Annotated in this window: 930 protein-coding genes, 27 tRNA genes, 1 other RNA gene, 2 pseudogenes and 9 riboswitches (1 of these 969 only partly in view); of the genes and pseudogenes, 364 read left to right on the forward strand and 596 right to left on the reverse strand. The window is 38.9% G+C overall.

Annotated features, from left to right (window positions below; all coding sequences use genetic code 11):
- The coding region (locus tag PGH07_RS00005; protein ID WP_289411836.1) for a hypothetical protein at positions 1–203 on the reverse strand (203 nt) is incomplete at its 3' end.
- A 128-nt stretch (positions 204–331) separates the two neighbouring features.
- Here PGH07_RS00005 and PGH07_RS00010 point away from each other — a divergent pair.
- A complete protein-coding gene (locus PGH07_RS00010; RefSeq protein WP_289411837.1) occupies positions 332–1,570 on the forward strand; it encodes a BaiN/RdsA family NAD(P)/FAD-dependent oxidoreductase in 1,239 nt (412 codons plus the stop codon).
- A 20-nt stretch (positions 1,571–1,590) separates the two neighbouring features.
- Here PGH07_RS00010 and murU read toward each other — a convergent pair whose 3' ends face one another.
- The 3 genes from murU to PGH07_RS00025 all read right to left on the reverse strand — a co-directional run bounded on the left by murU (position 1,591) and on the right by PGH07_RS00025 (position 4,427).
- Positions 1,591–2,259, reverse strand: a complete 669-nt coding sequence (gene murU, locus PGH07_RS00015; protein WP_289411838.1) for an N-acetylmuramate alpha-1-phosphate uridylyltransferase MurU — start codon at positions 2,257–2,259, stop codon at positions 1,591–1,593.
- Positions 2,260–2,318: 59 nt separating this feature from the next.
- Positions 2,319–3,254: an aminoglycoside phosphotransferase family protein gene (locus PGH07_RS00020; RefSeq protein WP_289411839.1), complete on the reverse strand. Its 936-nt coding sequence runs from the start codon at positions 3,252–3,254 to the stop codon at positions 2,319–2,321.
- Positions 3,255–3,353: 99 nt separating this feature from the next.
- Positions 3,354–4,427 carry an anhydro-N-acetylmuramic acid kinase gene (locus PGH07_RS00025; RefSeq protein WP_289411840.1) on the reverse strand — a complete coding sequence of 358 codons (1,074 nt, stop codon included), beginning with the start codon at positions 4,425–4,427 and terminating at the stop codon, positions 3,354–3,356.
- Between the two features lie 146 nt (positions 4,428–4,573).
- Between PGH07_RS00025 and PGH07_RS00030 the strand changes: the two genes are divergently transcribed.
- The gene (locus PGH07_RS00030; protein ID WP_289411841.1) at positions 4,574–5,020 is read left to right on the forward strand and encodes a cupin domain-containing protein; all 447 of its coding nucleotides are present in this window, start codon (positions 4,574–4,576) and stop codon (positions 5,018–5,020) included.
- Between the two features lie 11 nt (positions 5,021–5,031).
- On the opposite strand, the gene PGH07_RS00035 is transcribed toward PGH07_RS00030, so the two are convergent.
- The 7 genes from PGH07_RS00035 to PGH07_RS00065 all read right to left on the reverse strand — a co-directional run bounded on the left by PGH07_RS00035 (position 5,032) and on the right by PGH07_RS00065 (position 9,172).
- A complete protein-coding gene (locus tag PGH07_RS00035) occupies positions 5,032–5,676 on the reverse strand; it encodes an HAD family hydrolase (RefSeq protein ID WP_289411842.1) in 645 nt (214 codons plus the stop codon).
- A 4-nt stretch (positions 5,677–5,680) separates the two neighbouring features.
- Positions 5,681–6,448 (reverse strand): TIGR01458 family HAD-type hydrolase, encoded by a 768-nt coding sequence (locus PGH07_RS00040; RefSeq protein ID WP_289411843.1) that lies wholly within the window; start codon positions 6,446–6,448, stop codon positions 5,681–5,683.
- Positions 6,448–6,789, reverse strand: a complete 342-nt coding sequence (locus PGH07_RS00045; RefSeq protein WP_289411844.1) for a zinc ribbon domain-containing protein YjdM — start codon at positions 6,787–6,789, stop codon at positions 6,448–6,450. The genes PGH07_RS00040 and PGH07_RS00045 overlap by 1 nt, the downstream gene beginning before the upstream one ends.
- A gap of 15 nt (positions 6,790–6,804) precedes the next feature.
- Positions 6,805–7,425 (reverse strand): DUF2238 domain-containing protein, encoded by a 621-nt coding sequence (locus PGH07_RS00050; protein ID WP_289411845.1) that lies wholly within the window; start codon positions 7,423–7,425, stop codon positions 6,805–6,807.
- 92 nt (positions 7,426–7,517) lie between these two features.
- A complete protein-coding gene (locus tag PGH07_RS00055; protein ID WP_289411846.1) occupies positions 7,518–7,859 on the reverse strand; it encodes a hypothetical protein in 342 nt (113 codons plus the stop codon).
- A 97-nt stretch (positions 7,860–7,956) separates the two neighbouring features.
- Positions 7,957–8,349, reverse strand: a complete 393-nt coding sequence (locus tag PGH07_RS00060; protein WP_289411847.1) for a NifB/NifX family molybdenum-iron cluster-binding protein — start codon at positions 8,347–8,349, stop codon at positions 7,957–7,959.
- A gap of 94 nt (positions 8,350–8,443) precedes the next feature.
- Positions 8,444–9,172, reverse strand: a complete 729-nt coding sequence (locus tag PGH07_RS00065; protein ID WP_289411848.1) for a hypothetical protein — start codon at positions 9,170–9,172, stop codon at positions 8,444–8,446.
- Positions 9,173–9,458: 286 nt separating this feature from the next.
- On the opposite strand from PGH07_RS00065, the gene PGH07_RS00070 reads away from it, so the two are divergent.
- Positions 9,459–10,325 (forward strand): TIGR01777 family oxidoreductase, encoded by an 867-nt coding sequence (locus PGH07_RS00070; protein WP_289411849.1) that lies wholly within the window; start codon positions 9,459–9,461, stop codon positions 10,323–10,325.
- Between the two features lie 18 nt (positions 10,326–10,343).
- Here the strand turns inward: PGH07_RS00070 and PGH07_RS00075 are convergent, their stop codons facing one another.
- Positions 10,344–11,429, reverse strand: coding sequence for a PQQ-dependent sugar dehydrogenase (locus PGH07_RS00075; protein WP_289411850.1), 1,086 nt, complete (start codon positions 11,427–11,429; stop codon positions 10,344–10,346).
- Positions 11,430–11,473: 44 nt separating this feature from the next.
- Positions 11,474–11,722, reverse strand: a complete 249-nt coding sequence (locus PGH07_RS00080; protein WP_289411851.1) for a hypothetical protein — start codon at positions 11,720–11,722, stop codon at positions 11,474–11,476.
- A 224-nt stretch (positions 11,723–11,946) separates the two neighbouring features.
- On the opposite strand from PGH07_RS00080, the gene PGH07_RS00085 reads away from it, so the two are divergent.
- The gene (locus PGH07_RS00085; RefSeq protein ID WP_289411852.1) at positions 11,947–12,222 is read left to right on the forward strand and encodes a DUF4389 domain-containing protein; all 276 of its coding nucleotides are present in this window, start codon (positions 11,947–11,949) and stop codon (positions 12,220–12,222) included.
- Between the two features lie 45 nt (positions 12,223–12,267).
- On the opposite strand, the gene PGH07_RS00090 is transcribed toward PGH07_RS00085, so the two are convergent.
- Positions 12,268–13,719 carry a substrate-binding periplasmic protein gene (locus tag PGH07_RS00090; RefSeq protein ID WP_289411853.1) on the reverse strand — a complete coding sequence of 484 codons (1,452 nt, stop codon included), beginning with the start codon at positions 13,717–13,719 and terminating at the stop codon, positions 12,268–12,270.
- 316 nt (positions 13,720–14,035) lie between these two features.
- On the opposite strand from PGH07_RS00090, the gene PGH07_RS00095 reads away from it, so the two are divergent.
- A complete protein-coding gene (locus PGH07_RS00095) occupies positions 14,036–14,323 on the forward strand; it encodes an iron oxidase oxidoreductase (protein WP_289411854.1) in 288 nt (95 codons plus the stop codon).
- Between the two features lie 247 nt (positions 14,324–14,570).
- Here the strand turns inward: PGH07_RS00095 and PGH07_RS00100 are convergent, their stop codons facing one another.
- From PGH07_RS00100 to PGH07_RS00175, 16 genes are all read right to left on the reverse strand, one after another.
- Positions 14,571–15,236, reverse strand: a complete 666-nt coding sequence (locus PGH07_RS00100) for a GDSL-type esterase/lipase family protein (RefSeq protein ID WP_289411855.1) — start codon at positions 15,234–15,236, stop codon at positions 14,571–14,573.
- A 183-nt stretch (positions 15,237–15,419) separates the two neighbouring features.
- Positions 15,420–16,631 carry an ArsS family sensor histidine kinase gene (locus PGH07_RS00105; protein ID WP_289411856.1) on the reverse strand — a complete coding sequence of 404 codons (1,212 nt, stop codon included), beginning with the start codon at positions 16,629–16,631 and terminating at the stop codon, positions 15,420–15,422.
- Positions 16,632–16,633: 2 nt separating this feature from the next.
- On the reverse strand, positions 16,634–17,293 hold the full coding sequence (locus PGH07_RS00110; RefSeq protein WP_289411857.1) for a response regulator transcription factor: 660 nt from the start codon (positions 17,291–17,293) through the stop codon (positions 16,634–16,636).
- The gene (locus PGH07_RS00115) at positions 17,290–17,673 is read right to left on the reverse strand and encodes a Spy/CpxP family protein refolding chaperone (protein WP_289411858.1); all 384 of its coding nucleotides are present in this window, start codon (positions 17,671–17,673) and stop codon (positions 17,290–17,292) included. The genes PGH07_RS00110 and PGH07_RS00115 overlap by 4 nt, the downstream gene beginning before the upstream one ends.
- A gap of 3 nt (positions 17,674–17,676) precedes the next feature.
- Positions 17,677–18,837: a cytochrome b/b6 domain-containing protein gene (locus PGH07_RS00120; RefSeq protein WP_289411859.1), complete on the reverse strand. Its 1,161-nt coding sequence runs from the start codon at positions 18,835–18,837 to the stop codon at positions 17,677–17,679.
- Positions 18,791–19,318 carry a diheme cytochrome c gene (locus tag PGH07_RS00125; RefSeq protein ID WP_289411860.1) on the reverse strand — a complete coding sequence of 176 codons (528 nt, stop codon included), beginning with the start codon at positions 19,316–19,318 and terminating at the stop codon, positions 18,791–18,793. The genes PGH07_RS00120 and PGH07_RS00125 overlap by 47 nt, the downstream gene beginning before the upstream one ends.
- A gap of 9 nt (positions 19,319–19,327) precedes the next feature.
- Complete coding sequence (locus tag PGH07_RS00130) at positions 19,328–19,741, reverse strand: DUF1924 domain-containing protein (protein WP_289411861.1); 414 nt, start codon at positions 19,739–19,741, stop codon at positions 19,328–19,330.
- Between the two features lie 221 nt (positions 19,742–19,962).
- The gene (acs, locus tag PGH07_RS00135; RefSeq protein ID WP_289411862.1) at positions 19,963–21,918 is read right to left on the reverse strand and encodes an acetate--CoA ligase; all 1,956 of its coding nucleotides are present in this window, start codon (positions 21,916–21,918) and stop codon (positions 19,963–19,965) included.
- A gap of 32 nt (positions 21,919–21,950) precedes the next feature.
- Positions 21,951–22,562, reverse strand: a complete 612-nt coding sequence (locus PGH07_RS00140) for a 3'-5' exonuclease (protein ID WP_289411863.1) — start codon at positions 22,560–22,562, stop codon at positions 21,951–21,953.
- Positions 22,563–22,575: 13 nt separating this feature from the next.
- A complete protein-coding gene (locus PGH07_RS00145) occupies positions 22,576–24,402 on the reverse strand; it encodes a putative nucleotidyltransferase substrate binding domain-containing protein (RefSeq protein ID WP_289411864.1) in 1,827 nt (608 codons plus the stop codon).
- 45 nt (positions 24,403–24,447) lie between these two features.
- On the reverse strand, positions 24,448–26,109 hold the full coding sequence (locus tag PGH07_RS00150; protein WP_289411865.1) for a cation acetate symporter: 1,662 nt from the start codon (positions 26,107–26,109) through the stop codon (positions 24,448–24,450).
- The gene (locus PGH07_RS00155) at positions 26,109–26,426 is read right to left on the reverse strand and encodes a DUF485 domain-containing protein (protein ID WP_289411866.1); all 318 of its coding nucleotides are present in this window, start codon (positions 26,424–26,426) and stop codon (positions 26,109–26,111) included. Before PGH07_RS00155 ends, PGH07_RS00150 begins: the two co-directional genes overlap by 1 nt.
- A gap of 64 nt (positions 26,427–26,490) precedes the next feature.
- On the reverse strand, positions 26,491–27,825 hold the full coding sequence (locus tag PGH07_RS00160) for an OprD family outer membrane porin (RefSeq protein ID WP_289411867.1): 1,335 nt from the start codon (positions 27,823–27,825) through the stop codon (positions 26,491–26,493).
- 310 nt (positions 27,826–28,135) lie between these two features.
- Positions 28,136–28,795 carry a response regulator transcription factor gene (locus PGH07_RS00165; protein ID WP_289411868.1) on the reverse strand — a complete coding sequence of 220 codons (660 nt, stop codon included), beginning with the start codon at positions 28,793–28,795 and terminating at the stop codon, positions 28,136–28,138.
- Positions 28,776–30,392: a sensor histidine kinase gene (locus PGH07_RS00170; RefSeq protein WP_289411869.1), complete on the reverse strand. Its 1,617-nt coding sequence runs from the start codon at positions 30,390–30,392 to the stop codon at positions 28,776–28,778. Before PGH07_RS00170 ends, PGH07_RS00165 begins: the two co-directional genes overlap by 20 nt.
- Positions 30,393–30,411: 19 nt before the next feature.
- On the reverse strand, positions 30,412–31,443 hold the full coding sequence (locus tag PGH07_RS00175; protein ID WP_289411870.1) for a bifunctional 3,4-dihydroxy-2-butanone 4-phosphate synthase/GTP cyclohydrolase II: 1,032 nt from the start codon (positions 31,441–31,443) through the stop codon (positions 30,412–30,414).
- Positions 31,444–31,645: 202 nt separating this feature from the next.
- On the opposite strand from PGH07_RS00175, the gene PGH07_RS00180 reads away from it, so the two are divergent.
- From PGH07_RS00180 to PGH07_RS00200, 5 genes are all read left to right on the forward strand, one after another.
- Positions 31,646–31,720 (forward strand) — tRNA-Gln (locus PGH07_RS00180).
- Positions 31,721–31,754: 34 nt separating this feature from the next.
- A tRNA-Met gene (locus PGH07_RS00185) sits at positions 31,755–31,831 on the forward strand.
- Positions 31,832–31,876: 45 nt separating this feature from the next.
- A tRNA-Met gene (locus PGH07_RS00190) sits at positions 31,877–31,953 on the forward strand.
- 45 nt (positions 31,954–31,998) lie between these two features.
- A tRNA-Met gene (locus PGH07_RS00195) sits at positions 31,999–32,075 on the forward strand.
- 45 nt (positions 32,076–32,120) lie between these two features.
- Positions 32,121–32,197, forward strand: a tRNA-Met gene (locus PGH07_RS00200).
- Between the two features lie 8 nt (positions 32,198–32,205).
- Here PGH07_RS00200 and PGH07_RS00205 read toward each other — a convergent pair.
- Positions 32,206–32,514 carry a hypothetical protein gene (locus PGH07_RS00205; RefSeq protein WP_289411871.1) on the reverse strand — a complete coding sequence of 103 codons (309 nt, stop codon included), beginning with the start codon at positions 32,512–32,514 and terminating at the stop codon, positions 32,206–32,208.
- Between the two features lie 131 nt (positions 32,515–32,645).
- Here PGH07_RS00205 and PGH07_RS00210 point away from each other — a divergent pair, with 131 nt between their 5' ends.
- Entirely contained in the window at positions 32,646–33,326 is a 681-nt protein-coding gene (locus tag PGH07_RS00210) for a YbhB/YbcL family Raf kinase inhibitor-like protein (protein ID WP_289411872.1), read from the forward strand.
- A gap of 112 nt (positions 33,327–33,438) precedes the next feature.
- On the opposite strand, the gene PGH07_RS00215 is transcribed toward PGH07_RS00210, so the two are convergent.
- Positions 33,439–33,693 carry a DUF3862 domain-containing protein gene (locus PGH07_RS00215; RefSeq protein ID WP_289411873.1) on the reverse strand — a complete coding sequence of 85 codons (255 nt, stop codon included), beginning with the start codon at positions 33,691–33,693 and terminating at the stop codon, positions 33,439–33,441.
- A 212-nt stretch (positions 33,694–33,905) separates the two neighbouring features.
- On the opposite strand from PGH07_RS00215, the gene PGH07_RS00220 reads away from it, so the two are divergent.
- Complete coding sequence (locus PGH07_RS00220) at positions 33,906–34,652, forward strand: methyltransferase domain-containing protein (RefSeq protein ID WP_289411874.1); 747 nt, start codon at positions 33,906–33,908, stop codon at positions 34,650–34,652.
- Positions 34,653–34,709: 57 nt separating this feature from the next.
- On the opposite strand, the gene PGH07_RS00225 is transcribed toward PGH07_RS00220, so the two are convergent.
- The 8 genes from PGH07_RS00225 to PGH07_RS00260 all read right to left on the reverse strand — a co-directional run bounded on the left by PGH07_RS00225 (position 34,710) and on the right by PGH07_RS00260 (position 46,762).
- Positions 34,710–36,845 (reverse strand): alpha/beta fold hydrolase, encoded by a 2,136-nt coding sequence (locus tag PGH07_RS00225; RefSeq protein WP_289411875.1) that lies wholly within the window; start codon positions 36,843–36,845, stop codon positions 34,710–34,712.
- Positions 36,839–39,004 carry an acyl-CoA dehydrogenase gene (locus PGH07_RS00230; protein WP_289411876.1) on the reverse strand — a complete coding sequence of 722 codons (2,166 nt, stop codon included), beginning with the start codon at positions 39,002–39,004 and terminating at the stop codon, positions 36,839–36,841. Before PGH07_RS00230 ends, PGH07_RS00225 begins: the two co-directional genes overlap by 7 nt.
- On the reverse strand, positions 39,004–41,118 hold the full coding sequence (locus PGH07_RS00235) for a 3-hydroxyacyl-CoA dehydrogenase NAD-binding domain-containing protein (protein WP_289411877.1): 2,115 nt from the start codon (positions 41,116–41,118) through the stop codon (positions 39,004–39,006). Before PGH07_RS00235 ends, PGH07_RS00230 begins: the two co-directional genes overlap by 1 nt.
- On the reverse strand, positions 41,118–42,410 hold the full coding sequence (locus tag PGH07_RS00240; RefSeq protein ID WP_289411878.1) for a thiolase family protein: 1,293 nt from the start codon (positions 42,408–42,410) through the stop codon (positions 41,118–41,120). Before PGH07_RS00240 ends, PGH07_RS00235 begins: the two co-directional genes overlap by 1 nt.
- Complete coding sequence (locus PGH07_RS00245) at positions 42,407–44,158, reverse strand: AMP-dependent synthetase/ligase (protein ID WP_289411879.1); 1,752 nt, start codon at positions 44,156–44,158, stop codon at positions 42,407–42,409. The genes PGH07_RS00240 and PGH07_RS00245 overlap by 4 nt, the downstream gene beginning before the upstream one ends.
- Before the next feature lie 3 nt (positions 44,159–44,161).
- Positions 44,162–45,364, reverse strand: coding sequence for an NAD(P)/FAD-dependent oxidoreductase (locus tag PGH07_RS00250; RefSeq protein WP_289411880.1), 1,203 nt, complete (start codon positions 45,362–45,364; stop codon positions 44,162–44,164).
- Positions 45,365–45,819: 455 nt separating this feature from the next.
- Positions 45,820–46,401: a cytochrome b/b6 domain-containing protein gene (locus tag PGH07_RS00255; protein ID WP_289411881.1), complete on the reverse strand. Its 582-nt coding sequence runs from the start codon at positions 46,399–46,401 to the stop codon at positions 45,820–45,822.
- Between the two features lie 106 nt (positions 46,402–46,507).
- Positions 46,508–46,762 carry a hypothetical protein gene (locus tag PGH07_RS00260; RefSeq protein WP_289411882.1) on the reverse strand — a complete coding sequence of 85 codons (255 nt, stop codon included), beginning with the start codon at positions 46,760–46,762 and terminating at the stop codon, positions 46,508–46,510.
- Positions 46,763–46,871: 109 nt separating this feature from the next.
- Here PGH07_RS00260 and PGH07_RS00265 point away from each other — a divergent pair, with 109 nt between their 5' ends.
- Together PGH07_RS00265 and PGH07_RS00270 are read left to right on the forward strand one after the other, a co-directional pair.
- The gene (locus tag PGH07_RS00265) at positions 46,872–47,771 is read left to right on the forward strand and encodes an AEC family transporter (RefSeq protein WP_289411883.1); all 900 of its coding nucleotides are present in this window, start codon (positions 46,872–46,874) and stop codon (positions 47,769–47,771) included.
- 143 nt (positions 47,772–47,914) lie between these two features.
- A complete protein-coding gene (locus PGH07_RS00270) occupies positions 47,915–48,304 on the forward strand; it encodes a hypothetical protein (RefSeq protein ID WP_289411884.1) in 390 nt (129 codons plus the stop codon).
- Between the two features lie 17 nt (positions 48,305–48,321).
- On the opposite strand, the gene PGH07_RS00275 is transcribed toward PGH07_RS00270, so the two are convergent.
- From PGH07_RS00275 to PGH07_RS00285, 3 genes are read right to left on the reverse strand one after another with little or no spacing between them, the layout of a single operon-like run.
- Entirely contained in the window at positions 48,322–49,911 is a 1,590-nt protein-coding gene (locus PGH07_RS00275; RefSeq protein ID WP_289411885.1) for a ferredoxin-like domain-containing protein, read from the reverse strand.
- Positions 49,886–51,163 (reverse strand): uroporphyrinogen-III C-methyltransferase, encoded by a 1,278-nt coding sequence (gene cobA / locus PGH07_RS00280; protein ID WP_289411886.1) that lies wholly within the window; start codon positions 51,161–51,163, stop codon positions 49,886–49,888. The genes PGH07_RS00275 and cobA overlap by 26 nt, the downstream gene beginning before the upstream one ends.
- A complete protein-coding gene (locus PGH07_RS00285; protein ID WP_289411887.1) occupies positions 51,156–53,144 on the reverse strand; it encodes a molybdopterin oxidoreductase family protein in 1,989 nt (662 codons plus the stop codon). The genes cobA and PGH07_RS00285 overlap by 8 nt, the downstream gene beginning before the upstream one ends.
- A 164-nt stretch (positions 53,145–53,308) precedes the next feature.
- Between PGH07_RS00285 and PGH07_RS00290 the strand changes: the two genes are divergently transcribed.
- From PGH07_RS00290 to PGH07_RS00305, 4 genes are all read left to right on the forward strand, one after another.
- Entirely contained in the window at positions 53,309–54,688 is a 1,380-nt protein-coding gene (locus tag PGH07_RS00290; RefSeq protein ID WP_289411888.1) for a CmpA/NrtA family ABC transporter substrate-binding protein, read from the forward strand.
- Positions 54,689–54,842: 154 nt separating this feature from the next.
- Positions 54,843–55,658 (forward strand): nitrate ABC transporter permease, encoded by an 816-nt coding sequence (gene ntrB / locus PGH07_RS00295; RefSeq protein ID WP_289411889.1) that lies wholly within the window; start codon positions 54,843–54,845, stop codon positions 55,656–55,658.
- Positions 55,658–56,455, forward strand: coding sequence for an ABC transporter ATP-binding protein (locus tag PGH07_RS00300; protein WP_289411890.1), 798 nt, complete (start codon positions 55,658–55,660; stop codon positions 56,453–56,455). Before ntrB ends, PGH07_RS00300 begins: the two co-directional genes overlap by 1 nt.
- 73 nt (positions 56,456–56,528) lie before the next feature.
- Entirely contained in the window at positions 56,529–57,770 is a 1,242-nt protein-coding gene (locus tag PGH07_RS00305; protein WP_289411891.1) for an alginate export family protein, read from the forward strand.
- Positions 57,771–57,835: 65 nt separating this feature from the next.
- Here the strand turns inward: PGH07_RS00305 and mrdA are convergent, their stop codons facing one another.
- From mrdA to PGH07_RS00360, 11 genes are all read right to left on the reverse strand, one after another.
- Positions 57,836–59,638 (reverse strand): penicillin-binding protein 2, encoded by a 1,803-nt coding sequence (gene mrdA, locus PGH07_RS00310; protein WP_289411892.1) that lies wholly within the window; start codon positions 59,636–59,638, stop codon positions 57,836–57,838.
- A complete protein-coding gene (locus tag PGH07_RS00315; protein WP_289411893.1) occupies positions 59,635–60,093 on the reverse strand; it encodes a hypothetical protein in 459 nt (152 codons plus the stop codon). The genes mrdA and PGH07_RS00315 overlap by 4 nt, the downstream gene beginning before the upstream one ends.
- The gene (locus tag PGH07_RS00320; protein WP_289411894.1) at positions 60,086–60,568 is read right to left on the reverse strand and encodes an N-acetyltransferase; all 483 of its coding nucleotides are present in this window, start codon (positions 60,566–60,568) and stop codon (positions 60,086–60,088) included. Before PGH07_RS00320 ends, PGH07_RS00315 begins: the two co-directional genes overlap by 8 nt.
- Positions 60,565–61,188, reverse strand: coding sequence for a ribosome biogenesis GTP-binding protein YihA/YsxC (gene yihA / locus PGH07_RS00325; protein ID WP_289411895.1), 624 nt, complete (start codon positions 61,186–61,188; stop codon positions 60,565–60,567). Before yihA ends, PGH07_RS00320 begins: the two co-directional genes overlap by 4 nt.
- A 22-nt stretch (positions 61,189–61,210) precedes the next feature.
- Positions 61,211–61,675 (reverse strand): lipopolysaccharide transport periplasmic protein LptA, encoded by a 465-nt coding sequence (gene lptA, locus PGH07_RS00330; RefSeq protein WP_289411896.1) that lies wholly within the window; start codon positions 61,673–61,675, stop codon positions 61,211–61,213.
- 31 nt (positions 61,676–61,706) lie between these two features.
- Entirely contained in the window at positions 61,707–62,219 is a 513-nt protein-coding gene (lptC, locus tag PGH07_RS00335) for an LPS export ABC transporter periplasmic protein LptC (RefSeq protein ID WP_289411897.1), read from the reverse strand.
- Positions 62,210–62,707, reverse strand: coding sequence for a KdsC family phosphatase (locus tag PGH07_RS00340; protein WP_289411898.1), 498 nt, complete (start codon positions 62,705–62,707; stop codon positions 62,210–62,212). The genes lptC and PGH07_RS00340 overlap by 10 nt, the downstream gene beginning before the upstream one ends.
- The gene (hisB, locus tag PGH07_RS00345; protein ID WP_289411899.1) at positions 62,704–63,276 is read right to left on the reverse strand and encodes an imidazoleglycerol-phosphate dehydratase HisB; all 573 of its coding nucleotides are present in this window, start codon (positions 63,274–63,276) and stop codon (positions 62,704–62,706) included. Before hisB ends, PGH07_RS00340 begins: the two co-directional genes overlap by 4 nt.
- Positions 63,277–63,298: 22 nt before the next feature.
- Positions 63,299–64,081 carry a septal ring lytic transglycosylase RlpA family protein gene (locus tag PGH07_RS00350; protein ID WP_289411900.1) on the reverse strand — a complete coding sequence of 261 codons (783 nt, stop codon included), beginning with the start codon at positions 64,079–64,081 and terminating at the stop codon, positions 63,299–63,301.
- An 87-nt stretch (positions 64,082–64,168) separates the two neighbouring features.
- A complete protein-coding gene (locus tag PGH07_RS00355; RefSeq protein WP_289411901.1) occupies positions 64,169–65,263 on the reverse strand; it encodes a lytic transglycosylase domain-containing protein in 1,095 nt (364 codons plus the stop codon).
- Between the two features lies 1 nt (position 65,264).
- On the reverse strand, positions 65,265–66,035 hold the full coding sequence (locus tag PGH07_RS00360; protein WP_289411902.1) for a TatD family hydrolase: 771 nt from the start codon (positions 66,033–66,035) through the stop codon (positions 65,265–65,267).
- A 194-nt stretch (positions 66,036–66,229) separates the two neighbouring features.
- Here PGH07_RS00360 and PGH07_RS00365 point away from each other — a divergent pair, with 194 nt between their 5' ends.
- Positions 66,230–66,448, forward strand: a complete 219-nt coding sequence (locus tag PGH07_RS00365; protein ID WP_289411903.1) for a cold-shock protein — start codon at positions 66,230–66,232, stop codon at positions 66,446–66,448.
- A gap of 28 nt (positions 66,449–66,476) precedes the next feature.
- On the opposite strand, the gene PGH07_RS00370 is transcribed toward PGH07_RS00365, so the two are convergent.
- The 3 genes from PGH07_RS00370 to PGH07_RS00380 all read right to left on the reverse strand — a co-directional run bounded on the left by PGH07_RS00370 (position 66,477) and on the right by PGH07_RS00380 (position 69,485).
- Positions 66,477–68,513: an ATP-dependent helicase gene (locus tag PGH07_RS00370; protein WP_289411904.1), complete on the reverse strand. Its 2,037-nt coding sequence runs from the start codon at positions 68,511–68,513 to the stop codon at positions 66,477–66,479.
- A gap of 6 nt (positions 68,514–68,519) precedes the next feature.
- Positions 68,520–68,858, reverse strand: coding sequence for a hypothetical protein (locus PGH07_RS00375; RefSeq protein WP_289411905.1), 339 nt, complete (start codon positions 68,856–68,858; stop codon positions 68,520–68,522).
- Positions 68,859–68,933: 75 nt separating this feature from the next.
- Positions 68,934–69,485, reverse strand: a complete 552-nt coding sequence (locus tag PGH07_RS00380; RefSeq protein ID WP_289411906.1) for a hypothetical protein — start codon at positions 69,483–69,485, stop codon at positions 68,934–68,936.
- A gap of 239 nt (positions 69,486–69,724) precedes the next feature.
- On the opposite strand from PGH07_RS00380, the gene murA reads away from it, so the two are divergent.
- On the forward strand, positions 69,725–70,993 hold the full coding sequence (gene murA, locus PGH07_RS00385) for a UDP-N-acetylglucosamine 1-carboxyvinyltransferase (protein ID WP_289411907.1): 1,269 nt from the start codon (positions 69,725–69,727) through the stop codon (positions 70,991–70,993).
- 178 nt (positions 70,994–71,171) lie between these two features.
- Positions 71,172–71,633 (forward strand): CZB domain-containing protein, encoded by a 462-nt coding sequence (locus PGH07_RS00390; protein WP_289411908.1) that lies wholly within the window; start codon positions 71,172–71,174, stop codon positions 71,631–71,633.
- Between the two features lie 28 nt (positions 71,634–71,661).
- Here PGH07_RS00390 and truD read toward each other — a convergent pair whose 3' ends face one another.
- A complete protein-coding gene (truD, locus tag PGH07_RS00395) occupies positions 71,662–72,735 on the reverse strand; it encodes a tRNA pseudouridine(13) synthase TruD (RefSeq protein WP_289411909.1) in 1,074 nt (357 codons plus the stop codon).
- Positions 72,736–72,926: 191 nt separating this feature from the next.
- Between truD and PGH07_RS00400 the strand changes: the two genes are divergently transcribed.
- Positions 72,927–73,844 carry a sensor domain-containing diguanylate cyclase gene (locus tag PGH07_RS00400; RefSeq protein WP_289411910.1) on the forward strand — a complete coding sequence of 306 codons (918 nt, stop codon included), beginning with the start codon at positions 72,927–72,929 and terminating at the stop codon, positions 73,842–73,844.
- On the opposite strand, the gene PGH07_RS00405 is transcribed toward PGH07_RS00400, so the two are convergent.
- The 7 genes from PGH07_RS00405 to PGH07_RS00435 all read right to left on the reverse strand — a co-directional run bounded on the left by PGH07_RS00405 (position 73,835) and on the right by PGH07_RS00435 (position 80,426).
- Positions 73,835–74,575, reverse strand: a complete 741-nt coding sequence (locus PGH07_RS00405) for an endonuclease/exonuclease/phosphatase family protein (RefSeq protein ID WP_289411911.1) — start codon at positions 74,573–74,575, stop codon at positions 73,835–73,837. The two genes, PGH07_RS00400 and PGH07_RS00405, sit on opposite strands and share 10 nt — an antisense overlap.
- A gap of 163 nt (positions 74,576–74,738) precedes the next feature.
- Complete coding sequence (locus tag PGH07_RS00410; protein ID WP_289411912.1) at positions 74,739–74,912, reverse strand: hypothetical protein; 174 nt, start codon at positions 74,910–74,912, stop codon at positions 74,739–74,741.
- A complete protein-coding gene (locus PGH07_RS00415) occupies positions 74,902–76,056 on the reverse strand; it encodes an OmpA family protein (protein ID WP_289411913.1) in 1,155 nt (384 codons plus the stop codon). The genes PGH07_RS00410 and PGH07_RS00415 overlap by 11 nt, the downstream gene beginning before the upstream one ends.
- Positions 76,057–76,062: 6 nt before the next feature.
- Positions 76,063–77,163: a MotA/TolQ/ExbB proton channel family protein gene (locus PGH07_RS00420; RefSeq protein WP_289411914.1), complete on the reverse strand. Its 1,101-nt coding sequence runs from the start codon at positions 77,161–77,163 to the stop codon at positions 76,063–76,065.
- 153 nt (positions 77,164–77,316) lie between these two features.
- On the reverse strand, positions 77,317–78,318 hold the full coding sequence (gene pstS, locus PGH07_RS00425; protein WP_289411915.1) for a phosphate ABC transporter substrate-binding protein PstS: 1,002 nt from the start codon (positions 78,316–78,318) through the stop codon (positions 77,317–77,319).
- Between the two features lie 96 nt (positions 78,319–78,414).
- Positions 78,415–79,611, reverse strand: coding sequence for a vWA domain-containing protein (locus PGH07_RS00430; protein ID WP_289411916.1), 1,197 nt, complete (start codon positions 79,609–79,611; stop codon positions 78,415–78,417).
- The gene (locus PGH07_RS00435; protein ID WP_289411917.1) at positions 79,611–80,426 is read right to left on the reverse strand and encodes a L,D-transpeptidase family protein; all 816 of its coding nucleotides are present in this window, start codon (positions 80,424–80,426) and stop codon (positions 79,611–79,613) included. Before PGH07_RS00435 ends, PGH07_RS00430 begins: the two co-directional genes overlap by 1 nt.
- 50 nt (positions 80,427–80,476) lie before the next feature.
- On the opposite strand from PGH07_RS00435, the gene PGH07_RS00440 reads away from it, so the two are divergent.
- The 8 genes from PGH07_RS00440 (at position 80,477) to PGH07_RS00475 (ending at position 88,869) form a co-directional block, all read left to right on the forward strand.
- A complete protein-coding gene (locus PGH07_RS00440) occupies positions 80,477–81,823 on the forward strand; it encodes a Na+/H+ antiporter NhaC family protein (RefSeq protein ID WP_289411918.1) in 1,347 nt (448 codons plus the stop codon).
- Between the two features lie 104 nt (positions 81,824–81,927).
- Positions 81,928–82,635: an SIMPL domain-containing protein gene (locus tag PGH07_RS00445; RefSeq protein WP_289411919.1), complete on the forward strand. Its 708-nt coding sequence runs from the start codon at positions 81,928–81,930 to the stop codon at positions 82,633–82,635.
- Positions 82,636–82,709: 74 nt separating this feature from the next.
- The gene (gene metK, locus PGH07_RS00450) at positions 82,710–83,915 is read left to right on the forward strand and encodes a methionine adenosyltransferase (protein WP_289411920.1); all 1,206 of its coding nucleotides are present in this window, start codon (positions 82,710–82,712) and stop codon (positions 83,913–83,915) included.
- Between the two features lie 113 nt (positions 83,916–84,028).
- Entirely contained in the window at positions 84,029–84,283 is a 255-nt protein-coding gene (locus tag PGH07_RS00455; protein ID WP_289411921.1) for a nitrilase-related carbon-nitrogen hydrolase, read from the forward strand.
- Positions 84,284–84,414: 131 nt separating this feature from the next.
- Complete coding sequence (locus PGH07_RS00460; protein WP_289411922.1) at positions 84,415–85,716, forward strand: APC family permease; 1,302 nt, start codon at positions 84,415–84,417, stop codon at positions 85,714–85,716.
- A gap of 155 nt (positions 85,717–85,871) precedes the next feature.
- Positions 85,872–86,918 (forward strand): lipid-A-disaccharide synthase, encoded by a 1,047-nt coding sequence (lpxB, locus tag PGH07_RS00465; RefSeq protein WP_289413060.1) that lies wholly within the window; start codon positions 85,872–85,874, stop codon positions 86,916–86,918.
- Positions 86,919–86,985: 67 nt separating this feature from the next.
- On the forward strand, positions 86,986–88,068 hold the full coding sequence (locus PGH07_RS00470) for an epoxyqueuosine reductase QueH (protein ID WP_289411923.1): 1,083 nt from the start codon (positions 86,986–86,988) through the stop codon (positions 88,066–88,068).
- A 48-nt stretch (positions 88,069–88,116) separates the two neighbouring features.
- A complete protein-coding gene (locus PGH07_RS00475) occupies positions 88,117–88,869 on the forward strand; it encodes a peptidoglycan-binding protein (RefSeq protein ID WP_289411924.1) in 753 nt (250 codons plus the stop codon).
- A gap of 36 nt (positions 88,870–88,905) precedes the next feature.
- Here PGH07_RS00475 and PGH07_RS00480 read toward each other — a convergent pair whose 3' ends face one another.
- Positions 88,906–89,913: a hypothetical protein gene (locus PGH07_RS00480; RefSeq protein ID WP_289411925.1), complete on the reverse strand. Its 1,008-nt coding sequence runs from the start codon at positions 89,911–89,913 to the stop codon at positions 88,906–88,908.
- Positions 89,914–89,970: 57 nt separating this feature from the next.
- On the opposite strand from PGH07_RS00480, the gene PGH07_RS00485 reads away from it, so the two are divergent.
- Genes PGH07_RS00485 through PGH07_RS00505 form a run of 5 tightly spaced genes read left to right on the forward strand, consistent with a single transcriptional unit; the run spans position 89,971 to position 95,328 of the window.
- Positions 89,971–90,903: a vWA domain-containing protein gene (locus tag PGH07_RS00485; RefSeq protein ID WP_289411926.1), complete on the forward strand. Its 933-nt coding sequence runs from the start codon at positions 89,971–89,973 to the stop codon at positions 90,901–90,903.
- A complete protein-coding gene (locus tag PGH07_RS00490) occupies positions 90,900–92,444 on the forward strand; it encodes a VWA domain-containing protein (RefSeq protein WP_289411927.1) in 1,545 nt (514 codons plus the stop codon). Before PGH07_RS00485 ends, PGH07_RS00490 begins: the two co-directional genes overlap by 4 nt.
- Positions 92,425–93,561 carry a hypothetical protein gene (locus PGH07_RS00495; protein ID WP_289411928.1) on the forward strand — a complete coding sequence of 379 codons (1,137 nt, stop codon included), beginning with the start codon at positions 92,425–92,427 and terminating at the stop codon, positions 93,559–93,561. Before PGH07_RS00490 ends, PGH07_RS00495 begins: the two co-directional genes overlap by 20 nt.
- Positions 93,554–94,501, forward strand: a complete 948-nt coding sequence (locus PGH07_RS00500) for an AAA family ATPase (protein ID WP_289411929.1) — start codon at positions 93,554–93,556, stop codon at positions 94,499–94,501. The genes PGH07_RS00495 and PGH07_RS00500 overlap by 8 nt, the downstream gene beginning before the upstream one ends.
- Positions 94,501–95,328 carry a DUF58 domain-containing protein gene (locus tag PGH07_RS00505; protein ID WP_289411930.1) on the forward strand — a complete coding sequence of 276 codons (828 nt, stop codon included), beginning with the start codon at positions 94,501–94,503 and terminating at the stop codon, positions 95,326–95,328. Before PGH07_RS00500 ends, PGH07_RS00505 begins: the two co-directional genes overlap by 1 nt.
- 149 nt (positions 95,329–95,477) lie before the next feature.
- Here the strand turns inward: PGH07_RS00505 and PGH07_RS00510 are convergent, their stop codons facing one another.
- The 3 genes from PGH07_RS00510 to PGH07_RS00520 all read right to left on the reverse strand — a co-directional run bounded on the left by PGH07_RS00510 (position 95,478) and on the right by PGH07_RS00520 (position 98,224).
- Positions 95,478–96,350: a DUF4382 domain-containing protein gene (locus tag PGH07_RS00510; RefSeq protein ID WP_289411931.1), complete on the reverse strand. Its 873-nt coding sequence runs from the start codon at positions 96,348–96,350 to the stop codon at positions 95,478–95,480.
- Positions 96,351–96,504: 154 nt separating this feature from the next.
- Positions 96,505–96,579, reverse strand: a riboswitch (cyclic di-GMP riboswitch).
- Between the two features lie 70 nt (positions 96,580–96,649).
- Positions 96,650–96,724, reverse strand: a riboswitch (cyclic di-GMP riboswitch).
- A 145-nt stretch (positions 96,725–96,869) separates the two neighbouring features.
- Entirely contained in the window at positions 96,870–97,760 is an 891-nt protein-coding gene (locus PGH07_RS00515; RefSeq protein WP_289411932.1) for a 5'-nucleotidase, read from the reverse strand.
- Positions 97,760–98,224 carry a hypothetical protein gene (locus PGH07_RS00520; protein ID WP_289411933.1) on the reverse strand — a complete coding sequence of 155 codons (465 nt, stop codon included), beginning with the start codon at positions 98,222–98,224 and terminating at the stop codon, positions 97,760–97,762. Before PGH07_RS00520 ends, PGH07_RS00515 begins: the two co-directional genes overlap by 1 nt.
- 167 nt (positions 98,225–98,391) lie before the next feature.
- Between PGH07_RS00520 and PGH07_RS00525 the strand changes: the two genes are divergently transcribed.
- The 5 genes from PGH07_RS00525 to PGH07_RS00545 all read left to right on the forward strand — a co-directional run bounded on the left by PGH07_RS00525 (position 98,392) and on the right by PGH07_RS00545 (position 103,239).
- Positions 98,392–98,955, forward strand: coding sequence for a PAS domain-containing protein (locus PGH07_RS00525; RefSeq protein WP_289411934.1), 564 nt, complete (start codon positions 98,392–98,394; stop codon positions 98,953–98,955).
- Positions 98,956–99,013: 58 nt separating this feature from the next.
- On the forward strand, positions 99,014–99,577 hold the full coding sequence (locus tag PGH07_RS00530) for a LemA family protein (RefSeq protein WP_289411935.1): 564 nt from the start codon (positions 99,014–99,016) through the stop codon (positions 99,575–99,577).
- 5 nt (positions 99,578–99,582) lie between these two features.
- Positions 99,583–101,454 (forward strand): DUF2207 domain-containing protein, encoded by a 1,872-nt coding sequence (locus PGH07_RS00535; protein ID WP_289411936.1) that lies wholly within the window; start codon positions 99,583–99,585, stop codon positions 101,452–101,454.
- A gap of 91 nt (positions 101,455–101,545) precedes the next feature.
- Positions 101,546–101,884, forward strand: coding sequence for a hypothetical protein (locus PGH07_RS00540; RefSeq protein WP_289411937.1), 339 nt, complete (start codon positions 101,546–101,548; stop codon positions 101,882–101,884).
- Positions 101,885–102,159: 275 nt separating this feature from the next.
- Positions 102,160–103,239 (forward strand): type IV pilus twitching motility protein PilT, encoded by a 1,080-nt coding sequence (locus tag PGH07_RS00545; RefSeq protein WP_289411938.1) that lies wholly within the window; start codon positions 102,160–102,162, stop codon positions 103,237–103,239.
- 50 nt (positions 103,240–103,289) lie between these two features.
- Here the strand turns inward: PGH07_RS00545 and PGH07_RS00550 are convergent, their stop codons facing one another.
- Entirely contained in the window at positions 103,290–105,863 is a 2,574-nt protein-coding gene (locus PGH07_RS00550) for an ATP-dependent Clp protease ATP-binding subunit (protein ID WP_289411939.1), read from the reverse strand.
- Positions 105,864–106,045: 182 nt separating this feature from the next.
- Here PGH07_RS00550 and PGH07_RS00555 point away from each other — a divergent pair, with 182 nt between their 5' ends.
- From PGH07_RS00555 to PGH07_RS00590, 8 genes are read left to right on the forward strand one after another with little or no spacing between them, the layout of a single operon-like run.
- A complete protein-coding gene (locus PGH07_RS00555) occupies positions 106,046–107,395 on the forward strand; it encodes a S41 family peptidase (protein WP_289411940.1) in 1,350 nt (449 codons plus the stop codon).
- Positions 107,396–107,397: 2 nt separating this feature from the next.
- Complete coding sequence (gene purC / locus PGH07_RS00560) at positions 107,398–108,111, forward strand: phosphoribosylaminoimidazolesuccinocarboxamide synthase (protein ID WP_289411941.1); 714 nt, start codon at positions 107,398–107,400, stop codon at positions 108,109–108,111.
- 11 nt (positions 108,112–108,122) lie between these two features.
- Entirely contained in the window at positions 108,123–108,362 is a 240-nt protein-coding gene (gene purS, locus PGH07_RS00565) for a phosphoribosylformylglycinamidine synthase subunit PurS (protein ID WP_289411942.1), read from the forward strand.
- Positions 108,362–109,033: a phosphoribosylformylglycinamidine synthase subunit PurQ gene (purQ, locus tag PGH07_RS00570; RefSeq protein WP_289411943.1), complete on the forward strand. Its 672-nt coding sequence runs from the start codon at positions 108,362–108,364 to the stop codon at positions 109,031–109,033. Before purS ends, purQ begins: the two co-directional genes overlap by 1 nt.
- The gene (locus PGH07_RS00575) at positions 109,033–110,079 is read left to right on the forward strand and encodes a hypothetical protein (protein WP_289411944.1); all 1,047 of its coding nucleotides are present in this window, start codon (positions 109,033–109,035) and stop codon (positions 110,077–110,079) included. The genes purQ and PGH07_RS00575 overlap by 1 nt, the downstream gene beginning before the upstream one ends.
- Before the next feature lie 46 nt (positions 110,080–110,125).
- Entirely contained in the window at positions 110,126–110,767 is a 642-nt protein-coding gene (locus PGH07_RS00580; protein WP_289411945.1) for a lysophospholipid acyltransferase family protein, read from the forward strand.
- Complete coding sequence (gene crcB, locus PGH07_RS00585; RefSeq protein WP_289411946.1) at positions 110,736–111,122, forward strand: fluoride efflux transporter CrcB; 387 nt, start codon at positions 110,736–110,738, stop codon at positions 111,120–111,122. Before PGH07_RS00580 ends, crcB begins: the two co-directional genes overlap by 32 nt.
- A gap of 7 nt (positions 111,123–111,129) precedes the next feature.
- Positions 111,130–111,396, forward strand: a complete 267-nt coding sequence (locus tag PGH07_RS00590) for a hypothetical protein (protein ID WP_289411947.1) — start codon at positions 111,130–111,132, stop codon at positions 111,394–111,396.
- A gap of 11 nt (positions 111,397–111,407) precedes the next feature.
- On the opposite strand, the gene PGH07_RS00595 is transcribed toward PGH07_RS00590, so the two are convergent.
- The 13 genes from PGH07_RS00595 to serB form a co-directional block, all read right to left on the reverse strand.
- Positions 111,408–112,616, reverse strand: coding sequence for a cation:proton antiporter (locus PGH07_RS00595; protein WP_289411948.1), 1,209 nt, complete (start codon positions 112,614–112,616; stop codon positions 111,408–111,410).
- A 103-nt stretch (positions 112,617–112,719) separates the two neighbouring features.
- Positions 112,720–114,039, reverse strand: a complete 1,320-nt coding sequence (locus tag PGH07_RS00600) for a DEAD/DEAH box helicase (RefSeq protein ID WP_289411949.1) — start codon at positions 114,037–114,039, stop codon at positions 112,720–112,722.
- Positions 114,040–114,043: 4 nt separating this feature from the next.
- On the reverse strand, positions 114,044–115,102 hold the full coding sequence (locus PGH07_RS00605) for a CNNM domain-containing protein (RefSeq protein WP_289411950.1): 1,059 nt from the start codon (positions 115,100–115,102) through the stop codon (positions 114,044–114,046).
- A 16-nt stretch (positions 115,103–115,118) separates the two neighbouring features.
- A complete protein-coding gene (gene mgtE / locus PGH07_RS00610; RefSeq protein ID WP_289411951.1) occupies positions 115,119–116,447 on the reverse strand; it encodes a magnesium transporter in 1,329 nt (442 codons plus the stop codon).
- A gap of 125 nt (positions 116,448–116,572) precedes the next feature.
- The gene (locus PGH07_RS00615; RefSeq protein ID WP_289411952.1) at positions 116,573–116,764 is read right to left on the reverse strand and encodes a YgaP-like transmembrane domain; all 192 of its coding nucleotides are present in this window, start codon (positions 116,762–116,764) and stop codon (positions 116,573–116,575) included.
- A 101-nt stretch (positions 116,765–116,865) separates the two neighbouring features.
- Positions 116,866–118,458, reverse strand: coding sequence for a phosphoenolpyruvate carboxykinase (ATP) (gene pckA / locus PGH07_RS00620; RefSeq protein WP_289411953.1), 1,593 nt, complete (start codon positions 118,456–118,458; stop codon positions 116,866–116,868).
- Positions 118,459–118,481: 23 nt separating this feature from the next.
- Complete coding sequence (locus PGH07_RS00625) at positions 118,482–119,816, reverse strand: sodium ion-translocating decarboxylase subunit beta (protein WP_289411954.1); 1,335 nt, start codon at positions 119,814–119,816, stop codon at positions 118,482–118,484.
- A 2-nt stretch (positions 119,817–119,818) separates the two neighbouring features.
- Positions 119,819–121,612, reverse strand: a complete 1,794-nt coding sequence (locus PGH07_RS00630) for a biotin/lipoyl-containing protein (RefSeq protein ID WP_289411955.1) — start codon at positions 121,610–121,612, stop codon at positions 119,819–119,821.
- Between the two features lie 29 nt (positions 121,613–121,641).
- Entirely contained in the window at positions 121,642–121,890 is a 249-nt protein-coding gene (locus PGH07_RS00635; RefSeq protein ID WP_289411956.1) for an OadG family protein, read from the reverse strand.
- Positions 121,891–121,961: 71 nt separating this feature from the next.
- Positions 121,962–123,344 (reverse strand): DEAD/DEAH box helicase, encoded by a 1,383-nt coding sequence (locus tag PGH07_RS00640; protein WP_289411957.1) that lies wholly within the window; start codon positions 123,342–123,344, stop codon positions 121,962–121,964.
- Positions 123,345–123,417: 73 nt separating this feature from the next.
- Entirely contained in the window at positions 123,418–124,182 is a 765-nt protein-coding gene (locus PGH07_RS00645) for an undecaprenyl-diphosphate phosphatase (RefSeq protein WP_289411958.1), read from the reverse strand.
- A gap of 9 nt (positions 124,183–124,191) precedes the next feature.
- Positions 124,192–125,958: an ABC transporter ATP-binding protein gene (locus PGH07_RS00650; RefSeq protein WP_289411959.1), complete on the reverse strand. Its 1,767-nt coding sequence runs from the start codon at positions 125,956–125,958 to the stop codon at positions 124,192–124,194.
- Positions 125,958–126,590, reverse strand: coding sequence for a phosphoserine phosphatase SerB (gene serB / locus PGH07_RS00655; RefSeq protein WP_289411960.1), 633 nt, complete (start codon positions 126,588–126,590; stop codon positions 125,958–125,960). The genes PGH07_RS00650 and serB overlap by 1 nt, the downstream gene beginning before the upstream one ends.
- A gap of 170 nt (positions 126,591–126,760) precedes the next feature.
- Between serB and PGH07_RS00660 the strand changes: the two genes are divergently transcribed.
- The 3 genes from PGH07_RS00660 (at position 126,761) to PGH07_RS00670 (ending at position 128,640) form a co-directional block, all read left to right on the forward strand.
- Positions 126,761–127,678: a methylenetetrahydrofolate reductase gene (locus PGH07_RS00660; protein ID WP_289411961.1), complete on the forward strand. Its 918-nt coding sequence runs from the start codon at positions 126,761–126,763 to the stop codon at positions 127,676–127,678.
- A 26-nt stretch (positions 127,679–127,704) separates the two neighbouring features.
- Positions 127,705–128,241, forward strand: coding sequence for a DsrE family protein (locus tag PGH07_RS00665; RefSeq protein ID WP_289411962.1), 537 nt, complete (start codon positions 127,705–127,707; stop codon positions 128,239–128,241).
- A gap of 93 nt (positions 128,242–128,334) precedes the next feature.
- A complete protein-coding gene (locus PGH07_RS00670; RefSeq protein ID WP_289411963.1) occupies positions 128,335–128,640 on the forward strand; it encodes a DUF3817 domain-containing protein in 306 nt (101 codons plus the stop codon).
- Here the strand turns inward: PGH07_RS00670 and PGH07_RS00675 are convergent.
- The 4 genes from PGH07_RS00675 to greA form a co-directional block, all read right to left on the reverse strand.
- Positions 128,630–129,043, reverse strand: coding sequence for a YqaA family protein (locus tag PGH07_RS00675; protein ID WP_289411964.1), 414 nt, complete (start codon positions 129,041–129,043; stop codon positions 128,630–128,632). The genes PGH07_RS00670 and PGH07_RS00675 overlap by 11 nt on opposite strands.
- Positions 129,043–129,732 carry a UDP-2,3-diacylglucosamine diphosphatase gene (locus tag PGH07_RS00680; RefSeq protein ID WP_289411965.1) on the reverse strand — a complete coding sequence of 230 codons (690 nt, stop codon included), beginning with the start codon at positions 129,730–129,732 and terminating at the stop codon, positions 129,043–129,045. The genes PGH07_RS00675 and PGH07_RS00680 overlap by 1 nt, the downstream gene beginning before the upstream one ends.
- 169 nt (positions 129,733–129,901) lie before the next feature.
- Positions 129,902–130,909 carry an N-acetyl-gamma-glutamyl-phosphate reductase gene (argC, locus tag PGH07_RS00685; protein WP_289411966.1) on the reverse strand — a complete coding sequence of 336 codons (1,008 nt, stop codon included), beginning with the start codon at positions 130,907–130,909 and terminating at the stop codon, positions 129,902–129,904.
- Positions 130,910–130,919: 10 nt separating this feature from the next.
- Complete coding sequence (gene greA / locus PGH07_RS00690) at positions 130,920–131,408, reverse strand: transcription elongation factor GreA (protein ID WP_289411967.1); 489 nt, start codon at positions 131,406–131,408, stop codon at positions 130,920–130,922.
- Between the two features lie 86 nt (positions 131,409–131,494).
- On the opposite strand from greA, the gene surE reads away from it, so the two are divergent.
- The 3 genes from surE to PGH07_RS00705 are packed head-to-tail and all read left to right on the forward strand — an operon-like array spanning position 131,495 to position 133,393.
- Positions 131,495–132,274: a 5'/3'-nucleotidase SurE gene (gene surE / locus PGH07_RS00695; RefSeq protein WP_289411968.1), complete on the forward strand. Its 780-nt coding sequence runs from the start codon at positions 131,495–131,497 to the stop codon at positions 132,272–132,274.
- On the forward strand, positions 132,271–132,906 hold the full coding sequence (locus PGH07_RS00700; protein ID WP_289411969.1) for a tRNA threonylcarbamoyladenosine dehydratase: 636 nt from the start codon (positions 132,271–132,273) through the stop codon (positions 132,904–132,906). The genes surE and PGH07_RS00700 overlap by 4 nt, the downstream gene beginning before the upstream one ends.
- Before the next feature lie 10 nt (positions 132,907–132,916).
- Positions 132,917–133,393 carry a NanQ anomerase/TabA/YiaL family protein gene (locus PGH07_RS00705; RefSeq protein ID WP_289411970.1) on the forward strand — a complete coding sequence of 159 codons (477 nt, stop codon included), beginning with the start codon at positions 132,917–132,919 and terminating at the stop codon, positions 133,391–133,393.
- Between the two features lie 48 nt (positions 133,394–133,441).
- Here PGH07_RS00705 and mscL read toward each other — a convergent pair whose 3' ends face one another.
- Genes mscL through PGH07_RS00720 form a run of 3 tightly spaced genes read right to left on the reverse strand, consistent with a single transcriptional unit; the run spans position 133,442 to position 134,288 of the window.
- A complete protein-coding gene (gene mscL / locus PGH07_RS00710; protein WP_289413061.1) occupies positions 133,442–133,879 on the reverse strand; it encodes a large conductance mechanosensitive channel protein MscL in 438 nt (145 codons plus the stop codon).
- A gap of 8 nt (positions 133,880–133,887) precedes the next feature.
- Positions 133,888–134,094, reverse strand: a complete 207-nt coding sequence (locus tag PGH07_RS00715; RefSeq protein WP_289411971.1) for a hypothetical protein — start codon at positions 134,092–134,094, stop codon at positions 133,888–133,890.
- A complete protein-coding gene (locus PGH07_RS00720) occupies positions 134,094–134,288 on the reverse strand; it encodes a hypothetical protein (protein WP_289411972.1) in 195 nt (64 codons plus the stop codon). The genes PGH07_RS00715 and PGH07_RS00720 overlap by 1 nt, the downstream gene beginning before the upstream one ends.
- Positions 134,289–134,401: 113 nt before the next feature.
- Here PGH07_RS00720 and nhaA point away from each other — a divergent pair, with 113 nt between their 5' ends.
- The 3 genes from nhaA (at position 134,402) to PGH07_RS00735 (ending at position 139,049) form a co-directional block, all read left to right on the forward strand.
- Positions 134,402–135,577 (forward strand): Na+/H+ antiporter NhaA, encoded by a 1,176-nt coding sequence (gene nhaA / locus PGH07_RS00725; protein WP_289411973.1) that lies wholly within the window; start codon positions 134,402–134,404, stop codon positions 135,575–135,577.
- Between the two features lie 94 nt (positions 135,578–135,671).
- Positions 135,672–138,302: a valine--tRNA ligase gene (locus PGH07_RS00730; RefSeq protein WP_289411974.1), complete on the forward strand. Its 2,631-nt coding sequence runs from the start codon at positions 135,672–135,674 to the stop codon at positions 138,300–138,302.
- 162 nt (positions 138,303–138,464) lie between these two features.
- Positions 138,465–139,049: a tetratricopeptide repeat protein gene (locus PGH07_RS00735; RefSeq protein WP_289411975.1), complete on the forward strand. Its 585-nt coding sequence runs from the start codon at positions 138,465–138,467 to the stop codon at positions 139,047–139,049.
- Between the two features lie 208 nt (positions 139,050–139,257).
- Here PGH07_RS00735 and PGH07_RS00740 read toward each other — a convergent pair whose 3' ends face one another.
- Complete coding sequence (locus PGH07_RS00740; RefSeq protein WP_289411976.1) at positions 139,258–139,692, reverse strand: Hsp20/alpha crystallin family protein; 435 nt, start codon at positions 139,690–139,692, stop codon at positions 139,258–139,260.
- Between the two features lie 184 nt (positions 139,693–139,876).
- On the opposite strand from PGH07_RS00740, the gene PGH07_RS00745 reads away from it, so the two are divergent.
- The 4 genes from PGH07_RS00745 (at position 139,877) to PGH07_RS00760 (ending at position 145,296) form a co-directional block, all read left to right on the forward strand.
- Entirely contained in the window at positions 139,877–142,291 is a 2,415-nt protein-coding gene (locus tag PGH07_RS00745; protein ID WP_289411977.1) for a hydrogenase small subunit, read from the forward strand.
- Between the two features lie 2 nt (positions 142,292–142,293).
- Positions 142,294–143,961, forward strand: coding sequence for a nickel-dependent hydrogenase large subunit (locus PGH07_RS00750; RefSeq protein WP_289411978.1), 1,668 nt, complete (start codon positions 142,294–142,296; stop codon positions 143,959–143,961).
- 27 nt (positions 143,962–143,988) lie between these two features.
- On the forward strand, positions 143,989–144,516 hold the full coding sequence (locus tag PGH07_RS00755) for a HyaD/HybD family hydrogenase maturation endopeptidase (RefSeq protein WP_289411979.1): 528 nt from the start codon (positions 143,989–143,991) through the stop codon (positions 144,514–144,516).
- Positions 144,517–144,636: 120 nt separating this feature from the next.
- Entirely contained in the window at positions 144,637–145,296 is a 660-nt protein-coding gene (locus PGH07_RS00760) for a uracil-DNA glycosylase (RefSeq protein WP_289411980.1), read from the forward strand.
- A 36-nt stretch (positions 145,297–145,332) separates the two neighbouring features.
- Here the strand turns inward: PGH07_RS00760 and acs (PGH07_RS00765) are convergent, their stop codons facing one another.
- Positions 145,333–147,282 carry an acetate--CoA ligase gene (acs, locus tag PGH07_RS00765; RefSeq protein ID WP_289411981.1) on the reverse strand — a complete coding sequence of 650 codons (1,950 nt, stop codon included), beginning with the start codon at positions 147,280–147,282 and terminating at the stop codon, positions 145,333–145,335.
- A gap of 209 nt (positions 147,283–147,491) precedes the next feature.
- On the opposite strand from acs (PGH07_RS00765), the gene amrS reads away from it, so the two are divergent.
- The 11 genes from amrS to lepB all read left to right on the forward strand — a co-directional run bounded on the left by amrS (position 147,492) and on the right by lepB (position 156,714).
- Positions 147,492–148,484: an AmmeMemoRadiSam system radical SAM enzyme gene (amrS, locus tag PGH07_RS00770; RefSeq protein WP_289411982.1), complete on the forward strand. Its 993-nt coding sequence runs from the start codon at positions 147,492–147,494 to the stop codon at positions 148,482–148,484.
- Positions 148,481–149,290 carry an AmmeMemoRadiSam system protein B gene (gene amrB / locus PGH07_RS00775; RefSeq protein WP_289411983.1) on the forward strand — a complete coding sequence of 270 codons (810 nt, stop codon included), beginning with the start codon at positions 148,481–148,483 and terminating at the stop codon, positions 149,288–149,290. Before amrS ends, amrB begins: the two co-directional genes overlap by 4 nt.
- Positions 149,287–149,847, forward strand: coding sequence for an AmmeMemoRadiSam system protein A (gene amrA, locus PGH07_RS00780; RefSeq protein ID WP_289411984.1), 561 nt, complete (start codon positions 149,287–149,289; stop codon positions 149,845–149,847). Before amrB ends, amrA begins: the two co-directional genes overlap by 4 nt.
- A gap of 25 nt (positions 149,848–149,872) precedes the next feature.
- Positions 149,873–150,487 (forward strand): protein-L-isoaspartate O-methyltransferase, encoded by a 615-nt coding sequence (pcm, locus tag PGH07_RS00785; RefSeq protein ID WP_289411985.1) that lies wholly within the window; start codon positions 149,873–149,875, stop codon positions 150,485–150,487.
- Between the two features lie 54 nt (positions 150,488–150,541).
- Positions 150,542–151,018 carry a nucleoside deaminase gene (locus tag PGH07_RS00790; RefSeq protein ID WP_289411986.1) on the forward strand — a complete coding sequence of 159 codons (477 nt, stop codon included), beginning with the start codon at positions 150,542–150,544 and terminating at the stop codon, positions 151,016–151,018.
- 237 nt (positions 151,019–151,255) lie between these two features.
- On the forward strand, positions 151,256–151,954 hold the full coding sequence (locus PGH07_RS00795; RefSeq protein ID WP_289411987.1) for a hypothetical protein: 699 nt from the start codon (positions 151,256–151,258) through the stop codon (positions 151,952–151,954).
- Positions 151,955–152,044: 90 nt separating this feature from the next.
- The gene (locus PGH07_RS00800; protein ID WP_289411988.1) at positions 152,045–152,476 is read left to right on the forward strand and encodes a hypothetical protein; all 432 of its coding nucleotides are present in this window, start codon (positions 152,045–152,047) and stop codon (positions 152,474–152,476) included.
- Positions 152,477–152,703: 227 nt separating this feature from the next.
- A complete protein-coding gene (locus PGH07_RS00805; protein WP_289411989.1) occupies positions 152,704–153,564 on the forward strand; it encodes a hypothetical protein in 861 nt (286 codons plus the stop codon).
- A gap of 54 nt (positions 153,565–153,618) precedes the next feature.
- Positions 153,619–155,040, forward strand: a complete 1,422-nt coding sequence (locus PGH07_RS00810; RefSeq protein ID WP_289411990.1) for a glutamate-cysteine ligase family protein — start codon at positions 153,619–153,621, stop codon at positions 155,038–155,040.
- Positions 155,040–156,065 carry a M14 family metallopeptidase gene (locus PGH07_RS00815; RefSeq protein ID WP_289411991.1) on the forward strand — a complete coding sequence of 342 codons (1,026 nt, stop codon included), beginning with the start codon at positions 155,040–155,042 and terminating at the stop codon, positions 156,063–156,065. Before PGH07_RS00810 ends, PGH07_RS00815 begins: the two co-directional genes overlap by 1 nt.
- On the forward strand, positions 156,049–156,714 hold the full coding sequence (lepB, locus tag PGH07_RS00820) for a signal peptidase I (RefSeq protein ID WP_289411992.1): 666 nt from the start codon (positions 156,049–156,051) through the stop codon (positions 156,712–156,714). The genes PGH07_RS00815 and lepB overlap by 17 nt, the downstream gene beginning before the upstream one ends.
- 116 nt (positions 156,715–156,830) lie before the next feature.
- On the opposite strand, the gene hemL is transcribed toward lepB, so the two are convergent.
- Positions 156,831–158,123 carry a glutamate-1-semialdehyde 2,1-aminomutase gene (gene hemL / locus PGH07_RS00825; protein WP_289411993.1) on the reverse strand — a complete coding sequence of 431 codons (1,293 nt, stop codon included), beginning with the start codon at positions 158,121–158,123 and terminating at the stop codon, positions 156,831–156,833.
- A 187-nt stretch (positions 158,124–158,310) separates the two neighbouring features.
- Here hemL and PGH07_RS00830 point away from each other — a divergent pair, with 187 nt between their 5' ends.
- Positions 158,311–159,120: an energy transducer TonB gene (locus PGH07_RS00830; RefSeq protein WP_289411994.1), complete on the forward strand. Its 810-nt coding sequence runs from the start codon at positions 158,311–158,313 to the stop codon at positions 159,118–159,120.
- Positions 159,121–159,319: 199 nt separating this feature from the next.
- Positions 159,320–159,946 (forward strand): LysR substrate-binding domain-containing protein, encoded by a 627-nt coding sequence (locus tag PGH07_RS00835; RefSeq protein ID WP_289411995.1) that lies wholly within the window; start codon positions 159,320–159,322, stop codon positions 159,944–159,946.
- 7 nt (positions 159,947–159,953) lie between these two features.
- Here PGH07_RS00835 and PGH07_RS00840 read toward each other — a convergent pair whose 3' ends face one another.
- A complete protein-coding gene (locus PGH07_RS00840; RefSeq protein WP_289411996.1) occupies positions 159,954–160,562 on the reverse strand; it encodes a fumarylacetoacetate hydrolase family protein in 609 nt (202 codons plus the stop codon).
- Between the two features lie 123 nt (positions 160,563–160,685).
- On the opposite strand from PGH07_RS00840, the gene PGH07_RS00845 reads away from it, so the two are divergent.
- Both PGH07_RS00845 and PGH07_RS00850 read left to right on the forward strand, forming a co-directional pair.
- On the forward strand, positions 160,686–161,204 hold the full coding sequence (locus tag PGH07_RS00845; RefSeq protein WP_289411997.1) for a hypothetical protein: 519 nt from the start codon (positions 160,686–160,688) through the stop codon (positions 161,202–161,204).
- Between the two features lie 187 nt (positions 161,205–161,391).
- Complete coding sequence (locus PGH07_RS00850; RefSeq protein ID WP_289411998.1) at positions 161,392–161,784, forward strand: hypothetical protein; 393 nt, start codon at positions 161,392–161,394, stop codon at positions 161,782–161,784.
- Here the strand turns inward: PGH07_RS00850 and PGH07_RS00855 are convergent.
- From PGH07_RS00855 to PGH07_RS00880, 6 genes are all read right to left on the reverse strand, one after another.
- Entirely contained in the window at positions 161,781–163,304 is a 1,524-nt protein-coding gene (locus tag PGH07_RS00855) for a sodium:solute symporter (protein ID WP_289411999.1), read from the reverse strand. The two genes, PGH07_RS00850 and PGH07_RS00855, sit on opposite strands and share 4 nt — an antisense overlap.
- Entirely contained in the window at positions 163,301–164,008 is a 708-nt protein-coding gene (locus tag PGH07_RS00860) for an N-acetylmuramoyl-L-alanine amidase (protein WP_289412000.1), read from the reverse strand. The genes PGH07_RS00855 and PGH07_RS00860 overlap by 4 nt, the downstream gene beginning before the upstream one ends.
- A gap of 25 nt (positions 164,009–164,033) precedes the next feature.
- Positions 164,034–164,585: a hypothetical protein gene (locus PGH07_RS00865; RefSeq protein WP_289412001.1), complete on the reverse strand. Its 552-nt coding sequence runs from the start codon at positions 164,583–164,585 to the stop codon at positions 164,034–164,036.
- Positions 164,572–164,880, reverse strand: a complete 309-nt coding sequence (locus tag PGH07_RS00870; protein ID WP_289412002.1) for an AtpZ/AtpI family protein — start codon at positions 164,878–164,880, stop codon at positions 164,572–164,574. The genes PGH07_RS00865 and PGH07_RS00870 overlap by 14 nt, the downstream gene beginning before the upstream one ends.
- An 83-nt stretch (positions 164,881–164,963) precedes the next feature.
- Complete coding sequence (locus PGH07_RS00875; protein WP_289412003.1) at positions 164,964–165,875, reverse strand: histone deacetylase family protein; 912 nt, start codon at positions 165,873–165,875, stop codon at positions 164,964–164,966.
- A gap of 7 nt (positions 165,876–165,882) precedes the next feature.
- Positions 165,883–166,164, reverse strand: coding sequence for a hypothetical protein (locus PGH07_RS00880; RefSeq protein WP_289412004.1), 282 nt, complete (start codon positions 166,162–166,164; stop codon positions 165,883–165,885).
- Positions 166,165–166,251: 87 nt separating this feature from the next.
- Here PGH07_RS00880 and PGH07_RS00885 point away from each other — a divergent pair, with 87 nt between their 5' ends.
- Complete coding sequence (locus PGH07_RS00885) at positions 166,252–166,806, forward strand: lipid-binding SYLF domain-containing protein (protein WP_289412005.1); 555 nt, start codon at positions 166,252–166,254, stop codon at positions 166,804–166,806.
- Between the two features lie 178 nt (positions 166,807–166,984).
- On the opposite strand, the gene PGH07_RS00890 is transcribed toward PGH07_RS00885, so the two are convergent.
- The 6 genes from PGH07_RS00890 to PGH07_RS00915 all read right to left on the reverse strand — a co-directional run bounded on the left by PGH07_RS00890 (position 166,985) and on the right by PGH07_RS00915 (position 172,472).
- Positions 166,985–167,854, reverse strand: a complete 870-nt coding sequence (locus PGH07_RS00890) for a radical SAM/SPASM domain-containing protein (protein WP_289412006.1) — start codon at positions 167,852–167,854, stop codon at positions 166,985–166,987.
- 4 nt (positions 167,855–167,858) lie between these two features.
- Positions 167,859–168,881, reverse strand: coding sequence for a hypothetical protein (locus PGH07_RS00895; protein WP_289412007.1), 1,023 nt, complete (start codon positions 168,879–168,881; stop codon positions 167,859–167,861).
- Between the two features lie 192 nt (positions 168,882–169,073).
- On the reverse strand, positions 169,074–169,625 hold the full coding sequence (locus PGH07_RS00900; RefSeq protein ID WP_289412008.1) for a PqiC family protein: 552 nt from the start codon (positions 169,623–169,625) through the stop codon (positions 169,074–169,076).
- Positions 169,625–171,238 (reverse strand): PqiB family protein, encoded by a 1,614-nt coding sequence (locus PGH07_RS00905; RefSeq protein ID WP_289412009.1) that lies wholly within the window; start codon positions 171,236–171,238, stop codon positions 169,625–169,627. Before PGH07_RS00905 ends, PGH07_RS00900 begins: the two co-directional genes overlap by 1 nt.
- Entirely contained in the window at positions 171,238–171,837 is a 600-nt protein-coding gene (locus PGH07_RS00910; protein ID WP_289412010.1) for a paraquat-inducible protein A, read from the reverse strand. The genes PGH07_RS00905 and PGH07_RS00910 overlap by 1 nt, the downstream gene beginning before the upstream one ends.
- Positions 171,837–172,472, reverse strand: coding sequence for a paraquat-inducible protein A (locus PGH07_RS00915; protein ID WP_289412011.1), 636 nt, complete (start codon positions 172,470–172,472; stop codon positions 171,837–171,839). The genes PGH07_RS00910 and PGH07_RS00915 overlap by 1 nt, the downstream gene beginning before the upstream one ends.
- Before the next feature lie 81 nt (positions 172,473–172,553).
- Here PGH07_RS00915 and PGH07_RS00920 point away from each other — a divergent pair, with 81 nt between their 5' ends.
- From PGH07_RS00920 to PGH07_RS00935, 4 genes are all read left to right on the forward strand, one after another.
- On the forward strand, positions 172,554–173,243 hold the full coding sequence (locus PGH07_RS00920) for a diacylglycerol kinase family protein (protein WP_289412012.1): 690 nt from the start codon (positions 172,554–172,556) through the stop codon (positions 173,241–173,243).
- 72 nt (positions 173,244–173,315) lie between these two features.
- Positions 173,316–173,942: a class I SAM-dependent methyltransferase gene (locus PGH07_RS00925; protein ID WP_289412013.1), complete on the forward strand. Its 627-nt coding sequence runs from the start codon at positions 173,316–173,318 to the stop codon at positions 173,940–173,942.
- Positions 173,943–174,053: 111 nt separating this feature from the next.
- Complete coding sequence (locus PGH07_RS00930) at positions 174,054–174,422, forward strand: hypothetical protein (protein WP_289412014.1); 369 nt, start codon at positions 174,054–174,056, stop codon at positions 174,420–174,422.
- 139 nt (positions 174,423–174,561) lie between these two features.
- Entirely contained in the window at positions 174,562–175,263 is a 702-nt protein-coding gene (locus tag PGH07_RS00935) for a glycerophosphodiester phosphodiesterase (RefSeq protein WP_289412015.1), read from the forward strand.
- A 20-nt stretch (positions 175,264–175,283) separates the two neighbouring features.
- On the opposite strand, the gene PGH07_RS00940 is transcribed toward PGH07_RS00935, so the two are convergent.
- From PGH07_RS00940 to PGH07_RS00955, 4 genes are all read right to left on the reverse strand, one after another.
- On the reverse strand, positions 175,284–176,564 hold the full coding sequence (locus PGH07_RS00940) for an ATP-dependent DNA helicase (protein WP_289412016.1): 1,281 nt from the start codon (positions 176,562–176,564) through the stop codon (positions 175,284–175,286).
- A gap of 7 nt (positions 176,565–176,571) precedes the next feature.
- Positions 176,572–177,519: a ribonuclease T2 family protein gene (locus PGH07_RS00945; protein WP_289412017.1), complete on the reverse strand. Its 948-nt coding sequence runs from the start codon at positions 177,517–177,519 to the stop codon at positions 176,572–176,574.
- 159 nt (positions 177,520–177,678) lie between these two features.
- Positions 177,679–178,290 (reverse strand): hypothetical protein, encoded by a 612-nt coding sequence (locus tag PGH07_RS00950; protein ID WP_289412018.1) that lies wholly within the window; start codon positions 178,288–178,290, stop codon positions 177,679–177,681.
- Positions 178,291–178,333: 43 nt separating this feature from the next.
- Complete coding sequence (locus PGH07_RS00955; RefSeq protein WP_289412019.1) at positions 178,334–178,834, reverse strand: YgjP-like metallopeptidase domain-containing protein; 501 nt, start codon at positions 178,832–178,834, stop codon at positions 178,334–178,336.
- Between the two features lie 67 nt (positions 178,835–178,901).
- Between PGH07_RS00955 and PGH07_RS00960 the strand changes: the two genes are divergently transcribed.
- Positions 178,902–179,831, forward strand: a complete 930-nt coding sequence (locus PGH07_RS00960; protein WP_289412020.1) for an HpcH/HpaI aldolase/citrate lyase family protein — start codon at positions 178,902–178,904, stop codon at positions 179,829–179,831.
- The gene (locus PGH07_RS00965; RefSeq protein ID WP_289412021.1) at positions 179,831–180,841 is read left to right on the forward strand and encodes a lytic murein transglycosylase; all 1,011 of its coding nucleotides are present in this window, start codon (positions 179,831–179,833) and stop codon (positions 180,839–180,841) included. Before PGH07_RS00960 ends, PGH07_RS00965 begins: the two co-directional genes overlap by 1 nt.
- Here PGH07_RS00965 and PGH07_RS00970 read toward each other — a convergent pair.
- The 6 genes from PGH07_RS00970 to PGH07_RS00995 form a co-directional block, all read right to left on the reverse strand.
- Positions 180,801–182,651, reverse strand: a complete 1,851-nt coding sequence (locus PGH07_RS00970; RefSeq protein WP_289412022.1) for a putative bifunctional diguanylate cyclase/phosphodiesterase — start codon at positions 182,649–182,651, stop codon at positions 180,801–180,803. The genes PGH07_RS00965 and PGH07_RS00970 overlap by 41 nt on opposite strands.
- Before the next feature lie 40 nt (positions 182,652–182,691).
- Entirely contained in the window at positions 182,692–183,471 is a 780-nt protein-coding gene (locus PGH07_RS00975; RefSeq protein ID WP_289412023.1) for a TOBE domain-containing protein, read from the reverse strand.
- A gap of 130 nt (positions 183,472–183,601) precedes the next feature.
- Positions 183,602–184,642 (reverse strand): peptidase M42, encoded by a 1,041-nt coding sequence (locus tag PGH07_RS00980; RefSeq protein ID WP_289412024.1) that lies wholly within the window; start codon positions 184,640–184,642, stop codon positions 183,602–183,604.
- Positions 184,643–185,692, reverse strand: coding sequence for a succinylglutamate desuccinylase/aspartoacylase family protein (locus tag PGH07_RS00985; RefSeq protein WP_289412025.1), 1,050 nt, complete (start codon positions 185,690–185,692; stop codon positions 184,643–184,645).
- Positions 185,693–186,625 carry a 30S ribosomal protein S6--L-glutamate ligase gene (rimK, locus tag PGH07_RS00990; RefSeq protein WP_289412026.1) on the reverse strand — a complete coding sequence of 311 codons (933 nt, stop codon included), beginning with the start codon at positions 186,623–186,625 and terminating at the stop codon, positions 185,693–185,695.
- A gap of 96 nt (positions 186,626–186,721) precedes the next feature.
- Positions 186,722–187,141 (reverse strand): ATP-dependent zinc protease family protein, encoded by a 420-nt coding sequence (locus PGH07_RS00995; protein WP_289412027.1) that lies wholly within the window; start codon positions 187,139–187,141, stop codon positions 186,722–186,724.
- A 171-nt stretch (positions 187,142–187,312) separates the two neighbouring features.
- Here PGH07_RS00995 and PGH07_RS01000 point away from each other — a divergent pair, with 171 nt between their 5' ends.
- Positions 187,313–187,693, forward strand: a complete 381-nt coding sequence (locus PGH07_RS01000) for a YbgC/FadM family acyl-CoA thioesterase (protein ID WP_289412028.1) — start codon at positions 187,313–187,315, stop codon at positions 187,691–187,693.
- Between the two features lie 144 nt (positions 187,694–187,837).
- Here the strand turns inward: PGH07_RS01000 and PGH07_RS01005 are convergent, their stop codons facing one another.
- Positions 187,838–190,411: a bifunctional aconitate hydratase 2/2-methylisocitrate dehydratase gene (locus PGH07_RS01005; protein ID WP_289412029.1), complete on the reverse strand. Its 2,574-nt coding sequence runs from the start codon at positions 190,409–190,411 to the stop codon at positions 187,838–187,840.
- A 130-nt stretch (positions 190,412–190,541) separates the two neighbouring features.
- Positions 190,542–192,803, reverse strand: a complete 2,262-nt coding sequence (locus PGH07_RS01010) for an FtsK/SpoIIIE family DNA translocase (RefSeq protein WP_289412030.1) — start codon at positions 192,801–192,803, stop codon at positions 190,542–190,544.
- Positions 192,804–193,049: 246 nt separating this feature from the next.
- On the opposite strand from PGH07_RS01010, the gene PGH07_RS01015 reads away from it, so the two are divergent.
- From PGH07_RS01015 to hisS, 8 genes are all read left to right on the forward strand, one after another.
- A tRNA-Leu gene (locus tag PGH07_RS01015) sits at positions 193,050–193,134 on the forward strand.
- 131 nt (positions 193,135–193,265) lie between these two features.
- Positions 193,266–193,342: transfer RNA gene (locus PGH07_RS01020), tRNA-Gly, on the forward strand.
- Between the two features lie 99 nt (positions 193,343–193,441).
- Positions 193,442–193,516: transfer RNA gene (locus tag PGH07_RS01025), tRNA-Gly, on the forward strand.
- A 59-nt stretch (positions 193,517–193,575) separates the two neighbouring features.
- Positions 193,576–194,343 (forward strand): hypothetical protein, encoded by a 768-nt coding sequence (locus tag PGH07_RS01030; RefSeq protein ID WP_289412031.1) that lies wholly within the window; start codon positions 193,576–193,578, stop codon positions 194,341–194,343.
- Positions 194,344–194,394: 51 nt separating this feature from the next.
- Positions 194,395–194,916, forward strand: coding sequence for a UbiX family flavin prenyltransferase (locus PGH07_RS01035; protein WP_289412032.1), 522 nt, complete (start codon positions 194,395–194,397; stop codon positions 194,914–194,916).
- A 1-nt stretch (position 194,917) separates the two neighbouring features.
- Positions 194,918–195,400 carry a pantetheine-phosphate adenylyltransferase gene (coaD, locus tag PGH07_RS01040; RefSeq protein WP_289412033.1) on the forward strand — a complete coding sequence of 161 codons (483 nt, stop codon included), beginning with the start codon at positions 194,918–194,920 and terminating at the stop codon, positions 195,398–195,400.
- Positions 195,400–195,975: a dTMP kinase gene (gene tmk, locus PGH07_RS01045; protein ID WP_289412034.1), complete on the forward strand. Its 576-nt coding sequence runs from the start codon at positions 195,400–195,402 to the stop codon at positions 195,973–195,975. The genes coaD and tmk overlap by 1 nt, the downstream gene beginning before the upstream one ends.
- 143 nt (positions 195,976–196,118) lie before the next feature.
- A complete protein-coding gene (gene hisS / locus PGH07_RS01050) occupies positions 196,119–197,330 on the forward strand; it encodes a histidine--tRNA ligase (RefSeq protein WP_289412035.1) in 1,212 nt (403 codons plus the stop codon).
- A gap of 44 nt (positions 197,331–197,374) precedes the next feature.
- On the opposite strand, the gene PGH07_RS01055 is transcribed toward hisS, so the two are convergent.
- The 5 genes from PGH07_RS01055 to PGH07_RS01075 all read right to left on the reverse strand — a co-directional run bounded on the left by PGH07_RS01055 (position 197,375) and on the right by PGH07_RS01075 (position 201,561).
- Complete coding sequence (locus tag PGH07_RS01055) at positions 197,375–197,977, reverse strand: porin family protein (protein WP_289412036.1); 603 nt, start codon at positions 197,975–197,977, stop codon at positions 197,375–197,377.
- Positions 197,978–198,236: 259 nt separating this feature from the next.
- Positions 198,237–198,812 carry an ABC-type transport auxiliary lipoprotein family protein gene (locus PGH07_RS01060; RefSeq protein ID WP_289412037.1) on the reverse strand — a complete coding sequence of 192 codons (576 nt, stop codon included), beginning with the start codon at positions 198,810–198,812 and terminating at the stop codon, positions 198,237–198,239.
- Between the two features lies 1 nt (position 198,813).
- Entirely contained in the window at positions 198,814–199,725 is a 912-nt protein-coding gene (locus PGH07_RS01065) for an MlaD family protein (RefSeq protein WP_289412038.1), read from the reverse strand.
- Positions 199,718–200,488 carry an ABC transporter ATP-binding protein gene (locus tag PGH07_RS01070; RefSeq protein ID WP_289412039.1) on the reverse strand — a complete coding sequence of 257 codons (771 nt, stop codon included), beginning with the start codon at positions 200,486–200,488 and terminating at the stop codon, positions 199,718–199,720. The genes PGH07_RS01065 and PGH07_RS01070 overlap by 8 nt, the downstream gene beginning before the upstream one ends.
- On the reverse strand, positions 200,485–201,561 hold the full coding sequence (locus tag PGH07_RS01075) for an ABC transporter permease (protein WP_289412040.1): 1,077 nt from the start codon (positions 201,559–201,561) through the stop codon (positions 200,485–200,487). The genes PGH07_RS01070 and PGH07_RS01075 overlap by 4 nt, the downstream gene beginning before the upstream one ends.
- A 94-nt stretch (positions 201,562–201,655) precedes the next feature.
- Here PGH07_RS01075 and speA point away from each other — a divergent pair, with 94 nt between their 5' ends.
- The 3 genes from speA (at position 201,656) to PGH07_RS01090 (ending at position 205,609) form a co-directional block, all read left to right on the forward strand.
- Positions 201,656–203,521: a biosynthetic arginine decarboxylase gene (gene speA / locus PGH07_RS01080; RefSeq protein WP_289412041.1), complete on the forward strand. Its 1,866-nt coding sequence runs from the start codon at positions 201,656–201,658 to the stop codon at positions 203,519–203,521.
- A gap of 91 nt (positions 203,522–203,612) precedes the next feature.
- Positions 203,613–204,314, forward strand: coding sequence for a serine O-acetyltransferase (gene cysE / locus PGH07_RS01085; RefSeq protein ID WP_289412042.1), 702 nt, complete (start codon positions 203,613–203,615; stop codon positions 204,312–204,314).
- A gap of 125 nt (positions 204,315–204,439) precedes the next feature.
- Entirely contained in the window at positions 204,440–205,609 is a 1,170-nt protein-coding gene (locus tag PGH07_RS01090) for a pyridoxal phosphate-dependent aminotransferase (protein ID WP_289412043.1), read from the forward strand.
- A 78-nt stretch (positions 205,610–205,687) separates the two neighbouring features.
- Here the strand turns inward: PGH07_RS01090 and PGH07_RS01095 are convergent, their stop codons facing one another.
- Complete coding sequence (locus tag PGH07_RS01095; RefSeq protein WP_289412044.1) at positions 205,688–206,245, reverse strand: DedA family protein; 558 nt, start codon at positions 206,243–206,245, stop codon at positions 205,688–205,690.
- A gap of 273 nt (positions 206,246–206,518) precedes the next feature.
- On the opposite strand from PGH07_RS01095, the gene PGH07_RS01100 reads away from it, so the two are divergent.
- From PGH07_RS01100 to PGH07_RS01110, 3 genes are read left to right on the forward strand one after another with little or no spacing between them, the layout of a single operon-like run.
- Positions 206,519–207,433, forward strand: coding sequence for an AEC family transporter (locus PGH07_RS01100; RefSeq protein WP_289412045.1), 915 nt, complete (start codon positions 206,519–206,521; stop codon positions 207,431–207,433).
- A 31-nt stretch (positions 207,434–207,464) separates the two neighbouring features.
- Positions 207,465–208,685, forward strand: coding sequence for a saccharopine dehydrogenase family protein (locus PGH07_RS01105; protein WP_289412046.1), 1,221 nt, complete (start codon positions 207,465–207,467; stop codon positions 208,683–208,685).
- Positions 208,685–209,389 carry a TIGR02453 family protein gene (locus PGH07_RS01110; protein ID WP_289412047.1) on the forward strand — a complete coding sequence of 235 codons (705 nt, stop codon included), beginning with the start codon at positions 208,685–208,687 and terminating at the stop codon, positions 209,387–209,389. Before PGH07_RS01105 ends, PGH07_RS01110 begins: the two co-directional genes overlap by 1 nt.
- On the opposite strand, the gene pgeF is transcribed toward PGH07_RS01110, so the two are convergent.
- Positions 209,379–210,140: a peptidoglycan editing factor PgeF gene (gene pgeF / locus PGH07_RS01115; protein WP_289412048.1), complete on the reverse strand. Its 762-nt coding sequence runs from the start codon at positions 210,138–210,140 to the stop codon at positions 209,379–209,381. The two genes, PGH07_RS01110 and pgeF, sit on opposite strands and share 11 nt — an antisense overlap.
- Positions 210,141–210,191: 51 nt before the next feature.
- On the opposite strand from pgeF, the gene PGH07_RS01120 reads away from it, so the two are divergent.
- Together PGH07_RS01120 and PGH07_RS01125 are read left to right on the forward strand one after the other, a co-directional pair.
- Positions 210,192–211,331, forward strand: a complete 1,140-nt coding sequence (locus PGH07_RS01120; protein ID WP_289412049.1) for an FtsW/RodA/SpoVE family cell cycle protein — start codon at positions 210,192–210,194, stop codon at positions 211,329–211,331.
- 4 nt (positions 211,332–211,335) lie between these two features.
- Positions 211,336–211,412: transfer RNA gene (locus PGH07_RS01125), tRNA-Ile, on the forward strand.
- Between the two features lie 276 nt (positions 211,413–211,688).
- On the opposite strand, the gene PGH07_RS01130 is transcribed toward PGH07_RS01125, so the two are convergent.
- Together PGH07_RS01130 and PGH07_RS01135 are read right to left on the reverse strand one after the other, a co-directional pair.
- A complete protein-coding gene (locus tag PGH07_RS01130; RefSeq protein WP_289412050.1) occupies positions 211,689–213,581 on the reverse strand; it encodes a UvrD-helicase domain-containing protein in 1,893 nt (630 codons plus the stop codon).
- 1 nt (position 213,582) lies between these two features.
- On the reverse strand, positions 213,583–215,682 hold the full coding sequence (locus PGH07_RS01135; RefSeq protein WP_289412051.1) for an ATP-dependent nuclease: 2,100 nt from the start codon (positions 215,680–215,682) through the stop codon (positions 213,583–213,585).
- 133 nt (positions 215,683–215,815) lie between these two features.
- On the opposite strand from PGH07_RS01135, the gene PGH07_RS01140 reads away from it, so the two are divergent.
- Positions 215,816–216,901, forward strand: a complete 1,086-nt coding sequence (locus PGH07_RS01140; protein WP_289412052.1) for a hypothetical protein — start codon at positions 215,816–215,818, stop codon at positions 216,899–216,901.
- A 303-nt stretch (positions 216,902–217,204) separates the two neighbouring features.
- Here PGH07_RS01140 and PGH07_RS01145 read toward each other — a convergent pair whose 3' ends face one another.
- Positions 217,205–218,203 carry a hypothetical protein gene (locus tag PGH07_RS01145; protein ID WP_289412053.1) on the reverse strand — a complete coding sequence of 333 codons (999 nt, stop codon included), beginning with the start codon at positions 218,201–218,203 and terminating at the stop codon, positions 217,205–217,207.
- A gap of 228 nt (positions 218,204–218,431) precedes the next feature.
- Between PGH07_RS01145 and PGH07_RS01150 the strand changes: the two genes are divergently transcribed.
- Both PGH07_RS01150 and PGH07_RS01155 read left to right on the forward strand, forming a co-directional pair.
- Positions 218,432–218,569 carry a hypothetical protein gene (locus PGH07_RS01150; RefSeq protein ID WP_289412054.1) on the forward strand — a complete coding sequence of 46 codons (138 nt, stop codon included), beginning with the start codon at positions 218,432–218,434 and terminating at the stop codon, positions 218,567–218,569.
- 646 nt (positions 218,570–219,215) lie between these two features.
- Positions 219,216–220,136, forward strand: coding sequence for a site-specific integrase (locus tag PGH07_RS01155; RefSeq protein ID WP_289412055.1), 921 nt, complete (start codon positions 219,216–219,218; stop codon positions 220,134–220,136).
- 4 nt (positions 220,137–220,140) lie between these two features.
- Here PGH07_RS01155 and PGH07_RS01160 read toward each other — a convergent pair whose 3' ends face one another.
- From PGH07_RS01160 to PGH07_RS01170, 3 genes are read right to left on the reverse strand one after another with little or no spacing between them, the layout of a single operon-like run.
- Positions 220,141–221,379 carry a DNA-processing protein DprA gene (locus tag PGH07_RS01160; RefSeq protein WP_289412056.1) on the reverse strand — a complete coding sequence of 413 codons (1,239 nt, stop codon included), beginning with the start codon at positions 221,377–221,379 and terminating at the stop codon, positions 220,141–220,143.
- A 3-nt stretch (positions 221,380–221,382) separates the two neighbouring features.
- Positions 221,383–223,473, reverse strand: a complete 2,091-nt coding sequence (locus tag PGH07_RS01165; protein WP_289412057.1) for a RecQ family ATP-dependent DNA helicase — start codon at positions 223,471–223,473, stop codon at positions 221,383–221,385.
- A 21-nt stretch (positions 223,474–223,494) separates the two neighbouring features.
- Positions 223,495–224,253 carry a hypothetical protein gene (locus tag PGH07_RS01170; protein ID WP_289412058.1) on the reverse strand — a complete coding sequence of 253 codons (759 nt, stop codon included), beginning with the start codon at positions 224,251–224,253 and terminating at the stop codon, positions 223,495–223,497.
- 345 nt (positions 224,254–224,598) lie between these two features.
- On the opposite strand from PGH07_RS01170, the gene PGH07_RS01175 reads away from it, so the two are divergent.
- The 3 genes from PGH07_RS01175 to PGH07_RS01185 all read left to right on the forward strand — a co-directional run bounded on the left by PGH07_RS01175 (position 224,599) and on the right by PGH07_RS01185 (position 226,706).
- A complete protein-coding gene (locus tag PGH07_RS01175) occupies positions 224,599–224,871 on the forward strand; it encodes a hypothetical protein (protein ID WP_289412059.1) in 273 nt (90 codons plus the stop codon).
- A gap of 11 nt (positions 224,872–224,882) precedes the next feature.
- The gene (locus PGH07_RS01180; RefSeq protein WP_289412060.1) at positions 224,883–225,494 is read left to right on the forward strand and encodes a hypothetical protein; all 612 of its coding nucleotides are present in this window, start codon (positions 224,883–224,885) and stop codon (positions 225,492–225,494) included.
- 135 nt (positions 225,495–225,629) lie between these two features.
- Positions 225,630–226,706: a toxin-antitoxin system TumE family protein gene (locus tag PGH07_RS01185; protein ID WP_289412061.1), complete on the forward strand. Its 1,077-nt coding sequence runs from the start codon at positions 225,630–225,632 to the stop codon at positions 226,704–226,706.
- 48 nt (positions 226,707–226,754) lie between these two features.
- On the opposite strand, the gene PGH07_RS01190 is transcribed toward PGH07_RS01185, so the two are convergent.
- The 6 genes from PGH07_RS01190 to PGH07_RS01215 all read right to left on the reverse strand — a co-directional run bounded on the left by PGH07_RS01190 (position 226,755) and on the right by PGH07_RS01215 (position 236,050).
- Positions 226,755–227,219, reverse strand: a complete 465-nt coding sequence (locus PGH07_RS01190; protein WP_289412062.1) for a hypothetical protein — start codon at positions 227,217–227,219, stop codon at positions 226,755–226,757.
- Positions 227,216–227,704 carry a hypothetical protein gene (locus PGH07_RS01195; RefSeq protein ID WP_289412063.1) on the reverse strand — a complete coding sequence of 163 codons (489 nt, stop codon included), beginning with the start codon at positions 227,702–227,704 and terminating at the stop codon, positions 227,216–227,218. Before PGH07_RS01195 ends, PGH07_RS01190 begins: the two co-directional genes overlap by 4 nt.
- Before the next feature lie 241 nt (positions 227,705–227,945).
- Entirely contained in the window at positions 227,946–229,268 is a 1,323-nt protein-coding gene (locus PGH07_RS01200; protein ID WP_289412064.1) for an McrC family protein, read from the reverse strand.
- Positions 229,234–231,867, reverse strand: a complete 2,634-nt coding sequence (locus tag PGH07_RS01205) for an McrB family protein (RefSeq protein ID WP_289412065.1) — start codon at positions 231,865–231,867, stop codon at positions 229,234–229,236. Before PGH07_RS01205 ends, PGH07_RS01200 begins: the two co-directional genes overlap by 35 nt.
- Before the next feature lie 41 nt (positions 231,868–231,908).
- On the reverse strand, positions 231,909–233,339 hold the full coding sequence (locus PGH07_RS01210) for a restriction endonuclease subunit S (RefSeq protein ID WP_289412066.1): 1,431 nt from the start codon (positions 233,337–233,339) through the stop codon (positions 231,909–231,911).
- Positions 233,330–236,050, reverse strand: coding sequence for a type I restriction-modification system subunit M (locus PGH07_RS01215; RefSeq protein WP_289412067.1), 2,721 nt, complete (start codon positions 236,048–236,050; stop codon positions 233,330–233,332). The genes PGH07_RS01210 and PGH07_RS01215 overlap by 10 nt, the downstream gene beginning before the upstream one ends.
- A gap of 437 nt (positions 236,051–236,487) precedes the next feature.
- On the opposite strand from PGH07_RS01215, the gene PGH07_RS01220 reads away from it, so the two are divergent.
- Complete coding sequence (locus PGH07_RS01220; protein ID WP_289412068.1) at positions 236,488–236,682, forward strand: MerR family transcriptional regulator; 195 nt, start codon at positions 236,488–236,490, stop codon at positions 236,680–236,682.
- A gap of 80 nt (positions 236,683–236,762) precedes the next feature.
- On the forward strand, positions 236,763–237,545 hold the full coding sequence (locus PGH07_RS01225; protein ID WP_289412069.1) for a hypothetical protein: 783 nt from the start codon (positions 236,763–236,765) through the stop codon (positions 237,543–237,545).
- A gap of 184 nt (positions 237,546–237,729) precedes the next feature.
- Here PGH07_RS01225 and PGH07_RS01230 read toward each other — a convergent pair whose 3' ends face one another.
- Together PGH07_RS01230 and PGH07_RS01235 are read right to left on the reverse strand one after the other, a co-directional pair.
- Positions 237,730–237,999: a hypothetical protein gene (locus PGH07_RS01230; RefSeq protein ID WP_289412070.1), complete on the reverse strand. Its 270-nt coding sequence runs from the start codon at positions 237,997–237,999 to the stop codon at positions 237,730–237,732.
- A gap of 329 nt (positions 238,000–238,328) precedes the next feature.
- Positions 238,329–239,405, reverse strand: coding sequence for a tyrosine-type recombinase/integrase (locus PGH07_RS01235; protein ID WP_289412071.1), 1,077 nt, complete (start codon positions 239,403–239,405; stop codon positions 238,329–238,331).
- Positions 239,406–239,898: 493 nt separating this feature from the next.
- Between PGH07_RS01235 and PGH07_RS01240 the strand changes: the two genes are divergently transcribed.
- The 8 genes from PGH07_RS01240 (at position 239,899) to PGH07_RS01275 (ending at position 248,858) form a co-directional block, all read left to right on the forward strand.
- Positions 239,899–240,048 carry a hypothetical protein gene (locus PGH07_RS01240; protein WP_289412072.1) on the forward strand — a complete coding sequence of 50 codons (150 nt, stop codon included), beginning with the start codon at positions 239,899–239,901 and terminating at the stop codon, positions 240,046–240,048.
- A 56-nt stretch (positions 240,049–240,104) separates the two neighbouring features.
- Positions 240,105–241,382: a TolC family protein gene (locus PGH07_RS01245; RefSeq protein ID WP_289412073.1), complete on the forward strand. Its 1,278-nt coding sequence runs from the start codon at positions 240,105–240,107 to the stop codon at positions 241,380–241,382.
- Positions 241,379–242,467, forward strand: coding sequence for an efflux RND transporter periplasmic adaptor subunit (locus tag PGH07_RS01250; RefSeq protein WP_289412074.1), 1,089 nt, complete (start codon positions 241,379–241,381; stop codon positions 242,465–242,467). The genes PGH07_RS01245 and PGH07_RS01250 overlap by 4 nt, the downstream gene beginning before the upstream one ends.
- Before the next feature lie 4 nt (positions 242,468–242,471).
- On the forward strand, positions 242,472–245,558 hold the full coding sequence (locus PGH07_RS01255) for an efflux RND transporter permease subunit (protein WP_289412075.1): 3,087 nt from the start codon (positions 242,472–242,474) through the stop codon (positions 245,556–245,558).
- Positions 245,559–245,804: 246 nt separating this feature from the next.
- Positions 245,805–246,779 carry an endonuclease/exonuclease/phosphatase family protein gene (locus PGH07_RS01260; RefSeq protein ID WP_289412076.1) on the forward strand — a complete coding sequence of 325 codons (975 nt, stop codon included), beginning with the start codon at positions 245,805–245,807 and terminating at the stop codon, positions 246,777–246,779.
- Between the two features lie 25 nt (positions 246,780–246,804).
- Positions 246,805–247,473 (forward strand): DUF998 domain-containing protein, encoded by a 669-nt coding sequence (locus PGH07_RS01265; RefSeq protein ID WP_289412077.1) that lies wholly within the window; start codon positions 246,805–246,807, stop codon positions 247,471–247,473.
- A gap of 467 nt (positions 247,474–247,940) precedes the next feature.
- Positions 247,941–248,543 carry a hypothetical protein gene (locus tag PGH07_RS01270; protein WP_289412078.1) on the forward strand — a complete coding sequence of 201 codons (603 nt, stop codon included), beginning with the start codon at positions 247,941–247,943 and terminating at the stop codon, positions 248,541–248,543.
- Between the two features lie 24 nt (positions 248,544–248,567).
- On the forward strand, positions 248,568–248,858 hold the full coding sequence (locus PGH07_RS01275) for a hypothetical protein (RefSeq protein WP_289412079.1): 291 nt from the start codon (positions 248,568–248,570) through the stop codon (positions 248,856–248,858).
- Between the two features lie 168 nt (positions 248,859–249,026).
- Here the strand turns inward: PGH07_RS01275 and dtd are convergent, their stop codons facing one another.
- Positions 249,027–249,476, reverse strand: a complete 450-nt coding sequence (gene dtd, locus PGH07_RS01280) for a D-aminoacyl-tRNA deacylase (protein WP_289412080.1) — start codon at positions 249,474–249,476, stop codon at positions 249,027–249,029.
- Between the two features lie 130 nt (positions 249,477–249,606).
- Here dtd and PGH07_RS01285 point away from each other — a divergent pair, with 130 nt between their 5' ends.
- From PGH07_RS01285 to PGH07_RS01295, 3 genes are all read left to right on the forward strand, one after another.
- Entirely contained in the window at positions 249,607–250,119 is a 513-nt protein-coding gene (locus PGH07_RS01285; RefSeq protein WP_289412081.1) for a DJ-1/PfpI/YhbO family deglycase/protease, read from the forward strand.
- A gap of 9 nt (positions 250,120–250,128) precedes the next feature.
- Positions 250,129–252,117: a ribonucleotide reductase barrel domain-containing protein gene (locus tag PGH07_RS01290; protein ID WP_289412082.1), complete on the forward strand. Its 1,989-nt coding sequence runs from the start codon at positions 250,129–250,131 to the stop codon at positions 252,115–252,117.
- A gap of 80 nt (positions 252,118–252,197) precedes the next feature.
- Positions 252,198–252,497 carry a hypothetical protein gene (locus PGH07_RS01295; protein WP_289412083.1) on the forward strand — a complete coding sequence of 100 codons (300 nt, stop codon included), beginning with the start codon at positions 252,198–252,200 and terminating at the stop codon, positions 252,495–252,497.
- Here PGH07_RS01295 and PGH07_RS01300 read toward each other — a convergent pair.
- Genes PGH07_RS01300 through PGH07_RS01350 form a run of 11 tightly spaced genes read right to left on the reverse strand, consistent with a single transcriptional unit; the run spans position 252,450 to position 259,982 of the window.
- A complete protein-coding gene (locus PGH07_RS01300) occupies positions 252,450–252,878 on the reverse strand; it encodes an ArsC/Spx/MgsR family protein (protein WP_289412084.1) in 429 nt (142 codons plus the stop codon). The two genes, PGH07_RS01295 and PGH07_RS01300, sit on opposite strands and share 48 nt — an antisense overlap.
- Positions 252,875–253,135: a hypothetical protein gene (locus PGH07_RS01305; RefSeq protein WP_289412085.1), complete on the reverse strand. Its 261-nt coding sequence runs from the start codon at positions 253,133–253,135 to the stop codon at positions 252,875–252,877. Before PGH07_RS01305 ends, PGH07_RS01300 begins: the two co-directional genes overlap by 4 nt.
- Positions 253,136–253,138: 3 nt before the next feature.
- On the reverse strand, positions 253,139–253,834 hold the full coding sequence (locus PGH07_RS01310; RefSeq protein WP_289412086.1) for a hypothetical protein: 696 nt from the start codon (positions 253,832–253,834) through the stop codon (positions 253,139–253,141).
- 11 nt (positions 253,835–253,845) lie between these two features.
- Entirely contained in the window at positions 253,846–255,006 is a 1,161-nt protein-coding gene (locus PGH07_RS01315; RefSeq protein ID WP_289412087.1) for a vWA domain-containing protein, read from the reverse strand.
- Positions 254,987–255,997 (reverse strand): ATP-binding protein, encoded by a 1,011-nt coding sequence (locus PGH07_RS01320; RefSeq protein WP_289412088.1) that lies wholly within the window; start codon positions 255,995–255,997, stop codon positions 254,987–254,989. Before PGH07_RS01320 ends, PGH07_RS01315 begins: the two co-directional genes overlap by 20 nt.
- On the reverse strand, positions 255,994–256,326 hold the full coding sequence (locus tag PGH07_RS01325; RefSeq protein ID WP_289412089.1) for a nitrogen fixation protein NifQ: 333 nt from the start codon (positions 256,324–256,326) through the stop codon (positions 255,994–255,996). Before PGH07_RS01325 ends, PGH07_RS01320 begins: the two co-directional genes overlap by 4 nt.
- Positions 256,323–257,552 carry an FprA family A-type flavoprotein gene (locus tag PGH07_RS01330; protein WP_289412090.1) on the reverse strand — a complete coding sequence of 410 codons (1,230 nt, stop codon included), beginning with the start codon at positions 257,550–257,552 and terminating at the stop codon, positions 256,323–256,325. Before PGH07_RS01330 ends, PGH07_RS01325 begins: the two co-directional genes overlap by 4 nt.
- Positions 257,546–257,845, reverse strand: coding sequence for a 2Fe-2S iron-sulfur cluster-binding protein (locus PGH07_RS01335; RefSeq protein WP_289412091.1), 300 nt, complete (start codon positions 257,843–257,845; stop codon positions 257,546–257,548). The genes PGH07_RS01330 and PGH07_RS01335 overlap by 7 nt, the downstream gene beginning before the upstream one ends.
- A gap of 44 nt (positions 257,846–257,889) precedes the next feature.
- Entirely contained in the window at positions 257,890–258,192 is a 303-nt protein-coding gene (locus PGH07_RS01340) for a hypothetical protein (protein ID WP_289412092.1), read from the reverse strand.
- 2 nt (positions 258,193–258,194) lie between these two features.
- Positions 258,195–259,424, reverse strand: a complete 1,230-nt coding sequence (locus PGH07_RS01345; RefSeq protein WP_289412093.1) for a nitroreductase family protein — start codon at positions 259,422–259,424, stop codon at positions 258,195–258,197.
- Positions 259,425–259,433: 9 nt separating this feature from the next.
- Complete coding sequence (locus PGH07_RS01350; protein WP_289412094.1) at positions 259,434–259,982, reverse strand: redoxin family protein; 549 nt, start codon at positions 259,980–259,982, stop codon at positions 259,434–259,436.
- Positions 259,983–260,131: 149 nt separating this feature from the next.
- Between PGH07_RS01350 and PGH07_RS01355 the strand changes: the two genes are divergently transcribed.
- Complete coding sequence (locus PGH07_RS01355) at positions 260,132–261,757, forward strand: sigma-54-dependent Fis family transcriptional regulator (RefSeq protein ID WP_289412095.1); 1,626 nt, start codon at positions 260,132–260,134, stop codon at positions 261,755–261,757.
- A 203-nt stretch (positions 261,758–261,960) separates the two neighbouring features.
- Here PGH07_RS01355 and nifT read toward each other — a convergent pair whose 3' ends face one another.
- Genes nifT through PGH07_RS01375 form a run of 4 tightly spaced genes read right to left on the reverse strand, consistent with a single transcriptional unit; the run spans position 261,961 to position 265,932 of the window.
- Positions 261,961–262,182, reverse strand: coding sequence for a putative nitrogen fixation protein NifT (gene nifT, locus PGH07_RS01360; RefSeq protein ID WP_289412096.1), 222 nt, complete (start codon positions 262,180–262,182; stop codon positions 261,961–261,963).
- A gap of 3 nt (positions 262,183–262,185) precedes the next feature.
- The gene (locus PGH07_RS01365; RefSeq protein WP_289412097.1) at positions 262,186–263,850 is read right to left on the reverse strand and encodes an L-aspartate oxidase; all 1,665 of its coding nucleotides are present in this window, start codon (positions 263,848–263,850) and stop codon (positions 262,186–262,188) included.
- Positions 263,840–264,961, reverse strand: a complete 1,122-nt coding sequence (locus tag PGH07_RS01370) for an aldo/keto reductase (protein WP_289412098.1) — start codon at positions 264,959–264,961, stop codon at positions 263,840–263,842. The genes PGH07_RS01365 and PGH07_RS01370 overlap by 11 nt, the downstream gene beginning before the upstream one ends.
- A complete protein-coding gene (locus PGH07_RS01375; RefSeq protein ID WP_289412099.1) occupies positions 264,961–265,932 on the reverse strand; it encodes an iron-sulfur cluster assembly scaffold protein in 972 nt (323 codons plus the stop codon). Before PGH07_RS01375 ends, PGH07_RS01370 begins: the two co-directional genes overlap by 1 nt.
- Before the next feature lie 195 nt (positions 265,933–266,127).
- On the opposite strand from PGH07_RS01375, the gene PGH07_RS01380 reads away from it, so the two are divergent.
- The 3 genes from PGH07_RS01380 to PGH07_RS01390 all read left to right on the forward strand — a co-directional run bounded on the left by PGH07_RS01380 (position 266,128) and on the right by PGH07_RS01390 (position 268,356).
- Positions 266,128–266,514 (forward strand): P-II family nitrogen regulator, encoded by a 387-nt coding sequence (locus PGH07_RS01380; RefSeq protein ID WP_289412100.1) that lies wholly within the window; start codon positions 266,128–266,130, stop codon positions 266,512–266,514.
- Positions 266,515–266,721: 207 nt separating this feature from the next.
- Positions 266,722–267,783: a glycosyltransferase family protein gene (locus PGH07_RS01385; protein ID WP_289412101.1), complete on the forward strand. Its 1,062-nt coding sequence runs from the start codon at positions 266,722–266,724 to the stop codon at positions 267,781–267,783.
- Positions 267,784–267,909: 126 nt separating this feature from the next.
- Positions 267,910–268,356 carry a cytochrome c gene (locus PGH07_RS01390; RefSeq protein ID WP_289412102.1) on the forward strand — a complete coding sequence of 149 codons (447 nt, stop codon included), beginning with the start codon at positions 267,910–267,912 and terminating at the stop codon, positions 268,354–268,356.
- A 96-nt stretch (positions 268,357–268,452) separates the two neighbouring features.
- Here PGH07_RS01390 and PGH07_RS01395 read toward each other — a convergent pair whose 3' ends face one another.
- From PGH07_RS01395 to nifE, 11 genes are all read right to left on the reverse strand, one after another.
- Positions 268,453–270,492, reverse strand: a complete 2,040-nt coding sequence (locus tag PGH07_RS01395; protein ID WP_289412103.1) for an Ig-like domain-containing protein — start codon at positions 270,490–270,492, stop codon at positions 268,453–268,455.
- A gap of 12 nt (positions 270,493–270,504) precedes the next feature.
- Positions 270,505–271,113 (reverse strand): porin family protein, encoded by a 609-nt coding sequence (locus tag PGH07_RS01400; RefSeq protein ID WP_289412104.1) that lies wholly within the window; start codon positions 271,111–271,113, stop codon positions 270,505–270,507.
- Positions 271,114–271,146: 33 nt separating this feature from the next.
- A riboswitch (cyclic di-GMP riboswitch) is annotated at positions 271,147–271,245 on the reverse strand.
- A 114-nt stretch (positions 271,246–271,359) separates the two neighbouring features.
- Entirely contained in the window at positions 271,360–272,634 is a 1,275-nt protein-coding gene (gene rpoN / locus PGH07_RS01405; protein WP_289412105.1) for an RNA polymerase factor sigma-54, read from the reverse strand.
- A 173-nt stretch (positions 272,635–272,807) separates the two neighbouring features.
- Complete coding sequence (locus tag PGH07_RS01410) at positions 272,808–273,098, reverse strand: 2Fe-2S iron-sulfur cluster-binding protein (protein WP_289412106.1); 291 nt, start codon at positions 273,096–273,098, stop codon at positions 272,808–272,810.
- 73 nt (positions 273,099–273,171) lie between these two features.
- Positions 273,172–273,606: a nitrogen fixation protein NifZ gene (locus tag PGH07_RS01415; RefSeq protein ID WP_289412107.1), complete on the reverse strand. Its 435-nt coding sequence runs from the start codon at positions 273,604–273,606 to the stop codon at positions 273,172–273,174.
- Positions 273,560–273,937 (reverse strand): nitrogenase-stabilizing/protective protein NifW, encoded by a 378-nt coding sequence (locus PGH07_RS01420; protein ID WP_289412108.1) that lies wholly within the window; start codon positions 273,935–273,937, stop codon positions 273,560–273,562. Before PGH07_RS01420 ends, PGH07_RS01415 begins: the two co-directional genes overlap by 47 nt.
- A gap of 90 nt (positions 273,938–274,027) precedes the next feature.
- Positions 274,028–274,546, reverse strand: a complete 519-nt coding sequence (locus tag PGH07_RS01425) for a flavodoxin (RefSeq protein ID WP_289412109.1) — start codon at positions 274,544–274,546, stop codon at positions 274,028–274,030.
- Positions 274,547–274,999, reverse strand: a complete 453-nt coding sequence (locus PGH07_RS01430) for a NifX-associated nitrogen fixation protein (RefSeq protein ID WP_289412110.1) — start codon at positions 274,997–274,999, stop codon at positions 274,547–274,549.
- A gap of 88 nt (positions 275,000–275,087) precedes the next feature.
- Positions 275,088–275,543, reverse strand: coding sequence for a nitrogen fixation protein NifX (nifX, locus tag PGH07_RS01435; RefSeq protein ID WP_289412111.1), 456 nt, complete (start codon positions 275,541–275,543; stop codon positions 275,088–275,090).
- A complete protein-coding gene (gene nifN, locus PGH07_RS01440) occupies positions 275,536–276,849 on the reverse strand; it encodes a nitrogenase iron-molybdenum cofactor biosynthesis protein NifN (protein ID WP_289412112.1) in 1,314 nt (437 codons plus the stop codon). Before nifN ends, nifX begins: the two co-directional genes overlap by 8 nt.
- Positions 276,849–278,225 (reverse strand): nitrogenase iron-molybdenum cofactor biosynthesis protein NifE, encoded by a 1,377-nt coding sequence (gene nifE, locus PGH07_RS01445; protein ID WP_289412113.1) that lies wholly within the window; start codon positions 278,223–278,225, stop codon positions 276,849–276,851. Before nifE ends, nifN begins: the two co-directional genes overlap by 1 nt.
- A 183-nt stretch (positions 278,226–278,408) precedes the next feature.
- Between nifE and PGH07_RS01450 the strand changes: the two genes are divergently transcribed.
- The 4 genes from PGH07_RS01450 (at position 278,409) to PGH07_RS01465 (ending at position 280,619) form a co-directional block, all read left to right on the forward strand.
- Entirely contained in the window at positions 278,409–279,128 is a 720-nt protein-coding gene (locus PGH07_RS01450; RefSeq protein WP_289412114.1) for a pseudouridine synthase, read from the forward strand.
- Positions 279,125–279,439, forward strand: a complete 315-nt coding sequence (locus PGH07_RS01455) for an MGMT family protein (protein WP_289412115.1) — start codon at positions 279,125–279,127, stop codon at positions 279,437–279,439. The genes PGH07_RS01450 and PGH07_RS01455 overlap by 4 nt, the downstream gene beginning before the upstream one ends.
- Positions 279,440–279,766: 327 nt before the next feature.
- Positions 279,767–280,003 (forward strand): hypothetical protein, encoded by a 237-nt coding sequence (locus PGH07_RS01460; protein ID WP_289412116.1) that lies wholly within the window; start codon positions 279,767–279,769, stop codon positions 280,001–280,003.
- Between the two features lie 118 nt (positions 280,004–280,121).
- Positions 280,122–280,619 (forward strand): nucleoside 2-deoxyribosyltransferase, encoded by a 498-nt coding sequence (locus PGH07_RS01465; RefSeq protein WP_289412117.1) that lies wholly within the window; start codon positions 280,122–280,124, stop codon positions 280,617–280,619.
- Between the two features lie 54 nt (positions 280,620–280,673).
- Here PGH07_RS01465 and PGH07_RS01470 read toward each other — a convergent pair whose 3' ends face one another.
- Positions 280,674–281,084 (reverse strand): hypothetical protein, encoded by a 411-nt coding sequence (locus PGH07_RS01470; protein ID WP_289412118.1) that lies wholly within the window; start codon positions 281,082–281,084, stop codon positions 280,674–280,676.
- Positions 281,085–281,241: 157 nt separating this feature from the next.
- Between PGH07_RS01470 and PGH07_RS01475 the strand changes: the two genes are divergently transcribed.
- Together PGH07_RS01475 and PGH07_RS01480 are read left to right on the forward strand one after the other, a co-directional pair.
- Positions 281,242–281,622, forward strand: coding sequence for a bacteriohemerythrin (locus PGH07_RS01475; protein ID WP_289412119.1), 381 nt, complete (start codon positions 281,242–281,244; stop codon positions 281,620–281,622).
- A gap of 9 nt (positions 281,623–281,631) precedes the next feature.
- Positions 281,632–282,459 (forward strand): aldo/keto reductase family protein, encoded by an 828-nt coding sequence (locus PGH07_RS01480; protein ID WP_289412120.1) that lies wholly within the window; start codon positions 281,632–281,634, stop codon positions 282,457–282,459.
- A gap of 233 nt (positions 282,460–282,692) precedes the next feature.
- Here PGH07_RS01480 and PGH07_RS01485 read toward each other — a convergent pair whose 3' ends face one another.
- The 5 genes from PGH07_RS01485 to PGH07_RS01505 form a co-directional block, all read right to left on the reverse strand.
- Positions 282,693–283,064: a YkvA family protein gene (locus PGH07_RS01485; RefSeq protein ID WP_289412121.1), complete on the reverse strand. Its 372-nt coding sequence runs from the start codon at positions 283,062–283,064 to the stop codon at positions 282,693–282,695.
- Positions 283,065–283,151: 87 nt separating this feature from the next.
- Positions 283,152–283,634 (reverse strand): rhodanese-like domain-containing protein, encoded by a 483-nt coding sequence (locus PGH07_RS01490; protein ID WP_289412122.1) that lies wholly within the window; start codon positions 283,632–283,634, stop codon positions 283,152–283,154.
- A gap of 289 nt (positions 283,635–283,923) precedes the next feature.
- Positions 283,924–284,709: a 4,5-DOPA-extradiol-dioxygenase gene (ygiD, locus tag PGH07_RS01495; protein ID WP_289412123.1), complete on the reverse strand. Its 786-nt coding sequence runs from the start codon at positions 284,707–284,709 to the stop codon at positions 283,924–283,926.
- A gap of 71 nt (positions 284,710–284,780) precedes the next feature.
- Positions 284,781–285,350 (reverse strand): YceI family protein, encoded by a 570-nt coding sequence (locus tag PGH07_RS01500; RefSeq protein ID WP_289412124.1) that lies wholly within the window; start codon positions 285,348–285,350, stop codon positions 284,781–284,783.
- Positions 285,351–285,398: 48 nt separating this feature from the next.
- Positions 285,399–285,851 (reverse strand): MarR family winged helix-turn-helix transcriptional regulator, encoded by a 453-nt coding sequence (locus PGH07_RS01505; RefSeq protein WP_289412125.1) that lies wholly within the window; start codon positions 285,849–285,851, stop codon positions 285,399–285,401.
- A gap of 219 nt (positions 285,852–286,070) precedes the next feature.
- Here PGH07_RS01505 and PGH07_RS01510 point away from each other — a divergent pair, with 219 nt between their 5' ends.
- Both PGH07_RS01510 and PGH07_RS01515 read left to right on the forward strand, forming a co-directional pair.
- Positions 286,071–286,604, forward strand: coding sequence for a hypothetical protein (locus PGH07_RS01510; protein WP_289412126.1), 534 nt, complete (start codon positions 286,071–286,073; stop codon positions 286,602–286,604).
- A gap of 74 nt (positions 286,605–286,678) precedes the next feature.
- Positions 286,679–287,182 (forward strand): NADPH-dependent FMN reductase, encoded by a 504-nt coding sequence (locus tag PGH07_RS01515; RefSeq protein WP_289412127.1) that lies wholly within the window; start codon positions 286,679–286,681, stop codon positions 287,180–287,182.
- A gap of 97 nt (positions 287,183–287,279) precedes the next feature.
- On the opposite strand, the gene PGH07_RS01520 is transcribed toward PGH07_RS01515, so the two are convergent.
- Positions 287,280–287,465 (reverse strand): hypothetical protein, encoded by a 186-nt coding sequence (locus PGH07_RS01520; RefSeq protein ID WP_289412128.1) that lies wholly within the window; start codon positions 287,463–287,465, stop codon positions 287,280–287,282.
- A gap of 92 nt (positions 287,466–287,557) precedes the next feature.
- Here PGH07_RS01520 and PGH07_RS01525 point away from each other — a divergent pair, with 92 nt between their 5' ends.
- The 4 genes from PGH07_RS01525 to PGH07_RS01540 all read left to right on the forward strand — a co-directional run bounded on the left by PGH07_RS01525 (position 287,558) and on the right by PGH07_RS01540 (position 291,086).
- Entirely contained in the window at positions 287,558–287,995 is a 438-nt protein-coding gene (locus PGH07_RS01525; RefSeq protein WP_289412129.1) for an ankyrin repeat domain-containing protein, read from the forward strand.
- Positions 287,996–288,063: 68 nt separating this feature from the next.
- A complete protein-coding gene (locus PGH07_RS01530) occupies positions 288,064–289,065 on the forward strand; it encodes an AAA family ATPase (RefSeq protein WP_289412130.1) in 1,002 nt (333 codons plus the stop codon).
- The gene (locus PGH07_RS01535) at positions 289,065–290,228 is read left to right on the forward strand and encodes a vWA domain-containing protein (protein ID WP_289412131.1); all 1,164 of its coding nucleotides are present in this window, start codon (positions 289,065–289,067) and stop codon (positions 290,226–290,228) included. The genes PGH07_RS01530 and PGH07_RS01535 overlap by 1 nt, the downstream gene beginning before the upstream one ends.
- A 105-nt stretch (positions 290,229–290,333) precedes the next feature.
- Positions 290,334–291,086: a TIGR01458 family HAD-type hydrolase gene (locus tag PGH07_RS01540; protein ID WP_289412132.1), complete on the forward strand. Its 753-nt coding sequence runs from the start codon at positions 290,334–290,336 to the stop codon at positions 291,084–291,086.
- Positions 291,087–291,272: 186 nt separating this feature from the next.
- On the opposite strand, the gene PGH07_RS01545 is transcribed toward PGH07_RS01540, so the two are convergent.
- Positions 291,273–291,428 (reverse strand): hypothetical protein, encoded by a 156-nt coding sequence (locus tag PGH07_RS01545; RefSeq protein WP_289412133.1) that lies wholly within the window; start codon positions 291,426–291,428, stop codon positions 291,273–291,275.
- Between the two features lie 404 nt (positions 291,429–291,832).
- Between PGH07_RS01545 and PGH07_RS01550 the strand changes: the two genes are divergently transcribed.
- Positions 291,833–292,471: a GNAT family N-acetyltransferase gene (locus PGH07_RS01550; protein ID WP_289412134.1), complete on the forward strand. Its 639-nt coding sequence runs from the start codon at positions 291,833–291,835 to the stop codon at positions 292,469–292,471.
- A gap of 28 nt (positions 292,472–292,499) precedes the next feature.
- Here the strand turns inward: PGH07_RS01550 and PGH07_RS01555 are convergent, their stop codons facing one another.
- From PGH07_RS01555 to nifH, 10 genes are all read right to left on the reverse strand, one after another.
- Positions 292,500–292,730, reverse strand: a complete 231-nt coding sequence (locus PGH07_RS01555) for a hypothetical protein (RefSeq protein WP_289412135.1) — start codon at positions 292,728–292,730, stop codon at positions 292,500–292,502.
- Complete coding sequence (locus PGH07_RS01560; RefSeq protein WP_289412136.1) at positions 292,730–292,915, reverse strand: hypothetical protein; 186 nt, start codon at positions 292,913–292,915, stop codon at positions 292,730–292,732. The genes PGH07_RS01555 and PGH07_RS01560 overlap by 1 nt, the downstream gene beginning before the upstream one ends.
- 102 nt (positions 292,916–293,017) lie before the next feature.
- Positions 293,018–294,112, reverse strand: a complete 1,095-nt coding sequence (gene ald, locus PGH07_RS01565; protein ID WP_289412137.1) for an alanine dehydrogenase — start codon at positions 294,110–294,112, stop codon at positions 293,018–293,020.
- A 105-nt stretch (positions 294,113–294,217) separates the two neighbouring features.
- Positions 294,218–294,430, reverse strand: a complete 213-nt coding sequence (locus PGH07_RS01570) for a hypothetical protein (RefSeq protein WP_289412138.1) — start codon at positions 294,428–294,430, stop codon at positions 294,218–294,220.
- A gap of 239 nt (positions 294,431–294,669) precedes the next feature.
- Positions 294,670–294,855, reverse strand: coding sequence for a hypothetical protein (locus PGH07_RS01575; RefSeq protein WP_289412139.1), 186 nt, complete (start codon positions 294,853–294,855; stop codon positions 294,670–294,672).
- Between the two features lie 38 nt (positions 294,856–294,893).
- The gene (locus PGH07_RS01580) at positions 294,894–295,484 is read right to left on the reverse strand and encodes a PAS domain-containing protein (protein WP_289412140.1); all 591 of its coding nucleotides are present in this window, start codon (positions 295,482–295,484) and stop codon (positions 294,894–294,896) included.
- A gap of 188 nt (positions 295,485–295,672) precedes the next feature.
- Complete coding sequence (gene nifK, locus PGH07_RS01585) at positions 295,673–297,220, reverse strand: nitrogenase molybdenum-iron protein subunit beta (RefSeq protein ID WP_289412141.1); 1,548 nt, start codon at positions 297,218–297,220, stop codon at positions 295,673–295,675.
- Complete coding sequence (gene nifD / locus PGH07_RS01590; RefSeq protein ID WP_289412142.1) at positions 297,220–298,692, reverse strand: nitrogenase molybdenum-iron protein alpha chain; 1,473 nt, start codon at positions 298,690–298,692, stop codon at positions 297,220–297,222. Before nifD ends, nifK begins: the two co-directional genes overlap by 1 nt.
- A 26-nt stretch (positions 298,693–298,718) precedes the next feature.
- On the reverse strand, positions 298,719–299,096 hold the full coding sequence (locus PGH07_RS01595) for a hypothetical protein (protein ID WP_289412143.1): 378 nt from the start codon (positions 299,094–299,096) through the stop codon (positions 298,719–298,721).
- Between the two features lie 173 nt (positions 299,097–299,269).
- The gene (nifH, locus tag PGH07_RS01600; RefSeq protein WP_289412144.1) at positions 299,270–300,175 is read right to left on the reverse strand and encodes a nitrogenase iron protein; all 906 of its coding nucleotides are present in this window, start codon (positions 300,173–300,175) and stop codon (positions 299,270–299,272) included.
- Positions 300,176–300,199: 24 nt separating this feature from the next.
- Here nifH and PGH07_RS01605 point away from each other — a divergent pair, with 24 nt between their 5' ends.
- Complete coding sequence (locus PGH07_RS01605) at positions 300,200–300,484, forward strand: hypothetical protein (protein ID WP_289412145.1); 285 nt, start codon at positions 300,200–300,202, stop codon at positions 300,482–300,484.
- A 160-nt stretch (positions 300,485–300,644) separates the two neighbouring features.
- Here PGH07_RS01605 and PGH07_RS01610 read toward each other — a convergent pair whose 3' ends face one another.
- The gene (locus tag PGH07_RS01610) at positions 300,645–300,923 is read right to left on the reverse strand and encodes a SemiSWEET family sugar transporter (RefSeq protein WP_289412146.1); all 279 of its coding nucleotides are present in this window, start codon (positions 300,921–300,923) and stop codon (positions 300,645–300,647) included.
- A gap of 88 nt (positions 300,924–301,011) precedes the next feature.
- The gene (locus tag PGH07_RS01615; RefSeq protein ID WP_289412147.1) at positions 301,012–302,622 is read right to left on the reverse strand and encodes a cation:proton antiporter domain-containing protein; all 1,611 of its coding nucleotides are present in this window, start codon (positions 302,620–302,622) and stop codon (positions 301,012–301,014) included.
- Between the two features lie 354 nt (positions 302,623–302,976).
- Between PGH07_RS01615 and PGH07_RS01620 the strand changes: the two genes are divergently transcribed.
- On the forward strand, positions 302,977–303,786 hold the full coding sequence (locus tag PGH07_RS01620; RefSeq protein WP_289412148.1) for a formylglycine-generating enzyme family protein: 810 nt from the start codon (positions 302,977–302,979) through the stop codon (positions 303,784–303,786).
- A gap of 83 nt (positions 303,787–303,869) precedes the next feature.
- Here PGH07_RS01620 and PGH07_RS01625 read toward each other — a convergent pair whose 3' ends face one another.
- From PGH07_RS01625 to nifB, 7 genes are all read right to left on the reverse strand, one after another.
- Positions 303,870–305,369, reverse strand: a complete 1,500-nt coding sequence (locus PGH07_RS01625) for a GNAT family N-acetyltransferase (RefSeq protein ID WP_289412149.1) — start codon at positions 305,367–305,369, stop codon at positions 303,870–303,872.
- Position 305,370: 1 nt separating this feature from the next.
- Positions 305,371–305,637 carry a hypothetical protein gene (locus PGH07_RS01630; RefSeq protein WP_289412150.1) on the reverse strand — a complete coding sequence of 89 codons (267 nt, stop codon included), beginning with the start codon at positions 305,635–305,637 and terminating at the stop codon, positions 305,371–305,373.
- Between the two features lie 63 nt (positions 305,638–305,700).
- A complete protein-coding gene (locus PGH07_RS01635; RefSeq protein ID WP_289412151.1) occupies positions 305,701–305,895 on the reverse strand; it encodes a CCE_0567 family metalloprotein in 195 nt (64 codons plus the stop codon).
- Between the two features lie 130 nt (positions 305,896–306,025).
- Positions 306,026–306,253 (reverse strand): FeoA family protein, encoded by a 228-nt coding sequence (locus tag PGH07_RS01640; protein WP_289412152.1) that lies wholly within the window; start codon positions 306,251–306,253, stop codon positions 306,026–306,028.
- A 210-nt stretch (positions 306,254–306,463) separates the two neighbouring features.
- Positions 306,464–307,288, reverse strand: a complete 825-nt coding sequence (locus PGH07_RS01645; protein ID WP_289412153.1) for a GNAT family N-acetyltransferase — start codon at positions 307,286–307,288, stop codon at positions 306,464–306,466.
- Positions 307,279–308,394: a hydroxymethylglutaryl-CoA lyase-like TIM-barrel protein gene (locus PGH07_RS01650; RefSeq protein ID WP_289412154.1), complete on the reverse strand. Its 1,116-nt coding sequence runs from the start codon at positions 308,392–308,394 to the stop codon at positions 307,279–307,281. Before PGH07_RS01650 ends, PGH07_RS01645 begins: the two co-directional genes overlap by 10 nt.
- A 107-nt stretch (positions 308,395–308,501) precedes the next feature.
- Complete coding sequence (gene nifB, locus PGH07_RS01655; RefSeq protein WP_289412155.1) at positions 308,502–309,920, reverse strand: nitrogenase cofactor biosynthesis protein NifB; 1,419 nt, start codon at positions 309,918–309,920, stop codon at positions 308,502–308,504.
- 256 nt (positions 309,921–310,176) lie between these two features.
- Between nifB and PGH07_RS01660 the strand changes: the two genes are divergently transcribed.
- The 6 genes and pseudogenes from PGH07_RS01660 to PGH07_RS01685 all read left to right on the forward strand — a co-directional run bounded on the left by PGH07_RS01660 (position 310,177) and on the right by PGH07_RS01685 (position 315,263).
- Complete coding sequence (locus PGH07_RS01660) at positions 310,177–310,614, forward strand: hypothetical protein (RefSeq protein ID WP_289412156.1); 438 nt, start codon at positions 310,177–310,179, stop codon at positions 310,612–310,614.
- Positions 310,615–310,624: 10 nt separating this feature from the next.
- On the forward strand, positions 310,625–311,092 hold the full coding sequence (locus tag PGH07_RS01665; RefSeq protein WP_289412157.1) for a hypothetical protein: 468 nt from the start codon (positions 310,625–310,627) through the stop codon (positions 311,090–311,092).
- Positions 311,092–311,937, forward strand: a complete 846-nt coding sequence (locus tag PGH07_RS01670) for an SIR2 family protein (protein ID WP_289412158.1) — start codon at positions 311,092–311,094, stop codon at positions 311,935–311,937. Before PGH07_RS01665 ends, PGH07_RS01670 begins: the two co-directional genes overlap by 1 nt.
- 103 nt (positions 311,938–312,040) lie before the next feature.
- Positions 312,041–312,643, forward strand: a pseudogene (locus PGH07_RS01675) (ClpP family protease); the annotation flags it as partial.
- Positions 312,640–313,857, forward strand: a complete 1,218-nt coding sequence (gene clpX, locus PGH07_RS01680) for an ATP-dependent Clp protease ATP-binding subunit ClpX (protein WP_289412159.1) — start codon at positions 312,640–312,642, stop codon at positions 313,855–313,857. The pseudogene PGH07_RS01675 and the gene clpX, both read left to right, overlap by 4 nt.
- Before the next feature lie 221 nt (positions 313,858–314,078).
- A complete protein-coding gene (locus PGH07_RS01685; RefSeq protein ID WP_289412160.1) occupies positions 314,079–315,263 on the forward strand; it encodes a NifS family cysteine desulfurase in 1,185 nt (394 codons plus the stop codon).
- Here the strand turns inward: PGH07_RS01685 and PGH07_RS01690 are convergent.
- Positions 315,236–315,517 carry a hypothetical protein gene (locus PGH07_RS01690; RefSeq protein ID WP_289412161.1) on the reverse strand — a complete coding sequence of 94 codons (282 nt, stop codon included), beginning with the start codon at positions 315,515–315,517 and terminating at the stop codon, positions 315,236–315,238. The genes PGH07_RS01685 and PGH07_RS01690 overlap by 28 nt on opposite strands.
- Positions 315,518–315,626: 109 nt before the next feature.
- On the opposite strand from PGH07_RS01690, the gene PGH07_RS01695 reads away from it, so the two are divergent.
- Entirely contained in the window at positions 315,627–315,830 is a 204-nt protein-coding gene (locus PGH07_RS01695) for a hypothetical protein (RefSeq protein ID WP_289412162.1), read from the forward strand.
- Positions 315,831–315,882: 52 nt separating this feature from the next.
- Entirely contained in the window at positions 315,883–316,446 is a 564-nt protein-coding gene (locus PGH07_RS01700) for a hypothetical protein (RefSeq protein ID WP_289412163.1), read from the forward strand.
- A 42-nt stretch (positions 316,447–316,488) separates the two neighbouring features.
- Here PGH07_RS01700 and PGH07_RS01705 read toward each other — a convergent pair whose 3' ends face one another.
- Positions 316,489–317,103 (reverse strand): LysE family translocator, encoded by a 615-nt coding sequence (locus PGH07_RS01705; RefSeq protein ID WP_289412164.1) that lies wholly within the window; start codon positions 317,101–317,103, stop codon positions 316,489–316,491.
- Positions 317,104–317,304: 201 nt separating this feature from the next.
- On the opposite strand from PGH07_RS01705, the gene PGH07_RS01710 reads away from it, so the two are divergent.
- Positions 317,305–317,676, forward strand: a complete 372-nt coding sequence (locus tag PGH07_RS01710; RefSeq protein ID WP_289412165.1) for a 4-fold beta flower protein — start codon at positions 317,305–317,307, stop codon at positions 317,674–317,676.
- Between the two features lie 106 nt (positions 317,677–317,782).
- Here the strand turns inward: PGH07_RS01710 and PGH07_RS01715 are convergent, their stop codons facing one another.
- From PGH07_RS01715 to PGH07_RS01740, 6 genes are all read right to left on the reverse strand, one after another.
- Positions 317,783–318,118, reverse strand: coding sequence for a hypothetical protein (locus tag PGH07_RS01715; RefSeq protein ID WP_289412166.1), 336 nt, complete (start codon positions 318,116–318,118; stop codon positions 317,783–317,785).
- On the reverse strand, positions 318,119–318,514 hold the full coding sequence (locus PGH07_RS01720; RefSeq protein WP_289412167.1) for a 4Fe-4S dicluster domain-containing protein: 396 nt from the start codon (positions 318,512–318,514) through the stop codon (positions 318,119–318,121).
- A gap of 112 nt (positions 318,515–318,626) precedes the next feature.
- The gene (locus PGH07_RS01725) at positions 318,627–319,019 is read right to left on the reverse strand and encodes a 4Fe-4S dicluster domain-containing protein (RefSeq protein WP_289412168.1); all 393 of its coding nucleotides are present in this window, start codon (positions 319,017–319,019) and stop codon (positions 318,627–318,629) included.
- A 1-nt stretch (position 319,020) separates the two neighbouring features.
- Positions 319,021–319,398, reverse strand: coding sequence for a NifB/NifX family molybdenum-iron cluster-binding protein (locus PGH07_RS01730; RefSeq protein WP_289412169.1), 378 nt, complete (start codon positions 319,396–319,398; stop codon positions 319,021–319,023).
- A 9-nt stretch (positions 319,399–319,407) separates the two neighbouring features.
- Positions 319,408–319,800: a 4Fe-4S dicluster domain-containing protein gene (locus PGH07_RS01735; protein WP_289412170.1), complete on the reverse strand. Its 393-nt coding sequence runs from the start codon at positions 319,798–319,800 to the stop codon at positions 319,408–319,410.
- A 63-nt stretch (positions 319,801–319,863) separates the two neighbouring features.
- Positions 319,864–320,592 (reverse strand): NifU family protein, encoded by a 729-nt coding sequence (locus tag PGH07_RS01740; protein WP_289412171.1) that lies wholly within the window; start codon positions 320,590–320,592, stop codon positions 319,864–319,866.
- A gap of 120 nt (positions 320,593–320,712) precedes the next feature.
- Here PGH07_RS01740 and PGH07_RS01745 point away from each other — a divergent pair, with 120 nt between their 5' ends.
- The 4 genes from PGH07_RS01745 to PGH07_RS01760 are packed head-to-tail and all read left to right on the forward strand — an operon-like array spanning position 320,713 to position 322,475.
- Positions 320,713–321,108: a NifB/NifX family molybdenum-iron cluster-binding protein gene (locus PGH07_RS01745; RefSeq protein WP_289412172.1), complete on the forward strand. Its 396-nt coding sequence runs from the start codon at positions 320,713–320,715 to the stop codon at positions 321,106–321,108.
- Positions 321,101–321,331 carry a hypothetical protein gene (locus PGH07_RS01750; protein ID WP_289412173.1) on the forward strand — a complete coding sequence of 77 codons (231 nt, stop codon included), beginning with the start codon at positions 321,101–321,103 and terminating at the stop codon, positions 321,329–321,331. The genes PGH07_RS01745 and PGH07_RS01750 overlap by 8 nt, the downstream gene beginning before the upstream one ends.
- An 8-nt stretch (positions 321,332–321,339) precedes the next feature.
- A complete protein-coding gene (locus tag PGH07_RS01755; RefSeq protein WP_289412174.1) occupies positions 321,340–321,939 on the forward strand; it encodes a hypothetical protein in 600 nt (199 codons plus the stop codon).
- 23 nt (positions 321,940–321,962) lie between these two features.
- Positions 321,963–322,475, forward strand: a complete 513-nt coding sequence (locus PGH07_RS01760) for a hypothetical protein (protein ID WP_289412175.1) — start codon at positions 321,963–321,965, stop codon at positions 322,473–322,475.
- A 75-nt stretch (positions 322,476–322,550) separates the two neighbouring features.
- On the opposite strand, the gene PGH07_RS01765 is transcribed toward PGH07_RS01760, so the two are convergent.
- The 3 genes from PGH07_RS01765 to PGH07_RS01775 form a co-directional block, all read right to left on the reverse strand.
- Positions 322,551–323,648, reverse strand: coding sequence for an NADH:flavin oxidoreductase/NADH oxidase (locus PGH07_RS01765; protein ID WP_289412176.1), 1,098 nt, complete (start codon positions 323,646–323,648; stop codon positions 322,551–322,553).
- A 126-nt stretch (positions 323,649–323,774) separates the two neighbouring features.
- The gene (locus tag PGH07_RS01770; RefSeq protein ID WP_289412177.1) at positions 323,775–325,280 is read right to left on the reverse strand and encodes a cache domain-containing protein; all 1,506 of its coding nucleotides are present in this window, start codon (positions 325,278–325,280) and stop codon (positions 323,775–323,777) included.
- Between the two features lie 82 nt (positions 325,281–325,362).
- Positions 325,363–325,611: a hypothetical protein gene (locus tag PGH07_RS01775; protein ID WP_289412178.1), complete on the reverse strand. Its 249-nt coding sequence runs from the start codon at positions 325,609–325,611 to the stop codon at positions 325,363–325,365.
- A gap of 181 nt (positions 325,612–325,792) precedes the next feature.
- Between PGH07_RS01775 and PGH07_RS01780 the strand changes: the two genes are divergently transcribed.
- The 3 genes from PGH07_RS01780 to PGH07_RS01790 all read left to right on the forward strand — a co-directional run bounded on the left by PGH07_RS01780 (position 325,793) and on the right by PGH07_RS01790 (position 327,408).
- Complete coding sequence (locus PGH07_RS01780) at positions 325,793–326,344, forward strand: ferritin-like domain-containing protein (RefSeq protein WP_289412179.1); 552 nt, start codon at positions 325,793–325,795, stop codon at positions 326,342–326,344.
- A gap of 20 nt (positions 326,345–326,364) precedes the next feature.
- Positions 326,365–326,778 carry a hypothetical protein gene (locus PGH07_RS01785; RefSeq protein WP_289412180.1) on the forward strand — a complete coding sequence of 138 codons (414 nt, stop codon included), beginning with the start codon at positions 326,365–326,367 and terminating at the stop codon, positions 326,776–326,778.
- 72 nt (positions 326,779–326,850) lie between these two features.
- Positions 326,851–327,408 carry a manganese efflux pump MntP gene (locus PGH07_RS01790; RefSeq protein WP_289412181.1) on the forward strand — a complete coding sequence of 186 codons (558 nt, stop codon included), beginning with the start codon at positions 326,851–326,853 and terminating at the stop codon, positions 327,406–327,408.
- An 86-nt stretch (positions 327,409–327,494) separates the two neighbouring features.
- Here PGH07_RS01790 and PGH07_RS01795 read toward each other — a convergent pair whose 3' ends face one another.
- Positions 327,495–328,340 carry a DUF1444 family protein gene (locus PGH07_RS01795; protein WP_289412182.1) on the reverse strand — a complete coding sequence of 282 codons (846 nt, stop codon included), beginning with the start codon at positions 328,338–328,340 and terminating at the stop codon, positions 327,495–327,497.
- A 704-nt stretch (positions 328,341–329,044) separates the two neighbouring features.
- Between PGH07_RS01795 and PGH07_RS01800 the strand changes: the two genes are divergently transcribed.
- The 6 genes from PGH07_RS01800 to PGH07_RS01825 all read left to right on the forward strand — a co-directional run bounded on the left by PGH07_RS01800 (position 329,045) and on the right by PGH07_RS01825 (position 334,726).
- Entirely contained in the window at positions 329,045–329,689 is a 645-nt protein-coding gene (locus PGH07_RS01800; RefSeq protein ID WP_289412183.1) for a DUF6928 family protein, read from the forward strand.
- A 154-nt stretch (positions 329,690–329,843) separates the two neighbouring features.
- Positions 329,844–330,791, forward strand: a complete 948-nt coding sequence (locus PGH07_RS01805; protein ID WP_289412184.1) for a YbgA family protein — start codon at positions 329,844–329,846, stop codon at positions 330,789–330,791.
- Positions 330,792–330,997: 206 nt separating this feature from the next.
- On the forward strand, positions 330,998–331,636 hold the full coding sequence (gene pdxH / locus PGH07_RS01810) for a pyridoxamine 5'-phosphate oxidase (RefSeq protein ID WP_289412185.1): 639 nt from the start codon (positions 330,998–331,000) through the stop codon (positions 331,634–331,636).
- A 30-nt stretch (positions 331,637–331,666) separates the two neighbouring features.
- Entirely contained in the window at positions 331,667–332,842 is a 1,176-nt protein-coding gene (locus tag PGH07_RS01815) for a L,D-transpeptidase family protein (protein ID WP_289412186.1), read from the forward strand.
- 83 nt (positions 332,843–332,925) lie between these two features.
- Positions 332,926–334,353: an SDR family oxidoreductase gene (locus PGH07_RS01820; RefSeq protein WP_289412187.1), complete on the forward strand. Its 1,428-nt coding sequence runs from the start codon at positions 332,926–332,928 to the stop codon at positions 334,351–334,353.
- Between the two features lies 1 nt (position 334,354).
- Positions 334,355–334,726: a DCC1-like thiol-disulfide oxidoreductase family protein gene (locus PGH07_RS01825; protein WP_289412188.1), complete on the forward strand. Its 372-nt coding sequence runs from the start codon at positions 334,355–334,357 to the stop codon at positions 334,724–334,726.
- Positions 334,727–334,745: 19 nt separating this feature from the next.
- Here PGH07_RS01825 and PGH07_RS01830 read toward each other — a convergent pair whose 3' ends face one another.
- The 3 genes from PGH07_RS01830 to PGH07_RS01840 all read right to left on the reverse strand — a co-directional run bounded on the left by PGH07_RS01830 (position 334,746) and on the right by PGH07_RS01840 (position 336,995).
- Positions 334,746–335,663, reverse strand: a complete 918-nt coding sequence (locus tag PGH07_RS01830; protein WP_289412189.1) for a uroporphyrinogen-III synthase — start codon at positions 335,661–335,663, stop codon at positions 334,746–334,748.
- 185 nt (positions 335,664–335,848) lie between these two features.
- The gene (locus tag PGH07_RS01835; protein ID WP_289412190.1) at positions 335,849–336,562 is read right to left on the reverse strand and encodes an SDR family NAD(P)-dependent oxidoreductase; all 714 of its coding nucleotides are present in this window, start codon (positions 336,560–336,562) and stop codon (positions 335,849–335,851) included.
- Complete coding sequence (locus PGH07_RS01840) at positions 336,552–336,995, reverse strand: MarR family winged helix-turn-helix transcriptional regulator (protein ID WP_289412191.1); 444 nt, start codon at positions 336,993–336,995, stop codon at positions 336,552–336,554. The genes PGH07_RS01835 and PGH07_RS01840 overlap by 11 nt, the downstream gene beginning before the upstream one ends.
- A gap of 163 nt (positions 336,996–337,158) precedes the next feature.
- Between PGH07_RS01840 and PGH07_RS01845 the strand changes: the two genes are divergently transcribed.
- The 11 genes from PGH07_RS01845 (at position 337,159) to PGH07_RS01895 (ending at position 349,523) form a co-directional block, all read left to right on the forward strand.
- Positions 337,159–337,665 carry a lipocalin family protein gene (locus PGH07_RS01845; protein ID WP_289412192.1) on the forward strand — a complete coding sequence of 169 codons (507 nt, stop codon included), beginning with the start codon at positions 337,159–337,161 and terminating at the stop codon, positions 337,663–337,665.
- 164 nt (positions 337,666–337,829) lie between these two features.
- Positions 337,830–338,162: a flavin reductase gene (locus tag PGH07_RS01850; RefSeq protein WP_289412193.1), complete on the forward strand. Its 333-nt coding sequence runs from the start codon at positions 337,830–337,832 to the stop codon at positions 338,160–338,162.
- A gap of 203 nt (positions 338,163–338,365) precedes the next feature.
- On the forward strand, positions 338,366–338,665 hold the full coding sequence (locus PGH07_RS01855; protein WP_289412194.1) for a nuclear transport factor 2 family protein: 300 nt from the start codon (positions 338,366–338,368) through the stop codon (positions 338,663–338,665).
- A gap of 273 nt (positions 338,666–338,938) precedes the next feature.
- Positions 338,939–339,421, forward strand: coding sequence for a glutathione peroxidase (locus PGH07_RS01860; RefSeq protein ID WP_289413062.1), 483 nt, complete (start codon positions 338,939–338,941; stop codon positions 339,419–339,421).
- Positions 339,422–339,562: 141 nt separating this feature from the next.
- Positions 339,563–340,162, forward strand: coding sequence for a TetR/AcrR family transcriptional regulator (locus tag PGH07_RS01865; RefSeq protein WP_289412195.1), 600 nt, complete (start codon positions 339,563–339,565; stop codon positions 340,160–340,162).
- Positions 340,159–341,406 carry a TolC family protein gene (locus PGH07_RS01870; RefSeq protein WP_289412196.1) on the forward strand — a complete coding sequence of 416 codons (1,248 nt, stop codon included), beginning with the start codon at positions 340,159–340,161 and terminating at the stop codon, positions 341,404–341,406. Before PGH07_RS01865 ends, PGH07_RS01870 begins: the two co-directional genes overlap by 4 nt.
- Complete coding sequence (locus tag PGH07_RS01875) at positions 341,403–342,110, forward strand: efflux RND transporter periplasmic adaptor subunit (RefSeq protein WP_289412197.1); 708 nt, start codon at positions 341,403–341,405, stop codon at positions 342,108–342,110. The genes PGH07_RS01870 and PGH07_RS01875 overlap by 4 nt, the downstream gene beginning before the upstream one ends.
- A gap of 29 nt (positions 342,111–342,139) precedes the next feature.
- A complete protein-coding gene (locus tag PGH07_RS01880; RefSeq protein ID WP_289412198.1) occupies positions 342,140–345,178 on the forward strand; it encodes an efflux RND transporter permease subunit in 3,039 nt (1,012 codons plus the stop codon).
- Between the two features lies 1 nt (position 345,179).
- On the forward strand, positions 345,180–346,046 hold the full coding sequence (locus PGH07_RS01885; protein ID WP_289412199.1) for a patatin-like phospholipase family protein: 867 nt from the start codon (positions 345,180–345,182) through the stop codon (positions 346,044–346,046).
- Positions 346,047–346,200: 154 nt separating this feature from the next.
- Complete coding sequence (locus tag PGH07_RS01890; protein ID WP_289412200.1) at positions 346,201–348,672, forward strand: 2-oxoacid:acceptor oxidoreductase subunit alpha; 2,472 nt, start codon at positions 346,201–346,203, stop codon at positions 348,670–348,672.
- Positions 348,672–349,523: a thiamine pyrophosphate-dependent enzyme gene (locus tag PGH07_RS01895; protein ID WP_289412201.1), complete on the forward strand. Its 852-nt coding sequence runs from the start codon at positions 348,672–348,674 to the stop codon at positions 349,521–349,523. The genes PGH07_RS01890 and PGH07_RS01895 overlap by 1 nt, the downstream gene beginning before the upstream one ends.
- Positions 349,524–349,562: 39 nt before the next feature.
- Here PGH07_RS01895 and PGH07_RS01900 read toward each other — a convergent pair whose 3' ends face one another.
- The 3 genes from PGH07_RS01900 to PGH07_RS01910 all read right to left on the reverse strand — a co-directional run bounded on the left by PGH07_RS01900 (position 349,563) and on the right by PGH07_RS01910 (position 351,299).
- A complete protein-coding gene (locus PGH07_RS01900; protein WP_289412202.1) occupies positions 349,563–349,934 on the reverse strand; it encodes a heat shock protein transcriptional repressor HspR in 372 nt (123 codons plus the stop codon).
- A gap of 20 nt (positions 349,935–349,954) precedes the next feature.
- Positions 349,955–350,812 carry a DnaJ C-terminal domain-containing protein gene (locus PGH07_RS01905; RefSeq protein WP_289412203.1) on the reverse strand — a complete coding sequence of 286 codons (858 nt, stop codon included), beginning with the start codon at positions 350,810–350,812 and terminating at the stop codon, positions 349,955–349,957.
- An 85-nt stretch (positions 350,813–350,897) separates the two neighbouring features.
- Positions 350,898–351,299 carry a rhodanese-like domain-containing protein gene (locus tag PGH07_RS01910; RefSeq protein WP_289412204.1) on the reverse strand — a complete coding sequence of 134 codons (402 nt, stop codon included), beginning with the start codon at positions 351,297–351,299 and terminating at the stop codon, positions 350,898–350,900.
- 65 nt (positions 351,300–351,364) lie between these two features.
- Between PGH07_RS01910 and PGH07_RS01915 the strand changes: the two genes are divergently transcribed.
- Positions 351,365–352,138, forward strand: a complete 774-nt coding sequence (locus PGH07_RS01915) for a TrmH family RNA methyltransferase (RefSeq protein ID WP_289412205.1) — start codon at positions 351,365–351,367, stop codon at positions 352,136–352,138.
- 31 nt (positions 352,139–352,169) lie between these two features.
- The gene (locus PGH07_RS01920) at positions 352,170–352,862 is read left to right on the forward strand and encodes a hypothetical protein (RefSeq protein WP_289412206.1); all 693 of its coding nucleotides are present in this window, start codon (positions 352,170–352,172) and stop codon (positions 352,860–352,862) included.
- Between the two features lie 49 nt (positions 352,863–352,911).
- On the opposite strand, the gene PGH07_RS01925 is transcribed toward PGH07_RS01920, so the two are convergent.
- The 3 genes from PGH07_RS01925 to purL all read right to left on the reverse strand — a co-directional run bounded on the left by PGH07_RS01925 (position 352,912) and on the right by purL (position 357,508).
- On the reverse strand, positions 352,912–353,247 hold the full coding sequence (locus tag PGH07_RS01925; protein ID WP_289412207.1) for a DsrE family protein: 336 nt from the start codon (positions 353,245–353,247) through the stop codon (positions 352,912–352,914).
- Between the two features lie 57 nt (positions 353,248–353,304).
- Positions 353,305–354,840, reverse strand: a complete 1,536-nt coding sequence (gene purH, locus PGH07_RS01930; RefSeq protein ID WP_289412208.1) for a bifunctional phosphoribosylaminoimidazolecarboxamide formyltransferase/IMP cyclohydrolase — start codon at positions 354,838–354,840, stop codon at positions 353,305–353,307.
- Positions 354,841–355,285: 445 nt separating this feature from the next.
- A complete protein-coding gene (gene purL, locus PGH07_RS01935; protein WP_289412209.1) occupies positions 355,286–357,508 on the reverse strand; it encodes a phosphoribosylformylglycinamidine synthase subunit PurL in 2,223 nt (740 codons plus the stop codon).
- 106 nt (positions 357,509–357,614) lie between these two features.
- On the opposite strand from purL, the gene PGH07_RS01940 reads away from it, so the two are divergent.
- Positions 357,615–358,295 (forward strand): dUTP diphosphatase, encoded by a 681-nt coding sequence (locus PGH07_RS01940; protein ID WP_289412210.1) that lies wholly within the window; start codon positions 357,615–357,617, stop codon positions 358,293–358,295.
- Positions 358,296–358,309: 14 nt separating this feature from the next.
- On the opposite strand, the gene PGH07_RS01945 is transcribed toward PGH07_RS01940, so the two are convergent.
- The 8 genes from PGH07_RS01945 to PGH07_RS01980 form a co-directional block, all read right to left on the reverse strand.
- Positions 358,310–358,951, reverse strand: coding sequence for a carboxypeptidase regulatory-like domain-containing protein (locus PGH07_RS01945; protein ID WP_289412211.1), 642 nt, complete (start codon positions 358,949–358,951; stop codon positions 358,310–358,312).
- 71 nt (positions 358,952–359,022) lie between these two features.
- Positions 359,023–359,379 (reverse strand): SEL1-like repeat protein, encoded by a 357-nt coding sequence (locus PGH07_RS01950; RefSeq protein ID WP_289412212.1) that lies wholly within the window; start codon positions 359,377–359,379, stop codon positions 359,023–359,025.
- 1 nt (position 359,380) lies between these two features.
- Positions 359,381–360,721, reverse strand: coding sequence for a tRNA uridine-5-carboxymethylaminomethyl(34) synthesis GTPase MnmE (mnmE, locus tag PGH07_RS01955; protein ID WP_289412213.1), 1,341 nt, complete (start codon positions 360,719–360,721; stop codon positions 359,381–359,383).
- A 5-nt stretch (positions 360,722–360,726) separates the two neighbouring features.
- Positions 360,727–361,557, reverse strand: a complete 831-nt coding sequence (locus PGH07_RS01960; protein WP_289412214.1) for a Jag N-terminal domain-containing protein — start codon at positions 361,555–361,557, stop codon at positions 360,727–360,729.
- Positions 361,558–361,565: 8 nt separating this feature from the next.
- The gene (yidC, locus tag PGH07_RS01965; RefSeq protein ID WP_289412215.1) at positions 361,566–363,170 is read right to left on the reverse strand and encodes a membrane protein insertase YidC; all 1,605 of its coding nucleotides are present in this window, start codon (positions 363,168–363,170) and stop codon (positions 361,566–361,568) included.
- Between the two features lie 47 nt (positions 363,171–363,217).
- Positions 363,218–363,556 carry a ribonuclease P protein component gene (gene rnpA / locus PGH07_RS01970; protein ID WP_353049830.1) on the reverse strand — a complete coding sequence of 113 codons (339 nt, stop codon included), beginning with the start codon at positions 363,554–363,556 and terminating at the stop codon, positions 363,218–363,220.
- 18 nt (positions 363,557–363,574) lie between these two features.
- Entirely contained in the window at positions 363,575–363,709 is a 135-nt protein-coding gene (gene rpmH / locus PGH07_RS01975) for a 50S ribosomal protein L34 (RefSeq protein ID WP_229936432.1), read from the reverse strand.
- A gap of 102 nt (positions 363,710–363,811) precedes the next feature.
- Positions 363,812–364,291, reverse strand: coding sequence for a hypothetical protein (locus PGH07_RS01980; RefSeq protein WP_289412216.1), 480 nt, complete (start codon positions 364,289–364,291; stop codon positions 363,812–363,814).
- 60 nt (positions 364,292–364,351) lie between these two features.
- Between PGH07_RS01980 and nspC the strand changes: the two genes are divergently transcribed.
- On the forward strand, positions 364,352–365,497 hold the full coding sequence (nspC, locus tag PGH07_RS01985; protein ID WP_289412217.1) for a carboxynorspermidine decarboxylase: 1,146 nt from the start codon (positions 364,352–364,354) through the stop codon (positions 365,495–365,497).
- 31 nt (positions 365,498–365,528) lie between these two features.
- On the opposite strand, the gene PGH07_RS01990 is transcribed toward nspC, so the two are convergent.
- The 46 genes from PGH07_RS01990 to gyrA form a co-directional block, all read right to left on the reverse strand.
- Positions 365,529–368,159 carry a hybrid sensor histidine kinase/response regulator gene (locus tag PGH07_RS01990; RefSeq protein ID WP_289412218.1) on the reverse strand — a complete coding sequence of 877 codons (2,631 nt, stop codon included), beginning with the start codon at positions 368,157–368,159 and terminating at the stop codon, positions 365,529–365,531.
- Between the two features lie 135 nt (positions 368,160–368,294).
- Positions 368,295–368,375, reverse strand: a riboswitch (cyclic di-GMP riboswitch).
- A gap of 74 nt (positions 368,376–368,449) precedes the next feature.
- Complete coding sequence (locus tag PGH07_RS01995) at positions 368,450–371,566, reverse strand: translocation/assembly module TamB domain-containing protein (protein WP_289412219.1); 3,117 nt, start codon at positions 371,564–371,566, stop codon at positions 368,450–368,452.
- The gene (locus tag PGH07_RS02000; RefSeq protein WP_289412220.1) at positions 371,563–373,317 is read right to left on the reverse strand and encodes an autotransporter assembly complex protein TamA; all 1,755 of its coding nucleotides are present in this window, start codon (positions 373,315–373,317) and stop codon (positions 371,563–371,565) included. The genes PGH07_RS01995 and PGH07_RS02000 overlap by 4 nt, the downstream gene beginning before the upstream one ends.
- A gap of 72 nt (positions 373,318–373,389) precedes the next feature.
- A complete protein-coding gene (locus PGH07_RS02005; protein WP_289412221.1) occupies positions 373,390–374,277 on the reverse strand; it encodes an NAD(P)H-dependent glycerol-3-phosphate dehydrogenase in 888 nt (295 codons plus the stop codon).
- On the reverse strand, positions 374,278–375,927 hold the full coding sequence (locus PGH07_RS02010; protein WP_289412222.1) for an NAD-binding protein: 1,650 nt from the start codon (positions 375,925–375,927) through the stop codon (positions 374,278–374,280). It abuts the gene before it with no gap.
- 44 nt (positions 375,928–375,971) lie between these two features.
- A complete protein-coding gene (gene gatB, locus PGH07_RS02015; protein WP_289412223.1) occupies positions 375,972–377,402 on the reverse strand; it encodes an Asp-tRNA(Asn)/Glu-tRNA(Gln) amidotransferase subunit GatB in 1,431 nt (476 codons plus the stop codon).
- Positions 377,403–377,510: 108 nt separating this feature from the next.
- A complete protein-coding gene (gene sppA, locus PGH07_RS02020) occupies positions 377,511–378,422 on the reverse strand; it encodes a signal peptide peptidase SppA (protein WP_289412224.1) in 912 nt (303 codons plus the stop codon).
- A 15-nt stretch (positions 378,423–378,437) separates the two neighbouring features.
- The gene (locus PGH07_RS02025) at positions 378,438–378,977 is read right to left on the reverse strand and encodes a thiamine phosphate synthase (RefSeq protein ID WP_289412225.1); all 540 of its coding nucleotides are present in this window, start codon (positions 378,975–378,977) and stop codon (positions 378,438–378,440) included.
- A 2-nt stretch (positions 378,978–378,979) separates the two neighbouring features.
- Positions 378,980–379,264, reverse strand: coding sequence for a hypothetical protein (locus PGH07_RS02030; RefSeq protein ID WP_289412226.1), 285 nt, complete (start codon positions 379,262–379,264; stop codon positions 378,980–378,982).
- Positions 379,265–379,273: 9 nt separating this feature from the next.
- Positions 379,274–379,993 (reverse strand): F0F1 ATP synthase subunit A, encoded by a 720-nt coding sequence (locus PGH07_RS02035; RefSeq protein WP_289412227.1) that lies wholly within the window; start codon positions 379,991–379,993, stop codon positions 379,274–379,276.
- A gap of 184 nt (positions 379,994–380,177) precedes the next feature.
- On the reverse strand, positions 380,178–380,930 hold the full coding sequence (locus PGH07_RS02040) for a TIGR02757 family protein (RefSeq protein WP_289412228.1): 753 nt from the start codon (positions 380,928–380,930) through the stop codon (positions 380,178–380,180).
- Positions 380,927–381,649, reverse strand: coding sequence for an LPS export ABC transporter ATP-binding protein (gene lptB / locus PGH07_RS02045; protein WP_289412229.1), 723 nt, complete (start codon positions 381,647–381,649; stop codon positions 380,927–380,929). The genes PGH07_RS02040 and lptB overlap by 4 nt, the downstream gene beginning before the upstream one ends.
- Complete coding sequence (gene tsaE, locus PGH07_RS02050) at positions 381,649–382,065, reverse strand: tRNA (adenosine(37)-N6)-threonylcarbamoyltransferase complex ATPase subunit type 1 TsaE (RefSeq protein WP_289412230.1); 417 nt, start codon at positions 382,063–382,065, stop codon at positions 381,649–381,651. The genes lptB and tsaE overlap by 1 nt, the downstream gene beginning before the upstream one ends.
- A 3-nt stretch (positions 382,066–382,068) precedes the next feature.
- On the reverse strand, positions 382,069–383,052 hold the full coding sequence (gene trpD, locus PGH07_RS02055) for an anthranilate phosphoribosyltransferase (RefSeq protein ID WP_289412231.1): 984 nt from the start codon (positions 383,050–383,052) through the stop codon (positions 382,069–382,071).
- Entirely contained in the window at positions 383,049–383,297 is a 249-nt protein-coding gene (locus tag PGH07_RS02060) for an RNA-binding S4 domain-containing protein (protein ID WP_289412232.1), read from the reverse strand. The genes trpD and PGH07_RS02060 overlap by 4 nt, the downstream gene beginning before the upstream one ends.
- Complete coding sequence (locus tag PGH07_RS02065; protein WP_289412233.1) at positions 383,294–383,533, reverse strand: hypothetical protein; 240 nt, start codon at positions 383,531–383,533, stop codon at positions 383,294–383,296. Before PGH07_RS02065 ends, PGH07_RS02060 begins: the two co-directional genes overlap by 4 nt.
- 85 nt (positions 383,534–383,618) lie before the next feature.
- Positions 383,619–384,812: a tetrahydrodipicolinate N-succinyltransferase N-terminal domain-containing protein gene (locus PGH07_RS02070; RefSeq protein WP_289412234.1), complete on the reverse strand. Its 1,194-nt coding sequence runs from the start codon at positions 384,810–384,812 to the stop codon at positions 383,619–383,621.
- Positions 384,813–384,861: 49 nt separating this feature from the next.
- Entirely contained in the window at positions 384,862–385,299 is a 438-nt protein-coding gene (locus tag PGH07_RS02075) for a hypothetical protein (protein WP_289412235.1), read from the reverse strand.
- Positions 385,289–386,014: an ElyC/SanA/YdcF family protein gene (locus PGH07_RS02080; RefSeq protein ID WP_289412236.1), complete on the reverse strand. Its 726-nt coding sequence runs from the start codon at positions 386,012–386,014 to the stop codon at positions 385,289–385,291. Before PGH07_RS02080 ends, PGH07_RS02075 begins: the two co-directional genes overlap by 11 nt.
- Positions 385,999–386,667, reverse strand: coding sequence for a hypothetical protein (locus PGH07_RS02085; RefSeq protein ID WP_289412238.1), 669 nt, complete (start codon positions 386,665–386,667; stop codon positions 385,999–386,001). The genes PGH07_RS02080 and PGH07_RS02085 overlap by 16 nt, the downstream gene beginning before the upstream one ends.
- 2 nt (positions 386,668–386,669) lie before the next feature.
- The gene (locus tag PGH07_RS02090) at positions 386,670–387,233 is read right to left on the reverse strand and encodes a hypothetical protein (protein WP_289412240.1); all 564 of its coding nucleotides are present in this window, start codon (positions 387,231–387,233) and stop codon (positions 386,670–386,672) included.
- A 39-nt stretch (positions 387,234–387,272) separates the two neighbouring features.
- Positions 387,273–389,093, reverse strand: coding sequence for a TonB-dependent receptor plug domain-containing protein (locus PGH07_RS02095; protein WP_289412242.1), 1,821 nt, complete (start codon positions 389,091–389,093; stop codon positions 387,273–387,275).
- Positions 389,094–389,346: 253 nt separating this feature from the next.
- The gene (locus tag PGH07_RS02100) at positions 389,347–390,267 is read right to left on the reverse strand and encodes a glycosyltransferase family 4 protein (protein ID WP_289412243.1); all 921 of its coding nucleotides are present in this window, start codon (positions 390,265–390,267) and stop codon (positions 389,347–389,349) included.
- A 90-nt stretch (positions 390,268–390,357) separates the two neighbouring features.
- Positions 390,358–391,116: a polysaccharide biosynthesis/export family protein gene (locus tag PGH07_RS02105; RefSeq protein ID WP_289412245.1), complete on the reverse strand. Its 759-nt coding sequence runs from the start codon at positions 391,114–391,116 to the stop codon at positions 390,358–390,360.
- A gap of 74 nt (positions 391,117–391,190) precedes the next feature.
- Positions 391,191–391,928, reverse strand: a complete 738-nt coding sequence (locus tag PGH07_RS02110) for a tyrosine-protein phosphatase (protein WP_289412246.1) — start codon at positions 391,926–391,928, stop codon at positions 391,191–391,193.
- Complete coding sequence (locus PGH07_RS02115) at positions 391,925–394,237, reverse strand: GumC family protein (RefSeq protein ID WP_289412247.1); 2,313 nt, start codon at positions 394,235–394,237, stop codon at positions 391,925–391,927. The genes PGH07_RS02110 and PGH07_RS02115 overlap by 4 nt, the downstream gene beginning before the upstream one ends.
- Before the next feature lie 141 nt (positions 394,238–394,378).
- Entirely contained in the window at positions 394,379–394,996 is a 618-nt protein-coding gene (locus PGH07_RS02120; RefSeq protein ID WP_289412249.1) for an outer membrane protein, read from the reverse strand.
- Positions 394,997–395,066: 70 nt separating this feature from the next.
- Entirely contained in the window at positions 395,067–396,143 is a 1,077-nt protein-coding gene (locus PGH07_RS02125; protein WP_289412250.1) for an NAD-dependent epimerase, read from the reverse strand.
- A 12-nt stretch (positions 396,144–396,155) separates the two neighbouring features.
- Complete coding sequence (locus PGH07_RS02130; RefSeq protein ID WP_289412251.1) at positions 396,156–397,343, reverse strand: nucleotide sugar dehydrogenase; 1,188 nt, start codon at positions 397,341–397,343, stop codon at positions 396,156–396,158.
- An 84-nt stretch (positions 397,344–397,427) separates the two neighbouring features.
- Positions 397,428–398,576: a hypothetical protein gene (locus PGH07_RS02135; RefSeq protein WP_289412252.1), complete on the reverse strand. Its 1,149-nt coding sequence runs from the start codon at positions 398,574–398,576 to the stop codon at positions 397,428–397,430.
- A complete protein-coding gene (locus tag PGH07_RS02140) occupies positions 398,560–399,231 on the reverse strand; it encodes an ABC transporter ATP-binding protein (RefSeq protein ID WP_289412253.1) in 672 nt (223 codons plus the stop codon). The genes PGH07_RS02135 and PGH07_RS02140 overlap by 17 nt, the downstream gene beginning before the upstream one ends.
- Positions 399,232–400,458: an ABC transporter permease gene (locus PGH07_RS02145; protein WP_289412254.1), complete on the reverse strand. Its 1,227-nt coding sequence runs from the start codon at positions 400,456–400,458 to the stop codon at positions 399,232–399,234.
- Positions 400,451–401,668 (reverse strand): ABC transporter permease, encoded by a 1,218-nt coding sequence (locus tag PGH07_RS02150; RefSeq protein WP_289412255.1) that lies wholly within the window; start codon positions 401,666–401,668, stop codon positions 400,451–400,453. The genes PGH07_RS02145 and PGH07_RS02150 overlap by 8 nt, the downstream gene beginning before the upstream one ends.
- Before the next feature lie 8 nt (positions 401,669–401,676).
- Complete coding sequence (locus PGH07_RS02155; protein WP_289412257.1) at positions 401,677–402,411, reverse strand: outer membrane lipoprotein-sorting protein; 735 nt, start codon at positions 402,409–402,411, stop codon at positions 401,677–401,679.
- 61 nt (positions 402,412–402,472) lie between these two features.
- Positions 402,473–405,391 (reverse strand): sensor domain-containing protein, encoded by a 2,919-nt coding sequence (locus PGH07_RS02160; RefSeq protein ID WP_289412258.1) that lies wholly within the window; start codon positions 405,389–405,391, stop codon positions 402,473–402,475.
- A complete protein-coding gene (locus tag PGH07_RS02165; protein WP_289412259.1) occupies positions 405,392–406,447 on the reverse strand; it encodes an FIST signal transduction protein in 1,056 nt (351 codons plus the stop codon).
- A 201-nt stretch (positions 406,448–406,648) separates the two neighbouring features.
- Positions 406,649–406,723 (reverse strand) — tRNA-Asn (locus PGH07_RS02170).
- A 37-nt stretch (positions 406,724–406,760) separates the two neighbouring features.
- Positions 406,761–406,835 (reverse strand) — tRNA-Asn (locus PGH07_RS02175).
- A 37-nt stretch (positions 406,836–406,872) separates the two neighbouring features.
- Positions 406,873–406,947: transfer RNA gene (locus PGH07_RS02180), tRNA-Asn, on the reverse strand.
- A gap of 37 nt (positions 406,948–406,984) precedes the next feature.
- Positions 406,985–407,059: transfer RNA gene (locus PGH07_RS02185), tRNA-Asn, on the reverse strand.
- A 70-nt stretch (positions 407,060–407,129) separates the two neighbouring features.
- The gene (locus PGH07_RS02190; protein WP_289412260.1) at positions 407,130–408,044 is read right to left on the reverse strand and encodes a radical SAM protein; all 915 of its coding nucleotides are present in this window, start codon (positions 408,042–408,044) and stop codon (positions 407,130–407,132) included.
- A 3-nt stretch (positions 408,045–408,047) separates the two neighbouring features.
- Entirely contained in the window at positions 408,048–409,415 is a 1,368-nt protein-coding gene (locus tag PGH07_RS02195; protein ID WP_289412261.1) for a hypothetical protein, read from the reverse strand.
- 14 nt (positions 409,416–409,429) lie between these two features.
- Positions 409,430–410,479, reverse strand: coding sequence for a uroporphyrinogen decarboxylase (gene hemE, locus PGH07_RS02200; RefSeq protein WP_289412262.1), 1,050 nt, complete (start codon positions 410,477–410,479; stop codon positions 409,430–409,432).
- A gap of 227 nt (positions 410,480–410,706) precedes the next feature.
- Entirely contained in the window at positions 410,707–411,240 is a 534-nt protein-coding gene (locus PGH07_RS02205) for a YqhA family protein (RefSeq protein WP_289412263.1), read from the reverse strand.
- Position 411,241: 1 nt separating this feature from the next.
- Positions 411,242–412,282 (reverse strand): aspartate-semialdehyde dehydrogenase, encoded by a 1,041-nt coding sequence (locus PGH07_RS02210; protein ID WP_289412264.1) that lies wholly within the window; start codon positions 412,280–412,282, stop codon positions 411,242–411,244.
- Position 412,283: 1 nt separating this feature from the next.
- Positions 412,284–414,794 (reverse strand): DNA gyrase subunit A, encoded by a 2,511-nt coding sequence (gene gyrA, locus PGH07_RS02215; RefSeq protein WP_289412265.1) that lies wholly within the window; start codon positions 414,792–414,794, stop codon positions 412,284–412,286.
- 255 nt (positions 414,795–415,049) lie between these two features.
- On the opposite strand from gyrA, the gene exbB reads away from it, so the two are divergent.
- Positions 415,050–415,496: a TonB-system energizer ExbB gene (gene exbB, locus PGH07_RS02220; protein WP_289412266.1), complete on the forward strand. Its 447-nt coding sequence runs from the start codon at positions 415,050–415,052 to the stop codon at positions 415,494–415,496.
- A 96-nt stretch (positions 415,497–415,592) separates the two neighbouring features.
- Positions 415,593–415,970 carry an ExbD/TolR family protein gene (locus tag PGH07_RS02225; protein WP_289412267.1) on the forward strand — a complete coding sequence of 126 codons (378 nt, stop codon included), beginning with the start codon at positions 415,593–415,595 and terminating at the stop codon, positions 415,968–415,970.
- Between the two features lie 318 nt (positions 415,971–416,288).
- Here the strand turns inward: PGH07_RS02225 and PGH07_RS02230 are convergent, their stop codons facing one another.
- Complete coding sequence (locus PGH07_RS02230) at positions 416,289–416,606, reverse strand: thioredoxin family protein (protein ID WP_289412269.1); 318 nt, start codon at positions 416,604–416,606, stop codon at positions 416,289–416,291.
- Positions 416,607–416,642: 36 nt separating this feature from the next.
- Entirely contained in the window at positions 416,643–418,094 is a 1,452-nt protein-coding gene (locus PGH07_RS02235) for a protein adenylyltransferase SelO (RefSeq protein WP_289412270.1), read from the reverse strand.
- An 88-nt stretch (positions 418,095–418,182) separates the two neighbouring features.
- On the opposite strand from PGH07_RS02235, the gene PGH07_RS02240 reads away from it, so the two are divergent.
- Together PGH07_RS02240 and PGH07_RS02245 are read left to right on the forward strand one after the other, a co-directional pair.
- Positions 418,183–418,923, forward strand: coding sequence for a YebC/PmpR family DNA-binding transcriptional regulator (locus PGH07_RS02240; RefSeq protein ID WP_289412271.1), 741 nt, complete (start codon positions 418,183–418,185; stop codon positions 418,921–418,923).
- A 207-nt stretch (positions 418,924–419,130) separates the two neighbouring features.
- Positions 419,131–419,508: a hypothetical protein gene (locus PGH07_RS02245; RefSeq protein ID WP_289412272.1), complete on the forward strand. Its 378-nt coding sequence runs from the start codon at positions 419,131–419,133 to the stop codon at positions 419,506–419,508.
- A gap of 374 nt (positions 419,509–419,882) precedes the next feature.
- On the opposite strand, the gene PGH07_RS02250 is transcribed toward PGH07_RS02245, so the two are convergent.
- From PGH07_RS02250 to lolA, 6 genes are all read right to left on the reverse strand, one after another.
- Entirely contained in the window at positions 419,883–420,020 is a 138-nt protein-coding gene (locus PGH07_RS02250; protein ID WP_289412273.1) for a hypothetical protein, read from the reverse strand.
- A gap of 124 nt (positions 420,021–420,144) precedes the next feature.
- Positions 420,145–421,740 carry an ABC-F family ATP-binding cassette domain-containing protein gene (locus tag PGH07_RS02255; protein ID WP_289412274.1) on the reverse strand — a complete coding sequence of 532 codons (1,596 nt, stop codon included), beginning with the start codon at positions 421,738–421,740 and terminating at the stop codon, positions 420,145–420,147.
- 49 nt (positions 421,741–421,789) lie between these two features.
- Entirely contained in the window at positions 421,790–422,140 is a 351-nt protein-coding gene (gene arsC, locus PGH07_RS02260) for an arsenate reductase (glutaredoxin) (RefSeq protein WP_289412275.1), read from the reverse strand.
- 27 nt (positions 422,141–422,167) lie between these two features.
- The gene (ppk2, locus tag PGH07_RS02265; protein ID WP_289412276.1) at positions 422,168–422,980 is read right to left on the reverse strand and encodes a polyphosphate kinase 2; all 813 of its coding nucleotides are present in this window, start codon (positions 422,978–422,980) and stop codon (positions 422,168–422,170) included.
- Complete coding sequence (locus tag PGH07_RS02270; protein WP_289412277.1) at positions 422,977–424,524, reverse strand: DNA recombination protein RmuC; 1,548 nt, start codon at positions 424,522–424,524, stop codon at positions 422,977–422,979. The genes ppk2 (PGH07_RS02265) and PGH07_RS02270 overlap by 4 nt, the downstream gene beginning before the upstream one ends.
- Positions 424,525–424,526: 2 nt before the next feature.
- On the reverse strand, positions 424,527–425,057 hold the full coding sequence (lolA, locus tag PGH07_RS02275; protein WP_289412278.1) for a LolA-like outer membrane lipoprotein chaperone: 531 nt from the start codon (positions 425,055–425,057) through the stop codon (positions 424,527–424,529).
- A gap of 172 nt (positions 425,058–425,229) precedes the next feature.
- Between lolA and secA the strand changes: the two genes are divergently transcribed.
- A complete protein-coding gene (gene secA, locus PGH07_RS02280; protein WP_289412279.1) occupies positions 425,230–427,857 on the forward strand; it encodes a preprotein translocase subunit SecA in 2,628 nt (875 codons plus the stop codon).
- Between the two features lie 57 nt (positions 427,858–427,914).
- The gene (locus PGH07_RS02285) at positions 427,915–429,117 is read left to right on the forward strand and encodes an ABC transporter permease (protein ID WP_289412280.1); all 1,203 of its coding nucleotides are present in this window, start codon (positions 427,915–427,917) and stop codon (positions 429,115–429,117) included.
- Between the two features lie 45 nt (positions 429,118–429,162).
- Here the strand turns inward: PGH07_RS02285 and PGH07_RS02290 are convergent, their stop codons facing one another.
- Positions 429,163–431,853: a YhdP family protein gene (locus tag PGH07_RS02290; RefSeq protein WP_289412282.1), complete on the reverse strand. Its 2,691-nt coding sequence runs from the start codon at positions 431,851–431,853 to the stop codon at positions 429,163–429,165.
- Here PGH07_RS02290 and mltG point away from each other — a divergent pair.
- On the forward strand, positions 431,813–432,751 hold the full coding sequence (mltG, locus tag PGH07_RS02295; RefSeq protein WP_353049828.1) for an endolytic transglycosylase MltG: 939 nt from the start codon (positions 431,813–431,815) through the stop codon (positions 432,749–432,751). The genes PGH07_RS02290 and mltG overlap by 41 nt on opposite strands.
- A 1-nt stretch (position 432,752) precedes the next feature.
- Here mltG and PGH07_RS02300 read toward each other — a convergent pair whose 3' ends face one another.
- Positions 432,753–433,652 carry a DUF234 domain-containing protein gene (locus PGH07_RS02300; protein ID WP_289412283.1) on the reverse strand — a complete coding sequence of 300 codons (900 nt, stop codon included), beginning with the start codon at positions 433,650–433,652 and terminating at the stop codon, positions 432,753–432,755.
- Positions 433,653–433,751: 99 nt separating this feature from the next.
- Between PGH07_RS02300 and PGH07_RS02305 the strand changes: the two genes are divergently transcribed.
- The 7 genes from PGH07_RS02305 (at position 433,752) to PGH07_RS02335 (ending at position 439,407) form a co-directional block, all read left to right on the forward strand.
- Complete coding sequence (locus PGH07_RS02305) at positions 433,752–434,495, forward strand: helix-turn-helix domain-containing protein (RefSeq protein ID WP_289412284.1); 744 nt, start codon at positions 433,752–433,754, stop codon at positions 434,493–434,495.
- Positions 434,495–435,187, forward strand: coding sequence for a hypothetical protein (locus PGH07_RS02310; RefSeq protein ID WP_289412285.1), 693 nt, complete (start codon positions 434,495–434,497; stop codon positions 435,185–435,187). The genes PGH07_RS02305 and PGH07_RS02310 overlap by 1 nt, the downstream gene beginning before the upstream one ends.
- A gap of 107 nt (positions 435,188–435,294) precedes the next feature.
- Positions 435,295–436,602 carry an ammonium transporter gene (locus tag PGH07_RS02315; RefSeq protein ID WP_289412286.1) on the forward strand — a complete coding sequence of 436 codons (1,308 nt, stop codon included), beginning with the start codon at positions 435,295–435,297 and terminating at the stop codon, positions 436,600–436,602.
- Positions 436,603–436,640: 38 nt separating this feature from the next.
- Positions 436,641–436,982: a P-II family nitrogen regulator gene (locus tag PGH07_RS02320; RefSeq protein ID WP_289412287.1), complete on the forward strand. Its 342-nt coding sequence runs from the start codon at positions 436,641–436,643 to the stop codon at positions 436,980–436,982.
- 164 nt (positions 436,983–437,146) lie between these two features.
- The gene (locus tag PGH07_RS02325) at positions 437,147–438,319 is read left to right on the forward strand and encodes an ammonium transporter family protein (protein WP_289412289.1); all 1,173 of its coding nucleotides are present in this window, start codon (positions 437,147–437,149) and stop codon (positions 438,317–438,319) included.
- Positions 438,320–438,400: 81 nt separating this feature from the next.
- Positions 438,401–438,742 (forward strand): P-II family nitrogen regulator, encoded by a 342-nt coding sequence (locus tag PGH07_RS02330; protein ID WP_289412290.1) that lies wholly within the window; start codon positions 438,401–438,403, stop codon positions 438,740–438,742.
- Between the two features lie 224 nt (positions 438,743–438,966).
- Positions 438,967–439,407, forward strand: coding sequence for a hypothetical protein (locus PGH07_RS02335; RefSeq protein ID WP_289412291.1), 441 nt, complete (start codon positions 438,967–438,969; stop codon positions 439,405–439,407).
- 73 nt (positions 439,408–439,480) lie between these two features.
- Here PGH07_RS02335 and PGH07_RS02340 read toward each other — a convergent pair whose 3' ends face one another.
- Both PGH07_RS02340 and hemH read right to left on the reverse strand, forming a co-directional pair.
- Positions 439,481–440,035, reverse strand: a complete 555-nt coding sequence (locus PGH07_RS02340) for an IMPACT family protein (RefSeq protein ID WP_289412293.1) — start codon at positions 440,033–440,035, stop codon at positions 439,481–439,483.
- Positions 440,016–440,969, reverse strand: coding sequence for a ferrochelatase (gene hemH, locus PGH07_RS02345; protein WP_289412295.1), 954 nt, complete (start codon positions 440,967–440,969; stop codon positions 440,016–440,018). The genes PGH07_RS02340 and hemH overlap by 20 nt, the downstream gene beginning before the upstream one ends.
- Before the next feature lie 79 nt (positions 440,970–441,048).
- Between hemH and kdsB the strand changes: the two genes are divergently transcribed.
- Positions 441,049–441,768, forward strand: coding sequence for a 3-deoxy-manno-octulosonate cytidylyltransferase (kdsB, locus tag PGH07_RS02350; protein ID WP_289412297.1), 720 nt, complete (start codon positions 441,049–441,051; stop codon positions 441,766–441,768).
- A 41-nt stretch (positions 441,769–441,809) separates the two neighbouring features.
- Here the strand turns inward: kdsB and PGH07_RS02355 are convergent, their stop codons facing one another.
- The 12 genes from PGH07_RS02355 to rplI form a co-directional block, all read right to left on the reverse strand.
- Positions 441,810–443,030, reverse strand: coding sequence for a type II secretion system F family protein (locus PGH07_RS02355; RefSeq protein ID WP_289412298.1), 1,221 nt, complete (start codon positions 443,028–443,030; stop codon positions 441,810–441,812).
- 23 nt (positions 443,031–443,053) lie between these two features.
- The gene (locus tag PGH07_RS02360) at positions 443,054–444,787 is read right to left on the reverse strand and encodes a GspE/PulE family protein (RefSeq protein WP_289412300.1); all 1,734 of its coding nucleotides are present in this window, start codon (positions 444,785–444,787) and stop codon (positions 443,054–443,056) included.
- A gap of 65 nt (positions 444,788–444,852) precedes the next feature.
- Positions 444,853–445,605 carry a CDC27 family protein gene (locus PGH07_RS02365; protein WP_289412302.1) on the reverse strand — a complete coding sequence of 251 codons (753 nt, stop codon included), beginning with the start codon at positions 445,603–445,605 and terminating at the stop codon, positions 444,853–444,855.
- Positions 445,598–446,329: an ATP-binding protein gene (locus PGH07_RS02370; RefSeq protein ID WP_289412303.1), complete on the reverse strand. Its 732-nt coding sequence runs from the start codon at positions 446,327–446,329 to the stop codon at positions 445,598–445,600. The genes PGH07_RS02365 and PGH07_RS02370 overlap by 8 nt, the downstream gene beginning before the upstream one ends.
- Before the next feature lie 70 nt (positions 446,330–446,399).
- A complete protein-coding gene (locus PGH07_RS02375; RefSeq protein ID WP_289412304.1) occupies positions 446,400–448,001 on the reverse strand; it encodes a pilus (MSHA type) biogenesis protein MshL in 1,602 nt (533 codons plus the stop codon).
- A gap of 1 nt (position 448,002) precedes the next feature.
- Entirely contained in the window at positions 448,003–448,416 is a 414-nt protein-coding gene (locus tag PGH07_RS02380) for a hypothetical protein (RefSeq protein WP_289412305.1), read from the reverse strand.
- Positions 448,416–449,069 (reverse strand): hypothetical protein, encoded by a 654-nt coding sequence (locus PGH07_RS02385; RefSeq protein ID WP_289412307.1) that lies wholly within the window; start codon positions 449,067–449,069, stop codon positions 448,416–448,418. Before PGH07_RS02385 ends, PGH07_RS02380 begins: the two co-directional genes overlap by 1 nt.
- Positions 449,066–450,598, reverse strand: coding sequence for a hypothetical protein (locus PGH07_RS02390; RefSeq protein WP_289412308.1), 1,533 nt, complete (start codon positions 450,596–450,598; stop codon positions 449,066–449,068). Before PGH07_RS02390 ends, PGH07_RS02385 begins: the two co-directional genes overlap by 4 nt.
- Positions 450,599–450,701: 103 nt before the next feature.
- The gene (gene era / locus PGH07_RS02395) at positions 450,702–451,598 is read right to left on the reverse strand and encodes a GTPase Era (RefSeq protein ID WP_289412309.1); all 897 of its coding nucleotides are present in this window, start codon (positions 451,596–451,598) and stop codon (positions 450,702–450,704) included.
- 37 nt (positions 451,599–451,635) lie between these two features.
- Positions 451,636–452,964, reverse strand: coding sequence for an ATP-dependent protease ATPase subunit HslU (hslU, locus tag PGH07_RS02400; RefSeq protein ID WP_289412311.1), 1,329 nt, complete (start codon positions 452,962–452,964; stop codon positions 451,636–451,638).
- A gap of 11 nt (positions 452,965–452,975) precedes the next feature.
- Entirely contained in the window at positions 452,976–453,506 is a 531-nt protein-coding gene (gene hslV / locus PGH07_RS02405) for an ATP-dependent protease subunit HslV (RefSeq protein ID WP_289412313.1), read from the reverse strand.
- On the reverse strand, positions 453,507–453,950 hold the full coding sequence (gene rplI, locus PGH07_RS02410) for a 50S ribosomal protein L9 (protein ID WP_289412314.1): 444 nt from the start codon (positions 453,948–453,950) through the stop codon (positions 453,507–453,509). It abuts the gene before it with no gap.
- A 97-nt stretch (positions 453,951–454,047) separates the two neighbouring features.
- On the opposite strand from rplI, the gene PGH07_RS02415 reads away from it, so the two are divergent.
- On the forward strand, positions 454,048–455,997 hold the full coding sequence (locus PGH07_RS02415) for a M3 family metallopeptidase (RefSeq protein ID WP_289412315.1): 1,950 nt from the start codon (positions 454,048–454,050) through the stop codon (positions 455,995–455,997).
- A gap of 9 nt (positions 455,998–456,006) precedes the next feature.
- Positions 456,007–456,528, forward strand: coding sequence for a hypothetical protein (locus tag PGH07_RS02420; RefSeq protein ID WP_289412316.1), 522 nt, complete (start codon positions 456,007–456,009; stop codon positions 456,526–456,528).
- Between the two features lie 39 nt (positions 456,529–456,567).
- Here the strand turns inward: PGH07_RS02420 and PGH07_RS02425 are convergent, their stop codons facing one another.
- Both PGH07_RS02425 and PGH07_RS02430 read right to left on the reverse strand, forming a co-directional pair.
- Positions 456,568–456,936, reverse strand: coding sequence for a hypothetical protein (locus PGH07_RS02425; RefSeq protein ID WP_289412318.1), 369 nt, complete (start codon positions 456,934–456,936; stop codon positions 456,568–456,570).
- A 122-nt stretch (positions 456,937–457,058) separates the two neighbouring features.
- Positions 457,059–458,333 (reverse strand): argininosuccinate synthase, encoded by a 1,275-nt coding sequence (locus PGH07_RS02430; protein ID WP_289412319.1) that lies wholly within the window; start codon positions 458,331–458,333, stop codon positions 457,059–457,061.
- A gap of 276 nt (positions 458,334–458,609) precedes the next feature.
- Here PGH07_RS02430 and PGH07_RS02435 point away from each other — a divergent pair, with 276 nt between their 5' ends.
- Positions 458,610–460,259, forward strand: coding sequence for a Na/Pi cotransporter family protein (locus PGH07_RS02435; protein WP_289412320.1), 1,650 nt, complete (start codon positions 458,610–458,612; stop codon positions 460,257–460,259).
- On the opposite strand, the gene PGH07_RS02440 is transcribed toward PGH07_RS02435, so the two are convergent.
- Complete coding sequence (locus tag PGH07_RS02440; protein WP_289412322.1) at positions 460,249–460,590, reverse strand: thioredoxin family protein; 342 nt, start codon at positions 460,588–460,590, stop codon at positions 460,249–460,251. The genes PGH07_RS02435 and PGH07_RS02440 overlap by 11 nt on opposite strands.
- 95 nt (positions 460,591–460,685) lie before the next feature.
- Between PGH07_RS02440 and PGH07_RS02445 the strand changes: the two genes are divergently transcribed.
- From PGH07_RS02445 to PGH07_RS02460, 4 genes are read left to right on the forward strand one after another with little or no spacing between them, the layout of a single operon-like run.
- On the forward strand, positions 460,686–461,468 hold the full coding sequence (locus PGH07_RS02445; protein WP_289412323.1) for a pyridoxine 5'-phosphate synthase: 783 nt from the start codon (positions 460,686–460,688) through the stop codon (positions 461,466–461,468).
- A gap of 19 nt (positions 461,469–461,487) precedes the next feature.
- The gene (pdxA, locus tag PGH07_RS02450; protein WP_289412325.1) at positions 461,488–462,420 is read left to right on the forward strand and encodes a 4-hydroxythreonine-4-phosphate dehydrogenase; all 933 of its coding nucleotides are present in this window, start codon (positions 461,488–461,490) and stop codon (positions 462,418–462,420) included.
- Positions 462,410–463,411: a M23 family metallopeptidase gene (locus tag PGH07_RS02455; RefSeq protein WP_289412326.1), complete on the forward strand. Its 1,002-nt coding sequence runs from the start codon at positions 462,410–462,412 to the stop codon at positions 463,409–463,411. Before pdxA ends, PGH07_RS02455 begins: the two co-directional genes overlap by 11 nt.
- On the forward strand, positions 463,392–463,937 hold the full coding sequence (locus PGH07_RS02460) for a polymer-forming cytoskeletal protein (RefSeq protein ID WP_289412328.1): 546 nt from the start codon (positions 463,392–463,394) through the stop codon (positions 463,935–463,937). Before PGH07_RS02455 ends, PGH07_RS02460 begins: the two co-directional genes overlap by 20 nt.
- A 25-nt stretch (positions 463,938–463,962) precedes the next feature.
- On the opposite strand, the gene PGH07_RS02465 is transcribed toward PGH07_RS02460, so the two are convergent.
- The 3 genes from PGH07_RS02465 to PGH07_RS02475 all read right to left on the reverse strand — a co-directional run bounded on the left by PGH07_RS02465 (position 463,963) and on the right by PGH07_RS02475 (position 465,425).
- Positions 463,963–464,190, reverse strand: coding sequence for a hypothetical protein (locus PGH07_RS02465; RefSeq protein WP_289412330.1), 228 nt, complete (start codon positions 464,188–464,190; stop codon positions 463,963–463,965).
- A 2-nt stretch (positions 464,191–464,192) separates the two neighbouring features.
- Complete coding sequence (locus tag PGH07_RS02470; RefSeq protein ID WP_289412332.1) at positions 464,193–464,828, reverse strand: tetratricopeptide repeat protein; 636 nt, start codon at positions 464,826–464,828, stop codon at positions 464,193–464,195.
- 291 nt (positions 464,829–465,119) lie between these two features.
- Positions 465,120–465,425, reverse strand: coding sequence for a phosphomannomutase (locus PGH07_RS02475; protein ID WP_289412334.1), 306 nt, complete (start codon positions 465,423–465,425; stop codon positions 465,120–465,122).
- An 11-nt stretch (positions 465,426–465,436) separates the two neighbouring features.
- Between PGH07_RS02475 and PGH07_RS02480 the strand changes: the two genes are divergently transcribed.
- Positions 465,437–465,880: a GatB/YqeY domain-containing protein gene (locus PGH07_RS02480; protein ID WP_289412335.1), complete on the forward strand. Its 444-nt coding sequence runs from the start codon at positions 465,437–465,439 to the stop codon at positions 465,878–465,880.
- A gap of 80 nt (positions 465,881–465,960) precedes the next feature.
- On the opposite strand, the gene PGH07_RS02485 is transcribed toward PGH07_RS02480, so the two are convergent.
- The 5 genes from PGH07_RS02485 to PGH07_RS02505 form a co-directional block, all read right to left on the reverse strand.
- A complete protein-coding gene (locus PGH07_RS02485; protein WP_289412338.1) occupies positions 465,961–467,715 on the reverse strand; it encodes a S8 family peptidase in 1,755 nt (584 codons plus the stop codon).
- Between the two features lie 247 nt (positions 467,716–467,962).
- Complete coding sequence (gene trpC, locus PGH07_RS02490) at positions 467,963–468,769, reverse strand: indole-3-glycerol phosphate synthase TrpC (RefSeq protein ID WP_289412339.1); 807 nt, start codon at positions 468,767–468,769, stop codon at positions 467,963–467,965.
- A gap of 44 nt (positions 468,770–468,813) precedes the next feature.
- The gene (locus PGH07_RS02495; RefSeq protein ID WP_289412340.1) at positions 468,814–470,028 is read right to left on the reverse strand and encodes a tetratricopeptide repeat protein; all 1,215 of its coding nucleotides are present in this window, start codon (positions 470,026–470,028) and stop codon (positions 468,814–468,816) included.
- 26 nt (positions 470,029–470,054) lie between these two features.
- Positions 470,055–470,432 carry a YkgJ family cysteine cluster protein gene (locus PGH07_RS02500; RefSeq protein WP_289412341.1) on the reverse strand — a complete coding sequence of 126 codons (378 nt, stop codon included), beginning with the start codon at positions 470,430–470,432 and terminating at the stop codon, positions 470,055–470,057.
- A gap of 4 nt (positions 470,433–470,436) precedes the next feature.
- Complete coding sequence (locus PGH07_RS02505) at positions 470,437–471,153, reverse strand: tRNA1(Val) (adenine(37)-N6)-methyltransferase (RefSeq protein WP_289412342.1); 717 nt, start codon at positions 471,151–471,153, stop codon at positions 470,437–470,439.
- A gap of 145 nt (positions 471,154–471,298) precedes the next feature.
- Here PGH07_RS02505 and PGH07_RS02510 point away from each other — a divergent pair, with 145 nt between their 5' ends.
- The gene (locus PGH07_RS02510; RefSeq protein WP_289412343.1) at positions 471,299–472,063 is read left to right on the forward strand and encodes an arginyltransferase; all 765 of its coding nucleotides are present in this window, start codon (positions 471,299–471,301) and stop codon (positions 472,061–472,063) included.
- Here PGH07_RS02510 and mnmC1 read toward each other — a convergent pair.
- From mnmC1 to PGH07_RS02560, 10 genes are all read right to left on the reverse strand, one after another.
- Positions 472,055–473,179, reverse strand: coding sequence for an FAD-dependent 5-carboxymethylaminomethyl-2-thiouridine(34) oxidoreductase MnmC1 (gene mnmC1, locus PGH07_RS02515; protein ID WP_289412344.1), 1,125 nt, complete (start codon positions 473,177–473,179; stop codon positions 472,055–472,057). The two genes, PGH07_RS02510 and mnmC1, sit on opposite strands and share 9 nt — an antisense overlap.
- A gap of 4 nt (positions 473,180–473,183) precedes the next feature.
- Entirely contained in the window at positions 473,184–475,232 is a 2,049-nt protein-coding gene (glyS, locus tag PGH07_RS02520) for a glycine--tRNA ligase subunit beta (protein WP_289412345.1), read from the reverse strand.
- 68 nt (positions 475,233–475,300) lie between these two features.
- Complete coding sequence (locus PGH07_RS02525) at positions 475,301–476,416, reverse strand: ABC transporter permease (protein ID WP_289412346.1); 1,116 nt, start codon at positions 476,414–476,416, stop codon at positions 475,301–475,303.
- Positions 476,406–477,308, reverse strand: a complete 903-nt coding sequence (locus PGH07_RS02530) for an ABC transporter ATP-binding protein (RefSeq protein WP_289412347.1) — start codon at positions 477,306–477,308, stop codon at positions 476,406–476,408. The genes PGH07_RS02525 and PGH07_RS02530 overlap by 11 nt, the downstream gene beginning before the upstream one ends.
- Positions 477,289–478,248, reverse strand: a complete 960-nt coding sequence (locus tag PGH07_RS02535; RefSeq protein ID WP_289412348.1) for an HlyD family secretion protein — start codon at positions 478,246–478,248, stop codon at positions 477,289–477,291. The genes PGH07_RS02530 and PGH07_RS02535 overlap by 20 nt, the downstream gene beginning before the upstream one ends.
- Before the next feature lie 211 nt (positions 478,249–478,459).
- Positions 478,460–478,615, reverse strand: coding sequence for a hypothetical protein (locus tag PGH07_RS02540; RefSeq protein ID WP_289412350.1), 156 nt, complete (start codon positions 478,613–478,615; stop codon positions 478,460–478,462).
- Positions 478,615–479,109 (reverse strand): tRNA (cytidine(34)-2'-O)-methyltransferase, encoded by a 495-nt coding sequence (locus tag PGH07_RS02545; protein ID WP_289412352.1) that lies wholly within the window; start codon positions 479,107–479,109, stop codon positions 478,615–478,617. The genes PGH07_RS02540 and PGH07_RS02545 overlap by 1 nt, the downstream gene beginning before the upstream one ends.
- A gap of 2 nt (positions 479,110–479,111) precedes the next feature.
- A complete protein-coding gene (gene purU / locus PGH07_RS02550; protein ID WP_289412353.1) occupies positions 479,112–479,948 on the reverse strand; it encodes a formyltetrahydrofolate deformylase in 837 nt (278 codons plus the stop codon).
- A gap of 180 nt (positions 479,949–480,128) precedes the next feature.
- A complete protein-coding gene (leuB, locus tag PGH07_RS02555) occupies positions 480,129–481,199 on the reverse strand; it encodes a 3-isopropylmalate dehydrogenase (protein WP_289412354.1) in 1,071 nt (356 codons plus the stop codon).
- A gap of 15 nt (positions 481,200–481,214) precedes the next feature.
- Positions 481,215–481,709: a 3-isopropylmalate dehydratase small subunit gene (locus PGH07_RS02560; RefSeq protein WP_289412356.1), complete on the reverse strand. Its 495-nt coding sequence runs from the start codon at positions 481,707–481,709 to the stop codon at positions 481,215–481,217.
- A 165-nt stretch (positions 481,710–481,874) separates the two neighbouring features.
- On the opposite strand from PGH07_RS02560, the gene rpoD reads away from it, so the two are divergent.
- Positions 481,875–483,737 carry an RNA polymerase sigma factor RpoD gene (gene rpoD / locus PGH07_RS02565; protein WP_289412357.1) on the forward strand — a complete coding sequence of 621 codons (1,863 nt, stop codon included), beginning with the start codon at positions 481,875–481,877 and terminating at the stop codon, positions 483,735–483,737.
- 48 nt (positions 483,738–483,785) lie between these two features.
- Here the strand turns inward: rpoD and PGH07_RS02570 are convergent, their stop codons facing one another.
- On the reverse strand, positions 483,786–484,001 hold the full coding sequence (locus PGH07_RS02570; RefSeq protein ID WP_289412358.1) for a YMGG-like glycine zipper-containing protein: 216 nt from the start codon (positions 483,999–484,001) through the stop codon (positions 483,786–483,788).
- A 370-nt stretch (positions 484,002–484,371) separates the two neighbouring features.
- On the opposite strand from PGH07_RS02570, the gene PGH07_RS02575 reads away from it, so the two are divergent.
- From PGH07_RS02575 to PGH07_RS02590, 4 genes are all read left to right on the forward strand, one after another.
- Positions 484,372–485,127, forward strand: a complete 756-nt coding sequence (locus tag PGH07_RS02575; RefSeq protein WP_289412359.1) for a competence/damage-inducible protein A — start codon at positions 484,372–484,374, stop codon at positions 485,125–485,127.
- Positions 485,128–486,321, forward strand: coding sequence for an MFS transporter (locus tag PGH07_RS02580; RefSeq protein ID WP_289412360.1), 1,194 nt, complete (start codon positions 485,128–485,130; stop codon positions 486,319–486,321).
- Between the two features lie 125 nt (positions 486,322–486,446).
- Positions 486,447–486,965, forward strand: a complete 519-nt coding sequence (ppa, locus tag PGH07_RS02585; RefSeq protein WP_289412361.1) for an inorganic diphosphatase — start codon at positions 486,447–486,449, stop codon at positions 486,963–486,965.
- A gap of 227 nt (positions 486,966–487,192) precedes the next feature.
- Complete coding sequence (locus PGH07_RS02590) at positions 487,193–487,537, forward strand: hypothetical protein (protein ID WP_289412363.1); 345 nt, start codon at positions 487,193–487,195, stop codon at positions 487,535–487,537.
- Positions 487,538–487,541: 4 nt separating this feature from the next.
- Here the strand turns inward: PGH07_RS02590 and PGH07_RS02595 are convergent, their stop codons facing one another.
- The 22 genes from PGH07_RS02595 to PGH07_RS02700 form a co-directional block, all read right to left on the reverse strand.
- The gene (locus PGH07_RS02595) at positions 487,542–488,306 is read right to left on the reverse strand and encodes an N-acetylmuramoyl-L-alanine amidase family protein (protein ID WP_289412364.1); all 765 of its coding nucleotides are present in this window, start codon (positions 488,304–488,306) and stop codon (positions 487,542–487,544) included.
- A gap of 41 nt (positions 488,307–488,347) precedes the next feature.
- The gene (locus PGH07_RS02600) at positions 488,348–489,421 is read right to left on the reverse strand and encodes an N-acetylmuramoyl-L-alanine amidase (RefSeq protein ID WP_289412365.1); all 1,074 of its coding nucleotides are present in this window, start codon (positions 489,419–489,421) and stop codon (positions 488,348–488,350) included.
- Positions 489,422–489,508: 87 nt separating this feature from the next.
- Positions 489,509–490,618: a nitronate monooxygenase gene (locus tag PGH07_RS02605; protein ID WP_289412366.1), complete on the reverse strand. Its 1,110-nt coding sequence runs from the start codon at positions 490,616–490,618 to the stop codon at positions 489,509–489,511.
- Positions 490,619–491,818 (reverse strand): tyrosine--tRNA ligase, encoded by a 1,200-nt coding sequence (gene tyrS / locus PGH07_RS02610; protein ID WP_289412368.1) that lies wholly within the window; start codon positions 491,816–491,818, stop codon positions 490,619–490,621. It abuts the gene before it with no gap.
- Between the two features lie 12 nt (positions 491,819–491,830).
- Entirely contained in the window at positions 491,831–493,984 is a 2,154-nt protein-coding gene (locus PGH07_RS02615) for a RelA/SpoT family protein (RefSeq protein ID WP_289412369.1), read from the reverse strand.
- A 5-nt stretch (positions 493,985–493,989) separates the two neighbouring features.
- Positions 493,990–494,196 (reverse strand): DNA-directed RNA polymerase subunit omega, encoded by a 207-nt coding sequence (locus PGH07_RS02620; RefSeq protein WP_289412370.1) that lies wholly within the window; start codon positions 494,194–494,196, stop codon positions 493,990–493,992.
- Between the two features lie 77 nt (positions 494,197–494,273).
- A complete protein-coding gene (gene pyrH / locus PGH07_RS02625) occupies positions 494,274–494,981 on the reverse strand; it encodes a UMP kinase (protein WP_289412371.1) in 708 nt (235 codons plus the stop codon).
- A 96-nt stretch (positions 494,982–495,077) separates the two neighbouring features.
- Positions 495,078–496,436 carry a murein hydrolase activator EnvC family protein gene (locus PGH07_RS02630; protein ID WP_289412372.1) on the reverse strand — a complete coding sequence of 453 codons (1,359 nt, stop codon included), beginning with the start codon at positions 496,434–496,436 and terminating at the stop codon, positions 495,078–495,080.
- Complete coding sequence (locus tag PGH07_RS02635) at positions 496,436–497,248, reverse strand: cell division protein FtsX (protein WP_289412373.1); 813 nt, start codon at positions 497,246–497,248, stop codon at positions 496,436–496,438. Before PGH07_RS02635 ends, PGH07_RS02630 begins: the two co-directional genes overlap by 1 nt.
- Positions 497,235–497,909 (reverse strand): cell division ATP-binding protein FtsE, encoded by a 675-nt coding sequence (locus PGH07_RS02640; protein WP_289412374.1) that lies wholly within the window; start codon positions 497,907–497,909, stop codon positions 497,235–497,237. Before PGH07_RS02640 ends, PGH07_RS02635 begins: the two co-directional genes overlap by 14 nt.
- Entirely contained in the window at positions 497,902–499,098 is a 1,197-nt protein-coding gene (gene trmB / locus PGH07_RS02645; protein WP_289412375.1) for a tRNA (guanosine(46)-N7)-methyltransferase TrmB, read from the reverse strand. The genes PGH07_RS02640 and trmB overlap by 8 nt, the downstream gene beginning before the upstream one ends.
- 12 nt (positions 499,099–499,110) lie before the next feature.
- Complete coding sequence (locus tag PGH07_RS02650) at positions 499,111–499,767, reverse strand: fibronectin type III domain-containing protein (protein WP_289412376.1); 657 nt, start codon at positions 499,765–499,767, stop codon at positions 499,111–499,113.
- Positions 499,718–500,677 (reverse strand): RluA family pseudouridine synthase, encoded by a 960-nt coding sequence (locus PGH07_RS02655; RefSeq protein WP_289413068.1) that lies wholly within the window; start codon positions 500,675–500,677, stop codon positions 499,718–499,720. Before PGH07_RS02655 ends, PGH07_RS02650 begins: the two co-directional genes overlap by 50 nt.
- A 5-nt stretch (positions 500,678–500,682) precedes the next feature.
- Positions 500,683–501,450, reverse strand: a complete 768-nt coding sequence (locus PGH07_RS02660) for a tRNA lysidine(34) synthetase (protein WP_434481299.1) — start codon at positions 501,448–501,450, stop codon at positions 500,683–500,685.
- Positions 501,451–501,491: 41 nt separating this feature from the next.
- Complete coding sequence (locus PGH07_RS02665) at positions 501,492–502,229, reverse strand: 5'-methylthioadenosine/adenosylhomocysteine nucleosidase (protein WP_289412378.1); 738 nt, start codon at positions 502,227–502,229, stop codon at positions 501,492–501,494.
- A gap of 13 nt (positions 502,230–502,242) precedes the next feature.
- On the reverse strand, positions 502,243–503,190 hold the full coding sequence (fabD, locus tag PGH07_RS02670) for an ACP S-malonyltransferase (protein ID WP_289412380.1): 948 nt from the start codon (positions 503,188–503,190) through the stop codon (positions 502,243–502,245).
- A 237-nt stretch (positions 503,191–503,427) separates the two neighbouring features.
- Complete coding sequence (locus PGH07_RS02675; protein ID WP_289412381.1) at positions 503,428–503,943, reverse strand: FKBP-type peptidyl-prolyl cis-trans isomerase; 516 nt, start codon at positions 503,941–503,943, stop codon at positions 503,428–503,430.
- A 103-nt stretch (positions 503,944–504,046) separates the two neighbouring features.
- Positions 504,047–504,652, reverse strand: coding sequence for a L,D-transpeptidase (locus PGH07_RS02680; protein WP_289412383.1), 606 nt, complete (start codon positions 504,650–504,652; stop codon positions 504,047–504,049).
- A gap of 9 nt (positions 504,653–504,661) precedes the next feature.
- Positions 504,662–505,492, reverse strand: a complete 831-nt coding sequence (locus tag PGH07_RS02685; protein WP_289412385.1) for a tetratricopeptide repeat protein — start codon at positions 505,490–505,492, stop codon at positions 504,662–504,664.
- 3 nt (positions 505,493–505,495) lie between these two features.
- On the reverse strand, positions 505,496–506,011 hold the full coding sequence (locus PGH07_RS02690; RefSeq protein ID WP_289412387.1) for an OmpA family protein: 516 nt from the start codon (positions 506,009–506,011) through the stop codon (positions 505,496–505,498).
- 11 nt (positions 506,012–506,022) lie between these two features.
- Positions 506,023–507,270 carry a Tol-Pal system protein TolB gene (gene tolB / locus PGH07_RS02695; RefSeq protein ID WP_289412389.1) on the reverse strand — a complete coding sequence of 416 codons (1,248 nt, stop codon included), beginning with the start codon at positions 507,268–507,270 and terminating at the stop codon, positions 506,023–506,025.
- Between the two features lie 166 nt (positions 507,271–507,436).
- Positions 507,437–508,291, reverse strand: coding sequence for a prephenate dehydratase (locus tag PGH07_RS02700; RefSeq protein WP_289412390.1), 855 nt, complete (start codon positions 508,289–508,291; stop codon positions 507,437–507,439).
- A 188-nt stretch (positions 508,292–508,479) separates the two neighbouring features.
- Here PGH07_RS02700 and PGH07_RS02705 point away from each other — a divergent pair, with 188 nt between their 5' ends.
- From PGH07_RS02705 to PGH07_RS02720, 4 genes are all read left to right on the forward strand, one after another.
- Positions 508,480–508,728, forward strand: a complete 249-nt coding sequence (locus PGH07_RS02705) for a hypothetical protein (RefSeq protein ID WP_289412391.1) — start codon at positions 508,480–508,482, stop codon at positions 508,726–508,728.
- 25 nt (positions 508,729–508,753) lie between these two features.
- Positions 508,754–509,098: a TraR/DksA family transcriptional regulator gene (locus tag PGH07_RS02710; RefSeq protein WP_289412393.1), complete on the forward strand. Its 345-nt coding sequence runs from the start codon at positions 508,754–508,756 to the stop codon at positions 509,096–509,098.
- 1 nt (position 509,099) lies between these two features.
- Entirely contained in the window at positions 509,100–510,233 is a 1,134-nt protein-coding gene (gene ald, locus PGH07_RS02715) for an alanine dehydrogenase (protein WP_289412395.1), read from the forward strand.
- 88 nt (positions 510,234–510,321) lie between these two features.
- Positions 510,322–510,798 carry a L,D-transpeptidase family protein gene (locus PGH07_RS02720; protein ID WP_289412396.1) on the forward strand — a complete coding sequence of 159 codons (477 nt, stop codon included), beginning with the start codon at positions 510,322–510,324 and terminating at the stop codon, positions 510,796–510,798.
- Positions 510,799–510,822: 24 nt separating this feature from the next.
- Here the strand turns inward: PGH07_RS02720 and PGH07_RS02725 are convergent, their stop codons facing one another.
- From PGH07_RS02725 to ileS, 30 genes are all read right to left on the reverse strand, one after another.
- Positions 510,823–511,089: a hypothetical protein gene (locus PGH07_RS02725; protein ID WP_289412397.1), complete on the reverse strand. Its 267-nt coding sequence runs from the start codon at positions 511,087–511,089 to the stop codon at positions 510,823–510,825.
- A 176-nt stretch (positions 511,090–511,265) separates the two neighbouring features.
- Complete coding sequence (locus tag PGH07_RS02730) at positions 511,266–512,102, reverse strand: hypothetical protein (protein ID WP_289412398.1); 837 nt, start codon at positions 512,100–512,102, stop codon at positions 511,266–511,268.
- On the reverse strand, positions 512,099–512,485 hold the full coding sequence (locus tag PGH07_RS02735) for a biopolymer transporter ExbD (RefSeq protein WP_289412399.1): 387 nt from the start codon (positions 512,483–512,485) through the stop codon (positions 512,099–512,101). Before PGH07_RS02735 ends, PGH07_RS02730 begins: the two co-directional genes overlap by 4 nt.
- Entirely contained in the window at positions 512,486–512,950 is a 465-nt protein-coding gene (locus PGH07_RS02740) for a MotA/TolQ/ExbB proton channel family protein (protein WP_289412400.1), read from the reverse strand.
- Between the two features lie 115 nt (positions 512,951–513,065).
- Positions 513,066–513,452: an ATP synthase F1 subunit epsilon gene (gene atpC / locus PGH07_RS02745; protein ID WP_289412401.1), complete on the reverse strand. Its 387-nt coding sequence runs from the start codon at positions 513,450–513,452 to the stop codon at positions 513,066–513,068.
- Positions 513,453–513,482: 30 nt separating this feature from the next.
- Positions 513,483–514,883: a F0F1 ATP synthase subunit beta gene (gene atpD / locus PGH07_RS02750; RefSeq protein ID WP_289412403.1), complete on the reverse strand. Its 1,401-nt coding sequence runs from the start codon at positions 514,881–514,883 to the stop codon at positions 513,483–513,485.
- Between the two features lie 18 nt (positions 514,884–514,901).
- Positions 514,902–515,789 (reverse strand): ATP synthase F1 subunit gamma, encoded by an 888-nt coding sequence (atpG, locus tag PGH07_RS02755; RefSeq protein WP_289412404.1) that lies wholly within the window; start codon positions 515,787–515,789, stop codon positions 514,902–514,904.
- Positions 515,790–515,801: 12 nt separating this feature from the next.
- Positions 515,802–517,316: a F0F1 ATP synthase subunit alpha gene (atpA, locus tag PGH07_RS02760; RefSeq protein WP_289412406.1), complete on the reverse strand. Its 1,515-nt coding sequence runs from the start codon at positions 517,314–517,316 to the stop codon at positions 515,802–515,804.
- Positions 517,317–517,339: 23 nt separating this feature from the next.
- Positions 517,340–517,867: a F0F1 ATP synthase subunit delta gene (locus tag PGH07_RS02765; protein ID WP_289412407.1), complete on the reverse strand. Its 528-nt coding sequence runs from the start codon at positions 517,865–517,867 to the stop codon at positions 517,340–517,342.
- Positions 517,867–518,412, reverse strand: coding sequence for a F0F1 ATP synthase subunit B family protein (locus PGH07_RS02770; RefSeq protein ID WP_289412409.1), 546 nt, complete (start codon positions 518,410–518,412; stop codon positions 517,867–517,869). Before PGH07_RS02770 ends, PGH07_RS02765 begins: the two co-directional genes overlap by 1 nt.
- Before the next feature lie 15 nt (positions 518,413–518,427).
- A complete protein-coding gene (locus tag PGH07_RS02775; RefSeq protein ID WP_289412410.1) occupies positions 518,428–518,850 on the reverse strand; it encodes a FoF1 ATP synthase subunit B' in 423 nt (140 codons plus the stop codon).
- Between the two features lie 62 nt (positions 518,851–518,912).
- Entirely contained in the window at positions 518,913–519,782 is an 870-nt protein-coding gene (locus PGH07_RS02780) for a ParB/RepB/Spo0J family partition protein (protein WP_289412411.1), read from the reverse strand.
- Between the two features lie 2 nt (positions 519,783–519,784).
- Positions 519,785–520,570, reverse strand: coding sequence for a ParA family protein (locus tag PGH07_RS02785; protein ID WP_289412412.1), 786 nt, complete (start codon positions 520,568–520,570; stop codon positions 519,785–519,787).
- The gene (locus PGH07_RS02790; RefSeq protein ID WP_289412413.1) at positions 520,567–521,202 is read right to left on the reverse strand and encodes a biotin--[acetyl-CoA-carboxylase] ligase; all 636 of its coding nucleotides are present in this window, start codon (positions 521,200–521,202) and stop codon (positions 520,567–520,569) included. The genes PGH07_RS02785 and PGH07_RS02790 overlap by 4 nt, the downstream gene beginning before the upstream one ends.
- Positions 521,183–522,097 (reverse strand): methionyl-tRNA formyltransferase, encoded by a 915-nt coding sequence (gene fmt / locus PGH07_RS02795; protein ID WP_289412414.1) that lies wholly within the window; start codon positions 522,095–522,097, stop codon positions 521,183–521,185. The genes PGH07_RS02790 and fmt overlap by 20 nt, the downstream gene beginning before the upstream one ends.
- 8 nt (positions 522,098–522,105) lie before the next feature.
- Entirely contained in the window at positions 522,106–522,873 is a 768-nt protein-coding gene (gene proB, locus PGH07_RS02800; protein ID WP_289412416.1) for a glutamate 5-kinase, read from the reverse strand.
- Entirely contained in the window at positions 522,873–523,991 is a 1,119-nt protein-coding gene (gene obgE, locus PGH07_RS02805; RefSeq protein WP_289412417.1) for a GTPase ObgE, read from the reverse strand. Before obgE ends, proB begins: the two co-directional genes overlap by 1 nt.
- Positions 523,992–524,223: 232 nt before the next feature.
- Complete coding sequence (gene rpmA / locus PGH07_RS02810; RefSeq protein ID WP_289412418.1) at positions 524,224–524,478, reverse strand: 50S ribosomal protein L27; 255 nt, start codon at positions 524,476–524,478, stop codon at positions 524,224–524,226.
- Between the two features lie 21 nt (positions 524,479–524,499).
- Positions 524,500–524,805, reverse strand: a complete 306-nt coding sequence (gene rplU, locus PGH07_RS02815; RefSeq protein ID WP_289412420.1) for a 50S ribosomal protein L21 — start codon at positions 524,803–524,805, stop codon at positions 524,500–524,502.
- A gap of 86 nt (positions 524,806–524,891) precedes the next feature.
- A complete protein-coding gene (locus PGH07_RS02820; RefSeq protein WP_289412421.1) occupies positions 524,892–525,281 on the reverse strand; it encodes a RidA family protein in 390 nt (129 codons plus the stop codon).
- Between the two features lie 23 nt (positions 525,282–525,304).
- On the reverse strand, positions 525,305–525,646 hold the full coding sequence (locus tag PGH07_RS02825) for a hypothetical protein (RefSeq protein WP_289412422.1): 342 nt from the start codon (positions 525,644–525,646) through the stop codon (positions 525,305–525,307).
- A gap of 34 nt (positions 525,647–525,680) precedes the next feature.
- On the reverse strand, positions 525,681–526,370 hold the full coding sequence (locus tag PGH07_RS02830; RefSeq protein WP_289412423.1) for a HesA/MoeB/ThiF family protein: 690 nt from the start codon (positions 526,368–526,370) through the stop codon (positions 525,681–525,683).
- A complete protein-coding gene (locus PGH07_RS02835; RefSeq protein WP_289412424.1) occupies positions 526,367–527,173 on the reverse strand; it encodes a carbon-nitrogen hydrolase family protein in 807 nt (268 codons plus the stop codon). Before PGH07_RS02835 ends, PGH07_RS02830 begins: the two co-directional genes overlap by 4 nt.
- Positions 527,166–527,372 (reverse strand): exodeoxyribonuclease VII small subunit, encoded by a 207-nt coding sequence (gene xseB, locus PGH07_RS02840; RefSeq protein WP_289412426.1) that lies wholly within the window; start codon positions 527,370–527,372, stop codon positions 527,166–527,168. Before xseB ends, PGH07_RS02835 begins: the two co-directional genes overlap by 8 nt.
- The gene (gene metX, locus PGH07_RS02845; RefSeq protein WP_289412427.1) at positions 527,369–528,463 is read right to left on the reverse strand and encodes a homoserine O-acetyltransferase MetX; all 1,095 of its coding nucleotides are present in this window, start codon (positions 528,461–528,463) and stop codon (positions 527,369–527,371) included. The genes xseB and metX overlap by 4 nt, the downstream gene beginning before the upstream one ends.
- Before the next feature lie 102 nt (positions 528,464–528,565).
- The gene (locus PGH07_RS02850) at positions 528,566–529,825 is read right to left on the reverse strand and encodes an O-acetylhomoserine aminocarboxypropyltransferase/cysteine synthase family protein (protein ID WP_289412428.1); all 1,260 of its coding nucleotides are present in this window, start codon (positions 529,823–529,825) and stop codon (positions 528,566–528,568) included.
- Positions 529,826–529,974: 149 nt separating this feature from the next.
- Positions 529,975–531,420 (reverse strand): IMP dehydrogenase, encoded by a 1,446-nt coding sequence (gene guaB / locus PGH07_RS02855; RefSeq protein ID WP_289412430.1) that lies wholly within the window; start codon positions 531,418–531,420, stop codon positions 529,975–529,977.
- A 17-nt stretch (positions 531,421–531,437) separates the two neighbouring features.
- Positions 531,438–532,781: an Asp-tRNA(Asn)/Glu-tRNA(Gln) amidotransferase subunit GatA gene (gene gatA / locus PGH07_RS02860; protein WP_289412431.1), complete on the reverse strand. Its 1,344-nt coding sequence runs from the start codon at positions 532,779–532,781 to the stop codon at positions 531,438–531,440.
- Positions 532,782–532,791: 10 nt separating this feature from the next.
- Positions 532,792–532,914, reverse strand: coding sequence for a hypothetical protein (locus PGH07_RS02865; RefSeq protein WP_289412433.1), 123 nt, complete (start codon positions 532,912–532,914; stop codon positions 532,792–532,794).
- Positions 532,914–535,661 carry an isoleucine--tRNA ligase gene (gene ileS, locus PGH07_RS02870; RefSeq protein ID WP_289412435.1) on the reverse strand — a complete coding sequence of 916 codons (2,748 nt, stop codon included), beginning with the start codon at positions 535,659–535,661 and terminating at the stop codon, positions 532,914–532,916. Before ileS ends, PGH07_RS02865 begins: the two co-directional genes overlap by 1 nt.
- A 116-nt stretch (positions 535,662–535,777) precedes the next feature.
- On the opposite strand from ileS, the gene PGH07_RS02875 reads away from it, so the two are divergent.
- From PGH07_RS02875 to PGH07_RS02925, 11 genes are all read left to right on the forward strand, one after another.
- Positions 535,778–536,260 carry a CinA family protein gene (locus tag PGH07_RS02875; RefSeq protein WP_289412436.1) on the forward strand — a complete coding sequence of 161 codons (483 nt, stop codon included), beginning with the start codon at positions 535,778–535,780 and terminating at the stop codon, positions 536,258–536,260.
- Between the two features lie 84 nt (positions 536,261–536,344).
- Positions 536,345–536,420 (forward strand) — tRNA-Lys (locus PGH07_RS02880).
- 28 nt (positions 536,421–536,448) lie between these two features.
- Positions 536,449–536,524 (forward strand) — tRNA-Glu (locus PGH07_RS02885).
- 14 nt (positions 536,525–536,538) lie between these two features.
- Positions 536,539–536,614: transfer RNA gene (locus PGH07_RS02890), tRNA-Val, on the forward strand.
- Between the two features lie 71 nt (positions 536,615–536,685).
- A tRNA-Asp gene (locus tag PGH07_RS02895) sits at positions 536,686–536,762 on the forward strand.
- Positions 536,763–536,772: 10 nt separating this feature from the next.
- Positions 536,773–536,848 (forward strand) — tRNA-Lys (locus tag PGH07_RS02900).
- 20 nt (positions 536,849–536,868) lie between these two features.
- Positions 536,869–536,944, forward strand: a tRNA-Val gene (locus PGH07_RS02905).
- Positions 536,945–536,955: 11 nt separating this feature from the next.
- A tRNA-Asp gene (locus PGH07_RS02910) sits at positions 536,956–537,032 on the forward strand.
- Between the two features lie 10 nt (positions 537,033–537,042).
- Positions 537,043–537,118, forward strand: a tRNA-Lys gene (locus tag PGH07_RS02915).
- A gap of 20 nt (positions 537,119–537,138) precedes the next feature.
- A tRNA-Val gene (locus PGH07_RS02920) sits at positions 537,139–537,214 on the forward strand.
- 11 nt (positions 537,215–537,225) lie between these two features.
- Positions 537,226–537,302 (forward strand) — tRNA-Asp (locus PGH07_RS02925).
- A 23-nt stretch (positions 537,303–537,325) separates the two neighbouring features.
- Here PGH07_RS02925 and PGH07_RS02930 read toward each other — a convergent pair.
- The 7 genes from PGH07_RS02930 to PGH07_RS02960 form a co-directional block, all read right to left on the reverse strand.
- A complete protein-coding gene (locus tag PGH07_RS02930) occupies positions 537,326–537,718 on the reverse strand; it encodes a hypothetical protein (protein ID WP_289412437.1) in 393 nt (130 codons plus the stop codon).
- A gap of 11 nt (positions 537,719–537,729) precedes the next feature.
- Positions 537,730–537,987 carry a hypothetical protein gene (locus tag PGH07_RS02935; protein WP_289412438.1) on the reverse strand — a complete coding sequence of 86 codons (258 nt, stop codon included), beginning with the start codon at positions 537,985–537,987 and terminating at the stop codon, positions 537,730–537,732.
- Positions 537,988–538,126: 139 nt separating this feature from the next.
- Positions 538,127–539,419, reverse strand: a complete 1,293-nt coding sequence (gene hisD / locus PGH07_RS02940) for a histidinol dehydrogenase (RefSeq protein ID WP_289412439.1) — start codon at positions 539,417–539,419, stop codon at positions 538,127–538,129.
- The gene (locus PGH07_RS02945; protein ID WP_289412441.1) at positions 539,416–540,294 is read right to left on the reverse strand and encodes a 1-aminocyclopropane-1-carboxylate deaminase/D-cysteine desulfhydrase; all 879 of its coding nucleotides are present in this window, start codon (positions 540,292–540,294) and stop codon (positions 539,416–539,418) included. Before PGH07_RS02945 ends, hisD begins: the two co-directional genes overlap by 4 nt.
- On the reverse strand, positions 540,276–541,349 hold the full coding sequence (gene fbaA / locus PGH07_RS02950) for a class II fructose-bisphosphate aldolase (protein WP_289412442.1): 1,074 nt from the start codon (positions 541,347–541,349) through the stop codon (positions 540,276–540,278). Before fbaA ends, PGH07_RS02945 begins: the two co-directional genes overlap by 19 nt.
- Positions 541,350–541,411: 62 nt before the next feature.
- Entirely contained in the window at positions 541,412–542,023 is a 612-nt protein-coding gene (locus PGH07_RS02955; RefSeq protein WP_289412443.1) for a hypothetical protein, read from the reverse strand.
- Between the two features lie 15 nt (positions 542,024–542,038).
- A complete protein-coding gene (locus PGH07_RS02960; protein WP_289412444.1) occupies positions 542,039–542,878 on the reverse strand; it encodes a peptidylprolyl isomerase in 840 nt (279 codons plus the stop codon).
- 138 nt (positions 542,879–543,016) lie between these two features.
- On the opposite strand from PGH07_RS02960, the gene nth reads away from it, so the two are divergent.
- The 3 genes from nth to PGH07_RS02975 all read left to right on the forward strand — a co-directional run bounded on the left by nth (position 543,017) and on the right by PGH07_RS02975 (position 544,696).
- Entirely contained in the window at positions 543,017–543,667 is a 651-nt protein-coding gene (gene nth / locus PGH07_RS02965) for an endonuclease III (protein ID WP_289412445.1), read from the forward strand.
- A gap of 169 nt (positions 543,668–543,836) precedes the next feature.
- Entirely contained in the window at positions 543,837–544,121 is a 285-nt protein-coding gene (locus tag PGH07_RS02970) for a hypothetical protein (RefSeq protein ID WP_289412446.1), read from the forward strand.
- Between the two features lie 11 nt (positions 544,122–544,132).
- Positions 544,133–544,696: a hypothetical protein gene (locus PGH07_RS02975; protein WP_289412447.1), complete on the forward strand. Its 564-nt coding sequence runs from the start codon at positions 544,133–544,135 to the stop codon at positions 544,694–544,696.
- Positions 544,697–544,863: 167 nt separating this feature from the next.
- Here the strand turns inward: PGH07_RS02975 and PGH07_RS02980 are convergent, their stop codons facing one another.
- The gene (locus PGH07_RS02980; RefSeq protein WP_289412448.1) at positions 544,864–546,138 is read right to left on the reverse strand and encodes a M20/M25/M40 family metallo-hydrolase; all 1,275 of its coding nucleotides are present in this window, start codon (positions 546,136–546,138) and stop codon (positions 544,864–544,866) included.
- Between the two features lie 231 nt (positions 546,139–546,369).
- Between PGH07_RS02980 and PGH07_RS02985 the strand changes: the two genes are divergently transcribed.
- Both PGH07_RS02985 and PGH07_RS02990 read left to right on the forward strand, forming a co-directional pair.
- Positions 546,370–546,591, forward strand: a complete 222-nt coding sequence (locus PGH07_RS02985) for a hypothetical protein (RefSeq protein WP_289412449.1) — start codon at positions 546,370–546,372, stop codon at positions 546,589–546,591.
- Complete coding sequence (locus PGH07_RS02990; RefSeq protein WP_289412450.1) at positions 546,591–546,773, forward strand: CPXCG motif-containing cysteine-rich protein; 183 nt, start codon at positions 546,591–546,593, stop codon at positions 546,771–546,773. Before PGH07_RS02985 ends, PGH07_RS02990 begins: the two co-directional genes overlap by 1 nt.
- On the opposite strand, the gene PGH07_RS02995 is transcribed toward PGH07_RS02990, so the two are convergent.
- The gene (locus PGH07_RS02995) at positions 546,770–546,982 is read right to left on the reverse strand and encodes a DUF1653 domain-containing protein (RefSeq protein WP_289412451.1); all 213 of its coding nucleotides are present in this window, start codon (positions 546,980–546,982) and stop codon (positions 546,770–546,772) included. The genes PGH07_RS02990 and PGH07_RS02995 overlap by 4 nt on opposite strands.
- A 126-nt stretch (positions 546,983–547,108) precedes the next feature.
- Between PGH07_RS02995 and hypF the strand changes: the two genes are divergently transcribed.
- The 12 genes from hypF (at position 547,109) to hypA (ending at position 559,508) form a co-directional block, all read left to right on the forward strand.
- A complete protein-coding gene (gene hypF, locus PGH07_RS03000; RefSeq protein WP_289412452.1) occupies positions 547,109–549,349 on the forward strand; it encodes a carbamoyltransferase HypF in 2,241 nt (746 codons plus the stop codon).
- Between the two features lie 72 nt (positions 549,350–549,421).
- Positions 549,422–550,570 (forward strand): hydrogenase small subunit, encoded by a 1,149-nt coding sequence (locus PGH07_RS03005; RefSeq protein ID WP_289412453.1) that lies wholly within the window; start codon positions 549,422–549,424, stop codon positions 550,568–550,570.
- Positions 550,560–552,278, forward strand: a complete 1,719-nt coding sequence (locus tag PGH07_RS03010) for a nickel-dependent hydrogenase large subunit (protein ID WP_289412454.1) — start codon at positions 550,560–550,562, stop codon at positions 552,276–552,278. The genes PGH07_RS03005 and PGH07_RS03010 overlap by 11 nt, the downstream gene beginning before the upstream one ends.
- A 10-nt stretch (positions 552,279–552,288) precedes the next feature.
- Positions 552,289–552,978, forward strand: a complete 690-nt coding sequence (gene cybH / locus PGH07_RS03015; protein WP_289412455.1) for a Ni/Fe-hydrogenase, b-type cytochrome subunit — start codon at positions 552,289–552,291, stop codon at positions 552,976–552,978.
- Positions 552,979–552,983: 5 nt separating this feature from the next.
- Positions 552,984–553,532, forward strand: coding sequence for a HyaD/HybD family hydrogenase maturation endopeptidase (locus PGH07_RS03020; RefSeq protein WP_289412457.1), 549 nt, complete (start codon positions 552,984–552,986; stop codon positions 553,530–553,532).
- Positions 553,516–555,321: a Kae1-like domain-containing protein gene (locus tag PGH07_RS03025; RefSeq protein WP_289412458.1), complete on the forward strand. Its 1,806-nt coding sequence runs from the start codon at positions 553,516–553,518 to the stop codon at positions 555,319–555,321. The genes PGH07_RS03020 and PGH07_RS03025 overlap by 17 nt, the downstream gene beginning before the upstream one ends.
- Before the next feature lie 2 nt (positions 555,322–555,323).
- Positions 555,324–555,962: a hypothetical protein gene (locus PGH07_RS03030; protein ID WP_289412459.1), complete on the forward strand. Its 639-nt coding sequence runs from the start codon at positions 555,324–555,326 to the stop codon at positions 555,960–555,962.
- A 51-nt stretch (positions 555,963–556,013) separates the two neighbouring features.
- Entirely contained in the window at positions 556,014–556,757 is a 744-nt protein-coding gene (gene hypB / locus PGH07_RS03035; RefSeq protein ID WP_289412460.1) for a hydrogenase nickel incorporation protein HypB, read from the forward strand.
- A gap of 6 nt (positions 556,758–556,763) precedes the next feature.
- The gene (locus tag PGH07_RS03040; RefSeq protein ID WP_289412461.1) at positions 556,764–557,048 is read left to right on the forward strand and encodes a HypC/HybG/HupF family hydrogenase formation chaperone; all 285 of its coding nucleotides are present in this window, start codon (positions 556,764–556,766) and stop codon (positions 557,046–557,048) included.
- Positions 557,045–558,166 carry a hydrogenase formation protein HypD gene (gene hypD, locus PGH07_RS03045; RefSeq protein WP_289412462.1) on the forward strand — a complete coding sequence of 374 codons (1,122 nt, stop codon included), beginning with the start codon at positions 557,045–557,047 and terminating at the stop codon, positions 558,164–558,166. The genes PGH07_RS03040 and hypD overlap by 4 nt, the downstream gene beginning before the upstream one ends.
- Complete coding sequence (gene hypE / locus PGH07_RS03050) at positions 558,166–559,167, forward strand: hydrogenase expression/formation protein HypE (RefSeq protein WP_289412463.1); 1,002 nt, start codon at positions 558,166–558,168, stop codon at positions 559,165–559,167. Before hypD ends, hypE begins: the two co-directional genes overlap by 1 nt.
- The gene (hypA, locus tag PGH07_RS03055; protein ID WP_289412464.1) at positions 559,167–559,508 is read left to right on the forward strand and encodes a hydrogenase maturation nickel metallochaperone HypA; all 342 of its coding nucleotides are present in this window, start codon (positions 559,167–559,169) and stop codon (positions 559,506–559,508) included. The genes hypE and hypA overlap by 1 nt, the downstream gene beginning before the upstream one ends.
- 171 nt (positions 559,509–559,679) lie before the next feature.
- Here the strand turns inward: hypA and PGH07_RS03060 are convergent, their stop codons facing one another.
- The 3 genes from PGH07_RS03060 to metH form a co-directional block, all read right to left on the reverse strand.
- Positions 559,680–560,078: a hypothetical protein gene (locus tag PGH07_RS03060; RefSeq protein ID WP_289412465.1), complete on the reverse strand. Its 399-nt coding sequence runs from the start codon at positions 560,076–560,078 to the stop codon at positions 559,680–559,682.
- A gap of 120 nt (positions 560,079–560,198) precedes the next feature.
- Positions 560,199–560,981: a DUF3050 domain-containing protein gene (locus PGH07_RS03065; protein WP_289412466.1), complete on the reverse strand. Its 783-nt coding sequence runs from the start codon at positions 560,979–560,981 to the stop codon at positions 560,199–560,201.
- Positions 560,982–561,334: 353 nt separating this feature from the next.
- Positions 561,335–564,841, reverse strand: coding sequence for a methionine synthase (gene metH, locus PGH07_RS03070; protein WP_289412467.1), 3,507 nt, complete (start codon positions 564,839–564,841; stop codon positions 561,335–561,337).
- Between the two features lie 293 nt (positions 564,842–565,134).
- On the opposite strand from metH, the gene PGH07_RS03075 reads away from it, so the two are divergent.
- Positions 565,135–565,584, forward strand: a complete 450-nt coding sequence (locus PGH07_RS03075) for a PAS domain-containing protein (protein WP_289412468.1) — start codon at positions 565,135–565,137, stop codon at positions 565,582–565,584.
- A 36-nt stretch (positions 565,585–565,620) separates the two neighbouring features.
- On the opposite strand, the gene PGH07_RS03080 is transcribed toward PGH07_RS03075, so the two are convergent.
- The 6 genes from PGH07_RS03080 to ilvA form a co-directional block, all read right to left on the reverse strand.
- Positions 565,621–565,851: a hypothetical protein gene (locus PGH07_RS03080; protein ID WP_289412469.1), complete on the reverse strand. Its 231-nt coding sequence runs from the start codon at positions 565,849–565,851 to the stop codon at positions 565,621–565,623.
- 35 nt (positions 565,852–565,886) lie between these two features.
- Complete coding sequence (gene lpxD, locus PGH07_RS03085; RefSeq protein WP_289412470.1) at positions 565,887–566,843, reverse strand: UDP-3-O-(3-hydroxymyristoyl)glucosamine N-acyltransferase; 957 nt, start codon at positions 566,841–566,843, stop codon at positions 565,887–565,889.
- A gap of 77 nt (positions 566,844–566,920) precedes the next feature.
- On the reverse strand, positions 566,921–567,397 hold the full coding sequence (ilvN, locus tag PGH07_RS03090; protein ID WP_289412471.1) for an acetolactate synthase small subunit: 477 nt from the start codon (positions 567,395–567,397) through the stop codon (positions 566,921–566,923).
- Entirely contained in the window at positions 567,397–569,106 is a 1,710-nt protein-coding gene (locus PGH07_RS03095) for an acetolactate synthase large subunit (protein ID WP_289413074.1), read from the reverse strand. Before PGH07_RS03095 ends, ilvN begins: the two co-directional genes overlap by 1 nt.
- Before the next feature lie 96 nt (positions 569,107–569,202).
- On the reverse strand, positions 569,203–570,105 hold the full coding sequence (locus PGH07_RS03100; protein ID WP_289412472.1) for a Ppx/GppA phosphatase family protein: 903 nt from the start codon (positions 570,103–570,105) through the stop codon (positions 569,203–569,205).
- Positions 570,106–570,147: 42 nt separating this feature from the next.
- Positions 570,148–571,359: a threonine ammonia-lyase gene (ilvA, locus tag PGH07_RS03105; RefSeq protein WP_289412473.1), complete on the reverse strand. Its 1,212-nt coding sequence runs from the start codon at positions 571,357–571,359 to the stop codon at positions 570,148–570,150.
- A 51-nt stretch (positions 571,360–571,410) separates the two neighbouring features.
- Between ilvA and PGH07_RS03110 the strand changes: the two genes are divergently transcribed.
- Positions 571,411–571,857, forward strand: a complete 447-nt coding sequence (locus tag PGH07_RS03110; RefSeq protein ID WP_289412474.1) for a CoA-binding protein — start codon at positions 571,411–571,413, stop codon at positions 571,855–571,857.
- A gap of 82 nt (positions 571,858–571,939) precedes the next feature.
- On the opposite strand, the gene trmA is transcribed toward PGH07_RS03110, so the two are convergent.
- The gene (gene trmA, locus PGH07_RS03115) at positions 571,940–573,055 is read right to left on the reverse strand and encodes a tRNA (uridine(54)-C5)-methyltransferase TrmA (protein ID WP_289412475.1); all 1,116 of its coding nucleotides are present in this window, start codon (positions 573,053–573,055) and stop codon (positions 571,940–571,942) included.
- Between the two features lie 77 nt (positions 573,056–573,132).
- Here trmA and glmU point away from each other — a divergent pair, with 77 nt between their 5' ends.
- Genes glmU through PGH07_RS03150 form a run of 7 tightly spaced genes read left to right on the forward strand, consistent with a single transcriptional unit; the run spans position 573,133 to position 579,239 of the window.
- Entirely contained in the window at positions 573,133–574,425 is a 1,293-nt protein-coding gene (gene glmU, locus PGH07_RS03120; protein WP_289412476.1) for a bifunctional UDP-N-acetylglucosamine diphosphorylase/glucosamine-1-phosphate N-acetyltransferase GlmU, read from the forward strand.
- Complete coding sequence (gene coaBC / locus PGH07_RS03125; protein ID WP_289412477.1) at positions 574,425–575,693, forward strand: bifunctional phosphopantothenoylcysteine decarboxylase/phosphopantothenate--cysteine ligase CoaBC; 1,269 nt, start codon at positions 574,425–574,427, stop codon at positions 575,691–575,693. Before glmU ends, coaBC begins: the two co-directional genes overlap by 1 nt.
- Positions 575,686–576,372 carry a polyprenyl diphosphate synthase gene (uppS, locus tag PGH07_RS03130; RefSeq protein ID WP_289412478.1) on the forward strand — a complete coding sequence of 229 codons (687 nt, stop codon included), beginning with the start codon at positions 575,686–575,688 and terminating at the stop codon, positions 576,370–576,372. The genes coaBC and uppS overlap by 8 nt, the downstream gene beginning before the upstream one ends.
- Positions 576,373–577,107 carry a prepilin peptidase gene (locus tag PGH07_RS03135; protein ID WP_289412479.1) on the forward strand — a complete coding sequence of 245 codons (735 nt, stop codon included), beginning with the start codon at positions 576,373–576,375 and terminating at the stop codon, positions 577,105–577,107.
- Entirely contained in the window at positions 577,100–578,119 is a 1,020-nt protein-coding gene (locus tag PGH07_RS03140; RefSeq protein WP_289412481.1) for an LptF/LptG family permease, read from the forward strand. Before PGH07_RS03135 ends, PGH07_RS03140 begins: the two co-directional genes overlap by 8 nt.
- Positions 578,119–578,841, forward strand: a complete 723-nt coding sequence (gene truA / locus PGH07_RS03145) for a tRNA pseudouridine(38-40) synthase TruA (RefSeq protein WP_289412482.1) — start codon at positions 578,119–578,121, stop codon at positions 578,839–578,841. The genes PGH07_RS03140 and truA overlap by 1 nt, the downstream gene beginning before the upstream one ends.
- Positions 578,842–578,876: 35 nt before the next feature.
- On the forward strand, positions 578,877–579,239 hold the full coding sequence (locus PGH07_RS03150) for a c-type cytochrome (protein WP_289412483.1): 363 nt from the start codon (positions 578,877–578,879) through the stop codon (positions 579,237–579,239).
- A gap of 9 nt (positions 579,240–579,248) precedes the next feature.
- On the opposite strand, the gene PGH07_RS03155 is transcribed toward PGH07_RS03150, so the two are convergent.
- The 5 genes from PGH07_RS03155 to PGH07_RS03175 all read right to left on the reverse strand — a co-directional run bounded on the left by PGH07_RS03155 (position 579,249) and on the right by PGH07_RS03175 (position 583,383).
- A complete protein-coding gene (locus tag PGH07_RS03155; RefSeq protein ID WP_289412484.1) occupies positions 579,249–579,914 on the reverse strand; it encodes a DUF2231 domain-containing protein in 666 nt (221 codons plus the stop codon).
- A gap of 63 nt (positions 579,915–579,977) precedes the next feature.
- Complete coding sequence (gene hemJ / locus PGH07_RS03160; RefSeq protein ID WP_289412485.1) at positions 579,978–580,412, reverse strand: protoporphyrinogen oxidase HemJ; 435 nt, start codon at positions 580,410–580,412, stop codon at positions 579,978–579,980.
- Entirely contained in the window at positions 580,412–581,956 is a 1,545-nt protein-coding gene (locus tag PGH07_RS03165) for an endonuclease/exonuclease/phosphatase family protein (protein WP_289412486.1), read from the reverse strand. Before PGH07_RS03165 ends, hemJ begins: the two co-directional genes overlap by 1 nt.
- A gap of 106 nt (positions 581,957–582,062) precedes the next feature.
- Complete coding sequence (locus PGH07_RS03170) at positions 582,063–582,500, reverse strand: YidB family protein (protein WP_289413076.1); 438 nt, start codon at positions 582,498–582,500, stop codon at positions 582,063–582,065.
- A gap of 10 nt (positions 582,501–582,510) precedes the next feature.
- Positions 582,511–583,383 carry a CvfB family protein gene (locus tag PGH07_RS03175; RefSeq protein WP_289412487.1) on the reverse strand — a complete coding sequence of 291 codons (873 nt, stop codon included), beginning with the start codon at positions 583,381–583,383 and terminating at the stop codon, positions 582,511–582,513.
- A gap of 113 nt (positions 583,384–583,496) precedes the next feature.
- Here PGH07_RS03175 and PGH07_RS03180 point away from each other — a divergent pair, with 113 nt between their 5' ends.
- Positions 583,497–583,955, forward strand: a complete 459-nt coding sequence (locus PGH07_RS03180; protein WP_289412488.1) for a DUF6524 family protein — start codon at positions 583,497–583,499, stop codon at positions 583,953–583,955.
- A gap of 58 nt (positions 583,956–584,013) precedes the next feature.
- On the forward strand, positions 584,014–584,778 hold the full coding sequence (locus PGH07_RS03185; protein WP_289412490.1) for an RMD1 family protein: 765 nt from the start codon (positions 584,014–584,016) through the stop codon (positions 584,776–584,778).
- 370 nt (positions 584,779–585,148) lie between these two features.
- Here PGH07_RS03185 and PGH07_RS03190 read toward each other — a convergent pair whose 3' ends face one another.
- Together PGH07_RS03190 and dsbD are read right to left on the reverse strand one after the other, a co-directional pair.
- A complete protein-coding gene (locus PGH07_RS03190; RefSeq protein ID WP_289412492.1) occupies positions 585,149–585,460 on the reverse strand; it encodes a hypothetical protein in 312 nt (103 codons plus the stop codon).
- A 261-nt stretch (positions 585,461–585,721) separates the two neighbouring features.
- The gene (gene dsbD / locus PGH07_RS03195) at positions 585,722–587,503 is read right to left on the reverse strand and encodes a protein-disulfide reductase DsbD (protein ID WP_289412493.1); all 1,782 of its coding nucleotides are present in this window, start codon (positions 587,501–587,503) and stop codon (positions 585,722–585,724) included.
- Positions 587,504–587,637: 134 nt separating this feature from the next.
- Between dsbD and PGH07_RS03200 the strand changes: the two genes are divergently transcribed.
- The 5 genes from PGH07_RS03200 to PGH07_RS03220 all read left to right on the forward strand — a co-directional run bounded on the left by PGH07_RS03200 (position 587,638) and on the right by PGH07_RS03220 (position 592,213).
- Positions 587,638–589,572 (forward strand): thioredoxin domain-containing protein, encoded by a 1,935-nt coding sequence (locus PGH07_RS03200; RefSeq protein ID WP_289412494.1) that lies wholly within the window; start codon positions 587,638–587,640, stop codon positions 589,570–589,572.
- A 68-nt stretch (positions 589,573–589,640) separates the two neighbouring features.
- Positions 589,641–589,853 carry a YgaP family membrane protein gene (locus PGH07_RS03205; protein WP_289412495.1) on the forward strand — a complete coding sequence of 71 codons (213 nt, stop codon included), beginning with the start codon at positions 589,641–589,643 and terminating at the stop codon, positions 589,851–589,853.
- A gap of 91 nt (positions 589,854–589,944) precedes the next feature.
- The gene (locus PGH07_RS03210) at positions 589,945–591,465 is read left to right on the forward strand and encodes a DUF1538 domain-containing protein (RefSeq protein WP_289412496.1); all 1,521 of its coding nucleotides are present in this window, start codon (positions 589,945–589,947) and stop codon (positions 591,463–591,465) included.
- Positions 591,462–591,827 carry a transcriptional regulator gene (locus tag PGH07_RS03215; RefSeq protein WP_289412497.1) on the forward strand — a complete coding sequence of 122 codons (366 nt, stop codon included), beginning with the start codon at positions 591,462–591,464 and terminating at the stop codon, positions 591,825–591,827. The genes PGH07_RS03210 and PGH07_RS03215 overlap by 4 nt, the downstream gene beginning before the upstream one ends.
- Positions 591,821–592,213 carry a CBS domain-containing protein gene (locus PGH07_RS03220; protein WP_289412498.1) on the forward strand — a complete coding sequence of 131 codons (393 nt, stop codon included), beginning with the start codon at positions 591,821–591,823 and terminating at the stop codon, positions 592,211–592,213. Before PGH07_RS03215 ends, PGH07_RS03220 begins: the two co-directional genes overlap by 7 nt.
- On the opposite strand, the gene PGH07_RS03225 is transcribed toward PGH07_RS03220, so the two are convergent.
- On the reverse strand, positions 592,185–593,417 hold the full coding sequence (locus tag PGH07_RS03225; RefSeq protein ID WP_289412499.1) for a sensor histidine kinase: 1,233 nt from the start codon (positions 593,415–593,417) through the stop codon (positions 592,185–592,187). The two genes, PGH07_RS03220 and PGH07_RS03225, sit on opposite strands and share 29 nt — an antisense overlap.
- Positions 593,374–594,033, reverse strand: a complete 660-nt coding sequence (locus PGH07_RS03230; protein WP_289412500.1) for a response regulator transcription factor — start codon at positions 594,031–594,033, stop codon at positions 593,374–593,376. The genes PGH07_RS03225 and PGH07_RS03230 overlap by 44 nt, the downstream gene beginning before the upstream one ends.
- 102 nt (positions 594,034–594,135) lie before the next feature.
- Here PGH07_RS03230 and PGH07_RS03235 point away from each other — a divergent pair, with 102 nt between their 5' ends.
- A complete protein-coding gene (locus tag PGH07_RS03235) occupies positions 594,136–594,285 on the forward strand; it encodes a DUF6726 family protein (RefSeq protein ID WP_289412501.1) in 150 nt (49 codons plus the stop codon).
- A gap of 61 nt (positions 594,286–594,346) precedes the next feature.
- Here the strand turns inward: PGH07_RS03235 and PGH07_RS03240 are convergent, their stop codons facing one another.
- The 6 genes from PGH07_RS03240 to rpsO all read right to left on the reverse strand — a co-directional run bounded on the left by PGH07_RS03240 (position 594,347) and on the right by rpsO (position 599,163).
- Positions 594,347–594,637 (reverse strand): hypothetical protein, encoded by a 291-nt coding sequence (locus PGH07_RS03240; protein ID WP_289412502.1) that lies wholly within the window; start codon positions 594,635–594,637, stop codon positions 594,347–594,349.
- A 154-nt stretch (positions 594,638–594,791) separates the two neighbouring features.
- Complete coding sequence (locus tag PGH07_RS03245; protein ID WP_289412503.1) at positions 594,792–595,091, reverse strand: chorismate mutase; 300 nt, start codon at positions 595,089–595,091, stop codon at positions 594,792–594,794.
- 71 nt (positions 595,092–595,162) lie between these two features.
- Positions 595,163–595,780, reverse strand: a complete 618-nt coding sequence (locus PGH07_RS03250) for a class I SAM-dependent methyltransferase (protein ID WP_289412504.1) — start codon at positions 595,778–595,780, stop codon at positions 595,163–595,165.
- Between the two features lie 270 nt (positions 595,781–596,050).
- Positions 596,051–597,925: a molecular chaperone DnaK gene (gene dnaK, locus PGH07_RS03255; protein WP_289412505.1), complete on the reverse strand. Its 1,875-nt coding sequence runs from the start codon at positions 597,923–597,925 to the stop codon at positions 596,051–596,053.
- Between the two features lie 117 nt (positions 597,926–598,042).
- Positions 598,043–598,600, reverse strand: coding sequence for a nucleotide exchange factor GrpE (gene grpE, locus PGH07_RS03260; RefSeq protein WP_289412506.1), 558 nt, complete (start codon positions 598,598–598,600; stop codon positions 598,043–598,045).
- A 293-nt stretch (positions 598,601–598,893) separates the two neighbouring features.
- On the reverse strand, positions 598,894–599,163 hold the full coding sequence (gene rpsO, locus PGH07_RS03265) for a 30S ribosomal protein S15 (RefSeq protein ID WP_289412507.1): 270 nt from the start codon (positions 599,161–599,163) through the stop codon (positions 598,894–598,896).
- Positions 599,164–599,348: 185 nt separating this feature from the next.
- On the opposite strand from rpsO, the gene PGH07_RS03270 reads away from it, so the two are divergent.
- Together PGH07_RS03270 and PGH07_RS03275 are read left to right on the forward strand one after the other, a co-directional pair.
- Positions 599,349–599,747 carry an RrF2 family transcriptional regulator gene (locus PGH07_RS03270; RefSeq protein ID WP_289412508.1) on the forward strand — a complete coding sequence of 133 codons (399 nt, stop codon included), beginning with the start codon at positions 599,349–599,351 and terminating at the stop codon, positions 599,745–599,747.
- 2 nt (positions 599,748–599,749) lie between these two features.
- Complete coding sequence (locus PGH07_RS03275) at positions 599,750–600,805, forward strand: DHH family phosphoesterase (protein ID WP_289412509.1); 1,056 nt, start codon at positions 599,750–599,752, stop codon at positions 600,803–600,805.
- 1 nt (position 600,806) lies between these two features.
- Here PGH07_RS03275 and recR read toward each other — a convergent pair whose 3' ends face one another.
- Together recR and PGH07_RS03285 are read right to left on the reverse strand one after the other, a co-directional pair.
- Positions 600,807–601,376, reverse strand: coding sequence for a recombination mediator RecR (recR, locus tag PGH07_RS03280; protein WP_289412510.1), 570 nt, complete (start codon positions 601,374–601,376; stop codon positions 600,807–600,809).
- Positions 601,376–601,669, reverse strand: a complete 294-nt coding sequence (locus PGH07_RS03285; protein ID WP_289412511.1) for a Dabb family protein — start codon at positions 601,667–601,669, stop codon at positions 601,376–601,378. Before PGH07_RS03285 ends, recR begins: the two co-directional genes overlap by 1 nt.
- Positions 601,670–601,756: 87 nt before the next feature.
- Between PGH07_RS03285 and dnaJ the strand changes: the two genes are divergently transcribed.
- On the forward strand, positions 601,757–602,896 hold the full coding sequence (dnaJ, locus tag PGH07_RS03290) for a molecular chaperone DnaJ (protein WP_289412512.1): 1,140 nt from the start codon (positions 601,757–601,759) through the stop codon (positions 602,894–602,896).
- Between the two features lie 3 nt (positions 602,897–602,899).
- On the opposite strand, the gene PGH07_RS03295 is transcribed toward dnaJ, so the two are convergent.
- Positions 602,900–603,589, reverse strand: coding sequence for a hypothetical protein (locus PGH07_RS03295; RefSeq protein ID WP_289412513.1), 690 nt, complete (start codon positions 603,587–603,589; stop codon positions 602,900–602,902).
- A gap of 141 nt (positions 603,590–603,730) precedes the next feature.
- Between PGH07_RS03295 and PGH07_RS03300 the strand changes: the two genes are divergently transcribed.
- Entirely contained in the window at positions 603,731–604,243 is a 513-nt protein-coding gene (locus tag PGH07_RS03300) for a ferritin-like domain-containing protein (protein WP_289412514.1), read from the forward strand.
- Between the two features lie 10 nt (positions 604,244–604,253).
- Positions 604,254–605,078: a zinc transporter ZupT gene (gene zupT / locus PGH07_RS03305; RefSeq protein ID WP_289412515.1), complete on the forward strand. Its 825-nt coding sequence runs from the start codon at positions 604,254–604,256 to the stop codon at positions 605,076–605,078.
- Here the strand turns inward: zupT and PGH07_RS03310 are convergent.
- A complete protein-coding gene (locus PGH07_RS03310) occupies positions 605,075–605,680 on the reverse strand; it encodes a hypothetical protein (RefSeq protein WP_289412517.1) in 606 nt (201 codons plus the stop codon). The two genes, zupT and PGH07_RS03310, sit on opposite strands and share 4 nt — an antisense overlap.
- A 24-nt stretch (positions 605,681–605,704) precedes the next feature.
- Positions 605,705–606,502 (reverse strand): DUF5718 family protein, encoded by a 798-nt coding sequence (locus PGH07_RS03315; protein ID WP_289412518.1) that lies wholly within the window; start codon positions 606,500–606,502, stop codon positions 605,705–605,707.
- 108 nt (positions 606,503–606,610) lie between these two features.
- Between PGH07_RS03315 and PGH07_RS03320 the strand changes: the two genes are divergently transcribed.
- Positions 606,611–606,769 (forward strand): hypothetical protein, encoded by a 159-nt coding sequence (locus PGH07_RS03320; protein ID WP_289412520.1) that lies wholly within the window; start codon positions 606,611–606,613, stop codon positions 606,767–606,769.
- Positions 606,770–607,207: 438 nt separating this feature from the next.
- On the opposite strand, the gene PGH07_RS03325 is transcribed toward PGH07_RS03320, so the two are convergent.
- The 5 genes from PGH07_RS03325 to PGH07_RS03345 form a co-directional block, all read right to left on the reverse strand.
- Positions 607,208–609,565, reverse strand: a complete 2,358-nt coding sequence (locus PGH07_RS03325) for an AAA family ATPase (RefSeq protein ID WP_289412521.1) — start codon at positions 609,563–609,565, stop codon at positions 607,208–607,210.
- Positions 609,566–610,021: 456 nt separating this feature from the next.
- On the reverse strand, positions 610,022–610,651 hold the full coding sequence (locus PGH07_RS03330) for a hypothetical protein (RefSeq protein WP_289412523.1): 630 nt from the start codon (positions 610,649–610,651) through the stop codon (positions 610,022–610,024).
- Entirely contained in the window at positions 610,632–611,441 is an 810-nt protein-coding gene (locus PGH07_RS03335; RefSeq protein WP_289412524.1) for a hypothetical protein, read from the reverse strand. Before PGH07_RS03335 ends, PGH07_RS03330 begins: the two co-directional genes overlap by 20 nt.
- A gap of 21 nt (positions 611,442–611,462) precedes the next feature.
- On the reverse strand, positions 611,463–612,317 hold the full coding sequence (locus PGH07_RS03340; protein ID WP_289412525.1) for a hypothetical protein: 855 nt from the start codon (positions 612,315–612,317) through the stop codon (positions 611,463–611,465).
- Positions 612,307–617,016 carry a P-loop domain-containing protein gene (locus PGH07_RS03345; RefSeq protein WP_289412526.1) on the reverse strand — a complete coding sequence of 1,570 codons (4,710 nt, stop codon included), beginning with the start codon at positions 617,014–617,016 and terminating at the stop codon, positions 612,307–612,309. The genes PGH07_RS03340 and PGH07_RS03345 overlap by 11 nt, the downstream gene beginning before the upstream one ends.
- Positions 617,017–617,301: 285 nt before the next feature.
- On the opposite strand from PGH07_RS03345, the gene PGH07_RS03350 reads away from it, so the two are divergent.
- Genes PGH07_RS03350 through PGH07_RS03370 form a run of 5 tightly spaced genes read left to right on the forward strand, consistent with a single transcriptional unit; the run spans position 617,302 to position 623,545 of the window.
- Positions 617,302–617,928 carry a hypothetical protein gene (locus PGH07_RS03350; protein ID WP_289412527.1) on the forward strand — a complete coding sequence of 209 codons (627 nt, stop codon included), beginning with the start codon at positions 617,302–617,304 and terminating at the stop codon, positions 617,926–617,928.
- Between the two features lie 23 nt (positions 617,929–617,951).
- Positions 617,952–619,121 carry a tyrosine-type recombinase/integrase gene (locus PGH07_RS03355; protein ID WP_289412528.1) on the forward strand — a complete coding sequence of 390 codons (1,170 nt, stop codon included), beginning with the start codon at positions 617,952–617,954 and terminating at the stop codon, positions 619,119–619,121.
- Positions 619,114–621,534: a tyrosine-type recombinase/integrase gene (locus PGH07_RS03360; RefSeq protein WP_289412529.1), complete on the forward strand. Its 2,421-nt coding sequence runs from the start codon at positions 619,114–619,116 to the stop codon at positions 621,532–621,534. Before PGH07_RS03355 ends, PGH07_RS03360 begins: the two co-directional genes overlap by 8 nt.
- Complete coding sequence (locus PGH07_RS03365; RefSeq protein WP_289412530.1) at positions 621,522–623,057, forward strand: hypothetical protein; 1,536 nt, start codon at positions 621,522–621,524, stop codon at positions 623,055–623,057. Before PGH07_RS03360 ends, PGH07_RS03365 begins: the two co-directional genes overlap by 13 nt.
- On the forward strand, positions 623,057–623,545 hold the full coding sequence (locus tag PGH07_RS03370; protein ID WP_289412531.1) for a hypothetical protein: 489 nt from the start codon (positions 623,057–623,059) through the stop codon (positions 623,543–623,545). The genes PGH07_RS03365 and PGH07_RS03370 overlap by 1 nt, the downstream gene beginning before the upstream one ends.
- An 80-nt stretch (positions 623,546–623,625) precedes the next feature.
- On the opposite strand, the gene PGH07_RS03375 is transcribed toward PGH07_RS03370, so the two are convergent.
- The 14 genes from PGH07_RS03375 to htpG form a co-directional block, all read right to left on the reverse strand.
- A complete protein-coding gene (locus PGH07_RS03375; protein WP_289412532.1) occupies positions 623,626–623,907 on the reverse strand; it encodes an HU family DNA-binding protein in 282 nt (93 codons plus the stop codon).
- 300 nt (positions 623,908–624,207) lie between these two features.
- A complete protein-coding gene (locus PGH07_RS03380) occupies positions 624,208–625,089 on the reverse strand; it encodes a diguanylate cyclase (RefSeq protein WP_289412534.1) in 882 nt (293 codons plus the stop codon).
- 240 nt (positions 625,090–625,329) lie between these two features.
- Positions 625,330–625,414 (reverse strand) — tRNA-Leu (locus PGH07_RS03385).
- A 60-nt stretch (positions 625,415–625,474) separates the two neighbouring features.
- On the reverse strand, positions 625,475–625,777 hold the full coding sequence (locus PGH07_RS03390; protein WP_289412535.1) for a F0F1 ATP synthase subunit C: 303 nt from the start codon (positions 625,775–625,777) through the stop codon (positions 625,475–625,477).
- Between the two features lie 178 nt (positions 625,778–625,955).
- Entirely contained in the window at positions 625,956–628,133 is a 2,178-nt protein-coding gene (locus PGH07_RS03395) for a polyribonucleotide nucleotidyltransferase (RefSeq protein ID WP_289412538.1), read from the reverse strand.
- A gap of 3 nt (positions 628,134–628,136) precedes the next feature.
- On the reverse strand, positions 628,137–628,844 hold the full coding sequence (locus tag PGH07_RS03400; protein ID WP_289412539.1) for a phosphoribosyltransferase: 708 nt from the start codon (positions 628,842–628,844) through the stop codon (positions 628,137–628,139).
- Positions 628,822–629,091 carry a DnaJ domain-containing protein gene (locus tag PGH07_RS03405; protein ID WP_289412540.1) on the reverse strand — a complete coding sequence of 90 codons (270 nt, stop codon included), beginning with the start codon at positions 629,089–629,091 and terminating at the stop codon, positions 628,822–628,824. The genes PGH07_RS03400 and PGH07_RS03405 overlap by 23 nt, the downstream gene beginning before the upstream one ends.
- The gene (locus tag PGH07_RS03410) at positions 629,075–631,174 is read right to left on the reverse strand and encodes an LPS-assembly protein LptD (protein ID WP_289412541.1); all 2,100 of its coding nucleotides are present in this window, start codon (positions 631,172–631,174) and stop codon (positions 629,075–629,077) included. Before PGH07_RS03410 ends, PGH07_RS03405 begins: the two co-directional genes overlap by 17 nt.
- Positions 631,167–631,634 (reverse strand): RDD family protein, encoded by a 468-nt coding sequence (locus tag PGH07_RS03415; protein WP_289412542.1) that lies wholly within the window; start codon positions 631,632–631,634, stop codon positions 631,167–631,169. The genes PGH07_RS03410 and PGH07_RS03415 overlap by 8 nt, the downstream gene beginning before the upstream one ends.
- Positions 631,635–631,642: 8 nt before the next feature.
- Positions 631,643–632,911 (reverse strand): phosphoribosylamine--glycine ligase, encoded by a 1,269-nt coding sequence (gene purD, locus PGH07_RS03420; protein ID WP_289412544.1) that lies wholly within the window; start codon positions 632,909–632,911, stop codon positions 631,643–631,645.
- A 394-nt stretch (positions 632,912–633,305) separates the two neighbouring features.
- On the reverse strand, positions 633,306–633,950 hold the full coding sequence (locus PGH07_RS03425; protein ID WP_289412546.1) for a uroporphyrinogen-III synthase: 645 nt from the start codon (positions 633,948–633,950) through the stop codon (positions 633,306–633,308).
- A gap of 7 nt (positions 633,951–633,957) precedes the next feature.
- Entirely contained in the window at positions 633,958–634,890 is a 933-nt protein-coding gene (locus tag PGH07_RS03430; protein ID WP_491630901.1) for a cation diffusion facilitator family transporter, read from the reverse strand.
- A gap of 128 nt (positions 634,891–635,018) precedes the next feature.
- On the reverse strand, positions 635,019–635,699 hold the full coding sequence (ung, locus tag PGH07_RS03435; RefSeq protein ID WP_289412548.1) for a uracil-DNA glycosylase: 681 nt from the start codon (positions 635,697–635,699) through the stop codon (positions 635,019–635,021).
- Between the two features lie 94 nt (positions 635,700–635,793).
- Positions 635,794–637,656 (reverse strand): molecular chaperone HtpG, encoded by a 1,863-nt coding sequence (gene htpG / locus PGH07_RS03440; RefSeq protein ID WP_289412550.1) that lies wholly within the window; start codon positions 637,654–637,656, stop codon positions 635,794–635,796.
- 137 nt (positions 637,657–637,793) lie between these two features.
- Between htpG and PGH07_RS03445 the strand changes: the two genes are divergently transcribed.
- The gene (locus tag PGH07_RS03445; protein ID WP_289412551.1) at positions 637,794–638,285 is read left to right on the forward strand and encodes a SixA phosphatase family protein; all 492 of its coding nucleotides are present in this window, start codon (positions 637,794–637,796) and stop codon (positions 638,283–638,285) included.
- 23 nt (positions 638,286–638,308) lie between these two features.
- On the opposite strand, the gene PGH07_RS03450 is transcribed toward PGH07_RS03445, so the two are convergent.
- From PGH07_RS03450 to nadB, 4 genes are all read right to left on the reverse strand, one after another.
- Entirely contained in the window at positions 638,309–638,908 is a 600-nt protein-coding gene (locus PGH07_RS03450; protein ID WP_289412552.1) for a transglutaminase-like domain-containing protein, read from the reverse strand.
- 141 nt (positions 638,909–639,049) lie between these two features.
- Positions 639,050–640,591, reverse strand: a complete 1,542-nt coding sequence (guaA, locus tag PGH07_RS03455) for a glutamine-hydrolyzing GMP synthase (protein ID WP_289412554.1) — start codon at positions 640,589–640,591, stop codon at positions 639,050–639,052.
- A gap of 126 nt (positions 640,592–640,717) precedes the next feature.
- Positions 640,718–642,070: a sodium:proton antiporter NhaD gene (gene nhaD, locus PGH07_RS03460; RefSeq protein ID WP_289412556.1), complete on the reverse strand. Its 1,353-nt coding sequence runs from the start codon at positions 642,068–642,070 to the stop codon at positions 640,718–640,720.
- 61 nt (positions 642,071–642,131) lie between these two features.
- Positions 642,132–643,583: an L-aspartate oxidase gene (gene nadB / locus PGH07_RS03465; protein WP_289413079.1), complete on the reverse strand. Its 1,452-nt coding sequence runs from the start codon at positions 643,581–643,583 to the stop codon at positions 642,132–642,134.
- A 52-nt stretch (positions 643,584–643,635) separates the two neighbouring features.
- Here nadB and PGH07_RS03470 point away from each other — a divergent pair, with 52 nt between their 5' ends.
- The 6 genes from PGH07_RS03470 to PGH07_RS03495 all read left to right on the forward strand — a co-directional run bounded on the left by PGH07_RS03470 (position 643,636) and on the right by PGH07_RS03495 (position 651,448).
- The gene (locus PGH07_RS03470) at positions 643,636–644,133 is read left to right on the forward strand and encodes a DciA family protein (RefSeq protein ID WP_289412557.1); all 498 of its coding nucleotides are present in this window, start codon (positions 643,636–643,638) and stop codon (positions 644,131–644,133) included.
- Complete coding sequence (uvrC, locus tag PGH07_RS03475) at positions 644,130–645,926, forward strand: excinuclease ABC subunit UvrC (protein ID WP_289412558.1); 1,797 nt, start codon at positions 644,130–644,132, stop codon at positions 645,924–645,926. The genes PGH07_RS03470 and uvrC overlap by 4 nt, the downstream gene beginning before the upstream one ends.
- Positions 645,927–646,117: 191 nt before the next feature.
- The gene (locus PGH07_RS03480; protein WP_289412560.1) at positions 646,118–646,531 is read left to right on the forward strand and encodes a PAS domain-containing protein; all 414 of its coding nucleotides are present in this window, start codon (positions 646,118–646,120) and stop codon (positions 646,529–646,531) included.
- A gap of 15 nt (positions 646,532–646,546) precedes the next feature.
- A complete protein-coding gene (locus PGH07_RS03485; RefSeq protein WP_289412561.1) occupies positions 646,547–647,914 on the forward strand; it encodes a hypothetical protein in 1,368 nt (455 codons plus the stop codon).
- A gap of 10 nt (positions 647,915–647,924) precedes the next feature.
- On the forward strand, positions 647,925–651,077 hold the full coding sequence (locus PGH07_RS03490; protein ID WP_289412563.1) for a hybrid sensor histidine kinase/response regulator: 3,153 nt from the start codon (positions 647,925–647,927) through the stop codon (positions 651,075–651,077).
- A gap of 5 nt (positions 651,078–651,082) precedes the next feature.
- Positions 651,083–651,448, forward strand: a complete 366-nt coding sequence (locus PGH07_RS03495) for a response regulator (RefSeq protein ID WP_289412564.1) — start codon at positions 651,083–651,085, stop codon at positions 651,446–651,448.
- A 65-nt stretch (positions 651,449–651,513) separates the two neighbouring features.
- Here PGH07_RS03495 and lon read toward each other — a convergent pair whose 3' ends face one another.
- Both lon and PGH07_RS03505 read right to left on the reverse strand, forming a co-directional pair.
- Positions 651,514–653,934, reverse strand: a complete 2,421-nt coding sequence (gene lon, locus PGH07_RS03500; protein WP_289412565.1) for an endopeptidase La — start codon at positions 653,932–653,934, stop codon at positions 651,514–651,516.
- A gap of 136 nt (positions 653,935–654,070) precedes the next feature.
- On the reverse strand, positions 654,071–654,724 hold the full coding sequence (locus PGH07_RS03505) for an outer membrane protein assembly factor BamD (RefSeq protein ID WP_289412566.1): 654 nt from the start codon (positions 654,722–654,724) through the stop codon (positions 654,071–654,073).
- Between the two features lie 135 nt (positions 654,725–654,859).
- Positions 654,860–654,934, forward strand: a riboswitch (cyclic di-GMP riboswitch).
- Positions 654,935–655,043: 109 nt separating this feature from the next.
- On the opposite strand from PGH07_RS03505, the gene PGH07_RS03510 reads away from it, so the two are divergent.
- The 6 genes from PGH07_RS03510 (at position 655,044) to hpf (ending at position 662,199) form a co-directional block, all read left to right on the forward strand.
- Positions 655,044–658,676: a DUF6701 domain-containing protein gene (locus PGH07_RS03510; RefSeq protein ID WP_289412567.1), complete on the forward strand. Its 3,633-nt coding sequence runs from the start codon at positions 655,044–655,046 to the stop codon at positions 658,674–658,676.
- A gap of 11 nt (positions 658,677–658,687) precedes the next feature.
- Positions 658,688–659,419, forward strand: coding sequence for a type II secretion system protein (locus PGH07_RS03515; RefSeq protein ID WP_289412568.1), 732 nt, complete (start codon positions 658,688–658,690; stop codon positions 659,417–659,419).
- Complete coding sequence (locus PGH07_RS03520) at positions 659,416–660,342, forward strand: prepilin-type N-terminal cleavage/methylation domain-containing protein (protein ID WP_289412569.1); 927 nt, start codon at positions 659,416–659,418, stop codon at positions 660,340–660,342. The genes PGH07_RS03515 and PGH07_RS03520 overlap by 4 nt, the downstream gene beginning before the upstream one ends.
- The gene (locus PGH07_RS03525) at positions 660,339–660,827 is read left to right on the forward strand and encodes a type II secretion system protein (RefSeq protein ID WP_289412570.1); all 489 of its coding nucleotides are present in this window, start codon (positions 660,339–660,341) and stop codon (positions 660,825–660,827) included. Before PGH07_RS03520 ends, PGH07_RS03525 begins: the two co-directional genes overlap by 4 nt.
- A complete protein-coding gene (locus PGH07_RS03530) occupies positions 660,824–661,498 on the forward strand; it encodes a prepilin-type N-terminal cleavage/methylation domain-containing protein (protein WP_289412571.1) in 675 nt (224 codons plus the stop codon). The genes PGH07_RS03525 and PGH07_RS03530 overlap by 4 nt, the downstream gene beginning before the upstream one ends.
- 167 nt (positions 661,499–661,665) lie before the next feature.
- Positions 661,666–662,199, forward strand: coding sequence for a ribosome hibernation-promoting factor, HPF/YfiA family (gene hpf, locus PGH07_RS03535; RefSeq protein ID WP_289412572.1), 534 nt, complete (start codon positions 661,666–661,668; stop codon positions 662,197–662,199).
- A 108-nt stretch (positions 662,200–662,307) separates the two neighbouring features.
- Here the strand turns inward: hpf and recG are convergent, their stop codons facing one another.
- The 8 genes from recG to ppk2 (PGH07_RS03575) all read right to left on the reverse strand — a co-directional run bounded on the left by recG (position 662,308) and on the right by ppk2 (PGH07_RS03575) (position 670,386).
- Positions 662,308–664,110: an ATP-dependent DNA helicase RecG gene (gene recG, locus PGH07_RS03540; protein WP_434481295.1), complete on the reverse strand. Its 1,803-nt coding sequence runs from the start codon at positions 664,108–664,110 to the stop codon at positions 662,308–662,310.
- A 73-nt stretch (positions 664,111–664,183) separates the two neighbouring features.
- Positions 664,184–665,482 carry a M16 family metallopeptidase gene (locus PGH07_RS03545; RefSeq protein WP_289412576.1) on the reverse strand — a complete coding sequence of 433 codons (1,299 nt, stop codon included), beginning with the start codon at positions 665,480–665,482 and terminating at the stop codon, positions 664,184–664,186.
- A 35-nt stretch (positions 665,483–665,517) separates the two neighbouring features.
- Positions 665,518–666,582 carry a dehypoxanthine futalosine cyclase gene (locus PGH07_RS03550; protein ID WP_434481296.1) on the reverse strand — a complete coding sequence of 355 codons (1,065 nt, stop codon included), beginning with the start codon at positions 666,580–666,582 and terminating at the stop codon, positions 665,518–665,520.
- A gap of 1 nt (position 666,583) precedes the next feature.
- Positions 666,584–666,976, reverse strand: a complete 393-nt coding sequence (gene nusB, locus PGH07_RS03555; RefSeq protein ID WP_289412579.1) for a transcription antitermination factor NusB — start codon at positions 666,974–666,976, stop codon at positions 666,584–666,586.
- Between the two features lie 123 nt (positions 666,977–667,099).
- Positions 667,100–667,570 carry a 6,7-dimethyl-8-ribityllumazine synthase gene (gene ribH / locus PGH07_RS03560; protein ID WP_289412581.1) on the reverse strand — a complete coding sequence of 157 codons (471 nt, stop codon included), beginning with the start codon at positions 667,568–667,570 and terminating at the stop codon, positions 667,100–667,102.
- 73 nt (positions 667,571–667,643) lie between these two features.
- Positions 667,644–668,444: a 3-deoxy-8-phosphooctulonate synthase gene (gene kdsA, locus PGH07_RS03565; protein WP_289412583.1), complete on the reverse strand. Its 801-nt coding sequence runs from the start codon at positions 668,442–668,444 to the stop codon at positions 667,644–667,646.
- A gap of 115 nt (positions 668,445–668,559) precedes the next feature.
- On the reverse strand, positions 668,560–669,456 hold the full coding sequence (locus PGH07_RS03570) for a DMT family transporter (RefSeq protein ID WP_289412585.1): 897 nt from the start codon (positions 669,454–669,456) through the stop codon (positions 668,560–668,562).
- A gap of 60 nt (positions 669,457–669,516) precedes the next feature.
- Positions 669,517–670,386 (reverse strand): polyphosphate kinase 2, encoded by an 870-nt coding sequence (gene ppk2 / locus PGH07_RS03575; protein ID WP_289412587.1) that lies wholly within the window; start codon positions 670,384–670,386, stop codon positions 669,517–669,519.
- A gap of 418 nt (positions 670,387–670,804) precedes the next feature.
- Here ppk2 (PGH07_RS03575) and PGH07_RS03580 point away from each other — a divergent pair, with 418 nt between their 5' ends.
- Positions 670,805–671,056 (forward strand): hypothetical protein, encoded by a 252-nt coding sequence (locus PGH07_RS03580; protein WP_289412589.1) that lies wholly within the window; start codon positions 670,805–670,807, stop codon positions 671,054–671,056.
- A gap of 77 nt (positions 671,057–671,133) precedes the next feature.
- Positions 671,134–671,388 (forward strand): hypothetical protein, encoded by a 255-nt coding sequence (locus tag PGH07_RS03585; RefSeq protein ID WP_289412590.1) that lies wholly within the window; start codon positions 671,134–671,136, stop codon positions 671,386–671,388.
- A 105-nt stretch (positions 671,389–671,493) separates the two neighbouring features.
- Here PGH07_RS03585 and PGH07_RS03590 read toward each other — a convergent pair whose 3' ends face one another.
- A complete protein-coding gene (locus PGH07_RS03590; RefSeq protein WP_289412591.1) occupies positions 671,494–672,231 on the reverse strand; it encodes a DUF3108 domain-containing protein in 738 nt (245 codons plus the stop codon).
- Between the two features lie 75 nt (positions 672,232–672,306).
- On the opposite strand from PGH07_RS03590, the gene PGH07_RS03595 reads away from it, so the two are divergent.
- The 3 genes from PGH07_RS03595 to trpS all read left to right on the forward strand — a co-directional run bounded on the left by PGH07_RS03595 (position 672,307) and on the right by trpS (position 676,086).
- Positions 672,307–673,485, forward strand: a complete 1,179-nt coding sequence (locus PGH07_RS03595; protein ID WP_289412592.1) for a mechanosensitive ion channel family protein — start codon at positions 672,307–672,309, stop codon at positions 673,483–673,485.
- Between the two features lie 110 nt (positions 673,486–673,595).
- Positions 673,596–674,996 (forward strand): ribosome biogenesis GTPase Der, encoded by a 1,401-nt coding sequence (der, locus tag PGH07_RS03600; RefSeq protein WP_289412593.1) that lies wholly within the window; start codon positions 673,596–673,598, stop codon positions 674,994–674,996.
- Between the two features lie 130 nt (positions 674,997–675,126).
- Positions 675,127–676,086, forward strand: coding sequence for a tryptophan--tRNA ligase (gene trpS, locus PGH07_RS03605; protein ID WP_289412594.1), 960 nt, complete (start codon positions 675,127–675,129; stop codon positions 676,084–676,086).
- Between the two features lie 3 nt (positions 676,087–676,089).
- On the opposite strand, the gene PGH07_RS03610 is transcribed toward trpS, so the two are convergent.
- The 7 genes from PGH07_RS03610 to PGH07_RS03640 form a co-directional block, all read right to left on the reverse strand.
- Complete coding sequence (locus PGH07_RS03610; protein WP_289412596.1) at positions 676,090–676,662, reverse strand: hypothetical protein; 573 nt, start codon at positions 676,660–676,662, stop codon at positions 676,090–676,092.
- Between the two features lie 11 nt (positions 676,663–676,673).
- Positions 676,674–677,291, reverse strand: coding sequence for a rhodanese-like domain-containing protein (locus PGH07_RS03615; RefSeq protein ID WP_289412599.1), 618 nt, complete (start codon positions 677,289–677,291; stop codon positions 676,674–676,676).
- Complete coding sequence (locus PGH07_RS03620; protein ID WP_289412601.1) at positions 677,291–677,911, reverse strand: rhodanese-like domain-containing protein; 621 nt, start codon at positions 677,909–677,911, stop codon at positions 677,291–677,293. The genes PGH07_RS03615 and PGH07_RS03620 overlap by 1 nt, the downstream gene beginning before the upstream one ends.
- A 271-nt stretch (positions 677,912–678,182) precedes the next feature.
- Positions 678,183–678,926: a glutamate racemase gene (gene murI / locus PGH07_RS03625; RefSeq protein WP_289412602.1), complete on the reverse strand. Its 744-nt coding sequence runs from the start codon at positions 678,924–678,926 to the stop codon at positions 678,183–678,185.
- A gap of 2 nt (positions 678,927–678,928) precedes the next feature.
- Complete coding sequence (locus tag PGH07_RS03630; RefSeq protein WP_289412603.1) at positions 678,929–679,057, reverse strand: hypothetical protein; 129 nt, start codon at positions 679,055–679,057, stop codon at positions 678,929–678,931.
- 1 nt (position 679,058) lies between these two features.
- Positions 679,059–680,405: a transcription termination factor Rho gene (gene rho / locus PGH07_RS03635; RefSeq protein WP_289412604.1), complete on the reverse strand. Its 1,347-nt coding sequence runs from the start codon at positions 680,403–680,405 to the stop codon at positions 679,059–679,061.
- Between the two features lie 107 nt (positions 680,406–680,512).
- Positions 680,513–680,902, reverse strand: a complete 390-nt coding sequence (locus tag PGH07_RS03640; protein WP_289412606.1) for a hypothetical protein — start codon at positions 680,900–680,902, stop codon at positions 680,513–680,515.
- 58 nt (positions 680,903–680,960) lie between these two features.
- Between PGH07_RS03640 and PGH07_RS03645 the strand changes: the two genes are divergently transcribed.
- From PGH07_RS03645 to PGH07_RS03695, 11 genes are read left to right on the forward strand one after another with little or no spacing between them, the layout of a single operon-like run.
- Positions 680,961–683,378, forward strand: a complete 2,418-nt coding sequence (locus PGH07_RS03645) for a heavy metal translocating P-type ATPase (RefSeq protein WP_289412607.1) — start codon at positions 680,961–680,963, stop codon at positions 683,376–683,378.
- A complete protein-coding gene (gene ccoS, locus PGH07_RS03650) occupies positions 683,379–683,618 on the forward strand; it encodes a cbb3-type cytochrome oxidase assembly protein CcoS (protein WP_289412609.1) in 240 nt (79 codons plus the stop codon).
- Positions 683,619–683,674: 56 nt separating this feature from the next.
- Complete coding sequence (locus PGH07_RS03655) at positions 683,675–684,238, forward strand: YfaZ family outer membrane protein (protein ID WP_289412611.1); 564 nt, start codon at positions 683,675–683,677, stop codon at positions 684,236–684,238.
- A gap of 29 nt (positions 684,239–684,267) precedes the next feature.
- Complete coding sequence (gene galE, locus PGH07_RS03660; protein WP_289412612.1) at positions 684,268–685,281, forward strand: UDP-glucose 4-epimerase GalE; 1,014 nt, start codon at positions 684,268–684,270, stop codon at positions 685,279–685,281.
- A 2-nt stretch (positions 685,282–685,283) separates the two neighbouring features.
- Complete coding sequence (locus tag PGH07_RS03665; protein WP_289412613.1) at positions 685,284–686,657, forward strand: phosphomannomutase/phosphoglucomutase; 1,374 nt, start codon at positions 685,284–685,286, stop codon at positions 686,655–686,657.
- On the forward strand, positions 686,654–687,877 hold the full coding sequence (locus tag PGH07_RS03670) for a glucose-6-phosphate isomerase (protein ID WP_289412614.1): 1,224 nt from the start codon (positions 686,654–686,656) through the stop codon (positions 687,875–687,877). Before PGH07_RS03665 ends, PGH07_RS03670 begins: the two co-directional genes overlap by 4 nt.
- Positions 687,878–687,927: 50 nt before the next feature.
- Positions 687,928–688,752 carry a UTP--glucose-1-phosphate uridylyltransferase GalU gene (galU, locus tag PGH07_RS03675; RefSeq protein WP_289412617.1) on the forward strand — a complete coding sequence of 275 codons (825 nt, stop codon included), beginning with the start codon at positions 687,928–687,930 and terminating at the stop codon, positions 688,750–688,752.
- A gap of 11 nt (positions 688,753–688,763) precedes the next feature.
- The gene (locus tag PGH07_RS03680) at positions 688,764–689,675 is read left to right on the forward strand and encodes a lipid A biosynthesis lauroyl acyltransferase (RefSeq protein ID WP_289412618.1); all 912 of its coding nucleotides are present in this window, start codon (positions 688,764–688,766) and stop codon (positions 689,673–689,675) included.
- Entirely contained in the window at positions 689,672–690,808 is a 1,137-nt protein-coding gene (locus PGH07_RS03685) for a capsular polysaccharide export protein, LipB/KpsS family (protein WP_289412619.1), read from the forward strand. Before PGH07_RS03680 ends, PGH07_RS03685 begins: the two co-directional genes overlap by 4 nt.
- A 49-nt stretch (positions 690,809–690,857) precedes the next feature.
- Positions 690,858–691,736 (forward strand): glycosyltransferase family 2 protein, encoded by an 879-nt coding sequence (locus PGH07_RS03690; protein ID WP_289412620.1) that lies wholly within the window; start codon positions 690,858–690,860, stop codon positions 691,734–691,736.
- 40 nt (positions 691,737–691,776) lie between these two features.
- A complete protein-coding gene (locus tag PGH07_RS03695; RefSeq protein ID WP_289412621.1) occupies positions 691,777–692,700 on the forward strand; it encodes a glycosyltransferase family 2 protein in 924 nt (307 codons plus the stop codon).
- 69 nt (positions 692,701–692,769) lie between these two features.
- Here the strand turns inward: PGH07_RS03695 and PGH07_RS03700 are convergent, their stop codons facing one another.
- Complete coding sequence (locus tag PGH07_RS03700) at positions 692,770–693,663, reverse strand: glycosyltransferase family 2 protein (protein ID WP_289412622.1); 894 nt, start codon at positions 693,661–693,663, stop codon at positions 692,770–692,772.
- 157 nt (positions 693,664–693,820) lie between these two features.
- On the opposite strand from PGH07_RS03700, the gene hisH reads away from it, so the two are divergent.
- The 7 genes from hisH (at position 693,821) to PGH07_RS03735 (ending at position 702,422) form a co-directional block, all read left to right on the forward strand.
- Positions 693,821–694,432: an imidazole glycerol phosphate synthase subunit HisH gene (gene hisH / locus PGH07_RS03705; RefSeq protein WP_289412623.1), complete on the forward strand. Its 612-nt coding sequence runs from the start codon at positions 693,821–693,823 to the stop codon at positions 694,430–694,432.
- An 8-nt stretch (positions 694,433–694,440) separates the two neighbouring features.
- Entirely contained in the window at positions 694,441–695,154 is a 714-nt protein-coding gene (gene hisA / locus PGH07_RS03710) for a 1-(5-phosphoribosyl)-5-[(5-phosphoribosylamino)methylideneamino]imidazole-4-carboxamide isomerase (RefSeq protein WP_289412624.1), read from the forward strand.
- Positions 695,154–695,966: a 50S ribosomal protein L11 methyltransferase gene (locus tag PGH07_RS03715; RefSeq protein WP_289412625.1), complete on the forward strand. Its 813-nt coding sequence runs from the start codon at positions 695,154–695,156 to the stop codon at positions 695,964–695,966. Before hisA ends, PGH07_RS03715 begins: the two co-directional genes overlap by 1 nt.
- Complete coding sequence (gene ftsH / locus PGH07_RS03720; protein WP_289412626.1) at positions 695,959–697,944, forward strand: ATP-dependent zinc metalloprotease FtsH; 1,986 nt, start codon at positions 695,959–695,961, stop codon at positions 697,942–697,944. Before PGH07_RS03715 ends, ftsH begins: the two co-directional genes overlap by 8 nt.
- 274 nt (positions 697,945–698,218) lie before the next feature.
- Positions 698,219–699,778, forward strand: coding sequence for a 2-isopropylmalate synthase (locus PGH07_RS03725; RefSeq protein WP_289412627.1), 1,560 nt, complete (start codon positions 698,219–698,221; stop codon positions 699,776–699,778).
- 378 nt (positions 699,779–700,156) lie between these two features.
- The gene (locus PGH07_RS03730) at positions 700,157–700,396 is read left to right on the forward strand and encodes a hypothetical protein (protein WP_289412628.1); all 240 of its coding nucleotides are present in this window, start codon (positions 700,157–700,159) and stop codon (positions 700,394–700,396) included.
- 439 nt (positions 700,397–700,835) lie between these two features.
- On the forward strand, positions 700,836–702,422 hold the full coding sequence (locus PGH07_RS03735; RefSeq protein WP_289412630.1) for a hypothetical protein: 1,587 nt from the start codon (positions 700,836–700,838) through the stop codon (positions 702,420–702,422).
- Positions 702,423–702,518: 96 nt separating this feature from the next.
- Here PGH07_RS03735 and serS read toward each other — a convergent pair whose 3' ends face one another.
- From serS to PGH07_RS03760, 5 genes are all read right to left on the reverse strand, one after another.
- A complete protein-coding gene (gene serS, locus PGH07_RS03740) occupies positions 702,519–703,763 on the reverse strand; it encodes a serine--tRNA ligase (protein ID WP_289412631.1) in 1,245 nt (414 codons plus the stop codon).
- Positions 703,764–703,866: 103 nt separating this feature from the next.
- Positions 703,867–708,456 (reverse strand): hypothetical protein, encoded by a 4,590-nt coding sequence (locus tag PGH07_RS03745; protein ID WP_289412633.1) that lies wholly within the window; start codon positions 708,454–708,456, stop codon positions 703,867–703,869.
- A 21-nt stretch (positions 708,457–708,477) separates the two neighbouring features.
- Entirely contained in the window at positions 708,478–709,005 is a 528-nt protein-coding gene (locus tag PGH07_RS03750) for an outer membrane beta-barrel protein (protein ID WP_289412635.1), read from the reverse strand.
- Positions 709,006–709,366: 361 nt separating this feature from the next.
- Positions 709,367–709,443, reverse strand: a tRNA-Met gene (locus PGH07_RS03755).
- Positions 709,444–709,506: 63 nt separating this feature from the next.
- Positions 709,507–709,758, reverse strand: coding sequence for a glutaredoxin family protein (locus PGH07_RS03760; RefSeq protein WP_289412637.1), 252 nt, complete (start codon positions 709,756–709,758; stop codon positions 709,507–709,509).
- A 164-nt stretch (positions 709,759–709,922) separates the two neighbouring features.
- On the opposite strand from PGH07_RS03760, the gene groES reads away from it, so the two are divergent.
- Both groES and groL read left to right on the forward strand, forming a co-directional pair.
- The gene (gene groES, locus PGH07_RS03765; RefSeq protein WP_289412638.1) at positions 709,923–710,183 is read left to right on the forward strand and encodes a co-chaperone GroES; all 261 of its coding nucleotides are present in this window, start codon (positions 709,923–709,925) and stop codon (positions 710,181–710,183) included.
- A gap of 46 nt (positions 710,184–710,229) precedes the next feature.
- Positions 710,230–711,858, forward strand: coding sequence for a chaperonin GroEL (gene groL, locus PGH07_RS03770; protein ID WP_289412640.1), 1,629 nt, complete (start codon positions 710,230–710,232; stop codon positions 711,856–711,858).
- 252 nt (positions 711,859–712,110) lie between these two features.
- On the opposite strand, the gene PGH07_RS03775 is transcribed toward groL, so the two are convergent.
- The 15 genes from PGH07_RS03775 to nadA form a co-directional block, all read right to left on the reverse strand.
- Positions 712,111–713,916 carry a putative bifunctional diguanylate cyclase/phosphodiesterase gene (locus tag PGH07_RS03775; protein ID WP_289412642.1) on the reverse strand — a complete coding sequence of 602 codons (1,806 nt, stop codon included), beginning with the start codon at positions 713,914–713,916 and terminating at the stop codon, positions 712,111–712,113.
- A gap of 141 nt (positions 713,917–714,057) precedes the next feature.
- A complete protein-coding gene (gene xseA / locus PGH07_RS03780; RefSeq protein WP_289412644.1) occupies positions 714,058–715,320 on the reverse strand; it encodes an exodeoxyribonuclease VII large subunit in 1,263 nt (420 codons plus the stop codon).
- Positions 715,321–715,338: 18 nt separating this feature from the next.
- Positions 715,339–716,076 carry a bifunctional demethylmenaquinone methyltransferase/2-methoxy-6-polyprenyl-1,4-benzoquinol methylase UbiE gene (gene ubiE / locus PGH07_RS03785; protein WP_289412645.1) on the reverse strand — a complete coding sequence of 246 codons (738 nt, stop codon included), beginning with the start codon at positions 716,074–716,076 and terminating at the stop codon, positions 715,339–715,341.
- Positions 716,066–717,061, reverse strand: coding sequence for a bifunctional diaminohydroxyphosphoribosylaminopyrimidine deaminase/5-amino-6-(5-phosphoribosylamino)uracil reductase RibD (gene ribD / locus PGH07_RS03790; RefSeq protein WP_289412646.1), 996 nt, complete (start codon positions 717,059–717,061; stop codon positions 716,066–716,068). Before ribD ends, ubiE begins: the two co-directional genes overlap by 11 nt.
- 24 nt (positions 717,062–717,085) lie before the next feature.
- Positions 717,086–717,517, reverse strand: coding sequence for a ribosome maturation factor RimP (rimP, locus tag PGH07_RS03795; RefSeq protein WP_289412647.1), 432 nt, complete (start codon positions 717,515–717,517; stop codon positions 717,086–717,088).
- The gene (gene rbfA / locus PGH07_RS03800; RefSeq protein WP_289412648.1) at positions 717,510–717,878 is read right to left on the reverse strand and encodes a 30S ribosome-binding factor RbfA; all 369 of its coding nucleotides are present in this window, start codon (positions 717,876–717,878) and stop codon (positions 717,510–717,512) included. Before rbfA ends, rimP begins: the two co-directional genes overlap by 8 nt.
- Positions 717,878–720,523 (reverse strand): translation initiation factor IF-2, encoded by a 2,646-nt coding sequence (gene infB / locus PGH07_RS03805; protein ID WP_289412650.1) that lies wholly within the window; start codon positions 720,521–720,523, stop codon positions 717,878–717,880. Before infB ends, rbfA begins: the two co-directional genes overlap by 1 nt.
- Positions 720,516–720,758: a DUF448 domain-containing protein gene (locus PGH07_RS03810; RefSeq protein ID WP_353049829.1), complete on the reverse strand. Its 243-nt coding sequence runs from the start codon at positions 720,756–720,758 to the stop codon at positions 720,516–720,518. Before PGH07_RS03810 ends, infB begins: the two co-directional genes overlap by 8 nt.
- Before the next feature lie 33 nt (positions 720,759–720,791).
- A complete protein-coding gene (gene thrB, locus PGH07_RS03815) occupies positions 720,792–721,673 on the reverse strand; it encodes a homoserine kinase (RefSeq protein ID WP_289412651.1) in 882 nt (293 codons plus the stop codon).
- Positions 721,674–721,689: 16 nt separating this feature from the next.
- The gene (locus tag PGH07_RS03820; RefSeq protein WP_289412653.1) at positions 721,690–722,157 is read right to left on the reverse strand and encodes a hypothetical protein; all 468 of its coding nucleotides are present in this window, start codon (positions 722,155–722,157) and stop codon (positions 721,690–721,692) included.
- The gene (gene lpxC / locus PGH07_RS03825; RefSeq protein ID WP_289412655.1) at positions 722,138–723,022 is read right to left on the reverse strand and encodes a UDP-3-O-acyl-N-acetylglucosamine deacetylase; all 885 of its coding nucleotides are present in this window, start codon (positions 723,020–723,022) and stop codon (positions 722,138–722,140) included. The genes PGH07_RS03820 and lpxC overlap by 20 nt, the downstream gene beginning before the upstream one ends.
- Before the next feature lie 101 nt (positions 723,023–723,123).
- On the reverse strand, positions 723,124–724,506 hold the full coding sequence (pgp6, locus tag PGH07_RS03830) for a peptidoglycan metallopeptidase Pgp6 (protein WP_289412656.1): 1,383 nt from the start codon (positions 724,504–724,506) through the stop codon (positions 723,124–723,126).
- Between the two features lie 74 nt (positions 724,507–724,580).
- The gene (locus PGH07_RS03835) at positions 724,581–725,564 is read right to left on the reverse strand and encodes a DHH family phosphoesterase (RefSeq protein WP_289412659.1); all 984 of its coding nucleotides are present in this window, start codon (positions 725,562–725,564) and stop codon (positions 724,581–724,583) included.
- Position 725,565: 1 nt separating this feature from the next.
- Positions 725,566–726,384: a carboxylating nicotinate-nucleotide diphosphorylase gene (gene nadC / locus PGH07_RS03840; protein ID WP_289412662.1), complete on the reverse strand. Its 819-nt coding sequence runs from the start codon at positions 726,382–726,384 to the stop codon at positions 725,566–725,568.
- Positions 726,385–726,388: 4 nt separating this feature from the next.
- Positions 726,389–727,384, reverse strand: coding sequence for a quinolinate synthase NadA (gene nadA, locus PGH07_RS03845; protein ID WP_289412663.1), 996 nt, complete (start codon positions 727,382–727,384; stop codon positions 726,389–726,391).
- Between the two features lie 108 nt (positions 727,385–727,492).
- Here nadA and plsY point away from each other — a divergent pair, with 108 nt between their 5' ends.
- From plsY to PGH07_RS03870, 5 genes are all read left to right on the forward strand, one after another.
- Positions 727,493–728,116 (forward strand): glycerol-3-phosphate 1-O-acyltransferase PlsY, encoded by a 624-nt coding sequence (plsY, locus tag PGH07_RS03850; protein WP_289412665.1) that lies wholly within the window; start codon positions 727,493–727,495, stop codon positions 728,114–728,116.
- Positions 728,116–728,445 carry a dihydroneopterin aldolase gene (locus tag PGH07_RS03855; protein WP_289412666.1) on the forward strand — a complete coding sequence of 110 codons (330 nt, stop codon included), beginning with the start codon at positions 728,116–728,118 and terminating at the stop codon, positions 728,443–728,445. The genes plsY and PGH07_RS03855 overlap by 1 nt, the downstream gene beginning before the upstream one ends.
- A 148-nt stretch (positions 728,446–728,593) precedes the next feature.
- Complete coding sequence (gene hsrA / locus PGH07_RS03860; protein WP_289412668.1) at positions 728,594–729,268, forward strand: homeostatic response regulator transcription factor HsrA; 675 nt, start codon at positions 728,594–728,596, stop codon at positions 729,266–729,268.
- A 156-nt stretch (positions 729,269–729,424) separates the two neighbouring features.
- A complete protein-coding gene (locus PGH07_RS03865; protein WP_289412669.1) occupies positions 729,425–729,679 on the forward strand; it encodes a YfhL family 4Fe-4S dicluster ferredoxin in 255 nt (84 codons plus the stop codon).
- A gap of 3 nt (positions 729,680–729,682) precedes the next feature.
- Positions 729,683–731,197 carry a Ppx/GppA phosphatase family protein gene (locus PGH07_RS03870; RefSeq protein WP_289412670.1) on the forward strand — a complete coding sequence of 505 codons (1,515 nt, stop codon included), beginning with the start codon at positions 729,683–729,685 and terminating at the stop codon, positions 731,195–731,197.
- 74 nt (positions 731,198–731,271) lie between these two features.
- On the opposite strand, the gene bamA is transcribed toward PGH07_RS03870, so the two are convergent.
- Positions 731,272–733,635 carry an outer membrane protein assembly factor BamA gene (bamA, locus tag PGH07_RS03875; RefSeq protein ID WP_289412671.1) on the reverse strand — a complete coding sequence of 788 codons (2,364 nt, stop codon included), beginning with the start codon at positions 733,633–733,635 and terminating at the stop codon, positions 731,272–731,274.
- Between the two features lie 165 nt (positions 733,636–733,800).
- On the opposite strand from bamA, the gene PGH07_RS03880 reads away from it, so the two are divergent.
- Positions 733,801–734,640, forward strand: a complete 840-nt coding sequence (locus PGH07_RS03880) for a prephenate dehydrogenase (protein ID WP_434481297.1) — start codon at positions 733,801–733,803, stop codon at positions 734,638–734,640.
- Here PGH07_RS03880 and PGH07_RS03885 read toward each other — a convergent pair.
- The 10 genes from PGH07_RS03885 to PGH07_RS03930 form a co-directional block, all read right to left on the reverse strand.
- On the reverse strand, positions 734,635–736,527 hold the full coding sequence (locus PGH07_RS03885) for a TIGR00341 family protein (RefSeq protein ID WP_289412673.1): 1,893 nt from the start codon (positions 736,525–736,527) through the stop codon (positions 734,635–734,637). The two genes, PGH07_RS03880 and PGH07_RS03885, sit on opposite strands and share 6 nt — an antisense overlap.
- 41 nt (positions 736,528–736,568) lie before the next feature.
- Positions 736,569–738,062 (reverse strand): BatD family protein, encoded by a 1,494-nt coding sequence (locus PGH07_RS03890; RefSeq protein WP_289412676.1) that lies wholly within the window; start codon positions 738,060–738,062, stop codon positions 736,569–736,571.
- Positions 738,046–738,981 (reverse strand): tetratricopeptide repeat protein, encoded by a 936-nt coding sequence (locus PGH07_RS03895; RefSeq protein WP_289412677.1) that lies wholly within the window; start codon positions 738,979–738,981, stop codon positions 738,046–738,048. Before PGH07_RS03895 ends, PGH07_RS03890 begins: the two co-directional genes overlap by 17 nt.
- A complete protein-coding gene (locus tag PGH07_RS03900; protein WP_289412678.1) occupies positions 738,978–739,946 on the reverse strand; it encodes a VWA domain-containing protein in 969 nt (322 codons plus the stop codon). Before PGH07_RS03900 ends, PGH07_RS03895 begins: the two co-directional genes overlap by 4 nt.
- A gap of 1 nt (position 739,947) precedes the next feature.
- A complete protein-coding gene (locus PGH07_RS03905) occupies positions 739,948–740,871 on the reverse strand; it encodes a vWA domain-containing protein (RefSeq protein WP_289412681.1) in 924 nt (307 codons plus the stop codon).
- Positions 740,858–741,274, reverse strand: coding sequence for a hypothetical protein (locus PGH07_RS03910; RefSeq protein ID WP_289412682.1), 417 nt, complete (start codon positions 741,272–741,274; stop codon positions 740,858–740,860). Before PGH07_RS03910 ends, PGH07_RS03905 begins: the two co-directional genes overlap by 14 nt.
- The gene (locus PGH07_RS03915) at positions 741,274–742,107 is read right to left on the reverse strand and encodes a DUF58 domain-containing protein (protein ID WP_289412683.1); all 834 of its coding nucleotides are present in this window, start codon (positions 742,105–742,107) and stop codon (positions 741,274–741,276) included. Before PGH07_RS03915 ends, PGH07_RS03910 begins: the two co-directional genes overlap by 1 nt.
- Before the next feature lie 10 nt (positions 742,108–742,117).
- Entirely contained in the window at positions 742,118–743,065 is a 948-nt protein-coding gene (locus PGH07_RS03920) for an AAA family ATPase (RefSeq protein WP_289412684.1), read from the reverse strand.
- Positions 743,066–743,214: 149 nt separating this feature from the next.
- Entirely contained in the window at positions 743,215–743,880 is a 666-nt protein-coding gene (locus tag PGH07_RS03925; protein ID WP_289412685.1) for an outer membrane beta-barrel protein, read from the reverse strand.
- Between the two features lies 1 nt (position 743,881).
- Positions 743,882–753,370 carry an Ig-like domain-containing protein gene (locus tag PGH07_RS03930; RefSeq protein ID WP_289412687.1) on the reverse strand — a complete coding sequence of 3,163 codons (9,489 nt, stop codon included), beginning with the start codon at positions 753,368–753,370 and terminating at the stop codon, positions 743,882–743,884.
- Between the two features lie 31 nt (positions 753,371–753,401).
- Positions 753,402–753,508: riboswitch (cyclic di-GMP riboswitch) on the reverse strand.
- A 159-nt stretch (positions 753,509–753,667) separates the two neighbouring features.
- Between PGH07_RS03930 and PGH07_RS03935 the strand changes: the two genes are divergently transcribed.
- Entirely contained in the window at positions 753,668–757,012 is a 3,345-nt protein-coding gene (locus tag PGH07_RS03935; RefSeq protein ID WP_289412688.1) for an ABC transporter substrate-binding protein, read from the forward strand.
- 2 nt (positions 757,013–757,014) lie between these two features.
- Here PGH07_RS03935 and PGH07_RS03940 read toward each other — a convergent pair whose 3' ends face one another.
- The 6 genes from PGH07_RS03940 to ypfJ all read right to left on the reverse strand — a co-directional run bounded on the left by PGH07_RS03940 (position 757,015) and on the right by ypfJ (position 765,973).
- A complete protein-coding gene (locus tag PGH07_RS03940; protein ID WP_289412689.1) occupies positions 757,015–757,752 on the reverse strand; it encodes a response regulator transcription factor in 738 nt (245 codons plus the stop codon).
- 87 nt (positions 757,753–757,839) lie between these two features.
- Positions 757,840–760,824, reverse strand: coding sequence for a transcription-repair coupling factor (mfd, locus tag PGH07_RS03945; protein WP_289412690.1), 2,985 nt, complete (start codon positions 760,822–760,824; stop codon positions 757,840–757,842).
- Complete coding sequence (locus PGH07_RS03950; RefSeq protein ID WP_289412692.1) at positions 760,811–761,977, reverse strand: bifunctional folylpolyglutamate synthase/dihydrofolate synthase; 1,167 nt, start codon at positions 761,975–761,977, stop codon at positions 760,811–760,813. The genes mfd and PGH07_RS03950 overlap by 14 nt, the downstream gene beginning before the upstream one ends.
- Before the next feature lie 3 nt (positions 761,978–761,980).
- Positions 761,981–762,532, reverse strand: coding sequence for an LPS assembly lipoprotein LptE (gene lptE / locus PGH07_RS03955; RefSeq protein WP_289412693.1), 552 nt, complete (start codon positions 762,530–762,532; stop codon positions 761,981–761,983).
- 24 nt (positions 762,533–762,556) lie between these two features.
- A complete protein-coding gene (gene leuS / locus PGH07_RS03960) occupies positions 762,557–764,998 on the reverse strand; it encodes a leucine--tRNA ligase (protein ID WP_289412695.1) in 2,442 nt (813 codons plus the stop codon).
- A gap of 108 nt (positions 764,999–765,106) precedes the next feature.
- Entirely contained in the window at positions 765,107–765,973 is an 867-nt protein-coding gene (gene ypfJ, locus PGH07_RS03965; protein WP_289412697.1) for a KPN_02809 family neutral zinc metallopeptidase, read from the reverse strand.
- 93 nt (positions 765,974–766,066) lie between these two features.
- Between ypfJ and PGH07_RS03970 the strand changes: the two genes are divergently transcribed.
- Positions 766,067–767,947, forward strand: a complete 1,881-nt coding sequence (locus PGH07_RS03970) for a DNA polymerase III subunit gamma/tau (protein ID WP_289412699.1) — start codon at positions 766,067–766,069, stop codon at positions 767,945–767,947.
- A gap of 1 nt (position 767,948) precedes the next feature.
- Here the strand turns inward: PGH07_RS03970 and PGH07_RS03975 are convergent, their stop codons facing one another.
- The 21 genes and pseudogenes from PGH07_RS03975 to PGH07_RS04075 all read right to left on the reverse strand — a co-directional run bounded on the left by PGH07_RS03975 (position 767,949) and on the right by PGH07_RS04075 (position 787,184).
- Positions 767,949–768,758 (reverse strand): TIGR00282 family metallophosphoesterase, encoded by an 810-nt coding sequence (locus PGH07_RS03975; protein ID WP_289412701.1) that lies wholly within the window; start codon positions 768,756–768,758, stop codon positions 767,949–767,951.
- Positions 768,759–768,762: 4 nt separating this feature from the next.
- Positions 768,763–769,773, reverse strand: coding sequence for a beta-ketoacyl-ACP synthase III (locus PGH07_RS03980; RefSeq protein ID WP_289412703.1), 1,011 nt, complete (start codon positions 769,771–769,773; stop codon positions 768,763–768,765).
- A gap of 116 nt (positions 769,774–769,889) precedes the next feature.
- A complete protein-coding gene (gene plsX, locus PGH07_RS03985; RefSeq protein WP_289412705.1) occupies positions 769,890–770,879 on the reverse strand; it encodes a phosphate acyltransferase PlsX in 990 nt (329 codons plus the stop codon).
- 5 nt (positions 770,880–770,884) lie between these two features.
- The gene (gene rpmF, locus PGH07_RS03990; RefSeq protein ID WP_289412706.1) at positions 770,885–771,046 is read right to left on the reverse strand and encodes a 50S ribosomal protein L32; all 162 of its coding nucleotides are present in this window, start codon (positions 771,044–771,046) and stop codon (positions 770,885–770,887) included.
- A 10-nt stretch (positions 771,047–771,056) separates the two neighbouring features.
- The gene (locus tag PGH07_RS03995; RefSeq protein ID WP_289412708.1) at positions 771,057–771,431 is read right to left on the reverse strand and encodes a YceD family protein; all 375 of its coding nucleotides are present in this window, start codon (positions 771,429–771,431) and stop codon (positions 771,057–771,059) included.
- 38 nt (positions 771,432–771,469) lie between these two features.
- A complete protein-coding gene (ndk, locus tag PGH07_RS04000) occupies positions 771,470–771,883 on the reverse strand; it encodes a nucleoside-diphosphate kinase (RefSeq protein WP_289412709.1) in 414 nt (137 codons plus the stop codon).
- Positions 771,884–772,196: 313 nt separating this feature from the next.
- Positions 772,197–772,401, reverse strand: a pseudogene (locus PGH07_RS04005) (4Fe-4S dicluster domain-containing protein); the annotation flags it as partial.
- Between the two features lie 209 nt (positions 772,402–772,610).
- Positions 772,611–773,768 (reverse strand): methionine adenosyltransferase, encoded by a 1,158-nt coding sequence (gene metK, locus PGH07_RS04010; RefSeq protein ID WP_289412712.1) that lies wholly within the window; start codon positions 773,766–773,768, stop codon positions 772,611–772,613.
- A gap of 108 nt (positions 773,769–773,876) precedes the next feature.
- Complete coding sequence (dxs, locus tag PGH07_RS04015; RefSeq protein WP_289412714.1) at positions 773,877–775,697, reverse strand: 1-deoxy-D-xylulose-5-phosphate synthase; 1,821 nt, start codon at positions 775,695–775,697, stop codon at positions 773,877–773,879.
- Position 775,698: 1 nt separating this feature from the next.
- Positions 775,699–775,908 (reverse strand): hypothetical protein, encoded by a 210-nt coding sequence (locus PGH07_RS04020; RefSeq protein ID WP_289412716.1) that lies wholly within the window; start codon positions 775,906–775,908, stop codon positions 775,699–775,701.
- Position 775,909: 1 nt separating this feature from the next.
- Positions 775,910–777,004 (reverse strand): histidinol-phosphate transaminase, encoded by a 1,095-nt coding sequence (gene hisC, locus PGH07_RS04025; protein ID WP_289413088.1) that lies wholly within the window; start codon positions 777,002–777,004, stop codon positions 775,910–775,912.
- Between the two features lie 28 nt (positions 777,005–777,032).
- On the reverse strand, positions 777,033–778,091 hold the full coding sequence (pheA, locus tag PGH07_RS04030; RefSeq protein WP_289412717.1) for a chorismate mutase: 1,059 nt from the start codon (positions 778,089–778,091) through the stop codon (positions 777,033–777,035).
- A 26-nt stretch (positions 778,092–778,117) separates the two neighbouring features.
- Positions 778,118–779,338: a diaminopimelate decarboxylase gene (gene lysA, locus PGH07_RS04035; RefSeq protein ID WP_289412719.1), complete on the reverse strand. Its 1,221-nt coding sequence runs from the start codon at positions 779,336–779,338 to the stop codon at positions 778,118–778,120.
- A 99-nt stretch (positions 779,339–779,437) separates the two neighbouring features.
- Positions 779,438–780,523, reverse strand: a complete 1,086-nt coding sequence (locus tag PGH07_RS04040) for an LptF/LptG family permease (protein ID WP_289412722.1) — start codon at positions 780,521–780,523, stop codon at positions 779,438–779,440.
- Positions 780,520–781,092 (reverse strand): aminoacyl-tRNA hydrolase, encoded by a 573-nt coding sequence (gene pth, locus PGH07_RS04045; protein ID WP_289412724.1) that lies wholly within the window; start codon positions 781,090–781,092, stop codon positions 780,520–780,522. The genes PGH07_RS04040 and pth overlap by 4 nt, the downstream gene beginning before the upstream one ends.
- A gap of 24 nt (positions 781,093–781,116) precedes the next feature.
- The gene (locus PGH07_RS04050; RefSeq protein ID WP_289412725.1) at positions 781,117–781,653 is read right to left on the reverse strand and encodes a 50S ribosomal protein L25/general stress protein Ctc; all 537 of its coding nucleotides are present in this window, start codon (positions 781,651–781,653) and stop codon (positions 781,117–781,119) included.
- A gap of 149 nt (positions 781,654–781,802) precedes the next feature.
- Positions 781,803–782,936 (reverse strand): type IV pilus twitching motility protein PilT, encoded by a 1,134-nt coding sequence (locus tag PGH07_RS04055; protein ID WP_289412727.1) that lies wholly within the window; start codon positions 782,934–782,936, stop codon positions 781,803–781,805.
- A 25-nt stretch (positions 782,937–782,961) separates the two neighbouring features.
- Positions 782,962–783,945: a transaldolase gene (locus PGH07_RS04060; RefSeq protein ID WP_289412728.1), complete on the reverse strand. Its 984-nt coding sequence runs from the start codon at positions 783,943–783,945 to the stop codon at positions 782,962–782,964.
- Positions 783,946–783,957: 12 nt separating this feature from the next.
- Positions 783,958–784,692, reverse strand: a complete 735-nt coding sequence (aat, locus tag PGH07_RS04065; protein WP_289412730.1) for a leucyl/phenylalanyl-tRNA--protein transferase — start codon at positions 784,690–784,692, stop codon at positions 783,958–783,960.
- A complete protein-coding gene (gene clpA, locus PGH07_RS04070; RefSeq protein WP_289412734.1) occupies positions 784,693–786,882 on the reverse strand; it encodes an ATP-dependent Clp protease ATP-binding subunit ClpA in 2,190 nt (729 codons plus the stop codon).
- 2 nt (positions 786,883–786,884) lie between these two features.
- Entirely contained in the window at positions 786,885–787,184 is a 300-nt protein-coding gene (locus PGH07_RS04075; protein WP_289412735.1) for an ATP-dependent Clp protease adaptor ClpS, read from the reverse strand.
- Between the two features lie 163 nt (positions 787,185–787,347).
- Between PGH07_RS04075 and bioD the strand changes: the two genes are divergently transcribed.
- The 3 genes from bioD (at position 787,348) to PGH07_RS04090 (ending at position 790,054) form a co-directional block, all read left to right on the forward strand.
- Positions 787,348–787,983: a dethiobiotin synthase gene (bioD, locus tag PGH07_RS04080; RefSeq protein WP_289412736.1), complete on the forward strand. Its 636-nt coding sequence runs from the start codon at positions 787,348–787,350 to the stop codon at positions 787,981–787,983.
- A gap of 67 nt (positions 787,984–788,050) precedes the next feature.
- Positions 788,051–788,929 (forward strand): aspartate carbamoyltransferase catalytic subunit, encoded by an 879-nt coding sequence (locus PGH07_RS04085; RefSeq protein ID WP_289412737.1) that lies wholly within the window; start codon positions 788,051–788,053, stop codon positions 788,927–788,929.
- A gap of 156 nt (positions 788,930–789,085) precedes the next feature.
- Positions 789,086–790,054, forward strand: a complete 969-nt coding sequence (locus tag PGH07_RS04090; protein ID WP_289412738.1) for an aminodeoxychorismate synthase component I — start codon at positions 789,086–789,088, stop codon at positions 790,052–790,054.
- A 36-nt stretch (positions 790,055–790,090) separates the two neighbouring features.
- Here the strand turns inward: PGH07_RS04090 and PGH07_RS04095 are convergent, their stop codons facing one another.
- The 7 genes from PGH07_RS04095 to PGH07_RS04125 form a co-directional block, all read right to left on the reverse strand.
- Positions 790,091–790,546 (reverse strand): hypothetical protein, encoded by a 456-nt coding sequence (locus PGH07_RS04095; protein ID WP_289412740.1) that lies wholly within the window; start codon positions 790,544–790,546, stop codon positions 790,091–790,093.
- A 55-nt stretch (positions 790,547–790,601) separates the two neighbouring features.
- Positions 790,602–791,051, reverse strand: coding sequence for a hypothetical protein (locus PGH07_RS04100; RefSeq protein ID WP_289412742.1), 450 nt, complete (start codon positions 791,049–791,051; stop codon positions 790,602–790,604).
- A gap of 76 nt (positions 791,052–791,127) precedes the next feature.
- The gene (locus PGH07_RS04105; protein ID WP_289412744.1) at positions 791,128–791,805 is read right to left on the reverse strand and encodes a rhomboid family intramembrane serine protease; all 678 of its coding nucleotides are present in this window, start codon (positions 791,803–791,805) and stop codon (positions 791,128–791,130) included.
- The gene (locus PGH07_RS04110; RefSeq protein ID WP_289412746.1) at positions 791,806–792,186 is read right to left on the reverse strand and encodes a hypothetical protein; all 381 of its coding nucleotides are present in this window, start codon (positions 792,184–792,186) and stop codon (positions 791,806–791,808) included.
- Positions 792,187–792,262: 76 nt separating this feature from the next.
- Positions 792,263–792,484 carry a PP0621 family protein gene (locus PGH07_RS04115; RefSeq protein WP_289412748.1) on the reverse strand — a complete coding sequence of 74 codons (222 nt, stop codon included), beginning with the start codon at positions 792,482–792,484 and terminating at the stop codon, positions 792,263–792,265.
- Positions 792,481–793,071, reverse strand: a complete 591-nt coding sequence (rsmG, locus tag PGH07_RS04120) for a 16S rRNA (guanine(527)-N(7))-methyltransferase RsmG (protein ID WP_289412750.1) — start codon at positions 793,069–793,071, stop codon at positions 792,481–792,483. The genes PGH07_RS04115 and rsmG overlap by 4 nt, the downstream gene beginning before the upstream one ends.
- Entirely contained in the window at positions 793,068–793,346 is a 279-nt protein-coding gene (locus PGH07_RS04125) for a PqqD family protein (protein WP_289412751.1), read from the reverse strand. The genes rsmG and PGH07_RS04125 overlap by 4 nt, the downstream gene beginning before the upstream one ends.
- A gap of 90 nt (positions 793,347–793,436) precedes the next feature.
- Between PGH07_RS04125 and PGH07_RS04130 the strand changes: the two genes are divergently transcribed.
- Positions 793,437–795,248, forward strand: coding sequence for an asparagine synthase-related protein (locus tag PGH07_RS04130; RefSeq protein ID WP_289412753.1), 1,812 nt, complete (start codon positions 793,437–793,439; stop codon positions 795,246–795,248).
- 26 nt (positions 795,249–795,274) lie between these two features.
- Here PGH07_RS04130 and PGH07_RS04135 read toward each other — a convergent pair whose 3' ends face one another.
- The 6 genes from PGH07_RS04135 to ribA all read right to left on the reverse strand — a co-directional run bounded on the left by PGH07_RS04135 (position 795,275) and on the right by ribA (position 799,880).
- A complete protein-coding gene (locus PGH07_RS04135; RefSeq protein WP_289412754.1) occupies positions 795,275–795,439 on the reverse strand; it encodes a hypothetical protein in 165 nt (54 codons plus the stop codon).
- An 18-nt stretch (positions 795,440–795,457) separates the two neighbouring features.
- Positions 795,458–795,538: riboswitch (cyclic di-GMP riboswitch) on the reverse strand.
- Positions 795,539–795,583: 45 nt separating this feature from the next.
- Complete coding sequence (locus tag PGH07_RS04140) at positions 795,584–796,462, reverse strand: hypothetical protein (RefSeq protein ID WP_289412756.1); 879 nt, start codon at positions 796,460–796,462, stop codon at positions 795,584–795,586.
- Positions 796,459–796,914: a lasso peptide biosynthesis B2 protein gene (locus tag PGH07_RS04145; RefSeq protein WP_289412757.1), complete on the reverse strand. Its 456-nt coding sequence runs from the start codon at positions 796,912–796,914 to the stop codon at positions 796,459–796,461. The genes PGH07_RS04140 and PGH07_RS04145 overlap by 4 nt, the downstream gene beginning before the upstream one ends.
- Positions 796,907–798,673 (reverse strand): ABC transporter ATP-binding protein, encoded by a 1,767-nt coding sequence (locus tag PGH07_RS04150; protein WP_289412758.1) that lies wholly within the window; start codon positions 798,671–798,673, stop codon positions 796,907–796,909. Before PGH07_RS04150 ends, PGH07_RS04145 begins: the two co-directional genes overlap by 8 nt.
- Positions 798,670–799,023 carry a hypothetical protein gene (locus PGH07_RS04155; protein WP_289412760.1) on the reverse strand — a complete coding sequence of 118 codons (354 nt, stop codon included), beginning with the start codon at positions 799,021–799,023 and terminating at the stop codon, positions 798,670–798,672. The genes PGH07_RS04150 and PGH07_RS04155 overlap by 4 nt, the downstream gene beginning before the upstream one ends.
- Positions 799,024–799,042: 19 nt before the next feature.
- A riboswitch (cyclic di-GMP riboswitch) is annotated at positions 799,043–799,123 on the reverse strand.
- A gap of 187 nt (positions 799,124–799,310) precedes the next feature.
- Positions 799,311–799,880: a GTP cyclohydrolase II gene (gene ribA, locus PGH07_RS04160; protein ID WP_289412762.1), complete on the reverse strand. Its 570-nt coding sequence runs from the start codon at positions 799,878–799,880 to the stop codon at positions 799,311–799,313.
- 111 nt (positions 799,881–799,991) lie between these two features.
- Between ribA and hemB the strand changes: the two genes are divergently transcribed.
- The 3 genes from hemB (at position 799,992) to PGH07_RS04175 (ending at position 803,493) form a co-directional block, all read left to right on the forward strand.
- On the forward strand, positions 799,992–800,963 hold the full coding sequence (hemB, locus tag PGH07_RS04165; RefSeq protein ID WP_289412764.1) for a porphobilinogen synthase: 972 nt from the start codon (positions 799,992–799,994) through the stop codon (positions 800,961–800,963).
- Positions 800,964–801,083: 120 nt separating this feature from the next.
- Entirely contained in the window at positions 801,084–802,007 is a 924-nt protein-coding gene (argF, locus tag PGH07_RS04170) for an ornithine carbamoyltransferase (protein WP_289412765.1), read from the forward strand.
- Between the two features lie 184 nt (positions 802,008–802,191).
- Entirely contained in the window at positions 802,192–803,493 is a 1,302-nt protein-coding gene (locus PGH07_RS04175) for a (Fe-S)-binding protein (RefSeq protein WP_289412766.1), read from the forward strand.
- Between the two features lie 18 nt (positions 803,494–803,511).
- Here PGH07_RS04175 and PGH07_RS04180 read toward each other — a convergent pair whose 3' ends face one another.
- The 5 genes from PGH07_RS04180 to panB form a co-directional block, all read right to left on the reverse strand.
- Complete coding sequence (locus PGH07_RS04180; RefSeq protein ID WP_289412769.1) at positions 803,512–804,756, reverse strand: ArsS family sensor histidine kinase; 1,245 nt, start codon at positions 804,754–804,756, stop codon at positions 803,512–803,514.
- 14 nt (positions 804,757–804,770) lie between these two features.
- Positions 804,771–805,460, reverse strand: a complete 690-nt coding sequence (locus tag PGH07_RS04185) for a response regulator transcription factor (RefSeq protein WP_289412771.1) — start codon at positions 805,458–805,460, stop codon at positions 804,771–804,773.
- The gene (locus PGH07_RS04190; RefSeq protein ID WP_289412773.1) at positions 805,453–806,505 is read right to left on the reverse strand and encodes an AI-2E family transporter; all 1,053 of its coding nucleotides are present in this window, start codon (positions 806,503–806,505) and stop codon (positions 805,453–805,455) included. Before PGH07_RS04190 ends, PGH07_RS04185 begins: the two co-directional genes overlap by 8 nt.
- A gap of 99 nt (positions 806,506–806,604) precedes the next feature.
- Positions 806,605–807,612: a Holliday junction branch migration DNA helicase RuvB gene (gene ruvB / locus PGH07_RS04195; protein ID WP_289412775.1), complete on the reverse strand. Its 1,008-nt coding sequence runs from the start codon at positions 807,610–807,612 to the stop codon at positions 806,605–806,607.
- Positions 807,612–808,424: a 3-methyl-2-oxobutanoate hydroxymethyltransferase gene (panB, locus tag PGH07_RS04200; RefSeq protein WP_289412776.1), complete on the reverse strand. Its 813-nt coding sequence runs from the start codon at positions 808,422–808,424 to the stop codon at positions 807,612–807,614. The genes ruvB and panB overlap by 1 nt, the downstream gene beginning before the upstream one ends.
- Before the next feature lie 86 nt (positions 808,425–808,510).
- On the opposite strand from panB, the gene trpA reads away from it, so the two are divergent.
- From trpA to PGH07_RS04220, 4 genes are all read left to right on the forward strand, one after another.
- Positions 808,511–809,251, forward strand: a complete 741-nt coding sequence (trpA, locus tag PGH07_RS04205) for a tryptophan synthase subunit alpha (protein ID WP_289412777.1) — start codon at positions 808,511–808,513, stop codon at positions 809,249–809,251.
- A gap of 198 nt (positions 809,252–809,449) precedes the next feature.
- Positions 809,450–810,241: a prolipoprotein diacylglyceryl transferase gene (gene lgt, locus PGH07_RS04210; protein ID WP_289412778.1), complete on the forward strand. Its 792-nt coding sequence runs from the start codon at positions 809,450–809,452 to the stop codon at positions 810,239–810,241.
- Positions 810,242–810,277: 36 nt separating this feature from the next.
- Positions 810,278–813,664, forward strand: a complete 3,387-nt coding sequence (locus tag PGH07_RS04215; protein ID WP_289412779.1) for a BadF/BadG/BcrA/BcrD ATPase family protein — start codon at positions 810,278–810,280, stop codon at positions 813,662–813,664.
- A complete protein-coding gene (locus PGH07_RS04220) occupies positions 813,661–815,166 on the forward strand; it encodes a hypothetical protein (RefSeq protein WP_289412780.1) in 1,506 nt (501 codons plus the stop codon). Before PGH07_RS04215 ends, PGH07_RS04220 begins: the two co-directional genes overlap by 4 nt.
- On the opposite strand, the gene PGH07_RS04225 is transcribed toward PGH07_RS04220, so the two are convergent.
- The 12 genes from PGH07_RS04225 to PGH07_RS04280 form a co-directional block, all read right to left on the reverse strand.
- Positions 815,150–815,941, reverse strand: a complete 792-nt coding sequence (locus PGH07_RS04225; protein ID WP_289412781.1) for a methyltransferase domain-containing protein — start codon at positions 815,939–815,941, stop codon at positions 815,150–815,152. The two genes, PGH07_RS04220 and PGH07_RS04225, sit on opposite strands and share 17 nt — an antisense overlap.
- A 9-nt stretch (positions 815,942–815,950) precedes the next feature.
- Complete coding sequence (locus PGH07_RS04230) at positions 815,951–817,282, reverse strand: dicarboxylate/amino acid:cation symporter (protein ID WP_289412782.1); 1,332 nt, start codon at positions 817,280–817,282, stop codon at positions 815,951–815,953.
- Between the two features lie 149 nt (positions 817,283–817,431).
- On the reverse strand, positions 817,432–818,277 hold the full coding sequence (gene modD, locus PGH07_RS04235; RefSeq protein WP_289412783.1) for a ModD protein: 846 nt from the start codon (positions 818,275–818,277) through the stop codon (positions 817,432–817,434).
- A 12-nt stretch (positions 818,278–818,289) separates the two neighbouring features.
- The gene (modB, locus tag PGH07_RS04240; RefSeq protein ID WP_289412784.1) at positions 818,290–818,964 is read right to left on the reverse strand and encodes a molybdate ABC transporter permease subunit; all 675 of its coding nucleotides are present in this window, start codon (positions 818,962–818,964) and stop codon (positions 818,290–818,292) included.
- Positions 818,965–819,666, reverse strand: a complete 702-nt coding sequence (modA, locus tag PGH07_RS04245) for a molybdate ABC transporter substrate-binding protein (protein ID WP_289412785.1) — start codon at positions 819,664–819,666, stop codon at positions 818,965–818,967. It lies immediately after the preceding gene.
- A gap of 12 nt (positions 819,667–819,678) precedes the next feature.
- Positions 819,679–820,977 (reverse strand): alginate export family protein, encoded by a 1,299-nt coding sequence (locus tag PGH07_RS04250; protein ID WP_289412786.1) that lies wholly within the window; start codon positions 820,975–820,977, stop codon positions 819,679–819,681.
- Between the two features lie 132 nt (positions 820,978–821,109).
- A complete protein-coding gene (locus PGH07_RS04255) occupies positions 821,110–821,964 on the reverse strand; it encodes an ABC transporter ATP-binding protein (protein ID WP_289412787.1) in 855 nt (284 codons plus the stop codon).
- A complete protein-coding gene (gene modB / locus PGH07_RS04260) occupies positions 821,964–822,659 on the reverse strand; it encodes a molybdate ABC transporter permease subunit (protein ID WP_289412790.1) in 696 nt (231 codons plus the stop codon). The genes PGH07_RS04255 and modB (PGH07_RS04260) overlap by 1 nt, the downstream gene beginning before the upstream one ends.
- Entirely contained in the window at positions 822,656–823,054 is a 399-nt protein-coding gene (locus tag PGH07_RS04265; protein ID WP_289412791.1) for a TOBE domain-containing protein, read from the reverse strand. Before PGH07_RS04265 ends, modB (PGH07_RS04260) begins: the two co-directional genes overlap by 4 nt.
- Entirely contained in the window at positions 823,051–823,797 is a 747-nt protein-coding gene (modA, locus tag PGH07_RS04270; protein WP_289412794.1) for a molybdate ABC transporter substrate-binding protein, read from the reverse strand. Before modA (PGH07_RS04270) ends, PGH07_RS04265 begins: the two co-directional genes overlap by 4 nt.
- 19 nt (positions 823,798–823,816) lie before the next feature.
- A complete protein-coding gene (locus tag PGH07_RS04275) occupies positions 823,817–824,236 on the reverse strand; it encodes a TOBE domain-containing protein (protein WP_289412795.1) in 420 nt (139 codons plus the stop codon).
- 20 nt (positions 824,237–824,256) lie between these two features.
- The gene (locus PGH07_RS04280) at positions 824,257–825,696 is read right to left on the reverse strand and encodes an OprD family outer membrane porin (RefSeq protein WP_289412797.1); all 1,440 of its coding nucleotides are present in this window, start codon (positions 825,694–825,696) and stop codon (positions 824,257–824,259) included.
- 339 nt (positions 825,697–826,035) lie between these two features.
- On the opposite strand from PGH07_RS04280, the gene ssrA reads away from it, so the two are divergent.
- Positions 826,036–826,409: a transfer-messenger RNA gene (ssrA, locus tag PGH07_RS04285) on the forward strand.
- Between the two features lie 528 nt (positions 826,410–826,937).
- Here ssrA and PGH07_RS04290 read toward each other — a convergent pair.
- On the reverse strand, positions 826,938–827,621 hold the full coding sequence (locus PGH07_RS04290) for a TetR/AcrR family transcriptional regulator (protein ID WP_289412800.1): 684 nt from the start codon (positions 827,619–827,621) through the stop codon (positions 826,938–826,940).
- Positions 827,622–827,757: 136 nt separating this feature from the next.
- On the opposite strand from PGH07_RS04290, the gene PGH07_RS04295 reads away from it, so the two are divergent.
- The 9 genes from PGH07_RS04295 (at position 827,758) to PGH07_RS04335 (ending at position 838,061) form a co-directional block, all read left to right on the forward strand.
- Positions 827,758–828,507, forward strand: a complete 750-nt coding sequence (locus tag PGH07_RS04295; RefSeq protein WP_289412801.1) for an outer membrane lipoprotein-sorting protein — start codon at positions 827,758–827,760, stop codon at positions 828,505–828,507.
- Positions 828,504–829,670: a hypothetical protein gene (locus tag PGH07_RS04300; RefSeq protein ID WP_289412804.1), complete on the forward strand. Its 1,167-nt coding sequence runs from the start codon at positions 828,504–828,506 to the stop codon at positions 829,668–829,670. Before PGH07_RS04295 ends, PGH07_RS04300 begins: the two co-directional genes overlap by 4 nt.
- Before the next feature lie 16 nt (positions 829,671–829,686).
- Positions 829,687–831,954 carry an efflux RND transporter permease subunit gene (locus PGH07_RS04305; protein WP_289412806.1) on the forward strand — a complete coding sequence of 756 codons (2,268 nt, stop codon included), beginning with the start codon at positions 829,687–829,689 and terminating at the stop codon, positions 831,952–831,954.
- Positions 831,944–832,372, forward strand: a complete 429-nt coding sequence (locus tag PGH07_RS04310) for a PaaI family thioesterase (protein WP_289412808.1) — start codon at positions 831,944–831,946, stop codon at positions 832,370–832,372. The genes PGH07_RS04305 and PGH07_RS04310 overlap by 11 nt, the downstream gene beginning before the upstream one ends.
- 122 nt (positions 832,373–832,494) lie before the next feature.
- Complete coding sequence (locus PGH07_RS04315) at positions 832,495–834,204, forward strand: DUF1800 domain-containing protein (protein WP_289412809.1); 1,710 nt, start codon at positions 832,495–832,497, stop codon at positions 834,202–834,204.
- A gap of 3 nt (positions 834,205–834,207) precedes the next feature.
- Positions 834,208–835,578 (forward strand): DUF1501 domain-containing protein, encoded by a 1,371-nt coding sequence (locus tag PGH07_RS04320; RefSeq protein WP_289412811.1) that lies wholly within the window; start codon positions 834,208–834,210, stop codon positions 835,576–835,578.
- 111 nt (positions 835,579–835,689) lie between these two features.
- Positions 835,690–836,337 carry an outer membrane protein gene (locus tag PGH07_RS04325; RefSeq protein ID WP_289412813.1) on the forward strand — a complete coding sequence of 216 codons (648 nt, stop codon included), beginning with the start codon at positions 835,690–835,692 and terminating at the stop codon, positions 836,335–836,337.
- Positions 836,338–836,490: 153 nt separating this feature from the next.
- A complete protein-coding gene (locus PGH07_RS04330; RefSeq protein ID WP_289412815.1) occupies positions 836,491–837,135 on the forward strand; it encodes a porin family protein in 645 nt (214 codons plus the stop codon).
- 149 nt (positions 837,136–837,284) lie between these two features.
- On the forward strand, positions 837,285–838,061 hold the full coding sequence (locus tag PGH07_RS04335) for an outer membrane protein (protein ID WP_289412816.1): 777 nt from the start codon (positions 837,285–837,287) through the stop codon (positions 838,059–838,061).
- A 64-nt stretch (positions 838,062–838,125) separates the two neighbouring features.
- Here PGH07_RS04335 and PGH07_RS04340 read toward each other — a convergent pair whose 3' ends face one another.
- The 3 genes from PGH07_RS04340 to PGH07_RS04350 all read right to left on the reverse strand — a co-directional run bounded on the left by PGH07_RS04340 (position 838,126) and on the right by PGH07_RS04350 (position 841,535).
- Positions 838,126–839,475, reverse strand: a complete 1,350-nt coding sequence (locus tag PGH07_RS04340) for a GNAT family N-acetyltransferase (protein ID WP_289412818.1) — start codon at positions 839,473–839,475, stop codon at positions 838,126–838,128.
- 2 nt (positions 839,476–839,477) lie between these two features.
- A complete protein-coding gene (locus tag PGH07_RS04345) occupies positions 839,478–840,467 on the reverse strand; it encodes an ATP-grasp domain-containing protein (RefSeq protein ID WP_289412820.1) in 990 nt (329 codons plus the stop codon).
- Positions 840,468–840,563: 96 nt separating this feature from the next.
- Complete coding sequence (locus PGH07_RS04350; protein ID WP_289412821.1) at positions 840,564–841,535, reverse strand: ATP-grasp domain-containing protein; 972 nt, start codon at positions 841,533–841,535, stop codon at positions 840,564–840,566.
- Positions 841,536–841,834: 299 nt separating this feature from the next.
- On the opposite strand from PGH07_RS04350, the gene PGH07_RS04355 reads away from it, so the two are divergent.
- Entirely contained in the window at positions 841,835–842,542 is a 708-nt protein-coding gene (locus tag PGH07_RS04355; RefSeq protein WP_289412822.1) for an outer membrane protein, read from the forward strand.
- A gap of 71 nt (positions 842,543–842,613) precedes the next feature.
- Here PGH07_RS04355 and PGH07_RS04360 read toward each other — a convergent pair whose 3' ends face one another.
- From PGH07_RS04360 to PGH07_RS04385, 6 genes are read right to left on the reverse strand one after another with little or no spacing between them, the layout of a single operon-like run.
- Positions 842,614–843,504, reverse strand: coding sequence for a TauD/TfdA family dioxygenase (locus tag PGH07_RS04360; protein WP_289412824.1), 891 nt, complete (start codon positions 843,502–843,504; stop codon positions 842,614–842,616).
- A gap of 22 nt (positions 843,505–843,526) precedes the next feature.
- Entirely contained in the window at positions 843,527–844,723 is a 1,197-nt protein-coding gene (locus PGH07_RS04365; protein WP_289412825.1) for a cytochrome P450, read from the reverse strand.
- Complete coding sequence (locus PGH07_RS04370) at positions 844,720–845,184, reverse strand: hypothetical protein (protein ID WP_289412826.1); 465 nt, start codon at positions 845,182–845,184, stop codon at positions 844,720–844,722. The genes PGH07_RS04365 and PGH07_RS04370 overlap by 4 nt, the downstream gene beginning before the upstream one ends.
- A 29-nt stretch (positions 845,185–845,213) precedes the next feature.
- Positions 845,214–846,209 (reverse strand): ATP-grasp domain-containing protein, encoded by a 996-nt coding sequence (locus tag PGH07_RS04375; protein ID WP_289412827.1) that lies wholly within the window; start codon positions 846,207–846,209, stop codon positions 845,214–845,216.
- A gap of 29 nt (positions 846,210–846,238) precedes the next feature.
- Positions 846,239–847,276 (reverse strand): glutamate-cysteine ligase family protein, encoded by a 1,038-nt coding sequence (locus PGH07_RS04380; protein WP_289412829.1) that lies wholly within the window; start codon positions 847,274–847,276, stop codon positions 846,239–846,241.
- A 2-nt stretch (positions 847,277–847,278) separates the two neighbouring features.
- Positions 847,279–848,259 (reverse strand): ATP-grasp domain-containing protein, encoded by a 981-nt coding sequence (locus tag PGH07_RS04385; protein WP_289412832.1) that lies wholly within the window; start codon positions 848,257–848,259, stop codon positions 847,279–847,281.
- 224 nt (positions 848,260–848,483) lie between these two features.
- On the opposite strand from PGH07_RS04385, the gene PGH07_RS04390 reads away from it, so the two are divergent.
- Entirely contained in the window at positions 848,484–848,696 is a 213-nt protein-coding gene (locus tag PGH07_RS04390; RefSeq protein WP_289412833.1) for a hypothetical protein, read from the forward strand.
- 49 nt (positions 848,697–848,745) lie between these two features.
- On the opposite strand, the gene PGH07_RS04395 is transcribed toward PGH07_RS04390, so the two are convergent.
- Complete coding sequence (locus tag PGH07_RS04395) at positions 848,746–849,750, reverse strand: alanine racemase (RefSeq protein WP_289412835.1); 1,005 nt, start codon at positions 849,748–849,750, stop codon at positions 848,746–848,748.
- A gap of 52 nt (positions 849,751–849,802) precedes the next feature.
- Between PGH07_RS04395 and PGH07_RS04400 the strand changes: the two genes are divergently transcribed.
- Both PGH07_RS04400 and PGH07_RS04405 read left to right on the forward strand, forming a co-directional pair.
- Positions 849,803–849,940 carry a hypothetical protein gene (locus PGH07_RS04400; protein WP_289412836.1) on the forward strand — a complete coding sequence of 46 codons (138 nt, stop codon included), beginning with the start codon at positions 849,803–849,805 and terminating at the stop codon, positions 849,938–849,940.
- Positions 849,940–850,953, forward strand: a complete 1,014-nt coding sequence (locus PGH07_RS04405) for an agmatine deiminase family protein (protein WP_289412837.1) — start codon at positions 849,940–849,942, stop codon at positions 850,951–850,953. Before PGH07_RS04400 ends, PGH07_RS04405 begins: the two co-directional genes overlap by 1 nt.
- A gap of 2 nt (positions 850,954–850,955) precedes the next feature.
- Here PGH07_RS04405 and PGH07_RS04410 read toward each other — a convergent pair whose 3' ends face one another.
- Positions 850,956–851,579, reverse strand: coding sequence for a CAP domain-containing protein (locus PGH07_RS04410; RefSeq protein WP_289412838.1), 624 nt, complete (start codon positions 851,577–851,579; stop codon positions 850,956–850,958).
- Between the two features lie 59 nt (positions 851,580–851,638).
- Positions 851,639–851,717, reverse strand: a riboswitch (cyclic di-GMP riboswitch).
- A 64-nt stretch (positions 851,718–851,781) separates the two neighbouring features.
- Here PGH07_RS04410 and PGH07_RS04415 point away from each other — a divergent pair.
- The gene (locus tag PGH07_RS04415) at positions 851,782–852,657 is read left to right on the forward strand and encodes a carbon-nitrogen hydrolase (RefSeq protein ID WP_289412841.1); all 876 of its coding nucleotides are present in this window, start codon (positions 851,782–851,784) and stop codon (positions 852,655–852,657) included.
- A 57-nt stretch (positions 852,658–852,714) separates the two neighbouring features.
- Positions 852,715–853,200 carry a globin domain-containing protein gene (locus PGH07_RS04420; RefSeq protein WP_289412842.1) on the forward strand — a complete coding sequence of 162 codons (486 nt, stop codon included), beginning with the start codon at positions 852,715–852,717 and terminating at the stop codon, positions 853,198–853,200.
- Positions 853,201–853,237: 37 nt separating this feature from the next.
- Here the strand turns inward: PGH07_RS04420 and PGH07_RS04425 are convergent, their stop codons facing one another.
- Together PGH07_RS04425 and PGH07_RS04430 are read right to left on the reverse strand one after the other, a co-directional pair.
- Positions 853,238–853,813, reverse strand: coding sequence for an NUDIX hydrolase (locus PGH07_RS04425; RefSeq protein WP_289412843.1), 576 nt, complete (start codon positions 853,811–853,813; stop codon positions 853,238–853,240).
- 3 nt (positions 853,814–853,816) lie between these two features.
- Positions 853,817–855,031 (reverse strand): peptidoglycan DD-metalloendopeptidase family protein, encoded by a 1,215-nt coding sequence (locus tag PGH07_RS04430; RefSeq protein ID WP_289412844.1) that lies wholly within the window; start codon positions 855,029–855,031, stop codon positions 853,817–853,819.
- Between the two features lie 171 nt (positions 855,032–855,202).
- Here PGH07_RS04430 and PGH07_RS04435 point away from each other — a divergent pair, with 171 nt between their 5' ends.
- From PGH07_RS04435 to PGH07_RS04445, 3 genes are all read left to right on the forward strand, one after another.
- Positions 855,203–855,889 carry a plasminogen-binding N-terminal domain-containing protein gene (locus PGH07_RS04435; protein ID WP_289412846.1) on the forward strand — a complete coding sequence of 229 codons (687 nt, stop codon included), beginning with the start codon at positions 855,203–855,205 and terminating at the stop codon, positions 855,887–855,889.
- A gap of 81 nt (positions 855,890–855,970) precedes the next feature.
- The gene (locus PGH07_RS04440; protein WP_289412847.1) at positions 855,971–857,356 is read left to right on the forward strand and encodes an FAD-binding oxidoreductase; all 1,386 of its coding nucleotides are present in this window, start codon (positions 855,971–855,973) and stop codon (positions 857,354–857,356) included.
- A gap of 100 nt (positions 857,357–857,456) precedes the next feature.
- On the forward strand, positions 857,457–858,278 hold the full coding sequence (locus PGH07_RS04445; RefSeq protein WP_289412848.1) for a YihY family inner membrane protein: 822 nt from the start codon (positions 857,457–857,459) through the stop codon (positions 858,276–858,278).
- Here the strand turns inward: PGH07_RS04445 and PGH07_RS04450 are convergent.
- From PGH07_RS04450 to PGH07_RS04495, 10 genes are all read right to left on the reverse strand, one after another.
- Positions 858,275–859,543 carry a ComEC/Rec2 family competence protein gene (locus PGH07_RS04450; protein WP_289412850.1) on the reverse strand — a complete coding sequence of 423 codons (1,269 nt, stop codon included), beginning with the start codon at positions 859,541–859,543 and terminating at the stop codon, positions 858,275–858,277. The two genes, PGH07_RS04445 and PGH07_RS04450, sit on opposite strands and share 4 nt — an antisense overlap.
- 35 nt (positions 859,544–859,578) lie before the next feature.
- Positions 859,579–861,009, reverse strand: coding sequence for a replicative DNA helicase (locus tag PGH07_RS04455; protein ID WP_289412851.1), 1,431 nt, complete (start codon positions 861,007–861,009; stop codon positions 859,579–859,581).
- Positions 861,009–862,070, reverse strand: a complete 1,062-nt coding sequence (gene ispG / locus PGH07_RS04460) for a flavodoxin-dependent (E)-4-hydroxy-3-methylbut-2-enyl-diphosphate synthase (RefSeq protein ID WP_289412852.1) — start codon at positions 862,068–862,070, stop codon at positions 861,009–861,011. Before ispG ends, PGH07_RS04455 begins: the two co-directional genes overlap by 1 nt.
- Positions 862,071–862,118: 48 nt before the next feature.
- Positions 862,119–863,918 (reverse strand): primosomal protein N', encoded by a 1,800-nt coding sequence (locus PGH07_RS04465; RefSeq protein WP_434481298.1) that lies wholly within the window; start codon positions 863,916–863,918, stop codon positions 862,119–862,121.
- Between the two features lie 46 nt (positions 863,919–863,964).
- Positions 863,965–864,441 (reverse strand): type II secretion system protein, encoded by a 477-nt coding sequence (locus tag PGH07_RS04470; RefSeq protein ID WP_289412855.1) that lies wholly within the window; start codon positions 864,439–864,441, stop codon positions 863,965–863,967.
- A gap of 109 nt (positions 864,442–864,550) precedes the next feature.
- Complete coding sequence (locus PGH07_RS04475; protein WP_289412857.1) at positions 864,551–865,069, reverse strand: type II secretion system protein; 519 nt, start codon at positions 865,067–865,069, stop codon at positions 864,551–864,553.
- A 147-nt stretch (positions 865,070–865,216) separates the two neighbouring features.
- Positions 865,217–865,741: a type II secretion system protein gene (locus tag PGH07_RS04480; RefSeq protein WP_289412859.1), complete on the reverse strand. Its 525-nt coding sequence runs from the start codon at positions 865,739–865,741 to the stop codon at positions 865,217–865,219.
- Between the two features lie 171 nt (positions 865,742–865,912).
- Positions 865,913–866,425 (reverse strand): type II secretion system protein, encoded by a 513-nt coding sequence (locus PGH07_RS04485; protein ID WP_289412861.1) that lies wholly within the window; start codon positions 866,423–866,425, stop codon positions 865,913–865,915.
- Positions 866,426–866,587: 162 nt separating this feature from the next.
- Entirely contained in the window at positions 866,588–866,812 is a 225-nt protein-coding gene (locus PGH07_RS04490) for a hypothetical protein (RefSeq protein ID WP_289412864.1), read from the reverse strand.
- Positions 866,813–866,837: 25 nt separating this feature from the next.
- Complete coding sequence (locus PGH07_RS04495) at positions 866,838–867,056, reverse strand: hypothetical protein (RefSeq protein WP_289412866.1); 219 nt, start codon at positions 867,054–867,056, stop codon at positions 866,838–866,840.
- Positions 867,057–867,133: 77 nt separating this feature from the next.
- Between PGH07_RS04495 and uvrB the strand changes: the two genes are divergently transcribed.
- From uvrB to PGH07_RS04515, 4 genes are all read left to right on the forward strand, one after another.
- Positions 867,134–869,107, forward strand: coding sequence for an excinuclease ABC subunit UvrB (uvrB, locus tag PGH07_RS04500; RefSeq protein ID WP_289412868.1), 1,974 nt, complete (start codon positions 867,134–867,136; stop codon positions 869,105–869,107).
- A 126-nt stretch (positions 869,108–869,233) separates the two neighbouring features.
- Complete coding sequence (locus PGH07_RS04505; protein WP_289413091.1) at positions 869,234–871,315, forward strand: RNA degradosome polyphosphate kinase; 2,082 nt, start codon at positions 869,234–869,236, stop codon at positions 871,313–871,315.
- 90 nt (positions 871,316–871,405) lie between these two features.
- A complete protein-coding gene (locus PGH07_RS04510) occupies positions 871,406–871,930 on the forward strand; it encodes a gamma carbonic anhydrase family protein (RefSeq protein ID WP_289412870.1) in 525 nt (174 codons plus the stop codon).
- Positions 871,930–872,595, forward strand: coding sequence for an EI24 domain-containing protein (locus PGH07_RS04515; protein WP_289412873.1), 666 nt, complete (start codon positions 871,930–871,932; stop codon positions 872,593–872,595). The genes PGH07_RS04510 and PGH07_RS04515 overlap by 1 nt, the downstream gene beginning before the upstream one ends.
- On the opposite strand, the gene PGH07_RS04520 is transcribed toward PGH07_RS04515, so the two are convergent.
- From PGH07_RS04520 to rpe, 3 genes are read right to left on the reverse strand one after another with little or no spacing between them, the layout of a single operon-like run.
- Complete coding sequence (locus tag PGH07_RS04520) at positions 872,596–873,405, reverse strand: 3'-5' exonuclease (RefSeq protein WP_289412874.1); 810 nt, start codon at positions 873,403–873,405, stop codon at positions 872,596–872,598. It lies immediately after the preceding gene.
- Complete coding sequence (locus PGH07_RS04525; RefSeq protein WP_289412876.1) at positions 873,389–873,994, reverse strand: phosphoribosylanthranilate isomerase; 606 nt, start codon at positions 873,992–873,994, stop codon at positions 873,389–873,391. Before PGH07_RS04525 ends, PGH07_RS04520 begins: the two co-directional genes overlap by 17 nt.
- Positions 873,995–874,018: 24 nt before the next feature.
- Positions 874,019–874,660: a ribulose-phosphate 3-epimerase gene (gene rpe, locus PGH07_RS04530; protein WP_289412878.1), complete on the reverse strand. Its 642-nt coding sequence runs from the start codon at positions 874,658–874,660 to the stop codon at positions 874,019–874,021.
- A 236-nt stretch (positions 874,661–874,896) separates the two neighbouring features.
- Between rpe and rpmB the strand changes: the two genes are divergently transcribed.
- The 5 genes from rpmB (at position 874,897) to dbpA (ending at position 879,340) form a co-directional block, all read left to right on the forward strand.
- Complete coding sequence (rpmB, locus tag PGH07_RS04535) at positions 874,897–875,103, forward strand: 50S ribosomal protein L28 (RefSeq protein ID WP_289412880.1); 207 nt, start codon at positions 874,897–874,899, stop codon at positions 875,101–875,103.
- A gap of 27 nt (positions 875,104–875,130) precedes the next feature.
- On the forward strand, positions 875,131–876,261 hold the full coding sequence (locus tag PGH07_RS04540; RefSeq protein WP_289412882.1) for a potassium channel family protein: 1,131 nt from the start codon (positions 875,131–875,133) through the stop codon (positions 876,259–876,261).
- A 60-nt stretch (positions 876,262–876,321) separates the two neighbouring features.
- Entirely contained in the window at positions 876,322–877,512 is a 1,191-nt protein-coding gene (argJ, locus tag PGH07_RS04545) for a bifunctional glutamate N-acetyltransferase/amino-acid acetyltransferase ArgJ (RefSeq protein WP_289412884.1), read from the forward strand.
- Positions 877,513–877,656: 144 nt separating this feature from the next.
- Positions 877,657–877,890, forward strand: a complete 234-nt coding sequence (locus PGH07_RS04550; protein ID WP_289412885.1) for an HP1242/YdcH family protein — start codon at positions 877,657–877,659, stop codon at positions 877,888–877,890.
- 88 nt (positions 877,891–877,978) lie between these two features.
- A complete protein-coding gene (dbpA, locus tag PGH07_RS04555; RefSeq protein WP_289412886.1) occupies positions 877,979–879,340 on the forward strand; it encodes an ATP-dependent RNA helicase DbpA in 1,362 nt (453 codons plus the stop codon).
- Here the strand turns inward: dbpA and PGH07_RS04560 are convergent.
- The 18 genes from PGH07_RS04560 to gpmI all read right to left on the reverse strand — a co-directional run bounded on the left by PGH07_RS04560 (position 879,337) and on the right by gpmI (position 895,068).
- On the reverse strand, positions 879,337–879,954 hold the full coding sequence (locus PGH07_RS04560; RefSeq protein ID WP_289412889.1) for a DedA family protein: 618 nt from the start codon (positions 879,952–879,954) through the stop codon (positions 879,337–879,339). The two genes, dbpA and PGH07_RS04560, sit on opposite strands and share 4 nt — an antisense overlap.
- 159 nt (positions 879,955–880,113) lie before the next feature.
- On the reverse strand, positions 880,114–881,049 hold the full coding sequence (accA, locus tag PGH07_RS04565; protein ID WP_289412890.1) for an acetyl-CoA carboxylase carboxyl transferase subunit alpha: 936 nt from the start codon (positions 881,047–881,049) through the stop codon (positions 880,114–880,116).
- A gap of 9 nt (positions 881,050–881,058) precedes the next feature.
- Positions 881,059–882,276 carry a beta-ketoacyl-ACP synthase II gene (locus PGH07_RS04570; RefSeq protein WP_289412893.1) on the reverse strand — a complete coding sequence of 406 codons (1,218 nt, stop codon included), beginning with the start codon at positions 882,274–882,276 and terminating at the stop codon, positions 881,059–881,061.
- A 95-nt stretch (positions 882,277–882,371) separates the two neighbouring features.
- Entirely contained in the window at positions 882,372–882,602 is a 231-nt protein-coding gene (acpP, locus tag PGH07_RS04575; RefSeq protein WP_289412895.1) for an acyl carrier protein, read from the reverse strand.
- Positions 882,603–882,739: 137 nt separating this feature from the next.
- A complete protein-coding gene (locus tag PGH07_RS04580; protein WP_289412898.1) occupies positions 882,740–883,246 on the reverse strand; it encodes a hypothetical protein in 507 nt (168 codons plus the stop codon).
- A complete protein-coding gene (locus PGH07_RS04585) occupies positions 883,243–884,208 on the reverse strand; it encodes a hypothetical protein (RefSeq protein WP_289412901.1) in 966 nt (321 codons plus the stop codon). The genes PGH07_RS04580 and PGH07_RS04585 overlap by 4 nt, the downstream gene beginning before the upstream one ends.
- On the reverse strand, positions 884,201–884,878 hold the full coding sequence (locus PGH07_RS04590) for an ABC transporter ATP-binding protein (RefSeq protein ID WP_289412903.1): 678 nt from the start codon (positions 884,876–884,878) through the stop codon (positions 884,201–884,203). The genes PGH07_RS04585 and PGH07_RS04590 overlap by 8 nt, the downstream gene beginning before the upstream one ends.
- Positions 884,875–886,056: an ABC transporter permease gene (locus PGH07_RS04595; RefSeq protein WP_289412904.1), complete on the reverse strand. Its 1,182-nt coding sequence runs from the start codon at positions 886,054–886,056 to the stop codon at positions 884,875–884,877. Before PGH07_RS04595 ends, PGH07_RS04590 begins: the two co-directional genes overlap by 4 nt.
- A complete protein-coding gene (locus PGH07_RS04600; RefSeq protein WP_289412905.1) occupies positions 886,046–886,324 on the reverse strand; it encodes a hypothetical protein in 279 nt (92 codons plus the stop codon). Before PGH07_RS04600 ends, PGH07_RS04595 begins: the two co-directional genes overlap by 11 nt.
- Positions 886,314–886,988 carry a nitrous oxide reductase accessory protein NosL gene (locus tag PGH07_RS04605; protein ID WP_289412906.1) on the reverse strand — a complete coding sequence of 225 codons (675 nt, stop codon included), beginning with the start codon at positions 886,986–886,988 and terminating at the stop codon, positions 886,314–886,316. The genes PGH07_RS04600 and PGH07_RS04605 overlap by 11 nt, the downstream gene beginning before the upstream one ends.
- A 61-nt stretch (positions 886,989–887,049) precedes the next feature.
- Positions 887,050–887,784, reverse strand: coding sequence for a nitrous oxide reductase accessory protein NosL (locus PGH07_RS04610; protein ID WP_289412907.1), 735 nt, complete (start codon positions 887,782–887,784; stop codon positions 887,050–887,052).
- Positions 887,785–887,792: 8 nt separating this feature from the next.
- Positions 887,793–889,799, reverse strand: a complete 2,007-nt coding sequence (locus PGH07_RS04615; RefSeq protein WP_289412908.1) for a TonB-dependent receptor — start codon at positions 889,797–889,799, stop codon at positions 887,793–887,795.
- A gap of 110 nt (positions 889,800–889,909) precedes the next feature.
- Entirely contained in the window at positions 889,910–890,605 is a 696-nt protein-coding gene (locus PGH07_RS04620) for an energy transducer TonB (protein ID WP_289412909.1), read from the reverse strand.
- Between the two features lie 132 nt (positions 890,606–890,737).
- A complete protein-coding gene (locus PGH07_RS04625) occupies positions 890,738–891,577 on the reverse strand; it encodes a sensor histidine kinase (RefSeq protein WP_289412911.1) in 840 nt (279 codons plus the stop codon).
- The gene (locus PGH07_RS04630; protein ID WP_289412913.1) at positions 891,570–892,232 is read right to left on the reverse strand and encodes a response regulator transcription factor; all 663 of its coding nucleotides are present in this window, start codon (positions 892,230–892,232) and stop codon (positions 891,570–891,572) included. Before PGH07_RS04630 ends, PGH07_RS04625 begins: the two co-directional genes overlap by 8 nt.
- Before the next feature lie 30 nt (positions 892,233–892,262).
- Positions 892,263–893,006 carry a 3-oxoacyl-ACP reductase FabG gene (gene fabG / locus PGH07_RS04635; protein WP_289412915.1) on the reverse strand — a complete coding sequence of 248 codons (744 nt, stop codon included), beginning with the start codon at positions 893,004–893,006 and terminating at the stop codon, positions 892,263–892,265.
- Between the two features lie 42 nt (positions 893,007–893,048).
- Entirely contained in the window at positions 893,049–893,390 is a 342-nt protein-coding gene (locus PGH07_RS04640; protein WP_289412918.1) for a TerB family tellurite resistance protein, read from the reverse strand.
- Between the two features lie 196 nt (positions 893,391–893,586).
- Positions 893,587–895,068: a 2,3-bisphosphoglycerate-independent phosphoglycerate mutase gene (gene gpmI, locus PGH07_RS04645; RefSeq protein WP_289412920.1), complete on the reverse strand. Its 1,482-nt coding sequence runs from the start codon at positions 895,066–895,068 to the stop codon at positions 893,587–893,589.
- Positions 895,069–895,155: 87 nt separating this feature from the next.
- Between gpmI and mraY the strand changes: the two genes are divergently transcribed.
- From mraY to PGH07_RS04680, 7 genes are all read left to right on the forward strand, one after another.
- On the forward strand, positions 895,156–896,214 hold the full coding sequence (gene mraY / locus PGH07_RS04650) for a phospho-N-acetylmuramoyl-pentapeptide-transferase (RefSeq protein ID WP_289412922.1): 1,059 nt from the start codon (positions 895,156–895,158) through the stop codon (positions 896,212–896,214).
- A gap of 109 nt (positions 896,215–896,323) precedes the next feature.
- The gene (murD, locus tag PGH07_RS04655; protein ID WP_289412923.1) at positions 896,324–897,526 is read left to right on the forward strand and encodes a UDP-N-acetylmuramoyl-L-alanine--D-glutamate ligase; all 1,203 of its coding nucleotides are present in this window, start codon (positions 896,324–896,326) and stop codon (positions 897,524–897,526) included.
- Positions 897,527–897,598: 72 nt separating this feature from the next.
- Complete coding sequence (locus PGH07_RS04660; protein ID WP_289412924.1) at positions 897,599–898,411, forward strand: hypothetical protein; 813 nt, start codon at positions 897,599–897,601, stop codon at positions 898,409–898,411.
- Positions 898,411–899,040, forward strand: coding sequence for a guanylate kinase (gene gmk, locus PGH07_RS04665; protein WP_289412925.1), 630 nt, complete (start codon positions 898,411–898,413; stop codon positions 899,038–899,040). The genes PGH07_RS04660 and gmk overlap by 1 nt, the downstream gene beginning before the upstream one ends.
- 70 nt (positions 899,041–899,110) lie before the next feature.
- On the forward strand, positions 899,111–899,338 hold the full coding sequence (locus PGH07_RS04670) for a Sec-independent protein translocase subunit TatA/TatB (protein ID WP_289412926.1): 228 nt from the start codon (positions 899,111–899,113) through the stop codon (positions 899,336–899,338).
- Between the two features lie 112 nt (positions 899,339–899,450).
- Complete coding sequence (gene argS, locus PGH07_RS04675) at positions 899,451–901,148, forward strand: arginine--tRNA ligase (protein ID WP_289412927.1); 1,698 nt, start codon at positions 899,451–899,453, stop codon at positions 901,146–901,148.
- A gap of 31 nt (positions 901,149–901,179) precedes the next feature.
- Positions 901,180–901,515, forward strand: a complete 336-nt coding sequence (locus PGH07_RS04680; RefSeq protein ID WP_289412928.1) for a hypothetical protein — start codon at positions 901,180–901,182, stop codon at positions 901,513–901,515.
- Here PGH07_RS04680 and rsfS read toward each other — a convergent pair.
- On the reverse strand, positions 901,512–901,859 hold the full coding sequence (gene rsfS / locus PGH07_RS04685) for a ribosome silencing factor (RefSeq protein WP_289412929.1): 348 nt from the start codon (positions 901,857–901,859) through the stop codon (positions 901,512–901,514). The two genes, PGH07_RS04680 and rsfS, sit on opposite strands and share 4 nt — an antisense overlap.
- Positions 901,860–901,865: 6 nt before the next feature.
- Positions 901,866–902,444, reverse strand: a complete 579-nt coding sequence (gene nadD, locus PGH07_RS04690) for a nicotinate (nicotinamide) nucleotide adenylyltransferase (protein ID WP_289412930.1) — start codon at positions 902,442–902,444, stop codon at positions 901,866–901,868.
- Positions 902,445–902,503: 59 nt separating this feature from the next.
- Here nadD and gap point away from each other — a divergent pair, with 59 nt between their 5' ends.
- From gap to PGH07_RS04705, 3 genes are all read left to right on the forward strand, one after another.
- Entirely contained in the window at positions 902,504–903,496 is a 993-nt protein-coding gene (gene gap, locus PGH07_RS04695) for a type I glyceraldehyde-3-phosphate dehydrogenase (protein WP_289412931.1), read from the forward strand.
- 107 nt (positions 903,497–903,603) lie between these two features.
- Positions 903,604–904,794: a phosphoglycerate kinase gene (locus tag PGH07_RS04700; protein ID WP_289412932.1), complete on the forward strand. Its 1,191-nt coding sequence runs from the start codon at positions 903,604–903,606 to the stop codon at positions 904,792–904,794.
- 1 nt (position 904,795) lies between these two features.
- The gene (locus tag PGH07_RS04705; protein WP_289412933.1) at positions 904,796–905,485 is read left to right on the forward strand and encodes a triose-phosphate isomerase; all 690 of its coding nucleotides are present in this window, start codon (positions 904,796–904,798) and stop codon (positions 905,483–905,485) included.
- Between the two features lie 59 nt (positions 905,486–905,544).
- On the opposite strand, the gene nusA is transcribed toward PGH07_RS04705, so the two are convergent.
- Positions 905,545–906,708: a transcription termination factor NusA gene (gene nusA / locus PGH07_RS04710; protein WP_289412934.1), complete on the reverse strand. Its 1,164-nt coding sequence runs from the start codon at positions 906,706–906,708 to the stop codon at positions 905,545–905,547.
- Positions 906,709–906,917: 209 nt separating this feature from the next.
- Between nusA and PGH07_RS04715 the strand changes: the two genes are divergently transcribed.
- From PGH07_RS04715 to PGH07_RS04730, 4 genes are read left to right on the forward strand one after another with little or no spacing between them, the layout of a single operon-like run.
- On the forward strand, positions 906,918–907,157 hold the full coding sequence (locus tag PGH07_RS04715) for an HP0268 family nuclease (RefSeq protein WP_289412935.1): 240 nt from the start codon (positions 906,918–906,920) through the stop codon (positions 907,155–907,157).
- A gap of 32 nt (positions 907,158–907,189) precedes the next feature.
- Entirely contained in the window at positions 907,190–908,491 is a 1,302-nt protein-coding gene (gene miaB / locus PGH07_RS04720) for a tRNA (N6-isopentenyl adenosine(37)-C2)-methylthiotransferase MiaB (RefSeq protein ID WP_289412936.1), read from the forward strand.
- An 11-nt stretch (positions 908,492–908,502) separates the two neighbouring features.
- The gene (locus PGH07_RS04725; RefSeq protein ID WP_289412938.1) at positions 908,503–909,132 is read left to right on the forward strand and encodes a lysophospholipid acyltransferase family protein; all 630 of its coding nucleotides are present in this window, start codon (positions 908,503–908,505) and stop codon (positions 909,130–909,132) included.
- Positions 909,133–909,990, forward strand: coding sequence for a tyrosine-type recombinase/integrase (locus PGH07_RS04730; protein ID WP_289412939.1), 858 nt, complete (start codon positions 909,133–909,135; stop codon positions 909,988–909,990).
- Here the strand turns inward: PGH07_RS04730 and tilS are convergent.
- The 8 genes from tilS to PGH07_RS04770 all read right to left on the reverse strand — a co-directional run bounded on the left by tilS (position 909,967) and on the right by PGH07_RS04770 (position 915,953).
- Positions 909,967–910,953, reverse strand: a complete 987-nt coding sequence (gene tilS, locus PGH07_RS04735) for a tRNA lysidine(34) synthetase TilS (protein WP_289412940.1) — start codon at positions 910,951–910,953, stop codon at positions 909,967–909,969. The two genes, PGH07_RS04730 and tilS, sit on opposite strands and share 24 nt — an antisense overlap.
- Positions 910,950–912,263, reverse strand: coding sequence for a 30S ribosomal protein S12 methylthiotransferase RimO (rimO, locus tag PGH07_RS04740; protein WP_289412941.1), 1,314 nt, complete (start codon positions 912,261–912,263; stop codon positions 910,950–910,952). The genes tilS and rimO overlap by 4 nt, the downstream gene beginning before the upstream one ends.
- 142 nt (positions 912,264–912,405) lie before the next feature.
- The gene (locus PGH07_RS04745) at positions 912,406–913,629 is read right to left on the reverse strand and encodes a hypothetical protein (RefSeq protein ID WP_289412942.1); all 1,224 of its coding nucleotides are present in this window, start codon (positions 913,627–913,629) and stop codon (positions 912,406–912,408) included.
- Positions 913,630–913,888: 259 nt separating this feature from the next.
- Positions 913,889–913,964: transfer RNA gene (locus tag PGH07_RS04750), tRNA-Phe, on the reverse strand.
- 72 nt (positions 913,965–914,036) lie between these two features.
- Positions 914,037–914,113: transfer RNA gene (locus PGH07_RS04755), tRNA-Arg, on the reverse strand.
- A gap of 63 nt (positions 914,114–914,176) precedes the next feature.
- Positions 914,177–914,530, reverse strand: coding sequence for a sigma-70 family RNA polymerase sigma factor (locus PGH07_RS04760; RefSeq protein ID WP_289412943.1), 354 nt, complete (start codon positions 914,528–914,530; stop codon positions 914,177–914,179).
- On the reverse strand, positions 914,531–915,376 hold the full coding sequence (mqnP, locus tag PGH07_RS04765; RefSeq protein ID WP_289412944.1) for a menaquinone biosynthesis prenyltransferase MqnP: 846 nt from the start codon (positions 915,374–915,376) through the stop codon (positions 914,531–914,533).
- Positions 915,377–915,395: 19 nt separating this feature from the next.
- Positions 915,396–915,953: a CDP-alcohol phosphatidyltransferase family protein gene (locus PGH07_RS04770; protein WP_289412945.1), complete on the reverse strand. Its 558-nt coding sequence runs from the start codon at positions 915,951–915,953 to the stop codon at positions 915,396–915,398.
- 49 nt (positions 915,954–916,002) lie between these two features.
- Between PGH07_RS04770 and miaA the strand changes: the two genes are divergently transcribed.
- Positions 916,003–916,914, forward strand: coding sequence for a tRNA (adenosine(37)-N6)-dimethylallyltransferase MiaA (miaA, locus tag PGH07_RS04775; RefSeq protein WP_289412946.1), 912 nt, complete (start codon positions 916,003–916,005; stop codon positions 916,912–916,914).
- Positions 916,915–917,002: 88 nt separating this feature from the next.
- Here miaA and nuoN read toward each other — a convergent pair whose 3' ends face one another.
- The 5 genes in view from nuoN to PGH07_RS04800 are tightly spaced (at most 11 nt apart) and all read right to left on the reverse strand, a layout consistent with a single transcriptional unit that may run on beyond the window.
- Complete coding sequence (nuoN, locus tag PGH07_RS04780) at positions 917,003–918,493, reverse strand: NADH-quinone oxidoreductase subunit NuoN (protein ID WP_289412947.1); 1,491 nt, start codon at positions 918,491–918,493, stop codon at positions 917,003–917,005.
- Positions 918,493–920,019 (reverse strand): NADH-quinone oxidoreductase subunit M, encoded by a 1,527-nt coding sequence (locus PGH07_RS04785; protein ID WP_289412949.1) that lies wholly within the window; start codon positions 920,017–920,019, stop codon positions 918,493–918,495. The genes nuoN and PGH07_RS04785 overlap by 1 nt, the downstream gene beginning before the upstream one ends.
- 11 nt (positions 920,020–920,030) lie before the next feature.
- Complete coding sequence (gene nuoL, locus PGH07_RS04790; protein ID WP_289412952.1) at positions 920,031–921,926, reverse strand: NADH-quinone oxidoreductase subunit L; 1,896 nt, start codon at positions 921,924–921,926, stop codon at positions 920,031–920,033.
- 2 nt (positions 921,927–921,928) lie between these two features.
- A complete protein-coding gene (gene nuoK / locus PGH07_RS04795) occupies positions 921,929–922,231 on the reverse strand; it encodes an NADH-quinone oxidoreductase subunit NuoK (RefSeq protein ID WP_289412954.1) in 303 nt (100 codons plus the stop codon).
- Positions 922,228–922,746: the 3' portion of an NADH-quinone oxidoreductase subunit J gene (locus tag PGH07_RS04800; RefSeq protein WP_289412956.1), read on the reverse strand. 81 nt of this gene lie beyond the right edge of the window; 519 of the gene's 600 nt are visible here — the last part of the coding sequence; the start codon falls outside the window, past its right edge; the stop codon is at positions 922,228–922,230. The genes nuoK and PGH07_RS04800 overlap by 4 nt, the downstream gene beginning before the upstream one ends.

A 922,746-nucleotide genomic window follows, 5' to 3' on the forward strand; every position in this document is an offset into this window, starting at 1 on the left:
TGAGGCATCTGCATCATTCTATTGGGTCTCATCTGTCCCTTTCCCATCATTCCAGACCCTTTATACTGTTGTCGTTCTTGAGGTGTCATTGTCTGCATGCGCTTTTGCATTTCCTGAGCGAGTTCTTCTGTTGAGACCTGAGAGAGGTCAGCACTAAAACTGCTGGACACTAAAAGTGACGTGATCATGATAAACTTTTTCATTGTATGCTCCTTTTTTATGTTATTAAAATAATTATAGTTGCTTATCACTTAAAGGTCAGTCTGCTAAAGAGTCCCATTTATAACTTTTCGGTATCATTCCGGTAATACTTTTTAAAAGGATCTGCATCGTGCCAAACACTTACGATCTTATCGTTATCGGTTCTGGTGCAGCAGGTATGATCGCTGCGATTACCGCTGCACGTGATGGGAAAAAGGTCTTGCTCTTAGAGAAGCTTTCTCAGATTGGTGCAAAACTTAAGGCAACAGGCGGTGGACGCTGCAACCTGACCAATACATTGGATAATGAAACCTTTATGCACCGTTTTGGTCGGGATGGACGTTTCATGATACCGGCTTTAGAGCACTTTGATCACTACGCTTTAATTGATTTTTTTAAAGAGATAGGCGTAGAGAGCCATGCACCTGATGGCTTTAGAGTCTTCCCTGTTACCCACAGTTCTACGACCATTATCAATGCACTAAAAAATGAAATGGAGAAAGTCGGCGTAGAAGTGAAGTGTTCACAAAAGGTTGAGACACTTGAGCACGATGGAGAGAAGGTAACCGGGGTTCATACAGATGATTCAATATATTTTGCCACACATGTGATCGTAGCGACAGGTGGTATGGGATATCCTATGCTGGGTGCTGAGGGTGACGGTTATGTGCTAGCCGAGTCTATCGGACATAGCGTAACAGAGCTTTTCCCGGCGATGATGCCGCTAAAAACCAAAGAGACATGGGTTACTAACTGTAGAGCGGATACCATCGCTAAAGTACATATGCATGTAGATATGAAAAAGTATAAAAAACTTAAAGCCATGGGTGACCTGATTTTTACGAAGAACGGTATAAGAGGTCCGGTAGTGCTGGACTTCTCACGTGAGATCACTCCTCTTTTACAAAAGTTTGAGGAAGTACCGCTTTTGATGAACCTTACTAAAGGGATGAATGAAGAGCAGATACGAGAGCATTTTAAAAAAGAGCTTGAGAAAAATCCTCATCAAAATACATTGGATCTTGTTAAAACACTTCTTCCTGAGTCTGTAAGTCAGGAACTATGTAAAATGGCTGGTATCATTTCAGATATTGCTCTTTCCAAACAGCAAGGAACAGCAAGAGATAAACTCTTTAAATTCATGGCCTGGACACCACTTACTGTAACAGGCCATGACGGTTTTAAGATGGCGATGATCACGCGCGGGGGTGTGAGTCTCAAAGAGATCGACCCATATACAATGCAGAGCCGTAAACTACATGGACTTTACTTCTGCGGTGAAGTCATGAACTTGGATGGTCCATGCGGAGGATATAATCTCCAATGGTCATTTTCGAGTGGTTATTTGGCAGGGAAGTTATTAGGATAAAAGTTCGGATCATCGCTTTCTCAGCTTCTACTGAAAAGCTCGGCATTCAAAAGTTCAAGACGTTCAGGTGTACCGATGTCCAGCCACTCTCCTTCATAGAGCTCTCCCGTAACTTTACCTTCTTTCATTGCTTTCCTCAATATCGGAGCAAGTGCTGTTTTACCGTAAGGAAGCCCTTCAAATAGTTTGGGAGAATAGTACCCTATTCCTGAAAATGTATACTGTTTTGCATCTACCACTTTCATCCCGTTAAGTGCAAAGTCTCCTTCTGGGTTGTGTTCCGGATTGGGTACAAGGATGAGATGGGCCAGTGTATTCTCAGCTAAACTGATAATATGGTCAAACTCGTAATCACACCAGATATCTCCATTGACTACCAAAAAAGGTTCATCACCAAGAAGTGGCAACGCCTTGATGATACCCCCTGCACTTTCAAGAGGTCCTTCATCCTGTTCATCAGAGTAAGTGATATTGGCTCCCCACTCGCTTCCATCACCCAATGCTTCAGGGATCATGTAACCTAAGTGAGCGATATTGATAACGATATCAGTGATGCCTTCATGTACCAGACGTTCGATATGCCATACGATAAGAGGTATACCACCCACTTCAAGCAGTGGTTTGGGGGTTTTATCCGTAAGTGGACGCATTCGGGTACCTAACCCTGCTGCAAGGATCATTGCCTTCATATATTTCTCACTCCTATAATAGTCTCTAATTCGTTTTTTATCATTACCGGTACATTATGTTATGAATTAACAGAGAGTATATCTACAAGCCCTTTTGTCTCACCATATTTACTTGCAATATCAAGTACATATTTCAATGTCAGAGGTATATCTTTGAGATATCCTTCTTTCCCGTCACGAAGATAGAGACGGCTGAAAATACCTAAAACCTTGATATGTCGTTGTAATCCCATGAGATCAAACCATCGCATGAAAGTTTCATCATCGACATTCAATCCCCGTTTATCACGGAAACTAAGTGCTAATTGTTCTATCGTTTGAGGATCAAAGAAAACATAGCAGTCACGAAGTAGTGAGACTAGATCGTAAGTTACTGCACCTATCCTTGCATCCTGAAAATCAATTACGATGATCTCATCATGCGGACTAAGCATGATATTGCGTGAATGAAAGTCTCTATGTACGAAATAGCCCTGAGGTTGAGACAAGACACCATTTGTAATATTATTTAATATCTTATTAAGGATTTCCTGCTCTTCTTCATTTAAGGTTTTACCTAAATATTTCTCGAGATACCATTCTCGCATCAAGTTCATTTCCGCACGCAGGAAAGCCGCATCATATTCTGGTAGCCCTTCTGTCTGGGCACCTTGCATTCTGACGATCGTATCAATTGCTTTATCATAAAAATGTATGAAGTTAGTTTCATCGATGGTTTCAAGCAGATGAGTACTTCCCATATCCTCAAGCATCAGAAAGCCTTCTTCTCTGTTTTGTACAAGTATTTTGGGAACAGTGACCTTCACGTCTCTCAGACGAAAAGCAATATCTATAAAGGGTTCAAGAGACTCTTTTTGAAGTGATGCGTCCATAATAATACTGCTTTGAATCCCATCGTTTAAACGGTAGTATTTTCGGAAGCTTGCATCACTAGATGCAGGTTCAAGTTTTCCCTCACAGTAGATATCTTCTAACCATGCTTCTATTTTTTCCATTCTAATTATTCCCTTTATATGTATTCCCAAGATAGCGGGGTGCTATGATTGGGGCAGTATGCCACGTTTTGATACCCCTGTCAAGCATAGAGATGATAATCATCTATAGACTCCGCCAAGGATTCCATTTTCTTTTGCCCCGGTAACATCTTTGAGATTGATATGTTCATTATGGATACGTTTGTAAGCAAGCCAAGCCATCATCATTGCTTCTAACATATCTGCATTCTCTGCAATGATGACAGTGATATTGGGCATCACTGCCTTGATCCGCTCCAAAAGAAAGCTGTTCTTTGCTCCGCCTCCACTAAGAACTGCTATATCTCTTTGAAATTTTAGCAGTTCATTACAGATCGTAAATGCAGTAAGTTCAAGAAGTGTACGTTGTACATCTTCACTTTTGAGTGTCTTTTTTTCTATAAAGTGGTTGATCCATGCTTCATTGAATTTTTCTCTACCTGTACTTTTGGGATGGGGTTGGTGAAAGTAACTATCTTCGAGCATTTTTTCAAGTAGGGAGAAATTTACCTCTCCTTCTCTCGCCCATAACCCGTCTTTGTCATAGGTTTTCCCTGTATGCTTATGACACCAAAGGTCCATCAGTACATTACCAGGTCCTGTATCATACCCTATCAGTTGTTTATCCGGTATTGTGATATTGGCCATGCCTCCGATATTGACTACTGCAATACTTTCACTGAGCTCTTGAAACAAAAATTGGTGAAACGAAGGTGCTAGAGGTGCCCCCTGCCCGCCTAAAGCGATGTCTTTGGCTCTGAAGTCTGCTACTACGGGGATACGTGTACGGGTTGTAAGTGTACTGGGATCCCCAAGCTGTATACTGAAAGGATACTCAGCATTAGGTTCATGCCAAAGTGTCTGGCCATGTGAGCCGATGGCTATCACTGTTTTTGGGTCAATCTGATAAGTGCTTAGTAGAGAATTGACCGCATCAGCAAAGAGTTCCGACAGCTGGATATGCAGTTTTCCTATTTGAGCCAATGTGGTATTGCCGTTGATCGTTTGAAGGAGTTCATCTTTTAGGATAGCAGGGAAAGGATATTCTGTAGCATGGATCAAATGACATTCATGCTTATTGATTTGGCAAAGTACCACGTCAATGCCGTCCATCGAGGTTCCTGACATGATACCGATATAGTGTTCTTTTTTCATTGGCAATACTTGTATATTGAAGTTGATTATTATAACGTAAAGGGATGTAACCTTTGCAAATAACTTGACAGTTACACACTATCTACACAGATAATTAGTATAGATATAAAGATGAGAGTACAATCCCTGTAAGGAGTGATATTACGTTGAGAAAAACATTTTTGAATTTAATAACTTCTGCACTCGTGCTGGTAAGTGCGGGAGCTACGGATGAATCTGCCCTTGCCATTTCTTATAATGATGATTTAAAATGGGGACCATGTCCTACTTTTATCGGTGAAGGATGTCAGATAGCCGTATTACACGGTGATCCTGCCAAAGAGAATCTTGACATCTTTTTTAAAGTTCCGGCAGATTATCCGATCCCGCATCATTGGCATACTTCAGCAGAACGTATGATACTGGTTTCAGGCAAATTGACGGTAACTTACGATAACCAGGAGAGTGAAGTACTCACAAAAGGAATGTATGCCTATGGCCCTTCCAAATTACCGCATACTGCTTACTGTGAAAAAGGAGATGAACCCTGTGTCATATTTATCGCATTTGAAGAACCTATCGATGCGTTTGAAGTAGTTAAAGAAACACCTTAAAAATGAGTCTATTAGTGTGCATATCCCTCTAGTAATGTGATAAGTTCCTCTAGGTTTTGAATACGGTACGTGGCACTGCTGAAGTCATGGTCAGTCGTAAAGTGATTATCAACAATCGCACACTCTATCCCCGCATTGACCGCTGAACGCAGTCCTCGCTCAGAGTCTTCGATTACAAGTGCTTCCTGTTTTTCCCCGTCAAAAAGAGAAAGCCCTTTTAGATACGGGTCTGGATGAGGCTTACTTCGTACATACTCTCCACTGCAAAGTACGAACTCCATATGATCCACAATGCCTCTTCCTTCATGAATCAATTCAAAATCTTCTCGACGTGCAGAGGTAATGATACCCATGCGGTATTTCTCTTTTAAAATGGACAGAACATCATGAACACTGGGTATAGCGATATCTTCCGTACGCAGGTAATGCTGGTAAAGTTCATTACGTTTAGCACGCTCATTCTCTACCCTCTCTTTAGTATAGCCCTGCTCTTCAGCCAACAACAGGGCACTTTGTCCATTGATCATAATCTCTTTGTAGCGTTCTTCTTCCAGTGTGATATTCAAAGCCTTGAGTATCTCGTAATTGGCTCTAAAGTACCATTGTTCAGTCTCTACCAGTACACCGTCATTATCAAATAGAAGATACTTTTTCATACGATCAGTCCAATAATTGCTCTACAAGATCAGTAAAACTATCACAGATAATATCAGGTTTTATATCACTGTGAAGATCACTCTCTTTAAACTTTCCTGTTTTAACCAGAGCTGTTTTAAAACCGGCTTTCTGAGCACCACCGATATCCGAGATGATGTCATCACCTACCATGAGTATTTCACTGGGGTTCATTCCCAATGATTCAGCTACAAGGTGAAAAAATGATGCACTTGGTTTACCGATAATGGTTGCTTCTTTCCCGCTGGCAAATTCAAGTGCAGCGATCCAGCTTCCCGTACCCATTGTAAGTTTGCCGTCACTATCTTTAAAATAACGGCTTTTGGCAGCACCGATCAGTTCAGCTCCCTCTTCAATATGTCTAAATGCCTGGTTCATCGTATCAAAATGAAAATTTTTATGGGCATCGGCAACCACTACACAGTCTACCTGATCATTACTACGTAACTCTGCAAAATAGACATTGGCTTCATCAGTGAGGAGTGTATAGGCTTTGTATTTTTTTGCACGTACATAGTCTCTCGTTGCAGCAAGAGCAGTATACATCTCACTTTCATCGATCGTAAAGCCTAGTTTTTGAAGATGTTTAACAATTTGAAACGGAGTAGATCGCGTGGTATTGCTGATTAGTCTTAAAGGATAGCGTGAACGAAGAGTGTTCAACGCTTTGGGTGCACCTTGTATCGGCTCGCTGCCTACATAGAGTACACCCCCGATATCGGTCATGATGCCCTTGATATCTTTGAGTAGCATTATGCCTTTTTCACAAACTCTTGTTTAAGTTTGATTGCTCCGACACCAGGAACTTTACAGTCAATATTGTGTCCATCATTCCCCTCAACAAGGCGGATACCCTTGATCTTAGTCCCTACTTTGATCCCATCGCTGCTTCCTTTGACCTTAAGGTCTTTTATGACAGTAACAGTATCGCCATCCTGAAGAATGTTGCCATTGGCATCTTTAACGATTAATCCTTCCTCTCCAGCTGCTTCATTTTTGCTCCATTCGTGTGCACATTCAGGGCAAATGTAAAGCTCTCCATCCTCATACGTATATTGGCTTCCACACATTGGACAGTTTGGTAGTTGTTCCATGATTATTCCTTTCGTTCAGTTCTTATGGTCTTTTGGGATCGTGATTATAGCCAAAAAGCCAAAAAGTATCGCGCCGCACATATCCAAGAGCATATCTTTTTGGGCATCCCATACATCTCCCTGCGAGCCTAAAAAGAGTGATCCTGAGGTACCTCCCTCTATGACGGCATAGTACATTTCTATGATTTCATAGCTCGCAGCCCAGAACCCTATCGCAAATATCGCAAACAATAATGCTACAAAACGGTTGTTTACCAAAGAGCTTCTTACTAAAAACTCTACGATCGGATAAGCAAATACCCCTACAAAAAAGTGACCCACCCTATCAAAGTTGTTACGTCCCTCAGGAAAGATAAAATCAAGCCCGAATGATGAGATCAGTTGGTTACCGTAGTCAAAGGGTACCCTTTCAAAGCTCCAGTGCCCGCCTAAAGTGTGATAAGAGAGAAATGCCCACATCAAGATGTAAGCTGTATTGGAAAAAACAAAACTTCTATGCCAAAGAGCCAGTATACTTACAGCGATAAGTACAGGAATATTTTCTACAAGCCAGGTTGCCCGATCATAGGGTTCAATCGCCAGTACACTGAAGAGGATGATATATAAAACAAGTAGTATCTTTGGAAGATGTCGCATTACAGCTCTTTATAGATTGGTATTTTCGAAAGTATTATAACATGAAGAAGAGATTCCCGCTTCAGCAGATAGTAAAACGGGAAGAGTAGCAATTAAGCTTTAGGATCCTTTAGGAAAGCCAGAGTCAATGTGTCTTTGCCTTCTATGACTTTTTTTCCAACGAATAGTCTCACACTATGGAACAAGAAAAGTTCTCCTGAGTAATTGACACCAAGAATAAAAGTATATTCACCAAATGCAAATCTTCTCAAGCCCATTGCTTCAGGTTGTTTACTTGGGTTCTCGATAGCGAAACAGACTTCATTTGGAAAGTCACTTGTACGACGATCGTCACTTACAAGGTGTACTTCACCAAGATCCGATGTAACTTGTACAGAGAGTTTATTTTCGAGTGAATGTACTCTTAGCTTATAGTCGCCAAATGTAAAATGCATTCATAATTCCTTTTAAGATTATTCTAAGTGAGACATTATACCTTGAATTTATAAATCAATTTATTACACTTTTGCACAATTTTTGAACTTCTATCCTCTATACAAATTCTGTTGAGAGTTCCTGTAAAATCTGTTTTGCTTCAATCGCCGTACCATTGTACTTTTTGATTTTAATATCATGATCTGCCATAGCTTTTGCCGTATTTTTACACGCACGTCTTACTGCCAGGTAATCACAGTCATCAAGAATATCTCCCATCTTTAGGTGTTCTTTTACATGTGCTTCATCATTTTCATCATGCGAACATTGGTGACCTTCATCATGTTCATGCTCATCCAAATCAGTTCTTGGATTTTTTCTTACCTCTTCAAGATCAAATGACTTGAACATACCGTTACCCTTGAGCGTAAATACTGCAAAGTACGGTGTATGTCCTGCATTGCCGAAAAACTGTAAATTTTTATCTTTTACCGGTACAGCTATTTTCATAATTACTCCTTTTGAATCAATAACCATGATCTGCTATTAAACAGAGATGTTTGAGTCATTATAGCGTAGAGATCTATGAATTTGAAATGATTTCTTAATTGCTGTTTCTTTCTGATTCTTTTTCTTCTGTTTCTTTTGTTACAGTCTCTACTTTTTCTTTGATCGTTTCGGGATCAATTTTGAGTGTTGGAGAAAAAGGTGTTACTTTATCCTTTTTTTGTTTTCCTGCATTTTTCAGAATATTATTGATCTCAACAAGCCCAGTATCATAGTTACATAGTCTGTCATACTTTTCAAGGTCTTTAGCGAGCATAGGAAGTGTAAAGCTTTCGATTAGTCTGTATCTGTTTGAAAGAAGCTTGCGTGCGTAACGTTCCCGTGCGATCTCAACACCGCGTTTGATCTCAGGAGAAAGCGCCCTTTTATATGCAAGTTTTGTTTCGTAAGAAACATCTTCATTTCTTCTATAGAGCTCTTTTGCCGTATCGGTAAGTGGTTTCACACCAAAGACCTCGCTGACAGTATCAAAAAGTGCTATATACAACCCGGTATTTGATTGTGAAAACGATGTACTTGTGATTGATCTATCCAGATATTGACTACACTGGATATCTGATTTTTGGATGAACTCTTCTAGATAAGCATTACGCATCTCTTTAGTGGGTGAAGACAAATCAATTGTAGCCATAAAATAAGTTCTGTCAGTATGAAATCCTTGTGCAGTCTTATTCATTGTATCTGGTTGAGGCTCCTGTGAACCACAGCCGGTCATGAACAACATGAATGATGACATTAGAAAAACAGTTGAAAATGTTTTTATCATTATTGATCTCTCTTATATGTTTTTTAAAATTTATATTGCTTTGATAAGTATTTTTTTAGCGGAATTATATCTATTTTTTTGAAGTGTTTTAAGATAATTTTGCATCAAAAATTCAACGTATTTTTAATACAAAGATATGGACAAAAACAAGATTAGTTATTGGTGTATTAAAGTCAAATATTGCGATATTTTTACACATACTTTACATAGTTTGTCTGTATGATAAATAAAAATGTATATATTGAAAAATAGTTATAGATGTAATCTTGGAAAGTAGGACAAATAAATGAAGAAAATAGCAATTACAGGCGCAAGTGGATTTATAGGAACATATATGCAATCTTTTTTCAAGGATAAAGGTTATGAAGTACTTCCTGTTAGTAGAAAGGATATTGATAAAGATACTACAGAGATCGCTAAAATACTAGAGCAAACAGACATTGTTATTAATCTTGCCGGTGCACCAATTATACACAGATGGAGTGAGTCCTATAAAGAAGTTCTATATAACAGCAGGATACTTACTACACGAAAAATTGTTGAAGCTATGAAACTGATGAATAACAAACCAGAACTTTTCATCTCTACATCCGCAATAGGTATATATGCAACTAATGGCCCGATGAGTGAGGCAAACTATACATATGGTGATAACTTTCTGTCTAAAATCTGTAAAGATTGGGAAGCAGAAGCGAATGAAGCGAATGAGGTAATGAGGGTTGTTATTTTTCGGTTTGGTGTAGTGCTGAGTAAAGGCGGTGGAGCACTTTCTAAAATGTTACCGGCTTTTAGACTGGGAATTGCCGGAACGATAGGAGATGGTAGTGAACCTTTTAGCTGGGTACATATAGATGATCTTATGGCAGCTTATCTTTTTGTAATCAATAACGAGAATCAGAAAGGCACATTTAATCTATGTGCACCTAATCCTGTAACAAATAAAGAGCTAACCAAAACATTGGGTAAAGTCCTGCATAGACCAACTGTAATACCGTTGCCTAAATTCGTATTGAGAGTTCTTTTCTCTGAAGGTGCAACCGTACTGACTGAAGGTCAAAGAGTTATTCCTGAACGGCTGTTGGAGAATCATTTTACATTTAAATATCCAACTATTGAAGAGGCGTTGCGAGAGGTGTTGGATAAGCCAAAATAAAAACATGAACGTAAACCATCATGCAGGTGAAAGTTTAAATATATCTCCGCTGTCTGTGGAAAAATAAATATAACCCTTTTTATCTTGAGTAATACACCTTATCCTTTCTCCTAGATTCTCAACTATTCTCTCCTCACTTGCAAGATTACCATTATTATCAATACCAATGATGTTGATATGTTTTTGTACTAATGCACCAGTAAATAGCTTGTCTTTCCATCGTGGAAAGAGATTACCATTATATATCATCAAGGAACTTGGAGCGATAGATGGAATATAGACTTTTTGGGGTTGCATCATCCCTTTTTTATGTGTCCCTTCTCCTACCGGCAGTAAAGGGTTCCAGTACTCTGTACCATATGAGATAACCGGCCAGCCGTAATTGTGCCCCTTTTTTATCAGATTGATCTCATCTCCACCCCGTGGACCATGTTCAATAGCCCATAGCCTGTTGGTAACGTTGTCATAGTAGATACCTTGTGGATTTCTGTGTCCGTAAGAGTATATCTCATCCTGAGCAGTGGGGTTGCTTACAAAAGGATTGTCTTTAGGCACTGAGCCGTCAAGATTTAGTCTCAGAATAGTGCCTGCATGGTTTCTCAAGTTCTGTGCATTGTCTCTTATTCCTCTATCACCTATGGTCAAGAAGAGATGTCCTCTCTTATCAAATGCTATCCTACTACCAAAATGTATGTTTTGTGATGATGTAGATTTTGTGACGATAATATCTTGCCACTTTTCCAAACGATCATGATCCAGCTTTGCTCGTGCGAGTGTCGTAGCACCTTCTGAACCTACCTCTTTAACATAGGTAAAATATATCCATCCGTCATTTATAAAGTTTGGTGAGAGAGTCACATCGAGTAACCCACCCTGGCCTTTTGCCCTGATCTTAGGAAGGCCTTTGAGCATCTTGGTCTTTCGAGTATCAACTGATAGTATACCTGCCTTTCCTTCTCTCTGAGTGAAAAGAAGTTTTCCATCGTCGATAAAGACCATTCCCCATATCACGCCATGGCCACTTGCCAGTTTTTCAAGCTTGTACTCTGTATCAGCAGTAAGGAATGAGACAAACAGAATGACCCAAAAAAAGTATACTTTCATATGATTCCCTTCAATGGAATATGGTGTTTATGTTACTATTTATACTACTCTAATTCCATAATGATATTTTCATCTTTATCATGTTCTTCCATTTCGATGATAGTACCTTTTGCATCAGGATTATCGGAAAGTTTGATGATTTCATCAAGATCGATACCCTTCTCATGTAGAGCATTCATTGCATGTTGCGGAATAAGCTTAGAAGCTGTTTTCAATACACTTCCCGGAATTGTTACGGTAGTTGCCGGATCAGATGAATGATGTTTATAAATTCTAATCTTCAAATCAGACACAATCATTTCTCCTTTACTCTATTGTATATGAATGGACTAAAGTCATACTTTTATTATAGTGTTTTTATGAAGTGAAGAGAAATTAAGAATTAAAGACTGATTTGAATTATCGATATTGTGGCTATAAGTTTTGGTACTGTCAGCATTATTACATTGGAAATTTTTATAGACCAAGTTATCATTTAGTGATGCAAAAGTGTTATAATTTAAAAAAAGGAGTTAACATGGAAGAAGCGAAAAATAATGCTAAAAAAGCAAGTGGTGAAAGGTTACTTTATACGATCTTTTATGTGGTGATTGCAAATATTGTGTGGGGGATAGTATGTGTAGTTGTAATAGCACAGTTCCTCTACAGCTGGATCGGTAACAGTCTCAATGATAAACTACTCTCTTTCTCCGCTTCATTATCAGAGTATGCCAAAGAATTGATCGCCTATATCTCTTTTAATAGTGATGAGAAGCCCTGGCCTATGGGTGACTGGCCTCACCAAAACCTATAAGTGTTTTGAGAAGGCAAATTTCGCTTAGATCTGTGATCCTGTCCTCTATGGTGCCATAAGATCGTCCAGTTCTGCATCGGGCAGGTAGTTGTGATAGATCTCTTTGAACGTACCCTCCTGCTTTAGCGTATTGAGTGCGGCTACCCATTCCTGATAGACCTCTTCGGAAGTATCCTTGGAGATGGCGATATAGAAATAGGTTTGAGTGACCGTAAAGAGGGGTTCTAGATCCTCCATGCTGTAACCGGCACTGTGCACGATCTCCGATACCGTAAGATCGGTAAAGATGGAGAGGTTCGCCTCACCGTTGATCAGCTGGCGAACGTTTTCCTCGGGAGATACTGAGCTGATCAGGTTGGTAAATCCATGCTGCTGGAGGTACTGCTCGGTAAACCAATCCGTTGTTGTAGCGATCGCTTCCATCTGCTTTGCATCTTCCAGTGAGTTGATCACGATACCCGATCCTTTTTTGGCATAAAAGATGACGTTGTTTTTCCCAACAGGGCCGACCCAACGGAAAAGTGCTTCGCGTTTTGCCGTCCGTTCCGCACTAAACAGAATGACATTGGGATAAAGCAGTGCCATATTGTAGGCATTTTTCCATGAGGTCAGACGGATATTATCCGGAATATCCAGCCGTGAGACGATCTCACGTACCATGTCCGTCACAAATCCTGCCGGCTTTCCCTCTTTCATAAAGGTAATCGGTGGGTACTCCTCCGTCATCAGCTGGAATATTCCCGGAGGCATCTCTCCTGGAAGCCATCTAGCATAGATAGCGTCAAAACGCCCGTCACGTTTCATCGTATCCAGTGCTGTCTGCCATTGTGCCACAAGCGTAGAGGGTGTACTCGGAGAAAAAGCGATATAAGCCAGATCGGTCGATACCGTAAAAAGGTTCTCTACCTCTTCGTTCAGATCACCGGCACGGTGCAAAAGTGCAGGCATGGCGATATTGGTACTGATGTAGAGTTGCACTTCACCGTTATAGAGTTTTTGCAGAGCAGCCTGATCATCCTGACAGCTTACCAGATTGGCAAACCCTTCCTCTTTGAGCATCTCTTCCGTATAGTGCCCCCTCACAGTGGCAATAGAGGCAGCATTTTTGGCATCTTCTAGCGTTTTGATCACGATAACCGATCCCTTTAATGCATAAAAATTGGTATCAAGCGCTGTCACAGGCCCTACCCATTGCAGATGTTTTTTGCGTTCTGGGGTCATGACTGTTGTAAAGAGCGCCGTGTTTGACTCTGTCAGAACCCTTTTATACCCTTCCTCCCATGGGACGACATCCATGGTCGCTTCGTTATGTGTTATTTTGAGCAGCTCCTCCACCACTTCTGTCACCTGTCCGGTAAAATTCCCTTCCTGTGTAAAGTTCAGCGGTGCATACTCTTCGCTTAATATGGTTAAATGATTATTGGTGTTTTTCTTACTATTACATCCTGTAATCATCAATATGACTAATACCAAAAAATATGCTATTTTCTTCACCATACTTTGATCCCCCTTCTTTTGGAAATCCATATGAAATCATTATAGCCCCAGAGACCTTAATAAAGTGTATGGGGTCACATTGTGCCAATTACTCGTTCTCAAGCTCTACTTTATAGTTGGATTGGAGGTATCTCAATAAAAAACTGCTCTCTTTCTCCGCTTCATTATTAGAGTATGCCAAACAGTTGATAGTTTATGTCTTTTTGACCAATGACCACAATACCTCTTTTATTGTTTTTTATACATAAGATTTCATATTGACTACACAAATGTGATATACAATTAATGAATTTCTCTAATTCCAAAGGAGGCTTTGATGAAACAGGATTATTCGAGAAGAGATTTTATCAAATATATGACGGTGCTGGGACTTACTAGCTTTATAAGCACGCCTCTATATGCAAAAACAACTAAAGAAATTGTTAAATATCAAAACAGCCCACATGATGGAAACATATGCAAAGATTGTATGCACTTTATTCCCGAAACAAATGAGTGTAAATTGGTAGAAGGTTCGATAGATCCGGATGGATGGTGTAGTTTATTTTTTAAAAACCCAAATTTGAACACACCTGACAAAAATAATTCTGAGAGTATCTCTTAATTCTGAACCATTTTTCTCGTTGCTACGTTGTACGTGGTAACAACCCTAACATATTTGTCTATTTTTTTGTATCGCGCTTCAGATACCGCTTACTTTCACCTCCTCTATTTTAGGCTAACTCATTGGCTGCTACCCTTTTATTTTTGGTAGCTTCTTTTAGCTTATTGGGTTTGATATCATTTAAACCTGTGCATCTGTAGGTACAACTAACCTTAAAATAATTAACCTCTTAAATAATTTGTTCGGATTAATATATATGACTATAAACTTCTTCTGCTATCATTTGAGCACCTTCCGCATTGGGATGTACATCATCGGGGAATAAGTATTCTTTATCGTACAGGATACTATAGTTATCGATGATAGGTACATTATTGATGGATGCTATATCGTCGATCATAGGGATTAATTCTAAAGGAATATTTTCACTAGGATAACCTTGCGCATCATTATATACCGGTGGTGGATAACATATATAAACAGCAGGCTGAGATGAGAGTGTTTTATAACTTTCAATCAAGTCGGTATAATCGCTTATGAATTGATCCTTATATACCCAGTTGCTAGGCTTTAGGTCATTAGTACCGAACATAATAACAACAATATCGGGATTATAATCGTGAGAAGAAATAAATTTACTTGAATTCCAGTACGATTGAGAAGTATCTTTCAGTGCTGTTGTCCCTGATACACCGAAGTTTTCTACTGCCCATTCTTCCCCAAGTAGTGTTGAAAGTTGTGAAGGATAACTCTGCGTACTAGGAAGATTGGCACCATATGTTATGCTGTCGCCAATACAGGCTACCCGGATTTTGTTTTCACTATCCGATATAGTTCCTCCACCTCCACCACAAGCAATGAAAAGTGCTGAAGAAACAATTGACAGTATTAAAACTATATATCTAATCTTCATGTTAGAGAAGTTCTCCTTTTTTAGAATAGTTTAACACTAAACACCTTGCTAAAATATCTTTATACTTAAAGTATAAAGATATTTTTTGTATTTGATCTTACAATCGATCTGATTTGATTATAAGGTTGGACTTTAATCGGTTCTCTTCAAACTTATTTAACTTAATATACTATAACCATTTGATTATACGAAATAAATTATGAATTTATTATAAGGTTCTTCATATTGATATTCTAATTGAAAATTATGATGTTCTAAAACCCTTTTTACTATATTGAGACCGAGACCATAACCCGGCTTGGTTCTGGAGCTTTCTTCTTGGGTAAATGTGCCTGTATAGTACTCAAGATGATGAGAAAGCGGTTTGCCTATATTGGCTATTTCGATACTTTCATTTTCGATCTTTATCTTAACTTTTCCGCTCTCTTTATATTTGATGGCATTATCTATGAGATTTTTTATAGCAATGGCAAGATAATTGAGATCTGCATTACAAGAGAATCTCTCTTTCATCTCAACCTCTATCTCATCTTCATCAATGATCATCTTTGAAAAAACTTCAGCCAAGATCGTATCGATTGAATAGTATTTAAAATCAAGTTTCAAATTCTCGGAATTGAGTTTCTCCAATTCAAGCAGTTCATTGGTCAGTTCATCCATTTGTGCTATCGCTTTTTTGAGTATCTCCCTGTATTTACTGTCATCGATCATCTCAAGCGTTATTTTTGCTTTGGCGATAGGTGTTCTAAGCTCATGGCTGATATCGCTGAGAAACTGTGTCCGGGATACGATCAATTTTTCAAGGTTTTCTGCCATACTGTTGAAACTGGCGATCATTTCAGATATCTCGTCCTTTCGTTGCAGCGGTTTGAGCCTGTATGAATAATTGCCGCTTCCGAATTTCTTGATACCTTTGGAGATCGTTTTCAGAGGGGAAAGGATTTTCAAAATGATAAAAAGCATGATAAACAGTACAAAAATGTCTGCTATGATGAGATTATTTAATTGCTGCTGCTGTTCTTGCTCTTCATTTTGGGATTTATCAAAATAGAGAAGTTCATCATCGAGATATTGCATATAAAGAAGATAAATATCATTTTTTTTATAGATTTTTATTGATCCAAAGGAGACTTTATCTTCATAGATCACTTGTGAGTCTTTATCCAGCAGGGAGATATCCACTCTTTCATAATCGAGCTCTTTGGTTTTCGCATCCATTTTCGTAGTATCATCATTGATGAGATAGTCGAAGATCTCCTTGGAAGCTTGTATATATTTTTGCGTATGGATGAGTTCTATTTTTTCATCGGTCAGAGTGTTTGTCTTCATGGATAGATAGAACATCAAAGTGATGCTAACCAGAAACAGAAAAATGACTTTATTTAGAATAGACATGATTATCCTATGAACTTATATCCTATGCCCCAGATAGATTTAATGTATTTGGGTGCTTTGGGATCATCAAATATTTTATTTCTTATATTGCTTATATGCATATCTATGGCTCGGTCTGTATGTTCATTTCCAAGATGTTGCGCTATGCTTTCTCTGGATAGTACTTTATTGGGATTGTCTAGCAAGAAGAGGAATATCTCATACTCTATTTTCGTAAGGGAGAGTACATGATCTTCCTGGGATATCTCCATCTTGTCTTCATCGATTTCAAATTCACCGATTCTTTTTTTTGAGATTTGTTTTGAAGTTCTTCTGAGTATAGCATTGATCCTGATGATCAGTTCTTTGGGTTCATAGGGCTTTGCAAGGTAATCATCAGCTCCATATTCAAATGCAGCCACTTTGTCCCCTAGATTTCCTCTGGCACTAGAGATAATGATAGGAATGTTGCTGATAGCCCTTATCCTTTTACATACTTCAAAGCCGTCGATTCGCGGTAACATAAGATCGAGTACTACCATATCATAATTATTGTTTTCTGTTAGTTCCTGCAATGCCTGTATAGGATTGTCATATGCAAATACAAAAAAATTATAGTTTTTCAGATAATCTTTCAGGAGTTCTTGTATATCAAGATCATCTTCGATTAACAATATGTTCATTCTATTTCCCATTCATCGATATGTTTGATAAAAAGTTTTCTTTGCTCTTTTGTCAGTATCGTATGGATATTGGTTAAAAAGTTAGCTTCTATCTGTGCTGCTTTTTGTGCCAGTTTGATATCCAGAGTGATAAGCGCATTTTGGTCGAAACGCTCTTGTTCAAACAATTTTTGCTTTGAGCCTATAGTATTCTCCTTAAGCTCTCTGTACATTTTGAGTTCTTTTCGGTACTCTTTGAGTACTTTTTTGATGCTCCTTTGCTGTTCATGGCTTAAATTCAGATAGGTTAAGTCTTTACTGTAGTAGTGATGGTGTTCTTCTTTATGATCATCAGCAAATAAAAAGGTAAATAGCAATAGTACGATCCAAAGATATTTCATCTGCTATCCTTTCTTTTGAGGGACTTTTATGAGAGTATTCTCTATAAGCCCATATTCGATATTTTGATGGCAGGCAGTGCAATTTGCTTTGCTTTTTACTTCCTGGCTCGAAAAGATCTCATTATTGATATGCTTGTGTCGGCCTTTCCAATATGGTGTTTTGGTTATTGCTATTGTACTATTATTCTCTTTTAGACTTTTTAGTATCTTGAAAGCAGCTTCATGGGTCGAGTTCTCTGCACTGTTCTCTTTGAGAAATGCCAATATTGAAAGATTGGTTTTTGCATCTATGCTCGCATCGTCTCCAAAATGGTTTTCAAGATCCTGCATCATCTTTACCCATGACTGCCTGGGGAGCAGATAAGGTGGGTAGGTCATATGGCAGCTTCCACATTCATTTGCAAACTCCGGATGTATCCTGGAATAGTCTTGTTTTTGATATGCACTGGCGATCATGATGTTATCATTCTTTGTCGATATCATATAGTAAAAAGCATAGACAAAGAGTATCAAACTTACGATGGTAAATATTTTTTGAAAGATATTCATCCTTATCTCTATGTTTGATGAGAGTTTTTTGTAACCGCTTATCATTGAGTCTATCGCATCGCCTTTTTTGATAAACCTGTCTATCAAACTTCCGGCAACATGGATAGCTATCATTCCGAGCAGCATATTGGCAGCTATTTCATGCAGTTCCTCAAAAAGCTCCATCTGTTTGAAGTAATCACTATGCAGAAATGATAAGATCCCATGGTTCTTTTCTATACCATAAGCGAGCATTCCCGTCAGTGCAGTGAACAGACTGAGTATCATCATAGCAATGATCGCAAAACTCGATGCCGGATTGTGTCCAATATACTCTTTTGTATGTTGGAATGGTGAAAGAAGATATTCTTTCAGATCATTTTTGTTGAAATTAAAATCTTTGAACTTCGAGTATTTTGGCCCGATAAAACCCCAAATGATCCTGATCACAAACAAAAGGGCGAAAAGTATCCCAAATATCGCATGATAATCCAGAAGATTATCCATATCGCCCAGTATAAAACTGATACTGAAAAAAGCTATCAGTGCTATATGGAGTACTCTGTTGAAAAGAGGCCATATATAACTTTTAGTCATCCCATCTACCGTAGTTTGGTATTTTGATTGCTCTTTCACTGTATACTCCTTTGGATGCAGTAGTGTGACATGCAGTACAATTACTTAGTGTTATTACCTCTTCCTGCATAATTACTTTTTTCGGTATGCGTCTATGTTCTCTTACAAAGTATGGAACGTCTGTTATCTTGTCTGGCGTTGATTCAGCTGGAATGGATTTTAGAATCTTTCGGCTTCTTTTATATTCCGTTGCATTATCAGCAGCATTATCTGTCAGATATACTAACAGAGCCTTATGATCTTCCGGTTCAAGTGTAGCATCACTTCCGAAATGATCTGCGAGGTTGTTCATCATCTTTGTCCATGATCTTTCAGGTAAAAGACCCGGTTGGAAGGCAAAGTGACAGCTTCCACATTCTTTGAGATAGAGCTCATTTTCAACAGCTTTCACGCCACTTTTACTTTTTTTAGTGAAAAATGAGTGATCATCTGCGAACACTATCGAAGATAGCAGTAATATCGAGAGTAGTAATTTTTTCATTTTGTCTCCTTATTTTGTATTGATGTAGTAAAGTACATCACCTTTTTGTATCGCATTGCCTTCTTTCAAGTAAACGTCTTTGAAGTTTCTTCTCAGCCATTTTTCCACCTCTTTGACCGAGATAAGACGCTCTTTATTTGCCGTTGGCGATAGAGGTTTGATCACTTTATTTGTAAAAACATTTTTTCCCTCTTGCGTCAGATCTAGATTGTGACAGCTGGTACAGGATATCTCTTGACCTTTTTTGCCGATATGTTTTGAAGTAAATATCTCTTCACCTCTTTTGCTGTCAAAATCATTGAAATTTGGATCGATATTTTTTGCTTCGACCTTTAACTGATCAATGTAGATTTGAATCTGATCATTAAAGTTATTCGCGAAAACAGACAGTGGTATTAACGATACAAGTATAAACTTTTTCATAGTTTCTCCTTTATTTGATAATATAATCGTATAGGAAGTTTGTAAAGTTAGAAAATACATCTCTTTACAATTTCTTTACAATTTAGATAGTGAAAAAGGAGAAAGATAAATAGGAAGTATTTGTGATATAGTAAGGTGGTTTTTGATATTTAAATGGTTATAGAAGAAAGGTCGTTATAAAAATCCTCGGGCTATGAGCCCAAAGATTATGGGAATGATGATTACACCCCTTTTACCATATTTTCGATCTTCTCTACTACCGAAGGATCTTCAAGTGTTGAAATATCTTGAGTAATAGGTTCGCCTTTTGCGATGGAACGGAGGATACGTCTCATGATCTTACCTGAACGTGTTTTTGGAAGACCAGGTGCAAATACCATATCATCACATACAGCGATGTTCCCGATCTCTTTTTTGATGATGTTGTTGATCGCTTTCACCTCTTCTACTTCATCAGCTACACCTTCATCTGATTTGAGTACGATATAAGCAAAGATTCCCTCACCTTTGATCTCGTGCGGTTTACCGACAACTGCTACTTCTGCGACGTTCCAATGTTTTTTGATCGCCGCTTCTACTTCTGCTGTACCCATACGGTGTCCTGATACGTTGATGACATCATCCGTACGACCAGTGATCGTGATATATCCATTTTCACCGTACACTGCACCGTCACCCGTAAAGTAAACAGCTTTACCGTCTTTTTTAACATCACCGAAGTATGACTTGATGAATCTTTCCGGATCACCCCATACACCACGGATCATCGATGGCCAAGGACGTGTTACACACATATAACCGCTCTCACCTGCTCCAACTTTTCTACCTGTCTCTGGATCAAGGATCTCACCTATGATACCCGGTAGCGGAAGAGTAGCACATGCCGGTTTGATAGGTGTTGCACCTGGAAGCGGAGATACGATATGACCACCTGTCTCAGTCTGCCAGTAGGTATCAACGATCGCACATTTGCTCTGTCCTACTTCTTCGTAGTACCATTTCCATGCCGGTGGATCGATAGGTTCACCAACTGTTCCTAGTACCTTGAGTGATGAGATATCGTATTTAGCAGGCTCATTTTCACCTGTTTTGTGAAGTACACGGATAGCTGTTGGAGCTGTATAGAATTGGTTGATCTTATACTCTTCTACCATCTTCCATGGACGTCCTGCATCAGGGTAAGTGATAACACCCTCGAACATAACTGTCGTTGCACCCATTGCCAACGGTCCGTATACGATATATGTATGTCCTGTGATCCAACCGATATCAGCTGTACACCAGTAAGTATCGTTTTCTTTAACGTCAAATACCCATTCCATCGTCATCTGTGCCCAAAGGATATATCCTGCTTGGTTGTGCTGAACTCCTTTAGGTTTACCTGTACTTCCTGAAGTGTAAAGAAGGAAAAGAGGGTCTTCACTATCCATTGGTTCTGCCGGACACTCTGGAGATTTGTCCTTGATGAGTTCATTGTATGAGTAGTCACGTCCGGCTACCCACTCCAGATCTTCATTGTTGCGCTCAACAACAAGTACTTTTTCTACCGGACTGTTGCCTTCTGCAAGTGCTTCATCAACCACAGGTTTAAGCATATACGGTTTGGTCTTTCTATATGCACCATCAGCAGTGATAACCACTTTTGCCTCTGCATCATTGATACGGTCTCTAAGTGCTTCAGCTGAGAACCCGCCAAATACGATAGAGTGGATCGCACCGATTCTTGCACATGCAAGCATCGCATAGGCTGCTTCAGGGATCATTGGCATATAGATAACAACTCTATCACCTTTTTTGACACCAAAATCCTCTTTAAGAAGATTGGCAAACTTGTTTACTTGGTAATAGAGCTCAAGATAAGTGATGATCTGCTTATCTCCCCTGTCACCTTCAAAGATAATTGCTGCTTTGTTCTTACGAGACTCGATATGACGGTCGATACATTGATGTGCTACGTTAAGTTTACCACCTTCAAACCATTTTACAAACGGCGCATTGGTCTCATTCAGTACATTTGTGAAAGGTTCGAACCAGTCGATCTTTTCGTTGGCAAATGCACCCCAGAATCCCTCATAGTCTTCGTTTGCTGCATCAACAAGTTCGTTATATTCACACATATTTTTGATTCTTGCATTTTTTGCAAATTCTTTATTTGGTTGATATAGTTCTTGTAACATTTTTACTCCTGTTTATTTTAATTTAATTGTCACTATAGTTTTTTAATATTTTTTAATTTTAAATACATCATTGCCGTCATTACCGCATCGTTCAGTGCATCGTGTGCATGAAGCCGCGGTAGAGACAACTCTTTCAAGATAGTATTAAACCTCAAGTCGATATTCCCTTGCGGAATAGTTTGAATTTTCTTGTTATAGTATATCGAAGAGATTTCCACTTGGGAATTAGGTAATGTAATGCCTAACATCTCTTTCGTATACTTGTTTATCATAGCTACATCAAATTCCAGATAATATCCTGCAAGTGTTTTGTTGCCGATAAAATAAAGAAATCTTTCTATTGCTTCACGAAGCGGAATTGCTCCGTCCAGATCGCAATTACGTATCTGGTGAATCGTAATACTTTTGTGATCGATCTCCTTTTCTTGTTTGATGTAGAGATGCAATGCATCATTTAAAAAGATCTTATTGTTTTTGATCTTCACCGCTCCTATAGAGATGATATCGTCCTGCTTAGGATCCAAGCCTGTCGTTTCGCAATCAAAAACAACGATTTCATCGTCATTTCCTTCATCAAATAAGAATGTAAAACGATCATCGGACAGCTTTTTCTTGTTCCAATTGTTTATCAAGGATTTAAACATCATAACCACCTGTTTATCCGACCATAGAGAGATGAAAATGGTAGCTAACCGTTTTTTTGAATCGGTTTACTGTCTTTAGAGCCTCTTTTAAAAGGTCACGTTCGAGTTTACCGATTTTATTTATGGAGATATAGTTGTCTAACTTCTCTCCCACGGCCAATTGTTCAAGCTGAGAATGAAGTCTAAGCGTATGCAGGACTTCAAGCGCCTCCATCATCTCTGTCGCATCTTCTTTATTCAAAAAACCGACATTGTTAAGCTCTTTGATACGTAGAGAAGTATTGGTTGCTCTAATTCCATATTCCAGAGCCAATGCACGTACACCATGTATCATTGCGAAAAGTGCACCTTTTTTGATATCGATCTCACCTTTATGCCCTTTATCATGGACAAACTGGGAAAAGAGCCCTAATGGTGATTCGAATGTCTCTATCGCTCTTGCAAAGTGCATAAGGATTTGTTGTTTCTCATTGACTTTTTCAAGAAGGTATGTAATCAGCTTCTCATGAAGTTCTGTTTTCCCGGCTACGGCAGTCGAGTCAAAGAAGATTGCCATATCCATAAATTTTTCATAACTCGGCTCTTCAATCCATCGATATATATCTTCTTTATAGGCATCGACGCTCTTACACCACTTAGGATTGATCATCATGATACCGCCTTCACAGCGAGGGAAACCTATCTTATCAAGTACAGAGATAAACTTTTGCGTTATTTCTCCGATATTGTCTGGCATGAAGCCTTCTTCAAATACCAATGCATTATCCTGGTCTGTACGAAGGATCTGTGATGCACGCCCTTCACTTCCAAGCAAAATTAAAGCACAATGATCATGCCATGACTGGGGAATGATCATCTCAAAGAGTTTTATATACATTTTTTTGTTGATCTCTGAGACCAGTTTCGCGATATATCTACTCTTTACACCTTTGGCGTGTAGTGCTCCTACCATAATATCCAAACGTTTAGCCGCATCTACGACATTATCAATACTTTTGGCTTTTTCCATCTGAATAGTGATCAGGTGTGACTGGTTGGAAAAGAAGCTAACAATATCTACTACCTCAAGTGTACCAAGTATACTGCCATCTTCATCAAAGACAGGTAGATGTTTGATAGAGTGTTCTGTCATCATGAGCAGAATATTAAACAGAAGTGCTCCACGCTCAATAGAGTGTATCGGAAACGTCTGTATCTGTGAGATCGTCTCCAGGTTTTCATCATGTTTGTGGAGGATATAATATCTGAAGTCTGCATCTGTGACAATACCGTATCCATCATCATTTTTTACAAGTATACAGGTTGCACCCTCTTTTTCCATCTGTTTCAATGCATCGACAATAGAGCTATTTGGAGTAACAACGCATGCCTTGTGCAGGATGGACTCATCCAGTTTTGCGACCATGATATCACTCATTGTTGCATACTCTCTTTTTTCTTTGAGCATATCGATACGTTCTACAATGTTAGAAAAAAAGTAGTTTTTGAATCTTTGGTTTTTTTCACAGAGATCTAAAAATGTCTCCTGCGGAATTTCAAAACATATCAATTCCTCAGTTACAATGTACTTGTAGTGAGAAGGTTGAGTTTCTATGAGTTCTATACCGCCAAAACAATCATGTGTATGATAGATATCGATATGTTCATCATTATCATCAAGTACATCAACGGTCCCTTTAATGATGATAAAAAACTTTCGTGGAACTTCAGCCTGGTTGATAATAATCGTATTCTGTGGATAGTATGCTATTAGGGCATCTTTCTGAATACGTTCAGACTCATGTTGATTTAAGAGGGTAAATGGGTGATGTGTTATTAGATTCTCAAGTAGCGCTATCAATTCACGATCCTTAAATCAAGGTCCGAAGACCTTGAAATAAAATTATTAGTGAGCAACTGCTCCCTCTGATCCAATACCGGTTTGACATCTGACATCTTGTGCATCAAACTCATCGATACATCTTTGTGCATCTTCACTTTTATCAGTGATAGAGAAGAACCAAATCGCCAGGAATGCTAATGGCACCGAGAATACTGCAGGAAACTTGTAAGGTACGATCGCTGCTCCATTACCAAGGATCTCAGTCCAAACAACCGGACCAAGGATTACAAGTACAAGTGCAGAAATAAGCCCTACATATCCACCTAGCACGGCTCCCCTGGTTGTGAGTTTTTTCCAGTAGATAGACATAAACAGAACCGGGAAGTTAGCTGATGCAGCGATAGTAAATGCCAGTGCAACAACGAATGCAATATTTTGCTTTTCAAAAGCGATACCAAAGATGATCGCGGCAATACCGATTCCGATTGTAGCAATCTTAGAAACTCTGATCTCTTTTTTCTCATCAACATTTCCCGTACTGAATGCGTTCGCATAAAGGTCATGAGAGATAGCTGATGCACCTGCAAGCGTAAGACCTGATACAACCGCAAGGATCGTAGCAAATGCAACTGCAGATATAAATCCAAGGAAGTAGTCACCACCAACAGCGTGAGCCAACCATACAGCTGCCATATTGTTCATTCCTTTGAGCGTGTTTGTTGCAGTATCCCAATAGATATTACCTTCAGCACCAAGAACCAATACAATCGCACCGAATCCCATGATAAATGTAAGTACATAGAAGTATCCGATCAATCCTGTCGCAACAAATACTGATTTTCTAGCTTCTTTTGCGTCAGCAACCGTAAAGAATCTCATCAAGATATGCGGAAGACCTGCTGTACCGAACATCAATGCAATACCAAGTGAAATAGCAGAGATAGGATCAGATACAAGACCACCCGGAGTCATAATCGCATCACCTAGTGGATGCACTTTTGTCGCTGCTGTAAATAGTTCTTCAAAGCTAAATCCGAATTTAGCCATAACCATGATAGACATGAAAGTAGTACCTGCAAGAAGCAATACCGCTTTGATGATCTGTACCCAAGTTGTAGCAAGCATTCCACCGAATGCAACGTACAATACCATCAATGCACCAACAAGTATAACTGCAAACTCATAGTCAAGACCAAAAAGAATCTCGATCAATTTACCAGAACCTACCATCTGAGCGATCAGGTAAAGAATAACAACAGAGATTGAACCAAGTGCGGAAAGGATTCTTACCGGTTTTTGCTTGAGTCTGTATGCAGTAACATCGGCAAATGTATATTTTCCAAGGTTTCTAAGCTGCTCTGAGAGCATAAAAAGGATAATAGGCCAGCCTACAAGGAATCCGATAGAGAAGATCAGACCGTCATACCCTTTGAGGTATACCATACCAGTAATACCAAGAAATGATGCTGCTGACATATAGTCACCTGCGATCGCCGTACCGTTTTGAACACCGGTGATACCGCCGCCAGCAGTATAGAAGTCTTTTGCAGATTTTGTTCTTTTTGCCGCCCAGTAAGTGATACCGAGTGTCGCTGCAACGAAAATAAAGAACATTACAACTGCCGGGACGTTCAATTCGTCAGCTTTTGTTCCACCTGCCATATCTCCTGCAGCAAAAAGTGCAGCAGTAGCCAATGTCAATAGAGATAAAACCTTACCTATCATTATTTCATCTCCTTTTCAAGATCTTTTTTAACTTCTCTAAGCAAATCATCAAATTCGCCATTTGCTCTTTTTACATAGATTCCGGTCATCGCAAAAGCAAAAATGATAATTGCAATACCGATCGGTATACCGATTGTAGTGATTCCACCACTCATACTTTCACCAAGTGTTTCCGGGCTAAATGCAATAAACAGGATAAATGCATAATAGACTACTAACATGATAATTGTCAGTGTCCAGGCAAACTTACTTCTTTTGCTAACAAGTTCCTGATACTTCGGGTTGTGCTTTATTTGTTCAGCTTGTTCATGTGTCATTGTTTTTCCTTCACTTAATGATGTATGGTTTAAAAATTAAACCATACAATAAAAGAACTTATTTTTAAAAATTATAGTTTACTATAAGTCTATATTCATCCCAGTCATAAGTTGGACCAAAGTCATTTGGGAAGTTTCCTCTAAATCTGTATTGAAGATTTTTAGTTGCTTGATAGATGATGTCAAAACCGCTCTCTGTCGTATCTAACCCAGGAGCGTATGTTGCGCTGTCACCTACATTAAATGATGCATAATATACAGTTGCATTCACATTAAGGTCACTGAAGTTATATGTAGCAGCAATTTTGTATGTATCAGTATCTGAGAAGAACTGATGTCTTGTTACCATTCCCTGAGTAAATGCAGGCATTCCACCCCATGGAGTGATGATTCCTCCATTTTCTGCACCGTCACTGTCAGAAGTCTGAGAGTATGCAACATATGCACTGAAGTTGCCATATTTAGCACCAAGTTTTGCACCCCAGTAGTTACTATCTACCTTGCCTGCAAGTGCATCACCTACATCACTCTCATTGATATACTGGAGTGAAGCATTCATTTTTACTTCATCGTTCAGCATACAGTTCCAACCCATATCAGCTTGTAGATAAAGTGCGTTGAGGATATCATGAGCATAGTAGTCCCATGCTTGAAGTGTTACACTATCGATACCTTTATAGATAGCCGCCAGGGCTGTAACACCTGCAGTATCAGTTCCTGCACCAAGTGCGATCTCGCCCATATCAGCAAAGTCACCGTTCGTACCAAGCTTGTAACCTAGACCGTAACCACTTTGAAGTGCAAGAGAACCAACTGGATAAACGTTACCGAAAGTCCCAACGCTCTCTCTTGTGATATGTCCAGCGATCAATGTTGTATCTTTAATATCAGTATTTGTTACAATTGCCGCTTCAAAAAGGTTTGGAAGCTCTCTTGCATCATCTGCACCTGCAAGTGGTGTATCAAGTCTTTGACGACCGATTTTTACATTTGTGTTTTCATATTTATAGTTTAGATATGCTTCACCGATGTACATGTAGTTCTTGAACCCGTCACCATAAAGTGATGGATCATAACTTGAGCTACCTGCTACCTCTGCATCTGTAGAGTGAATATCAAATCCATATACACCATAAAGTACAACTGCAGCAGTTAATCCATTGTATTCAGGTGTTTTATAACCAATATATCCACCTGTAACCAAAGAGTTACGGTTGTTCTCTATAGAACCTTTGTAAGTTCTGTCGATGTAGAAAGTACGTGATTGTCCGAACACTGTACCGTAGTCTACTTCTGCTTCCGCTGCTGGAGAAGCTTCTTCAACAGGTGCAATGTTACCACCTGCCATTGCTATACTTGCTGCAAGTGCAGCAGCAAGACTCATCTTGATCAGTTTCATAATTCTCCTTATTTGGAACCCTTTGCATGACCTTCAAATACATCATGTTCGCAAAGGTAAAATTTTGCAAGAGGGTTTTTGCTTCATCCAACACTTAGTTGAAATATTAATGTATGTTAAAGGTCATACAAAGGGTTCCTAGTTTCTTACTCTCACATGATAAAAATGCAACATAGCATTAACATAGCATACTACTTTTTAAAGAAAAAATGGAACAAAAAAGTAGCATATGTATAAAAAAGTTACATAAATGTAGGATGTCTAGAAAATAAAATTTGATTAACGAATAAAAGTTATAAATATGTGTAGATTATTGTTTAGTCAGTTTGTAACCGATTCCCTTGATACTCACGATCAAATCCTCTTTGAGTGCCTGGCGTACTCTATGCATCTCTGCGCGGATAGTTGCTGCATCCACGTGGATATCATCCCATACATAGTATCTAAGCATATCAAAGTCCACAATCCTCTCTACATTGGAAGCAAGCAGATGCATGATCTGTTGATGTTTGGGTTTGAGTTCCTGTTCAACATTGTCAAATAGCAATCTGTTTTTTTCCAGATCATAGCTGTACATTCGGCTTAGTTTTACCATGCTTTTTGACTGGATATCAGCCATTTTGAGAAGTCTTTCTATATGTAATGTAAGTTCTTTGAGATGAAACGGCTTTTTGAGGTAGTCATAACATCCCAGCTCATATGCTTTGGAAATCTGTTCGATCTGGGTGATCGCAGAGATAAATATTGTAGGGATATGGATCTTCTCTTTTTGGAGTTTTTCAAGTAGACTCAGACCATCAATCGATGGAGTGTTAATGTCGAAGACAAAAAGGTCATACGATGTTTTTTTGATCTGTTCATAGGCCTCTTCCCCATCTTCAAAGGCATCAACAATATAACCGGTTGAAGTAAGATACTCTGCAATCGCACTTTGAAGCATCAATTCATCTTCAAGCAACAGTACTCTCATCGGTTTTTCCTTTTTTAAATCTATAACTGAAGATCGTTAATTTCTCATTGGATTCTACTTCGATCTCAATATTTTCTTTTTGACAGATCTCTCCTACGATCTCAAGCCCCAGTCCAAACCCTTGCTTCATATCATCTTCTCTATGGAAAGCTTCAAAGATCTTCTGCGTATCTGCAATCTTTTTTGAATATGTGATAAACCGCATCACAACACTTTCTTCTTCTCTATCTAGCTCTACCGTGATATCCGTATCTCTCTTCGCATATTTAATAGCATTGGAGAGGTTGTTATCAATGATACGCTGCAATTCCAGATCATTGATCCATAGTTTACCACACTCTTCAAGTTTTGGTACTATCTTGTGCGCATTACCCTCGGCAATCTCTTCAAAGAATTCGATACGTGAAAGCAGGTATTCTTTGATATCAATCCATTCCTTTTCATAAACAAGTCTGTCTTTTTTCACGATATAGCTTAGATCATCATAGATTGTAGAGATCATTTTAGAAGCTGCTTCTATCTTACTTAGGTATTTGTTGTCTCCATATTTCATCTTGTATATATCAATATGTGTCATGATGACGGCAAGAGGCGTATTGATCTCATGTATAGAACGTTTGATAAACCGGTCTTGTGAAATAACCAGCTGTTCGTTGTACTGCATCTGTTTTTGAAGTTTTGCCGTTTTGCTGAGTACCTTTTCTTCCAAAGAAAGATTCAATTCCTTAAGTTCGTCATTTCTTTGATGGATTGCCCTTACCATTTCATTGACATAATCTACGAGTACTTGGAACTCACCGATCCTGATCTCTTCTTTATCGATGATGATATTCTCAGTCACTGCTTTTTGAAAAAAATTTCTTAGAGTTACCATCTCATTTTTTATCATGTTGTTGATAAACCGGATCACAAAGGTTGCGATAAAAAATAAGATAAACGAAAGAGTTAAGATCTCAAGTATATAGATAAAAAGCTTGTCTTCATACCTCTGTTTATTCTCTTTTATGATTTGTTCTATCTCATCAAGATAAATACCGGTTCCGATCATCCAGTTCCACTTTTTAAAGACAACGGCATAAGAGATTTTTGCTGAGGGCTTCCTACTGAGAGGGTTATCCCACAGATATTCTACATACCCTCCTCCGTTTTTTGCTTTTTCAATGAGTTCTTTGATCACATATTTACCGTTAAGATCTTGAAATCCCATCATGTTTTTACCACGGTTATAGGGTTTGTTGGGGTCAGAGACATTGATCCCTTCTGTTGTATAGATGAAGATGTAACTACTTCCGTTCTTTCTGTCAAAAAGCTTTTCAATCGACCTGATGATACTCTCTTTGAGTTTTTCTTCACTCATCTGATCTTTCATGGAGTCGGTAAAATAGTACAGATAGTCTAAAACACGTAATGTTTCATCTTTGGCTTTAAGTTTTTGGGCTTCAAAATAGCTCTTTCGAAGTTCAGCCGATTCAACCTCGAAATTTCTGTACTCCTGGTATATCACAAGAAGTGTAAATATCATAGCAAAGATAAATAGAACGATATTTCCAAAACGGTTGATAGAGTTAAGACTAAAGTTCTTAATGTATTTTTTCATCAACCCTTCTTTTGATTCCTTAAATAACGATCTTCTCTGCAACATCCAGCCCAAATCCAGCCAATCCGACAAACTCAGTATCTTTATGCGTAGTTAGCAGGTTGATATTTTTGATGCCAAGGTCTTTAAGTATCTGCGCACCTACACCAAACTCTTTGGCCTGTTCATGGGAGATCACCTTGCTGTCAAGAAAGACAAGGACTCCTCCGTTTTTCTTAAGATACTCAATGGCGTTGTTGAGTGTTTGATAACGTTTGTCATCCAGAACAAGATCGATATCTGAGCCGATATTATGAAACTTTACGTTAGCAGTTTCATGTGCTTTATAGAACTGGATGACTGTATGTGTACGGCCAAGGTGATCACTATAAGTGATCTTCTCTACCTTCATACCTCTAAGTATTGACTCTTCTTCTAGGACACGTTTCACAAGTTTTTCATTTGCTAGACGGTACTCTACGATATCCGAGATATAGACTATCGCCATATTATGTTTTTTTGAGAAGAGTTCCAGATCATCCATACGCGCCATCGTACCGTCATCCTTGATGATCTCACAGATAACTGCAGCAGGTGCCAGTCCAGCCAGTTTACATAGGTCTACAGACCCTTCAGTATGCCCAGTACGTACAAGTGTTCCTCCGTCTTTAGCGATCAAAGGAAAGATATGTCCTGGACGTACAAAGTCCTCAGGTACCGTAAGTGGATTGGCCAATTTGCTGATACAGTCATCTCTCTCAGCTGCAGAGATACCTGTTGAAGCCGTAGCTGAATCTATCGAGATGGTAAATGCAGTTTCATGAGCAGAGATATTTTTATCTACCATCGGTACAAGGTTCAGTTTTGCTGCGATCTCATTGGTTACAGGTGTACAGATAAGACCTCTTGCCTCCTTTGCCATGAAGTTTACAAGCTCCGGTGTTGAAAAAGTAGCGGCATAGACAAGGTCTCCTTCGTTTTCTCTATCCTCATCATCCATCATAATGACCATTTTCCCGCTTTTGATCTCTTTGATCGCTTTTTCTACTCTTGCTATCGCTTCAGCTGACATTACATCTCCCATCTGTTCTACATTATATAGTTCTATCAATTTAAGTAACTGTATTATACCTTTTCCTACTTCATCTATCAACTCGCAGTAAAATAAATTTTAAGAAATTTTAAAGAAAATCCTAAATAACCCTTGACAACATCTCTGTTTTGGGCTATAATGCCGTCCACATAAGCAATACAGCCTTATGAGAAACAACTGTTGGGGTATCGCCAAGCGGTAAGGCCTCGGTTTTTGGTACCGATATTCGGGGGTTCGAATCCCTCTACCCCATCCACCAGGATCTTAAAAAATCCTTTCTTTTTAACTGTCGCGGGATAGAGCAGCTTGGTAGCTCGTCGGGCTCATAACCCGAAGGTCGTTGGTTCAAATCCTTCTCCCGCAACCAATCTACAATATATAATTTTTAATCATTTTATATACTTTTAACTGTCGCGGAATAGAGCAGCTTGGTAGCTCGTCGGGCTCATAACCCGAAGGTCGTTGGTTCAAATCCTTCTCCCGCAACCAATCTACAATATATAATTTTTAATCATTTTATATACTTTTAACTGTCGCGGAATAGAGCAGCTTGGTAGCTCGTCGGGCTCATAACCCGAAGGTCGTTGGTTCAAATCCTTCTCCCGCAACCAATCTACAATATATAATTTTTAATCATTTTATATACTTTTAACTGTCGCGGAATAGAGCAGCTTGGTAGCTCGTCGGGCTCATAACCCGAAGGTCATTGGTTCAAATCCTTTTTCCGCAACCAAATCAATTTTAACTTAATCTTTTACTTGTAACTTCATCATATTCAATATCACATTTCATCAAATTTTGACCACATTTATCACATATGTATGTTCTGAATGGATTAGCTACACCATCTTTTGTTATAAATACTTCTTTATTACATTTAGTACACTTAATAAATGAACCCAAAACACCCCAAATCAAAATACTTGAAAAGGCTATTATTGTTTCTTCTGCAGATATAGATTTTAATTGTGAAACAATAAATATATGTGTTACTATAGCCACTGTAATCAAAAGATATTTCAAGTAAGATGACAAACATATTTTTTTCATTCTGATTTTCCCCTTTATTAGTATACATTATAACAAAAAGTTGAATCTGATAGCTCACAACCCTACTTTCAAGACTATTACGAAAAATACGCTAAAATGATCTATTACCACATCTGAATCAAGAGATTTGAGTGGATGGAAAGGCGTATGACCTACATCGTGGATCTTCTACTGCTAAAGCGAGGTCTACAAAACGACGTTCTGAGATGGCAACAGCCAAAACAGAGTGTAGATGGAGGCAAACCATGAAGAAACGATTGATGAGATCCATTTTGGCTATGATGGTAATGATAGTCGGCATTATGGCTGCCGAACCTACTCAGAAGGAGGAGAACATGGCACTAACACTTACATCTGATGCCTTCACTGAAGGTGGTGAGATCCCGGCAAAATATACCTGTGAAGGAGCGGATATCTCGCCGCCGCTCTTTTGGCAAGGTATCCCTGAGGGTACCAAGAGCCTTGTTTTGATCGTCGATGATCCTGATGCCCCTGATCCCGAGGCTCCCAAGATGACATGGGTCCACTGGGTCCTTTACAATCTTCCGCCCTCCGATGGAGAGCTTCCAGAGGGCACACGCACTGCAGAGCTTCCTACAGGAACTCTGGAAGGTGTCAACGACTGGAAACGTACGGGATTTGGAGGGCCATGTCCACCGATTGGACGGCACCGCTACTACCACAAACTATACGCTCTTGATATAGTGCTGCCTGATCTAGGCAACCCTGTTAAAGAAGATGTTGAAGCAGCAATGCAAGGACACATCATCGCACAAAGCACTCTAATGGGGACCTACAAAAAGGCTAAATAGCAATCTAGAGGAAGATGAGGAAACTTTCTTTCACTACGAAGTAGAAATTTCGTAGTGTATAGTGACTTTTTTATGAATGTCTTACTATATACACTCTCAATTGGAATTGTTCTTATTTAAGACCTTCGGCAGTTACGACCGTCACTTGATCTGAAACAAACATGATAACAATTTTGGCTTCGTCGTTTTTCCATGTACAGCTACTTATTCCAAGTGCTTTGGAACAATTTTCCGGTTTACCTAAAAGCTTTAAAACTTCCTCATATGACATACCACTCTCAATCTTGTCATAATTTTCTTTCGTAACTTTGCTACATCCACTTAATAATAGGATCAAAGCAGCTATGAGTAAATATCGTTTTTTCAAGTGATTCCTTTTTTATAATGTATAAATTTTCTTCTTAATGTTTTGATGATGGGAAATTATAACAAAATGATACAACTAATTAGCTCATAATTCTGAGCACATAGGTTCAATTTTTTCAATTGAATCACTTAAAATACAACTTGACAAATACTAAATTAATACTATACCATGTGTGGAAAATTTAGTAGTATTGCTATATACAAGGATTGATTATGGCTGCAACAGAATGTGCAACACAGAGCGTTATTGACTTATATACAGAATTGGCTCTTAACCCGGAAAAAGATTTTGGTTGGGAAAAGGGATTTGATAATGCAAAAGCCCATGGCTATAAAGATAAATGGCTTGATGCCATTCCCTTGGATATTTGGGATTATTGTGCTGCTGTCGGCAATCCTTTTTCTCTAGGTGATTTTCCGGAAGGATCGACCGTTTTGGATTTGGGATGTGGAGCGGGTATCGATGTATGTGTTGCAGCACTACACGTGGGAAAAAGAGGAAAAGTCATTGGTGTCGATTTGACCCCGATGATGGTGCAAACAGCTCGCCGACACGCATCTGAAGCAGGTTTTGATAATATTGAAGTCATTGAAGGTAACCTTGAAGCTCTTCCTGTTAAAACTGAAAGCATTGATATCGTCATTTCTAACGGTGCTATTAATCTAACCACCTCTAAGCCAAAAGTATTTGCCGAGATTTTTCGTGTTCTTAAACCACAAGGAAAACTCTATTTTGCAGATATGATTGATATCTCTGAAGGGACATGTAAAACATCATGTTGCTCGCAGAGCTCTACCGGTGATTGGGCAAACTGTGTTGAAGGAACACTCAAAAAAGAAGAACTCATTGAGATAATGAATGAAGCGGGGTTTGTAGATGTTAAGTGTAAAGGAACCAACCATTACATGACATCACCTACCACTATTGGGGCTACATTTAGTGCAACTAAAGGTGAATGAATCGAATATAATTAAAATGACTACATTACGTTATTTTCGTAAACGTGCGCATTGATATTAACTGGAAACTGATCTCATAATGTACTCATAAATGTTTTCGAAAAGTTCGTAAGGATCAGTTTTGCCAGGAGTGAGGATATTATGATACGTACTAGGGGTAAATTCCAGCTCTTTTTTTTGTGAACCGACACTTTCATAGATCATATTTGCACTTTTAGCATTAACCACAGGATCATGATCCCCCTGTACAATCAAAATAGGATCTTTTACCTGTGAAAGTAATTTGCGGGTTTTATCCATCAGTTTCTCCAGTTCTGCAACGGATGAAAGAGGGTGTTTTGGATAATTTATATGAGAAAGTTCACTGTGATTATCTATCCACTCTTTGATACCGTGTGCATGCAGATATTCAATCATTTCATTAAAGGCATTCAGCGTTGTAATGACATACTCTACTCGTAAGTTATTAAGTTTAAGGGCCGTGTTCACCACAATAACACCATCTACCTGATATTTTGCAGCATGTAAAAGCGCCAAAAGCCCTCCTGTTGAAAATCCTCCGACAAAGACCTTATCACATACTTGCCTCATTGCAGCGAAAGCCCGTTCAAAATCACTCTTCCACTCATCAAGTTTTATCTCCTTGAGTGCTTTTGGATCCGTACCGTGTCCACTTAGTCTCAACAGATAGATATTGATCCCTTTTTCGAAAAGATACTTTGCCATCTCTTCAAGCGCAGCGGGAGCAGAAAGATATCCATGAGCAAAGACAAGTCCAACCGTATTTTTCTGATCAAAATAGACTTGTGGGGCGCCGATACTATCTTTTGGCGGCGGCAGATACTGATAATAGATATACTCTTCTTCATAATCCTTCCAATCAACTGATCTAAGATATTCAAAATTATCCAGTCTCAGTGCTTGTTCACTCAATGTAGCATGTTCTGCAGCTGCATTGCAAATTTTTTCCTGCCATTTGATCTCATTGAGAATAACTTGCATAGTATTTTTAACACGAATTTTATGAAAATCGTAATCTTTCTCCAACAGGCTTTTGTCAAAAAGATAATCCCCGTCACTATCTTGATAGAGGATATTCTGTGCCTCTGCTATTTTCAGGGCAGAATTAAAGGGTTCATAGTTATTATCAAGGATCAATCTAAATAAATGTGTTTGAAGTTCCGGATGCAGGTTCAAACCCGGCATGTCATGTACTTCTCGGATATTTTTATATATGAGCGTTTTAAGATAGCTTGGACAAACTTTTAATGTTGGCATCGTCACAAGACTCAGAATGAATATATGATCGAAGTTGATCTGCATATTGCCATACACTTCTCTCATGATATCGGTGGTCAGTACCTTTCTTTGGCTATCTATCAGGCGATCCATAAGATCATCATCTTCAATGGTACCGCTATGTTCAGCTATATATGCATCAATATACTCTTTCACAACGATCGGTTTGCCAAAATGAAGATGCATATTGGCTTTCATTAGCAGGTTGATCTCTATCTCTAATTCTTCAAACAACCGTGTACCACGAAGGTTTAAAAACTTATCGATAAACAAAAGCAATTGATTTTCACCCGGACGAATAGGATAATAAGTGATCGAAAGCGGCATAATATGGAGATGTACGCTTTCATCAAGTTTGGATCGATCCACATGATGGGCTTTGCAAAAACGTTTGATCGCCGCTTCATCATCCATATTTTTGATGCGTTCACGCATGATCTCTGATTTTAGTGCAAGTACGGCGGAACCTGTATGTACATGCCCACTGTAACTTTTTGTATGGATGCAGAACTCGCCGTTCTCAAGAGTAACTTGTTTGTTTTTGACCATACTTCCTTCAGGATAGATGATCCAACACGCATTTCCCGAAATCAGATCATCCAGTATGATGCAGTCGCGTTCTTTATTTTTATTTGAGATAGCACCTGCCAATCGCATGTACTCTCCCAACCATCCTACAAAGATCGTATCATCGGCCAAGGAACGTGAAATTTGCTTATGCTTGCGGAAAAGCAGATATGGTATGACAAACGTTTCAAAACGTGTAAAGTGATTTGCCAAAAACATTACTGGTGCTTCTGGTATATCTTCTCCACTCGTCGTTATGTTGGCACCGCTGAGTTTTTTAATCAAATATATAATGAAATATGATATCCATAGTATCAGCTTCAGCATCTAAAATAATCCTCATTGGTATATGAATCTACAGCTATGATATTCTGCTGTAATGCATCTGTTTTTTCCAAAATCTTTTTTTCTTCTACACTCAGAGTGTTTTCACCCAATTTTTTCCGTTTTCTGATCACGTCACGAGCTTCGAACATCATTTCTACTGCTTCATTCAATTCTTCGATCCTGCCTCCCCTGTACATATTGCTAAAAACACGGTTACGTACGTTTTCATCTGAAGCAAGAAGCATTGCCACAGCATGCAGATCACGGTCATTTACTGCCCTACCCATCGGGTTGATCCTTCCGCAGTAGCCTTTGAAACGAAATAGCATACCAATAAGTCCGCCAGAGAGGTTCTGATGTATCCCTAAAAAGGCTTCATCTATCTTACGAAATCCCTCTTCCATCCCCACTTTTAAGAACACTTCATCTGCGGGAAGACTCCCCTCAGCTTCAAAACGTTTCAGTGTCGCACTCAAAAGATACATCTGAGACAACACATCTGCAAAGCGACCCGAGACTGATTCTCTTTTTTTCATCCCTGAACCCATGAGTCCTAGGGCTATATCACTCATACAGGCAAATTTTGCCGAACACCATGCCAGCTTCTGTTCATACCTTGCAGTAATACCACGGTTTTGTGGCTTATGGAGGTGCCCTCTTGAAATCCCGAGTATGCAGGCACGAAACATATTGCGTATGATATGTGATAAATGTTCGAAAAAATACGTATCAAAGGCATCAATATCTTCTTTTTCAATTGCTTCGATCTCAGCATACGCATAGGGGTGACAGCGGATCATTCCCTGTCCGAATTGGATCAGTGTACGTGTTATGATATTGGCACCCTCTACCGTAATGGCTATCGGTGCACCATAATACGCATGGGCGAGAAGGTTTTTAGGCCCCATAATGATCGCAGCTCCACCCTGTATATCCATCGCATCCATAATATTTTTCCGAAATTTTTCAGTACTGTGATATTTCATGATCGCATTGGCAACGGCAGGTTTTTCTCCGTCATCAATCGCACCCAGTGTGAAACGCTTTGCTGCATCCAAAACATAGACTTCCGCACCCAGCCGTCCGATTACTTCGGCGACACCTTCAAATTTTCCGATCGCTATACCGAACTGATAACGTACGACACTGTATGTAGAAGCGACAAATGCTGCTAACTTACTCCCGCCGGTACTGGTAGACGGGAGTGAAATTCCGCGCCCTACTGCAAGAGACTCCATGAGCATCTGCCACCCTTTACCGATCCCTTCTAGCCCACCGATCACGTCATCTAGATTTATAATGACATCTTTGCCGATCAAGGGTGCATTGATAAACGGTACTCCCATAGGATCATGTCGTCTGGACTGGTCAATGCCATTTTTGTCTGCAGTCACAAGTGCACAGGTAATACCGAGATCTACACCCCTGCCAAGCAGGTTTTCAGGGTCTTTACAGACAAAAGCAAGACCGATGACTGTGGCTACTGCACCCAGCGTTATGTAGCGTTTTTCAAATTGCAGCTTGATCTTGAGATTGCCATCTGTATCTTTGAAAATAGTACCATGTGAACGGATCGCTGCGGCATCACTTCCTGCTTCAGGCTCTGTCAAAGCAAAACAGGGTATTTCACTTCCATTGGCCAGACGCGGAAGATAATACTTTTTTTGATTCTCCTCTCCATAACGCAGCAGCAGTTCTGCAGGGCCAAGAGAATTTGGTACCATTACGGTTATCGCGAGCACCTGAGAGCATGTGGCGAGCTTTTCGATCACACAGCTATGTCCGTAAGCACTAAATCCAAGTCCGCCGTGTTCTTTTGGTATGATCATGCCAAAAAAGGATTTATCTTTGAGATACTTCCACACTTGTTCAGGCAGATCTCTGGTATAGAAGACTTCCCAGTCATCCGTCATTGCACAGACCTCTTCGACTTCATTGTCCAAAAATGCCTGCTCCTCTTTTGATAGCGTTGGATAATTATAAGAAAAGATCCTCTCGAAATCAGGCTTTCCGCTGAAGAGTTCTCCCTCAATCCATACGCTACCTGCCCTTAATGCTGTTTTTTCAGTATCGGAAATAGAAGGCAACAATCCCTTGCGTTTCAGGGTCTTAAAAAGCGGTTTGGTAACATAATTTGTTCTGAGCGTTTTAAAAGACATTATTGTCCTCCGTAAAATGTTTCGTTATTTTGTACCATAGTAATCATCAGTGATGAAGGCTCAAACCGGTTGCCGTAGGTCATACTGAATCGTTTTAAAGTTTCGACGATTATCGGGATACCGATAGTATCTGCATATCGCATCAAACCGCCACGGAACGGTGGGAATCCGATACCCATGACCATGGCCATATCCAGATATGCTACATCCTCAATGACGCCCTCTTCAAGACATCTTGATGCTTCGTTGATCATAATATAAAATGTTCGTTCTATAACCGTCTGTTCATCGAACCTATCGTTACCTTCTTGTAATGAGTTGATATGCGGATTGATCGATAGAGATTTTTGTCCATGATTATAAAACCCGGTACCGCTCTTTTTGCCAAGCCACCCATTTTTTACCATTTCTTCAAGTACGTTGCTCATTGCCATACGTTCACCGTATGCTTGATTCAGGACTTTGGCAACTTCCATACCGATATCCACACCTACTTCATCAATCAGTAAAAAGGCGCCCATAGGCATCCCAAAATCTTTGAGTATCCGATCGATCTTCTCGATCTCTTCACCTTCTTCAAACATCAAAGTTGCCTCTTTGAGGTAAGGCAGTAAAACCCTGTTCACCAGAAATCCAGGGCTATCTTTAACTTTTACAGGTGTTTTTCCAATCCTTTTGGCAAGATTGATGACTGTTGCGATCGTTGTTTCATTACTTAACTCGCCGGGTATCACTTCAACCAGAGGCATTCGTTCAACAGGATTAAAAAAATGCATCCCTATAAAACGATCCGGATGTTTGAGCCCTTTGGCCAAATCGCTGATAGATATGGAAGAGGTATTGGTCGCGATGACTGCCGTTGGGTCCATAAGTGCTTCAAACTCTTTATAAACTGATTTTTTAACATCGATATCTTCATTCACTGCCTCGATCAGAAAGTCGCTTCGTGAAAACCCTTCATCATTGACAGCATAGGTGATCCTGTCCATATTGAGTTGTATATGGCGTGTATCTATTTTACGGCGTTTCTGCATTGTTTCATACACTTTTCGTATCTTCATGATCGCTTTGGCTGCACTTGAGATGCTACGTACTTTCAGACGCACATCGATCTTCTGATTATCCAGTGCCCATGCAATACTGCTCCCCATCGTACCGGTACCTACTACAGCAGCATGTAAGATCGTTTTGGGAGCTTCTGTACTGAACATCTCATGTCTGAGCCTCTCTGAGATCAAAAAGAGTTTGACCAGATTTTTGGATTCTGGACTGAGTGCAAGTTTGGTCACTGCAGCTCTTTCTATGGAAAGACCTTCCTCCATGGGTTTACCAAAACTCTCTTGCATTACATTGATCAAAGCCAATGGTGCCGGATAGTGCCCCTGTGTCTTTTCTAATACTTTTTTTAATGCTATTTTATTGATCAAGCTACGTAGTATTGTAAAATGCTCATACCATCTGATCCCTTTACGTAGAGGCATGATCTTATTTTTTAGAGTATGGTTTAAAATCTCATGTATCAATCCATCTTTTTTAAATCCTAAATAACCTCTCGGTACGCTTGCATCGATAATACCTGCTTGGAGTGCTTCATCACCAGACAGCTGTTTTGCACCCAGAATGTATTCCATTGCATTACGATATCCTATCAGCCGATAGAGCCTTTGTGTACCGCCAAATCCGGGTATAATCCCTAGCTTGATCTCCGGAAGCCCTATACGGGTATGAGGGTGGGATGTAGCTATACGGTAGTTGCATGCAAGGGACATCTCAAGTCCGCCTCCCAGACACGCACCGTCTATGATAGCAACAGTTACAAACGGCAGTTTTTCGAGTTTATTAAAGATCTCTTGTCCTTTTTTCACAAGGGCTTCAACACTTGAGGCATCTTCTGCTAACCTAATCTCATGAATATCTGCTCCGGCAATGAAGATATCCTCTTTGGCACTTTCGATAAAAAGGATTTTTAGCGTATTCTCTTGCGCCAATACATCTAAATAGTGTTCAAATGCTTCAAGTGCCGATATCGAGAAAACGTTGGCTTGGCTGTCAGGTGTATCAAAATAGAGTGTTGCGACCTGATCATTGTGTTTTTCCAGTCTAAAATAGTCCATTATTCCACCTCCAGCAGCAATGCTGCGCCCTGTCCACCGCCGACACATAACGTTGCCAATCCCCGTTGAAGATTACGGTTTCTCAATTCATGCAGCAGTGTCAGTACCATACGTGTACCAGTCATTCCCACAGGATGTCCCAATGCTACTGCACCGCCATTGACATTAAGTATCTCAGGATCGATTGCCCCGACAGCTTTGCTTTCATTGAAATGCATTTTTGAAAATGCATTAGAATCAAATGATTGCAGGCAGGCTAAAACCTGAGCAGCAAAAGCTTCATTGATCTCGACAAGTTCGATATCTTTCATACTCAATTTTGTCCGCTTGAAAAGTTTATGGGTAGAGATGACCGGACCTAAACCCATACGTTTGGGATCAAGCCCTGCATATACATAATCACTGACATATCCTAACGGTGTCAAACCTCTCTGTTTAGCTTCTTTCTCCCCCATTACAATGACTGCTGCAGCGGCGTCTGTGATCTGAGAAGAATTTCCCGCAGTAACTGTTCCGTTCTTTCGATCAAAATAAGGCCTTAGTGCTGCGAGTGCTTCTATGGATTGTCCATCACGTATGCCATCATCATAATCAAGTATACTGCCGTTTTGTTCATCATAGATGATCGGCATCATTTCTTGTGCGAACCTGCCGCTTTCTTTTGCTAATTGTGCCTTTTGATGGCTCTCAAGGGAAAATTGATCCTGTGCTTCACGGCTAATATGGAAATCCCGTGCCAGTACTTCTGCTGTTGACCCCATCATCAATCCGCTGACAGGATCTGTCAGACCCGAGATCAATCCTATGATCGGTTTTAAAAAACCCGGACGGAATGTTATCAGTGTATGCAGTCGATCCATAATAGTCTTAGATTTTGCCAGGTTATAAAACAATGCAGCCATTTTTTTATTGTAGACCAAAGGGATATTACTCATAGACTCCACCCCGCCGCACAGATAGATCTTCCCTTCTCCAGCACGGATACGGTCAGCAGCTGATGTGATCGACTGCATACCTGAAGCACAGTTCCTATGTACTGTAAAGGCTGGCGTTTCCCGAGGAAACCCTGCTCGTAGCGCAATAACCCTTGCGATATTTGCTGCATGGATCGGTTGAGCGACATTACCGACGATCACCTCGTCAAACTCCTCGAACCTGATAGGTGAACGCATCACAGTTTCACGTACGATCCTGCTCCCCAAGGTATCAGCCTGCAGGTGTTGAAATTTCCCGCCTGCTTTTGCCATTGGTGTCCGTAGTCCTGAAATAATCGCAATTCTTTCTCTTTTCATATATGACCTCCATACATCTGTTCAATCTCTTTATGAAAGTGTTGTTGGAGATGTTCCCTGGCAATTTTCATAGATGGGGTAATGTCACCATTTTCGATCTTTAATTGTTCTGTGACAAGATAATAGCTTCGGATCTTCTCCCAATGGTTAAGGTTGGTATTAACCTTTTCTATATAGTCGTCGATCTGATTAGTGAATTTTTTTGATGATGCAGCCTCTTCAATCGATTTAAATCCATTTTTTTGCGCATAGTCACTTATCATATTTTGATCAATCATCAGCAGTGCTACAACAAAAGGTCGGTTATTCCCTATGATCATTACATAGTCAAACCATCCGATTGCTGTCAGAAGCTGTTCAATATAGTTTACGGAGATATATTCTCCGGTCGAGGTTTTAGCAAGGTCTTTTTTCCTGCCTGTGATGGTAATATATCCGTCCTGATCAATAGAAGCAAGATCACCGGTATGAAGCCATCCCTCATCATCCAGTGCTTCTTTGCTAGCTTCAATATTGTTGATATAACCTTTCATAATGCCCGGGCCGCGTGCTAAAAGTTCATTCTCTTGGGTGAGTTTGACTTCCGTATGAGCATAGTGTTTACCACAAGTACCTATTTTATTGAATCCAGGAGCATTGGCACAGATCACGGGACTTGCTTCAGTAAGTCCATATCCTTGATAAAGAGGGATGCCTATATTGGTGAAAAAACAATTGAGCTCTTCAGTAAGAGGCGCTCCACCGGAGATCATCATACGGAAATTTCCACCAAAAGAGGCACGTAGTTTTTTATGAACTAGTAGATCGAAGATCCTATCGAGCAGCCTTGAAGTACCGTCAGGTATTTTTACTTTTGCATGTCTGAAAGCTGCAGTTGCAATGATCCGTTTAAAGAATGAATTTTCGAGTGCTTTTTGATGCATACGAAAGTAGACCTTTTCAAGCAGTCGGGGTACCACGGTCATCAGTGTCGGTTGAACATCCTGCATGATCGTTACAATATTTTTCACATTATCGACAAAATAGACGCTAATCCCCTGACTCAGATAAAAGTGCATGACCATTCGCTCAAAAATATGGGCCAAAGGCAGAACACTAAGTGCCTTATCTGATTCAAGATAAAGCGGATACTTGAGTTCCGTATCAAGGAGCTGTGAAATAAGATTGGCATGGGTAAGCAGTGCCCCTTTGGGCAATCCTGAGGTACCGGAGGTATAAACAATTGTTAAAGGGGTTTGTGGTGTGACCTTTGACATAAGGCGATCAAACTTAGATCTATCTACCGCATCAATCGTTTTACCTTCCGTAACTAGCATCTCGAAGGATTGACATGACCGGTCAGCTGGAGTAAAATGGATACATGTAATACTGACATCAGCAAGATGAATTGCATTTTTCTGTTCATCCGTCTGCATGAATACCGTATGTACTTCAGCATTTTCGATCTCATAATGAAGGTTTTTGGTAGAAATAGTAGTAAAAAGAGGTACACTGATAGCCCCGCACAGCATCAGTGCATAGTCAACCATCAGCCAGTAAGAGGAAGGAGAGACCGCTATGGCGATCTTTTTGTCACGCCAACCTCTGGCATCGAATGCCAGTGTAAGATAACGTACCGTTTCAAGAAATTCCGATTTGGAAAAGGTCTTCCATTTACCCTCCTCCAAATGGTTTAAGAATGTTTCATTTTCCGGCAATTTCTTCAAATAGTCGTAAAGAGATGAAAAAGTATTTATATCTTGCAACATCTTCTATCCTTGTATATCACACTCTTTTTTCATGCCTAGTCTGCAACGTATCCAAAGCGGCCATTTATAAAAATTTTCGACCAATTTCTTGACGTAATGTGCAACCTTACCGCTCATTCTGAACGTACCAATACTCAAAATCGCATAATCTCCCCCCATTGCAATGGCCAATCCAAGTATCTTGATATTTGCAGCTACAGGATCCTTCCCATTTAAAAGCAGATTGATATTTTTAGCCGCATGGATACCGCTTTCGATTGCCGCTTGTGCAGTATCTGGAATGCGTTTTCCATGAATATCCATAATCTCGGCAGCATCACCGACAGCAAAAACTTCAGGGTGACCAGGGATTTGCAAGGTCGGATCTACGATAATCTGTCCCAGTTTATTGTGTTCAACCTCTACTGACTTGACCATGGACGTAGCTGTAATACCGCCAGTAAAAAGCATAAAATCAAAACGGATCAGTTCACCATTCTCCAGATAGGCTTTATTGGGTTCAACCTTGGAGATATGTGATCCGCAATGTAAGATCACACCGAGCTTTTCCAGGTGTTTCGTTGCATCGTCAATGATATTCGGATGCATTCCTTTGAGCACGGTTTCTGAGCCTGATATAAGGTGAATGGCGATTTTGTCACAGGCAAGTGTATTGCTCTTGTAGTAGCGGTTAAAATAGTGCTGCATTTCAGCAGCGATCTCCACCCCTGTAAGTCCCGCACCGCCTATAACTATACTGAAGTGCTCTTTGGCATGCTTATGATTTTCCATTCTCGCAAAGAGTTCCTGCTCGAAGAACTGCTTCATATGAAAGGCACCCCGAAGATTTTTAATTCCAAAACTGCAGTTTTGTAATCCTCCAATAGAGTCCATAAAGCGTGTTACACTTCCTGTCGCTATGATCAGATAATCATAAAATATCTGCTCTTTTTTCTCTATCAAGACACACTTCATATCCAAATCTATATTTGAAACACCGTTATGTACGAAAGATACATTTTCACCGTAGCTATGACATAGAGAATATAAATTAACAATTGTTTTATCAAAAGGCAGCGTACCGGCTATCAATGAATAACCTTCAGTTTGTAAAAAATGGTAAGGATGCTGATCTATCAACGTGATATTGATATCTTTCCTTCCCGCCAGTTTTTTTAATGCCGCAATCCCGCCATATCCACCACCTAAAATCAATACTTCTTTCATCTATAACTCTTTTTATGTTGTTATAATTCATTATAATGTAAGCTGTATAGAGTATGTGTGTAGTATAAAAATCTTTTCAAACCAAAAAAGGTTTTATTTCAGAATGTTAAACAAAAAAATACAAACCCATCCTGGTTTCTTCAGTACCGCAAAAACCATCAACGTGGATCAAGACAGGAAATGGGAAAAGCATATCGTAAAAAAATAACATACTTTATTTTGAAAGCTTGGCAGAAGCTGCCAATGTACTGGTGTACTAATTGAATTCTTTGAAGATAAGCCCTACTTCTCTCAAGTATACATGTTCTTCACGAGTTCCTTTAATCGGTGGAGATATTACCCTGAGAGTTCATTGGATTGACAGATCGGTGAGTTTTGCAGCAGGTTGAGCCGTTACTATACCTTTGGATATAGTAACGCGTTCATGTAATAAACGAAGATATACCTGTTATTTTCTATTTCTTTCCACCATTAATCATATCCGAGGTAATTCCATTTTCATCGCGGTTTTCTGCAATCAAAATACCAATGATATGTAGTGGAACAAAGATGAGTATAAAATTATAAAGAAATTCATGAACCTCTTTAAGCATTTCAGCTGTTTTATCAGAAATGCCCAGTGCATCATCAAAATGTATCAATAATCCGCTCACAGCCATTATAATAAGAACACCATAAGTAGCAAGGTACCCTGCTTTTACAATCTTTTTATGAAGATTATCTTCTTTGAAATTTTTATAGTTTTGTTTACCGCTTTCAGTAAAGAAAAGCAAAATCCTCCAGACCAATAATGCAGCTAATGCATATCCAAGAATAATATGCCATTCCCACATAGGCGCCCGTATAGCTCTTGCTAGCGATTTTGCCTGATCTGCTGTGACTTCCAGATTCATTGCTGAAAGTTTCTGCGTGAGGATTTCGCTATTCGTTCTCCAGCTTAAAAATGTTTTTCTTAAAAATACAGTGCCTAGTAATCCTAATACTACTGCTGCATGTACCCAATGCCAAACTATAAAATCTAAACGCCATTTTTTCATAGATAGTTCCTTCTGATGGGGGGAAGTGTAATTACTTGAATAAGTATTCAATTAGCAAGTAAAATTACTTGCTAACTTAAGAAGTATTATATACAATTTTTCCTGATTAACGGTTACCTCTGCCACCGCCCATACCCATGCTCATACCTGAGCCAAACATACTTCCCATATTCGGATTTGTTCCCTGATAAGAGTATTCATTTTTATTCTCGTATTGATTCTTATACTGATTTTTAGCTTGTGCTTCCTGCTTTTTCTGATATTCATAAGAGTACTGATTTTTCTTTTGATTTCCTTCTGCCATTACTGCTGAAGTAAGTCCGAAACTTGCCAACAAAACACTTAATACGATTTTTTTCATAATTGATCCTTTTTTAATAAATATTGGAAATTATAAAATGAGATTGTTACCTGGCTGTTACTTGAAAACATCTATTTAGTTTTAAACATTTTTGGCTAATATCCGACCTATGGAACATTTATCGATCATATTCATCGCTATCATTATTGGTATTGTATTTAAAAGATTTTCGTTTTTCCCGGTAGATACTGCGACTACGCTGAATCTGTTTGTTATCTATGTTTCTCTGCCAGCAATGATATTGCTCCAGATACCCAAACTGACCTTTAATGAAGAGATACTCATCCCAGCTTTAGTACCGTGGGGAGTCATGGCTCTCAGTGCACTCATGGTACTTGCTTTGAACAGAGTATTTCAATGGAAAAGAGAGGTTGTCGGTTCATTACTGCTTGTCGCAGTACTTGGAAATACCTCATTTGTAGGTATACCTATGGTCACGGCATATTTCGGAGATAAGTTTGTTCCCTATGCCCTGATCTATGATCAGACCGCTACATTTATCGCACTGGCTGTCTATGGTTCCATTATCACTGCTGTATACGGAGAGAGCGGAAAATTACGGTTTAAAAATATACTTATAAAGATTTTGACATTTCCACCGTTTATCACCTTGGTTTTAGGCCTGATGCTCAATGGTATAGTTTATCCTGAATGGATCACCAAGGTGCTCGAGGGATTTGCATTAACACTTATCCCGCTGGCATTGGTTGCAGTCGGTTTTCAACTGGTGATCAAACTCCCTAAAGAAGAGTTCTCACCATTTCTTAGTGCACTGGCAATCAAATTGATCTGGTCTCCTTTTGTTGCATGGGGACTAATCGCCTTGTTTGCTGGAGGCGGAATGATCGCCCAAGTGACTATGTTTGAAGCAGGTATGGGCCCGATGATCACTGCGGGTGTGATGGCTACACTTGCAGGGTTGGCACCTAGACTCACATCAGCTATTGTGGGCTTAGGAACTTTGATCGCTTTTATAACACTCCCCGTATTGCATAGCTTGATTCACTGATCAGTAGATTCTCAATTTGAAGCTTTGGTACTATCGTAAACTAAAATCATTGGAAATTACACCAATAATTATTTCTCTTTTATCCTCATCTTGAAAAAATATTTCTATTTTCTGTATTATAATAAGAAGAATAGGAAGGAACAATGAAAAAGTTTTTATTTAATATTACTCTTTTATTTTCAGCAAAACTGTTGGCAGAACTCCCTCCATATGTGTATGAAGAGCTTCAGAAAAATGCACCCGAATTACTGCTTATTAAAATAAATAGTGTAGAAACTAATGTATCTTTATTTACAGAGACACGTGTAAATGTAGTCGCTGAAGTACTAGAAGTAAGACGGTCAAAAAGTGGCTTGAAGAAAAATGATCGAATTACTATTGTTTATACGACTTTTACATCAAGGCCAAGGGGATGGGTAGGCCCCTCACCTGTTCCTCTTCTGGAAAAGGATAAAACTTACAGTGCATTTCTAAGAAAAAGTGAGGAAGTTAACATATATATGCCTGCAGCAAAAGGTAAAAGCTTTCAATAACGTAAAAGATAACTATATTACTTATCTAACATTTCCACTATCTCTTCTATGCTCAGACTGCTAAGTACTCTGCTATCAAATGACTCGAAGCTTTCTCCGTTTTCTCTTTTGGCTTTGTAAAGTTCCATAAGCTTTTTTACTTTGAATTTGGCTTCCTTTAACGGAACAGATTTATAAAGAACACGTGCTTCTTTTGCCTCACGCGTTGCCTTTCCCCCAAGAAAAATATGAACACCGTCTACTTTTTCACCCGTACTGTCTTTGGTAATGCAGCCTTCAAAACCTATATCAGCTACTCCATGTATCCCGCAACCTTTTGGACAGGCACTCCAGTACATTCGTACCTTTCCACCGGGAATAGGTACTTCCTTTTGTAGAAAATTTGCCATCTCAATGGCATCCGGCTTGTTCTCTATGACACCAAATGCACATGTCGCTGTTCCTGCACATGCGATCTGATGGTTGAAGTAGGTGTTATGATATCGTTGATAGATATTAAATAAAAGTGATTCTTTGATCGTAGTGACCTTTTCTGTTCCGGTAATAATGTACAGACTTTGTTCTACACTTAACCTTATCTCGCCATCAGCCTGTGCTGCAATGTTAGCAACTTCAATAAGGCTTTCTCCGGTAAAGATACCGCTTGGTATACTTATATGTACCGCAGAAGTCCCTTGGCCAAGATCTAATACCCCGCTCTCATCCAGCATAAACTCCTCAGTGGCCAATATTTTGCCGCTACTTTCAAAGAGAAGACCGCTTTGGGTTTTAATTGCATCAACAAATGCATCCATACCGACTGCTTCTAGTAGAAAATGCAGTCTATTTTTGTTACGGTTGTCCCTGAAACCATACTCTTTAAAGAGATGGATCACCGCATTAAAGACAGCCTTCACCTCATTTTGTTTAATAAAAAGACCTGTATCACTTGCCTGAACACCTACTCTTCCCCCTAAATAAAGATTAAAACCGATATCATCATCTTTTTGTGCAAGTATAAAACAGCAGTCATGTCCATAGATATTACAGTCATTCATTGGTATGCCGAGCATGGCAGTATTGAACTTACGTGGTAACGTACCTATCCATTCTTCTTCTTTTAAAAAGATGGATTGAAGCTCATCAATGAACGGCTTAGTCTTGATGATATTAAGATCCCCTAACCCGTCAAATGAGCTTGTTACGATATTTCTAAAGTTATCTACACCGGTTTGAAAAGTAGATATTCCCACCTCTTCAAGCTCCTTGATGACCGTATATAGGTTTTCCAGTTTGATATATCGAAGTTCTATCTGCTGTCTGGTTGTAATATCGATATAGTCTTCACCGTATACCTTGGAAAGCTCTCCAATCTTTGTCGCCTGTTCTATGTTGAGTTGCCCTGCAGGGATACGTACCCTGAGCATAAATTTTCCATCCTTCTTTAAAAAGGCTCCAAAACATTTCAGGAAAAAACTTGAATCTTCTTCTTTTAGATACTCCAATCCTGACGATGAGATACTATTTAAGCGATTATAGATGCTCATCGGTGTTTTGAGTTCTTTTATCTTTTCGATCTTATTGATTTTGTTATTTCGTTCGTTAAAAGCTTGCTGCAATTTGCTCATTTTCTACTCCTGTAAGTTGTGTTTTAAATGTAACTACATCACCAAATACTATAATCGCCGGTCTTGGCATATCTTCTGCATCTCTTTGTAAATGTTCTATTGTTGTTGTGAGGATCTTTTGATCAGGTCTGCTGGCATTAGAGATCACAGCACATGGCTTATGGGAAGATATACCCAATTTGATTGCTTCATCGACAATCTCCTTGATACGACTTAAGCCCATTAAGACAACAACAGTATGGTTCTCTTTGGCCAAAAGGTCAATCCAATCAAGATTGATACGATTACCTCTAAGATGGGCTGAAACAACTGTAAATCCGCTTGCATAGCCTCTCGCAGTTACAGGGATATTTCCCATTAAAGGTGCAGATATAGATGAACTGATACCCGGTATCACCTCAGTATCGATATGCTGTTGCGTCAGTACCATGAGTTCTTCTGCCCCTCGTCCGAAAACAAAAGGATCGCCGCTTTTTAGCCTTGCTATTTTTTTTCCTTGACTTGCATAATGCAAAATAAGTGCATTGATCTCATCTTGTGACTTGGAGTGATATCCTTTTTGTTTACCGACAAATACTTTTAAAGTGTGTTTAGGTACCAATGCCATGATATCATTGCTGATGAGATGATCATACAAAACCACATCGACATTTTGTATGATTTTATATGCTTTGAGGGTAAGAAGTTCCGGATCTCCGATACCACAGCCTACAAGATAGACCTTTGAACTTTTGAACTTTAGTTCCTTGATAGTATCTTGTATGCATATAAGTCCATGATCGCGTTCTTTTTGTTTTTGTACGAGATAGGCAGTAATATCCTCTGGTATCATTGCTTCGCACTGATCACGGAAATATTTGGCTGCAGTCGGACTTGCACCATTGCTCGATACTGCAATCTGCAGAGGCCTGTTCTTGGTAAGTGCCATAAAATAAAAATCACAGTATTTTGGTTGATCGACAACATTGAGCAGTATTTGATGTTTCTTTTTATATTTTAAAAGTTTTTTTGTAACCTTCGGATTTCCCGTTGCATCAATGATAATATACTCTTCACCGATATCTTTGAGCTTGAACTCTTTTTGGATAAGTTTATCGGTCAATTTTTCAATGGCACTGTTGATCTCTTGTGAGATGACTCTAAATTTGATTTCATTATCGGCAAGTACTTCAGCTTTTTGAAGTGCAACATTTCCTCCGCCAATCAAGAGTACCTTTTGATCTTTTAACAAAATGGGAAGTGTACTAGGCATGATCTATCCTTTCTATTTTTACTGCATTATGGTTGTAATCCGGTTGCAAAGATTCTCTATCTAGCAAATCATTTGTCAGATAGTTGATCTCACGGTTACTGATAGGAATGAAGATACATTTTTCATGGATGTTCTCAGTCAACATAGCTTTTGTAATAAGCTCTCCTCTTTTAGAAACAACCTTGATGGTGTCGCCACCATTAATCCCAAGGTTCTTTGCATCATTAGGATGTATCTCGCAGAAGTTCAACGGTTTGTGTTTTAGCAAGGTCTGCGGTAGATTTGTCTTGGTACCGCTATGCCACTGATCCCTTGTTCTACCTGTCATGAGCAGAAAAGGAAACTCTAAACTGGTCTTTTCACTCAATAACTTGTTTTCTACAAAGAAAAGATTTCCTTTTTTATCCGATGTTAAAAAATGTTTGATCTTTTCTCCCCATATAAACGGTCTATGCGTGATCTCATCATAGTCTGCCTCTGAGATGTCCATATAATCATTGAGCTTTGTCATTCTCTGATACTCTTCAAATATTTCTTTTGGTGTTTCAAACTTAAATGCTCTACCATATCCTAGCTCCTGTGCTATCAGCTGAAAGATCTCCCAGTCAGGTTTACAGTCTATGGATGTACGGGTGAGACGTTCTTGTTTGGTGATCGTACGGTCAAGATTTGTTTGTGTACCCTCTTTTTCTCCCCAGGGAGCTGCAGGAAGTCTGATATGTGCGTATTTGGCAGTTTCAGAATTATCATAGGCATTGATCTCTATGACCAGAGGGATCTTGGCGATCTGTTCTTCCACTCTTTTTCTATTAGGTAGATGATAGATAGGGTCTGTGTGACAGATGATAATAACCTCAAGGTCTTCTTCCAACATTTGCGTAGCGGTCAATCCCGGTTTGTTGTCTATCTTATCAGTCTTCCAAAACTTTGATACCTTTTTGATACTCTCATCATCAAAACCGAGATGTACTGCCAACATAGTAGAGAGTCCGCCTACTTCTCTCCCTCCCATAGCGTTAGGTTGTCCGGTCAGACTGAGTGGTCCACATCCATCTTTAAATATTTTTCCTGTAAGTAAATGCGTATTAAGCAGTGCCAGATTTTTATCTACCCCTTGTACAGACTGATTTAAGCCCATTGTCCAAGCGGTGATAATGTTATTGCTTTCTATGTAAAGTTGCCAGAAAGCATCAAATTCTTCAGAGGTCAATCCTGTACGTTTGAGCATCTTGGTGACAGGTACACGTTTGAACTTGTTTTTAAGTAGCTCAAAGTTATTTATATGTTGGTCTACAAACTCCTTATCGTATCTTTCTTCATCTATTAAACGTTTTGATACAAGGTTGAAAAAGTCTATATCACTTCCCGGTTTGATCGGTAGATATAGGTCCGCTATGTTTGCTGTATCTGTTTTTCTTGGATCGATTACAACTACTTTGAGTCCATTTTTTTTAGCTTTTTTGATCCTGTTATGAAATACAACATGTGCTTCTGCCGTATTAGCTCCGGTTAATATGAGTAGATCAGATTTGAAGATGTCATTCATACGTACCGGTACAAAGTCTGCTCCTATAGCCTTTTTATAGGCAACAACTGCACTTGCCATACAGGTACGGCTGTTGGTATCTACATTATTTGTACCTATAAAACCTTTTGCAAGTTTATTTGCTATATAGTAGTCTTCTGTTAATAACTGTCCTGAGAGGTAAAATCCGATTTTATCTTTATTGGTATTATTGATACGATCAGCGATTACCGATATTGCATCTTTCCAATCAGTTAATTCAAATGTATCTTCTATACTTGATCTCATATATGGTCTTAGCAATCTTGTAGGCGTTTGCATACTAACCAGTTCAGAAATTCCTTTTGAACAGAGATTCCCTTGATTTGTTGGGTAGGCAATATTACCTATAAGTTGTTTTTCATCATATTCCAATCCACAACCTACACCACAATATCCGCATACTGACTTAATCATATTCATTACCTTGTAACTTTTTCTTCTCCCCATTATAGACCCATATTAATGTAAAATTAAGATTCTTATGATTAAAAAATAATCAATTGTTTGGTTATTTAGTACATATTAGTATGTTACTATTTTCACATCAAAGCAATTTAATGTAAATTTAAGGAGTAAAAATGTTAAGAAAAGTTTTGAAAATAGGCTTGGGCCTATCTTTAGTTACCTCTACTCTACTCGCAGAGATAGAAAAGAAAGATCTTAAAATTGGATTTATCGCATTAACTGACTGTGCACCGATCGTTATTGCAAAAGAAAAAGGATTTTTTAGCAAATATGGTTTGAATGTAGACGTAGAAAAAGAAGGTGGCGGCTGGCCTGGTATACAACAAAAAGTAATCAACGGTGAATATGATTTTTCTCATGCTCTTGCAGGCATGCCGATTGCAGCAACACTCGGAATCAATGGCAATGCCCATCTACAGGCTGTACTATCATTGGACTATAATGGAAACGGTATTACATACGGGAACAAGATCATTAAAGAAATGAAAAAATACGGTATGGATGACAAAAAACGTCCGCTTGGTTCAGAAGCACTTAAAATGTACATTGATGCGAAACATAAAGCTGAAGGAGACAAGTATCAGCCACTCAACTTCGGTATGGTACACCCGGTATCTACACACAACTATGAGCTCAGATACTGGATGGCAACTTCCGGGATCAAACCGGATGAAGATACAACGATCAAACCTTTTCCGCCACCTACTATGCCATCTAACCTTATTGCAGGAAATATCGAGGGATATTGCGTAGGTGAGCCATGGAATGAACGTATCGTCATGACTAATAAAGGTTCTACATTGGTTACAAACTATGATATCTGGAACAACAATCCTGAAAAAGTACTCCAAACACGTGCAGACTTTGTAGATAAATACCCGGAGACCACTAAAGCAGTTATAAAAGCGATTATAGAAGCACAGATGTGGCTGGATGCATCATGGGAAAACAGAAAAGAGGCAGCAAAGATTCTCAGCAAACCTAACTATGTGAAAGCACCGGTAAATGTTCTTGAAAAATCGATGATCGGAACATTTCAGTATCTAAAAGGACAAGAGTCTGAGCCAAATCCTATGTTTAACGTTTTTGCCAACTACTATGCATCTTACCCATTTTACAGCCATGGTATGTGGTTTATCACACAAATGTATAGATGGGGACAAATTGATAAAGCAGTCAATATGAAGGAAGTGATCGAAAAGGTCTATAGACCTGACTTGTTCGCTGAGGCTGCAAAAGAGGTAGGCTATTCACTTCCACCGAGTCCATGGAAAATAGACGGTATTGATGAGTATAACAAATTCATGGATGGTAAAGTTTATGATCCAAACAAGGCTATCGACTATATCTACAGTTTTGAAGTCACAAACCCTAAAGTAAGCAAAGAGGATCTTCTTAAAGAAAACAACTGGACAGTTGAAACAAAACAACCGGAATATGTATGTCCATATGGACCTGCTGGATGTGCTGATCCAAAATTTGTCACAAAATAATAAGAAATACAAAGCACTATGCTTTGTATTTATACGTGCCTGAAGGGAAGAATCTCCTATTTCCTCGATGAAGATCACATGTAACATTGACTCTTCAGGTACTTGTAAATACAACATAGTGTTTAGCAATAGTTAATTAATAAAAAGGAATAAAATGAAAAATGAACTCGCAAAAAAGATCATACTGCCCTTCATCGTGTTTTTTGCGTTGATAGCTGTGTGGTCATGGATCGCTACAATGGTTGAAGAGTTCCCTACTCCAAGTGATACCTATGTCGCTGCCTTTGGAGGAGTTACGGCAGACGGCAATGAGATGAAAGGAGTTCTTAATGACCCGTTTTATATAGAAAATGAAGATGATAAAGGGATTTTCTGGCAGATCATCGCATCACTTGAGAGAGTTTTTTCAGGATTTGCTCTGGCTATTATCGTTGGTGTACCTCTTGGACTAATGATCGGTATGAGTAAAAGTGCACAGTACGCTTTTGATCCGTTTATACAGATCTTTAAACCGGTTTCACCTCTTGCATGGTTGCCGTTGTTGCTATTTATCTTTCAGGATATCAATATGACGGCTATCTCTACTATATTCGTCACTTCCATCTGGCCGATCATTATCAACACGGCACTTGGAGTACGTAATGTCAGCCCAGATTATATGAACGTTGCTAAAGTGTTACAGTTCACTCCTATGGAAAAGATCAGAAAGATCATTCTACCTGTTGCTGTTCCGTTTATCTTTACCGGGATGAGACTCTCATTGGGGATTGCATGGCTAGTAATCGTTGCTGCAGAAATGCTTACAGGTGGTATCGGTATAGGATTTTGGATCTGGGATGAGTATAACAACCTGAACTACTACAACATCATCATTGGTATTATCATCGTTGGTTTGGTTGGATTTTTACTCGATCTTATCATGGGAAAAATAGCAGACTTTTTTGACTATAGAAAGAAAGGAAGAGCATAATGGGTGCACAAAAGTTTTTACATTTAGAAAATATTGAGAAAAGGTTTCCTATTCCAGGGAAAAAGGATTATATCGCTGTTACAGATGTAAATCTTGAGATCAAACAAAATGAGATTATCTCGATCATTGGCCATAGTGGCTGCGGTAAGTCCACTCTGCTTAACATGATCTCAGGACTTGATGCTCAGACAGACGGATATATCTATCTTCTTGGTAAAGAGGTCAAAGGACCAGGACCTGATCGTGCAGTAGTGTTCCAAAATCACTCATTACTCCCTTGGCTGACAGTGTATCAAAACATCGAAATGGCAGTTAAAAAAGTCATGCCAGAGTTGAACAAGCAAGAACTCAAAGAGAGAGTGGAGAAGTTTGTAACGATGGTAAACCTGGATCATGCCAAAGACAAATTGCCAGACGAGATCAGTGGTGGTATGAAACAACGTGTAGGTATCGCAAGGGCATTAGCCATCAAACCTAAAGTACTATTGATGGATGAACCTTTCGGTGCATTGGATTCACTCACTCGTGCCAATCTGCAGGAACACTTGATGCGTATACAGCAAAATGTACAAAACACGGTCATTATCATCACGCATGACGTAGATGAAGCAGTACTGCTCAGTGACAGAGTCATCATGATGACCAATGGCCCTGAAGCGACAATCGGTGAGATACTGGAAGTGAATTTACCACGTCCAAGAAATCGTGTCGAGCTTCAAACAGACCCGGAATATACCAGATGCCGTGAAGCGATCCTCAGCTTCCTATATGAAAAATTTGCGAAGGAGGATGAGTAAGATAATACAAAAGCATTCTATAACCAATAAACAAAGAGATTTCATTGAACAAAATAATAAAAGGAGTAAATAAATGAAAAATAAAATTTTGCTGTCTATAGCCGCATCTGTTATGGTAATGGCTGGAGGAGATATCACACCACAGGAATCTGTAAAGGTTGAACAAGAGAAGGGAACTGATATAGGGATCTTTACAGACGTAAAATACAGTGGTGAACTTCGTACACGTTATGAATATGCAGATGATAGTATAAATGATGAAGCCAATGCGATCACTACACGTTTTGCACTCTCAGTAGGTGCAGATATTGGTGCTATTGAGGGTCTTAGTGCATTTGGTCAGATCATGGCTGTAACAAACTTCGGATATGATGAGTATGCACCGGAAAAGTCAGGATATGCAGTGATCGCAGATCCACAAAATGAACGCGTCACACAGGCTTACCTGGATTATAAAACGGGGGGAACACTTATTCGTGTGGGTCGTCAGATGGTTAACCTTGATGACCAGAGATTTGTAGGTGCCGTAGGCTGGAGACAAATGCCTCAAACATTTATGGGCTATACCGTAACAAATAATTCTATAGAAAACCTCAATCTAATGGCATCCTATGTAACAGATCGTTATGGTGTTACAGATGCATTATCTAGTGGAACTGAAACCGTGCTTCTTCATGCAGATTTTAAGGCAATGCCTGAAATGAAACTCTCTGCATATGGATATCTGATAGGTTCAAGCAGTAACACCTACGGCCTGATGGCATCGGGAAAAGTCGGTATGTTTAATTATATTGCAGAAGTAGCTACACAACAAGATGCAAGCCTTGAGTACAAAAATGCAGGAGAACCTGCAGTGGATGCAATGTATTTTAGAGGGGATATCAGTACGAATTACAATGGATTTATCCTAGGTGCTGCCTATGAGTCGATAGGAGATGCGGACGGACATGACCACGGTTTTACGACCCCGCTTGCTACACTGCATAAATGGCAAGGATTTGCTGATGTATTCTTAGGATATACGGCAGGAAGCAACACCTATGGTTTGAATGATTTCTATGCAAAAATAGGTTATGCCGATCCTCAATACGGAACGATCCTGGCATTCTATCATAACTTCACTGCGCAGGAGACAGATGGTATGCTTAGTGACGATGCAGGTAGCGAGATAGATATAGCATATAGCTATAAAATCTCCAATGATCTAGATTTCTTGGCTAAAGCAGCTTTCTTCTCGGGCGAATCTAACTCTGTGATCAGTGCTGCACTAAATGATGTAACTAAGTACTGGGTACAGCTTGATTATAGATTCTAGGCCATAACAAGCATGACCATTCTTTCTATGAAAAGAATGGTCTATCAATTATCTACTTCCAATACTTAGAACTCATCCATCATGGATTTATTAAAATAACCCTTATTATAAAGCCATTTATAGATATCTGCTGCAATCGGCCCAGCACTACTTCCCCCATGTCCACCATGCTCAACTAGTACAATGACTACATATTGAGGATCTTTATACGGTGCATAGGTGGTAATCCAAGCATGTGACCTATGGTAATACTCCAATTCCTCTTCTTTCAGACGTTTTACCGTGGATTGCGGAATAGAAGTAACTTGCGATGTACCTGTTTTCCCGGCCACTACGATAGGAAGATTACTGAGCGTACTGTATGCTGTACCTTTCCGAGTGTTACACACTTCATACATTCCCTCTCTGATAGTCTGCAGATAACGATTTTGCACGGTGATAGGCTTACTCTCTTTTTCTACGGCATTGCCGTCAATGACTTGTGCAAGTTTAGGTGTTACAAGATTTCCTGTAGCAAGTAAAGCTGTATAACGTGCAACTTGTAAAGGCGTTACAAGATCATACCCCTGGCCTATCGATGCAATGACAGTTTCACCCATATACCACGGTTGTTTATAACGTTTTTGCTTCCAATCTTTATCCGGAATCACACCAGCATACTCTTGAGGCAAATCAATACCTGTTTTTACTCCCAATCCGAACTCCCTGAGGTTATTTGCAATAGCATTGATCCCTACTTTGAGACTTTTGTTATAAAAATAAACGTCACAGCTCTCTCTAATCGCTTTTTTGAGATCTACTTTTCCATGCCCCCAGTGTGACCAGCATCTGAACTTGTGATTACTCTTACCTAAAGTGATATATCCTGAACAGTACTCATCACTTTCCAATATGCCTTCTTTGGATTGTCCAAATGCAAGTGCCATTCCCATTTTGATCGTGGATCCCGGAGGATAAGCACCGTGTATGATCTTATTGGTAAATGGTTTGTCCACATTTTCCTGTAATGCCTGCCAGTCTTTATGGCTGATCCCTCCAACAAAAAGGTTTGGATCGTAAGAAGGATAACTTACAGCAGCAAGGATATCTCCGTTTGTCCTCATAACAATTGCCACACCGGCATCATCTCCGAAACGGTCATGTATCATCTTTTGGAGGTTGATATCGATGTTAAGTTTAATGTTTTTATTATCCTTAGGCGGTACTTTCTCAAGTTCTTCAATCGCTTTGTTGGTTGCTGTTACTTTGCTGACCAGATATCCCAACTCACCTTGCAATACACTGTTGTATTGACTTTCCAGACCACTTTTCCCGATCTTTCCTATCTCTTTTACAACAGCATCCCTGTCATTCTCTTTTTTATTTGATTTCCCTGTATAACCGACGATGTGTGCAGAATACTGTCCATAAGGGTAATAGCGTTTTGTTTCTGCTTCAATTTTGATCTCAGGGTGTAGGCTCAACGATGGATATGCTCCCATCATATCGGCATAATGGATAAAGTCTACCACCTTGATGTATTCATGGTTGTAAGGAGAGTCATACTTGTTGTAGACTTTCATCATCACTGTTTTATTGAGGTCAGGAAAAGTATCTACAATCTTATCAACAATATTCTCCAGCTTTTCGGGTTTTCTTTTCAAGTGAGGAAGGATGGAGACTGAAAACCCCATTTGATTCATCGCTAACAAATTTCCGTGTCGATCAGTGATCTCCCCTCTTACCGGTTTGATAAACTGTTTACGTTCGATATTTTCTTGAGCCAGCTCTTCATAGTAGTAGTTTGACTTGATACTGAGATGATAGAGTCTAGCTATCATGATCCCCCATATCGTCATGAAAATCAATAAGACAAACTTGTATTTCACAGTATCACCACCACAAGCAGATCTATCACTAAAGAATAAAGAAGTATATTATCCAACATAATCGTAGTCTCTTGAAAGATGAAATCATAGGTTAAAAGAGAACCAAGATAGAAAAAATCTAAAAGTATCACAGTGATGATCGGCGTACACAATTTACATTTTCTAAGGTGCAGTAAAGAATGAAAAAAGAGTACATACACAACCAATGAGGTAATGATCGTCAAGAAATACGGTAGAGAAAGGTTTATCTCTAGATTTATAAAGTAGACCAGTGATGCGAAAATATACGATTTTTTCTCATTTTCTATACCAAGCATCAAAAGGTACCCCATTACACCGATTAAGAGAGGCAAAAAAACATAAATAGAGATGAGCATTGGGTAGAAAACAATAAATATGACCGTAAGGGTCCATAGTAGAAATGGGAGTTTGATTGACGGTTTATGCTTACGCATCATTCTCCCATTTTGAGAGTTTATATACCAAAGCAACCTCATTACATACCGGGAAGTGGATACACTTGATACAGTCAGCCCATATTTTATGTTCCGGGATCACCTCTTTGTTGATCTCTTTGAAGCCAAGTTTTTCAAAGAAGACCGGTTTATAGGTTAATACCAGTACATCTTCCTGTACTTCAAGCATTTTTGCTTCATCGAGTGTATACTCAACCATTTTCTTCCCGATATGCTGACCTCTATAGGCTTCATCAACGATAAGGCTTCTTATCTCTGCAAGTCTTCTGGAGTGAATATGCAGAGCAGTATACCCTACCACTTTCTCTCCATCTTTTGCCAGCACATAAGATCGGATATTTGTTGCTACTTCATCTTCGGTTCTATTTAGGATAGTCCCTTCTTTAACCTCTTTTGCAACAAGTGACTGCATTTGAGGTATATCACTAAGCTTGGCTTTGACAAGTTCTATCACGACTCATCTCCTGGCTCTTTGATATCAAAGATTGTAGTTAATATCTCTTTATGCACTCTATCCTGCCCGCTTTTTTTGAGATTAGAGATAGTAATCGCTCCAGGAAAATCCTTTTTGAGCTTGCTTTTCTCTTTTTGGTTGAGTTTATCTATCTTTGTAAATACCGTAAGATATCGCTGATCAGGACGTATAAACTCAGTGATATATGCTTCTACGTCATCATCAATCTTTGCATGTGGATGTCTTGCATCCCTTAGATGTATAAAGAGACGTATCGATACCCTCTCCTTAATAAACTCTACAAGGTTTTTCTGCCAAACCTGTTTGAGCGATTTTGAGACTTTGGCGTATCCAAATCCAGGAAGGTCTACAAATCGTACAGGATAGCGTTCTTCCCCATATTTGTAGGTTGTCTCAAAGAAATTGATCAACTGTGTTTTTCCCGGTGTAGCAGAACTTTTTGCAAGGTTTTTACGATTGGTCAGCAAGTTCAATGTAGAACTTTTACCTACATTCGAACGTCCAAGGAAAACCACTTCACTCATGTCCTCAGGAAGAGAATCCTGTATGCTTTGTGCTGATTTTATAAATTCTGCTTCAATAATTCTAGGTGATTCCACAGGCTCTCTATCCTTTTATTTACTATTTTGTATCTTCTGTTTCAAAAATGAACTTCACGGGATCTTGTTTATTCCCTATTACACTCGCCAAACCTGAAGTAAGATCGAGTTTTATATGCTCCCCGTTGATATGACGTTTATTGATCATATCTTCTATCTTGGCATTTCCTCTGAGGATATATTGGGAATCCAAGGGTGCATAGATCACTCTATTCGCACTGCCTTTATAGAAATGGTTGTCTTTTTTGAACTCAAAAGTTACTCTGCCGATAGCTTCATATCTTTTAGTCTGGTTATTATCATCAAAATACACGATCATCCGATCTCCGTGTATCCAGCTTTTAAGCTGGGTTATCTTGACATTGCCGATAAAATGTACTTCTTTTTTCATCTCTTCAGCCTGCATTGCATCGGAAGTGATCTCAACTTTGTCAGCGAAAAGAGCTACAGAGAAAATAAAAAAAAGAATGAATTTTATCTTTACCATGAGACCGCCTTTAAAGTTTTGTTATTATACATTATTTTTCCAACGTGAAGACTACCGCTTTGATCTTTTGAGCTGTGATCTTCTTTTCTTTCATATTGTAGACCAGGTTAATTCCCGAAATTATATTCTTATTCATATGTGCTTCAAAAGGAGATTCTATCGAGAGTACTTCGCTCTTTTGATTATAAGCAGCCTTTTGTGCCGTATAGTCAAATCCGTTTTTTTGATTTAACGTTACATTGCCTTCCAAAAAAAGGTAGTCACCTTTATAGATACCTTTTTGTGCTTGCAAAAGATTAACCGTATCAGTATGATAGATAATATCACTCAAAATTAAAGTTTTATTTTCATATACACCATAACGGCTATGTGCCAAACCCAAAATTTTTTGAGTATCAACTTCGATCAATCTTGTATCTGAAAATGCCAACTGTTTGGTACTTTCATTTTTTTGCCGAGATTTTTGTTCTATATTGATAAGAAAAAAACTTACAAATATCAATGCAACGATAATAGAAATGATATATTCTAATCTTAAACCCATAGCTGCAGATACTTCTCTTCAAGCCCTTCTTGTATGATCAGGCGCTCTATCATTTCACGTACAGCACCGTCTCCGCCTTTTTTACTTAGTACTACATCGGCCTCTTTATCTACATATCTTGATGCATCGCTAGGTACAAATGAAAGCTGAACCGCTTTTAACATTCTGAGGTCATTGAGATCATCACCGATTGCCGCAACGTTTTCCATCTTCAGATCCAGTTTCTCTAACAATGACTCTAACACTACTCTTTTGTCTTTTACCCCTTGATAAAAGTGTTCTATGTGGAGCTCTTTAGCACGTCTTTCAACGATTTTGGAACTTCTTCCTGTAATGATCGCTACTTGTTTACCCAACTTACGCCATGAAGCGATAGCAAGTCCATCCTTTACATTGAAAGACTTGATCTCATCACCTGCTTCACTGTATGTGATACGGCTGTCGGTCATAGTACCGTCAACATCCAACACGATCAGTTCAATACTCATAGAACACCCTTGGTACTTGGGATACCTGCATTTTCATTGACCGTTACTGCTCTGCGCAATGCAACAGCCAATGCTTTAAAGGCACCTTCAATGATATGGTGTTTATTTTTACCGCGATTATATATCAGGTGCAGTGTCAAAGGTACATTGAATGTAAAGGCTCTGAAAAACTCTTCTACAAGCTCTACATCAAAGTTCCCTACCTTACCGCCTATCGGTAGCTCAAAGACCAAAAAACCCCTGTTAGAGATATCCAGATCACAAGTAATGCTAGCCTCATCCATTACCACTGTTGCATTACCGTAACGCTCAATGTTTTGAACAGGATAAATTGCTTTATGTAATGCCTGACCGATAGCTATACCAACATCTTCTACTGAGTGGTGGTCATCAATATGCGTATCACCCGTACACTTCACTTCAAGGTCTATATAAGAGTGTTTTGCAAATGCTTCAAGCATGTGATCAAGGAAGCCGACCCCAGTATCTATCTTAGCTTCTCCCTTACCGTAAAGATTCAACTTGACAGTAATCTGTGTCTCTTTAGTTTCTCTATTTACTTCAATCATTATTACTCCTCAAATTACAGACCTATTGTCTGATGATAAATGCACCTGAAAGATGGAATTTATCAATAAAATCTCTTGCTTCTTCTTCAGACCTGAAACCCATGATCCAAACTCTATAAAGCGGTGCACCATCTACATCATCAAAACGCTTGATGAGAGGTTGGTAACGTTTATCCAATGATCCGTACTGTCCCTTGTAGATCTGTGCACCTTGATAACGTCGGAAAGCACCCACTTGTACACCAAAATCCGAGATCATCACACGCTCTTGTGTATGTGTTTTTTGCTGTTTGGCAATGATTTCCTGCGGTGTGACCTTACCGGCAAATCCTACAACCTGAATCTCAACACGGGCAATCCCCATACGGTCCAGCCCTAGTTGTTTACCTGCAGTATAACTACAGTCAATGATACGTCCTTTCACGAACGGACCTCTATCATTGATACGGACAATGGTACTTTTACCGTTTTCAAGGTTTGTTACTTTCACCATGGTATCCATCGGCCAGGTTTTGTGTGCAGCGGTTTGTCCGTTCATATCGTAGCATTCACCGTTACTTGTCTGCTTTCCATGGAAGTTAGGACCATACCAGCTGGAGATTCCCTTCATCTTGTCTCCAACTTCCACAAACGTCGGATGATAACGTTTTCCAAGTACCGTGTAGTCACGCATCGTTGCTTTTTGTCGTGCTAAACTGGTATATTTTGTTGCCTTACAGGTACCGCTTTTTTGGGAACATCCTGTAAAAATGAAGCTCAGTGACAATAATACAAAAATCGATAAAAAAGAGATGGTTTTCCGCATAGTAGTCCCGCTGCCAAATAGTAGCTAATATTATCTCTTTATTTGACTTTATCTAAGCTTTTCACTTTATAAAAAGTAGGTTTCGGATCAATGATGGCTTACCGTGGATTCGAACTGTTCTTTTGTAACAGGAATGATCAATAGGCTATCTTGTGACAAATTTGTGTTCTTCAGTTTATTCGCCAGTTTGATCTCGGAAACACTCGTATGATATTTCTCGGCAATGATCTTCAATGTTTCACCTGCACTGATAAAGTGTGAGATAAAATGATCTTTAGGTTTATTGACATTTGTAACAGCATGATAATTGAGATAAAAAAGTATCAGCTTTTCGTAGGGAATCGTGATCTTGTAGCGTTCTGAATCACGTGGCAATATCTCATTCTTATAATGACTGTTCAGCTCTATCAGCTGTGTCGGTTCCATGTTCAACAGTAATGCGATATCCTTAAGATCACTACCTCCATTTACCTCTACCTGTACAACTCCTTGCTGCTGTCCTGATCCAAATGTTCCAAAATCGATTGATTCATTCTCACCGATCATAGCGACCAAAAGAAAACGTTTGATATATTCTCTTGTCTCTTTAGGGAGATATTTGGCCCTGTCATCTATCAACACAGACAGTTCATCAGAACCTGCTTTTTTGATAGCACGGGTAACTCTTCCCTCTCCACAGTTATAGGCCATGACAGCCAGGTACCATTTTCCGAATTTCCTATAAAGACTTTGTAGATGAAGTATCGCAGCCGTTGTTGCATTGACAGGATCACATCTCTCATCATAACTATAACAGACTGTAAGGTTGTATTCTTTGGCAGTCGAGGGTATAAACTGCCATAAACCTTTTGCTTTTTTGGGAGATTGTATATCAGTATGAAATCCTGATTCTATCATAGGCAGGTACGCTAAAAGATCAGACATTTCTGCTTCGACAAGCTGTCTTTGCACCATTGGTATCAAAAACTCTCCCCTTTTAACCGATTGAGTATAGAGTTGTCTGAATTGAGTATCATGATCCTGTACATAGCTTTCAAAGTCCCGGTCATATGCATAAAATTCATCAATATCAAACTCTGAAAGAACGTAAGCATAAGAAGGGTATTTGTCCGGGATTGTTGCAGCATATAGAGATAGAGTAGCGAACAAGAAGTAGACAAGAAAAAGTACTGCTCTTTTCATATTACAAAGAAAAGAGCCTTAAACTATTATCAGTAGTGAGCTTTTCTATCTCTTTTCTAGAAATACCTGAGAGTTCTGACATCTTATCGGCAACCAGTGTAGTATAAGAAGGCTCGTTTCTCTCACCCCGGTGCGGATGCGGCGTAAGATAAGGTGCATCCGTTTCGATAAGGAGTCTATCCGTTGGAATTTTAGGATAGACATTGATTAGTTTGCGTGCATTTTTGAATGTAAGCACTCCTCCGATACCGTAATAGAAGTTATTCTTTGCAAGTTTAAGTAACTGCTCATCCGCATTGTAACAGTGTAGTACTCCTCCCCTGTCACCTGCATATTTTTCAAGAAGTTCCAAGGAGTCAGCATTAGCCTCACGGATATGTACGATGAGAGGTTTATCAAGTTCTTTAGCCCATTCAATCTGATCGATAAAGACCTCTTTTTGCAGTTTTTTTTCAGCTACTATCTCTTCCTCAGACTCAGGTAGCCGATAATAATCCAATCCACATTCACCTATTGCTACACATTTTGGATGATGAACATACGGTTCTAAAACAGCCCTGTCATACTCAGCTGCATCATAAGGATGCACACCAACGGCAAAATAGACATCATCATACTTTTCCGCTATCTCCACTGCCCTAGGAAGACTTTTAGGATCTGCACCGGGGATAATAAACTTTTCTACACCCTTAGACTTAGCATTGGCAAGCACAATATCCAGGTCTTTATTGTATCGTTCATCATCCAGATGACAATGTGTGTCAATGATCATAAATGCTCCATAGGGTTAAATTTACTTATAATTGTATCAAAATAACGTTAGCGAAAGGAAAAGTAGCTACAATGTCTATTGATGAAAGATGAGGATAGAGATCATTTTTCGTGTTTATGTGTTACGTTAGACTATGCTAGACCCCGAAAGACTCCACCTGTTTTGATTCATATATAAATAAAAGGAATTACACTATGGCAGAATTAGTCAAAGGTACAGTAAAATGGTTTAACGATGAAAAAGGTTATGGATTCATAGCACAAGAGAACGGAGGTCCTGATGTATTCGTACACTTCCGTCAAGTTAATAACACAAGCGGTGGTCGTGTATCACTTCAAGAAGGACAAGCAGTTACTTTTGAGATCGGTCAAGGACAAAAAGGTCCTCAGGCAGAAAATGTAACTCCTCTATAAGAGGTTTAGACCGGTTTACCCGGTCGGACTATTTCTTCTCCTCCACAAACTCCCCTTTTATCAGACCCGCTTCATGTAAGAACTGAGAAGGTTTATAATCAATTTTTTTCATTTTGTCATATTTTGCCAAAGAGAGATAAAGTTTATCTTTAGCACGCGTTACCGCCACATAGAAAAGTCTTCGCTCCTCTTCTATAGAACTCATCATTTTTCTGTTGGGGAAACGGCCGTCTACCAGGTCAACGACATATACTTCAGGGAATTCCAGTCCTTTACTAGCATGAACAGTGAGAAGATTAACGCCATCCCCTTCACTAAGCTCATTACCGCCTAGTATCATAGCATTCACAAAGCGGCTCAGTTCCTTATATTGTCTACCCAGTTCCCAAAGCAGTCTTGCCTTACGTTCGATGCGTTCTTTAGCCTGCGTCTTTTTGTCAGGGTCTACCTCACCGGACTTAAGTCTTGCTCTTTGGTTAGAAAGAATATCAACGACCTTTTCATAGAGCTTTGAACGCATTGCAGTACTGAGTATCTGCGCAGGATTATCCATCGCTTCAACAGCGAGGATATAACGGTAAAACTCCTGAAAGAACTTAACCCCTTCTTGAGTGAGTTTTGGATGCTTGAGCAAAGGGTGTGCCATAATCTCTTTATCCAAGCCCAAATGAGTGAATCTAGCAGCACTTCCTATCTCAAGGTCATCATCAAAAAGACCCAATTGTACATTTTTGTTGGGTTTGAAATTTGGCAGCTCAAATATCCTTGGATGTAAAACACCCTGCATAAGACTGCCATGTCCAAAATGTATGAAACATTGAAATATTTCTTTGGAAAGTGCAGAACCTACACCTGCAGCATACTCAAAGATATGGATAAATGCCATCATATCTTTTGGGTTTAGCTGTAAGGAGAGAAGATCCAGCAGAAACTTTACCTCTTTGGTCTCAAAGAAACTTGTGCCACCTTTTCTTTTACAAGTAATACCATACTCACGAAGACTTGCTTCTATCCCGTCTGCACTGGAGTTATTACGAAAGATAACCGCGATCTGGTTATTAGGAACATGTGTTGTCTTGATAGAGTGCGCAATAGACTGGTACTGTTCAAAAAGATCATTGTACATCAACAATCTAGGCGGATGTGTTTTACCTTTCCGCCCTACTTCAAGTTTTTTAGGATAGATACGCTCATTTCGTTCTATCACACGGTTTGCCAGTGAAAGGATAGGCGCAGTAGAACGGTAGTTGGTTTTAAGTGTATAAACCTGTGAGTCTTTATAACGTTTGGAAAATGTCGCGATATTTTCAATATTTGCACCGTTAAAGGCATAAATACTCTGATCGTAATCGCCTACACAGAAGAGTGATTTTGGTTTAAGTTCATCGATGAGTGCACTTTGCAGGGTGTTGGTATCCTGATATTCATCTACAAGTACCTCCTCAAAACCAAGGTTATTGGTCTTAAGGTGTTCCCGCATCCTTAGAAGAAGATCGTTAAAGGAGGCAAAACCATACTCAATTTTTTCTCTTTCAAACTCCTCAGTGATATCTACATAAGCATCCATAAGTGTTTCATGTTCCGGATATTTTTCCAAAAACCATGTATCAAAACTTTCCAAAGATGCATTTTGATAAAGACTGTACATCTCATAAAGGTAGCTTGCAGAAAACGGCTGTGTAGAGATATTCATACGGGCAAAATTACGCTTCTCATAGATACTTCTAAAAAGTGTCTTAAGTTCACCCGGCTGTTTTAGCGCTAAGTTGGGATATAACGTTTTAAGCCACCTGTAACTTACAGCATGAAATGTACCGGATTCAACTTTGGATACAACACTTTTGGGAAAGTATTGCTCAAGGCGTGAAAGCATTTCCCCCGCTGCTTTATTGGTAAAAGTTAAAAGGAGTATTTTTGACGGATCTATATCCGATTTAAGAAGATGTCCGATTCTTCCTACAATAGTAGATGTTTTTCCTGTTCCTGCGGATGCAATGATGAGGTTGTGTCCCAGCGGTGCAGTTGCAGCACTGAGCTGCTCATCATTGAGTGTACTAAATGGCATCTAATATTACTTGTGACCAAGAATATAATAAGTATGTTTATCCTCTACTTTTTCAAGTTCAATACTATGTTTATCTGCCCAATGTTCTACCATATCTGTAAATGCAGAGAGATTGTCAGCACTCGGATCTTCATCACACTTGATTTTAAAATAGTCTTTTGAATTCGACATAGCAACATAGCCTTTTTCTACAGCAAGCGCATCATTAAAAGTGATCAAATGTTTCGAAATATGTTCAAAATTACCGGTATTCGCAATAATCTTATTGATCTGGTCTATAGTGTGTTCATTTTGGGAATAACCTAGTTGTCCCAGTAGTGCTTCAGGCGTCAAATCTAAATGCATTTTTGTATGAATCCTTTCAGTTTTTAAGAAACGGATTGTAACAAATTTTAAATTATAAAAACGCCTTGTTTTGCATTAGAATAGTGTATCTGAAGACTTTACTTTGGCAATTAGGTACTTATAATGCTCTACGTTTTGGAATGCTTTTTCATATCTCCATCTTAAGACGAACTCTATAATATTATTTTTTCTATCAGCTTCCAATGCTTCAGCTTTACCGAAATACCCAAGAGAGATATTCTTTGCTTTTTTCTTCCCGTTTTTATCAGGCTCATAGGTAATAGCAATAATCTGGATATATTTTCCTTCACGCACCTCACCAAAGTCTTCTTCTTTAAGTCCAATACCACTCAAATTCATTGCTTTATAGACAAAGATCTTATCAAAGTCGGGTGACTTTTCAAAAATTCCCAACATATTATACAGCGCTTTAAGACGTATGATATTTTCTTCACGTACGGAGTCATTGGCAATGGTCTGTACTGGTGTTGCAGTATCTTTTTTTTCTGTAGCTTTCTTACTGGTTTCAACAGTATCGTGCTTGACATCAACAGCAGTATTTTTTTCACGATTTTTTTCTTCCAACTTATTGCTTAATGCTTTAAGTCTGTCCAAACTGTTTGACATTTATTCCCTCCCATGGAAATATCTTGCTTGTACTTTCCCCAGTCCCATATATTAACTAATATCTTATCTCATATTAGTTAATACGGAGATTAAATTATAGTTATAAATATTAATTTTTTCAAAAATAATTATCATCAATTATATATTATTTAATATGTATACTTTATATTTGATATGTCTTGAGTAGGATTTAACCTAATTTTGGCTAAGATAACATAAATTTAAATGGAAGATAAATTATGGATTATTTGGAAATCAAAGGTGGGAAAAAACTGTCAGGGGAAGTCACTATTAGCGGAGCTAAAAATGCGGCTTTACCGATTATTGCAGCTACAATTCTCAGTGAAAAAGAAGTAACACTAACAAATTTACCTAATGTGGTAGATATAAGAACTCTACTTAAACTCCTCACAATGCTGGGCGGGACTGTTGAGTATCATGATAATGTGGCTAAAATCAATAACGGTTCGATCTCTTCAACAAAAGCAGTCTATGAAATTGTCTCAAAAATGAGAGCATCAATTTTAGTACTTGGCCCTCTTTTAGCACGTTTTGGAGAATGTGATGTGTCTTTACCCGGAGGATGTGCTATCGGGCAACGTCCTATAGATTTACACCTGAAAGCCCTTGAAGCGATGGGTGCCCACATTGAGATCAGAGGTGGATATGTACATGCAGAAGCACCAAATGGATTGAAAGGTGCTAAGATCATTTTTGACAAGATCACTGTTGGTGGTACAGAAAATATCGTTATGGCTGCTGCTTTGGCACACGGGACTACAACGATCGTCAATGCTGCAAGAGAACCTGAGATTGAGCAACTTTGTGAAATGATCTCCAGGGCAGGAGTCAAAATTGAGGGTATTGGAAGTGATGAACTGATCATTGAAGGAACCGGCGGTAAATTGCTTGAGTTTGAAGAGACTGAGATAATACCTGACCGTATCGAGGCCGGGACCTATCTATGTGCAGCAGCGATCACATATTCCAGCATTACACTCAATAAGGTCAATCCTGGACATATCAGAACCTCTATTGATAAACTTGAATCCATGGGATGTACTTTTGATGTGCAAGATGATCAGATCACTATCCATCCTGCTGAAGTATTAAAACCGGTGAACCTAACAACTTTGGAGTATCCTGGCTTCCCTACTGATATGCAAGCACAGTTTATGGCTGTAACGGTATTTGCAAAAGGTGAAAGCATCATTGAAGAGCGTCTCTTTGAAAACCGATTTATGCATGTAAGTGAGTTAAACCGTTTAGGCGCGGATATCTGGCTTAAAGGTAATATCGCGGCAGTAAAAGGTGTAGAGCGCCTTAACGGAGCTGATGTAATGGCAACAGACCTAAGAGCGAGCTCTGCACTCGTACTTGCAGGACTTGTGGCTGAAGGTACAACAAATGTGCACCGTATCTACCACCTCGACAGGGGATATGATAATCTTGAAGGAAAGCTTTCTGCTTTAGGAGCAGATATTACAAGAAAAAAAGAGCAAAACTAGTCTACCGTTTTGCTTTTCTTAATATTCTTTAAAAAACTTTTTATATCTATTTAAGATAATTTTTGTCTCTTTTTACACACTTCATGCACTTCATATTCTTTTAGAAAAAATTAGTACATACTTTTAAGTTAATTGATAATATCATATAACAAGTTTTTATATTTAAGGAATGAAAAAAATGCAAAAAAATGAAGTTTTAGAACAACTTCGTGCAGCAAAAGCAGCACATATTAACTGGGTACAACGTGCAAAGTTACTTATCTCAGGATTTCAAGTTGATGAGAGTTCAATACCTGTAAACTCTACTCAGTGCCAGTTTGGAAAATGGTTCTATTCAGATGCCCAAAAACTAAACGCAATGCAAAATAACCCTATGGAGTGTATGAGTTCCATTGAGCAACTTCACTTTGATTTGCATGATATTTATCTCAATATCTATAAGATCTACTATGAAACAGAGTCTAAAGGTTTTTTCGAGAAAATTTTCGGGAAAAAGAAGAAAATCACAGATGAAGCTAAAACACTTGCAAAAGAGTACTTTAACAATATGGAAGAAGTTTCAAAAAAATTGGTTGCCGAGATCAATCGCATGGAAAGAAGAATCGTAGCAATCTCTGAAAAAGAGTTTGAAGCACTCTAATCGTCTCAACTAATCTAAAGAGGCAACTTTAGTATTCTAAAGCGCTGCCTCGCAATACATCAAGCACATTCGTAGCATAAGATCCTTTGGGAAGTGTAAAACTCAACTCATAATGTGCCTTCTCTTCGACATATTTTCCTTTGATCTCACTCACTTGTATCCATGCATACCTTCTGGCACCATAAAGTTTCATCTCTTCATCAAATTGCGATTCAATCATTCTGGCAACACCTGAAGCCCTTTTTGTCTTACTACCGGGAACCAGACCTGTCGGAGCAATATCTTTGCTCATAAAACGTTCTGCCTCTTCTTGTATATCCTCTACTTCAAAAAGCCGTCCATAAGGATAATGCATCATTAAATCCCCTTGAAGCAGTTTATAGAACTGTGGCTGTTTCTTGCTTCCTTTTAAAGATCCTTGAGGAAGGCTCATAAAGGTTTCTGTCTCCTCTTCAGAGAACTTTTCAAGCATAAGGTTCAGCTCCATACGTTTAGAGAGCCACTGGTTAAAAAGATATGATTGGTATGAACCGATCAAAAATTCATGTGTTTTTTTGTCTCTGATCTTAAGTGTACCTTCGAGGATCTTTTTTCCGTCGATCCAGTTGGTACCGTCTGTACCGAAACGTTGATTTCCAAAATAATTCGGTACACCATTTGCCTTGATCCACTTTAGACCTGAATCCAATTTATCTTTTTGCAATCCCAATACCTTTTTTAGACGTATCTGGAAACGGTTCCCCTTAAGATGCCCTACCCTGATCTTGTTGTTGTGCTTTGTTACCTCAAGAATTTTGATCTGGGGATGTTCAAAAGCAGCGATCTTCTCTTCAAATTTTGCAGGTAAAGAGATGGACTGGATCGTCATCGCATGTTTATCTTTAAGACCAGCATATCCGATCTCTTTACGTTTGATCCCAACATAACCGGATATGATATCTATCATCTCCCAGGTGGTCAGTTCTTTTTTTCGAACTTTCAGTATAAGGTGTTCTCCTTCTCCTGTAAACTCGTACAATGGAATCTCTTCTACAGTAAAGTCTCTTGGTGATGAGTTGAATACAAATTCATTTTGAATATTAAGCGGATATATAAGTTTCATGCTACTCTTTTTGGTAAATATACGAAATGATAACCTAACCTTCCTCACAACCCGTTTTTATCTCTGTATACACACTACTTTTCATAAAATACTTTGTTATATAAAATGAAATTATGTTATATTACATGTAATGGTTTTAAGTTGGGTTGAGAGAACTCTCGGCAATGCAAGGGAACTAAAGGGAGAACAAGTTGGAAGAAGAGTTAGCATTATGTTATCAGATATTGGATGCTTCAGATGAACAAATTGCGGTAATCGATACTAAATATCACTATATTTTCGCAAATGAAGCCTATCTAAGTGCGCATCAGAAGCATAGAGAAGAGATCAAGAATACTCATCTTCAAGATACCATTGGGGCAGATACTTTTAACAATAAGCTAAAACAGCAACTCAATGATTGTTATATAGGCAAAGAAGTATCCTATGAAGGCTGGATTAAGTTTCAGGAAAAAGGTTTCAAATTTATGCGTGTACGATATACGGCTTTACGTAATACACAAAATCAAGTGAAAGCTATTTCTATCTCCTATCGTGATCTTACTGAACAAAAGCAATGTGAAGTATCACTCTCGGAAAGTAAACAGATCATTGAACAGATAAGTATTACTGACTGGGTCACTGAACTGCATAGTAAAATCTATTTTGATGAAGTTTTTCCTAAAGTGATCAATATCTCGAAAAGAAATGACCAGATACTTTCTTTTGGTTTAATCAATATCGACAACTTTAAAGAGTACAACGAAACACACGGTGGGAATGCAGGTGATGAGGCGTTAAAAAAGATTGCCAAGTCATTAAAAAACTCTTTTAAACGACCTAATGATTATACGTTTCGGCTTGATAAAGATACCTTTGCGATGTTGTTTAATGTTACAAAATACAAAGATGTCGAATATTTATGTGAAAAGATTCGACAGTGCATTGAATCACTGAGAATAGAACATTCAAACTCTTCAGAAATGCTTGGTTTGACTGTTTCCATGGGCGTCAGTATTTTAAAACCGGACCAAAATGAGAGTGCCGATATGATTTATAGAAATACGCAACAACTGTTAAAGCATGCAAAAAAAGAGGGCAAAAATAAAATATACTATTCTCAGAGTTGAAAGCGCGCCACTAAAGGGTTGTGATCGGAGATCGTATCTTCTTCTATGACTTCATACTCTAAAAGCTTTAAATCTCTAAAAAAAATAAAATCTAGATGGTGCCCCATAAATGATTTTATTTTATCATCTTGACTAAAAGGTACTCTCTGCAATCCCAATCCCTTACACAATAAGTAAAGTTTTTGCATACGTAACTTATTCCACGTATTGAAGTCCCCTGCAATGATCATGGGCCCTTTATGGTCTTTGACTCTCAAAAGAAAATGTTCAAGCTCTCTATCATAATGTCTGCTTTCACGAAAATTGATCGCATGTACATTCAGTATCAATAATTCCCTTCCATCACTTAAGGGATAATAACTGACAAGAAGACTTTTATGTGGACCAAACAGGCTCTCTCTACCCTCAGAGAGATAGGCATTGGCACATCGGGAAGCAACAAGACTTGCTGTGAGTACACCATAAAAACCTCCGTTCACTTCAATATTCGCTGCTGCATCATAGGTACAGTGTTCAAGTGCAAACCTTTCCTGGTCACTAAACGCAGCCTCTTGCATAATACAGATATCTATTGATTTTTCTTGATGCAGTGTATGCAGATAATGCTTGAAATGAAAATGTTTTTTATTCTGTTTATAGACATTCCAGCATAATACCCCGAAAGTATCGGGAAGTGCAGTTTGGCACTCTATCTCACAGGATCGATGATGAAGTTGAGAAGGTATAAACATGTTATAACACCCAGAGACATTCTTTGCTATTGTTTGAGTTTTATGATCTTAGATTAGTCCAAAACCAACTATAAGCACTGCCAAGCCAATACTCTTTATATCAGCTCTTCCTTTTCTTATTGTACCTAAATCTGCTTTCTTTACTTATACGTATAGAAACGATCTATTTAAACCATCCCAGAAGCTTCTCCAAGAAGCTTTTTTTCTTAAAATTTTTTTTCTTTACTTCAAAATAATCTTGAAAATCAAGCGTCTCTTTAAGATGTTGGTCCAACACTTTTTGGGCCTTCTCTATTGCTACTGGCTCAAAACTCTCTATGTGAAACTTACTGTGCATCCAACACCTTCTCTATTTCTTCCATAGCATCCTGGTTTTTTAGTCTGAACTTGATCTCTATACGTCTTGAAGCTTCTTTATCCTCTTTACCGTCTATTACTATTGGATCAAGGTATGCACGGCCTGAGGCGATCATCAATGGTTTTACATTATACTTTTCTGCAAAATCAAGTGTTAGCAAAAAATTCATGACAGCAAATGCACGTTTTTGGGAAAGGTCAAGGTTATATAGGTATCCACCGTCGCTATCGGTATGTCCCTCGATAATCACTTTATCCAGATAAGGCTTTATCTTTGGACTTGTCACAAGAGTCCCTACATACTCTTCAAATGCTTTTTTAAGTTCAGCTTCAGCCTCTTTTTTTAGAGTATAACTACCCCTGTCAAACAGTATATTGGATGCTAATTTCAATGATCCACTGTTCTTGTCGATATTTACTTTATCACCCAACTCCTCTTTAAGCGCAGCAATCACTTTGATCTTTAAACCAGTAAGGGATTTGATCCTTGCTTTTTGCTCCTGAAGTTTTGCCACAAGTGCATCATAATTTGTCTCTTTTTCATCTAAAGCATTTAAGAGTGCCAAGATCTTTTCATCTTTTTGTGTAGCATTTTTATCAGCTTGAGTCAGTTGATTGGAAAGTATCAACACTTTTCCTTCATACTCTTCCAGACGTTTACTTTGTTTTTGAATATCATCTTCTTTTTGGGCCAAGAGATTTTGAACGATAATTACTTTATCATTGAGACTGTCTCTTAGTGTATTGGCTTCAAGCAGCATTTGATTGAGTTTCTTGATCTCTTCTGCACTTAACTGGAGTTTTTGCTCTTGTGTAATGATTTGATTTTGCTGTTTATCCAATATCTTCTTATTATGAGACAGGAGTGCTTCTTTTTCATCCAAAATAGACTCGTATTTTGCAAGCACTACCTTAATATCTTCAAGTTTTCCCTCTTTATCTTCAAGGTTCTTAGAAACTTGGCTGAGTTTCTCTTCTTTGTCATGAAGGTTGCTTTTTAAAATCATAGATTTTGAGACGATCGCACCTATAAGCAGTATAAAGACAAAGAGCAAACCTGCCATAAGGTCGGCATAGGATATCCAGAAGTTAGATCCCTCATCTGTCGCTTTTTTTCTAAACACCGCTTTTTACTCCTTATCTTCGATTGGCATTTTTTTCAAAATGAGTTGATTTTGTTCACTGATCGCCTGTCCGAAAGTAGATAGTTTTTCAATTGCTTTACCCATTTCACTGTCTATTTTTTCAAAAGTATGGTCAACAGTACCGTCAAAGAGTTCAAGTGATTTTTGAAGGTTCTGTGCAGTTTCATTAAAAGCTTCAATGTTTGACTTCATTACCGATTCTGCATTGATACTTTCCTTTTGTATACGTATCTTTTCCAAAGTAGTATTGAGGTGTTCTGAAGCACTCAGCATATGTGTAGTCACTTCAGTGAAGTTTTTACTGGTCTCTTCAAGCACTTTTGTAAAATTTCTGAGATATTGCTCATTCAAATCTTTGATAAAGTTCATGTTGAATGTTTCATGCAGTGTCTTGATAAGCTCCTGGTCTTTGAGTTCACTTTGCATATGTCGGTGCTTGATCAGTTCACTCTCTTTCCATACACGTCCATCATAGAGCTTTTCAAGATCAAAGATATTCTTATCGACTTTAGCGTTGCCTCTTTTTTCAAAATACATCCAAAGAAGTGAAAGGAAAATACCGTAAATAGATGCATAGAAAGCTGTACCGATCCCTGAAAGCAGTATAGAGATCTCCTGATCAAGTGCAGTAAGGTCTTGTACTGTGAAATCAGGCATAGACATAGCAATCGCAATAAACGTACCTAAAATACCCAACATCGGAAAGACAGATGGTGCAACACGTGCAAAGTTATCATTGAGCATCTCTTTATAAAACTCTTTGAAGAAATCTTCGATATTGAGGGTAGATTTGGTCTTATCCATAATGGTGAGTGAATTGTTATGTAATGCTGATTGAAGCTCCTCTTCCATATATCTAAAACTACCGCGCATATGACATGCCGAATAGTTAGCATTATGCTTGATAAAACTGCTGAATACAACAAAAATAAATGCAACGATTACTAAGGTATGTAACTCTACTTTCAAAGGGATAATTCCCATATATCCCAATCCTAAGCCCACTAAAAGTAAAAAAGGCAGGAATAGTATTACTAAAAACTGCATAGCACATGAACTTTTACGGCGTTCTTCTAATTGTAACATCGATCAATCCTGAAAAAATATTTTAGTGATTATACATATATATTGGTAAATATTAGTAAACAGTAGTATTAAGTGATTTTTAGTTTATTAAATAGATGATGCGATAGATAAAAAATATAGTTTTATACCGCAAGTGCAGTATAAACTTTGATATTAGAGTATATTCTCTGACCAATAGGATTTGATATCACGGATAGTCTTTTCAGGTAACATCGCAAAACCGTGTTTGTTGGCAATGTACTCGCCGTTATTGAATGCCCAATCAAAGAACTTGATAATCTCTTTATTTTTCTCTTTATTCTCTGTTGGCAACAATATGAACGAGGTTGCAATGATCGGATAGGAGCTTTTACCTTCCTGATAGGCAATGACACCAAAGAAGTCCTTCTTTTTGTCCAAATTCGCATATTTCGCACCAATGGTAGCAGATTGTAATGAAGGGAGTACCCATTTCCCCTCTTTGTTTTCTACCGTTGCACAGTGAAGATTGTATTTTTTCTTATTTGAGTAATCGACATATCCTATACAATAAGGTGTATCTTTAATCAGTTTTGAAACACCGCTGCTTCCCTTAGCCCCGATTGTATTCGCTTCCCAATCATACAGTTTATCAGCCTTTTTAAAATGCTTATAGTCGATCTTTCTAAGATAGTAGGTTAAGTTATAGGTTGTACCTGAACCATCTGTCCGTACTACGACCGTTATGGGTTCATGCGGTAACTTTAAACCTTTGTTGTGTTTGGATATACTTGGATCATCCCAAAACTTGGCACGTCCCGAAAAGATCGCACCGATAGCTTCTTCACTAAGTTTAAGTTCATTGTCCCCTACACCGGGAATATTATAAGTGAGTACGATACTTCCTACAATAGCAGGGAACATCTTTAGATCATATCTTTTCAGTTTCCATGGTTGTAAAGGTTTATCTGTTCCTGAAAAGTCAGCAGTTCTTTGAACCGCTGATACGATCCCATCCCCTGAACCGGTAGGCTCATAAATAATACGTGTGCCGGTTTCTGCTTCATAGGCTTCGATCCACTCTGCATAGACAGCTTTTGGAAATGAAGCACCCCTAGCATCAATCTCCACACTACTGGAAGCATTTGCAACGATCATGATGGCTGCCAATGTTAATATAACTTCAAATAATTTCATATATCACTCCCTCAAATAAATAGTATGAAATGGTAGCTAGGAGTGATAACAGAAGGGTAACAAAAAGTTAAGATTAAATTAAGTTAAAAAAATGTCCTATTCTTGAAGTAACAACACCTCTCCTAATGGTACATCGACCACTTCTGGCATAATCCACATGACATCGAAATTTACGTCATTATTAGGATAAATCCCCTGACCGTCTGTAAAGAATAACAGTGCTGTTGGATGATCTATATTCTGATCAATATATTCAAAAACCGGACGAAAGTCTGTTCCACCTCCTCCACTTATCTCGTATTCCAATGGTTCACCTGGAAGATAGGTCTTATGAGAATGTACCTTCGTATCTGCAGTGATGATATCGATCTCAAAATTAGGATAAACTTCCATAATCGACTCGACTTCACCTAAAAATATGCCCAAAAGTTCTTTATCCACAGAACCTGAAGTGTCAATGGCAATAATGATACGAAGCAGATCTGAGGTCAGACTAGGCAGATAGATACCACGGTAAAGGTACTTCATATTCGGAGGCATAAAACTGTAACTGCTTTTAGCATAGGAAGCGATAAATCCTGCAAGTACTTCACGCCAGTCCACCTTGTGCGAAAAATACTCCGGTACGACAAACTTCAGATCTTTTGGCAAAGCATCCTGACGTTTTAATTTGTTGAATATCTGCTCAAAATGCTCTTTAAGCTCTTCTGCAAGTGTATCTAGTTCCTTTTGACTGAGCTGCTGTTCTTGTACAGACTCTACTTTTGCTTCTTCATTTTTTGGTTTTGGCGTTTCTTCTTTTGGTTCATCTTTGCTGCCTGATTGGTGATCGGGAGATTCCTCCTGGTCTTGTGCATCACCACTAGATTCATGATTGGTCTCAGGAGCATACTTCATCTCGTCTTTAAGCTGTGAGTAGATCTCTTCAGCATACATCCCTTCAAATTGAGGCTGGTAATTAACATACCCTGGTGCCTGCAAACCGTTTTTGACCAGCATCGCATTGACCGCAAAATCACAAGCTTCCTGCCAGAGCCACTTATCTCTGCCTCCGCGTCTCTCCATATGCCCCAGTACTGCATGCATCGCTCCATTGGAGAGGATGAACTCCACTTCAGAGACATTGAGCTTATCCACATACTCTTCATTCAGACGTACCGTATTACCGTCACTTTTAAAGGTCAGCTGATCAGGGTCAGACTCGATCTTGAGTGCTGAAGCGAGTGTCCCAAAATACGGGTGTTCAAGCATCAGTTTGGCTTTAGCTTTGGTCAGTTTTTCTTGATAGGTCATTATCTGATCCGCTCGTTTTTCATTAATTCTTTCATTAATTCTTTCACTATTTCTTCAGTCCCCTGAACCAGCAGAGGATTTTTCTTTGCATCCAACCACTTGATGATATCTTTGATCTCTTCTTCATTCATCACTGTACATCCAGCAGTTGCGATCGGTTTAATATGGATAAAGATACATGATCCAGCACCCCTGATAGATTTTTCTCCTTGCATGATGCCGTTATGGTCTACGACGATACCGTACTTGTAGTAGTCTTCAGGGAATTTCATCCTCTCATAGCTTTTATAGTCCATCTTTATTTTCGTGCTGTCTACAATCTTATTATAATACTTTGAATTTATATCATCGACACAATGATCTGTCTCTTTATAGACTTCAAACGGATAATCAATTTGAAAGGGTTCATACCCAAATGCCTGTTTTAGTTCAAATATCCCTGCAGGAGACTTGCCGTCCCCCTCTTTTTTTATTATCTTGGCATTATTTGGGATAGTATGCAATCCTCTTCCCCACCCCAGACCGTTTCTTCCAAGCTTGATATCTATAGCCTTTCCTACCTTTTCCCACGTTGTATCGATACGTTCAAATCTTTGTAGTTTACCTTCCGGTGCCGACCACTTTTCAGTCGTCACAACGATCAGCTGCTTACTAAAAATATCGTCAGCATTTATAATATTTATTGAAAGAATTATAAAAAGTATGATGCGACCAGTCGCATGAGCCAACTGCTGAAGTTGTCTCAGTGACAACGTAGTCTTTTGGACTTTGTTCAAAAGGCGTCCGATAATATTTAGCGTTATTAATATCTTCATTTGGTTATAATCCTTGTATGGAATATGGAATCATCTCAATAGCAATTCCCTTGCTGACTATTTTTCTGGCTATTATAACAAAAGATGTAATCGTTTCTCTGCTAGGCGGTATCTTTGCAGGTTTTCTCGTACTCAACGGTTACAACCCTGCCAAAGCGTTCACCGCTCTATGGGATGGTGTGATCGCGATTTTTGCAGAAGGCTGGATCGTCAAAACCCTGCTTTTTATGCTCTTTATCGGTGCGATCATACGGCTTCTTACGATTTCAGGCTCTGTAGAGCGTTTTGTAGTGTATCTCTCTGAAAAATCCAATCGTATCGATTCACCAACCGGTGCGATGTTGCTGGCATACTTCATCGGCGTGGTGATCTTTATCGAATCATCGATCACCTCTTTAGTAGCCGGTACCGTAGCAAAACCGCTTTGTGACAAGAACGGTGTGAGTCGTGAAAAGCTGGCTTACATCTGTGATTCTACCTCTGCACCGATCTGTTCGTTGATTCCACTCAATGCCTGGGGAGCCCTGCTTTTGGGACTTATTATCACGGCTATTGAATCAAATGTTATTACAGGAGATCCAATCTCTTTACTGGTCTACTCTATCCCTTATAACTTCTATTCTATCTTTACACTACTGATCGTACTTGCTGTAATATTTTTAAATATTAATATCGGTCCTATGAGTGATGCTACCCCAAAAACTTATCATCTGCCCGAAAACCACTACGATATAAAACCTTCACTATACGGTATGGTTCTGCCGGTAGTAGTAATGGTTGCAATGGTACCTGTAGGCCTTTATATCACAGGTGATGGAGATATCTTCAAAGGCTCGGGTTCTACCTCGGTTTACTATGCGGTTATCACTACCCTGCTCTTCATGTACCTGCTCTTTGTACCAAATAAAACGATCTCACATAAAAAATATTTTGAAGGACTCTTTGATGGGATGGCCCATATGCTTCCGGTAACGACCATCCTTGTATTTGCACTACTCATCGGAAAAGTGATTGGTGATCTGGGTACAGCCAAATATCTTGCAACTCTCTTACATGGCAATATCTCTGCCATCCTCGTGCCTTTACTGATATTTTTAGTCTCTTCTATCACTGCTTTTTCTACTGGTACGAGCTGGGGGACTTTCTCGATCATGATGCCTATCGGGCTGGCATTGGGTGCGACGCTTGATCTTTATATCCCCTTAGTGATCGCTGCAGTGATCAGCGGAGGGATATTCGGTGATCATGCTTCTCCTATCTCCGATACCACTATCATCTCATCGATGGCAGCAGACTGCAACCATATCGATCATGTACGTACACAACTGCCATATGCCCTGCTCGGCGGTGGATTAGCAAGTATCGCCTTTTTGATTGCCGGGTGGGTAACGATATAATTGATAAAGTGAAAATAAATACATTAGAGTACAATAGTATATTCTCTTCTTTTACAATGGGGTTTTAGAAAGAGGAAGTTATAAGCTAAATAAGGGGAATTTTTATGAAAAATGTTTTCATTTCAATCATAGTATCTATAGCTATCGCTGCTTCTGGATACTTTATCGGTCAAACAATGTATAACGCAAAAGTTGCTATAAACACTGCAGAAGTAAAGGGGCTGGCAGAACGGAAAGTGAAAGCTGATTTAGTAAATTGGCGTTTAAACTTCAAGGTTGCTTCCAATAATAAAGAGGATCTCTCCAAGCTATATAGTGATGCTGAAAAAATACAAGAGGATATCATAACACTGCTACTTCAAAGTGGGCTAAAAAAAGAAGAAATTAATATCGGTGTTATAAGCTATAGCCCTATAGAATTTAGAGACAGGGATCAAAAACTGGTAGACCAGCAACATCAGTTAAGTAACGATATTGAGATACAAACCAAAAAAGTAGACCTTATCTCATCGGTTAGATCAAGTATGAATAAACTTATTGCAAAGGGAATAGATATCAATAATTTTGAACCTGAATATAGATTTACAAGTTTAAATGATATCAAACCTGATATGTTGAAAGAAGCTACCCAAAATGCCAGAGTTGCTGCCAATGAATTTGCCCAAAATGCCGGGATAAAAGTGGGTAGTATCAGAAGTGCAATACAGGGAAATTTCGTTATAAGAGATGTTGGTGAAGACTACAGTGATACGAAAAAAATAGACAAGTACGTCAGAGTAGTAACTTCAATTACTTTCTATCTCACTGACTAAACTTTTCTTGTTTACAGATCAAAACTGATGATGTATAACGTTAAAATATTTTGTGAGAATTTTTAGGAGACTAAATGTATCTTTTTACTTCAGAAACCGTTTCGGCAGGACATCCTGATAAGTGTGCCGATATTATCGCAGACACTATCGTAGATACACTTCTTCAAAGTGATCCCAAGTCAAAAGTAGCAACGGAAACCTTTTTGAGCGGCAACCATATCATCATCGGTGGAGAGGTAAAGACGACGGCTGCAACGAGTGAAGCGTTTTATAAAGATATCGCCAGAAAAGCACTTCACAATATCGGTTATCCTGAAAGAGAAGGCTTTGGGCGTGGAGATACACTCTATCCTGATGAAGCAGACATCCATGTCTATATCTCCGAGCAATCGCCTGATATTACCATAGGTGTAGAAAAGGCAGATGAAGAGATCGGTGCTGGTGATCAAGGGATCATGTTCGGCTATGCAACCAGTGAACGTGATGACTATATGCCGACAGCTTTGGCCTATGCCAGAGAGATAAGGGATGTACTGTATGCATATGCACTGCAACACCCTGAAACATTTGGTGTAGACCTCAAAACACAGGTGACTATAGACTACGGCAGCAAAGAGAATTTTGATAATTGTAATCCCATAAGGGTCGCACAGATCGTCGTAGCAATATCTCATAGTGAAAAGACCACACAAAAAGAGGTTCAGCAGCTGGTCAAAAAACTGATCATCGAAAACGTAAAGTTCAAAGAGGGACATTTTGATGAAGAACATGTCGTGTTCTATATCAATAACACGGGAAGATTTGTCCGCCACTCCCCTATCGCTGACTCCGGATTGACAGGGAGAAAAGTCGTATGTGATACTTATGGCGGATATGCACCTATAGGCGGTGGTTCGCAAAGCTCAAAAGATTACAGTAAAGTGGACCGCTCTGCACTCTATGCAGCCAGATGGGTCGCCAAACATATTGTTGCAGCCGGTCTTGCAAAAAAAGCACTGGTTCAACTGGCTTACGTCATCGCTGAGCCAATACCTATCTCAGTGACAGTGGATACACAGCATACAGCACTAACTGACATCAAAGACGAAGAGCTTTCAATAAAGATTGCTGCTCAGTTTCCCCTCACTCCAAAATGGATCACTGAAAAGTTCGGACTTGATCGTCCAAGTAAAGAACACTTCCTCTATGCAGAAGTAGCAGCCAAAGGTCAAGTCGGATATAGTGAATATCCATGGGAACAGTTGGATGCATTGGATTGGTTTAAAAAACTGAAACAGTGATGCCATGCACGATCAAAGATAAAAATCGTTTCTTTTTATGCACTAGTGTTATAATAAAGTAAACGCGTTGGCGAATTTCGTCTTATCTCTTACATATGAAAAAGGAGATAGTTATGGATGAAAGTATTTTCAAAGTAGCTGCAGTGCAGGCAGTTCCTGTTTTTTTTGATCGTGAATCTACTGTCGAGAAAGCATGCAGGCTGATCAAAGAAGCTTCTCAGAATGGTGCTCGTCTTATCGTTTTTCCTGAAGTGTTTGTCCCGGGTTACCCGGACTGGGTGTGGAATGGACCTGCAAGCCAGATCTCTTTAAACCAGGAACTTTACGGCTTATACAGTTTGAAAAAACGGTTGAAGAATATAATGTAGTTCAAAAAGAAGCATAAAGTGAAACAACCCATCTTTTGCATTTCTAAAAAATACAAAAACGCATTTGGTTGTTAAAGAAAATATAGATAAATTAACTGTGATATATGTTGCCATTACCAGGAGAATAAACGATGAAAAGATCAAACTCCAGAAGAACAATAACACTACTTGGAGCTATCTCTATAGGAATTGGCGGTATGGTAGGCGGAGGTATCTTTGCTGTATTGGGTGAAGCTGTATCATTAGCCCATGGAGCTACAATGGTGGCATTTTTGGTAGCGGGTATTGTAGCCGTGTTGTCAGCATATTCCTATGCAAAACTATCTGTACACTATCAGAACCGTGGAGGTACAGTTGTTTTCGTGAACCATGCCTTTGGCTTCAACCTTCTCTCCGGTAGTCTCAATCTTTTGCTATGGCTCAGTTATCTGGTGACGATATCTCTCTATGCCGTAGCATTTGCATCATATGGTGCAACCTTTTTCCCACAACCCTCTGAATCATGGTTGCGGCATCTACTCATCAGTATAGCTATTGTTTTACCTACAGCGATCAATCTGATCAGTGCCTCGTTTGTAAGCAGATCAGAATCTTTGATAGTATTTATCAAAGTGATATTATTGTTGTTGATTATCGTTTCAGGGAGCGGTTATATAGAAGTAGAGAGACTTTCTCCTGTGGAGTGGGGAACACCGTTTTCGATCTTTATTGCGGGTATGATCATATTTGTAGCTTATGAAGGATTTGAGCTAATTGCCAATGCTTCAGAAGATATCGAAAACCCTGAATCCAATCTACCTAAAGCTTTTTTTATCTCGGTGATCTCTGTTATTGTACTTTATATCCTTATTGCTATTATCACGGTGGGGACTGTTTCAAGCGATACACTTCTTAAAGCCAAGGATTATGCACTTGCCGTTGCTGCCGAACCTGCTCTGGGTAAGACAGGTTTCACAATTGTTACGATAGCAGCACTACTAGCAACCTTTTCTGCGATCAATGCCACTATCTATGGAAATGCCAGACTCAGTTATACCCTGGCCAAAGAAGGAGAGCTTCCTGAAGAGCTGGAAAATGAAAGAGAAGATATTCCGTTTGTAGGGGTTTTGATCACGACACTGTTGAGTTTGATATTAGCTAACACCATTGATCTCAGAGAGATTGCCATTATCGGGAGTGCCGGTTTTTTACTGATCTTTACCCTGATCAATCTCAGTGCGTTTAAACTTTCCAAACATATCCATGCAAGTACTATGGTTACACTGATTTCCACTTCAGCCAGCTTTATTTCTCTACTGACGCTATTGATCCATACCTCAAAGGATACACCACAAGCTCTTTGGGTATTTATCTCATTTATCATATTTTCGATTCTCTTTGAATGGGGATACGGAAAATTTTTCAGGGGTCATTTTTTCAACCAGCCGTACTAATATCCATCTCGTGGCATTCTCCTCTTAATTGATGCCAATGTAAAAGGTATAAAATAAGTTCAATAAGGATCATCACCAGAAGATCGTAAAGAGTATCAATGGATCAAACAACAAACTATGATACAATACCCCTAAAAAATCAGGATTCATTCCCTATGAAACTACTCGTCTCAGCCCTTGAGCCATCAGCGAATCTCCATCTAAAAGAGGTACTTAAACATACTCAGGATGTAGAGCTTATGGGTATATTTGAAAAAAGTATATCTCACGGTACACCGCTATATGATATCTCTGAAATGGCGATTATGGGATTTGTAGATGCGATTAAAAAAATTCGTTGGTTTTTCAAAGTAGCTGATGAGATGGTGGAGCTGGCAGCAGATGCTGACAAAGTACTTTTAATGGACTCCTCAGGTTTTAACCTGCCTCTTTCAAAAAAGTTGAAAGAGAAATATCCAGATAAAGAGATCATCTACTATATCCTTCCACAGGTATGGGCAAGTCGTCCTAAGCGTGTGGAAAAGCTGGAGAAATACTGTGACAGGCTACTAGGGATCCTGCCGTTTGAGACCGAATACTATCCAAGCGGGAAAGCAGAGTATGTGGGACATCCTCTGTTAGATGAGATCGATGTAGTTCGCAATGATACAAGAGTTAAAGGAGTTGTTGCATTTCTTCCCGGTAGCCGCGTAAGTGAGATCACTAAGCTCATGCCTATCTATCTTGAAGTAAGACGCAAACTGGGTAATGATATCCACCCTCTTTTGGTGATCCCGCCCTCTTTTAGTAAACAAAAGATAGCCAAACTCTACAATGGCAACAGAGAGTTTGAGATCGTACGTGATACCCATAAAGCGCTGAGCCGATCAGAATTCGCATTTATCTGTTCGGGAACAGCGACACTGGAAGCTGCTTTGATCGGTACACCTTTTACCCTGGCCTATATCGCTAAAAAGATCGATTACTTTATAGGTAGAAAGCTATTCAATATCACACAGGTAGGATTGGCAAATATCATTCTTACACGTTTTAATGGTACAACCTTGCACAATGAACTGCTTCAAGAGGATGTCACGGTAGAAAACCTGCTTGTAGAATACAGAGATACCGACCAAACAATATTTGCCAAAAAAGCTAAAGAACTTAGAGAGTACTTGTCACATGGCAGCAGCAAAAACGTAGCAGAAATTATAATGGAATAACAATGACGATAAAGATACCTGATATTAGACTATCAAAACAAAAAACTCATCTCTTAAGGAGATATCCGTGTTAGTACATATTTGCTGTTCGGTTGACAGCCATTATTTCCTTCAAAAACTCCGTGAAGACTATCCAAATGAAAAGCTGACCGGATTCTTTTACGATCCAAACATCCATCCATACAGCGAATACCGTCTTAGACTGCTCGATGTAAAGCGTAGCTGCAAGATGCTCGGTATTGACCTGATAGAAGGAGAGTATGATACGGAAGGCTGGCTAAAAGCGGTCAGAGGACTTGAAAAAGAACCTGAGAAAGGTGCAAGATGTTCAGTCTGCTTTGATAACCGTTTTGAAGTAACTGCAAAACAAGCAGTAAGTATGCTGGAAGAGAACTTTACTTCTACTTTGCTTACCAGTCCCAAGAAGTCTCTTGTACAGCTCAAACGTGCCGGTGATGCCCTGGCAAACAAGTTTGGACTTAAGTTTCATGCGCCAGATTATAGAAAAGCTTCAGGGACACAGGAACAAAACCAGATGGCAAAAGAAGATGCACTCTACCGCCAAGACTATTGCGGATGTATCTTCGGACTTACAATGCAGCGTGAGCAGCAAGATAAACTTGCAGATGAACTCTTTACCCCTATTTCAAACCAGATTCAACCGGAATCTATCGATGCCAGACTTGAAATGTATGAAAAACGTCTAGACCTTGAAGAGCAAGGGAAAAAATATCAAATTATCAAAGAACGTTTTTTGAATTGGCGATTGCTCTCAGGCCTTTTAAGGGTGCGTAAAGAGGTCGTTCCTGCACATTTCTTGCCGTATTCAACACTCAAAGGTACCTATACAAGAGGTAAAATGGAATACAGTGTAAAAGAAGTACACCATATGAACCGTGATGAGGTCCGTTTTATTACTCTTGATTACTATAACAGCTTGGCAGGCACAGCATATAAGAATATCACTGAACTCATCTTCAATCCGCCTTCTTTTGATGCGGAGATGGATATACGTGCCAAGATCGTACATTCCCATTTTGATATGGGAGCGATTCTTGTAGTTGAAGAGATACCGGACAAAAAGCTGGAGATCATCTGTGAATCCAAAACTTACAGTGATGTTAAGGAGTCATTAATAGTGCTTGACTAAAACCTTTTATTTGCATAAAATAAAATATGTCATTAAAAGGAGAAGATGATGAAAAAAGTCAAACAGTTATCAGTTCTTGTTTCCAGTGCGTTATTGGTCAGTAATGTCGCTTATGCAGACTTTGGTGATGCCGTAGTCGGTGGTGTAGTTGGTGGTGCTGTCGGTTCAGTTATCACTAATGAAGTCTATAATAAAAATAAACAACAATCTACCCAACCCCAGCAAAGAAAATCTTCTGCTCCAAGTCAGAAGTATTATGCCCCTCAAATGACCGATGAAAAAAGGATTCAAAGATCACTTTCCAGCCTAGGATTTTATAGAGGGCGTATTGATGGTCAGGTCAATTCCTATGAAACCCGTGCAGCAATCAAAGAGATGAATATGGCCTATGAGATCAGCAACAATGCTTCACTTAAACCTGAAGCAAAAGATACACTTATTTTTCTTGGTACACTTTTTGAGTTTGACAGATATCTGAATGCTCAAAGCAGTGATAGAGATACACAAAATAGAAAGATTCAGGCAGCATTGAAGCTTCATGGTTACTATCATGGTACCATTGACGGTGCTTTAGGTAGCGGAAGTAGAAATGCTATCAGTCAATACAAAGCAGATAACGGCATGGGTTATGGCGGTTCACTTGACTTTGAACAAGAATATCAGCTTATCAATAGTGCCAAAGAAAAAAATGATAAAAATATTGAAGAGTCAATTGCTTCCCTTAAAGCACTGGGAAGACCTGCGTTACAACAAAACAAAGTGATTGATGTACAACAGTCCTCACAACTTTCTACACACTAATCCATATTTTATAAAGGCCGGTATTTCCGGTCTTTTCTACTGACCAAAAAATATCTCAAGTGAAACAAGTATCAGATAGTTTGCTTCAAAGTCATACAGTTTTTCCCACTCTACTCTTGGTTCCACTTCATAGTAAAGCCATTTTCTATAGATATTTTGTTTATAAATTCCATACAAACTATACTTGGTGATCTCGTTTTCTGGTTTTGTCTGCCCTTCAGTTGAAACACCTATTTGATATCCCTTATTGAATTTGGTTGTTTTATTGTAGGAAATAGTTGAGTAGTATCCCATTCCTTCAACCTCTTGTTTGGTATTTCTTCCCAGATGTATCCTGAACATCGCATTATCATCGGTGAACCTGTCAAAATATAAGTTGGTTTCCTCTTCAAAATGATACTTATTCGAGTATTTAAAGGACTGGCTAACCCTATTTCTCCATTTTCCTACGTTATAAGGAACCCACACATGGGTCAAGAGATAAGGGTTGTCAAATCCATGTATTCCCACAGAGACAAAAGAATGGATATAGTTTTTTGCAGGCAACGTATACCTTAGCCCGATACTTCCTTCTGTACCGTCTCTATAATCATTCATGCCTATTGTCTCTTCGTTATCACTTTCGATGTAGAGATTCAGTCTATTTTTCGTCTTAGGTAATGCTAAAGAAACTTTGAATGAAGTTGAAGGTGTAAATTTTTTGGCTTTATAGTCATACTTTAGCGTATTTCTCCATAAAGCATACGTTTTGGTATAGGCCTCATCAAAGATTTCATCTTTAAAAAAAGAGGAGAACCAGTCATTGATCGCAGGTTCTGTTTCATCTTCAGTAGTATCATCTTTTTTATAAAGTGTAGTTGCATTGGTTTCAATCAAGTAATCATATGTAGAAAGCTTTTCATCGAGATGATGAGAAAAAATGTGAAGTTTTTTGGTCAAAAAACGGTGATAAGTATCTGTCCATGTTTCTTCTTCTACAGTAGCATTCTGCTCTGCCCATGTAACGCTACTAAGCATAAAGAGTATAAAAATAATACGTACCATTTCTCATTTTACAAGAAATTATATTAAAACATAACACTTTATGCTACAATCCACCCTATGAACTTTTCATTTGGTGCACCATGGTTTTTACTGTTATTATTGTTGATCCCGTGTTTTATATGGTGTAAAGTACATACAAAGCACTTTTATTTTACAAAAATAGCATGGGTACGTACTCAAATTCCCCTCTTCTCTCTGCTGCTTTGGCTAAAAATCACTATATTTGCTTTAATGGTTGTGGCTTTGGCTGAACCATATATCTATGATCCAACTTCCAACAGTACCAAACGGGGACGTGATCTAGCACTTGTACTTGATGCAAGCGGTTCCATGGCACAAAGCGGGTTTCATACCAAAAACCGTTTTAAAAACCGCTATGAAGTCAGTATCGATCTTGCAAAAGACTTCGTAAAAAAACGTCTGGATGATAACATTGCTGTAGTGGTCTTCGGTACCTTTGCCTATACAGCTTCACCGTTAACATATGACCTGAGCGGAGTATCATATCTGCTGGATATGACCAATGTAGGAGTAGCGGGTGAAAGTACTGCGATTGGTGATGCACTCATGCAGGCAATGCATACTTTGAGCTTTGGAGATGCTGAAAACAAGGTCATTGTTTTACTTACAGACGGCCAACACAATGCAGGCAGTACCTCACCGCGTCAGGCAGTTGAAAAAGCTAAGAAAACAGGTATTAAGATCTATACCATCGGTATCGGACAAAAAAATGAATATGATGCAGTATTGCTGGAAACTGTATCCAAGGAGACAGGTGCAAAAAGCTACTCAGCCATAGATGCAGACGAATTGGCCAAGGTTTATGAACAGATAGAAAGCCTTGAACCTAGTCCTATACGTTCGGAAAACTATCTTGATCGAAACTCCTTGGCATTTTATCCTTTGATATTTGCAACACTCTTGCTCCTTGGATGGGTACTGTCCAAACATGGGATTTTTACTCCTTGGACATCTAGGGAGGCAATATGAGTATCCTCTATCCTTATTTGCTTTGGTTATTGATCCCAATTGGCGTACTATTTTATTATCGTTCCAAACAGATAACAGATACGATACATTTGATAATTCTCACTCTTCTTGTAATAGCGCTTAGTAGGCCCGCACTAGACAAAGGTCCTCAAGAGCGAAAGGTTGACGCGAAAGAGATCATTATCGCTCTGGATGTCTCTTATTCTATGCGCGCAAACGACATTGAACCTAACCGTTACGAGTTTGCTGTACAGACCATAGAATCATTGTTAAAGAAAAATCTCAGTGACAACATCACTCTTATTGCATTTACGACCAACCCTCTCCTACTTTCACCGCCGACTACTGATCATCAGTTAATTTCACTGGCACTAAAAAGTTTGAGACTGGAAAATATCCTCACACACGGAACCTCACTTGAAAAACTTTTAACTAAGGTTTCTGATCTTCCTATCAATGATAAGAATCTCATACTCATTACTGACGGTGGAGATGAAAAAGATGAACTTATATTAAATAGTATTATTGAGGATAACGCTATCCATCCAATTATCCTAGCTATGGGTACAACATCTGGTTCAACGATCTCAAAGCCTGATGGAAGTTTTCTCAAAGACGATGAAGGAAACCTTGTAGTCTCACGGATCAATCCGTTGCTTGAAGTACTTTCTTCACAAAATAGCGGTACTTACATGACACCTAAGAGTTCTCCTGAAGCTACAGCTAATGAGCTACAAGATGCTCTTGATACATTAAATACAGAAGAACAGCAAATAAGTAAGATGAGTCATTCTTACCTTGAACTCTATCCTATTCCCCTATTTTTAGCTCTTATTCTTTTTTTACTCGTACATACACGAGGGGTCAAGTACCTTCTTGTCTTGAGTTCATTGTTAGGTTCTCAGGCTCAGGCATCAATCTTTGACGTGATTACACTTGACAATGCGTATCATTCCTATACACAAGAGGATTATAATCGTTCCAAAGAGATGCTTAGCCACCTGTCAACAAAAACACTTCAAAGCCAAGTAGCACTAGCAAACAGCTATTATAAACTTGGAGAGTACAAACAAGCGATCAAGATCTATACAAGTATTCGTTCTACCTCTCTTCATGTAAAACAGATGCTCTTTTACAATATCGCTAATGCCTATACCAAACTTGAGTCATATGATAAAGCCAGAAAATATTATACTCAGGCATTACAGCTTGGAGAGGATGATGATGCCAGTGCCAATTTGGCCTTGATCGCCCTGCTTCAAGAGAAAAAAGCATCTCTTGGTATTGCCCATCCACAATCACAAAACAACTCCAGTTCCAAATCTGAAGATCAAGAGCAAGAGCAAGATGATGGAAAAGAAACACGTAGCGAAGACCAACCGAGCTCAGGTTCAGGGAGTGGCGGTAGTGAACAGAAGCGTAAGAACAAAGAGAAGATGAAATTGATTGAGGATCAACAAAGCAAACAAGAACAACCAATCAGTTCAAAAATTTATGAAATGATCAACAAGGGATATATCCATGAAAAACAGCCTTGGTAAAAGCGTAATAACTTTTATTATATTTTCTAGTATTAGCCTATTATATGGAGAAGGCTTTACATCTAAAGCATTATTAAACAAAGAAAGTGCCTATATTAAAGAACCTGTATTACTTACCTTTGATATCAAGCAGACTGACTACTCAAAAGTAATGTTCTTTGAATTCACTCTTACTGAAAACGAAGCATATGAATTTTATCGTTTAGATGCAAAAGTGGAGGATAGATACCAAAATGCACAGATACACTATACCTATCTTCTCTATCCGCTTAAAAGCGGTGTGATAGACATAGGTTTTGAACTGGTCAAAAAAGTGACAACAAAAGAAGATGTCGCATACAGCTTTTCAGGGGATAGAGATAATGTTAAAAGAATGACCACGACGGATAGCATTATCAAGCTGGAGCCTTTGAAGCTGACGGTCAAGCCGATTCCGGAAGGTACACTGCTTGTAGGCGACTTTACATTGACACACCAAGTCAAAACGCATGAAGCCAGTGCACATGAACCCATTCCGTTTTCTGTAGAGATCAAGGGTACAGGTTATCCTCCGATACTTAATAATATCTTTCTTTCAACAGATGACTACATCCTCTTTAAAGAAGAGCCTCAAGTCAATACGATACGTAGTGCAAAACATACCTATAATACTGTTGTCTATCCGATGGCGATGAGTTCAGCAAAAAGTTTTACGTTTAATGAAGTGAAAATCAAATCATTTAACCCAAAGACACAAAAAAGTTATATGCTTACAATACCTGCTCAAGCCTTTAATATCAAACCTGTTGCACAATCTTCACTGATAGACAAAGTTGACTCTCCAGCACCGATCAAAGTCACAGACTGGTCATGGATAGGTACATTTTTAGGTTACATTGTCGTCTTTATCTCAGGTTTTTTCACAGCGAAGAGTGTACAATGGCATAAAAAAGAGAAGATCAAGAACGATCCGTTTATCGAACAGATAAACCAAACAAGCGATCCTAAAACACTACTAAGACTGTTGATAGCAGAGGATAGCAAAAAGTTTGCACCGGCAATAGAAAAGATTGAAGCACATATCTACCAAAATAAACCGCTTGATCTCAAAGCGATAAAAAAGGAACTCAATGCATAAAAAAATAGATGCACTCAAAAAAGAACTTTCTAAAGCTGTCATCGGTCAAGAACAGATGATAAACGGTCTGTTGATCGGACTTCTGAGTGATGGACATATCCTTGTTGAAGGGGTCCCCGGTCTTGCAAAAACAACAACGATCAATGCGCTTTCCAAAGCCCTTGGACTTGATAGTAAACGTATACAGTTCACCCCTGACCTGCTTCCTTCAGATATCATCGGTGCACAGATCTACAATCCGCAGACCAATGACTTTGGTATCAAAAAAGGTCCGCTCTTTACTAACTTACTGCTGGCAGATGAGATCAACCGTGCCCCTTCAAAAGTACAGTCAGCTTTACTTGAAGTAATGCAGGAGCGTCAGGTAACTATCGGTGATGAGACCTTCAAGATCGAACCTCCTTTCCTTGTCATGGCAACACAGAACCCTATCGAACAAGAAGGAGTTTACGCTCTGCCTGAAGCACAACTGGATAGATTTATGATGAAGTTGCTGGTAACACACAACAGTGAAGAAGATGAACTTACCATCATGCGTAAAGCTGCCACTAAAAGCTTTGAAAAAGTAGAATCTGTACTCAATAAAGAAGATCTTCAAACACTGAGAGAAGAAGTCAATAACGTGTACGTTGATGCAGAAGTTGAGCGTTATATCGTACAGCTGATTACCGCAACGAGAGAACCAGAGAGGTTTGGTCTTGAGAGTATCAAAGCTGATCTTATGTATGGTGCCAGTCCAAGGGCTTCTATAGACCTCTATAAAGCTGCTAAAGCCAAAGCATTCCTCAGAGGTAATGACCACGTTACCCCGGCAGATATCGGTTTTGTAGTACATGATGTACTTCGTCACCGTATAGTGCTTAGCTATGAAGCCCGAGCAAAAGGGATCAACCCTGATGAGATCATCTCAAAGATTATTCAAGAAGTGCCGATACCGTAATGTCACTAGCGCTCAAAACCCTACAACTCAAAGCCAGGTATCAAGTCTATACCCTGCTTGCAGGGAATAACCTCTCTAAAATGCATGGTGAAGGATATGACTTCAGTGAACTGAGAGAATACCAGATCGGAGATGATGTCAGGAAGATCAATTGGACTATCACAGCAAAACTCGGCCGTCCTTATATAAAAGAACTGCATGCCAACAGAGAACTTTCTGTGGTTGTTGCAGCGATGATGGATGGAAGCCTTTATTTCGGTGCAGACAATCTCAAACAACATGCTGTTACTGAGATCGCCACAATTCTTGGCTACTCTGCCCACCACAACAATGATCTTTTTACCGGGTTTAATTTTTATTCAGACAAGTACACTCTGGCTCCTCCTACAAAGCAGCTATATCATATAGAAAACTACTCAAAAGAGCTCTATGAACAAAAGATACTACATACTGCACTGGATTATACCAAAGCGATCCAAACACTCTCTACACATATACACAAACGCTCTCTACTTTTTATCATAGGAGATTTTTTAGAACCTGTCGACCTCTCACTGCTTGCACAAAAACATGAAGTGATCGCTATTATTGTTCGACATAGAGAAGAAGAGAAACCTCATAAACTTGGTGACGTGATACTTGATAATCCCAAGAGTACACAAAGTCTTAACACTGACTTCAGTACAACAAGTATCCAACACTATCTAGCGAAACTTAAAGCACATGATGAAACCGTGCAAACACATTTCATTCACTATAATATCAGACATACGAAGATATACACCGATGAGGATCCTATCGATAAACTGGTACGGTTATTTGTATAAAACTTAACGACACTACTCTTTAAAACTGATACTGGAATATCAGTAATAAACTAATTTTCAGTATTTTTAAAAGTAACTTTTTGGGGAGAGACTCCCCCCTCGAAAGGGAGGATAAGGAGATATTCAAAAAATTTTAATTGCTTTAATTACTATGGAAGAACATCTAAAAGATTTTCATCTGTGATATCTACAGTTGTTGTAGTATCCGCTTCAACAACTACATTATCAATAAATCCTAGTACGTTTTCAAACTCACCTGTATTTGTGTATGCAACAAGTACAAGATCATAAGTACCAGTAGTCAACCAAGGGAGTGTAAATGTTCCATCTGTAGCATCAGTGCTTAGAACAGCATTAGAGAAGTTACTACCTGTAGTATTTGATTCAGCATCATCCCAACTTCCATCAGTATATGCATAAAGGATTGCCTGAGATCCGTTTACATCTATATTCATTGTACCATTGATCTCACCAACTTCGATATTGTCAATGATTTTAATTGTTGGTTTGAGCATGTATTTACCATTTCCAGTTGAAGCCACAGATTTTCTCACATCAAAGTCTGCAGTGATATTAACAACTCCACCCGCTGGGATAGTAAAACCACCGATCGCTTTATACCCTGTTTGGTCACCACTTGGAACAGTCAATTTTGCAGTTGGTGAACCATCAACAAACTCGATATAACAGTTAGAAGTATCAAGTTTGAAACGAACATGTGCAATTTCACCTGCTGGAAGCTCTACTTCATTAAGCATTGTACTGTTTCCATCTTGTAGTGTTAGAAGATCAATTGTTCTAGATTCATTAAAATCTACATCTTGCCAACTTTCATTACTGTCAGCATATTGATATCTAAGTCCCGTAAAAGTCACAAATACACTTTTTACATTTTCATCATCAGTAGGAGCATCAGTAAGACTCATGGAAGCTATTCCTGTAGTAGTTGATGTACTACCGCCTCCACATCCAGAGAGTAATAAGCTTAGGGTCAATCCCAAAGCGGCTATGAGTTGTTTCATGCATCATTCCTTTATAACAAATATTAACTACCAAACTCATTGTATAAAAAGTAAGCCTTATTGCCCTACTTTCAAACAAGAAGTACAATAAATACTTTACGCAACAATAAAGTGAGGTCTTTTTTTGTTGTACAAACGAAGTGTAGAAATTCATTTTGGCAACCCGGCTATCTACATGAGACCCGTGGCTTTCCGTCCTTGTTTCGCAACAAGTTTGGCACAACAAACTGAATAAATACTAATTGAAATGTAAAACAGGAGAAAAGAAGAAACGTAAAAATACATTCTAATAAGATGTATTTGGCAACCCGGCTATCTTCATGAGACCCGTGGCTTTCCGTCCTTGCTTCGCAACAAGTTTGGCACAACAAATAATATTTAAAAACTCTAATAGTCTTAGTACTCTTTATTATAGACTGATTACTCTTAAGATTAAATAAAGCTAATTAGATTAATTTAGATTTTTATCTATTATTAGAAAGTATTTGATCAAGTTATGTGAAACTATCTAATAGAAAACTAAGACTTATAGGGTACTTTTGCAGAAGGCGTATCTTTTGCCGTATATTTCAAGTGTGCATCCTGATCATCAAAGAAGATATCCGCACCAAATGCTTTGATCACTTCATACTTCTGTACCCCACCCTGGAAGAACGCTTCATCAACACGAACACCCCATGCATCAAGTGTACGAAGAACTCTTTCATGTGTAGAGAAATTACGTGCAGTGACCAAAGCCGTACGGATCGGTGACTTTTCCATAGGAAATCTATCCTGAATATCAGAAATGACTTTCAAAAATTTAAAAAAAGGACCTTTGCTTAATGGATTTTTGGCATTTTCCCTTTCATATGCCAGGAATGCCTCCAGACCTTTTTCTTGATAGATCTTCTCACTCTCATCACCAAAGATCACAGCATCACCATCAAAAGCAATTCTTACTATATCTGATTCGATATCAACGGAAGGCTTATGTGGAAGTATAGTTGCGGCAGCGACATCAGCATTAATTGCATCTTGTACATCCTCAGAGTGGGCAGAAAGAAAGAGATCAACCTTAAAGGCATCAAGATACCTAGCTACCGGTGTTCCTGCTGTCCATCCGCTACGTTCTATCTCTAACTGATAGTGTTCGATAGAACGTCCGATACGCAGTCCTGTAGCAGCATTATTCCTTGAGAGAATGATAACTTCGATAAGTTTATCATCAAAACTTTTATTGATTGCCAGTAAGTTTTTCACAAAACGAAATGCTGTACCAACCTCTAAAGGTGTTTCTTCATGTTCGAGTTGATAATTATAGTAAGCTTCAAGCCCTTTATCATCAAAAATTCTATTCTCTTTTTCAAGATCAAAAAGTGCTCTTGACGAGATAGCAATTACCAATTTGTTTTTAAGATCATATGCCATTAAACATTCTCTTCAAACATATCGTCCTGGATCGCATTGGCTCTTTTGATCATACGTCCAAATGTAGAATCGATCGTCTCCGTCAGATCTTTTAGATCCATAACATAAGACATTGCCTTATCTAGCTCGCCCTCATTCATCTCTTGCTTTTTCCCAAACACTTTTCCCAGTAATCCACTGCTTTTTTCATTTTTTGAAGATAGAATCTCACATACTTTGTCACTCTGTTCATGCCATTCTGCATGACGTGCTGCCAATGCTTTGATATTTTCACTTCCATAAATTTTGCTAAGTAATGGTTTTCTTGTCTCCATCCATTTATGAATCGGGCAATCAAAAAGTTTCACACATGCATCTTCATGAGGTACTAACCCTTTTACTGCTTTTTCAACCACTCTTAATCTATTATCATGATGCATATTGAATTCTTTTAATTCATTGATAAACACTTCTTTACTGCCCAAAACATTCCTCCTAAGAACCGTATTGATGTAATTTTATCATAAATAGTTCATCACCCACTGTTGGCTCATAAAATAAAAAATATTTATAATTAACATAGTTATATATTAATTAATTACATGTATAATGCGCGTTTTAAAAAAATAGTTAGCTTTGGAAGGAAGAAACAATGCAAAGGCCTACTCCTAAAAATGAACAGATTACTCTTGATCCTAAAAGATATATTGTAAGTAAGACAGATCCAAAAGGAGTAATAACCTATGGAAATGACTACTTTGTAGAGATATCCGGATATAAAGAGGCTGAACTTATCGGTAAACCTCACAATATTATTCGTCATCCCGATATGCCTAAGGTAGTCTTTAAACTCATGTGGGATCGTATCCAAAAGGGACAAGCTATCATGGCTGTGGTAAAAAATATGGCTAAAGATGGTAGATACTACTGGGTTGTTACCGAATTTGAATCGAAAAAAGACAAACTGACCAATGAAATTACAGGATATACTGCATTTAGAAAAGCTGCTTCAAAAAATGCAGTGAAAGTGATAGAACCTATCTATCAAAAGCTTCTTGAGATCGAAGCCCAGTCTGGATTGGAAGCTTCAGAACAATACCTTATTGGTTTCCTTGAAGAAAAAAATCAATCCTATGATGAGTTTATCGATCAAGTAGTAGGAAATAATGGAATATTTAAATTATTCTTTGCTGCAATGAAAAAACTTTTTGGATAGTCAAAAAAGGTAACTGATAGTATAATAAACAACATTATATATTAGGGAGGATGAGAAAATGAGTTTTGGAAATATAATATTACTTATCATTGTCGGAGTGATAGGTTATCTGATCGCTATCTATAATAAGTTTGTTTCACTTAGAGCAGGAATTGATGCCGCATGGTCGGATATCGATATACAGCTTAAACGCCGTTATAATCTTATTCCAGCGTTGGTTGATACTGTCAAAGGATACAAAGAGTATGAAGCAGGGACTCTTGAAAAGGTCATTCAGGCCAGACAGGCCGGACTTGATGCAAGAAGCATAGAAGAAAAGGCTGCTGCTGCCAATATGCTAACAGGAACGCTAGGTAAACTTTTTGCTTTGGCAGAAGCATATCCTGATCTCAAAGCCAACACAAACTTCCTTGATCTACAAAATCAGCTAAGCCATATCGAAGATACGATACAAAATGCAAGACGCTACTACAATGCCATCGTACGTGACTACAATACAAAAGTTCACTCATTTCCCGATCTTTTTATCGCACAAAAATTCAACTTCACCGAACGTGATTATTTTGAACTGGATGAAAACGAAGCAGCAGCTGTTAAGACAATGCCTAAAATAGATCTGTAAGAGCTATGAAACGTTTTTTTGTAACTACTCTGCTTTTAGCAGGGTGTTTTACCCTGCTTTTTGCAGAGAAGATCGATCATTATAAAGTCGATGTCACCGTAGAACAGAGCGGTGAGCTTTCGATCACAGAAACTATAGATTATAATTTTGAAAATGCTTCAAAACACGGATTGTTTCGTGAAATCCCTTATCAGATCAAAGTAGGTTCAGTTATTAAAAATATCGGCATTTATGAGTTCTCCGTAGAGCAAGACGGGGAATTTGCAGAATGGGACCAAACTTCATCATACTCTGACAAAATAGGTAAACTGATCCGTCTCAAAATAGGCTCAGCTTCTACTTATATCACGGGAAAACATACCTATACCATTTCTTACAGAGTGAAACTCGGAGTTTTACCTGCCGCACAGGATGAGTATAAGGACGCAATACGGTGGAATGTGATCGGCACGGGATGGCAGATCCCCATTGATAATATCCAAGCCAACTTTTATTTACCGGCATCACTACCAAGCCATGATATTTCACTCTCTACATTCACAGGAAGATACGGTACATTGACCTCCTCTGCTTCCACTCGTTGGATAACCCCTTCGCATCTTCAAGTTAGTGTTTCCCACTTAAATCCTTATGAAGGTGCGACTGTTGAATTGGCATACCCTGAGGATAGACTGGATCAGCACGGTATTGAAAACTTGGAGCCGTCATTCTGGGAATGGATGTTAAATTACTGGCACTGGGCTGCACTAGTCGGATTTCTTCTCTACTTTAAAAAAATGTATGAAAAGCACACCGGTTTTGTCGATAACCGTGCTGTAGCTGTACAATATTATCCACCCAAAAACATGAGTATTTTAGAAGCTGGACTGGTACTTGATAAGTTTGCTGACAACAAAGATTTCTCTGCAGCAGTACTGGAATTGGCTGAACAGGGGTATCTGGAGATATATCAAAGCACCCATTCATCCGATCCTTTATTGAAAAGAACGGAAAAAAACTCAGAGATGCTTGGCATGGATCAGAAATACCTCCTTGATCATGTACTTTTTAATGCTTCAAATAGTTTTACTTTTACACAAGGCTCTAAAAGCAAAGCTGAAACACTCCAACAAGGTTTTTCAGATATAAATGAAAGACTTTACCAATGGGTTGTGGCTGACGGGTATATGATGGAGAACCCTCAGCGTATACGTAAAAGCTTCCTTACAAAAAGCATTCTCTATCTGCTTCCTGTGGTTGCCTTGGTCTTTTATACTTTTTATGTTCACTATGGAAGTGAAGGTATTTTCCTCATGATCTTTCCTATTGTGTTTGGCTCAGTAGGATTGTCAATTGCCCTTTCTGGAAAAAATATCTTTAACAAAATATTCGGTTTTACATTTGCAGGAATGGGTATGACACCGATTACTGCACTCTTTATGGAACATAATATTAGCATCGTAAAATTTCTTACCGGTCCTTTTGGCGTCTTACTTATACTTCTCTTTTCTATGATCTTTACCTATAAAAAAATTGGAAGATTCACCCAAAAAGGTGCTTACACACGAAAACATCTTTTAGGGTTGCAAGAATTTATAGCTAGAGTAAAAGAAGATGAAATCCGAAGACGATTAAAAGAAGATCCTCTTTATCTTGAAAAACTTCTGCCTTATGCCGTTTTGTTCGGGGAGACAAAACATTGGCTTTCATTCTATGGATTGTTAAGTGTCACTGCACCGCAATGGTATCATGGGGATATGGACGATCTAAGTGATTTTAGTTCATCCGTTGATCGTTCTGCAACTCCACCATCAAACAATACAGATGGCAGCGGTTTTTCAGGTGGTGGCGGTTTCTCCGGCGGTGGTGGCGGAGGCGGAGGTGGAGGTTCTTGGTAACTCCACTTTCCATTACTCTTTTGTTTCCAACATAATATGTCAATTTGAAATATTTTTACGCTTTTTCTGTATCTTTACCTATACTTTTAGTATGTATAGAAATAAAAAAGAAAAACTTTTCATTAAAGAATTACTTGAAACTCCACTGATCACCTACCCTGCCTACTATAATGTGAGTAGCAGTATGATGAATAACGACTATCTTCATAGTGCTCTTATTGCGCTTCACAGTATGGATTTTTATCATTATGCAATGCCGGAAAGTTATGAAAAAATCTTTGAGACATTTGCAACCGGTGCATTTGCAATCTTTAAGGAGCAGTATATTGTGGGATATTTCGGTGACAAAATGATGTATCTTGAAGCCAATGGTTGGCGTGCAATGCCGGTCACAAGAGACATATTCTATGTTGAACATTGGCTTGTTTAATTTAAATTTTAAATGATTATAAAAAAAATCAAATAAAGTTATTTTAATTAAGACTAATTTTATCTTAAATGGCTATAATTTGATTACATCTTAGGTATCGAAGACTTTTTATTCTTCCTCCTTTTAAAAAATGTTATTGAGACGACTACCAACGTAACAAAACCACATTTCGGTACTTAAGATCGTAATCTTTCCCCTCTAAAATCAGCAGACTATTGCAAATTCTTACTTTATTAGGTTATTATTAGATGAACTTAGTATGGAAGGAAGAAAAGATGAAAACAAATTTAAATAAATTTCTCGATTTTTTAATTGATAATCATGGTAGTGACCTCCACCTTAAATCCGGCTCAACAGTACATTATAGAAAAGATGGAGAACTTTTAAGCTTGGATACTAAAATATGTACAGTAGAAGATATAGAAAATGTTGCTAAGTCTCTCTTATCAGAAGAAAGTTTTAAAAGACTTCAAGAGACCAAAGAACTAGATCTAAACTATACATATAATGAACAGAATCACTTTCGTGTAAACTTTTTCTATCATATTGATGGGATGAGTATCATTTTTCGTCTAGTTCCTATGGAAATCCTCTCATTTGAAAAACTAAGACTTCCTGAAGTAATCAAAGAACTTGCCGATACCCCTCGTGGACTTATCCTTGTGACCGGTGTAACAGGTTCTGGTAAGTCAACTACAATTGCGACGATGATCGACAGGATCAATAGTACGCAAAAGAAGCATATTGTAACGATAGAAGACCCTATTGAGTTTATACATCATGATAAAAAATCAGTTATCTCACAAAGAGGTGTAGGTGAAAATACTCTCTCTTATAAAAATGCATTTAAATCAGTGTTGAGAGAAGACCCTGATGTAATTTTTGTAGGGGAGATACGTGACCTTGAGAGTTTGGAAACAGCGCTTCATGCTGCAAGTACCGGACACCTTGTTTTCTCTACGCTTCACACACTTGATGCAAAAGAGACAATTAACCGTCTGATCAATATGTTCCCTACCCATGATCAGAACCGCATACGTATGACACTCTCATCGGTCCTAGAAGGTATCATATCTCAACGGCTTGTAAAACGTGAAGGCGGTGGTCGTGTCGTTGCAGTAGAAGTAATGAAAAATACTACACGTATAGCGACGCTTATAGCTGAAGGAAGGGATAAAGAGATTCTGGATGCTATAGAAGAAGGATCACAGGTTTACGGATCACAATCATTTGATCAGGCACTACTCGAACTCTTTCAACAAGGACTTATCTCTGAAGCAACTGCTCTGGAAAATGCAACAATTATGAGTGATATGAAACTCAAACTTCAAGGTATCGAGATCGCAAAGGTATAACCAACTTGTTCTTAAAAAAGAAAAGCAGAGCAGAAGCTCTGCCCTCTTTATCATGATATATTAACTACAACTTCTCCATTTTGAACATCAAATGCTACTGAACTTCCTTCCACAACTTTATCCTCTAGAATCAGTTCAGCCAATCTGTCTTCAACCACTTCATAAAGTGCTCGTTTAAGCGGTCTTGCACCATAGACAGGATCGAATCCGGCTTCGGCAATATACTCTTTTGCATTTTGACTTAATGAAATCGTAATATCACGCTCTGCAAGCTTTGATTGAATAGATTTAAAGAGGATATCAACAATGCTCGTGATCGCGTTCAGATCAAGCGGGTTGAATATCACCTGGTCATCCAGACGGTTTAAGAACTCCGGCTTAAAGTGAAGCTTCAGTTCATTCAGTACCGCCTCTCTACGTTCATTTGGATCACTAATAGTCATGATCTTATCTGAAGCGATATTTGAGGTCATAATGATAATCGTATTTTTAAAATCTACAGTAACACCTTTATTATCTGTCAAACGTCCATCATCCAGAACTTGTAACAGTGTATTGAAAACATCCGGATGTGCTTTTTCTATCTCATCAAAAAGTACAACAGAGTAAGGCTTACGGCGAACTGCCTCAGTAAGTTGTCCACCTTCTTCATATCCGACATACCCAGGAGGTGCACCGACCAAACGAGATGCTGCATGTTTTTCCATATACTCACTCATATCGATACGAATAAGCGATTTTTCACTGTCAAAGAGGAACTTAGCCAGTGTCTTAGCTACTTGTGTTTTACCTACCCCTGTTGGCCCCAGGAACATAAAGCTGCCGATAGGACGATTTACATCGCTCAGACCTGCTTTATTACGTTTGATTGCTCTTGCAACAGCTTTCAGCGCTTCATCTTGCCCTACTACTTCTTCTTTGAGTACCTCTTCAATATGAAGGATCTTCTCTTTTTCACTTTGAAGCATTTTATTAACAGGGATACCTGTCCAGCGACTCACGATACTTGCGATCATCTCTTCATCTACAGAGTTCTTAAGTAAAGTACCCTCTTTCATCATCAATGTCCACTTCTCTTCAAGTGAATTTAACTGCTGTTTAAGTGCCGGGATCTGCCCATGTTCTATCTCTGCAACTTTAGAGAAGTCTCCATCACGTTTAAGTGCTTCTGCCTGTGTTTTTAGCACATCGATCTGACTCTTCACATCTGCAATATCATTAAATGTCTGTTTTTCATTATCAAACTGATTCTGAAGCGTTATCTTATGCTCTTCAAGATCAGCCAATTCTTTTTCGATCTCTTGAATACGTGCTGTATTTTTCTCGCTATCTTCCATTTTGAGGGCTTCTTTTTCAACCTGTAATGTAGAGATATCCCTTTTTGCTTTGGCAAGGTCAGTTGGTTCACTCTCAATTTGCATTTTAAGCTCTGCTGCCGCCTCATCAATAAGATCTATCGCTTTATCTGGTAAAAATCTGTCCGTGATATAACGATCCGATAACTTAGCAGCAGATACAAGTGCTGAATCAGTGATCGTTACATTATGGTGTGCTTCAAGTTTGTCTTTGATCCCTCTAAGGATCTGCAACGCTTCATTTATAGAAGGTTCATCAACTTTTACCGGTTGAAAACGTCTTTGAAGAGCAGCATCTTTTTCAAAGTACTTTCTATACTCTTTGAGTGTTGTTGCACCGATTGTATGCAATTCTCCACGTGCAAGTGCCGGTTTAAGGATATTAGCCGCATCCATACTTCCTTCACTCGCCCCAGCACCGACAATGGTATGGATCTCATCGATAAAGAGGATAATGTTAGCTGCTTGTTTGACTTCATCGACTACTGCTTTAAGTCTATCCTCAAATTCACCACGGTATTTGGCACCCGCAATCAATCTACTCATATCCAAACTGATGACACGCATATTTTGAAGGCTTAGAGGTACTTCTTTATTGACGATACGCTGTGCAAGTCCTTCCACAATAGCAGTCTTACCGGTTCCAGGTTCACCGATCAAGATAGGATTGTTTTTGGTTTTACGGATCAAAATCTGCATCATACGCTGAACCTCTTCATCACGACCAATAACCGGATCAAGTTCGCCATCTAATGCTTTTTTATTCAAATCAATACCGTATTGTGACAAAGCCTCAAGTGTTTCATCTCCACTCTGAGAATCAATGCTTTTACCTCCACGGATTGATTCTAGTGTCTTCTTAAATTCAGAGATATCAAGATATTTTCCTATAACATCTTTGATAAAGCCCTCATTGGTATTAGCCATAAGCCACGTATCAACTGCAAGATACTGATCACCCTGAGCTGTCATTACTCCCTCAGCACTCTGCAATGAACGTACAAGATTCATCGAAAGTTTTATATTCTCTTTTGTTACTGTTGATACAGTAGGTAACCTGCCTGATTGACTTTTTGCTTCCAGTTCAATCGCTGCTTTATCAACATTCATTTTGTTGAGTGCTTGATGTAAAATTGATTGAGTGTTTGTTAAAAGCGCCCATATCAAATGTATTGGTTCTACTTCCTGGTTTTTATTGTGCAATGCTAAAGAGACACCTGATTCTATAGTACTCTGCATCTGATTGGTTAATTTTTCTAATATACTCATTTTTATACTCCTCTTACACAATTATTTTAAATTATACAAACTTTAGTCACTTATTGTCAAGTTTATTTAGTCTTTTGATTAAAAACCAACTTTTAATACTTATACTAAAAGGTTAACCGATATTCAAGTGATTTTTTAATAAAATAATACACTTAATTCTTTGCGCAGGACAAACTACTATTATGATACAAAAAAGTAAAAAAGTCATTACAGCCGGACTGCTTGCTACCCTTGTCGGTAGTTATTTTATGGGAGTATTTGCTCACGCAGAGATCACACCAAAACAATCTTCTGCAAAAGAAAAGCTAGAAGCGTATCTCAAATTCACACAAATCCTTAATGTCATCGAAACACAGTATGTTGATGAAGTCAATACCACTGAACTGGTCGACAAAGCACTCAAGGGACTTTTAAACAACCTTGATGCACACTCAACATTTATGGATACAAAAGCATATAAAGACCTTAGTGTTCAAACCAAAGGTGAATTTGGCGGATTGGGTGTTTCTATAGGAATGAAAGACGGTGCTCTTACGGTTATCGCACCAATTAATGGTACACCTGCAGACAAAGCGGGATTAAAAGCTGGAGATATTATCCTGAAAATCGATGATAAAGCAACTATCGGTATGGATATTGATGAATCAGTAAAACTAATGCGAGGAAAACCTGGTAGTGATGTAACTCTGACTATCATTAGACAGAAAGAGACAAAACCGCTTGAAATCAAGATCACAAGAGATATTATCAAGATTCAATCTGTCTATGTAAAGTCTATCGACAACAACCTGCTCTATCTGCACATCGCATCATTTGATCAGAAGGTCGTTGATGATGTTCAAAAAGCAATAAAAGAACATAATAATACTAAAGGAATTTTACTGGACCTACGTAATAATCCAGGTGGTTTACTTGATCAAGCCGTAGGTCTTGTTGACCTATTTGTTGATAATGGCATCATTGTTTCACAAAAAGGCCGATCATCCATTGAAAATATTGAATATAAGGCAACTAAGCAGGATAGTGATGCAAAAACACCTATCGTTGTACTTGTCAATGGCGGGTCTGCATCTGCTTCTGAGATCGTTTCCGGTGCTTTACAGGACTTCAAACGTGCGATCATTGTTGGTGAAAAAACGTTTGGTAAAGGTTCAGTACAAGTAGTTATGCCTGTAGGTATGGATGAAGCTGTAAAACTTACCGTAGCAAGATACTACCTGCCAAGCGGCAGAACAATACAAGCTGAAGGTGTGACACCGGATATTACTGTACATCTTGGAAAGATTGAGTATATAGAAGACCCTATGCTTCTCAAAGAAAAAGAGCTTAAAAAGCACTTGACTAATGAACTTGAAAAGATCAACAACGGCAACAATAAAAATAATAAAAAAGTACTGACTAAAAGCAAAGAAAACAATGAAACAAAGGCGGATGATTCCATTATCACTGATACGCAGCTCTATGAAGATGCGCAACTCAAAAGTGCAGTGGATATCCTAAAAGCATTAATCATCACAAATAAAGGAAAGTAGTAATGACAAAAACAGAACTGCTCTACGAAGGTAAAGCAAAAAAGATCTGGCGAACAGAAGATCCAAGTCTTCTAATCTCTGAATTTAAGGACTCTTTGACAGCGTTTAACGGCGAGTTGAAATCAAGTGAGGAAGGTAAAGGCGCACTTAACAATGAGATTTCGACTGAACTTTTCAAATATCTCAATGAAAAAGGTATCCCTACTCACTTTGTAGATACTATCGATGAGAACCATATGCTTCACAAAAAAGCAGAAGTCATTAAGATTGAAGTGATCGTACGTAATATTGCTACAGGAAGTTTAAGCCGTAACCTCGGTATTGCTGAGAAAACAGTTCTTCCATTTACACTTGTTGAATTTGACTACAAGAACGATGAACTGGGTGATCCAAAACTCAATGATCAGCACTGTCTGATTTTGAACCTTGTTAACAATACTGATGAGCTTGATTATATCAGATATATGGCAAGACGTATCAACAAGATTCTAAGTGAGTTCTATGCACAACTTGATATCACTTTGGTCGATTTCAAACTTGAATTTGGTAGAGATAAAGACGATAACATCATACTGATTGATGAGCTTAGTCCGGATAACTTCAGACTTTGGGATACTAAAACACAAGAGAAACTTGACAAAGATAGATTTAGACAGGGATTAGGTGGTCTTACAGAGGCTTACAGACAAGTTCTAGAAAGAATTAAAAACAGATAAGGATAATTGAAATGAAGGTAATCGTAAACGTATTTCTAAAAGAGGGAGTTCTTGATCCACAGGGTAAGGCTGCACACCATGCACTTACTTCACTTGGTTTTGAAGGTGTAAATGATGTACGTATCGGTAAGCAAATCGTACTGGATATTGATGCATCTGATAAAGCTGAAGCCGAAGCAAAAGTAAAAGAGATGTCAGAAACACTTCTTGCAAATACAGTTATTGAAGATTATTCTATAGAGATAGCATAATGAAAGTAGCAGTCCTTAGATTTCCTGGAACAAACTGTGAGTTTGATACGCAATATGCGTTTGAAAAACTAGGTCATGAAACTGAGCTTGTTTGGCATGAAGAGACAACTATTCCTCAAGGAGTTGATCTAATTGTAGTACCTGGGGGATTCAGTTACGGAGATTATCTGAGATCAGGTTCTATCGCTAGATTTGCTCCGGTGATGAAAGCTGTAAAAGAGTATGCCGACAATGGAGGTAAAGTACTTGGAATCTGTAACGGTTTTCAGATCCTGACTGAAGCTGGCTTATTGCCAGGTGCATTGAAGCGTAACAATAACCTACACTTTATCTCAAAGCATCAGAAACTTTGTGTTGTCAATAACGATAATGCTTTTTTAAACAAGTGTGAGAATGGTGAAGTACTTAATATTCCTATCGCTCATGCAGATGGTAACTATTATATTGATGATGAGAGTCTAGCTAAAATGGAAGAGAATGGTCAGGTCCTTCTTCGTTACTCTGATGCAGAAGGAAACCGTGTTGTAGTGAATGGATCGGTAACATCAATCGCCGGTGTTTGCAATGAAACAAAAAATGTTTTTGGTCTCATGCCACACCCTGAACGTGCGTTGGAAACGATTTTGGGTTCAGAAGACGGCATTAAGATGCTTCAAGGGTTTGAAGCGTAATGCTATACCTTTATCGCTCTCTGCTGCTCATCATAGGTATCTTCTTTGCCTTAAGTATTCAGCTTAATGCAGAGAGCGTATACCAATACAGCTACTTTCCAAAGAAGATTTATAAAAACCAGGTATTCCCTGTTACCGTGATCGGTATCAATAGTAAACAAGACCAAATACCGGCGTTTACCTTTGATCCAGGTAGTGATATCAAACCATTGTCGAACAAACCGCTTGTAATCAACAATAATAATGACAGCTTCTATACCTTTTACTTTAAGGCTAAAGATCGTGGTATACGCGTCCCTGCACTACGTATAACTACTTCCTCTAATTACACAGAACTTCCATCAGGTTTTGTCCCGCTTACAGCATTAGAACCGAGAGAAGACTTCTGTGGTGTGATCGCTGCAGATATGAAAGTAAAGAACTCTCAGGTTTCTAACTATGATGAGACCAATCATATCGTCACTCTTAATATAGAAGCCAATGAAGCAAATCTTGAAGATATGAAGCTTAGTACTGTTGAAGAGAGTGGAATCGAAGATATCTTAAGAGATAATGCAAAAGTTCATGGAGACTTCTATGCAATTATACCTACTGCACAAAAAGAACTGAAATTTACCTACTTTAACACGATTCAACATCAATACATATCTCTACAAATACCTGTGGATGTTAAAGATGCATCCGTATCTGCACATGCTGAACTCAATCCAAAAGAAGATAGTTTTGAACAGATCAAAAAATTTACACTTGTTACTTTAACACTTTTTATGTTTGTAATGTTCTTGTTTAAAAGAGATTTCTTTTTCCTAGTTGTAGGGGTCGTGTCATTTATTACCCTGCTTACTCTCTACATTCCGCACAAAACAATATGTATAAAGCAAGGAGCACCACTTTATATCCTGCCTACACATACAAGTACAGTCAGTACATACTTGGATGACAAACTTGAAGCACCAATATTGGGTGAGCGTAAGCAGTATCTCAAAATTGAGACAAAACAAGGAATTATAGGATGGGTAAAAAATGAAGATCTTTGCGAAAATTAGATTTTACTGGGGTGCATTTGTTATTGCATTCATAGTAGGAGTACTCATGATCCCCTTGATTACGCTTTTCCCTGCTCAGAAGGGAAAGATCATGCACTACCTTAACAGAATCATTCTTTTTTTGATGAATAGTAAAGTCGAACAAGTGGGTCTTGCAGATCCTAATGCAGATATGATCGTTATGAACCATCAAGGAATTATAGATATCATCGCTATGGAAGCACTTCAAACTGGACATTTAAGATGGGTAGCAAAAAAAGAGCTTTTTGATATTGTATGGTATGGACATTTGCTGAAGAACGGTGATATGATCTCTATTGATAGAGAAAATAAAAAGGGCCTCATTAAGATGATCAAAGATGTTAAAGAGTCTTTGGAAGTTAAAAACCGTAAAGTTGTCATCTTTCCTGAAGGCACCCGCGCTAAACACCAGAAGCTGCTTCCTTTTAAATCAGGTACAAAATTCATTGCTGAGAACATGAAGCTTAAGGTACAGCCGGTAGTAGTCACAGGAAGCAAATGGGTACTCAATGAACATGATAAAACCTGCCACAGCGGTACGGTAAAGTATATTTATCTACCAACTATTGATGTAAGTAAGGCAGATGATACGTGGTTTGAAGATTTGCATACAAAAATGCAGGAGGAGATAAATCGTGAGTTCCATCACCATCATCGCAGTCGCTAGTGGAGGTGCTATCGGTGCGACATTGAGACTCCTTATCAACGGTATAGTTAATAAGCACTTTGCTCATGTACTTCCCCTTGGTACACTTGCTGTAAATCTTATAGGAAGTCTTTTGATCGGTATGCTCTTTGCTTATTTCCATCATAACAGCAGTTTCCCTCCATATATAAAGACATTTTTGGTTACAGGTATTCTTGGTGCACTGACCACCTACTCTACTTTCGCCATAGAGAGTTTCTTTTTACTTGAAGCCGGTCATTTTATGCAAGCATTTGCCAACATAGTACTTAACCTCTTTGGAACGATCCTGTTAGCAGGATTAGGTTATTTATTAGTATTAAATTTTACAAAATAGGAAAAACATGTCAACGCTAAGAGAAGAAGTAGAAAAACATATTCGTAAACTTATCCTTCCACTTAAAGAAGAAAACGAACTAAAAGAAGTACTCAAGGTCAGACTGACCAAAAAAGAATTCAAATTACTTCAAGGATGGGCTGAAGGTACCAATCAAACGGATCTTGTACAACAGCTCAATCTGGATGAAGAAAAGTATGGTGATCTTTCTATAAAGCTAATCAAGAAACTCAACCAGGAGAAATTGAAACAAGAAATGATGGTTGGTTTGTAAGTTTTAAAAAATTAACCGTCATTGTACTCACGCTTGCACAACCATTTCAAAATAAATGGCGGTACTATCGTAGTGAGTACGATCACAAAGATCAAGACTGCATAGATCTCATTCCCAATGATTCCATTGATTCTCCCTATCTCAGCAAATATTAGTCCTACCTCACCTCTAGGTATCATTGATACACCGATCATAGATTTATAGTAAAAACTATAACCATTGACTAAAAATGCCCCTAGATACTTACCAAGTACAGCAACAATAAACAGCATAAAACTCATTATCCAAAAAGAAGATGATGTAAAATCTATAATTTTTAGGTTCATAGAGAGCCCTACAGTCACAAAAAATATTGGCGTGAACATATGCATAATAGGATTGATCGAATGAGTGATTTTCTCCAAAAAGTCCTCATCTTTTTGCAAGCTGGCACCAAAAGGAATGATAAATCTACGTGACAAAGCTATACCTGCAGAAAAAGCACCTAATATTTCCGGTGCACCTGCTAAATGTGCCAGATAGGCGAAAAAAACGATCAAAGATATGATCGATGTCGGTATAAACCCCGGTACTCTTGAGAACTTGTCCAGTTTTCGTAACAGTAAAGAAAAATAATGTGCTAAAAACGGAGCAAAAACTAAAAATGTAATAATGAATGCAGTTACACTCATTGTATGTTTGAGACTCACCTCTTGATGAAGTGCATAATCATAGATAAATACCAGTAATATGACACCTATAATATCATCCAATACTGCTGCACCGATGACAACCTGGGCCATACTGCTGTTTTCTTGCTTAAGATCTTTAAGGACCCTAAGAGTAATTCCTATGCTGGTTGCAGTCAATGTGCCGCCTATAAACAAAGAAACTTCAGGAGAAAGATGAAAGAAATAGTAGGATACCAAAAATGCTGTTATAAAAGGTGATATCACACCAAAAAATGCAACTATAGTCGCTTGTTTCCCAGCTTCTTTAAGACGTTGAAAATCTGTATTCAGCCCTACTTCAAACAACAAGAGGATGATACCGATCTCTGCTAGGATCTTTAAAATTTCATTTACTTCTATAAGTTCCAGAAAAGAGCTTCCCAGCAATACACCCGCACTTAGTTCACCAAGTACAGCCGGAATACCAAATCGGGAAAATACTTCACCGAGTAATCGGGCACTTACAAGAATTAAAAAAAGCGTTAAAAAAAATTCGTGTACTTCTATCATAATGTGACTATTATACTGGAAATATTATACATAGTGGACTTTTATCTATAAACATTTTTTGATATCATAGATAAAATAATGAGATTTAATTCAAAAGAAGTACTTACTTCCTTCCTTTCTTTTTATCTTTAGTGCTTTTATTTTCATCATAGACTTTAAAACCATCGCGCTTCGTTGTTTTTCGTTTTTTGGTTTTTGAAAAAGTCGTTGATTTTTTCTTTTTACTTCCAAAAGCACCATCTGTACTTTTCTTTTTATCGCTCTTTCTGGCACCTTTTTGAGTACCTAGCACTTTTGGTGCATACCCTTCAAGGTTCTCTTTGGGAAGAGGCCTCCCCAGCATACGTTCAACATCTCTTAATGCAACCATTTCGCTAGGTGAGATCAGAGTAATAGCGAGTCCTGCTTTCCCTGCTCTTCCGGTACGGCCGATACGGTGGATAAAATCTTGTGTTACATGGGGAATATCATAACTGAAGACAACCTCAAGACTAGGTATATCCAAACCTCTTGCTGCAATATCTGTTGCAACTAATACACGAATCTTGCCCTCTTTGAAATCGCTCAATGCTCTACTGCGCTCACCAGAACTCTTCTCACCGTGAATCACAGCTGTTTTAAGTCCAGAAAGTTCTAGTTCTTCGGCGACCATGTCTGCTTCAGCTCTTTTTCTTACAAAAACCATCACCATGGAATAATTTCTTGATCCTATTAGATAAGAAAGTAGTTCTGCTTTTTTCTCTGCTTCTACCGGATAAACAACCTGTTTTACCAAAGAGGCAGCTGTTCCCATATTATCTACTTCGATACGTTTTGGCTTATGCAGTACCTCACGCGATAGTTTTTTCAGAGGTGCAGAAAGCGTAGCAGAAATCAATATATTCTGTCTTGTTTCCGGAAGATGCTGAAAAATTTGAGAAACTTCATTGAGAAATCCCATATCAAGGATTGTATCTGCTTCATCCATTACTAAGAACTTGATTGTTTTAAGATCAATATGATTTTTCCCAATATGCTCTAATAAACGCCCTGTCGTAGCGATAATGATATCAACACCATTTTTTAGTCTATTAGTCTGTGCACTGAAATTGGCACCGCCATAAAGCACTTCACTTTTGAGTGGGAGAAACTCTCCATACTCAACAAAACTCTGATGCACCTGCTTAGCAAGTTCACGTGTGGGTACAAGGATCAATGCTTTGGGATAATGTTTCCCCTCTTCAAATTTTCCGGCCAGGTCCTGAAGGATCGGGAGTGCAAATGCAGCCGTCTTACCGGTACCGGTTTGTGCACCGGCTAAGACATCATGGCCTGAAAAAATTACTGGAATGAGCTCTTTTTGTATCGGGGTTGCATCACTATAAGCTTTTTTCTCTAATGCCTTTAAAATTGATGGTTTTAAATGTAACTCAGAAAAAGACATTGCTCTATTTATTTCCGTTTCTATTTTCTACTTCTTCCAATCTACGTTTTAAACGCATCTTCTGCTTAGCTACTTCGCGCATATCCACATCACTATCACTTTCATCTACGATCTCAACACCCAAGATTGTCTCTACACAGTCTTCCAATGTAAGAATCCCCTCAGTTTGATCATAGCTGTCTACAACCAAAAACATATGGTCCTTACGTTTAATAAAAAGATCTAAAGCTTTGGATACAGGTATATTCTCAGAGATCTTAAATATCTTCTTTTGTATATCATTCAATGTTTGAGTATCATCTCTATGTGCATGCTTAAATATCTTTTTTGTCATTACAAGACCTGTGATATTTTCTATACTGCCTTCAAAAATAGGAATACGGGAAAATTTATAGATTGCCTCTTCATTATCTATAATATCCCTAAGTGTTCTTGTACCGTCCAAAGCGTATATCACAGTTCTTGGTGTAAGTATCTCTTCAACTTTAATACGGTCTAATTGAAGGATATTTTCGATCACTTCAGATTCCTGTTCCCTTAGGACACCTTCATCTTCACTCATCCATGCACTCTCAAGCAACTCTTCTTTACTCAATCCAGTTTTATCTGCATCTTTTTTAATACGATCTGTAACAAAAAGGGTAAGTAAGATCACAGGATAGGTGATCCAGATAAAAAATCTAATGATATATGCAGCCATTGGAGCAAGTTGTTTCCAATAAACAGCACCGATTGTTTTAGGAATGATCTCTGAAAAGAAAAGAATGGCAAAAGTTAGAATCGCTGAGACATAAAAGACCGCTTCATGTCCATAAACATTCTCAGCTTGTGCTCCAACTGCTGCAGCACCTAGTGTATTTGCAACAGTATTAAGTATGAGAACTGAAGCAATAGATTTGTTGATATTCTCTTTATGATCACGAAGTAATGCGCCTATTTGAGGTTTCTCACGCTCTAAAATAGATACAAACGGCATATTAATCGATAAAAGTACAGACTCTAAAATTGAACAAAGGAACGATATCCCCACAGCCAAAAGAAAAAATAGAATCAATAAGTCCATTTGTGTATTAAAACCTTTATAATAAAATTAATGTTGCAAGACCTAAAAAACTAAAAAAACCTACAACATCTGTTACTGTTGTCAAAACTACAGTACTGCCGATTGCCGGATCTACATCCATACGCTTTAATAGTAAGGGTACAACTGAGCCAAAGAACCCCGCACTCAGCAGATTTATAATCATGGAAAGTCCTATAACGACACCTAACATTCCTTTGTCAAACCATACCGATGCAATGATACCCATGATAAGTGCAAATAATAATCCATTGCCTAATGAGAGTAACACCTCTTTTTTAATTGTACGAAATGCATCATGCTTGGCAATATCACCAAGAGCAAGCTGACGTACAACAACCGTTAGTGATTGTGTACCGGCATTTCCCCCCATAGAAGCAACAATAGGCATTAATATAGCCAATGCAACGACACTTTGCAAGGTAGACTCGAACAGTCCTATCACGATAGATGCTACTATCGCTGTGATTAAATTTATACTCAACCATACTGCTCTTAGTTTGCCGGCTCTAAAAATGTTTTCATCCTCTTCAGCATCATCATTAAGCCCTGCCAGATGGTACATTTGATCAGTCGCTTGTTCATTGATAATATCTAAAATATCATCTGAAGTAATACGTCCGAGTAATCTTCCCTTTGCATTCACTATTGGCATAGATGCAAGGTCATACTTCTGGAACTTTTGAACTACATCATCAATGTCATCATAATCAGTTGCATAAATAGGTCTGTATTGTTCAGGATTTTCATTGATGTTTTCAGCCAGAGTTTTTGTAAAATCAAAGATAAGAAGATGATCGAGTCCAACACCGTAATGGAGCTTTTCATGCTCATCGGTAACAAACAGGTACGTTACATTTTCCAGTTCATCTTCTCTACGTAACCTTGCGAAATCACGAATAACATCATGCACATTCTGACTGAGTTTAGCTGTGTAAACTTCAGTTTGCATGTAAGCACCGGCTTCTTCATCCTTGTAACGCTTAAGCTGAAGGATATCAGCCTGATACTCTTCATCAAGTGCTTCAAAAACTTTTTTAGCTTTTTCCTCATCTATCTCTTCAAGTTCTTGAATAAAGTCCGTTTGGTCATCAGATTCAAGTTCGCTTACCGATTCAGCAATCTCTTCAGCAGTAAATGATTCGACAATATCACCAAAATACCGATCAGGAAGTTCCAATGCCACATCAGCAATCAGATCCTTCGGAATTGAATGTACGGCATCATCAAAACTCTTTTCATCAAGATCTTTAAGAAGGTTGGCGATCTCAGAGGGATGCAGTTCATCTTCACGATGGGCATTAAGATATTCTGTTAATTTATCCATAAGATCTCCTTTTAGTATTAGATAATGAAATTATACTCTGTTTTAAAATAGATATGTTTAATATTATAGAATGTAAGAAAAGATAGTGAAAATTGTAAGTTGACACCTAAAAGGTGTCATGGCTATTATTTAGCTTCTGGAAGATCGCATTTTTTGGTGATCATGCAAATTGGACAAAAATCAGCCAAACCTGCAATCAATGGAATAATTCCAAGATAGAACCATACGATACCTGTATAAATTCCAACACCAATAAGCCCAAGGCCGATAGCTATTCTAAACTTACGACAAAATTTTCTTATTTTATTATAATTCATATAAAATATCCTTATATAATTATTTTCGTAACTATACTAAAGTATTCTTAGAATAAATTGAGAGTAAAAGACTCCCTTATCAGGGAGTCTTTTAGAAGAGGTTATAGCTGTGGACCAGCGGAAGCAAAATCAAATTCACCGCCGTTTCCGTCATAACGACGGAAATTTTCTTGGAACATACCTGCAAGCTTATTGAGCATTGCATCATATTCTTCTTGATTTTCCCAAGTATCTCTTGGATTTAACACCTTATTATCTGCTACACCGTTAAGTGACTTTGGTATGCTTAGGTTAAAGATAGGCAGTTTATCAAACTCAGAGTCATTGATCGAACCGTTAAGGATACCATCGATACACGCTCTCGTATCTTTAATACTCATACGTTTACCTTTACCGTATGGACCACCTGTCCAACCGGTATTTACAAGATATACATTTACACCATGTTCATCAATCTTTTCGCCAAGCAGCTTAGCATATACCGTTGGATGCAATGGAAGGAATGCTTCACCAAAACATGCACTGAATGTAGCTTGTGGTTCTGTAATCCCTCTTTCTGTTCCAGCAACTTTAGCAGTGTATCCGCTAAGGAAATAATACATTGCCTGTTCTTTGTTAAGTTTAGATACTGGAGGAAGTACACCAAATGCATCTGCAGTAAGGAAGATAATATTATTTGGGTGACCAGCTTGTAGGTTAGCTTTATGATTTTTAATATGTTCAATAGGATAAGACACACGTGTATTTTCTGTTTTTGAACCATCTTCATAATCAACTCTACCGCTTTCGTCTGAAACAACATTCTCAAGCAGTGCATCCTTCACGATCGCACCATAGATCTCAGGTTCACTTTTTTCATCAAGGTTGATAACTTTAGCATAACAACCCCCTTCAAAGTTGAATACACCATTATCATCCCAACCGTGTTCATCATCACCGATCAGTGCTCTATTTGGATCTGTAGATAGTGTTGTTTTACCAGTACCGGAGAGTCCGAAGAAAAGACATACATCACCTTCTTTACCTACGTTAGCTGAACAGTGCATTGGAAGTTTACCCTCAAGTGGTAACCAATAGTTCATCATAGAGAAGATACCTTTTTTCATCTCTCCACCATACCAGGTACCACCGATGATCGCTGTATTCTCTTCTATATTAAATATAACGTAAACGTCAGAGTGCAGCCCATGTTCTTTATAGTTTTCATTTACTGTTTTACAAGCATTATATACTGTGAAATCAGGCTCAAAGTCTTCAAGTTCTTCTTCTGTAGGTCGAATAAACATATTTTTTACAAAGTGAGCTTGCCATGCAACTTCTGAGATAAATCTAACTTTTCTTCTACTCTCTTTACTTGCACCGGCAAAAACATCCATTACATAAATGTTTTTACCAGAAAGTTGAGAAAGAGAAAGATCTAAAAGTTCATCATAGATTTTTTTATCGATCTTTTTATTTACATCACCCCAAGCAATATACTCATTTGACGGTGCCTGATCTACAAAATACTTATCATTTGGACTTCTACCAGTAAAAATACCCGTGTCACACATTGCTGTTCCCGTAGTAGAGATCTTACACTCTCCACGGTTAACCTCGTGTGCCTGGAGTTCATCATAACTTAAATTGTAATAGACTTCCCCAATATTTTCCAGTCCTAGTTTATCTAGTCCATTTGGTATCTTGTTACCCATAATTCTTTCTTTAGCCTCGTTTTTTATTTAAATATTGACAGCAATACACCTGCTGCAACCGCTGAACCAATAACACCTGCAACATTCGGTCCCATCGCATGCATGAGTAGAATATTACCCGGTTTTGCCTCAGAACCAACTTTACTCGCAACACGTGCTGCCATAGGTACAGCAGAAACCCCTGCAGCACCGATAAGTGGGTTGATAGGCTCTTTTGAGAATTTGTTCATCAGTTTAGCCATCAGAACACCGGCCGCAGTACCTGCAGCAAATGCTAGAAGACCGATGATCATAATACCCATCGTTTCTGCCACAAGGAATTTGTCTGCAGCAAGTTTTGACCCTACACCCAATCCAAGGAAAATAGTAACGATGTTGATCAACGAGTTTTGCATCTCATTTGATAGTCTGTCTACAACACCTGATTCTTTTGCAAAGTTACCAAGAGCAAATGCCCCCATTAGCGGTGCAGCATCAGGCAAAATCAATGCAATCATCATAATGACAACCAAAGGAAAGATCAACTTTTCAAGTTTATGCACCTTTCTAGTACTTTTCATTACAATTTTTCTCTCTTCTTCTGTTGTCAACGCTTTCATTATCGGCGGTTGGATCACTGGAACCAGTGCCATATATGAATATGCTGCAACGGCAATCGCACCCAAGAGTTCAGGAGCCAAAGCTGAAGCGATGAAGATCGATGTCGGGCCATCTGCACCACCGATAATACTGATCGCAGATGCTTGCTTCAATGTAAAGTCTACCATCCCTGTATATTGAGAGAGTGCCGCTGCACCTACCAATGAACCGAATATCCCAAACTGTGCCGCACCACCTAGGAGAGCAGTTTTAGGGTTAGAAAGCAGTGGTCCGAAATCAGTCATTGCACCAACACCCATGAAGATGAGTAGCGGGAAGAATTCATTGGCGATACCCATATTGTAGATAATACCAAGCATTCCATGCTCTCCGGTCATATTTGCAATCGGTATATTGGCCAAAAGCCCACCAAATGCGATAGGTAGTAGGAGCAGTGGCTCAAAACCTTTAGCAATCGCAAGATAGAAAAGAAGAAATATAATAGTGAACATAATCAATCTACCCCAGCTTTGAGCAAAAAGACTTAATTCTTCTCCTTCACCGTTCTTGACTCCCTCTTTGGGATTAACCATGGCATTTAAACCGGTGGTTTCAAAAAAACTTTGAAGCAGCTGCGGAAGAGTTTTTGGATGATATGCCTCATCCTCTGCTGTTTCCGTACTTACAGATGCAGGTGCTTCATTGGCACTTGCATGAACGATCGATGTCAATGCAGTAAATGCAAATAACAGTGAAAGTATAAAATGTTTAAGCTTCATGATTAATCCATTGTTGCCAGAAGCTGCCCATCTGCTACTGAGTCATTTACATTTACGTTGATTGAAGCGATCACACCATCTTGTGGTGCAGCGATATCAATCTCCATTTTCATAGCTTCAAGGATCATGATCTTATCACCCTCTTTCACTTTGTCACCTGGATTAACCAATATTTTCCAAACGTTACCAGGAGTTTGAGAGTTGATATGTACTGAACCTTCACCTGCAACTACCGGTGAAGGTGTTGCTGCTTCAGCTACTGCAGTTACCTGTGCTACTGGTGCAATTTGGATATCTGCATCACCCTCTGCAACTTGTACGCTGTACTGTTTTCCATCTACTACTACTGTATAATTTCCTGCCATTTCTTTATCTCCACTACAATTATTTTTACCTTTTCTAACCATGAGAGGCCCCTCACCTTTCAAGAACGCAATACCTTTTTGATCACATGATGCTGCGATGAAGATATTCTCTTCACTCGTTTCAAGTCCTTCATCTTCAAGTACTTTTGTCCAATGAGCGATAGACTTGTTTTCATCACGGTCCGCAATATCAAGCGGGTTCTCTGTCGTTGGCTCAAGTTTAAGTTTTTCACCAGCCAATTTGATGATCTCAGGATCAGCTTCTACAGGCGTTTTACCGAAGTAACCAAGAACCATACGTCCATATCCAGGTGCGATCTGCTTCCATGGCCCAAACATTACGTTTGCATAAGCCTGTTGCCAGTAGAACTGACTTACAGGTGTTACTGAAGTACCGTAACCACCACGTTCAACTACTTCTTTCATCGCAAGGATCACTTCTTCAAATCTCTCAAGATCTCCTGCATCTCTCATCATCTGAGTATTCGCTGTCAATGCACCACCTGGCATTGGAGAGAATGGAATCAATGGTGAAACTTGCGTTGCTTCAGGCGGTATCATATATTCAGCCAAACACTCTTTAAGTCTCTCTTCATACTTAAGTACTTTATTAAGTTCGAGATCACCAAGATTGAAATTTGTCCCTTTTGTCGCATGTAGCATTGTAAGGATATCAGGCTGAGAAGTACCACCACTTACAGGAGAAGCAGCAAGGTCGATACCATTTGCACCTGCATCAAGTGCTGCAAGGTATGATGCAACAGATACACCTGCTGTTTCATGTGTATGTAGTCTAAGATGAACCTCTTCGCCAAGAAGTTTCCTAGCCATAGAGATCGTCTCATATACTTTATGCGGGTTCGCTGTACCTGAAGCATCCTTAAAACATACAGAATCAAAATCAATACCACTATCAAGAATATTTCTCAATGTTTTTTCATAGAATGCAACATCATGTGCACCTTGACATCCCGGAGGAAGGTCCATCATCGTTACAACCACTTCATGGTTCATACCATATTTTTTGATACACTCTGATGAATACATAAGGTTGTTTACATCATTGAGTGCATCAAAGTTTCTTACTGTTGATGTACCGTGCTTTGCAAACATTTTTGCAAAAAGGTCGATCATCTCACGGCTTCCTGTGTCAAGCATCACTGTATTGATACCACGAGAAAGGATCTGAAGGTTTGCGTCTTTTCCAACAATCTCCCTAAACCCATCCATCATATCAAATGCATTCTCTTGAAGATAGAAGTAGAGTGACTGGAATCTTGCTCCACCACCAAACTCAAAGTGTGTAATACCTGCTTGTTTAGCAGCTTCCACTGCAGGGAAGAAGTCATCCATCAGTACACGACCACCAAAGACAGATTGGAATCCATCTCTAAAGGTCGTATCCATAACATCAATGTATTTTTTTGCCATTTATGATACCTTAACCTTAATTTTGATTTTTATTTGTTTTTACGAAATTCCGTTACAGCAGCGATAATCGCAGCAACACGTGCTGATTCATCACTGTTAACTGAACTAGAAGGGGTTGCAGGAGCTGCAGGAGGCTCTTCGGCAGTAAAATATTTTGCAATCACTTTTGCCTGTAGATTCATAACCTGTACAAGTATTACAAGGAACAAATATACTACTCCCATTCCCAATACCATAAACTTAATAGCCTCAAAGACTATATTTACGTCAGTTTCCATAATTATCTCACTTTATAAGTAATGTTAGATTTTAAAATAAATTAGCTTTTTAGAAGGTAAAAATGCTAAATTTATCGGCGTTTTCGACTTCTATTTTTCTTACGTGTTTCTTTTTGTTCACTTTCATACTCATGTATCATATCATCTACAATTTTCTGATCAAATCCGATCTGTGTTCCAATGTTAGATTGTTCTCTTTCGATCAGCTGTGACAAAAGTTTTTCAAGTAAGATTTTTTGATCCATTTCCTGAAGATGATCCAAGAGACCTGATGCATTTGGATTTACATGTGTCATTCGTATCTGTTCAGCTAGGTACTCCATACCTGATTTATCGATTCCGCTTTCATCCTTAATCGTAGCCAACTGCATCTCTGCACCAACTTCTTTTTGGATACGTTGAAGCTCTTTGAACTCTTCAGTTGTAACAAGTGTTATCGCCTGTCCGCTTTTACCGGCACGACCTGTACGTCCGATACGGTGAACATAACTTTGCGGATCAAACGGTATGTGATAGTTAAAGACATGAGTCACACCCTTAACATCCAAACCTCTAGCGGCAACATCGGTTGCTACCATGATCTTCGTCTCTCCCCGTCTATAGGCTTTAATGATCATCTCTCTATCTTCCTGTTCAAGATCACCATGTAATCCGCCTGCATTAAAGCCAAGTGCCTGAAGATGTTCTACAAGTCTGTCTACTTCACGTTTCATACGGCAGAAGATAATACACTTGTTTGTATTTTCTGTTTCAAGAAGTTTAACGATTGCATCGTCTCTTTGATTCTCTTCTATCACATAATAACGCTGTTCAATCACGTTATTAGTAGTTTCTTCTTCGTTCACTACAGAAATAAACTCAGGCTGATAGAGGATATCTTCAGCCAAATCTTTGATAGGTTCCGGCATTGTTGCAGAGAAAAGCAACGTCTGTCTATTTTGAGGAATGTACTCAAAGATCTCTTTAATATCATCCAAAAAGCCCATATCCAGCATTTCATCAGCTTCATCAAGAACTACGATTTCCGGATTGAATGTTTCGATCTTACCTTTACGGTAAAGGTCTTTTAGTCTTCCAGGAGTAGCAACTACAACCTGAACACCTTTATGGATCAATGCAATCTGTCTACCGTATCCTACACCACCATAGACTGTTAATGTACGTATACCCGCAAAACGTCCAAGATGATAAAGTTCATCACTAACCTGTGTTGCCAATTCACGTGTCGGTGTGATGACCAAAGCACGTTCACACTCTCCTTTTGCAATCTTATCCATCATAGGCAATCCAAAAGCTGCTGTTTTACCTGTTCCTGTATGTGCCTGTCCTACTAAGTCAGAACCACTCTCGATGATCGGTATCGCAGACTGTTGAATCGGACTTGGTTCTCTAAAACCGGCGATCTTCACACCTTTAAAAAGGTCTTTGTGAAAATTGAATTCTTTAAATGTCATATTTTTACCTTATAGTCTGTCCAAAAACTTTGAACTTAATAAAGCCTCTCAAAAGAGACTCTATAAATTCAATCTAGATCATCGTAAGCAACATGAATCCCAGAATAATTCTGTACCAACCAAATGCTACAAATGTAAATCTTTGCAAAAAGGCCAAAAAAAGTTTGATCGTGAGATAAGCCACTACAAATGCTGTAATAAATCCTATGAAAAAAGCACCCCAATTGGCATCAGCGAATTCATGATAGTGTTTAAGTAGATCATATCCACTCACTGCAGCCATAACAGGTATTGCCAACAAAAAAGAAAACTCAGCAGAAGCTTTTCTATCCAGTCCTACCAAAAGTCCGCCAATGATCGTGGCTCCTGCCCTGCTTGTGCCGGGTACCAAAGAAAAAATTTGAGCAATACCTATCCAAAGTGCCTGGGAGTAGCTCACCTGCTCTACATCATAAGTATGTGAACTCTCTTCTTTATAAAACTTTTCAACGATCAAAAATACGATTCCCCCGATAATAAACATCCACGCTACGATCTCTACGGTAAAAAGTGTTTTGATAAGGTCTTTTAAGATAAAGCCTACGATAGCCAAAGGAAGGAAAGCGATAAAAAGTTTTTGCCAAAGGGAAATTTTTTTGAAAGAGATTTTATCTTTGTAGAGAAGAAGAACGGCCATAATAGCGGCAAACTGGATGATTACTTCAAATGCCTTAGTCACTTCATCTTGGGAGACTCCAAGAAACTTACTGGCCACGATCATGTGCCCAGTTGAAGAGATAGGTAAAAACTCTGTAAAGCCCTCGATAATCCCTATGATTACCGCCTGAATAACATCCAAACCGTTTCCTTATATCATCGAGCTGAAATAGCTCTCATCTTTGGTCAACAACTCTTTAGGTGTCCCACTGTCAACCACACTGCCATCTTCGAGTACATAAATATACTCTGCACTCTTTATCGTACTCAGTCTATGTGCGATCGTGATCACTGTCTTTTCTTGCAAAAACTCTTGTAATGCATCAAAAAGCTTCTCTTCTGTATGTACATCAAGTGCTGATGTAGACTCATCAAATATCACTACTCTCGGATCACTCAGTATCATTCGTGCGATGGCCACCCTCTGTCTTTGGCCACCTGAGAGTTTGATACCGTCTTTTCCAACCAATGTGTCCAGTCCCTTTTCAAGACCGGCCAACACTCCATCAAGTTGTGCTATATGCAGTGCCTTCTTGATCGCCTCGTCACTATAGCTCTTGCCAAGTGTCAAGTTAAAGCGCATTGTATCATTAAAGAGTTTAGGATGTTGCAAGATTAAGTGGATATTTTCACGGATTGTTGAAAGTTGTAATTTAGTGTGTGAAATATCACCATAAATGATCTCTCCTTCTTCAAAAGGATAGAAGCCTACAAGAATGTTTGCAAGTGTTGTCTTGCCCGAACCGCTTGCTCCAACTAATGCGATCTTGGAAGCTGCAGGAATACTCATATTTATATTTTTTAATATACTTTTGTTTTTATGGTAGCTAAAAGAAAGATTTTTAACCTCTATACCAATGGTTTTAGATCCTGTAAACGGGTTTTCTTTTTCTTCTACAACCCTCTCTTGCTCCAGTTCAAAGATACTGTTAATACGTTCACAAGCAGCATTAGCCGTTGAGAGCACATACTGAAAGTTGATGATATCCTGAGTAGGTGTCACCATAACCCAAAGATACGAGAAGATCGCAAGCATCAACCCCACGGAAAGGTCTGAGTATGCTACAGCCAGAATACTCACGGCTCTAAAGATCTCATAACCTCCTAAAAATACCAGATAGGAGTACTTGATCGCTACATCACTCTTGTACCCATAAGCAGTAGCATGATCTTTAAGCTCTTTGGCTTTAACTTCTGTCTTGTTAAAAAAGTAGTTCTCTTTATTGGCTGCACGTATCTGATGAAAAAGTTCCAAAGTCTCGCTCAATGCATCCTGAAATACGCCGACAGCTCTGTTCTCCTCTTTTTTCAGTTTACCGATGTTCCGTGAGAGTTTAGCAGTAAAGAAAACCACTATAGGGTTTGTAATGAGGATAAAAAGTGCCAGCTGCCAGTGTATCCAAACTAAAACAACTGCAGAGAAAATCAAAGTAAGTGAAGCGATAATAAGCTTAGAGATGGTTGTACTGACAAAACTATCTATCGTCTCTACATCAGTCACTAGTTTGGAGGTCACAGCCCCTACTCTCATCATCTCATACTCTTTGAGTGAAACACGTTTGAGGTGTTTAAGTAGTGATTGTCTCAGCTTGTAGGTCATATCTTTTGAGATAGTGACAAATATCTTGGTCTGCCATACCCCTAAAAGTACACTAAGCAGACGAAGTACCAGTATCAAGATCAAGGTAGCTAAAACATACCCTTTGATATCACTTTGCCATAGGTTAGCCTCTATCCAGGCGATATACCCATGAGGCTTACCCAATAGAAGTTCATCAACAAGAATGGGGATAAAAAGCGGGATTATAACGATAAGCAGTGTTGCCATCAGGGCAACAACATTGCCCAGAATAAGAGTCTGTTTATGCTGTAGAAGCTGTTTGATAATACCTTTGATACTACAGCTGTTCTTTTGCATTAGATAGCGTCTACTACTTTGAGGATCTCTCTAAGATCTTTTGTGTCTACACAATGTGTTGCTGCCTCTTTGAGTACAGGCTTGGCACAAAATGCCACACGGGTATCAGCATGAGCGAACATACTCAGGTCATTGGCTCCATCACCCACTACCAAAGTATTTTCACGTCCTATACCAAGTAGTCCCTGCATACGAACGATCATATCACCTTTAGCATTTGAGTACATCATCTCTCCACCGACTTCTCCTGTCAAGACTCCATTTTCAGCATGCAAGAAGTTAGAAAAATCTGCATTGATCCCCAGTCTTTCACATGCAGGCTTCGTCGCATTTCTAAAACCGCCTGAGAAACAAACTACAGTATATCCACGCTCTTTTAGTCCTGCTACTACTTCGGCTGCTCCTGGCATCATAGGAAGGTCATTACAAATTGCATTCACTTTTTCCTCTTCCAAACCTTCAAGCAGTGCTACCCTTGCTCTAAGGGATTTATAGAAATCCAATTCTCCTGCCATTGCACGTTCAGTGATCGAAGCTACCTGCACTTCCAATCCTAAAGGTGCAGCCAAAAAGTCGATGGTCTCACCATCCATCAAAGTCGAATCAAAGTCAAATACTGCCAGTTTAGACATCTAATAACCTTTTATTGTTTTGTTTGCAAAGCAAAGCATCGCTTCACACAACGTCTTTAGCAGACGGCTCGCGCGACTTTGCCGCTTTTAGAGTGTTCATTACACTCTATGTTAAATTTGGCTAGAATTATAACCAATTAACCAAAAATCCCTATAAAAGAGTCATTTATATGTTTGAAACTTTCTGTGAAAACCTTTGTAGCAGTCAACCATTTATCACTGTAGAAGTTAACCCTCCACATGGTGCTTCACTTGATCCCATTATCGAAGAGATCAAAAAAAGTAACCTTGCCGATAAAGTATCGGGTTTTTCATGTACGGATAACCCCCTTGCAAAACTAAAAATGTCAGGCGTTCTCTCTGCGATAAAACTTCAACAGACATTCGGTAAACCGGTGATCGCAACAATGAGTATGAGGGATAAGAACAAGCTCTCACTACAATCATCTTTGCTAGGGGCAAACGATTTTGATCTTAGATGTATACTAGCTCTTACCGGTGACCCGGCAAAACTTTCAGACCAACCTGAAGTAAAGGGTGTTGTGGAGCGTGACTCTACCCTGCTTTTAAGCATCATCTATCACCTGAACAAAGGTGTGGATTACTCTAACAAACCGCTCAACCCTGCACCAAAACCGATCTATCCTTTTGCAGTGAGCAACTCGTATGCCAAAGATATGAAAAGACTTCAAAAAAAGATCGTTAAAAAACTTGACTATGGGGCAAGAGCGATCATCACGCAGCCGGTCTACGACCTTGAAAATGCCAAAGAACTTCTGGAGCTTTTTGAAGAGGCAAAAGCAATGAGTATACGTGATACGGCAAAGGAAGCACAACTGATCCTTGGACAGTTCCCTCTGGTAGCTGCACGTACGGCAAACTTCATTGATGATAAAGTACCGGGGATCAGCGTACCAAAAGATATCATCGATGAGATGAACCTAGCTGCGATGGATGGACCTGAAAAAGAAAAAGAAGTAGGCTTTGCCCTCTCCAAACGAATTTTCGATGAGATGATGAAGCTACATGGCAAAGTGCATTTGATGACACACAACCGCTTTGATCTTTGTTCAGAGTTAATTGGATAATACTTAAGAATAAGTGACGAGGAACCATGATCAAAAAATATCTCTTTAGCTTCATTTTTCTAACCTGTGTGATCTTCGCGCAAGATACAGCAAAATGGATCACTCCTGAGATTAGTGGATATGGGAAAATTACCTATGATCCTAATCTGGCGTTGATACCAAAAACAGATAAAGATTATAAAGTGATATTTAAAATTACCAATGCCAATGAAAAGGAAGGAGTAAATTCACAGTTATGGCACATTGCTAGACTAGTAAATTTACTCAGTATTTCTGGTGTCAAAAAGAAAAACATCCACATAGTTGCCGTCATATCAGGAGATGCCACACCGGTGGTTTTAAATGATATCGCATATAAAAAAATTTATAAAAAATCTAATCCAAATATTCATCTAATTAATTCATTAAAAGATGCTGGCGTCGAACTTTACGTCTGTTCCCAAGCTGCATCAGAACGCCATTTCGATTTTCATCAGGATATCAATGAAAAAATTACTGTTAGTCTGTCTGCATTAACAACACTTATCTATTTTCAACAGCTTGAGTACATTCTTATTCAATAAAAAGAATGTACTATCTTTTAAATTCAGAGGGTTATCTTTAAGATTAGTTAAACTTCACCTGCTATACTTCTCAAAAATAATTTAGGAGTGTATATGTCTGAATTAATGAAGTTTAAACTCGTCAATAAGATCGAGGGTATCTCATTTATCATCCTTATCTTTATCGCTATGCCGCTCAAATACAGCTTTGGATACCCAATTGCCACTAAGATCGTAGGGATGGCGCATGGTCTGCTTGTATTTGCATTTATCTACCAGATCATCGAAGCGAAAAAAGAAGCCGGATTTACTATGAAAGAGACAGCACTCTACTCTATCCTTTCACTGATCCCGTTCGGGTCATTCTATACAGACAGACTGCTTGCTAAGAAAATAGAAGACTCCAAGGTTAAAGCGTAACCATCAAGGCAAGAACAGCGTAACGTGTAGCTTTGGCTACCGCTACGATCACTACAAACCACTTAAACTCATATCTCATTACACCCGCAATAAAGGTCAATGGATCTCCGATGATCGGTACCCAGGAAAGTAAAAGTGTCCAACCGCCATATTTACCAAATGACCTACTTGCTCTTTGCATTTTTTCTTTGCTCAGATAACCTTTTTTCTCAAGATAGGCTTCACCTTTGAGCCCCAGCCAGTAGTTGACTAAAGAACCCAGAGTATTTCCTACTGACGCTACTAACCATAACAACCATACAATGTAACCTTCAGAGATGTCATAAACAAGAAGTGCTTCACTACCCATAGGCAAAAGTGTAGCTGAGGCAAAAGCGATAAAAAAGAGTGTGAAGTAAACCATTAGAGTGTTTTAAATACTATTTTACCCTCTTCTAGCATACCGATCTGTCCTTGGCATGCAAGTGAAGGAAGAGAGATATACTTTCCTATCGTTTTAGATTGGTGAAAATGCCCTTCTATTACTAACTCTGCATCACTGTAATGTTCCAGTATCTGCTCTACCCGTTTCTCAAAACCGATAAAGTTAAAACATATCTCTTTTGTGGCAAGTTTATCCATACGATGGTTGATAATAAACTTTTGCAAAGGTTTGAGGATAGTGAGTGTAGTTTTATTGCGCAATACTTTACAGTAGAAGTCATAACCGAATCCCGTCACATATTTATCCCCATGGGAAAGAGCAACCCTTTGTCCGTTAAGTTCATAGTAGATAGGTTGTTCATCTCTACTATATACCTTCATATTAGGAAAAAGATATTTGAGACAGAAATCATGATTACCCTCCAGATAGATGAATTCTATCTCTTTTGAGAGTATCTGTAGTAATTCTATCGCTTCATAAGAAAATGTTTGAATGTAATCGTTATAGCCAAAAAGAAGATCGAAGTTGTCACCCATTAAAAAAACCTGAGGGGGTTGTATCTCTTTAGCTGCTATTTTTTGAAGAAGTTTGAAAAATGTATCCCCATGATGAGGATAGTGAGAATCGGCGATAAAGATGGCATTTTCTTTAATTTCTTTATTTCCCACACTTAAACCTTTTCAAACATCTCTCTCTACTTTTTTTAAAAAAAGTAGGCAAAAAAGCGTCATAGCTCTCGAATCGCTTCGCTTTCAAGGTCGTTCGCTATGACAATATTTTATTTAAATGAAAACATTGCTCTGCAATGCAAACCAAACGTACTACTTGCTATCTAACTTACGGCATATAAGCAATGGTAGGAATTCCCATCTCTTCAGGAAGACCACACATCAGGTTTGCCGCTGCTAGTGCTTGTGAACTTGCTCCACGTAAAAGGTTGTCGATCGCAGAGTTCACAAAAAGGGCATTACCGTTTTTCTGTGCATAGATATCACAAAAATGTGTCCCTGCTGTACTCTTTATATCTACAGGATTCTCTCTGACACGGATAAACGGATCGTTCTTGTAGTGCTTTGTTAACACTTCCAGAGGATCTATATCCTCTTTTAGAACGGCATAACATGATATCAATTCACCACGGGTAGCAGGGATAAGATGCGGTACAAAATTAACCTGCATCTTAGCACCGTGTACCTTCTCTATCTTCTCGGCGATCTCAGGTGCATGACGATGTTTCAGCGGATTATACGCAAAGATGTTGTCATTGATCGTTACAAAATGGGTCGTATCACTAAGCTTCTTTCCTGCGCCGCTGACACCGGACTTTGCATCTACAAAAAGTGGTACATTGGTATCCAGGTACGGAATGAACGGCAAGATACCAAGCAGTGTAGCCGTAGGGTAACACCCCGGTCCTGCAGCAAGGTTAGTTGACTTTAGCTCTTCACGGTAGTACTCGATCAATGCATACACAGAGCTATCTAAATGTTCCTTATCTTCATGCTCACAGTAGTTGGCTTCGTACGTATCCAGTTCAAGACGGTAGTCTGCTGAAAGATCAACGACTTTGACACCTTTTTTCAATACCTCTTTGGCAAATCCCATGGATGCTTTGTGAGGCAGTGCAAGAAACACAAGGTCACAATGCTCAGCTACACCTTCTGCTGAAGCCTTGTCTACATTAAGTGATATCACTCCTTCAAGTGACGGGTGAAGTGCCTCTATCATTGTGTCACCCGTTGTAGTTGCCAGGTAGCTTAGCTCGAATTTAGGATGACTGACTAACATTTTCACCAGTTCAAGTCCCGTATATCCGCTTGCTCCTACAACGCCTACTTTAATCATCTATTGTCCTTTAGCCTAGTTTAATCTCTTCGTAGAATATCTCTTCGATATCGTATGTTTTATCTCCGCTTGGAAGACTAACTTCAATCTCTTCGCCCTCTTCTTTTCCTATCATTGCACGTGCCATTGGTGACTGAATAGAAATGAGTTTTTTAGCTGGATTTGATTCATAGGCACCTACGATAGTGTATTTTATCTCTTCATCAGTATCATGATCAGTCAATACTACGGTTGATCCGAAGCTCACTCTTGCATGAGGAAGTTTTGATGGATCGACTACCTGTGCACGGCCTACTACATCTTGCAATTCAGTGATACGCGCTTCCATCAAACCTTGCCGCTCTTTAGCTGCATGGTATTCTGCATTCTCTTTTAGGTCTCCCAGCTCTCTAGCCTCATCGATCACCTTGGCGATCGCTCCTCTTTCGACAGTTTTGAGATGTTCAAGTTCTTGTGATAGTTTTTTAAATGTTACTTCCAGCATCGGCTCTTTTTGCACGATATTTCCTTCTTTTAAAATGTTATTTTTGAAATATATTATAAATTTTAAGTATTATACCAAAAAGATTTTTTAAAGAGGTGCCGATGAAACATATACTAGTTACCAACGATGACGGTTTTGAATCTAAAGGTCTTCATGCTCTGATAGAAGCACTCAAACCGATTGCACGGGTTACGGTCGTAGCACCTACGATGGAAAAGTCAGCATGCGGACACTCACTGACCCTCACCAGACCTCTGCGTTTTATAGAACTGGATGATGACTTTTTCAAGCTAGATGACGGTACACCTACAGACTGTGTTTTCCTCTCATTGAATAAACTCTTTGAGGAGGACTATAAACCTGATCTGGTTATTTCCGGGATAAATAAAGGCGCAAATATGGGTGAAGATATCACCTACTCAGGGACAGCATCGGCTGCAATGGAAGCAGTGCTGCAAGGTATCCCTGCAATCGCCATCTCGCAAGTATGTATCGATAAATGTCAAAATATCGACGACATGGGGTATGATCTGGCTCAGCAGAGTATAGCGTCATTGGTAAAGCGTATCTTTGAAGGAGAGTTTCCTCTGCCTGAGAGAAAGTTTCTTAATGTCAATATCCCTCCGATCAAAGCAGAAGAGTGTCTGGGCTTCAAAGTAACCCGAGCAGGGAAACGGGCATATGGGAATGATGCCCATGTACACTGGAATCCACGAGGTCATGAGTATTACTGGATCGGACTGCCTAGACTTGACTGGCACATTACAGAAGGTCATATCACAGATTTTGAAGCGGTCAGACAAAACTATGTCTCAGTTACCCCGGTACATCTTGATATGACAAGTCATGATGATATTGCAGTTTTGGAGGAATGGCTATGAGATACGAACGATGTCGTATGCTTTTTGGTGAAGAAAATTTTGAAAAAATTCAAAAAGCCAAGATCCTTATACTAGGTGTCGGAGGTGTCGGATCTTATGCACTAGATTGCCTTTTCCGTTCAGGAGTGCAAGATATCACGATACTGGATTATGATCGCTATGATCCAAGTAACCAGAATAGACAGATAGGTTCAGAAGCGATCGGGATGCTAAAAACAGAACGACTGGCAGAACTCTATCCGGGTATCAAAACTATCACGCAAAAGATGGATATGGCATGGGTTGAAGCATTTGACTTTGAACCTTACGATCTTGTGATTGACGCAGCTGATACGACTAAAGTGAAGATAGAAGTGGCAAAAAAGTGCTACAAGAAACTGATCATGTCAGTAGGTTCAGCTAAGCGTTTTGATACATCTAAAATAGAGGTGTCCACTATCTGGAAAACACACGGTGATGCTCTGGCGAGAAAGATACGTAACGAGCTTAAAAAAGCAAAGTTCAATAGAAACTTTACAGTAGTCTATTCTCCTGAAGAGGACAAATGCAAAGTTAAAGGTTCATGTGTCGCAGTGACTGGAGCCTTTGGTCTAACTGTCTGTTCTGAAGCAATTAAAAAGATCCTCCTATAGAAGCAATAACATGATTATAGACCATCTATCAAATCATCATCTTTATCCCCTCGGTAGTGCATGGAACAAGGCATTTGAATTTCTGGCTTCACTGACATCAGAAACGGAGGAAGGGAAATATGCCATAGAAGGGGAGGATATCTTTGCGATCGTGATGAGTTATACGACCACGATTCCAGAGAATTCGCTACTTGAATCACACCAGAACTATGTTGATATACAAACCGTATTGGATGGAGCAGAACGGTTTGAATGTGCCCATATCAATGATCTTAGCATTACAGTCCCCTATGACTCAACAAAAGATCTCATTTTATACGAACATACTACACCGAGACCATTCAGCGCAGATATCACTCCGGGTACCTTTATCATGCTTTATCCGCACGATGCACATATGGCGGCACTCATGATATACGATGCTCCGAAAGAGATTAAAAAAGTGGTTGTGAAAATAAAAACAGAACTTCTGAATTTGAAAGTATAGAAAGAATAATTCATCTCTTCCCTCAATATAGAGAAAAGAGACTTCTAATTAGACGGCAGTATTGCCGCAATATCCACATTTTTTTGCAGCAATCGGGATATCCATCGCACACTCACTACACACTTTTGTGGTTGGTGCTGCAGGTGCTTTTTCTTCTTCTTCGCGAAGCTTATTGTACCCTTTAACTAACATAAACATTACCGTACCGAGGATCAAAAACGAGATCGTATCGTTGATAAATATTCCAAATTTAATCGCAGGAGCACCCGCTTTGTCAAGAGCTTCCAGTGTTGCATACTCTTTTCCATCCAACGCGATAAAAAGCTGAGAGAAATCCACTCTTCCCATCAATAGACCTATTGGAGGCATGATCACGTTTGTTACAAGAGATTTAACAAGTGTTGCAAATGCCGCACCAAAGATAAAGCCCACTGCCATATCAACCATGTTTCCTTTGATCAAAAACTTTTTAAACTCTTCTAAAATACCTTTCACTACTGCTCCTCAGATTCTTTTGATTCCAGCTTAAAACGACAGTCACCCAATGTAATCGTTTTTCCTTTTTTTACCTCTGCTAGGATATATTGCCATGTTGCTTCCACATCGGTTTCTGGCATCTCTTTCTCGATGATATTCATTGCTTCGTGCTTAGAGGTCTTTGCCCATTTCTTTTCGTAAGTATATTGAGTAAGTATCTCCACTATATCCACCCTAGTTCAGCAAAGATCGGCTCCATTTCTATCCACCAGTTCTGAAATCGTACTGAGATATCAGTGATCGCTTCATCTTCTTCTCTCCACTCTTCCAATTTTTCCAAGATAAGCGGTTTATCCTCTTCAGATACTTTTTCTGATTTTTGTACGTGCTGTATCACTTCTTCAATTTTTTCTTTCATCGTACTTCACTCCTTAATGTTTTAAACTATTGTAGTTGATTCTGCATTAAATTGTCAATAAAGTTTTATCTGTAATACTGTATTGTTATGTCCAAAGGAGACAATTATTTATCATGTACCGAGAAACATTACTTAGTTTTATCAGAAAAGAATCATCAGCAGGTATTATCCTCATCTTTACAACTATAGCAGCCCTTCTACTTCAAAATGGACCATTGTCCGGCTACTATACAGGCTTCTTACATACCCATGTCGAGATACGTTTTGGAGATCTTCAAATAGCCAAACCTCTATTATTGTGGGTAAATGACGGCTTGATGGCCATTTTCTTCTTCATGATAGGCCTTGAAGTCAAAAGGGAAGTCATGGAAGGACATCTCTCTTCCATAAGACAGGTAACTCTACCGGCAATTGCAGCTGTCGGGGGAATGATTGCTCCTGCCCTGGTCTTTCTTCTATTCAACTCGGGCAATGAATTTGCCATGAACGGCTGGGCGATACCTACAGCTACCGATATTGCATTTGCCTTGGGAATCCTTTCTTTACTCGGACCGCGTATACCTGTCTCACTGAAGATATTTCTCATGGCTCTGGCGATCATCGATGACCTTGGGGCCATTATCATTATCGCACTATTTTATACTACTGATCTTTCAACAATATCGATCATCATAGCAAGTATCGCCTTGGCAACATTGTTTGCATTCAACCGCTTAAACGTTGCAAAGCAATCACTTTATATCGTTGTAGGTATCGTTTTATGGGTATCCGTACTGAAATCAGGGGTACATGCGACATTGGCCGGTGTTGCACTGGCATTTATGATTCCGCTTGAATCAAAAAATGAAAATGGACAAACCTTTTCAATGCTCAAAAAGATGGAACATGGTCTTCACTACTGGGTAGCATTTTTTATCCTTCCTCTTTTTGCTTTTGTCAATGCCGGAGTAGACCTTAGAGGTATTTCACCTGAGCAGATCGCAGGACCTGTGCCGTTAGGTATCATGCTTGGACTTTTCATAGGAAAACAACTGGGTGTCTTTGGCTTCTCCTGGATAGCGATCAAATTGGGACTTGCTTCCCGTCCAACCGGAGCAACATGGAAACAGCTTTATGGGGTAGCTATCCTTACCGGAATAGGATTTACAATGAGTCTATTTGTTGATACCTTGGCATATAACGATACTGATCTCTATCGCTATGCGGATAAACTGGCTATCTTGCTCGGCTCTTTCCTCTCAGGCGTAGTCGGCTATCTTTTGTTAAGATCAAAGTTCAGCAGGAGATAATCCTCTTCTTCCCTCTCTTATGGGGGATACCCAATAAATCAAAAGCACCATTACGCTATAATCGCGACAATATTATTTTATGATGGACAAAACAATGAGTGAAACTACCAAAAAAGGCTACGATCCTAAAGCCACTGAAGACAAATACTACAAGATCTGGGAAGAGCGCGGTTACTTTGAAATTGACGGTAACAAAGCGATCCAGGAGGAAGGTAAGAACTTTGCGATCATGATGCCTCCGCCAAATGTTACTGGAAGTCTGCACATCGGTCATGCATTGACATTTACGCTTCAGGATATCATCACTCGTTACAAGAGAATGGACGGGTTTAAGACACTCTGGCAACCGGGTACGGACCATGCCGGTATCGCTACACAAAATGTTGTAGAGAAGCAACTCCTTGCAGAAGGTACGACAAAAGAAGCACTCGGGAGAGAAGCATTCCTTGAGAGAGTATGGAAGTGGAAAGAGTACTCAGGCGGTACCATCGTTCACCAGATGAGAAAGCTTGGTGTATCTCCTGCTTGGAGCCGTGAAAGATTCACAATGGATGAAGGGCTTAAAGAAGCGGTTAAAGAGGCATTTGTCCACCTCTATAACGAAGGAATGATCGTACAGAACAACTATATGGTCAACTGGTGTACACATGATGGCGCGCTCTCAGATATCGAAGTTGAACACGACGAAGTAAACGGTAAGTTCTACCATATGAACTACCATTTTGCAGATGGCAGCGGTCATGTAACGGTAGCTACGACAAGACCTGAGACATACTTCGGGGATACAGCGATCATGGTTCACCCTGATGATGAACGTTACAAAGACATCATCGGTAAAGAAGTGATCATCCCTCTTACAGATAGAAAGATCAAGATCATTGCTGACGCACACGTTGATATGGAGTTTGGAACAGGTATCGTAAAGGTTACTCCGGCACACGACCAGAACGACTACGAAGTAGGAAAGCGTCACGACCTTGAATTCATCACTGTTTTTGATGAAAAAGGTATTTTGAACGACTACTGTGGCGAGTTTGCAGGTATGGAGAGACTTGAAGCTAGAAAGCCGATAGTTGAAAAACTTGAAAAAGAAGGTTATATCGTTAAGATAGAAGACCATGTGCATCAAGTCGGTCACTGCTACAGATGTAAGAACATCGTTGAACCGTATATCTCAAAACAGTGGTTTGTCAGAAGTGAAGTAGCAAAGAACTCTATAGAGAAGACTTATGCAGGTGAAGCACAGTTCCACCCTCAACACTGGCTTAACTCTTACAGAGCTTGGATGGATGAACTAAGAGACTGGTGTATCTCCAGACAACTTTGGTGGGGGCACAGAATCCCGGTATTCTACTGTGATGATTGTGATTACCAGTGGGCTGATAAACATGACAATCCTGAAGCGTGTCCTCACTGTGCAAGCAAAAATATCCATCAAGACCCGGATGTACTTGATACATGGTTCTCTTCTGCACTTTGGGCATTCTCTCCGCTTGGATGGGGTAATAATGGTCAGATGACAGTCACCTATACGGATACAGACCTTGCTGACTTCTATCCTAACTCATTGCTTATCACAGGATTTGACATTATGTTCTTCTGGGTTGCACGTATGATGATGATGGGTGAACACTTTATGGGTGAACTTCCTTTCAAAGACATCTATATGCATGCACTTGTAAGAGATGAGCACGGTGCGAAAATGAGTAAATCAAAAGGGAACGTGATCGACCCGCTTGACATGGTTGAAGAACACAGTGCGGATATCATCAGGTTTACACTGGCATTCCTTGCAGTTCAAGGTAGAGATATCAAGCTTGGTGCAAAAAACCTAGAGCAGTTTAGAAACTTCACGAACAAACTCTACAATGCAACAAACTTCTTGCAGATGAACGTGGATACCTTTGCTGATCTTAAAGATATCGAAGTGAAAACACCGCTTGGTAAATACATGCAGAGCCGTCTGGCAAAAGCAGTTGAAGAGGTACGAGAAACGCTTGAGACTTATAAGTTCAACGAAGCAGCAAGCAACCTGTATAGATTTGTATGGAATGAGTTCTGTGACTGGGGAATCGAATACTCTAAGGCTGATAAGAATTCTATCGCTGAACTCGGTGCGATCTTCAAAGAGACACTGAAAATGGTTTCTCCGTTTATGCCGTTCATCTCTGAGCACCTCTACCACAAGCTTTCAGGTACTGAACTTGAAACAGGTGAGTCTGTGATGGTAATGAACTTCCCTAAAGCAGTCACTGTAGATGAAGATGCTGAAGCAATGTTCGCGATCATTGAAGAGGCGATCACTGCGATAAGAAGAGCGAAAGTTATCATCGATATGGGTAACTCCAAGATCGCTAAAGCCTATGTAAAACTAGGCAAAGAGATCGATACAGCAGCAGCTAAACCATTTATCGAAAAACTTGCAAAAGTTGAAGAGATCGAGTTTGTAGATGCAAAAGTAGAAAACTCTGTGACAGATGTGTCAGACAATCTTGAAGTCTACATCCCGACCGATGAAATCGACCTAAGTGCGATCATCGGTAAACTGAGCAAACAAAAAGAGAAGCTTGAAAAAGAGATCAACAAACTTAGCGGTATGCTAAACAACGAAAAGTTTGTTGCCAATGCACCTGAAAATGTCATCGCAGAGAACAGACAAGCACTGGAAGATGCGCAGTCAAAAATGGAAAAAGTTGCAGCAGAGCTTGCAGGATTTGGTCAATAATCCAAAACCCTTCGCACTTCCATCCTTCTATGAGATAGAAGGATGATGCTTTTCTGCCTACTTATGTACATAAATCGAAAATAAACCGCAAATAAATTTTAATTTCAACTTTTCAAAGTATAGTAAAAGCAATCAATTAAAAAGTCTACACAGGAATGAACAATGACCCAAAAAGCTCAAGAAGCCTATAACCATCTTGTCAATAAAGAATATGACAAAGCCTTTGTACTCTATAGTGAGTTGGCAGCACAAAATGATCCTGTTGCACATTATTATCTCGGTTATCTCTATTTTAGAGGGTTTGGCGTAACGCAAGATAGCCAAAAGGCCTTTGCTCACTACCTTGAAGCAGCGACAAGAGAAGTTCCTCTGGCTCAATTTGATGTAGCACTGATGCTTGAAAACGGCGAGGGGTGTGATCAGAACTTCTCAGAAGCAGCCTTCTGGTACGAAGAAGCAGCAAAACGTGGAAATGTAGAAGCCTTTAACAACCTTGCCGCGATGTTTAAAGAAGGTCGCGGTGTACATCAAGACTACCAAAAAGCATTCATCCTCTTTAAAAAAGCAGCCATAGCAGGCAACGCTTCTGCACAGTTCAACCTTGGTGCTCTTTATGACCTGGGCCTTGGATGTGAAGAGGACAAAGAAAAAGCGATCGAGTGGTGTCGTAAAGCAGCTTATCAGGGACACCAGAAAGCAAAAGATATCATCATGAGAATGCAAAACGAAGGAAAGATCGTTTTCTAATATTTACTCTTATGTAAGGAGAAGAAATTCCCTTTCTTCTCTTGTATGATTTAAAACGATATCCCCTTATATAATACATTATAAGGTTTTCAATAAGATATCAAATGAAGTCAGTTAAAAGGTGCAGTAACCCAGGTTTCATAGATACTTTTTCGCTAGGTCAACAATGTAGTTATATATTTAAAATAAAGGGAGTCTTAGACTCCCTTTATTTTACTTTAATCTGTTTAGTCTCTTTATTTACTTTTTTAAGCTTAGGGATGACGACTTCAAGTACACCGTCTTTTGAATTGGCTTCAATATTTTCTACATCTGTATTGTCCGGTAGAGTGAAACTTCTCTGAAACTTGCCATAAGAACTTTCCATTTTGTAATAGTCTTTCTCTTTGACCTCTTTTTTAGTCTTTCTTTCACCTGAGATAGTCAAAACATTATCTTTTATGTCTACGTTAATATCATCTTTCTTCACTCCGGGAAGGTCTACTTCTACATGATAAGCATATTCACCTTCTCTTGTATTTACAGAAGGTGTGAAACCAGAAACATTTGCGATATCACCATGTTCCGGAAACTTAAAAGCACTTTCCATTCTTTTTTCAAGATCTCTAAACTCTTTCATAGGGTCAAATTTTGTCAATAACATTTTCACTCCTTTAAAGTAGAATTTATACTATTATATTACTTTTAGTAAACTATTGTCAATTATATTGAATGCTTCAAAATACAAGTCCTATATGAACTAAAATAGTTATAATCAATCTATTATTATAAATAATATGGTGAATCTGATATAATCTATCAAGAATACGGTAAATGGAGTATCTAGCATGCAAATTGTGATCATAGGCGGCGGGATCTCAGCAGCATACATAGCCAATCGTATCAAAGAAATTGCTATGGATTCAGAAGTACACATCATCTCGGATGAGTCGGTTGCTCCCTATGATAGGATACATTTATGCCGACTTGTAGATGATGAAGAGAGCCCAAAAAGTATCGCTTTAGATCTCCACCCTTCTGTGAAAGTCACTTTGAACCAAAAAATTATCAATATTGATACAGACGAAAAAAAAGTACTTACCGCCGATCACTCCTATAGCTATGATAAACTCATTATCGCAACAGGGTCTATCCCCAGAACACTTTTTGATATAGAAGGTCTTGATAATGCCAGCGTATTTAGAAGTGCTCATGATTCTCAAAAGATCAGAGGAGGCATCAAAGGTCATGAAGTGGTCATCGTCGGTTCAGGCCCACTGGCACTGGAACTGCTTGAAACACTAAATATGATGGAAGATACAGAACACATCACCCTACTCGTACGCTCAAACAAACTTTATGCTCATTCACTCTCGTCAGAGGCTCAAAACGAGATCGAATCAGCCTATCTAAAAAGCGGAAAAGTGCGTATCTCCTATGAAAATGAGATCATCGATACAACCATTATAGATGGGCATATCACACAGTTAAAGACAAAAAAATTTGATATTGATGAGCCATATCTTATCTTTGGTGTAGGTATACAACCCAATATCGACTTTGCCAAAGAGTCATTAGCATATAACCGCGGTATCTTGACCAATGAATTTATGCAGACAAGCAATGAGGATATCTATGCGGTGGGAGAAGCTGCAGAAGTAGAGTCGTTAGGATTTATTGCAGGACATGTAAAAGAGTGTACGATGCAAGCTGATGTAGCTCTGTCACATCTGTTTGGAAGCGAGGAAAAGAGATTCCATCCTGAAGTATCTGTAGATATGTTAAAAGTGGGCGAATTTGATCTTATAGATGTCAGCAGTCCGGAACGTTTCAAAGAGAAAGATTTTGAAAAAATACTGATGACCTCCCCAAATGACCACAGAGTGGATGAATACTATATAAAGGATGACAAACTTATACGATTTATCGGTATCAACTCCAATGTGGATGTGGGTTACCTTGAAGATCTTGTAAGGGATAAAAATCCTATAGATGCATCCTATCTGTATGAGAACAGAGTCCTTTCAGAAAGAGGAAGGCTGATATGCAGTTGTGAACATGTCTATACCAAAGACCTTGAGGACATCGTACAAATGAGCGGTGTTTCCAACTTTCAGGAGCTGGGTGAATTTACTCAGGCAGGCCGTGTGTGCGGACGTTGTAAGAAAATGGTAGAAGATGTCGTCGCTGCATCACAGCATCTGATAGACCCGAACATGCCGAAAAGAAGTGCGGCAGAGATCAAACAAGAAAAAGAGTTGGCTCTGGCTCGAAAACGTATAGAAAAGTTCAACAAACTTCATCCGCATAACCAACTTAGCACTGACAATCTCTCTTCTGCTATGGATGCCTATGAGATCACAGATAAAGAGATGAACCAATGGGTTTCAATGGCGACTGCGAACATGCAGCTTCACCCAGAGTTTGAAGCGCTAGTCAATGAAGGAGTGAGAACACTAAACAAAGTACCTGTTATCTGGCTTGAGCTGGCAGACTGTTCAGGTAACTCTGAAGCCTTTATCAAAACCTCACATCCGGGAATCGCTGATCTGATATTTGATTATATCTCACTGGATTACCATGAACTGCTTATGAGCAGTGCGGGTGATCAAAGCGAAACAGTCTTAGAGCATATTATCACCCATCAAAAAGGAGAGTTTGTACTCATTGTAGAAGGGGCTATCCCTTTAGCGATGGACGGCAAATTTTTGCGTATAGGCCCACAAGGTCAAACAGGTATTGAACTACTCAAAAAATGTGCTAATGATGCTGCATTGATTATCTCGGTAGGTGCTTGTGCATTTGATGGTGGTGTGGTTGCCGCTGCCCCCAATCCCACAGGGGCTGTCGGTGTGAGCGAAGCACTTGGACGTCAAGATGTCATCAACCTTCCAGGGTGCCCTGTCAACCCGATGAACATTGTCGGTACCCTGCTGTATTACCTGATGTTTGAAGAGCTTCCAAAACTTGATAGCTTTAACCGTCCGTTATGGGCCTATGAGGGAAGGATCCATGACAACTGTGAACGTCGTGGACACTATGAACTGGGTGAATTCGTCAAAGAGTGGGGAGATGAAGGGGCAAAAAAAGGATGGTGTCTTTTTGAAATGGGATGCAAAGGCCCCTATGCCAATGCGAACTGTCCTACAATGAAGTTCAACCTGGGTACCAGCTGGCCAGTACAAGGCGGCCATGGCTGTATGGGGTGTGTAGAGACGAAGTTCTTTGACAGACTGGCAACTGAAAGAAAGGTCGAGGAGTAAAAGTGAAGAAAATAGTGATTGATCCAATCACCCGTATCGAGGGGCATCTACGTGCAGAAGTAGAGATAGATGAAAATAATGTAGTCAAAGAAGCCTATGTAAGCGGACAACTATTTAGAGGAATTGAGATCATTTTAAAGAACAGAGACCCAAGAGATGCAGGGTTACTGGCAGGAAGGATCTGCGGTGTCTGTACCAATGTACACTTCCGTGCAGCGATCTCGGCGGTGGAAGATGCCTACGGAATCACGATCCCGACTAACAGTGAGATCATTAGAGACCTGATGGCACTGGCACTCTTTTTGCAAGATCATGTCGTACATTTTTACCATCTGCACCTTTTAGATTTTGTTGATGTCACTAAGGCCCTTGAGGCAGATCCAAAGCTTACCTCAGAAATTGCCCTCAACTATTCCGCGCAACCTTACCGTAACTCAGACGCTCACTACATAGAGGTCAAAGAAAAACTCAGGAAATTTGTGGATGCAGGAAGACTCGGACTGTTCAGTAACGGTTACTGGGGTCACAAGGCCTATAATCTTACTCCTGAAGAGAACCTTCTTTTGTTATCGCACTATCTGGAAGCATTGAAGTTTCAAACCAATATCTCCAAAGCTGTTGCTATATTCGGAGCAAAAACCCCTCACCCGCAAACTATAGTCGTAGGCGGTATTACCAGTGTTGCTGATATGATCAACCCACATAGGCTCAATGATTTTGTTGACATTCTCAAAGAGTCAAAAGATTTTATAGACAGAGCCTATCTCCCTGATGTCAAACTGATCACAAAGGCCTATAAAGATGATATCAAAGCCGGTCATGGACGTACAGAAGGCAACTTTTTATGTGTAGGAGGCTTCCCGTTAGACAAAGAGCATTTACTCTTTGAAGAGGGTATCATCTTCGGATATGAGCTGGATAAAGTTCAGCCTTTTGATGAATCCAAAATCAGTGAAAATGTAGACCGTGCATGGTATGAAGGGGATGAACCCCATTATACGGACCTCAATGAAGATGGTACACTTAAAACACAGAACAAGGATGACAAATACAGCTGGGTAAAAGCACCGCGTTATGAGAACAAACCCATGGAATGCGGTCCAATTGCCAGAGTACTCGTAAGTTATCAAAAAGGCAACCGTTTCATCAAACCTTTTGTAGATGAGTTTCTTGAAGTATGTGATTTGGAACTGATAGACCTTGCTACCACTGTCGGCAGAAATGCTGCCAGAGCAATAGAGAGTGCCTATATCAGCGAATATATCTTCAAACTTGTGAACAATCTTGTTGAACATATCAAATATTATGATACAGAGACCTGGAGCAAATATGAATTCGAGCAGTTACCGCATGAGGCAAAAGGAAGAGCTTTCTTTGAAGTGCCAAGAGGTGTTCTCAGCCATTTCGTCAATATAAAGGATCAAAAGATCGCCAATTATCAAGTCATTGCCCCTACTACATGGAATGCTTCTCCAAAAGACAGTAATGACCAAAGAGGACCTTATGAAGAAGCACTGATAGGTATCAAAATAGAAGATCCTTCCAGACCGCTTGAAGTCTTACGTGTGCTCCATGCTTTTGATCCGTGTCTTGCATGTGCAGTACATATCATCGACACAAAAGGCAAAGAGCTCGGTAAATATAAAATCACTACAGGGTGTACGCTGTAAAAAGTTTGGGATAAGGGTTGTTTGTTAATGAAATGTATCGTTATAGGCGTAGGAAATACTCTTTTCAGAGATGACGGCATCGGTGTTTATATGGCCTGCTTCCTGAAAAGTAACTATACTTTTTCTTCAGACATTGAGATTTTGGATGGAGGTACTTTGGGGTTAAACCTGATCGAGTATCTGCAAGCGTATGATGAAGTGATCATTCTGGATACACTCTCCATAGATGAAGAACCGGGAAAATTGTACAGGATACCTGCCGAGGAATTTTATGGTCTTGGCGCACAGAGGAATACTGCACATGAAGTAGAGGTCATACAGATGCTTGAAGCCGGGGCACTGTATGATCTTAAAGCCCGTGTAACGATACTCGGGGTAGTTCCGGAGGATATTAGCTCCGTTGCCATAGGCATAAGCCCTGCCCTCGAAAAACAATTTGCTAATTACTTACAATTAGTCCTTGATGAGATAAGTGCATTAGGTGTCAAAGCAGTACAAACCAAGGAAAGTTCACTTCAATCGGCCATTACTGAACTGATGGGTGATCACCACTGATCTCATACTATCATTTATCAATTTCCATATTCTACAAAGATCAAAAATTCTTCATAAAATTTTTCAAAATGAATGACCAATGACATAAAACCATTAAGCCATTGAGAGTATAATATCCCTATGAAAAACCTCAAAAATGCACTACTTCTCAAACATCTTTATCATTTAAAAGATCTAGGTCATCGTTATACAGACCTGACTATATTCAAAGAGGATCCCTCTGACCTTTTGTTACCAAACACGATGGAAGAGCTTAGAAAACAAGCACTTAACTGTCACCTGTGTGAGCTCAGTAAGAGCAGAACAAAAGTAGTGTTCGGAGAAGGTAATGAGAATGCGGATATTCTATTTGTCGGTGAAGCACCGGGGGCAAGTGAGGATTCACAAGGCAAACCCTTTGTAGGAAAATCAGGTGAACTTCTTACCAAGATGATCGAAAATGTACTTAACATACCAAGATCAGAGGTCTATATCGCCAATATCGTGAAATGCCGTCCACCGGAGAACCGTGCTCCAACTGCTACGGAGGCGCATACCTGCAGGCCTTATATTTTCAAGCAGATAGAACTTATCAAACCAAAACTGATTGTTACACTCGGCTCTACTGCGTACCATTATCTTACAGATGATTCCACACCTATCAGCCAGATAAGAGGAGTGATCAACCAACAGCCGGATTATATTATCATTCCGACATTTCACCCTAGTTATCTACTTAGAAATCCTAGCGCAAAAAAAGAAGTATTTGAAGATTTGAAGAAAGTAAAAAGTTTGATGTAATATGAGGTGCAAGGCAAAAGCCTTGCAAGCAGTGTATTACGCTTCTCGCGCTTTTGTTTCGATCTGTTCTACGATCGCCGGATCTTCCAACGTTGAGATATCCTGAGTAACCGCTTCTCCTTTTGCAATAGAGCGAAGGATACGTCTCATGATCTTTCCTGAACGCGTCTTAGGCAATCCAGGTACTTCAATGATATGATCTGCTTTTGCGATATTACCGATCTCATTTGCAAGTAATTCATTGATATGTTTTGCTATATCTGCATTGACATGTCCCTCTTTTAGTACGATATAGATGAAAATAGACTCACCTTTTATTTCGTGAGGACGCCCTACTACGGCTACTTCAGCTACAGTTGGATCTTTTTTAACCGCTGCTTCGATCTCTGCTGTTCCCATACGGTGTCCAGAGACATTGATAACATCATCTACACGTCCGGTGATAGTGATATATCCAAGGTCATCTACCAATGCACCGTCACCTGAGAAGTATACTGGTTTACCATCTTTTACGGCATCTCCAAAGTAGGACTTAACATATCTATCTGGATCACCCCAGATCGTACGGATCATACTGGGCCATGGCTTTGTGATACATAGTAATCCTGTCTCATTGACTTCTTTTGGAGTACCGTCATGATCGATAACTTCTGCCATAATACCAGGAAGCGGCATTGTCGCACATGCAGGTTTGATCGGTGTAGCACCAGGTAGTGGTGAGATCATATGACCGCCTGTTTCAGTCTGCCACCATGTATCCACGATCGCACATTTACCCTGTCCTACTTCTTCGTAGTACCATTTCCATGCCGGCGGGTCGATAGGCTCACCAACAGTACCAAGAACCTTCAGTGAACTAAGATCATATTTTTCCGGTTCATGTTCGCCCATTTTGTGAAGTACACGGATCGCTGTCGGTGCTGTATAGAACTGAGTGATCTTGTGATCTTGTACCATCTTCCATGCACGCCCTGCATCCGGATACGTCGGTACACCTTCGAACATCACTGTAGTAGCACCTGCAGCAAGCGGTCCATAGATGATATAGGTATGCCCTGTGATCCAACCGATGTCAGCTGTACACCAATAGACATCTTTCTCTTTAATATCAAATACCCACTCCATGGTCATCTGTGCCCAGAGGATATACCCTGCCTGATTGTGCTGAACACCTTTTGGCTTACCTGTACTACCGGAAGTATAAAGCAAGAAAAGAGGATCCTCACTATCCATTACTTCATACGGACACTCCGCATGCTGAGACTTGATCAAAAAGTTATAATCATAATCCCTGCCCTCAACCCATTCGATCTCTTCATGATTTCTTTTCACAACGAGTACGGCTTCAACACTCTTACCGCCATCTTCAAGTGCTTCATCAACCACATGCTTTAGCATATACGGTTTACCTTTTCTATAAGCACCATCCGCAGTGATCACAAGTTTTGCCTCAGCATCTTCAATACGGTCTTTAAGTGCTTCGGCCGAGAACCCGCCAAAGACGATAGAGTGGATCGCACCGATTCTTGCACATGCCAACATCGCATAAGCTGCTTCAGGGATCATCGGCATATAGAGTACAACCCTGTCACCTTTTTGGATACCGAACTCTTCTCTTAAAAGATTAGCCAACCTGTTCACACGTAATGAAAGTTCTGCATAGGAAATATGCTCTACATCACCTCTGTCACCTTCAAATAGGATAGCCGTTTTATCTGCTTTGTCTGCTAGATGTCTGTCGATACACTGATTTGAGACATTCAGCTTTCCGTTGGTGAACCATTTATAAAACGGTGCATTACTCTCATCCAGTACCTTCTCATAAGGTGACAGCCAGTCTATCTTCTCATCGGCGTATGTTTTCCAGAAGCCTTCATAATCCGCTATTGCTTTATTTTGAAGTTCCCAGTATGCATCCATACTTCTAATCGCAGCATTTGCAGCAAACTCAGGATTTGGTTGATATATCTCCCTGTGTGTTCTCATTGAGATCTCCTATTTTTTTTGATTCATACGATAAGTGTAACATAGATTATAAAAAAACTAAAAATCACTCAGCAGGTTTTATTAAATAGGAGTATTTTTATCCTATTTGTTACAAATAGTTATCTTTCTATAAAACTATTTGACAAACTTATAGTTCTGTGCTATGATTAAAAATAGTTGAGTCTATAAGACTCACATAGGAGCCTATGATGAAATACTTTAAAGAAGAGAAAGAAAAAGAACGAATCATCTGTCTTCTATGCCGTCATGCCTGTAAACTCAAAGAGGGTAGAACAGGAATGTGCGGTGTAAACAAAAATGTAGGCGGGGAGTTGGAAACACTTGTCTACGGACACCCTGTTGCCGTGCACATTGATCCGGTAGAAAAAAAGCCGATTTACCATATGCTGCCGGGAAGTACTGCACTCTCATTTGGAACAGTCGGCTGTAATTTCAGGTGTCCTTTCTGCCAGAACTGGGGCATATCTCAAGAACATAAAATTAATACAGATATCAATGTCAGCCCGGAGGAGATGGTAGATCTAGCCATCGAAGAAGAGTGTGAATCGATCGCCTATACCTATAATGAACCGACCATATTTTATCCTTATGCCAAAGATGTCGGTGTGCTTGCAAAAAAAAGAGGTCTTAAAAATATCTTTGTAAGCAACGGATTTGAAACTCCTGAAATTATAGAAGATATGACCAGCTGGGTCGATGCTGCCAACATTGATTTAAAAAGCTGGAATGATGAGTACTACAGTAAAGTTCTCAAAGGAGGCCTCGAAGAGGTCAAAGATACGCTTAGAAGAATGATAAAAAAAGGTATATGGGTGGAGATAACAACTCTACTCATAGAAGGTGAAAATGATAGTGACCAGGATATCAGAGAGATGGCTGAGTTTATCAAAAATGACCTTGGTCCACATGTACCTTGGCATTTGAGCGCATTTCATCCTGACTATAAAATGCTTGATCATGACAGAACCAAACTGGATACACTCATGCGTGCTAAAGAGATAGGAAAAGAGGTAGGTCTGTACTATATCTATCTGGGAAATGTTCCTGTACATGGTGATACACACTGTCCACAATGTGATGAACTGCTTATAGATAGAACAGGATATACCATTACCGTGAATAAACTGGAGGATGGTCACTGCCCTAATTGCAAAAGAGAGATAGAAGGAGTATGGAAATGAGTACACGAGAAACTTCGGTAGAAGGACAATTTTACCCTTCCAACCCTCAAGATATCAAAAAAGCATTTGCACACTATAATCAGATACTGGAAAAACATTTTTCTAAAGATGATGCGATCTGGCAGTTGCATCCAAGAGCTGTGATCGTTCCGCATGCAGGATACATGTACAGTGGATTTACAGCCAATATCGCACTAAAACTGATAGCAGATCAGGATGTAGAACGTATCGTCATTATCGGTCCAAGCCATCGCGTCTATTTCAAAGGAAGCAGTATTGCTGATTGTGACAATTATCATACGCCTTTAGGTGATCTGCCTATAGACAGAAAACTTGCATGCCAGTTGAAAGAGGAGTTTGGATTAGAGTACTTTCCCGATGCACACCACGAACACAGCACAGAGGTACAGTTTCCATTTATCAAAGCCTATAAGCCGAATGTATCAGTAGAAGAGATCGTTTACTCTGATGAAAAACCTGAAAGATTGGCACCCCTGATAAAACGGTTGCTTCAAGACCCTAAAACGGCCATAGTGATCAGTAGCGACCTAAGCCACTACTACAATATCCAGAAGGCAAATCATCTTGACAGTATTTGCTTGGATGCAGTGAAAGGACTGGATAGAGACAGATTGCACGAAGGATGCGAAGCATGCGGTAAGATAGGAATAGAAGCAATGATGATCGCTGCCAAAGAGCTAGGACTGGAGTCTGTGTTGCTTGATTATCGGACAAGTGCCGATGCCAGCGGTGATAAGTCACAGGTTGTAGGTTATATGAGTGCAGCTTTCGTGGAGGCTAAATGAAAAAAGAAGTACTTCTAAAACTGGCACGTGCCTCCATAGCTGAAGCAGTAGGACTTCCCTACCCTTTAGATTTGGATGGGATGATTCAGGATAATCCATGGCTAAAAGATGAAGGTGCATGTTTTGTCACACTCACTACAGGGGATTATGATATGCTCAGAGGCTGTATCGGTTCTATAGTGGCACACCGTCCGCTTTACAAAGATCTTATCCACAATGCTAAATCAGCAGCATTGAATGATCCGAGATTCCCTTCTCTTACTAAAGATGAGTTCGAAAAGATCACTGTTGAAGTCTCTATCCTTACACCTCCTCAAGAAGTCGAATACAGCTCTATCGATGACCTGCAATCAAAGATAAGAGTAGGTATAGACGGTGTGATCCTCAAACATGATGGCGCACATCAAGCAACCTATCTGCCGCAAGTATGGGATCAGCTGCCGGATTTTAAAAGTTTTTTCATGCATTTATGTATGAAAGCCGGTATGGGTATGGAATGTCTTGCATTCCACCCGCAGATATCAATCTATCAGGTAGAGGAATATAAAGAAGATTGAACAATTGTCTAATGGAGAATAAACATTGAAAGACTTAGACTCACTTATTGACTCAATCATTATGGATAGAGTACTTAAAAGCAGAACTATCATTGAAGCATTTGAAAACGTCGATAGAGCAGATTTTGTTCCTGATATGTTCAAAGAGAGTGCTTATGTAGATGCACCGCTTGGCATTGGAGAGAACCAGACCATCTCCCAACCTACAACAGTTGCCTTCATGCTTGAACACCTCGCTCCCAAAAAAGGAGATAAGATATTGGATATAGGTGCCGGGTCTGGATGGACCACTGCCATTCTTTGTCATATTGTTGGAGAAGAAGGAAGTGTTTTAGGGTTGGAAAGGATAGGCTCTTTAGTAGAACTCGGCAAGTTCAATCTTGCCAGATACTGCCATGATGATAGATGCAGGATCGAAAAGGCCGGAGATAAACTCGGTGTTCCCGGAGAAAAATTCGATAAGATACTCGTTTCAGCATCTGCTGATGAACTACCCGAAGAGCTCATTGACCAGCTTAATATCGGGGGGAAACTTGTCATCCCTGTACAAAACTCTATAGAAGTGATCACCAAAACTTCTGAAGATGAGTATCAAAGAGAGAGTATCTATGGTTTTGTATTTGTTCCATTGGTCTATTAATGACTCTCAGCTCATAAGAGGATAAACGTATAAAGATAAAGGAGCCATTCCCTGATGTACACAGAAGACCATGAAAAGTTTATCAAACGTTGCATTGAGCTAGCCCAAGAGGCACTCGATACTGGTGACAATCCTTTCGGTTCTGTAGTGGTCAAAGACAATGAGATCATTGCGGAAGCACGCAACAGTTCCCTGCATGATGACATCACAGACCATGCGGAGATCATCGCGATGAGAAAAGCTAAACAGGTACTTGGCACTTCTGATCTTTCCGGATGTATACTCTACTCCAACTGCGAACCCTGCCCCATGTGCTCTTTTATGATGCGTGAACAAAAGATCAAAGAAGTGGTTTTTGCCCTTCGGACGCCACATATGGGAGGATACTCCAGGTGGGATATCCTCCAGGATGAAGGACTGACACGTTATGCCCCTGTATTTTCTACTCCACCAAACATCATTGCCGGTGTACTTGAAAAAGAAGCAGCAGAGCAGTTTGAAAAAGCGGGATGGACGATACACAAGATATAAACTTATATCATCATTCTCAACATATCCTAAAATCCACACTATCTACTCACCAAGTATAGCAGGAGATAGTTAACTCTTATCATTCTAAAAATATTTATAAAAAAGTTGGAAAATATTGCGTTTTGTAATATTTCTTGAAATTAGCCGGACATTTTTTGTATACTACTAATACTTCATACAAGGGGAAAGAGGACATTTTGTTCCTCTAATAAATAGTTAGGCAATAGGAGACATAACATGCCAGTAGATGCAACACAGGCAAGAGAAATAATCTCAGGATTGAAGTGGTACTTCCAAGCCAAAAACTTAGCTTTGAAAAATGCACTATCCATAAGAACTCCTCTCTCAGTTGATCAGCAAAACGACATTCGAACATATTATTCGCTTTATCTCGCTAACTTACTTTCAGCTACGGAAATGCTCTTAGAAAAAGAATACCCCCTTTCACAAGACTTTAAACAAGAAATTGAAGCTGCTTTATCATTTCCTGAATATTCAGATGGAGAAAATAACTACTCCTATTTGAGAGAACTAAGAAACGCCGTAATTCACAGGGGCTTTGATATCTCCAGTTCAGCACACACTATAGATGACGTGCCACTTATGATAGCACCGCAAACTATCGTAAACCGGAGTGGAAAAAAGTCATATTCAGCCTTTGGCTTTTACCTGCTTGAAATGATTTCAAAATGTGAATCCGTCATCGGTCATCTCATTGAACAACATCTTCAATCAAAAGGGCTACTGAAACCTTTACCTACTCATGAGCAAATGGTGGCGGAAACCAAGGTCCACTTATCTAGCGCTGTTGGCATTCCCGAGTGGGTGAAAAACATGGGATCTAGCCATTTGGAAAACATTGATCACGAAAAAATGCAGCTGGAACAAATAAAAAGTTTTGTGGCTGTTCTTCATGAAAATCCACTTGGTTCATGATATGCCTAACAAATCAAAGGAGACCAATCAAAAACCCGCAGGCGGCTTTTTGATTGCTCATTTTAAACGTAATACATATAAGGAAGTCACTTGGAAGCAGTACAGCAAAATAGACTCAGCAATATAGGAACAATCATTGGACTGATCGCACTTGGTATAGCGATATTTCATTTTTTTCTCGGTCCTATCGAAAAGTCACCGACACTTGAAGAGTACGTAGCCGAAAAGACTATTTCTATCAAATCTGCTATATCATCAAAACTCAAAGGCGAAGAAGTAGTTACCAGACAAGAGAGATCTATCGGAACTGATGAGATAGTGGGTTACGTTGTTATTATACTTGGTTTTGCAGCTATATGTTTTGGCGTCATTGGATTTCTTAAAAAAGAGGAGTGGAAAGTCAGCAGTGTAGCTGTAACAATAGGGGCAAGTGCCCTGATTTTTAAATTTGCTATAGCCGTAGCCGGTGCGATTCTTCTTATTGTACTGATAGGTACATTGCTGGGCGGATTTGGGCTTTAAAATAGATAACAATTCATTTTAGTCCTTTCAAATCCAACAACAGCGCTTTTTGATAACTCATTTCAAACGTAATATAAACTCAAAATATTATAGTTCTGAACAGTATTTAACCATTAGCTATAAGTAATAAATATAAAATTCAAATGATCAAATTATAATCACTCTGTTGCTCTTATTTCCCTTACTATGCATTATAATTAAACAAAGAACCTAACAAGGATAAGACAATGAAAGAGTATATAGGTGCCTACTTTCAAGGCAAAGAACAAGTCAATGGCTTTATCGAAGACAGTGTATTGAATCTTGGTGCACTGAGTACATTTGAAGAAACTAATTTCGAAAATCTATTCCATGTCTTTAAGTCACTGGAACTGGTCTATGTTGTTGATGCAAAAACCTCTGTACAAAGCTCGCCGAATTACCATCCAACCCGTATCGATAAAGAAGCAATGGATATCAGTAGAGCTTATCTGCTGGAACGTTTGGAGGTCAAAGAGAACGGATTTGCCTTCACTGCACCCTATAAAAGTGCAGCGACTCAAACACTCTGTATCACGGCATCAAAAAAAGAGGGTGATAAGATCATCTTCATGGACTTTGATCTTAAAAGACTCCTGGAGAGACTTGGACTGATCGAAAGACATGCCGGGTTTGATGGTGTACAACTCGGTTTTTACCTCTTTACCGGTGCCTTTATGGCTATCATCGCTTTGGCAGCAGTCCTCTATTCACTCTTTGACTTTGCAGGCAATGTGATGGTGCTGAACCTTGATATTCATACGATCTTTAAGCCGATCATTGCCGCAACTCTGGGACTGGCGATCTTTGACCTGGCCAAAACGGTCTTGGAGCAAGAGGTCTTTTATAAAAGTTACGTCAAGAACTCAAAAGAAGAGGTCAAACTGCTAACCAAGTTCCTCTTTACGATTCTGATCGCCCTTGCGATCGAGACCTTGATGGTAGTATTTAAAATAGCGATGAAAGAAGATGGCGAGATGGTCAATGCACTCTATCTAATGGGTGGTATCTCATTCATCATTCTTTCACTGGCGATCTTTATCTACCTGACACAAAGAAAGGTCTCTTAGGGGCTGACAAGCCATTGCAATGTATAATAGATAAAAGCATTGAATGGACTATAAATGGGCTCAGAGATACACAAAGAAGCATTTACAGAACAGGATTACCAAGCATTTGAAGATGCTTGGCTCTCTGAGCTTGCGTTTGTCCAGCAACTCTTCACTGAAAATGGTGAACACTTTAGCGAGTCTAAACATCTGGGTTATGAGCTGGAAGCATGTATACTCGATGCGAAATATCAGCCTGCACCGATCAATCAAAAGATACTTTCAAAACTTGACCCTTCCCTCTTTACCAATGAACTTGCCAACTATGATCTAGAGATCAACGGTAGTATATTTAACTTTGGTCCCTCCACTCCTATTGAACTAAAACAGAACCTTATGATGCTCTGTCATAAAGCTGGAACAGCTGCCAAAAAGTTCGATTCCCATCTTGGTCTTTTTGGAGTATTTCCCAAGCTCATGCCGGAGCATTTTGATCCCAAGCAATACCAGTCAGATATGAGGCGTTATACACTGGCATCTCAGAGGATATATGAACTCCGTCATGAGAGTATCCATGTGCTTTTGCATGGGGAGGATGAAGTAAAACTGGATAGAGATGATGTTATGAGCGAAGCACTATGTACGTCACTGCAGATACATTTTCAAGTCCCTTTTTCTCGTGCAACAGAGTATTATCATGCTGCACTGATAGCGTCTGTGATAATGGTAGGGTTTGGAGCCAATGCTTCATTGGTACTGGGCAAAAGAGCATGGCATGAATCCCGTATCCCTATCTTTGAACAGTCAACAGATGCCAGAGACCAAAAAAGACGGGAAAAAGGCGATGAGAAAAGAGTGCACTTTGCGCATGGTTATATCAACTCTTGGCTTGATCTGTTCGAACAAAATAAGGACTTTAAGATCTTGTTTCCCGATGTGGTTGATGCACCTGTAGAAAAGCTCTATCACTTTAATCTTCATAATGGAACGATATGGAGATGGATACGTCCTATCATCTCTCAAGGCAAGGACGGGAAATGGGGACTTCGTATGGAACTTCGTGTCCTTCCTGCAGGTCCTACTCTTATCGATATACAGACAAATCTTTGGTTTTTTATCGGTCTTATAGAAGGCTTGGTCAAAAAAGGAATAGATCTTACTCTGATTCCATTTGAAGTACTCAAAAATGATTTCTATCATATAGCAAAATACGGTATGCAACATACTTTTCATGAACCCCTTGAAGGTCAAACTGTGGTACTGAATGAGTGGATATCACAAGAGGGACTAAATCTGGCAAAAGAGGGATTTGAATCTCTAGGAGTGAAGGATATGCAACCTTATCTGGATATCATCCAAGCACGTGCCCGAACAGGACAAAACGGTGCAGTGTGGCAACTCAAACATTTTGAAAAACATAATAATATCAACAAGCTCGTGGAGGATTATATGACAAATTTTGAAGCTGATACTCCTGTACACCAATGGAGCCTATAATGAAAAAACTTACTATTGTGAATGAGTTCCCGGAAAAGTTCTTAGAGATCAATTACCGTGATATCAAAGAGATATTTGATAGTCCTACACTTGTACATCTCAAAGGCGATAAAGAACCTGCCCTATTTATCTCTATCATGCTGCATGGCAATGAGTACAGCGGTTTACTGATCATGCAAGAGATTCTTAAAAAATATCAAAAAAAAGGATCCTTTCATCTGCCAAGAAGTATATGGCTCTTTGTGGGAAATGTCGAAGCAGCCTTTTTAGGACTTAGAAGACAGGATAATGAACTTGATTTCAACCGTGCCTGGCCAGGTACACCACACCCTGATGACCTTACGTCAAAACTCATCACTGAAGTAATGGCAAAGATCACTGAAAAAGAGCTCTTCGCTGCAATTGATCTACACAACAATACAGGCACAAATCCACCCTATGGATGCATCTCGGTTGTCAATGAGAAAAATAAATATCTAAGCAGTCTTTTCAATCATATCGGTATGGTGTTTCATACGCCAAAAGGTGTCTCAACCATGGCCTTTGACGACATCTGTCCTGCGATCACTCTGGAATGTTCTACTCCTGGAAATACTCTGGGTATAGAAAAAGCCGTATCGCTCATAGATGATCTGATGCATATGGACCATTTCCCGGAGAAAACACTTCCTGAACACGACCTTCAACTGGTACAAAACAATGCAGTGCTCAAGATTGCCGAGGATGTCACCTTTGGCTTTGAAGAAGAACAAGAGGCGTATGAACTTACATTGATAGACAACTTTGACCGTCATAACTTTACCCGTCTTGAACAGGGTGAAGTATTTGCACATACTACGATATCCAGACCGCTCATTGCCACTGCCGAGGACGGTACTGATATCACTGATGATATTATCAAGAATGACAATGGTGCATTATCGCTTAAAAAAGCGCTTATGCCTGCTATGATCACACTTGATAAAAAAATTATCCTTCAAGATTGTCTTTGTTATTTGCTGGAAGATTATGAAAAAACTTATTAAAATCTCACTGATCTTTGGAGGACTATTACTTGTACTACTGAGTTTTATACGTATCTATAAGATATCGGATATCAGTATGAACTATATGATGGTAGATGAAGATATGGTCATTGTTGAAAACTTCAGTGCAGGTGTACATATCCCTTCTTTTTTCTTTTTCCTCAAAGGACACTTTATTGACAATGAAAAAGGGATAGAACGCGGTGATATCATGGCATTTAAGCGTCATCCATTGGATAAGGGGCTATTTATTAAACGGGTAGTTGCACTGCCTGGGGATAAAGTCTATCAGGAGAACAAGGACTTCTATCTTCAGATCGGATCAGATAGAGAAAAAACCGTATCATTCGGACAGAAATACGGTATAGCAATTGTTCAAATTGCCAATGAGATTTGGCTCAAAAATCCTTACACACATTTTTATGGTGTTACACATTCAAATGAAATTATCGGACCTTCTGAACTTATCACCTATGCACCAACCGTCATTCCTGAACATCAATACTTTTTTATGGGTGACTTTAGGGACAACTCTAGAGATAGCCGTTTTTTTGGCCCGGTCCACTATAATAATATCTATTATAAGGTTTGGTACGTAATAAAAAAATCACATACACTTACAGAACTCTCTTCTATTAAACAGTTTTGAGCTCCACAGCTTCTTATCAGTATCCATTTAGATCTATAAAGAATGAAGAAGTAAAAAGAATATAGAAAAGTTAGATCAATTTTTAAAGAGCCTGTATCATTGATACAGGCATATTTTTAAGCCGTAAGTTCTTTGAGTGTTTCGTATGCTGCTTTGATCGCTTCATCGATCATCTCATTAGTAGTCGCTGTAGAGATAAACCCGGCTTCGAAAGAAGAACATGCCAGATAAACACCGCGATCTAACATTCCTTTATGGAACTTTGCAAACATTGAAGTATCGTTTTGTTGTGCATCCGTAAAATTTCTTACAGGTATTTCAGAGAAGAAGAATCCAAACATTGATCCTCTAACATCCGTTACCATCGGTATTTCAGCAGCATTTGCAGCCTTTTGGAAGCCATCCATCAGTCTTTTTGCTTTATTGCCAAGCTCAACATAGATACTCGGGTTTGCTTTAAGCTTTTTAAGGCTTGCAAGACCTGCAGCCATTGCAACAGGGTTACCGCTGAGTGTACCTGCCTGATAAACCGGACCTTCTGGTGAAAGGTGTGCCATGATCTCAGCTCTGGCACCAAAAGCACCTACAGGCATACCTGCTCCAATCACTTTACCTAGTGTCACCATATCCGGTTTTACAGTTGTGATCCCTTGTGCACCTTTGAGTGAAGCTCTAAATCCACTCATTACTTCATCAAAGATCAACAGTGTCCCATGTGCATCACAGATCGCTCTGAGTTCTTGAAGGAAATCTTCAGTAGCAGGAACCAGACCCATGTTACCAGCGATCGGCTCGATGATCACACATGCGATATCACCTTTAGCATCGGCAAAACACTGCTTTACTTCCTCGATATCATTGTAGGTAGCTAAAAGTGTGTGTTTTGTAAGATCTGCAGGAACACCTGGACTAGACGGTGCACCGAATGTTGCCAGACCCGAACCAGCCTGAACCAGCAGTGAATCAGAGTGACCATGGTAACATCCAGTAAATTTCAAGATATTATCCCTTCCCGTAAACCCGCGAGCAAGTCTGATAGCAGACATTACTGCTTCTGTTCCTGAGCTTACAAAACGTACTTTATCGATCGTATCAAAAAGGGTTGTGATCTCAGTTGCAAGTTCAGTTTCAACAAGCGTCGGAGCACCAAAGCTCAGTCCATTTTTCACAGCTTCCATCACGGCATTTTGGATATCAGCATCTGCATGACCGAAGATCAGCGGTCCCCAGCTCTGTACAAAGTCTATATACCTGTTTCCATCGATATCAAAGAGATATCCACCCTCACCTTTCTGGATAAACGGAGGGGTTCCTTCTACACCGTTAAATGCACGTACAGGTGAATCTACACCTCCCGGGATCACTTTGTATGCTTCTTCAAATGCTGCGATGCTTTTATCGTATGCCATATGATTAATCCTTGTTGTGTATAATTCTGAGATTTAAGAGAGTACTCCTCAATGGAGCTTTACAATCATCAGTTAATAGCGTGAATTATACTACAATGGCACTAAGGGGTCGATTATCCGTATCAGAACACTGAAAGCATTTCTACTGTCATTGTTATTGCATCTTTTGATCTTCTTGCTGTTCATAGTGAATTTTAAAGAATTGAAGATCCCTGAACCCCAAAGTCAGTCACAAAAGATATCACTCAACCTCAAATCATTTGTTCCGCCGGCTCCAAAACCAAAACCGGTAACTAAACCTGTGACACCAGAACCAGCTGTGACCCCTCCACCGACAGTTCAACCTGAGATAAAACCTGAAGATATACCTGAACCTGTCAAAAAAGAGAAAAAAAGCGTTGAAAAGAGTTTCATTACAGCAAAAGATACAGAAGAGAACAATGCTACAAAAGTGTCCAAAACAAAGCCTACAGAAGTAAAAAAACCTAAAGTAACCGTCAACAAACAAGAACCTAAAGTATTTAAGAAACAACCGGTTAAACAGATGGTCAGAAATAAGCCGGCAAGGATATCAAAGGACCCGCTTGCCAATACATTGATGAGCTCTGGCAACTCTTTGGTTCCAGCACCGAAAAAAGATAATTTTGTGGATCATATGGTTTCCCGTATCTACGGTAAAGAGTTTTATACCTATAACAAAGAGCAACAAAAGTTCATCAAACAACATCTTGGAGAGATATACCGTATCACACAAAATACACTCTGGAGAAAAGGTTACCCGGATGTTGCAGTACGTATGCAGATGCAGGGAACCAATATCGTTTCATTTTATCTTCATCCTAACGGTGATATCTCTGATCTGCACCTCAGATCTGCTATAGGGTATAGAGCATTGGATGATAATACGCTTGAAGTGATCAAAACAGCCTATAAAGATTATCCAAAACCTGAGAAAAAAACAAAAATCATGTTCTATGTAAAATATACGCTCTATTAGATTTCATTTCATTTGGTTGACTCTTTATTTCATAATCAATGTATTTCATTATATTCATTAAATTATATGATGATATAAATGTGTATTTTTCCCATCCTACTCTACTTTATCAATAAAATTGATGCTAAAATCAGCAATTTAAGTAACGCTTTCTTATAATTATTATAAGGTTATAAATCAGATAAAAAAAGGTTGATTATTGGTTGTTAAAATAAGACTGGGTGCATCTCAAACAATCGGTTCATATATCCTTCCAGGTGAACCGCTTACAGAGTTGAGTGAAATTATCAATGGACAGATCAAACTGACGATCTTAAATTGTGACAAGATCATCGAAGGGGTTAAAAGCGGCATTTTTGATGTTGGACTGATCGAATCAGCTATCTTTGATGATGCGCTTATCTATACAAAATGGATAGAAGATGAACTTGTGGTCTGTTCTAAAACCTCACTTGGAGAATCCATTGATAAAGAGATGATCGGACAGTGTCAGCTTCTCTGCAGGAGAGAACTATCTCCAACCCGTCTATTGATCACAAATTTTTTTAAAGAGCATGGGCTTTCCTACCATCATTTTGGCTCACTAATGGAAGTTGATAATGCAATCTCTGCAATACAGGGTATCAAGTGGTCCAAACCAAACAGGCTAAACCCTACTGTCACTATCGTCTCACGGTTGGCTATAGAAGATGAACTCAAAAGAAAAGAGCTATATTTTTCACGTATTAATAGAACCCCTATACATAGAGACTTCTACATCATTCACAATAAAAAGCACAAAGATACAGGTAAAATAGAAAAGATCCTTAACTATTTTATAAAATAACAGCACCCTACTGAACAGTCCATGTGGACTCTATAAGTAGTCTTTCTCCTTCATATACTTTCCCTACAAATTTATCACCTATTTTGTAATTACCTACACCTTTTGGTGTACCGGACATCACAATATCACCATCCTCAAAAGACATAAAATTGTCTATCTCTGATAGCATATCTAAAGGCTTGTAAATCATCAACTCATAATCTGCGAACTGTACAAGATCATCATTGATGTAAAGCTCCATACGAAGCTGTCTGATATCTCCATTGAATGATACAAACTCTCCTAACACAGCAGAATGATTAAAAGCCTTTGCACGTTCCCAGGGCAAACCTTTTTGTTTCAATTTGTTTTGTATATCTGCCTTGGTCAGGTCCAGACCGAAGCCGATACCGGCTATCCGCTTGTTTTGGATAAGAAAACATATCTCTCCCTCAAAGCGGGTATCCTCGCTGACAAATTGAAGCATATCTGTGATCGCTGAGTTTGGTTTATTGAAGACTACCATCGTATCGGGTGTTTCGTTGCCAAGTTCTTCGATATGTTCAACATAGTTACGTCCTATACAGATGACTTTGGATGGTGTGATTTGAGTGTTGTTGAATTTGATCTGGTTCATTGTATCGCTCTAAAAAGTACTTTTTGTAATTTTACACAAAAATTGCAGACTATAGTTATAGAATGTCTAACTAATAGTCGGATAGTTGAGTCATTTCAACCTTTAAAAAGGAAGGAGTCAGAAATGCAGTTTAAACGTAATCGAATAATGAATCTAATGATAGTCTTGATGGGTACGCAAATAGGACTGAACAGTATCGTTGCCCAACCTCTGGATACCCAACTTGTAGAACAGGGAAAATATTTGGTGAAGATAGGCGGTTGTAATGACTGCCATACTCCGGACTATCTACTTTCAGGTGGGAAAACACCTCAAAAACTATGGTTGACGGGGTCTTCTTTTGGTTGGAAAGGTCCATGGGGAACCACCTATCCTCCGAATTTGCGTCTCTTAGTACAGGGTTTGACAGAGAAGCAATGGATAGAGAGGGCAAAAAACCTTAAAACACGTCCTCCTATGCCATGGTATGTTCTCAATGAAATGAAAGAGGAAGATCTACGTGCCATCTATCATTTCATTCAAGATATGGGACCTGGAGGAGAACCTGCACCACAATATCTTCCACCCGATATTGAACCTACAACACCTTATGCGCTTTTCCCATCACCTCCATCTAAAAAAGAAGATAATATGACGAAGTAATTAAAGCAAGATAAGTACAACTTCCTTTTGTAGATCGTTTGATCTGGTTCCTATATTGTGTAGGATAATGAGTATTTTACTTTCAGTTCTACACCTAATGGCAGATTCTATGCAAATTTCTCGGACAGCTTTAAATTCATTATAGTAAAATTCTCCCGATAATTTGGAATAGATAGGCGTGTCGGGAATGATTTATTTTGATAAAGTGGAAAGTGATACTAAGATCAAACATTACAGGTTGGATCTTGATTATCATGAGTATGACCTTATGCTCAAAATGTTAAATGAATTGAAATTGGAAAAAAGCGACTTTGAATCTGATGGAAGATTTGAAGATAGAAAGCCTGTGGCACATAAATTCTTCAAGAAAGTTCAAAACATCAAACAAATTGAGCATGGTAAAAAGCAGACAGCTACGCGTCAAGCAAACAGATCCAAGATCATAGAGAGTAAAAAGAAGATCAATAACGCGATCAATCTGCTTAGATTGGAATGTAGAGAGATCACAGCATACAATGTAGCGCAAACTGCCGGTATCAGTTACAATACAGCAAAAAAATATCTACCGGATATAAATTAAAGCGTTTTTTTACTACTGCTCATCATTACACCAAACGACACCAGAGTACCCCAAAAAAGCTGCCATGCGAACCCTACATTCCATCCAATAATTTCACTGACAGTATCCCCAAGGATATAAGGCTGTAAAAGCAGTACGGTTGCAAATCCGGAAATAAATGCAAGCGGTACACTCATAGCATTACCCCGCTTGGTAAAAATCGCTGCAGCATAAACACCAAGTAGACCGGTATAGGCAAATGCCATTACTCCCAGTGCAAAATTAAGTAAAGGTAACTCTGTGCTTTGTTGCCAGTAGTAGCTTAGCATTGCCATCGCTGAGAGCGCCGCGGCAAAGAGAAGTACAGAAACACGCCCTGCCCGTACAAAGTGCATCTCGTCACACTCACCTTTAGCCTTTTTCCACGGTTTATAGATATCTTCGATAGCCACTGATGCCATAGCACCCAGTACAGAATTGGAACTGGAAAGTGCTGCAGCAACTGCTCCTACAGTGACCAGTCCACGCATTCCTTCGGGCATCTCATGCAGGATATAGTACAAGAAGATAGTGATCTTCTCTCCATCAAACTGTTGTACAACCTCTGTAGAGATTCCTGAAAATTCCGGATGATGGTAAAAGAGGTAAAGAAGTAATCCTATGGCTAAAAAGAGCAGTGCTACAGGGATCGTGAGATAGATACTCATCATCAAGGATCGCTGTGCTTCTATGGTGTTTTTACAGCTAAGAGCTCTCTGTGTCATATCCTGATCCAGTCCATAAGCAGCGATATTGAGCAACAGCCATCCACCCATCAATGCCCATACGCTAAATCCGCCGCTCATACTCCAATCAAGCGTTTTCAGCTTATGCTCTTCTGTCAACGTATGGATGATCGTACCCATATCTGTATCCAATGCTATAAAAAGATAGACCAGTACAGCTATTCCCGCACCTATATAGGTAAATGCCTGGATGATATCTGAAAAGATTACAGACTTTACTCCGCCAAAATAGACATAGGCCAAAGCTCCTAACATCAATATCGTAGTAGAAACCAGCACATGAAGCGGTTCAATGTCCAAAAAGAGGATCATAGAGATCGCCAGTGCTCCGATGTAGAGCCTTGCTCCGCTAGCAAAGAGCCTACCGATAAGGAACATCAACCCTGCTTGTTTTTTGGCAGCAGTACCATAGCGTTTTTCAAGCAGTTCATATACAGTCACCGCTTTAATAGCATAAAAACGCGGGATCAACACTTTGGCTACAAACCATACTGCGACAAATGCCGAAAGATAAAAGCCTATAAAGGTCAGATCTTTAGTGTAAGAGTACTCAGGTCCTCCCAGAAAGGTCGCAGCTGATTGTGAAGTAGCCAGTACAGAGACAGCTACAGCAAACATCGGAACACTGTTACCTCCGACAAAGTAATCACGGGTAGACTTCACCTTCATACGGCTCAAAAGTACCGATGTTACTGTCAATACTACAAAATAGGCGATAAAAACCGCCCAGTCAAGTGTCGCAAAAGCAGAGTTCACTTTCTGCCTTTTGGCGGTTTTTTAAGATGCATGAACTCTACTGCTTCACGTACATTTTTCATAAAATGTTCTCCGGGATCATTCTTGACCGTTCTGTAGCCTTTATCATGCTCCAGCCACAGTGGTGTAGACTCCATCTGTGTATATTCTTGGTGTCCGATAAGATATTCGATCGTTGGGAACTTTCCTTTGAGGTAACCGATCAGTGCGATATTCGATTTTAGCTGAGCTGGAGTAAGATCCTCACTTGCATTACCTTTACCACCTACATTCTCAATACCTATACTTGAGTAGTTCAGCCCGATCACATGCCTTGCCATCCAGTTTTCCGGCATGAGCCTATAGATAGTCCCGTCACGTGCCACAAGAAAATGTGCCGAGACATTAAGTGCAGAAGCTTTAACGATATCTTTTCTATCTGAGAGAAGCTTTTCAGGTTGAAGACGTTTAAAAGATTTATCCAAACTCATCTCAGCCGTCCAGTGAAGTACAATGATCTTTGGTGTGATCTCTATATTATTGACCCTTTTACCGTAATGAGACCGGATATAGTCTTTTGTCATCTCAACACGCGCTTTTCCAAAATCTATCGGTTTATCTATGATCTGAAGGGGTTGAATGGGACTGGTTGTGCATTTATAATCGTTCTTTGCATATAAAGAGAGTGTAAAAAGTGTAGTCAGAGATAAGAGTAGTTTTAGCATTTAGAGTCCTAAACAAGAATTAGGACTATTCTACCCTATCTTGGGTTTGGTTTTCTTTGTCAGATACAAGTACCCATACGATCCCGACAATCGGCAGGGTCAGCGAGATCAGATAGCTTGGGATATGCAGCATTTCATGTCTGTGAAGATAGAAAAATCCAAGTACAAGCAGGATATAGGCACTCATACGATAAATAGATAGTGCTGCTTTGGTATCTTTGAGTGTTTGAAAGAGCGAACGTTTATTGGCTTTCATACGCTGTTTTTCTTCTTTTATGGCTTCTGCGAGATCGACATCAGGATCTTCCACAATATCTTCGCTATAAAGATCATACGGATCTTCAAGCTTATCGATCACATCCTTACTGTCATCTACAGTGATGATATTGTGTTCTACTCTCTTATTGACCATACGGAGATAGCTAAACATTGAACCGATCATTACAAGAGTAGAAGAGAAGAATCCTATCTGAGTATTATAAAGAACCTTCGTATCAAAAAAAATGATACTTCCTGCAATAAGAAACAGGTCAATGATAAGGAGTAGTTTGATGATCTTCAAACTAATAGTTTTCATCTTCATCCTCATCATCATATTTGTTCTGAGTCGCTTTATAGTTGTATCGTGGATCGTTTGCTAACTCATCGAGCTCTTTTTTCTGTTTTTTATAGGCTTTATATATATTGAGAACTGCTGCAGCAATACCCCAGAATACACCAAGCCAAAATAACCAGCCTATACCCGTCCATTCTCTCATCAACCAGCCGATACCGACACCGAAAAGTACTGCAACAACCATTGAGATACCTAGACTCAATCCGTCAGCAGCATCTACGATCTTTTTAAAACGTGGTTCTTTGTTCTGTTCCATAGTATGTCATTCCATATGTATATTTAGAGCGTAGTATATCGAAATGGTACATAAACAGAGAAATCGGCATAGGATCATTTATGCTAGAGTAACATCTCTTCGACCGTGACCCTCACATTTTCTCCCAATGCATCCAATTGATATCCTCCTTCAAGGAAAAAGATATAAGGTACGTTACGCAAGGAGAGAATCGTTCTCACCATCTTCCGGATTCCATTCGTAGTAATGTTGAGGCTGGCTAGAGGATCACTTTCATGCAGATCATATCCCGCTGATACGAGAATGATATCAGGCTGGAACTTTTTTACTAATGGCGGTAGGTCATTTTGATAGATATCCAGCAGCACTTCATCTCCGCTTTCAGGCATCATCAAAAAGTTTGCTGTATACCCTTTCCCCTTGCCTTCACCGGTATGAGATTCAGCACCTGTTCCTGGATAAGAGAATGCTTGATGAGAAGAGAAATAAAAGACGGTATCATCCTCCCAAAAGGTTTCCTGGGTACCGTTACCGTGATGTACATCAAAATCGATGATCATCACCTTCTTATACCCTACACTTTGGGCATACCGTGCAGTTATGGCGATGTTATTGAAAAGACAAAATCCCATAGCCTCAGTCGGTGTGGCATGATGGCCAGGAGGCCTCACGGAACAAAATGCTCTTACAAACTTTCCGTCTTTTACACCATCCACTGCAACAACCCCTGCTCCCACAGCTTTTTTTGCTGCCAAAAAAGAGTCAATACTGCAAACCGTATCAGAGTCTATCGCCATTTCATTGGCACTGGCTTCTTTGACTTTTTCAACTAATTCTGGGGTGTGTACAAGTTCAATGATCTTTTCAGAAACCGAGATTGGCTCAACTGTGATAAGTTCATCTTTGATTTCTTCCAAAGCATTATCAATTGCTATCAAACGATCAGGTGATTCAGGGTGCATTGCACCTGTCTTATGTCTAAGATAGATTTCATCAGTAATATAAGCTACTCTCATATTACCATTATAGCTTCTTTTTTAACGCCTCCAACTCATTTCTTAGTTCAGCCATTTCATTCTTTAGAAGCTCTACCTCTTTTTCAAGGCTTAGCGGTGTTTGTGTATACTTAGTGATCTTACTTTGTATCTCTTTTCCCTGTTCTTTGTTTTCTACAATGTACACTGCTTCTTTACCGTCTTCAAGTACAGTTTCACTCTGTACAGATCCTTCTCTTACCATCTTCATTACATTAAAGATACTGATTTTATGTCTTTTAGCATAAGCTTTTAGCGTTAATTTTTCCATGCTGTAATTATATACATTTTATTTATATTTACATTTATTTGTTATAATTGTTCAAATTTTGAATAATGAACATAAAGGATCAAGATAATGAAACAGTTGAGATTACCTTCCAGCCTCTTGGCGATGATACTAGTATTTGCATTCAGCTCTTCTCTTTTTGCTGATACTGCAGCCCAAAAACTTGAAAAAAACAGTGATAAGGCAGTTGCAAAATTTGTCAAACAATTTAAAGGTGCTGAAAAGTTCATTAACAATGCATCAGGTTATCTTGTCTTTCCAGAGATCACAAAAGCCGGATTTATGTTAGGTGGAAGTTATGGTGAAGGTGTCCTGCGTGTGAATGGGCAAACACAACATTACTACAGTGTAACAAGTGCTTCTTTCGGGTTCCAGGCAGGTGCGCAACAACACTCTATGATCATTGCCTTTTTAAGTGAAGCATCACTGAAAAACTTTATCGCCAGCAATGGATGGGAAGCAGGAGTAGACGGTACTATTGCGATCGCAGATTGGGGAAAAAGTAAAGATATCTCTTCAATAAGTTATGAAAAGCCGATTGTTGCATTTATCTATGGAGAAAAAGGTCTAATGGGTGGTCTCAGTTTGGAAGGGAACAAATTTCAACGTATTATCCCACAATAATAGCTATCGAGAGGTTTCTCCAACCTCTCTTTCTAACATTTTTCAACCACACTTAAATCTGTCTTTATAACTACACTTTTGATACAACTCTTACTATTTGACTGACCGTGACTAAAGCAAAGCTCCAGTCACTTACGCTAACGCTATGTTTGCTTCAGCAGCAAGCTCGAGTAGCTAGCTACTCTTTAAATCTGTCTTTATAACTACACTTTTGACACAACTCTTCTACAGCTTTACCTTCTTTAAAACCGCTAATCATATCTTGTGCACGTTTTCCTTTGAGAATAGTTTCAAGTGTGTTTTCATGTAGATCACCCAACTCAATGATACCGTCACAATCAAGACAACACGGAACAACTTTACCAGAAGCGAGTATAGCGATATGAGATTGTAGTCCCTGGCAGGTACCGTCACCATAGACCCTATTATTCAAAGACGGCCACTCAAAGTACTCATCAAAATGCAAAAGCACTTTAGAGGCAAGTCTGATGGATTTTGGTCTCTGCTGATAGATTTCGTCAAGAGAGAGTGGTACGTCAAATGCCCTGGAGAGTGTATCAAAGAGTGTTTCGTTAAAACTGCGTTCGCTCATCATCTCATCAAGATTCCAAACACGAAGGTTTATAAATAACTCTTCATTCAGTTTTTGTTTCTCATCACAAAGCGCTAATACAGGTCTTATATACTGTACAAATGTCAGCATGGTATCATTTTTGTTGAACGCATTCAGTGAGATATTGATCTGTTTTACAGAAGGATGAAAAAGCGTAGTATAGCTCTGCTTTTTAAGAAAATAACCGCTGGTCGTAAGCATAGCTCTAAGCCCGTGTTTGTGAATAATATCCAGATATTCAGAGAGGTTAGAAAGTGTCAAAGGATCACCGACTACATGACATGCGATCTCTTTGGTGTATGATTTTGCCTGTGAAATCACCGACTCAAAAAACTCAAGATCCATCTGTTTTGTAGGGAGATTCTTTGTAGGACAGAAGCTGCATGAGAGTCCACAAACATTGGTAAGTTCAATATAGATACGATAAAACTTCACAAGTTTACTTCATACATGCCGAAAGATCTGTCATATCCATCGCTCTATTGATACATGGGACTCTTGTCTTCAATGCTCTGATCTTTTTATCAAAATCATCCAATACACTCTGCTTATTCTCATCTATGATCATTATGAGCGTATCATCACTATCATCATTAAACTCTGATTTAAGTTCGTTTATTTCATTGTAACATTCATTGGCATCACTCTGAGATTGTGCTACATGTAAACATGCTCGTGTCTTACGCATTGTTTTTAATAATAGGGGAAGATACTTTTTCTCTTTTTCAAACAAATCCTGCACAATACCATTGACAGCCTTTACATAATCTTTGTCATCTGACGTAATATTGGTCTCATTTGCATGGATGATCTTATCTGAAATACTCTCAGCCTTATAGGTTTGTGTCGTAGTAACCACATTTATAATTAATAGGTCTTCTTTGGCACTATAATCAGGAAGCTCAAAATCCTCATCAGAAAGATTTACATCGAAACTTACATCCGTTGCTCGTTTTCCGTAAACAAATCCAAGATAACTCTTTTCATCCAATAACACGATACCCTCATAAAGACATACCTTTCTAGTACCTTCTACCCATACCTCACAATCTAAGGATGCGATATTCATCATACCGGCCTTTTGCATACGACTTACATCGATCTGACCTATATCACCTTCCATAAGGTTACTTGTGATGATATTCTCATTGTCAAAGTCTACTATATATAAAGTATCTTGTTTACTTTTCTTGAGTGTTTTTTCTTTATCTACAATTTGAAGCGTTCCATAAAGCGTCTCAGTACGCTCCATCTCTTCGATCCGCTCTTTTCCCCATTCTCTAAAAGAGAATTTTTCATATCCCTCTATCGATAAGTTACTATCGGGAGTAACTACACCGCTACCATATATCTCATACTCAACTTGACCTGTTTGTATTCCGTATGTTTTTTTAGTCTCACTGGTTTGCGCAACCAATGTAGCTGATACTACCACCATAGCGATGAAATGTTTTACTGACATTTAGGAATTACCCCTCGTTTCAATTCTGGCGATTATTGTAGCATAATATTTATATATATTAAAGAACATATAAAATCAGTTTATAAAGGCTATAACAATCGCTTTTGATCATGTTATGAACCGAATAAACACTCTTGGAAACTTATGTCATGTATGACATAACATATTTTTTCCCAATAATTGTTCATTAGGTCATTTAATCTTATCGGCGATGTCCTCTTCTAGTTTACCAAATGCATTATCCATTGTATTTACTATCGCTGAGGGTTCCGAAGATGTTTTCAATGTAGTATTGAAAAGGTAGGCATGACTCGTATGTCCTTTTGTATCAATAATCAGATAGTTGGCATCTAAATATACCTTATCTCCCTGTGCCAGGAAACGATTGATCTGAAGTTTGACCTGGATATCAGGTTGTCTATCTACGCCCCATGGGTACGCAAAGACATTAGGTTGTTCAAACTTTTTTTGAAGAAAACTGATAAGCCGTTGTGTGAGACCGATATCTATATCTTCGGCCCACAACACAGAATCAAGTTGAGTGATCTGATTGCCAGAACTGGCGATAGTCAATTGACGTTTATCCATATAACTTGGCAGGATCACCTGTGCTACACCGATACTTTTTGTAGATGGAGTAACATGGGATGGCTGCATCGCAGTCGAGAGCACATAATAGTGACTCTTAGTGGCACACCCCGTCATCAAAAGAACCAACATAGTGATTAAAATATTTTTCTTCATTATTCTTCTCCAAATATCAGTGCATTAGGTTTACGGTTGATCATTCTTAGTACTCTGCTCATCTCTTCAGAAGTTTCATTTACTGCTTTAAGCGTTTGTACAAGCTGATGGTTCATCAAAGAGTCATGTTCATATCCTTTAAGTACACTGTTGGCACTTTGAAGTGTTTGCGTAAGTTTTTTCACGCTTTCATTGAGTGCTATAGGTAAGTTCTGTGTCTCTTTCTGCCCGACCAGGGAATTGATATTTTTCATTGTCTCATTAAGATTGGTCAGGATCTCATGTAACGGTTTGGCATTCTCATCCATCACTTGATTGGTAGATCCAAGTAGTGTATTAAGCCGTGTTACCAAGATATTTACCTGATCCATAATACCGTTGTTTTTATCATTTACAGAAGGTAAAATAGGATATTTTTCACCCTGAAGTATTGCTCTAAAAGGTAAGTTTTCTTTGAAAACAAGATCCACATACAGTATCCCGGTGATCGGGTCAGTTTGTGTGATCTTTGCACGCAAACCTTCTTCAACTGCTTTATTGAAGTTCATTTCTCCAGTGATATTTTGATCATTATTACTTTCAAAGAATGAAGTATCAATCTGCAGATAAACCGTCCCTGTCATTTTATGAGTCTCAGGATCATATGTTGTGGAGACTTTCGTTACCCTTCCTACATCGTAACCATCATACTCAACAGAAGCATCCTGTTTGAGTTTTGCAATCGAGTCAAGCACATGAACTTCAAATTTTTTGATCGCATCTCCACCTTTACCTATACTTTTTCCTTCAGCAACACTGCCATTTTTATATAGGTTAAATATATAGCCGTTTGGTACCTGTTTACTTGTATCTTTTCCTGAAGATGAAAATGAGATACCTCCTTGCACCAAATGGGTCAACGGTGCGATATTGACATCTAGCCTGCCGTTTGAGATATCAACATTCAAAGCACTTCTGATCCAAAACTTTGAACTTGTATGCACATAGGGGACATACTCTTTCTCTATATAGGCATAAAAATCGATGCTTTGAGTATCCAATGAAATGGTGACATACTCTATTTCACCCACTTTGATATTTTTAAAAAAGATCGGTGTACCTTCAGTAACGTTGTAAGCCTGTGGTGCATTGAGATGAAAATACTCACCTTCTTTATCCGCTCTATAAACGTATGGAAGCCCGGTAAAAAGTGTTCTGAACTCTTCTCCTTTTTCTGTATAAACATTGATATAGGTTCCTGAGAGCAAGGTATCAAGTCCACTCACGCCCCCCAGACCTACTTCAGGTTTAACGATCCAGAATTTTGTATGTTCATTAAGAAACGGTTCAGCAGTCTTATCTATACGTGCATACACAGCAACCTGTAAACCGTCATTTTCCAAATTGATCTTGGTTACTTTTCCAATCGTTACATCTCTGTACTTTATGACACTTTGTCCAGCCTGTAATCCTTCATTATTGGGAAAAACGATCTTGATCTCAGGTCCCAGTTCCGAGTAATATTGATACGCCAACCAAGCAGCGATCAGAAGTGCTGCGAAAGGTACGATCCATATAGAAGTAAAAAAATTAAACTTTGTAGACTCTTCTACGTATGGAATGTTTTTAGACATTAACGATTCTCCTTGATAAGCCTCTCATCAAATGCTTGTGCTGCCAAAAGGGTAAAAAAGACTGAAAGTGCAAATGCTGTTGCAGCTGTTCCTGCAATGATCTGTATATTATTCAGATGTATCAATGCAGCCAGTATGGCTACGACAAATACATCGATCATTGACCAGGGGCCAATGACTTCAGTCATATAATACAATTTGTGTTTATTTACTTTTTTATCTTTTCCCAGTGGATATTTTACACTAATAAGCAGATAAACCAAAATAAGAAACTTCATTATCGGCACCATAATCGAAGCAAAAAAGATTATAGCGGATATCGGATAGGATCCAGATTCCCAAAGCAATATTACTCCACCTATAATCGTACTCTCTTCTACCTTTCCAAACTGCGTACTCACAAGCATAGGATAAAGGTTTGCAGGTATATATGCAATAATCGCGGTGATAAGGTATGCCCAGCTTTTTTCTGTTTTAAAGCGTGTGTACTTATAAATAGGTGATCCGCAGCGACGGCATCTATTCTCCTTACCCTTATCGATATTGACCGCTTCACATACCGGGCAGCGTATCAGATCTTTTTCATTGATTTCTATCATTATTTCTCCACAAAGATCTGTTTTCTCAGCATCCATATTTCATTCAGATGAATGTACTTTGTCATATAGATATCCATCAATACAAATACTATCAGTGCCCAAAAAGCTATCCCCATATGAATTTGTACATAACCTATAAGTTTGACCAGTGCAACTAGTATACTAATCAAAAAGATATCGCTCATACTCCATGGTTTCATATAAGAAAGCCCTATCAATAGCCTTTTAGTCAAATCTTCTCCTTTTTTAAACTTTAAAAGCAAAAAAAGAAACACATAAAGTGTAAAGATCGCCAATGGAAATAAAAATATCACTACACCGCACAATAAACCCACAAAATAAAAACCGTTCTCAAACAAAGAGAGAAATGTTTTTGGTATGGTAATGAACTGTTCATTTCCCAAGAGCTCGATCTGCACTATAGGGAAAAAGTTTGCCACTACAAAGAATATCAGTGCAGTTAGAGATAGTGCCAAGCCATGATCAATCAATTTAGAATCATATCTGTACAACACACTTCGACATTCTACACAACAAGCTTTCGTCCCATCCTCGATAGGTATCTCCTCATGAAGCGTATGACATTGGTGACAGATGATAAGTTGATCCAGGGCATCTTCATTTTCAATTTTCATAGATATAATTGTAACCAAATAGATCAAATATCTAAAGGTTATCGATGACAAGAGTTAAAACTCAGTACAGCGAGGCACTAAATGCCGAATTGTAAAATACTCTCTATAGGTAAAGAGATTACATACACTGGGCTGGATATCACCTCTATCGATATCTCACAGATCACAAAACAACATGATATTGAGCAGTATGACTATGTGATCATCACCGGTGGAGACGGACGTATCAGACGTACACTCCAACAGCTTCATGACATGGAACGTATCCCAACCTTCATTCTCAATCCTACAGGTTCATTCAACCTGGTTGCAAAGATACATCAAACCCCCAAGGTAGAAGAGGTACTTGAACTGCTTGCCAAAGGAGAAACACCCAAAAAAGAGAAACATCATCTCTTCAAACTCAACGATGAGCTCTTTTTATTCTCGGCTGGTAATATGGGTGATCTTCAGCATATCATCCTATCTGAAACGATGCGTTTTGGATGGATCGAACGCGGTGCCTTAAAGTATCTGCTTGCCGTACTCTTGTTGCTTCCGGCTCATCTGCTTTTAACACCATTCATGTTGATGAGCGCTAGAAAGTTCTTCATCTTCACACCGTTTCGTTTTATCAAGAGATTTGGAAGCTTTTATGGAGAGGTCAAAGAGATGACCATAGACCTGCAAAACCATCACAATCTCATTGAACTGGATGGCGATGTCGTCACGATAGAAGAAAATACTTTATATATTCGTCCAGTTGGGTATATTCAGATAGTAATAAAGTAAAAGCATGAAAATAGAAGATATTAAAAGTGTAATCACTTATCCAGAACTTTTTTATCAAAGGAGTATAGCTTAATGCAAGAAATAAGAGAACATTGGGATAATATCTATAAAACAAAAGATCATAAACTTGTAGGTTGGTATCAGGAATACCCTGCTATTTCACTAGAACTTTTATCCAAAATCAATGCTGAACATGCACAATCAATTATAGATGTGGGGTGTGGGGCTTCAGTTTTAGTTGATAACCTGCTTCTTCAAGGCTTTTATGATATTACTCTACTTGATCTATCAGAAGAAGCTTTGTCCAGTATCAAGTCGCGCCTTGTTGATAATGGAAATATTCCTCAATACTTTGCGAAAGACATCACTGCTAAACTTGAGTTCTCGCATCAATTTAATATTTGGCATGACCGTGCTGTTTTTCATTTTTTGACTAAGAAAGAAGACCGACTGGCATATATGGATAATTTAGCGCATTACTTATCATCTGATGGACATGCCATCATCGGTACTTTTTCACTCAATGGACCAAACAGTTGCAGCGGTTTGAATGTTGTGCAATACGATGAGCAAAAATTCAAGTCAGAATTACCGCAAAATTTCGAAGTCATCGAAACAGTAATCAGTACCCATATTATGCCTAGCGGCAATGAACAGGAATATATATACTTTATTATCAAACACAAACTCATTAACTAAGAGACTTTTGATATACTAAACCTGCTTCATAAGGGGAAGTAGGGACACTTTGTTCCTCTGATAATCATATATAAGAATAAGTATTTTAAATGTTAAGGAAAAGGACACAAAGTGTTTGAAACAGAATTTTGCAAGATTGAATATCTGGAAAATCACAATGCAGTAATTTGCAAATGGAAAAAATTCAGTAGCTTCGAAAACTATAGAACACCACTTGAATTTGGGCTAAAACTTATCAACGAACACATTGCATCCCTATGGATCACTGATACAACAAACGGTTTTGAAAGTGACCCTGAAGACACACAATGGCTGTTAGAGGATTTCATGCCTAAAGTCATTAGTAGTCCTTGCAAAACCATCACATTTATCATTAAAGAAGATAGTCTTTTGAAAGAAGAGATTGAACAACAAAGTAAAGCACTGTCACAATACTTTAAAGTTCAAAGTGTTGATAGTCTTAAGAAAATAATTACATAAAAAGCCAAATACGACTAAACAAAGATATATGCATATTATTGTAGGTTCATTTTAAATATCCGCAAAAGTAGAGATAAATGCTATACTGATTTAATATATTACATGTTATGCACTATCTCAAGCTATGTGGAGGTGGACTATGATCGTGGCACACCGAGGTGCATCTATGGACGCACCTGAGAATACAATACCGGCCTTCAAACTCGCATGGGAACAGGACGCAGATGCGATAGAGGGTGATTTCCGTTTGACAAAGGACGGTCATATCGTATGCATTCATGATGCCGATACGAAAAGGGTATCTGATACGAAGCTGGTTGTCCGTCATGCAACCTTGGCTGAACTGCGCAAGCTCGATGTAGGTATACCAACCATTTCAGAGGTCTTATCGACAATTCCAGAGCAAAAGATGATATATATTGAGATCAAGTGCGGCACAGAGATCATTCCGGCTTTACTTGAAGAGATAGAAAGATCAGATCTCACAAAAGAGCAGATCGTAGTGATAAGCTTTCATAAGGAGGTCATTCAAGCATTAAAGAACGAAACGCCGCAATACAAGGCAATTTGGTTGTCTCAATTCAAAAAGGATATATCAGGGAAGACAAGCCCTTCACTGGAAACAGTACTTACGACGCTAAAGCAGATCAAAGCAGATGGATTCAGTTCAAGCATAAAATTTATCGATGAAGCTTTCATCAAGCGTGTCAAAGAAGAAGGTTACGAATATCACGTCTGGACCATCGACGATGCAAAGAGTGCAAGGCTTTTCAATACATGGGGAGTCAACTCCATCACGACAAATCGCCCTGGTTACTTACGCAAAGCTCTTACCGAATAATATTCCCAAGGGAACGTTAACTACAGAACCGGCAGATTTTCATAATACTCCACAACCCTCTGATCTACATGCAACACACGTCTAAGGTACTGTGTCAGATCACCACGGTTAAAGTCGATACGAAGATGTTTTGGATCAACTGCACGTGATATAGCGACATAGAATTGACTTGGAGCAAAGATATTATCCACATTACAGACCAGGTTATCGATACTCATCCCCTGAGACTTGTGGATCGTCACAGCATAAGCCAGCTTTAGAGGAAACTGTGAAAGTGTAGCTAGTGACATTGATTCGACTGTTCCGTCATCCTTAACGACCATGTCCAGCAGATCAAACTCATGCCGTTCTACCCTGACATATTCTTCATCTTTTTCTACAATGAGATAGTCATCTTCTATCTTGTGAAGGATCCCACGCTCACCGTTGACAAATTTTCCCCATTTGTTCACTGTAAAAAGTACAGGAGCACCCTCTTTTAATGTAAGATGTTCTGAAATAGGGAGCATTGACTTCCACGAGACAAGCCTCTTTTCATTCACCTTCCCATGCATATCGACATTGGCAAAGAGTATCGTCTCTTCACTTTCAAGCTCATTGATCTTTGCACGGTTGGTCTGTTCTACTTCAAGGTTTCGTCCGAAAAGATAGGTAGGGTTCTCTTCTTCCAGCTCATTGTTCCATAGCTTCACCATATAAGCGATCACCTCATCATCACAGATACCTTTTCTCACCTTTGAGAGAATATGTGTAAACTCAGCATCTTGTGTACGCTTCATAACTGTCAGTTCGATCACACTCAGATCAAAACTCTGCCATGCACTGCTCTCAAAAGCATATAACCTTTCACCGAAAACGTCTGTACGCTGTTGCTTCTGTACAGGTGGCAGCTGGAAGAAATCTCCCACGAACATCACTTTACCCAGATAATCGTAACGGTTGAGCCTATAGGCGATCATATCAAGTAGATCGGAGCTCACCATTGATATCTCATCAATGATGATCAAGTCTGTTGCCTTGAGTACTTTTTTAAGGTCACTCAGTCTCTTTTTGTTGTGTTTATCATGCTGTTCAAGCTCTTGGAAATTACTTGCAATCCCAAAGACAAAAAAACTATGTACCGTAAAACCGCCGATATTAACTGCACTTACCCCAGTAGAGCCTAGAGAGACTACTTGTTTACCCTCTTTTCTGTAGTGAGTGATCACCTCATTGGTTATATAGCTTTTCCCTACTCCTGCACCACCTGTTAGAAAAACATTGGAGTGTTTGAGTGCTTCTATTACATCTATTTTATCCATATCCATCCTAATTCTGATATCCTGCTCTATCTACGATACCACCCTGGCACTTGCTTCTACTTTGCTTTCCTCTTTGAAGCAGTGTACCGAGATCATTACTGCCTTTTCCTAGGTGCAGCCAAATTTCCGTGATCATCCCCTTCTCACATTGCAATTCAACCCTTTGTCCTGTCCCTTGGCCAAATGTAAGATCAAAAAGTGACCTTACCTGTTTGAGTGATACATATTTACCTATCTGCTGTGTAAAGAAACTGCCTACTTTGGAGTTATTGAGCTGTTCAGTGTAATTTACGGCATTCATAAAGTACTCAGCTGAATCCGAGCCATAACAAGTACCGTGCTTGATCCATTCATGCTTGTGGAGTCCGGATGCAAAACCAGGCATGACTTTTTGCAATCTTACTGCGACATCCTCATCCATCTCTAAAGTAGGGAGATGTTGCCATTGCCCGTGTTTATCGAGTTGTATAGATTCCCTATCCACATCACAGTAGATACGTGACTTAGGCTGTGGCCAAAGTCCGTGCAAGACAAAATGTTTCTCTTTATATTTTCCTTTACCCAATGAAAACAGGCTGCGCTTACACTCTTTCTTGTAACGGTTGGTCTCACAGTAGGCATTGTGCCATGAAAGAGCAAGGATATTATTCTCTGATTTCACCTTATCTGTCATAATCGACGTTGAGAAAGTATCCTCACTGCTCACATGTGTCGGATCAAAACACCTTTCATCAACCCATCGTTGAGCAGGGTTCTCACCCTGCACAAGGATAAGATACTGTCCTTTATGCTCTCTTAGTATCGTATAGGGCTTATCTCTCTCAAGTATTACATTATGTGTATTCTTGGTATGTTTGAGATTGTTATAGGCAGGACAGCTTTGTACAGGGTATTCTTCAGATCTTCCAATAAGTGTGTAAGTAATAATAAAAAACAATAAAAGGGATCTATACATCGGGGTCACGGTACCTAATTTTTGTGTATTATACTCTAAAACGCCTATAACACTTTTTTATGTATACTGACACATCAAATGGATATCCATAAAACAAAAGTTCCTATCTAAAATCTGTGTTCCCCAAGTACACTATGCCTTATAATAGTCAATTTTACTTCAGATATTTGATTTGCTATTTACAGAAGCGCTCTTATCTATATTTTCCCTGATCAGTTTTAGCCTCTTCTGATAGTCTTCTCCATCCCCATAGATCAAAAAGTCTTTGTAGTATCGATGTCTATAAAGGGTCTTTTTGGCATGTTTGATAGGGCAGAAGTAGAGTTCGGTCTTAGCTGCCACATCTGCAGCATACTGCATAAGCCCGTTAAAATAGGAGCAGTAGAGACAGTTAAGCTTCTCGATAAAGTTGAGATATCTAAGATATTGCCTATCAAAAACAATAAATTCACTGCGTTTTACAAACTTAAAACCATAAAGACGAAAGATCACATTCTGATAGAAAAAGAGTGTAATATCAAGTAAAAATGCAGGGATAATCATTCCGTAGACAAAAGGTGAAGTAAGTAGATGAGATGCCGGTATCTCAGCGAAAAACCGGAACAGCCCTTTCATATTCTCACGTTGTTTTTTCAGTACACTCTCTTCAAATTTCACATATCCTTCTTTGATCTCATAGGATATATGCTTCTCCTGTGCATCGATCTCTGCTTTCAGTTTGCCTTCTAACTCTTCTATCTGGTTCAGGATCTCTTGGATCTTGTTATTCATCTTTTGCCTCCAAATTTACTCTCAACATATCATAACACAGGTATCACTCGTAAAGTTCACCAAAATGTTCTTTATAGGTAAGGTAAAGTCTCGTATCAAACTCAAGCTGATGATAATGCGGCTCGATATGTACACAAAGCTTGTAAAAACTTTTTGTGTGCTCTTTTTCTTTCAGGTGTGCAAGTTCATGTGCAACAATCATCCGTAAAAATGCTTCAGGAGTTTTTTTAAAGAGGTTTGCAATACGTATCTCGTTTTTAGTCTTTACCTTTGCACCCTGTACTCTTGTAATGTAGGTATGTGTTCCAAGTGCTTTGTTGATATCTCTGATCTTTGAATCATACACTACTTTGGAAAGCGGTGATGCATTTTTCAGTGTAGTGTTTTTCATCTCCTGCACTAACCCGTAAAGTGCCTTGTCTGTAGTATATGTATGGGTATCCGGGTAGCGTGAAAGCAGGTACTCTCCAAGCTTATCTTGTTCAATGAGTTCTTGTACCTGTGCTTTGAGTTGTGTGTTGTATCCGTTGATGTACTTTAGCATATAAGATTATAGCCTATGTTTATCTTAACTCACCATAGTGTACAATTGGCAAAAAAGGCAAACTGTTATGATCTTTGAGAGCTTAGACTTTCTAGACGAACTTCCACTGGAAGCCTATACCAAACACTTCGGTACATCTTATAAACCTAGGAATACCTCTCGTACTTTCCGATCCAATATGATGCTCAACCCGCTCAAACTAAAACATCTAAACCGCATAGATTGTACTGAAGCAGATATGATCACTCTCAATCTTGAGGATGCTATTGCCCCAAGCCGTAAAAAGGAAGCACTTTATAACATCGCACTCTTTGTTTCACATATGCAAGCATCAGATAGCTTTATTATTGTACGGACCAATCCACTGGGAGAAGGCGGCGAGGAGGAGATCGCTTTTCTCAATGATTTCGGCTTTGATGCGATACGTGTTGCCAAAGTGAAAAATGAGTTGGAGATCGCACGTGCCCTTACCCTTCTCTCGCCTGATAAGGAGCTGCATATCTCTTTGGAGACCAAAGAAGCCTACCAGAACCTGAGCCGTCTTCGTTTTGATGAACGGTTAACTGTAGCTAACCTCGGAATACTTGATCTGCTTACATCACTTGGACTTCCCCAATCTATTGTCAAACTTGGCAACCCGACCATAGACTATATTCTAAGTAAATTTCTTGTTGATGCAAAAACAGCCGGTATCCATCCTATTTCTTTTATGTTCCAAGAGTACAATGACACCAATACCTTTAAAGCATGGTGTGAGCATGAGAAGATGATGGGATTTGAGAGTAAAGCGTGCATGGGTCCCAAGCAGGTTGATATCGCCAATGAGGTCTTTGGTATAGATCCAGCAGACCTAAAAAGAGCTAAACATATCAAAAAAGTATTTGAATCCAATGCCGCTCATGGCGAAAACGGTTTTATGGATGAGACTTATGGTTTTATTGACGAGCCTATTTACCGTGATGCTCTCTTGGTACTTGAACAACAAAGGGAAGTATAGTGCTACGCATCATTTTCTCTTTACTGCTTCCCTTTATCCTTCTTGCCAATGATGATAGGCCCCCTATTACCTATGACTTCCTATCTCATAAACAGACACAGCAATTCATTCAAAAAATGGCCAAAAAACACGGTTTTGAAAGTACCTATCTCAAACGTGTACTGGGTCATGCCAAACTTGACAGAGATACTCTGGCAAGATACACCGGTAAATACAAGAAAAATACGACTGTTGGAACCTGGCAGCGCTTCAAAGCCCATGTTCTCGATGCAGATTCACTTTCTAAAGCTGTCAGGTTCAAAGAAAAATATGCCAAGGTACTCAAAAAGGCTGAACATGACTATCATGTCGATGCGGAGTATATCGTAGGATTTATAGGAGTTGAGAGTAAGTTTGGAGAATATAGCGGAGACTACAGACTACTTGATTCACTTGCAACTTTGGCATTTCAAAAGAACCGTATGCAAAAGTTTTTTAAAAGTGAGCTTGAGCACTTTTTTCTAATGTGTCGGGAAGAAGGATTTGATCCATACACCCTCAAGGGATCATTTGCAGGGGCGATGGGAGTAGTACAACAGATGCCTTCAATCTACCGTAAGTACGGTATGGACTACAACGGCGATAGAAGGAAAGATCCGTGGTCAGTTGAAGATGGGATAGGTATCATCGCAAGGTTTATGCATAACAATGGTTGGAAACAAGATGCACAGGTAGCCATCAGAGCGGATTTTAAAGGCAAGCGATACAAAGGACTTAAAACAGGTTACAGAACCTCTTATACTCTTTCTAAACTCAGAGATTTCAGTATCACACCAAGAACACATTACACATTCAGAAAGGCACAACTGATCCAACTCACGGATAAAGACTTTGACGAACTATGGTTAGCAGCTCCTAATTTCAAAGTCCTTGTAAGATATAACCCAAGCTCCAACTATGCTATGGCCATCCATAAGATCGCTCAGCATGTCAAAGGGTCAGATAATTTTTTTCAAACTCTTTTTGACTAAGCGGTTTGGAAAAATAGAAGCCCTGGTAAGCAAAGCAGTCATAGATAGCCAAAAGATCAAACTGCTCTTGTGTTTCAACTCCTTCGATCACTACTTTTAGTCCAAAGTTCTGAGCAATGGCGATAATCGTTGTAACCATTACTTGATCTGTATCACTATCGTTAAAATGATCGATAAAGGTCTTATCTATCTTCAATTCATCTACATTCAACGTTCTAAGGTAATTTAATGATGAGTAACCCGTTCCAAAATCATCCATTGAAAGTGAAATTCCGATCGCTTTAAGTTCGGAAAGTATTTTTGTAACCTTCGTAATATCCTCAGCCAAAACACTCTCCGTGATCTCAAAGACTATTTTGTGTCTGTCTTTCTCATCGAGGTATTTTTGCATCAACTGATCAACTTTGTTGACAAATCCCATATAAAAAAGCTGTCTGACACTAATATTGATCGAAAACTGTTTGATCTCAACACCTTTGCTCAACCACTCCTGAAACGTTTTTAAAGATCTATCCAGGATATATTCCCCAAGCTCGATAATCACCCCTGTACTCTCTGCAATAGGAATAAATTCATTTGGACATATTACACCAAATTCCGGATCTTCCCAACGGCTAAGCACTTCACACCCCACAAGCTGTTGGTTCATATCCATCTGAGGTTGGAAGTAAATTTCCAGATTATTCTCTTTCAACGCCAAATGAAGACTTTGCTCTATCAAAAGTTTTCGCTCTACACGATTTGCCAATGCCCTGTTAAATAGAATAACACCGTCTCTACCGAGTGCTTTTGCTTCATACATCGCAATATCAGCCTCTTTCAAAAAACTCTTACCGTCAATTTTTGTATTTTCAATTTTACTTACCCCGATACTTGCACTGATATAAAGATGGTGATTATCAAGTATATATGGTTCTTTAAGTATAACAAGCAGCTTTTCAGCAAATTCTTTAATCTCAAGGATAGAGGAACTATCGTCAAAATAATCCTTGCTTACGACAATAAACTCATCTCCCCCTAACCTAGAGACAACATGAGCTTCTCGACAAAACTGGCGAATACGATTTGCTACTTCTTTAAGTACAAGATCACCTACATCGTGTCCCAGTGAGTCATTGATATTTTTAAAATGATCCAAGTCTATAAGTAAAACATAGGCACTATTTTTTGTAATTTTAAGCCTTTCTATCATAGACTCCATATATTCAATAAAGTAGCGTCTGTTATGAAGACCCGTGAGTGAATCATACTGCCCTTTATAATAGCTTGTCTCCAGAAGTTTATAGGTATTGTTAGATGCATAAAGCAATACCCATAAAAAAATTACTGAAAAGACGGAAAGAACATATCCGTACCATGTACCGATCAATGAAAAATAGATGATCAAAGGTGCCATCAAGATCACTAGAATCGGTACAAACATCTTCTTATCAGAAACCAACAGGGTTGAAGCGACAACTGCAGCACCAAGCTGTGTAAAGATAGCTATATAATGAAGGTTATGTTCTGTTTTTGTAGAATAAAGTAAAAAAGCCGCCGTCCATGTACCAAAAATAAGATACATAAATACAATCACTTGCCGATACCATCCGGACAGCTCACCCTGATCCATCTTTTTTTGTATAAATTGACGGTCCAGATGCATCCCATAAAGAGAGATAAACACCATTGCTGAATACCATATCAATGAAGAGTGAAAAACTCCAAACAGGTATCCAAAAAACACATACACTAATCCAGGTATTAAAGATAACCAGACCAAAAGTCTGATCTGATGCTGAAAAAATGTATAGTATTTTTGTTGTTTCATATTACCTGTTTACCCTAAGGCTTTATCACTATATTCACAATTACTTTCCTATCATAATATCTGCAGACTTAATCAACGTAAAGACTTTACATCCCGATTCTATCCCCAATTGTTCTACTGAGTCTTTAGTCAATACTGCAACAATCCTGTCCAACTCGCCGATCTTTATCACGACTTCTGCATTGACAGTACCTTCACGTACAGTTTCAACAATACCTTCAAAACGGTTCTCAGCACTGATCAACATCTCACCTGTACCCAATAGTACAGAGGTCGATTTGAAGATCGCTGTTACATCATCACCTTCCTTTAACCCTAAAGTCTCTACAGCATCATTTGTAATCACAGAGATCAGTGTGTTACCGCTTTTCAACTGTAAAAAGAGCTGGCTATTGACCTTTCCTTTTACGATCTTTTCTATTCTGCCTGAGAGTTGATTTCTTGCACTAATCTGCATAGAGAGCCTTCCTATCGTTTTGAGTGTACCTTTATCTACATCGGTAACGAGTTTTAACCTTTCCAAGAAACGTTTTTGCTCCTCCTTGAGCACCGTATACGTCCTAAGAAGGTTTTCTCCATACTCAGTCAATGTAGTACCACCTCCGCCTTTACCACCGGTCTCTCTGGATACTATAGGAGTATGAGAAAGGTTATTCATCGTATCAACTGCATCCCATGCAGCTTTATAGCTCATCGGTACTGCTTTGGCAGCTTTGGAAATGGAACCGTAATTTTTGATTGCTTTTAGAAGCTCGATCCTTTTTTCAAGTAAAAAGGGCTGATCAGACAGCTCGAGCGTAAGATTTGAAGTAAGCTCCATATTTTTCCCTTGTCCTCATAAAACACGATTAAACGTATCATATATTATATATCAATAATTTTAACATCACTTGATATACCGGAGAGACACCTGCTCTCCCAGTATACATCAGAAGAAGTTAGCATTAAACTTAATCATTATCTATATAAAGATTCTTCAGGACCTGGATCATGCTGTTAATGGATTTTTGAGTTGTCGACTCTTCTACCGTATGATATCCAATCGTAGGAAACTGTAATGTTGCACCCTGTATCTGTCCATGGGAAGCATTGATCAGTCTTCCAAGCTCGGTCACACCTAAAGAGCCTTGTTTATTCTCCTGTGCCATGATGTTTTTAAGATACGCATCTTTAAAATGATAATTTATATTATTTTCCAGTGCGATCTTTTTGACCTTGTTTTTCATCGGTGACCTGAAAACTGCATTTTCATCTCTATTTCGCAGTACGATATCAAGTCCATTGATATCGTCGACATGATTATATGGACTGGTATCCAATACCAATAGTTCCTTGGTATCAATATTGAATCTTCTAAAATACTCAAGTAAAAATCTCCAGCTACGGCCTGCCTCTTCTGAAGCAGTAAAGAAAGCCGTTCCCTGAAACCCTAAATGAAACAAGTAAAGGATTAAAGCCACAGAGATAACATTATCCAACTGTGCAGAAACCAACCCTTCCGGTGTGATCTCCAACTTATCCATAAATGCAATAGGCGTACCTGGAAAAAGATGGTCCAATCCGTCAATTTTGAAAATAATATTGTGCCTTCGGCTGCATAGATAGGCATCAGTGATCATACCAAGTCCCAGATATCCTCCTGACCAAGGATTATATGCCTGAACTTTTTGGTCTTTAAAACGCATTTCAAAGTTTTTCAACAGCTGTTCGGAGTTTGAATTTCCCAGAAGGTCTGCCTGGTTTTTAGCAATAAATGCTGCGTACTGAAACTCATTGTATCCGGTACATATCAGTCCGTGTCTATCTGCATGAGCAGAGATATATCCGCTTTGAGGGTTAGAACCTTTTGCAACCAATACACCATCATAATACTCAACAGTTAGATCCAGCTCTTCAAGTTCACGTTTCAAGAACATAAAAAAAGGATGCTCAGCACCCACGACACAAGGGACTCTGATCAACTGCTTCAATATATCGTAAAAGAGTTCCATCTACTCTATAATCTCCTCATTGTTAAGTTCAATAAATTCACTTTCTTCTATTGCATTTTCAATAAAATGCCCTATTTTATTCTCTGCTGCTTCAAGATTACTGAACTTGGCAATATGAAAAATCGCATCCCCTTCTTGTACAAGAGGAATCTCTGATTTTCCTATTATGACTCCGTCAAATGGAGCCAATACCTCATAATGACTATCATCAAGCAGATCGTCAATATAGGCAATGACCCCATCTTTTTTCACAGTATCTCCAAGCGCTTTAATTGTACGTATGATACCACTGTGCGTTGCCCTGATCCACTTGCTTGATCTTGTAACGACAGGGGTCTTTTTACGTCCTTTCTTAATCTGTTTTGGCAACATTCCATTTTCTCTAAGCACATTGATAATACCCTTCACACCAATACGTATACTCTTCTCATCAAAGCGCAACGCCTCTCCTGCTTCATAAAGAAGGATCGGTATATCATTATCTTGTGCAACGGCTCTAAGTGAACCATCCCTTGTTTCAGAGTGGAGTATCACCGGTGCCTCAAAAGCCTTTGCCAAAGTAAAGGTATAATCATTATCGATATTAGTCCTCACCTGTGGCAGGTTTGACTTGTGAATAGAAGCTGTATGCAGATCTATCCCTAAATCACACTTACTGACGATCTCCTGAAAGAAAGTATGTGCAATACGACTTGCCAAAGAACCTTTGGTACTTCCAGGGAAGCTTCGGTTCAAATCCCTTCTATCAGGCAGATAGCGTGAGAGTGTCATTGTGCCGTAAATATTAACGATAGGCACAAGGATTATCGTTCCTCGTACTCTTTTGAGGATCTTGAGCCTTCTAAAACGCCGAATAATCTCGATACCGTTCAGCTCATCTCCATGTATTGCAGCACTTATGAAAATAATCGGACCGTTTTTTTTACCGCTTATTACTCGCACAGGAAGTTGTGTAGGCGTACTGTAGAGCCTCGGAAGATCAAGCATCAGCTTGGTCTCCTTACCTCTGAGTATTGGAGTACCTGCGATAGTCAAGACAGTTTTTGGCATCTATGCTCCGATAGTATCTTTCTTTCTGCGTTTGCGCTTCCCTACCGTATCACTTTGTGCGGTCGCGTTTTCTGCGATATAATCCATGATCTTGCCTGCGATATCTATACCTGTCGATTTTTCGATACCTTCTAATCCCGGAGAAGAGTTTACCTCCATAACAAGCGGACCGCGATCGGATGGTATCATATCTACACCACATACACCAAGGCCCATCGCTTTCGCTGCTGCAATGGCAGTCGCTCTCTCTTTTCTTGTAAGCTTGTGCGCTGTAGCACTTCCACCTTGGTGAAGATTTGATCTGAAGTCACCCTCAGCACCTTGACGTTTCATAGCACCCACTACTTTACCGTTTACGACAAGTGCTCTGATATCTGCACCGCCGGCTTCTTCTATATACTCTTGGACCAAAAGGTTCACTTCCATCCCGTAAAATGCATCAAGTACAGACTTAGCAGCTTTTTCACTATCTACCAGTACGACACCTACACCTTGTGTTCCCTCAAGGATTTTTAGAACCAACGGGGCACCACCGCTTAGTGCAATAACATCTTTTGCACTCGATTTATTTGAAGCGAAGATCGTTTTTGGCATATCTACACCTTTTTTAGAAAGTACCTGTAGACTTCTAAGTTTATCACGGCTTCTTGCTATCGCAAGATTTCCTGAAGTGCTGAACGATCCCATGATCTCAAAATGCCTGACCATTGCAGTCCCATAAAATGTTCTACTGGCACCGATACGAGGGATAATTGCATCAGGAAGAGGTAACTCTTCTCCCATATAACTGATCTTAAGTTCACCCTTCATGATCTCAATAGAACATTTAAGGTAATCAATTACTCTGACATCCCATCCTCTTTGCTCGGCAGCTTCTACCAACCTTCTTGTAGAGTAAAGTTTTTTATTGCGAGAAAGTATATATACTCTCATTATTCTTCCTAAAATAAATTTGTGATCGAAAGATCACCGTTTTGTTTTCAACCGCAATTTTATAGTAAAAGTATGACTTTTGCGGTAACTTTTTTGCTATTTTTTTGACAAATATTCCTGTGATACATCTACCAAAAATTTCCCTGAAAGGAACTTCCTTCCAATAAGCATCGGATACTTCATATCTGCACGGTTCGTAAGAGAGATGACACACTTATATTTTTGACCGAAAAAATCTACTTCTACCTCAATTGAGGGGCGTAACTGCAACTCTCCGTTAGAACTTCTGACTTTTTTTAGTTTATAAAGAGGCAGTTGCATACGTTTACCGTGATAAGCAGGATGTACTTCATCCAGTAACGTAAAATGTACCATATTATTCTCATCAATCTCTATATCATCACAGTGTAATGCATTAGAATCCGCACCTGTATCTACTTTAGCATCCAGATCAAAGAGTTCCAGATCAATGATTGATATTAGCTCTTTACTTCCGATTACCTGTTTCTTATTCATTTATTTCCTTCTTAACTCTTTTTTTATAATAACACAATTTTTGATCAAAACTCCATCGAATGAAATAAAAACATGATGTATTCTAGGCTGATTTGTAACTTAAATAGTGGTGAAATTAACTTTGTAACAGTTATTTTTGATACACTTTTTTAAATTATTGAATGGAATACTATGAAAATTCGAATTTACTACGAAGATACGGATGCAGGCGGAATTGTTTACCATACAAACTATATCAAGTATTGTGAAAGGGCGAGGTCTGAACACTTTTTCAGTCGTGGAATAATGCCTGGAGAAGGGAACAAGTACGGTTTTGTCGTACGTAAGATCACTGCAGATTTTCTTGGAAGTGCCGTTCTCGGTGATGTATTAGAAGTTAAAACATCAATCCTCAATTTTAAGAACAGCAGCATGACCCTACTTCAAGAAATCACCAACGAAAATAAAATACTCTTTAGTATGGAAGTACTGCTTGTGTATGTCGAAGAAGGCAAACCGCGTCGTGTCCCTGATCACTTGGCAGACATTTTGATGGATTTGAATAAATCATAATTTAGTTATAAACTTCTAAATACAGAGTAGTGTATTAAGTCATTTTACGTATAAATAATTAGACGGAAATATTTAGATAGATTTGTTGTTGAGTAAAAGTAGAAAAGAGATGAGAGGCATAGATGCCTCTCAAAAGAAGGTGAATTACTTCACCATTGCTTCAAGTTCTTCAGCAGAAACTTGGTCAAAGTTAAGGTATTTATATACGCTCTCTTTGTTTGCATCTGTGATCTTTTTGTTTACGATCTCAAGATACTCTTCTTTATTTGGAAGACGTCCTAGAAGTGCTGCTACTGCTGCAACTTCCGCTGACCCTAGATAAACTTGCGCACCTTTTCCAAGTCTGTTGTCGAAGTTTCTTGTAGATGTTGAGAATACGATAGCATTGTCTGCAACTCTAGCTTGGTTACCCATACAAAGTGAACATCCAGGAACCTCAGTTCTCGCACCAGCTGCACCGAAGATCGCATAGTAACCCTCTTCAGTCAATGTCTTCTCATCCATCTTGGTCGGTGGTACTACCCACAGCTTAGCCTTAACAGCACCCTCACCTTTAAGGACTTCACCAAGTGCTCTGAATAAACCGATGTTAGTCATACAAGAACCAACGAATACTTCATCAATTCTCTCAGTCGGTCTGCTTGGATCAGCAAGTACTTCTGAAAGTGTAGCTACGTCATCCGGATCGTTTGGACAAGCTAAGATAGGCTCAGTGATCTCATTAAGATCGATCTCGATAACTGCTGCATATTCTGCATCTGCATCAGCTTCTAGAAGCTCTGGATTCTTCAACCACTCTCTCATCTTGTCTGCTCTTCTTTGAAGTGTTGCAGCATCTTGGTAACCATCTTTGATCATCTCTTCTATAAGAGCGATGTTAGAGTTTAGGTACTCGATGATTGGTTCTTTATCAAGTTTTACTGTACAAGCTGCAGCAGATCTCTCAGCAGATGCATCTGAAAGCTCAAATGCTTGCTCACACTTCAATGTTTCAAGACCTTCAATCTCAAGTACACGTCCGGCAAAGATATTTTTCTTACCTTTTTTCTCAACAGTCAATAGACCGTCTTTGATCGCTTGGTAAGGAATTGCATTTACAAGGTCACGTAGTGTGATACCCGGTTGCATTTCACCTTTGAATCTTACAAGAACAGACTCTGGCATAGTTAGCGGCATCATACCTGTTACACCGGCAAATGCTACAAGACCAGAACCAGCAGGGAATGAGATACCGATAGGGAATCTTGTATGTGAATCACCACCTGTACCTACAGTATCCGGAAGACAAAGTCTGTTTAGCCATGAGTGGATAACACCGTCACCCGGTCTAAGGATCACACCTTTTCTGCTAGTCCAGAAGTCTGGAAGTGTATGCTGAAGCTTGATGTCTGCAGGTTTTGGATACGCTGCAGTATGACAGAATGACTGCATTACCATATCAGCACCAAAACTTAGTGCAGCAAGCTCTTTGATCTCATCTCTTGTCATTGGACCTGTTGTATCTTGAGAACCTACAGTTGTAGCAACCGGCTCACAGTATACACCTGGTTTTACACCAGCAAGACCACAAGCCTTACCTACCATTTTTTGTGCAAGTGTGTATCCCTTACCGTTGTCAGCAGGCTGATCTGGTGCCATAAACATATCTGAAGCTCCCATACCGAGTGCTTCTCTTGCTTTAGCAGTCAAACCTTTACCAATGATCAACGGGATACGACCACCTGCTCTCATCTCATCTGGTAGTGTGTTTGGAGAAAGTGCAAACTCAGATACTACTGCACCGTTTTTCTCAATTACACCATCAAATGGTTTTACGGTTATCACATCACCAGTCTCTAGATCATCTACTGGAGCCTGGATAGGAAGACATCCTGAATCCTCTGCAGTGTTGAAGAAAATTGGAGCGATAATTGAACCAATAACAACACCACCTGTTCTTTTGTTAGGAATACCAGGGATGTCTTCACCCATGTGCCATTGTACTGAGTTGATACCAGATTTTCTTGACGAACCTGTACCTACAACGTCACCAACGTATGCAAGCGGGTGACCTTTAGCTTTTAGCTCTGCCATTGTCTCAAGCGGGTTTTCCATTCTTGCTACTAGCATTGAGTTAGCGTGAAGTGGGATATCCGCTCTTGTAAATGCTTCAGAAGCAGGTGAAAGGTCGTCAGTGTTGGTTTCACCTGGGATTTTGTATACAGTTACAGTGATCTCTTTAGCAAGCTCTGGTTTATTTGTAAACCACTCTGCATTTGCCCAAGACTCAATCACTTCTTTTGCTTTTGCATTACCTGCATCCATCATCTCTTTTACATCATTGAAAGAGTTATATACAAGAATAGTATTTTTAAGCTCTTCAGCAGCTGTATCAGCTACTTCACCGCCAAGTTTCAATGCCTCTACAAGTGGTTGTACGTTAAATCCACCAAGCATTTTTCCAAGGATCTGACATGCTTTTACTGCATCGATCGCATCACATTTAGCGTTATCTTGAACGATATCGTTTAGGAATGCAGCTTTTACATATGCTGCATCATCAACCCCAGCAGGAACTTTATTTTCAAACATATCCATTGCATAATCTTGGTCAGCAATAGGTGATACTTTAAGTAATTCTACTAATTCAGCTACTTGCTCAGCAGTGAGAGGAAGTGGTGGTACACCAAGCTCAGCACGCTCAGCAGTATGTGCTTTATATTCTTCGATTAAGGCCATATTAGGTCTCCTAAGTTTGGTTTTGTATCAAGATTATACCGATATGTGTTTATAAAGTTATTGTTCTAATAAGAAGAAGTAAAACGAAGAGGTGTTTTGTGTAGGTTTGATACAGGAAATTGGGAAAGTGTTACAATATTTCCCTATTTCCTTTGGCATTAGGTTCTGACAGTACCCCCATTGCCTCAAGCTGTTCGATAATATTTGCTGAACGGTTGTAACCAATCTGTAACTTTCTCTGCAAATAGGATATAGAGGTTTTTTTATCACTTAAAATAACTGCTTTTGCCTCTTCATAAAGTGGATCAAGCTCCATATCACCGGCATCTGAAGTTCCGCCTTCACTACTGCCGGCGACTAGATAGTTTTCGTCATACTCCGGCTCTCGCTGAGCCTTGATATACTCGACAATCTTCTCGATCTCTTCTTCAGTACTCCAAGGAGCATGCAAACGTACCAGTCCAGTAGATCCAGGAGGCGTAAATAGACCATCCCCACGTCCTAACAGGCTCTCCGCACCCATCGTGTCAAGTATGACCTTTGAATCGATTCTTTGTCCAACCCTGTAACTCAGACGTGAAGGAAGATTTGCTTTTATCAAACCTGTAACAACATCTACACTCGGTCGTTGTGTTGCTACGATCAAATGGATACCAGAAGCCCTAGCCATCTGTGCAAGACGTGCAATCGAGAACTCTACCTCTTTCCCTCCTGTCATCATCAAATCAGCCAACTCGTCAATTACCACTACGATATATGGGAACGGTTCAGCAGAGCCGTCCTTTTTTACTTTTTCATTATAGTTTTCTATGTTCTTGGTACGATTCTCAGCCATCAGCTTATAACGGCGCTCCATTTCGCCAACCATGTTCGCTAGTGCTGCGATCGCTTTTTTTGCATCAATGATAACAGGGGTCAAGAGATGCGGAATGTCATTGTAGATAGAAAACTCCAACATCTTAGGATCGATAAGCATCAATTTAAGATGATCAGGATCATTTCTATATAGTAAAGAAAGGATCATAGCATTGATCCCTACTGATTTACCCGATCCCGTAGTACCCGCAATAAGAATATGCGGAAGCTTCTTAATATCTGTTACAAAGGGTTTCCCTACGATATCTTTCCCCAGAGCCACAGTCAACGGAGAGCTAGATGTTGTAAAGATCTCAGATTCAAGTATCTCTCTAAGATAAATCGTATCAACATTGTCGTTAGGGATCTCAATCCCTACGACGTCACGACCGGGGATCGGTGCCTGGATACGGATCGTTTCTGCTTGTAATGCCATAGCGAGGTCATCTTGCAAGTTAAGGATCTTTGATACCTTTACATGAGGAGCCGGTTTAAACTCAAATGTAGTTACTAAAGGTCCAGAGTAAGTACGTACTACATCACCCTCGATCTTGAACTGCTCTAGTTTGGCTAAAAGTTCACCAATCTTACGGTCAATCTCCGCTTCATTCATTTTTTTAGTTGTCTTAGGTGCTTTTTGTAAAAAATCCAATTTTGGCAATCTGAAGTTTTTAGGCTTCTCAACTTGCCCTTTTTCAATCTGGTCAAGCAGTTTTGAATTCTCTTCAAGTTCATCTACGATTGTTACATTAGAACTGTTTTTAGATGTCAAAGAAAGAGGAGGTTTTCTATTACTCTCAACTTCCATTGCTTCTTCCATCTCTTTTTCAAATATAGTGATCTCCTGAATAACCGGATCATCGATCTCTTCTTCCCAAGGCAATGGTTCATCACGTAATGAAAATGGCTCAGCTTTATTTTTTATAACTTTTTGTACAGGTTTTTTAGTAATTGTCTGTCTCTTTGTTGACACTTCCATTTCAGGCATCATCTCATCTTCGAGTTTTGGTGATGCAAAAGGATTGGTAAATATTTTTTTGAAAATACCCTTCAGAGCAACCATGAATTTTTTCAATGCCGATAACCATGAGGACAAAGACATACCCGGGACATTGACATCCTTTGGACTAAAATCATCATCTAGGATAAAAACCAATGAAAGTAATGTGATCAAAAGCCAGGAGAGCCAAAGGCCTGCTTTGCCTATGTACGGTTCAAGAAATTCTACGATCTGTGTACCTATGAATCCTGCTTTTTCAAGATCAAAGACCAATGACTCCAGAAAGATCAAACCGATAAACAGAAGTATCCATCCTAAATAGAAGTCAATCTCTTTGGCTTTGGACTTATCTTTAAAAAGTTTATAAAGAGGATAAAAAAGAATAAAAAGATTGATATATGCAAGATATCCAAAGAGAAAGATATTTGTCTGACCGATCTTTTCTCCAATATTTCCTACAAGACCTGTCCCTAAAAAGAGCGTTGAAAAAGCTGCATAAATAAAGAGTATGGAGGTAATAATAAGTGCGATTTTCACATCTATTCCCTGTATTTCGTTTAATATTAATTAATGAAGATATTATATCACAATATTATAAGGGGTTATTGAAATATCCCATTTTGAGCTTTTTCGTATAGAAAACAGTTCTTTTTTACACAACAATTATGTTTTATGATATTTTCTGATCTTTACTCTACAAACATACGAAAAGTTGATTTATTTTTTAAACAAGACTTAAGGTTACACTGCGTAGAATTCCACTCTACATTTCGTATGTAGGATGCCTCGATGGTGGAATTGGTAGACACGCCAGACTCAAAATCTGGTGGGGCGACCCGTGCCGGTTCGACTCCGGCTCGAGGTACCATTTGATAGAACGTTTTTTTGGCAAAGCCAAACAAAACTACGTTAACACTGAGTTTGCTTCAGCAGTATGCTCACGAAACTAGTTTCGTTTGTTTTCTCAAACTAAATGGTTCATCTATCATTATTTAGGACGCGGGAATAGCTCAGTTGGCTAGAGCGTCTGCCTTCCAAGCTGAGGGTCGCGGGTTCGAGTCCCGTTTCCCGCTCCACTAAATTATTTGGCTTTCTTCTTAAATAAGCAGCAAAGCTACTTAATAAATTCATCTCACTAAAGCTGTTACTTTGCAACGAACAGTGATAATGGTAGCGCGGGCGTAGCTCAGGGGTAGAGCATAACCTTGCCAAGGTTAGGGTCGACGGTTCGAATCCGTTCGCCCGCTCCATTTATATCTCTACATCTATTTTTGCTATAATCCATTTACCTTGCATTGAAGTAGTTTATATGTCTGATTTTGTCGTCGTTTTTATTTTTGTACTTTATCCTTTTTATATCATTATCATTAGCCTCATTACAAAAATGATACTACCGCTCTTTTCGATTACTCCACCTACTTTTTTTACTCTTTTAAAAAAATATAGCCTTATATTTTTTATTATGTTCTTGCCTTTACCTGTACTATCAGGTTTTATTTTTGCTTTTTTTAACGATATTTCAATACCACTAATTGTATTAGTGACCTTCTATATATACTTACAACACTACTTAATGAAAACATATATACTTACTGCTAAAAGAAAAACGCTTCCTTATAAAGCGATAACTACGATTTTTGTTTTATTGATACTCTCAGTTTCATTGATTTTTTTGGCATTAGATAATGTTCCACGATATATGAGTTGGTATACGTTAGATGATGAAAAGATCACATCCAGTGCAATAAGTTACTCTGGTAATGCACCTGTATGCTTGTATATAGTAGAGTGCAGTTCTGGTGTTCCAAAACTTGAACTCATATCTGATATAGATAAACTCAACTTAGATGAAATAAAAGAACTTATTTGGAAGAGACGTATTTATAATTTTTGTGAAGGATATACTGAAAATATCGTATTAGACTTCCCTGAAGATACAAATATAAGTAGTGCAAGATGGTCTTTTTATAATGATAGGTTTATAACCAATAATGGTCATTGGCAAGGTAGTTGGGTAAGTATTTACGATTGGGAAAAATGTACAGTAGAGAAAGCAACATGGAACAAACAGAACTAAAGCTTTACATTCTTTTTGTTATAATCTCCATAATTAAATAAAAGGGATATTTTGAAAATCGTCGTAGCCATTACTGGTGCCAGCGGTGTAGAGCTAGGCAAAAAGTTTGTCGATTATCTGCCTGAAGGTATCGAAGCCCATGTTGTAGTCTCTGATAATGCTCTTACTGTAGAATCTTTTGAAAATAAACAAGTCACACTGCACCAAAATGAAAATATCGCTGCCTCAGTCTCCAGCGGCTCCTTTAGAGTAGATGCCACAGCGATCATCCCTTGCAGTATGAATACACTGGCAAAGATCGCATGCGGGATCAGCGATAACCTTGCTACCAGAGTGGCAGCCGTAGCACTCAAAGAACAAAAAAAGTTACTTCTAGCTCCTCGTGAACTTCCTTTTTCAGCTATTGCACTGGAAAATATGCAAAAACTTGCTACACTTGGCGTCATCATAGCTCCGCCTGTATTGGGGTACTACTCAGACTCTAGTTCTTTAGATGAAATGGAACGTTTTATTATCGGAAAATGGTATGATGCACTTGGCATAGAAAACAATTTATTTGAAAGATGGAAATAAGATGAGTACATATAAAAGAGCAATCTATCCCGGAACATTTGATCCTATCACCAACGGACACCTGGATATCATCAGACGTGCCCATAGAATGTTTGATGAGATCATTATAGCAGTAGCGGAATCAGAGGCAAAAAAACCGATGTTTAACTTCGCACAGCGCGTACATATGGTTAAAGCGGTTACTGCTGATCTACCTAACATTCAAGTAAGAGGGTTTAATAACCTACTGGTGAATCTTTCTGATGAACTGGATGCAAATATCATCATCCGCGGGCTTAGAGCAGTCAGTGACTTTGAGTATGAACTACAGATGGGATATGCCAATGCATCACTGAAAAAAGAACTTGAGACGATCTATCTGATGCCAAGTCTGGAGCATGCCTTTGTCAGCTCCTCAGTTGTACGTACCATACTTAACTTTGACGGAAAGGTTGAGCATCTCGTTCCACCTAAAGCTTTAGAACTTATCAAGTGTGAACGCTGATGGTAGTACTTTTTGAAGGGATCGACACCTGCGGGAAGAGTACCCAGCTGGAACTGCTTAAACAAAAACATCCGGAGATCATCACTACAAAAGAGCCCGGTGGTACGGCATTTGGTATCAAAGCGAGAGAAATACTTTTAGAGAGCTCTATCATTTCGAAGCGTGCAGAACTTTTACTGTTTTTAGCAGACCGTGCAGAACATTATGAAGAGGTAGTCCAGCCCAACCAGGACAAATTGATCATCTCAGATAGAGGATTTATCTCAGGAATCGGTTATGCTTTGGCTAACGGTGATTTCGAACTGGATGACCTGATCATGCTTAACAAGTTTGCGCTGCAAGGGAATCTGCCTGATAAGGTCATTCTCTTCCTTACAGATATACAAACCCTTCAAGAAAGACTTGGCGGCAAAGACTTGGATGGAATAGAACAACGCGGTCTGGAGTACCTGCTAAGTGTTCAGGAACATATGAGACAAACTGTACTTACACTAGGTATCCCGCATCTTTTTATCGATGCATGCGATAGTATAGAAAATATTCATCAAACGATACTAACCTACTTGAAGGTATAATTACATAAATTAAAATCTTGTCATTCTCAGTACAATATCTAGCGTCAAAAAATCCTAGATATCTGAGAATCCACTCATCATAGAATTTATACATTTTGGATCTTCGATAGTACTTCGAAGATGACGCCGTTAAAGGAAACATTATGATCAATCCTCTACGTGGTATGAAAGACCTCACTTTTGAAGAGAGTGAACGTTTTGAATATATCGTAAATACTGCTACATCTATTGCCAGACGTTATGGCTATGGATATATTGAAACCCCTATTCTCGAAGAGACTGCACTTTTTAAACGCTCAGTAGGAGAAAGCTCGGATATTGTCGGTAAAGAGATGTACCAATTCATCGACAAAGGTGAAAATGATGTCTGTATGCGCCCTGAGGGGACAGCAGGCGTCGTACGTGCTTTTATCTCTGCTAAACTTGACCGCCAACCGGTCAAACAAAAGTTCTACTATTACGGTCCGATGTTCCGTTATGAAAAACCGCAAAAAGGAAGACTAAGAGAGTTTCACCAGTTTGGATGTGAGAGCTTCGGTGAAGCTTCAGTCTATGAGGATTTTATGATCATTACAATGATCGCTCAGATCTTTGATGCACTTGGTATCGGTTATGAGCTAAAGATCAACTCACTTGGATGTAGTACATGTATGCCGCCGTACAGACAAAACCTTGTAGGTTTTCTAACGGATGTTCAAGAAGAGCTTTGTGAAGACTGTAATAGACGTATCACAACCAATCCTATCCGTGTATTGGACTGTAAAAATGAAAAATGCCAATTCCATCTTGTAAGCTCTCCAAAACTGATCAATAACCTGTGTGAATGTTGTGACAGTGATTTTATCGAGCTTACCAAACTCCTTAATGAAGCCGGTATCAACTATATCATAGATACCAACCTGGTAAGAGGACTGGACTACTATAACAAAACGGCATTTGAGTTTGTCAGCAATGAGATCGGTGCACAGTCAGCAATTGCCGGTGGTGGACGTTATGATAAACTCGTTGAGTACCTTGACGGTAAACCTACACCTGCAGTAGGATTTGCTCTGGGTATTGAACGTATCATGGAACTGGTAAAGATGCCTGAAACAACTCCAGCAGGCTACTATATGGGTGCTATGGTACCAGAGGCCATTCCTACACTACTCAAACTGGCTATGAATAAACGTCTTACTGATAAAGTCACGGTTGAATACAGTTCCAAAGGCTTCAAAAGCCATATGAAAGGTGTAGATAAAGCCAATCCAAAATATGCGGTCCTTATCGGTGAAGATGAATTGAAGAATGAATCAGTATGGATCAAAGATCTAGAAAGTAAGGAAGAACGAGTCATTGCTATCAATGAGCTCTAAGTGATTTCACAAAACCATAAAGGTTTTGTGAAAGATATCTGAGCTTAAAAGTTAATCATTATACCCACAAAAATAGCATTTCCCTTAGGTCCTTCGATCGTCGAGTGTTCGTACTCAGCTACAAATTTATAGTTTTCTCCCATTGCCACTTCTGTACCGATACCAAAATTGAATCCGTGATCATCCGCATCTATATTATACTCTGCGATCTTCTCGATCTCATATTCATATCCTGCTTTAGCAAATACACCGACAGTCTCAGTCAATTCATACGTATAAACAAGGTCTAGTGCATGACTATAGTACTTTGCATCACCCTCAGCAACTACGGCACCAAATTCATCCAGTTCACTTACAGTATTTTTTGCATACGCAAAATCATACTCTACTGCAAATCCATTTCCTAGTCTGTAACCAAGGTCAATACCAAATCCGTATCCGCTGTCACCATCAAGTATTGCACCTTCATGATCAACTCTGTCTCCTGTAATTCTTAGGCCCTTAACAACTGCATAAAAGTCAGATTCAGCATGCTCATGCATCTCTGCTTCTTCAACTACCGGCTCTTGAGGTGCGATATCACCGCCTGCATGCAGTTGCATTGCCATCAATGATGCCACAGATGTCATCAAAACAAATTTTTTCATTTTTTCTCCTGAAATCTTTTAGGACTTTCACATCCATTCATTTTTGAAGTATCCATAATAAATGAAATCCACTTAAACCTTTATATTTAAACCCCTTTGAGCTGTAACTTTGAAACATTTCAATTAAATTCATAGAAAATGAGTACAACTGCTTCAATCAAATCGATGAATCATATCAATGTTTCTTTTACTCTAACACTGAATAAAAATAAAATAAAATTTGAAAAAACAAGGCAATGACTTTGCCTTGGGAAATGGCTTATTTCAACCAAAGAAGAAGATCTTTACTCAACCTTTCAATTGCCATGTTGCTTGCTTTGACATATCCTTCAGCATCTGTTGTCCCCGTAGCTTCCATATAACTAAAACGTTTGCTTTTTATCAGCTTACCCGTATCTGTAGAAATCAAATCAAACTGGATAGAGACGATCGCATGAGAAGCATTTCCTCTTACATGATGGGAGAAGTCAAATACGGTACTCTCTAACCTGTAATCAGCTTGTGCGGTTGAAGCATAAGAAACCACCCCTTTGAACATGCCGCTGCTTTGTAATGTATGTATCAATGTTCCCTGAACAAGTGTTCCAAGATCATTGGACCATTTTGAATTCAGATAAGCTCCCTGTTGTGTAGGAGAGTATGAAAAATAGATTTTTTCACTCATTTTCTCTTTCAGGCTTTGTGGCTGCATCACTTGGATAGTCTTGTTTTGATAGCTTGCATTATAGCTATTGTTCACCTCTGTCGTCTGTAGTGTATACGTTTTCATTGGTGCCATCTTTGTGCTGCACCCAGCCAATAAGATCACCAATAATGCTCCTGTAATAAGTCTCATCTTATTCTCCCGGTCCTTTTAACGGAGTTCTGGATTTAAAAATCAAATCATTTGGACTCTGTTCTAGCTCTCCTGTAAACTCACTCATTTGTGTAGAGAGTATCTGCATATCCACAATAAGTGGTTCAAGTATCTTCTTCATATTATAGTCACCTCGATCAAGGCTCTTCTCAACCTTCAATGTAACGCGGTTAAAATTATTTATTGTAGGGATAAGCACTTTTTTCACAGCATTAATATCTTTTGTTGCACCTTCAAAGTTATGAGAAATCATATGCATAGTTTTTCTAAATTGCTTGATTGAAACATCCAATTCTTCTAGAGATTTCATGACTTTGTTTTCTAACTCTTTACCGTTTGCCGTAATGGTTTCGACATTATCAAGTATGTTTTCTACCGTATTGATATTCTTATCAGAGACTATCTTTTGCCCTTGACCAAGTAACTGATCAAGCTTCGATGAAAGAGATTCTACACTTTTACTCAAGTTAGTAACAAGAGAAGGTCTGGTTTTTATCTCCGGGATATAATCATCGGTTGGTTTGAGTGTTTTAGCCGCATTGGTACCCCCTTCTATCTCAATTGAAAGCAGGCCTGTAATACCAAACATTTTTGTAGTTGCCACCATATCTTCTTTGATTGGAACATTTTGGCGGATATTGACATAGACTTCAGTGAGTTCAATATTATCCTGGTTAATGTGAATATCACTCACCCGACCGATATCAACACCTCTCAGCATAACATCAGAGTCTATAGAAAGCCCGGAAACAGATTCTGTGATCTCCAGTTTATAGGTATAGTACTCATCATCTATATTGTATTTACCCAGCCAAAAAGCAAACCAGACAAGCCCTATACCAAAGAACACGACAAAGATTCCAACCACTAAATAATTGACTCTGCTATACATTCTTCACCTTTTCAAATCTCTCTTTGGTATACTCATTCTTAAAAAAATCTTCAACAAATGGATGTTGTGATTGTAACACATTTTCGATACTACCTTCTGCAACAACTTTCTTATCCGCTAAAATTGCCATCCTGTCAACGATTCCGAATATACTCTCCAGATCATGCGTGATCATCACCACAGTGATCCCAAGCAAGTCACGCAGATCAACGATCAGTTTGTCAAAATTTCGTGCACCGATAGGATCAAGCCCTGAGGTAGGTTCATCCAAAAAAAGAAGTTTCGGCTCCATTGCAAGTGCTCTTGCCAATGCAGCACGCTTGATCATCCCTCCACTCAGCTGAGACGGATAAAGACTCCCTACCTGTGGATCAAGTCCAACCATTTTAAGTTTGGAGGCCACCAAACTGTCACGTAACTCTTTTGAGATTTTCGTATACTCTTTGAGCTGTACCTCGATATTTTCTGCCACACTTAAAGAAGAGAAAAGAGCCCCAAACTGAAACAGTACACCCCAGTCCCGCCGAAGTGCCTGTGCATCTTTAAACCCTATTTGATCAAGGTTTTTTCCCAGAACAGTGATCTCTCCTGCTGTTGGTTCAAGCAGCATGATCATCTCTTTCATAAGTACAGACTTACCCGATCCACTCTCTCCCAATATCCCGTAGATCTCATTTTTTTCGATATGCAAATTTACACCATCATGTATCGTTCTATTTCCAAAACGTGTAACGATATTTTTTGCTTCGATCACCGTATTCATAGATCAAGCTCCGTATAGATGACAGAAAAAAGTGCATCAAAGGCAATCACAAGAAAAATACCATTGACTACTGATGATGTGGTATGTAGTCCGATACTTTCAGTATTATGTGAGACCTGAAATCCTCTGAAAGCCCCGACTGAAGCGATAAAAAAAGCAAATACAGGCCCTTTGATCATACCCAGGACATAATGCTTTACCTCCAGTACATCATATAAGCGGTTGATAAACTGTGTCATCGAAATATCAAGCTGCATACTTGAAGCGACCATTCCTCCAAATATACCTACGATATCTGAAAAAAAGATCAATAAAGGCAATGCAACCATCATCGCTATGATACGCGGCAAAACTAAAAATGCATAGGGATCAAATCCCATCGTCCTCATTGCAGCGATCTCTTCAGTGATCTTCATCGCACCGATCTCGGCAGTATAGGAAGAACCACTGCGTCCTGCAATAACGATCGCTGTGATCATAGGCCCGAGTTCACGGGTAATGGAGATCCCTACCGTATCCACGATGAAGATATCTGCACCAAATTTTGCTAACTGTACAGATCCCTGATATGCTATGACCATTCCTACCAAAAAAGAGGTCAAAGCAATGATCACCAAAGCGTTAAATCCTGCTTTATGTATATGATAAACTATCTCTTTGAGACGTATATCTTTCGGATTCCTAAGCACATGGAAAAGTGTATAAAACACATGCCCGAAGAATTCGATAAACTCTTTTGTATCTATGAGAAACTTGACAGTGTTTTTTCCCAATGTCTCAAGTAAATTGTCTTCTTTTGGTGGTTCGATAACTACATGGTCTTCTTTAAGAAGATCATACATCTCTTTTTGATTCTCCGTATAACCGACAACTTCTACACCAGTATGTTCTGAAAATTTTTTGAAATATTCTGTAAAAAGAAGTACACCCGCTGAATCAAATTCACTGACAGCAGATACATCCCAAGTTATCGGCTGTTCATAGGTAATTTGTTGTAAAAGAGGTTCTATCTCAGGTACGCTCAAGAGTGTCCACTTGCCTTTTGCTGTCAGCAGAAGTTGATTCTGATTCATTTCAATACTGAGATATTCGTTTACCATACGTCAATTATAGGTAAGATTCGATTAAGTTTAGATATAATAACAATTATAATTAAGAGAGTAGATTATGAAAGATTTTGGCTTAGATGTCTGGAGTGACAACAACTTTATCATTAAACATGATACGATCAATATAAATTACGGGCTTGAACCCTCACTTTATGAGATCACACAACAGATACGTAATCAAGGTTACAAGGGACCTCTGCTTCTTCGTTTCCCTCATATTATTAAAAAACAGATCTCTACACTTTTTGAGACCTTCAATGCAGCAAGAGAGACATTTGATTACCAGGGAACCTTCAATGCGGTCTTTCCTTTGAAAGTTAATCAGTTTCCAAACTTCGTTCATGCATTGATGGATGTTTCAAAAGAGTATAACTACGGTCTTGAAGCCGGAAGTAAAGCAGAACTTGTTATTGCGATGAGTAAGACCCCTCTTGGTGCACCGATCACGATCAATGGTTTTAAAGACAAAGAGATGATCTCTATGTGTTTTATCGCTGCAAAGATGGGACACAATATTACTATCACAATTGAGGGACTCGATGAACTTGAAAGTATCATCCAGGTCAACCAGGAGTTTAATGAAGAGTCTGACACCCCGATTTTACCTAAGATAGGTGTCCGTATCCGTCTGCACAGTTCAGGAATCGGTATCTGGGCAAAAAGCGGCGGATATAATTCCAAGTTCGGACTTACGTCGACTGAGCTGATAGAAGCCTATGAATTGCTCAAAAAACATAACTTGCTTGAACATCTCGGGATGATCCATTTTCATATCGGATCACAGATGGGTGATATCGCTCCGCTCAAAAAAGCGTTGCGTGAAGCAGGAAACATTTATGCAGAACTGAAAAAGCGCGGTGCGAATAACCTAAGTGCGATCAATATCGGTGGTGGTCTTGCAGTTGAGTATTCCCAACATGCACATGATAAAGAGCGTAACTACTCGCTGAGTGAATTTGCCAATGACGTTATATACCTCATGCAGGAGATCGCGAAAAATAAAAATGTACCGCAACCAGATATCTTTACAGAGTCAGGACGCTACATCGCTGCTTCTCACTCTGTACTTGTTGCACCTGTACTTGAACTTTTTTCTCAGGAGTATCATGAAAAATGTCTGAGACTTAAATCAGAGAATCCTCCTTTGATCGAAGAGTTAAATGATCTCTATAATACCATGAGCCGTACGAATGCCAGAGAGTATCTTCACGATGCACTGGATCATATGGAAAGCTTACTTACACTTTTTGATTTGGGGTATATCGACCTGGAGGATAGATCCAACACTGAAACGTTTGTAAACCTGATCGTGAAAAAGGCAATTGCGCTGCTCAGAAGTGAAAATACGGATGAACTAAAACAGCTGCAGGACCGTGTCCAGGAGAAGTATTTGGTGAATTTCTCTATTTTCCAGTCTCTGCCTGATTTTTGGGGGCTTGAACAGGAGTTTCCTATCATGCCGCTAACACATTTAAATAAAATACCGACCAATCCGGCAAGTATCTGGGATATTACCTGTGATAGTGACGGTGAAATAGAGTTTAACCGTGACTATCCACTCTATCTGCATGATATCGATCTGGATAAAGAAGAGTATTTCCTAGGATTCTTCCTTACAGGTGCATATCAGGAAGTGCTGGGAATGCAACATAACCTTTTCACCCATCCGACAGAGTGTATCATCAACTTTGATGAAACAGGAAATTATAAGATAGATGGGCTTATCGAAGCACAAAATCTTATGGATGTCCTTGATGATATGGATTATGATACCAGCCTGATTGATAAAACACTCAAACAGCATATTGAGCTTTCAGAACGACTCACTGCAGAAGAGAAACGTGAACTTTTGGGTAAACTTTATCTACATTTAAGTGAAAATAGCTATCTTAAGACCATACAAGCGATTGACGAGTTAATCTGATATTGCTGGACATAATCTAATTGTTTCTTAGTCATAATAGAATTAAAATTGCATAATCTATTATGATAAAAGAGATAATATAGGAGAAACTGTGAACCCATTTAGTTTGATCAAAGAAGATTTTACAAATGTTAAAGAAAATGACCCGGCATTGCACTCAACCTTCGAACTCTTTTTTAATTATCCGGGGCTCTGGGCCCTGCTCTTTCACAGGCTAGCACACTCTCTCTATCAAAAAGGTCTACGCTTTTTACCGCGATTCATCTCTGCTATCGGGCAGTTTCTTACCACGGTAGATATCCATCCCGCTGCACAAATTGGCCGCAGAGTATTCATCGACCACGGTGTAGGTGTCGTTATCGGTGAGACAGCTATCATTGGGGATGATGTAGTCATCTACCAACAGGTTACATTGGGGGGAGTAAGCCTCAATAAAGGAAAACGTCACCCGACAGTCGGGGACAACGTGGTTATAGGTGCAGGTGCAAAAGTACTTGGGAATATTACGATCGGTAATGGTGCAAAGATCGGTGCAAATTCCGTTGTTATCAAAAATGTTCCAGAAAAAGCTACTGCCGTAGGTATTCCTGCACGTGTACTGAAGTGTGAAACACCTGAAACAAAACTCAATCACAATGTTATCCCTGATGTCAATAAAGAGATCTTTGAATACCTGCTCAAGCGTATAGAGATTCTTGAAGATGCTATTGAGAGTGGTGAAAGCAAAGATATCAAACAAAAAGACCAAAAACTGGAAGTTGACTACGACAATTTCATACATAGTATGGATTGATCGTGGGCATATAAGAAACACTAAACTTTTACCTCCTTTTTACTCTGCATAATATCAAAACACTTTTACTCATATTTCGCTATAATTGTTGGATTTTTTAATTTTTATTATTTACAAGGGTTATAATGCTATCAGATCGCATACAATCACTATCACCATCATTGACAATTGCTATCTCTTCACTTGCTAGAGATCTTAAAGCAGAGGGAAAAGATGTCCTCTCATTTTCTGCAGGTGAACCGGACTTTGGTACACCGCAAAAGATCAAAGACGAGGCTATCAAGGCTATCAATGACGGCTTTACTCAATATACTGCAGTACCGGGTATCCCGGAACTACTTAAAGCAGTAGCAGGAAAACTAAAAAGAGAAAATGGTTTGGAGTATGCACCTTCTGACATCATTGTCAGTAATGGTGCGAAACAATCACTTTTCAATCTTTTTCAGGCTGTGATCAATCCGGGCGATGAAGTGATCATCCCTGCACCTTACTGGGTAACTTACCCTGAATTGGTTATCTATTCAGAAGGAAAACCTGTCATTATTGATACAGATGAGAAAAGCGGATTTAAGATCACAGCTGAACAACTCAAAAATGCGATCACTCCTAAAACAAAAATGATCGTACTGACCTCTCCTTCAAACCCTACTGGTTCAGTATATTCTAAAGAAGAGCTAGAGTCACTTGCAGAGGTATTGAAAGGTACGGATATCATCGTTGCTAGTGATGAGATGTATGAAAAACTGGTTTACGGTATCGACTTTGTAGCGACAGCAAGTATCTCTGAAGATATGTATCAAAGAACTGTAACGATCAACGGTCTAAGCAAATCTGTAGCAATGACAGGATGGCGTTTTGGATACCTTGCATCTCCAAATAAAGCTTTGATCGGGGCAATGAACAACCTCCAAAGCCAAAGTACATCTAACATCAACTCTATCACTCAAAAAGCTGCTGTGGTAGCACTGAATGGTGAAGTAGATGCAGAGATCGAAGAGATGAGACAGGCCTTTGAAGAAAGAGCGATTGAGGCAGTAAAACTCTTCAATGAGATCGATGGTCTAAGTGTACTTAAACCTGATGGTGCATTCTACCTCTTTGTAAACACGAAAGAGATCTCAAATGACTCTATCGAGTTCTGTAAAGAACTGCTTCAAAAGACTGGTGTAGCAGTAGTACCGGGGATCGGATTTGGTGCGGAGGGATACTTCAGATTCTCATTTGCAACAGATATCGAAACGATCCGTGAAGGTATCAGCCGTATCAAAAAGTTTGTAGAGAGCAAAAAAGCATAATCTCTGACAAATGTTTACATTCCCGACATCCAGTCGGGAACTTCAATTCCTTATTTCTAAATATCTCTATTTAAAAATCTATCTTTTTTTCTTTGTCATATTTTCCAAAGTAAACCAGATGATACCGACGATCGTGAAGAGTATCACCGGAGCGATCCATGGGTTTTTCTGTACATATCCAAAAAATGCAATGATCGATTCGCTGGCATAGTAGGCACTAAGACCGATAGTTGATACGAACACAATGGAAGCAAAGATATTAAAAAAGATAAACTTTTTAAAGTCATATTTTGCCAAGGCCATAGAGATCGGTACCAATGTCTTTACACCGTAAATGAACTTTTGGATGAAGACGGCCAAAATCCCATACTTTCGCATGATCAATGTAGCCAGTGCTACTTTACGCTTATGTTTTGCAAAATACGGTTGTATCTGTTTTTTCTGATATTTCCCAAGATAGAAAAGGAAGTTGTCTCCCATAAAGTTAGAGATCATCGCTATGACAAGTGCCGTAGTCAAATCCATATTGCCCATAAATGAAAAGACTCCTGCAGCCGCTACGATAAAAAGCGAACCGCCAAACGAAAAAAATGCTACTGCAAAGTATCCCCAAGTCTCCAAAGAAGAAAAATCCATCTAAAAACCTTATTATTTCTTTTGTCACATAGCATTGGGTGAGCAGTTACGTAAGCGTGCATATTTGAGAAGCAAACACGCTACAGTAACGTCTGCTCACTTGCGGAGTGACGCTTTTTTGCCTACTTTTTTCTAAAAAAAGTAGAGAGATACAATCAAAAATATACTGAAAGATCCGGATATACATGTACACCCTATATCTATTAAAAAAAAGGCAAAAAATTATAGTGATAGAAATCATATCTAAAATTGGTTAATGTTATAATCTCACCCATGATCGATACACTTATGAGCATTATCTTTGTCTATGTCTTTATCCTGTTGGGCTACATCGCCAAACGTATCTTCAAAGAGGATATGAACTCCAAGACGCTTACACTTTTTTCTGTCTATTTCTTGCAACCTTTTGTAACCGTTTGGGGGTTTAGTACGGCAAAGCTTGAACTTGCACATATCTATACACCGCTCGTCTATCTGGGGATTATATTTTTGCTACTGCTGCCGACGATCGCACTGGGGAAGATCATCTTTACAGACCCAAAAGAGCGTTCTATCTTCTCCATTGCAGGCTTTGTCGGAAATACGGGAAATATCGGTATCCCTCTAGGGATTGCCCTCTTTGGAGAAGCCAGCGTCATATACACAACACTGATTAACATTGCTAATGTCTTTGTGGTCTACATCATAGGGGTTTATATCTACTCTCGCGGATCGTTCAGTATCAAAGACTCGCTGTTGAATATCATCAAGATCCCTATCATTCCTGCCTCAGCTGTAGCGATCCTGATCAACATCTATGAGATTCCTCTGTCTCATCAGATCGTAGAGTTTTTCAAGATGGGAGCTTACGGCGGAATCGTACTGCAACTGTTTTTGCTTGGTACGTTTTTGCAAGGCATCAAATTCAATGACCTACGTCCGCTATTGATGTTCTCTACCCTTTCACAGAAATTTATACTCATACCGCTCTTTACTGCTACGATACTGAGTTTCACTTCACTGCCGCTGTTTGTTCAGGGTGTGATACTCATGGAGATGATGGTACCTCTGGCAGTCGCCAATATCAACCTGGCTTCACTTTATGACTGCCGTCCAAAAGACGTGACATCACTGATCATGATCAGTACTTTACTCTTCATTCCTATGCTTTTTGTACTCAGTTACATCGTAAATCACTTCTATTTGTGATAAAATTACATACTTATTATTAGGAGTTTCCATGTCTACAAATACCCTTATTATCGGTGCAGGTGGTGTCGGAAATGTCGTTGCGTTCAAATGTGCGATGAATGCTGAGACTTTCGGGAATATCACACTGGCAAGCCGTACAGTTAGTAAATGTGATGAGATCGCAGCTAACGTCAAAGAAAAAACAGGCGTACAAATCGCTACAGCACAGGTTGACGCAGACAGCGTACCGGAACTAGTTGATCTTATCATGAAGACAGATGCAGATATCGTGATCAACGTTGCTTTACCATACCAGGATCTAACCATCATGGATGCATGTACACAGTGCGGCGTCGACTATCTAGATACAGCAAACTACGAGCACCCGGATGAAGCGAAGTTCGAGTACAAAGAACAATGGGCAAGAAATGAGCAGTTTAAAAAAGCTGATATCATGGGACTGCTTGGAAGCGGATTTGACCCGGGTGCAACCAATGTATTCTGTGCTTACGCTCAAAAACATTATTTTGACGAGATCCATACGATCGATATCCTTGACTGTAACGCAGGTGATCACGGTTATCCGTTCGCTACCAACTTCAACCCTGAGATCAACCTTCGTGAAGTAAGTGCTAAGGGAAGATACTGGGAAGAAGGAAAATGGATCGAGACCGAGCCGATGGAGATCATGCAGGTATGGGATTATCCTGAAGTCGGACCAAAAGACAGCTACCTGCTCTACCATGAAGAGATGGAGTCACTGGTAAAACATATCAAAGGCTTAAAGCGTATCAGATTCTTTATGACATTTGGTGCAAGCTACCTTAAACATATGGAAGTACTTCAAAATGTCGGTATGCTCGGTATCGAACCTGTAGAGCACAAAGGACAGCAGATCATTCCTATCGAGTTCTTGAAGACTCTACTTCCTGATCCGGCAAGTCTCGGTCCGCGTACTAAAGGTAAGACCAATATCGGTATTTTTGCAAAAGGGATCAAAGACGGAAAACCTCAAACGATCTACATCTACCAGGTCAAAGACCATGAAGAGTGTTATGCTGAAGTAATGAGCCAAGGTGTAAGCTACACGACCGGTGTACCGGCTATGATCGGTGCGAAATTGATGCTTGAGGGTGTATGGCAGGGAACTGGTGTCTTCAACATGGAAGAGATGGACCCGGATCCGTTTATGGAAGAGATGATGACACAGGGACTTCCTTGGCAAGTCTTGGAACTAGGTGCACATGAAGACCTCAGGGTTGATGACTAATGTCTGAATCCAGTACCTTTTTGGGATTTCCCAAAGAGGGTATCAAGTTTCTTGAAAATATCATACAAAACAACTCCAAAGAGTGGCTTGATGCACACAAAGAGGAGTATGAACGCACTATCGTTACACCAAACAAGGCGTACGTAGAAGAGATGGGCGAGCACCTGCAGATACTGGTGCCCTCCATCCATGCCATTCCAAAGATCAACAAATCACTTTTCCGTATCTACCGCGACGCACGTTTTCACCTGGATGATCCGATCAAAGAGCGTATCGGGATCATCATGTGGCAAGGCGGCGGTCACCGTATGCAAAGCAGCAGCTTCTATATGCACTACGATTTTTATGAAGTATTTGTAGCAGCGGGGATACGAAACTTCAAACCGCCATTGCTTCAAACCTACCGCGAATATATCAAGAGTGATGCAAACCGAGAATCCCTACATACTATTCTGGAAGATCTCAAAGCCAAAGGCTACCAGATCCCTGAACCCGAATACAAACGGCTTCCCGCAGAGTTTGAGAGCGAGCTTTCTTTTGGCTACCTGACCAGATACCGCTCGATGTATGCCTATACGACATTTAAACCCGACAAAACCTTTCATTCCGAGAAGATCATAGACAAAAACTTCAAGATCTATGAAGATCTACTTCCTCTTCAGCAATGGGTCTATGAGCTGACACTCTATGACTCTAAAACGTGAGTGCGATCATACTCATAAACCTACCGCTGCACCCCTGCTCTTTTCTATAAGAGAAATACTTCTCAACCTCACATGAGGTACACTGACCGCTCATTTCGATATGCTCAGCTATTAACCCCGCATCCAGAAGCTGTTTTTGATTGATCAGTGGCAGATCAAGCATATACTTCTCCCCTACCTTATCAAAGGCCTCGGTATCCATAAAGTGCTGTGCAACATCCTCCCCGACTTCATAACAGCATCTTCCGATAGAGGGTGCGATAAAAGCGATGATATCCTCGGGGTCTGAACCGAAAACTTCGATCATCTTCCCTACGGTTTTCCCTGTGATATCTGCCTTGGTGCCTTTCCATCCTGCATGGACCGCAGCGACGATCTCCTTTTTGCTGTCAAATAGAAGCACAGGCACACAATCAGCGGTCAGGATGGTCAGCACGACTCCCTTTTGATCGGTGATCAGTGCATCACAGTTCTCTATGGCATCTTCGATAGTGTGCCACCCTTTACTCTCCCTGCTCTCGATGACCGTGATATTGTCACTGTGGGTTTGGTTGGCTACGATAAAATGGGCATCTATATCTGCTCCCAGCCTTTGTGCCATTTCAAGTCTGTTCGAGATGATCTCATTTGCTGCTTCACCAGTATGCAGTGCAAGGGAGCCGTGATAGGTAAGCTTGCTGTCCTTGGTTGTTACGGCATGTAAACATTGTTCAAATTTTCCCAATAACTTGGAGCAGTAAAATTCAGCCATCCCTTACCTCTAACTTTTTTTGTTATAATACCCAAAAAATGAAGGCGCAGGATGGAGCATTGGTTTGATTTTGACAAACGTATCTTTAAGCACTTCAACTATCTTTTAGTACTCCAGCTGATTCCTCTTCTAGTCATCTCCTCCTATCTGGTCAATGAGATCAACCCTTATCTTTTTACCAAGCAGATGGTCTATTATGTCATTGCAGGGATCGCATTTTTAGTCTCTGCCTTTTTCCCGTGGCGTCAGATACTGTGGTGGTTTGTCCCCCTCTTTTATATCGGGAACCTTGGTTTGCTTGTTGCGGTGGAGTTCGTAGGAAAGTCCATCCTCGGTGCACAGCGTTGGATACAACTGCCGGGGATCGGTGTCACGATACAGCCTTCGGAGTTCATGAAAGTAGCGGTCATCATGACGCTTGCCTACCTTATCCACAAAACCCCTCCGCCGGAAAAAGGATACGGTCTTTGGAAGTTTATCGTGCTCTCTATCGTGATCATCATCCCTTTTGTACTGATTGCCAAAGAGCCTGACCTTGGTACTGCCCTTGTACTGCTGATCACCGGTTATGGTGTGCTCTTTGTCGTGGGGATCAACTGGAAGATATGGTTCACGATCTTCGTGATCGCAGGGTTCAGTGCACCTGTGGTCTATGAATATGGACTCAAAGACTATCAGAAGAAGCGTATCGAAGATGCGCTCAACAAACCAAGCTACCAGGTTAGACAGGCTCTCATCGCGATCGGTTCAGGCGGGATCGAAGGCAAACCTAAAGATGAAGCGACACAGACCCAGCTTGATTTTCTGCCTGTTGCATCTACAGACTTTATCTTTGCATACCTGGGAGAGAGATTTGGTTTTAAAGGGATGATGGGGGTGATCGGTCTGTATATCCTGCTGATCTTCAACCTCCTCTATATCTCGGCTAAATACGCCAAGGATTATCTCATCAAAACCTTTGCTTCGGGACTGGCATTTTTGTTTTTTGTCTACATGGGAGTGAACGTCTATATGATCATCGGACTTGCCCCTGTAGTGGGACTTCCGCTCCCTATGTTCAGTCACGGAGGGACCTCATTTATCATTTTTGCAGTAATTTTCGGAATCCTCCAAAACTTAATTGCATTTAAAGACTTTAGTCGATATAATTCTGACTCGAAAATCACATTGCAACGCAAAGATAGTCGATAACCAAGGGTCTTTAGCTCAGTTGGTTAGAGCACTCGGCTCATAACCGAGTGGTCCGGGGTTCGAGCCCCCGAGGACCCACCACCAATAATCCCCCTAAATTACATCATTTAACGACATTTTAAATAAATCTATATCGTTTAAGTTTTCATTAGGTCCCATGATAGGTCCCATTTATTTAATAAAACTGTAACTTCAAATCGATACTATTTGGTGTACACTATTCCTCATTATTTAGAAGGTTCATACTCGATAAGTTTATCTTTAATAAAGTTCAACTTATCATCAAAATAACCATACCCTCGAATTTCTCCAAATCCAAGAAAATAGCCTCTATCAAACAATTTTTCCTTCTATTTGCTATATTTCTATAACATTTTCTTCTCCAAACCATTCTTTAGCTTTTTCTATAACTGCTTCAGATGGTTCATGATAAAAGACAACTAGATTTTCTTTTGTTCTTGTACAACAAACATAGAATAGTTTTTGTGTTCTTTTTAGAACACTTTCACTTCCATTTTCTAAAAATAGATTTTCAAAATTATATTGCGTCCAATCCCCATTATCTAAAATAACAAGGACATTATCAAATTCATCACCTTTGGTTTTATGTTGGGTTGTAAATGGAGTTCTACCTTCTAAATATTCAAACAACTTTTGAAATTCACTAAATTTAACTTTTTTTACTCTATTATAAACATATTCTTTTTCTCTGATAAATCTTTCCAATTTATCATCTGTCACACAAATACCATCTCTATCTGCTTCATTTATTACTTCTTCAATGGTCTTATCTTCAACATTAATCAAGCTTTCAATTTTGTTCTTTAAATCTATTTTGTCTTGAACTCTATTAATCTTATAGTCTGTAACTGCTAAAAACTCATTAAACTTTCCAGATTGATATAATGAAATAGCTTGTTGAATTTTAAAAAGATGTTTTATTAAATTATCTCTTTTTGAACCTTTTTTACTTTCTTCATCTTCTGTTTGTTTTTTATCATCAATAAGTTGATCTTTATCTAAATATATCTTTCTTACTTCAACAAAAGGTACATCTTTCAACTGATCATATAATTCTCTGTCTGCTTGATTTGCTAATATAATATCTTTTTTCAATTGCCTTTGTCTGTTTTTCAATTGAAATATATCAACTACTGTATCAAAGCTAGCATTTTCATCAAATATTATTTCAGGTCTACCATATTTTTTATCATCTTTAATTTTTTGAGTAATCGCACTTTTCAAGCTTATTATTGGATCTTTATCATATATTGCCATCAAGTTTTGAAAACCTGCTTTTTCTGCAATCAAATTATGTGTTAAATTCAACTCCTTTAATCTTTTATTATCATTAAAATCCCATCCAAAGTTTTCTGTAAGATAATCTCTTAATAAATCTAAATCTGGATTTGTAGAATAAATAAATTTGATTGTCCCTTCTTTTACAGTTCCATCGTCCTGCATATTTGGTGCTTTAGTATCATCTGATGGCTCTTGTACTATTCCATCTGTTCTAAGCCTATTAGCTAATTCAATAACAAGTCTTGGGCTTCTTCTATTTTGTTCTTTTTTTACTTCTTTTATCAAACCTTCTTCAATATAATCATTAATTTCATCAACTCCACTTGAATAGATTGATTGCATTGCATCACCAAAAAAACCTATAGTATTCTTTCTTTGACTTTGTCTAATATGTCTAAGCAAAATATCTACCACTTCTTTATGTGTATCTTGATACTCATCGACAAAAATAAATCTATATTTATCTTTTAATATATCGCATAATTTTATATATGTTCTAAACATATACTCTGACAACCAAATAACTTCATCATGCGAAATAATTCCATTGTTTATTTTTAGATATTCCTTGTATTCAATTTCTTTAATTGCATCAAAAAAATTATCAGGTACAGGATCACCGTCATTATCAATTTTTATTTTAGAATCAGGATCATTAGCAAGTGCTATTAATGAAGCCTTTATTTCTTTTTGAAAATGCTTAATATTATCCCACAGAAAATCATGTATAGTCGATACATCTAAATTTTTATGATTAACTCTTTCTTCAATCTCTTTAACTGCAATATTTGTATACGTCATACAAAAAACTTTCTCTGCTGGATGTTGCTTAATCACCTCTTTAATTACTTGAACCAAAGAGTATGTTTTTCCACTACCTGCACCACCACTTAACAAAAAGTTTTCATCATTGCCTATATGTTCTAATATTTGTTGTAACTCATTCATACTAGTTATCTCTTAGCCAAATTAATCCTTCTTTAATATAAGAAGGTATATCCCATGTGACAATATCATCACCATCGGTAGGAGTTCTGTTAGAATTCATTAATATTTCTATTGCTAGAGGTGGTTTTTTAGTCACTGCTTTTTCTGCAAAATCATAACAATCTATATCATCATCTTTAAATTTTTTTAACCATTTTTTAGTTAAAGAACTAAAAGTATTTGAATCGTTTTTCATGAAATTTTTGTTAATATGGGAAAAACTATCTTCAAAGCTTCTTGCATGATATTCAATATTATCAGAATCCTTTTCTTTAGTTTGATATACAATTAACACAAAACCATCTTCCTTTAGCTCCCATACTTTTGTTTCACTATTTTTAACAAGAATTTTATTGTTAAGCTCTCTATCTACATAGTCACTTAAATTACTTGAACCAAAAAAATACTTCAATGAACTATTGGAAGTCTCTATAGCCTCAGCTTCAGCAACTCTACATGCTTGTATAGTTCTACGTCCATCAACCATTACTTCTTTTCCTGAGTCGATATCAGTTATAATCAATGTTTTAACACCTATAAAGTCTATAAAACTCTCAAATAATTTAGAATGTGCTCCAACTTCTACAATAGATATATTTTGAGACAGAAGCTTTTCATCTTCTGGACTACTTTCCTCATCAATTTTTTTCATCATAGTAGGAAGCAATATCCTCTCAGTATCTCCTTCAATTAATATAGCTTTATCTGCAAAGAAAAGCTCTGCACGATTTAAAGTTAAATATTGTTTTAAAAATCTGTATGTCTCTTCTTCTCTATTTGCTTCATATTCCTTTTCTAAATCTTTTAAGTTTTTTGAAATCACACTATTTTGATTATTTAGTCTTTGTAAGTACTTGATATCATCAAAATTACTCTCTGATACAATATGTGATGAGTGTGTACTAATTATATATTGGAGTTCACGATTAATTTCATCCTGCCTTTTAATTCCATCTGCTAATAGTGATTTGATATTTTTTATAAAAATATATTGCATTTGTGGATGAGTATGAGCTTCTGGTTCTTCGATGAAAAGTAAATTTATATCAGCAGGTTTTTCATCTAAAGTTCTTTTGAAATCGATCAATAACATTTCGATTTCAAATATCATACTAATTAAATTCATATATCCTAAACCATTATAATGTTCAGGTAATGAGTCTCCTTCATGACTATACATTACAGTAGTATTCCCATCCAAAAGTTCCCTATGTTGCAAAGTTGAATGTACAGTTATATTAGACTCTCCTTCTTTAATTCCTCCGAACTTTTTAACTTTTTCTACTACATCCCCAAAAATAATCTGGTAATTGCTATCAAGTACATTATCAGTATCAAGCAGTGTCTTTTTAAAGTTATCTATTGCCGTTTTTTGTTCAGGGGTAGATTCAGTTTTTTTATAAATTTTAGAGGTTTGAGTTGAAAGTGTTTTGTCTATGTCTTTGTTTGAAACTTCTCTTTTTGCTGAAATAAATCTATAATTTATTATATTTTTTAGTGAAATACCTTCTTTTTTAAGATCAATAAATTCCTCTACTTTATGGTCTGCATCAAGTAGAACAGATTTTTGAGTATGATCAAAATATTCATCAAATTCATTTTTAAAAAAAGAGTTAAATTTATCTTCTTCCGTTCCCGTAAAAACTGTATAAGCATCAAAATCTGTTTTCATTTGTTGTAGTTTTGCATATGTCAATACGTATTCAAAATCTAAAATAATTTCGTTATTTGCTTCATCTAAATCCATCATTAAGTTGCTTATATTAGATAAATCATCAGATTCATTATATTCTATGTGTAATCTTAAACGAATACCATCTAATAAATAATCATTTTCAGCTGGTATCCCTTCTATCATAAATTTCAAAATCTCTTTTTTGTAATCAAGATTAAAATCATTGGATGTAAAGTTACCATTGTTCAAGAATTTATTTAACACAACTAATAATGAAGTTTTACCACTATTGTTTTTGCCTATCACTAAAGATAATTCATCCTCTAAGTCAAGTGAAAAATTCTTTAGTAGTCTATAATTATTTACATCGATTTTTTTAATTTTCATATTTCCCCCCAATACAAGATAAGACTACAAGATTATATTATATTTAGTTTTTATCTTGCTTCAGTATTAGAATCCTAAAATAAAATCAAATTTAAATTATAAACTTATACAAATAATTTCAAGGAGTACTCTTATGATTAAATATATAAGTAGAAAACAACTTTATATTCAAGTTTGGAGTCAACCTATGACCCAAGTTGCCCTAAAGTATAGCCTACCAACATATGAGTTAAAAAAAGTATGTGATGCACTTTTAATACCATTACCAAAAGTTGGGCATTGGTCAAAAATAAAACATGGAAAAATTGTACCTATACCAGAATTACCTCCAATTTTTAATAAACTATTCCCTTATGAATACTGCCCTACTCCAAACAAGAAAATAGAAAAACAAAATTCTTCATTCACTGAGAAAATACAAATTAAAAAAACTCTTCAAAATCCTCATCCATTGATTGAAAAAACAAAAGCGACATTAAAAAACATGTCTACAGATGAATATAATATGAAATGTGTTGTAAGAAATGGAATTAATTTAAGAGTTTCAAAGGCAAATGAAAGCCGAGCTTTACGAATAATAGATAGTGTATTTAAATGGTTCGAAAAGAATGGTGCGACAATTTTATATCCATATGAACATAGTACAAATACATATATTCAAATCGAAAATGAAAAAATAGAAATATTTATTAGAGAAAAATCAAAATATATAGGGATGGTTGAAAAAAAATATGGTTCATATTCTCATGAAGTACGAGGATATGAACCCACAGGTATTCTATCTATTGGTATAGGTCCATATTGCTGTTACGGATCAGGTTTACGCAAAAACTTTAGTGATGGGAAAACAAAAAAAGTAGAAGATCAAATTAATGAGTTTGTCAAAAGTGTTTTTGCCCATGCAGAGTATAAAAAGCAGGAAACTATCAAGCGAAAAATCAGAGAAGAGGAACAAGAAAAAATACGTAAAGAACAAGAGCATCTTAAGCAGCGTCAAGAACTAGAACAACAAATGAGTGACCAATTGATGAAAGATGCAAATGACTTTCATCAGAGTCAAAAACTTCATAGTTATATTGAAGAAGTGATAAAAAGAGCAGAAATTCAATATCCAAATAAGATATATCCACAGGGGTTATCTAACTGGATTCAATGGGCAAAAAATCAAGTCTATAAACTAGATCCATTAAATAATAGATTGCCTAATTTTACTACGTAACAAAGATATATAATTAAGACACTGAAATATATACAAAAAGCGTTTGATAAAGTTGCCAAAATTGTGAAGAAAAACTTATTTTTTAGAATGATTGAGATTATAAGGAAGGAAACAGGAATCAAAAACGATTCCTGTATTTTGGACTTAAATTAAAAATCTAAGCCTTTACTAATTACTCTATAGAGCAACACTCTTAATCTTACTAACAACCAATTTTATTAGCCTTTAAGATTTTCATAATCACTCCTTTATACCTATTTAATTAGTTAGATATCTAAAAAATTATATCATAAAAATATATTTTTATTCAATATTTTTACATTTTAATGTAAATTCTATACCTTGTCCCACTAATATAGCACCACTATATTCATACTTTTTTCTATCAACATCATCAACAATTGGTATTAAATTAGCATTAAACATAGGAATTATTCCAAATTCATAACCTTCTGGATAATTTACCTCAAGCTCCCAACCTATAGAACAAGCCGTACTAAAGTGTGCTTCATGTATGAATTTAGAATTATTTTTAAATATTTCTTTTGATTTAAAATTTAAATTTATAATTTCATCTGGTATAACTTCAATATCGTGCTTCACTTGCTCATAATCACCACTTTTCTCTAAGTGCTCAAGAGTAGATTCATCATGCTCAGATATATCATAAGCAACAAATGTGTTTTCAATATCACCATTTTTATGCCATTTTAAAAATAATATACTTGTTTCTGTATAATCTGTAGCAGAATAAATATATGAAAACAACTCTTTAGCATTCTTTTTTGAAATATTATGAAGTTCATACATAACATTTCTATATAAGACCAGTTGACCATCTTCTACTTTAAAATCATAAATCCATCTTACATTTTTTCTTATAACTTGTGCCTGTAAAATATCTGATTTTATTGCATCAAAAATTTCATTGGGAACTAGCCGATTAAAAACACCACTGAAAACATTTCTAAAAAGCTCATCCTTTCTCCTCTCATCCTTTTTCTCCCTTATTTTATCATCGTCTTTTTGAATAACTTTTAATATAAATAATGATATTAATAACGACATCGCAAAAGAATACAAAAAGATTGAAAGAACTTTTAAAAATGGATATTCATACTCATACTTATAAGTGTTCACTATCTTTGTACTATTATTTTCAAAGATATTTATCTGTTTAGCTATAATATTCCCGTCTGAATACCAAACATCAATACTTATTGCAGCTATAATAAGTAGCATCGTAACAATAATTATATAGACCCAATATTTTTTAACAAACCCTTTTGACTTTTTACTCATTTTCCACCTTTACTATCCATTTTATTCATATTTATTATAATCTACTAAACTTATTAAATCTATATTGTTGCATGATTTTAATGACTATAAATTTGAACATGATATATTATTATTTTCACATAATAAACTTTCCGATAAAAAATCCCATATTGCAATAAAATGTTATTGTCAGTCATTTTTACGTTATACTTTATCTGATATAACATAGAAAAATAGAAAGGATATTTTATGGATATTGAAATTACGCAAAATATTGTATTAATTGGAATTGGTGCACTTATATTTTTTATGTACATTACTTCAAGAGCATGGGATCAAGTTTCAGATGAATTAGAAGATCAAAAGGGTACTGGTAAATCAAAGTAACAGAATGGAAGGTATAAGCAGAAAATACTTACCTTACTTCATTGTATCTGTGATTCTAGTTTTGACCTTTGGATTCGCAAATAATCTGATACTCCCTCTTCTGATATTCTTTATCATCTTTTTTTTCTTTTATCTCATATTTAGATATAAAGATCACATCTGGGTTCAAAAAATACTAGATCTATTTTAAAAGAAGACTACTTCTATGAAGCCTGATTTGTAAAGTCCCCTGTATATTTTTGTAAAATAATTTGTTCAGTCGAAAAATTCCAAAACTTTCATTTTACACTCCAATCCTCATATCTATCGACAAAGACACGATTCTTTCCCAGATATAGAAACGGGGTATTTTTTAAAATGTCTCCAATATTTTTTTGAGTCACTCTTCTCTTTAGACTCGAAAGCTGCTATGCTGATACTTTCAAACTTACTCTTTTTAGAGTCGATTCAGGGCTGGGTATCGTTAAAATGCAGGCTCAATGTAGTAAAAAGTTCTCACACTTCTACTTTGTTCTACAACAGTGAAAACCTTTCATTGAAAGGTCTCCGTTGCGTACACTCGTCCGCCGGTAACTTGGGATGCTTACAAGGTAAAAAAGAGCAGAATGACTCAACAAAAAATCACCCAATAAGGGATAAATAAACCATGAGAGGAAGTGTATATTATCAGACAGGACAACTCACCAAAGCTATCTTCGTAGAAGGTGCTAAAAAAGAAGACAGGATTAATCCAGAGCATCCACACTATAAGTGTATAGCATCATACAAAAGTATGAAAACCTACCGAGATGTATGGAACAATCTGGGCAACTATCTCAAAGAGCATTGGAAAATAAAAGACTTTGAAAAGATTACGGCTGAACATATTGATGCCTATATCTCCTATAAGATAGAGTACTATCCTTCTAGACAATATTTGGAGAAAGTCGTCTCCGCACTTGGTAAATTGGAAGATACACTGAAGAGATTTGCTCTTCATACTTATGGTCAAGAAAGAGACTATGATTTTAGTATTCGTCAGAACAAACTGCACTACGCTAAAGTACAACAACTGGTAGCAGACGGATATCACAATAGAGTCTACCTGGACTCGAAACTCATCATTGATAATCTATCATCACCTAAACACAAAATCGCTGCATTAATACAACTTTCTGGCGGTGCAAGATCTGAAGGTGTAAGCCTTATCAAAAAAGATCAGTTAAAAGATATTACAATTGATCCTATTAGCAAAGAAGAGTTAGGCATCATCGAAACCAAAGAAAAAGGTGGAAAAATTGGTGATGTTATGGTTGAAACTTATATCTATAAATACTTACAGGATATTATTGAAACAGAAGGAGTCTTTCGCATCAAATACCAGGAGTATGCCGATGATATCAGACAGACTTGCCTAAAAATTGGTATTATCCCTCACGGTTCACACGGATTTCGCTGGACTTTTGCACAGAACCGAGTTAGAATCTACCAGGATCATGGCTATACCTATGAACAGGCACTTCAAGGTGTAAGCTGGGAGATGAAGCACTTCAGACCAGATATCACAGAGCATTACTTAGGTGGATAACTAGTTAAAGTATTTTGTATTTTTTTATTCTACCCTCAACTCTTTGAATCAATTTATTCTCTTCAGCTTTAGCTATCCAGGTGTTAATTTGCGATAGATTTATACTGAACTTCTCTTCTAATTCTTTAGGTTTGAAAATACTATTTTTCGGATATTCTTGATATAGTTTAGACATAAAAAAATCAAAAAATGAATCCATATCATTACTGTTAGACTTATTGATGTCTACATCTGATTTTGTCTCATCTGTGGAATCTTTTTTTTCAACCATATCATCAAACAAAGATAATGACTTGTTTGTATTATCAACACTACTAGTAACATTTCCACTACAAAGGATATCAATAGTATTTTCAAACATATCATCAGACACAATATTCACACCAAGTTCAATAAGCTTTTTATTGCCTGCTGACATTGACGTAACCCATAATGGAGTATATTCTTCTTTTAATGCTTCATTCGCTCCCGACCAAGTCCCACCTTTTATTTCAGAATGAGCGATAATTGCAGCAACAGATTGCGTATAGATATATTTATTATTTTCTAATGCATTTACAGCACTAAATGGTGATTCTGGATAGTTGGTACTAATTAATGCAAGCTCATTACTCATCAATGCTTTTCGATATTGACTTGAGAGTGAAGCTTTAGAAAGATTGTCTGGTAAAATTCCTATAACAGTACCTCCTACTTCTAATGCTCCCATCATAGCTGCCTCATCTATACCTTTTGCACCACCTGATACCAAAGTATATCCATCATTGGCGATTTTATGACCTAATCTATGTGTATACTCAAGTGCTTCTTTGGAGGCTTTTCTTGATCCCACTACAGCTATAGAGGGCTTATTTAGTAGCTTTGGATTTCCTATTCCATAAAGGACAGGAGGAGAAAGATGTTTCAATTTTTTCTTCAACTGCTTAGGATAATCCAAACTACTCCTCGTTATAACCCATATCCCAACACGTTGCCACTTTTCCATAGCTAAGGCTAAAGCAGTTCCTCTATTTAACAATGCTTTTATGCGGCTGATTGTAATTTGACTATCGACCCATAAGGATAATAACTCTTCTACTTCACCATAAACTAAATCTTCTGGTTTTAAATCATGCTCATGTAACCATAATGCGAACCGGCCCCATTCAACTGGATTCAGTGGCATAATATCTTCTGATTTTTTTTCAGAAAAACTACTCGTTAATAAAAGAATAGCTTGTGTTGATGGTGTTATATTATACATTTTTTATCCATTCGCTGTTGATGTTAAAGCCATAGGGAAAACTGCTCCTGTACCTTTACGACGTAGTAGTGCAGACAAGACAGTAAAAGTCCAATTAGAGTCAACAATATCATCTATTAAAAATACGGGTTCATTAGGTTTAATATCTCGTATTTCAAAAGCTCCATCCAAATTATGACATTGATGAAACCTGTTTTCCATCATCTTCTGCGGTTGATTTTGTTTTACTTTTATAATAGACTCTATAAATGGTAATCCTAACTTGTTTGCCAATCTTTGCGCAAAATCTGGTACTAATTCTGTATGATTCAAAGATGGAACACATGTCACCCAAGTTGGCATAGGTACTGGATTCCATGCCTGTATCATATCAGCTACAGCATCTACTAATTCATCGCTAAAATAATTATTATGCTTGTTGTCAGCAACAACTGTTCCCCATCCTGCATCTTGCCACTTAGACAAAACTCTACCTTCTTCAGCTCGCAATTCATTAGGTAACCTACTAGAAAAACCATATTGAGGAAATGCATCTTTTGGAAATTGCTTCCTCACTTCAATCGGCATTGCATGGTGTTTTAAAAACTCTGAGGCTTTCAAACCATTTACATGTGCATACGTCCCGCTAAGCGCATTGGATGGATCACAGTTCGCACATCTGCCACAATCTTCTATATTACTATCATTCAATGCTTGTCTTAAAAATGCCATGAGACAATTTTGCGATCTCAAATATTCTTCTATTTGCCTAAATTCTTCATTTCTTTGATTTGTAAGAAAAGCTATCTTTTCATGATCCATTTGATATAGTATTGGTGTTCTAAACCATTTAGAACCATCCTTTGCAATAGGTGATGGACTTTGAATACTAAGATATTTTATAACTTTTTCAATTTGTCCATAACGCATGTTGACTCGTGGTTCAATATCTCGCATTGATAGTCCATTACTTTGTTCTAGGGCACTAAGAACTTCGCCTACATGCTCCTCTGAAGGGAAAGCGGAATTAATAAAAAATGACTGAATATCTGCATCTTCTCTACCGGATAATAAAATACCCCTTGCAGAAGGCAACCCACGACCTGCTCTACCTACTTGCTGATAATATGCAACCACCGAAGAAGGAAGCTGAAAATGGATTACAAAACCCAAGTCTGGCTTATCGTATCCCATGCCCAATGCAGTGGTGGCAACCAATGCTTTAATTTGATTGTTCATGAGTTTATCTTCAAGATATTGTCTACAATCATTACTATTTTCAAAGTCTTCATGTGTTGCACTACCATAGTATGCTGCAGCAGATATCGAATTTAAGTTGAGCCACTCTGCCACCATCTCGGCATCTCTTATAGTAGAAGTATAAATAATCCCAGTACCTTCAATACTATTTATATGCTCTACTATCCAAGCTAATCTAGAAGCCTGATCCGGGAGTTCAAGAGTTTGAAGAATAAGGCTATCTCGAATAAGTGTTCCACGGATTGTTTCTATGTCACCAATTTGCCTTTCTATGTCTGCTACAACACGATTATTAGCAGTAGCTGTTGTTGCCAAAATAGGCATATTAGGTGGCATTTGCTGCAACATACGAGTGATTCGTTGATAATCCGGTCTAAAATCATGCCCCCAATCTGAAATACAATGAGCCTCATCAACCACAAAAAGTCCAATACGCTCAGAAATAGGTGCCAAGACTGTTTCAACAAACCTGTCATTTGCTAAACGTTCAGGAGAAATCAATAAGACATCAACTTCATCATTTAAAAGTTGTGAAGAGATCCTATCCCAATCTTCTGGGTTAGTAGAATTAACTGTTACTGCATTGATACCAAGTCTTTCTGCCGACGTAATTTGGTTTCTCATAAGAGCTAACAATGGAGATATAATAACTGTCACTCCATAGCCCGCATCCCGTAAACCTCTTGTAGCTATAAAATAAACGCTACTCTTTCCCCATCCAGTTCGCTCAACAACTAGCATTTTTTTACGATGATTTACTAAAGCATCAATAGCTTCCCATTGATCCTCATGAAAATTTGCAGATGGATTATTAATAGAAGTTCTAAGTAATTGTAATGCATCCGATTTAATCATTCTTCCCCCTCCCCTTTTTTATTAAAAATCAAATAGACTTTGTTCAGACTTAGATTTTGACGTGATACCTTCTATCCAATCAATAAACTGGTTATTAAACTTTACACCACGAGGTTTTCCTCTATACATCTCAACAATAAATAATTCTGGGCTTTTCTTTGTCGGTTGATAAACTGTACCATCTTTAACTAATAGATTTTCATTTATAAGAAACTTATTAAGATCTTGTGAACGTTGATAAATTTCTATTCCATTATTCTGTAAATATTCTACAACTTCAGATGCTGTATAACCATTATTTTCTCTATATATAAACTCAAGATCCATAGGTGTGATTTTTTCAGGTGGAAGGTAATCATTAATATCTTGATAGAAAACTTTAACTTTCTTATTGCTCTCTAATGCCCGTGAAATATTTGCATAACTTCCTTTACTAGAACCATCCCAAACAACCAAACTAAATTCAGAATCTTCACTCATAGCTTTATCTTTATAAGTTTGTCGTTCTCTTTCTTTTTTAATTTCTTGATCAACAAAAATATTTTTTTCTTGAAAATCTTTATTGGCTTTATACCTAGGAGAAGAAGTAATTGTATATACTATAACATTCAAGTACTTTTGAGTATTACACAAGTCTTGTACCAGGGTGTCTATTCCAGGAGCATCTCCAACTAAAATAGTCATCCTCTTATCTATCATTGCTTGTATACTATTTTGCACTTGTGATGGGAGTTTTTTTATAGAAATAGAACCTGAAACAAAAACTGAATTAATTATCATTAATCAACTATACCTTAAACTTAATATTAGATCAATTATAACGTAGTTTTTTATTGGAACTGACATTTCCCACCACATAATTTTCATAATGACTTCTCTTCATTTAATAAAATATTACATATTGACATGTATTTCCCTTGTATATGAAATATCATTGTATGATTAAAAATATCATTACAATTGAAAGGAGTATTGAAGATGTTGGTTTTAAAAATAATTGGTATTTTAGTAGCAATAATTTTGGTTTATATGCTGATAGTTAGTGTTAATGAATATACTATAAAAAAGTACCGTTACGAATTTTTCAATAGCGGAAATTTTATTCTAAGCGCGGTGGGATATGGCATGATATTTTTCGGTTACAGATTGTACATCACAGCACTTGCAAAGCAAGGTGATATACTCAATGGTATCATCATATTATTAATTGGAGTTGCTCTAGTGGCTACTGTAGTCTATTTTAATGTCAAAAATACATCTTTACAGGATGGATTGGGACTTTCACTGCTTCAAGCTCCGATTTACAGTGTATTGGCAGTCTTAGCCTTGTTCGTGCTCATTGCTATGATTGCATTTTTTTCAGAGACGAAGCCCGTATATCATATCAACGATGACTAGAAGGATAGGGCATGGGCAGTATCACGATCATCTCTAAAGAGAATAATAAAGTTAAAAAGAAAAACCCACGTCCCAAAACGCTTGAATGGAATATGGAGTATCTTCATGAAGTGAAAATGTATGCCAAGGATTCATTCTGGGGCGACTGGATAAAGAACAGATTCGATCTTGCCCTGATCCGGATTTTTTATACCCAGGTGCCTCAGCTTTCGAATGGTGCAGAGATTAAAATTACAGATGGGAAAAGCGTGATTATTGGCAAGCGCATAGACAAAGATACCGCTGTCCTTACAAGTGGATACAAGATGAAGGGTGTCTACAGTAAAGAGTGGGCTGAAGAAAAAGGATTTGTTTATGCTCCCCAATACCAGGTAAGGATCAATATCGATCATAAAGGTCATTTTCTAAAACGCTATAAAAAGCGCGGGTTTGATCTGAGACTGGTTGCTGCATTTATTGGAAAAGTGGCACAGGCAAAGCTTGGACAGAAAGTCAAAATGATCAGCGATGAAGAGATCATTGTTGGCAAAAGGCTTGATGCTGCCCATGCGGTACTTATCACTGGTATGGTACGAGGAGAAATGGTGTGGAATGATTATGTTGATACCAAAATGAAAACATAAAATATGTCAATTTGAAAGATTTTTTTGGAGCTTTTTCAAATATTGGTATTATTCATAAAAAATAGAACTTATCATGAAAAAATTTGAGAGTAGTCTGAAAGAAGACAAATTAAAATATAAAGAGGAGAACAATAAGTGATTAATATCGATCAAGCAAGTGAACAATTTAATTTGTTGAATTCTTCAGGGAAAAGAACAGACTCTTTTTTTACTCAAGTTTTATACACACATATTGATAATCCAAGAAATTTATTGTCGGTTTTTGATTTGATAACAAATAATCATCAATTGTGGAATAAACTTGCCGTTGATGCTAATAAGGTGTTTAAAACAGATGGCTCTGTAATTGCGCAGTTTAATCCTACAGACGATTTTCCCTTTTATAGACTGTACCATTATCATACAAATAACAATTTAATTTCTCCAGAAGTTTTATTTCGAGGTCTTAAACAAGATATATCAAGTGAAATTGAATTACTGCTCGAGCTCCTAAATTGTGATAATGAGAGTGTTGTCTCTAAAGCTTCTGAATGGATAAGTAAACAAAAAAAGATCTTTGCTCCAAGTGAGACAATTGCTAAAGGTAGAACTGAAAATACTCTTATTGATCAGACAATTATACTAAGTAGGCAACCAGATGGATGTGTGGTCTGCGGTAAAACAGCTGATAGCTATGTCAGTTCCACTTTAAGTGGAGAGAAAACAGTATTTTTTATTGCAAACACATGTAAAGAGCATCAATCTTTAGCCCAAGATCATCCTAGTGTACTAGATTTTATATTTGATCTATTTCAAATAAATTTAGATTTGTTTTCATTTCAAAAATATGACAAGATACCACAACATCTTATAGTGCTAATAATTAAAAAGATTGCTTTTGCACTTGACGCGAAGCTTGTTAATAACCATTATGATAAAGATAAGGATGAAACTACAATAACATTTGAGAGAAAAACAAAGTTTAAAATTATTTTGAGACTAAAAAACTTTTTTGATTATGGTTATATGATTAACAAACCAAATGGTAAACAGTATCAAAGAATAGACTCAGCTCCTGACCATAAGCATATTGAGTTTTTTCCAGATCATATTCATGTAAACCCAAAAAAAAATAATGCTGATGTTAAATCAAGCTATACGTTTGGATTCCCATTATTTGATTTACCAAGTATTAAAAAAATGTTGGAAGAAGGAGAAGCTGCTTGGGTATAAAGGATAAGGACTATTATAAATCAAGCATTTTCTTCTTCCATTTTATATCTAAAATGGCTTTAAAGTATAAGACTTATTTAGATCAAAAACTTTCTTAATATTTTTCGAGATATTATGAGCATACACCTTGTTTAGAAATACCTCTTTTGTATGAAGTTCGCTACTTTTTTGATCATAGTTTTCATACTCAATTGTAAGTAATATGCAAGGCGCCTCATCGACTTCAACCAATTGCACAGTCATATAATCGCATATCTCATAGTCGATATTTTGATCAAAATAGCCAAGACAAAATGCTTGTAATGTATTTGCCAGCTTCATCACCTCGTATTCTTCAACGTATCCAAATTGTATATCATCATGCCACACAATAAAAAAGTCCTGATGTAAGTATTCAGGCTTATAATCTGGGTTAAACTCCATCCCAAATTTGTCACCTAGCTGCCATCGGCACTCTGAATAATTCCCTGACTCTTGACGTTCTGGTCTTTTATACAATCTCTTATTTTTCATTTTTTCTCCTTTAAATTACTATTATAGAAAGTTGCAACGTACGAATGCGATACTTTAAGCCGGTGGTATGTCATCAAGAACTCAGAGATCTGCCTAAATGACAAATTCTCCTCGTCTTTCAAAACCAATATTTTGTTCTTTAGATTCAGTAATCTGTCATATTTGTCAGCCTGAACATGTTTTTTGAACTTTTGAGCTTGCATACGTGTAACTCCTTGTACTGCATGTATGTTCATATCTCTATTCTTGCTTGCTTGAGAATAATAGAGACTATATAGAGAGTCGGCTGCAAGATATAAGGCACTCAGATAGAGAATAGACTTATTCTCTTCATTTTTATTACCTATCTTAAAAAGATATTCCTTCTGTTTCTCAAAAGCCATAAGAACAACTTCCTCATCCTGCTTTGCCAACCATTTAAATGCTTTTCTTCGCCTATTGATAGGCACCTTGGTAAAATTGTCGAGTTTCTTTTTTAGCTCCACAATAACCTCCTGTAAATAAAGATGTACAAGCGCTTGTATAACTATTGTAATGTAGATTGTAAAGGAAGTAAAGAAAAGAAAGTGGACAGGTTTTAGGGCGAAGTTTTCATCTAGTTTTCACTAAATTCTTTTGAGTTACGGGCAATTTCCCTGAGTTGATTTTTTGTAATGATAAAAAAATATATATTTAGAAAAAAAATTAAATGAGAAGATTTATAATAAATAATATTCATTAAAATAATCATTTATTTTTATCATAATCACTAGGAAGTTCAAAATCATATACTTTAAAATCTTGTGCAACATCAAAGAAAAGGACCTGAAGACTTAAACCTTGATTTGCCGTACATGTTTTACCATCAAAATAGTGGTAGTGTCTTCCTTCATCTGTTGCCACCTTATCCAATGGATAGATAAGGTAGAGGTCTTTACATTTTTGATACTTTGTACCATAAGCATAGAGTTGATACATATCATCTTGTGAAACACCTTGATGGGTTTTGTCTTCACTGAGAATTTTCCATTTTGTATCTGCGATGATAGCTCCGTCGTTTATCACAATATCGGGTTTGAGTTTGAACCTTCCTTTGCCTTCATGATACGCCAGATGATGTGTCTTGTCCTGCGCAGTGATACTTTCAAATTCTCCTTTTCGTCTCAGATAGTCATAGACATAGCTCTCAAACAGCAGGTTCATATCAAACAGCAGTGCGAAGGCTACATCATTGCCTTTGTATGGGCTAAAGGAATTCTCCAGCAGAAAAGTACGGCACCACAAGAGTACCTGTTCATAGTCTTTCATCTGGCGGTCAAGCCTGACTTTAGAAAAACCGACTTTTACATCTTTACACTCCGATATCTCATCAAAGATAAAGAGAAACTCTCTGATACGCTGTTGGTTACGGTTAGATCGAGATTTTTTGTACAGATACAGAAGTGTGGTTTTGATGAGCCTGTTCTCTACTCTATCACTCAAAAACTCCTGGTACTCCACAAAGAAGCGTTCTTTATGGATGTAGTTTCGTTTGATCTGATCATTGATCTTAAGCTTTCCCTTGAGGTATTGTAGATTCTCCTCTTTGGTGATATAGTCTGATTTAATACCGCGCTGGATAAGCTTGTTCAATTCATCAAGGAACATTGTGATAAATATCTCAAGAAGTGGCATTTTCGTACTTTTGAGATGTGCCATATTGAAGTGTTTGAATGGAGACTTTTTGAGGGTCTTTAACATACGTATCAATATCTCTTTGGATTTATCATCTTTGCTTTTTATGGTCTTTCCAGACTCATCCTTATCGGATTTCAAATTTGAAATCTTTGGCAATATCTCTATAGTAGTACCATCTTTTGTCTGAATGACACCAACATAGTTTTGTGCCTGTATGAACTTATGACGTTTATTTTGCCCTATTTTCAAGAACTGAACAGTATCACTGTTTCTGAGCACAAAAGCTTCAAGTTCATCAAATGTCTGCTCGCTTACGGCTTTGTGCTTCCCCTCATCTTTATCACCGATAAAGAGATAGCTATACTCCTTGAGCTTGATCTGTTTGTTCTTCATTTTCATTCATTTTTTTAGATGTAGATGAGCTATAAATTTTGGTATATGCTACGTCAGTAAATGGTGTATTGATCTTGTAGTCGACTTGTTCCTCTTCGATGTCATCATGATTGAAACCAAATATTACCTTCTCTTCCATTTTGCTATCAACTATAAACTTATCCTTTTTATCTGCTTTTTGCTCAGGATGATCGCCCAATACCATTTGTATCTTCTCCCAATCATCATAGAAATACTCCTGAAGTAGTGGGATAATCTTATTTTTGAAGATCTTGTCAAGCTCTACCTTAGCTTCATTTTCATTTTTATCTTTCAGACTCATAAAGTAAGCATGACCAATAGTATGGTCTCTATCATAGAGGTACTCTATACGTTTATTGATAGTCTCAAGCAATGATTTGATATCGATACCACTTACATCGTTCAACCCATTCAATGTATCTAGATCTGGCATCATCTCCTCAAACTCAAATCTTCGTCTAAGAGCCGTATCCATCAAAGCGATACTTCTATCGGCTGTGTTCATCGTACCGATAATATAGAGATTGGAAGGGACACCAAACTCATCCCCACTATATGGAAGTTTAGCCCTTATTTCCTCATCTGCACCGATTCTTTTGGATGGCTCTATCAGAGTGATAAGTTCTCCAAAGATCTTGGAAATATTTCCACGGTTAATTTCATCAATAACAAGAATATAGTTTTTATCATTTTTTTCAACTAATTCTTTTTTCGTCGGTTTCCATGCAATATTTCCATTTGTTGAAGAACCTGTAACAATACTTGAAGCACCACTGATACTACTAAATGAATAGTCCTTATCTAATACCCAATATTCATCAGTTTCTTTTACTTTATCAAATATGGCTTTTTCTAAAAATGTCTTTCTTAGGTTGTTATTTTTAAATGACGGAGTAACTTCTTTTCGTATTCTGGATCCCTCTAATACTTTAAATTCATTATCACTTACTTTTTCCATTAATGCTTTAATATTAATAAACGGATAATCTAAAACAAATTTTTGTCCAATTTGCATATCATCAATCTCACCATATGCAACTTTTGATAGTCGTTTGAAGATACCATCAACAACACTATAAATCATTTCATTACTATCATTACCCTCTTTACCAGCAGGAATTGCTTTAATCCCTTCTACGAATTCCTCATAACCATAGCTTTGATGAAAAGTAACGAATTCTATTTGGCCTTCATCTTTATAATAATCAAAAATTTCAGTTAATGCTTTCCGATTATCTGAACTAAGAGCCTTTGCATATGTTATATCATCTTCACCTTCTAAACTTTCAAAAATTAAGTCCTTATCTTCTTTTTCAAAAATTATTTCCAAAGCTTTATTAATAGTACTATATGTTTTCCCAGTCCCCGGTGGTCCATAAAGAATTTGATTTAAGGGTTGAGTTTGTGTATTGTTTGGCATATCATTATCTCCATTAATATCGTTAGTACTAAAAGTATTTTTATTAATAATGCCTAGAGCAGAAAAAATTTCTTCTTTTCGCCTAGTAATATCATTTAGCGTGTCCATGCTAACCATCTTTTTTATTTGAACTGTTTTATCTAAAGCCTGCCATTCAACTTTTACATAATTGTGATGATCTGAATTTTCAATAATAGGTTCAATAGAATATATTGGATTTGATACTACTTTCCCTATACCAATAATCTCTAGTCGTCCATTAAAGGCTATAAGTGTATCACCAATGTTAATTTTGCTTAAATATGAAATAATACGTACATCCTCAGATGTTAATGCTGGATTTACTTCACGTATTTTTTGTTGACTTTTATTTGTATAATCAAAACTTCCCCAGCCTATTGATGCAATATTTTTTTCCATCATTTTAGACCAATACATAGCTTGCTTTCCAGGAGCAAACTTCCATAGTGTTCTATAAACAATATCTTCAGAAATCTTTTTTGCACTAGGTTTTAAAAAGTCAACCATATCAACAACTGAAAAAGTGGAAAAAACTTGAGTTTGTTTTGTCTTATATTGTTCCTCAGCAAAGTATTCAAATAAACCATATTCAATCTTTCCCTGATCAAAATTTACGAATATTTGCAATGAAGTACTTTGATTTTTTTGCTTAGGATTATAGATAGCAAGCCAACACCTTTCATCCCCAAAGTTTTGACCTCCATCAAAACCTTGTATCTTCAACTTTGCATCGAGTTCTAATTCTTTAATAAGATATTCACCAACTGTTTTAAGTTTCTCCTCAATCTCACTTTTTACTGGAAGATATATAAGTGTGTACAAAATAGAATATGGTTCTTTCCAACTTTGAAGTATATTTGTAGGATATTCAGAGTTCACAGTATTTTTTATTTCTTCAAATTCACTCCATGTCAATTGCCCTGTTTTTTTTAGGTGCTGTACTATTAAAAAACGGATTTTATTAATCTTCTCACTTTTTTCACCGTAATAGCTTGATATTACATCAAGGTTCTCACTAGAAATGTTGTTAATTGCATTTAATAGCTCATCTTGATGATATTTTAATTTTCTAAAAGAATTCGCATATTTAACAAGATCTTTTGCTATTATTTCAACTGTTTGTGTATTTGTATTCACTTCCCCCCCTATATTTTTAAATTCCTAAATAGATTAATTTACTAACTTTCTTCAATCACAGAATAAACAATGTCACTTATCTCTTTTTGTTTTTGCTTAATTTGTTCATCTATCATTTTTTGGGCATCGATTTGAAATTTAATTTGTTCAGCTATTTTGTGTTGTTTTTTTAAAGTAAAGTCAGGAATATAAAAGTTTTTTATCTCATTTACATAAAGTTCTATCTGATTAGTTGCTCCAGTATAATCTCTTTCTATCTGATAGGTCCCTAAAAGACTTCTTAAAAAATAAGTTAGAAAAAGTGGATTATAATTATTGTTTACTCTAACAATTGAAACATGCCCATCTGCAATTAAATCCTGTTCGTCTTGTTCATTAATATCGATCTTTCCCAAAGAAACTTTTCCTGTAGAAGCAATCAAAATATCATTTTCTTTAATCTGGGCTTTTTCTTTTAAAGTAAAGAAATCTTCATTTACGAATTCACAATCAATTAAATCTATATTTCCATTTTTTAATTGTCCTGTTTTCACAACCGGTATATCACCATTTTCATCATATTTAGGACTAACACCTCTTTTTATATCTTGTTCTAAAATAGTTTTAAGTTTAATTGTATTTTTAGAATGAAAAATTTTTTCAATTTTCCTTGTTAACGGATTATGAAATCTTGATGAAAATCTAAAAATATTACTTTCATTCATTTGAGAAAATGGCATTGTATAAATTCTAAAAGTTTTATCATATGATTTCTGAGTTCCTGCAGTCATACCTTTGCCAAATTCTTTCCAAAGGTTTTTAGAATATTTATATTCTTCTGCAAAAACTTCATTAATTATCTCTAAATGCTCTTTTTTTTGAGATTTAAGATTTTGTATCTCTTGTTCAATTGGTACTATTTTTTCAACTAAGTGAATTTGAATATCTAAAGGAATATTTGGAATTAGTAATCTTCCAAATTCATCTTTTGATAAATATTTTGAAGCAAACAATTTTTTAAATTTTGGTCTAAAAACTAAATTAAAATACCATTTTAAAAATATTTTATTTACCAAATCATCATCTAAATTAATATGAAAAACATTTTGATTTATAAAAATATCTCTTTGTGTAATAAATGCAAGACCTATAGTCATGGCATTTGAAACAATTAAAGAGTTTCTGGGGACCATATATAAAGTTTTCTCATTATCGATTGCATAATCTGTTATCTGTTCTGAAGACTTATTATTTAAAATATAAGTTGAGTTATCTATATCTTGCATTGTAAAAAAGTCATATTCCCCATTCCAATAATCTTCGTTAAATTTAGATGGAGTACGACCTGATTTTATATCTGTTTCAACATTTTTATTTAAAAGTACATTTTTAAGATAAATACCATTTTTTATATGCAAAACAGAATAATCTTTCAGTCCTAATTTTGGATCAAGTGCAAAATTACTAAATTTTACTGCTTTGCTCAATCCCATTTTACACTCTTTCTAATGCTATCTAAAATTTTAACTTCTTGATTTTTTCTAAGTAAAATATCACTTGAAGCCCATCTTTGCATCATACCGTTTTTAAAATGATTGATAAGTATTTCATCGGTTCTATCAAAATATTCATCTTTGATTTCATTATTATTTTGATAATAAGTGTTATGAATCTCTAGCCCCTCTTTTTTTTCATCATCCAAGGCTTTTAGTCTTTTTTCAACTTTATCAATATCTTGACATACTGTTACAAATTTCCTTTCAAGTGTTTTATTTGTTTTTATGTCTATCTTTTTTTGAAGTTCATCCCTTTCATTACAAAGTTCTATTAAAAGATGATTATCCCTCGCAATGAGTTCATCATAATATCTTTCTATAGCATCAAGTTCTAACTTATAAGGTGCAAATTCAATATCAAACAAATCATTTGGCATAGATTTTTCACCTCTTTTTGTACGTTTATATCCAACGTTTTCAGCTTCTGCCATGAAAATATCATAGTCCATTTCTTTAGCTACTTCACCAAATACCCACCAAGGGTTATAAAATCCAAACACATCAGTAGTATCTTTATCAAACTTGCAAAGCTCACCAAGTTCATTTTGATACTTTCTTATTAATTCTTCGGGGGTTAAATGCTTATCTTCTTCTCCAAAATAGTCTTTTAAAATTCTATATAAAATTACTAACTCTTCTTTTTCATTTAAGTCTTTAATTGATGGTAGTTTTTTTCTATCTTTGCCCTTTAAATATACATCAGAAAGGTTTAAAACTCTTGTTTTTAGATTATTCCATTCACTTCCATAGCTATCCCACAGTTTATTCCATTTAGCTATCTCTTCTTTTGTCTTTTTTTGCATAAACAGAAGTGATGTTTTTGTGGAAGTATAAGGTTCAAAAGTTACCTGAGGTAAACTCACAACCGCTTTAACTTTAAAATACTTAAAAATAAAAAGCCTAATATATTTGTTTTCTGTTGTATCAAACACACTTTCAGGTAGTACAACTCCAACTCGTCCATTTTCTTTTAAAAGCTGATACCATCTTTCGATAAACAAATTTTCAGAGTTCTTTTTATCTCCGAACAAAAAATTATTTGGCAAAAATCTTTTTGTTTCGGTATCCAAATCAACACTAAAAGGCGGATTTGAGATCACTACATCAAAATTACCATTTACATCTTTATCGCTATAAAGATCATCTGGCTCATTTTTTGATAGATGATTTGGCGCAGTATCTTTTGTATAAAATCTAAAAGGCAAAAGACCATCTTTAACAAAAATATTAGTCGAACCATCTCCATGAAGTATCATATTGACTTTTGAAGCGATTCCTAGATCAAAGTTAATATCTGCACCATAAAGATATTCTTTGGCCCATTTATTTTCTTTATGTTTTTCTTTGTCTTTACCAAATAAATCTTCAATTAAATCTTTTGTTTGGCGATTTGCTTTTAATTTATCTCTTTGTTTGTATTTAAGCTCCTTAGTTATAACTTTCATAGCTTCTACAAGATATGTTGCACTTCCAGCACTTGGATCAATAATGTAAGGTAATTCTCTATCATTATTAAGCCTATCAATAGCATAGCTATCAAGATGCAGTGCATAGAGTATAAAATTTACTACTGGAGTAGGAGTAAAAAACTGCCCTTTTGTTTGTTTGAAACCGTCTCTTGTAATCGATTCAAAAAAATCACCTAATATATCTTTACCATCAATGGAGTTTCTACCATCATAAAAAGAATAAGGCTCTAGTTGTGAAACACAATATACAAGTTTATTCAACGGAAATTTTTCTTCATTGATTACATAAGCTTTTGCTATTTTTGTTTCATCTGTGATATTAAGTTTTTCTTGTAAGGCTCTACGGTAAAGTTCATTTACTCTATCAAAAATACGATTTAAATTTTCGGTATTTTCACCATACTGATGGATTTGAAAATGATATTCTTCATTATCTTCTCTTTCAGATTCATCTTGAAGTTTTGCCAAAATGATATTTACTAGAGAATAAAATATCTCACTATCGGTTGTTCCACCACCACCCCAAAGTACATTATGTAAATTTTTCGCAAGTGCTTCGATCTCTTGTTTTTTGATTTTTGTTTTTAAATCGTGTTTATCATGACCTTTTATATATGCTTGTTTCTTTGGTTTATCATACCCTGCTGTTAGTTCACTTCCAACGGACACCAAACCGTCATTAACCCAATCATTGTAGTCTGGATATTTTTCATAATCTATGATAATTAACCTATCATGTATATGATCCTCATTTTCCTCCGTAGTATAATAAACTAAATATTTGGGTTTAAGAGGCTCCAATTTAGCAAGTTGGTAAAGCTGCCCTTCAATATATTCTTTGTCACTCTCATACTTATCAGGGGCTTTTACTTCTATAAAGAAAAAAGGTTTATTGTCTTTATCTTTGACAATTACATCAATTCTCGCCTTTTGAACTTTCGGACGACCAATATTATATTCTTTTTCTAGTTCAATTAATTCAGCCGGGTAGTCAAGTTCATTAATAAGTCTGTCAATTAAAAAGGCTCTCGTGATTTCTTCGTCACCTGTGATAGTTTCTATTTGTCTATGAAGTTTAATCTTTTCATTATAAGCAATCTCTTTTCTATCAATATTTATCGAAGTAACTTTATTCTTTTGGTTTTGAAGCTTATCTTCAATTCTTTCTTGCCATGTCATAGTAAATAAATTCCTGTACTGATTTATCTAATACAATATGCCAGGGAATGTAACTACCATTTTGTACTCTTCCCCTACATATAATTAGAATTAATGTAATTGATATTCTAACTATTATCCACTTAACTCTATGCCCTTTAAAATTTAATCAACATGCAAAAATAAAAATTAAAAATTAAAATGTTAAATTAGCTATCAGCATATATAAAATAAACGCATTATAGAAAGTAAATGTAACCAATAGAAACACACTGGAAATATCATATATTTGTTTTCTTTTATACTCTATCTTTTTATAGATTCCATAAAACTCCATAATATTCCATAAGGCTCCAATACCCTCCTAAAGCCCAAAATATCGATAAAAAATGCACTTGTTTTAAGAAAAATTTTGTGCAAAAATAAAACTGGAAGCAAACAAAAAGAAAGGAAAAACCATGAAACCAAACGAAAAAAAGTGGATCAGACCTGATGACTTTGAAGCACTGTATGGCGTACCAATAAAAACTCAAAACCAATGGAGGCATAAAAAAGAAATACCCTACTCAAAAAAAGGTAACTACGTATGGTATGACAGAGAAAAAATCGACAAAATACTCGAAAACAATGAGATAAGCATTCAGGATAACTGAGTGCTTCCACAAGAAGTGAAGCACTAACTGTGTAGCAACAATAGTATATCACTTTTTGCACAATAATCAAAGACCGACTTGTGTACGAAAAACTAAACAAGTACTTTATTGGTTTCACTATCAGTGAATATGATTATGAGAGGGTTTATAGAATGCTTCCAACTCCTTCAATAGAATCATACGAATATGCTGATGGTGGTACTACTCAAAAAAAAGTACTGATCTATACCCTTGACAGCTATATTACAAGTGCAAAGCAGTTTCGATGGATTGCATCTATCAAGCATGCTATTCAAGCACGAATAAAATGTGATATCAAGTGGATAGACGAGTACTTTGTAGAAGATAAGAGTTTAATAAATGTAGTGGTGTACGATTTAAAGTATCTCTCGGATATGTTTGATGCAAAACGTATAGTGTACCCCACGCCTTTATATCCGTCAGAAAAGAAAAGTGTATATAGAAATCTATGTATGATAGCCACAAAACTATATAAAAAAGACATTTTATACAAAGAATTATTACTGGGAATAGCAATCGATTTCAATAATAAGTTTACGGGTACGCAAAGATATAGTCACAGAAAATTATATGCCAAAGTGATACGATGTATACAATTCATTAGTATACAAAATCCCAGTGTCTTAAAAGGCGTTGAACTTAAGAATGCATACAAAAAAGGAGGAGCAGTCAGAGCAAAACAAGTACAAAAGGCAAAAAATACAAATATACATATACTCAAAACATTATTGCAGGATCCAAAATATACTAAAAGTAATGGCACGCCTAATATCAAATTACTTGCTAAAAAAATGGGGAAAACAAGGCAAACTATTGCCAACTATCTCAAGAATGTTAATTGATCTTAATGAGGGGGGGGGATAATGCCGATAGCTGATTTTACATGCCGCTATCTCAGGCTTTAGAGACTTTACAAACAACATAAAACCTATGCCAATAGCTGATTTTACATTTTTAGATGCCCCAGCAAATGGGACATCATTCTTTAGAGCATTATTTATTACAGCTCAATTAATATACTGACTACTATTTCCTTCTTGCAAGAAGGAACTTTTCAAATTCGTCCTTGAAAACATAAAACCGATCTCCATCATGATAATAATGTTTACCATATTCAAGTCCCTCCTTTTCTGGTTTTTCCTGTTCGCCTGGAATAATTAGATACTTTCTCAGGTTGCTGGTACCCCATCCTGGGCCAAAAAACCTATGAGTTTCTTCCAGAGTTAACAGGTTTTTGCTGCTGGCACTAATGACCAGCCTTAAATTTTCTAATGCTGCTATAAGTTCTGTGCTCATAGCTAAAACTTAGTCAGTATTTGAGCCAATCTTATTAGGTACACGCTAGTGTAGTACCTTAATTCTTCTTCACAATATTAAAATATTGCTGCATTATTATTCACCGCCATTAGATATGGCTGTACTGTAAATTAAGGTTTAAGTTAACCTTTTCCATTCTGACAAGATATTACTTATTAGCTATATAGCCCCTTCCATTTCATGCTCTATAATTATGTACTGTAGCAAAGTAATATATACTGTCAATCCTTTGGGGTCTATCCAGTACAAGCCGGAGTATAACATGAAAAAAAGAAAAACGTGTACCCCCTTCATAAAGGCAATGATATTTACTTCTTTTGAATAATTTTTTCGATCACTTTAATTGCTTCACGTGAACCTTTACCGTAGTTCAAGCTTAGGTATTTACTCAATGTATTGGTATTATTGTGGCCAAGAGCACCACTCATTAATGTGGCGCTAACCCCCTGCTCTGCCATAGCAGAGACAACAACATTACGCATATAATGAAGTGTGAAATTTGGAAGTATTTTTTTGATCTTCTTAGTCTGTTTTTCTATATTTGATATCGGTTCTTCTTTATTGATGCGCGACTCATAGACATAGCCTATAGGACTATTGAAACTTTTCAATAACTCAGAGATGTAATTTGGGAGAACAAACATCTGGTGTTCACCATTTTTTGTATCTTCGATCAGATACGTCCCCTTGTCAAAATCGATGTTTTGCCACTTTAGTCCTAATATCTCCGACTTTCTTCTACCTTGCAAAGCAAAAAAGTATAAACTTTGATAAAAGGGGTCATCTTCGAACACCTTTTGAATCGCATTGAAAATTTCCAGCAGCTGCTCACTTGCACCAACAACGATTTTCTTAGTCTTTGGTATTTTGATAGTAATACCATCACACGGATTAAAATCTATCAACCTATTTACCATGGCCTCTTTAAATACAGGATTCAGTACTTCAAGTGTAGTTTTTATGGTGCGAGGCTTTAACCCTAATTCTTCTTGCTTTTTGATACACTCTTTGATATGCATCTGTTTGATAGCTTGCACTTTTTTCTTACCCAGATGTGGCTCGATGTAGTTATTGTAATGGTTTATTTTGGTTTGTTTCCAGGTTGTCTCAGGAGCATATTTGAAAAACTCGCTAATAAACTCATCCAATTTTATATTTTCATTAATCTCGGTTACAGGATTTATCTTTTTATCCCGAAAACTTTTTGCATCCGTTTTAGCTTGTGAAACTCTAGTTCTCTTATCCCAACCCTTATCACTATAATCAAAAAGTTTTGAATACTCTTTGCCTTCCACAATACATCTGAAAAAAAATTTACGGTAAGCATTATCAGCTTTTAGCCCAGTGTCTACTTTATGTACAAATTCTTTTTTGTTAATACCCATATAATGATCCAATTAATGGGTCCCATGTCTAGGTCCCATGTATTTTGGAATTATTATACATCAAAAGAAATTAACAAGAAAACAAAAGTCCCTATTTTAGGGACTAAATCAACTATTCGGAACCTTAAGAAAACTAGGAGTATTAGGCTCATAACCGAGTGGTCCGTGGTTCGAGCCCCCGAGGACCAACCACCCACAAATCCCTATATCACGTTATTTCAAGCCTTTTATCCCACAATTATTTATTGTATTGTTTATTGCGGGGGTACTTCAGAGGGGACTCAAAAAATCATGAACTTCAATTCTCTTTAGAAAACTCATATTTTAAATAAGAACAACAATATTTAATACAAAACTAAATGATTTACAATCCTATTTTTTTTATATAATATTTGAATATCTTTTTTTACAGTCATATCTTATACGTAAACCAATTCATAAACTATATAAGCTAAACTATATAATCATACTTCAATAAAAGGGAAGATTCAAAATGAAATTAATAAAAATTATTTTAACTATATTAGCTGAAACAGCAAGGTTAGGAACGACTGTAGCGCAAATGATTGAAAGTTGTAGCAAAATGATCAAAAAACATAATGATACAATGATGATCGATAATGTAGGAAAACAAAGTGAATAGACCAAATCTATTAAAATTGATTATATTTCACATCCACACTACATAAAGGCATTAATATGTTAAAAAAAAGTTTACTGATCGCTTTGAGTATTCCTCTTTTTCTCAATGCTGCATCAATCACCTCACTTCTTCTCGCGTTACAGCACAGACCTGAAAGTCAGTTAGATAACCTAGAAATTGAAAAAAGTAAACTTAACAAAGAATCCGTCAGCGATCAACTGATGCCTACAGTCAATATATACGGCGGCTATGAGATATCCAACACCCCCACAGCACTGGTTATAGTTGTCCCAAATAAACTGACAGAAATGGTTCAAGACCCGAACATAGGACAACCATTCAGTAAAGGCATTGCACGTGAAGGTGTCAATTTCACCTGGCCGTTATTTATAAAATCCGTCTATACCCTTGAGGAGAAAGCAGAACTTTTAAATCTTTCGGCAAAAGAGAAGAAAAAACTTAACCTGATACAAAGAGAAGCCATTGTTGTCGGTTCTGTAGCACAGTTAAAGTACCTTGAATCACTCAAAGATGCTTTAAAGGCAAAAAAACACTCAATTACTCAAACACAGATCCGTACCAGATTGGAAATAAAAGAGGGACGAGCGCCTCAAAGTGCGGATTTTATCCTTGAAAGCAACATTAATGATGTGGATATCGCGATAAACAACATTGATCAAAACATCAATTTGATCAGCTCAAAGATTGAAACACTTACCGGAATATATTTGAAACATTCTGTTCCCCTAACGCTTCGAAGGTCTGTCATAACAGATGAAATAATGGCTTTGAAGCCTTTGAAAAAAAATGTTGAAGCTAAGCAAAAAGGGATACAGGCGACAAAAGAGGCGTTTATCCCCAGTATAGTAACAAAAGGAAGTTATACCTATTCTCAAGCAGACGCCTACAATAACGACAAGCCTATCTCTGAACAATACGGTACTTTAGGCATTTATCTTACCATGCCGCTTTTTGATGCCTCAAAAAATACGGCCATTGAGCAGGCAAAGGTAGATTATCTAAAAGAAAAAACTAATTTAAATCAGACACAACACGCTTTAGAAGTCCAGGCAAAACAACTTCAAAGAGAAATCATACTTTTGAAAAAATCTATTACCCTGGCAAAAAAAAGCGTTTCAGATCAGAAGGAACTCTTAAAAATCGCCAAAGTTTCCTATGAAAACGAGCGCATTACACAAGAAGAGTACCTCCGTTATGAAGATGCGCTTGCCAACTCGAAAGCCAACCTTTATAATATTCATGCAAAACAGTGGCAAGATATTGCACAACTTGCCGTGATCTACGGAAATGATCTTGGGGAGATAGTTAAATGACAACAAAATCAAAAATAATTATAGTTATGACCGTAGGTATCCTGCTTGTGATCGCTGTATCAAAACTGTATACCAAGAGATCAGAGCTTGTTAATGAACCTGCCATGAAATCGTATGCCGTGATTGTCTCAAGCCAACCCGTCAGAAATGCTATGGTTTCGTTGAGTCTTCCCTATCTTGCAATAGTACAGAGCGATAAGGATGTTGTACTTTCATCCCGCACATCTTCTAGAATCCTTGAGATGGTTAAATGTGGAAGTCCGGTAAAAAAAGGAGATATCCTGATCCAATTGGATTCTGATGAGCTTAATGACAAAAAAAGCGCACTTAAACTTCAAATTGCATCAACGCAAGCAGATATCATGGCAAAAAAAATACTGCTTGATACAGCGTTATCCTCTCATGAAAGAACCAAAGCGCTCTTAAAAGTAAAAGGAGCTTCCATAGAGCAGTTCGATAAAGAATCCAGCTCTATCTCCGATATAGAAGCGGCACTCCAAAGCCTAAAAAACCAAATCGAGATTCTCAATTTAAATATTTCCCAGATAGATAACGCATTAAGCTATACGATTTTAAAGAGTCCGATTAATGGGGTTGCATCTGAATGTAACGCCAATATAGGGGATATTGCAGCTCCCGGCAAACCACTTATTACTGTGGAGAGTGAATCAGGCAAATACCTTTTGGTGCGATTCTCAGGCAATATATCTTCCCACGAGATAAAGTACAAGAACAAAATATACCCTCTTATACCTATGAAAAGTACTTTTAACGGCTTGAATGAATATAGGGCCGATCTCAATACTTCACGCGCTAGGGGTGAGAGAGTAACTGTCTCTGTGACCACTTATCATGCAGAAGGCATCAAAGTACCATTAAATGCGCTATTGGAAAAAGAAGGGAAAACGTACTGCTTCGTTATCAAAGGGGAACATGCTGCGCCTGTTGCTGTCAATATTATAGCAAGAGGAGAAGAAGGAGTAGTGGTCAAAGGGCTAAAAGAGGGAGAGGAGATTGTTGTCGCGCAACCGGATATATTGCTAAAACTCTTGAGTGGCGTACCGCTTCGAATTAGAGGAGAATAGAGAAATGTTTGAGTTTTTCCATCGTCGTCCGTACTTCATCTACAGCACTGTGGTAACCCTTATTGTTCTAGGGATCTACGGCCTCATTACGATGCCGAAAAATCTCTTTCCCGATGTGGAGCGCCCAACCGTTATCGTCGTCACACAGATGCCCGGAGCCACAGCACAGGTTATTACCAGTACCGTCTCAAAACCGATTGAAGAAGAGCTTGCACGACTTGCCAATATTAGAAATATTTCTTCAACAAATATGGCAAACTTTTCAATAGTAAAAGCTGAGTTTGAGTATGTTAAAGGACTGAATGCAGCAGCGGTAGATGTGAACAATGCACTTTCCATAGTAAAAGGAAAATTGCCCGTTAATGCTTCACCCGCAATCTATACGACAGGCGCTTTTACCCTTCCTGTTGACGTCATCACCCTGACATCAAAAACCAATGCGCTCAGTCTGGGGGATATCAGAAAAATAGCGGACAGTTTTATTAAACCTGCACTTCTTAGCAACCCCGCTATTGGAAACGTTGAAGTATTTGGCGGTTACAAAAGCGCCATCACTATTGATGTCGACCCTGTTAAAGCAACACATTATAAAGTAGACCTCAATACCCTTGCACAAACTATCTCGGCAATCAATAAAGATATTCCAATCGGATTTTCCAAAAGCAAGAACGGGTTTTTTACGCTCACTTTTTATGGAGAACAAAATCAAATCTCGACACTGAAAAATCTTTTTATCAAACCCAACCTGCAGTTGGAGGACATAGCTAAAGTAAACTGGGAATACGAAAAACGTTTTTCGGGCTATATCGGTAACGGTAACGAGGGTATTGCACTTGCGATTCAGCGCGCCCCCGGAGGCTCGGTAGTTGATGTTTCCAATGCTGCAAGAAAAGAGATCGCACAGCTTCAAACGATTTACAGTAATATAGATTTTAAGATATCCGATACACAGCGTGACCTCATAGAAACTTCCAACAAAAATATGCTCGAAGCCCTGAGAGATGCGGTTATCTATACGCTTATCGTCCTTATGTTTTTTCTAGGCAATTTCCGTGCAGTTATTGCCGTGGGACTTTCCATACCTATTGTTTTTTTTGGTACTTTGTCTATCATCTGGCTTTTTGGAGGAGAGCTGAATATTACAGTTTATACAGGCATCATTCTTTCACTGGGACTTCTCATTGATGATGCGGTTGTCATTATTGAAAATATTGAACGGCATATCAGCAAATTAGGCAAAGATCCGGATACTGCCGCCATTGAAGGAACAAAAGAGGTGCTGCTTCCGGATTTTGCCGGAACACTTTCCACATCAGTCCTCCTTTTCCCCCTGTTGTTCGTAGGGGGATTTCCAGAACACATTGCTCGTCCGCTCATAAGCACTCTGCTTATTGCCCTACTGGTTTCGTATATACTTTCTGTGACTTTCCTGCCGCATATGGCACGTATTTTATACCGTAACGGTTCAACAAATAAAAATAGAATAGAACTCTTTTTTGAAAACCTTTATGCCAAAAGTATCGGCAGATTTATTACCCCCTATTTGGGTATTTTGAAATTTTCCAACGGAAAACGCTCCGCAATGAGAAAGATACTTCTAACTTTGGGTATTTTGATCATTCTCGCACTAAGCGTAAAGAATATTATGCCCGTCATTGGCCGCGATGTGATGCCTCCTATGGATACAGGGATCGTTAAGATCAATGTCAAATTCAGCAGTAATGACACAGTAGAAGAAGCCGGCAAAAAATTAATGCCGTTTTTAAAATGGCTGCATGAGCAAAAAGAGGTTAAGATGAGCTCCGTCTCATTTGGGAGCGAAGCGGGTGTTCTCTCACTGGGCAGTGGAAATCTGCCAAGTGAAGCAACGATCACCATAAACTATACCAACCGCTTCGATCGAAAAAAAACGATTTGGGAGATCGAAGAGGAGTTGCGAGACCAACTGCATCAGATCAATGGACTTAAAGATGCGGATGTTTTTGATTTTGGAGCCACTGCCATCTCGAGCATTAAAGCGCCGCTGGATATACGTATCAAGTCTTCGGACTATAAAGACTTACCTGAAATGGCAGACAAGGTCATTAACAAGATCAAAGATATTCAGGGATTGACAAGTATTTCCAAAAGCTGGAACAGTGACTTCAGTGAAGCCCAAGTTAAAATAGATACAAACAAAGCGCTCTCCTATGGCTTGACCCCTCTGAGTATCGCTATGCAGATTCCAATAAAAGAGCAAATTATTTCTCTGGAAGGGAACCTTGCATCAATGAATTCCCAGGCACTTAAACTCTATCTGGATAATCCTTTTGGAAAAAGCATAGAAAGTTTAAGAATGATGCCGATTCAAACCAAAAACGGTGAGATCCCGCTTAGTACAGTTGCAGACATACAATACGGATTAACACAAGCAAAGATCGAGCGCAATCAAATGCTTTACAGTATTGATGTCAATGCATATAGATCCAAACGCCCGATTTCCATTATCACTGAAGATGCGGATAAAAAGCTCAAAGAGCTAAACAGTTCGGGGAATATCATCTCTCAAGAAGGAGATATCGCAGAAATACATGACAGTACAGGACGTATGTTAAAAGCAATTGTTATTGGCGTCATTCTTGATACCTTGCTCATGATCGTGATCTTCCGTTCTGTTAGACTTGCTCTGACCATGATCTTTATTCTGCCTCTTTCGATAATTGGTGCTTCATGGGGCATGCTTTTATTTGACAAACCAAGCTCTTTGCCAAGTTTGCTCGGCATATTGCTTCTATTTGGCATTGTGATCAACAACACGATTATTATCACGGATTTTTACCAAAAATATCGGGAAAAAGAAAATCCATTTGAAAGCGCATTGGAGAGCATCAAAATACGTTTCAGACCGGTTATGATGACAACTTTTGGAACTATTGCAGGAATGATTCCTATCGCACTCGAACAGGCAGTGGGACTGGAACGGCTTTCTCCTTTGGCTGATGTTGCTATAGGCGGGGTCATTATAGGGACTTTCTTGACATTGATCTATCTGCCAATGTTCGCATACAGCTTTGACAAGAATAAGAAAGATATAAAAGTTCACACAAATTAAATTCTTTTCTCTCTCGTTCCATATCTCCCGATATGGAAAGCATACATAAAACAGGATTACCAAAACTTTTCAATCTCAAGCAATACCTCCATTCCCTCTTAATCTATACTCGTAGCTAATCTTTTTGGTATTTCCGGACTGTACTATTTTAATTTCATAGAATTCGAAAATCCAAGTTGTGGTATTAAAATATCAAAATTTTTGTTATACTGGTAAATACCTCAAATGGGAAGAAGGGGGCATACGATGATTATCAGAGTAGGAACATTTAATTTAAACAATCTCTTTTCTAGATTTAATTTTCAAGCAAATATTGATGAAATACCCAACGGTGAAGCAGGTGGGATTGAACTAACATTTGAACAAAATGAATTTAGTGTTCGGACATTTATGGGACGCCTGGTTCATTCAAAAAGTGTGGTCGATACTGTCAAAATAGCTAGACGTATTACTGATGTAATGAACGCCGATGTACTTGCAGTACAGGAAGTAGAACATATTGAGATCCTTAAACAATTCAATAAGGAGTATCTACATGATCTATACCCTTATATCGCATTGGTTGAGGGAAATGACCCACGGCTTATCGATGTTGCGGTGATGTCAAAATTACCAATCGGTACAATAGTCTCTCACCAAACTGCCATTCACCCAGATAGCCCTCATAAAAGAGTTTTTGGTCGCGATCTACTTCAAGTCGAGATTCTCGATCATAATAGAGAGAAACTCTTTACACTATACAATACCCACTTGAAAAGCCATTTTGTGCCTCATGATCAAGATCCAATTGAAGGAGCAAAAAATGCGAATAATCGACGAAAGCAACAAGCCGAGATAATATCTCAAATTATTAGCAAAATGGAAAGACCAAATAGTCGATTTATACTCACTGGTGATATGAATGATCCACCCTATTCTGAATTTTTATCACCAATGCTCACAGTTGATGATCTACCACTGGTTAACGCTCTTGCAAATCCTGCAGAGACACGTCCCCCGAAAGCTGAAACTCCCGGACATGGGCCTGGACCACAAACGTCAGCTTGGACCCATAGATTTATTCCTCCACGTCCAGATTTACCTCAATATGAACTTTTTGACCAAATATGGGTAAGTCAAGCACTTGCCGATCGATTTGTAAATCCTACGATTGATCGTCGTACTACACATGGTGGAGATGGAAGTGACCATGATCCGGCATGGATTGATCTGAATCTTTAAACATAGTTAAAATAAAGGAGTTCAAATGTACCTCAAAAATCCAAGTTTTCCCGAGATAAATTACCATACGATCAAATTCATAGTTGGATTTATCGCTCTTTCGCTAGCTGCTTTAACAAATGCATTTACAGAAGTACCCTTACAGTCAATCAGTGCCTCTTATCATGAAGGTGAATGGTCACGAAATATATTTGTAGGATTTCTTTTTGCCATCTCTGCATTTTTACTTGCATACAACGGAAAATCAGCTCCACAAATGGTGTTGAGTAAGATAGCATCATTTGCCGCCATTGGCGTGGCAATGTTCCCATGCAAATGTAAAACACATACGGAACTCATACCTGGGGTTCACTATATATCAGCGGTTGTCATGTTTTCCATATTGGCTATTTTTTGTTTTATTTTTCTTCGGGATGCCTATAAGAAAGGACATTTTCAAGCAAAAATAAGAGCAGTGGTATATGCTTTATGCGGCGTTGTGATGATCGCTGCAATGATGATAATGTTTATAGATTTTTTACTTGATGATGCTCTCAGTGGATATATCGAACGACTTACTTATTATTGTGAAGCATCTGCATTGATAGCTTTTGGGATTGCTTGGTTGCTTGCAAGTATGACACTACCATTAGTTACTACAAAAAATGAAAGATTTTCACTTTCCTTATTTAGTAAAGAATCAATAAAGCAATAATGAATAAGAGAAACAACATCTCACGTTCCCCCTCTCCCGAGGTGGAACAAGTGAGATCTCTTTTTATTGTTCCTACTTTTTATTTGGTAATCCATACAGAGCATCTCATACAACACAGTCCACTATCCACGCCCAACCTCAGTTTAGGAGCGATATGAAGTCATTGCGTAATACTCTTCCTAACAATCTCTTCCCAACCAAGCAATAGAATGCACTTTTGAATGTTGCTTCAATAATAGAAGATATTTATTGGTCGATACAGTCTTTGACACTTTACTTAATAAATAGCTACCCATAACTGCTCCTTTGTAATTCCAACTTTATGAAGTGGTTTATAAAAAACCTTCTTAAGATGTACATGCAATTTCCAGTCTATATGCTGAACATTAATAGTATGGTCATACTATCTACTTTGGTACAGAACAATATTTGCATCTCACAAGTAAATTAACTTATGAAGGAAAAGAATGACGATAGACGTCAATGTGGAATATACGACAGAGGATTTTTTAGATGAGATTGATGAGATCATTGAAGATACGATGATCCAGATGTTTTTTTTACAGCCCAAAAATGAAAATGAACTTGAAAAAGCAAAAGAGGATGCAGAAGAGTACAGTGCACTCTTTTATGCCATCCCGTTAAGTTTCAAAGATGAAATCGATGCAAACTGTATCGGTTATCGTATCGAGTCAGCTTCACAGCTGCAAGATCTTCCGCAGCTTGATAAACCGTTATTTATAGACGAATCGATCATAGATGATGAAACTGTTGCACTCTTGAAAGAGCGTAAGGAACAAGGCATTATATTAAATGCTACACATGCCTATGAATCGCTTGAAAACTTTTTTGTCGCTTTAGGCGCTGAAAATATCGACAGTTTCGATGAGGAAGTTCTAGCTTCTCTCTCTATGGATAAGATAGTTCTTCAAAGCGGTTTTCCAAAACACGATTTTGACGACATATATACATCGGTCAAAAAATTTTCAAATGCACTTTTCCGTCCCGAAGAAAGTATCGTAGCACGTGCAACGAAACATACCCTGCAACTTACCGGATTTAAAAAGTAAAAATTCATAGCTCAAAGGAATACCATGCAAGTTAAAAACTATCCCAAAGTTGTACTCTTAAAAGGCAACGGTCCTATCACGGTCAACAGTGAAATGATGGAGCTTATAACCATTACCTTATCACATGGTCTCATCGGTTTACCTCTCAAATCTTTACGTGCAGAAAAAGTTTACATCGTAGAGGATATGAACAGGTTTTGGGAAGTCCACAAAGAGATCAAAGAGAAACCTTGCTGCTTTGTTTATAGCCATGAAAAATTGGATGATGAGGATTTAAATCTTATTAAATCAGATAGTATCGATTTTATATCATAAAATGAATGGACATGATCGTGTTTTAGTGTAGCAACCAATTCAAGGGGGGGGTGGTTGTTGAAAAGGGAGGAGTTAACATGAAACTTGTTTAATCATTTCTTGGTTGCTATGTTAGAAGTTTATATGACTTACACTAACCGTATGTAAACATCAATAAAATTAATAAGCTCAAGACAATTCCTTAGAGTCCAGAATGAAAGTTACCGGACCGTCATTATGTATCGTTACATCCATCATCGCACCAAATTCGCCTGATTGTGTTTTGATACCATAATCGGACATTTGGGTGATAAACTCTTCATAAAGATTTTTTGCGATTTCCGGACTTTCGCTTTCTTCAAAACTCGGTCTTCTTCCTTTTTTTAGATTTCCAGCCAGTGTGAACTGTGAGATGATCAAAGCTTCGCCTTCGATATCAAACAAAGATAAATTCATTTTGTTGTTTTCGTCTTTAAAAATGCGTAGATTTACTATCTTATTGACCAGTTTTTTTATATCATTAGCGGTATCTCCTTTTTTGACACCAAGAAGGATATTGAGCCCTTCTCCAATCTCACCGATCAATTTTCCCTCTACAGATACACTAGAACTGCTAACTCTTTGAATCACGCATAACATACTAACACCTTGCAAAATTATAAATACTTTTAAAAATATAGTCTGACTAAGCCTATAGTTACATTAAATCTATCTTCAAACATTATATTATGTTATACTCTAAACAAGATACTGTAGAGAGGAGATGAAAATGAGAGCTCTAATCATCAGTGCAGATCTTTTTGAAGATTCCGAACTTAATGTGCCTTTCCATGCACTTTTGAAAGCTGGTTTGGACATAGATATCGCTTCTTTTCAAAAGGGATGTATCACTGGCAAACATGGACTGCGCCTTGAGGCAACGGTCAGTCTGGATGATGTAAACCCCAAGCGCTATGCTATCCTGATCCTTCCCGGTGGCAAAGCACCTGCAGCACTGCGTAAGGACCCCAAAGCCTTAGAGATTGCCCGATACTTTTTTGCTCATGATAAACCTGTAGCAGCGATATGTCACGGACCACAGATACTCATCTCGGCAGGATTAATGGATGATATCGAGGCAACGGGATACAAAAGCATAAAAGATGAACTTCTTGAAGCCGGTGCGATCTACAAAGATGAAAGTGTAGTCATAGATAGAAACCTCATCACTTCACGAGACCCTTCAGACCTTGATGACTTTGTCGGGGCAATCAAAAAGTGTTTACGGAAGCTCTCTACATAAAGGGGTCATGTGAACTCTAAAAAGCAAAATAGTGCCTTTTCACACACAATAGTCAAAGAACGCTTCGCGCTTGAAACATCGTTTTGCAATGCGCTTTATGCGAAAAAAACACATTTTGGTTTTGGAGGATTTGGTGAGGCTACCTACTATCGTACCTACAGCCGTATGAAAGCAGATGGTTCTCAGGAGCATTGGGCAGATACGGTCATACGTGCGATCAATGGGGTAATGTCTATCCGTAAAAACCATTATGTCGTCAACAAACTTGCATGGGATGATAGCGCATGGCAGCCTTATGCCAAAAATCTTGCTTTAACCATGTTTGATATGAAATGGCTTCCGCCGGGTCGTGGTCTGTGGATCATGGGTACTGAGTATATCTATGAACGCGGGGCTGCTGCGCTCAACAACTGCGGTGCAGTGGATACAACAGATCTTTCTCTGGCTGCAGACTGGACGATGGATATGCTGATGTGTGGTGTGGGTGTCGGGTTTAACACTGCATGGAAGGGTGAAAATGTGGTTATGCCCGACAAAACAAAACCTTTATCCTATACTATTCCCGATAGCAGGGAGGGCTGGGTAAGCTCTGTACGCCTTCTTATAGAGAGTTATACCAAAGGAAAAGAGTGGTTTGTATTTGACTACTCCAAGATCCGTCCTGAGGGCTCCCCTATCCGTGGTTTTGGGGGTACGGCATCAGGACCGTCACCTCTCAAAGAACTGCATAAGCGTATGGAAAACACCATGGACAGCTTTTATCATGGGGCGATAGATAAGACACGATGTATCGTTGATATCATGAATGAGATCGGTGCTTGTGTAGTAGCAGGCAATGTACGCAGAAGTGCACAGATAGCTCTAGGGAGTATAGATGACAAAACATTTCTTGAACTCAAAGATTACACCAAGTACCCTGAGCGTGCACAGATCGGGTGGATGTCCAACAATACAGTAGTATTGGAGAAAACAGAGGATTTCAAACAATTACCGTTGATCGCAAAACATATACGTGACAATGGTGAGCCAGGCATCATGAACCTGATCAATGTGCAAAGATACGGCCGTTATGGTGAACACTCAGAAGATAAAGCATGGCTGACCAATCCCTGTTCCGAGATCCCGTTAGAGAGTTTTGAGCTCTGTAATCTTGCCGAGGTATTTCCGGCCCGCTGTAACAATGAAGAGGAGTTCTACGAAGCGTTGGAGTTTGCCACTTTTTATGCTTCAACCGTTGCCCTGCTTCCGACACACCGCTCCGAATCAAATGCGATCATTGTAAGAAACCGTCGAATCGGTGTCAGTCTTTCCGGTATAGCAGATATGCTTGATACACTGGGTGCAACAGAATTGACACGCAGATTGCGCAAAGGCTACAAACTTGTCGTATCTACAAACCAGGCACTGGCAGCCAAGGCAGGTATCCCTGATTCGATCAGGGTAACGACGGTTAAACCTTCAGGTACGATCAGTCAGCTAGTCGGAGTCAGTTCAGGTATGCATTTCCCTACCTTTCGATATGCGATTAGGCGGATGCGTGTTGGAACTACCTCCGTGATATCTAAAGTGCTCAAAGCAGCAGGTGTTCCTTATGAGGAGGATCTATATAGTAAAAATACCACTGTATTTGAATTTCCTATCTATCAGGGCAAGACAAGAAAAGCCTCCTCTGTATCTGCTTGGGAACAATTCTCTTTACTGGCTATGCTGCAACGTGAGTGGAGTGATAATATGGTCAGTTGTACGATCTACTTCGATCCCAAAGAGGAAGGAGAACAGATCGAACATATGCTTGCACAGTTTGCTCCCCTCATCAAATCTGTTTCCATGCTCCCTCATACAAAGATAGGTGCTTACAAACAGATGCCGTATGAAGGTATCACGAAAGAGGAGTATGAAAAACGTTTGTCCGAGCTTCAAAAGATCGATTGGAACAGTTTCAGCGGCAGTGACGGTGTAGAATTGAGATTTTGCACCGATGACATCTGTTATCTCTAATAAACTTCCACTCCTAGTATAAAATACTACTGCTTACCAGAATGGAATATGCATATTCTTCTATAAAAATAGAGTCTGAGATGAATAAAAAAGAGTGGACGCAAGAAGAGTATCTGATACATAAAAAGCACAATGAAGAAAACGGTATTCAAACGATCCTGGTAGATACGGTCAATGTACCTATAGACGGTATGGACACAGTACTCTATAACCCTTATGAACTTCAGTCTTATCCTGAAGGTACGGTCTTGGTCTTTTACTGTGATACGGGGAAAACGACTATGGAGAGACTCGAAGAGTATCAAAAACGATTCCCGGGTAAAGAGTGTATCTCACTTAGAGGAGGCAGAGGATACTGGCGGCGGGCATGCAGTATCTGAAGTACATTCCTCTACTCTATTGATCTCTAGGCTCAGCTCTAAAATGCCTTCTATTACAGATTTGTCAAATCCACACATTCTACGACCATCAACACTAATCAAAGGACGCCGTATCAATATAGGGTGGTGAAAGAGTAGATCCAGAGCCTCTTCTTCGGTATAACTGTTTGGATCTATCTCCCCGTTTTTTACTGCAGGTGCGTTGGGATTGAACCACTCCTTTACCGGCCTTTTTTCCAGATAGGTATAGAGTTCTTCATGGCTCATCTGATGATCAAGCAGACTACGGCCGATCACCATGCACCCTGCATTACGCAAACTGCTTTTCTGTTTATTATTCGTAATACATCCCGGTTTTTCGTAAAAGATAATCAGCTTCATCCCATCTCTACCAGGTCAAGTGCTTTATCTGTGAGACAATAGGTAGTCGCACCGTCATCATCAAGAGTCATACACTCAGCCAGACACCCTGCATCCCACAGTAGTGCTATCGCTTCATCTACGATCTTGCGTCTTAGCCCAAGGTAGGCTGAGATATCCTCTGCATCATAGACACTGTAGTTCTCTTCATCACTGAGATTATAGATTGCTTTCATTACACTGCGTATTACTTGAGTTTTGTCATGTGGATCCAACATCAGTTACTCCTTTAAAAGTTCTATCTTTTTTTCTAAAGCTATACGTTGAAGAGGATGCAGGGATACCGTCTCCAACCATTTGGTGTACTCTTCGACGTAATGGCTTTTGATAAAACTATGCAAATTTTGTACCAGTAAAACCAGTGTCTCCAAATACGCTTTTGCTTCATCATAATTGAATTTTTTGATCGGCTGTAGTCGTCTTTTGATTCCCTGTGTAAGATTTTTATCGAGTTTATCTTCTACCAGACCTAAAAATGCCGAGGCAGCTTCAAGATCTGCATAGCTCTCATTCCATATACGTCCATTGATCACCTGATCACATGCCAGATCCAAAAACACCGGTGCAAATTCCAAAACACTTATTAGCTCTTTGAAATCATCATCGACCATAGCCCTAAAGAGCATACGGCTTCTGTTGCGTATTTTGACACGGAGGTGTTCTTTGGTAATGACATCAGGATGTACTCTGGAGAAACGCTCAAAAGCCCCAAGTCTTGAATGGTTAAATGCCATGATCGAGACCATAGGATTGATATCACTGACCTGATCTGGGTGAGAGCCTGAAGGCCTGTAAAATGCCCACTCAAGCCTTGCATAGTCATCTTTATGGGACATATAAAGCTCATCTCCCTTGGCTTCAAATTGCGGATCATCTCTAAGTGCTTCGATCTCTTCTTTATAACTTAGTTCTTCCATTCGACAACCTTTTATATATCAAAATAAAACACATCACCATAAGGCTCTAGACGTTTCATATTTTTTTTCTGACTTATCAAAAAAAGCGTATTTAGAGGAGGTGCTTGATCTATCTTGAAAAAACCGTCACTCAGTACGATCAATGTCCTGTGAAGCTCTAACGTATTTGTAAGATATTTTAACAATGGTTTAAATTCAGTTCCCCCGTTTCCTTTTTCAAACTGGATCTCCGGTCTGATATCCATTGCATCATAGGAGACAATCTTATCTGTGTCTACTTCATCATCAAAGGGAACCACCATCACTTCAAAGTCCGTACTTACGCGCAGTATCGCATCGATGATCCCCAAAAACTTCGAAAAGGTCTGATGATCAATACTCATAGACCGATCAAGCGCAATAGTGAGTACCAAACGACTCTCTTCCTGCACATAACCAGGCAGATAGAGTCCCTGATGGATAAACCTTCTGTTTGGACGCATAAAATTGCTTTTCTTATCAAAAAAACTCTCTGTGAGGTAGGTATGGAGCAAGGTTGCCAGATCGATCTTTGGCCGGATCACCTCATGTATACTCTCCAAGAAAGAGGCTGGTATATTCCCCTGTTTTTGCGCTGCACCCATGGCTTGCACGATGATCGCATCGATCTCTTCACGCGCGGCTTCCGTATCTCCCTTATTTTCTATGAGATCATACTTCTGCTCTTTGGGATTTTCGTCATCAGGAGTGCCCTCATGCTCTTTTTTTTCATCATATAAAGCGTAGTAGACTTCTTCGACGCTCTTGTCTCTAAATTTTTCAAAAAGCACTTCATCATCCGGTCGTTCTCCTATTCTTTCAAAGTCATCTAACAGTAAATTGATCACAATATCGCAGCTTCTATTCCAAGTCCCCTTTTCACGGTCATTCATACGGAAAGGGTGTTTAAGTAATATGTGCAGGAGTAAATGGGCGTACATATATTTCAGCTGGGGATCATCTAGCGTGCCGACTTTTGTTTCATCTACAAAAATCGCCATCCCGTTTGTCTCAAATGCTTCATACGGGTTTTCCTGAAAATGCATGGGCAAAGAGAGTGCCAATACGCTCAAAAACGGATGATCGAAAAGGAACTGAACCCTTATCTTCTCCAACCGTTTTTGAAGAACTTCTTTAGAGGATGTAGTCACCATACTTTTCCAACCATTTTTCAAAAGCTTCATATAATGCCAGACTCTCATCTTTGACAATAATATCTTTGATCAGCATCACACCAAACTCTGTTGGCAGTTTCTCAGAGAAACCAAAGAGATGTTCTTTGTGCATATCACTGCCGTCATAGTACTCGACCAGTGCGGAGACCAACGCGTACAGAAGAGCCGGCTGCATCTGAACTTCGGGATAATGCCCTTCATATATGGCAGCAATATCCGGAAGGCTTTCATAGACTTTGAGATAACCGACAAACTCTACACCGGCACTGTATCCGATCGTTCCGTAGATAATAGAGTGAATACTTCCTATATCCTGGGTAGCTTTGAGAATATTTGAAAGCATATGATAACTTCTAGGTGTGGCAAATGCCGGGTTAGCATCGTCTTCCACTACCGGTTCACTTGAAAGCAGATCAGGACGGAATCCTAAAAAACCGATGATAAAATGATGCAGCTTCTCTTTCAGGGCAAACAGTTTAAAGTCTTCAAATCTTGCCTCTAGATGCAGGTGTACCATACGGTTTGCTAATGGTGTCGGCAACCTGAACACCACACCTCTGTCACTTACTCTGTTCCCTGCACAAATGATCCGCCACCCTTCAGGAAGGATATATTCACCTATCTGGCGGTTAAGTACAAGTTGATAGATCGCTGCTTGTACCGAAGGGGGTGCGGAGTTGAGTTCATCTAAAAACAGGATCCCTTCCGAGTCGGGGTCTTTGGGGAAAAAGACCGGCGGCATCCATACGGTTTGATCGTCCTTGATAGAGGGGATACCCCTAAGATCCACCGGGTCTAACTGCGAGAGTCTGATATCTACAAGCTCAAGCTCTTTTTTCTGCGCAATATCTGCAACGATATATGACTTTCCTATACCAGGACTTCCATGGATAAACAACGGAGTATCCGTATCTAAAAGTGTATCAATATGCCTAAAAAGTTCTGTAGTTGAAATACTTGGTGTAATCATGCGCTTTGTTCCTTGAGAATACATGTAAAACAGGTAAGCTGGTCATTGCAAGTGGCACATGCCGGTGCAATCTTACCTATCACATCATAGATATATTTTTTCCATAATTTTTCTTTGGGCTTTTTCGCGGCAAGATCCGGAAAATGCATCGCCATAAATTTTCCCATTTCTGTTCGGCTTTTCATGCCGAGATCCTCATAGAGATGGTTCATTTCCAGTGATTTTAAAGCTACCAACGGTGCTATCGTATCTCTTGCATAACTGTCTGCAGCATATGCAACAAGTAACGCTTTTACCTCTTCATACATTCTCTGATGTTCTTCAATCATAATTCCAACTCCACCATTTTTCCCATTGCTATCTCAGCGACCTCGCGGCCGAATGCCTCACAAAGCTTCAACTCTTCATCCGTTGGGATCAACTTGATCTTTAACGGACTTACAGGAAGTCTGAACTTCAACCACTGCATACGGTCATGCAGCATGTCCGGAGCTTCACCTGTCCAACCGTATGAACCGAATGTCGCTCCGACCTTACCTGCACTTTCCAGATAGGGCATACATGCCAACAGGTCCCATGCAGGTTTCACGGCATCTCCGTTTATCGTTGGTGAACCCACTATCACCGCATCTGACTCTTCAAGCAGATCAATCATATTCTGCTCTTCCAAAGATGCCAGATCATACATACTGGCGATCATACCTGCAACAGCATCAGCCCCCTGCGTGATCTTCTCTGCCATCGCCAGTGTATTGTCGTAACTTGACATATAAAAAACTGACAATATCTTTTTGCCCTCGATGTTTTTATGGGCTTTGGCATCCTGACTCCATAGCTCGTATTTGTTGATATAGTTTTGCGGGTTCGTGCGTAAGACCGGACCGTGTAGAGGAGCAATGAGTGAGATATCAAATTGTTGATAAAGATCCAGTGCCTGCCGTACATACTGCTTGAACGGGCGCATAATATGCTGGTAATAGTATTTGAAGGCATAACTGAAATCACCTACTTCATCATCAAATAGCCTTTCATCATAATAGTGGCTTCCAAACACATCACCGCTAAAAAGTATCTGATCCTCATGCAGGTAGCTGCTCATCGTATCAGGCCAATGTAAAAATGGTGTACTCAAAAACTCAATGGTCTTGTCTCCCAGTGAGATCGTTTTGCCTGTATTGGCTATCTCAAACTCGATATCTTTTTTCAAAAGTGCTTTAAGCATCATCACCGCTCTGCCTGAAATGATCAGTTTTGCCTGGGGAGCACGCTGCATAAGCTCATCAAGTGCGCCTGAATGGTCAGGTTCAAGATGATGCAGTACAATGTAGCGGATCTCTTCATACTCACACAAAAGCTCAAGACGTTTGAAAAAGTGATCAGAGAACTCTTTTTTTACCGTATCCATCACACAGACACCTTCACTTCCCCGTACCAGGTAACTGTTGTATGAACTTCCATTTGCTGTTTTCATAATGATGTCAAAAGTACGTATCATAGGATCAAATGCACCGATAAAATGTACATTTTCTCCCAAAGCAGCTATTTTTCCTACCATATTTTGATATATGAGATAATGATCTCACCCTCTTGACTATCTACGATACATTGACACATGAGACGTTGATTGTTGTTCTTTTGATCAAACATCTTAAACACAGTGATCTCTTTTTTAGTGAGCGGGTTGAGGAGTTCAATACCTTTATCTACTCTTGCATTGCAGGACCCACAATCACCTATCCTGCATCCAAATTCCATAGATGCCCCGGTTTTCATCGCAACTTCTCTCAGGTTCATACCTAACGGTACTTTAACCCTGATATTGTCATCTTTTAAGTAGACCGTGGTCATAAGTATCCTTTTGAGATATTTAACAACTATATGCAAAAACTGTTCTAGCTGCGTCCATACATCAAATAAAGATAGTCATAAATATCACTAAGAAAGAACCTTCTGTTATCACGTTCTTCAAAATGACCTACCCAGCCCTGATCCCCTTCCAGAACCTTCCTGCTAGGGAGTACAAACTCGTTGTAGGGTAATTGTGGTTTGAGCACCGTACATGCTGTAATGGCCTGCACTACGGCATCAAAGAGTGTATCCAGGCTCTGTTCATCTTCTTTGAGATAGAGTGTTCCGTTCATCTGCATCATACGGTAGATTGCAAGTAATTGTTTTGCTTCTTTTTTCGCTGTCATGGTTATACTTCTCCTATCGCACAGGCATATAAAATAGTATTTTCGGTATTTAAAAATGTTTGGACTTTTTTATCATAGAAGGCACCGATCCCTGTACACCCGATTCCTTTTTCCTGTGCAAAAAGCTGTAGCTGATGTACAAAAGCACCTGCATGCATCAATGCTTCACTTGAAAACACTTTAGCCGTCATGACCATCACTATGGCTGCATTGGCGATAAAGTGCTGTTCGACCATCAAATGCGACACTGTTTGCTGATAAGCGCCTTTACTGATACACCCCTCTGCCGTATAGATACCTGCATCAAGTGCTTCACTTCTATGCACGATACAAAATATCTCCATACATTCAGGGGCATTGGCTAGGAGTGCCAAAAAATCACGTGAATCTTGTGCTGAAAGAGGATTCGGAATAAAATAACGTGCCGACCTGCGACCGTATATACAATCGCTGTTCGTAAGACTCGGCCACTCCTTCATCGTAAAGGTATGGTCATACTTTAACCCAGAGAGATAGGATGGAACATTCAAATTCCCTTCAATATAATCTACAGCAGGAACCTGTATCAAAGGTTGTTTTAACGGGGTAACACTTTTCTCCGTCTTTTCCCCAATGGCAACAGCCAGACAACTGAACTCCTCAGAAGGAAATCCCATCCATTGATCCAAACACTCTCTGTCAATTTCTGACAAAACTGTACATTTTTGTCCAAGTATCTGTGCTGAAGCCATAATCGCACCCAGCTGATGACCTGCGTCCAGATAACAGTAGCGTATCGCACGGTCTGCGTATTTCCACTCTGACCTGAACGGGACAAGCGAGATAAGGAAGATCATTCCTCTAAATCGTTCGGATATCCCCAATGCTCCTTCTATACCGTCTGTTTCAATCTCCCTGATCAATACCATAGTCTCATCTTTGGGGTTCACATGATAGATCCCGCTGATCACACCTTTGATACCGCGTATCTGCACATAAAGTTCAAGCGGATGCAGGTTTCCTGCCGAAGGCGTATTAAGACGGTAGTAGGGTTTTCCGTTAATTTTGGAGAATTCTGTCACACAACGGGAGAGTTCAACAAGCTTTAGGGCTTCTACTTCATTAAAATCATAACGATACAAGAAATCCGGGTAGTTTTTAAACTGTGAAGGTTGCGTATTCCAGTCAAGAAAACGTGTTGTTTTAGCGACACGAAGCGGTGTGAGTATCGTGTCGTTGTAGATTGCTTGCATGGCTAATGATCACACAGACATCCATTCTTCGTGTGTATGCCCTTTCTTCTTCACATTGACTGCATTTCTTACCGCCTCGATACATGCATCATAATTTACTTCATCAACGATCTCGGGTACCAGCTCTTTATAAACGATAACGCCATCTCTATCAATCACATAAACAGCTCTGGCCAACCTGTCTTTGAGTTTGCCTTCTGATATTAAAAGACCGTATTTTTTTGCAAAATTTCTGTCAGTATCGATAACAAGCTCGGCACCGTCTATGGATTCTTTAGCGGCATACTCTTTTACAAACTCTTTATCGTCTGTAGTGATCATATAGGTAGTGAGTTTTTTAAACTCCTTGATAAGGTCATTGAATTTTTTTGCACCCAATGAACATACTTCTGTCTTCAATGACGGAATAGCTATAAGAAGCTGTACAGTCGGTGCGATCATTCCTATCACATTTTGTGTACCGTCAAGTTTAGTAATTCTAGCTGCCGGTGCCTCTTTACCGACTGACTGTTCTTTACCAAGAAGTGCTGTTTGTGTACCGTGTACTGTAATTTGCATCATTTTTTCCTCACTTTTAAGAAAAAGGTGTGCAAAATTTATTCTATATATAGGACACTATAGTGTTTATTTTTTAATCAATGCAATGTTTAAAATAACGTTCGTTTATGTTACTATTTAATTAACAATTTATTAAGAAAGTGATTAAAATGTTAGTAAGTGACCTACCGGATGAATGCCAAACCTGTTCATTAGTATTTGCATATAAAGAGATTGGACTTCTTTATGATATTGCAGTACTTCTAAGTGGAAGCGATAATGTTAAAGAGAGTATAGAGAAAGGTATGCGTATGCTCAAGCATGGGCGCTATCTTGACCGTTGTGCACTTTTTTTGCTTAATGATGAGAAGACACAGCTTGAACTATTTGCCTCAATTGACTTAACTCCGCAACAAAAAAGTATGGCAATCTATAAAATAGGTGAAGGTGCAACAGGACTTGCAGCAAAAAGTGCAGAACCTATCGTCATAGAAAACATTCATAACAATATTAACTATCTCAATAAAATGGGTGCGCTCAACACTTCACTCATCTCTTATGTAGCAGTCCCGATCATGCAAAAAGACGGTGTTGTAGGTGTGATCTCTGCAAACCTTAAAAAAGATGCTCCGTTGGATTTTGATGATATCGTACATATGTTAACGATTCTCGGATCGATCTCTTTAGGGACGCTCAGTGTGCATAGACGTTACTCAAAAGAAAAAGAAGAGATTCAAGATCTCAAAGCGTATTATCAAGATGAAATGCTAAGTGATTATAAGTTTGAAAACATTATCGGAAGAAGTACCGCTATGCAACAGATATTCAGTATCATTGAAACAGTGGCACCTTCGGATGCGACTATTCTGGTTCGTGGTGAAACCGGTACAGGTAAAGAGCTTATCGCTGCAGCCGTACATAACATCAGTCCAAGAAAAAATGGGCCGTTCATCAAGCTTAACTGTGCAGCCATTAGCGAAACATTGCTCGAATCAGAACTTTTCGGTCATGAAAAAGGTGCCTTTACCGATGCAAAAGAGATGCGTAAAGGACGTTTTGAACTAGCGGATGGAGGAACTTTGTTCCTTGATGAGATCGGGGATATCACACCTGCACTACAGGTCAAACTATTGCGTATCTTGCAAGAGCAGGAGTTTGAACGTGTAGGTGGAACCAAAACGATAAAAACCAATGTACGGTTAGTAGCCGCAACCAACAGAAACCTGGAAAAGATGGTAAAAAACGGTGAATTCCGTGAAGATCTTTTCTATCGTTTAAATGTTATCCCGGTCAACCTTCCACCGCTTCGAGAACGTTATGAAGATATCCAGTTGCTTATTGAGCACTATCTGAAAAAATATATGAGAGAACATCATAAAGAGATGTATTTTTCAAAAGCTGCTTTGGAGATTCTTTTGGAATACCCTTGGCCGGGGAACATTAGAGAATTGCAAAATACTATGGAGCGTATCGTACTTATCTGTCCTCAGGGAGAACTACAGCCAGAGATGCTCAACCATGTCATGCCGTTTAATTTCCAAAAAATGTATATGCCGCAAGAGAGAGTGGAAGAGCCCCAAAAGACAGTAGAGCATCCTGTAAGTGATCATGAGTTTTCTCAAGGACATGATGAACATATTTCTCTCACAAAGAGCAGTTTGCAGGATATGGAAAAAGAGGCCATTATCAAAGCACTGATAGAAAACCGGGGAATACAAACAAAAGCAGCCAAACAGCTTGGTATGTCAGCAAGACAGATCGGTTACAAGATAAAAAAATACGACATTGATCTCTAGAATCCAAATTGCACTAACACATTAAAATAATGTAAAAGGAGCAATACAATGTCTGGTTTTGATAGTAAATCACATATCAAACTATGTAATTCGTCACTGGGTGCATGTTTGAGCTACTACTATTTACCTACTTCACTCTATTATGGTTTTTAATTGAGGGGTGCCGAAGAAGAGAAGAGTATATAGTTATGAGAGGGAGAGGATCAATCATCCCCTCTACTGATGATCTTTGCATTGACCTCATTTGGAAGGTCTTTAGGACCCGGCTCGATAAACCATACATCTCCATTTGTCAAGTTTACATTACCACCCCACTTCTCATCACTGTCAAACTCCAATCCTGATATGATCTCTTCCATATCCTTTTTTGCCACATAGAAGAGTATTTTCCCTTCATCATTTTCTCTTAACATTACTTTTGCCATTTTTTATCCTTTCAATATAATTAATAATTTTTTGATTGCATACCCAACATCTATCTTAACCGCTTTTTCAAATGTTATATTCATAAACTCCTTTCCTATTCTTCTCAGATAAGAAGCGACATTAAAATGCTTGTTATCCTGTTGTGGATAGTCATTTCTATAATGTACACCTCTACTCTCTTTTCTACGGTAAGCAACATTTACTATCGCTTCAGCAATAAAAAGTGCATTATGAAACTCCAGGATAGAAGAGAGCTCGACATTGTTCTCTTTTTCTTTATTGATACAGTTAAGACCGTAACGCTTACCTCTAAGATAGGTTACATAGGAGATCGCATCCCCCAATCCTTCTTCAGATCTGAATGGCCCGGCATTTCTAAATAACATCTCTCCAAGACTTACTCTCATTGCATTGATATTGAATCTGTTCTCACCGTTCATGATAAGCTCAATGCGGTTCATATCTTTTTCTACTTCAGAATAATCAATAGGAAGATAATCTTTTTTATAGGATGCTTTTGCCGCCTCATATCCTGCTATCCTTCCAAAATATGCACCCTCTAAAAGAGAGTTTCCACCTAAACGGTTAGCACCGTGTACACCTGTTACGGCACACTCTCCACAAGCAAATACACCATCCATAGTTGTTGAAGTATCCGGTCTGGTCCATATCCCACCTATCGTATAGTGTGCTGAAGGTGTGATCTCCAGAAGCTCTTTGACGATATCAACACCCGCTGCATTGAGAGCCATTTTTCTGGATGACGGCAGTTTTTTATCGATCAGTTCTTCCCCTAGATGCCTAAAGTCCAGATAAACTTTATGACCTTTCTTCATATGCTCTATGATCTCACGGGAAAGTTTGTCCCTGGTCTGAAGCTCATCAGTAAATCTTTCACCGGTTTCATCAACAAGATAGGCACCTTCACCTCTTGCTGCTTCACTGATCAAAGCACCGTTGGTTTTCAAGGTAGTAGGATGAAACTGTACAAACTCCATATTCGAAAGCAAAATATTTGCCCGAAATGCCGTAGCGATCACATCACCAGAACTCTCCTGGGCGTTGGTAGAGTGCCCCCTATATACACCTGCATACCCGCCTCCGGCAAGTACCAATGATTTACAGGCCAAAGCGATGACCTGAGAATCAGATCTTCGTAGTACACTGATACCTGCCAGTTTGTTTTCATACTTGATGATGTTTAACAGTTTGTAATTTGTCAGTATCGTGATACCTGCCCTGCGGCACTGTTGCAGTAAAGACATTACGATAGCAGAACCTGTTCTATCAGCTATATAACAGGTACGTACCGCACTACCGCCGCCAAACGGACGCTGTGCTATAGATTCATCTTCATTGGTATCAAATCCGACACCCATCTTTACAAGCTCATGAATGATATCGGGGGCCGCCTCACACATTTTTTTGATATTATGTTCATGTACCAGACCATCTGCACCTGCGATCGTATCATCGGCATGCTTTAGATAGGAATCATATTCGCTCAGGTTGATCACGGCATTGATACCCCCTGATGCCACAGCGGAGTTGGAACGCATAGGATTCCCTTTGGTAACAACGGCTACTTTTGCCCCGCTTCTCTGTGCATAAAGAGCAGCATATAAACCTGATATTCCACTACCTACCACAACTACGTCATACAGCATCTTTTACCCCAAACAGGCTCTGTATCTGAGTTGGTTTTGCCTCATTGAGATAGGCAAGCATTAGATTATCTTTGACATGCTGCGGTTCTATCGAGCCGAACAGTGCACTAAGAACATTGCCTGATCTTGCAAACTGTAAGGCTGTAGCAACATCCGTCACATTCTCGGTCTCCAAAGTCTCACGTAATTGTTCGCTGAACTTCCCTTTGAAAAGATTCATCTGCAGCAGTGAAGATGAGGCAAACAAACCAAGTCCATATCCATGTGCAGCCTGCATCAAAGTATAGTACTTGCCATCAGGCCCCATTTGATTGCTATAGCTGTACGCATGCGGCTTAGCAAGATTGAAAGGTACCTGCAGATACTTGAAATGATGTGAGATACCGCCGACTTCCTGAGCGATCTTGACGATCTCCGAGAGACTCAAATACTCAGTATGTCCCTCTTCATACAAAAATGCATTCCATGCTGCGATCCCATAAGCACGTATCTTTCCTTCCTGAACCAGTGATTCAAAAAGCATAAATGCCTCCTTGATACGTGCAAGCACCGCTTCTCTGTCTACATAACCCAACTGAGTTTCGGGGTTATGTAGATAGAGGATATCCAGCGTATCAAGCTTGAGATTATCCAGTGATTTTTCTACACTCCATCTCAGATACTCCGGACTCATGCAGTGCTGATCGATCACAACCTCATCTTTGGATGCAAGCCCTCTATTCAGGATATTCTCTTCGATCCATTCATATGGATTTTCAGGAAAAGGAAACTCTAGAGGGATAAAGCCTGCTTTTGAGGTAATGACCAAAGATTCTCTGCCCACCTTACCTTCCTCAAATATTTCTTCAAGTGCTTCACCGATCTCTTGTTCACTTACCTGATAACGGTAGTTGATCGCCGTATCAATGACATTGATCCCATTCTCAATGGCAGTCTTTACCGCATCCTTATAGCTGATCACATAGTTCTCTTCTCTATAGGGCTCTTTGCGGAAAGTGCCCAGTCCCAAAGATGAGACAAAATACTCTCCGTTATATCTGAAAAAGTCTTTGTTATACTTAGAGAACTTCTTAAGATACGTAAAGGTCCCCTCTTTGGTTGCATACGCCATTAGACTACGATCACTTTCAGAGGTGCTTTGAGTTTGAACTTAAGCATATCTTCAATACCTGCGAGTGTTGTAGTAGTGTTCATAGAACAGCTCATACACTCACCTTTGTACTTGATCAACACTTCAAATATATCATCAACCGCTTTGATATCCATAAGTTCTACATCACCACCATCCGCTTTGAGTGTAGGTCTGATATACTCCTCAAGGATAGACTCAACAGATTTGATCTTCTGTACAAGTCCCATCGATTCAAATGATCCGTCACCTTTTGCTTCAATGATCTTGCGTGATTTCTCTTGTGCTTCTCTCTCATCAAGTGCTGTAGCCAGAAGATCAACCAAATAGACATCTTTTACTTCATGCCCTCCAGGTCTGACACAAGACTTACAGAATGCACCTGCTTTAGTATAAGCAACGATTTCCTCAATGGTTGTAAGTTTATTCAGACGGATCACTTCCTGGATCGTCTCTTGAGTGATACGTGCACACTCACAGAGGATGAACTCATCTTCAAAACTATCCATATCAACATTCTTATAGATAGAAGCAGCTTTCTTGATCACATCATATGCCATTACAGAACAGTGCATCTTCTGCCCTGGTACTGCAGGAACATCAGGAGTATCTCTAAGCGCTTTCTCAACATCAATGTTTGTGATCTTGACTGCTTCATCCACTGTTTTACCCATACAAAGTTCCGCCATCATATCTGAACTTGCGATTGCAGTACCACAACCGAAACTTTTGAACTTACTATTGATGATCTTGTCATCTTTTGGATCTATCAGCCAGTAAAGTCTTACTGCATCACCACAACTCTCTGCACCGAAATCTGCGATGACAAGTTTGTTCTCGCCCGCTTCTGCTTCAGTGATCTCTCCCATATTTGCAGGATTATCCATTCTCTTTTGTACCTCTTGTGAATATTCCTCCCAAAGTGCGCCGCCGATAAGATCATTTCTAGCCATGATAAATTCCTTTATATTCATTTTTAGAAGCTATTGCAAATTCTGTTCTATACTGATCCTGTCTCTTCACTTTCTATTTATACAAAATTGTTAAATTTATGCCAAATCTACAAAATTGTCATTCATTTTGGGTCAAATGTTGTTTTGAGAACACTTTATGCATACGGATTAATACATTAATTAAAAGGAAGAACAATGTATTTAATCACTGCCATTATCAATGCTGAATGTGTAAAAGACGTACTTGAAGACCTCAAATCTTCGGAGATAGAAGGTGTTACGTTGAGTAAAGTAAAAGGAAAAGGTAAGTTTATCGATTCAATGAAAGAAGTAGATGAACATATCAGGCTTGACATCGTTGTATCCAGCCCACACTTCAAAGAACTTGCCAAAGAAGCGATACGTGACAATGCAAGAAACTCGGAAAAGGGTTCTGGGAAAATGTGGGTCACACCTGTAATGGAAGTAGAACGTATCCGTACAGGAGAAATCAATGCAGATGCACTCTCCCACTCAGTGATCGATAAGATCTCCCCAAGTATGAAAGACAGTTTCACAGCAGAAGACACACCGGCTAGTTAAGCCGGAGGTCGAGTGCCCGGGTCCATTTTTGTCTGCCATAAAAGTAGATAATACCTATACATTCCCCATAAAATATGACTTCATATAGATTAAAATGATCTATATTCAAGTTTGATGTATATTTTTCATCTCACAATATCACATTAGAAGAAAAAGCAAATATCAGATAAAATAGCTTTCGATAAATTATTTGAGATAAGGTAAAGAGTGAAAGTATTATTGACATCAGAATTAAAAGGTGGGAATCCGCTTATAGATGGATTTTATCATCGTATGTGCAAATTTGTTGACATTCAGGCTTCAATTAATGAATTCTGGAGTACAGATTCATCAAATCATTATGATGTCATACATTTACAATGGCCGGAACAACTATTTAAATGGAAAAAAGTTAACAGGGATGATATTCTAAGATTAGAACAGCGGTTGAAGTATTGGAAAGATAACGGAAGCAGGTTGGTGATCACCCGGCATAATATATTGCCTCATAAATTAAATAGTTTGTATCAAGAAATATATAAATTAATTTACACCTATGTTGATGCTGTAATTCACTATAGTTATGCAAGTATTGACAATTTTAAATCTATGTATACGAATACCCTTGATAATCCGTCTTTAGTACATGAAGTTATTTATCATCCTATGTACAGTGACATCTTAAATGATTGTACACAACAAGAAGCACGAAAAACTTTGCAATTAGACGAGAATAAAAACATTATTTTAGTATTTGGACGTATTAGACATAAAAAAGAACGAAATCTAATCAAATCAGCTTTTAAGCGTCTGGATGTAGAAAATAAGTTTTTAATTGTGCCTAGATGGTATAGACATCCAAAGAAAAAACAATTTTTTGATTGGGTTTTATTTCAATTCAAACGCTTCATTTATAGCTTAAAAACAGATCGTATGTTAGGTTATAGGTTGGTACCTGAAGAGGATATTCAGTATTACATGAATGCAGCAGATGTGGTTTTTATACCGAGATCGGAAGTTTTAAACAGCGGCGTACAAATTTTAGCCTACACCTTTAATAAAGTAGTGGTAGGACCGGCAACCGGAAGTATTGGAGAGTTATTAGAATATTCCAATAACCCTGCTTTTAAAGTTGATGATTTTGAAGATGCTGCTTTAAAGCTCAAAAAAGGGATAGAACTATCCAAACAAAAAGTTGAAAATTATTCATTTGCTCAAAAAAATATGAATTGGGAACTAGTGATAGACAAACATTTGCAGTTGTATACTAAGTTGCAAAATGAGAAATAGATAGGCATATCAGGCTTGATATTGCGGTATCTCGCCCTTACTTCAAAGAACTTAACATAAATCAATTCTAAAAAAATATAAAAATGCTACGATCAACTTGAAAAAAATGAGTAAAAGGAAATAAGCATGATCAGGTTCTTAGGAATAATTATCGCTTTAACAACAGGGATATTAGCAACTGAAAATCAAAAAGGCGTAGAAGGATTATCAGGAGATACAAGATCACTTCTTGCTGAGGAGATGAGACATATCGAAAAAGGGATGCATAGTATCTTTTCTAATATAGTAAAAGGTGAGTATGAAGAGATCTCCAAAATGGCAACAGATATCCATGACAGTTTTATCTTCACTAAAAGTTTAACACAGGCACAAAGAGAAGAATTGAAAACAAATTTACCGCAGGGGTTTATTGAACTAGACCGTTCTTTCCATGCTACAGCCGGTAAATTATCTGAAGCAGCCGAATTTGAAGAGAAAAAAGCAGTAGAGGAAAATTTTTCCAAAATGATGGGACTTTGTGTGCAATGCCACTCAACCTATGCGACACAACGGTTTAAGACTTTTTCTGAGTGATTTTTTGCTTCATTCCCACTTTGAGAGTGGGAATGAAAAAGTACATACTTTATATTATCAAAGACAGGATCTTTAGATCCTGTCTTTAATTTAATATTACTCTATCGTAATACTCCACGAGTTTAAGGTATTAGTAATAATAGGAATGTTATCAACCACATTCAATGTCCATGTACCATTTGCATTTTCACCATTAACAGCTGATAGAGGTTCTTCTGGCACATACGTTCCATTGATCGTCGAACTAAAAGTTTGATCGCTCATCAAAATGGTTGCATTATCATCAAACGTAGCGATAAATGTCGGATCGGTTCCCCTGTTATCTGAAAGCAGGACTACCGTTCCAAAAGGACTTTCAAGACGATACTCATTATCATAAGGCGCTAGCCCACTACTATTGATATGTACAGTCACTTTATTGATAGAGGATATAGCATTTGTTACAATAATTTGTGAAGTAACCGTAGACATATCCATTAACGATAATGGAGTATTATTTACAAAAGTTTGTGCCTTAGGATCATCAAGTGCAGAACATGCAAAATTTTGTGAACTGTAACCGGATACAATATCATTGTAATTAGCAAGAGTAGTACCTGAGAATGCATAACCCATTGATTGATCAACATTATTATCTCCATTTGGTTCAGCGATATCTGTTCTATTGGAAACATACCATATCCCGCCATCTTTCGGAGCCCAAGTAGTACAGGAAGCTGAGTTAAATGGTGTATTTATACAAGTAGCTCCGTTTACATTAGGATATATTCCCATGATATAAAAATATTCTGCTCCGTGTGCAGTTACCGCAGCAGTAAAATGAGCCTCTGTTCTTGGTACAAAAAGATGCATACCGAAGTTATCAGAACAATATGCTTCTGCTGCTGGAGCCAAAAGTGCTGAAGAGGTAGTAACTGTTTTGATAGTATACCCGCCACCATCACTTGTCATATCACAATAAGCCTCAAATGGGTCTATTCCTCCAACACCGTCAGGATCAATCATATACATGCCATCACCTACTGAAAGACCATTTTCCAGATATGCCCTGCATGAAGCTAGTAGATTAGGATAATCAATTGTGATGTTCGCTTCATTTGACTCAAGCCCTGTTCTATCTGTTACAGTATAGAAAATCGGTGTTGGATCGCCGATAAAGCCTGCCTCCGGGGTAAATGTCACATTTCCATCAGCATCAACAGTCCAGTTACCTTCACCTGCTACAACCAAACTGTCAGCATAATCATCACCGTTCTCATCCGTTGCATTGCCATCTACGAAATTCACCGTACTTGCATTGATGTCATTTTCTGCATCCGTATCATTTGCCACGACATTTAGCGTAGTTGCTGCACCTAAAGTAGTATTAGTTTCATTATCATCCACTGCTACAGGAGCAGTTTGCGGATAATCTATGCTTACAGTAGCTGCGTTAGATGTAAGACCTGTATTGTCAGTGATAATATACGTGATTGACTCTGGATCTCCCGTAAAACCTGCTTCTGGTGTAAAGATCACTGTATGCACAGGAGAGACAGACCAGTTTCCTTCACCAGCTACTACCAAAGTATCACCTGGGTTGGTCGTACCTGTGATGTGAATTGAACTTGTATTAATATCATTTTCTGCATCTGTATCATTTGCCAAAACATCCACAGTGGTTGCAAAACCTGAAGTCCCATTAGCATCATCATCGTATGCTACAGGTGCTGTTTGGGGATAGTCTATCGTGACTGTAGCACTATTGGATACAAGTCCATTAGTATCAGATACGATATACTCGATCACAGATGGATCATTAGTAAATCCAATCTCAGGTGTAAAAGTCACATTTCCTGCAGCATCAACACTCCATGTTCCTTCGCCCGTTACCACCAAAGAATCACCGGCATTCGCTGTCCCGATGATCTGTACAGAACTGACATCAAGATTGTTTTCAACATCAGTATCGTTTGCTACTACTAAGATAGTTGCCGGTGCCCCTGAAACACCAACACCGCTATCGTTTACTGCTACAGGAGCTACACCGGCAAGCGCACTGTCTGAAGAGGTAGAAGACTTATCACAGCCATTCAATGCTAAAAGTGAAGAAACCATCAGTACAAAAGGTATGATTTTAAAGTTTGTTAATTTCATTCTTGATTCCTTTTAAAACTTATACGTAAGACCGACTGTCCAAGTATCGGCAACTATATCATCAAGTTCTGCTCTCTTGTCAAGTCCTTTATCATCATACAATGAGACATAATCGGCAAATACAGATATCTCTCCTGAAAGCGCATAACTTACTCCAAGTCCCCAATGGAATCCACCTTGAACTGCATCACCACCTGCAAGGTCTTCAAGCATAATTTGGCCATATCCTAGAAGTCCGTAAATATCAAAGTTTCCAATCGGATACATAGGTTTTACATAAACTCCCCAGCTATAATAATCACCATCATATCCATCAGTGACACCTAGTGTACCGCTATCATAGTCACAAGCACCCAGACCTAATGTATAACGTCCTTCAAGTGCCACATAACTGTTAAACTCGTATCCTGCTTGTAATACCACTGTAGTTGCACTAATCTTTTCATCAGTTGTCTCATCATCAACCGATACATCTCCCATTCCTACGCCAATATAGAAAGGATATACCTCAACTTCCGGCATTTCGACATAAGGCTCTACAGCCTTACCCATATCACCGCCCCCATAAGCTATTCCACTCAGTGCCATTATAGACACCAGAGATAACATTCCCTTTTTCATTATTTCCCTTTAATAAGTGTAGTATTTGATTGATTATGCAACCTGGCGATCTTTTCTTTTACTATAGAGCTATAGTATCCAAGACCCATGGCTTTCTGACCCTATCTCACGATAGGTGTAGCGTTTAACATTGTAATGCATTTTGATTATATTTAAAACATTATTAAAATACTAAGTATTAAGTCAAATTATCAAATATAATAACAATATATTTATCTTTTTAAGAAAGCTTCTCCTTGATTCATTTTAGAGCATCTCAAGCTGATAAAGGAACTTCCTCTCTTTAAATGAAGGGATATCCAGCTCCTGGCGGTACTTGGCAATAGACCTTCTCACCATCTGTATACCAAAACGTGCTTCAAGCATCTCATGGATCGCTTTGTCACTATAGGGTTTGTTTTTATCTTCACTCTGGATCAATCTTTGGATAAACTCTTTTAGCTCGGCTGTAGACACATTGCCTATAGCATTGGAAAAGAAGTCTTTAAAAGAGTAGATACCATGCTCTGTTTCCATATACTTTCCGCTTATCGCGCGGGAAATTGTAGACTCATTAAATCCAAGCTCTTCTGCAACATCCTGAAGTTTTAAAGGTTTTAGCGTCCCACCCATGAAAAACGAATACTGTTTTTCCAACAGTACCAGTGTAATGTTATAAAGCGTACTTTTTCTAAGGTCCAGGAGCTTGACCAGTTCTCGTGCTTCTTTAAATTTCTGTTTCGCAAAATTCTCATACTTATCGATCTGTGTCACCTTGAGATCCGGATAAAATGCATTGTTCATTTTTATGGTCAACTCATCTTCATCAAAATAGACAAAAAGGTCAGGCAAGATAGGCGGCTCACTCGGCATGTATTTGATAGCCGGCGGATTTTTGAGATGTTTCAGTATCTCTTTGGCCTCTGAAAACCTAGGATGGCTGATAAACTTTTCCAATGATTCAAACTGTATGATCATCGCACTGAGCAATAGGCTCATATCATCATCTAGATCAAACTCATTTAACTGAAACAAAAACGACTCTTTATAGTCTTTTGCCCCTACCCCGTAAGGCTGAAGATAAGCAAAACGCTGTCTGACCGATTCTACCTGTGCAGCAGGTACACCGCACTGTGTAGCGATCTCTTCAATATCTCCTTCAAAATACCCCTCATCACTGATATAAAATATGATCTGTTTAGCGATCTTCTGAGAGATCGGTGTAGGGAAAAGCGGTGCAGCGATCTGTTCATCCAGTTTTTCATAAAGTGACTGGGTTGATATACTCATCCATTCGATCTCATCACTCGATGCATTGGAGACATGATTTTGATAGGAAAGATATGCCTGATGTGTGCTGCTGGATGAACTTTCTGCTACTTCAAAGCCTGAACTTACTTCAAGACACGGATTTTCATTGGCGATATTCTGTATATGTTTTTCCAGGTCTGAAAGTGAACATTGCAGCAAAGGTAACCATGTCTGCATAGAAAGACGCGGTATTTGTTTTTGTTTGAGATTAAAGACTTGCTTTACTGCCATTTGTATCCTCTTGTATATAGTATATAAATTATTTTACATTCAATACTATGCATATTCTGTTCCAGACTGCACAAAAATGCATCTTTTGACAAAATAGAGGTAATCATCATTAAAAAGATTATGAAATCTCTTTAAAAATGACTACATCAAACTCCGGAAAATCCGGAGAAAGATTAGTACTTGATACGTACAAGCCCGTTTGGCTGTGTGATCTTCATCTGGCAAGCAAGACGTGCTTTAGGACTGCTCTCACCTATTGTTTTCATAACTGCTTTTTCTTTGTCAGTCATATCACTAAGATAGTCCATCCCCGATTCAATTAGTACTACACATGTTCCACATTCACCGTCACGGCACCCAAACGGTAGTGCAGAACCTGATGCTTCTACAATGTCTTGAATCGTTTTACCCGGTGTAACATTAATTGCCAAAAAATCATTAATGATCTCTACTCTAGTTGTCATTTGTTGTCTCCTTTTAAAATAGATAGATCTTTATATCTGCGGTGATATAAAAATCTTTGCTAATACACAAAACTTAGTCATCGCTTCCTTTGTTTTGAGATTGCTCTGCTGCTTTTTGAGCTGCTTTTTGAGCTGCTTTTTGAGCTGCTTTTTGAGCTGCTTTTTTGGCACGGTGTTCTCTCAACCATCTTAGTTCTTCTTCAACTTCATCATATCCGTCTACATCATCTATGGCCAATAGCTCTGCTTCACGGCATCCGTAAGTAGATCCTTCTTCTATAAAATGGACTTCATAGATACGTATCACCTGCAGCCAGTCTCCTATATGCGTAACATATCCTTCCGCACCGGGCTGGACCAAAATTGCATCAGGAGCATGAAAAGGGTTAGACCCGTCATTCCTGATAGGCTTTGTGATACGTACCCTTTGACCTAGATGAAATACCGGCAGTATCTCGTCTTTAGTTGAAGCTGATATTTGTTTGGCTTGTGCATGCGTGAACTCCATTGCTTACCTCCTCTATATCATTACATGTTGTTGAAGTAGAACAGGTACTACATGCACTAGGCTTGCCGAATGTATCCCAAACTTCGGCAGCTGATGGAGCATATCCGTTCTCAAAGTTCTTATAAACAGTGATCAAGGCAAATTTATAATAATCCAACAACTTCTCTTCACTACCGAGATCATGACCCTTTGCTTTCTCTATCATTTCACCGTATTTTTTCATGATATGAAAACGTTTTACATACACCAATCTCTCATCATAATCAAGATCAAAAAAGTCAAAATAATCTTCAGCATCCGTTAATGTCTGAAACTCTTGTAATACACCCATTGTAAATCCTTTTAACACACTATGCAATTTTTACTCTATAACAACTAGATAAAACCTATAATATTTTTATAAACTCCGACAATTTTGTCGCTAAATACCCATTTCACTTTTCAGCTGTTCAGCCCAAGTACTGATTCTCTCTTCAGTAAGATCTGCCTGGTTCACGTTATCGATTGCCAATCCACAGAACTTACCGTCTTTTTCAGCCCTTGAAAATTTATAGGTATACCCCTCAGTAGGCCAATATCCATATTCAGTGTCTGCACCGAGCTTACTGAAAACATCTTTCATTTTTCCCAAAGCACTGATAAACTCTTCGCCATGCGTATCCTGATCACCTGCTCCAAAGAAAGCTACTTTTTTGCCACTGAAATCAGGTTCTTCATTTTCCATTTCATACAAAGGATCGACCCAGTCGCGCTGAGGATCACCCTGCCCCCAGGTTGAAGAACCGATCAGTAATACATCAAACTCTTCAAATTGGCCAAGGTCATCGTAATCCTCTTCCATATTGATCAGTTCAGCTCCATCAAAAAGCTCTTCAAGCTGCTCAGCTGCTTCCTGTGTCACACCGCTGCTGCTACCTACGAAAATCCCAACATTTGCCATTTATGCCTCCTTACATGGTTTGTATTGTTGATAGATACTAAATGCTTTATCTAGAAGTTTTTGTCCATCTTCATAAAGCTTGTCAATTGTTCTGTATCCAAATCTATGTGCATCTTTGAAGTATTTGTCTACCAACACGATCTTGTCTGCAATGACGATACATCTTCCAAAGCCTTCATGGCTCATCTCCATGACAACATTACACATCACACCGGTTTTTCTTTCAAACTGAAGTGCAATAGCCTTATAGATCATCTTGATCTCTCCGATAAGCATCTCATCGATATCTGCGATGATAGGTATACTTTTCAGATCTTCTTTTGTCTTTACATATTTCTTAGTCAAAAGCTCTTCATCACTCATTTTTGACCAGTTTCCAAACTGATCGGTAGCTCTTAGCTGACGGATCAGCTCTTCAGTAAATGCATTGTGTTCTAATGTTGTATCAACCATAATTATTTTCCTTTATTTTTTAATAACGCTTTCAAAGCCAAGCTTCTTAAGCTGTGTTAACACTCTTTCTCTTTTGCTTTGTACAAATCTAATCTATAGCCCAGCGTGCCAATCTTGGATCTTCGACCGTTTCAATATTCATGATTCTTTTCACCCATGGCGGCGGGTTTGTGTTGATCATTTCTATCAGTTCTCCCAGTATCTCTTTAATCGATCTAGGTTCCGGCACTTTCATTGGATTTATTCCTGCACGGATCACTTTTGCAGCTGCAGTTCCTCCAATCGACTCACAATACATAATATTGATACCCTCAAGTGCTTTGACCTTGAAATCGGTCTTGTCATCACCTGCTAAATCGGATGTATCAGTCTTAATGACACCAGCTAGAGAAAATCCATCTTTGGAGACGTTATAGACTACAAACTCTTTAGCCCCACCAAAATGTGCGTTAATGACTTCAAGATCTTTGGTCGCAAACGCTACTTTCATGCTATTTTCCAATGTATCGTTACTCTCTACCGTTATCTTCGTTGATTCACCCATGATGCTTCACCTCTCGTAATTTATTTGCTATTTCTAAAAGGAAATATGTACTTCCTTCATAAAGCTGATCGTTCTTGAGCTGGTTTCCAAGTTCTTCATAGTTTGGGAACCCTCTCAATACCAATCCTGCATGGCTTTGCTCATCTATATGCAAGATTCGTTCCGCATGAAAATTACTGATGACCAGATCTGCATTTTTGAAGTGTACTTTCGCATCTTCCAGATCTCCAACAAAGACTTTTTTAGCCTCTATTTTTTCAAGTACAGGGCTATAAACTGTCGATACAACGGCTTCTATCGTCCCTCCGACACTTTGTATCAATTCAGTCATCCCTATACACATATCAGGTTCTCCGGTGATCACAAAACGTGATGAACCGATAAGAAAATGTGAATCCAGCATTACATCTTGCAGACGTCCTCTCCATCTTTTTACTGATGGTGAAGGCTCTATCTGTCTGATCTCCATCAAAGATGCTACAAAATTGTCGTTCATATCCTGTCCCATGAGATGATCAAAATGTATATGTCTTATTTTTGGGTTTTTTACCAGCAATGCTTCAGCAGCAATTCTCATTGAACTGCCGATACTGACCACTGTGGCACAGTTCCCAAGTACTTCTATCTCATCAATGCCGATACCGCCCTGTGCCAGCTTACCTTGCTGCTCACCGAAAAAACCGTCCATAGATGTAGAAAGATCAGGCAAGGCATAGGTCTCAAACCCGAAATTCTCACACATCTCTTTGATCTTTTCAACCTCAACAGGCTGCATACTTACATGAGGAAGCAGTAATAACTTGTTAGGTCTCACTTGATCATATGGTCTTGTATGCTGATCTATCAACGCCTTGGCAGTCAATGCCCATCCGCTCTCCATACCACCTTCATAATCAGGAGTATTGACATAACAGTAAGGTATCTCTATGTGCATACCTACACCGCGGACATCATCCCCTTTTGTTTCGGTCAGACCCGTCGTATGAAGTCCTATGATTTCCGGTTTGAACTTGTTTTTCTTTGTGATGTTTTCGATCGATAACAATATAGAATAATCCCCGCCATCGAGTACTGCAGTGATATCAGAAACCGAGGTGTTGTACATTGGGATCGGTTCATTAAAATGTCTGGTAAAAAATACCTTGGTATACGAAGCACATCCCTGTGAAGCATGCATCAAAGGCAGACAGTTTCGGATACCGTAAAATGCCAGTGCCGCACCCATCGGCTGTGAGTGTTTGATAGGATTGATCTGCAAGGGTTTGTGTTCGTGTTTGCTAAGCTCTATAGCGTAATTGACTTCCATTACTCTGCCTCCATTGATACAGTTTCCCATGGTGCTTTTTTACTAACATTGGCAAAAACAGGATTGTTAAATGCGGATTTGAGATCTTCAGCCAGGTTGAGCAGTCCTTCAAATCCTCCGTAACTTACCTTTTTCTCCTGGTTAACGTCGATAAATGAAATCTTCTTTTTGATCGCCGTATAGAGACTACGACCTCCGGCAAGCAAAATATGCGCACCTTTCTCATCGATCACTTTGGATTGCTCCGATGCCGGTGCCTTCATTAAAATACCATCAGGTCCCAGATACTCTTTGGCTTTTTCTATATCGTCTGCAGTAGATTTTCTGATAGAAGTCGCTACTACTTCAATGCCAAGGTCCTGTAGCCCTGAAGCAATAGACCAAGCTTTGTTTCCTCCGGTATTGAGTACGGCTTTTTTGCCAGCAAACATCTCCTTGTAAGGTTTCAGACGTGCTTCAAGCTTCTCCTCTTCTTCTGCCAATACTTCTTCGGCTTTAGCGATCAGTTTTTCATCGCCTAAAGCATTAACGATCTCACGGATCGCAAAGGCCGTATCACGCTTTCCGTAAAAAGAGACAGATATCCAAGGAATATCATACTGCTCTTTCATCTTTCTACACAGCGTGATAAGAGACTTGGCACAAACGATCACATTGAGCTTGGCACGGTGTGCTGTCCTTATACTTCCAACACGTCCATCTCCACTCATTGAACTGAGCACACGTATTCCGATCTTATCAAGAATCGGAAGATACTGCCACATATCTCCAGTTACGTTGTAGTCACCAATAAGGTTGATATCATAAGGAGTTGTGAACTCAGGTTCTTTGGTACCGATCAGATGTTCAAGCACTGCTTCACCTGCAAGCCTTGAACCAAGGTTCTTACCACCGACAAATCCTGGAGCATGTACAGGTACGATAGGTACACCGTGTTTCTCGCTCCCAAGCTTACAGGTCATATCGATATCATCTCCCACAAGCGCTGTCACACAGGTTGAGTAGACAAAGATCGCTTCAGGGGCATACTCTTTCATAATGAAGTCTATCGAATCAGCCAGTCTCTTGTCCCCGCCGAAAATAACATCATTGGTTCTGATACCCGTGGTAAATCCCATAACCGTATGATCACGTCCTTCATAGGAGCTCAAAGTCTCTCTTGTTTCCCAAGATGCTCCAAGACAGGTTTGCGGACCATGGACCAGATGTACCGCATCCGCATAAGGAAAGAGTGAGATCTGTGCACCGTCAAACGCACACCCTCCCGCAGCAAGCCCGGGTTTTGGCTTGTCACATCCTTCACCGGGTTTTTTATCTTTGCTGTGAGAGCAGGCACTCTCATTGAGCAACTCTTTTATCTTGGCTCTATTGACCATAAATACTCCTTTTGAGCGTAATATCCATAGTTATGCAATTTTTGTGCGAGAAGAGGGTTTTGGGGTATCAAATCCTATGAATTTCACTACTAATGTATTTAAAAAGGAAACGGAAAATCCTGTAGCTCAAGAAAATGTAACAAAAGCCGTTTCCAAAACAACCACTTATGCTATAATCCCTGTATGAAAAAACGCCTCGACCAACTCCTCTCAAGCCTAGGCTACTGCAGCCGTAAAGATGTCAGAAAACTCATTGCTATGGGTATCGTTACTGTTGAAGGAGAATCCCGTATCAAACCCGAGACCAAAGTGACGCATGAGATAGTGCGTTTCGACGGTGAGCCCCTTGATCCTCCGCAAGGAATGGTCATCTTGATGCATAAACCCGTCGGTGTGGTCTGCTCCCATGATGACGGCGAAGGAAAACTGGTCTATGATCTGCTCCCGAATAGATGGCGTCTTCGCTCACCCAAGCTCTCTACCGTAGGCAGGCTTGACAAAGAGACCAGCGGACTGCTGCTTATCACAGATGATGGCAAGCTTATCCATGCCCTCACCTCCCCCCGTAAAAAGGTTGCCAAACGCTACGAAGCGACTCTGGCACAACCACTGACGGGTGAAGAGAAAGCGCTTTTTGCTTCAGGTACATTGATGCTCAATGGTGAAAAAACCCCATGTCTTCCGGCACGGCTTGAAGAGGGCGACGGTATCCATGTAGCCTTGGAGATCACGGAGGGTCGTTACCACCAGGTACGCCGTATGTTTGCCGCGGCAGGCAACCATGTCAACGCGCTGCACCGCAGCCGCATGGGAACACTCGAGTTGGGAGAGCTTCAAGCTGGCGAGTTCAGGATTCTCTCCCCTGAAGAGATCGCACGCTGTTCTACGGAATCTGAATCATGAATAAAAACACCGATTTCAACGAAAAGTGTTACACTCTCCTCCGTCAAATTCCCAAAGGCAAAATCACTACCTATAAAGAGCTTGCTAGGGCGTTAGGATCCAAAGCATGGCGGGCAGTAGGCACTGCCTTGGCAAAAAACCCCGATCTCATCACAACACCCTGTCACCGTGTCATACGCAGTGACGGAAATATCGGTGAGTATGCTCTGGGCAGGGAGAAGAAGATAGAACTGCTCAAAAGTGAAGGTATCAAAATCACCAATGGAAAAATAGAAAACTTTGAGGAGTATTTCTATTCATTTCAACCCTAAAACATTTTTTGCACTATAGAGAATACTTCTACCCTACTATCGAACAATTTTTGCAAATATTTTTTTATGAAATATAATAAAATTGAACTTTACTGCACCCACTGTGACAAAAACTACACTATTACTAAAGAAGATCTGAACCTGATGGTACCTTTGTATCATCATTCTATTATTTGTGAAAATGATAGATACAGGTTTGAAAGCGGTTGTTTTTTCAAAGAGCTTGCAATACTTAAACGAAAACAAAAAACTATGCCTCTAGTCAGGTCTCAATACTCCTAAGGGAATAAAGAATGCATCTCTACTAAAAATTAGAAAGGAATAATCATGGAACATCACGTAATTATAGAAAAACTTTGCAGCTGCGCTAAAAGAGACGGTTTGAGTCAGGTCGTCACCTTTGATACAAAAGAGAGTGCTAAAAATGCAGCTGAAACACAACTTTCATTTATGGAAAGCAGTTTCTGTGGAAAACACAATTTTGACATCACCGAAGTGGATGACCATTATGTGATCGGTATGCTTGGCGGAGGATGCGGCTGCGGTACACAGCACATGCACTAAATTGCGACAAATCCTTACAAAATTGGCAGAATGTCAAAATTGTATCAACCAGCTTAGTCCATTATCATCGGTGAAAAAAAATCAAGTATAATGAGATGAAATCAATGAAGGGTTTTTCATGAAAAAAATCTATTTAGCCGGGCCTGATGTGTTTGAAAAAGATGCTTTAGATGTAGGTAAAATGCTTAAAGAACTTTGCAGTAACTTTGGATTTGAAGGGCTTTTCCCTTTGGATAATATCTTGGAAGCAGAGGAACCCCAAGCCTTGGCACGAGAGATCAGGCAGGCAAACCTGGCATTGATACAACAAGCTGATATCGTTATGGCAAACCTCAATCCTTTTAGGGGCCTTGAACCTGATTCGGGGACAGTCTATGAAGTAGGATTTGCCGAAGCATTGGGCAAACCGGTCTTTGGTTATGCCGAGGATCTTAGAACAATGAAAGAGCGCATTGTAGAGTCTCAAAAACTTTGTGATTCCGATATCTACTGCAAAGAAGGTAAACTCATAGAGGACTTTGAACTCTCTCATAACCTCATGCTCTCCCATACCTTAGTGGCTACCGATGCAAAAACATGTCTTATGGCGATCAAAGAGCATTTCAGTATAAATTAGACTGGACAGAACGGTTTTTCTGTATTTCCATAAAATTTTACATATCTTTTCTGACTAATGCTGTACTCTAAGAAACACGTCAAAATGACCAGTGATCATAATGTCATCCGGCTCTACAAGCACCCTGCCTGATACATCCAGCGAAACCACCACATCGACTAAAGCATCTTTGGTCTCATAAGATATAAAACCCTCTTCTTTTTTAAATTCATATTCACTGCCGCTTAGTACCTGCTCCATCAGCTGTCTGAATTCTGTTTCACTTTCAAAGGGCTGTTGTAGTCGTTGTTGCAGTTTGAGTAACGGTGTGTATATAATACTGCAAAGTAAATAGTCTTTTTTCGAGCGTGAGATACCATGGTTTTCAAATGTTATATCCAACTGACCTTGCAAAATTTTCAGTTCATCAAGTGTCATCTCTTTGGATTCATACGTCTCTTTGGCATTAACAAACCGGTCATACATAAAGGCTCCTTTGGTAATAAAGCAAATGCATTTTTCACTCTAAAACACTGCAAAATTATTTGAACCTGGTTTTGTATGGACTCCTTCATGGCTTTATGTTTTCTCATACTATGAGTATATAAATTGCATAAAAGTTATAAAAATACAATGAGGCAGCATGCAAGATAATTTACAACTCAATATTCCTCTTATGGACAAAATGCATGATGATTTTTTAGACCTTCTTAGCACTATAAAGTCTTGTAATGATTCAGAGTTCCTTCAACACTTTGAAGAGATCATCAACCATACCAAAGAGCATTTTGCATCAGAAGAGAGCATCATGACAGAACAAAACTTTTATGGAAGGCAGGAACATCTTGATGAACATATAAACCTTTTAAATGAGATGATATACTTTTATGAAAAGGCAAGAAAATTTCCTACATTTGGAAAACCATACATCAACGACTATGCTTATGAAAAGTTCAAAAGACATATTATCAATATAGACTCTCAATTTGCCATGTTTTTGAAAGAGCAAAATATATCATCCTAAAGGGATATCATGCAAGAAAAAAGCAACACAACTCTTATGCCATCTATCATTTACGGTACGGCATGGAAAAAAGAACAGACCACCAGACTTGTACTTGATGCGCTTGAAGCCGGATTCAGAGGGATTGATACCGCCTGTCAACCCAAACATTATAGTGAAGCGCTTGTAGGTGATGCCATCGTTCTTAGCGGCATTGATCGAAGAGACCTCTACATTCAAACCAAATTTACACCCGTTGAGGGACATGATCCAAACACCATCCCTTATGATAAAGACGCCTCGCTTTTTGAACAGGTGTTGCAATCGTTTGAGGTTTCAAAACAAAATCTAAAGAGTGACTATGTGGATGCGCTGATCCTGCACTCTCCTCTCTTTCCCTTTTCCAATCTTTTGGAGGTTTGGAGAGCTATGGAGAAGATCTATGAAACAGATGGGGCTAAAATGCTTGGGATCAGTAACTGCTATGATCTCTCTGTTTTAAAACGGCTTTACGATGAAGCAAGGATCAAACCATCCATAGTTCAAAACCGTTTTTATGAACAGAGTGACTATGACACAGAGTTACGACAGTGGTGTAAAGAGCATCATATCGCTTATGAGAGCTTCTGGAGCCTTACGGCCAATCCACATATCCTTAACAGCGATACCATCATTAAACTTGCTATAAAATACCGTAAAACACAACCACAGATCTTTTTTGCCTATCTGATCTCTCAAGGTATCACCCCGCTAAGCGGTACCACATCAAAAGAACATATGAGCGAAGACCTTGAAGCTAACAAAATAGTGCTTGAACGAGAAGAGATCGAACAGATAAGCAGTCTGCTTCGACATTGATCTTTTGCTAGTGCAAACCATTCACTTTTGAGCTTATGTTTTCTTTTATAGTTTTCATTATAAAACATCCCTATATAGAACATTTTATAAGGTTTTATATTCAAGGACACAGTTTTATAGCCCGCAAACGTCGCTATAGCGAATAACGTTATAAAATATGTTAGATTATAAGGTTTTACATATAAGCCATTTGGTTCTTGTTTAGTAAACGACAAATCATTAAATTTATACGTTTAGTAGAACATACGAAAAATCAAAACCGCTATTATAATCCATATACTGATTACAACAAAGGCAGCTGTTTTAGAACGAGGAAGAGATCTTAAAGTTGCTTGCTGGGCTTTGTTTTTACATTCACTCCAAATCTCCTCCGGTATCAGTTTTATGGCCAACGCTATTCCAAGTGGCAATAAAATGAAATCATCCAGATATCCAATGATAGGGATAAAATCAGGAATCAAATCTACGGGGCTTAGGGCATATGAAACCACTATTACCGCCATTATTTTGGCAACTATTGGAACATCTTTGTGATGATATGCCAAATATAGCGCATACAAGTAATGTTTCAGATGTTTAGCCCATGTTTTTAGTTTTTCAATCAAGTATAGTCCTTACTTTTTGATATCATACACAAATCTTTAGGATTACTGATACAAAAATTTAAACAATCTCGATAATTATTGTTGTATCTATTTTTCCTTTTCCAATACAACATTTCCTAATCCTGTTTTTACAGGATACCCTGCTTTTATCCATCCTTTTAGACCACCTTGAAGTGTTGTAGCATTTTTGTAGCCCATTTTTCTTAAGACTTGTGCTGCCAAAGCTCCACGTCCGCCTCTACGACAATATGTGACAATATATGCATCTTTATCAGGAATAATTGTATTAATTTCCCACTCCAAATTTCCACGCGTTACAGAAAGAAAATTCTCTTTGTCAAAGTCAGTAAACGGTATGCTCCCCTCTGCATATTGTTCAGTTTCACGCACATCTAAAACAATGACATCATCACCATTGTCAAGCATTGTTTTTAATTTTTTGGGTGTCACTTCACCGACTTCTTTTTTTGCCTGATTAATTAAATCCATTTTGCTTAATGGCTCAGCCATCAAACTACTTGAAGCGATAAGTGCCCATGCTAATAACAATTTTACTAAAGTGTTTTTCATCATATTGTCCTTTTTACAATTCTATAATAATATTACCCATAATGTATAAAAAGTATGTAAAAGGTATTTACAATATAATAATTTAACTAAATTGCCTATCCTGTAAAAAAGAGACACCTTTTTACCTAAGATGACTTTATCCATGATATTAACAATTTTATGATAATAGTAGTTCTTGGAAACTTTAGAATCAATATACTATGATTTTATTACTACCGTATATTGACATGAAATTCTGAACAGTCTTGAAACCTTATAAAATATATAACTTTATGAGGTTTTCAATTTTTTATTTCAGTAGCCAGCTACGCATACTTAGACTTCCATGCTCAAAACTTTCATAAATAAATTCACTTTTATCATCATTATAAGAGCTTCCTGCAATATAGAGCAATGGAATATAATGCTCTATGGTCGGATGGGCATTTTGTGCATAACGTTGTATATCTTGAAAATTTATTAGTGCATTATAATCTTGTTTTAATATCGAGTTTTTAATAAAATCATCAAATTCTTTTGCCCATGAAACTACTGGTGAATTTTTTTGCATACTAATATCTCCAAGATTATGTGTGACATTTCCGCTGCCGATGATCATCACACCTTGCTCACGTAGTCTTCTGATGGTTCTACCCATCTCAAAATGTTCTTTCATGGACAATCTGCTGTCGATGGAGAGCTGCATCACAGGGATATCGGCATAAGGAAATAGATGTATCAAAACACTCCATACCCCATGGTCTAGATTTCTCTCTTCTACATGCAAATTCGGGATCAGTTTCTGTAAATCAGATACCAAGAAGTCCGCATTTGGAGCAGGATACTCTACTTTATATAGTGCATCGGGAAATCCATACATATCATAGATGAGTTGATCACTCTTATGAAGACTTATAGCAGGATATGGCGTATTCCAATGTGCTGATATCATCAATATAGCTTTGGGCTTTTGCAATGATTCACCTAACGTTCTAAGTGATTTTGTAAACGTATTATCTGCTATGGCATTCATGGGGTTACCGTGTCCCACAAAAAAAGCAGGAGCTCTTTTTGTTTGGTTTGCGAAAATCGGCATGGTTAAGCCTCCTAATGTTAAAGCAAGCATCTTTAAAAAGTTTTTTCTTGTCATTTGATAGTACACATATGCTATTTAGCTAATATACCTTCTATTTCAATATTTATTTTCACTGTTTCACCAACAGCGACACCACCTGCTTCTATTACTTGATTCCAGTTCAAGCCAAAATCTTTTCTATTGATTTTACCTGACAGCGATAGACCTGTTCTACTGTTGCCCCATGGATCTTTGATCACCGTACCGCTGGTCTCTAGCTCCATTTTGACCTCTTTTGTAACACCGTGCATCGTTAGTTTCACTAAAGCGGTATCTCCTTCAACTTTATCAAGGGTTAGCTGCATAGATGGATACTTTGCGACATCAAAGAAATCTACACTTTTTAGATGCGCATCCCTTTTAGCATTATCAGTATCAATGGAGTTTACATCCACTTCGCCGTTCAATGATGTTAATGTTTTTGTTTCATCATCATAGTTAAATGTACCGCTGAACTTGTTAAACTGACCTGTAACATTGGATATCATCATATGCTTCACTTTAAAAGCAACATTTGAATGGTCAAGATCTACATTATAAGTCCCGGCAAATAGCGTTCCTACACTTAGCATTGAAGCAAATATTACTGTTGATAATTTCATTTTCTTTCCTTTTATATTACTAATTAGTAGTATTTAATTAAAAAAAAGTTACTGTGATTTCTGTAACTTTCTCAATAAATTAAATAGCGTTTCCATCTCTTCATCATTTAAAACATCAAAATAGCTTTCAAGGTTTTTGGCATGATCAGGAAACAACTGTTCGATAATATCTTTTCCCTTTTGGGTGATAGAAATTATTGAAGACCTTTTATCTTTTGGGTCAGGAATAGAAGTAACGAAACCATCTCTTTTTAGATTTTTTATTACTACAGTAATGTTTCCGGGCGTACCCATAGTCAGAGTGGTAATCGTACCAATACTCAGATCACCCCTGTGGTATAAAACTTCCAAAACTTGAAACTGGTTCATCGTTAAATCAAATGAATGAATATAAAGTGATTCTTTTGCTCTTATTTTATTAAAAGCTCTAAAAAGCTGTATCCAAGTTGACATAGCTTTATCAGTATTTGAACCATAACTTTTAAGTGCATTTATTTTCATATCAATTCTCCTTAATAACATAATACTACTAATTAGTAATATTGTCAAGACTATTTGTAATAAAGTAAAAAAGCATTTATTAAAAACCTTATAAAATATATAACTTTATAAAGTTTTAAGACAATAATCTCACGTTCTAATTATCTGTTTATTGCATAAATCAAACTATTCTTTATATAATTTTTATTAATAACCAGTTAAATTTTCATAGGAATTTGCATGTCTAGTATAAATGAACAGCTTAAATCACTATTCATGAGTATTGAATCGATACATCCAAACACGGTTTTTATGCAGATCCGCGAAAATGAATCTGTTTTCTGTTTTAAAAAAAATGATGTGACTTTTGTCACTATACCGGTTGGCTTTGAGCTCATCAGTTCCCGATACTTTAAACATACACCGCCTTCCTATGATGATATCGAATATGCCATCAATTATATCGAAGATGAGATCGAGAAAGTTGTGCCGCTAATTCCGATGAATGGACATCATTTGGTCACCAATACTTCTTTCATTCGAGAAATTGCACATCTTTGCTGTATTGAATACAAACATGAAATGAGCCTTCCTCGCAATGATCTTGAATATCTGTTTGGACAATACGCTGAAATCGCAATGGGCAGACCGCCTCGTCTGCATGAAACTGACATTTCTCAGAGATTCTATGCCCAGCTTTTGATCATTAGAGAATTTTTGCATCACCTAAAATATGAACAAATTACGGTGATTGATCAGGTGACCTTGAATTAGAAGGAGTTTTGGCTAAATAACCAGTCAGACAATAATAACGTTATAATGAAACCAATATATTCAAGGAGTGTAGGATGTATCTGATATTTGTGTCGAGTTTAAATGAAAATATGAAATTGGCCAATAGTATTAAACTCCAAATGGAAGAGAGCAATCAAGAAAGTGTGATCATTAATTTAGTTGACCTTGAACTGCCTATGTATGATAGTAGAAAAGAAGAGCGTGATGGTATTCCCAAGAAGATAGACGAATTGGTTGAATTAATGAAAAAAGCCGATGGATATATTTTTGTCGCTCCTGAATATAATTATTCTCTACCACCTGTTTTATCAAATTTTGTTGCCTGGGTATCCAGAACAGGAAAAGATTTCAGAGAAGTTTTTCAGATGAAAAAAATACAACTGGCTACCCACTCCGGCAGTGGCGGGAGTGATCTTATGAATGCTATGAGAACACAATTTACAAGACTTGGAGCTATGGTAATGCCAAGAGAGATCATTACTAATTTTAACAAGCCGTTAAAGGTAGAAAGCAGTGAAAAGATCTTGAAACAATTTATAGCCCAAACGGAGCTATAAGCTGTTTTTTTCTTCTTATTAATCTATGAAAACCTCATAAAATATATAACAGTATGAGGTTTTATCTGCTTTTTCATTGGTACTGACACTTTGTATGCTATTGATCCAGAAAATCTGTATCATTGAGTACAGTCACCTGTTCAAATGAATCATTTTCATCTTTAGGTACAGTAGAAAACCCCTCCATCGAACTGCAAGAAGGACACTTCCCTTCATTTAAAAGTGCAAGCTGGTCTATGGTGATCTTCTGGTCGCAGCTTTGACAATAAAAATAGGTTTCCATTATTACTCCTTTTTCTCTACTTAATGCAAATTTTGTTCTGACTAAGAATGCAAATTGCAGTATCAAAACCAAAATAGCATAAGGGTCTCTTTATGGAACAATCAACATTAACTTGGTTAGAAAACAATGACTACGCTATCGATGAGATAGACAAACAGGGAAACTACGGTAATACAGCCTTGATGAAAGCGGCACGAGAAGGGAATTCTGAAATATTTACTGATCTTCTGGAAGAAGGTGCCAATATACATCTTAAAAACATCGATGGCAATACCGCTCTTTGGCTTGCTTGTTTTGGAGAAAACATCGATATCATCAAAGTGCTTGTAGATGAAGGGATCGAAATAGATACGATCAATATCAACGGTGTTACCCCTTTGATGTATGCTGCATCCAGCGGTAAAGAAGAGATAGTTTCGCTTTTGGTAAATGCAGGCGCAGATGTTCGTATCAAAAACCCGGATGATTTTACGGCACTTGATCTTGCCGTCACACCCAAGATATTACGCATACTTAAAAACGCACGATAGTGCACCTCTAACATTAACTCGCACCATAATTGCATATTGACATACAACGTAAAAAAGAAAGGAATGCCATGAACCCCCATGATGCCAAAAGATCGTTAAGCTATCTATGTGAAAGAAAAGTCCCTGTATTTTTATGGGGACCTCCGGGTATCGGAAAGTCCTCTATCGTCTCACAGATCGCCAAAGAACAAGGGATCGGATACATCGACCTTCGTCTCTCACTGCTTGATCCGACAGATCTTCGCGGTATTCCTTTTTTTGACACAAAACAGGATACTGCGGTTTGGGCTCCGCCTTCATTTTTACCTGATGGCAGTCTGGAGAAAGGCATACTCTTTCTAGATGAGCTCAATACAGCAGCTCCTATGGTGCAAGCCTCCGCATACCAGTTGATCCTTGATAGAAAAATAGGTGAATACCATTTGCCCGAAGGCTGGTCGATCGTGGCTGCAGGTAACCGTGAAAGTGACCGGGGTGTTGTGTTTCGTATGGCATCTCCACTGGCAAACCGTTTTATTCACCTGGAGATGCATGCAGATGTTGAAGAGTGGCGTAAATGGGCGATGGATGCGGGTATTGATGTAACCATTATCTCATTTATATCACATCGTCCCGATGCACTGTTTGCATTCAATACACAAGATGACAGCAGATCTTTTGCCACGCCTCGTACCTGGGAGTATGTCAATGAGGTCATCGCTTCCAACCCTGATGATGATCTTATCATGCCGCTTGTCTCAGGTGCTATCGGAGAAGAACTGGCAGCATCATTTCTAGGCTTCAGGGCTGTTGCGGGGAAACTGCCTGATATCGATGCTATTTTGGAAGGGGAAACTGCAGAGGTTCCGACAGAAGCTTCTGCACTGCATGTACTTTGTACAGCCCTTTCAATGCGTATTGATGACTATACCAGTACCAAAAAACTCAATAACCTTCTGATGTATTCTCTGAATCTTCCCGGAGAGTTTGCCGTAATGATCGTGCAAGACCTTAGAGAACGTAATATAGAGCTGGACCATGTGGATAGCTGGATGCTGTGGATGCGTAAATTCAATACCCTGTTACACTAATGAGCACAGAAAAACTACTACTCAAAGCCAAAAGCCAGCTAACGCTCAAGCATCCCTATTTTGGTATGCTTGCTTCAAGACTCAAACATGAAAGCAGTGACACTATCAGGGGATATGCCAGCAACGGGGTACGATTTTTATATAATCCCGAATTTATCTCCAAACGCAGTATCGATGAAGTGATGTTCATACTGACAAATTGTGTGATGCACCATATACTTGCACACCAACAGCGCCGTCTTAATCGTAAGGGCTCACTATGGCAGCTTGCCACTGACTATGCGATCAACAACATGCTCCATCAAAACGGTCTGCATATTCCTCAAGGTGCCAACTTCAATGAAGAGTATCAAGGAATGTACGCCGAAGAGATCTATGATCTGATCAAAGAAGCCTACTTCGGTGAGATCGATGATGCTTTTAACAGTGACAATAACGGACCAAATGATAACCTTCTAGCACCAGATAACGCCAATGATGAACAAAATTGTAATGAAAGCGGTGACTTCTCAAACCTTAACAATATAGAAGATGACCTTGATAGCCAAACAGAATCTGAGTGGCAGTATGCAGCATCCATCTCACAGGAGCTGGCACAGCGTAAAAGTGCTATGCCATCAGGGCTTGACCGTTTGGCAAAAAAAATGCAAGCCCATGATATAGACTGGCGTTTTGAGCTTTATAATGCTATCAACCGTCATATGCGTAATAACTATGCTTTCATGCCCCCCAATAAAAAACATATTCACCGGGGCTTTATCCTGCCATCACTGACCAGCGATACCTTAAGTCTATGTGTAGCGATAGATACATCAGGATCTATCAATGATGAACTACTGGGTATTTTTATGGAAGAGTTTAAAACGATCATGCAAAACTTCCCTGCTGTACAGATAGAGCTTATCATCGCTGATGCAAAAGTACATGCCCACTATACTTTCCAGGGAGGTGAAAAGATGGACTTTCCGCTCAAAGGAGGCGGTGGTACGGATTATCGACCTGTGTTTGACTATATCGATTCACAGTTACCTTTGACAACCATGCTGCTCTACTTTACCGATGGCGACGGATGGTATCCAAAACGTATGCCTTCTTATGAAGTTCTATGGGCACTTTCCAGACCTCATAAGGTACCCTTTGGAAGACCTTTGATGATCTTATAAATGATATACGATCATTTTTACCTGACTAAAAAATGATCTCCTTTTTGCACACACTCTTCATGTAGCTGTGCTATACTGTATGTATAATGATCCAAGGAACAAATGATGGACAGTTCTTCAATCAAAGGTATATTATGTGATATCGGTGGGGTACTATATGTCGGCGACACTCCTTATCCAGGTGCTGTTGAAGCGATTAATAGGCTTAAAGCCTCCTATCCCATACGTTTTTTGACCAATACTACACAGAAAACCGGTGCTCAGGTCGTCGCTAACCTGCAAAAGATGGGCTTTGACATCGATGCATCCGAAGTGATCACCGCGCTGGATGTCACCAAGTCCTATCTGCAACAGCAACACAGCAAAGCTGTACTCCTCCTTACAGATGCTGCAACGAAATTTTTCGATGATCTCCCTGAAAATCCATGCCGTTATGTTGTTGTAGGAGATGCACAGGAAAACTTTACCTATCAACAGCTTAATGCAGCATTCCGTACATTGATGCACGGAGGTGTGCTACTTGCTGCAGCCAATAACCGTTATTTTAAAGACCATGATGGAGAACTCAGTATGGATGCCGGTCCGTTTGTCTCAGCACTGGAATATGCTTCTGGGAAAAAAGCGCATATCATTGGCAAACCAAGCCATGATTTTTACCATCTTGCCTGCGCCTCAATAGGAGTGGATCCCCGAAATGCAGTGATGATAGGCGATGATATTCAAAGTGATATTTCAGGTGCACAGGAAGCAGGCCTTCAGGCCATACTGGTACGTACCGGGAAATTTTCACCTTCCGATCTGGATAGTTCTATTGTCCCTGATGCCGTATTCGACTCACTTGCTGACATTGTTTTATAATCATTCATGACAATGTCATCTTTTCAAAAAGTGTTCAAACCCTCTTTGAGAAGATGAAATTTTTATAGAACTATAAAGCCTCTTCACAACATTTCACGACATTCATTCGTACTCAGTGCTAAAGTGCTTTATAGTCTCTCTTTTTGTTCTTTTTGATCCCCATATTACTCCCTGTCAAAATATCTATTACTCACAATCCATCTCATATGTACAATCCGTTAGATCAAAAATAAGATCCAGTTCATTCTTATACCCAAAACCATCACCTTCGATATCATCCAGATGGTGAATGTAATGATTAAACCCAAAATCTTCTACCTCAATAATATTACAGTCATGCATGTTGTCTCCTTTATATAATGACTTCATTAAATACTATTACACTTTTCATTCCCGAAAAATCAGCACAAATATGCAATTTTCATACTAAAAAATTCAAAGTACGACAATTTTGTCGTGTTTTGGTTGTATAACCGTTTTTGAAAATATTTTGTCTATAGAAGCGTGGATAATTATATGTTTGAAGAGTGATCATGGATAGAAGGATGAAGAATACATAACAAATAAAACTATTTTGTCTACTTTTCAATAATATATACATCACTATGAAATAACATTTGCCTAAAAAAAGACCATAGTTATTTATTATCTCCATCAATTAAATGTTAGACTATAAATCATTACTCTATTTATGTATCAGGTTTCTGACAACTTCCTTTTTCATTCATAGCAAAAAAGGGGAAACGTTGCAGGAATTTCATCTTGAACATCTTAACAGAAACGCATATATAGACTCTATCGCACAGATCAAAGATAAAAAAAGTCTTGGGTTTGCAAACCTTGCCTTATACTGGTGGGATCGACATTTCAGTTGGAAAGCACATGGATGTGTCGTACTTTCTAATGAAAAGCAAGAACATCTCAGTTACATCTTTTACAAAATAGACCGTTACAATGAATACATTACTATCCATAATATTTTCACGCCTCTGAAGTTCAGAAGACATGGATATGCCAGTCAACTTTTTGAACTCGTATTCCAGACAGCAGAGCAGAAGAACGTCAGTCGTTTCCGTATGACGTGTGTACCGCAATCACTAAGCTTTTATCTTACGATGGGAGTTGTTTACTGGGGGATTAATAGCCTGGGGGACTACTACTGTGATCTACCGATGCCTAAAGGAGGTATCACTCAGATAGAAAAGATGGTAAAAGACACGGATCCAAGAGAATTGGCGGGAAAGCACCTTAACAGTATCATCTCAAAGGTAAAAGGCAATGTAGAAGAACTTGATGAAAAACAAACCAAAGTCTATGAAGAACATATGGAACAACTTGCCGAGAGCTATCTATATAAAGAACTCATGATGATTGAAAATAAATAATGATATGAATCATACGTTCTATTGAAAACTATATTTCGCACGCTTCGACAAAAGAGCCGTTTTCAACAGAGATCACAAAATTGTCATCTACTTCAACACTGTCAAAGCCGTGTCTGCCGCAAAAAGTGTTATTGAGTGTATCTGCCCACTCATATGAGTGTTCTTCAGCCTCATCTTTGCTATTGAAGCTTCTTATCTGCTCAAGGTTGCGTTTTTTGGCACACGCACACAGTTTTTCAATGACTACATGATACTGCATTAACTTAACCTGCTGTTTATTGCTATCAGATAGAACTGATCTTTTAGTCTATTGAGCTGTTTGATCACCTGATCATGATGTTCAGTGTATAGATCAAAATTCTGATCCATAAAGTCATACATCTTGTCTATATCCGTGTAGATCTCTTCTAGAAGATTCTCTTTAATACGTTCTTGTATACACATGATTGCTCCTTTATAGAGATATCTGCAAAAATTATTCTATCATCTTCTAAACACTTTACCATCAGTGTCCAAGAAGAGATAAGAGCCCTATTGACTCTGACCTTATACTTGAACCTCGATTCCATGTGCAGCACCGACAGGAGCATTATAGAGTTTACCCTCATAGGTATTTAGTGCACTTTTAAAGACCGGAAATTGTTTCAATACCTCGTCTGTCCCCTCTTTTGCAAGTATTTTGACATAAGGCAATGTAGCATTGGAGAGTGCAAAGGTAGAGGTACGAGGATAGGCACCCGGCATATTGGCAACACAGTAGTGAATGATCCCCTCCTCCACAAATGTCGGCTCAGTATGAGTAGTCGGCCGTGAACTCTCAAAACACCCGCCTTGGTCGATTGATACATCTACCAATACACTGCCGGGTTTCATAATACCCAGCATTTCACGTGTGATCAGTTTAGGTGCTTTAGCTCCCGGTATAAGTACCGTACCTACAACAATATCACACTGAGGGAGTATCTGTGAAATCGTCTCATGCGTGCTGTACATAGTAGTTACATGTGGCGGTAATATATCTTTAAGATAATGTAAGCGTTCTACATTGATATCAAATATAGTGACTTCGGCTCCAAGCCCGGCAGCTACTTCAGCTGCTGCTTTCCCCGCTACACCGCCGCCAAGTATCATTACCCTGGCACGTTCAGTTCCTACTGCACCACCAGCAAGTAATCCAAGACCACCGTGATAACGTCCAAGATGTACAGTACCCATCAATGATGCTATTTTACCTGCTACTTCACTCATCGGTTCCAATAAAGGAAGTCGTCCTTCAACAGAAAGTGTCTCATAGGAAAAGGCAGTGACTTCTTTTTGCATCAATACCTCTGTAAGTCCCTTATCGGCAGCAAGGTGCAAATAGGTAAACAGTATCTGACCTTTACGCAACAGATCATACTCAGCAGCGATCGGCTCCTTGACCTTGACGATCATTTCTGCCTCACCAAAAACATCTGCTGCATTCAGACTGATTACTGCTCCCGCATCACTATAGACGGTATCATGAAAACCGCTTCCCTCACCTGCACCGCTCTGTACGATTACACGGTTTCCGGCTTGAACCAGTTCACGTACACCTGCGGGGGTTACAGCAACGCGAAACTCATCTGTTTTGATCTCTTTGGGCACTCCGATGATCATCTTTTTCTCCTATCAAGAAATTACACTTAAATTCCGTAGAAAATGCTTGTACCATACCTGCTATTCTTTTCTATATAGTACAAAATATACCTTCAGTACAACCGATTAGTAACTTCCTTCACCTACAGCGATCACATAATTGTCATCGACCTCTACCACATCAAACTCATGCATTCCACAAAAGGTTTCATTGAGCTCCTGTGCCCATGCTCTTGCTACCCTCATTGCATTCTCTTTATCATCAAATGTTTTGATCTGCGGCATCTGTTTTCTCTTTGCACATCTGCACATCTTTTCTACGACAATATGGTGTTCCATTTTTAACTCCTTTATAGATGAAATTCCCTATACAAGTTTCTACAAATACATCTTGTAAAAACCATCTATTACTTACATCGTTTAAAATGCATATAATGTTCTAGTCAGAGGTTTTCTGAGAGACTTTTTTAAATATAGACAATAAAAAAGTAAAAAAGTGAATATACAAGGAAGCGATTAGAAAATCGTCCAAAAAAGGACGATTTGAGTAAAAATATAAGAGTAACCTGATTACTGTATCAAGAGAGACTGCTTTGCTTTGCAATCATATAGAACTGGTCTTTAAGCTTATTGAGCTGCTTGATCACCAACTTCTCATGTTCATCACTGAGAATAAAGTGCTGCTCCATAAAATCATACATCTTGTCTATATCCGTATAGATCTCTTTAAGAAGATTCTCTTTGATCTGTTCTTGTACTGACATACTAAACCCTTTGTGTGTGAATGATCAAGCAATATCTCTTATGCAAAAAGCTTTTTCATCTTTTCAAATAATGCACCGGTAATACCTTTTGGCTTCGCCAAGTCTTCGATATACTGATTGTACCCCTTACCTTTCTCTTCAAGATAAGCTTCCAAATATTCAATCGAAGCATCCATACCATGTGTATTTTCTATCTCCAGCATTTTTTGATAGAGCGGCTCTATCTCTTTGATTACATTTTTTGGTGCTGCTTGTCTATAGGCAATATAGTTACGGATCTTTCCTTCTCTGTCTCTTTGGATATCAAAGTCGGTCGTTACCCAGTAGTGATCACCGTTTTTTGCCATGTTTTTGACAACAGCCATTATGTTATGACCGCTCTTGATACTTTGCCACATAAGATAAAAGATCGCTTTTGGCATATCCGGATGTCTGAGTATACTGTGAGGAGAACCGATCAGCTCATTCTCCTTATATCCTGATATCTCTACAAATTTGTTATTTCCGTAAATGATCACACCTTTTTGATCTGTTTTACTCACCAGCATATCATTGGTGCTTAACTTGATCTCTTTATTGGTCGGATTTGGACGAAGCGACGTTGAAAGATCTGGATTTAGCATTGACATTTACTCTCCTTGGCTTTAAAGTTAGAAAAAATTATCATCCAAAAAATGGACGCAATAAAAATACATATATTTTATTGAATGGATAAAACATATGTATTCTTAGTATGAGAAAGAAAACAATGTAATAATATTGTTTTTAGTATCTCCTCACCCGCTGAATAGGTGAGGAGAAAGGAAGATTACGTTGTTTATCTCACAAGGTCGAAGAAGTAGTCAGTACTTGCAATACCTTTTGTATCTTCGTCTAGTTGGTCAAGCACTTTGTTTGTGATCCATGTCAACAAGTTAAGTGCTCCGTCATATCCACTGATAGAATATCTGTGGAGGTGATGTCTATCAAAGATAGGGAACCCGATATAAATTAGCGGAGTACCTGTATCTCTCATCAACTCTTTACCATAAGAGTTACCGATCATAAAGTCAACCGGCTCAGTAAAGAGAAGTGATCTCATATGCCAGAGGTCTTTACCAGCCCATACATGACAATCTGCTGCAGCAGGAGAAGTATCAAGCAATGCTCTCATCTCTTCTTCCCAGCCTCTTGGCGCGTTGTGGCAAAGTACGTGTGTTGGCTCTGCACCCATCTCAAGAAGGAATGAAACTACACCGATTAGGAAGTCAGGATCTCCCCAGATCGCGAATTTCTTACCATGCATATATGGATAAGAATCCTGCATTGCATCTACAAGTCTACCACGCTCAGTTTTAAGTGAAGCAGGAATTTCTTTACCTGTAAGCTCAGCAAGCTTCATAACAAACTCGTCAGTACCTCTTAGACCGATTGGGTTAAGTTCAGCACTGTCTTTTTGTTTCCAACGCTTAGTGATCATCTTCATTGTTTTAGCAGTTGAATACTTTTGAAGAGAGATTGTTGCTTTTGCATTGATAGAATTTCTTGCATCCTCAATCTTCGTACCGCCTGCGAACATTTGGTAATCACCTGCCGGCATATCCCATTGGTCAGAGTGGTCACCAAGCATTACATAGTTTGCACCAAACTCTTCAGCAATATGTTTAACTGAACGGATTGAACCGATATACGTTTCAAAACCAGGGATGATGTTGATGCTGTCAGTTTCCTCACCTTTGTTACCTTCAGTAAGCTGCTGAAGTGCACCTTGCATCATGTTATCGTAACCAGTAATGTGGCTACCAACGAATGATGGTGTATGTGCATAAGTGATAGGGAATTCTTCTGGAAGGTATTCTCCACCATCTTCTTCTTTAGCTGCTACAGCGAAGGCATAAAGGTCATCACCGATAACTTCAGCCATACAAGTAGTTGAAACCATGATCATATCAGGCTTATAAAGTGCCGCACAGTTTTTCAAACCGTCTTTCATGTTTACAAGACCACCGAATACCGCTGCATCTTCTGTCATAGAGTCAGAAACACATGGTGTTGGCTCTTTAAAGTGTCTTGTAAAGTATGATCTAAAGTAAGCAACACATCCGTGTGATCCGTGAACGTATGGCATTGTGTTTTCAAAACCAAGTGCTACCATCACGGCACCAAGTGGTTGACATGCTTTAGCAGGGTTTACTGTGATCGCCTCTCTTGCAAGGTTTTTCTCACGGTAATCCCAAGTCTTAGTCCACTCAGCTACTTCAGCAACTTTTGCAGGGTCAATTGCACCCATTCCGCCTTCGAACTCTTTTTTGTCCTTAAGTACCTTTTGGTACTCAGGTCTTTGGAAGAGTTTTTGTCCGTTTACGATGTTATCTACTTCTTGCATTATGCTTCTCCTTCTTTATCCCATGGTGCTTTGCTATGTGCCCATACTGGCGAGTTCATTGCAAGATCCATGTCTTGTGCAAAGATCGCAAATCCGTCATACCCATGGTAAGGACCACTATAATCCCAAGAGTGCATCTGTCTGTATGGCAGACCCATTTTTTGGAACACATACTTCTCTTTGATACCTGATGCTACAAGATCCGGTTGAAGTTTTTTAACGAATGCTTCAAGCTCATATTCGTTTACGTCATCATAGATCACAGTTGATCTGAAGATCTCGTCTTTTGTTCTCTTATAGTCATCATCGTGAGCGAACTCATATCCTGTACCGATTACTTCCATACCAAGATCTTCATAAGCACCGATTACGTGTCTTGGTCTAAGACCACCGACAAATAGCATTACTTGTTTACCTTCTAGTCTTGGCTTATACTTGTTGATAACACCATCGATCATGGGTTGATACTTAGCGATCACTTCTTCACATTTTTGTTGGATGCTCTCATCAAAGAATGAAGCGATCTTTCTAAGTGACTTGATCGTTTGTGTCGGACCGAAGAAGTTATACTCCATCCAAGGTATACCGAATTCTTTTTCCATGTGTCTTGAGATATAGTTCATTGAACGGTAGCAGTGAAGAAGATTTAGCTTCACTTTTGGAGTAGCTGCCATCTCTTTAAGCGTAGCATCTCCTGACCATTGAGCAACAACTCTTAGACCCATCTCTTCAAGAAGGATACGGCTTGACCATGCATCACCACCGATGTTATAATCCCCGATGATTGCTACGTCATAGTCTGTCTGCGCGATCTCTTCGCCAAGTGTTTCAATTTCAGCATCAAAAACATAGTCTCTAACAGTATCGTTTGCGATGTGGTGACCCAATGACTGAGAAACCCCTCTAAACCCTTCACAGTTTACAGGTACGATAGTTTTACCAGTTTTCTTCGCATATACTTTAGAAGTTGCGTTGATATCATCACCGATCAGACCGATTGGACACTCAGACTGAACTGTGATACCATTGTTAAGCGGGAAAAGAGCATCGATCTCTTCGAAACACACAGCGAGTTTCTTATCTCCACCGAATACGATATCTTTTTCTTGGAAGTCTGAAGAGAAGTTCATCGTAACGAATGTATCTACACCAGTTGTACCGATATAGTAGTTACGACGACCAGCTCTTGAGTACTGACCACAACCAATAGGACCGTGAGAGATATGGATCATATCTTTTACAGGACCCCAAACAACCCCTTTAGAACCAGCATACGCACATCCACGCTGACTCATTACACCAGGTACTGTCTTCTTGTTAGAACGGACGTTACCACATGTTTTTTGACTTTCGTCTTCAGGTGCACCAACACCAAGGTGTTTTGCACGGTTTTTCGCAGCTTTAGCAGGATAGGCTTTAAGTACCTCTTCTACCGCAGCTCTTTGTTTTGCTTCTAATGTTTCTGGACCCATAGTATTCTCCTCTTTTGTATTGGCAATTACGCCGCTTTAACTCTGAATTGCTCCATAGAGTCAAATACTTTACAAAGCGCCATTGTTTCATCATCAGAATCAAGTTTTTTAGAGAGCTCAGCGATTTGATATCTGTTTGTATATACAAGATACTTTTCACCTTCTTTTGATCCTACATATGTATCGTCTTTAAGATATGCTGCAAGTGCTTTGAACATAAATGTGTCTTTGTTCGTGTAAGTGAAAGTAGTACATTCCTTACCTCTCAAACCCATCTCAAGTTCAATTACATTAATATCATCGATACCAAGCTCTGCTACTTGTGCATCAAGTTTTTCTACTATTACTGAAGTGTCAAGTGAATTTCCCATATCTGCCGGGAAGTGCATTCCTAAATAAAACATTTATATTCTCCTACTTTTTCTGTTATTTTCTTTTCATTATGAGAATTGTTCCTTGCATGAGGAGCAAATCCCCTCATGCAATTCAAACATCGGGTGTTGCTGCGACTGCAGGTTTTTCTCACCTTTATGCCGCTATCATGAATCTATTTTTCTTGTTTGTAGAAAAGTGATTCTTACGCTTCTGCTGCTTTACCAACATTTGCTTCATCAGCCTCTTCTTCAAGACCGAATTCCATAAGAAGGTCTTCAAGATCATCCATCTCAAGTGGCGTTGGGATAACTTTCATGTCGTTAGCAATGATTTTTCTAGCAAGCTCTTTATACTCAAGTGCTTGATCAGAATATGGGCTGTATTCAACAACTGTCATTCTTCTAAGCTCAGCGTGTTGTACGATGTTGTTTCTTGGTACAAAGTGAATCATTTGTGTTCCAAGATCTTTTGCAAGTGCAGTTGCAAGATCGTACTCTCTATCTGTCATACGAGCGTTACAGATAAGACCTGCAAGTCTAACACCACCTGTGTTCGCATATTTCAAAATACCTTTTGAAATGTTGTTTGCAGCATACATTGCCATCATCTCACCAGACATAACAATGTAGATCTCTTGAGCTTTACCTTCACGGATAGGCATCGCAAATCCACCACATACAACGTCTCCAAGTACGTCATAAGATACGAAGTTTAGACCTTCTTCTTCATATGCACCTTCTTCCTCTAGGAAGTTAATCGCAGTAATTACCCCACGACCTGCACAACCAACACCTGGCTCTGGTCCACCTGACTCAGTACAGTTAATCCAACCACCTGGTGCGTCCGGAGCAAAGATCCCAGCACCTGGCTTACACGCATCTTCTAGTTCAAGATCCTCAACTGTTCCCATTTCAGCAGCAAGCTGAAGGATTGTAGACTGTGCTTTCTCGTGTAGAATAAGTCTTGTAGAGTCAGCTTTAGGGTCACATCCTACGATCATAATGTTTTGATCAAAGTAGTGAGCCATTGATGCAAGTGTGTTTTGAGATGTAGTAGATTTACCAATCCCACCTTTACCATAAAACGCTATTTGACGAAGTTCTGACATGTTTTCTCCTTATGTTGTAATCGTATGTCAACAAACACTAGTGCACAATCCATTCCCGGTTTTTTCGCGACAAAGACACGACAAGTATGTACAAAATCATACAAACGACAAAAAGAACACAATTTTGTAGGAATGGGATTTGCAAAAGGCTCACAATCTATAAAAGAAGACAAAATTAGTCTTTTTTGTAGCTTATTTGGATGGAATGTAGCAGAAAAAAAGATTAAATTTTATACACCCCGTAAAATAAGGGGGTTATTTAGAACAAGGGATATCACTGGATTGCTTGATGGAATTTATTCTATTTAATGTATAGAATGATCATACTCTAAAAAAAACTATCTAGATGAAGCACTCCATGAATATATTTCCTTGCATCATCACTCACTATATGGAATCTTTACACTATAGGTGAAATCACTATGGCTATCTACATTCCACTTCAGTAGATTTGGAAAGTGTCGGTTCCCTAATCTATTGAGTACCTTCCTTTCCGATACCTCATATAGACAATGATGACTGTCGAACTCGCAAAGATTTTAATGGCATTTCCTATGATAAGCGGTAGACTATCTATCTGTATAGAGTATACAAGCCACATGACACCGATAATAAAGATGATCATATAGGTCCAGATCGAGACATCTTTTGCTTCTTTGAGTTTTATGATCTTAATAGTTTGTAAAATTGGGTTGAACTCTAAAATCGTGGAGGTAATAAGCATCATTTCAAACGGTGTGATCGTCATGATCTCTCCTTACTGCTTGGATATGACCACAGTGTAGCATACTGTAGTCAGTGAAGCAAGGAGACTAATAAAGTTTGGTTGTCGCTTCTTACCGCTCCAAATGTTTCAACGACAGTTCAACAAGACGAGAAGAAAGCTCATGGTTAGAATCGACGAACTCAATATGTTTCATTTCCTCTAGATGGTGACGCTCTTCATCGGTATCGACTTTGACAACGATATTGACATCTTCATCATAATCCAGCAGTGCTTGCGAGATCAGACTTTTTTTGACTTCACCCAGCACCGTTAAGATGATACTTGAACTCTCTTCCACTTTCAATGACTCCATAACCGTGCGTTTATTGAGGTGTCCAAAGTACGCCATCAACCCTATCCTTCTGGCAAGAAGTACGTGTTGGAGGTTATCAGAGATGATGATGAAATCAACGTTCTTTTCCTGAAGGTCTTTAGCCACTGCCCTACCCAGTGTACCGAACCCTGCGATAATGATGTGGTTTTTCTTGTTGATCGGCGTAATGACGTCCGACTCATAGAACTCTTTTTCAAAATAAGAAGAGATCTTATAGATGTTGTTCAGGATAAACGGGCTCACTATCATCGTCAAAAAGATCGTGATCAGCAGCAAATTTGCCAGATCCTTGCTGATGAGATCATGGGTAGCCGCCATATCGAACACCACGAAGGCAAATCCACTGATCTGTGAAAGAGCCAGGGCAGTTTTGATAGAGGTGTTTTTGTCGTTATTTCTTCTCACTATCAGATACATCACAGCTGTCTTTGTCAGCATTGCAAGGATGAAAAGGAAAACTACCTTATCAAGGTTTGAGACCAGATAGACCATATCAATCTTCGTACCTACACTGAAGAAAAAGACACTCAAAAGCAGGTTTTTATAGCTCATGATGTCCGATTCGACCTTCATGTGGTACTTGGTATCGGCGATAAGTACACCGGCGATAAAAGCACCAAGCGAATAGGTAAACCCTATCTCATGTGTCAGGATCGACATCCCCATCACGATCGCAAATATCGATCCCAGGAAGATCTCTTCAAGCTGGGTATTTGCAGCAAACTTCAGCATCGCTTCTACGATCTTGTCACCGACAAAGTAGATAAATGCAGCGATAAAGACCGTCGCCAAAAGAGTCTTGACCGCTATCTCCATTACAGAAACTTCCGAATCATTGGATAGGAAGGTCAACAGAAGCAAGATAGGGATCACTGCCAGATCCTGGAAGATCAGGACACCCACAACCTTTTTACCATAAGGGGTAACAATATCTTTTGACTCCTGAAGATAAGGCATGATGATCGCTGTTGAAGAGAGTGAAAAAGCCAATCCAACAATAAGTGCTGTCATAAAATCCAGCCCGAATGCATAGTAACCCAGTATAAAGAAGAGCAGCGAACTTAGCATCATCTGCAACGCACCGGTGACCAAAAGCGTATCTTTCATCTTTTTGATCTTGTCAAAACTGAGCTCCAACCCGATGGTAAACATCAAAAATACGATACCGAATTCGCCTACCAGATCAAGTGCATCGATCTTGATCGTGTTAAAATCAAAGAGATAACTGATGATCGTACCTGTAAAGATATAACCGACAATATGCGAAATGTTAAAGCGTTTGAATACAATGTTCAACAGAGTCGCTAAAAAGATAGTGGCAAAGATTGCTAATAATAAAGTTTCCATGATGATATTATAAACAATCTTTGGATACTTTTTCCAATGTTATTGTCTATAATTTATACACTTGGCGACTTAATTTCAATGATCCTTTATCTTGGGATAATCTCATAAAGAAATATCCTTCCGGTATTCCCTACAGTTATAAATTTGTAATTAAAATACTATACCATTCCAATCACTAATACAATTTATAAAATAAATAAGATACAAAAACGTGAATGAGATCAGCGGTTCAACAGTGCTTTGCATAATTAGATCATTTGTAAAATTCTAATTTCTAATAAAACAAAAATCTCTATACATGATTAGTAAAGGACTGATAAACTAGCACTCTGAACAGCAAACCAAGGAGCAGAAATGAAAAAAAGACTGTTGCTTTTATGTACAGTTACCCTATTAAATGCAGAGATGATCACAAACTCTATCGGAATGACTTTTGTCAAAATACCTGAGGGGAGTTTCAAAATGGGCAGGATAACAGTAGATTGTCCAAAGGATAACCCTGATACTCCTAGAAACGAAAATACAATATGCATGAAACAATTGAACAAGAATGAAACGCCGTTACATGAGGAGAGTGTCAAAGCCTTCTATATGGCAACGACCGAAGTGACCCAGCAACAGTACAACAAAGTAATGGGTAACAACCCTTCCGATTTTAATAGTACAACACTGGGATATGACAGCAGTAACAATCCTGTCGAGAATGTCTCATGGGACAAAGCTCAAAAATTTATCAAAAAGCTCAATGAACTGGAAGGGACAAACGTCTATTATCTTCCAAGCGAAACAGAATGGGAATACGCTGCACGTGCCGGAACTACAACAAAATGGAGTTTCGGAAACGATGAGAGCAAACTGGATGAGTATGCATGGTACGGTTACAACCATGCAGGAAAACAGACACATCCTGTAGGACAAAAAAAGCCAAACCCATGGGGCTTATACGATATGCACGGCAATGTATGGGAATGGACAGATACAAATTATGCTCAACAATACGGCCAAGAGGATTATAAACTTGCTGATGGAACAATACCTAAAGTCGTACGCAGTGGAAGCTGGGTGAACACAGCGGATTACTCACGTTCTGCAAAGCGTGGAAACCTTGCTCCGGATGCCTATGACAATAATATAGGATTCCGTATAGCAAGAACATTACCCTAAAAAAGTACTTCTCTCTTCCCTAAGCTGTATTAGGGGATGAAACGGGATAGTGTTTTGTTACTCTCCGGGTCTTTTCGCTTCTTTTATTTGTAGTGATACATCTTCAAATGTGTCTGATGAAAACCCCGTCTGCTATAAAATCTTAGTGCATTGGCATTATCTTCATCTGCAGCCAGTTGTATACGCTTATAGCCATGTTCCAGGGCAATGGCTCTCATCTTGTTGATCAGGCGGCTTCCCACCCCCATCTTTCTATAGTCCTCTTTGACGACAAGATCCTCGATCTGTCCGATGTAGTCACCCTCTGCACTTGAGATCAGACGCTGCATCGTCACCATGCCGACTACTTGTCCTTCATGCTTGGCAACCAAAAGCTCTTTTCCCTGAGAGTGAAAAAGTTTGCTAATCCCTGCATACTGCTTATCATAATTGATCTCAAAATCCTGTTCGATCGCAAAAAGGATACTAAGCAGATGCGCCATCTCTTCTAAATCCTCTTCTTTTGCATTTTCGATCGTGATCCCTCTTTTCATATGAATATCGCAGATCTCAGGTTGAAGTATATCTATCACTTTTCTTGCTCCTATACTTAATGGGTTGCCGTCGATATAGAGTGTCTTTAGCTCTAGTAGATTGGCTAAGCTATCGGGAAGATCAACGATCTCATTACCGTCAATATCCAACTCTTTTAGTTTGGTATAGTGACCGATCTCATCGGGTATTTTCATAAGTTCATTGGAGGAGTAGCATAACACCCTTAGATGCTCGGATTTCAATGGCACCCAACTCTTCAATCCGCATCCGTCACATGAGAACTCTTCAAGGTAAGGTGCAAAGTCATCACTCACCTCGATATGTTTAATAGGATTAAAGTCCAGCACTATGTTTCCAAGTTCTTCCATCCCCTGTAACCTTATCCAATATAGCTTGTTGGAAGATAGATCAAGTGAATCAATCCCAAGTGTAAAAAGCTTGTCATCGATATGTTCTAACATATTATCTGATACCTTCAACTCTACAAGACTCCCCATTTCTCCGATTGTCTCAGGGATTTGAGTGAGCATATTTCCAGAGAGGTCCAAACGCTGTGTGTTTGTCAATATTGCAAGCAGATCTGTCACATCTTTTAGATAGTTACAAGAGAGATTCAGGGTTCTTAACTCATTGCCTTTGCTTAAAACACCATCCATGGTTGTAATAGCATTAACACTCAAATCAAGCACACGAAGATCACTACACTCATTAATCTCACTCACATCATCCAGCATATTCCCACTGAGGTTAAGTGAGCTGAGCGGCAAAGATGAAAGTACTTTTGGCAGCTTACTAAAGTGGTTTCTTCGTAGATCAAGGTTACTCAGTTTTGTCATAGATTCCATTGACTGAGGAAGAGACTGAAGCTGATTGTTGGAAAGATTCAGAGCGATCAGTTCACTTAATACCGCAAAATTTTCAGGAAGTTCACTAAGAGAAAGGCCACTCAAATCAAGCCGATTGATCTGTTGGGGTGATGAGATAGAGTCATCGATAGCCTTATGTTTAAAAAGCCATGCTTTAAGATCCATCCAATTCTTTTTACTCACCCTACTCTCCTTCAATTAAGCGTCTTGTACGCTCTAAACGATTTTCGATCAGCATTTCTATCTCATTATAGTCATACTTACCAAACTGCTGCATATCATAAAGTTTTACCAAAGCAGTACGACAACAGGTTTTGTTGCATTCTGTGACCAGTTTTTTTGCTTTTTTAAAAGGCAAAGATGTATCTTGAAAGATATCGATCGCCTGTGCTACGCTCTTTTCTCCACACTCACAGATCTGCATCCGGAGTATCTCTTCTTTGCTGCTCACACTGATCCTTTACCGTATATGCATTGTCTTGGCCCGAAACTGCCAAAAAGAATGTACTTTGGCTTACAGTCCATTCTCTGTTTTAAATGCATTTGCTTCAGAGACAGCTGCAACAAGCTTTTGGCTCAGTTCAGGCATCTTGTCATAATCTGTCCAAAGTGTATCCTCTACAATATCATGGATCTCTGATGCGATCTCCACTGCCATACGTTTTAGCTTTGCCAACTCTTTTTTCAATTCTTTTGTTTCTTCTGACATTTCATTCTCCTTTTTACTATTTAAATGACGCTTTCAAAGCTAAGCTTCTCAAGCTACGCTAACGCTGAGTTAGCCTCCGCGGCTACCCCACGCACCTTGTGCTCTGTAATTCTTGTTTACAAAAAGTATTCTAAACAATCTTGTGAACTTCGATACAAGAAGCTTCAGATTTGCGAAGTGCAATGAATGAACTCTCCGTCATCACCTGAACCGTGCTTTTGAACAAGCCGTAATGTTTGACACATACAGACTGTCTTTCAGCAAGCCCAAGCGAGCTGAGTCGACTCTTCAAAGAACCACCTACATTGATCGCATCGATCACCGCTTCTTCTCCAACATTCAATTCATTCAACAACATCTTCTCATCTCCTGATATCTTGGTCTATTTATTTTATAAATGCAAAAATCATTCTTGCAATTTGGTACAAAAATAAAAGACTTTAAAAAGTATAGATCTTTTCAAGACTTCTTAGCATAAGAAGTCCAAAGCACAAGTGCGGGGGGGGCTAGCCGCCGAGGCTAACTCAGCGTTTGCGTAGTCCAATGGACTTTGTTCATTTGACGTCCTTTATAATGAAAATGCATAGATATTTTCAAAACGAATATCACTGCCGCCATAACTCATATGAACAAAGCGTTGTTTGTTTTGAAAATGGTAACGCTCATAAAGGTCAACCACATGCTTGATGCCCATTGGTACATCAGCAACTACTTTTTTTAATCCTCTGAAATACAACACACCTTTCATCATTTTTTCGGCTTCATCCTCATGTCCGTCTCTTACCTGCCACGGTCCAAGGTAAACCTGTCTGGCATTCACCACACTTGAATGTTGAAAACCGTTTTGCAGTGCAAACTTCAAAGAACTGTGACGTTCCATCTCATCAGTAAGAAAGTCAAGTCTATCCTCATTGAAAGTTTCCTTATCTATCTTTGCAATGATCGCATCGAAATTACCGCTATCAAGCTCCTTGGCATGGGCATTGGTAAAATTGAACGGCGGGACTTTTCCTACATTGACAAAACGTCCTATCTCCATTTGGGATTCAAAACCGAATGATTCAAAAAAAGGAACCATTGAAGGATTTGAGTGAACATAGATACGTTGAAAGTCACTTTTGAGCACATCGATCAAAGTATCGGCCAAACGTCTGCCAATCCCTTGTTTTTGATATTCCGGTTTTACCATAAAGTATTTCATCTGTGCACTGTGTTCAAACTCGATAGCCATAATAGCCCCTACAAGTTTACCCTCATCATATGCTCCATAGCATAGATGAGGAGAATGCATGATCATCAGTTTAATATGGTAGCTATCAACCAGCCAGCCTACATCATTGGCAATCGTCACAAGATCATTGACATCATTGAACTTTAACCAGCCTATAAACATACGCTATCCCTATAAAGATGAAGTAGTTCATCACCCTCTAAAACTCTTTTACGAGAGGTAACGATCTCCCGGATAGAAGGTAAGAGATTTTTGAGAGATGCTTTGTCAGCATCAATTCCCAATGCTTTAAGATGATACATGATCGTAGAGGTACCTGAATGTTTTCCGATAGGAAACTCTCTGTGCCCTCCCACTTCATCAGCATCAAAAGGCTCATAGGCACTTCCATGTTTCATCATGCCGTCTGCATGAATACCGCTTTCATGGGCAAAGAGCCTTTCACCGACGATAGGTGCATTGGGAGCGAGGTACATATTGGCTGCTTTGGTCACTGTATCTATCAAAGCACGCATTGCTACTGCATCAATATTTCTCTCTTCACGGTAAAGATGTTTAAGTGCCATACTGATCTGCTCAAAAGAAGCATTTCCTGCTCTCTCACCCAACCCTACTACCGTAGTATTGACAGAGATCGCTCCTGCATCAAGGCCGCTCAAAGCATTGGCATTAGCCAGACCGTAATCATTGTGCGTATGCATCTCGATAGGCAGTAGGTCCAGACGGCTTAAATGACTGATCGTATCAAATGTTCTAGAAGGTGTCATGATGCCAACCGTATCACAGTAGCGAAATCTATCTGCATTCAGTGCTTTACCAAATCTCATCACCTCTTCTATAAATGGCAGTGAAGCACGGGATGAGTCTTCTGCTCCGATACAGACATAAATACCTTCTTTCTTTGCTACTGTTACAACTTCCTCAAGTTGTCTGAACATTCTTTCCTTATCACCGCCAAACTTAACATCGATAAGGATATCTGAAACAGGGATAGAAAGGTCAACGGCCTTGACACCGCAAGATAAGGAGGCTTCAAGATCAAGCATGTGTGCACGGTTCCATGTCATCATCTGTGCATCAAGTCCCAACGATAAAAGCTCTTTAATATCTTCTTGCTCTCTGCTTCCCATTGCAGGGATACCAATCTCAAGCTCATCAGCCCCACATGCAACTAGCCCCTGTGCGATCTCAAGCTTTTCATGGGTATTAAAAGCAACGTATGGTGCTTGTTCACCATCTCTTAACGTTGTATCATTGATCCATGCCATTTCTCTTTCTCCTTTTGATTTACTCACCATCAAAGCAAAGCTGCTTTGGGCTGCGCTGAGGAGAACTTAGCGCAGTGCCAAAGGTGCCAGTGCCTTTCATAAACTTCTTAATTAGCCTCTAGTTCTTCAGGTAGGTTGAAGTACTTACGTGTCGCTTTAAGAACTGAAGCTTCAATAGGCTCAAAAGCGTAACTTTGATCTGCGATCAGTCCTGCTTTTGCGAGGTCATCTTGAGGACATCCACCGATCTTAGCTGTGAGGATCAACTTACAGTCTTTAAGTTTTTCCACAATGCCATCGATCGGGTTAGCTCCATCAGGGCCGGCACAGTACTCATAATCTACTTTTCTGTGATGAATAAATCTGATACCTCTGTCTCCGGCTTCATAGATCAGGAACTCTTTGACCGAACCAAAGTGCTGGTTGATCATACCTTCACCTGCAGTCGTAACTGCAACAAGGATAGTCTGACCGTCACTACTAAGATCTTCTTTTTCTTTTCTTACACGCTCATTCGCTTTATCCAGGAAGAATCTGAACTCTTCGATCTTCGCCTGAGTCTCTTTACGGCCTTCAAGGTCATATTTGATCTCAAGATCATCAAAAGTCATGTTTGCAAATGTATCTTTCGTGAACTCCTGACCTCTATCCTCACCGATAAGCCCTACTGCATCAGCACGACACTGACGACAGTGTTGCATAAGCTTCATATCCATACCGCAGGCTTCCTGTACTTCCATCTGTTCTTGGTCAGTTGCACTTGGGATACCATCCAACGCAAATTTCGTACCATACTCAGGCTCTGAGATAATCGGCATGATATTGTGCAGGAACACTCCGATCTCTTTAAGTTTTTTAGCTACTTCAGGAAGGTGTTTGTCATTGATACCAGGGATCAATACAGAGTTTGCCTTGATCAAGATACCGTTTTCAACACACTTCTTCATCCCCTCAAGCTGGCGCTCCAAAAGGATCTGTGCTGCTTCTTTTCCGTAGTAACGTTTATTGTTATAGAAGATCCATGGATAGATCTGAGAACCGATCTCTCCTGTAGTATCAACACTGTTGATCGTTACTGTTACATGGTCAATGTCGTATTTCACCATCTCATCGACAAATTTTGGAAGCTCCAAACCGTTAGTAGAAAGACAAAGTTTCAAGTCAGGGGCTTTCTCTCTAACCAGTTCAAAGGTCTTAAATGTCTTTTCCGGGTTTGCAAGTGCATCACCCGGGCCTGCGATACCTAGTACGCTCAGACGCTGTACCTCACCACCCACAAACATTACTTTTTTTGCCGATTCTTCAGGAGACAGCCTTTCGCTGGTTACTCCAGGACGGCTCTCATTAGAACAGTCATACTTACGGTTACAGTAATTACATTGTATATTACATGCAGGAGCTACCGCAACATGAATACGTGCATAATGGTGGTGCGCTCCTTCAGAATAACATGGATGGTTATGAATCTTTTCCTGAATATCCTCAGGCATAAATTTTTCTGCCGGATTACTCGAACTACAACTCATAGAATTCTCCTTTTTATATATATATTCAGAATGATCGCGCATCATGTAGCTATGTATCATCTCTGTAGCAACATTTGCAAGATGTGTTCTAGCCTTAACCCTGTCATTGCAATCAACTTTATACACCAACAATTACATTTTTGTAGTTTTTTGAATGAAAATGGAATGACTTGTGTTTTTGTACTCTTTTATCTCTCTTTCATGGTGGAATACAATTTGCATGAGTCTTACCAATAACTTATGAAAGGCGGAGATGATGCGAATATTGGTACCGGTCAAAAACCAGACAGATGTATTTCATGACAATATGTTTAAAGCACCGCTCTTTGCAGTGTATAAGATAGATCATATTGATCCGAATGTCTATTGTACTTGTGTAGATCTTATCAGTAATCCATACAGCTGCCAAGAAAGTTTGAGTCAGGAACGCTTTGAAAACTATGGTATCTGCGATCCTGCTCAATGTACGATGGAACACATCACAGAACACTATATTTTGAGCCATAGAATGAAAAGTTGCGATTATGTCCTTGCGGATCACTTTTGTGACACCATGACCAAATCACTACAGGAAAAAGGGGTCAATATCTATAAGATCTCTCCTTTTTTACACTCAACTCATATTGCAATTATCAATTTTATTTTAGGAGTCTCACTTGCAAGTACACTACAACACATACACTTTAGAACTTGAGGATATTCCCATGGATATAGGTTACGCTTCTGAAAAGATTACGATGTACGATGAGAAAAACACTGCACACAGTGTTGCCGGACAAAACGGTAAAACACAGTTGATCATTGCTGTACCTTTTATCAATAAAACGGTGAAAGATGAACTGCACATGATCGACACCTTTCTCTCTGAAGAAGAGCAAAATGAGATAGAGTGCCATCTTGTCGTTGCAAACGGGCAGCATGCAAACCCGCACTTGGAACATATGGACTTTCTCATTGATAAAGAAGGTGAGTTTGGAGACTGGTATGGACTCAGACTGCAAGGAGATGTACTCGAAGGTGAGTTTACAAAATCACTCATGCTTATATCTAAGGACGGAGCGATATTTTATGATGAATATCCAAAAGATATCAGCAGTTCCTTCAATCACGATACGCTGCTTAGAAAGATCGCTGCAGCAAAAACCTGCTATACAGGGAAAGGATGCCATTAATGACTGCAATTACAACGAATGATACTATCGAAACAATCAAAAAAGAACTAAGAAACCAAACCACAGTACCCTACTTCGGTATGGGTATTTTCGAGGCTACGAAAACTAAAGAGGGTGAACAGATGCCCTATGACTCAGACTCCATGATCTTGATGATGAATAACGGCAGAGCTATGAGTGACAGGCTGATGTTTGAGTACCCGAGGGCAGCAATGCACCTTGAACAGCGTAGAGGCGTTGACTATATCCAGCAGATGATGAACTGGATCTACACCAAAGAGTTCAACCCGACACAACTTCATAAAGCCCTTATCAATATGCAGCCGCGTTATATCATCGATACGAACCGTGACGGCAAGGTACAGGAACTGCTTGCGTATGAGCCTCATACACTGATCGTAGGGAAATCCAGAATACTGGACAATGACTACAGATATGAGATCTTCGAATGGGATCTGGAAAACAAAAAGTATTTTCAGGTGGATGAAGAAGCACTTGATGATGCCCAAAAAATCCTTTTTAAACCTATGGGTACACCGCTTCCGGAACCAAGCTTTGTGATTTCCGATGCCGACTATGTAGACTGGCTAACTGAAGCGATGGGTGGATTTGCAGTGCCTTCTGTACTGAAAACATACAGAAAGACCAAAAAGTATCTTTTTTTAGGAACAGCCTTTGACCGTGATACGGACAGGATGGTTGCCAATGAACTTACGATCGATCTTGAAGGAGGCTACTTTGTCAAAGGAGGAGAGCTTACTAAAAGAGAAGAGAAGTTCTTAGAAAAGCATAACATCGAGCTGGTAAATATGTCACTGGAAGAATTCACGAAAGCGTTTGTATAGTGATAAAAAGTGACAGTAAGAAGTCCAAAGCAGCAGTGCGAATGTTAATGTAGCTTGAGAAGCTTTGCTTTGAAAGCGTTATCTTAAATATAAAAAGGAGTCAACTATGCCATACATACCAACGGTAAAGGACCGTTCACCAAGAGGAGAGCGATACTTCGATCTTTTTTCCAAACTGATGGGAGACAGGGTTATTATGATCACAGAACCTATCGATGACCATATGATGGGTATCATCGTCTCACAATTGCTTTACCTTGAAGCAGAAGACTCCAGCGAGCCTATCCATATGTATATCAGTTCTCCCGGAGGATCGGTAATGGCAGGATTAGCCATACTTGATACGATGCAGCTGATCTCGGCTCCGGTATATACTTACGGCATGGGGCTGGTAGCATCTATGGCAGCCGTACTCTTTACTTGCGGCGAGCCTGGCCATAGATATATCCTTCCCAATGCTGAAGTGATGATCCATCAGCCATTGGGCGGGGCATCAGGTCAGGCCAGTGATATCGAGATACAGGCTAACCATATCATCAGCCTGAAAAAACGTCTCTATAAGATCATCTCTACAGCGACGGGTAAGCATATCAAAACGATAGAAAAAGAGAGTGACAGAGATAACTACTTCATAGCAACAGAAGCGATCAAGTTCGGTCTTGCAGATCAAATACTCTCACAAATGAGCTCAAAGGATAAGGCATGAGTAAAGAAAAAACCTGTTCATTCTGCGGGAGAAAACAGAGTGAAGTAAAAAAAATGTTCTCATCGGAAAATACCAATATCTGTAATGAATGTGTCTCAACCTGTTCAACGATCCTGCAAAAAGAGGTACGCTATGAACAACAACAGTCGATGCATGCACAGCTTCCAAAACCTGAAAAGATCGTATCTTTCCTGGATAAGTATATTATCGGTCAAGAAGATGCAAAAAAAGTCCTTGCAGTGGCTCTCTATAACCACTACAAGCGTATCGAGAATCCGATCTACAACAACGTAGAACTGGAAAAAAGTAACATTTTGCTTCTTGGACCGACAGGAAGCGGTAAGACACTGCTTGCAAAATCTCTTGCAAAGATCATGAATGTTCCTTTTGCCGTTGCAGATGCTACAGCTCTAACTGAGGCAGGCTATGTCGGAGAGGATGTTGAGAGTATCCTTTCACGTCTGCTTGCAGCAGCAAACTACGATGTAGAACTGGCACAAAGAGGTATCATCTATATAGATGAGATCGACAAGGTTGCCAGAAAGAGCGAAAGTTCTACCATGGGAAGAGATGTATCAGGTGAAGGGGTACAACAGGGACTTCTTAAGATTCTGGAAGGTGCAGAGGTCTACGTACCGGTCAAAGGAAGCCGTAAGAACTCTACCACTGAGACCGTACTCTTTGATACGACACATGTACTCTTTGTATGTGGTGGGGCGTTTGTAGGACTTGTTCCGGATATGCATACCAAAAAGACCAATAAGGTCGGGTTTGGTTCAGTACAAAAAACAGAAATGAAAGAGTTTAAAGTCGATCAAAAAGCGCTGGTACATTACGGGATGATCCCTGAGTTCATCGGACGTATACCGATCATCGCACAACTCAAAGAACTTACAAAAGATCAGATGGTTCAGATCCTTAGAGAACCGGATAATGCCCTCATCAAACAGTTCCAAGCTCTCTTTGAGATGGATGGTATCCAACTCGAGTTTGAAGAAGCAGCGCTTGAAGCTATCGCACAAAAAGCGATAGATAAAGGTGTCGGTGCACGTGGTCTAAGAGGGATCATCGAAGAAGCGATGCTGCCGCTTCAATACAGCTGTCCTTCAAAAGAGGGTCTAGAAAAATGTATCATTACAGAAGCAGTGATCAAAGATCCTAATCAGGAACCAATCTTTACCTATAAAAGCAAAGAAGAGAACGCCGAGGCGTGATCTTCTTGATTCACAGATTTCTATTCCATAATATTTATTCAACTGAAAAAAAGGATATTGCAAATCCTTCTTTCGCAACACTTTTAACTCAAACTATTTCAACCATTATTGCTCGATAAGGATAATTTTTCAAAAATTTTTAAATTTTTTGCAGAATTAACCGCTTCTCGAACAAAACTTGCAATCAGACAAATATAGTCTAAATACAAAAGGATACAAAAATGAGAGTCTACCTTGATAATAATGCTACTACAAAAATCGACCCAATGGTTACTGTGAAGATGCAGCCGTTTTTGGGCGAGTTCTACGGAAATCCAAACTCTCTACACCAATACGGTATGGAAGTGCGCCCACACCTGAATGAAGCTTTGGGATATATGTATGATGCACTGAACGTACCTGATGAGGATGACATTCTTGTCACTTCTTGTGCGACAGAGAGTAACAATACTGTCATTAAAGGGGTTTACTTCAAACACATTCTGAAAAATCCTGAGAAAAACCACATCGTTACAACTTCAGTTGAACACCCGTGTATACTTGAAACTCTGCATTTTCTAAGTGACAACGGTCTTGTGGATGTGACTTATGTGGATGTCGATGAAAACGGAGGGATCAAAGCTGAAGATATCAAAAATGCGGTCACGGACAAAACCGTACTGATCACCATGATGTGGGCAAACAACGAAACAGGTATGATCTTCCCTGTTGAAGAAGTAAGTGAATTTGCCAAAGAGAAAGGGATACTTTTCCATACAGATGCGGTACAAGCCATAGGTAAAGTCCCTGTAGATCTTACTAAAGTCGATGTTGACTACCTTACATTCTCTGCACATAAGTTCCATGGTCCCAAAGGTATCGGCGGACTTTACGTCAAAAAAGGCAAGAACCTTCCGAATCTTCTGCATGGCGGTGAGCAGATGGGAGGAAAACGTGCCGGTACACTCAATGTCGCATCTATCGTAGGTATGGGGCTGGCTATGAAACAGGCTGCAGGACATATTGAAAAGATGAACACTGAAGTAAGAAGACTGCGCGATAAACTGGAAGATGCACTCTCAACGATCCCGGATACGATCATCGTTGGACCAAGAGAGCAGCGTACGCCAAATACCCTACTCATTTCTCTTAAGGGGATAGAGGGTGAAGCAATGCTCTGGGATCTGAACAAAAAAGGGATCGCTGCTTCTACAGGAAGTGCTTGTGCATCTGAATCACTTGAAGCCAATCCGGTAATGACTGCTATCGGTGAAGATCCTGAGCTTGCACATACGGCTATGAGACTTTCTCTTTCCAGATTTACTACTGAAGATGAGATAGACTATGTTATTGATGCATTTATCAAGGCTGCAGAGCGTCTACGCTCCATCTCTTCTACTTATGCATATACAAATGAAGTAGGATAATGAGAAAATACCGCAATATTACTGATACCGAACTCGCCGAATTTGGTGTAGTTCGTGAGTGGAATGAATCTATTGTAAAGACTTTGAGACCCGGAACCAAACTGCTTTGGGTACATCACCATCGAAAGCAATACGCTCAACAGAACAATAACGATAAATGCTTCATCCGTACTATTGAGATCATCAAGATAGACGACTGCAATATCACTACGAATTTTGGGAAGTATTCGCTGCAGACAGGTATGAATGTCCATAGAACCTATAGAAGTATACGCCCCGGTGACTGTTACGGAAGGCTGTATCTTCCAAAATATCTAACAAGATAGAACCCATTCCGATATTTTCTAACTGAAAGGAGAAGTCGTGATCTTTATTATAGATATCCGTATTGATGGAAAACAAAAACGTACCTATAGAATCGAGGCCAAAGAGGAAACACAGGCCAAAGAACGTCTCATGCTCCGCCTGCCTCCATCACAAAGAGATACCCTCATCATCGACTCTATCCAGATCGATCCTGCAACATTGAACAATGATGAACCATATGGTAGCTTTTTGGGTGAATAGATGGAATCGTTTTTGCATCTCTATTAGCACAACATTATTAGGAGTAAACACCATGTCAAACGTACAAAATTTCATCTACGACAATAACCTGCAATGGCAGGCATCGTTCAACGAAAACACAGATAAATGTGCATATGCATATAGAGGATCACTCGTGATCACACCAGGAAAAGTACTATCTGCAGATAAACAGCTTCCGCCAAAAGCAACGGCAACACAAGTGATCCTCACATCGAACTCTGACAAGATCGACTTTATCGCTTGTGAACTTGAGACACTTGATTTCTTCGAACCGTTTGTTGAAAGATACAAAGAGGTACTCTCTCCGGATGGGCTTTATCTCCTATTTGTTACAGACCTTGATGCAAACGGGAAGTTTGAATACGAAGGATTTACATTCTACGCATTTGCTTTGGATGAGAGTTCAGTATGGAATGAACTGCTTGACCATGCAGACCTTTCTAAGGGTGATTTGAAAAAGCTAAGTCCTGCAGAGAAGATTGATGAAGTCTATAGTGAGATCAAAAGTACCACACTTAGAATCAGCGACAAAAGCTATGAGGATATCAAAGCGCTTCAAAGCAGTGAGGGAAAAATCCTTTTCGGTGCAGTATAACACCGGGAGCATCCCCCTGCTCCAAACTTTCTTTTTTCTATTCTATAACAGTCTCCAGTCTATCATCTCAACGATCAAAGAGATACCAAATCCTAGCAACAGCATCGATGAAAAAACATTGAGTATGTATCTGACACGCATAGAAATTCTGTGTTTTGACCTATGAACAAAATACGGTATCAATGTGACCCATAGTACTATCGCACTAAACATGCCTATAAGTGTCATCATAGGATCAAGTTCTTTGCTTGTCGTATAACTTCCGATACTCAACCAAAACGCCAGCGTATAAGGATTGACCAATGTCAGAAAAAGTCCCTGCAGAAAGACAGACCTTTTTGCTTGTCTATCCTCTTTAAATTCAGATGACAGATGACGGTTTCTGTCCTGATAAATACGGTATGCCAAAAAGAAAAGAAAAGCGATACTACCAAGTGATAGCAGATAAGAGAGGATGCCCCCTTGCAGCATTTGTATCATACCAAAGAGTATCAAGCTTAGATACAATGCATCAGCACTCATAGCACCAAGACCTGTAATTACTGCTTGTGGATAATTCCTAAGAGCACGGTTCATCAAAAGTATATTGATAGGTCCAAGCGGTACCGCTGCACCTACTCCCAGCAAAAATCCTTCGATCAATGATTCAAGCATCATACAGTTGTACTTTTACTTATTTCTGGGATCATGGCATAGTCTCCTTCTTTGTAAATTATACACCGTTATCACAAAATACACAGTGCAATAGTTGATCTCTACATTCTATAAATGATGATAAAATAATCAGAATTTCTTCGCATTCTTTTCTCTTTTAAGTCACAATAGATAATGAAACAATGAAAATAAAAGGAATAAGAGATGAAAACTATTTTTTATAACAGTGAAGGAATTCCATACGCTTATACAGAAGATACTATAAATATCTATACCTTTGAAGGCACTCCTGTTGCCTATATAGACATTGATGATATCTATGCATTTTCCGGTGCACATTTGGGATTTTTCGAAGACGGTTATTTCTGGGATCATAACGGAGATGTTCTTTTATTTACTGATACTACCAGATTTGGATGCGGACCTCTTAAACCTAAAAAGTCACTCAAGCCGGTTAGAGCATTGAAGACACGTAAACCTTTAAAAGGTACAAAAGAATCTAAACCGTTAAAGCCCTTGAAAAGTAGACACTGGTCTATGTACAGTCCCGAAGATCTATTGAAGATATATGTATGAGTATATGATTTAACAGATTGAAATTAGTGATATTCATTTTTTTGTACTCTATTTTCAGTTGAGAGCGAAAAAACTGACTGCAGAAACTTATAAGGGTGTATGCACTTTATAAAATTCTCGCTCTCACACTTGCCTTAAACGCTTTCATTTTTGGACGGGTGATATAATCCATAGCTTTTTGCTTCTCCTCACTAATCCTTGAAAATAGTTCATCAGAAGGAAAGAGCTGAATATTTTCGATAAGGTCATGGATCTCTTCATCAAAAAAATCACTGAGAGGATTTTCAAGATTCTCATAGAGCATCATAAAAATGCTCTTTTCATACTCATCCATTTTACAGCTTTCATCGACGATCTTGAGCGCTACTGTGATAGCACAGGTACGCTCAAAAGGATCAAGTACTTTTGCAAGATCAAAAAGCTTATCAATTTGATAGATCATTTAACCGACTTCCAGTTCCTCAGGCTCTTCTTGAACCTCTTTACCGACACCACGCTGTTCCAGAGGGATATCTTCTCTATATTTTTTCTCTCTGTGTGAAGGAGAAAGCACTTTTCCGGTCTTGCTTGTGCCAATCGCATAGAGATCATTATTCATGTAATGTTCTTCATATTCTTTCGTATATGGCATATCCCAGGTGATACACCCGATACTTGGACAGATCGCCGCACATTGAGGATCATCATAGACTCCAACACACTCGATACACTTTTCAGGTCTAATATAGTAGCGGCTCTCACCTGTTGGGTTGTTCATATCATCTACGATTGCATTGACAGGACAGTTTTGTAAACATGCATCACATGTGATACAAGTATCATCTATAATTACTGACATTATTTCTCCTTTATGTTTAATAAATATACGCTTTCAAAGCAAAGCTTTTTAAGCTATGCTAACGCTGAGTTCGCTTCGGCAGCGAGCCCTCGCACCTTGTGCTCTTAACTTCTTACGGAATATAAAGTTGAAGTGTCTCTCCGACACTCACTCGGTTGGTTCTATCAGCTATAGAGATGTTCTCTCTAAAAGGCCTTGGCGTTACTTCTGGAGACAGAATTCCCTTTTTCTTGTGAACACGAATCACATAATCATCACTATCGATGAAGTGATCATTATACGCTTCGGTGTAAGGCATATCCCAAACGATACATCCTTCAGTCGGACAGACATCGGCACACTTTGGCACAGCAGAATCTACGCATTCGATACATTTTTCCGGTTTGACATAGGTATACTCTCCACCACTCAATGGTGACTCATCCGCACTTACGATAGCAGTAGCCGGACACTCTTCTATACATGCATCACAGTTGATACAGCTCTCAGTGATCAGTACTGCCATCTCATGCACTCTTCTGCTGAGCTTTATGAAATGCTCTGAGCAACCACATCGGCGGCTGTGTATTGAGCATTTCAAGAATATTGTCGATTGAACCTTTAAGGTCTTCACCTTCGGCTACGCGAACCGGGTGGATACCGGCTGATTGCACCATCTGCGATGCTTTCGGCCCGATCTGTGTGCAGTACATGATATCCGCTTCACCGATCGCATCGATCTTGTAGTTGAGCTTTTCATGCTCGTCTTCAAGATCTGTTTCGGCATTGATTGTCTTTAGAAATTCTGCACTCTCTTTATTGATACGGTAGAGGTAGAACTCTTTGGACCATCCGAAATGCTGATCGATCTTTTCCCCGGTTGACGATGCGAAAGCAACAATCATCATATACTCCTAGAACGATGCTGCCACATCTGCGTGGGATTCACGTACGTCCATACCGATCTCTTCCATAAAAGATTGTGCTTTCACAGAAGGTAGCATCAAGCCTTTTTTCTTATGCTCTCTGATCATATATTTTCCTTCTTCATTACCTGCAGCATAGTACTCTTCAAAGTCGGTCGTATACGGCATATCCCATACAATTGCTCCTTCTGTAGGACATACGTCCGCACATCTTGGTGTATCTGCATGTCCCACACACTCAACACATGTCTCAGGTTTTACATAGAAGTACTCACCCTCATATGGATTCTTCTCATTGTCATCACCCAAAATTGCCGCCACCGGACACTCAGATGCACACGCATCACAACTGATACATTCCTCTGTGATCATTACTGCCATTATTAACTCCTTTTAATTGTGTAAAAAACACTATGCAACTTCTATTCCACTTGAACGAATATGTTACATAAGATAAAGTACGACATTTTTGTCGATCAATGCTTCAAATTGATCAAGAAGCATATCCGCCGTTGATGTAGAACCAAGATGACATCCGGAACATGCCCCTAGATAATGAAGCCATACCTGAGGTATCTCCCCGGCAACAAAGTTAACCAGTTGAATCCCTCCACTGTCAGCTTCAAGAGTAGGACGTATCTTGGTTTCAATCATATTTTCAACCAGTTCTTTTTGTTTAGCCTCATCCAGGGATCTAAACATTTTGTTATAACTCTTCTCTGTTCCTACATTGCTTACATAGGTAATGATCTCCTGAGCTTGAGCATTGTTATTGTGTGCAGCGGTAATGAGGTATTGCATTGATTTGGCAATATTTCCTTTCTCTCTATAGAGCATACCTGCTTTGAGTTGGGCATCAACCATTCCATTGTTGGCTGCTTGAACATAATACTCCAGTGCTTTATCACTGTCTGCCGCACCATCCATACCCTTTTCATAAAAATGGGCAAGGCTCATCATCGCATGTGTATGCCCAAGTGATGCCGCTTTTTCAAACCAGTTTTTAGCCTCTTGCAGGTCTCTTTGACAACCGAACCCCCTCATATGCATAATGGCAAGATTTACCATGGCATCTCTATTTTCTTCAGATGCTGCTTCTTCAAAATGTTTATATGCAAGTGGGTAAGCCTTGTTTTCATAGGCACTTACACCTTTATCAAACAATGTGGTCATATTTTCTCCTTTATGAGTCTTTGACTTTCACAAGAATATACAAGTTTCATTCCAGTACAGAATTTTTTTTGGAACAGTTTTTGCATTTTGATAACAAATTGACGTTAAAAAGGAGAAAATATGTTAGCTATACCTGTAGATATAGAATTTCTAAGTGCAAGATCATCGCTTCTGTTTGGAAATGCATCAGTATTTGCTATTTATAATGAAAACGACAACACGTTTGACTTTAGAAAAAATCCGGGATGCGGAAACGGTATCAAAACTGCTGAGGCTTTAAAGTCATGGAATGTAAAACAAGTAGTCTACTCTTTTTTGGGAGACGGACCTTTTCAAAGGATGATCAAAGACGGCATAGATATCTACCATGTAGGTAAAGAACGTATGCCATTAGGTGAAATAGTAAAAGGGCTCAAAGAAAACCTTTTTATACAGGTAGTTCCTTCAAATGCTTCAGATTATCTTGATCCTGGTACAACTTCAGGTGATTGTCAATGTGGGTGCAGCCATGACTGAGATTATTACAGAAGAGATGCTACAGCTAAAACAGCTCATCATAAAAACCATTTCAAAGAGAGAAACACTAAAAGATGAAATGACAGAGTGGTACAACAGGTTTCCTAACGAAAGATTCGCAAAACTGGATAATCTCATAGTTATTGACAGTATGTTATCAGAACTGGATAGCAACTATAAGCGTTTATGGGACTTTCATAACAGAAAACAAAAGCTCTCGTAAAGTATCTTATGAAAGCGTATCAAAAGAAAGGTCGGCTCACAAATGGTATGGGGAAGATAGAGCAATACCGTACTATACTTGAAAAGGATGTATTTCAAAGTGATGAACCTCACTGGCGGCGTATCAGCAAAAATACGATCACGCTCTTTCAAGTCCTGATTGATCAAGACCTCAGTGATCTGATCTTAGTACTTGAGCACTATCCCAGATATAGAGAATGGGTCTGTGAACATTTCCGTTATGCGTACAGTTATAGTGAGCAAAGTGCCGATATCGATGCCGCATCAGAACTACTGTTTATGGGTGAACCCTTTTTTTCCAAACAGTTTGTGCGCAATGTTGTGCGAAAACTTCCCTCTATAAGTGAATGGTCACTTGAAGAGATCAAAGAGTTCGGTCATTATATATTGGAAAGACATTTTGAGTGGCACCCTATTATTGTGAATCACTATTGTGATGCTGTAAGTACATATACACAACAGCAGGGGTTACATCCTCTGCAGGTCATTACATTAATGTCACCTATAAAAAAGATAAAACGTCAAAAAACTTATGATTATGAAGCGGAAGACCGGGATGCCGTACTGGATATCCCATATATGAACTAATACATTAACATAAAGGAAATACTATGAACAAAGAACAACTCAAAGAAGAACTGCTTAAACTGGCAAGAGATGCTTTTGAGAGAGCATCTACGTTAAAAGAGGACCAACGCATAGAAGTTTATCTGCTGGATGGAGTCCCTACAGTATCTGATATCCTGGAAGAAGATGACACTATCCTCTATGGACCAAACCGTATCTTATGCTACCAGGTATATGGATATCCTTACCTTGAAGATGAGATCAAAACCTGGATCGATTATGCTCGTGTCATAACACAGCCAACCGATGACATGCCAATGCCGGAACCGACCGATATAGAAAAATCGATCAGGGAGATGATAGATGAAATGGCAAAAAACAAACAGGTCAAAAATGATGAGATCAGCTCCTATGAGGTGTTTGCCAACCTGCCTGTCAACCTTCTTGGAAGTATAGAACAGCAGATCATCGAATACTGGTGGAATGCAAAAGAAGAAGAAAATGCCAAGAAGTTGGCTGGTATACAGATCGATGAAGGGTTAGCATCCTGCGCATAGAAAAAAGAGCGTATGAGTAAGAGAGTAATAGATTCAAAGGCACCACAGCGCCTGTGAACTTTTCTTATTTGTTCGTTAGAGTTTGTATTGTTCGAGCCAGTGGGCGTATGGTGCTGGCAGTACCCAGGAAGGTTTATCAATCCCAAGTTCCATGGCAGTAGCATACGTCCAGTGAGGGTTGGCCAAATGGGCACGACCTACCGAAACAATATCCAGCTGTCCGCTTTCAACGGCTGCACTTGCGAGATCAGCACGCCCAAATCCCCAGGCAGAGGTCACAGGCAACCCGGTCTCTTTTTTGATATGGTCAGCAATCGGCGCCATAAAAGCCGGTCCCCATGGAATTTTTGCATCAGGAATATTGAATCCCAAACTTACACTGATAAAGTCCAAACCACCCTCTTTGAATTTTTTGATAAGTTCGATTGATTCCTGCAAGGTCACTTCGTCACGGTCATCAAATTCAATCACACCAAAACGCATGCTAAACGGTAAATGATCAGGCCATACTGCTCTAACAGCTTCCATTGTTTCAAGTAAAAAGCGGCCACGACCATCTGCATCACCGCCATACTCATCCGTACGATGGTTGGCATGTACAGAAAAGAAACTCTGTGCCAGATAACCGTGTGCAAAATGCAATTCCAGCCACTCATAACCGGCATCCAGTGCCCGTTTCGCTGCAGCGACAAAATCGGCCTTCACCCGCTCAATATCTTCTTTTGTCATCTCACGGGGAACACGTGGCAGAATGCCACCACCAAAAGCGATAGGAGAAGGGCCGATAATCTCCCAGTATCGTGGGTCAGATACTTCGAGATGATTATCGCCTTCCCAAGGACGGTTGGCATTCGCTTTGCGTCCGGCATGAGCGATCTGGATGCCAGGAACACAGCCCGCTTTTTTAATTGCTGCAGCGATTTTTGCATGTTCTGCTGCCTGCTTATCATTCCATATTCCAAGACAATTCGGAGAAATGCGTCCCTCAGGTGAAACACCTGTAGCTTCAACTACGATCAGTCCTACCCCTCCTCTGGCCATCTGGGCATAATGAACCAGATGCCAATCGTTAGGTACACCATCTTCGGCCATGTATTGGCACATCGGGGGAACAGCAATACGGTTTCTCATCGTAATGGATTTTAGTGTATAAGGGGTGAAAAGTTTGCTCATAGGTTCTCCTTGGTGCATTTGATTATATATAACTACATTTTAGCTTACGCCAATCTCTCTGACAAAGGTTTATACCTGCATCACATTTGACTTTCCATACTCTGATTGTAGAGTTTTGTACTCTTTTTATTCATAAGGCCGGTATGCCAATATTACTCTCCACTCACGGTCGTGAAGCTTAACTGTTTTCCAAATAACATTTTTGATGGCTTTCTCTTTAAGTCCCGGTGAAAGGAAAATATAGCTTCCTTCACCTTCAGGTGCAGCGACAATATTTTTTCCCAGTTTTAGTAAAGTTTCATAGCCTTCATACATAGGATCACTAAAAATCATTTTGCCGATTTCTTCTTTGTCCTGATCGTAAATGATCATCCCGTCAGTCTGCATGATCCATAGTTCATAATCCTCAGGGACAGTACTTTTATTGATCATAGGAGTGATAAATAACTCAGGACGGATCAATACAGTAATAGAACCGATGAATTGTTTCTTATTATCATATAGAGGTCGTGCAACTACCATAGATAGGAAATCCTCAACTGACATAAACCCACTACTAAATAATGGTTGAGGATTCTTTCTCATAGCAATGATGTGTTCCTGAGAACTTATATCCGATCCTTCAAAATTCTTATAGTCACGTGGTTCGATGTAACGTAAGATCCCTTTTTTATCAGCATAGGCAGCATCAACTACATTTGGATTTGCATCTAGCACTGCACTTAGGAGCTTCCTGATTTCACTCTCTTTTTCTACCTTCACATTACTTTGTTCAATCTGTTTGGCAATGGATGCATCAATTAGGTTGAGCTGGTTTTGTAACTCAGGTACGAAACGTTCCAGCGTCAGCTTCAGCTTGGGAGAAGTTTGTGTTTTCTCTCCCTCTTGCTTGGCAAAAAACATCCACCAATCCAGGTGCGACAATTTCTGATAATATGCCAGTTTCTCCCGATCAAGTTGATATTGCATTTTACCGCTGTCATTTTTCAATGCTTCTGTTACAGCCTTTCGTAAAGAATCACTGCCTTGTGTAAGCGGATTCATAAAGATAAAATCACTCTCTTTATCAAGTATTGTATTTCCTTTTGCATTCAGGACATACCACGTGTAGTCTAACGGTAAGTCAAAGTCCTTATTCAATTTTGCATTCAACTCATCCAGGAAGATAGAGATCCCTAGTGCACCGGTCACTTTTCCATTGACAATGATAGGTTCAGCAATAAAAATAGATTTTTTCCCGGTAGATCGGCTAAAGATCGGAAAACTATTTACCGCATTGCCCGTAAATAAAGATTTAAAATATCCGCGGTTACTTAAGTTCAGGTTGGTGAAATCCCGGTCCAGGGTATAATAATCTCCATTTGGTAGGATATAACTATAAACCCCGGGCAATTTCTCCGAAATCTGCCCTAAATACGGCTTTATCCCTTTCCAGTCTCCTCTTTCAGCCTCAGGAGTAGAAGCCACCAGTTTTAGTAATGCAGAAGCATTTGTAAAAATGGTGTCCACATAATGTGTAGCTGTTCCCAGCATTATTTCAGGTCCCACAGTTTGTGGTTCCTCTACAGGTTTCGCTGCCCATGCAGAACTTAAAAATACAAGTGTTGATAATACGATTATGATTTTCTTCATGTTGTTTTCCCCTCCTTTAGAGTATTGCTTTTACAGTAGATACAAATTGCCTCTAAGCTATCAACTTTAAAAGTATGCAAGCTTATTCCAAGGCAATCACAATTCTTTCATCTTTCTCATGCTCCTCAATTTCGATCAGAGTACCGTGAACATCAGTGTTTTCAGCAATATTGATAATCTCATTTAGATCAATTCCCTTTTCATTCAATGTACCCATTGCCTTTTGAGGAATAAGTTTAGATGCGATTTTTAATACACTTCCCGGTACGGTAATCGTAGTTGCCGGCTCAGGTAAACCACCCTTGAAAATTCTAATCTTTAGATCTAACATAGTGTTTCCTTTTCTTTTCATCGAACGAACTATTGCCTATAAATATTTTACTAAAGTTTCTATAGATTTTCCTTCTATAGTCTTTCAAGTCTTTTTTGCACATTTACATTCATAAAATTAACACTTGCTTAACACAAAGAACCTATACTTATCAGTCATATTAAAAAATAAAAGGAATAAAATGGAAGTAAAAGGTAGAAGAAATTTTCTCTCGAAAGTGATGCTGACAAGTATCGGTGGTGCTGCACTGCTCTCGACTTCAGCTAATGCAAAAAGTACACAAAATCAATCATTGACTGAAGTTCAAAAAGATAAACTCTTTTTTATCTATCAGGAAGAAAAAGTAGCAAGAGATGTCTATATCACACTTGGAAATATCTATACGGATGAAAACACTTTTGCTTCTATTCAGATTTCAGAGCAAAGACATATGGATTCAGCAAGAGAACTCTGTGAAAAATACGGAGTAGATATATCAAATGTCGATGAGAGTCAAGTTGGTGAATTTGTATTGCCTGTACTGCAGGAGCTGTATGATACATGTGTCAGTACAGGTGAAGAGTCAATACTTGATGCATTGAAGATAGGCGAACTGATCGAACTGACAGATATTGATGACCTGGAAGATGCTGCACAAGATATGCCAAGTGATGTTATCACTGTATTTGAAAGCCTTAAAGAAGGAAGTTATAATCACCTTGATGCCTTCCAAACCGCTATAGCTAGAGCTTAAGTATCAAAAGACCGCTTCTCATGCCGACTAAAGATATAAAAGAGCCAAAAGATATAGTCATAGCTTACTATCACTCATTATATACCGGTGACCTTACTCAAGTAAAAAAAATCATGACTTGGGAGTCATACGCTATGACACTTGAAAGCTTTGGACTGAAGTTGGCACTGAAAGATCCGGTCTTTAAATCTCAGCTCAAAGAGATCGAAACACCGGAAATTCTTAAACAGGTAGAGATAAAGCTCTCCAAAGAGCTGGCATCCCGTCAAAAAATTCCTCAAATAGAGATCATTTCTATCGAGTCTAATGGATCCAAACGGCAAACTGCTCATTTCAAAGAAGACGGGAAAGATAAAGTATTATACTTTGCCAAAGAGGATGAGGACTGGAAAATCAACTATTATGCCGGACGGAAAGTGAATGAAGTAAACTAAATATATTAATCTTTAGAATCAGCTCTTTATAAAAGCAAATCTTATGTAAAATTCCATAAAAAAGGCTATTGTGTGATTGAACTTCTTATTTTAGCAGTTGCATTAAGTATGGATGCATTTGCGGTATCCCTTGGACTGGGTGCGAAACAGCTTACTGTTGATAACAAAAAGCTGGCAATGAAAGTCGGACTCTTTTTTGGCTTTTTTCAGGGATTCATGCCGCTTATCGGCTATCTCGCAGGAATCGGTCTTACTAGTATTATCGAATCCATAGATCATTGGGTTGCCTTTGTCTTACTCGCGCTTATTGGATCAAAAATGGTCTACGAAAGTTTTGGAGAACCAGTCGAAGAAGAAATCTCGGTAATTACAAACAAAGTTTTACTTTTACTTGCTATTGCTACAAGCATTGATGCTATGGCAGCAGGCTTTACCTTAACACTCATGGAAACTTCCATCGCAATATCAATCGTGGTCATTACCCTCACGACATTTGTCTTCAGTTATGTCGGAGTATTGCTGGGTGCACATGGGGGAGCTTTTTTAGAAAGCAAAGCAGAACTTTTAGGTGGTATTGTATTGATCGGTATTGGTTTAAAAATTCTTATTGAGCATACACTTTTAAACTAAATAAAAATTAAACTTTACCTACCAATGTGCAGTCTATAGGATGTAAGACTCTATAGACTGCCACACGTTTTTTCTTCTCTTTACACCTATTCAAATCTCACAAATTTCTCGCCATTAAATCTAAATAATTGGGAACTCACAGGGTATGATGCTTCTGTTTCAGCACCCTTTGCAACAGCTCTTAAGACATCTATGCCCTTTTTATTTTTACTTCCGGTTACCAAGATCAAGCCTCTTGCGGGAACAATGACAATATAATCACCGTTCACCTCAATTTGTCTACTTTTCCATAACTCATCCGCTAAGATCAGACTCGTTTCAAAGTTACCGTCGGCATGTAAGATAAAACTCTCCTCATAAGGCTCTATCTCTATTTTCTGAGCAAGTATCCTATTAAGATTTTTTACTGCCAATGCCCTGAGATCTTTATGGGAAATAGATAGACTGGATATATCTGTTGCTTGTAGAAAGGAGAGTCTCTCAGGTGTATCTTCTGCATAGAAGATAACTAGATCTTTATTATAAACTTCATAAGCATCAGTCAAGTTCCCTTCTCTTATCTCTTTTAATTGATCAAGATATGTTGTATCCTTGATGATGGGTACGATATTATCTATATTTACCTCTCTATCATAATCATATGAATGAAGTCCGTCTAATGCATTCTTCGCATATCTCTTTACAATTTCTTCAAGATTTCCCTTATCTTCCTGATAAGCTTTATAGGCATTATCCAAATATGCGGTCACTTTTCCTTCATCTTTGGCATAACTTAATTCAAGATGGAACCATCCTTTCTCCTGAATCGATACATTTGAATCTAAGTACTTCAAGGTCTTAATAAAATATTTTGTAAATGCTTTATCTGACAAAACTTCTGCCGACAAAAATGTAGTAAGGCTAAGTATCCCTATGAATATAATTTTTTTCATCATTCCCCCTCTTTTATATACATGTTATAATACCATTTACGATTAAAATCTCGGAAAACTTATGTCCTATTCTCAAAAAATTCTTTTTGTAATCCTTGTATTATTATCTCTATTGGGCATCTATTATGGACATTTCAACTTTGCAATATTTGATGCTATTATCGTTATTTTATGGTATTTCAAGCAACGGCATCCAGAAAGTAAAATCTTACAAATATTATTAAAAAATACTACTCCTGTTCCAAGGAAAGGGATACTGCATAGTCAATATATTGCTGAACTGGTTTTACTGCATACAACAAATATTTTTATACTTTGGACTACAGTCGTTATATTATTTTATTTCAATCCAAATATTTTTAAAAATCTATCTAATGTATCTTCACAGCTAATAGCCATAATTATGACTATACTCTTTATACTTCTGCTCTTACAAATCATTTTATTTATTGTAAATCTTATACAGTATATTTATATCAAATCTTTTAACAAGGATTTTATCTACTAAGAGATTTAACTCTAAAAGTTTTTATTTTTAGTTCTACTTTTACTGGTATGATCGGCATAAGATTCACACATGAGGCTGTGCGATTGCAGGCTGGTTTCCTATTTTTGACGTTAAAATGATTATTTTTTACGTATTTTATACCTTTCTTAAAAGGGTCTTAAGATATACTACAAAGAACAAACATTTAGGGGAAGAAATGGGTGTAAAAACATGGATGCTGGTATATTCTAATGCAAATGCAAAAGAGATTTTAAAATCAAAACCTCTACTTAACCGGGAATTCTCGATAGAACTTGCAAAAAAACTTTTTCCGTCTAAGAGATTCACTCCTATTGAAGATGGAAATTTACTAATGACAAACCCGCCAAGAGATAAAGTCTATATCGGATCTTTTCCGGGAATGTCAGTAGTTTCTTCAGATAACGTTGCTATAGACTATCCTTCAAAACTGCCTCAATCTTTTATCGATACCGGTCTTGGAAACACATTATACCTCTTTGCAATGCACAGTGTCGTAGACTGGTTTGCTTATGCGATATGGAAAAATGGAACTCTCATAAGGTCTTTAAGTGTATCCGGTGCCGATGGGAAAGTGTTAGAGAACATTGGTCCCAAACAACCGTTTGAAGAACTTTATTGGTCAGAAGGGCATCCTCTTTTTGATGATCCAAAAGAGGAAAACGACTCTCCTTACAACTTCAATCCTTTGGATCTAGGAAATGCTGCACTCAATGAATATCTAGGCTATCAACTGGAAGGATACAGTGACACCTTACATATTGATCCTGAGAAGATACCTTTAGTTGGATTACAAAAACTTCCGTGGTGGAAAATCTGGTAAGACTCTTACAAGAGTTTTCCATCAACCTTCTTACTTAGATAAATAGATTTACCCATACGCTGACCATTATCTTTAAATATAAATATAATCAACTCACAAATCATTTCTATTAATCCTTTCATATTTTCTATATAATATTTCTAAAGGAGTTATGATGATTATCGCTGTGTCAGGATGTCTGCTGGGTGAGAATATACGTCACAATGGGGGACATAAACGTGATACGTTCATTACTGATGAACTTGGGAAACATGCTGAGTATATTTCATTTTGTCCTGAAGACCTTGCATTTGGTACTCCTAGAGACTCTATCAGGCTGATCACTGCTACTGAAGGCATCATCGTACAAAACAATGTTACCTCTGAAGATGTAACCCCTTTACTTACAAAAACATCAAAAGAAGAACTGAATAGAATTGCAGAACATCCTCTTTGCGGCATCATCCTCAAATCAAAATCACCAAGTTGTGGTCTGGGAAGTACCGTACTTTATAGAACCAATGGTTATTCAGAGACAAAAGGTAATGGTGTATTTGCACAAATGTGTAAAGAAAAGTTTCCGCTCCTGCCTATGGAGGAAGAAGGACGACTGCTTGATCCATGGCTTAGAGAGAACTTTATCATGCAGCTCTTTGCCTACCATGATTTTGAAACCTTCAAAGCATCTATTCCTACAATGAAAGACCTGGTAGCCTATCATCAAAGCTATAAGTTCATGCTGCAGTCTAAAAATGATGATAACTATATGAAGCTGGGTAATATCGTTGGGAATCACAACAATGATTCCTTTCAAGTGGTACTCTCAACGTATGAAACACTTTTCAAAGAGACGATCTCACATAAAAGCTCCATAGGCAAGACACGTAATGTCCTTGAACATATGGCAGGATTTTTGAAAAAAGAGATCAGTGAAGTGGAGAAAAAAACCCTTCATGAACAAATATGTGACTATACGCATAAGATCATCCCTCTAATTACACCACTAAGTACAATAGATATGCTTGCCAAAAATTATAATATCAACTATCTGCTGGGACAAAAATTCCTTCACCCTTATCCTAAAGAACTTGCGCTCAGATCAGATCTAAAAAGCAGTAAATGAGAAATGATATCAGGACATTATTCTTAACACTCTCATCAAATAATAGATACCCAAATTTTTGTTTTTGAGTGCCAAACAGATTTATGATGAAACATTCATGCTATCATAACGTATAGAGAACTATCCAAAACCGATGGCAGTCTACAAAGAGGCTTTAAACGATGTACTGGAGTACTTCAAAAAGAAACTGCCATAAGGAGTGAACCATGCTTGATCTGCAGGATATGCGCACAGACTATATGAAGGGAACGCTTGATGAGAATACCGTTCCTTCAGACCCGTATCTTCTGTTTGAACAGTGGTTCAGCGAGGCAGTCAATGCAGAACTCAAAGACCCCAATACCATGTTGCTTGCAACAGCCGGTCAAAATGGTCAGCCCAATATAAGGGCCGTATTACTGAAGATCTTTGATGAGAATGGTTTTGTCTTCTTTACAAACTACAACAGTGTTAAGGCTGAAGAGATCACTCAAAACCCCAAAGTTGCCGTCGAGTTTTTATGGTTGGAACTTGAACGGCAAGTACGTATCCTCGGGAAATGCGAGAAGATCACTACAAAAGAATCACTCTCATACTTCATGAAACGCTCACGCGACAGTCAGATCGGTGCATGGGTCAGTGATCAAAGCAGTGTAATTACTTCACGCAAAGCATTCCAGATGCAGATAGAGAAGATGAAACAAAAATTTGCAAAAGGCAATGTTCCTCTACCAGATTTCTGGGGAGGCTATAGAGTCATACCCGATCAGATAGAATTCTGGCAGGGAAGACCTAGTCGTCTGCATGACCGTATCCTCTACACCAAAGAGACAGAGGGATGGAAGATCGAGCGTTTAGCTCCATAAGTTTTATAGTAATTTTAGTTAAGATGCGTTATGAAAAAAATAATATTTTTGTTGATACATACACTTTTATTTGCTTCAGCTCCTGATCAGGTTCTAAAAATCTACCAGGCAAAGTATAGTTTATGCCATGGACAAACGAACTATCAGATCACCGAATGTTTATTGAACGGTTCTATCAACTACTACAGGCTTAGAGGTGACAGAAACAGATATAGAAGAGTCAGTAAAACACAGTTCAGAGAACAGGAGCTCAAAGGCAATGTATATCATTATGTAATGACTCTTATGCCGCGTACAAAAAGATATCAAGGTCTTAAAAATTATATTGACTACCTCTATTCTATCCGAGAACAGTATACGCCACCTAGATTTAGAGGCAATAAAGAAGAGGATATCATCAGGATCAAGAGAGTATTGAATCTCCTTCAGGACTCAAGACTAAGGGAAGATACCGAAATCACTGAAAGATTTGAAAGGGCGATACTTGAATTCCAAAGAAGACATGGTCTGGAAGTGGATGGAGTGATCGGACCGAACACAAAAAGGGAACTAAAACAGTCTATCCATAGCATCATTACAAAAGTGAAAAAGAATTTGGAACTAGAAAGGATCGCAAGTCCAAAAGGATCAAAATACATTTTGGTCAATATCCCTGAGTTTAAAATGTATTATTATATCGATCATAAGCCTGTGCTGGATATGAAAGTAATAGTTGGAAAACCCAATATGCGGACTCCGGTGCTCATTCAAACAATGAAATATATCGTTAAAAATCCAAGATGGAATGTTCCTCCCTCTATCTATGCAAAGGAGTATGCGCACAAATCGATGAGTTATCTGAAAAGAAACGGCTTTGCTTTTGATAGTCAGGGAAAACTCTATCAAAAGGAAGGTCCAGACAACGCTTTGGGCTTAGTAAAGTTTTTATTCCCCAACAGATACAATGTTTATATGCATGATACTCCTACAAAACCGTTGTTTCATAAAAGAGTCAGAGCATTTTCGCATGGTTGTATACGATTGGAAAAACCAATGGAGCTTTTGCACAAATTAGGCTATGAGTATGATACAGATGAAAATGAAAAGGTTGCACTATCTGAGCAAATACCCGTATATGTAGAGTATCATACAGTCTGGGTAGATGAAGAAGGAATCGTACAGTTTAGAAATGATATCTATGGATATGAATGGAAGTTATTTAACTAGTTTTAGGCCTATAAAATGTCATAAATCTTCTATCAATCCTCAAAAAAATACTCTATAATAGAAGATAGAGATAAGGATTACCCATGAAGATACTCTTAACAGGTGCAAATGGATATATCGGGCGACGTCTAAAACAGAAACTTCTAAGTCAGGAGGTCTCTTTACGTCTTCTGGTACGCAACCCCAAAAGCCTTGATGTATCAGTACATCAGGAAGCAGAAGTCTTCCAGGGTGACACCTTTGATCTCCAGTCACTGGAGAGAGCCCTAAAAGGGATCGACGTAGCTTACTATCTGATACACTCCCTACAAGCGCCAAACTACCGGGAACTTGACAAACAAAGTGCACAGAACTTCCTCAATGCAGCTATCAAATGCAGTGTCAAACGTATCATCTATCTTGGAGGCTTAGGGGTCAAAGAGCATGCCAGTGAACATCTGCTCAGCAGGATCGAAACCGGTGAGATACTCTCAAGCCGACCTGAGTTGATACAGACGATATGGATACGTGCAGGGGTCATCATCGGTTCTGGTAGTGCCAGTTTTGAGATCATACGTCATCTTACAGAAAAACTGCCTGTCATGGTCACTCCAAAGTGGGTCAATACCCTAGCCCAACCTATCGGTGTAGATGATGTCATCACCTATCTTGACAGTGCCAAAGATCTAAAATCTTCCCAAAACCTTATGGTAGATATCGGCAGTGAGACAATGACATACAAAGAGATGATGCTCTCTTGTGCTAAAGCATTAGGATTGCACCGTATCATTTTACCGCTTCCGATACTCACCATCAAGCTCTCCTCTTACTGGCTAAATCTCTTTACTCCCGTACCGTACAATGTAGCAAAATCACTGATAGAGGGTTTGTCTTCAGAGGTAGTGATCCAAAATGAAAATGCAAAAGAGTATTTTCCACATATTCATCCTTCATCATTTCAAGAATCAGTCCATAAAGCGATCCATGAGATGGAGAACAATCAAGTTTACAGTCGTTGGAGCGATGCTGGAGGAGGCGTAGATCTATGGGAGGAACAGCACACACATGACCCTTCCACTGCGATACTGATGGACCGCCAAAGAATACCGCTAGATGGCATATCAAAAGAACAGCTTTTCCGTACTTTCTGCTCGATAGGCGGTAAGGAGGGGTGGTTTGGGTATGACTGGCTTTGGAAAATACGAGGCGGCATGGATAAACTTATCGGTGGTGCCGGACTTAACCGAGGACGACGGGATACACATAGTCTCAGAATTGGAGAAAGTGTTGATTTTTGGAGAGTTGAAGACCTCATCCCCAATGAACGGTTACTTTTACGTGCACAGATGAAAGTACCCGGCAAAGCTTGGCTTGAATTCAAGCTGCAGGATGATGAGTTCATTCAAACTGCCTATTTCTATCCCCGTGGACTTTGGGGAAGGCTCTACTGGTATCTTTTGACCCCCGTTCATTACACTGTGTTTAGAAATATGATCCGCTCTATCTATCAAAAAGCAAAGCAGACCCCATAAAATGAAAAAAAAGCTGATACTTTACTATGACAGAGAGTGTCCTTTTTGTAACCACTATGCCAGCTTTCTTTCACTACAAGACACCTACGAACTTCATCTCAGCAATGCTAGAGAGTCACTACAGGAGATCCATACAAAATGTCCGCATCTGAATATCAATGATGGAATGATCATTGAGGTTGAGGGCAACTGTCTGCAAGGTACTGAAGCACTCGCATACCTGGATCATCTAATCAGCAGAAAATCTCTTTTTGCCAAACTGCATCGCTTATGGAGTTTACCTCCTTTAATTACGCATACTTTATACAAACTCATCAAGATATTTCGTAAAGCAGTTCTTTTTCTTATCGGCAAGAAAAGTACTATTGAGTAATAAAGCTACGAGGATACTATTATAAACTCAGCGCTTTACACACACAACTTTCCAAAGAAGTGCTGTCTGCTATAATAGGTTTAACGTCGTTAGGAAAATACTTTGCCGTCGTTCTGCCTATACTTATAGCTGTAAAACTGTTATCCCAAGATACCTTTTTAAAAAAACATTCTATGGTAGAAGGTGAAGAAAAGATGATAATAGAATCAGAAGGAAGTTTGATCTTATTTTCATACTCACGACATACTGTTTGATACACTGGTATATAATCACAATCAATATTATGTTCTTTCAAGATGTCTATCATATTAGAAACAATTTTTTGTGCACCGAGATAAGCTACTTTTTTACCTGCCAAATGCTCCAAAAGCTCAAAAGCAAACTCATCGCCATGCTGTTCTTTTCCAACAAAAGCAACTTTGCCTTTTAGGTCTTTTATCTGCTTTGCGGTCTGTTTTGATATGGCATAAGAAGGAATTTTCTTCCACTCAGAAGGAAGAAGAATATCACTATATTTTACACCGTTTTTGGAAGTGAATATCAAAGCATCATATGGGGTTAGATCTATATCTTGCTCTATCACTTGTGTTTGTATTAGCGGTAGATTTTTGGCAAAGTTCACCTGTTTATCACTGAGGACATAGATATTTTTGCGATAACCTTTGAAGTTATAAGAGATATTCTTTAGTCTCTGTTTTAGGGGTGAAAGCAGATGACACTTTGATGCGATAACAATGTTAGACCTTTCATCCGTGAAAAAACCGATCTTATGCTTTGAAAGTTCATAAGTTAGCTTTATCAATTCATTGTAAGTAGTCTCTTTATTGTATCGGCTATCTACAATAAATTTATTTTGATGCTGGTCATACTCATAGTATAGTAGGTTGAGTTTCTTCGACAGCTCTGATAAGTTCTGCAATGAAGTCTTTCTAAGCATCTTTAATATTTCCTGCATAATATTGAGATTACAATAATGTCTAATGAATTATTTCGTAAGATTATAGCTTAGTATAATTAAGAGATTCTATATTTTTTAAATTTAATATTAATAAATTTAAAACTATCAAAATTTTGTAGGGTAGAAGGAAATGTCTCCTTCTACTTTAGAGTCACTTTTAAACTCTATGATTCTGCAATAGCATTAGCAAACTCTTCAATGATTTTCTGCGGCTCACTCTCTAACCGTTGCTGTACCATTTGAGAAAAACCATCAGGATAGATCTCAAAATCTTTACTCTTTATCGCTTCAATAACACACTTTACAATATCTTCCGGTTTTGCTTTCGGCATAGGGAAACCTTCGGTCATTCTAGTTTCGATTGGCCCGGGCAACACTTCATACACCTCACCACCGAAAAGAGTGAACTCTGCTCTTAATGCCTGGGTAAATGAATGCAGCGCACTTTTTGATATTGCATAGTTTGCCATCAACGGAAAGTTTACTAAGGCCAAGATAGAAGTAATATTGACTACCTTGCCTTGTGACTCCTTTAATTTATCAAAAAATACTTCTGTAACATTAACCGTACCTTTTAAATTGACCTCTATATCCAAAAAATTATTGTCATAAAGTCTACTGTTTGTATTGACTCCTGCATTATTGATCAGTAGATCGAGTGTATCTATTTTAGCAACAGCATTACTGATAGAATCTTTATCGGTAATATCCAATTCAATGATTTCAATAACAGAGCTAAGATCCTTAAATGCTTCTACACTTTTTAGATTCCTAGCTGCACAATAAATCTTTTTAGGATTTTGTTCCAATAACCCATGAATGAACGCTTGTCCCAGTCCGCCGTTTGCACCTGTTATCAATATCGTTTTATTTTCCATTTTCATCCTTTTGAATATTTTCATATACTTTATTTAAAAGCTCAAGCAATGTTGTGGTTTCTTCTTCGCTTAAACCGTTGGTCATGTTTGCATTATGGGCACTTGACATAGGGATAACCTCTTCCACTAGTGCTACCGATTTATCAGTGGAGAACAGTTTGATGGCACGCCTGTCATCTGTGTCTGCTTCCCGATTGATATAACCTTTTTGAATAAGCTTGTCGATCATTCTAGTGAGATTGCCCTGATCTTTATAGGTAGAGTAAGCTAACTCCTTCTGACTGATACCATTTTGTTCAACCACACGAAATATTACTGACCATTGTTCAGGCGATATCCCATAATTTTTTATCATTTGGTTAAAGCTGTTTTTTGAAGCAATAGCTGTTCTGTTTAATACAAATCCTAAAGACCGGTCCATATCAAATTTCATGATTGACTCCTTATGTGTAAAATTATACTTGTTTTAACAATAGTTGTCAAGACATATAATTGTTACGGAGTATTAGAAAAAGATGAAAGAACAAATAGAGACTATGAAACGCTATATGCAAGTGCTATAATGTATAGTATAACCCAGGGTTGAAGGAGCAACTATGAAATATCTATGGCTATCGTTACTTTTAATCTTTACAGCATGCGTGGAGAAACCGGAACATGTGAAACCGATCGGGGAGTTTAAGCTAGAACGTTATCTTGGCACCTGGTATGAGATCGCACGGCTTGACCATTCATTTGAGCGTGGACTTGAGAAGATCACGGCAACCTACACCATGCGTGAGGATGGAGGTGTCAAGGTCATCAATCGGGGATTTGATACTCAAAATAGAAGATGGAAAGAGGCTGAAGGCAAAGCATACTTTGTAGAAAATCCGGACACCGGATTTTTAAAGGTTTCATTTTTTGGACCATTTTACGGTGCTTATATCGTAATGGATACGGACTATGAGAGCTATACGATGATCAGCGGACCTGACCACTCCTACTTATGGATACTTTCTCGTACTCCATACCTTGATACGGAGATTCAATCTCATTTGATCGCTAAAGCGAAGGAAGCAGGCTTTAACACCGATAAACTGATCTTTGTTTCACATCAATGAACAGGATAGAACTACCAACTACCTGCTTTTGCCGATAGAATAAAGCAAAAAAAGGGAGTTGTATGTTCAATACCTATACTACAGTAGAAAACACTAACCATGCTCAGCCAAGAGTTACGGCAATCCTTGCATGCAAAGAGAACCTGATGGCAGCTACATAGCACATGCGCATCGCAAGATCACCTTTCCGCTATGCTGTCACTGTACGTGGTGAGAACCATACACATAGTATGCTTGAAGAACACAGTTCATTTACTCTCAATTTTCTACCATTTTCATGGATGGAAACTGTTGATATGACTGGCCGACTTGACGGGAATACAGATGACAAACTTTCTCAAAGTGATTTGGAAATAGAAGGCAAAGACAAATACGGTAACATACTGCTCAGTACTTCAGACTTCATCTATGAGTGCAAAGTATGTGATACCTACCGCAATGGTGACCATACGCTCTTCATCACAGATGTGAGTAATATCTGTGTCAATAAAGTGTAGAGCAGCTCCCCTCTTCTTTTTCTTAGCAAAGACACTTATACGACGATCAAAACACCTACACAGTTAGATAAGAGTATCTAAAAGCACATTGCATCACACTATGATGCAGGGCCATATCTATCAACTGACATTATCTGACTACAAAACGACCACTTTATTACATAAAATAATCATTGACAAGCAATAGTAAGATAGGAAATGAAATGAACAAAGTACGATTAAAAACTTTTTTTGAGACCATAGATACAGAAGCAGGTATTGATGATTTCAAGAGTATCTATGCTAAAGAGGTACATTTCATTGACCCGCTATGTGAACTCAATGATGTAGGGGCAGTCTATCGTTTCTTTCAACAGATCTATCAAAAAGTCGATACTCCAAATATTCTCATTAGTGAATCCCTCAGTGAAGGAGAAATCACTTATGTAAAATGGAGTTTAACTTCAATTTTCAAGATACACAAGAGGAACACAGCTTTGATGGATAAGCCATATAGTTTTTGATAGCCAAGGGAAGATCATAGAAAAAACAAATTATTGGGACACAGCAGAGCATATCTATGAAACGATTCCTCTACTTGGCAATATGATTCGATGGGCTAAAAAGAGGATAAGACCATAGAAGCATAGAGTTGCCTCCAAAAGAGAGTTATGCTAGACTATCTCATGTACACTGTATAGGTGCAGCAATGAATGGTAAAAGGCAGATAAATGTTTAAAAGAATTTTACTACTACTGTTTCTGATGACTTTACTGGCAGTAGGAAAGGATGCGATAATGCAGTCAATCTATGATTTTAAGGTAAAAAGCATTGATGGGCAAGAGACAACTCTAGCTCCCTACAAAGGCAATGTATTGTTGATCGTGAATGTTGCAAGTAAGTGCGGTTATACACCACAGTATGAGGGACTTGAATCACTTTATAAAAAATACAAAGAGAAAGGTTTGGTCGTACTCGGTTTTCCCTGCAACCAGTTTGCCAACCAGGAACCCGGTACAGAAAAGGAGATACAGAACTTCTGTCGTATCAACTACGGCGTAACTTTCCCTATGTTTTCCAAAATAGAAGTAAACGGAGACAATGCACACCCTCTTTATGTCTATCTCAAATCCAAACAAACAGGTATTTTGGGCACGGAAGCGATCAAGTGGAACTTTACCAAATTCCTTGTAGACAAAGAGGGAAAAGTAGTCGCACGTTTTGGTTCATCAACCAAGCCGGAAGAACTTGAAGAAGAGATCGAGACACTCCTAAAGTAAAAAACTACTAGAGTGTGCACATAATAGTGTGCTCACTTATCATAAATAAGCCTCCCTTATCTCAATAATAACCTTTTAAGTAAATATTAACAATTTGATGCTAATATTTTAATTGACCGACGGTCAGTCAAAAGGAGTTTTATGGCAATTATCGTCAATAAAGAAGAAAAACGAAAGAACATTGCACTTTCATGCAGATCACTGCTGTTAGAGCATGGTATTAATGATCTGACTATTGCACAGATAGCCAAAGCAGCAGGAATCGGTAAAGGTACAGTATATGAGTATTTTCAAAACAAAGAGGATATTGTCTTTGAGATTATCACACTGTTTATTGCCGAACATGAAGAAGAATTTTATAAAAAAGTCACACAAGCTGAATCGACTAAAGAGAAGATCTACCATTTTTTAAACCTACTCTATGTAAATGAAGAGACAAAAAAACATCTGTCTCTTTATCGAGAGTTCATTGCGTTCTCTTTAATAGACGGTACAGAAGAAATGGAACAGTTTAGCCAAGCATGTCAAAACAAATTTTCGGCAATTTTGGAAACGATCTTCGATGAAGCCATACAAAATCATGAAATAGTTCCTGCAGCACGTGACTTGATCCCTGCCCTTCACCTCTTTTCAAAAGGTCTGGTGATCGATACACACATACTGCATACGGATGCTAAAAGTGAGATATCCCGTTTTATAGAAACACTTTTTACATTGATTGAAATTAAGGAGAAAAAATGAGAATCATATGGATGGTGCTACTGCCTATCTGGCTTACAGCTCAAGATTATGGACTGAAAAGCTTGATTACACATGCACATCAGAACAATCCGATGATCAAAGCTACAGAGTTAAATACACAAGCTAAATCCAAAGAGCTAGAAGCTGCAAAAAGTGCTTTTTGGCCAGCGCTTGATATCGGAGGAAGCTATAGCAGAGTTAATCCGACTACACTTGTAAACCCGGGTGAAGTAACAAGCGGATATGCAACAGTGAGTATGGAATTATATGACGGTGGCAGGAAAAGCGCCTTTACACGTGCTAAGAGATTTGAATACAGCGCTTCACTCTTCGAACAAGAGGCATTTGCCAAAAACCTTTCATTAAAGGTTATAGATCACTACTATACCGTCCGTAAACTTCAAGCGATGCTCTCTGCACTTTATGGACAATCCAAAGAACTTAAAGCGCAACTTGACCGTATAAGAAAGTTCCATGCTGCAGGACTTGCGACCCAAGAGGATATTGACAAACTTGTAGCAGTCTATGAAAATAACCGGTATACGATAGAAAATACAAAGTTGGCACTTGAAACAAGAATGGAAAACCTACGCCTTGAGAGTGGACTACCCGTAGACACCCTTAAAAAAAGTATGTTCAAAGAACCTCACAATGTCACATTTGAGCCTTATGAGAACAGTAAGATACTTAAAGCCACAGCCAATGCATTGAATGAAAATGCAAATGCAATCAATGCCGGATACCTGCCGCAGATCACTATACAGGATACTTACAGTAGATCCGACTATGACAATCTGGCTTCATCACCGGGTCTAGACCCTAGTTCTATTTTACTTGATCATCAAAACCAGGCAAGTGTTTCTGTGAGTATGCGCCTTTTTGATAACGGTAAAATGAAAAAAGAGAAAGAAGCTCTGCAGTATCAGAAACTGGCTCTTGAATCAGAACGTGAATACCGTATCAACGAACAGAAGATGCAGTTTAGACTTTCCCAAAAAAATCTACAGACGATCCAAGCAAAACTCAAAAGTGCACGCAGTGAACTGACATCAGCTCAAAGCACATACCGGGCTATTGTAAAGAAGTTTGAGAACGGTTTGGTAGACAATATTGCTTATCTAGACGCTCTGAATAATCAAACACTGGCAAAAGCACGCTTTGATGAAACACGCTTTGACTATGAAATAGCCAAATCAATCCATTACTATTATGCAGGGAAAGATCCCAAGGAGTTTATACAATGAAAAAACTATTGATTTCAATGATCATGATGGCTACAGCCATCTATGCTGAGGAGGTTTATGCAACATTCCAGGTCGAAGCAGACAAAAGTGCAGAACTGGCTTTCAGTAGCAGCGGTATCGTAAACAAGGTCCATATAGACGTAGGCAGTATCGTAAAAAAAGACGATGTACTGGCATCTCTTGAAAACAGTGACCTTAAAGCAATGCTTGAAAGTGCTCAGGCAGCAGAGAAGTATGCAAAAAAAGATTTTGATAGACAGCAAAAGGTCAAACAAGTCATTGATCAGGCTCAGTTTGATCAATATGCCTATAAATATGAAAATGCAAAAGCACAAGCTGCTTACCAAAAAGCATTGTTTGAAAAGACGGTACTCAAAGCACCTTTTGACGGGGTGATCTTCAAAAAAATGGTAGAAGAAGGTGATGTGGTCAGCGGTGCAATGATCCGTACGATTTTAATGATCCAAAGTCTTCATGAGAGAAAACTTATCCTTACCTTTGATCAGAAGTACCATGCAACCGTAAAAGTGGGAGATCTGTTTAAATATAAGGTCGATGGAGATGATAATCTCTATGAAGGTAAAATCATCAAGATCTACCCTGCCCTTGATATAGATAAAAGAAAGGTGATCGCTGAAGTAGAAGCCAAAGATCTCATGGTAGGTCTCTTTGGTGAGGGAATGATCATCACAAATGAGAAGTAGACTGCAACTAAGAAAGAGATGGACAGAAAATGTATAAATTAGCTATAAACCGACCAATCACAACATTAATGTATGTGCTGTCACTCATTATATTCGGGTGGATGAGCTTCAAAGCAATGCCTGCAGCACTATTTCCAAATGTTGATTTCCCTATCGTTACAGTAAAAACTGTTTATCCCGGTGCAGAGCCGACTACGATAGAGTCTGAGGTTACCGATAAGATTGAAGAAGCAATCTCAAGGATCGGAGGAATAGACTCTGTCATCTCAACAAGTAGTGACAGTGTAAGTGTTGTTACGATCAAGTTTTTTCTTGAAAGAGACATTGATGAAGCAACCAATGATGTAAGAGACAAGGTCTCTGCAGTCTCATTACCTAAAGATGCAGAGACACCGCTAGTAAGTAAACTCGACATCGGCGGTGCATCAGTGATCAACCTCTTTTTAACTGCCAAAAATGATACATTGCAAAACCTGATGGTATTTGCGGATGAAAAAGTCAAACCGGCGATTCAGAAAATCAATGGCGTGGGTGGGATCAATATCATCGGATACAAAGACAGAGAGATTAGAGTATTCCCGGATATCAGTAAGCTTAACCAAAATAATATTTCGATCAAAGAACTCAATGATATCGTAGCAAAAGAGAATAATAAGATCGGTGGAGGAAAGCTCATTACAGAAGAAAAAGAGTTTATCCTTAAAACAAAAGCCGATGCTATGAGTATCGAAGAGCTTCAAAATATCAAGATCAAAGAGGGACTCAGACTTAAAGATGTTGCTAACGTAGTAGACGGTTTGAGTGATCCGAAAAGTTATGCTTCTTATGAAGGTGTAGAAGGAGTAATGCTTGAAGTACAAAAAATTTCAGGTACCAACACACTGGAGATCGTCTCAAAAGTTAAAGCAGAAATTCCAACAATAGAGAAGATGGCGGGAGAAAGGTTTGAAGTAAAACTACTTAACGATACCTCGCCATTTATCATCCACTCTTTGGAAGATGTAGAATTTGACTTGATCTATGGTTCTATACTTGCCGTGATCATTATCTTTGTTTTTCTGCGAAATATGACGATCACTTTAGTATCAGCACTCTCGATCCCTACTTCTATCTTCGGTACGATCGCATTGATGCACTTTATGGGTTATGATCTCAATAAAATGACACTGATCGGGCTTACACTGGCTATCGGGATCATTATCGATGACGCCGTTGTTGTTATCGAAAATATCTATAAGAAACTTGAAGCAGGTAAAGGAAGGTTCGAGGCCGCTTTTGAAGGGGTTAAGGAGATCGCATTTGCTATTTTGGCGATCTCGGCAATGCTTTTGGCCGTATTTATTCCTGTATCCAACATGAGCGGTATTGTAGGTAAGTTTTTTGAATCATTTGCAATGACGGTTGGATTTGCCGTGATCATCTCCTATACGATTGCACTAAGCTTCATCCCAAGTCTCGGCGCAAGGACTTTGGAGAAAAAAGAGAGCCGTTTTTATGATCTCACAGAACCTTTTTTCAAATCTTTGGAAGGTATTTATGACCGAGCACTACGCTTTGTATTGCGGTTTAGAAAAACTACGCTGATTTTAGTCTTTGTCATCTTCTTTGGTTCATTAAGCTTATTCCCAAAAATCGGTATGGACTTTGTTCCCAAAGAGGATAAGGGTGAGTTTGAAGTACAGATCAAAGCAAATGCAGGTATCTCCCTCGAAAAAATGATCAAAGAGTCTAAAAAGATAGAAGCGGTAGTGAAAGAAGATAAAAGTGTCGTCTACACTACACTGAGTATTGGGTATAACACTGCACAAGAGATCAATAAAGCAGTGATCTATGTGAAGCTTACACCTAAAAAAGAAAGAGATCTGAATCAAGAACATATCATCCAAAATCTAAGAGAGAGACTAAAGCCTTATCAAAAGTCACTCTATATCACTGCTGCAGCGATACCGAATATCAAAGGAGCCGGGGTTAGCGTACCTTATCAGATCGTTTTAAAATCTGACTCATTTGAAGCACTTAAAACTGCTACTCATAATCTCACTGAGTATCTTGCTCAGAAAAAAGGATTTGTTGATATCGATACCAACCTTGAAGAAGGTAAACCGCAAATAGAGATACATATCTTACGTGAAAATGCAAGTAGAATGGGTATTAGTGCTTTACAGATCGCTGAAGCGGTCTCTACAGCCTTCTCAAGTGATCTTGAGATCTCACACTACGAAGAGAGCGGAAAGCAGTATAATATCTCACTAAGAGTGGATGATAAATCCAGAAAGAGTATAGAGGATATCAAAAAGATACAACTACGTGCCCAAAACGGTGAACTTGTTTACTTGGATGGTCTAGTAGAATTCGAAGAGACTGATTCGCTGGCAAGCATCTACCATTTTGATAGACAAAGACAAGTAAGTGTCTATGCCGATCTTTTTGGACTGGATCTTGGAGGAGCGGTGAAATATACAACAGATAAGATCGATGAACTTTTACCCAAAGAGGTTAGTTATAAATTTACAGGATTTGCTGAAGAGATGGGTAAAACAGGTAAAGCTTTCGGTGCAGCACTTGGACTTACCATCATCTTGATGTTTATTATCCTTGCGATCCTCTATGAGTCACTGATACAGCCTATCATCATCATGGTAGCATTACCGCTCAGTATTATCGGGGTACTGATCGCTCTTTATCTAAGCGGACTACAGTTCAGTCTCTTTGTTATGATTGGATTCATGCTTTTGATGGGTATGGTTGGGAAAAATGCCGTACTTTTGGTTGACTTTGCCAATGAAGCTCTCAAGTCAGGTAAAACTACTGATGAAGCCCTCTTGGAAGCAGGAGAAAAAAGGCTAAGACCGATCCTTATGACAACGATTGCGATGATCTTTGCAATGCTTCCTCTTGCTATCGCAACAGGCCTGGGAAGTGAGACCAAAGCACCTATGGCTACTGCCGTTATAGGAGGATTGATCAGTTCAATGATACTTACTCTACTAGTTGTCCCGGTCATCTATAAAATGATCACACCGATAGACAGATGGTTAAGAAAGTGGTATGAGGTAGGCAAGGTATAACATGAAAACAAAAGGTAAAGTCTCACTCGTACTCGGAAGCGGCGGTGCCAGAGGTTATGCCCATATAGGAGTGATCGAAGAGCTTGAAAAAAGGGGCTATGAGATCGTCTCCATAAGCGGCGCATCTATGGGTGCACTCATAGGCGGATTATATGCATCAGGAAAACTAGATACCTATAAGAAATGGATATTGGGTCTTGATCCTCTTGATGTCGCTTCCTTAGTTGACTTTTCATTTAACTCAAGCGGTTTGATCAAAGGAGACAAGGTCTTTGACAAGATTGCTGAAATGATAGGCAAGGAACAAACTTTTGAAACTTTACCGATCGAGTTTACTGCCGTTGCTACGGATGTTGTACGCAAAAAAGAGGTTTGGTTCCAATCAGGTAACCTTTTGCAGGCACTTCGTGCATCTATAGCTATTCCTACAATTTTCACACCCGTGAAGATCAATGATATGATACTCACTGATGGCGGTATCCTAAATCCGCTGCCTGTGGCCCCAACAATGTCAGATATCAGTGATCTCACCATAGCAGTCAACCTTTATGCGGATATACCAAAACCGACAATAGAAATCAGCGATGCAGAAAAGAAACAGACAAATACTTTCAGTCAGGTATTTCTTGAACTTCTTGAGAAGTTTAGTCCTGAAAAAGAGGAGCTCAATATGTTTGATATCCTCGATAAAACCTTCGATACCATGCAAAATGGTTTAACGCGATATAGGCTTGGAGGCTACCCTCCCGATATCTTGATAGAGATATCAAAGGATGTCTGCAACACCTATGATTTCCACAAATCTCTTGAGGTCATAGAACAAGGAAGGATAGCAGCAAAGCACCAACTTGATGCAAAAGGGCTATAACCTCATAGCTCTTCCCCATAATAAATACTTATTAGAAGACCTTCACCTTACCCATCCTTACATTCATATTACACACTTCTTTCACTACAATAGTTAAAAGCATCGAACAAATAGCATAAAAGATACAACCCGAAGAGCGTAAAGGGGATCAATAATGACGATGGATGAGCTTAAAAAATATAACGGACGCAACGGTGCAAAAGCCTATGTTGCCTACAACAATGTGATCTATGATGTGACTGAAAGCCCCTTGTGGCAGGAGGGAGATCATGAAGGAATACATTTTGCCGGTGAGGACTTGACATCCCAACTCACAGGTGCACCACATGGAGCTGAAGTGTTCGAGGGATTTACTGCCGTAGATACCCTTGAAGTACCTGAGTCTCAAACCAATACAAACAGCGAAACTGAAATATCCCTCAAATACAAACTGAAAAAATGGTACCAATATTACCACCCTCATCCAATGACCGTTCATTTTCCTATTGCCTTGCACCTTTTTGCAGCTGCGATGGATCTCCTTTTTCTTTTTAACCACAAAGAGGCCTATGCTTTGAGTGTTTTTTATGTTTTTTTTGTATCTACCGTTATGGGATTTGTGGCTATGGTACCCGGCGTACTAAGCTGGTGGGTCAATTATGACTTTTCAACATCCCAGCCCTTTATTATCAAAGTGGTGATATCTACCCTTGTACTTCTGCTTGGCATCATCAATATCGTACTCTATCTAAACGATCCTATGATCGTCTATCATGATTCACTAGAAGGCATTATCTACCATACCATTGTTTTGTTTACCGGCTTTTGTGTCATCGTGCTTGGTTACTATGGAGGGAAAATCACTTGGGGCAATGCTTCTGCATATACAAAAACAAATAGTAAAAATCAAAACAGTTCTTCGACTCAAGCACTCTACAAAAGTCAAGGAGAGACTATCCATACACTGATCAACGCACATTACAACTTATCTCTACTCATAGGCGGATCAGCCGGTTCAGGGATAGATACGATAGAAAAAATTCTTACCGATGCATTCAAAGCCAGCGGCTACTATGTCTTTTCCACCAAAGAATATATGTCACGGGTGCGCGGTGGAAGTAATTCTACTTTGATCCGTATCAGTGACAGGCCTCTTAAGGCACCTGTCTGGGAAGTAGATCTTTCCATCGCTTTGGATGAGATGGCATTGACACATATGCAAGAAAGATACACAGAGAACACTCTTGTTTTGGCAGATGTCACTGAGCAAAAAAGTATAGCAAACCTGATTTATATTGCCATCAATGAACGTGCCAAAGCTTTGGGTGGACGTCAATATGCCAATACCTATATGGCAGGTGTTGTATTTGGACTGTTGGAGCTGGAGCTGGATACATTACTGCAAAGCATAGACAAGTACTTTAAGGACGATAGTGAAAATATTAAAATAGCACAAGAGGGGTTCAAAGATGGTGCAGTTATTGAACACAGTACGATACCAAAGCTTCCTTCAAATGATTTACAAAATGTAGAGAAACTCCATCTGATGGATGGCACGACCGCCTGCGGATTTGGTTTTTTAGCAGGAGGGTGTAATATGGTCACCTCCTATCCTATGTCTCCATCTACTGGTGTACTCAACTTTATGGCTGCACGAACGAAAGAATTTACTATCGTGGTTGAACAGAGTGAAGATGAGATAGCTTCTTTAAACATGGTACTTGGAGGATGGTATGCAGGAGCACGTGCGATGACAACCACCTCAGGTGGAGGATTTGCACTTATGAGTGAAGCACTGAGCCTTAGCGGGATGAGTGAAACGCCGGCGGTTATCTACCTTGCACAAAGACCGGGACCTGCTACAGGCTTGCCTACACGAACTGAGCAAGGTGATCTGAATATGGCCATATATACAGGACATGGACCGTTCGAACGTATTGTTCTTGCTCCGGGAACACTTGAAGCTTGCATTGAGTGTGGTTACTTGGCATTTGAATTAGCAGACAAATATCAGGTCCCGGTGATATTTCTCAGTGATCAATATCTTGCTGATTCGATGAGTACAATCGCAACTGTTGATTTTTCACAGTTTAAACCGGAAAACTACATCATCCAAAGCGAGGAAGGTTATCAACGCTTTGCAGATACGCCTGATGGTATCAGTCCAAGAAGTGTGCCGGGATTGGGTGAGGGATTGGTCTGTGCTGTCGGTGATGAGCATGATGAAGCCGGACAGATCACGGAAAGCCATCAAACACGTATTCAAATGGTCCACAAACGTGCACGTAAACATCAAGGAGTGTTGCAGAATGCTCTTATGCCCAAAATAGCAGGAAACGGTGATATCGCTATCATAGGCTGGGGATCTAGCTATGGTGCGATCAATGAAGCTTTGTTACGATTGGATGATCCACGTCTTAGCCATGTGCATTTTGACTGGGTATACCCCCTTTCAGATAAACAATTGGATCATCTTAACAAATATAGATATAGGATTGTTGTAGAAAACAATGCAACAGGGATCTTTGCAGATCAGCTTAAACTTCATGATATCAAGATTGATAAGAAAATTCTTCAGTATAACGGATTTGCATTTTTTGCAGACCAGTTAACTCAATTGATTAATGAGCAGATAAAGGAGCTATGATGCAAACCTCATTTGATAGAGAAAATGTAGACATTGCCTGGTGTCCGGGATGTGGAAATTTCGGTATTTTAAAACTGGTTAAAGAGGTATTAGAAGAGCTGCAGTTAGATAAGCAGCATACCGTTATCGTCTCGGGGATAGGACAAGCAGCTAAAACACCCTACTATATCGATACCAATATGTTTGGTGTACTTCATGGCCGGGCCCTTCCTGTTGCCACTGCGATCAAAGCAGCCAATCCGGGTTTGACGGTAATTGCAGAGGGAGGTGACGGAGATATGTACGGTGAAGGTGGGAACCATTTCATTCATACACTAAGACGCAATCCAGATATCGTTCATATCGTACATAACAATATGGTCTATGGACTTACAAAAGGACAGGCCTCTCCTACCTCACAGAAAGGATTTGTCACTAAAGTACAAGTAGAGGGTGTTGAGAATGAACCATTCAATCCTCTTAGTGTCGCTCTCTCTTTGAGGGCAGGATTTGTCTCACGTGTCAATATAGGAAACTATTCCCATGCAAAAGAAGTGTTAAAAGCTGCATTTTTACACCGTGGATATGCTTTGGTAGATATTTTTCAACCCTGTGTGGTTTTTAATAAGGTAAATACCTTTCACTGGTTTAAAGAACATACCTATATACTGGAAGATACCTATGATAGTTCAGACTTTGAAGAAGCACTCAAAAAAGCGTATGAGAGTATGCCTATGCCTCTGGGTATTTTGTATCAAAACAAAAACAACCCTTCTACCTTTGAAATGCATATGAGAAGAGAAGATATGAGCCCGCTATACGAACGGAAACATGATCACAAAAAGATACAAAAACTGTTTGAAAAGTATTAGCAGTCACGCTAAAAAACTTAGCGTTAGTGAGTAAAGAAACTATTCTTCGAAAATAATGATATCGTAACTGCTTTTAGTTACAAGCGCCTTGCTTGAATGCACAGAACCGTGACGGTTAACCTTACGTAATTCTTCTCTAAGCTGATCGATCTCATCTTGCATCGTATCGATCTGTTCTTTGAGTTTCAGAGCGACATCAACGCCAGCCAAGTTCACTCCCATCTGCCGAGTCAATTGTAAGATAAGTTTCATCCGGTCAATATCACGTTGCGAATAGAGTCTCATTCGACCGCTTGTACGTGATGGCTCAACCAATCCTTCTCGTTCATATTGACGCAATGTCTGAGGGTGGATATCAAGCATTGTTGCTACTACAGAGATTAGATATACGGGTTCATCATAACTGTGCATTCTCTATCCTTTCTAAATTTTTAAAGTTTTGCTTCCAACATGCTTTTTAGTTCATTGTCCATGCTGTCTACATCCGGAAGTATCACATTAGCTACCAAATATAGATCACCGGTGAGTGCTGTCTTTCTATTTGGTACGCCCTTACCTTTGAGTCTGAACTTTTGTCCGTTTTTAGTGTTTTGAGGTACTTTCAGAGAAACCTCCTTTTCTGGAGTAATGACTGCGATCTTACCGCCAAAAAGTGCCTCTTTTAGCGGTACGTCAAAAGTTTTATAAAGATCATCACCTTTTCTTTCATACTCATTTGACTCTGCTACCTCTACTTGAAGCAGAAGATCACCGGCCTGTCCTTGGTACTGTTTACCCTTACCTCTTACACGCATGGTCTCACCTGATTTGATCCCAGCGGGGATCTTGATATCAAATGTCTGACCGTTCGCTGAAACGCTATGTTTACCACCAAGGATTGCTGTCATAAACGGTATGGTAATACGTGCTTGGAGATCAAGGTCCAGTCCGCCAAAACCGCCAAAACTGCCTCCTCCAAAACCGCCGAAGCCGCCGCCAAAGCCGCCGCCACCGCCGAACATTTGACGCAAGATTTCATCCAGATCCACACCTGCACCTTGTCCGCGTGCAAAGTCATGGAAGTTTTGACCACCGAACATCTGGTCACCGAACTGATCGTACTGTGCTTTTTTCTCAGGATCGCTTAGTACCTCATAGGCTGCATTGATCTCTTTAAATTTATCCTGTGCAGACTCTTCTTTATTGATATCAGGATGATACTGACGTGCGAGTTTTCTATAAGCTTTTTTGATTTCATCTGGTGTCGCATTTTCACTGACACCAAGTGTTTCATATAAACTTTTTGACATAAACGTTCCTAAAATTTAATTGAATCTTAATTTCAATTTATTATATCAAATTAGTTTAGTCTATGTCAATCAACCTTATCAATCATTACCGATCTTTTGGTATATACATAACCGGCTTATATCCCTCTCTCATCAGCTTTTCAATGCCCCCATTCAAGTTAATCACGTTATACCCTAACTCTTGGGACAAAAATTTGGATATTTCTGAAGTTCTGCTTCCTGTACGGCATATGAGTGCAAACTGCTCATCTTTTTTTACTACCTTATTTAACTCTTTTAGAAAAAGCGGAATATTAAATCTCCCCTGCTCATCAAAAAACATGATCGGATATGATCCATTAACAATACCTGTCTCTCTCCATTCTCCCGGAGTTCTCACATCGATGATCTTGATATCATTTTTCAAAAAATCCTTGGTTGCCCAGACATTTTTGAGTTCTGCAAAAGAGAAATTGAACATCAAAAGAAAAAGTAGTATCACTCTCATTATATTACCTTGTTGTTTTTTACCCTATTGTAGCCTATAGAAGTAAACAGTAGCTATAATAACAGATGAATTTTATACAAGTATCCAATATCGATATCCCGGAACTACAGATATATCAACAGATGAGAGAGAATGCTTTTAGAGAAGACGGCAGTTTCATCGCAGACAGCCCCAAAGTGGTGAACCTTCTTCTAGAACAGGATATCCAGGTTAAAAGTATCTTTGCAACCCAGGAGTACTACGATAAGTACGCTGATCTCATACAGACCAAAGAGATCCCAGCCCTCTATGTCGCTTCAAAAGAGATGATGGAAAATATCGTAGGACACACCATCCATCACAATGTGATGATGCACGCCATCCGCCCTGCTCCAACTTCGCTCAATCATCTAGGTGATCATATCATTATGCTTGATGAGATCAGCTCTACCCAAAATATCGGTGCGATCGCTAGAAGTGCTGCTGCCTTAGGTGTAAGATCCTACCTTCTGCCGCAGCAAGGTCCACACCCCTATGCCAGACGTGCTGTGCGAGTCTCCATGGGACATATAGGACTCATGGGCTATCATCTTTATGAAGATATCTTTGAGACGATCAAAGAGCTCAAAGCACTCGGATACAGAGTCTATGCCGCAGAGGTCACCGAAGACTCCACGCCACTCTCTCAAGTAAAAGTAGCCGGTAAATGGGTACTGCTCATGGGACATGAAGGTAAAGGGATAGCTAAAGAGATACTCGATATCTGTGACGAAGTGGTCACCATTGAAATGGAAGAAGGGATCAAGAGTTTTAATGTGAGTGTCGCAGCTTCTATTATGATGTATAGGTTTAAACACTAATACTATTTTTACAAGAGGGGGAATACATCAAATGAAAAAGCTTTTATATATATTTTTCGTCTATACAAGTATTACTGTTACTTGGGCTTATCTCATACCTCATCATATATATACAACTGAAAATTTACACGGTTTTGGACCTGACTACAAGAATAATATAAGTATAAAAATAAAGAGGTACCCTATTCCAAGAACTACCTATTGGAGTGGTATTTTCCCATTTTATGGTGGTTTTGTACCTGATCCACATATTTTATATTCTCCAGTGAAGCCATTAGCTAAAAAATTGCTACAAAACTTACAACTTAAAAATGGACGTGTGCAAGGCTATGCAATTAATCCTTTTTTTGATAAGAAATACTATGAATTAATTCTTGCATTAGAGTTGGAAGATACTATTTACCCACTTTCTATTGCATTAAATAATAAAAAAGCTACTTTTCAAGTAGGTGGAGAAAATACCATATTCCCTTTTTTATTAGAAGATAAACTATGTTTCTATATCAACGATAATGAAGAGTTTTTGATTTTGACTGAATATTCAAAGAATAACAAAACTTTTGAAGCATTAAAAGATCATAAACTCTATGAGAAAGATACTGAAGGTTGGACAGATACAATTAGGAAATTAAAAAAAGAAAAAGATATTCACTATTTTTTAGAAGATTTATTGAGTTCACGTAATAAATTTACTATAGCCTTGGGAGAAACGCTTAAAAAATAGTATTTCATTCTTTACTTCCATTTCCCATATAATGAAAAAATATAAATTTCTAAAAAGTTACTACTTTCCAATCTGTCTTCAGTGCTTCGGTCATCAACTCACCTGTATGGGTCGCTTCCACACCCATCGCTTCAAGCTGTTCAGTCACACCATAGTCATCACTGCATACCACACAGCATGAGAGTTCTACACCCGTCTCTCTTACTTTAGCAAGCATTTCCTGAAGTTCTTTGTTCTCAGCCAGCAGTTTTACTGAAGGTCCCCATATCATCAAATGGGCTCTATCCCAGTATCCACGCGGAAGTATCACACTGCTGTAGAGCAGTACCATCTTTTTGGCTACTTCAACTTCGCCTGAGCTCCATACGATCAGTAACTTGTCCATGATAATTTCTCGAAAATTTAATTAGAAAGTAAGTAGCGGGAATACCGCTACTTGTTCTTAGTGAAGGAAGTGTCTTACACCAGTGAAGTAAAGTGCGATTCCGTGCTCGTTCGCTGCTTCGATCACTTCATCATCACGCACTGAACCTCCCGGTTCAACAATCGCTTTGACACCTGCTGCTGCCGCTGTATCTACAGAGTCTCTGAATGGGAAGAATGCTTCAGATGCCATTGCTGCACCGCTTACATCAAGATCCATCTCTTTAGCTTTCTTGAGTGCACACTGTGCTGCATCCACACGTGATGTCATACCCATACCTACTGCTACCATCGCAGAGTCTTTAACATATACAACACAGTTTGACTTGGTAAGAGCTGCAACTTTCCAAGCGATCTCAAGGTCTTTCATCTCTTGAGCAGATGCCGTGTTACTGCTTTTGAGTTCTGCGTTGTGTACTTCAGCTGTATTTACAATGTCACTATCCTGGAAAACAAATCCACCATCAACGTGTTTGAAGTCTTGTGCATCCTTAGCCATCTTCAATGTCGTTCCGCCGCCTTGGCTGAAGAGTTTCAAACGTTTTTTCACGTCAAACACTTCAAGTGCCTCAGCTGTAAAGTCTGGTGCCATGATCACTTCAAGGAAGATCTCATTCATCTTCTCAGCCAACTCTTTTGTAACCACACCGTTTACTGCTACTACACCACCAAATGCAGATACCGGGTCACATTTAAGTGCTTCAGTGTATGACTCAAGAAGATCACCTTTGATCGCAAATCCACATGGGTTACCGTGTTTTACGATACATACCGCAGGCTCATCACCGAAATTAGAAGCGATCTTGAGTGCACCGTTTACATCGTTGATGTTGTTGAAGCTAGCTTCCCCTTTTACTTGTTTGAAGTTCTCAGTAAAGTGGTTATCAAACTCGTAAAGTGCACCTTTTTGGTGTGGGTTTTCCCCATAACGTGTATCAAATACTTTTTTACCGGTAATGAACTGATGCTCACCCATACCGTTATTGAAACGCTTGTTCATATAGTTAGCGATCATTCCGTCATATGCTGCAGTGTGCTCATAAGCTTTGATCATAAGGTCACGTCTGAACTCGTAAGTATCTTCACCGCTTGCAAGTGCAGCAAGTACAGTCTCATAATCAGCTGCATCTGTAACAATGTACACATCATTGAAGTTCTTAGCCGCTGAACGTACCATTGTAGGTCCACCGATATCGATATTCTCGATGATTTCATCAAAATCTTCTGTTCTCTCGATCGTCGCTTTAAACGGGTAGAGGTTTACACATACAAGATCGATCCCTTCAACACCAAGCTCTTTAGCTTGTGCTACATGTGCATCATCCCCTCTTTTATGAAGGATACCGCCGTGAACATACGGGTTCAGTGTCTTTACACGTCCTTCAAAACACTCAGGAAACTTCGTTACTTCATCGATCTCAATAACTTTTACTCCAGCTTCACTCAGCTTTTTATATGTACCACCTGTTGAGATGATTTCCCATCCAAGTTTCTCTAGTCCTTGTGCAAACTCTACGATCCCTGCTTTATCACTTACGCTTAATAATGCTCTCATTTTTCACCTTTACTCTTTTTCTCTTTTGATCTTTACCCAAAATGATCTTCTATGTTTTTCCCCCTACTTTTTTTATAAAAAGTAGACAAAAAAGCGTCACATCGCAAGCGCACAGACGATGCTATCAGCGTGTTGCTTCGCAATATTGCACGCTTTCGCATCTGTACGCCTAATGCTCTGTGACAATGAATCTGCATTGCACAGCAATGCCCTATATTTAAAATAATAAAATGTCATAGCGAACGACCTTGAAAGCAAAGCGATTCGAGAGCTATGACGCTTTTTGATTACTTTTTTCTAAAAAAAGTAAAATGAATGCTCATTTCCACAACTAAGTTAGAAACGCATACATCAATTTTAAGAATAAAAAAAATTTTAAAATACTAAAAAACTCAAGTATGCATTCCCAACGAGGACGTTGGGAACGAGATTGAAAGGTTTAACCTTACAGGTCTTGGTCAATTGTTCTAACAAAAGTATTAAAATAGATATCTTTTACTTTTTCCATAGAAAGTTCTACATTATTTACTCTTACTTTATCACCACCGACTTTACCGATATTGGTTACTTTTACACCAAGCTCCATTGCCATTCTTACGATCGATTCAACATCAGCTGATGCTACTTCAAGGATCGCTCTGCTTTGTGACTCATCGAAGATATCTCTACTGTTTTCTACTGTCATATCAGCTTCAACACCTAGACCTGATACAGCTGCCATTTTAGTAAGCGCAGTAGCAATACCACCGACGTTGACATCTTTTGCTGCTTTCAAAAGCCCTTTTTTGTTTGCTTCGATCACTAGATCCCAAAGTGCCAATTCTGAGATATAATCCACTTCAGAAATAGTACCCACAGTCTCTCCATGAAGTGCTTTAATGTAAAGTGATCCGCCAAACTCACCTTTTGTCTCACCGATGAGAAGTATCTCGCTGCCTTCTTCCTGGAATGCTGATGGCAATACTTTATTTTGATCTTCATTCAGTCCTACCATTGCAATCGATGGAGTCGGGAATACAGATACACCGTTTGTTTCGTTATATAGAGATACGTTACCACTTACAACCGGAGTGCTGAGTGCTGCACATGCTTCTTTGATCCCTTCACAACCTTCTGCAAACTGCCACATTACTTCAGGATTTTCCGGGTTACCGTAGTTTAGACAATCTGTAATGGAAAGTGGTCTTGCACCACTCATCGCTACGTTACGCCCAGACTCAACAACGGCAAGTGCTGCACCCCTTTTCGGATCGATATAGCAGTATCTTGGGTTACAGTCACTGCTCATTGCAAGCGCTTTTCCATTCTCTTTGATACGGATAGAAGAGGCATCAAGACTCCCCGGATGTTTTGTGGTATTGGTCTGTACCATAGAGTCATACTGGTTATATACCCACGCTTTGTCTACTACTTCAAGTGAACTAAAGATCTTCTCATATGCTTCTTGATCATCTACAGCAGGAAAACTGTCTACAGACTTTGCATTTACTTCATCTAGGTATTTTGGACGCATTGTCGGTCTGTCAAGGATTGGTGCCTCTTCACTGACTGGTGCGATAGGCATATCTGCACACTTTTCACCATGCCAGAAGAGCTCCATACGACCGGTATCCGTTACCTCACCGATAACAGCAACATCCAGGTCCCACTTCTCAAAGATATCGATAATCGCCTGCTCACTACCCTGTTTTGCACAGATCAACATACGCTCTTGTGACTCAGAAAGCATAAAGTCATATGGCATCATCCCTTCTTCACGTGCAGGAACTTTATCAAGGTGCATGATAAGTCCGGCACCGGTCTTACCTGCCATCTCAAATGAAGATGAAGTCAGACCTGCAGCACCCATATCCTGGATACCTACAACGTGGTCTGTTTTAAATAATTCCAAACATGCCTCAAGTAGAAGTTTTTCCGTGAACGGGTCACCTACCTGTACTGTAGGACGAAGTGATTTAGACTCTTCAGTAAAGCTGTCACTACTCATAACCGCTCCACCAAGACCGTCACGACCTGTTTTTGACCCTACATACATTACAGAGTTACCAACACCAGATGCAACGCCCAAGAAGATCTCATCAGCTTTTACCAAACCGAGTGAGAATGCATTTACAAGGATGTTTCCGTTATAGCTCTCATCAAAACTTACTTCACCACCGATTGTCGGTACTCCCATACAGTTACCGTAACTTCCGATCCCCTCTACAACACCATGTACAAGGTGTCTTTGGTACTTTGCAGTATCACTATTACCGGTCACTGTACCAAAACGTAAAGCATTGAGATTTGCCACAGGTCTTGCACCCATTGTAAAGACATCACGAAGGATACCTCCAACTCCTGTTGCAGCACCCTGGAACGGCTCGATAAATGAAGGGTGGTTGTGGCTCTCCATCTTAAATACCGCTGCCATACCGTCACCGATATCGATAACACCGGCATTTTCACCCGGTCCCTGGATCACCCATGGTGCTTTTGTAGGGAAACCATTGAGATATTTTTTACTTGACTTGTATGAACAGTGCTCAGACCACATTGCAGAGAAAATACCGATCTCTACGATGTTTGGATGACGACCGTCAAGGATACGAACGATCTCTTCGTATTCTGGCTGGCTAAGCTTATGTGCTTTTAAAACTTCATCTAGATTTTCAATAGGTTGTGACATTTTTTAGTGTCCTTAAGGCGTTATAATAAGGGTATTATTTTATCCTAAAAGTACTAAATAAGGGGTTAATAGATAGAATAACGACAATGAATCTAAAAGGTTGTAAATGGACAAAATACTACAAATGCTTAAGCTTCAACAGCAGCTCAATGATGCTACCAACGGTGAGGGATGGGAACAAGGAATCACTAAAAACGGTAAACTGATCGACTGGAAGCGCTGTACATACCTAGAGTGTGCAGAGTTGATCGAATCCTATCCATGGAAACATTGGAAAAATATTGATGCAGAACCTGATCATGCAAATATCAAGATCGAAGCAGTAGATATATGGCACTTTATTATGTCTCAAGGACTTGAAGATTACAAAATACAAAACCTTGGCAGTATCGAAAAACTTGCAGAAGATATCAATGCATTACCGAACTTTGTCTCTTTTGATGCTGATATCGTACCGACAGAAAAAAACCACTATGAACAGATAGAAACCGTTGAGGAGCTGATGAGAGTGATCTTTTGTAATGAAGGTACACAAAAAATGATGGAATCATTCATCGATGTAGCGATACAGTCAGAGCTCAACCTTGATTCTCTTTATCAACTTTATGTCGGGAAGAATATTCTCAATCAGTTTAGACAGGACCATGGATACAAAGACGGTACCTACATTAAGATGTGGAACGGAGTAGAGGATAATGTCCAAATGCAATACATTTTGGATACAAACGATGAGATAAGCCCGGAAGAACTCTATAGGGCTCTTGAAGAAGCGTACCCAAAAGGGTAGGCTTTAACGGAAGATTAATCCAGTTTTCTAGTAAGATCTTTCACTTTTACCTGATTACCGTAAACTTCAACTTTTGTTGCTAAACGTATACTTTTAGTAGTTGCATAACCGCACTCTTCACCGCACTGAACTGTTCCTATTAGGAAATATTTTCCAGATGGCACTCCGTAAAAGGAAAAACTTCCATCGCTCTCTGCTGCAGTAAATCTCAGGTAGTTAAAGAGTCTAGCATCCGCTTTTTGCATCTTCTTACCACCGATATAGCTTACTTCATACCACTGATTAGAATATGAAGTCATCGGGTTAAGATAAAGTCTTGTCCCACCACCTAACACTTGACTGCCACCATAACTGTTTGTAAGATATATCTTACCTTTGATCGTACCTTTTCCTGAACGTGCTAAAGAACGATATTCATCTAAAGGAAATTCAATACGAGGTACTCTCTCATCTGGCATGTTCTCCGTAATGAGCGTCTCTGTCTCTGTTAAGTTTTCATCGATATCTGACATATCAACATTTTCCGGATCATATGCACCCCAAACATTTTCCTGTGTACCTGCTTTATAATGTGGTTTATGAACGTCTGTAGGAACACACCCCGCAAGCCATAGAGAAAATAAAACGACTGTTACAACTGATAAATGTTTATTCATTCCTTCATTCCCTTTGATGTTTTTATTTTGTGATTATACTGAATTTAGATTAGGACTAAAAATTTATCTCATCAACATTTTTTATGATTATGAGATCGATTGCGTTTTTCTAAAAAAAGCTTGAGATACTTTTGTGCCTGTTCATCACCTGAAAAAGCGGCTTTTTGATACCAAAAAGCTGCTTGTTTACAGGACTTCTTGACAGCATCACCCTTTTGAAATCGTTTAGCAAGCTGATACTGAGAATGTACTTCTCCTTCTTTGGCAAAGCGATACAGTATTTTTACCTTCTTTTTCTCACCTTTATAATACTTTATAGTGTTTTGGATAAACCAAAAAGTAAAAAGTAATAAAATCAGAAAAATATAGACTTCAAGATCTTCAATACTGCTTATATAATTTATGAATTCTTCTAGTAACTTCTTCACATCACTTTCCTAAACAAAATTCCCCAAACATTTTATCAAGTATCTCTTCACTGTCATAGGGCTTAGAGATAGAAGATATCGCTTTGACTGCTTCTTGCAGATGATAGGAAAAAAATTCCAACTCACCGGATTGTAAAGGGAACTTTGCCTCTTCTATCGCTGATTTTGCATATTTAACAGCTTCTATTTGTCGTGCTGAGACCAACATAATCTCATCACCCTCTCCTATCGAATCAAAAAGTGTTTCCATCCTTTCGGTAAGACGAACAAAACCTTTTTTAGCGCTTACTTCTATAGGATCATAACTGCTCAATATCGAGGTATCGAATTTTTTTTCCAGATCAGATTTATTCAATGCTACGATCAGATGTTTATCTTCAAGATTATCCAACATTGAAACTATCTTCTCATCTTCATGATCAAATACTCTTGAGCTATCAAAAAGTGCGATAATGACATCAGCATCTTCAACGGATGAGAGTGAACGCTCTATTCCGATTTTTTCTATTGTATCTTCAGACTCACGAATTCCAGCAGTATCAACTAAACGAATAATGTGTGAACCTATACGCACCTGCTCTTCAATTGTGTCACGTGTAGTTCCTGCGATATCACTTACAATTGCACGTTCATAACTAAGTAACGCATTAAGCAGTGAACTTTTACCCACATTAGGTTTACCAATGATAGCTACTTTAAACCCTTCGATAAGCCCTCTTCTACGGTGACTTGCATCTACAATACGCGTTATCTGTTCTATTAAACCGTCAAGCTGGCTGCTAATACTTTCTAGGATATCATCAGGAATATCCTCTTCAGCATAGTCTATCATGACCTCTGAATAAGCCAAAGACCTCAAAAGTGCATCTCTGCTCTCATCAACAAAAGCTTTGAGTTCACCTTTCATCTGCTTAGCAAGTATCTTGGCAGCATCAACACTTTTCGCTTCAATCAGTTTAGAGATCGCCTCTGCTTCGGTTAAATCTATTTTTCCATTGAGAAAGGCACGCTTGGAGAATTCACCGGGTTCAGCCAATCTAGCACCGTATGCCAATACAGTACTTAAGATCTCTTCAGCAACGATCATACCGCCATGGCATTGAAACTCAACAATATCTTCACCCGTAAAACTATTTGGTGAAGCAAAATAGATCATAATCGCTTGATCGATCAGGGCATCTTCTGCATTATAAAGAGAAGTGAGATGTGCATGTCTTGGTATGATATTCTGCAGTTTAGACACTCTCCGGGCAATAGAGAGTGCATCTGAACCGCTTAAACGGATAATAGAGATTGATGAGACCCCATGGGCTGTTGCGATTGCAGAAATTGTCTCATTCATGGCATTTATTTTTTATTAAAATCATTGATTACGACAAATTTTTTGCCGTCACGGCTTGTTTTTACTGCAACATATTTATCAGGGAAAGCTTCTCGCAACTGTTCAAGTGCGATTTGAACTAAAATCCCGTCAAGAAAACGAGTTTTGCCTTTTCCATGTTGTTGTACACTTTCAATCACAGGCTTAAGCACATTACGTATCATTTCTTCTTGAGTTGTAACAAAAGCTGCGATCTCAAGCTTAATAAAAAGTTCATACTTTGTATGTAACCAGTTAAACAACATATATGAGAGTGCATTATACCGGTACCCTTCTTTACCGATCAATAATGCTGCATCTTCACCATCTATAAATATTAATGCCGTATTGTCCCTTACATCAACTTCTACCACATCGATATCAAAGCATGAAAGTTCCATTAATTCTTTTAGCTGTGACTCGATAAGACGTGCAAGTTCATCATATACAATGACCTCTTCTTCTACTACATACACTTCATCTTCAGTATAGTACTCAGAACTAAAGAAATTTTCTACAATTTCATCTTCTTCGACAGTAGGTTGTTCTTTTTCTTTACGTTCTAATGCTGGAACTGAAGTTTCCTTTGATACTTTTGCAGAAATATGCCTTTCTGTAGTAACAGGGGATGGTGTTTGCGATACACTCTGTGGATACTTACATGAAGCAACGATGATCGCCTCTTTTTTAAAGAATCCGAAGATTCCTGAGGAGGGGTGCTGTATCACTTCATATTTAAGATCAGTGACAGAGCAACCTAATTCTTTTGCAGCTTGTTCATAAGCAACTTCTAATGTAGGTGCTTTGATTTTTTTCATCAGCACTCCTATTTTTTACTATGTGCTTCTTTTGCCATTTCTTTTTGCTTTGCATAGGCATGATTGATATAGTATTGTTGACCGATTGTGAAGATATTGTTCACCAACCAGTAAAGTACAAGTCCTGATGGGAAGTATACAAAGAATACAGTCATGATCACAGGAAACCATTTAAATATCTTCTCTTGCATAGGATCAGTAAAGTTTGATGGTGTGATTTTTTGCTGAAACCACATAGAAGCACCCATCAATATAGGTAGTACAAAATATTGATCCATTACAGCAAGGTCATTGATCCAAAAGATCCATGCTGCACCTTGTAGTTCATCTGCGTTAAGCAAAACACGGTAAAGTGCAAAGAACACTGGAATTTGTAGAAGAAGCGGTAGACAACCTCCCATAGGGTTTGCTCCATGCTTCTTATAAAGTTCCATCATTTGAGCATTCATTTTTACAGGATCTTTACCGTACTTCTCTTTGAGCTCTTTCATCTTTGGTGCAAGGTCTTTAAGCTTTTGCATTGACATCATACCCTTGTATGAAAGCGGGAACAAGATAAGCTTAATAAGAAGTGTGAAGATAATGATCGCCCATCCCCAGTTTCCTACATATTCATTGATCCAAAGGAGTACTTTGAAAAACGGAGCTGAAAGAAATGTAAACCAACCAAATTCAATTGTATCCGTTAATTCAGGATTGATCGAGTGAAGTACTTTATACTCTTTTGGTCCGATATATCCGGTAAAAGAAGCATCACCGTCAGCTTTAACAAAAGCCAAAGGATCACCTTTACCTATTTGAAGGATGGAGACATCCATTCCTTTATCTTTATCAAAATCATAAAAGAGTGATGCATAATATCTATCAAATGCAGAAGTTATCTTTGCATTTTTAAATGTTTCATGACCTTCTGCATCACCGTCTTCAATAGTTGTGATGATGTTATCTTCACCTTTAACCAATGTACCTCTAACAAGCATATACATTGATTGGTCTGCTACAGGTCTATAACCTGGAGTGATGAAATATGGTGTTGGCGTAGATGTGGATATATCTACCTTAAATTCACCGCTTGGTTTAAATGTAATGTTCTTAGTAACAGTGATCGATGAGAGTCTTTGAACCAAAGTGAGTGTCTTAGCACCGGTTGTAATATCTAGCTCAGAAGCACCTTCATTAACATAGGGTGTAGAGAATGCCTCTTCATTGATCTTCGTATCCGAGAATCTTATTTCCAAAGGTTTTACTTTATCACTAGCCAATATCTTAAGATTTTTGCCGTCTTCAGTACGATATTTCGCTTTGAGAAGCTCCATTTGTGCTACACGTCCCAATTCATCAACTGTGATAATAAACTCATCTGACTTTATTGTCGCGATTGCCGTTGTACTGGTCTCTGGTGCGTTCATTGCAACTTGTGTTGCACCGGCAGTTGAAGCCGTTTCTGTTGTACTCTTTTCTAGTGCAGGAGTTTGTGGTGAATTCTGTGTTGATTGTGTTTGTTCAGTTTTCGTAGGTGTTTGTACTGGAAAGAAATAACTATAACCGATGAATACGATAAATGAAAGTGCTAGTGCTAATAGAAGTCGTTTTTGAAGATCTGACTGTTCCAAAGTGATACCCTTGTAATTAAAAAAATTGAATAGCTATTATAGTGTAATTATTTTAATGCAGCGCACTTTTTCAGTGCATGTAGATACGCTTTGCCAGTCTTTTTAAAGTCAGCTTCCAAAATCGCCGGCTTTGCTACCAAGACATAGCTACCAGCTCTAAGAAGGTCAATATTTTCGATGAAATGTGCCCTTAGTAGACGTTTCGCTCTATTACGTTGAACTGCATTTCCTATTTTTTTACTGGCAACAAAACCAACTTTATAACTACTTTCTTTTTTATAAAAAAGTACAAAGTATGGCGTATGCCAGCTACAATTGGAGTGGTGATACACTCCTGAAAACTCTTTACTAGTTTTGACTCTAGTAAAATGTTTGATCGAACTGATGTGACTATCCTATCAAACTTATACAGCTAGTCTTTTTCTACCTTTTGCTCTTCTAGCATTGATCACTTTTCTTCCGTTTTTAGTTTTCATTCTTGTTCTAAAACCGTGTGTTCTTTTTCTTGGTGTGTTATGTGGTTGATATGTTCTTTTCATTCGGACTATCCTTAAATAAATTTACCTAGATGCGGTATATGATGGACGCGATTTTACCTTAAAGTCTCTTAAAAGAGGCTAAGAAACACTATTTCATAAGGATTAATTGATCGTCTTTATGATGATCTCACCGATCTGTTCTTCGTGAAGTGCCTTCATATAGGTCTCAAGTCCTCTAAAAATAATATCTTTAATTTTATACGTTGTAGTTCTTACTTCTAATACAGAACAATAAATGGAAGTGCCTTTTTCCAGTGTTAATCTTTTTACAATACGCTCGGCAAACATATAACCTCCATCTACTTTTGTCTCCTGACACAATAGTGCATGAACGCCATGCTCTTCACCCAGACAAAAAAGAAGGTCTGTATCGCGTTTCTCATTTTGTAATATCGTATGAGTATCTATGTTCTCAGCTGATACAAGAATCAATACAAAAGAATTGAGTCGTCTATGTTCTAATAAATAGTATAAAACTTCCATCGGTGTTGTTAGTTTATCAACCATATCTACAGCCAGTTTAATCTCAGTTTCGTTAAAAGCCAAATCAGCTCTTCTAGCCTTCGCTCCACTCTCCACCATATGAATCCTTTTTAATTTACTATTACGTCATTATAACAAATTAATTTGATATAATTTTGCATGCAAAAAATAGAAACAAAATATCAATCATTACCTTCCCCATGTTGGTTGCTTGAAGAAGAAAAGCTAGTAAAAAACTTAGAGCTTTTAAAGATGGTAAAAGATCAAAGTGGAGCAAAAATTCTCCTTGCGCTCAAAGGATATGCGCTTTGGAAAAGCTTTGATACCGTTCGAGCATACCTTGACGGATGTTGTGCTTCAGGTTTACATGAAGCCAAATTAGCGTACGAGGAGTTTCGTAAAGAGGTACACACCTACTCTCCGGCCTTTAAAGAAGAAGAACTAGAAGAGATCGCTTCCATTTCTCACCATTTGGTCTTTAATTCTCCTGCACAGTTCAAACGTTTTGCAGCGAGGGCAAAAGAGATCAATCCTTCTGTTTCTTTAGGTATACGTGTGAACCCTGAATTCTCGCAAGCACCCAAAGAGATCTACAATCCATGCGGTCTTTACTCTAGACTGGGAACAACAGTAGAAAATCTTGATGAAGGCATACTAAACCAATGTGAAGGGCTGCACTTTCATGCCCTTTGTGAAGAGGATAGTGACGCATTAGAAGGAGTACTGAAAGCTTTTGAAGAGAAGTTTGGCAAGTATATTCCCCAAATGAAATGGATCAACTTCGGCGGCGGGCATCATATCACACGAAAAGGATATGATGTAGAGAAGCTTATCACTCTTATTAATGAGTTTAAATCACGTTATGACGTAGAGGTCTACCTGGAACCGGGAGAAGCCGTAGGCTGGCAAACCGGTCCACTGATCGCTACTGTACTCGATATCGTTCATAATGGCATTGATATTGCCATACTTGACACCTCTGCTGAGGCACATATGCCTGATACGATCATTATGCCTTACCGTGCTGATGTGAGAGATGCAGGTGAAGCGGGTGAAAAGGCTTATACCTACCGACTCGGTGGAAATACCTGTCTCGCAGGAGATATCATGGGCGATTATAGTTTTAATGAACCATTAAAAGTAGGCGATAAGATCATATTTGAGGATCAAATGCACTATACAATGGTAAAAGCTACAACCTTTAACGGCATTAAGCTGCCTAGTATTGCCATCCAAAGAATCAATGGTGACATTGATGTTGTCAGAGAATTCGGATATGAGGAATTTAAAGGCAGACTCTCTTAAAGTAATTTAAGAGAGCTGTTTTAATCATTGATTAAACTGCAATTTCTACTATTTTATCTTCAAAATACTCAACCAAAAGAGCTTTCAATGCTGTAAGTTCAAGTGGCTTTGCAAGATAGCCATCCATACCGGCACCCAAATATTTCTCTCTATCTCCAGAGAGTGCATTTGCAGTTAAAGCTACAATCGGGATATGCTTTTGATGCTGACTTCTCTCATAGTTCAAGATATTGGCAGTAGCTTCCATTCCACCCATAACAGGCATTTCAATATCCATGAATATCATATCATAGCTATTCTCTTTACGGTTTGCAAGCGCTTCCTGACCATTATTAACGATACTTACTTCAATACCCAGCCTGTTAAGCACATTAGTAATCAACTTTTGATTAATAGTATTGTCTTCAGCAACTAAAATATGCAGGTTTTTAAATGTAATATTTTTCTTCGTTTCTGCTGTCTCTTCTTTATCACTTAACGCTTTCAATGTCTTAGTGAAATTGACAGGCTTATATATAACCTTATCGATAAGAGGCCCATATCGCTTCAGTATTTTTTTCTGATCACCTGTAGATATGACAACCACTTTAGTATCAATCCCTAAGAACTGCTTAATCTCATCTTCTCGTTGACGATACTTGTGATCAACAAACAAAATATCAGGAAGCTCTGCATGTGTTTTCTTTATATGCAGCAATCTCTCGTCTGTATAATGTACTATGTTAGCTCCCGTATAAGCAATATATGCTTCAAGGTTTTTATTTCTGAAATATTTTTCATCGATATGTGGGTTAAGAATACCTACAGTCAATTTACTCTTATCCTCTACTTCTCTTCTTTTAGCATCAGACGGTTTCTTAAAGGATAAAGTAAAAAAGAATGTTGTGCCCTCATCCACTATACTCTCTATACTTAATTTTCCACCCATAAACTCAACCAGTCTTCCTGAGATTGAAAGACCTAGACCTGTTCCTCCATACTTTCTGCTGGTACTCACATCTGCTTGGCCAAATGCCTCAAAAATCTTCGCTTGCTGCTCCTTTGAGATACCGATACCTGTATCAGTGACCGCAAACTTCACTTGTACCTCATCATTTTTTTCTGACAGTTTTTGGATCGATACATTCACTTCACCGTTTTGAGAAGTAAATTTCAGGGCATTGCTGACTAAATTAACAATGATTTGAGATATCTTTGTCGGATCACCGATAAGCTTAGTTGGAAGTTCAGGATCCAGAAAGATATTAAAGTCAATATTTTCTGCAGCAGCTTTGGCAGCATAGGATTCAACAGCAGACTCGAAACTCTCTATAGGATCAAATGCTATTTGTTCAAGTTCTATTTTTTGTGCTTTGATCTTTGAAAGATCCAAGATATCATTTACTATTGAAAGAAGATGTTCAGAACTTCTCTCAATCGTTGCAATAAATTCTCTTTGTTCTTCAGTAGCATCAGTCTCTTTAAGGAGCTGAGTAAATCCTAGAATACCGTTAAGCGGTGTACGTATCTCGTGAGACATACTCGCCAAAAACAGATCTTTCGTCTGATTGGCATCCTTGATCGTTTTGATCAAGAACTTATAGATGTGGTCCATCTTACCACTCTGGATCAAACGGCGTAGCTCCTTTTGTTGATTCTCATTAAGAACAAGTTCAATGTCTTTAACCGTTTCTTCAAAAAGATGTCTATCTTGTTGTATTTTGACAAACTTTATCAATAGTATAATCCATACTACTAAAAGTAAAAATGCTCCTGTTGCATATCCGATAGCAAACCATTTCCCAGTATCATCTATGATATGCATGGATTTACGCAGCTCTGATTGGACTTGGGTAAAGTAATCCATTTTTTTTGTTACTTGGTTTAGCCATCCAAGCAAAGTCACTGCATAACCACCTCTATTGGACTCATACATAATCATCTCGCGTTCTTTTGCAAGAACACTCTTATACTCATCAACAGAGAGTAAAGCATTAAGCCTGGAAACCAACTCTTGATCCTCTATATCACCATAATCAGGAAATCTATCTTGAGCGATCAATTTTTCCCATAGTCTAACATCTTCGTCATTCATTTTTTGAGACCCAAGAAGAATAGAAGAGATCATTGTATTTTCAACTACAGTATTCTCCTTAAGGTTGGTTATCGCCAGGTAGACACTAAAATAGTGGTCAACTTTCTTGGTTGTCAGCGTATTCTGTACACTTTGTAATATCTCCTGGACATTTCCAAATACTTTATGATGATACCTATCCACAAGAATCTCTTGATAATTACCTCTAAGATCATCTACTTCTCGTCTTATCTGTTGAAGTTCCCCACTTATATTTTGTATCTGTCTACTATAGGCACTAAATTGACTATCAGCGATGTAGATCATGAGATTTTTCAATGCCCCATCAACATCACTTCTGTTCTTTTCAAGCTTCTCTGCATCACTCTGTGCTCTTGTTACCATGTAAATAGCACTATTGAGTCTTTCAAACTCCATAGTATCCAATACCAGTTCGATATGTTCTACGAATGATGGAAGGTTCTTGCTATTTTGTGTAAGTTCATAGTTTTTATAAGAATTATATGCAGCATAAGAGAGTATAAAAAAAGCTACCATGACCACACTAAGTAGCAATCCCAGTACACTTTTGTTTTTTGATATATTCATCACAGTCCTTTAGTGTTCTACTTCGTTGAGTTATATAACATGTCTCATATCTTGAATGATTACCGTTATTTCAAGACAAACATAAATCTTGGGTAAAAAGTTAAAAGAAGAATATCCCTAAAAGAGGTAGATTCTATTGGCAGTCTGGCGATCTTTTCTGAAAAAAGACCCATAACTTTCTGTCCCTGACTCACGACAGGTTTAGCTTTTTCAACATTAATACCTATGTGGTAAATTCTACAATGAATAGACTTAAATATATACCAAAGAATACCAACTAAAGTGATCGGCTAAAAATCCTTAATATAGATGATATCATAGGAACTAGACTCTCCACTGGCTCCAATAACACTCTGAAAACGTCGATTATGCCTGTATTTTAACTCAACTCTTGGTATCTCATCATTGATATAGATAATCATAAGATCGTCTGTAAGCTTTTTACCAACTTCTATACTGTTCCCTGCACCAAGTACAAAATGATCGATCTTAACCCCAGCATTTGCTAAAGCAGATTTTGCCATAGCACCTCCCATCATTTTCATCATCTCATCTCCGGTATACGTATCAGAGGCTGATTCATTATCAAAAAGTAGAACGGAAAGTATCTGTTCTCTTGTGAGGCTCGGACTGGAAGAGAAGTTGATATTAGGAGCCTCCGGTGTGCCTGTTACTGTAATAGTAATCAAGTGATTAAGTGCTTGGTGTTTTGCCTTGATCTCTAAAAGCGGTTTATTGAAAGTACCAGTAAAATAGATAAAACTTTTTTCCAGAACAAATTTTTTATTTTGAAAGAGATAAGTGCCGCCTTCAAGTAATTCAATCGATCCCAATACCATTAAAGGCTCATTCATTGCTTTATAAAGGGTAAAACTAGGTTTTGCCTGAATGTTAATGTCTTTTTGTTTGAAGAGAAGAGCTTTTTTACAATGAATATTCAGTGCCATGCTCAACTGATCCATAAAGTGATTGGGTTGTTTTTTTTCTTTATTCTCAACAATAATAATATCACTGTCAGAGGCAAATGACTGTTGATTTATATCGTAATGGATTTCTCCCCCCTGTAAAACGATATCTCCTTTTATATCCGTGCGATTACCGTCAGCTGTTGTCACTATATTAATATCAGAGAGGACATCAGCCCACTCATGCTCCAACTTTAACTTGTTAGCATCTGCATTGATCTTTCCTTCTTTTTTCTTTAAGTCATACTTTCCGGCTATCTGAAGTGCATCATTTACCCATACAGAACTGAGCTCAACCTCATTGTCTTTCAGTTGGATCAATGAAGGTTTTGTTGCATAGAGTCGCTGCTTATTGTATATTAGCTGATAATGTTGGATTGTCATGTTCATATCTTTGACACTTATATCTATATCCACATCACTGAACATATGTTTATTTTCTCTATCTGCATTGTAGACAATTTGAGGTGACTTAAGAGAGAGATTGATCTTTTTTTCTTTATTGATGACAGCATTGATAACTGCACTTCCCTCCACTACAGGCATATCATCAAGCGTATAATAGGATGCGATAAAAGTGTTCAAAGATCTTAGTGAACCAATCGTAGTATTTACCTTCAACTCTTTAGTAAGGTTAGCATCAAATGTCGCATGTAAAGGCTGGCTCTTTAGCCCTCCTTTAATGGTCTGGTCATTTTTTTTGTAAATCGCCTGAAAGTTTAACGCATTTGTTTTCATATCTATTGTGGAATCATTACCGTCCACTGTCAAATCTATATCGATCGTAGAAAGCTTATCCCACTGTATTTTAGGATCCAGGGGTCGAACTAAAGAGTCTTCTGGTATCGTTATTTTATTTTTGACTTGTATGGTTTTACTTAAAATAATATCTGTATCGACATTGACCAGATTTGATCTAATTAGTGCGATACCGTGAAGCAATGTATTTTGTTCAAGATCAAAAGGCAGTTGCACTTCAATATTTGCTTCTGTATCCTCCAACTCTTCAGGCAGTTTCTTGATATCTGTGACTTTAATTGCCTTTTTGGTTTTTAACTGTAGGTTGCCTCTTTTATAATCCTGCATTGCAAAGCTTCCCTCTAATGAGTCTGAAACAAGCTTTGCATCTAAATGCATATCATCTCCCTGATAGGTTACATTGAGATCATGAAGCACTCCCGTCAGGTTTTCATCTAAACCATAAACCTCTCTGGCATATATCTCCCCGTGATAAGTGATATTTTTATTCATCATTAATTGGTTGGTCAACAAAATATTTTTTGCATAAGGTGTAGAGAGAGTTATATTTGTATCTGATGAAAGTTTTTGTTCAGAAATTCGGTAGAGTACTTTAGATACCAAAGACTCAACATCAACATTAAAGTCGCCTTTTTTTCCGGTCAATATTTGTGTTGCACTGGCTTGAACGTCGGCCTGAATATTTGATGTGCTTGCTAAAATATCTATGACAATATTACCAAATGCCTCTTTTCTCAAAGGCAACCCCGATAACTCGAAAAGTCTTTTATGTGGTGTCAGGGCAATTTTACCCACGAGAGTATTCTCATCTACATTACCTTTAAAGACTATATTGCTTAGATTACTCCGAGCATCCAGAAATACACTTCCATCCTCAACTAATCTCTCTTGCAAGTTCACTGTGATCTTGCTGCCTTCAAGGTTGAACTTTTGTATTTGTACAGGATCAAATATCGTAGGTTTAGCATTTAGATAGATTTGATCAACCCGGATAGATTTTGGTAGATAAAATGACTCTCTTGTTTCTTCATGAGAAGTATTAGCACCTTGTTCTGCTTTTTCAAGACTGGATATAAACCTTCGTAAAGTCGGAAGGTCAACTCTTTTGACACTCAGAGAGGTGATATGAACTTCTCTATCTTCGTAACTTCCTTTTAAATTGATATCCGTTGCATTTGTATCAACCAATAATTCAAGTGCTTCCATCTCCAGCTCATTTTCACTGTAAGACAACATGCTTGCACTCATTAAAAACTTAGAAACCGAGATATCCTGAAACACAAAAGGTAACAAAGAGATATGCACCTCTTCCATACCTACATCAAACGAAAATGACGATTCACTTGTATCATTACTGCTACCAAAACTCTCAATGAATGTTTTAATACGGGTGACATTTCCTTCTTCCAAAACTACTTTTGTTAATGAGATCTTTTTTTGCAGCAGTGCAGCCGGATTCAGTCTTAACGTTAGTTGTTTCGCAAGTAGTTTCTCTTTATACTTAGGAGCATGTATTGTAATACCGTCAAGAACATCTCCTGAAATATCTTCGTAACTTATAGCATAATCCGGAGCGTACCGCTTTGCAATTTCTTTTACTACAATCGGTGTATTGATAGCCACCCAAAGTGCTGTAAGTAATACAATGATAAAAATAATGCTTCCTAAGAGTACCTTTCTCAAAACGATTGTCCTACCTGAAATGAAATACCATATTGCGAAGGGTCGTTGACATTAAACCCTACATCCAATTTAAACGGGCCTATCGGAGTCATATAACGCACGCCGACACCTGCAGATGTGATAATATCACCTGAATAATCATAACTTTTGTCAGTGAGCATCGTATTGTCCGTAAAGACCGCACCGTAAATGTCACCCCATACAGGATAATCTGCTTCCAACGAAACATTCAACATCGTAGAAGCCCCTTCTATAGAATCACTTGTTGGAGAGAGAATCACTCCCATCTCTCTAAACCCATAAGCACGGTTAAAATAGGCTCCACCGGCAAAGAATAGTTTGGATTCAGGAACTTCTCCATCGAACTGATCTACAACTCCTGTTTTGAGGACTGCTGCCATGGTAAGTTTATCAATGCTATGGATATATCTCCCTTCCAACTGCATCTTCAGATAAGTACTGGCACTCTGGCTGTAAGGGAGCCCATATTCAAGGTAAGATGACAGGTAGTAACCGCTATGTGGATTAAAACTATCATCTCTTGCATCATAGACCACATCAATATAAGGATATAACAATAAAAAATTTCCTTCGTTGACAGCCTGTTGTAGAGTTTCATCATCTTTTAGATTATCAAGTAGTTGAATATCAATATTTTCAAGTACGATACCGCTTTTTAGTTTCCATTTAGCTCTTTGATACCCCACACAGAATCTCAAATAACTTTTTGCTTCTGTAAATCCAGGATATTCAAGATTTGAGTATCCTAATTTTGTCATAAAATCGATTGATTGGCCCCAGATGTCAAAGAGTGCAGGTTTAAAAAAATCAAGAGAAGCAAGGTACTCTTTTTGTGACCATAGTGCTTTGAGTGTCAACTTTTGTGCATTTCCCATAAAGTTTTTTTTGACCAAGGTACCGTGAGTACGTAATCCAAGATAGGTATCAAAACCTAAACCAAGTTCTGTATGATAAGGCTTTCCAGTCTCCTGGACCGTTATATCCACCGGAATTTTATTATAAAACTTACGGTCATAGTTGATCATCACACTATCAAAGACATCCAGTTGATAAAGATTGGCATAACTCTCTTTGATACTTTTTGGATCAAATTTACTTCCCTCTGTAGCTACAACGCGAGAGAGTATCACCTCTTCATCAATACTTTCCAGTCCTTTAATATATGTCTTATCAAATTTACAGATATCACCTTTTGTCAAAAAATACTTCAGATCTACTCTATGCGCTTTAATATCAACATACGCCTTCGTATCAAGATCATAACTGCAATAGCCTTGATCAAGCATTGCCTGAATAATATTATTTTTGATATCTATAAACTTTTGTGCTCTGAAACGCTCTTGCTTTTTAAATGTGATATATCGGGAGATATCATAATCACTTGAGACATTAATGTCATTGATATGCACAGGAGTATTTTCTTTTATATTCAAATAGAGTGTGGTATTTGTCTCTTTGATATCAAACTGAGCATCATAAAAGCCCTCCGAATCATAAAAACTTTGTAAAGACTGATTCAACGTTGGTATCAATTTATCATAGATCTTAGGCTCATCTTTTTTCCAAAACTCCCAAAAACTATTTGTTTCTACACTGAGGACTTCATAGAGTTTAGAGGTATCATGGGTTGTATTGCCTGAAATCATGATTTGATGTGTAGGTACTTCTATCTCTTCAGCACTTAATATCAAAAAGATAGAAAAGAAAATCATGATCACTCTGTATAGCATACGATACAACCTTTTTAAAAATTATCTCTTCAAGGGTGAAAACTATCTTTCAAGTTTACCTAAAAAAATACACTATCCCAATAAATCCCTCACACTTTGACGTGGATCTTTACCTTCCTCTAACATAGCGTGAACTTCTGTGGCGATAGGTAGATATATCTCTTTTTGCTTTGCCAAAAGATAAAGTGCCTTAGCCGTCGGTACTCCTTCAGCTACCTCTCCAAGTTCTTCAAGTATATCTTCGATCTTTTTACCTTGAGCCAATCCGATCCCTACTCGGTAATTACGTGAGAGTGTAGAACTTGCCGTTAAAAAAAGGTCTCCTGCTCCCCCTAGCGATAAAAAGGTCTCTGTTTTTGCACCAAATGCTTCTCCAAATCGTGTCATCTCTACAAGTCCGCGCGATATCAATGCTGCTCTTGCATTGTTTCCTAACTTCAGACCATCACATACTCCACCTGCAATGGCAATAACATTCTTATATGCACCTGCAACTTCCTCACCGATGACATCATCATTGACATATCCTCTGATATATTCAGGTAACGCATCCGCATACGTTTTTGCCAGCTCTAAATTGGTCGAACTGATCACCAATGCGGTTGGCAGCGACTTTTGTACTTCTGCTGCAAAGGAGGGGCCTGAAATAAATGCGAGTCTATCCGCATCTACAAACTCTCCATAAATTTCATTGAGAAATGATCCTGTCGCTGTCTCTATCCCTTTAGCCGCCACAAGAATTTTCTGTCCCTTATCAACGAAATTCTCTTCTAACCACCCACGAACAGCCTGTGCAGGTATAGCGATCACAAGATACTCATACTCCAACGCTTCTTTCATAGAAACAAAATGAGGAATATCTTTATGAGAACGTGAGGTAATCACCACATCATTTTTTTGCGAAAATGCATGATATAAAGCCTGCCCCCACTTTCCTGCACCTATAACCGCCAATTTCATTTATATACTCTCCTTATTTTCAATTAACTCTATGAAACGTTCTGCACTCTCTTCATACATGTCAAATATCTTGCTTACTCCCGCCAAGATAAGTTTACGGTTATCCTCTTTACTATCAGATAAGGCAACGATTTCATCTTTAAAACCGCCTGATCTAAGTGATATAGCATAATAGACATTTAAAGCATCCTCTATCATTGCACATACAACGATATAGTCTTTGAGCAGTTTGATATGTTCGAGATACTCCTGCTGTTCTTCATCAACCTGTACGACATTGACAAAGCCGTCACGTTTTGCACTTGCATAACGTTCACTGTCAGTTTCATAAATAGTCACCTCTATATCATCCTGGCGAAGTATTTGACACAGATGTTTGTTCTTATGAGTATAACCAAAGAAGATGATGCCTTTTTTGTTTTCTTCATGATGACGTTTGAGATAGGCCAATGCCTTAAAATCAACCACATCATAAGGCTCCAATATTGCATCGACACCTGTTGCATAGTATTGTCTTCTGAGGTTATGCTGATTCATTCTTGCATAGATCACGGCATCATTCTGTACTGACTTTGCATTCAATATAAAATAGATATTATCGATATCCGAACTTGTCAGTGTGAGCATCGCTTCAATATTTTTACCTTTATAGAGATCATTGATAAGCTTCGCACTAGAGCCATCAGCACGGATCACTTTATACCCATCTACCCTGGCCTGAGTAACTTTTTCTTCTTCATCTTCGATGATCACAGGTTCATAGACACCGCGTAAAAGTAGTTTTTTGGCAATTGTCATACCTAAATGACCATAACCGTTAATGATCACTGCTCTATTTATTTTGGAAACCAGGTTGATATTATCTGCATTACGCAGTTCATCAAATCGTTCAGAAAATGCTGTAACCATCACAGAAGTAACAAAAGAGATCATCGCAATACCGATGATGATTCCAAACATTGAAATGATCTTACCAGTATCCGTCACCGGAGAGATATCCCCATATCCAACCGTTGAAACAGTCACTAATGCCCAATAGATAGCATCTAGATAACTTCCGATATTTTTATTTACTCCATACTCAAGAATATAAAAAACCGTACCGAAAGAGAAAGTAACACCTAAGAGCATATAGCCTAAAAAGATAAACTCAAAACGTTTTCTTGTCAGTGCTTTGAAAAGACTTGAAGTTCCGTGCATATAATGATAAAGCTTTAAAAGCCTAATAATGCGAAATTTTGGGAAAATAGCAATAAGGTCAATGAGTGCAGGCAAAGAGAACAGATATTCAACTCTTTTTTTAAGCGGTACAAGATAATAATCTCTTTTAGTTGCATTTTTCAGTTTACTGGTGGCAAGGATATGTTTATGTATATCCTGACTTACCCAGATCCTTAAAAGGTATTCCAATGCGAATATGGCGGTAATGAAATAGAGGTCTAAATCTATCATCCATGCAGGAAGTTTACCTGATTTGCTAAGGATAAGTATCATGATCGAAGTCATGATCAAACCTATCATAAACCAATCAAAGTACTTTTTATAAGGATAGTTAATGTCATTAAGCAGTGATCTAAAAAAAGATTTTGTCGTTTGATATCGGATAGAGCTATCGATCATACGGGAAAGTTTCAGTATCAATTCATGCATTACCATTCCCCCTTTTTGGTACCGAAAACCGATACCGAGCTTTACTAGCCTAGCCTCTCTTTAAGCAAGTCGTTCACTTTAGCCGGGTTTGCAGAACCTTTACTTGCTTTCATCGTTTGACCGACAAAGAATCCAAAGAGTTTATCTTTACCTGACTTGTACTCAGCGACTTTCTCTGGATTTGCCGCGATAATCTCATCAATGATCGCCAAGATCGCACCATCGTCGCTTACCTGTGCCAAACCAAGTTCATCAATGATCGCATCTACATCACGGCTCTCATTCTCCATCATGTAGTCCAGTACATCTTTGGCACCTTTTCCTGAGATCGTATCATCAGCGATCTTGGAAACCAATGTACCCAATGTCTTTGCATCAACAGGAGAATTCTCTATATTGAAACCTGCCTTGTTCAAACGTCCCAATAGCTCAGATGTAAGCCACGTTACTGCCATCTTTGCATTCGCACCACCCTCTAACATCTCTTCAAAGTAGTATGCCATCTCTTTTTGTGCAGTGATCACAAGTGCATCATATTTCTTGATACCAAGTTCTTCCATATAACGTGTTGCCTTTGCATCCGGCATCTCAGGGATCTGTTTTGCTTCTTCAATCATAGCTTCAGTCACGACAAGTGGACGAAGGTCAGGATCCGGGAAGTAACGGTAGTCTGCTGCTTCCTCTTTCCCTCTCATTGATTTGGTCACACCCTGATCGACGTTATAGAGTCTTGTCTCCTGGAATACTTCCTGATCATATACGCCATCTTCGTAAGCTTCAGTCTGACGCTGTACTTCATATGCGATCGCTGCTGCTACAAATTTGAATGAGTTTATGTTCTTGATCTCGACTCTCGTACCGAACGCCTCTTGTCCTTTTGGACGGATAGAAACGTTGACGTCACATCTAAATGAACCTTCCTGCATGTTTGCATCTGAAATGTCAAGATAACGTACTGTTGCATGAAGCTTTTTAAGATAAGCAACTGCTTCATCGGAACTTCTCATATCCGGAGCTGAAACGATCTCAAGCAGTGGAGTCCCCGCACGGTTCAAGTCTACTTTAGAGTGGTCTCCCTCATGCATATTCTTTCCAGCATCCGCTTCAAGGTGTGCTTGAGTAATCCCTACTCTTTTTTGTGTACCGTCTTCAAGGTCAATAAAGAGCTCTCCATTTTGCACAATCGCATTATGCAACTGTGTAATCTGATAAGCCATTGGACTATCCGGATAGAAGTATGATTTTCTATCAAAGTTCGAACTGTGCTGTACATCCGCATCAATTGCATATCCAAAACGCATCGCTTTCATTGCTGCTTCTTTGTTCACAACTGGCAGTGCACCTGGAAGAGCTAAACAAGTTGGACATGTATTGGAGTTTTGGTGTTCAGCAAAGCTTGTTGCACATGAACAGAAAAGTTTGGTTTTAGTATTGAGTTGTACGTGTACTTCAAGACCGATAACGGTTTCAAACATCGGGAAATTCCTTATAAAAATAGTTCATATTTATAATCGTAATTATTATACCCATTTGCTTATTTGAGGGAGTTTACGAGAGAGTCAAATGGCTCTCTCTAAAAAGTATTATTGTCGATAGCTCAGTTGATTTAAGAGTTTATCAACTCCCATATCGACTTGAACTTTTGGGAAAAAAGAAGGTTGATCTTTAAGATTCATGGTCTCAAACTTTACTGTTTTCTCTCCAAGTCTCTGACGGATCTCTTTTTTGATCTGGTAAAGTGATGTAATTTTATCTACCAGGACTCCTTGTATCTCAGGAGCATTGGCAACATAAATCTTACCTTCGGTAAATGGCAGAAGCTTCTCTTTGGTAATCCCTCTATTCGCTACAACAGCATTAATAAAGTTCTCATAAGTTGGCATCAGAAGATGATCTTCTATATATTTTTTTTCATCACCCTCTACTTTCTTGAAAAGAGAGATAGGCTGTTTATATTTACCTGCTGCAAGGTTATCTTCCTCAATCCCAACCTTTTCTGCCAATTCACCCAGATTATAGTGTGGCATGATCACCCCGATTGAACCTACGATGGCATTTTTATTTGCATAAAGAGGCTGGATTGCTGAAGCGATATAGTATCCGCCGCTTGCAGCGATGCTTCCGATATACATCGTTATATTCTTGTCTTTTTGATAGGCTTTAAGATACTCACTCAGCTCCTCACTGGCAGTTGGAGATCCGCCGGGAGAACCCATAACAAAGAGTACTTCTTTGAAGTTCTTATCTTTACGGATCACATCCATTTTCTCCATCACCTTGGTAGTATACTTCTCTGTGATAAGCTCATCAAAATGGATCACTGCTACTTTATTATCACCTAATACAGGTTCTCCAAACATGCCGGCTTTGGAAAAGTACATCGCAAAAAATGCGATCTCGGCAATAAGTATGATTCCTACTATCCATGCTTTAAGATTTGAAATAAAAATGCGCTTCTTTAATTCTTTTATCTGATAATCTTTCACTTCTTCCATTTATCATCCTATTTTTTATTTGAAATATCGTATTGAAGCAAATCCATATGCTCCTACTTTTTGACAAGATTTTATCTGTTCTGTTGTCAAAATACCCCCTAATGCTATCACAGGAATATTAACAGTGCCGCTTACTTCACGTAATTTTTCCAGACCAACAGGCTTGCCTTTATTCGGAGTATCATAAACCGGGCTGAATGTTACCATATCTGCACCTAACATCTCAGCTTTTTGTGCTTCTTTCAGGGTATGTGTACTGATGATGACAAACAATCCCTTCTCTTTGGCAAAAGGTATCTCCTCTAGTCGATCACTGCTTAAGTGTACTCCATCTGCTTTTATTTCCTTAGCTAAGAGTATTTCATTATGCAGCAGTAATTTATCAAAGGAGTATTTTTTTGCAGCCTCAATAAATATTTTGGCATTATCACTATAGTTAAAGTTTTGCTTATCCCTATAAAGAACCATGTCGGCTTTCCCACTAATATGGGATAAGTAGGTGTCTAGATGATCGAAAGAAAGTGTTGAAGGATCAGTAATGGCATAAGAGAGCATCGCTACTCTTTTATTATTTGCTTATCTAGTTTTTCCAAGATTTGTTCTAAAATCTTTGTCTGTTTTTTGAGCTCATAATGTTTCTCTTTGATCGTAATGATATGCTCAAGCAATAAAATGACTACTAGTCCAGGTAATGCACCAATAAAAGCAGAAATAAGTATATCCAACAAACCAAAGTGATAAGAAGAAAAAAATGGAGTAGCGACACCGATGAGCACAGATGCCCATGCAATGCCTAAAAAGAAATTTATAATGAAACCAAGCGGTTTCTCTTTTAGTCTCATAGTAGTAAGTTACACTTCACCCATAGTATCTGCGATTGGGTTTGGTGCTTTTTCATGTGATTCATCAATCGCAACTGCACCTGCGAGGTATACGAAAGTAAGGATCATAAATACAAACGTCTGAAGTACACCCATAACTGTAAGAAGGAAGAATGGAGCCAAAGGCACGATCCAAGGTGTTAGCATCAAAAGTACCCATAGGAACATATCATCCCCTCTAATACTACCGAACAAACGGAAGCTAAGAGAAACGATACGTGATAGGTGTGAAATGATCTCGATTGGGAACATCAACGGTGCAAGCAGTTTTACCGGACCTGCAAAGTGTGCAAAGTAGTGAATCACACCGTTCTTTCTGATACCTTCATAGTTGTAGTAGAAGAAAACGATCATAGCTAGTGTCAAAGTAATATTGATGTTTGATGTTGGAGATTCAAATCCCGGGATAATACCAAGCATGTTCGAAGTAAAGATAAATAGACCCAACGTTGCGATCAATGGAAGATACTTTCTAGCATTCTCTTCACCTAGTACATCCGTACCCATAGAGATTACACCGCCAAGATATGACTCCATCACATTCTGAGTACCACCCGGTACAGCTCTAAGACTTTTTGTAGCTATTTTCGCAACAAACAGGACAATCCCTGCAACCAAGATCATGTGAGAAATAAATAGCATCTGCCCGTGTCCGAATATCGCACCCAGGTAAGTAAAAATACCTTCCATAAAACATCCTCTTACGTAAATTATTGCGTGGATTATACCTTTTTTGAACTTAAATTTGCCTCGTATTTAGGCCTATTGAACGCACTATTTAAAGATTTTAGCAGCATGTGTAGATCATTCACAGCAATTATATTTGAAATTATGAAGTTTATTAGTACAGATAATTAAAAGTAAGTATACAGTCCTATACCAATTTTTCCTGACCTAATCTATAAAGAGCAAAATCATATTTGATGGGATCACTCTGGTCAAATTTTCTGAGTCTCTCTGTCAATTCGATAGCCGCCTTCATATCACAACTTTTTCTTTTCAACAGTCCTATTTTTCGCGATACGTTAAAAGTATGTGTATCTAGCGGCATTAATAGGTCTTTTTTATCTATTTTAGACCAAAGTCCCATATCAAGACTATCTTTGCGTGCCATCCATCTAAGATACATCAAATAGCGTTTATAGGTGCCTGCTGATGAAATTTTTTGCGCCGGCTTACCCACCAGAAAATTGTATCCGTAACTCTCCTGAGGATAGGACTCTCTTATCGCTTGTATCAAAGCCCAAAGTCCATCTAAGAGATTGCTTTCTTTTTGATAGCCTATATAGAAAATATTTTCAAGACTTTCTATGTCTCTAAGGCGTTTAAGTGCAATAAAAAGAGCGATCACATCTTCGCTTTTTTGAAACCGGTAGTAGTGTGCAGAGAGAAGTTTTCTTATCGTATCTTCATTCTGATTTAGCAGATCAAAATCCAGACTTTCCAAAAATTTAATGATCTGATTAGCATTCCCATAGGCAAATAGAGCACAGATCAGTGCAATAGATTCATCTTGGTATTTTTGTGCAATAAAGAGGGGATCTGGTCTTTCATAGCAAAGTTCTAGTGAGGTATTGCGAGCCTCTACTTCTTTGTCTAAAAGTTCTTTGATCTGTACTAAAGTCAAAATGTAAAATGTTCGCCCAGATAGTATTTTCTTACATTCTCATCATAAGCGATCTCATCACTTGAGCCAGTGGCAAGCATCTCACCGCTTCGCATTACATAAGCTCTGTCACAAATACCAAGTGTTTCACGGACATTATGATCTGTGATCAAAATACCCATATCAAGTTCTACAAGCTGTTTGATGATGTTTTGGATATCAAGTACTGCAATAGGATCAACCCCTGCAAACGGTTCATCAAGCAGCAAGAATTTCGGCTCACCTACTAAAGCCCTGGCGATCTCCACACGTCTTCTCTCTCCACCGCTCAGACGGATACCCTGACGGTTTCTTATAGGTTCGATATTAAAGATCTCAAGAAGTTTTTCAATACGCGGCTGTATCTTCTCTTTTTCCATCTCAAGTGCTTCTGCAGCAATAAGCAGATTCTCTTCCACAGTAAGATCTTTAAAGATACTGGACTCTTGCGGCAAGTAACCGATACCGAGTTTTGCTCTTGTACTTAAGGGCAGTTTGGTGATATTCTCTCCATCGAGGAATACTTCTCCTTCTGTGGTACCTGTAAGTCCGCATACCATATAAAATGATGTGGTTTTCCCTGCTCCGTTCGGGCCCAAAAGCCCAACAACCTCTTTACTCTTAACTGTGAGTGAAATATCGTGAACGATCTTCGTTTTTTTGATCGTTTTTGCAAGATTTTTTGCTTCAAGTATATGCATTAGTATAAGATCCTGTATTTTCTCGCATCCCCGCTAGGTTCTATCTCAATTATGGCTACATTATACCCCGCAGACTCTAAAAAGTCTTTGAGGGGGTCACTTCCCCACTCTACCATATGCCATCCCGGCTTATCAAACTCTTCAAAGAGACCCATTTGCATAAATTCATCATGATCCAAGCGATACAGATCATAATGATATAGATCATCACCATAACAGTGCTGCAATGAGAAAGTCGGAGAGGTTACATCTGACGTTATCCCTCTTTTTTTTGCGATAGCCTGCGTGAGTGTTGTCTTTCCGGCTGCAAGGTCGCCACGCAGAAATACTACAGTATTGGATGGCAACACTTCATTCAGATAGTCAACCACATTATCCAACTGCTCCACAGAAGCAATGATCTCTTTTATTTTCATTTCCTACTTCTTACAAAGCTGTTCACTGATCTTAGCCATACGTACCAAATGCTCTTTTGCTGTACCACTATCAAGTATTGCTTCTACCTGTTCGATCGCTTCACGGACATCACGCACACTGCCATCTACAAAAAGTGCAAAGGCAGCATTGAGTACTACAATATCTCTCTTTGCACCCTTTTCCACTCCTGCAAAAATATCTCTGGTGATCTGTGCATTATGGAGTGCATCTCCACCGAGGATCGCCTCTTTAGGTGCTTTTTTAATACCGTAAATCTCAGGGTTTATCTCACCTTCGATGATCCGTCCCGAATCAACATAAGCAAAGTTAGTATTAGTTGCAAGCCCTATCTCGTCCATCCCATCCTGACTGCTTACTACACAAGCTCTCTTCGCATCGAGCTGCACAAGTGCTTCAGCGATCCTACGCACAAAACCTGGATCAAAAACACCCAGAAGATACTTTTGTGCACCAGCAGGGTTTGTCAGCGGCCCTAGAATATTAAAAATGGTACGATGGGGAATTGATTTTCTAATCGGCATGATATATTTCATCGCCGGATGATGATCGGTTGCAGGGAAAAAACAGAACCCTGTCTCTTCAAGCATTTTGATCTTATTTTCTGGTGTCATTTCCAGCTTTAAACCGAGGGCTTCAAGTACATCTGTTGAACCGGATTTAGAGGTTACACTTCGATTTCCATGCTTTGCAATGACTCGTCCCATAGAAGCCAACAGCAGTGAAATTGTTGTAGAGATATTGAAACTCCCACTCTGATCTCCGCCAGTACCAACGATATCGACTGCTCTTTCTTTCAGCTCATCACTCAAAGGAACCTTAATGGAATGTGCACGCATTACTGCAGCAGCATCTGCGATATCCTCCGCGCTCTCACCTTTGTTATAGAGATCAATCAAAAACTGACGTGCTTCAGACTCACTCAATTCATTGTTAAATAGCTTTTCAAACTGTTCTTTATTACTCAATCTAGCTCCTTAACGTACTCTTCTTTTTGAGATTTCGGGATCGTTTTTGTTGCAGGTATTTTGAGTACCTCATACGACCTTGGTCCTTTAAGATACTCGATCGTGATCTTATCGCCTATGGCAACATTTTTCGAAGCTTTTGCCTGCATACCGTTGACATAGACCACACCGGACTTGAGCATATCTGTTGCGATCGTACGACGTTTGACGACGTTTACGGCACTTAACCACTTATCTACTCTCATGGTTGCTTAAACATCTCCTCGGCATCTTTTGCTTCAGTTATTCCTTTGAGTGTAAGTTCATTGGTTTCTGAAATATATTTTTCAGCTTTCAATTGTTTGAAAACACTTTTACACTCTTTCATATCAAACATTCCCGTATCTACAAGCATCGCCTGAATATCTTTTAGTGTCTCACCGGGATGTTTTTTAAACAGCGCCAGAAGACAGACTTTTTCTACAATTTTATCTTCATCCATAGTTTTTATCCTCTTATCATTACATAAAAGAACCCAATCATTTGAACTCTTCTATATATCCACCTCTAAATGAGGTGGAAAAGTTTTAGTGAAGATCTTCGTTAAGCTTAACTTCTCTTGTACTTCTTCTTACAATCATCTCACCTGTTGTAGAGTCTTGTCTGAAGTGAAGACCATTCAGTCCTTGAAGTTCATCCGCTCTGAATGTTGTTTTAGACTCAAGATTCGCATCTGGGTTTGCCGCTTTGATCTTTTCCAGTTCAGCTGGAGCGATCTTCACTTTTGTACCTGCAAAGATAGCAAGACCACCATCGATAATACATGCATCACCCAGTGGGATACCACATGTAGAGTTTGCACCAAGTAGTGTGTTCTCACCGATACTGATAGGGTTTCCGTCTGTTCCCGAAAGTACACCAAGGATACTTGCTCCACCACCTACATCTGAACCGGCACCCACGATCGCAGAACTAGAGATACGTCCTTCTACCATTACCGGACCAAGTGTACCGGCATTAAAGTTGATATAAGATGCACCCGGCATTACTGTCGTACCTGCTGCAAGCTGTGCACCCATACGTACTTTAGAAGCCTCAAGGATACGTGTATTATCAGCAGGGATAACATGTTGAAGATATCTTGGAAATTTATCTACACTGTCAACTGTAGGATAAGTACCTTTTAGTTTCATCTCAATCTCATTGTCTCTCAGGTAGTCAAGCTCATATGGAGTGTTTCCAACCCATGCAACATTTGAAAGGATTCCAAATGCACCATTAAGATTGATTCCTCTAAGCGGTGCCTTGCTGAGTGATAGTGCATAAAGTTTAAGGTATACAGCTTCTACCGACTCTGCCGGTGCATCTTCAAACAAAAATACGATTCTAAAGTCTTTACCAATATCGCCCATTGCATTCAGTGTCTTGATCACCTGGATATTTTTATGTGCATCACCTGTTGCTTCAGCTACCAGTGGAGCAAATGCTGCCATGGCATTACTTACAAAAGTTTCATTGATCGTCGCAACAAATTCACTTCCGCTGAAGTCCACTGCACATTTAGCTTCCTGAAGTGATTTAATAAAAACAGCCGCTGAACCGAAGTTCTCTCCCCAATTGATCAGACCGAAGTTTGCCTGAAGAATCTTCTCAGCATTTTTCTGTCCTCTATCTACTCTTGCAATACCAAAAGCGATCGGTTTTCTATAACCGTCCTGCGCTTCGATATCCGCTACAAGTGCCTTAAATTCGTTCATATCTGCTACTGTATTTATAGCCATAAAACTCTCCTAAACATACGAAATAAATTAGTTATTGTATTATACTTTGTTAAGCTGAGTTAGACGAAGATTGATCCGAATGCTTCATAATTTCACGCCAATTCCTGGAAAAGTGTTCCCGGATATAAGCCTCTTTATGCGGTATCGTACACCCAGAGCAATCCTGATGGATTGCATCATCAGAGATAAACTGTTTGCCCTCTTTGGCATCTATCGCACAAGTAGAAAATAGCGTCTTATTTTCTACTTCTTTTAATCCTTCATCATTAAACCTGAAGTTTGGACAAGCACAGAGATAACAGTTAAGCTCTTTCATATCATGACACTTTGTTGATGTAGCATACAAAGGACAGAAGTCCGGTTCCATTTTCACCATATTTTCAAACCGGAAATAACGTATCAATTCCTCATCACTAAGATATCCAAGCTTTTTTACGATTGCACTGTGTTTCTTAGCATGAGATTCAAACCATTCTCTATATGTCATGATATATTACTCCTCTCAAATAAATCCATAGTAATCCGATATATTCATGAAAAGCTCTTTCTGTTTTTTGTAAATGCCTTGCTTGAAATAGTGACCAGATACTATCTTCCCCTCTATCATTGAAGTCTCCAGGTGCGGCGATAGGATAGAGCCCCTCTTGTTGAAACAAGATCATACTTCTAGGCATATGATACGCTGAAGTCACAAGCAAAAAAGGTCCCGTTCCAACCCTTTCTTTCATTTTTGCCGCCTCTTCTCTGGTATCCTTTACATCTTCCTGCATCACAATATCTTCAGCTCTTACACCTGCTTCTACAAGTAGTTTTGATGCTTTATAGGCATCTGAGAGTTTATCATGTCTCGAGTATCCCGAAGTAACGATCTTCACTCCTTCGATCATCTTGTAAAGCCGTATTGCCTCCCAGGCACGCCTCTCTTTATCTCCACCCAAAAGCAAAATATATTTTACATTTGAAGGAACCTGCTCGATCTTTTTATACTGAGATTCCAGAGGCAGCAACAAGAGGCTGCTTATAGATGCATGTGTTACAATCGCAAACCATATAATACTCCCAAGTATAAAATATGTTGCCCTTCTGACATTCCCGATATGAAGGAGCCATATGGCCGTAACTAACACTATCATGCCTAGCGGCATAGGCATCAACAACCAGGCTATTGTCTTTTTTAATAAAAAGGCTATCCCCAACTCCACTTCATACTCCCTTTAATATATAGATAAACTACAGCTAAAAAACATATCAGAACCCCTGCAACCCATAACATTTTATCTAACCTGCTGCATGAAATCACCAGACTTTTATCTTGAAACTTATCATATATCATTGCGAGTGCTTTTGCTTTTGCCTGTGAAGAATATTTGATCTTGGTATACTCTGCTTTTGAAAAAGATGCTGCTTCATCTTTCCCCGGCAGTATTGCTTGATCAATCATTCTGTTATCTTGAAAGAGTTGATACATTTTTGGGTATCTACGACAATAATGTTGAATCTCTTTAAAAATATTATCAGGCAAGTTAAGCGTAGAAGTTATTTTGGGTGCCTGCTGATCCCAGATCATTTCAAAACGTTCCTGCAATACCCCAAATCCATACAAAAGACTATGCATATGCCAGTGTATCCATGTGGCATCCGAATGGTTAGAGACAAACTCAAAAAACACTTTAAGTAAATAGGCCTCCAGTTCCTGTGGAGTACTCTGGGTCCCAAGAGTTTTTTGTGCATCCATCATAGAAAAACTTGTACACATTTTTGTAGTGATCTCACATACACTAATTGCCGTAACATAAGAGCTTCGCTTAGGTATCAAACTCTCGCAGGCATAGTGTATAGTGAACAGTTTTGACATTATTAAGACCGTTTAAAACTATTGATGATCAAGAAGATCACAATCACTTCAACTGCAATCAGTACAAAATGCAGATAATAGACTTGCGGTTGATTTTCAACAATACCATAATGATCCATCAAACGGTAAAACAGATATGCACCAGCCATCCCCATGAGATATCCCATCTGTTTTGCTGTATCCAGGCGGGTTAAGAGTATATCTTCACCCAGTAACAGAGTCTCAACCCGCACCAAATAGTTCCCAAAGACAAAAGTCATCTGATATCCTACATAAACGATCAGTGCAGTTTGATAGGTATAGGGATCAAGTAAAAAATAGCACATTATAAGCAGCAATACGATCTCAACAAGTAAAGAGATCCGAAAGAACCACTGTGCATTCAAGATATGAATATAAAGTCTGGCAATAAGCAGCATACCGACAGCAAGTGCCACACCCCCTAGCGAATATACAGAGGGTTCAAGGGGCGTATAGATCGAAAAGATCGCCCCGACACTCAATCCCAAAAGCAGGGAATTGAAAAACTTATATCGAATAAACCATTGTGGAATAAGAGTCAACATAAAAAATTATATCTAAATCATTACTATTCATCACAACAGTTAAAAACGATACCGGATCTTAGTATAGACACTACGTCCTTCCGTTGCATAGCCATATACCGACTGATACTCTTTATCAAAGATATTTTTTGCATTGAGTGTCAGTTTGATCTCATCGGTTAACTCTCTTGCATAGTTCAGATTCCATAAAGTGTAGTTACCTGTAGACATATCACCAAGATCTGTCCGGTCTCCAACATACTGTGCCGTAATTCCATAGCTGCTAGAGTCTGTATAATAATTTGCAGAAAGGTTTACTGTATCTTTTGGACGTCTAAACAGATCACTTCCATCTTCTTTTTTTGCCTCAAAGAGGTGTGTATAGTTTGCTGAAATATTAAGGTTCATTGTCTCGAACGGATAGATACTTTCTACTTCCAAACCTTTGAACTTGGATACACCGTCTATATTGTAGTATCCATAGTTGACCATATCATAATCGATACTATCCTTCACTTTATTGTTAAAATAAGTAATGGTCAACAACTCTTTATAGTGCGCTGAGAGCTCATAGCCTTTGGTAAATGCCGGCTTCAACTCACTTCCAAATACTACATTCGCCAGTTGATAAGAGCTTGGTGCATCATAAGAAGTATAGTAGTTTGCCCCTACTCCTAATCCGGAAATCTTGTTATATTCGTGCTTGATGCCTGCTTTATAGGTTACTTTATTCTCAAACTGTTCAAAGTTGTCATATCTAATATTGGTCTCGATAAGCGTACCTGTAGTGATTCTGTACAGATTAGATAGATAGACCGCCTTATTGGTATAGTCTGCCTGACTTGCAGGGTAGTCATTGTACTGGTTAAATCCATCGATATCTTTATACTCTAACCCCAGTACCGCTTTTCCTCTTGAATAGTCATAGCTGTTAATCATACCGAACTCTTTAAGCTTTGCTTCATAGACATTCACACCTACGCCGTATGAGTTCGTATAGAAAGTACGCTCATACTTTCCCTGGCTTGCATACATGTTAGTACGATAATCACCTGACTTATAGTCATACTGAAGTGCTGTATTTTCTTGATCTGATTGTGCATGAGAGTAGTCATCTTCTGCTTGAGCTGTAGACCAAGAATCATCATACTCCGTTTCTGTCTTGATACGGTTATAGCTTAGTTGTATCTTATTATTTTCATCAAACCTGTAACCCAGTTTCAGATTGATATTTTTATTTGTATAAGCATCTTTTTCCGCATCTCTTGGTGCCAACGCCGAGATACCTTCAGTATCAAGATAAGAAGCAAGTAATTGAGCACTGAATTTATCATCTTTATATCCGATATCTGCATCGATACCTTTGGTCTTATAAGATCCGTAAAGTAAACTCAAAGAACCGTGTGTTCCTTCTTGTGGTGTCTTAGTGATGATATTGATCACTCCTGCGCTGGCATTTGTACCCCAAATACTACTCATACCCCCTTTAATGATCTCTATTTGTTGAATATTATCAGTGGTAAGACTCTCAAGTAGTGCCGTGCCGTTAGTAGTACTTGGGTCATTCAGACGCATTCCGTCCAATAGGACCAAAACTTTCCCTGAGTCCGCACCTCTGACAAAAAATGATGTCTGCTGACCTAAACCGCCTGAGTTTGCTACTGAGATACCTGCTATGCTATTAATTGCCTGTGCTACATTCTGATATCCATTTTTGTCCAACTCTTCAGCAGTGATCACTGTCACATTTGAAGTAGTATCATTAATTGAATGTTCAGTTTTATTTGTCGTAGTAACCGTGATCGGTTCAAGCTCAGCAGCATGAGTAGTAATTGTCAACAGCAATGATACTGCAATAGATAGTTTTATAGTGTTGTTCATGATTTATCCTAATATAAAATTGATATGTTTTGATTTAAAAAATATGATGGTTTAGGATAAGTAAAGGGGGAGAGGTTTTTCTTTCAAGATTTTCAAAGGCATCTTTATGGTACTTATAGTTACTGTCACTCTGTGTTAGCTTATGCAGTGTCGAATACATCGCTATTATGGCAAGAGAAAAGTATTGTTTAGTATAGCCTCTTAAATATTTCATGGCCGAATTCTAGCGATATATACTTAAAATACCGGACTATCAGCAGGATCTCTCTTGCCTTTGAACCATTCTACTGAGAAGCAGATAGAAAAGTACTACATTAAGTATAAAAAGCAACATAGGGATAGCTTGATCAACGCCTTTTTCTATTTGAAGTCCAATAATCGTATATATACTCTGCAACACTATTAAAAAAATAACCGTTGTTTTCGTAGAGTCACCAAAAAACTTCTGTAGTAGATGATGAATATGACATTTATCTGCACTGAAAAGTGGCCTTTTTTTGATTTTTCTTCTTAGCATCACTATAAAAGTATCCAAAAGAGGTACAGCTGCGATAAAAAGTACAGATACTGCGGGGATATAAGAGAGTGATTTTATCGCTAACATCGAGATGATAAACCCAAGTGTCAAGGAACCGCTGTCACCCATAAAAATCGATGCAGGGTTCCAATTAAAAATCAAAAAACCAAAAAGAGCAGCGATAAATGCTCCAGAAAATATCATCATAAATGAATCATGATAGGTTAAACCGATATAAAAAAATGCACTCAGTATCACTACACTGATAGAACCTGCCAAACCATCCAGACCATCGATCAGATTCATTGCATTGGTAAATCCGATCACTGCAAATATCGTAAACGGTAATGCAAGCCATCCCAATGAAACAGGGATTCCAAAATAGTTCCCGACTTCATCAATATAGATACCGTCAAAATACAAAATAATCGTAGAGATCGCCAGTACTAGAAATTTGGTTTTCGGTGCAGTATCCCTATGATCATCCAATATTCCTACAAGAAAAACCAAAAAAACTGCCAAAAGCATCTGCCAATGATCAATCAGTAATTGAAAATAAAATAATGGAAGAATGATTGCGACTGCAAAGTAAAAACCTATACCTGCACCCCTTGGTGTATGATCCGTATGTATACTACGATCATTAGGTATATCCATTAAACCCCACTTTGGAGCATTGAATATAACTATGTGAACCAAACCAAGGGAAAGTAAAAATATCCCTATAAAAATATAATACATTTGACGTTAGTTTTTAAGGTATTTGATCGTTACAAATGGCGATGCAATCTTAGCAATAGTTTCAAACGGTGCGGTCAGATTATCAGAAGCAACTCTGAACTCTTTCCATCCGTCAGGTTGAACATAGACAATATCATTTGGTCTAAGCATCAGTTCAGAATAATTCATCGTATCAAAATTGGTAAGATCCACACTTCTCATGACCAAACCGTATTTCGGATCATTTGAAACGATGATGATGTTGTCTCTCACAGCAGAATCCTCCAGGTCACCTGCAAATGCAAGCGCTTCAAAAAGTGTCATTTTCTCTTTGTCCAATTTCACAATACCAGGATTTTTTACTTCACCAAGAACATAGATCCTTTTATTCATTACTTCAAGGTATACAGAAGGGGTACGTAGATACGTTTTATAGGCATAAGTGATACGGTCTGCTGCCTGTGTCTGTGTAAGACCGGCGACCTTGATCTTTCCAATCAAAGGCATGGTAATATCTCCCGATGCATTGACCAACATACCTTCAGAGTTGATTGTTTGACCAAGTCCCTGCAGTGAGACTGCAGAACTCTGTTCGGGATTTTTATAGAGAATAATATTCAATCTGTCTTGAGGGAGAATCCGGTACTCAATACTTTGGCTTGTTACTTGAGTCGGTTTTTTACTTTTAGCATTTTTTGTCTGCAAAAGTTTATAATTTGAATTCTCAGAGCATCCACTTATAAACAATAGTAAACCAACAATGACCAAGACTACTTTTTTTGACATTTGTTCTCCCTCTTTTTCCTGTGTTTATCGATAAAATGGTACTCATATCTCTCTTTATGAAAGCTTATTTTAAACTATAAGCTGTCATTTAAAATTGTGTTATTACTGTAAATTGTACTTAATATTTCACTGTTGAGAACTTCACTGAGGGTCTCTACCTGTTTCATATGATGAACGTCTGAACCTAAAAAATCAATCATTCCGGCTTTACTTAAAAAATCTGCTTTTCGTTTCGCTTCTTTCCCGTAATGTCCGGAAAATGAGTTTAAGTTGACCTGAAAATAGATACCTTTGTCTTTCATGGCTTTATATTCTCTTTTTAGGTCTTTGATATAGCGATATCTCTCCGGGTGAGCTAACATAGGTTTAAAACCGCTAGCCTGGATATCAAAGATCATTTCATCAAATTGCAGCGGTTTAGAAATATAAGAGGTCTCTATAAGCAGATAATCCCCTACACTGAGAATCTCTTGATCTTTTAACTGATTATAAAATCCGTCATCAAGGTAGTACTCTGCTGCTGCATTGATCTCAAGATCAATATTTTCTCCTTTTGCAGCACTGCGTAATGCTTTTAGTCCTTCTAAGATATTTTGAGAAGTGTTTTTATAGCCATCAGACATAATATGAGGTGTTGTGATAACCTTTTTATATCCTAATTCGCTCATCGCTCTAAGCAGTATGATACTTTCACCTATATCCTTGGAACCATCATCAATCCCCGGAATAAGATGTGAATGAATATCTGTACACAGTTCCCGAACTACACCTTCGGTGTGTTTCTTTTTTTTCTTAAAAAAAGAAAATATCACTTTTTATCTTCCTCATAATACCCATAGCCATACCCATAGCCATACCCGTAACTGCCTGTCCCGCTTTTAACATCATTTAGGACCAAACCAAGACCTGGTATTTCATTAAGCTCAGTGATCTTTTCCAGGTTATGAATATAGTCTTTTTTAGATAAGTTAGCCCTAAAAATGTAAAGGCTGATATCTGCATAAGTCATCAATGTTCTTGCATCAGTCACCAACCCGATAGGAGGAGTATCCAAAATAATTACATCATAAACTTCTTTGAGTTTCTCCAACACTTTTTCCATCAACTGACCTTGGATAAGCTCACTAGGATTAGGCGGTATCGGACCGGAAGTGATAACATCAAGATTCTCATACTGAGTAGATTGGATCACATCTTTTAACATCGCTCTTCCTGCCAAAAGTGAACTAAGTCCTTGCCCTAATTCAATACCAAATCTCTCATGCAGTGTAGGTTTTCTCATATCCAGGTTCAAAATAATTGTCTTCTTGCCCGCCATACTCATTATGGCACCAAGATTGATACTCACCGTAGTCTTTCCTTCCCCACTGATAGTTGAAGTGGTAGCAATAACCAGACTACCTTTTTCAAATGACATAAACTGCAGGTTTGTTCTTAGGTTTCTAAACGCTTCAGAGACACCTGATTTTGGAGAATTAAATACTTTTATTTCACTCTCTTTACCCTCTTGAATATGAGGAATATTTCCTAGAAGCGGTAACGAAGTTCTTTTAGTGATCTCTTCTTCATCCTTAATGCGGTCATCCAGGAACTCTCTTAAAAAAGCTACTGCAATCCCACCGATCAAACCTAGTATTAATCCGACAAGTACGATCAACTTTCTTTTAGGCTTGATCGGCCCTCCTGGATGGAGTGCATGGTCAATGACCCTGTTATTACTTACTGTGGCTGCTTTCACCATCGCAGTTTCAGAGCGTTTTTCAAGCAGATAAGAGTAAATTTTCTCATTGACCACAAACTTACGCTGTAACTGTCCAAACATTCTTTCATCTGCCGGTAGTTTTTCCAATACCGCTCTATGTTTTGCTATAGAGTTTTCTAATAATTCTCTTTTTTCTTTAGTACTCTGCTTTAAATTCTTAACCGTAGACGTAATCCCATTTTTAAGTTCTTCGATCATTTTTGTCAGCTTAACTATCTCTGGATACATTTCTGTATAGTCTTCACTCAATAGCTTTTTTTCTATAGTTGTATCCTGCAGTTTTTTGATCATCGCTGATAGACTTGGATCACTCAAACTTAAATTGGCAATTGAAATTGTCTCTAGCCCTTTTCCAGACTTGATTTGTTCATAAAGCGTGTTGAGCAACTCTTCTTGTATGCTCACCATGGAAAGCTGACTTTCATACTCACTGATCTGTTCAATGGTCTTTTGTGCTTTGGCACTGAGTTCAACAGTCTGAGAACTTCGTTTGAACTCTTCCAGTCTCATTGCTGAACTTTTGAGGTTTTCTGTAATGTACTTCAGTTGTTCTTCTATAAAATTCAGCTTCCTTTCTGCTTCTTCTGTTTTATTTTCAATGTTTTGTTGAATATACGCTCTTGCCAACGCATCTGCAAATTCTTTTGCACGCAATGCTACATTATCTTCATAGGAGATCTGTAATATATTGGAAAATTTTGACAGTTGTTGTACACTGACACCGCCTTGAGCAATAATACCGCTCTCTTTAGGATCAAACACAACAAAACGGTATTTACTATCTGCTGCTTTTTTTACACGAACGATATTGAGATGAAAATACTCTGTATCTACTTCTTTCCCATACTCATGTACCTTATCATAGCTCCACTCAACACCATTCTCATCTAAAGCCTTCCCGACCACCAACCGATATGACTTCTCATTCACAGGATAGAACTCAAAAGAGATACCGTATCCTTTCAACATACCTACTTGGAACGGACTAGCTTTATAGAGCTCCACTTCTTTAAATCTGCGGGTAGTATAGTATCTATGTGTTACATCCACTTCCTGAGCAGCTTTTTGCGATAGGAACCTTGATCTTATGATCTCCATCTCAGTTTCCGCATTGGCTGCATCACCGGACATTGCCATGCTGAGCATATCCTGTCTTGCCATATACCCATATCTTTCTATGCCAACTTCAACCGTAGCAGATGCTTTATAGACATTAGGTTTAAAATAAGCAATATAACTACTCACAATCAAAGCTATGAGTACAAACAAGATGATCATTACTTTGTAGCGGTAGATCGTAGAAAAGATCTCTTTAATATCGATCTCATCCTCTTGTATTCTATGTATATTGTTGTTCATTACATCCCCTCAGAATAAAAGTATCAATTATAAGTAATATAGACACTGTATTACAAATCCAGTATTCTCTGTATAAAGCTATGACATAGCTCTATACACAAAAACTGTAATCAAATAAAAGAGGAGTAACCTCTTTTATTTTTAAAATTTGTAGATCACACCTACAGTAAATGAATCTACACTGACGTTTGTTGGAATTCCTTGATAAATAACACCATCAAGATCATTTGCAAGAAATTTATAATCTGCAAAAAAGTCAAAACTCTCATTGAACATATAGGATAGTCCTAGACCCCACTGGAAACTGCTCTCATCCATCTCAATACCAGAACCATTTGATTCTTCCAACTCCACATTTCCATATCCTAGTAATCCATACACTGTGAAATCCTCAGTTACAGGATATTTCGGTTTTGCAAAGAGACTCCAGCCACGCATTTTCGTATAATCATCGTGTGTAAATGATGTAGTATATCTTCCCTCTATAGCAAAATGACGGTGAAACTCATAACCTGCAAGCAGATCAACATTCCCCAGTCTGTCTTGTTCTTTTGTAGCTTGAAATAGGTTTGGAGTTACATCCGCAGCCCTTGCACTCACAGCTGCAATCCCAACTCCTACATAAAAGTTATTATCACTCGCTTCCTCAACTACTGCAGGAACATTCACTACTGGTTCTACAGCTTCTTGCAGATCTCCACCGGCCATTACGAGATTACTTGCAGCAACCATTGCAAAAGGTAAAAACATTTTTTTCATTTGATTTCTTCTCCCATTGTTTAAATTTTTGTCAAAAGTCTATCAAAAACTATCTAGTTTCCAGATGAACTCACTTTTGATCAACCTCAAAAAACTCCAGATACCAATCCACAAATTTGTCTATGCCTTCTTGTATCGGAGTATCAGGTTTATATCCAAGATCTTCAACCAGGTCATCAACATTGGCAAATGTTGCTGGTACATCTCCCGGTTGTATCGGCAGCATGTTTTTCTCTATCGTCTTACCCAGTTTATTTTCAATGGCTGAGATAAAATCCATCAGCTTTACAGGATTTTGATTACCTATATTGTAAATTTTATATGGTGCAGAAGAGGTAGAAGCACGTCCGGTTTTGCCGTTCCATGTTTTATCAGGCTGTGCAGGGTTATCGATCACACGTATCACACCTTCTATGATATCATCGATATAGGTAAAGTCCCTTAACATCTCACCATGGTTGAATACATCAATACTTTTCCCTTCAAGGGCTGCCTTTACAAATAAAAAGAGCGCCATATCAGGTCTACCCCAAGGTCCGTAGACAGTAAAGAAACGCAACCCCGTAGTCTGAATCCCAAAAAGGTGGCTATAGGTATGTGCCATCAATTCATTGGATTTTTTACTGGCAGCATAAAGTGAGATCGGGTGATCCACATTATCATCCGTACTGAAAGGAATGTTCTCATTGAGTCCATAGACTGATGAACTTGATGCATATGAAAGATTTTTGACATCATTGTGACGGCAAGCTTCAAGAAGGTTCATAAAACCGATAATATTACTCTCGATATACGCATCAGGATTTGTCAAAGAGTAGCGTACACCTGCCTGTGCTGCGAGGTTACAAACCGCATCAAATGCCTCATGTTGAAAAAGCTTCATTATCTCTTGTTTATCATCAAGGTTAAGTTTGATAAATCTAAAGTTAGGATATACAGTTGATGTGAGGAATTCTCCATAAGAGATATCTTTACCTTCTTCCAGTTTCTCGATAAATCCTGCTTTTTTCAACCTACCGTATTTGACACTTTGATCATAATAGTCATTGATATTATCAATACCGACAACTTCATCTCCTCTCTCAGCCAGTTTCTCAGCCAATGCAGCACCGATAAATCCGGCTGTTCCCGTAACCAAAATTTTCATCTCTTTAAATCCTTAGTTCTCTCTAAATATATCTCTTGTAAATACTTTATCTTTCACATCCATCAAGTCGTCAGAGAGTCTATTGGCAACAATTACATCAGCATCTTTTTTAAAGCTCTCAAGATCTTTGTAGACTTTCGAGTGGAAGAACTCATCCTCTTCCAGTACCGGTTCATAAACAACCACATCAATTCCTTTGGCTTTGATACGTTTCATGATACCCTGTATCGCTGAAGCACGGAAGTTATCACTTCCTGATTTCATAACGAGTCTGTACACTCCTATCACACCGTCTGTTCCTCCGGTACGTTCTTTTAACTTCGCTATGATCGAATCAGCAATAAAGTCTTTACGTGTTGCATTGGCATCTACGATTGCCTGAATGAGGTTATTGGGTACATCATGGTAATTGGCCAATAGTTGCTTCGTATCTTTAGGCAGACAGTAACCGCCGTATCCAAAAGATGGGTTATTGTAATGACTTCCTATTCTCGGGTCAAGCCCTACCCCTTCAATGATCTGTTTGCTATCCAGGCCATGCGCCTGTGCATAGGAGTCAAGTTCATTGAAATACGCTACTCTCATCGCTAGATACGTATTGGAGAATAGTTTGATCGCTTCTGCTTCAGTAGAATCTGTGAAAAGTACAGAAATATCCTCTTTGATCGCTCCTTCTTTTAGCAGGTTTGCAAATACCTCTGCCCGCTTTGAACGCTCACCTACGATAATACGTGAAGGATACAGGTTGTCATAAAGGGCTTTCCCTTCTCTTAAGAATTCGGGTGAGAAAAGAATATTTTCCGTACCGAATTTTTCTTTTACACTCTTGGTATAACCCACTGGTATAGTAGACTTGATCACCATGATTGCTTCAGGATTGATCGCCATAACATCTGCGATCACCGCTTCAACACTCTTTGTATTGAAGTAGTTGGTTTCAGGGTCATAGTCTGTTGGTGTAGCAATGATCACAAAGTCAGCATTTTTATACGCTTCTTCTTTGTCAAGTGTTGCTTTAAAGTTCAATGTTTTCTCAGACAAATACTCTTCTATCTCTTTATCTTCGATAGGAGATTGTTTCTTGTTGAGCATCTCTACTTTTTCCGGAATGATATCCAAAGCTACTACTTCATGGTGTTGTGCTAACAAAATACCGTTGGAAAGACCTACGTATCCTGTACCTGCGATGGCTATTTTCATCTAGACTCCTCATAAATAAGGCTATTATTATATCCAATGGTTGATTATATGCCCGTTATTACTGGTTACAGGCCCGTGATGACTTTAAAAACTCCACTTCCAGTTGAGATAGTATGTATGCCCAAAAGCTCCAAATTCACTGCCCCTTTCACCATAATAGAGCATACTGCCTACACTTACTTTATGGTGGTCATTCATTGTGTAAGTAACTGTCGGAGCGACAAAACTGCCTAGTTGATCCTCCAAACTTGCTATCATCATCAAAGAACCGCTCCACGCAATATCAAAATCATAAGAGAGTGATGTCCCAAGATAGACATTGGACTGAACTAAATTAGCTGCCAGTTCATTGTTGAAGTAAAGCAACTGCTGGGCATAGGTGAATGTATCAGAACTATAATACCCTTCCACCGTCAAGTTGATACCGTTTTTAAATGCATAATCAAATCCCAAGATTGCTTGGTAGAAAGCTTTATCCAATATTTTACTTTGATAATAACCTCCTTCGCTTCGCCACTGTGCACCTGTATCAAAAAAGTCTCCTTCTATCTCATAACCATACATGCGTATCTCATCACTATAGATAAAACTCACCCCAACATCGGCAAAATCCAAAAATGCTTTGTATCGAAATCCATACTTCAAGCTCTTATCTTCTCTGCAAGACACAATCGACTGAACTGTACTGAGCGCAGAGGGTGCATAACTATAGCTTAATGCCAACACACCAAAGACCTCATCGGGTTCAAGAGCAAAAGAATTTTTGGGATTATAAAGATCTGTAGGGGTCCAGATATGCCCTACTCCCATTGATATCTTCTGAATACCCACGGTAACCTGATGTTTCTCATCGGCATATCCGCCATAAAGTCTGTGAATTTTGCCATACATCACACCGTGGTCACTGCCGTAGTATTGAAAAGTGCTACGGGTATCAAAAGGCATATCAGGCTTAAGCTGTCGTATATAATCAAACTCAAAACTGTTAATGTATGATTCTCCCGCATAGTTCACAAGATCAACGATCGCTGTAGTATAAAATGACCCATAGGTAAATGTATCATAGACTCTCAATCGGTCATAGTTATAAAGGTATCGGTCTTCACTATCTGAAAATATCGCAGGAAGACTTGCCTGACTTAAAGTAAAGTTGCTGTTTTCAACACGAAATTCATTCTCATAGGCATGTAATGAAAGTGTCAAAAGAAAAATCAGACTACATCTTTTCCACATGACCATCACTCAAGATAATTTGTCTTCTACTCATCTCTACGACATACTCATCATGTGAAGCAAAGAGTATCGTGGTGTTTTCTATCTGATTAAGGTTCAACATCATCTCCATCAGTCGTTGCGAGTTTTTGGAATCCAGGTTTGCTGTAGGTTCATCGGCTAAAACAAGCTTAGGCTTTGTTGCCACAGCACGTGCAACAGCCACACGTTGTTGCTGTCCACCGCTAAGCTGATTTGGCATTGCAGTCAGTTTATGATCGATCTCCAGTATTTGTGCTACTTCTTTGATACGTCTTTGAATCTCTTCATCCCCATACCCTTGCAGTTTCATCACAAAACCAATATTCTCTGCAACGCTCAATACCGGCACGAGATTGTATGCTTGGAATACAAAACCGATCTGATGCAGCCTCAAATCCGCACGTTGATCCTGATTAAGCTTTGTGATATCCTCTCCATCGATCATGATCGATCCGCTATTCACACTGTCAAGTGCGCCTATAACATTAAGTAATGTCGTTTTACCACATCCTGATTGTCCTGTGATGACACTGAACTCACCCTCTTCTATGCTCAGTGAAATACCATCAAGCGCATGTACTTCACGCTCGGTTCCTTTGTAGAAGTATTTATGGACATTTTCAAGTTCGACCATTTAATCTCCTTGTATTACATCAATAGGATGAAGTCTTTTGATCTTTCTTAAAGGCAAGATCACAGAAAGCAACGCGGCCAAAATGATCGCTGCCAGTGTAAAAGTGAAGTAGTAAAACTCCATGGTTGCATATAGGATACTGTTCATTCCAAACTCCTCAAGCCCAGCTGAAAATGCACTCAGGTCAAGTCCATACAACTGCAGGTAATGTAGTGCGATCGCCCCTGCAATACTACCGATGATATATCCTCCACTTCCCAGTAATAATGCTTCAAAAATCACTTGCGTCCGAAGGTATCGGTAGGGTTCTCCTATCGCTAACAGTATACCAAACTCACGTATACGCTCCAAGATAGAAACAAACATTACCCCTAAAATACCGATAAATACCATCACCATCACGATTCCAAATGTAATACCGTTAAATATCATCATCATCTGCTGCATCTGAACCAATGCAGGATAAAGTTCTTTCCAAGTATAGATCTCCAACCCAGGCCACTGTGCTTTGAGCTTTGATTTGAAATCTTTAAGATTTACTCCATCATCTACACGTAATGAGATCTCCGTTCTCTCCCCATCAGTCAAGCCTGTAAGTAATTCCGACTTTTTCAAGTCAACAAAGAGTGCCATATCATCGATCGCTTGATTTGTTGTCTGCACAATGCCTCTGATACGCAGTGAGACCGAACTCAATTCTCCATGAATGTCCTGAGCGGAGAAGATCACTCTACTACCGATTGAAACACCAAGTGTCTTTGCCAGTTTCTTACCGATCACTGCACCGCTCTTCTCCTCTCCAAATACAAATTTCCCTTCTAGGATAAAATCCTGAAAATTGCCAAATGTATTCTCTTGACTGGTATCCACACCTATCAGTTTTGCCATAGTCGATTTATGCGCAGTGGAAACCAAGCCCATTACCCTGATTCGTTCCGAGATCGCTTTCACTTCCGGCATTTTCTCTAAACTGTCTAAGATCTCTTTGGTATTTGAGATATGAAACTTCAGCTTCTGCTGCAGACGGTATGCAGGTGCATAGAGCGTTATTTCACCACTTTCGCTCCGTATTGTACTCTCGATAAGATGCTTGGTCATTCCATCATATAGCCCCTGAATACTTAGCATAACACTCATACTGACACCGATCATCAAGATCACAAGTGTAGAACGGACCTTTCTACGCCATATATTGAGCCATGCCATTTTGAGATTGAGTTTAAACATGATGCATCGCTTCGGTTGGTGTAAATTGTCTCAGATAATAGATAGGATAAAACAGTGCCAAGAAGTTTAATACCAATACCACTACAGTGTTCCAAACTATCGTAAAAAGGTCAAACCGCGTCGGTACAGCATCCGTGACAATACCGTACTGCTTATAAGTTTCTGCAATCCCTTCGATGACAATAGGATGTATCTCAAAATAGTATGCCATGTAGGCCCCTATCACCATACCGACTATCACACTTGACAGAGCCAGTATCGCAGTCTCATATAACATGAGGTATAAAATATCCGTTGCTTTCAATCCCAAAGCACCCAACAGACCAAGTTCCCTGATCCTTCCGCTGATATTTATAAAACCAAAGATCATGATCACAAAAAAGATCACCACAAAAAACAGTCCCATAGAGATATATCCGAAAAGGCTGTCTACCTCCATCGCCTGCACCATTGATGCCATCAAGATTTTCCAGGAGTCTACCTCTATATTTGGTGCAACATTCTGTTTGATCTTATGGACAATCTGATCTACTTTTTCCAGATCATCTACTGCAATGACGACATAGGATGCAATATTTTGGCTGAGCATCAATGTATCAAAATAGGATTTGTTGACAAATGCCGAGGAGGCATCAAATTCGAACAGTCCTGTTTTAAACACTCCAACGATTCTAAATGTATCTGCAGCAAAAGAGTAGTCTATAGCTGAACCAACCAACGCGATCTCATCCCCTACTTTGACACCGAACCGTTTGGCAAGTTCTGCACCGATATAGAGAGCATTAGTATCTTTATCATTCAAATAGCGCCCCTCTGTGAGTGCTTCTTTGAGCTTGGATATCTTCATTTCACTTTGAGGCAGTATCCCGGTAACCATAGCTCCCACAGAATCCTCTTTGCTAGAAAGCAGAGCAAATGACTCCAGTCTAGGCGCATAGGCTTTGATCCCCTTGATCGTTGAAAGACTGGAAAGCACATCGGCTTCATTTTCCAATAAGGTGTCATAGGAAGGGTTCTCATGATTCCCTTCATGCATAACCTGGATCGCCCCCGTATAGATGTTTAAAGAGTTTCTGAGCATACTTTCATGGCTCCCATCCATAAAAGCCACATAAACGATAAAGAACAAGGTACTGAGCATACTCAAGATAAACGTTGTAAGCGACCGTCCCTTATAAAACATGATATTTTTCAAAGCCAGAGAATACATCATTTCACCTAACGGGAGAACCTTTTGAGTGCACTTTTACTAAAGTAAGCTTCACTGATCCCCTGATCAAATGTCACATCAAGCATCTTGATCATCGTTTCATTGCCTTGTTTATCAGGGTCCAAGGGGATAATACGCATTGTCGTTGTGACATAGTGTGTGCCGAACTTCTTTATATCGCTGTATTTCATCACACGAACCTCAACACCGTCATCATCATAAAAGTGATCTTCCACTTCTACATAATAGCGTGTATCTACTCTGGAAATGATCTTACCCCACACAACGGCCGCTTCTTTTTTAGGGATCAGTTTAAGAGTAACGATGGGACCCTCTTTTTTGAGGATAGAAACTTGATAGTCATCAACCAGTGAGCTTTGTTTGACCATATCATCATTGGTGATATCTGTTCCCATCCAGCTTTGCAGCATCATGGATGCAGGGATCTTGATAATACGTTCGATCTTCGGAACATACTGCCACATCTGTTTGTCAAGGTTCAAAAAAGTGATACCCATGTCACGTGAAGGGGCAAGTATCTTCGTAAAGTTCTTCTTTTTACCTTTTCCCCAACTTTCGATCATCATAGTACGCGTATGGCGTTTGGTCTTTACAATGATCTGCATTTTTGCATAGATATCTTTCCCACGGAGATTGTCTTCAAGTTTACTGATGATTGTCTGAGCTTCGTCAGCGATAAGAAAAGAAGCAATAAATGACAAAAACAGAATCATTTTTTTCATAGCTACTCCCTTCAACTGCTAATAGTATATCACAATTGAAGTACTAATGAATGTACTATACTTATACTCTTGGAAATTCCAACATCTCCTGGATCTCTTCTTTACTCACCGGTTTACTATAGTAAAAGCCCTGAATATTCAGACAGTCATGCTCAATAAGAAAATCTTTTTGCGCTTCTGTCTCTACACCTTCTGCAATTACCTCCAGTTTCAAACTCTTGGAAAGAGTAATGATCGTTTCCACAATCGCCATATCATCTTTATCTGTAGGGATATCCCGGATAAAAGACTGATCAATTTTGAGTTTATCGATAGGAAGACGCTTGAGATAAGAGAGAGAAGAGTAACCTGTACCAAAGTCATCAATCGCAAGTTTTATACCAAGATCACTGAGCTGTTGAAGTATCTCAATAGAGTATTCAGGATTGTTCATGATCTGGCTTTCAGTGATCTCCAATTCAATCCATCCGGGATCACACTCATTCTCTAACAGTATCTGTTTAAGGATTGAGATAAAATCTTTTGCCTGAAGTTGTTTGATCGAAAGGTTAAGGCTTAATACTCCAGGATTTAACCCCTGTTTGTACCACTGACTGACCTGTTGTATCCCTTCTTGCATCATCCAACGGTCTATCTCTATGATCATCCCGTTATCTTCTGCAATTAAAATAAATTTTGAAGGATAGATCATGCCCTTTGTCTCATGCTTCCAGCGTATCAACCCTTCCATACCGATTATCTTGCCTGTGATGGCATTCACCTGTGGCTGATAATAAATTTCAAACGAATGCTCATTCAGTGCCTGACGAAGATTGGTTGCTAAAAGAACACGTTCAAATGCTTTTCTAGTGAGATCCTGCTCGTAAAATACATAGGTATTTCTCCCTTCCTCTTTTGCCTTGTACATCGATGCATCTGAATTTTTTAATAATACTTCAGCAGTCTCACCATCATTTGGAAAAAGTGAAATTCCAATACTGAAGGTGAGATAGTGTATATGTTCATTGATCGTGATAGGAGCATTAAGTATCTCCATCATTTGCTGTACTTTAGTGATAACATTATCCATATTTTTTATATCTTCTAAAATGGTGGTAAATTCATCTCCCCCAAATCTTGCGACAAAGTCACCTTTTCTCACTATTTCTTCCAGTCTGCTAGCTATGATTTTTAGGACACTGTCACCATGTTTATGCCCAAGAGAATCATTGATCTCTTTAAAGTGATCCAGGTCAATAAAGAGAAGTGCTCCTAACCCCTCAGAACGGCGGACTCTATTGATCGTACGCTCCAATTCTTCAAGAAAGTAGGAACGGTTTGGCAATCCGGTTAGTTCATCATGGTAGGCGCGGTATTCCATCATATTCTTTTGTCTTCTGAGTTCACTTTCTGCTTTTTTACGTTGTGTGATATTTTCAACGTATGCAATAATTGATTTTTTCTCTCCTTTATCATCTTTCAAATACGAGAGTAGAAGGTTTCCGTAAAACTGTCCTCCACTTTTATTTTTCAACTCTATTTCAGTACGCAATACACCATATTTATTGAGTTTACCGAATATTTTTAACAAAGAATGTTTCCTATCTTTAGGATAAAGATTAGAGATGTGTTTTCCGATAATCTCCTCTGCACTGTATCCGAGATTAAAAACAGAAGTATTGTTCCATTCAATAATATACCCTTTGAGATCCATAATAATCACAGAATCATGGATCTGCTCTATAATCTGTGCCTTTTGTTCGAGCATATTTTCGACTTGTTTCTGCTCAGTAATATCCTGCGCAGTTCCTATGATTGTCGCAAAATTTCTATCACTGCCGAAGATTCCTTTTCCTGAAGAGAGCAAATAGCGTATGCTTCCGTCCTTACGTGTGATCTTATGCTCTATTCTTTGTGTTTTTCCAGTTTTTTTTGCGTCTATTGTAGCTCTTAGTATCCTTATACGGTCTGATGGTGTAATATATGTTAAGAATAGATCATAGTTGGGTATAAAACCCTGAGGTTTCTCTCCAAATATCCTAAATATTTCATCAGACCAAAGCATCTCATTTGTTTGTAGATTCCACTCCCAGTTACCCAGTTTTGCAATCTGTTGTGCTGCAAGTAATTTTGCTTCACTTTTTTTAAGTTTGGCTTCTGTCATTTTAATGTGCCTAAGATCCATCTGCAGACAGTAGATTTCCTGCTCACCATCACCAATATCAATGAGCACACGCTGCGAGTATACATAGACGTCCTGACCATACTTGTCTTGCAGTACCAACTCCTCAGGTACCATTTTAATACCGCTGTTCACCCATTTATCAAAGGAGACCTTCATCTGTTCCTGCATCATTTTGGGAATAAGAATATCCCCGCAACTTATCCCCAATGCTTCTTCACGGGTGTAACCATAAAGCTCCTCACTGGCTTTGTTCCAGTAGATCAACTTTCCATGCTTATTATACCCTTGAACCGCAATCGAAGGCGTTTGATCCAGGATCGCTTGAAAACGCAGTGCCTGCGTTTTAAATACCTTCTTTTGCTCCAACAGATATTTATTAAGTTCAATAATGCGTTGATGTTCCAAACAGGCATTAATTCCAAGATCGATCTTTGGACGAAGCGAATAGAAAACATTTGCTATGGTGTGTATATCAATATGAATATTTTCATTGTAAACAAGTGTAAGGATATGGTTATCTAAAGGTATATAGAGAATATAATAAAAAAGCTCATCCTCCTTTACATGCACAATTTCATATTCTCCTAATCTTATGGGTAAGTTCTTAACAACCAAATCATAAAATCTCTCTTTTCCTTTATGTTCAACGATATCTATCATACCGCTTTGTGGATACTTAAATAGTACGTCATAGAGTGCAGATGTTCTTTTGAGAAATACCTTTAGAAATTCTCTTGCCATTTCCTGAAGATCCAAAGATTTTCCAAGAGATGACTCACATTCATAGGTGAGACTTAAAAGCTCTAAGTTATTCATTTAAAATGCTCCAATGACACATGTTTTATTATAAAACTCAATGTACCCTTCATTGACATTGGCTATTTCTCCCAGACTTAGTACTCCAAGTAAAGTAACTTCATCATTGTCGATACTCTGTACTACAAACTCAAGTTCCCTTTCATAATCACTTTCTAGTACAAGTACACGAGAGATACAATCAGCCATAAAAACATTCTGAAAGTTATCTTGGTTTGAAATCGCATTAACAGCAGCGGATTTCGCAGCATTTAATAGTTTTTCTTTCTCACCTTTGAGGATATAAATGATAGAACTTTTATCAATATCACCTACCAATACCAAAGTCCCATCTTTACGATAGATTGGATCACGTACTACAAGCTCACCATTGACACGTGATAGACCAAGCGGATAGAATTTTGAAAGCTCAAAAAAATCTACATTGGAAAAACTTTTCCCGGAATCTTTTTCTACAACCTCTTTGTATACCTCAAATGCATCTCTAAAATCCAATGTATACAATTCAAGCTTATCTGCTTCTGTTACAAGATGAGGACCTGAGATCTTCTCCCAGGAGTTTGATACTGCCACTGAAAAATGCCAGGAATCTGTGATGATCAAAGCGCCATCCTGTATCAAATATTCTTTTGAAAAAAGTACCGGTTCTTGTTTCAAGGTAAGCTTTCCAGCTCCTCCCCCAAGAATATTGTTCTTTATCTCTGTAGACTCATAAAGCTCTTCTAAAAAATTTGTGACTCCAGATGAGAGTCCATCGACAAAAACAAGAATATCACTGCCATCTAATTCAATATCACTACTACTGAAACTGTTAAAAGCAGTGAGTACGACATTTGTACTCTCACTAAGCTCTATGGCAATAATTGCATCAGTAAAGTGTTTGTTCCCATAAATTACTTGAGGAAAAATTGCTCCGTAAACTTCACCTTTATATTCGGTAAGACGGCTATGTTCGAAATCACTGTCCTCACCGACCAGCAGAAATACCTTATTTGAACTGTTTTGAAAAATATGAAAAAAATCATCTAATGATGAGATCAAATAATTTTTTAACATTGGCTTCCCCTTCCAACTGTTAAACTAAGAAATACAGAGTAGAAAATACTCATTCAATGTTTTTTATCATACCATAGTTGCTTGATAAAATGCAAATACATAATTAAAAATATTGAAGTCAAAATTGGGAAATTAATATTAAAATAAAAAGTAAATTTTTAAGTTAAATCTAGTTGTTTTGTTAAATGATTTTTATGAGTGTGGCTCCGGATACTGGATTCGAACCAGTGACCAAACGATTAACAGTCGTCTACTCTACCGCTGAGCTAATCCGGAACAGTTATGAAGTTTAAAAAGTGTTAAAAAATTTAAGTGGCTCCGGATACTGGATTCGAACCAGTGACCAAACGATTAACAGTCGTCTACTCTACCGCTGAGCTAATCCGGAACAGTTATGAAGTTTAAAAAGTGTTAAAAAATTTAAGTGGCTCCGGATACTGGATTCGAACCAGTGACCAAACGATTAACAGTCGTCTACTCTACCGCTGAGCTAATCCGGAACAGTTATGAAGTTTAAAAAGTGTTAAAAAATTTAAGTGGCTCCGGATACTGGATTCGAACCAGTGACCAAACGATTAACAGTCGTCTACTCTACCGCTGAGCTAATCCGGAATAGTTTAAAAGCAACACCTTTTTTAGTGGGTGAGATTATAGTGGTTTTTAGCTTTATTGTCAAGCAATTTTAAGCTAAAACGTAAAATTTCACACCATTACTCTCGATGATTTTAAGATTTTCCTTATTTAACAGTTTTTCTACCCTCTTTTGACTCTCTTCATCAAAAAGCACTTCAATATCTTCATGAGTTAAAGGACGCATGGAAAGTGTCTCTAGTATCTCTTCATTTGTATAGTTTGAAGCCCTTGCTTCTGACTTCTTACGTGATGCGATATAAAGAGGAAGTGATGTATCAAACTGTTTTGAAAGTGCATACAACTCTTCATAACTCACCGGTTTGACATCATATGCAGGCGGTCTGTCTATTGTTCCCATATCGATACGCGTTGGTTGAAGTTTCAGGAGGTACTCATTGAGTTTGGCAATCTCCTCAGGTTTGTCGTTCAATGTTTTGACGATAAGTATTTCAACTACCAATGCACCTTTATACTTTGATTTAAATGCTAACATACCCTCTTTTATCTGTTCTACATCAATACCGCTATGTGCACGATCCAGCTTCTTAAGACATGTCTGCGTCGCACAGTCAAGTGAAAGTTTTACTTCATCAAGTTTTAAAAGTGTTTCTTGTACTTTAAGTTCATCGATCGTTGCTGCATTAGATAAAATCAGTGTTTTGGTATCTCCTTTGATCTTATCTATCTCATCGATAAGCTCTGATAAATAGGGATAAAGTGTCGGTTCACCGTTTGCTGTGAGCGTAATAAAGTCGATATCAGGATGCTCTGCTAAGGCCTTTTTCAGTGCTTCCATCACCTCTTCTATACTGACAACATCTTCATAGTGATCCATCGTCTTTGCAGGATCAAGCTCACAGTAGAGACAGTCAAAGTTACACTGTTTTTTGGAAGGGCTGAGATCAATTCCCAATGACTTTCCAAAACGGCGGGAGTGTACCGGTCCAAAAATGATAGATGACATTACTTATACCCTTACATTGAGCCGTTGATGATACTTCTCAAGCTTTTTTTTCAAATTTTTAACCGTATTTTTCTCTATCAACATATCACGTTTTTCGAGTTTATACCCTAACTTTGCTTCAAATTTCAACACCATGATCTTCTTATAAAGCTCAATGATCTTTGCATTGGTAAGTCCTCCGAGAAAATTACGTACAAGTATCAACTCTTCACGCCTCGCATCCATGTCATCACGTTCTCTAGCCCTCAATACGATTAGTGCTTCTTTATATGTATTGCTATCTATTAACTCCAGTTCAAAGTGCCGGTTGATAAAATAATCAGCCACTGTTGTAAAATAGTGTTTATAAGGCTTTTTGATCTTCTCTACCCTCTTTGAACCCCAGATATATTTTGCCGCGATACGCTGAAAGTCACTTCGCAATGCTTCTATCTCTTCATCTATAGGTACTAGTTTGCCATTTTCTTGGAGCTGAAAGTTACGGTTAAATGCCATTGAGATCGAATTCATAACATTTTGGAACTCGGTTTTGGCATTGCTCGACCGTTCAAGTAGCGCTATCAACAGGTCCTTGATCTTTAGTTTTTCAAAATGAATACCATCTTCTGCTTCACAAAACTCTATAGGTTTGATATGTACCAGTTTTCGAAGCTCTTTTATGCGTACTTCACTTTTTATCATGCCCTTGAGTATCTCTTTGAGTTTGCCTTGAGAGTAGATATTAAACGCATCAATGATATCTGTCACTCTGTAGCGGTTTTCATCAGCTAGGTCCATTGCCTGACATAAGATCGTTTTTCCTACCTGGTTTTCGATCTTGATACCTTTGGATAGAAGATACTCCTCTTCTAGCTTAATGGCATGTTCCTGATACTCTTTAAGATAACTGTATTCAGGATACTCTTTAAGTTCCCTAACCCGCTTAAGAAGTGAAGCAAGTGCATACTCCTTTATATCCTGCGGTAACACATCATAAAGCTCATACTTTTCGATACGCCTAAAGTTATTGAGATTGGCATTGAAACGAATGGGTTCTTGAAAGTCAGACGAAGCTTGTCCAAGCATCTGATCAAGGATTACTTCACCATCGTGACTATATGCAGTATGTCCGATATCATGTAGCATCCCCACGATCTTGGCAACATTAAAAAAATTTAGATTAACATCATCCCCCAATCGGCGGCTGAGATGACTCATCAGATACTCTGTACTCAGTCCCACTTCAACTGAGTGACTGTAACGGTTACGGATACTGTCTCTGGTCTTATTGGAAAGGTACATGGGGATATCTTTAAGTCGGACAAAGACTTTGTGTCCGACGATCCCCATCTCACACTCTTCGACTAAAGCGTCATAGCGTTTAATGTTCATAAAAGACCTCAGTCTTATTTTTTGCCACTCACTCTGTGACACTCTCTTACAAAGTGCTTTGCATTTTCTACAGGTACATCAGGCAATATACCGTGACCTAGGTTAAAGATATGTCTTTTACCGCCCATGATCTCCTGAAGTGCTTCAACACAATCCGTTGTAGCTTGTTGGTTGTAAAGACGACATGGTTCCATATTACCCTGAAGTACATACTTTTCACCTAATTTCTCTTTTGCCAGGGCCATAGGAGTCCCCCAGTCTACACCGAATACATCAAAGTTTCCATAAACTCCGCCGCGCTCGATGAATGCTGCAACACCTTTAGGGAACATGATCACAGGGATATGAGGGTATTTCTCTTTAAGATATTCAGATATCTCAACCATATACTGCCAGCTAAACTCATCATACTTACTTGGCTCGATCGCTGCTGCCCAGCTGTCAAAGATCTGAACAACGTCAACCCCTGATTGGATCTGTTTTTCCATATAAAGTTTAACTACTTCTGTTACCTTCTTGAGGATATTATGGAGCAGTTCCGGGTTAGAGTACATCATCTTTTTACAGATATTATACGTCTTAGTTCCCTGTCCTTCAATCATATAAGTTGCAAGTGTCCAAGGAGCACCGGTAAAACCGATCAATGCCTTTTCATCACCTCTTGCATCCAACTGTTCTCTAAGAAGTTTGATCGTATCATAAACATAAGTCAGTTTACTTGCTGCCTCATCTCCACCGATCAGTCTATCTAGGTCTTCTTGAGAACATAGCGGATCACTGAACTTTGGTCCTTCTCCTTTCACAAAAGAGAGATCCATACCCATCTCATCAGGAATTACCAAGATATCACTAAATAAAATTGCAGCATCCACACCTACGATATCAAGAGGCTGGATCGTTACTTCTGCTGCTTTTTCAGGATCATGACAAAGGTTAAGAAAGCTACCTGCTTCACCACGTACAGCCATATATTCCGGCAGGTATCGTCCTGCCTGTCTCATCATCCAAACCGGTGTATACGGTGTTTCCTTACCCAAACACGCATCTACAAAAATCTTACTCAATTATTTACCCTCAACTTTCTTTTTTATGCTGATTTGAAAAGAAGCAAAGCCTCCTTTCCACGCGTTATCCACAACGGACGGCTCTTGCCAGACTAATCATACTTTACTTTGCTGATTAGAAAAGGAGCTTGGCTCTTTTTCACATGCTGTCTTGAGACTCAACATTTAGTACTTGTCAGCAAACACCGCGCAATTACGCTTTAAAAAACTTCGAAACGCAAAACGCCTTATTCAGCTTTCTTTTCTTCTTTTTTCTTTCCAACCATACCTAAAAAGTAAAGTCCTACTGCCAAAGCAGTAATGGAAATTGCGAAATACATCATTTCAATAGGTGTTTTGAACTCTGTATGCAATACTCTTTGAAAGAAATTAACTACAAGTACCATAACGATTACTTTAGCTATCTTATCTTTCAGTTGATCAAGACTATGGATTGCAAGTAGCTGTGAACCGTTCTTTCCTGAAGCTTCATCGATATCAGAGATGAAAAGCTCATAAAGACCAAATGCAAAGATAAACATTACTACAGCGATCAAATAGAGGTCTACTGCACCGATGATACCGGCAACCACATCTTCATGAAAATGTTCAGGATGCGGTATCGTATGTGTAATTACCTGAAATGAGGTTACTGCCACATTCCAGATATCCATAGAAGCAATTACAAAAAGAATGATTGCACCAAGTAGTCCGAAAATGACAGCTAAAAGTACGATAAATCTACTTCTCCAGATCGCGCCTTCAAATAGAGCTTCCAACATATTACGCATTCTCCTCAAGTTTGATCCACTTCTGAGCGATTCTCACTGCATTGGTTGCAGCTCCTACTCTTACCTGATCCGCAACACCCCACAGGTGAAGCATATTTGATGCGAAATTATCTTTTCTAATACGGCCTACATAAGTATAATCCGTATCTGTTGCCGTGATAGGCATCGGATATTCATTCTTTTCAAGATCATCGATCACTTTAACGTTCTCGAAGTTTGCCAATGCTTCTCTAGCAGCTTCTACGCTTACATCTACACCTTCGGCAAATGTAATCGTGATAGCCTCTGAGTGGCTTCTAAGTACAGGTACACGCACACACGTTGCTGAGACCGCAAAATCAGAGTGCATGATTTTGTTGGTTTCATTGACCATCTTCATCTCTTCTTTTGTATAACCATTTGGCTGCGGTTTATCAATTTGAGGAATTACATTCAGCGCGATTTGGTGTGAAAATGCTCTACACTCCGTCTCACTCAGTCTAAAGGCAAAAAAGTCCTGCATCTGGCGTACCAGTTCTTCCATACCCTGTTTACCTGCCCCTGATGTTGCCTGATATGTACTTACGTCAACTCTTTTGATCCCACCATAAAGGTCATAAAGCGGTTTAAGCAGCTGTACCATCTGAATCGTTGAACAGTTCGGGTTTGCTATAATTCCCGTATCTTCCCATAGTTCAATATCTTCAGGGTTTACTTCAGGTACGACCAAAGGTACTTTTGGATCCATTCTGAAGTGAGAAGTATTATCGATCACTACTGCACCGGCTTCTACTGCAAATTTTGCATACTGTGCTGAGATATTTCCACCAGCTGAAAAGAACGCGATATCGATATCACGGCCTTCGAATACAGTCTCTGTAAGCTCTTCAATCTTATAAGTTTTACCTTTAAACCTTATCTCTTCTCCTGCACTTCTGGCACTTGCCAAGGGAAGCAAATTTCCTACAGGAAACTTTACTTCTTCAAGCACTCTGAAGAGCTCTTCACCTACTGCACCTGATGCACCAACTACAGCTACATTATAAGTTTTCATTCTATTCCAATCCTAATGTATTATCTATTTGTTCTAAATTTTCATCTGCAACAACATCCAAGTCTTTCGGCTCATCGCTTTTTGGACATTTTGCAAGACTCACTACTTTATCTTTAGCTTCAACGCTTACTATTTTTACACCTGATGTATTACGACCTGCTTTTCTGATCTGTTCCATATCCACACGTATCATCTTGCCAGCACTTGTCAGACACATCAAGTCTTTATCATCTTCTACAAATACTACACCGACCACGTCACCGGTTTTTGGCGTAAGCTTCATAGAGATCACCCCTTTACCTGCACGGTTCTGTTCACGGTATTCACTTGCAGTCGTACGTTTACCAAGACCCTTCTCACTGAGCATCAGTAGTTCATCTTCTTCATTTTCGATCGTTGTCGCACCACATACAAAGTCACCTTTGATCTTAAACTTGATCGCAGTAACACCACGTGATACACGCCCGATTTCACGAGCATCCTCTACTTTGAACCTGATACACATACCTTTTTTGGTTGCGACAAAAAGCCATTTTGTCTCAGGCGTTACGATCTTCGCTTCTACAAGTTCATCATCATCATCGAGATTGATCGCTCTTACACCATTACTTCTGATGTTTGAATACTCAGAAAGGTTCGTACGCTTCACTATACCATTTTGTGTGAAGAATACCAAACTCTTATCATCATTAAAGTCAGTTGTCGGGATGATCGCTGTGATCTTCTCATCTGCCTGGAGACTGATCAGGTTAACTACAGCCTTACCTTTAGCGGTACGTGATCCCTCTGGAATCTTATACACTTTCAACCAGTATAGCTGACCTCTATCTGTAACGAACATTAACGTGTCATGTGTATTTGAGATAAAAAATCTCTCGATGAAATCATCCTCATAGGTCGTTACCGCTGTTTTTCCTTTACCGCCACGATGTTGTTTTTCATACTGCGTCACAGGTACACGTTTGATATACCCTCTATGTGTGATCGTTACTACCATCGGTTCGTTCGGAATAAGATCCTCAATATCTATATCATCATAATCATCTACGATCTCTGTCAAACGCGGTTTAGAGTACTTCTCTTTTACCTCGATAAGCTCATTTCTAATGATCTCGTTGATCTTCTCTTCAGATTTCAATATCCCTTCAAGCTCAGCGATAAGCAGACGTAATTCAGCCAACTCATTTTCGATCTTTTCGATCTCAAGACCTGTAAGACGTCTTAGTCTCATCTCAAGAATAGCTTTGGCCTGGATTTCAGAAAGCTCGAAGCGACTCATCAAACTCTCTTTTGCCTCATTGTCATCAGCACTTGCACGAATGATCTTGATCACTTCATCGATATTATCTACTGCAATCTTTAGACCTTCGAGTATATGTGCTCTAGCCCTAGCTTTTTCAAGATCAAAAATCGTTCTTCTGATCACTACTGTTTTACGGTGGTTCAAGAAGATATCCAACAACTCAAGAAGATTAAATACCTTTGGTTCTTTATTGTTGATCGCAAGCATAATAATTCCGAAGGTTACTTGCATCTGGGTACTCTTGAAAAGGTTGTTAAGAACGATATCACTCATGGCATCACGCTTAAGCTCGATAACGACACGCATACCTTCTCTATCTGACTCATCTCTGATCTCAGAAATCCCTTCGATAACCTTGTCACGTACAAGTTGTGCGATATTCTCGATCAAGCGCGACTTGTTAACCTGATAAGGGAGCTCATCAATAACGATCACTTCTTTATTACGTTTCTCTTCAATATGTGTCTTTGCACGTACCTTGATACGTCCACGACCTGTCATGTAAGCATCAGTAATTCCCTTACGACCAAATATAATACCGCCTGTCGGGAAGTCAGGTCCCTGAACTTTAGCCATTACATCTTCAATCGTCGCAGACGGATTCCCGATACGAAGTGTAAGCGCATCAACAAGCTCATCCAGACGGTGCGGAGGAATATTGGTTGCCATACCGACCGCGATACCGCTTGATCCGTTCATTAGCAAGTTTGGTACACGTGCAGGCAGAACATCAGGTTCTGTCATGGAATCATCATAGTTTGGTACAAAATCAACCGTGTCTTTATCCAGGTCTTCAAGTAATTCTTCAGCCATTTTGGTCATACGTGATTCAGTATACCTCATCGCTGCAGCATTATCACCATCGATCGAACCGAAGTTACCCTGCCCATCAACCAAAGTCTCTTTCATCGAGAAATCCTGTGCCATACGTACAAGTGCATCATAAACAGCTGTGTCACCATGTGGGTGATACTTACCGATTACATCCCCGACCACACGAGCTGATTTTTTATACGGGCTTCTGTGTGAAAGACTAAGATCGTTCATCGCATAGAGAATACGTCTATGCACCGGTTTAAGTCCATCTCTTGCATCAGGTAGTGCCCTACCGACGATAACAGACATTGAGTAATCAAGGTATGACCCCCTCATACTATCTTCGATCAAAACCTCTTCAACATTTTGATTACCTTCAAATAGATCAGACATCTTCTTCCTTTCGTTAAAATCCGTATATTTTATCTAAGTAGAGGTAACAAAAAGGCATAAAAATGCTTTAAATCGGCATTTAAGGCCATTTATATCGATATTTACAATTTTTTACTTTTTTTGATTAACATAATATTTAACTGAAAACAGCTCATTTCACATTTTTAGGCATCATATGGAGTATTAACACTCTCTTAACATATTTAGCCTATAATTCACATCAATATATCATTTCAATAATGTTAAGGAAAATATATGCCTGTAGATCAGATCAAACATATCGTCGATTATGGAGTGATCGGCTTACTTCTATTTCTAAGTTTTATTACTTTTATGTTCGCTATCGAACGTGCACTCTTTTACCGTTCTATCAAAGTTGAAAATTACAGCCATAAAAATGCACTCGAACTTGATTTGACCAAGCGTCTTCCAACGATCGCTTCTATCGGTTCAAATGCTCCTTATATAGGTCTGCTTGGAACTGTACTTGCTATTATCCTTACTTTCTACATCATCGGTTCACAACAAGACACTATTAATCCCGGTGAGATTATGAAACACCTTGCATTAGCCCTTAAAGCTACCGCAGCCGGTCTTGTCGTGGCGATCCCTGCTACTGTACTTTATAACGCTCTTATCACAAAAGTAGACAGAAAACTGGCTGAGTGGGAGATCGCTAGAGATGAAGGAAGGCTCGTTTAGTATGCTGATACTTATCACAAAAGCGAAACCAGTTTCGCAAGAGCCATCCGTTGAGGATATCTCTTTCTTTTGGACTTGTTCAAAAGGAAGAATCAAATGAGAAGAGAACCCTTTGATAAGATGAACGTAGTTCCGTTCATCGATATCGTGCTCGTGCTTCTTGTCATCGTGCTTGCTACAGCAACATTTGTAACCAACCAAACGATCAAAGTAGACCTACCGACTGCCAGCAGTCAAAAAGATGAAGAGACCAAGAGCATTACCATTGCGATCAACAAAGAAGGAGAGTACTTCTACAACAAAGAAGCGCTTCCTTTTGAACAGATCAAAGAAAGACTGCTTAAACTTGATCCTAAAAAAGATATCGTCTCTTTACATACCGATCAGAAGTCTGAGTTTCAAAACTTTGTCAATGTAATCGATATCCTAAAAGAAAAAGGATTTGAGAATATTTCGATTGTTACAAAACGTTAAATTAAACGTATTAACAAAATACCTTTCTCTCATTAATAAATAATCTGTCAGCCCGAACGACCTTGTAAGCAAAGCGATTCGAGAGGGCTGACGCTTTTGATTTACTCCAAGAGCACTTCCGTTAGTCGCTTTTCTAAAAAGTAACATATTACACTTTCAATGTTTTTCTCCCTACTTTTTTTAGAAAAAAGTAGACAAAAAAGCGTCACTCCGAAAGTGCGCTGACGTAACTACGGCGTGTTTGCTTCGCAAAATATGCACGCTTCCGTTACTGCTCACCCAATGCTTCGTGACAAATGAATTTCAAAACCTATTTCACTATTCCGTCATCATCTGATACGGACGCATCAACTGTTCAGTGAGTTTATACATACTCACAGCCCTTCCCTCTCTCACAAACTCACGGCCATCTAGGAAAACAAGCATCGTAGGTACTGAGAATACCTGATAATGTGCCGAAATCTCTGGATTTTCATGGGCATCCAGATAGATCTGTTTAATCAATGGAAACTCAGCATCAAATAACTCTTTGAACTTCGGTCTGAGTGCGTGACAAACGCTGCACCTTTCACCGGAAAAATATAGCAGTACTCCTACCTCTTCTCTTATGATATTTTGCACTTCTTCTAAGGTCATTTGTCTATCCTCAATCCATTTTTAAAATTATAGCTTCTAGGAACTACAACTGAGCTTCTTGTTCTTAAACTCCTCAGGTGTTGCACCTGCCCATCTTTCACACTCAGGATGCTCATCATAAGGTGACTGGGCAAGTTTGAAGAGTTGATCGACTATACTGAAGTCTCCTTGATTGGCTGCTGTGATCGCTTCTTGAAGCATATAGTTTTTGAGTACATACTTTGGATTGGTACGCTGCATATTTTGATGACGTTCTTCTGTTGTAGATGTATTCTGAGTCAATCTCTCATCATAGGCATCCAGCCAATCATGCATCGGTTGATGATAGAGTCCCACTTTAAGTATCTCTTTTCTATCTCCATTATAGTGACTGAGTGTTCTGAAAAAGAGCGTATAGTCCACACTTAACCCCTGCATCATACCAAGTAGATGACTGACAAGGTCTATATCATCTTGCTCAAGCTTATCCAGCCCGAGCTTTTTACCCATGCGGTAGAGGTAGTGCTGTGTATAGAGCCTTGCATAATGTTTATCCAATATCTGTGACATACGTTCTTCATCTGCCAATGGTGAAAGTGCCACCATCAATGCTCTAAGATTCCACTCTCCTATATTAGGTTGGCTTCCAAAGCTGTAACGTCCATAAGTATCTGTATGGTTACAGATATTTCTAAAATCATAGTCATCCAAAAATGCATACGGACCATAGTCGATGGTAAGACCATGGATAGACATGTTGTCAGTATTCATTACACCATGGTTGAAACCGACTGCCTGCCACTGTGCCATCAACATCGCTGTTTTTCCTACAACCTCTGTAAAAAAAAGCTCATAGACATTCTCTTCACCAATCAAATGAGGGTAAGATTCAGCGATCGCATAATCAGCCAAAGCTTTGAGCTCTACATACTTTTTATGATGCGCAAAGTACTCAAAGGTGCCAAAACGTACCCATGACGGGGAGACACGAAGTACGATTGCCCCCTTCTCCCATTCACCTCTATAAACAGAATGGCCTGAACCTATAAGTGCCAAGGCCCTGGTAGTAGGGATACCCAGTCCATTCATTGCTTCACTCATCAGATATTCACGAATAGAAGAACGCAATACCGCCCTACCATCCCCATCACGTGAATACTTCGTAAGCCCTGCACCTTTGAGCTGAAGATGTTGGTTACCCATCGGTGTAGCAATCGTACCGATATTAACTGCCCGGCCGTCTCCCAAACGTTCTACGAAAAAGCCGAACTGATGTCCGGCATAACACATGGCAAAAGGATCACTTCCCTCCAGCTCTAATGCACCATTCACAAACTCTACAAAATGTTCGGTATCCAGTTCATCCTGATCAATATCCAGCTGTTCGGCGATCTCGGGATTGGCATGAATCAAGTAAGCACTTTGCAGTGGTGAGGGCTTTACTCTATCATAACAAAGTGCCGGAAGTTCCAAATAAGGGTTGGTTAATTGTATCTCTTTTAATTTCATGCGGCTATTCTACCTATGCTTACTTTGAAATGACTTAAGCCAAATCGGGATATAATCACGACAATAATTCACGATGAAGGAAACACTTATGGGTAGAGCGTTTGAGTACCGTAAAGCAGCAAAAATGAAAAGATGGGGTGCAATGTCCCGTATCTTCCCAAAATTGGGTAAAAGTATCACTATGGCAGCCAAAGAGGGAGGTTCGGCTGATCCTGATATGAACTCCAAGCTTCGTACAGCGATCCTCAATGCAAAAGCGCAGAATATGCCGAAAGACAACATCGATGCAGCAATCAAAAGAGCCTTTGAAAAAAATGCAGCAGACTTCAAAGAGATCACTTATGATATCAAAGCACCATATGGTGTACAGATCGTCGTAGAATGTGCAACTGATAATAACACAAGAACAGTTGCAAACGTCAAAGCGATCGTCAATAAAAACGGCGGCGAGATGCTTACATCAGGATCACTTAGCTTTATGTTCACACGCAAATCTATCTTCACTTTTGATAAGACACCGGATATGGATATCGAAGAGCTTGAGCTTGAACTTATCGATTATGGTCTTGAAGAGATCGAAGAAGATGTAGAACCTCAAGAGAATGGCGATGACAAAACGATCATCAGGATCTATGGTGAATTCACTTCATTTGGCGAACTGAGTAAAGCACTTGAAGAAAGAGGAATCGAAGTGACCAAAGCATCACTTGAATATATTGCCAATGCACCAATCGATCTTAGTGATGAACAAATGGAAGCAGTTGAAACACTCATCGACAAACTCGAAGAGGATGATGACGTACAACACGTTTACACAAACATCAACTAATTTACTTCTATTATGTGTTACATTTTCATGTAACACATTCTTCTAATATATCATTCTTCCAACAAAAATACTAAAATCCAATAAAGTACCCTACAGCTTTCTTATCCAATGTAAAACCTTATAAAGTTATATATTTTATAAGGCTTGGAAAAGAAGACATTTTTGATATACTTTATCATATTGATAATATTGCAATAAAGGTACATAATGTCCAAATTATTCATTATTAACATAATCGTAGGAAGTTTATATGGTTTTCTTCTATATCCAATGATATGGGTATTCTCTGATTTTGGTGGTCTTGGTTTTACTGGGCAATTAATCACTGGATTATTTTTTTCAATTCCTTTAATGGTGATAATGTGGATAGAAACTGTAAAAATGAATAATAAATCTATTTTATTGTTGGGAGGTCCTCTATTATCAGTTTCAACCGCTTTGAACGTTTTTCACTTTGCAGCCTTGATAGGAGAGGAACCGTCCTCTACCTTATATAAAGCAATACCATATGTATTAGCTTATATATTATTCTTTTCTCTTTTACAATCATTTATGTATGATACTAGGAATCAAAATAAAACTTAAAATCCAGAGAGGACTTCAGGGTAACAGAAAAACAAAGGCCTAAGTTTTTTACATTGACTCAAAAACCTTATAATCTAACATATTTTATAAGGTTAAACGCTATAGCGACGTTTGCAGGTCATAAATCTATACCCTTCAATAGAAAACCTTATACAATGTTCTATATAGGGATGTTTTATAATGAAAACTATAAAAGAAAACATAAAGCTAAAAAGAGTTTAAAAATCCGCAAACTAAAGATGTTGGACAAGAGATTACTGTAACGTCAATGAAGGTAGTCTACATTCCAAATCAGGAGATTATGTATTAGTATGCCCAAATGGGCATACCTTTATCGGAAAAATAAAAAGGGAAGAGGGAATTAAGGGTTAAAATTAATAAAATGTCATTAATAAATGTGGAGAATCTTCATCGATATATATTCCCGCATCTTCATACTGTGCCATATGGTGTGCTGAAAGCGATGAAGCTAAACCTAAAACAAGTAACATTACAAGTGTAATTTTTTTCATATTTAATCCTTTCTTTATATAGATAAGAAAGTATAAAGTGTGTTTGTTACCCGGATGTTACTTGAAAAGATTTTTAATAAAAGAGTCGTATGATCAGAGAAGAAGTCTCTTCTCTGAAAAGAGTTTATGCACCATGTGTAGCTACGAAAGCTTCATAGTCACCTTCAAAGTCAATTACTGTACCGTCTTCTTTAAGTTTGATAATACGGTTTGCAAATGCATCGATCAGTTCACGGTCGTGTGTCACACAGATCACACCACCCTGATAAGCATGTAGTGCTTCACCCAGCGCTACGATCGCTTCAAGGTCAAGGTGGTTGTTTGGTTCATCCATCACAAGGAAATTGGCACTGTCCATCATCATTTTAGAAAGCATCACACGGTGTTTTTCACCACCTGAACACGCATCAACTTTTTTCTTTTGTTCTTCACCTGTAAAGAGCATACGGCCAAGTGTTTTACGGATATCATCGATATGCCATTTTGGATCAAAGCCTTGGATCCATTGAGGAAGTTCTATATCCCCTGTTACGATATCAGTAGTATTTTGCGGGAAATAGCTAGTAGAGATTGTCTGTCCCCAATTATAGCTTCCGCTATCTGCATTGAGTTTGCCCATCAATATCTCAAGCAATGTTGTTTTACCTGCACCGTTAGAACCAATCAATGCGATTCTATCACCCTTATTTACTTTGAAACTGATATTTTCAAGTACTTTCTCATCACCATAGCTTTTAGAGATATCTGTTACTTCAAGTACCTCATTACCAATGTCACGGTGCGGTTTGAACATAATAGACGGGTCACGTCTGGAGGAAAGTTTGATCTCCTGGATATCAAGTTTATCCAACTGTTTCTGACGGCTGGTAGCTTGTTTTGCTTTTGATGCATTTGCTGAGAATCTAGCGATAAATTTCTCAAGCTCCTCTTTTTCTTTCATTGCTTTGCTTCTATCTGTTTCAGCCTGTTTGGCGATCAGGTTTGCTGCAATATACCAGTCATCATAGTTCCCGGTAAATTCACGGATATTCTGGAAATCCAGATCCAGGATATGTGTTACGACTCCATTAAGGAAGTGTCTATCGTGAGAGATAACCACCATCGTACCCTCATGACGCTTCAGCTCCTCTTCAAGCCAGCCGATCGTTTCGATATCAAGGTTGTTGGTAGGCTCATCAAGCAATAAGATATCAGGCTTGAGGAAAAGTACCTGTGCAAGCAAGATCTTGAACTTGTCTCCGCCAGTGATCGAACTCATAAGATCATCATGTTGACTAGCCGGGAATCCAAGTGCCTCTAGCAATTTTTCGATATGTACATCAGACTCATAGGTTGGATCTTCATCTGCACAGATCATTTCAAGCTCTGCTAGACGGTTATTGACTTCATCGCTCTCGAAATCACCTTCCATATAGAGCTTCTCTTTTTCTTTTTGTGCCTCATAGAGTTTTTTGTTTCCGTAAAGTACGGCATCTTTGAGTGTAAAATTTTCAAAAGCATACTGGTTTTGTCCAAGCACCCCAAGTCTAAGTCCCGGTTGTATCTGTACTTCACCGTCACTTGGCTCTATTTCACCTGATAGGATCTTTAAAAATGTCGATTTCCCTGCACCATTAGCACCAATAAGCCCATAGCGCTTACCTACATCCAACGTAATATTAATCTTATCAAATAGTACTCGTTTTCCATAGCGTTGTGTTAAGTTGACTGTACTAAGCATCTCTATTCCTTACTTTAAATAATAATTGGTCGAATTTTAACATAAAAAGTCAAGAAATCAATTCAATTACTTTTTCAAGCGGACGTCCGATCACTGCTTTACCGTCTTTTATCACGATTGGTCTTTCGATCAACTTCGGGTTAGCTACCATCGCTTCTATGAGTTTTTCATCATTCTTCTCCTCAGCAAGATTCAACTCTTTATAGACATCTTCTTTGGTACGCATCAACTCTCTTGGTGCAATTCCCAACATCTTCAGAACATCTTTGAGCTCTTCTTTTGTCGGAGGGGTATCAAGGTATTTGATCACCTCTGCATCTATTCCCTTTTCTTCAAGCAGATTAAACGTGTCTCTTGACTTGCTGCATCTTGGATTGTGCCAGATTGTTACGTTTGCCATAAATATTCCTTTTTATATTTTATTTGATTATGAATGAAGTGTGAGTATCTCTTGATCTACACCCTTGATCACATCCATATCTCTTTTGTCATAAAAAATATTTGAGAGTAAAAAACGCAGTGCATTGAGTCTTGCACGTTTTTTATCATCTGCTTGCAGTTCTATCCACGGTACGACAAGCGTTCCTGAAAGATCAAACATCTTATCGCGATATTGCTCATATGTATCATGTACTTTAAGTGATTTATAGTCAATATCAGAGAGTTTCCAGTTCTTAAGTGGATCTTTTTCCCTTTGTTTGATACGTCTTTCCTGTGTCTCTTTTGTGATATTCATATAAAACTTAAAAACCATCATATTATCATCTACAAGCATCTTCTCCACTTCATTTACCTGCCGATAGAAATGATCATGCTGCTCTTGCGTACAAAAACCCAATACCTGCTCTATACCTGCCCTGTTATACCATGATCTATCAAAAAATACGATCTCTCCAGCATTAGGCAATTGTTTGATATGACGTTGAAAATACCACTGTCCCAATTCCTCAGAGTTTGGTTTTGGTAGTGCAACCGTACGTGTCTCCCTGGGATTAAGGTAGGTAGTGAACTCTTTAATCGTAGAGCTTTTTCCTGACATATCCATCCCTTCGAAAATCACTAACAAACGTTTATTGTTTTTGATGGTCCACACTTGAAGCTTGACCAGTTCATGCTGTAATCTATAAAGCTCTTTTTCATAAAAACTCCGCTTTATACGGCCGCTTTTTTTAAACACTTTGGAATGTTTTTTCGTATGCTCTGTCAATTGGTCCGAAAATTTGGCTATCTGTGCTTTCACTTCATATCCTTATGTATTTCTCTTGGAATCTTCTTACTGGTTTGTGCTCCAAGCTCTTTGAGCTGTTCCACCTGTCTCACAAGGTTGCCTTTGCCGTCACTAAGTTTACTTCTTGCGGCATTAAAACTGTTTTGAACCATATCAATCTGTTTGGATATCTTAACCAAGTCTTCTGAAAATCCGACAAATTTATCATACATTGCACCAGCACGTCTTGCGATCTCTTTGGCATTCTGATTTTGCCGTTCATGTTTCCATACATTCTCCACTGCACGCATCGCTACAAGCAGTGTCGTCGGTCCGACTAAAAGGATCTTCTTTTTAAATGCCTCATCATACAAAGAGCTATCATGTTCCAAAGCAACCGCCAATGCACCTTCAATAGGCATAAACATAAAGATAAAGTCCAGAGTTTGTACTTCTTTTAATCGCTCATAGTTTTTTGCTGCAAGAAGGTTAACATGAGCCCTGATCGAGTCTAAATGAGACTTTAGATAACTTGCTTTTTTCACTTCATCGTGTGCATTGATATATCGCTCGTATGCCACCAAAGAAGTTTTTGCATCGATAATGAGATCACGTGCATCGGGAAGGTGTACAATCACATCCGGTCTAAGGACATCGCCATCCTCTGTACTCAAACTTACTTCACGTTCAAACTCATATCCTTTTCGAAGCCCTGAAGCTTCAAGAACATGTTCTAACACCATCTCTCCCCATACACCCTGTTTTTTACTCTCACCCTTGAGCGCTTTGGTAAGATTGATAGCATCCTGACTGATCTTTTGATTGAGCTCTTTTAGGGAATGAATCTCATTTTTCAAAACTGCCCGATCCTGACTCTCTGCATTATAAGTATCAGAGACCTGTTTTTTAAACTCTGCAATCTGTATTTGTAAAGGTTTGATCATGTTATCCAAGTTCTCTTTGGAAAATTCGGCAAATTTCTGAGAGTTGCCTTCAAAGACTTTTTTTGCCAATGCTTCAAACTCATTCTTAAGCTCTTGCTTATGAGCCTTCATAAGCTCCATTTGGTTGGTCGCATGTCTTGTTTCACTCTCAAGCTTGGTAAGAAGCCTTGCATTATTAGTATGATACTTGCTATTGTCTTCTCTTAATTTTTCGTTCTGCTCCACCGCTACTTTATATTCTTGCAAAAGGTTGTCATACCTCTCTTCACTGTTTTGCAGTTTTACCGTGGTTTCACTTATCAGTTTTTCAAGAGTATTATGCCTATTATCCAACTCTGCCTTTGCATCTTGTAGTTGTTTCAAGGCCTCCTTTGTTTCCTTAAACTGCTGAAGCTCCTGTCTCTGACTTGCATCTCTAAGCTGATAGATCTGCAGTTCCTGTTCAAGTGTTGAGATCTTCTCATCCTTCTCACTATCTATCTGCCTAAGATCATAAAGTTTGTCTGCCAACGTTTTGGATTTGGTTGAGAAAACGACCACAACAAGCACAATGATCAATAATACTACTATTGCTATGCCTATCAAAAGCATCAAAGCTGAATCATCTTGCATCTTTGCTAATAATCCGTTCATCACTACTCCCCGATCACATCATAGGACTCAGGTGCCTCACAGAGTAAACTTTTCAGTGGCAGTTTCCCCTTACCATAGTTCATTTTATCAAAAATAATCAACACTTCATTATCCAGATCATCATAATAAGCTACTCGCCATAGATGTTTTTTCGCATCAAGCTGTATCGTATAGTTCTTTCCTGCATACTTGGCAATAAATACGGTCTTCGTATCTTTATAAGGTTTTGCAGAGTTTAATATCTTGGCAAGATCAAAACCTTTTTCAATGAGATAATAAGATACCTGTTCAAGATCATGGTCAACCACAGTAACATTTTCACCATTACTGCAGACCTCTTTACGTGTAGGCTCTTCATATACCCACTTTAACATCTTTTCATCTGAAAAGCGTACAGTTCCTTTATAATGAATCACTTTTTTATCAGGGTTGGTAATCCGCTGTTCAAAATCTGATTTAAAATTCTCAGGCACACTAATCGGAGATGCAGCCAATGCTCCCGACAGTATCAATAACGTCCATAATTGCTTCATTGCTATCCTTCAATGTACTTGGCTTATTTTATCCAAATAGCCTTGATAACATAGAAATCATCCCCTATTTTCTGGCTAAAAATCTACAACTTCTGCACTTTAAAGAGGATAACGACAAATTAACCACTTTTTAGATAGAATAACTCCATTTTAAAACGGGGCTATACAAACCATGATACAAAACGTTCTCAAAAAGGTCTTTGGTACAAGAAACGACAAGATCGTAAAAAACTATCTCAAAAAAGTTAAACAGATCAATGAGCTAGAAGCAGCTTACGAACAGTTGGATGATGATGCACTCAAAGAAGCTTTCAATACACTCAAAGCAAGTGTACAAAGCGGTGAAAAAAGTCTGGACGATGTTCTCCACATTTCATTTGCAATTACAAGAGAAGCAGCAAAACGTGTACTGGGTATGCGCCATTATGATGTACAGATGGTCGGTGGTATGGTGTTGAATGACGGCAATATCGCAGAGATGAAGACAGGAGAAGGTAAAACACTGGTTGCTACCTTGGCTGTTGTTCTCAATGCAATGACCGGAAAAGGTGTTCATGTAGTCACGGTTAACGACTACCTGGCAAAAAGAGATGCTGAGGAGATGGGAGCACTTTACAGCTTCCTTGGATTCTCTACAGGATGTATCACTTCTGAGATATACAGTGAAGAAGAGAGAAAAGCACAGTACGATGCAGACATTACTTATGGTACTAATAATGAATATGGATTTGACTACCTTCGTGACAATATGAAAGTACGTATCCAAGAGAAAGTACAAAGAGAACACCACTTTGCTATCGTTGATGAAGTTGACTCAATCCTTATTGATGAAGCAAGAACTCCGCTTATCATATCCGGACCGACACACAGAGACCACAACCATTACCAACGTGCCAATGAAATAGCCTTACAACTAGAAAAAGGTGAGAAGAAAGATACCAGACCGGGAGAACCTGATGAGACTACCGGAGACTTCATTGTTGACGAGAAGAACCGTATCATCATCATGACTGAACAGGGACTAGAAAAAGCGCAGGAGCTTTTTGATGTAGAGAACATGTATGACCTTGAGAATGCTGCACTTTCTCACCATCTTGACCAAGCACTCAAAGCACACTATCTTTTTGAGAAAGATGTACACTACGTAGTAAAAGACAATGAGATCATCATTGTTGATGAATTTACGGGACGATTAAGTGAAGGCCGAAGATTTTCAGAAGGACTTCACCAGGCACTGGAAGCTAAAGAAGGCGTAGAGATACAGGAAGAATCACAAACACTGGCAGAAATCACCTATCAAAACTACTTTAGACTTTATGACAAACTTGCAGGTATGACAGGTACGGCACAAACTGAAGCATCAGAATTTTCTCAGATCTATAACCTTGAAGTCATCACCATTCCTACACATCTTCCTATCGCAAGAGTAGACAAAAACGACCTTATCTACAATACTGAACGTGAAAAGCTTAATGCTGTTGTTAAAAGGATCAAAGAGTTCCATAGCAAGGGTCAGCCCGTACTTATCGGTACAGCTTCGATCGAAAAGTCTGAAATGATTCATGAAAGACTGAAAAAAGAGAAGATCCCTCATAATGTTCTAAATGCAAAGAATCATGAAAAAGAAGCGGAGATCATCATAGACGCGGGAGTTAAAGGTGCAGTTACCGTAGCTACGAACATGGCCGGTCGTGGTGTAGACATAAAGATCAGTGATGAAGTAAGAAACCTTGGCGGACTGGCGATCATCGGTACGGAAAGACATGAGAGCAGACGTATCGACAACCAGTTAAGAGGACGTTCAGGACGTCAGGGTGATCCGGGAGAAAGCCAGTTCTTCCTTAGCCTGGATGATAATCTTCTTCGTATTTTTGGTGGTGAGAAGATCAGAAATATCATGAATAGACTAGGCGTAGAAGAGGGAGAGTATATCGATTCAAAGATCGTAACCCGTTCAGTTGAAAAAGCGCAGAAAAAAGTGGAGAATCAACACTACGAGTCCCGTAAACATATCCTTGAATATGATGATGTTGCAAATCACCAAAGAAAAGCCATCTATGCATTTAGAAATCAACTACTTAACCCTGAGTTCGATATCGGTGCAAAGATCAAAGAGAACCGTGCTGAATACATCACACATCTCTTAGACCTTTGTGAGATCTTCCCGGGAGTACCAAAAGAGGACTACAATACTGAAAAACTGACTGCTCTGATCAAAGAAGAACTCAATATCACTATTCAAGGTGATCCTTTCAAAGATGCTGAGATCGAAGAGATCACTGAAAAGATTACACATATGATGGAAGATCTGTATGAAAAGAAAATGTCTGTAATTGATCCTGCACAACGAAGCGAGATCGAACGTGTTCTTTACCTTCAAGTACTGGACCCTCAATGGAGAGATCACCTTTATGAAATGGATGTACTCAAAACAGGTATCGGCCTTAGAGGATATAACCAAAAAGATCCATTGACTGAGTATAAACAAGACAGCTACAGACTCTTTCAAGAGCTGGTACTGCGTATCAAGTATGAAGCTGTTAAAACACTTCAACTCGTGCAGTTTACCTTCCAATCACCAGAAGATGAACAAGCAGCAGTTGAACATATCAGAGAAGAGCTTGACAGCAGCGTTGCTGATGCTGTTCTTAATAATGAAACAGAAAACGAAGCAAAGAAAAATAAACCGGTATCTGGTACTAAAAAACCAAAACGTAATGAGCCTTGCCCATGTGGATCAGGTAAAAAATACAAAAGCTGCTGTGGTACAAGTGGACCAAAGAGAGGACTTTTAGCTTAACTAAAAGTTGCGTTCAATTCTCTTTGGAGAATTTGAAGGAAGAAGATATAAAAATCAATGATTAATCGAGAGTTTGTTCATCATATCATCCGCCATTACCTAAAATACGATAAGGATAATCCTTTTATCTTTATCTCTGCATTACTGGCATTCTTGGGTATCTCTGCAGGAGTAATGGTACTCATGATTGCAATGGGCATCATGAATGGGACACAAAAAGAGTTTACAAAACGACTCTTTGTCATGAACTACCCTTTAACCGTACTTCCAATGACACAGGATGCTGTTAGTGAAGACCTCATCAACGACCTTCAAAAGAAATTTCCGCATCTTAAATTCAGTCCATATTACACTACCCAGGTGATCACCAAAAATGCAGGTGCCGTCCAAGGTTCACTTCTTTATGGGATCGACTTTGATAAAGAGAGTCAGATCAACCATATCTTTAAAGAGGCAAGAGGTCAGAAAAAAGATACATTCCGTATTATTGTCGGTGATTCCCTATCATTTGAAATGGATGCCCCTAAAGGTGAAAAGGTCACGCTTTACTTCTCAGAGCAAGAGGCCATAGGATTTGCTACGATGCCTTTACAGAAACGCTTTGTTGTAGACGGTATCTTTGACTCTGGACTAAAGGCCTATGATAAAGCGATCATCTATACTACTCTTGAAGCTTTTCATAAACTGCTTAAACGTAAAGAAGGCTATTATGATGGACTTCATATCTATACGGAAAATCCTATTAAAGAGATTGATAGAATAAAAGCGGCACTTCCTGACTCAGTGATCATTGAAGGTTGGTGGCAGCAAAACGGTAATTTCTTTGCTGCAATGGAGATGGAGAAAAAAGCACTCTTTTTAGTTCTTTTACTTATCATACTTGTTGCTTCACTCAACATTATCTCTTCATTACTGATGACGGTGATGAGCCGAAGAAGTGAGATCGCTCTTATGCGTACCTTAGGGGCTACAAAAGCAGAGATACGCTCTATCTTCTTTAAACTGGGTCTTGTCATAGGAAGTACAGGTATTTTAGTCGGTACGCTGCTTGGTTTTTTAGGTATCTGGATACTTAAAACCTTTGATATTATCTCAATGCCTGCAGATGTTTACGGTACGTCAAAACTGCCTGTTGATCTTACCATGAGTGATTTTGGGCTTATTATTCTAGGGACTACTATCATCATTCTTCTTTCATCACTTTACCCGGCGAAGAAAGCTTCTCAAACTGATCCGTTGACCGTACTGAGGAATGAATAACATAATAATCTTTTAACAGTTTTTAACAGAAGAATGAACCACTGACTATTGAGCTTCCTTCTTCGGTTGAGTAGTCTCTTTTGTCTTATTAGGTGCTTCTAATCCCAACTGTTCATGAATACTAGGTACTGCTTTTTCCTCATCAGGTTTCTCTTTTTCTATACGCTTGGTCTCTTCCAGCATCTGTTTTGGGGACTCAATGGTTCGTTTGATAATTTCTAAAGGAAGTATTAAAATCTCTTCAGCCGCAGAAGTTTCTACTTTAGGTTTATCAAGCGTTCCTGTGATTGTCAAACCTAGCGTCATACTCTTATCTTCTCCCATTAAAATATATCCGATAAAAGGGATCTTGCCCATTACGTTTCCTAATGTTTTGGCTGTTCTGATCGCCAACTGAATATCAATCACATTTTGCTTGATATCAATAAACCCTTTCCCCACAATGGTCGAAGACTTTCCTTTGATATAGATTGAATCAAAAACAATCTTCTCTCCATTAATGACCTTATATTCAGCTACACCCTTCTTGATTTTAAAGCCTTCTTTTGAAAAACCGGGGTCTTGTAAAGTTGCAAGGGCCGGTAAGGTATTGATAAGTGCAAGAGTATTGTTATAGGCTTTGAAGTCTTTCATTACCCCACCCTCAATAATAATCCTGCCATTCATTACTTTATTTATGTTTCCCGACACTTTTAGGCTATAACGTCCCTTTTTCAATCCTTTAAAATCGATCAAAGGATGTAACACATCATCTTTAATCCGAAGTGCATTTATAGAGAAGATATTACCTTTCTTTTCAAACTTAACGATATCTCCCTCAGAACTACCGATCGCTTTGATATCACCATTAGGTTTGACCTCTACATCATAACTGTCAGTTACAAGAGTATAGTTCTCATAACGAAGGTTACTCTTGTTTCCAATTATTACAAGAGACTCACCTTTTTTTTCGGTAATCGTACCCTCTTCATGATTGGTTGTCATGTATTCAATAAATCTTTTTAGATCTATATTGAGTTTATTGAGAGTTACTCTTGATCGCGTTTCATTAAAATGCAGACGTTTATCAAATGCATAAAAATCTATTCCTTTAGGAGTGATCGTCCCTGAACATGGGACTTTGGTATGACAAAGATCATCTCCTTCATAAAAGAAGCAGGTATTTCGTCGTAATAAACCGTTAAAGGTAAAGGTTTTAAAATCATCAGTAAGGATATCAACATTTCCGCCTTCTTGAATAAACTCTTTATCTTTTACATAAGGTTTAATCAAGTTGAGATCTTCGAATGAGAACTGTGTTATATTGTTTTCTTCACTGATGGATAATTCCAGTTCAGGTATTTTGATAAGTATTCCTTTATGATAATCCAAAGCAAGATTGAACTTTTTGTTCTTTATCTCAAAAGACTTCTCTTGACCTTCTTCTCCACTATGAAGATAGTTCACAACTGCAAGAATGTCTGCTTTTTTCTTATTAAGCTTTATACTTCCTTCTACAGTACCGCTATACATTTTATCTTTCAAAAGTAGATTATCAAATGATACAATGCCATCTTCATAATGTACATGACCGCTCTCTACACTAAGATCAAGCTTATAAACTTGCAGTCTTGCATCCTTCACATCGACATCAATTACAGCAGAAGTATCACCACTTTTAAATACTACATCAAGGCCGATTGATGTCTCAGCCGTACCGCTTTGTTGTAATACCGGTATTGGCAAATGATAGGCTTTAAGTATCTTCTGTACAGCATCATCAAATGGAGAATTCACATGAAGATCGAGCTTCAAAGTTGTTGGCTTACTTCCTGTGAGGTCTATGATAGAAACTTTACTGCCATCTAATGCTTTATTTTGATATACCGGTTTATCCAAATCAAAATATAAACCACCCTTTTTATACTCCAATATAATTTTAGGGGTATAGACACTCTCTAGTCCATCTTTAAAATTAATTTCCGCATTGCTTAGCTCAGCTACACCGGTTAAAGTATCAAGATCCAGAGTAAAATCCTGACCTTTTGCAGTTCCGTTTCCTTTGAGTGCTTTTAATTTATATTGCTGTGCCTGAATTCTCTCTACTGACCAATGTTTTACCACTTCTGTCAAGGGTAAAACTTCCATCAATGGTTTAAGGTCATCGAAGGTATCACTTTGAAGATCAAAATGAATATTGTTTTTTACCTTGCTTGCCGTAAAATTTCCCTGTATGCCGTACATATCGTATCGGCCCCAGACATGAAGCCGGTCCTCATAATGGCTATAGGTAAAGTTACCTGAAAGCGTGATCTTTTTTGCCTTGATATAAAGCAATGGCACTTCTGCTTCAAAGCGCTTATCCTTACGCTCTATTTTTCCTGCGATCTCATAATCTTTCGTATTAATATGTAGCATATTATCAGCATACACAAGGTCAATTCTGTTATTTTCATAAATAATGTCATGCAGTGCTACGTAATCAAATATCTGAAGCATCCCTTTGATGCGGTCAAATGTTCTATCAATCGTTGAAAATGACGGATTGGATTTACTTTTAGGTATGACAATATGATGCGCACTAAGTGTCAGTTTTTTATCGAGTTTAATGTATAATCCAGAGATTCTATACGGCCCTACATGTAGATAATCAGCCCTGATACCTACTTTCAGCCATACCACTAATACTATCAAAACCATAGCTAAAAGGATAAGAGTGTTTCGTAAAAATTTTATCATGTCCCTGATTGAGAACATTCTCATCCTTTTAGTGGTCACTTTTGTCTTCTATTCCTCACAATCCCTCTCTACACAAAAGACAATCTATGTACCCCAGGGATCTATCACCAATATTATATCACAGCTGCATAAAAAGGGGTACGAAGTCAGTATCATTGACAGATATATTTTAAGCTTTTTGGGACAACCGCAAAGTGGATGGGTAGACATCGGTTCGACCAGACTTAACCGTATAGATTTTTTATACAAGCTTGCTACTGCAAAAGCAAAAATGGAGGAGATCACATTGATCCCTGGAGAGACCACTGTACTTTTCTTTGAAGACATAGCTGCTACTCTAGAACTGAATGCAAGTAAATTACAACAATTTTATAACCAGGATGCCGACTATCCGGAAGCAGGTATTTATGCAGACACCTATTATGTACCTTTTGGGATCAATGAGGAGCAACTGGTTACTTTCCTTTTGAAAGAGTCAACCAAACAATTTCAAAAAATCTCACACAAGATATACGGTACCTATGATAAAAAGCAATGGCTCAGGCTCCTTACAGTTGCCTCAATTATCCAGAAAGAAGCAGCAAATGTTGAGGAGATGCCATTGGTCTCTTCAGTCATCTATAACCGCTTAAAAAAGGGGATGCCTTTACAAATGGACGGGACGCTTAACTATGGTAAATATTCTCATATCAAAGTGACTCCTGACCGCATCCGTAACGATAAAAGTAGATTCAATACCTATAAATACAAAGGTTTGCCCCCTTCACCGATCGGTGCAGTCAGTTTTGACGCAATTATTGCTGCGATCAAACCTGCGCAGACAGACTATCTCTATTTTATGAAGAACAAACAGGGAACCCACGATTTTACCAAAAGCTATCAAACACACCGTAGAAATATATTGAAAGCAAGATAATTTAAAGTAGTAATTTCAGATCATTAAGATCAAAAAGAAGCAGTTTTTCATCTTTATTCTGCAGCAATTCATTAGAAAAACCGCTTTTAGAAAAGAGTGCATACGTATCGACATTAAGTCCGGATTGCTCTGCTTTTGCCATGAGCTTTCTAAGTTCATTTTTACATACTTTGCGGTCTTTATACTTACACTCTCCCAAAATGATCTTTTTTTGATCAGTAACAGCCAGGATGTCAAACTCACTGTACTGATTCCAATAACTTCCTGAAGCAAGTATCCCGATTCCCTGTTGAGTAAAATACTCTACAAGCATTGCATCACATAGCTGTTCATAAACCAGTGTACGTAACCTCTCATAATGTTTCTGGAAGTTAGCAAGAAACCTGTCACCTTTACCTGCTTCCAGTTCTTTATGATAGATTTCTACAAAACCGAACCAAAAACGTAAAAAAGGTTCATTAAAACGTAGTTTGTCTTGTATCCGGTAGCTGCGTAGATGTTTTTTGATCTTTTGTTTTGGATAGGTTTTGAGCGGCGTCTCTCTGGACTTCTCAATAAAAAGTACGCCAAGATCAACAAGCTCTTCTATAACCTGTTCACCTATACTCTCACTCAACCTTGCCTTACGGAGGACACTATAGAATTTACCGTCACCTCTGGCCACAGCGATCAATATTTCACGATAAGGTGATTCAATAAGATATGAAGGAGAAACAAGGTTCTGAAACTTTTTGAACTCATCAACAAAGTTTATTTTCACCATAGAGAAAAGATCATCAAAAAAGTCTATTTCTATATTCTCTTCTATACCCCCAAGTATCGAAAAGTACTCTAGTGACTGTTCTAAAGTAAGATAATTAAAGTAGTGGTGAAACCTTTTAAATGACGCTTTGATATGCAACCTCTATAACTTGTTTGGATAATTCTAGCATAGATGCCCTAAATTCAGATTGTTGTGCTATGATTAAATATTAAACAATAATGAGAGATAAAAATATACATGAAACATTTTTATACAAGATCAGAACAGATACAGGGTATTATCAAGGGTTTGAATCTTACCAAAACACTCTATGTTTCTTCTATCATCATAGGTCCGGAACATACCGGTAAAAAATCTTTAGCACAATCCGTATTCCCCAATGCACCTATGGTATCAGGAGAGAAGCAGGAAGAGATCAAAAGGGCACTTGCAACTTCAGATGAATTGATCATCACAAATTTTGAAAAACTCAAAAACCAAAGTGAATTGGACTTTACCAATAAACGTATCATTGCTACAGCAAACTATATGGGCAATGCTGCGCTCATCGATGACCTTTTTGCCTTCATTTATACCATGCCGTCTTTAAACCAGAGAAATGAGGATGTCCAATATCTCAAAGAACTTTATATTGAAGACGCAAAATCTACATTAATGATAGAAAACAGCACGATTGACACTGAAAACATACCATTGGATCTTACACTTAATAATAAAAGTCTAAAACGGTCTGTTTATACCTATCTGATTAAACATACTATGGAATCAGATGATATTGAAGAGATCATTTATTACTATCTTCTAAAACACCTTGAGGGTAACGATGCTTACCGGGAATATTTAGGACTTTATGAAAAACCATTGATCAAGGCCGGACTTGAAAAGTTTGGTTCACAATTGAAACTTTCAGAAATTTTAGGTATCAATAGAAATACCTTAAGAAAAAAAATACATGAACACAATATAGATCAGGAACTATAATGGATATCAACTTTGAACCTTTTATAGAATGGGATAACAGTCCCTTTATTTTATTTAGCAATGAAGGGAAGATACTTTACGTGAACCACAGTGCTGAACTTCTATTTGGTTCAGTGAGTACAAAAGAGCTCTATGATTTGACACTTGCTTATGCTTCGGCCGGATTCGGTTATAAGACGACTTCTCTCTCATTGATCTATGATGCATTTATGTTTCACGCAATTACTGTAGGCTATGAGAATGAAGAACAGATATCACTCAGGTTATATCATACCCCGTCAGTGCAACCTAAAGCTAAACTTCATACCGAGTCACTGATCACTACAGATATTAACATTTTGCTTGAAGCCAATATTGCTCTCTTCCAAGCAGAGAACAGTAATCCCCTTTCACTGCTTACGGACCAGGACCTACCTCTATTCAAAATGGATCAAAATCATTTTTCCAAACTCTTGAGAAAAGTGTTTCACTCATTTAGAAGTTCCGACTCTATTGATATCTCTCTGAAGTTGCTTATTGGACAGCATATCATTATCAATAATAAAAAAGAGTCACTTGCAGGTCTAAAAATCACTGCAAATGGTCGATATGTAGACAGTGATGATGAAATAAAAGAACTTGCTGCAAAAAACCAAATCAAAACTGTCCTTAAAGAACACTCTATCCTCCTTGAGATTCCTCTTATACAATAAAAAATTCTTCTTAAGCACACTGTTGATTAAAAATTAATCAACAGTGTGCTACAAATTAATTTAATCCATGATACACTTGTACTGTAATAAAACGTAAAGGATAAAGCATGAAACAAAAACTTTCGGCTCTGATGGCATTTTTGATGCCGATCTTCGCTTTCGCAGAAGATACGCTAGACACAGGTGATACCGCATGGATGATGGTATCTACAGCATTAGTACTTTTAATGACACCAGCAGGTCTTGCACTATTTTACGCTGGTATGACAAGAAGTAAAAATGCCCTCAATACTTTTTCTATGGTGATGGGTGCATTTGTACTTGCTTTCGTAGTATGGGTACTTGCAGGTTATTCAATTGCATTTGGAACAAACAGTAGTGCAATGTTACAAAATGTTTTTGGTGGGTTTAGCAATGTCATGTTAAGCGGTATCAACTGGACTGATCTGAGCGGATCATACCCTACATATGTATTTATAGCATTCCAGGGGACATTTGCGGCGATTACCGTAGCGATTGCTTCAGGTTCTGTTATCGGACGTATGAAGTTTTCTACTTGGATGGTAATTGTAGCACTTTGGGGAATACTTGTTTATGCACCTATTACACACATGGTATGGGGTGGTGACGGAGCACTTCTCTTTGATGCAGGAGCACTTGACTTTGCCGGTGGTACAGTTGTTCACATGAACGGTGGTTTGGCTGGTCTGGTACTTGCTATCTTGATAGGTAGAAGAGCTGGTTATCCAAAAGTAGCTATGAAACCATTTAGTATCCTCCTTACAGCTGCGGGTGCTGCACTTCTATGGTTCGGATGGTATGGATTTAACGGTGGATCTGCATTCGGTGCAAATGCTATCGCTGGTCTTGCTGTACTCACTACAACTGTTGCAACTGCTGCAGCTGCTGTAACATGGATGCTTGTTGAGTGGTTTGTCTTTAAAAAGCCTACACTTCTTGGAATTGCATCAGGTATCATTGCTGGTCTTGTAGCAATTACGCCTGCAGCTGGATTCGTAAGCGTTGGTGGAGCATTTATAGTAGGTATCGTTGGATCACTTATCGCATTCTGGGGTGTAGTATCATTGAAGAAATTGTTTGGTTATGATGATTCTCTAGATGCATTTGGTATCCACTTCCTAGCTGGTCTATGGGGTGCACTTGCAACTGGTCTACTTGCACTAAATGATCAAGATCTTCTTTGGGATGGTCCATTGAAAGCTGATGGTGACAGAATGGCACAGTTCTTTGTACAAGTTGAGTCAGTAGTAGTGGTTGGACTATGGACATTGATCGGTACTGTGATTGTCTACTTCATTGCTAAAGCGATCACGGGTGGATCAAGAGTGGATGAAGAGACTGAAGAGATCGGTCTTGATGAAGCTGTACACGGAGAAAAGGCTATGACCCTATAAGGGGGTCCCGCCTTTCATTAAATTCAAAGGATATATTTATGAAAAAGATAGAAGCAATCATTAAACCATTTAAACTTGAAGATGTTAAAGATGCTCTTGTAGAAGCAGGGATAGAAGGTATGACCGTTTCAGAAGTAAAAGGTTACGGACGTCAGCAAGGACACTCTGAACTCTATAGAGGAGCAGAGTATGTTGTAGAGTTTATTCCAAAAATAAAGATAGAGATCGTTGTGAGCAATGATGAATACCTTAATCTTGCACTTAATGCAATCAAAGAGAATGCAAAAACAGGTAAGATCGGTGATGGTAAGATCTTTGTATCTGATATCACTAAAACTATTCGTATCAGAACTGATGAAGAGGATGCAGACGCATTGTAATCGTTACAGAAGGCTCAAACAAGTGCCTTCTGTTTAAAAAATAAACATATTACTTATAAAATACTTAAATTACTCACTCCTACTGTATAAAAAATCACCACTATGTCTTTATAAATTCCATAAATTATAGTTATAATTACTTTATTAATCGATAAGGGTTTAATATGGAATTTAATTATGTAATTGATACCTTTTTTGCACTCTTTGCAATGACACTGATCATCTTTATGGTACCGGGGTTTGCAATGTTAGAGGCTGGATTGGTAAGAACTAAAAATGTTACCTCTGTACTGACAGTGAATGTTATGATCTATGCGGTGGCTTCATTAGCGTTCTTATTGGTAGGTTATGAACTCGCTTTTGGATCATGGGATCATCAAAATGGAATGAGTAAATGGGCTTTCTTCCTCTTCCAAATGGCTTTTGTTGGAAAAGTAGTGAATATTATGAGTGGTGGGGTAAGTGAAAGATCACGTATCTTGCCTCTTGCGCTCTTTACAATCGCTGTAGGTGCTTTCATCTATCCACTGATCGTTAATCTTACATGGGGTGCAAACTTCCTAGAAGGCACTATGCTTGATATTTCAGGGCTGTCTGACTTGGCTGGATCTACAGTTATTCACTCTACCGGTGGATGGGCACTGCTTGCAGCGATCCTTATCATGGGTCCGAGACGAGGTCGTTATATAGACGGGAAAGTCAAAGTTATTCCGGCATCAAATATCCCTCTAGTAACGCTTGGTGCTTTACTGCTCTGGATCGGTTGGTTCGGTTTTAACGGTGGTAGCGTAGGTTCTATCTCAAGTAAAGAGAATGCCGATGCAGTAGCATTAACCATTATGAATACCAATACTGCGGGTCTTGCAGGAGCGATAGCAGGATGGCTACTTACTTACTTTAGATATAAAAAGTTCGATATTACCGTGATACTTAACGGTGCACTTGGTGGACTTGTTGCTATTACTGCAGGACCGGATCAGTATGGAATTCATCTACCGATTCTTATCGGATTTATTGGTGGCGCATTGGTTGTTTGGGCAGTTCCATTCTTTGATAAACTCAGAATGGATGATCCGGTAGGGGCACTTTCCGTACACCTTGTAAACGGTATCTGGGGAACTTTGGCAGTAGGTATTTTTGTTGATAATGTGAGTTTCATGACACAACTCAAAGGTGTAGTAGTCGTAGGAGCAATAGTTTTCCCTATATCTTTCATCACAATCTATGTCATTAACAAGATCTTTGCATTGCGTGCTAATGATGAAGAACAACTTGAAGGTATCGATGCGATAGAGTGTGGTATTGAGTCATATCCAGAGTTCAAACGTAGTATTTAAGCATAATCCTTAGAAGAAAAACGTTAGCTGTCTTTTTTTGACAGCTTATTTATTTTATAATATGCAAACGAAGGAGCAAGTATGAAAAAAATTGAAGCAATTATTAAACCATTTAAACTTGAAGATGTTAAAGATGCATTGGTAGCAGCCGGGATCGAGGGAATGACAGTTTCCGAAGTAAAAGGTTACGGTCGGCAACAAGGTCATTCTGAGCTTTACAGAGGTGCAGAGTATGTCGTAGAGTTTATACCAAAAGTAAAACTTGAGATCGTAGTAAGTAACGATCATTATCTTAACCTTGCACTTGATATCATTAAAGAACAAGCAAAAACAGGTAAGATCGGTGATGGTAAGATCTTTGTATCAGATATCACTAAAACTATCCGTATCAGAACTGGTGAAGAGGACGAGGAGGCATTATAGAGATTAGATATCTCTATATGGCGAAGAACATCGCTTTAATCTCTTACACTTAAAAGTGTGCATGCTACATGCACACTTTTAACTCTATATTTTATCTTCACCATACACATCCTTTAACTACTATAAACTTTGAAATAACTAAAAATTTTTGATATACTGGGAATACTTCAAAAAGGGAAGTAAGGACTCATATTCCTTTAGTAAATAAAATTAGGCAATAAAAAATGAAAAAAAGGCGAGACACGCGACTAGAAGCTGAAGGAGCTGAATTCCTAGTAGTAGGCTGGCTTCTTGTGAATGGTATTGAGGCACATAAGACGTATTCTAAAATGCCTGGCTATGACCTTATTGCTGTTAATGCTGAAGGTAATAATTCTTGTCGCATACAGGTTAAGAGTAGATATCAAACAGGTGTTAGTCATTTTATTATAAAGAACTTTGATTCAGACTTTGTTGTTATTGCTCTCCTAAATAGAGGATATGCCAAGCAGCGTACAAATGGCGAAACCGGCATTAAAGACCCAGAAATGTATGTAGTACCCACAAAGATAATACAGGAAGCACAAGACCCTAACGACGAATGGAATAAGGTTTCACTTAGCAACATACCAAATATTTCTAGTTATCAAAATAACTGGGAAATAATACGTAAAGCACTAAATTAATATGCCTAACAAGTTAATCAATAGTCAGATATGATGTTCAACATAATCTGACTGCCTACTGATTATTACAACATTAGTCAAGCTTTAAAAATTGATCTATCTTCTCTTCATCACTCTTTATAGTCCATGTAACATTCTCTATACCGAACTCCCTATCGTAATGATCAATACCTAACTGCTTCAAACGATAATGTGTTTTATCAACATCACTGTAACTTGTCTCAAAACTGTAAGCAACTTGTTTCTGATAAGGTATTAACTCTGATATATCAAGTACATCTTTTACGGCCTGCGAATAGGCCCTAGCCATTCCTCCAGTCCCAAGTTTTATCCCGCCAAAGTATCTTACGATAAGGACTGCACAGTTAATCAACTCTTCACCGCGAAGGACATTAAGTGCAGGTACTCCAGCGCATCCTTTGGGTTCTCCATCATCACTGCTGTTTTCTACTACCTGGTCATATTCATTGAGATAGCGTAATGCATAGACAACATGATTGGCTTTTGGATTTTCAGATTTTAGCCTGTCTTGAAGTCCATCAAATTCTCTTATTGGGACAAGATAGGTAATAAATTTGGACTTGTTAACCTCTGTAAGAGATTCTGCGCTACTTTGCAGTGTCTGCATTATACTCTTCTACACTCTTTACTATCAAATCAACAAATGCATCACTATCATTCATACACTTCGCTACGATAAAGTCCTCATATTTGATCTTCTCTGCAATTTCGCGTGCTTCAATATCAAGTTCAAAAAGTGTCTCAGAATTATCAATAGTAAAGGCTAACGGATAGATAATTATTTTTCTATTACGTGGGTTACGCAACGTATCTACTAGTGCAGGTTGCAACCACTGTTGTGGTCCTACTTTAGATTGATAAACAAGCTTTATATTATTAAAGAAAATACCTTCAGTCATCAAATAGGTCTTAAGTGCACTTACATTGGCCTCTACCTCTCTTTGATAAGGATCACCGGCTTTAATAATACTCACAGGTAATCCATGAGCTGAGAGTATCAGATCATACTCTTTACTCTCTTTATCTTCTAGTGCCTCTTTGATTTTCTCAGCGCTCGCTTTTATATAGTCAAAGTCATCATAATAACGCTCTTTTATAAACGTTATTTGAGGATGATAGTCTAGCACTTCACATGCTTGAATAAGATCTTCATAGGATGAAAGTGTTGTAGTCGTTGAGTACTGCGGATAGAGTGGAAATAATAATATTTCTTCAATACCATTTTCCTTACACTCTTGAAGTGCTGACAAGGCAAAAGGAGGAACATAACGCATCACAGGATAGATAGGCATAGTAAGCTTGGAACTTAACTTATCTATCAGTTGCATAGTTAAGTCATAAAGTGGTGACTTACCTCCAAGCTCTGCATAGGTTTCCTTGGCTTCATTCAGCCTTTTCTTAATAATAATCGTTCGAACAAGAGGACGTATGAGCGGATTGGGTATGATATTTTTATCGCTGAACATATTATATAAAAAGAGCTTCACTTCATCTAAGTTGTTAGGCCCACCCATATTAAGAAGAAATAGCGCTTGTTTCATATCACTGTCCTTGTTCATGTGGTGTATTTTAACATAGAGAGTGTAAAATTACTTTAAGACTATCAAATAAAGGTAAACTATGATCATTATTCCTGCACGTATCGGTTCAAGCCGCTTCCCCAATAAAGTGTTAGCTGATATCGGTGGTGTACCCATGGTAATACGTACAGCAAAGGCTGTACAAGATATCGATGATGTCTGTATTGCTACAGACTCACAGGAAGTCATCGATATAGCTAGAGAACACGATATCAAAGCAATTATGACTTCCCAAGAGCATCAAAGCGGTACAGACCGTATTTATGAAGCAGCTGTTAAACTTGGATTGAGTGAAAATGAGATCATCATCAATGTTCAAGGGGATGAACCATTCATTGAGACAGATGTTGTTCGAGCGATATTTAATCTTACAAGAAAGAATAGAGATAATGAAGAGATCATGATGAACTCTTGTTATAAAAAAATCACAAATCCTGAGGCAGATGATCCAAATATTGTCAAAGTGGTGACAGACACCGATGATATTGCTCTTTACTTCTCACGGGCAAAGATTCCTTATCCTAGAGACCATCATTTTGATGAGTACAAAGGACATTTAGGAATCTATGGTTTTACCATGTATTCGTTAAAAACATTTTGTAATCTTAAAGACTCTTCACTAGAGCATATAGAGAAACTTGAACAGCTTAGAGCGCTATATCATGGGTATAAAGTAGCGATGATAGAAGTAAAAACGGAAAGTTTTGGTATAGATACACCAGAAGATTTAGAAAGGGCTATTAAACATCATAGGCTCTAAATTGCCTTTTCAAAAAAGAAAAGGCAATCGGATTTAGAATGTTAGTGAACTGCTTTACCAAGATCCCACATAGGCATAAAGATACCAAGCGCCATTAGAAGTACTAATCCCGCAATAAAAAAGAGCATAATCGGTTCTACGTAAGCCGCCAAGTTATCAATCAAATCCTGAAAACGCATATCATAATAATTCGTTACTTTATCTAACATTGCATCAAGCTGACCACCGGCTTCACCTGCTTTTATCATCTGTAGCAACATATTTTCATATAATCCTGTCACATCAAAAGCTTCGGCTAAGTTCATACCTTTACCAATATTTGAATTCACACTTAAAAGTTGTTGTTTAATTGCTAAGTTATCAACCATACCTACTGCAGTTTCAAGTGCTTCATTGATTGGGATACCTGACTTTACCAACTCCCCAAATACCAAGTTATACTTATGCATAGTAGATAGGAAAATTGCTTTATTGATCAAATAAAACTTAGGATGAATCATGATCGTATCAACTTGTAACTTGAAGCCTTTATGGTTTTTATAGAAGTAAATTCCTACATATACAATTGCTGTGAGCCCTATGAGTATGTAAGGACCGTAATTAGAAAATGCATATTCAAGGAAAAGCAAGATTTGAGTCGGGACAGGTAGCTCTGTCTCAAATCTGTCAAAAATATCTTTAAACTTGGGAACAACAACCATGATCAAAATAGTAAATGCAATGGCCATAGCAGCAAGAGTGATCAAAGGTGTACGGATTGCTTTTTTAAATTTAGCAGTGTTATCTCTGATGTTTTCCAAAATATCTGCAAGTTTATGATAAGACTGAGAAATATTACCGGTGCGTTCACCTAATTGAGTCATTGCCAATGCTACATGACCAAACTCATTTTTAAATCTGTCCATCGAATCAGTCAAGCTGCTACCAGCATTGATATCATTACTCATAGTAGTATATATCTCTTTAAGTGCTTTATTCTCTGTATTAGCAGCTACATCTTGCAATGTATCATTAATCGCGATACCGGCATCTGTCATAACCGCGATCTGTCTGAGAGTTGATATCTTATCGTTAATCGGAATCTTTTTCTTAAAAGATTTGGTAACATTTGACATCAGTGAGCTTATTGTATCTTCAAGAGGAGCAGCAGTCTGTTCTGCCCTCATAATTACAGCGAACGGATACTTCTGTTTAGCAGACTGTATCGCAGCCATTTTATTTTTACCTTTCATAAGCTCTTTACGTTTTTTACCTTTTTCCATTATCGTAACATTAAAATAATTCATCACAGCCTCGCTACTCTATAGATTTCATCAATTGTGGTTCTCCCTAAGAGGGCTTTCCCCACACCATCTTCAAACATATTTACAAACCCTTCTTCTATGGCTTGTTTCGTTAACTCTTCTTTAGATGCATTTGATGCAATCATTCTTTGTAATTTATTGGTTACAATCAGAACTTCAGAGATCATTTCACGTCCTGCATAACCACTTTGTCCACACTCTTTACACCCTTCCCCTTTGTAAAAAACAGGGTTTTCAGGTAAATACTCTTTAATTCCTTCTAATAAATGAGCGGGAAGCGTAGCCTCGACCTTACAATGTGAACAAACTTTACGAACGAGTCTTTGTGCCTGTATAGCAACCAATGCACCACTTACAAGATACTCTTCAATACCCATATCCAAAATTCTTGTGACCGCTGAAATAGCATCATTGGTATGCAGTGTAGAAAGTACCAGGTGACCAGTTAGTGCTGCCTGAATAGCGATACGAAGCGTCTCTTGGTCCCTAATCTCACCGATCATGATTTTATCAGGATCCTGTCTTAAAATTGATTTTAATGCAGAAGCGAACGTTAATCCTACATTTGGTCTAACTAAGACTTGTTGAAGACCTGCCATTTGATACTCAACAGGGTCCTCAACCGTAATGATCTTATCTTTAACGTCTTTAATAGCGTTCAATGCACCATAAAGTGTAGTAGTCTTCCCCGAACCCGTAGGTCCTGTAACAAGTACAATGCCGTATGGGGCTTTGATAGCTTCAGAAAATCTATCAAAACAAAGTTTGCTCATACCTGCATCTTCGAGTTTGATCATTGCTTTTGATTTATCCAAAATCCTTAATACAATTGATTCTCCATCGATTGTTGGAAGTGTTGATACCCTGAAATCGAATGCCTTTTGTGCAACTGTAGCAGAAAATCTACCATCTTGAGGTTTTCTCTTCTCTGCAATATCCAAATTAGACAGTAACTTCATACGCGAAGAAAGTGGATTAAAGATATCCTTGTCAAAGGTAAAGCTTTGTCTTAACATCCCATCGATACGATCCCTAACGATACAACTTTTTTCCAGTGCTTCTATATGAATATCACTCGCGCCGGCATAAATAGAGTTTTTCAAGATTACATCAATCAATTTTAAGACAGCAGGGTTTTCTCCTTCTTCTGTTTCACTCTCTTGAGCAAGATCTTTTCTGATATCATTTACTAGACCTTTAATACTCTCATTAATTTCCAACCTTTGTAAATGCTGATGAATCTGTTTTGGGTTTGTAATGGCAATTTTTATCGGTTTCTTAGGAAAAAGTCTTTGTATAGCATCCTGAGCAGCCATATCCAATGGATCATCAAAAACAATATGAACATTTAGATCTGTCTCTTCTAATGGAATAATATTATATTTTATTAGTTGTTTATATGGAAGCTTGGAAAAAAGCTTCATATCAATTTCTGCTTCATCCAAATCTACATATCCGACATTCAGAGATTTTGCAACCTCCTTAATAACAGGAACTATATCTATCCCTTCGATTTTTTCCAGATGTGATAAATTAATAGTCCCTTGCCGTATTTTCTTTACGAGAAACTGCTCTACAGTTTCTAGATCTATCATTCCTTCATTAATAAGGTTTGCAAAAGAAATTTTTAAAGGTGGACGTTTTCTCACTAATGCTGAAATAGCATCTTTTGTAATGAGATTCTCACTCAACATCATCTCAATTAATTTAACCATTTAACATCCTCCTACTAACTCAATTAGTATACCATAATAGTTTCGGAACAAAATTGCATAATTCATTATTTAATTTGTTCTAATAACCTTTTTGCTTGTAATGAATTCGACCTTCTAATATAAGATTGTAATACTTTTATGGCATCTTGTCGCTGTCCCAGTTTTGCTTTTGATTCTGCGAACAATAGCCAACTCTCTTCAAGAGTATCGTCAATTTTATTTGTTTGGAGTGCCCAATATTCAGCTTTTTTATATTCTCCCCTATTAAAATAGCTTCTTGCTAAAAATAAAGAATCATCCGTATCATGTGTTTGATAAAAACGTTGTTCTACATCCTTATAAGCAGTAACACTTGATGTCTCTAATATATCCAAATGCATTTTTTTACTTGAAGCTTCTTCTTCCTGAGAAAAAATATTTGCTTTATTTGTGTTATTTAAAGATTCTACATCTTCTAAAACGGGTTCATTAGAAGCACGGTCGTATGGTTTTGGCTCTTCACTTACAATAATTTCGGGAGCTGTTTTAGTTATCATAACAGGACTAACTGTTTTTTCAAGTTTTTCTAATTTTTCTTGTTCTTTTACTATTGAAATATTGGATTCTGATGAGGGTACATTATTTGTCTCACTGCTTATTTGAATCTTTGGCATGGTATTGAACATTTCTTTCACTTTATTATTCAAAGATTCATTGAAATAAACAAATGATATTGATATAACAAAAAGAGCGAAAAAAATAAGTGAAATATAAAATGGCCGTTTTCTTTTTTTATTATAGACAGACCATTCTTTCTCTAATTTATCAATATCATACATGTATATATCCTAGTTTTAACGCAGCCATTTCAATGATTTTTTTAGAAACTCTCTCATATTGGACCTTTGAAGGTTCATGGGTATCATAATATTCACAAATCTCAAATATAGTAAAAAATAACTTATTACATTCTCTAAAATTTCCATTAGTAAATGAATGTATTAATTTCATCTCTTTTTCTTTAATACTATTAGCTACTTCAAACAAATTTTTTTTAAGAAGTTTCTTATGAACATACGATATTTGATCTTCTAAAGTAGCGTTCTTTAATTCAATCACTTCCCAAATTCTAGATTGAAAATGCTCTTTAGCTATAAGATCTTCATCTTCAGTTTTATGTAGTGAAACAATGAATTTAACAGATCTTGTATCAGAAAGTAATCTAATCTTTTCCATCATTTCAGGGCCATACATTTGTGCTTCATCCAACAATATGATTATTTCTCTTTGACCACGTAAGCCTTTACAATAATTTACTAAAGATGAAAAATTAATATCTGTATTAGCTGGTAGATCTTCTTTTGTAAGCGCTTTAAACAACTTATGAAAGAATTCCTTTTCATTTATTGAAGGAGTTTCAAAATAGTGAATTTCTTTCTCATCTTGCAGCTTCAATGCTATTCGATTAAGAAGTATACTTTTCCCAGTACCAGGCTTACCAAAAAGTAAAATCATTTTTAACGGCTTTTCAATGCTATGCTCAAGCTGTTTAAATGCTGACACTGAAGTACTTAGATCAATGTAGTCATCGACATCTATTGAGTCGATGAATACATTTTTTGCAACCTCATATCTACTTTTCATTCAATTTTGTATAACCAAGGTCTTTTAATGAGACATCTTTGCTATTCTTCACAATATGCGGAGTGATTATCAAGACAAGTTCTTCAACTTTATTGATTTTTTCCTCATATTTGAATGCATGCTCTAGCAATGGCAGATCACCCAATAGCGGAACTTTATTAGTATTGTAACCAGTTTTTGAAGTGATCAATCCACCTAATACAGCATGCTGATCATTTTTCACTGTAATTACTGATGCAATCTGTCTTCTTACCAAATCAGGTGGGATCGCACGTACACCAGACTCTGCAGCAACATTTTTTACAGTATCTGTGACTGACGGATTAATTTTAAGCGTGATCATTCCATTAGAAGAAATCTCAGGTGTTATATCAAGTAGTATACCTGCAAATACGGAATCAACGATTTCACCTTCTGCTGCTACTGCCCCTCCACCTGAACTTGCTGTACTACTTGATTTAATCTTATAGAAAATCTCTTGTCCAACTGAGATCAATGCAGGTTGATTATTCAAAGTCATGACTCTAGGACTAGAAATAGCTTTAACATCACCTTGTGTACCTAGGAATTTTACAACTTCACTTACATCTGTCTTACCAGTTAAAATGAGTGCATTTGCATTTTGTGGAGTTACACCATCTGCATATGAAAAATCTGTTATCCCGTCTGTCACATCATATTCAATTGAGGAAATATTATTCTGATTAAAGAGCAACCTATTCACTGTCACATTTTGCAACGTGAAAAGTTGGCTCCAATCTACTCCTGAAGTTGTACTGTCATCAAATGTAACAGAGAGTATTCTTACATCAATTAAAACTTGAGATTTTAATTGATCGCTTAATGTTTTCACATAACGTGAAACTCTATCTATCTGTTTTTGAGTACCTGTAACAGTAATCATCCCTGCATCTGGATTTACAATCGGTGCAACTGGGTTATATTCCCATACTTTTCCATCAGGACCAACCCATGTATCACCATCTTTAGTATAGTGAGTACTTCCGTCAGATGCACCTATAAGTATACGTTGTACTTCTTTTTCGACATTTTGCCAGAACATAAATTCATCGTTACTTTCAATAGAGATTCCAGTTCTTGAATCATTTGACCCACCACTAGTTGAACCTTGACTAGTTCCCCCAGTACCAGCTGCCGCAGTGCTTTGTGGATTGGCAATTGTTACGTTTGCTGTACTAATTCCTTTTCTCTGCCCTGAAATATAGTGAATTCTAAAAGTTTTAGTAATCAAATAAGAAATTTTGAGTTTATTACCTACAAGAGAATAGTGAAGATCATTATCTTTTAAGATTGTATTTAAAAAACCTTTTAATGTACTATTTTTAAGTTTTACATAATAAAGCTTTTTATTCATTCTCATTTTTGCAGCATCATCATTCACGATCACAGTTAAACCACATGTGTCAGCAAGATTTTCTACTACATCACTAATAGTCAGTTGACTATCTATCGTCACTGAAAACAGTTTTGAAGAACATCCTTCTTCTGCTAAAGCATTATTCATACCAAAACCAAATATGAATGCTGCAATTAAAAAAAGTTTGGTCCTTACTTTCTCTATCTTTCTCATCTTACTTCCTTTCTTCTATCTGAATAAAATCATTTCCGCCTTCAGATAGAAACAATTTCTTAATATTATTTTCATTGCGTAGTACTACACCTCTTTTACCAATATACTTGAGTGTATACCCCATTACCTTCTCCTCAATACCAACCCACTGGTCATTTATATATGCTTTCCCATTAACTATTGCGTGTAAAATGAGCTTTGCATCTTCTTTTTTTTCTGGGATGATAAATGTTACCAGTTTATCCTCACCTTCTTGTGATCTGACAAAAGGTTCTTTGGTTTGATCTAGAGTTTCTAGCTTTACACCTTCCCTTTTCTCATGTATTTGAGCAACCATCTTCTCTATTTGAGGGATAGATAGATCAGCACATGCAAATAAACTTAACACTGTAAAACTTATCGCTATCTTTTTCATTAGTGATTGATCCCCCATACAGAAATATTGATATCTGCTAAAATATCAGATGAATTATTGTCTAAAGACAATTGACTGCCGTAAATATCAGTAACTAGTACGTTCTGTTCTATCTCATTCATAAACTTAACAATACTTCTATAGTCACCTTTACATCCTACAGAAATCTCCAATACATGACCAAAGCTACCGTTGTTATCTACATATTTATTGGTAATATATTCTAATTCAACATTTTGAACTTCTGCCCTATCTGTGATAGAATTGAGAAATTTTGACCAGCTTCTTTGATTGAAAAGCATATCTGAAAGTTTATTGAGACTGTTATCGATAAACTTGATGTTAGAAGTAATCTTTACAATCTCTTCATTTTTCTGTTTAATATCATTATCATATTTTTTCACATAAAAATTACGATCACCGCCCACAGTAATTGAGTTAAGATACGTATTATTATCTGTTAAAGTCTTTTCAATACTTTTTTTCGTAGCTTCACTCTTTTTATACATTGCCTCTGTAGCCGGAAGTAAAAAAGCATATGCCAAATAAGCAATCAAACCTGCTACACCTAGAATCACCAACCATTTTTCACTCTCTTTTTTGGGAGCAAAATACTCATCTAATGCTTCTAATTTATCTTCTATGTACTTCATTTTAAATCCACCTTCAGAAGACCTTTGTAGTAGTTACTCTCTGGGTCTTTTTCAATTAACTCGATATTTATCTGATTAATTTCCTGAAAATGATTATCAGATATATATTTAATTAATTCTGTTAACTTCCTATCCTCCGAACTTACCAATGACAACCATATAACATCATTGTCACTTTTCATCTTTTCTACGTGTACATCATACTTGTCCAGTTCTCCTGCCAAAGTATGGAAAATACCTGATTTCAGACGATAATTAATTTTCTTATCATAAATAGAAGTAAGTGTTTTTGTTTTAGCTTGATACGTAGCTGAGAGTTTAGCAATCTTATCATCTAGCTGAGTAATGATCGCTTTCTTCTCTGCCAATATCTTTTTATATTTTGATGCCTCTTGTGATACTTTGTCATTCTGAATATTTAGTGCATAGACCGTTGCATCATTAATATAAGAGCCTACAAGATAAACTAAAGGATATGCCAGACCTACTGAAATAGCAGCAAATGTACTAATGATAAATTGCCCACTCGCTCTGTTAACAAAAGAAGGTGGACGAGGATATCTTGTCAAGTTTACAATTGAAGTCTCATCTTCCAGGTAATCAAATGCACTCAAAAGCATAAGGAATTGAAGCTGGTCTGTATACCATTCTTCACACTCAATATGGTAATTGAAGTTAAACTCAGAAGATTGTAATCCTAGATAATTTTGACTATAATCATCCAAGCCAATAATTGGTCCATAAGCTGTACCTATGAACATTTGATCTATTCGATCTAGTTCAAATGCTCTCTTAGCATAAATGATAATATCATTAATAGTGATAAAAACTTCGCCGAAGATCTTCATCAAGTTTTCTTGATAACCTTCTCTGGTCGTTTTCATACCTTCTTGCTCTAAAACATTAAAGAATTCTTTCTCTTCAACTTGTTCACCAATTAATTCACAATATTTATTATAAATTGTCTCAAGTGAGAAATCTATAGATTTAGAATAGAGGAACTCTCCATTATGATAAAGGGTAACAAATGCATCAAACTTGGTAAAGTAAACAAAACATTGTGTACCGTTATCATCTAAAATTTCTTTTTTATAAAGTGCTTTATATAACAGTGGTGCAGGAGCAAGAAGATCGATATATTTTGTCTCTTCTTTAATAGATAGGAAACTAATATCTAATGTATCTGGTTCAGCTACAAAGATATGAAATTCTCTTTCTTCTCCAGACTCCTTACTCTCAGTATATGAGATAAGATAGTCTTTTGCTTGATCAAGCCCTAACTCTTCATATGCTTTAATGTCGATAATATCCGGGATGTCTTCTTCGGGGATACTACGACTAATATAAACTGTAGTAGTAATCAAATCTTTATTGCTGACATAAGAAGCAATAAAGTTTGAAGTATTATAAGTAAGTTTCTTAAAAGGCTGAAAAGTATTATCTTTAAATTGATAATATTTTCCGGCATAAGCATTCAAAGTAACAATATTTTTTACAGCCGATTGTGACGAACTTTTTTTCAAAAACATTTTAAACTTCCTTGTATATTGACCAATTATATATGTCTTAATATTAAACTTATCTTATAAAGTTTGGAAGTTTCTTAAAAATCGTATATTTTTTAATAAAAACTTAAAAAACATATCCTAAGGATTCTAAATCGTTTTTGTTTTTACTCCATCCCTTTTTTACGGCAACATGTAAATCCAGATATATTTTTTTCTGTGCAAACTCTTCAAGAAGTTCTCTTGCTAACTTGCCTACACGTTTGATTCCTTCTCCTCGTTTTCCCACGATCATACCTTTTTGAGTATCCTTCTCTACAATAATCGTTGCGTAAACACGGTCCATATTGTCACTCTCATCAATCTTCTCGATAACGACATCACTTTCATAAGGAATCTCATCACTTAGATTTTCAAAAATCGATTCTCGTATCAACTCTTTATATATATCGCGTATATTATCCGTAGTAAGAAGTTCAGGATCATAAAGATATGGAGATTCAGGCAGATATTTGACAATCTCATCTAACAGCTGTTCTTTTCCTACTTTTTTATTGACGGAAAACGGTATGATCGCTTCAAAGTGATCTTGATACTTCTGATACTGAGCAAGTTTATTAAGTATATCTCCCTGTTTTGCATGATCAATCTTTGTCAATACAATAATATGTTTGCTACCTTTTGCCTCACTTAACCGTAAAAACTTCTCATACTCATCCAATTTATCAGTAACAGGGGCAAGGAACAAAATAAGATCTGCATCCCCTATTGCTTTTAGAGCTTCATCAAGCATAAACTCATTCAGTAGTTTCTCTTTTTTATGGATACCCGGTGTATCGACAAATATGATCTGTGCACCTTTATGCATCTCAATAATATTCATACGCTTACGCGTTGCTTGAGCTTTTTTTGAGACCATAGCAAGTTTTTCGCCTACGATATGATTCAATAAAGTACTCTTCCCAGCATTGGGACGTCCTACTACCGCTACAAAACCTGCTTTTGTCTTTATCTCTTTAGACATCATTTATCCTTCAGGTGACTAATTGTTCACACTATGTTTATAATATATAACGTGTAGCATCTTCATCTTCTACTACGCTTCCGATCTTCTCATCAATCAACGTTTTGCTTACTGAAATTTCCTGTCCGGTATATTCATCGGCACTAAAACTGATCTCCTCAAGAACTTTCTCTACTACCGTGTGAAGACGTCTTGCACCGATATCTTCAGTTTTTTCATTGGCAGTCAATGAATAATGAGCTATGGCTCTAAGCGCTTCTTCTTCAAATGTAAGTGTCACACCTTCTACTTTCATCAGTGCCTGATATTGCTTGATTAGAGAATGTTTCGGTTCAGTAAGAATACGATAAAGCGTCTCCTCATCTAAACTGTTCAGCTCTACTCTCAATGGAAATCTTCCCTGAAGCTCAGGGATAAGATCACTTGGTTTGCTTAAGTGGAATGCACCTGCAGCAATAAAAAGGATATGATCAGTCTTGACCATTCCTAGCTTAGTCTGTACTGTTGAACCTTCAACAATAGGCAACAAGTCTCTTTGTACACCCTCTTTACTCGGGTCTTGTCTACTTTGAGCAGAAGACGAAACAGCAATCTTATCGATTTCATCAAGAAAAATGATACCGCCCTTTTCTACCTTTTCTAATGCCAAAGTCTTTAACTGCTCTTCATCGAGCAGTTCCTGACTTGCCTCAGTTTCCAGGATCTTCTTCGCATCTTTCACTGACAGCTCTTTCTCGGTACCTTTCTTTCCGTATGCACCAAGTACTTTGACAATAGACTCTTGTACTTGGATCATTTGAGGTGGAAGACCATCATCTGAAAGCATTGGATGATCTGGTACCTCCACTTTCACCATCAGATTATCTAGTTCACCTTTTTCAAACTTCTCCTGCATCTTGGCAAAAGCATGCTCATAGTCAGCCTTTTTCTGCTCACTCGCTCCGGCAGGAAGTGGAGGTAGAAGTTTTTCGATGATCTTATTTTCTACATAAATAGCGATCTTTTCCTTGTTCTTCTCATTCTCCTCTGCTCTAACAAGAGAGAGTGATGTTGTAGCAAGATCACGTACCATAGATTCTACATCACGTCCTACAAAACCGACTTCAGTATATTTACTTGCTTCTACCTTTATAAACGGTAGGTTCATCATTTTTGCCAAACGTCTGGCAATCTCGGTCTTACCTACTCCTGTACTTCCTATCATCAAAATATTCTTGGGAACAACATCATGCTGCATATCTTCATCTAGTTGCATACGTCTATAACGGTTTCGAAGTGCGACCGCAATAGTTTTTTTTGCATCCTTTTGACCAATTACATACTTATCAAGATAAGCTACAATCTCTTTAGGTGTCAAATTATCCACTAATCTCTTCCTTATAGTTCTAAGATTTTAATATTGGTATTAGTATAGATACAGAGTTCACCGGCAATCTGTAAAGACTCTTCTACAAGTGTTCTGGGATCAAGCCCGGCATGTTTATCCAATGCTCTCGCTGCAGAGATCGCATAGTTTCCTCCCGATCCGATCGCAGCTATCTTTCCGTCCTGTGGTTCAACAACATCACCGTTTCCGGTGAGTATAAAGATATGCTCTTTATTGAGTACGATCATCATCGCTTCAAGCTGACGGAGATGTTTATCTTTACGCCACATCTTTGAAAACCCTATGACAGATTTGAACAGATCCCCTTTGTATTCTGCAAGTTTGGATTCAAACATATCAAATAGGTTAAAAGCATCCGCAGTACTTCCTGCAAAACCGGCTAAGATACTTCCATTATAAAGTGTACGTATCTTAGTTGCATTTCCTTTGAGTACGGTATCTCCAAATGTAACCTGTCCATCACCGCCGATAACCGCTTTACCATCACCCTTATACCCCAGTATCGTAGTTGCATCAAACATTTATACCCCTACTATTTCTACTTTAAGTGTCGCGTGAATACCATGTCCCAACTTTGCATCAACATTATGGATACCTGTAGACTTGATCGCTTTTTTCAAGTTGATATTCTTTTTATCTAGCTCAATGTTGAGCTGTTCCAAAATCGCTTTCGAGATATCAGCATTACCTATAGATCCTTTTATCCCAACAGGTGCAGACTCTTTTTCGATCTTGATCGCAGTAGCTTCCAGCGTGATCTTCTCTGCTTCAAGTCTAGCTATTTCATCAGCTAGCTCTTGTGCCATACGTGCCTGTTCTTCCTTCCACTCCTCTACAACTGTAGGAGTTGCAAGCTTTGCCAATCCCTTCCCAATGAGAAAGTTCTGACCATATCCATCTTTTACTTCTTTTATTTCACCTGCACTTCCAAGTGATTTTACATCTTTGATCAATAATACTTTCATTCTATAATTCCTATTAAGTCTTAAAATTGCATATATTTTATCAAAGTTTTACTAACACATAGTAAAATGCCATAAAACCGATATATCAGGACAGCATATGTTTCAAGAATTTAAACTAGATAACTTAGAACACTTTTCAAAAGATTTAGAAGCTCTTTTAAATAGACAGAGAAAAGAGATCAAGTCTATCACAGACTCGAATGCAGTGGACTACGCTGATGTACTTAAACCTCTCCAGGATCTGGATGAAGAGCTTAGTCTTTTCTTTACCCCACTCTCACACCTCAACAGTGTAATGAACTCTGAAGAGACACAAAAAGCCTATGAGGCATCTCTTCCCCTACTTTCAAAGTTCAGTTCTGAAATGGCACAAAATATCGCCCTGTTTAAAAAGATAGAGGCTATCAAGGCTGATTCCAAAGAAGCGAAAAAAGTTCTAGAACATGAAGTGAGAGGTTTTATACTTTCTGGAGTTAATCTTCCCGAAGATAAGAAAAAACGCCTCGAAGAGATCAGTCTCAAACTCTCTGAACTCTCTAACCAGTTTTCACAAAATCTTCTTGATGCAACCAATGCCTATGAACTGATCATCGAAGATGAAAAAGATGTTGAGGGTATGCCTCAGTCTGACATCGATGCAGCTAAAGAGGAAATTGATGGAAAGACCGTTTATAAATTTACACTTCAATTTCCCAGTTATGTGGCCTACATGACGTACGGACCTAATCGTGAATATAGAAAAGAACTCTCTAAAGCCTATGCGACCCGTGCACCCGAAAATGAAGAAGTAATAGACCAAATCCTAGCACTTAAATATGAAAAATCACAGCTGCTGGGCTTTAGCTCTTACGCCCAGTATGCACTAGAGACACGTGATGCAAGTCATGAAGATGATGTCATCACATTCTTAAATGAATTGGCGGACGCTGCCTTGCCTCAAGCCAAAAATGAACTGACTGAACTTAAAGCATTCGCACTTAAAACAGATGATATAGAAGACTTAGCAGGATATGATGTAGGCTATTATTCAGAAAAACTGAAAAAAGAAAAGTTTGACTTTGATGATACAATGACCAAACCTTACTTTGAACAAGAGAAGGTTTTGCAGGGATTATTGTACATTGTTTCAGAACTTTTTGGTGTAACATTTGAACCTGCAGACATACCGACCTGGCACACATGTGTAAAACCTTTTGACATCTTTGAAGATGGAAAACTCTCCGGACGTATCTACTTTGATCTTGAAGCACGTAAAGAAAAACGCGGGGGGGCATGGATGAATGACTGGGAGACACACTATGTGGACAGCAAAGGAGAAACACACCTTCCTTCAGCTTTCATCGTGTGTAATTTTTCACCTACAACCCAAAATATACCTTCTTTACTTAGACATGATGATGTGGTGACACTCTTTCATGAAATGGGACATGCTATCCATCACCTATTTGGAAAATGTAAAGAGCGTTCAGTCTCAGGTATTAACGGTGTGGCATGGGATGTTGTGGAGTTCCCTTCACAGTTTTTAGAGAACTTTGCATATGAAGCAGCGATACTCAAACGTTTTGGTTTTCATTATGAAACTGGTGAGCCTATCTCAGATGAGCTGATGGCAAAAATAAAAGAGACCAAAAACTTTCAAGCAGCCCTTGGTATCTTGCGTCAAGTGGAATTTTCTTTGTTTGATTTTGTTCTGCATCAAGACCTTTATCAAGGTGAAGAAGTACAGACATTACTAGATGGTATTAGAGAAAAAACTTCTTTACTCAAGCCACCGAGTTATAACAAATTTCAACATGGATTTTCACATATCTTTGCAGGTGGTTATGCAGCAGGGTACTATAGTTATAAATGGGCTGAAGTACTCAGTGCGGATGCTTTTTTCTCTTGTTTGGATAATGAATCTGGATTTAACAAGGAACGTGCAAAAGGTTATAAAGAGTATATTCTTGCAAGCGGTGGTGCGATAGAGATGTCTGAACTCTATGAAGAGTGGCTTGGACGAAAAGCAGATGTGCAAAGTCTGATAAAACTCTATGAAATTGCATAAGGAGTGACAATGAAAGAGTACAGTTCTCTTTTTCTTACTATCATAGCTATCTTTCTTTTACTGGCAGCAGGGGCATACTTTAGCGCTACGTTTGAAGAACAGAGAACCTTTCTTGAACTCTTTTTCATTGCAGGTTCACTTCTTTTTATCTTTTCCGTTCTTGTGATCTTCTCAGCAATTGGATTCAAATCATTTGCACTTTTTTTAACACTCTTTGCAAGTATTGTATTGGTCATATTTGGGATAGAAGGTACACTGCTTGTGGTTGGGATGACCTACATTTTTTGGGGTGCGATCTTTGCGATGGAAGTACTGCTTTTTTACAACGGCGTGGTCAGTGCCCAAAAATGGTTTGAAGAACGGTATACCTTTAAAAGCTTTAGAAATGAATACTATGCTTTCTATCCAATGATGTTCATGCTTTATATACTACTTGAATGGATTCCCCATTTCTTCTATAGAGAAAGGCTGTTAAAGTTCTCACCTCATAGAGTGTTAGAGGTCATGAAAGAGCTTTTAAGACCGGAATAAAGCAAGAGTCAGCCAACCAACCGGCTCGCTATCTCTTCTTTAATTACTCAAACATTTACCACGATAACCCCACTTCACAATCATTCCCTTCTTATTTGTTTCTAAAAAGAGTTTACATGTTGAAGTAACTGTCTGGTAGTTATAGCCTACTACTCCGTACCCGTAATAACCATAACCAATAATAGGACCTGAGGGTATAGTATCGACCCTTGATCGTTCATAGACATAGACTTTATTCTGATTCGGCAATGAAAATGTGGAATCCGGATAACCTATCTTCGCAATCAAAGCATTGATATCCTTCCCTACCCATCCATCATACTTTTGTACAAACTTCTCATGTGTTGCACAACCACTCACCACTATCATACTTAATCCAATCACTATCAAGGAAAGAAGCTTTTTCATAGTAATACTCCTAAGTTGTATTTCTTAAATTATACTACACTTATGTGTATCAAATGTAAAATGGGATGAATAAGGAAAAATGAATAAAAAAGAAAATAAAAAGCGGGAGCAGAGAACTATTTCTAGTTCTCTGTTTTATCAGCGATCAAAGACGCAATACGCTCTGGCTGTTTTTTACCTTCGATAATAAAACGAAGTGCATTCAGACGGATAAAGCCTTCTGCATCTGCTTGGTTATATACTTCATCCTCTTCAAATGTCGAGTGCGCTTCTGAATAGAGTGACTCAGTTGAACTTCTACCTACTACGATCACATTACCTTTGTAAAGCTTGAGTTTTACTTCACCGTTTACTCTCTCTTGAGTTGTATCGATTGCTGCTTGCATCATCTTACGCTCTGGTGACCACCAGTAGCCATTATAGATCAGTTTTGCATATTTTGGCATAAGCTCATCTTTAAGGTGTGCTTCTTCTCTATCCAGTGTGATAGATTCGATTGCTCTGTGTGCTTTAAGCATGATCGTACCACCTGGAGTCTCATAACATCCACGTGCTTTCATACCTACATAACGGTTCTCTACGATATCGATACGTCCGATACCATGCTTATTACCATAATCATTAAGTGTTTTAAGGAGTGTAGCCGGGCTCATCTCTTCACCGTTGATTGCTACGGGGTCACCTTTTTTATAAGTGATCGTGATATACTCTGCCTCATCCGGAGCCTCTTCAGGAGAGTTTGTCCACAGCCACATATCATCTTCAGGCTCAGCTGCAGGATTTTCAAGGTGAAGCCCTTCATATGAGATATGAAGCAAGTTTGCATCCATAGAGTATGGACTTGCTTTAGGATTACCATGCTCATCCACGTGTTTTTTAGAGATCTCGATACCATTTTCTTTTGCATAAGCAAGAAGCTTCTCACGTGAATTAAGATCCCACTCTCTCCATGGTGCGATCACAGCGATATCCGGGTTAAGGCTTAGATAACCAAGCTCAAAACGTACCTGGTCATTCCCTTTACCGGTTGCACCGTGAGATACAGCATCCGCACCTGTCTGGTTAGCGATCTCGATCTGTTTTTTTGCAATAAGCGGTCTAGCGATCGATGTACCAAGAAGGTACTCACCTTCATAGATTGCATTTGCTCTGAACATCGGGAATACAAAATCTTTTACAAACTCTTCACGAAGGTCAAGAATGAAAATGTTTTCCGGTTTGATACCAAGTGCAATTGCTTTTTGACGAGCAGGCTCTACTTCCTCACCTTGTCCAAGGTCAGCAGTAAATGTCACTACTTCACAGTTATACTCATCTTGAAGCCACTTAAGGATAATACTCGTATCCAGTCCACCACTATATGCCAAAACAGCTTTTTTTATCTCTCTTTTTGCCATTGCTAGCCTTTTCTTATGTAATCGTTATAAATTTGACATGATTTTAACATAATCTTGGTTATGGCTGAGTGTCAGATTTATACGATTTTGAACATTCTTTTTTCTATGATTATCATTTTTTATTACGCTTTATGAAGTAAATAGTTCATAAGAGCAACGGAAGAGCGGTACAATGACATCACAAACCTATCGTACTTAAGATGTATAATATTATCCACACCTGATATAATATCACTATGTTGACCACCTAAGGTTGAGTTAAAGAGGTGTACATTAATGCAAGATCTGTTTATCGTATGGGTAGAAGCTTTTTCAGGACTCGGGCTATTTTTATTTGGTATGCTCTATCTTGAAGCACAAATAAAAATATCAGCCGGACGTGCTTTTAAACGTATAGTACAAAATGCTACAGCTACTACATTCAAAAGTCTCTTGACCGGTCTTGGTGCCACAGCACTTTTTCAGAGTTCCTCTGTTGTAACACTTATGACACTTTCCCTGGTTGGTGCCCAGATGATGGGCCTGCAAAGTGCACTGGGGGTGATCTTTGGCTCAAATATAGGAACAACAGTCACTACATGGATCGTAGCCCTTATTGGGTTTAAACTGGATATCAAAGTACTCTCCTATCTTATGATAGGACTTGGCGGATTGGGCAGTGTACTCTCCAGTGAATCGGGGAGATGGAAGAACTACTTTAATATGATGGTAGGATTTGGGTTGATCTTTTTGGGACTGGAGGGGATGAAAGATAGTTTTAACATTTTTTCAAAAAGCTTCGATCTATCCAACTATCTTTCAGTAAGCCCCTACTGGTTTGCCGTCATTGGTCTAGTTATCACTGCAATCATACAATCAAGTTCTGCATCTATCGCTATTATACAAAGTGCGCTCTTTACTCAAATGGTCTCTTTTGAGGCTGCAGCAGCTTTTGTAGTAGGAGCCAATATCGGTACTACAGTTACAGCAGTTCTTGGTGCAATGGGTGGTATACCTGACAAAAAACGAACTGCTATAGCCCACCTGGTATTTAACATTAGTACTGCCTTGGTCGTACTTTTAACGCTTCAATGGATGATCATTCCCTTTGAAACATACCTTTTTGGTATAGATGATGTAGTCAAGATTGCCCTTTTTCATACTTTATTCAATCTTGTGGGAGTAGTGTTATGGTATCCGTTCATTGGATCTTTGGCTAATTGGGTCGGAAAATTCTTTACCAAAGAGGTCATACAGGTCACCCATTTTATCCATAATGTACCTTTGGCAGTACCGGAGCTGGCACTTGAGGCATTACAAAAAGAGATCATACACCTTTCTGATAAGATAGAAGAGTTTGCTCTTTTATCTATCAATATCCCACCCCCAAAAGCATTGGAAAAACAATATGGAGTAGACAGACTGCTCGAACTTTATAATCAAAACTTTGATCTCTCCTATGAAAAGCTCTATGAGAAAATACGTTTGATCGAAGGAGAAATCTATCGTTATAACTCCATGCTTTCCTCTAAAGATAATCTTGAGGCACATCAATTGCAGCTCAAAGAGTTATCACGTAAAAATATCTATCTATCAACTGCAGCAAAATCTATCAAAGATATGCTGGCAGATATCAATAACTTTTATGAGGCAACTTCACCGGAAGAGCAGACCTTTTATAAGAACCTGCGTTATCAGATACTTAAAACCGTTTTGGCATTTCATAATGCAAAAGAAGGTGACCATGAAGCCATTGAAGAGCTGGAATCAACGTATAACAAAATTGCAGCTTCATATAAGAACAGTATGAAACTTATCGAAGATATGGCAAAGAATACACATATTAAACCAGAGATAACTGCCATGGCCATCAATGATATGCATTTAGTCAAAAGCTTCTCAAAATCTTTGAGAAATACGCTTAATATTACAAATTCTAAAGATTAAACCCATATTTTTTCAGTATGACCTCAACTACCGGCTTTTTATATGCCCCGGTATGCCTGAAGACCTCTTCGCCATCTTCATCAAAAAAAAGCTGTGCAGGCATCTCTTTGAGTTTGTAGATATCGCGGCTTATGATACGGTCTCTTTGAGAGTCTATTGAATAGATCTGAAGTCCCGGGTGCTCTTGCAATAACTCATAAAAAACTTTTGACATTGCGATGCAACTATAACAGTGACTCATACCGAAAGAGAGCACTGTTGGTTTGCCGTTACCTATCATATCTTTGATCTCATTATATGACTCTACCGGAAGAATATCTTTGTTTACCATTATTTCTCCAATGATCTGTGTTGTGGCGATTATACAAATCGTATCTTAAAAATATTTTTAGATATAATCAATAGATATTATTTAGGGAGTGAAACATGTTACTAGGTGTCAATATTGATCATATTGCTGTACTGAGAGAAGCAAGAAGAGTTGGGGATCCGGATCCGCTGGATGCCTTAGGCATTTGTAAACGTGCCGGTGCGGATCAGATCACGATTCATTTGCGTGAGGACAGACGGCATATCCAAGATGCTGATGCACAGCATATTATTGATCTTTCTGCACTTCCTGTAAATCTTGAGTGTGCTATTGCACCGGAGATGATCGATATCGCCTGTAAACTTAAGCCCCACCGTGTAACACTGGTACCTGAAAAACGTGAAGAAGTGACGACAGAAGGTGGTCTGGCAGTCACTGGAGATCAGCCAAAACTTGCAGAAGCGATCAGTAGACTACAAGAACATGAGATTGAAGTATCACTATTTATTGATCCGACCTCTGAAGCACTTAAAGCCTCCAAGACATTAGGTGTTGAGTGGATAGAGTTTCATACCGGTAAATATGCCAATATCTATGCAATGCTTTATACCAATTTGGCAAAAACCCATCATACGATCCCTGAACTTGAACTCCCGCGCAATGAACTCAAAAAAATGCTTGAAGAAGAACTTTATGAACTACGTGTACTAAGCAAAGAAGCGAAAGAGATTGGTCTAAAGGTAGCAGCAGGTCATGGACTTAATATGCAGAATGTCTCAGCGATTGTAGAGATCGAACACATCGAAGAGTTGAATATTGGTCAAAGTATCATCGCACGTTCTATCTATACAGGGTTAGAGCAGGCTATCATCGATATGAAACATAAACTTATACGTTGAGTTAAAGAAGAAGTACGCAATGCAAAACCTTCAACAAGTTGCAATAAGTATCGGCGATCTAAACGGAATCGGAATACAGCTAGCCCTTGAAAATCATGGCAAAATCTGCGAACTTGTCAAACCGATCTATTGTATCGATAGAGCAATGCTGAAACAGGCAGCCTCCAAGCTCAATCTGTCTATCCCGGAAGAGTTTCAAACCATAGAAGATATTGCACCCTACTTTGAGATAAAACCGGGCATTGTCAGTAAAGAAAGCGGTGCTTATGCTTATGCCTCATTTTGCAAAGCTGTCGAACTCGCAAAAGCACATGCAGTAGATGCCGTCAGTACACTTCCTATACACAAAAAAGCTTGGGAGTTAGCAGGAGTAAAGTATAAAGGACATACTGATGCCCTGCGTGACTTTTTCGACGCGAAAGCAATCATGATGCTTGGTTGTCCGAAAATGTATGTTGCGCTCTTTACCGAACATATCCCTCTCAATGAGGTTGCCAAAAGCATCAATGCCAAAGATCTTACCCGTTTTTTAATAGACTTCTATCATACGGCCCAACCCAAAAATACTGTGGCTGTTCTTGGTCTTAACCCTCATGCAGGAGATGAGGGTGTACTGGGAAATGAAGAGACTATCATCAATGAATCTATCAAAAATGCACATAAACAATTGGACAAGCACGTCTTTACATCGCCGCTAGTTCCAGATGTTGCCTTTACTCCTCATGTACGTGCACACTATACCCACTATATCGCTATGTACCATGATCAGGGACTTGCACCGCTCAAAGCACTCTATTTTGATGAAGGGATCAATGTCTCGCTCAATTTGCCCATACTAAGAACTTCTGTTGATCACGGGACAGCTTTTGATATAGCCTATAAAGGTTTCAAACTCAATGCCCTGAGCTATATCAATGCTATCAGGTACATTAGGGAAAGAGATGAAAAATAGACTCATCATCACCATCAGTGATATCAACGGGTCTATACAGTACAGCGTACATGAGATCATCAAAAAGATCATAGTCGGAGTAATTCTTCTACTGATTACGATCGCCTTTGCCACTTATCTTTATATTAATTTTCTTAACAACAAGGTAACTAAGCTCAATAGTCAAAAAGTCGAATTTCAAAATGAGATCATTGTACTCGAAGAAAAAAGTGCAACCTACAAGCACAAAAATGACATTCTGGAAAAACAAAACTTACAACTTACACACTTGATACAGGAAAATAGCGACAAACTTGCTTCTGTCAATGAAAAACTTCAAGAGGTAGAAGAGATGATAGGCTATGGGCCTGATCTCAATGCCAGTTTCCAAGCCAGACTGGAAGAAGAAAGAGAAGAAACTGCTCAAAGCCTCAAAGAAAAACTTGTAGATTTTCAAATCCAGACCATACAAAAAGTTCTGTTCTTAAACAGTATTCCTAACGGTAAACCCCTTGACTACAAACGTATCAGCAGCACTTACGGTTATCGTACTCATCCTATCACAAAAAGAAACTCCTTCCATCCTGCACTTGATCTAAAAGCCCGCAAAGGTACTCCTGTTTATGCCCCGGCCAATGGGGTGGTAGTCTATGCCAAACGTAAAGGCGCTTACGGAAACTTTCTTTTGCTAGCACACTCTTTTGGATTCAAAACTGCTTATGGACATCTTAGCGGTTTTGCTGTCAAAAGCGGTGACTACGTCAACAAAGGAGATCTTATCGCTTATGTAGGAAGTACAGGAAGAAGTACAGGCCCACACCTTCACTATGAGATCAGGTATCTTGAAAAATGGCTGAATCCAAAGCCTTTTATCTCATGGGATGAAGAAAATATATACTCTATCAGCGAAGATGTACCTAGGGTAAAATGGAAAAGTATTCTAGGACAGATCGAAAAGATCATTAACCTCTCAAATGAACAAAAGGATCTCAATGGCACTGTTTCGTCGTAAAAAGAAATCCAGACCGACTCCAAAGATAAACTCTGCAACAATCATTACATCATGCATGGAAATCACCGGCGAACTTAAAGGTAGCGATACTGTTCATATTGACGGAACCGTCATTGGGAATGTTTCAGTAAGCAATATACTTGTGATCGGAAAGTCCGGGTACATAAAAGGGAATGTATACGCGAAGCATGCTATCATCAACGGTAAACTTGAAGGAAGTATCATGTGTGATACTCTGGAAATCATGGAAGAGGGACAACTTTCACAAGAAGCTCGTGCCAAAGAGATCACAATAGATGGTTCTGTCGATGGTATTATTACCGCCGTTGACAAAATCAACTTGCTTGAACATGCCATCGTCAATACCGAACAAATACGTAGTAAGAATATAACAGTTGACGGTAAATTGACAGGAGAAGTAGTAGCAAGCAAACTATTAAGGATAGGAACAAACGGTCAGGTCAGTGGAGAGATCAATGCCAAGAGGGTTGAACTTGCGCCCGGTGCCAAATTGGACAAGGCATAAGATGTATAAAATTGATATGAATGAACTATCCGAAAAGTCCTGCTGATTCTTCAACAATGATCTCACACTCATCATTCATCTTTTCACACAGTTCCTCTTGACAACGTTCACACAAGTAACGATAATTCTGCATATCATAGTGTATCATATCACCAACATGTATATCAGAATAACACTCTGCACATACCTTAGTAACGCGTGAAAGTATTTCTTCTGTTGCTTCTTGGGTTATAAAACATACACTTTTACTCATAATTATGCCTTTAATTCGTTGATCATTTTTTTTGCTTCATCCAGTGATGAATCCAGCTCATACGCTTTTATATACTCCAACAGTGCTTCTTCTTTTCGTCCTATATCAAACAGTGTATTAGCATAGTTAAAATGGTGTGGAGCATATTCAGAGTCAAGCTCAACAGATAATGCATGGTGTTTTAAAGCACCCTCTTCATCTCCCAGCTTATGTAAAATATTAGCTAAAGAATCATGTGCTGAATCATCATTTACATCCAGTGAAATAATCTTTTCAAAGCTCTCTTTTGCATCCTCAAGATTATCTATCTGCATCATCACATAACCGTGTCTTTGCAGGACATCGATATTATCCGGTTCCAGAATTAAAGCACTTTGGAGTGCTTTACTGGCTTCTAGCATATCACCATCTGCTACAGCATCATCCGCCATTTGAACTAAATGTTCAAAACGTGTCAACTGTACCTCAGGTTTGGAAAAGGTCTTGTCAGGACGGTTTATTCCACCGATCTGTTCATCAGGGAGATTCGCTTCAAAATCTACGCCTCTTTTAGGGTGTTCACCAGAAAAAAGCTGTTTGAAAAAAAGGTAAAAGATCACCCCGGCAAGGATTAAAAGAAATAGTTGAAATAGTGTCATAAGATCTCCAGTTCTTGTAGGTGAATGATAGGGTAATCTAACTTAAATCCAAAGAAAAATATAAAAGAAATATTTAATTTTCAGTAGTTATTATTTGATGTAATCTCGAGCTATTAATCTATCTTCTTAACTGCGCTGCAATCTGCTCGGCCAACGTATCCATCTCTTTCATTTGATAGTACGCAAAATGAGCAAAGAGCATTTTTGTCTCTTAAATATAACTTGCCCTTAGGCAACTTCTTTTAAAGAGATTGTTATCACTAAGATCTCTTCGGCAGAGTGCCCACGTAACTAGTTGCGCTTTAATTGAGCGGCGATCTGACCTGCCAATGCATCCATTTCTTCCTTGGTCTCAAAGATAAATTCATGTTTTTCCTCTTCACCAAGGTGTACAAAGATACCAAAACCTACAACCTCAACTTTGCCTTTGGCTTCGATATCAAGCCATTCAAGGCTAACCTTTGTTGTCTCATCCTTATAACCGGTCTTTACCACAGCTGCAGGATAGAGCTGAGTGATCTTTTTTGTATCGAACTGTTTATCTTGAATCGTAATTATCATACGTGGATTATAGTATAATCCTTTTAAATCTTTCATAGGAGCACAACGTGAGTTTAAAAGAGCAGATCAAAAATGATATTAAAGAGGCAATGCGTGCTAAAGATATCATTACAAGAGATACACTAAGGAATATCCAGGCAAGTATCAAACAAGTTGAAGTTGACGAACGTAAAGAGGTGACAGACAGTGATGTAGAAGCGATTCTTGCAAAATATCTCAAACAAAGAGAGGATGCAAAAGCCCAGTTCTTGGAAGCAGGACGTGATGACCTGGTAGCAAAAGAGGCTGAAGAGATCGCTATTGTTCAAAGTTACCTGCCAGAGCCTATGAGTGATGAAGAACTTGAAAGTACGATTAAAGAGATCATTACACAAGTCGGTGCTGAAAGTATGAAAGATATGGGGAAAGTCATGGGCGCAGCCAAAAACACGATAGGAAACCGTGCTGACGGTGCACGTATCAATCAAGTGGTCAAACAAATTCTTTCATAAATCATAAGAAGACCTACATTAATGTCTGTAGGTCTTTTAATCCAACACAATGTCCCGATATAATACTGATTTCATTGACCCTAAATATTATTTTTCTTCACTGTCACCGTTACTACATTGGAATATGCCGAACTCTCAATTTCATTAAAAGCCTTCACCCGGTATTGATACGTTCCCTGCTCTCCAATAGTATCTGTAAAGGTATTGATATTTGATGCTGTTTCACTAAGTGGTGTAAATAGATATTTACCTTTCACCCTCTTAGCACGTTCAATCATAAATCCATCTTCATTCTCAGAATTATCTACCCATGACAGTGTGATACTATTGGCATTCTCACTGCTGGATAATGCACTTGGTGCATGAATAAAATTTGGATCTGTACTAACTTCAACTGTAAGAACTTCAGAAGTTGCACTCAGGTTTTGATCATCACGGACCGTAAGTGTTGCATAGTATTGACCCGGGTTTTCATATGTATGCTCTAGCACCATACCCTCACCCCCGCTACCATCACCAAAATCCCACAGATAGCTTATTATCGTACCATCATCACTTGAAGATGAACCATCAAACTCTACTACTCTAGGAGTATAGTCACTCAAATACGTCATAGATGCTACAGGAACAGGATTCTGATATGCAGTACTTATATACTCCAGTGCCATATCTACTGCTTTTTGTGCATCAAGTCTGCCTTTACCATACATGTCATCTTCTCCGGGATCTCCTAGATCAACTACAGAGTTCAACAATATATTTTCAACTTCATCAGGTGTAAAGTTAGGATTGAGACCAAAGATCATTGCACCTACTCCTGCAACCATTGGAGATGAAAATGATGTTCCCGAATAATACACATATTTTCCACCCAAATAAGTCGTCAAAATACTCTCACCGGGTGCAACAAGATCGATAAAAGGTCCATAATTTGAAAAAGCCGATTTTATATCTGATTTATTTGTTGAACCTACTATGATAAAGGATTTCCAATCTGGATAAAATGATGTATCATAGAAATTCCCAGAGTTCCCTGCAGACATAAAGAGTAATCCGCCATGCTCTCTTAGATACGTGGCAGCATCATCAATGGTAGAGGCGTTTGCACCCTCATAACTAAGATTTGCAACTTTTACACCTTGATCAGCACACCACTTAATACCTTTAGCCATGGTTGAAAGATATGCGGTACTATCATCCGTTTTATTATTGATCTGTACAGGAATGATATTGACATCCCATAATACACCACTGATACCCTCTGCATTATTCCCCACTGCTCCGATCACACCGGCCGTACCGGTTCCATGTCCATGAAAGTCTTCAACAGAGCGCAAATGGTTGGCATTATAACCAGGCAATAGATTATCCATAAGATCAGGATGATCCTGATCTACTCCTGTATCCAGGACACAGACCTTTACTGCTTGTATGTCTTCGGGAGAAGTAATTGTATCCCATGCATAGGTAGAATTGATCGTCACATGATGCCATTGATTTGAAAAATCCGGATCATTTGGAGTGTTTGAAGGAGAAACGATCATATCGGGTTCTGCAAACTTTACTGCACCTGTTCCTCTAAGCAGTTTACTAATTGCCTGTTCTCTTCCCTTGCTATTAAGTTGCGCAATATGCAGATTAATACCATCAACCGTTTCTTCACGCAGAACATGACTATTTAGCAACGCATTTAAACTTTTTAATTCATTTGCAGTGGCATCTTTTTTAATTTTATAGAGTACAACACCCGGTCTGATTTTATCACTTGGTGTAGTCTGTGCAATATTTGCAATCCCAACCCCTATAATTACCAATAGAGAAATCTTCTTCTTCATATTTTCCCCTTTTTAGTTAAATAAATTTAGCACCCACTTTTATTCCAGACTTCTCCGCATTCTCCCTTTATCCTAATAATCATATCCACTCAACGTGATATTAACGTTATAAAAGTAATTTATTTATAATATGTAGCTATAGATTAATAGTTAAAGTAAGTTGTAATAATTTGTTAGGAAATATAAAAAGGAGATAATTATAGAATTACCCGTTTTGTAAAACGGGTATAAGCAGCCTTAAAAGGCTTTAGTTCACTTGGTTTTCACCATATTTAAGTGTTCTAAGTGCAGCTGAAATATCATCTTGTCTCATGAAATGCTCACCTACCAAGAAAGCATCTGCACCGATCTTAGAAAGTTCTACTACAGTATCATGGTCATTAATGCCTGACTCTGCAACGATGATTTTTCCTTTGGGAATCAAAGGGATAAGTTTTTCACTCAAGCTCATATCCATTTCAAAGGTTTCCAGGTTACGATGGTTGATTCCGATGATCTGTGCTCCTGCAAAAGTTGCTTTGATCAGATCTGTTTTACTATGGATCTCAACAAGTACATCCAATCCCAAATGCAAGGCATACTCATAAAGTTCTTTGAGCTCTTTACGACTTAGTGCTGCGGCGATTAGCAGTATATAATCTGCTCCATAGACCAGTGCTTCTAAAATCTGGTACTTATCTACGATAAAATCTTTACGAAGTAATGGCAGGTTCACATAGCGGCGTACCATTCCAAGGTACTCTTTATCCCCTAAAAAATAATGAGGCTCAGTCAAAATAGAAAGAGAGTCTGCTCCTCCCTTTTCATACTGCTGTGCGATCACTACCGGGTCAAAATCCTCGCGGATTACTCCTTTACTAGGACTAGCCTTCTTAACCTCGGCAATGATACGGTAAGGATTGTCTTCTGTTGAACGAAGAGCAGCCTTTACATCTTTTGGGAAAAAAGGGTTAAATGCCAGTGAACGGCCCAACCACTCCTCTGGAAAATCTACTTTTCTCTGCTCAAGATCTTCTTTAGTTTTCTTGATGATTTCATCTAAAATTTGTGCCATTTTCTAACCAATACTCTAAAATTTGGCGCTATTATATCCTCTTTCTATTTACACTTTTGAATAGCATTCCAGTGATCATTGATCTCTTCTTGTTCTAGACCTTCTCTATCGACCACTTTTTTCATCAATTCATAGGCTTTTTTACACTCATTTTGTTTATAATATCCCCACGCAAGCGAGTCGAGATAAAAGGTATTGTCAGGTTGCTGTTTGAGTGCATCCTCCACAATACTAATCCCTTTTTTGATATCAAATTCTTTATCTATCAAAGTGTAGCCGTAGTAGTTAAGATAGACACTGTCATCCACCCCTAATGCTATAGCCTTTTCAAATTGAGAGATCACTTCCTCCAACATCTTACGATCATCTTTGTCCTCTGCTTGTTCAAAAAGAAGTATCCCTTTTTCGGCAAGCCATTTCGCATCCTTATCCTGACTGTAGAAGTGATCGACAAGAAGTATCGCTTTTTCATAAGACCTAGTTGCTTTATAAAGATCATAAAGAATATCTTCATGACCGTCACGATGCTTTTCCAAGAATGCCGTAGCACCTTCTAGGTCTCTTTTATATACATAAGCATCAATAATCTTTCTTACGTACTCCTCATCACCTTCTACATCATAAAGTGCCTCATAGGTACTTATAAGCCCATTGATATCATTCTCTTTCATATAAAGCTTGAGCAGTTTTAAATATACATTTTTTGATGAAATATGCATACGCCTATGGGTTTCCAAAAGTGCGATTGCCTCTTTACGTTGTCCTGTATACTCATCCATGATGGTAGTAACCCGTAAGAGGATACCTTCATGCAGAGTTTCATCATACACTCTTTTGAGTAACTGTAATGCCCTCTCGAACTGTGCATTATAAAGCAATGCATTTGAAGCCAACTCCAGGTCAATTGCCTGCTGAGATCTTTCAAGAAGATACATCGACTCTTCCTGCGCACGTTCACCATTATTTGCAGTAAGATACAAAGGGATCAATAGACGTTTGGCATCCAAAGTATCCGGATGCTTTTTATCCCATGTTTCAAGTCTCTTGATACTTTCATTGATAAACGTACGGCTAAGCAGTGCTGATCTCATTTCTCGGAAAAGAAACTCTTCCTCTCCTGTTTTATCAAAGAGTGCACCATAAATAGGTCTACTATATTCATACGCCATTTGTTCATCAAAAAAAAGTGCCTTGATGATCATTGTATCCTCATTGATTAGAGGTATCTGCTCTTTAGCCTGAGCCGATATATTGAACATAACAAACGTAACAATGGCAGCTAGGATTATACGATACCCGGGCACTCTTTTCTTACCTCATCTTCATCATTTTTAAACTGTTCCCAGAAGGGAAATGTACGACACTGTCTCGGACGGACAGGATATATACTGCACCGCTTTAATGTTTCATCAAAAAAGATGCACGCATAATTGTCTTCACTGAGCTTTTTTTCAACAAGTGAATAACGATGCTTCACCTTTCTAAGATACATTGTAGCGAAATCTTCTAGGCTAAGGTTAACGAACTCCGCCATTTTTTCTATCTCATCATATTTTGCCCAAATATATCCGCTCTCACCGGTACAGCAATGTCCTCCGCATGCTTCACAAGCACTTGGGTCAAATTTATAACTATACCCCTCTTCTTCTAAGAATTTATCCAAAGTCCTACTCTCTTTCTTTACTCACTTCAAAGTCGCCTTTGATACTATGCGTCCCTGCTTTATCAAAGGCTTTTTGCGCATTTGGTCTATATACACTATCCTCCTCAAATACCACAAATGGAGGCAATATCTGTGTCATGGACCTTGAATTATTACGCGCCGCGATCATGACCAGCTTGGATTCTCTATCGATCTTGGAATGAACAAACTGAATCTTCTCAGGGTTTATACCATTTATTTTAAGATGATGCAAGAGCAAATCGATCTGTTTTGCATCATAACAAAAAATAAACCAGCCTTTCGGCTTCAAGAATGTTTTCACTCTTCTAATAAAGCTCTCGATAGGTAAATGATGTGCATAACGTGCGATATTGAGATGGGAATCTTCACTCTGTGTAACTCTAGGATCATAAAATGGGGGATTGGAGACAATAAAATCAAATCTCTCTTCTGTATGAAGTTCCGTAAAGTCCCCTAGATGGCTTTTCACCTCCAGTTTATTAAGGTGAAAGTTGTGCACTGCATAGTCCAGCATCTTCTGCTGTTTATCGACAATCGTAGTTTTTACCGGAAAGTCGCGACTTAAAAGAAGTGAAATAATCCCTACCCCGCATCCTACATCAAGAAGTGATCCCCTAGGCTGAAAGCTGGAGATAAAATCATATAAGAAGATAGAATCACTATTGTAACAGTAACCGGAGGTCGGTTGATAAAGAAACATACATTACCTTGATATCATGATAAAAGCGACTTGTCGCGTGAGCCTTCTGCTGAAGAAAACACAGCGTTAGCGTAGCTTGGAGAAGCTTTGCATTGAAAGCGTTATATAAATAGGATTTTACACTATTTTCAGTATAATCGCAACAATGAATGAAGAGCTAGACTTACTAAACCCACCGTCAACAGACTTTTCCATGTTGGACTATGAGTGTGCCTACCTGCCCGGCAGAACCGTACGTATGCACTACAAGTATGTCAACAATGCCTCAAAGACCTTCACGACTGCAGTGATCGATCGCGGATGGCGACGTTTTGGAAAATATTTTTTCCATCCGATCTGTAACGGTTGCAACGAATGTAAAAGTATCCGTATTAATGTTGCTGATTTCCAACTTAGCAAATCACAACGCAAAGCGATCAGTCGAAACAAAGAGACCAAGATCATTGTCCAAAAACCTACAATGACCAGAGCCCACCTCAATCTTTATAACAAATACCATGCTTACAAACATCAAAAAGATGGATGGACCCATCGAAATATCTCTCAAAGAGAGTACTTTGAGAACTTTGTTGACGGCGCATATGATTTTGGCAAGGAGATACTCTATTTGGATGGAGACAAACTCATCGGAGTAGATCTTATCGATATACTGGATGACGGGATCAGTTCAATCTACTTTTACTATGACCCTGACTATCCTAGGCTTTCTTTGGGAACTTACTCACTACTCTATCAGATTCAGCTAGCCAAGATCCTTGAACTGCCATGGATCTATCTTGGCTACTGGGTAGACGGGTGCAAGGCCTTTGCTTACAAGCCTAAATTCCAGCCTCAGGAGATCCTGGACGGGTTCCCTCATATCAGCGAAATCCCTCAATGGGAGAAATGGGAATTTTCTGAACTATCTTAAATGATCCAGCTCAGGACTTTTTCTACACCACTTTAAAAATAGTCTATCTGGATTTACCCTATCATCCAAGTTTTTTTTATCATCAATACATTCAGCTAGCATTTTTCCCATTAACGGTCCAAAAACAAATCCTCTGCCACCTAGCCCATTACAGATATAAAGGTTGTCAATATACTTTAGTTCAGGCTTTGCCCCACGTACTATAGCAGGATAGGTCTCAAGCATAGCCGGGACGTCGATCACTTTCCCTACCAAAGGAAAGTAGTCCTTACTCCCTGCCCGCATTCCGCAGAAGGTTTTGACAAGTTCCATATCTGAAGTATCTACCATGGAAGAAGCTTTGACTTTCAAAGAGAGCGCTTGCTCATCCTCGCATGGCTTAGGTTCTTTAACACTTTTTTCATGCGTTGCTCCAAGACGGATGATGCCGTTCATATTGGCTGAGACCGACATAGACTGGTGCATACTGACCTCCATAGGCAGTTGTGAACGGAAGTCTCCGCGGGTCCCCCAGGTACCCTTCACCCCCATATAACGCATATCAAAAAGATCATTTTTATATCCAGTTGCTAACACTATAGCTTTAGCCTGGAACTCATCTACTTTCCAAATCCCGTCTTCAAACTTTAGCTCGATAACCTCTTTTTGGATATATTCGATATCTTCCAACATGGCCTTACATGTCTCTGGTGCATCACACGCTCCCGCCTCATCAAAAAAGAAACTTTCAAATGGTACATTGATATGGTGGGCTTTTAACGCAGCGATATCCCAGTTGGTATAACTGTTTTCATTATAGGGTTCATACTCTGCAAACTTCTTTGCATCCTCTTCATCTTTGGGGATACGTACCACACCGCTTTGATGATAACACTGGGGAAAATATGATAGATAGAAGTCTTTTGCAAAGACAAAAGCTTCATTGGTCAAGCTCTGAAGCGGTCCGCCCTTACCGATCTTTGGAGAGACAAAAGCCCCTGCAGCTCCCGATCCGCCTGAGGCGATACCATTTTTATCCAGTACCAAAACCTTGTGACCTTTACGTGAAAGGAAATAAGCACTGCTAGCCCCGGCAATACCCGCGCCGATAATAATGGTATCATAGGTACTAGACATACGTTTAGATAGAGATCTCTTTAATATCGGCAATATCTTTAAAGGTCTTATAGATAGAACCGATTGTGTTAAGTCTATTGTTTTTGAGTGTTGCATCCTCACTGTTTACCATAACATCATCAAAGTATGCATCAAGTTCACGCTTTAGACCAAAGAGTGCATCCAGCTCCTCTTTATAATCTTTATACGTAGAGTTGATCACTTTTTCATATGCATTGTAAAGAGTTACCTCAGCATCTTCTTTAAAGAGTGTTGTGTCGATCTTCATCGATGCATTCAGGTCTACATCTTTAGAGATGTTTGCTACACGCTTAAAGGTAGAGAACTGTTCTTTAAATACATCACTGCTTACGATCTCATTAAGTGCTGTAACCTTTTTAGCGAGTTCGTTGATATCTCTATCACCTGAAGCAAGGACAGCAGCGATCACTGACGGGTTAGCATCAAAAGATTTATTGATACGTTCTATGATAAAGTCGCTTAAAAGCTGTGTATCAAAGTCTGCATACTCGGATTTCAGCAGTGTTATGATATCTTCGATATTGAAGCCAAGGTCATTTGCTGTAACGATACGTACAATACCGTTGACTGCACGGCGTAGAGCAAATGGATCCTTTGAACCTGTCGGTATCATACCGATACTAAATAGACCAATAAGCGTATCAAGTTTGATCGCCATTGCTACAATACTAGAGAAGATACTGCTTGGGAGTTCTGCACCCTCACCTACAGGCATATACTGCTCTTTTATCGCATTATAAACAACCTCATCTTCACCCAATGCTTTGGCATAGTAGTATCCCATAAGTCCCTGAAGTTCAGTAAACTCATACACCATCTCGCTCATAAGATCTGCCTTTGCAAGCTCTACAGCTCTGTCCATTGCTTTTTCCAATGTGACGTTATCTTTACCGCTTTGGGCTTCCACTTTCTCCATATATAGACCAAGCAAACGCATAGCAATACGTTTTTCTCTCTTTATCTTATCTTTTAGCGTCCCCAATCCATCTAGAAACTGTACCTTCTCCAGCCCATCTGTACTTAGACCGGCATTGAGGTCATTTCTATAGAAGAAAAGACCATCAGCCAATCTCGGTTTCAATACACGCTCGTTCCCTGCGATCACTTTACTATAATCATCAGTATACGCGTTGCTTACTACTACGAACTTGTTGGTGATCTTTCCACCTTCAAATACAGGGAAGTAACGCTGATGCTCTTTCATCGATGTGATGATTACTTCAGGTGGAAGTTCAAGGAACATCTCATCGAACTTTCCTACCAATGCTTTTGGGTTTTCCGTAATAGCAACAACTTCTGCGAGCAGATCAGCATCTCTTTCGATAAAGATCCCTTCATTCTCTTCAAGAGCATCAAACTGTTCAAGGATAATCGCTTCTCTATCTTTTGGGTAAAGTGTTACTGCACCATTTGAGAGTACTTGTTCATATGCATCGATACTTGGAACCTCAACTGCATCATAGTTAACCATACGGTGTACATAGGTTTGTGTACCACTCTGTACACCAAAAAGTTCTACCGGTACCGACACATCATTCATTCTTACTTGCAGCCATCTGATAGGACGGATAAACTCATCACTTCTTGAACCCCATCTCATCATTTTGCCAAATGCCATCGATGCGATCCACTTCTCAAGCATCTCTTGCAGCAATGTTGTTGTCGCAGCACCCTTCTCCTCTTTTTTGAAGAATAGTACCTCACGTCCGTTGTTGTCCGCGCGTCCCAGTTCATCAATACTTACACCACATTTACGGGCAAACCCTTCTGCTGCCTTAGTCGGTTCACCGTCTTTATACGCTGCAGCCACCGGCGGGCCCATCAACTCGATCGTCTGGTCTTCTTGTTTTTCCGGCATAGCACTATGTTTAAGTACCAATCTTCTAGGTGTATAGATAAACTCAAACTCACAACTGAGCTTATACTCGTCAAGCAGATTTTGCCAAGAATTTTCGATATTTTTTACGATCTTTAGTAACGGTATCGCAGGTAGTTCTTCAACACCGATTTCAATAAGAAGTGGTTGTGCCATTTTTTAGATTCCTATACGTAAGTAAATGATACGTGATTTTATCTAAATATTGGTAAATAGGGGGTTAGTCAGGATCGTCTTACAAACCTTGAAAAGATAACTATACTTATTCCAAGTAATATCACAACAAATGCAAACAATGCCAATGTCGGAGTGTACAAGTACTCGATACTAACTCCTTTGAGCAGAATTCCCCTCACAATCTCAAGAAAAAAAGTCAGAGGAAACAAGTCGCCCAGATAATAAAAGAAAGGCGGCATCGCTTCACGAGGGAACATAAACCCGCTTAGCAGGATCGTGGGAAGTACCATAAAAAAAGAGAGTTGAACAGCTTGCAGCTGATTTCGTGCTAATGTAGAGATAAGGATTCCCAGGCTTAATGATGCCAGGATAAAGATCGTGGTTAACACATAAAACAATAACAAGCTACCCATAATAGGGATCTGAAAAACAAGAATACCTATCAACAAGGCCAGCGTCAATTGAAAATATCCGATAACGACATAGGGAATGATTTTTCCAAGCATTAATTCCATAGTGCGCATCGGTGTAACCAAAAGCTGTTCGAGGGTTCCAAACTCCTTTTCCTTGACGATAGAAATCGCTGTGATCATTACCATAGTAATCGTCAATATGATTCCAAGAATACCCGGTACCATATAGTAGGCACTGACAAAATCAGGATTATAGAGAGGATGGATAAAAAGAGAAAAAGCCTCTTCTTGTTTTGCATCATTATCCAAGAGTTCTCTATTGTAATTTAATGCGATCAATTGTGCAGTGGAAATAGCTGAAGCTGCCGACATCGAATCACTGGCATCAACGATCATCTCCACTTTTGCATTTTGACGTGCACTAATATGCAGTGCATAATCAGGAGGAAAGAAAAATCCCACCTTTACTTCAGAACGATCAATAGCCTCTTGAACTTTTTCCAATGAATCCGTATAAGCAACGATATCAAAATAACCACTGGCTACAAAGGATTGCAGTAAATGCCTGCTCTCCATGGATCGTGACTGGTCATTCACGATCGTTGGCAGGTGTTTCACTTCTGTGTTGATAGCAAAACCAAAAATCATGAGCTGTATAATAGGTATACCTATCATAATGGCAAATGTCAAACGGTCACGTCTCATCTGTATAAACTCTTTATACAAAAGTGCTTTGAGTCTATGCCACACTGTTATGCTCCGTCATATATACAAAAATATCCTCAAGTGTAGGTTCTACTCTACGATACTCATACTCTTTCAACATCTGTTCATCATCATTCTCCAGACGGATACGTACTTCATTGCCAAAGATGTAACTGTGCATCTGTGAACCAAAACGTTCAGAAAGTTCATGTGACAACTGCATAGGTTTATCCGTTCTGATAGATACCATCTTCGCCGGAAATGCTTTTCGAAGCTCTGCAGGCGATCCTTCCTGCAATAGATGTCCCTTATCCAGAAATCCTACTTTGTCACAATGTTCTGCTTCATCCATAGAGTGTGTACTCACCACTATGCTTACCCCCTCAGCAGCAAGCTCATAGACAATATCCCAAAACAAGCGTGCTGATACAGGATCAACACCACTGGTAGGCTCATCAAGAAAAAGCACTTCAGGTTGATGGATGATCGCCACGGCAAGTGCCAACCGTTGCCTCCATCCCCCTGAGAGGTTCCGTGCAAGTGTATTACGATACTCTGTCAGCTTAGTAACCTCTATCAAATCTTCAATACGACGTTTTTTTTCTTTCCCCTCCAATCCGTACAATAAAGCATAAAAATTAAGGTTTTCAATCACACTGAGTTCATTATAAAGAGAGAAGTTCTGGGACATATATCCTATCTTACTTCGTATTTTCATCGGATAGGGAGTAACACTTTCACCTAGTAGTGCAATCTCTCCTTCACTTGGAGAGAGAACACCGCACAGCATTCTTAATGTAGTAGTCTTACCACACCCGTTTGGACCCAAAAAGCCGTAAATCATCCCTTTCCCAATACTGAGATTCAAACCGTCTACAGCTCTTTTTTCTCCAAATACTTTGACAAGGTTATCAGTTTTAATAGCTAAAGATGACATCCGCTGGCATTCCCGGTTTTAGCTTATGATCTGAATTATCAACTTTTATTTTTACAGGGAAATAGAGATCACTACGTTCCTCTTTGCGTAAATTCATACGTGGTGCGAACGAAGCTTCCTCAGATATCTCACTCACATTTCCTTCCAGCGGATAATCCTCTTTTGAATCCCACCTGATACTGACTTTTTCTCCCAGATGTATATCAACAAAAGCTTTTTCAGGCAGGTATATTTTGATCCAACAGTCTTCAAGGTCAGCAACAGTGACAACTGTCTGTCCTGCTTTCACAAATTCACCGGCTTCAAAATTTCGTGTAAGTACCATCCCCTCTTGCGGAGATTTTAATGTACGTTTATCTAAACGTACTCCCATACTTTCCAACTTTTTTTCCATCGATTGCATCTGCATCTGTGTCGCTTTGATCGCTTCCTTTTTACTGCCTGCAGCAACCAGTTCTACACTTGCACGCGCTTCTTTGAGTAATGCTTCTGTCCTTTGATACCTGGCTAACTGTTCTAGATACCCCTGTTCATTTCTAACACCTTGTTTAAACAATACCAAACTTCGTTCATATTCATCTTTCGCCAGATCATAATCGGTTTGGGCAGCTTCGGCTTTTGCTTTGACAACTTCCAACTCTTCAGGACGCGGTGTGTTGTTCAAGTTTTCCAGGTCTGCTTTTGTACGTTCATACTCATACTTTAGTGCTTCAAAGTCCAATGATAATTGTTCGCTATCAAGTGCAGCAATGCTTTGTGATATTTTGACCCAATCACCTACTTCTACATTCACACTTTGTATAATTCCACTCTCTTCAAACCCTAAATCGACCTCTTGTACCTCTACAATACCGCTCACAACTGTTCCATCATTTCTTTTGTCACCACAACCGTTTAGCAAAAATATAAAAGAAGCTACTATAAGTACATAATATGTCATACCGATATATTCTCTCCCCTTTAGAAATGAATATTCGAACAGTTTTCTATAAAAAACCGCTGTATACTCTCTATTTAGCAGTATAACACACTTTGATATAGATTGAATTTTGAGTGTATCGCGGAAAATACGCTTTTTGATGTGTAGAGTTTAGAAAAGATTTGCTACCTCATATCGGTAGCGAAAAAATTGTTTGTTGTAGTTTGATTAGTTACTTTTTGGATGAATCATCTTCATACTCATCCAACATATCCGTCCGTCTTCCTTCATCATCAAACTTACTTCTAAAATAGTTGCGAATGATCACAAACGTCATAAATGCAAACAGTATAACGGCAAAAATATAAATTACATCTCCAAAACTCATCAACTGTCCTTTAATGTGTTGGGGATGGTAATCTTCTCAAACCCTTCATAGTTTTGACGCAATGCCTCATAGGTAACAATACCGACACTCACTCCCAGGTTAAGACTGCGTCCGGCACCTCCCATCGGGATGGTGATACAGTTTTCAGGGTGTTCAAGAAGTACTCTTTCATCTATCCCTTTGCTTTCAGAACCAAAAAGGATATAGTCACCTTTCTGGAAGTTTGCTTCAAAGTAAAGCTTGTCTGTTTTGGTAGTTGCCATGTGGGTGTGTTCATCGATAGGATGTGCGGCAAGAAACTCTTCAAAACTCTCCCAAACTACCAGATCAAGATGCTTCCAGTAATCCAAACCCGCACGTTTCACTGCCTTATCATCGATATCAAAACCGATCGGCTTGATCAGATGCAGTGTAGCACCGATATTGACACATAAACGTCCTATAGTTCCTGTATTTTGAGGGATCATCGGTTCTACGAGTACAATATTAAACATTTTTAGAAGACAATCGTTTTATTTCCGTGGACAAACACACGGTCATTGAGTACATAAGAAAGTGCACGTGAAAGTACCACTTTTTCTACATCACGCCCCGCTCTTTGCATTTCTCTCCATCCCATACGGTGGTTGACAGGGATCACATCTTGCGCGATAATCGGTCCTTCATCAAGATCATCCGTTACAAAGTGTGCCGTTGCACCGATGATCTTTACACCTCTTTCATGGGCTTGTTTATATGGGTTTGCACCGATAAACGCCGGGAGGAATGAGTGGTGGATATTGATGATCTTTTCCTCATACGCATTCACAAATTTAGGTGTTAGAATACGCATATATTTTGCAAGTACAATGAAGTCAAATTCGAACTTGTTGATAAGCTCCATTACTTTTTCTTCATGTTCTTCTCTATTCATTCCATCTGCTGCAATACAGAAGAACGGAATATCAAAACGACGAACAAGTTCTTCAAGTGTATTATGGTTTCCGATCACACATTCTATCTCAGCATCCAGTTCACCGTCAGCATGACGGATCAAGATATCTCCAAGTGCATGTGATTCTTTAGTAGCCATCAGTATGATCTTCTTAGGCTTAGGTACGATCACTTTGATATCCGCATCTTCTGGAGTGATGGCCTTCAATTCATTTAAAAGTTCGTCAGGTTCAAAGATACCTGTTACCACAGAACGCATAAAGAACCTACCGCTCTCTTTATCTACAAATTCACGGTTGGAATCAATGTTCAGATCTTTTTCAAAAAAAACTTTTGAGATCTTATAGACCAATCCCTTTGCATCATTACAGTCGATCAGGACCCTTGCTTTTGTTTCCATTTATGTTACCCTTAACACCATAAGTTATATATAGATTATTCTAAAAGTATAGAGAAAAAAGAAAAACCATTATTTTAAATGCGACAAGTTGCGCATAATATAGCAATCTCTTAAAAAAAATGCCGTATCGGCAGCTTTTTTAAGAGAGGTGAAACGAACAGAGTTCGTTTCTTACCTTACTTATTTTGATGCATAGGCTGCGATGATATCACCGATCTCACTACATGAACAGATCTCTTTTGCATCATAGTCACCAAGGTCTCCGGTACGATAACCTTCAGCAAGTGCTTTTTTGATCGCATCATCAATTCTGTCTGCAGCTTTTTCTTCACCGAGTGCATAACGCAACATCATACTTGCACTTGAAATCGTAGCAAGTGGGTTAGCGATCCCTTGACCGGCAATGTCCGGTGCTGAACCGTGAATCGGTTCATAAAGACCTACACCTTTTCCTGTACTTGCACTTGGAAGAAGCCCTATCGAACCGCTAAGCATACTTGCAGCATCTGAAAGGATATCACCGAAGATATTCCCTGTCAAAATAACATCAAACTGTTTAGGTGCACGAATGAGTTGCATTGCTGCATTGTCTACATACATATGTGTCAACTCTACTTCTGGATAGTCTTTCGCTACCTCTTCAACGATATCTCTCCAGAACTGACTTACTTCAAGTACGTTTGCTTTGTCAACTGAACAAACACGTTTGTCACGTTTCATTGCGATATCAAATGCCACTACAGCAATACGCTCTACCTCTTCACGAGTATAGACCATTGTGTTATAAGCTTTATCACCCTCGATCGCTCTTGGCTGACCAAAATAGATACCACCTGTCAGCTCACGTACAACCATGATATCTACACCTTTAATCACTTCTGGTTTAAGGCTAGATGCATTTACAAGCTCATCATAAACCATTGCCGGGCGAAGGTTTGCAAATGTACCCATCTCTTTACGAAGTCCAAGAAGACCTGTCTCTGGACGCAGGTGTCTCTCCAGGTTATCCCATTTTGGCCCACCGATCGCACCGAAAAGTACTGCATCACACTTCTTTACACCCTGAATTGTTTCATCAGGCAATGGTACACCTGTTTCATCGATCGCTGCTCCACCAAGAAGCATCTCTTCATATCTTAGTGTAAATCCCTCTTTAACAGATACTGCATCCAGTACTTTGATCGCCTCATCGATGATCTCCGGACCGATCCCATCACCTTTAATCACACCGATTCTATAACTATTACTCATGATATATAACCTTTTTTACGCTTGTTGTTTTGCGATTTCTTGTTTTGCATAATTGATCAATCCACCTGCATCAACGAGCTCTTGCATAAATGCAGGAATAGGTGTGAACTTGTAGGTTTTTGCCTGTGTTACATTGATGATCTCACCGGCATCCATATCAATACGGATCGTATCACCTTCATTGATCTCTGCAGCTTCAGGAAGTTCAAAAATCGGAAGTCCCATATTAAATGCATTTCTATAAAAGATACGTGCAAATGTAGGTGCAACAACTGCTGCAACACCTGCTGCTTTAAGTGCGATAGGTGCGTGTTCTCTACTTGAACCACAACCGAAATTTTCACCTGCTACGATGATATCACCTTCACGCATATTGTTCACAAATGACGGATCTGCATCTTCCATCACGTGTTTTGCCAATTCTGACGGCTCAGAAGTATTAAGATATCTTGCTGCGATGATCAAATCAGTATCGATGTTGTCACCAAATTTCCAAACTTTACCTTGCAAAATCTAATCCTTAAAACGAGGCTTTGCCCCAAAAATATTTTCGCGATTATAGCCAAAAAAACAGAAATCACCAAATTACCCCTATTATTTCTAACAAAATTTCGGTATAATCCAACCTTAATATTAACTGAGTTTGAATTCAAATTCTCATGGACAAGGAAACTAATGGCAGCAGCAAAAGACAGCATTAAAAGCGTAGAAGCATTATTTGCTTCCAAAAAAAAGGGTGATGTAATCACACTCGAAAACATCGCTAAAGAATTTAACAAACAAATCACCGCTGCACAGGCAAAAAAAATTCTAAAGTTATCTGAAGATAATAAAATAGATATTGTAAGTTCATCTGAATATGCCAAACTTCTCACTACACAGCAAGCTGAAAAAATTGAAGAAGCAAGAAAAAAGATTGCAGCAGGAGAAGAGTTAGAAGAATTTGACCTTCATAAAGAGAAAGAACTCCTTGAGTGGAGCCGTTCTGACTCTCCTGTTCGTATGTACTTGCGTGAAATGGGGAAAATCCCTCTACTTACAAAAGAAGAGGAAGTAGAACTTTCGCAAAGAATTGAAGAGGGTGAGAATATTATTCTGGATGCAATTTGTTCTGTACCTTATTTGATAGACTATATCCTCAACTACAAAGGTCCTCTTTTAAACCGTGAAAGACGTGTAAAAGAACTTTTCAAAAGTTTTGAAGATGACAAAAACGGTGATTCAGACAAAGATGATGATGATACTGATACTGATGAAGATGAAGAGAATGAAACTTCGCCAAAAGATGATAGCAGAGTAAAACAGGTCGTAGACAGTTTCAAACAGCTAGAAAAAGCAAAAAAAGAGTGGATGAAAGCACGTGAAGAGATGCTCAAACTCATGGAGGATGAGACTGATGAAGAAGTCATCCTTCATGAGCGTCTTAAAGTAGCTTTCAAAAAAGAGCTGCTTAAGCGTGCATTGATCAATCTTGGACCTACATCAAAACTGATCAATGAGCTTGTTAAAGCAATGGAAACAGCACTGACCAGTGATGATAGCTTTGAAAAAGAGCTTAGACGTCTTGAGTACAAACTTCCGCTCTTTAACGATATCTTGAAAAAGAACCACCAAAAAATCCTGGATAATATTATCAATATGGATAAAGATGATATCATTGATGCTGTTCCGGAAACTACAATGGTAAGTACTTATGTGGAGATCAAAAAACTCTTTGAGACACGTGAAGCAAGTAAAGGCGGATTTGACCTTAGTGAAGAGAAGCTCCAGGAGGTACTTAACCAGATCCGTCAGGGTAAAGCAAAAAGTGAAAAAGCAAAAACACGTATGGCCAAGTCAAACCTGAGACTTGTTGTATCCATCGCTAAACGTTATACGAACCGTGGACTTCCGTTCCTTGATCTTATCCAAGAAGGAAATATCGGGCTCATGAAAGCTGTTGATAAGTTCGAGTATGAGAAGGGATATAAGTTCTCTACGTATGCTACATGGTGGATCCGTCAGGCGATCAGCCGTGCCATCGCAGATCAGGCACGTACGATCCGTATCCCGATCCACATGATCGAAACGATCAACCGTATCAATAAGATCATTCGTAAACATCTTCAAGAAACAGGAAGAGAGCCTGATCTTGAAACGATCGCTGAAGAAGTAGGACTCTCTGTGGATAAAGTAAAAAATGTCATTAAGATCACTAAAGAACCGGTGAGCCTTGAAACACCGGTAGGTGATGAGGATGATGGAAGATTCGGAGACTTTATTGAAGATAAAGATACGCTTAGCCCTACAGATGCGGTACTCAAAGACGACCTCAACCTTCAGATCGATGAAGTACTTGATCAACTGAATGAAAGAGAGAAAGCCGTAATCCGTATGAGATTCGGGCTATTAGAAGATGAAAGTGACAGAACTCTTGAAGAGATCGGTAAAGAACTCAATGTAACGCGTGAGCGTGTACGCCAGATCGAAAGCTCGGCGATTAAGAAACTAAAACATCCGAAAGTCGGTAGAAAACTCAAAAACTATATAGAGGAATAAGTAAAATTCCTCTATACAGACTTATTTCTCAGAACTAAGAGAAGACTCTTATTGATCTGAGATATATCCAACTGTCCCACCAACTACAGCACCGACCGCTGCACCTTTGACAACATTACCACCGGTCACACCAGATACAACAGCACCGCTTGCAGCACCGACCAATGCACCTTTTTTTGTATTCGGGCTAGGTTCTGCACATCCGATCATCATCAACCCTAACACAAATGCTAAAGACACTTTTTTGATATCTATTCTTTTCATATTGACTCCTTTTATTTAGAATCTTGTTCCATTATAACATAAAAGATGGTTTGTCAATATGTAATTTTAAATTATTATTATTTTTTGCAGAGTTCAAAGGTGAGTGATATCCACAGGAGTGCTTTTGTATTTATAAGTACCTGAAGTGGACAATTATGAAAAAAGTGAAACTATTGAAATCAGGAGGGTCTTCAGGCACTTATAAATACAATCAGCCGATATATTATCGGGCTTCTTTCTTCCTCTTAATCAAAGTATAGCTTATATTGATTGCTTTAATAACCACTATTGTGATTAATTTTTAATCACCTATAAAAATAGAATGTAGTTAGCTATAATACGCAAAAAACAATCTCACCAAAGGAAATAAATGAGTCTTCCAAATTTTTTTGTACTGATTATCGGTACAGAGATACTTAATAAACGAAGACGTGACAAGCATTTTGACTATGTTACTTCCTCTTTGACAAAAAGAGGCTACAAGCTTACTGGTTCATTTATCATAGAAGATGATCCAGCACTTATCGTACAATCAATCAAATTTATTGCCTCACAACCAAATCCAGTGCTATTAAGTTTTGGTGGGATCGGATCAACTCCAGATGACCATACCAGAAAATGTGCTGCTATTGCACTTAGAGACGGTACACTACCTGTCCATGAAGAAGCGAAACAAATCATCATTGATCAGTTGGGAGAGAAGGCATATCCTTACTCTGTCCGTATGGCAGAACTTCCAAAAGGCTCAAAACTCATGGATAACCCTGTCAATAAAATGCCGGCATTCAGCCTTGATGAACGGTATTTTTTTATGCCTGGCTTTCCTGAGATGAGCCATCCTATGGTTGAAGAGATCTTAAATAGACTCATTCCAAACAAACAGACTTATTTCCGCCATACACTCACTGCATCATGTAAAGAGAATCTTTTCATAGAAGTGATGGAAAAAATGCCAAAAGAAGTAGAATTTTCATCTCTGCCCAAACTGTATAGTGATGGATGGAAAGTCTCTATCTCTGTGGCATCATACGATGAAACTATGGCACAGAAAGCATTTGAAATGTATACAAAACTGCTTGATGAAAAAGCTATAGACTACACCCTTGAAGATGAGAGCAATGACTAAATGACAGACTATATCCAGACACTGAAACACCCTGTTGTAAGACGGCTTTCTATTATACAGTTCCTCTCCTATTTTGGTACGTGGTTTTCACAAGTTGCTATATTTTCTATGCTTGTAGGCTATGGAGCTGATGAAATCACAATTGCTTTAACAGCAGCAATGAGTATGCTTCCGGCAGTTGTGCTTGCTCCTATCATTGGTATCATCGTAGATAAAGTAGACTTTAAAAGACTGATGATGACCCTGCTTTTTGTCGAGATCACTATGACACTTGGTTTTATACTGATAGATTCGTTGAGCTATGTTTGGATACTGATGCTTTTGATCTTTATCCGTTCTGCTGCTGCATCGATGCTTTTTTCTGCCGAAATGACACTGTTTCCCAAGATACTTCAAGGTAAAATGCTTCAACGTACTAATGAAATACACTCTGTAATCTGGTCTATATGCTATGCATCAGGAATGGCCATCGGGGGAATAGCGACACATTATATGGGATATGATGCTGCCTTTATATTTGATGCACTCCTCTATGGCTTAGCAGTCTTGCTTCTACTTGGTTTAACATTGGATTTGGAAAAAGAAGAACATACTGACTCAAATTGGAAAATGTTCAAAAATGGTTTCATTTATCTCAAAAACAGCCCTAAATTATTGCACTTGATCTTGCTCCATGCGAGTATCGGTCTCACAAGCTTTGATGCACTTGTTACACTTTTGGCTGATTTCAAATACAAAGAAATTATTGCCGTTGCACTGGCGATAGGGTGGTTGAATGCCACACGTGCGATTGCCTTGCTCCTTGGCTCTGTACTCTTTTCCAAGATTATCAGTCAAAACAATCTGCAATACTTTTTGATCGCACAAGGTGTAGCTATCATCACATGGAGCCAGCTGCAAGCAAACTTCTATATTTCATTGATAGCTATCTTTATTGTAGGACTCTTTACCACGACGATTTGGGCGTACACATACTTGATGATACAGGAAAATACCGATAAGGCATATTTAGGCCGTGTTATCTCCTACAATGACATGTTCTTTATGGTATCCAATGTTCTTACGGCTATGTTCATAGGATATGCTGCAAAATGGGGAATGAGCCTGGAGTCTATCACTTCTGTACTAGGTATAGGATTTATCTTTGCAGCACTTTACTATTTGTGGTTAAAAAAACACTTTATATATCACTAAACCTCCTTCTTTAAAGGGAGGGTATACTGCTTCAACATTTATTAGTATCATATATATTTCTAATAATTCTTGCCTATTACCATAGTTATGGTATTATCACAAAAAATTTTTATGGAGATATTCAAATGGATATTAGTAAAATCGGACCGGGCAAATGCCCAGATGAAGTAAAAGTAGTCATCGAAGTACCGCTAAACTCAAACATCAAATATGAGATTGACAAAGAGTCTGGTGCAGTAGAAGTAGACAGAGTTCTTTTTTCAGCTGTACACTACCCTGCAAACTATGGTTTTGTTGCGAATACTCTTTCTGATGATGGTGACCCTGCAGATGTGCTTGTATTATGTGATTATCAACTTCAGGCAGGATCATATATCAAATGTAGATTGATCGGTGTACTTCTCACTGAAGATGAAAAAGGTGGTGATGAAAAACTACTTGCAGTACCGACTAATAAAATCGATCCTACATATGCTAATATCCAAGATCTTTCTGATGTTCCTGAGCATACACTTAACCGTATCAAGAACTTCTTTGAAACATACAAAATGCTTGAGCCTAACAAATGGGTAAAAGTATCAGGATTCAAAGACAAAGCTGCTGCTACAGAAATCCTTGAAAAAGCGATCAAAAACTACAAATAGTAAATAGCACTTTTTTTACTACATCCTGTTGATCTTTATTATTTTAAGATCAGCAGGATTATCTTTTCATTCTTACCTGACTGCATAACACATTATTACCCACGTCATACTTACTCGCTTTATACAATTTATTTGTACATTTTTAATCAATTAATCCAATAATACTGTACATTAAATTTTAATCATCTTAGGTTATACTTTAATATAACTTTTGTAGGAGGAAGTTCATGAAAGAAAAAGTTTTGGTGATCAAGGCCAAGTTTGAAATGGTCAAAATTGTTTTAAGTGGGAGTCTTACAGCAGAAGACCTATCGCATAAGAAATATCTTAAAGTATTGATTGATGCGACAGAGAATACCTATCTGCAACTTAATGATAGTCTATGTGAAAGTTTAGTGATGTGTAAAGAGTGTGCCGTTAAACGGGATATCCTAAGTAAATACCTTAATCTGCTTGACAATATAGAACTAGGTAAAACAATCGATACACAGATGGAGGAGGAACTTGCGAGGTTCCCAGAAGCTATCAATGAAATTATTGATAGAATTAATACCGTTTTAATCGAGATGTAATCTTTTAAATATCAATCTCTTTTTTACGATTGTCCAAATATCTTCCGATACCTGAAGCTATACCTTTTGCTATAGCATTTTGGTATTCTGCGTCAAAAAGTCTTTGACGTTCTTTTGTATTGGAAAGATATCCCACTTCAACAAGAATAGATGGCCTGCTTGCTCCAACAAGTACATAGAATGGTCCAGCTCTCACCCCGCCGTCCTTCACATCTCGACACTCACTTCTCATTTTGTTAAGCATTTCTCTTTGTACATCAATAGCCAATTTATGAGACTCAACGATCTTTGGACCATTGAGTACCGCATCAATGATCACATCTTTACTTAGATCATCTGTACCCATGAGTACTGCAGCATTCTCTCGCTCTGCAATATGTTGTGATCGCGCATCGCCACTTTTTTGTAGATAATAGGTTTCTACACCTGATAAGATTTCATTTTTCTTGGGAGTGGGAGAAGCATTGGCATGTATAGAAAGAAAGATCATTGCCCCTTTTTTATCTGCAATACGTGTACGTTGACCAAGTTTTAAAAATCTGTCACCTCCACGGGTTAGATAGACAGGGTGTCCATTCTGGCGCAATGCTTGTTTTACCCTCTTTGCAATGCTAAGAACAAGATCTTTTTCAAATTTTCCATCTGATATGGCCCCTGTATCATGACCACCATGTCCTGCATCAATCACTACTAAAGCCTTGGATCTATCAGGAGAGGCACACCCTGCCATAGCAAATAAAAAAATAAGAAATAGTGAAACCGTTCTCATACCTATACTCCCTTATTTTTAGATACTACCAGTTATAACCTTTAAAAATCGATCTCTCTTCTTCTGTTTTTTAGATAGTTCTCTATACCTTCAACAATACCTTTTGCAAGAAGTTTTTGATAGTTTGATGAAAAAAGACGTTTGCGTTCTTTTGCATGAGAGATATATCCAACCTCTATCAGAACAGAAGGTCTGCTTGCACCAACAAGAACATAAAAAGGTGCATGACGAACCCCGCCGTCTTTAACATCCTTATAAAGGACTCTTGCATTTGACATCATACGCCTATGGATGTCTATAGCCAGTTTATTTGACTCTACGATCTTCGGTCCGCTAAGTACTGAATCGATGATCACATTTTTACTTACACTGTCTGTTCCCTTCAGTACAGCCTTATTCTCTATCGCTGCAATACGCTGAGAACGTTCATCTCTTGTATTTTGCAAGAAAAAGGTCTCTATACCCTGCATTTTATCTCGTTTACTTTTAACAACAGAGTTGGCATGTATAGAGATAAATACTTTTGCATCCTTTTTATCTGCAATACGTGTTCTCTCATTGAGTTTAAGAAAACGGTCACTACCTCTTGTCAAATAAACAGGATATCCTCTTTTTTTCAACTGGGTAATAACCTTTTTTGAAATTTGCAGTACTAGTTCTTTTTCAGTTTTTCCTCCAGCAATGGCACCGCTATCATGTCCTCCATGACCAGCATCAATAACGATTACTTCAGTATGAGGTTTACTACGTTCTTTCTTCTGTACCTGAGGCTTTGAATATGCCTGCTTGGCAGGCGTAAACTCTTTTTGAATATAAGCATTTCCTTTCGGTAGAGAAATATGATACGCGTCTTCACCGAAAATAGGTTGGTACGCTGTAGGGTTGAAAGCTGATTGGCTTTCTATGACGACACGTACAGTATTAGCACTATTTTGAGCGATACGAACATTATTTCCGAGTCCAAGTGGAACACGTTCATGTGCGATTTTCATATCTTTAAAGTCATAGATATCACGATGAGGATTGGGAAGAGCAAAATGTTTGATCTTGCTTTTATCAAGTTTCTTTGCAAAAAAAAGCCTTAATTCACCTTTTTTTACGACCGCTTTGGTCATACTGTTCATTCCCCCAAACAAAGAAGGGGAAAAGATGAAAAACATCATAAAAAAAGAGAAGACAAGATAACTCCGTCTTAACATGGCCTATTTCTCTTCTCCGTTCATTAATTTATCCATCAGCTCTTTTACAGTGATGATCTCATTAAGACGGTAACCATTAGAACCACTGAAGAAAAGACCGGTCTCGACAATACCGTCATAAGCATCAGTCAATCTGTCCGCAATACAATATCCTACGGCTCTTGCCTCTTCCCCTCTGTGACATGGAGCTACACAGTTTGAGATACATGCAACTTTTGGTGCTGTACCGGCTTCTATAGATGCTTGTAACTGCGTTTTAACTCCACGAGCAGGATAACCTACAGGTGATTTGAAAAGCTTGATATCCTCTTCTTTTGCATTCAGAAGGATCTCTTTCATTTCTTTACTGGTATCACACTCCACTGTACCTATGAAACGTGTACCCATTTGTACAGCAGAAGCCCCTAGCTCAATCATTTTTACTATATCATCATGATCCCATATACCACCTGCGGCGATCACTGGGAAATCACCCCAGTTCTTTGCTTCTTCAACTACTGGAGGCAAGATCACTTCAAGTTGGTTCTCAGGAAGGAAACACTCTTCGTATTTAAATCCTTGATGCCCTCCACTAAGCGGCCCTTCTACAATAACTGCATCAGGTAGCCTATTGTGTGTTTTTTGCCATCTTCGGCAAAGGATCCTTAATGCTTTTGCCGTTGACACGATCGGTACAAGTGCTACATCAGGGTATTCTTTCGCAGCATCAGGCATCGTGAGCGGTAGACCGGCACCTGTGATGATAATATTTGCTCCGGCTTTACATGCATCCTGTACGACACGGTCATAGTCTGTTTGAGCATAAAGAATGTTTGCTGCAAGCGGTTTATCTCCACAGATCTTTCTTGCATTTTCAAAGATTTTCTGAAGTGCTTTAAAAGAGTAAAAGTTGATCGCTTCTTTTGGACGGTGCTCTTTACCGACCATCTCTTTTTCATTGAGATATTTTCTATTTTTATAAACACCTGTACCAACAGCAGAGATAACACCAAGCCCACCCTCTTTAGATACATTTCCGGCGAGCTGGTCCCAAGAGATACCAACCCCCATTCCTCCCTGTATAATAGGCTTTTCGATCGTGTATTTACCGATCTTAAAAGATTTTAATGTCACTTATTTTACCTTTACTTTCGCAAATCTTCTTTTTCCTACTTGTAGGATATACTCTCCACAACTTAGATTAAGTTTATCGTCATTGATCTTCTCTTGGTTGATACTCACTGCATTTTGTTTGATATCTCTTCTAGCCTGTGAAGTCGACGGCTCTAAACCTGCATCCATAAGTGCCTGACAGATCCAGATACCATCCTCCATATCAAACTCATCCATATCAGTTGGAATATTGTTTGCTTTAAATACGGAGTTAAACTCCTCTTTAGCTATATTAGCTAATTCTTCATTATGAAATCTAGCAGTTATCTCTACAGCAAGGTTTTCTTTCGCAATTTTAGGGTGAACGGTACCATTATTTACATCTTCTCTCAACTGTGCGATCTCGTCAAGCGGTTTTTCACTGAGAAGTTCATAGTATCGCCACATCAGATCATCAGAGATAGAGAGTGTTTTCCCATAAATATCTTTAGGGCTCTCTGTAATACCGATATAGTTGTTGAGAGATTTACTCATTTTTTGTACACCATCCAATCCTTCAAGGATAGGCATCATCAATACAGCTTGCTCTTTCCCTACACCATATGATCTTTGTAGATGTCTTCCCATCAATAGGTTGAACTTTTGATCCGTTCCACCGATTTCAATGTCAGATTTTAGTTCTACAGAATCATATCCCTGAAGCAAAGGATAGAGGAACTCAGAGATAGAGATACTCTGACCGGCCTTATAACGTTTTTCAAAATCATCACGTTCTAGCATTCTAGCTACATTAAAGAGTGTTGTCAGCCCTACCATTCCTGCTGCACCGAGTTCGTCAAGCCACTTTGAGTTATACACCACAGTAGTTTTACTCTCATCAAGTACATTAAAAACCTGTTCCTGATAGGTCTTTGCATTCGCCATAATTGTTGCACGGTCTAGGACTTTTCTTGTCTCACTTTTTCCTGTCGGGTCACCGATAGTTGCAGTGAAATCTCCGATCAGAAGCTGTATTCTTCCTCCATGTGCCTGAAACGTTTTAAGCTTTTGAAGCAGTACTGTATGTCCCAAATGAAGATCTGCTCCAGTAGGGTCAAATCCTGCTTTTACAGTATAGGTCTCGCCGGTCTCATAGTAACGTCTTACCAATTTTTCAATTGCTTCCATATCTATGATCTCGGCTGTACCTCTGCGAATCTCTTCAAGTGCTTTTGTTATCATCTATCTCTATCCTTATTTGTTATATGCGTCATCCAAACTGATAATCTCAATAAGTTTGAATTTTTGTGATATTTTTTCTGCCAATACTGCTTTATTTGACTGATCACTCTCAACTTCAATCTGACAATATTCTGCTGTGTCAGAGCTTTGGATCCCAAGTTCTATGCTGATGACATTAAGATCAAGCTCTGTAAGTTTTTGAAGAAGTTCTGCAAGAACTCCTTTTTGATTTTGTAAACTTAGCGTCAGACGGTAACGTGAGAGTTTTGACGTTGACCAGCTTACATGGAACATTGGATGTCCCTCTTTCATTAATGCAAAGGCTTTTTTACATAATTTATGATGAACAATAGCTTTATTGTCACTATAAAATGCTACGATCTGGTCACCTACTTTTGGATGACAACAATAATCAAACTCTACCCCTTCAATCGTCTTGTTGGTAAAGAATTTAAGATGTTCCACTTCTTTGAGTACAGGCTTTTTATACCCTTTTCGCATGAGTTCCCAAAAACGAAGCTCTTTTTCACCCAAAAATTCCGCAACTTGGCGGATCGTCTCTTTATAATAATCGATCTGTAATGGCAGTTTATAGATCGTATCCTGTAATCCTATCTCTTCTACTAATGCTTTCATTTGCGAACTCGGCTGTCTGAATAGATTTCCAAGAATATTATACGCACTCAGCGTATTTGCTTCTTTTATCCTAGCACGGCACAATCCTCTGATACCCTCTTGAGCTCTGGAAGTCCTCACCGTATCAAGCCAGGTACAGTGAAGATGCGGTGTATCATCTTTTATGATATTCACAATGTCACCGTTTTTCAATACAGTCAAAAGTGGTACTTCACGTTTATTAATCATCGCTGAAGCTGCATTGGCTCCGACTTCGGTATGGATTAAATAAGCAAAGTCCAATGCTACTGAACCTTTAGGCAAGGTATAATAATCCCCTTTAGGTGAAAAGACCGTAATATCCTCAGAGAAGAGATCACATTTTGCAAGTTCATAAAACTCTTCTATGGACTCATTGGTATAGTTCAGTCCCTCAAGCCACTCAAGGTTAATCCCTTCACCGCCTGATTTGTATTTCCAGTGTGCTGCCACACCGTACTCTGCAAGCTGGTGCATCTCTTCTGTTCTGATCTGTGCTTCTACGATCCCCTCTTCATCAAAAAGTGTTGTATGAATCGTCCGGTATCCATTCTCTTTTGGTACAGCGATATAATCTTTGAAACGAGAAACAAGCGGTGTATAGCCAAGGTGAAGTAATCCAAGTACCTGGTAACACTCAATGGGTTTCTTTACGATAATACGTATCGCCAAAAGGTCAAGTACTTCTTCAATACTTACGCCTTTTCTATGCATCTTAAGATATGTGGAATAGTAGTGTTTGACACGCCCGAAGATATCAAACTCCCCTTCTTCAAACCCATCTTTCAACATCATCTCTGTCACTTTTTGGATAAAAGCATTGAGTTTAAGTTGTAGGTTTTGTGAATTTGACTTGATATAGTTATCTATATGCTTATAATCTTCCGGATAAATATAGTAAAAACTCAAATCCTCCAGATGATTTTTCATTCTAGCAATACCCAGCCGGTGAGCGATGGGTGCATATACGACCAACGTTTCTTCGGCAATACGTTTTTGCTTATGAGGAGGTAGAGCATCCAGTGTGAGCATATTGTGCAGCCTGTCACAAAGCTTGATCACCAATACACGGATATCTTTGATTGATGCAATAAGCATTTTTCTAAAGCTGAGTGCAGAATTGATCAAACGTTCATCAGAAGCAGAAGATACTAGTTTCTCATCACGGATCTGGACGATTTTTGTCAAACCTTCTACCAGATGAGCAACGTCTTCACCGAATACTTCGGCCAGATAATCTATCTCATAGTGTGTATCTTCGACCACATCATGCAGCAATGCAGCTTGAACCATAGTTTCATCATTGGAAAATGCAGCAGTGATCGCTGCAACAAGAATCGGATGAACAATATAAGGTTCACCACTTTTGCGAAACTGCCCTTCATGTGCTTTTAAAGAGAGTTCCAACGCTTTTTTGGTACTAGGTTGAGGAGAGGGTACATATTCCCACAGAAGAGACTCTGCCTCTTCAATAGTGTTAATACGTTTGGCTTTTTCCAGAAAAGCGTTCAAGAGGCCTACTCCTCTAGGTTTACTTCGATTTTACCTTCAGCAATCTCCAAAAGTGCGATATCTGTTGCTTTCATTGTTTTAACATCTACATCTACTTTAGGTGTTGCACCGTTAGCAATTGCCTCAGCTCTTTTTCCTACTGCATTTGCCAAAAGGTATTTATCATGGTTTACTTTTTCCAATGCTTTTGCTGTCAATACTTCTGTTCTCATCGTTATCCTTTAACTCTTTATCACTTTCCTATCTAACAGTCTCTATTAAAGTCCGTTAGAGCAACTAACTTTAATCCCTACTTCACAACTGAGCAGAGGCTTGTATCACCGTTGATAATCTTAAGAAGATTACCTTTTTCAAACATGTTACATACAACAATAGGTAACTTGTTGTCTTTTGCCTGTGCAATCGCCGTATCATCCATGACCTTGATGTGATCCTCAAGTGCTTTGTCATAACTGATTGTATCAAGTTTTATTGCATCAGGATACTTTTTAGGGTCCTTATCATACACACCGTCTACTTTTGTTGCTTTGATAAGCATATCAGCACCGATTTCAGATGCTCTCAATGTCGCAGCAGTATCAGTGGTGAAATATGGGTTCCCCGTACCACCGGCAAATACAACTACTCTTCCTTTTTCAAGATGACGTCTTGCACGTCTTACGATAAATGCTTCACCGATCTCTTGCATGTCAATTGCAGTCTGAAGTCTTGTTTCCACACCGATATGTTCAAGTGCTTCCTGAATCGCCACACCATTGATCACAGTTGCCAACATTCCCATATAGTCACCACTTGTACGTGTGATGATCCCATCAGCAGCAGCAGTTACGCCGCGGACAATGTTCCCACCACCTACTACAACACCAACTTGAATGCCGGCATCGATCAATGATTTGATCTCACCTGCAATATAGTTAAGTATCTGAGTATCAATACCATACCCTTCTTCACCAGCCAATGCTTCACCAGAAAATTTTACTAATACTCTTTTTGCCACTCGTAGCCCTTTATAGAATTTCGCGATTATATCCAAAAGAGGTTTAGGTTGGGTTTAAACCACAGCTTTACCAATCCCCTCTTACTCATAGAATCATTAGATATTGATGAGTCTTAAAGGATCGATATGTTTTGAGTTTTTTGTCGCTTGAAAGATCAGTTTACTGTTCACTTTTCCTACAACATAACCTTTTTTTATCTTACGTCCCTTTGTGATATTCGGAGCGATCTTCGAAAGCCCTGCATAAACAGTATGAAGCTTTCCACTGTGTGCAACAACAACGACTTTACCAAGCATACTGCTGCTTCCGGCATAAACGATTTGTCCATTCAGAACATTTTGCACTTTTGCATCCTGTTGCGGAGCCTGAAGCGTGATTGATTCGTTATAGATCTTGATCTTATAGATAGGATCTACATAGGTTCCAAACGCTTTAACCACTTTTGCGCCGCTGATAGGAGAGATCGTCTTGCTTCCTCTATAGTTGTAGGTTTCAGACTTTTGGTAAGAAGAGTTTACTTTTCTTACCGTTTCACTCTGCTTTTCCGCTGCCAGACGACTTGTCTCCGCTTCTTTGGCTGCGAGTGCTGCTGCTACTTTCGCCTCTTTGGTCTGAGCTTTCATAACAGCGAGTTGCGCTTCTCTCTGTTGTTCTTGGGCAAGCCTTACTTTTCTTTTACGTTCTTTTTCAAGACGTATCGCTTCTTTCCTTACCTCTGCTGCACGCTTTGCTTCATCTGCTTCTTGTTTATGCAAAATATTGAGCTGAGCCAGGGTATCACGAAGTACATTTTGTTTATCTACGATTTGATCAAACTTCTTTTGGTATTTCTCTTCGTCATCCACCAATCTCTTGACGTAAGCTTCTTTCTCTTTTTTCTTTTGAACAAAATCTTCTCGTTTGGAAATGATCCCGGAGAGCGATTTTTTTGTTTGATCTCGTAAAGCACTCTTATTTTGCTGAGTTTTTTCCAAACCGATGATATCTGTTTTGAGAGATGCCAGCTCTTCATTGTTATGTTTTTCATATGCTTTATACACTTCATAAGAGATAACAGATTCACGCGTCTGTGTCTTTAACTGTTGTAGTGCGAAAATCACTGAGAACTGCTCAGTAGCTAATGATAAAAATGCTTCACGTTTCTTTTTAATATCGATATTGATCTGGTCAAGTTCCTTCTCCGCTTCAGTCAATTCGCTTTTCAATTGCGTATAGGCTTTTTCAGTTTTATCCTCATCGGCTTTAAGCTGATCTATCTTTTTTTCCAATAATGAAATATCATTCTCAGCTTTTTTAATATCTTCAGCGATCTTCTCAAGCTTTCTGCTTGTTTGTTTCTTCTGATTTGAAGTGACCTTTAAACCTTGTTCTGAATCTTTGATCTTCTCTACCGTAGTTGCACCAAACAGAAATGAAAACGCCAGAAAAGTCGAGAAGATAAACAGTCGTATCACTACTGTACTCCCTTGGAGCTGTATACTACCGAATAGACTGATATGATCACTATTACTAAAGCAGCGGCCAACAAAATACCTATATCTGTGATCCTAAAGAGATAATCTCTGTTTTGAACCATGATCTCTATACCGCTATTTACAGCCCATTGAAATTTGAGATAGAGAAAAATACTGCTTACGATCAATGTTGCAGCGATAGCATCGACGATCGCGATCTTAAAGAGCACACCGCTTCGTAACATCAACGGAGCACCGAAGATCTCCATGATCTGCATACGCTCTTTATGTGCATATTTCCAGATCTCCATCTGTTTCATGATCAAAAAGAGACTCACCACGGACATAAATGCGATAAATATTTTCAACGTAAATTTGATAAAACTGAACAACCTGTAATTTGATTCATAATTGCTGCCGAATGTTTCAACCTTTTTAATGAGTGAACTAGACTCGAGGTCCTCTTTAATCTTTATTAACTCTTCTGTACTGATATACTCATCCAAATGTACATTGTAAAAATATGGCAATGATTTTAAAATTTTTTCCTCGCCCTCTTTGGTAACACCTTTGGCGATCTTTGCAACTATCCTATCCCGTTCTATGCTATCAATGTTACTGACATGTCTATTGAGTGCCTGAAAATCATCGATTTTCATAGGTTGTTTGGCTACTACAAGCATCGAATATCCCTCTTGAAGCCCTTTTTCATATGTATCGGTAGTACGATCAAAAACAAGATAGAACTCAATGCCCAATAATATTGCCATCAAAGGAAAAATAAACATCAAATGGTTTTTAATGTACTTCATATACACCCTTGCCTTCGATAATGAAGTGTCTATACGGTAACGAGAATACTTGAGGTATTTTGTGTGTTACAACCAGTACGGTGGTTTCAAGTTGCTGACAGGCATTTTCCATCAGATCCCAAATTACATTTGAGGAGTAGTCATCAAGGTTTCCTGTCGGTTCATCTGCGAGGATCAGCACAGGGTTTTTTGCCAGGGCTCTTGCCACACCTACACGCTGCTGTTCCCCACCGCTCAGCTCCATTGGGTACTTATCAGCATGTTCGGTGAGTTTAACATGCTTTAGCAGTCTGTGCGCCTGTGTATTTTGAACATCAATTGAGTAACCTGCGATCATTAAAGGTAAAACAACATTTTTTGAAACAGTCCATTCATTGACCAGTTTAAAGTCCTGAAAGATGATCCCCATATGGGTACGCAGTTCTTGAAGTTTTGAAGGCTTGACATGTGCCAGATCCATACCTCCGACAACAAGATTTCCCGATGTCGGTTTTATCCTTCCATAGAGTGATTTGAGAAGTGTCGACTTACCTGATCCACTAGGTCCCGTGATAAAAACAAACTCCCCTTTTTTGACCGTAAAGTTGGCATCTTTAATTACCTCTTTTCTACCGTTGTCATAAGACAAAATCAGATTAGAAGCATTGATAACGTTAGACAATTAAATCTCCTTGTGAAAAGATGTCTTTCATTTTTTGATGTGCCTTGAAATTTACCATTGTTTTAACCGGGACAGATGCGAAATATCTACACCCTTCTTTATCCATCAGTATATACTTATGCTCAGGCCTGTCATAGCTTCCAAATGCACATTTGATCAATAGTTTATCTTCACCGATCTTGAAAAGACGTTCAAAGTGTATAAAGAATCCATCAAATACCATAGCTTTTTTTGAAAGTTTTTCCTCTATACCTTGCATATATTTTACTGCATTAAAATTAAAATCAATATCTAATGCTTTTGCTTCAGACTCAGTTAAACACTTTACATATACATCATAGATATCTTTTTCCTGTCTAAGCCATCTTGCTTCATATTTACTGGTCACTTCCAGGGCTTCATTCTTGCGTACTTCAACATGTGTTTTCGGTACATTTTCTCCAAAGAAAGTCTCTAATGCATACCAAAAGTAATTATCACTATCTGTACGTAATTCAAGTCTTCCGTCTTTACGCAACACTCTCATAGACTCTTCAAGAAAACTCGGACTTATGACTCTTCTATGAGGCTTTTTATCCCACGGAACAGGAAAGTGTACAAAGACCTGTTCACAACTGTTGGATGGGAGCATCTCCAAAAAAAGCCTCGCATCGTAGTTGACTACCCAGATATTATCCAATCCCTGTAGTTCGATCTGTTTGAGAACCTGTTGTGCAGAAGGTGTATGGATCTCAAGTCCGATAAACAATGTGTCGGGATTTTTCTTTGCCTGGTAAAGCAGATGTTTCCCGCTACCAAACCCTACTTCAACAGAAAGCTTCTCTTTAGTGTAATCAACCGTTTCAAAATCCTCTATCTTCTTAAAATATTTCGAAGAGAGCGGGGCTTTGGTATGAGAGATCGCGATATTGGAACTCTGTATTTCAAGGTTCAGCTCTTCAGCAGTTTTTGCCAAAGCTTCTTTGAGCAGATTGACCTTCAACGGTCTGGTAACCTTGTCGTATTTGAGTTGTGCTGCACCGTTACTCTCAGGTTTGTACTGGAGTAAAAACTCTTCACCTGCGTATTCTACTCCCCATAACTCCTCATCGGCTCCTATTGCTTTTGCACGAAAGGTAAGTAATGAACTATCAGGTATCTTCTTATCTACGATAGTACTGTCAAATGGTTTGACTTTAATATGTGGCATCTTTTTCCTTGTTTACAGTCTGATTTGTGTTGGCTGACTTGGTCGCGAAGTCGTATCGTCATAACTCTTCGCAATAATACGGTAGTGATATTCCCTTCCCGGTCTGACAAACGTATCAATATACTCTACCATGATCCGTCCGTTGACCTGAGCAAGATATCTCCATTCACCTCCGTTTACTGAACGTTCGATGATATAGGCATTGATACTCTCATTATCATGTGGTCTCCAGAGCAGTTTCACTGTCCCTTCCCCTACTTTGTAAGCTTGGAGGAAAGTTACACTGGCAAGAGGAGATAATGCACGAACCTTGATCTGAGTGCCAGACTCAGCCTCTTTTCCAAAACGCAATGTTTTAAATGTGTAGCTGTAACTTTGTCCGGGTTTGACTTGTGTATCGACAAAATGAGTAGCATATGCATTGGAGATCGTAGCAATATGCATCTCTTCACCATCAACGCTTCTATAGACATTGATCCCGCGTACTTTACTGTCTGTGATTTTTTCCCACTCGAAACCGATAGAGTTTCTCTGAGGAAGGGTTTTGAGATTTTGGAGTTTTGCTAAAGAAGGATCACTCTCATAAACGGTCATACTCTGTACAACACCGCCACAGCCGTTAAATACTATTAAAGCGGTCGCCAAGAGTGCGAGGATCGATCTTCTCATTAATTTCACTTTCATCAAAATATTTTGCCAGATATGCTTGCATATCTTCAAAAAGAGGAGCTACAAACTCCATCTTTTCCCCTGTAGTAGGATGCGTCAGATAAAGCAGATATGCATGCAGCTTCACACGTGCAATTTTATCCCGTTTGCTCTTAAATCCGTATAATTCATCACCCAATATATGACGTCCGAGTGTTGCCAAATGTACACGTATCTGATGCGTACGCCCCGTAAAAAGTTTTGCAGCGATCAGTTCTGTATCACAACTGCTTTGAGCCAGTTTTACAAAGGCTGTTTTTGCCTCTTTGCCATGAGGTACAACATCCATTTTGAGACGGTTATTTGGGTTACGTCCGATAGGCTTGTCTATTACGATATCTTCTTTGAGCGGATAGTCAATGAGTGCTAGATAGTAACGCCCCATACTCTTATCCTGCAGCTGTTCACTCAGTTTTTCATGGGTCTTGTTATCCTTGGCGATGACCAGTGCCCCGGTGGTCTCCTTATCGATACGGTGAACGATCCCGTGACGCTCTTCACCGCTGATCGTGGAGAGTGATATCCCGCGTTGTATCAGCCAGTCTACCAAAGTCGGCTCTTTTACTGAAGGAGCCGGATGTACCACAAGTCCTGCAGGTTTATTGATGACCATCAGGTAGTCATCTTCATAGATCACCTCGACATCAAAGTCCACAGGTGCTACCTCACGCTTCTCAGCCTCTTTAAACTCATACGCTATTTCATCACCCTCTTCTACTTTGAAGCTAGGCTTGGTGATCTTCTTACCATTGACAGAGACTAATCCGTCTTTGATAAGCTTTTCTAATTGATTACGGCTTACATCAAGATTTTCAGCTAATACCTTATCGATTCGGCCTTTTCTTGAAACTGTAAATGTATTGCTATTCATCACAGTTATATATCATCCCTGTCCCAACGCTCGGGGTCGAGGAACGTATCGTCATGAATATGTTTGAAAGAAGCCTTGATCATCTTGAAGATATCACTGTTTTTCTGTTCAAGCCCTGCAAGCCACTCTTTAGTAGCAGCTCTGGCATGCGGCATTTTGACATCTTTGAGCATTGCAGGACATGCTTCATCACCGACCACTTGCAGATTGTTATCCATTGCAAACCCGCGTAGCTGTGACTCACGTACCTGGATCAGTGGACGGATCAGGTGAAAGCCTTTGCCTGTCTTATAGATCGGAGCCAATGCTCTCATCGTACCGTTGTAGAACATATTCATAAAGAAGCTCTCTACCGTATCATCAAAGTGGTGCCCCAACGCTACTTTGTTGAAACCGCCCTCTTGTGCAAAGCTGTAGAGTGCTCCCCTTCGCATACGTGAGAAGTAAGAACAAAAAGAGGAGTTCTCTCGGATCGCATCCTGGCTGACATCGAAGATATTGGTATCATAGACAGTATGTTTGATACCGTACTGTGCACAGTGTGCCGAGAGAAAATCGTAATGTTCATCAGGCATCCCGTACTTTACCGTACACGCTTCAAACTCAAAATCAAAGGGAGCATTCCGCTGCATATGCTTGAGAGCATGTACCAGGGATAGGGAGTCTTTTCCTCCGCTTAACCCTACAAGTACCTTGTCACCTTCACCGATGAGCCTAAACTCAGCATTAGTCTTACCGATCACCTTGAGCAGTTTTTTACTCATCGGTATGATTGGAAAATCGTCTCTTCTACCCAACTTACGCCTTTATTTTCTTAATCATTGTGATTGCAACCACAAGGTCTACAGAGTTTCTCTGGATCTATCTTTTCAACCATACTGATCACAAAGTCTGCTGAAGTCTTAGCTGAACTTTCCAGGAAAGCATCAAAATCAAATCCCGCATCCATATCTGCACTATCACTGATCGCACGCATGATAAAGAACGGAACACCCATCGAGCTGCATACTACAGCTACTGATGCACCTTCCATTTCCAGTGCGTGAGCCTTAAAGGTCTCACCGATCCACTCCTTACGTTCAGAATTTGCTACGAATTGATCTCCTGTAGCAATGATCCCTTCTTTGAGTTTCAGACCCTTTTCGTTTGCTACTTCTTTTGCAATATTTCGAAGTGTTACATCTGTAGGGATACATACTTCACCTTCAGGAACATACCCATGCGGATGACCGAATGCAGTGATATCCAAATCATGCTGACAAAGCCCGTCTGCAATGATCAAGTCTCCTATTGCCAGTTCATCACTGATCGCACCTGCTACACCACTAAAAAGAAGCAGATCACATCCAAACTTTTCGATAAGCATTGTTGCTGTTAGCGTAGCAAATACTTTTCCGATCTTTGAGTATGCCACAACGATCTCTTTGCCCCTATAGGTTCCTTCATAGTAAGTATTGCAAGCATAAACACTTGTCGTGACATTATCAAGTTTATCCAAAAGCGGTGCGATCTCTTCAGGCATCGCACCCATGATAGCAATCTTCTTGGGCATAATTAATCCTTAGTTATTGTGCATTTAGCTTACTGATCTCATCAAGTGCAACTTGAAGTGATGCCATATCCGAGACTACAAAATGAGGTTTTGTCGTTGCTTTTCTGTTCAGCCCTTTTAGAACGCCGCCATGACCGAATTCAATATAACAATCCACTTCATCATCGAACTTCGCGATTGCTTGCTTGTAAAGTACCGGTGAAGTCAACTGCTTTGGAAGAAGCTCAAGTGCTTCAGCTTTTGAGCTGTAATACTCAGCTGTTACGTTTGAAACAACCGGTGCGTTGAACTCATCTCTAAGCACTTCGGTAAGTTTTTCAGCCAGAGGTGCTGTAGCAGCTTCTAAAAGCGGACAGTGGCTAGCTACTGACATATTAAGCAGCATCGCTCTTTTTGCTTTTGCTTCTTTCAAAATCGGTTCAAGCTTTTGAAGGTCTGATTTCACTCCGGCAATTACGATCTGACCTTCGGCATTGTAGTTTACCGGCCATACTTTCATCCCTGCATCTCTTTGCTCAGCACAAATACTCTCAACAACATCATCAGAAAGTCCGAGAGCAACCATCATACCTACATCTTGACCTGCACATGCTTCAGCCATCAATTTACCACGTAAGTTTACAAGTTCTACTGCATCAATCGCATCGATCGCACCTACACTTACTAATGCAGAAAACTCACCAAGAGAGTGTCCCATTGCGTAATGCGGCTTGATCGGCATCTCATTTTCAAATAGTCTATGTGCTATCGCAGAAACCAGTAGAATAGCAGGTTGAGTATACTCTGTCTTTTCCAGCTTATCATTCTCAGTAAAAAGAAGCTCTTCGAAGTTAATACCCGTACGTTCGCTTGCATCAGCTACCATCTGTTTTGCTATATCAGAATTGTTAAAAAAGTCCTGCCCCATACCGACAGCCTGAGACCCTTGTCCCGGAAATAAAAATGCACATTTCACTGACATGAAAATCCTTATAAATAATATTTTGTAATTTTACCATTTTTTAATTATGCGCTGATGACTTACTCTTGTTTACTCGATTCAAAAGAGTAATTAACGATGATTTTTAACAATACATTATTCAGATAAGGGGACACAATCAGATTATTTTTTTAAGAGATTATAAAAATTGAGAAAAAGAGAGTTATAAATAACAGAGGTACACCTGCCGTAATATACAGCAAGTGTAAAAGGGGTGTCTTAGTGACAACCACATCCTGAACCACAGTGTCCACCACCGTGTGATTGACCGCCTACAACACCTGTTGCCATCTCATCTTCAGTTGCTTCTCTTGCACTAAGTACTTTAACTGAGAACATAAGATCTTTACCAGCAAGTGGGTGGTTGAAGTCGATTGTTACTTCGTCGTCATTAAAAGACTTTACTGTTACCTGTACAGTCTGTCCATGTTCACCTTGACCGTAAAGTGTCATACCTTCAGCAAGATCGATACCTTCAAACTGCTCTTTTGGTAGTGTCTGCTCAGCTTCAGGGTTTACTTCGCCATATGCATCTGCAGCCTTTACTAGAATGTCTCCGCTCTCATCTTTGCTCATACCTACAAGAGCATTCTCAAGACCAGGAATGATCTGTCCCATACCGATGATAAATTCTAATGGCTCTCCGCCTTTATTGCTGTCTACTACTTCTGTAGTACCTGCTTCTTTTACTTCGTATTCGATACCTACGACGCAATTTTCTTTTGTAATTGTCATAAAATATTCCTCATATTAAATTTGGATGTATTGTAACTAAGCAAACTTTACTAACGCTTAAGGAGAATATTTGTCAACATAAGCTTGTACTTACGCTCATCTTTTAATCAGTAGAGAAAATTGACTCTAGTATATTGGAAGGAAATATAGAAGCTTTATCACTCACCTGCAGATCCTCCATGGCAAAAGGTATGTAACTATGTCTTGTAACCACTACTTTGGTACTGAAATCTGCCCAGTCAAACAGCTCCACTACATCTTCAGGGGCAATATGGATACAGCCATGTGACATCCAGTCTACGCTTCCCTTATGCAAAGCATGTCCAAAACGGGTAAATTTCATCATATAGTCCATATTATTCACCCCGCTTGGATCAGGATAGACCGTGGACATATGAAATCTCTTTTTTTGGAAAATCGTAAATACACCTGATGGACTTCGGTACTTCTTTGCACCTGAAGTGACAGGACCCGTCTTCCAGACGTCTCCTTCTTCATTAATGGCATAAAAACGTCCATCACTTCCAGGTTCTCTCACAGAAACAACGATAATTTTCTGTCCTTTTAAATCAACTATTTTAAAACCATCTTTAGTCATTAGCTTAAATGAAGTTTTTGATATAGGGAATGTTGCGTTACCTTTAGGTGGTGTATGTACAGCAGATAGAAGAGTCGTAAGAAAGATAAATATAAGCGCAATATATCTCATTCTCTTCTCCTATAGTTTTTTTAATTTCTCTTTTGCTATCTTCGCAGAGTTATTTCCGCTGTAGTTGTCTACGATATTTTGGTAAAAGAGTTTCGCTTGATCTTTTTTTCCTGTATTTTCAAGCGCTATGCCCGTATGAAGTAACAATACATCAATATAGCTTGCTTTATCATATAATCCGGCACTTTTTTTGTAATAGAAGATTGCATCCTCATATTGTTGTGTATAATACGCGATCTCGCCTAAATAGTAATTAGATGCAGCAGGTTTATATCCTTTTTCATCTGTGATAACAAATCTCTTTTTTGCTTCATCATACTGCTTTTTGCCAAAAAGTCTTACACCTTCTGTATAAAGTGCAGCATTCCCTTGTCCGCCTAGCGATACTCCAGCATCAGGTTTTTTCTCTTGTTCCTGGCGTATTGAAGTAGTCTTGACGTTCATGCCGGCAAGTATCTGTTGTAGTTCCTCTTTACTGACATAGTTGCTATTGATCTTATCTATCATATCTGCAAGCTTTTTAATCAACTCGGTATTATCCATACCAGATGAAGCAGTTGCAGATCCTTTTTGCTGCTGAAGTTCAAAAAGCTGTGCACTCAACCCTTCTACCAACGTAGTCAGTCCGTCAATCCTCTCATTTTGTCTTTGTAGCTCACGTTTCAAAGAAGTGATGGTTGCAGGTTGTGAACTGGTTGGCATTGAAGGTGCAGAGATATCAGCCTCATACTGTTGCTGAAACTCCTCGCTTTCTGTTCCATAGACAGATGGTTCAGCATATACTGCTGTACTGCTGAAAACCATCAAAGAGATGCCATAAGGTATCAATCGTTTTAACATCAATTATTTCACCAATCTTAGGTCAACTCTTCTATTTTGAGCATAACATTCATCTGTTGCATCCGTACAAGCAGGACTGCTTTCTCCAAAGCTTACCATCACAACATTAGAGGTATCTACACCTTTATCTGCCAATGCTTCTTTGACTGCTCTTGCACGTTTGAGTCCAAGAGCATAGTTGTATTCATCTGTACCGAATTCATCACAGTTACCTTCCAGCTTCACTTTGCTTCCACCTGTACTTTTCGCTCTGGCAGCATTATGAGACACTCTGTTTTCCATAGATGGTGCTATGTTATATCCGTCAAAATCAAAGTAGACACTTACAAAACCGTCACTACTGCTATTGTAACGTACACCTGATCCATCCTCTACCATATTACTTTCATCGATACTTACGGTATCTGGAGCAATCTCATTAGCATCCGATACATTTCCACCCACATCAGGAGTATTCTGTGCACATCCCGACAACATTAATAGCGCCGCTACTGTAGAAAAACATATTTTTTTAACCATCATTTATCCTTTTACCAATCTATTGATTGAATTTTGTTGATACTAATTGGGAATAACAAACTTTGAGAGCTGTCAAGGTTGATATATCCTATCGCACTGCCTCCCCCACTATGTTTGATATAAAGCACGACTGAACCATCCGGTGAAAACCTCGGGAACTGGTTGGTCCCTGTAGTAGTCAATGGTCTGGTGTCACCTCCATGTGAAGATGTCAGGTAAAGATTAAACTGATTTCTTCCAAAACTGTTTGATGACTCTCTGCTTGAGTAAACTACCTTGTCATCATAGGTATCACAAGCATTATTGTTGCGGCCATGATACACTACCGGAGATACGGCAGCAGAATCGATAGCCTTTCTAAAGACATTCGCATACCCTAATCTATTGGAAATGAAGACAATACTTTTATCATCATCAACATATTTACCGTTCACATCAATGCCATCAAACTTTGTTACTCTCTTTTTAGCACCTGTAGCGAGATCAAGTTCATAAATGTCAGCTTGTCCGTTTGGAGCCATAGTAAGAAGTAGTTTAGAATAGTCTTTACTGACATCCGAACACACAAGCATTCCTTCTGAACTTAAAATTGTGCTCTTTTGACCTGTATAGATATTTATTTTATAAAGCGTAGGCAATACTCCTTTGTACGAAGTATAGTAAAGCGCTCTTTGTTGAGCATCCGCCCATTTTGGAAATACATTCAATCCACCCCTAATAATAGGTTTTTGATAGTTAAATGTATAATCAGCCAGTACTATCTCACTTTTTTGTTTACCTGTATATCGCGTATAAACCACATAACGGTTAATCCAAGAAATATCAGGATACTTTAGATAAGCGTTTATATCACTGATCGCTTTATGCGCTACAAACGGCATCTTTGCAGCAGAAGGTATGCTATATGACTTTTTATAAAGCATCATCCCATCAGAAGCTCTCAGCAGTTGAATGAAAAGTTTTGTTCCATCACCCATCAACAACTTATATTTTAGAACATAATCCTGGCCTTTCAGCTTGGGATCAATAAATGCACCGCTGAAACTGCCTTGGTGCACGTTGGAATCTGCTAAAAAGTGGCCGGAAATTTTTAAATCGGCCAACAAGATACCAAAAAACTTTTCATCATGTTGCTCTGACCCGTCTACTAGTGCAATGCGTGCACGCTGCTCAACATCTTTTTCGATCTTAAGTGTCGCATCTACAGCTAGAAGATTTGTTGTAAACAACAATGTCAATAGAAGTAACCATCGTCTCACGAATGTCCCCTAAATATTAATATTATGTAGATATTGTATCAAGCAAAAGTTAATATGCTCATTAAAAAATATCGACGGAATTTTACTACAAGCAGATTAATAAAAAGCCTAATTTTATGCACCTTGGAAATGAAAGTTTTAATCTAAATAAATATTGTGAATTTACTTACATTTGGGCTTGTTGATCACTATGCATTCTATGACTTTCATAGACTCCGAGAATACGTACATCTTCAGCAAAAAATGCCAATTCACTCAGTGCCAATTTCATTCCAGTTGAATCAATATGCCCATCAATATCTATATGAAACTGACTTCCTTTTACTTGTTGCGCTCCCATATAACTTTCTATTTTTAAAAGATTAATACCGTTGGTTGCAAATCCCCCAAGTGATTTATACAGTGAAGCAGGTATATTTTTCACCTGAAAGACAAGTGACGTAATATAACGCTTGGATGAATCATAAACAGGTATCTGTTTATCCCGTGAAAGGATGAAAAACCGTGTCGTATTGCCATGCATATCCTCAAAGTTTTCCTTTAGAATCTGCAAACCATAAAGCTTGGCTGCCAACTTAGATGCTATAGCTGCACTATACATATCTCCCGACTCCGAGAGTTCTTTGGCTGAGCCTGCCGTGTCAAGTTTCGCTTCAGCTTTAAGACCAAGCTTCATGATATTGTTATGACACTGTGCCAATGCCTGAGGGTGTGATGCGACATATTTCAGATCCTCTATCTTAGCTCCTTTGTGTGCCAATAAACAATGTACGACCGGCTCAAAGTGCTCACCAATCACATGGAGTGCCATCCTTGGGATAAGTCTATATATCTCTTCCACTCTCCCTGCTGTTGAATTCTCCAATGGGATCATCGCCAGATCTGCATCCCCTTGTTCTACCATCCACATCGCTTCATGAAAAGTATCACATGCAATTGTCTTATAGTGAGCATAAGCATTTTTACAGGCTTGCTCCGAATAAGCACCCTGTACTCCCTGATAAGCTATTTTTTTATTCATATATATAACTCTTTATTCAACATTTCAGTCTCCTTTTACACTATCCATCCCTTTATTATCATTATAGCATTTAGGGCCTTCAGAAGATTTCATGAAAGTGAAACAAAACGAATATTTAAAGTTTTATCTGTTTTTATATTTTTTGCTTTACTTATGATATGATATAAGATAAATAAAGGAGGAAAGACATGCATACGTATCGTTATAATTCACCTATCGGATCATTTGAAATAAGACAAGTCGGGCATTTAATGTATGAGCTGTGGATAGAAGAAGAGATGCTGGGCTCATATGATAGTGCTGAATCAGCTGCTACGGATGTTGCAAACTTTGATACGGATTATATTGAATGGGACCGTTTTGAAAATGAGTTGGAAAATTTCCCCAAGGACCTTGGTGACTGGACGGAAATGAATGAAGAGTCGCCTCAATATTGATCAAAATAACATAAAGGAGCAAATCATGAAAAAACGTGAAGATCTTGACTTCAAAGAGTTTGAAAATTTACTGACTGAAAGATTACAGCATACACAGGCAAATATTGAAAGGCTCAAAAGTGAATTATCTGATGTCAGCACCGATGATACCATCAATGATATGGAAGATTTGGCATCACTTGAAACACTCAACGATAATGACCGTATTTTGTTAGAACGGCAAATAGCCGAGCTTCAAGAGATCTATCATGCCCTTTCCAAGATCGAAGATGGAACCTACGGTATTTGCGAAGAGAGTTCCAAACTAATACCTGTTGAACGTTTGAGAGCCAATCCTATTGCCAGGTACATTGTAAGTAAAACAAAGTAACATGAGGATCGGAGTTCCTAAAGAGATCAAGACCAAAGAGTATCGTGTTGGGATGATACCTTCTGGTGTCGAACAGCTAAGACAGAGTGGTCATGAGGTATTGATTGAAACAGGTGCTGGAGAAAAAAGCGGTTTTTCTGACCTTGACTACTCACAAGCAGGTGCTCTCATTGTCCAAAATCCCAAAGAGATATATGATCATTGTGAAATGGTCATCAAAGTAAAAGAACCGCAACCTGAAGAGTATGACCTTTTAAAAGCGGGACAAATACTCTTTACCTACCTTCATCTCGCACCCCTTCCAGAACTGACACAAATATTGCAAAAAAAACTGGTAACGGCTATCGCTTATGAAACACTCCAGGAAAAAGGTATTCTCCCGCTGTTAGACCCAATGAGCCAGATCGCAGGAGAAGTAGCACCTATAGTTGGAAGCTACTTTCTCTCAGCCCATAACCATGGAAGCGGTATACTGATCAGTGGAGCTACAGGAGTTGCACCGGCAAAGGTATTGATCATCGGCAGTGGCACGGTGGCAAAAAGTGCTGCGAAAATAGCATCAGGGATGGGTGCTGACGTAGTGATCATGGGACGAAACAGAAACTCTATGGCAAAACTCGAAGAGATACTGCCTGAGAATATTTCTACAATCTACTCCAATCGGTATAATCTTGAAAAGATATTACCCACGGTTGATATCCTCATCGGTGCAGTCTATATCACAGGCGAAAGAGCTCCTAAACTCATTACAAAAGAGATGCTCTCTTTATGCAAAAAAGGAGCTATCCTTGTAGATGTTTCCATCGATCAGGGTGGGTGTATCGAAACCTCACGGCCAACCACACATGATGACCCGGTATTTGAAGTGGATGGTGTGTTACATTATTGTGTGGCAAATATCCCGGGGAACTACCCAATGACCTCTACTCAGGCCCTTAGCAACGCTACGATAAAATACGCCAAACGTATTGCAGATATGGGATGGCGTAATGCCGTCTTATATGATAAAGCCATCTACAGCGGCGTCAATGTGGCTGGAGGATTTGTTACCAATGAACCTGTCGCAAATACCAACGGCATAAACTATCATGAATTAAAAGATATTATCGATCTTTGTCCTATTTTCGAAGTTTAGCTACTAGGCACTGATTTCATGCATCATGTGCATAGCACTTCTTCATTTAGTTCTCATTCCTCGTTCGCTACTATGATATAATCACTCTATGAAAACTATTATACTCTGGTCATTACTGTTTCTCAGTACCTATATCTATGCAGGTAACAAACTCATATTTGTTGATCTTGATGAACAGCTTGCTTATGCTTATGAAGATGATGAGTTACTCTTCAAGGGAGCTATCTCATCTGGTGTACAAGAGCATAGTACCCCCACAGGTACCTTCAAAGTACTGGAGAAAAAGATATCCCACAAATCAAATCTCTGGCCCAAACCCAATGGCGGAGCGAAGATGCACTATATGCTTCGCCTTACCTATGATGGTATTGCTATGCACCTCGGTACAGTTGGGAAATACCCACTCTCACATGGCTGTATCCGCATGAAAAACGGTTTCGCCCAAAAACTCTGGACATGGACAGATGTCGGTACTACCGTACAAGTAATGGGTTATCCACCATACAAGAATGATGAACCTGGAATTGAAATAGTTTACGATGATACCTATAGTATTGATCCTTGAAATTATAGGACAAATTAACACATTTTATGAAATCCATACGATAAATCCGGCTACACCAATACCATAGGGAATCATTATCAATGTACACTTTATATCATACCAATAATTTCTCCAGAAGGTTCTCTTGATCGGCTTTTTTCTACGATTTTGACATTTTTTATAAAGTGGTATAGCCCCTATTGAAAAGAGTATTGCTAACAAAACATTTGCTATAGGCATAGAAGCCGTTTGATACACAATAATTGATATAACAATAATAAGTATTATGGCGATAAATGCCCGATCAAACATTTATATATTTCCTTTTGTAAATAGTGAAATAAGATAAATAGATAAACATCAAAGTAATATATGTTGATTTGTAGATTATGTATGACAATCTTCCCTTCTGATATTATTGCAGTATTATGTTTATCGCATTATTTGAGGATTATTGGGAAATCAGTAAAAACAAAAGTAATTAGTTGCTATTCAGTAGCGATAAACTCTACATCAAGTTTATAAGCCCTATTCCCTTTGTGTGGACCGAATCCAAAGAGTTGTAGCTGTTTGAGATAGGCATTGAGTCCCTCATTGAACTCAGGGATATTTGAAGCAGATATAACTTTAAAAGTAAATCTACCAGAAGGTTCTACTTCGAGCATTACACGTGCTTTTTCACCTACATAGTCACTTTGGGCCGGCCAGCCCTTAAGTTTCTCTTCTATGTTTGCAAGATACTCATCCTCGATACCTCTGTCACTACTCTGCTGTACCTTTAATGAATTAGAGAAAAGCTCAGCAGCACTGCTCTTCTCCTTGACTTTAACAATATCAAGATTTGGTTTTTTTTCTACTGGCTTTTCAGTAACCTTTTTTGTTTCTACAGGCTTGCTGGAACTGACATTGGCAAAGAGACTCTGTGGTTTATTGACCTTCTTAGGTTTAGTAATATTCACATCTTTTTGAACCAGTTTTTTATCAACCTTTTTAACCACCTGCTCTTTAATCACCTTTTTTTGCTCCACAGGTTTTTTTACTGTTTCTTGGATCTTTGGCTTTGCTATAGGTTTTGGTTTTGGTTTTGGTGTAGGCTGTGGCTTTGGCTGAGGAGTTACTTGATTTTTAGGTTTCTGAATATCACTCTTTTTCTGTTCAGGAGTAGAAAAAGCAACTTGGATACGTTCCTGGTTTTTCTTAACATAATGCTTACTCTCTTGAGAAGTTTTTGTATTGAAATAAAAAACAAGCAGACCGATAATAATAAAGTATATACCAAATGCCAATGAACCGGTCAAATACTTTGGAAGTCTATTTTCAATCATAGTGTAATAAGAGACACCTTCTCAAATCCTGCCGCTTTAACAGTTTTGAGGAGGTACATGACATTTTTATACTTAAGAGTCTCATCAGCGCGTATATAGACTTCAGAGTTTTTGTCCAGTTTTGCTGACTGATTGACAAAGTCATCAGCAAATGTATCCAGTTTATAGGTGTCTTTTCCAAGATATATCTTTTGATCTTTATCCATACGGATTGTCAGTGTTTTCGGTTTTTCTACTTTTACAGTCTTTGAACCTTCTGGAAGTGTAATCTGTTCCTGAAAAGTAATTGTCGGTGCTGTTACCATCAGTATAGCCATAAGGACAAGCATTACATCAACTAAAGGAGTAATGTTCAAATCCGGATCTTCATCCCATTGAAACATTTACAACTCCTCGTTAACCTGTGATAATATCACTTCTGCCTGAGAGGAGAGAAGCGATGAGAGTTCATAGGCTTTACGCTTCAGTATAAGATGAAACGTATAAGCAAAAATTGCTACTGCAATCCCCGCTGCTGTAGCAATAAGCGCTTCAGAAATAGCAGGAGCTACAACACTCAAAGAGGCACTGTTTTGACTGCCTAAATTTGAAAATGTTTCAAGAATACCGATCACTGTACCGAATAATCCAATAAACGGTGAAGTAGATGCTATGATTGAAAGAACTGTCAGTCCTTTAGTAGAAACACGTACTGCATCAGAAGATGCCGCTTCAAGTATTGCTTTATTAGGTTTATTTACACGAGAAAGATAAGTATAGATCAATGATGTAGTATTTACACTATTAGATTGACCGGTATAGAGTGCTTTAAGAGACCTAGCTTCTACAGCTACACGCCTATTTAGCATATAATATCTATCAAAAAAAACCCAAAATGCTGTTATGAAATATGCTGAAAGCAAAAGCAGTACAAAGATTGTAATTGCACTGCTTTCTATGAAATAAGTAAGAAGAGAACTCACGTTAGAGAGACTTTCCAATTTGCTCAACTTTGCTTACCGCTGTTGCGATAGCAGTACTAGAAGCTTCCGCACTTTTAAGTAACGCTTTTGCTTCTTCAAGTGCTTTTGCAAGATCTGTATCTTCACCTGAGAGTGCTACAGCACCATCAACGATACATGTAGTCTTCTCTTCATCAACTTTTACATATCCAGAGTTGATAGCTACTGCTACTTCACTTGAATCTGCTTTATCAATAACGATTACACCTGCTTCAAGTAGTGAAACCAAAGTTGCATGGTGAGCTAAAACACCGAATTCACCTTCACTACCTGGTAAAGTGACTTGCTTTACTTCAGAATCAAAAATTACACCATTCGGTGTAACGATCTCAAGCTTCATAAGTTCCATAATAATCCTTTAGTAGACAAGCGCTAAGGATTACTTAGCGTTAATCTTGTCGTTTTTAGCGATCGCCTCAGCCATATTTCCTACCATGTAGAATGCAGCTTCGTTCATATCATCGTATTTACCTTCGATAAGTCCTTTGAACCCTTCGATTGTATCAGGAAGTGTAACATATACACCTGGGCTACCAGTAAATACTTCAGCAACGTGGAATGGTTGTGAAAGGAACTTCTCGATCTTTCTTGCTCTTTGTACAACAAGTTTGTCATCTTCAGAAAGTTCGTCCATACCAAGAATCGCAATAATATCCTGAAGATCTTTATATTTCTGAAGAATCTTCTGAACACCAGTTGCAACACCATAGTGATCATCTCCAATAATTTGAGGATCAAGCATTCTTGAAGTTGAATCTAGTGGATCAACCGCAGGGTAGATACCTTTTTCAGCGATTGATCTGTTAAGTACTGTCGTTGCATCAAGGTGAGCAAAAACAGAAGCCGGTGCAGGGTCAGTAAGGTCATCTGCCGGTACGTATACAGCCTGAACTGAAGTAATAGAACCTTTTGTTGTTGATGTAATACGCTCTTGAAGTGCACCCATCTCTCTGCTTAGTGTCGGTTGGTAACCAACTGCTGAAGGAATACGTCCAAGAAGTGCTGACATTTCAGAACCTGATTGAGCAAATCTAAAGATGTTATCGATAAACATAAGAACATCTAGTCCCATCTCATCTCTAAAGTACTCAGCCATTGTAAGACCAGTAAGGGCAATTCTGTTTCTTGCTCCCGGTGGTTCACTCATCTGTCCGTAGCACAGTGCAACTTTGTCAAGTACGTTTGACTCTTTCATTTCGTGGTAAAGGTCGTTACCTTCACGTGTTCTTTCACCAACACCAGCAAATACAGAGTAACCGCTGTGTTTCATCGCAACGTTGTTGATAAGCTCCATGATGATAACTGTTTTACCAACACCAGCACCACCGAATAGACCAACTTTACCACCTTTTGAATATGGTGCAAGAAGGTCAACAACTTTGATACCAGTTTCAAATACTTCAGTCTTAGTTGACTGCTCTTCAAATGGAGGTGGATCTCTGTGGATTGACCAATATTGTTTTGCATCAACATCACCAGCGTCATCGATAGTATCACCTACAACGTTGAAGATACGTCCAAGAACTTCTTCACCTACCGGTACTTTAATTGAGTCACCAGTTGCTTTAACTTCTTGACCTCTTACACAACCTTCACTCATGTCCATTGCAATTGTTCTAACTCTGTTATCACCAAGTTGTGCTGCAACTTCCAATACCAATTTTTGCTCTTTACCATCAACTGTAAAGTATGTTTCTAATGCTTCATTAATCTCTGGTAGGTAATCTGTGAAATCCACATCGATAACCGGACCCAAGACCTGTACAATTTTACCTGTCATTACTTCTCCTCTTATTTCTTATTTCATTGATTCCATACCACTGATAATCTCAATGAGTTCAGTAGTAATCGCTTCTTGTCTAGCTTTGTTGTACTTCACAGTCAACTTCTTAGCCATCTCTTTTGCATTGCTTGTAGCTGCATCCATTGCCTGCATACGTGCAGAATGTTCAGCTGCAAGTGAGTCAATCAGTGAATAATACATTGTATATTCTACATAACGCTTCACTAATGCTTCAAGAAGTGTATCATCCTCATCCGGTTCTACTTCAAGCTCTGAAGTTGAAACTTGGTCAAGCTTCAATGTAGAAGGATCTACCGGTAGTACTTGCACTTCTCTGACTTCCTGAGTGATCATATTCACATATCCATTGTGAATCATAATGATCTTATCAGTTTCACCTCTTACATAAGATTCAGCAACTTCATTGATAAGAGTTGCGGCATCCGCGTAGTTTGGTGAGGCACTAAGACCAATCACTTCATTCATCATATCAATATTGTTGAATTTAAAGTAATCAATACCTTTTCTTCCTACAGCTCTAAGACGTACTTTTACATTCTTAGCTTTATAGTCAGCCAACAGTTTATTTACTCTCTTGATCGTCTGTGCGTTGAAGCCGCCACAAAGACCTTTATCTGCAGTGATAAAAACAATGTCAACCACTTTTGGATTACTAGCATCCTTAAAGTAAACATTATCCAGACCATCTACATTGTTCTTCTGCATCTTCTGAGCAATCTCATTGAGAAGCTCAGTAAGTTTGTTTGCATAGACTCTAGATCTTTTTGCCAATTCTTCTGTTCTTCTAAGTTTAGCAGAAGAGACAAGCTTCATCGCGCGAGTCGTTTTCTGAGTATTCTTAACACTCGAAATCTTACGCTTGATATCTTTTAAATTAGCCATAATTAGCCTTTCTTACGCTTGAAAAGATGCTTTGAAATCTTCTAACGCTTTTCTCAACTCTGCATCTGCATCATCAGAGATTTTCTTTTCATTTCTAATGCTTTCAAGAATGTTTGAATACTTCGCATCCATGAATGGCATCAATTCAGCCTCGAATTTAACAACAGATCCAACTGGAATATCATCCAAGAATCCGTTTGCACCAGCAAAGATGATCACTACTTGTTTCTCGATCGCTACTGGAGCATATGGCCCTTGTTTAAGTACTTCAACCATTCTTTGACCACGCTCAAGCTGTGCTCTTGTGTAATCATCAAGATCAGAAGCGAACTGAGCAAATGCTTGGAGTTCTCTGAATGATGCAAGGTCAAGTCTAAGTGTTCCAGAAACTTGTTTTGTTGCTTTAATCTGTGCAGCACCACCAACTCTTGATACTGAAAGACCTACGTTAATTGCCGGTCTGATACCAGAGTTAAAGAGGTCTGTTTCAAGGAAAATCTGACCATCAGTAATAGAGATTACGTTTGTCGGGATATATGCCGCAACGTCACCTGCTTGTGTTTCAATGATTGGGAACGCAGTAATTGAACCTGCCCCTAGTTCATCGTTAAGTTTTGCAGCTCTCTCAAGAAGTCTAGAGTGTAGATAGAAAACATCCCCTGGGTATGCTTCACGGCCCGGAGGTCTTCTTAGGATCAAAGACATCTCTCTATATGCAACTGCATGCTTAGAAAGATCATCATAGAAGATTACTGCATGTCTACCGTTGTCTCTGAAGTACTCAGCCATTGTTACACCAGCGTAAGGTGCAAGGAACTGAGCAGCAGATGAATCAGCTGCACCAGCGTTAACTACGATTGTATAGTCCATAGCACCATGCTCTTCAAGTTTCTTCACAGTTGCTGCTACAGTTGATTGTTTTTGACCGATCGCAACATAGATACATACAACATCTTGTCCTTTTTGGTTGATGATAGTATCGATTGCAAGAGTTGTTTTACCAGTCTGTCTGTCACCAATGATAAGCTCTCTTTGTCCTCTACCAACTGGAACAAGTGCATCAATTGACTTGATACCAGTTTGAAGCGGCTCATGTACAGATTTTCTAGCCATGATCCCAGGTGCTTTTTCCTCGATAAATCTGTGCTCTGTTGCTTCAACAGTACCTTTACCGTCCATTGGCTCACCAAGTGGGTTAACAACTCTACCAAGAAGTGCATCACCTACTGGTGTTTTAAGAAGAGAACCTTCTCTTTTTACGCTCATACCTTCTCTGATACCTTTTGATGAACCAAGTACAACTACACCAACACTTGATTCTTCAAGGTTAAGTACAAGACCTCTTGCACCGTTTTCAAATTCAACTACTTCACCAGCCATACAGTTGTTTAGACCGTATACTGTTGCGATACCGTCAGCGATACCTACTACTTTACCTACTTCGTTGATATCAACATCAATCTCAAAGTTCTCGATTCTCTCTTTGATGATCGAACTAATCTCATCTGCTTGCAATTTGTTTGCCACTGCTACTCCTTTCTATTTGATAACTACAATGATTTCTTGATGAAATCGATAAGTTGTTCTTTAACTCTCTGCTTAGAGAAGTTTACCTCAATACCCAAATCATCTACCGTTACACGTATTCCGTCCAAATCAGACTTCTCTTGAGCCAATTTGATCGTCGCACCTGTATACTTTTTAAGTGTCTCTTCAAGGTCAGCCAAAGCTGCATCATCTAAAAGATTTGAACTTTTTACTACACCTTCATATTGATTAGACTTTTTTTGAAGCTCTTTATTCAAAACTTTTGATACTACCGGAATAAGATCCAATCTTTTATTCTCACCAAGAATTTTGATAAAGTTTTTCATCGCTGCATTAGCACTGTCACCCAATGCTTTCAACACCATATCAGTTTTTTTCTCAGCTGCAATAATCGGTGATGTCAAAGCATTCATCACTTCTTTGTTACAGATTACTTCTGATAATGTGCTGAGTAGTGCAGCATCTTCTGCTACATCTTTACTTACAGCGCTGAGTGCCTGTGCGTATCTTCTAGCAATTAGTTCTTCCATTATGCCACCTTCTTCTTCACAATTTCAATAACTTTAGACTCACCGAGCATAATGTCATCGTTTGTGATGCTTTCGCCAAGAACTTCATCAATCACTTCTCTAGCAGACTTTTTCTCTTCTAAAACAAGCTTCTCATCAAACTGTTTTTGCATTGCATTTAGCTCAGTCTCGTTTGCACGAGCAATACCCTCTGCAAGAATTACAGCTTCTTTTTTTGCATCTTCAATGATTTGAGCAGCTCTAGCCTCTGCTTCTTCAACACGCTCTTCAGCCTCTCTTTTCATATCTTTAGCAGCTTGAAGTTTCTCTTCAATCTCTTTAAGTCTAGACTCAATCCCTGCTTGTCTTCCCTTGAAGAAATTTTTGATAGGGTTAGCCAATAGATAGTAAAGCAAGCCGGCAAAAATAATGAAGTTTACCAATCTTGGAACAAAGTCTGTCTCTCTACCAGTAATCTGGAAGTAGTGACTCTCACCAGCATTTCCACTTGATGCAAGAACAACAGCCGGAACCAAAAATAGTGCATATAGTGCCAATTTTTTCATTTCTGTCATTCCTCCTTATAGTTTGCTAAACTTAGCTTTTAAGCTCTCTTTGAAAAGAGGCATCTGTGAAAGAAGTGAGTTCTTAAGCTCTTCTCTATTGCTTGCTAGTTTTTCAACGAAGCTAGCATACTCTTGTTCAAGCTCACTCTGTTTAGTTTCGACTTTACTCGCAGCCAATGCCTTTTCATCATCGATTGCTTTCTGTCTAATCGCTGCAGCTTCAGCTTTAGCATTGCTAAGAATATCATCTGCTTTAGCGTTAAGTTCATCGGTATTACCGCTCAATCCTTTTGCCGCTTCCAAATCTTTTGCTATAGAGTTATCCCTGTCATCCATGAACTTGATCAGTGGTTGAAATAGCATATTATTTAAAAGAACAATTAGGGTGATGAATAGTACCAAGACAAACAACATTAACGGTAAATGTAGGTCAAGCATTCAAACTCCTCATGTAATTTCGCGCTATTTTACCATTTAGCACATGAGAAGTGGGTTAAATCTTATGCTTTTTTGAGGATTGATAAAAAGTTTTCAATTTCTTGAGAGGAGCTGAAACTAATTTCTACACTTTTTGATTTTATCTTATGTTTAAAAGGTAATGCAGCATTTATCGCTGCTTTATAGTCATCCATGAATGTAGATTGTGCTTGTGTTTTTGATTTTTGTTCATTATTGTTTTTATAATTTTTGACTATATTTTCAGCTTCTCGCACAGAGAGTTTTTGTCCTACAATACTATCAATAATTACTTTTTGTTTTAGTGCATCCAAGCCAACAAGTACTTTAGCATGGCCTTGTGAAATATTTCCTTCAACTAACTGTTCTTGTGCATAATCACTTAGAGTCAGAAGACGCATAGTATTGGTGATCTGAGAACGGCTTTTATGAACTATATCACTAAGATCCTCATGTCTTATCCCATGTACTTCTATAAGCTCGGCATAAGAGTTCGCCAGCTCTATCGGATTGAGGTTTTCTCTTTGAATATTTTCAATCAGTGCAAGTTCACGCAATCTGATATCGTCGATATCAACATCGGCAATTATAGCTTTGACCACTGGGAGATTAGCAAGTTTATGTGCGCGTAAACGACGTTCACCCGCAATAAGCATGTATCCATCACCCTTTTCAATTACTACAATAGGTTGTAGAAGTCCGTGCTCTTTGATCGACTCACTTAACTCTTGAAGTGCCTTCTCATCAAAGTGTTTACGAGGCTGAAACGGGTTTGGCGATATAGTAGAGACTTCTATCTCAGCTACTCTTGCACCTTGTGCTTCAAGTTCTGAACTATCAATCGAACTTAGATCCTTGGCATACGCTTCTTCCACTTCAGAGAGTATTTCCCCCAATCCTCTTCCTAATGCCATCACTAGTTCCTGATAATAACGTTTGCGAGTTCACTATAAGCTACAGAACCTTTGGAACTTGCTGCATACTCAGATATAGGTTTACCGAAACTTGGTGATTCAGCTATTTTAACATTACGAGGGATAACGATACACTCTTTACTCTTACTAATGTGAAAGAGTTTATCTTTAAAATGGTGTGTTAGATCTGCTAACACCTGCTTTGAAAGGTTATTCTGATTTGAATACATTGTAGGCAGGAATCCCTTGATCTTCAGTTTAGGATTAATCGTTTTTTTCAAAAGACTAACAGTATTCAGTAACTGAGCAAGTCCTTCTAATGCAAAGAATTCACACTGAATCGGGATAATAACAGAATCTGATGCAGAGAGTGCATTAATGGTAATAGGACCGAGTGCAGGCGGCGAATCAATAATGATATAGTCATATCTATCTGCAATCTCTTTGATCTTCTCTTTTAGGATCAATTCTCTATTTTTCTTCTTTGGTGAATAAAATTCTTTTTCTATCCCAACCAAGCCGATATTTGAAGGTACGATGTGAAGTTTTTTTATTTCAGTTTTCAGTATCACTTCTGAGAACTTTTTACTTCCTATCAATACATGATAGACATTGAACTCATAGTCTCCTCTAGTAAACCCTAAACTAGTCGTTGCATTAGACTGAGGATCTATATCGATAAGAAGAACTTTTTTATCTTTCTGTGCCAACGAAGCTGCTAAATTTACAGCAGTTGTTGTTTTTCCGACGCCACCTTTTTGATTGGCAATACTTATTACTTCACTCATCGTAAACTATACACCTTCTTCCCATTAATTAGTAATGAGCCATCTTCCTCTAATATAGCGTCTGACAGGCTCTTTTTGAGGTTTTCAACGTGCACTGAGAACCTTCTACTTAATTCAAATTCTACCTGATACTCACTAAAGATATCCTTCCATTTTGGAAATTTTTTCAGTGCAAAAAGATACTTTTCGAGTAATATTTCCGGATGAATATCGATGCCAAGGGCCTTATAGGCATTTTGTTCATTTTTTAAATTTATTCCAATTCCACACACTAATATTTTATCTATTTTTTTTGTGATGGTTCCGCCTACTTTTTCATCATTTAAATAGAAGTCATTGGGCCATTTTAACCATATTTTTTCATTATATTCCAATAGAACTTGTTTCATAATATATGAAAAATATATAGATGCTGAACTTAAAGGTAGATCAGAAGGTAATTGGTCTAAAGAAATAGCGATAGAAGCAAAGAAATTACCTTTTCCGCCACTCCATGCATTATCACGGCTACCAATGCCGGCACTCTGTTCGTAAGCAATAACTGCACAAGGAGGGTTTAGTCTACCTGATTTTAGTTCATCAATAATATACTTTTGCGTAGAAGGAAGTATATCAAATGATATGATCTCCAACTTTTATCCCCCTTCCTACACAATATGCTTTAGCTTCGACAGGCTTTTTAGATGCCGGCTGAATCGTTCCGATCTTAACAGATCCTTTACTACAACCTACAATGACACTATCCTCTTCAAAGCCGAGCAGTTCAAAGGCTTTGTGTTCCTTTTCACTTTCAACCAGGCTTATCTCATCAAACTTTGTACCGTTGCTGGCAAAAATCCCCGGCCACCCTTCAAAAGCACGATATTTATTATAAAGTATCTGGGCATCAGCAAAATCTACTTCACCATCACTTTTCTTTATTTTTTTACACAGAGTTGCTTCAGTATCATTCTGTGCATCAGGTGTAATGTCATTAAAGTTTCTAATTGTGGAAAGAGTCAGTGTGCATGCATCATTTGTCAGTTGCTCCATCAATGCATGTAGTCTCATGTCTTGCGGGATCTCAAACATTATCTTTTCTAACATTGGTCCCGTATCCAACCCCTCTTCCATCAACATCGAAGTAACACCTGTTACTTTATCTCCATTAAGCAGTGACTGTTGAACAGGAGATGCTCCTCTATATTTTGGAAGCAATGAAGCATGAAGATTGATACATGGAGCGATATCTAGTACGGATTTAGGGAGTAATTGTCCAAAAGCTGCTACGATGATAAAGTCAGGTTTTTGTGCTGTAATAGCTTCTACAATTCCCTCATCACTAAGTCTGTTTGGCTGTAGTACTTCTATATCGTGTTTCTCCGCCAAAACTTTGACAGGCGGCGGGGTAAGTATTTTTTTACGACCCACAGGCCGATCAGGCTGGGTAAGCACTAGACTTACATCCATATCATCTGCATCAATCAAAGTTGCTAATATCTCTTTAGCATAATGTGGGGTTCCCATATATACAATTTTGTAACTCATAGTCTCCCTTATTTGTTTGTTGTAAAAAGTGTTCCACCTTGATGCACTTTATCTATAAGAAAAGACTTTACATCACTCAGATCAAATCCGCTAGCAAGGAACATCTCTCTATTATGTTTCATTAAAAAATCTGCTGAGAGTAGTTTTGTAACGATTCCGCCGGTCGCAAACTCATTATTAGGTGTATGTTCTGCTTCAAGTTCTTCTGGAAGTAATTCAGTTACTACTGCTCTCCTTTGTGCATCTTCATACCTATTTGGATCCTTATCATAAAAAGCATCAATATCCGAAAGGATCACCAGTAAATTTGCATCAAAATAGTGTGCAACGTGTGCCGAAAGTCTATCATTGTCACCAAAAACCAATTCATCAATACTTACTGTGTCATTTTCATTGATAATCGGTATAACTCCATTGGTCAATAGCGTATCTATTGCTACTTTCGCATGTGCTATTGGTTTTTCCGATTCGAATACATCAGCGCTCAAAAGTACCTGAGAACAAAAGATATCAAATATATCAAACTGTTCTTGATACATCTTAAGCAGTAGGGGTTGGCCAATTGCTGCAAGTGCTTGTCTGTTTGCCACAGACTTACGATCAAGAGGAAGTTTCGTATAACCTGCAGCTACCGCACCGGAACTAACCAATATCACTTCATATCCATTCGATTTCAACACTGTGATCAACTCTACAAGTGCTAACATACGACGTTTTGCGATCATTCCATTCTCAGTAAGTACATGAGAACCTACTTTGATAACGACACGACTCATTAAGCCTCCTCTTGTTCCTCTTCTTTAACTGCTTTAACAAAATCATTCAAAGTATAACGCAATGCCTCAGTATTTAAGTGTGTTACCGAAGAAATCGGAATAACAAATAGAGGCTCATGTTGAGGAAGTTTTACACCAAAGTCTTTTTCAAATCCATATGAACTGTACTCTGGATTTGCCTTAAACTTATTGAGTGTTTTATTTGCACTCAAACCGATATCACTCAAAAATTTTTCAGTGAGTTTATTCACTTCTTCTACTGCAAAAGTATCCGTTTTAGTTATTGCTACAGCAAACTTACGTTGAGCCAGCTTTTCAGAATACCGTTCTAATTCTACGAGTAATGACTCATATTGATATTTCATCTCTCTATAATTTGCTGCATCTATCAATAAAAGCAGTGTTTTGGTTCTCTCGATATGACGTAAAAATTCTAAACCTAATCCTCTACCATCACTTGCACCTTCAATGATTCCTGGAATATCTGCCATCATAAATGAATCAAAATCCCCGACCTGAACTACGCCCAGTTTAGGTGTCAATGTAGTAAATTCATAGTTAGCTACTTGAGGTCTAGCATTTGAGAGCGTAGAGATCAGTGTCGACTTCCCTACATTTGGATACCCAACTAATCCTACATCAGCAACCATTTTCATCTCAAGTCTGACATGTTTGGTAATACCCGGCAAACCAGGTTGTGCATATGTTGGTCTTTGGTTACTTGCATTTTTAAAGTGCATATTTCCAAGACCGCCTTTTCCACCTTCTAGAAAGAGTACCTTTTCACCCTCTTCAAGTAGGTCAAAAAGCTCTTCACCCGTTTCTACATCGACTACAGTGGTTCCCGGTGGTACGATAATCGTCGTATCTTGACCCTTACGTCCATATTTTTTACGTCCCTCTCCTGGTTTCCCATTCTCCGCTTTAATATGGTTACGCCCACGAAGTGCGGAGAGTGTATCGGTATTGTTGTCTACTATAAAATAGACTGAACCGCCACGGCCCCCGTCACCACCGTCAGGTCCTCCCTTTACAACAAATTTTTCTGTCCAAAATGAAACACATCCCGCTCCACCTTTACCTGAGCTTACAGTAAGCTCTACACTATCTACAAACATCTATAAAAACCTTTAAATATATGAAAATCTCTCAAACTATCATGAAAATCAATAAATTGTAGAATTATATCCAAAATCAAAAAATAGTTATAATGAAGAGGGTATATAAAACATATAAAATACTATCTATAATCTCATAAAACTGTAAGTTAGCTATATGAAAATGAAAGAGTGATTGAAAATTGAATTTGACAGAAATGCCTGGCAAAAAGCCAGACAGAAGTATTAAGAATTATGCAGGTACTACTGATACTTTCTTTTGTTTAGCAGTGTGGTTTTCAAACTTAACAACACCTTCGATCATTGCGAAGATTGTATGGTCTTTACCAATACCAACACCATTACCTGGTCTTACTTTTGTACCTCTTTGTCTAATGATGATATTTCCCGGTACTACCGCTTCACCACCAGCTTTTTTAACACCTAAACGACGTCCCGCTGAATCACGGTTATTCTGAGTTGATCCCTGACCTTTTTTATGTGCCATTTCTTCTCCTTCTTTACTTAATTATGCGATTGAAGTAATTCTTACTCTAGTAAAGTCTCTTCTGAAACCTCTTTTTAGCTTAGAGTCTTTTCTTCTTCTTTTTTTGTAAATGATCACTTTTTTATCTCTACCTTCGTTGATCACTTCACCTTTAACTACAGCACCCTCTACAAAAGGAGTTCCTACAGTTAGTTCACCATTGTCGATTGCAAGAACTTCTTTGAATTCTACTGCAGATTTTGGCTCAAGATTCATATTGTCAAAAGCGATGATATCACCCTCTTTTACTTTGAACTGCTGGCCACTTGCTTTAATGATTGCGTACATTGCAAACCCTTTACTACTAATTTTAAAAGTTCGTGATTATACCCAAACAAGTTTTAATTTAATTTTAAACTAAACTTATTTTCCTGCTAGTATGTGTAATTTGCACCTGCCAACGCTATACATTCTATCTCAACAAGCACATTTTTAGGTAACGTTTTCACTGCAACTGTACTTCTTGCAGGTTTATGCAGACCAAAATAATGCGCATATACCTCATTCACTTTTTCAAAGTCATTCATGTTTGCTAAAAAGATTGTTGTTTTAACTACATCGTTAAAGTGCGCACCCGCAGCTTCCAGTACATAGTAAAGATTTTTCATTACTTGATGTGTTTGATGTTCTATATCACCTGACTCCAATGTTCCATCCGGTTTCAATGCGATTTGTCCTGATGTAAAGATAAAACCATTTGCTTCAATCGCCTGAGAATAAGGTCCTATTGCCTGCGGTGCGTCTTTTGTTGAGATTTCTTTCATTCTATTCTATCCTTTCTGTTTTTTTATTTTGTATTTCTTTCATAAAAGATATAGGAAGTCGAGTAATCAGAAAATTCAAAATAAACCTTCTGTTCTCCCGGATCTTTTTGAAGATTAAAATTGACATCATCAATTCCGTATCCATAACGATAAGGTCTCATTTTACTGTCATTCGTCCCATATGCCGTGGAAAGTTTATCGATTTTGATAAAGCGATGTACCAGCTTGTCTCCAGCATAAACATCAAGTACTCCATTTGTTCCTGTCCAATTCTGCAAAGAACGGCTCAAAGAGTTTTGAGTCTCCTGTGTACAACTAACCAAAAAGAGTGAAAGCAGTGCAAAAAAAATTAATTTCAATTTCATTATCTCATTCTCCTTTTTAGTTATTTTAACATCTTTACGCTGTCGGCATTCCAAATTTCTGAGTGATCAATTCGCCTTCGCCGTTAAAGTAAAGGTAATAAAGCTTATCTTTTACAACAGGCAATCCTGCAAGATATCTGAGTGCAAGATTTGCCTGTAGGGATGCTATATGCATAACGATCGGTGCAGCTATACCTCCCGGCTTATGGTCAGAAAGGTTAAAGACTTGAAAGCTTGATGCTTCAAAGAAACAGACTTGACCGTTAAACTCTTCTACACTGGCATAGATCCAAGGTGTTTCATTTTCTTTGGCAAACTTGTCAATTTGACCTCTTGTGGGAAGGTTATCCGTTGCATCCAGGATCAGATCATATCCATTTCCCATACCTGTAAACTCTTCAAAGTTCATTTCAAAAGCTACGGCTTTGACAAAAGGATTTTTTTTCTCGATGAGTTGGGCTACTGATCTGGCCTTATTCTTCCCTTCGTCCTCAAGTGTAAATGCAATTTGCCGGTGAATATTATGATCAGAAACCGTATCAAAATCCACCATATGTATCTCACCGATGCCTGAAGTACCAAGGGCCATTGCCAGGCTGCACCCAAGTCCTCCCGAACCTATAATCGCGATCTTTTTTTTCTGGAGGTTCTGCTGTACGTTTGAGCCCCATAGCTGAATCTGACGATTGAAATACTCTTCTTGCGTTACCATCCCTTGTATCATATCCGTCCTTTCAATTCTTTCTCAAATTCCCATGCTTTTCGATGTTCTGTTACTTCAACTTTATCTATGACTTCAACCAGCATAGACTCTTTGTCTTCAAGCATCATCTCAACTTCACCTTCAGGATTTACAAGCATAGTATCACCGTAAAATCTCCACTTTACGTCATCATCCTGATACTCTCCCAAACGATTAGCTCTTAATATAAAACAGCCATGTAAAAAAGCTTTGGTTTTTATGATCTCTCTCCAGCGGTTATGAGAACCGAAGGTTGAAGCAGTCGGTAAAAGTACAAGATCTACTTTTTTATCTGTCACTTTTTGCCAAAAGTAATCAAAGTGAAGCTCAAAACCGGCCATGACCATCACTTTGAACCCTTTAATTGAAAAACTCATCGGTGGTTCAAGTTGATCGGTTGTATTGTTGGCAAAAAACTTCTTTTCATTCCAGTGAGCATATGGAAGCAATATCTGCTGTTCATAGTAGCTGATACTTTTAGGTGTGACCTTTGCTATGGTTTTATGAAACCCATCCTTTTTGGTCAGAATGATCGGTGCGATAAAAGTAATGTCATATTTTTTAGCCAGTTGTTTTAAAAGTTCTGTATGTTTACGAGTCTGCTCTTTGAGCATTGCTTTTGACATCTTCTCAAACTCTTTAAAAAAGTGATTAAGAACATATTCTCCAAGCAGCATCACATCTGCTTTTCGTTGGTGTGCTTGTTTGAGATAAAACTCCAACCTTGTTGCATTCATGCCAAGTGTAGGTAGTTGGAGTGCAGCTACTACAAGTTGTTTACTCATCACTCACATCTTGATTGGACTGTTCAATTACTGAGACTTTAATCTTTGCCTCTTCGATCAGCTTTTGTGCCTCTTTGATCGTAGTAAGCCCTTCTTCATACAGTTTGACGGACTCTTCCAATGTGATATCAGGCTTCATAAGCTTTTCAAGCAATGTTTTGGAATACTCTAACTTCTCTTCAAAAGTTTCATTTTTCATGACAAGACTCTCCTTATATCCTCTTCAAACTTATCTAGCTCTACCAAGAAAGCATCATGCCCATAGTCACTTTCTACCTCTTTATAGCTGAATGGCTGACCGTTTCTTTCCATCATCTTTGCGATATGTTCCATTTCGCATGGGAAGAAGAGGTAGTCTGTTCCAAAGCTGATCAAGTGAACTTTTGCTTTGATACGGGAAATTGCATCATGCAGGGAGTCGTACCCTCTGCTAAGATTGAACGTATTGATCGCTTTAACGATATAAAGATAACTGAGAGGATCAAACATTCGTGAAAAGTTTGCAGTGTTATATTCCATATAACGCTCTACTTCATACCGGCCAAAGAGTTCAAATAGTCCATCATTATTCACATAGTTACGTCCGAACTTCTTATCCATTGTCTCCGGTGACAAATACGAAATGTGCCCTGCAATACGGCCGATGGCTAACCCGTCAAGCCCTTCTTCTTTAAAAGCGCCTCTCTCATAATTCCCATGCTCAAATCTAGGGTCTTTACGGATAGCTTCCATGGCTACTTTGTTAAATGCAATCGTCCATGGGCGGGTTGCGTAGGTTGCGGCAAGAGAAATGATCTCATCTGCAAAATTCGGATAATCTACGGCAAACTGAAGCGCCTGCATGCCACCCATTGATCCGCCTATAATTGCACGCACATGATAAATACCAAGATGTGAAAGCAACTGCATCTGTGCACGTACCATGTCCTTGATCGTTACTACAGGGAATTTAAGACGGTATGGTTCATGACTTGGATAGTTGTCGCTCATCGGTCCGGTGCTTCCGAAACATGATCCGATCGTATTACTGCAGACTACAAAATATTTAGTCGTATCGACTGCTTTACCATCACCGATCAGACCATCCCACCATCCTGCTTTTCTATCGCCTTCATAAACACCTGCGGCATGGTGAGATCCACTCAGCGCATGACAAACCAAAACTACATTAGACCTATCTTCATTGAGCTCTCCATACGTCTCATAGGCGATCTCATAAGGTTCCAAGATACGTCCGCTTTCAAGATAGAGGGGGCTGCTAAAATGTGCGATTTTTGTTTCGATTTTCATTGACTGCTTTTTACCGGATTTATTATTAGCGCTATTTTATCGTATTTTACTTTTATTAAAGTGGGCAGATCAGCCCACAGTTTTGTTATAGAGTCGTAGATCTTACCCAAGTGCCGCTGTTAGATCATCTATCAGGTCTTGTGTATCTTCAAGACCGATTGAGAGTCTTACTAGTCCACCCGGAACACCTGCTTCAATAAGTTCTTGTGCTGAAAGCTGCTGGTGTGTAGTAGATGCAGGATGGGTAATGATAGACTTGCTATCACCGATATTAACTACAAGTGAAAAGATTTTTGTAGAATCTGCAATTTTCTGAGCTGTTGCTTTATCCTCTACTTCAAATGACAACAATCCACTATGTCCGCCCTTGAAATAGTTCTGCCCCATGACATAGTTATGATCTGATTCAAGACCCGGATAATTTACTTTCTTAACCTTAGGATGCGCTTCAAGGAATTTCGCAATAGCCAATGCAGAATCCGAATGCTGTCTCATACGTAGTGGGAGTGTCTCAAGTCCCTGAATATAAAGCCAAGAGTTAAACGGACTTGGTGCTGCACCAAGATCACGTAGCAATGCAAGTCTCACTCTTAGGGTAAATAGCGGTAACGGCAAATCAGAATAGATAAGCCCGTGATAACTTTCATCAGGTTCATTGAAGTGGTAGTAACGCGGATTATCTTTGATCTTTTCTACAAGGTTTTCTCTCTCTACGATGACGCCGCCTATCGCAAGCCCTTGTCCTGTGGTATATTTACTTGCTGAGTGTACTACGATATCACATCCAAGTTGCAGTGGGTTACAAAGTATTGGAGTAGCAACAGTGTTGTCTACACATGTCAAAATATCGTGCTTGTTTGCAATCTCAGTGATAGCATCAAAGTCCGCTACATCAATACTTGGGTTTGTGATACTTTCAAATAAGACCAGTTTTGTTCTTGCATCAATCAGCTCTTCAATTTCACTAGGATTTTGTACATTAAAGTAGCGCGTCTCGATCCCGAATCTTTTGATCGTATGTCCTGTAAGTGTCGTTGTACCACCATATACCTGTTTTGCTACGATGATATTATCACCGGCTTCAGCAACATTGGCAATTGCATAAAATATCGCTGCCATACCTGATGCTGTACCAATTGCAGCCGCTCCACCTTCAAGCGCAGCAAAACGTTTTTCAAATACATCTGTTGTCGGATTCATCAACCTTGTATAGATATTTCCAAGTTCTTTCAACTCAAAAAGATTCGCTGCATGTTCTGTATCTCTAAACTCATAGGCTGTACTTTGGTAGATAGGTACTGCCATAGTACTTTGTGCATCTTTCTCATATCCTGCATGGATTGCCAAGGTTTGTTGATTCATTAGAGTTCCTTATCTGATAATATTAAGTCAATTATAGCTTTTGAATGCTTGTAGTGAAGAGAATTTTGCAGTTTTTTTATGAATTTAAAATCTATATATAATGAAAAGAAAAAATAAATATCCAAAGTAATACTTTGGATATTTTATACTTATGAAAAATAGTTTGGAGACTCTTTAGTGATCGTTACATCATGTACATGTGACTCTTTGAGTCCAGCACTTGTGATCTCAACAAATTCTGCTTTTTCCCAGAATGTTTTGACATCTTTTGAACCACAGTAACCCATAGAAGATCTTAAACCTCCTACCATCTGGTGGATTACATCAGCAATTCTACCTCTATAAGGTACACGTCCTTCAATCCCTTCTGGAACAAGTTTGTCTGCTGCCGTACCTTCTTGGAAGTATCTATCAGTACTTCCTTTAGTCATTGCACCGATACTTCCCATACCTCTATACTCTTTGAACTGTCTACCGTTAAAGAGGATCATCTCACCCGGTGCTTCATAAGTACCTGCTAAAGCTGAACCAAGCATTACTGAACTTGCACCTACTGCCAATGCCTTAGCCACGTCACCTGAATACTTGATACCACCGTCTGCTACTACAGGTACACCCATAGCATTTGCTACTTGCGCTACTTCATCGATTGCAGACATTTGAGGCACACCTACACCTGCAACAATACGAGTCGTACAGATTGAACCAGGCCCGATACCTACTTTTACTGCATCTGCTCCCGCTTCGATCAAGTCTTTTGCAGCTGCACCTGTAGCAATATTCCCTGCAATCACATCTACATCAAGCTCTGCTTTGATCATTTTTAGCGTATCAATAATACCTTGTGAATGACCATGTGCCGAGTCAAGTACGATCACATCTGCACCAGCCTCTACCAATGCTTTGGCACGATCCAATTGCCCTACACCAATTGCCGCACCTACTCTAAGACGTCCGTGCTCATCCTTATTTGCATTTGGAAACTTCTCACGCTTTTCAATATCTTTGATCGTAACAAGCCCTTGAAGTACACCATTATCATCAACAAGTGGAAGCTTCTCAACTTTATGTTCTTGAAGCATTTTTGCCGCTTCATCAAGTGTCGTACCTACTTTTGCAGTGATCAGTGGTGCAGGAGTCATCACATCAGAAACCTTTTGAGTCATATCTGTGATAAAACGCATATCTCGGTTTGTAATGATACCGATAAGCTTCATCTCTGCATCTACAACAGGAACACCGGAGATTCTGTATTCAGCCATCAATGCATCCGCATCTGCCACACTTCTATCAGGAGCAATATAAATAGGATCAATAATAATACCACTCTCAGATTTTTTTACCTTAGTAACCTGTTTTGCCTGAGATTCGATATCCATGTTTTTGTGGATAATACCGATCCCTCCAAGGTGTGCCATCGCGATCGCTGCTCTATACTCTGTTACTGTATCCATTGCTGCAGATACGATTGGTGTATTGAGTGTTACACGCTTAGTAAGATTTGTTTTGATACTTACCTCTTTTGGAAGAACTGTAGAGTGTTGCGGGACTAGTAGTACGTCTTCAAACGTAAGTGCTCTTTTTTTGATGTTCATTATATTGTGATCCTTTCTTATTTTTGGTAATTTACGGCTCTTTCCATACTTAGAGCACCGTCGAACAGAGTTTTTTCATCAAATTTTTTAGCGATAAGCTGTAAGCCAACCGGCATACCCTCATCATTTTTAGCTACAGGAAGTGAAATAGCAGGAAGACCTGCAAGGTTGATCGCGATCGTATACATATCACTCTTATACATCTCTAGCGGATCTTCATTTGCCCCAATCTTTGGCGCTACAGAAGGTGCAACAGGAGAAAGGATAAGATCACACTCATCAAAGATCGCATTGAACTCATCTTGAATAAGGTGTCTTACTTTCTGTGCTTTGAGATAATAAGCATCATAGAACCCTGATGAAAGTACGAAGTTTCCAAGAAGGATACGACGTTTCACTTCTTCACCGAAACCTTCACTTCTTGTATTAAAGAATAGTTCTTCAGTGGTATTTGACTCAGCTCTGGCTCCGTATCTTACACCGTCAAATCTTGCCAAGTTTGTTGCTGCTTCTGCTGTTGCAAGAATATAATAAGTAGCAATGTCATACTTTGTATTCTGCATATTTTTATGTACAACAGTATGCCCTGCTGCTTCCAGAGATTTTACAGTATCTGCATAGGCTTTCTGAACATCTTCATCTGCTTCAGAAATATAATTGTCTATCACTGCGATAGTTAATTTTCTATCCGGATCCATATTGTTTGCAATATCCTCGATCTCAAAGTCTGCTGAAGTTGAGTCCTTCTCATCGTGTCCTTTGATCGCATCATACAAAATAGCAGCATCTTCCACATTTTGTGTGATCGGTCCGATCTGATCAAGGCTTGAAGCATATGCTGCAAGACCGTAGCGGCTTACACGACCATAAGTCGGTTTCATCCCAACCACACCGCAATATGCTGCAGGCTGACGGATCGATCCACCCGTATCTGAACCAAGTGCAGCAATAGCGATACCTGCTGCAACGGCTGCAGCTGATCCACCCGAACTACCTCCCGGTACTCTGCTTGTGTCATGCGGGTTTTTAGTGATACCGTAAAATGAACTTTCAGTTGTTGAACCCATTGCAAACTCATCCATGTTGGCTCTACCAAATGCCATCATTCCCTTTGATTTCAGATTTTTGATCGCAGTTGCTTCATAAGGAGCAATATACCCTTGAAGAATCTTTGATGCTGACGTAACAGACCACCCTTTTACTTGAATATTATCTTTGATCAAGATAGGTACACCTTCACCTGAGCTTTCAAATCCTACATAAGCATTGATATCTGATGCTTTTGCTTTTTCTTCAAGCTCAGCTCTGAGTTGGGCTAACTCTTCTTTGGATTTAGTTAATGCTTCTTTTAATGTGATCACTCTTTCTTCCTTACTTTCCTAGTTTCTTCTTATAATACGCTACGATACCTAAACCTACAGCTACCAATACAAAAATAATAGCGATCGATCCAATGATCACTTCATTTGGTACAGGCTGGCTTAGATCGAACATTAGCTTACTACCTCAGCACATCTTGCACAAACTTCCTCTTCGCTTGCTGATACAAACTTCCAACATCTAGGACATTTACACGCAGTAGCTTTATGAATACTATATGTTTTACCATCTACTTCAAAGCTAGCTAACTTCTCACCTTCACTACTAGACTTCACTGCCGATACCACAAACCAGTCTTCCATATCTTTTTCACTGTTAAAGCCTTCGATATCTCCAACCAGTTCAAGCTCCAATGTTGCTTTGATAAGCTTCTCTTTTCTGAGTTTATCTACCTCTTCATAGAATCCTTCTCTAATATCCATAAGGGATGAAAGATCAAACGGTACTTCCACCACCGGCAGATCCTCGTACACGAGATCAAAGATACTTTCCATATCTCCCTTAAAGATCTTAGGCGCATACTCCAAGATCTCATCAGTTGTATAGGTCAGTACCGGAGCTACAAGACCTAACATTGACTTAGCGATCAATGCCATTGCCGATTGTGCTGCTCTTCTTGTTGTACTATTTTTTGCATCACAATAGAGTCTGTCTTTACAGATATCCATATAGATACCTGAAAGTTCATTTGTAAGGAAGTGGTTAAGTATTGCAAATCCTTTTAAGAAGTCATTTGCTTCAAAAGAGGCTTTGATCGAAGCAAATACTTCACCTGCTTTAGCAAGGATCCATTTATCCAACTCTCCATACGACTCAACCGGCACGATTGCATCCAGGTCATCGACGTTTGCAAGCAAGAACCTGAAGGTATTACGTATCTTTCTATACTGCTCCGCTGTCTGCTTCAAGATATTATCCGAGATCTTCAGATCTGATTGATAATCAGAAAGTGCTACCCAAAGTCTGAGGATCTCTGAACCGTACTCTTTTACCACCTTGTCCGGAGCTACAACGTTCCCCTTCGACTTAGACATCTTTTCACCCTTCTCATCCACGGTAAATCCGTGAGTGATAAGTGTCTTATATGGTGACTTTCCTTGAACCGCTGCAGAAAGAAGCAGTGAAGACTGGAACCAACCTCTATGCTGATCACTTCCTTCTATATAGAGAGATGCTGGATACTCTCCTGCATCATAGTTACCGCTTTTGATCACAGAATTCCATGTAGAACCACTATCAAACCATACATCAAGAATGTCATTGATCTTCACTAGATCATCAGGATTATATTTGCTTCCTTCTGGCAATAGCTCAGAAATACTCATCTCATACCAAGCATCTGCACCTTTTTCATCAAAGAACGATGCGATATGTTCAAGTACATCTTCATCAAGGATCACCTCTTTAGTACTCTTACTTCTAAAGAATGCGATCGGTACACCCCAGCTTCTTTGTCGGGAGATACACCAGTCAGGACGTCCTTCGATCATCGGCTTAAGTCTGTTCTTCGCTGAAGCAGGGAAGAAAGCCACATCTTCGATCGCATCAAGTGCTGTTTGACGAAGTGATTTATCTTCACCTTTTGCCGTATCGTCTACAGAGATAAACCATTGGTTCGTTGCTCTATAGATCAAAGGTTTTTTCGTTCTCCAACAGTGTGGATAAGAGTGAACGAATTTACTTTGTTTTAGTAGGTTCTCACCAAGTAGTTCAAGGATCGGCTCATTCGCTTTGAAGATATGCATTCCAACAAACTCCTGAGGGTTTGGAAGAAGATGGAGACCTACCACAGATTCATCATAGCATCCTCTTTCATCCACAGGCATCACGACATCAAGACCATATTTAAGTCCTACTCTATAGTCATCTTCACCATGCCCCGGAGCAGTATGTACACACCCTGTACCGCCATCCATTGTTACGTGATCACCAAGAACGATTTTTGAACTACGTCCATTAAGCGGATTGATCGCCAAAAGTCCTTCCATCTCCTTAGCAGCGATCTTTCTACTAGCATGTCCGCTTACTACTCCCTCTTCGATCATAGCATCATATCTGGCTTCGGCTATGATATGTCCATCTTCTGTAAGTACATACATCTCTTCAGGGTTGATCGCGATACCTGTGTTTGCAGGCAGTGTCCAAGGGGTGGTTGTCCAGATCACAGGACCTGCTTTACCCTCAACTCCGATCTTCTCTTTAGCTGCATCACTGAGTTCAAAATGTACGTAGATAGAGTAATCTTCTTTATTTTCATACTCTACCTCTGCATCTGCAAGTGCTGTCTGTGCAGCCCATGACCAGAAGATCGGTTTATGACGCTCAACCAGAAGCCCTCTCTTTGCTACTTCGCAAAGCGTTCTGTAGATGTTTGCCTCAAATTTGAAGTCCATTGTTACATACGGGTTATCCCAGTCAGCAATACATCCTAAAGATTTAAATCCCTCTCTTTGGATATCGACAAACTTTGCTGCATGCTCACGACAAAGCTCTCTGAACTTCTCTGTCGGCATTGCCTCTTTTTTCTCTTTACCGAGTTTTTCTTCGACTTTCTGCTCAATTGGCAGCCCATGACAGTCCCAGCCTGGAGTCATACGTACTGCTTTACCCTGAAAGTAATTATATTTGAGAATGATATCTTTGAGTATTTTGTTAAGTGCATGTCCGATATGGATATCACCATTTGCATACGGAGGACCGTCATGCAAAGTGAACATTTCAGCACCGGCACGTTTTGCTTTCATCTGCTCATAAATACCGGCATCAAACCAGGCACTATATTTTTGTGGCTCATTATTTGGGAGATTTCCACGCATCGGGAAGTCTGTTTTCGGAAGGAGTAACGTCTCTTTAAAATCCATCTGTGATAACACCTTAATGAGGTCTAGCCTCGTGATAATTATCTCGTGATTGTACCCAAAAATCCATTAAACCCACCCATAGACTGCTATAGCGATATCTATGCTATACTTCATTTATGGAAAAATTAGAAAAAACCGTAGAAAATCTTATAAAAACGCTAAGTATGAGAAACCAAACCGTTAGTTTTGCAGAGAGTTGCACAGGCGGACGGATCGCAGCTGCATTTACTGCGGTATCAGGTTCCTCAAATATATTGCATGGTTCCTGTATCACCTATGCCAACGAGATCAAAGAGCGATGGCTGGGAGTCCCGAAAGAAATACTCGAGACCAAAGGTGCCGTGAGTAAAGAGTGTGTGGAACATATGCTTGAGGGGATGGAAAGAATGGCAGCTTCTGATTATACCCTGGCAGTATCAGGCATAGCCGGGCCAACTGGTGGAACGGAGTTCAAGCCTGTGGGCACTGTCTATATAGGACTTCGTACACCTGATGGTAAAAATGAGGTACATCATTGTCTCTTTAAAGGAGATAGACATCAGGTACAGGATCAGGCAACTACTTTTGCCATTGAATTATTAGAAAAAAATGTAAATTAATATTTTTTTCAAAAACTCTTGACATTAAAAATATTCTAAGCTATAATTCCGTCCACTTATTCGCAAGTGAATGAGTAAAAACATGACCTATTAGCTCAGCTGGTAGAGCAACTCCCTTTTAAGGAGTGGGCCCATGGTTCGAATCCATGATGGGTCACCATTTAATTTATGACTGTTTGGATCTAGATGACCCTTTCATCTAGTGGCCAAGGATGCTGCGTTTTCATCGCAGAAACAGAGGTTCAAATCCTCTAGGGGTCGCCAAATTAAACAGTTACGGTCGCTTAGCTCAGTTGGTAGAGCGCTACCCTTACAAGGGAGATGTCACAAGTTCGAGTCGTGTATCGACCACCATTAAAATCTTGTCTTAATTTAAGGTTAAGGTGAGTATAATTTAAGCTCAAATTAATATGTGAGATTACGGTGCGGCGGTAGTTCAGTTGGTTAGAATACCTGCCTGTCACGCAGGGGGTCGCGAGTTCGAGTCTCGTCCGCCGCGCCACTTTTTAGGTGACCTATTAGCTCAGCTGGTAGAGCAACTCCCTTTTAAGGAGTGGGCCCATGGTTCGAATCCATGATGGGTCACCATTTTTATACACATTATCATTGGTCGCTTAGCTCAGTTGGTAGAGCGCTACCCTTACAAGGTAGATGTCACAAGTTCGAGTCTTGTAGCGACCACCATATTTTTCGGTGCGGCGGTAGTTCAGTTGGTTAGAATACCTGCCTGTCACGCAGGGGGTCGCGAGTTCGAGTCTCGTCCGCCGCGCCACTTTTTAGGTGACCTATTAGCTCAGCTGGTAGAGCAACTCCCTTTTAAGGAGTGGGCCCATGGTTCGAATCCATGATGGGTCACCATTTTTATACACATTATCATTGGTCGCTTAGCTCAGTTGGTAGAGCGCTACCCTTACAAGGTAGATGTCACAAGTTCGAGTCTTGTAGCGACCACCATATTTTTCGGTGCGGCGGTAGTTCAGTTGGTTAGAATACCTGCCTGTCACGCAGGGGGTCGCGAGTTCGAGTCTCGTCCGCCGCGCCACTTATTTTAAAACAATCAATAAATTATTTTTTATCCATTAAAATCTCTGCTTTTGTACGTAACTTTCGTGTTAAAAAAGATCGCTCTCTTTCAGTCAATGTATCTACTGTTATGACCTCTTGTTTTCTATTCTTTTCTTTTGATTTATTCTTTTTATCTGTTTTTTCCTCTTTGCGAAACATGGTGAGTATCAGATAAGCTGATATAGCAATATTGGAAAAGATCAGTATCCACTTGCCTACCAATACATACGACAGATACGCTACATTCTCTGAAAGCCGCAGATACTCAACAATATCTCCATAGATCCATTGTGATAACAATACCATAGAGAGCAATACCGCTACGAATGTAAGCCTCCTACGGAAGCGATAGATAAGTGTCCAAAGTATGAGTGATCTAACCTGTCTTACCATATATTTACACCTTAGAGTAGGCTAATGCCAAGCAGTGCTAATACTGCAAAAAGAGATTTTGTCTTCAAAGAGTCTGTGATCTTTCTCTTTTCTTCAGCTAGCATTATCTCTAACTCTTCATCATTGTAGTCATCAAAGCTCTTGTGTCTCATGGTAAGTTCTGACTTCAGTGCCAATACTGCTCTTTCCTGTATGGCTAGATCGATCTGATCTTTGAGCTTATCACTTAGTGAACTAAATGGAGTAGTGATGCGTTCGACTAGATTCATGAAATATACCTCTCAATCATTATTACTTATTATATCATGAGATGGTTACCGGAATATAAATTGAAGTATGCATTTCCACCCGAGGAGAGTGGCAATGAGGAGAAATATTTATTCTTGAGAAAATCTTGTCTTTTAGACATTAATCTCTTAAACGAATCCTTACAGATTCTTCATGCGCTGTCAACCCTTCTGTATTGGCAATCAGGGCACATGCTTCACCTATTGCATTGATCCCCTCTTTGCTCATAGAGATGATCGATGATTTTTTGATGAAGTGCTCCACGCTTAGCGGAGAATAGAACTTCGCTGTACCACCTGTAGGAAGCGTGTGGTTTGGTCCAGCGATATAATCACCCACAGGCTCAGGCGTATTTTCTCCAAGGAATATCGCTCCTGCATGTTTAATACTGTCAAGCAGGCTCATTGGATCTTTAGTCACAACCTCAAGGTGTTCCGGTGCAATCTCATTCATAAGATCGATAGCTTCTTCCATGCTACTTGTTACGATGATCGCTCCCCTTTCTTCGATAGACTTTCTTGCGATCGCTTCACGTGAAAGTGTTCCAAGGAATTCTTCTACCTTGTCACTGACTTTGTTTGCAAGTTCACTGTCAGTCGTGATCAGGATCGAACTTGCCATTTCATCGTGCTCTGCCTGAGAGAGAAGGTCAATAGCAAGATAGTCTTCTCTAGCGCTTTCATCAGCCAGGATACCGATCTCAGACGGCCCTGCGATCATATCAATGTTTACTTCACCATATACAAGCTTCTTTGCTGTTGCTACGAAGATATTACCAGGACCTGTGATCACGTCTACTTTTGGGATCGTCTCAGTTCCGTATGCCATTGCACCGATTGCAGAGGCTCCACCTACTTTGTAAACCTTTGTTACTTTACAAAGGTGACATGCAGCAAGCAATAATTCATTGATTTCATTATCAGGTGTAGGTGTACATACTACGATCTCTTCGACTCCTGCTACTTGTGCAGGAATTACATTCATCAGTAGTGAACTTGGATACGCTGCTTTACCCCCAGGGATATAAAGCCCTGCTCTATCTACTGCGGTTACTTTTTGACCAAGGATTGAACCTGTTTTATCCTCATCCATCCAAGTACTTGGCATAAGTTTTTGGTGATAAGCTTCGATACGGTCATACGCAAGGTGGAGGGCATCACGAAGTTTCGGATCGATCGAATCGTATGCTTTTGCCATAGCTTCAGTGGATACCATCAGCTCTTCATCACTTTGAGGTTCCCATCTGTCAAACTTTGCTATTTGAGCTTTGAGTGCAGTATTTCCTTCTTCTTTGATCTCTTTAAGAAGTCCGTTAACAATACCGGTTACCCCTTCGATGTCCATCTTGCCACGCTCTAACAGCTCGGCAAAATTTGCTTCAAATGTATCATCACTACTGTAAAAAATTTTCACAATATATCCTTATATTTTCTTTCATATCTAGGGAGCATACTTTCATTCCCCAACACTCCACCTTGATGAATGTAGAGTATCGGAGCAGAAAGAACCTCCGGATGTGCCAATAAAACACGCCATCCCAAAGGATCATAAAGCAGATCAAACTCAACTCCCGTTTGTTGTTGTAATTTTAGCCAAATTTTATAATTATCTTTATAAAGCTTGCCAAAATGGTGCTTTTTCTCCAAAGTCAAAATAGTCGGATGATATTGTTCGTTTGCTTCCAGCTCTAAAAACTGACTCTTAAGATATTCACTATCTCCAACACACGGTGTAGTATAAATGATATTAGAAGAGAGGTGCTTTTGTAAGAAAAGTGCTGTTGTACCTGTACCCGAGGGTAAAAAGATATTGAGCTTTTCTATTCCTTTTTCTTTTTGCCACTCCATGATCTCTTCGGCTAAAATACAGATTCCGTACTCTGCTTCTTTTTGTCTACCGCCCTCTTCTATAAACAATACACTACTGTCAAAATCTTCTTTACTTACTATGTTCTGTTCTTTGATAACCATCCCATTTGCAAGTGCTGCTTTATAGTTACCGTGAGGATTTTCTTTTAAATACTCTGCGATATGATCCACATAATACTCAAACTCCCAGCCTCTCATCTTAGCCAGCTCTGAGAGAGAATACATCGCATTGGACTGTGCTGAACCGTAAGAAACTATCTTCTTGATATTTGGAAAATCATGTGTTAGAAAGTAGTAAAATTTTCGTGCTTTATTTCCCGAGAAATCCGGATGAAGGAGGTCATCTCTTTTTAGATAAAAAGAGTGACCTTCAAAAGTAATCGTTTGTAAGGGTGAGGCTATTAATTTCTGTTGATACAATTTAGATCGTCAAATGCTCTTTCAAGTCTTGCAACCATATACTCTTCACCTCTTCTCAACCATTTACGAGGATCATAGTAGTTCTTGTTCGGCTTTTCATCACCTTCAGGGTTACCGATCTGTCCTTGAAGATAGTCATGGTACTCTGCTTCATAATGTCTTACACCATCCCAGAAAGCCCATTGTGTATCGGTATCGATATTCATTTTGATCACCCCATACCCGATCGCTTCACGAATATCAGCTAGTTCTGAACCTGATCCACCATGGAATACAAAGTTTGCCGGCTTTTCACCAGTACCGAACTTCTCTTGGATATATTTTTGAGAATTATCAAGGATCTTTGGAGTCAATACAACATTTCCAGGCTTGTACACGCCATGTACATTACCAAAAGATGCAGCGATCGTGAACTTGTCAGATATCTTACCAAGCTCTTCATATGCATAAGCCACTTCTTCAGGCTGTGTATAGAGAAGTGCATTATCAATATGGGTATTGTCTACACCGTCTTCTTCACCACCGGTTACACCCAATTCAATCTCAAGTGTCATTCCCATTTTAGACATGCGCTCAAGGTATTCTTTACATGTTGCGATATTCTCTTCAAGGGTTTCCTCAGAGAGATCAAGCATATGGGAAGAGTAAAGAGGTACACCATGTTTTTCAAAATGCGCTTCACTTGCATCAAGCAGTGCATCGATCCAAGGAAGAAGTTTTCTAGCTGCATGATCAGTATGCAATACAACAGGAACACCATAAGCCTTTGCAACTGTATGTACATGCTGCGCTCCTGAGATTGCACCTAAAATAGCAGCTTCATCTGATGGAAGTCCTTTACCTGCATAATAGGCTGCTCCACCATTTGAGAACTGTATAATAATCGGAGAGTTCACTTTTTTCGCTGCTTCGATAACTGCATTGACAGACATAGTACTGACAACATTCACTGCAGGGATTGCAAATCCTTCTTCTTTAGCAATCTGAAAAAGTTTAGTAAGATTATCTCCTGTCACGACACCTGCCGGGATCACATCCATTACTCTTGTAGACATTTCATTCCTTCATCAATTATAATCGCCGTATTTTACCCGATTTTTGTAATAATGAGTTTACTTTACTTGAGTGTCACTTTCCCGTTTTCTAAAAGTTCTTTAGTTACCTTATCTTGTGCCAATTGTAACATGATCTCTCTTTTTGCTTCTTCAAATGTCGGTAGTTTAGGCTCTTCTTTCGATTGTTTTTTAGCAGCTTCTTTAACCGCTTTAGTCAATTCATCATAAGCTTTTTTTGCTTCTTCTTCTGTCACTTTAGTAGTTGAAAGCTTTTTCTGCATCCAAAATCTTGAGATTGCAGCGTTCTTTTCCTCAGCACTTAGATCTTTGTGTGCTTGTATCGCAGCTAAGTTCGGTACTGCCATCTCATTGATCAGTGCAAGTCTTTGTTCATTACTTGGCAACTTATCAAAGTCTGTTGCACGTCCTTGTGTTCTTAATGCCAAATATTTGTCTGCTTGTTCTTTGGTAATGTTTTCACCGTTAATTGTTGCAACAACAGCACTGCCAGCTCTACTTTGTTTTTCTTTTTTTGCCAAATTTAGATTATCCAAATTTACCATTGGAGTATCGTCTTTACCTGCTGACATCAACGAATTTTTTAATGGATCAGCTGATAGACCTGATACTGAAAGGAGTATTGCTACGCTCACACCTACTAAATTTTTTTTCATTCTTATTCCTTGTTTTTATTTTTTATCTTCTTTTTTTTCCGGATCAATGATCGTTGCTTTTTTCTTTAGTTCTTTAGCGATCTCTTGGATCTTAGTCGTAAATTGTTTCTGTCTTAATGTAGCAATAATTTGAGGCTTAACATCTTCATAAGCCATAGTTGATGCCTCATTCTTCTTCTCAAGATAGATCACATGATATCCAAAACGTGTTTTCACAGGTTTAGTGGTGATCTTACCTTCTTCCAGTGCCCAGACCGCTTCAGAAAACGCAGGGACCATTTGTCCTTTTTTAAATGTACCAAGATCGCCGCCATTAGGTCCTGAAGGTCCTGTAGATTGTGTTTTTGCCAATTCTATAAACTTCTCTTGAAGTACTTTTCCTTGAAGAGGTTTTAATGTATCAATGATCTTTTGCGCGTCTTGCTCTGACTCAACCAAAATATGTCTCGCATGTAAAGTAGCTTCTTCTAAAAACTTATCGCTGTTTTTTTCATAAAATTCTTTAGCTTCACTGTCACTCACAACAACATTATCCAGTTGTTTTTTCATCCAAACGTTGATAGCCAACTCAGATTTAAGCATCTCTAAATTCTTTTTAAACTCAGGATCATTTTCAATCCCTTCTTGTTGTGCCAATTCACTAAAAAGAACTTTTTCGATCAGCCTCTCTTTGATCATATCCTGTTCTTGAGATTTTAGATCTGCATAATTTGCATTTGGAGCAGCCGCAGATACGAAAAGCTGTGCATCCTGCTTTGTGATATTTTTTCCGTTAACTGTTAACAGAACATCTGATGCAGAAAGCGAAAGTGCTGCAGCAGCAACTAACAGTGATGTTTTGGCGAATTTAAACATTATGATTCTTCCTTCTTATAATTAAATATGAGAAGAAGTATACTTATTCTGGGTAAATCATACATTAATAATGGATGCTTCTCAATCTAATTTGGATAATATTTTATTTAAATATTTTTAGAAAGAGGTTTCATCGACGTGGCAAAAGTCAAAAAAGCAACCAAAAAAGAAATCGAAGCGATCAAAGCACTCTTTTTGGAACATTATCCCGATTCCGTCACTGAACTGGAGTATCGTAACCTGTATGAACTCCTTATTTCCGTGATGCTCTCTGCACAATGTACGGATAAACGTGTCAACATCATCACCCCCGCGCTTTTTGAAGCCTATCCTGATCCTGTAAGTCTTGCCAATGCTGATCTTGACGAGGTAAAGTCCTATATCAATACCTGTTCGTTTTTTAATAACAAAGCCAAGAACCTCATCAAAATGGCGCAGTCAGTGGTCGAAAACTATGAAGGAGAAGTACCTCTGGAGCAAAAAGAACTTGTGAAGCTGGCTGGAGTAGGACAAAAGACAGCCAATGTTGTCATGATCGAATATACACAGGCCAACCTCATGGCTGTAGATACCCATGTCTTTAGAGTCGCACACCGTTTGGGGCTGAGTGATGCAACGACTGCTCTCAAGACAGAAGAGGAACTGACCAAAAAGTTCAAGACCGATCTTCACAGACTCCATCAAGCGATGGTACTCTTTGGCAGATACAGATGTAAAGCACTGAAACCCGAATGCGAAACATGTTTTCTCGAAGAGTACTGTAAAAGCAAAGAGAGTTTCAAGGTATAAAGTAAACAATTTTATTGACAGTTTTTTTGGTCAAGATATGATTGTAAAACATGGAATAGAAAACCTTATAAAGTTATATATTTTATAAGGTTTTGATAGCAAGACATTTTTGATATACTCTTAATAACTGAATTATCATCATAGGAACAAAAAAGAGAGGGAAGTAAGAATGACAGAATATAAGTTTGAAGAGAATCAAAACACAGCATGTTTGACCTGTGGACATGTTTTAGATCAAAATGCAGACATATTATTCGTTTCTCATGACGAAGATGATGGGGGATGGCAATTCTTATGTGGAGATGAGCATACAGAAAGCGATGCCAGAGTAGTTGGACTTGGTGAAATTGTAAGCCTTCATCCAGAAATGAACTATTTATTTGAAATGCCACTTGGTGTTTGTGCTGAACGTAATGACTCTTCAAGTGAATGGGAATTTTACAAATACTCTTAATAGGTGATTGAATGAGTTTGTTTTATAAGGCATCAAACAAAGAGTTAGCCAATTTAAGAAAAGAAGTATTTTTAAAGCGTGGAATGCCAACATTAGAAAAGAAAGGATTTGTAAAGAGCCCATTTCAAGGGGCATTCTTTGGAAGTTTCCCTTTTGGTTACATGTATGAATTTTGTCGAATTGACAAGAATTCATTATTGATTTACTTCACAGTAACTATTGTACGTGGAGATAAATATATACAATTACATTTAAATATATTTAAATTGCAACCAGAAATCCATTCTGTTGAAGAGCTAAAAGGTATTGATGGAATACAGTATCAGCTGCCTCCTAATAACAGAACCAAGATACGTTTATCTCCTCCTAAAGGTTTGATATTTTATAAAATGCCACAGGAGAAAATAAAAACTTACTATACAAAAAGTGGTCTTGACAAACGTATAGAAGAACTTGGGGATATTCTAGAGAAAAACTTGACTAATATCGATACTTTTATAGAAAGATGGCTTCATGAACATCAACCAATGTTAACTGCGTGGAATGGGATGCCCCAAAAAACCAAAACCTTATAATCTAACATATTTTATAAGGTTATTCGCTATAGCGACGTCTGCAGCCATAAATATACAACCACCCATTGAAAACCTTATAAAATGTTCCATATAGGAGTTTTTTATAATGTTTTAAGTGGTATTGCAAGAGGGAATTGACTTGGATAGATTTCTCTCTTCTTTTTACACTATTTTACTTGTTGTATGACCCCTAACACTACTTCAAATGTCTTCTCAACAGATTTCAGATCAACCTCTTCTCTAGTAGAGTGAGGAAAGCGGATCGTCGGGCCGATGGAGGCAAATTTCATATGAGGATATTTCTCGGATATGACTCCACACTCCAGCCCTGCATGGATCGCCGTCATTTTGCTTTTGCCGAAAACTTTTTTCACCTCTTCACTGACCAGTTCCGTAAAATCAGTCACATCAGGCTTCCATGAAGGATACTTGTCTTCCAATCTCACATCAAAATCATACGATTTAAATAGCTCAACTGCTTCATCAGATATCTCTTTAAGCCCCTGAGCGCTCATCGCACGTGCACTGGTCTCTATGAGTAGTCCGCCTTTCTCATCAGTGGTGATGATCGCCAGGTTGATACTTGTATCGGGGATACCAAGCTCTTTGTTCTGTCTGTGTACCCCATGTTTGAAAGTATGTATCAATTCCAAAGCTTTTGCACCCTCTTTGAGCACTTGCGGTTTTTCATTTAAAACTCTTGTTTTTACCTCACCCTTCTCTTCAAGCGGTTTTTCAGAGTAGACGATCGCTACTGCATTTGCAGGGATAGAGTTGCGTCGTTCTCCTGCATAAAAACTGACAAGCTGGGTCACACCCTCTTCATGCAGATACTCACCCAATACCTTGATCGCAGAAGGGATACCCTTGTCGATATCCACACCTGAGTGTCCGCCCGCCAAGCCTTTGACCGCTACCTCATAACATTCACCTATGCCATCGATATACGTATCCTGCATAGATGCGTTGATATCCACACCGCCTGCACACCCGATATAGACTTCCGCTTCTTCTTCCGTATCAACATTGAGCATAACACTGCTTTTCAGATCAAAGGATAAAGCATTCGCCCCGATCAGACCGACCTCTTCATCTGCGGTGATCAAGAACTCAAGCTCCTCACCCTTATCCATCAAGACCATCATCATCGCGATCGCCATGCCGTTATCTGCACCGAGTGAGGAATCTTTGGCTTTCATCAACCCATTCTCTTCATAGGTCTCGATCTTCGGTGCTTTACCCATACAGACCATGTCATAGTGTGCCTGCAGACAAAGTTTCGGAGAACCTTTACGGATCAGAATATTTTTCGTCTCATCCACTTCAACGCTGTAATCTCTCGCATTTCCGAAGTCAACCAAAAACTCCATGAGTTTATCTGCTTCTTTACTACAGCGCGGTATCTGCGTGAGTGTTTTAAAGTGTTCAATGATTGCTGACATAAAATTCCTTTATAAAATAAACTTTCCCTTGTCACTGAACACTTGGTGTACAGATGCGAAATCGTGCAATATTGCGAAGCAACACGCTGAAAGCATCGTCAGTACACTTGTGAAGTGACGCTTTTTTGTCTACTTTTTTCTAAAAAAAGTAGAATAAAATCTCTTGAGAACAAATAATGATAAAATCTTAGAAAGAAGTATAGTACAATCACACAAAAAAAGAAGAAAGCAATGTGTCTTATTATTACCGTGATCATGCTTGTTTTAGCTGTTCAAAACCTTATGCTCTCCCATTGGCTTATCGGAGGGGTGCAACTTCTCATTGCACTTGGATTTCTCTTGTTGCTGATACGAAACATCCGTATCACACACTGTGAAAGAAACGGCAGCTGTGATAACTTCTGTATGCTTCCAAACCGGTTGACCAAATTATTTAAAAAGAAGGAAGAGTAATGGAACACTTTTTTACATGCCCTTACTGCTGGCAGCAGATATCCATGATACTTGATCCTAGTGAAGAGCTAAGTGAGTATATCGAAGACTGTGAGGTATGCTGTAGACCTATCGAAATTTCTTTTCGTTTTGAAGATGGTGAACTGGTAAGCTTTGAGGCCAGAAGAATGGAAGGGATCTAATCGCATATATAAGTAAAACGATCTATCATTTTTCCCTCTATCTCTACTTTTTCAACGAACATCTCATAGGGTCTTACCCATAAACCTTTATCACCGTAACAGGTACGATAGACTACCATCCACTCTTCTGTTTCAGAGTGCCTTGCAGTACCAATGACCTCGTACTCATTGCCTTTATAGTGTCTGTATCTGCCTGTTTTTAGTTCCATGCCCTAGCCTTTGAATGATTTTTTGAATTGTACCATGGAACGCTTTGCATCGTATTATCGTTATGCTACAATAAGAGACTCTTACATCACAATGTAACAAAGTTAAATCATCAAGGTCTTCTTTATATGATACGAAGAAACATACTCCATATCAGCGGTATCGTACAAGGTGTGGGGTTTAGGCCTTATGTCTACTCGCTTGCACTTAGATATGGCCTATATGGATTTGTACAAAATGACGGACAAGGTGTAGTCATAGAAGTCGAGGGAGAAGAAGAAAAACTCGATCTTTTTTTCAAAACACTTTACAAAGAGCTTCCTCCTCTTGCCAGAATAGATTCTATTGAAAAAAAAGAAACCAACCATCTTAAAAAAGAGCAAACATTTAGCATTATAGAGAGCAGAAGTACCATCAAAAAAGCACTGGTATCACCGGATATCTCTCTTTGTGATGCATGTCTTGCCGAGTTCAATGACACAACCAACAGACGCTATGGATATTTTGCTATCAACTGTACCCACTGCGGTCCACGATACTCTATTATCAAAACAGTACCTTATGATCGTGCCAGTACATCGATGGATCGTTTCACTATGTGTCATCAATGCGAAGCTGAATATATTGACCCTGCCAACAGACGCTATCATGCACAACCAATCAGCTGCTATGAATGTGGACCGACGTTAACTTTATATGATAATCTAAACCGGGAAATAAAAACAGAAAATATCCCACAATTTGTCTCATCTCTACTTCAAGAAGGGGCTATCATCGCAATCAAGGGACTAGGCGGTTTTCACCTTATGTGCAATGCATACGATGATAACAGCGTCAGTAAACTGCGTCAACGTAAAAGCCGTCCTTCTAAACCCTTTGCCGTTCTTTTCCCTACTATTGACAGCATTGAAGGACATGCAATGATCACATCATCTGACAGGACAATGATCCAATCCAAAGAAAAACCCATTGTTTTGGTTCAAAAAAAAGAGAATACCCCTCTTTCAAAATATATCGCTCCTCTAATTGACCGTATAGGCGTGATGCTACCTTATACTCCATTACAGTTTTTGCTCTTTAAATACTTTAAAAATCCTCTTATTGCTACAAGCGCCAACCTGAAAAGTGAACCTATTGTGTACACCAAAGAGATGTTATTTGAAAAACTTGGGAAGGTTGTTGACTATGTTTTGGATATGGACCGTGATATTGTGAATGCCGTGGATGACAGTGTGGTACAACTTATCGACAAACGTCCGATGTTCTTGCGTTTGGCAAGAGGATTTACTCCATGTAGTTTTCATTTGCCTTTCAAAGTGGATAAACATATTTTAGCCGTAGGTGCAGAACAGAAAAACACTATTGCCCTAGCCTTTGATGACCAAGTGATCCTCTCGCCTTATATCGGTGACCTTGTCTCCCTGGATGCTATGGAGTATTTTGAACGGACACTGGAAACGTTTAAACGTTTTTACGATTTCTCTCCGGAGATGATCGTATGTGATAAACATCCCTCCTACACTACTACGTTCTGGGCAAAAGAACAAAAACTGCCCCTGCTGCAGGTACAACACCATCATGCTCATATTTTATCTGTACTCTTTGAACAGAATATCCACACGCCGGTTTTAGGTATCGCATTTGACGGTACAGGCTATGGCGATAACGGTACACTATGGGGAGGAGAGTTTTTACGTATAGAGCAAGACTACTCTTATACAAGAGTCAGCTCCTTTAAACCATTGGTTTTACTTGGTGGAAACAAAGCGATCCAAGAGCCAAGAAGAATTGCATTATCACTGGCATTTGATGTTATGGATCTTTCAGAGATCAAACAAAGCAGGCTTGCAAAACATTTCACTCCAAAGGAGTTGGAACTACTCGATCAAGCCTATCAAAAACAGATTCGTACGATAGATACTTCATCGGTTGGACGACTTTTTGATGGTGTGGCAAGTCTACTTGATATTGTACAGATACTTTCATTTGATGGGGAAAGCGGTTTGAAAATGGAGCAGTATTATGATCCCGATATCCCAGATTTTTATCATTTTTATATAGAAAACGGCATCATATATTATGACGAAATGATCAAGGCATTGTTCTATGAACACAATCAGGCAAGAGGTGTTTCAATGTTTATGAATACCCTTATAGAGATCATCATCACAATTGCACATACCCAAAAGCTTCCTCTTGTCTTCAGCGGTGGTGTCTTCCAAAATAAAGTATTGGTAGAAAAATTGGTTCAGCGGTTGAGACAAGAAAAGATCACTTACTATTTTCCACAGTACATCCCCCCAAATGATAGCTCCATTGCATTAGGGCAGATCGCTTATACTTTGCAACAACTAAAACTACCAAAATAACTTTTCCTTTAATTCATATATAAGAAGAAGAGTTATAGACTTGTAAGATATGTACATTTCAAGGGGGTTAGAATGAATAGTTATGATTCACTGCTCAAACAGGCAGAAATGCAACTGGAGTCCTTGGCAAAACTCTCTTCTGTGAAAGAAGAGCCCTTAGAAGTTATCCTAGATAAACACGGTATTAACCGCCGTGATTTTTTAAAATGGGCTGCTTCTATCACAGCAATGCTTGCACTTCCCGCCCAGTTTACTCCCTTAGTGGCAGATGCTGTAAAACTTGCCGACCGACTTCCTCTTGTATGGATTCATCTAGCTGAATGTACCGGATGTAGTGAATCACTGATTCGTACAGACTCCCCAACGATTGATTCCCTGATCTTTGATTATGTCTCTTTGGAGTATCATGAGACCTTGATGGCAGCAGCAGGCTGGCAGGCAGAAGAGAACCTGGAAAATGCCATTAAAAACTACGCGGGACGCTATATACTTCTTGTAGAAGGTGGTGTACCTACTGCAATGAACGGACAATACCTTACTGTAGGAGCACACGCCCGTACAGGACTTGAACTCATTCATCATGCAGCCTCATCAGCTGCAGCGATCTTTTCTATAGGGACCTGTGCCAGCTTTGGAGGTATCCAGGCAGCAGCCCCAAATCCTACAGGTGCAAAAGGCGTCGATAAAGTTATCTCAAACCCTGTGATCAATATCCCGGGATGTCCTCCAAGTTCTAAAAATATCGTTGGAACACTGGTCTACTTCATTCTTTTTGGCACACTGCCAGCGATCGATGTCTATAGCCGTCCAAAATGGGCCTATGGTCAACGTATCCATGATAAATGTGAACGGCGCAGTCACTTTGATGCAGGCGAGTTTGTAGAATCATTCGGAGATGAAGGTGCTAAAGAGGGATGGTGTCTATATAAACAAGGGTGTAAAGGGCCTTATACCTTCAACAACTGTTCTGTCGAACGCTTTAACCAACATACCAATTGGCCGATAGGTGCGGGTCATGGATGCATGGGGTGTAGTGAACCGGATTTTTGGGATGCGATGGGACCGCTTGAGAAACCGATTGATGCACATTTGGTCATGGGATTGAATGCGACTGTCGATCAGATCGGTACAACACTTTTAACTGCTACTGCGATAGGTATCGGGGCCCATGCTGTTGCCAGCTTGTTTGCAAGCAAATCTAAGGAGGAAGATGATGAGTAGACGTGTAGTGATCGACCCGATTACAAGGATTGAAGGGCATTTGCGTATCGAAGTAGAGATAGATGAGAACAATGTTGTTCAAAAAGCCTACTCATCTTCCACACTCTGGCGTGGTATCGAACTTATCCTAAAAGGTCGTGACCCTAGAGATGCAGGCTTAATGGCTCAGCGTATTTGCGGAGTATGTACCTATTCACACTACAAAGCAGGAGTAGAAGCTGTTGAGGATGCACTAGGAGTGACGCCGCCACTCAATGCACAGCTTGTCCGATCTTTACTTAATGAGTCTCTTTATATGCATGATCACATCGTCCAGTTTTATCATTTGCATGGTCTTGACTGGGTAGATATACTCTCCGCACTTGAAGCAGACCCTGCCCTGGCAGCTAAAGAGGCATTTAAATACACTGATCTTCCTATAGCTACAGGAGAAGATGAGCTTAAAGCTGTACAAGAAAAGGTAAAAGGGTTTTCCGGCAAGGGTTCTCTTGGGCCATTTGCCAATGCATACTGGGGAAATCCGACCTATAAATTTACGCCAGAGCAAAACCTGATTGCTCTTTCACACTATCTTAAAGCACTTGAGGTTCAGCGTATTGCTGCTCAAATGTTCGCTATCTTTGGTGCCAAGCAACCGCATCCACAAAGCTTGGTAGTCGGCGGTATAACCAGTGTAAAAGACATGCTCAGTCCAGCACGTCTTGCAGAGTGGAAGAGCAAGTATGAGATCGTTAAAGAGTTTATCGACCGTGCCTACTATCCCGACATTGTGATGGCAGCCTCAGCGTATGGTACTGAAGAGAGTGTGCTAGGAGGTATGGGTGTCAAAAACTTCTTGACAGGAGATGCCTTTTTACTGAGTAGAAACAAAAATCTATTTGAATCGGGTATGATTAAAAACGGTGACCTGAGCCGAGTGTATCCTATCGAAGATCAAAAGATAGAAGAAGATGTCACCCATGCTTGGTATGAAGGAGATAAACCCTTACAGCCTTATAACGGAGAGACCATACCTAACTATACAGGTTTTATAGATGGGGATACCGTCAATGGTCCGGCAAAGATCATCAATGAGAAAGATAAATACAGTTGGGTAAAATCACCGCGCTATGAGGGTGAAAGCTGCGAAGTTGGTCCGCTTGCTTCCATGCTAGTCAACTATGCAAAGGGAAACAAACCAGTTGTAGATGCTGTAGATACTTTCTTAAAACGCACCGGACTTCCTGTAGAAGCTCTATTTACTACATTGGGAAGAACGGCAGCCAGAATGCTGCAGACCAAAGTGATCGCAGATCATGCGATCATCACATTCAATTCATTGATTGAAAATATCAAGAGTGATCAAAGTACCTATACCAAATTTGAGATAGATCCTGCCTTAGAGTATAAAGGCCGTTTCATAGGTGAAGTACCTAGAGGTACCTTAAGCCACTGGGTACGCATAAAAGACGGGGTGATCGAAAACTACCAGGCCGTTGTCCCAACCACATGGAATGCAGGGCCAAAAGATGCAAATGACATCATCGGTCCGTATGAAGCCTCTTTGGTCGGTCTAAAACTTGAAGACCCGACCAAACCTCTGGAAGTGTTACGCATTATTCACTCATTTGATCCATGTATGGCATGTTCTGTGCATGTGATGGATATAAAAGGCAAAGAGCTGGCTGACTTCAAAGTAAGTACTGTAAACGGGGTAGGAACCTGTTAAAGGGAATAACATGAAAGAGCAAAAACCGACTTATTATCCTGAGTTTGTCTACAGCGGTGCAAATCGTATCTTGCACTGGTTACGTGCGATTACTATTACCGTATTGACCGTAACAGGTTTCTATATCGCTGATCCGTTTCTCACTCCTTCAGAACGATACGATGAAATGAAGTTTGCCCAGTGGGAGATGTGGCATTATATTTTCGGATTTATTCTTATCGCAGCTGCTGTTATCAGAATCTATCTCTTCTTTTTTGGAAAGGGTCACAAACTTGAAACCCGTTCACTGAAAGATGTTTTGAGTTTAAAATCATGGATCACCCAACTAAAATCTTATTTTTTTATCGGTCAACTGCAAAAAAGCGGTATCTACGGACCTCTGCAGTTTGTCGTCTACACCATGATCATGCTTTTGATTATTCTGGCAGTTCTAACTGGACTTATCTTATATGCCAATGTCTATCACCAAGGATTGGCAGGATATATGTATGAACCACTGAGTGTTGTAGCAAGTTGGATGGGAGGACTAGCATATGTACGGCTGATTCATCATATCGTAATGTGGGGGTTTATCATTTTCGTTCCTATCCATATCTATATGGTGGTCTGGCAGGCGATCCGCTTTAAACACAATGCACTTGATGTGATGTTCACAGGATATGACTACCACCTCATCTCTGAAGAGCAAAAGCCAGAGTAGTCTAGATGAAGATACTGATCCTTGGCATTGGCAATATCCTATTTTCAGATGAAGGAATAGGTGTACACATCGTCAACTACATGAAAGAGAAATATACACTGAGTACACACCATCATGTAGACTTTATGGATGGCGGTACTTTGGCACAACATCTTATACCGGTCATTGTACAGTATGACTATTTGATCATTATTGATACCGTCAATGCACCGGGTGTTCAAAAAGGTGAGGTCTATTTCTTTGATTTTGAGGACATACCTGCTGCTGTTGACTGGCAGGGAAGTGCGCATGAAGTGGAGATGCTGCAAACATTAACGATGATGGACCTTGTGGGAGACAGACCCGTTACCAAGATCATCGGCATTGTACCAACAGTGATAGAACCTATCAGCTTTTCCCTATCTGATGCAGTCTATCATTCTGTTGTAACCGTAGAATCTATATTAGTCGAGCATCTTGCTTCAATGGATATACAAATGGATATCAAAAAGAAGATAGCTATCGATGATATTTTACCTCTCTCTTATAAGATGCATGATGAATATAGCCTTTAATTTCCACTATACACACCATAACGGTCTGATGACCCGATTACTCAATGAGATCAAAAGAGATACACAGATCCCTGTTTATCTTGCTCAAAATGAAAATCAGTATACTTTGGAAGCTTCGGGTGAGCAAACAACACTCGAAGAACTGGCAGAAGTTGTTTCAAATCGCATTCCTCTATCACTTTTTTTGAAAGAGTACAGACTGGGTGAAACCCAAACAATAAAAGGATCTGATCAGTTCTTGGAAGATACTTCCGGATTTTATCAACTCCCTTATTGTCCAAAATGTCAAGAGGGTATACTTCAAAGAACACTTCAGACATTTGGAGATTGTTCTGTGTGCGGTTCCAGTCACCCTGAAATCACTTTTGATGCATGGCTTGATCACTATCATGCTACTGATTTTTACGAACTTATCGAAAGCAAAGTGGAAGAGCTGTTGGATAAGAGGGTCATGCAGTTTCAAACACTAAATTCCAACCGCACCTTTTCACTGGATGAGATCTCTCAAGATTCCCACTACGGTATACTTTGTTGCGACGTGAATGCAATCGCTGACTCTTTTGTGATCACACCTTCTGAACTACATACATTGACTCTGGTAGAAAAACCTTCATTACGACTCAAACCTAAATTACATTTCCGTTTAAACCATGAACTGAAATCTCACTGGTATTCTCTCTTCTTAGCCGATGATCTGATCACCTTGGCCGTAAGTCAAATACTTGCATCAAAAAATATTGATTTTGTTTTTGTATCAAACCCCCCACTATTAAGATGCGCAGTAGCGATGGAACAACCCTTTATCATTCAGACAGGCAGAGACCTCTTACCTCTATCTTATTCCAAAACGCTGCCTTTTCTTTCACAATGCAATGCCTATGGTTTTTATGCTGCAAATAACCATGACAAAATAGAGATAGACTATACAGATAACCCAAGTGATTTACTCTCATCTCATATCACTTATGTACCCTGGGGATCAGAATTAACTGAGAAAGGCAAAGTGTTCTTTGAACCTGCACATGCGGCCCTGACATCTGTGATGATGGAAAATGATCTCTTTGACAGATCTCTGCTGGGTGTCCATTTAAGTCATCAAACCAAGTCAGAAATCTTCAGCTATTCACCGCAGATCGGATATACCTCTATGGTAAAGTTCAAAAGTCATCATAAACAGCCCTCTGAAATACTCACTGCTATTGCCTCCATTGAAGAGAGTGCACAAAGGCTGATCCAAAACTTCTCTACACATTATCCGGATCTTTATCAAAAACTGCACTTTTTTGAGTTTGATGAGCTGAATACAGTAGAGCCTATCACAGAACTTTTTGGACTGGCTGCAATGATACTTGGCATCTATGATGGAAACAGTATAGTTGATGCTGCCGGAGCATTGGAAGCAAATGCCATTGAGTTTAGAGGAAAATCAGGACCTAGGATTGATTATAAGGTACATCAACGCAATGGAGAGTATTATCTTGACACACTCACGACTCTCAGATCAGCGATAAGTTTTAAACTGGCAGGAGTGGATGATATGCTGCTGAGCTTTGGATTTATCGATTCACTTGCAGATTTTATTGCACAGCAGGCGCAAAATGCTTATGCAAATATCGGGATTGAAGGTGTCACTATCAGTGGTAATGTATTTGAAAACAGACAGCTTTTAAAACATACCTATCAAAACGTCTCTCCAAACTATACGCTTTATAGTAATATTAGGTTAAGTATGGATAGTGACAATATAGTAATGGGTGCCCTTATGCTGGGTAACCATCCAAAAGGATAATGATGGAAACTGGATTGTGGATTATTTTTTGGTATGGGATTTTACACGCCTTTGGCCCGGATCATTTAAGTGCCATTGCAGACTTCTCTATTGGGCGCTCCAAAAAAAGAACTTTCATCATTACCCTGAGCTTTGCGGTAGGACATGGTCTTATGCTCTACATTTTTGCAAAGATCCTCTCTTCACAATCCATATCACCGGACATTTTGGCCTATGCAGACTCTATAGCGGCATTGATCATTATCGGTATGGGGGTCTATATGCTTATGATGGTTTATCTGGACCGTGTACATCTGAATACACATGTGCATAATGGCCAGCATCATATCCATATCTGGTTTGGCAAGGAACATAACCATCATGAACGCTCATCACTCTCTGCTTTCGGTATCGGTACACTCATGGGGATTGGAGGGGTAAGAGGAATGCTTATTACGCTTAGCGTGGTAAATACACATGCCATCGATGCAGTGATGATCATTGCTTTTATTTTAGGTGCGATGGTCGTCTTTGTAGGATTTGGCGGAGTTATCTATCTAATTAATACCACCTTGCTGCATAACAAAAGCAGTGTAAAGAAAGTCATTGCAACTGCCGGTGGAATCTCCATGATCATAGGTCTCAATATGATTCATTTTTAAACGCTCAGTGAAAAGATATTATAATCATATAACTCAAAAAAAGGTAACAATATGTGTCAAGATTGCGGCTGTAGTATTAACGGAAAAGAGAGTGATCATCATCATTCACATCAAAACCTTCATAACAACCCTCAGCTCAACGAAGCAAAAACCATAGAAGTCATTACAAAGATCCTGGATAAAAACGATCAAGAAGCTGCCCACAACAGAAACCATTTTGATACACATCATGTTTTAGCGATCAATCTTATGAGCAGTCCTGGAAGCGGAAAGACAACACTTCTTGAAACCATTGCCGATCACAATGCATTTGCTTTTGGAGTTATAGAAGGAGATTTGGAAACAAACCGTGATGCAGACCGTATCAAAGCAAAAGGCATACCCGCATACCAGATACAGACTGGAACAGCATGTCACCTTGATGCATTTATGGTCCATAAAGGCTTACATGCCATGCCGCTTGAAGAGATAGACGTATGCTTTATCGAAAATGTCGGTAACCTGGTATGTCCTGCCAGCTATGATGTAGGTAGTCATCTGAACATCGTACTGGTCTCAGTACCCGAAGGAGATGACAAGATTGAAAAATATCCTGTGATGTTCAGACAGGCGGATCTTGTACTTATTACCAAAACCGATCTTCTTCCCCACTTCGATTTTGACATCGAAAAAGCCAAAACAGCTGCAAGACGGCTCAAACCCAATGTTGATATACTGGAAGGATCAATCAAAGATCCTGCTACGATCAAAAGAGTAATTGATTGGATCAAGTTCAAACAAATGATGAGAGGTTAAGCAGTAATGTGTTTATCTATCCCTTCTAAAGTCATCCAAATTGATGAAAACAATATGGCAACAGTGGATACCATGGGGGTTCAAAGAGAGGTTAGCCTTGATCTAATGAATGAAGAGGTGATAGTAGGCGATTATATCCTTATCCATATAGGCTTTGCAATGAACAAGATCGATAAAGAAGAAGCCCTCTCAAGCCTTGCGCTTTACCGTGAGATCATTGAAAAGATGGAAGAAGAGGAAAAACGTCAAGCGATCTTGGAATCTGACAATTGTCTCGGCACCTTAGAATGAAACAACTACAGTTAAAAGATCTCTATCATGCATTCAGAGACCCTAAGACCATTAAATCATTGGCACTTTTGATAGAAAAAGAGGCTAAGAAACTCAGTGAACCATTGCACATCATGGAAGTATGCGGCGGGCATACGCACACGATCATGAAATATGGACTTAAACAGCTTCTTCCTAAGAACATCACATTCATCCATGGACCGGGATGTCCTGTATGTATCATGCCAAAAGACCGCATCGATCATGCGATTGCTTTAGCAAATATGGAGGATACCATCCTTTGTACCTTAGGGGATATGATACGTGTACCCGGATCCAAAAGCACCCTTGCAAAAGAACGTGCCAAAGGCAGAGACATTCGTCCACTTTATACACCAATGGATATCATCAAAATTGCCAAAGAAAACAGTGATAAAAAAGTGATCTTCTTTGCTATCGGATTTGAAACGACCACACCTATGACTGCTGCTGTGATCAAACGTGTTTTAGATGAATGCATTCAAAATATCTATTTTCACATCAACCATGTACTCGTACCTCCTGCAGTGAAAGCGATCATGGATCCGGGTAAAGCCAAGATCAATGCCTTTATCGGACCTTCACATGTCAGCGTGATCAGCGGCGCAAAGATATATGAACCTCTTGCCCAGACCTACCAGACCCCTATTGTAGTCAGCGGATTTGAACCTGTGGATGTAATGGAAGGGATTCTAATGCTCATACAACAGAAAAATGAGGGACGCTGTGAGGTGGAAATCGCCTACAAACGTTCGGTTACAAGAGAAGGGAACCTCAAAGCACAACAAATGATCGATACCTATATGGAACCAAGAGCACATTTCACATGGAGAGGGATAGGAGATATTCCAAACTCAGCACTTCGACTAAAAGAGGAATATGCATACCTTGATGCAGAAAAGATCTTTTCCGATATCCTTCCCAAAGCTCCTGTACAAGATCATAAACTTTGTATCTGCGGTACTATCCTTCAAGGTTTGGCGAATCCTCAAGATTGTTCAGTATTTGGTACCTCTTGTACCCCAAATTCACCACTTGGAAGCTGTATGGTCAGTGATGAAGGAGCATGCAATGCTTACTATCGTTATGGGGGGTTATAATGGATAAAAAGATATTGCTCAGTCATGGCGGTGGAGGAGAAGAGAGCAATCAACTGATTCATGAGCTATTTTATCAATATTTTTCTAACGAGATATTGCTTAAAAGTGAAGATGCTGCCATCTTAACTACCAAAGGCAACATTGCATTCACTACAGACAGTTTTACCGTGAGCCCCCTCTTTTTTGCAGGAGGTGATATAGGAAAAATTGCCATTGCAGGTACACTCAATGATCTTTCCATGATGGGGGCCAAGCCACTTTATGTAAGTTGTGCATTTATCATAGAAGAAGGGATGGATTACAACGATCTGGAAAAAATCGTCAAATCCATGACCGAGGAACTTTCCCATAATGATGCAAAGATCGTATGCGGAGACACAAAGGTCGTTCCAAAGGGAAGCATAGATAAGATCTTTATCACCACTTCCGGTATAGGTGAAGTGGTTACTCCGGGAATTTCTGCACAAAATATTGATGAGCATGATATGATCATTGTATCAAGAGATATCGGAAGGCATGGTGCTACCATACTTGCTGAACGTGAAAGCATCGATATCACATCAAACCTCTCAAGTGACTGCAAAAGCCTTTGGCCTGTAGTGAAGCATTTACTGGATCATGGTATAAAACCCAAAGCGATGCGTGATGCGACAAGGGGTGGTCTGGCAGCTGTATTAAATGAATGGGCAGTAAGCTCAAATATCTGTATAGAGCTTGACGAAGAAGCGATCCCAATCAGTGAAGAAGTACAGGGATTGTGTGAGATATTTGGATTTGAAGCTACTGATTTTGCAAATGAAGGAACATTTATTCTGGCACTCAGACCTGAGCAGGTTGATAAAGCGCTCAAACTGCTGCATGCATTTCAGGATGATCAGAGTGCGAGTTTGATCGGTAAGGTCACAACAAAAAAACCAAAAAAAGTCATTCTCAATACACCATGGGGAAGCAGCAGATATCTTGATCTGCCAAAAGGTGAACTGCTTCCAAGGATCTGTTAATGCATGAATACTCTATCGTCCAGTCGCTTCTTGATCAGTGTGAACACTATGCCATAGAAAATGATGCAACTTCTGTGCAAAAGATCACTGTCAAAATAGGAGTGCTCAGTGGGGTAGAAATACACCTCTTTGAAACAGCTTTTCATACCTTTAAAGAAGGAACCCTCTGCAGTGAGGCAGAACTGATCATACAAGAACAACCGTTACTTATCTACTGTAATGAATGTGATAAAGAGCATATCTTAAATGAAATGCACATACGTTGTCCTGAGTGTAACAGTTTATCTGTAAAAGTGTTAGATGGTGAGGAGATGTATCTTATGCAGCTCGAGATGGCTTGATCAAGTCTAAACAAGTCATGAGATAACATTTCTTTAGATTAACCATATATAGGTATCCCTCTTAAAGAGTCTGAAGAGATCGTTAAAGAGTATCTGGATTTTGAACTCATAGGAGAAATATTCTCCCGTGAGATATAGAAGTTTATACATACCCATCAGGTATGTAAAGTACTACTTTCTAATAGTAGTATGACATGCCATACATTGGCTCAGAGTTTTGTCATATGTCTCTCTTGCTGAAGCTTTATCTCCCGCTTCAAAATCTTTCAACATTTTATCAGCAAGATTTGTAATGTTCTTCACCTCTTTTTGAGCATATTGTTTCGCATCAAAATTATCACCGTCCATTACAGACTTTTCAATTACAAATGAATTGATACTCACCAGCTTTTCTTTCAAGCTTTCTACACCTAACTTCATTATCGCCGGATTGTCACGCAAGAATCCTTTTTGGATCATTCCCATTGCTGACTCAAGGCCTTGCATGGTTATCACCTGCTCAGCTTTTGAAACACCTGCTCCAAACATCAAAGTTGTAGATAAGACACCTATTACCAAAATTTTTTTCATTCTATCCTCCTCAAGATAAATGTAACTACATTATAAAAATTAACAAATATATTTTAGCTTAATAATAAATATAATTTATCTTAAACTTTTTGCAGTCAAATTTAAAAAAGGATTATTTTGTCAATGAATCAAAAAAGTTTTATGCTTGTGTATCTCTGTTAACACACCATCCCAAAATGCGATCCTTGCAGTAACAGCCGACTGGGCTGCATCCACTGCCTCTTCAAGCCTTTGTGCATTCTCTTCACACAGTTTATTTAAGAGCCTTAGAGAAAGAGGGCCGTGGAACCCTTCATCCAAGTGGATATGTCTTTCCAAATAATAGTGGAATATCGGTGCCTGTTTTTTGTTGATACGCATATTTTTCAATATCCCTTTGAACATGACAGGGATGATGTGTTCTCTACCCAAAGCCAAAGCAGCAGCAGCCTTGTGAGGTTCATTTTCATTGATAAAACTAAACGTTGTCGTGGTAAATGCTCTGCTGGCTTCAGGGATATCAGGCAAACGCAAAGCTTCTTCTATCCCTTTAGCTCTTACCGTATCTACAAATGTTCTGATCTTAGAGGTATCTGCACCCACCTCTTCCATCGCAAGCAGATAGATCTCATAATGGCTCAAAAAACTTTTGCCATCAGGCATCTCGTCTGACTCTTCTTCCAAAACAAGTTCATTGATAAAACGGCACAGATCAGGCTCACTAGGCGGTACCCATGGAGAGCGGCTAGGAGCGATCACAGCTTGCAGGTACTTCACCAGTGACATAAAATCCCACACGGAATATGCATGATGCTCCATAAAACATCTTAGATCTTCTATGCTCTCTACTGCTTTATAGACCGGGTGTTCATTGAGCTCTGACTTCAATGTATCTATGATATCACTTTGTATCGTTTGTACCATGAATTGTTATTCCTTACTATTATAAAAATGATTGTTAATAATTATAGTGGATTTTTGTTAATGGAGTGGAGATATGGGGTATTGAATTTTTACAGCAACCCCCACCTTGCTAAAGTAAATCATAATGCCTTAACCAACTAAAACTTAAGCATCTAAAGGAAGTTAATGAGAACGACAGCTATTTGTGTTTTCTTTTTTGGTTCGTTTCGTTTTCTTTATCACATCAACAAAGAAAAAAATGAACAGGAAGACATAAAAGTTCATTCTTTACTTTTTTAAAAAAAGTAAACAAAAAGCATCATCCCTCTCGAAACGCTTCGCTTTCAAGGTCGTTTGGGATGATAGATTTATATTTATATCGAATAATAGGTTGCTTTTGGATGGTGCACTATCAGTGCAGTAGTACTCTGTTCAGGAACGATCTGGAACGTTTCACTCAGTTCTATCCCATACTCTTCAGGTTTCAACAGATCAAAGAGCTGACGGCTCTGTTCTAGATCAGGACATGCCGGATATCCGAATGAGTAACGTGCTCCTTGATAACGATTCATACGTACATCTCTCAGTGTTGCACCTTCATCCTCTTTTAGGATACCCAGGTCCATTCGAATCTGCTTATGGACTACCTCTGCAAGTGCTTCTGCAAGTTCTACAGAGAGTCCATGTACAAGATTATATTCGAGATACTTGCCTGCATCATAGAGCTCTTTTTCATACGCACTAAACTTCGCTCCGGCACTCACACAGCTTAAAGCGATCACATCATGTCTGTCATGTGCGAAGAAGTCACTGAGTGCGCGGTGAGGCTGTCTGCCTTGTCTTGGGAAACTAAACTGAGTGACAGCTCTACCTACCGCTTCATACAGTGGTTCGCGATTGGCATTGGCATCGACATTCCATCCCTCGCTCTCATCAAAGATCAGCAACTCCTGATCATTGCTTCTACAAGGGTAGTAACCATAGATGATCGTTGGATCAAAGAGGTCTTTCTCTTTAAACTCACGTTTAAGTCTTTCAAAGGCTGGGATAACTGTATCATCAAGAAGTTTTTGATACTCCTCTTTACCCATACCTTTGGATTTATATCCCCAATGCATCTTGAAGACCGATCGTGTATTGACCCACTCATAGATCATATCGATATCAAGGTCTTTTTTTGTGAGTACACGTCTTCCCCAGAAAGGAGGTGTCGGAATCTCTACACGTTCAGGCATTGTGATCTCTTCGAACGGCGGGATCACAACCTCTTTGAGCACTTTTTCCACACGTTCAACCATATCTCCCGCAAGTCTTGTATCTAGTCCCACACTTGGATCATCATTATACTTTTCGATACGGCTCATCGCAACAACACCGTCAAAGGCATCACGACAGTAGAAGATAGGTCCTTTATAAACCGGACGGCAGAAGTCATCGACAAACCCGCGTGTCAATGCAGCACCACCCAAAAGTACCGGGATATCGATACCCTGCGCAGCCATCGCTTCAAGATTCTCTTTCATTACACCCGTTGATTTCACCAGCAGTCCACTCATCCCGATCGCCTGAATCTTTTGCTCTTTCATCACATCAAGATATTCTTGCAACTCGGTTTTGATACCTACATTGATGACCTTAAAGCCATTGTTGCTAAGGATGATATCCACCAGGTTTTTACCCACATCATGCACATCCCCTTTCACTGTACCTATCACCAGTGTCGTATCAGTCTCTTTTTCCTGTTTTGTAAGATACGGATTGAGGTAATCTACCGTTGTTTTCATTGTCTCTGCACTTTGAAGAACAAATGGCAGCTGCATTTGACCGCTTCCAAAAAGCTCACCCACAACCTTCATCGCATCAATGAGTATCTCATTGACAATCGTGTCAGGATGTATATCATGGCGTACCTCTTCGACCAGTGGCAGCATACGCTCTTTGTCACCTTCCATCAACAGGTGTGCGATCTTTTCTTCAGAACTCATCGCTTCATATGCTTCATCATTTGTGCCGGCATCTACACTCTTATCAGAGAAATGTTCGATAAACTTAAAGAGTGATTGATCATCAGGACGGAAAAGAAGTTCTTCACATACTTCCCTGTCCTCTTCACTCATCTTCGCAAGCGGTACGATATGCTTCACGTTAATGATCACAGAAGTCATCCCTGCCTGTATACAGTGGTGTAGAAAAACCGAGTTTAGAAAAACACGTGCATTGGCACTTAGACCAAAAGAAATGTTTGATAGCCCCAATGTAGACCCTACTTCTGGGTGTCGTTTATGCAGTTCGCGGATTGCTTCAAGTGTCTGTATCGCAGCATCACGGTACTCAAGGTCACCGGATCCTACCGTAAAGGTAAGCATATCAAAGATTAGATCACTTGGATTGATACCATGGCGGTTCACACAAAGATCATAGAGTCTTTCAGCTATACGGAGCTTGTCCTCCGTTGTCTTTGCCATCCCTTTCTCATCAATTGTCAGACATACCAGTGCAGCACCATATTTTTTAGCTAACTGACAGATCGCATCGAGTTTCTCTTCACCGTCTTCCAGGTTGACTGAGTTGATGATCGGTTTACCACCGATACATTTAAGCCCTTCTTCCATTGTCGGCACTTTAGTTGCATCCAGCATCAATGGGATCGGTATCTTTTGGTTATACAGCTTCATTACTTCAGCCATATCTGCCGCTCCGTCACGCCCTGCAAATTCGACATTCACATCCAAACAATGTGCCCCGTCACGCACCTGAGCCTGACCTACGGTAAGCGTACCTTCATAATCACCGGCAATGATCAGTTCTCTAAATGCTTTTGAACCTGTAGCATTACTTCTTTCACCGATAAGCAAAGGCGCAGGTTCCTGGAAAAGTTCTGTTGTATTGAAAAGTGATGCAATAGAGGGGTTGATAGATCCGCTGGCTGCTTTTGGCCTTCTACCCTGCACTGCTTTGCTAAGTGCTTGAATATGCTGCGGTGTCGTACCACAACAACCACCCAGGAAACTGACACCGTCAAACTCGGTAAACTCCAGTTGTTTTTCTGTAAACTCATCAGGACCCATAGGATAATAGGTATAGCCTCCTCTGTTTTGCGGCAATCCTGCATTGGAGTGTACTGAGATCGGAAAGTTACAAAGTTCACTGAGTGTTTTAAGGTGTTTTTTTACCTGATCAGGTCCCGTACCACAGTTAAATCCTAGTGAAAGGATATCAAAAGGCTCAAGAATCGTTACGATTGTTGTCGCATCCGTACCGATCAGCATCGTACCGCTTAGCTCGATGGTCACAGAGACCATGATCGGAAGTTTCACGCCTCTTTCTTCATTTGCAGCTTCACATCCGTGCAGTGCAGCTTTGATCTGAAGTGGATCCTGACAGGTTTCCAGCAGGAAGACATCACATCCCCCATCGATCAATCCCAGTGCTACCTCTTTATACCCCGTATACATCTCATCGTAATGAATATGCCCGAGTGAAGGAAGTTTTGTACCCGGACCTATAGAACCGAGTACAAACCGCGGTTGGGCTTCCGTACTATACTCATTACAAATTTCTTTAACGAGCGCAGCACCTTTTTTAGAGAGCTCATAAGCACGCTCTCCCATGCCATACTCATCCAATACCCATGGCATCGTACCAAAAGTGTTGGTCTTGATCATATCTGCACCGGCCATTGCATAACGCTTATGAATACGTTTAATCAGATCGGGTGCTGTATCGATGAGCAGCTCATTACACCCTTCCTGAACATTACCTTTATCATCGATCCATGCTTCTTCAGGAATATCAAGATCCTGTATCTGTGTACCCATCGCACCATCTATGATTAAAATGCGTTCATTTAAAATTGACTTTATCGTTTCAACAGTAGACAAAAAACTTTCCTTCTGAGTATCTAAATATAACCTCTAGACATTATTGTGTATTGTAGCGAAGGTTGCAAAAAAATCCTCTGATTTCACATACACATAAGCATAAGATGGTATCATTTAACGATTAATTTTGAAAAAGTCAAATTGAGTGAGAGGCTTGGGAATATAAAGTCATAGATATGAAGTAGATACTATAACACTGTTTTATATAGTCATCTCACTTACATATAAACTTCCACTTTTTCTCTTCATGATCTCTTTTTCTAGTAACCAACTATTCATCAGGAGTTTCTTAAATGGGTCGAACTATTAAAAATACAATAACAGGTAAAGAGATCACTAAACCTGATCCTATCAATGAGGAAGTACCATTTGACGGTGGTGTGATGATCACCGAGACAGATCCTGCCGGGATTATCACTTATGCAAACCGTAAATTTAGAGAATTAACAGGCTATACAAAAGATGAACTGATCGGTGCTCCGCACAATATCAATAGACACCCCGACATGCCGAAAGCCGCATTCAAAGGAATGTGGGAAACGATCAAGCAAGGGAATTACTGGGAAGGTTATGTAAAAAATATGACAAGTGAGGGGAAATACTACCTTGTTGTGGTTTGGATCAAACCTAAGTTTGATGAAGAAGGCAATATTATCGGCTATATCGCAGGAAGAAAGATACCTGATCCTGACATGATGCAAAGAGCATTAGACCAATACAAAGTAATGAAAAACGATGAATAGAAGATGAATGGCTAAAAGCCATTCAGAAAGTAAAAGCTACAGAGACTCTTTCGCTTTTTGAAGTGCAGTAATTACTGCATCGATATTCTCTTTTGGAAGATGAACTTTCCAATCAGGCTCTTCAGCATTTGATTGAAGAGAGATTCCAATACTCACTACGCTTGCGCTTCCTACACCGTAAGGTTCTTCTACTGTTGTAACAGTAATTTTCCCATTATCAGTTCCGCCTAGATTCATCTCTTCTATCATTGTAACTTTACCGCTCATCGCATACTCCTTGTTTATAGAATATTCGATTATAACTACTTACGTTTTAAAAGTCCAGAGATTTTTGCCTGCATTTTGAGCCATAATTTATGATCAATAGCAGGAAAGCCGGCATAGGTCTTTCCACCTGCAAGAGATTTAGTAACAGCGCTTTTTGCTGCAATTGTTGAAAAATCACCGACATGAAGATGACCTGCACTTCCACTTTGACCTCCCCATACTACATTTCGTCCCGTCGTAGTTGAACCTGCAAGACCTGATTGTCCAGCTAAAAGTGAGTACTCACCTACATCACAATTATGTCCTATCTGGATGAGATTATCAAGTTTTGAACCTTTTCTTATCACTGTAGATCCAAAAACTGCTCTGTCTATTGTACAATTTGCTCCTATCTCTACATCATCCTCAATGATCGCATTTCCGTTTTGATAGATCTTAATATGTTCTCCCATTCTTGTATGTGCAAAACCATATCCATCACTACCGATGACCGTCCCACTATGTATGATACACTCTTGTCCAATTTTTGTATGGTGATAGAGTGTTACATTTGGGTGGATAAGGGTATGAGACCCGATCGTTACATTATCACCGATATAGCAACCTGCCATAATTGTCACATTATTACCAAGCGTTACATGCTCTCCAAACTTTGCACTCTCATCAATATCACAGCCTTCACCCATTGTGGGAGCTTCAGTTTTTGTCTTCATTTTATGAGCAAAGAACTTTGAGGCCAATGCCAACTTCAAATAAGGTTCATCCGTGATCAATGCAATTGTTGTTTCAGGTAGCAATCCGGCATGTTCTTTCTGGATCAATACAGCTCCGGCCTTTGTATGGGGAAGTTGCGACGCATATTTTTTGTCATTGAAAAAGCTTATTTGAGAAGGTGTCGCTTCACTCAATGTATGGAGACCTTCAATTTCAAGATCTTTGCCGTGATATTCGATTCCTATGTTCTGTGCAATCTGGGAGAGTTTATATATCATACTATCAACCTAATATGTGGTAAAAATTATTCTAGAAGTGAGATTCCCGCATAAAATGCGGGAAGAAAATAAGTGTGTTAACGCTCAATGGCAACTACGCCGCCACGCACCACCTCAATCGGATTATAACGCTCGGTTGCCTCAATAAAGTGTTTAACACGGGATGGCTCATCTGCCACCATTGCGATCACCATTTCCGTTCCGACATTAACGATACCGCCATTATAAGCACTGCAAAGTGCCGAAATATCACTCAGGTTTTCTGCAATAGGGAACTTGACAAGTACCATCTCTTTTTCAACCATCTCTTCATGTTCGATCACTTTGTAAACAGGGATGAGTTTATGAAGCTGCTTGGTGATCTGTTCCATCACTCTTGAACTTCCCTGTGTTTCAATAGTGATATGTGACATTTCACTGTTCGGTATAGGAGCAACAGTTAATGATGAGATGTTATACCCACGTGCTGCAAAGAGTGAAGTTACACGCGCAAGTACCGAACTTTCGTTCATTACGATAACTGAGATTACACGTCTTTCATTATCTATACTCATTACTTCTCTCCTTTATCGTCTTCGCTCTTCTGTGGTAACATCATATTAAAGAGTGCACCACCTGCCGGTACCATTGGAAGTACGTTCTCAAAACGACTGATCGCAACGTTCATGAAACATACTTGATCTTTTTCAATCGCATCTTTCAGTGCAGCATCAAATTCTTCTTTAGTCGTAACATCATATCCGATACCGCCACATGCTTCAGCCAACATCTTAAAGTTCGGTTGAAAAGTAAGATCAGTTTCAGAGAAACGTTTCTCATAGAAGAAACTCTGCCACTGACGTACCATTCCAAGGAACTGGTTGTTAAGGATAATATTGATAACCGGAGTCTTGTACTCAGCTGCAGTAACAAGCTCCTGCATATTCATCAAGATCGATCCGTCTCCTGTAATGTTAATTACAGTCTTTTCAGGTACTGCTACTTTTGCACCGATCGCTGCAGGGAAACCAAATCCCATCGTTCCAAGACCACCGGAGTTGATCCATTGACGCGGTCTGTCAAACGGGTAGTGCTGTGCAGCCCACATTTGGTGCTGACCAACATCTGAAGTGATGATCGCCTGTTCACCAACCAGTTCGCCGATACGCTCTATAACCCACTGAGGTTTGATCTCTGTATCACTGTCCACAAAAGATTGAGGGTGAAGCTCATCATAACGTTTAAGTATCTCTCTCCACGCCTGGTAACGGTCTGTATTAACATCTTCAAGTAACGGGATAAGATCCTCTAAAACCTGTTTAACATCTCCAACGATAGGGTAATCAACATCTACCAATTTTGCAATATTTGCCGGGTCGATATCAACATGAATAACATCTGCGTATTTTGCAAACTCTGAGAGTTTACCCGTAACTCTGTCATCAAATCTTGCACCCAAAGAGATAACCAGGTCAGTCTCACTCATCGCCATATTGGATGAATAGTTTCCATGCATTCCAAGCATTCCAAGAAGTAACGGATTACCCGCACCCATTACACCTCTTGCCATCAATGTTTCAACAACAGGGATCTGAGTCTTCTCAGCCAATTCTCTTACAAGGATATAAGCATCAGAAAGAACCGCCCCTCCACCGACATAAAGCAAAGGTTTTTTCGACTTCTTGATCGCTTCAGCAGCCTTTTCGATCTGGCGTTTGTTCCCTTTATACGTAGGCTTATATGTAGGAATATTTACCTCTGTAGGATAGACAAATTCACCGATATCTACTGTAATATCTTTTGGAACATCTACCAGTACCGGTCCCGGTCTTCCGCTTCTAGCCAGGTAAAATGCCTCTTTGATAATACGAGGGAGCTCTTCAAGATTACGTACTAAGAAATTGTGCTTTGTACAAGGTCTTGATATACCTACCGCATCAATCTCCTGAAATCCATCCGTACCGATCAGAGAGAGTGGCACTTGTCCTGAGATAACGACCATTGGGATAGAATCCATATATGCTGTAGCCAATCCTGTCACTGCATTAGTAAATCCCGGTCCGCTGGTTACCATTGCAACACCAACCTCACCTGTTGCTCTGGCATACCCATCAGCCGCATGTACGGCTGCTTGCTCGTGACGGGTCAAAATATGTTCAAACCCGTTTTGCTTATATATCTCATCATACACGTGCATGATCGCACCGCCGGGGTAACCAAAAACGGTCTTTACACCCTCAGCGATGATCGCCTCACACACCATCTGTGCACCACTCATCTGCATGATCACACGCTCCATATTGTTAATTTTCCTCTGATTATATCAAAAAAGAGGTTTAAGGAAGATAGTTATACCAAATTAGGATAAAGATTGTCTGAATTAAAAATCTTTACACCCTTCTAACGCTACACCTTCACGTAATCCATCATCTACTACGATACACTTGTCACATTCCAGGATTTTAAAGAGATGCTTAAAGATCAAGATACCTGCAGCTATAAGGTCAGAGCGACCTGTTCCGCATGTCTCTTCACGCTTCTCCAAAGGCATAGCCAAAAGTTTTTCCAGATAAAAATCAAGTTCACCTGCAGTGAGTGTCGTACCGTTGATCTTGCTTGCATCATAAGTAGCATAGTTCTGTCCCAGTTTCATTGCTGCAACACTGGTAGGTGTACCTGCAGTTGCAACCAAAGAGCTGATATGCCCTTTAGTTGCAAATACTTCTGCGCAGAACTTTTCTATACCGAACATAGCATCAGGCAGTTCTTTTTGGATATTCTCAAGTGTTTCATAGGTCTGTGCTACAGTCACGATACCGATAGGAAAACTTCGAGCTATCACCTCATCCTCATAATGAAAAATAAGCTCTGTAGAACCTCCACCTATGTCAACTACCACGAAGTTCCGTGAAGCATAATGCAACTGTGAAAGTCTATGCTTCACCGCAAGAAGGGTAAGTCGTGCTTCTTCATCACCACTAATAATCTCAAACTCAACACCTGTCTCTTTTTTGATCTTTTCAAGTACTGCTTGGGCATTCTTGGCTTTACGTATCGCTTCAGTAGTAACTGCTTTAAGCGGATGTTTCTCAAAGTCGATCTTCGTTTTAGCTTCCATTAGTCCAGCAATTATTCTCTCAACAGCAGCATCACTCACTATACCGGTAGCTGCCAATCCATCAGCAGTTTTAACGATCTTTTCATACTCAGCTATATACTGTGATATCTCACAGTCAAGCTGTATCACTCTTAATGTATTCGAGCCTAAATCTATAGCGATCAAAACATTCCTTTTAAAAAATAGTGTGATTCATATCCTACTTTTTTAATACTCTTCTTTAAAGCTGAATCCGCCCTCTCTAAGTACATCACGTATCTGTTCCTGGTGCTCTATACCTTTTGTCTCAAGATGTACAGAAACAGTCGCATCGCCAAATTCAAGGTCAATAGAGGTTCTGTCATAGCCAATCTGGACAATATTCGCACCGACTTTAGTCAAAAGCTCGGTAAAGTGCATCAATGAACCCGGTTTATCGACCATCAATACAGAAAGTTTCATTTTTCTACTGCTCTTCACCAGACCTTTTTCGATAATGAGAGAAAGCATTGTAACATCGATATTCCCTCCACTGAGCACCACTCCTACTTTAGCATTTTGAGGCAGTTTCAGTTTGCCATGCATCAATGCAGCCACACCCACTGCTCCTGCACCTTCTACCAGTACTTTCTGCTTTTCCAGCAAGAAAAGAATTGCTGCAGCGATCTCATCCTCACATACCGTTTCAAACACATCCACATACTTCAAAATATATTCCAACGTTACAGGAGAAGTATCACGCACTGCAATTCCATCTGCAATTGTCCGTACACTGGTTGTATCGATCGGTGTTTGTGCATCATAGGATTTTTTCATCGCAGGTGCACCCTCCGCAGAGACACCGATGATCTTGATATCAGGGTTGAGTGCTTTGGCAGCGACAGCAATACCGCTAATCAGTCCACCGCCACCTACTGGCACGACGATAGCATCAAGGTCTTTCACATCTTCAAACATCTCCAGTGTGATCGTACCTTGACCTGCCATTACTTCCTCATCAGCAAAAGGATGTACAAAACTTAGGCCTTTTTCTTCGGCATATTCAGTCGCATGCGCATAGGCCTCATCATAATTCGCACCATGTAAAATGACAGTAGCACCAAACTCTTTAACACCCAGTATTTTGGTTAATGGTGTAGATTCAGGCATTACTATCGTTGCAGCAATTCCAAAATGGTGAGCCGTATAAGCAACACCCTGCGCATGATTCCCTGCACTGGCAGCCACCACACCTGTGATATCTCCGGATTCCATCAAAGATGCGATCTTGTTAAATGCTCCTCTGAGTTTAAAAGCTCCGGTACGTTGGAGATTCTCTTTTTTAAGGTGTACTTCATAACCGCTTTTTTGGCTAAGTATGGGCGCATGACTAAAAGGTGTACGATGCACTACACCAGATACTCTTTCATACGCTTTTTCTATCTCTTTTAAGTCTAACATTAACTTTCCTAAGTAATAATGGGAAAATTATATCAAAATTAAGGAATGATTATGGAGTGTGAGTTTCCAACAGTCAATAGTAATAGAGAAGAGATGAAAGAAATTTTTGAAAATACAAAGACGATTGCTATCCTTGGACTCTCTCCTGATGCAAGCAAAGCAAGCAATATGGTAGCCAGATATCTTCAAAATGCCGGATATAAGATCGTACCTGTATATCCCAAAGAAGACGAAATCTTAGGCGAAAAAGTTTACCGTTCACTTGCCGAAATCCCTTTTGAGATCGATATGGTTGACATCTTCAGAAAACCTGATGCATTTGAAGCGATTGCAGATGCCTGTATCAAACGCGGTGATGTAAAGGTCTTTTGGGGACAACTCGGACTTGTTAACAATGCTGCTGCCCAAAAAGCAAAAGATGCAGGAATGAAAGTAGTACAAAACTACTGTACCAAAATAGAGCATATGATGTTAACAATAGATGAAATAGCTTATTAACCATCTAAATGACGACAATATTCTCCAAAGGATGGTGGGATACAGATATTTTCAACCCTTTATCTCACCTTAAATATTTCCCCTACTTTTTCTTCAGGAACACGCCGCTTTCTACATGATCGGTGTGTGGGAACTGATCATAGATCGCCGCTTCGAGGACTTCATGTGTTTGAGTCAGTGTCTCTAGATCACGTGCAAGTGTCTCAGGATTACATGAAATATAGATAATATGCTCAATATCACTGATGAGCTGAATAGTCCCCTCATCCAATCCTGCTCTTGGCGGATCAACCAGTACCGTACTAAAATCATAGCTCCCAAGATCTATATCCCTGAGTCTGTTAAACTCTCTTTTGCCCTGAAGCGCCTCAGTCATCTCTTCAGAAGCCAATCTGGCAAAAGTGATATTTTCTACATTGTTTAGTTCGCAATTTCGAAGAGCAGCTTGAATAGAACGCTTGGATATCTCCGTAGCCAGTACTCTCTCAAAATAGTGTGAAAGGGGTAAGGTAAAATTCCCGAGTCCGCAGTAGCTCTCCAGGAAATCCCCGTATCCAACCTTTTTGGCTTGTTTGATTGCCCATTCGATCATTTTCACATCCACCTGAGGGTTAGGCTGGGTGAATCCGCTCTCATACTGTACATACTTAAAAGGCTTGTCATCAATTGTAAGCTGCTCGGTTACAAACTCATCGCTTAGCACCACCTTCTGCTTACGGCTTCGACCCATGATCTTGGCATCCAGCTCCTTCTCCAAAGCTTTGGCTTCCTCTGTCCATGCTTCATCCAGTTTACGGTGATAGAGCATTGTGATCAGACACTCATCTGTCGTAGTTGCTAAGAACTCTACCGCAAAAAGACGGTTTTTAAGTACACCTGAAGAAGCGTTGATCTTCTCCAGCAACTTCCACATGCGCTTTTGGATAGGTTCAATGACTTTAGGACACTCCCCTATCGTCACTGCACCGTTCTTCTCGATATTTCCCATTGCATAATCACATCTCTCACCCTCATGCCATATACGGAACTCCGCTCTGGCACGGTAAGCTGAATCAGGAGAATCAAAAACCTCCAGTGCATTACTGTAAAAAGGTGCCAAAAGTTGCGAGACCTTCCCTTTTTTATATTCCAACTGTTGTGTATAACTTTTATCATAAAGCCCACAAGAGCCGCACTCTCCAAAATGTTTACATGTCACTTCGATGCCTTTAAATTAATTCGATATAATCACGATACTATAAATTTTCATGTTATTCTATCAAAAAGGGGTACAAGATGTCTATCAGTGTAGTCATACTAGCAGCCGGACAAGGTACTAGAATGAAATCTTTAACACCTAAAGTCCTTCACACAATTTCGGGAAAACCGATGCTCTTTCACGCGATTGATGCTGCCCAAGAGATATCCACGGATATTACTGTTGTACTCTACCATCAGGAAGAACGCATACGTGAGGAGATAGAAGCAGCCTATGATGGCATTCAATTTCATATCCAGGATGTAGAACAGTTTCCTGGTACAGGCGGAGCCATGAAAGGTGTAAAGACCAGACATGAGCGTACATTGATCCTGAATGGTGATATGCCATTGATCACCAAATCCTCACTTGAAGCCTTGACGGCAGGTGATGCAGACATCAATATGTCGGTTATAACACTTGAAAATCCCAGTGGTTATGGACGTGTGATCATTGAAGATGGCAATGTGCACGAGATCGTAGAACAAAAAGACTGTACGTCCAAACAGCTTTTGGTAAAAAATGTGAATGCAGGAGTCTATGCGATCAATAGTGATCTTTTGGATCGATACATTCCGAAACTCAACAACAACAATGCGCAGGCAGAATACTATCTGACCGATATTATTAAAATGGCTGTCGAAGAAGAAAAGGTAGTTCACCCCATCTTTGTAGAAGAAGAGGAGTTCAAAGGAGTCAACTCCAAGCTTGACCTGGCACATGCCGAGGAGATCATGCAGACGCGTATCCGTAACCACTGGATGAGAGAAGGTGTGATCATGCGCCTGCCTCAAACGATCTTTATTGATGCACGTGCTACATTTGAAGGTGAATGTATCCTGGAGAACGGTGTATCCATCCTTGGGGCTTCAAAACTTAAAGAGGCGCACATCAAAGCAAACTCCGTGATCGAGGATTCAGTGATAGAAGAGTCATCGGTGGGACCTATGGGACGGGTAAGACCGAACTCTTTCCTCCAACATACACATATCGGCAACTTTGTGGAAGTAAAAAAATCTACACTTACAGGTGTAAAGGCCGGACATCTGGCATATCTTGGAGATGCAACGATCGACAGAGGAACCAATGTCGGTGCAGGAACGATCACTTGTAACTATGACGGTAAAAACAAATATGAGACTAAGATCGGTAAAAATGTCTTTATCGGCTCGGACACTCAACTGATCGCACCTATAACAATCGAAGATGATGTACTCATTGCTGCAGGAAGCACGATTACCAAAAACGTTGCCAAAGGTGAACTTGCCATGTCACGTACACCTATGAAGACGATTAAAAACTTCTTTTATAAATTCTTTGGAGAAAAATAATGCAACTCAAACTCAAAGGCAAAACCGTTCTTCTTGGAGTTACAGGAAGTATCTCAGCGTATAAGTCATGTGATATCGCAAGACTCTTCGTCAAAGCTGAAGCTGATGTACATGTGGTCATGACACCGGCAGCAGAACGTTTTGTCTCAGCACTTACCTTTGAAGCACTTACACGTAACCCGGTACTCACTGAGAACAGTGAAAGCTGGAGCAGTGAGCTCAACCATATCGAGATCGGGAAAAAGTGTGATGTGTTTGTGATCGCACCTGCAACAGCAAATACGATCAACAAACTAAGTAAAGGGATCGCAGATAATATCCTTACTCAAACAGCTTTGGCCTATAGCAAAGAGATCGTAGTAGCACCTGCAGCCAATACGCAAATGCTCAAAAATCACTATACTACCGGTTCTATCAAAATGCTCAAACTCAATGACTATACGATAGTAGAACCGCAAGACAAACTCCTTGCCTGCGGTGATACCGGTAGTGGTGCTTTGGCAGAGCCCATTGAGATCTTCTATGCTGCAGCAAAAGCCCTGCTAAGAGAACCTTTCTGGGAAGACAGACGTGTTGTGGTCACCGGTGGCGGTACACGTGAGAAGATCGATGAAGTACGTTACATCAGTAACTTCTCTTCGGGTAAAATGGCACAAGCTGTTGCATTGTGTCTCTATCTTAAAGGGGCTGATGTCTGTTATATCACCTCAACGGGGAATGAGGGATTGCCAAAGGATATCTATACGATCGATGTAGAGAGTACAGAGGAACTTCTTGACTATACACAAGATGCACTGCGTGTAGCAAAAAAAGGAAAAATGAGTAAAGCCAGTCTCAATACACCCGATGCCATAGAACTCATTCAAAAAAGACCGTATCTTTTCATGGTGGCAGCTGTCTCGGACTACACGCCGAAATTCCCTCAAAACGGTAAAATGAAAAAAACCATGCTGGGAGAAGAGTGGAGCATTGAACTCAAACAGACTCCGGACATTCTCTCCTCACTTAATAAAGACGGAGTCACCGTAGTCGGCTTTAAAGCAGAGATGGATAGCCAAAACGGTCTCGCTAATGCAAAATCACTTTTGGAACAAAAAGATATTGATGCAGTCTGTTATAATCTGCTAAAGGATGCCAGCAGCTTTGGTACCTCTGATAATGAAATTACCTTTATCACCAAAACAGGGACTGTGCCGTTAGGCAAAGCAGATAAACTGACACTTGCCCAAAACATCCTAAAGCATGCCAAAGGTCTGATTAATGAATGATCTTCCGCTCAAACATCTGGCCATCATCATGGATGGCAATGGAAGATGGGCTCAAGAACGTGGCCTTCAACGTGTCAAAGGACATGAAAAAGGGGCAGAGAACATTCGAGGGATCACCAACTATTGTGCAAAACATAAAACCATCGAAACTGCAACCTTTTATGCTTTCAGTACAGAAAACTGGAAACGTCCCAAAATGGAAGTTGAGTTTTTGATGAAACTGCTAGATAGATACCTCAAAAATGAGCTGGATACATACCAGCAATACGGTGTACGTTTTCAAGCCATCGGTAATATCTCGGAGTTCTCTACAGCACTTCAAAAACGTATTAAAAAAACTGAAGAACTTACTAAAAACAATACCAATCTGACGCAAATTCTAGCACTCAACTATGGTGGACGTGCCGAGATCACTGATACTGTAAATAGATTGATCCAAGCAGGGAAAACCGAAATTACCGAAGAGGATATCTCTTCAAATTTGCAAACGCCTTATAGCGATATAGATTTTATGATCCGTACAAGCGGTGAAGAGAGAATTTCCAATTTTCTGCTCTGGCAAATGAGTTATGCAGAACTCTACTTTACCCCTACATTGTGGCCAGATTTTACTGCTGAAGAGCTGGATACAATATTAAAAAAATATCAACAACGTACTAGACGTTTTGGAGGTGTCTAAATGGAATTGGCTATCACTGTTTTCGTATTTATTTTCGGGATTCTAATAGGTTCATTTTTAAATGTAGTGATCTATCGTATCCCTAAAGGCGAAAGTATTGTCTTTCCTGCATCCAAATGTCAAAGTTGCGGAACACCGCTTAAGTGGTACCACAATATACCTATTTTCTCTTGGGTCGCGTTAGGCGGAAAATGTGCATTTTGTGATGAAAAAATATCTGCTCAGTATCCTGTCGTAGAGCTATTGACCGGTGTTATTTTTCTTGCGCTCTATTTTAAACTCGGTCTTGTATGGTACCTTCCGTTTGTTGCAGCTTCCTTTGCTGCACTATTTGCATTGGTCGTGATAGACTTTGAATATATGGCTGTACCTGATAATGTCAACTTTGCAGCACTTGTTTTTGCTTTGGTACAACCAAACTTTATAGATGCAGCACTCTATGCAGCGATCGCAGCAGGTGGACTCTACCTTATAGGTCTTTTCTCTTCTTTTATTGCAAAACGTGAGGCTATGGGAGGTGCAGATGTGATCGTTGCGGGAACCATGGGAGCTTTGCTCGGTTTCCCCGGATTTTTTATCGCTATATTTCTCTCAGCAATCTTAGCCATGGTCCCCGCAGTTATCTGGAGAGAACGGGGTGTACCTTTCGTACCTTTTTTAGCAATGGCTACACTGATTACCTATCTTTTTGATACACAGGCGGCTGACCTTTTGGAGCTGATTATCTATGGTTAATATCAGAGGGTATCTTTCATCAAATTTTACCAAGTCCTTTTTGACAATATTTTTACCTGTTTACTTTATCGTATCAATGGTTTTTCTGATACAGATCTCCTCTTTAACCGCTAAGATCAATCTTACCTTTTATGATCTGCTTAAGCTCTATATGCTCTCACTTCCCGAGATCGTTTTCTATACTTTGCCTCTCTCGTTTATTACAGCACTTTCTAGTGTACTGGGAAGACTCTCTCAAGACAATGAACTTATTGCACTTCATTCATTAGGGATCAAAGCAAAATCTATACTCAAAGGCTTCTTCATTTTAGCACTCCTTTTCTCTTTGTTGCTACTCTCTATTTCCTTCATCACTATGCCCTTGGGTGTACAAGCCTACAACGCTTTTAAAACAGAAAAAAGAGCAGAAGCGAGCTTCAATATCATACCGGGAAAGATCGGTCAAAAGTTTGGGGACTTCTATATTTATGTCAAGGATAAAGATGATAAGTCTTTTCAGAATCTTGTCATCTATAACCAGACAAAGAGCGGCGAAGAACAGTTCTTTAGTTCACAAAAAGGTGAACTGCTGCAGGAGGATGGGACTATGCTTCTAAAACTTACAGACGGATATGGTTATACCTATACCAAAAATAAGTTGCAGGAGGCTCAATACAAAGAGTTGAAGGTTTATGACCAAAACAGGGAAGAAGGTTTTGAATTTAAAACAGTTCTATCTTATTGGGCTCAAGGAAAAACCGACAAAAAAAGAATGCATAAGGCACTCTTCAATCTTTTTATAAGCCTTATTCCTCTCTTATCAGTCTATCTGATTGCAGCATTTACCATTATTAATCCAAGGTATCAAAAAAACCATACCATACTTACTACTTTTGTTGTGGTTTTCATACTCTATCTTATCGCTTCCGTATTTCAAAAAAACGGGAACCTTGCCCTTGTATTGGTTACCAGCGTGTTCTTATGGCTTGTGGGCAGATGGCTATTTAATAAACGTGTATCAAGGTATTTTTAGTGCGTGTTAAAGCAGTGATCACTTATGATGGTAGTGCTTTCTTTGGCTTTCAACGACAAAAGAGTACAAAAGAAACTGTCACTTCAGATATAGAGCATGCATTGAAATCTTTAAAAATTGATTCAGAAATTACCGGTTCAGGCCGTACTGACAGAGGTGTACATGCAACCGGCCAGGTCATACACTTTGATCTTCCCTCCTACTGGAATAACCTGGAGAAACTCAAACTAAGTCTCAACCGTAAACTTAACGCGATTGCTATTAAGCATATTGCAAAAGTTGATGATGATTTTCATGCAAGGTTCAGTGCAAAGAAACGACTCTATCGCTATGTCTTCAAAACACAGCCTCCTTCAGTCTTTGAAAAAAACTACATCTCTTACTATGATCAGTTTGATAAAACAGTGCTTCAAAAAGCCCTAAATTGTTTTATTGGACAACACGACTTTAAATACTTTCACAAAACAGGCAGTGATACGCATACTACTGTTCGCACTATCTATCAAGCAAAGTACCGAGAAAAAGACAATTACCACTTTATCTACTTTGAAGCGAATGGATTTTTACGCTCTCAGGTAAGAATGATGATTGAAAGTGCCATGCAGTGTGCCAAAGGTGAGATGCAGCTATCACAGCTTCAAGAACAGTTGGCAGGGATAAAAAAGTACAATCACAGGCTTGCACCGCCTGAAGGACTTTATCTAGCCAGAATACTCTACTAAGCTCTTTTCATTATAATACTACTATGAAAAAATTATTGTTATTACCAATTATCACACTATCACTCAGTGCAGAAGAATTGAGTCCGGAACAAAAAAATGATATGAGGCTGCTCTATCTTCAAAATGCCTGTAATTCATGTCATGGCAACTATGGAGAAGGTATGGGCGCTTCACCAAGACTGCAAGGGCTAAAAGAGGATGTGATACTAAAACGCCTTAAAGACCTTCGGCAGGGGAAAACTCGAACCGCATTTGGAACAATTATGATCTCTTTTGCCAAGGCACTCACTCCTGAACAAACAATTCTTATGGCAAAATATCTAGCAAATATTGAGACTAAGATTCCTAAAGAGAGATATGATATAGAATTTACAGTAGAGGGGGATGGAGGCTCGTAAGCCTGCCATCTAGTTTTCTGTTGAAGTTTCTGTATCTGCTGTTGATACATTAGCATCTGCTGCAGTAGCAGCTTCAGCCTTAAGTGATTCAAGCTCTTCTTTTGCAGCTTCCAACTCTTCTGTTTTAGACTCTAGATCACTTTCCAGTTCATCACGTTCTTCTTGAATATCAAACTTCTCGTCATCAAGTGTTTTTACCATTTCCACATTTGCACCGAACTCATACACAAGTTCCCCACCATCTTCACCTTGTTTTAGAACACCCGCTACAAAGACTGCGAGCACCAAAATATAAAAAGCTTTTACAAGTCCATTGGAAAATAACATTGAACCCAATTTAAACAGAAGAACAATCCCTGAAGCCAACATAAGATAAGTACCTAAAAGTTTATGCGCTTTAAGCTCACCTTGACCCATTTCATTCAACAACGGATAAGCTTCTTTACCATCCACACTTCCTGTTAAATATGCACTGATAGCAAGAACAACAGTTGCAATCACTAAAAAGAATGACAATACAGAGAAAGATCTTTTCTTTACAAACAAGTTGATAAACTCAATTAGTAAAACCACTATTGGTAATGCTATAGCAAAATGATCTACTGGAGGGTGTAATAACACCGGAATGTCAAACGGTAGATCGATATTTGGTAATGAGATAGCTGGTAAATTCATACTTCTAATCCTTTAAAATTAATTTTAGTTATTCTAGCATAAGAAGGTTAAAGTGTTCATAGTTTAGAAAGGCTTAACCACTACAAAGATCACTATACCCATCATCAAGAGTGTCGGCACTTCGTTATAAAAACGATAGAACCTCCCTGGTCTATAATGTGGATTTGCTATTAGTCTCTTACGGTGAAACTCCAACGAAAAGTGATAAACAAACAATAACAGTACTAAAAGCAGTTTCGCATGCATCCAGCCACCGCTTTGAAAGATCGAAGGGTTGAGATAGAGCATAAAGGCCCCGGAAATGATTGTAGCCCACATAGCGGGTGTTCCAATGTATTTAAAAAGCTTGTACTCTTGTATCTGTACTACTTCTACAAAACCTTTATTGTCAGCATTTTCACTATGATACACATAGAGTCTTGGCTGATAAAAAAGCATCGCCATCCAAGAGATAAAGCTCATAACGTGAAACGCCAAAATCCAATGATAAAATGCCATCATTTCTCCAATACAGTAAAATCGTTAGGGCTATAAACCACTAACTGTAGGTTCTTATAATACCCTAGATGGGCATAGGCTATCTTTAGTTTAGCACCATTTGGCGGTGTCTGTTTTCTTTTTTTAAAGTGGATAGGGATTTTTCTTCCGCTAGCATAAAAATATCCGTCTTTATATACTCCTGTCAGAGATTTGAAAATTTCATTTTGCCGTTTTGCTATAGGATTTGAAAGATCCGTTTGTGTAAGAAAATACTTTGAGTTATCCGTATATGCTTTTTCCTTGAGACTATATGCATGTGTAATCTCTTTGAGCCCATGATACGATTTGATCCCGCGTACCAGCAGATCATACTCTCTTTCTTCCTCAAGTCCGTCTGCACACCCGTAAAGAAATATCCCTCTCCCGTTCACGCTCTGTTTGATCAGTGCATTTCTTCCTTGTTTCCATATGACAACAGCATCTTTGAGCAACACTTCGTGCGATAACTGTTCTACCGTGTAAAGGTACTCTATAGGTTGTACTTCTCTTTGGGATAGAATGTTTACAGCTTTACTATGCTGATATGGCTTGGTATCAAAATAAGCATAAAGCGGTAGATGGTCAGAATACCCTCTTCCCCTGTGTTTCCCTTCTTTATACTCCCAACTGTTTATATACCCGCGCTCTGTAAAGAGATAAGGTCGTCTAAAAACACCGAATGTACCATCGATATAGTCAATTCCTCTGCCATCCACCATTGTCCGTGGCAAAAGGATATGATCAGGGGTTCCCTGCTTGCCGTAAAACTTGAAATTCCACCGTGCATCCATATTTAGTTCACTCCAGAGCATATAATGCGCTCCATTCTCTTTGAACAGCTGAGAGCTGTCTTCAGTTGCATGTAAGATGTGATGAAGGCCTGTTGCACCTTGCGTATCATTGATACGTTTTTCAAGATACCAAGCTGCATCATAGTCTGTGTTAAAATCTCCAAGCAGGATATACTCAACTCCTTGAGGCAATGCTTGAAGATGCTTTTGCAATGCTTTTGCATATACTATCCGCTTACTCTCCCAACCTTCCCTTGAACGTGACTTCCAATGGTTGACAAAAATGTGGATAGGATAGTTTTGGACTTCAACCACTGCATCAAGTGTATTCCTCACTCCAGAAGCCTTACTGACTTCTATCTCTTTAGCAGACTTGATAGGAAATCGTGAAAGTACTCCTATTTGTACCGATGCCCCTTTTTTATGCGTAATAGCCAGGTGGGCATAACCACACCCTACCTCATCCAGTTTTTTTTGTAATGCACGAAGGATACTTTCATTTTCAATCTCTTGTACTCCCAGTATATCTGCATCCAGATCACAGATCACCTCAGCAGTGTGATTGAGCTTGATATCTACGATTCGTTCTGTCCAATTGTGCTTTTGGGTATACTCTTCATACTCTGTACCGCTATAGCTTGCATCAAAAAGATTCTCCACATTATATGTGGCAACTTTGAAGGGTTTTGCAAAAAGCAAAAAAGGTAAAATCAGTAGTAGAAAAATACGCATCCCCTATCCCCTAAATGCTGGTATTATCTTGTCTGTAATATGATACATGATTGGGATATTGTAGCGTAGAAAGAATTTGCTGTATTAAAATGTCCCAAAGTGTCATTTATCGGAACATTTTGCTGAGCAATTCCATCGCACCCTGTGAGCTTCCAGCTTGTCCGATCATCTCATCGACGATTGAATCTGACCCGCCTGTAGCCTGATCCACGACTTTTGGAAGTGCTTTGGCCAATGCTGATGCAGCACTTTCTTGGGAAATACCAAGCTCATCAGCAAATCTGCTTACTCTCTCCTCTCCCAACAATGTAACGATCTGTTCCGGCAGAATTGGGAGATTTATTCCATTGCCCATCCAGGAATTTACGATATCACTCAATCCGCTTTTGGAAAGTCCTATCATGATAGGACTAAGGTCAAGGGTACCGTCTTGATGAGAGAACATATTTGAAAGTGCACTGGCAACCTCATCTATATCAAAACCCGGTAAGTCATTGTCACTGCTCGCCTCAATAAATCGTGCTCCTGTTCTAAAAAGCTCCATTAGTTCCAATTTAATCTCCTTCTTTCACTTTTACAATGCTCTCTTCAGTGAGTATAATCTTATTTTGTTCCAAAAGTGAAGTTAAGGTACGTTTGAAGTTTTTCTTGCTCATTCCAAAGACCTTCTTGATCTCCTCAGCATCACTTTTATATGTAAAAGGTAATTCCTCACTGTGTGCATCCAGTAGATCCAGAATTTTTTGCTCTCCCTCATCCACTTTTGCTTTTTTCCCGATAGGCTGCAGACTCAGATCAAGTTTACCGTCTTTTCGGACTGTTTTGATATAGGCTTTTTTACGCGTACCTACCCCAATCTCCTCAAAGATCTCATTATCAAAGAGCATCCCTTCATACTGGTTATCCGCTACGACTTTGTAGCCCAGCGGTGTTTTTGCGATCACCAGTACTTCAAGCTCTTTATTTTGATGCAGTCCCTTCATACTTCTATTAAAGTACTGGCCGATCTTCTGTGTACCGTAGAGTCTCCCTGTCTGATCATCCAGACAGATACGCAGGATGTATTTTTTACCAATATTGAAATACTCTTTTTGCTGAGAAAGAGGGACAAAAAGGTCTTTTGGCAACCCCCAGTTAACAAAAGCTCCATAAGATTTATAATCCACTACGGTAAAGTATCCATACTCTCCCAGCTTTGCATAAGGCATTTTGGTTGTCGCTACTGGTCTATCCTCACTGTCTGTATAAACAAATACATCAATGAGTGCATCCAACGGCATCTCATCTTCCATGACATAGACATTGGGAAGCAGAACCTCTTCATAGTCTTCAGCCTGCAAATAGAGTCCGTAGTCTGTATCACGTACTACCTTCAGTGTATTCAGTTCGCCGATCTTGATATGCTGATTTTGTGTTTTTGAAGTCATTGTGTTATTCCGTTTCATTGTCTCGTGTATCTCACACGATTTATTTTCAACATTATAGCTAAAAACTATCTTTTGATATAATACTTCCATTCAGTATATACAAGGGGGAGGAAATGTTACCAGGCTTTCTTACAAAAACCGCAAAAACCAAAACAGGGAAAGAGGTAACCTACCTACAGTGGTGGGTCACACTGCTCATGTCATTGGCACTTGCGATCGGTACATGGAATCCAAGCGGATACCACTTTATCCACTACATCTCAAATGTAGATAATATCCTATCAGGATTTAACCCATTTGGCATTCTCATCATGTTGGCACTCTGGCTGCTTGCAATCAAGTCAATCTTCCAAAGCCTTAAGCTTTACGGTGCCATCCTTACAGTGATCATCCTCTCTGCATTTATCTGGGGTCTTCAGGAGTATGGTATCATCAATGTAGCTGATTTTGATCAGGCAGGATGGGCAGCAACGATCGGGATGGGTCTACTCATCTGGTTTGGACTTACAGCTTCTATCATGTGGAAAAAACTTACAGGTGTTTATACTACAGATTCTACAGATGAAGAATAAGCTACAATACAAATATAGTCTATAATTACTATAAATATATTCCGAAAAGAGCATTCAAATGGGAATTATACGAACCTATAAGTTCTCTGAGAGTTTTAACTACAAAGAGATCACACAAAATGCTATCGAAACCTTTAGAGCAAAAGTGCTTAAAGATGCCATTATCATAGAAAAAGATAACGGGTATGCTTTTATCTTCACGTATGGGATTGCTATATTTTGGGATATAGAGGGAGAAGAGTTTATCCTAAATAAACTCCAATCCACTCCTGCTTCTTGTAAAAGTTCAGAAGAGTTTAACTTCAAACATTCTAATGTTCAGTCTATCAAGATAGAAATGGATACCATCTTCATAGATAAACTCGATGAGCTTACAATGCTCTCTGTTTCCTTTGCCATAGCACAGTCATTGAAACTTAGTGAATTTGAAGATGCGATGCTTGAAAGTCTTGTTGAGACAGAACATATCCCTCAAGAATTGGTTCAATATGGGCGGGTAGCAATGAAACGAAAAGAGATAGCACAGGAAAGAGGAAGGCTTTTTCTCACAAAATCCCGTATCTATCTGCACTTTGAACTGCTTGATACCCCTGAATTTTTCTGGGAATATCCGGAACTTGAAGGGTATTACCTGGCGACTAGAAAATACCTTGAGATTCAACCGCGTATAGAGATACTCAACCGGAAACTGAATATATTACAAGAGATTTTAGGCATCCTTGCAGATGAACAGCATCACAAATATTCAAGTCTTCTTGAATGGATCATTATCATCCTGATCGCTTTTGAGATCATTATATTCATTTTCAATGAACTGCTCTAATACTAGGATACAAAAGAGTGTATTTCACCTTTTAAAGTGAGATACTCTACTCTTACTCTAGCTATTTTATTGTAAAAAAAAGAGTTTTTTTAACAATATACAGAAGTATGAAAACAGAAAAGACCTCATAACCGACAAGCCAAGTTACGATATAAGGTATATTTGACAAGATATTAAAAATGCCATTCCCTATAGTAAAAAGAAAAAAAAGTAACCCTAGTACATAAGGAACCAATATCGTATAGATCACTAAAAAAGTCTTCTCATGCCCTCTGGGGAAAATAGAGAATACATCTTTCATAAACGTATTCGATTGTGAGTTTACAGTATGGTTTATATAATTATCTGACATTTTTCACCTCACACAATATCATACCGACATCCAGTGAAACCATAGAATAAAAAATACCATTCCAAAGACGATTGTCAAATGTAAAACCAGATCCGGCTGATCAAGTTCTATTTTTTTATCAGCTATCTTCTTGAGTATAATTGATTGTTCTTTTTTCTCCTGAACCTCAGGTACTTTTATATCATTTGGTATCCCCAGTTCGGTAAGTAGTGTAGAAAATATCTCTTCGGCATAAAAAAGCGCTTCACTGTTTATCTGTTCTATAAAGTCTGATATCTGCTTTGTTCTCTCGTCAGGATTGTTTTTATCCATAAGCGCTTTTCTTTTCAAAGTATCATTCATTCTGTTGGAAAGAAAAAATATCTTCGAATTTTTATCAAACTGTTTAGAGAGAGAAGGATCAGAGATGATTTCATTGGATAACTGCGTTATATGAGACACTAACGTATGATTATATAAACCTCTCTCCTTGCAGGAAGAGAGCTCATTTTTTAAAAAAATAATTTTTTTCTTTATATTTTCCACTTAAAATCTCTTAAACATAATTGCACTCATTATAACAGAATATTATTTTTAATGTTAATATTTTATTTATATTGTCTCTTTTAAATGCACTGCAAATTGCTCAGGCGGAACAAACCCTGTCAAACTTTTTTCCGGCAGGTAATTGTTGTTCTTATCAAAAAAGATGATATTCGGTGTACCGAATAACCCATACTCTTTGAGCATAGCTTTATCATCATCGGTATTAGCAGTCAAGTCAACCTTGATGAAAGTAAAATGCTTAAGCTGCTCCTGTACTGCCGGATCAGGGAATGTAATCTCTTCAAGTTCTTTACATGCCGTACATGAGTCTTTTCCAAAATCAACCACAACCGGCTTATCAGATGCAGCTATTTCAGCTTGTAATCTTGCAACACTATAGCCAAGATGTGAACTCTTCTCTTCTGTAACTACGGCAGCTGAAGATGTGGATACTGTAGCCGATGTAAATTTCTCAAAAGGTCTTAACATCGAGTTTGCACCGCTAAGTGCTCCAATGAAAAGAGAAGCACCATAAAGCAGGAATACCATAGCAAGAACTCTCAAGAGCTTCATAGCACCTTCACCTTGTTTGTTCTCAAAAACCCCCATGTAGATAGCCGTACCGATAAAGAGCAGTGCCCACAGCATCATCGTCGTACCCTCAGACAAAATACGAGAAAGCATAAAGATCGCCAGTGCAAGCATCATCACACCAAAGCTCTGTGAAACCCTGGTCATCCATCCGCCAGGACGCGGCATAAACTTACCGGCACCCAGTCCTACAAGCAATAGAGGCATACCCATACCCATGCTCATCACAAAGAGCGCAGCTCCACCAAGTAGAGCATCACCTGTATGTGAGATGAAAAGTACGGCACCAGAGATCGGTGCGGCTGTACATGGGCCAACGATCAATGCAGAAAGCGCACCCATGATCGCTGTTCCTAAAATACCTTTACCCTGTGCATTGTCACTTGCTTTACTTAATTTAGACTGGATAGAGGCAGGCAGTCCGATCTCATAATATCCAAAGAGTGAAAGTGCCAATGCGACAAATACACCTGCAAAAGTCGTCAATACCCAAGGGTTTTGCATTGCAGCCTGCAGGTCTGCACCCACAAGTCCTGCTACAAGCCCTACGATCGTATAGGTCATTGCCATCGCAAGCACATAGATGAATGAAATAAAGAAAGCTTTACCCATACTTGCTTTCTCCTCGGCTCCCTGTTGTGATACAATGATCGAAGAGAGGATAGGTATCATAGGGAAAATACACGGCGTAAGAGAGAGAAGAAGTCCAAAGATAAAAAATAAAAAGAGCACAAAGATAGAACTCTCGTTGATCAGGACATCTACGATTTTTGATGCATTACCCTCTTTAGAGAGTTTTGCAATTTTCTCCCACACACCAAGTTCTTTACCTTTAAATTGATAGCTTTTTATGATAGGAGAATAACACAGCCCTGCATCAGAACATCCCTGGAACTCTACACTAAAGGTATAATCTCCAGAAATCTGTGAAGTGATCTTTTCTGTTGGAATAGCAATGGTGAGTACACCTTTATAGACCATCTCTCCATCCAATTCCTCAGCTTTAGACAGTTCAGGTTTAAGTACGATCTCCTTATCGCCTTTGGCCATGAACTTTATTGTCTCTTTATAGATATGTATCTTATCAGCCATTGTAAGTGTCGTTACAATCTGCTCACCCTGTTGTACTGCTTCAACTTGAAATGCCTCTTCAGGAGACAAAAACTTCTGTTTTTTGAGTGCCGATTGAAAACCCCCGAACATCAAAGAACTAAAAAACACACTCAATAGGAGTAACTTTTTGACCATATTTACCATTTTTTCTCTCTGGAACACAAATTTTTTACTATTCTATAGTACACTATGTGTATAAGGTGTGTAACCCTGCACATAAGATATTGCAGTGATTTTATCCAAAATTGAATTTAACATAGCTCAAAGAAGGTTGAATAATGGCAAATCATCTCGAAAATGAATACTCTCCTTACCTGCAACAACATGCCAAGAACCCCGTAGATTGGTATCCTTGGGGAGAGGAAGCTTTTCAAAAAGCAGAGAAAGAAAATAAACCGATTTTTCTTTCCATCGGGTATAGTTCCTGTCATTGGTGTCACGTAATGGAGAGAGAGTCATTTGAAGATGAAGCTACAGCCAAGATACTCAATACATACTTCATCTCTATCAAAGTGGATAGAGAGGAACGTCCTGATATCGACAAACATTTCCAAGAAGTTTATCAACTCATGAACGGACGTCCAGGAGGATGGCCCACCTCGATCTTCCTTACACAGGACCTTAAACCTTTCTACTCTGCAACCTATATACCTGATGAACCGAAATATGGGATGATGAGCTTCAGTTCACTTCTGGAAGTCATCGCCGAAAAATATCAAAAAGAAAAGAATCTACTTACAGAAAAAGCCAATGAGATACTTGGATTCATAAGCTCACGCAAAGATAAGATTCAAGCTACACGTTTAGATGAGAGTATCACTGCTCGTTTTATCGATCAGGCAAAACAACTCTTTGACCATAAAGATGGAGGATTCAATAAATCACCGAAGTTTCCGCAAACTTCACTGCTTAAACTTTTACTTGACCTGCACCGTATCACCGGAGATGAAGAAGCGCTGAATATGGCTAAACATTCATTGGTCTCAATGGCTAAAGGTGGTCTTAGAGATCTTGTAGACGGTGGATTTTGCCGATATAGTACTGATGATAAATGGTTGGTACCGCATTTTGAGAAGATGACCTATGATAATGCCCTGCTTAGTGAGCTCTATCTCAAAGCCTACCATACAATCGGTGAAGCGTTTTACAAAAGAGTAGCCTTTGAAACCTTGGATTTTATGCTCGAAAAAATGAGTGAAAATGCCCTGTTTTACTCAGCGAGTGATGCCGATACCGAAGGTGAAGAGGGCAAATATTTTGTCTACACTTATGATAAAGCCATCAAATCTTTTACAAAAGCAGGTATCCCGGAAAAAGTACATGATGCACTTGCAACTGCACTGCATATTACAAAAGAGGGTAACTTCGAAGGCAAAAACATTATCCACGTGGATGAGCCGGTCCATATCGATATTCCATACTATACTGAAGCGATTGCAGCGCTTAAAAAACGTAGAGATGAAAAGCATGTATATCCGTTTGTCGATAAAAAGATTCTGGTTTCATGGAATGCCATGATGATCAAAGCCCTCTTTCAAGCCGGACGTGTTGAACCACGATACTTGGAACATGCAAAAATATCCCTAGACACACTGTTAGAGAATATGTATATCCACTCTCAGCTCTTTCACTCTACATTGATAGGGAAAGAACCAAAGATCCATGCATTCTTAGAAGACTATGCTTACCTGGCAGATGCACTGATCGAGGCTTATGAAAGCACGCTTGATGAAATGTATCTTATGACTGCCACAAAGCTTGCAAACAATGCTATCGAGAAGTACTACAACAACGGATTGTGGAAATTCTCACGTGGAGAGTTTGAAACAAGTGCAGATATTTATGACAGTTCTTATCCTTCTGCTCTGGCTGTCATGCTCAACGTGCTGCACTCACTCTCTTCTCTTGTAGACACTGTCTACAAGAAATTTGTTTTCAAGTCACTGGAGATACACTCCTATGATATTATGCGTCAGCCTATCTCTTCTCCTCTCATGAGTTCAATGGTAGTACGCTACCTCAAAGATGACATCATCATAAAAGCTAAAGAAAATATGCTTCTGGAAAACTGTTCTAGTCTGGATAGTATTATCTATCCTTTCACCTATTTGAAAAACGATACGAATGAAGGATTTATGATTTGTAATTCCAGCAGCTGTTTTGGACATGAGAAAAACTTCAATGGTTTAGTAGAATATTTAAATCAGAGATAGTTTGGATGGGTACACACAGATACCACATTGTAATACTATACTATTGCTATATTTAAAAGGAGTAGACTATGAAATGCAATATAGGAAAAATTGACCGGATAATTAGAATAGTATTGGGAGTTGTATTACTTGGAGCAGGATTAATGAAGGGTTGGATTATCGCTGATATCCTTGGTGTTGCTTTACTTCTCACTGCCGCAATTGGATGGTGTCCTCCCTATGCACTGCTTGGTATTGATACAGGCTGTAAAGTTGGAGAAGATCAGCCAAAAGAAGACTAAACAATAACCTATGAATGGTTGAGTGAGAAAAAGTCCATATTAGGTTTATATTAAATCTTTACCATGGGTTATAAAAGATATAATTATACCCATGATAAAAGAAAGTTTGAAAATATTCGGCGGAGATCTGAAAAACTCATTTAAAGATCTCGTGCCCATCATTCTTGTTGTTGCTTTTTTCCAGATAGTAATCATTAGTACAATACCTGAAAACCTATTATCTATTGTTATCGGATTGACGATTGTGGCAGTAGGATTAGCGCTTTTCATACGGGGATTGGAACTGGGGATCTTCCCTATAGGTGAAAATCTTGCTACTGATTTTGCAAAAAAAGGTTCTGTCTTCTGGCTGCTTTTATTCGCTTTTACGATCGGTTTTTCAACCACTGTTGCAGAACCTGCCCTTATTGCCATAGCAGATAAGGCTGCTTCTATCAGTGCAGGAAAAGTTGATGCTTTTTTTCTGCGTATGACCGTTGCACTTTCTGTAGGATTTGCCATTGCTCTGGGGACACTTCGCATATTGCTAGGGCATCCGATTCATTACTATATCATCACCGGGTATGTTCTTGTTGTTGCGGTTACTTTTTTTGCACCTCCGGAGATTATCGGACTTGCTTATGACAGTGGAGGTGTAACAACTTCTACGGTGACAGTTCCATTGGTAGCCGCACTGGGGATTGGTCTTGCTTCAAGTATCAAAGGTCGTAATCCTGTGATAGATGGGTTTGGTCTTATCGCCTTTGCATCATTGACTCCTATGATATTTGTACAGGTTTATGGGATCATTGTTTACGCAATGGCTGAGGCTGCGCCTGCAGCTGTAGTAAGCATAAAAACTATGGCAGAGGGAACTCAGGCTACAGCAGTGGCTTATCAGTTTAGCCTTATAGAAACGCTTCTAGACTTGGTAGGAGTCATTAAGGATGTTGCCCCTATACTGGCTGTGATCTTTTTCTTTCAGTATATAATTATCAAGAAACCGGTGGTATATTTGCATAAGATTATTACCGGGATCATCATGGTGATCTTGGGGCTTTATGCTTTTATTGTTGGATTGGAGATGGGTCTTTTCCCTATTGGAGAGACTATTGCATTCCAATTGACTGCTATGAAAAATAATTTGCTGATCTATCTTTTTGCTTTTTTGATTGGTTTTTCTACAACTATGGCTGAACCTTCATTGTTAGCCATTGCCATCAAAGCCGAAGAGATCAGCAGCGGAAGTATCAAACAGATGGTTTTACGTATTGCGGTTGCTATAGGGGTAGCAGTTGGTATTGCACTGGGTGCATACCGTATCGTCGTAGGAGATCCTATCCATTACTATATTATTGTTGGATACATTTTTGTGATTATAATGACACAGTTTGCCCCACGTTATATCATTCCTATTGCCTATGACAGTGGAGGGGTTACAACTTCTACAGTAACCGTACCGCTTGTTGCGGCACTAGGTCTGGGATTGGCTGAAAATATAGAAGGAAGAAATCCGCTTATTGATGGGTTCGGACTGATTGCATTTGCATCACTCTTCCCGATGATCACAGTGATGGGTTATGGTATCATAGCACATTACATACAACCTAAAGCAGAAGGAGAAAAAGTATGAAATTCAGCGCGTTGATTACGGTCATTCAAGACAAAGATGAAGAAAGAGCAATCGAAGTGGCCAAAGATTCAGGCGCAGGCTCTGTGACGATCCTGCATGGGAAGAACATAGGCCTCAAAGAAAAAAAGGTTTTCTTTGGCCTCACGCTTGAGGAGAATGTCTCCGTCCTGCTCTTTGTCCTTCCTAGAAAACTCACCATGAAAGTAATGCGTGCATTAAGAGAAGAGTTCGATCTGGATAACCCGGATAACTCAGGGATGGCATTCACACTGCCGCTTACCCATGTTGCCGGTCTGGATACAGATGAGTTACACCAATTTGAAGACAACATAAAAACTATGTTAGGAGGAATTCAATGTTAACCAAAGATATCATGACACCCGCAGAAAATTTGATCAAGATCTCACCTATGGCAACAGTGAGAGAAGCTCTAAGGATGATGAAAGAACACAAGGTACGTTCTGTAATCGTAGAGAAAACATCACCACACGGTGCATACGGTCTTGTCACATTTAAAAATATTCTCCAGAGTATTGTCGCTGAAGATGGTGATATCGATCTACTTAATGTCTATGATATTGCTGCAACCCCAGCATTTGCAGTCTCATCACAGCTTGATGTCAAATATGCTGCCAGAATGATGGTACAGCATTCCATCAAACGTATGCTTGTTACAGACAATAATGAACTGCTTGGTATTATAACAATGACAGATATCATCAGTATCTTGATGAATAGCGTAGAGTAAAGTCACTTCTATCCCTTGGAAAAGTAAGGATGAAGGTACTCCCTTCTCCTTCTTTGGATATAAGGTCTATCCTAATTCCGTATCTTCTGCAGATATCTAGAACAATATTCAAACCAATACCAAATCCTCCCCGCTCCTTATTGGCTCTTTCATAACGCTTGAAGATATCTGCTTGTACATGATGAGGCATACCGATCCCTGTATCCTGTACCTTGAGTACTCTATCTTTGAGTGAAACCATAATGCTATCACCCACATCAGAATATTTAATCGCATTAGAGAGTAAATTATCGATCAATCTTTCAGCTGAACGTTTAGATATCATCATTCTAAAAGGCTCTATATCTGTTTTCATTTTTAATCGTTTTGCCTCGATAAGTTCTTTCATCATTTCGATACGTTCATTCACTACTATTTCTAAATCAACAAAATCATCCGGCTCCTCTATACCCTCTAACCTATAGGTTAAAGAGCTGTACATCATACTTAGTCTTTGTGCACTGGCTCTGAGCCTTGCTAACTTTTTCTCCTCTACATTTTTAAGAGACTGTATCGTCATTAAGATTGCAGAGATAGGCGTATTGAGTTCATGCGTTGTATCAGAGATAAAACGGTCAAGAGATTCGATCTGCTCACGTACAGGCTGTAAAAAAAGCCTTCCCAGGAAATACCCAACTATACCCATAAGAATAAAGGATAATACCAGGTAGGAGATTATACGTATACGTAGTGCTTGCAGGTTTTTGGTCAATTCACTTTCTCTCAGAACGATATACCGTACACCAAGATGCTCACTGTAGTCCTCCACAATAGCAAAGCAACTATGCCCCTCAATAAAAAATGCTTTACCAAATTGTTTAAAATTTTCAATTTGTGTATAGATAGGTTCACGATCGCTGTCATAGTATCCTACATCAAAGCGGCACAAGTCAAGCTTCTCTAGATATTCAACGATATCCGATTCAACCATATTCTCTGTCGTTTTCATCGCTTTCATTACGATCTCTGAAGAGAGCATACGTCCTTGATACATCATCTCAAACTTTATTGCATTAAGCATCGATGAACGGTTATTTTCAAAAAATAGATAACCAATAATCGCAAGCAGAACAAATACTGATCCTAAATAAAGTGCCAAAAAGCGAACGAGAGAGCTACGCTCATACGATGTTAAAACGATATCCCTCTCCTTTGATATTATCAAAATACTCTTTACTGCGACTCAAAAGCTTACGCAAGTTTTTTATATAGGTACGGATCGTAGCATGCGTAGGAATATGTTCCTCATCCCACACATTCTCTATGATCTCATCACAGGAAATAATCTTACCGCTGTTTCTAATAAAATATTCTAAAACCTGTGCTTCTTTCTGTCTCATCTCTATAATTTCATCACCTATGATCACCTGATGAGCTTTAGGAATAAATTTTATTCCATCAAACTCTATCTCATCCTGCAGACGGTAGAGTTTGATGATATGTGTAATACGCGCATCAAGTTCCTCCAATTCAAAAGGCTTTTTGAGGTAATCATCCGCCCCCAACGAAAATCCTTTTTTAAGATCTTCTACACCGGCAAGTGAAGTAATATAGATCGTCGGTGTGGTATTACCTATATCTCTGAGGTAGGCAAGTATCTCAAATCCGTCTATGTTCGGTACATTGACATCAAGCAATAAAAGATCATATCTGCCTTCCCCTATCGCATCAAGTGCTTTCTCACCATCATAAAAACTTTCAACGCCATATCCCTTTTCAACTAAAAACTCTTCTATAATCTCTTGGAGTATGACATCATCTTCAAGCAACAGTATTTTCATCACTCTTCTTTACTTTGGAATAATTTATTGTACCATAGCAAATGTGCAATAGAGTACACAAACTATTTTAGTTATAATGCCGCTATGAAAAAATTAGCCTTAATGATATATATAACTCTTTTATTTTTATCGGGATGTACCCAGGTAGTAACTGCACCAGTCTATGTTGCAGGTGCAGCTGTCAGCACAACAATTGATGTAGCAGGTGCCACAGTCGATGCCGTTTCAGATGATGAGGATGAAAAAAACTAACGTTTATTCCATGCCCCTCTTCTCTTTCCCATTTTAGTTAGATGTAGTTGGGCACAAAGTATTATGCGCCGCCCCCACCAGTATCAGCTCCCAATTCATCATGAAGATGATATCCCGTATCACTCTGTTCACATACTTTTTTTGCTTCCTGTAAAGCAGCAATAAGCTCATCAATTTTAGCTATTGGGATATGAACAATCCATTCAGGATCTGAATCATCCAAAGAAATACCAATACTTGTCACCGGTGTACTGAATTCACCATATGGTTCATTGATATTAACTATTGTGATCTTTCCATCATTTGTATGGGGAAGTTTGATTGTTTTAATAAGAGTTGTTGTTTTCGACATAGCACTTTCCTTTCTTCTGATAATTGCTTCATCAAAGAAGTACTCTATTTCATTTTATACAAAAATATCAATCAATGTCAAATATGTAGAAAAGATATCTTTTTCTTTCCTCTTCCCACGTAGTACATCGAGGGAATGAAAAGGCTATCGGTTTCTATGCCCCTTTAGCATTCCTAAACTCAGCGATCTCACTCTCAACCATTCCATCGATCATACGAACATAGAGATCATTGATAAGATTTGGTGAAAGATCCAATTCAATTGCCTGAGCTCTGACTCTGGAAATCACATCATTGATTCTGTCTTGCGCTTTTACTTCATCAATAGATGTCTTAAAATGTGCAATTTGTTTGATATACTCATTGCGTTGGGCGATCAGTTTAACGATCTCTTCATCTACTTTATCAATCGCGTCTCTTGCTTCAGCAAGCGTCGAACATTTTTTTGTTTCCATAAAACTATCCTACATGAAATTATGTTGATCTATTATAGCAGAATAGTCGGTAAAAATAGCGTTTTCAATGATCAATGATTTTTTCTGGCAATGACTAAACGAACCACATCAAAAAAATAATTTTCAACTGACTCTACTTGAAAACCCATATTTTCAATCGATTTTTGTGTCTCTCTTAACATTGAGGTACCGAGTAATCTAGTTGAAAAAAAGTTCATGATAAAAAGGAAAATATTAATCACATGATATCTACTCTTCATGTGTTCAAGAAAGATAGCTTTTCCACCAGGCTTAAGAACTCTCATAATCTCCTTTAGACCTTCTTGCGGATCAGACACTGTACAGAAAACAAAAGTACTTATAACAAAATCAAAAGAATTATCTTTAAAATCCATTTTCTCTACATCCATTTGCAAGAGTTTGAGACTATCCCATCGCAAGTTGTTTTTCTTTTTTTGTGCGACTTCAAGCATACCTTCACTAAAATCAATAGCAGTCAACTCTACACTCTTTCTGTCATAGTAAGGAAAGTTTTTACCTGTTCCTGCACCTACTTCCAATACTTTACCTTTTGCTAAAGCAACAGCTTTTTTACGTAGCTTCTTAAAGAGGATTTGTTCTACCGGCCATTCGAAGATATCATAAATTTTGGAAATACTTGAATACTTTTTTGCTGTCTCACTCGACATAAAATACCTCCATGCTGGTACGCATACTTACTCAATTATACAATAAAATAAAGTAATGGATTTATAAGAAAATTTATATAGGAAAGATGACCTCCAAAAAGGTGGAGGTCAAGATAGTTTATGAAATAATCGAAGGATTTCTACTTTAGCATCGATAAAATCATACTATTGATAGGACACAGCCGAGGCAAAGCCCCGTTTGTTTTGTTGTCACTGAGACTTCATCAGCAGAGTACTCTACGACTACTCTCATTTTACTGAAGTTTCGTCTTACTCTACTTCAGCATCGATAACATCGTCATCGTCTGCCTTTTTCGCACCTTCAGCTGCACCACCCTGCTCTTTCGCATACATTGCTTCAGCTAGTTTGTGGCTCTTTTCAGTCAATGCTTTTACTTTCTCTTCGATCTGTTCTTTTGTCGCATTGTCATCTTTAAGTACTGCTTCTAGCTCTGCGATCGCAGCTTCAATGTTCGCTTTTTCAGCTGCATCGAAATTATCACCTAGATCTGCAAGAGACTTTCTAGTCTGGTGTACCAGTGCATCTGCTTGGTTTCTAGTATCAACTACGGCTTTTCTTTTCTCATCTTCAGCTTTGTGTGCTTCAGCATCTTGAACCATTTTTTCGATCTCTTCATCACTTAGTCCTGATGAACCTGTAATCTTGATATCTTGAGATTTACCAGTACCTTTATCTGATGCAGTTACGGTCAAGATACCGTTTGCATCGATATCGAATGTTACTTCGATCTGAGGTACACCTCTTGGTGCTGCCGGGATATCTCTAAGTTCGAACATACCAAGAGACTTGTTATCTTTAGCAAACTCACGCTCACCTTGAAGTACATGGATACTTACAGCAGGTTGGTTATCTTCAGCAGTTGAGAACACCTGAGACTTCTTCGCTGGGATCGTTGTACCTTTTTCGATCACTTTAGTTGTTACGCCACCAAGTGTCTCAATACCAAGACTAAGCGGTGTAACATCAAGTAGAAGTACATCTTTTACATCACCTGCAAGTACACCACCCTGGATAGCTGCACCGATTGCAACTACCTCGTCAGGGTTCACAGACTTATTAAGGTCTTTACCGAAGAATTTCTTCATCTCCTCTTGTACAAGCGGTACTCTTGTAGAACCACCGACCATTACGATCTCGTTGATATCCGATTTACCAAGCCCTGCATCTTTAAGTACACCTTCCACAGTCTTGATCGTACTTGTTACAAGATCAGAGATGAGTGACTCGAACTTCGCTCTTGTGATCTTTGTTACCAAGTGTTTAGGTCCTGTCGCATCAGCTGTAATGAACGGAAGGTTGATCTCAGTCTCAGTTGAAGATGAGAGCTCTTTTTTTGCAGTCTCTGCTGCATCTTTTACCCTTTGAAGTGCCATCACATCAGATTTGATATCGATACCAGTATCATTTTTGAACTCATTTGCTACATAATCGATGATCTTGTTATCAAAGTCATCACCACCAAGGAATGCATCACCACCTGTTGAAAGTACTTCAACAACACCATCGCCGGTCTCTAGTGCCGTTACGTCGAATGTACCACCACCAAGGTCATATACTACGATCTGCTCAGCATTTTTCTTATCCAGACCATATGCAAGTGCTGCAGCTGTCGGCTCGTTGATAATACGTAGTACATTAAGACCCGCAATCGTACCAGCCTCTTTTGTCGCTTTTCTTTGTGCATCGTTAAAGTATGCAGGTACTGTAATAACTGCATCTGTTACAGTCTCACCAAGATAGCTTTCTGCATCCTCTTTCATCTTCATCAATACTTTTGCTGAGATCTCTTGAGGCGTATAAGTCTTACCTGCTACCTCGATCGCACATGCACCGTTTCTATCGATAATATGGTAAGGAAGTTTGCTTTGCGCTTCTTTTGCCTTCTCTTCGCTCATCATAAGACCCATGATTCTCTTGATCGAGTAGATCGTCTTCTCAGGGTTTGTTACTGCCTGTCTTTTTGCAGATTCACCAACAAGTACTTCACCTTTATCAGTAAAAGCCACGATAGAGGGAGTAGTATTTTTACCCTCTTTGTTTGCGATGATCTTTGCTTCACCATTTTCATACACTGCCATTGCAGAGTTAGTTGTACCTAAGTCAATTCCTAATACTTTACCCATTTTCTCTTCCTTTTTATAATTGTTAACTTCTAAATCTTATTTACAGGTTTGCCTACGCGGCTCACTTGGTTCGACACGCTTCGGTTTCACACCGATAAACGTGAGATTCACTCACCTTTATTTAGCGGTACTCACCATAGCCGGTCTAAGCACTCTATCTTTGATCGTATAGCCTTTTTGCATCACTTGTACGATCTGACCAGATTCATGTTTATCACTCTCCACTTGCATAATGGCCTGGTGAACTTCAGGATCAAACTCACTCTCGCATTCGATCTCTTTGATATTATTCTTTTCCAAGATCTTTTTTAGTTGCTCATAAGTGAGGTTTACACCTTCTATCATCTGCACATATGTATCAGAATCATTCTCATTATTACTGTTCATTGCAGCAAGAGCATTCTCAAAAGAATCCATTACGGAAAGAATATCTTTTGCAAAGCTCTCATTGGCATAAGATACAGCGTTGTTCTTATCTTTCTCCAAACGCTTTTTGGAGTTTTCAAAGTCCGCATGAGCACGTAGATACTTATCTTTCCACTCTGCAGCTTCAGCTTGTGCAGCTTCCAAAGGATCAACAGTGCCTTCTTCTGCTTCTTCTGTAGCCTGAGTTTCAGATGAAGCCATTCCTTCTGTCATCTGATCTTCAAGAGTCTCTTTCTCTTCTTGAGCCATAGACAACCTCCTGTTTCTTAATTCATTATACATCTTTTTATGATGCTTGAAATTATTATACAACATTGAGTCATATTTTGTCAAGTATAATATGAGTCAAACTGACTCAACTAAATATGAGTCCCTCTAACTAACTTAAATGCTGATACTATTGGACCTATAGTAAACAATGTAAAGCCTAAGCTATAAGTGTAGTATTTGAGTAATAATGGATGTTAAATGATTAGTAAATGGTAAAAAATGTGAGGTAAACCATCTCAAAAGAGATGGTTTGTAGTTTGCAGTGGAAATGCTTAGTTTCTGATACCAAGCTCAGCTTTGATCGCTGTCCATCTTGTAAGATCTGTATTCTTAAGGTATCTCATAAGTCTTCTTCTTTGTCCTACTAGTTTAAGTAGACCAAGTCTTGAAGAGTGATCTTTTTTATTTGTTTTAAGGTGTTCAGTTAAATATACAATTCTCTCTGTAAGAAGAGCTACTTGTACTTCTGTAGAACCTGTATCGTTTTCGCCTCTAGCGTATTTTGCAATAATCTCTGCTTTTTTCGCCTGATCCAAAGCCATGATTGACCTCCTGATTGGTATTTAATTCTTCTCAAAATATTATTTTTGGGAACGCAATAATAGCATATAAAGCTTATTTTGGACTTAGAATAGATTACTCTTAAATTAAAGAATAAAAAGTTATTCGTTTTTCTAATCTAATTTAGAGTAATATACTCCTAATTATATTGAAAAGGTTTATTTTTATGTTATTAACACGAGCAACTGAGTATGCGCTGCTTTCCCTGGATACGATCAGACAATCCGAAAAACCTATCGGCGCAGAGCAACTTGCTAATGAACTCTGTATCCCCAAAAGCTTTCTTGCAAAAATTCTGCAAAACCTAGCTAGAGCCGGAATTCTTGAATCAAAAAAAGGAGCGCAAGGAGGGTTTATCTTAATGAAAGAGATTGATGAAATTTCTGTACGGGAGATCATCATTGCAGCTGAAGGTAAAGCACCTGCGGTATTTGACTGTACCCAATATGCTGCAACCTGTCCTAACGGGAGTATTGGGACATGCTCTATTTCGCCTTTTTTAGCAACTTTTCAACGTAAAGTAGATGACTTTCTTGATGGTTTAATGCTTGGAGACATCATTTGATGATGCAACAGCATATTTATCATCTGTCGCATATCGATCTTGACGGTTACGGCTGTCAGTACCTTACTACACAATGTTTTAACAAAATCGACTGTTTCAATGCCAACTATGGTCCGGAAGTTACAGCCCGCTTGGAAGAGATCGTAAAAAGGATCGAACAGGACAAGTTCCTTCATGGAGAGGATACAGAGCGGCTGATCCTTATCACAGACCTCAACCTTACAACCAAAGAAGGAAGCTGGATCGAAAAAGAAGCGATACGCATCGGTGCAAAACTTCAACTTCTTGACCATCATGCTACAGGTGCAAATGCTGCAGAACGTTTTGCATGGTACCTGCTTGATACAAGCAGAAGTGCGACTTTGATCACTTACAACTGGTTGCAACAACACTATGGATTTGACAGTGAGAATGATCTTGCCACGATTGTACAGGCGATCAATGCAATCGATATATGGGTTAGTGAAGATGAACTCTTTGAGTATGGGAAAGTGATGCTAGGAATGATCTCCGGGGCTAAAGAAATCAACCGTATACTGTTTCCTGCCGAAGATAGGGGCTTCAAACTTTCTATGATCCAGGCAGCCAAGCTAATGATCCATAATACAGATGCACCAATCAAGCTTGACGATGAACTTCATCAGATCAAAAAAAGCTTTTTTCTCAAAGAGAAGAATAATACAAAAGACAACCTGGTAGCTGCATATGTAACTGCTCTTCTAACTACCGAAAAACAACGTCTGACCATCACCTACAAAAATGCCAAAGGTATCTTGGGCTATAACATAGGAAGCGCTTCAATAATCGGTAATGCTTGTATGGTAGAAAATGATGATTATGATTTCTATATGGATGTTAACTTCAGAGGGAACTTCTCTCTTCGAAGCAATAATAAACTGGATGTTTCAAAGATGGCTGCCGTTATTGGAAATGGAGGGGGACATCCCAATGCAGCAGGCGGAAAGATCGAAGGGTACAAAGACTCCTTTGTCTATGCAGAAGTACGTGAGTTCATACAAAATTACATCAACGAAAGAATTCAAACTATTATAGAATAGCTTAAGTCTTCACTCTCGCTTCTAATGCTCTTGAGAGTGATAATACATCGATATTTTCAAGCTCTACGCCGGTAGGGACACCTTGGGCGATTTTAGTAAACTCAATTTCTTTACCTTGAAGCTTATCTTCAATATACAATATCATCGTATCGGTTGCAATGCTTGGAGGAAACGCAAAAATAATCTCCTCTACACCTTCAACAGCATAAAAAAGATGTGCTTCATCCATGTCACTGACCTCTGAGACAACATAATAAACACCGTTAAATTGTCCACTCTCTTCAATGGTCAAAATATCTTTTGCTGACTGTACGATACAAAGCTTGGCAGTATCACGGTAAGGATCAGAACATATAGCACAAAGTTCATCTTCGCTCATATTATGGCATTTTCGGCACTTCCGGATCGTATTGACTCCGGTTTCCAGTGCATGTGCCAGCTTCATCGCACCAAATCCATCCTCCATTACTGCATGATAAGCAAGACGGATGGCTGATTTTTTACCGATTGAAGGTAATAACTGAAATGCCTCTACAAGGTTTTCAAAGGCTTCGATCTTAGTGTGTTTCATTATTCTTTCACATAATCCACAACTTTAGAGTACTCCACCACACTTTTGATAAAGTCGACTACCTTTAGATGCTCAGGATGTACAGCATACTCCTGTAATCCTTCTTTGTTTGTAAAAGTAGTCACAATACTGAGGTCCATTGCACGCTCTTCCTCAGCAAAGTTTAATCCCACTTCCATACTGCACAGTGTTGGTACTGTTCCCATCAAGTTTTCCAACATCTGTTTTGCTTTTTCGATATTGGCTGTTTTGTGCTCTTCTTGAAATTTGAACATTACGATATGCACTACCATATTCTACCTTCACGTTTAGTTTTTGTGATTATAACCAAATTATGGTAGAATTCGCCAAAATCTATATAGCTCTAAGGTGTAGAATATATGACAGAACTTGATTATTACGAAATACTAGAAGTGAGCAAAGAATGTAGTGGTTCGGAGCTGAAAAAATCCTACCGTAAGCTTGCAATGAAGTATCACCCTGATCGTAATCCTGATGACAAAGAGGCTGAAGAGAAGTTCAAAGTGATCAATGAAGCCTATCAGGTGCTAAGTGACGATGAAAAAAGATCGATCTATGACCGTTATGGCAAAGCCGGACTTGAAGGCCAAGGTATGGGTGGCGGCTTCGGCAGTGCAAACATGGATGATATTATGGATATCTTTAACTCCATGTTTGGCGGAAGCAGCGGTTTTGGCGGTTTCGGAGGTTTTGGCCAAACTAGACGAGACCCGGGACAAAAGTATGCACTGGACTTTGAAATAGAACTTCCGCTAAAGTTCAATGAAGCAATATTCGGCTGTGAAAAGAAGATAGATATTACGTATAAAGTACCGTGCGATGATTGTCAGGGTACAGGGGCAAAAGATGGAAAACTGGAAACCTGTGACTACTGTGGCGGTCAAGGCCAGGTAGTGATGCGCCAAGGACGTATGCAGTTTGCGCAAACCTGTCCAAAGTGTCACGGTGAAGGAAGAAAAGCAACTGAGAAGTGTCCAAGCTGTAGTGGGAAAGGCTATAAAACAAAAGACGAGACTATTACGATCAATATCCCTGCAGGTGTTGACTCTGGCAACCGCCTTAGGGCACAAGGTTACGGGAATGAAGATAGACATGGTAGACGTGGAGATCTCTACCTTACATTTATCGTTGAAGAGGATGAGAACTTCATCCGTAACGGCAACGATATCTATATAGAAGTTCCGGTATTCTTCACGCAAGCAATCTTGGGAGAGACACTCACAATCCCTACATTAGATGGAGAAACTGAGCTTGAACTAAAACAGGGTACAAAAGACAAAGAACAGTTCATCTTTGAGGGAGAAGGTGTTGCAGATGTTCATAGCGGACGTAAAGGCCGTCTGATCGCTCAAGTGAAAATGGTACTACCTAAAAAGATCAATGACGAGCAGCGTGAGCTGCTTGAAAAACTGCAGGAGAGCTACGGCGTAGAAAGTAGACCGCACAAAAGTACTTTCGAATCAGCATTCGACAGAGTTAAAAGCTGGTTTGGCAACTAGCTTTTAGCTTTTTTTGTCTTCCAATAAAAGAGCCGGGCCTTCTCCCTGTTCTTTGAGTAGTTTCACTAACTCTTTTTTAACATTTTTATCTATCTTTTCATCCACTACGATCTCTAACATTTTTGTGATCTTTTCGTGATGCTGCTGACTTGCCTGCATAAACTCTTCATGTCTTAAAGATTCTTCATGCATCTTGGCTTCATGGGCTTTATTCTTTTTATGTATCCATAGCAGAAAAAGTAAAATAATCAATACAAGTAACGTACTTACGATGATCACGATTTGATACAGTCTATTTTGATTGCCCTGATTAGATAGAAGCCGTTTTTCCTGAAGCAAAGTAAGTTCTTTCTCCTGAGCAAGTTTCATACCCTGCAGCTCTTTTTCATAGGCTAATTTGTTTTCCTGTAATTTGGCTGCCTCTTGTGCTTGCAGTTTTGTCTGCTCCAGCTCCAATGTTTTAAGTTGTTGAAGTTTCTCTGCTTCAATTTTAGCTAAAGTGACCTGGTTGGCCCCGACCAGTTTTTGGAGTTCCAAAGTTTCATTCACTTCTTTGTATTTTTTCTGATCAGATGCTAAAGCCTCCTGTTTTTTCGTCGGGTCTTCCATCAGACGGGCCTTAGAAATAGTACCCTGCTCACATCCATACAACATTACCAACGCCACTGTTAGAAAAATATATCTTATTTTCAAATTCTGCCTCTCTATCTCTTTTCAATATTTTAACCAATTTTTCGTTAGCACAGAAAAAAAGAACTATTTCTCTTTAAGTTTATTAGCGTTACAATGAATAAAGGATAATTTTTTTCTTTAATAATTTTGAAAGGATCTAGTATGGCAAAAAAAGGTAATTCGATTATCAAAGGTATAGAGATTCATGATCTTATCACAATCCTAAACAAAGCATATGCGGATGAATGGTTAGCTTATTATCAATACTTTATCGAAGCAAAAGTGATCAAAGGCATTATGAAAGATGCTGCAATAGCTGAACTGACACAGCATGCCACCGATGAACTAAGACATGCCAATTTGGTAGCAGACAGGATCATTCAACTTGGCGGTACACCTTTACTTAATCCACAAGATTGGTTTAAGCATACGAACTGTGGGTATGATGCACCAAATGATTTTGATGTCGTTGCCATACTCGAAGATTCTATCAAAGGTGAACAATGTGCTATCTCTGTCTACTCCCAAATTGCTGATATGACCAAAGACAAAGATATCGTTACGTATGATATCGTCTCACAGATCCTTGCAGATGAAGTAGAACATGAAGAAGATCTTCAGGCATTACATGATGATATCTCTGATTTTGTAGAAAGCTTGCGAAGAAAACTCTAGAGGAAAGAAAGTGGAGACACTTACTCTTGAGAACTTCCTCCCTGCATTCTTTTTGACATTGCTTGCAGGCTTAGCTACAGCATTAGGGGCACTGCTGACATTTGTCAGCAAAGCAGACAATACAAAGTTTTTATCCATTGGACTTGGTTTTTCTGCAGGAGTAATGATCTATATCTCTTTTGTAGAGATTCTTACAGCTTCTCAGAGTGCTTTTGCACATCATTATGGTACATTATCAGGAGAAGTACTAGGTCTTATAGCCTTTTTTCTAGGGATAGGACTTACTTTTATCATTGATCAGCTTATCCCCGATCAAATCAACCCACACCATGCATTGGAATATGGTGATCGTCACGTTTCCTCAGTCAATGCACAGTTCAGTATCCTCTCTAGGGCCGGACTCTTTACAGCAATTGCCATCTCCATACATAATTTACCAGAAGGTTTTGCAACATTCGTTATGACCCTGCAGGATATGCATACAGGTGCTGCCATAGCTTTAGCTATTGCTATTCACAATATCCCTGAAGGTTTAGCCGTTGCACTTCCAATTTACTATGCAACGAATAATAGGAAGAAAGCTTTCTTATTTGCATTAGCTTCAGGTCTTACTGAACCGATTGGAGCTGTTTTAGGCTATCTATTGATAACACCGCTGATGGGTGATCTTACATTAGGAATTACTTTTGGATTGGTTGCAGGGATCATGATCTATATCTCCTTTGATGAGCTGCTTCCATCATCCAGACGTTATGGGAATGACCATACCTCTCTCATAGGTGTAGTAGCAGGAATGTTTGTGATGGCACTCAGCCTTTTACTCTTTAAACTTTAATGCCAACGTTTTTGCATTTTTCGCTGAAGTGCTTCATTTACTTCTTTTATCAATGATCGTGCTTCCTCTCCAAAGACAAATGTTCCTTTGAAACGTTTCTCGGCACTCTCTACATATTGTCTTAGTGCTTCTTTTTCACTTTGGGTCACAGGTGAAGTAAAAAGATACTGCATCGCACTCTTTTTTGCTTCAGTTCTACGCTCTGTCTCGATATAAATTTTACTTGAAAGGAGGATGAGTTCTCCATTTTCATCTACCGTATAGGTTGCTATGCGTGCACCATAGGGAGCATCTGCATTGCCTCGTCTATCTAAAAGGGTATAAAAGATAATCTTGGATCCATTCACTTCATAACTTCCCTCTTCTACACTTCTTTCATGACAAGGGCCGGTAGTATCATTGAGTGTAAATGACAAGAGTTGCTTCTTCTCTCCATTGCGTAACTCTTGATAAAGCCGCATCACTTTACCCTTACTGTCATAGAGATCATATAATTCAGTGGTCATAATAAAATTCTGATCAGAAAGTTTGATGCTAGTTGACACTTCTTCACTCATGAGTAAAGAAAGGGTCAATAGAGAAATAAGTAATGTTCTAAGCATAGTAGCCTTCCGTCATCTAGCTAATTACAGTACTGTTTGGTGAAGTATCACTTTAGTCTCTGATAAATCCAGACTAGAGTCATCTTTAGTCGCATCATAGGCTATCACATAAACTTCATCACCGCTCTTGAGATAATTATGTTCACCAAATTCAGCATAGGCTGTTGCTCCAATAGATATCAAGGCATGTGATGGATACTTACACGCTTTGAGATGCTCTGAGATATTCTCTAAAGGACCAAAATCCTTCTGGTTATTCATTTTATCAATCAGCCAATTTTTGAGCTTAGTATAAAAATAACTGTATCCTAGAAGGGGTGCATCTACACCATACTCATGGAGCACACCATTACGTTTTACAAAAGAGCAAAGATGGTACCTGTCCATCACTCCACCCTCTTCGAACTTATCTATATCGATCCACTTATTACCGATCCCTTTAGAGTTTGGTCCCCAACTTTTCTTTTCTGATATTTTTTTAGCACCCTCTTTACGGATCGTACAGTCATTAAACGTCGTAAATCTTTCAGCAATCAGGTCAACGACTTCATGGTTTTCACCATACACGATCTCAAACTGTATCCCAATCTCAGGCTCTACTTGTGCATTAGCCTCATACTCCGGTAATTTCAACTCAGCTGTAGCTATAGAATAGATACCCAAAAAACATTCGCTAGAAGGAAGATAAAAAGGGAAAATTCCTTTAGGTGCTTCAGGTTCTTCTGTTTGCACGTCTTTAAAGTCTGCAAGCTCACCTGCTTGCTCGAGATGGTGTGCAAAGTTCCCCGCCACACCTAATCCTATCATCTCATCAACTCTCATTGTCTCTCTTTTTTTGAACGAATTATATCATGTTGTCACTGGCAGAGTACACAAAGAGTACACATAGGCATATGTATACTAAATAAAATCAGATATAAAGGAAGTATCATGGCAGCTGATGATCATAAGAAGAAAGATAATAAGAATATCATTTTCGTATCAGTATTTATTGGATCAATGCTGATTTGGATGCTTGGTACTGTTATCTACGTGACAAATCAGGTAGCAAACTGTTCTAGTGCAAAAAAATTGGATAATGCTTGTTAAAGATGGAATAAATTAAGTAAAGAGAATAGATTTATAAAAGAAAAGGTTACCCCGAAGGGTAACCGGAGAGTAATTATTTAGCAGCTGCAACAGCGTCTTTAAGAATACCTATAAAAGTTAATAGTAATAGTACAATTTATGGCAATATTACTTCGAAAAAACAATAGTTAAATATACTATCATTTTTTACTATTGCTTCTAGTAAAAAACTCTTAAGACTAATGAAGTACACTAAAAATTTCAACAACAAAAAAAGACTGAAAACCTTATACATTTAATATATTTTATAAGGTTTTCAAGAAAGATCGAGTTAACGCCACGCTGTGCGGGAAATTAGTCCGCTAGTAGCACTTTGTTATAACGGTACCCAAGTCATCACTCAGACATCAGCAAATGTTAATTACTACGGACGTACAGTCTGAAATCAACCTCAAGAACTTACGCTGTTAGTTCATTATACACAACAAGAAGTATCTGGTTAGCTATAGACCTTGTATTTTCAACAGCATCTTGTCCTATTTCATGCATGGGAGTGTTGAGTGAATCTCTTAAGGAATTTAAGCGTGCTGCAAGAGTATCTGATAAAATGCCATTATCATTTAGTGTATTGATGCAAACTGATAAATCTTCCTTACTAACCCCAAACTCAGCTAGTTGTTTCTTATATCGACTCCTTATTTCCTCTTCGAAGAACGGACGCAATTCAGTGATTATATTATTATTAGTTGCTCTTTCTACAAATGCTTTAATTCTATCGAAGGCCACATCATGGTCTGATGCTGTCATGCTATCGTTATCAACAACACTAATATCGGTGCCATTAGCTGTATTTGTAAGCCTTACAGACTTAACTATCCGCCGAAATTTCTTGACTGCTTTCGAAGCCATTCCTTTGTAGTGAGTCGTTACGATAAGCTGTTTAACCTCGCGCTGCAATTCATCAAGCTTGTTGAGAATCAAGGTAATTCTTTCATTATCAAAACTTGTTACAGGATCATCAAATACTAAAATTGCTTTTGATTTCTCATCTGTCGACAGAGACATAATCTTTGCCAAGAAAATACACAACGCCAAAGCCCTTCGATCTGACTCACTGAATACAAAGTTCACCTTATCTACCGGAATAGGCTGACCTTTAAACTTGACACGCAGCTCATAAACCACCATCTTCCCTCGATTATTCGCCTCCTTAGTAATCTCAAAATCATTACTGCCAAGTTCGGTAAACAGTCTATTCACCGAATCAAAGTAACTTTCTAAATAGGCGCTTTGTGATTGCTCAAGCTGTTCTTTTCTCTGATTATAGGTAGTTTGCGTTCTTGATACTTGCTGTTGTTTTTCTCTGTACTGATGGCACAATGGTTCTAAGTCAATACGCTTGATAAGCCCCATAGTCAAATTGTAGCTCTGCACCATCTGTGCCATATCATTTCGAAGCTGCTGGGAATCAATTGAAGCTTTGAATTGATTTAACAGCCTATTAATTTCTTCACACACCTGCCAGTAAGAGTAAATGACTTGATTGTATGCCCCTACTGTTCCAAGAAGACCAGAAAAGTCTATTATCTGCATAGCTTCATACGGCATGTTATACTTCTGATTTAGAATCGGCAACCAAAAGTCCGTAGCCACCTGTATATTACTTTTCAGTGCATCATAGGCTGATAAGATCCCCTGAAATTGCTGATCAAGAGATGTGATCAAGCTGGGAAGAGCAGGATTCGCGGAAATTTCAGGTTCGAAGTAAAGGGATATCGTGTCCTTATTAGCCTGATGCAGCTGACCTATATTTTCTCTCGTGTCTTGAATTAAAAATGGCTGCCGTAGTTGATCAAGTGTCTGTTTAACTCTGTTATTAAAGTCGTCAAACTCCGTATTGAATGCCTGCTGGTAAGTGGCAATTAATCCCTTTTCATTCTCACCAAGCCCCTGCCCACAAAATGGACAAGATTCATCTTTGACAAAGCCGAGCCCCTGCGCAGCCCAGCCTTTAAACGATGCTGGATTATTAACATGGTGAGATATATGAGTTTCAAGAGTAGCAAGTGCCCCTTGATGCACGTTTTGAAGATTTGCCGCAAGTGTTGCATTTATTTTTTCGACCGTTTGGTTGTAGTCGATTTGTCTGGCAATAGAAGTGAGAACACGTCTTACCCTTATCCCATCAGCGTTTTGTATGGTAGTGGCAATCTGCTGCTCTCTCTGCTTTTGTGACGCGGCTAGAGCTTCCAAGTCTTGCTTGGATTCTGTGGGTAAGAGTGAGTTTGCATATTCTTGCGCATTGGCTATCCCACTCTGCTGTAGCTGTCTTTCTATACTAGTTAGATTACTGCGCTCGCTGCGTACTGATTCATTAAGTTCAGCCAATTGCTTATATAGAACGGTATTGGCTTCACCCAGAATGAAGCTCGTTACGCTCTCTGAGTTTTGCCGTTCTTGTTTTTGACCAGTAATGACATTCCTATGTATAAAGCTGTGATCAAACACGTATAGCTTAGAGCAATCAGGCTCCGCAACCTGCCAAGCTCCATTTTCAAAGCGCGCTACTTGATTACCCGTGCTTGTCTCAAATTGGAACTCAACCTTAGGCGGCCTAGTCGCATCATCAGGTATCGCTTTTCGGTTTAAAATTAACTCTGGGTTATTGGACTCAAGAGAATGAAGAACATCACAAAGTGTACTTTTCCCGTTCCGGTTCTCTCCATAAACAACATTTACTTTTGCCAGCTCAAATGAACTACCGCGAGCTTGACAGAAGCTTCCTATTCCCTGAATCAACTTTATTCTCTTAAGCATTTACCATTCCTACAGTCTTCTTTTAACGATAGAGATTTAAACAGATAGATTATTTAATGTCCGCTTTGGACTGCAAGCGCACAATCGTGCAATGCCGTATAACTGTTTTCAATAAACATTATATGCTAATAGCCTTGTATTTGTCGAATAAACAAACAAAGGAAATGTGTATTTATTGAAAAAATGCAAAACCTTATAAAATGTTTTTATTATGAAAGTGATCCAAAAAAAATTAGCTCAAAAAAGTTAAAAAACTAATGATTCTCTTACATGAAGTCGCTTAGAGATAGACTACCAATAGTGATATAATTTTTTATCTATCGATGACACAAAATATTGAATGGTCTTTATTATTATCTTACTAGCCATAAGTCAACCTTTATATAACGTTTAAAATAAGCAATTAAAAAAATCGCTTAGGAGTTTTTGATTAGATCCTTTGATTTATTTGCAATATTACACATTTTTTGTTGCTATCCAACCTTTTAGGTAGTGAAAAAAGATATTGACAGACTCCGTAAAACAATCAACTGTTTCTATCCATGACCATTCAGGATATTTTTGATCTTCTTTCCCAATAACGAGACTTAATGTTCTCGTATCATCATCGACTTTCTCAACCGCATTAAATAAATGTTGAGCAGAAAAGTGAATATAACCACTTAAATTATCATACACATTTTTGATCCATGGGTATTCTTTAGAAAGAGTTTCTACTAAATAGCTATCTGTCATTTTATTTCCAGCTCTATCTTTAATATTTCGGATATGTTTTCCACCAATAATTTCATGTGCAAAATCATGTGGTGAATCCACGAGCCATATTGCTGAAAATCGCATAAAAGTATCAAGTTGAACTCTTAACAAAGAACGTGCAGAAGTCATATTTTGAGCCTCTACTAATCCAATAAATCCTTCTGTATTACTCGCAGTACGTTTCATTGCACCTATTGCTATTAGATCTACTGGAAATAATTTACCATCATCAGCAGAAAGCATGAGCTTACCAAGTTGTAATAATTCTTTTTCAGTACTTTTCAAATTCGCTATTGCATCACTCAGACATTTAGAGGTTTTCTGACTCATTCTTTTCCTCTGATTTGTTGGCTTTTTTTACTCTATATTCCTTGCCATCTAAAACAAAGACTGTTTCAATACCTGCATTCATCAATTCGATTCCCAAATCAAATGGCTTGGGTTTGTCCTCAGGTAGAAACGAAGCATAAATATCTATACCACCATAAAATCTCATATGAACCATATAAATCCCATTGTCATCAGGATCTGAAAATTGATAATAAAAAATATCTCTATTTTCACCATATTCGGGTATGTCTTTTAAATCAATTGCAGCTCGATCTTTTATATATTGAACAAAAGTATTGTTACCCTCATCTTCACTATGAAGATAACCAAGAAGAACGTTTACTTTACCTTTAAAGCATTTTCCCAAATGATAATAATGAAGCCCATATGCAATATGTTCAAAACAACTTATTAGTCTTTCATGGTCTGGAGTTCCCCAAATAACTTCAAGAAAACCATTATCCCTTTTTAGGTAGTAATGTTTTCGTGATGTAAATGCTTTATCAAGTAATCTATTTGCTGTTCTTCTAATTGCACGATTAACTTTTGTAAATTTATGGAGATATCCAATTGAGTTATTACCAATTATACCGGCTAAACTAATCATTAAAAATTCATCATCTTTGCTTTTGGCACTATTATGAATTTCACAACTTGGAACGGTAATTAAATGCTTTCGATAGTTCTCTCCCTCGACATCTTTTGATTCTGGAAATAAACATTTTGGTGGAACATGCTCACTTGAAACTGCATCGCTATCACACATATAACATTTAATATTTTTTTTCAAATATTTCCTTTATTTTATACTCTAAATTTCAATCACATCTGTTACAAAATATAATTCACCAACTATCTCTTTAAGTCTCTCAAAATAATCTTTTCGCAATAATAGTTCGCATCCTTCTAATTTTGCTATATTATCATGTATATCAGTACCTAACAGATTATCTTTCCAATTTCTATACAATAAAATGGTTTCTCCTTCCTCAGTGCAGGCAGAAAGTCCGAAACTGTAGTTCTGCAACTTTAATTCTAAAAAGTCCATTAATTCACTATCAAGCCAAAGAACATATTTAGCTTCAATAGTATTGAAGATTTTAGAAAATCCTATAATTTGAAATGGGTTATCTGTGTAAAAATTATTTTCCCATATCAAACTGGAAACTGAATCAAAAAAAGGATTAAAGACTCGCTTAACTGGTACTATGCCTTGACAAGATATTTTTCCTCCAACTTTTCCTGTCTGTTCAACTAATGTTTCATTTTCAAATCTAGCAATTATTATAAAATTGTCCTCTTCCTCAATATCATAAAACCCATCATTAAGTTCAGAAGGTTTTAATCTATTTGGCCTATCAATTAAAGAGTTTTTCGTTGCAATTATTGTTTTTATATCTATTCGTATATCATTTTCAAAAACTACAGAATCTTTATAGTTTTTGAATAAATATGCGTTTACTTCCTCAAATATGAAATTCTCTATATAAATATTTGGAGTCAAAAGTTTATATACTCTATTACTGAATACTTCCATAACTGACTCTCTTCTTTTGTCTTCTTTTAACTTATTTTGTATTTCTTTTTTTACTGTATCGATATCTAGACCAATAAACTCTAAATACAAAATATATTTATTTGAATCGATATAACTTTTATAATACATCACGTATACCTATAAGAATCTCATCTGTAATATTAGTTATGTATAAATTTTCCAATAACTTAGTATGTGAGAAATCCTGTTCGAATGATTTGAAAAACTCCTTTTTCTTATTTAGGTGCAATAAGAAGACCTCTAAAATTCCTGAAATTGTAGAATGAGGGAAAAGCTGTAAGTTTTGAAAAAACCAATGTATAGGTTTTTCAAGCAAGTTCGAATTATAATCTAATAAATAATCTATCATATAAATAATTTCTTGCTGTATAACCATATCAAAGTTTTTCATTTTAGCTAATATTACAACTATTGCTATCTCATTATTATCCATAGAATCAATAGAAATTTTTTTAATATGCTTCCATTTTTTTTCTTTTTTATGAGGAATTCTAAGTGTTATATATGTAAATGCTTTTTTATACATAGCCAAAATAATATCTTTTTCAATCCCGGCATCATCAAAAGCTATAATTAGGTTTGAAGTACTTGCCCCACCTGAGCCACCATCTTGAAAAAGATTTGATAAGTGTTGTGATAAATATGATAGTGTAAGTTCTTTATTGATTGAAGCTGCCTTGGTTAATGCCTCCTTTTGGATAAACATCTCATACCAACCACTTTTTGAATATACAAATAGTTCTACAAGTAAATATACTTTGACATCATTTGAAATATCTAAACCATCAATAAATTTATACAAAATATTATAATCATCATCGTAAAACCTATACTTTATTTTTAGTATTTTGGATACGAAGTCTTTAATGTTATTGTCATCAAATTTTTCCTGTAAATGATAAAATAAAGGAATCATTATTTGAGGCTGTGCTGTGTTTTTTTCTAACAATATAATGATTTCTTCTATGGATAATTGACTAATTTGAGGAAATCCTTCATCTAGTCGTTGAACTAATGTTTTTTCTCGTGAATAAGTAAAATTATCTTTTTTCTTTTGCTTAATTTTTTTTCGAACTTTTAAATCATATTTTAGTGCTGATAATTTAGTAGTTGTTTTAATAGACAATGTCTCATGTGAATCATTTAGATCTCTTGATAAAACGTTTATAAGTGATGATTTTGCTAATTTACTGTCAATGGTAATTAAGGTATGTATATTATCAAGAAAACTTTCAATATATTGATTTTTGTTTGTAGTCGGTAATATACGATGTAAAAAGTGCAGTATGATAGGATCAATTTGCTTATTATGTATAATAAAGTCAATCAACATATACTGAAGTTTCCAGTAATATTCATGATCTAAAAGCTGAGAAATCAAATACTTAGAAGCCAGTAAATAATCAATTTTTAATAATTCCCTAAACCAGTGAATAATGAGCCATCTTATAGTTTTACCATCTTCAGTATGCCTCTCGACAGCTTCATTCAAATATTTTAATTTTTTTCCATACTTAATCGCTTGTTTTGGAGAAAGCTTGTTTATAGTTAAAAGTGGTTCAATGATTTCCGATAAAGTATTATCCTTTCTAAAGGTATATGCGGTCATCAAAATAGCAGCATGATAAAGTTCACTTTTTGATTCGTCCGTTTTTTTAAGTTTAGAATATAATATTGATTTTTTCAATGCATATGTTAAATGTTCACTGTAATAATCACTATCTACATCATCAATCTCTTCAATGGAAGATAACATAAACTTAATATTAATTTCATTTACTATATTCTCAATGTTTGCTAAATAATTAAAAGGTAATGAATTTAAACATTTAATTATTTTTTTCCAGCTCTTAGATGACAATATATATTTTAATGGTCTTTCTATACTTTTTTGAATAGCATATCTTCCTTGGTGATTGAAATCTATTGCTCGAGGAGTTCCTTTATATGGCTCTGTATCAGATGCTAAAAATTTATAATTTCCTACAATACGTTTTTCTATCTTTGAACTACTGTGTAATTTTCCACTGTTGATCTCATCTTCAATTAAATAATTTGTAATAGTAAATTTTAACCAGTTAAAAAAGAAATTTTTCGATGGTATTGTCCCTTCAAAATCTCTTAAACTGTCACAATCATAAAGAGCATATTGCTCAACCAAATGAATAAAATCTTCTAAATCTTCTGCATGGATATACCCATCTACAAAATCTAAGTTTAAAGGATGCAAGGTGGGTTTTGTTTCAAGCTTAACATTTAACCTAGAGGCACAATTTGTATCATCTAATATACTGTTAATTTTGTTGCCAAAGCGATTTTGTTGTTTATTTGGAATAGCATCAAAAAATTCCAGGATCTTTTCATATCCAAGATTATTATAGGTTTCTGTTATGAATATTTGAAAAAATGAATAGTTACGTGAGGACAACAAAAGTTTAAACTTTTTTTTACAAAACGCATCAAACTTATTTATAGCAATTAAATATGTTAAAAAATATTTAAAGTTGTCTAAAACAGGCTCTTTTTTAAAATAATCGTTTAATAAATTCCAATTAGGAGTAAATCCATTGTTTTGGGAGATATAAAAGCCTTTAGCAATGAGTGTATCGTCAAAATTTTTATGACCATCATAATAAAGCATTTGGTTAGCATACTCAAAACCATGTACTAGTCCAACTGCCTCATAATATAAATCAAAATGTTCTAATTGTTCACTATAGTAATCAGAAGAAAGTGTACTATAAAAAGCTCTATTGAACTCACTAAGAAATATAAATAATTCCCAGTCTTGAGTATTCTTTGCTGTAAGTAAAAAATATTGATAATTTATTTTAATTGCATTTTCTGCATACCCATAAAAGATACTTTGAGCCAAAAAATCATTGGTAGCATACTTTTTAATCGCATCATAATTTTTGACCTTAAGATAGTATGCCAACAAGTTTCTATAAGATTTTTGATTCTGATAAAAGCCTTTGTCAACTAACCAATCAATAATTTCTTTGTATATAGACAATAAATCTTCTTCTGAAAGCTTTTCAAACACATATCTTCTAAAACTATCATGATAAAGTTTGATACCACCTCTAGAGTAATTTTCATTTAAAACCGGAGCTAAGGTTTTTATATCATCACCAAAATGACCTGATCTTGGAATAATACTTTTCAACTCATCTCGATTAACTCGGAAATCTAAACAAGCTAGTGTTTCAGATGTGAGATTATTACTAATTAATCCGGTTAAATAATCATAGTACGTCTTTAGGTTAAAATCATATTCAGGCAGAGCATTAATAAATTCTATTGTTAAAGAACTTTCTTCTTGAATCATTTTTAACAAATAAGTTAAATATAATGGATTTCTATTAGATTTATCATATAGCAATAAAGATAACTTTTTCTCTGATAATTCAATATTTTCAACGCTAAAGGACTTCATCAAGGTTTCAATTTCAGACTCTGACCATTTTGCTATTTCATGTTTGATATATTTGTGATCTGAGATGAGTTCATCAATTTCAACAATTGATTGAGACCCCAATATGATTGAAACATTTTCAGTAGACTCAATTTGTTTAATAAACTCGATAATTTGTGTCTGGTCTATTGCCAAACCTATTGAAGACTCTAAAACTCTGTCTATATGATCAAGCCCATCAATTATTATGATGGTACTATCTTCGATTCTTGACAATAATAAATTAAGCTCATTAAGATCAGATGCAAACAATTTATCCTTGTATTTTTGTAAATGAGGGAAGTGATCAATGATATCAGCTATTAAGTTACCAAAAAAGACATCGGACTTAATTCTTTCAAGTCTAAGATCATCATCTGTTCCTGTAAAACAGTAGTGTCGAATAACGTTAACGTTTTGTGCTGTTGCATATTCCATAAAGTTTGTCAGAAACCAAGACTTACCACTCCCTGGATCACCCACAACTGCGGTTTTATTATTAGTGATAACTTCTCTATAGAATTGTTCTAGCTTTGTGTCATCAATAAGATTTTTTGCAGAATCAATTTCAAACTTTTGTTCAATTCTTCCAAAATCTGTTTTAACTCGCAGGTCGTCCAAAATATTTTTTACAGTTATACCGGCTATTTCTCTAGATCTATAACCATTTATTTTCTTTGCAAAGATCTCTATAAAATCATCAATTCTACCTTCATTTGGATATTGACCAATTCCAAGTTTTTCTATCTGTTTAGAAACAATTAATTTTAATTTTTCTTCTTTTGGAAAATCAAGTTCAATCACTAATGAGTCACAAAAAAGTTTAAACTCTTTTCGATCTACCTTCTCACTTTTTACATAACGTTTTAAACTATCCCAGCGATTAAACTTTTGTGGAGAAACTTCCCAAACCTTTTCCAAATCAAGATGATATAGTTTTGTTGTATAACCTTCAAAAGAACTTTTTGATGAAGAAGGTTTAAGTGAGTTTCTTATTGTTTCCTCAGTGGGTTCTCCCCACGCAAGACATAATCTAAATTCACTATTACTTGTGTTAAGTTTCTTCCAACTTTCAAATAATTTAAAAATAGCTAATTTATAATTACTATCGTTTGATAGATCATCTTTTATGAGTTCCTTTGATGTATCTTCATTGCTATATTTAATTTGTTTTCGTTGAATACCATTGGAGTTTTGAATAGTCAGATCATCAAATCGATCGTCTGGATAATGTTTTTTATCAATATCAAATGAGGAGTTTAAATTATTGCTCAAAATCTCTTTAAGTATAAAATATGCTGTTAAAAGATCTTGATACTCATACCCCTGATGTGCGCTAGTTAATCCCAATTTATACTCTTCCTCGCTTATTAATTATTATAACTAAAATTAGATAATCTTAGTAAGTTTTGGAAATACAGAAATCGAATCATTACAATTTAATTGCTTTTATTCATAAAATATTATATACTAAGCAAAAGGTGATGATAGTTTACCTGTTTGCCCGAAAACAAAACCTTCATATCTGTAGATAATGGAATAACTATCTCTATTAAAAATATTTTACATTTACTTGACTAATTAATATTGTTGAACTCGGGATATATCAATATTTGAATTAGCAAAGGATAAAATGTGAAAGATATAACTTCCCCAAATTTTAGCTTAGAATTACACCATCATGAACTACTTCAATGGGTAACTAACTACCTCAATAAATTTAAAACGAAAGCTCACCAAAACAAAATTAAGAACAACAGTAAACATAGCTTAGAACTTGAAAAATTAGCTATAGAACGAAACTTCAAAAACTATGCCGACTTATCAGGATTTATTTCTGAAGTCCAACAAAATATTAAAGAATCTAGAACCGGTTTAGAATATCAGACATGCCTCAACAGGGATTATGATTTGACAAAAGATATTTACTATATTTTTTCAGCTTATGCCACTATTGATTACGAATTTTGGCTAGAAGACTGGGGTCCACCAGTGCGAACTTCTACTATTGAAAAATACACTATCTGGGTCAACTTCGATGAAGTATCTGGTAAAGAAATACGTTCTATACGACCTGTTAATTATGAATACATTAATGCTATTAAAACTGTATATGAAGACAAGGAAAGAATCATTGTCTTAAACACTATAGATGAAGTTTTTCAGTGGATGTGGAAATGGCGAGGCTATGCAATTATTGAAAAATCTTTTCATCAAGAACTGATAAAGAAGTTTCCATCGTTAAAAAAACATTTAATGTAATCATTTGGTATTAAGCAATGAATATGTCATATCGAATTCGAACAGCTAGAAAAACTCATAAAAATGGCCATATCTCTAATTTCTATTTTATTTGTAAACCAAATATACCAGACTTTTATTCAAGCCTCTTTATCGCTAACCGTTCTAAGAATTCTTTACAATATGGAAAACGTGTTGGATACATTCTTATTAAGTTCTTCAACTTCTTACAAGATAGAGGTGTTGAATATTGGAATGCCACAGATGAGGATGTGAAGGCTTACATGCTTTATATCATCAACTTTAACACAAATACTGGCGAGATTTCCGGGGAACCAAGTATGGGCTACGAAAGTATCATTAGGCATAAACAGACGATTGTTAGATTTTATAAGTTCCTATGGCAGTTTTCTGATCATAGTGTCCTACAGATTAATAGCTGGGAAGAAGGCAAACTGCTAGAGTACAAGACTGCTTTGAGATTGAAATGGAATGCCGTTGAATCAATTTCCGATGCGACCATCGATTTATTTTTGACCAAGTTCAAAACAACTGATAAAGAATACATTATGGAATACACGGATTATGAGATTCAGGCGATTTACTCTAACTTTACCAACTATCGAAATCGTTCGATCTTCTTGCTTACTCTACATGGTCTGAGGATTGATGAAGTCCTTTCTGTTAAAATGAGAGACTACAATCCCACAGAAGGTACGGTGAAACCAAGCCGGTCAAAAGGTACAGGGCGAGGTAGAAAACGAACGATAGCGATTGGTGATCAGACTGCATCAGTGATCGAAAACTACATCCACCATGAACGAAATACTGCCGAATTAAAAGCCAATAAATCGAATGATGCCTTGTTTGTCAATACCCGTAATATCGAAGGTGAAGTGGCATTTACAGAATATGCAGCTGCATCTTTCAGAAGTGCATTGAAAACAGCTGCAAAAAAAGCAGGCATTGAAGGTAATGTAAGAACGCATTCAGGCCGTTCGAACAAAGCCACAAAACTCGTTAAAGCGATGGTAAGCGGAGACTTGAATCTGACTGATGAGACTATCCGGCATATCATGGGGTGGAAGACAATTGATTCTATCAAACCATATGTAGATCACGCTAGTGCTGAGATTGCACAAGAGTTTGCCAAGGAACATGCCAAAGATCTGAATAGACGCTTGTTGGAGCTGCAAGGAAAACTTGATGGTTGAGTATCTCTATCATAGAAAAAAAGGTAACTATATAGTAATCGATGGCGAGAGATTTCGCAGTATTAAAAGCAAGATGAGTTATCTCAAGGCCGTTTCGCTCCATCCTCACGACTGGCATTTATTTCTCAAATACTTGTCTGAAAAGCATTTGACATTACTGGATATAGGGGAACATGTTTTTGGAGAGGGACGTAGTGATACTTTGGAAAAAGCAATCTGGACGATGCTAGAGATAGCACTAGAAAAACATTCGACACTCGTTCAGGAATATCTTGAGTCACATGTCCACAAGTGCTTCAGAAGATATTGGATTCATCGGTATGCATTTTTTGAATACCATGGGTTCAATATGAAAAAGGATGGGTTTTTAAGACGTAAGCTCGATCGCGGAATAGACTCTCTTGAGCTTAATATGCGTAACCAGATTGAACATGTATTGTATTTAGGTAAAACCAATAAAACACTTCCATTGAGAATATTCTCCTTGAACAAATCTGTTGCTGAAATAAATTATATGGATCAGGGCTGGACAAAGATAACACTTGACCATCAACAGTCCTTTGTGATACATAAAGACATTACAAGCTCGATGGAGTTAATTGATTCAATCAAGAAGGCACTATTAGAAAAGAGGACTTTAAAGAAACTAGCTAGTAGTAACAATATTTCTGAATCAACGGTAATTATGTACACGCTTGCTGTATACCAAGAGTTATTCATTAAAGTGCTGAAAAAGGAGTTAAGACGGCAGATGCTTAACAATGAGGAGATCTCTCTAGGAAAGGCTTTACGGATTCATATTAATCAGGAATCAAACCTATTGCACAAATTAAATAAGATAGAGACAGAACTTTATAATCGTTTAGTTGCATTGGCATCAAAATATCAGTGTTTACAGGTAAAAATATACAATGTGCTAAATAAGATTCAAACCTCAAAAATACTCAAATCATATCGTCTGGGATATATCCAAAATTACAAGTGGAGGAGTTTTACTATCGAACTAAATGATCTAGCAAAAGACTCCATCAGCAGTGACTTGAAGGCTTGGGCAATGCACTGTGCAGAACGAAGAAAGGCTACTAATACTGTACAAATGACAATTAAGTTTTTCAAGTATGTAAAGGCCACTTCAAAACGCTTTAACATCACTACTACAGGTATTTTGGAAAGTGATATATCCATATGGTTAAACACATTTAACAAGCCTCAAACAGTCCGCTCAGCGAAGGGAAATATCTCTTCGTTTTATAAATATCTATCCAACCAAGCAACGATTAATGATAAGGGTAAGGCAGGATCTCTTAAAAAAATTCAGAAGATGATTGCTAAAGATTTTTCAGTCAAAGGCGATGAGCCGGAGAATCCTACTATGCCATTGCCTGAAGAGGTGTATCTTAATATCCGCTTGTATCTAGATGAGCTTGAACCGGAAATAAAAAATGCTTTCCTCATTATTTCTGCAACTGGATGCCGCCCTTCGGAGATCGAGTATATCGAGGTTGATTCGTTAATATATGACAAGAATATGGAATGCTATATTTTAAAAATTTATGCGAACAAACAAGCTAAGACATATGCAAAAAAAGGAAAAAAACCTATTAGAAAAGTACCTATATATGACAAAGAAGTCCTTCAGGCATTTCATGATCAGGTAAGCTTGAGCGAAGAAGCAAGAGTGGAGTCTAGAAGCGATGCAATATTCATCAGACGTAATCACAACAGGGTCCATCAGATAAAGTTCCACATCCCTAGTACAAAAGAACTCGTACGAGACATCAATGCGCTAATAGCCAAATACAAGATTAAAGCAGACCTTGATGATGAATTGTGGAAATATGCGCCATATCAGATGCGTTCAATGATCGCAACAACAATGGTTGAAAAAGGCCATGCCCCCGAAGAAATAAAAGCATTTTTTGGTTGGATGACGATCCATACTCCTGAGAAAGCTTATGCTTATATCCGAGAACGCAAGATGGAAGAGCTCAATACCGACCTATTTAAAAAACACTTTAAGCTATCACTTGATGAAGAGCGCCTTCGCACCTATACCAGAGAGGAAAAAGAACAGCTATTCGTGGAATTATATGTCCATAAGCGTAAAATGGAATATGGCGAATGCATACGTCATCCCATTATGGGTGAATGCGGAAAACTACAGACTGCCGAGAGTTGCGCTAGCTGTGCCAGAATGATCACGGATATACCATATCTGAACACATGGATCAAGTTTCGCGATAATCAAAAAGAGATACTCGACACAATGACTGCTGCCTTGGATAAAGAAGGTATATCAAAAGAGGAGTATTCATCATGGGCAGAATATGTCATACAAAAACACCGTCTGGATTCATACCAAAGTCTTGTCGATGAACTGACAGACGAAAAGGAGCGAAGATGTCAGCATTAGAATCAAATGCATATGTTTGGAAAGTAACATTTCAAAAGCTCCTGAACGAACAGTCCAACAATGAAAAAAAAGCGGAAAAGGAACTCATACCAACACTCGCAAAATTCTCATCTTCAAAGTTTGATAGCGATTCATGGATACTTGATAAACGCTCTAACAAATCCCACCCAGACATCATAGCTTTTCATCAGTTTGCAAAGATGGGCACAAATGGAAAACATTTGGTCAAGCTCTTTACTATAGCAGGGTTAAACCGTGGAAGTGGGAAAAACTTGTCAAAAAATCTTTCGAGCTATTTCAAGTTCCTAAATGAAAACAAACTCAACCTACATCAGATAAACAAATCATTATTTGCTAAATATACCTATTGGCTTGACCAACAACTTAACGACCAAAACAAGCCTATATCGGATGCATATAAGCATAAGCTACTCGATAGTGCTTTGCAGTTTCATATACTAATGAACGGTCATTCTTTCATGGCTCATATCGATGGTGTGGAAGCCATAGAAAACCCTTATGATCGCAATACTAAGAATAGTAAATACAAAGTCATAGATGACGATGTGCTTGAGAAGCTAGATAAACATTTTGATACCGAAGAATCCCCTCTACACATTAGGGTTGCTTACTGGATCATGAGAATGTTTGCTACAAGACCAGAAGACACATTGAACTATCCGCTTGATTGCGTAAAAAAACTAACAGATAACATGGCCACAATTAAGCATGCGATTGTCAAGAACTCGGCTAATAGAGGCGAAATTGAGTATAAGATCGGTTTTTTGAACCTGCAAGAACCGATGCAGAAAATGTTATTTGAGCTGATAGGGAAGCAACAAGATGCAAGCAAGAAACTGCAATGGCTCACAACTAAAAAAAGCTTTCTGTTCACCTACAATTCTTTTGATGCTACTAATAAAATATGTGTCCTTTCAAGACAAGTCTTATCTAGGTATTTCAATAATATTCAAAAACATATGAATATTCCAGATTTAATAATAGCTGTACCACGAGATTTCAAAAAAACAGGCATCACAATGCGTATGGAATCAGGATGGACATCTCCTCAACTAAAACAATTTTCCAACCATCGTACATTCAGTTCCATAGATGCCTACTCCGCTCCATCGGAAAGTTTTATGATTACGGAACAAAAGAAGTTACTGGAGGCAAATGGGGATATCAAAGGCCGCTTTGTATTTAATGGAAAGATCGTGAACGGTATAGGTGACAAATACGAAGCAAACTTACTAGAAAACCCAAGAGCCCACAAAATTGCTAATCTTGGATACTGCCCCGATATTGCAGGCTGTGGAAATCACTTAGAATGCTTGGACTGTTCAGACTTGATTCCTGATGCAGATCTTGAAGGCTATTATCTTGATCAAGTAGACAGATACTTGAAAATAGCAGAGAAGCAATACGAGATGGAGGACAAGACAAATGCTAGAGACTCTCATCACAGAGCAGCTCTCTTTGCTTCGCTATATAACAAAATACAATCCAGAAAGGAATTATGATGGCAAAAAGAGGAAATCCTAACCTAAATAAAAATGCACTAGAAAGAAGGAAAAGAACGGAAAGTCTGATACGCCAAGCTGTTAAATCGCTAGAGGCAAACCATGAAATCAAAAGTATTCCTTCTGTTAGTGCTAGAACAAAAGAGCTTGACACTAATAGCAAAGGTGTAAGCGAAGCTTCATTTAGAAACAAGAACCTTGAACATATCCAGTCGCTTATGATTGAATTGCGTATTGGTAAATTCGAAGCCATTACAGTGGGAGATTCAGAAAGTGATGCCGAACTAGCTGATCAAGTCCTTCAGTTGAAAAAAGAACTCAAAAAGAAAAATGAAGAAATAAAGAAATTAAAACAGGATAAAAAGAAACAGAGTGTAACAATAGATATCATAACTATTGAAAATGAAGAGTTAAGAGCAGTTAACTATGAAATGGAAATGAAATCAAAAATGAAGCTGTATTTTAATGAGGTCAATAATAGAAATTAGGGAGTAATTTTTGAGAAAAGAATTGCACTATTTAATAGTACAATTCAATCCCTTATATAGCGTAATTTAATGTATTATAATTATGCTTGAGCCACTGCGTCTTTAAGTGTTTTACCGATTTTGAATTTCGGTGCAGTGTGCGCAGCTTTTTTATAAGTTTTGTTTGTACCAGGTACTGTACCAGATTTTTCAGCTACTTCTACTGTTGAGAACGTTCCGAAACCAACAAGTGATACGCTATCTTTCTTTACTAGTGCTTCTGTTACAGATTCGATAAAAGCTTTTACAGCTCTCTCTGCTGCAGCTTTACTTTCAAATTCACCATTTTTTTGTACCATTTCTACAAATTCAGCTTTTGTCATACTTCTTCCTTTATTTTTAAGATGTGAAATCATTATATCACATTTTATTCTTAAATATTGCTAAATAAATCTCAAAAATGCCCTAAATTAGGGTCTCACAGAGCATTTTAGTTCATTTTTCATCGTAAAAAAAAACTTTTTTGATAAAAAGCTATTAAAAGTTATTAATATTTTATTTTATATTAGTAGTTTAAAAATATTAATATAAGAGTCATATGAGAGTTTAATTACTGGTATAAATAGATATCTGAAAACAAAATACAAGTAGTAATTCAATGAGGTATTAAAATAAACTAAAAATTACTTGAAGACAACACTTCTATTTCTTCCATTAGTTTTTGCCTCATAAAGAGCTTTATCTGCTTGTTCTATTGCTGTTTCAATATTATATTGTTCTTCTAGATTTACCATACCAGCAGATATCGTTACCCTAATATATTCGTCATTATGATCGTGAGTCTGATAATTTTCTATTCCGGTCCGAATACGCTCTATAATAGAAAAAGCCGTATCGATATTCGTATGTGGCATCATAATTAAAAATTCTTCACCACCATATCTATAGATGCTATCATAAGGACGTAAGTGTTGTAGAATATAACTCGCTAAATTTGAAAGAACCAAGTCACCTGTAGGGTGTCCATAATTATCGTTGACTTGTTTAAAATGGTCTATATCTACTATAGCAATTACAGTTGTTTCCAGATGTCGTTTTATAAACGTCATCTGTTTACGTAAATCGCTCAGCATGCTAACCCGGTTCTTCACACCGGTAAGAGGATCACGGTTATATAGAGTCTCTTCAAGTTCATATTTTAAGGCCTGAAGGTTTAATCTTAATCGTTCGACAGAGTTGGAAAAATTATCATAATCTATAGGTAAAATAATCTCTTCAACTGATGCCGCGAGTAATAGTTTTCTTGCTAAATTATGGGTTAGTTTATGTTCTTCTCTTATAGATATAAAGGTCATATTCTTCTTAATCTCTTTATTATCACAAGAATAATACCATTGTCCAAACGGACATTGATGATGGGCATCTTCGTGTATGTCACGTTCATCGAACGGCAATCTGCATACTATAGAACGTATTAAGTTTTGGTACCAATGCCCATGGTTATAAATTGCCTGATCTATTTCACGAATAATAGCTTGTAGTTTCTCTCTGTCTATACGGTACATCTTCCCCTCTCCATCATGTGTATGTATTGATATAATATGTATGCTTATACTATCATATTTACTTATAATATATTGCTTTACTTTGGGAAAATGTAATTATAATTAAATTGCATCTATCTGATTAAATCATTTTTTGAGAAAGATATATGTATATTAAAGGCTAATACTAATTTATTTTATTAGATAAAACTGTAATTTAAATTTTCAAATAGATAATGAAGTTATAGAAGTATTAATGAATGGTGCGATCGGAGGGATTTGAACCCTCACACCACGAAGGCACTACCCCCTCAAGATAGCGTGTCTACCGTTCCACCACGATCGCATATTTGAATGTGGACGGGATTATACCCGTCCGAAACTTAAGGCTAGCTAAAGCTTCCTATTATAGGAATGGGTTAGCGTAAAGAGCGATAAGTGCAATTACAAGTGTATAGATAACTTGTGCTTCGATCATTGCAAGAGCAATGAACATTGTAGTCATTAGTTTACCACCAAGACCTGGGTTTCTAGCTGTACCAGCGATTGTTGCAGCAGCAGTGTGACCCATACCGATAGCACCACCAAGAGCAGCAAGACCAAGACCAACACCAGCAGCGATTACTGAGTAAGCTTGGATCATAGTTTCACCTTCACCTGCAAATGCAGCTGCACCAAGAGCCATGAAAAGTACAAAAATCTTTTTCATTATATTTCCTTCAAAATTTGGTTGATTTTAAGTCTCTACGACTGTGTTCCAAAGTCCGTTCGGCTTACGTAAACAGCATTGATGCTGCCAACAGTCACATAAATGCAAACTGTTTCCCTACTTATCACTCCGTAATAACGGCGTAATTTTATCTAAATATAGATTACATTTCGCTTCACTACGCCAGATATTCTGGTGTAGCCAACTCTACTTTTTTACCTTTTTGCTCCAAGACTACAACTTCGATCTCATCACCCTCTTTATATTTATCTGCCAAGTTGTCAACACGTCCTTTAGCTACTTTTGAGATATGAAGCAACGCATCAAAACCATCAGGCATTTCAACGAACATACCAAAGTCTACGATCTTCTTGATCTTACCGGTGTAATGTTTATTGATCTCATACTGCATCTGTTTAGGTACAGGTTTTGAAGCAATAGCTTCAATATGTTCTTTAGCAGCGGCTACCTTGCCATCATCCTCTCCACTTACTTTTACACCCCCAACTTCTCTATCAAGATCGATACTCACATCAAATTTTTCAATGATCTCACGGATAGTTGCTCCAGCTTTACCGATAATATCAACAATACGGCTCGGATCAATCGTAAAATGTTCCACTTTCGGCAGCGCCAGACTTGGTTGCATATCCTGTTCTGCTTTTTCCATAAGCTCCAAGATATGCAAACGACCTTTTTTTGCCTGAGCCAGTGCATCTCTTAATATATGAACTTCCAAACCGCCCAGCTTAATATCCATCTGCATTGCAGTGACCCCATCACGTGTTCCAGTGATCTTAAAGTCCATATCTCCATCATGATCTTCAAGTCCCATGATATCAGTAAGTACGGCATACTTCTCACCTTCAGTGACAAGTCCCATTGCTACACCCGCAACAAGCTTTTGTGTATCAACACCGGCAGCTTTCAGTGCCAATGAACCTCCACATACCGTAGCCATGGAAGAAGAACCGTTACTCTCCAGTATTTCTGAGACTAATCTTACAGTACCTTCTCTACGTACATCTATAGTAGGTTCCAATGCGCGCTTGGCAAGGTTACCGTGTCCTAATTCACGTCTACCAGGAGCACTTGCTGGTTTCGCTTCACCTACTGAGTAGCCAGGAAAGTTATAGTGCACCATAAAGTGCTCTGAGAGTGAATTTTTTTCTGTAATGAGTTCATACATCTGTGCATCTTTATCTGTACCCAGTGTTGCTGTTACCAATGCCTGAGTTTGTCCTCTTGTAAAAAGACATGAACCATGCACAGAAGGCAAGATATTTGTCTCTATTTCGATAGGACGCACTTCATCAAGTCTTCTACCGTCTGCACGAATACCTTTCTCCAGAATTAAAGCTCTAACGATAGTTCTCTTATATGCTTCAAGGACATTAGTTACCAGTTCTTTCTCTAGAGTGATACCTTCAGCTGCTTTCGCTTCCATGATAGATGCACGCACCTTCTTAAGTGCCGTACTTCTCTCACTTTTCGCCATAGACTGTACTGCTTCTTCTACTGCTTCTTTATAATTTTCTGCGATATAGTCATAAAGTTCACTGTCCACTTTTTCATCAAAAAGCTCCAATACAAGAGGCTCTCTGCTCATAGGGGCGAAAACTTCACCATATGCATCTGTAGCCTTCGATATTGCTTTTTGTGCAATGCCTATTGCTTCAAGAAGTGCCTCTTCATTCAATTCATTACATTCATGATGTTCAAGTATCAATGGTACTTCTGCCATTGTAGGTGCAACTACATCATCAATAATCTCTTGAGCAATTGTACGCATCTCAATCATCAAGACATCTTCGCCAGAACCAACAACAAAAAGATCAAGTGTACTATCTACCTGTGCTGTAAGTGATGGATTGATAACAATTTCTCCATCTATTTTACTTAAACGAACAGCTGCAACTGCCTGTGAGATGGGAGTATCAGAAACAAAAAGGGCAGCTGATGCCGCATGCAGTCCCGCAACCTGCATGTCCACTTCACTGTCACTACTCAAAACAGTCACGGTAATTACTACCGGGTAACGGAATCCCTTTGGGAAAAGTGGACGAAGTGATCTATCGATGATACGAGAAGTCAGTGTCTCAAAATCTCCCGGTTTCGTCTCTCTTTTGATAAATCCACCAGGTATCTTTGCTGCGGCATAGCTTTTTTCGATATATTGAACCGTCATCGGGAGGAAGTCCTCTGTAACAGGGCTTTCATCGATAGCTACTGTTGCTAAAAGAACCGCTTTCCCTTGTCTATAAAGCACTGCACCTGAAGCTTGTTTAGCTACTTTGTTAAATTCATATTTCTCTTCTAAATTGTTTATATTGAGCTCTAGCACTGTTGCTTCCATAAATTATTTTCCTTTAATCTCATCTGGTTGGATTTTCTTTTTTTTCTCTTGACGCTCTACCATCCATACAATCTCATCAAAAGTCAGTTTCTCAAAGTTCTGAAAATAGTATTCTATCGAAATATAGTCTTGAATCTTATGAGGGCAGAAGACACCGTCACATACTGCGATCAGGTTTTCATACACTGACTTATCTAAAATAGGAGTAGCAATATAAATATTTTTTGCCTCTCTTGCAATAGCCGACTTCAGTGCAACCATCATCGTAAGTCCTGTTTCGATACACTCGTCAACCAAGACAACATATTTCCCTTTTAAAGAGACAAGGTCTTTCCCTTTTCTGTACTTATATACATAGGAGAGTACTTCTTCATCATATATACGGCTTGCTGCTCCATACACAAAATCCTCCGAGATCTCAAATGCATCGATCAAAGCCTTGTGCATCACTACCTCTTCGGTTTCAGAGATCATTGCGATCGGCAGCGAAGGGTTATTGGGGGCAGAGATAGCCTCGGTGAGCAAAATATCCATCTGCGCATCCAATGCTGTCGCAACTTTATCTGCGAAGTAGACCCCTCCTTCACTGATACCCAGTACTACCGTTTCACTACTGCGAAGAAGCTCTCTAGGCAGTGTATCAATCAATTGTTCTGCCGCCGCCTGACGATCCTTAAAATAGAAACAATCAAGGTCTAAATCGTTGAACATAATCTACTCCCGGATATTGTTTTTTAATTTCATTCTCATCAAAAGTATAACGAAAATCCTCTATATACTTCATCAGTAAGTTGTAAGCATGGTTGATCTGCTCCATATTTGACGCATCTCCCCCTTTATCAGGATGATGTTTTTGTGCAAGAAAACGATATTGTTTTTTAATATCTGCTTTTGTGATCAGTTTGGGTAAACCTAGCGTTTCCAAAGCAGATTCTATCTCATCAATAGGGCTTAACATCTTCTTCCTTCCTTGTACCTATAGTTGCAAACGGGATAAAATTAAGTTGAACAAAAAAACTGGTTTCCAGTCTTGAACCTGTAGGTAAAGGAGTAATATCCTGTAAAACTGTCAGATCCATCGACCAACAGTCTACTGCATAGTTACCGCCTATTCTCCATTGTTTACTTGATGCCTCATCTATATCATAAGTTAAACCGCCATTGATCTTTACTCTAGGATTTATTCTATAATTAAAATTAAAGTTGACATCATTGGCTGGAATAAAAATGGTCTTGTCATCGGGCAATATTTGCTTATACGTGTGGCCTAGAGTAAATCCATACTCTTTTTCTGTAAGCGTTATACGATTGGAAGACTCACGTACTTTATCGAACTCGTACGAATAGACTATGTTATTGTAAAACTGCCAGTTATTCCAATTATATTGCATCTCATTACTGATATCACCAAACTTGTATGTTCGATTGAGATAATATTTTTGTGAGAGGCGCTGGAAAAACTTTAAATTCATGGTTTCATCGTAAAAGTATTGACTAAGGCTTAGTGCATAATGTTCCTCAGGAAGACCGACAGCAAATAGCTCTTTTTGATCTTCATCCAATTGTTCAAAATCTATAGGAGCTTGCTGTTCATTTCCGGGTTGAATGTATTCTAATGCCGGTTGTAATACGTGTATAAAACCATCATATTTTTTTGTCAGGTCTGTAAAGAGTTTTGCTTTGTGGATATTACTATAGTATTCAAATTGATCAACGCTATACTCGCCATTGCCAAAAAAGAACTTACTATAGTAAAACTCTTCACCCACAGACAGACTCAGATAATCGTCAAAAAAAGATGTCGTATAATCCAGTGGGATCTTTGCCTCAGCCTGTTTTAAAGTAATGCCTTTTTTTCTATAAAAATTATTCAGATGCATATCTACACTATAGGTCAGGTTTTTCCATATAAAATGATCTAGATATTTATGTAACTGTACAGAAGGAAGTACTTGAAGAGTATTATCATTATTTTCTTCACGCGTATCAATAAAATATTTTGTATTGATCCCTGCATAAAAATCATCATTCGATACAAAATAGTTCAATCTGGACTCTTGTAACGGGTTACGTCCAAAGTTAATTAACTTGGTCTTTTGGAGGTTAATATAATCAATATCATTTAATAGTATTGCATTAATATAAAGACCATCCTTCATCCCGTAAAGAGAATCTTGGGAAAGAAATTGTGAAGAATCATAATACAGTTCAAAGCCATAATGTTCTCGGTCTTTATTCTGTTCTCTTTGTTGATACTCTAAGCTATCAAGAAAATATCCTGTTCTTATCTTTCCAGAAGAGTAAGCGGAATCCACAAAACGGAAGGTACTATACATCCCTATGCTTCTGTCTGTTCTTATCTGTGGATTAAACTCCATATCCATACTTGGAGAAATATTCCAAAAAATTGGCTGTTCATAGACAAAACCTTCATCTTCTGTATAACCAAAAAGCGGGAACAAAAGTCCGGAGCTACGCTGTCTATCTGTATTGAATGAGAGATAGGGAGTATATAAAACAGGAGTATCCAAAAAGTAAACTTTTGCATCATAGAGTTTCATATGTTTTGTCACACTGTCATACTGTGAACGCTCAAAACGTATTTTCCATAATGGATTATTAATATCACAGCTTGAAATCATACTACTTCCCAGTGTATAATTTCCCTCTTTTTTCCGAGCATTTTCAGACATGAGCCATACATCGTTTTTATTCATTAAAAAAAGCTCTTCAAACTTTACTTCGTTATTTTGCGTGTTGATCTCTATATGTTTGCTCTTTTGTTTACTTCCCTCATGCCCAATCATCTCAATATTACCGTCAAGAATTAATAGATTGGTATTTCTGTCATAAGTAGCCCGGTTTGCTTGGATCACTGAGTCTTTCAAATAAACCAGTACTCCTCCGGTTGCATATACATTGGTCTTGGTACTTGTCATCTGTTTTGCCAGTACCTCAATCTTCGCTGAAGTCTGGTCAGCGTAGAGTGTTTCTCCGCCTACGCACCCCAACAAAAAAAACCAGTGTAAATACTTAAGCATCAACTACAACACATCTTGAGAATTTGTCATGAAAGGTCTGTGTCAGAGGCGTAAAAAAAGCCATTAAAAAACCGAGATATAAAACAAGTTCGCTGGGGATACGAAGAAGTGCCCGGTACAATGCTGTCATGAATACCGGTTTTTCCTGAGTTTCAAGAGATACAACCTTGATCTTCATGATATACTTCCCAAGTGTCATACCGTTCTGCCATACAAGTACAGTATGGTATATCACTTTTAATGCCAAAAGCCATAGTATATTTGCTGAGACAAACTGATTCAAGGCATCCAGAATGACTTGTGATTGAGATCTATCTTCTACAGGAATCGCTTGTAAAAACAGTGTGATCTGATCATAAAAAATGACCATAAAGAAGAGAGAAACGATAATATCATCGATCACAAATGAGACTACTCTCTTTTGTGGTGTAGCAATCGACAGAGAGTTCTGCTCATTCATAACCTCTCCTAAAGTGCCTGATAAGCAATATCCGTACGGCACTGCTTGCCTGCATAATGTACCTGTCCTACTAGCATATACGCTCTTTGCTGTGCTTCTTTGATACTGTCTCCGATACCGACACAAACAAGTACCCTACCGCCTGTAGCATAGAGCTTGCCATCTTCACCACGGCTTACACCGGCAAAAGAAATATGTGCATTTTCATTGATCTCTTCATGATAGATATCATCGATAATGATCTCAGCAGGTTCAGAGTTCTTGTATGGATAATCCTTGCTGGCCATTACGACCCCTACTGCATACTTATCATGGAATTCGATCTTGGCATTTGCCAAATCACCTGTTGCAGCCTTGTAAAATAGCTCACTTGCTGGAGATTTAAGCAACGGCATCAATTCTTCACACTCTGGATCACCGAAACGTACATTGTACTCCAGGATAATAGGATCACCATTTACTACCATTACTCCGATAAAAAGAACACCGGTAAATGGCATTCCCTCTTCCTGCATACCTTTGAGAGTCGGTTTTATCACGCGCTCATCAAGTTTTGCATAAATATCATCATTTACAAGCGGTGTTGGGGCATAAGCTCCCATTCCACCTGTATTTGGCCCTTGATCATTGTTAAGCAATCGTTTATGATCCTGTGCAGCAGGAAGGACTACATAATCCTTACCGTCACAGATAGCAAAGACTGAAAGCTCATACCCGTCAAGGAACTCTTCAACCACGATCGATGTCCCGGCATCACCGAAAGAATTACCACTGAGCATCTCGCCTGCTGCCTGTTTTGCTTCATCTTGACTCTGAGCGATAATTACACCTTTACCGCCACAAAGTCCATCTGCTTTGACAACGATAGGAGCTGTCATAGTATTGATGAAATCATAAGCTTCTTGAAGAGAATTGGTCTCGATGTATTTTGCAGTCGGGACACCATGGCGAGCCAGGAAGTTTTTCATAAAGATCTTTGAACCTTCGAGTTGAGCCGCCTTTGCAGTCGGACCGAAAATAGTAAGGTTACGCTCCTTAAAAACATCTACAATACCCTCTACCAATGGTGCTTCAGGTCCAACGATCGTAAGTTCAATACCATTCTTCTCTACAAAGTCTGCCAAGGCATTAAAATCACTGATAGCAAGGTTCTCGCCCAGCGCATCTGTTGCACCGTTACCCGGGGCAAAGTAGATCTTCTCTACATTCTCATCTTTACTCAATGCCAGACCGATAGAGTACTCTCTACCTCCGCTACCTATGATCAATACGTCCATATCTTCTCCGAAAAGTAAATTTTGAAATTATAATCACCCATTGGTGATCATCAATGTGCTTAGGAAGTTTTTCAAATCTTTGAGGCGAATAATCTCTGTTCATCCAAACATTTGAAAAGCCTCATATGTGCAAGCATCATCGCTTATGAGCCCCGGATGGCCGTTCTGTGTGAGTCGGCCCTAAAAAGCCAACGGTGTAGGAGAGAGCAGTTCTTTAGGAGGCAATTTCTCGCAGGGTAACCCATGCTCAAACGAAAATGTCTACACACCAAGCTGCTACATATCCCACTAAGATTTAATGTTGGACCCCATATACAGTGGTCGAACCATCTAGGTTACTAATATTATAACAAATTTAGTGTAAAAAGTAGGTTTTTAGCCCCCAGGAAATACTCTACTCAACTAAACTATTAGCTTTCTCTATACAGGATTGAATCAATGGTTCGTCCGCCACTACATAATTCATATCGGGTTTGAGATACTTCTTTGTTGCTTCTCCGATTAAGACCGCAGTATAACTTTGATCCCACTCAAAGTTCTGAAAAAAACAATTAACAGTAGAGGGTGAAGTGAAGATAATAACCGCTCCTTTTGAAGGAGCCTCTTCATTAGGATAATCAGCACATGATGTTTCATAGAGTACTTGCTCTTGCACCTCTATCCCTGCCCTTTCTAAATAACCCTTTGTGTCAAAGGAGACTTTTTGAGGCCGAAGATAAAGAATTTTTTTATCTTTAAAGTATGTAACGATATGCTGACTAAGCGTTTCACCGTAAAATGAAGAAGGATGATAGATCACACTACCGCCTAAGGTCTCTATCTGTTTTTTCGTTGCAGGACCTATGGCAACGGCAGGATACTTTTTCCAACCTGTATCGATCGCTTCAGCACTCTTCACTGCTTGTTTTGAAGTGAACAACAATATATCACATCCATCAAAATCGATCTTATCAGTGACTAAAGAGAATGAGATCATAGGTAACGGAATCGTTCCTTCTTCTGGTGTAGGAGAGAGTAGATAAATATCCCGTTTTTTCATCTAAGCATTATCCTTTTACAGGAGACTGTTCTACCAATGATGTCCCGTTTAAAAGTGCCTCGTTGACAGCCTCATCATCATAAGGATCAAAATGCGGAGTAATAATCCAACGTTTTTTCTTATCAAGCTCCATCATCTTCTCCTCAACCTCATCTGCGATACGATGTGCTTCAAGCAAGTACATATTGGGTCGAAGTACCATGTGAAATTCAACGAAGTTTGTTGTCCCGTCACTTCTTGTACGTAACCAATGATAACTGGTAATCTCAGGATGCTTAGAAAGGATCTCACCGATAGAAGCAACGATTTTACCATCCAGTGCTTTATCCAGTAATATCTGTATTCCTTCTTTGATAATCTCAAAAGCCGAGTAAATAATATACAGACCTATCGCCAAACCGATAATGGCATCAATCTCATCATATCCACTGATCCACACCAACCCCAATGCCACAAGTACTGCACCATTGGACCAGAGGTCTGTTTGGTAATGTAAAGCATCCGCTTTAATGACCAAACTGTGTGTCTCTTTAGCGATCTTCAACAGATACTTGACAAGTCCATAGGTAATAAAAATAGAGAGAAGCATTGCAAGAAATGAAGGGGCAAGCATTGTCGTCTCTCCACCTTTTGTCAGTTTTTTTAAAGCTTCATAGATGATATAAATACCTGACATCGTAATGACCGTACCTTCAATAACAGCTGCAATTGCCTGGACTTTGCCTTTACCGTAATGATATTCTTCATCAGGGTTCTCTTCAGATTTTTTAATGGCAAAAAAGTTTAATACAGATACTAACATGTCAAGCAGAGAATCGATCGCTGATGCAAGTACAGCTACCGAACCGCTTGCAACGCCTATCAATAGTTTAATTATAAGTAAAAGTGTAGCGACTGAAGTCGAGACAACTGTTGCTTTTTTTTGGGATGACATACGCATATTACTGTCCTTAAAATCATTTTGATACATTAACCGTGTCCAATTCTCACCATTCAGATCAGACAATCACATAAAAAACATTCTAACATATTGGAGGTATGACTCAGGCATACTTGTAATTTAGAACCCTATACACGCCAATCAATCTCAGTGATATTGTGTAACTTGAGGTATTCATTTACCTGAGAAAAAGGCTTGCTTCCAAAAAAACCACGGTAAGCTGAAAGCGGAGAAGGATGAGGAGTTTTGATCACCAGGTGTCTGGTGGTATCAATTGAAGCTCCTTTTTTCTGCGCATAATTTCCCCACAGGATAAAGACCACATTTTCACTATGTTCATTAATTATATCAACTACCTTTTGTGTAAACATTTCCCACCCTTTCCCCTGATGTGCATTCGATTTTCCTGCTTCTACGGTCAACACAGCATTTAGCAGCAATACACCCTGTTTTGCCCAAGACTGAAGATAGCCTGTATGTGAATTGTCAATGCCAAGATCATCATAGAGTTCCTGATTGATATTCTGCAGTGATTTTGGTAATGGTTTAACCTCCGGCATCACTGAAAAGGCAAGTCCATGCGCATGTCCTGCTGTCGGATAGGGATCTTGGCCCAGAATAACTACCTTTACCTGATCAAGCGGCGTAGAATTGAGCGCATTAAACCAGTATGAGGTTTGTGGGAGTACCTGCTTTTGCTGTGCTATCTCCTCATCCAGAAAAGCTTTCAACTTATGCATATAAGGTTTTTCAAATTCTTCAGACAGAGCTTTTTGCCAGGATGGGTCAAGCGTGATAGTATGCAGCATAAAGAATGGCCTTTTTGGGTTATTGTAACTAATTTGCGGTTAGTAACTGGGATGAAAAGTGTGTTCCCTCATATCGGGGGAACACACTGATGAGCTAGAGTGCTTTCGTTGCGACTGTAGCGATGCGTGAAGCAAATGCACCTTTATCTTTGGGTTCCATACCTTCAGCAAGTTTGGCACTATCTAGCAGGATCCAAGACATATCAGCAAAGAGGGCATCATTACTTAGAGTATCAAGTTTCTTGATCATTTCATGGTCAGGATTGATCTCAAGGATCAATGGGATCTCAGGCATCTCCTGTCCCATCTGTACAAACATATGCGCCATACTTGCCATCGGATCAGAACTGTCTTTCAGGACACATGACGGGCTTGAAGTAAGTCTTGTTGATATCTTAACCTCTTTTACCTCATCACCCAGTACCTCTTTGATCTTATCGGTCAATACTTTGAACGCCTTACTGATCTCCTCTTTTTCTTCTTCACTCTTAGAGTCAGGTGCATCAATAGTAGTAATATCTTTAAGTGTCCATTCTTTGTACTGGCCGATCATCGGCGTTACGATCTCATCAACCTCTTTATCATCAAGGATCAGCACTTCAATATCCGCTTTTTTATACGCTTCAAGCAGCGGTGAGCTTCTTAGTACTTTTTCATTTTCACCGATGATATAGTAGATCTCTTTTTTCTCACTATTCCCACGTCTTATATAGTCATCAAAAGAGACCAGTCCCTCTTCGTTTGAACTCTTGTATCTTACGATATCGAGAAGTAGCTCTTTATTTGTGTAATCTGTAAAGATCCCTTCTTTGATGACCCTGTTGTACTCTTTAGCAAATATTTCAGCATCTTCGCCCTCAAGCTTTTTAATCGATTGAAGGATCTTTTTGACTGAAGACTGCTTGATATTTGCCATCACTCTGTTCTCTTGAAGCAGCTCGCGGGAAACGTTAAGAGGGAGGTCTTCAGAGTCAATGATCCCTCTCACAAATCTTAGATACGGAGGCAGTAACTCTTTTTCATCATCGGTGATAAATACACGTTTCACATAAAGTTTTACGCCTGGCTGATAGTCTGCCCTATACATATCCATCGGCGCTTTTTTAGGGATATAAAAAAGTGTAGTAAACTCATTAGCACCTTCAACTTTGTTATGTAGGTATGTAAGCGGTTCAGCATCCCCGTGGTTAAGGGTTTTATAAAACTCTATATAGTCCTCTTTTTTAAGCTCAGACTTTGACAGCGTCCAAAGAGCCGTTGCAGCATTTGCCTGCTCTGATTTTTGTACTTTCTTAGTGACGGCATCTTCACCTTCACCTTCTGTCTCTTCTGTATCGTAATTAAGCATGATCGGGTACGCAATATGATTAGAGTACTTCTTGATCACTCCTTCAGTTCTCCACTTATCAAGGAATTCCTTTTCATCCTCTTTCAATTTGATATAAATGATCGTACCGTGAGATTCTTTGGTGACCGGTTTGGTTTCATACTCGCCTTTGCCATCCGTTGAGAACATATAGGCTTGTTCTTCCCCTGCTTTTTTGGAGATCACATCAACCTTATCCGAGACCATAAACACTGAATAGAACCCTACTCCGAACTGTCCGATAAGGTTGCTGTCTTTTTTTGCATCACCTGTGAGTGACTCCATGAAAGCTTTTGTCCCTGATTTTGCGATCGTACCAAGGTGGTTCATGAGATCCTCTTCATTCATACCTATACCGTTATCCCCGATCGTCAAAGAGTTATCCTCTTTATCAAGTTTTACAAAGATCTTTCCTGACCACTCATTTTCTTTAAAATTTTCATCTGTGAGTCTAAGATAGTTGAACTTATCGATTGCATCACTTGCATTGGAGATAAGTTCCCGTAAAAAGATCTCTTTGTTTGAATACAAAGAGTGCGTCATCAACTGAAGCAATTGACCGATTTCTGTTTGAAACTGATGTTTAGCCATCTTGATTTCTCCTACTCATCTTGATTAATTTTGTGCGATTATAGTATATTTTGACTAATATTTCAAGTTTTTAGGAAAGAAACTTTAGTCGATATGACTAAAGTATAAATGTTTCCAATTTTAGATATAATGGATACATGAAAACGCTATACTTAATTCGCCATGCCAAATCTGATTGGAGCGACCTTTCTGAAAGTGATTTTGAAAGAGGTCTCAACAAACGAGGGAAAAGAAATATTATCAGAATGAGCAATGCTCTGAAAGAAATGGAGATCAAACCCGATCTTATTATCTCCAGCAGTGCTAAACGTGCAAAAAAAACTGCTAAAGGTCTTGCCAAAAAACTGGGTTATAAAGATGATCTCATGTTATTGGATTCGCTTTACATGTGTGAACCTCAGCAGTGGATTGAGACGATTCAAAATATCCCTGAAAAGTACCATTCTGTTTTTATCGTAGGTCATAATCCTGAGATCACCGATGTAGTCAATATGCTTATTGATGACTATATAGATAATATCCCGACACTGGGGATCGTAGGTTTTGATGTCTCATCCCATGAATGGAAAAAGTTTGAGCGTCACAATGCTAAACTAAAGTTTGTTATCTACCCCAAAATGTATATCTAGATAAGCATTGGTATCAATTATCACTACTTGTATAAAATCTTTTGAAATTTCAGCTCTTTATTTTGGAATGGATCAAAGATCATCTCTACTTGATCTATACTATATTTAAACGGAAAACCGACAGTTGAACCTTTTGCCGTACTCTCCAGTATATAGTACTTCTTTCCGTCGATCCACATTCCTTTTTTATCCGTAACACGCACATCTTCCAAAGGAGTAATCACAAAGATATGTTTAGGGACCAATACAAAATATGCTTCTTTATCCAACGCATGAAGTAAGGAGATGAGAAGATTACTTTTGTCATCACAGTCACCATATCCATTGGTAATAGTCTGCGCAGGGTTACGTGCCTTGAAGTTATTGACCTTATAGGGAATTTCTGTCACATAATCCAATAAAAGCTGTACTTCACATAGATTACTCTGACACCCTTCAACTAACGTTTCAGCCTTCTCTTTTATATAAGGTGAAGTACTCACACAGTTGGTATAGATCCCATCACCTGTACCGATCTGTCTTTTGTCTACGATTATCGCCGCTTTGGCTATGATATAAATAAAAGCAAAAGCAGTTATAGCAAGGATAAAGAGTGAAAAGTTTTTGGATTTCAGATTTTGCATACAATATTTTACCATTGAAATAAAAAAATGAAATGAAATTTCTTTTTAGTCGATATTAGATTTGAAGGTTGTTAAGAAGGAGCTTGCTAGCAGTAAGTGACTAAGTAAACTCCCTCGAAGATAATATCAAATGGGAAGAAATTATTCCCACTCGATCGTTGCTGGCGGCTTTGAAGAGATATCATAGACCACACGGTTGATCCCATCGATCTCATTGATAATTCTTCTACTCATATTCTCGAGTATATCATGAGGGATATGTGCAAATGTTGCTGTCATACCATCTACCGACTCTACCATACGAATACATACTGTATTATCATATGTTCTGTTATCACCCATTACACCAACAGACTGTACATTAAGCAATACTGTAAATGCCTGCCATACTTTATCATAGTATCCGGTTGCTTTGAGCTCTTCTTGCATGATCGCATCAGATTCTCTAAGAAGTCTCAATGCTTCTTCATTTACCTCGCCCATTACACGGATCGCAAGACCTGGTCCAGGGAACGGATGACGTCCGATCATATCTTTTGGTAAACCAAGTTCAAGACCAAGTTTACGTACTTCATCTTTGAAGATCTCTCTAAGTGGTTCTACCAGTTCGAATGTCATCCAATCAGGTAATCCACCAACATTGTGATGAGACTTGATCGTTTTAGAAGGACCTTTCACAGATACAGACTCAATAACATCTGTATAGAGTGTACCTTGTGCCAGGAAGCTTACATCAGTATGCTTTGAAGCCTCTTTATCAAATACTTCGATAAACTTTTCACCGATCGTTTTACGTTTGGTTTCTGGATCCGTTACACCTGCAAGTGCAGTCAAGAATTCCTCTTTAGCATCAATCGTAATAAGATTCATATCAAGCAGTTTAAACATATTTTGTACCTGCTCTGCCTCATCTTTACGAAGCAGTCCCTGATCAACAAATACACATACCAGCTGCTCTTTTGGAAGTGCTTCATGTAAAAGTGCAGCCACGACTGAACTGTCAACTCCACCGCTTACACCACAAAGTACTTTTCTATCACCCACCTGTTTACGGATATCTTCGATCTTCTCTTTTGCAAATGAGCCCATATTCCATGTACTGTCACAGCCACAGATATACTTTGCAAAGTTCTTAAGCATATGCGTTCCCTCTACAGAGTGGTGTACTTCAGGGTGATACTGGAATGCGTAAATATTTCTACTTTCATCAGCAATTGCCGCATATGGAGAGTTCTCACTTGTACCGATAACTTTAAATCCAACAGGGATGCGTTCAGCTTTATCCCCGTGACTCATCCATACTACTTCGTTATCACTTACACCATTGAAGATCGGACATTCACCTTCAATTTTGAGTCTTGCTTTACCATACTCATGATGGTCAGCCGGTACTACTTCACCACCAAAATGCTGAGTTATAAGCTGCATCCCATAACATATACCAAGGATAGGCAATCCAAGGTCCCAGATACCGTCATCCGGTTTATAAGCATCTTCTGCATAAACAGATGCAGGTCCACCAGAGAGGATAATACCCTTTGGTTTACGTGCTTTGATATCTTCGATACTTTCACGGTATGGTACTACCTCTGTATAGACACCTGATTCTCTAAGTTTTCTAGCTACTAGCTGCGTATACTGCGAACCAAAATCGAGTACGACAATAGGTACTTCTTTTTTCATCAATGCATTCCTTAAAAGTTTCGTAGTGAAATTTTACACAAAAAAGGTATAGAAGAGTCTGAAAGTAAAAAAGAGTTAAAAAATGAGGAATGGCTTTCAGGCAGTTCTGCCTGAAAGAATAAAACATTAATGAAGATGAAGTACTTCGAACTGCAAAAACCATACTGCCACAGATACGATGTATCCAACAAGTACCGTCCAAGCCAGTTTTATGTGTGAAGAAAATGTATAGATACCATGTAGTTTACCCATAACACCAACACCTGCAGCTGAGCCGAAACTAATGAGTGATCCCCCTACTCCGGCTGTTAGCGTTACAAGCATCCATTGTGCATGCGCTTCAAAGTCCGGTCCCATATCCGGGCTCGATTTTAGTACCGCGGACATCACAGGTACATTATCCACGACCGCAGAAAGGAAACCGACACCTATGTTTACTGCTGTTGGACCAAACTGTGAGTAAAGTGCAGTGAAATACTCCAAGAATCCAAGGAAATGGAGACCACCCACAGCAGCCAAGATACCAAAGAAGAAGAGTAAAGTATCATTCTCGATCTTAGCGATAAATGAGAATACATTGACTTCCGGACACTCTACACCTTCACTGTCATATCTTACCTCTCTGCTCATACGGTAGATATAAAGTTTTAAGATCGCAAGACCGAACATCATACCCCACATTGCAGGAAGATGGAGTACCTGGTGAGAGAGAACCGCTGAAGCGATTGTCACAGCAAAAAGAGCCATGATCACTTTACCACCCGGAGCAATCTTCTCTTCTTTCTCATCACTATGGAAAGGTGGTGTTGCATCCGGTACAAAACGGCTAAGCAAGAATGCAGTGACAAACCATCCGAGAACAGCAGCAGGGAAAAGATAAAGGAAGTCGACAAAATCCCCTTTACCGTCAACCCACACCATCAGTGTCGTAATATCACCAAACGGTGACCATGCTCCCCCTGCATTCGCAGCCACAACGATATTGATCGCTGAAGGGACCAAGAACTCTTTATTCCTTGCATCAATAGTGATCAATACTGTTGAAAGGATCAATGCTGTTGTCAGGTTATCTGCAATAGGAGAGATGAAAAATGCCAAAAGACCGGTGATCCAGAAGAGTTTTCTGTAGCCGTATCCCTTTGAAACAAGGTTATAACGGAGTGTAGAGAAGACTTTGCGGTCAATCATTGCCTCAATATAGGTCATTGCAACATATAAAAAGAAGAAGATTCCCGCAATTTCAACAATCAATATCTCAATCTCATGGTGAAGATGTGAACCATCCAGCCCATTGAATGCATAGTACAATCCAATAAGTACAAAGATCAATGTACCTGCAAAAAGTGCCGGTTTTGCTTTATTAATGTGATACTTGTCTTCTGCTGCGATAAAGTAATACCCTACCACAAAAATGATCAGGGAAAGAATCCCCACCCACGTTGTTGTCAAATCTATATGCATTGCTGCTTCAGCTGCCATATCTGCTCCTATTGTAATTTCTTGACCACCTTCATTGATGAATCTATACATAGTTTCTGTCTCAAGATTCTATATAGTGTGATCCCAATGATTCTTTTCTAGCCAATGCCGCTTCAACGATCGCAGAAGCAGTATTGAGCCTTAAGCGTAACAATCTACCAATCTCTCTGTTCTTCATATCATAGATAAGATTTTTGGCTTCATGAAGTCCTGCTTTGGTCCTGATAATGCCTATATCTTCCCACATTATTTTACGTAACTGGTGTTTATATTTTTTGTCATTATCTTTGTGCAGAATGTTACCGTAATCTTTATCAAAGACAGGTGTTTGCGTGACTTTCTGCTCTTTGGACAAGAGATGATCAACTGCACGTTTGGCAAATACCACCCCTTCTAACAATGAGTTGGATGCCAAACGATTGGCTCCATGTACACCCGTTCGTGCAGCCTCACCAATCGCATACAATCCCTCCATTCCATCAATGCAACCGTTGATATCTGTCTTGATACCTCCATTTGAGTAGTGAAATGCCGGAGAGATAGAGATACGGTCTTTAGGAAATTTATAGCCTAGTGCACCAAAAGTCTGTGTAATATTTGGAAAGCGTTTAGCAAACCATTTTTCATCAAACATTGAGAAGTCCAGATAGACTTTTTCACCGGTTTTTCGCTTATAATCAAAAATACCGCGTGCTACAATATCCCGGCTTGCCAACTCTCCGCGCTCATCATAATCAAACAAAAAACGGTTTCCGTTTTCACCGACAACATACGCACCTTCACCTCTAAGTGCTTCAGTAAGCAGTAGTTTTCTAGCATACGGTGTTTCTACATACACTGTCGGGTGAAACTGCATAAACTCCATATCAGCAAGTTCTATCCCTTTTTCGACACAGATCCCGTGTATATCCGCACTTACCGTACGTGAATTCGTATTGTACTCATAAAGTGATCCTACACCTCCAGAAGCAATGATCACATTATCTGCATAGATAGTAGTAGGCTGGTAGTTCACAGTTGCCTTTACTCCATAACATCTACCATTTTCAATCAAGAGGTCATATACCAGTGTATTTCTTTGTAACTTGTGCTTATTTTGTACCATCATGAAATAATGTATATAGCGGCCTGTCGCATCACCGCCTGCATGAATGATACGCTCGGTAGAGTGTGCTGCTTCCTTGGTATACAGAAGGTTTCCATTTGGACCGGTGTCAAACTTCATGCCTCTTTTGATCAGATCAGGGGTGGTCTCCAATGAAGTACGTGAAAGTATCTCGACAGCTTGTTTATCATTATGATAAGCACCTGCTGCCATGGTATCCTGAACATGCAACTTAACATCCGCTTCATTTAGAGCAGTTGTCATTCCTCCTTGTGCATAAAATGTATTGCATTCCCAGGGAATATCCTTGCAGACGACCAATACATTTTTAGACGCAGGAAGGTTCATCGCTGCATATAAGCCTGCAATCCCTGCTCCGATAATCAATACATCATACTTTTCAGGCATTAGTTTTCTCCGTTGTTTTTGGCTGGTCAGGTACATAGACAGGATCTGTTTTATGACCGCATCCACTCAATACCATACAGCAAAGAGATGTTATAATCACGCCATGAAAAGCGCGCAAACAATTTTGTCTCATCTTCAAGGGCAACCTCAATTTAGATATTTAAAGCGACATGAGTGCTACCAAAAGTATATCAGACTTTTGAGTGAAAAGTACCAGAAGGCAATCGCTTTTGTCTATGTCAAACAGAACACGCTTTATATTGCAGTAACTCACCCAGGCTTCAAAATGGAGCTAAATTATAATAAAGAAGTGTTGAAAGATATTCTATCTCAATTTACACTTATGGAGAAAAACTGCAATATGTTACAAGCTGACAAGGTTGTTGTCTTTCATTCCAAGTATCATAAGTTGCCTGACCATACAGAAGAGTCGTCCACTGTTCCACATTACTATGAACTCGCAGAAGGTAAATTCGAAATTTGCAGTGATGATGCCAAGTTACAAGAAAAATTTGAAGCTATTAAAACCAGTATAAAGAAGAATCTGTGAAAGAGACGATACAAAATCTTCCTGATTCCCCGGGTGTTTACCAGTATTTTGACAAGACAGGGAAATTACTTTATGTAGGAAAAGCCAAAAGCTTGAAAAACCGTGTGAAAAGCTATTGGAGATTTACACCTTTATTCAGACCAAATCCTGATCAGTCCAGCCGTATTTTGATGATGCTGAGTGAGGCCCAAAAAGTTGAGTATATCATTGTAGAGAGTGAAGAAGATGCACTGATCTTGGAAAATTCACTGATCAAACAGCTCAAACCCAAATTCAATATCCTTTTGAGGGATGACAAAACCTATCCCTATATCTATATCGATGAATCTGTCGACTATCCGCGCTTTGAGATCACCAGAAAAGTGGTTAAAGGCAAGGAGATCACCTATTACGGTCCATTCCCTACAGGGGGGAGAGCATTACTCGATGCGATCTATGAGGTCTATCCGCTTGTACAGAAAAAATCATGCCTCAAAGAGGGGAAGGTCTGTCTGTTTTATCAGATCAAAAAATGCTTAGGACCATGTGAAGGGAAGATCACACCAGAAGAGTATGCAAAGATCATCGGTGAAGTTAAATCCTCTATTACAAAGCGTAAAAAACTGTTAAATGTTCTTGGTGACAAGATGACTAATCTAGCGATCAATGAGCGTTTTGAAGAAGCAGCAAAAATGAGGGACATGATCCAGTCCATCTCAACTCTTACATTAACATCCAATATTGATATCGCAGATCGTGTTGATCTGGATATCTTTGCGATCAAAAACGGAGATGAGAGAGGAGTGATCGTCAAGCTTTTTATGAGAGAAGGTAAAGTGATCTCTTCTTCACACAGTTACTTCAGACATACTCACATCTATGATGAAAATGAAGCGTATAAACAAGCACTGCTTGAGTTTTACGGCGTTGATGTACCTCATGTCAGTAAGCAGATTCTTACTGCACACCCCTTTGAAGATGCTGAACAGGTGGAACATACACTTTCTAAACGTTTTGGACAAAGGATCGAGATCATTACGCCGCAAAGAGGTCCCAAGAAAAAACTCATTGAACTAGCACTCCAAAACTGTGATGAACTACTAAGAAAGCCAAAAGAGAAGAATATCATAGAACAAAAGGTTGCAGATCTGCTTGACCTTTCAACGATCCCATACCGGATAGAGACATTTGACAACTCACATATGATGGGTGCTGCAACTGTTGGAGGTATGGTCGTTTGGGATGAAGGGATTTGGGATAAGAGTAGTTACCGTCGTTATGAGTTACATGCAAAAGACGAATACGGTCAGATGAAAGAACTGCTAAGTCGCAGAATTGAAAAGTTTGCGGAGGAACCTGCTCCTGACTTATGGATCCTTGATGGAGGCCAGGCCAATCTTAACCTTGCAAAAAAACTATTACATGAAGCTGGTGTAAACCTTGATGTCATTGCGATTGCTAAAGAGAAGCTTGATGCAAAGGCACACCGTGCAAAAGGATCTTCCAAAGACCTTCTCTATACTGATGGAGGTGTCATTGAACTAAAACCTACTGACGAACGTCTGCACTGGATCCAAAGACAAAGAGATGAGGCGCATCGTTACGCTATTACGTATCATCAAAATAAAAAAAGGAAAGAAGATATACAGGTCTCGTTTCTTAATCAAAAGGGGATCGGGAAAGCAACACTTAAAAAGCTTATTGACTACTTTGGTACGTTCGATTCGATTCAAAATGCTTCATTGGAAGAACTCACGCGGGTCACCAATGAAAAAATTGCGAAAATAATTTTAAATCAAAAAGAAGAACAGTAGTATTAAAAAGAGTTTACTAACTCTATAAATAAACCTAAATCTTAATATTTTTTACTAAAAAAGCGTATTTCAATCCACTTTTAGTTTAATTGTTATAAAGTTTGTGTAATAATTTTTTTAATTTACTAGTTGGTAGCTGTCTGTAAATATTAATAAAAAAATTTTTATTTCATTTGAACAAGGAGTAAAATATGCAAAGACCTGAACCGATTGATGAAGAATTCAAATTTGAACAAGGTTTGATTGTCAGTTCTACTGACCAAAAGGGGATCATAACCTATGCAAATAGAAAGTTCTGTGAAATTGCCAACTATTCACGTGGTGAATTAGTGGGTAAAAATCATAACATAGTGAGACACCCTGATATGCCAAAGGCTGCATTTCAGGAACTGTGGGACACCATCAAGAGCGGTAAAGAATGGACCGGAGTCGTAAAAAATTTGCGTAAAGACGGTAAATATTATTGGGTCTATTCACATATAACTCCAATAGAAAAAGATGGGGAAATCGTAGGTTATACAGCTGCTAGAAGACCTGCATCACAAACTGAGATCAATGAAATCATACCTGTATACAAAGAGTTACTGGAAAAAGAAAAAAATTAAAGGAGTTATTCAGATATGTACTACATAACCAATCAAAATCATCAAGTTGTAGCTGTAGATAAGGCACTACTTGATCTCATAGGACTTCAAAGTGTTGAAGAACTGTATCAGAAAGTGATAAAAGAAGAAATCTCTTTTACCTCTTTGAGCCCTGATAGTTTAATAATCGTCTCTGGAGACAACGAAGAGAATCAATATAATTTTGACTTAAAAAGCACATCACTCTCAAGTATGTTAGGCGAACTTACTCTTAATGTTCTAACAACTTCTGAGATTTTGGAAAAACCTGAAAAAGAAAGTATTTCATTTTCAGAGGATATAGGCCTTATTGATGAGAAAGAAGAGCCTCTCTCTATTCTTGAAACTGAAGATACCGGTACAGATGAAGAGATAATCTCTATATTAGATGAAGATTTTCTTAAAGAACCGGAAGAAGAGATTGGTATCAGTGAGGAAGAACCTGCTGATTTTGAGCCGATAGGAATATTAGAGGAAGAAGAAGTTGAACTTCCTACTCTCGAGCCGACTGTTGCGGAAGAAGAAAGTGTGGCAATCACTACAGAAGCTACTCCTGAAGTTGAAAAATCAACAGAGCCTATCTATATTGATGTTACAGCAGTATGTAAAACTATCGGTATTACACCTGATGAATATAACACCTTCTTAAATGAGTTCATCGATACTGCGATTTCACTAGAGCAAGATATTAACAGTGAGAACGATGAAACACAATCTTCGGCGATTAAAACACTTGTACAACTTTCAGAAGTTTTGCATCTCCCTGAACTTTCAAATGCTGCAAAAGAGATAGAAAAAGCTTCAATTATAGAGCGTGATACATTTGTTGAAGATTTCTATAATAAACTTGCAAGAATCACTACAAAACACACTACTGTATCAGAAGTAGAAGAAGAGATCGAGCTTCCTTCTATTGAACCTGAAATAAGTCTTGAAGAAGAAGTGGTCATTGCACCGGAAATAGCAGAAGTGCCTGAAGAAGAAACATTACCTGAAGGAAGTTTTGGAACGATCGATCTTAGTAACGTAAAACCTACCCATTTCGATTTCCGATTAGAAGAGGCTGCAGATGAACTCAGCTTACCTGTTGAACTCATCGAGGAGTTTGTTCATGATTTTATAGGCCAAGCAAGAACTGAAACAGAAAATATGCTTGAAGCTTATAAACAAGGTGATTTGGACAGAATTCAAAAGATAGGGCACCTTCTCAAGGGGGCTTCGAGTAACCTTCGTATCAATCCTCTTGCCGACACACTGTATGAAATTCAGTTCTGTGAAGACAGTAATAGACTTGAAAGTTTGATTAAAAGCTACTGGGCGCACTTCATTGCATTTGAAAAACAAATGGAATTGACATCTAAATAAAGGAAAGAACATGACAATACGTAACAGACTAAAACTGCTTGGACTGGTACCAATCACCCTACTACTATTACTGGCAAGTTACTTCTTTATCACTTCATATGCCAACTTTGAAAAGGCAAATGCATTGAAACTAACTCTCAGTAACAATGCCAAGTTAGATAATCTTCTAGGACAACTCGGTAAAGAACGTGGTTTGTCATCTCTTTTCTTGGGGAGCGAACAAAAAGACTATAAAGATGTTCTTGATAAACAAAGAGTAAAAACAGATCAAGTAATTGGGGAACTCAAACTAGAGGCAATCTCCAATGACAATGCGTATCTGCCGTTTATTGCCGATTTAGTCAATAAAGATCTTTCAAAAGATTTGATGGCTTATGATAAAATGATCAAAAACCTAAGTGGTATTTCAGCGACAAGAAAGATCATTGACAGCAATAATCCTGACTTTAAAGTTGTTTTCTCAAATGAGTTTTCCAATAAGCTCACAGGTCCGACACTCAATACACTTCTAAAAGTAAACAACTTTGCACTTGACACTGATATTACAGCACTTATCTCTTCACTTACGCAACTTTATATTTCTAAGGAAAATGCAGGTCTTGAGAGAGACTACGTTGCATATTTCATGGAAAGAAGATTGTCAATGTCATTTGAAGAAATCGCACTTTGGGATGAGTTTAAAACCAAAGCGAACCTTTTTGATATTGAACATGTTACAAACCAACAACTTCGTGAAGAACTTAGAGGTTTAATGACAAGTCCTCAAGCTAATGCAATGCTTTCTGAACTTGCAGAAACTTCTTCAGCGATCCAGACAGACGTCGATAACGGGGACTATGCAGAAGAGCCAATGGACTGGTTTGCGCTACAAACAAAGAAGGTAACACTTTTATCTAAAGCAGAACTTCTTATTTCAAACACACTATGGCAAAAAAGTGAGGCCTATCTTGATAGACAGATCTTGCTTCTAACGATTGCTTCAACCATTCTTTTCCTGAGTTTAATCCTTGCATACCTTGCGTATACCACAACAAGAGATATCACAAGAAACATCGAAGAACTTGAAGATGTCCTGAATAAAGCTGTGGATGAAATGAAAAGCAGTGAGCAGTATCTTTCTTCAGATATTGCAGCAATTGAGAACATTAACCTTGATACACACGAAGGTACCAAAGAAGCTTATCATTTCCTAGATACACTCGTTGAAACTGCAAAAGAAGATAAACTCACTGCACTACAAGCGAATGAAGCAAAATCTCTTTTCCTTGCAAACATGTCACATGAGATCCGTACACCGCTGAACGGTATCGTTGGATTTACAGAAATCCTCAGAAGTACAGATCTTAACGCTGAGCAAAGAGAATTCCTGAACATTATCGATAAAAGTTCTGAAAACCTTCTCAGCATTATCAACAATATTCTTGACCTTTCTAAAATTGAAAGTAATAAAATCGAGATTGAAAACATTGTATTTGATGCAGCTGAAGAGTTCGAAAGTGCTCTTGAAACCTATGCGGTTGGTGCTGCAGAGAAAAATATCGATCTTAACTTCTATATGGATCCTAACATCTCCAAAAAACTTAAGGGTGACCCTACTAAGATCAAAGAGATTGTTATTAACCTACTTTCTAATGCTATCAAATTTACCAGTTACGGTGGAGAGATCAATGTTGAGATCAAAAGAGTTGATAGCCATGAGGGTGAATCCAACATTATGTTCAGTGTTTCAGACAATGGTATCGGTATGACAAAAGATCAGCAAGCACGTGTATTTGATGCATTCTCACAAGCAGATGTTTCAGTAACAAGAAAATACGGTGGTACGGGTCTTGGTCTTACTATCTCAAGCCAGTTTGTTGAACTTATGGGTGGTGTACTTGAACTAGAAAGTGCAAAAGATAAAGGTACGACATTCTTCTTTACTATTCCATTGGAAGAAGTAGCTTCTACAGAAGCAAATTACATTAATGCATTTACTGATGTAACGATTGGAAAATATCAACAAGATATCCCAACTAAACTTGATACATACTTTGAAAAATACTTTAACTTCTATGGCAATGCAGTTAAACATTTCGAATCTGTAGGAGATCTTAAAGAGCTAATTGACAGTGACTCATGTTCTTCTTACTGGGTTGATATCGATAAAGCAAAACAAAATATTCTTGATGCTGTACGCAATATCGACAAATCCAAACTTATTGTCATTGCAAATATTACAAGCAGAAACAAAGTAGAAGAGATTGGTGTTCCACAAGAGAATGTTATCTATAAGCCTATTACTATGACCAAAGTACAAGAGGTATTGAGTACTACATCAGAAACGACACCACAGATCATTGAAGAAGCTGAAGCAAAACAAGAGACATACTTTGATGCGAATATTCTTGTAACTGAAGACAATATTATCAACCAAAAACTTATTACCCGTATCCTACAACAGCACGGTATTAACGTTGATATTGCCAATAACGGTCTAGAGTCATTTGAAAAACGTAGATCAGGGAATTATGATCTTATCTTCATGGATATACAAATGCCGGTAATGGATGGTATCGAAGCAACACATGAGATCCTTGACTTTGAGGAAGATGAGGAAGAAGCACATATTCCTATCGTTGCCTTGACTGCAAATGCACTGAAAGGCGATAGAGAAAGATTCCTTGCTGAGGGTATGGATGAGTATATCACCAAACCGATCGAAACGGATGAGCTGCTTTATATTCTTAATAAGTTCTTATCACATAAAGCTGTTTCAGAGAAAAAAGATATAGCGAGTGCACCGACAGTTGCTAAGACTGAAGAAGTTGAGAGTTCAACAGTTTCAGAAGTTGCAATCAATGAAGAGACTGCTGAAGAGTCTCCAATGATCGATCTGCTAATGTCTGATGTGAGCGGTAAGAAGATTCTAATTGCCAAAAAGTTCCTTCTAGAAGGTAGAGTTCTTAAACAAGTGTTAGATAACCTAGGATATGAGTATGTTGTACTTGATAATCTCAGTAATTTACAAACAGAATTAGCTTCTGGAAATTATGACATTGTCTTTACTGATAGTGATTTGGTTACGGATGAAATAAGCAATATTTCTGATAATATAGCTATAATTACAGCTCAAAACTCGAAAGAACAAATAGAAAGTATCATTCAAGAGAATAGAGGATAATATAAATGGCACTAAAAGTACTAATAGTAGATGATGACTTTATCAATAGAAAATTGTTACAAACTCTTTTAAAGAAAAATCCAAAAGTTATAGAGACTATTGAAGCAGAAAATGGCTCTGATGCTTTGGATAAGCTCAAAAAAGATCCAAGTATCAATGTAGTGCTGCTTGATATTATGATGCCTGTGGTAGACGGTGTAGAATTCTTGAAGATATTTAGAGCAGACATGACTAACTCTCATATTCCTGTGATTGTACTCTCAACAGATGACACAAGAAAAACAGAAGTATTTGAGAATGGTGCGAACGACTTCCTGAGAAAACCGGTAAAAGAAGGTGATCTCAGTGCAAAATTGGAGCAGTGGTCTTAAGAACCACCGCTTCACCTTTCTAATGTTTTACAGAGCTTCAAGCTCTGTAAACTCTTCCTTCCTTTTTAATCTACAAATATCTCTTTAAGTACATCATCGATAGTTTTAACAGGAATGATCTTTACTGCATCAATTACTTCCTCAGGTATTTCATCCATATCTCTTTCATAGTTCTTAAGAGGGATTAGCGCACGCTTCACACCTGCAGTATATGCAGCAATCAACTTCTCTTTAAGGCCACCGATCGGCAAAACATTACCGGTCAGAGTAACCTCACCAGTCATTGCTATTTTGTTATCGATCTTTTTTTCACTTAGTACGGATGCAATAGCAGATACCATTGCGATACCGGCACTTGGTCCATCTTTTGGTGTTGCACCTTCAGGCACGTGGATATGCAGATCATATCGTTTATACACTTCAGAGGCATCAAGTTCTATACGTTCTTCTTTCTCATTTATTGTATGAGGTATAATTGATGGAGAGATCGGCAGTTTATGCTCATCTATCAGTATCTTAACCACAGAATGAGCAATACGTACCGATTCTTTCATTACATCACCAAGTTTTCCAGTAAGCTGTAATCCGCCTTTTCCTTTGATTTTTATCGCTTCAACGGTTAAGACATCCCCGCCGACAGCTGTCCATGCTAATCCATTGACAACACCGACTTGTGGTTCAGGGTGTACAGGTGAAATTTCAAATACTTTTTTGTCAGTGAACTTCTCAAGATTTTTCTTAGTGATCGATATCTTGTTCAAACTACGATCTTCAAGTAACCTTCTTGCACTCTTACGCATAAGGTCCGCAATACGTCTTCGTAAATTTCTCACCCCAGCTTCTCTAGTATAATCACTGATAAGGACTTTAAGCGCTTTATCACTGATAGATACTTCACTAGTTCTAAGAGCATGTTTTTTGGTTTCCTGAGGGATGAGATACCGTCTAGCAATTTCAAATTTTTCTCTTGGTGTATAGGAGTTCAATCCAATAAACTCCATCCTGTCACGTAATGGCGCAGGTATACGTCCTACCTCATTTGCCGTGGCAATAAAAATCGCTTTACTTAGATCAATATTAAAGTTTAGATAGTAATCACGATACTTAACATTCTGTTCAGGGTCAAGAATCTCAAGCAGTGCGGCAGTTGGGTCACCCCTCATACTACGCCCTACTTTATCAATCTCGTCCAGTACGATCACCGGATCCATACTTTTACCCTCTATCAGACCTTGTACCAAACGCCCTGGCATTGCCCCTACGTAAGTACGTCTGTGGCCTCTTAGTTCATTCACATCTTCCAATCCACCCAATGCAATACGCACCAAAGGTCTTCCAAGGGCCGTAGCAATTGAGTTTGCCAATGAAGTTTTTCCTACACCCGGAGGTCCTGCAAAACAGAGTATTGCTCCATTGGTCTCTTTTTGCTTCAGTCCTCTTAACGATGCCAGCTCTCGTACAGAGAAAAACTCTACGATACGCTCTTTTGGTTTTTCCAAGGAATAGTGATCTTTATCAAGTTCTTGAGCAACTTTTTCTACACTAAGGTTCTGCTTCGTAAATTTTCCAAACGGCAGATCAAGGACCCATTCCAAATAAGTTTGTAGTACGTTTGCATCTGCAGATTCAGGGTGCATACGAGCAAAACGCTCTAACTGTTTACTGATCTCTTTAAAAGCATCTTCATGCATGTGAGGCTTTAATGCTTCGATCTTTTCTCTAAAATTCGAGATCTCTTCTTCTCGCTGAGTATCAATACCAAGCTCATGCTGTATCTCTTTGAGCTGTTCTTTAAGAAAATACTCTTTGTTGGTCTGTTCGATCTTACTGTGTACTTTTGTACGTATTTCTTTTTGAATTTTTGCCGCTTCGATCTCAGAAGTAATGACATCAATAAGTGCAAGCAAACGTTTTTCAATATTCAGTTCGATATAGAGTTTGTAAGCTACCTCTTTATCCAATTTTAACATCGAGGACACAAGATCTGCGATACGGTTAGGCTCATCATTCTCTTCAATAGTACGTAAAAGATCAGCTGGGATATTACTGTTAAGAGAAGAAAGCTTCTTGATCTTACCGCGAAGGATATCCATTAGTGCATTTGTTTTCAGCTCATTATAGGGTTCAAGCTCGACAGTATCTATCATTGCTTCATTAATTTCTCCTTCAACGGCTTCAACGATCTTAGCACGTGAAAGTCCTTGAAAGAGAATCTTGACTCTTCCGTCAGGCAGATGGACTTTACGCATGATGGAACCTACCACCCCTACTTTATACATCGCATCAAAACCTCTTTCACCTTCTTTCCCGCTTATAGAAGAGGTCACAAAGAGTAATGAATTGTTTTCCATTGCCATAGTAGCTGCATCGATATCTTTTTGATTGCTCAGAAAAATTGGGCTGATCATAAAAGGATACAAAAAAAGCTCATCTTCTACAACTACCGGCAGCTGTGTGGGAAATGCTTCATAATCACTTAATTGCATACTTATATTTCCTTTGTTCTATCTATAAAATTCTGTCTATTTTAATAAACATAGACTATATCAAATAATTTTTTGTTTATGATATTCCCTTCTAGGGTACCGAAAAAAGATTAACCGTTTTCAACCGACTGAAAGGTCAATCAAATACAGCACCTATAATCCCCTGTTCAGGCGGTGTAATATCACTTTGCTGAACTACTGAACCTTTATTTTTATCTCTGTATATTTTTGCAGCTTCATCTTTTCCCGTACGATCATACAGTGCAGCGATATTTTCATTCAGAAGATATTGTGTCATATAGAGCCTAACCAACATCGTGTTTACTAAAGGCTGATATTCAGATCCCGGGTAACGGTTGATAAACGTCTTGGCATTTGTAACGGTATCTTCGATCAACTTTTGATCTTTATAAACATCCTTGATCCCCAAAAAAGAGGCTTTTATTTTCAAAAACTCTATATACTCACGATTGCTTCCTGCACCATATCGTTTATTATATTCATCCAGGTAAAAGTTTGCGAGCAGATACTCCTCTTTGCTCATATGAGCATGTGCCAACATAATGATTGCAGCAGGCATCATAGGAGAGCGCATATGTTCGCTTTTGAGAGAAATATAATAGGCATCAGCTTTATCCAAGTATCCCCCGGAGATATTCTTTGCTATCTTCTGATACCAGTAAAGTGCAGGTTTATTAAACTCTTCAACCGTACTTTCATCGTTTCCACACCCTACTAATAAAAAGGATAAAAACATCCCTACACCTATTGTTCTAATCATCTGTAACATATACGGCCACTCCCTGTCTAAGTTCTTTAACTCTCAATATCATAGCTCAAAATATGTAAAAATCGTATTAGCTTTGCTACAAATCAGACTTTTTACGTTAGAAAGAATTAAGTAACCTTATGCCATGATTTAACTATCTATAATGGCCAAACCTATTGCGAGGTAGGGACGGAAAGCCACGGGTCTCATGCAGATAGCCGGGTTGCAGAGTAAAGAGAAAAATGCTCATTTGACTCTACTTGCTATGTTTGGTCTCTTTTTGTAGCTTTTTACTATATTTTTTAGTATAATAAAAAGTAGTGGTTGGAAAGGAGGTTCTATGCAGTATCTAGCCCAAACTTTTAAAAGATTTTTTTTCACTTTGGTATCTTTTCGTATAGTCCGACAAACTATTTTTTCTTTATTCTCAAGCGTTTTGATACTTTTTAGTGGTGTTTTATATGCAGAAACAGAACCGAATAACTCCTGTATAACATCCGATCCGATACTTGCATTTGGAATTTATACGGGTTCTGATATAGGCTCCAGTAGTGAAGGTGACAGAGATTATTTCTCCTTCGATGTTCCGGCAAACGGGACATTACAAGTGACTGTCAATAATCATACAAATAAACTTTTGAACTACTCTGCACTTACATCACCTCTATGCCCATCTTCAAAGGTAGGATATATAGGGAACAATGCATCAAAAGTTTTTACGATCCCATCAACATTAACAGGAAGATATATCATTTTCTTAGAGGGAGATAGCGATAATGTTGCTAATACCTATGATATCTCTGCTGTTTTTACCCCAAATGTCCCATCTGTCGGTAATGACTTAAAAGTAACAAAAGTAGCAAATGTACAAGAGGCACTGATTTATGATCCTTTTTACTATACGATCAGTGTTAGTAATATCGGAGATCAAAATGTAACAGATATAAATCTTACCGATACACTTCCTGATCGTATGAAAGCCAATCTTGATATGATAAACGGTCTTACAACCGATTGGACTTGTATGGATGAGAACAATGATACAACGGGTGAAGTAGGAGGGGTAATCACATGTACTTTCGATAATGTGCTTCGCCCGGGGGATGTTTCTATCTTCAATTTCCATGTACGTGCTCCTGATAAGAATGGAACAATCATAAATACTATAGAGGTTAACAGCTCACTGCCTGATGTTGATCCAACCAACAATATAGATACGGAAACTACATTCATTACCAATGAAGTTGGTACCGCTGAACACCTCTGTTACACAGAACGAACTGAGATCCTTAATTCAGATTATAATGCTAGCTGTGAAATGAAAGGTAACTTCTACTATGGAAACGACTGTGAAGCCTACGTATTGGTCAGAGAGTACAATGCAACTACGATACTGAGTGATATCAAAGTCTATAAAATGTACGCGCCTGAGACAAAAGGTGGTTCATGTGAGTATTCTGCTACAACATCAGGAGGGGGATCATCAGGTGAATGTAACGATATTACCAACGTAAATGATTATGGATCTTATACTGAAGGATATGCCGTTGATATTAATAAAAACCTAGTAAATAATGTTCAAATATTATTAAAGGACAAGAAGACGTATAATACCCCTAGGATAGATGGTATTGCTATGTTTGGTGACTACATCACCGAATTAGGTTTTCATCATACAGGCCGTATTTATGAGTGTAACGGAACGAGTGAAGGGGGAGTCGAGATCACGACAAAAGCAGACCTGATCGATACACCAATCGATGCCGGCAATGCTCTTACATACAATATGTACACCTCAGATACTGACGGTTCACTTAAGTTTATCCAAACAATGACTGCAGGTGCACCAAGCAGGGATGTCATTGGAGTACACCTTAGCAAAGAAGGTGTAGCAATACCTTATCTGACCGATACCGGCATTCCGTATACTATTGTTCCGTATATGTCAAATAATACATGTTCACTGGCACTGGATAACATCATAGATCCAAATAGCGGGCAGCAACTGGTCATCGAAGTACCGTCGGGCTTTTACTCTTCACAAGGACAGATGATCGTACCGGCCGAAGTTTCAAAAATTTCCAGAATGCAATTGATCTTTGTTGATCCAAACTCATTGAGTATTGAAGGACAGAACTGTCTGGCGAACAGTAGTACAACAGGTAACTTTGCAAGACTCGCACAGTGTGTTAACTCCGAAGTACAGTATAAAACTGCCTTTGGTCAAGATGCATGGGACCGCTGTGGTATGGATGGGGGGAAACCGTGTCTATCAGATAATGGTGGATATGCTGATCCAGGCGATCCTTCATTTGACCCGACAACTGACGGTATCTATGTCAATGAACTCGGATGTTATATGTGTACGTTTAACATCCAGCCTTCATGTACCACAGACAATTTTGCCATCCGCCCGGATCGTATGGAGATCGGTATGACAGATCCTGATGCACCGGATCTGCTAAGATCGGCAAAACCTTATAGTCTCTCGTTAACCGCAAAATATCCGGTAGACGGTATCTATCCAAACGGTTCATCTATTCCTACAAGTACAGTAGTTTCAGGCTATACTGTGCAAAGCCACAACTACAATAGTGATCTTGACTCTGACGTAATACGTTATTTTAAAAACGGACTCCCTGATACAGCAGGGGTTTTAGCCGGAACTTCCGATGTAAATATTACTCAACTGGCTTTTATGGTCGGAGGTCTTTCAAGTCTAAGCCCATTTGGACCAACTACCACTCCCGGTATGCCGGATGAATCAGTAAGTGTTAAATACACAGATGTAGGAACCATTGAGCTTAATATTTATGATAAGGAATGGGCAGCAATAGATAATGATGATACTCCAATGGATTGTAATACCAGTCATGCCCATACATATATCTGTACGTATGACCAGGTAACCTTTATTCCCGATTCTTTCAAAGTAGATAATATCGTTTTAAGAAATCATAGAGACAGTAACTTCACCTACCTGTCCAATGATCTAAATATGTCTGCACCTACTGATGTGACGATTAGTGCGATCAATGCAGATGGTGATGTAACTCAGAACTTCAGACAGGGAAGTCTATTCTATGAAAATCCTGTACGTGTTGACCTCAATGTTACCGAGTGGAATCCGGCACTTTCAAACAACCACCCATTAGATAATGATCTTGTGATACATGATATTCCAACAGAACAACTTCTCGGATTTGGTGGGGATGATGCCAACGGTACACATAACATCACTTGGGACGAGAGTAATACAAGTCAACGCTTGTTATTCAACTATGCGCGGGATAATAATCAACCGGTCAATCCGTTCAGAGTACCGGAAAGTGATGTCAATATCTCTGTAGCCTCTACCTATACCAGTACAACCGGGAATACTGCTATCATCACAGGAAACGGTGTGGAAAATGATGATCGCAATGCTACTTTCTACTATGGCCGTGCAAAGTCTTCTCAGGACTTTTATGATGTTGAAGGTACAGTTGCCACCACACCGATCACTATGCTAGTGTACTGTGATCAATTCCCGACTTGTACATTCTTCCCAAACACTATACAGCTTACAGGACAAACAGACTTAAGTAATTGGTGGCTTTCGCTTGATCATAATGTAACATTGGGTGATGGGAATATTACGCTAGAAAATCCGCCTACTGTTGCATTGGGTAGCGGTACAGCTACCGTGGATACGGATGTAAACATCGATACAAATGCACAAGATGGCACTATTCAAGTGGTGAGAACCGATTCTGGTTCGGTTTCGGTGACATTTGATATACTCCTCGATGTTTCAACTCCTACGAGCACAAACTCATGGGTTATCTATAATGCAGATAGTCCTATATTACCTCCGGATCCATTCTATAAGGTTCGTTTTACCGGAGAATCAGGATGGGCAGGTATTGGTGAGACAGGACATGTACTTGACATTAATGCAAGTACTACCAAAACAAAAAGGTTGAACTGGTAATGAGAAAGAGAATGAGAAAAGCCATTGCGATGATAGAGTTGATCTTTGCAATCGTCATCCTTGGTATTGTACTGATGTCAGCTCCTATGCTGATCTCTACAGCAACACAAAGCAGTTATGTTTCATTGCAGCAAGAAGGAATTGCCTCTGCATCAGCAGAGATCGGTATGATCCTGACACATCAATGGGATGAAGGGGATACAGATAATACACGAACAGCTTCTGTCCTGGTCACCAATGGAAATGCTGATCTTAACCAAGAGATTAACGGGACAATCCCGACAGGAAGAAGAGCCGGTACACCTAGTTCCAGCAGTCGACGCTTTACCGATTCATTAGGAGGAGCGATCGACGCAACTTCACCAGCCAACTTAGGCTCAGAAGGTGGAGACATGGATGATATCGACGACTTTATCACCGCTGCTACTGCTGCTTTACAAGATGTAGAATCTACTTCTACCTTAACTGGAGATATTCTTGACAAAGATATCACCGTTGCAGTCAATGTACGCTATCTCAATGATAATCCTGGAGGCAGCAGCTATGCAGGTTCAAGCAATACGCTCACTTATAACTTACCTTTTGCAAACGGTAATGCTGCACTTGGGAGCTCGAATATCAAGCAAGTTCAGGTTCGGATTGAAAATGCGAGTACGGAAGAGGCATTACAAAAAGATATTGTGCTCAATGCTTTCTCTTGTAATATCGGTACCTATCAACTCAATCAGGTGGTATTTCCATGATAAGCTCTATAAGACATCAAAAAGCATTCTCTTTAGTTGAGCTAGTAATTGTAATCACCATACTTGGTATTGTAGCATCGATCGGTTCTCAAATCATTGTACAAGTCTATGAAAGTTATGTCACCCAAAGAGCAGTTCATCGTAGCAGTGTAAAAACAGAACTGGCGATTACTCAACTGGTCAATAGACTCACCTACAGTTTACCTCGTACGGTCATTGCAAGACACGACAACGGAGCAAGCTTTGTCCCAATCGAAAGTATTCCTGATGGAGATACCGTACACAATACGCTTGAGTGGATAGCCTATGATGCTGATGGTTTTGATGCCGTAGGCAATTCACCTACGACAGGACAGCTTAGAAGACCTGCATGGAGTGGATATGCTGATGTAACAGCAAGTACAAAAGATTCTCTTTCTACACCGGGATCAAGACTCGGTGCACTGGGAAATATCATCAGTAATCTTTCCTCAGGTAATTCAGGAATAGCAAATAGTGCGATACTTTTCCCGGATACCTTTGACGCTTATACCGTAGGTTATGCCGGTGGTGTAAGTGCTGAAAACATACATAGAGTATCCTTGGGGAATGATACTACCCTTACACTTAATGCTATTGCAGGGAGCAGAACTATTAAAGAACACTATCAGCTTGCCTGGACAGCTTATGCTGTTGTACCTGAAAATCAACATACAATGCCTGGTACGGAGGGCGATGTATGGGATCTTAGACTCTATTATGACTATCAACCATGGGAAGGAGAAAACTATACCAATGGTAAAAGCCAAATCCTTATACGGAATGTAAGTGTTTTTAACTTTACCGGTTCAGGAAGTACGATCCGTTTAAAACTTTGTCAAAGGGAAAATATCGGAGAAAACCTTACAATCAACAGTTGTAAAGAAAAGGCGGTAATACGATGATGAAAACACAAAGAAAAGCATTTTCTCTCATTACAGCAATTTTTCTGATCGTATTGATGTCCTCTATTGCCATTTTAGTGATGAGCCTTTCAGGTAAAATCATTAAAGAGACAACCGGTCAGTATAAAAAAGAGCAAGCCATGCTCTTGGCAAAAAGCTATACTGAACTGGCGATTATGACAGTTACTGCAAATGATAGAAACGCTACAGGCAACTGTATTACAGATATCAACGCAAATGTAGGTTCAAATGATCCCACATCTACAGGTGAAGGGTACCGAGTACGTACGCGTATAAGTTATATAGGTGCAGCCGGTGATATCCAATCATGTGCAGATACGCGTGAACTTGATAATCCAAGTGTAGGAAATAATGAGCTTAATATCATTGTTGATGTCTATGTTGAGTATAAAGATATCACTCAAGGAGATATCACTAACTCTCCATGGATCACATATCATAGAAGGACACTACAAAAGATATGAAACATTTTAATCAAAAATCCAATACTACACATGCATTTACAATGTTAGAGCTTGTTGTTGTAATTGTCGTTTTAGGTATTCTGGCAGCTATGGCAATGCCTAGGATGGAAAGAGATACGCAACAAGAAGCAGCTGACCATATCCTCTCTAAGATTCGCTATACTCAGCACCTGGCACTCAACGACTATAAACAGCGTTTTGACGACCACCGATGGCAGCGTCGTTTCTGGCGTATAATATTTAGCAGCTGCAGCGGCGGTGATCAGTACTACATGATAGGAAGTGATGATGATATGTCAGGTTCTGATAATGCTTACTTTTCTGAGAATGAAGCAGCGATTGATCCTATCACAGGAAAACCTATTTTTTGGGAAAATACCAGATCATGTTCTAATGGCGGTGATGGAACAGTAAGTGAAGATATTTTTCTTACTTATAAGTTCGGTATCACTAATGTCACTAACTCATGTGGAGCTGAGCATATCGCATTTGATCACTTGGGAAGACCTTACCACGGTGCAACATTTAGCAATGCAAATGCAGTAGACTATGAAGGATACCTTGATCAAAGATGCACCTTTACTTTCACACTCTCAGATGGAAATACTTTTCAAATCAGTGTAGAGCCTGAAACCGGATATGCATATATTGAAGGGCAAAATGCCTCTTAACTCTTTTTTTATTAGCCTTTTATTAAGTAACTAAAGTTACAATTAAGTATGGATATAGTGATATAGCCATACTTGTTGATCCTCCTAAAACTCATCAGTTTTAGCAAGATTGTTTGTCAATCACTCTATTGACAATCAGACAAGTCATCTTAATAAAAGGATTTACTATGAATACAAGTATTACAGGAAGACACTTTGAACTAACAGATGCAATCAAATCCTATGCTGAAGCTGCGATTGAAGGGCTAGAAAAATATAATCTCGATATTATCTCAGCAAATACTGTAATCTCAGCCAATGAGAAAAACGGTAAAAAGGGTTTCAGTACAGAGTTCATCATCAACCTTAAAGATAAAAATACACTTGTAATCACACAGAATGACAAAGATGTATATGCGGCTATTGACCTTGCGATCGAAAGAATGAAAAAGGCGCTCAGAAGACACTCTGAAAAGATCAAAGACCACAAGATTATGAGTTTTAAAGACCTTGGAGAAGAAGCTGAAGCTGTAAGTGAGATGAGTGTAGAAGATGCTGAAATCGTACCGATGGATCTTGAACTACATAAACCTCTTGATTTTGAGGAGGCGATCGAAGCACTTATGGCAGAAAAAAAACGACAGTTCATTGTATTTAACGATCATGATGGAAATATGAGAGTTATGTATAAAAGGGCTGATGGCAGATTTGGATTATATTAATAGGACGGCAAATGGGCAAAACCCATCTTGCCTACGTTAAACACTGAGTTCGCTTCAACAGCGGGCTCTCGGCACTTGTGCCTCTCAAAAAATCATTTTCTAATTTTATCACTTTCCCAATCTATTTTTAGCTTTTTGTATGATCTCTTCATCTTCAGCCATATCCAGCCATCTGAACTTCTGGCCGCTCTGTATCGTACCATCCAAGATATCCCCGCTGTTACGAAATTTCAAGTCAAGTTTAGCGATATCAAAACCGTTGGTTGTTTTAGAAAATTGAATCAATCGTTCATTGGCTGGTGCATGACTGTAGAGATAGCACCAGCTTTTTAATCCGTTACGTCCTACTCTACCACGAAGCTGATGAAGCGTAGCCAATCCCAATCTTTCAGCACCTACAATAACAATCAATGTAAGTCTTGGAAGAGAAATACCAACCTCTACTACGGTCGTTGCAAGTAGTATATTGCCTTTTTCTCTAAACTCCAGCAATACCTCTTCTTTCTCCTTATCCTTACCATGAGTAACATACACATGTTCAAATTTACTCTCCCAAAATCCTCTGCTCTCATCTAAGGATTGGTATGGAACCTCACTACTCTCTTCGACAAGCGGATAGATGATCAATACCTGATGATCTTCGGCTATCTCTTCTTTGATATGAGTCAGTAGGTCTGGGAAATCTGTCTTACTTATAGTTTGTGTTGTAATATCCTTTTCAAACGGTGTCGTAGTGATAAGACTGACATCAAGTAACGCTGAATCCATCATCGCCTGTGTTCTTGGAATAGGAGTAGCAGAAAACTGGATAATATGTGCACGTTTCGCTCCACCTTTACTTGCTAGTACCTCAAGCCCCTGTCTTTGCTGTGTACCAAATCGGTGCTGTTCATCGATCATGACCAATGCTGCATCTGGCAGATCTTCTTTATAGAGAAGTGCATGGGTACCGATAATAAAATCTGCTTCGCGATAATCTCCTTTGTTACGTCCCTGCATCACCAAAGAGACTTTTACCTCTTTAGGCAAATATTTGCATGCTTCTTCATAAAGCTGCAGTGCTAAAAGAGAAGTAGGTGCCATCAAGATACTCTTGTACGGCAGTGCCATCATCACTGAAGCAAGTATTACCATCGTTTTTCCTGAGCCTACATCACCTACTACCATACGCTTGGCTGCCCTATCTTCTCTGGCCAAGTCCTGCTTAATCTGTGCAATGACATTTTGCTGTTCTTGAGTTAGTGTAAACGGTAAACTCTTGACAAATGGCTCAATCTTACCATGTAGTGCATGGAGTGAAGGAAAGTCAATCCTTTTACCCTTTAGTTTTTTCAGATGATTATAGGCTTCAATGAACTTCATTACAGCTACAATTTCATTTTTGTACGTTCCGTTTTCATACAATTCATCAATGCTTTTTGGAAAATGAATCCGCATAAGTGTCGCTACCTCTTTAGAATCCAACCCCTCATTGTAAAGGTTCTGTTCATTTATATAACACTCAATCAATGCTCTTATCTCACTTTCTTTAAGCACGGTTTTATACTTAGGGGTGATCTTACCTACTTCTTTTACCGATTTTGGTTGAGACATCTGAAGATAACCGCGAAACTCCTCTAAACGTCCTTGTATATAATGGTGTGAACCAACTGTAAATAGTTTATGATGATAAGGAGCAGTACGAAAAAATGTAGAAGAGAGATATCTTCCTGAGGGCTTTAATATAAAATTGACTCTTAACTTGCCGCCAATGACACTCACATCTTTAACCGTAGCTTCATACGTCCCGACTTTACCTAGTTGGAAATTTGTTGAGAGTGTGGTATCGTTGTAGGAGGACGGAATGATCAGTGCAAGATCAAGCAAGGAATATATCTTTAGCTTTTTAAAAAGCTGCTTTGCCTCTTCCACATCTTCTCCTTTTGTTTTGAACATTATACAAAAGTTTGAAAAAGGGAAGAAGAAAAAATGTCAAATTGACATCTTACTTTTTAGTCTCTTCTTTTTTTGTGACAACACTGAAGGTAATATTAGAAAGTTCTTTATGCGAAGTGATGAATTCATTTATCTCTTCCAATGTTACTGCCTCAAGTTTCTTAAGTTGTTCTTTGGAGAAACCTAAAGGCCTATCATAATAGAATTCGTTATAAGCACGGCTCAGCCTCTGAGAGAGTGTCTCTGTACGCAATGGCTCACTTCCGACAAGGAATTTTTTGGCTTTATCCAGCTCATCTTCAGTAATTCCTTTAGCTACAAACGTATCAACTACCTCCTGGATGAGCTTAATTGCCTCATCTTGTGTAGAAAGTTTGGTTTGCAGGTATCCACTCATATATGATACGCTTTTCGTACGTCTAAGTGAAGCATAAACACCATAGGTTAGTCCACGTTTCACACGGATCTCCTCCATCATGCGTGTACCAAATCCTCCACCACCAAGCAGGTACTCAGCGATTTTCGCTTTATACTGGTCCTTTTCTTTATAGCTGTAGTAAAACGGTGCACCAAAATAGATATATGCTTGCTGCGTCTCTTCATTACTGTAAACAGTGGTTCGTTTATCTGAGGCTTGAAGCGGCTTGATCTCTTTAGTATCCACTTTTGGAAGCAGACTGAGAACCTCCTGGGTATACAGCTTTGCTTCATCTAAAGTGATATCCCCACCCACTACCGCACAGGAATTGTTATACCCGATATGCGTTTGGATAAATGTTTGAAGATCATGTAGCGTGATACTTTCAATGCTTTCAAACGTTCCGTCATAAGGTCTTGCCAGTGGAGTACCGTTGAATAGTTCTGCACGTAAAGCAGTTGCAGAAATGTAATCAAAATCACTTCGCTTTTGATTGAGCCAACCGATCTTCTGCCGCCCGATCTGCTCATAAGCTTCTTGAGTATAGTTCGGATCTTTGAGTAGCTCTTTAAGTCTCTCTATCGCGTAAGCAAACTCACTTTTAAGTGCAGAAACTTCAATCACAAAACTCTCACGCCCTACACTGCTATGGATATCTACCGCACGTGCATCCAGTTTCGTAGCAAAACCGACCGAACCGTCTTTCCTTGTCCCTTCATTAAGCAATTTTGCAGACATATCGGCGATGCCGTCTTTGGTATTGCTCAGGTGTCCTGCTCCTGTAAATACAAATTGGATTGATACAATAGGGACATAATCACCCCCCTCATACACGATAGGAACTGTGCTATCTTTTATCTTAACTTCATTGATGCTCGAGGCCATCAACACTCCTTGCAGTAAAACTAATAATATAATGATTTGTTTCATTCAAAAAAACCTTATGGAGAGTCTGGAGAGAACTGTTAATAAAATCTCTCCAAAATTTCGTACGCTGTGTTACGTTTAGCAGGATTTTCGCCTACATCCTTGATCAATTTGATCATCTCTTCCTGGTTCATCTGATTTTTTGCTCCAGCTGCCGATACAACATTCTCTTCCATCATTGTTGATCCCAGATCATTCGCCCCAAAAAGCAGTGCCATTTGACCGATATAAGAGCCTTGGGTAACCCAGGAACTTTGAATATTAGGAAAATTGTCCAAAAAGAGTCTGGCTACCGCCAAATAACGCAAATAAAGGTTCGAGGTCGTCTTTTCAATTGTAGGCAATTCACGCTTGAGCTGTGTATTATCGCTTTGATACGACCACATAATAAATGCTCTGAAACCGCCTGTTTCTTCTTGCAGCTGACGTATAAGATCCCAGTGTTCTACAATCTCTCTAGTGGTTTCCACTGTTCCGTACATCATAGTTGCTGTGGATTTTATACCGAGCTTATGCGCTTCTCTGTGTACTTCAAGCCAAGTATCTTTATCCAGTTTCTTTGGTGCAATAATATCACGTACACGGTCACTGAGTATTTCTGCCCCTGCTCCGGGAATAGAACTAAGTCCTTTTTCTTTCAAACGACGTAATACTTCAGAGATAGAGATATTGGAACGGCGGGCGATATAATCGATCTCAATAGCTGAGAAACCGTGAATGGTCACTTGAGGATACTTTTTATGGATATGCTCTACCAGATCCTCATACCACTCGATCTCAAGTTTTGGGTGAACCCCGCCTTGAAAAAGTATTTGGGTACCTCCGATAGCAAGCAACTCTTCGATCTTTTGATCGATCTCATCAAAACTGAGGATATAGGCATTCTCTTTTTTCTCATGTGTATAAAAAGCGCAGAACTTACAGTCTACCCAACAGATATTGGTGTAGTTGATATTACGGTCTACTACAAAAGTAGTCACACCCTTTGGATGCAGCTCCTGCTTACGTGCGTAAGCCATCTTTCCCAATGTTTTAAGGTCTGCCTTTTCAATAAGCTCAATTGCTTCTTCAATACTCATTCGTTTGGTCATACTTGCTGTCATACTACTTTCCTATAGCGTCCAATACCCCATTGATGAACTTTGGTGATTTGTCATCTGCCAACTCTTTAGCAAGTTCAACAGCTTCATTGATAATAATAGCCCTATCAGTCTTTGCTACAAGGATCTCATATGCACCCAAACGCAGAATCGCTTTTTCTACCTTGCCGATTGCATCGAAATCCCACTCTTTAAGGTACTTTTGAATCTCTGTATCAATTAGATCAAGATTCTCTACTGTCCCGTGAAAAAGAGCATTCGAGAACTCTCTTTGCTTATTACGTATCTTATCTTCTTCAAGAATTTCATCAGAAAATTTAGCGATATTTTCATTACCCAGATCATACGCATAGAGTAAACCCACTACCGCCGCTCTCGCTTGGTGTCTTGTTGCCATTTTATTCCTTCTTTACGCTTTTTAAACTGAGTCCAAAAAGCTGTGCTGACGCAGAGTCCCGACTAAAGATATACACTACAATATCTTCGGCAGTACCCTCATGCGACTAGTCATTTTATATTTTTATTTATCTAATTCAGTGTAAAGGTTCATAAGCTCGATAAGACTAGCCATTGCCTCACCGCCTTTATTCCCAGCTTTTGTACCTGCTCTCTCAATTGCCTGTTCGATACTGTCAACCGTAAGTACACCAAATGTAGCCGGTTTACCGTATTTAAGTGTTACATTCGCCACACCTTTTGTTGCTTCAGCAGATACATAATCAAAGTGAGGTGTTGCTCCACGGATCACAGCACCCAAACAACATACGGCGTCATACTTGCCTGATGCCAGGGCTTTATCCAGTGCAAACGGGATCTCAAATGCACCCGGAACCAAGATCAAATCAAGATCATCAGTGTTTCCGCCATGTCTAGCATATACATCTTTAGCACCTTCTACCAGTCTATCTGTAATAAAATGGTTAAATCTTGCATTGATGATCGCTACTTTTTTACTTCTATCTACACTTAAGTGACCTTCTACTACTGCCATACTTATCTACCTTTCACAATTGTGTTTTAAATTTTCAGATTATAACAAAAACTACCCTAACGCCATTTGATACTTACTCTACAATCGAGCGTATCGCATCAATCTGAGCCATCAATGCCTCTAGTTTAGTAAGCTCAATCATATTTGGCCCATCACTAAGTGCAATACTTGGATCAAAATGTGTTTCAAAGAAGAATCCGTCTACTCCTACCGCTGCTGCTGCACGTGAAAGATAAGGCACCATTGCGCTGTCACCACCGCTTGTCACACCACCGCTTGCAGGTGATTGTACTGAATGGGTTGCATCAAAGATCACAGGAGCAAAATCTCTCATCGTCACAAGTCCACGCATATCTACAACCAAGTTACCGTAACCGAATGTTGAACCGCGTTCTGTGAGCCAAACTTTATATTTCTCTGCATTTTCGTAACTTACTTCACCATCAAACCCTCTGGTTTTAAGGACTTTAGCAACAGAGTGTACCATAGCTTGAGGAGCAAGGAACTGTCCTTTTTTGATATTGACTACTGCATCGGTTTTTGCTGCTGCGACAAGCAAGTCTGTCTGACGACATAAAAAGGCAGGAATTTGAAGTACATCCGCCACCTCAGCAGCTGCAGCAGGCTGAGTATAATCATGAACATCAGTGAGTATCTTGTAACCGAACTGTTCTTTCACCTCAGCGAGCAGCTTCAACCCTTCATCAAGCCCAGGCCCTCTAAAGCTGTCAAGGCTGGTACGGTTTGCTTTATCAAAACTCGCTTTAAAGTAAAAATCTTTTGTACAATCTTCGTGATATTTTCTGAGTGACTCAGCAATCCTCATCACATTGTCGCGGCTTTCAAGGACACATGGCCCTGCGATCATAATCATTTTATCTCCTGTCTTTGTTAATATAAAAGGGAAAAATCCATTTACGATCCCTTCAACTTCCTATACTAAAAAGTGCCATTCACTTGTTCTTTCGGAAGCTACAGAATCATATAAACTATTTTTTAGCCAGAGCTACGATAAGCCCTGAAGTAATCACTAATAGTATACCCAAAAAGGTCCAAATATCAGGTATAGGATCCCCAAGAGCAATACCGATGATAAGTGCAAATACGATATTGGTATAGCTGATCGTACCGACAATTCCTGCTTTGGTGTGTTCATACGCTTTGGTCATCAAAATCTGTGAAAAAGTTGCAGAAAGCCCCATCATAAGGATATAAAACCAGATAACTCCCTCAGGCATGACATAAATTGCAAACATAAAATCCAGTTCTTCAGGCGGATTCACATAGGGAGTTACAAGCATCAGAAGTAACGGGGCAACTGTTCCTACGCCCATAAAGCTCATTACAATTGCCCTGGTATCATAGTATTGCCTGAGCTCACGGATAGAGGTATATGCCAATGCTGCACCGAGCCCGGAGAAGATACCAAGCACGTCATACTTATCAAATACCCCGCCTTCAGGCTGAGCAATCAGCAAGATTCCGATAAACCCTAGCAGTACGGCAAAAATTGCAGAACTAGGAAGCTTTTCTCCCAAAAACAAAAAAGCAAAAATTGCTACGAAGATCGGTGAGGTTTTATTGTAAGTGACTGCTTCTCCCAGCGGAATATAAGCAATGATATAAAAATAGGCCAAGAGTGCGGTAAATCCCATCACCCCTCGAAACAAAAGCAGTAGAGGTTTACCGCCTATCTGTTTAAGCGGTGATTTGTAGATCGCATACCCAACAAGTATAACGCCAAACACGTTACGAAAAAAAGTAACTTCCACAGGAGGGAGTATCTCACTGACCACTTTAGCAAAACCACCCATCACTGCAAATGAGAGTGAGGCAATGATCATATACAAAATACCCCGATCGATACCTAAAAGATACTTTTTCACTGTTGACCTTTTAAAATTTTCGGAAGTGTAGCATATCTTTATAAGATATCTCTATAAGCGTTAGACTGTTCCGAAAAGATCAGGTCTGTTGTTTCTCATCATCTTCATTTCATCTTCCAACGAGACAATGATGCCTGGTTGATAGGTAAAACTAAGTGTTTTACTTCTATTTTCATAGTCAAAATGATTCAATATCAGCTTCATAGCTTCAATTCTTGCCTTGTGTTTGTCATTTGAACGGATCACATACCATGGTGCATCCTTATGATCTGTCTTCTGGAACATCTTGTATTTCATTTTACTGAACTCATCCCAAAGCTCTTGTGCCTGAAGATCCACTTCACTTAGCTTCCATTGTCTCAGTGGATCAACTCTTCTTTGTTCAAAACGTTGAGCCTGTACAGACTTCTTTACACTAAGATAGAGTTTTATGAGGATCACTCCCTGTCTGCTCACAGATCTCTCAAAACCTGTAACATCCTTCATGAACCACTTATACTCTTCATTTGTACAAAAACCAAATACCGGTTCAACCATGGCACGGTTATACCAACTACGGTCAAAAAGAATGATCTCACCTCCAGATGGAAAATGCTCTACATATTTTTGATAATACCATTGTGTCTTCTGCTCAGTAGTAGGCTTCCCCAGTGCTACAATACGATAATGCTTCGGGTTCATATAACGAGACACCGTTCCGATTAGACTTCCTTTTCCTGCTGCATCCCTGCCTTCAAACACTATGATCAGCTTTTTACGGTGTTTTTCAATATGCTGCTGCAGCTTGATCATTTCTGCTTGATAATACTCTAGCTCTTTGATCTGATCAACAACTTTAATAGCTTCTGACGATCTCTCTTTTAACTCTTGGTTTTCTTTCTCTAAAATACTAATACGTTCACGTAGTATTTCAAGCTCATTTTCCTGCATATTCTATCCCTATTCCAACCTCTTAAATTTGGGGCTAACTCCCCCACCTCCAAGTCTAATACGTATAAAGTTAAAAAGACGGTATATCCCATACCTCAACTCATATTATAACATCCGTTTACACTCTTAAATTGGACGTATTGACTATTTGAAATCTTAGTTTAAATCTCCTTAATATAGAGCTTGAAAAATTTTATCAATTTTTTAGCTACAAAATCCATTTTTCAGAGTATAATTTTCTGTATAAGTTAGGTTTATGTTGGACGGTCATACAGATACGTACCCAGAGAATCAGATATCAAGAATATCTAAATAAAAGATGTTGATGTGGAGGCATCACCTAAGTGAAAACGATTCACTCTTACACGGTACTCTCAAACAACTTCATTAAAAATGAAGCTGTAGCTAGGGGAGCACTATGACAATAAAAGATATGGAATTTACCCTAAAGACAAACGGCGTTGAAACCGAAGATATCCAAGCGATTATATCGCATTATAAAAAGACAAATGCAAGTTTCTCTCAGCTCGATGAGATGCTTGAAGATATGGGATATATGAGGATCTTTACTGATGATATATTTGGTTGGTTTGATGATGAAGATGATGAGTATGACGATTCATTTTCCTATAATGAAAAAAACCATCATAAACCTCAGTGGGTAGATTAATCATTTTTACTTTAAAGAGCTAAATCTTTTAGCTCTTTACCAACTTCATTTCAACGAATTCATGCATAATAACACTTATGAATGAAACAGAATTTTATACCAGACTTTTAGCCCTTCCCAATGGTGCCAACGATATATTTTACAAAAACAAACGCTATCTGCTCCGTAAAGAGACCCTGCTGGAGGGAAAACTGATAAAGGTCTATGCCGAAGAACTTGGAGGCAATGACATCGTCAGCGGCAATTACTACCCTACTATGAAAGGCGGTATGTTGAAACCTTGTGAAATGAGTGATAAAAAAGTAATTGACTTTGTACTACAAGCACAATAAACGTGACTAGTCACGTAAGCTCTCTGCTGAAGAGAACCAAATGGTTACGTAGTAATAGGAGCTTTGCTTCTATTACCTTCTTATGAGTTAAAAAACTGATTGAGCTTATTTTACACGCTCTGCCCTGAGATCGCCAAACATCACAAGATCTTTCAACACTGCTTTTTGTGTGATTCCGTCTTTACCGATAGCGATCATCAACTCACCTTTGTTACTAGAAAATATCTTCTGATAAATGATTGCCGTGAGATAACGGTACTCTCCTTTACCTAAAGCGTTCTCATACTTTTTAAGCTCATCGGACTTTGGCAAATAAATCTCTACTTTCCCTTTCTGTCTTTCTGCACCTATTGCATTGAAAGTATAAGTACCTGGTTTGGCATTTCCATCGATCAGTGCCGGTAAATTAAAATAGAGTGTTAAAAGATCATTGGTGCTGAAAAAATCCAACGTTTGGTTTGACTGGGAAACCAATTTGCCTTTTTTATATTTTTTGCTAATTTTTGTGACGATCTTTTTTGCATAATCAACGGTATAAACCTTTTCTTTTTTTTGTTCTCCGTGTTCTACTTGAATGCTATATCGTTTTGTATAGTATTGCCCGTTTTTGATAAAGCCTTCAGAGATATGTGTCTCTTTTCTATTGCGGCTGAGTGTCTTAGCCATCCCTGTTGCATGTGCATTGATGGATATTTTATAATTATCCCCATTTGTTTCCAAATGAGCATGAGAAACTCCCAGTTCTCCCAATATCCCAAATTTCACTTGATACTTTACATCTATCGCTTGTGCGTTAAGCCAAGAGATCCATACAAAAAAACTAAGCAGTAAATACTTCCTCACGTGACCATGCCCCTTTGCCTATTTTATTCTTAATTCAATATAATAACGTAAAGTAGATCAGAAAGGGAGTTTGCAATGCCTGTAAACGAGAATATTGAAAACAATGCGACTATCGTGCTCAACGTGATTGATGGGCTGGATCTTGGAGTACCTACAGAAGTACAGAAGTTTCTTGCACCGGTTTATGAGACATTCCCATCATTGTCCAATACGATATGGGGTATCCCCTATGCAAACCTGATAGCGGCAATTGTAGTATTTTTCTTTTTTCTTTTATTGCGTAGATTCTTTAGTAGTGTCATTGTAGTATTTTTACAAAAACTTGCAAAAAAGACTTCCACCTATTATGATGACAAGATTATCTCTGCACTTAAAGGTCCTTTAGGCTTCATCTTCGTTCTAATCGGTCTTCATCTTTTTTTCGCGCTGATTTTCAAAGAAACAGAAACGATCAAACATATCCTGGAAACACTGGTAATCTATGCGATATTCTGGGCAATTCTTTCAATCACAGAAGCTATGAGAGGTGTAGTATACGATATTACCGGAAAATTCAATAAAGATCTTTCCAAAGAGATGGGAAATTTCATTTTGGCGATCATAAAGATCCTCATTGCCGGCGTTGGTCTGGGAGCAATGCTGCAGGTTTGGGGGATCAATGTTACAGCACTTGTCGCATCACTAGGAATCGGTGGTCTGGCTTTTGCATTGGCAGCGAAAGACACCATTGCAAACCTTTTTGGGTCCTTCTCATTATTGGCAGACCGGACTATCCGAATAGGAGAATGGATCGTTGTCAACAACGTTGAAGGAGTCGTTGAAGATATCGGGATGCGTACAACCAAGATACGCTCTTTTGGCAAATCAGTTATCACCGTACCCAATCATGTCATAGCAAATAACCCGATAGAAAATTTTTCAAGAAGAGGCATCAGACGTATCAAGATGACTATCGGTCTGACCTATTCGACCACAACCGTACAGATCACTAACATCGTGAATGATATCAAAACAATGCTGCAGACACATGAAGGCATTTCACATAATGATACGCTTCTTGTCAATTTCGAATCATTCGGAGACTCCTCTTTAAATATTTTTGTTTATACCTTTACCAATACTGCAAACTGGGAACACTATTTACAAATAAGAGAAGATATTAATTTAAAAATTATGAAAATCATTGAAAGTCATGGCTCTAGCTTTGCATTCCCTTCTCAGTCTATCTATGTCGAGAGTATGCCTCAAACATGATTTTCTAAAACCAATAATATGGTATAATCACATTAATTATCTTCTGCTATGGCTCATAAGGAGCCGTAGCCTGACTTTTAACAGATACAAACCACTAAGAAAGAATATTTATGTCAGATCTAAAAAAAGTAGCCATTATAGGACGCCCTAATGTAGGTAAAAGCTCACTATTCAACCGTCTTGCCAGACAACGTGATGCAATTACCTCCGATATGTCGGGGACCACTAGAGATGTAAAAAAACGTGTGGTCACGATCTCTGGGAACCGTGACTTTGAGATCCTTGATACAGGCGGGATCGATTACTCTTCAGAACTCTTTAGTAAAGTTGCAGAGCATGCACTCAGAGCTGCCAAAGAAGCAGATATTATTATCTATATGGTAAACGGGAAAATGCTTCCTGATGATGAAGATAGAGAACTATTTTATCAACTTCAGGCTCTAGACAAACCTCTGGCACTCGTAGTCAATAAGATAGATAATGAAAAAGAAGAAGAACGTTACTGGGAGTTTCTGGAATTTGGTGCAGAACGTACCTTCCCTCTCTCGGTAAGCCACAATCGCTACTTCAATGACTTCTATGCCTGGCTTGAAGAGTATATCCCTCCACGTGAAGAAGAAGGTGAACTGGAACTTGAAGAAGAGGTTGACCCATTTGCAGAAATGCTAGAAGAGATCCATTTTGACGAACAAGAGGAAGAGGAAGAAGATAGAGATATCAAAGTTGCACTGATCGGACGTGTCAATACAGGGAAAAGCTCTCTTCTTAATGCACTGGTAGGCGAAGAGCGTACTATCGTCTCTGATGTTGCAGGAACCACTATCGATCCTGTCGATGAATCTATCGAACACAATGATTATAAAATCACCTTTGTTGATACAGCGGGAATCAGAAGACGGGGTAAAATCCTAGGCATTGAGAAATATGCACTTGATCGTACCGAAGAAATGCTGGAAAAAGCAGACATCGCACTACTTTTGATCGATGCTACGGTAGGCGTAACTGAACTCGATGAGAGAATTGCCGGTTTGATCGAAAAGTTTAAACTCGGTTCACTCATTGTTATCAACAAGTGGGATGTTCGTGAAGAAAAAAGTTATGAAGAAGCAATAGATGATATCCGTGATGAGCTCAAGTTCCTCCACTACGCACCGATCATTACCGTTTCTGCAAAAACAGGACAGCGTGTACACAAAATACTTGACCAGATCGTTGCAATCTATGAGCGTTATAAGCAGCGTATTCCGACTTCTAAGCTCAATGATGTACTGCGTGAAGCTATCAGCCGTCACCATATCCCTTCACATCACGGAGCAGTGGTCAAGATCAAGTTTGCTACACAGTATGAGACCAAACCACCAAAGATCGCGCTTATTGTCAACCACCCTAACTTCCTGCATTTTAGCTATAAACGCTATCTGGCTAACTATATAAGAAGCAAATTTGACTTCGAGGGAGTACCTCTGGATCTGGAGACACGAAAACGCGGAGAACGAAAGATAGATGAATAATACAAAAGAGCATGTAAATATGCTTGCTCTTCATGATAAAACCTATTCTCCCTCCATATAAGACTGCATTTCTAGTAAAAGCCTAAAGCGCTCACCTGCTATAATCTCATAAAAATTTTAGGATATTGCAATGCGTGTACTTACAGGAATCCAGGCTTCAGGTAAACTTCACTTGGGAAATTACTTTGGAGCAATGAAACCAATGGTAGAACTTCAAGAACATCATGAGCTCTTTACATTTATTGCCAACTACCACTCTTTGACCTCTTCCAAAGATGCTGATACTCTAAGACAATATACCATTGATGCGGCTGTAGACTACCTCTCGATCGGTATAGATCCGAACAAAACTACGTTCTGGATCCAAAGCCATATGCCTGAAGTACTTGAACTTTACTGGATACTCTCCAAATTCACCCCGATGGGACTACTCGAACGTGCACACTCATACAAAGACAAGGTTGCAAAGGGGATCCCGGCCAGCCATGCACTTTTCAGCTATCCTGTACTCATGGCAGCTGATATTCTGATCCTTGATACAGAGAAAGTACCTGTTGGCAAAGACCAGATCCAGCATGTTGAGATGACACGTGATATCGCGATCAAGTTTAACAACGAATATGGAGAGATCCTTACACTCCCTGATCACTTGGTACAGGAAGATGTTGCAACGATCCCTGGAATTGACGGCCAAAAGATGAGTAAGAGTTACAACAATGCTATCGATCTGTTCATGGATGAGAAATCACTGCAGAAAAGATGTAACAAGATCGTCTCTTCTTCTACTCCACTAGGTGAACCGCTTGAATATGAAGGTGACAATGTCTATGCCTTAGCTTCACTCTTCTTAAATGACGAAGAGAAACTCGAACTTCAAGCGCGCTATAAAAGCGGTAAAGAGGGATATGGTCACTTCAAAAAATATCTCAAAGAACTGATCTGGGAAGAGCTAGGTGAAGCCAGAGAGAAAAGAGAGTACTACCTCAACCATATGGATGAGGTAGAGGATATTCTCGCTCAAGGTGCGAAAAAAGCTTCTGCAATCGCTTCAGCTAAGATGGAAAAAGTCAAAGCAGCAATAGGACTCTAAGTCCTACTTCTGCTCTTCTGAAGCATCGATAATTGAGTCTATATCATTAACGATATCACTCAAAGGGTCTGAGTTGGGTTCTCCCGCTTGTGCAGGTCCAACCATACTCTCATCATTTTCATCCTCTTCACCTGCTGTGCTATCTTCTTCTGATGCAACATTAAGATCAGAAACTTCTTTTTTCGGATTTAATTTCACATCTTTCTCTTCATACCCTTCCAGATTGGAGATATAATTCTCTTTTTTCTCAACGTTTTGTACTGCACTACCGATAGTCTGAACTACACCTTCTTTTTTGGTTTCAACTCTAACTACTGCTATATTCTCATTAGATTCTTCTTCTGTAGAATCAACTTTTACATCGACATCTTCATATTCTTCTAATGTATCAAGATAGCTTGTTTTCTTTTCAGTTGTAGTATTTTGACTTTGTAGAGATTGTATAATTTCTGGTGCATACTTTGTTTCTATATCCTCATCATTTGAGATCATATTATATTTTATAACCAATCCCAGAATGCCCAAGGAGAGAAGTATAACCAGTGCGACAGCGAAATTTTCTAGTAGATTTTTCATGATTGACCTTTCTAGTTTCTTACTGTTGTAAAACCTAGGATTTTCCACATCTGGAAACCACCGCGATAATATGAAATCTTTTCAGCAGGATACCCTCTATCAAGAAGAGTTCCTATCATTTCTGTAGACTTTTTACACCATATACCGTCACAATAGATCACTAAATCCATTGCTCTGCTCGCGTCCCATGACCCGTCATCGCGTTGCTCCATACCCAAAGATTTAAAGATCTTATTCATAGCAATGTCATTTTGTCTTATTTTGGCAGGGATGTTTACTGCTGATGGGATAGACTCTTTTTTGTAATGCTCTCTATCTCTTACATCAATAAGCATACCTTGTTGCTCATTGACCTTCGCTTTCATGAACTTGAGTACCTCAACCTCTCCGATCGTTTGTACACCATTTTTAAGATTGATAGGTTGTATATATTGTCCAGGTCTGTAAGTTTTAGCATATTCACCGGTAAGTTTATGCTTTGTATCCTGTATACGGTGAACCTTCACCGCTTTACCTTTATGATAGATATATACATAAGACATATCAGGTGTGATCTTTACTTTATCATACTGCCCTGCATAGAGTGTAACTGCTGCTGTTAATACTGCCAATAGTAATCTAAATTTCATTATTTTGCCTCCTGTGCAGGTACAATTGTAGTTAATCCCAAGAGTTGCCATGCCTGCATACCGCCTCTATAATATTTCATTTTTTCTTCCGGATAACCTATCTCAGAGAGTGCATTGATCGCTGTAGGTGATTGCCCGCACCATGCACCGTTACAATAAAGTAAAATAGTCTTGGCGTTAGCAAAATCCCAAACACCTGCTCCTTTTTTTAATCCGCCAAGTTCAGTAAGCACTTTGTCTCTTTCTGGACTGTTTGTCAAAAAAAGTTTAAACGGGATATTCACCGAACCTGGAATGGCACTTTTTTCATACCAGTTTTCCAACCGGGCATCAATAAAAAGACCTCTTTTGTGTTCTAAAAAATCCAATACTTCCAATTCTCCATATGTTTCCACTTCTTCACTAACTTTAAAAGGTTCTATGAAAAACGGTGGTGAAGGTCTTGAGGTTAGTGCAAATGTATTAGTAAGGTAACTGTCGGGTTTTTGTTCCCGTTCTATTTTATAGGTTTTTCCATTTGACTCTATCTGTACAAAAGGAACACCTTTAATAATTTCAACCTCATTAGCCTGTATTAGACTTGAAGCAAATAAAGCCGGGACAAGGTAGCTTAACTTCATACTTAACTCCTGAATTTTTCTTTTTTGCTTTGATTACAGAGATATAAAGAAGTAATGGAAATAAATTTATAAATAGTCTGACAAACAGATATTTTATATATCTCTAAGATTTGGAAAATTAAAAAGCTCTCCCCAGCTTTAAAACTATCCACTTTACCCCTCTATACACTATAATCGTGAATTGTCATTCTAGCATATAATTAATTATATTTTATAATTATTAAAATAGTTAATAATTTATATTTATGGATAAATTTTATTGACTGTAGGGTTAATCATTCAGCCACATGTTGGCTATCGTACGTAAGCCTTCTACATTATCTGAGGCATAGATACTGAGTTTCGTCTCATTAACGTTTTCTTTGATACCATGTGTCTCTTCAAGATACTCGACAATAGCTTCACCTGAATGTATCAAAGTAGGTTGATCATGAAAGTAATTTTTGATTGCTTTGGAGATCAAAGGAAAGTGTGTACATCCAAGAATGATCACTTGTGGTGTTTCTATCTCTTTGAAGTAATGATCCATAGTCTCATACAATAAAGGCCCTTCAAAGATACCCTCTTCTACCATGGATACAAAAAGCCCTGTTTGCATTGCCGTGAGGTTACTGTAACCAAGTGTTTCTAAGGCATTTTGATAACGGTTGGAGTTAATCGTGGCTCTTGTTCCGATAATAAGGATCGGTGCATCTTTATCAGATTGGCTGTTTTGAAGTGCTTTTATTCCCGGTTCTATTACACCAACCACGGGATACGCTGCTTTTGCCTGCATTTCATTGATTGCATGTGCACTTACAGTATTACAAGCAGTGATAAGAAGATCGATATCAAAATTGTTGAAAAATTCCAATGCTTCCAGCGAATATCGGATTACCGTATTGGAATCTTTAGGACCATACGGAACACGTGCCGTGTCCCCATAATAGATGATCTCTTCAAAAAGGTTATGTTTTAGCAGTGATTTGACAACACTCAGCCCTCCGGCACCAGAGTCAAATACCCCTACTTTCATAATTAAGCTCTCCTTGAAAAGAAGCGTACAATTTGCGAAACAAATTTTGCCCACACTTGCACAAGCTCCCTTTCAATTCTTCTTACTGAAGCTTCGGTTTTAACCTCAGAAAAAGCCAGAGCTTTTAACATCTTACGCACCCTCGTTCATTAAAGAGAGGAACTCTTCATTAGATTTGGTCTTGAGCATTTTAGAGTAAAGGAATTTCAATCCTTCTACCTCTTCCATGTTCTGCATTGCAGTTCTAAGTGCCCAAACTTTCTGGAGTGTTTCAGGGCTTACAAGAAGCTCCTCTTTACGTGTTCCTGATTTGGTAACATCGATCGCAGGATAGATACGACGCTCAGAAACATGACGGCTGAGTACTACTTCAGAGTTACCAGTACCTTTGAACTCTTCAAAGATCACCTCATCCATACGGCTTCCTGTCTCAATAAGTGCCGTAGCAATAATTGTAAGTGAACCGCCCTCTTCAATATTTCTGGCTGCACCGAAGAAACGTTTCGGTTTATGAAGTGCGTTCGCATCAACCCCACCGGAAAGGACTTTTCCCGAACTTGGTGTAACTGTGTTATATGCACGTGCAAGTCTAGTGATAGAGTCTAGCAGGATAATTACATCTTTACCCATTTCAACACGTCTTTTGGCTTTTTCAATTACCATTTCCGCTGTTCTCACATGATTTTGTGCAGGCAGGTCAAATGTTGAACTATAAACTTCTCCCTTTACTGAACGCTGCATATCGGTTACCTCTTCTGGTCTCTCATCAACCAACAGTACCATAAGTGTCGCATCCGGATTGTTATAAGTGATACCGTGTGCAAGTTCTTTAAGAAGTTCTGTTTTACCTGTACGAGGCGGTGCTACGATCAAAGCTCTCTGTCCTTTTCCAATAGGCGTAAAGAGGTCAAGTACTCTACCTGTCATCTTCACCGGATTGTACTCAAGTTTCAGTTGTTCAGCAGCATAAAGCGGTGTAAGGTTATCAAAAAGCGGTCTTTGTTTTGACTGTTCAGGAGCAAGGTAGTTGATTGCTTCGATCTTAAGTAGAGCATTATACTTTTCTTGTTCTTTAGGTGCACGTACCTGACCGGTAACGATATCCCCGTTTCTAAGGGCAAAACGCTTGATCTGTGTACTGCTTACATAGGTATCGTTACTGGAGTTGGCAAAGTTGCCATCTTCTGAACGCAAGAATCCATACCCATCAGGCAAAATCTCAAGAATACCTGTAAATAGGATAAATCCTCCCTGGCTTACTTGCGATTTAAGAATCTCAAAAATAAGGTCTTTTCTTTGATACTCGTTCGGGTTTTCAACCTGGACCTCTTTTGCGATCTCTACAAGCTCTGCTAAAGGCAGCTTTTGGAGTTCTTCTACTTTATGCCCTTTTACAGGTACATGTGTTCTATTGGTAGTTTTTTTGCTTTTTGGTGCTTTGGCGTTGGTATTGCCAGAAGATTTTTGATTGTCGCTCATGTGTCCTCTTGAGTGTTATTGGAAATTATTCTTAGAAGATTTGTGTATTGGTTAATAGTCATCTAAAACTATGTAGTTAGCGTATTATAAACCTTTTAAACTAAAATTTAAGTTAAGGCATAAAGTAACAAAGGCGGATAAATCATCGGTCCAAGTAAAAAATACCAAGAAGGGATACGCCACATCATCATCTGCGCAAGTTCTTTTGAGACAACACGCTCTTTAAAAACCTTTTTAAGAAGCTCCAGTTTGTAAAAAATATCAAATACTTTCATGGCTATTAAAAATATCATGCTGACATTCAATATATCTGTTGCTATGACCACAAATAGTACAAAATAAAATCCCGGATGTACTGCAAAAAATAAGAATATAGACTTTTGATAGTAGACATTTAGCCGTTCCAAGATGCCTAAAAGTGTAGGTGCCCTTTGGATATAAGCTTCAAAAAGTTCTGCTCCCAAAAGAATAAAAGTAAATAAAAGTGCTGTTTCCATGTGGGATTTTACACTTATTTCGATAAAATTCATGTGAACTTAACCAGAGGACTTTGACTTGGCAGACTGTACCTGTACCCACTGTAACCTTACCTTTGATGAAAATGTGATGATCAATGAAGAGTATAAGGGTCAGACACTGCATTTTTGCTGTAAAGGGTGTCAGGGCGTTTACCACCTACTTGAAAGCGAAGGGCTTGACAGTTTTTACGAGAAACTGGGAAATACGACACTTCAGCCTGCAACACCGCAAGAAGAAGATCTGGAAAAATTTGATCTTGAAGGATTTGAAAAACGTTATGTCAAGATACATGATGACGGATTACATGAGATCAATCTTATCATCGAGGGGATACACTGCTCTGCATGTGTATGGTTGAACGAAAAAGTACTACACAAGCTTGATGGCGTTATGGAAGCCATCATCAACTATACCAATAACAAAGCGAAGGTCGTCTGGGACCCTGAAGAAGTAAAGCTCTCTAAAATCATAGAAACGATCCGTTCTATCGGATACAATGCCTACCCTTATGATCCAAAGTTACAAGAAGAACGTGCAGTAAAAACACGAAAAAGCTATTATATGCGTATCCTTGTAGCTATCTTTGGTTCTATGAATATCATGTGGCTGGCTGTAGCACACTATGCAGGGTACTTCGGAGGGATACAGCAATCTTTTAAAGATATTCTCAATGTGGCTGAGTTCATCCTGGCTACACCTGTACTTTTCTACTCCGGATGGATATTTTTCAGAGGAGCCTACTACGGCTACAAAAATAAAACGGTCAATATGGATACCTTGGTTGCCTCAGGTGCACTTTCAGCCTATATCTATTCTATTTATGCCATGGTCTCCCAACAGGGTGAGGTTTACTTCGATTCAGTGACTATGATCATTACTTTTGTACTGGTAGGGAAATACCTGGAAGTTCTCAGTAAAAAACATGCTGTTGATACGCTTGATCATATTATAGGGAGTACGCCTACCGAAGTTACTACTATCCAAAACGGTGTTAAATCACTGGTTAGTGTAGAGAACATTATTATAGGGGACATTATAGAACTTAAACCGGGAGAGAAAGTAGTCATCGACGGTACCCTCACCCAGGGAGCTGCCTCTTTTGACGAGAGTTCACTCACCGGGGAGAACGAACCGGTTTATAAAGAACAAGGAGATGAGATCCTCAGTGGTTCAATCTGTCTTGACTCTACACTACAGTATGAAGCCAAAAAAGATGCATCAAGCTCTCTACTGACCTCTATTGTGAATCTCCTGGAGGAATCCATCACCAAAAAACCACGGATAGAACAGCTTGCCAATACCATCTCAGGGTATTTTTCAAATGTGATCCTTATCATTGCACTACTTACTTTTGCAGGATGGTTCTTCTACTCCGGAAGCTTTGAAAATGCACTGATCATAGGAATTTCTGTCATTGTCATAGCATGTCCTTGTGCTCTTGGGCTTGCTACACCTATGGCATCACTTGTCGGTATCTCTATGTCAGCTAAAAGAAATATCCTTTTCAAAGAGGCAACATTTCTTGAAACAATGGCCAAAAGCAAACTGCTTGCACTTGATAAAACCGGGACTATCACAGAAGGTAAACCTTCAGTTCAAAAAGAGATGACACTTGAAGCATTTGATTATAATCTCCTCTATTCTCTTGTCAACACTTCAAACCATCCAGTTTCAAAAGGGATACTTGCGCACCTTGAATCACAGCATGAAATCCTTCAAAGTTATCAACTTCAAGATATCAAAACGATACAGGCAAAGGGAGTTGAAGCAAGCTATCAAGGTCAAAAGCTCATCGGAGGGAATGCCTCCTTTATGCAATCTGCAGGCATAACTGTAGATGAGCAAAGTGAATATACACTCTTCTACTTTGCAATCGATAACAAACTTGCAGTACGCTATGAACTGAGTGATACCACAAGAGAAGGTGCTGCAGAAGCAATTGAAATGATACAAGAGATGGGGATCAGGGTTGTCATGCTTACAGGGGATAATGAACAGAGTGCCAAGAGAGTAGCAGACTCCGTAGGTATTACCGAATTCTATGCCAAACTTTTACCTGATGAAAAGGCTAAAATGATCGACAGATTTCATGATGAAGGTGAAATTGTCGTGATGGCAGGAGATGGGATCAATGATACGATTGCACTCTCCTCTTCGGATATTGCTATTGCAATGGGAAATGGTGCTGATGTTGCTATTTCAGTGAGTGATGTGGTGTTACTGGATGAGAATCCATACAGCCTGTATGAATCCTATAAACTCTCCAGACGTACCTATCAGGCAGTCAAAGAGAACCTGGGTTTCTCACTGTTGTATAATGTCATAGCCGTACCGCTTGCAGTCGCAGGCTTTGTCAATCCACTGGTTGCTGCACTTTCAATGAGTTTAAGTTCATTGGTCGTTGTCGGCAATTCTATGCGTATTAGAACTTTAAAATTCAAAAAGGATAAGTAAGTGTCAGAAAATATTGTCATATTGATGATCGGCGTCTCTACTTTGCTAGGGGCTTTAGGGCTTATCGGATTGCTATGGGGTATCAAGACCGGACAGTTTGATGATCAGTCCAAGTTTATCGATGGTGCACGATTTGACGGAGAAGATGCACTTAGGGATGCAGCCATGATGGAAGAGAAAAAAATGAAGCATCAAGAGAAGAAAAAAAATGAAGAAAAAGCTTATATGCCACCTGATTGATTGAATGCACTAATCGAAGGTATGGTATTATATGAATAAATATTAAAGGAGTCATTATGCATCTTAAAAAAATATTACTCAGTACAATTCTAATGAGCGGTTTGCTTACAGCGCAAAACTCTGTTGCTCTAAATATCAACAACGAGGATGTTGAGTTACAAACATCAATTAATTTCAATGATGTTATCGGATATGCCGATGGTACAACCTATACACTTGATGCGAACTATTTACACACTGATGGTGATAATCTTTTGGGTATTGGTCTCTCAGGAGAAAATCAGCTTCAAGGAGTCTATGGACTGACTGTCGGATTGGGTATCAAAACAGTGTTTGCTGATCAATTTGTAGCTGTCCCGCTTTTAGTGAGAGGGGCTTATACTTTGCCTCTGACTGATGCAATTCCTACGACAAAAGTTGAAATGAGTTTAGCATATGCACCTTCAGTACTGAGCTTTAATGAAGCAGATGGATACTCTGAATTTCGTACACAACTAGATATGGAAATCGTTTCAAATATCCATATCTTTACAGGGTACAGAAATATAGATACAGATTATAAAGCATCTGATCATACATTCAATGACAGCTTTTATGGCGGATTGAAACTCAGTTTTTAAATGAAGAATTGGTAGAAAGGGGGTACTTAATGGCGATTTTAATCACCGGCGGTGCAGGATATATCGGATCTCATACTTGTGTAGAGCTTTTAAATGCAGATTATGATGTCGTTGTGTTTGATAATCTTTCCAATGCATCCAAAGAGAGCATTACCCGTGTCGAAAAGATCACCGGTAAAGAGATCTCTTTTATCCAAGGTGATATCCGCCATAAAAAAGACCTCAGTCAAGTTTTTGATACCTACCAGATAGATGCAGTGATTCATTTTGCCGGACTTAAAGCTGTCGGAGAGTCTGTAGAACAACCGCTTAAATATTATGACAACAATGTTCATGGAACAACAGTTTTGTGTGACGTGATGGCATCATACGGATGCAAATCGATTGTATTCAGTTCTTCAGCTACAGTCTATGGAGACCCTCATATTACACCGATCAAAGAGGATTTTCCGCTACAGGCAACCAACCCTTATGGGAGAAGCAAACTCTTTATAGAAGAGATTCTTCGTGATCTATACACCTCAGATAACGCATGGAAAGTGATACTGCTAAGGTATTTTAACCCCGTTGGTGCACACGAATCAGGCTTGATCGGTGAAGATCCAAACGGTATACCCAACAACCTTATGCCTTTTATCTCTCAGGTAGCCGTAGGAAAAAGAGAGTATCTCTCCGTATTTGGAGATGATTACGATACACATGATGGTACAGGTGTGAGAGACTATATTCATGTAGTTGACCTGGCAAATGGGCATCTCAAAGCCTTGGAGAAGATCGACAGTATCAGTGAAGTTCTGGCTGTGAACCTTGGTACGGGACAAGGATACTCAGTACTTGATATGGTCAAAGCGTTCGAAAGTGCATCCGGGAAGAAAGTGCCTTACCGTATTGCACCAAGACGGAGCGGTGATATTGCAAAATGCTTTGCTGACCCAAGTTATGCAAAAGTGGTTTTAGATTGGGAAGCGACCAAAGACATTAAGGCAATGTGTACAGATAGCTGGCGATGGCAATCACAAAACCCCAACGGATATGAAGGATAAGTATGATTAAAAAATCGATCTTTAGAGAATATGATATCAGAGGTATCTTTGAAGAGGAACTCAATGAACAAAGTGTAAAACTGATAGGTTACTACCTTGGACAAAGGATCAAAGGTGATAAGATTGTAGCTATCGGATATGATGCTCGTTCACACTCTCCAATTCTCAGGGACTATCTTACTTCAGGACTCAATGCGGCTGGATGTAAAGTTCTGGATATGGGAATGGTTGCCACACCTGTCAACTACTTTAGCAACTATCAAAAGATCGATGGGTTTACAACCGATGCTTCAGTAATGATCACAGGTTCACATAACCCAAGTGAATACAACGGTTTTAAAATCACGATCGATCAGGCACCTTTTTTTGGAGAGGAAATCTATGCACTTGGTGAAGAGGTGATCCTACACCAGGATCAAAAAATAGAAGGAAACACTGAGTGTGTAGAGATCGATGTGAAAACTCCGTATATCAACTACATGGTTCAAGAGTTTGCCCACCTCAAAGGCTTGGATAAAAAAATCGTTATTGATTGCGGAAATGGTGTAGCAGGCACAGTGATCACCGATATCTTTAATGCATTGGAACTCCAATACAGAGGTTTATTCTGTGAACCTGACGGTACTTTCCCCAATCACCACCCAGACCCGTCTGTTGAAAAAAATCTCAGTGATGTTAAAAAGGCCCTTGAAAAAGAGGGAGATATCGCATTTGCATATGACGGAGATGCAGACCGTATTGCAGTACTTACACATAAGCACAATATCAAGGGTGATCATATGGCTTTACTTTTTGCGATGCAAATGGAAAACCCGACTGTCATCGGTGAAGTAAAATGTTCCCAAGTAATGTATGATGAGCTAAAACGTCGCGGTGCCAACGCGATCATGTATAAGACAGGTCACTCCAACCTCAAGGTAAAGATGAAAGAGACAGGTGCCCATCTTGCCTGTGAAGTAAGCGGTCATATCTTCTTCAAACATCGTTACTTTGGATATGATGATGCTATCTATGCAACACTTAGAATGCTTGAACTTATCAAAGACGGTATAGATCTGGATAAAGAGATCGATGCATTACCTGCTGTTTTCTCAACTGAAGAGATCAAAGTAGAGACAACGGAAGAAGAGAAGTTCCTTATCATTGATAAGATCAAAGAACTTCTCATACATCCGCCAGCAGACTTTCCGGTGATGTTAAATGTCATCGATGTTGACGGTGTAAGGATCAACTTTGAACATGGATGGGGATTAGTAAGAGCCAGCAATACAACGCCTGTGCTTGTTACACGATTTGAATCGACAGATGAAGCTATGGCAAAAACTTATGAAACAAAAGTGAACGAACTGATTCAAAAGGCAAAAGACTCATTATGAAAAATAGACTCTACTTTGTATCCAATCACCCAAAAGCTCAGGCCCATGCCTTTCAGGCTATTGAAAATGAACAGGACAAGATAGGCTACTATACTCTACCCGATCAGGATATCACACCTATTTTAGAGTATGCAGACAAGATCCCACAGAGTGTTGAGAGTATCGTCATTATCGGCATAGGCGGAAGTTCATTGGGAGCCAAAGCGATCTACGAGTTTGTCAAGCCTGTCAATGATCTCAAAAGAACACTCTACCTTTTTGAAAGTACCGATCCTATCGATATCAATACCACACTCAAACAGATCGATCTGGATACAACACATTTCATTGTTATCTCTAAATCAGGAACCACAGTAGAGACATTTGCGATCTATAAATATGTGTATTCACTCCTCCCAAAAATCTCTGCGTATACTTTTATTACCGATCAGGGCTCTCCTTTGGACAAATATGCGCAGGAAGTCAATGCCAATGTACTTTATGTTCCCCAAAATGTAGGCGGACGCTTCTCTGTACTCTCATCTGTGGGACTACTGCCTTTAGTGTTATGCGGTATCGATGTTACCTCTTTGCTTGAAGGGGCGAAAAGAATTAAGGAAAGTTTTTTTGAACAGGGGTATATGCAGGAACCACTACTGAAAAAAGCGGTCTTTTATGCCAAAAATCATGCACGCTATAACATCAATTGTATCTTCGCTTACTCTGAATCACTTAAATACTTTTGTGAATGGTATGTACAACTATGGGGTGAGAGTCTGGGAAAACATCAAAGACACTCTGCCTTTCATGTAGGACTTACCCCTATCGGTCTGATAGGCCCTAAAGATCAACACTCATTTTTGCAGCTTTTAACAGATGGAACCCGTGACAAATCTATCACTTTTATCAAGATAGAAAACTTTGAAGAAGGTATGACCATTCCGGATATCTCCCTTCCGCACCTAGAGTCTTTGGATATCCTAAATTCCATCTCATTTGATACACTGATCAATATGCAGTGTGACTCGGTCATAGAGTCCTTGGATCACGAAGGTGATATCCCGATTGACAGCATTATGCTTCCTAAAGTAGATGCATACACTATCGGTTCTTTGATCTACTACTATGAACTCCTTACTTCACTGGTTGCAGAGCTCATGGATGTCAATGCATACGATCAACCAGGTGTTGAAAACGGTAAGGTTATCCTTAAAAAGAAACTCCAAAAAACCAAGCGCTAATGATGCTTCAGCTATAATCTGAACCATAATTTATGAAGAAAGTGAATACGATGATCAATAAATGTCTATTTCCGGCTGCAGGGTATGGAACACGTTTTCTGCCTGCTACAAAAGCAACTCCAAAAGAGATGCTTCCCGTCCTTACAAAACCATTGATACAGTATGGTGTAGAAGAAGCTGTTGAGGCAGGTATCCATACTATGGCTATTGTTACAGGAAGAGGCAAACGTGCAATAGAAGATCACTTTGATATCTCATATGAGCTTGAACACCAAATTAAGGGAAGTTCAAAAGAATACTTGTTGAATGAAATTCGTGCGCTCATTACTCAATGTACTTTCTCATACACAAGACAGATTGAGATGAAAGGTTTGGGACATGCTATCCTTACAGGAGAAACATTGATTGGGCATGAACCTTTTGCCGTTGTGCTTGCAGATGACCTTTGTACCAACAAAGATAAAGGTGTATTAAGCCAGATGATCGAGGTATATGAAAAATACCAATGCTCTATCGTAGCGATCGAAGAAGTGCCAATGGACCAGACCGACAAATACGGTGTGATCGACGGACACTTGGTAGATGGAACAGAGGATACCTACAGGGTTACCGATATGGTAGAAAAACCTGATCCCAAAGATGCGCCTACCAATATGGCGATCATCGGAAGATATATTTTAACCCCGGATATTTTTGATATCCTCAGACAAACCAAACCTGGGAAAGGCGGAGAGATACAGATCACGGATGCACTTCTTGAACAGGCAAAAAACGGAAAAGTCATTGCCTTTAAATTTAAAGGAAAACGTTTTGACTGCGGCTCTGTAGACGGTTTTGTTCAGGCTACAAACTATTTTTATCAAAACATGGAGTAAAGTTTTTGGGGATGATTGATTATTTTTATCTCTTTTTATATAAGTGCTTCACACTCTTATCTAAACTACTGCCTAAAAAAGTGATGGACTTGCTGTTACTGGGCTTAAGTAAGCTTATATATCGTCTTGATAAAAAACACCGGTCGATCATCCAAAAAAATCTTTCCCTTGCCTTTGGAAGCACTCTTACTCAATCACAAAAAGATCAAATCGGCATTCGTACTTTTTATAATATGTTACAAACCATTATCAGTTTTATGAAACGTTACGGCAAAACATCACATGAATTGCTTGAAAAAGTTTCCTTTCACAATGAAGCGTTTGTACAGCATGCCATCGATACCAACCAAAAAATCATTTTTATGACAGGGCATTACAGTAACTGGGAACTGCTTGCACCTGCCATCGCTGCAAAATTCAATATCACTTTGGTGGCTGTGGGACGGAAACTTGATTCAGAAGTGATGGACAATGTCCTGATCAAAAATCGAGAACAATTCGGCGTTGAAATCCTCTATAGAAAAGGTGCAATGAAGGGTATGATCAAAGCACTAAAAAAAGGGAAGGCCGTAGGACTGCTGCTGGACCAAAACCTTGGAGAGAAACAAGGTGGCATCAAAGTAAATTTTTTTGGGAGAAGTGTCGGACACTCGCCTGCTGCTGCCGTTTTAGCACGTACATTGGATGCTGTAGTCATCCCCTCTTTTATCAGTACTGACGACTATGAAAACTATACCGTTACCTTTTATGAACCTCTACCGATCATTAAAACGGAAGATAAAGAAGAGGATATACGTCTTATGACTCAAGCACAGGCAGATATCACCCAAGAAGTGATCGAAGGGAAACCTGAAGAGTGGTTCTGGGTACATAAGCGATGGAAAACCTATTATCCTGAACTCTATAAAGAACACCTATCATGAAATTACTCTTTTTTTCTGTGACCAAACATCAGTATCGTTACTTTGAAACTCTGAAAAAATCTTTCAACTACACATCAAAACATCTTTTTTTCCCTAGTTTTTCTTTCTCGTTAAAGGGATTTCGTTATACAAAACAACTTGTTCTGACGGATATATTTGCTATTAAATTTAAAGAAATTGACTGTAAATATACCAATCCTGTAACGAAGTTTTTTTACAAACTGTTATTAAAGTTACAGACACCTTGGATCGTTTCATCTGTTTATTCCCAACTCAAAGTATTTAAACCTGATTATCTCATTGTCTGGAACGGTAAAAAATTTCACCAGGCTATCGCTGTTGAAATTGCCAAGAATCTTCATATTCAACCTGTTTTTTTTGAAAATGGTGTTTTGCCAAATACGACTACAATGGATTTCAAAGGGGTAAATGCAAGTAATTCCGTGCCAAGGGATATATCATTTTTTGTGCACCTTCAAGTTAAAGAAGATCAACAGCTACCTCAAACACTGCAAGTGAGAGAATCAAAAGCTAAGAAAAAAACATTTGATACTTCGCTACCAGAAAGATATATCTTTATTCCTTTTCAAGTTGCTTACGACACACAGATCATCCAACACTCACCCTGGATAAAAGACATGTTCGAGCTTTATGATATCATCGAGTGGCTATCTACACAGATCAATATCCCTTTTGTGATAAAAGAGCATCCTTCTGACAGAGTAAGTGACTACACACCCCTGTACACCAAAGCAAATAAAAACATTATCTTCAGTAGTCAAAATACCCAGGAACTTATCGAAAATGCAGCATGTATCATAACCATTAACTCGAGTGTAGCAATGGAGTCTTTGCTTTTTGCCAAACGTGTGATAGTTCTTGGTGAAGCCTTTTTTGCCATTAACGGTATTGTAAAAACAGCAAAATCCAAAGAAGAAATCAAAACCTATTTAGAGACAATGGATATGTGGCTGGTCGACGGAAAATTGATCAAACGCTTTTTAACTTATCTTTACTATGACTACCTTATCCCCGGTGATTGGAGAAATCCTTCACAAGAACATCTTGATCAAATTGATATTCGGTTAAAGAAACAATATGATGCACTACCACATAAATTTCAACAGACATAGAATATTTTGTTAAAATTCAGTATAAAAAACAAGGAAAATTAATAACTTTATGAAAAATCCATTTAACTATTTTACTCATAAATTTGATCCAAGCAACTTTACTCTTGTTATGACCATACTTGTCAAAAATGAAGCAGATATTATTGAGACAAATATTCGTACGCATGCAGCATTAGGTGTTGATGCTTTTGTAGTCATGGACAATGACTCTACTGATGGAACAAGAGAGATACTGGCTAAATTACAAAATGAATTTGAAATCACAATCTATGATGAAAAAGAACCATACAATCAAAAAAAGTTTATGACCAAACTTGCTTTCAAGGCTAAAGATCTTTATAATGCAGACTGGATAATCAATAATGATGCTGATGAATTTTGGATTCCAAATGATGGCCTGAATTTAAAAAACCATTTAAAATACAAAGGCGGCGTTTTGCGAGTTGCAAGATCCAATATGATTTTACATGAAGGCATAAAAAATTGGTGGGAAAGCAAGTATCAAGTTATCAATCAGATAAATTATCGATTTGGTGAACCGAATATCATTTTAGGTCATACAGCTAGAAAAACTATTGTCAATCCCCACGGTCTTATTAAAATAAACGCTGGGAACCATAGTGCAGAGCATATTGCTTTACTAAAGAAAAAAGAAATTAATGATATTCATGTTTACCATTATCCAATAAGAAGCTATAAGCAGTTTGAATCTACAGTACTTGTTAGAAAAAATCATCCTAAAAATAAACTGAACAACAGATTCGGAACGCATTATAGAAGATGGATACAGTTATATGATGAAGGTAAGCTTGAGGAGGAATATAACAATTTCATATTTAAGCATGATGAAGTTTCAGTGATGAAAAAAATAAATTTATTGGGTGAAAATACACTGCCAGCTAAAATTATTAATAGCATCATAAATTAACATATAAAAAATTTTCATTCTTGGAGATATTAATATAATCATGACAAACTTTTTAAATTATTTTTTACACAAATTTGATCCTGATAACTTTACTCTTGTTATGACCATACTTGTGAAGAATGAAGCAGATATTATTGAGGCAAATATTCGTACACATGCTGCATTAGGTGTTGATGCTTTTGTAGTCATGGACAATGACTCTACAGATGGGACAAGAGAGATACTGGTTAAGTTACAAAACGAGTTTGAGATTCTACTTATTGATGAAAAAGGTCAGTATAACCAGGCAAAGTGGATGAAACAACTAGCCCATATTGCTAAAAATAATTTGAAAGCTGATTGGGTCATCAATAACGATGCAGATGAGTTTTGGTTGCCTGCAAATGATATGAATCTAAAAGAAAACCTTGCGTTCAAAGGTTCTGTGCTTACCGTGAACAGATATAATATGATACTTGATGAAGCGTGTCACGATGGCAATTTTTTTGCTTCGACCCACTACGTAGAGAATCCTGTTTTTTATACAAAAACAACACAGCTCCATATAGAAAAAATCTCTATGGTACTTACCAAAATAGGCCCAAAAACCATTGTCAACCCTAATGGGCTGATAGGGATAAGAGGAGGTAACCATAAAGCTTGGCATTTAGCTAATACCCATGAATATCTTTTCAAAAAATATGACCAGATCAAAAAGTTTGATGCAATCAATGTCTATCACTACCCCTTCAGGTCCTATGAGCAATTTGAGAAAAATATCAAAAACCGAAAACTTCTGTTAGAGTCCAAAAAGCATATACGTATGGGACCACACTACAGAAGATGGGTCAAACTTTATAATGAAGGTAAACTCGAAGAGGAATTTCATGAAAGGCTATGTTTTAAAAATACGGAGATAGAGGTTTTGAAAAAATACGGTATTTTAACCGAAGACAATACAATACAGAAAGCTATCAAACAATAAAATATAACTTTTTATGGAGAATAGCCATCCTTAATGATCTACAAAAGGATGGCAGATGCATTCTAAAATTTAGCGGACGATCTGCTCTTTTGGAATCGTATTTCTTCTTACCATACCGATACGCTCTAAAAGTGTGATCTCTTCAGGAGAGAATAAAAAACTTTTATACTCTTCTTCCAGTTTTCCCTCTCTAAATATCTTCGCAAACCTTCTATAATCAGGCCCCATTCTAACATCCGGTACTGTTTCCAAGATCTTGGTTCGGTTTTCAATCATACTTTCAAACTGTGCATAACTTCTTATAGGATAATGATAAATATGAATATCATTACTCTCTTGTTTTTTCCAGTATGCTATATGTTCGGCAGTATGGTTTCCGAAGTTCACCTTAATAAGCCCATTAGGATTTGTGATGACTTTAGGAAATGCGGGAGTAAGAACATAAGAGTAGTGCGTTTCATCAGGAATCATATGTTTTACCGTACCTATAACTTCCAATTCTGAATTTAAGAAATCATTTTCATCCGTAAAAGAGTTCACAGTAGGAAGCATATTGGTTCGTTTGACTCTGATAACCCCGCCTTTAAATGCTAGATATTCTTTTAAATCTCTGTGATTATTCGGGATCCAAAACTCATCAGCGTCATTATTTATGATCCAGTCAGCCTGATAGTTTTGTTTAGCCAAAACAGCAAGTTGATTTCTCCATTTCTTATGTCGAAACTCTTTGCTTGGTTCATCAACCAGTGTCATTGTTACTTGATCTTTCAATTCTTCAAGAATCTCACGTGTGCCATCTGTCGAGCCATTGTCCATGACTACAAAAGCATCTACACCATACTTTGCATGTGTTAAAATGTTGGCCTTGATGATATCTGCTTCGTTCTTGACCACAAGGGTCATTACAAGATTGAATTTTTTTGGATTAAAACGATGTGTAAAATAACTTAAAGGGTTTTGCATAAAGGTTCTGCCATTTTTTTGAAAAAATTATAACATAATGATTAGATATTTCTCAGTGTTAAAGCCATAAGAGTCATGTCTAGAGGTCAACACTTTTACTTTAATACGCTATAATCACGATATATTTACTCCTCTATCTATTCTTAAGGATATCATTGTGATAGGAATCGTCGATTATCATATGGGAAACTTGGCTTCAGTCATAAACGCTTTTAAAAGTGTAGGTGCTGAGATCGAATTACAGAGTGATCCTTCAAAGCTGGATCAATATGACAAACTCATCTTACCTGGTGTCGGTGCATTTGGTGATGCAATGGAACACCTCAAGCAAAATGGTATGGATAAAGCGGTCAAAGCTTTTGCTGCTTCAGGTAAACCATTGATGGGTATATGTCTAGGAATGCAACTGTTATTTGAAAGCTCTGAAGAGTTTGGTTCTACTGAAGGGCTTGGTCTTATTCCCGGTAAAGTAGTTGCTTTTAATGAAGCTGAGTTTGATCACCCGCACAAAGTACCGCATATGGGGTGGAATGAACTTTTTGTACAAAGAGAGACGCCGTTATTTAACGGTCTGCCGAAAGAGTTTTATCTCTACTTCGTGCACTCTTTCCATGCAGTATGTGATGACCAATATGCCATCGGGAAAACACACTACGGATATCAGTTCGTTTCAGCAGTACAGAACGGAAACATCTTCGGTATACAGCCACACCCTGAAAAAAGCCATGAAAACGGGCTTAAGATCATAGAGAATTTTACAAAACTATAGGAAACATAATGACAATACTTCCAGCAATTGACCTCAAAGACGGCAAAGCAGTAAGACTCAGCAAAGGACTGATGGATTCTGCAAAAATCTACTCAGATGAACCTTGGCAGGTCGCTAAAAGATTTGAAGAACTTGGCAGCCAATGGGTACACCTTGTAGATCTTAACGGTGCCTTTGCAGGTAAGCCTGAGAACTTGGAGCAGATCAAAAAGATACGTGAAAACTGTAACCTCAAGCTAGAACTTGGTGGTGGTATCCGTGATGAAGAGACGATCAAAATGTACCTTGAACTTGGTATTGACAGACTCATCCTTGGCTCTGTTGCAGTAAAAGATCCGTCCTTTGTCAGAGAAATGGCAGCAAAGTATCCTATCGTCGTAGGTATTGATGCGATCGATGGTATGGTAGCTGTTGAGGGATGGGGAGAAGTAAGTGATATGAAAGCAACCGATCTTGCTCGTGAGTTTGCCAATGCCGGGGTTGAAGCGATTATCTGTACGGATGTAGGACGTGACGGGATGATGACAGGGGTAAATATCGATTTCACTCTGGCTATCAAAGAGGCTTCAGGAGTAGAGACCATCGCAAGTGGAGGACTCAAAGACATGAATGACATCAATGCCCTTATCGAAGCAGGGATTGACGGAACTATCGTGGGAAAAGCTTTTTATGAAGGTACCCTTGACCTGGAAGAAGCATTTCAAGCGACAAGAGGCGCATAATGAAAAAAACATATAATGAACTAACTATCACACTCGATGATGACTATGTAGAGTTGATCGCTGACTTTATTGCCAACCTGATTGATGATGCTGTAGAGTTGGGAATAGGAAATATTATTGTTCGTTCTGAGAATGATTTAACTTCGGTTAAAGATGCTTTGGCAGCATTCGAAGGCATTGAGATGAGCTTTAAACTAGAAGAAAAAGAAAATAAAGACTGGATCAAGGCTTATCAGGATTCAGTACAGCCGATCGAAGCCGGAAAATTCTATATCTTCCCTAGCTGGTATGAACCAAAAGAAGAACTGATCAATATCAAGATCGATCCAGCACTTGCTTTTGGTTCAGGGCATCATGCGACGACATTCTCTTGTCTCCAAGCTATTTCCGAATTTGTAAAAGCTGAAGACAGGGTCGTTGATGTAGGGTGTGGTTCAGGGATTTTGGGCCTTGCTGCAAAAAAGCTCGGTGCCACAGTAGAGTTATGTGATACAGATCCCATTTCAGTTAAAAGTACACAAGAGAACTTTGCATTAAATGAGGAAGCTTATGATAAACTTTGGGAAGGTTCGATCAATCAAGCTGATGGCTGTTATGATGTGGTAATCGCTAATATCATTGCTGATGTCCTCAAGTTTATCGCGAAGGATCTCAAAAAAGCGACCAAAGAGAACGGATATTTGATCCTTTCAGGTATTTTAGATAAAAAAGAGAAAAATCTTCTTGGTTCATTCCAGGAACTTACTTTAATTAAACGTATAGAAAAAGATGAATGGGTAACCCTAGTCTATAAGAAGGAAACGAATGGCTAATCCAAACCAGAATAACGATAACAACAAAAACAATAATTTTTTTAATAATAACCCTCTTCTAGCATTTGCGATATTCTCCATCGTGGTTATTATGATCTTCAAGGTCATGGTAGGTGACGGTGGCAGCGAAGGGCTTGGGAGTATGCTTGGTGGTCAACAAGTAACACAAAATAAACATGTAACCTACTCTGAAATCAAAAAAGAGATCAAAGAAGGCAAAGTTGAAAGTGTTAAACTGGCTTCTAGCTCTATTGAAGCGATAGTAATCAATCAAAATGGAACAAAGACCCGATACAGTGCAAGTAATGTCCCGGCTTTAGATAGAGATCTCATCCCTTTGCTTGAAGAGAAAGGTATCAAATATGAAGGTGTGATCGGAAATGGTTTCTTTGCAGAGATGTTTAGTATGCTTTTGCCTATCATCATCTTTTTTGCTATCTGGATCTTCCTGGCTCGTAGAATGTCCAAAGGTATGGGAGGAGGCATTTTAGGTGCAGGAAAAGCCGACAAGCTGATCAACTCTGAAAAACCAAATACCAAATTTGATGATGTACAAGGTGTGGAAGAAGCAAAAGACGAAGTAAAAGAGATCGTTGACTTTCTTAAATACCCTGAACGCTATATCCAGCTTGGAGCTAAGATCCCTAAAGGATTATTGCTTGTGGGACCTCCTGGTACAGGTAAGACACTTCTGGCAAAAGCTGTAGCTGGTGAGGCAGAAGTACCGTTCTTCTCTGTAAGTGGATCTGCATTTATCGAAATGTTCGTAGGTGTAGGTGCCAGCCGTGTCCGTGATCTTTTTGCTCAAGCGAAAAAGGAAGCACCGTCAATCATCTTTATTGATGAGATCGATGCCATCGGTAAATCTCGTGCAAGCGGTGGACAAATGGGTGGCAATGACGAACGTGAACAGACACTCAACCAATTGCTTGCAGAGATGGATGGATTTGGTACCGATACACCGGTGATTGTTCTTGCTGCAACAAACAGACCTGAAACATTGGATGCGGCACTTTTAAGGGCTGGTCGTTTTGACAGACAGGTACTTGTAGACAAACCTGATTTTGAAGGACGTCTTGCTATTCTTAAAGTGCACTCAAAAGATGTCAAACTTTCACCGGATGTTGACTTGGAAATCGTGGCAAAACAGACAGCAGGTTTGGCCGGGGCAGATCTGGCCAATATCATCAACGAGGCTGCATTGCTTGCTGGACGTAACAACAAGAAAATGATCGAACAATCCGATCTTCTAGAGGCCATAGAAAGAGCTTTCGTGGGACTTGAGAAGAAAAACAGAAAAGTTTCTGATATGGAGAAAAGGATCGTTGCTTACCATGAAAGCGGTCATGCCCTTATGGCAGAGCTTACCAAAGGTGCAACCCGTGTTACCAAAGTATCTATAGTTCCTAGAGGACTTGGAGCATTAGGATATACACTTCACCTTCCAAGTGAAGAAGATAGATTCCTCAAACAAAAGCATGAACTGCTTGCTGAGATCGATGTACTCTTGGGAGGCCGTGCTGCAGAAGAAGTATTTATAGGAGAGATCAGTACCGGTGCAGGGAATGACCTTGACCGTGCTACAATGATCATCAAAGATATGATCACTGTATATGGTATGAGTGATGTTGCAGGACTTATGGTTCTTAAAAGAAGTGAACATAGCTTCCTAGGTGGAGCAGGAGCGATCACTGAGTACAGCGAAAAGATGTCTGAAGCGATCGATGCACATATTAAATCAACGCTGGAAGAACATTATGAGTACGTAAAACAAACCCTTCGTGACTATAAAGGTGCAATAGAAAAGATGACTGCTGAACTGCTAGAGGTAGAGGTAATCGAAGGTACCACGGTACAGAAGATCATTGATGAATATGAAAAAGAGCACAATATGTCAAGCCGCCTTGTACATAAACCAAAAGAAGAAGCATCTCAGGATACTTCAACAGAGCAAGATATTGAGGATACAGAAAAGTAAAGGATAAAAACTATCCTTGACTTTTTGTTTTAAACCCATTATAATTTGTCAAAAAAGGAGTGTATTATGAAAAAAATCATAGAACAAAACAAAATTTTCAAACAAGATAGTACTCTCCTGCTGCTCTCACTCTAATATTTTCCACCAACACATTTCATTTTAGCGTTTCTAATTAACCACAAATTCGGTAAAATTAGACAACTTTTACACATATACTGTTTGGAAAGTAAAATATCTTCAAACATTTATGTTTTAACTATCTAAGGTAATTAAAATGAGTAAAGAAATTATCAAAATATTTGATACCACATTAAGAGATGGGGAACAGAGTCCCGGTGCATCAATGAACACTGAAGAAAAGATCCAAATCGCAGCACAATTGGAGCGTTTGGGTGTAGATATCATTGAAGCAGGATTTGCAGCGGCAAGTCCGGGAGACTTTGATGCGGTCAGTAAAATCGCGCAACGTGTACAAAATTCAACAATTTGTTCTTTGGCACGTGCTATAGATGCTGATATCAAGGCAGCAGGTGAAGCGATCGCTGCAGCAAAAATGAAACGTATCCATACCTTTATTGCAACCAGTCCCATCCATATGCAGTACAAGCTTAAGATGAACCCTGATGAAGTGATCAGACGTGCTGTTAGAGCAGTAGAGTATGCAAGAGAGTTTGTAGATGATGTAGAATTCAGCTGTGAGGATGCAGGACGCTCAGATATCGGATTTATGAAAGAGATCACAGATGCTGTCATCAATGCCGGTGCAAGTACTATCAACTTACCGGATACTGTAGGATTCAGACTTCCAAACGAGATCGGTGCTATGGTGAAAGAGATGAGCGAATACACAAAAGGTCGTGCGATTATTTCTGTTCACAACCATAATGACTTGGGATTAGGTGTGGCTAACTCATTGGAAGCGATTGCAAACGGTGCGAGACAAGTAGAGTGTACGATCAATGGCTTGGGTGAGAGAGCAGGAAATGCCGCACTTGAAGAGATCGTTATGGCACTTAAAACACGTCATGACATCTTCAAAGACTATGATACCAATATCAATACAAAAGAGATCTATCCTACCAGTCGCTTGATCGCAAACATTACTGGCATCGAACCTCAGCCAAACAAGGCTATTGTCGGTAAAAATGCTTTTGCACATGAGAGTGGTATCCACCAGGATGGTGTATTGAAACACAAAGAGACCTATGAGATCATCCGTCCTGAAGATATCGGTTTGGATATGGAAGATACCTTGGTATTGGGTAAACACTCTGGACGTGCAGCGTTTAAAGACAAGTTGGCAAAACTTGGCTTTACATTGAGCGATGATGAGCTTAACAGTGCATTTGAGCGTTTTAAAGAGTTGGCAGATAAGAAGAAAGATATCTATGATGATGATATCCGTGCATTGATCACTTCTGAGATGACCAATATCGAAAAAGCATACGAGTTGGTCGCTATGCAGCTTATGGATTCTACCGGCGGTGTTCCAAGTGCAGCTGTAACGATAAGACATAATGGTGAGGATATCACTGATGCAGGGATCGGTGATGGAACAATTGATGCGGTATTTAAAACGATTGACCGTATCACAGGGTACCAGGGGCAACTTATTGATTATAAAGTAAAGTCAGTAACACAAGGTAAAGATGCCTTGGCTAATGTTACGGTAAAAGTAACCTTCAATGAAAATGAGCCGGCGATCATAGGACACGGTTTAAGCTTGGATACGATGCTTGCAAGTGCAAGGGCTTACATCGGTGCATTGAACAGCTATTTGAGTATGGAAGGAATGCTAAAGCTACGTCATACAGATAGTACTGAAACGATTTAAACGGATACTTTAAAGCGCTACAAAGTGTAGCGCTTTTATACTTCGGGGATCAAAAGATCCATCTTTATTTTCATAAAAACAGACCCCTTCATTTGAAATTACATATACCTCTGTAGTACAGCAGGGATTGTGATGCTGCCATCTTCATTTTTATATTTACGCTACCTCCCTTTCTGGTATGAAACTTTACCAAATTAATAAATATTGATACATTATTTATTTAAATATAATTATATTTTATTATTATATTTTCAAATGATACATAAAGTTACAATTAAGATATTTTAAAAAAAATACAAATAAAGTGATAGAAACATTAAATTGAACTGAATATTATAGGAAGTATTTTAAATACATATTTCATAATAAAGGGAAGGAATGACAACTATAATAAGTATCTATGCTATTGTATTCCTAGCATATTTTTTTATATGTTTCTTGGTTGCGAGTTATGCTAAAAAGAAGGGGAGAAGTTTTCTTGTATTCTTCTTGCTTTCAATGTTTCTGACTCCATTTTGGGGTTTTATAATCGCTTTGGTAGTTCCAAATGAAAGAAAAGCACAACAACAACATGAAGAGTTAGTGAAGGCAATGGCAAATAACTCAATGAATCAGTAAAATTACTGTTTTTATTTAAAATACTTTTCGACAGAAAAAAATTTATCGTCAAAAAACAAACAACATTGGCGATATCTTAATTCAAAAGATCCAACTCTAAATAGTTGGATCTCTCTTGTACTCCCATTTATAATACACTTAAAATACACTAAACAAGATTTTCCTAATATGCCACATTATGACTAGCATACATTTTTTGTATTGAAGTATATTCTACCTCTCTTCTTACTTTTATTGTCACCAATTTCATAAATACTGAAGTTTTTTCATATTAATGATTATTATATTTTATTATTAATTTATGTATGTTTCTTTAAGTTACAATTAATATTTTTATAAAGAAACTTTAAAATATGTGATAGATATATAACTTTTACTGAATATTATAAATAGTATTTTAAATGAATACATAGATAATAATTTTGAAAAAAGGGAAAAAATGTTAACTAAAAATAAAGTTATTTGTACCAGTTTGATTGCTATGTCTATTCTTATGACAGGTTGTAATCCAAGCGAGGAAGAATTAAAACAAAATGCTGCGGCAATAGCAGAAGTTGAAAATCCATCTGAAGAGTTACAACTATCTGCTTTAAATGCCAGATGTGATTCATTTCAACATATAAAAAATCCAGCTGAAAAAGTTCAGTTATTGGCAATTGAGAAATGTTATGGAGGACAAGTTCTTACGTCGATAAAAAATCCTACTGAAAAAGTTCAATTAGCTGCAATTAAACAAAATTCTAACAGTATTCAATACATAGAAAACCCATCTGAAAATATTCAATTAGCTGCAATTGAACAAGATTATAGAAATATTCAATATATAAAAAATCCAACTGAAAAAGTTCAGTTAATTGTTATTGAAAAAACTCCTTCATATGACAGAATTCCAGAGATAAAAAACCCTACAGAAAATGTTCAATTAGCTCTCATTAAAAGGGATCCTTATCGTATTACAAAAATAAAAAACCCAACTGAAAAAGTTCAATTAGCTCTAGTTACAAGCAAGCCTTCATATATTCAATATATAGAAAATCCTACTGAAAAAGTTCAGTTAGCTGCTATTGAAAAAAATCTTTCAATTTACGATTTTGAAAAGATAAAAAATCCATCTGAAAAAGCTCAAGTAGCTATGATTGAAAAAGATCCTTACAATATTAGAAATATAAAAAATCCATCTGAAAAAGCTCAAGTAGCTGCTTTTGATAAAAAGCCTGAGCTTATTAAGTATATGGAAAATCCTACAGAAGAACAACAATTAAGAGCCATTAATGAAGATAGTTACAATATTCAGTATATAAAAAACCCTACAGAAAAAGTTCAATTAGCTGTAATTAAACAAGATAATAAATATCATAAACATATTAAACTTATAAAAAATCCTACAGAAAAAGTTCAGTTGTTCATGATTATGAGAGATCCTCGTTATATTACAGAGGTAAAAAATCCTTCTGAAAAATTAAGTTTAGCTGCTTTTGCAAGTAATAAAGAATATATTAAATATATAAAAAACCCTACAGAAGAACAACAATTAGAAGCTATTAATAAACATGCTTATTATATTCAATATATAGAAAATCCCACAGAAAAAGTTCAATTAATGGCGCTTAAAAAAAAGGCCTACAATATTCAATATATAAAACATCCAACTGAAGAACTTCAACTACTTGCGATTAATAAAGATCCTGAAAATATTAAATATATAGAAAATCCTACTGAAAAAGTTCAATTAATGGCGCTTAATAAATATTCTTCATATTTTCGCCTATGTCCAATTAAGATGAAAAATCCTACAGAAAAAGTTCAGTTAGCTGCAATGGAAAAAAGTCCTAAATATATTCGAGTTTTCAAGAATCCTACAGAAAAAGTTCAATTAATGGCAATTGAAAAAGATCCTGTAAATATTAAATATATAGAAAATCCTACAGAAAAAGTTCAATTAGCTGCAATTGAAAAAGATAAAAAAGTATATACATTAATAAAAAATGCCACCGAAAAGGTTGACAATTTTATGTTAGGTATGTAATTTAAGACAAAAAATTGTGAAAGCAAATAGGCAGTTCAATCTGCCTATTTATAGCTATTTAGTAAAAATACTCACAAAAGTAATGACAAATAGAACCTACATATACTTTTGAAGAACAGTAGGTATAGTGATAGTCCCGTCTTCGTTTTGATAATTCTCCATAATAGCAATTAGCGTACGTCCTACCGCGAGTGCTGAGCCATTCAATGTATGGACAAATCTATTTTGTTTACCATCTTTAAAGCGTATCTTTGCACGTCTTGCCTGGAAGTCTCTTGTATTAGAGATAGACGATATCTCACGATATTTGTTTTGTCCCGGGAGCCAAACTTCCAGATCTATAGTCTTTGCTGCACTAAACCCAAGGTCTCCTCCGCAAAGTTCTACTACTCTATGTGGTAAACCTAGTGCTGTGAGTATATCAGAAGCATTTTGTACCATCATATCAAAGACTTCATCACTCTTATCAGGATGTGCGATCGCTACCATCTCTACTTTGTCAAACTGATGCTGGCGAATCATACCACGTGTATCACGCCCCGCACTACCTGCTTCTTTTCTAAAACAAGGAGTATAACCTGTCATAAGTACAGGCAACTCTTTTTCACTTAGGATTTCATCATGATACATATTGGTCAGCGGTACTTCTGCAGTCGGGATAAGATAAAGTTCTTCATCCTCTACCTTAAAGAGATCATCACCAAACTTTGGCAGCTGCCCTGTTCCTTGAAGCATTGCAGCATTATTCAAGAACGGTACACAAAGCTCTTCAAAACCTTTTGCTTGATTCGTATCCAAAAAGAAGTTAATCAGTGCTCTTTCCAGCCTTGCAGCATCACCGCGGAGTACAGAAAAACGGCTTTTAGCAAGTTTCACACCACGTTCAAAATCGATCCATCCGTTCTTCTCTGCCAAATCCCAATGTTCTTTTGGTTCAAAGTCAAAACTTTTAGGTTCAAGCACACGTCTTAGCTCTATGTTATCATCTTCATCTGCACCTTCAGGTACGCTTTCATCCGGGAAATTAGGGATTGCCAATGCGACAGTATAAAGTGCTTCTTCAGCTTCTCTTGCCTTCTCCTGGAGTTCTGCTATTACTTCTTTGTTTGCATCTACTTTAGCCTTCAATTCAGTAATGTCTTTACCTTCTTGTTTATACTGTCCAAAGAGCTTAGACATACTGTTCTGCTCTGCTCTTGCATTCTCAAAAGCAGCATTTGCCTCTTTTAACTGAACAAAAAGTGATTGTAGGTTTTCAAGAGTTTCACTCTCTACACCTTTTTTTTGAAGCTTAGTACTCGCTTCTTCAAAGTTATTTTGGAGATATTTAAGGTCAATCATGATTACACCTATATAAAAGTTATATTGTTAAATGGAATTATAGTAGAAAATTAAAAAAGTGGGGTTAATCACTATAAGCTCGTATTGAGCTTATAGTAATGTTTTAAAACTCATCAGAGACCATGATATCTGTAATGTTGAATGTACAGTCCTGAGCTCCGGCTTCTATATAGAAAGTAATGTATGAGGTACCATCTGATGTAGCACCGTTGTTACATGTTCTTGCATCATAAGTATTACTTGTAGCTACAGGAATATAAGAACATGTACTGCCGCCTTTTACTGCCCACGAGAAATGTGCATTTCTATATCTCTCTGGTGCATTTTCATGCCAAATAATAAATGTAGCATATCCAGAATTACCAGCTTTCAGACTGTATCCATCTAGTGGAGAAGTTACTAATCCATTTCCTCTAAGTGTATGTTTAGTAGCCTCACCTATACGTGTCTGTTCACCTGTATCAGGCTGAATTCCATCCAGGTTTACCCAGATCATTGCATCCTTTCCAGTCAAATGGTAGTCATATTTGTAATCAATGATTACTGTACCTTCTTCATCTAGCTGATAGGTATCCGAATCTGTTGTACCAATCCACTCACGTCCGTCTTGACGACATTGATCTTGGTAGTAGTTATGTCCGACAGCATAGAAAAGACCTGATCTATCAATACCATAATATTGATCTTGAAGTACCAAGGTGTGATTATCTGCACCAAGTGCTACATCCCATTTACCCATCGCCTCATAATTCTTACCTTCACCAAAGACTACGAGTTTATCAGTATTGTTACCTTCTGCATTAATATATTGGAATACATCTGTTCTGGCAGCAGTCAGGTCTTCAAACGAAGTTGTAGAAGGGTCACTGTCTCCTCCATTCAATATCTCACCAAAAGCATTATTGGCATCAATATCTGCCTTACCATAGAACAGTCTTCTAGTTTCATTGGTTTCAGTAGAACTAATTTCACCACCGTCAACTGTATATCCTACAATCGCACCTAACGTAATATTAGGTCTTGTATTCACTCTATTACCATACTCATCTGTTACAGAGATTGCTAGTCGTTCTATATATTTTGCTCTGTCAGCATCCTGTAAAGTACCTACATATGAGATACTGATCGCAGATGGAGGTCCTGAGAATACTCTTACATTGACAATAGTTGACAGGTTTTGTACAACACCATTTATATCAGTAAAGGTCATAGTTACTTCTAAAGGAACTAGTCCTGACTTATCTTTAGATACCAAAATAAATGCACTGTTATTGACTGGGTTCAATGATAAGCTATCCACTAACGTGCTTGTATTTGTATCGAACAACTGTGCAATCGTACCATTTGTAGTAGTAACCGTGATATTGGTAATATTCTCAGTTGTTAATGCAACAACATTACCCGATGCATCTTTTGCTTTCAAGAGTACATTAAATGTTTTCTCTTTATCAGGGATACCCATACTAAAGTCATTACTGGTAATTACATCCAATTCATAGTTTCTAGATACATATGGATCGGCCGGAAGACTATACTCTACAATCCAATCTTGTTTATCTTGCGTATTCTCTACATGATAGAACTTAAATATACTTCCATTATCATCATTGCTGATAAGTGCCTGCAGGTTACTTGGACCTGTATAAGTAAAGGTCGCTATACCAAGATCATCTACAAGAACCTCATAGGCATCAAACTGTCCTACATCAACACCATCTAGTACTTTTGCAGGAAGTTCAACTTTGACACTCCCCTGAGTATATGGTGTAATATCTTTGTAGACTCTCAAAGCCAGTTCTACTGTCATAGAGTTACTATTTAGAGTAACAACCCTTTGTTCTAATGGGATAACTACAATCGGTAATGTCGTATCGTTAACTATAGTAGTTGTTGTTTCATTAAATGTAACTGTAAGGTTTGTCTCTAAATGCGTAGTATCTTCATCAAAATGTATTGTCATAGCAAAGGTAGTACCGTTAACCTCGCTAAGAGTATCTGGCGCCATATAGGTAAATACTGCATAACCCAAAGAATCTGTTAGAACCGTATAACCACTGATAATAGTACCGTTACCTTCAGCAAATCCATTCATCGTTACCGTTTTACCCGCGATAGGTACACCGTTGTAAAGTAACTGAGCTTTTAAGTCTTTCTTTTCACTCGCATGATTGATTTCAATATTTGAAACATTAATAAATTCATATTGACTTACACCTGTGCTAGAAAAGTTCACAGTCACTGTCTTCTCTAGTGCCGGTACTCCGCCTTTCACTTCGAATGTGATCACCAAAGGAAGTGCAGGAAGGCTATTCGGTGCAGTGTAGACAAACGGTGCATGTCCGTTACTGTCTGTTTTAACCTCATACGTACTTAATGTACCGTTTGTCTGGTCAAATACCTGTGCCTTGATCACGGTATTTGGTACCGGACTCAAGGTTAAAGTGTTATTCAGATAGAGATCAATGTTTGCACTCTCTCCACCAGTTGAGATATCCACTATTTCAGGTACAGCAACTAGTTGATAGTTGGTCGTATTGATATCTGTTCCAACACTTGTACTACCATTAAAGTTCACCGTCACATCTTTCTCTAGTGCAGGTACTCCGCCTTTCACTTCAAATGTGATCACCAAAGAGCTTGCAGGAAGGCTGTTCGGTGCAGTATAGACAAACGGTGCATGTCCGTTACTGTCCGTAGTCACTTCATATGTATTCAATGTACCGTTTGTCTGGTCAAATACCTGCGCCTTGATCACGGTATTTGGTACAGGAACAAGGTTAGCCATATCATTGAGATACAGATCAATGTTTGAACTGTCTCCACCTGCTGCGATATCTATAACATCAGGTACAGCAACCAATTGGTAGTTAGTCGTATTGACATCTGTTCCAGTTGTCGTACCACCGCTAAAGTTAATAGTGACGTCTTTCTCGAGTGCCGGCACTCCGCCTTTCACTTCGAATGTGATCACCAAAGGACCTGCAGGAAGGCTGTTCGGTGCAGTATAGACAAACGGTGCATGTCCGTTACTGTCCGTAGTCACTTCATATGTATTCAATGTACCGTTTGTCTGGTCAAATATTTGTGCCTTGATCACGGTATTTGGTACTGCAGAAAGATTAGCCATATCATTGAGATACAGATCTATATTTGCACTCTCTCCGCCTGCTGCGATATCTATAACATCCGGTACGGCAACCAATTGGTAGTTAGTCGTATTGACATCTGTCCCGCTCGTTGTACTGCCGTTAAAGCTAATTGTCACATCTTTCTCTAGTGCAGGTACTCCGCCTTTCACTTCAAATGTGATCACCAAAGAGCTTGCAGGAAGGCTGTTCGGTGCAGTATAGACAAACGGTGCATGTCCGTTACTGTCCGTAGTCACTTCATATGTATTCAATGTACCGTTTGTCTGGTCAAATATTTGTGCCTTGATCACGGTATTTGGTACTGCAGAAAGATTAGCCATATCATTGAGATACAGATCTATATTTGCACTCTCTCCGCCTGCTGCGATATCTATAACATCCGGTACGGCAACCAATTGGTAGTTAGTCGTATTGACATCTGTCCCGCTCGTTGTACTGCCGTTAAAGCTAATTGTCACATCTTTCTCTAGTGCAGGTACTCCGCCTTTCACTTCAAATGTGATCACCAAAGAGCTTGCAGGAAGGCTGTTCGGTGCAGTATAGACAAACGGTGCATGTCCGTTACTGTCCGTAGTCACTTCATATGTATTCAATGTACCGTTTGTCTGGTCAAATATTTGTGCCTTGATCACGGTATTTGGTACTGCAGAAAGATTAGCCATATCATTGAGATACAGATCTATATTTGCACTCTCTCCGCCTGCTGCGATATCTATAACATCCGGTACGGCAACCAATTGGTAGTTAGTCGTATTGACATCTGTCCCGCTCGTTGTACTGCCGTTAAAGCTAATTGTCACATCTTTCTCTAGTGCAGGTACTCCGCCTTTCACTTCAAATGTGATCACCAAAGAGCTTGCAGGAAGGCTGTTCGGTGCAGTATAGACAAACGGTGCATGTCCGTTACTGTCCGTAGTCACTTCATACGTATTCAATGTACCGCTTGTCTGGTCAAATACCTGTGCCTTGATCACGGTATTTGATACCGGAACAAGATTAGCCATATCATTGAGATAAAGATCAATGTTTGCACTCTCTCCGCCTGTTGCGATATCTACAACATCCGGTACGGCAACCAATTGGTAGTTAGTCGTATTGATATCTGTTCCTGTAGTCGTACTTCCGTTAAAACTAATTGTTACATTCTTCTCGAGTACTGGTACACTACCCTCTAATTGAAATGTAATAACTAGCGAAGCACTTGGCAGTGCAGTCTCAGGAGCAGTATATTCAAACCCGACATAACCATTTATGTCAGTCGTCAAAGAATAACTAGCTAATGTTCCAAAATTTTGATCAAAAACATTTGCTTTTATTACCCCACCTTCAACCGGTTGAAGTGCAACATTATCATTAAGATATAACTTTAATGTTTTTTTCTCACCTACTGTACTGATATCTATGACATCCGGTACAGCCACTAAACTATAATTAGCTGCAGTGCCTCCGGTACCACCTGATGTACCATCTGGCTTGCTGTTACTTCCACACCCTGTCAATACGAGACTGAGTAGAAAAGTAAATATGACTAATATATTTTTCATCATAATAAATCCTTCCCCTTATTAGTAAAAGTAATTGAATCCTACAACTACACTCTCTACATGATCTGTCTGGTCAGCATTTGTAAAAGAATATCTGTACATCACATCAAAATCTACGTGCTGCGTCACTCCCACAATAAACCCTGCTTGACCACCATACAAGAATCCATTCTCATCAATATATGTAGATTCATAGTTCATATATCCTACATTCAGTCCAATAAAAGGACGGAAAGAAAATGTTTCAGATTCAGCATTCATCAAGTAATAATCTAGCTCAAGAAGACCTTTTTCATAGTTTTGATCATCTTCAGAACTATCAAAGTAGTCAAAAACCAACATTGTTCTCCAGGAATCATTTTGAGCACCAAGACGGAAACCAAATTCTACATCATCCCCTTTATGATCTAATCCTGCTAATGTATCTGCCTGGATCTTAGCTGCTCCAACTTCCAAACCTATGAATTTTTCTGATTCAGTTAGTTCTGATGCATTTAATGTACTACCTAACACCAAACATGATAAAGCAATTGCTACCTTTTTAACCATCGTAAACTCCTTGTAAATGTAAGATATACATTACTAAATGTAATGCCCTTGTCTACAAGGATAGCATATTTTTATATTTTTTAAGATTAATTTATAGTTTTTTTATAGAATTATTGAATAGCCAGATAATTCAGTTAAATCATTATCTATAATATATGAACGTTTCTAAAGTTAAATGAAATACTGATTAATGATAAAAAATATAAAACAAAGGATATTAATCTTAAATATTAGGGTGGTCCCACCATTAGTTATACTACTTTGAGATTTAAGAATTGGACAGTTTTGAAAAATGAAAACTTTTTATATAGATGTTTTATACGAAAGTTAATTTTATTCTTGATTGATAAAAGATTAAAAGTGGTGTCAAGAGAGGGACTTGAACCCTCGACCTCCGGCTTATGAGACCAGCGCTCTAACCAGCTGAGCTACCTTGACATCTTGTTGGAGGTCGAAATTATAGCTATGGTTACCTTAAGAAATCTTTAAAAAAATAAAAACCTAAAGATTTAATAATTTTTCAACTTTTTCATAGTCAAACCCGCAAACCCATTGTGTACCAATCAGGTAAACCGGTACACCTCGACAACCATGTTTTTGACAATCTTTCGCAGCTTTTTGATCTTTGGTAATATCTATTGTTTTGAACTTTATTCCATTATCTCTCAAATGTTTCTTAGCCGTTGTACACCATTTACAGGTAGGTGTAGTAAATAGCACAACCTTCTTTTGCTTTTTAGGGTTGGGTTGCATCATTTACTCCTTTCATCATATTATATGAATCAGAATATACCTACTCATTACTTAAATTACCATAACAGTATCAAAAACTTTTAGTCAAACTGACTAAAGTTATTGACAATAAAAGAATATTTATGTAAAATCGCAAACATAAATTTATATGTAAAGGAGTAATAATGAATTTTAAACCACTTGGTGATAGACTACTTGTAGAACGCCGTGAAGAAGCTACTACAACAGCATCAGGAATCATTATTCCTGACAATGCAAAAGATAAACCTTCACAAGGTACTGTTATTGCTATCGGCAATGAAGTAGAGAACATTAATGTAGGTGACACTATTGTCTTTGGTAAATATGCAGGTAGTGAAATTACACTTGACAGCAAAGTGTACTTGATCATGGAAGAATCAGACGCACTTGGTATATTGTCATAATTCTAACTAAAGCAAATCAATAAACATTTCTTAAAAGGATAAAATAATGGCAAAAGAGATATTTTTTTCAGATAAAGCAAGAAGCGGACTGTATGAAGGAGTAACAAAACTTGCAGATGCGGTTAAGGTAACGATGGGACCAAGAGGCCGTAATGTACTTATTCAAAAGAGCTATGGAGCACCTCACATCACAAAAGATGGTGTTTCAGTAGCTAGAGAGATCGAGCTGTCTGATCCATTGCAAAATATGGGTGCTCAATTAGTAAAAGAAGTAGCAAGCAACACAGCCGATGAAGCTGGTGATGGTACGACAACTGCTACGGTACTTGCACACTCTATCTTCAAAGAAGGTCTTCGTAATATCACTGCCGGGGCTAACCCTATCGAAGTAAAAAGAGGAATGGATAAAGCAAGCGCTGCGATCATCGAAGAGCTTAAAAAGATCTCTAAAGAAGTAAAAGATAAAAAAGAGATCGCTCAGGTTGCTACGATCTCAGCAAACTCTGACCACAGTATCGGTGATCTGATCGCTGAAGCGATGGATAGAGTAGGAAAAGACGGTGTCATTACTGTAGAAGAAGCAAAGGGTATCGAAGATGAGCTTGAAGTAGTTGAAGGTATGCAGTTTGACAGAGGTTACCTCTCTCCATACTTTGTAACTAACACAGAAAAAATGACATGTGAAATGGATAATCCAATCATTTTACTCACTGATATGAAAATTACTTCACTCAAAGATCTTGTACCTGTACTAGAACAAGTACAACAAACTGGAAGACCGCTTCTTATCATTGCTGATGATCTTGAAGGTGAAGCACTCGCAACGCTAGTTCTTAACAGACTTAAAGGTGTACTTAATATCGCTGCAGTCAAAGCACCAGGATTTGGTGATAGAAAGAAAGCGATGCTTCAAGATATTGCAATCCTTACTGGTGCCACAGTGATTACTGAAGAGCTAGGTCTTTCACTGGAAAAAGCAACACTTCAAGACCTTGGTCAATGTGGTAGAATCGTTATAGACAAAGATGATACTGTCATCGTAGATGGTAAAGGTTCAGCAGAAGCAGTACAAGCAAGAACCAATGAGATCAAGATCCAACTTGAGTCTACAACAAGTGAATATGACAAAGAAAAACTTCAAGAAAGACTAGCAAAACTTGCCGGTGGTGTAGCTGTAATCAAAGTAGGTGCTGCAACCGAAACTGAAATGAAAGAGAAAAAAGACAGAGTGGATGATGCACTTTCAGCAACAAAAGCAGCCGTCGATGAAGGTATAGTTATCGGTGGTGGTGCAGCTCTTATCAAGGCAGCCCAAGCAGTGAAACTTGATCTTTGCGGTGATGAAGAGGTAGGTGCACAGATCATTCTTAGAGCCGTATTTGCTCCGATCAAACAAATTGCAAGTAATGCAGGTTTTGATGCAGGTGTGGTAGCAGATAAGATCGCTCATTCTGAAGATCCTAATTTAGGATTTAACGCTGCTACTGGTGAATATGTGGATATGATTGAAGCAGGGATCATCGATCCGTTGAAGGTAGAACGTGTAGCACTTCAAAATGCAACTTCAGTTGCAAGCTTACTCCTTACGACTGAAGCAACTATCTCAGATAAAAAAGAAGAGCCGACACCAATGCCTGATATGCCACAGGTACCTGGAATGCCGGGTATGATGTAAACATACAGATCATAATCATTCTTGCAGCTTTTTGCAAGAATGATCTTGTCTTCTTATTCTATCTATAAAACTCTTCTATAAAAATATTTTACTTTTATACTTCTTGCTTTGAACAACTCAACACTATTGGGTATTAAAGTTCAATAAATAAAATTAATTTTTCTTGAAGAAGATAATGTTCAAGACAACAGACAGTAACGAATAAGGGAGATAGTAATTATATTATTACTATCTCCCTCATGTCTCTATTCCTTATCGTAAAAACTTTTGGAATTCAAATGAAGGCAACGGTTTTGAGAAGTAGTAACCTTGTAGATAGTCACATCCGTAAGAAGCCATAAGCTCCACAACCTGTAGATTTTCAATCCCCTCAACGACTACTTTCATTTCCAAATTATGAGCGAGCTCAATGATACCTTGTACAATTCTCTGATCTTCTTTTTTTACAAGTATGTGTTCCATAAAAGATCTATCAATTTTCAACACATCAGCAGGAAATTTTTTGATATATGAGAATGAGGTATATCCTGTACCAAAATCATCCAAAGAGATCTTCACTCCCAATTTATGAAGCTTATGGAACTCATTTAATGTACTTTTTTCACTCTCCATCGCTTTCCCTTCTGTAACTTCAAAGGTAATTAACTCTGGATCAACGTGAGTCTCTGCTAATTTCTTTTCCACGTGATTAAAAAAGTTTCCGGTTTCAACCTCTATCATTGAAACGTTGATCGATACAGGTATCTGTTTGAACCTAAACATTTCCCAGCGCTTCTGTTGTTTGAGAACCTCATTTAAAATATATTTTCCTACTTCAATAATGAAGCCTGTTTTCTCCATAATCGGGATAAAAGCGTCAGGGGGGATTAACCCATGTACAGGATGGATCCATCTGATCAATGCTTCTGCAGAAACAATCTCTTGTGTATTCGCATTCATGATCGGTTGATAATAGAGCTCAAACTCATTATTTTCAAGTGCCAAATGCATTTCATTATACAAAGTCAACTCATCAAACACAAACCTTGCTTTTTTAGGCATAAAGATATGTACCTGACCATGTCCATGTGACTGAGCTTCGCTTAATGCCTTATATGCATTATCAAGCAGATTTCTTGTATTACCGCTGTCTGGATAGATACTGATCCCTACAGATGCAGTTAAATGCATTCTGATATCCTGCATTTTATAAAATTTTTTGAGTTCAGCTTGCACTTCTTGGACAAAATTCAGTGCAATCTGAGGATCTGCAACATCTGTCATGACAATCAAAAAGCTATTTGGGAACATATGATAAACTTTGTATGCTAATTTGTCTGAAGCTGACGTAAGATAATTTGCAAGTTTGACCATAATCTTGGTAGATTGTTCATAGCCCAATATTGACCGCAGTTTAAAAAAATTATCTATCTCCAACACTGCAAATACTAACTTTCCATTGATCAAATGCGTTTTTGCAAACAGTAGATTAAAATCTTCAAGTGCCTGGGTTTGGTTTGGTAATTTTGTCACGTGATGAAGATACTCTAGTGCTTTCTGTTCTTCCTCATAACGTAAATCTTGTATGGATACAATATATTTCCATTTATTGTCCATTTGAAAATTTTGAATGATATGTATATTGATAGGTAGTGTATCTTTATCTTCGACGCACAGTTGGGTCTTTGTCTGCTCATAAGAGTTATTTTTAGATCCCTTCAATTCACTTTCAATTAACTCATCTAAAGTCATCCATTTCTTTTTAATTCTTACTTTAATTGATTGATAGATTTTTTTATAGGTATCATCTGGTTTTAGGCCTAATAATTTGATTATCAAATCGTTTGCATAAACAACTTGGTAATTAGAAGAGAGAACTAAAACCGACTCATCAGTAGTATCAAACACCTTTTTCAAAAGTTTTCTTGATTGGTCTGCTGCATCAGGCAGCTTTTTATTTAAACGTTTATTGAAGAGATAAAAAGAGACAAGCAGTACGATAATGATACTTACTAAGAATATAGGATCCAAATTCATTAAAGTTTCAATGATAATAGTTTTTAACTCATCTATATTCAACGTCTTCCTTTATAGATACATGCCTTATTTAAAAGATTGATGCATCTTCCCTCTTATAATTACAGTATTATATTCTTTATAATATTTTAAGACTCTATACTATCAGTTTTCTACTTAAATTCTATGTCAACTTGAATAACTTTATATATCAAGTTCTAACTTATTCAAACAGAGTGCCTCAACTCTGGATGTCTGATCTTCAAGAATAAAAGTTTGATCTATCTTTAACTTATCCAAAGAGATAGATGTACCTTTATATGATACTTGAGCCCAACCTTTTTTATATTGTTTTTTAGGATCAATCATCTCAAATCTTTTCGCTAAATATCCTAAAAGTTCCCGTTTGTTCTGTAGAACAAATTCTATATTTTGCAAAAAAGTTTTTTGTATTTCAGGGAGTAAAGAGAGTTCTTTATCGAATTTACGATTTATCGCTCTTTGAAATTCATTTTTCAGTTGTTCATATGTTCTATTCGTCTCTTCAAGTTTTCGTAATGGCGATGAGCGTAATATCAGTTCACTGTGATGTGCCAATGCTCTCTCTTTGTATGCAATCTTTTCTTGCCATATATACCTATAACGTTCCTGCAATTCACCTAATGCATACATTATTTCCTGTACATCAGGAAGAATCATCTCCATAGCAGCACTGGGTGTCGGTGCACGTAAATCAGCAACAAAATCAGAGATCATGACATCAACTTCATGCCCTACTGCGCTGACCACTGGAGTATTCATAGCATAAATCGTATCTGCAACAATCTCTTCATTGAATGCCCAGAGATCTTCTGTACTTCCGCCTCCACGTCCTACGACGACAACATCAGCTTCCAGTCTATCTGCAAAGGTAAGTGCTCTTGCAATCTGTGGCGCTGCATTCTCCCCTTGTACTAGAGTATCTACAATCACTACTTCAAGCAGTGGCCAACGCTTCTGAATGATCTTAAGCATATCATGTAAAGCTGCACTCTCTTTGGCTGTAACCAATACAAGCTTTTGTATAATTTTTGGAACCGTTTTTTTACGTGTAATATCAAAGTAACCTTTGGCTTTGAGCCTCTCTTTAAGCTGTTCATAGGCCAATGCCAAAGCACCTTGTCCATACGGCTCTATCTTGACTGCATAAAACTGGTATTCTCCACGAGGAGTATAAACACCGACTGATCCCTCTATTACAACATGCATCCCCTGCTCTAGACGAAACTTCATCTTAGCAACATTGGACCGCCACATTACACATCTTATAGAGGATTCACTATCTTTGATAGCAAAATAGACATGGCCTGAGGTGTGATAAGTTACTGAAGCCACTTCTCCTTCAACAAGGATATGCATAAATGTTGCTTCTAGTAGGGATTTGATCTTGGTATTGAGAGAGGAGACACTCATCATAGGTTGTGACATCTGGTCTCCTTATTTGGATTAAACTTTTTGAGCAACAAGAAGTGTAGAAATACCCATGGAAAAGGACTTCACGTATTTCATCTCAAAACCTGCTTCTTGGAGCTCTTTTTCAAGCATCTCAGTCGTTAAGAACTCCTCAATGGAGTCTGGAAGATATTTATAAGCCTCATAATTCTTAGAAATGATTCCACCTACTCTTGGTAGTACTTTTTTCATGCCAAAATCAACAAACTTATTGATAATGCCACTTCTATCCTGCTTTGTAAACTCCAGGATCACTACGATTCCTTCCGGCTTTAATGCACGGTAAAATTCCTGTAACGCTTCTACTCTATCTACAACGTTACGGATACCATAAGAGATAGAGATGATATCTGTACTCTCGTCTTCTATTGGAAGCTCTTGTGCTTTTCCTTCTATGAATATTGCAAAATCTACTTTCTCTTTAGCAACACTAAGCATCCCGACTGAGGGATCAACCCCAACAAAATTCTTTACGTCAATCCCTCTTTGCTTTGCAATATCTCTCCAGAAGATCAATAGATCACCCGTTCCTGTCGCCACATCAGTAATCTGCGTCAATGTATCTTTGCCCAATATCTCATAAGCTTTGTTACATCCTTTTCTTCTCCACTGTTTATCGATACCGAAGCTTAATACTCTATTTGCGAGATCATACGTTGATGCAATATCATCAAACATACTGACGATCTTTTCTTGTTTTTCTACTTTATTGGTCAGTTTTTCAATACCCAACTTGTTTACTCCATATCATCATATCTACACCCATTCTTTCAGTATGTAGAAAATCTAAATTCATCTCGATATTATAGGATAAAGCATTTGTAGAGAGCTTAGGAGTCTGATAAATCAACAGCCAATCGATCTTCTTTTGTAGTGATTGAAGCATCCCCTCTCCTCCTTCAACCAGTACAAATGAAGGCTGATCTAAAAATGACAGATCATCTGTGATCTCTACCTTTCTATCTTGCACTTTGAAAAGCGGTATCTCACTGTCAAAATCACTTGTATGCGAATATATCTTTACATTGGGTGCATTCCCCTCTGTAAAACGGCAATCAAGTGTCGGCCTATCCTCCCTAACAGTGTTTCCACCTATGAAAAGTATGTCACACCTTTCTCTTAACTGATGAACATGGCTTAAAGAAGCTTTTGAACTTAGATAACCTCCACCGATACGTCCATTGGATGTTTGTGCAAGCTTAAAGAGTACAAATGCACGTTTCTGCCATATTTTAAAAGGCTCAAGAAGTATTTCTGCCTTCTCCCTTAAAATACCAAATGTAACATTTTGAAGTAAGTTCATCCCACCGTCATGTCCTTTAATTGGATCACATGTTGCAATCACCACTCTTTGAAGTTTCAACCTTGATAATAGAGAAGCGCATGAAGGTGTTTTGCCATGGTGTGCACATGGTTCCAAGGTAACATATATGGTGCAGCTAGCAAAGAATTTTGGAGGAAGTTTTAATAAAAAATCATGTGATTCTTCAGAATTCAGTGGATCAAACTCAATCTTTTCTCCACTTAATGTTTCATATGCGGCAATCAATGCCAACACTTCAGCATGGGAAGTACCTGCCTTTTGATGTGCTGCTATACTGAGAAGTTTGCCATTTTCAACCATTACAGCACCAACTGCCGGATTAGGATAGGTAAGTCCTTGATATTTCCATGCTTCATTGAGAGCAAGTTGCATATAGAATTCATCAAACTGCATATATGCTCCTTATCTCCCCCGATCTTACCATTCGAAATACGTTTTTACAGTTCCTAGTTCATCATAACGATAAGATTCATCACCTTGTTTCGTTGTTACAGTGATACCTTCATCGTCCGCACTTTTAAGCTCGCCTTTGAGTTTCTCTCCACCCATTACCTTAACTTTAACTTTCTCACCGATGGCATTTTTAAAATGAATAGGTTTTGTAAGTTTACGTTCAATTCCTGGTGAGCTTACTTCTAAACGATATTTACCGCTGAGTGGTGGATTCACATCCAAAAAAGGAGAGAGTGCATTAGAGATATCCGCACAGAGATCAAGTGTTATACCGCCTGTTTTGGTGATAAGCACACGATAGATAGTCTCTTCAAATTCAGTGACTGTCTCTATCCCGTAAAGTGATGCACCATTAGCCTCAACAATCTTTGCAATTTCATCTTCAACCTTACTCATCGCTCTCACCCTTTTTTTTACTTATCTGTGCAAACAGATCTTCCATACGCTGTTGCTTCTCTAATTGTTCATCAAACTCAAATGTAAGACGGGGCGCTTTGAACCAGCCCTCACTTTGTTTACAATGGTTCTGTATATAACCAGCTACTGAACGAAGTTGACGCAATGCTTCATTTTGTTCTTTTTCAGTTAAGAACGATTTATCCAAATAGACTTTAGCATCGCTACGTCCCTTTGAACAGACCACTTCAGTGACAAGTAACGAGTTGATACGTTCATCATCAAGTGTAGACAAAGCCTCAGGAATTACTTCCTTCAACACTGACTCTACGCGGTGGCGTTTGATCTCTTCTTGTGTCATTATAATACTGCCTGTTCCTCAACATCTTTGAAGGTCTCGATTACATCGCCTTCTTTAAGGTCATTGTAGTTTTCAAGCATAATACCACACTCGTATCCACTTTTGACCTCTCTTGCATCTTCACTGAAACGTTTGAGTGAAGATATCTTACTTTCATAGATAACAACACCGTCACGGATTAGTCTAGCTTTACTTCCTCTTGTGATCACACCGTCACTTACCTTACATCCGGCAATTGTACCTATTTTCCCAACTACAAATGTTTCACGCACTTCAGCTTGACCTGTAACTTCTTCAGAGATAACAGGACTCATCATACCGCCAAGCAATGCTCTCACATCATCGATTAGATCATAGATAATAGAGTATGACTTGATCTCTACACCCAACTCTTTAGCCTTATTTTTCACTGCACCGGTCGGACGTACATTAAACCCTAAGATAACTGAGTGTTCAGAAGCATTAGCAAGAGTCACATCACTCTCAGTTACGCCACCCACACCTTCATGGATGATATTGACCTTAACCTCTTCATTTTTAAGCTTCTCAAGACTTCCCTTGATCGCTTCAAGAGAACCTTGTACGTCTGCTTTGATGACAACAGGCAATGATTTGAGCTTACCTTCTGCAATCAGTTCAGAAAGATCATCTAGTGAAGCTTTCGTACTCTTAGAGAGTTGCTTCTCCCTTTCATATTCTGCTCTCTTCTCTGCCAATTCTCTTGCTTCTTTTTCACTATCAGTCACGATCAATGTTTCACCGGCACCCGGTACTTCATTCAGACCGACAATTGCAGCAGGTGTACTTGGACCGATCTCTTTAACGTTTGTTCCATCGTCAAGTTTGATCGCTTTGATACGTCCAAATGTTTTACCTACGATCGCATTGTCACCTACTCTAAGTGTACCATTTTTAATGATCACGTTTGCAACCGGTCCAAACCCTTTTTCCAAAGAACTTTCTACAACAACCGCTTTCGCTTTACGTGTCGGATCAGCTTCCAATTCCATTACTTCAGCTTGAAGCAAAATTGTCTCAAGTAGATCATCAATCCCCATACCGGTATGTGCTGATACAGGAACAAACTCGTACTCTCCACCCCAATCAATAGGTGTGATTCCCATCTCCGCAAGCTGTGCTTTAACGTTATCCGGGTTTGCTGCAGGTTTATCCATTTTATTCACAGCTATAATCATCGGTACATCTGCAGCTTTTGTATGCGAAATTGCCTCTTTTGTTTGAGGCATTACACCATCATCTGCTGCGACTACGATAATGACGATATCTGTCGCCTGAGCACCACGTGAACGCATCTCAGTAAAGGCTTCGTGACCCGGAGTATCCACGAATGTGATCTTCTTACCGTCTTTTTCTACCTGGTAAGCACCTACGTGTTGGGTAATTCCGCCTGCTTCCTTGTCTGCAACTTTTGCAGAACGAATCTTGTCAAGCAATGATGTCTTACCATGATCGACGTGCCCCATAATCGTAATAACCGGTGGTCTCTCTTCTAGTTGCTCATCTTCTACTGCATCATATGCTGCTACGTAATCAAGTTCATCAAGCGGGTTCATTGTAGTCACTTCTACTTCGAACTCTTCAGCAAGAATCTCGATCTCATCTTTTGAAAGGAAATCGTTTTTCGTTACCATCATACCGAGTGCAAAGAGTACTTTAACAACATCTCCTACTGACTTGTTCACCTTCTCTGCGAACTCGTAAACCCTAACGTTTTCAGGAATCTCAACGGAAGTTACAACTTCTGTACTTACCTCTTTGACATACTTCTTGCGTTTACCGCCACGTTTAAGAGATCGCTGCTGCTGAGGACGGAATGCCTGCTTTGTCTTACCACCCATTACACCTGCATTCTCACGTTTTTTCGCTTCTTCTTTACGCTTTTGTTCCTGTCTTTGCATCTCTTCATAAATATTTTTATCTGAAAAGTCTAAGAGTACTACTTCCTCTTCACCAAATCCTGAACTGATATCTGAACTGATATCGCCGTTAAAGATATCCAGTTTCTCTCCGGTCTCTCTGGCTTCAGCTATTTTTTTAGGTTTTTTCTTTGAGGCAACTGGCTCTGAACCCGTCTGCTCAAGTGAAATCTTTTTAGCTACTTTTACCGGTTCCGGTTTTGCTTTACGAACGATTTTGATCCCGCCTCTTGAGAGAGATTTCTTTATCGGAGCCTCTTCCTCTGAAGCTTTTCGAATTTGCGCTGCAGGTTCCTCTTGTGGTGTAACGACAGAAATACCTTTACGTTTCTTCGCCACTTTTTTAGGAGCCTGTTTCTCTTCTGCAGCAGGCTCTTCAGCTTTGCTCTCTTCTATTGGTGCAGCCTGTTCTTTTTCAACTTCCGCTTTTACTTCAGTAGTCTCTACAGTTTCTTCTGCTGAAGGCTCTTCAGACTTAGGCTCTTCTTTTTTTACCACTTTAATTTTTGGTTTTTTCTCTTCTGGTTTTTTAAACCCTTTTGGCAGCGTACCGCTAATAGCATAGTCTACAAGTATCCCTGCTTCGTCCATACTGATTGCACTGTTGGCTGCTTTTACTTCAAAACCTAACTCTTTAGCTTTGTCCAGCAGTTCGTTATTAGATAGTCCTGCTTCTAATGCTATCTCTTGGATTCTTACTTTATCCATTCTTCATTAACTCCTCTAAAAGCTTAAAAAACCGTTCCTCATCTTGCTTGAAACGTTTGATTAAGCCTTTGATTTTTTTTTGATTTTTACTGCATACATCACAAAGATAAAAGCTGCGCCCGCTGCCATCATAAGCTGTGATATCTTTGTCGGCTATCTTCAGTCGTAACAGGCTACTCTGAGGCTGCCTATCCCGACAACTAATACACATACGTATAGGCTGTGATTTATTCATTCGCGTATTATACCCAATTAGAATTAAGCTGTTCTAATCCTTGGTGATAACACCATAGTTATCAAGGTCCAGGATTAAAACTCTATATTGTGGGAAACGAGAACGAAGCGACTGAGCAATTTTAGGTGCATCCTTTTCATAGGCCAAAGAAAAGAATGTCGAACCCGACCCCGAAAGCGTACTCATCAACGCACCATGTTTTAATGCCAGTTTTTGTACATCAAAAAGTTCCGGCATCATTTTCATACGTCTGGACTGATGCAACTTGTCTTTAGCAGCAATACGCAACAAATCCCAGGATTCAGACATAAAAAGTGCTGTCATATAGGATGATCTTGAAAGCGAATAAACCGCTTCCTCTTTTTTGTACATTTTTGGCAGTACTGTTCTTGACTTTGCGGTTGAAATCGTACGGTTTGGTACAACTACTACTGCTTTAAGATAGTCCGGAAGTCGTCTTTTTTTACTATAAACACGCCCATTTTCTACACATGCGACATTAAATCCACCCATCACCGCCGGTGTGATATTATCTGGATGGCTTTCATAACGCAATGCCTGGTTGAGTATCTCTCTTTTTGTGTACTTAACCCCTGCTGCTTCATAGGCTGCACTTAGACTCGCTACGATTACTGCAGAAGAACTTCCCAATCCTCTTGAAATAGGGATTCTGTTATGGAACTCAAAACGAAAGTTATCAGTTCTTTTCGTCAATCTTTTATAATTTTCATTGAAAATATTTAAAAAAAGAGTGTTTTTTTTGATCTTAGGGTTATCTGCACCCTCTCCGTGAGTTGAGATAGATAAAAACTTTGATGGTTTAATAATGATCTCATTTCTCAAATCAACTGCTAGACCCAAAGTATCAAAACCAGGTCCTAAATTTGCCGAAGTGGCTGGTACGCTTACAAACATTGTCTATTCTCTATTCCTAAACAGCCGGTATTATATACTCAGGTGTTGATTCTTCATCTAACGGTAGATCTTGAATACTTTGAGGCAATGCAAATTTTGCATCGACCGGCTGCTCAATTTTTTTTGTTATTATAGTCTCTTTTTCCTTGGTAAAATAAAGGTTGCCCATTGCTTTGATCGGAGCACCGTTATTCAATGCAAATGCACTGCATCCAAAGCATTTTATTCCTCGTGCGATCTCAATAGTCTTTAGCATAATATAGGTGAGTTTAATTGCCATGTAGGAACCCGGTCCCCGTGTATAGATAATACTTGAAAGATCATAACGTTCCATATAGGTATTCAATAACGGTAGAAGTATTTCAGAGGTCTTTTTCTCACTGGAAATGGTCTCTATCAACTCTTTATTTTTATATACACCTATCAAGAGCGGTGTAGATATAGAGATTACAAGTAGCTGGTATTCAGGCAAATGATTTGGCAAATTCTCTACTTTGTAGCTCATTTTCCGTAACAAACTCATAGTTTGTACTGTCAGCTAATAATTTTGAAGTAAGTTGATAGTTTAGGTGGTGGCTTCCGGCAAATGATTCATACTTTCCAAGTATATTATGCCCGGTAACCATCATATCTCCCATTGCATCAAGAATCTTATGTCTTGCGAACTCATTTTCAAAACGTAAGCCTTCAGGATTCAACACTTTATGATCATCCAAACCTATAGCATTTTGTAAAGTAGCCCCTAGTGCAAGATTTTGACTCTGTAGATATTGAATATCTTTCGCAAACCCAAACGTTCTTGCCCGTGCAATCTCATTGATAAAGTTTTCTGTTGAAAATACAAATGAGTGATCTTGGTCACCGATCACAGGATGATCAAATTTAATACGGAAATCAAACTCTGCACTATGGTGAGGTGTAAGTCTAACAAACTTATCGCCGTCTTGTACTTCCACAGCTTTTTTGATACGGATCACTTTTTTAGGAGCATTTTGTTCTACAATACCCGCTTCATCAAGCAACAGGCAAAAAGAAATTGCCGAACCGTCCATTGCCGGCATCTCATTTTCATTTACAACAACCCTGAGATTGTCAATCCCGTATGCATAAATAGCAGAAAGAAAATGCTCGATAGTAGAGATAAATCCTTTTTCTGAACCGATTACCGTAGCCATTTTTGTATCAATAACGGCAGCAGGAGAGAGAGGTATACTCAAAGCAAGATCTTCACGGTAGAAAACGATACCCGCATCTACATCCAACGGTTCCAATCGAAGCTTGATGGGTTCACCTTTATGCAGTCCAATCCCTACAACTTCAACTGCTTTGCTTATCGTACGCTGTTGCATATAACTCTCTCCTTTCACAAAATTTGGCCCATTATACCAAATTTTCTATACTTTTACAAAATGCAAATTTTATTCTATCTCTTCATTGAAGGATAACGGGACTATTTTTTGTCGATGATCTTATCAGCCTCAGCAAAGATGTTGTCAATATTTTTTTTGATCCAGGCTGCATCAAACCACTCAACAGGTCTTACTTCAATCCCTTGAACCAGTATACCAAAATGAAGATGATCTCCCAATGCCAGTCCTGACACTCCCGTCTTTGCAATAGCTTGATCTTTTTTCACATAATCGCCCTCTTCTACCAGAAGCTGTGAGCAGTGTCCGTAAAGCGTATAAAGTCCAAATCCATGGTCAATCATCGGCATATTTCCATAAATACCGTTAAATCCGGCAAAAACGACCCTACCAGGATTTGAACTTCTGATGATCGCCATTTTTGTACTTGCCAAATCATACCCTACATGATAAGAATGAGAAACTTCATTGTGTTGATCTTTATAGTAATAGTGTCTTTCATCTCCGTAACTTGCAACCTTTGCACCGTTTTTCAGTGGATAGAACTTCTCTATTTTCCATTTATCAAGCATCTCATCAGATACCACTTTGCTTAGTTTATGAATCTTTTCCTCATTTTTAAGGCGCATAGTTTCATTGACCGCTTTAAGCTTATCAAGTCTCTCACTAACCTCTTCGTAGTCAGAATCTACAGATGCCAGATCAGTGATTTTTCCATCGATGAAACTGTCTTTTGCCTGAATCCAAGAGACTTTGTAGGAAAATGTTTTAAGGTAAAAAGGTATTCTGGTTTTTCGTTGATTGCCTGCCTGATCTATAGCGACTACATCCGCTTCAAATTCATCTTGATTGAAAGGCCAGGCAACCAGTGTTGCATAATACCCGTCTTGTTTATACGGTTCTACTTTGAAGTGATTGCCGGCTGCTTCTACATAAAGTTTATCCAGGTTCTCATCTGCTGCATAGAAAACGACCAAAGCCGACCCACCCTGTGTAATACTATAGGAGTTTGCCAGTATATTGATCGTAGGCATTTTCGTGTCAACTTGGATATCAATGATCTTTTCACTCTGATTTCCCTGAAATGTGTTCCACAAACTTTGATCAACTACAGTAATTTTCAACTTCAAATGTTTAGCTTTGGGATCTAGCAGCTTGCTTTTAGGATATTTGATACTGAGCAGGCGTTCTGTTATACCTTTTTCAAACTCTCCCTGCCCTACAATAACACTTGTTTTTCCATCACTTAAAACCAAAGTAAAAGATTTAAGTCCTACATTGTCGGTAAGCTTGATCTGAAACGGTGCTTTTTTGTTCCAGTAAAAATTATTTTGACTTGTGATCTGAGGTGCTACTCTTTCAAATTCAGGTGATGTATAAATATACCCTCCACCAAGAACAATCCCCAAGAAAATGACAATAATAATCCATTTACCGCTACTGCTTTTTTTACGTATACGACTCATCTTTTATCCTAAATCAAGCTATTTTTGTAAAATTGTATCGATAGTTGTTTTATCTACGCTTACACTCTTTACTTTTAGCCCAGTAATCTGTACTCTTCTATTTTCTTTAAAATGCTTTGGATCATTCTATCGATGGTGTAGCCTTCCCTGTAAGGGATCATAAAGCCTGCGGCCACTTTATGTCCACCTCCGCCAAAAGCCTTCGCCACTTTTGAAACATCCACACTTTTACTTCTCAAGGAGATGCGTAACCCCTCTTCCAATTCCATCACAAAACATGCGATCTCGACTGTGGCCAATGACTTGCCATAATCAACTATGCCATCCATATCCGGTACCGTCGCTCCTGAAGCTGCTATATCTTCCTTTGTGACAAAAAGTGATGCTACCCTGGCCTCTTGATGTAGACTTAACGATGCAAGGGCTCTTTGCAAGATACGAAATGCACCTAAAGGTTTTCTTTGGGTAAAGTTCTCTGAAACAAAAGCCGGATCTACACCTGCTTCAACAAATGCTTTGGCAACATCTAAAACTTCTGCAGTAACACTTGAAGTAGTAAAATAACGGGTATCAGAGAGCAAGGCAGTATAAAAACAGGTAGCTGCAGGCTGATCTAAGGGATAAAGTTCTTTAAAGAGCATATAAGCTACTTGTGAACTTGCCGCTAACTCAGGTAATACCACATTGATTGAACCATAGTTCGTGTTACTTTGATGATGATCGATATTGATAAGTTCTCTACCGCTCACATCAAACCCCAACCTATCCAAGCTACCACTATCACACGTGATCACTAAGCCTTTTTCATAATCCATTTTATGTTTGATCTTCTGGTAATGCGGTAAAAAATCCAGATACCGAGGTAATACTTTTGAAGCATTCACCACTTCAATTTTTTTACCTTTATGGTTACTGGAAAGAATGTGGTAGATTCCAAGTGCTGTACCCAGCGCATCTGCATCAGGATTGATATGGGAAAGTATCGTGATACTCTGGGCTGATTCTATTTTATTCTGAACTTCTTCATAAGGAAGAGGCAATGCTGCTCCGCTTTCCAATCTATTCTACCTTCATGGAGAGATCGATCCAATTGGCCTGATGGATAATACTTCCCGAACTGATTGCATCTACACCTGTTTCGGCAATCTCAAGGATCGTTTCAAGTGTTACATTCCCACTTGCTTCAAGCAGGATATGAGGATAATTTTCATTTCTAAAGGCTACGACTTTACGAGTCTCATCCAAACTCATATTATCACACATGACGATATCAGCTCCGGCTTTCATCGCACGTTGAACCATCTCAAAAGTTTCACACTCGATCTCTACTTTTGATGTGAACGGTATCTTCTGACGGACTTCTACCATAAAACTATCCAAATCATCAATTGTTTTAAGGTGTGTGTCTTTAAGCATCAGACAATCATCCAATCCCATCCGGTGATTCAACCCGCCACCGCAACGTACTGCATATTTTTCAAATTCACGAAGCAGAGGTCTTGTCTTACGTGTATCAAGGAGTTTCACTCCCGTTCCTTCGATCGCCTTGACATATTTATTTGTCAATGTTGCGATAGAACTTGCATGAAGTGCCACATCCAACAATGAACGCTCGAGTGAAAGGATGATCTTGGATGGACCATAGATATCCATTAATCGGTCACCTTTAGAAAATGCTTCACCATCTTCAATGGCCCATTCGATATGCAGATTATACATCTTCTCAAAAGCTTCAAGATATTCACGTCCTCCAAATACCCCGTCACTTTTGGCAAGGATATAAGCCCTGATCGCTTTGGATTCACTAATACGGGTAAAGAGATCTCCTCTCCCTACATCTTCTGCTACCATTGCTTCAATAAATTGTCTTTTAAGCATCATTTTATTTGATCGCCAACATTCGTTCTAGTGCCAGATTGGCATACTTAACAGTATGAGGATCTACAATGATCTCATTCATAGGTTTGCCATCTTCAATTGATTTCAGTGTCAAGTAGAGATCTTCCAGTGTCGTCTCATTCATCGTTGGACATTCCGGCTTGGTTGAGGAGAGGACATAGGTATTTTTCTCTCTCATACGGTGGACCAGATTATATTCTGTACCTACAGCCACTTTTTCTTCAGGATCAAGATCGTTAACATATTTGATAAGCTGTGAAGTAGATCCTACAAAATCCGCTATTTTAACCACTGAAGGATCACATTCTGGGTGTACAGCGATCTTGATACCCGGATACTTATTACGATAGAACTCCACATCATCTACCGTAAAGAGCTGGTGTACCGAACAAAAACCGTTAAAGCATATCACATCGGCTTCTTGAGGATCACATTCTCCTTCACCGATTACACATGACTTAAGCCCCATGCTGTTTGCAAAGTTCTGCCCCAGGCAACGGTCTGGGACAAAGAGGATCTTTTTGCCGCTCTCTAAACCTTTTTCTATAATCTTATAGGCATTAGACGAGGTACAGACAAGTCCTCCCATCTCACCCACTTTTGCCTTCACCGATGCATCGGAGTTGATATAAGTAATCGGTAGGATATTCTCTTTGGCGATCCCATGTTTTACCATATACTCTACGCTGTCATCGAAGTAACTTCCATCGATCATTCTTGCCATCGCACAACAAGCAATCTTAGGCATCAATACACGTTTTTCAGGAGCAATGACCTTCACACTCTGTCCCATAAATCCTACACCGGCAAAAACCACCCATGGATTCTTATCTGCTTTACATTTTCGTGCAAGTTCCAGTGAATCACCTGTGATATCGGCCATCTCAAATACTTCATCGCGCTGATAGTAGTGTGCCACTACCGTGACATCCAGCTCTTCTTTAAGCCTTTTTATCTCAGCTCTATAATCTATACTCATTACTATCCTTCAGTGTCACTAAGGGGCTTTTTTAAAAAACCCGAGAATAGTATGATTTTATCTAAATTCGGATAAAATTGCACTATCTCAAGAAAATGGAAATCACATATGGATCTATTAAGTAACCAAAATATACTACTTTATCTTGCAGCCTTTATCCTCGCGGGTATACCATTTGGCTACCTTTTGGCAAAACAGTTTGCAGGTGTTGATATCAAACAAGCAGGTAGTGGTAATATCGGAGCAACCAATGTACTGAGAGTTGTCAAGGAGAAAGATCCCAAACTTGCAAAAAAACTGGGAGCAATCACACTCTTTTTAGATGCGATCAAAGGAATAGTAGTTATTCTCATTGCTAAATATCTAGGTGCACCGGAAGGAGTACTTTGGACCATTGCGGTACTTGCAGTTTTGGGCCACTGTTTCTCAATCTTTTTGGCATTTGAGGGCGGGAAAGGTGTAGCTACCGGTTTTGGTGTATTGCTCGTGATGATGCCGATTCCTGCGTTGATCGCTATTGTCGTATGGCTTGTTGCTGCCAAAGGTCTTAAAATCTCTTCAATCTCTTCACTGATCGGTCTTATAGCCTTTATCATCGCTTCTTACGTGATCTACCCTGAAGTTCCTGGGATTACTTCACATGCTCCTATCTGGATCATCGCATTTGTAATCTTTTATAAACATATACCAAATATCATTAGACTTTTCAAAAAAGAAGAAGGAAAGGTCTAATGACGATTCATATCGAAGCATTGACCTTTGAAGCTATTATAGGTCTGCTTGATTTTGAACGGGAACGGCCGCAAAGGATCATTGTGGATCTAGAGGCAACCTATACATATGAAGATACTTTTCTTGATTATGCCAAGATAGTAGAAATGATCACAATACACATCAAAAATAAACGTTACGAGCTCCTTGAAGATGCACTGCTCGGAATCAAAGAAGAACTGCTTGAACACTATCACCAAATCACGTCACTTAAGCTAAAAATCTCAAAACCTGACATTATTTCTGAGTGTTCTGTAGCACTAAGTCACTTCTGGGAATTTAATTCTTAAAAAAAACTTTCATAACAACTATATATTATGCTATAATTAAGCAAAGTTTAACTTTTTGGATATTAGGTCTATATCTTAAGACGAAGAGGTAGATGAGCCTGCATGTGGCATATATAGTTTACTGAAGTATGAAAAAAGGAGCTTCACTATGAGAATATTGATCATAGAGAAAGATGAGGAACTAAGTAAATCTTTAAATGATGTACTAACTTCACAGAATTATCAGTGTGATATCGCTGAAAATATTAACGATGCAAGATATATGCTTGATATCAGGAATTATGATCTCGTACTTTTCAGCTGGGATCAATCCGATAAGACTGGTATCGAGATTATCGCAGAGATCAAAAAAGAGGCACATAAAACATCAGTGATTGTACTCTCCGATAGATTGGGGAAAGATAATGAGATTGAAGCACTACGCGGTGGAGCAGATGACTTTATACGTAAACCTTTAGACTTTGACATTCTTCTTGTACGTGTAGAAGCAAAACTGCGTTTTGGTGCCTCTAATATTATTGAGATTGATGAACTTATTATCAATCCTGAAGAAGAAAAGATCATCTATGAAGGTGAGGAGATCGAGCTTAAAGGAAAACCTTTCGAGGTACTTACTCACTTGGCAATGCATAAAGATCAAATCGTCTCTAAAGAACAGTTACTTGATGCAATCTGGGAAGAGCCTGAACTCGTTACACCAAATGTCATTGAAGTAGCCATCAACCAGATCCGACAAAAAATGGACAAACCGCTTGATATTTCAACCATCGAGACAGTAAGAAGAAGAGGTTATCGATTCTGCTTTCCAAAAAAGATAAGCTAAGTCCTAATTGGGCTTAGCTCTTTTCTCTACACTTTTTCTTTTTTATGAATAAAAAACTAAATAAATTTTATAAAAGTTTTATTTTAAATAAAGCATAAGGTTTCTTCGGTTATAAATCAGAAAAATAACAAATTTAAATTAAAAGTTGAGGAAACCATGGCTTTAATGATTACTGATGAATGTATCGCATGTGATGCATGTAGAGAAGAGTGTCCAAATGAAGCAATTGAAGAGAATGATCCAATCTATCTGATTGATCCGGACAGATGTACTGAGTGTGTCGGTCACTTTGATGAGCCTCAATGTATTGCTGTATGTCCAGTTGATTGTATCATCCCGGATCCGGATAATGTCGAAAACGTAGAAGAGCTAATGTTCAAGTTTGAAAAAATTCAGGAAGAGTACAATTAGAAAATGAATCATAGAACCGCAATAATCGATATCGGTTCTAACTCAGCCAGACTTGTTATTTATGAAAAGACAAGCCGCTATGGATTTCATCTTATCTGTGAACAGAAATCCAAAGTACGTATAGGTGAAGGTGCTTACCAGAAGGAAGGTCACCTGCAGCCTAACGGTATCAAACGTGCATTTCTTACTCTCCATTCCTTCCAAGAAACCATTCAAAAATATAAGACATCTAAAACTATATGTATAGCAACTTCAGCGCTTAGAGATGCCCCTAACGGTAAAGCATTTGTCTCCTGGATCAAAAAAGAACTTAAACTTGACATACAAGTCATTGATGGAGAAAAAGAAGCTAAATATGGTGCAATTGCAGTAAACAATCTTTTGCCTGTCAGTGAAGGTATCACGATCGATATCGGAGGTGGTTCTGCAGACCTGGCACTGATCAAAAAAGGAAGGATTATTGACACCTACTCACTTAATCTGGGTACAGTCAGACTCAAAGAGCTTTTTTTTGATAAAGGAAAACCGTTAGAAGATGCAAGAGCCTATATCCATAATGCTTTGAATGCACTTCCTGAACACTTTAAGCATCATAGGGCTATAGGTATAGGAGGTACGGCAAGGGCACTTTCAAGATCGATTATGAAATCAACAGAATATCCTCTTGACAAGCTGCATGGTTACCGCTATACAGTGAGTGATCAGCAAAGCTATTTTGAAGATGTCTACCGTTCTTCAGCAAAAGGACTTAAGCGTTTTCCACTAAAGCCCAACCGTTTTGATACGATTAGGGAGGGAACCTTGATCTTTGATGAACTGCTAAGATATATGGGTGCGGAAGAAGTCATAACAAGCAGCGTCGGTGTACGTGAAGGGATCTTTTTAAACAGCTCTCTTAATAAACGTACGCTTAAATTCCCTGAAGGTAAGAATCCAAGTATTGAGTCTATCCTAAGCCGATTTAAACCGATGGTCAACGTAGAAAAAAATAAAAAAGCAAAACTTCAAATTGCTCTTTCACTCTATCATACTCTGTTACAACAGTCCAATATAGACAAAATATATCTCAATGAACTTCTCTCCGCATTAAAACTTTCCAGTATAGGGAAAACCTTAACAATCTATAGATCTCATAAACATGCCTTTTATATCGCTATACAGGAGTTAAACTACGGGTTTACACATGAACAGATGGCATTGATCGCTCTACTCTTGCGTACAGATAATGATGGTACTGTACCTAGGATACTTGTTAAAGAGTATAGATCTTTACTCCCTTCAAAAAATGTCCTTACTTGGCTTAGTTTTTTCTATAAACTTACGATATTGATCCATGAAGCATCTAACAGTGCCAAGATAGAGTTTAGCTATGAGAACCAGGTATTAGTGATCTATTCAGACAAGTCGCTCTATCTTGCAAAAGAGAAGATCAGAGCATTAAAAAAGCCTATCCCTTTTGCGATCATTATCGCAGATCAAAATGAACTTCCAAAAAATAAGAACTTGGGAATTATTTAGGAAAGATAGAAATAACCCGCTAAGGGGGGTACTTTCTCTGTTTAGGGTACGTGACGATCACGCACTCTGCAGATTTAAAACTTCGTTCCCATAGAGAATTCAAAGACTGACGTTCTATCTCCGTCTTTAGGATTGATTGCTTTGGCAAAGACCAAATTGATTGGACCAAATCCTGACTGCCACTCAACTACAGCACCCGTTGAAGCACGCGCGATATTTTCAAATTTCAAATCTCCGTCTTTTGTTGGGATAGGATCCGTTCCTATAATACCATAGTCAACAAAGAAAGCCAACCTCATTTTTGCAGCTTCAGAAAGAGGAACACTTGCTTCAAGACTTACCGATGCACTTTTAGTCCCACCAATACGGCTGCTCGTTTCATTTAGATCATAATTAGGAAGTTCACCATCCGCAGCTGCCCGTTTATTACCTAAATTATCTGTAATCACTGTAGGAGAAAGAGAATAAGGGTCATACCCTCTTACCGATCCTACACCACCCATAAAGAGTTTTTCCGCAATAGGAAGATACTCATTATCCCCTGCTGAAATTACAGTAAATCTGGCTTTTGCACGCAATATCAAGTCATAATCAATAAGTTCTGCCATTCCATAATATGCACCAATCTTTCCAGAAAACTTCGTAAGGTTTGCAAACTCTGTATATCCCTCGTCGATATTCTCCTGAGTAAGGTCTCCATTCAAACTTGCAAGCTCTACATTGGCAGCTGCAATAAACCCTTCTCTTGGTTGATAATAGTCATCTGTATTATCAAACTTCAAACTGGCAAACCCTGATACCTTTTGATACTTATCATTATAAAAAATGTTCTGTATGTAGGTCGAGTTTACATCAGAATTAATTTCTGACTGGTTATCCACATATCCAACTCCTACTGAAGCATAGAAATGTCTATAAAACTCACGCCCTAGAGAAAGATTACCACCCAACTGATTTTGTTTAAAATCGATGTATTCATAATCTCGTTTATAGACACTCAATCCCAAACTGTACAGACTATCCCATACCCTAGGATTTGTAAAGGAAACATTATAGTTCTTAGAGATTTTAGAAAGTTCAAAACCTACTGTACTGCTTATACCTGAACCAAAAAGGTTTTTATCGGAAACTGATGCATTAACCATCAAACCTTCATAAGAACCGTAACCACCTCCCGCAGAAATAGTACCTGTCGGAGCTTCTGTTACTTTTACCAAAAGATTGATCTTATCTTCACTTACCCTTTGTGTTTCAATATCCACTTTTTCAAAGAATCCGGTTCTTCCCAATGCATTTTTTGAATCTTTCAAGTCAGTCGCATTGTACTTATCACCAGGTGCAAGATAGATATATCTACGGATAACCCTGTCTTTGGTTACACTGTTTCCAGAAATCAATACGTCATTTACTGTTACAGGAACACCCTCTTTGATCACATAATTAAGATCGATCGTTTGTGCTTTTTCATCTTTATGCATTTGAGGAACTACATCCACATAGGCATAACCACGGTTCCCTATTTTCTCTTTAAGATGATTGATATCTGAACGCATACGATTGATGTTAAATACTTTTCCAGATTTTAATGAAAGCTCTTCGATCAGCTCTTTTGAGTCTACGCCTTTGAGATTTTGAGCAATAGTGATCTTTCCGATACTGTACTTGATCCCTTCTTTGATCTGATAGTCTATATCTGCATTATACGAACCAAAGTCCACTTTCATCAAAGGCTTACTGACATCTGCATCGAGGTAGCCTTTTTGCATATATGCTTCTTTGACCCTGTAAGAATCATATTCGAGTTGATCTACTTTTGCTACTCCATCGTTCAAAAACGGTATCCATCCCCAAAAATCAACTTCTTTATTTGCCAAGTTAGCCTCAAGTTCACCTTGATCTACTTCTTTGGCACCAACAAGGTTCATCTTCTGTATAGTGATCTTTTCACCTTTATTGACATCAAATACCAAAGAAACACTGCTTTCACTCACTTTTGTAGTCGTTACCTCGACCACGGTATCATAATAGCCTTGACTTTCAAGGTTCGAAATCAGCGCTTTTTTAGCTTCTTTAACACGTCTTTGGTCATATAGATCACCCTTTTTCAGTCCTGTACTTGCAAGAAGCTTCTCACCCTCATCCCCCGTACCAAATCCTTTGATCTCAAGATTTGCGATCGCTACCTTCTCTTTAAAATGATAGATAAGCGCATTTCCTTTGCTCTCTACCCATACGTCTTCAAAGTAGCCCTGTGCATAAAAGTTCTTCACAGATTGATTGATTTTGGCGATATCCATCTCATCACCAACTTGAATTCCTGATACCTCAGTAGCCATGCTCGGAGAAAGATGTGCTAGACCGACATATTGAATCTGACTAATTTTTTGTGCGATGAGTAATGTCCCTGCAAATACCAAAGAAAGCGCTATTTTCTTCATTTCCTTTTAACCTTGTCCTGCAAATAATTTTGCTAATAGTGTATCTTTTTATATCTATCTCGCACCTTAATCCAGCTTCTATTGAGGTCTACATACTCCCCAGGGGAACCCTACGATAAAAATTCACAAAATATGCTATAATCTGCACTTTATAAGGATAGGTGAATGGATATGACAAACGTCGGAATTATCGGGCTTGGGCTTATGGGAGGTTCCTTAAGTATTGCACTGCAGGAACGATCAAATACATACCGCTTTGTCGGGCTTGACCACAATGAGACACATCAACAACAAGCACTTGAGCTTGGTCTTGTCCATGAGATCGTACATACCCTTGATGAGATCAGCAAATGTGATATCATTATCCTAACTATTCCTGTAGAGGGAATTATCGCTATCTCCCAGCAACTGCACGACCTCGATGAGAAATGTACCGTAATTGACTTGGGAAGCACCAAAGCAAAGATCTCTTCATCTATTCCTGAATCTATCCGTACGCACTTTGTCACTGCACACCCGATGACAGGAACGGAAAAGTTCGGTCCCAAAGCAGCGATCCCGAAGCTTTATGAAAACAAAGTCGTTGTTTTATGTGATATGGAAAAGAGTGGAACACATCAACAAGAAGTTGCGAAGAAACTTTTTTCAGAGATAGGAATGAAGCTAGTTTACATGGGAGCAGAAGAACATGACCGTCATGCTGCTTTTATTTCTCACATGCCACATGCCCTTAGCTACTCTTTAGCTAACTCCGTAATGAGACAGGAAGATGCAAGCAGCATCGTAGCACTTGCAGGCGGTGGGTTTAGAGATATGAGCCGTATTGCCAAATCCTCTCCACATATGTGGGAGGACATCTTTAGACAGAACCGGGCCAACCTCATCGAAGCGATAGAGAGCTTTGAAGTCGAGCTTAAAAAATGCCGTCATATGGTTGAAAATGGTGAATGGGAAGCACTCAACAAGTGGATGAGTGAAGCCAATACACTGCATGACATCCTATAGACGGTATCTAAACGTCACAACAACATGTATCTCTTTACCTACCAGGGACTCTATCTTCTCTTTTAAAGCTTTTTCACCATCGGTAGAGAGTCTATCCGAAGTGATCGCTTCACAACGTATCTCATCAACACCTTGACGATGATAGAGTTCTACATCTGTCAATTGTATGGTTGCATTTTCTATAAAAAAATGTGTATTTGAAAGCCTGCTCTGAATCTTTAAATCTTCCTTCATGGTACCAAATGCACCATAAAGCGGTACAGCAATAATCAGCGCAATAACCATCCATGCTGTTACACCTTTTTTAGCAATATTCAGCGGAGAGTAGCCAAGGAACATAAACATCAGTGCAGCAGCCAAAACGATACCTACAAGGTTTGTCACAAAAAGCAAAAATGCCATACCAAACATATGCCACTCTCCCCAACCAAGCCCTATACCAGACACTGCCAAAGGAGGTAACAAAGCCACAGCAATGGCTACTCCTGCAAGTGATCCGACGATCTTCTCATTGCTTTTTGCATATGCTGCTGCTGCACCGGAGATGATCGCAACGAATAGATCTAAAATCGTGGGATGAAGTCTCCCCACCATTTCAGAAGTAAGATTCTCTATAGGAGTAAAAAAAGAGACAAGCATAGCAGTCAGCAGTACACTCATCACACCTATTGTAATACTCTTAAGTCCATCTAACGACAATGTGCTGTCCTGACGCAACATCCCCATACTCATACTCACAATAGGCTGCATCAACGGGGCCAAAAGCATTGCACCGATGATCACTGAAGGAGAATTTATGTAAAGCCCGAACGTGGCGATCATCGTAGCCAATACAAGCAAGGTCATAAATGTAGAATTAAGCTGTGCCTCTTCACGTAAACTGGTAAACAAGGTTGCATACTGTTCCTGGGATGCATGTGAAAATAAAGGTATCACATTTTCAAGATAGGCACTACTCTCTTCATCACAAGGAAGATGATCAAGCTTGATACTGTCTTTAGGCTGTGTAAGTTCACCCTGTTCTTGCCAGAACTTCTCTCCTACACTAAGGGCTATAGCCTCCTCTTTTACTACAAGGACTATAGGGGTTTGAAGCTCGCAGGCTGAGTCAACAACGACAGGGACTACTCGGGTAGCTCCTATCTTGACTGAAGAAGAACGCAGATAGCCTACTGAATTCGGCAGTCTCTTTGGTGTAAAGCGTGACACCAGCGATTTAAAGAGGTATCCGATATATTGTATGATAGAACCTGGAGATAAAACAACCAAAGAGAGTCTTCCGTCACTGGCAGAAAGTTGCGCAGGTATCAGCTTTGATGCAAAAGTTTTAATAGGATACTTTAATACCACTATACCTACAGCTGAAAACCTGATCGTATTCTCATTAGCATCAATGACCTGAAAAGAGCTGTGGTGCAGTGACTTCACCCGTTTTAGTGTAGTACCGAAAAGCTTGATCCTTTCCCAAAGACCTTTACCCTCAAGCACGGACTCATACTGATCAAGAGGAGGCACATCTCCTATCACTACTTCCTGCAAAACGATTTTATCCTCAGCATAAAGAAGATCTAACTTCTTTTCACTGGGTATAAGTGCAATATCTATCGCTTCTTTTGTATCAGATGGAAGATAAAAGGTTTTTATGAGCTGTTTTTGTTCAGGTTTGGGAATGATACCGATACTAACACCTGTGTGTTCGGCAAGCAGAAGTATCTCTTTGATCTCTTCAAGTGTACCTGTAACAAGAAGATGTGATGCTTGTCCGATATCAAAATGCTCTAACTTTGAAAAAGGAAGGCTTACTACACCATTTTCATCCAAATACTCTTTATACTCCTCCACAAATAAGTCGTTTTCATCTGCATAAAGATAATAAATGTGACTCATACAATATTCCCTCCTCATGCTTTAGGAATATTGTATCATATCTACCGTTGGACCTTTTTGATAAGTTCTTTGAGCACTTTTTTATCTATAGTAATACTCTTATCTCCGTTCTTTCTGGCATAAAGTTTACGTACCATCTCTTCGATCATTGGATCTTCATTAATATGCGGGTAGAGTATCTGCAGGGCTTCATTGTTGCCATATACTCTTTTTTTATGCTCTGTTCCCGCCAAGAACTTGAACAAAAGGTACATCACCAACATTCCACTGCCAAAAGATACAACCAGCATCCACCATTCATTAGGCTGTGATTCTTGAGTCTTTGTACTTACTTCCATAGGTACGGCATTTGGAGAAGACTGCTCAACCTTTGATGCTGAATTGGCAGGCGGTGTCGTTGCAACCAGAGCATTTGTATCCCCTTTTACCTTGATATCATACGATGCGATCTTCATCGTCTCCAGGCGTGAAGTATTAGGATTGTATACAGTAAAACTATGAGACGGAATAGTAAAGTCCTTATCCGAGATCATTGCAAAGCTTATCGTATATGTGCTGTAGAGTACACCATTTTCCACTTTGCTCTCTACCTTAGCATCATCGGAAAAGATCGTCACGCCATCAATCTCATAAGGCGGAAATTCAAAATCTTCCAGATTCCCTTTTCCTTCTATCTTGATTGTAAGATTAACAGGTTTATTGACCTGTGCCTCAGTAGTATCCACTGTTGCATCTAGTGTAAACTCACCGATAAGATCACTCTTTTGAGGCTGTGGTTTTACCTTGATCATCAGATCATTAGAGGCAATATCATACCATTGTGTTGCGTAACGTCCAAAAAAATCACGACGTCTGAGATCAGCCTCTCCCAGTTTTGCTGTTGCAGCACTGATCGTAAAATTCCCCTCACTTTTTGTGGTTAAAAGATACTGTTTTTCTACTACGGTGTAACCGTTTTGGCGATACTGTTTTGGCTCGCCTAGAGCTTTGCTGTAAAAGTCAGGCATCAAAGGATCTACAAAATCCGAGAGCTTCGCACCTTTTATTCGATCAGAAATTGAAACATAGAGATTAACGACAAAGCTCTCTCCTGCCATCACTTCTCTTTTATCACTTTTTAGTTCAAACGAGTAGAGTGCATTGGCTTTTAATTGAGGAGCTTTTGATGTAACTACTTTAATGCTTATCGGTTCAGTCTGATAGTTTTTACCATCGATCATAACCGTATATGAAGGAATCGTCAGATCTTTTTTGGGTACAAAACCGATGATTTTTGTAGTGATCTTCTCACTTTTCATTTCACCGTTGATATAGGTCATGTTTCGACTGCTTTGTATTGACGTTCCCACTACCGGTGTGCCATCTATCTCAGAGATCTGTGGAAACTCTATTTCATCTCCTTCGGCTCTGATCTGCAATTGAGCAACATTGCCTTCCATCACTTCATTGCTTGAAACACTTGCACTTACACCTGCACTGTAAACAAACTGTGCTAAAAGTGTTAAAAAAACGATCACTCTACCAAGGGTTTGCATGGCTTTTCTCCTCTTCTTTTTCGCTACTCATCTGATACATCATTGTAGGCATCTTCTGAGCTCCCATCTTCTTCATCAGTCGTTTCATCTCTTTGGCCTTTTGTTTTTCTGCTTCACTCATCTGTGCCTGAGCACCTGAAGTAGACTGTTCCTGCTGTTTTTGCTCCTCAGACTTTTTCTCTTTGGCATTTTGCTGTTTTTGTTCTTGAGCCTTCTGCTCATTTTCTTTCTGTTTTTTAGGCTCTTCTTTTGGGTCCTTACCCTCTTTTTTTCTTTGATCCTCTTTACCTGTTTGACCAGGTTTGTTCTGCTGATCTTGCTGTTTTTGCTGGTTGTTCTGAGGTTGATTGTTTTGTTGTTTTTTTTGTTCCTGATTGTTTTTTTGCTGATCCTCTTTTTTTTGCTGATCCTGCTTTTTTTGGTCTTTATTTTGCTCTTTTTTCTGTTGCTGGTTCTGATCTTTTTGATCTTGATTCTGTTGGTTTTGCTGATTTTGCTGTTGCTGTTTTTTCTGTTCTTCTTGTTGTTTCATTTGTTTTGCCAGATCAAGATTAAAGCGCGTATCCTTATCCTCTCGAATCTCCAGTGCTTCCTCATAAGCTTTTATGGCATCATCCCATGCTTTTTTTTGAAAATAGCTGTTACCGATATTGTGTTGTTTGATTGCTTCATCAATACCTTGTGCATTTTCATATGATTTGATTGCTGCATCATAATTTTTTGATTTGTATTGAGCATTACCGATATCATACTTGGTTTGAGGCAAATCCTTATCAAGTGAATTGAAAAGAGCTTCACTCTTAGTATACTCTTTTGCTTCATACGCACTTTTTGCTTCCTCAATGGTCTTAAAGTCCGTCAGTCCGGCCACAGCAAACGTAGCAAAAGAGTAAAGACAAATACTCACAAATCGTTTCATCTTCTTCTCCTTGGGATAGAGCTTAAAGCGATAAGCAACAGTAACAATCCTGCTCCTAAAGGATAGTAGAAGAGCTCTACTCTCTCTTTGATCCTTACTTCACCTTGCTGCTCGTCATGGTACTTATTTTTAATATCTTCAGCCAGTTTCTGTATATCCTCTTTACCATGACCGGCGACTATACCTTCACCGCCGCTTTTCTTTGCTAAAGAAAGCAATGCATCATTTCTCTGAGTGATAGCAATAGTACCGTCTTCCAGTATAAATGGTTTTCCTTCTCTTGTCAGTACCGGTGCTCCTTTGGTCGTACCGACAAGTACAACATAAAGATCTATTCCGTTCTGTTCCAGAATATCAGCGAACCCTGCAATCGCCTCTTCATCCCCGCCATCTGTAAAAAGTACGACGATCTTCGGCTCTTTTTTATCCAGTACTTCACTTGCCAGCATACCAAGTTCACTAAAATTGGTTGAACCCATATTGATATAACTGTCATCTACTCCTTCTACCATCATCTGAAGTGTCTGTTTATCAGCGGAAAACGGAGCAAGAATAAAAGATGAGTGTGCAAATGCAAGTACACTGATCTCATCACTAGGCATCATTTCAAAGAATTCAAACATCTTCTTTTTAGCAAATTCCAAACGATTTGGGTAGAGGTCTGTACTGCGCATTGAACCGGAGATATCGAGTCCGACCAGCAGTGTCAAACCTTTGACATCTACTACTTTGTCTCCTTTTTCTATCACAGGACGTGCCAATGCCACAATCATCAAAAAGATAGCTACAAACATCGTCATATTACGTATCATCAACGGGATTGTCTCATCACTGGCACTGAGACGTTTGAGTACGTTCTCATCAAACACACGTGAAAGTTTCTCTTTATTGGTAGAGATCAAAAGCGCAAAGATGATGAAAGGGACTATAAGTATCCAAAAAAGATAAGGATTTGCAAACGTCATCTTACACCCCCTTACTGTTTCTAAAATAGATAAAGAAAAGCAGGCTTAGAATTGCAAACAACAGAGGATAGATATAAAGATAAGTGTGCTGTACTACCCGCTTGTCATCGATCTTGGTGACTTCAAGTTTATCGATCTCTTCATAAATACGGTTCAGCTCGCTTGCATCTTTAGCCCCATATGCCTGTGTTCCTCCTGCATCTGCCAACACTTTGAGGTAGTTTGCATCATAATCCCTGTTTGGATATCCAATCCCGATCACATAGAGTTTGATATCCTGTTTGTTGATCATCTTCACTACATCTTCCAGCGGGATCTTACTACCGTTATCCATACCGTCAGTCAGCAAGATAGCGATCTTGGATTTGGATTTGGATTTGCTCATCATATTGTAACTTTGCACCAAAGCATCCTGAATGGCTGTACGTTTTCCGTTGATCATCCCGATATACTGCATAGATATGATCTTCTGTAAAAACTCCTTTTCAAACGTCAACGGAGAAGCCACGAAGGAGATTGCTCCAAAGCTCACTAATCCGATACGATCATTTTCACGTTTACCTATGAAATCCTCAACTACCTCTTTAACCACTTCAAACTTATTTTTCAATGGATCATCAGCATCAAATCCACGCTGCAGCATAGATTCACTTGCATCTGTGATCAGTACGATATCACGTCCCTCTTTTTTAGTATTGGTATAGCTATGGGAAAGTACCGGCGAAGCCAGTGCAATGATCGCCGAAACGATTCCAAACCATTTGAGAAATTGAAGTAATGAACTTTTATGTACACTGCTGGCTACCAGTTTTTGCACATGGGGGAAGAAGATCGCGCGACTTCTCTCTTTACACCATTTTGCACAGATCAAAAACGGAATGATCAACAATAGTAAAAAGGGAAACTCAAAACTAAATTGACTCATCCGTAATCCTCACAAAGAGATGAAATTGATTGAGTGTATCTTGGTCCACATCATTAACCATTTTCTTATATTTGTACTTTTCCAACATCGGTTCAAGTTGACTGAAAAGTTCTTTTCTTCTCTCATCGGTAGCCAACAATCTTGCATATTTGGTTGCCTCATATGCAGCATGCTTGCTATCCGTCCAATCTATCTGCTTTAGTCTTCCCAAATACTCTTTTGCAAGGTTGATCTTACGGTTCTCCCAAAACTTTTTTACTACGAAAAACAGTATCCCCAGTCCCAGTAAAACAAAAAATCCTATCAAACCCCAATAGACATAAAAGGAGTTGTCCGGTATCTCCAAAAGCGGCTTGATATCTCTTAATTGTGCAGACGGATCAGATGGCTGTTGCGGGTTCATTATACTCTCCTCATTGATTTCATCAATTTTAATGCAGGGTCTTCATGTGTATAGACTTTGACAAAGCGTACTCCCTGTTTCTTAAACTGTTTATACAACTTCTCATCATTCTGGTGGATCGCTTTTTTATATGCATTCAAAGCGCCTGTATTGATATCACTTTCGAAACTTTTTTTGCTCTCCATATCAATCAGCCTTAGATAACCAAGTTCGCTTGGATCTTCTTCAAACCGATCCCTGATGATCACAGCAACAACATCATGTTTTACACTCAAAAGTTTGAGATCGATATCTCCGATAAAGTCTGAAAGGATAAAAAGCAAAGACTTCTTTTTGAGACGGGTGTTGAGCATCTCTGTGAGTTTGTCAAAATCTGATTCTTTTCCTAACGGTTCAAACTCTGTGACATCTTCTACTGCTTTATGAATAGAGAAGTGTTTTTTACTTGGTTTACTGCGTTCATAGAGCGTATCGGCAAAAAGAATATGGGTAAAAAGATCACTGTTTTTCACAGCAGAGAATCCAAGGGTTGCAACCAGTTCAGCCATAATATCACTCTTTTGCTTCACGGTGCCAAAGTACATCGACCCGCCAAGCATCGAAACTACCACAACATTGAGTTCCCGTTCCTCTTTATAGATCTTAACATAAGGTTTTCCCAGCTTCGCCGTGGTCTTCCAGTCGATCTTTCTGACATCATCGCCATAAACATATTCTCGGAGTTCTGCAAACTCAAACCCCTCACCTTGGAATAATGAAGCATTATTTCCAAGCATGTCACCATAGACCTGCTTTTTGGTTTTGAGAACGATCTTTTTAGCTGCTTGATTCATACTTTGATACCTATGGGATCGGTACTGCCGCTAAAATCTTTTCAATGATCATATCTTGTGTGATATCTTCAGCCTGTGCTTCATAGCTGAGGATGATACGATGCCGAAGGACCTCTTTGGCGATATATGCCACCTCGATAGGTGAAACATAATCCTGACCTTTTAAGTAGGCAATTGCACGTGCAGCCTTATACATATCGATACTTGCTCTTGGACTTGCTCCAAACTCAATATAAGATTCAAGCTCTTCAAGCCCATATTCTTTTGGTTCACGTGTTGCATGCACCAGTTCTATGATATAAGCTTCAACCTCTTCATCCATATGTACCCCAAGTGCTTCTTTACGGATCGTCTCAAGATCATCAAGACTTGCAACCTGATGGATCTCCTCAAAACCGTTATTGGCTACCCTTCGGGCGATCTCCAGCTCCTCTTCTTTTGTGTTATAGCCTACCACTACTTTCATCATAAAACGATCCAGTTGTGCTTCAGGAAGCTCATACGCTCCCTCTTGTTCTACTGGGTTTTGTGTAGCCATAACCAAAAAAGGAAGATCGATCTTAAAAGTATCATCACCGATGGTCACCTGACGTTCCTGCATTACTTCGAGTAATGCCGACTGTACCTTCGCAGGTGCACGGTTGATCTCATCGGCCAAAAGAAGATTAGTGAATACCGGGCCTTTTTTGATCTTGAAAGAGTTATTGGAAGGATCATAGATCTCTGTTCCTATAATATCTGAAGGAAGAAGATCTGGAGTAAATTGTACACGCTTAAAGTTCAGTCCAAGTGTCTTAGACAGTGCGTTTACCGCTGTAGTCTTTGCCAGCCCGGGAACACCTTCCAGAAGGATATGCCCTCTACATAAAAGACCAGCCAACAATCCTTCAACCATTTTATCTTGTCCGACAAGAACTTTGGAAATTTCTTTTTTAATATTTTGTATGACCTGACTCAAAGTACGCTCCTAATCGAATATTAGAAAAAAGTATACTTATGTCAAGTTAATTGAAAGTAAATCATACCTCTATAGGTATAAAAAGTTTAAGAAAAGAGCTTTAGAAGGTAGTTTGTAAACACTACCTTCTTTCTTTTTAGATTATTTAATTAGAAATCGTATGTTACCCCGAAACTAATCACATACAGATCAACATCACCTCCACCGGCATTTTGTTTGTTCACCAAAGGTACTTCGTAATCTATAAAAATTCCCCACCCCTTCTCCTGATCTGCTTGACCGTCAAATGCTCTATCGTAAATTGTGTATTCTTCTTTATCATCTTCTTTACCTGAAAGATCATATTCAATACCTACACCCCACGAAAAACCGCTCTCATCCATAGCTGCTCTCTCATACGATCCGCCGATCTTTGTCTTACCGTATCCTAAAAGTCCATACACATTGAAATCTTCACCTACCGGAGCCATTGGTTTAAGAAAGATTCCAAAATGGTGTTCAAGCTCTGCGCCTTCGGCTTCCCAACCTGTCCATATACCTCTGGCTTCAAGCCCGATATGCTGGTTATACTCATATCCGCCACGAACCATCATTCCGTAGGTAATATCTTCAAACTCACAGTTGCTTCTGCATCCATTATAGTTGAGTTTTACCAGACCTACCCCCATGTACCAAGGAGATGGATCACGAAACTGAGGGATCTCTGCTACCGGTGACAGAACAGGAGCAATATTCTTTCCTCCTGCATACAATGTATTTTGTAGGACCATCGCTGCTATTGTTGTCCATACAAGTTTATTTCTTATATCTCTCATCCTAGTACCCTCTACTTTCTTCTTCTTTTCTTATAAAGTACAGCCCAGACAAAGCTGTCATAAGTGCCATAAGCAGCATGCCGAGACTACTCATCGTATCTCCACTGTCTGATTTTTGCGGTGAATCACAATAGCTCACGGTCAGTGTTGCAAAATTGGATTTTGTGCCACTGTAATCTACTACACTGTACTCAATTGGGGTAGGATCATCTTCAAAGCCGATTTCAGGTATAAACATCACTGTTCCATCCGTATTGACGATCCACTCTCCCTCTCCCGGTACGATCAAAGACTTGTTATCATCACTCATTTGCGCATTTGGAAGTTCATTTATAAATCCATCCGGTAAATGAAGTACGACGCTTGAGGTGTTAATGTCCCCGTTATCGTTGTACAGATCATTGAGTGTCACTACTGTACCGTAGTCATTATCCAATCTTTCATCATCACGTACCAGTAGTGGGTAGTTAATCGTTACAGTTGCACGGTTAGTTGTATTGCCTTTGCTGCATCCTACTTGATATTCAATAGGCGTAGGGTCACCCACAAAACCTGAATCAGGGGTAAAGGTGATATCACCTTTAGTATCTACCATCCATACACCTTCTCCCTCTACAACCAACATATCTGTAGTGGCGTTCGTTTCCGGATCTATAATCGTTACAAATATCAGATCACTACACAAATTCTCTTCAGATGCACAATACTCTGTCAGTTCAACAGAATCAAAACACAGACTGTCATTATCCAGCACCGAGACGCTCTGTGGTGTACCCGGTGCATCCGGTGTATTAAGTACATCATCGACAGCTGCAGGATAATGAATGACCACCTCAGCGATATTAGAGGTATTGACTGAACCGACAGCATTTTCTTCACTGACCGTATAGTGGATAGGTGTTGTATATCCTGCAAAATTTTCTACTGGAGTGAAGGTGATCGTTCCATTATCTTCTACTCTCCAGATCCCCTCACCCTCTACTACCAACTCTTTACCACTATTGATCACACCTGCATCAACGATCACTACACTTAGAGGATCAAAAGGTTGAGAGGTGTTAATATCATTTGCGAGTATTTCAATATTGATCACTTGATTTATCACGCCTGTTGCATTATCATCATTGGCTACCGGTGGATAATCTACGGTGATTGTTGCCTTATCATAGTTACCCCAACTGTCTTCAACAATGTACTCTATTGGTGTTGGATCACCTACAAATCCTTCTTCCGGAGTAAAGATGATCACACCATTTTCCACACTCCAGGTACCTTCACCTGGAACAACAAGCTCATTGATTTCATTGCCTGTATTTGGATCGATAATACGAACCGAGTTTACATCTAGAGCTGACGTACCGTTACTGTCATTACCTGTTACATCTAGTTGTACCGGATCCCCTGTCTGCCCGGAATGAATGTCATCATTAGCCGTAGGCCCTGTATCATCATTTTCGATGATACCTGTTCCTGTATCAGATGTATCCCCGACTTGACCGCTGTTGAGTGTACTTACAGACAGTGTAATAGTCTCATCTGATTCTATATAGCCATCATTTGTAGTAGGTACTTGTACAAGAACACTTGTACTGCCAGCAGGAATCACTACTGTGATAGTTACCGGTATATAATCACTGTCAGCAGTTGTAGCTGTACCGTCACTTGTAATAAGCGTAAGGTTTATATCTTCATAACTTAGATTGGTAAGGTTCACCTCAAAGCTTAATATATCACCTTCAATTTTGCGTTCATCACCGATGATGACATTTGGTACAGTATCATTATCCATGATCGTTCCAGTACCGTTATCATCATAATTACCTACACTTCCGGCATCGACACTTTTTACTGCAAGTGTCATATATTCATCCAGCTCGTAGGTCGTATCTTCCAGTGAAGGGATAATAGCTTGTACACTTGTCTGCCCGGCAGGAATCGTTACACTGATAGATGTTCCGTTGTAGTCTGTCCCTGACAGTGCTGTAATATCAGCCGTACCCAGTGTCAAATTGATATCTCTACTGTACGGGTAGGTAAGATTGACATCAAATATAAGATCTTCTCCTTCATAAACCGTGACATCTCCTATGATCACATCAGGAGCAGCAACAATTTTCACAGTTACTGCCGCTGTTGCTATATCACCGTTCTCATCTACGATCGTATACATAAACGTATCAAACCCGCTAAACCCAGGGTTTGGCGTATAGGTTATAGAAGCATTTGCTTCGATTACCACCGTACCGTTTGCAGGGTTAGTTGCATCAATGACTGTCAAAATATCATTATTAGGATGGGTATCATTGTTTGATATACTGATCGTTACCGGTATATCCTGATCTGTTGTCTGGGCATCTGCTACTGCATTTGGCACAGGATCCAAAATAGCTGCCACCCGTATAGACACAATGGCTGTATCTACTGATCCTTTCTCATCGGTGATCTCATAAATAAATGTATCATAACCTACAAATCCCACTGGTGGAGTATAGGTTACTGTCCCGTCAGGATTGACTACAACTATACCCCCTAACTTACTTGTTTCATTGATATCTGTAATATTGAAGTCGTCTCCTTGAAGATCATAGTCATTGATCATCACAGGGATATCTACACTTACATTAATCTGTGTAGTCGCACTGTCTGCCACTGCTGTCACTGAATTACTTGAAAGGTCATCCAGATCCGTTACAGTGATTACAACAGTTGTTGTGTCTGTACCGCCATTTCCATCACTTATCGTATATGTGAAAGTGTCCACACCTGTAAAATTATTCTCCGGGGTGTAGATCACTGTACCATTTTCATCCCAAAAAACTGTTCCATGACTGCTGCTTGTATCAACATTAATGATCACCAACCTATCATATTCAGGATCATGATCATTATTCAAAACCGATACGGACACAGGTGTATTGATAGGTGTAGATTGAGAATCTTCCTCCGCAACAGGCTGTGTAATAAGTATCGTTATATTTGCATCATCACAGTTACTTGGATTGATCTTATCACATATTTTATACAGAACTGTATACTCACCTATTGCGATACCTGAAGGTACTGTGACATTACCATCCTGATCAATACTTATACCGTTCACTCCTCCATCATCAATCACAGAGATATCTACATCCCCTGCATTTACCTGCACTGAATTAAGTAGATCATTCGTAAGTACATTTCCAGCGATACCTCCTGCTTGTGCATTGATAGGATTATTGCGTAAGTCATCATCTACTGCATCGATAACCGGTGCCAAGACTGTAACCGTTACATTGGCATCATCACAATTTGTTTGATTTAGATTTTCACAGATCGTATAGGTCTCACTATAGGTACCTGCAGGAGTAGCGGAAGGAACTGTAGCAGTACCTGTGAGAGGATCGACATCTAGATATGGTGTTAGATCTGTAACATTAGTGATATTGGCATCATTACCCAGTGTAAACGCTATGCCATTTAGTGTATCATTCGCAGTAACATCTACGATAGCTGTTCCACCACTATATCCATCTACAGAATGATTGCTGTCATTATTCGCAATGATAGGTAAAACTGCAGCTGGAACAGAAATAGGTGTCGTTGCATTATCCTCCACAGGTCCAGGTACCTCTGTAGTGCTCACAGATGCTACGTTTACCAGGTCAACACCCGCATTAATGTCTGCCTGCTTTACTGTATAGCTTGCAGTGTAGGTCCATGATTCTCCCACATCGAGTATACCTATTATGCCTGCATCACCTGTCGGTAAACCAAGTGCCGGTGTTGACCCATCTGGCATCGTATCAGTGATATTGATACTTGTCAGTGCAGTATTCCCTGTGTTGGCTACGACGATCTCATATACTAATACCTGATCAGCTGCTGTAACCGGATTTGCTCCAGATGTCTGTGTCTTAGTTACTGTAAAGCCAGGACTTGCAACTAATGTACTGTATGCATTCAAATCTTCTACATATCCGCCTGCAGGTACAGTCACAGTGGTTGGATCAGAGTGCCCACTATATAAGGTTAAACCAGCATCTATAGCATTTGTATCATAATCTACGATCCAGTTCCCTGCTTCTACAGTACGAGAGAAATATCCATCGGAGTCAGTGAACACAGTATAATATCTCGAACTATTGCTATCATCAGTGATATTTACTTCTACTCCAACAAAAGGAACATCTCCAAAATCATAAACATGATTGTTGTTTGTATCTTCAAAGATGTATCCCTCTATCAAACCATCTGCACCGTCAATAACAGTTACATCTTCAGCAGTACTACTTAGTTCATCATACTGTGTTACAGAGATATTGGCCTCACCAGTTATAGCATAGACAGCATTTTGGTATGTTGCAGCACCAACCGTATTGTCGATCTGTGCTGTAAACTCTATTGTCACAATTCCACTTGCTGGCACTTTGATCCCGCTCCATATAGGTTGTGAAGGATAAGTCGCATCTATTGTTACAGGGGAAAGGCTGCCATTGATATTTGTTGTAACATGATAAACAAATCCTGCTGGAAGTATATCTGTAACATTTACATCAGATACATTGATATCCAATGTATTGGTAATAGTAATCGTATAATTGACATTTTCAGTAGCACTTGTCGGTTGAACAACCAACGGTGTTGATGTACTCTTTGTGACTTTGATCCCACCAAATACAGTTGTTATCTCATCACTGTTATTACTTTCCGCATTGTCAACTGTGTCATTGCTTACGATATGCGTAGTAAGTGTATAATTTCCTCTAGTTGATGGGAAAACAGTGATCTGATAACTACCGCTCTGATCCGGAGTTACCGTTCCGATATTCCAAACCACATTACCACTGTTTCCTTCTGCAGGGTTTGCATCTGCCGGTATTTCTGAAGCATAGTACTCCATACCTGTCGGGATATTCACTGTCAAATTGGTATCGGTAGCATCAGAATCACCATGATTGCGATATACGACATTGTAGATGACACTACCAATAATACTATCTCCTGTATTGACGGTAACAGCATCAGCAAGTTCTATAGTCGATCCTGTGATTGATAGGATTTCCGTATACAGCCCTCCTATCTTAATCACATCTCCTGTTGAGAACCCTGCAGTATCATCAATTGTTATTGTAGTGGCCCCTGATACATTCTGTTCTACCGTCGCCATAGGATAAGTACCACTTACTGGGCCAGAGATATCAACTGTAAGATCTATACCCGCATTTACTGTAACTCTAGCATTATCTATATCACTTAGTGCATTGCTTGCAGAGATTGTTGCCACAGCCATAATATCGGTCGTACCACTAGGCATAGTTTCAGCAATCACCGCATCAAAGGTAAATGTACCGCTTTCTCCTGATGCTAAAATATCCAGATCATAGATAATCTGATTGTTCGTACCATCAAAACTTACACCTGCAGGTAGTGAAGCAGGGTCTATCATCGTATAGTTTGGCGCAGGTATCACTATCTTTGTATTATTTGCATCTGCTGAACCTGTATTATTATAATCTACCGTACAGGTGATTGTCTCACCCGGAAACTTCGTATCGGAATCCGGTACAATAGAGATATTAAGTACAGGGTTACCGCTCAACGTAATACTAACCGTATTACTCGTACATCCAGATACGTTTGTAGCTGTACAATACTCATTATCAGAAATTACCGCAGTATTATCAAGTATCGTTACCCCTACTGGTACACCTGAAGAAGAAGCCTTCATCTCATAAGTCAGCGTCGCTACCTCTCCTTGAGCCAAACTACTGATCTCCCAGCTTAGATCAGGAGTGTTAATATCCGATGGTACTACAACCCCTGAACCATCTGTACTTCCAGCAATCGAACTATCCACGTAATCAAAATATGACTTTTGGGGGATTGTATCTGTAACTGTGATACCTGTTGCTTCTCCACCGGTATTGACAACTTTCAATGTATAAGTAAGTATCTCTCCTGCACTCACATATGTTTTGTCAACCGTTTTACTTATTGTAAGAGACGGTGCCATGGATGAAAGCGGACCTACACTTGTCATCGCTGTATCATTTACATCTTCTGCATTGTCACTGCTTAAAGCAACAAAGTTACTCAGGGTACCTGTTGCTGCAGCGCCAATGACAGCATTGATAATGACCTGACCGCCTGTACCGCTGGCAACTGTACCGATATCAAATGTAGCTACCTGTCCAACGTAGGATGTTACGGTAGGTGTAGAACTTGTGATCGTAACATTTGACGGAAGTATATCTGTAATAATCACGTTGGTCACATCTGTTCCACTGATATTTGCGTAGTCGATCGTATATGTCACAGCAGTATCTATACCTGCTGTGACATTGGCTAGGTCAACTGTCTTGGAAATACTCATAGCAGCTGGAGCTGTCTTACATAAAAGTGATCTGTTTTGCATATTATTGACGTTGAAAGAGAGCGTTGTAACTTTTGATGATGTCGCATTAATATCCCAAAGTATACGGTGTCCTGCCGGGATAGTATATGGATTGGTTACACTCATTAAGATCGTTTTATTTGAATTTCCGTTTGAACCGGCAGTCAGTCCTGACTGAATCAGTATAGTCGTCCCATCAGCCGGGTTATAATCATACACTGCCACGGTAAAATTAACATTTGCAACAACAGATGACGTATAATTTAATAATATTTCAAAACGTGTATAATCAGCGCTGTTGATGGCAGTGGATGCCACAGGTTCCATATAATAGGTTCCAACATGCTCAGTAGCGTTGTTTGTACTAAAGGTCACGTTGTGTTCGGTCGATGCATTTATGATCGAACTTTGTGCCAATAACTGTGTACCTGCATTTCCAACATCACCGGTAATATCCGTATAATAAAATGCCTGACAGGTCTCACTATCAATACCTACATCTTTATAAGCATCTACAGAGCCACCGCCTGCAGGTCCGCTCCATGATAACTCTGCATTGTTTCTGGCTGGGTTTTCACCGGTAAATACACCGGTAACCAGAGCATCTTCTGTTGCCTCTGTAATAATAGTCACACTGCTGCTACTGCCTGCTGCAACCGTTCCAAGATCCCACGTATATGTTCCATCACCATTGTCTATTGCGGAAGGCACCGATGAAATATAAGTCATTCCTATAGGCAAAGTATCAGTAAGCATCACTCCCATAGCATCAGCATCACCGTAATTTGTATACGTTAAGGTATATTCAACATTATTATTTAAAGAAACAAAGTCTATATCAGAAGTTTTTTCTAGAGTAAATGCTGCGATAGGTATATCTACACCGATCTTGCTCTCTGCAGTTTTATTGACATCAGATCCATCCGGCGCAGTGACGGTAAGTATTGCACTATTAAGCAGAGTTGTAGAGCTGTATGAGATATCTACGGTAACATTCATCTCAACCGATCCGCTTTCAAATGCACCCAGGATACCTAGAGGTATATTGATAGTATTACCCATACCGGAACAGTCTATTGCGGCTCCCCCATTAATCGAGTAGGTATTACAACTCACACCTATAGGCAAAGTGTCGTTAAGCTCTGTACCCGTCACCACGATACTAGAGTCATTGGCATATCCTAAAGTATATACAAGACTTTCACCGGGTGCGACAAAATAGCTGCTAGGTGTTTTAGAGAGGGAAATCCTCGCACCATCCACGTGTATAGGTATAGGATCACTCAAGATTGTCCCATAGCTGGTTTGTGCATATGCAGTATTTGTATATGATCCTGATGTAGTTGTTGCTTGTGCAGTAAATATAAGTTTGATTTGACCACCGTCTGGAACGATCTCATCAAAAGACCAGCTTATTGTTCCTGTCTCTCCTGCTAGAGGAGCAGAACTTGTAGTAATAGGTGCTCCGTTATGCTCAAGACTGACTAGGCTTTTATAACTAAAGCCGTTTGGAAGCACATCTGAAATTTGTGAGACATAAAGATCAAAACCTGTAGAGTTATTGATATCAATCGTAAAGTTAACATCCTCACCTGCAAGAAGATTTTCTATAGATGCGTATTTTTCAATCGTAGGTGCAACACCACAGGTATTGACTGCAAGCGATATACTCTTGACACCAGTGATATCCGGATTTGCATGCCAAATCTCATTTCCATCGGTATAAGTTGCCCCCGCAGCCAGGATAGATGCGTTTACTTCTGCTTCAGAAAGATATGAGAACGTACGATTGATTTTGGCACTGGCATTCATATCATCATCTACTATTGTAGGATTATCGATTGCCTGTACCCCTATAAGGTATTGCCCTTTAAATAGCTCTGTAGAGTCCCAGTTTACCATCCAGTCTGTAAAGCTTGTTCGTATTGCAGGAGCTGCTATCTGTGTCCACTCATTTCCATCATTGGCTACACCATCACCATTGTCATCTCTATAATAGAAAAATATTACATCACTTACCGATGATATAGCCTCTCCATCAACAATAGCAATAACATCTTTTACTTTCGCAGTCAAAACTGTCGGATTACACCCGCTTGCCCCTATATCATCCACAATAGGCTGCTCGTATGGTTCTTCCTTACTGAAACTGATATAGTCGCCAAATGGTCCGGGTTTATTGGGATCAGCTATCCAATCGTTATTGATAGCACAATCTTTTTGGAATGGATTGTTCAAGCTGTTTGCCGTACAAAAAAGCATAGAGATAGGAGTATCTCTTTCAAGCTTTGGTCCTCCATAGCTGGAAGCATCTATCATAGACATAGGAATCTGATAGTCGATATAGTACTCTTGACATGGAGAATCTTGATTATACGAAGAGCGTGTAGTCCCATAGTCCCACACCTTTTTCGTATCAGGTGCTGCAATAATTGTACTCCAGTCTGTTGTTGGATTAGCAGCATTTCCATCGAAATTCAATATAGTTGAACCATCAGTAAAGGCAGTTGGATTATGTCCCAATAGTTTGATATTTTCAGGATCATTTATATAATCAATTGACTGGGTAGGAATATTGCCATAAATACCAAAAATTCTATCTATCGCTACGCCAGGGGCACCGGATGATCCATCCAGATGTGCCGCAATATCACGATACCCATCTCCGTCTATATCGAAAAATACTGTCCATAACGCTGATCCCCAAGGATCTACATTACTATATGCTCCTGCGTTCGGTCCTGTGGCATAGGTATTGGCTATTTGTTCCACCCTCCAACGAAACATAATGACATCATTTGCAGGATCAGTAGGATCTTTATAGAGATAGTAGTAGATACTTGGTTCAGCCTTGTCTGTACACGATGAAGCGATATTTACATAGTTTTGAGGACGTGTACCACCATTGGAAGTGTCGCCTGTACGTGGATCATTAATGCTCTCACCAAAACGGCTATAAGGTTTCCATTCGTTCTTTTGCGGCCATGGTGCAGGCTTGAAGTGGACTGCCGCACCATCCCCGTTTGTCCCCCAGGCAGGAGGATAAGGATCAGCATTCAGCTGTATTGAAAAAAGTATAAATACAAATACAAAAAAACGATTGAGTAATGACATGGGTCTCCCTTAAATTACAGATGTATAATTTATTGGTAACCCGGCTGTCTAAGATGATAAAGAAGCTACTTTAACGCTCTGATATATAGACCCGTGGCTTTCCGTCCTATCCTCACGAATAGTTTGGCTTTGACAATATTCCTCTCCTGTAGTGACTAAAATAACGCGCAAGTATAACAGTAGAATGTTGCCGAAATGTCACAGTTTTAAAAATATATCATAAAAATAGATTTTTTTAATATAACGGGGAAATTTACATTTTTTTGCTATGATTTTTCTAAAACAAAGTGAGCTTTTGTGTATCTGTTCCGATTACTCTTTCTTTTACTTTTATCTCTAATAACTATCGCCAATGCTCAGGATCAAACACTTGAAAAAGTTTCCGTACAGTTTGAGTGGAAACACCAGTTTGAGTTTGCAGGGTTTTACGCAGCCAAGGAGAAAGGTTTCTATAAAGAGGCAGGACTTGATGTCACGATCAACGAGCATTCTCCTGGTATCGATACGGTTGAAAATGTATTGCAAGGTGTATCGACCTATGGAATATCCTCTTCACAACTCATACTTGATCGTCTTGCCGGGAAAAAGGTAGTTCTGCTTGCTTCCTATTTTAAACAAAATGCTCTTGTCCTGATCACAAGACCGGAGATCCAAAGCATTGAAGCATTAAAAGACAAACAAATCATGGGAACAACAGGTGAGTTAACTCAATCAAGTCTTGCTGCTATGCTACAGTTACACAACCTAAAGCCGGATGATATCACGGTGATACCTCACAGTTATGATATCAACGCATTTAAAAACGGTGAAGTCGATGCTATAACTGCCTTTATTTCAAATGAACCTTTTTTTCTTGATCAAAAACAGGTATCTTACAAGATCTTCAACCCTGCTGAGTATGGTATTTACTCTTATGATGTTGAGCTCTTTACCAGCGAGAAGGAAGCCACACAACATCCACATAGGACACAAAGATTCATCAATGCTACACGTAAAGGCTGGAAGTATGCACTCAATCATAAGGAAGAGATCATTGATCTCATCTATGAAAAATATTCCAAAGCCAAATCAAAAGAAGCACTGCTCTATGAAGCCAAAATCACTGAAAACCTCATCAAAAAGGAGCTCTTTAGCATTGGAGCTATCGTACCTGAACTAATCAAACTCAACACCGATCTCTACGTACAGCTTGGGATGGTCACTCCTGATTGGGACCTTGATGGTTTTATCTTTAATCTCAAACCTCACAAGATCAACCTGACACCTACTGAGTCAGCATTTATTGAATCACATCCCATCATTCGTTGCAGCGCTGTATCATGGAAGCCCTTTTCTTCGATTACGGGAGAAACATACAGCGGTATATTTCATGAGTACTACAAGTTGATAGAACAACGTACCGGTCTTAAGTTCGAATTTGTAAAAATAGGTGACGGTGTCAATTTCCAGTATGTTCTTGATGCATTGAAACGCAAAGAGATCGATATGATCTATGGGAGCGGGAAAACACTTGAGAGAACAAACTATGCCCTCTTTGCCGGACCTCTCATGCAGGCAAGCTTGTCCATTGTATCCCATAGAGAAAACCGATTCTATACCTTAGAGAGTCTTAAAGATAAAACGATTGCTGTAGCAAAAGGAAGTACTGCTTCAGAGTACATCAAAGAAAATTTTCCTACAATGAATCTTCTGTATACCAACAGTATCGATGAAGCACTCTATAAGGTCAGTGAGCAAAAAGCCGATGCCGTTGTTGACAACCTGGTCGTACTTGACTATATGATAAGAGATAACTACCAGTTTCATCAGATCGAGATTACAGGTATCAATGATGATGGTTTTGATATCTATGGACTAATACGGGATGATTATCCTATCCTTCGCCAGATACTCGACAAAGCCATCCGGTCTGTAACACAAGAAGAGTTATTAAGTATCAATAATAGACTGATACGTTCTACGATACAGACTACAAATCCTTATGATATCAACTTAAGTACAGAAGAGTTGGCAATCATCAGAAAAAATACATTTATTTCATTGAGCAAACATGAAGCAGAGTACCTCAAAGAGAAAAAATCATTGACACTTTGTGTCGATCCAAACTGGTTACCGTTCGAGAAAATGGAAAAAGGGAAGCATATAGGAATGAGCGCCGAATATTTTGGGTTGATCTCATCTAGAATCGGTATTCCTATTACTGTCATACCTACAACAACTTGGGAGAAGTCTCTCTCTTATGCAAAAGCAAGAAAGTGTGATATTCTCTCATTATCCATGGAAACCCCCTCACGCAAAGCCTATCTAGACTTCACGGATCCCTTATTAGAGGTTCCTCTGGTTATCACAACTACCTATGATCAGTTTTTTATTAGTGATATCAGTGAGCTCAGAGGTAAAAAGATCGGTATAGTCAAAGGATATGCGTTCAAAGAGCTTCTGCAAACCAGATATCCTGATATCCAATTTATTGAAGCAGTATCGATCGAAGAGGGGCTAAAAAGTGTCATAAAAGGAGAAACGTTTGGTTTTATCGATAATCTCACCGCAATCGGATATCAGATACAAAAAAACTTTCCGGGCTCTCTTAAGGTCTCTGGTAAATTCAATGAGAAGCAGGAACTTAGCCTTGGTGTACGTAATGATGAACCTGCATTGCTTGGGATATTGAACAAAGCTGTAGGCTCTATTGATGAAAAGACAAAAGAGAATATTCTTAACAGTTGGATCACGATCAAATATGAACAAGGATTTAACTATATACTTTTAGGAAAGGTACTCACACCATTCGTTCTGATCGCACTCTTATTGCTATTTAGACAAAGCGTATTGAGCAAATATAATGCTCAGCTTAAAAATGAGGTAGAAGAAAAGGTTAAAGAGCTGAGAAAGAAAGATAAAATACTGCTCAAAAAACACCGAATGGCTGCAATGGGAGAAGTACTTAGTCTCATTGCACACCAATGGAAACAGCCATTGTCCGCGATTAGTAGTACACTTATGGGAATAAAAGTCAAATTAGTAAGTGGTCAATATAATCTTAATGATCAAACAGACCGAGAAAAATTTTTACTATATCTTGATCAAAAACACAACCGTATCAATCACTATGTAGAGTTTCTTTCCAACACAACAGATGACTTCAGAAACTTTTTTAATCCGAATAAGCATAAAGAGTCTACTTCACTTCTTGTACCAATCAGAAGTGCACTACAGATAGTACAAGGCTCGATGCAAACTCATGGTATTAACATCAAAGAAGATCTTCGGATCGATGCAGAACTTATGCTCTACAAAAATGAAATCACGCAGGTGGTGTTGAACCTTCTTAAAAACAGTGAGGATAACTTTTTGGAGAAGGCTATACCTCATCCGGAGATCATCATTACTACCTACACTGATCAAGATCATTACATAATCCGTATCTGTGATAACGGCGGAGGTATACCAAAAGAACATATAAATAATATTTTTGATCCCTACTTCAGCACAAAACATGAAGATATTGGGACAGGGCTTGGACTTTATATGTCCAAGATCATCGTTGAAGAGCACCATGGCGGGTTACTGAATATGTACAATACTGATCAGGGAGTTTGTTTTGAGATCATATTGACAAAGAGGTATACCGGGAATAACTGAGCTTACTTTTTAAGTGTAAGTTTATAACCCATTCCATAAATATTGGAGATAATCTCTAAAGGCAGCTTTTTACGTAGTTTTGAAACCAGGTTACGGATATTTTTTTCACCTATTTCGATCTGGCACTCATCAAACCGGTAAAGAATCTCTTCCGTAGTACAGAGGTGTTCAGATTTCTCAAGTAAAAGTTGCAATAGAATCAATTCATATCTTGTTAGTTCGATTGCTACTCCTTCCTGTGAGAGAACATTTTTCTTACTATCCCAAACAAACCCTTCACCCAGTTGTAACATTGTAGTCTCAGATGGTTGGTTCATCTCTTCAATGATTTTACTGCCCAGATTACCTAGAACATCTATCAACTCTTCATATTTAATCGGCTTTGTTAAAAAGTGGGAAATACCAAGGTTTATCAATGGTATCAAAAAATTAGAGTCTGTATGTGCAGAAAGGATAATGATCTGCTGTACACTGTTTATCTCTCTTACCCTTGTACTTAGTTCTATCCCATTCATCGGTGACATCTGGATATCGGTCATAAGCAGATCAAAACTTTTGTCATTTTCAGAGTAGTATGTTTGATAAAATTTTAAGGCTTCTTCCCCACTTGAAGCGACAGTTACACTATTAAAAAGATCTTCAAGTAGCTCAGCCATATCATTCCTTAGTGGCTCATAATCTTCTACTAGAAGTATCGAAAGATCTTTAGTTTTAGAAAAAGTCTTACTATAATTAACCATGATTTTCTCTTCCCCTGAGTTATTCCTATGAAAATATTAACATAAAAATAAATTATATACCATTAAAATTATCATAAGTATTAATTATTACTTAAGGTACCCCATTGCAGTAGCGATAATGTCATCATCGTCTTTACTTGGAGACTTCAGTACGACCCGATCTTTCCCTTCCTCGATAAACTCGATAAAGACATTCTCTCCATAAGAAGAGACTTTTGATATTCCTTGCTGGCGTGCTAGTACCTTCATCACGATCACATCGATGAACTGCTTAGTGACCCTATCAAGCTTACCGAACCTATCTTCGATCTCTGAACTGATCTCATATACTTCCCCGGTAGTTTCGCAAAGTGAGAGACGACGATACAGTTCAAGACGGAGTCTATCCTCTTCAATAAGCTCTTCATTGAGATACGCATCGACATTGAGCTTCATATCCACATGCTGGCTGACCTCTTTATCCTGACCACTTAGTTCCTTGATCGCATCCTCAAGCATACGCAGGTAGAGGGAATATCCGATCTGTTTGATATGCCCGGACTGTGCTTCTCCAATAATATTTCCTCCTCCCCTGATCTCAAGGTCATGGAAGGCCAGTACTGCTCCACTGCCAAGATCCGAGTGTGATTCCAAAGCAAGCAGTCTTCGTTTTGCCTGTTCCGTCAAACGGTCTTTGTCTGAGACGATAAAGTAGGCATACCCCTCTTTTGATCCTCTTCCCACTCGTCCGCGTAGCTGATGCAGATCTGCGATACCGAAGTTATCCGCACCATCCACGATCATTGTGTTGGCATGCGGCATATGGATACCCGATTCAACGATCGAAGTAGAAAGCAGCAGATCATACTCCCCGTCTTCAAACTTCATCATCTCATCTTCTGTCTCTTTGGCTGATATTTTAGAGTGCAATACCGCGATACGAAGAGTTGGAAGAATATCCAGGAGCTCTTTTTTCTTATCTTCAATCGCTGCAATCGAGTTAAAGACATAGAAGACCTGACCACCGCGACGCAATTCACGCAGGATTGCCTCTTTGATCACCTTCTCATCATAACTCTTCACAAATGTACGTACACCTTGACGTTCAACCGGAGGAGTAAGGATCTCGGAGAAGGTCTTCACCTGTGACATTGCCATATTGAGACTTCTTGGGATCGGAGTAGCTGACATTGAAAGCAGATGCACATCGATACTGATCTCTTTGAGTGCTTCTTTTTGTTTCACCCCAAACTTATGTTCTTCATCGATCACAACCAGCGCCAAATTTTTAAACTTTGCTCCAAGCAAAGCATGGGTTCCTACCACGATATCGATCGAGCCGTCTTCAAGTCCTACCAATACTTCACGTTTTTGTTTGGCTGTAGAAAAACGGTCCAGCTTCGCTACCCTGATCTCTTCATCTTTAAAACGTTCTTTGAGTGACTTGAAATGCTGTGCACTAAGTAATGTGGTCGGTGCGATCATCATCGCTTGGTAACCGTTTTTTACTGCAACATACATCCCGTTCATCGCTACTTCTGTCTTCCCAAACCCTACATCGGCACTAAGCAGCCTGTCCATCATGCGGCCGCTGCTGAGATCATCAAGCATTTCATAGATCGCACGTTCCTGATCTTCAGTATGAATAAACCCTGCTTTCGCCATAAAGATCGTATGCTCCTCAAGATTTGTTTTAAGTACGATACCCTTTTTAAGATGGCGTTGTGCAGAGAGGTTGATAATCTGAGAAGCGATAGCAAAAAGTTTTTCCCTGACTTTGCCTTTGAGCTTTTTAAAACTGGTTTTCCCCAGTCTGTCAAGCACAGGCAGTGTACCGCTGTCAGCTACAAAACGATCAATCACCTCTAGATTGCTCACAGGGATCAGAAGTGAATCCTCGTTTTGGTAATGTATCACGACAAACTCGCTTACAGCTCCCAATACATCTCTCTTCTCTATCCCTTTGAAGATACCGATTCCGTGATTTTCATGAACTACATAGTCCCCCTGCTTGAGTTCATCCAGGATGATAGTTGCTTTTTTAACCTTTTTACGTTTGACCGGTTTGTTTAAAGAAAGGATCAACCTGTCAGCACTCATCAAGTTAACGATACCTTCCTGATAGACAAACTCTATCCCCTCAAAACTGGCTAGATCACTTCCACGAACGATCGATTCATTTTTAGCCAGGATCGTTATTTTTTTATCTTGATGAGACTCCAAAAGTTTATTTGGATCTGCCACCTCAAGATCACGGTATCTTTTGCTCTCAGGCACTACTGGCAACATAAAAGACTCTCTAGGAATCATCGGAGCATCCAACTCGTAGATCTCATCAAGCTCTGCAGCCAAATTCGATGTCAAGACAGAGTTGAACTGCGCTAGCGCACTCTCTCCAAGTTCATCAAGATGCCACAATCCCAATGAATCTATATCTTTGACGAAAGTATCGTAATTACTTTGGGCCACCCTGCTCTTGAGTGAGTCATACTGCGCTTTATCTAAGGCAAGAAAGGTAGGAGGGAAAGTAACGTGGTCCAGTTCATCCTCTCCTTCTTTAGGTAGGATACGTTTCTGTGTCGCCTCATCAAAATGCTGTATCGTCTCTACTTCCTCATCAAAAAGCCCGATACGATAAGGCTGCTCAGCATCAATCGGGAATATATCGATGATATCACCACGGAAAGAGACTTCCCCTGCACTCGCAGTGATATCTGTAAAATGGTATCCCCAATGATAAAGCTTATCTTTTAATGCTGCAAGGTCTAGTGTATCACCAAACTCTATCGTATGCTTCCCAAAATATTCCGGTTTGGGAAAAGGTATCAGAAGTGTACGATATGGAGAGATCAATACCTTTTTATTCTGGCTTTGATGATATGCTGCCAAGGTGATAAAAAGTCTGTATATCTCCTCATCATAAGTTCGTAAATCTTCTCCTGCACTTACACGGATATCCGGTAGCACATAACTCTCAAATCCAAGAAGGTTTGCTATATCACGTATCTGGATAGCTTCTTTATCATCCTTACAAATAAGGAGTTGATGTTCGGTAAGGTTTTCTAAATATTCGTAGATATTACTTTGATACATGACTTTCCATACTTTTTAAAAATTCTTCAACAACGTAAAACGAACCAAATACAAGATAATGTTCATCTCTTTTTATCGTACCTTCATAATAACGATACTCCAACCCTACACGTTGCAATGCCTGTTCTATCTCACCAAGTGTCGTTGCACGCTGAGAATTGATCTTGATGATCTCGACACGCTTTACCTTAGGTTTCAATGTACGTAAGACTCTCTCATAGTCCTTGTCATCCAACGAGTTATAGATAAGTACCGTTTCCGGGTCCATAGCATTGACGATTGCCTGTGCAGCCAAAGGATTGTGCCCGACATCAATGCGGATATTCGTTTTAAGCTGATAGAAACGGCCAAAAAGCTTTACACTTTCTAGATCATCAATATCATAATCAATATCCAAGATATCCAAAGCCTGTAAAGCTACCATAGCATTCTCTACAAGATATGCACCCCACGAAAGACTTTTGGCAATCTCTTGCACTTTCTCCATTAGTCTCTTATGACCGGCCCTGAAAACTGTATTTAAAAAGAGTACAGCACCTTTTTCTTGAGCGATCTTCTGTGCCACATCGACAACTTCTTCATAAGGTTGTGGTGCAAGCACAACCTGTTTTTGTATACTGTTGATCTTGGTCGTTGCGATCTCTTCGATGCTTTGACCTAAAAATGCTTGATGATCGATCCCTATAGGAGTAATGATACTAAGTTCCTTCTCACACACATTGGTCGCATCAAACTCTCCGCCAAGCCCTGCTTCCAGTACCACAAGATCACATTTTTCAAACACGACAAAAGCCAGAAGCGTCGTATATTCAAAATAGCTGAGTGATTCACTCATCTCCTTATCCAAAATAGCATAGAGCTTTTGATGTGCCTGCTCTAAAACTTCATCAGATGCATCTTCTCCGTCTATCCAAATACGTTCATTAAACTTGATAATGTGCGGTGAGGTATAGTGCCCGGTTTTCAGCCCGCCTTTATATGCCAGATGTGCAAGCATACGGCCTGTTGAACCCTTCCCGTTAGTGCCGACTACGTGTACGGTTTTGGGCCTGGAGATATGAGGTTTGAGTAGACCATAAGCAATATGTACACGTTCATGGTCGATCTCTTTGTAGTAAAGAGGTTTTGCCTCTAAAAAATCTTGTAAGGACACGTTCTAATCCTTGGAATCCTTGGTACTGTATGTACCTTTCGCACTCACATAAGCGAGGAACTCATCAAGTGCTTTTGCCAAGGCTCTTCGAATCGCTTCTATCCTAAGTGTAGAAGCATCCAACGAGCTGGCATGAATATCTGCTTCATCGATCGTATGGATTGTTTTGCTCTCTTTACCCTGCTTAGTCACCATCTCGAACTTGACATTGAGATTGACTTGGTAACGTGTTACATACCCGTCTTCATAAGAAAGCGGTGTAAATGTACTGCCATCATACGTAATTCGAATATGGTTCTGTGCCATCGCTTTAGGTACGACACGTCCTTTGAATCGTGTATAGATCATACGATTCATCTCATCTTTGATAAAAGGAGCATTTTCAGGCTCTACCCTGTCTACGATTACTTCGATAGAGACATTCTCTGAAAAACTGTTTTTAATTGCCTGTGTAGATGGTTTATATCCGCAACCGCTGATAAGCAGCATGGATAAGATAGCAAAAAGCGGCATAAGTATACTTTTTTGAAAAAAGTCTTTTGTTCCTCTACTCATACTGCTCTCCTTTATCTTTATGCATTAAGCCGGTTTTACTGCAAGGTTGACCAGTTTATTCGGTACAACGATCTCTTTAACGATCTGCATTCCTTCAAGCCACTTAGCACCTTCTTCTTTGGCTCTAGCAAGGATCTCATCTTGGCTTGCACTAGGGGAGATCTCAAACTCCGCACGCTTCTTCCCGCCGATCATCACTACATAAAGGATGCTCTCTTGAACAAATACCTCTTCCTTTACTTCAAGTAATGCTTTGAGGTTCTCTCTTCCAAAGAGTGCTTCGCTCAGTTCACTTGCTGCATGAGGGATGATAGGTTCAAGGAGATTGAGCATTACATACATTCCTTCACCCCATACCTCTGCACTCTCTTGTTTATCAAGTGCGTTCATTGCCTCCATACATGCTGCGATCAATGTATTGAAAGCAAAGGTCTTCTCATACACATCTGCTGACTTCTGCAATGCTTCATATACCTTTTGACGTGCAAGTTTAGCCTCTTTGGAAAGTGCTCCATGCTCAATCACAGGTAATGTTTTACCTGTCACTTTATCCGCTCTGTCATAAAGCTTTTTGATAAATCTGAATGCACCGTCCACGGCATTGTCATTCCATTCAAGCTCTTTTTGCGGTGGCGCAGCAAAAAGGATAAACAGTCTTGCAGTATCTGCCCCATACTCTTCGATAAGTTTATCCGGGTCTACAGTGTTCCCTTTGGACTTACTCATCTTCGCACCATCCATAGTAACCATTCCCTGAGTCAGTAGTCTGTTAAACGGCTCATCGATATTGACATATCCCAGGTCACGAAGTACTTTTGTGAAGAACCTCGCATACAATAGGTGAAGGATCGCATGCTCGATCCCTCCGATGTACTGGTCTACACCCAACCAGTAGTTCGCCTCTTCCTTATCGATACCTACTTCATTCCATTTTTTAGGATTGGTCGCATAACGGAACTGATACCAGCTTGACTGCACAAAAGTATCAAGTGTATCGGTCTCACGTACAGCATCCTCTCCACATTTTGGACACTTACAGTGCTTCCATGTCGGATGGTTGTCCAACGGATTCCCTTCACCGGTGATCTCTACATCTTCAGGCAATGCGATCGGAAGATTCTCTATCTTCTCAGGTACCAATCCGCAAGATTTACAGTGAACGAACGGGATCGGTGCACCCCAATAACGCTGACGGCTTACACCCCAGTTACGAAGCTTGTAATTTGTCGTCCCTTTACCAAATCCTGCCTCTTCAAAAGTTGCAATGACCTTTGCCTTTGCCTCATAGTTATTGAGTCCGGTAAATGCTGCTGAATCTGTCAGCTCACCCTCACCGGTATATGGAAGCTCTTCACCGCCGCTGATCACTCTTTTGACCGGGAGGTCATACTTGGTTGCAAACTCATAATCTCTCTCATCATGTGCAGGTACTGCCATAACCGCACCGCCGCCGTAACTTGCAAGTACGAAGTTAGCTGTCCATACCGGTACCTCTTCTCCGGTAAGCGGGTGGATCACAGAGATTCCAAGCGGATATCCCTCTTTATCTGACTGCGCTCTCTCACGCTCACCCATATTTGCAATAGCTGTGATCTTTGCAGCTGTCTCATCATCAAGAAGATTATGTTCTACCATGTACTTCGTAATAGGATGTTCAGCAGCGAGTGCTGAGTAGCTAACACCGTAGATAGTGTCAGGACGTGTAGTAAATACCGTGTACTTCTCAAATTTTCCGTCAAGTTTTGCTTTACTCTCTTCGCTCAACTCAAAACTGAATTCAAGTCCCTGAGATTTACCTATCCAGTTCTCCTGCATCGTGAGTACCTGGTTTGGCCATTTGCCCTCTAGTGTTTTCAAATCTTCAAGCAGCTCATCGGCATACTTAATGATATCAAGGTAATATCCCGGCATCTCTTTAAGCTCTACAGGATTATCACAACGCCAACAGCATCCCTCTTCAACCTGCTCATTTGCCAAAACGGTATGACAATCCTCACACCAGTTTACCGTTGTTGATTCACGGAAGAGTAATCCCTCTTCAAACATCTTGATGATGAACTCCTGCTCCCACTTGGTGTAGAGTGGGTCACAGGTAGCGAACTCACGTGTTTTAGAAAACGAAAGCCCCAATGAGTTGAGCTCTTTTCTCATATAGTCGATGTTAGAGTAAGTCCACTCTTTTGGATGACGTCCGTGCTTGATCGCAGCATTCTCTGCAGGCATACCGAATGCATCCCAGCCGATAGGATGCAGTACATTGTAGTCTTGCTTTCTATAATAACGTGCTATCGCATCACCGATCGCATAGTTACGTACGTGTCCCATATGCAATCTTCCACTAGGGAAAGGGAACATACTCAAAATGTACTTTTTCTTCTGAGTTAAAGAATCCGAAGGCTCAAATGCCTGCTCATCATCCCACTGTTTTTGCCACTTGGCTTCGATCTCGCTTGGAGTATAACGCATCAAAATCTCACTTATCAATGATTTATAAAATTAAGGGGATTATATCCAATCTGTGGTTAGGAGGAGTTTTAGCGGTATTGCTCCTCTTCAGAGATATTGCAACTACACTCAGCGAAAGGTATCACACTCTCTTAAATTACCCGTACGTAATCCTCTTCTAAACCATTCTATACGTTGTTCAGAACTGCCATGTGTAAAGGCATCAGGCCTGACGGTTCTACCCGCTTTTTTTTGCAATGTATCATCACCGATAGCACTTGCAGCGTTCAATGCCTCTTCCACATCACCCTCTTCGATAATACCGAAATCCTTGTGCGCATAATGTGCCCATGCGCCTGCATAACAATCAGCCTGTAACTCTACTTTGACTTGAAGTGCATTCGTTCTTTTGCTATCTCCTCCCCACTGCTGTTTGGCTTTTTGTACTTTCGCCAATGTACCCTGAAGGTTTTGGATATGGTGCCCTATCTCATGAGCCAGTACGTAAGCCTGGGCAAAATCCCCCGGAGCATTATGATTGTTTGCAAGCTCCTCAAAAAATCCAAGGTCCAGATAGACCTTTTGGTCAGCCGGGCAGTAGAATGGACCTACTTGAGCCGAAGCGAAGCCGCACCCGCTTTGTGTAGCACCACGGTAAAGTACTACTTTTGGTTCTCGATATCCCTTTAATTGCTTGTTCCATACATCTTCAGTATTGGCTAATACCGTTGAGATAAATGCAGCATTCTCGTCATCTTTTTTCTGATCAACCGGCTTGGAAGCCACTCCTCCTACTCCCAGCATGGAAAGCGGGTTAAATCCGCTGAGATAGGCAACCACACCCAATACGATTATTGCCCATCCGAACTTTGTTCGAAGCAATGGTCCCAAAAGTCTAAACAGGAACAGTATCGTCCCTGCTGAAATGCCTCCTCCACCTGTACTTGAACGCCTGTCATCAACATTGGAACTGCGTCTTTGGTCTCGCCATTTCATCAAACTACCCTTTACAATTTTCTAGATAAATTATACCAATCAAAAGAAAGTTTCCACTACAATAATAACAACAAAAACTATTGGAGTCAAACTGTGTCTTTAGCCCTTGCAAGAAAATACCGGCCTGCTACTTTCAGTGATCTTATAGGTCAGGAAGCAGTGTCTCAGACCCTCTCACTTGCACTGGAAGGAGACAGGCTCTCCCACGCATATCTATTCTCTGGACTCCGTGGTAGCGGTAAGACCTCTACAGCACGTATCTTTGCTAAAGCGTTGCTCTGTGAAACAGGTACATCTTCCCATCCATGCGGTGTATGTACACACTGTGTCATGGCAAGTGAAAACCGTCATATGGATATCATCGAGATGGATGCTGCAAGTAACCGGGGTATTGATGACATTAAAGATCTTATAGAACATACCAAGTATAAACCAAGCTCTGCACGTTTCAAGATTTTTATCATAGATGAAGTGCATATGCTTACCAATCAAGCTTTCAATGCCCTGCTTAAAACACTCGAAGAGCCTCCGGCCTTTGTCAAGTTTATCCTAGCAACTACAGACCCGCTAAAGCTGCCGGCTACCATACTCTCCAGAACACAGCATTTCAGGTTTAAAAAAATTCCTCAGAATCTTGTACAGGGGCATCTTGAACATATTTTGAACCTTGAAAATATCGGGTTTGAAAAAGAAGCCCTAGATATCATTGCCCGTACGGGGGCTGGAAGTTTGAGAGACTCTCTTACACTGCTTGATCAAGCAATCGTGTATTCCAAAAACTATGTAGATGTTTCTACCGTAACCAATATGCTTGGTATCATTGAACCAAGTTTGCTTGAACAATTGATCCAGAATATCATTCGTAAAGATCAGAGCAAAGTGCTAGAGTTCCTTAAAATCGCATCCAACTATGAAGCTGAGATGATCCTAGATGAATTGACACTTTATCTGAAAGCACAACTGCTTTCCAAAAGTACTGCATTAACTCCTATGATCATTGAGCGTTTCTTCAGAGTCATCGCAGAATCCAAAGGACTGCTTGCACTTGGGAGTGATGGTGAATTTATCCTGACATTAACACTGTTCAAAATGATGGAAGCCCTGCATATCAAAGAGATCGATACCATGATACACGCCCTTGAAAAAGAGTTACAGGGTATACAGATCACTATGCCGTCAATCGAGCCAATACAACCAACACATTCTGAGGTGATCACAATCACCGAAGCTGATCTTACTCCTTTACGCCCTAGTGTAAAACAAGAGAGCCCTGTAGAACCTAATGTGGTTAAAGAAATCCTAGAGCCTAGCCCTGAAACTACGGAAGAGATCAATGAACAAAATATTGAACAGATCCTGGAAGAATCGTCAGTAATAGAAGAACCGTTTATTGATGAACAAGAAACGGAGATAAAGCCTGATGAACCTCTCCAGGAGAAGGTAACGGCGCCAGACCTGAACAAGAAACGCTTTGAGGCACTCGTACAAAAAATATTTGACAGAGATTTTGAATTGGGTATGTGTTTTGAGACGAATATCGAATTTGAAAGTTTTGAAAACGGTACACTAACCTGGAGCTCTACGGCACAGGGTGAAGAGAAAAAACAGCTGATCACCCATTGGGGTGTGATCAACATGTTTGTCAAAGAGCTCTTTGGATTTGATACCAAGATCCTCAATATTTCAAAAGAACAATCCCCCCAGGCACAAGAAGAAACAAAAAAAAAATCTGATGAGATAATGATATCTTCATCTGAGAATAGCACTGCTCCAACAGATGAAGAGAAAGAGTGTAATGCTTCTGCATCTATGCTTGAAGATGTTGAGATGAAAAGCTCTTGTATTGCACCTGAAGCAGGTGAAACCGAAGCGGCAAAAGAAAAAGATCCTTCTACCTTGTTAGAAGAACCGATGATAAAGGCTGCGATTGAACTGTTTGATCCTAAAAAAGTAAGAATTAAACGAAAAAGCTAGCTTACTCGATCCATGCCTGTGTGACGATCTTTGGATTGTCATCATAGATCTTGATCTTTTCTGCACGAAGACATGCTCCATTATCATCAAGCTCGAAAACAATCATATGCATCACTGCTTTACATTCATCAGGTACATCAAAGTGACCGCCAATTCCTGTGAGAAAACGTCTTAAAGGCACGTCTTCTCTCATTCCTATGACACCATCCCTGCATCCGGTTAGCCCTACATCCGTGATATAACAGCATCCCTTAACTATCTGAAGGTCATCTGTTGCTACATGCGTATGGGTACCAAGAATCGCTGAAACATCTTCTTTGAGCATATGTAAAAGTGCCTGTTTCTCACTGCTTGCCTCTGCGTGCATATCAATAATGATATGCCTAAAACCTCTGGATCGTAATAATGCCACTTGTTCAACAATCATTGTAAAAGGATTATCCACCATAGGCATTGTATAATGTCCCATAAGGTTAAGTATCGCTACATTTTTTCCAAGAATCGTTGTTTCAAATATCCCTTTTCCCGGAGCACTTTGCGGATAGTTCATCGGTCTAATAAGCGGGTGGCTGTCAAAGAGCTCAAAGATCTCTTTTTTATCAAAACTGTGATTTCCACCTGTCATCATATCAATGCCGTATCCCAACAGTTCGTTACAGTTTTTTTCTGTCAATCCAAAACCGTGAGAAGCATTTTCATAGTTAGCTATCGTATAATCGATAAAGTGTTCTTCTTGTAATCTTTTGAGATGTCGTTTAAGCATAAGACGCCCGGGTTTACCGACAATATCACCGATAAAACCTATACGCATATACCTATTTACCCATAAATGGAAGTAAAGCAGAAGCCCAAGTCAAACCACCGCCAAAAGTATCAAGCAACATTAACTCACCGGTTTTAAGCTTACCGGATTCATACAGATCATTGATCGCCATAGGGATAGAAGCCGCTGAAGTGTTACCGTATTTATGTACAGTCAATGCTACCTGATCATCTCTCATTTTGAGTGCATCACCTACTGCCTTAATGATACGGTAATTTGCCTGATGCGGGATAAAGTGAGGGATATCTTCTGACTTGATGTTGTTGTGTTCAAGGATATCTTTTACATCTTTAGTCAAAGTCTTGACAGCCAATTTAAAAGTCTCATTTCCTTTCATCTGTACAAAATGCAGTTTTTCATCGATCATAGCAACACTTGCAGGATGTACTGCTCCTGGAGCAGGAGTTACCAAAAAGTCTGAGAAAGAACCGTCAGCACTTGCATGTACATCGATAAACCCTTCCTCTTTGTTCTCTGTAGCAGAGATCACTGCTGCACCTGCACCGTCACCAAATAATATACAGGTCGTTCTATCTGTATAATCAACAATAGAAGAGAACTTTTCAGCTCCAATAACAAGTACGTTTTTCTTCATTCCAGATTCAATAAATGCTTTGGCAATCGAAAGGACATAAACAAATCCGCTACATGCAGCCGAGATATCAAATGCCTGTACATTATGAATACCAAGTTTATCAGATATGATACAAGCCGTTGAAGGCATATTGAAATGATCCGGTGTTACCGTTGCACAGATCACAAGATCAATCTTTTCTTTAGCAATACCTGCACGTTCTATCGCCATTTCGGCTGCTTTTGCCCCCATATCACTTGTATATTCGTCATCTGCAGCAATACGACGTTCTTTGATCCCTGTACGCTTCACAATCCACTCATCAGATGTATCAACAATCTTTTCAAGGTCTGCATTGGATAAAATCTTTTCCGGGACATACGCACCGATAGATCTAAAAGAAGCATAAACTGGCTTAGTTGGAGACATATTTTTCCTTAACAAAATAGTGAAGAATATTCTACCATAGTTTTGGATGATAATTTCTAAAAAGGAGGGATAATCAAAGAAACAAGAGTACTCTTGTTTCTTAAGGTGATACGTTTTTAGTTACCTTCTGACAATCGTTTTTCTATTGTTGTGTTGACATCTGATTCAACATAACGTATTGCCTGGAAGATTGCATTTTTTATTGCTTTTGGACTGGAAGCACCATGAGAGATGATTGCACATCCTTTAAGACCTAAAAGCGGTGCTCCACCATACTCATCTTTATCGATCTGCTTTTTCATGTTGACAAATACTTTTTTCTTCATCATGAATGCGCCGATCTTTGCAGGAAGTGACTTTCGAATATATTGCTTCATCAGATCAAAAACCGTTGCAACAACACCTTCACTTGTCTTAAGCAGGATATTGCCTGTAAACCCGTCACACACAATCACATTTACTTTCCCGTTAAAGATATCTTTTCCTTCAACGTTCCCGATAAAGCCCTTAAGATTCTTCAAAAGAGGGAAAGTAGCCTTGGTCAGTTCATTTCCTTTGCTGTCCTCAGAACCATTCGAAAGCAATCCTACTGTTGGTGAGCTGATACCCAAAATCTTCTCAGCATATGCTTCACCCATTGCACCGAATTCATAAAGGTTTTGTGGCTTACAGTCCGTGACTGAACCAACATCAAGTACCAACGTTTTGTGTTTACCGATACTTGGCATAAGTGTCGCAAGACCTGGCTTAGAAATCCCTGGAAGACGACCGATTCTCAGTGTTGCAGCAGTCATTGTTGCACCACTGTGCCCTGCTGACATTACAGCATCTGCTTGTCCTTCACGTACAAGTTCTACTGCTTTGTAAATAGAAGAATCTTTACGTTTAAGTGCATCCGTTGCAGCATCTGACATATCTATCACATCACTGGCTTCAACAATTTCAACTTTATCTACATAATAAGGAGGAAGGAATGAGAGGATCTCTTCTTTATCACCTACAAGTATAGGGATAAACTTTCTTTCTTCTAGTGCTTGAACCACACCTTCAATTACAGGTTCGGGACCAAAGTCCCCACCCATTGCATCAATTGCAATTCTAATCATTGCGATTAAGCTTTAGTAGCTTTGTACTCACCTGTAGTCATATTCATGTGGTGAGGCATTCTCCAAGTTCCATCTGCATCTTTTACAGGCATTGGAAGTGTCAATTTATAGTGTGTTCTTCTTTTTGCTGTTCTAGTTTTACTTACTCTTCTCTTAGGTACTGCCATTTTCTATCCTTTAAAATTCAATTTCGAAATTCTCATCACCATTGTCACAATTTTCACAATAATGATAAGCACCTTTGAGAGCATTTATCTCACTCTCCAAGATATAGGTTAAATCGATGTCTCCATCCAAAAACTCAATTATATCCAAATCATCTTTATCTTCAATCATCATATCACTGATGGTAAGATTCAACTTACCTTCAATGGGATAATCATAGCTTTGCCCGCATCTGTCGCAGTCAAGTTCTACTTTCCCGCCCATAACGGCATCAAGTGCTACACGATGATATCCACTTTTCTGAAGCGTACCACTGAGTGTGGCATCTCCCAGGCTCACTTCAAAATCTTTTGGAGTCGTGCCTATTTTATCAAAACGAATAATCATTTAAACTCCTTAAAAGCTTAGCTTTGGGAATTTATTCCTTAGTGGATCTCTCTTTGTGCAAAGAAGAAATTGATCTCGATTTCTGCATTTTCCAATGAGTCACTTCCATGTACAGCGTTTGCATCAATGCTATCAGCAAAATCGGCTCTGATTGTACCTGGTGCTGCTTCTTTTGGGTTTGTTGCACCCATAAGCTCTCTGTTCATAGCCATTGCATTTTCACCCTCAAGTACAGATACTACAACTGGACCAGAGATCATGAACTCAACAAGTTCTCCAAAGAATGGTCTATCCTTGTGAACTGCATAAAATGCTTCTGCATCTACACGTGAAAGTCTAGTTTTTTTTGTTGCTGCGATTCTAAGACCTGCATCTTCAAATCTGCTTAGGATTTGACCTACAACGTTTTTTGCTACTGCATCTGGCTTGATAATTGATAGTGTTCTTTCCATTCGGATATTCCTGCTTCATAAATTTTACTTCGAATCTAAAATTAGATGAAAGTATCGGGCGGAATTTTACCAGAAAAAATGTTAAATTGAGATTAAATAAAGAAGGTATTAAAGTATTACATAGGAGAAACCTCCTATGTAAAAAGAAGATAGAATTAGTCTTCGATAACTGGTTTTCTAGCCGCTCTATCATCCATAGAGATAGCATCTACAAACGGCATTTCTGCATCAGCATCATCCATTACGTAGTTGTTACCATCAATATAGTTACCACCTGAGAAGTGATCTTTATGTTCAGATGTAAATGGCATATCCCAAGTGATACAACCCTCTGTTGGACATGCTTCTGCACATGCAGGAGTATCGTGATGACCTACACACTCAACACATTTGTCAGGATATACATAATAGTACTCCTCACCAGTTGGGTTATCATCTTCGTCAACGATAGCTTCTACCGGACATTCATCAATACATGCTGCACAGTTGATACAAGTATCATTAATCATTACTGCCATAGTTTTCTCCTTAAAGTTGTTGTGAGTTAACTATAGCACAAAATTTTAAATAACTCTTTAATATTTTATTGATTTTCTCTGATTTTTATAAATACGTACCGTATTTGAACAAATTTTTATTATAAGTGTTATTGATAATTGATAAGAGAAGGATTCCGCCAGTACTCAAAAGAGAAACTGGCGTTAAAAATTATAAATGACGGATCTGTTTATAGCCCTAAAAAGCTTTTGATCTCATCTACTCTAGTAGTCTGTTCCCATGTAAAGTCACTATCTTCTCTACCGAAATGACCGTAAGCAGCAGTCTTTTTATAGATTGGTCTGAGCAAATCAAGTTCATCTATGATCCCCTTTGGTGTCAGATCAAAAAGTGCTTTCACACACTCTGTGATCTTCGCCTCTTCTACTACAGCTGTTCCATGCGTGTTGATATAGATCGATACAGGTGCAGCTACACCGATCGCATATGCGATCTGGATCGTTGCTTTTTCACATGCACCTGCAGCCACAAGGTTCTTAGCTACATATCTTGCTGCATATGCCGCAGATCGGTCCACCTTGGTCGGATCTTTACCTGAAAATGCTCCACCGCCGTGTGGACATGAACCACCGTAGGTATCAACAATAATCTTACGTCCTGTCAGTCCTGCATCACCTTGAGGACCTCCGATAACAAATCTTCCTGTCGGATTGATATGGTAAGTGATATCATCATGCATCATTTCAGCCGGTATTACCGGTTTGATCACCTCTTCAAGGACTGCTTTTTGCACTTGCTCAAGAGAAACAGTATCATGGTGCTGTGTCGAGATAACGATCGTATCGATCGAAACCGGTTTTTCATCCACATACTTAACAGAAACCTGTGCCTTACCGTCAGGACGTAAGAAAGGTACGGTACCATTCTTTCTAACCTCTGCAAGTTTTGCAGTGAGTTTATGTGCCAATGAGATTGGCAGCGGCATAAGCTCCGGAGTCTCTTTACATGCATATCCAAACATCAATCCCTGATCACCTGCACCGATCTCTCCGCAAGTTTTATCCACACCTTGATTGATATCAGGACTCTGCTCTCCGATCCCGTTGAGCACTCCCGCACTTCTGTAATCAAATCCATAGCTTGCATCAGTATAACCGATCTCTCTGACTACTTCTCTTGCAATCTCCTGCATTGGAGCATACGCTGTAGTCTTCAATTCACCTGCAATAACACAAAAACCATTGCTCAGTAATGTCTCACATGCAACCCTTGCATTCTTATCATGGTCAATGATATAATCAAGTATTGCATCAGAGATCTGGTCAGCCATTTTATCAGGATGACCTTCAGTTACTGATTCGCTTGTAAAAATGTATTCGTTAGCCATTTTTTAATTCCTTAACTTTTTTGTCCACTGTCACTGAACTTAAAAAAATACTTTCCAAGTATTTTTTTAAATTCAGGGCTACACTCCAGTAGAGTGCCCTACAACTATTTACCTATCTGTTCTTAGATCTTGATTAATTCTGGCTGCCAATTGTTCAGGTAAAAGCCCTAAACTCTCTTCAACCAACTTTGTACTTCCATGTGTAATAAAAGCATCATCATACTCAAAAGTGGTTAATGAAATATCACTGATGTTCTCTTGGCTTAAAAATTCCAATAAAGCTGACCCCACTCCGCCTTTTGCTGCAGAGTCAGAGAACACATACCACTTCTTGTACTTACTGCTCAAAGCGGATAGCATCTGTGTATCAAGCGGCTTGACAAAACGCAGATCAAGAATACCGGCTTTTTCCTCCATCATCTCTGCAGTCAGCAACGCACGGCCTACACCGTTACCATACCCGATAAATAGAAGTTCATCACCCTCTTGAAGCATAACCGACTTTCCAAGTTCATAAGGCTCACAACTACTGTCAGGTGCAAGAAATGTACCTCTTGGATATCTGAATGCACAAGGCCGTTCATATTCTTTGGCAAATGCCATAGCTGCTTTCATACTGCTCTCGTTATAAGGTGCCAGAAGCGTCATATTGGGAATCGCTCTAAGATAACTTACATCAAATGTACCTTGGTGTGTCTCACCATCTTCTCCAACGATCCCTGCTCTATCGATCGCGAATGCCACACCGAGATCCATAAGGCAGATATCATGAATTACCTGGTCATATCCTCTTTGTAAAAAGGTAGAGTAGATCGTACAAAAAGGTTTAAATCCTTCTTTTGCCAAAGGACCCATAGAAGTTACCGCATGTTGTTCCGCGATTGCAACATCCCAAAAACGCTTAGGGTATTTCTCCATCGCTGCACTTAATCCTGTACCGCTTGGCATTGCAGCAGTTACCCCTACGATCTTCTCATCATTATCAGCCATTTCGACCAATGTTTCGCTATAGATCTGTGTAGCAGATTTTGCACTGCTTTTTTTAGAAGCTTTTCCTGTTTCCAAATCAAAGGCCCCTACACCGTGCCAGTGCTCTTTGGTACCTTCTGCAATCTCATAGCCTTTACCTTTAGTTGTCTGAGCATGAACGATTACCGGTTTTTTCAGCTTTTTTGCTACCTCAAATGTCTCGATGAGTGCCTCAATATTATGTCCGTCTACCGGTCCAATATACTCGATCCCCATCTCTTCAAACATAATGCCAGGAGTGATAAGCTTGAAAGACTCTTCAAAACGCTTAGCCATATAAGTAGCACCTTCAGGCAAATGATCAAGCGCTTTTTCAACTTTTTGCTTAAATTTTTGATAAAACGAACCTGCCATTGTTTGAGAAAGGAGTTTGCTGATCGCACCGATAGGTTTGGCAATACTCATCTCATTATCGTTAAGGATGATCACCACCGGATATTTTCTATCCCCGAGTTCATTAAGTGCTTCATAGACCATACCCGCACTCATACTGCCATCCCCGATAAAAGCAACAGGAATACGATCTTCACCTTTGAGTGCGATCGCCTTTGCTGCACCGACAGCCAACGAGATTGAAGTCGAACTATGCCCTGCGACATAGTAGTCATACTGAGATTCTTTTGGCTTGGTATAACCGCTAATGCCGCCAAATGTACGTAAAGTATCAAATGAATCCCATCGATCGGTCAAAAGCTTGTGCGCATAAGCCTGATGACTAACATCAAAAATGAACGGATCTTTTGTCACATCAAAAACCCTGTGCATTGCAATGATCAGATCTGTCGCACCCATAGTAGAACTTAAATGTCCTCCATTATGGCTTACAGTCAACAGTATCTTCTCTCTGATCTCTTCAGCTAGTTTCTGAAGTTCTTCAATCGAATGCTCTTTGATATTCATTTTAACTCTTTACATACGCATTGATGAGTTTTTTTGCAAACTCGATATGGCTCTCATCATAAGAGATCCCTAGCTCATTCGCAATATCTCTCACTGCTTTTTTTGTCACTTTTTCTGGTTTGATAGAAGTGTCTTTAGGTGACATAAACTCATTCAGTATAAAGGGTGAGACCTTTACACTTGCTGGATTGACTACTTCTACTCTCTTCATACTATGCAATGATCTCTGAAAAATGCCTAAAGAAAGTGCTATTTTGTTCTTCTGTTCCAATAGTGATACGAATAGCATTCATTCCATAAGAAGCAAGATCACGGATGATCACACCTCTTTTAAGCAAAGCATCTGCAATATGACTAGAATTTAAATTCTCATCAAACAGATAGGTGATAAAGTTTGTATAGCTGTCGATATATCCGATACTGTTTTCATCAGCAAAGGCTTCATAACGCTTGATCTGCTCTTGGTGCAACGCAACACTCTGTTGAACAAAACTATCATCTTTGGTAGCTTCTATTGCTACACGCAAAGAGAGTGTCGTGATATTAAACGGTGGCCTCATCTTATAGAGCTCTTTAATAAGTGGAGCTTGTGCGATACCATATCCCACACGCATACCGCCTAGGCCATGTGCTTTAGAAAATGTACCGAGATAGATTACATTATCATATCCCAAAAGATCATTTGGTGTGATACGGTACTTTTCATCTTTTGCAGCAGCATACTCCATGTACGCACCGTCTACAACGATCACTGTATCACTACCCATCGCTTCGATCAATGCAATCACATCCTCTTTGCTTGTCGCATCTCCAGTAGGGTTGTTTGGAGTACAGATATAAACGACTTTTGGTCTATACATGTTATATGCCTCCATAAACTCTTCAAACTTGTGCTCATGGCTCATAGTCTTATAAACTTTTGCACCCATCTGCTTTGCATAGATCTCATACATTGCAAAAGTCACTCCACTCATTAATACCGAAGCGTTTTCATCAAGTACAGCACGAGAGATAAATTCCAATACCTGGTCACTACCTGCACCGATAATGATATTTGTATCCTCTACATTGTATTTCTTAGCAAGAGCAGCCTTAAGTTCAAACATACTGTCATCAGGGTAGAGATGAGCGATATCTGCATGCGATCTGATCACTTTTGCAATGGCAGGGTTGGTACCGATTGGATTTTCGTTGGAAGCAAGCTTCACTACATCTTTAGGGGCAATCCCATATTCACGTACAACCAACTCAATCGGTTTACCGGCTTCATAGGTTTTAATACTGTTAAGTACTTTATTAAACTTTATATTCATCTTTTACTTCTTTTTTGAAATTTTAAACATCATCTGCTTCACGCACATATGAACCAAGTACCTTGATCTCATCAGCATGTTTCTCTAAGATCGGCTTTATCTTTTCATCATCTTTGTGACCTAAGAATTCGATAAAGAAGATCGATTTACCCTCTACGATATGCGACTTGATCTTGGTAAGGTTAATCTTTGATTTCTCAAAATCATTAAGAAAACTTACCAAAGACCCAGGTGTGTTATCAAGTTTTACCAGCAGGGAAGTCTTATCATCTCCTGATGGTAGATTCTCAAAGTTTGATATCACTAAAAAACGTGTACGGTTGCTTGTATCATCTTCTATATTCTCAAAACGTATCGGAAGATTATTGATCTTTGCTGCAACTGATGGACAGATCGCAGCAGCATTCTCATCCTTCATTGCGAGCTTCGCTGCCTTAGCTGTTGATTCCACTGGAATATGCTCGATCTCATTCAGTCCAAGATCTTCCATAAACAATCTACACTGTCCAAATGCAATATCTTTTGAGTAAATTTTATCGATCTTTTTGATATCCTCAGACAATGTTGCAAAAGAGAGATGCACATCGATCACCACTTCAGCAATGATCTTAAGATCATATTCATCTAAAGAACTAATCGTATCACTCACAATCCCGCTGGAGCTATTTTCTATCGGTACTACACCGAACTTTGCTGTACCCTTTGTAACTTCACGGAATACACCCTGGATCGAACCGATCGGCAGGTACGCACTCATTGCACCGAACTTACTTTCTGCCGCCTGATGGGTGAAACTTGCTTCCGGTCCAAGATAAGCTACACCTTCAGGAAGTTCAAGGTTACGTGAGACTGCAAACATCTCTAAAAAAAGTGCATCGATCGCCACATTGGTCAATCTGCCCTTGTTTTTTGCCTTCAGACGATTAAGAATCGCCTGTTCACGTTCTGGACGGTAGATCGGTGCACCAGTGGTATTTTTCAATTCACCGACTTTATGTACAAGATCCATACGTTGATTGTATAGCTCTAAGAGCGTATCATCGATCTTGTCGATATTTTGACGAAGCTCATCCAAAGTCATGCTCATTCTCCTTTAGCAAGCGCTATTTACTTAGCACTCTCCTCCATACACTCAAGCTCTAAACGTACCTGATCTTCATACGTCTCACGCTTACGGATAAGTTTCACCTTATCACCTTGTATCGCGACCTCGGCCGGCTTTGGACGCGTATTGTAGTTACTTGACATTGTAAAGCCGTAAGCACCTGCTGAATGCACAGCGATCAGATCATTATGCTCTAATGCCGGAAGCGGTACATTCTTTCCGAAGAAGTCTCCACTCTCACATACTGGTCCTACAACATCTGCAGGTGTTTTTTCACCCTCTTTTGCCACAGCTTCGATCCTATGGTATGCATTATAAAGACTTGGACGGATCAAATCATTCATTGCTCCATCTACAATCACAAAGCGCTTATCTTCATTCACTTTTTCATAAAGTACTTTAGTAAGGAAAACACCGGCATTGGCTACCATATAACGTCCCGGCTCACACAAAATCGTCACATCAAGTCCTTTAGTAGCCTGAAAAATCGCATCTGTATAAGCTTGTGGTGATATTGTCTTTTCATCGTCATATACTACACCGATACCGCCACCTACATCAAAGAACTTGATATCGATATCAATCGCTTTAAGTGAACGTACCAAATCAGCTACGATACCGCATGCTTCTGCAATAGGCTCCAACTTAGTAAGCTGTGAACCGATATGGAAGTGGATACCTACCGGATTGAGGAACTCGGATTTTTTCGCGTAGATATACATACGCTTTGCCATTTCGATCTCAACACCGAACTTATTCTCATGTAGTCCTGTCGAAATATACGGATGGGTCTGCGGATCAATATTCGGATTCACACGGATGGAAATACGTGCTTCTTTACCAAGTGCTTTTGCCACCATCTCCACACGTTTCATCTCAGCCTCACTCTCAAGATTGATTAGAAGAATATCATACTCAAGTGCTGCCTTGATCTCATCATCACGTTTTCCTACACCTGAAAATATGATCTGGTATTTGCTGACACCTGCACTGAGTGCTCTTTTCACTTCCCCGATACTTACACAATCGGCACCTGCACCAAGCTTTGCAAGGTGTGCGATTACTGAAAGATTTGAGTTGGCTTTAACTGCGTAGTTTATCAGTGATTTTTTCCCTGCAAAGGCATCTTTGAGGCTATTATATCTCTCCTCGATATAGTCAAAATCATATACATAAAGCGGTGTACCGTACTGCTCAGCAATCTCTTTTATATCCATGCTCATTCCCATTTTCCTAACAATTGTCACTTACTTGTGACACTATTTTGAGGTGATTTTATCTAAAAATTGATTAGAAGCACCCTTATGCCCTCTAGACACCGTTTATGCGTGGCTTTTTGCCTCTTGATAGAGATAAATATAGATCGCATAAATGATTAACAAGAGGATCGGAACCAAAGTTGTAAGCTCGGGTAAGATCACACCGTTATACCCGATACTTCCTAAGCCGAACAGCACTCCCCATACAACTATCGTAGCCCCTAAGGAAAGTGCCAGTGTTGTTGAGAGATTTACCATTCTTGCGTGGAAAGGCATCTTAAAGAACAGAATTAAGAGCATGGCAATAGCAAAAAGAGGGGTCACAACCTTATCATATAATGTTGCACGAATTTTACTTGAATCAAGTTTCTGTGTTGAAAAAAGTCTCCATGTATGATACGCATCAATCACGTTTAATGCCTTTCCTTCATACAATGACTCCATGATTTTCGGTTTATACCCTTCAAGTGTTTCGATACTTTTTTTATATTCCAGTCGGTAACTCTGTAAGACATCATTGTCATAAAGATGTGTTTTGAGTCTTGCATCCTTTGCATCCCATCCTGAACCGTTATAAAGTGCATAAGGAGCCTTAATAGTATACTGTACTTGATTACCTTCAACTTTAAAGATCGTAATATCCTCTATCCGTTTGTTTAACGGATCAAGATTTTTTACATAGACAAATGCGTCGTTGTATTTAAAAAACAGATCTTTCACCTGATAATCATTATATTCATTTTTCAGCAGATGGGATGCCCTCTCTTTAGCATAAGAAAACTCTGTTGTATGTAAGAGCATAAAGATCATATAAACAATCAATGCAACCGTAAGAAAAGGAGTAAATAGTTTTCTATTACTAAAACCAAATGCATGAAGTACTACAATATTGCTATTTTTTACCAACATTACTTTTGTAATGATCACAGCAAATACAATGGCAAGGGGATAGAGCATTGTTACTGCTGCTTCCCATTGATAAAAAATATAATAAAGCTGATACGCACCGAGCTTTTCAAGTTTTGAAACTTGCTGGAAATAATCTATCACTGAAAAGACCAGTGACAGCCCAATGAGAATGACTAAAAGATTTTTGAGATAATGCTTTGCCAAATAACTGAAATAAAGAGGTGGCGAAAACAGATTCATCCCAAAAGTCCTTCAAGTGACTTCAAACTGAATTTTGATTTAACATCTGTCAATGTTTCTGTGGTTAATTTCATACATGCCTCAGCCGTATGGGAAATAAGTTTATCCAGATATTTCTCTTCCTCATTGGAAAAATCAGCTAGTACATAATCAGCCACCTGGGACTTATGAACAGGCTTATCTACCCCTACTCTCACTCTCAGATACTCTTTACCGATCAAGCTGTCAATGGACTTTAGCCCATTGTGTCCACCATGACCGCCCCCGTTCTTGAAACGCAATGCACCAAAGGGAAGATCAATATCATCATGGATCACAATAATATCTTCAATATCGATCTTATAAAACTGCTTTACAGCTAAAACACTTTTACCGGATAGATTCATAAAGGTCGTTGGTTTTAAAAAATAGTGATTGGAGTATTTAAAAAGTTCGCCTTGAAATGAGGCTTTGGAGACATCTCTGGCTCCAAGGTCACCGACCAGTTTGTCTATGACCTTGAAACCGATGTTATGCCGTGTATTTTCGTATTTTGATCCCGGATTTCCTAGACCAACAAAAAGTGCCACGACTATGCTTTCATAATATGCTTATTACTTAGCTTTGATTACACCACAGATTGCAACGTCTGGTCTTTCCATGATACGGCAGTTCGCTGGTGCTTCTACATCTCTGATAAGAATTGAATCATCTCTGTCAAGATCAGTTACATCAAAGTCAAAGTTCTTAGGCATATTTTCGATTGCACCTCTAACTCTAATTCTTCTTTTTGACATAACAAGTACACCTTTGTTCTTAAGACCTTTTGGTGTTCCGTGTGTGATAACAGGCACTAGGAAATCAGTTACTTGTCCTGGTACACCTACTCTAAGATCAACGTGAAGAATGTCACCTGTTACCGGGTGTAGTTGATACTCGTGGATAGCTACGTTAAGCTCTTTATCGCCAACCTTGATTGGAAGTGTAAATCCTTCTTTTGCTCTTACAGCTTTGATGAAATCACCTCTTTTAAATGCAGCATTGATGTTCTCTACACCATTTGCATAAATGTTAGCGATTAGATAACCATCTCTTCTAAGCTGTTTAGCGTTGCTTTTTCCGATACTCTCTCTAATGATACCTTCTAACATAGTTAGTCCTTACTTAATAAAAATATTTTCTACATCGAAATGTAAAATAGAAGCGGATTATATCCATTTTTTTTTAAATTGCGGTAAAAGTATATGCACTTTTGATCTTATAGCATTAAAATCGTGAAACTGTTCACGATTTCTTAACGTTACTCATCCTCTTTGAAGCCAAATACATCTTCAGAATTATTCATTCCCTCTTTTACAAGAGCACCTTTACCAACCCCTTGCATTTTCAACTTCAGGTCATTCGGGTTGGATGCATACTCCAGTGCTATCTCTTCAGTGATCTTATCTGCCCTGATCAGGTCAAGCAAGTGTTGGTCAAAGGTTTGTGTACCATAGATCTCTTTACCTTCAGCAAGTGCATCAGGTATCTCATAATCACGGTTCTCCATAATCAACTGTTCTATTCTGGCTGTCTTTCTAAGCACCTCTAGTCCTGCAACACGACCGCCTTTTTTCGTTGGTACGAGCCTTTGGGAGATTACTCCTTCAAGGACTGAAGCGAGTGAACCACGGATACGGTTCTGTTCTTCTTTAGCAAACATACCGACAATTCTGTCGATTGTTTCTTTGGCATCAAGTGTGTGCAGCGTTGAGAAAACCAGGTGACCCGTATTGGCTGCATGCAGTGCAATATCGATCGTCTCCAAGTCCCTCATCTCACCGACCAGGATAATATCAGGGTCTTCCCTAAGTGCTGCTCTTAGTGCATCGGAAAATGAGTGAGTATCTTGACCGATAGCACGTTGATTGATCAAACATCCTCTATCCTTATGAATAAACTCGATCGGATCTTCAACCGTAATAATGTGCTTATTGGTCTCACGATTGATCTTATCAATCATCGCTGCAAGTGTCGTTGATTTACCTGAACCTGTAACCCCTGTCACAAGGACCAGTCCACGCTGAGCCTGCGTAAATGTTTTAACAACCTCCGGTAATCCAAGCTCATCTAGCGAAAGAATTTTCACCGGAATGATACGGAAAACCGCTGAAAGCCCATCCATCTGATAGAAGAAATTCACCCTGAAACGATGATCTTCACCCAGTACATAGGTAAAGTCCAGGTTTTTATCAATCTTAAGCTTTTCATACTGCTCAGCGGTAGTAATCGCTCTTGCGATACCCTCAACTTCCTCGGCACTTAGTTCATCTTTGCCCATCAGTTTCAGCTTACCGTTCAAACGTACCCTTGTAATGGCACCTGATTTGATATGAAGGTCAGAACCTCCATTACTGATCATCGTTCTTAAAAAGAGTTTGAGTTTTTCTTCCATCTAGCCGCTCCTATCTTCCCCGAAATTATTTGATACTTTCCAGCATCTCTTCAAATGCTTCTTCAAATGCTACAAGACCTTCTGCAAGCAATTTACCATAAACCTCTTCCATATTGATACCTGCTTTTTCTACCGATTCAAAGTGTGCATCGATATGTGCCATATCCAGCGGTAGTTTTGCCGGAGTTGCACTCTCTTTGATGTAGTGTTCGATTGTAGCAAGTGGTGCGGTATTGACCGATCTTGAAGCAAAAAGTTCTCTGATATAATAATCTGCCGGAAGTGCGTCTCCCTTTACACCTGTACTTGCAAAGAGTGTTCTGATCTGAGGTACTTTGTGTGATTCGATCATCGCATAGATCTTCGCTGCGTTATAGTTCCCTACTTTTGCAGCATCTACACCTGCTTCTTCCAGTTTGCTATCAAGCATTCTGTCGAAACGACTGACAAATACAGAGATCACGGCATTCACTTTTGTCTCACTTGCCGCAATCCCCTCTTTCATTGCTTCTACACATTTCATTGCCTGTTCAGGAGAGAAGATCAGTGTAGCATTGACTGAGATCCCATGACTCAGAAGTGACTTCATTGCTTCATATCCTGCCTCTGTAGCAGGTACTTTTACCATTACATTTGGCTCACCGATCGTTTCAAAAAGCCTTTTACCCTCTTCTACCGTTCCAGTAGTATCATTCGAAAGGAAAGGATCAACCTCGATAGAGATATATCCATCATTTCCCTCCTCATAGTTTGTTCTGAGTGCCTGAGCTGCAGTTTTGATATCCTGCATTGCCAACGCTTCATATTTTTCTTTAGCACTCTTTCCCGCCAATGATTCCAGTTGTTCTTTATATGCAGGTGAAGAGGTGATCGCTGAAGCAAAGATCGCAGGGTTGCTTGTCGCCCCGTTAATGATCCCTTTTTCTATCATGGATGAAAATTCATTTTCCAAAAAATCTCTCTCGATAAAATCAAGCCACAACGAAAACCCTAACTCTCTATCTACCATTTAACTCTATCCTTATTCTTGATTGTATTTTTCGTACGTCCATTCGAAATCATGCCAACTCCCCAGATCACTAGGCTTTTGAAGTGCATCTGCAAGGTCATCAAGGAATATATCCCTCTCTACTACCTCTGCACCCAAACCTATCATATGATCTGTCGGCATCTGACAGTCTATAAAATCATAGCCTTTTGCACCTAAAACATCGCTAAGGGCCTTGAATGCCACTTTTGATGCATCCTTTACCAATGAGAACATAGACTCCCCGAAAAAGGCTTTCCCCATTGCAATTCCGTAAAGCCCGCCTACAAGTAACCCGTCCTTATAGACTTCGACACTATGTGCAAATCCTTCTTCATGCAATCGTATAAATGCTTCTATCATTTCCGGTACGATCCATGAACCTTGCTGACCTTCTCTTGGTACATGAGCACAATAGCGTATCACCTTTTCAAAATTATGATCAAACTTTACAGTGAACTTTCCTGATCGCAATACCCTGTGGAAAGACTTTCTTACATAAAATTTGTCAGGATAAAGCAGTAGCCTTGGATTTGGTGACCACCAAAGGATGGGATCACCGGGACTATACCATGGAAAGATTCCTTTACGGTAAGCTGTTAGAAGTGTATGCGAAGAGAGATCCCCTCCATAAGCCAGCAATCCTTCATCGGAGGCAAACTTTGGATTAGGGAAATGGGTCGCCCGAAGAGGCGGTACAAAGTAGTCTTCGTCAAATATCGATGACAATCACCGCTCCTCATACTCAAACTGTAATTGACCTTCACTAAAGTCTACTTTAACTTTACCGCCTTTTTTAAGCTTGCCAAAGAGTATTTCATCCGTTAGTGCTTCTTTGATCTTTTGATCGATCACACGAGAGATGTGTCTTGCACCATAGCGCTCATCATATCCTTCTTCTGCCAAGTACTCTTTTGCATTTTTCGTAAGTTTCACTTTCACTTTTTTTGTTTTCAAAAGATCATTGAGTCTCTCTATTTCAATATCTACGATCTTCGTAAGTGTCTCTAGACTAAGCGGCTTAAATTCGACGGTCCCGCTCAAACGGTTTCTAAACTCAGGAGAGAAAAATGCAGCCAACGCCTTGTCGGTTTTCATCGTGGTATCTTTGGTAAAGCCCATCACGTTAGGCTCTTTGGTACCGATATTTGATGTCATGATAAGGATCACGTTTTTAAAGTCACTGACAACTCCATTGTTATCGGTCAGCTTTGCACCATCCATCACTTGAAGCAGGATATTCATAATATCAGGGTGAGCCTTTTCAATCTCATCAAGCAAAAGAACCGTATGAGGATGTTTCTTGATCATTTCGGTCAAAAGTCCTCCCTGTTCATATCCTACATATCCCGGAGGTGCACCGACCAATCTACTGATAGTATGGGCTTCCATGTACTCACTCATATCCAGCCGTTCAAAGTGTACATGCATTGTCTCGGCAAGTTGTGTCGCCAGTGCAGTTTTACCTACACCGGTCGGTCCTACAAAAAGGAATGACCCTATCGGTCTGTTAGGTGCATTAAGTCCTGCATAAGAGCGTTTGATTGCACGGCTGACCGCCTCGATAGCCTCATCTTGACCGATGATCTTCTCCTTGAGATCAGATTCAAGCGTTTGAAGTTTTCGGGTATCATCTGTGCCGACCACAGTTGAAGGAAGTTTCAAGCTTTTTGCTACACTCTCTTCGATATCCTTAGGCTTCACTTTGACATTTTCAAGCCCTTGAAGCATAAAATGTGCCCCAACCTCATCGATGATATCCATTGCCTTATCCGGAAGAAATCTGTCATGCAGATACTTCACGGAAAGATCAATCGCTGAACGCAATGCAGCATCAGAAAAACTGATCTTGTGATAATCTTCATACTTGTGTTGTACACCCTTCAAGATCGTAAAGGTATCTTCGATACTCGGCTCTTCTACATCTATCTTGGCAAATCTACGGCTAAGTGCTTTATCTTTATCGAAGAAGTTTCTATACTCAGCATAGGTTGTTGCACCGATACATTTGAGGTCACCTCTGGCAAGTGCAGGTTTAAGCAGGTTACTGGCATCCATACTTCCACCGCTTGTTGCACCTGCTCCTACCATTGTATGTATCTCATCGACAAAAAGGATCGCATTCTTCTCTTCAGTCAGTTCAGCGATGATTCCTTTCAGACGTTTTTCAAAATCACCTCTGTACTTCGTACCCGAAACCAGTGCTCCCATATCCAGCGCATAAACCTTGGCATCTTTGATCACATCAGGCACTTCACCCTCACTGATCTTAAGTGCCAATCCTTCAGCGATCGCAGTTTTACCGACGCCAGGTTCTCCAACAAGCAGCGGGTTGTTCTTCTTACGGCGACAGAGTGTCTGCATCACTCTGTCTATCTCTTGCTCACGCCCGATGACAGGATCGATCTTACCGCTTTTAGCAAACTCTACAAGTTCTGTAGTAAATTCGCTAAGAAGTGTATCATCCTCTTTTGTTTGAACTTGTTTGGTTTTATTTTCTGGTTCCCTGTGAGAGATCACTTCCAGCACATCTACGCGTACAATATCCTGTTTTTTCATCAGATAGACTGCATAAGAGTGTTCCTGCATAAAAATAGCAGCGATCATGTCTCCCACACTTGCTTCACTTCGGCCTGATGAGTGAATATGTGTCATCATATCGTTAATGGTCCTTGAAAGCGCTACAGTCTCAAACGGCTCTACCTGCTGGTCAAGTTTGGGAATCGTTTTATTGATGTGCTCCAATATCCCTTTTTCAAGGATATTCGGATCTGCCATTAAAGCAGAGAAAATATCTTTACCCTCTTCACTTCTAACAATCGCCAAAAAGACATGTTCTACCGTAAGATACTCATGTCTATTTTCTTTGGCATAGCCAACTGCATGTTTAAATACATCATTCAATGCCATACTTATCATGATTAACTATCCTCTTCTATTGTGGCTAATAGCGGAAACTCATTTTGTTTCGCTTTCTGTTTAACCTGCTCGGCCTTGGTCTGAGCGATCTCAAAGCTATATACGCCGCAAATACCGATACCCTTCTCGTGGATTTCTATCATGATTTTCTCTGCTTCTATAGCATTTTTGTGAAAGATACTCATCAATACGTCTACGACAAAATCCATGCTCGTATAGTCATCGTTGTGCAGTAATACTTTGAACATCCTGGGCTCTTCAAGCTCCAAGCTGGTCTCTATCTCTTCTTCTATCTTTGGCATAGTATGTTAAAATTCCTAATCAATTAATCTATATCACCGTCATCCTGAGCTGGTTCAGGGTCTCTCATAGTTACGAAAGTCCTTAGATATTATACGGTATTTCGTCAAGTATGGAATGACGTTTATAGCTTAATTATTATACACAAAAACTTAGGAAATGCAAATGCGCTCACTCTTCATCACCGCTACAGGCACCAATGTAGGAAAAACCCACACCACACTCAAACTCATAGAAGCATATGCAAAAATTGGTCTAAAGGTGGGGGCATTCAAGCCTATCGAAACAGGTGTAGAGGATGAACCCGTGGATGCCAAAGCTCTACTAGAAGCCTGCCAAGAAGTGAATCCGGATTTTACAGACCTTGCTCCTACAGATATCTGTGCTTATACCTTTTCTTTGCCGGCTGCACCATTTTGTGCCGATACCAAACAGGAGATCAAACTGGAAAAGATCTTTAAAAAATATCATGAACTCTCAAAACGTTGCGATATTTTACTTGTTGAAGGAGCAGGCGGGCTGATGGTGCCTATCACTCAAACTTATAAGATGATAGACCTTGCCAAAGAACTAAATGCACCTGTACTGCTTGTGACGCCAAGCCGTCTGGGATGTATCAATGATACGCTGCTCTCACTTGAAGCACTGAAGTCAAGAGATATCGACTTTGACTGGTGTGTGAATCTATACGAAGACAAAGAGAGTTTTGCCAAAGTGACACAGCCTTACTATGATGCGGTGTTTCCTAAGTGGTGGAGTACAGAAAAAAATATTGTACAGTTTGTAAATCAAATGATCTAAAACAATAAATAAAAACGCATTTTTACCACCCCTTTGCTATAATACCAAATTAAAACAAAGGACGTTTATGCAACACCTCGTAGATACCTATGACCTCACAGACCAACAAATACAAAACCTTCTACGGGATGCAAAAAACTTCAAATATCAAAAACCTATCCAGCTCCTTAGAGACAAACTTCTCATCACACTTTTTTTTGAAAACTCAACAAGAACAAGAAGTTCATTTGAAGTTGCTGCCAAAAGACTGGGTGCAGCGGTGGTACACCTTGATCCATCACGTTCATCGACCAAAAAAGGTGAGACACTGGAAGACACCTTTGCCAATCTCTGTGCTATGGAGCCGGACGGGGTGATCATCCGCCACTCTGAAAATGAGAGACCAAGAGAGCTTGCAGATATGGAGATGAGCCCTGTGATCAACGCAGGGGCAGGGAACTATGCACACCCGACACAGGCACTTCTTGATCTTTTTACTATGATGGAGCATTTTGATGGTGAGATCGAAGGCAAAACAGTTGCAATCGTAGGGGATATCATCAGTTCACGTGTAGCAAGTTCGGGTATACGCCTTTTGACACGTATGGGAATGAATGTTGTATTGGTTGCGCCAAAACCGTTCATGCCTGAAAGTGACCTTCCTCAGTATGAGAAACTGGATGACGTAATGGACAAAGCAGATGTGATCATGAGCCTGCGTGCACAGCTGGAACGTCATGCGACACCCATCTTTGAGAACTATGATGAGTATGCAAAGCACTACTGTATCACCAAAGAGCGTATGGGAGATAGAAACATCCTCCTCCTTCACCCGGGACCGGTCATGAGGAACATCGATATCAGCGATGAGATGCTAAAAGACCCACGCTGTAAAGTGTTAGAGCAGGTAAAAAACGGTGTCTATGTACGTATGGCTGTACTAAAACTGCTTTTGCTGGATGCATAAAATTATTTAAATAAAATAATGTCACGGTGAGCGCCCTTATAAGCAGTGCGATTTGCACTCAAGTGCAAAATCGTACGTTGCGTTTCGAGAGCCGTGACGCTTTTTTGCCTACTTTTTTCTAAAAAAAGTAGAGATATAATAGAGGGCAACTCAAAAATGTGGCTAGACACAAAAAACGGTTTTCAACATATCAATGAACTAGCCAAAAATAAAACACCCTTTCTGTGCATTATTTCCTACGACAAAACAAAAATCTTTGCACAACCGCTTAAAACACTGGACGAAAACATTTACTACAAACTTGAAGATTGGCGAAACTATCCCGTACAAGAACGTACAAAAGACTTCACCTTTTTCAAAAAACCTATAGACTTTGCAACGTACAAACTAACTCTTGACAAGATACTCGAAGAGATACGCTCAGGCAATACCTACCTGCTTAATCTCACATTCAAAACACCTATAGAAACCAACCTTAGTCTCAAAGAGGTATTTACCTATGCTAAAGCAAAGTTCAAGCTCTATTTCAAAGATCAATTTATCTGTTTTTCTCCAGAACGTTTTGTAGAGATAGAGGGAAATACTATCGCAACCTATCCGATGAAAGGTACGATCGATGCTAACCTTCCAAATGCAGAAGAGACAATCCTCTCAGATCAAAAAGAGATGGCCGAACATGTGATGATCGTTGATCTTATGCGTAATGATCTAGGTATCATAGGAGAAAATGTACAAGTTGAAAAATTCCGTTATACCGATAAGATCAAGGCTGGAGAAAAAGAATTGCTGCAAGTGAGCTCCAAGATCACTGCCAAACTTTCCAATCATTGGAGGGAACACCTGGGAACATTGCTGGAGCAGATACTGCCTGCTGGTTCTATCTCAGGTACACCCAAAAGAAGTACAGTAAATATCATTGACTGTGTGGAGGATTATGAACGTGGATTTTATACGGGCATATTCGGGGTATTTGACGGTGAGAGCTTCCGCTCAAGCGTTATGATACGTTTCATCGACAAAGAAGGTGGTCAGCTCTTTTATAAAAGTGGAGGAGGTATCACGATAGACTCAGATGCCAAAAGTGAATATGAAGAATTGATCGACAAGATCTACCTTCCATTTTGATCCTTATAATCGTACCGAATGAATCGTATCCGGTGATTAGCCCTCTTTCCTAAAAAACTCTGCTGGAAAACTTACTGCTTGCGGATGGAAAAGTTTTGCTTCGATCTTCTCTTCTCCTGAAAGTCGCTGTAGTTGATAGGGTACATAGATATAACGGCTAGGGATTGCTTTGTGTAGTTGCGAACGCTCTTCCAGATGTATCCTGATACTGCTCTCTATCCCATCTTCAACCAGCTGTTCCGGCATTGAAGCATTGGTAAGCAGTACGATAATGTCAGCTGTTTGTCTCATCTGAACATGTGCCGTTATCTCATCATGCAGCTGCATATAAGATACTTGCATATCCTCTATATCGTTGTCCATTCTTCGTATCGAACCGTTCTGGTCAAGTATCATTGCAAATGGCCTGAAGATATGTTTTTCTTCAAGCATCTCTTTGGCTTCGTATATGGACTTTTCAAGCATCATCATCGCACGTTCATCATCATTCATATTTGATTCTCCTTACTTTTTTAGTGTTACATTCAATATCGGACAGTTCAATATATCATAGACTGTTCTTACATCTCTCACTTCTGTGTTTCCAATGATAATGCATATCCTCATTAAACCTGGAGTAATACACTTCTCCGGAATTCCTCCATGCATCAATCACAATTCCATTGTTTTGTATACATTTCTCACTGATACAGTTTTTTGCAACCACAACCAGTGCATTATGCTCACTCCAATACTCTCCTATATTAGCCCCGACAAGATGAAAATCAAAACTTTCATACCGTTGGGATTTCAGATATAAATAGAGTGCATCTGAAAAATGATAGCAAAGCCCCTTTTCCCTTATGCCTACATTGACAAGAAAGTTGTGAAACTGAGGCGGTGAAACCAATTCAAATGCCTCAGTCAGTTCATAACTTTTATGATAGATATCCCATGCCAGATAATCAGCTTCCTGTACAGAGATATTTTCACCCAGACCTTGTAACTTTTGACTCAAATGCTTGATATTTGACGGTTTAGGCGAAGACGACCTGACACTACAGCCGACTAAATAAAGAGTTATCAGAATAAGACTAAAGTACCGAAGCATTTGATCCCTGAAGATAAAATAGACTGCTAAGTAATGTAATCACCATGACTATACTATAGAACCACAACCATCGAGGGTTATATGAAAGCATCATTCCACCAATAAATCCTACCATAAGACCACCGATATGGGCACTCATATCAATGGCAGGGATAGATAGACCGAGAAATATATTGAGTGCAATGATCACACCGAAGTTCTTCATAAAAACCTTGGTTTGTGCACCTATCCTCTCACGATGGATCAGAAAAAATCCAGCCAATGCACCAAACACACCAAATATCGCACCTGAAGCACCTATGCCTACACTTTGTGGATGTATAGCAAGTGATGTAACTGCACCAATCAATCCGGAAAAAAAATAGATCGCTAAATAAGCGCGCTTGTCAAAATATATCTCAGCCGGACGCCCAACGATATAAAGTGAAAACATGTTCATCAAAATATGTGTCATACCGCCATGCAAAAACATTGCTGTAAACAGACGCCACCACTCATCATAAAGAAAAATAAGCGGTCCATAGAGTGCGCCGAATGTGACAAGCACCCTGGTATCCATCTCCATCAGGTCTGCACTAAAAAGTGCAGTAATGACATAAACAAGAAGATTTAGAAGTATAAGTGTATAAGTAACTTTAAATGACGGCAATGCTCTGCGCACTTAGCTGATCGCCTCTGCGAAGATCACACCATCAATAAATGATCTGGCAATTTTTGTGATAGATTTTTCTTCATGGATAAGCACCAATACGCGTGTATCAAATAGATATTCCTGAGCAATAGGCTGGATCATCATAGCATCATCCTCTTCACAGATGATATAACTTGCTCCAAGTGCATTTGCAAAGATCGCTTCTCTTAGTTTATTGACAGGGACTGCATACGCGATATCATTTTTCTGACAATACTTTGCAAGATTGTGTGCATCAACCAAAGGCTCCAACACCACTACACTTTTCGGATCACTCTTTTTGATATCATCTTCTGAAAAGACTTTGCAAAACTTTGGGCTCTCTATCCACGGATGTCCTATAACTATCATATGATTCTTCCTCCTTTTATTTGATTGACCATGCTAACGCTGTATTCCCTGCAGTGGGAAGCATATAGCAACAGTGCTACTTTTTGTTGGCACACTCTTGTGAACAGTAATATTTTCCATTGATGATGATACTCTCTTTGAGTGTAACAAATGTATTACACGTCTCACACTCGACAAGTGTATCTTCATCTATCTTTTTCTGTTCAGGGTCTTTCCTCCCGATTGAAGGAAGTTTACCACCCAAAAACTTATAGATTAGCAGTGCAAGCAATGCAAAAATAATGATTTTTAAGATCACTGATCAGCCTTGATATATAAATAATTTCTTTGATTTTTTTGTACTATATCATAACTTAACTGATGTTGTACAGCCTCTACCTCATCAAAAACACGGCTCCCTTTGTAAAAGAGATAAGAGGTATGAGCATCGCTGATATGCTTCGTTAACTCTAACAAAAATTTTGTATCGGTCACGGCACGTGAGCTGATCATCTCAAAAGGCTCATGTTTGACCTGCTCTACTCTTTTGCCTTCCACCTTGACATTATCAAGTCCTAAATCAATACAAGCATACTTTAAAAATGAGACTCTTTTCTTTAATGGTTCTGCTAACACTATCTCTGTTTGAGGCAAAGCAATACCCAGTATAAGACCCGGGAATCCGGCTCCGGTTCCAACATCAAGCAGTGATTTTGGTATTTTAATAAAAGTCAAAGGGTAGAGAGAATCTATGATGTTTTCATAGATCTTGGCAATCGTTTTTGCACCCGTGAGGTTATGGATCTGGTTCCACTCATGCAATAGCTCACTGAAGGACTCCAACTTCTGTATAGTCGCCTCATCCAGTTTGATCGACTCATTTTTTAAATAATCGGCTAACTTCAAACTACTTTCACCTCTACTAGACCACTCTTCTGTAGTTTTTCTACAAAAGTGAAAAGATCGCTTTTAAGCACTTCCTCTTCTACGTCATATTGCGCCATAAGTGTTTCAAGTACATCTTTTAGGTTCTTTTTTTCTTCAATAGCTTTCCAAAAATCCATTCCTACACTATCAAGCCCGAAATAGTTCTCAGAATTCATATCAAGCAGTACCATCTCTCCGTCTACTTCCTGGGCAAATACGGTATCTGCGAATACTATTTGTTGGTTGAGATTCATCATTTTTCTTTTTGATAAAATTATAACATGTATTTGTTTTTTTCTTTTAGATATAATCAATACTCTATAAACGTGTATGATTGGATTTAAATGAGCGGCTTTATCACTATTTATCACACCAATGGAGAACCCGTCGACAAACAACTGATTCATTCTCTCACCCAAACATTAAAATTTCGTGGTCCAGATCAACAAAACGTTTGGATTGATGACAATATTGGTATGGGACATGCTCTATTTAAGACTACTTTTGAAGCAGAGTATGAAAACCAACCTGCCACCATCGATAATAAAGTGTGGATCACTTGCAGTGCCAGAATTGATGACAGAGAAAACCTTGTCAATAAAATGGGGATGAAACATTCGTTAGACTTGTCTAGCACACCTGACAGTGAACTTATCTTACATGCCTACAAAAAATGGGGAGAAGAGTGTCTTGATCACTTATTAGGTGATTTCGCCTTTGTGATCTGGGACAAGACACAGCAAAAGCTTTTCTGCGCCAGAGATCATTTAGGTACACGTCAATTACATTATGCCTATATAAATAATAAAATTATTATATCCAATAGCCTGAATACTATTCGTCAGCATCCGGATATTTCAAAAGAGTTAAATGATAAAGCTATTGCCGGATTTTTATTGACCGGTGATTATACATTAATTGATAAAACTATCTCCGTGTATAAAGACATATCTACTTTAGCCCCAACTCATAAATTGACATACAAAAATAAACATATTCATATCAAAGCTTATTGGGGTATTCCTGATAATCTACCCTTACTGAGATATAAGAATGATAATGATTATATAGAGCATTTTTTAGAAATATTCAAAGAATCGGTGAACGATAGGATAAGAACGTCAAAGATTAGTATTCTTATGAGTGGAGGTATGGACTCTACAGCGATAGCAGCTATCGCAAAAAATTCTAATTCGAATGTGAAAATACAAGCTGTAACATCCATTTATGAGACCATGGTGAACGATGATGAAAAATATTACGCCGATTTAGTTTCAAAACATTTGGATATTCCAATTCATTTTCACCTGGCTGATGATTATCAATTATTTGATAAAGGCATTACAACTACCCGGCCTCTTGAAATACTGACACCTATCCAAAGAAACGATATTCAGCGTATCCTTGCATCATATAGCCGAGCTTATTTGACCGGAGATGCGGGAGATTGTCTTTTAGAATATACCCCATTTAACTCAACATCAAAAAGACCCGTTAATTTATTTCACTTCATACTCCAAATATATAAGGTCACAAAGTTTTTTCATATGCTTCCCAAAGGCAGCGGTATAAAAAGTGTATTCAATCCTTATCAAAAAAAGAAAGAACAAACATATAAACCAAATCTGCTGGTACCTTATCCTAGTTGGTTGAGTAGTGAGTTTGAACAAACATTCAATGTTCATCATATGTGGCAAAATTTTCAGCAGTGGACTCCAAGCTCTTCACACAGAGCACAGATGCAGTTAACACGATTTAACTGGAACAGTGACGATGTATTATTGAACCCTGATTTTACTTTATCTGAAGAGAGAGATCCCTATCGTGACATACGTTTAATAAAGTATCTGTTTTCCCTACCCTCGTTCCCTTGGTTCTATAAGAAATATATCCTGAGAAACAGTATGTCAGATTTTTTACCTGATGAAGTGATAAAAAGGCCTAAAACACCTTTACCTAATGTAGTAGAAAAGCTGATCCAGATCACTCCCACTCAACATTTAAATGGCTGGGAACCCCATACGCAACTGAGCCGTTATATTGACTTAAAAAAGTTACCGACTGTCGAAAAAACAACTGCTACACCAAGTCACAGAATAGTAAATTTCCGTCCACGCTTACTGAATGAATGGCTCTCACAAATAGAAATGCTGTAAAATGGTAATATTTTGACTGACGTTAGTTAGCTAGCAGCAGGAGTTAAGCTGTAGCGTGGATTTTGCGTTGATCCATTATCAGTGACTGTAGTAATTGTGTTCTGATTTTTAGTATTGTTATGAATAGTACCAATTATTTTCAATTGGGGTTGTCTATAACTCTTTTTCTCAAATTCTTTAATTTGTTTCATTTTTACTATATCCTTCAATATAGCAACCCGGCTATCTTCCCCTTTGTAAGACCCGTGGCTTTCCGTCCTATTCTCACGAATAGTTTGGCAATTTCATTTATATTGTACTATACTAAACTATTTATTAAATATTTCTTATAAAATTTATAATTTAGCATGAGCCACTATTGCATCATGTACCTCACTCAACCGTTTCATATTCCAGGGAACCTTTACATGAAAAACTTTTATACTGTTTAACATTGCTGAAAGGTATTTCAATCGTTTGGGTTTAAGATATGAGAACATATAAAGATAGTTAGGAAGAAGAGCATCAAACTTTGCAAACCCCTTCACTTCTTCTATGATGATCTCTGCATCACCCTCTACCCCTTCAAGTTCATAAAAAGTATAGATTGGTTTAAAATGCGTTGTAAAGTTTTCCACCCGATAACCCAACTCTTCAAATTTTCGGTAAGGTCGATGATAGGGATGCGAGCCTACAGCCATAAACTTACCGTCATCGATAAAAGTCGGTACTTTATCATCTGAGATCAGTATATGTCCTTGTTTGATAAAGTAATCCGTCATGGTTGATTTTCCACCCATGGACGGTGCGATAAAAAAGATTGGTTTTCCCTCTACTTCTACAGCTCCTGCATGGAAAAAGTCATACATATCTTCCAATGTCATAAAAAGTGGTAAAAACAGATGAATAAACCAAAAGCTCAATAGCTTTGTATCACCTTTCTCATCCAGCTCATAATATATAGTTCTTTCCCCTCCGACCCAATAAAAACGTAGCACGTCTTTGACTTCATAACACCAGGGCTGACCTGCTTGATTTCCCTCAAACTCCCTATCACTATAAAGGAAAACATGACGCCCATGTACTGCATATAGAGGGAATCCGCAAGTAATGCTTTCTTGTAATTCAGCCGGAACTTTTGAAGAGAGTTCTACTTCATATCTGATCTCTGTTTCATGGGAAAGCTCTAAAGGTAAGTCGATATCACTCTTTATCTGCGTACCGTACACTATCATTCTTTTCCCCACCTAAAAACAGAAAGTACTGTAAAAGCTTCATGTCCTTTGCCACCTGTAATGATCATATCTCCACATTGTGACCATGCATGTGCATTTATCTTTTCTTCACTCCCATTGTCTTTGAGCACCCCAAGATAAAAGACACCTGGAATACCACGCTTTTGTAACATACGTTGTGCTGTCAATGACTGTACCAAACAGGCACTCTCCCAAGGGGTATAAGCAGCTGCTCTTATGATCGCTTTCCCTACAGCCATTGCACTTTGCCGGTTTTGATCACTCAGAGGTTTTATGTCAGATATATTTTTTTGATGTTCTAAAGAATGGGTCAAATGTTTAAAAGAAAACACTAAAAGGGCTGCACGCATCAGCCCCAATGTCACATAAGCTTCTACAAAAAGTTTTTTTTCTTCACCACTTAAAGCAAAGAATTTTTTGACCTTACCCAAGATCCATATCCTCTTTGATTACCCCTCTTGAAAAAAGTTCTTCATAACTTCCTTCTGCCTTAACACGCCCTTCTTCAATCAGATAAATATAGTCTGCTTGTTTGATCGTTGTTGTCCTGTGTGCAATGATAATCGTAGTACGTTCTTTTAAGAACTGTTCGAGTGTTTCATATAATTGATGTTCAGTCTCGTTATCCAATGCCGATGTAGCTTCATCAAAGATCACTACTTTTGGATTTGAAAGTATTAGACGTGCAATAGCTAGCCTCTGTTTCTGTCCTCCCGAAAGTCGGATACCGTTTTTCCCTATACGTGACTCCAAACCATTTTCCAGGCTAAGTACAAATGTTTCTAGTTTCGCTGCCCTTAAGGCTTCATGGATCTTCTCGTCACTGATCTCTTTGGAAAGTGTGAGGTTCATACGTATCGTCTCGTTAAAAAAGAGGGACTCTTGCAACATCAATGCAACATTCTCTCGTATGACAGGAAGTCCAATCTGCTCGATAGGTACACCGTTATAACATATTTCTCCGCCTTTATGCCGATAAAGTCCTACCAAAATCTGGGCAATCGTGCTTTTCCCACTGCCGCTTGGTCCGATCAAAGCAATCTTTTGTCCGCTTTTTGCTTCGATATTGATATGAGAGAGGACTTCGTTTGAATATTGATAAGCAAATGAAACATCTTTGAGTGTAACTGAAGTCGTTAATACATTCTCAAAAGGATTCTTCTCATGAGGGTAGTGTGGCTCCTGTTTCAATTTTAAAAGCGCATTAATGCGCTCTATCGCAGGTTTGGTATTTTGATAGCTGATCATTAGTCCCATTAACTGTTGTACAGGAGAATTCAAAGCAGAGAGATAAAACAAAAAGGCGATCATCATTCCTACACTTAAATCAGAATAAGCTACTACTACCACCCCCAAAGCACGGAATATATCAATGACCGTATTAGTCAAAAGTCCGGAAGACCGTTGTGCCACGGCAGCTTTATGGCCATAATCAATGGATGCATTTTCTATCTCTTTGGACTGGTCAAGAATAAGAGCAAAAAAGTTTTTCTCTTGGTTACTTGCCCGTACTTGAATAAAGAGTTCAAGTGTTTCATTCAGTAGTTCATTGTAAACCTCATAGGCTTTATATTGACGTCTTAACAACTCTCCTGTCTTTTTCCCTAGGACTTTTGAAAAGGCAAGAAAAAAAGGATTCAGGAATAAGATCAATAAAGCCAGAACCCAGTTCATCCATAACATGACTGCTGCAATACCAATAAGCATCAAGGTTGAACTGAAAAAACTACTGACAAATGCACTGGCAAAACTACTGACACCTGTTACATCCTGTATGGTCTTGGAAACAACTCCCCCCGATTTTAAAGTCTCATACTCGGACAAACACACACGCTCAAGATGATGCAAGATACGATGTCTTAGCAGATAACTGATCCTTTGCGTAATTTTAATAGCATAAAAACTTTGTTGATTGCTAAAAACAAATGCTCCCATTCGCAGTATAGCCACAAGAATTACCGTAACCAAGACTAAAAACCAAGTTTCACTATTACCAAATGTCGTAGACAAAAATGCTGTCAATTTTCCAGGGTGTCCAAGTAACACTTCATCAATCAATAGTGGAATAAGCATAGGGATAGGCAGAAGCAGTAATGTTGCAGCCATGCCATAAAATGTTGTCGCCCAAAACTCTTTTTTTTGCCCCAATATCTGCTGCCAGAAACGTTTCAATGAATAGAGCTTTGTCATTCTTGACCCACCCCATCAATATTCATCATATAAGCATAGGGCTTGATCGTTGACACTTGCAGTGATACTAAAGTGACCGAAGCATGATTCAGTATAAGAGAGGGAAACAGCATAGAAATGTTTTGAAAACGCAGATCCATTATCAGGTCTACATTTTTTTCAAAAGTATAAAGAGTCTTATCATCTAGTAATACCTCTTTAGTATACTTATTCTCTCGAATATCATCACTTCCCCTTTCAGTGAATATAGTAAAGGTAGTGACATAAACAAATAGAATTAACAGGAAAACAAAAAGTTGTAAATCAACTAAACGAAATTTTTTCAACGACATAAACTGCCATCTTTTCATTATAATACCCCAGACAATCTCTGGCAACCCGGCTATCTTTTCTCTTTTAAGACCCGCAGCTTTCCGTCTCTACCTCACGATAGGTTTGGCTTTTTCTCTAATAAAAGTAATTTATTCTACCTATTCATTAATTAAATAACAGTTAGCGAAGATATTATATAGTAGAAATAACAAATATGCGATACACGCGCAAATTTTTTTAACTGAGCAAACAAGCTGAGAATTATATGATAAGAGAAGAGTGCATAAATAATTTTAGTTTCTTATTTATTCTGATACAAAGTGGACTATAGTAAATGCCCCATCTGCTCTTTTTTAGTCTGCAGATACCCTTCATTGTGAGGATTTGAAGCGATCTGGAGAGGAATACGCTCTATGATCTCTATATTTTTGAGGCTTTCAATTTTCTTTGGATTGTTAGTAAGCAGCCTTAGCTTTTTGATCCCAAAATGTTCCAGGATAAACTCAACGATCTCATAGGTCCTTTCATCGGCTTGAAATCCCAGCTGATGGTTTGCAGCAACCGTATCAAATCCTTTATCTTGTAACGCATATGCATTCACTTTATTGAGTAGTCCGATGTTACGACCTTCTTGACGGTGATAAATGATCATTCCACCCTCTTTTGCGATCAGCTCCATAGCAGCATGAAGTTGTTCTCCGCAATCACATTTGAGCGAACCCAAAGCATCCCCGGTCAGACACTCAGAATGTACACGTACGATCGGAGCCTCTGGAAGATTATCGGTGAAAATTGCCAAATGCTCTTTTCCCAGATCATCTTTGAAGGCTTGAATGTTGAATGTACCGTATTTGGTTGGTAAAATGGCGGTTTGTGATTGTTCTACTGCTTTCATTGGGGAGATTATACAGGAATAATGGATAATTAATAATTAATAGCCGATAATTGTTGTAAAATAGCGGCTACTTATAGAGTATAAAAAGTTCACCCAAAAGGTAAAGTTATTATGTTTGCACGTTTTCGTAGAAAAAGACTCAACCCCGTCCTAAGAGACCTCCTTCAAGAGACACATCTGAGTGTCAATGATTTCATCTATCCGCTTTTTGCTAGAAGCGGTACAGGTATCAAAGATGAAGTAGCTTCTATGCCGGGTGTATACCAAATGAGTATTGATGAGATCGTTAAAGAGTGTGAAGATCTCAAAAAACTCGGTATCTACGCGATCATCCTCTTTGGGATACCGGATGTGAAAGACTCGGTTGGAAGCGATGCACTCTGTGAGCATGGTATCATCGCCCAAACAGTGAGAGCGGTGAAAGCTGCACACCCGGATATGTTTGTCGTCACGGACCTCTGTTTCTGTGAATACACTGACCATGGTCATTGTGGAGTACTGGACCCGGTACTTGAAACCGTAGACAATGATATTACTCTTGGAAATCTTGCAAAACAAGCAGTTGTTCATGCCAAAGCAGGTGCAGATATGATCGCTCCAAGCGGTATGATGGATGGGATGATCACAGCGATCCGCGAAGGACTGGATAGTGCAGGATTTGAAAACCTTCCGGTGATGAGCTATTCAACGAAATTTGCTTCAGCATACTATGGGCCATTTAGAGATGTGGCAGAAAGCAGTCCAAGTTTTGGTGATAGAAGAAGCTACCAGATGAACCCTGCAAACCGAAATGAAGCGATCCTGGAAAGTATAGAGGATGAAAAAGAAGGGGCAGATATACTGATGGTCAAACCGGCCCTTGCCTATCTTGATATTGTCAGAGATATCAAAAACAATACCTCACTTCCACTGGCAGTCTATAACGTCTCCGGTGAATACTCAATGCTAAAAATGGCTGCTAAAGCAGGTGTAATTGATTATGACAAAGTGATGATGGAAACGCTGCTTGGATTTAAACGTGCAGGTGCAGATATCATCATCACATACCATGCAAAAGAGGCAGCTCTGCTCCTTCAAAAATAGTAACTTTGGGGGAGCTTTACCCCAATGATTACGCACATCTTCAATTTTCAACCCATTTATGGTAGAATATTTCCTTTTAAAATTTTAGCTATATTTAATGTATCTAACAAGGATAGTCCGATGAGACACTTTTTGACACTGGCAGACTTTACTAAAGAGGAACTGCTGGAGATGATCGCACTGGCACAAAAGATCAAAGCCCAGACAAAGCAACGTAAGTTTGTACCCTACATGGAACACCAGACACTGGGAATGATCTTTGAGAAGAGCTCAACACGTACAAGAGTAAGCTTTGAGACGGGAATTTACCAGCTTGGCGGTATCGGGCTTTTCCTCTCGTCTAATGATATTCAGCTGGGCCGTGGAGAACCGATGAAAGATACGGCACGAGTTATCTCCCGTATGGTTGATATGGTGATGATACGTACGTTTGAGCATAGCAAGCTTGAAGAGTTTGCCAAGTACTCCAAAGTACCGGTGATCAACGGTCTCACAGATGACTACCACCCGGTACAACTCATGACAGACTTTCTTACGATGCTTGAATTTGGTAAAGAAAACCCGATCGTTGCCTATGTAGGAGATGGTAATAACATGACCCATTCGTGGCTGATGCTTGCAGCGATCATGGGCTTTGAACTGCGTGTAGCAACGCCAAAAGGGTATGAGTGTGATCCGGCTATCGTAGCACAGGCTGAGAAACTTGCTGCACAAAACGGTGGTAAACTGATCTTTGGTAACGATCCTAAAGAAGCGGTTAAAGGTGTTGATGTCGTCACGACGGATACATGGATTTCTATGGGGCAAGAAGACGAAAAAGAGACAAAACTAAAAGCCTTTGATGGCTATATCGTTGATGAAGCGATGATGAATCTAGCAAAAGAAGATGCGATCTTCCTACACTGTCTGCCTGCTTATAGAGGATATGAAGTAAGCGAAGAGGTCTTTGAAAAACATTCTGAAGTGATCTTTACAGAAGCCGAGAACAGACTTCATGCACAAAAAGGTATCATGGTATGGCTTGATAGCCATAGAAATGATTAGTCAAGTCATTGTACTATCAACATATTTGCATTTATGCAAAGATTAGAGTATATTAGAACATTAGAAAAGTAGCAGTGCTTGATGCTTATTTTTTGAGTTCGTTCTTTTTCTTGGTTACAAAAACAAAGGAAAAGAGAACAAATAATAGTAAAACCTTTGATTTAAAATAATTAAGGAAAAACCTTTGAGTAAACAACTAGATGAGATCTTTAACTTTACCGATACCAGTGAAGCCTGTATCAAATGCGGTAAATGTATCCCGGTATGTACTATCCACCAGGTAAATCCCGATGAGACCACTTCTCCTCGAGGGTTCATCGATCTTCTGGGTGCATATAAACGTGGAGATCTGGAACTGGATAAAAATACAAAAAATATTTTTGAGAGCTGTTTTTTATGTACCAACTGTGTAGATGTATGTCCTAACTCTCTACCTACAGATATGGTCATCGAAGAAGTTCGTGCTGATATAGCAGAGAAGTATGGTATTGCCTGGTTTAAAAAAGCCTTTTTCTTTTTGCTTCGCAATAGAAAGATTATGGACCTTGTCATGAAACTTGGATTTATGTTCAAGACATGTGCACTCAGCGTAGATGAAAAGGGCCGTGGTCTCAAGGCAAGATTTGCACTTCCGATGGTTAAAAAAGGAAGGCTTCTTCCATCTCTGGCGAAAACAAGCTTTCTCAATAGTCATCCTGAAGAGATACCTGCACCACTGCAAGAGAAGAAGAACCCTCGTGTAGCTATCTTCATCGGATGTCTTGCCAACTATAACTATACCGATATCGGGGATAGTCTGGTAGAGATACTGAAACAACTGAATATCGATGTCTTTATCCCTAAAAAACAGCTCTGTTGCGGTGCCCCTGCCTACTTTACAGGAGATGTAGACTCAGTAGAGTATATGACCAAAAAGAACATCAAATACTTTGAGAGCTTTATGGATGAATGTGATGCGATGTTGATCCCGGAAGCAACCTGTTCAGCAATGGTAAAACATGATTGGCAGGTCTTCTTTGCAAATCACGATATGCCCGAATGGGAAGAGCGTGCTAAAAAAGTGAGTGAAAAAATACACATGGCAACAGCATGGCTCTATAACAATACCGATCTGGTCAAACTACTGGCAGAAAAAGGTAAAAAGTTTGATGATGTCGTGACTTACCATGATCCTTGCCATGCAAGAAAAGTACAGGGTATTTGGCAAGAACCACGTAATCTGCTTGCTCAAAACTATCCAATGAAAGAGATGAGTGATCCGAACCGCTGTTGTGGATTTGGAGGAGTAACAATGCAGACTGAGAAGTTCCATCTTGCTGAAGCCGCAGGTAAACCAAAAGCTGCGATGATCAAAGATACAAAAGCCAAGTACGTAAGTGCAGAGTGTAGCGCTTGTCGTGTACAACTTAGTGAAGCAATGAACAATGCGGATGTGGAGACGATCTTCAAGAATCCTCTAGAACTTATCGCTGAAGCACTAAAGTAGTGCTTCACCTCTTACATTTTATTTGATAGGACAATGATTCTCTGTAAGAACAGAGAATATATTGTTCCCCTCCTCATAACGATAATCCAGCATATATCCCAATTTTTCCAAAATCGCGTTTACTATATATAATCCAAGCCCAAAACCTGAACTTCGTTTTTCCTCTTGAGAAAAAGGTTCAATATAATAAGAGAGTGGATGTTGCAAAGCTTTTCCTCTGGATGAAACTTCCAAACCACAATCAATTGACTTCAAATGTACGTGTTTATCTGTACTATACTTTATACCGTTATCCATAAGGTTTTTAAGTGCCAAAGCCAAAAGATTTACATCCGTGATCAAAGCCACATCTTTTACCTCAATACTCATGTGGTCGCTCTCATTGATCAAAAGCTCGCGTGTTCTCTGCACTACTTCTTTGAGTGAAGTATACTCTAAACTCGGTTCAAAACTTTGTGTGGTGACACGCTCTATCTGGGCAAGTTCATTGATCAGTTCATTCATACGTTCAAAGGCACGTACCAATACTTTTTTACTCTGAACATCTTCCAGCATCTCTACAATGATACGTCCTTTAGTAATCGGAGTTTTAAGTTCATGCATGATATTGCGCATAAAGAGATTTTTAGATGCAGAGAGTTGATTGATATGTCTAATGGCATTGTCAAAGCTTTGTGCGATTTTTCCTATCTCATCATCATACTTATAGGTCACTTTAGTATTTAGATCACCCTTAGCAAAACGCTGTATCTCTTTATGTAGTGTACGAAGCGGATAAAGTTTACGCAAGACAGCTACATAAAGCAAAAGCAAAAGTACCGTCAAGAAGACACCCAAAGACACGGCAATCTCAAAATAGTACTTCTCTTCTCTATCATCCACAAGCATGAGATTATACTCCATACGCTGTATATAGATATATCTTTTACCCTTAATATCAAACACTCGCACTTTACCCAATGCCGAACCGCCGGTAAAGATTGTCTCCCCACTGTTTTCTATACGCTTTTTCAGGATCGAAGCACCTTCATCTGATAAAGGCTTTAATTGAAGCTCTTTGTAGAGTTCCTGCAGTCTCTCATCTCCCGGATGTCTTTGAAGATTGGAAAGGAAGGTCACAGAGATCAGTTGATAATGTTTAAACTCTTCGATTTTCTGACGATCTCTATCCCAGGAGAGGAACAATATAAAGGTGGTCACCAAAATGATGATCGCTATAGAAAATAGAATATGGATAAAGGTCGTTACCGATAAATTTCTCATGACTCACTTTCTTTTTACTTCGCAGGTGTAGGACGGTCTGTCAACAGATATCCAACACCTCGAATTGGCCTAATATAAACATGATCAGGATCGATCTTTGCAATCTTTTGACGGATACGTGAGATGATCACATCGATATTTTTGATCGAACTGTCATCATCGATATGTTCACTTTCATAAAGCAGCTGTTCTCTGGATACAGAACCGTTCTTATGCTGGATCAACATATTGAGAATATCATACTCTGCAGCAGTCAATTCCAACAACTCTCCTTTAAATGTAATCGTATGGGCTTTTATATCCGCATCAAAAAGTTCAGCCTCTTTTTTAGGTGCTTCCACACTATGTGTACGGCGCAGTATAGTCTTGATACGTGTTACCAGCTCCCTGGGATCATACGGTTTTGGCATATAGTCATCCGCACCACGCTCCATACCGATCACCTTATCGGTGATATCGTCACGTGCTGAAGAGATAATGATAGGGATATTTGTGACTTCCCTGATCTTTGGGATCACCTCCAAACCATCCATACCCGGAAGTGTAAGATCAAGTATGATCAGATCAAAATCATGCTGTGTCAGCAATGAAAGTCCTAAGAAAGGGTCTTCTGCACCGATCACTTCCATATCGTATTTTGTCAGATAGTTCGTCAATATCAGTGCAAGTTCCGGATCATCTTCAATGATAAGTATCTTAATCATCTTTCTCCCCTATTTTGTTAATTTTTATCTCTTTAATATATTCAGCTTCATTGTAGTCTATATAGACTTTCGTGATCGCAATTAAAAATGAGGTAATTGCCGGCCCAAGGATCATTCCCCAGAAACCATAGGTACTGATCCCCGCGAGTATTGAAAAGAAGATCACGATCTCGTTGATCTCTATGGTACTTTTAAGCAGATCTTCTTTAATGACTTTAATGATGACCGGTTTGACAAAAGTATCTGCAATGATCGAAATCACTATAACCGAATAGACAGCTATTACAAATGCTGTTTGACCGTCAATATTTGTCCATGCATACAATGAAAGAGGTACCCAAACGACAGCTCCTCCGACAATGGGGATCAGTGAAGCAAACCCATAGATCACACCAAACAGCAATCCGTTAAATTCATAATAACTTGCCATAACACCAAAAAGTACCCCCTCAAAAATCGCTGTTACAATGATCGAATAAAATACAACCTCCATAGTAGAAGAGACCTCATGGATCATTTTAGCACTTTTCATGCGGCTTACAGGCATGAGCGCACGTATCAGATCAAAAAAACGCTCTCCATAAAAGTTGATGATAAAATAAAAGACCAATACCAACAGCATATTTTTGACAAATCCGATTCCCACACTTCCTGCGGTTGTCAGATAAGAAGTAGCGGTTTTCAGATACTCAGAGATCTTCTCATCACTCATCCAATCCTTAAAATATGGAATCTCATATTTTCTCAATGTAGAAGTAATATCATTGATCACAGAAATATCCATATGCGAAAGGTACCCCACACCGTTGGTTGCAAGATAGATAATAGGAGCAAAAATGATCAGTACCAAAAATAGTGTTGCGATAGCGGCGCTCAGCTTTCTTGACTGAGTATGACGGATCAGCTTTTTAGTAAAGTTATAAGTTGCCATCGTTAGAAGCATTGCAACCACCAAAGAGAGCAAAAATGGCTGATAGATACTATAAGCACCGATTAATGAGAGAATAAAAAGTACCGTAATTGTCAAACTCTTATTTGTTATCATTCAAACAGACCTTTATTTATTTTTCTTCTTTTATCTGGACTATGTTCAGATAAAATTCCTCTCACTGAAGCTTCGTTTTTCAACTCAGGGATGATCTTTTTATTCAAAAAGACCCTCCTTCATCCCGCCAAGTTTGAAATGTTCATAACTTTTCTGTGTAGCGATACGTCCTCTAGCCGTACGTTCGATATAACCATTTGCAATCAGATAAGGTTCAAGAACATCCTCGATCGTTCCTTCATCCTCACTTAGTGCTGCTGATATCGTACTAAGACCCATCGGTTTGTTTTTAGCAGATACCAACAACTCCAATAGACGGATATCCTGTTCATCAAATCCAAGGTTATTCACTCCAAGTTCATCGAGTGCATATCTAGCTCTTTTAAGCGTGATCTCTGCTTCATCTTCCACTTCTGCAAAGTCACGTACCCGTCTTAAAAGGCGCAAAGCGATACGTGGTGTCCCCCTGCTTCGTCTTGCGATCTCAATCGCTGCATCTTTTTGGGATCGTTTTTCAAGCTTGTGTGATGCCTGAGTCACGATACGACCTAACTCTTCAGGTGTATAAAACTGCATCCTAAAGTGCATACCGAAACGTTCACGAAGAGGATTTGAGAGCATACCGGCTCTTGTTGTAGCACCTATCAAAGTAAAGCGCGGCAGATCTATCTTCACGGTTTGTGCCGCAGGCCCTGAACCGATGATAATATCCAGTCTGAAATCTTCCATTGCCGGATAGAGTATCTCCTCTATTGCAGGGCTCATACGGTGTATCTCATCGATAAAAAGAATGTCACCCTCTTCAATATTCGTAAGCAAGGCTGCGAGATCTCCGGCTTTTTCTATCATAGGGGCTGCCGTGGTTTTGATATTGGCTCCCATCTGTGTAGAGATGATATTTGCCAGTGTTGTTTTACCAAGACCCGGAGGTCCGAAAAAGAGGATATGATCGAGTGCTTCTCCTCTTTTTTTACTTGCTTCTATAAAGACTCTCAGGTTTTTCTTGATCTTCTCTTGACCGATATACTCATCCCATGTACTTGGGCGCAGCGTCATTTCGTAGCTGCCTTCACCCTCAAAGCGTTCTATCTCTACCATGCGCTCCATTAGTAGCTGTACTCCTCACTAGGGAATTCCCTACTTTTGACTTCATCACGGTACTGCTGCAGCCCCTCTTTGATCATCAGTGCACCTTTGCCGTATTTCTTGACAAACTTTGGCGTAAACGCTTCAAAGAAATCGAACATATCACTCCACACCAATACCTGTCCATCAGTCACATTCCCCGCTCCGATACCGATTGTAGGGATACTTACTGCATCAGTAATTGCTTTGGCCGCTTCAGCTTTAACACCCTCCACAAGGACCATAAATGCACCCGCTGCTTCAAGTGCTTTGGCGTCTTCTATCATCTGTTGGATATCCTCTGCATCCTTTCCGCGTACCTTGTAACCACCCTCGCTTCGAACAAATTGAGGCATCAATCCTACATGTGCGACCACTGCGATACCATTGTCAACAAGTGCCTTAATGATAGGTGCTCTCTCTTTACCGCCTTCGATCTTGATTGCCTGTGCATCTGTCTGCTGATACACTTTTGTCGCATTAGCTACTGCCATTTCAGGAGTAGTATAAGTACCAAAAGGCATATCAAGAACTACTATCGACTTCTCTGCACCATTACAAACTGCCTGGGTATGATAGATCATCTGTTCCAGTGTTGCCGAGAGTGTATCGGGTTTTCCCAAAAAGCTCATATTGAGACTGTCCCCTACCAATATCATCTCTACTTCCCCGTCAAAGAGCTTTGCAAACAGGGCATCATAAGCCGTGACCATGACTATAGGCTCTTTACCTTTCATTGCTTGCAGTGCACTCAAAGTGACTTTTTTATCTATTTTGGGAGTGTGAATACTCATTGTTTTCCTACTACGTCTATATTTTTACTGATTTTAGCATATAATATCCAAAATAATTTATTGATAGTAATAAAAAAGAGTTTACCTTGAAAAAATTAGTAGCTTATCTAACTACAGGATACCCATCACTTGACTTTACAGTAGATGCTGCTTTGGCGCTGAAAGAAGCCGGAGTTGACACTTTAGAATTGGGCATGCCTTTTTCTGACCCTGTTGCAGATGGTCCGGTTATTGAAAAAGCCAATCTTCTGGCACTTCAAGCAGGATTCAAACTAGACCATCTTTTCGATGTTTCTGCAAAGATCGCACCGCATATCGATACCTTGTGGATGGGATACTTCAATCCTTTTTACCATAAAGGTATGGAATATTTCATCAACAAGGCTAAAGAGACAGGTGTGAACGGATTCATCATTCCTGACCTACCTTTTGAAGAGGCCAAAGCATATAAACCACAGATAGAAGAAGCCGGTCTTAACCTTATTGATTTTATCGCTCCTACAGACAGCAAAGCACGTATTGAGAAGATCGTAACCGGGGCTACAAAATTTATCTATCTTGTCGCTTATGCAGGTATTACCGGTGCTGGACAGAGCGAAGATCTACAACCAATCATAGCTGATATCAAAGAGTTTACCGATACGCCTGTTTATGTCGGTTTTGGTGTAGATGAAAATACTGCGAAAGAGAAAGCAAAAGGTGTAGACGGGGTCATCGTCGGCTCAGCATTTGTCAAAGTACTGCTTGATGAAACACTAAACGATACTCAAAAAATCACTAAAATTGCTTCTATTGCAAGAGAAATCAAAGCAAAAATCAACGAATAATACTTTTCTACCTTAGCTTGATATTCCGGGATTTCATAGTGATAATCTAATAATCCCGGATAAATCGGTACCAACTTTTTCCTCTTTATTTACCTCCTTTCCCCCGGCACAAAAAACTTTTGTTAAATCATCCAAAAAATATCGATAACTAAAAAAGTTAAAGTATAATAAGCACAACTACTCATTAAGGCAGTCAGAATGGATTATTTTAGTTGGAATGTAAGCCCGGTACTCTTGGAACTTGGGCCCCTTCAGCTCCGCTGGTACGGTATACTTTTCGTAGGATCATTTTTTTTAGGCTTGATGATCTCCAAATGGATATTTCAACGTGAGGGACGCAATCCCGAAATTCTTGACACTCTTTTGATCTATGCACTGATAGGCACCGTGATCGGAGCAAGACTTATGCATTGTCTGGCATATCAACCGCAATACTATCTTTCACATCCTCTTGAGATATTAATGGTATGGAAAGGCGGTCTTGCAAGCCATGGTGGACTGCTAGGCGTCATTATCGCTTTCTGGCTCTTTTGCAAACGCTACAAAGAATCCTTTTTTTGGCTCATATCCCGTATGACGATCCCTGGACTTGTGATTGCAGCTGCTGTAAGGTTTGGGAATTTCTTCAACTCTGAGATACTCGGTAAGGAGACTGATCTTCCGTGGGCAATCATCTTTGAACGGGTAGATATGCTTCCTCGCCATCCTGTCCAACTCTATGAAGCCTTCTCTTACCTAGCCATCTTTGGACTTTTTATCATACTGTACAAAAAGCTTAGTTCAGGGCTTATTACCAGACTCTTTCCCGGGCTATTACTCTCTACGATGTTCACTGTACGTTTTTTGCTTGAATATACGAAAACCAAACAAGCTGACTACAGCTGGGATATACCGTTAAGTACAGGGCAGATGCTTAGTCTGCCGTTTATCATTATCGGTATTGTCTGGGTTGTATGGGCAATTAAAGGGCATCAAGTAAACAAAGCATAATATAATATAATATATTATTATATTATGACAAAATTAATGGAAACCAAAAATTATTCCCTTGGGATCGATATCGGTTCGACTACCGTAAAGTATGTCGTTTGTAACAAAAACTTTGATATCCTTGCCAAGGCGTATACACCTCATGAGACCAAACAAGCTCCTACGCTTTTAAAGCTTTTAGAAGAACTCGCCCAGACCCAACCCTATATCTATCAACATATAGAAAAAGTCTATATCACAGGCTCAGGTGCTTCACGTATCGCTCCTACACTCAATGCCCGTTTTGTTCAAGAGGTCAATGCCGTAGTTCTTGCAGTAGAACATCACCATCCCGATGTACGCGCAGTGATCGAATTAGGCGGTCAGGATGCCAAGATCATTCACTTCAAACAGAGTGACGATGGCAAGAAGTCTGTACTTACTTCAATGAATGACAAGTGTGCTTCAGGTACAGGTGCCACGATCGAGAAATGTACTATGAAAGTGGGAATGGAGAGTGAAGAGGTACAGACACTTACATTTCAAACCGACAAACTCCATCATGTGGCTGCTAAGTGTGGGGTATTTGCCGAGACTGATATTGTCAATCTTGTCAAAACCTCTGTCCCTAGCGATGAGATCATGAACTCCCTTGCCGATGCGATCGTCATGCAAAACCTTACTGTACTGACCAGGGGAAACACACTTATGCCAAAAGTACTGCTCCTTGGCGGTCCCAATACTTATCTGCCCTTCTTACAAGAGTGTTGGCGTCTTCGTATCAGTGAATTGTGGGATGAAAGAGAAATTGCATATGATAAAGAGAAAATAGAAGAGTTGATCTTAGTACCGCAAAATGCACAATACTATGCAGCCCTGGGTGCAGTGATCTTTGGAGAAGGAGAGGACAATCATGATCAAAGTTTTGACGGAGTTGCCAAACTGCAGAGACTTGTCAATGGTAACACTACTCTAGGTAATGAAAATGATGATTCACCCTTGAGTACCACAAAGGAAGAGTTAGAAGCCTTCAAAGAAGACTACACTATCAAGCCGTTTATTGCCCCTGCTTTACAAAAAGTGACAACCTGTTATCTAGGTATTGACGGAGGTTCAACCAGCTCTAAAGCGGTTTTGGTAGATGAAGCGGGTAACTTACTTTGTAAAGTCTATCAACTCTCCAAAGGGAACCCGATACAAGATACCCTTGAGCTTCTCCAGCAGATCAAACAAAAGGATCCTAACGGCTATTATGATGTAAGAGGTCTTGGTGTAACGGGATATGCTGCTGATGTACTTGAAGGTGCACTGAAGGCTGATGCCAACATCATCGAAACCATTGCTCATATGAAAAGTGCCCAAAAGGTCTTTGGTCAGAGCGTTGATGTCATCTGTGATATCGGCGGGCAGGATATCAAGGTACTGTTTATGGAAAATGGAATGATGAAGAACTTCAGACTTTCCAACCAGTGCAGTGCAGGTAACGGTACCCTCTTGCAAAGTATGTCAAAACAGTTTGGTATTCCCGTTGAAGGCTACGCTGATACTGCTTTTTCTGCACAAAGAGCACCGCTTTTTAACTATGGATGTGCAGTATTTCTCGATACGGACCGTGTCAACTTCCAGAAAGAGGGTTATAGTAAAGAAGAACTCTTTGCAGGAATCGCCAAAGTACTTCCAAAAAATGTCTGGCAATATGTGGTTCAAGCTCCAAATCTTGCAGCTTTTGGGAAACATTTCGTACTGCAGGGCGGTACCCAATACAATCTTGCTGCATTGAAGGCCCAGGTTGATTACATCAAAGCAAGAGTCCCGGATGCGACTGTCAATGTCCACCCCTACCCCGGAGAAGCAGGTGCATACGGTGCAGCCATAGAAGCCAGAGATAGGGTTCAAGAGCGGGGAGAGGCTAGCTTTGTGGGTATGGAAGAAGCACTCCAAATGACCTACACTTCTCGAACTGATGAATCCACACGATGTCACTTCTGCTCTATTCAATGTTCACGTACCTTTATTGATACCAAAACTCCTTCTTCTACGCCGGTGCGTTATATTGCAGGGTTTTCCTGTGAAGAGGGTACCGTAGAATCCCATGATGCGCTTAAATTACTTAAAGAAGAGAGAAAAGCACTTCAATCATCCGTCCCTAACCTTATTAAAAAAGAGTGCCATACACTCTTCATTCCCAGCTATGAGCTTGCACAAAAACCTGACTCTCATACCCTCATTACTGAACAGCAGGTGAAACTCACACTTGGAGGATGGGGGCCGACATTGCGCAAAAAGGTTACCAGAACCTTTGATGTAAGCAGTGAAGAAAATAAAAACTACAGACAAAGTCTAAAAGTGTGTATCCCAAAAGTACTCAATGTCTATTCGCTTGCACCATTCTTGCGTACTTATCTGGAAGCACTTGAGATCAATCCGCTAAACATTGTATTTTCAGGCTTTTCAAATGAAGATATGTTCTTAGAGGGTGCGAAGTATGGTTCGGTGGACTCTTGTTACCCTGCTAAAGTAGCCCAATCACATGTATATTCCCTGCTTTTTGATAAAAAATATCGTAAAAAAGGATTTGACTACCTCTGGTTTCCAGCAGTTACCCATTTGCCTGGATTCTTAGAGCATACAATGGGGCAGACTTCCTGTCCTATCATCTCAGGGACCCCAAAAGTAGTCTACTCTGCCTTCACCAAAGAAAAAGACCTCTTTAGCCAACAAAAGATTACTTATGTAGAGGATGCACTTGATTTTGATAATAAAAGCCTACTCAAAAAACAGCTTTTTGCAACATGGAAAGGAAAACTGCATATCACCGAAGATGAGAGTAACTGGGCAGCCGATCAGGCATGGAATGCACTGCAAGCCAACGATGCAGCGATCATGCAGGAAGGAAAAGAGATCCTGGAAAATGCCGTGAAAAACGATGAGATTGTTCTACTGCTTTTAGGTCGACCATACCATTCAGATCCGGGCTTGAACCATGAAGTGCTCGATGAGTTCCAATCTTTAGGTTTCAAAACACTCTCAATGCGCTCTATTCCCAAAGATGAAGCGTATTTAAAAGCATATTTCCAAGCTGATATCGATGCAGGCATTATCCAATCTCCTTATGATATCCGGGATGTATGGCTGGAGAACTTCTCTACCAACTCTTCACAAAAAGTTTGGGCTGCCAAGTTCGCCGCGCGCCATCCCAACGTTGCAGTCGTTGACCTAAGCAGCTTCAAGTGCGGACATGATGCTCCAACTTATTCGATCATCGATAAGATACTTGGTGCCAGTCAGACACCACACCTTACCTTGCATGATATTGATGCGAATAAACCTGGAGGTTCGATCAAGATACGGGTTAAGACCTTTGCCTATACCCTGGAACAATATCAAAAACAATTGGTCCAAAGAAAAACAAACCCACTAAAAGAGGAGGAGTATGTATTATGAGTGTCACATGTAACACAATCCGATCACAAGAGAGTGGAGACAACCTCGAATTTCTCCATAAAGAGATTTCCCAATGGAGAGAAAACCCCTCACAGAAAATAGAGTATGCTCCAAAAAAAGAGACGATATTCCTCTCAGGTGGCCTTACACTGCTTCAAGACAAGCTGATTGAGTCTGCCCTCAATTCACTTGGAATCCATTATATATCTCTTCCCAATCCCAATTTTGCCTCATTCCAAACAGGTAAGGCTTTCGGCAACAGGGGCCAATGTAACCCTACCTACTTTACGGTGGGAAATCTTGTCAAATACCTGCAAAAACTGCGTGATGAGCAAGGGATAAGCGCAGAAGAGATCGTTAAAAAATATGTCTATGTTACTGCCGGCGGCTGTGGACCATGCCGTTTTGGAATGTATATCACCGAGTATAAAAAAGCACTGCGTGATGCAGGTTTTGAAGGATTGCGTATCACAACTTTTGAACACAATAAGGGGATCTATCAAGGCGAGGACATTGATGATGCACTTATTGAATATACGCCAACATTCTTTATCACTCTGATCAAGGCAGTGATTATCGGTGATATCATCAATATACTTGGATACAAAATGCGCCCGTATGAACTCCAAGCAGGCAGTGTCGACCGTGCGATAGAGGAATGCCGAACATTAGTATCTGATGCATTTTTTCAAAAAAAATCCCTACTAAAAACCATGTGGAAGTGCCGCACTATTTTAGAAGGAATCAAACTCAACAGACTCCAGCCAAAAGCCAAAGTAATGGTCATGGGTGAGTTCTGGGCAGCGATGACCGAGGGGGATGGGAACTACAACTTACACAGATTTCTAGAAGCAGAAGGGGCAGAGTGTATCCCGCAACCGATCATCAACCGCCTGATGCTAAGCCTTTGGGAAGCCGAACAAAAACTTTACCAAAGTGAAACACTTCAGACTGAATCAACCGGTACTATGGACTTTTCCAATGTCAAAAGCAGAGTAATGCTCAAGGCAGGTAAAGCAGCTGTGAAACTCTACTTTACTCTCTATGCCAAAGCAATAGGACTTCATGATTACCATATCCCTGATATCGATAAGCTGGCAAACTACAGTAAATCATACTACACTTTAGAGTGTGAAGCAGGAGAAGGTCACCTGGAGGTCGCACACCTCGTAGAGAGCGTCAAAGAGAATCTTGCACATCTTGTTATCTCAGTAAAACCATTCGGCTGTATGCCGTCATCCTCAGTATCAGATGGTATACAGTCACTTGTAACTGCCCGCTTTCCAGAAGCAAACTTTTTAGCTATAGAAACTTCAGGAGAGGGAGCTGCCAACTTTCACTCACGTGTTCAAATGGCACTTTTCAAAGCAAAACAGGCTGCTAAAGAAGAATTCGAAGCACTTAAGATACCTGCCTATATTCCCCAAAAAGTACACAACTACCTCTATCAGCCAACCAATGCAAAAGCAGGAAGTGCTGCCAGACTTATCGAGAGTCTGTAATTTTCCTTGCAAGGATATGGATATACCGACCCATATCCCGATAGACCGGCTCACGGCAGAAACGGTATTCCAGCTGCATCAATTCATCGATATCCGTATCTTCTAGTGCTGTCTTGTTCATATAGTCATGAAATACCCTGATACCGGTTTGCACTTTGATCTCATAACCATGCTTTCTCAACCACTCTATCAATACTTCCGGTTTTTGAGGATAAGGAGGTGTAAGCTTTTTCCCTCTTCCATACCAGACAGACTCATCAGCTACAAATGGAACACACCACCCTCCTCTAAGAGCATTACGGTAGACAAAACTATGATAGTTAAAAAAGAGAAGTGAAAGGTGACCTCCCGGTTTCACCTTCCCGGATACGCTATTAAGCGTCTCTAAGGGATTGGCCAACCACTCTATAACTGCATGAAAAAGGACCAGGTCCTGTTGTGCTATCTGTGCAGCCATCTGCTGGGCCGGTAACTTTTCAAAAGATGCTTCCACCCCTGCTTCTTTAAAAACTTTTTTAGCTTCTTCAAGCATCTTATAGGAGATATCACAACAGGTAAGAGAATGCCCTTCTTTGGCAAACCAAAGCGCTAACTGCCCCAGACCGCATCCTGCATCCCAGATATCCATTGGATCTTTTTGGTAAAGTTCCTGTAGATCTTCCTGAAGTAATTTTAACCGCCACTCTCCCTTAATACCACTGTATATCTGATCTTTAAACTTATCGATCAGTGGATCGAAATTCTGATCAAATTTACCACGCTCTTTTTGTTTCACCCTTTCTCCTTACAACTTCTCTTCAACTCTATGGACTACCTCAGCAAACTCCTCTTCGATCTCTTCATCGATCTCAGGTGCTTCAACCAATCCTGCCTCTCTGTTTTCATAGAGATCTATATCCAGTTCGTTTTCACTCTTGGCTACAATTGTACTCACTACTGCATCTCCTGTGACATTCACAACTGTACGCATCATGTCAAGCAATCTGTCAACACCCAAGATCAATCCAATACCTTCAACCGGCAAGCCCACTTGTACAAAGACCATCGAAAGCATAATAAGACCGACTCCCGGTATACCGGCTGTACCTATAGAGGCAAGTACTGACATCAGTATCACAGTCAAATATCCCAGTATCCCCAGTTCCACACCGTAAATATGTGCGATAAAGACTGTCGCCACCCCTTGCATGATCGCTGTACCGTCCATATTGATCGTGGCACCAAAAGGGACTGTAAAAGAGGCAACTGAATTGTCAACACCCAAACGTTTAGTCACACTTCTTAACGTTACAGGGATCGTCGCATTGGAACTAGAGGTAGAAAAAGCAAATACCTGTGCATCACGTATCTTTTGAAGAAAGATAAAAGGGTTCAATCTTGTTAAAAGATTGAGAATCAGCATTAATGTTCCAAAGAGATGCAAAAGCAGTGTCACAACAACCACTATGACGTAGACTGCCAGTTGAGCCAGCAGATCAAGTCCAAGCTCGCTGACTGCCTTGGCCAAAAGTGCAAAAACTGCCACCGGTGCAGTCGTCATGATGATCGTTACCATCTTCATCATCGCTTCATTCAGTACCTCAACACCCTCAGCTATACTTTCAGCCTTCTTGCCTACCATCAAAAGCGATATACCAAGCAGGATAGAAAAAAAGATGATCTGCAGCATATTTCCCGTTGCAAATGCTTCAATGATATTACTCGGAATGATATTGATAAGTACATCACTAAGAGGCGGAGCTTCTTTAGCTATAAAGACTTCTGTTTGTACTGCAGGAGAAGAGAACATAGGGATCACCAACGAAGCGATACCAATAGCTACAGCAATTGCAATCGCGGTCGTAAGCATATAAAGCCCAAAAGATTTGATACCTACTTTACCCAGTTTTTTGATATCTCCGATACCAAATACACCTGAGATAAGAGAAAAAAAGACCAGAGGCACTACAAGCATTTTGAGAGCAGTGATAAACATCTTACCGATCACATACAAAAGCCCGCCAACAATATACTCATTGACAAAACCTCCTTCTGCATTGAACCCTCCAAGATTGATGACCAACCCTGCAATAATCCCCAGTCCCATTGACCAAAGTACTTTTTGCGTCAAACTCATACTGTCTCTCCATGTAAAGCAATCTCTATACCATAGACATAACTTTACCCTAAGTTTCTAAAGATCGACGGTGTAAAGATCATAGACTCCAGGTAACAATCATCCTAGATGCTACTTGCAGTTTTCATCTCCAAAGTGCATAAAAATGATCAAAGTAATGTCATTTTACTTCCCATATTGGCCATACCGCAGAAATAGACGGCACTAGTTACTATACCATCCACTCTTGTCTTAGCAAAAAGTTGTGCATTCTCTCTATTGACTCCCCCTGAAGCCAAAATCTTCACCTCGGCAAAGTGTTGATCTCGATACTCCGTAAGCTTTTGGAGCGTCATGACATCTACTTTGTCCATCTGTATCACATCAGCACCTTTTTGCATCAATACCATTGCTTCTTCAAATGTATCTGACTCTATGACAATCTTTTTTTCCGGTGCCTTTTTCTTCAACATTGCAATCTCTTCATAAAATGCTTCAGTTGATGGATAGACAATTCTATGGTGAGGGAAGAAAATCACTGTTTCCCCCAATCCAAGACGATGAGGCATTGCTCCTCCATTGATGACAGATCGAATACAGAAGCTTTTCGCAAAAGGAAAGTTCTTTCGTGTCGTGAGTAATTCACAATGAGGATTTTCACTTATGATTGCCTCTTTCATTTCATGTGTATAGGTAGCGATCTTACAGCTATACTCAAGAATGTTCTGAACACTCCTCCATACCTGATGTACAGTTTCATACGTACCGCTCATTATGAGAAGTGTTTCACCTTTACGTGCTTTCTGCTTTGAAGGGATCCAGTACTCAATATCACACCCTAAAAGTTCGGCAACTCTTTTTGCCTCTTCTGAACAAGAGACTATCACATCCTCTCTTGTAAAAATCTCCAGCCTTACACTTTTACTGGACTGCTCTTGCAGTGAAGTTGTCAGATCAAAATAAGGAACATCTTCTTTAAAGTATTCCATTAGTGTATGATCATCGATTCTCAACATGGTATCTATCCTTTATCCTATAATTTTTTTATTTTGTAAAAAATGTAAAATGATGAAAAAAAGTAATGAGATCACGACTAAAATACCACTGAGTATCAAAGCCAGATCATACTCTCCATCAAAAACTGCATTATAAATAGCCAAAGAGACTGTATCGGTCTTCCCGATAATATTTCCTCCAAGCATCAGTGTGATCCCCACTTCCCCTAACGATCTCGCCGATGCAAGAAGGAGTGCTGCAAAAAGAGAAGCCTTAATGTTTGGTAAAACTACCCAAAAAAATGTCTGCAAAGTACTTTTCCCAGAGATATAAGCTGCCTCTTTGATCTCTTCGGGGAAAAGCCTAATGGCCGCCTCTAAAGGCTTGACCATCAAAGGTAACCCCGCAATAAACCCCGCCACTACCAACCCATAAAAATCAAATATAAATGTGATGCCAAACTTTGCAAAAAACTCTCCAAGCCATCCGTGCTCTCCCAGTATCAATAATAAAAAAAAGCCTACGGCAATCGGTGGGAAGACAAGCGGAAGTGTGACCAAAGTGTCTATGATCCATCGAAACCGTAGTTTTTTTTGGGAAAGTAGAAATGCCAAAGGTATACCTATGAACAGTAACAATACACTAGTATATCCCACTGTTTTAAAACTTAAAATCAGCGGGGCAGTGATCTGTTCAAGCTGTATCATTTACAGTCCGTATTTTCTAAAAATCTCTTGTGCTGTCGTTGTAGCCATAAATTTTAAGAACTCCTTACAACTATCTCCCTGACATCTATCTAAACTTGCAGCAGTGATCTCAATAGGTGAATAGCTCTGCTCATCTACTATGATATATCCGCCTAACCCCTCTTTGTTTGCAAGTGCAGCCGTAAGATTGATAATCCCGGCATCCACTTCACCACTCACCAAATAAGCAACCACTTGTGGCACTTTGGCAACAACATAAAGTTTATGCTCGATCTGATCATAAAGATTTGTATGTCGAAGGAACACTTCTCCTGCAGTACCGTATATCGCTTTTTTAGGTTGCGGTATTGCCACTTTCCTGATATCTTCTTTTGTCAAATCTTCAATACTATTCATGACATTCTGTTTTGAAAATGCCAATACAACCTTTCCTTTTCCAATAGGTTGATAATTACGGATAGGAAGTTTGCTTTTTTCCAAAAATGCTTTATCTCCAATCACAATCGCGATCTGTCCATTCTTCGCCTGGGTGATCACCTGTTGCATATTTCCAAAAAGCGCTTCGATTTTATGCCCCCGCTTTTCAAAAGCTGTAATAACTTCCATCATAGGTTTTTTATATCCTGCTGCAGAAGCAATCTTCAGCTCATCAGCGTGTACAAAGAAAATCAACGCGCTCATTAACAAAAGTTTTTTTATCATCATCCTCTCCCTCTAAAATTTATAGGCTACTTGCGTAAACAGTCCAAAGGCATTATCTTTTGTAATATATGGATCCGTTTTAGCTGCCTCTTTTATATAATTACCGCTTTTAAAATACCCTAGCCCCAGCTGAACATTGATATTTTTGTTGTAATCGTGTACCGCCACAATATCAATCTCATCACCATATTTGTCTGAACTCATAGTTGGTATGGTGTAGCTTTTCCATTTATTGCTTGGTTCATCAGCATAGAAAGCATGATACTCCAATTTAATTTGCGTTTTTTGTGAAGGCTTTACTACAGCGAATACTTCATAATCTTTTAAATTGGACCAGCTCATGAGATTGAGTCTTCCATAGTACTTATCACTTGCACCAAAGACTGCATCGAAAGTTTCACGGTCACTGGTATTTGGATCGTCACCGCTTGCATAGGTATAGCCAAACCCCAATTTAGTATGAATCGGTTTAAAGTGATATCCTGCATCCAGATGGAATCCTGAACCATCAATATCCACACGACTTTCGTCCAATTTCGTGAAGTCTCCGAAAGATTTTATATAGGTCATATTGTAAAAATATCCATAAAAGTTGTCGTCATAGACTCTTGCTCCGAGATAATAACTTTTAAGCGAGAGATAATTTTGGTTCTCTTTCTCATTCTCTTTATAGGCAAAGATAGGTTCGATCGCACCTGCTTTTCTGAGAGCATAATGTCCGTATATTCCTCCGCCATAATAGCCATGTCGATGACTCAGGCTGAATTCATCCGGATCATGGAGCATAGTTCCCCCATAAAAAAGATCCAGATAATTCTCTCCATCCCTTATCGACATCCTTGCAGCATCCCAAACCCATTTGCCGGAGTTTTTCCATTCCCCAGGACCAAAAACCCTGTTGTCCCCATAAGCAATTTTTTGGCGTCCCGTCTTAATGACAATATTCGATGTTGTATATTGAAGATAAGTCTCATAGAGTTCAAAATGGTCTACTTGCGTATTATTTACTTGCATGAACTCTTTGTTATACCAGTCTTCATTGTCAAATCCCCAACCAATTGCCCTGGAATCCTGCATTGAAACTCTAGCACTCCAATAATCATCGATCTTATAACTCATACCAAGTCGCACTCTTATCAAAAGATAAGCATCTTCGCTCAAGCCAACCTTAGGATTAGCACCATAATATTTTTCATTCATATTGTCAAAATATTCAAACCGAAGACGTAATTCGCCGTCAAAACTCATATCTGCACAAAGCATATTCTGTGATAAGAGCAGAACTCCTGCAAATGTTTTTGCCAATTTCATTTTTCCTCCTTGTAGCGATAACGTTATACAATTAAGTATATAACGATATATCTGATAAATGTATATTCGGACGATGCGCGGTGCAAGGTCCTTATATATTTTATTATATAACGTTTTTTATAGATATTCTGTCTATCTATTGCTTAAAATTGGGGCAAATGCCTTTGTACTTAGTGTAACTCTATCTCCAATATGTAGAGAAGCAGCCTCATCCGGGCTTATAACCACTTCAACCAATTGTTGACCAATGGAGACTATGGCCACCATAATGATATCGACCTGTACAATATCCAGCAGTTCACCTTCAAATGAAAATTTTTGACTTCCACTTGTTTTAAGCAAAACTTTTTTGGGCGTATCATCCTGAATGACCTTACCATGGTCAAGTACAATCACCCTATTTGCCAGACGATAGATTTCACTTGGATCATGACTGACCATGATCGTAGTCGTACCAAAATTTTTATGCAGGGTAAGAATCTCATGCTGCAACTTTGTACGCATTGCAGGATCCAGTGCAGAAAGCGGCTCATCCATGAGCAGAATCTTAGGACGGTTCATCATAGCACGACAAAGACTGACACGTTGCTTTTGTCCTCCACTGAGCGTAGCAGGAAGACGGTCTTTAAGTTCATAAAGTCCTGTCATCTCCAGTAAATCCTCAGCAAGGGCATGATCTTTTTTCACAAAAAGAAGATTTTGAAGCACAGTCATATTCGGGAATAGTGCATAATCCTGAAAAACAAATCCTATCTTTCTTTTTTGTGGAGGCAAAGTATGTTTTGTATCCATCCATACTTCATCTCCTACCCTCAAAGATCCCTGAGCCTTTTCCAATCCTGCGATTATTCTAAGCAGAGTGGTTTTACCGCTTCCGCTCTCTCCTGCGAGTGCGATAAATTCTCCCTCTTTGATCTCAAGGTTGACACGAAGATCCATCTCTCCCATACTGCCATGAAGAGTTTTGTTAATATCTATATCTATCATTAGAAGCCACCAAACTTTTTATTTTGTTTACGGTTGAAAATATAAACACTCAAAAGAACCAAAAAGCTTATAATGACCATAATTGCACTATAAATATGTGCTGTTTGATAATCCATGATCTCCACCATCTCATAGATCGCCACAGATGCTACCTTGGTTTCTCCCGGAATACTCCCTCCTACCATCAAAACAACACCAAACTCACCTACTGTATGTGCAAAGGTCACGATGATCGCTGTCATCAATGCCGGTTTGATATTGGGCAGTGCAACTTTAAGTACCGTCATCCATTTCCCCTGTCCGCAGATATAAGAAGCATCAAGCATATTTTTATTCAGACCTTCAAATCCGCTCTGCAATGGCTGTACCATAAATGGAAGGCTGTAAAAACAACTGGCGATCACAAGCCCGGTAAAATTAAAGACCAATTTGATCCCGAACATCTCTTCAAAGAATGCACCTATAGGAGAGTTGTAAGAAAGTGCCCAAAGAATATAAAACCCCAATACTGATGGTGGCAATACAATTGGCAATGCCGTAATCGCTTCAAGAAAGGGTTTGGTCTTGGATCTTGTTTGTGATAGATACCATGCTAAAGGTAAAGCGATTACAAACAAGATCAAAGTAGTCAGTCCGGCAAGTTTAAAAGAAAGTAAGAAAGGCTCTAGCTCAATACCAACAAATAATTCACTCATGCAATTACCTCTGAAACTGATAATACAGTAGATTTGATCAGTGCTGTGACATCATCTCCTACTTTCAGTCCAAGTCTTTCAGAGGAGGCTACAGTAATCATTGACTCTACACGGTTTCCTGAGATATTCAAAATAATACGTGTCAATAATTTACCATTTTCTATCGCTACAACTTTAGCTGAGAGCTGATTGGAGTAACTCAGCATACCACTCAAGTTTTTTCCTATGGCTACACTGGATGCATTCACACTGAGTAAACATTTTGAACCTACTCTCAGTGCATCATCCAACTCCAAACTGACCATTGTAAGGATTTGCTCACCTAAAGAAAAGGTCACGATGCTGACTCCATCGTGACATCGAATCGATTGTACTGTAGCTACTAGATTGCTCATGGTACCAAATATCCATATTTTTGTAAAATTTCTTTTGCCTTAGCACTCAACATAAATGTATAAAATGCTGCTACTTCGCTGTTCTTTTCCCCATTGCTTAACACTACCATTCCCTGATTGATAGGTGTATAGAGTTCAGGATCAACATCTGCCCAGTTCACTCCCTCTTTAAAATGTGCCATTTTAGGACTGTAAAGTGATGATTTTGCGATGAACCCGATATCTGCTGCGGTCACAGCATAAGAAACTGTTTGAGAGATGGATTCTGCATAAACGAATTTATTCTCTACTTCCTCTAACACACCGCCCCTTTTCATTGCTTCCACAGCTGCTTTTCCATATGGAGCTGTTTTGGGATTTGCTACGGCAATTTTTTTAATTGTATCATCTTTTATAAGTGCTATACCTTTTGTAAAGTCCTGCTGTTTACTGCTTAAATAAGCCAATGATCCCTGTGCATACACAATCGGTCTGCTTACAGCCAACCCTTCCTCGTAAAGAGCCTCAGGATATTTCATATTTGCCGCCATGAAAAGCTGATAAGGTGCGCCGTTTTTAATCTGTGCCGTGAGCTTGCCGCTGCTTCCAAGTGTTACTTTTACCTTTGTTTCCGGGTAGAGTGCATTAAATGCCTTCTTAAGGTCGTCCATAGCATAACTGACATTGGCAGCTAATGCAATCTTGATCTCTCCTGCATTCAGGCTCATTAACGTTAAACAAAGTGATAAGAGTATTTTTTTCATTTGTGATTCCTTTTAGGTACTATTTCGCGATCATAATATCATTTGACTTGATAATCGCTACTATGTTTTGACCAGGAATAATTCCAAGTTCCTTTGCTGCCTCATTTGTGATGATAGATACAATATGCTCTCCTCCTCCTGTTACAAGAGTTACTTCTGTATTGACAATACCTTTCACCACATTTTCAATCATCCCCTTTAATTGATTACGCGCACTTATGCCGTTAACTTGTGTACTGGCTAGCATTACATGTGAAGCTTTAAATAAAGCCATTGCTGTATCTCCCTCTTTTAACGACAACTCTTTTGCACTCTCGGTAGTGATCACTGAGCTAAGCTCAGCTCCTCGTGATGTCAAAAGTGTAATTCTCTCATTTACCAAACCTGTTGCCATAGATACAACTGTTGCCTTAATATTATTTCTTGCACTAACTTTCATTTTTTTCCCTTTTTATTGTATTAAAACAGATAATTGATCTCAACTCTAAATTCATTGTAGGATGAATCTGATTTCAAGGATCCATCACCTGCAACCGTATCATTCTTACCGTCTACATATGCCAGACGGGTTTTCATATAAAGTCCGGGAAAACTATCAAACTCTTTAAGTAAATCCAGGGTTAATACATTACTGTCTGATTGTACTCCCGGCTTATAATCATCAAAATCCTGTACTGCATAACGCATAAATGCTTTTAATCCTGATACAAGCCCCGCTTTATCAAAGTCATAATCTACCCTTACCATATATGTTTTTGTGTTAGCATACCAGTTATACTGTGCCATTGCCCTGGTAAAACCACCTGTTGGAAATCCTCTCCAAGGAGCGACCAGATCTCCTTCATCAGCGATCTTTGTGTAACCAAGACGAAGTTTCCATGCATTTTGTGCCAGATCAACTTTAGCTCCCAAAAGTGCTCCCTCCAGGCTATCTGGATCGTCATATCCAAAAGTCTTTGTCTTGAGGTTAGCACCCCCTATCTCTCCCGCTCCGTTATCAAACTGTCTCATGTAACGCAATGCAGGTGTGATCTTCAAACCATCCACCTTAAAAGTATAGTCTGCCTGTAACATCGCTGAAGATATTAGATCAGAAACTCCCGTATAGTTAAAAGTCAGTAATAGGTTGTCAATACTGCTGTTCTTTGCTTCCAATGTTATAAGCCTGTCATCAATACCGGCTTCTTTGAGCTTAGAGAGTGTTAGTCCCTGATGCATGGCTGAATCATCATTTTCAGTATACTTTGCATAAGCATCACTCGGATCATCACCGTAAGCCAAAAGATGATGGAACTTCGTATGGTCTCTTAGCTTTTGATTCGTAAGATACGCTGCTTGTAATTTGATATTTGGCAGTGCAGTACTATAGAGTGCAACCCCTTCAAAAGTGTTGGGTATCATCTTTGTATCATTACTTCTTGTTAAGAAACTTTCATAGATTAATCTTCCGGCCTGTACATCAAAATTTGAATGTTTATACTCCAGGTAAGCTTGTGCCAATGAAGTCATTCCATATTTGCCTTGTGTCAACACATCATATCGGCTTAATACATCCTTCCCGGCCTTATAGATCGAAGCATACTCATCATCCATATGCCAAGGATTCTGCGTCGTATAAAGTCCGGCTGTAAATCCAAAACCGTTCATGTAGGCACTCTTATATATTAGGCTCCCCCCTGCTCCCATTACGTAGTGGTTTTCACCTTTGTCACTCCAAAAATAGTTAAAACGCAACCTTCCATAAAACTCACCATTATTAAACATATCACCCAGATTGTCTACTTTTGTAGGTATCTGCTGATAAACTACCTGCATATTAGGCATCAGTGTATGTTTTGTATCTGGTTGATTTGCATACAGTGCTAATGTTACCATTGATGCTGCTATGATAGGTTTCATATTATTTCTTCCCCCTTATATCCCATTATATATAACGAATATTATGTGCTTACACAATTTCGTTATGCGAAGTCTAACGTTATATAACTTAAAATATAACGTAATACGACAAAAATGACACAGACGTGTAAATATTGCATTCCCTTTAACAATAGCAAAAGAGTTTGTTTGCTTTATATGCAATATCTGTTCTTGATGCATCCACACATAAACAATATAATGGGTCTTTTTGATTTTTATGCCCATATACACATCGACTTTATAGTTTATAACTTTATTCTGATCTACTTTTTTATCCCCTTGACAAAGTAACCTAAAAGTGATATTATCCGCCCATATGGGGATGACTTGGTTTCGACTGGAGTAGTCGGGGCTATGTGCATGTCGGACTGGGCAATTCCGTTACGCGGCCCAACGCGAATAAACGCAAACAATACAGATTATCGTCCAGCTTACGCAGTAGCGTAAGTATTTAACCCCGCTAACGCGGAGGACTGCCTCGCTAGTGAGTGTCATCTTAGCTAGAGTTTGAGGTATCATATCTGATGACTATACCCGAAGGCTGCCTAACCTTTGGATGAACTTTTAGGCTGGTCTTGCATAGTTTTGGGTGTCGTACGAAGCAAGATGAGATTAAACAACACCGCCTAAGCATGTAGAGTCATGGTTCTATCTATTTTAGGACAGGGGTTCGATCCCCCTCATCTCCACCATATTACAATTTAACCTACTTCAAAAAAATCTAAATAAGCTCCAATATTCCAAATCATTTAAATACTTTTCTGACCAAACTATACTTCTAAAAAGTTATGCTGCTAACTTTGTCATATTATGCTCTTAATACTTTAATTGTATCTCTATACCATACTTTCTTATTCAAACTATTATAAAGCAAATAATACTACAAACAGAGAATAGAATGTTTCATGCATATAAAGAATTTAGTGCGATCTTGTTTAGTCTATATTATAGGAGCACTAGAAAAATATATAAGTAGTTCAAAGGGAGTTATCATGAAAATAAAAGTCTATCTGCCTGATGGCTATAAAATAGTGAATGTTTCTGTTCATGACAGTGTAAAGAAGATTAGTGAAATGTTTGAGAAATGGGAGTATATTTTATAAAGTCTGCCATATCTATTTACTTTATAAAAGATTATCAAAATAAAAAAACCATTAGACTCAACAGTTATCATACTATAAAGAAATAAGCCTATTAATGGGAAATCTTATTTATTCCATTTACTTTTTAAGTTTTTGTGGCAAGATCCTGTCAGAAAATGGCAATGATGAAATAAATTTTATTTTGTTACTTACGATTCCATTCAATAGATATTTAAACATATTATCATACAGTTCATCAGCTAATTTCTCTACATCCATAAAACCATCGATAATCAGTGAGGCAAGTCCATGCAGAGATGCCCAGATCACTATTGCCATCTGATAACTATCCCCCTCCTGTATCATACCTAATGCTTGTCCCTCTTCTAAAGTAGTTTTTAATGCACCAAGACCGCTACAGTTTTCATCTTTTAGATCAATGATTTCTTCTCTTATATGTGCATAATTCTTACCGAAAAGCAACCTGTAAAGATTTGGATTTTCGTTTGCAAATTTGATAATACGTTTACCGCTTAAATAAAATCTATCTATTAACGGTACCTCATTGTCATGTAATGCTGGAGAAACACAATCATCAAAATATTCAAAACCTTTTGTAATAATTGTTTCAATGAGATCATTTTTAGATTTGAAATGTCTGTATATTGCTGATCTTGATGTACCAGTTGAGTCACCTAAAATCTTTAGTGTAAGACTTTCAACATCATTCTCTTTTATATATTTGAAAGCTATATCTATTAGCTCTTCTTTTAAATTTCCGTGGTGATATTTATTTTTAATCATGAATTTATTATACAGCATTACTCCCTATTAACACTTAGCAAAACAATAACTCTAACGTAGTTATAGCCATTTCTAATATCCAAAATAATTCTAGCCTTGTATTTAATATACTTTATGTTAACATTGTTTACATAATAAGAGAAAGGGGGTTTTAATGAAAAAAATTATTTTGATTGGCATGATAGGAATAGCTAGTTTAGGTGCTGAGAGCTCTTTAGAAGTGGCCAAAAAATCTTTTGAAAGAATTTCAGGATACAAGAGCAGCATTTCAAAAACCACTATGGTCCTTAAAAATGCACAAGGCATTGAGAATAAGAGACAGCTCATTATAAAAAGACTGGAAAATAAAAATGGGGATAAATCATTAATACACTTTATTTATCCTTTGGATATTAAAGGCACCAAGCTGCTAAGTTTTGAACAGATAGGCAAAGATGACAAACAATGGCTCTACATGCCTGCACTTAAAAGGATCAAACGTATTAGTTCTAGAAATAAATCAGGGTCTTTTATGGCAAGTGAGTTCAGCTATGAAGACATTTCATCACAAAACTACAAAAACTACACTTACTCAGGAGACGCTAAAGTCGTAAAAAAGAACAATACATCATACTTTAAAGTAGTGAGAATCCCTAAAGATCAGAACAGCGGTTATTCAAAACAAATCGTATATATCGATAGTAGTACTTACCTTGCTAGATCCGGTGAATACTATGACAAGCTTGGAAAACTCCTAAAAGAAGTAGAGTTTTTACAATATAAAAAAATAGACGGTGTCTATCGCATTCAAAAAATCAATATGCAAAACATACAAAACGGAAAAAGTACGATGCTTATCTGGGATGAAGATCAGATCAATATAGGTCTTGGTGAAGCTGACTTCTCTAAAAAAGAACTGCAATGAAACAGATTCTTGCCTTAATCCTCTTTGGTATCTCTTATAGCTACGGATACGACTATAAAACCGATGTAAAGGTCAGTCAGATAGGCTATAGTGATTTTTCGGATGAAACTCTTCTAAGCGGGAATACAAAAGTTGGATTTAACAATGAAGTATTTGCAACGAATTTGAATATCGAATACCTTTATAGCACACAATATGATAAAAGACGATACATCATGCTCAATGAGCTGTACTTAAGAAAAGAGTATCAAGCATACTCACTCAGCTTAGGTAAGATGATTAAATTCTGGGGTGAGATGGAAGGATATAACTTTGTAGACATTTTTAACCAGAAGAACTATCTTTATGATCCGTTCGATAAAGGGAAAAAACTTGGTGCCTGGGCATTTTCTGCCTCAAAATATATCAATAATAATGCAATAGAGTTCAATGTAAAATTCCATGAAGAGGATCAGAAATTCCCAAATGAGTCTTTCCCGTACTATCCGTTTCCTATTGTATACAGTAGTAAATTACGACTGAGTGATTCAGAGTACCAGCCAACTTTCTATTTGACTTATAACTTTTCTACAGATGCATATATAGAGAGTGAAACTAAACTGATAGTGTCACTCGGATATGATAATAAACGTTATTTTATACCCATCAATCAGACTTTACTTTCACAGTTTGCTTACCGAGTCAATAAATATTTATTCCTTTCAAACATTGTTTACGACGATATGATCATTAAAATGGAAGCTGCATATACTGATGTGAATGATGATCAAAGTGTGAGTGACTATTATCAGTTTGCCTTTGGAGGTGAAAAGACTTTTTATGATGTTTTTGGAGCTGACCTAAGTGTGTATTGTGAATATTATCGCTACGGGTACACTGAAAACAAACTGGAGAACGTAGATGTATCTGAAATTTATAATAATGATTTATTTTTAGCACTCAAGCTTAATTTTAATGATACAGGAGACACAGAAATAAAAAGTGGCATTTTTTTAGATCTGGATAATCAAGAAACAGTTTTTAAAATAGAAACTAAATCAAGAATCAAAGATAGTTTTGTCATTAGTGGCGAACTTTTGAGGATATTACCCAAAGACAATACATTACTTTCCAGCTTTGGAAAACATACAAGGGCTCTCATCGGGCTCTCTTATACATTTTAGGCAATAAGGATATAAAGTGGGAACTTATATAAATTTCTTAGATAAATATAAATATATACTCATTGTACTTATTACAATCGTCGTAGGTATATTTTCTTTATTTTTAAAAGATTTATCTTTTGAGGGAAGCTACCGTATATGGTTTGATAAAGACTCAAAAATAATCAAAAACTATGACCTTTTTAGAACAACGTTCAGTGGCGATGATACATTTATCGTAGCATTTAAAGATCAAAATGGGATTTTCAACCCCAAAGCGGTTCAAATTATTTTGGAACTTACCCAAGAATTTAAAAAAATTGACGGTGTTCAAAAAGTTGACAGCTTAACGAATTATCAATATATCAGCGCAATAGATGATGATTTAATGATTGAGGATTTTATCTATGATCTAAATGTGGATTTAAAGGAAAAAAAAGAACTTGCTCTACAAGATAGGCTGATTCTAAATCAGCTTATCAGTGAAGATGGTAAGACAACAATGCTGGCTGTACGTCTCTCATCAAATATAGGTACTAACGAAGAAGTGAACATAGCCGTTTTTAAAAAACTGCTGGAAATAACCAATCAATATTCATCTATGAGCGGTTATAACTTTTATATCTCAGGTACGCCTGCAGTGACTGCTTCGCTTGTAACGATTTCTCAGGGAGATGCGAAAATTCTTATGCCTTTGGCTATCATAATAGTAGTACTACTTCTCTTTTTTATCTTCCGTAATTTTGTAGGTATATTTGTCCCTACACTTATAGTACTTTTTACCTTTTTGATTGTGCTTAGCATTCAAGTGATTGCCGGATATAAACTGAACAACTTCACAGTCAATATCCCATCCTTTATATCAGCCATTGCGATTGCAGGTTGTATGCACCTCTTTCTTTCATGGGCCTATTATAAAGAGAAAGTGAAAACTAATAAAGAAGCTGTATACCGTGCAATGAAGTCCAATATTATACCGATAGCCTTAACATCACTGACAACTGCCATTGGTTTTGCTTCCCTAGGAATTAGTGAGATTGAACCGATCTCTACACTTGGTCTGGCTATCACTTCAGGCGCAACATGGGCATTTGTGTTTACTATCACCATAGCACCGGCCATTTTATTAACCCTCAAAGATGATTACAGGTTTCAGCTTCCCAGATTCCTCAACTTATTAAATACTCAAGGATATGGAGCATTTATTACCAAAAACAACAAAAAAATAGTTTTTGGTTTTATATTTTTTTCCCTGATCATTTCATACGGATTGAAAGATATTAAAGTAGATAGTAATAGTATCAAATATTTTTCAGAAGATACCGTTGTCCGGAGTGGAAGTGATTTTGTTGAAAAAAACTTAACAGGATCTATGGTATATGAAATCATTTTGGATTCAAAGCAGAAAGAAGGGGTGAAAAAGCCAGAGTTTTTGTACAAAATTGTACAGTTTGAAAAAGAATTCAAAGCCAAATTTGAAAATGTACGATTTACAACTTCACTGAAAGATATCATCATTCGTATGCAAAAAGTACTCAATCCAGTATCTTCCGATACAATACCTAAGACCCAAAATCTTGTTGCCCAATACCTTCTGTTATATTCTATGAGTCTGCCACAGGGTATGGAAATCAATGATAAAATTGATACTAGTGAACAGTATTTACGATTTTCTATCAATAGCAATATCGTTGATACGTCCAAAGATCTGGAAATGATATCATGGATTAAAGAATGGTGGAAAAACAACAGCAATTATAGTGCAGATGTACAAGGACAGACAGCAATTTTTGCTTATATGCAATCAAGTATTACAGATACTTTGATCATCTCAATATCCTCTACGCTAATGATAGTTACCCTTATCATGTTTTTGATATTTAGAAACCTTAAAATACTATGGCTTTTTATCGTACCGAATATAGCTCCAGTAATTTTAGTCGCAGGGATTATGGGATACCTTGGCATCACCATAGATATAGGTATTGCTATATCTGCAGCTGTTATTTTAGGAATTGCGGTGGATGATACGGTACACTTTTTTAGTAAATTTTTTGATGCGATCAAAACAAAAAGCTTTGAAGAAAGTATCGACTATGTGATAAGTCATAGCGGAAATGCAATGATATTGACAACTTTTATTCTATCATCTACGTTTTCTCTATTCGCTGTTAGCGACTTTATTCCAAATGTGAACTTTGCCATTGTGACAGTATGTGCATTAAATGTAGCACTTTTGCTTGATCTAGTATTACTGCCTGCTTTGCTAAGTCTTTTTTATAAAGGTAAAACTTATGCCTCATAATGCAATTATGTTACAAGTATTTGGCAAAATGCTTGATAAAGAAGGGTTAGAGTTGCCACCTAAAGTTTTTATTGAAATGAAAGGAGAATTTATAGAATTTATTGAAAATAAGTCTCTAACGATCCGTTTCCACAATCAAGAAAAATATATGAACCCTTTTCATTTCATGCAAGGCGGCATGATCACTGCTGCGATTGACAATACCGTTTCCCCCTTTGGTTATTCATTGGCCAAACCCCACCTAACCAAAGAGATCATCACTCAGTATAAACGACCAATACGAAAAAGCGATAAATATATCACCGTAAAAGCTTCACTCCACGAAATGCAGGAAGATACAATGATACTCAAAGCCGGAGTACGAAATGAAGAAAATAAACTTGCTGCAAAGGCATGGGTTAAATGCGCGTTTATATAAATTTCTATTACTATCATTTCCTTTCAATATTTCTTTAAACTCCTTCTGTTACAATAAAAATCAATAGTTTGAACATAGATGTAAAGTGATAACCCTCATAGTATTTTTTAAAGCGAGAAAATATGCACAATTACATTCAAAATTTACTTCTTATTGCTTTATCCATACTGGCTTTCACAGGCTGTTCAGGATCAAGTAGTGACACTAACTCTAATACTCTCCCCGAAGCTAATAGTACTATTCAAATACCGGTAGAGAGCAAAGAAGGTGCTGTAAATTTTCTTACGCATGCTACTTTTGGGGTAAGAAAAGAAGATATTGATGAGCTTTATGACATGGGTGGGTATATCGTATGGCTCAATGAGCAATTTCAAAAAAACCCGACAAAATATATTGATTGGATCAAACAACATCAGGGGATAAATCTCAGTTCTGCAGATGTAAGGGCAGTACTTGGTGATGCATGGTACAGTATTGTAGTCAATGCGGATGACCAACTCAGGCAAAGAGTAGCTTTAGCTTTAAGCGAGATCATTGTTGTCTCAACCATCGGAGTAGAAAGCTCCTATTCAGTTGCTGACTTTTATGATCTATTATCAGAAGACGCTTTTACAAACTATAGGGATATCCTCTATCAAACTGCCCTACATCCCGCAATGGGAGCTTACCTAAGCACCTGGGGTAATATGAAAGAACATACCACTGCAGATGGCACCTTAGTGCATGCCGATGAAAACTATGCCAGAGAGGTTCTCCAACTTTTTAGCATAGGACTTGTACAACTCGAACTTAACGGTGAACCCAAACTTCTAAATGGTCAGCCCATACCAACCTATACACAACAGGATATAGAAGAGTTCGCCAAGGTCTATACCGGGTGGACAAATGATAATGGCGGATTTTTATATTTGGATGGTAAAACTACTTTAGCTTCACTTACCACACCAATGATCGCTTATGAAGAGTATCATGACATAAGAAAAAAGGTTTTTTCCAAAACCTTTAACTATGCCTATATACAACCCCAAAGTATACCTTCGGGTCTTACAGCAAAAGATGATCTAAACCATGCGATCGATATCATATTTAACCATCCCAATGTCGGACCTTTTATTAGTAAACAGCTGATACAAAGACTCGTTACCAGCAATCCTACACCGGAATATGTTGCCAGGGTTGCCTCCAAGTTCAATGATAACGGATCAGGGGTCAGAGGGGATATGAAATCAGTAATTACTGCTATCCTTACAGATAAAGAAGCCTTACTAAAGTATAAAGATCAAATAGTCTCTCCAGAGATACATGGAAAATTAAAAGAACAGCTGATACGTATCGCTTCAGTGATGAGAACATTTCATGCTACAGGCGATCCCTCTATCAGCAGTTATCAGTTCTATGACTTTGAATCTGCACGCTATCGGGGGCTTCATCTCCAACCGTTTACATCCCCTTCAGTTTTTAACTACTTTGAACCCACTTTTAAGCCTTCCGGTATCATACAGGACAATGGTCTAGTGGCCCCGGAGTTTAAAATGTTATCTCCTTGGAAAATGAGCGAATTTGGAAGTGTTATGCTTACTGTGATCGGCTTGACAGACTACTTGCATGATAAGATCACACTGGATCTTAGTTATGAGAAAAGCCTACTGACTCTTCAAGGTCCAGAAGCCCTTATTGCACATCTTAATCTGCTTTTGATGTCGGGACAGATGAGTAATGAGCTAAAAAATGAACTTATAAACTATGCAGCTACTAATACAAGTGCCCATGATATCGTAGAACAGATTATAGCACTCATTGTTTTATCTGCCGAATATGCCATAGAGAGGTAAGTAATGAAAAGTAAAACAATGAATAGACGTGACTTTCTAAAACTACAGGCTTCACTCGCCTTAAGCTCATCTTCTCTACTCTCTTTACTTGGTGCCTTTTCACCATTACAAGCAGCAAGCTTTTCAGATTATAAAGCCTTGGTCTGTATATTTTTGGAAGGGGGAAATGATGCTTTTAATATGGTCGTTCCAACCACTACAACCGGTTATGATGATTATAAACTGATCAGAGGTGACATAAGTGTACCAAAAGATGAACTTCTGCCATTGAAAAATACTGACTATGGTCTCTATAATATGCCAGCCATGCAGGAGATGTTCAATGCAGATAAACTTGCAATCATTGCAAATGTAGGAACACTCGTCAGACCTATCACAAAAATAGAATTTGAAGCAGGCATAGCCAATCCACCTCAGCTCTTTTCTCATATAGATCAGCAAAAACAATGGATGAGCGCTAACTCCAACAGATTAGAAAAATCCGGTTGGGCAGCTAAAGCTGCGAACCTTCTTGAAAACCTTAATGACTTTACCAATATCAGTGTTGATGGAAGTAATTTTATGCAGTTTGGCGGCGATAAGCCTGCTTTCGAGATCAGTGGGGATATCCATCCGTTCAACAATTACGGTTATAGTGATCCTGATTCTAAAATCTCATTTGATGAAATACTCCATCAGATCATTCAAAGAGAAGTTGAAAGTGATCATATACTCATCAAAGCCTATGCGGATAACCAAATCCAAAACATTGCTTATCGGGAAAGCGTCAGTCAAGCAATGGAGAATGCACTTGAATTTAATTTTACCAGTACACTCGATGATGAACCGGGTATACCATTGGCCAAACAACTGGAAATGATCGCCAAACTTATCTCTGTACACGCTCAGCTTCCGGGCTCTCCTAAACGACAGATATTTTTTGCACGGCTACACGGTTTTGATCACCATGATCTGCAAACCATTGATCATCCTTTAAAACTGAACTATCTCAACAATGTTTTGCAGGAATTTCAAGATGCCATTACCAGTATGCAGCTCTCAGATCAGGTCACAACTTTTACTGCATCAGATTTCGGAAGATCCCTTGTTCCCAATGGCAATGGAACAGATCATGGTTGGGGAGGTCATGCACTGGTCATGGGTGGAGCTGTCAAAGGGGGACAGATCTATGGGGAGTTCCCCGAACTTACAGTTGTCTCAGGTGAGTATACCAGCGAATATATTACAAATAGTGGACGCGTTATTCCCACCACTTCTGCAGAACAATATCTTGCAACCTTAGCCTCATGGTTTGGATCATATAGTGATAGTGAGCTTGAAATTATTTTCCCAAACCTAAATAATTTTAATGAAAAAAATTTAGGGTTTATCTAAGCCATATACAGATCTAGACAGCATTAAAAACTTTATAAATTTTTAATAAATTTAATGATACATTATAAACAAGGATAATAATATTCCTCATAATAACTACAAGGAGTTGAGATGAAAAAGTTAAGTTTATCGATCATGGCATGTTTAGCAGTAAATACCTTTGCAGTAGCAGGTGGTAATATAGAACCGGTTATAGCTCCGGTAGAAGAAATGTCACCGGTACCTGATGAAAGCGGACCGTATATTGGTGCCGGAATTTCATTTTTGACATGGAACGAGACACAGGATCTCAGAGAGCCTGGTCAGATGGTACCAATTTGGCAGGATTTTGAAGAAAGTTGGACCGGGGGGACCATTTTAGCCGGATATAGATTTAATCCATATATTGCTGTTGAAGGGCGCTATACCATGAGTTTCACGGATGGATCGGTAGAACTTGACGGAGCGGATTTCGGTGATTATAATGATGATCTTTCCAATATCGCGATCTATCTCAAGCCTATGTACCCTATAGGAGATTTTACCTTATATGCATTACTTGGATACGGACAGACTACAATTGAGTTTGAAGGTGGAGGGGATCATGATGACAGCGACTTCCAGTGGGGGATTGGTGCAGGATACAACCTGACTGAAACACTCACGGCTTTTATAGACTATACTGTTTTATACGATGATAACTCATTTGATGACTCCCCATCTTATATTTCCGATATCAAAGCAGATTCAATTACTGTAGGTATTACATACAAATTCTAAGATATGTTCTCAAGCATTTAGCTTGAGAACACCTCACTCTTCATTCTTTTTTCATAGCCTCTGCTTACGTTAAAATTATTATAAAAAAATTTATTTTCAATTAAGTTTTATCATTTTATAATGAATAATTATAGAAAAATACAAGGAGTTATTATGAAAAATATAATATGTTCAATGGCAGCGGCAATAGCATTGAGCTCTTTTGCAATAGCAGGTGGTAATATCGAGCCGGTTATAGCTCCGGTAGAAGAAATGTCACCGGTACCTGATGAAAGCGGACCGTATATTGGTGCCGGAATTTCATTTTTGACATGGAACGAGACACAGGATCTCAGAGAACCTGATCTTCAAATGGTACCAATTTGGCAAGACTTGGAAGAAAGTTGGACCGGAGGAACCATTTTAGCCGGATATAGATTTAATCCATATATTGCTGTAGAAGGGCGCTATACCATGAGTTTCACCGATGGATCGGTAGAACTTGACGGAGAGGATTTCGGTGATTATAATGATGATTTTTCCAATATCGCGATCTATCTTAAGCCTATGTATCCTATAGGAGATTTTACCTTATATGCATTACTTGGATACGGACAGACTACAATTGAGTTTGAAGGTGGAGGGGATCATGATGACAGCGATTTCCAATGGGGGATTGGTGCAGGATACAACCTGACTGAAACACTCACTGCATTTATAGACTATACTGTCTTATATGATGATAACACATTTGATGACCTTGCTGCTTCCGATATAAAAGTAGACTCCATCACTCTTGGAGTTACTTACAAATTCTAAATTATGTTCTCAAGCATAAAGCTTGAGAGCCACATTCCTTCTTTTTTTAATTCAATATAATTTTATATGAACATAAGAAAAATTTATTTCCAATTAAGTTTGATAGTCATATAATGGAGTGTAACAAATTCAAGAAAAAGGGAGTTACAATGAAAAATTTAACATGTTCAATAGCAGCGGCGATAGCATTGAGTTCTTTTGCGGTAGCAGGAGGGAATATCGAACCGGTAGCAGCACCGATGGAAGAAGTAGCACCGGCTCCGGATGACAGCGGCTTCTATATCGGTGGGGCGATACACTGGGGTTCAGTAGATGCCGATTACACTGGTGATGGTTACTGGGATTATTATGATGGATATTATGGTGGACCTAATTATTGGGATGGCGGTTACTGGGATGAATCAGGTGACTGGGGTGAAGATGGCATGGGATGGATGCTACAAGCCGGTTACCAATTCAATAAATACTTTGCGGTGGAAGGAAGATACTGGAAATCTAGCGGTGATCTAGACTGGGATAACAGCGGTAGCGGATACGATAGCAATGAGGGTCCTTATAGCTGGAATGAAAGTGGCAGTTATGACGGGAACTATAAAGCATATGGTATCTACCTCAAAGCAATGTATCCTATCTATGACAAAGTCACAATCTATGGATTAGCAGGATGGGCTAAAGTGGATTGGGATGATGGCTGGATCGATGAGAATGGTATCAGTGGAGGTATAGGTCTGTCTTATGCCTTTACAGATAACATCTCTGTCTTTGTTGACTATGTGATCTTACACCAAGGTAGTAGGGACGGCTATGATTACTATCAGTCTCACTATGACGATGGTAATTATTATGAAGATTACTACAGTAGTTCATACTATCAAAATGATTATACTGTTGATACAATCAACCTCGGTATTACCTACAAATTCTAATACATTATATTACCGAGCCTCTAAAGGCTCGGTAAGTACCTTCAATTCATAAACATCCGCTTTCTTAGATTTCCAACATACTTCTCACTTGCTCAGGGGTTGCAACCTCTCTTTGAAGTTCTTTAGCTATGCGTACGGTTCTTTCTACCAGCTCTACATTTGTCGCCAATTTTGTACGGTGATAATCATAGTAGATCGAATCTTCCAGCCCTACCCTTACATGTCCGCCTGCAGCCATGGCAGTAGTATTCATAGGCAGTTGAAAACCTCCCAAACCTGCAGCAGCCCAGACAGAGTCATCCGGTAAAGCATTGATCATATAAGATAGATCTCCTATCGTTGCGGGTGCCGTATTGATATTGCCCAAAAGCAGATTAAAATACTTTTTCCCTTCAATGATCTTATGGCGCTCCAGATATTTTGCAGCATTGATCATCCCCATATCAAAGACTTCCAGTTCAGGTTTGATCCCCTTTTCTTTCATGATCATTGCCAACCCTTGAACCATATCAAGAGAATTGATACTAGGCCCTGTAATAAAATTCAAAGACCCCAGTGTTAAACTTGCCATATCAGGTTTAGCTTTACCCGTAAGATACAGTACTTCTGAGCGCTGCTCAATTCCCTTGAAGTTTCTTCCGGAAGTTGTAGCACAACAGATAAGTCCAGGCCTTTCTTTGCGAATAGCTGTGATCATTTCTTCATAATAACGTGCATGATAGGCCGGTTTACCCTCAGCATCCCTCGCATGCAGATGTACGATCCTCGCTCCGGCATCATAGACCTTTATAGCATCTTCAACGATCTCATCGACGCTGACAGGAACATACCGTGTTGTTCTTTTTGTGGGTATCATACCGGTCAAGCAGACATTGATGATCAAAGGAGGGAAAGGAGAAAGAGGGAAAGGATCATTATCCTCAATATATTGTATTTTTCTTTCTTCTTCATATGCCTTTTGTAACATGTAGGCATTAAGGTCCATCTGAAGTGTTATCCACGAATCTTTATCATCAGAACCAAATGAGGCCAGCTTCTTTAATTTACCGACCTCTTTATAACCATAATGCTTTTTATACCACAGGATGATATCGGGACGATCTGCATTGGTCGTAACGGTTTTCATCCCTTTTTGATGCATCGCTTCCAAACGTTTATCCTGTAATGCCTTCCCCACACCGGAACCTTGAAACTCGGGATAGACAGCCAGCAGTGTTGTCTTACCATTGGTCTCATCAAGAATCTTATATCCTGAGACGCCGACTATATCACCTTCCATTTTCGCGACAAAAAAAGTATCAAAATCTATCATTTCCATCTCAACAGACGGGACATGATGCATATTCCACGGTTTTAGTACCGCAAGTATCTGTTCAAAATCATTAGGATGAGCATTTTCTATAGTAAAATTCATTTTTATCTCCTCACGATCATTGAAATAATGGCATTTTTGATCTTGTCTATCTGTTTGGTCCAGATATCATTACCCTCTTTTACATTGTTGATCAGTACATTCATGTTTGGATTGACTTCAAATAGAATCAGGTTAAAATCTTCATCAATATTACAATCAATGCCAAAATAGTCAAGCTCTAACTTTCTATAGATCTCATCAATGATAGCTTGTATCTTCGGTTTGATTTCATTGGTGAAGGATTTAAGGAGATTTGCCTCTTGGCGCTGATAGCTTTTATGTTTGTTCATAAATTCTCTGCTCTTGCTATGGATCATCCAACTGTCACTGAAGATTACATGCCGTATGAAGACCTCACCATCGATTACAACCAACCGGTATTTCGTATATATTTTGTTCTGTGAATAATCAATAAATTGAGTTAGGTAGTAATCTCTGCCATCCAACGGAAAGTCATAAAATTTTTCATTTTCATCATCGATTTTAACTGTACTTATACCACCATGATCACCAGCTTGTCTGAAAATCACTGGATATACAAATCCCTCTTTTTCGATCGTTTCATAGATATCAGAAGCAGATTGAGGCTGGATTTTAACTGTTTTTGCTACATTTACCCCCTCGATCCCTGATAACAATTTATAAATGTTATCACGAGTTGTTCTCATCACTTTTGAAGGAGGATTGAAAAATGGGATCTGCCCGCTAATTGACTGGTAAAAATCTTGAGCTTTCTTGAGGGTTATCCTATGGGTATCTGCATCTGATATCTCATTGAAGACCGCATGAATTTTTTGGCGAGGAAGTTCCTGCTCAAGAGTAGTATCCAAAATGATCTTCCTTCTTGAAAAATCATCGTTTTTAAGAAAATCCGCCAAGTTTGTTCCACCGGTACTGCCCCAATTAATAGTACCGTTTTCTTGAACATTGGTTACATGTACTTTTCTATTATCAGGTATTCCACTGATAAATAAAACATCTTTTTTATACATTGATCTCCCCCATTTTCTTTACTTTTGTACTTTGTACTCTTTACAGACAAATTCATGCTCTATTCTATTCCCATTAGTATCACGCTTTTTATACCTCTATGCTGCCAACATTTTTATCAGGGCCTGACGTGCCGCATCTATATGAGGTTTAAAAATACTATCTTTACTAATCGTAAAAACATTCATATTGGCATTGACTTCAAAAACTAAAATATTCATTTCATTATCAATATTACAATCCATCCCAAAATAATCTAATCCCAAACGATTATACATCTCCGTAATGATCGGTTGAATATTTGGTTTGATCTCCTCATTAAAGCGCTTAGCGACTAAGTTTTTATACTCTTCTCCCCGTTTTTTCTCGATCTGGCTCCCCGCATGCACCATCCATTCTTGACCAAAAATAGCATGTCGTATAAATACCTCTCCGTTAATGATGATCAAACGGTATTTCGCATATACCCCGTCACTGTTTAGATAGTTGACAAACTGTGTCAAATAGTAGTCTCGACCATCCAATGCAAACGCATTGAACTGTTCTGTTTCACCGTCAACTCTTATTGTACTGATACCCCCATGGTCACCTGCCTGTCTGAAAATAACCGGATATTCAAATCTCTCATCTTTAATGATTTGATGTATATCGGATGGTGATCTTGGCTGGATCTTTATAGTTTTTGGCACATTAAGTCGAGGAATATCTTTTAAGGTTTGATATATGTTATCACGCGTAGTTTTCATGATATTGGCAGGAGGATTATAAAACGGCATATGAGCAGAAACAGATCTATAGAACTCCTGAAGCTTTTCCAATACAATCTTATGACTATCTGCATCAGAGACTTGGTTAAAGACCGCATTTATTTTTATTCTTGGTAGTATCTGCCCTTGTTTAGTATCAAAAATAATGGTAGTTCGGTCAAAAACATCATTTTGCAGAAAATCACTTAAGTTCGAACTCCCACTGCCTCCCCACTCAAAGTTCCCGTTTTGATTGAACTTGTCAACACGAATACATGCATCATCCGGTATACCATTAATGAATAAAATATTTTTCTTTGCCATTCACTCCCTCTCCCTTTTAAACCTTATTTATCTAAAAAAACAATAATTGAAATGAATTAACGATTTGGACACATTATACACACAAAAAGATGAAAGGTACAAACCTACTTTTCTTTGTCATAAGAGAGATAGCTCATGAATTATGAATATTGTCAATTTGAGTCAATACTATCCTATATTTTTAGAATTTCTTATAATTTTTAATAATATTACATGTAATTAAAGGATAATTTTTATTTCCAATTAAGTTTTATCCTCCTATAATGAAGTGTAACAAATTCAAGAGAAAGGGAGTTACAATGAAAAATTTAACATGTTCAATAGTAACGGCGTTAGCATTGAGTTCTTTTGCAGTTGCAGGAGGGAATATCGAACCGGTGGCAGCACCGATGGAAGAAATGGCACCGGCTCCGGATGACAGCGGTTTTTATATCGGTGGGGCATACAGCTTTATAAGTGCCGATGGGAAGGATTACTGGACTGACGGTTATCGTGAGGAGTTTACAACATTTGACGATATAGATATGAGTGGATACATGCTGCTTGCAGGTTACCAGTTCAACAAATATATCTCCGTAGAAGGTAGATACTGGGGATCTAGTTCTGAGGTAGGTAGCATAACTGGTTCTTATGATGTATATTATGATAGTGTCTATAGCTATACTAATGACTTTTGGTGGGCTGCAGATGGTGAATTCAGTGCATGGGGTATCTATCTGAAACCAATGTACCCGGTTGGTGAAGACTTCACAGTCTACGCATTATTGGGATACGGTAATGCACAGATCGATGATAATAGCTGGTCTCCTGATTGGCAGTTATTAGATGAAAATGGATTCCAGTGGGGTCTTGGTGCTTCCTATGCTTACGACGAACACTTATCGTTCTTTGCTGACTATGTACAGTTAGCTAATGATGCAAAACAATCATATGATGGTGGTTGGTATTTAGAAGAATGGAAAATTTCTGTTTATACCATCAATGTCGGTATAACCTACAAATTCTAAACATAGTCTACTAAGCTTTTTAAGCTTAGTAGATATAATCCTTTTCATTCATGGAACTTTAACGACTTAGATTACTCTATATCAATGTCCAAGTACCCAAAACGACTGAAGAGTCTTCTTTCTGTCCATTCTATAGTTTCCTCTTTGCCATGCAAGTAACGATAATTATCAAATATCAAAAGATCACCCTTTTGCCACCGATAATGTTGCTTATGTTGATCATGTGCATCTATCAACTCGTTCACTACTTCTATTGAAAAGGCTTCACCATTTTCCCAGTAAACCCGGTTGGTCTCTTTTCTATACACTGTTTTATCATGATATGAAGGGTGGTCCAGTTCTGGTAAATGACCTAAAATCGCATTTGAAAATGCAGTCGTGCCATCATTAAAGTTTATGATAGCTGAAGTCGTATAAAAAAGATGTAGCCAATCATTTTTCAACTCATATCTTACGTTCTCTATCCTATCAAGTCTTTTGCATAACTCTTCTTTTGTGTTCACACCATATTGCGCTTCCCAGCGTTGTGGTTCCCATAAGAACTCATACGTCACCTGTTCATTTTTAAAACGTTCCTGAAGTGATTTAGAGAGAGTATTGAACATTGCGACACCTTCTACTAAAAAAGTTTCACCGCCTTCAACTTCTGGAGGAGTCTCACAAAAGAAAAACCCTATATTAGGTGTCTTGATCCCTGGAACATAATCTACTTCAACATGACCTAAAATAGTAATATTATCCGTTGGTGTTAATGTCGTAAATCCGTCACCACTTTCCAGCCTAAACTTTTCACGACTTGTTACTCTAAAAAAATCCTGACAAAAATACTTAGTAAAATATTCAAATGTCAATTGATCAAGATTAAGACCTCGCAATAATACTGTCCCAGTTTCATCTAAGGCCTCTTTACTTTGTAAATAAATATACTGCATATTATGTAGATTGGACTGTAAAGTTTTCATTCTAACACCATTAATAAGTTCTTCAAAGAGTCACACAAAGCGATTCTAGCCCTCGGAAGAATGTACTACTTCTCCATTGGGGGATGTTTGATTTTAATTTCATGTGAGGAAAGCGCGCTATGATTTTTTCAAATGCTATTCTTGCTTCAACACGTGCAAGATGCTGGCCTATACAACTATGAACTCCTATACCAAAAGCTATATGCGGATTAACTTCACGTTGAATATCAAAACTATGAGGATCTGTAAAGATAGTTTCATCACGATTTGCTGAAGCAATGGCAACAGTAAGCTGTTCACCTGGTTTCACGATATTGCCGTTGATATCAATTGTTTTTGTTGCAATACGAAAGCTGGAACGCTGCGCAGGACTTTCAAAACGTAAAACTTCTTCAATAGCCTGTGGAATCATACCAGGGTTTTCTACTAAAAGTTGCCACTGTTCAGGATGAGATAACAGTAGCCATAAACCATTACCTATGAGAGCGATGGTAGTCTCATGTCCCGCGATAAGTAAGAAACTCACCATACCTAACAACTCATCATTGTTTAAATGACCTTCTTTTTGGGCCTGAATCAAAGAGTATAACACCGTTTGATTTTCTGTTTCTTCTTCATTTTTTATCAACACACGAAGGTAATCTAATAAAAGAAGCAGTGCTTGTTGCTGTTTTTGTATTATTTCTTCATTTACAGTAAATGTATCAAACCCATTACCAATGGCTATCGTCCATTTACGGATTCTTGGCATATCACTAAGGGGTATTCCCAAAATACTGGCAATGACATCAAAAGGAATTTTTTCTGCAAAATCAGTTATAAGATTTATATCCTTATTCTTTATCATACTTTCTATATGGTTTTCTACAACGTTGTAAATATGGGTTTCCAGATTTGTAATATATTGTGTTGAGAAAAACTGGTTTACCAGCCTTCGTAAACGCGCATGCTCTTTCCCATCATGATTTAGCATGTGCATATAAAAAGGAATTGTATCACCTTTAAAGCGGTAATTGAGATCATTTGAAATTGAAGTTGACTGTTTCAAAATAGCTACACAATCTTCATATCGGCTAAAAACCCATATGCCATCATTTGATGACCGCATATCAGGTCTTGGTAGAACCCATAAAGGTTTTTTTGACGCTCTTAACTTGGTATAAAAAGGGTGTGGATTTTTAATGAATTCAGGATCATTAAAATCAAATTCCTGTTTCATGACAAGATACCTTTTTGTTGAAGTTCAATAAAACCTTCTTGATCATCTCTTATAGAAAAATTCACAATCGTAAAAATAGTCTTCCCAAATTTACGTATAGTTTGAAGTTCCATTTTTATTTTGATATGTTCTGTATTTGTCACAGAACAGATACTTTTGGTATAACTTTCCAGCATCCAGACCTCTCTTTTCTTTTCAGTAAGATCTGCCCAAATATGCATATAGATAATTGCCAATTGCGAGGCCATTTCTTCAGCCAGATATATAGATAAATGAAATTTTTCTTTACTTAATTCCGGAGGGTAAAGAGAAACCATAGAAACATCCATATAAGCATTTTTACCATCAATGATCACTTCATTAATCTTCCAAGATTCGAAAAGTCTACCTTCTCGTATATAATCTGATGAAATATCTACTACCTCGTCTGGACTCAATTTTATGATTTGTGACTTATTCATACTAATGCCTTTTTACTATTAATACCTGTTTACTGCCGCTCAATATTGTTCTTAATTACTCTAGAATTTATCATCTCGATCATTGCTTTACGGATTTTCTCAACTTGATCACTAAAGATATCCCCTTCAGGTTGACGAAATATCCCCATACTTGCATTTACTTCAAATACCAAAATATTCATATCATTATCAATAAAACAGTCGATACCAAAATAATCAAGTTCCAAACGATTATAAATTTGAGAAATGATAGGTTGAATAGCAGGTTTTATTTTACTTGCAAACTCTTTTTTAAATTTTTTTTGCAGAGCTTCTGGATGTTCAATTTGATTATGATGGTGAACCATCCATTCCGCGCTTATTTTGATATGTCGTAGATACACTTTGCCATCCACTACCATAAGCCTGTATTTTCGGTAAAGACCATCTTCTTTATACTCTACAAATTGCGTAAGATAATACTCCCTTCCATCCAAATGAAATGAATAGAACTGCTCTGTTTCATTATCCACTCTAATCGTACTTATTCCCCCATGATCACCAGCCTGTCTGAAAATAACCGGATATTGAAAACCTTCTTCTTTGATCACATCATGAATCTCTTGTGAAGATTTTGGTTGTATTTTGATAGTTTTTGGAACATGAAGTTTTTCAATCCCTTGAAGCAGTTTATATATCTGATCTCTACTTGTTCTCATTACACGAGAAGGAATATTAAAGAATGGTATATCTGATGAGATAGCTTGATAAAACTGGTCAGCTTTATGCAGTGTGATCTTATGAGTATCGGGGTCAGAAATCTCATTAAATACTCCATGAATCATCTGGTAACGAGGAAGTTCTTGATCCATCCTGGTATCCAAATCAATTTTTAAGCGGTTAAATTGCTCATTTTCAAGGTATGCCCTGACATTTGCACTACCCTTACTCATCCAGTTTACATTACCTATTTTGTCAATTTTCGATATTTTAACTTTCCTGTCATCTGCTATACCATTGATAAATAAAACATTCATCGGAGACATCATTTTTCCCTTTTCTATTCGATTGATTCCTAACTATAGTGATATCTATTTGAAATACTTTGCAAGATATCGCCGGTTTCTAAAAAGCTTTGTTTCATTTTTAGAGCATATGAGTCATTAGTATATAACATTCTTTGAAGCTCTTCAAAGACTTGTCCATCAGCTATCACACTTTTTACAGCTTCCAAGACTCCTATGGCCTCCGTTTTGATAGTCTGATTTTCAAAGCCTTCCAAAGCAGAAAGCTTAAGCATTTCAGGATCTTGTGTTAAAGCTCTTTTGTGCAGTGTTTTATCCAAAACCAATCCTTTTACCAGCAAAATAAGAGCTTTCATCAGATTCGCATCTCCACAAGCATCATATCCTCTAAATTCAATCACATAACTCCCTTTTCTATTTTGCAACTGAGCGGCTTTTCTTGCCTTATTTGCTTTTTTAAAGGTTCGGTAGGATAATCCTTCAAAGAGTTTCCCTTCATAAAAAGGTGATGAAAAACTAAAGGGAATAATAAAAGGAGTGTAATAGTTCAGCTTATGTACCAAATCTGTCATCTGCTCATGGGTATAGCCTTGTATCGACACATTTACATGAAGGCCATGCCATAATAATGCATTGATAGCTATATTTAACGCTTCCGGTGTACGTAAATCAAGTTCTGTCTGATTTAAAGGTTTATGAAGTGTGACATTATTTTTAAAGGGGTGTAAACTTGTAAGTAAAGGGGAAAAACCAAAATCCTTTGTTATCTTCATCAGTGCAAGATAGGAATTTGTAAACTCGCTAAGTAAATCATCAAGGTTTTCATAGGGCAGTGTTCTAATCTCAAGACCTTTAGGAATAGTTTCAACAAGTTGTCCATCACTGTCATAGCGTTCAAACCCTTCTACATAACACCGCTTTGGTCTTCTCTCCAATGATTTACATTCAAAAAATTCATCATCATTTTCAAAATATGGGAAAGCATCTACAATCTGTTGAAATATAGGAAACTGAGCTGTTTCAAAGTCCAAATAGATTCCATTGCTGTCTTTAAAGACAAATTCATGTTCGATACCTATTTGCACCATAATCATTTGCCTTTATTTTTCAACATCTTGATTAAAGCTGAACGAATCATTTCGATATGTTTTGAAAAAAGAGTATTTTTACTTTTAGTAAAAACATTCATATTGGCATTGATCTCAAAAATTAAAAGATTCATGTTACTGTCAATATTGCAGTCAATACCAAAATAATCAAGTTTAAGACGATTATATATTTCCGTAATAATCGGCTGAAGCTTAGGCTTTATCTCTTTTGCAAAGCGATCAACAATATCTTTTTTATACTGCTGACTCTCTTTTTCATCTAACTGATTTCTTGCATGCACCATCCATTCTTTACTAAAGATTGCATGCCTGATAAATACTTCACCATCTACAACAACCAAACGATATTTGGCATAGATCCCATCATCATTCGCATAGTCTACAAACTGTGTAAGATAATGATCTCTTCCATCTAAAGCAAATGGGTAGAATTGTTCTGTTTCATCATCGATCCTGATCGTACTGATCCCTCCATGATCACCTGCCTGTCTGAAAATAACAGGAAATTCAAAATTTTCATTTTTTATCACATCATAAATATCAGCAGGTGACCGTGGTTGAAGCTTAACTGTTTTAGGTACATGAAGTTTATCTATCCCTTGTAGCAATCTATAGATATTGTCACGGGTTGTTTTCATCACTAAAGAAGGAGGATTAAAAAAAGCTACATGCTTGGCAACAGCTTTATAGAAGTCATCTGCTCTTTGAAGTGAGATTTTATGAGTATCCGGGTCTGATATCTGGTTAAATACCCCATGGATCATCTGTCGTGGAAGTTCCTGACCACCTCTAGTATCAAAAATAACCATAGAACGATCGAAGAAATCATTCTTCAAAAAATCGCTTAGGTTTGCACTACCGCTTCCACCCCATTTGATATTCCCATTTTTATGGATCTGATTAACCTTAAGACTATTATCATCTGGAACACCATTGAGAAATAAAATATTTTTTTTTGCCATTTACTCCCCCTCCTTTTACTACATAGCTCTTTTCAAAATAATCATAAAAAAGTTATTTTTTGAAAGAATTTTTTATTATGTACCTTTGATACATTATCACACAAAAAGATGAAAATTATCCTTACAAAAAGTATAAAGCATCTAAAAATAGAATAACTAACTTAATGAATTTACAAAGTTATTTTAAGTACTATAAATAAACGTTGAATGAAAAGGAGAAGACAATGATATTGAAAAAAGTAGAGGACGGAGTCGTAGTTTCAGCAGTAGAGATCATCTCTTTTGATGTACAAACAGAAGATCGGAAAGCAACAATCAAGGTAGTGTTGAATGATGCACAAAACAGTGAAGAAACCTACTATCAGTCTCCCGGGGACAAACATGTTTTTCAAATTGTTGATGAGAATAATGATATTTTGAGAATCATCCACCAGTAAACAGTAAAATTTGTTATAAAAGTAGTAAGCAATAGGCAAAACTACTCTATCACACCACTTCCCTTGGTATATCAGAAGAGAGTGCAGTCATGATCTCATAAGATATTGTTTCAAAATGTTTCGCTGCTTTTTGTGCATCATCCATAATGCATAGTGACTCTTTTTCACTCTCAAAGCTTATCAGGTCCATTGATACCCGTCCCAGTACTTCCAATCCTTCACTTGTCTGATAAGGTGCTTTGTCAGTTGCTCTCAACCATCCGTCACCATACCCGATGTTATATGTAGAGACCACCATATCCTTTGGAGCAGTATAGTTACCGCCATACCCTACTCTCTGCCCGGCTTTTAGAACTTTAGTAGCAACCTTTTTAGCATAGAGTGTCAGTACCGGTCTTAGATCTGTCTTATCAAAGCTTTCATGAAGTTCATCATAGCCATATGCAGCGATGCCTGCACGTACCATATCTTCATCGAAACTTCTCGTACGCAGGATCGCTGATGAGTTATGCGAATGAAACCGTACATTGTCAAACCCGCGTTCATTGACTCTCTGCTTTACAAGTGCAAAGTACTTTCGTTGCCAAAAATAGTCTGAACCCAGTTCATCTGCAGACTTGAAATGGGTCATTACACCTACCAGGTTCAAACCCTTTTCAGTAATCATATCCAGCGCTTCATCCAGTTCGCTGATTGCAACACCGTTACGGTGCATACCGGTATCTACTTTGAGTTCTACACGACACCCTTTTTCCATACCGGATAACTGCTCGATGCTATTGATCGCAAAACTGCATACCTCATCTACCCTGCTTTCACCTGCAAGTACAAGTACACTCTCAAAGAACTCTTTGACCTCATCAGCTTCAGTGAGATCACGTACAACCGCATGTTTGATACCATACTCACTAGCCAGCTTGGCTATCAGTTTGAGGCCATGTCCATAGGCATTGTCTTTTAATACAATGGCTATTTTTTCTTTAGAGCCGGTTTTTAGCGCTATTTGGTTAAGATTATGATAAAAGTTTTGTCTATTGATCGTTATATATGCCATGATGGAATTATACCCCAAATAGACAAAAATCACCCCTGCATAAAGGTAAAAAATGGATTGGATAACAATTCTTGAAATTATCGCTATGATCTTAACAGTGGTGATTCTATTCGCTCTACTCAAAGAGTTGAAAAAAAATATAAAAGATTCCAATAATGGGAAAAAAAATGAAAGGTGCGATTTAGACTAATGAAACGTATGATTGCAGAATGGGAAAAACAAAGGCTTGTACTATTATCATTCCCGCACAAAGAAACAGACTGGCACGATCCTGAAGATGAAAAAAGTTTAGAGGAGGCACTTAGCCCATTTATCCGTATTGCACAGGCTATTGCCTATGCTGAGCCTGTATATATTATCTGTAATGACAAACAGAAAATAGCAGACATGTTCTGTTCTACCCGCAACATGACATTTATCGAAATACCAACCAATGATACATGGATACGAGACTACGGATATATCTCTATCCAAGAAGGAGATGAAGTAAAATTACTTGACTTCACTTTTGACGGATGGGGAGGTAAGTTTGAAGCAGGTCTTGACAACAGTGTCAACACCATCCTTCACAAAATGGGTTATATGGGTACCACGCCGCTTGAGACAATCAACTTCGTTTTGGAAGGCGGTTCACTGGAGAGTGACGGAGAGGGAACGATCCTCACTACTTCTGAGTGTCTCTGCAACCCAAATAGAAACGGTGGTTTGAGCAAAGAAGACGTAGAAGCAAAGCTTCAAGAAACGCTTGGTACGACAAGAGTATTATGGCTTGATCATGGTTATCTGGCAGGAGATGACACCGATTCGCATATCGATACCTTGGCACGTTTTGTCAACAGAGATACCATCATGTATGTCAAGTGTGATGATCAAAGTGATGAGCATTATGATGAATTAAAAAAGATGGAAGAACAACTTCAAACTTTCAAAATGGTCGATGGGACACCTTACAACCTGGTAGCACTTCCAATGAGTGATGCGATTTACGATGAAGAGGGTGACCGCCTACCTGCTACCTATGCAAACTTTTTGATCACCAATAACGCAATCATCTACCCAACATACGGTACTGCACAAGATAAAGTTGCCCATGAGGTATTTACATCACAGTTTCCAAACAGAGAGATCATTCCGGTCAATTGTCTAAAACTGATAGAACAGGGAGGAAGCCTGCACTGTTCAACAATGCAGGTAGCCTACTAACGCTACATACTGCGTCCGAAGTTTTGTGCCCAGTAGGTTTGATACTGATCATTTGAAGGATAGTATGCCATACCTACTTCTGTAAAGTGCTCGCTCATGAGGTTTTTACAGTGTTCATCACTGCGCAGCCATGCATCCATTGCCGCTTGTGTTGAGTGCTGTCCTGCAGCAATATTTTCACCGATAGCACGCCACTGATAATCTGCATAGCTCATACGATCTCTTAATTTACTTCCATGTCCCAGCCCCATCTCAACAGCAGCTCTATCATTTCTGCTGCCTGAACCATCATGGCTAAAGTGGCTGCTCTTGGCCATATCATAGCTGTGCTCATATGCTGCATCATAAAGTTTATCACTCCAAGCTAATGGCTGTACCGGTCCCATATTTCCGTACTTTCCACATGATCTTCTCTCTGAACGGATTTGATTGATTCTGGTAAGAAATTCTTTTTGCTGCGCTTTAGTTATAACAGAAGGATAAGCATGTGCTATCTTTTTGGTACTTTGCTGAGAAGTATGACTTTTGTCTGTATTAATGATAGTGACATGTGCAACCTTGGTTGAACCACATCCTGAAAAGAGCAAAATTGTAGCAGATAATAGTGCAAAACTTGTACTTTTCATACACTTCTTCCTTTGATTCGAAATATATTAGGAAAAGTAAAAGTTACATGCATCTATAAATGTGCAACCTGGCAATCTTAACTATGAAGACCCATGGCTTTCCGTCCATATCTCACGATATGTTTGGCTTTTAACATTTCCTTATACATACTATATAAAAATAGAGTTTAATAAAAAATAAAATTATGTTAAAATTTCTTTTATGAAAACAGCACTTATTCAACAAAAATTTTATGGAAATAAAACCGATACTATCAACGCTACTACCTCCAAAATAGAAGAGGCTGCAAAGAACGGAGCAGAGCTTATTGTACTTCAGGAACTTCATCAGAATGAATACTTCTGTCAAAGTGAGGATACCAAGTTTTTTGACTATGCCGCTAACTTTGATGAAGATGTAGCTTACTGGTCAGAGGTGGCAAAAGCCAACTCTGTCGTACTTGTAACTTCACTCTTTGAGAGACGTACAGCAGGTCTCTACCATAATACGGCTGTGGTGTTTGAAAAGGATGGTAAAGTCGCAGGCAGATACCGTAAGATGCATATCCCTGATGACCCTGGATTTTATGAGAAGTTCTACTTTACACCTGGAGATCTTGGTTTTGAACCGATAGATACTTCTGTAGGTAGACTTGGCTTACTTGTCTGTTGGGATCAGTGGTATCCAGAAGCAGCCAGAGCGATGACCCTTCGCGGTGCAGAGATTCTTATCTACCCGACAGCGATCGGATGGTTCGATGCAGATAGTGAAGATGAGAAAGCACGTCAGGTAGAGAGCTGGATCACGATCCAACGTTCCCATGCGATTGCCAATGGTATCCCTGTTATTTCATGCAACCGTGTAGGTTTTGAAGCAGACAGTGCAGGCGTAATGGATGGTATACGTTTCTGGGGTAACTCTTTTGTTGCAGGAGCCCAGGGAGAGATCATCGTGCAGGCCGGGAGTGAGAACGAAGAGATACTTTATGCAGATATCGACCATGCACGTACCAAAGAAGTACGCGATATCTGGCCATTCCTTCGTGACAGACGTATCGAGTCTTATGGTTGTCTGCTTAAACGTTTTTGTGATGAATAATTTATCTTTATTATAATTTGATACAATATTCAAAAATTTTACAATCGGAGAAACAAGATGTATAATGTGACCCCTGTTGCAAAAGGTGAGGCAGTACACTTTAAAATGCCAGACCCTGCATTCTATGAAGCATTGGGTTATGAGGGAATGAAGGATCTAATGTATCGTTTTTATGATGAGATCTATGATAGTTCTATCGCCAACTTTTTTCCTCAGGATGAAGAGGAATTTGAAAAAGTAAAAGAGAAAAATGCACGCTTTTTTATCCAACTGTGCGGTGGACCAAAGGTGCATACTGAATCAATAGGACAAGATCTCACTGAGTATATGATTCGTCTGCATGATGAGTTCTCTATCTATGAGAAAAGTCGTTATGAGTGGCTGGGATGTATGGAAACAGCCCTTCGTGAGACCGATATCCCCCAAGAGCTGAAAGACAGTTTCTGGGAATACGTTGAAGCCTTTTCAAAACTTACTGTCAATAGTTTTACGGATGGAAGCCATTATTATGCTGCCTATACACAGGCAATACAAGATAAATAAGATTAAGGGTGCATCATAATGCACTCTCAATCTTTACTTACAAAACCCTGTTCTTATTTTCAAACCACCACATAAACGCAAACATTAATCCAGGAGTTTTTGCTACTGTTTCATCAAAAATAAATGATTTTGCTTCCTTCACTGGCAGATAAATGACCTCGATCTGTTCGTCATCCACACCCCCGCCTTCAGAGACCTTCACGCTTTCATCTACTTCTGTATAGTAAAGCATTTGTTTACTTCCTGCAAAGCCTACAGAAGTATGAAAAGAGGTGATCTTTTCTATCTGATCTACAGTTACTCTATAACCGCACTCCTCTTCTATCTCTTCAGATGCGATATGCATCAATGAGAGATTTTTGTCTACGATACCTGCACATAGTTCGATCGTAAGTCCGAGATTATTGTTAAGATAAACTGCCGGCCTAAACTGCTGCACCAATACAAATGCATCTTTTGTTTTATGATAGATCAGTATCGCAACACTATCGTGTGCCTCTACAATCTCCCAACTTTTTGCTATGCCGTTTTGTTGATAAGTTGCTAATGATGTGGTAATGAACTTTGGGTCTTCAAGCGGTTTGAGCTGAAAAGACTTGATCTCATTTTTCATTCATTATCCACCTATTCTTGACTGCTTTGAAGTTGTCTCATCCCATACATACGTACTGCTGTTTGAATCAATCAGCTTAACCAGCTTTTCTTTGTTCACCTTGGCATGTTTAATGACCACTTTCGTAAACTTTTTCTGATTCAAAGAAGCCCTCTGAAGATTACTCATCGGGTTCACCCACCTTCCATTCTTCTGAAGACCGAAATGAAGATGCGGTCCTGTACTTCTACCGGTATTTCCTACATACCCGATAATTTGGCCTTTTTTAACTTGCTGTCCTCTATGTACATTCATACGGCTTTGGTGAGCATAAAGTGACTCATATCCTTTTGGATGCTTGATCTTCACCACATTACCGTATCCGTTCATCCATCCTGCATAACTCACTGTCCCGTCATATACGGCTAAAAGAGGCGTACCTCTTTTTGCACCGAAATCTGTTCCGTGATGAGGGCGGTAACACTTTAAGATAGGGTGCCATCTTCTAAAGGTGAAACTTGAGGTGATACGTGCATGTCTAAGAGGCATACCAAATGTTTTTGTGCGATCTTGAAAAGGTACCAGATGAATAAAATTTCCCTCATTGTTAAAGCTTGTATTTTCTGCACCTTCAAGGTGTCCGTATCCGTCTTTATCTGCATAAATAAATTTCGTTTTACCACGTGTAGTAAGTTTCACTACTTCGATATCAGGCATATGGTAAATTTCTCCCAGCCTAGTACGCTGAGTATAATTAAACGCTATCTGATCACCTTTTGCCAACGATCTAGTATTGATCGTATTTTTGAGTACCTGCCCCACTCGTTTGGCGATCTTTGCTTGTTTTATGGTATTAAGGGTGTCTGTATAAGGATTAGAATTGATCTCAATATTTGCAAAATACTCATTCTCTTCATAAACTATCGGGATAATGTCAAAAACATATTTACCTTTGCGTTTGTCCTTGTAAAGATGGATCTGCATTTCGTCGTTGATAGGGATCAGGGATTGTAACAAGATGTTACCAGATTCACTCAGTTCATAAAACTTTGTATTGCTTTGGATTTCAGATAAAAACTGTTGATCTTCTTTAGAGATATCATTGATAAGGTCAATTGAAATATTATGTGCTTCAAGATAGTGTGAAAACGTTTGCCCTTTTTCCCAATTCTCCTGTGTTACTTTTGCACCAAAAAGAGAAGTCACTGCAAAAAGTATCGTAACAATACTTTTAAACATTGACATCCTTTACCTCAATATACTTCATTTTGATCATACTTAATTCTTCCTATCTTGCTTAGTACGGCCATCATTATAACTTAAATAAATTAAGGAGACCATCAGAAGATTATGGAACTTTTACTCTTTTATTTGTATAATCAAGCTAATATTATCCACAAAAGGTTTGTTATGCGTAAGTTCGCTCTTATTACTTTATTTTCTATACCGCTCTTTTCAGGCTTTTTCCCTTCTACCGTACAAACATCGGTGGCTGATGCAGATCAAAAACAACTTAAGTTGAAACAAGCTCTGCCTCTTAACGGGATGAGCGGTGTCGTGATACATAATTATGGGAAGAGTGCCCAGGCTATTACAAGTTACGTGATCCAGACCAACCAAGATGGCTCGGCAAAATCAATAAAGCATAGTGTGATAGATCATGAACAACTGCCGACAATCAAAACTCCTATCACAAGAGGTGATAAAGTCATAGGGGGGTATATGTATCAAAACGTACTGCTTTTGGCTCCCGATGCAGAAACTTATGCAAAAATCACAAAACAATATAATAAAAACTGGATACATCCGGACCTTTACGCCCTTTTCCTCTCAGTTGAAGGTGACAAAGTACCAAGCAGAGAAAATCTTTCCGAATTTGCCAAAGCCTATCAAGTTGGACTTGTATTCATTGTACGCAACGGTACTGCGGTACTGCTAGATCCTGTATCTAAAAAGATCATCAATGAGCAAAAGTTAGATAATCTGCCTAAAACAGGAAAGTTTCCTTTCTTTTCTCGTTTCGAGAAGATAGAATCCGGTTGGTTTGATTTTAATGAGGATGAAAATGACTACTACAAAACAATGGAACAACTTTAAAGTATAGAAAAAATATTTAAAATGCGATTGAATGACTTCTAAACAGATCATTAAATCACCCGATATTTAAAAAGGAATTTTATGCTAGACGCAAAACACATCAAAGCTTTGGAAAATATGGTAGGCAAAGAAAATGTCTATTCTGACAAAGCACATCTTATCGCTTATTCATATGATGCAACACGTACGCGTTATGAACCTGATGCGGTCGTTTTCCCACGTAATGAAGAAGATGTCAGTCATATCCTGGCGTATTGTAATGAACACAAGATTGTGATCACTCCACGCGGGGCAGGTTCAGGATTTACAGGGGGAGCACTTCCGACAAATGGCGGCATTACTTTAGCCATGGAAAAACATATGAACAAGATCCTCGAGATCGATATGGAAAATATGGTTGCAGTCGTTCAACCGGGTGTGGTCAATATGGATCTTCAAAAAGCGGCTGAAGAGGTAGGACTTTTTTATCCACCTGATCCTGCGAGCGAATCATATTCGACACTAGGTGGGAATGTGAGTGAAAATGCCGGTGGTATGCGTGCTGCAAAATACGGAATTACTAAAGACTATGTTATGGCATTGCGTGCAGTACGTCCAAATGGAGATATCATTCGTGCAGGGAAACGTACTATCAAAGATGTAGCTGGATATAACATTGCCGGTATCCTCATCGCCAGTGAAGGTACATTGGCAGTTATCACTGAGATCACACTCAAACTGATACCAAAACCTAAATACACCAAAGCCTACATGGGTATCTTCCCTTCTGTTGAAGATGCAATGAATGCAGTCTTTAAATCACTTGCAGCAGGAGCAAATCCCGTAGCAATGGAATTTATGGATGACCTGGTAGTACATGCTCTTAAAGAGAAACTGGGTATTGAACTGCCTGAAAATGCAGGTGGCCTATTGATTGGTGATGTGGATGGGAACGTACCGGAAGAGGTAGAGTTCCAACTTGCAACACTTGAAAAATCCTTTAAGGAAAACGGTGCACAGGACTTCGTAGTCGCACATAACGCCAAAGAGAGAGATGAACTCTGGGTTGCAAGACGTAATGCTTCACCGGTGATCACAATCTACGGCAGCAAAAAACTGAATGAAGACATCTCTGTACCTAGAAGTATGTTACCTGTAGCATTGAAACGCATCTACGAGATCGGTCACAAGTATGGCTTCAAAGTACCATGTTTTGGACATGCCGGAGATGGGAATATCCATGTCAACGTTATGGTAGACGGGAGTGATCCAAAACAGCTTGAAGAAGGTCACCACTGTATCGAAGAGATCTTTGAACTGGTCGTGGAGATGGGCGGTACACTCAGTGGTGAACACGGTATCGGTACAGCCAAAGCACCATTTATGAGTATCGCCTTTAATGAAGAGGAGATACAACTCTTTAAAGATCTCAAACATGCATTTGATCCAAACAATATTCTCAATCCGGGGAAAATGGCATTGCCATAATTGGAGGGAAGAGCCTCAAGGCTTATTCCCCTATACCCATTAAATAGTGTGAGCTTTTAAGAATCATCGCTCTTATCGAGTTAACTAAAAAAGGAAGAGAGTGAAAAGTAAAAATATTTTAAAACACTATTATATCTTCCTGCGAGACTTTGTCAGTGACCTTTTTGATGACAAAATTGGTCATTACGCTTCCAGTCTTAGCTGGAGTACACTCTTTTCCATCATTCCTTTGCTGGTCATTATGCTATGGATCTTTACAACCATGCCAATCTTTGATACAGTACATGACCAGATGAAGGATATGATCTTTCGCAACCTCTTGCCAACAAACTCCCAAGAGGTCATGGAATATATCAACACCTTTATGGAGAACTCCTACAAGCTGGGATATGTTGGAGTATTGTATGTGACAGTAGCAGCAATACTTTTCTTTAAAAACTATGACTATATCATAAATGATATATTTGGAGTGGATAACCGTGGTGTTTTCAGTGCCGTGAAAACCTATGCCTTGCTTCTTCTGATCATACCTTTATTGATGGGTGCATCATTTTACCTCTCTGCAACAATGCAGTTCTATTTGGATAAATACAGTGTAACCAGTAGTATCCACCTAATCTACTTTTTTCCTTTTTTGATCGTATGGATGGTTTTCTATCTACTTTACCAATTTTCCGCAAATACCAAAGTTACCATATCATCTGCAGTCATAAGTTCTTTTATCGCTTCTCTCGTTTGGTACCTATCTAAAAATGCATTTGTCTACTATGTCCTGCACAATAAAACCTATTTGAGTATCTACGGCTCCATCTCTACACTTCTCTTCTTCTTTTTATGGATCTATATCTCCTGGGCAATCTTCCTGCATGGTCTCAAGTTCTGTGACCTTCTCAACAAAGATGTGGAGATCGAACATATCTAAAGTAAAAAGATATACAGTGCATAAGAAAATGCTGTAAATATCAACAACACAAATGCCCTCTTATAGATGATCGACAAAAAGGCCAAAATGATATAGACAAACATCATCTCGACAGGTAAAAGATGATACTTTATATCACTGCCTACATCAAACAGCCATGTCAATACTTCGTCAAATATTCCGCCGTATCCAATCAAATGTAATACAATTACCAAAGGATAAAAGAGGATAAATAACAATGATAAAACCGGGGAAAGAAGTTGATAAAGCGTTGTCATTGGAAATGTACTGTGGACAACCGGAAGCATCAATACAAATATCCCTAAAGGTATTACCAACACTGCAATAAGATGTTTATTGATATTTTTTGTATATTTTAATAGCAAAAAAATTGCAAAAACCCCTGCTACCGATAGCCAAAAAGCCAATGAAACCACTAGTGAAGGGAAAAGTGCCAAGAGCATACCTACTACTGCAAATAAAAAGGTGAAGCTTAACAGCTCGATTCCCAGAAGTAACATTATCCATCCTACTAAAAGCATTGCATACGAACGCACCAACGAAGGAGGGAAATCGACAAACCAAAGATATATTGCAAGTGCAATGAATGTTACTGCACCTACATCAATGAGCACATATCGATAAGGAAAATATCTTTGTTGAAATATTGTATAGATTACCTTGATAAGCCCATATATAATTCCCCAGAGGATACCCAGATGAAAGCCGCTTAAAGCAATAAGGTGACTCACACCCAGTTTACTTATCCGCTCCCTAAGATCATCAGATAGGGGTGCAGCAAAAAAGATTGCATTGTAAAAAGAAGCAAGCATTTTGGATTGATGCTGTTGTGCTACTTGTTGCAATAGTGAGTCTTTATAAGTACTTTGCATTGGGAGTACTTCTTTAATGTGTGATTTGACAAAAAAAGTACTCAGATATCCACGAAAAGTGATCTTCTCATCAGGAAAGATCTGAAGACGTAAATGCTTTTTTGCATAAGTGTTTTGAGTATAGGAAGTCGTGATAAAATGCATCCCGCTATCGCTATGAAGTTTCAATACATTATAACTTTTTCCGTTTGCAGTTGTTTTCACCTTCTCACTGATAACATCTGCATAAGTATAGTAAAATGGTTTTGCAATAAAGGATTGATACTCCTGATAGCTCATAATAAGTCGTAAAACAACAACTGATACAATACATAGAAGTACCCATAAAAAGCTCTTTGTCTCAGTAAAAAGCTGTGGTTTTTGTAATTGCACTCTCTTCCCCTTTAGAATGCTTTACTCATGTGTAATTAGATCTGCGGCAGTTCTATATTCCCTTCATTCATCGGGATATCACTATCCTCGTAAACAACCTCAAAGGCCGGAGAGTGAGAAGCATCTACGAATCGTGTAAAACGTTTCTGGAAGACCAGATCAACTGTTCCTGTTGGACCGTTTCTCTGTTTTCCGATAATGATCTCAGCTTCTTCTTCTGATTTTTTTCTAAACTCCGAAGTATACTCCTTGCCCTCAGCTTTGGCTTTCATCTCTTTTTCTTTCTCTTTGGCTTCGCGATATACATCATCACGGTAAACAAACAAAATAATATCCGCATCTTGTTCAATCGCTCCGGATTCACGAAGATCTGAAAGCATGGGACGTTTATTTTCCCTTGCCTCCAATCCACGGTTGAGCTGAGAGAGTGCAACGATCGGAATTTGTAGTTCTCTGGCAAGTTGTTTAAGCCCTCTTGAGATCTCTGAGACTTCCTGTTGTCTTCCCTCTTTTCCATCACCACTCATCAACTGAAGGTAATCGATGATCGCAATAGAGATCTCAGGATGTCTTGATTTTAGCTTTCGCAATTTACTTCTTACTTGATGAATTGTCGCATGTCCTCCATCGTCAACAAAAAGTTTCTTTTTAGAGATATCATTGGTAGCAGCTGAGAGCTGTGACCACTGTTCATCGGTAAGGTCACCCACTCTTAGAGACTGTAATGGGATAGATGTTTTAGCCGAGAGCATTCTGAGCATTAGTTGTTCAGCAGGCATCTCCAGTGAAAAGAATGCCACACCTTCATCACGCTCTATCGCTCTAAGTGCCATATTTAGTACGAATGCTGTCTTACCCATTGCAGGACGTGCAGCAACAATAACAAGGTCCCCTTTTCCAAATCCCGAGGTTTTGTCATTGAGGTTTTTAAATCCGGTATCTGTACCGATCAGTTTGGAGTTACCCATAGCTTTAAGCCGGTTGATCTCTTCCAGCATAGCAAGTGTAATCTCTTGGGATTCCCTGAAGTCCTCATTACTGCTGTTCTGTGTGATCTCGTAGAGCTTTTTTTCTACAAGATTCATTACTTCATCGGCAGGAAGATCATCTTCTATGGTCGTTTTTCTGATCTCTGTAGCCAGTGTTGCAAGTGCACGTTTACTAGATTTTGCCTTAATTTCTGAAAGATAAGCTGCAGTATTTGAGATTGGGTTGACCGAAAGCAGATCAAGCATCGCTACTTCATCAAACTTACCTTTGTTTTTTAGTTTATTACGTAAAAACTCTTCATCAATCGGCTTTTCTTCATGTGAAAGCTCTTCCATCGCAGCAAAAAGATGCTGGTGAAACGGGAGATAAAAATCATGAGGTTTTAGCTTTGATGCGATCTCTTCATAGATCTCTGGATCAAAGATAATTGCTGACAGAACAGCACGTTCAATATTAAGATTGTACATATTTTCCATCAGCTATTCTCTTTCGCAAAATTTTCTACTTCAGCAACAAAACGATCCACCAATTCATTTTCAGGCAAACGTGCCACAACTTCACCTTTTACCATGATCAGCCCCGATCCTTTTCCATAAGCGATCGCTACATCCGCATGCTTGGCTTCTCCTATAGCATTGACCACACACCCCATAACAGATACATCCATCGGTGTTTTGATATGTGCTGTACGCTTCTCCACTTCAGCCACGGCTGAGACCAGGTCCGCTTCTATACGTCCACATGTTGGACATGAGATAATGTTGAGCCCTTCTTGTACACGTCCGCTGTCTTTAAGGATAGCTTTACCTACCTTGATCTCCTCTTCCAGTTCACCTGTGATAGAGACACGCAATGTATCACCTATCCCATCCAGCAGCAACGTCCCTAGTCCAATAGCCGACTTGATAGTAGCATGAAATACTGTACCTGCTTCCGTTACACCAAGATGGAACGGATAGTTATTCTTCGGACGTAGCATCCGGTAAGCTTCTACTGTACGGTCTACATCACTGGCTTTGAGTGAAACCTTGATATCGGTAAATCCGAGGTCTTCAAGAAACTTGATATTGTACTCTGCACTTGCTACCATTCCCTCTGCTGTAGCTCCGTACCTTTGTTCAAACTCTTTTTCCAAGCTTCCGGCATTCACCCCTACACGAATTGGAAGATTTCTATCCTGACACGCTTTGACAATCTCCCTAATACGGTTCTTTTCACCGATATTACCCGGATTGAACCTTATACAATCTACCCATTTAGCTGCTTCAAGCGCTAATTTATAATCAAAGTGAATATCCGCAATTAAGGGCAGTGAGATACGCTTCTTTATCTCTTGAAGTGCCAAGGCATCTTCCATTTTTGGTACGGCTACACGTACCATATCCGCACCGGCAAAGTGAAGCCTGTTGATCTGTTCAACGGTTGCTTCTACATTATGCGTATCACTATAGGTCATTGACTGTACAGAAATAGGGGCATCTCCTCCTACTGCTACATCACCTACATAGATCTTTTTGGTTGGATAACGTTCTTTCACTATTTGCCTCTGGCTATATTTTTGTCTTATTTTATCTAAAAAATCTTACTATGAGAATTCGACAGGATCCATATCGATCTCAATTTCTTTACAATCTACCCCATGAAGCGATTTAAGCAGCGGTACTCTGCTCTTAGCTCTAAGAAGAATATGATATCGATATTTATTCGCGATCTTTTCAACTGGTGCTTTTCCATGCCCTACGATCTCGATCTCCTCAAAAGATTTGAGTTTAGCAACAGTATCCAGTGTGATCTTTGCCACTTTTTTTTCATCTTTATGCGCGATCAAAATCCTTGCGAGTGAAGCATAAGGCGGATACTCCATCATCTCTAAAAAAGAAAGCTCCTCTTTGATAAATAATTCATAGTCTCCAACATAGCTTTTAAAAAAATCTGGATCACCTGTCTGTACGATCACTTCAGAGGCCTTTGCACGCCCACTGCGGCCTGCTATCTGGAAGAAAAGACTCATTGTCCGTTCTCTTGCACGATAATCTGCAAGACCCAAAATATGGTCAAGTCCCATAATGACTGAAAGTGTAATATCAGCATAATCATGTCCCTTGGAGAGCATCTGTGTACCTAAAAGCAAATCACTCTCTTTGTTCTCAAATCGTCTTAATGCCTGCTTCAGTTTATTAGCAGTAGTAATACTGTCCTTATCAAACTTCTCGACCTTTATCCCCTCAATTGCCTCTTCTATCACCTCTATGGCTTCTTGAGTACCCATACGTTCACTTCTTAACGGCGAATGTCCACAGTAGCTGCAGCTCTCCCTGATCGCTTCTGTATAGTTACAATAGTGGCACTTCAGATGTTTATGATTACGATGCAATGCCATACCTACCGAACAGTAGGGACATAAGTGTGTTTTCCCGCAGTTTTCACAGTATAGGTATTTGAAGTTCCCTCGTGTCGGTAAAAATAGTAAAGACTGTTCGCCCCTTTGATAATTTTTACTCACGGCATTCAATATCACATTATTGATCGTATCACCTGAGATAAAGGTATAGCGTTTATTTGTTTGAATAAAGGGTTTATCAAGCTTGACCACATCATACTTGGTATAGGAGGTCATACTCGGTGTTGCAGAAGCTAGAAGAACTTTTGCTCCAAGTTTCTGCCCCATAAGGACTGCAACATCTCTGGCATGATAGCGCGGCCTTGTCATTGCCTTATAACTGTCATCATGCTCTTCATCTACAATGATCAGACCTATATCCTGAAGCGGGACAAAAAGTGCAGAACGTGCCCCGGCTACAATACGTACTTGACCGCTGTAAATACCTTCTAGAATACTCTCCTTTTTCTTTTTGGTCAGTTTGGAATGCCACATTGCAACCTGTTCACCAAAATACCTTTGCAAACGTTTTTCCATCTGGGGAGTAAGTGAGATTTCAGGCATTAAAAAGATCGTCGCTTTCCCCTCTTGAAGCATCTTTCCCATCAAGGAGATAAATACTTCGGTTTTCCCTGCACCTGTAACCCCAAAAAGTAATGCTCTATCCTTGTGCAGAAGTGCATCATAGACTTGCTGTTGTGCCTGTGTAAGCTGAGGTAATTTTATGTCATTGTTTTCGTACTTTACGACAGGTTCAATGTTCTTATCATAAGGAACAAAAAGGGAGATCGCCTCTCCCCATGAAGAGAAATAGTACTCGGAGATAAACTTAGCAATCTCGAGTTGCTTTGAAGTATAATAGTGAGCAGTTACCTCACACACTTCCAATGCAGTAAAAGAAGGCTGAGAAACTTCCTCAATGATAACTGCATTTTTAGTAGATGACTTCAGAGGAACAGAAACTACTGCACCTACCTGAAGCTCTTCCTGAGAGGCATATGTCAAACTTGGGACATTGGATCCAATTAAAAAAGTTTTATAAAAAAACACTCTATTCAGTTAAGAGTCGGCACTCGCGTGTATGACTATCAGCATCACAATCAAACCTGCTCTTCAAATCAAATGTAAATGTTACTGCAGTACCTAAACTTGGCATTTTGTATACATAAGTTGTATCACTTGATTTTGTCCAGCATCCGGTAAGGTTCGCATTTTTACATGAACGTACGCTGTACTCTAAAATTCTTGGACCGGTATTATCCCCATCAAAGTAATCAAACAAAACCTGATCATATCCCGTTAAACCACCCAAACTTGTAAAATCATCATAAGAACCACGTAAAACACGCTTTTGTCTTTCTATTGCTATAGCACTTCTGATACTGCTTACTGTATTTTTAGCTTGTGTAAGAACGGCATCATCCCTAGTCACTGCAAACTTCGGTATCGCTACTGCTGCAAGTAAACCTATAATCACTATCACGAATACTAATTCCATCATAGAAAATGCTTTTCTACTTCCTACCATTTATAACTCCTTTAGAATTCCATAGTATATCATATAAATAGTTCCAATAACTCAAAAGTATCTTTCTGACAATACTAAAGTAAAATGCATATTCGTAGAAAAATTCCTATTAGTTATTACTACCGATTACATAACCGGGAGTGTCAGGTTTGAACCAGTGTTTTTTCATAAATTCCGAGTACACGATCTTCGCAACATTACTCTTTACCGCACTGTTACCTGTTGTGGTCATACCGGCTTGTCTAATTATGCGTCCTTGTAGATTTGTGAATTCATAAGTCACAGGCTGATATGTAACCAGAATTTCCCCATTACATACATATTCTACAGCGTTGCCATCTAATGCAGGTACTTCCGTAGCAATTTGTGCAATACCATTCTGACTTTCAACAAGTAATGTTCCGGTTTTTATATTCGACATATTTCCAATACGGTCAAAAGTACTATGTTTTGCGTAATATCCTGTAAGTTCCTGTAGTAAAGTAGTTGCTTCCATTTCACATACTTTTGCAGCAGCATCATCTCTATTCCCCGCAAGTTTAGGAAGTGCAACTGCTGTTAATATACCTATCACCACAAGTACTAATATAACTTCAATCATAGTAAATGCAACTCTCTTCTGTACCATGTAGCACCTCCCACTCTTACTATTCTCTATTGTAGCATATTATATTGTTTTAATACAAATGCTTATTTTTTTGAAACCCGCATAACAAAAAGAACAAAAATGAGATTGTTCCCAGGCAAAAAAGCCTGAGAGAAGTAAGACGAAATATTAGTTACCGCCGATGACATAGCCAGGTGAAGCTTTAAACCATGATTTCTCATTAAAATCAGCAAGTGCGATTGTACCTGGGATATTTAATGCAGAAGGAATACCTGCTATGGCAACCATACCCACTTGATTGTGTATAACACCATTTGCATCAGTATAAGTACTTGATTCTGCGGTATAAGTAACAATAACATCACCGTTACAAGCGTATGAAATTCCTGTAGCATCATTTACAGCAGGAACCGTACCTGCAACATTTATGATACCATTTTGACCATTTCCAGATGTTTCTGTAATACCTATACGCAAGTTTGACATTCTTTCAATATTATCAAAATATCCATTCTTAGCATAAAATCCTGAAATCTCCTGTAGAAGTGTTGCTGCTTCGTTTTCACATACTTTTGCTTCCGTGTTAGCTCTATTTGCAGCTAGCTTGGGGATAGCAACTGCTGCTAATATTCCTATCACGACAATCACAAAGACCATTTCTATCATTGTAAATGCTTTTCTACTCCCAACCATATAAATCCCTTTCTCACTATATAGTATATTTTTATATTTTAGCATATTATATAGTTAAAATTCAAATGATTATTTCTGTGGACTAAACATAATAAAGATAAAAAAAATTGATAAAAAGAAAAGAAGGAGAATGTTCCCAGGCAAAAAGCCTGAGAGGAGTGAAACTAAATATTAGTTACCACCGATCACGTAACCAGGAGCAGCTTTATACCATTCTCTGTTTGTGAAGTCAGCATTTAAGATTGTACCTGGTACATTCGATGCAGCTGGAACAGTTGCAGTTGTAACCATACCTACTTGATTGTGAACAACTGCATTTGCATCAGTATAAGTACTTGCTTCAGCAGAATACGTTACAACAACATCACCGTTACAAGCGTATGAAATTGTTTGACCATCTACAGCTGGGATTGTACCTGCAGCTTCAGCAATACCATTTTGTCCATTTCCTGATACTGTAGCAACACCTACACGTAGGCTAGACATTCTTTCAATGTTATCAAAGTATCCATTTTTTGCATAGAATCCTGAAAGCTCTTGTAGAAGCGCTGCTGCTTCATTTTCACATACTTTTGCTGCTGCATCATCTCTATTTGCTGCTAGCTTAGGGATAGCAACTGCTGCCAAAATACCAATAATAACAATTACGAATACCAATTCGATCATAGTAAATCCGCGTCTCATATTTAACTCCTAAATAAAAAATTAATACCAGTTCATTAACTGGACGAATACCATTATAAGTCTTCTAACCTTTAACTAATCTAAAACTTCAATTTTTTTGAAAACAAATCAAAAATTTATAGAAGTCTTTTAAAAACTTAGTAATTTAGATCACGAGGAATCTTAAGAGAGACTATCCAAAGTCTCAATAAGGAGTTCTATCTCATTTTCATAAGATGTCGCCTGTTTTGCCAGGCGGAGATAAGCCCTTAGCAGGGCATCGGGTTTGTTGTCTTTAAACAGCTCAACTCCTGCTTCTTCCAAGTCCTTATAAACAAAATCAGCAAAATCATCTTCCAAACTTATATTATAACGATTGCCGGAGATCGTCAGTCCAACCTGTTTCATAGCAGTTCCTTTCGCTGTTAAAAGCTTAATCTAGCAATGTTTCAACTTGTGCAATGATCTTTTCGATCTCCGCATCTTTCTCTTCAAGTTCACGCTTTAAACTTTCAATCTGTGAAGATTGTGCTTCTTTGGAACCCGTAGCATTTTGCAATTCGATCTTCAATTGAGCATTTTCACTTTTAAGCGCTTCGAAATCCACTCTCCACTGCTCGATCTTCTCTTGTAGTCTTTGTAACGCAGACATACACTTCTCCTTGATATTTGGTTGTGATATAATAGCAAAATTTTAACAAGAAACAAGAGAGAAAAAAAAGGTATTTTGTGTCCAAATTTTGTGTAAGCAGTCCTTATAAACCTTCCGGAGATCAGCCTGGTGCAATAGAAGCTTTAAGCAACTCTATCTTGGCAGGCAACCGCTATCAAACGCTGCTGGGTGTAACAGGTTCAGGGAAGACATATACCATGGCAAAAGTGATCGAAAAAACACAAAAGCCAACCCTCATCATGACACACAACAAAACACTGGCTGCACAGCTCTACAGTGAGTTTAAAGCCTTTTTCCCCAATAACCATGTAGAGTACTTTATCAGCTACTATGACTACTACCAGCCTGAGGCTTATCTTCCAAGACAAGATCTTTTCATCGAGAAAGACAGCTCTATCAACCAGGAGCTTGAGCGGTTAAGGCTCTCTGCAACAGCTTCTCTACTCAGTCATGATGATGTGATCGTCGTTGCATCAGTCTCTGCCAACTACGGATTGGGTTCTCCTGATGATTATAAAAGTATCGTGCAAAAGCTCTGTATGGGTGAAGAGTATGACCAGAAAGCATTGCTGCTTAGACTGGTCGATATGGGATACAAACGTAATGATGAGTATTTTGACCGTGGAAACTTCCGTGTCAGCGGGGAGGTGATTGATATCTATCCTGCTTACTCTGAGGAGTTTGCTATCCGTATAGAATTCTTTGGTGATGAGATCGAGGATATCTATACATTCAATTCACTGACCGGGGAAAAAGACGAGCACAAAAAAGAGGTTACTATCTACTCAGCCAACCAGTTCATCGTAGGCAAAGAAAAATTGGCCCGTGCTATCAAAAGTATCGAAGAAGAGCTGGATGAAAGACTGGCTTTTTATCAAAAAGAGGAACGGCTTGTAGAGTATAACCGTCTCAAACAGCGTACCGAGTTCGACCTTGAAATGCTGGAAGCTACAGGTATATGTAAAGGGATTGAGAACTACTCCAGACACCTTACAGGAAAAAAACCTGGAGAAACTCCTTACTCTATGATGGATTATTTTGAAGCAATGCATGATGAGTATCTGGTGATCGTTGATGAATCCCATGTCTCACTTCCACAGTTTCGCGGTATGTATGCCGGGGATAGAAGCCGTAAGGAGGTACTGGTTGAGCATGGCTTCCGTCTGCCTTCAGCATTAGATAACCGTCCGCTCAAATTTGATGAGTATATTAACAAAGCGCCGCACTATCTTTTCGTCTCTGCGACACCTGCACAGATCGAAGGAGAACTCTCCTCGGTCACTGCTGAACAGGTCGTTCGTCCTACAGGGCTACTCGATCCTGAAATAGAGGTCATTGACAGTACTTATCAAGTAGAAGATCTGCATGACAAGATGAAACCCGTGATTGAAAGGGGCGAACGAATACTCGTCACTGTACTGACCAAAAAGATGGCTGAGGAACTGACAACCTACTATAATGACCTGGGACTTAAAGCACGCTACATGCACTCTGAGATGGATGCGATCGAACGTAACCAGACGATCCGTTCACTTCGCCTTGGTGAATTTGATATCCTGGTAGGAATCAACCTGCTTAGAGAAGGACTTGACCTGCCTGAAGTAAGTCTGGTAGCGATCCTTGATGCAGACAAAGAAGGATTCCTCCGCTCCACCACTTCACTGATACAAACATCGGGGCGTGCAGCCAGAAATTCCAATGGTAAGGTACTGATGTACGCCAAAAAAATGACTGAGTCGATGAAAACTACTATTGAAACTACACAAGCAAGACGCCAAAAGCAGATGGCATACAACAAGGCACACAATATCACACCAAAGACTACGGTCAGGGAACTTGATACCGATCTCAAAGTCGAAGATGCCGGTGAACTCTATAATAAACGCAGTAAACTGGACAAAATGCCCAAAGCCGAACGCCAAAAAGTGATCAAAGAGCTCAAGGCCAAGATGCTTGCAGCAGCCAAAAATCTCGAGTTTGAAGAGGCGGCAAGACTGCGCGATGAGATCGCTAAGATTAAAAAGCTTTAGTATAAAGTTATCGGGCAATTTTAAACTTTTGTTATAATACGCGTAATAAAGAATGTGAGAATATAATCGTATAGCTTAACCATTTTGCCTATTTTCACAGTAATGACAAAAGGATGTATCGTGTCAATGGATCTGAATTCATCACAACTCTATTTTAACCGTGAACTTTCATGGCTGCAGTTCAACTCCCGTGTACTTGCACAAGCACTTGATGAGAACCTGCCGCCGCTTGAGAGACTTAAATTTATTGCAATTTACGGAACTAACCTTGATGAGTTCTATATGATACGTGTAGCCGGGCTTAAATCTCTCTACTCAGCACGTATTCAGGAGACAGGTCCCGATAAGCTTACTCCAGGTGAACAGCTTGAAGAGATACGTAACTATCTTCATAAAGAACACGAGATCCTTGAGTCATGCTACAACTCAATCGTCTCAGAGCTCTATACTTATGGTGTCAATATCAAAAATTACAACAGCCTGAACGATAAAGATCAGGCACAGGTCAAAGAGATCTTTTTAAATGAGATCTATCCGGTTATTATCCCGATCGCCGTAGATGCGACACACCCTTTCCCTCATCTTAACAACCTCAGCTTCGGTCTGGCACTGACGCTCAAAGATGACTCCGATCAAATCAAGCATGGTCTTATCCGTATCCCGCGTATCTTATCGCGATTTATACAGTTGGAACATACATTCGTACCGATAGATACTGTTGTTGAATACTTTGCATCAGAACTCTTCCCTGGGTTCAAATGTATAGCCTCTACTCCGTTTAGGGTCACTAGAAATGCTGATATTGAGATTGAAGAGGAGGAAGCGGATGATTTCCTTGAGATCCTGCAAGAGGGTCTACGTTCAAGAAATAAAGGATCATTTATCCGCCTTGAGCTACTTGCAGGCGTAAACGATGACTTGATGCAGTTTTTGCTTTCTTATCTCAATCTTGATCATGAAGATATATATCCGTACAAATCTATCCCTCTTGATCTTGGAAGCCTATGGCAGATTGTAGGGGAAAACTCTTTATCACATCTTGTGTTGCCAACCTTTACTCCGAAGATACTACCGCCACTTGACCGTGAAGACATCTTTAAAGTAATAGACAAACAGGATATTCTGCTTTACCATCCGTTTGACAGTTTTGATCCTGTAGTCAAGTTTATCTCTCAAGCAGCGGCAGATCCTGATACACTTGCCATCCGTATGACACTCTACCGTGCCGGTCCAAAGTCACCCATTGTCAAAGCATTGATCGATGCAGTAAGAGACGGTAAGCAAGTCATGGTACTGGTAGAGCTGAAAGCACGTTTTGATGAAGAAAATAACCTCCGTTGGGCGAAACTGCTCGAAGAAGTAGGAGCACATGTCGTGTATGGAATCCCAGGGCTCAAAGTACATGCAAAGATCGCGCAGGTAATCAAACGCAAAGGTAAAAAACTGCAAAGTTATGTACATGTTGCAACTGGAAACTATAATCCAAGTACAGCAAAGATCTATACAGATATCTCCTACTTCACATCCAAAGAGGAGTATGTCAAAGATGCGACAAACTTTTTCCATTTCTTGACAGGGTTCTCTACTTATACAAAACTTGATACGCTTTATATGGCACCAACGCAGATCAAACCAAAACTGCTTCGTCTTATCGAAAAAGAGAGCCGTTACGGTAAAGAAGGGCATATGATCCTCAAGGCCAATTCACTGGTAGACCAGGATATTATCAAAGCGCTCTATAAGGCTTCTCAGGAGGGATGCAAGATCGATCTTATCATCCGGGGGATCTGTTGTTTGAAACCCGGAATTAAAGGTGTGAGCGAGAATATCACAGTACACTCCATTATCGGTAAATACCTTGAACATCCGCGTATCTACTATTTCAAACATGCAAAGACCAAATGCTATATAGCCAGTGCCGACCTTATGCCACGAAATCTGATAAGACGTGTAGAAATTATGACACCGATCACTGAAGATCATCATACACAAAAGATCATTCAGATTTTGATGCTTCAGCTGGCTGATAACCACCTCAACTGGAAACTTCAACCGGACGGAAATTATGTCAAAGTACCTGTACTTGGAAAATTGGTAGACAATCATAAGATTCTTGAGGACTATACCAACAAAGTTCACAATAAATCAAAAAAAGAGACACCGGACTATGTCAACCGTCTGGCGAATCGACTGCTCAAAGAGAGTTAATAACGTCTGAGCCGAAAGGCGAAGCTTTAGTGATAGGAATTGAAAAGGAGCTTTGCTCATTTTCAAGGAGAAAGAAATAAAGGAGAGTTAATGTTAATAAAATTTAAAGAGTGGACACCGAAACTAGGCAAAAATGCCTGGATCGCAGAGGGTGCGACAGTTGTAGGACGTACTACTATGGGTGAAGACAGTGCGATATGGTTTGGTTGCGTGGTACGTGGTGATGTACACTATATCTCTATCGGGGACCGCACCAATATACAAGACCTCAGTATGATCCATGTCACCCATCATAAAAAAGAAGATATGAGTGATGGTCACCCTACTATTATCGGGAATGATGTTACTGTGGGACATAGAGTAATGCTGCACGGTTGTACTATCGAAGATGCCTGTCTGATCGGAATGAGTGCGACAATCCTTGATGGTGCGGTTATCGGTAAAGAATCAATTGTAGGTGCGGATGCCCTTGTTACCAAAAATAAGAAGTTCCCTCCAAGAAGTCTCATTATGGGAAGTCCTGCAAAAGTGGTACGTGAGCTCACGGATGAAGAGGTAAAAGAGCTCTATGCTTCAGCACAACGCTATGTAGCTTTCAAAAACGAATATCTATAATGAAACAGATCATTACAAAGAGTCTCCAGGATATCCTCAGTCCATCAGTCATTACCTTTGTAATTAAAATTGCCATACTTTCACTGGTAAGTACTTTTATACTCAGCTGGTTTGTATGGGATCTGCTCTCTGGACTGATCTCAGCTTATGTTAGCTGGATACCGTGGGGGTGGCTTAATGCTATCATTACTTCTCTAGCCTCAGTAGTCGTAGGATATACCCTTTTTATCATAATGGTATCACTCCTTACTGCTCTCATGAGTGAAAAATTACTGATCACATTGGCAAAAAAACACTATCCTTCCACACCAATCGTAGGAAGTGCCGATATACGTACTTCGGTGCTGATAACATTGAAGTCAAGCGGTATTTTTCTTGGATTGTTTATCCTGCTGCTTCCACTGATTTTCATACCGATCTTAGGTCAAGCAGTGATGCTCTATCTATGGTCCATCCTGCTCAAGGCACCTACAGTTTATGATGTCGGTTCTTTATTTATCAGTGATAAGAAAGTACTCAAAGAAAAAAGTAAACAATCCACGCTCATCGCAATGATCGGATCACTCTTTAATTATATCCCGTTACTCAATCTCTTTGCTCCGGTATTTGCACAGGTACTTTTTTTACACCATCTTTTAGCAAAACAAAAAGTATGGAGTGAATGATCACTCATCGGATGAATTCTTCACTTCCTCTTTTTTCTTAGTACGCGCTTTCCTGCTAGAGGTTGAAAAAACGATAAGGTCATCAGCACTTCTCACATAGTCGGGTACAGTCTCAAAACTCTTTCGCATTACCTGGTATGCACAATAGGCATCACTATAGGCTCTATGGTGAGTTGCCATATCAATACCCAAAAAATCAATCAGATAAGCTAGACCGTAACGTTCACTTTCAAAGGTACGTTTTGCCAGATCAATCGAACAAAGCTTTGGGTTTCCTATATTACCCAGTCCAAAACGTTCAAAAGAAGCACCCAAAAAACTATAATCAAAGTTGGCATTGTGTGCTACAAATACTGCATCACCCATAAAGTAACGTAATTTAGTTAAAGCCTCTTTTCTACTGGGTGCACCGATCAAGTCTTGTGGTTCTATCCCAGTGATTTTAGTAATATACTCCGGTAAAAAAGCACACTCTACAAAAGTTTCAAAACGATCGATGATCTGACCGTTTTTTACCATCACTGCACCTATCTCTATGATCTGAGAATCCCCCGGTTTACTTCCATTGGTCTCAATATCGATAACACAGTAATGCTGTTCATAATAAGGTGTGAAGTAGGTATCTAACTGATAGCTCTCATCTTCTCGTTGTGAGATAGGATAGCCGGATGCCTGAAGAAGGATAAAGATCGTATCGGCATCTTCTAAAAGTGTTGTATGCTTGATAGCAATATGCTCATACTGCTCTGGCGTCAAGACACCTTTATGCTGACGAAATGCATTGGTTAGTTCCTCAAAAACCTTTTGCATTAGCGATAAACTGCTCTACTTTCTTAGGATCTTTTTTCCCTTTGATAGACTCTACCCCTGAACTTACATCAACACCGTAAAAGCCGTATTTTTTTACTTCTTGAATGTTTTCCGGGGTTAACCCGCCTGCCAAAATGATCTTCGAACAATCTACATCTTTGAACCACTCGAGATTAAGACGTTCTCCTGTTCCTCCATATACGTCACTATGTACATCCACCAAACGGTATCTGTGATCAAATTTTTTGATATCCTCCGGACTCTTTACCCGTACAACCGGAAGAACCTGTTCATTCAACTGATCTAGTGACTCTTCATCAACTTCAAAATGTATCTGTGCTCGGGAAATATCAGTATATTTACAGATCGTATCGATCGTCTCTACTCCTTCATTGACAAATAAGCCTACCGTTTCAACAAAAGGAGGCAATTTATCAACAATCTTTTTTGCCGCTTCAGGGCTGATATATCTTGGTGACTGATTATAAAAGACAAACCCTAATGCATCTGCACCGCACTCTACGGCATGTAATGCATCTCTTAAGTTAGTTATACCGCAGATCTTTACTCTTAGTTTTCTATTTTTCACTTACACAACCCCGCTCTGAACAATTTATTTTAATGATGCTATCGCTTTTGCTACACCCTCAGGATGCTTATAAACATAAGATCCTGCTACAACGACATCTACACCTGCAGCTTCCAACTCTTTTACATTCACATCATTAACCCCGCCATCTACTTCGATCAGACATTTTGGATTTCTCTTTTCAATGAGTTCCTTCAAACGTTTAGCTTTTTCTATTACAGATGGAATAAATTTCTGTCCTCCAAATCCCGGATTCACACTCATTAAAAGTACCATGTCGATATCTTCAAGTAAAAACTCGATTGCTTCGGGAGGCGTATGAGGGTTAAGTACAATCGCAGGACGTATCCCTAGGGATCTGATCTTCTGGATCAATCTATGCGGGTGTTTCTCCTCTTCTATATGAAAGGAGATAAATCCTGGTTTTAATGGTGCAAAAAGATCTACAAAGAAAGTATTGTTCTGTACCATTAAATGAATATCAAGTGGTTTGGTAGCAGCTTTTGCTACAGACTCTACGACAACAGGTCCGATCGTAAGATTGGGAACAAAGTGCCCATCCATCACGTCCACATGCACAAGATCACATCCCCCCTCACAGATCGCCTCTACATCCTTTGCCAACTCTCCAAAATTTGCCGATAATATACTCGGTGCAACTAACATACTAACCCTATTATGATATAATTTATAGTTATTATAACGAAATATAGATGATAAGCTGCCAAATATCGGGGTGTAACGGGCAATAATGATGAAAAAATTGTTCGGACTTTAGTGTTAAATGAACTGATTGTATATATTAAGCAAAAATTATGGTCATTTACTCTATAATCGCACAAAATGTTCACCTTTTTACATATGAAGGTTGAATTTATCTATTATTATACAAAGGAAATATCATGGCAAGAAGATGTTCAGTATCTGGAAAAGGTCCACTTGTTGGATATAACGTATCACACGCTAACAACAAGACAAAGAAAAGACAACTTCCAAACCTTAGATCAGTAAAGATCACACTTGAAGACGGTACAACAAAAAGAATTAAAGTTGCTGCTTCTACACTCAGAACAATGAGAAAGATAGCTGCACAAACTGCAGCTAACTAGTATCCCACTCCGTCGGGATACAAGCCTTTGGGTCCTATCCAAAGATTCAAAAAGTTTCTCAACTGGAGAAGCGCCCCAAAACCGCATATAACACTAAATGATGAATATTACAGTCATTTAGCTCCATTTAGACTCCCACTTATTCTTACTGTACTTGTAATGTTAGCCGGTACGATGGGCTATATGATCATCGACCATTTCCCTCTGATGGACGCGATTTATCAAACAGGGATCACATTTACTACAGTTGGATTTGGAGAGATCCAACCCATCTCGGATGCAGGACGTATCTTTACAATTACGTTGATTATCTTCGGCTTTGTTGTTTTCTCCATAGCCGTGGGTATCATTGCAGAGGTGGTCAAAAAAGGTGAGTTTCAAAAAACTGCTAAGGAGCGTAAAATGCTTTATGAGATCGCAAGACTAAAGCAGCATTTCGTCGTATGTTATCACAACGAATATACTATTCAGGTGACAAAACATCTTAGAGCAAACCACATTCCTTTTGTGGTGGTGGATCCAAGAGAGGATCTTGAAGAGGTAGCTAAAAAGTATCACTATCCGTACTTTGTATCTGCTGAACCGCATACTGAAGAGGGGATACTTAAATCGCACCTATCCTCAGCAAAAGGGGTCATTGCCCTAGCTGACAATATCGCTGACAATATTGCTACGATCGCTTCGGTACGCCTCTATGAAAGTGAGATTCACAGAGGACAGCCTTACCTTATCATTGCCAATGCGAGAAGCAGTGAAGATGATCAGAAACTACTTAAACTAGGTGCAGATAAAGTTGTAACAGCAACCAAACTTCTTGCACAGCGTATCAATGCGATGGCGGCACGACCGGATATGGAAAACCTGCTTCAGGAGTTTCTTTATAAGCAAGATACTCCTTTGGATATGGAAGAAGCCAAAGTCTCAAAAACCTCATGGCTGGCGCTTAAGAAAATCAAAACAGCAAGGCTGCGTGATGTTGCCAACGTAACGATCATCGGTATCCGTCAAAAAGATGACAAGTTTATTCCAATGCCTAACGGAGAGACGATCATCATGCCAAAATCTAAGCTTTTGCTTATCGGTACAAGTGAAGGGATCGCTAAAGCGAAAAGTTTGATCAGGCGTAAAGAAAAACCCGAAGAGTTAAGGTACGTTTAGAATACCTTTTCTCTTACTATCCAATTATTCATATACTATTTATCAAATGGAGAATTAACAATGTATAAAATCATACCTTTAGACAAGGGGCTGGAGAATGTTCAAGGATTTTACTGCGGATCAACCAATGTAGGATTGCGAAAAAATTCAGAAGACGGTGATGTAGCCTTTATCCGTTCAGAGGTCCCATGTGATGTTAGTGCGACCTTTACTCAAAACAAATTTCAGGCTGCACCGATCAAACACTTTCAAAAGTACCCAAAAAACTTTCAGACAGACTTTGTCCTGATCAATGCAAAAAATGCCAATGCCATGACAGGAGATAAAGGAGTTGAAGATATCGATGCCCTTATGTCAAAACTCTCGGCAAAGATTGATGTCCTTAACCCTGTTATGTCTTCAACCGGTGTCATAGGCTACCGTTTGCCTTTAGATAAGATTGCTTCAGCATTTGATGCATTTGATTTCAATGGTAAGGACTCTAACAAGGCTGCACGTGCCATCATGACCACAGATAGTTTCAAAAAAGAACTGGCTTTTAAAGTAGAGCTTGAGAATGGGGAGAGTTTTAATATCGCCGCGATCTGTAAAGGCGCAGGAATGATCAACCCTGCTATGGCTACCATGCTCTGCTTTATTACAACAGATGCTGATGTGCCTAAATCTGATATGGATACATTACTTACAGAAAGTACAGAGCAATCATTCAACCGTATCTCAGTTGATGGTGATACCTCTACAAATGATACTGTCATGCTGCTTGCGAACAAAACTTCAGGGAAATACCATAAGGAAGCGTTTAAAGAGGCTTTGGAGAAGATCATGTTCGAGCTTGCGATGATGATCCTCAAAGATGGTGAAGGTGCCAACAAACTGGTAACATTTGAGGTTAAAGGAGCAAGAACGATAGAGGAAGCACGTACTGCTAGTGTCGCACTTTCAAACTCATTACTTGTAAAAACAGCTCTCTTTGGAGAAGATCCAAATTGGGGACGTATCGCTTCAACGATAGGTGCATCCGGTATCGCATGTGATGATGAGAAACTCGTGATCCATTATGATGACTTACTTATCTATGACTGTAACAATAGAGAGCTAGATAAAGTACGTGAAGACAAAGCCTATGAAATCATGAAGAAAGAAAGCTTTAAAGTGACTTGCGATATCGGGCTCGGAGATGGTACATATACCTCTTATGGGTGTGATCTAAGCTATGAGTATGTCAAGATAAACGCAGAGTATAGAACATAAATAATATCTGTTAAGGACTTTAGTGGTTTTTTACCACTAAGGCCTATACTATTTTATCTACAAAAAATATGATAACTTCACTTCTCTCAATCTCTTCTAATCACAAAATAGATAAAATAGTATAAATATTTACAGGAGTAGACTATGCTACACGAATATAGAGATGAAATTAGCACTCTAAAGCAAGAGAATGCACACTTTGCAAAGATCTTTGAAAAACACAATGAACTTGATCAAATGACAACTGATGCAGATGAAGGAAGACTTCACCTTTCAGATATGGAACTTGAAAAAATGAAAAAAGAGAAGCTTCTTTTGAAAGATGAAGCACTCAATATGATCCTTAAGTACAGAAAAGAGCAACAAGAAAACGCTTAATTCTTCAAAATCTAACGGGCGTTGTAGCCCGTTTTTATACACTCTCTCTTTATATAAACTTTTTTAAACTATCTTTACGAAGAACACTATGACATATTTTAATACAATCAGCGAAATACCACTTGCCCTCTTAGACATACTTGAAGATCTTCACTTCACACAGATGACGAAAATACAAGAAGAGAGCATTCCTGCTATACTTGAAGGTAGAGATCTTTTCGCACAATCCAAAACTGGTTCAGGTAAGACACTTGCATTTGGTTTACCTGCCGTTATACGTACGGATATAGCAGCTAATAGACCACAAACACTTATCATTACACCTACCCGTGAACTTGCTGAACAAGTTGCGACTGAACTAAGAAAGTTAGCTGCTTACAAAGCCAATCTAAAGATCCTTACACTTTATGGTGGTGTACCCTTACGGTCACAAGCAGACTCTTTGGCAAAAGGGGCACATATACTTATAGGTACACCTGGTAGACTCAAAGATCATTTAAGCAAACATACACTGGAACTTGATAATATCAGTACACTTATACTCGATGAAGCTGATAAGATGCTGGATATGGGCTTCTATGATGATATAGTCAGTATAGCCTCCAATATACCAACACCCAGGCAAACACTTCTTTTCTCAGCAACCTTTCCTAGCAAGATTGAACATCTGAGTAAAAAGCTACTCATTAATCCACTATCGATAAAAGTAGATACACTACAAGAAGCTGGTAAAATTGATGAAATTGTCTATGAAACCTCGGATAAGTTTCATGCGCTCATCACTCTGATCAATTCATTCAAACCAACTTCATTGCTTATCTTTTGCAATACTAAAGCCGATGTTGTTACTCTTGCTGAAAGACTTCATGCACTTGGTCACTCCGTCATTGATCTGCAAGGGGATTTGGATCAAAGGGCCCGCAATGAATCTATCATTCTTTTTTCCAATGGCTCTAAACGTATACTTGTTGCTACAGACGTTGCTTCAAGAGGTCTGGATATCAAAGAGATAGAACTGGTGATTAACTATGACCTTCCTTTTGACAAAGAAGTTTATACGCATCGTATAGGACGTACAGGACGTGCAGATGCTTCAGGTATAGCTCTATCATTGTATACGCCTGAAGAGAGCTCAAAGTGTCATTATATCACCTCAAGAGCACGTAAGGGTATGCTAAAGGAATTGCAAACTGACAGTAAGTATAAAATGCAATCAGACTTCGATACTCTCTGTCTTAACGGAGGGAAAAAAACAAAGCTTAGAAAAGGTGATATACTAGGTACACTCTGCAAAGAAATTGGTATTGGCACAGAAGAGATAGGCAAGATAGATATCACAGATAGTAATGCCTATATTGCACTAAACCATAATGTGATAAAAAAAGTACAAAAAGCACTGAAAACTGTCAAGATCAAAAAGAAAAAATATCTTTCCTGGATACTGGACTAATCATTATCCAGAATTTTCTTGCGTCTTTTATGTCTTACGACATAAAAGAGAGTAATAAGTATTACGCACAGTAGTGCGATCAGTGTCGCTGAACGCAGGTACTCTGAAATAAGCTCTTCTTGTGATCCCAACAGGTATCCCAGCGATACCAGGACTATCACCCATATACCGGCTCCAAGTCCTGTATACAAAGAGAACTTTCCAACATGCATTCTTGCCAATCCTGCAGGCAATGATATAAGCTGGCGTATACCGGGAATAAGTCTGCCGTTAAATGTAGAAAGTTCTCCATGTGTTTGAAAAAACCGCTCAAGCTTTTCCATCGTCTCTTCTTTGATAAAAAAATATTTGCCATATCGTAGAATAAATGTACGCCCTACGTAAATTGCTAAATAATAGTTGAAGAGTGCTCCTGCCACAGAACCTAAAATACCGGCAAAAACAACACCATACAGATTCATTTCACCTCGATATGCAAGGTAACCAGCCGGGATCATTACAATTTCACTCGGGAAAGGGAAAAAAGTACTCTCAAGAAACATGAGCAGAAAGATACCGATGTAGCCAAGATCACCAATATAAGAAACGATAGTTTGTGCTATTTCATGTAACATTTTTACTCTATTATTTTTTAGAAGATTAAAAAGCGACTAGTCGCTTGAGCCTCCTGATAAAGGAGAGTGGAACATAGTGTCAACATTCTCTTGTAAAAAGAGTTGTCTAAATAACACGTTTATACAAGAGATACAAAACAGACAGAGTCTGTTTGCATTTTATTCAGAAAAAGCACCAACAGCAGTTAATCTTTGATAACGTTGCTCAAGAAGTTCATCTACACTTAGTCCTCTAAGCGCCTTTACATTTTCTAAGAAGTAGTTCTTGATCACTGTAGCCGCTGTATCTTTGTCACGATGCGCACCAATAAGCGGTTCTTCTAGAACATCATCTACAAGCTTATGCTCATACAGGTCATTTGGAGTGATCTTCAATGCTTTAGTTGCGACTTCTACTTTACTTGGGTCATTCCAAAGAATTGCAGAACATCCTTCAGGAGAGATGACTGAAAAGACTGAGTAACGCATCATTGCAAGCTTATCAGCTACACCGATTGCCAAGGCACCTCCTGAACCGCCTTCACCGATCACGATGGAGATCATTGGTACTTTTACTGCTGCAAATTCAAAAAGGTTTTTAGCAATCGCTTCACTCTGTCCACGCTCTTCTGCACCTAAACCAGGATATGCACCCGGAGTGTCAATTAACATCATTACAGGAATATCAAACTTTTCTGCAAGCCTTACTGCACGCAATGCTTTTCTATACCCTTCAGGATTTGGCATACCAAAGTTTCTTTTGATCTTGTTCTTCTGCCCTCGCCCTTTTTGTTCTCCGATTACCATTGCTTTTTGATCACCGATCCAGCCAATATAACATAAAATAGCCGGATCATCACGGAATGCACGGTCTCCATGGATCTCATATGCATCATGCATGATCTCTTTAATATAATCAAGAGCATAAGGTCTATCCGGATGACGTGCAAGTTGAAGTTTTTGAAAATCTGAGAGTGCACCAAATGTCTTGTTTACCTCTTTTTCCAAATCACTTTGTAGTCTCGCTACAGCATCCATATTGGCGATGGCATATGCAGAAACAATCTCTTCTTGTATCTGCTCGATCTTCTTCTCAAACTCTAAGTATGTTGCCATCTTATTCCCTTATATCTTTTTGAAGATCACTACGCCGTTTGTTCCACCAAAACCAAATGAGTTACTCATTACAATATTAAGATCAGCTTTTCTAGCCTCATTTGGTACATAGTCAAGATCACAGTTCTCATCCGGAGTCATGTAGTTAATTGTCGGAGGAAGTACACCGTCTCTCATTGCCATAAGACATGTTACAGCTTCAATGGCACCTGCTGCACCAAGACAGTGACCGATTTGTCCCTTGATAGAACTTACAGGAGGACAATTCTCTTTACCGCCAAAAAGCTCTTTAAGTGCTGCAGTTTCATTCTTGTCATTTGCCGGAGTCGAAGTACCGTGTGCATTGACATAATCAACTTTCGGTTCACCTGCCATTTTGTATGCCATTTGCATAGCTCTAAGTGGACCATCCATCGAAGGTGATGTAATGTGACTTGCATCACCACTTTCACCGAACCCGATCAGCTCTCCGTAGATCGTTGCACCACGTGCAACAGCATCTTCATACGCCTCAAGTACCAATGCACCTGCACCCTCACCCATAATAAATCCGTCACGATCTGCATCAAACGGTCTTGATGCAGTTTGCGGATCATCATTGCGTGTAGAAAGTGCTTTCATTGCAGCAAATCCACCGATCCCTACTTCACAAATCGCAGCTTCTGCACCTACTACCAACATTTTATCTGCTGTACCTACCATAATACTTTTTGCAGCTTCATTGATCGCATGTGTACTAGCTGCACATGCAGTAACTGCTGAAAGGTTAGGACCTTTTAGTCCTTGATAGATAGAGACAAATCCACCAAGCATATTCACTAATGATGAAGGGATGAAGAATGGAGAGATTCTCCTTGGACCTTTGCTTTCACAGATTACAGAGTTCTTCTCAATGTTTGGCAATCCACCGATACCAGACGCAGATACGACACCAAATCTCTCCATGTCAGTATTTTCAGGGATTTTAGCATCATCCATTGCCTCTTGTGCCGCTTTCATTCCAAGTTGAATAAACCTGTCAGCTTTTTTCGCTTCTTTTGCATCCAGAACAGTAGACGGATCAAAATCCGTGATTTCTCCTGCAATCTTCACTGAGTGGTTCTCTGTATCAAATGATGTGATCTCTTTGATACCACACTTACCCTCGACCATTGCAGCAAATGCGCTCTCTTTTTCAAGTCCTAGAGAGTTGATCATCCCTAAACCTGTCACTACTACTCTTCTCACTATCTCTCCTGTACAAATAAGATATATATTAACATTTCAAAAAATGCTAAGATCTATCCTAAAATCACCCCGACTATGGGGGTGAGACGGGCTACTTACTGAACACTCTCGATGAACTTGATTGCATCATTCACTGTAGCGATTGCTTCAGCTTGATCATCAGGAATTTCGATATCGAACTTCTCTTCAAGTGCCATAACAAGTTCTACTACATCTAGGCTGTCAGCACCAAGGTCTTCAACAAACTTAGAATCTTCTTTTACCTCGTCTGGGCTTACATTAAGTTGCTCAACAACTACTTCTTTTACGTCATCAAATAGTGCCATTTGATTGCTCCTTATAAGTTTAAAATACATCTAAGTATAGCTAAAAAATGATAAAAAGGAGTTAGATGAAAAATCAAACAAGGAAAATGTCTGCCACATCACTTACAGACGTTTCGGTATGTTACTAAAAAGTTACATTATGAGGGACCTAAAAGTGATTTCTTAACAAACGGATCATGAAGATTTTTCCCCTGCAACATCAAAAGTTTCATCTCTTCATAGGGGATAAAACCCTCTTGCTTATTCTCATATGCTGCAAATCCATAACCCATAGGAGAAGGAGCAGTACGTATATACCACGCTTTATCTACATCGATCCAATGTCCCGTATCCAATGTTTTGGTAATGCTCTTTTGTGTTGTTATCGTACGGTTCTCCAGCCAAAGTACCAAACATCCGATATCATCAAAAAAATAGGTATCACCCTCCGGTGTGATAATCTGTGCATTATACTCCATTACTTCGATATCCATACTACACTCTGAACATTGATACTCTTTGGGCTTGATCACTATAGGTTCATAGGCCGTATTTCCTTTGAAGACATATCGTGCCCCCTGGTCAGTTCCTAAAGAGAGCAATAAAATGATAATAATAGCAATCACAATTACAATGGTAAGAAGATTGAGCATAAACGTTTTCATAAAAAAACTCCGTTCTTAAGATAATAGATACCGACATAGCTGCTGCATAGCAATACAAATAAAGTAAGCAATCCTATCGAAACTTTTTTTAGTTTCAGTGCATTTTTTCCAAATACTCCTTCAAGTACTACACTTTCTATAGCTAAAAACATACCCATAAAAAGAAGTCCCCAGAGAATATATCCTACATAAAAGTACTCTGCTTGAAGCATACAAAACGGACACCTGTGCGTAGGAAGTTCATAGATATAAGTACCAAAAAAATAAACGATACTATAGTAAGCAATAAGTCCGAAAAAGAGCATTACTGCTACCCGCATAACATAGCGTTGGGAATGAAGCATCAATACTGAAAGAATATAGAGTAGATAAAAAAGTATCAAAAGCTTCTTTATATCAAGACCAAAAGGAAGTGTATTCCCCCCAAGCTCCCCAAAAATGACTGAACAGCAACTCACCGGTTTGGTAGTTTCTATATGACTAAAGTATAAGATATCTAGTACTACCTCTACACTCAAAAGTATAAAGATCAAAAGAAAAAACCACGACTTAAGCTTCATATAGGGATAGCTCTTCTCTCCTAGATCAATGCGGTTCACCCTAAGCCATAGACCACTTACAAAAAGTATCATGATCTTTAAAACCAATAAAGGATCGCCATACCCATTCGCATCGATCACACCTGCTGCGCACATTGCTCCAGGTACTAAGACAGAAAGTGAATCAATAGTATAGGCAAAATAAGGAAGAAGAACTATTTTGAGGCCAAGTACAAAAAAGATAATACTCATCACCAGATAGGAACGGTTCTCTAATACAAACTGCTTCTCAGTAAAGTGATCAAAGTTCCATCCCTTCAAGATACCTACAGTAGCAATCGCTGCAATCAACAGCAAAATATAAAGCACTATCTCAGAGAGGAGATAGGTGATCACCTCGTTGCTTAGAAAGATCTCATTCACTGCTGCTTCCTATTGCCCCATCTTCCATATGTATGATACGGCTCTCAAAGGGCAATTTGTCAAAAAGCGGATCGTGTGTAGCCACAATAATCGTTTTTCCTGTTTCATGCAGTCTTTGAATCATTTCAATAAACTTAAGTGAGTTTTCCCTATCAAGGTTGGCCGTTGGCTCATCACAAAGAATGATCTTAGGGTCATGTACCAAAGCCCTTGCGATAGCACAACGCTGTTTCTCACCTCCTGAAAGCGAAGAGACATCCTGAGATGATTTATGCTGGATCAAGGCACGCTGCATAGCCTGCTCTGCCATCAAATGGATGGTAGGCATATCTAAACCACTGTTGATCAAAGGAATGATCACATTCTCTTCCACACTTAATGATTCTAACAGGTTAAAATGCTGAAACACCACTCCGATAATCTTTGCACGGTAAGCTGATGCATGCAGATCAGGCAGTTTAGAGATCAGTTCACCATCTACAACGATCTTCCCGCTACTTGGTCGGTCAAGCGCAGCAATAAGTGAAAGCAGTGTTGACTTCCCGCTCCCACTAATACCGCTTAGTATCACACATTCACCCTCTTTCACCTCAAGGTCAATAGACTTCAGTGCTGCAAAGAGCTCTTTACCCTCACCAAATGTTTTACTTACACCTTCAATCTTTATCATTGCATTGCCTCTTTAGGTGGGATCACAGCGATCCTCCATGCAGGGATCAGTACAGCTGTAAAAAAAGGTACCGCATAGAGTAAAAAGATAGATCCAAGTACACCAAACTCTATCGTCGGGATCAACCGTACTTCATTGGATAGATTTGCACCGCCCAAAAAGATCTCGATCAAAATTGGAGCTCCCAGGATAAAGACATAACCGTATGCGACTACTACACCTATGATAAAACTTGTAATGACAAGGATCAATGTCTCATAGAACTTCAACCTCAAAATATCTTTGATACTCCAGCCAACCGCTCTTAAAATACCTATCTCTTTTCGCTCGTTAGAGTAGACCATAGAGTATCTTTGGTATAAGATCAGCATAAAAGTAAGCAGTGAAATAATATAGAGAATTAAAAAAATACCCCCCTTGTAGTTATAGAGGTTCTCATACGCTTTTTGAATCTCCCTTTTCTCCACTACTCTCATATCATAGTCCAGTAGATGCAACTTACTTATGATATTGTCCCACTCTGCATCATTGGGAACATTAAAAGTAATATCCGTGACCTCATCTTCCCCCAATCCAAAAATCTCCCGTGCAAGCTCAATAGGCATAATAATCATATCATTGGTAAACAAATTCAGTGAGTTGGGCAAGACCTCATAAATCTTCACCTTTTTAAATACTCCATGAGGTGTCTTAAACGAAAAGCTGTCTGTATAGTAATGTGTTTGAAAAAAAGTTTTCACCCCCTTTCCTACGATCATACTGTCCGTACTGAAAAATTGCTTGAGATCGACATCTTTTAACAATACTTGCAATGCTTTTGCACTCTGTTCTTCAAAGAAATCAATACCGACAATCAAAAATGACTCTTCACCAGGTGCATAAAAGTAACGGCCGTGAACACGAGGTGTCACATCCGATACCCCCTCGATCTCAATGATCTTATCAACCCATGCAAGCGGTGTCTTTACAGATCTGCCTGCCTCGATTTTGTTTACTGTAAAATCTGCTTGTTTAGCAAGTGTATCCTGCAACGTATGCTGAAGAGATGTCGAGATAAAGAGTACCGAACTTACCAGTGTGACCATGATGACAGAAATCGACATAATACCCATGTGTTTGATCTTCTGTTTAAAAAGCAGCAGAGTAAGAAAATGTAAAAACGGATACTTATTCAGCATAGACAAAATCCATTCTATTCAGTGATTGCATTTGAGGAAAAACAGGATGCTCTATCTTTTCACCCAAAACGTTTGGTTCATAAAATGCAGTACTAAACGAAGGTGATGCGAGACCGGTTACTGCTACAACCTGAGAAAAAGCTTCTTTTTGCGATGTTCTATCTACACAGAGATAGTGACTGACTGTCAGAGTTGCCAACACAATCAAAAAACTTACCATCCATAAGAACTGCTTGATCAACTGCGTAAACCTCTTATTAAAGTCCATCCAATGCCATTACCATGGCATCAGTGATCTCATTAAAGTGTAATATCCTCTTTCCTTGGTGTTCACGACTAAATGTCTTTGCATCATCCAATGTAATAAATGGGATAAGTTCCCGTCCCATCGGTCCATACACGTTAGAATCATAAACATAAAATGCCGACTTCGCATCAATTGCTTCCAAGCTATAGTAATCAGTTACTTTCATCATAGTGATCCTATCACGTTCAAAAGGGAAATTACCATCAAAGATATAGTATTTCATCATATCTTTTACCCCATCGAAATAGTAAGTTTGTTCTTCATCATGAGTTATCAAAGCGGCCCACTTAGGATACTTAGCAACGAACATCCCGCAGACAGGGCACTTGGCACCCTGAGGTACATGGATATGTCCTTTTTGAGCCTTCATACTTCCGTCACTGATATAGTAGGCAACTGCTTCCAGTTGGCTCGGTGAAAGAGACGGACATGCCTGTGAATCCTTGATCTTTTGGATCAATAGGTCAATCGTGCCGGTAGCTGACGGCAGATTATCAATCTTACACATATTTTTGACAATCTTCTCACCCTTTTGGGTCAGTTTGATCACTTTAGCCTGACTGATATCATTGGCAAAAAGAGGAAGTAAAAGTATTATAAAAAATATAAAAATCGTTTTTTTCAAATGACACCTCTCAAGAGCGTAGGGGAACCCGATCTCTTGTTATTTAGGCAAAGTGTAGCATCTATCTGCTTTGAAGATAAAGCCCGATAGCCTGCAGCTGCTTAGGATTTAATTCTTCGCAGAGTTTATGAGTGAGGATAAATGCTTTAGCTTCAGCTATAGAGTCAAACTTTTCATCTGTCTTTTGACACTTGTTACTATAGAGTGTTTCCCCCATCTCACGCATTTCATCGCGCTTTTGGCTAACAATATTACAGTCATTTTGAAACTCTTCCTGCGCTTTTTGAAGTGCACCGTCAAAATCTGTCAGTTCCCCTCCATTGATTTTTGCAAAAGCTTCAGCGTCTGCTTTTTGAGCAAACGCATATTTACTGTTCATGCTCATCGTACCTTTTTGGCTGCTGCCGACAACATAATATGCCTTCTTTGCATCAATGAACGTTAAGCTGATGACATCCACTACTTTGATTTCTGAAAGCTTGAGCCCCTTTTGAACATCCTCAGCCAGACAGTGTATCGAACAATACTGTTTTACTTGACCGTTGATGGTAGCTGCATGATTGGTCTTATAAAACATAGGCAGGTTCATACCACAGTTCGGGCAAAATACTTTTGCATCTCCTGATTGAAGGAGTATTGCTTCAGAGGGTGATACACTCTGAAACATCTTCATCATCTTTTTAGGTTTTGATTCTTGCATCTTGCCTCCGCATTTACCTGCAGCGCACTTCATCTCTGCCTGTAAAAGACTTGCTAATGCCATCAGAGCCCATACCATGACTAAAACCTTTTTCATCTATACTCCTAGAATTTGTATTTTAGATTTGTATAGAAATAACGTCCGGGTTCATTCAGCAACATTACATCCCCACCGCCGTAAATCAAAGTTAGGTCTCGATAAGTATTTGATGTTGCATAAGTAGAGCCAAACACGTTATCCACACCTACAGTCAACTCAACATTGTTTCCAAATGTTTTCGTTCCTTTAAGGTTCAAGACACCATATGCATCAAGTTTCTGCTCGCCATTAATTGCATCATAGTGTACCCATGCATCCGATGCTATCACCTCAGCATTAAGTAAGAGGCTTGGATCTACTTCATAGTTCACTGCCAAGTTCATCTTGAATGGTGGAATTTCCGGAAGATCTTGATCCTCCTGTCCAACTATATTACCAGCATCCAGTTTTTTCCCGTTTTGCTTTGACATTCCGATATCAAAAGAGAGTGATTCTGTTGCGAAGTAGGTACCGCTGAGATCAAATCCCCAGATTCTTGCATCGATATTATCAAACGTTTTCTGTACTGAGTTATAAGCAATGAAATTTTTCAAATAACTGTAAAAGAACTTCGCTTTAACGACAGCATTTTCATATTTCTTTTCCAGACCCATGTCGATCTCATTGTTAGTAACCTTTTTCAGATCGAAATTACCGATTCTTAGACCACTTTTATCATAATAGTAGAGTTCTCTTCCATCCGGTACTCTGTTTCCTATACCTGCACCTACGAAATATTTTGTTGTTTCATTGGCATGATAAGTAGCAAGTATATTTCCACTTATACTGTTGTAACTTCTGTCAGGAACGCTTGTATTTGTATCTGCCGTAGTGATCTCAGTATTATCATATCTTAGCCCCATATCAATTTCGAATTGATCTACCGTCATCTTATCTTTAATGAAAATACCTGCATTTTCCGTATCTACGTCCCAAATACTATTATATTGGCTAGATAACGGCATATCATTCATATAATACTTCCCATCCCAATTTCTCAGACTATAATCAAGTCCTACTGCAAGTGCATGGTTTCCGAGTTCAAACTCATTTTTAAGTTTCGCACCCTGTACCTTTGTAGTCAGTGCATGTGTCATTACGCCCATCATCATAGAAGATTTTCTATACTCATTTGACATTGGGTGATCTACTTCGGTTTGGTAAAGGTTCAATGAAAGTTTTTTAGAATATTCTCCAAGATCTTTTGCAATATACTCTGCAGTATAGATATCACTGTCATCATAAATTGCATCCATTGGGGTATTCGGGTAAAGGATATTATCACTTCTGTTCGCTGTATAGCCTAATCTCAATTCCTGATTTTCAGCAATATCCCAAAAAAGTTTTGCCATCATTGTTTTTTTACTAAATGCATCCATGTCTCGCTGACTTGGAAGGTATGCCATACCTCCTGCAGTAGCGTGATCAGCGATGTAGTTATCTTGTTGTTCAGCAAAAGTATTACCGTCACCATCCTCATACTGGCCGCCTCTCTCTGTAGAAGCACTGAGCAAGAATCTGACATTTTCTACACCGCCGCTTACATTGAAGTAACCTTTTTTATAATCCCAGCTTCCTAAGTTCAATCCTACTTCACCTGTGAACTCTTTAGAAGGCTTTAGTGTACTAATCTTTACATCCGCACCTAAATTTCCAAAGTCTTCGACATTGAAAGGCCCTTCATTGATCTCGATATAATCTACATTGTTAGTAGCAATATGTGAAATAGGAGGGTCCATTCTGTTTGGACATGCACCACATACTTTTGCACCATCGATCAATACATTGATATTATCCTTCTTCATCCCTCTTACGATAATATCATTTGAGATACCACTTCTACGTACCAATGCAACACTTGGAGATGTCTTAAAAAGTGCGTCGGCCAAGTCAGCAGATTTGATCTCTTCCCCACTTACATCCTTGATCACTTCTGTGTCTACTTTTCCCTCGACTTCTATCTCATCTAACTCTACCGGTGCAGCTTGAAGAGCCATTGCAGTCAGTAGTGAAAGTCCCACAACCTTTTTCATTCCTTATACTCCTTATTTTCATAGCTTATAAGTAAAACAAAATAGTGTTAAATGTTTGTTAAATTCTCTTTGCGGTTGTTTCAGAAACCAGAAGTTTGTTACCTTGTAGCCTATCTGCTCAGTTTGTAGTGAAGTGTGACAGAAACTTGTTCAGGTAAAGAGATGGGTATATTTTTGACCGCAATAGGAAAAGCCTTTTGCACTGCTTCTTTCGCTGATGTATGAAAAACCTTTGGTCCGTTCACTGTAATGCCGGAGACTTGGCCGTTTGACAAGATGGTAAAGCTGATTCTGACACTCCCTTGCATTCCACGGCGCTTGGCAATATTCGGATAGTGCTTGTTGCGATTGATACGATCTCTCACCTTTGCAAGAAAGAGGTTTTTCTCTTCAGCTGTACTCTGCTGTTTTTTACTGCTTTTAAGCGCACTTATTTTCTGTGTAGGCGGTTTTTTGGTTTTTTTGACTACATTTTTTAGCTTTTCTTTTTTTTCTTTGGGTTTTTTGATCTCCTGTTTTTGCACTATAGGTTCTGGTTTTGGCTGCTCTAATGGCTTAGGTTTTTCTATAATAGGCTCAGGGGGCGGTGTTTTTTCTACCGGGGGTGGTGTTTCTTCTTTTATGGGTTCAGATCTTTGTTCTACTATTTCCGGCTGGTATGCCTGAAGGCTGAGCTCAATGGTTTTAACAAATGATTTTTTATCTGATACATTGACGGTTTGGGAAAAATAAAGCAGCGTAAATCCTGCTGTCAGATAGATGAGACTTGTTACTAAAAAAGAGAGTAAAAACCGATATTTAGACACACAACCTCTTTTTGAAATGCATTATAACAAAAGTCATAAAAGCGTTTTACCATTTTTATTTTATAAACTCTTGCATGATGATACATAATCCATTTATTTTTTACTTTCAGATTATATGATGCAAATGTTAATTTAGTGTGAAGTGATCTTTGTCAAATTAAGCGAAACAGTAGTTCCCTCATTCTTTTGTGATTTGATCTGTATATCGATACCCTCACTATCACAATAAGATTTTACCAGTGCAAGACCTATCCCTTCTCCCTCTTTGGAACTGTCTGCCTGATAGTAACGCTCATAGATCTTTAAAAGCTCTGTTTCACTCATCCCGTCTCCCTGATCACTGATATTTAGAGTATCTTGATTAAGGGACAATGTAATGGATGTATCTTTGGATGAATACTTCATTGCATTCATCAAGATATTGTCTATTACTTTCTCAAATCCTATCTTATCAGCCGTGATCATATAGTGCATAACATCCACTATAAAACTATTGCGATCAAATGCTTCAAATACCGCTACCCTCTCTTCTAAAACTTTTTTAAGATCAAAGTTCTCTTTTTCGATAGGGTGTAACTCTTTTTTGATACTGTAAACTAGTTCCCTATAAAGTCTTTCAAGTCTTTTGGAAGATGCTTCAATACGTGCGATACGGTCCAAACTTTTCTGATCATCCAATTTTCTGGCGATGAGTTTAGTATTGGCCTGGATGGTTGCAAGCGGGATATTAAGTTCATGCAATATCTCTTTGGTAAGTTGAGAAAGGTTTTCATCGATTCTTTTTTGCTGTGCCAGCAGCGTAGAGATAAAGATATATCCGAACATAACGGCAAATAGCAGAAGTATCAGTGATACTAAGAGGTATATCTTAACAGAGATACCCCATGTATTAAGCATATGATACATAAAACCAAGGAAAAATCCTATGCTGATCACATAGATAACTGTTCCCCAGACTACCCGTTTATGCATCAATATTCTCAAATTTGTAGCCAACGCCACGGATATTGCTGATATATTCAGGGAAAAGTTTTTTAAGCTGTGTCACATAGACACGTATCGAACCGTCACTTGGCATCTGATTCGCTGTCCAAAGCTGTTCTTTGATAAACTCATTAGATACCACATCCCCTTTGGATTGGATAAAGAGCATCAACAGTTCTATCACTTTGATCGTAAGATCTACTTCTTTATCTCTATGATAGAGTATTTTGTTTTTCACATCCAGGGTATACTCACCGATCAAAACGTTTTGAGTTCGTGTCTGCCTGCGAAGCAGAGCTTCGATACGCACTTGAAGTTCATCAAAGTCAATAGGCTTTTTCATGTAGTCATCTGCCCCTAAACTAAATCCTTCAACAAGTGAATCTTTATCATCTCTAGAGGTCAAAAAAATCGTCGGGGTCATATCCCCTGCACTGCGTAGTTTGTCCAGAAGGTCAAATCCGCTTTCATAAGGCAGATTCACATCAAATAGGTAGATATCGTACTTATTCTCATATGTGAGGTCAAGCGCTGAATAGGGATCCATCACAGCATCCAGCGCATAGCCCTCTTCTTCTAGAAAATCCTGAAGTGTTTCATTGAAAAGTTGATCATCTTCCAGGACAAGTATTTTAGTAGACATCCATACCTCACAATTTAGGCAAAGCCTAAATTACATATACATCCCGCCATTGACTTTCAATGTCTCACCGGTAATGTAAGAAGCATGATCAGAAAGTAAAAATGCTACTGCATCAGCCACCTCTTTCGGCTCACCGAATCTTCCCAACGGGATCTTCGCAGTAAAGGCATCTTTGATCTCATCTTTGAGTACCTCTGTCATCTCTGTTGCAATAAAGCCCGGGGTGATAGTATTGTATCTGATACCTCTTGGTGCAGCTTCTTGTGCAAATGACTTGGTCATCGCGATTGTTCCCCCCTTACTTGCCGAGTAGTTAGTTTGACCTGCATTTCCTGTCTCACCTACGATCGATGCGATATTGACTACTGAACCAAAACGCTTTTTACTCATTACTTTTAGTGCTTCTCTACACCCGACGAATGAAGACTTCAGGTTAGCATTAATGACATCCATGAACTGTTCTGTCTTCATTCTCATTGCAAGTCCATCTTTGGTGATACCTGCATTATTGACAAGGTAACTCATCTCACCGTCTTCTTCTACAATATGTTTGATTGCATCTACAAAAGCATCTTCATCACTCACGTCAAAACCGATTACCTCAGCTTTACCGCCTTCTGCTTCGATCGCTGCTTTTACTGCATTAGCCTCAGCTTCACCGCTACGGTAATTGATCCAGACTTTGAGCCCCATTTCAGCCAATCTTTTAGCAATCTCTGCACCGATACCTCTGCTGGCACCGGTAACAAGAACATTATTTCCACTAAATTTCATCATAATCCCTTAAAATCTTTGCGATATTGTATCATGAAGCGCTTAATGACAATCGAAGAACTCGTTTTTTAATTTTTCAAAGAACTCATAATCTTCAGGAGTGATCTTATCTGAGTAAATGATATGGTTCAGTTGTTCCATTAAATGATATTTAGAAATTTTGTCTTCACACAGTGCAGTTTTAATAATCTGGATATGATGATCAAGATCATACTCTTTGTCCATAAGATCTTCCAGGAGCGATTTAGCTTCAGCCTCACTGCATTTAAAATCCTGTCCAAGTATGTTACAAAAGAGGGGAGCCTCCTTCTCTACATCCCTACCATCCAATTTAATAATGTGTGCTAAAAGTGTGGCGACTGATTCTTTAATTTTTGTATTCATAAAGTACCACCTTTCTTAACTTATCTTTTTGGATATATTGTATCATATTTAAAAAAGAGGTTGGTCTTTAATTGTTTAAAAAAGTATCAAAACGAAGTAATATGTGAGTAAAGTCGTCATAGACCTTTACGATGACGATGCCATTGGCATTTTGCAAACAGCATCGTTTAAAAAATATTGTTAAATGGTAAACACCCTAGAAAAGTGGTTCATCCATCTCATCAGGTATCTGCAGACCCATTATTTTAAGTACGGTCGGTGCTACATTATTGAGCCCGCATCCTTCTTTGAGTTTTTCTACACCATCAGCCATTACCCAGCACCATACTTCTCCTACGGTGTGATTGGTCAAGATATGGCCCTCTTCATCTACCATCTCTTCACAGTTTCCGTGATCTGATGTAAGCACGATCGCATAGTTTTGCTCTTTTGCTTTTTCGATGATCTTTCCAAGTTCGGTATCAACTGCATGGACCGCTTTACGCGCTGCTTCATAATTTCCGGTATGCCCGACCATATCACCGTTCGCAAAATTAACCACTACAAAATCATAGGCTTCATCCATTGCGGTACGTACGGCTTCACCTACTTCAGGAGCTGACATCTCCGGTTTCATATCATAGGTCTTCACATCCGGACTAGGGATCAGTACGCGGCTTTCACCCTCCATTGGTTCCTCTATACCCCCGTTAAGGAAGAATGTTACATGGGCATACTTCTCAGTCTCTGCCGTGTGCAGCTGACGTAACCCTGCCTTACTTACCACTTCAGCCAGTGTGTTTTTAGGTGCCTCTTTAGGGAAAAGAACCGGATATGGGAATGTCGAATCATACTGTGTCATCGTAGCGATATGCAGTGGCTTAAATGCTCTGTCAAATTCACTGAAGTCAGCATCACCCAATGCCGTAGTGATCTCACGTACCCTATCTGAACGGAAGTTGGTCATGATCACCGTATCACCCTCAGCTATACCTTGATATCCTTCAAAAGCTACAGGCATTATGAACTCATCGGTTTCTTTTTTCGCATAGCTTTCATCTACATACTCTGTCGCAGAAAGGGTCGTAACAGGAGTAGCTTCTGCAATCGCTCTGTACCCTTTCTCAACTCTTTCCCAACGGTTATCCCTGTCCATTGTATAAAAGCGCCCGCCAAGCGTGGCGATAGAGATATCCTCATCTGTGATCCCTTCGATCTGTTCAATGTAAGTTTTTGAAGAAGTCGGGCTTACATCTCTTCCATCGGTGATCAGATGCAAAAATACTCTCTTACCTCTTGCTTTTGCAAGCTTTGCCAGTCCGATCGTATGCTCAATATGCGAGTGTACACCACCGTCACTAAGCAATCCGACAAGATGTACCCTGTCACTTTTGGCCAATATCTCATTAAGTGCAGCATTCTGCTCAATACTTCCGTCCTTAAGAGCCAATGAGATCTTCACGAGATCTTGATAGAGTATACGACCGCTTCCTATGGTCATATGTCCTACTTCTGAGTTTCCCATCTGTCCTTCAGGCAATCCGACACTGAGCCCATGGGTAGAGATCAGCACTCTTGGTGTCTCCTCAAAAAGTTTGTCATAGGTTGGTTTTACCGCATCTTTGAATGCGTTGCATTTACTGTCAGGTTTGCACCCGATACCATCAGTAATAATTAAAACTGTTTTTTGAATATCCATTAAGTACCCTATTCTTGTCAAGTCTTATATTTTATTGAAATGATAGTAAAATAACCTTTTTTAATCCTAAAACCAAAAAAGAGACCCATGTTATACGAACTCTCGCATCTTTTAGATATCAACCTTTTTGGATACATTACCGTAAGATCAGGCTTTGCGTTCTTTATCGCATTTATTTTGACTCTTATTATCATGCCTAAATACCTGGCATGGGCGATCTCAAAAAAAGCCAACCAACCCATCAATAAATATGTCCCTGCACATGAAGGTAAACGCCATACACCGACCATGGGCGGAGCAGTATTTATCTCTTCTACAGTAATTGCTGTACTTTTGAGTGCTAATCTGGGGAACATTTTTGTCTTGGCAGGGCTTATTACCCTTATCGGCTTTGGTTTCGTAGGATTTAAAGATGATATCGGGAAGATCCTTTCCGGGAACAACCTTGAAGGGCTTTCTGCTAGAGGCAAGTTGGCAGGACAAGTGATTGTAGCCTTGATTGCTATAGGACTTCTTTTGTATGCCGAATTTCCTACAACATTCTATATCCCATTTTTCAAAAACGAACTTTTTGATATGAGCTATTTTGCAATTATTTTCTGGGTATTGGTATTTTTGGCTACTACCAATGCGGTTAACCTGACTGACGGGCTTGACGGACTTGCAACCGTACCTTCTGTCATTGCACTTGTCACACTTGGTACGATCATCTATGTTACAGGTCATGCGATTTTTTCAGGCTACCTGCTTGTGCCAAATATCAAAGGGGTAGGAGAAGTGACGATCATGGCTGCTGCTCTTGCAGGAGGGCTCTTAGGATTTCTATGGTACAACTGTTATCCTGCTGAGATCTTTATGGGCGATACCGGTAGTTTGGCAATCGGTGGATTTTTAGCATATCTGGCAATCCTCGGGAAAAGTGAAGTACTGCTTATCTTGATCGGTCTGATCTTTGTAATAGAGACGGTTTCAGTGATCTTGCAGGTAGGTAGTTTCAAATTACGCGGGAAAAAAGTCTTTTTGATGGCTCCGATACACCATCACTTTGAAATGAAAAAATGGGCAGAGAACAAGATTATCGTACGTTTCTGGATGATCTCCCTTATTGCCAATATTCTTGCACTCATCTCATTTAAGTTTAGATGAGAAACATTAAGCAAACGACAACATTCCGTCGTTTGTAGTTGCTAAAACAAAGCGCTCATAACAAAGTAAAGCCGTAAAGACAAACATGTTGAATACAATGGACAATAAAATGAACAAACCTACACTTTTTGGATATGGACTGACCACTCGGGCGATAGCAAAAGCTCTTAGCGGAGGATGTACCTTTTTTGATGATAATGTCAAAGAAGCATTTATTGATGAAGAAGGTAACCAGATCCTTCCATCACACCTCTTTGATCCCGAAGCAAGCGAACTTGAAGTCACAACACCTAGTCTTAAGCCAGATCATCCGCTGATCAAAAGTGCCAAAAACCTGCTTAGTGAGTATGACTATTTTTCTAAAGTCATGCCCTTTAGCATCTGGATATCCGGAACCAATGGTAAGACGACAACCACACAGATGCTGACATACTTACTTGAGAAGCGCGGTGCCGTATCCGGCGGGAATATCGGTACGCCACTGGCAGACCTTGATAACAAAGCACCGATATGGGTACTTGAAACCAGCTCTTTTACCCTGCATCATACGAAAATCGCATCACCAAATATCTATTTGCTGCTGCCTATCACGCCGGATCATCTTGATTGGCATGGTACTCCTGAACAGTATGAGGCAGACAAGCTTGCACCGCTCAAGACGATGAGAGAAGGTGAACTTGCACTGATTCCAAAAGGCCTGGAAGTACCTCAGACACATGCCTATGTGGTAGAGTATGACTCTAACGCATTTTTGGAAAACTACTTTGACCTTGATGCTAGTCAGATTGAATTCAAAGGTGCATTTTTACAAGATGCATTGCTTGCTTTGGCGATCACAAAAGTACTTTTTGATGAAACTGACTATGATCTCATCAACGCTTTCAAACTCGATGGACATAGACAAGAGAAGATAGAAGATTCTCAAGGCAGAGTATGGATCAATGACTCTAAAGCAACCAATCTTGATGCCGCCATCCAGGCCATCAAAGTATTTGAAGATCAAAGGATACATTTGATACTCGGAGGGGAGGACAAAGGCGTTGACCTTACCCCGCTCTTTAAAGTCATGCAGAGTTGTAATATCAAGATCTATACAATCGGTGCAAATAACAACAGGCTTCTGAATCTGGCAAAAACCTATGGAATTGAAGCCCATGAGTCAAAAACGATAGATGAAGCCGTTGCAGCTATTGACCAGGAACATACCCTTGACTCGATTGCATTGCTCTCCCCGGCAGCTGCAAGTTTTGATCAGTTTAAGTCCTACAAAGACAGAGGAGAGACGTTTATAAGGCTCGTGAAGGCTTTATAGCGTCACAACAAGACATAATCAATTTTTGATTATAATCGTTCATATTCAATATTAAAAAAGGATTCTTTCTGCATGCAAATTTTATTGCTCAATACAAACCCTGTTGTTTCCAGACTCATTACACTTTGTTTAAAAGACAGGCATGCAGAACTCTATGAATTCTCCTCTCAAGAAGAGATTGAAGATAAGGCATATGACCTTGCTTTTATCGATGATGCAAGTTACAAAAAGATCTCCCCTGATATACTAAAAAAACTCCGTATAGCTAAACTGGTACTGCTTACAAGCCATCCTGATGAAAGAAATGAACTTATTGATGTTGTGATCAAAAAACCATTTCTTCCTTCCAAAATTATAGAAGTAATAGACTCTCTTGAGCTTATAGAAACATCTGAATCAGAAGCAGATGAACCACCTCATATCTTTCCTCTCTCGGAAGCGGAAGAGACACTCGAAGACTTATATGAGGATGCAAATGATGACGAGCATAAAGATGATGAAGAGCCAACAGCAATATCTCATCCTATTCTAGATATCAGTGAAATCGAAAGAATAAAATCTCTCTTGAACATGGATGATGAGATATACGATGATGACCTATGGGAAAAAGATGAAGATGAATTGGAAACTTTAAAAAGAGAGGTCATCAAACAAAATCTTATTGATGAAGGGCTTGAGATCGTAGAAGAAGAAGATGTGATCAAAGCAGTAGAGAAGGATGTCACACTTCAAATCACACATGATGCCCACAAATCAGAAGAACAGAGAGAAGATTTCGAAACAAAACTGCTGGATGCAATACAAAAAATGAAGACCAAAAAATTGAAAAAACTTCTCAAAGGTGCAGAAGTGACCATTAACATCAATTTCAAAGACAGTGAATAATGAGTAATAAAATATCAAACAACGGAGCAATTTTGGTATTATCCGGCCCAAGCGGCGCAGGAAAAAGTACGATCATCAATGCTGCAGCTGAGGAAATCGGAGAATACTATTTTTCAATCTCTACGACAACACGTCCTCCAAGAGTAGGTGAAGAACATGGCAAAGACTACTTCTTTGTAAGCAAAGAAGAGTTTGAAGAAGACATCAAAGCAGGAAACTTCCTTGAGTATGCCGAAGTACACGGTAACTACTACGGGACATCTCTTAAACCTGTGAGAGAAGCTCTACAAGAGGGGAAACTGGTCATCTTTGATATTGATGTCCAAGGGCACCGTTTGGTACGTGCAAAAATGAATGATATCACTACTTCCGCCTTTATCACACCGCCTACTTTAAGTGAGCTGGAAAGCCGGCTACGTGCCAGATCAACCGACGATGAAGCAGTGATCAGCAAACGAATCGAAAATGCCAAAAAAGAGATATTAGCAGTTGGTGAGTATGATTTTACGATCCTCAATGACACGGTAGAAGATGCAACCAAAGAGTTTGTAATCATAGCTAAAGCTGCAAGACTGAAACAAAACGAAGAAGATCAAACGGAATTTATCACACGATGGTTGACCCACTAAGAAAGATTAAATATTTTCATGTATAATTATCCAAAATTAATGCTCATTGTAGCGAAATAAAAGGACTAATATGGGTATGCCAAGTATGCCAGAACTACTGATCATCTTAGCAATCGTTGTACTTCTTTTTGGAGCAAAGAAGATTCCTGATCTTGCAAAAGGTATAGGAAAAGGGATCAAAGACTTTAAACAAGCGGTAAAAGAAGACGAAGATAAAGAAGAGAAAAAAGAAATTGCTTCAAAAGAAGAACCTAAAACTGAAGCAAAGATCGAAGAAAAAAAGAGCGAAAACGCTTAAAACCTTACGTTCAGTGCTTGGCACTGAACACTATTCACTATACTCTAACTCTCCACTAACTATTTTTTGCTACAATTTCATAATTTAATTATTACGATCATATGGGAACCTTATGAAACTAAAATCACAACTTAATACTCTAATCAAAGAGGCATTTATCAAAGCCGGCATCGATGCAGAACCTATCAGTGTCTCTGAAGCGACACAACCGCAGTTTGGTGACTACCAATTCAACGGTGCTATGGCCTTGGCAAAAAAACTGGGTAAAAATCCCAGAGAGATCGCGACAGATATTCTCAATGCTCTTGATACCTCATCTCTACTCCAAAAAGCTGAAATTGCCGGACCGGGATTTATCAACCTCTGGTTAAAACCCGAGTGGATCGCTTCAGAATGTAAAAAAGCACTGAGTGATGAAAGGATTGGTATCAGCAAACATCAAGAACCGATCAAAGTAGTGGTGGACTACTCCGGACCGAATATGGCAAAACAGATGCACGTAGGACACCTGCGTTCAACAATCATCGGGGATACCATATCAAACCTGCTTGAATTTTTAGGTGATGATGTGATCCGTCAGAACCATATAGGTGATTGGGGAACACAGTTTGGAATGCTCATTGCCTATCTTGAAGAGACAGGTAATGAAGGAGTGGCACAATTATGCGACCTTGAACAATTTTACAAAGAGGCCAAAGGGCGTTTTGATGCAGATCAGGCCTTTGCCGATAAAGCAAGAGAGTATGTCGTTAAGATCCAAAGTGGTGACCATCATTGTCTGAACCTTTGGCAAAAATTCATTGATGCTTCCTTGGGACACTGTGAAGATGTCTATGGAAAACTCTGTGTAAAGTTGACAAGAGAAGATGTTAAAGCGGAGAGCTTTTATAATGAGGATCTGCCTCAAGTGATCGAGGATCTACTTAAAGAAGGATTGCTTCAGGAGAGTAATGGTGCACAGTGTGTCTTCTTAGAAGGAGAAGAGATCCCTGTGATCGTACAAAAGGGAGGCGGAGGATATCTCTATGCTACCACAGACCTCGCTGCACTACGTTACAGAGCCAACGTACTGGATGCAAAACGTATCTGCTATGTTGTAGATGCAAGACAGTCAGAACACTTCAGACAGATCTTTACTGTGGCAAAAACATCACGTTTCGTACCTGAAGATGTGAGATTAGAACATGTAGCCTTTGGAACCATGATGGATAAAAGCGGAAGACCGTTTAAAACACGTGACGGGGGAACCGTTAAACTTATCGACCTGCTGGATGAAGCGGTAATCAGAGCTAAAGAAGCGATCAAAGACAGAGAGAACTACTCTGATGAAGAAGTAGCAAAACTTGCAAAGATCATAGGGATCGGTGCAGTCAAGTATGCTGACCTTGCTATCAACCGTGAATCAAACTATATCTTTGATTGGGATAAGATGCTTAGTTTTGAGGGAAATACTTCACTCTATATGCAGTATGCTTATGCGAGAATCCAAAGTATCTTCAAAAAGCATAATGGACCTGTTGAAGGTGATATCATCATCTCTGATACATTAGAGCAGCAGCTAGCAGTCATGCTGCTTCGTTTTGAAGATATTCTTGGACGTGCTGCAGAAGATACATCACCAAACCAGATCACCACTTATCTTTATGAGATGGTAACACTCTTTATGCGTTTTTATGAGCATAACCCTATCCTCAAAGAGGGTGTGGATGAAGCAACAAAAATGAGCCGTCTGCAACTGGCTGACCTAACTGCAAAAACGATCAAACAAGGACTTGAACTCCTTGGTATTGAAGTAGTAGATAGATTATAATACTTTATATAACAAAGGGAGGAGTAGCATTATGAAAGGTTTTATAATTTTAGCAATTATTTTGACCTTGGGTATCCTCTTTTTGTACTATTCCAAAACAAAAAATCTCAAAAAACTTTTTATCTCACTTGGTACTTTTGGAGGGATACTGGCCTTGGCTGTAGCAGGGAATATAACCAGGCAGGTGATGCCGCTGTTTATAGCACACCTGATCCTTTTGATCTTTGCTTGGGGAGGATTATTTATTTATCTTTTTAAAGACCGTTACTACTGGTGGATACTTTTCTCACCTACAGTAACGATCGGACTTTTCTTGATCATGGAGTTACTCACGGGTTCAGGCCATGAGTATACGATCCTGGGTTAAGCCTCTTCTTCTCTGTTTTTATTTTCGATCAGTTCATTGAGGAACTGTTCAAGTGAATATCGTTGTCTATACTCAGGGATCATAATATGGATCAAGATATCCCCAAGATCTGCAACAGTCCACTCATCTGTTTCATCAGTTGCAAGGAACTGCTCTCCTTGTGGTTTAAGCTCTCTCTTGAGATGATCAAAAAGTGCCTTTGTATGTTTTCCGTTCAGTGAATTTGCTATCACCACACGCTTTGCAACATAATCTGCATTATCTAGGTTAAATACCTCTATCTCTTCGGCTTTTTTATCATCTAGTATCGTGACAATTCTTTCAATTCGTTGGTCTAATGTCATCTATTGTTATCCTTTGTTTATTGACTCTTTTTGAGTTAACACTTGCTTAACAGATTCGGCGATTTTTTTATCTACACCGTCAAGCTGTTGTGTACTTCGTATATGTGTAGAGCTTATCTCTTCATCCAGTTCTATTTTTACCCATTTTCTCAGCATACCGGTATCAAAACTGCTATTTTTTCTTGTAGCTACTACCCATGTCACCTGTTGGTTTAACCACTCATACTGATGCCATTTTGTCAATGATCCAAGGTTGTCAGAACCTATGATAAAATACTTGACATCATATGCATTTTGAAAATGCCTTACAGTATCAGCAGTATACGTACTTTTACCCTGCAAAATCTCATAATCGCTTACTGAAACTTTTTCCAAAGGATCAAAAAGCGTGTGACACCATTGCAATCTGAGATTTGCCGGTGCAAGAGAACTCTGCTTAAACGGATTGAGGTATGCAGGTACGATAAAAAGCCTGTCAATATCCAATGATTCCACAGCTTTTGAGACAATTAGTTGATGTCCCTTATGCGGCGGGTCGAAACTTCCTCCGAAGATTGCAATGGACTCTCGTGCTTCTTTACCCAAATATAACCTCAAATACAGTAAAATTACGCAATTTTAGCATAATAATCAAGGGATAACAAATGGCTGTAAAAGTAGCAATCAACGGACTTGGTAGAATTGGTAGATGTGTAGCACGTATCATCGCTGATAGAGATGATATCGAGCTGGTGGCAGTCAATGCAAGCGGTGCGCATGAAATGATCGAATACAATGTCAAATATGACTCTGTTCATGGTACACGTAAAGACGTTAAAGTAGAAGACGGCTATCTTTGTATAGGTAAAGATAAAGCGAAGATCCTCGCAGAAAGAGATCCTGCAAAACTAGGCTTTGCTGAATTGGGTGTAGAACTGGTATTGGAATGTACCGGTGCTTTTTTGACTTCTGAGAGTGTACAGCCTTATTTGGACAGCGGTATCAAAAAAGTGCTTTTCTCTGCACCTGCAAAAGATGATACTGCAACCTTTGTCATCGGTGCGAATGAGAATGATTATGCCGGACAAGCAATAGTTTCAAATGCAAGCTGTACAACCAACGGTCTTGCACCTGTTGCTAAAGTACTTGATGATGCATTTGGTATCGAAAAAGGTCTTATGACTACGATACACTCTTATACATCATCTCAACCTATCCTAGATGCTAAACACAAAAAAGACCCAAGAAAAGGGCGTTCAGGAGCAACAAACCTGGTTCCGACAACAACAGGTGCAGCAAAAGCGATCTCAAAAGTATTGCCAAACCTTGAAGGGAAACTCAATGGACAAGCGATCAGAGTGCCTACTCCTGATGTTTCTATGGTTGACCTTACTGTGACACTGAATAAAAATGTAACACTGGATGAAGTCAAAGCTGCTTTCATTCATGCAAGCGAAGGTTCACACCAAGGTATCCTCGGTGTAGATACAGAATACAGAGTATCACAAGACTTTGTCGGTGAAGAGCTAAGCTCAGTAGTAGCACTTGACACGATCCAGGTGATCGGAGACAATATGGTCAAGGTACTTTCATGGTATGACAATGAGTGGGGATACTCATGCAGACTTGTAGATATGGCACTTCATATCAGTAAATAAGACAAGTACCAATCGTGACAAGTCACGCAAGAGCCGTCTACGGAAGACAGCCACGTGAAGAGCGGCTTTGCTCTTCTTAAAATCAGTATAAAAAAAGAGGAAAAGAATTGAAAGATATTAAAAATCTAGATATTGCAGGTAAACGTGTATTTATACGTTGTGACTTTAACGTACCTAAAGATGAGTTTGGGAATATTACAGATGATAGACGTATCCGTTCCGCACTGCAAACTATCCGTTACTGTATCGACAGAGAGTGTAAAATCATCCTAGCTTCTCATTATGAAAGACCGGAGCCGGGACAGTACGAAGAGAGATTTTCACTTGCGCCGGTTGCAAAGAGACTACATACACTTCTCAAGATCAAAAATGAGATCTACATGGCAAATGATGTAGTCGGTGAAGATGCAAGAAGCAAAGCCGAAAAGCTTCAGGGTGGTGATATTCTTTTGCTTGAGAACCTACGTTATGAAGCAGGTGAGACTTCCAATGATATAGATTTTGCTAAAAAACTAGCAGACTTTGCAGACTTTTATGTCAATGATGCTTTTGGTGCATGTCACAGAAAACATGCTTCTATCCACGCGATAACACAGTTCTTTGATAAGGACCACAAAGCAGTGGGTTTCTTGATGGAAAAAGAGATCAATTTTTTCTCTAAAGTAATAGAAAACCCTGTTAGACCATTTGTTGCAGTTGTGGGAGGAAGTAAAGTTTCAGGAAAACTTCAAGCACTTACTAACCTCATCGAAAAAGTAGATAAAGTGATTATCGGTGGAGGAATGGCGTTTACCTTCCTTAAAGCACAAGGTCATGAGATCGGAAATTCATTGGTTGAAGATGAGTTGATCGATGAAGCAAAAGCGATCATGGAAAAAGCAACGCAAAACGGTGTAAAGTTCTATCTTCCTGTAGATATAGTCGTTGCTCCTGAGTTTTCTGAAAATACCACTGTAAAGTTCCTACCTACACAAGAGATACCGAAAGGGTGGATGGGACTTGATATCGGACCGGCAAGCAGCCGTCTTTTCCGAGAAGCACTTAATGATGCACAAACCATCATTTGGAATGGACCGATGGGTGTGTATGAGATGGATCGCTTCTCGAAGGGAAGTATTGCAATGTCACACAATATTGCACAGACACATGCAACGACCATTGTAGGCGGTGGAGATACAGCGGACGTAGTCAATAAAGCCGGTGATGCAGATGAAATGACCTTTGTTAGTACAGGTGGCGGTGCTAGCCTCAAACTGATTGAGGGCGAAGAGCTTCCTGGTCTAGAGGCATTGAAGTAATATGATATTTGCAGCCAATTTCAAAACAAATCATACAAGAAGTAGCACAAAACTCTATCTTGATGCTTTGAGTCAAAAAATCGCTGCAAAAAAAAGTGAGGATCAGGTTTATATCTTTCCTCCTGCTACTGCACTGGATCACTACAAGGGTGACTTTACCTTAGGTGCACAGAATGCATACCCGACGCAAAATGGTGCATTTACCGGAGAGATCGGACTTGACCAGCTTGAAGAGTTTGACATCAAAACGATCCTTATCGGTCACAGTGAAAGACGTGAACTGATGGGAGAATCCCAAGAAAAAGTGGCCGAAAAATTTGACTTCTTTAAAGCACAGGGTTTTGAAATCATCTACTGTATCGGTGAGCCCTTGGAAGTACGAGAACAAGGGGATGAATCAGTCAATATCTATCTTTTAGAACAATTTGAGGGTATTGATACAGCTTATGAGAAACTTATCATAGCCTATGAGCCTATTTGGGCTATCGGTACAGGAAGAAGTGCCACTATGGAAGAGATCGTCTCAACACATAAAGCGCTTAGAAAAGCTGTAGCTTGTCCATTACTCTATGGTGGAAGTGCCAACCCGGACAATATCAAAGAAATCGCAGCTATTGAAAATGTAGATGGTGTATTGGTTGGAAGTGCATCCCTGGATGCAGAAAAATTTGCCTCGATGATCTTAAGCTAAGATCATCTTATTTTCGTAGGGAAAAGATACCCTACTTTCTAAGCAGTTAATACTGCTTCTTATTTAAAGAGATCCGCAAGTGCTGAAGTATCTGTTGTTTTTTCCGCTTCCATAGTTTCTGTAGTCTCTGGTGCTCTCTCAGCAATCCCTTCAACTTCATTCAACTCGATAGCATATCCTGTCAACATGGATGCTAGACGGATATTGATACCTGACTTACCAATCGCTTTTGCTTTTTGATCTGATGTGATACTGATCACTGCCTTTTTCTTCGCTTGATCCACTTTGATACTTTTTGTGATCGCAGGGCTCAAGGCACGTGTGATATAGATCTCAGGGATAGGAGAATACTCGATACAGTCAATGTTTTCACCGCACAGCTCAGCACTCACGGCATTGATACGTACACCTTTTACCCCTACCGCTGCTCCGATAGGATCTACATTTGCTTGATCCGTTTTCAGTGCAAGCTTTGCCCTTTCACCAGGGATTCTAGCCGATCCTACAATCTCAACAACGCCGTCTTCTATCTCAGGTACTTCTTTTGCCATAAGTGCTTCAAGAAATTTCGGTGAAGTTCTTGTAAGCTCTAGAAACAATCCCTGTCTTGGATCAACACTTACATAACGCAACAATGCTTTGATCGTATCTCCGTGTTTAAACTTTTCACCTTTGATACGGTTTCTAAGCGTCAAAACACCTTTTAGTTCACCGATCTCAACATAGGTATTTTCATCTGCATCAATTCGGCTTACATTACCGATCATGACCGTACCTATCTTATCTTTATACTTCTCAAAAAGATCCTGTTCTATACGTCTTTGGATATGATATTCAAGCTCTTTGAAAAGATTTGCCGAAGCTGTACGCCCGAAATCTTCCAATACAAACTCTTCTTTAAGTTGATCGCCAAGTTCGATTGATTCATCAAACTCTTTTGCATCTGAAAGAGAAATAAAACTATCTGATTCTACCTCTTGTGTCTTGCCCTCTTTCATAATCTCAGTATAAAGTTTTTCATCATCATCTTTAACAACTGTAATCACTTTATTGATCTCATAGGTTTTCTTATTTGGGTCGATCATTACCTCAAATGTACTTGTAGGAGAGCTTAGTTTTTTTGCAGTATTTGTCAATGCTTCTTTAAATGCATCAATCGCACTCTCTCTTGATAAGTTTTTTTCTAATGCTATAGCTTCAATAATATCTAATATCTTTTCCAATATATATCCTTGTTTATCATTTTACTAATGGTTATATTTTTCTCGTTACATACTCTGTTTCAATATTAACCGCTACAAGAGGTAACATAACAGTGTTAAGAACATCTAGGAAGTGGTGTTTTTGAAGAGGATCATTATAGCTAAACGTAGCTTTACGAAAAATAAAGTATAATCATATTAATTATGAGTATAGAATAAAAGGAATGTAGATGAAACTAAAACTTGCTAGAACGACTCTAAAAGCAAAACCAAAGACCATTGAATTAGACAAATTGGAAGAAGAGTTAGCAGACAGATCTATATTCTATTTTGATAAAGAAAACTCTCATAAAGAGCTTAAAGAGCTGATTGAGTATTTTGAAGAAAAAGGATACTCAGTCTATATGAGAGAAGTAAGATACGGAATGGATGAAAATGAGTACATCTACGAAGTACACATTATCGCCTAATCCTCTAAAACCTACTAAAAAGAAGAATTATCTTGTCTAAAAAACTTTTTATCGAAACACTTGGTTGTGCGATGAATGTTCGTGATAGCGAGCATATGATCGCAGAGCTTAATCAAAAAGAACCCTATGAACTTACCGAAAATATAGAAGATGCCGACCTGATCATTATCAACACCTGCTCGGTACGTGAAAAACCGGTTGCAAAACTTTTCAGTGAGATCGGTATATTTAACAAACGCAAAAAAGAAGGTGCAAAGATCGGTGTCACCGGTTGTACCGCATCACATCTGGGTCAAGACATCATCAAACGTGCCCCGGTCGTAGATTTTGTTTTGGGTGCCAGAAATGTCTCTAAAATTACTGATGTTCTAGAGAAAAAACATGCGGTTGAGATCTCTACAGACTATGATGAAAGTACTTATGCCTTTGGCGAATATCGAAGCAACCCTTACAAGGCAATGGTCAACATCTCCATAGGATGTGATAAACAGTGTACCTTCTGTATCGTTCCTGCTACAAGAGGAGAGGAGATCTCTATCCCTAGTGATCTGATCGTACAGGAGATCACTAAAGCAGTAGCAACAGGGGCAAAAGAAGTCATGCTGCTGGGACAAAATGTCAATAACTATGGACGCCGTTTTGGAGGGAGTGAAGAGAAGATCAACTTTACACAACTACTTCAAAAAATATCCAAGATCGAAGGGTTGGAGCGTATTCGCTTTACTTCTCCACACCCGCTTCATATGGATGATGCTTTCTTGGAAGAGTTTGCTTCTAATCCAAAGATATGTAAACAGATACATGTCCCGCTTCAAAGCGGTTCGACAAAGATCCTTCAGGCGATGAAACGCGGTTATACAAAAGAGAACTTCCTCAACCGTTGTACAAAGATCCGTTCACTCTGTCCGGAAGCTACGATCTCAACGGATATTATTGTTGGTTTCCCGGGAGAGAGTAATCAAGATTTTGAAGATACGATGGATGTGCTTGAACAAGTACAATTTGAGCAAGTATTCTCATTCAAGTATTCTCCTAGACCGCATACGGAAGCGCAGCACTTTACCGATGTAATTCCTGATGAGATCGCTTCAGAAAGGCTCAGTCGCTTGCAGGCAAGACATTTTGAAATGCTAGCGGCACAAATGGATGATCAACTAGGAAAAGTACATAAGGTCTACTTTGATGAACTCAAACCAAATGGAAGAGTTTCAGGGCGGACTGATGATGGGAGATTGGTCTTTGTAGAGGGAAGCGAAGAGCTTCTAGGACAGATCAAAGATGTCAAGATCACAAAAACATCCAGAGCCTCTCTTGATGGCGAGGTGATAAACTAAGTACGCTGATCATGGGAAAGAAAAAAGATATTACACGAGCCATAGCAACAGTGATCCTTCCTCCCCTAGGCTATCTTCTTATGAGGTTTTACTGGTATACCTCTAAAAAATCTTTCCACATTGAAGGCGAGATCACCCAGGCTCAAGGGGTCATTGTCTGCTGGCATGGAGAACTTCTTCTCTCTCCTCAGGCTTACCGCCATATCCATAAAACACAATCTGCTTCAGGTATCATCTCCAGACATTTTGATGGAGAAATCATAGCCAGGGTACTGAACTACTTTCATATCACTCCTTTAAGGGGTTCAAGCTCCCGTGGAGCAAAACAGGTCCTTTTAGAAGCCTTTCGTAGTCTAAAAAAGGGGGATGATCTGCTTGTCACTCCTGATGGACCAAGAGGGCCAAGACATGAAGTGAGTGACGGTGCACTGGCACTGGCCATGAAAGGCAAGCTTCCTATCTATGCAGTGAATTTCACCTGTGGCAAGTACTGGCAATTTGGCAGCTGGGATAAATTTGTCATTCCCAAACCATTTTCAAAAATTGACTTTTACATTAAAGTACTCCGTCTAGATGATATGAAAATAGATGAAGCAAAAGTGTATCTCACCGATAAAATGTTGGAACATACTATTATATAGATGAAAAATAAGCTGCAGGATCTCACAGACAGTTTTTTAGACTATCTTGTGGATATAAGAGGTTATTCAGAAGCGACCCTAACCACCTATGAGATAGCGCTAAGGCAGATGATTGAGGTAAGCCACTTCTATAAGGAAGATGGTTCTCTCGTACTTGACATAACCCCATACAGATTTCAAATCGCAAAAAAGAACAAACATACCATTGCTGCCAGATTGACAGCTATCCATTCATTCATCAAGTATCTGGAAGGACAAGAAGATTTGCGGGTCAGACTGATTGCCGGTGAGTCTATTAAAGTGCCAAAAAGCCTTCCAAAGCCTATAGAAGCACAATATATACAGGAAGTACTCCAAAGTGCTACCCTCGAAGATAAGCTCATGATCTCTCTGCTCTATGGGCTTGGTTTGCGTATTACAGAACTGAGTACACTTCAGCTCTCGCAAATACAACAAGAATGGGTACAGGTTAGAGGGAAAGGAAACAAAGTGAGAGAGTTACCGCTTTTATCTAGTATCAGGGAACTCATCGAGATCTATATAGCAACCTATACACCCAAAAAGTATCTTTTCGAAAAAGGTAATGTTCCCCTTAACAGTGCCCAGCTTCGTTATAAACTGACCAAACTCTTCAAATCACACGGGATCAAAGCAACCCCTCACCAACTTCGTCACTCCTTTGCCACCCACCTGCTTAATGAAGGAGCAAGGATTGCCGATGTGAGTGAACTCTTAGGCCATACAACGATGGCCACCACACAGGTCTATACAAAACTTGGTACATCTAAAAAGATGAATGAGTATATGAAAGCGCATCCCCTAGCTCAACAAACATCAAAAGATAGTAGCAAAGAGTGAAGGTTCGATCCCTTCTGCAAAACAGTAAGGCCGTATCTTGACAGGTATTTTGCTTACTCTGCACCTTTCTTTAAAATCCTTTGGCATATCGGCAGAACGGTATGGTGCAATATAAAGAAGTCCATTCTGTTCTTCTATCGCCCACTTACCGCCGATGACCAGACTCTTTGATCTTTCAAGTTCTTCTCTTTGTGATGCGCTCATTAGATATCCCATATTTTTGAGTACCGTATCAGCTGCCTGTATCTTAGCTTCCATAGCATAAAGCCTAATGATATGTAACTGCTTTTGTCTATGTAACAGTTCAAATTGGCTCACTAACCTTTTTTGATCAAACTTCAAGTATCTAAAACTGCGTTTTATCCCCTCTTTATACTCTGCAATCAACGGATCTGAAAAGTTTTTTCTAAAGTAGTTGCGTTCATACTTTACCTCTTGATTACTCTCATCAATGAAATAGGGATAATTATTTGACTCAAGATACTCCAGTAGTTCCTCTTTACTTACTTCAAGAAGGGGGCGTATAAGCAGATAATGCTCTTTGGTGCATACAGATTCCAATCCCAGTAATTCTGAAAGTCCTGCACCCTTAGAGAGTCTCATAAGCAGCCATTCTAGCTGGTCATTAAGCTGGTGTGCTGTCAAAAGCGTTTCATAGCCCTCTTTTTGAATCAGATCTTCAAAAAAATCATACCTGAATGTCCTGGCTTTCTCTTCAAAATGACTCTCAAAATGCGGTGCTCTTGTTGTATGACACTTCAAACCATACTTCTGTGCCAACTTCTTAGCATGCTCTTCTTCCACTTCTGAGCTCTCTCTTGTACCGTAGTTGACCAAAGCGATATCAAAAGGGATATGTTGTTCTGTTAAAAGGAAGAAAAGTGCAGAGGAGTCTACCCCTGCTGAAAAAGCTAGAAGATTCTTTTTCGTTTTGAGTGTATTGAGAAGTGGTAGATCTATCATACCTGTTTCACTAAAGATGCAAGAAGCTGGTTTCCGACCAATTCAGTGATATTGGCCTCGTAGACCTTGCCGTATTCAATAGACAGATCCGATGTATCATTGATCAGGATCTCTCCATCAATATCCACTGCCCATATAAGTGGTCTAGCTGAAAGCAGGTACTCATGTTCACTGCTTTCCCCTTCTACTACAAGTTCCACCTTTTTTCCTACCATTGCTTCAAGTGATCTTTGTGTTGAACGATCTGCAATCTCTCCAAGGATCGCAGCTTGTTCCTCTTTGATCTCATCAGGAACCTGCTCCATTGTATAAGCTGTCGTTGTTTCTTCATTAGAGTATGTAAAAGTATTGAACCTGTCAAAACCAAACTCTTCCATAAACTCACACAACCTCTCAAAGCTCTCTTCTGTCTCGCCAGGATGTCCTGCGATCACTGAAGTTCTAATAAAGGCATTTGGCTTGGATTTCATGTATTCAAGCAGTTCAATGGTTTTCTTTTCTCCAAATCCACGTTTCATGATCTTTAACATACCGTCATCGATATGCTGGATAGGCATATCATAGTAGGTTTGGAATACCTCAGAGTCTGCTATCGCATCGATAAGTTCGAAGGTCGTTGTGCTCGGATAGAGATACAAGATACGTGCAGATCTTACACCATCAATGCCCTCAACAGTTCTCACAAGATCAAACAATCCGTCTTTCATTCCCATATCTCTTCCATAGCTTGAAGAGTCCTGAGAGATAAATGAAAAGTCATAAAATCCCTGTGCAACCAGGTTTTCTACCTCTTTTTGTATGGAACTCAACGAACGTGAATGCAACTTTCCTTTAAAGCTTGGTATTGCACAGAAAGAACAGGCTTGGTTACACCCTTCTGCGATCTTGATATACGCATGATAACTTGAACCTGTCACTACCCTTCCTGAGGTTTCAGTAGCCAGGTAGACTTCCGGTGAAAAACTGCTCTGTTTGCTTGCGATCAGCGCATCGATCTTCTCATAGTCACCGACCCCGGTAAAGATATCGATCTCAGGCATCTCAGCTTGCAGCTCCTCTTTATAACGCTCAGAAAGACAACCGCTCATCACTAGGATAGAATCTTTTTTACGTTCATCGTGCAGGCTCAGTACCGTATTGATACTCTCTTGTTTGGCAGCATCGATAAATCCGCAAGTATTTACGATGATCACATCGGCTTCACGGTTATCATCAGTGATCTCATACTCTTTTAGACGTCCCAGCATTACTTCACTGTCTACAAGGTTTTTGGTACAGCCAAGGCTTACTAAATGTAATTTTTTACTCATAAAAATCCAATAGAAAATAGTTAAAATTTTTTAGCATTATAGCGTAAATGAAAAAAGGTGTGAAATTAAAATATTTGGGAGATAAAAAGAAATGATAGAGCCAGGCAAAGCCCGGACTCTAGATAGAAACGAAAAGTGTTTCTTAGAAGTTGTATGTACCGATTACACGTACAACGTTAATTGCATCTGGTGCATCATCAATATCAACATATGCATATGCAAGGTTCAAATCAAATCCTGTTGCAACGTTAACACCGTAACCAAGATCGAACTCGTTTACTTTACCTGCGATAGCAGAATCAGTATAACCGTATGCTGCAGAGATGTTTCCACCAAGTGCATCCATACCAGCTTTTACAACAAACTTGTCAGCATCGTAACGAAGCATGAAACCAAAGAATTGGTCAGCAAGAAGGTCAGTGTAAAGCGCTGATGTCATACCACCGAAGTTAACCATACCCATACCACCGTCATTTACAGTTGAGTATGCAGCCATAGCGTTGATTCCGCTGAAGTCAGCACTTACTTTTGCACCGAATGCAGCCATATCATCAGCAAATGCATCGCTCATCATTGTACCACCTTGGATACCTACACCGAAGTTACCTGCATCATACTGTGCATCACCCCAAAGAACAGATGCATCATCACCAAGCATATCAGCTGCATAGTAGAATGAACCTGTCAATGTCAAGTTAGCGATTGATTTGTTTTGAGCAGTAAGCATCCATACACCGTCTTTACCGTTAAGTGAGTTGAAGTCAGTCATGTTGTTCATACCAGCGAACATAGAGTTGAAGTTACCACCAGCAACCCATGCACCTACCAATGTAGTGTCTGGAAGGTCAGTGTTTACAACCAATACAGCATCGAAAGTGTTTTTGAACACGTTCCAATCTTCAGAGAATGCAAACGGAGAAAGTCCTTTTGGAAGCTCTTGACGACCTGCTTTGATTGAAGTGTTACCAAATCCGTATGTCAAATACGCTTGAGAAATCCATCCACCGTCAGTTACATCATCGATATCACCAGCCCATCCTGTACCTTGCATTACATCAGATACCAACCAGTTTTCTAGGTTAAGTGTAGAAAGACCGCTTACTTCAAATCCAGCACCGATACCAGCAACTACATCAGAGTTAGTCGCTCTTAGTTGGATACCTGCATCTGCAGCTGAAGACTCTTGATCAAATAGACTAGTTTCACCAAATGTATCTGTTGTTTGGTAGTAAACTACACCTGTTCCTGAGAATTCCCAAGATGATACCTCTGCAGGTGCTTCTACTGCTGGTTCTACTGGAGCGATATCTCCACCAGCCAAAATCATTGATGACGCTACTACTGAAAGTAATAAAGCTTTTTTCATTGTAATCTCCTTATTTTTTTGAATACTTCACATTATAGCGAACAAAATCAAACCGTGTCAATAAAAATAAACAAAAAGTTAACAAATAATAAACCGTATTCTACAAAGCCCTAATTTACGTACTTTGAGAAGGTTACAAATATGTTTTTATTAAGCAAAAAGGGGTATTTTTTTGTTGATTTTCTAAGTAATTTTAAGAAAAGTTAATGGAATTTTTAATTTATTAATAGATTTTTTATTTTGATTGATATTTAAAGGATGGTGGCGCTGGACGGAATCGAACCGCCGACACAAGGATTTTCAATCCTTTGCTCTACCGACTGAGCTACAGAGCCATCTTTTGAAGTGGGTGAAATTATAGCTATCTAAACTTAAGCATTGCTTAGTTCTAAAGCTTTTTTTCTTTATGGTACGCCCATCAGGATTCGAACCTGAGACCTTCGGTACCGCAAACCGATGCTCTATCCAGCTAAGCTATGGACGCACATTCTCATAAAGAGGATGGAATTCTATCATAATATTCTTTATTTATCAAGTAGTTTTCTACTTAATTGTTCAATAATGATTCTTGGATAGCTGACTGTTCTTTTTTGATCTTATCAAACTTTACAATGAGTTCGATCCTGTTTACAGGGATACCTAGTCTTTGGGATATCTCTTCCCTGCTTTCACCGTCCTCAATACCTGCCATCACTTCATCACTGATAGAAAAATTTTCGATCACATCTTTGACGGCAACCCTGGATGCCTCAAGATTTGCGATCGTCACATCTTTTGCTGCAAGTACCTGGTTTAGAACATCATTTTCCTTTTTAAGCTTTCTATTTACAGAGAGCAGTCCCAAAAGCACTAGAACCAAAAGTATCAATAACCCTATCACTGTATAGTCGAATATATCCATTTACATCACCTCCAAAATGATAAAAGTCAAAAAAACAAATCCTAGATAACCATTCACGGTAAAAAAGGCTCTATCTATCTTTGTAAAATCCTTACTGACAAGATAGTGTTCATATATTAACATTATAGCTGCAAAGACTATCGCAAAGACAGCAAAGAGTTCCAATTTAGCTTCTATCACAAATAGTGTCCAGAAAGTCACGGCAAACAAATGAAAGGCTCTTGCAATCCACATCGTTTTTCTCGCACCGAACTTTGAAGGGATAGAATGCAGCCCCTGTTCTTTATCAAACTCCATATCCTGCAGCGAATAGAGCAGATCAAATCCTGCTACCCAGAACATCACACCGGTAGCCAAATAAATTGACCACCAACTGATCGTCCCTGAAACAGCTACTTCTCCAGCAATCGGTGCCAATCCAAGGCTGATACCCAGGATCAAATGTGCCAAAGCCGAAAAACGTTTGAAATATGTGTAAGCACCTAGTACTACCAATATTGGAAGTGATAGCTCTAAAGCCAAGGTATTGATAAAATAGGCAACCACGATAAATGCCACTGCATTGGCAAGGATAAACCATAGCATCTGAGTTGCAGATACTCGACCATCTACAGAGGGTCTGCTCTTTGTACGCGGATTAAGGATATCAATATCTCGATCCAGATATCGGTTGACACCCATAGCATAGTTTCTTGCACTCACCGCTGCCAATGTACCAAGTAAAAGCAGTTGCCATCCAAACCATCCTTTAGCTGCAACCAGCATGGCAATAAAGATAAAAGGCAAAGAGAACACAGAGTGCTGGAACATCACCAGTTCAGACAGATCTGCAAATTTCTTTTTCATACGATGCACTATTTACTCACTAAGGGTGTGGAATTTTTAGTTTGGAGTTGAGTGACCAGGCAATGACCGCAACGAGCAGTGTAATAATATATACATTTTCTATCAGACCATTACTGTAGATCAGATACAAGATCCACAAAAGAATTGCACCTAAAGGCGTAGGAACGCCCTCAAAATACTTTGCAACTTCACCTGCATCGGTTTTAAGGTTAAACTCTACAAGTCTTCTCAGCCCCATTATGATATAGATTATAAATACAATGCCAATAATTATTTCTTGAAGGCCTGATGTAATCCCAGTACCCAATGCATAAAAAAGTAAAAATGACGGCATCACTACAAAAGATAAAAAGTCAGCAAAACTGTCAAGCTGTACGCCAAACTCCGTTGATAGTTGATATTTACGTGCAAGTTTTCCATCTATGATATCACATGCACCTGCAAACCATGCCAAAATGATCGCTGTAAAATAGTCCCCTTTAACAATAAAATAGATCGCAATGATCCCAAGTGAAATATTGGTAAAGGTTACCAAATTGGCAATGTTGAATCGGTTGTTCTTGTCAAATAAGCTCATACACACCTCAAAATAATTTGCCTCATTTTACCCTTTTTGGGGTTATGGTATGATTACACTTATGAATGAAACGATTAAACAACTAGCCCTTATTGGCCCGACTGCTTCAGGAAAAACTTCGCTTTCTATAGAAATTGCCCAGAAGATGGATGCTTGCATACTGTCACTTGACTCACTCTCTATCTATAAAGAGATCGATATTGTCTCAGCTAAGCCGAGCCGGGAAGAACGTGCCGGCATACTACATTACGGTATGGACTATCTTTCTCCCGATGAGCATTTTGATGTGACTACGTTTGTCAAGCTCTATCAAGAGGTCTATCGCCAAGCGCTTAGTGAGAATAAAAATCTTGTGATTGTCGGAGGGACCAGTTTTTATCTTAAAATGCTCATTGAAGGGATCAGCGATCTACCGGCAATCAGTGAAACTACAAAAGAAAAAACTGCATTGATGCTTCAAGAATTAAATGATGCCTATCAGTTCCTGTATGATATGGATCCATCTTATATGCAACGGATCGCAAAAAATGACAGGTATCGTATAGAAAAAGCGCTCCATATCTACTTTGAGACCGGGATGACACCATCAGAGTATTTCCATGTCAATCCGCCTACCTCTGTCATCAATGGCACTTTGCCGATCTACCAAATCGATATAGATAGAGAAATGCTTCGCAAACGTATTGCGCTCAGAACACAACTCATGCTCAAGGAGGGTCTCATCGATGAGATATGTATGCTGGAGAAAAAATATACACGTGAACCCAACTGTATGAAATCAATAGGGATCAAAGAGACCTTGGATTACCTGGATGGTGTATATAACAAACAGCTGCTCGAAGAGAAGATCACTACCAATACCGCACGCCTTGCCAAACGGCAAACTACATTTAATAACTCGCAGTTCGAAGGTGTCATTAAAGGCAATGTAGAAGAACTACAAAAGATAATTGTTCAATAAAGATTGATTGAATAGAATTAAAAAAAATTGGATAAATAGAAAATAGTAGAATGATTTAAACGTTCAGCAAAAGGCTGAACGTTCATCATTAATAACCGCTTGCGCTGATTAAGTAGTAAATACGCTCTATCAGAGGCTGAACGTAGAAGATTGCTCCTATAGTAGCAACGGTTGCAAAACCGATGATAACCATAAGTGGTCTAGAGATATTGTAATAGATCGTATCTACATCTTTCACCGGATCTTTCAAGAACATATAAACAATAAGTTTCAAGTAGTAGTATGCAGCGATCGCTGAGTTAAGACCCATTACGACTGCCAGCCAGATATATCCTGCATTGACAGCTGCTTGCATTACGTAGATTTTACCCCAGAATACCGAGAATGGTGGTACACCAGCAAGTGAAAGCATAAATAGACCCATGATCACTGCCCCGATCGGCATAATTTTGATAAATCCTGCAAATTTCTCATACGGGTGATCATATCTGTTGTTAAATCTTCTCATCTTATGACGTGAGATCCATAGCATAGAAAACGCACCAAGGTTAGTGAACATAAAGAGTGCATAGTACAAGAAGATACTTGTATTACCTTCTGTAGTATCTAGTGCCAATGCAGCCATAATGAAACCGGCATGTGAGATCGATGAGTATGCAAGCATACGCTTCACATCTTCTTGAACAAGTGCCATGACATTAGCCAGCGTCATAGTAAGTACGGCAATCACAAGAATAGTCCATCTTACCCACTCGATCCCAAGATCTATATACATTCCAAAGATTCTCATAGAAACAACCAATGCTGCAACTTTTGGAACTACTGACATATAACCGACAAGTGCTGCAGATGCACCTTCGTATACATCCGGTGCCCATGTATGGAACGGATAGAGAGAAAGTTTAAATGCAAGTGCAACCATGATTAACACAAATCCACCAAAGATCGCGATCATCAGACCTGTTTCATTCACACGTGTAGCAAGTACTTCTGCTACTTTATAAATCTCGATAGATCCGGTAAGAGCATAGATCATTGCTGAACCCATTGCAAAGAAGCCAGCTGCTAGTGCACCCATTGTGAAATACTTCACTGCCGCTTCATAAGAGTTGCTTCTGTTGTGAAGTGCGATCAATGTATAGAGTGCCAAAGATGCTGTTTCAATACCTACGAATATCAAGATCAGGTTATCTGATGCCACCATGAACTGGAATCCTGCAACCATGAACAAGAAGAGAGCGAAGAACTCAGGGTATGAATACTCGTGGAATCTTTTTGAACTCAATGCCAAAGGAATAAAGACAATCGAACCTACAATGATAAGAAACTGTGAAACGATCGAAATACCATCGATAAGCATTACATCAAAGAAACCACGCTCGTTGATATTAAGACCAACGACTGAACCAAGATCGATAAACAATACAAGTACTGTCAACATAACATACAAGGACTTGTGAAGCCCCTCTTTCAGTAGATCGATAGTTAAGATGATCAAACCACCTGCAATTGCTATAAGCATTGGAGCAAGTGTAATAAGATTTAAACTATCCCAAGTTACATTAATAGGCTCTAACATTATTTAGCCTCCTTAGTTGAATTCGCAACATGTATCATATCTTTTGCCTCTTGCGTGATCGCTTTTTCATCCATAAAGTTCAACATTGCCTTTACAGAGTTATCGATCGGATCAAGGATAGGTTTTGGATAGATACCAAGCCAGATAACGATAGCAACAAGCGGCACAAGTGACCAAGTCTCTTTTGCATCAAGATCTTTAAGGTTTTTATTCTCTTCTTTTGTTACCGGACCAAAGAAACTCTTTTTAAAGAGTGAAAGCATGTACACAGAACCAATGATGATCGATGTACCTGCAAGGATAGTCATGATCGGAGATACTTGATAGAAACCTATCAATACAAGGAACTCACCGACAAAACCGATCGTCAATGGAAGTCCTACTGAAGCCATAAGCATGATACCGAATACCACTGCATATTTTGGCATGATCGATGCAATACCACCGAACTCATCCATCATCTTCGTATGTCTTCTATCATAGATCACACCTACGAGCATGAACAGTGCACCTGAAACAATACCGTGTGAAAGCATCTGGAATACAGAACCACCGATACCTTCAGCATTCATTGCAAAAATACCGAGCATTACAATACCCATGTGTGATACTGATGAGTAAGCGATCACTTGTTTCATATCTTTCTGTGCATATGCCACCATCGCAGTATAGATTACCATGATGATTGAAAGTACTGCAATCGGTGTGATCCAGAACACTGAAGCATCCGGGAACAACGGTAGTGAGAATCTTACAAATCCGTATGTACCCATTTTAAGAAGTACAGCTGCAAGGATCACAGAACCGATCGTCGGTGCTTGACCGTGTGCATACGGAAGCCATGTATGGAATGGGAACATAGGGACTTTGATCGCAAACCCGATAAAGAAAGCAGCAAAAAGCCACATCTGATAACTTACAGGAAGAACAAGTGCATACCAGTCAGTCAGAGCAAAACTCCATACACCTGTAAGGCTGTGATATGTATATGCCATGAAAAGCATACCTACCAACATGATCAATGATCCTGCAAATGTATAAAGGAAGAACTTGATCGCTGCATAGACTCTCAAAGGCCCACCCCATGCACCGACGATATAAAGCATCGGTACAAGTGAAAGTTCCCAGAAGAGGTAGAAGATGATCGCATCCAGTGAAACGAAAACACCAACCATTGTCATCTCAAGGAAAAGGAGTGTAACGATCATGTTTTTTACATTCTCTTTTACACTCAAACTCATAATACCGATCAATGTCATCATTGTTGTCATCAAGATAATGAAAAGAGAGATACCATCAACTCCAAGGTAGTAGTTTACACCAAAATCAGGGATAACAGCGATAAGCTCTACAAACTGCATACCTGCATTGCTGCCATCAAAACTAAACCACAACCATAATGATAGGAAGAACTCAATAGCTGCTACAGTAATACCGTAAACTCTAGCACTGTCCTTGTCTATCACAAACCCTAGCAATCCTGCGATCGCTGGGAAAAATACTAATATACTTAAAATATAATCCATCTATTTTCTCCTTAACCTATCATCGACGTTACTGCAGCAGCTATCATGAGTACAACCGCACCTACAGCCATCCAATTAAGGTAATGTGACAGGTTTCCGGTCTGCATACGTCTGTTGACGTCCCCGCTTTTATAAAGGAAATGTGCAATTCCATCTACTGTTTTATCTACTATCTTCAAGTCTACTCCATGCCACAATTTCTCAGAGATCATTGCATATGGTTTAGAGATCAACTCTTCATAGAGATTTGGGATATAGTATTGGTTTGCAAGAAGCTTATAGATGAAACTGTTCTCACATTTCTCACTTCTCTCAAGTCCCTTGTTATATTTGATATACGCAAGAGCGATACCGCCTACTGCGAAGAGTGTAACGATCGCAGTAAGTAACCATACATAATGGTGTGTATGTTCACTCATATGATATGCAGGGAGAAGACTTGTTACAAACGCTTCAAATCCTCCTTTAAAGAAACCAGCGATCACTGCAAGGATTGCAAGTGGAGACATCGCGATAAGTACGAATTTATACATTTCATGCGGATGGATCTCATGATGATCATATCTCTCAGTTCCGTGGAACGTAAGGAATACTTGTCTAAAGCTGTAGAATGCTGTCATACCAGCAGTTACTACCAACATAATCCAAAGAATGTATGTTCCTTCATTAAACGCTGTCTCGATGATCGCATCTTTTGAGAAGAACCCTGCTAGAGGGAAGATACCTGCAAGTGTCAAAGAAGCTAGACCCATATAGATATATGTAGGTCTCATCACCTTCTTCAATCCACCCATCTTAAAGATATCAAGTTCATCATGCATTGCGTGCATTACGTTACCAGCACCCAGGAAGAGCAATGCTTTGAAGAATGCGTGAGCCACAAGATGGAAAAGTGCGATCCAGTATGCACCAAGACCGGCAGCAGCAAACATATAACCAAGTTGAGAAAGTGTTGAGAACGCAATGATTCTCTTAAGATCTCTGTTCACTAGTGCCATAGATGCAGCAAAGAATGCTACAAATGTACCAAGAGCAGCGATAAAGTAACTTACTTCCGGAGTCATTCCAAACAATGGGTTTGCTCTGATCACCAAGAATACACCTGCTGTTACCATCGTAGCAGCGTGGATCAATGCTGATACCGGAGTAGGACCTTCCATTGCATCTGTAAGCCATGTATGAAGCGGGAATTGAGCTGATTTACCCATTGCACCGATAAAGAGCGCAAGTGCTGCACCGTTCAAGATCCATTGATCAAGATTCGGAATAGCAGTAAATACTGCATCATACTGTAGTGATCCTACATTCCAGTAAAGAATAAAGATACCGATAAGCATACCAAGGTCAGCAATACGGTTCATGATGAACGCTTCATTTGCTGCCCATGATGGAGAAATTGACGGGTTCTGTTCTCTTGTTTGATCTGGCTTGTGGTACCAAAAACCAACAAGTAGCCAAGAACATACACCAACACCTTCCCAACCAATGAAAAGACCGGCAAAGTTATCACTCATTACAAGTACCATCATTGAGAATACGAATGCTGATAGATAAGAGAAGAATCTGTTGAATGATTTATCATGATCCATGTACCCGATCGAGTAGATGTGTACGATTGTAGAAATCAGTGTAACCATTGTCATCATTGTGACAGATACCTGGTCTACAACAAAACCGAATGGGATATAAAGGTCACCCATTCCGATCCACGGCATCATAGTAACTGCAATTGTTTGACCACTTGTGAACACTTCAATTGCAAGTGTTGACGAAGCTACAAAAGAAGCAAACAAAAGAAGTGAAGCAATGATACCAACAAAAGTCTTTCTTTGACTCATACCGAATAACGCGGCAAAAACCGAAGAGGCTAGTGGTGCAAAGAGTGCTATATATACAAATTTTTCCATCATTATCCCTTCATAGTCGCAAGATCGTCAAGATCAAGACTTCCTTGTTTTTTATACAATACGATCAAGATACCAAGTCCAACTGCAACTTCTGAAGCTGCGATCGCAATCACGAAGAATGCAAACATTTGACCTGTAAGATCATTGTAAAAGTGTGAAATAGCTGCAAATGCAATATTTACTGCATTGAGCATAACCTCGGTTGCGAAGAAGAGCATCAATAGGTTTCTTCTTCTAAGTACGCCAACCAATCCTATAGAAAATAGAAGTGCTGATACGATTAAATAGTGTGATAAACCTATCATTTCTCATCCTTTTGTGTCAAAATTTCATCTTCTCCCGCATCTTCATCCATCATCTCAGTAAGTGACTGATCCATTTTCTTACCTGCAAGGATAATACCTGCGATCATCGCAACCAGTAGCATTACAGCTGCTACTTCAAACGGAATTAGATATTTTGTGAAGAGTACGATACCCACATCCTGAGCATTCCCTACACCCTCATGCATTGGGTAGAGTGCCTGAATTCCATCAGAGTAGATCGGAGCGGCAAACATCAATACAAGCATTAGTGCACTAAGACCACCAAGTACAAATACCACTGCACCGCTTGTGTTTTTTTCTTTGATCTCTTTTGTTGCATCAAAGAACATCATCGCAAATGAATAAAGTGCCATTACTGCACCTACATATACGATCAACTGAACAACACCAAGGAAATCTGCTCCAAGGATAAAAAAGAAACCTGAAATAAGTACCATACCTGATGCCAAAGCTGTCATTGCATAGAGTACGTTATTACTCATTACTGTAATCCA

Origin of the sequence: Sulfurovum zhangzhouensis (assembly GCF_030347965.1) — a bacterium.
Taxonomy (GTDB): domain Bacteria; phylum Campylobacterota; class Campylobacteria; order Campylobacterales; family Sulfurovaceae; genus Sulfurovum; species Sulfurovum zhangzhouensis.

Coding starts and splice junctions, on each gene's coding strand:
- serS (WP_289412631.1), bottom strand. CDS start 703,763: ATGATTGACCTTAAATATCTCCAAAATAACTTTGAAGAAGCGAGTACT.
- secA (WP_289412279.1), top strand. CDS start 425,230: ATGATACAAAACGTTCTCAAAAAGGTCTTTGGTACAAGAAACGACAAG.
- nifT (WP_289412096.1), bottom strand. CDS start 262,182: ATGGCAAAAGTAATGTTAAGAGAAAATGATGAAGGGAAAATACTCTTC.
- PGH07_RS02100 (WP_289412243.1), bottom strand. CDS start 390,267: ATGGATATACCTAATGATCGTAGTATACATACGGATCATACACCAAGG.
- plsY (WP_289412665.1), top strand. CDS start 727,493: ATGGATCTATTAAGTAACCAAAATATACTACTTTATCTTGCAGCCTTT.
- PGH07_RS04770 (WP_289412945.1), bottom strand. CDS start 915,953: ATGAGCTTATTTGACAAGAACAACCGATTCAACATTGCCAATTTGGTA.
- atpD (WP_289412403.1), bottom strand. CDS start 514,883: ATGACAGGTAAAATTGTACAGGTCTTGGGTCCGGTTATCGATGTGGAT.
- PGH07_RS03210 (WP_289412496.1), top strand. CDS start 589,945: ATGATAAAAGAAAGTTTGAAAATATTCGGCGGAGATCTGAAAAACTCA.
- PGH07_RS01510 (WP_289412126.1), top strand. CDS start 286,071: ATGTCTAGTATAAATGAACAGCTTAAATCACTATTCATGAGTATTGAA.
- PGH07_RS03995 (WP_289412708.1), bottom strand. CDS start 771,431: ATGATTATTCGTTTTGATAAAATAGGCACGACTCCAAAAGATTTTGAA.
- PGH07_RS02305 (WP_289412284.1), top strand. CDS start 433,752: ATGAAACATTTTTATACAAGATCAGAACAGATACAGGGTATTATCAAG.
- tyrS (WP_289412368.1), bottom strand. CDS start 491,818: ATGATAACAAAAGCACTTGAAGAGATTCGCAGAGGTACAGCCGAGATC.
- PGH07_RS03910 (WP_289412682.1), bottom strand. CDS start 741,274: ATGAACCCGCAACAGCCATCTGATCCGTCTGCACAATTAAGAGATATC.
- PGH07_RS01900 (WP_289412202.1), bottom strand. CDS start 349,934: ATGCACAGTTATGATGAACCCGTATATCTAATCTCTGTAGTAGCAACA.
- murI (WP_289412602.1), bottom strand. CDS start 678,926: ATGAAAGTAGGGGTATTTGACTCTGGTGCCGGAGGGCTGAGTGTTGTC.
- PGH07_RS04250 (WP_289412786.1), bottom strand. CDS start 820,977: ATGAAATTGGCAAAAACATTTGCAGGAGTTCTGCTCTTATCACAGAAT.
- argS (WP_289412927.1), top strand. CDS start 899,451: ATGAAACTAAAATCACAACTTAATACTCTAATCAAAGAGGCATTTATC.
- PGH07_RS00660 (WP_289411961.1), top strand. CDS start 126,761: ATGTTTGAAACTTTCTGTGAAAACCTTTGTAGCAGTCAACCATTTATC.
- PGH07_RS02570 (WP_289412358.1), bottom strand. CDS start 484,001: ATGAAAAGAATAGATATCAAAAAAGTGTCTTTAGCATTTGTGTTAGGG.
- PGH07_RS01095 (WP_289412044.1), bottom strand. CDS start 206,245: ATGGATTTTTCTTCTTTGGAGACTTGGGGATACTTTGCAGTAGCATTT.
- PGH07_RS00905 (WP_289412009.1), bottom strand. CDS start 171,238: ATGTCTAAAAACATTCCATACGTAGAAGAGTCTACAAAGTTTAATTTT.
- PGH07_RS04470 (WP_289412855.1), bottom strand. CDS start 864,441: ATGGTAGGAAGTAGAAAAGCATTTTCTATGATGGAATTAGTATTCGTG.
- PGH07_RS01465 (WP_289412117.1), top strand. CDS start 280,122: ATGAAAAAAATCTATTTAGCCGGGCCTGATGTGTTTGAAAAAGATGCT.
- PGH07_RS01120 (WP_289412049.1), top strand. CDS start 210,192: ATGGAGCATTGGTTTGATTTTGACAAACGTATCTTTAAGCACTTCAAC.
- PGH07_RS03275 (WP_289412509.1), top strand. CDS start 599,750: ATGCAACAGCATATTTATCATCTGTCGCATATCGATCTTGACGGTTAC.
- purU (WP_289412353.1), bottom strand. CDS start 479,948: ATGGAAACAAAAGCAAGGGTCCTGATCGACTGTAATGATGCAAAGGGA.
- PGH07_RS03355 (WP_289412528.1), top strand. CDS start 617,952: ATGTCATATCGAATTCGAACAGCTAGAAAAACTCATAAAAATGGCCAT.
- hemJ (WP_289412485.1), bottom strand. CDS start 580,412: ATGGCATTTTATCATTGGATTTTGGCGTTTCACGTTATGAGCTTTATC.
- purC (WP_289411941.1), top strand. CDS start 107,398: ATGACAAAAACAGAACTGCTCTACGAAGGTAAAGCAAAAAAGATCTGG.
- PGH07_RS00265 (WP_289411883.1), top strand. CDS start 46,872: ATGGAACATTTATCGATCATATTCATCGCTATCATTATTGGTATTGTA.
- PGH07_RS02025 (WP_289412225.1), bottom strand. CDS start 378,977: ATGCTCTCTTATGCCATTACTGATCCTTCAACACTTTCTTTCGATCAT.
- PGH07_RS01135 (WP_289412051.1), bottom strand. CDS start 215,682: ATGAAAATTAAAAAAATCGATGTAAATAATTATAGACTACTAAAGAAT.
- PGH07_RS01570 (WP_289412138.1), bottom strand. CDS start 294,430: ATGGAACACCATATTGTCGTAGAAAAGATGTGCAGATGTGCAAAGAGA.
- PGH07_RS00940 (WP_289412016.1), bottom strand. CDS start 176,564: ATGGATAAAATAGATGTAATAGAAGCACTCAAACACTCCAATGTTTTT.
- lolA (WP_289412278.1), bottom strand. CDS start 425,057: ATGAAGCAATTATGGACGTTATTGATACTGTCGGGAGCATTGGCTGCA.
- rpe (WP_289412878.1), bottom strand. CDS start 874,660: ATGTTAGTTGCACCGAGTATATTATCGGCAAATTTTGGAGAGTTGGCA.
- lon (WP_289412565.1), bottom strand. CDS start 653,934: ATGCAATTAAGTGATTATGAAGCATTTCCCACACAGCTGCCGGTAGTT.
- PGH07_RS00945 (WP_289412017.1), bottom strand. CDS start 177,519: ATGTATAGATCCCTTTTATTGTTTTTTATTATTACTTACACACTTATT.
- hemH (WP_289412295.1), bottom strand. CDS start 440,969: ATGAAACAAGCGCTATTTCTTCTTAATATGGGTGGGCCTAACAACTTA.
- PGH07_RS00760 (WP_289411980.1), top strand. CDS start 144,637: ATGAAAAACCTCAAAAATGCACTACTTCTCAAACATCTTTATCATTTA.
- rimO (WP_289412941.1), bottom strand. CDS start 912,263: ATGAGTAAAAAATTACATTTAGTAAGCCTTGGCTGTACCAAAAACCTT.
- ald (WP_289412395.1), top strand. CDS start 509,100: ATGAGGATCGGAGTTCCTAAAGAGATCAAGACCAAAGAGTATCGTGTT.
- PGH07_RS04680 (WP_289412928.1), top strand. CDS start 901,180: ATGAAAGGTTTTATAATTTTAGCAATTATTTTGACCTTGGGTATCCTC.
- PGH07_RS00420 (WP_289411914.1), bottom strand. CDS start 77,163: ATGTTACAATTAGAAGAACGCCGTAAAAGTTCATGTGCTATGCAGTTT.
- PGH07_RS00505 (WP_289411930.1), top strand. CDS start 94,501: ATGTCACTAGCGCTCAAAACCCTACAACTCAAAGCCAGGTATCAAGTC.
- PGH07_RS04110 (WP_289412746.1), bottom strand. CDS start 792,186: ATGATAGTTATAGGACATCCGTGGATAGAGAGCCCAAAGTTTTGCAAA.
- PGH07_RS01710 (WP_289412165.1), top strand. CDS start 317,305: ATGAAAACTATTTTTTATAACAGTGAAGGAATTCCATACGCTTATACA.
- PGH07_RS01055 (WP_289412036.1), bottom strand. CDS start 197,977: ATGAAAAAATTTGTTTTGATGACATCTGTGGCATCATTGATGGCAATG.
- PGH07_RS00100 (WP_289411855.1), bottom strand. CDS start 15,236: ATGAAGATTAGATATATAGTTTTAATACTGTCAATTGTTTCTTCAGCA.
- PGH07_RS02000 (WP_289412220.1), bottom strand. CDS start 373,317: ATGCTATACAGAGTGATCATGATTTTCTTTTCTATCTTTTTGATATTA.
- PGH07_RS02765 (WP_289412407.1), bottom strand. CDS start 517,867: ATGGAAGAACTAATTGCTAGAAGATACGCACAGGCACTCAGCGCTGTA.
- PGH07_RS00500 (WP_289411929.1), top strand. CDS start 93,554: ATGCATAAAAAAATAGATGCACTCAAAAAAGAACTTTCTAAAGCTGTC.
- PGH07_RS01980 (WP_289412216.1), bottom strand. CDS start 364,291: ATGGTGGAGAGTGGAGCGAAGGCTAGAAGAGCTGATTTGGCTTTTAAC.
- PGH07_RS04275 (WP_289412795.1), bottom strand. CDS start 824,236: ATGAAAGTTAGTGCAAGAAATAATATTAAGGCAACAGTTGTATCTATG.
- PGH07_RS02580 (WP_289412360.1), top strand. CDS start 485,128: ATGACAGACTATATCCAGACACTGAAACACCCTGTTGTAAGACGGCTT.
- PGH07_RS04580 (WP_289412898.1), bottom strand. CDS start 883,246: ATGAAAACGTTTATGCTCAATCTTCTTACCATTGTAATTGTGATTGCT.
- PGH07_RS03855 (WP_289412666.1), top strand. CDS start 728,116: ATGACGATTCATATCGAAGCATTGACCTTTGAAGCTATTATAGGTCTG.
- PGH07_RS03310 (WP_289412517.1), bottom strand. CDS start 605,680: ATGCTTAGAACATTACTTATTTCTCTATTGACCCTTTCTTTACTCATG.
- PGH07_RS02825 (WP_289412422.1), bottom strand. CDS start 525,646: ATGAAATTGAAATTAATTTTTTTTGCACTGCTTTCACTCTTTTTGGTT.
- PGH07_RS00650 (WP_289411959.1), bottom strand. CDS start 125,958: ATGCAAAAGAACAGCTGTAGTATCAAAGGTATTATCAAACAGCTTCTA.
- ileS (WP_289412435.1), bottom strand. CDS start 535,661: ATGGATTTTAAAGAGACGTTACTCCTTCCGAAAACAGACTTCCCGATG.
- PGH07_RS02335 (WP_289412291.1), top strand. CDS start 438,967: ATGAAAAAAAGGCGAGACACGCGACTAGAAGCTGAAGGAGCTGAATTC.
- PGH07_RS01150 (WP_289412054.1), top strand. CDS start 218,432: ATGGATATTGAAATTACGCAAAATATTGTATTAATTGGAATTGGTGCA.
- PGH07_RS03410 (WP_289412541.1), bottom strand. CDS start 631,174: ATGCTTAAGTATTTACACTGGTTTTTTTTGTTGGGGTGCGTAGGCGGA.
- PGH07_RS00405 (WP_289411911.1), bottom strand. CDS start 74,575: ATGTTTATACCTTCTCAACTTCATCATCGATCCTGTGAGATAGAGTGC.
- PGH07_RS02730 (WP_289412398.1), bottom strand. CDS start 512,102: ATGATTGAAAATAGACTTCCAAAGTATTTGACCGGTTCATTGGCATTT.
- PGH07_RS01430 (WP_289412110.1), bottom strand. CDS start 274,999: ATGGTTGATACAACATTAGAACACAATGCATTTACTGAAGAGCTGATC.
- ppa (WP_289412361.1), top strand. CDS start 486,447: ATGGATATTAGTAAAATCGGACCGGGCAAATGCCCAGATGAAGTAAAA.
- PGH07_RS03445 (WP_289412551.1), top strand. CDS start 637,794: ATGAAAACGCTATACTTAATTCGCCATGCCAAATCTGATTGGAGCGAC.
- PGH07_RS04320 (WP_289412811.1), top strand. CDS start 834,208: ATGAAAAGTAAAACAATGAATAGACGTGACTTTCTAAAACTACAGGCT.
- PGH07_RS00815 (WP_289411991.1), top strand. CDS start 155,040: ATGAAAAAACTTACTATTGTGAATGAGTTCCCGGAAAAGTTCTTAGAG.
- PGH07_RS00285 (WP_289411887.1), bottom strand. CDS start 53,144: ATGATTAAGTCAGTATGCGGATATTGTGGTGTAGGTTGTGGATTGGAA.
- nadB (WP_289413079.1), bottom strand. CDS start 643,583: ATGCCTGAAAAGTATGATGTATTGATTATCGGAGCAGGGATTGCAGGC.
- dxs (WP_289412714.1), bottom strand. CDS start 775,697: ATGAATATCAAAGAGCATTCGATTGAAGAACTTCAGAAACTAGCTGAA.
- PGH07_RS03450 (WP_289412552.1), bottom strand. CDS start 638,908: ATGCAAAATCTGAAATCCAAAAACTTTTCACTCTTTATCCTTGCTATA.
- lpxC (WP_289412655.1), bottom strand. CDS start 723,022: ATGCAACAGCGTACGATAAGCAAAGCAGTTGAAGTTGTAGGGATTGGA.
- PGH07_RS00315 (WP_289411893.1), bottom strand. CDS start 60,093: ATGCGTAAGCATAAACCGTCAATCAAACTCCCATTTCTACTATGGACC.
- PGH07_RS02470 (WP_289412332.1), bottom strand. CDS start 464,828: ATGACACTATTTCAACTATTTCTTTTAATCCTTGCCGGGGTGATCTTT.
- pckA (WP_289411953.1), bottom strand. CDS start 118,458: ATGGGTAACAAGATACCAAATGGACTAGATAAACTAGGACTGGAAAAT.
- PGH07_RS00630 (WP_289411955.1), bottom strand. CDS start 121,612: ATGGCAAAAAAATACATTGATGTTATGGATACGACCTTTAGAGATGGA.
- rimK (WP_289412026.1), bottom strand. CDS start 186,625: ATGAGAGTATATATACTTTCTCGCAATAAAAAACTTTACTCTACAAGA.
- htpG (WP_289412550.1), bottom strand. CDS start 637,656: ATGGCTAAACATCAGTTTCAAACAGAAATCGGTCAATTGCTTCAGTTG.
- mnmE (WP_289412213.1), bottom strand. CDS start 360,721: ATGAATGAGACAATTTCTGCAATCGCAACAGCCCATGGGGTCTCATCA.
- PGH07_RS00445 (WP_289411919.1), top strand. CDS start 81,928: ATGAAAAATGTTTTCATTTCAATCATAGTATCTATAGCTATCGCTGCT.
- PGH07_RS02190 (WP_289412260.1), bottom strand. CDS start 408,044: ATGTCATCTATCATTTTTGGACCGGTACACTCCCGCCGTTTTGGAAAG.
- rimP (WP_289412647.1), bottom strand. CDS start 717,517: ATGAGTAAGGTTGAAGATGAAATTGCAAAGATTGTTGAGGCTAATGGT.
- PGH07_RS01480 (WP_289412120.1), top strand. CDS start 281,632: ATGCAAGAAAAAAGCAACACAACTCTTATGCCATCTATCATTTACGGT.
- rpsO (WP_289412507.1), bottom strand. CDS start 599,163: ATGGCTTTGGATCAGGCGAAAAAAGCAGAGATTATTGCAAAATACGCT.
- PGH07_RS02010 (WP_289412222.1), bottom strand. CDS start 375,927: ATGCATGAATTGATACTGAAACTTTCCCGTATGATCGATAGCTCTATC.
- PGH07_RS02120 (WP_289412249.1), bottom strand. CDS start 394,996: ATGAAAAAAATGTTTTTACCTTTTGCAATGGTTGCTGCAAGTAATCTC.
- PGH07_RS03010 (WP_289412454.1), top strand. CDS start 550,560: ATGATGAGTAGACGTGTAGTGATCGACCCGATTACAAGGATTGAAGGG.
- ygiD (WP_289412123.1), bottom strand. CDS start 284,709: ATGCCGATTTTCGCAAACCAAACAAAAAGAGCTCCTGCTTTTTTTGTG.
- ilvN (WP_289412471.1), bottom strand. CDS start 567,397: ATGAGTATAGATAATGAAAGACGTGTAATCTCAGTTATCGTAATGAAC.
- PGH07_RS01910 (WP_289412204.1), bottom strand. CDS start 351,299: ATGAGAGTGATACTACTTTTTCTTTTGATGTTCAATTTCTCTTTTGCA.
- lptB (WP_289412229.1), bottom strand. CDS start 381,649: ATGCATATACTTGAAGCAAAAAATCTTGCAAAAACGATCAAAAAAACG.
- PGH07_RS00955 (WP_289412019.1), bottom strand. CDS start 178,834: ATGCTAAAGTACATCAACGGATACAACACACAACTCAAAGCACAGGTA.
- PGH07_RS02990 (WP_289412450.1), top strand. CDS start 546,591: ATGGAACACTTTTTTACATGCCCTTACTGCTGGCAGCAGATATCCATG.
- PGH07_RS03485 (WP_289412561.1), top strand. CDS start 646,547: ATGTACTACATAACCAATCAAAATCATCAAGTTGTAGCTGTAGATAAG.
- PGH07_RS01215 (WP_289412067.1), bottom strand. CDS start 236,050: ATGACATGGCAAGAAAGAATTGAAGATAAGCTTCAAAACCAAAAGAAT.
- PGH07_RS01880 (WP_289412198.1), top strand. CDS start 342,140: ATGTATAAATTAGCTATAAACCGACCAATCACAACATTAATGTATGTG.
- nuoL (WP_289412952.1), bottom strand. CDS start 921,926: ATGGAAAAATTTGTATATATAGCACTCTTTGCACCACTAGCCTCTTCG.
- PGH07_RS04715 (WP_289412935.1), top strand. CDS start 906,918: ATGAAACTAAAACTTGCTAGAACGACTCTAAAAGCAAAACCAAAGACC.
- hypE (WP_289412463.1), top strand. CDS start 558,166: ATGGATAAAAAGATATTGCTCAGTCATGGCGGTGGAGGAGAAGAGAGC.
- fbaA (WP_289412442.1), bottom strand. CDS start 541,349: ATGTCTACAAGAGTAATGGATGTGATCCCGGCAGGTGTCGTGACAGGA.
- acs (WP_289411862.1), bottom strand. CDS start 21,918: ATGTTACAAGAACTATATCAACCAAATAAAGAATTTGCAAAAAATGCA.
- PGH07_RS01855 (WP_289412194.1), top strand. CDS start 338,366: ATGAACAAAGTACGATTAAAAACTTTTTTTGAGACCATAGATACAGAA.
- PGH07_RS03630 (WP_289412603.1), bottom strand. CDS start 679,057: ATGTTAAAAGCTCTGGCTTTTTCTGAGGTTAAAACCGAAGCTTCAGTA.
- PGH07_RS00860 (WP_289412000.1), bottom strand. CDS start 164,008: ATGCTAAAACTACTCTTATCTCTGACTACACTTTTTACACTCTCTTTA.
- PGH07_RS03155 (WP_289412484.1), bottom strand. CDS start 579,914: ATGAATTTACCAGCTATCTCATTACCAAATATCGATCTACCGTTTGAC.
- PGH07_RS01525 (WP_289412129.1), top strand. CDS start 287,558: ATGGAACAATCAACATTAACTTGGTTAGAAAACAATGACTACGCTATC.
- PGH07_RS00925 (WP_289412013.1), top strand. CDS start 173,316: ATGCAAGAAATAAGAGAACATTGGGATAATATCTATAAAACAAAAGAT.
- uppS (WP_289412478.1), top strand. CDS start 575,686: ATGAATGATCTTCCGCTCAAACATCTGGCCATCATCATGGATGGCAAT.
- mqnP (WP_289412944.1), bottom strand. CDS start 915,376: ATGAAAAAGAAATTTGCAGATCTGTCTGAACTGGTGATGTTCCAGCAC.
- ilvA (WP_289412473.1), bottom strand. CDS start 571,359: ATGTTAGACTTAAAAGAGATAGAAAAAGCGTATGAAAGAGTATCTGGT.
- argC (WP_289411966.1), bottom strand. CDS start 130,909: ATGATTAAAGTAGGCGTTGTAGGAGCAAGCGGATATACGGGACTTGAA.
- PGH07_RS01175 (WP_289412059.1), top strand. CDS start 224,599: ATGATATTTTTCGGTTACAGATTGTACATCACAGCACTTGCAAAGCAA.
- guaB (WP_289412430.1), bottom strand. CDS start 531,420: ATGAACATCAAAAAAAGAGCACTTACGTTTGAAGACGTACTACTAGTC.
- der (WP_289412593.1), top strand. CDS start 673,596: ATGTCAGATCTAAAAAAAGTAGCCATTATAGGACGCCCTAATGTAGGT.
- PGH07_RS01350 (WP_289412094.1), bottom strand. CDS start 259,982: ATGCAAATTACAGTACACGGTACACAAACAGCACTTCTTGGTAAAGAA.
- hypB (WP_289412460.1), top strand. CDS start 556,014: ATGTGTCAAGATTGCGGCTGTAGTATTAACGGAAAAGAGAGTGATCAT.
- xseA (WP_289412644.1), bottom strand. CDS start 715,320: ATGTCACAACCTATGATGAGTGTCTCCTCTCTCAATACCAAGATCAAA.
- PGH07_RS03530 (WP_289412571.1), top strand. CDS start 660,824: ATGAAACATTTTAATCAAAAATCCAATACTACACATGCATTTACAATG.
- gap (WP_289412931.1), top strand. CDS start 902,504: ATGGCTGTAAAAGTAGCAATCAACGGACTTGGTAGAATTGGTAGATGT.
- PGH07_RS03640 (WP_289412606.1), bottom strand. CDS start 680,902: ATGGAAACAGCACTTTTATTTACTTTTATTCTTTTGGGAGCAGAACTT.
- PGH07_RS00455 (WP_289411921.1), top strand. CDS start 84,029: ATGGATGAAAGTATTTTCAAAGTAGCTGCAGTGCAGGCAGTTCCTGTT.
- PGH07_RS04590 (WP_289412903.1), bottom strand. CDS start 884,878: ATGATAAAGATTGAAGGTGTAAGTAAAACATTTGGTGAGGGTAAAGAG.
- PGH07_RS03340 (WP_289412525.1), bottom strand. CDS start 612,317: ATGTATTATAAAAGTTATATCGATTCAAATAAATATATTTTGTATTTA.
- PGH07_RS02865 (WP_289412433.1), bottom strand. CDS start 532,914: ATGTTCGATCTAAGCCAGCCTGTACCAAATGAAGTGATCATTGGATCG.
- PGH07_RS01450 (WP_289412114.1), top strand. CDS start 278,409: ATGAAAAAACGCCTCGACCAACTCCTCTCAAGCCTAGGCTACTGCAGC.
- PGH07_RS01705 (WP_289412164.1), bottom strand. CDS start 317,103: ATGATGCTTGAATCATTGATCGAAGGATTTTTGCTGGGAGTAGGTGCA.
- PGH07_RS03870 (WP_289412670.1), top strand. CDS start 729,683: ATGAATCATAGAACCGCAATAATCGATATCGGTTCTAACTCAGCCAGA.
- PGH07_RS00530 (WP_289411935.1), top strand. CDS start 99,014: ATGAGTTTTGGAAATATAATATTACTTATCATTGTCGGAGTGATAGGT.
- PGH07_RS00875 (WP_289412003.1), bottom strand. CDS start 165,875: ATGAGAGTAGCTTATATTACTGATGAAATCTATCTTAGACATAAGACA.
- PGH07_RS04670 (WP_289412926.1), top strand. CDS start 899,111: ATGGGTATGCCAAGTATGCCAGAACTACTGATCATCTTAGCAATCGTT.
- PGH07_RS03175 (WP_289412487.1), bottom strand. CDS start 583,383: ATGACTTCAAAAACACAAAATCAGCATATCAAGATCGGCGAACTGAAT.
- PGH07_RS00920 (WP_289412012.1), top strand. CDS start 172,554: ATGCCGAATTGTAAAATACTCTCTATAGGTAAAGAGATTACATACACT.
- PGH07_RS01840 (WP_289412191.1), bottom strand. CDS start 336,995: ATGAAATTTGATATGGACCGGTCTTTAGGATTTGTATTAAACAGAACA.
- PGH07_RS01575 (WP_289412139.1), bottom strand. CDS start 294,855: ATGTCAGTACAAGAACAGATCAAAGAGAATCTTCTTAAAGAGATCTAT.
- lptC (WP_289411897.1), bottom strand. CDS start 62,219: ATGGGTTTAAGATTAGAATATATCATTTCTATTATCGTTGCATTGATA.
- PGH07_RS03140 (WP_289412481.1), top strand. CDS start 577,100: ATGGTTAATATCAGAGGGTATCTTTCATCAAATTTTACCAAGTCCTTT.
- PGH07_RS01845 (WP_289412192.1), top strand. CDS start 337,159: ATGAAATATCTATGGCTATCGTTACTTTTAATCTTTACAGCATGCGTG.
- PGH07_RS04155 (WP_289412760.1), bottom strand. CDS start 799,023: ATGAAAAGATGGCAGTTTATGTCGTTGAAAAAATTTCGTTTAGTTGAT.
- PGH07_RS01325 (WP_289412089.1), bottom strand. CDS start 256,326: ATGATTGAAGAACATCAGAGAATGTATGAAGAGGTAAAAGCGTTACTT.
- PGH07_RS02225 (WP_289412267.1), top strand. CDS start 415,593: ATGAGAAGAGAACCCTTTGATAAGATGAACGTAGTTCCGTTCATCGAT.
- PGH07_RS00305 (WP_289411891.1), top strand. CDS start 56,529: ATGAAAAATAAAATTTTGCTGTCTATAGCCGCATCTGTTATGGTAATG.
- PGH07_RS00665 (WP_289411962.1), top strand. CDS start 127,705: ATGATCAAAAAATATCTCTTTAGCTTCATTTTTCTAACCTGTGTGATC.
- PGH07_RS01540 (WP_289412132.1), top strand. CDS start 290,334: ATGGACAGTTCTTCAATCAAAGGTATATTATGTGATATCGGTGGGGTA.
- PGH07_RS04290 (WP_289412800.1), bottom strand. CDS start 827,621: ATGCTGTATAATAAATTCATGATTAAAAATAAATATCACCACGGAAAT.
- rpoD (WP_289412357.1), top strand. CDS start 481,875: ATGGCAGCAGCAAAAGACAGCATTAAAAGCGTAGAAGCATTATTTGCT.
- PGH07_RS04385 (WP_289412832.1), bottom strand. CDS start 848,259: ATGGCAAAAAAAAATATTTTATTTCTCAATGGTGTTCCAGATGATAAT.
- PGH07_RS00675 (WP_289411964.1), bottom strand. CDS start 129,043: ATGGTTTACTTCACACTCTTTTTTATCGCTTTTGCCTCAGCTACACTT.
- PGH07_RS01715 (WP_289412166.1), bottom strand. CDS start 318,118: ATGATCTATCAAATTGATAAGCTTTTTGATCTTGCAAAAGTACTTGAT.
- PGH07_RS00600 (WP_289411949.1), bottom strand. CDS start 114,039: ATGTCTTTTTCTGAGTTACATTTAAAACCATCAATTTTAAAGGCATTA.
- modA (WP_289412794.1), bottom strand. CDS start 823,797: ATGAAAAAAATACTCTTATCACTTTGTTTAACGTTAATGAGCCTGAAT.
- PGH07_RS04340 (WP_289412818.1), bottom strand. CDS start 839,475: ATGAATTTTACTATAGAAAATGCTCATCCTAATGATTTTGAACAGATA.
- tmk (WP_289412034.1), top strand. CDS start 195,400: ATGGTAGTACTTTTTGAAGGGATCGACACCTGCGGGAAGAGTACCCAG.
- PGH07_RS01000 (WP_289412028.1), top strand. CDS start 187,313: ATGAAAATTCGAATTTACTACGAAGATACGGATGCAGGCGGAATTGTT.
- modA (WP_289412785.1), bottom strand. CDS start 819,666: ATGATAAAAAAACTTTTGTTAATGAGCGCGTTGATTTTCTTTGTACAC.
- argF (WP_289412765.1), top strand. CDS start 801,084: ATGAGACACTTTTTGACACTGGCAGACTTTACTAAAGAGGAACTGCTG.
- PGH07_RS03075 (WP_289412468.1), top strand. CDS start 565,135: ATGGGTCGAACTATTAAAAATACAATAACAGGTAAAGAGATCACTAAA.
- PGH07_RS03670 (WP_289412614.1), top strand. CDS start 686,654: ATGAAAAATAGACTCTACTTTGTATCCAATCACCCAAAAGCTCAGGCC.
- nspC (WP_289412217.1), top strand. CDS start 364,352: ATGCAAAAAATAGAAACAAAATATCAATCATTACCTTCCCCATGTTGG.
- PGH07_RS02820 (WP_289412421.1), bottom strand. CDS start 525,281: ATGAAAGAAATCTCAACAAAAGACGCACCGCAGGCAATAGGACCTTAT.
- fmt (WP_289412414.1), bottom strand. CDS start 522,097: ATGAGTTACAAAATTGTATATATGGGAACCCCACATTATGCTAAAGAG.
- metX (WP_289412427.1), bottom strand. CDS start 528,463: ATGAAAATCGAAACAAAAATCGCACATTTTAGCAGCCCCCTCTATCTT.
- PGH07_RS00590 (WP_289411947.1), top strand. CDS start 111,130: ATGTCAACGCTAAGAGAAGAAGTAGAAAAACATATTCGTAAACTTATC.
- PGH07_RS00635 (WP_289411956.1), bottom strand. CDS start 121,890: ATGGAAACTGACGTAAATATAGTCTTTGAGGCTATTAAGTTTATGGTA.
- PGH07_RS03700 (WP_289412622.1), bottom strand. CDS start 693,663: ATGCAAAACCCTTTAAGTTATTTTACACATCGTTTTAATCCAAAAAAA.
- PGH07_RS00230 (WP_289411876.1), bottom strand. CDS start 39,004: ATGTCTTTTAAAACGCTCAGAACAAATTATGTTACCAAACCGCTTTTT.
- PGH07_RS02135 (WP_289412252.1), bottom strand. CDS start 398,576: ATGTGGAAAAGATGTAGTCTGATTTTTCTTTTGACACTTTCATTACAT.
- PGH07_RS00160 (WP_289411867.1), bottom strand. CDS start 27,825: ATGAAACTGATCAAGATGAGTCTTGCTGCTGCACTTGCAGCAAGTATA.
- PGH07_RS04495 (WP_289412866.1), bottom strand. CDS start 867,056: ATGTCTGCGTTACAAAGACTACAAGAGAAGATCGAGCAGTGGAGAGTG.
- PGH07_RS04415 (WP_289412841.1), top strand. CDS start 851,782: ATGAAAACAGCACTTATTCAACAAAAATTTTATGGAAATAAAACCGAT.
- murD (WP_289412923.1), top strand. CDS start 896,324: ATGAACAAACCTACACTTTTTGGATATGGACTGACCACTCGGGCGATA.
- lgt (WP_289412778.1), top strand. CDS start 809,450: ATGGATTATTTTAGTTGGAATGTAAGCCCGGTACTCTTGGAACTTGGG.
- PGH07_RS04520 (WP_289412874.1), bottom strand. CDS start 873,405: ATGCAAAAGGTTTTTGAGGAACTAACCAATGCATTTCGTCAGCATAAA.
- PGH07_RS04280 (WP_289412797.1), bottom strand. CDS start 825,696: ATGAAACCTATCATAGCAGCATCAATGGTAACATTAGCACTGTATGCA.
- PGH07_RS04140 (WP_289412756.1), bottom strand. CDS start 796,462: ATGATAGTGTACGGTACGCAGATAAAGAGTGATATCGACTTACCTTTA.
- PGH07_RS01110 (WP_289412047.1), top strand. CDS start 208,685: ATGTCTGAATCCAGTACCTTTTTGGGATTTCCCAAAGAGGGTATCAAG.
- hypA (WP_289412464.1), top strand. CDS start 559,167: ATGCATGAATACTCTATCGTCCAGTCGCTTCTTGATCAGTGTGAACAC.
- PGH07_RS01530 (WP_289412130.1), top strand. CDS start 288,064: ATGAACCCCCATGATGCCAAAAGATCGTTAAGCTATCTATGTGAAAGA.
- PGH07_RS00730 (WP_289411974.1), top strand. CDS start 135,672: ATGAGTGAAACTACCAAAAAAGGCTACGATCCTAAAGCCACTGAAGAC.
- PGH07_RS03235 (WP_289412501.1), top strand. CDS start 594,136: ATGATATATATAACTCTTTTATTTTTATCGGGATGTACCCAGGTAGTA.
- PGH07_RS04055 (WP_289412727.1), bottom strand. CDS start 782,936: ATGGAAGAAAAACTCAAACTCTTTTTAAGAACGATGATCAGTAATGGA.
- purD (WP_289412544.1), bottom strand. CDS start 632,911: ATGGACGTATTGATCATAGGTAGCGGAGGTAGAGAGTACTCTATCGGT.
- PGH07_RS01870 (WP_289412196.1), top strand. CDS start 340,159: ATGAGAATCATATGGATGGTGCTACTGCCTATCTGGCTTACAGCTCAA.
- PGH07_RS00595 (WP_289411948.1), bottom strand. CDS start 112,616: ATGATAGAAGTACACGAATTTTTTTTAACGCTTTTTTTAATTCTTGTA.
- PGH07_RS00885 (WP_289412005.1), top strand. CDS start 166,252: ATGAAACAGTTGAGATTACCTTCCAGCCTCTTGGCGATGATACTAGTA.
- PGH07_RS04475 (WP_289412857.1), bottom strand. CDS start 865,069: ATGGTACAGAAGAGAGTTGCATTTACTATGATTGAAGTTATATTAGTA.
- PGH07_RS03715 (WP_289412625.1), top strand. CDS start 695,154: ATGAAAAAAACATATAATGAACTAACTATCACACTCGATGATGACTAT.
- PGH07_RS01420 (WP_289412108.1), bottom strand. CDS start 273,937: ATGGGTGTATTACAAGAGTTTCAGACATTAACGGATGCTGAAGATTAT.
- PGH07_RS01235 (WP_289412071.1), bottom strand. CDS start 239,405: ATGGGTATTAACAAAAAAGAATTTGTACATAAAGTAGACACTGGGCTA.
- PGH07_RS01875 (WP_289412197.1), top strand. CDS start 341,403: ATGAAAAAACTATTGATTTCAATGATCATGATGGCTACAGCCATCTAT.
- PGH07_RS02330 (WP_289412290.1), top strand. CDS start 438,401: ATGAAAAAAATTGAAGCAATTATTAAACCATTTAAACTTGAAGATGTT.
- PGH07_RS04440 (WP_289412847.1), top strand. CDS start 855,971: ATGCTAGACGCAAAACACATCAAAGCTTTGGAAAATATGGTAGGCAAA.
- PGH07_RS00850 (WP_289411998.1), top strand. CDS start 161,392: ATGATTTATTTTGATAAAGTGGAAAGTGATACTAAGATCAAACATTAC.
- PGH07_RS04370 (WP_289412826.1), bottom strand. CDS start 845,184: ATGAATAAGTCACAAATCATAAAATTGAGTCCAGACGAGGTAGTAGAT.
- rpoN (WP_289412105.1), bottom strand. CDS start 272,634: ATGGCAGTAAAGCAAGTCTTTAATCTCAAACAAAAACAAATACCGCGT.
- PGH07_RS01765 (WP_289412176.1), bottom strand. CDS start 323,648: ATGAGCAAACTTTTCACCCCTTATACACTAAAATCCATTACGATGAGA.
- PGH07_RS03895 (WP_289412677.1), bottom strand. CDS start 738,981: ATGAAACGATTTGTGAGTATTTGTCTTTACTCTTTTGCTACGTTTGCT.
- PGH07_RS02705 (WP_289412391.1), top strand. CDS start 508,480: ATGCATACGTATCGTTATAATTCACCTATCGGATCATTTGAAATAAGA.
- PGH07_RS01815 (WP_289412186.1), top strand. CDS start 331,667: ATGAAAAAAATAATATTTTTGTTGATACATACACTTTTATTTGCTTCA.
- PGH07_RS03065 (WP_289412466.1), bottom strand. CDS start 560,981: ATGGTACAAACGATACAAAGTGATATCATAGATACATTGAAGTCAGAG.
- PGH07_RS00055 (WP_289411846.1), bottom strand. CDS start 7,859: ATGCATTTTACATTTGGCGACTATAAGCTAAGAGTACATTCACTCGAA.
- nifD (WP_289412142.1), bottom strand. CDS start 298,692: ATGGGTCCAGAAACATTAGAAGCAAAACAAAGAGCTGCGGTAGAAGAG.
- PGH07_RS01340 (WP_289412092.1), bottom strand. CDS start 258,192: ATGACAGCGAAAAAAGAAGCAAAACAATTACTTGCAATCTACCGTATG.
- PGH07_RS03030 (WP_289412459.1), top strand. CDS start 555,324: ATGGAAACTGGATTGTGGATTATTTTTTGGTATGGGATTTTACACGCC.
- PGH07_RS03585 (WP_289412590.1), top strand. CDS start 671,134: ATGAATGAAACAGAATTTTATACCAGACTTTTAGCCCTTCCCAATGGT.
- PGH07_RS01145 (WP_289412053.1), bottom strand. CDS start 218,203: ATGAGTAAAAAGTCAAAAGGGTTTGTTAAAAAATATTGGGTCTATATA.
- PGH07_RS03270 (WP_289412508.1), top strand. CDS start 599,349: ATGTTATTAACACGAGCAACTGAGTATGCGCTGCTTTCCCTGGATACG.
- PGH07_RS01400 (WP_289412104.1), bottom strand. CDS start 271,113: ATGAAAAAGGGAATGTTATCTCTGGTGTCTATAATGGCACTGAGTGGA.
- PGH07_RS01690 (WP_289412161.1), bottom strand. CDS start 315,517: ATGGACATTCATACCTGTCTGCAGCGAATACTTCCCAAAATTCGTAGT.
- nifB (WP_289412155.1), bottom strand. CDS start 309,920: ATGAGTTGTAGTTCGAGTAATCCGGCAGAAAAATTTATGCCTGAGGAT.
- PGH07_RS00370 (WP_289411904.1), bottom strand. CDS start 68,513: ATGCCATTTAGTACACTCAATGATGAGCAGCTCAGTGCTGCAACTGCA.
- PGH07_RS01670 (WP_289412158.1), top strand. CDS start 311,092: ATGACTGCAATTACAACGAATGATACTATCGAAACAATCAAAAAAGAA.
- gatB (WP_289412223.1), bottom strand. CDS start 377,402: ATGTTTGAAACCGTTATCGGTCTTGAAGTACACGTACAACTCAATACT.
- PGH07_RS03760 (WP_289412637.1), bottom strand. CDS start 709,758: ATGCAACCCAACCCTAAAAAGCAAAAGAAGGTTGTGCTATTTACTACA.
- PGH07_RS02240 (WP_289412271.1), top strand. CDS start 418,183: ATGGGTAGAGCGTTTGAGTACCGTAAAGCAGCAAAAATGAAAAGATGG.
- PGH07_RS01885 (WP_289412199.1), top strand. CDS start 345,180: ATGAAAACAAAAGGTAAAGTCTCACTCGTACTCGGAAGCGGCGGTGCC.
- PGH07_RS00270 (WP_289411884.1), top strand. CDS start 47,915: ATGAAAAAGTTTTTATTTAATATTACTCTTTTATTTTCAGCAAAACTG.
- pheA (WP_289412717.1), bottom strand. CDS start 778,091: ATGACTTTGGATGAGCTTCGTCAAAATATCGACAAGATCGATGATACG.
- arsC (WP_289412275.1), bottom strand. CDS start 422,140: ATGGCAAACGTAACAATCTGGCACAATCCAAGATGCAGCAAGTCAAGA.
- PGH07_RS02255 (WP_289412274.1), bottom strand. CDS start 421,740: ATGCTTAGTACAGTCAACTTAACACAACGCTATGGAAAACGAGTACTA.
- PGH07_RS02140 (WP_289412253.1), bottom strand. CDS start 399,231: ATGGTCGAACTTGAAAATGTCCATAAATACTTCTACAAAGGAACCGAG.
- PGH07_RS00900 (WP_289412008.1), bottom strand. CDS start 169,625: ATGAAGAAAAATATTTTAATCACTATGTTGGTTCTTTTGATGACGGGG.
- PGH07_RS03205 (WP_289412495.1), top strand. CDS start 589,641: ATGAAATGCAATATAGGAAAAATTGACCGGATAATTAGAATAGTATTG.
- PGH07_RS00495 (WP_289411928.1), top strand. CDS start 92,425: ATGAAAAACAGCCTTGGTAAAAGCGTAATAACTTTTATTATATTTTCT.
- PGH07_RS01160 (WP_289412056.1), bottom strand. CDS start 221,379: ATGTATAATATAACACCATCAACACAAGCTATTCTTTTATTAACGAGT.
- PGH07_RS03300 (WP_289412514.1), top strand. CDS start 603,731: ATGGCAAAAAAAGGTAATTCGATTATCAAAGGTATAGAGATTCATGAT.
- PGH07_RS01395 (WP_289412103.1), bottom strand. CDS start 270,492: ATGAAATTAACAAACTTTAAAATCATACCTTTTGTACTGATGGTTTCT.
- nifX (WP_289412111.1), bottom strand. CDS start 275,543: ATGGGTGAATCAACGAAGATAACGGTAGAGAGTAACGATACATTGGAA.
- PGH07_RS03915 (WP_289412683.1), bottom strand. CDS start 742,107: ATGAATCAAGCAGCTAAAAAGATCGTTCTCAAAACCAAAAAGCAGGTC.
- lysA (WP_289412719.1), bottom strand. CDS start 779,338: ATGAGCATGGATATAAAAGAGATTGCTGAGCAGTACGGTACACCGCTT.
- PGH07_RS02975 (WP_289412447.1), top strand. CDS start 544,133: ATGAGTTTGTTTTATAAGGCATCAAACAAAGAGTTAGCCAATTTAAGA.
- argJ (WP_289412884.1), top strand. CDS start 876,322: ATGTATAAAATCATACCTTTAGACAAGGGGCTGGAGAATGTTCAAGGA.
- amrB (WP_289411983.1), top strand. CDS start 148,481: ATGAGTACACGAGAAACTTCGGTAGAAGGACAATTTTACCCTTCCAAC.
- PGH07_RS03900 (WP_289412678.1), bottom strand. CDS start 739,946: ATGACGTTTGCAAATCCTTATCTTTTTTGGATACTTATAGTCCCTTTC.
- PGH07_RS00300 (WP_289411890.1), top strand. CDS start 55,658: ATGGGTGCACAAAAGTTTTTACATTTAGAAAATATTGAGAAAAGGTTT.
- coaD (WP_289412033.1), top strand. CDS start 194,918: ATGAGTACATATAAAAGAGCAATCTATCCCGGAACATTTGATCCTATC.
- PGH07_RS01750 (WP_289412173.1), top strand. CDS start 321,101: ATGACTGAGATTATTACAGAAGAGATGCTACAGCTAAAACAGCTCATC.
- nusB (WP_289412579.1), bottom strand. CDS start 666,976: ATGGCAACAAGACACCAAGCGAGAGCGGCGGTAGTGGGTTTACTCTAT.
- PGH07_RS01090 (WP_289412043.1), top strand. CDS start 204,440: ATGCTATCAGATCGCATACAATCACTATCACCATCATTGACAATTGCT.
- PGH07_RS01860 (WP_289413062.1), top strand. CDS start 338,939: ATGCAGTCAATCTATGATTTTAAGGTAAAAAGCATTGATGGGCAAGAG.
- PGH07_RS03110 (WP_289412474.1), top strand. CDS start 571,411: ATGGAGTGTGAGTTTCCAACAGTCAATAGTAATAGAGAAGAGATGAAA.
- PGH07_RS04640 (WP_289412918.1), bottom strand. CDS start 893,390: ATGAATACAAAAATTAAAGAATCAGTCGCCACACTTTTAGCACACATT.
- PGH07_RS03080 (WP_289412469.1), bottom strand. CDS start 565,851: ATGAGCGGTAAAGTTACAATGATAGAAGAGATGAATCTAGGCGGAACT.
- PGH07_RS03940 (WP_289412689.1), bottom strand. CDS start 757,752: ATGGTTAATTATAGTAAGACTTTTTCTAAAACTAAAGATCTTTCGATA.
- PGH07_RS00705 (WP_289411970.1), top strand. CDS start 132,917: ATGATTATAGACCATCTATCAAATCATCATCTTTATCCCCTCGGTAGT.
- PGH07_RS01610 (WP_289412146.1), bottom strand. CDS start 300,923: ATGACGATCACACCGTTTGAAATGATGCTTATTACCTCCACGATTTTA.
- PGH07_RS00390 (WP_289411908.1), top strand. CDS start 71,172: ATGCAAAAAAATGAAGTTTTAGAACAACTTCGTGCAGCAAAAGCAGCA.
- PGH07_RS04255 (WP_289412787.1), bottom strand. CDS start 821,964: ATGATAGATATAGATATTAACAAAACTCTTCATGGCAGTATGGGAGAG.
- bamA (WP_289412671.1), bottom strand. CDS start 733,635: ATGAAGAAAATAGCGCTTTCTTTGGTATTTGCAGGGACATTACTCATC.
- PGH07_RS01425 (WP_289412109.1), bottom strand. CDS start 274,546: ATGGCAAATGTTGGGATTTTCGTAGGTAGCAGCAGCGGTGTGACACAG.
- PGH07_RS02375 (WP_289412304.1), bottom strand. CDS start 448,001: ATGAGAAAGATAGAGAAAGTAAGGACCAAACTTTTTTTAATTGCAGCA.
- PGH07_RS04485 (WP_289412861.1), bottom strand. CDS start 866,425: ATGAGACGCGGATTTACTATGATCGAATTGGTATTCGTAATTGTTATT.
- PGH07_RS02250 (WP_289412273.1), bottom strand. CDS start 420,020: ATGAAAAAAATTACACTTGTAATGTTACTTGTTTTAGGTTTAGCTTCA.
- exbB (WP_289412266.1), top strand. CDS start 415,050: ATGCCTGTAGATCAGATCAAACATATCGTCGATTATGGAGTGATCGGC.
- PGH07_RS01415 (WP_289412107.1), bottom strand. CDS start 273,606: ATGGAGTTCACGCATGCACAAGCCAAACAAATATCAGCTTCAACTAAA.
- mgtE (WP_289411951.1), bottom strand. CDS start 116,447: ATGGATAAATTAACAGAATATCTTAATGCCCATCGTGAAGATGAACTG.
- dtd (WP_289412080.1), bottom strand. CDS start 249,476: ATGTTATGCGTGATTCAAAGAGTTAGCAGTTCTAGTGTATCTGTAGAG.
- PGH07_RS01005 (WP_289412029.1), bottom strand. CDS start 190,411: ATGGCCTTAATCGAAGAATATAAAGCACATACTGCTGAGCGTGCTGAG.
- PGH07_RS00640 (WP_289411957.1), bottom strand. CDS start 123,344: ATGACATTTAAAGAATTCAATTTTCACAAAGACCTTTTTAAAGGTGTG.
- PGH07_RS03060 (WP_289412465.1), bottom strand. CDS start 560,078: ATGAAAAAAATTTTGGTAATAGGTGTCTTATCTACAACTTTGATGTTT.
- PGH07_RS00410 (WP_289411912.1), bottom strand. CDS start 74,912: ATGCACAGTAAGTTTCACATAGAGAGTTTTGAGCCAGTAGCAATAGAG.
- PGH07_RS02930 (WP_289412437.1), bottom strand. CDS start 537,718: ATGGTAAGACAGGTTAGATCACTCATACTTTGGACACTTATCTATCGC.
- glmU (WP_289412476.1), top strand. CDS start 573,133: ATGTCTATCAGTGTAGTCATACTAGCAGCCGGACAAGGTACTAGAATG.
- PGH07_RS01380 (WP_289412100.1), top strand. CDS start 266,128: ATGTATTTAATCACTGCCATTATCAATGCTGAATGTGTAAAAGACGTA.
- PGH07_RS02725 (WP_289412397.1), bottom strand. CDS start 511,089: ATGTTTGATCGGGCATTTATCGCCATAATACTTATTATTGTTATATCA.
- PGH07_RS01545 (WP_289412133.1), bottom strand. CDS start 291,428: ATGCATGACTGTAATATTATTGAGGTAGAAGATTTTGGGTTTAATCAT.
- cybH (WP_289412455.1), top strand. CDS start 552,289: ATGAAAGAGCAAAAACCGACTTATTATCCTGAGTTTGTCTACAGCGGT.
- PGH07_RS01060 (WP_289412037.1), bottom strand. CDS start 198,812: ATGAGACTTATTACAGGAGCATTATTGGTGATCTTATTGGCTGGGTGC.
- PGH07_RS00515 (WP_289411932.1), bottom strand. CDS start 97,760: ATGGCATATGATCTTAAAAACAAATTGGTAATTGCTATCTCGTCAAGA.
- PGH07_RS01635 (WP_289412151.1), bottom strand. CDS start 305,895: ATGTCAGAAGAAACAAAAGAATTGAAAAAAGAGTTGGCAAAGCTAAAA.
- rpmB (WP_289412880.1), top strand. CDS start 874,897: ATGGCAAGAAGATGTTCAGTATCTGGAAAAGGTCCACTTGTTGGATAT.
- groES (WP_289412638.1), top strand. CDS start 709,923: ATGAATTTTAAACCACTTGGTGATAGACTACTTGTAGAACGCCGTGAA.
- nifE (WP_289412113.1), bottom strand. CDS start 278,225: ATGGTCAATAGAGCCAAGATAAAAGAGTTGCTCAATGAGAGTGCCTGC.
- PGH07_RS00140 (WP_289411863.1), bottom strand. CDS start 22,562: ATGTTTAAATCCTTGATAAACAATTGGAACAAGAAAAAGCTGTCCGAT.
- modB (WP_289412790.1), bottom strand. CDS start 822,659: ATGAGTGAATTATTTGTTGGTATTGAGCTAGAGCCTTTCTTACTTTCT.
- galU (WP_289412617.1), top strand. CDS start 687,928: ATGATCAATAAATGTCTATTTCCGGCTGCAGGGTATGGAACACGTTTT.
- PGH07_RS02315 (WP_289412286.1), top strand. CDS start 435,295: ATGAAACAAAAACTTTCGGCTCTGATGGCATTTTTGATGCCGATCTTC.
- PGH07_RS03890 (WP_289412676.1), bottom strand. CDS start 738,062: ATGCAAACCCTTGGTAGAGTGATCGTTTTTTTAACACTTTTAGCACAG.
- PGH07_RS03430 (WP_491630901.1), bottom strand. CDS start 634,890: ATGCGTATGTCATCCCAAAAAAAAGCAACAGTTGTCTCGACTTCAGTC.
- PGH07_RS03690 (WP_289412620.1), top strand. CDS start 690,858: ATGAAAAATCCATTTAACTATTTTACTCATAAATTTGATCCAAGCAAC.
- xseB (WP_289412426.1), bottom strand. CDS start 527,372: ATGAAAAATGAAACTTTTGAAGAGAAGTTAGAGTATTCCAAAACATTG.
- rpmH (WP_229936432.1), bottom strand. CDS start 363,709: ATGAAAAGAACATATCAACCACATAACACACCAAGAAAAAGAACACAC.
- PGH07_RS03610 (WP_289412596.1), bottom strand. CDS start 676,662: ATGAAAAATCTACTAGAAAATTTCGCTGTCGCACTGGTTATACTTCTC.
- PGH07_RS00225 (WP_289411875.1), bottom strand. CDS start 36,845: ATGCTGAAGCTGATACTATGGATATCATATTTCATTATATATTTGATT.
- PGH07_RS00150 (WP_289411865.1), bottom strand. CDS start 26,109: ATGATAGGTAAGGTTTTATCTCTATTGACATTGGCTACTGCTGCACTT.
- PGH07_RS03880 (WP_434481297.1), top strand. CDS start 733,801: ATGGATATGACAAACGTCGGAATTATCGGGCTTGGGCTTATGGGAGGT.
- PGH07_RS00975 (WP_289412023.1), bottom strand. CDS start 183,471: ATGGAGCTTACTTCAAATCTTACGCTCGAGCTGTCTGATCAGCCCTTT.
- PGH07_RS04615 (WP_289412908.1), bottom strand. CDS start 889,799: ATGAAAAAGGTTGTGGGACTTTCACTACTGACTGCAATGGCTCTTCAA.
- PGH07_RS01315 (WP_289412087.1), bottom strand. CDS start 255,006: ATGGTGACTACATCCTCTAAAGAAGTTCTTCAAAAACGGTTGGAGAAG.
- PGH07_RS02720 (WP_289412396.1), top strand. CDS start 510,322: ATGAAAACTATTATACTCTGGTCATTACTGTTTCTCAGTACCTATATC.
- PGH07_RS04510 (WP_289412870.1), top strand. CDS start 871,406: ATGTTAATAAAATTTAAAGAGTGGACACCGAAACTAGGCAAAAATGCC.
- hemB (WP_289412764.1), top strand. CDS start 799,992: ATGTTTGCACGTTTTCGTAGAAAAAGACTCAACCCCGTCCTAAGAGAC.
- PGH07_RS03315 (WP_289412518.1), bottom strand. CDS start 606,502: ATGAGAGTTGATGAGATGATAGGATTAGGTGTGGCGGGGAACTTTGCA.
- PGH07_RS00895 (WP_289412007.1), bottom strand. CDS start 168,881: ATGTCAGTAAAACATTTCATCGCTATGGTGGTAGTATCAGCTACATTG.
- PGH07_RS00880 (WP_289412004.1), bottom strand. CDS start 166,164: ATGGAAAAATTAACGCTAAAAGCTTATGCTAAAAGACATAAAATCAGT.
- PGH07_RS03495 (WP_289412564.1), top strand. CDS start 651,083: ATGGCACTAAAAGTACTAATAGTAGATGATGACTTTATCAATAGAAAA.
- PGH07_RS02325 (WP_289412289.1), top strand. CDS start 437,147: ATGGAATTTAATTATGTAATTGATACCTTTTTTGCACTCTTTGCAATG.
- hemL (WP_289411993.1), bottom strand. CDS start 158,123: ATGGCATACGATAAAAGCATCGCAGCATTTGAAGAAGCATACAAAGTG.
- PGH07_RS04360 (WP_289412824.1), bottom strand. CDS start 843,504: ATGAAAACTTTACAGTCCAATCTACATAATATGCAGTATATTTATTTA.
- PGH07_RS01370 (WP_289412098.1), bottom strand. CDS start 264,961: ATGGCGTATGCAACCAAAGAGGGGACCTTTACGTATCTTAAGAAGTTC.
- PGH07_RS01650 (WP_289412154.1), bottom strand. CDS start 308,394: ATGGCATGGATCAATGATACAACGTTAAGAGATGGTGAACAAGCACCA.
- PGH07_RS00255 (WP_289411881.1), bottom strand. CDS start 46,401: ATGAAAAAATGGCGTTTAGATTTTATAGTTTGGCATTGGGTACATGCA.
- PGH07_RS00130 (WP_289411861.1), bottom strand. CDS start 19,741: ATGAAAAAGTTTATACTTGTATCGTTAATACCACTGTCTGTTTTCGCG.
- mfd (WP_289412690.1), bottom strand. CDS start 760,824: ATGTATCAAAGTAATATCTACGAATATTTAGAAAACCTTACCGAACAT.
- PGH07_RS01780 (WP_289412179.1), top strand. CDS start 325,793: ATGGAAGTAAAAGGTAGAAGAAATTTTCTCTCGAAAGTGATGCTGACA.
- amrS (WP_289411982.1), top strand. CDS start 147,492: ATGAAATACTTTAAAGAAGAGAAAGAAAAAGAACGAATCATCTGTCTT.
- era (WP_289412309.1), bottom strand. CDS start 451,598: ATGTCTAAAGAGATAAAGACAAAAGCAGGTTTTGTAGCGGTAGTAGGA.
- PGH07_RS00810 (WP_289411990.1), top strand. CDS start 153,619: ATGGGCTCAGAGATACACAAAGAAGCATTTACAGAACAGGATTACCAA.
- PGH07_RS04550 (WP_289412885.1), top strand. CDS start 877,657: ATGCTACACGAATATAGAGATGAAATTAGCACTCTAAAGCAAGAGAAT.
- PGH07_RS00790 (WP_289411986.1), top strand. CDS start 150,542: ATGTACACAGAAGACCATGAAAAGTTTATCAAACGTTGCATTGAGCTA.
- PGH07_RS02535 (WP_289412348.1), bottom strand. CDS start 478,248: ATGACATATTATGTACTTATAGTAGCTTCTTTTATATTTTTGCTAAAC.
- PGH07_RS01165 (WP_289412057.1), bottom strand. CDS start 223,473: ATGATTAAATCGGATGCATTACAATTACTTAGAACTTCTATTAATAAT.
- PGH07_RS01990 (WP_289412218.1), bottom strand. CDS start 368,159: ATGAATATATCAAAAAACAAAAGTGTACTGGGATTGCTACTTAGTGTG.
- PGH07_RS03510 (WP_289412567.1), top strand. CDS start 655,044: ATGCAGTATCTAGCCCAAACTTTTAAAAGATTTTTTTTCACTTTGGTA.
- PGH07_RS00545 (WP_289411938.1), top strand. CDS start 102,160: ATGAAAACAAATTTAAATAAATTTCTCGATTTTTTAATTGATAATCAT.
- PGH07_RS02495 (WP_289412340.1), bottom strand. CDS start 470,028: ATGTTCAATATATCGGCTCAGGCTAAAGAGCAGATACCTCTAATCAAT.
- PGH07_RS01180 (WP_289412060.1), top strand. CDS start 224,883: ATGGGCAGTATCACGATCATCTCTAAAGAGAATAATAAAGTTAAAAAG.
- PGH07_RS02505 (WP_289412342.1), bottom strand. CDS start 471,153: ATGTTTCTTTATCAACCGACCTCCGGTTACTGTTACAATAGTGATTCT.
- PGH07_RS04310 (WP_289412808.1), top strand. CDS start 831,944: ATGCCTCATAATGCAATTATGTTACAAGTATTTGGCAAAATGCTTGAT.
- PGH07_RS04345 (WP_289412820.1), bottom strand. CDS start 840,467: ATGTATAAAAAAGATGTTTTATTTATCAGTGGAATACCTGATAATAGA.
- PGH07_RS00555 (WP_289411940.1), top strand. CDS start 106,046: ATGATACAAAAAAGTAAAAAAGTCATTACAGCCGGACTGCTTGCTACC.
- PGH07_RS01270 (WP_289412078.1), top strand. CDS start 247,941: ATGACGATAGACGTCAATGTGGAATATACGACAGAGGATTTTTTAGAT.
- PGH07_RS03025 (WP_289412458.1), top strand. CDS start 553,516: ATGAATATAGCCTTTAATTTCCACTATACACACCATAACGGTCTGATG.
- PGH07_RS00720 (WP_289411972.1), bottom strand. CDS start 134,288: ATGAAAGAAAAAATTGAAGAAGTGATACAGCACGTACAAAAATCAGAA.
- PGH07_RS00360 (WP_289411902.1), bottom strand. CDS start 66,035: ATGATCATTGACACACATTGTCATCTGGATGATGAACGATACAATAAA.
- PGH07_RS00375 (WP_289411905.1), bottom strand. CDS start 68,858: ATGCATTTAGATTTGACGCCTGAAGCACTACTGGGACAACTAGGTTAT.
- PGH07_RS04380 (WP_289412829.1), bottom strand. CDS start 847,276: ATGGTGCAAATAGGTATCGAACATGAATTTGTCTTTAAAGACAGCAAT.
- PGH07_RS02065 (WP_289412233.1), bottom strand. CDS start 383,533: ATGGATGAAGATAAAATTGTAGAAAAAGTCTGTCTTCTGGCGCTGTTT.
- PGH07_RS02130 (WP_289412251.1), bottom strand. CDS start 397,343: ATGAAAATAGCCATCGCAGGTACAGGATACGTAGGTCTTTCCAACGGT.
- PGH07_RS03135 (WP_289412479.1), top strand. CDS start 576,373: ATGGAATTGGCTATCACTGTTTTCGTATTTATTTTCGGGATTCTAATA.
- ribD (WP_289412646.1), bottom strand. CDS start 717,061: ATGCAGTTTGATGAATTCTATATGCAACTTGCTCTCAATGAAGCATGG.
- PGH07_RS00740 (WP_289411976.1), bottom strand. CDS start 139,692: ATGTTATTGACAAAATTTGACCCTATGAAAGAGTTTAGAGATCTTGAA.
- PGH07_RS00540 (WP_289411937.1), top strand. CDS start 101,546: ATGTATAGAAATAAAAAAGAAAAACTTTTCATTAAAGAATTACTTGAA.
- PGH07_RS02830 (WP_289412423.1), bottom strand. CDS start 526,370: ATGATACAAGGGATGGTAACGCAAGAAGAGTATTTCAATCGTCAGATT.
- acs (WP_289411981.1), bottom strand. CDS start 147,282: ATGAGAACACACAGGGAGATATATCAACCAAATCCTGAGTTTGCTGCA.
- PGH07_RS02685 (WP_289412385.1), bottom strand. CDS start 505,492: ATGTTAAAACGATTGATACCTTATGGCATCTCTTTGATGGTTTTCAGC.
- PGH07_RS00260 (WP_289411882.1), bottom strand. CDS start 46,762: ATGAAAAAAATCGTATTAAGTGTTTTGTTGGCAAGTTTCGGACTTACT.
- PGH07_RS02460 (WP_289412328.1), top strand. CDS start 463,392: ATGGCACTGTTTCGTCGTAAAAAGAAATCCAGACCGACTCCAAAGATA.
- PGH07_RS00700 (WP_289411969.1), top strand. CDS start 132,271: ATGAGATACGAACGATGTCGTATGCTTTTTGGTGAAGAAAATTTTGAA.
- PGH07_RS03320 (WP_289412520.1), top strand. CDS start 606,611: ATGGCAGCTGATGATCATAAGAAGAAAGATAATAAGAATATCATTTTC.
- purL (WP_289412209.1), bottom strand. CDS start 357,508: ATGTCACAACCTATTGAAAATCTAGATGAAGTTTTAAAAGCACATAAG.
- PGH07_RS04430 (WP_289412844.1), bottom strand. CDS start 855,031: ATGTTTAAAAGTATTGTTACGATACTTTTTGCAGTGACTTCTCTTTTT.
- PGH07_RS00240 (WP_289411878.1), bottom strand. CDS start 42,410: ATGAAAAGAGAAAGAATTGCGATTATTTCAGGACTACGGACACCAATG.
- lpxB (WP_289413060.1), top strand. CDS start 85,872: ATGAAACTACTCGTCTCAGCCCTTGAGCCATCAGCGAATCTCCATCTA.
- PGH07_RS01470 (WP_289412118.1), bottom strand. CDS start 281,084: ATGTATGACCGGTTTGTTAATGCCAAAGAGACGTATGAATCCAAAGAG.
- PGH07_RS02125 (WP_289412250.1), bottom strand. CDS start 396,143: ATGAAAATTTTGGTTACGGGAACAGCCGGATTTATCGGTGCTGCATTG.
- PGH07_RS02415 (WP_289412315.1), top strand. CDS start 454,048: ATGTTTCAAGAATTTAAACTAGATAACTTAGAACACTTTTCAAAAGAT.
- PGH07_RS04725 (WP_289412938.1), top strand. CDS start 908,503: ATGGGAAAGAAAAAAGATATTACACGAGCCATAGCAACAGTGATCCTT.
- PGH07_RS02355 (WP_289412298.1), bottom strand. CDS start 443,030: ATGGAAAAAGGTAAAAAACGTAAAGAGCTTATGAAAGGTAAAAATAAA.
- PGH07_RS00935 (WP_289412015.1), top strand. CDS start 174,562: ATGATCGTGGCACACCGAGGTGCATCTATGGACGCACCTGAGAATACA.
- hsrA (WP_289412668.1), top strand. CDS start 728,594: ATGAGAATATTGATCATAGAGAAAGATGAGGAACTAAGTAAATCTTTA.
- PGH07_RS00125 (WP_289411860.1), bottom strand. CDS start 19,318: ATGAAAAAATTACTACTCTCGATATTACTGCTATCTTCGATAGTGTTC.
- PGH07_RS00350 (WP_289411900.1), bottom strand. CDS start 64,081: ATGCGGAAAACCATCTCTTTTTTATCGATTTTTGTATTATTGTCACTG.
- PGH07_RS01775 (WP_289412178.1), bottom strand. CDS start 325,611: ATGTTAGATCTAAAGATTAGAATTTTCAAGGGTGGTTTACCTGAGCCG.
- PGH07_RS02835 (WP_289412424.1), bottom strand. CDS start 527,173: ATGAGTAAACAACTTGTAGTAGCTGCACTCCAACTACCTACACTTGGC.
- PGH07_RS02485 (WP_289412338.1), bottom strand. CDS start 467,715: ATGAAGAAGAAGATTTCTCTATTGGTAATTATAGGGGTTGGGATTGCA.
- PGH07_RS00045 (WP_289411844.1), bottom strand. CDS start 6,789: ATGGAACAACTACCAAACTGTCCAATGTGTGGAAGCCAATATACGTAT.
- PGH07_RS00095 (WP_289411854.1), top strand. CDS start 14,036: ATGAAACAGGATTATTCGAGAAGAGATTTTATCAAATATATGACGGTG.
- PGH07_RS04730 (WP_289412939.1), top strand. CDS start 909,133: ATGAAAAATAAGCTGCAGGATCTCACAGACAGTTTTTTAGACTATCTT.
- PGH07_RS01330 (WP_289412090.1), bottom strand. CDS start 257,552: ATGGTAGGAAAAATAGCTGCTTTGGGAGAAAATGTACATTTTATCGGT.
- PGH07_RS02340 (WP_289412293.1), bottom strand. CDS start 440,035: ATGCAGACACTGCAAAGTAGCGCAGAATCTCTTACAGAGGTTAACAAG.
- PGH07_RS01295 (WP_289412083.1), top strand. CDS start 252,198: ATGAATAAAAAAGAGTGGACGCAAGAAGAGTATCTGATACATAAAAAG.
- PGH07_RS03745 (WP_289412633.1), bottom strand. CDS start 708,456: ATGAAAAATATATTAGTCATATTTACTTTTCTACTCAGTCTCGTATTG.
- PGH07_RS01945 (WP_289412211.1), bottom strand. CDS start 358,951: ATGAATAAACATTTATCAGTTGTAACAGTCGTTTTATTTTCTCTATGG.
- PGH07_RS02775 (WP_289412410.1), bottom strand. CDS start 518,850: ATGCTTGACCTACATTTACCGTTAATGTTGTTTGTCTTGGTACTATTC.
- PGH07_RS02665 (WP_289412378.1), bottom strand. CDS start 502,229: ATGCCCAAGAAGATTGCTATCATGGGTGCGATGCCTGAAGAGATCGCA.
- recR (WP_289412510.1), bottom strand. CDS start 601,376: ATGAAACACACTAAGATCGAAGCCTTTGAAAACCTTGTAGAGGCATTT.
- PGH07_RS03220 (WP_289412498.1), top strand. CDS start 591,821: ATGTTAACCAAAGATATCATGACACCCGCAGAAAATTTGATCAAGATC.
- PGH07_RS04435 (WP_289412846.1), top strand. CDS start 855,203: ATGCGTAAGTTCGCTCTTATTACTTTATTTTCTATACCGCTCTTTTCA.
- miaA (WP_289412946.1), top strand. CDS start 916,003: ATGATTACACTTATGAATGAAACGATTAAACAACTAGCCCTTATTGGC.
- PGH07_RS01520 (WP_289412128.1), bottom strand. CDS start 287,465: ATGGAAACCTATTTTTATTGTCAAAGCTGCGACCAGAAGATCACCATA.
- PGH07_RS01905 (WP_289412203.1), bottom strand. CDS start 350,812: ATGTCAAAAAGTTTATATGAAACACTTGGTGTCAGTGAAAATGCGACA.
- PGH07_RS04220 (WP_289412780.1), top strand. CDS start 813,661: ATGAGTGTCACATGTAACACAATCCGATCACAAGAGAGTGGAGACAAC.
- PGH07_RS01660 (WP_289412156.1), top strand. CDS start 310,177: ATGCGAATATTGGTACCGGTCAAAAACCAGACAGATGTATTTCATGAC.
- PGH07_RS02105 (WP_289412245.1), bottom strand. CDS start 391,116: ATGTCAAAAAAAGTAGTCTTGGTCATTGTTGGTTTACTATTGTTTATA.
- PGH07_RS03185 (WP_289412490.1), top strand. CDS start 584,014: ATGGGAATTATACGAACCTATAAGTTCTCTGAGAGTTTTAACTACAAA.
- PGH07_RS02290 (WP_289412282.1), bottom strand. CDS start 431,853: ATGTTCTCAATCAGGGACATGATAAAATTTTTACGAAACACTCTTATC.
- PGH07_RS01490 (WP_289412122.1), bottom strand. CDS start 283,634: ATGAAAAACACTTTAGTAAAATTGTTATTAGCATGGGCACTTATCGCT.
- PGH07_RS03665 (WP_289412613.1), top strand. CDS start 685,284: ATGATTAAAAAATCGATCTTTAGAGAATATGATATCAGAGGTATCTTT.
- PGH07_RS01555 (WP_289412135.1), bottom strand. CDS start 292,730: ATGCAGTATCATGTAGTCATTGAAAAACTGTGTGCGTGTGCCAAAAAA.
- PGH07_RS01070 (WP_289412039.1), bottom strand. CDS start 200,488: ATGAATACGGTGATCGAAGCAAAAAATATCGTTACACGTTTTGGAAAT.
- PGH07_RS03425 (WP_289412546.1), bottom strand. CDS start 633,950: ATGAAAAAACGGGATATTTATCTACTCTCTCCTACACCAGAAGAAGGA.
- PGH07_RS01365 (WP_289412097.1), bottom strand. CDS start 263,850: ATGCTGTATGACGTAGTTGTGGTAGGTAGTGGAATATCAGGTTTATAT.
- PGH07_RS04085 (WP_289412737.1), top strand. CDS start 788,051: ATGCAACACCTCGTAGATACCTATGACCTCACAGACCAACAAATACAA.
- PGH07_RS02455 (WP_289412326.1), top strand. CDS start 462,410: ATGAAAAATAGACTCATCATCACCATCAGTGATATCAACGGGTCTATA.
- PGH07_RS00755 (WP_289411979.1), top strand. CDS start 143,989: ATGAAATGTATCGTTATAGGCGTAGGAAATACTCTTTTCAGAGATGAC.
- PGH07_RS03905 (WP_289412681.1), bottom strand. CDS start 740,871: ATGAGTCAATTTAGTTTTGAGTTTCCCTTTTTACTATTGTTGATCATT.
- PGH07_RS04610 (WP_289412907.1), bottom strand. CDS start 887,784: ATGAAAAAGGTTTTAGTCATGGTATGGGCTCTGATGGCATTAGCAAGT.
- PGH07_RS01210 (WP_289412066.1), bottom strand. CDS start 233,339: ATGGGATTGAGCAAAGCAGTAAAATTTAGTAATTTTGCACTTGATCCA.
- PGH07_RS01105 (WP_289412046.1), top strand. CDS start 207,465: ATGTCTACAAATACCCTTATTATCGGTGCAGGTGGTGTCGGAAATGTC.
- PGH07_RS01735 (WP_289412170.1), bottom strand. CDS start 319,800: ATGGCAGTAATGATCACAGAGGAATGTATCAGTTGTGATGCGTGTGCA.
- acpP (WP_289412895.1), bottom strand. CDS start 882,602: ATGGCACTATTTGATGACGTAAAAGAAGTAGTTGTTGAGCAACTTAAT.
- PGH07_RS03325 (WP_289412521.1), bottom strand. CDS start 609,565: ATGCTTAAGAGAATAAAGTTGATTCAGGGAATAGGAAGCTTCTGTCAA.
- PGH07_RS01260 (WP_289412076.1), top strand. CDS start 245,805: ATGATTATCAGAGTAGGAACATTTAATTTAAACAATCTCTTTTCTAGA.
- truD (WP_289411909.1), bottom strand. CDS start 72,735: ATGAAACTTATATATCCGCTTAATATTCAAAATGAATTTGTATTCAAC.
- PGH07_RS04135 (WP_289412754.1), bottom strand. CDS start 795,439: ATGAAACAAATTAAAGAATTTGAGAAAAAGAGTTATAGACAACCCCAA.
- PGH07_RS00250 (WP_289411880.1), bottom strand. CDS start 45,364: ATGAAAGAAGTATTGATTTTAGGTGGTGGATATGGCGGGATTGCGGCA.
- PGH07_RS01100 (WP_289412045.1), top strand. CDS start 206,519: ATGATCGATACACTTATGAGCATTATCTTTGTCTATGTCTTTATCCTG.
- PGH07_RS02165 (WP_289412259.1), bottom strand. CDS start 406,447: ATGTTAAAAAATTATTTGATCTCATCATTAGATGATTTTTTTCATATT.
- PGH07_RS04405 (WP_289412837.1), top strand. CDS start 849,940: ATGAAACGTATGATTGCAGAATGGGAAAAACAAAGGCTTGTACTATTA.
- PGH07_RS01410 (WP_289412106.1), bottom strand. CDS start 273,098: ATGACAACTAGAGTAGAGATCATTAATGATTTTTTGGCAATTAATGTT.
- PGH07_RS03165 (WP_289412486.1), bottom strand. CDS start 581,956: ATGCGTATTTTTCTACTACTGATTTTACCTTTTTTGCTTTTTGCAAAA.
- PGH07_RS02650 (WP_289412376.1), bottom strand. CDS start 499,767: ATGAGAAGATCGATCCTCGCACTCTTGGCGACCGCTTTAATAGTATTT.
- PGH07_RS02430 (WP_289412319.1), bottom strand. CDS start 458,333: ATGGCAAAAAGAGAGATAAAAAAAGCTGTTTTGGCATATAGTGGTGGA.
- PGH07_RS03810 (WP_353049829.1), bottom strand. CDS start 720,758: ATGAATAAATCACAGCCTATACGTATGTGTATTAGTTGTCGGGATAGG.
- PGH07_RS00175 (WP_289411870.1), bottom strand. CDS start 31,443: ATGTCAGCTGAAGCGATAGCAAGAGTAGAAAAAGCGATCAAAGAGATC.
- PGH07_RS03620 (WP_289412601.1), bottom strand. CDS start 677,911: ATGAAGTTAAGCTACCTTGTCCCGGCTTTATTTGCTTCAAGTCTAATA.
- PGH07_RS00155 (WP_289411866.1), bottom strand. CDS start 26,426: ATGACACATGAACAAGCTGAACAAATAAAGCACAACCCGAAGTATCAG.
- PGH07_RS02970 (WP_289412446.1), top strand. CDS start 543,837: ATGACAGAATATAAGTTTGAAGAGAATCAAAACACAGCATGTTTGACC.
- PGH07_RS04330 (WP_289412815.1), top strand. CDS start 836,491: ATGAAAAATATAATATGTTCAATGGCAGCGGCAATAGCATTGAGCTCT.
- ribH (WP_289412581.1), bottom strand. CDS start 667,570: ATGGCAGTAGTAGAAGGTCACTTAAGTGTAGATAGAAGTAAAAAAGTA.
- PGH07_RS01515 (WP_289412127.1), top strand. CDS start 286,679: ATGTATCTGATATTTGTGTCGAGTTTAAATGAAAATATGAAATTGGCC.
- PGH07_RS00065 (WP_289411848.1), bottom strand. CDS start 9,172: ATGATAAAAACATTTTCAACTGTTTTTCTAATGTCATCATTCATGTTG.
- PGH07_RS00235 (WP_289411877.1), bottom strand. CDS start 41,118: ATGGACTATTTTAGACTGGAAAAACACAATGATCAGGTCGCAACACTC.
- ruvB (WP_289412775.1), bottom strand. CDS start 807,612: ATGGAGCGCATGGTAGAGATAGAACGCTTTGAGGGTGAAGGCAGCTAC.
- PGH07_RS01455 (WP_289412115.1), top strand. CDS start 279,125: ATGAATAAAAACACCGATTTCAACGAAAAGTGTTACACTCTCCTCCGT.
- purS (WP_289411942.1), top strand. CDS start 108,123: ATGAAGGTAATCGTAAACGTATTTCTAAAAGAGGGAGTTCTTGATCCA.
- PGH07_RS02620 (WP_289412370.1), bottom strand. CDS start 494,196: ATGAGAACAGAAGTATTGACAGCAAAAGCATTGGAAAAAGTAAACCAT.
- PGH07_RS04295 (WP_289412801.1), top strand. CDS start 827,758: ATGAAAAAAATTATTTTGATTGGCATGATAGGAATAGCTAGTTTAGGT.
- ypfJ (WP_289412697.1), bottom strand. CDS start 765,973: ATGAAATGGCGAGACCAAAGACGCAGTTCCAATGTTGATGACAGGCGT.
- ndk (WP_289412709.1), bottom strand. CDS start 771,883: ATGGAAAGAACACTATCAATTATCAAGCCAGATGCAGTAGCAAAAAAC.
- PGH07_RS02995 (WP_289412451.1), bottom strand. CDS start 546,982: ATGGAACTAAAAACAGGCAGATACAGACACTATAAAGGCAATGAGTAC.
- nadA (WP_289412663.1), bottom strand. CDS start 727,384: ATGAGTATAGATTATAGAGCTGAGATAAAAAGGCTTAAAGAAGAGCTG.
- PGH07_RS03580 (WP_289412589.1), top strand. CDS start 670,805: ATGACAATAAAAGATATGGAATTTACCCTAAAGACAAACGGCGTTGAA.
- PGH07_RS01720 (WP_289412167.1), bottom strand. CDS start 318,514: ATGTCAGTAATTATAGATGATACTTGTATCACATGTGATGCATGTTTA.
- PGH07_RS01190 (WP_289412062.1), bottom strand. CDS start 227,219: ATGAAAAATAAGAGATTGTATAAAAGACCAGAACGTCAAGAGTCAGGG.
- lptE (WP_289412693.1), bottom strand. CDS start 762,532: ATGAGTAGAGGAACAAAAGACTTTTTTCAAAAAAGTATACTTATGCCG.
- ribA (WP_289412762.1), bottom strand. CDS start 799,880: ATGAAAGCAGTAGAACAATCACAAACCGCCATTTTACCAACCAAATAC.
- PGH07_RS00670 (WP_289411963.1), top strand. CDS start 128,335: ATGTCTGAATTAATGAAGTTTAAACTCGTCAATAAGATCGAGGGTATC.
- PGH07_RS01665 (WP_289412157.1), top strand. CDS start 310,625: ATGGATATAGGTTACGCTTCTGAAAAGATTACGATGTACGATGAGAAA.
- PGH07_RS03725 (WP_289412627.1), top strand. CDS start 698,219: ATGAGTAAAGAAATTATCAAAATATTTGATACCACATTAAGAGATGGG.
- PGH07_RS01760 (WP_289412175.1), top strand. CDS start 321,963: ATGAACAAAGAACAACTCAAAGAAGAACTGCTTAAACTGGCAAGAGAT.
- PGH07_RS01740 (WP_289412171.1), bottom strand. CDS start 320,592: ATGACCACATTGTTTGATAAAGGTGTAAGTGCCTATGAAAACAAGGCT.
- tilS (WP_289412940.1), bottom strand. CDS start 910,953: ATGATAGATCTACCACTTCTCAATACACTCAAAACGAAAAAGAATCTT.
- PGH07_RS04190 (WP_289412773.1), bottom strand. CDS start 806,505: ATGATAACAAATAAGAGTTTGACAATTACGGTACTTTTTATTCTCTCA.
- PGH07_RS00165 (WP_289411868.1), bottom strand. CDS start 28,795: ATGAGAGTACTGTTGCTTGAAGATGAATTGATGCTTCAAAGTGCGATT.
- PGH07_RS04785 (WP_289412949.1), bottom strand. CDS start 920,019: ATGGATTATATTTTAAGTATATTAGTATTTTTCCCAGCGATCGCAGGA.
- amrA (WP_289411984.1), top strand. CDS start 149,287: ATGAAAAAAGAAGTACTTCTAAAACTGGCACGTGCCTCCATAGCTGAA.
- PGH07_RS02115 (WP_289412247.1), bottom strand. CDS start 394,237: ATGAACAACAATATACATAGAATACAAGAGGATGAGATCGATATTAAA.
- PGH07_RS02385 (WP_289412307.1), bottom strand. CDS start 449,069: ATGAAGTACATAGAAGATAAATTAGAAGCATTAGATGAGTATTTTGCT.
- guaA (WP_289412554.1), bottom strand. CDS start 640,591: ATGAAAAAAGAAGTACCTATTGTCGTACTCGATTTTGGTTCGCAGTAT.
- PGH07_RS02380 (WP_289412305.1), bottom strand. CDS start 448,416: ATGAAAAAGATAGCGATAAGTTTTACAGTGTTAAGTTTATTTGCATGT.
- PGH07_RS00070 (WP_289411849.1), top strand. CDS start 9,459: ATGAAGAAAATAGCAATTACAGGCGCAAGTGGATTTATAGGAACATAT.
- PGH07_RS01915 (WP_289412205.1), top strand. CDS start 351,365: ATGAATTTTATACAAGTATCCAATATCGATATCCCGGAACTACAGATA.
- PGH07_RS01595 (WP_289412143.1), bottom strand. CDS start 299,096: ATGTTTTATTTAGGAATGCACTTCCCGGCAGATATGGGAAATTCACTT.
- hpf (WP_289412572.1), top strand. CDS start 661,666: ATGAATACAAGTATTACAGGAAGACACTTTGAACTAACAGATGCAATC.
- PGH07_RS01615 (WP_289412147.1), bottom strand. CDS start 302,622: ATGGAAACTTTATTATTAGCAATCTTTGCCACTATCTTTTTAGCGACT.
- PGH07_RS04705 (WP_289412933.1), top strand. CDS start 904,796: ATGATATTTGCAGCCAATTTCAAAACAAATCATACAAGAAGTAGCACA.
- dnaJ (WP_289412512.1), top strand. CDS start 601,757: ATGACAGAACTTGATTATTACGAAATACTAGAAGTGAGCAAAGAATGT.
- PGH07_RS00460 (WP_289411922.1), top strand. CDS start 84,415: ATGAAAAGATCAAACTCCAGAAGAACAATAACACTACTTGGAGCTATC.
- PGH07_RS02035 (WP_289412227.1), bottom strand. CDS start 379,993: ATGGAAGGTATTTTTACTTACCTGGGTGCGATATTCGGACACGGGCAG.
- PGH07_RS00510 (WP_289411931.1), bottom strand. CDS start 96,350: ATGAAACAACTCATAGCCGCTTTGGGATTGACCCTAAGCTTATTACTC.
- ftsH (WP_289412626.1), top strand. CDS start 695,959: ATGGCTAATCCAAACCAGAATAACGATAACAACAAAAACAATAATTTT.
- PGH07_RS00355 (WP_289411901.1), bottom strand. CDS start 65,263: ATGAAAAGAGCAGTACTTTTTCTTGTCTACTTCTTGTTCGCTACTCTA.
- PGH07_RS01920 (WP_289412206.1), top strand. CDS start 352,170: ATGAAAAAGCTTTTATATATATTTTTCGTCTATACAAGTATTACTGTT.
- PGH07_RS00615 (WP_289411952.1), bottom strand. CDS start 116,764: ATGAATTATAATAAAATAAGAAAATTTTGTCGTAAGTTTAGAATAGCT.
- PGH07_RS02780 (WP_289412411.1), bottom strand. CDS start 519,782: ATGGCATTAGGAAGAGGATTGGGGGAAATACTCTCTGAAGTGGAAGAA.
- rpmA (WP_289412418.1), bottom strand. CDS start 524,478: ATGGCACATAAAAAAGGTCAGGGATCAACTCAGAATAACCGTGATTCA.
- PGH07_RS02540 (WP_289412350.1), bottom strand. CDS start 478,615: ATGAGTTTTGGAGATGTAATTTATATTTTTGCCGTTATACTGTTTGCA.
- PGH07_RS01605 (WP_289412145.1), top strand. CDS start 300,200: ATGTCAACAAACACTAGTGCACAATCCATTCCCGGTTTTTTCGCGACA.
- PGH07_RS03615 (WP_289412599.1), bottom strand. CDS start 677,291: ATGAAATTTAGATTACTATTGGCAGTATTAACAGCAGCAGTTACACTC.
- PGH07_RS01580 (WP_289412140.1), bottom strand. CDS start 295,484: ATGTCAATGCTAAATCCAGATCTTTCAACGTCGCTTCGTCCAAATCCG.
- PGH07_RS02935 (WP_289412438.1), bottom strand. CDS start 537,987: ATGAATCTAGTCGAACGCATCACTACTCCATTTAGTTCACTAAGTGAT.
- sppA (WP_289412224.1), bottom strand. CDS start 378,422: ATGGAAGAAGTGAAAGATTATCAGATAAAAGAATTAAAGAAGCGCATT.
- purQ (WP_289411943.1), top strand. CDS start 108,362: ATGAAAGTAGCAGTCCTTAGATTTCCTGGAACAAACTGTGAGTTTGAT.
- PGH07_RS02465 (WP_289412330.1), bottom strand. CDS start 464,190: ATGAGTAAAAGTGTATGTTTTATAACCCAAGAAGCAACAGAAGAAATA.
- PGH07_RS00910 (WP_289412010.1), bottom strand. CDS start 171,837: ATGATAGAAATCAATGAAAAAGATCTGATACGCTGCCCGGTATGTGAA.
- dnaK (WP_289412505.1), bottom strand. CDS start 597,925: ATGGGTAAAGTATTAGGAATTGACTTAGGTACAACTAACTCTGCAATG.
- PGH07_RS00220 (WP_289411874.1), top strand. CDS start 33,906: ATGGCTGCAACAGAATGTGCAACACAGAGCGTTATTGACTTATATACA.
- mraY (WP_289412922.1), top strand. CDS start 895,156: ATGTTATACGAACTCTCGCATCTTTTAGATATCAACCTTTTTGGATAC.
- panB (WP_289412776.1), bottom strand. CDS start 808,424: ATGAGTATTCACACTCCCAAAATAGATAAAAAAGTCACTTTGAGTGCA.
- PGH07_RS02195 (WP_289412261.1), bottom strand. CDS start 409,415: ATGAACATTAAACGCTATGACGCTTTAGTCGAAGAGTGTGAGATGGGG.
- PGH07_RS00105 (WP_289411856.1), bottom strand. CDS start 16,631: ATGTCTATTCTAAATAAAGTCATTTTTCTGTTTCTGGTTAGCATCACT.
- PGH07_RS00075 (WP_289411850.1), bottom strand. CDS start 11,429: ATGAAAGTATACTTTTTTTGGGTCATTCTGTTTGTCTCATTCCTTACT.
- PGH07_RS01505 (WP_289412125.1), bottom strand. CDS start 285,851: ATGAAAATAAATGCACTTAAAAGTTATGGTTCAAATACTGATAAAGCT.
- trpS (WP_289412594.1), top strand. CDS start 675,127: ATGCGTGTACTTACAGGAATCCAGGCTTCAGGTAAACTTCACTTGGGA.
- PGH07_RS01375 (WP_289412099.1), bottom strand. CDS start 265,932: ATGGCTAGAAATGATCTTATCGGCGGCGCACTTTGGGAGGAATATTCA.
- PGH07_RS00535 (WP_289411936.1), top strand. CDS start 99,583: ATGAAACGTTTTTTTGTAACTACTCTGCTTTTAGCAGGGTGTTTTACC.
- PGH07_RS03020 (WP_289412457.1), top strand. CDS start 552,984: ATGAAGATACTGATCCTTGGCATTGGCAATATCCTATTTTCAGATGAA.
- PGH07_RS00275 (WP_289411885.1), bottom strand. CDS start 49,911: ATGAGCAAATTGCAGCAAGCTTTTAACGAACGAAATAACAAAATCAAT.
- PGH07_RS02680 (WP_289412383.1), bottom strand. CDS start 504,652: ATGAGATATATTGCGCTTATATTTATCTTTCTTACGACTCTTCTATCT.
- glyS (WP_289412345.1), bottom strand. CDS start 475,232: ATGGCACAACCACTTCTTATTGAAATCGGTGTTGAAGAACTACCTGCG.
- murA (WP_289411907.1), top strand. CDS start 69,725: ATGGATTATTTGGAAATCAAAGGTGGGAAAAAACTGTCAGGGGAAGTC.
- PGH07_RS02270 (WP_289412277.1), bottom strand. CDS start 424,524: ATGAACGGATTATTAGCAAAGATGCAAGATGATTCAGCTTTGATGCTT.
- PGH07_RS01890 (WP_289412200.1), top strand. CDS start 346,201: ATGACGATGGATGAGCTTAAAAAATATAACGGACGCAACGGTGCAAAA.
- PGH07_RS02985 (WP_289412449.1), top strand. CDS start 546,370: ATGTGTCTTATTATTACCGTGATCATGCTTGTTTTAGCTGTTCAAAAC.
- PGH07_RS04400 (WP_289412836.1), top strand. CDS start 849,803: ATGGATTGGATAACAATTCTTGAAATTATCGCTATGATCTTAACAGTG.
- PGH07_RS01345 (WP_289412093.1), bottom strand. CDS start 259,424: ATGCAAGCAATCTACAACGACACGATACTCACACCGCTTCGTGTCGCT.
- PGH07_RS03285 (WP_289412511.1), bottom strand. CDS start 601,669: ATGGTAGTGCATATCGTAATGTTCAAATTTCAAGAAGAGCACAAAACA.
- PGH07_RS04515 (WP_289412873.1), top strand. CDS start 871,930: ATGAAACAGATCATTACAAAGAGTCTCCAGGATATCCTCAGTCCATCA.
- PGH07_RS00580 (WP_289411945.1), top strand. CDS start 110,126: ATGATCCCCTTGATTACGCTTTTCCCTGCTCAGAAGGGAAAGATCATG.
- PGH07_RS04095 (WP_289412740.1), bottom strand. CDS start 790,546: ATGAATGATGATGAACGTGCGATGATGATGCTTGAAAAGTCCATATAC.
- PGH07_RS04480 (WP_289412859.1), bottom strand. CDS start 865,741: ATGGTTGGGAGTAGAAAAGCATTTACAATGATAGAAATGGTCTTTGTG.
- PGH07_RS03415 (WP_289412542.1), bottom strand. CDS start 631,634: ATGAATGAGCAGAACTCTCTGTCGATTGCTACACCACAAAAGAGAGTA.
- PGH07_RS02235 (WP_289412270.1), bottom strand. CDS start 418,094: ATGAAATTAAAAGAGATACAATTAACCAACCCTTATTTGGAACTTCCG.
- PGH07_RS01770 (WP_289412177.1), bottom strand. CDS start 325,280: ATGAAGAAAATCATAATCGTATTATCAACACTTGTATTTTTAAGTTCT.
- PGH07_RS04420 (WP_289412842.1), top strand. CDS start 852,715: ATGTATAATGTGACCCCTGTTGCAAAAGGTGAGGCAGTACACTTTAAA.
- PGH07_RS01170 (WP_289412058.1), bottom strand. CDS start 224,253: ATGATAATTAATTCAGTTTTTGTTTCAGGTTCTATTTCTATAAAAAAA.
- PGH07_RS04230 (WP_289412782.1), bottom strand. CDS start 817,282: ATGAGTTTGACGCAAAAAGTACTTTGGTCAATGGGACTGGGGATTATT.
- PGH07_RS04395 (WP_289412835.1), bottom strand. CDS start 849,750: ATGGCATATATAACGATCAATAGACAAAACTTTTATCATAATCTTAAC.
- PGH07_RS01795 (WP_289412182.1), bottom strand. CDS start 328,340: ATGAAAAAAATTATATTCATAGGGATACTTAGCCTTACTACATTTTTG.
- PGH07_RS00090 (WP_289411853.1), bottom strand. CDS start 13,719: ATGGTGAAGAAAATAGCATATTTTTTGGTATTAGTCATATTGATGATT.
- gyrA (WP_289412265.1), bottom strand. CDS start 414,794: ATGTCTGATCTATTTGAAGGTAATCAAAATGTTGAAGAGGTTTTGATC.
- PGH07_RS04090 (WP_289412738.1), top strand. CDS start 789,086: ATGTGGCTAGACACAAAAAACGGTTTTCAACATATCAATGAACTAGCC.
- PGH07_RS00550 (WP_289411939.1), bottom strand. CDS start 105,863: ATGAGTATATTAGAAAAATTAACCAATCAGATGCAGAGTACTATAGAA.
- PGH07_RS03545 (WP_289412576.1), bottom strand. CDS start 665,482: ATGAAACAAATCATTATATTATTAGTTTTACTGCAAGGAGTGTTGATG.
- PGH07_RS04130 (WP_289412753.1), top strand. CDS start 793,437: ATGAGCGGCTTTATCACTATTTATCACACCAATGGAGAACCCGTCGAC.
- PGH07_RS02530 (WP_289412347.1), bottom strand. CDS start 477,308: ATGTCATCTTTAGCTATTAAAACTGATAACCTTGTCAAAGTATTTGGA.
- gmk (WP_289412925.1), top strand. CDS start 898,411: ATGAGTAATAAAATATCAAACAACGGAGCAATTTTGGTATTATCCGGC.
- PGH07_RS01755 (WP_289412174.1), top strand. CDS start 321,340: ATGAAAGCGTATCAAAAGAAAGGTCGGCTCACAAATGGTATGGGGAAG.
- PGH07_RS04630 (WP_289412913.1), bottom strand. CDS start 892,232: ATGTCTACTAAAATACTTGTCCTGGAAGATGATCAACTTTTCAATGAA.
- PGH07_RS04745 (WP_289412942.1), bottom strand. CDS start 913,629: ATGAAAAAAGCTTTATTACTTTCAGTAGTAGCGTCATCAATGATTTTG.
- pgeF (WP_289412048.1), bottom strand. CDS start 210,140: ATGGCTGAATTTTACTGCTCCAAGTTATTGGGAAAATTTGAACAATGT.
- atpC (WP_289412401.1), bottom strand. CDS start 513,452: ATGGAACTTATGAAGCTTGAGATCGTTACACCGAATGGTGTAATTTTT.
- PGH07_RS01335 (WP_289412091.1), bottom strand. CDS start 257,845: ATGACCACGGTCTACTTAAAAGATGACAATATCAGGGTTAAAGTACCG.
- pstS (WP_289411915.1), bottom strand. CDS start 78,318: ATGAAATTATTTGAAGTTATATTAACATTGGCAGCCATCATGATCGTT.
- PGH07_RS02005 (WP_289412221.1), bottom strand. CDS start 374,277: ATGAAATTGGCGGTTATAGGTGCAGGAAAGTGGGGGCAGGCTTTATAT.
- PGH07_RS02310 (WP_289412285.1), top strand. CDS start 434,495: ATGGATATCAACTTTGAACCTTTTATAGAATGGGATAACAGTCCCTTT.
- PGH07_RS02030 (WP_289412226.1), bottom strand. CDS start 379,264: ATGAGACTAAAAGAGAAACCGCTTGGTTTCATTATAAATTTCTTTTTA.
- PGH07_RS02095 (WP_289412242.1), bottom strand. CDS start 389,093: ATGAACAACACTATAAAACTATCTATTGCAGTATCATTGCTGTTGACA.
- metK (WP_289412712.1), bottom strand. CDS start 773,768: ATGGCTAACGAATACATTTTTACAAGCGAATCAGTAACTGAAGGTCAT.
- hypD (WP_289412462.1), top strand. CDS start 557,045: ATGAAACAACTACAGTTAAAAGATCTCTATCATGCATTCAGAGACCCT.
- rbfA (WP_289412648.1), bottom strand. CDS start 717,878: ATGACACAAGAAGAGATCAAACGCCACCGCGTAGAGTCAGTGTTGAAG.
- PGH07_RS04365 (WP_289412825.1), bottom strand. CDS start 844,723: ATGAAACAGGAATTTGATTTTAATGATCCTGAATTCATTAAAAATCCA.
- nadC (WP_289412662.1), bottom strand. CDS start 726,384: ATGCTTAAAAGACAATTTATTGAAGCAATGGTAGCAGAAGATGTAGGG.
- PGH07_RS01960 (WP_289412214.1), bottom strand. CDS start 361,557: ATGAAAAAAATCAAAGCACCTACATTAGAAGTTGCTTATGAACAAGCT.
- PGH07_RS01065 (WP_289412038.1), bottom strand. CDS start 199,725: ATGTATAGCAGAGTCAATTATTTAGTGGTTGGAATCTTTGTCGTGTTC.
- PGH07_RS01830 (WP_289412189.1), bottom strand. CDS start 335,663: ATGCTTAGAAAGACTTCATTGCAGAACTTATCAGAGCTGTCGAAGAAA.
- PGH07_RS03470 (WP_289412557.1), top strand. CDS start 643,636: ATGACCGCATCCACTCAATACCATACAGCAAAGAGATGTTATAATCAC.
- PGH07_RS00085 (WP_289411852.1), top strand. CDS start 11,947: ATGGAAGAAGCGAAAAATAATGCTAAAAAAGCAAGTGGTGAAAGGTTA.
- modB (WP_289412784.1), bottom strand. CDS start 818,964: ATGATACAGCTTGAACAGATCACTGCCCCGCTGATTTTAAGTTTTAAA.
- PGH07_RS03395 (WP_289412538.1), bottom strand. CDS start 628,133: ATGGAAGCAACAGTGCTAGAGCTCAATATAAACAATTTAGAAGAGAAA.
- PGH07_RS01645 (WP_289412153.1), bottom strand. CDS start 307,288: ATGTTTATAGGCTGGTTAAAGTTCAATGATGTCAATGATCTTGTGACG.
- PGH07_RS02575 (WP_289412359.1), top strand. CDS start 484,372: ATGAGTCTTCCAAATTTTTTTGTACTGATTATCGGTACAGAGATACTT.
- PGH07_RS04455 (WP_289412851.1), bottom strand. CDS start 861,009: ATGGAAAATATGTACAATCTTAATATTGAACGTGCTGTTCTGTCAGCA.
- PGH07_RS01320 (WP_289412088.1), bottom strand. CDS start 255,997: ATGATTACACCAAGTATTTCAACTACAGAACTTTTTAGGCATATTGAT.
- rho (WP_289412604.1), bottom strand. CDS start 680,405: ATGAGCGACAATCAAAAATCTTCTGGCAATACCAACGCCAAAGCACCA.
- PGH07_RS04300 (WP_289412804.1), top strand. CDS start 828,504: ATGAAACAGATTCTTGCCTTAATCCTCTTTGGTATCTCTTATAGCTAC.
- PGH07_RS02210 (WP_289412264.1), bottom strand. CDS start 412,282: ATGAAAACTTATAATGTAGCTGTAGTTGGTGCATCAGGTGCAGTAGGT.
- PGH07_RS04410 (WP_289412838.1), bottom strand. CDS start 851,579: ATGAAAAGTACAAGTTTTGCACTATTATCTGCTACAATTTTGCTCTTT.
- PGH07_RS04180 (WP_289412769.1), bottom strand. CDS start 804,756: ATGAGAAATTTATCGGTAACGACCTTTATCCATATTCTATTTTCTATA.
- PGH07_RS03170 (WP_289413076.1), bottom strand. CDS start 582,500: ATGGAGCTTTTTAGAACAGGAGCACGATTTATTGAGGCGAGCAGTGAC.
- PGH07_RS02145 (WP_289412254.1), bottom strand. CDS start 400,458: ATGTTTAAACTCAATCTCAAAATGGCATGGCTCAATATATGGCGTAGA.
- leuB (WP_289412354.1), bottom strand. CDS start 481,199: ATGAGTAATAGTTATAGAATCGGTGTGATTAAAGGTGATGGGATCGGT.
- nifN (WP_289412112.1), bottom strand. CDS start 276,849: ATGGAAGTCAATTACGCTATAGAGCTTAGCAAACACGAACACAAACCC.
- PGH07_RS03400 (WP_289412539.1), bottom strand. CDS start 628,844: ATGTTCAACGATTTAGACCTTGATTGTTTCTATTTTAAGGATCGTCAG.
- PGH07_RS00490 (WP_289411927.1), top strand. CDS start 90,900: ATGAGTATCCTCTATCCTTATTTGCTTTGGTTATTGATCCCAATTGGC.
- PGH07_RS02475 (WP_289412334.1), bottom strand. CDS start 465,425: ATGAAAGATTTAAAAGGATTATACTATAATCCACGTATGATAATTACG.
- PGH07_RS00290 (WP_289411888.1), top strand. CDS start 53,309: ATGTTAAGAAAAGTTTTGAAAATAGGCTTGGGCCTATCTTTAGTTACC.
- PGH07_RS01700 (WP_289412163.1), top strand. CDS start 315,883: ATGTCAAACGTACAAAATTTCATCTACGACAATAACCTGCAATGGCAG.
- PGH07_RS02875 (WP_289412436.1), top strand. CDS start 535,778: ATGGAAAAATTAGAAAAAACCGTAGAAAATCTTATAAAAACGCTAAGT.
- PGH07_RS01355 (WP_289412095.1), top strand. CDS start 260,132: ATGTTAGTAAGTGACCTACCGGATGAATGCCAAACCTGTTCATTAGTA.
- PGH07_RS00340 (WP_289411898.1), bottom strand. CDS start 62,707: ATGAGTATTGAACTGATCGTGTTGGATGTTGACGGTACTATGACCGAC.
- nuoN (WP_289412947.1), bottom strand. CDS start 918,493: ATGTTAGAGCCTATTAATGTAACTTGGGATAGTTTAAATCTTATTACA.
- PGH07_RS01265 (WP_289412077.1), top strand. CDS start 246,805: ATGTACCTCAAAAATCCAAGTTTTCCCGAGATAAATTACCATACGATC.
- PGH07_RS03390 (WP_289412535.1), bottom strand. CDS start 625,777: ATGAAAAAGATTTTTGTACTTTTCATGGCTCTTGGTGCAGCTGCATTT.
- PGH07_RS02085 (WP_289412238.1), bottom strand. CDS start 386,667: ATGTCAAAACTGTTCACTATACACTATGCCTGCGAGAGTTTGATACCT.
- rplU (WP_289412420.1), bottom strand. CDS start 524,805: ATGTACGCAATCATTAAAGCAAGTGGCCAGCAGTTCAAAGTAAAAGAG.
- PGH07_RS03370 (WP_289412531.1), top strand. CDS start 623,057: ATGGCAAAAAGAGGAAATCCTAACCTAAATAAAAATGCACTAGAAAGA.
- PGH07_RS03215 (WP_289412497.1), top strand. CDS start 591,462: ATGAAATTCAGCGCGTTGATTACGGTCATTCAAGACAAAGATGAAGAA.
- accA (WP_289412890.1), bottom strand. CDS start 881,049: ATGGCAACATACTTAGAGTTTGAGAAGAAGATCGAGCAGATACAAGAA.
- PGH07_RS01745 (WP_289412172.1), top strand. CDS start 320,713: ATGTTAGCTATACCTGTAGATATAGAATTTCTAAGTGCAAGATCATCG.
- PGH07_RS00380 (WP_289411906.1), bottom strand. CDS start 69,485: ATGTCAAACAGTTTGGACAGACTTAAAGCATTAAGCAATAAGTTGGAA.
- PGH07_RS00805 (WP_289411989.1), top strand. CDS start 152,704: ATGAAAGAGTATATAGGTGCCTACTTTCAAGGCAAAGAACAAGTCAAT.
- hypF (WP_289412452.1), top strand. CDS start 547,109: ATGATACGAAGAAACATACTCCATATCAGCGGTATCGTACAAGGTGTG.
- PGH07_RS03200 (WP_289412494.1), top strand. CDS start 587,638: ATGGCAAATCATCTCGAAAATGAATACTCTCCTTACCTGCAACAACAT.
- PGH07_RS00845 (WP_289411997.1), top strand. CDS start 160,686: ATGCAGTTTAAACGTAATCGAATAATGAATCTAATGATAGTCTTGATG.
- PGH07_RS02600 (WP_289412365.1), bottom strand. CDS start 489,421: ATGACCAAAGCGGTCGTAAAAAAAGGTGAATTAAGGCTTTTTTTTGCA.
- PGH07_RS04020 (WP_289412716.1), bottom strand. CDS start 775,908: ATGAAGAGAGTAGAAGTAGTCAATCCAGCAAGTGTAAAGGTCTCACCC.
- PGH07_RS02390 (WP_289412308.1), bottom strand. CDS start 450,598: ATGTTTTTGAAAAAAAGTTCGTCACAATCGGCTGTAAAAAATATTGTT.
- PGH07_RS00950 (WP_289412018.1), bottom strand. CDS start 178,290: ATGAATAACAAGATCCAAGAGATCCTGAACCAGATAGAAGAGTTAGAA.
- fabG (WP_289412915.1), bottom strand. CDS start 893,006: ATGAAATTTAGTGGAAATAATGTTCTTGTTACCGGTGCCAGCAGAGGT.
- PGH07_RS00960 (WP_289412020.1), top strand. CDS start 178,902: ATGATCTTTGAGAGCTTAGACTTTCTAGACGAACTTCCACTGGAAGCC.
- PGH07_RS03250 (WP_289412504.1), bottom strand. CDS start 595,780: ATGTCGAGTGAGACAGCAAAAAAGTATTCAAGTATTTCCAAAATTTAT.
- infB (WP_289412650.1), bottom strand. CDS start 720,523: ATGGATAAAGTAAGAATCCAAGAGATAGCATTAGAAGCAGGACTATCT.
- PGH07_RS02150 (WP_289412255.1), bottom strand. CDS start 401,668: ATGTATTCTCTGGCTTTGAAAAATATCATGTTTTATAAGGGACGGTCG.
- PGH07_RS03885 (WP_289412673.1), bottom strand. CDS start 736,527: ATGAGTCACATTTATTATCTTTATGCAGATGAAAACGACTTATTTGTG.
- lptA (WP_289411896.1), bottom strand. CDS start 61,675: ATGGTAAAGATAAAATTCATTCTTTTTTTTATTTTCTCTGTAGCTCTT.
- PGH07_RS04660 (WP_289412924.1), top strand. CDS start 897,599: ATGCAAATTTTATTGCTCAATACAAACCCTGTTGTTTCCAGACTCATT.
- tsaE (WP_289412230.1), bottom strand. CDS start 382,065: ATGAAAATAAAAGAGATCATTGCTTCTGTGGAGCAGTTGGATAATGTG.
- PGH07_RS00110 (WP_289411857.1), bottom strand. CDS start 17,293: ATGAACATATTGTTAATCGAAGATGATCTTGATATACAAGAACTCCTG.
- modD (WP_289412783.1), bottom strand. CDS start 818,277: ATGTTGAGAATCGATGATCATACACTAATGGAATACTTTAAAGAAGAT.
- PGH07_RS02445 (WP_289412323.1), top strand. CDS start 460,686: ATGTTACTAGGTGTCAATATTGATCATATTGCTGTACTGAGAGAAGCA.
- PGH07_RS00735 (WP_289411975.1), top strand. CDS start 138,465: ATGACCCAAAAAGCTCAAGAAGCCTATAACCATCTTGTCAATAAAGAA.
- trmB (WP_289412375.1), bottom strand. CDS start 499,098: ATGCCACATATTAAAGTCAAACCATTTGACAGTACTATCGTAGATAAG.
- hisA (WP_289412624.1), top strand. CDS start 694,441: ATGACAATACTTCCAGCAATTGACCTCAAAGACGGCAAAGCAGTAAGA.
- PGH07_RS01685 (WP_289412160.1), top strand. CDS start 314,079: ATGAGAGTCTACCTTGATAATAATGCTACTACAAAAATCGACCCAATG.
- PGH07_RS02635 (WP_289412373.1), bottom strand. CDS start 497,248: ATGAAGTACATTAAAAACCATTTGATGTTTATTTTTCCTTTGATGGCA.
- PGH07_RS04215 (WP_289412779.1), top strand. CDS start 810,278: ATGGAAACCAAAAATTATTCCCTTGGGATCGATATCGGTTCGACTACC.
- PGH07_RS00060 (WP_289411847.1), bottom strand. CDS start 8,349: ATGAAAATAGCTGTACCGGTAAAAGATAAAAATTTACAGTTTTTCGGC.
- PGH07_RS04390 (WP_289412833.1), top strand. CDS start 848,484: ATGATATTGAAAAAAGTAGAGGACGGAGTCGTAGTTTCAGCAGTAGAG.
- PGH07_RS01825 (WP_289412188.1), top strand. CDS start 334,355: ATGAAAAAAAAGCTGATACTTTACTATGACAGAGAGTGTCCTTTTTGT.
- PGH07_RS00970 (WP_289412022.1), bottom strand. CDS start 182,651: ATGAAACAACAAAAATACTATACATTTTTTCAGCATCAGATCAGACTT.
- PGH07_RS01240 (WP_289412072.1), top strand. CDS start 239,899: ATGAAATTAATAAAAATTATTTTAACTATATTAGCTGAAACAGCAAGG.
- groL (WP_289412640.1), top strand. CDS start 710,230: ATGGCAAAAGAGATATTTTTTTCAGATAAAGCAAGAAGCGGACTGTAT.
- PGH07_RS02675 (WP_289412381.1), bottom strand. CDS start 503,943: ATGACAATTACAAAAGAAAATTGCGTCGTAGGTATCGAATACGAAGTA.
- PGH07_RS04355 (WP_289412822.1), top strand. CDS start 841,835: ATGAAAAATTTAACATGTTCAATAGTAACGGCGTTAGCATTGAGTTCT.
- PGH07_RS01390 (WP_289412102.1), top strand. CDS start 267,910: ATGATCAGGTTCTTAGGAATAATTATCGCTTTAACAACAGGGATATTA.
- lepB (WP_289411992.1), top strand. CDS start 156,049: ATGAAAAAACTTATTAAAATCTCACTGATCTTTGGAGGACTATTACTT.
- pdxA (WP_289412325.1), top strand. CDS start 461,488: ATGCAAAACCTTCAACAAGTTGCAATAAGTATCGGCGATCTAAACGGA.
- PGH07_RS00795 (WP_289411987.1), top strand. CDS start 151,256: ATGCCAGTAGATGCAACACAGGCAAGAGAAATAATCTCAGGATTGAAG.
- PGH07_RS03040 (WP_289412461.1), top strand. CDS start 556,764: ATGTGTTTATCTATCCCTTCTAAAGTCATCCAAATTGATGAAAACAAT.
- PGH07_RS01230 (WP_289412070.1), bottom strand. CDS start 237,999: ATGAGCACAGAACTTATAGCAGCATTAGAAAATTTAAGGCTGGTCATT.
- rpmF (WP_289412706.1), bottom strand. CDS start 771,046: ATGGCAGTACCTAAGAGAAGAGTAAGTAAAACTAGAACAGCAAAAAGA.
- PGH07_RS01255 (WP_289412075.1), top strand. CDS start 242,472: ATGTTTGAGTTTTTCCATCGTCGTCCGTACTTCATCTACAGCACTGTG.
- PGH07_RS03180 (WP_289412488.1), top strand. CDS start 583,497: ATGTTACCAGGCTTTCTTACAAAAACCGCAAAAACCAAAACAGGGAAA.
- PGH07_RS00575 (WP_289411944.1), top strand. CDS start 109,033: ATGCTATACCTTTATCGCTCTCTGCTGCTCATCATAGGTATCTTCTTT.
- PGH07_RS03925 (WP_289412685.1), bottom strand. CDS start 743,880: ATGAGAGATATAAGAAATAAACTTGTATGGACAACAATAGCAGCGATG.
- obgE (WP_289412417.1), bottom strand. CDS start 523,991: ATGTTTGTAGATAGTGTAGAGCTTACTGTAAGCTCAGGTAAAGGTGGA.
- PGH07_RS00915 (WP_289412011.1), bottom strand. CDS start 172,472: ATGAAAATTGAAAATGAAGATGCCCTGGATCAACTTATCATCTGTCAC.
- PGH07_RS02690 (WP_289412387.1), bottom strand. CDS start 506,011: ATGGTTAAAAAAATATGTTTTTCTACAGTAGCGGCGCTATTAATGTTG.
- PGH07_RS02360 (WP_289412300.1), bottom strand. CDS start 444,787: ATGGTTAAATTAATTGAGATGATGTTGAGTGAGAATCTCATTACAAAA.
- PGH07_RS01725 (WP_289412168.1), bottom strand. CDS start 319,019: ATGGCAGTACTGATCACTGAGAGCTGTATCAACTGTGATGCATGTATA.
- PGH07_RS03490 (WP_289412563.1), top strand. CDS start 647,925: ATGACAATACGTAACAGACTAAAACTGCTTGGACTGGTACCAATCACC.
- PGH07_RS04265 (WP_289412791.1), bottom strand. CDS start 823,054: ATGAGCAATCTAGTAGCTACAGTACAATCGATTCGATGTCACGATGGA.
- PGH07_RS00050 (WP_289411845.1), bottom strand. CDS start 7,425: ATGCGACATCTTCCAAAGATACTACTTGTTTTATATATCATCCTCTTC.
- proB (WP_289412416.1), bottom strand. CDS start 522,873: ATGAGTCGTGTCGTTATCAAAGTAGGTTCTCATGTACTTACTGAGAAT.
- fabD (WP_289412380.1), bottom strand. CDS start 503,190: ATGTCAGTGAAATGTGCATTTTTATTTCCGGGACAAGGGTCTCAGGCT.
- PGH07_RS00485 (WP_289411926.1), top strand. CDS start 89,971: ATGAACTTTTCATTTGGTGCACCATGGTTTTTACTGTTATTATTGTTG.
- PGH07_RS04505 (WP_289413091.1), top strand. CDS start 869,234: ATGGATCTGAATTCATCACAACTCTATTTTAACCGTGAACTTTCATGG.
- PGH07_RS03480 (WP_289412560.1), top strand. CDS start 646,118: ATGCAAAGACCTGAACCGATTGATGAAGAATTCAAATTTGAACAAGGT.
- PGH07_RS00365 (WP_289411903.1), top strand. CDS start 66,230: ATGGCAGAATTAGTCAAAGGTACAGTAAAATGGTTTAACGATGAAAAA.
- nhaA (WP_289411973.1), top strand. CDS start 134,402: ATGTACCGAGAAACATTACTTAGTTTTATCAGAAAAGAATCATCAGCA.
- PGH07_RS03865 (WP_289412669.1), top strand. CDS start 729,425: ATGGCTTTAATGATTACTGATGAATGTATCGCATGTGATGCATGTAGA.
- PGH07_RS01075 (WP_289412040.1), bottom strand. CDS start 201,561: ATGAATCAGAATCAACTTCTGCTGACAGCAAAAGGCAAGTGGACACTC.
- PGH07_RS03525 (WP_289412570.1), top strand. CDS start 660,339: ATGATGAAAACACAAAGAAAAGCATTTTCTCTCATTACAGCAATTTTT.
- PGH07_RS04150 (WP_289412758.1), bottom strand. CDS start 798,673: ATGACAAAGCTCTATTCATTGAAACGTTTCTGGCAGCAGATATTGGGG.
- murU (WP_289411838.1), bottom strand. CDS start 2,259: ATGAAGGCAATGATCCTTGCAGCAGGGTTAGGTACCCGAATGCGTCCA.
- PGH07_RS01835 (WP_289412190.1), bottom strand. CDS start 336,562: ATGGAAAATAAAACGATATTGATAACAGGTGCAAACGGCGGACTGGGA.
- PGH07_RS01640 (WP_289412152.1), bottom strand. CDS start 306,253: ATGTTGTTGAATGAATTGAATGTTGGAGAAGAAGCGGTGATCGATGCG.
- PGH07_RS01140 (WP_289412052.1), top strand. CDS start 215,816: ATGATTAAATATATAAGTAGAAAACAACTTTATATTCAAGTTTGGAGT.
- PGH07_RS00840 (WP_289411996.1), bottom strand. CDS start 160,562: ATGAACCAGATCAAATTCAACAACACTCAAATCACACCATCCAAAGTC.
- PGH07_RS01620 (WP_289412148.1), top strand. CDS start 302,977: ATGAAAAAAAGACTGTTGCTTTTATGTACAGTTACCCTATTAAATGCA.
- PGH07_RS01220 (WP_289412068.1), top strand. CDS start 236,488: ATGAAACCAAACGAAAAAAAGTGGATCAGACCTGATGACTTTGAAGCA.
- PGH07_RS02545 (WP_289412352.1), bottom strand. CDS start 479,109: ATGTTTAATATTGTACTCGTAGAACCGATGATCCCTCAAAATACAGGA.
- PGH07_RS03550 (WP_434481296.1), bottom strand. CDS start 666,582: ATGACAGCAAGTATGACCAAACGAATGAGTATTGAAGAAGCAATTGAG.
- ald (WP_289412137.1), bottom strand. CDS start 294,112: ATGATCATCGGAGTGCCCAAAGAGATCAAAACAGATGAGTTTCGCGTT.
- trpC (WP_289412339.1), bottom strand. CDS start 468,769: ATGGCACAAATTTTAGATGAAATCATCAAGAAAACTAAAGAAGATCTT.
- pgp6 (WP_289412656.1), bottom strand. CDS start 724,506: ATGAGTCGTATACGTAAAAAAAGCAGTAGCGGTAAATGGATTATTATT.
- PGH07_RS04490 (WP_289412864.1), bottom strand. CDS start 866,812: ATGAAACAGGTTGGACTGACGATCTCCGGCAATCGTTATAATATAAGT.
- nhaD (WP_289412556.1), bottom strand. CDS start 642,070: ATGGCAGCTGAAGCAGCAATGCATATAGATTTGACAACAACGTGGGTG.
- leuS (WP_289412695.1), bottom strand. CDS start 764,998: ATGCGTTATACTCCAAGCGAGATCGAAGCCAAGTGGCAAAAACAGTGG.
- PGH07_RS03380 (WP_289412534.1), bottom strand. CDS start 625,089: ATGTACCGTATAGACAGAGAGAAACTACAAGCTATTATTCGTGAAATA.
- PGH07_RS02735 (WP_289412399.1), bottom strand. CDS start 512,485: ATGTTTCAATGGGATGAAGATCCGGATTTGAACATTACTCCTTTAGTT.
- metK (WP_289411920.1), top strand. CDS start 82,710: ATGTATCTTTTTACTTCAGAAACCGTTTCGGCAGGACATCCTGATAAG.
- PGH07_RS00115 (WP_289411858.1), bottom strand. CDS start 17,673: ATGAAATATCTTTGGATCGTACTATTGCTATTTACCTTTTTATTTGCT.
- PGH07_RS00245 (WP_289411879.1), bottom strand. CDS start 44,158: ATGTTGCAAGATATAAATACTTTTTCATCTCTTTACGACTATTTGAAG.
- kdsA (WP_289412583.1), bottom strand. CDS start 668,444: ATGATTATGATCGCAGGGCCATGTGTCCTTGAAAGCCGCGACAATGTG.
- gpmI (WP_289412920.1), bottom strand. CDS start 895,068: ATGGATATTCAAAAAACAGTTTTAATTATTACTGATGGTATCGGGTGC.
- PGH07_RS01800 (WP_289412183.1), top strand. CDS start 329,045: ATGGGTGTAAAAACATGGATGCTGGTATATTCTAATGCAAATGCAAAA.
- PGH07_RS02850 (WP_289412428.1), bottom strand. CDS start 529,825: ATGAATCAACAAACCTTGGCAATCCATGCAGGATATGAGAAAGATGCA.
- PGH07_RS01820 (WP_289412187.1), top strand. CDS start 332,926: ATGAAGATACTCTTAACAGGTGCAAATGGATATATCGGGCGACGTCTA.
- PGH07_RS03930 (WP_289412687.1), bottom strand. CDS start 753,370: ATGTCATTACTCAATCGTTTTTTTGTATTTGTATTTATACTTTTTTCA.
- PGH07_RS02230 (WP_289412269.1), bottom strand. CDS start 416,606: ATGACCTTAGAAGAAGTGCAAAATATCATAAGAGAAGAGGTAGGAGTA.
- PGH07_RS03520 (WP_289412569.1), top strand. CDS start 659,416: ATGATAAGCTCTATAAGACATCAAAAAGCATTCTCTTTAGTTGAGCTA.
- PGH07_RS01305 (WP_289412085.1), bottom strand. CDS start 253,135: ATGTTGGATCCACATGACAAAACTCAAGTAATACGCAGTGTAATGAAA.
- PGH07_RS03375 (WP_289412532.1), bottom strand. CDS start 623,907: ATGACAAAAGCTGAATTTGTAGAAATGGTACAAAAAAATGGTGAATTT.
- PGH07_RS01865 (WP_289412195.1), top strand. CDS start 339,563: ATGGCAATTATCGTCAATAAAGAAGAAAAACGAAAGAACATTGCACTT.
- cobA (WP_289411886.1), bottom strand. CDS start 51,163: ATGCCTAGTACACTTCCCATTTTGTTAAAAGATCAAAAGGTACTCTTG.
- nifK (WP_289412141.1), bottom strand. CDS start 297,220: ATGCAAGAAGTAGATAACATCGTAAACGGACAAAAACTCTTCCAAAGA.
- clpA (WP_289412734.1), bottom strand. CDS start 786,882: ATGATAAGTATGGCATTGAATGATGTATTTAAACATGCAGTTGGCTAT.
- PGH07_RS02770 (WP_289412409.1), bottom strand. CDS start 518,412: ATGAAAAAATTGGCACTATATGCACTATTTTTGGTTCCGGCTGTTGTT.
- PGH07_RS04375 (WP_289412827.1), bottom strand. CDS start 846,209: ATGTCTCCGATGAATGTTTTATTTATCAATGGTATAGCAGATGACAGG.
- PGH07_RS04595 (WP_289412904.1), bottom strand. CDS start 886,056: ATGCTGAATAAGTATCCGTTTTTACATTTTCTTACTCTGCTGCTTTTT.
- PGH07_RS01245 (WP_289412073.1), top strand. CDS start 240,105: ATGTTAAAAAAAAGTTTACTGATCGCTTTGAGTATTCCTCTTTTTCTC.
- PGH07_RS00475 (WP_289411924.1), top strand. CDS start 88,117: ATGAAAAAAGTCAAACAGTTATCAGTTCTTGTTTCCAGTGCGTTATTG.
- PGH07_RS02960 (WP_289412444.1), bottom strand. CDS start 542,878: ATGTTTAAATTCGCCAAAACATCACTGTTAGTTGCTGCTGCAGCACTT.
- PGH07_RS01300 (WP_289412084.1), bottom strand. CDS start 252,878: ATGAAGCTGATTATCTTTTACGAAAAACCGGGATGTATTACGAATAAT.
- speA (WP_289412041.1), top strand. CDS start 201,656: ATGAAAGATTTTGGCTTAGATGTCTGGAGTGACAACAACTTTATCATT.
- PGH07_RS02710 (WP_289412393.1), top strand. CDS start 508,754: ATGAAAAAACGTGAAGATCTTGACTTCAAAGAGTTTGAAAATTTACTG.
- PGH07_RS04075 (WP_289412735.1), bottom strand. CDS start 787,184: ATGCCAAAGATAGAAGAAGAGATAGAGACCAGCTTGGAGCTTGAAGAG.
- PGH07_RS03005 (WP_289412453.1), top strand. CDS start 549,422: ATGAATAGTTATGATTCACTGCTCAAACAGGCAGAAATGCAACTGGAG.
- ntrB (WP_289411889.1), top strand. CDS start 54,843: ATGAAAAATGAACTCGCAAAAAAGATCATACTGCCCTTCATCGTGTTT.
- PGH07_RS01200 (WP_289412064.1), bottom strand. CDS start 229,268: ATGAAGAACAAACAGATCAAGCTCAAGGAGTATAGCTATCTCTTTATC.
- serB (WP_289411960.1), bottom strand. CDS start 126,590: ATGTCTAAACTGGCAGTATTTGACTTTGATTCGACTTTGATGGATGGT.
- PGH07_RS01460 (WP_289412116.1), top strand. CDS start 279,767: ATGGAACATCACGTAATTATAGAAAAACTTTGCAGCTGCGCTAAAAGA.
- PGH07_RS01285 (WP_289412081.1), top strand. CDS start 249,607: ATGAGAGCTCTAATCATCAGTGCAGATCTTTTTGAAGATTCCGAACTT.
- dbpA (WP_289412886.1), top strand. CDS start 877,979: ATGACATATTTTAATACAATCAGCGAAATACCACTTGCCCTCTTAGAC.
- PGH07_RS02070 (WP_289412234.1), bottom strand. CDS start 384,812: ATGGCTATAAATACAGTAGCAGATATGAACGAATTTAAGGCACTTGTA.
- PGH07_RS04335 (WP_289412816.1), top strand. CDS start 837,285: ATGAAAAATTTAACATGTTCAATAGCAGCGGCGATAGCATTGAGTTCT.
- PGH07_RS03975 (WP_289412701.1), bottom strand. CDS start 768,758: ATGCGTATAGGTTTTATCGGTGATATTGTCGGTAAACCCGGGCGTCTT.
- kdsB (WP_289412297.1), top strand. CDS start 441,049: ATGATCATTATTCCTGCACGTATCGGTTCAAGCCGCTTCCCCAATAAA.
- PGH07_RS02155 (WP_289412257.1), bottom strand. CDS start 402,411: ATGAAAAAAATGATTCTGTTTTTGTCATTTATTGCTTCTTTTCTTATC.
- PGH07_RS02060 (WP_289412232.1), bottom strand. CDS start 383,297: ATGAGAGTAGATAAGTGGTTAAGTGCCGTAAACGTCGTCAAACGTCGT.
- PGH07_RS00985 (WP_289412025.1), bottom strand. CDS start 185,692: ATGCCAAAAACTGTCTTGACTATCGCAGGTACTCCAATACTCAGAGGT.
- PGH07_RS02435 (WP_289412320.1), top strand. CDS start 458,610: ATGCAAGATCTGTTTATCGTATGGGTAGAAGCTTTTTCAGGACTCGGG.
- PGH07_RS02655 (WP_289413068.1), bottom strand. CDS start 500,677: ATGAATAGCAATACATTTACAGTTTCAAGAAAAGGCCGAATCGATAAG.
- PGH07_RS00525 (WP_289411934.1), top strand. CDS start 98,392: ATGCAAAGGCCTACTCCTAAAAATGAACAGATTACTCTTGATCCTAAA.
- PGH07_RS01275 (WP_289412079.1), top strand. CDS start 248,568: ATGCAAGTTAAAAACTATCCCAAAGTTGTACTCTTAAAAGGCAACGGT.
- PGH07_RS00205 (WP_289411871.1), bottom strand. CDS start 32,514: ATGAAAAAAATATGTTTGTCATCTTACTTGAAATATCTTTTGATTACA.
- PGH07_RS01310 (WP_289412086.1), bottom strand. CDS start 253,834: ATGGAAGAACTAAGTTATAAAGAAGAGATCGAAGCACTTAGAGATGAT.
- PGH07_RS03595 (WP_289412592.1), top strand. CDS start 672,307: ATGCCTGTAAACGAGAATATTGAAAACAATGCGACTATCGTGCTCAAC.
- PGH07_RS02160 (WP_289412258.1), bottom strand. CDS start 405,391: ATGAATAACTTAGAGCTTTTAAGTCTCACCTATGAATGTGAGTCATCT.
- PGH07_RS02205 (WP_289412263.1), bottom strand. CDS start 411,240: ATGTTGGAAGCTCTATTTGAAGGCGCGATCTGGAGAAGTAGATTTATC.
- purH (WP_289412208.1), bottom strand. CDS start 354,840: ATGAGAGCATTATTAAGCGTAAGTGATAAAGCAGGGATCGTAGAGTTT.
- PGH07_RS04350 (WP_289412821.1), bottom strand. CDS start 841,535: ATGGCAAAGAAAAATATTTTATTCATTAATGGTATACCGGATGATGCA.
- rsfS (WP_289412929.1), bottom strand. CDS start 901,859: ATGACATTAGACCAACGAATTGAAAGAATTGTCACGATACTAGATGAT.
- PGH07_RS03365 (WP_289412530.1), top strand. CDS start 621,522: ATGTCAGCATTAGAATCAAATGCATATGTTTGGAAAGTAACATTTCAA.
- PGH07_RS02285 (WP_289412280.1), top strand. CDS start 427,915: ATGATTAATCGAGAGTTTGTTCATCATATCATCCGCCATTACCTAAAA.
- PGH07_RS02700 (WP_289412390.1), bottom strand. CDS start 508,291: ATGAATAAAAAAATAGCTTATCAGGGAGTACAGGGTGCTTATTCGGAG.
- PGH07_RS02595 (WP_289412364.1), bottom strand. CDS start 488,306: ATGAGAACGGTTTCACTATTTCTTATTTTTTTATTTGCTATGGCAGGG.
- atpG (WP_289412404.1), bottom strand. CDS start 515,789: ATGGCTAATTTAAAAGATATCAAGCGTAAGATTTCGAGTGTTAAGAAT.
- PGH07_RS02740 (WP_289412400.1), bottom strand. CDS start 512,950: ATGCTAAATAGGCGTGTAGCTGTAGAAGCTAGGTCTCTTAAAGCACTC.
- PGH07_RS03695 (WP_289412621.1), top strand. CDS start 691,777: ATGACAAACTTTTTAAATTATTTTTTACACAAATTTGATCCTGATAAC.
- PGH07_RS04600 (WP_289412905.1), bottom strand. CDS start 886,324: ATGGACTTTAATAAGAGGTTTACGCAGTTGATCAAGCAGTTCTTATGG.
- PGH07_RS04625 (WP_289412911.1), bottom strand. CDS start 891,577: ATGCATAAACGGGTAGTCTGGGGAACAGTTATCTATGTGATCAGCATA.
- PGH07_RS03980 (WP_289412703.1), bottom strand. CDS start 769,773: ATGTCTCCAACTAAGCCAGTTTATGCTTCTTTTAGATCTATCGGTGCG.
- ung (WP_289412548.1), bottom strand. CDS start 635,699: ATGCTGCATACTATCACGCTTGACCCATCCTGGCAAAAAGCTCTGTCT.
- PGH07_RS00625 (WP_289411954.1), bottom strand. CDS start 119,816: ATGAAGCTTAAACATTTTATACTTTCACTGTTATTTGCATTTACTGCA.
- PGH07_RS02075 (WP_289412235.1), bottom strand. CDS start 385,299: ATGACATATAGAGAATGGTTTGAATCTCATGCTAAGAAACACAGTGCA.
- PGH07_RS02365 (WP_289412302.1), bottom strand. CDS start 445,605: ATGTATGATATTGATAAATTAGAGAAAGAATGGTCTGTCTATAATAAA.
- PGH07_RS02440 (WP_289412322.1), bottom strand. CDS start 460,590: ATGGTAAACAAAGATATTCTTCCGGTAGAGTCATATAATGAGATCAAA.
- hisB (WP_289411899.1), bottom strand. CDS start 63,276: ATGATTGAAGTAAATAGAGAAACTAAAGAGACACAGATTACTGTCAAG.
- nuoK (WP_289412954.1), bottom strand. CDS start 922,231: ATGATAGGTTTATCACACTATTTAATCGTATCAGCACTTCTATTTTCT.
- PGH07_RS04760 (WP_289412943.1), bottom strand. CDS start 914,530: ATGGATATATTCGACTATACAGTGATAGGGTTATTGATACTTTTGGTT.
- thrB (WP_289412651.1), bottom strand. CDS start 721,673: ATGTTTGTAAGCGTACCAGCCACTTCGGCAAATTTAGGACCTGGTTTT.
- PGH07_RS03230 (WP_289412500.1), bottom strand. CDS start 594,033: ATGAAAATACTGTTGCTTGAAGATGATGTCATACTCCAAGAGATTATA.
- PGH07_RS03405 (WP_289412540.1), bottom strand. CDS start 629,091: ATGTTAAGCCCTATTGATGAGATAGAATCTGCTTTGGAAACGCTAGGT.
- PGH07_RS03730 (WP_289412628.1), top strand. CDS start 700,157: ATGACAACTATAATAAGTATCTATGCTATTGTATTCCTAGCATATTTT.
- PGH07_RS00480 (WP_289411925.1), bottom strand. CDS start 89,913: ATGGTACGTATTATTTTTATACTCTTTATGCTTAGTAGCGTTACATGG.
- nifH (WP_289412144.1), bottom strand. CDS start 300,175: ATGTCAGAACTTCGTCAAATAGCGTTTTATGGTAAAGGTGGGATTGGT.
- surE (WP_289411968.1), top strand. CDS start 131,495: ATGAAACATATACTAGTTACCAACGATGACGGTTTTGAATCTAAAGGT.
- PGH07_RS03750 (WP_289412635.1), bottom strand. CDS start 709,005: ATGGTTAAAAAGGTAGCAATTGCTTTATCATGTTTGGTGTTAGGTAGT.
- PGH07_RS00745 (WP_289411977.1), top strand. CDS start 139,877: ATGCAAATTGTGATCATAGGCGGCGGGATCTCAGCAGCATACATAGCC.
- PGH07_RS01130 (WP_289412050.1), bottom strand. CDS start 213,581: ATGAATGAGTTACAACAAATATTAGAACATATAGGCAATGATGAAAAC.
- PGH07_RS00170 (WP_289411869.1), bottom strand. CDS start 30,392: ATGAAAAAATACATTAAGAACTTTAGTCTTAACTCTATCAACCGTTTT.
- PGH07_RS00435 (WP_289411917.1), bottom strand. CDS start 80,426: ATGAAGATATTAATAACGCTAAATATTATCGGACGCCTTTTGAACAAA.
- PGH07_RS02785 (WP_289412412.1), bottom strand. CDS start 520,570: ATGAGTGAAGTAATAAGTATTGCCAATCAAAAAGGTGGCGTCGGAAAA.
- PGH07_RS01475 (WP_289412119.1), top strand. CDS start 281,242: ATGCAAGATAATTTACAACTCAATATTCCTCTTATGGACAAAATGCAT.
- PGH07_RS02420 (WP_289412316.1), top strand. CDS start 456,007: ATGAAAGAGTACAGTTCTCTTTTTCTTACTATCATAGCTATCTTTCTT.
- PGH07_RS03685 (WP_289412619.1), top strand. CDS start 689,672: ATGAAATTACTCTTTTTTTCTGTGACCAAACATCAGTATCGTTACTTT.
- PGH07_RS04060 (WP_289412728.1), bottom strand. CDS start 783,945: ATGGTAGATAGAGAGTTAGGGTTTTCGTTGTGGCTTGATTTTATCGAG.
- PGH07_RS03680 (WP_289412618.1), top strand. CDS start 688,764: ATGATTGATTATTTTTATCTCTTTTTATATAAGTGCTTCACACTCTTA.
- PGH07_RS04325 (WP_289412813.1), top strand. CDS start 835,690: ATGAAAAAGTTAAGTTTATCGATCATGGCATGTTTAGCAGTAAATACC.
- hisS (WP_289412035.1), top strand. CDS start 196,119: ATGATCAATCCTCTACGTGGTATGAAAGACCTCACTTTTGAAGAGAGT.
- PGH07_RS03240 (WP_289412502.1), bottom strand. CDS start 594,637: ATGTCGAAAACAACAACTCTTATTAAAACAATCAAACTTCCCCATACA.
- PGH07_RS00995 (WP_289412027.1), bottom strand. CDS start 187,141: ATGAATAAGAAACAGGTAATCGGAAGTAAAGAGCTAATATCAATCATT.
- PGH07_RS02510 (WP_289412343.1), top strand. CDS start 471,299: ATGAATGAAGAGCTAGACTTACTAAACCCACCGTCAACAGACTTTTCC.
- PGH07_RS01940 (WP_289412210.1), top strand. CDS start 357,615: ATGGACAAAATACTACAAATGCTTAAGCTTCAACAGCAGCTCAATGAT.
- PGH07_RS01500 (WP_289412124.1), bottom strand. CDS start 285,350: ATGAAATTATCAACAGTAATATTTGCTTCAATGCTAAGTGTAGGAACG.
- PGH07_RS00025 (WP_289411840.1), bottom strand. CDS start 4,427: ATGAAAAAAGAACACTATATCGGTATCATGTCAGGAACCTCGATGGAC.
- PGH07_RS04050 (WP_289412725.1), bottom strand. CDS start 781,653: ATGTTAGAAGGTATCATTAGAGAGAGTATCGGAAAAAGCAACGCTAAA.
- PGH07_RS04315 (WP_289412809.1), top strand. CDS start 832,495: ATGCACAATTACATTCAAAATTTACTTCTTATTGCTTTATCCATACTG.
- rplI (WP_289412314.1), bottom strand. CDS start 453,950: ATGAAAGTATTATTGATCAAAGATGTAAAATCACTTGGAAGTGCAGGT.
- PGH07_RS00430 (WP_289411916.1), bottom strand. CDS start 79,611: ATGACCTATCAAGAAAAACTGACCAAAGCTAAAGCCAAACTGATGCTT.
- PGH07_RS01560 (WP_289412136.1), bottom strand. CDS start 292,915: ATGTGTATACAAGAACGTATTAAAGAGAATCTTCTAGAAGAGATCTAC.
- PGH07_RS02320 (WP_289412287.1), top strand. CDS start 436,641: ATGAAAAAGATAGAAGCAATCATTAAACCATTTAAACTTGAAGATGTT.
- PGH07_RS01030 (WP_289412031.1), top strand. CDS start 193,576: ATGTCTGATTTTGTCGTCGTTTTTATTTTTGTACTTTATCCTTTTTAT.
- PGH07_RS00035 (WP_289411842.1), bottom strand. CDS start 5,676: ATGAAAAAGTATCTTCTATTTGATAATGACGGTGTACTGGTAGAGACT.
- pdxH (WP_289412185.1), top strand. CDS start 330,998: ATGCTTGATCTGCAGGATATGCGCACAGACTATATGAAGGGAACGCTT.
- PGH07_RS04185 (WP_289412771.1), bottom strand. CDS start 805,460: ATGATTAAGATACTTATCATTGAAGATGATCCGGAACTTGCACTGATA.
- PGH07_RS04040 (WP_289412722.1), bottom strand. CDS start 780,523: ATGAATCTGTTTTCGCCACCTCTTTATTTCAGTTATTTGGCAAAGCAT.
- PGH07_RS01785 (WP_289412180.1), top strand. CDS start 326,365: ATGCCGACTAAAGATATAAAAGAGCCAAAAGATATAGTCATAGCTTAC.
- dsbD (WP_289412493.1), bottom strand. CDS start 587,503: ATGGTAAATATGGTCAAAAAGTTACTCCTATTGAGTGTGTTTTTTAGT.
- PGH07_RS01155 (WP_289412055.1), top strand. CDS start 219,216: ATGAGAGGAAGTGTATATTATCAGACAGGACAACTCACCAAAGCTATC.
- clpX (WP_289412159.1), top strand. CDS start 312,640: ATGAGTAAAGAAAAAACCTGTTCATTCTGCGGGAGAAAACAGAGTGAA.
- PGH07_RS00865 (WP_289412001.1), bottom strand. CDS start 164,585: ATGAAAACTATTAGTTTGAAGATCATCAAACTACTCCTTATCATTGAC.
- PGH07_RS02955 (WP_289412443.1), bottom strand. CDS start 542,023: ATGAAAAAAAATTTAGTAGGTGTGAGCGTAGCAATACTCCTTTCAGTA.
- PGH07_RS00980 (WP_289412024.1), bottom strand. CDS start 184,642: ATGGAACTCTTTTACGATATATTGAAGCAGTTGATCAGAGTCCCTTGT.
- grpE (WP_289412506.1), bottom strand. CDS start 598,600: ATGGCTCAAGAAGAGAAAGAGACTCTTGAAGATCAGATGACAGAAGGA.
- lpxD (WP_289412470.1), bottom strand. CDS start 566,843: ATGATATATAAACTCTCCCAGATTGCACAGAACATAGGAATCGAATAT.
- plsX (WP_289412705.1), bottom strand. CDS start 770,879: ATGATTAGAATTGCAATTGATGCAATGGGTGGGGACTTTGGTCCCGAA.
- PGH07_RS00605 (WP_289411950.1), bottom strand. CDS start 115,102: ATGGACTTATTGATTCTATTTTTTCTTTTGGCTGTGGGGATATCGTTC.
- PGH07_RS03330 (WP_289412523.1), bottom strand. CDS start 610,651: ATGAGTCAGAAAACCTCTAAATGTCTGAGTGATGCAATAGCGAATTTG.
- PGH07_RS04125 (WP_289412751.1), bottom strand. CDS start 793,346: ATGAATCTCAACCAACAAATAGTATTCGCAGATACCGTATTTGCCCAG.
- PGH07_RS01895 (WP_289412201.1), top strand. CDS start 348,672: ATGCAAACCTCATTTGATAGAGAAAATGTAGACATTGCCTGGTGTCCG.
- PGH07_RS02590 (WP_289412363.1), top strand. CDS start 487,193: ATGAAAGAAAAAGTTTTGGTGATCAAGGCCAAGTTTGAAATGGTCAAA.
- PGH07_RS03360 (WP_289412529.1), top strand. CDS start 619,114: ATGGTTGAGTATCTCTATCATAGAAAAAAAGGTAACTATATAGTAATC.
- PGH07_RS02980 (WP_289412448.1), bottom strand. CDS start 546,138: ATGTCAGCAATCATTGAACACTTTAAAACACTCACGCAGATACCGCGC.
- galE (WP_289412612.1), top strand. CDS start 684,268: ATGGCGATTTTAATCACCGGCGGTGCAGGATATATCGGATCTCATACT.
- hslV (WP_289412313.1), bottom strand. CDS start 453,506: ATGTTTGATGCAACTACGATACTGGGGTATAAGGGTGATGGTAAAGCG.
- PGH07_RS01250 (WP_289412074.1), top strand. CDS start 241,379: ATGACAACAAAATCAAAAATAATTATAGTTATGACCGTAGGTATCCTG.
- PGH07_RS03505 (WP_289412566.1), bottom strand. CDS start 654,724: ATGTTACAGATGATTAGAACAATAGGTGTAGGGATGTTTTTATCCTTT.
- ppk2 (WP_289412587.1), bottom strand. CDS start 670,386: ATGCAGGAAAATGAGCTTGAAATACTACGTGAACGTATTAGTATTTTA.
- coaBC (WP_289412477.1), top strand. CDS start 574,425: ATGCAACTCAAACTCAAAGGCAAAACCGTTCTTCTTGGAGTTACAGGA.
- PGH07_RS03735 (WP_289412630.1), top strand. CDS start 700,836: ATGTTAACTAAAAATAAAGTTATTTGTACCAGTTTGATTGCTATGTCT.
- PGH07_RS04560 (WP_289412889.1), bottom strand. CDS start 879,954: ATGTTACATGAAATAGCACAAACTATCGTTTCTTATATTGGTGATCTT.
- mnmC1 (WP_289412344.1), bottom strand. CDS start 473,179: ATGTCTAGTACCTATGATACCATTATTATCGGCGCGGGTATTGCCGGG.
- PGH07_RS02425 (WP_289412318.1), bottom strand. CDS start 456,936: ATGAAAAAGCTTCTTTCCTTGATAGTGATTGGATTAAGTATGATAGTG.
- PGH07_RS03515 (WP_289412568.1), top strand. CDS start 658,688: ATGAGAAAAGCCATTGCGATGATAGAGTTGATCTTTGCAATCGTCATC.
- PGH07_RS01730 (WP_289412169.1), bottom strand. CDS start 319,398: ATGATTGTTGCTTTCGCATCGTCAACCGGGGAAAAGATCGATCAGCAT.
- PGH07_RS03245 (WP_289412503.1), bottom strand. CDS start 595,091: ATGGAAACAAAAAAATGTTCGACGCTTGCTGAAGCAAGAGACGCGATT.
- PGH07_RS01805 (WP_289412184.1), top strand. CDS start 329,844: ATGATTATCGCTGTGTCAGGATGTCTGCTGGGTGAGAATATACGTCAC.
- PGH07_RS01925 (WP_289412207.1), bottom strand. CDS start 353,247: ATGGACAAGTTACTGATCGTATGGAGCTCAGGCGAAGTTGAAGTAGCC.
- PGH07_RS01535 (WP_289412131.1), top strand. CDS start 289,065: ATGAGCACAGAAAAACTACTACTCAAAGCCAAAAGCCAGCTAACGCTC.
- PGH07_RS02090 (WP_289412240.1), bottom strand. CDS start 387,233: ATGTTGACTCTTATTCCACAATGGTTTATTCGATATAAGTTTTTCAAT.
- PGH07_RS00020 (WP_289411839.1), bottom strand. CDS start 3,254: ATGGAAAAAATAGAAGCATGGTTAGAAGATATCTACTGTGAGGGAAAA.
- PGH07_RS03655 (WP_289412611.1), top strand. CDS start 683,675: ATGCATCTTAAAAAAATATTACTCAGTACAATTCTAATGAGCGGTTTG.
- PGH07_RS00870 (WP_289412002.1), bottom strand. CDS start 164,880: ATGGAACAGAACAAAGAACCACGTTTTAAAAAGATCGTAGATGCTGCT.
- PGH07_RS00040 (WP_289411843.1), bottom strand. CDS start 6,448: ATGCTACTCAAAGATATCAAGGGCATCATGACCGATATCGGGGGTGTA.
- PGH07_RS03095 (WP_289413074.1), bottom strand. CDS start 569,106: ATGCAGATGAGTGGTGCACAGATGGTGTGTGAGGCGATCATCGCTGAG.
- PGH07_RS04425 (WP_289412843.1), bottom strand. CDS start 853,813: ATGAAAAATGAGATCAAGTCTTTTCAGCTCAAACCGCTTGAAGACCCA.
- PGH07_RS01850 (WP_289412193.1), top strand. CDS start 337,830: ATGCGCATCGCAAGATCACCTTTCCGCTATGCTGTCACTGTACGTGGT.
- bioD (WP_289412736.1), top strand. CDS start 787,348: ATGCGCTCACTCTTCATCACCGCTACAGGCACCAATGTAGGAAAAACC.
- PGH07_RS02245 (WP_289412272.1), top strand. CDS start 419,131: ATGTCCAAATTATTCATTATTAACATAATCGTAGGAAGTTTATATGGT.